This window comes from Saccharopolyspora hattusasensis (genome assembly GCF_050972075.1).
In the GTDB taxonomy this organism is placed as follows: Bacteria; Actinomycetota; Actinomycetes; order Mycobacteriales; family Pseudonocardiaceae; genus Saccharopolyspora; species Saccharopolyspora hattusasensis.
Map to the genome: position 1 here is coordinate 1,376,973 of NZ_JBPCDC010000001.1, position 910,068 is coordinate 2,287,040.

Annotated in this window: 847 protein-coding genes, 1 tRNA gene, 3 rRNA genes and 20 pseudogenes (2 of these 871 running past the window's edge); 351 read left to right on the forward strand and 520 right to left on the reverse strand. The window is 68.0% G+C overall.

What is annotated here, in order from left to right:
- The 6 genes from ACRXBZ_RS05670 to ACRXBZ_RS05695 all read left to right on the forward strand — a co-directional run.
- Positions 1-539: the end of an alcohol dehydrogenase catalytic domain-containing protein gene (locus ACRXBZ_RS05670; protein ID WP_433878122.1), read on the forward strand. It extends 595 nt beyond the left edge of the window; 539 of the gene's 1,134 nt are visible here — the last part of the coding sequence; its start codon lies off the left edge, out of view; its stop codon occupies positions 537-539.
- A gap of 8 nt (positions 540-547) precedes the next feature.
- Positions 548-1,552: a hypothetical protein gene (locus tag ACRXBZ_RS05675; protein WP_433878123.1), complete on the forward strand. Its 1,005-nt coding sequence runs from the start codon at positions 548-550 to the stop codon at positions 1,550-1,552.
- 433 nt (positions 1,553-1,985) lie between these two features.
- Positions 1,986-2,222, forward strand: a complete 237-nt coding sequence (locus ACRXBZ_RS05680) for a hypothetical protein (RefSeq protein WP_433878124.1) — start codon at positions 1,986-1,988, stop codon at positions 2,220-2,222.
- A gap of 81 nt (positions 2,223-2,303) precedes the next feature.
- A complete protein-coding gene (locus ACRXBZ_RS05685) occupies positions 2,304-2,783 on the forward strand; it encodes a glycosyltransferase (protein WP_433878125.1) in 480 nt (159 codons plus the stop codon).
- Between the two features lie 33 nt (positions 2,784-2,816).
- Positions 2,817-4,190, forward strand: coding sequence for an IS701 family transposase (locus tag ACRXBZ_RS05690; RefSeq protein WP_433878126.1), 1,374 nt, complete (start codon positions 2,817-2,819; stop codon positions 4,188-4,190).
- A complete protein-coding gene (locus ACRXBZ_RS05695) occupies positions 4,187-4,585 on the forward strand; it encodes a nucleotide disphospho-sugar-binding domain-containing protein (protein WP_433883804.1) in 399 nt (132 codons plus the stop codon). The genes ACRXBZ_RS05690 and ACRXBZ_RS05695 overlap by 4 nt, the downstream gene beginning before the upstream one ends.
- A 550-nt stretch (positions 4,586-5,135) precedes the next feature.
- Here the strand turns inward: ACRXBZ_RS05695 and ACRXBZ_RS05700 are convergent.
- A complete protein-coding gene (locus ACRXBZ_RS05700; RefSeq protein WP_433878127.1) occupies positions 5,136-5,510 on the reverse strand; it encodes an AMP-binding enzyme in 375 nt (124 codons plus the stop codon).
- A 405-nt stretch (positions 5,511-5,915) separates the two neighbouring features.
- On the opposite strand from ACRXBZ_RS05700, the gene ACRXBZ_RS05705 reads away from it, so the two are divergent.
- From ACRXBZ_RS05705 to istB, 5 genes are all read left to right on the forward strand, one after another.
- Positions 5,916-6,938 carry a transposase gene (locus ACRXBZ_RS05705; protein ID WP_433878128.1) on the forward strand — a complete coding sequence of 341 codons (1,023 nt, stop codon included), beginning with the start codon at positions 5,916-5,918 and terminating at the stop codon, positions 6,936-6,938.
- A gap of 905 nt (positions 6,939-7,843) precedes the next feature.
- Positions 7,844-7,975: a hypothetical protein gene (locus tag ACRXBZ_RS05710; RefSeq protein ID WP_433878129.1), complete on the forward strand. Its 132-nt coding sequence runs from the start codon at positions 7,844-7,846 to the stop codon at positions 7,973-7,975.
- On the forward strand, positions 7,975-9,111 hold the full coding sequence (locus ACRXBZ_RS05715) for a methyltransferase domain-containing protein (protein ID WP_433878130.1): 1,137 nt from the start codon (positions 7,975-7,977) through the stop codon (positions 9,109-9,111). Before ACRXBZ_RS05710 ends, ACRXBZ_RS05715 begins: the two co-directional genes overlap by 1 nt.
- A 1,146-nt stretch (positions 9,112-10,257) precedes the next feature.
- Positions 10,258-11,865 carry an IS21 family transposase gene (istA, locus tag ACRXBZ_RS05720; protein WP_433877559.1) on the forward strand — a complete coding sequence of 536 codons (1,608 nt, stop codon included), beginning with the start codon at positions 10,258-10,260 and terminating at the stop codon, positions 11,863-11,865.
- Positions 11,862-12,677, forward strand: a complete 816-nt coding sequence (gene istB / locus ACRXBZ_RS05725; RefSeq protein WP_433878131.1) for an IS21-like element helper ATPase IstB — start codon at positions 11,862-11,864, stop codon at positions 12,675-12,677. The genes istA and istB overlap by 4 nt, the downstream gene beginning before the upstream one ends.
- A gap of 623 nt (positions 12,678-13,300) precedes the next feature.
- Here the strand turns inward: istB and ACRXBZ_RS05730 are convergent.
- Positions 13,301-56,041: a WXG100-like domain-containing protein gene (locus ACRXBZ_RS05730; protein ID WP_433878132.1), complete on the reverse strand. Its 42,741-nt coding sequence runs from the start codon at positions 56,039-56,041 to the stop codon at positions 13,301-13,303.
- A gap of 54 nt (positions 56,042-56,095) precedes the next feature.
- On the opposite strand from ACRXBZ_RS05730, the gene ACRXBZ_RS05735 reads away from it, so the two are divergent.
- From ACRXBZ_RS05735 to ACRXBZ_RS05745, 3 genes and pseudogenes are all read left to right on the forward strand, one after another.
- Positions 56,096-56,341 carry a hypothetical protein gene (locus ACRXBZ_RS05735; protein WP_433878133.1) on the forward strand — a complete coding sequence of 82 codons (246 nt, stop codon included), beginning with the start codon at positions 56,096-56,098 and terminating at the stop codon, positions 56,339-56,341.
- A 685-nt stretch (positions 56,342-57,026) separates the two neighbouring features.
- Positions 57,027-57,368 (forward strand): annotated as a pseudogene (locus ACRXBZ_RS05740) (GAF domain-containing protein); the annotation flags it as partial.
- Between the two features lie 47 nt (positions 57,369-57,415).
- Positions 57,416-57,985: an adenylate kinase family protein gene (locus ACRXBZ_RS05745; RefSeq protein WP_433878134.1), complete on the forward strand. Its 570-nt coding sequence runs from the start codon at positions 57,416-57,418 to the stop codon at positions 57,983-57,985.
- 1,038 nt (positions 57,986-59,023) lie between these two features.
- Here ACRXBZ_RS05745 and ACRXBZ_RS05750 read toward each other — a convergent pair.
- The 3 genes from ACRXBZ_RS05750 to ACRXBZ_RS05760 all read right to left on the reverse strand — a co-directional run bounded on the left by ACRXBZ_RS05750 (position 59,024) and on the right by ACRXBZ_RS05760 (position 61,123).
- Complete coding sequence (locus tag ACRXBZ_RS05750) at positions 59,024-59,527, reverse strand: DUF6314 family protein (RefSeq protein WP_433878135.1); 504 nt, start codon at positions 59,525-59,527, stop codon at positions 59,024-59,026.
- Positions 59,528-59,938: 411 nt separating this feature from the next.
- Complete coding sequence (locus ACRXBZ_RS05755) at positions 59,939-60,394, reverse strand: SsgA family sporulation/cell division regulator (RefSeq protein ID WP_433878136.1); 456 nt, start codon at positions 60,392-60,394, stop codon at positions 59,939-59,941.
- Positions 60,395-60,970: 576 nt separating this feature from the next.
- A complete protein-coding gene (locus ACRXBZ_RS05760) occupies positions 60,971-61,123 on the reverse strand; it encodes a hypothetical protein (RefSeq protein ID WP_433878137.1) in 153 nt (50 codons plus the stop codon).
- Positions 61,124-61,292: 169 nt separating this feature from the next.
- Here ACRXBZ_RS05760 and ACRXBZ_RS05765 point away from each other — a divergent pair.
- Positions 61,293-62,021: pseudogene (locus ACRXBZ_RS05765) on the forward strand (MFS transporter); the annotation flags it as partial.
- 537 nt (positions 62,022-62,558) lie between these two features.
- On the opposite strand, the pseudogene ACRXBZ_RS05770 reads toward ACRXBZ_RS05765, so the two are convergent.
- A pseudogene (locus tag ACRXBZ_RS05770) lies at positions 62,559-62,785 on the reverse strand (alpha/beta fold hydrolase); the annotation flags it as partial.
- Between the two features lie 150 nt (positions 62,786-62,935).
- Between ACRXBZ_RS05770 and ACRXBZ_RS05775 the strand changes: the two are divergent.
- Positions 62,936-63,085: pseudogene (locus ACRXBZ_RS05775) on the forward strand (IS982 family transposase); the annotation flags it as partial.
- 25 nt (positions 63,086-63,110) lie between these two features.
- On the opposite strand, the gene ACRXBZ_RS05780 reads toward ACRXBZ_RS05775, so the two are convergent.
- Genes ACRXBZ_RS05780 through ACRXBZ_RS05790 form a run of 3 tightly spaced genes read right to left on the reverse strand, consistent with a single transcriptional unit; the run spans position 63,111 to position 66,668 of the window.
- Positions 63,111-65,270, reverse strand: coding sequence for a xanthine dehydrogenase family protein molybdopterin-binding subunit (locus ACRXBZ_RS05780; RefSeq protein WP_433878138.1), 2,160 nt, complete (start codon positions 65,268-65,270; stop codon positions 63,111-63,113).
- Complete coding sequence (locus ACRXBZ_RS05785; RefSeq protein ID WP_433878139.1) at positions 65,267-66,229, reverse strand: FAD binding domain-containing protein; 963 nt, start codon at positions 66,227-66,229, stop codon at positions 65,267-65,269. The genes ACRXBZ_RS05780 and ACRXBZ_RS05785 overlap by 4 nt, the downstream gene beginning before the upstream one ends.
- Positions 66,216-66,668 carry a (2Fe-2S)-binding protein gene (locus ACRXBZ_RS05790; RefSeq protein WP_433878140.1) on the reverse strand — a complete coding sequence of 151 codons (453 nt, stop codon included), beginning with the start codon at positions 66,666-66,668 and terminating at the stop codon, positions 66,216-66,218. Before ACRXBZ_RS05790 ends, ACRXBZ_RS05785 begins: the two co-directional genes overlap by 14 nt.
- 240 nt (positions 66,669-66,908) lie before the next feature.
- Here ACRXBZ_RS05790 and ACRXBZ_RS05795 point away from each other — a divergent pair, with 240 nt between their 5' ends.
- Positions 66,909-67,496, forward strand: coding sequence for a TetR/AcrR family transcriptional regulator (locus tag ACRXBZ_RS05795; protein ID WP_433878141.1), 588 nt, complete (start codon positions 66,909-66,911; stop codon positions 67,494-67,496).
- Positions 67,497-67,850: 354 nt separating this feature from the next.
- Positions 67,851-68,357, forward strand: coding sequence for a metallophosphoesterase family protein (locus ACRXBZ_RS05800; protein WP_433883805.1), 507 nt, complete (start codon positions 67,851-67,853; stop codon positions 68,355-68,357).
- Between the two features lie 360 nt (positions 68,358-68,717).
- On the opposite strand, the gene ACRXBZ_RS05805 is transcribed toward ACRXBZ_RS05800, so the two are convergent.
- Positions 68,718-68,846, reverse strand: coding sequence for a hypothetical protein (locus ACRXBZ_RS05805; RefSeq protein WP_433878142.1), 129 nt, complete (start codon positions 68,844-68,846; stop codon positions 68,718-68,720).
- Positions 68,847-69,219: 373 nt separating this feature from the next.
- Between ACRXBZ_RS05805 and ACRXBZ_RS42150 the strand changes: the two are divergent.
- The 4 genes and pseudogenes from ACRXBZ_RS42150 (at position 69,220) to ACRXBZ_RS05830 (ending at position 74,121) form a co-directional block, all read left to right on the forward strand.
- Positions 69,220-70,100, forward strand: a pseudogene (locus tag ACRXBZ_RS42150) (formylglycine-generating enzyme family protein).
- Between the two features lie 150 nt (positions 70,101-70,250).
- Entirely contained in the window at positions 70,251-71,390 is a 1,140-nt protein-coding gene (locus ACRXBZ_RS05820) for a carboxylate-amine ligase (RefSeq protein WP_433878143.1), read from the forward strand.
- A 96-nt stretch (positions 71,391-71,486) separates the two neighbouring features.
- Positions 71,487-72,590, forward strand: coding sequence for a transaldolase (gene tal, locus ACRXBZ_RS05825; RefSeq protein ID WP_433878144.1), 1,104 nt, complete (start codon positions 71,487-71,489; stop codon positions 72,588-72,590).
- A 122-nt stretch (positions 72,591-72,712) separates the two neighbouring features.
- Positions 72,713-74,121: pseudogene (locus tag ACRXBZ_RS05830) on the forward strand (GntT/GntP/DsdX family permease).
- Between the two features lie 186 nt (positions 74,122-74,307).
- Here ACRXBZ_RS05830 and ACRXBZ_RS05835 read toward each other — a convergent pair.
- The 10 genes and pseudogenes from ACRXBZ_RS05835 to ACRXBZ_RS05880 form a co-directional block, all read right to left on the reverse strand.
- Positions 74,308-74,493, reverse strand: a complete 186-nt coding sequence (locus ACRXBZ_RS05835; protein ID WP_433883807.1) for a CorA family divalent cation transporter — start codon at positions 74,491-74,493, stop codon at positions 74,308-74,310.
- Between the two features lie 67 nt (positions 74,494-74,560).
- A pseudogene (locus tag ACRXBZ_RS05840) lies at positions 74,561-74,758 on the reverse strand (CorA family divalent cation transporter); the annotation flags it as partial.
- A 228-nt stretch (positions 74,759-74,986) separates the two neighbouring features.
- Positions 74,987-75,259 (reverse strand): hypothetical protein, encoded by a 273-nt coding sequence (locus ACRXBZ_RS05845; RefSeq protein WP_433878145.1) that lies wholly within the window; start codon positions 75,257-75,259, stop codon positions 74,987-74,989.
- Positions 75,260-75,346: 87 nt separating this feature from the next.
- Positions 75,347-75,817 (reverse strand): NAD(P)H-binding protein, encoded by a 471-nt coding sequence (locus ACRXBZ_RS05850; protein WP_433878146.1) that lies wholly within the window; start codon positions 75,815-75,817, stop codon positions 75,347-75,349.
- Positions 75,818-76,110: 293 nt separating this feature from the next.
- On the reverse strand, positions 76,111-76,521 hold the full coding sequence (locus ACRXBZ_RS05855; RefSeq protein ID WP_168584190.1) for a VOC family protein: 411 nt from the start codon (positions 76,519-76,521) through the stop codon (positions 76,111-76,113).
- Between the two features lie 10 nt (positions 76,522-76,531).
- Complete coding sequence (locus ACRXBZ_RS05860) at positions 76,532-76,975, reverse strand: helix-turn-helix transcriptional regulator (RefSeq protein WP_433878147.1); 444 nt, start codon at positions 76,973-76,975, stop codon at positions 76,532-76,534.
- Positions 76,972-77,115, reverse strand: a complete 144-nt coding sequence (locus ACRXBZ_RS05865; RefSeq protein WP_433878148.1) for a universal stress protein — start codon at positions 77,113-77,115, stop codon at positions 76,972-76,974. Before ACRXBZ_RS05865 ends, ACRXBZ_RS05860 begins: the two co-directional genes overlap by 4 nt.
- A 52-nt stretch (positions 77,116-77,167) precedes the next feature.
- On the reverse strand, positions 77,168-77,764 hold the full coding sequence (locus ACRXBZ_RS05870) for an Rv1733c family protein (protein ID WP_433878149.1): 597 nt from the start codon (positions 77,762-77,764) through the stop codon (positions 77,168-77,170).
- A 223-nt stretch (positions 77,765-77,987) separates the two neighbouring features.
- Positions 77,988-78,245 (reverse strand): SHOCT domain-containing protein, encoded by a 258-nt coding sequence (locus ACRXBZ_RS05875; RefSeq protein WP_433878150.1) that lies wholly within the window; start codon positions 78,243-78,245, stop codon positions 77,988-77,990.
- A gap of 157 nt (positions 78,246-78,402) precedes the next feature.
- The gene (locus ACRXBZ_RS05880) at positions 78,403-79,434 is read right to left on the reverse strand and encodes a LacI family DNA-binding transcriptional regulator (protein ID WP_433878151.1); all 1,032 of its coding nucleotides are present in this window, start codon (positions 79,432-79,434) and stop codon (positions 78,403-78,405) included.
- 178 nt (positions 79,435-79,612) lie between these two features.
- Between ACRXBZ_RS05880 and ACRXBZ_RS05885 the strand changes: the two genes are divergently transcribed.
- The gene (locus tag ACRXBZ_RS05885) at positions 79,613-80,791 is read left to right on the forward strand and encodes an amino acid ABC transporter substrate-binding protein (protein ID WP_433878152.1); all 1,179 of its coding nucleotides are present in this window, start codon (positions 79,613-79,615) and stop codon (positions 80,789-80,791) included.
- A 53-nt stretch (positions 80,792-80,844) separates the two neighbouring features.
- Here the strand turns inward: ACRXBZ_RS05885 and ACRXBZ_RS05890 are convergent, their stop codons facing one another.
- Entirely contained in the window at positions 80,845-82,065 is a 1,221-nt protein-coding gene (locus ACRXBZ_RS05890) for an RNA-guided endonuclease InsQ/TnpB family protein (RefSeq protein ID WP_433878153.1), read from the reverse strand.
- Positions 82,066-82,180: 115 nt separating this feature from the next.
- Between ACRXBZ_RS05890 and ACRXBZ_RS05895 the strand changes: the two genes are divergently transcribed.
- The 10 genes and pseudogenes from ACRXBZ_RS05895 to cutA all read left to right on the forward strand — a co-directional run bounded on the left by ACRXBZ_RS05895 (position 82,181) and on the right by cutA (position 92,686).
- Entirely contained in the window at positions 82,181-83,065 is an 885-nt protein-coding gene (locus tag ACRXBZ_RS05895) for a branched-chain amino acid ABC transporter permease (protein WP_433878154.1), read from the forward strand.
- Positions 83,049-84,101: a branched-chain amino acid ABC transporter permease gene (locus ACRXBZ_RS05900; protein ID WP_433878155.1), complete on the forward strand. Its 1,053-nt coding sequence runs from the start codon at positions 83,049-83,051 to the stop codon at positions 84,099-84,101. Before ACRXBZ_RS05895 ends, ACRXBZ_RS05900 begins: the two co-directional genes overlap by 17 nt.
- On the forward strand, positions 84,098-84,832 hold the full coding sequence (locus tag ACRXBZ_RS05905) for an ABC transporter ATP-binding protein (protein ID WP_433878156.1): 735 nt from the start codon (positions 84,098-84,100) through the stop codon (positions 84,830-84,832). The genes ACRXBZ_RS05900 and ACRXBZ_RS05905 overlap by 4 nt, the downstream gene beginning before the upstream one ends.
- Positions 84,822-85,616, forward strand: a complete 795-nt coding sequence (locus ACRXBZ_RS05910; protein WP_433878157.1) for an ABC transporter ATP-binding protein — start codon at positions 84,822-84,824, stop codon at positions 85,614-85,616. Before ACRXBZ_RS05905 ends, ACRXBZ_RS05910 begins: the two co-directional genes overlap by 11 nt.
- Positions 85,613-86,773, forward strand: coding sequence for a Gfo/Idh/MocA family protein (locus tag ACRXBZ_RS05915; protein ID WP_433878158.1), 1,161 nt, complete (start codon positions 85,613-85,615; stop codon positions 86,771-86,773). The genes ACRXBZ_RS05910 and ACRXBZ_RS05915 overlap by 4 nt, the downstream gene beginning before the upstream one ends.
- Positions 86,770-87,927 carry a dihydrodipicolinate synthase family protein gene (locus tag ACRXBZ_RS05920; RefSeq protein ID WP_433878159.1) on the forward strand — a complete coding sequence of 386 codons (1,158 nt, stop codon included), beginning with the start codon at positions 86,770-86,772 and terminating at the stop codon, positions 87,925-87,927. The genes ACRXBZ_RS05915 and ACRXBZ_RS05920 overlap by 4 nt, the downstream gene beginning before the upstream one ends.
- Complete coding sequence (locus ACRXBZ_RS05925; RefSeq protein WP_433878160.1) at positions 87,924-88,799, forward strand: sugar phosphate isomerase/epimerase family protein; 876 nt, start codon at positions 87,924-87,926, stop codon at positions 88,797-88,799. Before ACRXBZ_RS05920 ends, ACRXBZ_RS05925 begins: the two co-directional genes overlap by 4 nt.
- A gap of 247 nt (positions 88,800-89,046) precedes the next feature.
- A complete protein-coding gene (locus ACRXBZ_RS05930) occupies positions 89,047-91,347 on the forward strand; it encodes a PQQ-dependent sugar dehydrogenase (protein WP_433878161.1) in 2,301 nt (766 codons plus the stop codon).
- 91 nt (positions 91,348-91,438) lie between these two features.
- Entirely contained in the window at positions 91,439-92,215 is a 777-nt protein-coding gene (locus ACRXBZ_RS05935; RefSeq protein WP_433878162.1) for an IclR family transcriptional regulator domain-containing protein, read from the forward strand.
- Positions 92,216-92,367: 152 nt separating this feature from the next.
- Positions 92,368-92,686, forward strand: a pseudogene (cutA, locus tag ACRXBZ_RS05940) (divalent-cation tolerance protein CutA).
- A gap of 29 nt (positions 92,687-92,715) precedes the next feature.
- Here the strand turns inward: cutA and ACRXBZ_RS05945 are convergent.
- On the reverse strand, positions 92,716-93,099 hold the full coding sequence (locus tag ACRXBZ_RS05945; protein ID WP_433878163.1) for a hypothetical protein: 384 nt from the start codon (positions 93,097-93,099) through the stop codon (positions 92,716-92,718).
- Positions 93,100-93,761: 662 nt separating this feature from the next.
- Between ACRXBZ_RS05945 and ACRXBZ_RS05950 the strand changes: the two genes are divergently transcribed.
- Positions 93,762-94,100: an Imm1 family immunity protein gene (locus ACRXBZ_RS05950; RefSeq protein ID WP_433878164.1), complete on the forward strand. Its 339-nt coding sequence runs from the start codon at positions 93,762-93,764 to the stop codon at positions 94,098-94,100.
- A gap of 402 nt (positions 94,101-94,502) precedes the next feature.
- Here the strand turns inward: ACRXBZ_RS05950 and ACRXBZ_RS05955 are convergent, their stop codons facing one another.
- Positions 94,503-96,068, reverse strand: coding sequence for a GMC family oxidoreductase (locus ACRXBZ_RS05955; RefSeq protein ID WP_433878165.1), 1,566 nt, complete (start codon positions 96,066-96,068; stop codon positions 94,503-94,505).
- A 248-nt stretch (positions 96,069-96,316) separates the two neighbouring features.
- On the opposite strand from ACRXBZ_RS05955, the gene ACRXBZ_RS05960 reads away from it, so the two are divergent.
- Positions 96,317-97,003: a DUF899 domain-containing protein gene (locus ACRXBZ_RS05960; protein ID WP_433878166.1), complete on the forward strand. Its 687-nt coding sequence runs from the start codon at positions 96,317-96,319 to the stop codon at positions 97,001-97,003.
- A gap of 17 nt (positions 97,004-97,020) precedes the next feature.
- Here ACRXBZ_RS05960 and ACRXBZ_RS05965 read toward each other — a convergent pair whose 3' ends face one another.
- On the reverse strand, positions 97,021-97,290 hold the full coding sequence (locus ACRXBZ_RS05965; protein ID WP_433878167.1) for a hypothetical protein: 270 nt from the start codon (positions 97,288-97,290) through the stop codon (positions 97,021-97,023).
- Between the two features lie 153 nt (positions 97,291-97,443).
- Positions 97,444-102,948 (reverse strand): ATP-binding protein, encoded by a 5,505-nt coding sequence (locus tag ACRXBZ_RS05970; protein WP_433878168.1) that lies wholly within the window; start codon positions 102,946-102,948, stop codon positions 97,444-97,446.
- A 475-nt stretch (positions 102,949-103,423) separates the two neighbouring features.
- Between ACRXBZ_RS05970 and ACRXBZ_RS05975 the strand changes: the two genes are divergently transcribed.
- From ACRXBZ_RS05975 to ACRXBZ_RS05990, 4 genes are all read left to right on the forward strand, one after another.
- A complete protein-coding gene (locus ACRXBZ_RS05975; protein ID WP_433878169.1) occupies positions 103,424-105,793 on the forward strand; it encodes a xanthine dehydrogenase family protein molybdopterin-binding subunit in 2,370 nt (789 codons plus the stop codon).
- Positions 105,790-106,641, forward strand: coding sequence for an FAD binding domain-containing protein (locus ACRXBZ_RS05980; RefSeq protein WP_433878170.1), 852 nt, complete (start codon positions 105,790-105,792; stop codon positions 106,639-106,641). The genes ACRXBZ_RS05975 and ACRXBZ_RS05980 overlap by 4 nt, the downstream gene beginning before the upstream one ends.
- On the forward strand, positions 106,634-107,119 hold the full coding sequence (locus tag ACRXBZ_RS05985) for a (2Fe-2S)-binding protein (RefSeq protein WP_433878171.1): 486 nt from the start codon (positions 106,634-106,636) through the stop codon (positions 107,117-107,119). The genes ACRXBZ_RS05980 and ACRXBZ_RS05985 overlap by 8 nt, the downstream gene beginning before the upstream one ends.
- 171 nt (positions 107,120-107,290) lie before the next feature.
- A complete protein-coding gene (locus ACRXBZ_RS05990; protein ID WP_433878172.1) occupies positions 107,291-107,722 on the forward strand; it encodes a universal stress protein in 432 nt (143 codons plus the stop codon).
- 26 nt (positions 107,723-107,748) lie between these two features.
- On the opposite strand, the gene ppk2 is transcribed toward ACRXBZ_RS05990, so the two are convergent.
- The 4 genes from ppk2 to ACRXBZ_RS06010 all read right to left on the reverse strand — a co-directional run bounded on the left by ppk2 (position 107,749) and on the right by ACRXBZ_RS06010 (position 110,880).
- Positions 107,749-108,588, reverse strand: coding sequence for a polyphosphate kinase 2 (ppk2, locus tag ACRXBZ_RS05995; RefSeq protein WP_433878173.1), 840 nt, complete (start codon positions 108,586-108,588; stop codon positions 107,749-107,751).
- 42 nt (positions 108,589-108,630) lie between these two features.
- Positions 108,631-109,515: a universal stress protein gene (locus tag ACRXBZ_RS06000; RefSeq protein ID WP_433878174.1), complete on the reverse strand. Its 885-nt coding sequence runs from the start codon at positions 109,513-109,515 to the stop codon at positions 108,631-108,633.
- Positions 109,516-109,561: 46 nt separating this feature from the next.
- Positions 109,562-110,548 (reverse strand): Acg family FMN-binding oxidoreductase, encoded by a 987-nt coding sequence (locus tag ACRXBZ_RS06005; RefSeq protein ID WP_433878175.1) that lies wholly within the window; start codon positions 110,546-110,548, stop codon positions 109,562-109,564.
- A 95-nt stretch (positions 110,549-110,643) separates the two neighbouring features.
- Positions 110,644-110,880: a hypothetical protein gene (locus ACRXBZ_RS06010; protein WP_433878176.1), complete on the reverse strand. Its 237-nt coding sequence runs from the start codon at positions 110,878-110,880 to the stop codon at positions 110,644-110,646.
- A gap of 501 nt (positions 110,881-111,381) precedes the next feature.
- Here ACRXBZ_RS06010 and lexA point away from each other — a divergent pair.
- On the forward strand, positions 111,382-112,041 hold the full coding sequence (lexA, locus tag ACRXBZ_RS06015; protein ID WP_433878177.1) for a transcriptional repressor LexA: 660 nt from the start codon (positions 111,382-111,384) through the stop codon (positions 112,039-112,041).
- Between the two features lie 43 nt (positions 112,042-112,084).
- Here lexA and ACRXBZ_RS06020 read toward each other — a convergent pair whose 3' ends face one another.
- Positions 112,085-112,348 carry a transposase gene (locus tag ACRXBZ_RS06020; protein ID WP_433883808.1) on the reverse strand — a complete coding sequence of 88 codons (264 nt, stop codon included), beginning with the start codon at positions 112,346-112,348 and terminating at the stop codon, positions 112,085-112,087.
- A gap of 613 nt (positions 112,349-112,961) precedes the next feature.
- Between ACRXBZ_RS06020 and ACRXBZ_RS06025 the strand changes: the two genes are divergently transcribed.
- From ACRXBZ_RS06025 to ACRXBZ_RS06040, 4 genes and pseudogenes are all read left to right on the forward strand, one after another.
- On the forward strand, positions 112,962-113,087 hold the full coding sequence (locus tag ACRXBZ_RS06025) for a hypothetical protein (protein WP_433878178.1): 126 nt from the start codon (positions 112,962-112,964) through the stop codon (positions 113,085-113,087).
- A 225-nt stretch (positions 113,088-113,312) separates the two neighbouring features.
- Positions 113,313-113,411 (forward strand): annotated as a pseudogene (locus ACRXBZ_RS06030) (winged helix-turn-helix domain-containing protein); the annotation flags it as partial.
- A gap of 67 nt (positions 113,412-113,478) precedes the next feature.
- Positions 113,479-113,643, forward strand: a complete 165-nt coding sequence (locus ACRXBZ_RS06035; RefSeq protein WP_433884135.1) for a hypothetical protein — start codon at positions 113,479-113,481, stop codon at positions 113,641-113,643.
- A gap of 235 nt (positions 113,644-113,878) precedes the next feature.
- Positions 113,879-114,757, forward strand: coding sequence for an alpha/beta hydrolase (locus ACRXBZ_RS06040; RefSeq protein ID WP_433878179.1), 879 nt, complete (start codon positions 113,879-113,881; stop codon positions 114,755-114,757).
- 391 nt (positions 114,758-115,148) lie between these two features.
- Here ACRXBZ_RS06040 and ACRXBZ_RS06045 read toward each other — a convergent pair whose 3' ends face one another.
- From ACRXBZ_RS06045 to ACRXBZ_RS06070, 6 genes are all read right to left on the reverse strand, one after another.
- Complete coding sequence (locus tag ACRXBZ_RS06045) at positions 115,149-115,337, reverse strand: CsbD family protein (protein ID WP_433878180.1); 189 nt, start codon at positions 115,335-115,337, stop codon at positions 115,149-115,151.
- 311 nt (positions 115,338-115,648) lie between these two features.
- Complete coding sequence (locus ACRXBZ_RS06050; protein WP_433878181.1) at positions 115,649-117,070, reverse strand: MFS transporter; 1,422 nt, start codon at positions 117,068-117,070, stop codon at positions 115,649-115,651.
- Positions 117,071-117,097: 27 nt separating this feature from the next.
- Positions 117,098-117,391 carry a hypothetical protein gene (locus ACRXBZ_RS06055; protein WP_433878182.1) on the reverse strand — a complete coding sequence of 98 codons (294 nt, stop codon included), beginning with the start codon at positions 117,389-117,391 and terminating at the stop codon, positions 117,098-117,100.
- 914 nt (positions 117,392-118,305) lie between these two features.
- Positions 118,306-120,099, reverse strand: coding sequence for a glycoside hydrolase family 183 protein (locus ACRXBZ_RS06060; RefSeq protein WP_433878183.1), 1,794 nt, complete (start codon positions 120,097-120,099; stop codon positions 118,306-118,308).
- Between the two features lie 32 nt (positions 120,100-120,131).
- Complete coding sequence (locus ACRXBZ_RS06065) at positions 120,132-121,217, reverse strand: glycoside hydrolase family 172 protein (protein WP_433878184.1); 1,086 nt, start codon at positions 121,215-121,217, stop codon at positions 120,132-120,134.
- 16 nt (positions 121,218-121,233) lie between these two features.
- The gene (locus ACRXBZ_RS06070) at positions 121,234-122,631 is read right to left on the reverse strand and encodes a sugar porter family MFS transporter (RefSeq protein ID WP_168584226.1); all 1,398 of its coding nucleotides are present in this window, start codon (positions 122,629-122,631) and stop codon (positions 121,234-121,236) included.
- Between the two features lie 550 nt (positions 122,632-123,181).
- Here ACRXBZ_RS06070 and ACRXBZ_RS06075 point away from each other — a divergent pair.
- Positions 123,182-123,640, forward strand: coding sequence for an RICIN domain-containing protein (locus ACRXBZ_RS06075; protein WP_433883809.1), 459 nt, complete (start codon positions 123,182-123,184; stop codon positions 123,638-123,640).
- Positions 123,641-123,916: 276 nt separating this feature from the next.
- Positions 123,917-124,789, forward strand: a complete 873-nt coding sequence (locus ACRXBZ_RS06080; RefSeq protein WP_433878185.1) for a hypothetical protein — start codon at positions 123,917-123,919, stop codon at positions 124,787-124,789.
- Here ACRXBZ_RS06080 and ACRXBZ_RS06085 read toward each other — a convergent pair.
- The gene (locus ACRXBZ_RS06085; protein WP_433878186.1) at positions 124,725-125,147 is read right to left on the reverse strand and encodes an SPW repeat protein; all 423 of its coding nucleotides are present in this window, start codon (positions 125,145-125,147) and stop codon (positions 124,725-124,727) included. The genes ACRXBZ_RS06080 and ACRXBZ_RS06085 overlap by 65 nt on opposite strands.
- A gap of 102 nt (positions 125,148-125,249) precedes the next feature.
- Between ACRXBZ_RS06085 and ACRXBZ_RS06090 the strand changes: the two genes are divergently transcribed.
- The 13 genes from ACRXBZ_RS06090 (at position 125,250) to ACRXBZ_RS06150 (ending at position 136,583) form a co-directional block, all read left to right on the forward strand.
- Entirely contained in the window at positions 125,250-125,717 is a 468-nt protein-coding gene (locus ACRXBZ_RS06090) for a MarR family winged helix-turn-helix transcriptional regulator (protein WP_433878187.1), read from the forward strand.
- A 30-nt stretch (positions 125,718-125,747) separates the two neighbouring features.
- Complete coding sequence (locus tag ACRXBZ_RS06095; protein WP_433878188.1) at positions 125,748-127,148, forward strand: MFS transporter; 1,401 nt, start codon at positions 125,748-125,750, stop codon at positions 127,146-127,148.
- A 501-nt stretch (positions 127,149-127,649) separates the two neighbouring features.
- Positions 127,650-128,111 (forward strand): MSMEG_3727 family PQQ-associated protein, encoded by a 462-nt coding sequence (locus ACRXBZ_RS06100; RefSeq protein ID WP_433878189.1) that lies wholly within the window; start codon positions 127,650-127,652, stop codon positions 128,109-128,111.
- Between the two features lie 13 nt (positions 128,112-128,124).
- Positions 128,125-129,810 (forward strand): PQQ-dependent dehydrogenase, methanol/ethanol family, encoded by a 1,686-nt coding sequence (locus tag ACRXBZ_RS06105; RefSeq protein WP_433878190.1) that lies wholly within the window; start codon positions 128,125-128,127, stop codon positions 129,808-129,810.
- A gap of 42 nt (positions 129,811-129,852) precedes the next feature.
- A complete protein-coding gene (gene pqqA, locus ACRXBZ_RS06110; protein WP_433878191.1) occupies positions 129,853-129,996 on the forward strand; it encodes a pyrroloquinoline quinone precursor peptide PqqA in 144 nt (47 codons plus the stop codon).
- A gap of 143 nt (positions 129,997-130,139) precedes the next feature.
- Positions 130,140-131,036, forward strand: a complete 897-nt coding sequence (gene pqqB / locus ACRXBZ_RS06115) for a pyrroloquinoline quinone biosynthesis protein PqqB (RefSeq protein WP_433878192.1) — start codon at positions 130,140-130,142, stop codon at positions 131,034-131,036.
- Positions 131,033-131,743: a pyrroloquinoline-quinone synthase PqqC gene (gene pqqC, locus ACRXBZ_RS06120; protein ID WP_433878193.1), complete on the forward strand. Its 711-nt coding sequence runs from the start codon at positions 131,033-131,035 to the stop codon at positions 131,741-131,743. The genes pqqB and pqqC overlap by 4 nt, the downstream gene beginning before the upstream one ends.
- Entirely contained in the window at positions 131,740-132,021 is a 282-nt protein-coding gene (gene pqqD, locus ACRXBZ_RS06125; RefSeq protein ID WP_433878194.1) for a pyrroloquinoline quinone biosynthesis peptide chaperone PqqD, read from the forward strand. The genes pqqC and pqqD overlap by 4 nt, the downstream gene beginning before the upstream one ends.
- A complete protein-coding gene (gene pqqE / locus ACRXBZ_RS06130) occupies positions 132,014-133,105 on the forward strand; it encodes a pyrroloquinoline quinone biosynthesis protein PqqE (RefSeq protein WP_433878195.1) in 1,092 nt (363 codons plus the stop codon). Before pqqD ends, pqqE begins: the two co-directional genes overlap by 8 nt.
- A 413-nt stretch (positions 133,106-133,518) precedes the next feature.
- A complete protein-coding gene (locus ACRXBZ_RS06135) occupies positions 133,519-134,052 on the forward strand; it encodes a MarR family winged helix-turn-helix transcriptional regulator (RefSeq protein WP_168584239.1) in 534 nt (177 codons plus the stop codon).
- On the forward strand, positions 133,976-134,785 hold the full coding sequence (locus ACRXBZ_RS06140) for an ABC transporter ATP-binding protein (protein WP_433878196.1): 810 nt from the start codon (positions 133,976-133,978) through the stop codon (positions 134,783-134,785). The genes ACRXBZ_RS06135 and ACRXBZ_RS06140 overlap by 77 nt, the downstream gene beginning before the upstream one ends.
- Positions 134,745-135,566: an ABC transporter permease gene (locus tag ACRXBZ_RS06145; RefSeq protein WP_190823515.1), complete on the forward strand. Its 822-nt coding sequence runs from the start codon at positions 134,745-134,747 to the stop codon at positions 135,564-135,566. The genes ACRXBZ_RS06140 and ACRXBZ_RS06145 overlap by 41 nt, the downstream gene beginning before the upstream one ends.
- 267 nt (positions 135,567-135,833) lie before the next feature.
- The gene (locus tag ACRXBZ_RS06150) at positions 135,834-136,583 is read left to right on the forward strand and encodes a class I SAM-dependent methyltransferase (protein WP_433878197.1); all 750 of its coding nucleotides are present in this window, start codon (positions 135,834-135,836) and stop codon (positions 136,581-136,583) included.
- Between the two features lie 97 nt (positions 136,584-136,680).
- Here ACRXBZ_RS06150 and ACRXBZ_RS06155 read toward each other — a convergent pair whose 3' ends face one another.
- A complete protein-coding gene (locus ACRXBZ_RS06155; RefSeq protein ID WP_433878198.1) occupies positions 136,681-138,249 on the reverse strand; it encodes a UDP-N-acetylmuramoyl-L-alanyl-D-glutamate--2,6-diaminopimelate ligase in 1,569 nt (522 codons plus the stop codon).
- Between the two features lie 294 nt (positions 138,250-138,543).
- Here ACRXBZ_RS06155 and ACRXBZ_RS06160 point away from each other — a divergent pair, with 294 nt between their 5' ends.
- Both ACRXBZ_RS06160 and ACRXBZ_RS06165 read left to right on the forward strand, forming a co-directional pair.
- Positions 138,544-138,753, forward strand: coding sequence for a heavy-metal-associated domain-containing protein (locus ACRXBZ_RS06160; protein WP_433878199.1), 210 nt, complete (start codon positions 138,544-138,546; stop codon positions 138,751-138,753).
- 243 nt (positions 138,754-138,996) lie between these two features.
- Positions 138,997-141,285, forward strand: coding sequence for a heavy metal translocating P-type ATPase (locus ACRXBZ_RS06165; RefSeq protein ID WP_433878200.1), 2,289 nt, complete (start codon positions 138,997-138,999; stop codon positions 141,283-141,285).
- 314 nt (positions 141,286-141,599) lie between these two features.
- Here the strand turns inward: ACRXBZ_RS06165 and ACRXBZ_RS06170 are convergent, their stop codons facing one another.
- The gene (locus tag ACRXBZ_RS06170) at positions 141,600-142,529 is read right to left on the reverse strand and encodes an STAS domain-containing protein (protein WP_433878201.1); all 930 of its coding nucleotides are present in this window, start codon (positions 142,527-142,529) and stop codon (positions 141,600-141,602) included.
- Between the two features lie 104 nt (positions 142,530-142,633).
- Here ACRXBZ_RS06170 and ACRXBZ_RS06175 point away from each other — a divergent pair, with 104 nt between their 5' ends.
- Both ACRXBZ_RS06175 and ACRXBZ_RS06180 read left to right on the forward strand, forming a co-directional pair.
- A complete protein-coding gene (locus ACRXBZ_RS06175; RefSeq protein WP_433878202.1) occupies positions 142,634-142,810 on the forward strand; it encodes a hypothetical protein in 177 nt (58 codons plus the stop codon).
- 103 nt (positions 142,811-142,913) lie between these two features.
- Positions 142,914-143,102 carry a hypothetical protein gene (locus tag ACRXBZ_RS06180; RefSeq protein WP_433878203.1) on the forward strand — a complete coding sequence of 63 codons (189 nt, stop codon included), beginning with the start codon at positions 142,914-142,916 and terminating at the stop codon, positions 143,100-143,102.
- A 269-nt stretch (positions 143,103-143,371) separates the two neighbouring features.
- Here the strand turns inward: ACRXBZ_RS06180 and ACRXBZ_RS06185 are convergent, their stop codons facing one another.
- A complete protein-coding gene (locus ACRXBZ_RS06185) occupies positions 143,372-144,529 on the reverse strand; it encodes an LLM class flavin-dependent oxidoreductase (protein WP_433878204.1) in 1,158 nt (385 codons plus the stop codon).
- Between the two features lie 469 nt (positions 144,530-144,998).
- Here ACRXBZ_RS06185 and ACRXBZ_RS06190 point away from each other — a divergent pair, with 469 nt between their 5' ends.
- Both ACRXBZ_RS06190 and ACRXBZ_RS06195 read left to right on the forward strand, forming a co-directional pair.
- A complete protein-coding gene (locus ACRXBZ_RS06190; RefSeq protein WP_168584249.1) occupies positions 144,999-146,453 on the forward strand; it encodes an MFS transporter in 1,455 nt (484 codons plus the stop codon).
- A gap of 10 nt (positions 146,454-146,463) precedes the next feature.
- The gene (locus tag ACRXBZ_RS06195; RefSeq protein ID WP_168584250.1) at positions 146,464-147,048 is read left to right on the forward strand and encodes a TetR/AcrR family transcriptional regulator; all 585 of its coding nucleotides are present in this window, start codon (positions 146,464-146,466) and stop codon (positions 147,046-147,048) included.
- Positions 147,049-147,228: 180 nt separating this feature from the next.
- On the opposite strand, the gene ssuE is transcribed toward ACRXBZ_RS06195, so the two are convergent.
- The 3 genes from ssuE to ACRXBZ_RS06210 all read right to left on the reverse strand — a co-directional run bounded on the left by ssuE (position 147,229) and on the right by ACRXBZ_RS06210 (position 149,239).
- On the reverse strand, positions 147,229-147,789 hold the full coding sequence (ssuE, locus tag ACRXBZ_RS06200) for an NADPH-dependent FMN reductase (RefSeq protein ID WP_433878205.1): 561 nt from the start codon (positions 147,787-147,789) through the stop codon (positions 147,229-147,231).
- 169 nt (positions 147,790-147,958) lie between these two features.
- Positions 147,959-148,210, reverse strand: a complete 252-nt coding sequence (locus tag ACRXBZ_RS06205) for a hypothetical protein (protein ID WP_433878206.1) — start codon at positions 148,208-148,210, stop codon at positions 147,959-147,961.
- 36 nt (positions 148,211-148,246) lie between these two features.
- Positions 148,247-149,239, reverse strand: a complete 993-nt coding sequence (locus ACRXBZ_RS06210; protein WP_433878207.1) for an Acg family FMN-binding oxidoreductase — start codon at positions 149,237-149,239, stop codon at positions 148,247-148,249.
- Between the two features lie 219 nt (positions 149,240-149,458).
- Between ACRXBZ_RS06210 and ACRXBZ_RS06215 the strand changes: the two genes are divergently transcribed.
- The 3 genes from ACRXBZ_RS06215 (at position 149,459) to ACRXBZ_RS06225 (ending at position 153,672) form a co-directional block, all read left to right on the forward strand.
- Complete coding sequence (locus ACRXBZ_RS06215) at positions 149,459-150,721, forward strand: aminotransferase family protein (RefSeq protein ID WP_168584253.1); 1,263 nt, start codon at positions 149,459-149,461, stop codon at positions 150,719-150,721.
- A gap of 475 nt (positions 150,722-151,196) precedes the next feature.
- Positions 151,197-151,709 carry an ATP-binding protein gene (locus tag ACRXBZ_RS06220; RefSeq protein ID WP_433878208.1) on the forward strand — a complete coding sequence of 171 codons (513 nt, stop codon included), beginning with the start codon at positions 151,197-151,199 and terminating at the stop codon, positions 151,707-151,709.
- 139 nt (positions 151,710-151,848) lie between these two features.
- Positions 151,849-153,672, forward strand: a complete 1,824-nt coding sequence (locus tag ACRXBZ_RS06225; protein ID WP_433878209.1) for a transketolase — start codon at positions 151,849-151,851, stop codon at positions 153,670-153,672.
- Positions 153,673-153,685: 13 nt separating this feature from the next.
- Here ACRXBZ_RS06225 and ACRXBZ_RS06230 read toward each other — a convergent pair whose 3' ends face one another.
- Positions 153,686-153,895, reverse strand: a complete 210-nt coding sequence (locus ACRXBZ_RS06230; protein ID WP_433878210.1) for a hypothetical protein — start codon at positions 153,893-153,895, stop codon at positions 153,686-153,688.
- Between the two features lie 109 nt (positions 153,896-154,004).
- Here ACRXBZ_RS06230 and ACRXBZ_RS06235 point away from each other — a divergent pair, with 109 nt between their 5' ends.
- The gene (locus ACRXBZ_RS06235) at positions 154,005-154,202 is read left to right on the forward strand and encodes a DUF2795 domain-containing protein (protein WP_168584256.1); all 198 of its coding nucleotides are present in this window, start codon (positions 154,005-154,007) and stop codon (positions 154,200-154,202) included.
- Between the two features lie 26 nt (positions 154,203-154,228).
- Here ACRXBZ_RS06235 and ACRXBZ_RS06240 read toward each other — a convergent pair whose 3' ends face one another.
- From ACRXBZ_RS06240 to ACRXBZ_RS06255, 4 genes are all read right to left on the reverse strand, one after another.
- Entirely contained in the window at positions 154,229-154,507 is a 279-nt protein-coding gene (locus ACRXBZ_RS06240) for a DUF3040 domain-containing protein (RefSeq protein ID WP_433878211.1), read from the reverse strand.
- A gap of 399 nt (positions 154,508-154,906) precedes the next feature.
- The gene (locus ACRXBZ_RS06245; RefSeq protein ID WP_433878212.1) at positions 154,907-155,935 is read right to left on the reverse strand and encodes an MBL fold metallo-hydrolase; all 1,029 of its coding nucleotides are present in this window, start codon (positions 155,933-155,935) and stop codon (positions 154,907-154,909) included.
- A gap of 453 nt (positions 155,936-156,388) precedes the next feature.
- Entirely contained in the window at positions 156,389-157,903 is a 1,515-nt protein-coding gene (locus ACRXBZ_RS06250; RefSeq protein WP_433878213.1) for an ABC transporter substrate-binding protein, read from the reverse strand.
- An 18-nt stretch (positions 157,904-157,921) separates the two neighbouring features.
- Entirely contained in the window at positions 157,922-159,817 is a 1,896-nt protein-coding gene (locus ACRXBZ_RS06255; RefSeq protein WP_433878214.1) for a hypothetical protein, read from the reverse strand.
- Positions 159,818-160,051: 234 nt separating this feature from the next.
- Here ACRXBZ_RS06255 and ACRXBZ_RS06260 point away from each other — a divergent pair, with 234 nt between their 5' ends.
- Positions 160,052-161,788, forward strand: coding sequence for a WXG100 family type VII secretion target (locus ACRXBZ_RS06260; RefSeq protein ID WP_433878215.1), 1,737 nt, complete (start codon positions 160,052-160,054; stop codon positions 161,786-161,788).
- 2 nt (positions 161,789-161,790) lie between these two features.
- Positions 161,791-162,633 (forward strand): hypothetical protein, encoded by an 843-nt coding sequence (locus ACRXBZ_RS06265; RefSeq protein ID WP_433878216.1) that lies wholly within the window; start codon positions 161,791-161,793, stop codon positions 162,631-162,633.
- 67 nt (positions 162,634-162,700) lie between these two features.
- Here ACRXBZ_RS06265 and ACRXBZ_RS06270 read toward each other — a convergent pair whose 3' ends face one another.
- From ACRXBZ_RS06270 to ACRXBZ_RS06280, 3 genes are all read right to left on the reverse strand, one after another.
- Positions 162,701-163,903, reverse strand: coding sequence for an RNA-guided endonuclease InsQ/TnpB family protein (locus tag ACRXBZ_RS06270; RefSeq protein ID WP_433883810.1), 1,203 nt, complete (start codon positions 163,901-163,903; stop codon positions 162,701-162,703).
- Positions 163,904-164,296: 393 nt separating this feature from the next.
- Positions 164,297-165,874 carry an IS1182 family transposase gene (locus tag ACRXBZ_RS06275; protein ID WP_433883811.1) on the reverse strand — a complete coding sequence of 526 codons (1,578 nt, stop codon included), beginning with the start codon at positions 165,872-165,874 and terminating at the stop codon, positions 164,297-164,299.
- A 51-nt stretch (positions 165,875-165,925) separates the two neighbouring features.
- The gene (locus tag ACRXBZ_RS06280; RefSeq protein ID WP_433878217.1) at positions 165,926-166,135 is read right to left on the reverse strand and encodes a hypothetical protein; all 210 of its coding nucleotides are present in this window, start codon (positions 166,133-166,135) and stop codon (positions 165,926-165,928) included.
- 387 nt (positions 166,136-166,522) lie between these two features.
- On the opposite strand from ACRXBZ_RS06280, the gene ACRXBZ_RS06285 reads away from it, so the two are divergent.
- The 3 genes from ACRXBZ_RS06285 to ACRXBZ_RS06295 all read left to right on the forward strand — a co-directional run bounded on the left by ACRXBZ_RS06285 (position 166,523) and on the right by ACRXBZ_RS06295 (position 168,260).
- Positions 166,523-167,368 carry a helix-turn-helix domain-containing protein gene (locus tag ACRXBZ_RS06285; protein ID WP_433878218.1) on the forward strand — a complete coding sequence of 282 codons (846 nt, stop codon included), beginning with the start codon at positions 166,523-166,525 and terminating at the stop codon, positions 167,366-167,368.
- Complete coding sequence (locus ACRXBZ_RS06290; RefSeq protein WP_433878219.1) at positions 167,358-167,534, forward strand: DUF397 domain-containing protein; 177 nt, start codon at positions 167,358-167,360, stop codon at positions 167,532-167,534. The genes ACRXBZ_RS06285 and ACRXBZ_RS06290 overlap by 11 nt, the downstream gene beginning before the upstream one ends.
- A gap of 102 nt (positions 167,535-167,636) precedes the next feature.
- Positions 167,637-168,260: a CocE/NonD family hydrolase gene (locus tag ACRXBZ_RS06295; protein ID WP_433878220.1), complete on the forward strand. Its 624-nt coding sequence runs from the start codon at positions 167,637-167,639 to the stop codon at positions 168,258-168,260.
- Positions 168,261-168,314: 54 nt separating this feature from the next.
- Here the strand turns inward: ACRXBZ_RS06295 and ACRXBZ_RS06300 are convergent, their stop codons facing one another.
- The 3 genes from ACRXBZ_RS06300 to ACRXBZ_RS06310 all read right to left on the reverse strand — a co-directional run bounded on the left by ACRXBZ_RS06300 (position 168,315) and on the right by ACRXBZ_RS06310 (position 169,978).
- On the reverse strand, positions 168,315-168,638 hold the full coding sequence (locus ACRXBZ_RS06300) for a P27 family phage terminase small subunit (RefSeq protein WP_433878221.1): 324 nt from the start codon (positions 168,636-168,638) through the stop codon (positions 168,315-168,317).
- A 154-nt stretch (positions 168,639-168,792) separates the two neighbouring features.
- Positions 168,793-169,383 carry a barstar family protein gene (locus tag ACRXBZ_RS06305; protein WP_433878222.1) on the reverse strand — a complete coding sequence of 197 codons (591 nt, stop codon included), beginning with the start codon at positions 169,381-169,383 and terminating at the stop codon, positions 168,793-168,795.
- Positions 169,384-169,426: 43 nt separating this feature from the next.
- Positions 169,427-169,978 (reverse strand): ribonuclease domain-containing protein, encoded by a 552-nt coding sequence (locus ACRXBZ_RS06310; RefSeq protein WP_433878223.1) that lies wholly within the window; start codon positions 169,976-169,978, stop codon positions 169,427-169,429.
- A gap of 350 nt (positions 169,979-170,328) precedes the next feature.
- Between ACRXBZ_RS06310 and ACRXBZ_RS06315 the strand changes: the two genes are divergently transcribed.
- Positions 170,329-171,873 carry a transposase gene (locus tag ACRXBZ_RS06315; RefSeq protein ID WP_433878224.1) on the forward strand — a complete coding sequence of 515 codons (1,545 nt, stop codon included), beginning with the start codon at positions 170,329-170,331 and terminating at the stop codon, positions 171,871-171,873.
- Between the two features lie 188 nt (positions 171,874-172,061).
- Here ACRXBZ_RS06315 and ACRXBZ_RS06320 read toward each other — a convergent pair whose 3' ends face one another.
- Positions 172,062-172,691, reverse strand: a complete 630-nt coding sequence (locus ACRXBZ_RS06320) for an FAD-dependent oxidoreductase (RefSeq protein ID WP_433878225.1) — start codon at positions 172,689-172,691, stop codon at positions 172,062-172,064.
- Between ACRXBZ_RS06320 and ACRXBZ_RS06325 the strand changes: the two genes are divergently transcribed.
- The 4 genes and pseudogenes from ACRXBZ_RS06325 to ACRXBZ_RS06340 all read left to right on the forward strand — a co-directional run bounded on the left by ACRXBZ_RS06325 (position 172,612) and on the right by ACRXBZ_RS06340 (position 174,996).
- Positions 172,612-172,881 (forward strand): Scr1 family TA system antitoxin-like transcriptional regulator, encoded by a 270-nt coding sequence (locus ACRXBZ_RS06325; protein ID WP_433878226.1) that lies wholly within the window; start codon positions 172,612-172,614, stop codon positions 172,879-172,881. The two genes, ACRXBZ_RS06320 and ACRXBZ_RS06325, sit on opposite strands and share 80 nt — an antisense overlap.
- A complete protein-coding gene (locus tag ACRXBZ_RS06330; RefSeq protein ID WP_433878227.1) occupies positions 172,871-173,047 on the forward strand; it encodes a DUF397 domain-containing protein in 177 nt (58 codons plus the stop codon). The genes ACRXBZ_RS06325 and ACRXBZ_RS06330 overlap by 11 nt, the downstream gene beginning before the upstream one ends.
- Before the next feature lie 252 nt (positions 173,048-173,299).
- A pseudogene (locus ACRXBZ_RS06335) lies at positions 173,300-174,322 on the forward strand (CocE/NonD family hydrolase); the annotation flags it as partial.
- Between the two features lie 230 nt (positions 174,323-174,552).
- The gene (locus tag ACRXBZ_RS06340; protein WP_433878228.1) at positions 174,553-174,996 is read left to right on the forward strand and encodes a CocE/NonD family hydrolase C-terminal non-catalytic domain-containing protein; all 444 of its coding nucleotides are present in this window, start codon (positions 174,553-174,555) and stop codon (positions 174,994-174,996) included.
- Between the two features lie 14 nt (positions 174,997-175,010).
- Here the strand turns inward: ACRXBZ_RS06340 and ACRXBZ_RS06345 are convergent, their stop codons facing one another.
- From ACRXBZ_RS06345 to ACRXBZ_RS06370, 6 genes are all read right to left on the reverse strand, one after another.
- Positions 175,011-176,774 carry an acetyl/propionyl/methylcrotonyl-CoA carboxylase subunit alpha gene (locus ACRXBZ_RS06345; RefSeq protein WP_433883812.1) on the reverse strand — a complete coding sequence of 588 codons (1,764 nt, stop codon included), beginning with the start codon at positions 176,772-176,774 and terminating at the stop codon, positions 175,011-175,013.
- A gap of 69 nt (positions 176,775-176,843) precedes the next feature.
- On the reverse strand, positions 176,844-177,095 hold the full coding sequence (locus ACRXBZ_RS06350) for an acyl-CoA carboxylase subunit epsilon (RefSeq protein ID WP_433878229.1): 252 nt from the start codon (positions 177,093-177,095) through the stop codon (positions 176,844-176,846).
- A gap of 28 nt (positions 177,096-177,123) precedes the next feature.
- Entirely contained in the window at positions 177,124-178,764 is a 1,641-nt protein-coding gene (locus ACRXBZ_RS06355) for an acyl-CoA carboxylase subunit beta (RefSeq protein WP_168584268.1), read from the reverse strand.
- A 285-nt stretch (positions 178,765-179,049) separates the two neighbouring features.
- The gene (locus tag ACRXBZ_RS06360) at positions 179,050-180,243 is read right to left on the reverse strand and encodes a TetR/AcrR family transcriptional regulator (RefSeq protein WP_433878230.1); all 1,194 of its coding nucleotides are present in this window, start codon (positions 180,241-180,243) and stop codon (positions 179,050-179,052) included.
- A 149-nt stretch (positions 180,244-180,392) separates the two neighbouring features.
- On the reverse strand, positions 180,393-180,536 hold the full coding sequence (locus ACRXBZ_RS06365; protein WP_433878231.1) for a hypothetical protein: 144 nt from the start codon (positions 180,534-180,536) through the stop codon (positions 180,393-180,395).
- Positions 180,533-181,912: a type I glutamate--ammonia ligase gene (locus ACRXBZ_RS06370; protein WP_433878232.1), complete on the reverse strand. Its 1,380-nt coding sequence runs from the start codon at positions 181,910-181,912 to the stop codon at positions 180,533-180,535. The genes ACRXBZ_RS06365 and ACRXBZ_RS06370 overlap by 4 nt, the downstream gene beginning before the upstream one ends.
- Before the next feature lie 27 nt (positions 181,913-181,939).
- On the opposite strand from ACRXBZ_RS06370, the gene ACRXBZ_RS06375 reads away from it, so the two are divergent.
- Complete coding sequence (locus ACRXBZ_RS06375; protein WP_433878233.1) at positions 181,940-183,316, forward strand: RNA-guided endonuclease InsQ/TnpB family protein; 1,377 nt, start codon at positions 181,940-181,942, stop codon at positions 183,314-183,316.
- 24 nt (positions 183,317-183,340) lie between these two features.
- Here ACRXBZ_RS06375 and ACRXBZ_RS06380 read toward each other — a convergent pair whose 3' ends face one another.
- Together ACRXBZ_RS06380 and ACRXBZ_RS06385 are read right to left on the reverse strand one after the other, a co-directional pair.
- A complete protein-coding gene (locus tag ACRXBZ_RS06380; RefSeq protein WP_433878234.1) occupies positions 183,341-183,967 on the reverse strand; it encodes an FMN reductase in 627 nt (208 codons plus the stop codon).
- Positions 183,964-185,115 carry an LLM class flavin-dependent oxidoreductase gene (locus ACRXBZ_RS06385; RefSeq protein ID WP_433878235.1) on the reverse strand — a complete coding sequence of 384 codons (1,152 nt, stop codon included), beginning with the start codon at positions 185,113-185,115 and terminating at the stop codon, positions 183,964-183,966. The genes ACRXBZ_RS06380 and ACRXBZ_RS06385 overlap by 4 nt, the downstream gene beginning before the upstream one ends.
- Before the next feature lie 431 nt (positions 185,116-185,546).
- Between ACRXBZ_RS06385 and recQ the strand changes: the two genes are divergently transcribed.
- The gene (gene recQ, locus ACRXBZ_RS06390) at positions 185,547-187,400 is read left to right on the forward strand and encodes a DNA helicase RecQ (protein WP_433878236.1); all 1,854 of its coding nucleotides are present in this window, start codon (positions 185,547-185,549) and stop codon (positions 187,398-187,400) included.
- 404 nt (positions 187,401-187,804) lie between these two features.
- Here recQ and ACRXBZ_RS06395 read toward each other — a convergent pair whose 3' ends face one another.
- The 6 genes from ACRXBZ_RS06395 to ACRXBZ_RS06420 all read right to left on the reverse strand — a co-directional run bounded on the left by ACRXBZ_RS06395 (position 187,805) and on the right by ACRXBZ_RS06420 (position 193,027).
- A complete protein-coding gene (locus ACRXBZ_RS06395) occupies positions 187,805-188,305 on the reverse strand; it encodes an XdhC family protein (protein WP_433878237.1) in 501 nt (166 codons plus the stop codon).
- A 61-nt stretch (positions 188,306-188,366) separates the two neighbouring features.
- Entirely contained in the window at positions 188,367-188,996 is a 630-nt protein-coding gene (locus ACRXBZ_RS06400) for a class I SAM-dependent methyltransferase (RefSeq protein ID WP_433878238.1), read from the reverse strand.
- Between the two features lie 358 nt (positions 188,997-189,354).
- Complete coding sequence (locus ACRXBZ_RS06405; RefSeq protein WP_433878239.1) at positions 189,355-189,618, reverse strand: hypothetical protein; 264 nt, start codon at positions 189,616-189,618, stop codon at positions 189,355-189,357.
- An 11-nt stretch (positions 189,619-189,629) separates the two neighbouring features.
- Complete coding sequence (locus ACRXBZ_RS06410) at positions 189,630-190,973, reverse strand: TRAP transporter large permease subunit (protein ID WP_433878240.1); 1,344 nt, start codon at positions 190,971-190,973, stop codon at positions 189,630-189,632.
- A gap of 39 nt (positions 190,974-191,012) precedes the next feature.
- On the reverse strand, positions 191,013-191,843 hold the full coding sequence (locus tag ACRXBZ_RS06415) for an HpcH/HpaI aldolase/citrate lyase family protein (protein ID WP_433878241.1): 831 nt from the start codon (positions 191,841-191,843) through the stop codon (positions 191,013-191,015).
- Positions 191,840-193,027, reverse strand: coding sequence for a CaiB/BaiF CoA transferase family protein (locus ACRXBZ_RS06420; RefSeq protein ID WP_433878242.1), 1,188 nt, complete (start codon positions 193,025-193,027; stop codon positions 191,840-191,842). The genes ACRXBZ_RS06415 and ACRXBZ_RS06420 overlap by 4 nt, the downstream gene beginning before the upstream one ends.
- A 132-nt stretch (positions 193,028-193,159) precedes the next feature.
- Here ACRXBZ_RS06420 and ACRXBZ_RS06425 point away from each other — a divergent pair, with 132 nt between their 5' ends.
- Complete coding sequence (locus tag ACRXBZ_RS06425; RefSeq protein ID WP_433878243.1) at positions 193,160-193,801, forward strand: GntR family transcriptional regulator; 642 nt, start codon at positions 193,160-193,162, stop codon at positions 193,799-193,801.
- A gap of 57 nt (positions 193,802-193,858) precedes the next feature.
- On the opposite strand, the pseudogene ACRXBZ_RS06430 reads toward ACRXBZ_RS06425, so the two are convergent.
- A pseudogene (locus ACRXBZ_RS06430) lies at positions 193,859-194,086 on the reverse strand (IS982 family transposase); the annotation flags it as partial.
- Between the two features lie 830 nt (positions 194,087-194,916).
- Between ACRXBZ_RS06430 and ACRXBZ_RS06435 the strand changes: the two are divergent.
- The gene (locus ACRXBZ_RS06435; RefSeq protein WP_433878244.1) at positions 194,917-197,406 is read left to right on the forward strand and encodes an ATP-dependent Clp protease ATP-binding subunit; all 2,490 of its coding nucleotides are present in this window, start codon (positions 194,917-194,919) and stop codon (positions 197,404-197,406) included.
- 97 nt (positions 197,407-197,503) lie between these two features.
- The gene (locus tag ACRXBZ_RS06440; protein ID WP_433878245.1) at positions 197,504-197,854 is read left to right on the forward strand and encodes a gamma-glutamylcyclotransferase family protein; all 351 of its coding nucleotides are present in this window, start codon (positions 197,504-197,506) and stop codon (positions 197,852-197,854) included.
- 95 nt (positions 197,855-197,949) lie between these two features.
- Here ACRXBZ_RS06440 and ACRXBZ_RS06445 read toward each other — a convergent pair whose 3' ends face one another.
- Positions 197,950-198,306: an arsenate reductase family protein gene (locus ACRXBZ_RS06445; RefSeq protein ID WP_433878246.1), complete on the reverse strand. Its 357-nt coding sequence runs from the start codon at positions 198,304-198,306 to the stop codon at positions 197,950-197,952.
- A 136-nt stretch (positions 198,307-198,442) separates the two neighbouring features.
- Between ACRXBZ_RS06445 and ACRXBZ_RS06450 the strand changes: the two genes are divergently transcribed.
- Positions 198,443-198,709: a DUF3040 domain-containing protein gene (locus ACRXBZ_RS06450; RefSeq protein WP_168589706.1), complete on the forward strand. Its 267-nt coding sequence runs from the start codon at positions 198,443-198,445 to the stop codon at positions 198,707-198,709.
- Here the strand turns inward: ACRXBZ_RS06450 and ACRXBZ_RS06455 are convergent.
- On the reverse strand, positions 198,623-199,318 hold the full coding sequence (locus tag ACRXBZ_RS06455; RefSeq protein ID WP_433878247.1) for an aldo/keto reductase: 696 nt from the start codon (positions 199,316-199,318) through the stop codon (positions 198,623-198,625). The genes ACRXBZ_RS06450 and ACRXBZ_RS06455 overlap by 87 nt on opposite strands.
- 186 nt (positions 199,319-199,504) lie before the next feature.
- On the opposite strand from ACRXBZ_RS06455, the gene ACRXBZ_RS06460 reads away from it, so the two are divergent.
- The 7 genes and pseudogenes from ACRXBZ_RS06460 to ACRXBZ_RS06490 form a co-directional block, all read left to right on the forward strand.
- Entirely contained in the window at positions 199,505-200,362 is an 858-nt protein-coding gene (locus tag ACRXBZ_RS06460) for an NAD(P)-dependent oxidoreductase (protein WP_433878248.1), read from the forward strand.
- 77 nt (positions 200,363-200,439) lie between these two features.
- Entirely contained in the window at positions 200,440-200,520 is an 81-nt protein-coding gene (locus ACRXBZ_RS06465) for a putative leader peptide (protein WP_371812946.1), read from the forward strand.
- 92 nt (positions 200,521-200,612) lie between these two features.
- A complete protein-coding gene (locus ACRXBZ_RS06470) occupies positions 200,613-201,623 on the forward strand; it encodes an ABC transporter substrate-binding protein (RefSeq protein WP_433878249.1) in 1,011 nt (336 codons plus the stop codon).
- 61 nt (positions 201,624-201,684) lie between these two features.
- On the forward strand, positions 201,685-202,824 hold the full coding sequence (locus tag ACRXBZ_RS06475) for an LLM class flavin-dependent oxidoreductase (RefSeq protein WP_433878250.1): 1,140 nt from the start codon (positions 201,685-201,687) through the stop codon (positions 202,822-202,824).
- A 720-nt stretch (positions 202,825-203,544) separates the two neighbouring features.
- Positions 203,545-204,723 (forward strand): thiolase family protein, encoded by a 1,179-nt coding sequence (locus ACRXBZ_RS06480; protein WP_433878251.1) that lies wholly within the window; start codon positions 203,545-203,547, stop codon positions 204,721-204,723.
- 220 nt (positions 204,724-204,943) lie between these two features.
- Positions 204,944-205,318, forward strand: coding sequence for a Zn-ribbon domain-containing OB-fold protein (locus tag ACRXBZ_RS06485; protein ID WP_433878252.1), 375 nt, complete (start codon positions 204,944-204,946; stop codon positions 205,316-205,318).
- A 182-nt stretch (positions 205,319-205,500) separates the two neighbouring features.
- Positions 205,501-205,737, forward strand: a pseudogene (locus tag ACRXBZ_RS06490) (hypothetical protein); the annotation flags it as partial.
- On the opposite strand, the gene ACRXBZ_RS06495 reads toward ACRXBZ_RS06490, so the two are convergent.
- Positions 205,620-205,904, reverse strand: coding sequence for a hypothetical protein (locus tag ACRXBZ_RS06495; protein WP_433884136.1), 285 nt, complete (start codon positions 205,902-205,904; stop codon positions 205,620-205,622). The pseudogene ACRXBZ_RS06490 and the gene ACRXBZ_RS06495 sit on opposite strands and share 118 nt — an antisense overlap.
- Positions 205,905-205,966: 62 nt before the next feature.
- Here ACRXBZ_RS06495 and ACRXBZ_RS06500 point away from each other — a divergent pair, with 62 nt between their 5' ends.
- Together ACRXBZ_RS06500 and ACRXBZ_RS06505 are read left to right on the forward strand one after the other, a co-directional pair.
- Positions 205,967-206,101 carry a hypothetical protein gene (locus ACRXBZ_RS06500; RefSeq protein WP_433884137.1) on the forward strand — a complete coding sequence of 45 codons (135 nt, stop codon included), beginning with the start codon at positions 205,967-205,969 and terminating at the stop codon, positions 206,099-206,101.
- A gap of 265 nt (positions 206,102-206,366) precedes the next feature.
- Entirely contained in the window at positions 206,367-207,593 is a 1,227-nt protein-coding gene (locus ACRXBZ_RS06505; RefSeq protein ID WP_433878253.1) for an RNA-guided endonuclease InsQ/TnpB family protein, read from the forward strand.
- Here the strand turns inward: ACRXBZ_RS06505 and ACRXBZ_RS06510 are convergent.
- The gene (locus ACRXBZ_RS06510; protein ID WP_433878254.1) at positions 207,544-207,933 is read right to left on the reverse strand and encodes a molybdopterin cofactor-binding domain-containing protein; all 390 of its coding nucleotides are present in this window, start codon (positions 207,931-207,933) and stop codon (positions 207,544-207,546) included. The two genes, ACRXBZ_RS06505 and ACRXBZ_RS06510, sit on opposite strands and share 50 nt — an antisense overlap.
- 32 nt (positions 207,934-207,965) lie before the next feature.
- On the opposite strand from ACRXBZ_RS06510, the gene ACRXBZ_RS06515 reads away from it, so the two are divergent.
- Positions 207,966-208,196 (forward strand): UbiD family decarboxylase domain-containing protein, encoded by a 231-nt coding sequence (locus ACRXBZ_RS06515; RefSeq protein WP_433878255.1) that lies wholly within the window; start codon positions 207,966-207,968, stop codon positions 208,194-208,196.
- Here ACRXBZ_RS06515 and ACRXBZ_RS06520 read toward each other — a convergent pair.
- Positions 208,176-209,165 carry an alpha/beta hydrolase gene (locus ACRXBZ_RS06520; RefSeq protein ID WP_433878256.1) on the reverse strand — a complete coding sequence of 330 codons (990 nt, stop codon included), beginning with the start codon at positions 209,163-209,165 and terminating at the stop codon, positions 208,176-208,178. The two genes, ACRXBZ_RS06515 and ACRXBZ_RS06520, sit on opposite strands and share 21 nt — an antisense overlap.
- On the reverse strand, positions 209,099-209,269 hold the full coding sequence (locus ACRXBZ_RS06525; protein ID WP_433878257.1) for a hypothetical protein: 171 nt from the start codon (positions 209,267-209,269) through the stop codon (positions 209,099-209,101). Before ACRXBZ_RS06525 ends, ACRXBZ_RS06520 begins: the two co-directional genes overlap by 67 nt.
- Positions 209,270-209,432: 163 nt before the next feature.
- Here ACRXBZ_RS06525 and ACRXBZ_RS06530 point away from each other — a divergent pair, with 163 nt between their 5' ends.
- Both ACRXBZ_RS06530 and ACRXBZ_RS06535 read left to right on the forward strand, forming a co-directional pair.
- Entirely contained in the window at positions 209,433-210,554 is a 1,122-nt protein-coding gene (locus ACRXBZ_RS06530) for an alpha/beta hydrolase (RefSeq protein ID WP_433878258.1), read from the forward strand.
- Between the two features lie 157 nt (positions 210,555-210,711).
- Positions 210,712-210,852, forward strand: a complete 141-nt coding sequence (locus tag ACRXBZ_RS06535; RefSeq protein WP_433878259.1) for a hypothetical protein — start codon at positions 210,712-210,714, stop codon at positions 210,850-210,852.
- Here ACRXBZ_RS06535 and lysX read toward each other — a convergent pair.
- The gene (lysX, locus tag ACRXBZ_RS06540) at positions 210,824-214,078 is read right to left on the reverse strand and encodes a bifunctional lysylphosphatidylglycerol synthetase/lysine--tRNA ligase LysX (RefSeq protein ID WP_433883813.1); all 3,255 of its coding nucleotides are present in this window, start codon (positions 214,076-214,078) and stop codon (positions 210,824-210,826) included. The genes ACRXBZ_RS06535 and lysX overlap by 29 nt on opposite strands.
- Positions 214,079-214,502: 424 nt before the next feature.
- Between lysX and ACRXBZ_RS06545 the strand changes: the two are divergent.
- Positions 214,503-214,601, forward strand: a pseudogene (locus ACRXBZ_RS06545) (IS982 family transposase); the annotation flags it as partial.
- Positions 214,602-214,613: 12 nt separating this feature from the next.
- On the opposite strand, the gene ACRXBZ_RS06550 reads toward ACRXBZ_RS06545, so the two are convergent.
- Together ACRXBZ_RS06550 and ACRXBZ_RS06555 are read right to left on the reverse strand one after the other, a co-directional pair.
- Positions 214,614-215,159, reverse strand: coding sequence for a TlpA family protein disulfide reductase (locus ACRXBZ_RS06550; protein ID WP_433878260.1), 546 nt, complete (start codon positions 215,157-215,159; stop codon positions 214,614-214,616).
- 204 nt (positions 215,160-215,363) lie between these two features.
- Positions 215,364-216,182, reverse strand: coding sequence for an alpha/beta fold hydrolase (locus tag ACRXBZ_RS06555; RefSeq protein WP_433878261.1), 819 nt, complete (start codon positions 216,180-216,182; stop codon positions 215,364-215,366).
- 77 nt (positions 216,183-216,259) lie between these two features.
- Between ACRXBZ_RS06555 and ACRXBZ_RS06560 the strand changes: the two genes are divergently transcribed.
- Complete coding sequence (locus ACRXBZ_RS06560) at positions 216,260-216,799, forward strand: CGNR zinc finger domain-containing protein (protein WP_433878262.1); 540 nt, start codon at positions 216,260-216,262, stop codon at positions 216,797-216,799.
- Positions 216,800-216,852: 53 nt separating this feature from the next.
- On the opposite strand, the gene ACRXBZ_RS06565 is transcribed toward ACRXBZ_RS06560, so the two are convergent.
- Both ACRXBZ_RS06565 and ACRXBZ_RS06570 read right to left on the reverse strand, forming a co-directional pair.
- Positions 216,853-219,216: a xanthine dehydrogenase family protein molybdopterin-binding subunit gene (locus tag ACRXBZ_RS06565; protein WP_433878263.1), complete on the reverse strand. Its 2,364-nt coding sequence runs from the start codon at positions 219,214-219,216 to the stop codon at positions 216,853-216,855.
- Positions 219,217-219,572: 356 nt separating this feature from the next.
- Complete coding sequence (locus tag ACRXBZ_RS06570; protein ID WP_433878264.1) at positions 219,573-220,028, reverse strand: DUF4383 domain-containing protein; 456 nt, start codon at positions 220,026-220,028, stop codon at positions 219,573-219,575.
- A gap of 190 nt (positions 220,029-220,218) precedes the next feature.
- On the opposite strand from ACRXBZ_RS06570, the gene ACRXBZ_RS06575 reads away from it, so the two are divergent.
- The 6 genes from ACRXBZ_RS06575 to ACRXBZ_RS06600 all read left to right on the forward strand — a co-directional run bounded on the left by ACRXBZ_RS06575 (position 220,219) and on the right by ACRXBZ_RS06600 (position 223,865).
- Positions 220,219-220,452 carry a hypothetical protein gene (locus tag ACRXBZ_RS06575; protein WP_433878265.1) on the forward strand — a complete coding sequence of 78 codons (234 nt, stop codon included), beginning with the start codon at positions 220,219-220,221 and terminating at the stop codon, positions 220,450-220,452.
- 96 nt (positions 220,453-220,548) lie between these two features.
- Entirely contained in the window at positions 220,549-221,340 is a 792-nt protein-coding gene (locus ACRXBZ_RS06580; RefSeq protein ID WP_433878266.1) for a GNAT family N-acetyltransferase, read from the forward strand.
- Positions 221,337-221,852, forward strand: coding sequence for a GNAT family N-acetyltransferase (locus ACRXBZ_RS06585; RefSeq protein WP_433878267.1), 516 nt, complete (start codon positions 221,337-221,339; stop codon positions 221,850-221,852). Before ACRXBZ_RS06580 ends, ACRXBZ_RS06585 begins: the two co-directional genes overlap by 4 nt.
- Positions 221,828-222,355: a GNAT family N-acetyltransferase gene (locus ACRXBZ_RS06590; RefSeq protein ID WP_433878268.1), complete on the forward strand. Its 528-nt coding sequence runs from the start codon at positions 221,828-221,830 to the stop codon at positions 222,353-222,355. The genes ACRXBZ_RS06585 and ACRXBZ_RS06590 overlap by 25 nt, the downstream gene beginning before the upstream one ends.
- A gap of 325 nt (positions 222,356-222,680) precedes the next feature.
- The gene (locus tag ACRXBZ_RS06595) at positions 222,681-223,169 is read left to right on the forward strand and encodes a SixA phosphatase family protein (RefSeq protein ID WP_433878269.1); all 489 of its coding nucleotides are present in this window, start codon (positions 222,681-222,683) and stop codon (positions 223,167-223,169) included.
- Between the two features lie 339 nt (positions 223,170-223,508).
- Positions 223,509-223,865, forward strand: a complete 357-nt coding sequence (locus ACRXBZ_RS06600; protein ID WP_433878270.1) for a transposase family protein — start codon at positions 223,509-223,511, stop codon at positions 223,863-223,865.
- A 247-nt stretch (positions 223,866-224,112) separates the two neighbouring features.
- On the opposite strand, the gene ACRXBZ_RS06605 is transcribed toward ACRXBZ_RS06600, so the two are convergent.
- The 3 genes from ACRXBZ_RS06605 to ACRXBZ_RS06615 all read right to left on the reverse strand — a co-directional run bounded on the left by ACRXBZ_RS06605 (position 224,113) and on the right by ACRXBZ_RS06615 (position 227,205).
- Positions 224,113-224,859, reverse strand: coding sequence for an ISAs1 family transposase (locus ACRXBZ_RS06605; RefSeq protein WP_433878271.1), 747 nt, complete (start codon positions 224,857-224,859; stop codon positions 224,113-224,115).
- A 75-nt stretch (positions 224,860-224,934) separates the two neighbouring features.
- The gene (gene ltrA, locus ACRXBZ_RS06610) at positions 224,935-226,209 is read right to left on the reverse strand and encodes a group II intron reverse transcriptase/maturase (RefSeq protein WP_433878272.1); all 1,275 of its coding nucleotides are present in this window, start codon (positions 226,207-226,209) and stop codon (positions 224,935-224,937) included.
- Between the two features lie 588 nt (positions 226,210-226,797).
- Complete coding sequence (locus tag ACRXBZ_RS06615; protein WP_433878273.1) at positions 226,798-227,205, reverse strand: transposase family protein; 408 nt, start codon at positions 227,203-227,205, stop codon at positions 226,798-226,800.
- 875 nt (positions 227,206-228,080) lie between these two features.
- On the opposite strand from ACRXBZ_RS06615, the pseudogene ACRXBZ_RS06620 reads away from it, so the two are divergent.
- Positions 228,081-228,272: pseudogene (locus ACRXBZ_RS06620) on the forward strand (ATP-binding cassette domain-containing protein); the annotation flags it as partial.
- Between the two features lie 66 nt (positions 228,273-228,338).
- Here ACRXBZ_RS06620 and ACRXBZ_RS06625 read toward each other — a convergent pair.
- Positions 228,339-229,661: an MFS transporter gene (locus tag ACRXBZ_RS06625; RefSeq protein WP_433878274.1), complete on the reverse strand. Its 1,323-nt coding sequence runs from the start codon at positions 229,659-229,661 to the stop codon at positions 228,339-228,341.
- 596 nt (positions 229,662-230,257) lie between these two features.
- Positions 230,258-230,611 (reverse strand): annotated as a pseudogene (tnpA, locus tag ACRXBZ_RS06630) (IS200/IS605 family transposase); the annotation flags it as partial.
- Positions 230,612-230,681: 70 nt separating this feature from the next.
- Between tnpA (ACRXBZ_RS06630) and ACRXBZ_RS06635 the strand changes: the two are divergent.
- On the forward strand, positions 230,682-231,650 hold the full coding sequence (locus tag ACRXBZ_RS06635) for an RNA-guided endonuclease InsQ/TnpB family protein (protein ID WP_433878275.1): 969 nt from the start codon (positions 230,682-230,684) through the stop codon (positions 231,648-231,650).
- Positions 231,651-231,739: 89 nt separating this feature from the next.
- Here the strand turns inward: ACRXBZ_RS06635 and ACRXBZ_RS06640 are convergent, their stop codons facing one another.
- The 4 genes from ACRXBZ_RS06640 to ACRXBZ_RS06655 form a co-directional block, all read right to left on the reverse strand.
- On the reverse strand, positions 231,740-232,426 hold the full coding sequence (locus ACRXBZ_RS06640) for a dienelactone hydrolase family protein (RefSeq protein ID WP_433878276.1): 687 nt from the start codon (positions 232,424-232,426) through the stop codon (positions 231,740-231,742).
- A gap of 455 nt (positions 232,427-232,881) precedes the next feature.
- A complete protein-coding gene (locus ACRXBZ_RS06645) occupies positions 232,882-233,283 on the reverse strand; it encodes a DoxX family protein (RefSeq protein ID WP_433878277.1) in 402 nt (133 codons plus the stop codon).
- A gap of 100 nt (positions 233,284-233,383) precedes the next feature.
- Entirely contained in the window at positions 233,384-234,460 is a 1,077-nt protein-coding gene (locus tag ACRXBZ_RS06650; protein ID WP_433878278.1) for a J domain-containing protein, read from the reverse strand.
- 74 nt (positions 234,461-234,534) lie between these two features.
- Entirely contained in the window at positions 234,535-234,771 is a 237-nt protein-coding gene (locus ACRXBZ_RS06655; protein WP_433878279.1) for a biotin/lipoyl-containing protein, read from the reverse strand.
- 807 nt (positions 234,772-235,578) lie between these two features.
- Here ACRXBZ_RS06655 and efeU point away from each other — a divergent pair.
- From efeU to ACRXBZ_RS06680, 5 genes are all read left to right on the forward strand, one after another.
- Entirely contained in the window at positions 235,579-236,424 is an 846-nt protein-coding gene (gene efeU, locus ACRXBZ_RS06660) for an iron uptake transporter permease EfeU (RefSeq protein WP_433878280.1), read from the forward strand.
- The gene (efeO, locus tag ACRXBZ_RS06665) at positions 236,421-237,536 is read left to right on the forward strand and encodes an iron uptake system protein EfeO (protein ID WP_433878281.1); all 1,116 of its coding nucleotides are present in this window, start codon (positions 236,421-236,423) and stop codon (positions 237,534-237,536) included. Before efeU ends, efeO begins: the two co-directional genes overlap by 4 nt.
- Complete coding sequence (efeB, locus tag ACRXBZ_RS06670; protein ID WP_433878282.1) at positions 237,533-238,765, forward strand: iron uptake transporter deferrochelatase/peroxidase subunit; 1,233 nt, start codon at positions 237,533-237,535, stop codon at positions 238,763-238,765. Before efeO ends, efeB begins: the two co-directional genes overlap by 4 nt.
- A 241-nt stretch (positions 238,766-239,006) precedes the next feature.
- A complete protein-coding gene (locus ACRXBZ_RS06675) occupies positions 239,007-239,486 on the forward strand; it encodes a cation:proton antiporter regulatory subunit (RefSeq protein ID WP_433878283.1) in 480 nt (159 codons plus the stop codon).
- A 6-nt stretch (positions 239,487-239,492) separates the two neighbouring features.
- A complete protein-coding gene (locus ACRXBZ_RS06680; RefSeq protein WP_433878284.1) occupies positions 239,493-240,638 on the forward strand; it encodes a cation:proton antiporter in 1,146 nt (381 codons plus the stop codon).
- Positions 240,639-240,679: 41 nt separating this feature from the next.
- Here ACRXBZ_RS06680 and ACRXBZ_RS06685 read toward each other — a convergent pair whose 3' ends face one another.
- Positions 240,680-241,033: a VOC family protein gene (locus ACRXBZ_RS06685; protein WP_433878285.1), complete on the reverse strand. Its 354-nt coding sequence runs from the start codon at positions 241,031-241,033 to the stop codon at positions 240,680-240,682.
- A 238-nt stretch (positions 241,034-241,271) separates the two neighbouring features.
- Positions 241,272-241,475, reverse strand: coding sequence for a hypothetical protein (locus tag ACRXBZ_RS06690; protein ID WP_433878286.1), 204 nt, complete (start codon positions 241,473-241,475; stop codon positions 241,272-241,274).
- Between the two features lie 407 nt (positions 241,476-241,882).
- On the opposite strand from ACRXBZ_RS06690, the gene ACRXBZ_RS06695 reads away from it, so the two are divergent.
- The 3 genes from ACRXBZ_RS06695 to ACRXBZ_RS06705 all read left to right on the forward strand — a co-directional run bounded on the left by ACRXBZ_RS06695 (position 241,883) and on the right by ACRXBZ_RS06705 (position 243,256).
- Positions 241,883-242,602, forward strand: coding sequence for a Mut7-C RNAse domain-containing protein (locus ACRXBZ_RS06695; RefSeq protein ID WP_433878287.1), 720 nt, complete (start codon positions 241,883-241,885; stop codon positions 242,600-242,602).
- Between the two features lie 128 nt (positions 242,603-242,730).
- Complete coding sequence (locus ACRXBZ_RS06700; protein ID WP_433878288.1) at positions 242,731-242,964, forward strand: hypothetical protein; 234 nt, start codon at positions 242,731-242,733, stop codon at positions 242,962-242,964.
- The gene (locus ACRXBZ_RS06705; RefSeq protein ID WP_433878289.1) at positions 242,948-243,256 is read left to right on the forward strand and encodes an aldehyde dehydrogenase family protein; all 309 of its coding nucleotides are present in this window, start codon (positions 242,948-242,950) and stop codon (positions 243,254-243,256) included. The genes ACRXBZ_RS06700 and ACRXBZ_RS06705 overlap by 17 nt, the downstream gene beginning before the upstream one ends.
- Positions 243,257-243,334: 78 nt before the next feature.
- Here the strand turns inward: ACRXBZ_RS06705 and ACRXBZ_RS06710 are convergent, their stop codons facing one another.
- A complete protein-coding gene (locus ACRXBZ_RS06710; protein WP_433878290.1) occupies positions 243,335-243,511 on the reverse strand; it encodes a DUF397 domain-containing protein in 177 nt (58 codons plus the stop codon).
- A complete protein-coding gene (locus ACRXBZ_RS06715) occupies positions 243,508-244,635 on the reverse strand; it encodes a helix-turn-helix domain-containing protein (protein ID WP_433878291.1) in 1,128 nt (375 codons plus the stop codon). Before ACRXBZ_RS06715 ends, ACRXBZ_RS06710 begins: the two co-directional genes overlap by 4 nt.
- A 213-nt stretch (positions 244,636-244,848) precedes the next feature.
- Between ACRXBZ_RS06715 and ACRXBZ_RS06720 the strand changes: the two genes are divergently transcribed.
- Positions 244,849-245,073 (forward strand): hypothetical protein, encoded by a 225-nt coding sequence (locus ACRXBZ_RS06720; protein WP_433878292.1) that lies wholly within the window; start codon positions 244,849-244,851, stop codon positions 245,071-245,073.
- A 164-nt stretch (positions 245,074-245,237) separates the two neighbouring features.
- Here the strand turns inward: ACRXBZ_RS06720 and ACRXBZ_RS06725 are convergent, their stop codons facing one another.
- A complete protein-coding gene (locus ACRXBZ_RS06725; RefSeq protein WP_433878293.1) occupies positions 245,238-245,780 on the reverse strand; it encodes a GNAT family N-acetyltransferase in 543 nt (180 codons plus the stop codon).
- Positions 245,781-245,961: 181 nt separating this feature from the next.
- On the opposite strand from ACRXBZ_RS06725, the gene ACRXBZ_RS06730 reads away from it, so the two are divergent.
- The 4 genes from ACRXBZ_RS06730 (at position 245,962) to idi (ending at position 248,732) form a co-directional block, all read left to right on the forward strand.
- Positions 245,962-246,444 (forward strand): peptidase dimerization domain-containing protein, encoded by a 483-nt coding sequence (locus tag ACRXBZ_RS06730; RefSeq protein ID WP_433878294.1) that lies wholly within the window; start codon positions 245,962-245,964, stop codon positions 246,442-246,444.
- 58 nt (positions 246,445-246,502) lie between these two features.
- A complete protein-coding gene (locus tag ACRXBZ_RS06735; protein ID WP_433878295.1) occupies positions 246,503-246,637 on the forward strand; it encodes a hypothetical protein in 135 nt (44 codons plus the stop codon).
- 396 nt (positions 246,638-247,033) lie between these two features.
- A complete protein-coding gene (locus ACRXBZ_RS06740; protein WP_433878296.1) occupies positions 247,034-248,020 on the forward strand; it encodes a zinc-binding dehydrogenase in 987 nt (328 codons plus the stop codon).
- 133 nt (positions 248,021-248,153) lie between these two features.
- On the forward strand, positions 248,154-248,732 hold the full coding sequence (idi, locus tag ACRXBZ_RS06745) for an isopentenyl-diphosphate Delta-isomerase (protein WP_433878297.1): 579 nt from the start codon (positions 248,154-248,156) through the stop codon (positions 248,730-248,732).
- Between the two features lie 87 nt (positions 248,733-248,819).
- Here the strand turns inward: idi and ACRXBZ_RS06750 are convergent, their stop codons facing one another.
- From ACRXBZ_RS06750 to ACRXBZ_RS06780, 7 genes are all read right to left on the reverse strand, one after another.
- Complete coding sequence (locus tag ACRXBZ_RS06750; protein ID WP_433878298.1) at positions 248,820-250,130, reverse strand: GNAT family N-acetyltransferase; 1,311 nt, start codon at positions 250,128-250,130, stop codon at positions 248,820-248,822.
- A 328-nt stretch (positions 250,131-250,458) separates the two neighbouring features.
- Positions 250,459-251,100, reverse strand: coding sequence for a class II aldolase/adducin family protein (locus tag ACRXBZ_RS06755; RefSeq protein ID WP_433878299.1), 642 nt, complete (start codon positions 251,098-251,100; stop codon positions 250,459-250,461).
- Between the two features lie 12 nt (positions 251,101-251,112).
- Complete coding sequence (locus ACRXBZ_RS06760) at positions 251,113-251,604, reverse strand: ribose-5-phosphate isomerase (protein ID WP_433878300.1); 492 nt, start codon at positions 251,602-251,604, stop codon at positions 251,113-251,115.
- A gap of 348 nt (positions 251,605-251,952) precedes the next feature.
- Entirely contained in the window at positions 251,953-253,680 is a 1,728-nt protein-coding gene (locus ACRXBZ_RS06765) for a dihydroxyacetone kinase family protein (protein WP_433878301.1), read from the reverse strand.
- A 31-nt stretch (positions 253,681-253,711) separates the two neighbouring features.
- Complete coding sequence (locus ACRXBZ_RS06770; RefSeq protein ID WP_433878302.1) at positions 253,712-255,175, reverse strand: FGGY family carbohydrate kinase; 1,464 nt, start codon at positions 255,173-255,175, stop codon at positions 253,712-253,714.
- Complete coding sequence (locus ACRXBZ_RS06775; protein WP_433878303.1) at positions 255,172-256,230, reverse strand: 2-hydroxyacid dehydrogenase; 1,059 nt, start codon at positions 256,228-256,230, stop codon at positions 255,172-255,174. The genes ACRXBZ_RS06770 and ACRXBZ_RS06775 overlap by 4 nt, the downstream gene beginning before the upstream one ends.
- Positions 256,231-256,706: 476 nt before the next feature.
- Positions 256,707-257,405, reverse strand: a complete 699-nt coding sequence (locus ACRXBZ_RS06780; RefSeq protein WP_433878304.1) for an HAD family hydrolase — start codon at positions 257,403-257,405, stop codon at positions 256,707-256,709.
- A gap of 133 nt (positions 257,406-257,538) precedes the next feature.
- Here ACRXBZ_RS06780 and ACRXBZ_RS06785 point away from each other — a divergent pair, with 133 nt between their 5' ends.
- Together ACRXBZ_RS06785 and ACRXBZ_RS06790 are read left to right on the forward strand one after the other, a co-directional pair.
- Entirely contained in the window at positions 257,539-258,327 is a 789-nt protein-coding gene (locus ACRXBZ_RS06785) for a DeoR/GlpR family DNA-binding transcription regulator (protein ID WP_433878305.1), read from the forward strand.
- Between the two features lie 202 nt (positions 258,328-258,529).
- Positions 258,530-259,894 carry an MFS transporter gene (locus ACRXBZ_RS06790; protein ID WP_433878306.1) on the forward strand — a complete coding sequence of 455 codons (1,365 nt, stop codon included), beginning with the start codon at positions 258,530-258,532 and terminating at the stop codon, positions 259,892-259,894.
- Positions 259,895-259,938: 44 nt separating this feature from the next.
- Here ACRXBZ_RS06790 and ACRXBZ_RS06795 read toward each other — a convergent pair whose 3' ends face one another.
- The 3 genes from ACRXBZ_RS06795 to ACRXBZ_RS06805 are packed head-to-tail and all read right to left on the reverse strand — an operon-like array spanning position 259,939 to position 265,438.
- Positions 259,939-261,963 carry a PIG-L family deacetylase gene (locus ACRXBZ_RS06795; protein WP_433878307.1) on the reverse strand — a complete coding sequence of 675 codons (2,025 nt, stop codon included), beginning with the start codon at positions 261,961-261,963 and terminating at the stop codon, positions 259,939-259,941.
- Positions 261,960-264,455, reverse strand: a complete 2,496-nt coding sequence (locus tag ACRXBZ_RS06800) for a GtrA family protein (RefSeq protein WP_433878308.1) — start codon at positions 264,453-264,455, stop codon at positions 261,960-261,962. Before ACRXBZ_RS06800 ends, ACRXBZ_RS06795 begins: the two co-directional genes overlap by 4 nt.
- Positions 264,456-264,463: 8 nt before the next feature.
- On the reverse strand, positions 264,464-265,438 hold the full coding sequence (locus tag ACRXBZ_RS06805; RefSeq protein WP_433878309.1) for a glycosyltransferase family 2 protein: 975 nt from the start codon (positions 265,436-265,438) through the stop codon (positions 264,464-264,466).
- A gap of 199 nt (positions 265,439-265,637) precedes the next feature.
- Here ACRXBZ_RS06805 and ACRXBZ_RS06810 point away from each other — a divergent pair, with 199 nt between their 5' ends.
- Complete coding sequence (locus ACRXBZ_RS06810; RefSeq protein ID WP_433878310.1) at positions 265,638-267,707, forward strand: S9 family peptidase; 2,070 nt, start codon at positions 265,638-265,640, stop codon at positions 267,705-267,707.
- A 61-nt stretch (positions 267,708-267,768) separates the two neighbouring features.
- Here ACRXBZ_RS06810 and ACRXBZ_RS06815 read toward each other — a convergent pair whose 3' ends face one another.
- From ACRXBZ_RS06815 to cmk, 5 genes are all read right to left on the reverse strand, one after another.
- A complete protein-coding gene (locus tag ACRXBZ_RS06815) occupies positions 267,769-268,845 on the reverse strand; it encodes a sensor histidine kinase (protein ID WP_433878311.1) in 1,077 nt (358 codons plus the stop codon).
- A gap of 5 nt (positions 268,846-268,850) precedes the next feature.
- Positions 268,851-269,522: a response regulator gene (locus ACRXBZ_RS06820; protein WP_433878312.1), complete on the reverse strand. Its 672-nt coding sequence runs from the start codon at positions 269,520-269,522 to the stop codon at positions 268,851-268,853.
- 119 nt (positions 269,523-269,641) lie between these two features.
- A complete protein-coding gene (gene der / locus ACRXBZ_RS06825; RefSeq protein WP_433878313.1) occupies positions 269,642-271,072 on the reverse strand; it encodes a ribosome biogenesis GTPase Der in 1,431 nt (476 codons plus the stop codon).
- Positions 271,069-271,743, reverse strand: coding sequence for a lysophospholipid acyltransferase family protein (locus tag ACRXBZ_RS06830; protein WP_433878314.1), 675 nt, complete (start codon positions 271,741-271,743; stop codon positions 271,069-271,071). The genes der and ACRXBZ_RS06830 overlap by 4 nt, the downstream gene beginning before the upstream one ends.
- Positions 271,740-272,471: a (d)CMP kinase gene (gene cmk, locus ACRXBZ_RS06835; protein WP_433878315.1), complete on the reverse strand. Its 732-nt coding sequence runs from the start codon at positions 272,469-272,471 to the stop codon at positions 271,740-271,742. Before cmk ends, ACRXBZ_RS06830 begins: the two co-directional genes overlap by 4 nt.
- Before the next feature lie 146 nt (positions 272,472-272,617).
- Here cmk and ACRXBZ_RS06840 point away from each other — a divergent pair, with 146 nt between their 5' ends.
- Together ACRXBZ_RS06840 and ACRXBZ_RS06845 are read left to right on the forward strand one after the other, a co-directional pair.
- Positions 272,618-273,100, forward strand: a complete 483-nt coding sequence (locus ACRXBZ_RS06840; protein WP_433878316.1) for a cation:proton antiporter regulatory subunit — start codon at positions 272,618-272,620, stop codon at positions 273,098-273,100.
- A gap of 120 nt (positions 273,101-273,220) precedes the next feature.
- A complete protein-coding gene (locus ACRXBZ_RS06845) occupies positions 273,221-274,396 on the forward strand; it encodes a cation:proton antiporter (RefSeq protein ID WP_190823330.1) in 1,176 nt (391 codons plus the stop codon).
- Between the two features lie 55 nt (positions 274,397-274,451).
- On the opposite strand, the gene ACRXBZ_RS06850 is transcribed toward ACRXBZ_RS06845, so the two are convergent.
- The 7 genes from ACRXBZ_RS06850 to ACRXBZ_RS06880 all read right to left on the reverse strand — a co-directional run bounded on the left by ACRXBZ_RS06850 (position 274,452) and on the right by ACRXBZ_RS06880 (position 279,969).
- The gene (locus ACRXBZ_RS06850) at positions 274,452-275,219 is read right to left on the reverse strand and encodes a pseudouridine synthase (protein WP_433878317.1); all 768 of its coding nucleotides are present in this window, start codon (positions 275,217-275,219) and stop codon (positions 274,452-274,454) included.
- Positions 275,209-275,874, reverse strand: coding sequence for an SMC-Scp complex subunit ScpB (gene scpB, locus ACRXBZ_RS06855; RefSeq protein ID WP_433878318.1), 666 nt, complete (start codon positions 275,872-275,874; stop codon positions 275,209-275,211). Before scpB ends, ACRXBZ_RS06850 begins: the two co-directional genes overlap by 11 nt.
- Before the next feature lie 196 nt (positions 275,875-276,070).
- Positions 276,071-276,922 carry a segregation and condensation protein A gene (locus ACRXBZ_RS06860; RefSeq protein ID WP_433878319.1) on the reverse strand — a complete coding sequence of 284 codons (852 nt, stop codon included), beginning with the start codon at positions 276,920-276,922 and terminating at the stop codon, positions 276,071-276,073.
- Positions 276,919-277,269 (reverse strand): hypothetical protein, encoded by a 351-nt coding sequence (locus ACRXBZ_RS06865; RefSeq protein WP_168584340.1) that lies wholly within the window; start codon positions 277,267-277,269, stop codon positions 276,919-276,921. Before ACRXBZ_RS06865 ends, ACRXBZ_RS06860 begins: the two co-directional genes overlap by 4 nt.
- Positions 277,266-278,204: a ParA family protein gene (locus tag ACRXBZ_RS06870; RefSeq protein ID WP_168584341.1), complete on the reverse strand. Its 939-nt coding sequence runs from the start codon at positions 278,202-278,204 to the stop codon at positions 277,266-277,268. Before ACRXBZ_RS06870 ends, ACRXBZ_RS06865 begins: the two co-directional genes overlap by 4 nt.
- Before the next feature lie 164 nt (positions 278,205-278,368).
- The gene (xerD, locus tag ACRXBZ_RS06875; protein WP_433878320.1) at positions 278,369-279,349 is read right to left on the reverse strand and encodes a site-specific tyrosine recombinase XerD; all 981 of its coding nucleotides are present in this window, start codon (positions 279,347-279,349) and stop codon (positions 278,369-278,371) included.
- Positions 279,313-279,969: an NUDIX domain-containing protein gene (locus ACRXBZ_RS06880; RefSeq protein WP_433883814.1), complete on the reverse strand. Its 657-nt coding sequence runs from the start codon at positions 279,967-279,969 to the stop codon at positions 279,313-279,315. The genes xerD and ACRXBZ_RS06880 overlap by 37 nt, the downstream gene beginning before the upstream one ends.
- Before the next feature lie 164 nt (positions 279,970-280,133).
- Here ACRXBZ_RS06880 and ACRXBZ_RS06885 point away from each other — a divergent pair.
- A pseudogene (locus ACRXBZ_RS06885) lies at positions 280,134-280,232 on the forward strand (IS982 family transposase); the annotation flags it as partial.
- Positions 280,233-280,420: 188 nt separating this feature from the next.
- Here ACRXBZ_RS06885 and pyrG read toward each other — a convergent pair.
- The 9 genes from pyrG to ACRXBZ_RS06930 all read right to left on the reverse strand — a co-directional run bounded on the left by pyrG (position 280,421) and on the right by ACRXBZ_RS06930 (position 290,799).
- Positions 280,421-282,124 carry a CTP synthase gene (gene pyrG, locus ACRXBZ_RS06890; RefSeq protein ID WP_433878321.1) on the reverse strand — a complete coding sequence of 568 codons (1,704 nt, stop codon included), beginning with the start codon at positions 282,122-282,124 and terminating at the stop codon, positions 280,421-280,423.
- 174 nt (positions 282,125-282,298) lie between these two features.
- A complete protein-coding gene (locus ACRXBZ_RS06895; RefSeq protein ID WP_433878322.1) occupies positions 282,299-283,237 on the reverse strand; it encodes a copper transporter in 939 nt (312 codons plus the stop codon).
- Positions 283,234-284,418: a putative cytokinetic ring protein SteA gene (gene steA, locus ACRXBZ_RS06900; protein WP_433878323.1), complete on the reverse strand. Its 1,185-nt coding sequence runs from the start codon at positions 284,416-284,418 to the stop codon at positions 283,234-283,236. The genes ACRXBZ_RS06895 and steA overlap by 4 nt, the downstream gene beginning before the upstream one ends.
- 93 nt (positions 284,419-284,511) lie before the next feature.
- Positions 284,512-286,323, reverse strand: a complete 1,812-nt coding sequence (gene recN / locus ACRXBZ_RS06905; protein ID WP_433883815.1) for a DNA repair protein RecN — start codon at positions 286,321-286,323, stop codon at positions 284,512-284,514.
- A 335-nt stretch (positions 286,324-286,658) separates the two neighbouring features.
- Entirely contained in the window at positions 286,659-287,555 is an 897-nt protein-coding gene (locus ACRXBZ_RS06910; protein WP_168584346.1) for an NAD kinase, read from the reverse strand.
- A 48-nt stretch (positions 287,556-287,603) separates the two neighbouring features.
- Positions 287,604-288,446, reverse strand: a complete 843-nt coding sequence (locus ACRXBZ_RS06915) for a TlyA family RNA methyltransferase (protein WP_433878324.1) — start codon at positions 288,444-288,446, stop codon at positions 287,604-287,606.
- Positions 288,447-288,451: 5 nt separating this feature from the next.
- Positions 288,452-288,691: a hypothetical protein gene (locus tag ACRXBZ_RS06920; RefSeq protein WP_433878325.1), complete on the reverse strand. Its 240-nt coding sequence runs from the start codon at positions 288,689-288,691 to the stop codon at positions 288,452-288,454.
- A 96-nt stretch (positions 288,692-288,787) separates the two neighbouring features.
- Positions 288,788-289,798, reverse strand: coding sequence for an HAD-IIA family hydrolase (locus ACRXBZ_RS06925; protein ID WP_433878326.1), 1,011 nt, complete (start codon positions 289,796-289,798; stop codon positions 288,788-288,790).
- Entirely contained in the window at positions 289,795-290,799 is a 1,005-nt protein-coding gene (locus tag ACRXBZ_RS06930; protein WP_433878327.1) for a tetratricopeptide repeat protein, read from the reverse strand. The genes ACRXBZ_RS06925 and ACRXBZ_RS06930 overlap by 4 nt, the downstream gene beginning before the upstream one ends.
- Positions 290,800-290,865: 66 nt before the next feature.
- Here ACRXBZ_RS06930 and ACRXBZ_RS06935 point away from each other — a divergent pair, with 66 nt between their 5' ends.
- Positions 290,866-292,119, forward strand: coding sequence for a hypothetical protein (locus tag ACRXBZ_RS06935; protein WP_433878328.1), 1,254 nt, complete (start codon positions 290,866-290,868; stop codon positions 292,117-292,119).
- 206 nt (positions 292,120-292,325) lie between these two features.
- On the opposite strand, the gene rrf is transcribed toward ACRXBZ_RS06935, so the two are convergent.
- From rrf to ACRXBZ_RS07005, 14 genes are all read right to left on the reverse strand, one after another.
- Positions 292,326-292,442: ribosomal RNA gene (rrf, locus tag ACRXBZ_RS06940) — 5S ribosomal RNA — on the reverse strand.
- 121 nt (positions 292,443-292,563) lie between these two features.
- Positions 292,564-295,635 (reverse strand): 23S ribosomal RNA (locus tag ACRXBZ_RS06945).
- Between the two features lie 235 nt (positions 295,636-295,870).
- Positions 295,871-297,398 (reverse strand): 16S ribosomal RNA (locus ACRXBZ_RS06950).
- The 16S, 23S and 5S rRNA genes sit together here, the layout of an rRNA operon.
- A gap of 597 nt (positions 297,399-297,995) precedes the next feature.
- Positions 297,996-299,270 (reverse strand): tyrosine--tRNA ligase, encoded by a 1,275-nt coding sequence (gene tyrS / locus ACRXBZ_RS06955; RefSeq protein WP_433878329.1) that lies wholly within the window; start codon positions 299,268-299,270, stop codon positions 297,996-297,998.
- A gap of 33 nt (positions 299,271-299,303) precedes the next feature.
- Entirely contained in the window at positions 299,304-299,927 is a 624-nt protein-coding gene (locus ACRXBZ_RS06960) for a DNA-3-methyladenine glycosylase (protein WP_433878330.1), read from the reverse strand.
- A gap of 342 nt (positions 299,928-300,269) precedes the next feature.
- A complete protein-coding gene (argH, locus tag ACRXBZ_RS06965; RefSeq protein WP_433878331.1) occupies positions 300,270-301,691 on the reverse strand; it encodes an argininosuccinate lyase in 1,422 nt (473 codons plus the stop codon).
- A gap of 221 nt (positions 301,692-301,912) precedes the next feature.
- A complete protein-coding gene (locus ACRXBZ_RS06970) occupies positions 301,913-302,470 on the reverse strand; it encodes an arginine repressor (RefSeq protein WP_433878332.1) in 558 nt (185 codons plus the stop codon).
- Positions 302,467-303,393, reverse strand: a complete 927-nt coding sequence (gene argF / locus ACRXBZ_RS06975) for an ornithine carbamoyltransferase (protein ID WP_433878333.1) — start codon at positions 303,391-303,393, stop codon at positions 302,467-302,469. The genes ACRXBZ_RS06970 and argF overlap by 4 nt, the downstream gene beginning before the upstream one ends.
- On the reverse strand, positions 303,393-304,583 hold the full coding sequence (locus ACRXBZ_RS06980; protein WP_433878334.1) for an acetylornithine transaminase: 1,191 nt from the start codon (positions 304,581-304,583) through the stop codon (positions 303,393-303,395). The genes argF and ACRXBZ_RS06980 overlap by 1 nt, the downstream gene beginning before the upstream one ends.
- A complete protein-coding gene (argB, locus tag ACRXBZ_RS06985; RefSeq protein ID WP_190823291.1) occupies positions 304,583-305,500 on the reverse strand; it encodes an acetylglutamate kinase in 918 nt (305 codons plus the stop codon). Before argB ends, ACRXBZ_RS06980 begins: the two co-directional genes overlap by 1 nt.
- A complete protein-coding gene (gene argJ, locus ACRXBZ_RS06990) occupies positions 305,497-306,657 on the reverse strand; it encodes a bifunctional glutamate N-acetyltransferase/amino-acid acetyltransferase ArgJ (protein WP_433878335.1) in 1,161 nt (386 codons plus the stop codon). Before argJ ends, argB begins: the two co-directional genes overlap by 4 nt.
- A gap of 67 nt (positions 306,658-306,724) precedes the next feature.
- On the reverse strand, positions 306,725-307,123 hold the full coding sequence (locus ACRXBZ_RS06995) for an ACT domain-containing protein (protein WP_433878336.1): 399 nt from the start codon (positions 307,121-307,123) through the stop codon (positions 306,725-306,727).
- Positions 307,120-308,148 (reverse strand): N-acetyl-gamma-glutamyl-phosphate reductase, encoded by a 1,029-nt coding sequence (argC, locus tag ACRXBZ_RS07000; RefSeq protein ID WP_433878337.1) that lies wholly within the window; start codon positions 308,146-308,148, stop codon positions 307,120-307,122. The genes ACRXBZ_RS06995 and argC overlap by 4 nt, the downstream gene beginning before the upstream one ends.
- Before the next feature lie 108 nt (positions 308,149-308,256).
- The gene (locus ACRXBZ_RS07005; protein WP_433878338.1) at positions 308,257-308,559 is read right to left on the reverse strand and encodes a hypothetical protein; all 303 of its coding nucleotides are present in this window, start codon (positions 308,557-308,559) and stop codon (positions 308,257-308,259) included.
- Between the two features lie 138 nt (positions 308,560-308,697).
- On the opposite strand from ACRXBZ_RS07005, the gene ACRXBZ_RS07010 reads away from it, so the two are divergent.
- Both ACRXBZ_RS07010 and ACRXBZ_RS07015 read left to right on the forward strand, forming a co-directional pair.
- On the forward strand, positions 308,698-309,531 hold the full coding sequence (locus ACRXBZ_RS07010; protein ID WP_433878339.1) for a helix-turn-helix domain-containing protein: 834 nt from the start codon (positions 308,698-308,700) through the stop codon (positions 309,529-309,531).
- Positions 309,532-309,547: 16 nt separating this feature from the next.
- Positions 309,548-309,739: a DUF397 domain-containing protein gene (locus ACRXBZ_RS07015; protein ID WP_433878340.1), complete on the forward strand. Its 192-nt coding sequence runs from the start codon at positions 309,548-309,550 to the stop codon at positions 309,737-309,739.
- A gap of 110 nt (positions 309,740-309,849) precedes the next feature.
- Here ACRXBZ_RS07015 and ACRXBZ_RS07020 read toward each other — a convergent pair whose 3' ends face one another.
- Complete coding sequence (locus ACRXBZ_RS07020) at positions 309,850-310,818, reverse strand: plasmid pRiA4b ORF-3 family protein (protein WP_433883816.1); 969 nt, start codon at positions 310,816-310,818, stop codon at positions 309,850-309,852.
- A 278-nt stretch (positions 310,819-311,096) separates the two neighbouring features.
- Between ACRXBZ_RS07020 and ACRXBZ_RS07025 the strand changes: the two genes are divergently transcribed.
- The 5 genes from ACRXBZ_RS07025 (at position 311,097) to ACRXBZ_RS07045 (ending at position 321,298) form a co-directional block, all read left to right on the forward strand.
- Positions 311,097-312,821 (forward strand): DEAD/DEAH box helicase, encoded by a 1,725-nt coding sequence (locus ACRXBZ_RS07025; protein WP_433878341.1) that lies wholly within the window; start codon positions 311,097-311,099, stop codon positions 312,819-312,821.
- The gene (locus tag ACRXBZ_RS07030) at positions 312,818-314,773 is read left to right on the forward strand and encodes a hypothetical protein (protein ID WP_433878342.1); all 1,956 of its coding nucleotides are present in this window, start codon (positions 312,818-312,820) and stop codon (positions 314,771-314,773) included. Before ACRXBZ_RS07025 ends, ACRXBZ_RS07030 begins: the two co-directional genes overlap by 4 nt.
- A gap of 299 nt (positions 314,774-315,072) precedes the next feature.
- Positions 315,073-315,657 (forward strand): GNAT family N-acetyltransferase, encoded by a 585-nt coding sequence (locus ACRXBZ_RS07035; RefSeq protein ID WP_433878343.1) that lies wholly within the window; start codon positions 315,073-315,075, stop codon positions 315,655-315,657.
- A 275-nt stretch (positions 315,658-315,932) separates the two neighbouring features.
- On the forward strand, positions 315,933-320,450 hold the full coding sequence (locus tag ACRXBZ_RS07040; RefSeq protein ID WP_433878344.1) for an AAA domain-containing protein: 4,518 nt from the start codon (positions 315,933-315,935) through the stop codon (positions 320,448-320,450).
- Positions 320,447-321,298, forward strand: coding sequence for a hypothetical protein (locus ACRXBZ_RS07045; RefSeq protein ID WP_433878345.1), 852 nt, complete (start codon positions 320,447-320,449; stop codon positions 321,296-321,298). Before ACRXBZ_RS07040 ends, ACRXBZ_RS07045 begins: the two co-directional genes overlap by 4 nt.
- Positions 321,299-321,343: 45 nt before the next feature.
- On the opposite strand, the gene ACRXBZ_RS07050 is transcribed toward ACRXBZ_RS07045, so the two are convergent.
- The 9 genes from ACRXBZ_RS07050 to infC form a co-directional block, all read right to left on the reverse strand.
- Positions 321,344-321,514, reverse strand: coding sequence for a hypothetical protein (locus ACRXBZ_RS07050; protein WP_433878346.1), 171 nt, complete (start codon positions 321,512-321,514; stop codon positions 321,344-321,346).
- Positions 321,511-322,782: an NAD(P)/FAD-dependent oxidoreductase gene (locus ACRXBZ_RS07055; RefSeq protein WP_433878347.1), complete on the reverse strand. Its 1,272-nt coding sequence runs from the start codon at positions 322,780-322,782 to the stop codon at positions 321,511-321,513. The genes ACRXBZ_RS07050 and ACRXBZ_RS07055 overlap by 4 nt, the downstream gene beginning before the upstream one ends.
- 101 nt (positions 322,783-322,883) lie before the next feature.
- Positions 322,884-324,401, reverse strand: a complete 1,518-nt coding sequence (locus ACRXBZ_RS07060) for a PucR family transcriptional regulator (RefSeq protein WP_433878348.1) — start codon at positions 324,399-324,401, stop codon at positions 322,884-322,886.
- 78 nt (positions 324,402-324,479) lie between these two features.
- The gene (gene pheT, locus ACRXBZ_RS07065) at positions 324,480-326,972 is read right to left on the reverse strand and encodes a phenylalanine--tRNA ligase subunit beta (RefSeq protein WP_433878349.1); all 2,493 of its coding nucleotides are present in this window, start codon (positions 326,970-326,972) and stop codon (positions 324,480-324,482) included.
- A 149-nt stretch (positions 326,973-327,121) separates the two neighbouring features.
- Positions 327,122-328,183: a phenylalanine--tRNA ligase subunit alpha gene (pheS, locus tag ACRXBZ_RS07070; protein ID WP_168584369.1), complete on the reverse strand. Its 1,062-nt coding sequence runs from the start codon at positions 328,181-328,183 to the stop codon at positions 327,122-327,124.
- Between the two features lie 232 nt (positions 328,184-328,415).
- Positions 328,416-329,237, reverse strand: coding sequence for a TrmH family RNA methyltransferase (locus tag ACRXBZ_RS07075; RefSeq protein ID WP_433878350.1), 822 nt, complete (start codon positions 329,235-329,237; stop codon positions 328,416-328,418).
- A 35-nt stretch (positions 329,238-329,272) separates the two neighbouring features.
- Positions 329,273-329,641 (reverse strand): 50S ribosomal protein L20, encoded by a 369-nt coding sequence (rplT, locus tag ACRXBZ_RS07080; protein WP_093266845.1) that lies wholly within the window; start codon positions 329,639-329,641, stop codon positions 329,273-329,275.
- A 99-nt stretch (positions 329,642-329,740) separates the two neighbouring features.
- Positions 329,741-329,935 carry a 50S ribosomal protein L35 gene (gene rpmI / locus ACRXBZ_RS07085; RefSeq protein WP_010313612.1) on the reverse strand — a complete coding sequence of 65 codons (195 nt, stop codon included), beginning with the start codon at positions 329,933-329,935 and terminating at the stop codon, positions 329,741-329,743.
- A gap of 83 nt (positions 329,936-330,018) precedes the next feature.
- Positions 330,019-330,558: a translation initiation factor IF-3 gene (infC, locus tag ACRXBZ_RS07090; RefSeq protein WP_029535984.1), complete on the reverse strand. Its 540-nt coding sequence runs from the start codon at positions 330,556-330,558 to the stop codon at positions 330,019-330,021.
- 352 nt (positions 330,559-330,910) lie between these two features.
- Here infC and ACRXBZ_RS07095 point away from each other — a divergent pair, with 352 nt between their 5' ends.
- A complete protein-coding gene (locus tag ACRXBZ_RS07095) occupies positions 330,911-331,240 on the forward strand; it encodes a DUF1844 domain-containing protein (protein WP_433883817.1) in 330 nt (109 codons plus the stop codon).
- A gap of 13 nt (positions 331,241-331,253) precedes the next feature.
- On the opposite strand, the gene ACRXBZ_RS07100 is transcribed toward ACRXBZ_RS07095, so the two are convergent.
- Both ACRXBZ_RS07100 and ACRXBZ_RS07105 read right to left on the reverse strand, forming a co-directional pair.
- Entirely contained in the window at positions 331,254-331,913 is a 660-nt protein-coding gene (locus tag ACRXBZ_RS07100; protein ID WP_433883818.1) for a DUF1326 domain-containing protein, read from the reverse strand.
- 347 nt (positions 331,914-332,260) lie between these two features.
- Complete coding sequence (locus tag ACRXBZ_RS07105; RefSeq protein WP_433878351.1) at positions 332,261-333,355, reverse strand: calcium:cation antiporter; 1,095 nt, start codon at positions 333,353-333,355, stop codon at positions 332,261-332,263.
- Here ACRXBZ_RS07105 and ACRXBZ_RS07110 point away from each other — a divergent pair, their 5' ends adjacent.
- Positions 333,356-334,039 carry a LysE family translocator gene (locus tag ACRXBZ_RS07110; protein WP_433878352.1) on the forward strand — a complete coding sequence of 228 codons (684 nt, stop codon included), beginning with the start codon at positions 333,356-333,358 and terminating at the stop codon, positions 334,037-334,039.
- Positions 334,040-334,156: 117 nt separating this feature from the next.
- On the opposite strand, the pseudogene ACRXBZ_RS07115 reads toward ACRXBZ_RS07110, so the two are convergent.
- Both ACRXBZ_RS07115 and ACRXBZ_RS07120 read right to left on the reverse strand, forming a co-directional pair.
- Positions 334,157-334,252, reverse strand: a pseudogene (locus ACRXBZ_RS07115) (RidA family protein); the annotation flags it as partial.
- Between the two features lie 14 nt (positions 334,253-334,266).
- A complete protein-coding gene (locus ACRXBZ_RS07120) occupies positions 334,267-335,034 on the reverse strand; it encodes an IclR family transcriptional regulator (RefSeq protein ID WP_433878353.1) in 768 nt (255 codons plus the stop codon).
- A 95-nt stretch (positions 335,035-335,129) separates the two neighbouring features.
- Here ACRXBZ_RS07120 and ACRXBZ_RS07125 point away from each other — a divergent pair, with 95 nt between their 5' ends.
- Entirely contained in the window at positions 335,130-336,443 is a 1,314-nt protein-coding gene (locus tag ACRXBZ_RS07125) for an amino acid deaminase (protein WP_433878354.1), read from the forward strand.
- A 66-nt stretch (positions 336,444-336,509) separates the two neighbouring features.
- On the opposite strand, the gene ACRXBZ_RS07130 is transcribed toward ACRXBZ_RS07125, so the two are convergent.
- Complete coding sequence (locus tag ACRXBZ_RS07130; protein WP_433878355.1) at positions 336,510-337,511, reverse strand: phosphotransferase; 1,002 nt, start codon at positions 337,509-337,511, stop codon at positions 336,510-336,512.
- Positions 337,512-337,601: 90 nt separating this feature from the next.
- Between ACRXBZ_RS07130 and ACRXBZ_RS07135 the strand changes: the two genes are divergently transcribed.
- Both ACRXBZ_RS07135 and ACRXBZ_RS07140 read left to right on the forward strand, forming a co-directional pair.
- Entirely contained in the window at positions 337,602-338,765 is a 1,164-nt protein-coding gene (locus ACRXBZ_RS07135; RefSeq protein ID WP_433878356.1) for a MalY/PatB family protein, read from the forward strand.
- 313 nt (positions 338,766-339,078) lie between these two features.
- A complete protein-coding gene (locus tag ACRXBZ_RS07140) occupies positions 339,079-342,069 on the forward strand; it encodes a GH116 family glycosyl hydrolase (protein ID WP_433878357.1) in 2,991 nt (996 codons plus the stop codon).
- A gap of 186 nt (positions 342,070-342,255) precedes the next feature.
- On the opposite strand, the gene ACRXBZ_RS07145 is transcribed toward ACRXBZ_RS07140, so the two are convergent.
- Entirely contained in the window at positions 342,256-342,585 is a 330-nt protein-coding gene (locus ACRXBZ_RS07145) for a hypothetical protein (RefSeq protein ID WP_433878358.1), read from the reverse strand.
- A gap of 121 nt (positions 342,586-342,706) precedes the next feature.
- Between ACRXBZ_RS07145 and ACRXBZ_RS07150 the strand changes: the two genes are divergently transcribed.
- The 4 genes from ACRXBZ_RS07150 to ACRXBZ_RS07165 are packed head-to-tail and all read left to right on the forward strand — an operon-like array spanning position 342,707 to position 344,380.
- On the forward strand, positions 342,707-343,591 hold the full coding sequence (locus tag ACRXBZ_RS07150) for a helix-turn-helix domain-containing protein (protein ID WP_433878359.1): 885 nt from the start codon (positions 342,707-342,709) through the stop codon (positions 343,589-343,591).
- A gap of 16 nt (positions 343,592-343,607) precedes the next feature.
- Entirely contained in the window at positions 343,608-343,835 is a 228-nt protein-coding gene (locus tag ACRXBZ_RS07155) for a DUF397 domain-containing protein (protein WP_433878360.1), read from the forward strand.
- A gap of 19 nt (positions 343,836-343,854) precedes the next feature.
- Positions 343,855-344,073, forward strand: a complete 219-nt coding sequence (locus tag ACRXBZ_RS07160) for a DUF397 domain-containing protein (protein ID WP_433878361.1) — start codon at positions 343,855-343,857, stop codon at positions 344,071-344,073.
- 19 nt (positions 344,074-344,092) lie between these two features.
- Entirely contained in the window at positions 344,093-344,380 is a 288-nt protein-coding gene (locus ACRXBZ_RS07165) for a DUF397 domain-containing protein (protein WP_433878362.1), read from the forward strand.
- 162 nt (positions 344,381-344,542) lie between these two features.
- Here ACRXBZ_RS07165 and ACRXBZ_RS07170 read toward each other — a convergent pair whose 3' ends face one another.
- From ACRXBZ_RS07170 to ACRXBZ_RS07190, 5 genes are all read right to left on the reverse strand, one after another.
- Complete coding sequence (locus tag ACRXBZ_RS07170; protein WP_433878363.1) at positions 344,543-345,004, reverse strand: hypothetical protein; 462 nt, start codon at positions 345,002-345,004, stop codon at positions 344,543-344,545.
- 461 nt (positions 345,005-345,465) lie between these two features.
- The gene (locus ACRXBZ_RS07175; RefSeq protein ID WP_433878364.1) at positions 345,466-346,065 is read right to left on the reverse strand and encodes a GTP-binding protein; all 600 of its coding nucleotides are present in this window, start codon (positions 346,063-346,065) and stop codon (positions 345,466-345,468) included.
- Between the two features lie 34 nt (positions 346,066-346,099).
- Positions 346,100-346,459: a DUF742 domain-containing protein gene (locus ACRXBZ_RS07180; RefSeq protein WP_168584382.1), complete on the reverse strand. Its 360-nt coding sequence runs from the start codon at positions 346,457-346,459 to the stop codon at positions 346,100-346,102.
- A gap of 2 nt (positions 346,460-346,461) precedes the next feature.
- A complete protein-coding gene (locus tag ACRXBZ_RS07185) occupies positions 346,462-346,878 on the reverse strand; it encodes a roadblock/LC7 domain-containing protein (RefSeq protein WP_433878365.1) in 417 nt (138 codons plus the stop codon).
- Positions 346,879-346,914: 36 nt separating this feature from the next.
- On the reverse strand, positions 346,915-349,383 hold the full coding sequence (locus ACRXBZ_RS07190) for a sensor histidine kinase (RefSeq protein ID WP_433878366.1): 2,469 nt from the start codon (positions 349,381-349,383) through the stop codon (positions 346,915-346,917).
- 211 nt (positions 349,384-349,594) lie between these two features.
- On the opposite strand from ACRXBZ_RS07190, the gene ACRXBZ_RS07195 reads away from it, so the two are divergent.
- Positions 349,595-349,939, forward strand: a complete 345-nt coding sequence (locus ACRXBZ_RS07195) for an SDR family NAD(P)-dependent oxidoreductase (protein WP_433883819.1) — start codon at positions 349,595-349,597, stop codon at positions 349,937-349,939.
- Positions 349,940-349,959: 20 nt separating this feature from the next.
- Here ACRXBZ_RS07195 and ACRXBZ_RS07200 read toward each other — a convergent pair whose 3' ends face one another.
- Together ACRXBZ_RS07200 and ACRXBZ_RS07205 are read right to left on the reverse strand one after the other, a co-directional pair.
- Entirely contained in the window at positions 349,960-351,102 is a 1,143-nt protein-coding gene (locus ACRXBZ_RS07200) for a sensor histidine kinase (protein ID WP_433878367.1), read from the reverse strand.
- On the reverse strand, positions 351,099-351,755 hold the full coding sequence (locus tag ACRXBZ_RS07205; protein ID WP_433878368.1) for a response regulator transcription factor: 657 nt from the start codon (positions 351,753-351,755) through the stop codon (positions 351,099-351,101). The genes ACRXBZ_RS07200 and ACRXBZ_RS07205 overlap by 4 nt, the downstream gene beginning before the upstream one ends.
- A 192-nt stretch (positions 351,756-351,947) precedes the next feature.
- Between ACRXBZ_RS07205 and ACRXBZ_RS07210 the strand changes: the two genes are divergently transcribed.
- From ACRXBZ_RS07210 to ACRXBZ_RS07235, 6 genes are all read left to right on the forward strand, one after another.
- The gene (locus tag ACRXBZ_RS07210) at positions 351,948-352,235 is read left to right on the forward strand and encodes a hypothetical protein (RefSeq protein ID WP_433878369.1); all 288 of its coding nucleotides are present in this window, start codon (positions 351,948-351,950) and stop codon (positions 352,233-352,235) included.
- Between the two features lie 270 nt (positions 352,236-352,505).
- Positions 352,506-353,171, forward strand: a complete 666-nt coding sequence (locus ACRXBZ_RS07215) for a M20/M25/M40 family metallo-hydrolase (RefSeq protein ID WP_433878370.1) — start codon at positions 352,506-352,508, stop codon at positions 353,169-353,171.
- 85 nt (positions 353,172-353,256) lie between these two features.
- Positions 353,257-353,487 (forward strand): hypothetical protein, encoded by a 231-nt coding sequence (locus tag ACRXBZ_RS07220; protein WP_433878371.1) that lies wholly within the window; start codon positions 353,257-353,259, stop codon positions 353,485-353,487.
- 69 nt (positions 353,488-353,556) lie between these two features.
- A complete protein-coding gene (locus ACRXBZ_RS07225; protein WP_168584389.1) occupies positions 353,557-353,838 on the forward strand; it encodes a metal-sensitive transcriptional regulator in 282 nt (93 codons plus the stop codon).
- A 25-nt stretch (positions 353,839-353,863) separates the two neighbouring features.
- Positions 353,864-354,478, forward strand: a complete 615-nt coding sequence (locus ACRXBZ_RS07230; protein WP_433878372.1) for a hypothetical protein — start codon at positions 353,864-353,866, stop codon at positions 354,476-354,478.
- A 77-nt stretch (positions 354,479-354,555) separates the two neighbouring features.
- Positions 354,556-355,206, forward strand: coding sequence for a DUF305 domain-containing protein (locus ACRXBZ_RS07235; protein WP_433878373.1), 651 nt, complete (start codon positions 354,556-354,558; stop codon positions 355,204-355,206).
- 88 nt (positions 355,207-355,294) lie between these two features.
- On the opposite strand, the gene ACRXBZ_RS07240 is transcribed toward ACRXBZ_RS07235, so the two are convergent.
- Entirely contained in the window at positions 355,295-355,576 is a 282-nt protein-coding gene (locus ACRXBZ_RS07240) for a metal-sensitive transcriptional regulator (RefSeq protein WP_433878374.1), read from the reverse strand.
- A 237-nt stretch (positions 355,577-355,813) separates the two neighbouring features.
- Between ACRXBZ_RS07240 and ACRXBZ_RS07245 the strand changes: the two genes are divergently transcribed.
- From ACRXBZ_RS07245 to ACRXBZ_RS07255, 3 genes are all read left to right on the forward strand, one after another.
- Positions 355,814-356,098: a WhiB family transcriptional regulator gene (locus ACRXBZ_RS07245; protein WP_433878375.1), complete on the forward strand. Its 285-nt coding sequence runs from the start codon at positions 355,814-355,816 to the stop codon at positions 356,096-356,098.
- A gap of 457 nt (positions 356,099-356,555) precedes the next feature.
- Entirely contained in the window at positions 356,556-357,818 is a 1,263-nt protein-coding gene (locus tag ACRXBZ_RS07250) for a multidrug effflux MFS transporter (RefSeq protein WP_433878376.1), read from the forward strand.
- Positions 357,819-357,904: 86 nt separating this feature from the next.
- Complete coding sequence (locus ACRXBZ_RS07255) at positions 357,905-358,717, forward strand: SAM-dependent methyltransferase (protein ID WP_433878377.1); 813 nt, start codon at positions 357,905-357,907, stop codon at positions 358,715-358,717.
- Between the two features lie 75 nt (positions 358,718-358,792).
- Here ACRXBZ_RS07255 and ACRXBZ_RS07260 read toward each other — a convergent pair whose 3' ends face one another.
- A complete protein-coding gene (locus ACRXBZ_RS07260; RefSeq protein WP_433878378.1) occupies positions 358,793-359,773 on the reverse strand; it encodes a DUF4432 family protein in 981 nt (326 codons plus the stop codon).
- Positions 359,774-360,003: 230 nt separating this feature from the next.
- Here ACRXBZ_RS07260 and ACRXBZ_RS07265 point away from each other — a divergent pair, with 230 nt between their 5' ends.
- Together ACRXBZ_RS07265 and ACRXBZ_RS07270 are read left to right on the forward strand one after the other, a co-directional pair.
- Entirely contained in the window at positions 360,004-360,741 is a 738-nt protein-coding gene (locus tag ACRXBZ_RS07265; protein WP_433878379.1) for a FadR/GntR family transcriptional regulator, read from the forward strand.
- A gap of 74 nt (positions 360,742-360,815) precedes the next feature.
- Positions 360,816-361,178, forward strand: a complete 363-nt coding sequence (locus tag ACRXBZ_RS07270) for a hypothetical protein (protein ID WP_433878380.1) — start codon at positions 360,816-360,818, stop codon at positions 361,176-361,178.
- Positions 361,179-361,549: 371 nt separating this feature from the next.
- Here ACRXBZ_RS07270 and ACRXBZ_RS07275 read toward each other — a convergent pair whose 3' ends face one another.
- From ACRXBZ_RS07275 to ACRXBZ_RS07305, 7 genes are all read right to left on the reverse strand, one after another.
- On the reverse strand, positions 361,550-361,759 hold the full coding sequence (locus ACRXBZ_RS07275) for a hypothetical protein (RefSeq protein ID WP_433878381.1): 210 nt from the start codon (positions 361,757-361,759) through the stop codon (positions 361,550-361,552).
- A gap of 1,068 nt (positions 361,760-362,827) precedes the next feature.
- A complete protein-coding gene (locus ACRXBZ_RS07280; protein WP_433878382.1) occupies positions 362,828-364,777 on the reverse strand; it encodes a hypothetical protein in 1,950 nt (649 codons plus the stop codon).
- Positions 364,774-366,948, reverse strand: coding sequence for a hypothetical protein (locus ACRXBZ_RS07285; RefSeq protein ID WP_433878383.1), 2,175 nt, complete (start codon positions 366,946-366,948; stop codon positions 364,774-364,776). Before ACRXBZ_RS07285 ends, ACRXBZ_RS07280 begins: the two co-directional genes overlap by 4 nt.
- Positions 366,945-370,067, reverse strand: a complete 3,123-nt coding sequence (locus tag ACRXBZ_RS07290; protein ID WP_433878384.1) for a tubulin-like doman-containing protein — start codon at positions 370,065-370,067, stop codon at positions 366,945-366,947. The genes ACRXBZ_RS07285 and ACRXBZ_RS07290 overlap by 4 nt, the downstream gene beginning before the upstream one ends.
- A gap of 233 nt (positions 370,068-370,300) precedes the next feature.
- A complete protein-coding gene (locus ACRXBZ_RS07295) occupies positions 370,301-372,553 on the reverse strand; it encodes a vWA domain-containing protein (RefSeq protein WP_433878385.1) in 2,253 nt (750 codons plus the stop codon).
- Positions 372,546-375,287: a CHAT domain-containing protein gene (locus ACRXBZ_RS07300; protein WP_433878386.1), complete on the reverse strand. Its 2,742-nt coding sequence runs from the start codon at positions 375,285-375,287 to the stop codon at positions 372,546-372,548. The genes ACRXBZ_RS07295 and ACRXBZ_RS07300 overlap by 8 nt, the downstream gene beginning before the upstream one ends.
- Positions 375,284-378,073 carry a hypothetical protein gene (locus ACRXBZ_RS07305; protein WP_433878387.1) on the reverse strand — a complete coding sequence of 930 codons (2,790 nt, stop codon included), beginning with the start codon at positions 378,071-378,073 and terminating at the stop codon, positions 375,284-375,286. The genes ACRXBZ_RS07300 and ACRXBZ_RS07305 overlap by 4 nt, the downstream gene beginning before the upstream one ends.
- A 434-nt stretch (positions 378,074-378,507) precedes the next feature.
- On the opposite strand from ACRXBZ_RS07305, the gene ACRXBZ_RS07310 reads away from it, so the two are divergent.
- Both ACRXBZ_RS07310 and ACRXBZ_RS07315 read left to right on the forward strand, forming a co-directional pair.
- The gene (locus ACRXBZ_RS07310) at positions 378,508-379,299 is read left to right on the forward strand and encodes a hypothetical protein (protein ID WP_433878388.1); all 792 of its coding nucleotides are present in this window, start codon (positions 378,508-378,510) and stop codon (positions 379,297-379,299) included.
- Positions 379,296-381,044, forward strand: coding sequence for a hypothetical protein (locus ACRXBZ_RS07315; protein ID WP_433878389.1), 1,749 nt, complete (start codon positions 379,296-379,298; stop codon positions 381,042-381,044). The genes ACRXBZ_RS07310 and ACRXBZ_RS07315 overlap by 4 nt, the downstream gene beginning before the upstream one ends.
- Positions 381,045-381,402: 358 nt before the next feature.
- Here the strand turns inward: ACRXBZ_RS07315 and ACRXBZ_RS07320 are convergent, their stop codons facing one another.
- On the reverse strand, positions 381,403-383,379 hold the full coding sequence (locus tag ACRXBZ_RS07320; protein WP_433878391.1) for a hypothetical protein: 1,977 nt from the start codon (positions 383,377-383,379) through the stop codon (positions 381,403-381,405).
- Between the two features lie 117 nt (positions 383,380-383,496).
- On the opposite strand from ACRXBZ_RS07320, the gene ACRXBZ_RS07325 reads away from it, so the two are divergent.
- Positions 383,497-384,486: a hypothetical protein gene (locus tag ACRXBZ_RS07325; RefSeq protein ID WP_433878392.1), complete on the forward strand. Its 990-nt coding sequence runs from the start codon at positions 383,497-383,499 to the stop codon at positions 384,484-384,486.
- A gap of 74 nt (positions 384,487-384,560) precedes the next feature.
- Complete coding sequence (locus tag ACRXBZ_RS07330) at positions 384,561-384,818, forward strand: hypothetical protein (protein WP_433878393.1); 258 nt, start codon at positions 384,561-384,563, stop codon at positions 384,816-384,818.
- 52 nt (positions 384,819-384,870) lie between these two features.
- On the opposite strand, the gene ACRXBZ_RS07335 is transcribed toward ACRXBZ_RS07330, so the two are convergent.
- Positions 384,871-385,968 carry a hypothetical protein gene (locus tag ACRXBZ_RS07335; protein ID WP_433878394.1) on the reverse strand — a complete coding sequence of 366 codons (1,098 nt, stop codon included), beginning with the start codon at positions 385,966-385,968 and terminating at the stop codon, positions 384,871-384,873.
- A gap of 403 nt (positions 385,969-386,371) precedes the next feature.
- Here ACRXBZ_RS07335 and ACRXBZ_RS07340 point away from each other — a divergent pair, with 403 nt between their 5' ends.
- The 3 genes from ACRXBZ_RS07340 (at position 386,372) to ACRXBZ_RS07350 (ending at position 389,437) form a co-directional block, all read left to right on the forward strand.
- Positions 386,372-387,274 carry an NAD(+)/NADH kinase gene (locus ACRXBZ_RS07340; protein ID WP_246868728.1) on the forward strand — a complete coding sequence of 301 codons (903 nt, stop codon included), beginning with the start codon at positions 386,372-386,374 and terminating at the stop codon, positions 387,272-387,274.
- Positions 387,275-387,282: 8 nt separating this feature from the next.
- Complete coding sequence (locus ACRXBZ_RS07345) at positions 387,283-387,888, forward strand: FGGY-family carbohydrate kinase (RefSeq protein WP_433878395.1); 606 nt, start codon at positions 387,283-387,285, stop codon at positions 387,886-387,888.
- A gap of 406 nt (positions 387,889-388,294) precedes the next feature.
- Positions 388,295-389,437 carry an AI-2E family transporter gene (locus ACRXBZ_RS07350; RefSeq protein ID WP_433878396.1) on the forward strand — a complete coding sequence of 381 codons (1,143 nt, stop codon included), beginning with the start codon at positions 388,295-388,297 and terminating at the stop codon, positions 389,435-389,437.
- Between the two features lie 127 nt (positions 389,438-389,564).
- On the opposite strand, the gene ACRXBZ_RS07355 is transcribed toward ACRXBZ_RS07350, so the two are convergent.
- On the reverse strand, positions 389,565-389,738 hold the full coding sequence (locus tag ACRXBZ_RS07355; protein WP_433878397.1) for a hypothetical protein: 174 nt from the start codon (positions 389,736-389,738) through the stop codon (positions 389,565-389,567).
- 124 nt (positions 389,739-389,862) lie between these two features.
- Here ACRXBZ_RS07355 and ACRXBZ_RS07360 point away from each other — a divergent pair, with 124 nt between their 5' ends.
- The gene (locus tag ACRXBZ_RS07360; RefSeq protein ID WP_433878398.1) at positions 389,863-390,117 is read left to right on the forward strand and encodes a hypothetical protein; all 255 of its coding nucleotides are present in this window, start codon (positions 389,863-389,865) and stop codon (positions 390,115-390,117) included.
- 165 nt (positions 390,118-390,282) lie between these two features.
- Positions 390,283-390,558: a hypothetical protein gene (locus tag ACRXBZ_RS07365; protein WP_433878399.1), complete on the forward strand. Its 276-nt coding sequence runs from the start codon at positions 390,283-390,285 to the stop codon at positions 390,556-390,558.
- Positions 390,559-391,063: 505 nt separating this feature from the next.
- Here the strand turns inward: ACRXBZ_RS07365 and ACRXBZ_RS07370 are convergent.
- Complete coding sequence (locus ACRXBZ_RS07370; protein WP_433878400.1) at positions 391,064-392,278, reverse strand: helix-turn-helix domain-containing protein; 1,215 nt, start codon at positions 392,276-392,278, stop codon at positions 391,064-391,066.
- 349 nt (positions 392,279-392,627) lie between these two features.
- On the opposite strand from ACRXBZ_RS07370, the gene ACRXBZ_RS07375 reads away from it, so the two are divergent.
- From ACRXBZ_RS07375 to lpdA, 4 genes are read left to right on the forward strand one after another with little or no spacing between them, the layout of a single operon-like run.
- The gene (locus tag ACRXBZ_RS07375; protein WP_433878401.1) at positions 392,628-393,593 is read left to right on the forward strand and encodes a thiamine pyrophosphate-dependent dehydrogenase E1 component subunit alpha; all 966 of its coding nucleotides are present in this window, start codon (positions 392,628-392,630) and stop codon (positions 393,591-393,593) included.
- A 13-nt stretch (positions 393,594-393,606) separates the two neighbouring features.
- Positions 393,607-394,638: an alpha-ketoacid dehydrogenase subunit beta gene (locus ACRXBZ_RS07380; protein ID WP_433878402.1), complete on the forward strand. Its 1,032-nt coding sequence runs from the start codon at positions 393,607-393,609 to the stop codon at positions 394,636-394,638.
- A 2-nt stretch (positions 394,639-394,640) separates the two neighbouring features.
- Positions 394,641-396,119 (forward strand): dihydrolipoamide acetyltransferase family protein, encoded by a 1,479-nt coding sequence (locus ACRXBZ_RS07385; RefSeq protein WP_433878403.1) that lies wholly within the window; start codon positions 394,641-394,643, stop codon positions 396,117-396,119.
- Between the two features lie 8 nt (positions 396,120-396,127).
- Positions 396,128-397,522 (forward strand): dihydrolipoyl dehydrogenase, encoded by a 1,395-nt coding sequence (gene lpdA / locus ACRXBZ_RS07390; RefSeq protein ID WP_433878404.1) that lies wholly within the window; start codon positions 396,128-396,130, stop codon positions 397,520-397,522.
- A gap of 110 nt (positions 397,523-397,632) precedes the next feature.
- Here lpdA and ACRXBZ_RS07395 read toward each other — a convergent pair whose 3' ends face one another.
- Positions 397,633-399,252: an amidohydrolase gene (locus tag ACRXBZ_RS07395; RefSeq protein ID WP_433878405.1), complete on the reverse strand. Its 1,620-nt coding sequence runs from the start codon at positions 399,250-399,252 to the stop codon at positions 397,633-397,635.
- A 168-nt stretch (positions 399,253-399,420) separates the two neighbouring features.
- Positions 399,421-399,975 (reverse strand): FxsA family protein, encoded by a 555-nt coding sequence (locus tag ACRXBZ_RS07400; RefSeq protein ID WP_433878406.1) that lies wholly within the window; start codon positions 399,973-399,975, stop codon positions 399,421-399,423.
- Between the two features lie 121 nt (positions 399,976-400,096).
- Between ACRXBZ_RS07400 and ACRXBZ_RS07405 the strand changes: the two genes are divergently transcribed.
- Entirely contained in the window at positions 400,097-401,176 is a 1,080-nt protein-coding gene (locus ACRXBZ_RS07405) for a GDSL-type esterase/lipase family protein (protein WP_433878407.1), read from the forward strand.
- A gap of 70 nt (positions 401,177-401,246) precedes the next feature.
- Here ACRXBZ_RS07405 and ACRXBZ_RS07410 read toward each other — a convergent pair whose 3' ends face one another.
- Together ACRXBZ_RS07410 and ACRXBZ_RS07415 are read right to left on the reverse strand one after the other, a co-directional pair.
- Positions 401,247-401,717 (reverse strand): Lrp/AsnC family transcriptional regulator, encoded by a 471-nt coding sequence (locus ACRXBZ_RS07410; protein WP_433878408.1) that lies wholly within the window; start codon positions 401,715-401,717, stop codon positions 401,247-401,249.
- Complete coding sequence (locus ACRXBZ_RS07415; protein WP_433878409.1) at positions 401,714-402,856, reverse strand: M24 family metallopeptidase; 1,143 nt, start codon at positions 402,854-402,856, stop codon at positions 401,714-401,716. Before ACRXBZ_RS07415 ends, ACRXBZ_RS07410 begins: the two co-directional genes overlap by 4 nt.
- On the opposite strand from ACRXBZ_RS07415, the gene ACRXBZ_RS07420 reads away from it, so the two are divergent.
- Both ACRXBZ_RS07420 and ACRXBZ_RS07425 read left to right on the forward strand, forming a co-directional pair.
- On the forward strand, positions 402,855-403,028 hold the full coding sequence (locus tag ACRXBZ_RS07420; protein WP_433878410.1) for a hypothetical protein: 174 nt from the start codon (positions 402,855-402,857) through the stop codon (positions 403,026-403,028). The two genes, ACRXBZ_RS07415 and ACRXBZ_RS07420, sit on opposite strands and share 2 nt — an antisense overlap.
- A gap of 174 nt (positions 403,029-403,202) precedes the next feature.
- Positions 403,203-404,120, forward strand: a complete 918-nt coding sequence (locus ACRXBZ_RS07425; protein ID WP_433883820.1) for a 5'-3' exonuclease — start codon at positions 403,203-403,205, stop codon at positions 404,118-404,120.
- A 217-nt stretch (positions 404,121-404,337) separates the two neighbouring features.
- Here the strand turns inward: ACRXBZ_RS07425 and ACRXBZ_RS07430 are convergent, their stop codons facing one another.
- From ACRXBZ_RS07430 to ACRXBZ_RS07470, 9 genes are all read right to left on the reverse strand, one after another.
- A complete protein-coding gene (locus tag ACRXBZ_RS07430) occupies positions 404,338-404,928 on the reverse strand; it encodes a DUF4333 domain-containing protein (RefSeq protein ID WP_433878411.1) in 591 nt (196 codons plus the stop codon).
- A 97-nt stretch (positions 404,929-405,025) separates the two neighbouring features.
- Positions 405,026-407,803, reverse strand: coding sequence for a DEAD/DEAH box helicase (locus ACRXBZ_RS07435; RefSeq protein ID WP_433878412.1), 2,778 nt, complete (start codon positions 407,801-407,803; stop codon positions 405,026-405,028).
- A 78-nt stretch (positions 407,804-407,881) separates the two neighbouring features.
- The gene (locus ACRXBZ_RS07440) at positions 407,882-408,022 is read right to left on the reverse strand and encodes a hypothetical protein (RefSeq protein WP_433878413.1); all 141 of its coding nucleotides are present in this window, start codon (positions 408,020-408,022) and stop codon (positions 407,882-407,884) included.
- Between the two features lie 181 nt (positions 408,023-408,203).
- Positions 408,204-409,514, reverse strand: coding sequence for an IS701 family transposase (locus tag ACRXBZ_RS07445; protein WP_433878414.1), 1,311 nt, complete (start codon positions 409,512-409,514; stop codon positions 408,204-408,206).
- A 250-nt stretch (positions 409,515-409,764) separates the two neighbouring features.
- On the reverse strand, positions 409,765-410,721 hold the full coding sequence (gene tatC, locus ACRXBZ_RS07450; protein ID WP_433878415.1) for a twin-arginine translocase subunit TatC: 957 nt from the start codon (positions 410,719-410,721) through the stop codon (positions 409,765-409,767).
- A 20-nt stretch (positions 410,722-410,741) separates the two neighbouring features.
- Positions 410,742-411,014: a Sec-independent protein translocase subunit TatA gene (tatA, locus tag ACRXBZ_RS07455; protein ID WP_168584431.1), complete on the reverse strand. Its 273-nt coding sequence runs from the start codon at positions 411,012-411,014 to the stop codon at positions 410,742-410,744.
- A gap of 78 nt (positions 411,015-411,092) precedes the next feature.
- Positions 411,093-411,293 (reverse strand): bacteriophage holin, encoded by a 201-nt coding sequence (locus tag ACRXBZ_RS07460; RefSeq protein ID WP_168584432.1) that lies wholly within the window; start codon positions 411,291-411,293, stop codon positions 411,093-411,095.
- 18 nt (positions 411,294-411,311) lie between these two features.
- Positions 411,312-412,283: a helix-turn-helix transcriptional regulator gene (locus ACRXBZ_RS07465; protein WP_433878416.1), complete on the reverse strand. Its 972-nt coding sequence runs from the start codon at positions 412,281-412,283 to the stop codon at positions 411,312-411,314.
- Positions 412,280-413,275, reverse strand: coding sequence for a helix-turn-helix transcriptional regulator (locus tag ACRXBZ_RS07470; RefSeq protein ID WP_433878417.1), 996 nt, complete (start codon positions 413,273-413,275; stop codon positions 412,280-412,282). The genes ACRXBZ_RS07465 and ACRXBZ_RS07470 overlap by 4 nt, the downstream gene beginning before the upstream one ends.
- Before the next feature lie 549 nt (positions 413,276-413,824).
- On the opposite strand from ACRXBZ_RS07470, the gene ACRXBZ_RS07475 reads away from it, so the two are divergent.
- Complete coding sequence (locus ACRXBZ_RS07475) at positions 413,825-415,489, forward strand: SMI1/KNR4 family protein (protein WP_433878418.1); 1,665 nt, start codon at positions 413,825-413,827, stop codon at positions 415,487-415,489.
- A 251-nt stretch (positions 415,490-415,740) separates the two neighbouring features.
- Here ACRXBZ_RS07475 and pafA read toward each other — a convergent pair whose 3' ends face one another.
- Positions 415,741-417,099 (reverse strand): Pup--protein ligase, encoded by a 1,359-nt coding sequence (gene pafA / locus ACRXBZ_RS07480; RefSeq protein ID WP_433878419.1) that lies wholly within the window; start codon positions 417,097-417,099, stop codon positions 415,741-415,743.
- A 192-nt stretch (positions 417,100-417,291) separates the two neighbouring features.
- Between pafA and ACRXBZ_RS07485 the strand changes: the two genes are divergently transcribed.
- From ACRXBZ_RS07485 to ACRXBZ_RS07510, 6 genes are all read left to right on the forward strand, one after another.
- Positions 417,292-418,770 (forward strand): bifunctional phosphatase PAP2/diacylglycerol kinase family protein, encoded by a 1,479-nt coding sequence (locus ACRXBZ_RS07485; protein ID WP_433878420.1) that lies wholly within the window; start codon positions 417,292-417,294, stop codon positions 418,768-418,770.
- 371 nt (positions 418,771-419,141) lie between these two features.
- On the forward strand, positions 419,142-419,555 hold the full coding sequence (locus tag ACRXBZ_RS07490; RefSeq protein ID WP_433878421.1) for a hypothetical protein: 414 nt from the start codon (positions 419,142-419,144) through the stop codon (positions 419,553-419,555).
- 2 nt (positions 419,556-419,557) lie between these two features.
- The gene (locus ACRXBZ_RS07495) at positions 419,558-420,088 is read left to right on the forward strand and encodes a DUF3558 domain-containing protein (RefSeq protein ID WP_433883821.1); all 531 of its coding nucleotides are present in this window, start codon (positions 419,558-419,560) and stop codon (positions 420,086-420,088) included.
- A gap of 186 nt (positions 420,089-420,274) precedes the next feature.
- Positions 420,275-420,571 (forward strand): hypothetical protein, encoded by a 297-nt coding sequence (locus ACRXBZ_RS07500; protein WP_433878422.1) that lies wholly within the window; start codon positions 420,275-420,277, stop codon positions 420,569-420,571.
- On the forward strand, positions 420,571-422,262 hold the full coding sequence (locus ACRXBZ_RS07505; protein WP_433878423.1) for an alpha/beta hydrolase: 1,692 nt from the start codon (positions 420,571-420,573) through the stop codon (positions 422,260-422,262). Before ACRXBZ_RS07500 ends, ACRXBZ_RS07505 begins: the two co-directional genes overlap by 1 nt.
- 38 nt (positions 422,263-422,300) lie before the next feature.
- The gene (locus tag ACRXBZ_RS07510) at positions 422,301-422,840 is read left to right on the forward strand and encodes an LppA family lipoprotein (protein WP_433878424.1); all 540 of its coding nucleotides are present in this window, start codon (positions 422,301-422,303) and stop codon (positions 422,838-422,840) included.
- A 53-nt stretch (positions 422,841-422,893) separates the two neighbouring features.
- Here the strand turns inward: ACRXBZ_RS07510 and ACRXBZ_RS07515 are convergent, their stop codons facing one another.
- The 3 genes from ACRXBZ_RS07515 to ACRXBZ_RS07525 all read right to left on the reverse strand — a co-directional run bounded on the left by ACRXBZ_RS07515 (position 422,894) and on the right by ACRXBZ_RS07525 (position 423,853).
- Positions 422,894-423,097, reverse strand: coding sequence for a hypothetical protein (locus ACRXBZ_RS07515; protein WP_433878425.1), 204 nt, complete (start codon positions 423,095-423,097; stop codon positions 422,894-422,896).
- A 182-nt stretch (positions 423,098-423,279) separates the two neighbouring features.
- Entirely contained in the window at positions 423,280-423,597 is a 318-nt protein-coding gene (locus ACRXBZ_RS07520) for a hypothetical protein (RefSeq protein ID WP_433878426.1), read from the reverse strand.
- Positions 423,598-423,640: 43 nt separating this feature from the next.
- On the reverse strand, positions 423,641-423,853 hold the full coding sequence (locus ACRXBZ_RS07525; protein WP_433878427.1) for an HC3 family zinc finger protein: 213 nt from the start codon (positions 423,851-423,853) through the stop codon (positions 423,641-423,643).
- A gap of 171 nt (positions 423,854-424,024) precedes the next feature.
- Between ACRXBZ_RS07525 and ACRXBZ_RS07530 the strand changes: the two genes are divergently transcribed.
- The 3 genes from ACRXBZ_RS07530 (at position 424,025) to ACRXBZ_RS07540 (ending at position 425,757) form a co-directional block, all read left to right on the forward strand.
- A complete protein-coding gene (locus ACRXBZ_RS07530; protein WP_433878428.1) occupies positions 424,025-424,882 on the forward strand; it encodes a helix-turn-helix domain-containing protein in 858 nt (285 codons plus the stop codon).
- 20 nt (positions 424,883-424,902) lie between these two features.
- The gene (locus tag ACRXBZ_RS07535; RefSeq protein ID WP_433878429.1) at positions 424,903-425,115 is read left to right on the forward strand and encodes a DUF397 domain-containing protein; all 213 of its coding nucleotides are present in this window, start codon (positions 424,903-424,905) and stop codon (positions 425,113-425,115) included.
- Positions 425,116-425,223: 108 nt separating this feature from the next.
- Positions 425,224-425,757 carry a 3'-5' exonuclease gene (locus ACRXBZ_RS07540; protein ID WP_433878430.1) on the forward strand — a complete coding sequence of 178 codons (534 nt, stop codon included), beginning with the start codon at positions 425,224-425,226 and terminating at the stop codon, positions 425,755-425,757.
- A 77-nt stretch (positions 425,758-425,834) separates the two neighbouring features.
- On the opposite strand, the gene prcA is transcribed toward ACRXBZ_RS07540, so the two are convergent.
- The 6 genes from prcA to arc form a co-directional block, all read right to left on the reverse strand.
- Complete coding sequence (gene prcA / locus ACRXBZ_RS07545) at positions 425,835-426,596, reverse strand: proteasome subunit alpha (RefSeq protein WP_433878431.1); 762 nt, start codon at positions 426,594-426,596, stop codon at positions 425,835-425,837.
- A 57-nt stretch (positions 426,597-426,653) separates the two neighbouring features.
- A complete protein-coding gene (gene prcB, locus ACRXBZ_RS07550; RefSeq protein ID WP_433883822.1) occupies positions 426,654-427,499 on the reverse strand; it encodes a proteasome subunit beta in 846 nt (281 codons plus the stop codon).
- A 139-nt stretch (positions 427,500-427,638) separates the two neighbouring features.
- Positions 427,639-427,830 carry a ubiquitin-like protein Pup gene (locus ACRXBZ_RS07555; RefSeq protein ID WP_010310552.1) on the reverse strand — a complete coding sequence of 64 codons (192 nt, stop codon included), beginning with the start codon at positions 427,828-427,830 and terminating at the stop codon, positions 427,639-427,641.
- Positions 427,831-427,991: 161 nt separating this feature from the next.
- Positions 427,992-429,491, reverse strand: a complete 1,500-nt coding sequence (gene dop / locus ACRXBZ_RS07560; RefSeq protein WP_168584448.1) for a depupylase/deamidase Dop — start codon at positions 429,489-429,491, stop codon at positions 427,992-427,994.
- A gap of 233 nt (positions 429,492-429,724) precedes the next feature.
- Positions 429,725-430,675 carry an aldo/keto reductase gene (locus ACRXBZ_RS07565; RefSeq protein ID WP_433878432.1) on the reverse strand — a complete coding sequence of 317 codons (951 nt, stop codon included), beginning with the start codon at positions 430,673-430,675 and terminating at the stop codon, positions 429,725-429,727.
- 80 nt (positions 430,676-430,755) lie between these two features.
- Positions 430,756-432,543 (reverse strand): proteasome ATPase, encoded by a 1,788-nt coding sequence (arc, locus tag ACRXBZ_RS07570; protein ID WP_168589730.1) that lies wholly within the window; start codon positions 432,541-432,543, stop codon positions 430,756-430,758.
- Between the two features lie 521 nt (positions 432,544-433,064).
- Between arc and ACRXBZ_RS07575 the strand changes: the two genes are divergently transcribed.
- Together ACRXBZ_RS07575 and ACRXBZ_RS07580 are read left to right on the forward strand one after the other, a co-directional pair.
- Positions 433,065-433,715 carry an Rv0361 family membrane protein gene (locus tag ACRXBZ_RS07575; protein ID WP_433878433.1) on the forward strand — a complete coding sequence of 217 codons (651 nt, stop codon included), beginning with the start codon at positions 433,065-433,067 and terminating at the stop codon, positions 433,713-433,715.
- A 37-nt stretch (positions 433,716-433,752) separates the two neighbouring features.
- Positions 433,753-434,505 carry a hypothetical protein gene (locus ACRXBZ_RS07580; RefSeq protein ID WP_433878434.1) on the forward strand — a complete coding sequence of 251 codons (753 nt, stop codon included), beginning with the start codon at positions 433,753-433,755 and terminating at the stop codon, positions 434,503-434,505.
- 69 nt (positions 434,506-434,574) lie between these two features.
- Here the strand turns inward: ACRXBZ_RS07580 and ACRXBZ_RS07585 are convergent, their stop codons facing one another.
- Together ACRXBZ_RS07585 and ACRXBZ_RS07590 are read right to left on the reverse strand one after the other, a co-directional pair.
- On the reverse strand, positions 434,575-435,408 hold the full coding sequence (locus ACRXBZ_RS07585; protein WP_433878435.1) for a tRNA (adenine-N1)-methyltransferase: 834 nt from the start codon (positions 435,406-435,408) through the stop codon (positions 434,575-434,577).
- Between the two features lie 133 nt (positions 435,409-435,541).
- The gene (locus ACRXBZ_RS07590; protein WP_433878436.1) at positions 435,542-436,681 is read right to left on the reverse strand and encodes a site-2 protease family protein; all 1,140 of its coding nucleotides are present in this window, start codon (positions 436,679-436,681) and stop codon (positions 435,542-435,544) included.
- An 89-nt stretch (positions 436,682-436,770) separates the two neighbouring features.
- Between ACRXBZ_RS07590 and ACRXBZ_RS07595 the strand changes: the two genes are divergently transcribed.
- Positions 436,771-437,661: a RecB family exonuclease gene (locus ACRXBZ_RS07595; RefSeq protein WP_433878437.1), complete on the forward strand. Its 891-nt coding sequence runs from the start codon at positions 436,771-436,773 to the stop codon at positions 437,659-437,661.
- A gap of 261 nt (positions 437,662-437,922) precedes the next feature.
- On the opposite strand, the gene hisG (ACRXBZ_RS07600) is transcribed toward ACRXBZ_RS07595, so the two are convergent.
- From hisG (ACRXBZ_RS07600) to ACRXBZ_RS07635, 8 genes are all read right to left on the reverse strand, one after another.
- Complete coding sequence (gene hisG, locus ACRXBZ_RS07600) at positions 437,923-438,771, reverse strand: ATP phosphoribosyltransferase (protein WP_168584455.1); 849 nt, start codon at positions 438,769-438,771, stop codon at positions 437,923-437,925.
- Between the two features lie 35 nt (positions 438,772-438,806).
- The gene (locus ACRXBZ_RS07605) at positions 438,807-439,070 is read right to left on the reverse strand and encodes a phosphoribosyl-ATP diphosphatase (protein ID WP_168584456.1); all 264 of its coding nucleotides are present in this window, start codon (positions 439,068-439,070) and stop codon (positions 438,807-438,809) included.
- A 65-nt stretch (positions 439,071-439,135) separates the two neighbouring features.
- Positions 439,136-439,345 carry a hypothetical protein gene (locus ACRXBZ_RS07610; protein WP_433878438.1) on the reverse strand — a complete coding sequence of 70 codons (210 nt, stop codon included), beginning with the start codon at positions 439,343-439,345 and terminating at the stop codon, positions 439,136-439,138.
- Entirely contained in the window at positions 439,345-440,034 is a 690-nt protein-coding gene (locus tag ACRXBZ_RS07615; protein WP_433878439.1) for an HAD family hydrolase, read from the reverse strand. The genes ACRXBZ_RS07610 and ACRXBZ_RS07615 overlap by 1 nt, the downstream gene beginning before the upstream one ends.
- 119 nt (positions 440,035-440,153) lie before the next feature.
- Positions 440,154-441,371, reverse strand: a complete 1,218-nt coding sequence (locus tag ACRXBZ_RS07620; RefSeq protein WP_433878440.1) for an RNA-guided endonuclease InsQ/TnpB family protein — start codon at positions 441,369-441,371, stop codon at positions 440,154-440,156.
- Positions 441,372-441,375: 4 nt separating this feature from the next.
- A complete protein-coding gene (tnpA, locus tag ACRXBZ_RS07625; RefSeq protein ID WP_168584178.1) occupies positions 441,376-441,774 on the reverse strand; it encodes an IS200/IS605 family transposase in 399 nt (132 codons plus the stop codon).
- Positions 441,775-441,897: 123 nt separating this feature from the next.
- The gene (gene metH / locus ACRXBZ_RS07630) at positions 441,898-445,443 is read right to left on the reverse strand and encodes a methionine synthase (protein ID WP_433878441.1); all 3,546 of its coding nucleotides are present in this window, start codon (positions 445,441-445,443) and stop codon (positions 441,898-441,900) included.
- 319 nt (positions 445,444-445,762) lie between these two features.
- The gene (locus ACRXBZ_RS07635) at positions 445,763-448,132 is read right to left on the reverse strand and encodes a lysylphosphatidylglycerol synthase domain-containing protein (RefSeq protein WP_433878442.1); all 2,370 of its coding nucleotides are present in this window, start codon (positions 448,130-448,132) and stop codon (positions 445,763-445,765) included.
- Between the two features lie 312 nt (positions 448,133-448,444).
- Between ACRXBZ_RS07635 and ACRXBZ_RS07640 the strand changes: the two genes are divergently transcribed.
- A complete protein-coding gene (locus ACRXBZ_RS07640; protein ID WP_433878443.1) occupies positions 448,445-449,332 on the forward strand; it encodes a PAC2 family protein in 888 nt (295 codons plus the stop codon).
- Positions 449,333-449,469: 137 nt separating this feature from the next.
- On the opposite strand, the gene mshC is transcribed toward ACRXBZ_RS07640, so the two are convergent.
- Positions 449,470-450,705: a cysteine--1-D-myo-inosityl 2-amino-2-deoxy-alpha-D-glucopyranoside ligase gene (gene mshC, locus ACRXBZ_RS07645; RefSeq protein WP_433878444.1), complete on the reverse strand. Its 1,236-nt coding sequence runs from the start codon at positions 450,703-450,705 to the stop codon at positions 449,470-449,472.
- Between the two features lie 551 nt (positions 450,706-451,256).
- Between mshC and ACRXBZ_RS07650 the strand changes: the two genes are divergently transcribed.
- The 3 genes from ACRXBZ_RS07650 to ACRXBZ_RS07660 are packed head-to-tail and all read left to right on the forward strand — an operon-like array spanning position 451,257 to position 454,132.
- Positions 451,257-452,306 (forward strand): quaternary amine ABC transporter ATP-binding protein, encoded by a 1,050-nt coding sequence (locus tag ACRXBZ_RS07650; RefSeq protein ID WP_433883823.1) that lies wholly within the window; start codon positions 451,257-451,259, stop codon positions 452,304-452,306.
- The gene (locus tag ACRXBZ_RS07655) at positions 452,299-453,195 is read left to right on the forward strand and encodes an ABC transporter permease (protein ID WP_433878445.1); all 897 of its coding nucleotides are present in this window, start codon (positions 452,299-452,301) and stop codon (positions 453,193-453,195) included. Before ACRXBZ_RS07650 ends, ACRXBZ_RS07655 begins: the two co-directional genes overlap by 8 nt.
- Positions 453,196-453,232: 37 nt before the next feature.
- Entirely contained in the window at positions 453,233-454,132 is a 900-nt protein-coding gene (locus tag ACRXBZ_RS07660; protein WP_433878446.1) for a glycine betaine ABC transporter substrate-binding protein, read from the forward strand.
- 52 nt (positions 454,133-454,184) lie between these two features.
- Here ACRXBZ_RS07660 and ACRXBZ_RS07665 read toward each other — a convergent pair whose 3' ends face one another.
- From ACRXBZ_RS07665 to ACRXBZ_RS07675, 3 genes are read right to left on the reverse strand one after another with little or no spacing between them, the layout of a single operon-like run.
- Positions 454,185-454,400, reverse strand: coding sequence for a hypothetical protein (locus tag ACRXBZ_RS07665; protein WP_433878447.1), 216 nt, complete (start codon positions 454,398-454,400; stop codon positions 454,185-454,187).
- A 3-nt stretch (positions 454,401-454,403) separates the two neighbouring features.
- On the reverse strand, positions 454,404-454,685 hold the full coding sequence (locus tag ACRXBZ_RS07670) for a DUF397 domain-containing protein (protein ID WP_433878448.1): 282 nt from the start codon (positions 454,683-454,685) through the stop codon (positions 454,404-454,406).
- Between the two features lie 11 nt (positions 454,686-454,696).
- Entirely contained in the window at positions 454,697-455,500 is an 804-nt protein-coding gene (locus ACRXBZ_RS07675; protein WP_433878449.1) for a helix-turn-helix domain-containing protein, read from the reverse strand.
- A 196-nt stretch (positions 455,501-455,696) separates the two neighbouring features.
- On the opposite strand from ACRXBZ_RS07675, the gene ACRXBZ_RS07680 reads away from it, so the two are divergent.
- Positions 455,697-455,978, forward strand: a complete 282-nt coding sequence (locus ACRXBZ_RS07680; protein ID WP_433878450.1) for a hypothetical protein — start codon at positions 455,697-455,699, stop codon at positions 455,976-455,978.
- Positions 455,979-456,085: 107 nt separating this feature from the next.
- Here ACRXBZ_RS07680 and ACRXBZ_RS07685 read toward each other — a convergent pair whose 3' ends face one another.
- From ACRXBZ_RS07685 to ACRXBZ_RS07715, 7 genes are all read right to left on the reverse strand, one after another.
- Positions 456,086-456,652, reverse strand: a complete 567-nt coding sequence (locus tag ACRXBZ_RS07685; RefSeq protein WP_433878451.1) for a hypothetical protein — start codon at positions 456,650-456,652, stop codon at positions 456,086-456,088.
- Between the two features lie 40 nt (positions 456,653-456,692).
- Positions 456,693-457,361 carry a hypothetical protein gene (locus tag ACRXBZ_RS07690; protein ID WP_433878452.1) on the reverse strand — a complete coding sequence of 223 codons (669 nt, stop codon included), beginning with the start codon at positions 457,359-457,361 and terminating at the stop codon, positions 456,693-456,695.
- A 32-nt stretch (positions 457,362-457,393) separates the two neighbouring features.
- On the reverse strand, positions 457,394-457,711 hold the full coding sequence (locus ACRXBZ_RS07695; RefSeq protein ID WP_433878453.1) for a hypothetical protein: 318 nt from the start codon (positions 457,709-457,711) through the stop codon (positions 457,394-457,396).
- A complete protein-coding gene (locus ACRXBZ_RS07700; protein ID WP_433878454.1) occupies positions 457,711-458,013 on the reverse strand; it encodes a hypothetical protein in 303 nt (100 codons plus the stop codon). The genes ACRXBZ_RS07695 and ACRXBZ_RS07700 overlap by 1 nt, the downstream gene beginning before the upstream one ends.
- Before the next feature lie 6 nt (positions 458,014-458,019).
- Positions 458,020-458,328, reverse strand: a complete 309-nt coding sequence (locus tag ACRXBZ_RS07705; RefSeq protein WP_433878455.1) for a YbaB/EbfC family nucleoid-associated protein — start codon at positions 458,326-458,328, stop codon at positions 458,020-458,022.
- 303 nt (positions 458,329-458,631) lie between these two features.
- Positions 458,632-460,584, reverse strand: a complete 1,953-nt coding sequence (locus ACRXBZ_RS07710) for a vWA domain-containing protein (RefSeq protein WP_433878456.1) — start codon at positions 460,582-460,584, stop codon at positions 458,632-458,634.
- On the reverse strand, positions 460,584-461,984 hold the full coding sequence (locus ACRXBZ_RS07715) for an ATP-binding protein (protein ID WP_433878457.1): 1,401 nt from the start codon (positions 461,982-461,984) through the stop codon (positions 460,584-460,586). Before ACRXBZ_RS07715 ends, ACRXBZ_RS07710 begins: the two co-directional genes overlap by 1 nt.
- A gap of 118 nt (positions 461,985-462,102) precedes the next feature.
- On the opposite strand from ACRXBZ_RS07715, the gene ACRXBZ_RS07720 reads away from it, so the two are divergent.
- Positions 462,103-463,341 (forward strand): serine hydrolase domain-containing protein, encoded by a 1,239-nt coding sequence (locus ACRXBZ_RS07720; RefSeq protein ID WP_433878458.1) that lies wholly within the window; start codon positions 462,103-462,105, stop codon positions 463,339-463,341.
- 41 nt (positions 463,342-463,382) lie between these two features.
- Here the strand turns inward: ACRXBZ_RS07720 and ACRXBZ_RS07725 are convergent, their stop codons facing one another.
- From ACRXBZ_RS07725 to ACRXBZ_RS07735, 3 genes are all read right to left on the reverse strand, one after another.
- Positions 463,383-464,303, reverse strand: a complete 921-nt coding sequence (locus ACRXBZ_RS07725) for an MBL fold metallo-hydrolase (protein ID WP_433878459.1) — start codon at positions 464,301-464,303, stop codon at positions 463,383-463,385.
- Positions 464,304-464,371: 68 nt separating this feature from the next.
- Positions 464,372-465,166 (reverse strand): SCO1664 family protein, encoded by a 795-nt coding sequence (locus tag ACRXBZ_RS07730; protein ID WP_433878460.1) that lies wholly within the window; start codon positions 465,164-465,166, stop codon positions 464,372-464,374.
- Between the two features lie 5 nt (positions 465,167-465,171).
- The gene (locus ACRXBZ_RS07735) at positions 465,172-465,738 is read right to left on the reverse strand and encodes a DUF3090 domain-containing protein (protein WP_433878461.1); all 567 of its coding nucleotides are present in this window, start codon (positions 465,736-465,738) and stop codon (positions 465,172-465,174) included.
- Positions 465,739-466,109: 371 nt separating this feature from the next.
- Here ACRXBZ_RS07735 and ACRXBZ_RS07740 point away from each other — a divergent pair, with 371 nt between their 5' ends.
- Positions 466,110-467,042, forward strand: a complete 933-nt coding sequence (locus ACRXBZ_RS07740) for a S66 peptidase family protein (RefSeq protein ID WP_433878462.1) — start codon at positions 466,110-466,112, stop codon at positions 467,040-467,042.
- Here the strand turns inward: ACRXBZ_RS07740 and ACRXBZ_RS07745 are convergent.
- Positions 467,039-467,170: a CGNR zinc finger domain-containing protein gene (locus ACRXBZ_RS07745; protein WP_433878463.1), complete on the reverse strand. Its 132-nt coding sequence runs from the start codon at positions 467,168-467,170 to the stop codon at positions 467,039-467,041. The genes ACRXBZ_RS07740 and ACRXBZ_RS07745 overlap by 4 nt on opposite strands.
- Here ACRXBZ_RS07745 and ACRXBZ_RS07750 point away from each other — a divergent pair.
- Complete coding sequence (locus tag ACRXBZ_RS07750) at positions 467,169-467,798, forward strand: nucleoside/nucleotide kinase family protein (protein WP_433878464.1); 630 nt, start codon at positions 467,169-467,171, stop codon at positions 467,796-467,798. The genes ACRXBZ_RS07745 and ACRXBZ_RS07750 overlap by 2 nt on opposite strands.
- Positions 467,799-467,817: 19 nt before the next feature.
- Here ACRXBZ_RS07750 and ACRXBZ_RS07755 read toward each other — a convergent pair whose 3' ends face one another.
- Together ACRXBZ_RS07755 and ltrA (ACRXBZ_RS07760) are read right to left on the reverse strand one after the other, a co-directional pair.
- The gene (locus tag ACRXBZ_RS07755) at positions 467,818-468,141 is read right to left on the reverse strand and encodes an antibiotic biosynthesis monooxygenase family protein (protein ID WP_433878465.1); all 324 of its coding nucleotides are present in this window, start codon (positions 468,139-468,141) and stop codon (positions 467,818-467,820) included.
- Between the two features lie 107 nt (positions 468,142-468,248).
- Entirely contained in the window at positions 468,249-469,757 is a 1,509-nt protein-coding gene (gene ltrA, locus ACRXBZ_RS07760; RefSeq protein WP_433878466.1) for a group II intron reverse transcriptase/maturase, read from the reverse strand.
- Between the two features lie 461 nt (positions 469,758-470,218).
- Here ltrA (ACRXBZ_RS07760) and ACRXBZ_RS07765 point away from each other — a divergent pair, with 461 nt between their 5' ends.
- Together ACRXBZ_RS07765 and ACRXBZ_RS07770 are read left to right on the forward strand one after the other, a co-directional pair.
- On the forward strand, positions 470,219-470,443 hold the full coding sequence (locus ACRXBZ_RS07765) for a hypothetical protein (RefSeq protein WP_246868736.1): 225 nt from the start codon (positions 470,219-470,221) through the stop codon (positions 470,441-470,443).
- On the forward strand, positions 470,440-470,760 hold the full coding sequence (locus ACRXBZ_RS07770) for a type II toxin-antitoxin system PemK/MazF family toxin (RefSeq protein ID WP_433878467.1): 321 nt from the start codon (positions 470,440-470,442) through the stop codon (positions 470,758-470,760). Before ACRXBZ_RS07765 ends, ACRXBZ_RS07770 begins: the two co-directional genes overlap by 4 nt.
- A 3-nt stretch (positions 470,761-470,763) precedes the next feature.
- Here ACRXBZ_RS07770 and ACRXBZ_RS07775 read toward each other — a convergent pair whose 3' ends face one another.
- The 4 genes from ACRXBZ_RS07775 to ACRXBZ_RS07790 form a co-directional block, all read right to left on the reverse strand.
- Positions 470,764-472,362, reverse strand: coding sequence for a dipeptide ABC transporter ATP-binding protein (locus tag ACRXBZ_RS07775; protein WP_433878468.1), 1,599 nt, complete (start codon positions 472,360-472,362; stop codon positions 470,764-470,766).
- Positions 472,359-473,255 carry an ABC transporter permease gene (locus tag ACRXBZ_RS07780; protein WP_433878469.1) on the reverse strand — a complete coding sequence of 299 codons (897 nt, stop codon included), beginning with the start codon at positions 473,253-473,255 and terminating at the stop codon, positions 472,359-472,361. Before ACRXBZ_RS07780 ends, ACRXBZ_RS07775 begins: the two co-directional genes overlap by 4 nt.
- Positions 473,252-474,229 carry an ABC transporter permease gene (locus tag ACRXBZ_RS07785; RefSeq protein WP_433883824.1) on the reverse strand — a complete coding sequence of 326 codons (978 nt, stop codon included), beginning with the start codon at positions 474,227-474,229 and terminating at the stop codon, positions 473,252-473,254. Before ACRXBZ_RS07785 ends, ACRXBZ_RS07780 begins: the two co-directional genes overlap by 4 nt.
- Positions 474,230-474,292: 63 nt before the next feature.
- On the reverse strand, positions 474,293-476,083 hold the full coding sequence (locus ACRXBZ_RS07790) for an ABC transporter substrate-binding protein (protein ID WP_433878470.1): 1,791 nt from the start codon (positions 476,081-476,083) through the stop codon (positions 474,293-474,295).
- A 169-nt stretch (positions 476,084-476,252) separates the two neighbouring features.
- Between ACRXBZ_RS07790 and ACRXBZ_RS07795 the strand changes: the two genes are divergently transcribed.
- Positions 476,253-477,080 carry a M55 family metallopeptidase gene (locus ACRXBZ_RS07795; protein ID WP_168584477.1) on the forward strand — a complete coding sequence of 276 codons (828 nt, stop codon included), beginning with the start codon at positions 476,253-476,255 and terminating at the stop codon, positions 477,078-477,080.
- 220 nt (positions 477,081-477,300) lie between these two features.
- Here ACRXBZ_RS07795 and ACRXBZ_RS07800 read toward each other — a convergent pair whose 3' ends face one another.
- Positions 477,301-478,038, reverse strand: coding sequence for an Imm1 family immunity protein (locus ACRXBZ_RS07800; protein ID WP_433878471.1), 738 nt, complete (start codon positions 478,036-478,038; stop codon positions 477,301-477,303).
- Between the two features lie 74 nt (positions 478,039-478,112).
- On the reverse strand, positions 478,113-478,739 hold the full coding sequence (locus ACRXBZ_RS07805) for a TetR/AcrR family transcriptional regulator (RefSeq protein ID WP_433878472.1): 627 nt from the start codon (positions 478,737-478,739) through the stop codon (positions 478,113-478,115).
- A 153-nt stretch (positions 478,740-478,892) separates the two neighbouring features.
- Here ACRXBZ_RS07805 and ACRXBZ_RS07810 point away from each other — a divergent pair, with 153 nt between their 5' ends.
- Positions 478,893-479,627 carry a sugar isomerase domain-containing protein gene (locus ACRXBZ_RS07810; RefSeq protein WP_433878473.1) on the forward strand — a complete coding sequence of 245 codons (735 nt, stop codon included), beginning with the start codon at positions 478,893-478,895 and terminating at the stop codon, positions 479,625-479,627.
- 1 nt (position 479,628) lies between these two features.
- Here the strand turns inward: ACRXBZ_RS07810 and ACRXBZ_RS07815 are convergent, their stop codons facing one another.
- From ACRXBZ_RS07815 to ACRXBZ_RS07830, 4 genes are all read right to left on the reverse strand, one after another.
- The gene (locus ACRXBZ_RS07815) at positions 479,629-480,450 is read right to left on the reverse strand and encodes an enoyl-CoA hydratase/isomerase family protein (protein ID WP_433878474.1); all 822 of its coding nucleotides are present in this window, start codon (positions 480,448-480,450) and stop codon (positions 479,629-479,631) included.
- 65 nt (positions 480,451-480,515) lie between these two features.
- The gene (locus ACRXBZ_RS07820; RefSeq protein ID WP_010310662.1) at positions 480,516-480,725 is read right to left on the reverse strand and encodes a helix-turn-helix domain-containing protein; all 210 of its coding nucleotides are present in this window, start codon (positions 480,723-480,725) and stop codon (positions 480,516-480,518) included.
- Between the two features lie 188 nt (positions 480,726-480,913).
- Positions 480,914-482,542 carry an ABC-F family ATP-binding cassette domain-containing protein gene (locus tag ACRXBZ_RS07825; RefSeq protein WP_433878475.1) on the reverse strand — a complete coding sequence of 543 codons (1,629 nt, stop codon included), beginning with the start codon at positions 482,540-482,542 and terminating at the stop codon, positions 480,914-480,916.
- Positions 482,543-482,783: 241 nt separating this feature from the next.
- Positions 482,784-484,355 carry a deoxyguanosinetriphosphate triphosphohydrolase family protein gene (locus ACRXBZ_RS07830; RefSeq protein ID WP_433878476.1) on the reverse strand — a complete coding sequence of 524 codons (1,572 nt, stop codon included), beginning with the start codon at positions 484,353-484,355 and terminating at the stop codon, positions 482,784-482,786.
- A 129-nt stretch (positions 484,356-484,484) separates the two neighbouring features.
- Here ACRXBZ_RS07830 and ACRXBZ_RS07835 point away from each other — a divergent pair, with 129 nt between their 5' ends.
- Positions 484,485-485,669 (forward strand): lycopene cyclase family protein, encoded by a 1,185-nt coding sequence (locus ACRXBZ_RS07835; RefSeq protein WP_433878477.1) that lies wholly within the window; start codon positions 484,485-484,487, stop codon positions 485,667-485,669.
- Between the two features lie 200 nt (positions 485,670-485,869).
- The gene (locus ACRXBZ_RS07840) at positions 485,870-487,609 is read left to right on the forward strand and encodes a GGDEF domain-containing protein (protein WP_433878478.1); all 1,740 of its coding nucleotides are present in this window, start codon (positions 485,870-485,872) and stop codon (positions 487,607-487,609) included.
- Positions 487,610-487,662: 53 nt separating this feature from the next.
- Here ACRXBZ_RS07840 and ACRXBZ_RS07845 read toward each other — a convergent pair whose 3' ends face one another.
- Positions 487,663-487,947, reverse strand: a complete 285-nt coding sequence (locus ACRXBZ_RS07845) for a hypothetical protein (protein ID WP_433878479.1) — start codon at positions 487,945-487,947, stop codon at positions 487,663-487,665.
- 189 nt (positions 487,948-488,136) lie between these two features.
- Between ACRXBZ_RS07845 and ACRXBZ_RS07850 the strand changes: the two genes are divergently transcribed.
- The gene (locus ACRXBZ_RS07850) at positions 488,137-489,612 is read left to right on the forward strand and encodes a helix-turn-helix transcriptional regulator (protein ID WP_433878480.1); all 1,476 of its coding nucleotides are present in this window, start codon (positions 488,137-488,139) and stop codon (positions 489,610-489,612) included.
- Between the two features lie 101 nt (positions 489,613-489,713).
- On the opposite strand, the gene ACRXBZ_RS07855 is transcribed toward ACRXBZ_RS07850, so the two are convergent.
- Positions 489,714-490,841, reverse strand: a complete 1,128-nt coding sequence (locus tag ACRXBZ_RS07855) for a hypothetical protein (protein ID WP_433884138.1) — start codon at positions 490,839-490,841, stop codon at positions 489,714-489,716.
- A 68-nt stretch (positions 490,842-490,909) separates the two neighbouring features.
- On the opposite strand from ACRXBZ_RS07855, the gene ACRXBZ_RS07860 reads away from it, so the two are divergent.
- The 5 genes from ACRXBZ_RS07860 to ACRXBZ_RS07880 all read left to right on the forward strand — a co-directional run bounded on the left by ACRXBZ_RS07860 (position 490,910) and on the right by ACRXBZ_RS07880 (position 493,275).
- The gene (locus ACRXBZ_RS07860; protein WP_433878481.1) at positions 490,910-491,377 is read left to right on the forward strand and encodes a prevent-host-death protein; all 468 of its coding nucleotides are present in this window, start codon (positions 490,910-490,912) and stop codon (positions 491,375-491,377) included.
- Positions 491,378-491,505: 128 nt separating this feature from the next.
- On the forward strand, positions 491,506-491,730 hold the full coding sequence (locus ACRXBZ_RS07865) for a hypothetical protein (protein ID WP_433878482.1): 225 nt from the start codon (positions 491,506-491,508) through the stop codon (positions 491,728-491,730).
- Between the two features lie 55 nt (positions 491,731-491,785).
- Positions 491,786-492,097, forward strand: coding sequence for a hypothetical protein (locus ACRXBZ_RS07870; protein ID WP_433878483.1), 312 nt, complete (start codon positions 491,786-491,788; stop codon positions 492,095-492,097).
- A gap of 260 nt (positions 492,098-492,357) precedes the next feature.
- Positions 492,358-492,969, forward strand: coding sequence for a hypothetical protein (locus ACRXBZ_RS07875; RefSeq protein ID WP_433878484.1), 612 nt, complete (start codon positions 492,358-492,360; stop codon positions 492,967-492,969).
- A 63-nt stretch (positions 492,970-493,032) separates the two neighbouring features.
- On the forward strand, positions 493,033-493,275 hold the full coding sequence (locus tag ACRXBZ_RS07880) for a hypothetical protein (protein ID WP_433878485.1): 243 nt from the start codon (positions 493,033-493,035) through the stop codon (positions 493,273-493,275).
- A 21-nt stretch (positions 493,276-493,296) separates the two neighbouring features.
- Here ACRXBZ_RS07880 and ACRXBZ_RS07885 read toward each other — a convergent pair whose 3' ends face one another.
- Positions 493,297-493,434 carry a hypothetical protein gene (locus ACRXBZ_RS07885; protein ID WP_433878486.1) on the reverse strand — a complete coding sequence of 46 codons (138 nt, stop codon included), beginning with the start codon at positions 493,432-493,434 and terminating at the stop codon, positions 493,297-493,299.
- 41 nt (positions 493,435-493,475) lie between these two features.
- Here ACRXBZ_RS07885 and ACRXBZ_RS07890 point away from each other — a divergent pair, with 41 nt between their 5' ends.
- The gene (locus ACRXBZ_RS07890) at positions 493,476-493,748 is read left to right on the forward strand and encodes a hypothetical protein (protein ID WP_433878487.1); all 273 of its coding nucleotides are present in this window, start codon (positions 493,476-493,478) and stop codon (positions 493,746-493,748) included.
- 483 nt (positions 493,749-494,231) lie between these two features.
- Here the strand turns inward: ACRXBZ_RS07890 and ACRXBZ_RS07895 are convergent, their stop codons facing one another.
- Positions 494,232-494,696 (reverse strand): helix-turn-helix domain-containing protein, encoded by a 465-nt coding sequence (locus ACRXBZ_RS07895; protein WP_433878488.1) that lies wholly within the window; start codon positions 494,694-494,696, stop codon positions 494,232-494,234.
- 454 nt (positions 494,697-495,150) lie between these two features.
- On the opposite strand from ACRXBZ_RS07895, the gene ACRXBZ_RS07900 reads away from it, so the two are divergent.
- The 18 genes from ACRXBZ_RS07900 (at position 495,151) to ACRXBZ_RS07985 (ending at position 525,576) form a co-directional block, all read left to right on the forward strand.
- Positions 495,151-495,537, forward strand: coding sequence for a hypothetical protein (locus ACRXBZ_RS07900; RefSeq protein ID WP_433878489.1), 387 nt, complete (start codon positions 495,151-495,153; stop codon positions 495,535-495,537).
- 173 nt (positions 495,538-495,710) lie between these two features.
- Positions 495,711-497,018: a hypothetical protein gene (locus ACRXBZ_RS07905; protein ID WP_433878490.1), complete on the forward strand. Its 1,308-nt coding sequence runs from the start codon at positions 495,711-495,713 to the stop codon at positions 497,016-497,018.
- A 64-nt stretch (positions 497,019-497,082) separates the two neighbouring features.
- Complete coding sequence (locus tag ACRXBZ_RS07910) at positions 497,083-499,311, forward strand: phage tail tip lysozyme (protein ID WP_433878491.1); 2,229 nt, start codon at positions 497,083-497,085, stop codon at positions 499,309-499,311.
- Positions 499,312-499,520: 209 nt separating this feature from the next.
- On the forward strand, positions 499,521-500,531 hold the full coding sequence (locus ACRXBZ_RS07915) for a hypothetical protein (protein WP_433878492.1): 1,011 nt from the start codon (positions 499,521-499,523) through the stop codon (positions 500,529-500,531).
- Positions 500,528-501,259, forward strand: a complete 732-nt coding sequence (locus ACRXBZ_RS07920) for a hypothetical protein (protein WP_433878493.1) — start codon at positions 500,528-500,530, stop codon at positions 501,257-501,259. Before ACRXBZ_RS07915 ends, ACRXBZ_RS07920 begins: the two co-directional genes overlap by 4 nt.
- Positions 501,260-501,569: 310 nt before the next feature.
- On the forward strand, positions 501,570-502,142 hold the full coding sequence (locus ACRXBZ_RS07925; RefSeq protein WP_433878494.1) for a hypothetical protein: 573 nt from the start codon (positions 501,570-501,572) through the stop codon (positions 502,140-502,142).
- Positions 502,139-502,891, forward strand: a complete 753-nt coding sequence (locus ACRXBZ_RS07930; protein ID WP_433878495.1) for a hypothetical protein — start codon at positions 502,139-502,141, stop codon at positions 502,889-502,891. The genes ACRXBZ_RS07925 and ACRXBZ_RS07930 overlap by 4 nt, the downstream gene beginning before the upstream one ends.
- A gap of 63 nt (positions 502,892-502,954) precedes the next feature.
- Positions 502,955-503,512 (forward strand): hypothetical protein, encoded by a 558-nt coding sequence (locus ACRXBZ_RS07935; RefSeq protein ID WP_433878496.1) that lies wholly within the window; start codon positions 502,955-502,957, stop codon positions 503,510-503,512.
- On the forward strand, positions 503,512-504,543 hold the full coding sequence (locus tag ACRXBZ_RS07940) for a hypothetical protein (RefSeq protein WP_433878497.1): 1,032 nt from the start codon (positions 503,512-503,514) through the stop codon (positions 504,541-504,543). Before ACRXBZ_RS07935 ends, ACRXBZ_RS07940 begins: the two co-directional genes overlap by 1 nt.
- A 99-nt stretch (positions 504,544-504,642) precedes the next feature.
- Positions 504,643-506,946 (forward strand): relaxase MobL, encoded by a 2,304-nt coding sequence (gene mobL / locus ACRXBZ_RS07945; protein WP_433878498.1) that lies wholly within the window; start codon positions 504,643-504,645, stop codon positions 506,944-506,946.
- 144 nt (positions 506,947-507,090) lie between these two features.
- Positions 507,091-507,621: a hypothetical protein gene (locus ACRXBZ_RS07950; RefSeq protein ID WP_433878499.1), complete on the forward strand. Its 531-nt coding sequence runs from the start codon at positions 507,091-507,093 to the stop codon at positions 507,619-507,621.
- 232 nt (positions 507,622-507,853) lie between these two features.
- Positions 507,854-510,754 (forward strand): AAA family ATPase, encoded by a 2,901-nt coding sequence (locus ACRXBZ_RS07955; RefSeq protein WP_433878500.1) that lies wholly within the window; start codon positions 507,854-507,856, stop codon positions 510,752-510,754.
- A gap of 157 nt (positions 510,755-510,911) precedes the next feature.
- A complete protein-coding gene (locus tag ACRXBZ_RS07960) occupies positions 510,912-512,996 on the forward strand; it encodes a coiled-coil domain-containing protein (RefSeq protein ID WP_433878501.1) in 2,085 nt (694 codons plus the stop codon).
- Positions 512,997-513,124: 128 nt separating this feature from the next.
- Positions 513,125-517,168, forward strand: coding sequence for a type IV secretory system conjugative DNA transfer family protein (locus ACRXBZ_RS07965; RefSeq protein ID WP_433878502.1), 4,044 nt, complete (start codon positions 513,125-513,127; stop codon positions 517,166-517,168).
- A 157-nt stretch (positions 517,169-517,325) separates the two neighbouring features.
- On the forward strand, positions 517,326-522,869 hold the full coding sequence (locus ACRXBZ_RS07970) for a hypothetical protein (RefSeq protein ID WP_433878503.1): 5,544 nt from the start codon (positions 517,326-517,328) through the stop codon (positions 522,867-522,869).
- Position 522,870: 1 nt separating this feature from the next.
- Complete coding sequence (locus tag ACRXBZ_RS07975) at positions 522,871-524,682, forward strand: hypothetical protein (RefSeq protein WP_433878504.1); 1,812 nt, start codon at positions 522,871-522,873, stop codon at positions 524,680-524,682.
- Positions 524,683-524,721: 39 nt separating this feature from the next.
- The gene (locus tag ACRXBZ_RS07980) at positions 524,722-525,090 is read left to right on the forward strand and encodes a hypothetical protein (protein ID WP_433878505.1); all 369 of its coding nucleotides are present in this window, start codon (positions 524,722-524,724) and stop codon (positions 525,088-525,090) included.
- A gap of 111 nt (positions 525,091-525,201) precedes the next feature.
- Positions 525,202-525,576 carry an HU family DNA-binding protein gene (locus ACRXBZ_RS07985; RefSeq protein ID WP_433878506.1) on the forward strand — a complete coding sequence of 125 codons (375 nt, stop codon included), beginning with the start codon at positions 525,202-525,204 and terminating at the stop codon, positions 525,574-525,576.
- A 74-nt stretch (positions 525,577-525,650) separates the two neighbouring features.
- On the opposite strand, the gene ACRXBZ_RS07990 is transcribed toward ACRXBZ_RS07985, so the two are convergent.
- A complete protein-coding gene (locus tag ACRXBZ_RS07990) occupies positions 525,651-525,893 on the reverse strand; it encodes a hypothetical protein (protein ID WP_433878507.1) in 243 nt (80 codons plus the stop codon).
- Between the two features lie 128 nt (positions 525,894-526,021).
- On the opposite strand from ACRXBZ_RS07990, the gene ACRXBZ_RS07995 reads away from it, so the two are divergent.
- Entirely contained in the window at positions 526,022-526,291 is a 270-nt protein-coding gene (locus tag ACRXBZ_RS07995; RefSeq protein WP_433878508.1) for a hypothetical protein, read from the forward strand.
- Between the two features lie 4 nt (positions 526,292-526,295).
- On the opposite strand, the gene ACRXBZ_RS08000 is transcribed toward ACRXBZ_RS07995, so the two are convergent.
- The 5 genes and pseudogenes from ACRXBZ_RS08000 to ACRXBZ_RS08015 form a co-directional block, all read right to left on the reverse strand.
- Entirely contained in the window at positions 526,296-526,799 is a 504-nt protein-coding gene (locus ACRXBZ_RS08000; RefSeq protein WP_433878509.1) for a hypothetical protein, read from the reverse strand.
- On the reverse strand, positions 526,789-527,217 hold the full coding sequence (locus ACRXBZ_RS08005; RefSeq protein WP_433878510.1) for a hypothetical protein: 429 nt from the start codon (positions 527,215-527,217) through the stop codon (positions 526,789-526,791). Before ACRXBZ_RS08005 ends, ACRXBZ_RS08000 begins: the two co-directional genes overlap by 11 nt.
- Before the next feature lie 241 nt (positions 527,218-527,458).
- A pseudogene (locus tag ACRXBZ_RS42155) lies at positions 527,459-527,566 on the reverse strand (phosphatase domain-containing protein); the annotation flags it as partial.
- A 214-nt stretch (positions 527,567-527,780) separates the two neighbouring features.
- The gene (locus tag ACRXBZ_RS08010; protein WP_433878511.1) at positions 527,781-528,239 is read right to left on the reverse strand and encodes a hypothetical protein; all 459 of its coding nucleotides are present in this window, start codon (positions 528,237-528,239) and stop codon (positions 527,781-527,783) included.
- Positions 528,240-528,318: 79 nt separating this feature from the next.
- The gene (locus tag ACRXBZ_RS08015) at positions 528,319-529,029 is read right to left on the reverse strand and encodes a hypothetical protein (RefSeq protein ID WP_433878512.1); all 711 of its coding nucleotides are present in this window, start codon (positions 529,027-529,029) and stop codon (positions 528,319-528,321) included.
- A gap of 279 nt (positions 529,030-529,308) precedes the next feature.
- Between ACRXBZ_RS08015 and ACRXBZ_RS08020 the strand changes: the two genes are divergently transcribed.
- Positions 529,309-529,614, forward strand: coding sequence for a hypothetical protein (locus ACRXBZ_RS08020; protein ID WP_433878513.1), 306 nt, complete (start codon positions 529,309-529,311; stop codon positions 529,612-529,614).
- Positions 529,615-529,819: 205 nt separating this feature from the next.
- Here ACRXBZ_RS08020 and ACRXBZ_RS08025 read toward each other — a convergent pair whose 3' ends face one another.
- The 12 genes from ACRXBZ_RS08025 to ACRXBZ_RS08080 all read right to left on the reverse strand — a co-directional run bounded on the left by ACRXBZ_RS08025 (position 529,820) and on the right by ACRXBZ_RS08080 (position 544,274).
- A complete protein-coding gene (locus ACRXBZ_RS08025) occupies positions 529,820-530,167 on the reverse strand; it encodes an HNH endonuclease (protein WP_433878514.1) in 348 nt (115 codons plus the stop codon).
- A gap of 234 nt (positions 530,168-530,401) precedes the next feature.
- A complete protein-coding gene (locus tag ACRXBZ_RS08030) occupies positions 530,402-530,530 on the reverse strand; it encodes a hypothetical protein (RefSeq protein ID WP_433878515.1) in 129 nt (42 codons plus the stop codon).
- Between the two features lie 14 nt (positions 530,531-530,544).
- On the reverse strand, positions 530,545-531,600 hold the full coding sequence (locus ACRXBZ_RS08035; RefSeq protein WP_433878516.1) for a hypothetical protein: 1,056 nt from the start codon (positions 531,598-531,600) through the stop codon (positions 530,545-530,547).
- Positions 531,601-531,698: 98 nt separating this feature from the next.
- Positions 531,699-532,673, reverse strand: a complete 975-nt coding sequence (locus ACRXBZ_RS08040; RefSeq protein WP_433883825.1) for an AAA family ATPase — start codon at positions 532,671-532,673, stop codon at positions 531,699-531,701.
- Positions 532,600-533,292, reverse strand: a complete 693-nt coding sequence (locus tag ACRXBZ_RS08045) for a hypothetical protein (RefSeq protein WP_433878517.1) — start codon at positions 533,290-533,292, stop codon at positions 532,600-532,602. Before ACRXBZ_RS08045 ends, ACRXBZ_RS08040 begins: the two co-directional genes overlap by 74 nt.
- Positions 533,293-533,407: 115 nt before the next feature.
- On the reverse strand, positions 533,408-536,197 hold the full coding sequence (locus tag ACRXBZ_RS08050; RefSeq protein WP_433878518.1) for an AAA family ATPase: 2,790 nt from the start codon (positions 536,195-536,197) through the stop codon (positions 533,408-533,410).
- Between the two features lie 297 nt (positions 536,198-536,494).
- Complete coding sequence (locus ACRXBZ_RS08055) at positions 536,495-536,707, reverse strand: hypothetical protein (protein WP_433878519.1); 213 nt, start codon at positions 536,705-536,707, stop codon at positions 536,495-536,497.
- A 98-nt stretch (positions 536,708-536,805) separates the two neighbouring features.
- Entirely contained in the window at positions 536,806-538,755 is a 1,950-nt protein-coding gene (locus ACRXBZ_RS08060; protein WP_433878520.1) for an AAA family ATPase, read from the reverse strand.
- A gap of 165 nt (positions 538,756-538,920) precedes the next feature.
- Positions 538,921-540,612: a hypothetical protein gene (locus ACRXBZ_RS08065; protein ID WP_433878521.1), complete on the reverse strand. Its 1,692-nt coding sequence runs from the start codon at positions 540,610-540,612 to the stop codon at positions 538,921-538,923.
- Between the two features lie 111 nt (positions 540,613-540,723).
- Positions 540,724-541,956: an AAA family ATPase gene (locus tag ACRXBZ_RS08070; protein WP_433878522.1), complete on the reverse strand. Its 1,233-nt coding sequence runs from the start codon at positions 541,954-541,956 to the stop codon at positions 540,724-540,726.
- Between the two features lie 222 nt (positions 541,957-542,178).
- Positions 542,179-543,216 carry a hypothetical protein gene (locus ACRXBZ_RS08075; RefSeq protein ID WP_433878523.1) on the reverse strand — a complete coding sequence of 346 codons (1,038 nt, stop codon included), beginning with the start codon at positions 543,214-543,216 and terminating at the stop codon, positions 542,179-542,181.
- Between the two features lie 113 nt (positions 543,217-543,329).
- Entirely contained in the window at positions 543,330-544,274 is a 945-nt protein-coding gene (locus tag ACRXBZ_RS08080; RefSeq protein WP_433878524.1) for a hypothetical protein, read from the reverse strand.
- A 208-nt stretch (positions 544,275-544,482) separates the two neighbouring features.
- Between ACRXBZ_RS08080 and ACRXBZ_RS08085 the strand changes: the two genes are divergently transcribed.
- Positions 544,483-545,082, forward strand: coding sequence for a LysM peptidoglycan-binding domain-containing protein (locus tag ACRXBZ_RS08085; RefSeq protein WP_433878525.1), 600 nt, complete (start codon positions 544,483-544,485; stop codon positions 545,080-545,082).
- Here the strand turns inward: ACRXBZ_RS08085 and ACRXBZ_RS08090 are convergent.
- Entirely contained in the window at positions 545,043-545,501 is a 459-nt protein-coding gene (locus tag ACRXBZ_RS08090) for a hypothetical protein (RefSeq protein ID WP_433878526.1), read from the reverse strand. The two genes, ACRXBZ_RS08085 and ACRXBZ_RS08090, sit on opposite strands and share 40 nt — an antisense overlap.
- A gap of 327 nt (positions 545,502-545,828) precedes the next feature.
- On the reverse strand, positions 545,829-546,362 hold the full coding sequence (locus ACRXBZ_RS08095; RefSeq protein WP_433878527.1) for a hypothetical protein: 534 nt from the start codon (positions 546,360-546,362) through the stop codon (positions 545,829-545,831).
- 621 nt (positions 546,363-546,983) lie between these two features.
- Here ACRXBZ_RS08095 and ACRXBZ_RS08100 point away from each other — a divergent pair.
- The gene (locus ACRXBZ_RS08100; RefSeq protein ID WP_433878528.1) at positions 546,984-547,289 is read left to right on the forward strand and encodes a hypothetical protein; all 306 of its coding nucleotides are present in this window, start codon (positions 546,984-546,986) and stop codon (positions 547,287-547,289) included.
- Between the two features lie 6 nt (positions 547,290-547,295).
- Complete coding sequence (locus ACRXBZ_RS08105; RefSeq protein WP_433878529.1) at positions 547,296-547,523, forward strand: hypothetical protein; 228 nt, start codon at positions 547,296-547,298, stop codon at positions 547,521-547,523.
- A 34-nt stretch (positions 547,524-547,557) separates the two neighbouring features.
- Here the strand turns inward: ACRXBZ_RS08105 and ACRXBZ_RS08110 are convergent, their stop codons facing one another.
- The 17 genes from ACRXBZ_RS08110 to ACRXBZ_RS08190 form a co-directional block, all read right to left on the reverse strand.
- Entirely contained in the window at positions 547,558-548,373 is an 816-nt protein-coding gene (locus tag ACRXBZ_RS08110; RefSeq protein WP_433878530.1) for a DUF5052 family protein, read from the reverse strand.
- Positions 548,374-548,401: 28 nt separating this feature from the next.
- Complete coding sequence (locus tag ACRXBZ_RS08115) at positions 548,402-548,944, reverse strand: hypothetical protein (RefSeq protein ID WP_433878531.1); 543 nt, start codon at positions 548,942-548,944, stop codon at positions 548,402-548,404.
- 2 nt (positions 548,945-548,946) lie between these two features.
- A complete protein-coding gene (locus ACRXBZ_RS08120) occupies positions 548,947-549,696 on the reverse strand; it encodes a hypothetical protein (RefSeq protein WP_433878532.1) in 750 nt (249 codons plus the stop codon).
- Between the two features lie 81 nt (positions 549,697-549,777).
- Positions 549,778-550,011: a hypothetical protein gene (locus ACRXBZ_RS08125; protein WP_433878533.1), complete on the reverse strand. Its 234-nt coding sequence runs from the start codon at positions 550,009-550,011 to the stop codon at positions 549,778-549,780.
- 613 nt (positions 550,012-550,624) lie between these two features.
- Positions 550,625-550,873 (reverse strand): hypothetical protein, encoded by a 249-nt coding sequence (locus ACRXBZ_RS08130; protein WP_433878534.1) that lies wholly within the window; start codon positions 550,871-550,873, stop codon positions 550,625-550,627.
- A gap of 12 nt (positions 550,874-550,885) precedes the next feature.
- A complete protein-coding gene (locus tag ACRXBZ_RS08135) occupies positions 550,886-551,260 on the reverse strand; it encodes a hypothetical protein (RefSeq protein WP_433878535.1) in 375 nt (124 codons plus the stop codon).
- Between the two features lie 12 nt (positions 551,261-551,272).
- On the reverse strand, positions 551,273-551,494 hold the full coding sequence (locus tag ACRXBZ_RS08140; RefSeq protein WP_433878536.1) for a hypothetical protein: 222 nt from the start codon (positions 551,492-551,494) through the stop codon (positions 551,273-551,275).
- A 63-nt stretch (positions 551,495-551,557) separates the two neighbouring features.
- Entirely contained in the window at positions 551,558-553,213 is a 1,656-nt protein-coding gene (locus ACRXBZ_RS08145) for a DEAD/DEAH box helicase (protein WP_433878537.1), read from the reverse strand.
- Between the two features lie 45 nt (positions 553,214-553,258).
- Entirely contained in the window at positions 553,259-554,077 is an 819-nt protein-coding gene (locus ACRXBZ_RS08150; protein WP_433878538.1) for a hypothetical protein, read from the reverse strand.
- Complete coding sequence (locus tag ACRXBZ_RS08155; RefSeq protein ID WP_433878539.1) at positions 554,077-554,268, reverse strand: hypothetical protein; 192 nt, start codon at positions 554,266-554,268, stop codon at positions 554,077-554,079. The genes ACRXBZ_RS08150 and ACRXBZ_RS08155 overlap by 1 nt, the downstream gene beginning before the upstream one ends.
- Positions 554,265-554,588 (reverse strand): VRR-NUC domain-containing protein, encoded by a 324-nt coding sequence (locus ACRXBZ_RS08160; protein WP_433878540.1) that lies wholly within the window; start codon positions 554,586-554,588, stop codon positions 554,265-554,267. Before ACRXBZ_RS08160 ends, ACRXBZ_RS08155 begins: the two co-directional genes overlap by 4 nt.
- Before the next feature lie 408 nt (positions 554,589-554,996).
- On the reverse strand, positions 554,997-558,185 hold the full coding sequence (locus ACRXBZ_RS08165; RefSeq protein ID WP_433878541.1) for a hypothetical protein: 3,189 nt from the start codon (positions 558,183-558,185) through the stop codon (positions 554,997-554,999).
- A 7-nt stretch (positions 558,186-558,192) separates the two neighbouring features.
- Positions 558,193-558,426: a hypothetical protein gene (locus ACRXBZ_RS08170; protein WP_433878542.1), complete on the reverse strand. Its 234-nt coding sequence runs from the start codon at positions 558,424-558,426 to the stop codon at positions 558,193-558,195.
- A gap of 7 nt (positions 558,427-558,433) precedes the next feature.
- Entirely contained in the window at positions 558,434-560,248 is a 1,815-nt protein-coding gene (locus ACRXBZ_RS08175) for a DNA primase family protein (RefSeq protein ID WP_433878543.1), read from the reverse strand.
- Between the two features lie 1,388 nt (positions 560,249-561,636).
- Entirely contained in the window at positions 561,637-562,050 is a 414-nt protein-coding gene (locus ACRXBZ_RS08180) for a hypothetical protein (RefSeq protein ID WP_433878544.1), read from the reverse strand.
- Between the two features lie 116 nt (positions 562,051-562,166).
- Complete coding sequence (locus ACRXBZ_RS08185) at positions 562,167-562,943, reverse strand: CPBP family intramembrane glutamic endopeptidase (protein WP_433878545.1); 777 nt, start codon at positions 562,941-562,943, stop codon at positions 562,167-562,169.
- 19 nt (positions 562,944-562,962) lie between these two features.
- The gene (locus ACRXBZ_RS08190; RefSeq protein ID WP_433878546.1) at positions 562,963-564,807 is read right to left on the reverse strand and encodes a DHH family phosphoesterase; all 1,845 of its coding nucleotides are present in this window, start codon (positions 564,805-564,807) and stop codon (positions 562,963-562,965) included.
- A gap of 208 nt (positions 564,808-565,015) precedes the next feature.
- Between ACRXBZ_RS08190 and ACRXBZ_RS08195 the strand changes: the two genes are divergently transcribed.
- Complete coding sequence (locus tag ACRXBZ_RS08195; protein WP_433878547.1) at positions 565,016-565,351, forward strand: histone-like nucleoid-structuring protein Lsr2; 336 nt, start codon at positions 565,016-565,018, stop codon at positions 565,349-565,351.
- 88 nt (positions 565,352-565,439) lie between these two features.
- On the opposite strand, the gene ACRXBZ_RS08200 is transcribed toward ACRXBZ_RS08195, so the two are convergent.
- From ACRXBZ_RS08200 to ACRXBZ_RS08215, 4 genes are all read right to left on the reverse strand, one after another.
- Complete coding sequence (locus ACRXBZ_RS08200; protein ID WP_433878548.1) at positions 565,440-566,207, reverse strand: DUF4326 domain-containing protein; 768 nt, start codon at positions 566,205-566,207, stop codon at positions 565,440-565,442.
- A gap of 334 nt (positions 566,208-566,541) precedes the next feature.
- Positions 566,542-566,907, reverse strand: coding sequence for a macro domain-containing protein (locus tag ACRXBZ_RS08205; RefSeq protein ID WP_433883826.1), 366 nt, complete (start codon positions 566,905-566,907; stop codon positions 566,542-566,544).
- On the reverse strand, positions 566,871-567,029 hold the full coding sequence (locus tag ACRXBZ_RS08210; protein ID WP_433878549.1) for a macro domain-containing protein: 159 nt from the start codon (positions 567,027-567,029) through the stop codon (positions 566,871-566,873). The genes ACRXBZ_RS08205 and ACRXBZ_RS08210 overlap by 37 nt, the downstream gene beginning before the upstream one ends.
- A 263-nt stretch (positions 567,030-567,292) precedes the next feature.
- Complete coding sequence (locus ACRXBZ_RS08215; RefSeq protein ID WP_433878550.1) at positions 567,293-567,958, reverse strand: hypothetical protein; 666 nt, start codon at positions 567,956-567,958, stop codon at positions 567,293-567,295.
- A gap of 528 nt (positions 567,959-568,486) precedes the next feature.
- Between ACRXBZ_RS08215 and ACRXBZ_RS08220 the strand changes: the two genes are divergently transcribed.
- On the forward strand, positions 568,487-569,056 hold the full coding sequence (locus tag ACRXBZ_RS08220; protein ID WP_433878551.1) for a DUF6431 domain-containing protein: 570 nt from the start codon (positions 568,487-568,489) through the stop codon (positions 569,054-569,056).
- Between the two features lie 92 nt (positions 569,057-569,148).
- Positions 569,149-569,283, forward strand: a complete 135-nt coding sequence (locus tag ACRXBZ_RS08225) for a hypothetical protein (RefSeq protein ID WP_433878552.1) — start codon at positions 569,149-569,151, stop codon at positions 569,281-569,283.
- A gap of 54 nt (positions 569,284-569,337) precedes the next feature.
- Here ACRXBZ_RS08225 and ACRXBZ_RS08230 read toward each other — a convergent pair whose 3' ends face one another.
- The 4 genes from ACRXBZ_RS08230 to ACRXBZ_RS08245 form a co-directional block, all read right to left on the reverse strand.
- The gene (locus tag ACRXBZ_RS08230; protein ID WP_433878553.1) at positions 569,338-569,898 is read right to left on the reverse strand and encodes a DUF6262 family protein; all 561 of its coding nucleotides are present in this window, start codon (positions 569,896-569,898) and stop codon (positions 569,338-569,340) included.
- Entirely contained in the window at positions 569,895-572,186 is a 2,292-nt protein-coding gene (locus tag ACRXBZ_RS08235; RefSeq protein ID WP_433878554.1) for a tyrosine-type recombinase/integrase, read from the reverse strand. Before ACRXBZ_RS08235 ends, ACRXBZ_RS08230 begins: the two co-directional genes overlap by 4 nt.
- A gap of 44 nt (positions 572,187-572,230) precedes the next feature.
- On the reverse strand, positions 572,231-573,415 hold the full coding sequence (locus tag ACRXBZ_RS08240) for a tyrosine-type recombinase/integrase (protein WP_433878555.1): 1,185 nt from the start codon (positions 573,413-573,415) through the stop codon (positions 572,231-572,233).
- Positions 573,416-574,194: 779 nt separating this feature from the next.
- Entirely contained in the window at positions 574,195-574,443 is a 249-nt protein-coding gene (locus tag ACRXBZ_RS08245) for a hypothetical protein (protein ID WP_433878556.1), read from the reverse strand.
- A 2,174-nt stretch (positions 574,444-576,617) separates the two neighbouring features.
- Here ACRXBZ_RS08245 and ACRXBZ_RS08250 point away from each other — a divergent pair.
- The 5 genes from ACRXBZ_RS08250 to ACRXBZ_RS08270 all read left to right on the forward strand — a co-directional run bounded on the left by ACRXBZ_RS08250 (position 576,618) and on the right by ACRXBZ_RS08270 (position 580,618).
- Complete coding sequence (locus tag ACRXBZ_RS08250) at positions 576,618-577,052, forward strand: hypothetical protein (RefSeq protein WP_433878557.1); 435 nt, start codon at positions 576,618-576,620, stop codon at positions 577,050-577,052.
- 54 nt (positions 577,053-577,106) lie between these two features.
- Positions 577,107-578,411 (forward strand): hypothetical protein, encoded by a 1,305-nt coding sequence (locus ACRXBZ_RS08255; protein WP_433878558.1) that lies wholly within the window; start codon positions 577,107-577,109, stop codon positions 578,409-578,411.
- Between the two features lie 190 nt (positions 578,412-578,601).
- A complete protein-coding gene (locus ACRXBZ_RS08260) occupies positions 578,602-578,859 on the forward strand; it encodes a hypothetical protein (RefSeq protein WP_433878559.1) in 258 nt (85 codons plus the stop codon).
- Positions 578,859-580,286 (forward strand): M50 family metallopeptidase, encoded by a 1,428-nt coding sequence (locus ACRXBZ_RS08265; RefSeq protein WP_433878560.1) that lies wholly within the window; start codon positions 578,859-578,861, stop codon positions 580,284-580,286. Before ACRXBZ_RS08260 ends, ACRXBZ_RS08265 begins: the two co-directional genes overlap by 1 nt.
- Positions 580,287-580,387: 101 nt before the next feature.
- Entirely contained in the window at positions 580,388-580,618 is a 231-nt protein-coding gene (locus ACRXBZ_RS08270; protein ID WP_433878561.1) for a hypothetical protein, read from the forward strand.
- Positions 580,619-581,457: 839 nt separating this feature from the next.
- On the opposite strand, the gene ACRXBZ_RS08275 is transcribed toward ACRXBZ_RS08270, so the two are convergent.
- The 10 genes from ACRXBZ_RS08275 to ACRXBZ_RS08320 all read right to left on the reverse strand — a co-directional run bounded on the left by ACRXBZ_RS08275 (position 581,458) and on the right by ACRXBZ_RS08320 (position 588,241).
- Positions 581,458-581,913, reverse strand: coding sequence for a hypothetical protein (locus ACRXBZ_RS08275; RefSeq protein WP_433878562.1), 456 nt, complete (start codon positions 581,911-581,913; stop codon positions 581,458-581,460).
- Positions 581,913-582,047, reverse strand: a complete 135-nt coding sequence (locus ACRXBZ_RS08280; protein WP_433878563.1) for a hypothetical protein — start codon at positions 582,045-582,047, stop codon at positions 581,913-581,915. Before ACRXBZ_RS08280 ends, ACRXBZ_RS08275 begins: the two co-directional genes overlap by 1 nt.
- 421 nt (positions 582,048-582,468) lie before the next feature.
- Positions 582,469-582,753 carry a hypothetical protein gene (locus ACRXBZ_RS08285; RefSeq protein WP_433878564.1) on the reverse strand — a complete coding sequence of 95 codons (285 nt, stop codon included), beginning with the start codon at positions 582,751-582,753 and terminating at the stop codon, positions 582,469-582,471.
- 927 nt (positions 582,754-583,680) lie between these two features.
- Positions 583,681-583,881 carry a hypothetical protein gene (locus ACRXBZ_RS08290; RefSeq protein WP_433878565.1) on the reverse strand — a complete coding sequence of 67 codons (201 nt, stop codon included), beginning with the start codon at positions 583,879-583,881 and terminating at the stop codon, positions 583,681-583,683.
- A 215-nt stretch (positions 583,882-584,096) separates the two neighbouring features.
- Positions 584,097-584,252: a hypothetical protein gene (locus ACRXBZ_RS08295; RefSeq protein WP_433878566.1), complete on the reverse strand. Its 156-nt coding sequence runs from the start codon at positions 584,250-584,252 to the stop codon at positions 584,097-584,099.
- A 341-nt stretch (positions 584,253-584,593) separates the two neighbouring features.
- The gene (hisG, locus tag ACRXBZ_RS08300; RefSeq protein ID WP_433878567.1) at positions 584,594-585,457 is read right to left on the reverse strand and encodes an ATP phosphoribosyltransferase; all 864 of its coding nucleotides are present in this window, start codon (positions 585,455-585,457) and stop codon (positions 584,594-584,596) included.
- A 119-nt stretch (positions 585,458-585,576) separates the two neighbouring features.
- Positions 585,577-585,720, reverse strand: a complete 144-nt coding sequence (locus ACRXBZ_RS08305) for a hypothetical protein (RefSeq protein ID WP_433878568.1) — start codon at positions 585,718-585,720, stop codon at positions 585,577-585,579.
- Between the two features lie 40 nt (positions 585,721-585,760).
- Positions 585,761-586,432 carry a hypothetical protein gene (locus tag ACRXBZ_RS08310; protein WP_433878569.1) on the reverse strand — a complete coding sequence of 224 codons (672 nt, stop codon included), beginning with the start codon at positions 586,430-586,432 and terminating at the stop codon, positions 585,761-585,763.
- Between the two features lie 122 nt (positions 586,433-586,554).
- Positions 586,555-587,883, reverse strand: a complete 1,329-nt coding sequence (locus tag ACRXBZ_RS08315; protein WP_433878570.1) for a glycosyltransferase family 4 protein — start codon at positions 587,881-587,883, stop codon at positions 586,555-586,557.
- Positions 587,884-588,019: 136 nt separating this feature from the next.
- On the reverse strand, positions 588,020-588,241 hold the full coding sequence (locus tag ACRXBZ_RS08320; RefSeq protein WP_433878571.1) for a hypothetical protein: 222 nt from the start codon (positions 588,239-588,241) through the stop codon (positions 588,020-588,022).
- 189 nt (positions 588,242-588,430) lie between these two features.
- Here ACRXBZ_RS08320 and ACRXBZ_RS08325 point away from each other — a divergent pair.
- Positions 588,431-588,553, forward strand: a pseudogene (locus ACRXBZ_RS08325) (IS110 family transposase); the annotation flags it as partial.
- Positions 588,554-588,630: 77 nt separating this feature from the next.
- Here ACRXBZ_RS08325 and ACRXBZ_RS08330 read toward each other — a convergent pair.
- From ACRXBZ_RS08330 to ACRXBZ_RS08485, 32 genes are all read right to left on the reverse strand, one after another.
- Positions 588,631-588,825, reverse strand: coding sequence for a hypothetical protein (locus ACRXBZ_RS08330; RefSeq protein WP_433884139.1), 195 nt, complete (start codon positions 588,823-588,825; stop codon positions 588,631-588,633).
- A 78-nt stretch (positions 588,826-588,903) separates the two neighbouring features.
- Positions 588,904-589,113 carry a hypothetical protein gene (locus ACRXBZ_RS08335; RefSeq protein WP_433878572.1) on the reverse strand — a complete coding sequence of 70 codons (210 nt, stop codon included), beginning with the start codon at positions 589,111-589,113 and terminating at the stop codon, positions 588,904-588,906.
- A 324-nt stretch (positions 589,114-589,437) separates the two neighbouring features.
- Positions 589,438-589,848 (reverse strand): hypothetical protein, encoded by a 411-nt coding sequence (locus ACRXBZ_RS08340; RefSeq protein ID WP_433878573.1) that lies wholly within the window; start codon positions 589,846-589,848, stop codon positions 589,438-589,440.
- Positions 589,849-589,922: 74 nt separating this feature from the next.
- Complete coding sequence (locus ACRXBZ_RS08345; protein WP_433878574.1) at positions 589,923-590,153, reverse strand: hypothetical protein; 231 nt, start codon at positions 590,151-590,153, stop codon at positions 589,923-589,925.
- Positions 590,154-590,158: 5 nt separating this feature from the next.
- Positions 590,159-590,302 (reverse strand): hypothetical protein, encoded by a 144-nt coding sequence (locus tag ACRXBZ_RS08350; RefSeq protein WP_433878575.1) that lies wholly within the window; start codon positions 590,300-590,302, stop codon positions 590,159-590,161.
- Between the two features lie 4 nt (positions 590,303-590,306).
- Complete coding sequence (locus tag ACRXBZ_RS08355; protein ID WP_433878576.1) at positions 590,307-590,879, reverse strand: hypothetical protein; 573 nt, start codon at positions 590,877-590,879, stop codon at positions 590,307-590,309.
- A gap of 1,657 nt (positions 590,880-592,536) precedes the next feature.
- The gene (locus ACRXBZ_RS08360) at positions 592,537-592,758 is read right to left on the reverse strand and encodes a helix-turn-helix domain-containing protein (protein ID WP_433878577.1); all 222 of its coding nucleotides are present in this window, start codon (positions 592,756-592,758) and stop codon (positions 592,537-592,539) included.
- Between the two features lie 375 nt (positions 592,759-593,133).
- Entirely contained in the window at positions 593,134-593,469 is a 336-nt protein-coding gene (locus ACRXBZ_RS08365) for a hypothetical protein (protein WP_433878578.1), read from the reverse strand.
- 377 nt (positions 593,470-593,846) lie between these two features.
- On the reverse strand, positions 593,847-594,500 hold the full coding sequence (locus ACRXBZ_RS08370; RefSeq protein ID WP_433878579.1) for a thermonuclease family protein: 654 nt from the start codon (positions 594,498-594,500) through the stop codon (positions 593,847-593,849).
- 223 nt (positions 594,501-594,723) lie between these two features.
- The gene (locus ACRXBZ_RS08375; RefSeq protein WP_433878580.1) at positions 594,724-595,230 is read right to left on the reverse strand and encodes a single-stranded DNA-binding protein; all 507 of its coding nucleotides are present in this window, start codon (positions 595,228-595,230) and stop codon (positions 594,724-594,726) included.
- A 1,286-nt stretch (positions 595,231-596,516) separates the two neighbouring features.
- The gene (locus ACRXBZ_RS08380) at positions 596,517-596,951 is read right to left on the reverse strand and encodes a hypothetical protein (RefSeq protein ID WP_433878581.1); all 435 of its coding nucleotides are present in this window, start codon (positions 596,949-596,951) and stop codon (positions 596,517-596,519) included.
- Positions 596,948-597,652, reverse strand: a complete 705-nt coding sequence (locus ACRXBZ_RS08385; RefSeq protein ID WP_433878582.1) for a hypothetical protein — start codon at positions 597,650-597,652, stop codon at positions 596,948-596,950. The genes ACRXBZ_RS08380 and ACRXBZ_RS08385 overlap by 4 nt, the downstream gene beginning before the upstream one ends.
- A 345-nt stretch (positions 597,653-597,997) precedes the next feature.
- Positions 597,998-598,165 (reverse strand): hypothetical protein, encoded by a 168-nt coding sequence (locus ACRXBZ_RS08390; protein ID WP_433878583.1) that lies wholly within the window; start codon positions 598,163-598,165, stop codon positions 597,998-598,000.
- A gap of 523 nt (positions 598,166-598,688) precedes the next feature.
- On the reverse strand, positions 598,689-598,892 hold the full coding sequence (locus ACRXBZ_RS08395) for a hypothetical protein (protein WP_433878584.1): 204 nt from the start codon (positions 598,890-598,892) through the stop codon (positions 598,689-598,691).
- Between the two features lie 74 nt (positions 598,893-598,966).
- On the reverse strand, positions 598,967-599,389 hold the full coding sequence (locus ACRXBZ_RS08400) for a hypothetical protein (protein ID WP_433878585.1): 423 nt from the start codon (positions 599,387-599,389) through the stop codon (positions 598,967-598,969).
- A 115-nt stretch (positions 599,390-599,504) separates the two neighbouring features.
- A complete protein-coding gene (locus tag ACRXBZ_RS08405; protein WP_433878586.1) occupies positions 599,505-599,855 on the reverse strand; it encodes a hypothetical protein in 351 nt (116 codons plus the stop codon).
- A 274-nt stretch (positions 599,856-600,129) separates the two neighbouring features.
- Positions 600,130-600,405 carry a hypothetical protein gene (locus ACRXBZ_RS08410; RefSeq protein WP_433878587.1) on the reverse strand — a complete coding sequence of 92 codons (276 nt, stop codon included), beginning with the start codon at positions 600,403-600,405 and terminating at the stop codon, positions 600,130-600,132.
- A 339-nt stretch (positions 600,406-600,744) separates the two neighbouring features.
- The gene (locus ACRXBZ_RS08415; protein WP_433878588.1) at positions 600,745-601,164 is read right to left on the reverse strand and encodes a DUF6884 domain-containing protein; all 420 of its coding nucleotides are present in this window, start codon (positions 601,162-601,164) and stop codon (positions 600,745-600,747) included.
- A complete protein-coding gene (locus tag ACRXBZ_RS08420) occupies positions 601,161-602,228 on the reverse strand; it encodes an N-6 DNA methylase (protein ID WP_433878589.1) in 1,068 nt (355 codons plus the stop codon). Before ACRXBZ_RS08420 ends, ACRXBZ_RS08415 begins: the two co-directional genes overlap by 4 nt.
- A gap of 274 nt (positions 602,229-602,502) precedes the next feature.
- Positions 602,503-602,823, reverse strand: coding sequence for a hypothetical protein (locus ACRXBZ_RS08425; RefSeq protein WP_433878590.1), 321 nt, complete (start codon positions 602,821-602,823; stop codon positions 602,503-602,505).
- A gap of 322 nt (positions 602,824-603,145) precedes the next feature.
- Positions 603,146-603,340 carry a hypothetical protein gene (locus ACRXBZ_RS08430; RefSeq protein ID WP_433878591.1) on the reverse strand — a complete coding sequence of 65 codons (195 nt, stop codon included), beginning with the start codon at positions 603,338-603,340 and terminating at the stop codon, positions 603,146-603,148.
- A gap of 30 nt (positions 603,341-603,370) precedes the next feature.
- Positions 603,371-603,787 carry a hypothetical protein gene (locus tag ACRXBZ_RS08435; protein WP_433878592.1) on the reverse strand — a complete coding sequence of 139 codons (417 nt, stop codon included), beginning with the start codon at positions 603,785-603,787 and terminating at the stop codon, positions 603,371-603,373.
- 349 nt (positions 603,788-604,136) lie between these two features.
- Entirely contained in the window at positions 604,137-604,409 is a 273-nt protein-coding gene (locus ACRXBZ_RS08440; protein WP_433878593.1) for a hypothetical protein, read from the reverse strand.
- A gap of 64 nt (positions 604,410-604,473) precedes the next feature.
- Entirely contained in the window at positions 604,474-604,656 is a 183-nt protein-coding gene (locus tag ACRXBZ_RS08445; RefSeq protein WP_433878594.1) for a hypothetical protein, read from the reverse strand.
- Between the two features lie 549 nt (positions 604,657-605,205).
- Positions 605,206-605,409 carry a hypothetical protein gene (locus ACRXBZ_RS08450; RefSeq protein WP_433878595.1) on the reverse strand — a complete coding sequence of 68 codons (204 nt, stop codon included), beginning with the start codon at positions 605,407-605,409 and terminating at the stop codon, positions 605,206-605,208.
- Positions 605,410-605,474: 65 nt separating this feature from the next.
- Positions 605,475-605,675 (reverse strand): hypothetical protein, encoded by a 201-nt coding sequence (locus ACRXBZ_RS08455; protein ID WP_433878596.1) that lies wholly within the window; start codon positions 605,673-605,675, stop codon positions 605,475-605,477.
- A 5-nt stretch (positions 605,676-605,680) separates the two neighbouring features.
- The gene (locus tag ACRXBZ_RS08460) at positions 605,681-605,836 is read right to left on the reverse strand and encodes a hypothetical protein (protein ID WP_433878597.1); all 156 of its coding nucleotides are present in this window, start codon (positions 605,834-605,836) and stop codon (positions 605,681-605,683) included.
- 124 nt (positions 605,837-605,960) lie between these two features.
- Complete coding sequence (locus ACRXBZ_RS08465; protein ID WP_433878598.1) at positions 605,961-606,374, reverse strand: hypothetical protein; 414 nt, start codon at positions 606,372-606,374, stop codon at positions 605,961-605,963.
- Positions 606,329-606,721, reverse strand: a complete 393-nt coding sequence (locus tag ACRXBZ_RS08470; protein ID WP_433878599.1) for a hypothetical protein — start codon at positions 606,719-606,721, stop codon at positions 606,329-606,331. Before ACRXBZ_RS08470 ends, ACRXBZ_RS08465 begins: the two co-directional genes overlap by 46 nt.
- A 96-nt stretch (positions 606,722-606,817) precedes the next feature.
- On the reverse strand, positions 606,818-607,066 hold the full coding sequence (locus ACRXBZ_RS08475) for a hypothetical protein (RefSeq protein ID WP_433878600.1): 249 nt from the start codon (positions 607,064-607,066) through the stop codon (positions 606,818-606,820).
- A 155-nt stretch (positions 607,067-607,221) separates the two neighbouring features.
- Entirely contained in the window at positions 607,222-608,475 is a 1,254-nt protein-coding gene (locus ACRXBZ_RS08480; protein WP_433878601.1) for an ISAs1 family transposase, read from the reverse strand.
- Between the two features lie 350 nt (positions 608,476-608,825).
- The gene (locus ACRXBZ_RS08485) at positions 608,826-609,095 is read right to left on the reverse strand and encodes a hypothetical protein (protein WP_433878602.1); all 270 of its coding nucleotides are present in this window, start codon (positions 609,093-609,095) and stop codon (positions 608,826-608,828) included.
- 704 nt (positions 609,096-609,799) lie between these two features.
- Here ACRXBZ_RS08485 and ACRXBZ_RS08490 point away from each other — a divergent pair.
- The 7 genes from ACRXBZ_RS08490 to ACRXBZ_RS08520 all read left to right on the forward strand — a co-directional run bounded on the left by ACRXBZ_RS08490 (position 609,800) and on the right by ACRXBZ_RS08520 (position 613,999).
- Positions 609,800-610,210, forward strand: a complete 411-nt coding sequence (locus ACRXBZ_RS08490) for a hypothetical protein (protein ID WP_433878603.1) — start codon at positions 609,800-609,802, stop codon at positions 610,208-610,210.
- On the forward strand, positions 610,207-611,313 hold the full coding sequence (locus ACRXBZ_RS08495; protein ID WP_433878604.1) for a hypothetical protein: 1,107 nt from the start codon (positions 610,207-610,209) through the stop codon (positions 611,311-611,313). The genes ACRXBZ_RS08490 and ACRXBZ_RS08495 overlap by 4 nt, the downstream gene beginning before the upstream one ends.
- Positions 611,314-611,423: 110 nt before the next feature.
- Positions 611,424-611,561, forward strand: coding sequence for a hypothetical protein (locus ACRXBZ_RS08500; RefSeq protein WP_433878605.1), 138 nt, complete (start codon positions 611,424-611,426; stop codon positions 611,559-611,561).
- Complete coding sequence (locus ACRXBZ_RS08505; protein ID WP_433878606.1) at positions 611,554-612,171, forward strand: hypothetical protein; 618 nt, start codon at positions 611,554-611,556, stop codon at positions 612,169-612,171. The genes ACRXBZ_RS08500 and ACRXBZ_RS08505 overlap by 8 nt, the downstream gene beginning before the upstream one ends.
- On the forward strand, positions 612,168-612,446 hold the full coding sequence (locus tag ACRXBZ_RS08510) for a hypothetical protein (protein WP_433878607.1): 279 nt from the start codon (positions 612,168-612,170) through the stop codon (positions 612,444-612,446). Before ACRXBZ_RS08505 ends, ACRXBZ_RS08510 begins: the two co-directional genes overlap by 4 nt.
- A 230-nt stretch (positions 612,447-612,676) precedes the next feature.
- Positions 612,677-613,276, forward strand: a complete 600-nt coding sequence (locus ACRXBZ_RS08515) for an Abi family protein (protein WP_433878608.1) — start codon at positions 612,677-612,679, stop codon at positions 613,274-613,276.
- Positions 613,277-613,324: 48 nt separating this feature from the next.
- Positions 613,325-613,999 (forward strand): DUF2637 domain-containing protein, encoded by a 675-nt coding sequence (locus tag ACRXBZ_RS08520; RefSeq protein WP_433878609.1) that lies wholly within the window; start codon positions 613,325-613,327, stop codon positions 613,997-613,999.
- 235 nt (positions 614,000-614,234) lie between these two features.
- On the opposite strand, the gene ACRXBZ_RS08525 is transcribed toward ACRXBZ_RS08520, so the two are convergent.
- Together ACRXBZ_RS08525 and ACRXBZ_RS08530 are read right to left on the reverse strand one after the other, a co-directional pair.
- Positions 614,235-614,447 (reverse strand): DUF397 domain-containing protein, encoded by a 213-nt coding sequence (locus tag ACRXBZ_RS08525; protein ID WP_433878610.1) that lies wholly within the window; start codon positions 614,445-614,447, stop codon positions 614,235-614,237.
- Positions 614,448-614,452: 5 nt separating this feature from the next.
- Positions 614,453-615,346 (reverse strand): helix-turn-helix domain-containing protein, encoded by an 894-nt coding sequence (locus ACRXBZ_RS08530; RefSeq protein ID WP_433878611.1) that lies wholly within the window; start codon positions 615,344-615,346, stop codon positions 614,453-614,455.
- 564 nt (positions 615,347-615,910) lie between these two features.
- Between ACRXBZ_RS08530 and ACRXBZ_RS08535 the strand changes: the two genes are divergently transcribed.
- From ACRXBZ_RS08535 to ACRXBZ_RS08565, 7 genes are all read left to right on the forward strand, one after another.
- Positions 615,911-616,048 (forward strand): hypothetical protein, encoded by a 138-nt coding sequence (locus ACRXBZ_RS08535; protein WP_433878612.1) that lies wholly within the window; start codon positions 615,911-615,913, stop codon positions 616,046-616,048.
- Between the two features lie 429 nt (positions 616,049-616,477).
- Positions 616,478-616,963 (forward strand): hypothetical protein, encoded by a 486-nt coding sequence (locus ACRXBZ_RS08540; protein WP_433878613.1) that lies wholly within the window; start codon positions 616,478-616,480, stop codon positions 616,961-616,963.
- 513 nt (positions 616,964-617,476) lie between these two features.
- Positions 617,477-618,406, forward strand: a complete 930-nt coding sequence (locus ACRXBZ_RS08545) for a Rossmann-fold NAD(P)-binding domain-containing protein (protein ID WP_433878614.1) — start codon at positions 617,477-617,479, stop codon at positions 618,404-618,406.
- Complete coding sequence (locus ACRXBZ_RS08550; protein ID WP_433878615.1) at positions 618,403-619,836, forward strand: FAD-dependent monooxygenase; 1,434 nt, start codon at positions 618,403-618,405, stop codon at positions 619,834-619,836. Before ACRXBZ_RS08545 ends, ACRXBZ_RS08550 begins: the two co-directional genes overlap by 4 nt.
- Positions 619,837-619,838: 2 nt before the next feature.
- A complete protein-coding gene (locus ACRXBZ_RS08555) occupies positions 619,839-620,612 on the forward strand; it encodes a nucleotidyltransferase domain-containing protein (RefSeq protein WP_433878616.1) in 774 nt (257 codons plus the stop codon).
- Positions 620,609-621,724, forward strand: a complete 1,116-nt coding sequence (locus tag ACRXBZ_RS08560; protein ID WP_433878617.1) for a radical SAM protein — start codon at positions 620,609-620,611, stop codon at positions 621,722-621,724. Before ACRXBZ_RS08555 ends, ACRXBZ_RS08560 begins: the two co-directional genes overlap by 4 nt.
- Positions 621,725-621,743: 19 nt before the next feature.
- On the forward strand, positions 621,744-622,838 hold the full coding sequence (locus ACRXBZ_RS08565; RefSeq protein ID WP_433878618.1) for a radical SAM protein: 1,095 nt from the start codon (positions 621,744-621,746) through the stop codon (positions 622,836-622,838).
- Positions 622,839-622,894: 56 nt separating this feature from the next.
- On the opposite strand, the gene gltX is transcribed toward ACRXBZ_RS08565, so the two are convergent.
- Positions 622,895-624,313 (reverse strand): glutamate--tRNA ligase, encoded by a 1,419-nt coding sequence (gltX, locus tag ACRXBZ_RS08570; protein WP_433878619.1) that lies wholly within the window; start codon positions 624,311-624,313, stop codon positions 622,895-622,897.
- Positions 624,314-624,668: 355 nt separating this feature from the next.
- On the opposite strand from gltX, the gene ACRXBZ_RS08575 reads away from it, so the two are divergent.
- Together ACRXBZ_RS08575 and ACRXBZ_RS08580 are read left to right on the forward strand one after the other, a co-directional pair.
- On the forward strand, positions 624,669-624,800 hold the full coding sequence (locus tag ACRXBZ_RS08575) for an Abi family protein (RefSeq protein WP_433878620.1): 132 nt from the start codon (positions 624,669-624,671) through the stop codon (positions 624,798-624,800).
- 5 nt (positions 624,801-624,805) lie between these two features.
- A complete protein-coding gene (locus ACRXBZ_RS08580; protein WP_433878621.1) occupies positions 624,806-625,099 on the forward strand; it encodes an Abi family protein in 294 nt (97 codons plus the stop codon).
- Positions 625,100-625,135: 36 nt separating this feature from the next.
- Here ACRXBZ_RS08580 and ACRXBZ_RS08585 read toward each other — a convergent pair whose 3' ends face one another.
- Both ACRXBZ_RS08585 and ACRXBZ_RS08590 read right to left on the reverse strand, forming a co-directional pair.
- Positions 625,136-625,624, reverse strand: a complete 489-nt coding sequence (locus ACRXBZ_RS08585; RefSeq protein WP_433878622.1) for a hypothetical protein — start codon at positions 625,622-625,624, stop codon at positions 625,136-625,138.
- 45 nt (positions 625,625-625,669) lie between these two features.
- Positions 625,670-625,894: a hypothetical protein gene (locus ACRXBZ_RS08590; RefSeq protein ID WP_433878623.1), complete on the reverse strand. Its 225-nt coding sequence runs from the start codon at positions 625,892-625,894 to the stop codon at positions 625,670-625,672.
- Positions 625,895-626,008: 114 nt separating this feature from the next.
- Here ACRXBZ_RS08590 and ACRXBZ_RS08595 point away from each other — a divergent pair, with 114 nt between their 5' ends.
- The 5 genes from ACRXBZ_RS08595 to ACRXBZ_RS08615 all read left to right on the forward strand — a co-directional run bounded on the left by ACRXBZ_RS08595 (position 626,009) and on the right by ACRXBZ_RS08615 (position 635,799).
- Entirely contained in the window at positions 626,009-628,423 is a 2,415-nt protein-coding gene (locus tag ACRXBZ_RS08595; RefSeq protein ID WP_433878624.1) for a DNA topoisomerase, read from the forward strand.
- 241 nt (positions 628,424-628,664) lie between these two features.
- The gene (locus ACRXBZ_RS08600; protein WP_433878625.1) at positions 628,665-629,564 is read left to right on the forward strand and encodes a hypothetical protein; all 900 of its coding nucleotides are present in this window, start codon (positions 628,665-628,667) and stop codon (positions 629,562-629,564) included.
- Between the two features lie 51 nt (positions 629,565-629,615).
- Positions 629,616-631,862 carry a hypothetical protein gene (locus ACRXBZ_RS08605; protein ID WP_433878626.1) on the forward strand — a complete coding sequence of 749 codons (2,247 nt, stop codon included), beginning with the start codon at positions 629,616-629,618 and terminating at the stop codon, positions 631,860-631,862.
- 16 nt (positions 631,863-631,878) lie between these two features.
- Positions 631,879-635,223, forward strand: a complete 3,345-nt coding sequence (locus ACRXBZ_RS08610) for a mediator complex subunit 15 domain-containing protein (protein ID WP_433878627.1) — start codon at positions 631,879-631,881, stop codon at positions 635,221-635,223.
- A 506-nt stretch (positions 635,224-635,729) separates the two neighbouring features.
- Positions 635,730-635,799, forward strand: a tRNA-Trp gene (locus ACRXBZ_RS08615).
- A gap of 423 nt (positions 635,800-636,222) precedes the next feature.
- Here the strand turns inward: ACRXBZ_RS08615 and ACRXBZ_RS08620 are convergent.
- The 11 genes from ACRXBZ_RS08620 to ACRXBZ_RS08670 form a co-directional block, all read right to left on the reverse strand.
- A complete protein-coding gene (locus ACRXBZ_RS08620; RefSeq protein ID WP_433878628.1) occupies positions 636,223-636,753 on the reverse strand; it encodes a hypothetical protein in 531 nt (176 codons plus the stop codon).
- A 239-nt stretch (positions 636,754-636,992) separates the two neighbouring features.
- A complete protein-coding gene (locus tag ACRXBZ_RS08625) occupies positions 636,993-638,348 on the reverse strand; it encodes an IS701 family transposase (RefSeq protein ID WP_433878629.1) in 1,356 nt (451 codons plus the stop codon).
- Positions 638,349-638,455: 107 nt separating this feature from the next.
- Positions 638,456-639,052 (reverse strand): helix-turn-helix domain-containing protein, encoded by a 597-nt coding sequence (locus ACRXBZ_RS08630; protein WP_433878630.1) that lies wholly within the window; start codon positions 639,050-639,052, stop codon positions 638,456-638,458.
- Between the two features lie 188 nt (positions 639,053-639,240).
- Positions 639,241-639,414, reverse strand: a complete 174-nt coding sequence (locus tag ACRXBZ_RS08635) for a hypothetical protein (protein WP_433878631.1) — start codon at positions 639,412-639,414, stop codon at positions 639,241-639,243.
- A gap of 198 nt (positions 639,415-639,612) precedes the next feature.
- Positions 639,613-640,029, reverse strand: a complete 417-nt coding sequence (locus tag ACRXBZ_RS08640) for a thioesterase family protein (RefSeq protein ID WP_433878632.1) — start codon at positions 640,027-640,029, stop codon at positions 639,613-639,615.
- Entirely contained in the window at positions 640,026-640,280 is a 255-nt protein-coding gene (locus ACRXBZ_RS08645; RefSeq protein WP_433878633.1) for a hypothetical protein, read from the reverse strand. The genes ACRXBZ_RS08640 and ACRXBZ_RS08645 overlap by 4 nt, the downstream gene beginning before the upstream one ends.
- Before the next feature lie 734 nt (positions 640,281-641,014).
- Positions 641,015-641,437 (reverse strand): hypothetical protein, encoded by a 423-nt coding sequence (locus tag ACRXBZ_RS08650; RefSeq protein WP_433878634.1) that lies wholly within the window; start codon positions 641,435-641,437, stop codon positions 641,015-641,017.
- 399 nt (positions 641,438-641,836) lie between these two features.
- Positions 641,837-642,892 (reverse strand): aminotransferase class I/II-fold pyridoxal phosphate-dependent enzyme, encoded by a 1,056-nt coding sequence (locus tag ACRXBZ_RS08655; protein ID WP_433878635.1) that lies wholly within the window; start codon positions 642,890-642,892, stop codon positions 641,837-641,839.
- Positions 642,883-643,389: a hypothetical protein gene (locus tag ACRXBZ_RS08660; protein WP_433878636.1), complete on the reverse strand. Its 507-nt coding sequence runs from the start codon at positions 643,387-643,389 to the stop codon at positions 642,883-642,885. Before ACRXBZ_RS08660 ends, ACRXBZ_RS08655 begins: the two co-directional genes overlap by 10 nt.
- A 227-nt stretch (positions 643,390-643,616) precedes the next feature.
- Entirely contained in the window at positions 643,617-644,789 is a 1,173-nt protein-coding gene (locus ACRXBZ_RS08665) for a L,D-transpeptidase (RefSeq protein WP_433878637.1), read from the reverse strand.
- A gap of 310 nt (positions 644,790-645,099) precedes the next feature.
- Positions 645,100-647,202: a helix-turn-helix domain-containing protein gene (locus ACRXBZ_RS08670; RefSeq protein ID WP_433878638.1), complete on the reverse strand. Its 2,103-nt coding sequence runs from the start codon at positions 647,200-647,202 to the stop codon at positions 645,100-645,102.
- Positions 647,203-647,529: 327 nt separating this feature from the next.
- On the opposite strand from ACRXBZ_RS08670, the gene ACRXBZ_RS08675 reads away from it, so the two are divergent.
- Positions 647,530-647,661 carry a hypothetical protein gene (locus ACRXBZ_RS08675; protein WP_433878639.1) on the forward strand — a complete coding sequence of 44 codons (132 nt, stop codon included), beginning with the start codon at positions 647,530-647,532 and terminating at the stop codon, positions 647,659-647,661.
- Positions 647,662-647,818: 157 nt separating this feature from the next.
- Here ACRXBZ_RS08675 and tnpC read toward each other — a convergent pair whose 3' ends face one another.
- From tnpC to ACRXBZ_RS08715, 8 genes are all read right to left on the reverse strand, one after another.
- Positions 647,819-649,342, reverse strand: a complete 1,524-nt coding sequence (gene tnpC / locus ACRXBZ_RS08680; RefSeq protein ID WP_433878640.1) for an IS66 family transposase — start codon at positions 649,340-649,342, stop codon at positions 647,819-647,821.
- A 412-nt stretch (positions 649,343-649,754) separates the two neighbouring features.
- On the reverse strand, positions 649,755-652,046 hold the full coding sequence (locus ACRXBZ_RS08685) for a tetratricopeptide repeat protein (RefSeq protein ID WP_433878641.1): 2,292 nt from the start codon (positions 652,044-652,046) through the stop codon (positions 649,755-649,757).
- Positions 652,043-652,411: a WhiB family transcriptional regulator gene (locus ACRXBZ_RS08690; protein ID WP_433878642.1), complete on the reverse strand. Its 369-nt coding sequence runs from the start codon at positions 652,409-652,411 to the stop codon at positions 652,043-652,045. Before ACRXBZ_RS08690 ends, ACRXBZ_RS08685 begins: the two co-directional genes overlap by 4 nt.
- A complete protein-coding gene (locus ACRXBZ_RS08695) occupies positions 652,408-652,764 on the reverse strand; it encodes a hypothetical protein (RefSeq protein ID WP_433878643.1) in 357 nt (118 codons plus the stop codon). Before ACRXBZ_RS08695 ends, ACRXBZ_RS08690 begins: the two co-directional genes overlap by 4 nt.
- Entirely contained in the window at positions 652,761-653,210 is a 450-nt protein-coding gene (locus ACRXBZ_RS08700) for a hypothetical protein (RefSeq protein WP_433878644.1), read from the reverse strand. Before ACRXBZ_RS08700 ends, ACRXBZ_RS08695 begins: the two co-directional genes overlap by 4 nt.
- 630 nt (positions 653,211-653,840) lie before the next feature.
- Entirely contained in the window at positions 653,841-655,250 is a 1,410-nt protein-coding gene (locus ACRXBZ_RS08705) for a GGDEF domain-containing protein (RefSeq protein ID WP_433878645.1), read from the reverse strand.
- Positions 655,251-656,138: 888 nt separating this feature from the next.
- Positions 656,139-658,637 (reverse strand): helix-turn-helix transcriptional regulator, encoded by a 2,499-nt coding sequence (locus ACRXBZ_RS08710; protein WP_433878646.1) that lies wholly within the window; start codon positions 658,635-658,637, stop codon positions 656,139-656,141.
- A 396-nt stretch (positions 658,638-659,033) separates the two neighbouring features.
- Positions 659,034-659,303, reverse strand: coding sequence for a hypothetical protein (locus tag ACRXBZ_RS08715; RefSeq protein WP_433878647.1), 270 nt, complete (start codon positions 659,301-659,303; stop codon positions 659,034-659,036).
- Positions 659,304-659,510: 207 nt separating this feature from the next.
- Here ACRXBZ_RS08715 and ACRXBZ_RS08720 point away from each other — a divergent pair, with 207 nt between their 5' ends.
- The 3 genes from ACRXBZ_RS08720 (at position 659,511) to ACRXBZ_RS08730 (ending at position 661,527) form a co-directional block, all read left to right on the forward strand.
- Positions 659,511-659,924, forward strand: a complete 414-nt coding sequence (locus ACRXBZ_RS08720) for an ArsR/SmtB family transcription factor (RefSeq protein ID WP_433878648.1) — start codon at positions 659,511-659,513, stop codon at positions 659,922-659,924.
- Positions 659,885-660,370 (forward strand): SRPBCC family protein, encoded by a 486-nt coding sequence (locus ACRXBZ_RS08725; protein ID WP_433878649.1) that lies wholly within the window; start codon positions 659,885-659,887, stop codon positions 660,368-660,370. The genes ACRXBZ_RS08720 and ACRXBZ_RS08725 overlap by 40 nt, the downstream gene beginning before the upstream one ends.
- Positions 660,371-660,963: 593 nt before the next feature.
- Positions 660,964-661,527 (forward strand): phosphotransferase, encoded by a 564-nt coding sequence (locus ACRXBZ_RS08730; RefSeq protein ID WP_433878650.1) that lies wholly within the window; start codon positions 660,964-660,966, stop codon positions 661,525-661,527.
- 106 nt (positions 661,528-661,633) lie between these two features.
- On the opposite strand, the gene ACRXBZ_RS08735 is transcribed toward ACRXBZ_RS08730, so the two are convergent.
- Positions 661,634-662,041, reverse strand: coding sequence for a hypothetical protein (locus ACRXBZ_RS08735; protein WP_433878651.1), 408 nt, complete (start codon positions 662,039-662,041; stop codon positions 661,634-661,636).
- A gap of 769 nt (positions 662,042-662,810) precedes the next feature.
- Between ACRXBZ_RS08735 and ACRXBZ_RS08740 the strand changes: the two genes are divergently transcribed.
- Positions 662,811-662,963: a hypothetical protein gene (locus ACRXBZ_RS08740; protein ID WP_433878652.1), complete on the forward strand. Its 153-nt coding sequence runs from the start codon at positions 662,811-662,813 to the stop codon at positions 662,961-662,963.
- Positions 662,964-663,324: 361 nt separating this feature from the next.
- On the opposite strand, the gene ACRXBZ_RS08745 is transcribed toward ACRXBZ_RS08740, so the two are convergent.
- Positions 663,325-664,902: an IS1182 family transposase gene (locus tag ACRXBZ_RS08745; RefSeq protein WP_433883827.1), complete on the reverse strand. Its 1,578-nt coding sequence runs from the start codon at positions 664,900-664,902 to the stop codon at positions 663,325-663,327.
- Between the two features lie 204 nt (positions 664,903-665,106).
- On the opposite strand from ACRXBZ_RS08745, the gene ACRXBZ_RS08750 reads away from it, so the two are divergent.
- Positions 665,107-665,931, forward strand: a complete 825-nt coding sequence (locus tag ACRXBZ_RS08750) for a transposase family protein (protein ID WP_433878653.1) — start codon at positions 665,107-665,109, stop codon at positions 665,929-665,931.
- Positions 665,932-665,946: 15 nt separating this feature from the next.
- Here the strand turns inward: ACRXBZ_RS08750 and ACRXBZ_RS08755 are convergent, their stop codons facing one another.
- Positions 665,947-666,213: a hypothetical protein gene (locus ACRXBZ_RS08755; RefSeq protein WP_433878654.1), complete on the reverse strand. Its 267-nt coding sequence runs from the start codon at positions 666,211-666,213 to the stop codon at positions 665,947-665,949.
- Between the two features lie 810 nt (positions 666,214-667,023).
- Between ACRXBZ_RS08755 and ACRXBZ_RS08760 the strand changes: the two genes are divergently transcribed.
- The 9 genes from ACRXBZ_RS08760 (at position 667,024) to ACRXBZ_RS08800 (ending at position 674,820) form a co-directional block, all read left to right on the forward strand.
- The gene (locus tag ACRXBZ_RS08760) at positions 667,024-668,274 is read left to right on the forward strand and encodes an ATP-binding protein (RefSeq protein WP_433883828.1); all 1,251 of its coding nucleotides are present in this window, start codon (positions 667,024-667,026) and stop codon (positions 668,272-668,274) included.
- Entirely contained in the window at positions 668,271-668,702 is a 432-nt protein-coding gene (locus ACRXBZ_RS08765) for a roadblock/LC7 domain-containing protein (RefSeq protein WP_433878655.1), read from the forward strand. The genes ACRXBZ_RS08760 and ACRXBZ_RS08765 overlap by 4 nt, the downstream gene beginning before the upstream one ends.
- A complete protein-coding gene (locus ACRXBZ_RS08770) occupies positions 668,699-669,058 on the forward strand; it encodes a DUF742 domain-containing protein (protein WP_433878656.1) in 360 nt (119 codons plus the stop codon). The genes ACRXBZ_RS08765 and ACRXBZ_RS08770 overlap by 4 nt, the downstream gene beginning before the upstream one ends.
- Positions 669,036-669,632 (forward strand): GTP-binding protein, encoded by a 597-nt coding sequence (locus tag ACRXBZ_RS08775; RefSeq protein ID WP_433878657.1) that lies wholly within the window; start codon positions 669,036-669,038, stop codon positions 669,630-669,632. Before ACRXBZ_RS08770 ends, ACRXBZ_RS08775 begins: the two co-directional genes overlap by 23 nt.
- Complete coding sequence (locus ACRXBZ_RS08780) at positions 669,629-671,014, forward strand: cytochrome P450 (protein ID WP_433878658.1); 1,386 nt, start codon at positions 669,629-669,631, stop codon at positions 671,012-671,014. The genes ACRXBZ_RS08775 and ACRXBZ_RS08780 overlap by 4 nt, the downstream gene beginning before the upstream one ends.
- The gene (locus ACRXBZ_RS08785) at positions 670,996-672,105 is read left to right on the forward strand and encodes a cytochrome P450 family protein (RefSeq protein ID WP_433883829.1); all 1,110 of its coding nucleotides are present in this window, start codon (positions 670,996-670,998) and stop codon (positions 672,103-672,105) included. The genes ACRXBZ_RS08780 and ACRXBZ_RS08785 overlap by 19 nt, the downstream gene beginning before the upstream one ends.
- A gap of 58 nt (positions 672,106-672,163) precedes the next feature.
- Positions 672,164-672,799 (forward strand): 2'-5' RNA ligase family protein, encoded by a 636-nt coding sequence (locus tag ACRXBZ_RS08790; RefSeq protein ID WP_433878659.1) that lies wholly within the window; start codon positions 672,164-672,166, stop codon positions 672,797-672,799.
- 219 nt (positions 672,800-673,018) lie between these two features.
- The gene (locus ACRXBZ_RS08795; protein ID WP_433878660.1) at positions 673,019-673,309 is read left to right on the forward strand and encodes a hypothetical protein; all 291 of its coding nucleotides are present in this window, start codon (positions 673,019-673,021) and stop codon (positions 673,307-673,309) included.
- Positions 673,310-674,163: 854 nt separating this feature from the next.
- Positions 674,164-674,820 carry an HAD family hydrolase gene (locus ACRXBZ_RS08800; RefSeq protein ID WP_433878661.1) on the forward strand — a complete coding sequence of 219 codons (657 nt, stop codon included), beginning with the start codon at positions 674,164-674,166 and terminating at the stop codon, positions 674,818-674,820.
- On the opposite strand, the gene ACRXBZ_RS08805 is transcribed toward ACRXBZ_RS08800, so the two are convergent.
- The 3 genes from ACRXBZ_RS08805 to ACRXBZ_RS08815 all read right to left on the reverse strand — a co-directional run bounded on the left by ACRXBZ_RS08805 (position 674,817) and on the right by ACRXBZ_RS08815 (position 677,628).
- Positions 674,817-676,169 (reverse strand): helix-turn-helix domain-containing protein, encoded by a 1,353-nt coding sequence (locus tag ACRXBZ_RS08805; RefSeq protein WP_433878662.1) that lies wholly within the window; start codon positions 676,167-676,169, stop codon positions 674,817-674,819. The two genes, ACRXBZ_RS08800 and ACRXBZ_RS08805, sit on opposite strands and share 4 nt — an antisense overlap.
- A gap of 212 nt (positions 676,170-676,381) precedes the next feature.
- Positions 676,382-677,305, reverse strand: a complete 924-nt coding sequence (locus ACRXBZ_RS08810; RefSeq protein WP_433878663.1) for an IS3 family transposase — start codon at positions 677,303-677,305, stop codon at positions 676,382-676,384.
- Complete coding sequence (locus ACRXBZ_RS08815; RefSeq protein ID WP_433878664.1) at positions 677,305-677,628, reverse strand: transposase; 324 nt, start codon at positions 677,626-677,628, stop codon at positions 677,305-677,307. Before ACRXBZ_RS08815 ends, ACRXBZ_RS08810 begins: the two co-directional genes overlap by 1 nt.
- A gap of 559 nt (positions 677,629-678,187) precedes the next feature.
- On the opposite strand from ACRXBZ_RS08815, the gene ACRXBZ_RS08820 reads away from it, so the two are divergent.
- The 17 genes from ACRXBZ_RS08820 to ACRXBZ_RS08900 all read left to right on the forward strand — a co-directional run bounded on the left by ACRXBZ_RS08820 (position 678,188) and on the right by ACRXBZ_RS08900 (position 688,420).
- A complete protein-coding gene (locus ACRXBZ_RS08820) occupies positions 678,188-678,367 on the forward strand; it encodes a hypothetical protein (RefSeq protein WP_433878665.1) in 180 nt (59 codons plus the stop codon).
- Between the two features lie 254 nt (positions 678,368-678,621).
- Complete coding sequence (locus ACRXBZ_RS08825; protein ID WP_433878666.1) at positions 678,622-679,098, forward strand: transposase family protein; 477 nt, start codon at positions 678,622-678,624, stop codon at positions 679,096-679,098.
- Positions 679,055-679,792 (forward strand): ISAs1 family transposase, encoded by a 738-nt coding sequence (locus tag ACRXBZ_RS08830; protein WP_433878667.1) that lies wholly within the window; start codon positions 679,055-679,057, stop codon positions 679,790-679,792. Before ACRXBZ_RS08825 ends, ACRXBZ_RS08830 begins: the two co-directional genes overlap by 44 nt.
- Before the next feature lie 927 nt (positions 679,793-680,719).
- Complete coding sequence (locus ACRXBZ_RS08835) at positions 680,720-681,250, forward strand: hypothetical protein (protein ID WP_433878668.1); 531 nt, start codon at positions 680,720-680,722, stop codon at positions 681,248-681,250.
- On the forward strand, positions 681,251-681,739 hold the full coding sequence (locus ACRXBZ_RS08840; protein WP_433878669.1) for a hypothetical protein: 489 nt from the start codon (positions 681,251-681,253) through the stop codon (positions 681,737-681,739).
- On the forward strand, positions 681,739-683,562 hold the full coding sequence (locus ACRXBZ_RS08845) for a putative T7SS-secreted protein (RefSeq protein ID WP_433878670.1): 1,824 nt from the start codon (positions 681,739-681,741) through the stop codon (positions 683,560-683,562). Before ACRXBZ_RS08840 ends, ACRXBZ_RS08845 begins: the two co-directional genes overlap by 1 nt.
- A gap of 9 nt (positions 683,563-683,571) precedes the next feature.
- Positions 683,572-683,820, forward strand: coding sequence for a hypothetical protein (locus ACRXBZ_RS08850; protein ID WP_433878671.1), 249 nt, complete (start codon positions 683,572-683,574; stop codon positions 683,818-683,820).
- A 141-nt stretch (positions 683,821-683,961) separates the two neighbouring features.
- Entirely contained in the window at positions 683,962-684,108 is a 147-nt protein-coding gene (locus ACRXBZ_RS08855; RefSeq protein ID WP_433878672.1) for a hypothetical protein, read from the forward strand.
- 215 nt (positions 684,109-684,323) lie between these two features.
- On the forward strand, positions 684,324-684,533 hold the full coding sequence (locus ACRXBZ_RS08860; RefSeq protein ID WP_433878673.1) for a hypothetical protein: 210 nt from the start codon (positions 684,324-684,326) through the stop codon (positions 684,531-684,533).
- The gene (locus ACRXBZ_RS08865; protein ID WP_433878674.1) at positions 684,530-684,661 is read left to right on the forward strand and encodes a hypothetical protein; all 132 of its coding nucleotides are present in this window, start codon (positions 684,530-684,532) and stop codon (positions 684,659-684,661) included. The genes ACRXBZ_RS08860 and ACRXBZ_RS08865 overlap by 4 nt, the downstream gene beginning before the upstream one ends.
- Positions 684,658-685,170 (forward strand): hypothetical protein, encoded by a 513-nt coding sequence (locus tag ACRXBZ_RS08870; RefSeq protein ID WP_433878675.1) that lies wholly within the window; start codon positions 684,658-684,660, stop codon positions 685,168-685,170. The genes ACRXBZ_RS08865 and ACRXBZ_RS08870 overlap by 4 nt, the downstream gene beginning before the upstream one ends.
- A gap of 5 nt (positions 685,171-685,175) precedes the next feature.
- Complete coding sequence (locus tag ACRXBZ_RS08875; RefSeq protein WP_433883830.1) at positions 685,176-685,493, forward strand: RNA polymerase-binding protein RbpA; 318 nt, start codon at positions 685,176-685,178, stop codon at positions 685,491-685,493.
- Between the two features lie 181 nt (positions 685,494-685,674).
- On the forward strand, positions 685,675-686,241 hold the full coding sequence (locus ACRXBZ_RS08880) for a hypothetical protein (RefSeq protein WP_433878676.1): 567 nt from the start codon (positions 685,675-685,677) through the stop codon (positions 686,239-686,241).
- The gene (locus ACRXBZ_RS08885) at positions 686,231-686,554 is read left to right on the forward strand and encodes a hypothetical protein (protein ID WP_433878677.1); all 324 of its coding nucleotides are present in this window, start codon (positions 686,231-686,233) and stop codon (positions 686,552-686,554) included. Before ACRXBZ_RS08880 ends, ACRXBZ_RS08885 begins: the two co-directional genes overlap by 11 nt.
- Before the next feature lie 156 nt (positions 686,555-686,710).
- A complete protein-coding gene (locus ACRXBZ_RS08890) occupies positions 686,711-687,385 on the forward strand; it encodes a Crp/Fnr family transcriptional regulator (RefSeq protein ID WP_433878678.1) in 675 nt (224 codons plus the stop codon).
- 7 nt (positions 687,386-687,392) lie between these two features.
- The gene (locus ACRXBZ_RS08895) at positions 687,393-688,058 is read left to right on the forward strand and encodes a helix-turn-helix transcriptional regulator (protein WP_433878679.1); all 666 of its coding nucleotides are present in this window, start codon (positions 687,393-687,395) and stop codon (positions 688,056-688,058) included.
- Between the two features lie 176 nt (positions 688,059-688,234).
- Positions 688,235-688,420: a hypothetical protein gene (locus ACRXBZ_RS08900; protein WP_433878680.1), complete on the forward strand. Its 186-nt coding sequence runs from the start codon at positions 688,235-688,237 to the stop codon at positions 688,418-688,420.
- A gap of 1,175 nt (positions 688,421-689,595) precedes the next feature.
- On the opposite strand, the gene ACRXBZ_RS08905 is transcribed toward ACRXBZ_RS08900, so the two are convergent.
- Positions 689,596-690,213, reverse strand: a complete 618-nt coding sequence (locus tag ACRXBZ_RS08905) for a hypothetical protein (RefSeq protein ID WP_433878681.1) — start codon at positions 690,211-690,213, stop codon at positions 689,596-689,598.
- A gap of 244 nt (positions 690,214-690,457) precedes the next feature.
- Between ACRXBZ_RS08905 and ACRXBZ_RS08910 the strand changes: the two genes are divergently transcribed.
- The 3 genes from ACRXBZ_RS08910 to ACRXBZ_RS08920 are packed head-to-tail and all read left to right on the forward strand — an operon-like array spanning position 690,458 to position 692,258.
- Entirely contained in the window at positions 690,458-691,345 is an 888-nt protein-coding gene (locus tag ACRXBZ_RS08910) for a helix-turn-helix domain-containing protein (protein ID WP_433878682.1), read from the forward strand.
- The gene (locus ACRXBZ_RS08915) at positions 691,342-691,725 is read left to right on the forward strand and encodes a DUF397 domain-containing protein (protein ID WP_433878683.1); all 384 of its coding nucleotides are present in this window, start codon (positions 691,342-691,344) and stop codon (positions 691,723-691,725) included. The genes ACRXBZ_RS08910 and ACRXBZ_RS08915 overlap by 4 nt, the downstream gene beginning before the upstream one ends.
- Before the next feature lie 23 nt (positions 691,726-691,748).
- On the forward strand, positions 691,749-692,258 hold the full coding sequence (locus ACRXBZ_RS08920) for a P-loop nucleotide/nucleoside kinase family protein (protein WP_433878684.1): 510 nt from the start codon (positions 691,749-691,751) through the stop codon (positions 692,256-692,258).
- Between the two features lie 12 nt (positions 692,259-692,270).
- Here ACRXBZ_RS08920 and ACRXBZ_RS08925 read toward each other — a convergent pair whose 3' ends face one another.
- A complete protein-coding gene (locus tag ACRXBZ_RS08925; RefSeq protein ID WP_433878685.1) occupies positions 692,271-692,591 on the reverse strand; it encodes an NUDIX domain-containing protein in 321 nt (106 codons plus the stop codon).
- A gap of 92 nt (positions 692,592-692,683) precedes the next feature.
- On the opposite strand from ACRXBZ_RS08925, the gene ACRXBZ_RS08930 reads away from it, so the two are divergent.
- On the forward strand, positions 692,684-692,812 hold the full coding sequence (locus tag ACRXBZ_RS08930; RefSeq protein ID WP_433878686.1) for a hypothetical protein: 129 nt from the start codon (positions 692,684-692,686) through the stop codon (positions 692,810-692,812).
- Here the strand turns inward: ACRXBZ_RS08930 and ACRXBZ_RS08935 are convergent.
- From ACRXBZ_RS08935 to ACRXBZ_RS08965, 7 genes are all read right to left on the reverse strand, one after another.
- The gene (locus ACRXBZ_RS08935) at positions 692,794-693,660 is read right to left on the reverse strand and encodes a glycosyltransferase family protein (RefSeq protein WP_433878687.1); all 867 of its coding nucleotides are present in this window, start codon (positions 693,658-693,660) and stop codon (positions 692,794-692,796) included. The genes ACRXBZ_RS08930 and ACRXBZ_RS08935 overlap by 19 nt on opposite strands.
- Positions 693,657-694,901 (reverse strand): glycosyltransferase family protein, encoded by a 1,245-nt coding sequence (locus ACRXBZ_RS08940; RefSeq protein WP_433878688.1) that lies wholly within the window; start codon positions 694,899-694,901, stop codon positions 693,657-693,659. The genes ACRXBZ_RS08935 and ACRXBZ_RS08940 overlap by 4 nt, the downstream gene beginning before the upstream one ends.
- Complete coding sequence (locus tag ACRXBZ_RS08945) at positions 694,898-695,614, reverse strand: hypothetical protein (protein ID WP_433878689.1); 717 nt, start codon at positions 695,612-695,614, stop codon at positions 694,898-694,900. Before ACRXBZ_RS08945 ends, ACRXBZ_RS08940 begins: the two co-directional genes overlap by 4 nt.
- The gene (locus tag ACRXBZ_RS08950) at positions 695,611-696,771 is read right to left on the reverse strand and encodes a glycosyltransferase family protein (protein WP_433878690.1); all 1,161 of its coding nucleotides are present in this window, start codon (positions 696,769-696,771) and stop codon (positions 695,611-695,613) included. The genes ACRXBZ_RS08945 and ACRXBZ_RS08950 overlap by 4 nt, the downstream gene beginning before the upstream one ends.
- Positions 696,772-697,067: 296 nt before the next feature.
- Positions 697,068-697,388, reverse strand: coding sequence for a mycothiol-dependent nitroreductase Rv2466c family protein (locus tag ACRXBZ_RS08955; RefSeq protein ID WP_433878691.1), 321 nt, complete (start codon positions 697,386-697,388; stop codon positions 697,068-697,070).
- 140 nt (positions 697,389-697,528) lie between these two features.
- Positions 697,529-698,146, reverse strand: coding sequence for a 3'-5' exonuclease (locus tag ACRXBZ_RS08960; RefSeq protein WP_433878692.1), 618 nt, complete (start codon positions 698,144-698,146; stop codon positions 697,529-697,531).
- A gap of 157 nt (positions 698,147-698,303) precedes the next feature.
- Entirely contained in the window at positions 698,304-699,005 is a 702-nt protein-coding gene (locus ACRXBZ_RS08965; RefSeq protein WP_433878693.1) for a DegT/DnrJ/EryC1/StrS family aminotransferase, read from the reverse strand.
- Between ACRXBZ_RS08965 and ACRXBZ_RS08970 the strand changes: the two genes are divergently transcribed.
- From ACRXBZ_RS08970 to ACRXBZ_RS08980, 3 genes are all read left to right on the forward strand, one after another.
- On the forward strand, positions 698,901-699,680 hold the full coding sequence (locus tag ACRXBZ_RS08970) for an ATP-binding cassette domain-containing protein (RefSeq protein ID WP_433878694.1): 780 nt from the start codon (positions 698,901-698,903) through the stop codon (positions 699,678-699,680). The genes ACRXBZ_RS08965 and ACRXBZ_RS08970 overlap by 105 nt on opposite strands.
- 143 nt (positions 699,681-699,823) lie before the next feature.
- Entirely contained in the window at positions 699,824-700,954 is a 1,131-nt protein-coding gene (locus ACRXBZ_RS08975) for a DUF7224 domain-containing protein (RefSeq protein WP_433878695.1), read from the forward strand.
- Entirely contained in the window at positions 700,951-701,649 is a 699-nt protein-coding gene (locus tag ACRXBZ_RS08980) for a hypothetical protein (protein WP_433878696.1), read from the forward strand. Before ACRXBZ_RS08975 ends, ACRXBZ_RS08980 begins: the two co-directional genes overlap by 4 nt.
- 151 nt (positions 701,650-701,800) lie before the next feature.
- Here ACRXBZ_RS08980 and ACRXBZ_RS08985 read toward each other — a convergent pair whose 3' ends face one another.
- Positions 701,801-702,634 (reverse strand): hypothetical protein, encoded by an 834-nt coding sequence (locus tag ACRXBZ_RS08985; RefSeq protein WP_433878697.1) that lies wholly within the window; start codon positions 702,632-702,634, stop codon positions 701,801-701,803.
- 187 nt (positions 702,635-702,821) lie between these two features.
- Here ACRXBZ_RS08985 and ACRXBZ_RS08990 point away from each other — a divergent pair, with 187 nt between their 5' ends.
- Positions 702,822-703,232, forward strand: a complete 411-nt coding sequence (locus tag ACRXBZ_RS08990; protein WP_433878698.1) for a hypothetical protein — start codon at positions 702,822-702,824, stop codon at positions 703,230-703,232.
- Here ACRXBZ_RS08990 and ACRXBZ_RS08995 read toward each other — a convergent pair whose 3' ends face one another.
- From ACRXBZ_RS08995 to ACRXBZ_RS09080, 18 genes are all read right to left on the reverse strand, one after another.
- Positions 703,233-704,243, reverse strand: coding sequence for an NUDIX domain-containing protein (locus ACRXBZ_RS08995; RefSeq protein ID WP_433878699.1), 1,011 nt, complete (start codon positions 704,241-704,243; stop codon positions 703,233-703,235).
- Between the two features lie 436 nt (positions 704,244-704,679).
- On the reverse strand, positions 704,680-705,537 hold the full coding sequence (locus ACRXBZ_RS09000) for an aminoglycoside phosphotransferase family protein (RefSeq protein WP_433878700.1): 858 nt from the start codon (positions 705,535-705,537) through the stop codon (positions 704,680-704,682).
- Positions 705,534-706,181 carry a histidine phosphatase family protein gene (locus tag ACRXBZ_RS09005; protein ID WP_433878701.1) on the reverse strand — a complete coding sequence of 216 codons (648 nt, stop codon included), beginning with the start codon at positions 706,179-706,181 and terminating at the stop codon, positions 705,534-705,536. Before ACRXBZ_RS09005 ends, ACRXBZ_RS09000 begins: the two co-directional genes overlap by 4 nt.
- Complete coding sequence (locus ACRXBZ_RS09010; protein WP_433878702.1) at positions 706,181-706,474, reverse strand: hypothetical protein; 294 nt, start codon at positions 706,472-706,474, stop codon at positions 706,181-706,183. Before ACRXBZ_RS09010 ends, ACRXBZ_RS09005 begins: the two co-directional genes overlap by 1 nt.
- A complete protein-coding gene (locus ACRXBZ_RS09015) occupies positions 706,456-706,947 on the reverse strand; it encodes a hypothetical protein (RefSeq protein ID WP_433878703.1) in 492 nt (163 codons plus the stop codon). The genes ACRXBZ_RS09010 and ACRXBZ_RS09015 overlap by 19 nt, the downstream gene beginning before the upstream one ends.
- Positions 706,944-707,741: a class I SAM-dependent methyltransferase gene (locus ACRXBZ_RS09020; RefSeq protein ID WP_433878704.1), complete on the reverse strand. Its 798-nt coding sequence runs from the start codon at positions 707,739-707,741 to the stop codon at positions 706,944-706,946. The genes ACRXBZ_RS09015 and ACRXBZ_RS09020 overlap by 4 nt, the downstream gene beginning before the upstream one ends.
- On the reverse strand, positions 707,738-708,253 hold the full coding sequence (locus ACRXBZ_RS09025) for a P-loop NTPase family protein (protein ID WP_433878705.1): 516 nt from the start codon (positions 708,251-708,253) through the stop codon (positions 707,738-707,740). The genes ACRXBZ_RS09020 and ACRXBZ_RS09025 overlap by 4 nt, the downstream gene beginning before the upstream one ends.
- 36 nt (positions 708,254-708,289) lie before the next feature.
- Complete coding sequence (locus tag ACRXBZ_RS09030; protein WP_433878706.1) at positions 708,290-709,210, reverse strand: glycosyltransferase family protein; 921 nt, start codon at positions 709,208-709,210, stop codon at positions 708,290-708,292.
- Between the two features lie 636 nt (positions 709,211-709,846).
- Positions 709,847-710,458, reverse strand: coding sequence for a hypothetical protein (locus ACRXBZ_RS09035; RefSeq protein ID WP_433878707.1), 612 nt, complete (start codon positions 710,456-710,458; stop codon positions 709,847-709,849).
- A 202-nt stretch (positions 710,459-710,660) separates the two neighbouring features.
- Positions 710,661-710,963, reverse strand: coding sequence for a hypothetical protein (locus ACRXBZ_RS09040; protein WP_433878708.1), 303 nt, complete (start codon positions 710,961-710,963; stop codon positions 710,661-710,663).
- 5 nt (positions 710,964-710,968) lie between these two features.
- Complete coding sequence (locus ACRXBZ_RS09045; RefSeq protein WP_433878709.1) at positions 710,969-711,814, reverse strand: SAM-dependent methyltransferase; 846 nt, start codon at positions 711,812-711,814, stop codon at positions 710,969-710,971.
- Positions 711,815-711,853: 39 nt separating this feature from the next.
- On the reverse strand, positions 711,854-712,234 hold the full coding sequence (locus tag ACRXBZ_RS09050; protein ID WP_433878710.1) for a hypothetical protein: 381 nt from the start codon (positions 712,232-712,234) through the stop codon (positions 711,854-711,856).
- Positions 712,231-712,632 carry a hypothetical protein gene (locus tag ACRXBZ_RS09055; protein WP_433878711.1) on the reverse strand — a complete coding sequence of 134 codons (402 nt, stop codon included), beginning with the start codon at positions 712,630-712,632 and terminating at the stop codon, positions 712,231-712,233. The genes ACRXBZ_RS09050 and ACRXBZ_RS09055 overlap by 4 nt, the downstream gene beginning before the upstream one ends.
- Positions 712,629-712,868: a hypothetical protein gene (locus ACRXBZ_RS09060; RefSeq protein ID WP_433878712.1), complete on the reverse strand. Its 240-nt coding sequence runs from the start codon at positions 712,866-712,868 to the stop codon at positions 712,629-712,631. Before ACRXBZ_RS09060 ends, ACRXBZ_RS09055 begins: the two co-directional genes overlap by 4 nt.
- Positions 712,869-712,889: 21 nt before the next feature.
- Positions 712,890-713,057, reverse strand: coding sequence for a hypothetical protein (locus ACRXBZ_RS09065; protein ID WP_433878713.1), 168 nt, complete (start codon positions 713,055-713,057; stop codon positions 712,890-712,892).
- Positions 713,058-713,084: 27 nt separating this feature from the next.
- Positions 713,085-713,435, reverse strand: a complete 351-nt coding sequence (locus ACRXBZ_RS09070) for a hypothetical protein (RefSeq protein ID WP_433878714.1) — start codon at positions 713,433-713,435, stop codon at positions 713,085-713,087.
- A gap of 17 nt (positions 713,436-713,452) precedes the next feature.
- The gene (locus ACRXBZ_RS09075) at positions 713,453-713,791 is read right to left on the reverse strand and encodes a hypothetical protein (RefSeq protein ID WP_433878715.1); all 339 of its coding nucleotides are present in this window, start codon (positions 713,789-713,791) and stop codon (positions 713,453-713,455) included.
- The gene (locus ACRXBZ_RS09080; protein WP_433878716.1) at positions 713,788-714,093 is read right to left on the reverse strand and encodes a hypothetical protein; all 306 of its coding nucleotides are present in this window, start codon (positions 714,091-714,093) and stop codon (positions 713,788-713,790) included. The genes ACRXBZ_RS09075 and ACRXBZ_RS09080 overlap by 4 nt, the downstream gene beginning before the upstream one ends.
- Before the next feature lie 234 nt (positions 714,094-714,327).
- Between ACRXBZ_RS09080 and ACRXBZ_RS09085 the strand changes: the two genes are divergently transcribed.
- Positions 714,328-715,743, forward strand: a complete 1,416-nt coding sequence (locus ACRXBZ_RS09085; RefSeq protein WP_433878717.1) for a helix-turn-helix domain-containing protein — start codon at positions 714,328-714,330, stop codon at positions 715,741-715,743.
- On the opposite strand, the gene ACRXBZ_RS09090 is transcribed toward ACRXBZ_RS09085, so the two are convergent.
- The gene (locus ACRXBZ_RS09090) at positions 715,697-716,002 is read right to left on the reverse strand and encodes a transposase (RefSeq protein WP_433883831.1); all 306 of its coding nucleotides are present in this window, start codon (positions 716,000-716,002) and stop codon (positions 715,697-715,699) included. The genes ACRXBZ_RS09085 and ACRXBZ_RS09090 overlap by 47 nt on opposite strands.
- A 901-nt stretch (positions 716,003-716,903) precedes the next feature.
- Between ACRXBZ_RS09090 and ACRXBZ_RS09095 the strand changes: the two genes are divergently transcribed.
- Positions 716,904-717,176, forward strand: a complete 273-nt coding sequence (locus ACRXBZ_RS09095) for a recombinase family protein (protein WP_433878718.1) — start codon at positions 716,904-716,906, stop codon at positions 717,174-717,176.
- Complete coding sequence (locus ACRXBZ_RS09100) at positions 717,173-717,460, forward strand: DUF6221 family protein (RefSeq protein ID WP_433878719.1); 288 nt, start codon at positions 717,173-717,175, stop codon at positions 717,458-717,460. The genes ACRXBZ_RS09095 and ACRXBZ_RS09100 overlap by 4 nt, the downstream gene beginning before the upstream one ends.
- A 69-nt stretch (positions 717,461-717,529) precedes the next feature.
- On the opposite strand, the gene ACRXBZ_RS09105 is transcribed toward ACRXBZ_RS09100, so the two are convergent.
- Entirely contained in the window at positions 717,530-717,757 is a 228-nt protein-coding gene (locus ACRXBZ_RS09105) for an NUDIX hydrolase (RefSeq protein WP_433878720.1), read from the reverse strand.
- Positions 717,758-717,789: 32 nt separating this feature from the next.
- Here ACRXBZ_RS09105 and ACRXBZ_RS09110 point away from each other — a divergent pair, with 32 nt between their 5' ends.
- Positions 717,790-718,071 carry a hypothetical protein gene (locus ACRXBZ_RS09110; RefSeq protein ID WP_433878721.1) on the forward strand — a complete coding sequence of 94 codons (282 nt, stop codon included), beginning with the start codon at positions 717,790-717,792 and terminating at the stop codon, positions 718,069-718,071.
- 177 nt (positions 718,072-718,248) lie between these two features.
- On the opposite strand, the gene ACRXBZ_RS09115 is transcribed toward ACRXBZ_RS09110, so the two are convergent.
- The gene (locus ACRXBZ_RS09115) at positions 718,249-718,632 is read right to left on the reverse strand and encodes a hypothetical protein (protein WP_433878722.1); all 384 of its coding nucleotides are present in this window, start codon (positions 718,630-718,632) and stop codon (positions 718,249-718,251) included.
- A gap of 834 nt (positions 718,633-719,466) precedes the next feature.
- Positions 719,467-719,793, reverse strand: a complete 327-nt coding sequence (locus ACRXBZ_RS09120) for a hypothetical protein (protein WP_433878723.1) — start codon at positions 719,791-719,793, stop codon at positions 719,467-719,469.
- On the opposite strand from ACRXBZ_RS09120, the gene ACRXBZ_RS09125 reads away from it, so the two are divergent.
- A complete protein-coding gene (locus ACRXBZ_RS09125) occupies positions 719,786-720,097 on the forward strand; it encodes a hypothetical protein (protein WP_433878724.1) in 312 nt (103 codons plus the stop codon). The genes ACRXBZ_RS09120 and ACRXBZ_RS09125 overlap by 8 nt on opposite strands.
- Positions 720,098-720,282: 185 nt before the next feature.
- On the opposite strand, the gene ACRXBZ_RS09130 is transcribed toward ACRXBZ_RS09125, so the two are convergent.
- Positions 720,283-720,513 (reverse strand): helix-turn-helix transcriptional regulator, encoded by a 231-nt coding sequence (locus tag ACRXBZ_RS09130; RefSeq protein WP_433878725.1) that lies wholly within the window; start codon positions 720,511-720,513, stop codon positions 720,283-720,285.
- 179 nt (positions 720,514-720,692) lie between these two features.
- Between ACRXBZ_RS09130 and ACRXBZ_RS09135 the strand changes: the two genes are divergently transcribed.
- Positions 720,693-721,958 (forward strand): hypothetical protein, encoded by a 1,266-nt coding sequence (locus ACRXBZ_RS09135; protein WP_433878726.1) that lies wholly within the window; start codon positions 720,693-720,695, stop codon positions 721,956-721,958.
- A gap of 251 nt (positions 721,959-722,209) precedes the next feature.
- Here the strand turns inward: ACRXBZ_RS09135 and ACRXBZ_RS09140 are convergent, their stop codons facing one another.
- The 7 genes from ACRXBZ_RS09140 to ACRXBZ_RS09170 form a co-directional block, all read right to left on the reverse strand.
- Positions 722,210-722,617: a metal-sulfur cluster assembly factor gene (locus ACRXBZ_RS09140; protein WP_168584485.1), complete on the reverse strand. Its 408-nt coding sequence runs from the start codon at positions 722,615-722,617 to the stop codon at positions 722,210-722,212.
- 86 nt (positions 722,618-722,703) lie between these two features.
- Positions 722,704-723,162: a Fe-S cluster assembly sulfur transfer protein SufU gene (gene sufU, locus ACRXBZ_RS09145; protein ID WP_168584486.1), complete on the reverse strand. Its 459-nt coding sequence runs from the start codon at positions 723,160-723,162 to the stop codon at positions 722,704-722,706.
- A 24-nt stretch (positions 723,163-723,186) separates the two neighbouring features.
- Positions 723,187-724,494 (reverse strand): cysteine desulfurase, encoded by a 1,308-nt coding sequence (locus ACRXBZ_RS09150; RefSeq protein ID WP_433878727.1) that lies wholly within the window; start codon positions 724,492-724,494, stop codon positions 723,187-723,189.
- Positions 724,491-725,264 (reverse strand): Fe-S cluster assembly ATPase SufC, encoded by a 774-nt coding sequence (gene sufC / locus ACRXBZ_RS09155; protein ID WP_433878728.1) that lies wholly within the window; start codon positions 725,262-725,264, stop codon positions 724,491-724,493. The genes ACRXBZ_RS09150 and sufC overlap by 4 nt, the downstream gene beginning before the upstream one ends.
- 38 nt (positions 725,265-725,302) lie before the next feature.
- Complete coding sequence (gene sufD / locus ACRXBZ_RS09160; RefSeq protein WP_433878729.1) at positions 725,303-726,502, reverse strand: Fe-S cluster assembly protein SufD; 1,200 nt, start codon at positions 726,500-726,502, stop codon at positions 725,303-725,305.
- A gap of 1 nt (position 726,503) precedes the next feature.
- Entirely contained in the window at positions 726,504-727,967 is a 1,464-nt protein-coding gene (gene sufB, locus ACRXBZ_RS09165) for a Fe-S cluster assembly protein SufB (protein WP_433878730.1), read from the reverse strand.
- Between the two features lie 68 nt (positions 727,968-728,035).
- Complete coding sequence (locus ACRXBZ_RS09170) at positions 728,036-728,761, reverse strand: helix-turn-helix transcriptional regulator (RefSeq protein ID WP_433883832.1); 726 nt, start codon at positions 728,759-728,761, stop codon at positions 728,036-728,038.
- A 121-nt stretch (positions 728,762-728,882) separates the two neighbouring features.
- Here ACRXBZ_RS09170 and mptB point away from each other — a divergent pair, with 121 nt between their 5' ends.
- The 4 genes from mptB (at position 728,883) to ACRXBZ_RS09190 (ending at position 733,267) form a co-directional block, all read left to right on the forward strand.
- Positions 728,883-730,451 (forward strand): polyprenol phosphomannose-dependent alpha 1,6 mannosyltransferase MptB, encoded by a 1,569-nt coding sequence (mptB, locus tag ACRXBZ_RS09175; RefSeq protein ID WP_433878731.1) that lies wholly within the window; start codon positions 728,883-728,885, stop codon positions 730,449-730,451.
- Positions 730,452-730,462: 11 nt separating this feature from the next.
- Entirely contained in the window at positions 730,463-731,398 is a 936-nt protein-coding gene (locus ACRXBZ_RS09180; protein WP_168584492.1) for an ABC transporter ATP-binding protein, read from the forward strand.
- Between the two features lie 89 nt (positions 731,399-731,487).
- Positions 731,488-732,204, forward strand: coding sequence for an ABC transporter permease (locus ACRXBZ_RS09185; protein WP_433883833.1), 717 nt, complete (start codon positions 731,488-731,490; stop codon positions 732,202-732,204).
- 100 nt (positions 732,205-732,304) lie between these two features.
- Positions 732,305-733,267, forward strand: coding sequence for a COX15/CtaA family protein (locus tag ACRXBZ_RS09190; RefSeq protein ID WP_433878732.1), 963 nt, complete (start codon positions 732,305-732,307; stop codon positions 733,265-733,267).
- Positions 733,268-733,368: 101 nt separating this feature from the next.
- Here the strand turns inward: ACRXBZ_RS09190 and ACRXBZ_RS09195 are convergent, their stop codons facing one another.
- Together ACRXBZ_RS09195 and ACRXBZ_RS09200 are read right to left on the reverse strand one after the other, a co-directional pair.
- Positions 733,369-733,863, reverse strand: a complete 495-nt coding sequence (locus ACRXBZ_RS09195) for a GbsR/MarR family transcriptional regulator (protein ID WP_190823019.1) — start codon at positions 733,861-733,863, stop codon at positions 733,369-733,371.
- A gap of 112 nt (positions 733,864-733,975) precedes the next feature.
- Positions 733,976-734,296, reverse strand: coding sequence for a hypothetical protein (locus ACRXBZ_RS09200; RefSeq protein WP_433878733.1), 321 nt, complete (start codon positions 734,294-734,296; stop codon positions 733,976-733,978).
- 405 nt (positions 734,297-734,701) lie between these two features.
- On the opposite strand from ACRXBZ_RS09200, the gene ACRXBZ_RS09205 reads away from it, so the two are divergent.
- The gene (locus ACRXBZ_RS09205; protein WP_433878734.1) at positions 734,702-735,670 is read left to right on the forward strand and encodes a quinone oxidoreductase family protein; all 969 of its coding nucleotides are present in this window, start codon (positions 734,702-734,704) and stop codon (positions 735,668-735,670) included.
- 203 nt (positions 735,671-735,873) lie between these two features.
- Here the strand turns inward: ACRXBZ_RS09205 and ACRXBZ_RS09210 are convergent, their stop codons facing one another.
- Positions 735,874-736,809, reverse strand: a complete 936-nt coding sequence (locus tag ACRXBZ_RS09210; protein ID WP_433878735.1) for a heme o synthase — start codon at positions 736,807-736,809, stop codon at positions 735,874-735,876.
- Between the two features lie 499 nt (positions 736,810-737,308).
- Here ACRXBZ_RS09210 and tkt point away from each other — a divergent pair, with 499 nt between their 5' ends.
- The 6 genes from tkt to pgl all read left to right on the forward strand — a co-directional run bounded on the left by tkt (position 737,309) and on the right by pgl (position 745,800).
- Positions 737,309-739,396 (forward strand): transketolase, encoded by a 2,088-nt coding sequence (gene tkt / locus ACRXBZ_RS09215; RefSeq protein ID WP_433878736.1) that lies wholly within the window; start codon positions 737,309-737,311, stop codon positions 739,394-739,396.
- A gap of 242 nt (positions 739,397-739,638) precedes the next feature.
- Positions 739,639-740,745, forward strand: a complete 1,107-nt coding sequence (tal, locus tag ACRXBZ_RS09220) for a transaldolase (protein ID WP_433878737.1) — start codon at positions 739,639-739,641, stop codon at positions 740,743-740,745.
- A gap of 165 nt (positions 740,746-740,910) precedes the next feature.
- Positions 740,911-742,545, forward strand: a complete 1,635-nt coding sequence (locus tag ACRXBZ_RS09225; protein ID WP_433878738.1) for a phosphoglucose isomerase-related protein — start codon at positions 740,911-740,913, stop codon at positions 742,543-742,545.
- Positions 742,542-744,077: a glucose-6-phosphate dehydrogenase gene (gene zwf / locus ACRXBZ_RS09230; protein ID WP_433878739.1), complete on the forward strand. Its 1,536-nt coding sequence runs from the start codon at positions 742,542-742,544 to the stop codon at positions 744,075-744,077. Before ACRXBZ_RS09225 ends, zwf begins: the two co-directional genes overlap by 4 nt.
- Positions 744,074-745,039, forward strand: a complete 966-nt coding sequence (opcA, locus tag ACRXBZ_RS09235) for a glucose-6-phosphate dehydrogenase assembly protein OpcA (protein ID WP_433878740.1) — start codon at positions 744,074-744,076, stop codon at positions 745,037-745,039. The genes zwf and opcA overlap by 4 nt, the downstream gene beginning before the upstream one ends.
- Entirely contained in the window at positions 745,036-745,800 is a 765-nt protein-coding gene (gene pgl / locus ACRXBZ_RS09240; protein WP_168584508.1) for a 6-phosphogluconolactonase, read from the forward strand. Before opcA ends, pgl begins: the two co-directional genes overlap by 4 nt.
- A 159-nt stretch (positions 745,801-745,959) precedes the next feature.
- Here pgl and ACRXBZ_RS09245 read toward each other — a convergent pair whose 3' ends face one another.
- Together ACRXBZ_RS09245 and ACRXBZ_RS09250 are read right to left on the reverse strand one after the other, a co-directional pair.
- On the reverse strand, positions 745,960-746,442 hold the full coding sequence (locus ACRXBZ_RS09245) for a hypothetical protein (protein ID WP_433878741.1): 483 nt from the start codon (positions 746,440-746,442) through the stop codon (positions 745,960-745,962).
- A 25-nt stretch (positions 746,443-746,467) separates the two neighbouring features.
- Positions 746,468-746,818, reverse strand: coding sequence for a hypothetical protein (locus ACRXBZ_RS09250; protein WP_433878742.1), 351 nt, complete (start codon positions 746,816-746,818; stop codon positions 746,468-746,470).
- Between the two features lie 861 nt (positions 746,819-747,679).
- Here ACRXBZ_RS09250 and ACRXBZ_RS09255 point away from each other — a divergent pair.
- Together ACRXBZ_RS09255 and ACRXBZ_RS09260 are read left to right on the forward strand one after the other, a co-directional pair.
- Positions 747,680-748,018 (forward strand): 6-phosphogluconolactonase, encoded by a 339-nt coding sequence (locus ACRXBZ_RS09255; RefSeq protein WP_433878743.1) that lies wholly within the window; start codon positions 747,680-747,682, stop codon positions 748,016-748,018.
- Positions 748,019-748,204: 186 nt separating this feature from the next.
- Positions 748,205-749,419 carry a glycoside hydrolase family 10-like protein gene (locus tag ACRXBZ_RS09260; RefSeq protein ID WP_433878744.1) on the forward strand — a complete coding sequence of 405 codons (1,215 nt, stop codon included), beginning with the start codon at positions 748,205-748,207 and terminating at the stop codon, positions 749,417-749,419.
- A gap of 38 nt (positions 749,420-749,457) precedes the next feature.
- Here ACRXBZ_RS09260 and ACRXBZ_RS09265 read toward each other — a convergent pair whose 3' ends face one another.
- The 13 genes from ACRXBZ_RS09265 to uvrC all read right to left on the reverse strand — a co-directional run bounded on the left by ACRXBZ_RS09265 (position 749,458) and on the right by uvrC (position 762,201).
- Complete coding sequence (locus ACRXBZ_RS09265; protein ID WP_433878745.1) at positions 749,458-749,697, reverse strand: hypothetical protein; 240 nt, start codon at positions 749,695-749,697, stop codon at positions 749,458-749,460.
- A gap of 39 nt (positions 749,698-749,736) precedes the next feature.
- Positions 749,737-750,723 carry a bile acid:sodium symporter family protein gene (locus ACRXBZ_RS09270; protein WP_433878746.1) on the reverse strand — a complete coding sequence of 329 codons (987 nt, stop codon included), beginning with the start codon at positions 750,721-750,723 and terminating at the stop codon, positions 749,737-749,739.
- A gap of 91 nt (positions 750,724-750,814) precedes the next feature.
- Positions 750,815-751,675, reverse strand: a complete 861-nt coding sequence (locus tag ACRXBZ_RS09275; protein WP_433878747.1) for an isocitrate lyase/PEP mutase family protein — start codon at positions 751,673-751,675, stop codon at positions 750,815-750,817.
- Between the two features lie 494 nt (positions 751,676-752,169).
- The gene (rraA, locus tag ACRXBZ_RS09280) at positions 752,170-752,643 is read right to left on the reverse strand and encodes a ribonuclease E activity regulator RraA (RefSeq protein WP_433878748.1); all 474 of its coding nucleotides are present in this window, start codon (positions 752,641-752,643) and stop codon (positions 752,170-752,172) included.
- Between the two features lie 173 nt (positions 752,644-752,816).
- A complete protein-coding gene (locus ACRXBZ_RS09285) occupies positions 752,817-753,161 on the reverse strand; it encodes an RNA polymerase-binding protein RbpA (protein WP_433878749.1) in 345 nt (114 codons plus the stop codon).
- A 55-nt stretch (positions 753,162-753,216) separates the two neighbouring features.
- Positions 753,217-753,450 (reverse strand): preprotein translocase subunit SecG, encoded by a 234-nt coding sequence (gene secG / locus ACRXBZ_RS09290; protein WP_010310736.1) that lies wholly within the window; start codon positions 753,448-753,450, stop codon positions 753,217-753,219.
- A 201-nt stretch (positions 753,451-753,651) separates the two neighbouring features.
- The gene (gene tpiA, locus ACRXBZ_RS09295; RefSeq protein ID WP_168584515.1) at positions 753,652-754,437 is read right to left on the reverse strand and encodes a triose-phosphate isomerase; all 786 of its coding nucleotides are present in this window, start codon (positions 754,435-754,437) and stop codon (positions 753,652-753,654) included.
- A gap of 2 nt (positions 754,438-754,439) precedes the next feature.
- A complete protein-coding gene (locus tag ACRXBZ_RS09300) occupies positions 754,440-755,642 on the reverse strand; it encodes a phosphoglycerate kinase (RefSeq protein ID WP_433878750.1) in 1,203 nt (400 codons plus the stop codon).
- Between the two features lie 337 nt (positions 755,643-755,979).
- Positions 755,980-756,990, reverse strand: a complete 1,011-nt coding sequence (gene gap, locus ACRXBZ_RS09305) for a type I glyceraldehyde-3-phosphate dehydrogenase (protein ID WP_168584517.1) — start codon at positions 756,988-756,990, stop codon at positions 755,980-755,982.
- A gap of 355 nt (positions 756,991-757,345) precedes the next feature.
- Positions 757,346-758,332, reverse strand: coding sequence for a DNA-binding protein WhiA (gene whiA, locus ACRXBZ_RS09310; RefSeq protein ID WP_433878751.1), 987 nt, complete (start codon positions 758,330-758,332; stop codon positions 757,346-757,348).
- Positions 758,323-759,291, reverse strand: a complete 969-nt coding sequence (locus ACRXBZ_RS09315) for a gluconeogenesis factor YvcK family protein (RefSeq protein WP_433878752.1) — start codon at positions 759,289-759,291, stop codon at positions 758,323-758,325. The genes whiA and ACRXBZ_RS09315 overlap by 10 nt, the downstream gene beginning before the upstream one ends.
- On the reverse strand, positions 759,288-760,166 hold the full coding sequence (gene rapZ / locus ACRXBZ_RS09320; protein WP_010310747.1) for an RNase adapter RapZ: 879 nt from the start codon (positions 760,164-760,166) through the stop codon (positions 759,288-759,290). Before rapZ ends, ACRXBZ_RS09315 begins: the two co-directional genes overlap by 4 nt.
- Entirely contained in the window at positions 760,159-762,201 is a 2,043-nt protein-coding gene (uvrC, locus tag ACRXBZ_RS09325; RefSeq protein WP_433878753.1) for an excinuclease ABC subunit UvrC, read from the reverse strand. Before uvrC ends, rapZ begins: the two co-directional genes overlap by 8 nt.
- 426 nt (positions 762,202-762,627) lie before the next feature.
- Here uvrC and ACRXBZ_RS09330 point away from each other — a divergent pair, with 426 nt between their 5' ends.
- Positions 762,628-763,536, forward strand: coding sequence for an IS5 family transposase (locus tag ACRXBZ_RS09330; RefSeq protein WP_433877464.1), 909 nt, complete (start codon positions 762,628-762,630; stop codon positions 763,534-763,536).
- Between the two features lie 58 nt (positions 763,537-763,594).
- Positions 763,595-763,939, forward strand: a complete 345-nt coding sequence (locus ACRXBZ_RS09335) for an MBL fold metallo-hydrolase (RefSeq protein WP_433878754.1) — start codon at positions 763,595-763,597, stop codon at positions 763,937-763,939.
- Here ACRXBZ_RS09335 and ACRXBZ_RS09340 read toward each other — a convergent pair.
- The 3 genes from ACRXBZ_RS09340 to ACRXBZ_RS09350 form a co-directional block, all read right to left on the reverse strand.
- On the reverse strand, positions 763,911-764,990 hold the full coding sequence (locus ACRXBZ_RS09340) for a glycoside hydrolase family 172 protein (RefSeq protein WP_168584520.1): 1,080 nt from the start codon (positions 764,988-764,990) through the stop codon (positions 763,911-763,913). The two genes, ACRXBZ_RS09335 and ACRXBZ_RS09340, sit on opposite strands and share 29 nt — an antisense overlap.
- 92 nt (positions 764,991-765,082) lie before the next feature.
- Positions 765,083-765,241, reverse strand: coding sequence for a hypothetical protein (locus ACRXBZ_RS09345; RefSeq protein ID WP_433878755.1), 159 nt, complete (start codon positions 765,239-765,241; stop codon positions 765,083-765,085).
- A gap of 362 nt (positions 765,242-765,603) precedes the next feature.
- Positions 765,604-766,626 (reverse strand): beta/alpha barrel domain-containing protein, encoded by a 1,023-nt coding sequence (locus ACRXBZ_RS09350; protein ID WP_433878756.1) that lies wholly within the window; start codon positions 766,624-766,626, stop codon positions 765,604-765,606.
- A 135-nt stretch (positions 766,627-766,761) separates the two neighbouring features.
- Here ACRXBZ_RS09350 and ACRXBZ_RS09355 point away from each other — a divergent pair, with 135 nt between their 5' ends.
- Positions 766,762-767,517, forward strand: a complete 756-nt coding sequence (locus tag ACRXBZ_RS09355; protein WP_433878757.1) for a DeoR/GlpR family DNA-binding transcription regulator — start codon at positions 766,762-766,764, stop codon at positions 767,515-767,517.
- Positions 767,510-768,667: an MFS transporter gene (locus tag ACRXBZ_RS09360; RefSeq protein WP_433878758.1), complete on the forward strand. Its 1,158-nt coding sequence runs from the start codon at positions 767,510-767,512 to the stop codon at positions 768,665-768,667. Before ACRXBZ_RS09355 ends, ACRXBZ_RS09360 begins: the two co-directional genes overlap by 8 nt.
- A gap of 265 nt (positions 768,668-768,932) precedes the next feature.
- Here the strand turns inward: ACRXBZ_RS09360 and ACRXBZ_RS09365 are convergent, their stop codons facing one another.
- Together ACRXBZ_RS09365 and ACRXBZ_RS09370 are read right to left on the reverse strand one after the other, a co-directional pair.
- Complete coding sequence (locus tag ACRXBZ_RS09365; RefSeq protein WP_433883834.1) at positions 768,933-769,343, reverse strand: hypothetical protein; 411 nt, start codon at positions 769,341-769,343, stop codon at positions 768,933-768,935.
- Between the two features lie 67 nt (positions 769,344-769,410).
- Positions 769,411-770,019: a nucleotidyltransferase domain-containing protein gene (locus tag ACRXBZ_RS09370; protein WP_433878759.1), complete on the reverse strand. Its 609-nt coding sequence runs from the start codon at positions 770,017-770,019 to the stop codon at positions 769,411-769,413.
- Positions 770,020-770,124: 105 nt separating this feature from the next.
- Between ACRXBZ_RS09370 and ACRXBZ_RS09375 the strand changes: the two genes are divergently transcribed.
- A complete protein-coding gene (locus ACRXBZ_RS09375) occupies positions 770,125-770,499 on the forward strand; it encodes an FKBP-type peptidyl-prolyl cis-trans isomerase (protein WP_168584524.1) in 375 nt (124 codons plus the stop codon).
- Between the two features lie 114 nt (positions 770,500-770,613).
- Here ACRXBZ_RS09375 and ACRXBZ_RS09380 read toward each other — a convergent pair whose 3' ends face one another.
- The 15 genes from ACRXBZ_RS09380 to ACRXBZ_RS09450 all read right to left on the reverse strand — a co-directional run bounded on the left by ACRXBZ_RS09380 (position 770,614) and on the right by ACRXBZ_RS09450 (position 786,275).
- The gene (locus ACRXBZ_RS09380) at positions 770,614-771,381 is read right to left on the reverse strand and encodes an MFS transporter (RefSeq protein WP_433878760.1); all 768 of its coding nucleotides are present in this window, start codon (positions 771,379-771,381) and stop codon (positions 770,614-770,616) included.
- Between the two features lie 179 nt (positions 771,382-771,560).
- Positions 771,561-772,007, reverse strand: coding sequence for a PH domain-containing protein (locus ACRXBZ_RS09385; RefSeq protein ID WP_433878761.1), 447 nt, complete (start codon positions 772,005-772,007; stop codon positions 771,561-771,563).
- Positions 772,004-772,501, reverse strand: a complete 498-nt coding sequence (gene ribH / locus ACRXBZ_RS09390; RefSeq protein WP_168584526.1) for a 6,7-dimethyl-8-ribityllumazine synthase — start codon at positions 772,499-772,501, stop codon at positions 772,004-772,006. Before ribH ends, ACRXBZ_RS09385 begins: the two co-directional genes overlap by 4 nt.
- Complete coding sequence (locus ACRXBZ_RS09395) at positions 772,498-773,796, reverse strand: bifunctional 3,4-dihydroxy-2-butanone-4-phosphate synthase/GTP cyclohydrolase II (protein WP_433878762.1); 1,299 nt, start codon at positions 773,794-773,796, stop codon at positions 772,498-772,500. Before ACRXBZ_RS09395 ends, ribH begins: the two co-directional genes overlap by 4 nt.
- Positions 773,796-774,443 carry a riboflavin synthase gene (locus ACRXBZ_RS09400; RefSeq protein WP_433878763.1) on the reverse strand — a complete coding sequence of 216 codons (648 nt, stop codon included), beginning with the start codon at positions 774,441-774,443 and terminating at the stop codon, positions 773,796-773,798. The genes ACRXBZ_RS09395 and ACRXBZ_RS09400 overlap by 1 nt, the downstream gene beginning before the upstream one ends.
- A gap of 24 nt (positions 774,444-774,467) precedes the next feature.
- The gene (ribD, locus tag ACRXBZ_RS09405; RefSeq protein ID WP_433878764.1) at positions 774,468-775,490 is read right to left on the reverse strand and encodes a bifunctional diaminohydroxyphosphoribosylaminopyrimidine deaminase/5-amino-6-(5-phosphoribosylamino)uracil reductase RibD; all 1,023 of its coding nucleotides are present in this window, start codon (positions 775,488-775,490) and stop codon (positions 774,468-774,470) included.
- Between the two features lie 75 nt (positions 775,491-775,565).
- The gene (gene rpe / locus ACRXBZ_RS09410; protein ID WP_168584530.1) at positions 775,566-776,246 is read right to left on the reverse strand and encodes a ribulose-phosphate 3-epimerase; all 681 of its coding nucleotides are present in this window, start codon (positions 776,244-776,246) and stop codon (positions 775,566-775,568) included.
- Between the two features lie 140 nt (positions 776,247-776,386).
- Complete coding sequence (locus tag ACRXBZ_RS09415) at positions 776,387-777,781, reverse strand: amino acid permease (RefSeq protein ID WP_433878765.1); 1,395 nt, start codon at positions 777,779-777,781, stop codon at positions 776,387-776,389.
- Between the two features lie 105 nt (positions 777,782-777,886).
- Positions 777,887-778,294: an OsmC family protein gene (locus ACRXBZ_RS09420; protein ID WP_433878766.1), complete on the reverse strand. Its 408-nt coding sequence runs from the start codon at positions 778,292-778,294 to the stop codon at positions 777,887-777,889.
- Between the two features lie 397 nt (positions 778,295-778,691).
- Entirely contained in the window at positions 778,692-779,150 is a 459-nt protein-coding gene (locus ACRXBZ_RS09425; RefSeq protein ID WP_433878767.1) for a nucleoside deaminase, read from the reverse strand.
- 54 nt (positions 779,151-779,204) lie between these two features.
- Positions 779,205-780,617 carry an RsmB/NOP family class I SAM-dependent RNA methyltransferase gene (locus tag ACRXBZ_RS09430; RefSeq protein ID WP_433878768.1) on the reverse strand — a complete coding sequence of 471 codons (1,413 nt, stop codon included), beginning with the start codon at positions 780,615-780,617 and terminating at the stop codon, positions 779,205-779,207.
- Positions 780,618-780,921: 304 nt separating this feature from the next.
- The gene (gene fmt / locus ACRXBZ_RS09435; RefSeq protein WP_433878769.1) at positions 780,922-781,854 is read right to left on the reverse strand and encodes a methionyl-tRNA formyltransferase; all 933 of its coding nucleotides are present in this window, start codon (positions 781,852-781,854) and stop codon (positions 780,922-780,924) included.
- A gap of 1 nt (position 781,855) precedes the next feature.
- Positions 781,856-782,401: a peptide deformylase gene (gene def, locus ACRXBZ_RS09440; protein WP_168584536.1), complete on the reverse strand. Its 546-nt coding sequence runs from the start codon at positions 782,399-782,401 to the stop codon at positions 781,856-781,858.
- A 211-nt stretch (positions 782,402-782,612) separates the two neighbouring features.
- Positions 782,613-784,406 carry a gamma-glutamyltransferase gene (gene ggt, locus ACRXBZ_RS09445; protein WP_433878770.1) on the reverse strand — a complete coding sequence of 598 codons (1,794 nt, stop codon included), beginning with the start codon at positions 784,404-784,406 and terminating at the stop codon, positions 782,613-782,615.
- A gap of 267 nt (positions 784,407-784,673) precedes the next feature.
- On the reverse strand, positions 784,674-786,275 hold the full coding sequence (locus ACRXBZ_RS09450; protein WP_433878771.1) for a putative glycoside hydrolase: 1,602 nt from the start codon (positions 786,273-786,275) through the stop codon (positions 784,674-784,676).
- Between the two features lie 171 nt (positions 786,276-786,446).
- Here ACRXBZ_RS09450 and ACRXBZ_RS09455 point away from each other — a divergent pair, with 171 nt between their 5' ends.
- Positions 786,447-787,490, forward strand: a complete 1,044-nt coding sequence (locus tag ACRXBZ_RS09455) for a polysaccharide deacetylase family protein (protein WP_433878772.1) — start codon at positions 786,447-786,449, stop codon at positions 787,488-787,490.
- Here the strand turns inward: ACRXBZ_RS09455 and ACRXBZ_RS09460 are convergent.
- A complete protein-coding gene (locus tag ACRXBZ_RS09460; RefSeq protein WP_433878773.1) occupies positions 787,478-787,612 on the reverse strand; it encodes a hypothetical protein in 135 nt (44 codons plus the stop codon). The two genes, ACRXBZ_RS09455 and ACRXBZ_RS09460, sit on opposite strands and share 13 nt — an antisense overlap.
- Positions 787,613-787,633: 21 nt before the next feature.
- Between ACRXBZ_RS09460 and ACRXBZ_RS09465 the strand changes: the two genes are divergently transcribed.
- The 5 genes from ACRXBZ_RS09465 (at position 787,634) to ACRXBZ_RS09485 (ending at position 790,077) form a co-directional block, all read left to right on the forward strand.
- On the forward strand, positions 787,634-787,858 hold the full coding sequence (locus ACRXBZ_RS09465; RefSeq protein WP_433878774.1) for a hypothetical protein: 225 nt from the start codon (positions 787,634-787,636) through the stop codon (positions 787,856-787,858).
- A gap of 768 nt (positions 787,859-788,626) precedes the next feature.
- The gene (locus ACRXBZ_RS09470; protein ID WP_433878775.1) at positions 788,627-789,103 is read left to right on the forward strand and encodes a transposase family protein; all 477 of its coding nucleotides are present in this window, start codon (positions 788,627-788,629) and stop codon (positions 789,101-789,103) included.
- Between the two features lie 189 nt (positions 789,104-789,292).
- The gene (locus tag ACRXBZ_RS09475) at positions 789,293-789,454 is read left to right on the forward strand and encodes a hypothetical protein (RefSeq protein ID WP_433878776.1); all 162 of its coding nucleotides are present in this window, start codon (positions 789,293-789,295) and stop codon (positions 789,452-789,454) included.
- On the forward strand, positions 789,439-789,810 hold the full coding sequence (locus tag ACRXBZ_RS09480) for a transposase (protein WP_433883835.1): 372 nt from the start codon (positions 789,439-789,441) through the stop codon (positions 789,808-789,810). The genes ACRXBZ_RS09475 and ACRXBZ_RS09480 overlap by 16 nt, the downstream gene beginning before the upstream one ends.
- Before the next feature lie 111 nt (positions 789,811-789,921).
- Complete coding sequence (locus ACRXBZ_RS09485) at positions 789,922-790,077, forward strand: hypothetical protein (RefSeq protein ID WP_433878777.1); 156 nt, start codon at positions 789,922-789,924, stop codon at positions 790,075-790,077.
- A gap of 6 nt (positions 790,078-790,083) precedes the next feature.
- On the opposite strand, the gene ACRXBZ_RS09490 is transcribed toward ACRXBZ_RS09485, so the two are convergent.
- Together ACRXBZ_RS09490 and ACRXBZ_RS09495 are read right to left on the reverse strand one after the other, a co-directional pair.
- Positions 790,084-792,111, reverse strand: a complete 2,028-nt coding sequence (locus tag ACRXBZ_RS09490) for a primosomal protein N' (protein WP_433878778.1) — start codon at positions 792,109-792,111, stop codon at positions 790,084-790,086.
- A 373-nt stretch (positions 792,112-792,484) separates the two neighbouring features.
- On the reverse strand, positions 792,485-805,138 hold the full coding sequence (locus ACRXBZ_RS09495) for a protein-glutamine glutaminase family protein (protein ID WP_433878779.1): 12,654 nt from the start codon (positions 805,136-805,138) through the stop codon (positions 792,485-792,487).
- 1,097 nt (positions 805,139-806,235) lie between these two features.
- Here ACRXBZ_RS09495 and ACRXBZ_RS09500 point away from each other — a divergent pair.
- Complete coding sequence (locus ACRXBZ_RS09500) at positions 806,236-806,961, forward strand: LacI family DNA-binding transcriptional regulator (protein ID WP_433878780.1); 726 nt, start codon at positions 806,236-806,238, stop codon at positions 806,959-806,961.
- Between the two features lie 539 nt (positions 806,962-807,500).
- The gene (locus ACRXBZ_RS09505; protein ID WP_433878781.1) at positions 807,501-807,959 is read left to right on the forward strand and encodes a tRNA (cytidine(34)-2'-O)-methyltransferase; all 459 of its coding nucleotides are present in this window, start codon (positions 807,501-807,503) and stop codon (positions 807,957-807,959) included.
- A gap of 24 nt (positions 807,960-807,983) precedes the next feature.
- Here the strand turns inward: ACRXBZ_RS09505 and ACRXBZ_RS09510 are convergent, their stop codons facing one another.
- From ACRXBZ_RS09510 to mihF, 6 genes are all read right to left on the reverse strand, one after another.
- Complete coding sequence (locus tag ACRXBZ_RS09510) at positions 807,984-808,682, reverse strand: YwaF family protein (protein WP_433878782.1); 699 nt, start codon at positions 808,680-808,682, stop codon at positions 807,984-807,986.
- 224 nt (positions 808,683-808,906) lie between these two features.
- The gene (gene metK, locus ACRXBZ_RS09515; protein ID WP_433883836.1) at positions 808,907-810,088 is read right to left on the reverse strand and encodes a methionine adenosyltransferase; all 1,182 of its coding nucleotides are present in this window, start codon (positions 810,086-810,088) and stop codon (positions 808,907-808,909) included.
- Positions 810,089-810,187: 99 nt separating this feature from the next.
- Positions 810,188-811,453 (reverse strand): bifunctional phosphopantothenoylcysteine decarboxylase/phosphopantothenate--cysteine ligase CoaBC, encoded by a 1,266-nt coding sequence (coaBC, locus tag ACRXBZ_RS09520; protein WP_433878783.1) that lies wholly within the window; start codon positions 811,451-811,453, stop codon positions 810,188-810,190.
- Positions 811,450-811,743 carry a DNA-directed RNA polymerase subunit omega gene (gene rpoZ, locus ACRXBZ_RS09525; protein WP_168584545.1) on the reverse strand — a complete coding sequence of 98 codons (294 nt, stop codon included), beginning with the start codon at positions 811,741-811,743 and terminating at the stop codon, positions 811,450-811,452. Before rpoZ ends, coaBC begins: the two co-directional genes overlap by 4 nt.
- 80 nt (positions 811,744-811,823) lie before the next feature.
- Positions 811,824-812,426, reverse strand: a complete 603-nt coding sequence (gene gmk / locus ACRXBZ_RS09530) for a guanylate kinase (protein ID WP_168584546.1) — start codon at positions 812,424-812,426, stop codon at positions 811,824-811,826.
- Positions 812,423-812,740 carry an integration host factor, actinobacterial type gene (gene mihF / locus ACRXBZ_RS09535; protein ID WP_168589747.1) on the reverse strand — a complete coding sequence of 106 codons (318 nt, stop codon included), beginning with the start codon at positions 812,738-812,740 and terminating at the stop codon, positions 812,423-812,425. Before mihF ends, gmk begins: the two co-directional genes overlap by 4 nt.
- A 482-nt stretch (positions 812,741-813,222) precedes the next feature.
- On the opposite strand from mihF, the gene ACRXBZ_RS09540 reads away from it, so the two are divergent.
- Positions 813,223-813,462: a hypothetical protein gene (locus tag ACRXBZ_RS09540; protein WP_433878784.1), complete on the forward strand. Its 240-nt coding sequence runs from the start codon at positions 813,223-813,225 to the stop codon at positions 813,460-813,462.
- A gap of 206 nt (positions 813,463-813,668) precedes the next feature.
- Here the strand turns inward: ACRXBZ_RS09540 and ACRXBZ_RS09545 are convergent, their stop codons facing one another.
- The 6 genes from ACRXBZ_RS09545 to ACRXBZ_RS09570 all read right to left on the reverse strand — a co-directional run bounded on the left by ACRXBZ_RS09545 (position 813,669) and on the right by ACRXBZ_RS09570 (position 818,016).
- A complete protein-coding gene (locus tag ACRXBZ_RS09545) occupies positions 813,669-814,445 on the reverse strand; it encodes an ESX secretion-associated protein EspG (RefSeq protein WP_433878785.1) in 777 nt (258 codons plus the stop codon).
- A gap of 80 nt (positions 814,446-814,525) precedes the next feature.
- A complete protein-coding gene (locus ACRXBZ_RS09550) occupies positions 814,526-815,728 on the reverse strand; it encodes a hypothetical protein (protein ID WP_433878786.1) in 1,203 nt (400 codons plus the stop codon).
- Positions 815,729-815,739: 11 nt separating this feature from the next.
- A complete protein-coding gene (locus tag ACRXBZ_RS09555; RefSeq protein WP_433878787.1) occupies positions 815,740-816,327 on the reverse strand; it encodes a DUF3558 domain-containing protein in 588 nt (195 codons plus the stop codon).
- Complete coding sequence (locus ACRXBZ_RS09560; protein ID WP_433878788.1) at positions 816,284-816,769, reverse strand: hypothetical protein; 486 nt, start codon at positions 816,767-816,769, stop codon at positions 816,284-816,286. Before ACRXBZ_RS09560 ends, ACRXBZ_RS09555 begins: the two co-directional genes overlap by 44 nt.
- A 177-nt stretch (positions 816,770-816,946) precedes the next feature.
- Positions 816,947-817,171 carry a DUF397 domain-containing protein gene (locus tag ACRXBZ_RS09565; protein WP_433878789.1) on the reverse strand — a complete coding sequence of 75 codons (225 nt, stop codon included), beginning with the start codon at positions 817,169-817,171 and terminating at the stop codon, positions 816,947-816,949.
- Positions 817,168-818,016 carry a helix-turn-helix domain-containing protein gene (locus tag ACRXBZ_RS09570; protein WP_433878790.1) on the reverse strand — a complete coding sequence of 283 codons (849 nt, stop codon included), beginning with the start codon at positions 818,014-818,016 and terminating at the stop codon, positions 817,168-817,170. Before ACRXBZ_RS09570 ends, ACRXBZ_RS09565 begins: the two co-directional genes overlap by 4 nt.
- Positions 818,017-818,178: 162 nt before the next feature.
- On the opposite strand from ACRXBZ_RS09570, the gene ACRXBZ_RS09575 reads away from it, so the two are divergent.
- Both ACRXBZ_RS09575 and ACRXBZ_RS09580 read left to right on the forward strand, forming a co-directional pair.
- Entirely contained in the window at positions 818,179-818,394 is a 216-nt protein-coding gene (locus tag ACRXBZ_RS09575) for a hypothetical protein (RefSeq protein ID WP_433878791.1), read from the forward strand.
- Positions 818,395-818,645: 251 nt separating this feature from the next.
- Positions 818,646-819,833 (forward strand): hypothetical protein, encoded by a 1,188-nt coding sequence (locus ACRXBZ_RS09580; protein ID WP_433878792.1) that lies wholly within the window; start codon positions 818,646-818,648, stop codon positions 819,831-819,833.
- A gap of 242 nt (positions 819,834-820,075) precedes the next feature.
- Here the strand turns inward: ACRXBZ_RS09580 and ACRXBZ_RS09585 are convergent, their stop codons facing one another.
- The 17 genes from ACRXBZ_RS09585 to pyrR all read right to left on the reverse strand — a co-directional run bounded on the left by ACRXBZ_RS09585 (position 820,076) and on the right by pyrR (position 836,877).
- The gene (locus ACRXBZ_RS09585) at positions 820,076-820,513 is read right to left on the reverse strand and encodes a hypothetical protein (protein WP_433878793.1); all 438 of its coding nucleotides are present in this window, start codon (positions 820,511-820,513) and stop codon (positions 820,076-820,078) included.
- Complete coding sequence (locus ACRXBZ_RS09590; protein ID WP_433878794.1) at positions 820,510-821,709, reverse strand: serine/threonine-protein kinase; 1,200 nt, start codon at positions 821,707-821,709, stop codon at positions 820,510-820,512. Before ACRXBZ_RS09590 ends, ACRXBZ_RS09585 begins: the two co-directional genes overlap by 4 nt.
- Before the next feature lie 197 nt (positions 821,710-821,906).
- Complete coding sequence (locus tag ACRXBZ_RS09595; RefSeq protein WP_433878795.1) at positions 821,907-822,602, reverse strand: hypothetical protein; 696 nt, start codon at positions 822,600-822,602, stop codon at positions 821,907-821,909.
- 12 nt (positions 822,603-822,614) lie between these two features.
- Positions 822,615-823,346 carry a hypothetical protein gene (locus ACRXBZ_RS09600; protein ID WP_433878796.1) on the reverse strand — a complete coding sequence of 244 codons (732 nt, stop codon included), beginning with the start codon at positions 823,344-823,346 and terminating at the stop codon, positions 822,615-822,617.
- Positions 823,347-823,431: 85 nt separating this feature from the next.
- Complete coding sequence (locus ACRXBZ_RS09605; RefSeq protein ID WP_433878797.1) at positions 823,432-824,130, reverse strand: hypothetical protein; 699 nt, start codon at positions 824,128-824,130, stop codon at positions 823,432-823,434.
- 9 nt (positions 824,131-824,139) lie between these two features.
- Positions 824,140-824,796: a hypothetical protein gene (locus ACRXBZ_RS09610; protein WP_433878798.1), complete on the reverse strand. Its 657-nt coding sequence runs from the start codon at positions 824,794-824,796 to the stop codon at positions 824,140-824,142.
- A gap of 65 nt (positions 824,797-824,861) precedes the next feature.
- Entirely contained in the window at positions 824,862-826,136 is a 1,275-nt protein-coding gene (locus ACRXBZ_RS09615; protein ID WP_433878799.1) for a WXG100 family type VII secretion target, read from the reverse strand.
- Complete coding sequence (locus ACRXBZ_RS09620) at positions 826,133-826,456, reverse strand: hypothetical protein (RefSeq protein ID WP_433878800.1); 324 nt, start codon at positions 826,454-826,456, stop codon at positions 826,133-826,135. Before ACRXBZ_RS09620 ends, ACRXBZ_RS09615 begins: the two co-directional genes overlap by 4 nt.
- A gap of 11 nt (positions 826,457-826,467) precedes the next feature.
- Positions 826,468-826,977: a YbaB/EbfC family nucleoid-associated protein gene (locus ACRXBZ_RS09625; protein ID WP_433878801.1), complete on the reverse strand. Its 510-nt coding sequence runs from the start codon at positions 826,975-826,977 to the stop codon at positions 826,468-826,470.
- 98 nt (positions 826,978-827,075) lie between these two features.
- Positions 827,076-827,555: a hypothetical protein gene (locus ACRXBZ_RS09630; protein WP_433878802.1), complete on the reverse strand. Its 480-nt coding sequence runs from the start codon at positions 827,553-827,555 to the stop codon at positions 827,076-827,078.
- A gap of 213 nt (positions 827,556-827,768) precedes the next feature.
- Positions 827,769-828,617, reverse strand: coding sequence for an orotidine-5'-phosphate decarboxylase (gene pyrF / locus ACRXBZ_RS09635; RefSeq protein ID WP_433878803.1), 849 nt, complete (start codon positions 828,615-828,617; stop codon positions 827,769-827,771).
- A complete protein-coding gene (gene carB, locus ACRXBZ_RS09640; RefSeq protein WP_433878804.1) occupies positions 828,614-831,949 on the reverse strand; it encodes a carbamoyl-phosphate synthase large subunit in 3,336 nt (1,111 codons plus the stop codon). The genes pyrF and carB overlap by 4 nt, the downstream gene beginning before the upstream one ends.
- A 163-nt stretch (positions 831,950-832,112) precedes the next feature.
- Positions 832,113-833,240 carry a glutamine-hydrolyzing carbamoyl-phosphate synthase small subunit gene (gene carA, locus ACRXBZ_RS09645; RefSeq protein ID WP_433878805.1) on the reverse strand — a complete coding sequence of 376 codons (1,128 nt, stop codon included), beginning with the start codon at positions 833,238-833,240 and terminating at the stop codon, positions 832,113-832,115.
- The gene (locus ACRXBZ_RS09650; protein ID WP_433878806.1) at positions 833,237-833,845 is read right to left on the reverse strand and encodes a PH-like domain-containing protein; all 609 of its coding nucleotides are present in this window, start codon (positions 833,843-833,845) and stop codon (positions 833,237-833,239) included. The genes carA and ACRXBZ_RS09650 overlap by 4 nt, the downstream gene beginning before the upstream one ends.
- The gene (locus ACRXBZ_RS09655) at positions 833,845-835,155 is read right to left on the reverse strand and encodes a dihydroorotase (RefSeq protein WP_433878807.1); all 1,311 of its coding nucleotides are present in this window, start codon (positions 835,153-835,155) and stop codon (positions 833,845-833,847) included. Before ACRXBZ_RS09655 ends, ACRXBZ_RS09650 begins: the two co-directional genes overlap by 1 nt.
- A gap of 172 nt (positions 835,156-835,327) precedes the next feature.
- Positions 835,328-836,260: an aspartate carbamoyltransferase catalytic subunit gene (locus tag ACRXBZ_RS09660; RefSeq protein ID WP_433878808.1), complete on the reverse strand. Its 933-nt coding sequence runs from the start codon at positions 836,258-836,260 to the stop codon at positions 835,328-835,330.
- Entirely contained in the window at positions 836,260-836,877 is a 618-nt protein-coding gene (gene pyrR, locus ACRXBZ_RS09665; protein WP_433878809.1) for a bifunctional pyr operon transcriptional regulator/uracil phosphoribosyltransferase PyrR, read from the reverse strand. The genes ACRXBZ_RS09660 and pyrR overlap by 1 nt, the downstream gene beginning before the upstream one ends.
- Before the next feature lie 288 nt (positions 836,878-837,165).
- Here pyrR and bldD point away from each other — a divergent pair, with 288 nt between their 5' ends.
- On the forward strand, positions 837,166-837,654 hold the full coding sequence (bldD, locus tag ACRXBZ_RS09670) for a transcriptional regulator BldD (protein WP_010311046.1): 489 nt from the start codon (positions 837,166-837,168) through the stop codon (positions 837,652-837,654).
- Positions 837,655-837,883: 229 nt separating this feature from the next.
- Here bldD and nusB read toward each other — a convergent pair whose 3' ends face one another.
- The 3 genes from nusB to ACRXBZ_RS09685 all read right to left on the reverse strand — a co-directional run bounded on the left by nusB (position 837,884) and on the right by ACRXBZ_RS09685 (position 840,143).
- Positions 837,884-838,327 carry a transcription antitermination factor NusB gene (gene nusB, locus ACRXBZ_RS09675; protein WP_433878810.1) on the reverse strand — a complete coding sequence of 148 codons (444 nt, stop codon included), beginning with the start codon at positions 838,325-838,327 and terminating at the stop codon, positions 837,884-837,886.
- Between the two features lie 51 nt (positions 838,328-838,378).
- Positions 838,379-838,945, reverse strand: coding sequence for an elongation factor P (gene efp / locus ACRXBZ_RS09680; RefSeq protein ID WP_168584570.1), 567 nt, complete (start codon positions 838,943-838,945; stop codon positions 838,379-838,381).
- Between the two features lie 88 nt (positions 838,946-839,033).
- A complete protein-coding gene (locus ACRXBZ_RS09685) occupies positions 839,034-840,143 on the reverse strand; it encodes a M24 family metallopeptidase (RefSeq protein ID WP_433878811.1) in 1,110 nt (369 codons plus the stop codon).
- On the opposite strand from ACRXBZ_RS09685, the gene ACRXBZ_RS09690 reads away from it, so the two are divergent.
- Both ACRXBZ_RS09690 and ACRXBZ_RS09695 read left to right on the forward strand, forming a co-directional pair.
- Positions 840,142-840,807 carry a methylated-DNA--[protein]-cysteine S-methyltransferase gene (locus tag ACRXBZ_RS09690; protein WP_433878812.1) on the forward strand — a complete coding sequence of 222 codons (666 nt, stop codon included), beginning with the start codon at positions 840,142-840,144 and terminating at the stop codon, positions 840,805-840,807. The two genes, ACRXBZ_RS09685 and ACRXBZ_RS09690, sit on opposite strands and share 2 nt — an antisense overlap.
- A 650-nt stretch (positions 840,808-841,457) precedes the next feature.
- The gene (locus ACRXBZ_RS09695) at positions 841,458-842,633 is read left to right on the forward strand and encodes a glycoside hydrolase family 64 protein (protein ID WP_433878813.1); all 1,176 of its coding nucleotides are present in this window, start codon (positions 841,458-841,460) and stop codon (positions 842,631-842,633) included.
- Here the strand turns inward: ACRXBZ_RS09695 and ACRXBZ_RS09700 are convergent.
- Entirely contained in the window at positions 842,608-843,975 is a 1,368-nt protein-coding gene (locus tag ACRXBZ_RS09700; RefSeq protein ID WP_433878814.1) for an MFS transporter, read from the reverse strand. The two genes, ACRXBZ_RS09695 and ACRXBZ_RS09700, sit on opposite strands and share 26 nt — an antisense overlap.
- Between ACRXBZ_RS09700 and ACRXBZ_RS09705 the strand changes: the two genes are divergently transcribed.
- Positions 843,974-844,945, forward strand: a complete 972-nt coding sequence (locus tag ACRXBZ_RS09705; RefSeq protein WP_433878815.1) for a GlxA family transcriptional regulator — start codon at positions 843,974-843,976, stop codon at positions 844,943-844,945. The two genes, ACRXBZ_RS09700 and ACRXBZ_RS09705, sit on opposite strands and share 2 nt — an antisense overlap.
- 201 nt (positions 844,946-845,146) lie before the next feature.
- Here the strand turns inward: ACRXBZ_RS09705 and ACRXBZ_RS09710 are convergent, their stop codons facing one another.
- The 8 genes from ACRXBZ_RS09710 to ACRXBZ_RS09745 form a co-directional block, all read right to left on the reverse strand.
- Positions 845,147-846,616 (reverse strand): glycoside hydrolase family protein, encoded by a 1,470-nt coding sequence (locus ACRXBZ_RS09710; RefSeq protein ID WP_433878816.1) that lies wholly within the window; start codon positions 846,614-846,616, stop codon positions 845,147-845,149.
- 341 nt (positions 846,617-846,957) lie between these two features.
- Positions 846,958-847,392 (reverse strand): type II 3-dehydroquinate dehydratase, encoded by a 435-nt coding sequence (gene aroQ, locus ACRXBZ_RS09715; protein ID WP_168584575.1) that lies wholly within the window; start codon positions 847,390-847,392, stop codon positions 846,958-846,960.
- The gene (aroB, locus tag ACRXBZ_RS09720) at positions 847,389-848,498 is read right to left on the reverse strand and encodes a 3-dehydroquinate synthase (protein ID WP_433878817.1); all 1,110 of its coding nucleotides are present in this window, start codon (positions 848,496-848,498) and stop codon (positions 847,389-847,391) included. The genes aroQ and aroB overlap by 4 nt, the downstream gene beginning before the upstream one ends.
- A 94-nt stretch (positions 848,499-848,592) precedes the next feature.
- Positions 848,593-849,117 (reverse strand): shikimate kinase, encoded by a 525-nt coding sequence (locus ACRXBZ_RS09725; protein WP_433878818.1) that lies wholly within the window; start codon positions 849,115-849,117, stop codon positions 848,593-848,595.
- Positions 849,117-850,322 carry a chorismate synthase gene (gene aroC, locus ACRXBZ_RS09730; RefSeq protein WP_433878819.1) on the reverse strand — a complete coding sequence of 402 codons (1,206 nt, stop codon included), beginning with the start codon at positions 850,320-850,322 and terminating at the stop codon, positions 849,117-849,119. The genes ACRXBZ_RS09725 and aroC overlap by 1 nt, the downstream gene beginning before the upstream one ends.
- A 147-nt stretch (positions 850,323-850,469) precedes the next feature.
- Positions 850,470-851,099 (reverse strand): prepilin peptidase, encoded by a 630-nt coding sequence (locus ACRXBZ_RS09735; RefSeq protein WP_433878820.1) that lies wholly within the window; start codon positions 851,097-851,099, stop codon positions 850,470-850,472.
- Positions 851,100-851,210: 111 nt separating this feature from the next.
- Positions 851,211-851,666, reverse strand: a complete 456-nt coding sequence (locus ACRXBZ_RS09740; RefSeq protein ID WP_433878821.1) for a PTS sugar transporter subunit IIA — start codon at positions 851,664-851,666, stop codon at positions 851,211-851,213.
- Complete coding sequence (locus ACRXBZ_RS09745) at positions 851,663-851,899, reverse strand: PTS sugar transporter subunit IIB (RefSeq protein ID WP_433878822.1); 237 nt, start codon at positions 851,897-851,899, stop codon at positions 851,663-851,665. Before ACRXBZ_RS09745 ends, ACRXBZ_RS09740 begins: the two co-directional genes overlap by 4 nt.
- Before the next feature lie 297 nt (positions 851,900-852,196).
- On the opposite strand from ACRXBZ_RS09745, the gene ACRXBZ_RS09750 reads away from it, so the two are divergent.
- The 3 genes from ACRXBZ_RS09750 to ACRXBZ_RS09760 are packed head-to-tail and all read left to right on the forward strand — an operon-like array spanning position 852,197 to position 854,634.
- On the forward strand, positions 852,197-853,033 hold the full coding sequence (locus ACRXBZ_RS09750; RefSeq protein ID WP_433883837.1) for a GntR family transcriptional regulator: 837 nt from the start codon (positions 852,197-852,199) through the stop codon (positions 853,031-853,033).
- Between the two features lie 29 nt (positions 853,034-853,062).
- Positions 853,063-854,325: a PTS transporter subunit EIIC gene (locus ACRXBZ_RS09755; RefSeq protein ID WP_433878823.1), complete on the forward strand. Its 1,263-nt coding sequence runs from the start codon at positions 853,063-853,065 to the stop codon at positions 854,323-854,325.
- Between the two features lie 39 nt (positions 854,326-854,364).
- The gene (locus ACRXBZ_RS09760) at positions 854,365-854,634 is read left to right on the forward strand and encodes an HPr family phosphocarrier protein (RefSeq protein WP_168584581.1); all 270 of its coding nucleotides are present in this window, start codon (positions 854,365-854,367) and stop codon (positions 854,632-854,634) included.
- A gap of 240 nt (positions 854,635-854,874) precedes the next feature.
- On the opposite strand, the gene ACRXBZ_RS09765 is transcribed toward ACRXBZ_RS09760, so the two are convergent.
- The 15 genes from ACRXBZ_RS09765 to aspS all read right to left on the reverse strand — a co-directional run bounded on the left by ACRXBZ_RS09765 (position 854,875) and on the right by aspS (position 871,465).
- On the reverse strand, positions 854,875-855,729 hold the full coding sequence (locus ACRXBZ_RS09765) for a shikimate dehydrogenase (RefSeq protein ID WP_433878824.1): 855 nt from the start codon (positions 855,727-855,729) through the stop codon (positions 854,875-854,877).
- The gene (gene mltG / locus ACRXBZ_RS09770; RefSeq protein WP_433878825.1) at positions 855,716-856,915 is read right to left on the reverse strand and encodes an endolytic transglycosylase MltG; all 1,200 of its coding nucleotides are present in this window, start codon (positions 856,913-856,915) and stop codon (positions 855,716-855,718) included. The genes ACRXBZ_RS09765 and mltG overlap by 14 nt, the downstream gene beginning before the upstream one ends.
- Positions 856,912-857,382: a Holliday junction resolvase RuvX gene (gene ruvX / locus ACRXBZ_RS09775; RefSeq protein WP_433878826.1), complete on the reverse strand. Its 471-nt coding sequence runs from the start codon at positions 857,380-857,382 to the stop codon at positions 856,912-856,914. Before ruvX ends, mltG begins: the two co-directional genes overlap by 4 nt.
- Positions 857,379-860,051, reverse strand: coding sequence for an alanine--tRNA ligase (alaS, locus tag ACRXBZ_RS09780; RefSeq protein WP_433878827.1), 2,673 nt, complete (start codon positions 860,049-860,051; stop codon positions 857,379-857,381). The genes ruvX and alaS overlap by 4 nt, the downstream gene beginning before the upstream one ends.
- Positions 860,052-860,128: 77 nt before the next feature.
- Positions 860,129-860,440, reverse strand: a complete 312-nt coding sequence (locus ACRXBZ_RS09785; protein WP_433878828.1) for a hypothetical protein — start codon at positions 860,438-860,440, stop codon at positions 860,129-860,131.
- Positions 860,437-860,844 carry a DUF948 domain-containing protein gene (locus tag ACRXBZ_RS09790; RefSeq protein ID WP_168584586.1) on the reverse strand — a complete coding sequence of 136 codons (408 nt, stop codon included), beginning with the start codon at positions 860,842-860,844 and terminating at the stop codon, positions 860,437-860,439. The genes ACRXBZ_RS09785 and ACRXBZ_RS09790 overlap by 4 nt, the downstream gene beginning before the upstream one ends.
- Positions 860,845-861,306: 462 nt before the next feature.
- Complete coding sequence (locus tag ACRXBZ_RS09795; RefSeq protein WP_433878829.1) at positions 861,307-862,272, reverse strand: 2-hydroxyacid dehydrogenase; 966 nt, start codon at positions 862,270-862,272, stop codon at positions 861,307-861,309.
- 257 nt (positions 862,273-862,529) lie between these two features.
- Complete coding sequence (locus tag ACRXBZ_RS09800) at positions 862,530-863,885, reverse strand: replication-associated recombination protein A (RefSeq protein ID WP_433878830.1); 1,356 nt, start codon at positions 863,883-863,885, stop codon at positions 862,530-862,532.
- Positions 863,886-863,915: 30 nt separating this feature from the next.
- Positions 863,916-865,430, reverse strand: coding sequence for a SulP family inorganic anion transporter (locus ACRXBZ_RS09805; RefSeq protein ID WP_433878831.1), 1,515 nt, complete (start codon positions 865,428-865,430; stop codon positions 863,916-863,918).
- Positions 865,431-865,516: 86 nt separating this feature from the next.
- Complete coding sequence (locus ACRXBZ_RS09810; protein ID WP_433878832.1) at positions 865,517-866,068, reverse strand: carbonic anhydrase; 552 nt, start codon at positions 866,066-866,068, stop codon at positions 865,517-865,519.
- A gap of 90 nt (positions 866,069-866,158) precedes the next feature.
- A complete protein-coding gene (locus ACRXBZ_RS09815) occupies positions 866,159-866,530 on the reverse strand; it encodes a hypothetical protein (protein WP_433878833.1) in 372 nt (123 codons plus the stop codon).
- Positions 866,531-866,868: 338 nt separating this feature from the next.
- Complete coding sequence (locus ACRXBZ_RS09820; protein WP_433878834.1) at positions 866,869-867,300, reverse strand: GNAT family N-acetyltransferase; 432 nt, start codon at positions 867,298-867,300, stop codon at positions 866,869-866,871.
- Positions 867,257-868,471 carry a phosphotransferase family protein gene (locus ACRXBZ_RS09825; protein ID WP_433878835.1) on the reverse strand — a complete coding sequence of 405 codons (1,215 nt, stop codon included), beginning with the start codon at positions 868,469-868,471 and terminating at the stop codon, positions 867,257-867,259. The genes ACRXBZ_RS09820 and ACRXBZ_RS09825 overlap by 44 nt, the downstream gene beginning before the upstream one ends.
- Positions 868,472-868,681: 210 nt before the next feature.
- The gene (locus tag ACRXBZ_RS09830; protein ID WP_433878836.1) at positions 868,682-869,623 is read right to left on the reverse strand and encodes a DUF389 domain-containing protein; all 942 of its coding nucleotides are present in this window, start codon (positions 869,621-869,623) and stop codon (positions 868,682-868,684) included.
- Positions 869,624-869,644: 21 nt separating this feature from the next.
- A complete protein-coding gene (gene aspS, locus ACRXBZ_RS09835) occupies positions 869,645-871,465 on the reverse strand; it encodes an aspartate--tRNA ligase (RefSeq protein ID WP_433878837.1) in 1,821 nt (606 codons plus the stop codon).
- 520 nt (positions 871,466-871,985) lie between these two features.
- On the opposite strand from aspS, the gene ACRXBZ_RS09840 reads away from it, so the two are divergent.
- On the forward strand, positions 871,986-873,029 hold the full coding sequence (locus ACRXBZ_RS09840) for a hypothetical protein (protein ID WP_433878838.1): 1,044 nt from the start codon (positions 871,986-871,988) through the stop codon (positions 873,027-873,029).
- A 385-nt stretch (positions 873,030-873,414) separates the two neighbouring features.
- Here the strand turns inward: ACRXBZ_RS09840 and ACRXBZ_RS09845 are convergent.
- Both ACRXBZ_RS09845 and ACRXBZ_RS09850 read right to left on the reverse strand, forming a co-directional pair.
- Positions 873,415-874,101: pseudogene (locus ACRXBZ_RS09845) on the reverse strand (radical SAM protein); the annotation flags it as partial.
- A 221-nt stretch (positions 874,102-874,322) separates the two neighbouring features.
- Positions 874,323-874,616 carry a hypothetical protein gene (locus ACRXBZ_RS09850; protein ID WP_433878839.1) on the reverse strand — a complete coding sequence of 98 codons (294 nt, stop codon included), beginning with the start codon at positions 874,614-874,616 and terminating at the stop codon, positions 874,323-874,325.
- A gap of 36 nt (positions 874,617-874,652) precedes the next feature.
- On the opposite strand from ACRXBZ_RS09850, the gene ACRXBZ_RS09855 reads away from it, so the two are divergent.
- Positions 874,653-875,882: a YibE/F family protein gene (locus tag ACRXBZ_RS09855; RefSeq protein ID WP_433878840.1), complete on the forward strand. Its 1,230-nt coding sequence runs from the start codon at positions 874,653-874,655 to the stop codon at positions 875,880-875,882.
- A 53-nt stretch (positions 875,883-875,935) separates the two neighbouring features.
- On the opposite strand, the gene ACRXBZ_RS09860 is transcribed toward ACRXBZ_RS09855, so the two are convergent.
- From ACRXBZ_RS09860 to ACRXBZ_RS09870, 3 genes are read right to left on the reverse strand one after another with little or no spacing between them, the layout of a single operon-like run.
- Entirely contained in the window at positions 875,936-876,571 is a 636-nt protein-coding gene (locus ACRXBZ_RS09860) for a hypothetical protein (RefSeq protein WP_168584598.1), read from the reverse strand.
- Positions 876,568-877,836, reverse strand: coding sequence for a histidine--tRNA ligase (gene hisS, locus ACRXBZ_RS09865; RefSeq protein WP_433878841.1), 1,269 nt, complete (start codon positions 877,834-877,836; stop codon positions 876,568-876,570). The genes ACRXBZ_RS09860 and hisS overlap by 4 nt, the downstream gene beginning before the upstream one ends.
- A 20-nt stretch (positions 877,837-877,856) precedes the next feature.
- Complete coding sequence (locus ACRXBZ_RS09870; RefSeq protein WP_433878842.1) at positions 877,857-878,540, reverse strand: MBL fold metallo-hydrolase; 684 nt, start codon at positions 878,538-878,540, stop codon at positions 877,857-877,859.
- Between the two features lie 184 nt (positions 878,541-878,724).
- Between ACRXBZ_RS09870 and ACRXBZ_RS09875 the strand changes: the two genes are divergently transcribed.
- Complete coding sequence (locus tag ACRXBZ_RS09875; RefSeq protein WP_433878843.1) at positions 878,725-879,561, forward strand: peptidylprolyl isomerase; 837 nt, start codon at positions 878,725-878,727, stop codon at positions 879,559-879,561.
- A 70-nt stretch (positions 879,562-879,631) separates the two neighbouring features.
- Here ACRXBZ_RS09875 and ACRXBZ_RS09880 read toward each other — a convergent pair whose 3' ends face one another.
- The 13 genes from ACRXBZ_RS09880 to ACRXBZ_RS09940 form a co-directional block, all read right to left on the reverse strand.
- The gene (locus ACRXBZ_RS09880; RefSeq protein ID WP_433878844.1) at positions 879,632-881,950 is read right to left on the reverse strand and encodes a RelA/SpoT family protein; all 2,319 of its coding nucleotides are present in this window, start codon (positions 881,948-881,950) and stop codon (positions 879,632-879,634) included.
- Between the two features lie 224 nt (positions 881,951-882,174).
- Positions 882,175-882,741, reverse strand: coding sequence for an adenine phosphoribosyltransferase (locus ACRXBZ_RS09885; protein WP_210435406.1), 567 nt, complete (start codon positions 882,739-882,741; stop codon positions 882,175-882,177).
- A complete protein-coding gene (secF, locus tag ACRXBZ_RS09890; protein ID WP_433878845.1) occupies positions 882,738-883,925 on the reverse strand; it encodes a protein translocase subunit SecF in 1,188 nt (395 codons plus the stop codon). Before secF ends, ACRXBZ_RS09885 begins: the two co-directional genes overlap by 4 nt.
- A complete protein-coding gene (gene secD / locus ACRXBZ_RS09895) occupies positions 883,922-885,484 on the reverse strand; it encodes a protein translocase subunit SecD (protein WP_433878846.1) in 1,563 nt (520 codons plus the stop codon). The genes secF and secD overlap by 4 nt, the downstream gene beginning before the upstream one ends.
- Before the next feature lie 380 nt (positions 885,485-885,864).
- On the reverse strand, positions 885,865-886,245 hold the full coding sequence (gene yajC / locus ACRXBZ_RS09900; RefSeq protein ID WP_168584605.1) for a preprotein translocase subunit YajC: 381 nt from the start codon (positions 886,243-886,245) through the stop codon (positions 885,865-885,867).
- A gap of 414 nt (positions 886,246-886,659) precedes the next feature.
- On the reverse strand, positions 886,660-887,730 hold the full coding sequence (gene ruvB, locus ACRXBZ_RS09905; RefSeq protein ID WP_168584606.1) for a Holliday junction branch migration DNA helicase RuvB: 1,071 nt from the start codon (positions 887,728-887,730) through the stop codon (positions 886,660-886,662).
- A 10-nt stretch (positions 887,731-887,740) separates the two neighbouring features.
- Positions 887,741-888,340: a Holliday junction branch migration protein RuvA gene (gene ruvA, locus ACRXBZ_RS09910; protein ID WP_433878847.1), complete on the reverse strand. Its 600-nt coding sequence runs from the start codon at positions 888,338-888,340 to the stop codon at positions 887,741-887,743.
- Positions 888,337-888,927, reverse strand: coding sequence for a crossover junction endodeoxyribonuclease RuvC (gene ruvC, locus ACRXBZ_RS09915; RefSeq protein WP_433878848.1), 591 nt, complete (start codon positions 888,925-888,927; stop codon positions 888,337-888,339). Before ruvC ends, ruvA begins: the two co-directional genes overlap by 4 nt.
- 220 nt (positions 888,928-889,147) lie before the next feature.
- A complete protein-coding gene (locus tag ACRXBZ_RS09920; protein WP_246869116.1) occupies positions 889,148-889,615 on the reverse strand; it encodes a DUF4262 domain-containing protein in 468 nt (155 codons plus the stop codon).
- 130 nt (positions 889,616-889,745) lie between these two features.
- Positions 889,746-890,495: a YebC/PmpR family DNA-binding transcriptional regulator gene (locus tag ACRXBZ_RS09925; protein ID WP_433878849.1), complete on the reverse strand. Its 750-nt coding sequence runs from the start codon at positions 890,493-890,495 to the stop codon at positions 889,746-889,748.
- Between the two features lie 15 nt (positions 890,496-890,510).
- A complete protein-coding gene (gene pdxT / locus ACRXBZ_RS09930) occupies positions 890,511-891,167 on the reverse strand; it encodes a pyridoxal 5'-phosphate synthase glutaminase subunit PdxT (protein WP_433878850.1) in 657 nt (218 codons plus the stop codon).
- A 125-nt stretch (positions 891,168-891,292) separates the two neighbouring features.
- A complete protein-coding gene (locus ACRXBZ_RS09935) occupies positions 891,293-891,604 on the reverse strand; it encodes an AzlD domain-containing protein (protein ID WP_433878851.1) in 312 nt (103 codons plus the stop codon).
- Complete coding sequence (locus ACRXBZ_RS09940) at positions 891,601-892,308, reverse strand: AzlC family ABC transporter permease (RefSeq protein ID WP_433878852.1); 708 nt, start codon at positions 892,306-892,308, stop codon at positions 891,601-891,603. Before ACRXBZ_RS09940 ends, ACRXBZ_RS09935 begins: the two co-directional genes overlap by 4 nt.
- 69 nt (positions 892,309-892,377) lie before the next feature.
- Between ACRXBZ_RS09940 and ACRXBZ_RS09945 the strand changes: the two genes are divergently transcribed.
- Positions 892,378-892,950, forward strand: a complete 573-nt coding sequence (locus ACRXBZ_RS09945; RefSeq protein WP_190822762.1) for a helix-turn-helix domain-containing protein — start codon at positions 892,378-892,380, stop codon at positions 892,948-892,950.
- Between the two features lie 80 nt (positions 892,951-893,030).
- Here the strand turns inward: ACRXBZ_RS09945 and pdxS are convergent, their stop codons facing one another.
- Positions 893,031-893,948 carry a pyridoxal 5'-phosphate synthase lyase subunit PdxS gene (pdxS, locus tag ACRXBZ_RS09950; RefSeq protein WP_168584614.1) on the reverse strand — a complete coding sequence of 306 codons (918 nt, stop codon included), beginning with the start codon at positions 893,946-893,948 and terminating at the stop codon, positions 893,031-893,033.
- 212 nt (positions 893,949-894,160) lie between these two features.
- On the opposite strand from pdxS, the gene ACRXBZ_RS09955 reads away from it, so the two are divergent.
- The gene (locus tag ACRXBZ_RS09955; RefSeq protein ID WP_433878853.1) at positions 894,161-896,275 is read left to right on the forward strand and encodes an elongation factor G-like protein EF-G2; all 2,115 of its coding nucleotides are present in this window, start codon (positions 894,161-894,163) and stop codon (positions 896,273-896,275) included.
- 149 nt (positions 896,276-896,424) lie between these two features.
- On the opposite strand, the gene pgsA is transcribed toward ACRXBZ_RS09955, so the two are convergent.
- Positions 896,425-897,030 (reverse strand): phosphatidylinositol phosphate synthase, encoded by a 606-nt coding sequence (pgsA, locus tag ACRXBZ_RS09960; protein ID WP_433878854.1) that lies wholly within the window; start codon positions 897,028-897,030, stop codon positions 896,425-896,427.
- Between the two features lie 188 nt (positions 897,031-897,218).
- On the opposite strand from pgsA, the gene ACRXBZ_RS09965 reads away from it, so the two are divergent.
- Positions 897,219-897,743 carry a YceI family protein gene (locus tag ACRXBZ_RS09965; RefSeq protein ID WP_433878855.1) on the forward strand — a complete coding sequence of 175 codons (525 nt, stop codon included), beginning with the start codon at positions 897,219-897,221 and terminating at the stop codon, positions 897,741-897,743.
- Positions 897,744-897,827: 84 nt separating this feature from the next.
- Here ACRXBZ_RS09965 and ACRXBZ_RS09970 read toward each other — a convergent pair whose 3' ends face one another.
- The 4 genes from ACRXBZ_RS09970 to ACRXBZ_RS09985 all read right to left on the reverse strand — a co-directional run bounded on the left by ACRXBZ_RS09970 (position 897,828) and on the right by ACRXBZ_RS09985 (position 903,526).
- Positions 897,828-898,403, reverse strand: coding sequence for an HIT family protein (locus tag ACRXBZ_RS09970; protein ID WP_168584619.1), 576 nt, complete (start codon positions 898,401-898,403; stop codon positions 897,828-897,830).
- Positions 898,400-900,415, reverse strand: a complete 2,016-nt coding sequence (thrS, locus tag ACRXBZ_RS09975) for a threonine--tRNA ligase (RefSeq protein WP_433883838.1) — start codon at positions 900,413-900,415, stop codon at positions 898,400-898,402. Before thrS ends, ACRXBZ_RS09970 begins: the two co-directional genes overlap by 4 nt.
- Positions 900,416-900,599: 184 nt before the next feature.
- Positions 900,600-902,711, reverse strand: a complete 2,112-nt coding sequence (locus tag ACRXBZ_RS09980; protein WP_433878856.1) for a putative bifunctional diguanylate cyclase/phosphodiesterase — start codon at positions 902,709-902,711, stop codon at positions 900,600-900,602.
- 5 nt (positions 902,712-902,716) lie between these two features.
- Positions 902,717-903,526: an SAM-dependent methyltransferase gene (locus ACRXBZ_RS09985; protein WP_433878857.1), complete on the reverse strand. Its 810-nt coding sequence runs from the start codon at positions 903,524-903,526 to the stop codon at positions 902,717-902,719.
- A 337-nt stretch (positions 903,527-903,863) separates the two neighbouring features.
- Between ACRXBZ_RS09985 and ACRXBZ_RS09990 the strand changes: the two genes are divergently transcribed.
- Both ACRXBZ_RS09990 and ACRXBZ_RS09995 read left to right on the forward strand, forming a co-directional pair.
- A complete protein-coding gene (locus ACRXBZ_RS09990) occupies positions 903,864-905,213 on the forward strand; it encodes an FAD-dependent oxidoreductase (RefSeq protein ID WP_433878858.1) in 1,350 nt (449 codons plus the stop codon).
- A gap of 171 nt (positions 905,214-905,384) precedes the next feature.
- Positions 905,385-906,854, forward strand: a complete 1,470-nt coding sequence (locus ACRXBZ_RS09995; RefSeq protein WP_433878859.1) for an aldehyde dehydrogenase (NADP(+)) — start codon at positions 905,385-905,387, stop codon at positions 906,852-906,854.
- Positions 906,855-906,987: 133 nt separating this feature from the next.
- Here ACRXBZ_RS09995 and ACRXBZ_RS10000 read toward each other — a convergent pair whose 3' ends face one another.
- On the reverse strand, positions 906,988-907,302 hold the full coding sequence (locus ACRXBZ_RS10000) for a hypothetical protein (RefSeq protein ID WP_433878860.1): 315 nt from the start codon (positions 907,300-907,302) through the stop codon (positions 906,988-906,990).
- Between the two features lie 145 nt (positions 907,303-907,447).
- On the opposite strand from ACRXBZ_RS10000, the gene ACRXBZ_RS10005 reads away from it, so the two are divergent.
- Positions 907,448-908,326, forward strand: a complete 879-nt coding sequence (locus ACRXBZ_RS10005) for a helix-turn-helix domain-containing protein (RefSeq protein ID WP_433878861.1) — start codon at positions 907,448-907,450, stop codon at positions 908,324-908,326.
- Entirely contained in the window at positions 908,323-908,607 is a 285-nt protein-coding gene (locus ACRXBZ_RS10010) for a DUF397 domain-containing protein (RefSeq protein WP_433878862.1), read from the forward strand. Before ACRXBZ_RS10005 ends, ACRXBZ_RS10010 begins: the two co-directional genes overlap by 4 nt.
- A 12-nt stretch (positions 908,608-908,619) precedes the next feature.
- Here ACRXBZ_RS10010 and ACRXBZ_RS10015 read toward each other — a convergent pair whose 3' ends face one another.
- The gene (locus ACRXBZ_RS10015) at positions 908,620-909,444 is read right to left on the reverse strand and encodes a putative RNA methyltransferase (protein WP_433878863.1); all 825 of its coding nucleotides are present in this window, start codon (positions 909,442-909,444) and stop codon (positions 908,620-908,622) included.
- Positions 909,445-909,554: 110 nt separating this feature from the next.
- Here ACRXBZ_RS10015 and ACRXBZ_RS10020 point away from each other — a divergent pair, with 110 nt between their 5' ends.
- A protein-coding gene (locus ACRXBZ_RS10020; protein ID WP_433878864.1) for an IS607 family transposase crosses the window boundary here: on the forward strand, positions 909,555-910,068 show its 5' portion. It continues 104 nt past the right edge of the window; 514 of the gene's 618 nt are visible here — the first part of the coding sequence; its start codon is at positions 909,555-909,557; the stop codon falls past the right edge of the window.

Below are 910,068 nucleotides of genomic sequence, written 5' to 3' on the forward strand. Positions count from 1 at the left end.
CTCAGGGCGCGGTCGGTCTGTCCGTCACGGCAGGAGCCCGCTTGCTCGGCGCCGGCACAGTCATAACCACCGCGACTCGCCCGCTCAACGCCCGCCTGTCCGCGCAGTTCGGCAGTGATCTGGTCATCAACCCACGCCACGAGGACGCGATCAACGCGATTCGGGACGTCGTTGGCCAGCACGGGGTCGATTGCGCCATCGAGGCACTCGGCACCCACCAGACCTTCGAGCAGGCCGTTCGCGCAACGAAAGCCGGAGGCACCGTGGTCAACGCCGGCTACCACGGCTGGCAGTCCACCGGGCACCTGCCGATTCCGCTGGTGGCCTTCGGTTTCGGCATGGGTGGCAAGACAATCCGGGCGATGCTCTGCCCCGGTGGCTCCGAGCGCCTTCAGCGGTTGTTCCGGCTCATGGTCAACAAGCGCATCGACCCCACACCGATGACTACGCACCGCTTCGGCTTCGCGGACGCGGCGAAAGCCTTCGATCTTCTCGCTTCACGCGCTGACGGAATTATCAAGCCGCTGATCACGTACTGAGGGACAACATGACACAGACTGCAGGCATTCTCGGCGCTGGCTATTCGGTCCCGAACGGGGTCCGGCGCAACGACGACCCGGCCTATGCTTCGCTGAATCAGAACCGCAACGCCCAGGGCGTGATCGAGGCGGCCGTCTTCCGCGGCCTCGATCGGCGCCGAGTGCTCGCCAAGGGCGAACGCATCGAAGACCATGTCGTCAAGGCCGCTGATGCCGCGCTGGGCAAAGCAGGGCTCGAGCCCGGAGACATCGACCGGTTGTACGGCTACATCACCGTGCCGGAATACCTCACTCCCAACAGCCTGTACCACGTGCACCACCTGCTGGGGCTTCCCCCTGAAGTCATGGTCGTACCGATCAACAGCGAGTACAGCAACTTCCTGCTCGGCGTCGTGCACGCCGCCGAGGCAGTGGAGGCCGGCCGGACCCGCAACTCGCTGGTCGCCTGCGGCGCCAACTGGACCGGGCACATGGACTACACCAAAGGCCACGCGGTCAGCATCGGAGACGCGGCCGGCGCGGCGGTGGTCGGTCCGTCCGATCGATTCGTGGTCGTTGACCACTTGACGCAGACCGCAAGCAGCCAATACCACGGCCTGACCATGACCATGAGAACGTTGCACCTCAACGGACTCACGCTGCTCCCCACCGATCCGGTCACCGGGCTGCCGACCCCGACCTACGACATGACGCAGACCGGGATCGAGGACCTCGGCGGGCTGGTCAAGGACGCCGTCGCAGTAGTGGCGCTTGACCTGCTCAAACGCAATGACGTGGACCCGAACCAGGTGACCCTCATGACCCACCAGGGTTCCCGGATCCTGATGGACCACTGGAACGAGCGCATCAAACCCCGGGATTACCTGGACACCCTCGCCGAGCACGGCAACATGACCGTGGCCACCTACCCGGTCAATCTCGCCTACTACCTCGACGAGATCACCACCGAGTACACGCTGATCGTGGCAGTCGCATGCGGACTACACGTGACCGCATTGCTGCTACGCAACTGAGCTGCTGCGCAACCGGACTGCTACCACGTCCGGCAAAGTCGACCAGATATTCTGGTTCGAATCTGCGAAGCAAATCCTTTCGGCATCCGCGCCTCGACCAGGGGCACCCTTGGGCTTCTTCATAGTCGCTCAAGGGTGCCCCTCACCTCTCACGGTTGCGCCGACGGCGCCGAGTTCCTCCGGCGGCACGGATCAGCGGGCCCGAACCACTCGCGCAGCACGCGGTATCTACAACGAAGCCCGGCGGTGACAGATAGGGAAGAAACACCTGCCCGTTGGACACAATGTCCGTGGAAACGCCGTCTCGCCTGCGGAACGGGGCTTAAGCTCGAGCCGATTTTTCATCTGGTCAGTCCGATTCCCGCATGAACGAAGGTTTGCTTCCATGTTTTCTTCGCACGCCGAATCCGCTGGGTAAGACTCGGCGCAGGCCGTGGCCGGGTCCGGTGATACGCAAAAATCCTCTATTGCGTTGCGTGAACCGATGAAAAAGCATTTCGCCTTCGTCAGCATTGCCCAGGCCGGGCACGTCAACCCAACCTTGCCGCTGGTGACAGAACTGCTGAGTCGTGGCCACCGCGTGACCTACGCAGTCGGTGACAAAATGGCGTCCGCTGTGGAAGAGACTGGGGCCGAGATGCTGCCCCTGCCAGGAAGCGTGTTTCCGTGATTATACGACGAGCACACCACGTTTCCCGTTCTGGTCAGACATTTCCGCGCCGACTTCCCGGACGTGGTCTGCTTCGACAGGATGACGGTGATCGGGCGCCGACTTGCCACGACGCTCGGTGTTCCCGAAGTCGCGCTCGTGCCCAGCATGGCTTACAACGAAACGTTTTCGCTGCCCAACGATCCCTTCGGCGCACGGGTGCTCGGCCCGCCCGCCGCGCTGAATCTTGTCTTTCTGCCACGCGAGTTCCAGCTCGCCGCCGACACCTTCGACGACCGATTCCGTTTCATCGGCCCCGTGCTGGGGCAGCGGGGCAACCAGCACTGGCAACCACATGATCCGCACGCCCCGTTGCTGTACATTGCGCTGGGCACCACCTTCAACAACCGGCCCGAGTTCTACCGGATGTGCCTGCAGGCCTTCGGCGACAGTCCCTGGCAGGTCGCCATGTCCATCGGACGCGCAATGTCCATCGGACGGCATCCCAACAGCAATGACCTAGTACGGCAGCCGCACTTTCGTGATCTTGGCTGGTCAGGGGCGTTGAGGGGGCCCGGTTAATCAGGCGGGCAGCCGCCTCGCGATGATCATGTTGTGACGCAAGAAGATCGTGAGGCGGCTGCGGCTGTCATGGTAGAGGGTGCGCGTGCGGTGGCGAACCTGGAGGTGCTGCACGGACGGTTGAGGCCGTGTTTCGCGCGGGCGAAGCCGTTTGGGCAGGCCAGGAAGTACATGTCCGGGTTGATGAGTGATCTGCCGCGCAAGAACGGGTGGACCATCGCCGAGCACGCGGGAGACCGGACTCCGGATCGGATGCAGCGGCTGCTCAATCACGCGGTGTGGGACCACGATCAGGTTCAGGGGGTGGTGCGACGGTTCGTGGTCGACCAGTTAGGAGACCAGCCGTTGCGGGTGGTGGCGCTGGACGAGTCCGGTCAGGAGAAACAGGGGGAATGCACTGCGGGCGCCAAACGGCAGTACATGGGCTGCGCGGGCCGGGTCGCGAATGGGGTGAACACAGTCTATTGCTCGTACGCCACCCCCGGCGGGCACGCGCTGGTCGGTGCCCGTATCTATGTGCCGGCCGAACAGCTCGACGATCCTGATCGCCGTGTCGCGCTCGGTGTTCCCGACAAGACCGAGTTCCGAACGAAACCGCAACTGGCGCAAGACATTCTTTTTGACATGATCTCGGATGAGACGATACCACCGTGGGTGGCGGGCGACGAGGTCTATGGCCGATCGGGCCCGCTACGGACTTTCTTGGAGGACAACGAGATCGGGTACGTGATGCGCGTCGGGTGCGCCTTCACCATCGAGTTGCCAACGGGTGAGCGGATACGCGCGGACGCTACCGTGGCCACGCACCTGGCCAGCCGCGAGCACGAGCGGGCCTGGCAGGTCTGCTCGGTGACCGGGTCGAAAGGCGAACGCATGTACGCCTGGGCCTGGATCGCGACCGCGAGCCCACGCCACTTTCTGTTGATACGCAAACACTTGCAGACCGGCGAGTTGGCCTACCACTACTGTCACGTTCCCGCTGGACGGCCGATCACGCTGATGACCCTCGTGCGGGTCGCATGCTTGCGCTGGCCAGTCGAAGAAGGGTTCGAGTTCGGAAAAGACCACTTCGGACTTGATCACTCCCAGGTCCGCCTCTACACCGCACTGCTGCGGCACATCGTACTCACTCTGGCCGCGCTCGCCGTCTGCGCCATCACCGCAGCCCAAGCCAGAACCCGAGCTCCAGCACCAATCTTGCCCACCACGCCCGATCAGCAGCCACCCGAGGATCCCGGCCTGATCGCACTCACTGTCGCCGAGATCAAACGACTATTCACACTGGTCACCCGTCGGCTCCACCCCGAAACCCACCACCTGCACTGGGTCTGGTGGCGACGCCGACACCAAGCTCGCGCCCGCTGGTTCCATCACCGCGCCCGACTACGTCGTGACCAGCGAACATAGCCCAACCGGAAAGTGCGGCTGCCGTACTAGGCCCGATCCCCGCCAACTTCGATATACAGGAGTCGTTCCCGCAACCCGCCGTCCTGCGCCACGCCGCCGCTTTTGTTTCCCACACCGGCATGAACTCCACCATGGAGTCCCTCTACTACGGCGTTCCCCTGGTGGCCTTCCCGCAAATAGCCGAACAAGCCGCGAACGCCGACCGCGTCGATGAACTCGGCCTCGGGCGTCGCCTGGATGCTTCCACGCTAACCGCGCACCAACTGCGTACCACAGTGAACTATCTTGCGGCAGACGAGCAGATGTGCGCCAAACTTGGCGCGATGCGCCAGATCGTCCGCGACTGCGGAGGCGCGATAGCCGGTGCCGACGCGCTGGAAGACCACCTCGCCTGAAGACCCGACCCAAGCCCTGCCCGCATCGCTGACCGCCACCCCGTTCACCGGTTGATGACCGGATAGTCCTCCTCCACCCAGAGCGCGCCGGACTGGATCGTCGCTCGTGAGTGTTCGTTCCGGCTCTTACCGGAAAGCAGATGGTGTGGGTGGTGGTGATCGCTGCGTTCCGAGGTGGCCCGTGCGTGGTTTTCGGTGCTATAGCGCCCGAAACCACTCACGCCACTCGCGCTGATGGTTGGGTGCCTCCGCAGCTTGGGTTTCCGGGTTTCGGGCCGGGCGGGAGAATACTGGCCCGCTGCCACCACAGCATGAGTCGCGGGATCTGCACTACACCGTTGCCCGGGACGGAATGACCGTCATCAAAGCCCGCCTCGACCGCGAGACCGGCGCCAAGTCCGCCGCGCTGATGCAACCCCTGGCCGCTCCTCGTCCGGAGATGTAGGGGAGAAGGACCCGCGCACGGGTGGGCGGCGTCGGCACGCTGCTCACGCCCGCTGCGCTTACCGTGTTCAATGACCAGCCCAGGCGTCGAGAGCACTCCCATAACTCAACGCCCTGGGCGAGTAGGCTGTGGAAGGTGGCGTGTGCCCGTGTCGGTGACGGGAAGCGTATCCCGGAGCACGAACCTCGCGGGCACCATCCAGTCAGGCAGCGATACCTCTGCGGTCGCCCGCAGGTCCGACTCCGACAATCGACTGCCGACGACGGACACCACGAACGCCAGTAGATACCGCTGCCCTTGCTCGTCATGCGGGGCGAGCGCGGTGACCTGGCGGACCGACGGATTGCGTGCCAGGTTCGCTTCGACCTCCTCCGGTTCGACCCGGTTTCCGTCCGCGGACCTTGACCTTCGGTCGACACGCCCCACGAAGTCGAGCACACCGTTGTCCAACGTACGCAGATAGTCGCCGGTGCGGTACATCCGGCTACCCGGGGAGCCGCAGGGATCGGCTAGACGAGTAAGTCCAAATTCCTGCGGGCATGAGGCGAGGGCGTCCATGATCCGTTTCGGCTGCGGTTCGCTGCTGCGTCGATTCGTGGTTCTTGGCCTGCGGGGGTGGGGTGGTCGGCGGGTGGTCGGCTATGGCCGCTTCCGCCCGCCATGGTGGTGGGTTGACTGTCTGGCTAGGTTGATCCGCTGTTGCTTGGGTGCCTGGTGGCCGTGCTGTGGTGTTCGCTCGGGTTGCTGGTGTCTTGGCTGGCCTGGTGCCTTTGGTTCGCTGCGGCGTGGTGCCGTGAGGCTGGCTGCTGCCCTGACTCTTCCGCTGCCTGGCTGCCTTGCAGCTGGGCTGCTGCGGTTCGCTGCGGCTCTGGTGCCTGGCTGCTGGTGGCGGTGCCACTGCCGGTGCTGCTGGTGGTCGCTGCTTCGGTTCTCTGGTGCTGGGTGGCCTCGCTCGTGTGCGGCTGGTGGCCGGTTGAGGCTGCTGCGGCTGCTGGTCGTGCTGCTCCCTGGGGGCTGGTCGCTGGGGCGTTGGGGCTGCCCTGGTCCCTGGCTGCTCTAGAGATCCTGCGCCCGGAGGTTGACCGGTTCGTGCTGGACCTGCTGTGCACCAACGGCCCCATGCGCTACCTGTCCCCGAAACTGTTCGTCGAGGAATCCGACGGGCATTGCAGGCTCGTCCCACCCTTGACTCACCTGGTGGCCGAACAGTGCCTCAACTGGTCACGCACGATCGTCCCCCACGCCGTCCACGTCGCGCGGATGCTGGCCACCGGTGCCAAAGGTGCGGTTCGGCCCGCCACGCCGATCAAGCGCACGCGCCCCCGGAAGTACCGCCCGACCACACCACTGCGCTTGTCTGGGACGGTCACGGTCGAGCGGATCATCCCCGATCACCTCTGGGCCGACATCGCTCCGCTACTGCCTGCGGCCCCGCAGCGGGGCAGCGTGGGACGTCCCCCAGCCGACAACCGGGCCGTGCTGGCGGGCATCGTGTGCGCCGAACAACTCGGCTGCTCCTACACCACAATCCCGCCCACACTCGGAGTCAGCGCCAAACCTGCCAAACCCGACTCGACACCTGGCAGCACACAGGCACGTGGTCGGCTATCGAAGATGTCCTTCACGCCAGCGACCACATCCGGCAACTCCGCGTCGAAGGCAACGCCACCCAAACCTGATCATCGCAATGTGCATTGGGGTGGGGGTTCTGATTCGGTCTCCCGTCGGCAACACCCTGATCAGGCATTACAGGGCACCGCAGACCCGAGCCGACGATGCCTACCCCCTCCGGGTACTACCGGAAACGGCCCCGGAATGAGCGACACAGTCGGAGAGTCCACCGTTCCCCGCTCCTCCACCTCAACGAACGACCATTCCGGCAAGGAACCGACTACAGAGACCCCGTAACCAAGCACACCTTGAGATACATCGACGGCTACTGGACATGCCGCTTGTGTTCGTTCGACGTCGCCGAAACCAATTACCGAACGTGGCATGCGATTGTCGAGGATCGCACGCATGGAGTGAACCTGAAATGTCGGTGATTCAGGGAACACTCATAGCTCGGTACGCGTGCAGGTGCCAATGCCGTTGCGATGAGAGAAAAGTTTCGGTGGTACTGAATCCCGGCGGACCTAGTTACGAGACGCTCCGTAAAGTTCTGAAAGGGCTATGGCGGCTCTAGACACGGACCGGTATCCGGCTAGCCCCCCGACCGGGTATCGGTCCGTCGCGGCCGGTTGGCGGCTCTGCTCCCCTCCAACCGCCAACCGGCCGTTTCCATATCGAGAGGAAAGAGTAAATAGATGATTGGGAATTACGATCGAAATGAGTGACACTCGTAAATTGGTCGAGTGTTCCACCCGTAACGGTGAGGGCCTGAACCCTAACGACAAGGAAGTTGTTTGTTCGGACTGTGGCGGAGTAGGAGCGATCCTTAAATAGCCTACTGCTAGCAGCACGGGTGCCCCGCACCACAGGTGCGGGGCACCCCCACACCCACCACCGCCCAGCGCCCCCGCCGACACGGCGGGGCGTGCGGAGCCGTGCGGGCAGGAGTCATCGATGAGGTGTTCGAGTCACCTAGACGCTGGTGCGGGTCCCGCATGTTCGCCCCCGACCGGCACCCACATCACTCCAAAGGAGAGGACACCGAGCCCCGTGAGCGACCCCATCGACGGGGCGCGAAGACTGCACGATGACCTTGATCGGGCGGACGGCCAGGAAATCGATTAGCGCCACCCGTCCGGCGGACTACAGCCCTCGAACCAATCGACACGATGAAACCGGAAAAGGAAGGGAGCACATCACCCATGAGACCGGCCCACATCCTGACTGCCAAACACGAGGACAAGACCGACCAGGACTCGCAGGACCCGCCGCACAAGCCACAGGGCAACGGCCCGCAGGGACCACCCGACCCGGACAAGGGCAACAAACACTGATGAGCACGGAGACCACCGCGACACCCGGAACGGCGTGGGATGCGCCGTTCCGGGCGGTGGACCGTGCCGCGTTCATCCCTGCCCAAGCCTGGGCCAACGATGATTCGGGGCGTCTGCGGCCGATCGACCGCGACACCGACCCCGAGACATGGTCGAGTGTTGTGGCCTTAGATCGTCCGATCGTGACCCAGATCGACGACGGGGCCACCCTGTGGCCCGAGGTCCGGGGCCTGGTGTCGAGTTCAGCGTCACAACCAAGCGTCGTGCGGACCATGCTGGAAGCCCTCGATGTGCAGGATGGGCAGCGGGTGCTGGAAGTGGGCACTGGCACCGGCTATAACGCCGCTCTGCTGACAGAACGTCTCGGTAGCGGAAACGTCACCACGGTTGATGTGGACGCCGCGCTCGTCGCCGACGCTCGGGCCAGCCTCACCCGCGTGGGATACCGGCCACACGTGGCGTGCGCTGACGGTCTGAACGGCTACCCCGAGCGGGCACCGTATGACCGACTGATCTGCACCGCGTCGATCAACGTCACCGGCATACCGCCCGCCTGGCTGGACCAGATCACGCCAGGCGGGATCATCCTCACCCCCTGGGGAACCGACTACCACAACGGTGTCCTCGTCCGGCTCACCGTCCACAATGAGCACTCAGCGTCCGGTTCGGTTGTGGGCGATGCCGCGTTTATGCGTCTGCGAGCCCAGCGCTACCCGTTCGGGCATGCCGCACGCATGGGCAAGATCATCGAGGCCAGCACTGAAGTGCGGGAATCCATCACCCCCATCGCCCCGACCAAAGTTGCCTTCGATGACGGCTCGTTCGCCGTTGGGCTGCGGATTCCGGAGGTGCAAAAGAGCATCGCCTATGACGAGCCGGACACCTTCGAGCTAATGGTGTACCACGTCGACAGCGGCTCGATCGCCGCTGTGAACGTCTCGCCGGACGCCACCGCCCACGGTGCCTACCCAGTACGGGAGATCGGCCCGCGTTCGTTGTGGTCCGAGGTCGCCGCCGCACACGAATGGTGGACATCCTTGAACCGTCCGGGGCGAACCCGCTTCGGTCTCACCGTCGATGGCGGGAAACATCGCGTGTGGCTGGACGCCCCGGACAACACGATCACGCACCTGTAGACGCTCGACGACTACGCCCCGGCGAAATCGCCCACTCGCCGGGGCGTAGTCGCGTCACAACAACACTCTCAGCGCTTGTGTTTGTGCGACCCGCCAGCCACCGCAGCAGCAGCCGCACCAGGATGACCGAGCCAGGCATCAACGAAACTGAGCAGACACCCACCAGATAGAGCCAGTCGAATCGACCCACCAGCCTCCCAGGGGGCAGCACGACCAGCAGCCGTCCTCAGCGCCCAACAGCAGGCAAACCACCAGCAGCCCGACCACTGAACAGCCAGCGGCCCCAGACACCAGCAAGTAGCAGCCACCAGCGGATCAACCCAGCCAGACAGTCAACCCACCACCATGGCGGGCGGAAGCGGCCATAGCCGACCACCCCACCCCCGCAGGCCAAGAACCACGAATCGACGCAGCAGCGAACCGCAGCCGAAACGGATCAGGGCAGCCCGAACCAACGCCGCCGATCACATCATCACAGTGAGTGATCGACGGCGAGATTTTTGGAGGCGTGTCCGGGCTACCGACACTTGATCAAGCTGTATACCCTAACCCCATTTCGCGCGAAATCGCCGCCTCCTCTGCACGGGAAGCGTCGATAGCTCAGCCACTCCGAGTTGAGGAATCTCACCGTCCGGTGTTCGTCACGCCTGGCAGCGCCATGGCGGGAAGCGGCGGGGGGCGTGTTCGCTGTTATGCGGATCGCGACGAGCGTTTCGAGCAGAGAACAGCCGTGAGTGTTTTTGGGTGCTATGGCACCCAAAAACACTCACGGCTGTTAGAGCAATGCGAAGGTGGCCATCGGCAGACGTGGCCATCGGCAGACGTGCCCACCAGCATCGGTTGCGGCGGCGGACAGCGGCGGCGGACAGTGGCGGCGGACAGTGGCGGCGGACAGTGGCGGCGGACAGTGGCGGCGGACACGACCAGAGGATCGTGGCGGGAAAGCTACCGGCCAGACCGCACCCGCGCTGACGGGCACCCCGCTGTCAGCTGCCACGAACTAGGGACCACTGAAGCGGGTGTTTTGCCATGGTCATGGGACCACTTGGTTGCCACTAATGGGACCACCTGGCGTGTCGTGCCGGGACGGTTCTCGATTGTCCACATGGGATCGATCCAAGTTGATCGACTTGGAGGTCCTGTGGGATGGCGTACCGGGAGGTTGCTGTGATCGAAGTTCGGGAGATGTTGCGGGCCTGGATGGCGGGTAAGGGTCTGCGGAGGGTGGCTGAGCAGGCCGGGGTGGACCGTAAGACGGTCCGCCGCTACACCGATGCGGCGGTGGCGGCGGGGCTGGATCGTGACGGCGGCGAGGATCAGCTGACCGACGAGCTGATCGGGCAGGTGGTGGCCGGGGTGCGCCCGGATCGCCCGGCTGGTCGTGGCTCGGCGTGGGAGAGCCTGGAGACCGAGCGTGAGCAGATCGTGGAGTGGGTCGGCAAGGACCTGACGGTGGTCAAGATCGGGGAGTTGCTGGCCCGCCAGGGGGTGGTGGTGCCGCATCGGACGCTGCACCGTTTCTGCGTGGAGCGCACCGGCTACCGGGACCGTGGCGCTGGAGACACGGTGCGGGTGGCCGATGGCACGCCGGGCGTGGAGTGCCAGATCGACTTCGCCAAGATGGGGCTGCTGTATGACCCGTCGGCGGGGCGGCGCCGCGTGGTGCACGCGTTGATCTTCACGGCGGTGTTCTCGCGGCACATGTTCGTGTGGCTGACCTTTGCGCAGACGCTGGAGGCCGTCGTGGCCGGGTGCGAGGCGGCGTGGCGGCACTTCGATGGAGTGTTCCGGGTGCTGATCCCGGATAACGCGTCGGCGATGGTGGCCAAGGCGGACGCGGTCAATCCGCAGTTCACCGTGGGCTGGCTGGAGTACGCGCAGGCCAGGGGCTTCGTCACGGACGCGGCCAGGGTCCGCTCACCCCAGGACAAACCTCGGGTCGAGAGGACTGTGCAGTACGTACGCGGCAACTTCTTCGCTGGCGAGACCTTTGTGGACCTGGCCGACGCCCAGGCCCGCGCCGAGACCTGGTGCCGGGACAAGGCCGGGCTGCGGATCCATGGCACGATCCACGCCCGCCCGGCGGAGGTGTTCGCCGAGCACGAGGCCACCGCGCTGCTGCCCGCCCCCGAGACGCCGTATGAGGTGCCGATCTATGTCGAGGTCAAAGTGCACCGCGACTACCACGTTCAGGTTGGCAAGGCGCTGTACTCGGCCCCGAAGGCCTACATCGGCCAGCAGGTCCAAGCCCGCGCGGACGCGGAACTGGTCAAGCTGTTCCACCGCGGCCAGCTGATCAAGACCCATCCCCGGCAGCGCCCCGGTGGCCGCTGCACCGACCCCGAAGACCTGCCCGCCGAGAAGACCGCCTACGCGCTGCGTGACCTGCAGCGGCTGACCCGCGCCGCCGCCGCGCACGGCGAGAACGTCGGCATCTACGCGGAACGACTGCTCGACGACAAGCTGCCCTGGACCCGGATGCGGCAGGTCTACCGGCTGCTCGGGCTGGCCAAACGCTATGGCTCCGGACCAGCCGACACCGCGTGCGGGAAAGCCCTGGACATCGACGTCATCTCCGTCACCAAGATCGCCTCGATGCTGGAGCACGCGACCGAGAACACCCCCACCCCGGCGCCGGCGGCCGCACGAGCGGCCACCCCAGCCCGCTTCGCCCGCGATCCGCGCGAGTTCCGGCGGGTCAAGCCGTACTGGATGAAAGTGATCGACGGCGGAGGGGAGGCGACGACCCGATGAGCGCCACAACGATGATCGACCCAGTCTCACCCGAGCTCAAGCAGGTGCTGCGGGCGCTCAAGCTCGGCAAGATGCTCCACACGCTGCCCGAACGGCTCACGTTGGCCAAACAGCAGCACCTCTCGCACGCGGCGTTCCTCGAGCTCGTGCTGGCCGACGAGGCCACCCGCCGCGACACCCAGTCCGCGCAGCTACGGGCCCGCAAAGCCGGCCTCGACCCCGGCATGCGCATCGAAACCTGGGACGAGTCCGCCGCGGTGCGCTACGACCGCACCCTCTGGAACGAACTCACCAGCCTGCGATTCCTCGACGGGCCCCACGGAGCCTGCCTGCTCGGAGCGGTCGGGGTCGGCAAGACCCACCTGGCCACCGCGCTCGGGCACATCGCCGTCCGCCGCCGCCACAGCGTGCTCATGCTCCGCGCCGACGCGCTGTTCAAACGACTCAAAGCCGCCCGCCTCGACAACAGCGTCGAGGCCGAGATGCGCCGGCTGACCCAGGTCCGGCTCCTGCTCATCGACGACTTCGCACTCCAGCCCCTGCACGCCACCGAGACCGCCGACTTCTACGAGCTCGTCGTGGCCCGTCACCACACCGCGTCCACCGTGCTGACCTCCAACCGCGAGCCTGCCGAGTGGCTGGCCATGATGAGCGACCCCCTCCTCGCCCAATCCGCCGTCGACCGGCTCACCTCCACCACTCACGAACTCGTCATCGAGGGCGAGTCCTACCGGCAACGACAGAAACCCGGACACGCGCCCTCCGACGCGTCCATTGACACCACCACGACGGGAGACCACGATGCTCACTGAGCCGACCACGTGGTCCCATCCCCGCGGCAATACCCCGGTCCCTTCCTCGTGGCAAATGACAACCCGGGCAACACCAGCACCAGGACAGCGGGCACACCACACCGTGGTCACAAGACCATGCAGCGCGCCAATCACGAGCGATGATCCAGTGGTGGTGATCGCTGCGTTCCGAGGTGGCCCGTGCGTGGTTTTCGGTGCTATAGCGCCCGAAACCACTCACGACAGCCCGACCCACCACGCCGTGCACACCACGTTGACCCGCCCCGGCTATGCCGGCGCCTACGCCTTTGGGCCGGACACGCCAGCATCGCTATATCGGCAAAGACGGCCAGATGCGCGTCCGCCAACGCAGGCTGCCGCGGGACGAGTGGGAGGTCCTCATCACCGATCACCACGGCGGGGGTTCATCGACTGGGACACCTACCAGGCCAACCAGCAGCAGATGGGCACCAATACTCGCCCCCAGCTGCACGAGCCGTGCACCGGCGCCGTCCGGGAGGGCTGCGCTCTGCTGCAGGGCCTGGCCACCTACGGATCCTGTGGCCGCAAACTGACCTCGGCAACGTGCACCAGCGGACGAAGATGCCCCCGCACCAGACGATTCCGCGCCCCCCGTCAGCTCCTCAGTCTTCCGCCACACGCGCGACTGCGTCGTCCTGCCCGCTCTCCTGCCGCGCGTCGCTCACCAACCTCTCCAACACCGCCTGCTCGGCCTCGATACGCCCCGCCAACTCCTCGATCTCCGCCCGCAGAGCCCCAATACGCTCCCGCAACTCCAACTCCACACCCTCACCGGCATTCCGCGCCGACAACGCCGCCAACTCCGCCTGCCGAGATTCGGCCTGCTGCAGGGACGCCGCCAACTCCGCCTGCCGGGACTCGGCCTGCTGCAGGGACTCCCGCACCTCCGCAACCCGCAGCTGTCGCGCCAAGTGGCGCAGTTCCTCGATCCCCAGCCGCTCGCCGTACACATGCTCTGCCAACGCTATGACCGGCAACAGCCGCCTGCCGCCCACCAAACCCTTGCCGATTTTACCGACGAGCTTGCGGTAACCACCGAGGTCGTGCACCGCGTCCATACGCCCAAGCCAGCGACGTATCTCCCAGCCCCCCACAGTCCCGGGCGACCGAGGCTCGTCCTGTCCGGTCTGACGATTGACCCCCGTCAGATCGGCCACCAGGCTCCGTAGATCATCAATCGTCCGGGCATAAGAGGCGGCACCCTCCGTGCCGTCGTCGAAGCCGGCATCGATCAACACCCGGATTCGCCGCATCCACAGCGGAGCCTCGTCAAATCGGGACAGATCCGGGTCTATCTCCCCGTACAAATCCGCCAGATTCAGCATGGACTGCCGGGCATCGGCCGGCAGCTCGGTCCCGCCCCCCAGCCCGACCTCCGCCGCAAGCTTGCTCCAGTCGCCCTCAAACCGCTCAGCAATCCTCTCCACGAACGGAGTCAGGACAACGGCGTTCAGGCGCGCCTGCGACTCCGCCGGCTTCCTGACCGCCACAGACCATTCGTCCGCGAAGTCGAACAGCCTTGCCATGGCCCACTGCTCCGTCTGTTCGTCACCCTCGTCGCGCGCATTTCGCTCGATCTCTTTCAGCCAGTTCTCCTTCCTTTCCCAAAGTCTGTCGGCCTTCCAAATCGCCTCCAACGCTCCCTTCCAATCGCCGTCGACCTGACCAAGAAACTCTTGCGCTCTCCCCGCCAACAACGCCAAGTGGTACACGTCCGAAAGGGAATGGACACCGGCTTGGCCTTCGACGCCCGCAAACACGTTGGTGAGGTACTCCAACGAAATGTTCGACGACACGGGATCAAGCTGGTTGGCCAGCCACGCCAGACCATGGAACATTTCCATATCCGCCGTCTCGTCGTGCAACTTCTCTGCCAGCCGTACAACCGGGAACAGCCGCCCACCACCCACCAAATCCTCGCCGACCTCACCGACAACCCTGTCGACACCACCAAGATCGTGCACCAGATCCATCCGCTTGAGCCAGCGACGAAACGTCTTGAACCCGATGGATGGCCGAGCGTCGTCCTGGCCGGTGGAAGGATTGAACACCGGGAGCCACAGATCGGCCAGCAGGTTTTGGAGATCGTCAAACGTCCTGGCGTAGAAGTCGGCACCCTCCTTGCCGTCCTCGAAGCCGGCATCGATCAACACCCGGATCCGCCGCATCCACAGCGGAGCCTTGTCAAATCGGGACAGATGCGGGTCGATCTCCCAGTACAACCCCGCCAGATTCAGCAGGGACTGCTCGAAATCGGCCGGCAGACCAGTCCCGTCCCCCAGCCCTACCTCCGCCGCAAGCTTGCTCCAGTCGCCCTCAAACCGTTCAGCAATCCTCTCCACGAACGGAGTCATAACAACGGCGTTCAGGCGCGCCTGCGACTCCGCCGGCTTCTTGACCGCCACAGACCGAGCTTCCTCGAGCCTAGCCATCAACCCGCGGGCCCACTCCGCCATCGGTACGTCGTCTTTGTCACGCGCGGTCCTTACGAGCGCGGCCAGCCTGTCCCTCACTTGCTGCCAAGGCTTGTCGGCGTTCCACATCGCCTCCAACGCGTTCTTCGGATCGCCGTCGACCTGACCAAGGTGCTCCCGCGCCCTCCCCACCAACGACACCAGGTCACGCACATCAAGAACGTCGACGTGTTCACGGGGTAGGGCTTCGAAGCCCGCAATCATGTCGGTAAGGGACGACCACAACGACATGGTCGACGACACGGGATCAAGCTGGTTGGCAAGCCACGCCAGACCGCGCAGCATCTCCAAACCCGGCTGCTTGCCGTACAACTCCACTGCCAGCCATATGACCGGGAACAGCCGCCTGCCGCCCACATCCGCGCCGACCTCACCGACGAACTCGTGGTAACCGCCGAGGTCATGCACTACGTCCATCAGCTCAAGCCAGGGACGAATCTCGTCGAGTCGCACATCCCCGGGCGACCGAAGCTCCTGCTGTTCGGTCTCAGGGTTCAATACCGGCCCGTATGCAACGGCCACCAGGCTCCGCAGCTCACGCATCGTCCGCTGATAGAAGGCAGCACCCACCTTGCCGTCCTCGAAGCCGGCAACGATCAACACCCGGATCCGCCGCATCCACAGCGGAGCCTCGTCAAATCGGGACAGATCCGGATCAATCTCCCAGTACAACTCCGCCAGATTCAGCAGGGACTGCTTGGCATCGGCGGACAGGTCGGTCCCGTCGCCAAGTCCGACCTCCGCCGCAAGCTCGCCCCGGCCGCCCTCAAACCGCTCAGCAATCTTTGCCATGAACGGAGTCAGGACCAACTCGTTCAGGCGCGCCTGCGACTCCGCCGGCTCCTCGACCACCACAGACCGAGCTTCCTCGAACTCAACCAGCACTCCCCGGGCCCACTCCACCATCGGCTCGTCCCGCCCGGTCCTCTCGAGCGCGTCCAACCTGCCCCTCGCCCGCTGCCAAGGCAGATCGGCGTTCCACATCGCCTCCAACGCCTGCACCGGACTGACCCGCTGACCCCCAGCAGCACCGGCACCCGCACCGGCATCGGCATCGGCATCGGCATGGGCTTGAACGGAACCGAGCCGACCAAGGACCTTTCGCGCCCTGCCCGCCAACCCCACCAACTTACGCACTTCCGAACCAGACACATTCATATCGGCTCGGCCGTCGAAACCCGCCATCATGCGGGTAAGGGACACCTTCGAAATATTCGACGACACGGGATCAAGCTGACCGGCCAACCACCACAGGTCGTCTAACGTTTCCGTGTCTGGTTTCGCGCCATACAACCGCCTCGCCAGCCGCATGACCGGCAACCCGCGCCTGCCGCCCACCAGAGTGGTGAGCGGCAGGCTGTCGCCCACCACAGCCGCGTGGACCTCACCAAGACGGAGCACCACGTCCATCCGCTTGATCCAGCCACGAACCTCGTCGTCCGGCAGATCCTCCGGCTGCGGTTTCTCGCGCTGACCCGTCACATGGTCGACCGACTCCTCCAGATCCGCCACCAGCTCCCGCAGATCGCCAACCGTCCGGTCATAGAAAGCAGCACCCTGCCAGCCGTCTTCGAAACCGACGTCGATCAACACCCGGAGCAGTTTCATCCGCGACACATCCACCGCGTCCGACTGGCGCCCATCGAAACCAACATCCCACGCCAACTCCGCCAGAGACCCCAAAGCCTCCCGGAAATCACCCCTCCCAACATCCAGCCCGACCTCCCGCGCCAGCTCCTCCCTACCATCCCCAACCTCCCCCGCGATCGCGAACGGCTGAGCAAGCTCCGCCACCAACTTCTCAGACAGCGGCACCAAGCGGAACGAATCCCGGGTTTCCTGCTCCCGGCCCGCAAACTCCTGCTCATCCGGCATGGCAGCGCCCTCGTTCACCGGCGCGCGCAGGTGCACCGGGTGCGGCAATCCCAAACCACGCGGTGTTTCTGGATCGAGCGGGAACCCATCCGGCCCAAGCTCCACCGGTTCATCGACCCCCGGCAGGTGCTCCAGCACCCGGCCGGTCGGCGGTTCCTGCAGCCGCATCACACCATCCGCCGTCACCACCATCATGGTCACCATCGCGAGGGAATCACCAGTGCCTGGCCCCATCCACGTCAACCCACCCACACCATGCCGCACCCGCGAATTCAGTAGCTCCTTCAGCTCCGTCACATACGCCGGCGACACCGCACACGCGAACAACCACACCGACGCCCCAGCCTCCGGATTCCAGTTGGGTGACCGGCGGATCACACCGGCCAACGTGCGCGCATCCACCGACCGCCCTTCCACCAACACCCCACCAAGTCCATCACCACGCGCCACCACCACAAACCGGTCCCTTCGATACGGGATCCGCTGCGCAGCGCCAAGAAGAAGATCATCATCGGAATCCCCGGACCGCACGAACATGCCAGCCGGAATCACCACCCCCTGCACCGGCTCACCCAGCCCTTCCACATCATCGCCCGAAACCCCAGCCGCCCCAGCCTCCCGCAAACCCGCACCAGCAGACGAAGACGCCCCCGCACCGGACAACGCCTTGCCTCGCAACCAGCGCTCAGCCGCCTCCATCCCCGGCTGCTTCTCCTTGGCCTCGTCCAAATCCTCCTGGGTCCAGTTCCCCTGCTCCGCAAACTGCCTCGCATAGGCGACCTTGGCACGCAAATCCGGACGGAAACTTGCGGGCAACGCCGCGAAATGCGCGTCCATACGCCGGGCCACCTCCGCGAATTTCTGAATCTCCTCCGGCACAGCCCCCCGCAAGCGAACCCGCCGGCCATCGGACGATTCCGCGCCCCCCGTCAGCTCATCAGCCGTTCTCTTCTGCCCAACTCGGACTGCGTCGCTGACCAACCCGTCCAACACCGCCTGCTCAGCCTCGATACGACCCGTCAACGCCTCGATCTCCGCCCGCCGAGCCCCAATACGCTCCCGCAACGAATCGCGCTCCGCCTGTTGAGACTCGACCTGCTCCGGCAACGAATCCAACTCCGCCTGCCCATCCTCGGTCCGCTCCGGCAACGTCGCCAACTCCGTCAGCAGCGAAGACTCGGCCACCTCCAGCGCCGCCGCCAACTCCGCCTGCCGAGACTCATCCAGCTCCAGGAGCGGCTCCAACTCCGCCTTCCGAGCCATGTGCTGCTGCAGCGACTTCCGCACCTCCGTAACCCGCAGCTCCCGCGCCACGTAGTGCAGTTTCTCGATCCCCGGACGCGCGCCGTACAACTGCTCTGCCCGCGTTATGGCCGGGAACAGCCGCCTACCGCCCACCAAATCCGCGCCGACCGCACCGACAACCGCGCCGACACCACCAAGATCGTGCACCACGTCCATCCGGTCCAGCCAGCGATGAATCTCCACGTCCCCCACAGCCCCGGTCGACCCAAGACGCCGCTGCCGTCCGGTCTGAGGGTCGATCACCGGCAGATCGGCCACCAGCGCCCGAAGATCATCGACCGTCCTGGCGTAGCGGGCGGCACCCACCCTGTCGTCATCCAAGCCGGCATCGATCAACAGCCGGAGCCGCCGCATCCCCAACAAAGCGTTGTCAACGAGGAGGATCGGTTCTGTCTCCCAGTGCAACGCCGCCAAATTCAGCAGGGACTCCCGGTAATCAGCCGGCAGATTAGTTACGTCCCCAAGCCCTACCTCCGCCGCAACCGCCCTCCAGTCACCCCCAAACCCCTCAGCAATCCTCGTCACGACCGGAGTCAGGACAACGGCGTTCAGACGCGCCTGCGACTCCGCCGGCTCCCTAACCACCACAGCCCGAGCGTCCTCGAACTCAACCAGCACTCCCCGGGCCCACTCCACCGCCTGCTCGTCCCGCCCGGTCTCCACGAGCGCGGCCAGCCTGTCCTCCATCCGCTGCCAAAGCTTGTCGGCGTTCCACATCGCCTTCAACGCCTGCACCGGATCGCCGTCGACTCGACCACCGTCCTCTCGCGCGATCCCCGCCAACTCCACCAAGCGATGCACTTCCGAAGGGGAGGCCTGTCCATCCTCTCGGCCTTCGAAATCCGCCGCCATGCGGGCGAGAGACGCCGGCGAAATGTTCGACGACACGGGATCAAGCCGGCTGGCCAACCACGCCAGGCCACGCAGCGTCGCCATCCCCGGCCGCAGCGCGCCATACAACTGCTGTGCCAGCGCTATGACCGGGAAAAACCGCCTACCCCCCACCAAATCCGCGCCGACCGCATCGACAACCGCGCCAACACCACCAACGTGGTGCACAAGATCCATCCGCCAGAGCCAGCTACGAATCTCCCAGCTCGTCACAGTCCCGGGTGACCGAAGATGCTGCTGCCGTACGGCCTGAGGCTCGAACACCCGCAGATCGGCCACCAGGCTCCGAAGCTCATCGACCGTTCTGGCGTAGCGGGCGGCACCCTCCCTGCCGTCATCCAAACCGGCATCGATCAACATCCGGAGCCGCCGCATCCCCAACAAAGCGTTGTCAAAGAGGATCGGTTCTGTCTCCCAGTACAACGCCGCCAAATTCAGCAGGGACTCCCGGTAATCAGCCGGCAGATTAGATACGTCCCCAAGCCCTACCTCCGCCGCAACCGCCCTCCAGTCACCCCCAAACCCCTCAGCAATCCTCGTCACGAACGGAGTCAGGACAACGGCGTTCAGACGCGCCTGCGACTCCGCCGGCTCCGCCGGTTCCCTGACCACCACAGACCGAGCTTCCTCGAACTCAATCAGCAACCCCCGGGCCCACTGCACCGTCTGTTCCTCACGCCTGGACTCCGGGTGTGCAAGCGCGGCCAGCTTGTACCCGATTCGCTGCCAAGGCTTGTCGGCGTTCCACATCGGCTCCAACGCCTGCACCGGATCGCCGTCGACCTGACCACCGTCCTCTCGCGCGATCCCCGCCAACTCCACCAAGCGATGCACTTCCGGAAGGGAGTCCTGCCCATCCTCTCGGCCTTCGAAACCCGCCACCATGCGGGCAAGGGACGCCGGCGAAATGTTCGACGACACGGGATCAAGCCGGCTGGCCAACCACGCCAGGCCACGCAGCGTCGCCATCCCCGGCCGCCGCGCGCCATACAACTGCTGTGCCAGCGCTATAACCGGTAAAAACCGCCTACCACCCACCAAATCCGCGCCGACCGCACCGACAACAGCGCCAACACCACCAAGATCGTGCACAAGATCCATCCGCCAGAGCCAGCTACGAATCTCCCCGCTCGTCACAGTCCCGGGTGACCGAAGATGCTGCTGCCGTCCGGCCTGAAGCTCGAACACCCGCAGATCGGCCACCAGGCTCCGAAGCTCATCGACCGTTCTGGCGTAGCGGGCGGCACCCTCCCTGCCGTCATCCAAACCGGCATCGATCAACAACCGGAGCCGCCGCAACCCCAACAAAGCGTTGTCAAAGAGGATCGGTTCTGTCTCCCAGTACAACGCCGCCAAATTCAGCAGGGACTCCCGGTAATCAGCCGGCAGATTAGTTACGTCCCCAAGCCCTACCTCCGCCGCAACCGCCCTCCAGTCACCCCCAAACCCCTCAGCAATCCTCGTCACGACCGGAGTCAGGACAACGGCGTCCAGGCGCGCCTGCGACTCCGCCGGCTCCCTGACCACCACAGCCCGAGCGTCCTCGAACCCAGCCAGCAACCCCCGGGCCCACTGCACCGTCTGTGCGTCACGCCCGGGCCCCGGGATTGCAAGCGTGGCCAGCCTGCCCTCCACTCGCCGCCAACGCTTGTCGGCCTTCCACATCACCTCCAACGCCTTCTCCGCACGGACCTGCTGATCGCCATCGCCATCGGCATCGGCATCGGCTTGAACGGAATCCAGCCGACCAAGGACCAGCCGCGCCCTCTCAGCCAACGACACCAAGTCACGCACTTCCGAATCAAAGGCGCGGCCGCCTCGGCCTTCGAAGCGCGCGACCATTTTGGCAAGGGACAACAAAGAAATGTTCGACGACACGGGATCAAGCTGGCTGGCCAACCACGCCAGGCTGCGTAGCGTCGCCATGTCCGGATTTTCGCCGTATAACTGCTGTGCCAGCGTTATGACCGGGAAAAGCCGCCTACCACCCACCAAATCCGCGCCGACCGCACCGACAACCGCGCCAACACCGCCAAGATCGTGCACCACGTCCATCCGGTCCAGCCAGAGATAAATCTCCACGTCCCCCACAGCCCTGGTCGACCCAAGACGCAGCTGCCGTCCGGTCCGAGGGTCGAACACCGGCAGATCGGCCACCAGCGCCCGAAGATCATCGACCGTTCTGGCGTAGCGGGCGGCACCCTCCCTGCCGTCATCCAAACCGGCATCGATCAACAACCTGAGCCGCCGCATCACCGGCACAGCGTTGCGAAGGAGGATCGGTTCTGTGTCCCAGTGCAACGCCGCCAAATTCAGCAACGACTCCCGGTAATCAGCCGGCAGATTAGTTACGTCCCCAAGCCCTACCTCCGCCGCAACCGCCCTCCAGTCACCCCCAAACCCCTCAGCAATCCTCGTCACGAACGGAGTCAGGACAACGGCGTCCAGGAGCGCCTGCGACTTCGCCGGCTCCCTGACCACCACAGCCCGAGCTTCCTCGAACCCAACCAACCCCTGGGCCCACTGCACCAGCTTTGCGTCACGCGCGGGCCCCGGGATTGCAAACCCTGCCAGCCTGCCCGCCACTCGCCGCCAACGCTTGTCGGCCTTCCACATCGCCTCCAACGCCTTCTCCGCACGGACCTGCTGATCGCCATCGGCATCGGCATCGACTTGAACGGAATCCAGCCGACCAAGGACGTCCCGCGCCCTCCCCGCCAACTCCACCAAGTCACGCACTTCCCAATCAAAGGCGCGGGCGTCTCGGCCTTCGAACCGCGCAACCATTTTGGCAAGGGACGACAACGAAATGTTCGACGACACGGGATCAAGCTGGCTGGCCAACCACGCCAGGCTGCGCAGCGTCGCCATGTCCGGATTCTCGTCGTACAACTCGTACGCCACATACACAACCCGTAACAGTCGCCTGCCGCTCACCAAATCCGCGCCGATCTCACCGACGAGCTTGCGGTAACCACCAACGTGGTGCACAAGTTCCATCGGCTCGATCCAGCGACGAATCTCGTCGTCCGACACATTCTCCGGCCGCGGTTTCTCGCGCTGACCCGTCACATGGTTGAACACCGGCTCCGCCAGATCTGCCACCAGCTCCCGCAGATCGCCAACCGTCCGGTCATAGAAAGCAGCACCCTGCCTGCCGTCTTCGAAACCGGCGTCGATCAGCGTCCGGAGCAGTTTCATCCGCGACACATACACCGCGGCCGACTTACGCCCATCGAAACCAACATCCCACGCCAATTCCGCCAGAGACGTCAAAGCCTCCCGGAAATCATCCCTCCCAACATCCAGCCCGACCTCCCGCGCCAGCCCCTCCCAACCATCCCCACCCTCCCCCACGAACGGCCGAGCAAGCCCCGCCAACAACTCCTCACCAGGAAAAAGCAGCACGTCCGCGCGGAGTCGATGCACATCCGCCCAGAATCCCCGCATCAGATCCTCAAACGGTTCCATCTCCTCCCTGAGTCCCTGCTCCAGGACCTCGTTCTCCCGCTCCAGGACCTCAATCGCCTGCTCCTGGACATCAATCTCCCCCTCCTGGTCCTCAAACAGCGGCACCTGCGGCCTGGCAGCGCGTTCGTTCACCGGCGCGCGCAGGTGCACCGGGTGCGGCAAAAATCCCAATTCACGCGGTGTTTCCGGATCGCGCGGGAACCCATCCGGCCCAAGGTCCACCGGTTCATCGACCCCCGGGCGGTACTCCAGCACCCGGCCGGCCGACGGTTCCTGCGGCCGCATCGCACCATCCGCCATCACCGCCATGGCCACCATCGCGAGAGAATCACCAGTGCCTGGCCCAATCCACGTCAACCCACCCACACCATGCCGCACCGGCGAATTCAGTAGCTCCTTCAGCTCTTTCACATACTCCGGCGACACCGCACACGCGAGCAACCACACCGACGCCCCAGCCTCCGGATCCCAGTTGGGTGACCGGCGGATCACATCGGCCAGCGTGCCCGCATCCACCGGCCGCCCATCCACCAACACCCGACCACGTCCATCACCACGCGCCACCACCACAAACCGGTCACGCCGAGACGAGATCCGCTGCGCAGCAAGAAGAATGAGATCATCATCGGAAAGCCCGGACCGCAGGAACAAGCCGGCCTGGATCGCACGGGGCTCCTGCCGCAGCACGCTCTGGAAAGCACCGGCAACATCATGCAGACCGGTGGCCGCATCCCGCTCAGCGGTCCCGCCTGAACCGCTGTCATCGCTGCGGCCCACCCCCACCCTGGGCGCCTCGCTGCGCGACTCCGGCAACTCGACGGCCCGAACAATCGTCCTCAATGGACCATTCGCGTCCGGATCCCCCGTCGACACATCACGGGCGACGGATTCCAGACCCGACCGCAACTCCTCCAGACGCAGCACCTGCCGCCCGTCCTCCACAGCCCAGCGCCGCACGTTCACCGGTCCCCGGAAACGCGCGGCCTCCGCCATCGCCGCCCGCAAATCCGGCCGGTAGTCATCCGGCAAGTCCGCCATATCCGCGGCAATCCGGTCATACGCACTCCACAACCCGGACAGCGCCGAATTGATCCGGTCCGACACCCACCGCGAACCCACCTCCCGCAACATCCCGGGTTCCGGCGCAACAGCAACGAGTTGGGTCGCGAGGCTTCGGATGTCCTCATGCGACACCCGTGCGCCAGCGCGCAAACCGAGGAAGTCACGAACAACACTCCGCAGGTTCTCTGGACCCACCCCCGTCGCCCGCAAGCCCGCATTAGCGTCCTCCAACGCACCGGCCACCCGCCGGGCGTGCCGCACATCCGCCACGTCCAGATCCGCGGCGCTACGCACATCGGCAAGCACCGACGCCAACGCGCCGAAACGAACGATCCGACGCCGATCAGCGTCGCCCAGCGCACCATCCCCAGCCACACCCAGCTCGTCGCGGCCGAACCGCCGGACCAACTCATCGGCCAGCATCAACGGATCCACAGGCGCAAGATAGGCCGCCTCTGCCACGGCCTGAATCTGCGCGGCCAGCTCCATAGCATGGGTCTGGAGCTGCTCCAGCCGATCCGCCACCAGCGCATCCGCCGGCCGCAACAGCACCAGGCCGCTCTCCATATCCCGGAATACCTGCGCACCGGCAACCGACGCTATCCCGTCGGCCAGTACCCGCAGATCCCCCCGGTACCAACTCGGCAACGACGCCAAATCCCACGTCATCCGCGCCACAGCACCCCGCCGCAACGCAACCACCGCGCCCTCGACACGTTCAGTCACCGCGCGGCGCTCAAACCTCCAGGCCCGCTCCAGACTCTCCCACGTCACCACCCCCTGACGTGCCTGCGACATCATCAGATCGGCCAGATGACGCACATCGTCGTCAGTCACCGGACGCGCAACAGCGCCCCCGACCTGACCCTCCGCGCCGGGACCCGCCGCCCACAACTCAACCACCGACCGCAGATACTCGGCCAGCCTCGCTTCGTCCAGATCGGCAGGCATCGGACCCAGCCGGTCGTCCACACCCTGCACCCGCAACCCCCGCAGGCGCGGCCACAGCAGATCAAAGTCCGCGGCCTGCCGCACCTGATCCAGAGTCGGCCGGTCGCCATCTCTGTCCATCGCCAACCGCGCAACGATGGCCAACTCCTGCCACACCCGATCCACAGTGGTGCGCAGGTTCTGCCGATCCCGTGCCGAATACCGTGAATCCACACCAACCGCTTGGGCCACAGCGCGTACGCCACCGTGCTCCTCCGCCAACGCCACCAGCGCGGCCACGGCAGGATCGCTCACATCGACGCTCGCCTCCTGGATCAGCCATTCACCGGTGATCTGGAGATCACCCAACGAGCTCAAACGAGAACGGTCGGTCGGCCGCCAATGCGTCCCCCTCTCCTCCCGGACGTTAGCCCGGAAAACATCGACACGAGCCAGCAAGCCCCTCCGGTTGTTCGCCTCCAGCCGCACACGATTGGCCACCAACCGGCCGGCAATGGACTCCAGAGCACCCAGCACCACAAGGCCGGGGAGCTCCACAGGCGCCGTCTGCGCGCGCCAAACACTCTGCAAGCTTTCGAAGGTGGCCCCACGCCAACGATCCCTCGCGATTTCGACGAGCTCCACCAGCATCTGCACGTCCGCATCCGACACCGGCCGTCTGTCAGCCGGGTTGAAGTCCCGCACCATCTGCCGCACATGATCGATCGTGACGCTCTCGCCAACATCCGGATAGCGGCGCCGAACCGCGTCGAACAAACGACGAACGTCACGCAAGTCCGAGAAAGCCGCTATCCGCGGCAATTCGGCAGGAGACGGATCTTCACCCGGGTCCCTGCCGAACACGTCCAACATCAGCCGGGCGATATTGACCAAACGCTGCTCATAATTGGGCACCCACCGCGGACTGAACCGCCGGAAGCCCCGCTCCTGATGATGCAACCCGATCGCTTCGGCCAACTGAGCCCGGCCACCCGCGATAGCCTCGTAATACTCCAACACACCGCGCGCCTCCTCCGCACGGTCCACTTCAACCGGACCCGTCGCACCATCCGCGCGACTTTCCCCGCCAACCCCCGGACGACCGCTAGGCCCGGCCACCGCACCTGAGCCCGCCGAATCCGTTTCATCCGAATCGAACTGCCACCCTCCCGAGGTCGCCTGTGAAACCACGTCGCTCTGTACCGAGACGGCACCACCATCCACAGCAGACTCCGCGGCGGGCATCGTCCCTTCCGCCGGCTCCGTCTCTGCGCTCAAGCGATCAAGCCGCCCCGGCGACTCTGCCGGGGCCGCCTCGCCAAAGACCCTCCCAGTACCACCGGTCGCCACATCACCCGGCACACGCGTCATGGAGTCCGACAGCGTGTCCCCAACGGTCTCCGACCCCGGATCGTCAGCGGACTCCGACCGCGTGTCCCTACCCGGGGCCGGCCCCGCGCCCGCACCTGGTCGTCCCGCTGCCCGATCCTCCGTAAGCCGAGACTCCGACGCGCCCGAATCCGACGACGACTCCGACGAGTCGTCAGCCAAGAACTCCTCATCAAACGGCGCTCCACGACCACCGGACCCCCGTGATCCACTGGAACGGTACAACGATGCAGACTGCTCCCGAGCCTCGCGAGCAGTTTCCGTCTGGGCCGTAGACACCGTCTGCCGATCGGCCGGAGTGGTCCCCGGTTCGGGACCACTCCGACGAACCGATCCCCGATCGGTTTCCCCGCCGCGCTCGGCGGTTTCCCCGCCAGTGGTCTCCGGACGATCGGCTTCCCGCACGTCTGCTCGGTCGCCCGAGGACCTGGCTACCCGGTAGTTCTCCGCGTCGACCGCCGAGGCTGCCGGAGCGTCCGAGTCCCGCGACACCAGGCGCTGCATGGCGCGTTTGTGACCGTCCTCGCCGAGCACCATGCGCAGAACCGCGTCCAGTGTGTCCCCGGTATTCGCCAGGAACGCGTCCCGCACCTCCTGGACGGCGGCCGGATCCCCGCGCAGCGCACCCAGCTCACGCAGCACGGCACTCTCCTCGACGGGCTCCCGCGACAGCAGGTGATCCAACGTCCGCGCCCGGCGCTGCGGGCCCGGCACCAGCACATCCGGACGCAGTCCCTGCGAAATCGCGATTTCCTCGATCCGCCACAGGCTCCGTGGCAGGAACGCCCCTTGCTTGCCCGTCATCAACCCGTCATCGGGTATGTAGGAGTTCTGCGAGCTGTGCGGCCGGCCGGTATCGGTGTCGATGGGCATCGGCGGATCGGCCCGGTTGAACAACAGCCGGTCATCGGCCTTCGGACGCTCCTGGAGATCCCCGACCTGGCCCGCGCGCAACCGCTGGAGGAAATCGGGCGTGAGCCCCAGGTGGAGACCGACCGTCTCGGCGAGGCCCGTGCCCGCTGGCCCGAAGGTCCCAGGACCTCGGGTCCCCGTCGGCTGTCTGCCGAGGTCGACGCGCAAGTGCGACTCGGCCCGGTTGTCGCTGAACTCCAGCTTGACGAAATACCCCGCGTCCGGGTGCATCCGCTCGGGCCGGAACAACTCCGTGACCCCGCTGATCGCACGGTCCTTCAGCTCATCGACCTCCCGCTGGGCATCCGCGAGCCGCCGCTTCGACTCGTCCGCCTTCGCCCGCAACCGCTGCGCCTCCTCCCGCAACGCAGCATCGTGCGGTTCGCGTGCCGCGTCCGCCTCCGCTTCCGCGGCCCACCGCTCGTCGGCACCCACCTTCTCCCGCAGCGGATTCAGATACTCGTCCGTGTCCAGGTACGTCCGGACCGTGTACTCCCGCAGCGACACACCGTCCGCGGTCTGTCGGCGACCGAGCGTGTAAGCCCCCGTGTCGAAGTACTCATCGGGCAGACCGAGGTAGTGCCCGAGCTCGTGGGCGAACGTCGCGGCCGACTCATACGGGTTCCAAATGAGCTGGTTGGTACCCGCGTCCGGGTCGGTGCGGAGGCCGATCGATCGATGGGCCTGCGCCGGGTCGTCAACAAACTCCAGCCGGAAGTGGAACTGGTCGCCGGAATGGGCCATCCGGTAACCCCGGTTGAACAGCTCATCCACCCAATCGCCGGCGCGCCGCTTTAGGTCGTCGATCACGTGCTGCCGCTGATCCAGCTCCACACCGGCCTTATGCGCCTTGGCCCACTGTGCGTCGGCCCGCCGCCGGGCGGCATCGGCGTCGGCCTGCGTACGGCCAAGCACCGCGGCGTTGCCCGGCGACGAATCCAGTTGCTGTTCGAGTTCCCGGACAGCCGCCTCGGCATTGTCGGCGGCGTTCTCTGCTTCCCCGGCAAGCCGCAGTTCACCCTCGGCGCTCTCCCGGAACGGCGCCAGGAACTCGCCGGAGTTCAGGTGCGCCTTGAACGTGAACTCCTGCACCCCACGCCGCGGCGCCACCTCAAAGCGCCGCCAGTCATAGCTGACAACGCCCGTTCCGGTCACCAACCTGTTGGGCCGGCTGGACATCCGGACATCCCTGACCTCGAAGGCCACTGAGCCATCGGGAATCGTATTCCGCAGGTGCTCCCACGCGTCGGGCTTCAGCGGGCTCGGCAGCGGGTCGAACCACGACGCCTGCCGCACCTGGGTGTGCTGCCAGGCGAGGTCCTCGACCCCGGGTTCCTTCCCATCGCGCCGGCGGGCGTCATCGTAGACGGCCTCCCGGGGGCCGGCCGCCGGCTCGGTTACCCCGCCCCGCTCGGCGGTTCCGCCATTGGTGGTGCCCGTGTCCGTCCGGTCGTCCGCCCGCCGCGACGCACGGAACACCCCGTCCCGGTTCTGGCGGGTCCACCCGGATCCGCCAGTAACCGGCTCGCCTGCGCCGGCCACCGATGCCGTCTCCGGCCCCGAACCCGCACTCCCGGCCGATTCCGCGCGCCTCAGACGCTGCAGTCGCCGCAGAAACTCCCGCGCATCGTCTTCCTGACCTTCATTCGTCAGCAGCCGATGCGCGACCGCATCCCGCAATTGAGTATCATCCCATATTTCCCTGAAGTGCTGACGGAACGTGCTGACCACAACATCTGAACCGTACAGACCTAGCAGTCGCTCGAACCCGCCGCTCGCTATAGCGTGAATCGCCTGCAATTCCCGTGTCGCGTATTCTGAGTACCCCCTCTGCAACACCTCAAAATCAGCGGCAGCCTCCGATATCCGACCACGGAGCGTTTTGATCTGCACCGAATCTAGATACAGCAACCACATCCTAATCTTGGCTTTATATTCGTTCCGCAGGCCACTGTTCATCTCCGGCTCCGCCAAGATCTTCTCCAGCGACTTCACCGTAGCCTTCAAATCGGAGGCCAGCTGCTCCCGGACCTTCTTTAAAACATTTTTACCCCAAGTCCTAGATCTCGCGAACCGAGCTGCCAAACGGGCGGCGGTGTATTCCGTGCGAAGCGCCTCCGCAATCGCCTCGTTTCGCAGCACCCTGGCGACAGCATCCGTGTCCCCCAAACCACTAAGCTGCGCGCCAACCCACAGGCGCCCATAACTCAGCCCTTCGTCAGCTTGATCGGCTCTAGGCTCTGAGGTCACCGGGGTGTCGGCAGTGCTCGGTTCCGGACGGCCACTCAGGTCACCAACCAGGTAACAGATCAGTTTCCACCGCAACTCCTTCACCTGCTGATCAGCCGGCGGTTTCATCAACTCGCGTGCCATCACAACCCGGAACCGGATCGACTCCGCGAGAGGCCCCAAGACCTCGTCCGCGGCAGCGTACAAACCGTTCACGCGATCTTGATCTTGTTCGCTGGCCAAAGCTTGATCGTCCAACGCTTGACCGGCCTCCGCGAATTCCCGCATTATCAGGTTTTTCTGCTCTTCCGTTCTCACCGCCTCGATCTCGTCGTGAGACAGACCACTCACCACCACGCCAAGGTCACCAAGGTCACCGGCCAGGTAATCGGCCATTTCCCCCCGCACCGCCTCAGCACCGCGCGGGTTGCCCGGATGCTCATCCAACCAGTGCGCCAGCACATACCGGAACCGCTCCGACTCACTCAACGGCCCCAAAATCCTGTCCGCATCAGACAACAACCCGACCACACGATCATGACCGGCGCTCCCGAGCCACTTACGCAAATGCGCCTTAGCCCGGTTGTATCGCTCGTCCCAGTCCCGCACCGCCAACTCACGTAGTTCTTGATACAACCGCGGGTCCCCCACCACCAACTCACGTAGTTCTTGATGCAACTCCACGATGCCCTTGCCATTCTTCGGAGGACTCAGCATGTAGTGCGCCATCACATGCCGGAGTTCTGCAGGGACCCCAAGAGCTCCCATGCTCGGTTTCACCGCATCGATCAGACCGTCTACGCCTACGTCCACCCCGTCTACGCGAACTTCTCGCCCCTTAACACGCATTCTCTGCAACCCCGCCTCCGCGTCAGCGATCCGCGCCCTCAGCTCGGCCGCCGCAGAAGGCTTCCCTGAGCCTGCCGCCTGATTCAATCCACCGGAGCCGTGCGACTGCGACGGATCCTCGCCATGAAGCCCCGCAAGCTGCTGTTCCGTCTCGTCAACGATGGTCTCGTCAACGATGGTCTCGTCAACGATCATCTCGTCGACGATGGTCCCCGCATTTCCCCACACATAGTCAGACTCCGGCTGCATGTCCCTACTCCGCCCCGGCTCCGGCCCCGCGCCCTCATTCACGGCGAGGCTCGGAAGATTCGGTCGCTGCAGGAACTGCTGCGCATCCGCTATCCGATTCTCCTGACCTCCATGCGTCACGAGCGCATCTTGCAACCGTTGAAGAGCAGCGGCAGCTTCCGATGCCCGATTACGGACCGTCTTGATATACACCGAATCTATGTTATTCAACCACTTCTTGATCTCGGGATCATATTTTCTCTGCAGGCCAGTGTTCTCCGGCTTCGCCAAAATCTGCCGCAGCGACCCCACCGTAGCCTTCAAATCGGAGGCCAGCTGCTTCCGGACCTCCCTAAAAACTCTGGTACCCCAATCCTCAGCTCTCGCGAACCGAGCCGCCAAAACGGCGGCGGTGGCGTATTCCGTGCGAAGCGCCTCCGCAATCGCCTCCTCCCGCAGCACCTTGCTGACCGCATCCTGGCCCCACAAACCACTAAGCTCCGCGCCAACCCACAGGCGCCGCTGATAATGCCGTCCGTCAGCTCGATCGGCTCTAGGCCTTGAGGTCACCGTGGTGTCGGCAGTGCTCGGTTCCGGACGGCCACTCAGGTCACCAGCCAGGTAACAGATCAGTTTCCACCGCAACTCCTGCACCTGCTGATCAGCCTGGGGGTTCGTCATCAACTGCTGCCGCTCCTGCGGTTTATCCCCCAGGTTCTCCAGCTTCTTCAGCAACGCGTGTGCCATCACATCCCGGAACGGGATCGACTCCGCGAGAGGCCCCAAGACCTCGTCCGCGACAGCGTACAAACCGTTCACGAGATCTTGATCCTGTTCGCTGACCAACGCTTGACCGGCCAACGCTTGACGGATCTCCGCGAATTCCTGCTTTATCAAGCTTACGGCCGCAACCTCCGCCTGATCCCGAGCACCATTGGCCTGCCAACGCTCCTCTTCCGCTCTCACCTTCTGGATCTCGTCGCGACTCAAACCACTCACCGCCACGCCGATTTCAGGGTCACGATCGTCATCGGCCAGATAGCCGGCCAGTTCCACACGCAACGCCTGAGCACCGTGCCCGTCATCCGGATGCTCGCCCAACCAGTGCGCCATCACATTCCGGAACCGCTCCGACACCCTCAGCGGCCCCAAAATCCCGTCCGTATCATTCAACAACTGGCCCGCGAAACGAATCTTGGACTCGCGCCACTTATTCACCTGCGCCTCGGCCCGCTCAACCCGCTCGTTCCAGTCTCGCAACGCCAACTCACGTATTGAAGACTCCCCTGATGGCCCCGCTGCCTGATCCTCCGGTCCCGCTCCGGCCTGGACGCTCAGCCCGCTGCCCTGCGTACCCAGCTCGCCCGCCAACGCCTGGGAAAACTCGGACTCCGGCACCAAGCCCCTCCTATCCGGCTCCGGACCCGCGCCCGCACTCACGGCCGATGCCGCGAGCGTCAGACCATGCAGTCGCTGCAGAAACGCCTGCGCATCCTCTAACTGACGGCCATTCGTCACCAGCCGATGCGCGACCGCATCCCACAATTGACTATCATCCTGCAGTTCCCTGAAAATCTGGTAGAACTCGCCGTCCTCAACACCTTGACCGTACCGATCTTGCAGTTGCGCGAACCCGCCTCTCGTTGTCTCGTAAATCCACCGCAATTTCTGCACCGCGTAATTTCGGTACCCTCCCCGCAACTCCTGAACAGCAGCGGCAGCTTCCGATGACCGACGGAAGACTGTCTTGGTTTGCACCTTATCTATATTATTCTCCCACTCCCCAATCTTGGCGCGATAAGTATTCCGTAGTTTAGTGATTTCCTCCGCCGCCTTCGCCTCCGCCTCCTCCTCCGCCTCCTCCGCCTCCGCCGCCGCCGCCTCCGTCTCCACCTTCGCCAAAATGTGTCGCAGAGACTTCACCGAATTTTCCAAATTGGAGGACAGTTCCTTCTTGACGTCCACAAGAACACTGGCACCCCAATTCTTGGCTCTGTTGTACAATCCTCCCAATTCTTCGGCGCTGTATTCCCGGAGAAGCGCCGCATTAAATGCCTCCTTCCGCAGCACGTCCTCGACAGCATCGGCCCCCAAACCACTAAGCTTCTCGCCGGACGCCACGCGCCGCTTATAAATCTTCATTGCAGATTGATCGCTCGGTTTCGAACCGCCAATCAGGTCACCAGCCAGGTAACGGACCAGTTTCTCCCGCAACTTCTCCACCTGCTGATCAGCCGGCGGTTTCATCAACTCGTGTGCCATCACATCCCGGAACGGCTTCGACACCCTCAGCGGCCCCAAAATACTCTTCGCATCATGCAACAACCGGTCCGCAGCGCCTTTACCCGCGATCTTGTCCCACCCAGCCAACTGGTCCGCGGCCTGCTTGGACTGCTCTTCCCAGAGCACCAGCATCCGGCTGGCCCTGCGCTCCCTTTGGCGTTGCTCCCCCAACTCGCGAAGATCAGCGACAGCTTCCTCTACTTCCGTTACCCGACTACGGATCGTACTGACATGCGCCCGATCTAGATTCAACCACTTTTCGATTTTGGCGTGATATTTGTTCGACAGGTCAGGATTTGCCTCCTCGATCAAAATCTGCCGCAGAGACTCCACCTCAGAATTCAATTCGGAGATCAGCGACCCCTTGATGTCCGCATCCGCAAGGACTTTGGAACCCCAATTCGGGGCTCTGTTGTACCGTTCTCCCAAACGTTCGGGGGTGTACCCCCTGCGACGCGCCTCCACAATTGCGTCGCGCCGCAGCATTTCGTTGACAGCAGTATCGTCCCGCAAACCACTAAGCGCCTTGCCGACCGCTATGTTCCGCTGATAAACCCTCAGTGCTTCAGATCGATTTTTTTTAGGAGCCCGGGTGGCCGCAGCGGGACGCGAGTCGTCGGCAGTGCTCGGTTCCGGACGGCCACTCAGGTCACCAGCCAGGTAACAGACCAGTCTCCACCGCAACTCCTGCACCTGCTGATCAGCCTGGGGGTTCATCATCAACTGCTGCTGCTCCTGCGGTTTATCCCCCAGGTTCTCCAGCTTCTTCAGCAACGCGTGTGCCATCACATCCTGGAACGGCTTCGACTCCGCGAGAGGCCCCAAGACCTCGCCCGCGGCAGCGTACAAACCGGCCACGCGATCTTGATCTTGTTCGCTGGCCAACGCTTGACCGGCCTCCGCGAATTCCTGCCTTATTTCGCTTTCTCGAGCGTGCCACTCTGCAACACCATCGACCCCGCCATCTTGACCCGCGATCTTGCCTCGCTCAGACAACTGCTCTGCGGCCCGCTTGGACGGCTTTCGGCCCAGCGACTCAACAGCAGCCGCAACTTCCGCTGTCCTACGACGGATCGTTCTGCGCTGCGCCACTTTTAGATCCAACCAGCTTTTGATCTTGGCTTCATATTCTTCCCGCAAGTTAGTGTCTGCCTCGCCCTCCAAAACCTTCTCCAGAGACGCCACCGAATTTTTCAAATCGGAGATCAGCCGCGCCCGGGCATCACCAAGAACTTTGTCACCCCATGGCCGGGATCTGTTGTAACGCTTCCCCAACTCGCTAGCGTCGTAATCCTTGCCAAGCGCGTCCTTAAGTGCCTCGTTTCGCAGCAACTCTCTGATTTCACTGCCCTTGAAGCCACTCAGTGCCGTGCCCACCGCCACGTGCCGGTAATCCATCTGGATCGCTGTAGACTGAGTCACGCCGATTCCAGGCGTCGGAGTCACCGTGGCGGAAAGCAATTTTTCGGCATATTTCTGGTTCTCACCGCCACTTGTGTCACCAGCCAGGTATTTGACCAGTCTCCACCGCAACTCCTGCACCTGCTGATCAGCCTGGGGGTTCGTCATCAACTGCTGCCGCTCCTGCGGTTTATCCCGCAGGTTCTCCAGCTTCTTCAGCAACGCGCGTGCCATCACATCCCGGAACGGCTTGGACTTCCTGAGAGGCCCCAAGACGTCGACCGCGGCGGCATTCGAACGGTCCACGTCATCTTTATTTTCTACGCTGGCCAACTCGTGACCGGCGTCCGAGAATTCTTGCTGTACCGAGCTAATCCGAGAAATAACTTCCAGCGCTGATTCATAAGCGTCCCCGCGCACCATCGGGGCCACAGCCTCCGCCTGGTTCCCAGCACGAGCTGCCTGCTCTTGTGCTCTCGCCGCCTCGAACGCGTCGCGAGGCAAACCACTCACCGCCATGCCAATGCCAGAGTCACCGCCCAGATAGCCGGCCATTTCCACCCGCACCGCCTGAGCACCGCGCGCGTCATTCCGATGCTCACCCAACCAGTGCGCCATCACAACCCGGAACCGCCCGGACGCCTTCAGCGGCCCCAAAATCCCGTCCGCATCAGCCAACAACCGGTCCACAACATCAAAACCCACGATCTCGGCCCACTCACCTAACCGCTCCTCGGCCCGCGTGTATCGCTCATCCCAGTCCCGCTCCGTAAGAAGCGTGTCCACCTCCGCCTGCACCGTCTCGATACGCTCCTGCAGGGCCTCCAACTCCCGGTGCCGAACCGGATCCAACGCCCGCCCCTCCAACATCGCCTCTCGGATCGGATCGAACTTCTGCCCCGGGAACTCCGCCTTCTTCCGAGCCGCCAGCTCCGCCAGCTCCGCCAGCTCCGCCAGCCCTGCCTCAATCCGCTCAGCCCGCTGCTCCCGCTCCGTCTGGTACCCGGCACCACCCGCGCCCTCACCCACCGACACCGCAGCATGTGGCTGTGAAAGCCCGCCCGCCTGGCCCGAACCCCCACCCGCCGCAGAAGACTCCCCGGACTGTCCCGCTGCCTGACCCTCCAGCCCCGGGTCCGGACCCGGCTCCGGACCCGCGCCCGCACTGATATGCGCCAGCCCGATCACCTGGCGCTCCCGCTCTACACGCAGTCGCTCCGCAACAGTTCCGTCATCCGGGGACATCAGGTACTGATGCGCCATCAGCACCCGAGCCGTCAGACTCTCCCCAGACAGCTCGCCCAAAATACTGTCCGCGTACGCATACGCCTCGGCTCGCCTGCCCGGGTCAGCCCCCTTCAACTCACGCAGCGCAACCCCGAAAGCACCACCGTCCCCACCAGTCCCCTCGACGGGCAACGTTCCCCCCGACGGTGAGGCTCCCGGCAAGCTACGAAGCCGGGCCAGCAGCGCCTCCCGTGCGTTCTTGCCGAGACCGCCCCCGGCGTCATCGGTCTCCGCATTACTCACATCCGCAGCGGACTCTGACGGCAAGCCCCCACGCGCCTCCGGACCCGCGCCCGCACTGATATGCGCCCCCGCCCTCCAAAAATCGGCCAGCGTTCCCCGCACCGCGGCAACACGCTCCGCGACTTCCTCCGGAGACAAGCCGTCCATCATGTCCAAGCTATGGGCCATCACGCTCACAAGCACCGGCACCCCATTAAGAGGCGCCCCCAACTCCTTCTCCGCCTCCGCCCACAACGACTTGCGCTTTGTCGGCGCCAGCTCCTTTAAGTCCTCGTCAGCCCGCTCGCTCAGTACCCGCAGATGCGCCGCAGCATCAGCCGACCTCACACGAGACAACGCCGCAACCCGCCTCTCCTCTTCCTCTCTCTCCCTCTTCCTAGACCGACGGTCGCGTTCGCGCTCCCTCTCCCGGTTGCGCCTCTCCTCATCGTCCTCCGCAAACTCGTTAAGCTTGTCCACCTCCGCCTGCACCGTGTCGATACGCTTTTGCAGCGACCTCAAATCCGGGTGCTGAACCGGATCCAACGCCCGCCCCGCCGACATCACACCCCGGACCGGATCGAACTCCCGCCCCGGCAACGACTTCTCCAACTCCGCCTTCTGAGCCTCCAGCCCCGCCAGCTCCGCCCGCCTTGCCGCAATCCGCACAGGCCGCTCCTCCCGCACCCTGGCCTTGTCGGCCCTCCAGTTCTTGAGCCTTTCCCGCGCCTTGTCCCGCTCACGCGCGTAATTCCTGTGTCTCTTCTTATTGGCCGCCGCAAACTTGTTCAAAGCCTCCTCCGCATCCGTTTTAGCCCGCTCCAGCTCCTTCCCCTCCTTTTCCCGAGCCTCATCCCACTCATGCCTCGGCACCTCGTTCAACTTTTCCTGCGCAGCCACAGTCTTCGCCAGTGAATCCTTCAACTGTGCAAGCTGCTCAGCCCGCGCCTTCCGCTTTTCGGCCGCCCGGTTCCTGACCCTTTCCCGCACCCTGTCCGCCTTTTCGTTCTCGGCCTCCTCAAGGTTCTGAAGCGTGTCCACCTGCTCCTGCACCGTCTCGATACGATCCTGCAGCGCCTTCAACTCCGGGTGCTGAACCGGATCCAACGCCCGCCCCGCCGACATCTCATCCCGGTCCCGATCGAACGCATTCTGCCCCTCCAACGACGCCTCCAACGCCGCCTCCAACGACGTCTTCTGAGCCTTCAGCTTCGCCAGCTTCGCCAGCCCTGCCGCAATCCGCTCACGCCGATCGGCCTGCTCTTGTTTGACACGATGCCGCCTCTCCCTGTCACGATCTACTGCCTTTTTATTCCGCTCCTTCTTGTCCAACTCCGCCTGCCCCGCCGCGATACTCTGATGCGTCCCCTCCCGCTGCGTCCGCAAATCCGCATCCGTCCCATCCACCGGATCCCGCAACGGCATCGACTCACCGAAGGGCACCCCGCCGGAATCCTCGGACAGCCGTACTGGTCCCGCCCCGGCCTGGATTTTCAGCCCGCTGCCCCGCGTACGCAGCCAGTCCGCCAGCGCCCCGGAAAACTCCACCACCCCGGCCCAGTGCTCCCGGCCAAGATCGTGGTACCTGGCCGCGACCAGCGCCACCACATCCTCCAGCGGCACAACAGCAACCCCACGAGCCAACGCCGCGACGTCATGCGCGATCCGCACAATCTGCCCGGCCTTCTCCTTTTCGTCGCTGGACAGGTCCAGCTTCTTCGCCTCGGCGATCGCGCGGTCCAGATCCTCCTGCGTCCACTGCCCCACCGGTATCTCACTGGTATCCCGCACCGTGCCCGCCCCGGCACCGGGCGTGGTCGACGCGGGCTGTCCCTCCCCAGCAGCCTCCGACCTCGCCTGGACAGACCCCGTCCCGGTAGCCGATGCCTCACCCCCGGCCACCGTCGTGCCACCAGAAGCGGCCGGAACCAACACGGGCTGCAACAGGGGCGCCGGTCCGATCGCATCCGGAACCGGACCCGGCTGCCTCGTTGGACTGGAAGAGATGCGGCCGGGTGTGGGACCGCCGGGATCCGCCCGTTCCGGGCCCGCACCACCACGTTCGCCGCCAACGGAAGCGACCTCGCCCGGCACCACACCAGGCCAGGACAGACGACGACGTTTCACACGATCAGCAGGGTCAGCCGGATCAGCCGGATCAGCGGAGGTGTGTCGCTTCCGCTTGCCGGTCGCTTCCCTTGCCCGGGACGCCAGGTCTTTCCAGGTCTTCTCGGCCTCCCGCATCCCAGGCAAACTATCCGCGACGGTCTGCAGATCCGTTGTGGTCCAGGCTCCCTTCCGTAGCATGCGTTTCGCAGCTTCGAGGTCGGATGTGTGCGCACCGTCCGGATCGAATCCCGGCCGCATCACCTTCAGGTGCTGTTCCATCCGGCCCGCCAACTTGGCCAGCTCCGAAATCCCCGCCAGCTCCGCAATCCCAGCCAGGTTACGGTCCAACCGCACGGACTCGGACTCCGGCGCATCAAGCGACCCCGCCACCCGCGGCAACCGGCCATCCAGCCACGCCACCTGCTCCGGGCCACCCAATGCGCCATGCTCAGCCCACCAAGCCACATCATCGCCCGCGCCCGCCACCACCTCCGACGACACCGACTCGGGATCGATCTTTCTGTCATCACCCTGGACCGCGTCCACGAAATAATGCGCCGACTCGTCTTCAAAGAAGGCACCAGAGGCCAGGAACGCAGGCGCGTCGTCGCCCTGCACATACACGGCCCGCGGAGCATCCTGCGGGGTCGCCGACGGAGCATCCTGCGGGGTCGCCGACGGAGCATCCTGCGAAGCCGCCGACGGCACCCTCAACACAAGGAAATGAACATCGGGCCCCGAGTTCGCCGTCCGCTCCATGAACTTCCGCATCGCATCAGGGCCACCGGTCAGCCGGGGCTGCGGGACAACACCCCCCGTGGCCCCCTGGAACCGCTCACTCGCCGCACCTCCCACCACCCGCCGCAACACACCAGCATGCAGCAAACCCTTCGCCGCGCGGACATGGTCGGCGATCTGCTCCAGCAACCGCGTGGCCGCCGCATCAGGGCTGTCCGGGTCGGGAATCTCGATGCCCGAGCCCTCCACCATGTCCCTCGCGTACTCATTGCCCAGCAGCACCTGAACAACGATGTAATTGACCGAAGCCCTCAGCGGCTTCCCGAGTCCATCGAGCTCGCGCGATGAGGACACCCGCAGATGCGAACTTTCGGCACTCACCTCGTCCCACTGTTCCAATGCGCCGGACGGGAACTCGTCCCCCTTCGTGGCATCAGCCCACACGAGACGACGCTCAGCCTCCCGAATCCCGCTCTCGCTCCACACCACCCGCCTCAACGGCTGCGGCCACTGCATGACCCCATCCCGGATAGCCCGCAGAGCACCCCGGCGCAGCTTCCCAGCTAGCCCCGCGAAGGGCTCGCCGACGTCCGTCAGCCACCCCCATACATCCCACTCGTGGCTAGCAAGCGAGCGGCCGGTGTCGGTCACCTCGAGTGCCCGGCCCGGACCGAGATAGCGCACCAGCTCCGAACCCGGAAGCCGGGCAGCCTCGCGCATCAGCCGCTGTTGGAACGGGAGGGGCTGGCTACTGCCGTCCAGCCACGCCTGCAACGTGGAATCGTCAACTCCGGTCACCTTGGCCGCTCGGGCTGCGCCGAGGTGGCGCACCACTTCCTCATCCGAGACGTCGGCAGGAACAGCAGCTTTGGCGACGTAGTCCACCACCCCGGGAAGAGTCCAATCCCACCAACCCTGCGTGGTCGGCAAACCGAAAACCTTGTCCGCGGCGGCAGCTGCCCTCTCCCGTTGCCCGTGCGCGAACAACCGCACACGCCTCAGGCGGGTCAGCTCCCGCAATCGGTCCTCCACCGCGACCGCGCCTTCCGGCCCGCCGAACACCGCGAGAATCGTATCCAGCACAATCCCGCGCATCACCGCACGATCGCTGGGACGGCCACGACGCCACTCTTGCACGTCTCCCGCAGAAACGCCGACCGCATGGGCAATGTCCCAGAAGTCGCCGAGGAAGCGCTTGAGGTAGCCAAGCTCATCACCGTCCAGGGTTTGCGCCAGCTCGTGCAGCACGTTCAGCTCCCGCGGACTGGGCCGCCTGCCTGGCTCACCGGCACTCTGCCGTGCCGGACCGCCCAGGTCGCGTTTCACCTGGCTGTCGGGCTTGCTCGCGGCGAGCACCACCTGGTCCAGGCGACCGAGCCCGGCCACCTCTTGCCGCAGTTCGGCGCGGTACTGGGCCGCGGGTGGGGCTTCCTCGCCCCACCTCTCCAGCCGACGGCGGCGATCGGCCAGGCGCACCATGAACTGCCCCAGAACCTGCAACCGCTCCTTGGTCCGCTGACCGTCCGGCAGCAGGTCTTCGACCAGATTCTTGACCTCCGCCCGCCCGCCGTAGGTGCTGACCACCGACCCGATGATCGCCCGGCGCAACGCCTCCGCATGCCACCCTTCGGGCAGGTGCGACCACATCCGCCACACCCACGCCGTGGTCTCATCCACCCCCAACGCCTGAGCCAGATACAGGTCCCGGTACACCCCCGGGTTGACCATACTCATCAACCCCGCCGGCCCCTTATCGTTCAGGGCCGCGAACAACCCCTCCCATTCGACCTCACGGCCACGACGCAACAACCCCTGATCCGCCGGCCCGTACTCCACCCGGACACCAGCCGGATCCACCACATGCACGAAGAACTCCACCGACTCCCCGATATTCTCCAACCAGGTACCCCGCGGCAATTCCCCGTTCGGATCCAGACGCCGCGGCACCCCCTCCAACACCTCCGGCTCCCCCTGGGTCAGCGGGGCCCACAAGTCCTCCGGCCGGTTGGCGCCATCCCGCCTTAGCCCTGGCGCGTTCTCGCCCAGCACATACCAGACGTCGACGCCCTCCTCCACCAACTCCCGACCGTCCCCATCCGACAACGACTTGCGGGCTCTCCATGTCGTCGTCCGCTTCTTCACCACCACCGCATGGTCCACAACACCCCAAAAGTCCAGCATCCGCAGGAACGCCAGGACATGGTGACCATCAACCTCGGCGTGACCATCCACCCCAGCCAGCCTCGGCGCCGCGACCACTCCCGTCGCTTCCACGAAAGCCTCCAGCGCCGCCTGCCCCTCCTCAGAAACCCCCGCCAAATCCTCCGCGCCCAGCACCCCACTCCGGCCATCCACCACATCCGGCAGCGACCCCCTCGACCCATCCCACCCGTACTCCGCGTCGCCGCCACGCCGCTCAGACCCCCCCTCCACCAGAGGTTTCAACTCACCGAAGGGGACGGGCTCCACATCGGACAGCTGTGCTGGTCCGGACCCGCCGTCTGTCGGTTGGTTTGGCGGTTTGCCGTCGTTGGAGGAATCGCTTGGCCGTTCGATCCGATCCGTTCCATCGGACAGTCCGGTCAGATTGGTCAGATTGGTCTGGGTTCGATCGATTCGATCCACCGGGCGGCTGCTACCAGAATCCGAGCCGGGCGAACCCCCGATCGACCGGGCACCACCATCAGTGGAATTATCCTGGTTCCTCCCCACACCAGGCCGAGCCTGACGACGAAGCGCACCGTCCTCACCAATGGAGACAGCATCGCCGTCCACAACAGACCCCGTGGAGCGCATTGAGCTCTCGGACGGCATCTCCTTTCCGCCCAAGCGCTCAAGCCGCTCCAGCAACCCTGGCTGTTCCTTCTCCATGAAGGTATCGAATTCGTCGCTCACCGCTTTATCGATCGCGGCACCCGCCACATGCGCATCGTCAGTGGGTGTGCCAGCGCTCGGCTCGGCGTCCCGCGCAGGAGCCACCGGGTCGTCGACCTGACCAGCCGGTACCTCGCCACCGTCACGGCCGAACGCCCGACGGAGACCATCACCACGGAGAAAGGCGATCTCAGTCAGCCACGATTTGAACCGCTCCTCGGAGTCCAGACTCCCGCGCCCGAACGTCCCCGCACCCCCACCACCATCGCTCCCGGTGGAACCCACCACATCCTCGGTGGACTCCGACCGCGGAGCGGTCGCCGGATCACCCGACGCATCCCCAGTGGACTCCGGCCGCACGTCCCCACCCCGCGCGGGCACCACGCCCGCATCACCGACCGATTCGGACCCCGCACCCCCGCCCGTCCCCAGCTCGGGCCCGGCCCCCGCACTCACCGCCGTCAAGGCCACCAACATACGGGCCAGTCTGTTCCGTACCCGCGCGATCTCACCGTCCCCGACACCACGCATCATGTGATAGGCCAGCACGCTTACAGCCCGCTGCGAGCCATTAAACGGCTCCCCCAATGCTATGGATGCGCGGTCCAACAAGATTTTCCGTGCCGGGCCAGACAATTCCTCCAACGCCACATCGGCCTCATCGCTCGACCAAAGCAGTTCCCGCTCCGCAGCAGCACGACTCGACAAGCTCGCCAGGCCACGCCATTTCTTCTCGACCGCCCGCATCCCAGGCAACCCGTCCTTGACCCACTGCAGATCCTCTGCGGTCCAGGCTCCCTGCCGTACCATGCGTTTCGCAACGTCGACGTTCCGTTTACGCTCACCGTCCGGATCGAATCCCGGCATCGCTTCCAGATGCAGTTCCATCCGGCCCGCCAACTCGGCCACCTCCGCGATCCCGGCGAGGTTACCGAGCCGCTCCCGCCGCACCGACTCCGGCAAATCGAGCACTCGCGGCAACCCGCCATCCAACGCCGCCTGCACCGGCCCACCCAGAATGACGTCGGCGGCCGCCGGCTGCGAACCCTCCCCCGGCGACGCGGACGCTGCGAAACCATCACCGTCGCTGCCCCCCTCGAAGGCGCGCAGTTCAGCCCACCAAGCCACAGCATCGCCCGCGGCCGCCATCACACCCAGCGTCAACGTCGACGCGGGATGGATCCTTCTGCCATCACCCTGGACCGCGTCCACGAAATAATGCGCCGGCCCGTCTTTAAAGAAATAACCAGAGGCCAGGAACGCATTCGTCTCGTCGTTGCCCGTCACATACTCTGCCCGCGGGGCACCCTGCGGGCTCTCTACCCACGGGGTCGCCGGCGGCATCCTCAGCACAAGGAAATGAACGTCGTCCCCCGCCCACTGCTTCATGAACTCCCGCACCGCAGCGGGGCCACCGGTCAGCCGGGGCTGCGGGACAACACCCCCGGTCGCGGCCTGGAACTCCTCACTCGCCGCACCTCCCACCACCCGCCGCAACACACCAGAGTGCAGCATGCCGTCCGCGGCGCGGACGCTGTCGGCGATCTGATCCAGCAACTCCGCGGCCGCCTTCGGACCCGGGGCGGGAATCACGATGCCCGATCCCCGCACCATGGCCTTCGCGATCTCATTGCCGAGCAGAACCTGAACAACGATGTAGTTGACCGAAGCCCTCAGCGACCTCCCCAGCCCATCCATGACCTCTCGCGATTCGGGCCGCAAAGACGGAACTGAGTCCTTCACCTTCTTCCACTGTTCCCAAGCCTCGGACGGGAACTCGCTTCCCTTCTTGGCATCGGCCCACGCGAGACGGCGCTCAGCCTCCCGTATCCAGCTCTCGCTCCAACCCAACCGCCTGAACGGCGCTGGCGGGACGAGCCCATGCCTGATAGCCCGCAGAACCTCCAGGCGCAGCTTCCCGGCTTCCTTCGCGGGGGGCTCGCGGACGCCCGCCAGCCACCCCCATAGCTCCGACTCGTGTCTAGGAAACGAGACGGTGCCGGTCACCTCGAGTGCTCGGCCCGGACCGAGGTAACGCACCAGCTCCGAGCCCGGGAGCCGGGCAGCCTCGCGCATCAACCGCAGATGGGTCGGGCCGGGCTGTTGGCTGCCATCCCGCCACCTCTGAGCCGTGGACTCGGAAACTTGGGCCACCAAGGCCGCGCGGGCCGTGCCGAGGCGAGCCACCAATTCCCCATCCGGGACTCCCGCCGGAACAGCACGCCCGGCGACCCACTTCACCAGATCGCCCAGAGTCCACGGCAACCAATCCTCCATGGCCGGCAAACCGAGAACCGTTTCCGCGGCGGTAGGTTCCTTCTCCGACTCCCCCTGCGAGGCCATCTGCACGTCCCCCCCGGGGTCCGGCTGCCCTTGCGAGGCCACCTGCACGCCCCTCCGGGGGTCCAACTCCCCCTGCAAGGCCATCTCCCAGCCCAGCTGCTTCAGGGGACCCAGGCCCAGCTCCCGCAACCGGTCAGCCAGCGCGACCGCCCCTTCCGGCCCGCCGAACGCCTCGACAAAAGCGTCCAGCAAGATCCCGCGCATCACCGCACGATCGCCGCCGCTACGCCACTCACGATCGCCGATCGCCGCGCCGCCCCGGGCATCCGTACCGAAGAAGCGCGTGAGGTAGTCAAACTCATGACCGTCCAGGGCGTGCACCAACTCCTGCAGCACGTTCAGCTCCCGCCCGGTGGGCTGCCTGCCTGGCTCACCGGCACGCTGCGGTGGCGGACCGTCGAACTCGCGCACCTCCACCCGGATGTCGGGCCTGCTCCCGGCAAGCACCACCTGGTCCAGACCACCGAGCTCGTCCACCTTGCGCTGCAGCTCGGCGCGGCACTGGGCCGCGATGCGGGGGGTAACCGGTTGGGCATGCCCTTCCGCGCCCCATCTCTCCAGCCGACGGCGGCGATCGGCCAGGCGCACCATGAACTGCCCCAGAACCTGCAACCGCTCCTCGTACCGCTCACCGGGCCGCACCAGGCCTTTGACCAGATTCTTGACCTCCTCCCGCCCGCCATAGTTGCTGACCACCGACCCGATGATCACCCGGCGCAACGCCTCGGCATGCCCTTCGGGCAGGTACGACCACATCCGCCACACCCGCGCCGTGGCCTCATCCACCCCCAACACCTGAGCCAGATACCGGCTCTCGCGCGGCCCCGGGTTGACCATATTCATCAACTCCGCAGGACCCTCCTCCTGCAAAGCCGCGAACAACCCACCCCATTCGACCTCACGGCCACGACGCCACAGCCCCGGATCCGCCAGCCCGTACTCCACCCTGCCACCAGCCGGATCCACCACATGCAAAAAGAACTCAAACGACTCCCCGATGTTCTCCAACCTGGCATACCGCGGCAAAACCCCGTCCGGATCCAGATGCTCCGGCACCACCCCCAACTCCTCCGGCGCTCTCTGGGTCAGCGTGTCCCACAAGTCCTCCGGCCGGTTGGCGCCATCCGGCCTCCCTGGCGCGTACTCGCCCATCACATGCCAGGCGTCGATGCCCTTCTCGACCAACACCTTTGGATCCGACGATCGCCCCCCCTGGACCCTCCACGTCATCGTCCGCTTCTTCACCACGACCGCATGGTCCGCAACGCCCAACCAGTCCAGCCACATCCGCAGGTACGCCATGACATTGTGAACATCAACATCGGCCAGCCTCGGCTCCGCAGGCACTTCCGTCGCCGCCTGGAAAGCCTCCAGCGCCGCGCGCCCCTCCTCAGAAAGCCCCGCCAAATCCTTCGCGCCCAGCACCACACGCCGGCCATCCACCACATCCGGCAGCGACCCCCGCGACCCATCCCACCCGTACTCCGCGTCGCCGCCACGCAGCTCAGACCCCCCATCCACCAGAGGCTTCAGCGGCGCCAACGGCTTCAGCTCACCGAAGGACACCGGGACGGGCTCCACACCGGACAGCCGTGCCGGCCCGGCCCCCGCCTGGATGACCGGCTCGCTGCGCCGCGTACCCAGCCAGTCCGCCAGCGCCCCGGAAAACTCCACCACCTCGGCCCAGTGCTCCCGGCCAAGGTCGCGGTACCTGGCCGCGACCAACGCCACCACATCCTCCAGCGGCACGACAGCAACCCCACGAGCCAACCCCACGACGTCATGCGTGCCCTGCACAATCTGCCCGGCTTTCTCCTTTTCGTCGCTGGACAGGTCCAGCTTCTTCGCCTCGGCGATCGCGCGGTCCAGTTCCTCCTGCGTCCACTGCCCCACCGGTATCTCACTGGTATCCCGTACCGTGCCAGCCCCGGCACCGGGCGTGGTCGACGCGGGCTGTTCCTCCCCAGCAGCCTCCGACCTCGCCTGGGCAGACCCCGTCCCGGTAGCCGATGCCTCACCCCCGGCCACCGTCGTGCCACCAGAGGCGGCCGGAACCAACACGGGCTGCAACGGGGGCGCCGGTCCGATCGCATCCGGATCCGGACCCGGCTGCCCCGCAGGACTGGAAGAGATGCGGCCGGGTGTGGGACCGCCGGGATCCGCCCGTTCCGGGCCCGCACCACCACGTTCGCCGCCAACGGAAGCGACCTCGCCCGGCACCACACCAGGCCAGGACAGACGACGACGTTTCACACGATCAGCAGGGTCAGCCGGATCAGCCGAATCAGCGGAGGTGTGTCGCTTCCGCTTGCCGGTCGCTTCTTTTGCCCGGGACGCCAGATCGCCCCAGATCTTCTCGACCTCCCGCATCGCAGGCAACCTGTCCGCGACGGTCTGCAGATCCGTTGTGGTCCAGGCTCCCTTCCGGAGCATGCGTTTCGCAGCTTCGACGCTCAAGGCGCGCTTACCGTCCGGATCGAATCCCGGCGGCATCGCCGTCAAATGCTGTTCCATCCGGCCCGCCAACTCGGCCAGCTCCGCGATCCCCGCCAGCTCCGCAATCCCAGCCAGGTGACGGTCCAACCGCACGGGCTCCGGCACATCAAGCGACCCCGTCACCCGCGGCAACTGGCCATCATCCAGCCACGCCACCTGCTCCGGGCCGCCCAATTCGCCATGCTCAGCCCACCAAGCCAAGGCACCGCCCGCGGCCGCCACCACCTTCGACGGCACCGACTCGGGATCGGTCTTTCTGTCATCACCCTGGACCGCGTCCACGAAATAATGCGCCGGCCCACCTTCAAAGAAGTCACCAGAGTCCAGGAACGCAGTCGCGTCGTCACCCTTCACATACACCGCCCGCGGAGCATCCTGCGAACCCGCCGGCGGCACCCTCAACACAAGGAAATGAACACCGGGCCCCGCCGACTGTTCCATGAACTCCCGCACCGCATCACGGCCACCGGTCAGCCGGGGCTGCGGGACAACACCCCCGGTCGCGGCCTGGAACTGCTTACTCGCCGCACCTCCCACCACCCGCCGCAACACACCAGAATGCAGCAAACCCTTCGCCGCGCGGACATTATCGGCGATCTGCTCCAGCAACTTCGTGGCCGCCTTGGGACCCGGGTCGGGAATCACGATGCCCGAGCCCTCCACCATGTCCCTCGCGTACGCATTGCCCAGCAGTACCTGAACAACGATGTAATTGACCGAAGCCCTCAGCGACTTCCCCAGCCCATCGATGACCTCTCGATATTCGGGCCGCAGAGACCGAAGTGAGTTGTTCACCTCCTCCCACTGTTCCAGGGCGCCGGACGGGAACACATCCCCCTTCGTGGCATCAGCCCACGCGAGACGGCGCTCAGCCTCCCGAATCCCGCTCTCGCTCCACACCACCCGCCTCAACAGCTGTGGCCACTGCAGGACCCCATCCGCGATAGCCCCCAAAACAGCCGGCATCATCCTCCCAGCTTCTTTGTTCGGGAAAAGGCCGTGCTTCAGCCGCCAGGACCACACCCGGCGCTCGTCAGCGCCGGTCACCTCGATTGCTCGAGCCGGACCGAGGTAACGCACCAGCTCCAAACCCGAAAGCTCGCACCCCGCAGCCCGCCGCAGCATCGCCTCGTGTTTCAGGTCGCTCACGTAGTCTTTCTGCAGCCACTGCTCAACGGTGGACTCGCTGACGCCGGTCACCTCGGCTGCACGACCCGGGCCGCCGAGGAAGCCCACCAGCTCCCTAACGTTGGTTTCGGGAGAAATCGTTCCGGCAACGTGGTCCACCACGTCGCTCAGAGTCCACGCCCCCAACTCCTGCATGATCGGCAAACCGAAAACCATCTCCGCGGCGGCAGATGCCCCCTTCGGCTGGCCTTGCGAGGCCACCCGCAGTCCCCTCTCGCGACTCAGCTCCAGCAATCGGTCGGCCACCGCGACCGCCCGCTCCGGCCCGCCGAACGCCGCGACAATCGTATCGAGCAGGCCCCCGCGCATCACCGCACGATCGCCGGGACGGATGCGGTCATAATCCCAGAAAACCTGGGCAAAATCGTAGCGGATCCAGGACCACACGATGGGCTCGGGCACACCGATCATCTGGGCGACGCCCGGAGTGGTCCTTCCGGCGAAGAGCCAGAGGTAGTCAAGCTCACGACCTTCGAGGGCGTGGGCCAGCTTGCGCAGCACGTTCAGCTTCCGCTCGCTGCCCTGGCTGTCTCGCAGGCTGGCAGGCTGTGGTGCCGGCGCATCGGTGACTGGTGTCTGCCACCGGATCCGGGACTCGCTCCCAGCGATCGCCCGGACCACAGCCACACGTCCCGCCATATCCGGATCCGGTCGGAAACCGGACGGCCAGTCAACAAAGGGCATGTCACCAGGGAAGAAGGCCAACAAGCCCTTGCCCGGGAAACGGCCGATGTGATGCCACAACTGACCAAGCCCACGCACCTCTGCCGGAAGACCGATGGACTCCCGGTAGCCATCGCCCAGATTTGCCACCTGCTCCGCCAGCTGCGCGACCCGATCCACGCCACCAAGCCAGGCCACCGTTAGCTCGAGCTCGTCGCGGTACTCACCCACGCTGCGGGTGTCACGCCCATCGTCGACCCAACTCGCCCCAGGACGACCCCCGCGGCGATCGGCCAGGGACACCATCAACTCACCCAGACCGCGCAACCGCTGCTGATACCGCGGACCGTCCGGCACCAATGTCTCGACCAGTGTCCTGACCGCTTCCCGCCCGCCGTATTTACTGACCACCGACCCGGTGCCCGCCCGGCGCAACGCCTCGGCATACCCCCCTTCGGGCAGGTGGGACCACATCCGCCACACCCGCGCCGTGAGTTCATCCACCCCCAACACCTGAGCCAGATAATGGTTCCGGCGCACCCCCGGATTGACCAGCCCCATCAACTCCGCAGGCCCATACCCATCCAGAACCCCGAACAACCCACCCCACTCCACGTCACGACCCCGAAGCCACAACCCCTGATCAGCTACCCCGTAAGCCACCCCACCACCAACCGGATCCACCACATGCACGTAGAACTCATCCGACTCCGAACGGTCATCCGACGGGAGAAACGCACGACTCAAGTCTTCCAGCCGCTGTGCGCTGCCCGACCTCTCCCCTTGCGCGTACTCCCCCATCACATACCAGGCATCCAACACCTTCCCCCGCGACCCCTCCCGCTTCCGCACCACCAGCACATGACCTAAAACGCCATGCCAGTCCAACACCCGCAAAAACGCCTCAACACCGGCGCCATCGCCATCAGCGAAAAGTGGTTGCGCGTCCAGTCCTGTCGCCGTCACGAAAGCGGTAACCGCCGCGCCCCCCTCCCCATCAGCAATCCCCGCCAGATCCGCCGCGCCCAACACCACACGCCCACCCACCACCGTCACACGCGCATCGCCCCGCATATACCAGATCTCGCCCCGAGGGGTTTCGGAACTCTCACCCACCCACCCATCGAACCAGACCGCCCTCTGGAAAGCGGCCAGCGCCGCCTTCCCCGCCCCAGATAGCCCCGCCAATGCCGGATCCGCCGGCCGCGTCAACGGCTTGAGTTCACCGAAGGGCACCGGGGCGGGCTCCACATCGGACGGCTGTGCCGGCCCGGCCCCACCACGGAGCCCGGAATCGATAGTCCATCCCTCCCGCAACGTGTCGGTGATGATACAGAGATCGCGGACATACTCCATGAATTTCGTGGCACGGCTCTCCTTCGTAGCGCCATCCGCCCGCTCGACCCATCCCGCTTCATAAGCCACCAAACGGCTCAACGCCACGAAAAGCCTGTATTCCTCATCGCCCAGCCTGTTTCCCTCACTGCTGAGCCTGTTGGCCCGGGCGAGGAGATTCCGCGCACGCTGCGCGCCCACCGCGTCCGCCGGCGGCATCCCCGACGGAAACGGAACATTGTCCGCCTCCTCCAAGACCTCCGGCAGCGACCCCAACTCCCCCATCTGGCCCCGCGCCACCAGCCCGCCCGCAGAATCGCCCCGCCCGCCCTCCGACGCATGATCCCGCAGATTGCCCGCGCCTTCAGAACCCGATCCCAACCCCGACGCCGGCAACGACGCCGGCAACGGGGGCGCCGTTTCGATCGCATCCGGATCCTGATCCGGCTCCGGCTGCCTCGTAGGACTGGAAGCGATGCGGCCGGGTGTGGGACCGCCGAAACCGCCAGGATCCGCCCGTTCCGGGCCCGCACCACCACGTTCGCCGCCAACGGAAACGGAAGCGGCCTCGCCCGCCCCCTCACCAGGCGTGGCCAGACGGAGGCGTTTCACACCACCAGCGGGATCAGCAGGGTCAGCCGAATCAGCGGAGGTGTGTCGCTTCCGCTTGCCGGTCGCTTCTTTTGCCCGGGACGCCAGGTCGTCCCAGGTCTTCTCGGCCTCCCGCATCGCAGGCAAACTGTCCGCGACGGTCTGCAGATCCGTTGTGGTCCAGGCTCCCTTCCGTAGCATGCGTTTCGCAGCTTCGAGGTTGGATGCGTGCTCACCGCCCGGATCGAATCCCGGCCGCATCACCGTCAGATGCCGCTCCATCCGGCCCGCCAACTTGGCCAGCTCCGCAATCCCCGCCAGCTCCGCAATCCCGGCCAGGTTACGGTCCAACCGCACGGACTCGGACTCCGGCGCATCAAGCGACTCCGCCACCCGCGGCAACCGGCCATCCAGCCACGCCACCAGCTCCGGCCCACCCCATCCGCCATGCTCAGCCCACCAAGCCAAGGCATCGCCCGCGCCCGCCACCACCTCCGACGACAACGACTCGGGATCGATCTTTCTGTCATCACCCTGGACCGCGTCCACGAAATAATGCGCCGGCCCACCTTCAAAGAAGTCACCAGAGGCCAGGAACGCAGTCGCGTCGTCGCCCTTCACATACACGGCCCGCGGAGCATCCTGCGGGGTCGCCGACGGTGCATCCTGCGAAGTCGCCGGCGGCACCCTCAACACAAGGAAATGAACATCGGGCCCCGAGTTCGCCCGGTGCTTCATGAACCCCCGCACCGCATCACGGCCACCGGTCAGCCGAAGCTGCGGGACAACACCCCCCGTGGCCTCCTGGAACCGCTCACTCGCCGCACCTCCCACCACCCGCCGCAACACCCCAGAATGCAGCAAACCCTTCGCCGCGCGGACATGGTCGTCGATCTGCTCCAGCAACCGCGTAGCCGCCGTCTCAGAACCCGGGGCGGGAATCACAATGCCCGAGCCCGCCACCATGGCCCTCGCGTACGCATTGCCCAGCAGCACCTGAACAACGATGTAATTGACCGAAGCCCTCACCAACGGCTCCCCGAGTCCATCGAGCTCTCGCGATGGGGGCACCAGCAGAAACCAACTTTCGGCGCTCACCTTCTCCCACTGTTTCAATGCGCCGGAAGGGAACTCATCCCCCTTCGTGGCATCGGCCCACGCGAGACGACGCTCAGCCTCCCGAATCCCGCTCTCGCTCCACACCACCCGCCTCAACGGCTGAGGCCACTGCATGAGCCCATCCCGGATAGCCCGCAGAGCACCCTGGCGCAGCTTCCCGGCTAGCCCCGCGGAGGGCTCGCCAGCGTCCGTCAGCCACCCCCATACAAGGGGCTCGGACACCTGGGCGGTCGCCTCTATTGCTCTGCCCGGACCGAGGTAGCGCACCAGCTCCGAACCCGGAAGCCGGGCAGCCTCGCGCATCAGCCGCTGTTGGAACGGGAAGGGCTGTTGCCTGCCGTCCAGCCACTGCTGAGCTGTGGACTCGTCAACTCCGGCCACCAAGGCCGCGCGGGCCGTGCCGAGGTGGCGCACCACTTCCTCATCCGGGACTCCGGCGGGAACAGCAGCTCCGGCGACGTCGTCCACCACCCCGGGAAGAGTCCAATCCCACTCCAGCGTGGTCGGCAAACCGAAAACCCTGTCCGCGGCGGTAGCTGCCCTCTCCGGCTGCCCGTGCGCGAACAACCGCACACGCCTCAGGCGGGTCAGCTCCCGCAATCGGTCCTCCACCGCGACCGCGCCTTCCGGCCCGCCGAACGCCGCGAGAATCGTATCCAGCACGATCCCGCGCATCACCGCACGATCGCTGGGACGGCCACGACGCCACTCGCGCACGTCTCCCGCAGCGCCGACCGCCAGGGCAATGTCCCAGAAGTCGCCGAGGAAGCGCTTGAGGTAGCCAAGCTCATCACCGTCCAGGGCGTGCGCCAGCTCGTGCAACACGTTCAGCTCCCGCGGACTGGGCCGCCTGCCCAGCTCACCGGCACGCTGCCGTGCCGGACCACCGCGGCTCGGCACTTCCGCCTGGATGTCGGGCTTGCTCGCGGCGAGCACCACCTGGTCCAGGCCACCGGGTCCGGCCACCTCTTGCCGCAGTTCGGCGCGGTACTCGGCCGCGGTGCGGGGGGCATCCGGTTGGGCATGCCCTTCCTCGCCCCAGCTCTCCAGCCGACGGCGGCGATCGGCCAGGCGCACCATGAACTGCCCCAGAACCTGCAACCGCTCCTCGGTCCGCTCACCGGGCGGCAGCAGGTCTTCGACCAGATTCTTGACCTCCTCCCGCCCGCCATAGGTGCTGACCACCGACCCGATGATCGCCCGGCGCAACGCCTCCGCATGCCACTCTTCGGGCAGGTGCGACCACATCCGCCACACCCACGCCGTGGTCTCATCCACCCCCAACGCCTGAGCCAGATACAGGTCCCGGTACACCCCCGGGTTGACCATACTCATCAACCCCGCCGGCCCCTTATCGTTCAGGGCCGCGAACAACCCCTCCCATTCGACCTCACGGCCACGACGCAACAACCCCTGATCCGCCGGCCCGTACTCCACCCTGACACCAGCCGGATCCACCACATGCACGAAGAACTCCACCGACTCCCCGATGTTCTCCAACGAGGTACCCAGCGGCAATTCCCTGTTCGGATCCAGATCCGCCGGCACCACCGGCAACACCTCCGGCGCCCCCTGGGTCAGCGGGTCCCACAGGTCGTCGGGCCGCTTGGCACTATTCGGCCTCGCCCCTGGCGCGTCCTCCCCCATCACATACCAGGCGTCGATGCGCTTCTCGACCAACTCCCGACCGTCCACATCCGACAACAACTTGCGGGCTCTCCACGTCGTCGTCCGCTTCTTCACCACCACCGCACGGTCCACAACACCCCACAAGTCCAGCATCTGCAGGAACGCCAGGACATGGTGACCATCAACCTCGGCGTGACCATCCACCCCAGCCAGCCTCGGCCGCGCGACCACTCCCGTCGCCGCCACGAAAGCGTCCAGCGCCGCCTGCCCATCCTCGGACACCCCCGCCAAATCCTCCGCGCCCGGCACCACACGCCGGCCATCCACCACATCCGGCAGCGACCCCCGCGACCCATCCCACCCGTACTCCGCGTCGCCGCCACGCGGCTCAGACCCCCCATCCACCGAAGGCGTCAGCGGCGTCAGCGGCTTCAGCTCACCGAAGGGCACCGGGGCGGGCTCCACACTGGACAGCCGTGCCGGCCCGGCCCCGGCCTGGATGACCGGCTCGCTGCGCCGCGTACGCAGCAAGTCCGCCAGCGCCCCGGAAAACTCCACCACCTCGGCCCGGTGCTCCGGGCCAAGGTCGTGGTACCTGGCCGCGACCAGCGCCACCACACCCTCCAGCGGCACGACAGCAACCCCACGAGCCAACACCGCGACGTCATGCGTGCCCTGCACAATCTGCCTGGCTTTCTCCTTTTCCTTGCTGGACAACTCCAGCTGCTTCGCCTCGGCGATCGCGCGGCGCAGTTCCGACGGCGTCCACTGCCCCACCGGTATCCGACTGGTATCCCGTACCGTGCCCGCCCCGGCATCGGACGTGACCGCCGCGGGCTGTCCCTCCCCAACCACCGACCTCTGCTGGGCAGCCGGTGCCTCACCCCGGGCCACCGGCTCCCCACCGGAGGCCGGGACCGTTGCCGAGGCGTCCGCCAAGCCGGCCACGCCCCCACTCCGCCCGGCGGCGAGCACCGCGGCACCAGGCCCAGCCAGCAGCTTGGGACGAGAACCATCCGCGGGGAATACCGTTAACTGCGGCTCGCGCCCGGCCTGTCCCGGCGTCATCGCGACAACGTTGCGGCCCAGATACTGCGCCAGTGCCGACCCTTGACCCGATGGCACCACCACACCCGCGTCCGGATCGCTGTCGGACACCAGCAGCACAGGCCCGCCCGTGGAACCCGCGACACCCTGCACGAACTCCGCCAACCCGTCACCAGCAACCACATTCGCGGACACCGGCACCCGCACCGTGTCCGCCGGCAAGCCCGCCGGCAACACCGCCAGTGGATCCCGATGCAGAGACGGCGCCGCCTGCGACCCCTCCCCCGGCAGCGTCACCGAATCCGGCGACACCACCGCCTCATCCTCGCGATGCGAATCCCCACGCCCCGCAACCGAGTCCGCACCGGGATCCCCATCGCGGCCGGTCACCCCACCCGACGACCCCGGATGCCCCCCGGACACACCACTGCCGGAATCCGCAGCAGACCCGGACCCGACAGTCTCCGACCCCGGATGCCCCACAGGCACACCACCGCCGGAGCCCACGACAGACCCGGACCCGACAGTCCCCGGACGCGCGGCATCCGCAGGCACACCACCGGGGCCCACGACAGACCCGGGCCTGACAGTCTGCGGGCGCGGGGGATCCGCGGGCACATCAGAAGCATGTGGGGTCACCGTCGGGGAGTCCGGTGTCTTCGAGGCAGACACCTCCAGCGGCCGCTTCCCAGGCACGGCCTGATCGCCACCGGGACCCGGACTGTACGGCGGCGGCGGTGTGCCCGGCCGGTCCGGACCAACACCCGACACCCCACCGGAATATGCCGGTGGCGGTGTGCCCGGCCGGTGCTGCCCGGCACCCGGCCCCACCGGAACATCACCGGCCGCGTCCCTGCCCGGCACACCGCCATCGGCACCCCGCTTACCGTCCGTACCGTCCTTACCGTCCTTACCGTCCTTACCGTCCGTGCCGTCCTTACCGTCTGTGCCGCCCACAACAACGGCAGACACCACAGCGGAACCGGGCACCACCAGGCCATCACCAGAAGACACCGACACCGCAGCCGAATCCACCGACCCGGTATCCGAGAACACAGAGTCCACATCAGACACACTCGAGGAATCCGAGCCGGCCCCGGAATCCGAGCCCGCCCAGCCATCCCATCGCGAACCATCCGGTCGCGAGGCATCCGAGGCATCCGATTGCGAGGTATCGTAGGCATCGGATGGGATGAACGTGCTGTTTTTGTCTGGGGAGCCAGGGATGTCCCCTGTCTGCGACCCGGACCCTGCCCCCGGCAGCGGGGTCTTCTCCCCACCGGACCCGCCACCATCGTCGCTGCCATCCCCACCCCCGCCGGTGCCCTCGAGGTACGGGCTCGGGCCTTCCGGGTGCAGCTTGCCCCGCAACGCCAAACCCGCCAGATTGCCCACACCGCTGAACACCGTCTCGAAGAAACCCGCCGTCAAACTAAACGGGTTCCAGGTCACCTTCTGGCCCGTGGCCGCCGCATACAACGCTTCCCCGAACAACTCCGACAACGAGCCCGCCACCGCCTCCCCGAGCCCGCTGCCGAACCGCGCCAACCACATCGCCTGAAACGACATCCCCGCATAATTGTCCAGGCTCTTGCCCACCGCGTCCGCGAACTTCGCCATCGCCGATACCGGATACAACTCCGCGTGCTCGGCCACCGCTTTCTTCACCGCCGCCTCCAGAATCGCCGCGTCCACGTCATCGCCCAGGCCCTTCACCAGCACCTTCGTCAACGTGTTGCTGACCAGACCGCCCACCGCCGACATCGGCAGCGCCACCAACGCCGAGAACGCCCCCATCCCCGCCGCCTGCTCGGTCAGCGTCCTATCCCACTTCTCAGCCGATTCCTCACCCCACATCTGCAGCTGGGCCTGCACGTCCGGCAGCACGTTGAACACCACACCACCAGCCGCCATCATCGCCAACCGCATGAACAACTGCCTCCACCAGCTCGTCAACAAAAACCGCATCACCGCCATCCGCGCCGCCAGCCACGCCAGCGTCGCGCCAGCGGTCGCCCCCGCAAACTGCATCGCCCACGACATCTCCACCGCCAGCAATTCCAGGCTATAAATCGTCACCAGCTTCAGATACCGCACCTGCTGCGACGTCTTCCGCACGAACACCGCTAAATCCAGTAACCCCGCCTGGCCCGAGGACAACAACCCATCAAAAATCCCCAACCCGTCCGCGAACCGGTCCGCCGCTTTCCCCGAAAACTCCGTCCGCACCTTCCCCACCAACTCCGCCACCAACGCCCGCACCTCACCCAGCTCCGCCGCACCCGACTCCAACGCATCCGCCACCGCGAACAACACACCCTCATCCGCATCCGTCATATCCTCACCCGTCAACACCTGAAAAAGCCGCCTCACCCCCTCCGGCACCATGATCGACGAAAACATCACACCCACCCAACCCTCAAACCAGCGACTAGAAATGCCCCGGAGCGGTCAGCGATGCAGACGCTGGCCGATCCACCAGGTCTCAGGACAGCCGAGACGGCGCGCAGATGGGTTCGCCACAGCGAGACCGACACCGCGGCGCGTGCGGGTGTAGCGTCCGAAAAGTCAGCGGAGTCGCAACGGCTACGCCAGGAGAATACGGAACTCAAGCGCGACAACGCGATTCTCAAGCGCGACAACGCGATTCTCACGGCGGCGTCGGTTTTCTTCGCCGTCGAGACCGACCGGCCACATCGCTGATCACGGAGTTCATTGCAGAACACCACGACCTCCGCAATACGCGCCTGCGGGGGCGCGTCGAGTCGACCCGTGCCGCGCTCCTGAACTTGGTGCGAAAGCCCGACGCCCCGCACAGCTGTCCCACAAGTAAAGGTCTCCAGCCCCACCTGGGCGATTCGCCCTGAGCGAGGTTGGCGAATCCAGTCGAGAAACCTGTCCGTGACATCAGGAAGCGGATGTGGGGCTGCCAGCAGAAACCAACGTTTCTGACCAAGCATCGCCCCTCACCACTTCTCGTCATGCGCGCATTCAACGTCGCACACGCAACATCGGAAGGATGTTGCCAGACAACACGGCACTCCACCACGAAAGACCGACAATTGTGCCCCTTTAACCCGGGCGACAGAAGAAAAGAGGCATCGGCCTCGCTCCGACACCGAGCTTGTTCGTGACCTCCATTGCGACCGGTACAGGGTGCCGTTGCCGCAGGTCGGGTGTCGTGAGTGCAAAAACGGGCTCCAGCCCGTTTTCGCACTCACGACTGGTGACCAGGCACGATGGCTCTACACGTGCAGGCCGGTGATCTACACAGTTCGGTCCGCCCCAGGTACCCACCGCAGGCCGTGACCTACGGCCCCATCGAGAATTGCCCGCCCACCACACTGGTCATCGCCTGGCCTTCTCCCGCAGCCGCGGCGTGGCCGCACTAGTGATCGTGACCGACCGGGACGGCTTGATCCTCTGGCGCGAGGGCAATGCCCGAGGTCGCCCGGCGCGCCGACCGGGTGCGGCTGGCAGAAGGAACCCGCTGGTCGGAGGGCGCCATCGGCACCAACGCGATGGGCACCACGCTCGCCGTCGGCAAACCGGTGCAGATCTACGTCGCCGAGCACCTGGTTCGCACCTATCACAACTGGACGTGCGCGGCCAGTCCTAATTCCGCGACCCGGATATGGGTGAGATCCTCGGCTCGGTGGACATCAGCGGACCGCTGCGCACCGTTCACCCGGCGATGGTCGCCCTGGTCACTGCCGCCGCGGCAACAGCAACACGATGCGGCAACTGTTGCCGGGCGCTATGGAGGGTGAGACGAAGATGACGTGGACCGAAACCAGCCGCACGACCACGGAGGCGAAGCGAGACGTCCACCGACGCGTGATCCTCATCGGACCTCCTGGGGCGGGCAAGGGAACCCAAGCGCACACCCTGGCAACCCAACTCGGCGTTGCCCACATCTCCACCGGAGACCTCTTCCGCCGCCACGTCGGTAGCCGAACCGTTCTCGGCGATCGGCTCAAACGTTCATGGTCCGGGGGCGAGCTGGTTGCCGACAAGATCACGCTGGAGACGGTGCGCGATTGTCTCACGGAAGGCAACGCCGCCGGCGACTTCCTGCTCGACGGCTTCCCCTGCACCGTCGAGCAGGCCATGTTCCTGCAACAGCTCCTCCGGCAATCGAGAACCGACATCAGGCGGTCCTGGAAATGCACGTCGGCGAGGACGAAATCGTGCGTCACCTCGGTCGGCGAACGTGCCGGGAATGCGGTCGCAGTTAGCACGTCGAGTTCAATCCGCCCCACGTGGAAGGCTCGTGCGATGCGTGCGGCAGCGCGTTGGCCCGCGATCAGCGCTGTCGGCACAGCAGACCATAGTGGACACTCCTGACCTGAAACCTGCAACGAGAGTGCAACGCAGTAGGCGGCGGGGCGACAACGAAGCCTCACCGCGAACTCCCGGCCTCGCCTGCTGCCGGGCATCAGTGGCGGGACTGACCATCGCACGATGCCCTTGTTCACCCCAGACGGAGGGCCATACGTACATGAATCGTGGCGGGGACAAACACGTATGCCTACCATGTGACCCATGCCACATTCCTTTCCGTTCGCGTCGGGGAGAGCTGCGAATGCGGCGGATGGTGTCGGAAAACCTGGCCATACGCCTTCTCGAGGTGCTACCGCGCCCATTCGCGCTTCCCGGCCGGCGAATACATCCCGGTGCTGAAAAGGAGCCACCGCAATGGATCTTTCTACCGCTACCCTTCTCACAGCAGGCCAACGGCAGCCCGTGGACAGCGACCACGAGCCGGTCGAGCTAGCCTCACCCGCCTGCCTCAAGCAAACAGAGGCTCCGGCCGTCGCCAAGTTCGATGAGAGCCACATTGTCCGTGGCTACGACTGACTGACCCGGCTACGGCATGGTCTATAACGGTCTATAACGAGTCGAGGCAAATGGTTCTTGCTACGCAGTCGTGTTCGCACGTGACAACTCGACCGTTGACTGCTCCCCCGCGCGAAGGCGGGAATTGTTCGTCCCCCGTCTCCTGGCGTAGTGGGGATTTCTGGCTCAGGCAGCCTCCCGAGGCAGCGCCTCGGGAGGTCTTCCGCCCTCGACACCAGCCGGGAACAGCCCAGCCCGGCCCAGCATCACACGCGCGGAGTTCTTGTCTCTGGGACAGACGTGTCCGCACGCGGTCGGGTCGCCCCGACAGCGGCAGCGCGTGCTTGGTTCTCGCCCCGCACTGCCCGCAGTCCATCGTCGTGTGCTTCGGATCGACAAGCACCACCAGGCGGCCGTGCTTGCGCTTCATCATGATCAGTTCGTTCTGCGTGGCCGAGATCGCGGCATCAGCCGCTTTCCTGGCCATCGTGGCCTTCGCGAGAAACCTCGGGCGGAAGTCCTCGACCGCGATCGCATCGTGATCGGTCACCACACGCAAGGCCCAGGTACGGGCTGTGTCCTGACGCTGGCGGGCGACCTTCGCGTGCGCTGCATGCGTCGGAACGCAGTGGTGGACGTATAGCTCTTGGCCGGACCGGCGACCGTCCACACCTGCCACCAGACATCCGGGCCGTGGATGACGAACTCGCCCAGGTAACGATCATCGCGGCAGGGATGGCGGACCGACCACCGGCCGTCGCGCAGATCGAGATCGTGGAAGAAGCCGCCGTGGTGGAAATGCACGTCGGCCAGCCCCGGGCCCCGCACCCGGAAACGAAGGACCCGTGTCGCCGGTCCCCGGTGCTCCCCCATGACCAGCGTTCCACGCTCCTGGTAGACGAGCGCGTCGTCGTCAGGGGTGAAATCCGCAACGCCGGTGAACACCGCCAGACCCGCACCGGCGGAATCGACGATCTTCCGGTCCAGCTCCCACCGTCCGGCGAAGTAAGCGACGAGGTCGATGACCCGGAAGTCGGTTGCGGTGCGCACGGAGTCCACCTGTGCATTCTGCCGCACCAAGCGCCGAGATCGGGCTCTATCCACCGAATCCGGTCAAGGTGACAGCGCCGTCGTCACCCGGGTGGGGCGCAATTTCGCGAGAAATTGACGTTCACCCGGGTGAACGCAGGGCTGCCGCACTCCCGGCCGAGATCGGCAGGAGCAGCGGGCGACCGTCGTCGCTCTGGCGCGCCTGGTCACCGTCGTCCGCTACCACCCCTTGACGCCGAGACCCGCACGCAGGTCCGTGGCGGTTTCATCGTGTTGTGTGGCCGGTGCGTGGCGTTGTCGTGGGTCCACGCAGGAGCCAAGAACTGACACGAACAATGGAGCTGCCAGGAATTTGACTACCGGCTTTGACCATCCAGCGGTAGACCTATGTGACAATTGGTTGAATATGGCTCAATCGTGCTCGGCGGGACTTCGGTCATTCCGCTGATCGTTCAGGAGCACTCTGCTCAACACATCATCGACGCTCAGCCACCGGTGTTCATCGCCGGATGCAATGACGGCATAGGTGTCGTTCAAGAATCGTGCCAGCACATCAGCCCTCGTTTCGAAGACGCCCTGTACCGACGGGGCGGTCAGCGCGATCACCACGAGCTCAGGGTTGTCGGGTCGAGGGCTGATGCGGACGTTGCCTTCCCCGCTGCGGCTTACCAGCCCGGCGGAGAGGAGGTCGCGGGCGATCATCCAGTGAGCTCGGCTGTTCCGGCCGGGATTGAAGATCATGCCCACCGCGTACGGATCGCGCGTGTCGTACCGCAGTTCAAGTTGGATCGGCGCGCTCGCCGATGGTGGGGTCGCCAGGTCGAAGATCGTGCCGAAGCGGATGATCAGCCTGTGGTTCCTAACCATCAGATGCACTCCTGAAGCATCGAATCCCCATCAAAAGCAGCATGGTGGTTTCCCGCAACCACGTCTGCTTCGCCGCCTCCTCAGCTTCACGCGCACTACCAGGCACCGCGCTCGGCAAGACCGGCGAACCAACAGGACAACAATATTTCCCGGCTTCCGGTCACGACGACACTCGCGCTCCACAGGGGAGTCCCGGGCAGCGAGCATGCCCGGATGAACATCCTCGATTCCCCGAAGCATCCCCGCTCTTCTGGACAGCCGAAAACGCAGAGTTCAACGAGAAGCACTCCCCGCAATCTGATATAGGCCCACAATGGCTAACTTCCGAGCCCAGTGCGGCCGAAGCCAACGGCAGGAGGAATAGCAGCGATACCCGACAGGGTCGGCAAAGAAGCCGTGAGAATCCGGGCCGCCGAAGGTAATCGGGTCCCATCGGTCCCGTCGACCGTTCGCGGTGTTTATCCGGCTACTCGATGAGCTTGCAAACGACCACCGGGCGCAGCGAGCTCAACGCAGCCTTACAGAATGAATCCCCGACGACGGGAACTGCGTATGATCACCAAGGGCGGCGGCACCTCAGTGCTTTACTGCCGTTGTGGCGCTGGCCTGGTAGCTCGGTGACGGGCCGCGGTGCCCGATGCCGCACTTCATCGAAAGTGCCTGCGCCAGGCGGTAGCCCATCCGGCCGGTGACGCCGCTCATCGGGATGCGGTAGGTGCGATCGGTCATGGTCGCGGTCTTCCTGTCTTCAAGGTCTTCGACGATGTGGTGCTGGAGCGTCGTTGCCGAGGTAGGGCTCGCCGAGCTACGGGTCGGCGAAGAGGTCGGATGCCGGGCCCGAGATGTGCCCGGCCAGGTGTGGATCACGACCGCCTACCTCCTCGCGACCACGATCGTCATGCCGGTCTACGGCAAGTTCGGCGACGTCCTCGGCCGGCGCCGGCTGTTCCTCGTCGCGATCGCGCTGTTCACGCTCGCCTCGGTGGGCTGCGCGTTCGCCACCGACTTCTGGGCGTTCGTGGTGTTCCGGGCCATGCAGGGCCTGGGCGGCGGCGGGCTCGTGATCCTTTCGCAGGCGATCATCGCCGACATCGTCCCGGCCAACGAGCGCGGCAAGTACCTCGGCCCGCTCGGCGGCATCGAGACGTGGGCCTGGGGCTTGGGCCTGCTCGCGGCGGCGGTCGCGTTCGTCATCACCGAGGCGCGCGCCGCAGACCCGGTCATCCCGCTGAGCCTGTTCCGCAACCCGATCTTCGTGAACGCCACCGCGATCGGCCTCGCGCTGGGCCTCGGCATGTTCGCCGCCATCGGGTTCGTGCCGACGTTCCTGCAGATGTCGTCGGGGACTTCGGCGGCCGCCTCCGGGCTGCTGCTCCTGCCGATGATGGTGGGCCTCATCGGCACGTCGATCGCCTCGGGCGCCGCGATCACCAGGACTGGCCGGTACCGGATCTTCCCGATCCTCGGCACGATCATCACCGCCGCCGCCATGGTCATGCTGACGACGCTCGCCGCCGGCACCCCGATCTGGCTGATCTGCGTCTACCTGTTCGTCTTCGGCGCCGGCCTCGGGCTCATCATGCAGGTGGTGGTGCTGGTCGTGCAGAACGCGGTCCCCGCCGACATGATCGGCACCGCGACCAGCACCAACAACTACTTCCGCGAGGTCGGTGCCGCGCTCGGCACCGCGGTGTTCGGCACGATCTTCACCACTCGCCTCACCGAGAATCTCACCGGCGTCTTCACCGCGTCCGGCGCCTCGGCGTCGGACGCCTCGACCGCCACCGCGACGCTCGATCCCCAGAAGCTGAGCCAGCGTCCCGCACCGGTGCGCGACGGCGTGGTCACGGCCTACGCCGATGCCCTCGCGCCCGTCTTCTGGTACCTCCTGCCGTTCATCGGCATCGCCTTCGCCCTCGCCCTGGTCCTCAAGCAGATCCCGCTCTCGGACGTCGCCGGGCTCGTCGCCTGCGGCGAAGCGATCGGCGGCGAGGAGGCAGAGCGGCTGGAGGCCGAGTTACGGAAGGCGCCGGCGGCCGACTCGGCAGGCGGCGCCGCGAAACCCGAACCACCAGGGGAGAGCGCGAGCACGAGGAAACGGTCGGCTGATCCGCCTGCCGAGCCCCCGAGGCGGCGTCGGCAGTACTCGCGGGCTGACCGGCATGCCCTCGCGTTCCGCTCGATCCGCGACCTTGAGGCGGTTGGCACGCTGTTCGTCGTTGTCGGCGACAGCCCTGGTGGCGGCGAGAAGCAGACCCGCGACCCGTTGCGGCGCGGCCCGCGGCACCGCCATCGCGACGTAGCGGCGACGGAGCCGCCCATCGAGCATCCGCCCAGGACGACCCGCGGCAGCTCCAACCGGTCCAGCAGGGCCAGGATGTCGGCGGCCGCGACTTTCCGCTACCAATCCCACGCGCCGCCGCGGCGAAGGTCGCCACCTGGCCGTGAGTGATTTTGGGTGCCATAGCACCGAAAACCACTCACGGGCCCTGGCCCTGGCCCTGCACCGCACCGCACATACCCAACGGTCCAATGTGGACACAACTCGGTCTCGAGCAGCACGGCGGATGCACCCCGGCCGGCGTGTTCACCCGCGTCGCCCAGCGTTTACTGGCCATGGCCGCCGGCATCTGGCACAACTGGACCACCGGCGTGACAAGCAAACGATCAAGGATCGCGTTCGATCACTAAACACCAACTTCACGGAATCAATTATCTAGTCCAGGAGGTCCTCGATCGTGATCGGGATGTGGCGGACCCGGATGCCCGTGGCGTGGTAAACGGCGTTGGCGACGGCCGCCGCCATGCCGACCGTGCCGATCTCGCCCAGTCCCTTCGCGCCGACGGCGTTGTGCAGCGTGTCCGGGTACTTGACGAAGTGGACGTCGACATCGGGGATGTCCGCGTTCACCGGGACCAGGTAGCCGGCGAAGTCGGCGTTGGCCAGCCGACCGCTCTCCTCGATCTCCAGGGCCTCGTGCAGCGCGGCCGATACGCCCCAGATCATCCCGCCGATGGCCTGGCTGCGAGCCGCCTTCTCGTTGATGATCCGGCCGCAGTCGAACACGCCGAGCATCCGCGACAGCCGGGTCTCGCGCGTCCACTTGTGCACGCGGACCTCGCAGAACTGGGCGCCGAACGAGCTGAACGAGTGCTTCGTCAGCTCCTCGCCAGGTGCCGAGGAACCGGTCGCGGAGATCGACGAGCGCCCCAGCGCCCGCAGCACCTCACCGAAGGTCATCGCGCGGCCGTCATCGGCCAGCACTCGCCCGTCTTCGTAGGAAAGCTCCGCGCCCTCGAACGGTGCGCCCGGTGACGACGTCAGCGCGAGCAGCGCGTCGATCACCTCGGTGGCGGCGATCATGACGGCCGAACCCGCGCTCGCCGTACCCGTCGACCCGCCGGACATGCCACCGGAGGGCAACGCCGAGTCGCCCAGCTTCGGCGTGATCCGGTCCGCCGGGATGGCCAGCGATTCCGCACCAACGAGGGCGAGCACGGTCAGCAGGCCGGTCCCCGGGTCCGCACCGCTGGTCGCCACCACGGCCGTGTCGTCTTCACGCAGGGTGATCTCGACGGTGGCGGGGAACCGCAGGGCCGGGAACATGGCGGTGGCCACCCCCATGCCCACGAGCCAGTCGCCGTCGGCGCGACCGCGCTGCGGGCGGTTCGCCCAGCCGAACCGCTGCGCGCCGACCTGGAAGCACTCGTCGAGGTGCTTGCTGGACCACTGCAGGTCGTTGCCGGGCGGCGCGAGCGAGTTGTTCCGCAGGCGCAGCTCGATCGGGTCCATGTTCAGCGCGACCGCCAGTTCGTCGATCGCGCTCTCCAACGCGAAGGACCCGGGCGCCTCGCCCGGCGCCCGCATGAACGTGGTCGGCGGGATGTTCAGCGGCACGATCTGCTGGCTGATCGACAGGTTCTGGGTGGCGTACCACTCCCGGGAGGTGCCGTGCGAGGTCGGCTCCACGAAGGACCGGTCCGCCGGCGTGCTGCACCACGAGTCGTGGCGCAGCGCGATCAGCGTGCCGCCGGCATCCGCGCCGAGGGAGATCTTCTGCACCGTCGCGGCGCGGGTAGCCGTCGCGGTGAAGACCTGCTCCCTGGTGAGCGCGGCCTTGACTGGCCGGCCGAGGGCCTTGGCCGCGGCGGCCGCCAGGAACGCCGGTGCGGAGGTGCGGGCCTTGCCGCCGAAAGCCCCGCCCACGAAGGGGTTCAGCGCGCGGACCGACGAGCCCTCCAGGCCCAGCGCGGCGGCCAGTTCGCCCGCCTGCAGGTCGGAGCCCTGGTTTCCGCTGTAGACGGTCAGGCTGCCGGAGTCCCACACCGCGACCGCGGAGTGCGGCTCCATCGCGGCGTGGTTCTGGGTCGCGGTGCGGTAGGTTGCCTCGACGACCACCGGGCTCGCACCCAGAGCGTCCTCAATGGACTCGACGTCGTCCGCGAGGACCGTGATGTCTTCGTTGGACGGTGCGGGTTCGGCCGAAGCCAGGCCGTCCTGCAGCGAGGTCAGCGCAGGCCGGGCGTGGTAGGTGACCTCGATGAGCAGCGCCGCGTCCCGGGCCTGCTCGAAGGTCCCGGCCACCACGAAGCCGATCGGCTGGCCGTAGTAGGTGACCTCCCGGTCCTGCAGCGGAACCCAGGTTTCGCCGAAGACCGGGGAGCTCGGTTTGCGCAGTTCCAGCGGGTCGAACGGCGTGTACACGCCGAGCACGCCGGGAGCGCTCTTCGCGGCCGTGACGTCCATGGCCTCGATCTCGCCGTGCGCGATCGTGCTGAGCACGACGTACCCGTACACCATGCCGGGGAAGTTGTTGTCCGCCCCGTACTTGGCTTGGCCGGTGACTTTCAGCGGGCCGTCCAGCCGACTGGTCACAGGCGGCTCCCTTCGGTCAGTTCGAGCAGTGCGCGGACGACGGTCCGCTTCAGCAAGGACACCTTGAAACCGTTCCCGGGCAACGGCCGAGCACCGTCGGCCGCCACGGACGCCGCATCCTCGAAGGACGCCAGGGTCGCGGGCGCACCGCGCAGGGCCTCCTCGACCGCGGGCAGCCGCCACGGCACGGTCGCCACGCCGCCGGCCGCCACCCGGGCGTCGACGATGCGGGAGTCCTGGACGTCCAGCGCGACCGCGACGGAGCACAGCGCGAATTCGTAGGACTGCCGGTCCCGCACCTTGACGTAGGTGGAACGCGCCGCCCAGTCCAGCCGCGGCACCAGGACCTCACCGATCAGTTCGCCGGGGCGCAGACCGGTTTCCACCTCGGGCGTTTCCCCTGGCAGGCGGTAGAAGTCGGCCAGCTTGACGGTGCGGCTCCCGGTGGCGCTGACCAGCCGGAGCCCCGCATCGAGCGCGACCAGTGCGACCGCCAGGTCGCTGGCGTGCGTCGCCACGCACGAGTCGCTGGTGCCCAGCACCGCGTGCATCCGGTTCGCCCCCGAGATCGCGGGGCAGCCGCTGCCGGGTTCCCGGCGGTTGCAGGGCGTGGCGACGTCGCGGAAGTACGTGCAACGGGTGCGCTGCAGCAGGTTCCCGCCGATGCTGGCCATGTTCCGCAACTGCTGGGAGGCGCTCTGCAGCAGGGCGCGGGAGATCGCCGGGTACACACCGGCGTGCTCGGCGACGTCGGTCATCCGCTCCAACGCGCCGATCCGCAACCCGTCGCTCGTGTCGATGCCACGCAGCGGCAACTCGTTGATGTCCAGGACTTGTTGCGGCGTGAGGACGTTGAGCTTCATCAGGTCGACGAGGGTGGTCCCGCCGGCCAGGAACGTGCCGGGCGAAGCGAGCGCGGCTTCGACGGTCGGCGGTGCCGTGAGTTCAAAGGGACGCATCAGCCTGCCTCGCCTGTTCGACTGCCGCGACGATGTTCGGGTAGGCCGCGCAGCGGCAGATGTTGCCGGACATGAACTCGCGGACGTCCTCGACGCCCTGCTCGACCGCGGCTACGGCCGACATGACCTGCCCGGACGTGCAGAACCCGCACTGCAGGGCGTCCTGGTCTACGAACGCCTGCTGGACCGGGTGCAGCCGATCCCCGTCGGACAGACCCTCCACCGTGGTCACCGGCCGCTTCACGGTGGCGGCCAGGGTGAGGCACGAAAGCACGGGCCTGCCGTCGACGTGCACGGTGCAGGCGCCGCACTGCCCCCGGTCGCAGCCCTTCTTCGGGCCGGTGACGCCGAGGTGTTCCCGCAAGGCGTCCAGCAGCGTCACGCCGGGATCGACGGCCAGCTGTTCCGTCCTGCCATTGATTTCGAGTGAGATGTCCACTGGATCTCTTTCCCGCAGATCGACCGGATGGGACGAGCATGACGGCGAGGGTTGTCGTGGTGGGAACTACGCCGAGTACCATCACTGAACCGGATAATTATCCGTTTCAGGTCCCGGAAACCACGCTAGCGGATTCTTATCCGCACTGCAACGAGAGCGCTCGCCCGAAGGTTGCCCCAGGTCGAGCGCGGTCGGTGCATTACATTCCGGGGAGGACGCGGCAGCCAACCGGGAGGGACGATGACGACGGGCGCGGTAAGTCCCCGACGCGCGGACACCCGGCGCAACCACGAGCGCATCCTCACCGCGGCGGCGAAGTCGCTGGCCGCTTCGGGCGAGATCTCGTTCAACGCCATCGCGAAGCAGGCCGGCGTGGGCGTCGGCACGGTGTACCGGCACTTCCCCGCTCCCGAGGCGCTCATCCTGGCGGTCTACCAGCGCGAATTGCGGCACCTCGTCGACGTCGTGCCGCCCCTGCTCGAGCAGCACTCCCCGCAACAGGCGTTCCAGATCTGGGTCACCGACCACCTGACGCGCTACATGATGACCAAGCGAGGCCTGGCCAGGGCCCTCGGCGCCGCCAGGTCGTCGCACGGCGAACTGCCCGCCAACGCCCACGAGGCGATGGCCGGCGCGGTCGCCATGCTGCTGGAGGCCAACGTCGAGGCCGGAACCGTCCGCGCCGACCTGGATCCGGAAACGGTCCTGCGCGGGCTGGGCGGCCTGTTCTACCTCGATCCGAACGGCGACTGGCAGGGCCCGACCGCCAGGCTCATCGACCTGCTGTGGCGAGGTATGCGCACGGGCGAAGGCCACCCGGGAAGCTGACCGCGGGCGCCCTCTCACCTCCCGGACGCGGCTTGCCGATGATCGAGCCATGGCTGGAGGAACCGGACGCGACGCCGCCCCGAGCGGCCGCACTGCGTGGGACGGCGACGACTACCAGCGGCACTTCGACGCACTGGCGGCTCCGGGCGGACGTGCACGGCCCTCGGCTGACCCGCGTCACCCGGGGGTTGCGCAATTTCTCGCGAAATTGCGCCACCCCCGGGTGACGGAGCCAGTAACGTCCCGTGACCGTCCACCCCGGAAGTGCAGGGCGAAGCCGACTTCGTCCGCGCAGGTTCCGCCGCGGTCACCGCACTGTGGCGCACCGGCACCGGGCTCGTCGACACTCGGGGCATGCACCTGCTGCTGATCGCCGACACGCACCTCCCGAAACGCGCCAAAGCCCTGCCGGAGGAGGTCTGGGACGCGGTGTCAGCCGCCGACATCGTCATCCACGCCGGCGACTGGGTCGATGTCGCGCTGCTGGACGAACTGGAGGCGCGCGGCGCGCGGACGATCGGCGTGCACGGCAACAACGACGGTCCGGAACTGCGGAAACGGCTACCCGAGATCGCCCGCGCCGAGTTGGACGGCGTCTGGCTCGCGGTGATCCACGAAACCGGCCCCGCCCAGGGCCGGGAGGCCAGGTGCGACCGGTGGTTCCCGGACACCGACGTGCTCGTGTTCGGGCACAGCCACATCCCGTGGGACACCACGACGCCCGGCGGTCTCCGACTACTCAACCCCGGTTCGCCCACCGACCGCCGCCGCCAGCCGCACTGCACGTACCTGACCGCTGAGCTCTCCGGCGAGCACATCGGAAACGTCGTGCTCCACCGCCTACCGCCGCGCCCCGGCTGAAAGGCCAGCACAGCTCGATCACGAGCTTGTCGCACATCCGCTCAAGCTTTAGGAACGGTTGGCCTAACGAGCGGAACACGGGCGATCAGCGCACGGCGGCGATCAGCGCACGGCGGCGATCAGCCGGTCGATACCGCTGCGGTGTCGTCGAATGTGCCGCAATTTCAATGGAAATCGAAGATCCGATTTCCATTGAAATTGCGGAAGTTATCCACAGGTGTCGGCGTGTCGTGGTTCGACACGCCGACGATCCGCAATTTCCATTGAAATTGCGGAAGTTATCCACAGGCGTCAGGCGCCGAACACGGGTGGCGCGGTCTTGGGCATGTCCTCGAGCCAGATGTCGTCCTGCTCTTCGAGTCACCCGGGACGCTCGTGATCCTGGTCCTCGCTGCCTTGGCCGCGCTGACCGGCCGCGCGCGGGCGGGAGATGACCACGGTGGCGACGACGTTGCCGAAGGTGTCGCGGGTGGCGACGGCCATCGACATCACGCGGTAGACGCCGAAGAGGATCGCGGTTCCTTCGAGAGATAGCGTGATGCCTTCGAGAGGTAGCGCGGTTCCTTCGAGCCTGCACCGTTGACAACACGAGCCTCCACGCCTGACATCGTCCTACGACCCGCAGCACGTGATCTGCCGCGAGCAGGCACCGGCTCGGCGGAGACACCGGGCAGGGCGAAGCGTTGTTCACCGTGCTTAAACCATCATCAGCGCGCCGCCGACAGAAGCGGTTCTGGACAGCGGCGACCACAACGCGGTCCCGTGACTTCATGGCTGAAACCCGTCATGTGCAACCCTGCCAGGACGGCGTTGGCGAGGAACATCGCGATCCGCCACGCGACCGAAGTGGAGGTGCACGGCGTTGTCCGGCTGCTGTCCGCACGCGAGAGCGGGCGATGCCCTGCCCGACCGGATCGTCCCCGGGCACGGGCTCGACGAGGGACCGCTCGTCAAGCTGCCCGGCGGCACGTTCCGCATGGGCACGGACGATCCCGGCCGCATCCCGGAGGACCGGGAAGGCCCAGTACGTCCCGTCACCGTCGCGCCGTTCGCGAGTGACGTGCACTGCGTGTCCAACGCTCGCTTCGCCGCGTTCGTCGACACCACGGGCTACCGCACGGACGCCGAATGCTTCGGCTGGAGCTACGTGTTCGCGAAGTTCCTCCCCGGGCGCATCCGCGGGCCTCGCCGCGGCCGGACCAGACACCGTGGTGGTGTGGGGTGCAAGGCGCGTTCTGGCGATGCCCGGAGGGACCGGGCAGCGACGTCGACGACCGCTGGAACCACCCCGTCGTGCACGTGTCCTGGCACGATGCCGCCGCCTACTGCGCCTGGGCCGGACGGCGGCTGCCGACGGAAGCCGAATGGGAGTACGCGGCCCGCGGTGGCTTCGACCAGGCCCGCTACCCCTGGGGCGACGAGCTGACCCCGAACGGGGAGCACCGGTGCAACATCTGGCAGGGCCGGTTCCCCGTGCACAACAGCGCGGAGGACGGGCACATCGGCACCGCTGCCGTCGACGCATACCAGCCGAACGGCTTCGGGCTGCACAATGTGTCCGGCAACGTGTGGGAATGGTGCGCCGACTGGTTCGACCCGAGCGAGCAGAGCCGGTCGCTGCGCGGCGGTTCGTACCTGTGCCACGACTCCTACTGCAACCGCTACCGGGTCGCCGCTCGCACCGCGAACACGCCGGACAGTTCCAGTGGCAACACCGGATTCCGCACAGCGGCCGACGTGTGAGCTTGATTCGACGGGGCTTCGCGACCGGTGCCCGGTGCCGGGCCGAGCGCCACGGTTGAACCGGTCCTGGAGCGGGTACGGCATCGGCAACGCTTTGTTCACCCCACGTGACCGGCCCGGCCGAGCACGTCCTGCCAGTGGGGAGCGGAAATGGTCAGGCCAGGCGATCGGCCAACCCTGCTCACCCTGGGAGTCGAGGAGGAGTTCCTCCTCGTGGATCCGGAGACATTGCAGCCTGCGGGCAGCGGGGTGGCTGTTTCGCGCGTCCGGCACGGCGGCGGTGAAGGTGAGGTGCACCCCGAGTTGGCTCCCGCCCAGATCGAGGCGGCGAGCTCGGTGTGCCGCGACCTCCACGAACTGCGCCGGACGTTGATCCAGCTGCGCATGGAGCTCGCCACCGCCGCCGCCGAGCACGGCTGGCGACTGGCCGCCATCGGGGCGGCGCCGACCGGGCAGCCGGGACCACCGCCGGTCACCGACACGCCCCGATACCGGCGGATATACGCCGAGTACGGCCCGATCGTCGAGGGGCAAGGGGTGTGCGGGTGCCACGTGCACGTGGGCACTCCCGACCTGGAGTCGACGCTGCGCGCAAGCAACTGGCTGCGCCAGTGGCTGCCGGCCCTGCTGCTGGTCACCACGAATTCGCCGTTCTACCGCGGCGTCGACACCGGCTACGCGAGCTGGCGCTTCGCCCTGTGGTCGCGGTTGCCGACCGCGCGCCCGGCGCCCCACTTAACCTCGGTGGCGCACTACCGCGGCATCCTCGACTGCCTCCTGGCATCCGGCATGGTGATCGACCCCGGCATGCTCTACTGGTATGCGCGGCCTTCCGCGCACGTGCCGACCCTGGAGGTTCGGGTCGCCGACGCCGCCGCGACCGTGGACGAGGCCGTGTTGCTCGCCGGGCTCACCCGCGCATCGGTGACCGCCGCGCTCGCACCGGACGAGCGGCTGCGCGGCCCCGAACACGTTGATGACCAGATGCTGTGGGCCGCGTGCTGGCGCGCCGCCCGGGACGGGCTCGAGGGAGATGCCCTGGACGCCGCCACCGGTCGGCTGGTCCCCGCTTGGCAGCTTCTGACCGGTCTGGTCGAACTCCTGCGCCCGGTGCTCGAAGACAACGGCGATCTCGAGTTGGTCACCCAGCTGTTGCAGACCTTGCGGGCGCGCGGCAGCGCCGCCAGCCGCCAGCGTTCGGTGTACGGCCGCCGCCTCGACATCAGGGATGTCGTCGACCACGCCGTGACCGAGACGTGCCGCACGCGAGTCTCCGAGAACCTGCCCTGACCGCCGTTTCGGCTTCACTCCCCAGCTGGGGCGGATCACGTGTTTGCGGCGGATCTTCCGGGTAGGTCCCTGTATATGACTCGGACAGGAGATGCCATGAGGACACCACTGCACGCCCTGGCAGAGCACGGACAGAGTCCTTGGGTCGATTACTTGTCCCGGCGGTTCGTCCGCGACGGCGACTTGGCCGAGCTCGTGGAGCGGGGATTGGCCGGGGTGACGTCGAATCCCACGATCTTCCAGGGCGCCATCGCGGAAGGCGACTACTACGATGACCAGCTCCGCGAGGTGCTGGCCACCGAGACCGACCCCAAGGAGGTCTTCCTGGCCATCGCGCGCGACGACATCCGGTCCGCGTGCGACGTGCTCCGCCCGGTCTTCGACCGCAGCGCGGGCACCCGGGACGGATGGGTCTCCTTGGAAGTCGATCCGCAACTGGCGAATGACACACAGGCCACCATCGACGCGGCCGCCCGCCTGCACCGGATGATCGATCGCCCGAATCTGTTCGTGAAGATCCCCGGTACGCAGGCCGGCCTGCCGGCGATCGAGGAAACGATCGCCGGCGGGATCCCGGTCAACGTGACGCTGCTGTTCTCCCTGGAACGGCACCGCGGCGCCGCCGGGGCTTACTTGCGGGGGTTGCGGCGACTCCGCGACAACGGCGGGGACCTGCGGTCGGTCACGTCCGTGGCGTCGTTCTTCGTCTCGCGGGTGGATACCGAAGCCGACTGCCGGCTGGACGCGATCGGTGGGCACGACGAGATCAAGGGCACCCTCGCGATCGCGAACGCCAAACTCGCTTACCAGACCTACAAGGAGTTGTTCACCGGTGCCGACTGGGAAGAACTCGCTGCGGCCGGCGCGAGCCCGCAGCGCTGCCTCTGGGCCTCCACTTCGACCAAGAACCCGCAGTACCGCGACGTCCTCTACGTCGAAGAGCTCATCGGTCCCCAGACGGTCAACACCATGACGAGGGAGACGCTGCAGGACTTCCAGGACCACGGGTACGTCGCGAACACGCTGGAACGCGATGTGGACGAGGCTCGCCGCACCTTCGACCGGTTCGCCGCCGCTGGTGTCGACTACGACGACGTGACCGCCGTGCTGGAACGCGAAGGAGTGGACAAGTTCGCCGCCTCATTCCGGAAGTTGTTCGACGAGATCACGCACAAACGCGACCAACTGGTGCGGACGTGAGCGCCCTCGGTCGAACTGCGCGCTAGGAACGCCGCAGTGGCAGGCCCCTGCTGGCCCCACCATTGTGGTGGCGTGAAGGAGCGCGACATGTTCGACTCGCCACTTTCGCCGCAGCTGACGCGATCCACGAGCCGTGGACTGGTCACGACACCCAGACCCTCGTGTTGGCGGCGATCGGGATCGCCATCGTGGTGCTGCTGATCGTCGCGGCGAGGATGCACGGCTTCCTCGCGCTGACCATCGGATCCCTGTTCGTCGGGATCGGGTCCGGCATCGGGCTGGGCAAGGTCGCCCTCTCGTTCGAGAAAGGCGTCGGCGACGTGCTCGGCAGCGTCGGCGTGCTGATCGTCCTCGGTGCGATGCTCGGCAAGCTGCTCGCGGACTCCGGCGGGGCCGACGAGATCGTGGACAAGATCCTGACCGGCGCACGCCACGGCCTGCCGTGGCGGATGGCCCTGATCGCCTTCATCATCGGCATCCCGATGTTCTTCGAGATCGGCCTCGTGCTGCTGATCCCCGTCATCATGCTGACGATCCGCCGGTCCAAGCTGCCCGCGATGTACCTGGCGATCCCGGCCCTCGCCGGCCTGTCCGTCCTGCACGGCTTCGTTCCTCCGCATCCCGGGCCGCTGGTGGCGATCGCGAACCTGCACGCCAACGTCGGCATCACTCTGGCCATCGGCCTGCTCATCGCGGTGCCCGCCGTGATCATCGCCGGACCGCTCTACGCCGGGGTGGCGGCGCGCCTGGTGCCCATCGGCGCCCTCGGCGCGGGCGGAGACCTCATCGCGCACGGGTCGGGCGCAGGGTCTCCGGGCGGTGGCGAGGCGTCTGGGGCGGCGCCGGCCGAGGGCGAGCGCACGCGCCGCCCGAGCTTCACCTGGACGCTCGTCACGGTCCTCACCCCCGTGGTGCTGATGCTGGTCCGTGCCGCGGCCGACGTGTGGATGAGCGAGACCGCGTGCATCTACCCGTTCCTGCAGTTCATCGGGGAACCGATGGTGGCGTTGCTGATTGCCGTGCTGCTGGCGATGGTGACGTTCGGTACCGGTGTGGGCTTCACGCCGCGCACCCTGACGACGAAGCTCGGCGAGAGCCTGAAGCCGATCGTCGGCGCCACCATGATCGTCGGGGCCGGTGGTGGCTTCAAGCAGGTGCTCGTGGACGGCGGCGCAGGCATCGCGATCGGCAAGGTCGCGGTGGCGTTGAGCCTGTCCACGCTCGTGCTGGGCTGGCTGGTGGCTGTGATGGTGCGGCTTGCGACGGGGTCGGCCACGGTCGCAACCGTTACGGCGTCGGGCATCGTGGTCCCGTTCGCCGCCGACCTGCCGCCGACGCACCTGGCTCTCGTCGTGCTGCCATCGGTGCCGGCTCGCTGTTCTTCTCCCACGTCAACGACGCCGGCTTCTGGCTGGTCAAGGAGTACTTCGGCATGACCATCGGGCAGACCATCAAGTCCTGGTCGGTGATGGAGACGATCATCTCCGTGGTCGGGCTCGCCCTGACGCTGCTGCTGTCGACCTTCCTCTAGCGCCCGGTGAGAGGCAACGAAAGTCGGTCACGAAGCAGTCCGCCGGGCTGACAGGGTCCGAACCCCCTCCCCCAGCCCCGGCCAGGTCCATAAGAGACCGCCAATGGCGAAAACCTTGCAGCCGGGGGACAAACCGCGGGCAGCATCGGGTTCGCCGGTGACGGACGGGCCGTCACCCGGCGGTGGTCAGAGCCAGCCGCGGCGTTTGAAGATGAGGTACAGGCCTAGGCACACGGCGGCCATGAGGACGAGGGCGAAGGGATAGCCGAGCCCCCAGTGCAGTTCGGGCATGGCATCGAAGTTCATCCCGTACACCGTGCCGATCAGGGTGGGGGCGAACAGGATCGCGGCCCAGGCTGAGGTCTTCTTGATCTCCTCGTTCCGCCTGGCCGTGGCGGACCGTGAGGACGAAGTTCGGGCCGATGAACAGGTGCAGTTCGCTGAAGCTGACTTCCTCGGGCTCGTCCAGGTAGCGGGCGGCCCGCAGCACCACGAACAGCGTTTCGCCGTAGCGCTCGATCTTGGGCCGCTGGTCGGCGACGATCGCGTCCTCCACCGAGAGCTTGTGCAGGCCGAATTCCTCGGCCGCGGCCAGCAGTTCTTCCTCCGCTGGCCGGTAGAGCCCGATCCAGGCCATGGTGCCGTCCGCGCCGGGCAGGTACCGGTACGTCTCGGCGAGGCTGGACGGCGTCGCCACCCGGCGCCCATCCCGGTCGCCACCGCGCTGAGCGTACCCAGTGCCATCCGGGGTTCGTCGAAGTCGGCCGGTCCACCCGGCCCGTTCGTCAGCTGTGCTCGCCGGCCTGCGCGATGATCGCGCGAATGCCCGCGACGAGATCGTCCGCGCTGGGCCCCTTGACCTTGCTCACTCGAGACGGTCGAGTTGCTCGCCGTGGTGTTCCAGCAGCGCCGCCAGTCGCCGCACCTCGGCCGCCACCGTCGGATCCTGGTCGCAAATCCGGTCCGCGAGGTGTCCAACGCAGGCCACCACCGCTGCGCAGCACCGTAGGATGTGCCCCCGCGCTTGCGGCGAAGACCAGCACTCCTCGCGCTCCAGGCAGTTGCCGACCAGCCAGCACGCCAGGCTGAGCTCGTGGACGATCTGGTTGTGCAACCCAAACACTTCTTCGTCGTACATGCGTGGAGGGTGCGGGATGGCGCGGACTTCGGCCCGCCGAATCGGCGGCCTGCCCGGCAACCGGATTATCAGCAGCGCCGATCGGGCTCACCGCGCGAGGCTGCGCCGAGGATTCTGCGCACCATGCCACCGAAGACCAAGCCGTGGAAGGGCGCGACACCCCACCAAGCTGCCCAGCCGGATCTCCCCGACCTCGGCACGCGAGCGGAGGTGCTCAGAAAGCTCCCCGGAAGCAGGATGCACACCACCCAGGTACACGATCCGCGAAATCCCGGCCCGCTCGGCCTCCCGCGCCGCGATGGACGCCGAACGCCGGTCCAGATCGTTGAATCCCTTCTGCTGCAAGGAATGCACGAGGTAGAACAGGACATCGGCACCGTCGCAGGCGGCGCGCACCGCGTCGGCGTCGAGCAGGTCCCCGCGCGCCACCTCCACCTGGTCCCGCCACGGCACGTCGCGCAGCTTCTCCGGCGAACGGACCAGGCAGCGCACTCGGTGGCCGTCGGCGAGCAGACGCGGCACGAGCCGACCGCCGACGTAACCCGTCGCTCCAGTCACCAGGCACAACTTCGATGCACCAGCCGCCATTCCACCAACCCTACCGTTCGACGTAGTCCGCAATTTCCATTGAAATCGAACCTTCGATTTCAATGGAAATTGCGGAAATTGCGTCTCCCGGGCCCATCCGCGATCCGGCCGACTGGCTGGTAGCGTCGGTCAGGTTCCGGTGTAGACGGACGAGGTCGAGGCCATTGCGCACGGCGATCTGCCTTTTCACCCGCGATCTGCGGAATGCACGACAACCCCCGTCCTGATCTATCTCGTCCCAGATGTCAGCCTTTCCTGCGGGCTCAGCTGAGCTGGTTGATGCGGATCAGGTTGCCCGCAGGGTCGCGGACGGCGCAGTCGCGAACGCCGTAGGGCTGCTCGGTCGGCTCCTGGACGACCTCGACGTCGCTGGCCTGCAGCCGCTCGAAGGTGCCGTCGAGGTCGGTGGTGGCCAGGGTGATGATGGCGAAGGTGCCCTTGGCCATCATCTCGGCGATGGTGCGGCGCTCGTCGTCGGTGATGCCGGGGTTGGCCGCCGGCGGGTACAGGACGATGGACGTGCCGGGCTGGCCGGGAGGGCCGACCGTGATCCAGTGCATCCCGTTGTATCCGACGTCGTTGCGGACTTCGAAGCCGAGGATGTCGCGGTAGAAGGCCAGCGATGCGGCCGGGTCGTCGTGCGGGAGGAACGCGTTGTGGATGGTGATGTCCATGGCAGTCACGCTAGGTGCGGCTCGGGCTCGGCGCTTCTCGATTCCTGACCGGTCTGGTCACCTGCTTCGCCACGCACGACGGCATCCCCACCGTCGCGCGCGCGTCCTGGTGCCGGTAGACGCTGGGCGGCACGCCGACCAGCTCGGTGAAGCGGGTGCTGAACGTGCCCAGCGACGAGCAGCCGACCGCGAAGCAGACCTCGGTGACGCTGAGGTCGCCGCGACGTAGCAGCGTCATCGCGCGCTCGATGCGCCGGGTCATCAGGTAGGAGTACGGCGACTCTCCGTAAGCACGCCGGAACTCGCGGCTGAGGTGTCCGGCCGACATGTGCACGCCGCGGGCGAGCGCCTCGACGTCCAGCGGCTGCGCGTACTCCCGGTCGATCCGGTCGCGGACGCGGCGCAGCAGCGCGAGGTCACGCAGGCGCTGCGCCGGAACGGGACTGCTGGTCACCTGCGAGATCGTGCCACGTCGCACCGGGTTTGCCTAGCGAGCAGCAGCCGACATCGGCTGGCGGCTTCGCGAGCCGCCCACCGGACCGCGCGCCGGGACGATTCCGAGAAGTCGAACCCGACAACGACAGGTTTGCTCATCCCCAGCACCCTCGAACACCCCGCGCATCCCACCGGCCTCGCAGCCACGCCCTCAGTGTTCCAGCCACTTCGGTTCTACGATCTCCCACTCGCGGTTCCAGGCACGCTCGGCGCATGCGTCGGCGATCCCGCGGACGCACCAGATCAACCCGGCGCACAGCAGTTCGCCCGCAACCACGATCTCGAAGGCGACCGCGCCCGCAGAGGCCCGCAGCTGGGCTTCGCTCGGCGGCGCGACCGTGATGCGATCTGCCGTGTCCACCCACAACCGGACCTTGCCGCCGAGCACCGTCTTCGCCGGGACAGCTGCGACGTTCACATGCGCCCTGCCGTCCGTGCCGGTCCACGAAACCTCTGCCGAGTAGCTGGTGGACTCGTGCTCGGCTCCGCTGATCACGTGGACGACGGGCGCACTCGTCACGACGGCCTCCACCGGTCGCCTGGTCGAGGCGGCGACCGCAGCCTCGCGCGCTGCCTCGGCGTAGTTCGCGTTCCCGGCCGCGATCGCCGCCGGGACCATCAGCACGGCGGCACCGAGCAGCACGAGGATCGCGAAAGCCGCGACTCGGTCCAGCCCCCGCCGCAACGGATTCCGCCCCAACGCGTGCGCGAGCCACCGAACGTCGGCTCGCAGTGAGTTGCCGTCCATCACGTGCTCCAGGCAGGTTCGCTCCCTTCCAGGATTGGGCCGCCCACCCAAGCGGGATTAGGGCATTTCGTCATCGAGTCCGGGGCCGGGGCACCGTGGCCGAGCCGCGGCCACCGGGTGTCCACTGTGGTCATGGATCCGGGCAGGAGACGTCCTCGCCCGTCCGGGTTCGCAGTGCTGGCCGGACTGCCCGCCAACGCCACCGTGCGGAAGCATCCGCACATCATGTTCTCCGGCGGTCGTGCTCCGACAAAGCCTGCAGCCGGCGGCGGTACTCCTCTTCGTCGATGTCGCCGCGCGCGAACCGCTCCGCGAGGATTTCCTCCGCTCGGCCGCTCCCGCGCTCAACGCGTCCGGTGCGCCCGAGGTAGCGGACCACCGCGACGATGGCGGCGATGATCAGCACCCAGAACAACACCATGCTCACCGTCGTCACCACGAAACCCCACGCACCCATGCCGTAGCCATCCCAGTAGTGCATCTCGACCTCCCCGGGCATCCCACCCGTATCGACGATTCCGCACCACCGAAGCCCCAGGTAGGGCTGATGGTCACCTGCCGCTGCTGGGAATCGCGGCCACGTTGCGTTCCGAGGGTGGGCCGTGCGTGTTTTTCGGGGCTATAGCACCCAAAACCGCTCACGACACAGGTGGCGCGGTGGACTCGCGCACCACCAGGGAGTGCGTCGTGGTGCGGCGGCGGGGTCGGGCCGACGGTTGCTTGAGCGCGAGGAGCAACGCCTGCTCCCCCATTTCCGCCATCGGTAACCGCACCGTCGTCAGGGCCGGCGACAGGTGCTCCGCGACAGCCACGTCGTCGAAGCCGGCCACCGAAATGTTCTTCGGCACAGCCATTCCGCGCGCTCGCAGGGCCGCGAGGACACCGATCGCCATGTCGTCGTTGAGCGCGATCACCGCCGTCACGTCGGGGTGATCGTCGAGGACGCGCTGCATGGCCTGCGTGCCACCGTCGCGCGTGAACGCCTCCTCGATGACGGGAATGTCCTCGATCGACAGACCGGCCGCTTCCAGCGCCTGCGCCGCTCCCGCGAGTCGATCGGCCACTGTTGTCAGGATCCGTGGCCCGGCGACGAAGGCTATCTGCCGGTGCCCAAGGGAAAGCACGTGTTCGGTGATGGACCTGCCGCCTGCGGTGTTGTCCGGCAGCACCGCGTCGGTGCCGAAGTGGTGGCGTCCGATCACCGCGACGCGGCCGCCGGTTTCCTGGAACGCCTGGAGGTCCTGCTTCACCGACGCCTGCGTCCGCGCGTCCACGAAACCCGATCCCGCGATGATGATCGCCCGGACCCGGTTGGCGATCAGCGTGCGGACCTGGACGAGCTCGTTCTCCGGGTCGCGCCCGGTGTGGCAGATCTGCACGGTCAGGCCCTGCTGCGCGCCGACGCGCAGCACCCCGCTGGCGATCTCGGTGAAGTAGGGGTCGCCGATCTCGTGCACGAGCAGCCCGACGCTGGTGCTCGCGCCGCCGGCCAGCGTGCGGGCGTGCACGTTGGCGACGTAGCCCATCTGCGCGGCGACTTCGCGCACCCGCTCGGCGATGGCGTCGCTGACGCCCGCGGACCCGGAAAGCGCCCGCGACGCCGCCGCGATCGACACCCCGGCCCGTTCGGCGACGTCGATGAGCCTGAGCCTCGCGCGTTGCTGTGGCATCCGTGCCCCCTTCCGCTCCGGTCCGCCTCACGGACCGCGCCCACCATCATGATCCGTGACCCTTGCCACATCGACCGATGGTTCCTATTCTGCCGTAAGCGCTTACGAAAACGCTTACGGAGGCCCCAACGACGGGTGGACCATGAAAATTTCACAACGTCTTCGGCTAGGTGTACTCGTGACCAGCGCGAGCCTCGCGCTGACCGGCTGCCTCAGCTCGGGCGCCGGAGGCAACGACGACAGCGTCCGGATCGGCATCTCCCTGCCCCTCACCGGCGACTTCTCCGAGCCCGGCAAGGGCGTCCGCCGCGGTTACGAAGCGTGGGCCGACTACGTCAACGCCCGCGGCGGGTTGTTGGGCCGCAAGGTCGAGCTGACCATCCTCGACGACCAGTCCAACGCCGACCGCGTCGCGGCCGACTACGAGAAGCTGATCAACCAGGACGGCGCTGACCTGGTCTTCGGGCCGTTCTCCACGCGCCTGGTGATCCCGGCCGCGCAGGTCGCCAAGGACTACGGCTTCCTGTTCGTCGAGCCGGCCGGCGCCGCCGGGGACGTGTTCAACCAGGGCTTCGACAACCTCTTCTACGCCGCGCCCGCGGTCGCGGAGGACCACTACAACCACTTGGCCGCGGCGATCCTGGCGATGCCCGCCGGCCAACGCCCGAAGACCGCCGCTTACGCCGCGATGGACGACCCGTTCGCGCAGGGCACGGCCTACGGCTTGAAGGACAAGCTCGAAGCGGCAGGAGTCCGCACGGTGGTCGATGAGGTCTACCCGCCCAACACCACGGATTTCGGTTCCATCGCGGCCAAGATCGCCGATTCCCGCGCGGACCTCGTCGTCGGCGGAACGCAGTACCAGGACGCGGTGAACCTCATCCTGGCGCTGCGCCAGCTCGGCTACCAGCCCGGTATGGCGGCCTTCTCCACCGCACCGACCAATCCGGAGTTTCCCAAGGCGATCGGCGAGCAGACCGAGGGAATCCTTTCCCCCACCGGCTACACGCCGGACGCGGACTTCCCGTCCAACAAGGAGTTCGTCGAGCACTACACCCGGATGTTCAACTCCCCGCCCAACGAGGACGAGGCCAACGCGTGGACCACCGGGCAGGTCGTGGCCGCCGCCGTGCAGGCCGTCGGTTGCGCCGATCCGGCCCCCGACTGCCAGCGCAGGCTCATCGACTGGCTGCACCACAACGAGGTGGACACCGTGGTCGGCAAGCTCAGCTGGGATGCCACCGGAAAACCGCGCGGCGCGCACCTGATCCAGCAGTACGTCGGCGGCCGGATCCGCATCGTGCTGCCCGCGGAGACCAAGGAAGCCGACCTGGTCCACCCCAAGCCGCCGTGGTGATGCATAAGAGACTGGTAACGAGTCTGGAAGGCTCTAATTGACTGCTCCCCGCCTTAAAGGACGGGGATTCCCTTCCGGCTCGCGCCAGAAAGTTCCTGCTTCACAGCCGGTCGCCCCGTCCGGGAGGTTTCCCGTTGAGGTCTTACACCTGCTCCACAGGCCGACACCGCCAGCCCGGCGGCCACAATGTTGCGCGCGGCGTTGATGTCCCGATCATGCCGGGCACCGCAGTCATTGCACGTCCACTCACGGACCTGCAACGGCATGCTCTCGGTGAGCTTGCCGCAGGCGGAGCACGTCTTGGACGAGGGGAACCAGCGGTCGATCACGATCAGGTCCCGCCCGTACCAAGCGCACTTGTACTCCAGCATCGACCGCAACTCGCTCCACGACGCATCGCTGATGGCGCGGGAGAGATTGCGGTTACGGACCATGCCTCGCACGTTGAGGTCTTCGATCACGACCGTTTGGTTGTCGCGGACGAGTCGAGTAGTGACCTTATGCAGATGGTCCCGGCGGCGGTCAGCGATCTTCGCCTGAATCCGAGCCACCTTGAGACGGGCCTTGTCGCGGTTGTTACTGCCCTTCTCCTTCCGGGCAAGCGCCCGCTGAGCCTTGGCCAAGCGAGCACGCTCACGATCGGAGTGCTTGGGGTTGGTGATCTTCTCCCCGGTCGACAACGTCACCAGCGACGTGATCCCCGCGTCCACACCTACCGCTTGATCGGTGGGTTCGTGGTGGTCGACGGTGGTTTCCACCAGCATCGACACGAACCACCGGTCGGCGCTGTCACGCGACACCGTGACCGTGGTTGGCTCCACCGCACCCTCGGGCAGGGGGCGAGACCACACGATGTTCAGCGGCTCACGCATCTTCGCCAACGTGAGTTGCCCGTCGCGGTACTTGAACGCGGACTTGGTGTACTCCGCCGACGCCCGGGAGCGCTTGCGGGACTTGAAACGCGGGTACTTCGCGCGCTTGTCGAAAAACGCGGTAAACGCACCCTGGAGGTGCCGCAACGTCTGCTGCAACGGCACGCTCGACACCTCACCCAGAAAGCCCAGGTCCTCGGATTTCTTCCATGCGGTGAGCATGGCCGAAGTTTCGTTGTAGTTCACGCGGCGTTGTTCGGTGAACCACGCGCGAGTCCTGGCGTCCAGGGCAAGGTTGTAGACCTTACGGACACACCCGAACGTACGCAGCAACTCCTGCCGCTGCGCATCGGTCGGATAGAAGCGGAACTTGTACGCCCGCTTCACCTGCGTCCTACCCATTCCCACAAACTACCGTGTTTGTTTGTAAGTCTTGATCTCGGGTGGTTATCTAAGAGCACTCGTGATCGGCTCCTCCCCGGCCTGAAGGTCGGGGTATCTGCCGATTGGAGAACCGATGACCGGATCGCTCCTGTTGCAGAGCCTGGTGCTCGGCGTGCTGCTCGGCGGGCTCTACGCCCTGCTGGCCGCGGGCCTGACGCTGTACTTCGGCGTGATGCGCGTGGTGATGCTGGCGCACTCCGCCTTCCTGATCCTGGCGGCATACCTGGCGTGGTTCTTCAACCTCCAGACCGGCTTGGACCCGCTGCTGTCGCTGCTGGTGACCGTCCCGCTGTTCTTCGCGGTCGGCGTGCTCATGCAGCGGTTGCTGATCTCGCGGCTGCGCCCGGCGACGCTGACCATGATGTCGGTGCTGCTGACGTTCGCCATCGCGCTGGTGATCGAAGGCGCGCTCGGGCTCGTCTTCAGCGGCACCCACCGGCGCATCCAGCTGCCCTATTCCGGCGCGGACACCCGGTTCTTCGGCGCCAGCGTCCCGGTGGTGAAGCTGATCGCGTTCGGTCTCGCCGCGGCGTCACTGGCCTCGCTCTACGTGCTGCTGAAGAAGACCCGGTTCGGCCAGGCGCTGCGTGCCACGATCCAGCACCGGGAGGCCGCGCAACTGGTGGGCATCAACACCGGCCGGATCGCCGGCTACGGGTTCGGGTTGGGCCTGGCCACCGCGGCGATCGGCGGAACCGCGCTGGCCCTGGACTCCACGATCTACCCGTCGCTGCACTGGCACTGGATCGGGCCGCTGATGGCGATCATCGTGGTGGGCGGACTGGGCAGCGTCCCCGGTGCGGCGATCGCCGCCATGGTGCTGGGGCTTGGCCAGAGCCTGCTCCAGCTGCCGCTCGGAACGACCTGGGCGCAAACGGTTTTCTACGTCGCCCTGTTCGCCACCTTGCTGCTGCACCCCCAGGGATTCTTCGGAGGCCGCCTTGCGCAGCGTTTCTGATCCCGCCCGCGCCGCGAAGCTCGTCGGCCTGCTCGCGCTGGCCGCGCTGGTGGTCGCTTTCCCCGCGATGGCGCCGGATCCGTTCATCCTGTCGGTCGGCGTGGTGATCATGAGCTACGCCGTGCTGGCCACGTCGTGGAACTTCGTGGGCGGATTCACCGGCTACATCTCGCTGGGCCACGCGGCGTACTCCGGGCTCGGCGGTTACGCCACCGCGCTGCTGGTCGTGCGCGCGGACCTGAACCCGTGGCTCGCGCTGGTCCTCGGTGGCGTGGTCGTCGCGGTGCTCGCGGTGCCGATCGGCGTCGCGAGCCTTCGGGTGCGCGGTGCATCGTTCGTCATCGTCTCGATCGCGCTGGTGCTGATCACGCTGCTGGTCTTCCAGAGCTGGGGGGATTTCACGGGCGGTTCCAACGGTTTGCGCGTGCCGCGCCCGTTCGGTCCGGACGTGCTCCGCCCAGAGCAGCACGAGCGGTTCTTCTACCTGCACGCCGCGCTGCTGGCCGTCGCCCTGCTGTGCTGGTGGGCGATCGACCGCTCCCGGTTCGGCTCCGGGCTGAAGGCGATCCGGGAGGACGAGGACAAGGCCGAGGCGCTCGGGGTGCCGACCTTCACCTACAAGCTCGTCGCGTTCGTCGTCTCGGCGTTCTTCACCGCGCTGGGCGGCGGGCTCTACGCGCTGTGGTTCGGGTTCCTGGACCCGATCTTCCAGTTCTCCGTGCTGACCGGCACCTACCTGGTGCTGATGAGCCTGCTCGGCGGCGTGCGGAGCCTGTTCGGGCCGGTGCTCGGCGCGGTGATCACCGGCTACGCCGTGGAGTACTTCAAGGCCCAGTACGGCGACACCCAGCTGCACCTGGTCGCGCTGGGGGTGCTGCTCGCCGCGGTGGTGCTGTTCATGCCCGACGGGATCATCCCGGCGCTGCGCGACCTGCTGCACCGGTTCCGCCCGCGGACGGCGTCGATCCGGGAAGTCAGCCAGGCCGAGCTCGCCGAGCAGCGCCGGGCCGGGACCGTCGAGGAGGCGCGCCTGTGAGCACGGGACTGGAAACCACCGGCCTGACCAAGTCCTTCGGCGGGGTGCGCGCCGTCGACGGGGCCACCGTCGCCTTCCAGCACGGCAAGGTCAACGCGCTGATCGGCCCCAACGGATCGGGCAAGACCACGTTCTTCAACTGCGTCACCGGGATGATCAGGCCCGATTCCGGCACGGCGAGCTACCGCGGCCGGGACATCACCGGCCGCCCGCCGCACCGGATCGCCCGCGCGGGCATCGGCCGCAGCTTCCAGCTGTGCCGGATCTTCCCGCGGATGACGGCGCTGGAGAACCTGCTGGTCCCGGTCCGCTCCCGGACCCTGCTCGGTCAGCTGGTCGCCGCGCGCCAGCGCGCCGACCTGGACCGGGCGCGCGAACTGCTCACCCGCGTCGGCATCGAGCACCTCACCGACGTGCAGGCCCGCGACCTGTCCTACGGCCAGCAGAAACTCCTCGAACTCGCCGGGGTGCTGATGGCCGATCCCGAGACGGTGCTGCTCGACGAGCCCGCGGGCGGGGTGAACCCGGCGCTGATCGAGCGGATCGGGGAGCTGGTGCGCGCACTAAACGCCGAGGGCCGGACCTTCCTGATCGTGGAGCACAACATGGACCTGGTGATGAGCCTGTCGGACCACGTGGTCGTCTTCGACCGCGGGCGGCCGATCGCCGCGGGCCCGCCCGACGAGGTCCGCAACGACCCGCGAGTCCTGGAGGCCTACCTTGGGATCTGAGCAGCCGGGTTCGGGCGAGCACCTGCTCGAACTCGTCGACGTCGAGGCCGGGTACGGGCGCGCGGCGCTGGTGCTGCGCGGGCTGACGGTGCGGGTGCCGCCGGCCAGCGTGGTCTGCCTCGTGGGGCCCAACGGCGCCGGGAAGTCCACGGTGCTCAAGGTCGCCAGCGGCATGCTCGCGCCGCGATCCGGCCGGATTCTGGTGTGCGGCAAGGACGTCACGAGCCGCCGGCCGCAGCAGATGCTCGAAGCCGGACTGTCCCACGTCCTCCAGGGCCACAGCGTGTTCAAGGAGATGACGGTCGCGGAGAACGTGCTGCTCGGCGCGTACACGCTGCGAGACAAATCCGAGATCGCCGGCCGTGTGGCCTTCGTCCAGGACCTGTTCCCGGTCGTGGCGCAGCGGTGGAACGCGCTGGCCGGGGCGCTGTCCGGCGGCCAGCAGAAGCAGGTGGAGTTCGCCCGGTCCCTGATGGTCAGCCCGAAAGTCGTGCTGCTCGACGAGCCGTCGATGGGCCTGGACCCCAAGGCGACCGAGGCCGTGTTCGCCCAGGTGGCGCGGATGCGCGACGCGGGGACGGCGGTGCTGCTGGTGGAGCAGAACGCCCGCCGCGCTTTGGACGTCGCCGACCTGGGCTGCGTGCTCGACCTCGGCCGGGTGCACATCTCCGGCCCGGCAGCCGACCTCCTCGCCGACCCGCAACTCGGCGAGCTCTACCTCGGCAACCGACGCTCCAGCACCGCATCGTCGAAGACGTTGAAGACAGGGGGCCCGCGAGCATGACCGATCGCACCTACCGCATCCTGATGAACGGCGTCACCGGCCGGATGGGCTACCGCCAGCACCTGCTGCGCTCGGTCCTGGCGATCCGCGACGACGGCGGCGTGCCGCTCGCCGACGGCAGCCACAGCCACATCCAGGTCGAGCCGGTGCTGGTCGGCCGCAACGCCGAGAAGCTGGCCCGCATCGCCGCCGACCACGACATCGCCGAGTGGAGCACCGATCTCGACGCGCTACTGGCCGAGGACGCCGCGGAGATCTACTTCGACACCCAGGTCACCAGCGAGCGCCGCAAGGCGGTGCTGAAGGCCGTGGCCGCGGGTAAGCACGTCTACACCGAGAAACCCGTGGCCGAGACCATGGCCGAAGGCGACGAAATGGTGACGGCGGCCGAAGACGCCGGGGTCGTCAACGGCGTCGTGCACGACAAGATCTTCCTGCCGGGCTTGCAGAAGCTAAAACGGCTGGTGGACGCGGGATTCTTCGGCCGGATCCTCTCCGTGCGCGGGGAATTCGGCTACTGGGTCTTCGAGGGCGACCTGCTGCCCGCGCAGCGGCCGAGCTGGAACTACCGGGCCGAGGACGGCGGCGGCGTGGTGCTGGACATGTTCTGCCACTGGAACTACGTGCTGGAGAACATCTTCGGCCGGGTCCGCGCGGTCACCGCGAAGGCCGTCACGCACATCCCGGAGCGCTGGGACGAGAACGGACGGCGTTACGACGCCACCGCCGACGACGCGGCTTACGCGATCTTCGAGCTCGACGGCGGGGTCATCGCGCAGATCAACTCGTCGTGGGCGGTGCGGGTGGAACGCAAGGAACTGTTGGAGTTCCAGGTCGACGGCACGCACGGTTCGGCGGTTGCGGGCCTGTTCGGCTGCCGCATCCAGCCGCGGGTGCGCACCCCGCGGCCGTCGTGGAACCCGGACCTGCCCACCACCGAGGACTTCCGCGGCCAGTGGGACGAGATCCCCGACAACGCGGAGTTCCGCAACGGTTTCCGCGCGCAGTGGGAACGCTTCCTGCTGGACGTGCACCACGGCAGGCCGCACCCCTACGACCTGGCAGCCGGGGTGCGCGGCCTCCGGCTAGCCCACGCCGGGCTTACCTCGTCAGCAGAGGGCCGCCGCATCGAGCTGCCCACCGGCGGCGCGGCATGAGCGCGATCGAACTGCCCACCGACCGGGGCACCTGGACGGAGGTCGTGCTGCGCGAACCCAGGCGGTGGAAGGAACATCCGCGGCCGTACGGCTCGCGGGTCGCGTTCGCCGCCGCGCACGTGGTCGCCGATCCGCTCGGCGACAACACCCCGGGGGCGCCCGCGGCAGTGGACTGGGAGTCCACATTGGCCTTCCGCCGGGAGCTGTTCCGCTACGGGCTCGGGGTGGCGGAGGCGATGGACACCGCGCAGCGCAACATGGGCCTGGACTGGCCCGCGGTGCGGGAACTCGTCCGCCGCAGCGCCGGGCAGGCCCGCTCCTTCGGCGCCCGGATCGCCTCCGGGGCGGGCACCGACCACCGGGCCGGGGCCACCACCCTCGACGAGGTCGTCGCGGCCTACGAGGAGCAGGTCGGATTCGTGGAGTCGACCGGCTCGCAGGTGATCGTGATGGCCTCCCGCCAGCTTGCCGCCATCGCCGGCGGCACCGACGACTACCGGCGGGTGTACGACGCGGTGCTCGGGCAGGTCGCCGAGCCGGTGATCCTGCACTGGCTCGGCGAGGTCTTCGACCCGCACCTGGCCGGCTACTGGGGCTCGACCGACCTGACCACCGCCACCGAGGTCTTCCTCGATCTGGTCCGCGACCACGCCACGAAGGTCGACGGCGTGAAGGTGTCCCTGCTGTCGGCCGAGCACGAACGTGGTCTGCGCGCCGCACTGCCAGCCGGCGTGCGGCTCTACACCGGTGACGACTTCAACTACCCGGAGCTGATCCGCGGCGACTCGCAACACCACTCGGACGCGCTGCTCGGCGCGTTCGCCGCGATCGCCCCGGCCGCGTCGGCGGCGCTGGCCGCGCTCGACGACGGCGACCTCGCGACCTACGACGCGGAGATGGCTGCGACGCTCCCGCTGTCGCGGCACGTGTTCAGCGCACCGACCTTCTACTACAAGACCGGGATCGCCTTCCTGGCCTGGCTGAACGGCCACCAGCCGGGCTTCACGATGCTCGGCGGATTGCAGTCCGCGCGCAGCATCGTGCACCTGGCGCGGATCTTCGCGCTGGCCAACGATGCGCAGCTGCTGGTCGATCCGGAGTTCGCCGCGCACCGGATGCGGTTGTGGCTCGAGGCCGCGGGGGCCGCCGCATGAGCGCGCGCGACGTGCCGATGAGCGCACCGGCCCGGGTGCCGACTCCGCAGCCCGGCGACCCGCGGTTGGTCCGGCTTTCGCTGAACCAGCGCACGGCCGCCAACTGGTCGCTGCGCGAAGCGGTGGAGGGCTGCGTGGCCGCCGGGCTCGGCTCCATCGGGGTCTGGCGCGAACCGGTTGCGGAGGTCGGGTTGGAGGTTGCCGCGCGGATGGTCCGCGATGCCGGACTGCGGGTTTCTTCGCTGTGCCGTGGTGGTTTCTTCACCTCCGGCGATCCGATCGGCGACAACGTCACCGCCCTCGACGAGGCCGCAGCTCTCGGCTGCGACGCGCTGGTGCTCGTGCCCGGCGGGCTGCCCGCGGGCGACCGCGATCTCGCCGGTGCCCGGCAGCGCGTGGCCGACGCCGTCGCCGCACTGGTCCCGCACGCACGCGAACGCGGGGTGCGGCTGGGCATCGAGCCGATGCACCCGGTCTTCGCCGCCGACCGCGGGGTCATCTCGACGCTCGCCCAGGCCCTGGACATCGCCGAGCGGCACCCGCCGGACCTGGTCGGCGTCGTGGTCGACACGTTCCACGTGTGGTGGGAGCCGGGCGTGCTGGAGCAGATCGCGCGCGCCGGGCAGCGGATCGTCAGCTACCAGATCTGCGACTGGATTACCCCGCTGCCCGCAAACACGCTGCTCGGCCGCGGGATGGTGGGCGACGGCCACATCGACTTCGCGGCGCTCACCCGCGCGGTTTCCGCTGCCGGGTACCGCGGGGACGTCGAGGTCGAGATCTTCAATACCGACGTCTGGGCCGCCCCCGGCTCCGATATTGTCGCCACCCTGACCCGCCGGTACGTCGAGTTCGTGGAGCCGCACCTTTAGCCGCACCGCTAGCCGTGCCGCTAGCCGCACCGTGGAGCCGCACCGCTAGCCGCGCCGCTAGCCGCCAGGAGGAGTCCACATGAGACGAAGAACAAACGACAACTACGGGCGCGTCCGCGACGTCACCATCATCGGCACTCCCGCTCCCCTGACAGCGGTTTCCGGATCTTCCCCCGCAGTCCACCGCTTTCCACCGGCGACCTGCGATGCATGACCAACCCATAACGGCGAGGGATGGAGTCCTACCATGCGCGTGCGCAGATCCTGGGGCGCCGCGATCACCGCAGTGGTGGCCGCAGCGACCCTGTTAGCACCACCGGCGGCCGGTCCCGCCGACGAACCGATCACCGATCCGATCCCCGAAGAGCCGCAGCAGTCCCGGCTCGGCCTGGTGCTCCAGGAAGTCGCGCAGCTGCCCGCGTCCGAGGCGACGCCCCCGGCGACCGACCCGCGGTTGATCCGGCACAACCGGATCAACTACATCGGCGAGGTGCCCGACGGCTCCGGGCGGATGTTCGTGCCCGACCTCAACGGCCCGCTGTACCTGCTGGACGGCGGTCAGCAGCACGTGTACCTGGACTTCAAGGCACGCTTCGAGCACTTCTTCTCCGGGCGCGGGATGGGCAGCGGCTTCGGTTTCGTCGCCTTCCACCCCGACTTCGCGCGCAACGGCAAGTTCTACACGGTGCACAGCGAGGACAAGGCGGCCATCGACTCCGAGGAGCCGACCTATCCGAACCAGCCGAAGGCGTCCGTGCAGAGCGTGGTGACCGAGTGGACCGCCGACGATCCCGCCGCCGACGTGTTCACCGGTTCCCAGCGGGAGATCTTCCGGTTCGGGTTCACCACCCAGCTCCACGCCATCCAGCAGATCGACTTCAACCCCACCGCCAAGCCGGGCGACCCCGACTACGGCCTGCTGTACCTGGGAGTCGGTGACGGCGGCATCGGCCTGGACTCCGACGTGCCTCAGGACATGAGCACCCCGGCGGGCAAGATCCTGCGGATCGACCCGGCGGGCACGGACGCACCCAACGGCCAGTACGGCATTCCGGCGTCGAACCCGTTCGCCGGCACGCCCGGCGCGCTGGGCGAGATCTACGCCGTCGGCATGCGCGACCCGCACCGGTTCAGCTGGGACCCCGAGGTTCAGCACGCGATGTACCTCGGCCACATCGGCCAGCACGCGATCGAAGCGGTGTACGAGGTCCGCGCCGGGGACAACTTCGGGTGGAGCGAGCGCGAGGGTGACTTCACCTTCCGCCCGGAGAACCAGTGCTACCTGTACCCGCTGCCGGCGGACGACGAGAAGTACGGTTATGTCTACCCGGTGGCCGCCTACGACCACGATCCGCCGCAGGGCTGGCCGTGCAACTCCGACAGCGGCCACGGGATCTCCGGTGGCCAGGTGTACCGGGGAGCGCAATTTCCGCTGCTGCAGGGCAAGTACGTCTTCGGCGACCTGGTGGACGGCCGCGTGTTCTACACCGACGTCAACCGGATGAAGCGCGGCGCGGAGCGCGCGCCCCTGCACGAGTTGCAGCTGTTCGACACCGCGGGCAAGCAGCTGCGGATGACGGACTTCGCCGGGGATGGTCGGGTGGACCTGCGCTTCGGCACCGACTCGCAGCGCAACCTGTACCTGCTCGCCAAGGCCAACGGCAAGATCTGGAAGGTGGCCGGAACGCGGATGGCCCCCGGCTCGGAGGTCACCGCGCAGGTGAAGCGGAACCTGGTCGCCTACTACGACTTCGAGCGGCCCTTCGCCGCCGACGATTCCCGCGAGCTCGACCGCGGCTCGTCACGTACCCTGCTGAGCCTGCTGGGCGGCGGTGCGGACATGCGGGTGGCCGACGGCGCGTTCCCCGGCAGCAACAACGCCCTCCAAGCTCAGCAGATCAACCCCGGAGTGGCCGGCAAGGACGACTGGAAGGCCGGTGTCTGGGACGGCAACGGCGTCTCGTCGCTCAGCGCGTTCAATGGCACCGGGGGCGCGACCGTGATGGGCTGGTTCAAGATGACCGGCGAGAACCCCAGCCTCAACTCGAACACACCGGACCCGGGCGACCGGTACAACGCCGTCGGCTTGGCCGGGATCCTCAGCGGCAGCTCCGATGGTCACGACGTCCGGGCGCTGCTGGAGTTAACCCAGGTCGACGGTGAACTGCGGCTGGTGGGGCTGGGCCGCCGCATCGACGGAGGCAGCGCCCAGACATTCGCCGCCGGGCAGGACTGGCGCGAGATACTGCCGCCCGACGAATGGGTGCACCTGGCGGCGACGTTCGACTACACGACCGGCGAAATCGCCCTCTACCGCAACGGCCAGCCGCTCCCGGGCGTCTACACGGTCCCGGGCGACCCGTGGCGGCTCGACGGGTCTGGTACGACGAAGACGAACCCGCGAGGAATCAAGATCGGCGGCAGCTTCCCGCAGAACACGGCGGAGCGAAGCCCGTGCAACTGCCGGATGGACTCGCTGATGTTCCTGAACACGGCGGCAGAACCAGCAACGATCAACCACCAGTACCGCCGCTTCTTCCAACGGTAAAACCCCAACGCAGGGCGGCTGTTCGATTGACGCACATGAGTTCGGAGACCTAGATTGGCTGAAATCATCGTTGCCTGACGGGAATTGCGGTATGGGCCGACTTGCGGACAAGGACAGTGCCGTCCGGAAGCAGCGGAAGCTCGCCAACGCTCCTAACGCCGCGGACTTCTCCGAAGCGCTGGCGCGGGGCATGGCGGTGCTGTCCGCCTTCGACGGTGAGAACCGGCGGCTGACGCAGGCCGATCTTGCCCGCAAGCTCGACCTCTCGCGCGCCACGGTTCGGCGCGCCGTGCTGACCCTCGAGCACCTCGGGTATCTCGTCGCCGACGGTCACGCGTACGAGCTCAGTCCGCAGATCCTGCGGCTGGCCGCGGGATACCTGACCTCCAACGTCACCGGCTCCGTCATGCAGCCCGTCTGCGACCGGATCTGCGCGCAGGTGCAGGAGGCGTGCTCCGTCGCCGTGCTCGACGGCGCGGACGCCGTCGTGATCGCCCGCGCCGTGCCGAACCGGCTGATCCAGGTGGGCAGCGGCATCGGTTACCGGACCCCGGCCGCCATCTCGTCGCTGGGCAAGGTCCTCCTCGCGCACCTGCCGCCGCAGGAGCAGGCGAGCGCGCTCGGTGCTATCGGCGCCGAGGCGGCGTCGCTCGACGGCATCGAGCGGGACGGCTACTGCTACGTCGCCAACGACGTCGAACCGGGAGCACATTCGATCGCCGTGCCCCTGCGCCGGTGGGACGGCCGGGTCGTCGCGGCCCTGCACGTGGGATGCAGCATCGAGCGGATCTCCCCCGATGCCATGCACGACGAGGTCCTAACGCTCCTGCGCGAAGCGGCCGGCGAACTGCACAACCAACTCATCTGAGCCATCCGTCCGAAGTGGACCGCTGCGCTGAACCCGCCTTCAGGAAGGTGGCGATTTCGCGCGAAATCGCCGCCCCCAACGCCTGCCAAGTGGCGATTTCGCGCGAAATCGCCGCCCCTCTGCTCGGGCGCTCTGCTCGATACCCTGATCGCATGGCTGACTACGTGCAGGTTGTGACGACGACGGACTCGGAAGAAGCGGCGGCGACCTTGGCGCGGAGCATCGTGGAAGCGAAGGGCGGCGCCTGTGTGCAGGTGGTCCCGGTCCGCAGCTTCTACCGGTGGGCGAACGCCGTTCAGGATGACCCGGAATGGCAGCTTCAGATCAAGACGTCGGCCGGGCGGGCTCGACGCGCTGATCAAGCACATCAACGAGCACCACACCTACGACGTGCCCGAGATCATCGCGACACCGATCACCGGCGGCAGTGATGCCTACCCGTCGTGGGTCGACGAGGAAACTCAAGCCTGAGAATTCGCGAGCAGCCCCGACGTAACCCGCTACCGCAGGGCTTCGGCCGTACCTCGTCCGCTGTCCTGCGGCAGCACCTCGGTTAGTTCCCACAGCCGATCTTGAGCGAGGCTTGCCTCGGTTCGGACGGCGAGCGGCAAGGCTTCGGCCGCCAGCTCGTCAGCCCGGTCGACGTCCGACCGTGTTGCGGCCGAAAGGGCGAGGTCCGCGACCACGAGCGCTCGAACCTTTGTCTCGGTCGGCGACAGCGCGGAGAGCAGCGACCCGGCAAGAGAGTCGGTCTCGCGGTGGCCCAATCGCCCGTACGACGAAACGGCGAGACTGCCGAGCCTGCTCGCGCCGAAGAAGCTCGTCCACGCGCGCTCGTGGTGCGGGCGGGCGTAGTCGAACGCGGTTGTCGGCGGTGAAAGCACGTTCAAGCGCACGTTCGGCCGTTTGTAGGTATGACCAGTAGTTCAAGGTGCAGGCGGTCAGCGGTCCGTCGCCTGCCTCGTCAGCGAGCTCAAGCGCTCGCCTGTACCGGCTCACCGCTTCGCGCGGCCGTGACAGGTCGAACGCGAGCCATCCGGCAAGCGCCTCGGTTCCCCCGGCCGCGGACAGCAACCGGCGGCGGTCTTGCTCACGGGTGGTCGCTTCGAGCAGGCGTCGCAGCGTGGCGCTGTGCTCCGTCAACGAGGCGAGGATCGTGCGTGACGGGGTGGTCTCTTCCAGGCGGAAGAATTCGGTCGTGCGGTCCTCGACAAGGCTGATGGCGGCGGAATCCGGCGCCCGTCCGTGCTCGATTGTGTCGGCGAGCCGCTGCCACGGAGCGGCGCTCATGATGGCGGCGGCGCCCGAGAAGTCGCCGACCTTTCCCCCGCGCACGAGCAGCAGCAGCGCGGCCAAGCCCGCCGTGAGTGCTTTTGGGGGCTATCGCGCCCAAAAGCACTCACGGCGTCGCGACCGCGCCCGACATCCCGAGTCCGCACGGGTGCGCGGGGACTCGCCGAGCGGCTTCCCCCGTCGTGTTAGGCGAGACATGCCAGCAGCGGGCACGTGTCCTGTTCCCGCGTCCGCTGCTGGTCACCAATCCAGCATGCGGCACCGGCTGCGGAGGCGACCGGACTCGGCGCGGCTGGTGCACAATGGCCGCCCGCTGTGGGACGCGGAAACGAACTTTCCCGACCACGACGTGTTCGCCGCCATCGTCGACGGGTTCGGTTACCTCTCCTACCAGGACGCCACCCGAGACAAGGCGTACCCCGAGGGCGACCCCGCCTCGGAAGGCTGCGAGTTCGACGACGATGACTTTCCGCCGGGTTCGGGCCTGCCGGTCGAGCGGTTTACCGAGGTCCTCGTCGAGTTCCTCAACAGCGCCGACCGACCCGCCTCGGTGACGTGGCGCGACGAGCACCCCGAGGCCGCGGGCGAGTAACCCGCTCGACGGCGGTCACGTTCCGCGCCGGTGGCGCGGCGGGTGAGCCGCTGCGTGAAATCGCAGGCGAGCGCGGCGTTCCCATCGCCGGCCTCGACGTCGAGGATCACCCCGACCTCGCGGGGAACGGTGCGCATGATGTGCTCGGCCTGCGCTGCGGCGCTGATACCGCCCTCTTGGTAGTGGTAGGCCGTGTGCAGCAGGCCAGCGGCGCGCGCCTGGTCGAGGTGGTGGCGAACTGGGGCGATTTCGCGCGAAATCGCCGCCCCCAACGCCTGCCAAGTGGCGATTTCGCGCGAAATCGCCACAACAGGAATCACCGGGTCGCCAGAGGTGCCGGTGCCAGACCAGGCGCCGGCCCAGGCGCCGGCCCAGGCGCCGGCTGGCCAGGCTTTCCCGTGCTCAGTCGAGGCGGTCCGCCATGAGTTCGCCCGCCATGATGGTCGCCAGGTTCGTGTTCGCCCTGGGGCACGTGGGGAAGATCGACGCGTCGACGACGCGCAGCGCCTCCAGGCCCAGCACCCGGCATTCGGGATCGACCACCGCGGCCGGGTCCGACGGGCTGCCCATCCGGCACGTGCTCGTCGGGTGCTGGGCGTCGAACGCCGTCGCCAGCAGATACTCATCCAGTTCGGCGTCGTCGTCGATGGCCGCGAACAGCTCCGCGTTGAGCCGGTCCGGCGAGAAGGCGGTGATCGGAGCGACCTCGTCGCTGCGCACCAGCTCGACGAGCTGTCGGATGCCGCCGCGCATCCGGGAGAGATCGCGCTCGTCGGCGAGCATCCGCTCGCGCACCTCCGGCTGGACTGCCGGGTCAGCCGAGGTCAGGCTGACCCGGCCCCGGGAGTGGACCTGGTTGACCCACAGGCCGAAGGAACCCGCGCCGAAGTTGACGTCGGCGATCTCCATCGCCAGTACGCTCTGGTTGGCCGAGATAACAAGCATGTCGTTGTCCTGCGCCGCCGGATCGTCGCTGGTGTAGCGGATGCAGACGTTCGTGTGCCGATCGTCGGGCGTGCGCATCGCCGATTCCTCGTTCAGCGGGATGCCGACGAAGACCACCGGATGGTCCTGCAGGCCCTGGCCGACCGGCAGGTCCCGCAGCACGTCGATGCCCAGCGAACGCAGCTGCCCGGCCGGGCCGATGCCGGAGCGCAGCAGGATCGACGGCGTGTGGATCGCGCCCGCGCTCAGCACGACGAGGTCCGCGTGCTCATCGGTCATCGCACCGTCCACGAGCACCCGGACACCGGTGGCCCGCCCACCGGAGACCAGGACCCGGTCGACCACCGCGTCGCCCCGGACCACCAGGTTGGGCAGGTCACGGGCGGGATCCAGGTAGGCGTCGTTGGTCGACACCCGACGGCCCAGGCACGAATTGATGGGGTACGGCGAAATTCCGGTCGCGCCAGGGGCGTTCACGTCCGCGGCCCAGCCGTACCCGGCGGCGCGGGCCGCCCGGGCCAGCGCCGCGTCCACCGCTCCCCACTCCGCCTCCGGTGTCCGGTAGATCGGGATCGGACCGCCGCGGCCGTGGTACGGGGCGTCGCCGAACTCCTCGTCGTCCTCCAGCTTCGCGAAGTAGGGCAACACGTCCTCGGGCGCCCAGCCGGTGCATCCCGCTCGGGCCCAGTCCTCGAAGTCCTCCACCGGCGGACGGATCGCGATCTGTCCGTTGATCGCCGAGCTGCCGCCGGCCCCGCGCCCGCGCCAGTACGGCGCCGGCTTTTGCTTCTCGGTCCGCGACGCGTTGAGCCCCGGCCACACCAGGGGCCGGGCCGCCTCGGGGTCCAGCAGCGCGCGCATCGGGTTCGGTGACCGCCACACCTCCGGCATCTCGTGCGAGCGGTAGTCCGGACCGGCCTCCAGGAGCAGGACCCGCCTGCCGTCCTGAGCGGCGCGAGTCGCGACGACGGCACCCGCCGATCCCGCCCCCACCACGATCAGATCCCAACCACCGACGGCCATAGCCCCACCTCGACGTTCGATTAACGCACACAAGTTCGATTATCATGCGGCGTCACCGTACGTTCGCCGCCTCGGAGGGCGCAACGGATTTCCCGGCGACACCGCACGAGCACGGTCAAGTGCCACCTCGACGCAGCGGGCGCGTTCCCTGTATCCGCAATTCAGAAGTCAGGGCCGATGAGTTCGGCGCCCGGACGGGGTCTATTCCTGCGAACCGCAAGCGGTGAGCGTGATCAAGGAGAGAATCCATGAGCCCCAACGCACTACCTCCCGTCGTCGATGCCCACACCTGGCAGCGCCAACTCGATGCGTTGCGCGCCCGGGAGAAGGCCGCGACCCGAGAACTCGATGCGATCGCCGCCCAGCGCCGCCGCATGCCGATGGTCGAGATGCCCGACTACACCCTCGAGGGCGAGCAGGGACCGGTCCGGCTGGCAGACATCTTCGGCGGCATGTCGCAGTTGATCGTCTACAACCACATGTGGTCCCCCGGGAAGCAGTGGCAGTGCCCCGGCTGCACCGGGTTCACCTCGCAGTTCACCCGGTTGGAGTTCCTGGAGAACTGGGACGCCCGGTTCGTCATCGTCACGCAAGGACCGATCGACGAGGCGCTCGCCTACAAGCGGCGGGTCGGGAACAAGATGGCTTGGTACTCCACCGCGAACAGCTCATTCGGCACCGACGTCGGCGCACCACCCGGTGGAGGATTCGCCGTCAACGTGTTCCTGCATGACGGCGATACCGTTTATCGCACCTGGCACACCAACGGCCGCGGCACCGAGCAGATCAGCCACACCTTCGCGCTGATCGACCTGCTGCCGTACGGGCGGCAGGAGGAGTGGCAGGACTCGCCCGAGGGCTGGCCGCAGGGCCCCACCTACAGCCGGTGGGCCAGCTCCGAAGACATCGCCGCGCACTACGGCTCGGATGATTGACGGGGTAGTTCAGGCGCTTATCGATCTGCCCGGGACGGCCGGGAACGAGGCCAGGCCGCGGACGACCGACGCACGCCGTGTATCACGGCCTGGTGGTGCCCAAATCGGCCGGCGTCCACTTGGGACAGTCCGAGCAGGTCGCAGATTACCCGGATCGGCAGCATCGGCAGCAGGCCGACGCAGTCGCGGAGCAGGTCGAAGCTGCCACGCTCAATCGCCTCGTCCAGCAGTTCGTCGGCGATGTCCCTCGATCCGCTGCCGGTACTTCGCCATGCGGTCTTCGACACGCGACAACTCCTCGTCGTCCACCCGGCCGATGCGCGGTTAGGAACACTTCGTGGTGCTCGGGCGCAAGGTGTCGAACGCCTCCAGCAAGAAGACCGCGGGACCGGTCGTGAGTGCGAAAGCCGGCAAGAACCGGCTCTCGCACTCACGATTCGTCACCCGCGGCGCATTCCGCGCTCGATGGCATCGATGATCCGCGGGCGCAGTTCGTCGGCGCGGACGATCGCGTCGACCGACCCGACCGCTACGGCCCGCTGGATGCTGTGCACCCGGTCGAACTCCGCCGCCACCTCGCTGAGCTTCTCCGCGCGCACCGCCGCCCGGACATCGGCCAGCTTCAGGTTCAGCGTCGCCCGCTCGGTGCCGTGGGCCTCGGCGACGAGCTCTTCGAGCTCGCGCACCGCGGGGTCGTTCGCCGTCCGCGCGTTGACCTCGCCCGCGAAGACCACCGCGGCCGCCGGCGCACCGCCGATCACCGAGGCGAAAGAACCCTCCACGGCGAGCACCGTCATGTTCGGGTTCAGGGCCTTGGAGAACACCACGAAGGCGCCGCCGTGGTACCGGGAGATCACGCAGAACACGATCGGGCCGCGGAAGTTCACGATGGCCCGGCCGATTTCGGCGCCGTACTCCAGCTGCAGCTTCCGCATCGACTCCGGCGAGCCGTCGAACCCGGACAGGTTCGCCAGCACCACGAGCGGCCGGTTCCCGCTGGCCGCGTTGATCGCCCGCGCCGCCTTCTTCGACGAGCGCGGGAACAACGTCCCTGCGGTGTAGGAGTCCGGCCCGTCGGTGGGCGGGAAACCGCGGCGTGCCACCGGCTGGGATTCGATCCCGAGCAGGCACACCGGCCAGCCGCCGAGGTGCGCGTCCTGCACGACCGCGGTGTCCGCGTCGGCCATCCCGGCCCAGCGCTCCAGAACGGGGTGGTCCTGGTCGGCGACCGCCCGCAGCACCGTGCGGATGTCGAAGGACTTCTTGCGGTCCGGGTTGCTCGCCGCGGCGAAGATCTCGCCCACCGTGGTGAAGTCGCTGCCCGCCAACGCGTGCGGGAAACCGGAGATGTCCCGGTCGTGCGGGTCGGTGGTGCCGGCCCGCCGCGGCGCGGACTCGCCCGGGACGACGTAGGTGTGGTCGTAGTGCGCCATCAGCACGTCACGCGCGGCACCGAGGTTCGGTGCCCAGTACTGGGCCTGGCCGTTCGGCCCCATCACCCGGTCGTAGCCGCCGATGCCGAAGTTGTCCTCGGCCGACACGCCGCCGGAGAAGTCCAGCGACTGCTTGCCGGTCAGCACCATCGCCGAATCCGGCGTCATCACCAGGATTCCCTTGGTGTGCATGAGCATCGTGGCCTCGGCGTTCCAGTACGGCTGGGCGCCGACGTTGATCCCCGCTACCACGATGTTGATCTCGCCGCCGTCCTGGGTGAACTGGACGATCCGCTTGAGCGCGGCGGCCACCCAGTCCATGTTCTCCGTGCCGGAATCCATCGAGATCCGGGCACCCGCCGACAGCGCGAACCACTCCAGCGGCACCTGCAGCCGTTCGGCCAGGTCCAGGGCTGCGATCACGCGCGAGCACTCCGGTTCCGACAGCGCGCCGAGCGCCTTGGTCGGATCGCCCAGCAGCACCACCCGGGTCACTCCCTCGGGATGAAGCTCGGTCGGCGTGCTGACGACGCCGGCGACGATGGCCGCCGAGTTCTTGCCCTTCGGGCGGTCCACCGGCGCCAGCACGCCGGTCTCGTCGAGGTCGTGCTCGACGAACGTGCCGCCGGGCCCGGCGAGCATGCCGGTCAGCTCGTACGGGTAGGCCGTGCCGCGCTTCGCGGCGCGCAGCACCTTCTGGCGGTAGCTGTCCAGCGGCTCGATCGGTTCGGTCGGCGGCTCGATGGCGGACAGCTGCATCCCGGTACCGGCGTCGTAGCCGATCCGCACGGCGAATTCGCGGAGCTCGCCGGTCTCCGGGTCGCGCCGGCGCCCGAGGAACAGCACTTCCTCCAGCCCGGCACCCGCGGTCGTGGGCAGCACCCGTTGCGCGATCGTGTTCAGCTCATCCGTGGACAGCTCGCTCGGCGGCCACACGTAGATGGTGATCCGGTTGGTGCCGGACTGGTTGTTTCCATTGGGCGCACCGGGTTTCGCCTGCGCCTTGCGGACCGCGTCGAGGCACGCGGTGAGCACGCCTTCCGCGGCGGGCAGCGCGACGAGCCTGCCATCGTCGTCCCGGAGCGGCGTCAGGTCCCGCACCTGGGCCAGCGCCACGAACCGCTCGTCGGAGGGGTTGTTCGGCGCCACGCAGCGGAAGAGGTAGACCTCCTCGTCGGCCGAAGGCAGGCGGGTGAGGTCGAATTCGCCCAGCCGCTCCAACTGCATCCGCTCGGCGATGCGCGGGTGCAGCCCGCGGATCAGGCGTTCCTCGGCGAAGCCGGTCGGCGACGGGCGGAACGTGAAGTGGTGGTGCATCACCGCGCCGCTGCGGCCCGCCACGGTGGTGGTAATGCGGCTGACCTGGCTCGGCAGCGGTTGGGCCGCGAGCACCTCGGCCAGCTCTGCCGCCATCGCGTCGGTGTCCTCGGGCTGATCGGCCCAGACGAGGTAGATATCGGCCACCAGCTCGCCTTCCGGCGCCAGCTCGCCCAACGCCCGCACGGCAGCGGGCAGGGCTGCGAAGTCGACCGCGGTGGCCACCACGCGCGAGTGCGCGCTCCGGTGCTCGGCGATGACGAACGTGCAGCCCGCGACCCGGGTCGTGCGGACGTCTTCGAGTTCCCGGTTGCCGTAGTAGCGGCGGGTGAGCACCTCCAGCAGCGGCGCCGGATCGGTGCCCTCGCGGCCGATGCGCTGCCCGACCAGCCGGACCAGCGGTTCGGCGCTGGTGACCATGGCGGAGATCCGCCCCGCCCGGTCCGGTGCGTCCGGGTGCTCGTCGAGGTGGCGCAGGTGCTTGCGCACGCCCGCGTAGACCTCCGCGCGGCTGCGCCGCAGCATGGGCTGGGCGAACCAGCGGAAGACCACGGTGCGGGCCAGGTCAGAGACGGCGGGAAACCGGAGCTGGGTGGCCGCGATCAGGTGTTCCAGCGCCAGTCCCGCGGCCTGGCGAGCCGCCCCGGACGGGGGTGCCTCGGCGAGCCACTGCCGCAGCAGCGCGGTCACCACCGCCGCGTCCGTCGTGGCGCGCTGCTGGGCTAGGAAGATCCGGAAGACGGCCTCTTCCAGCTCGGGCGTCCGGTCCAGCTCCTGGACCCCGTAGTTACCGAGCACCCGGACGAGGCGCTGCTGGAACGTCTCGGAGAGCCCGGCCCGCTCGACGTCCAGGCTCTGCAGGTAGGTGTGGAAGTACTCGCGGGGGCTGTGCACCCGCGAGTCCGCCTTCGTCTCCTCCCCGACCGGCCGGTTGCGGCTCAGCTCGGAGAGGTCGGCGAACACCGCCAGCAGTTCGATCTCCTCGGCGAGCGGGCGCTGCCCGGCCTCGACGAGTTCCGCCCGGGCGGTCAGGTAGTCCGTCAGCACCCGGCGCTCGTCGTGCGGGTCCACGTCGAACCCGAGCAGCAGGCTGCGCAGATCCTGCTGGCCGCGGGTCGCCCGCTGCTGCGCGCCGAGACCGTCCGGCCCCGGGGGCAGGGCGAGGTCGGCGGCGGCTTCCCCGGTGGGCTGCTCGGAGCCGGCCTCGTCCTGGTCGCCGAGCGGTTCCAGCCGCAGCAGCGGCGCGCCGGTCTCGACCTGGCTGCCCGCCCGCACCATGCATTCCCGCAGCTTCGCGCGGAACGGCGCGCGCACCACGGTCTCCATCTTCATGCTCTCCAGCACGATCACGGGAGCACCGGCTTCGACCTCGGCGCCGGCCTCCAGCGGGGTGGCGACCACCAGGGCAGGCGCCGGTGCGCGCAGCACACCGCCCTCGTCCCGGCTGACCCGGTGGGCGACGCCGTCGACCTCCACCAGGTGCACGGGGCCGTGGGTGTCGGTGACCAGCCGGAACCGCTGCCCGTTGACCGCGATCTGCCCGGCGTGCGAGTCGAACCGCTCGACCTCGACGTCCGCGGGGTGGACGTCGCCGCCGTTTGCGGTGGCGATGCCGACCCGGAACCGCTGGTCACCTACGCGCGCCACCTGCACCCGGTAATCGGCGCCCCGCAGCTTGAGCTCCAGCGGTCGACCGCTCTCGTGGCGCGCCTGGGGTCGGCCGCCGTGCGCGGCGGCCAGGAACCGCTGCCGTTCGGCGAGTTCGGCGTCTTCGTAGTCCTTGATGGCGGCCGCGGCCAGCGCGATCGCGGAGTGCCGGTGCGCCTGGAGCTCGCCCTGCGCGCGCGCCCGGTCGATCCACCCGGTGTCGGCGGTGGCCTCGATCACCTCGGGCCGGTCGAGCAGGTCGAGCACGAAGCTTTTGTTAGTCGCGCCGCCGGAGACGATGACCGTGGTCTGCGCCATCGCCCGGCGCAGCCGGGCCAGCGCCTCGTCGCGGTCCCGGCCGAACGCGATGATCTTGGCGATCATCGAGTCGAAGTCGGCGGGAATGGTGTCGCCCTCGCTGACCCCGGTGTCCACCCGGATGCCGGGACCGGCCGGGAAGTCGAGGCGGACGATCTTGCCCGGGGACGGGGCGAAGTCGCGGTCCGGGTCTTCGGCGTTCAGCCGGGCCTCGACGGCGTGCCCGCTCTCGGCGGGCGGCTCGCCCTCCAGCTTGCCGCCGCCCGCCACATGCAGCTGGGCCTTGACCAGGTCGACGCCGGTGGTGGCCTCGGTGATCGGGTGCTCCACCTGGAGGCGGGTGTTGACCTCCAGGAAGGCGAACAGCCGCTCGCCGGGGTGGTAGAGGAACTCCACGGTCCCCGCGCCCTGGTAGCCCACGGCGAGGGCGAGCCGCTCGGCGGCGGCCTTGAGCTCCCCGCTCTGCTCGGTGCTGAGCACCGGGGAGGCCGATTCTTCGATGACCTTCTGGTTGCGCCGCTGGATCGAGCAGTCCCGCACCCCCAGCGCCCACGCCGTGCCCTGCCCGTCGGCGATCACCTGGACCTCGACGTGCCGGGCACCCGTGACCAGCCTTTCGAGGAAGACCGCGCCGCTGCCGAAGGCGCGCTCGGCCTCCATCCGGGTGCGCTCGTAGGCGTCGACCAGTTCCCGCTCGTCGTTGATCATCCGGATGCCGCGGCCGCCACCACCGGCGGTCGCCTTCAGCATCAGCGGGTAGCCGATCTCGGTCGCGCTGCGGATCGCCGCGTCCAGGTCGGCGACCTCGCCGCGGCTCCACGGCGCCACCGGGACGCCGACCTCCTCGGCGATCAGCTTCGCGCCGATCTTGTCGCCGAGCTTGCGCATCGCCTCAGGGCTCGGCCCGATGAAGGTCACGCCCAGCTTCTCGCAGAGCTCGGCGAACGCCGGGTCCTCGGCGACGAACCCCCAACCGACCCACGCCGCGTCGGCACCGGTTTCGGTCAGCGCCCGCTCCAGGACGCCGAGGTCCAGGTAGGGCCGCGCGTGCGCCGGGCCGAGGTCGTAGCTCAGATCGGCCTCGCGCACGAAGGCGGCCGTGCGGTCGGCGTCGGTATAGAGGGCCACGGTCTCGATCCGGGCCCCGGTTTCCGCCGCGACCTCCCGCACGGCATGGATCAGCCGCATCGCAGCTTCCCCGCGATTGACGATCGCAACACGACTGAACACCGAGCAGACCTCCTGCAGCTTTCTCTCCTGGGGGCAACAACACCCCGCTAAGCACACCTTCCTGGCTACCGGTTGGTATGGATATGTCGCAACTACGGCGTGGTGCGCCCCGAAAATCGTCGGGCATCGCCAAATCGACCCGACCGGCGGCCCTCCCGACTGCCCCGGCGCAGCAATTTCAGTGATCTATATCTCTTCGGGCGGCCCTCGGTCGGCCGATCACCGGCCCCGGCAGCCGGGCAGCCGACGCCCGTGAGCACTTTGCGGTGCTATAGCACCCAGAAACACTCACGGGCCCTGCGCCGGCCGATTCGGTCACCCGGTCGGTGCCCGAGCCGTCCATCCGGTGGATTGCGCCCGAACCGGGGTTGCAGCACGCTACCCGGGGGATCACGACTATGACCGTCACCACTCGTTCAGCGGCAGGCTCTGAGACCGGGTGGCTCCTGCCGAGCGCGGTGACAGGGGAGGCCGGATGGTGCTGCCAGCGCCGAGCACGCGCCCGACGCTGCTGGGTGTCCGGGTGCCGCGCATCGAGGACGACCGACTGGTCACCGGGCGTGGCCGCTACGTCGCCGACGTGGTCCTGCCGGGCATGGTGGAGGCCGCGTTCGTCCGCAGCGAAGTCCCGCACGCCCAGGTGCGCGGCGTCACCACGTCGGCCGCGCTGGATTCGCCCGGGGTGTGCGCGGCGTTCGGCGGTTCGGACCTCGGCATCCCCGCGGTTCCGGACCTGATGCCCTGGGTCCGCCCCGTTCGGCACTTCCCGCTGGCGCGCGACCGGGTCCGCTACGTCGGCTGCCCGCTCGCGGTGGTGGTCGCCGACGACCGCTACCTCGCCGAGGACGCCGCCGAACTCGTCGACGTCGACCTCGAACCGCTGCCCACCGTCGACACCGTCGACGCGGCCCTCGCCGCGGACGCGCCGCTGCTCTACCCGGAGTGGAACGACAACCTCCTGCTGTCGCTGGCCCCGGAGAACCCGGCCGTGGACGAGGCGTTCGACCGGCTGCGCGTGATCAGCGGCACCTACACGACCCACCGCCACGCGGCCGTTCCCATGGAACCGCGCGGCGTCGTGGCCGAGTACCGCGACGGGCGGCTGTCGGTGTGGACCTCCACCCAGGCCGCCTTCATGGTGCGGTCGATGCTGTCCGCCGTGCTGGGCCTGCCGGAGCGCGACATCCGGGTGATCACGCCCGACGTCGGCGGCGGTTTCGGCCAGAAGAACGAAATCTACCCCGAGGACTACGTGATCCCGTGGCTGGCGATGCGGCTGCACCGCCCGGTGCGCTGGATCGAGGACCGCCACGAGCACCTGATCACCGCGTGCCACGCCCGCGACATGCGCATCGAGCTTTCCGCCGCGGTCCGCGACGACGGCACCATCGAGGCCCTGCGCGGGCGGATCCGCACCGACCTCGGTTCCGGCGAGATGTTCCCCGCCGGGTTCGGTCCCAGCCTGGTGGCCGTCGGATCGCTGTGCGGGCCCTACCGGATTGCGCACCAGCGCGTGGCGGTCCAGGGCGTGGTCACCAACAAGACCCCGCTCGGCGCCTACCGCGGTTTCGGCATGCCCGAAGGCACTTTCGCCATCGAGCGGCTGGTGGACAAGATCGGCCGCGAACTGGGCATCGATCCGCTCGAACTGCGCCGCCGGATGATCATCGAACCGCACGAGCTGCCCTACGAGACGGCCGCCGGCGCGCGGCTGGACTCCGGGAGCCACCGCGCGGCCTTCGATCGCGCCGTCGAGATCGGCGAACGGCTGCTGGCCGCCGAACGCGAAAGCGCAGCACCTGGCACGCGCCTTGGCGTCGGCTACGCCACCTACATCGAAGGTGTCGCCGCCAGCGCGTTCTCGATCACCGGCAACTGGAGCGGACAGGATTCCGCCGACGTGCGCTTCGACGCCGACGGCGGAGTCACCGTGGCGGTCGGCATCTCGGCCATGGGGCAAGGCGCGCACACCATGGTGGCCACCCTGGTCGCCGAGGAACTGGGCCTGCCGATCGAGCAGGTGCGGGTGGTGATGGGCGACACCGACACCGCCCCGTTCGGCCTGGGCAGCTGGGCGAGTCGCAGCGCCGTCGTCGCCGGCGGCGCGATCGCGCGGGCCGCCGAAGTGTTGCGGCGCAAGGGAACCGACATCGCCGCGCACCTGCTGGAAGCCGCCCCGGACGACCTGGAGCTGGCCGACGGCGGGTTCCAGGTGCGCGGCAGCCCGGGCAGCTCGGTGTCCTGGGCGCAGGTGGCGCGGGTGGCGCTGACCCGCACGTTCGAGCTGCCGCCGGGAGTCGAACCCGGGCTCGACGCGCGCGCGAGCTACGAGCCGCCCGGAATGGACCACGCGCCCCGGCCCGACGGCAAGATGAACGGTTCGGCCACCTACACCAACGCCACGCACGCCGCGATCGTCGAGGTCGACACCGCCACGGGGGTGGTGAAGGTGGTGCGGTATGCCGTGGTGCACGACTGCGGGCGCGTAATCAACCCGCTGACCGTGGCCGGCCAGATCCACGGCGGTGTCGCGCAGGGCATCGGCGGCACGCTCTACGAGCAGCTGCCCTACGACGACGGCCAACCGCTGGCCACCACGTTCATGGACTACGTGCTGCCCACCGCCTGCGAGATCCCCGAGATCGAAACCGAGGAGCTCAGCAGTCCCGCGCCCGAAACCCCCTTCGGCATCAAGGGCGTGGGCGAGGCGGGCATCATCGGCCCGCCGGCCGCGATCGTGCGCGCCGTTGAGCACGCCCTGGAACCACTGGGCGTGGCCGACATCGACACCACCCCGCTGACTCCGTCGGCGGTGCGGCGCCTGATCGAGGAGGCCGCGTCTTGAAGCCCCCACCGTTCGACTACGCCCGCCCCCAAACCCTCGGCGAAGCGGTGCGGCTGCTCGCCTCCGACGAGGACGCGAAAGTCCTTGCGGGCGGCCAAAGTCTGCTGCCGATGATGAACTTCCGGCTCGCCCGCCCCAGCATCCTGGTCGACATCGGCCGGCTGCCGGAGCTGACGGAGCTGCGCCGCGAGGACGACGTGCTGATCATCGGCGCCGGCGTTCGGCAGCGGGCGGCCGAGACCTCCCCGCTGATCCGGCAGACCTGCCCGCTGCTCGGACGCGCGCTGCGCCACGTCGGCCACCACCAGATCCGCTCCCGCGGCACCGTCGGCGGATCCCTGGCACACGCCGATCCGGCCGCCGAGCTGTGCGCGTCCGCGTGCGCGCTGGACGCCGATGTCGTGGTGACCGGTGTCGGCGGCCGGCGCACCATCGCCGCCACCGACCTGTTCCTCGCGCCCTACGAAACTTCGCTGGCCGCCGACGAAATCCTCACCGAGGTGCGAGTGCCGATTCGCGAAACCGCCCGCTGCGGCTTCGCCGAGATCACCCGGCGCTCCGGCGATTTCGCCATCGCAGGAGTCGCCGCGGCGCTGGAGTTCGACGACGGGACCGTGACCCGCGCGCGGCTGGCCGGCCTGGGCATCGGCGGCACGGTCCGACGACTCGCCGAAGCCGAAGAGGCGCTGCGCGGGCGGGCGCTCACCGCGGAGTCGATCAACGCGGCGGCCCGGGCCGCCGCGGACTCCGCCAGCCCGCCCGACGACCTCCACGCCGACCCCGCAACCCGCCGCGCCGCACTGCAGGCGGCCGCGCAGCGAGCCCTGGAGCAGGTGGCGCATGGCTGACAACCCCACCGCACACCGCGAGATCACGCTCACCGTCAACGGCCGGAAGGTCCAGCGCCTCGTCCCGGTGCGCCGGCTGCTCGTGGACTTCCTGCGCGACGACCTCGGCCACACCGGCACCCACGCCGGCTGCGAACACGGCATCTGCGGCGCCTGCACCGTGCTCATCGACGGCGAACCCGCGCGTTCCTGCATCACCCTTGCCGTGCAGGCCGACGGCACCGAGGTCACCACGGTGGAAGGCATCACCCCCGACGATGGCCTGAGCCCGGTGCAACAGGCGTTCAAGGACTGCCACGGACTCCAATGCGGTTTCTGCACACCGGGATTCGTCGTGACGCTGTCCGCCGCCGACCCCGATGATCACCCCGACGACGCCTCGATCCGCGAACTGCTGTCGGGAAATCTCTGCCGCTGCACGGGATACCAGCACATCGTCGACGCCGTGAACGAAGCCTGGGGCCGCACCCCTGGCTGAGCGGCCCGTGCAGTGACGTGGCCGCCTGATCCCACCTCCGTGCCGCGATCGGCAGATCCCCGGCGCTGGCGAGGACGGCCACGAACGCGGTGCTGACATCTCCGGCAGGTTGGGTACTCCTCATGTGCGAGGGAGCTTCGCAGGTCTGGAAGCCGGCACGGGGAGGATGCAATGAACGAGCACCGGTACACCATCGTCGTCGGCGTCGACGGCTCGCCCGCTTCCAAGGCGGCCCTGCGGTGGGCCGTCTGGCAGGCGGGACTGGTCGACGGCGGCATCACCGCCCTGATGGCCTGGGACGCTCCGCTCATCTACAACTGGGAAGCCCCCGGGCTCGAGGACTTCGCCACCACCACCGCCAAGAACCTGCACGAGGTGGTCAACGATGTTGCCGGCGACTCCGAGGTGGAGATCAGCAGGGAAGTCGCGCAGGGGCACCCGGCGCGGGCGCTGCTGGACGCCGCCGAGTCGTCCAACGCGAATCTGCTCGTTGTGGGCAGCCGCGGTCACGGCGGATTCACCGAGGCGCTCCTCGGCTCGGTCAGCCAGCACTGCGTGCACCACGCCCGTTGCCCAGTGGTCGTGGTCCGCGGCGACTCCTGACCAGTCGCGGCCCGCGGAAACCTCGATCATCCGAGCGATGCGGCGTGGTCGGGCACGTACCTGAACGCGTCGCGGGGCGGACGCCGGTAGCCGCTGGCGCCCGCCCGCGCGGGCAGGTCCACCCGGGGGCGCGGAACCTCGTGGTACGGCACGCTCGACAGCAGGTGAGCGATCATGTTGATCCGCGCCCGCCGCTTGTCCTCGCTTTCCACCAGGTACCAAGGGGATTCCGGGGTGTCCGTCGCGGCGAGCATCTCGTCCCGCGCGCGGGAGTAATCGTCCCAGCGGGTCACCGACTCCAGGTCCACGTGCGAGAGCTTCCACTGGCGCATCGGGTCCTCGACGCGTTTGCGCAGCCGACGCTCCTGCTCGGTGCGGCTGATCGAGAACCAGTACTTGCGCAGCAGCAACCCGTCGTCGATGAGCAGCCGTTCGAAGATCGGGCACTGCTCCAGGAAACGCCGGTGCTCGTCCTCCGTGCAGAAACCCATGACGTGCTCCACCCCGGCGCGGTTGTACCAACTCCGGTCGAACAGCACGATTTCCCCCGCCGCGGGCAGTTGCGCGATGTAGCGCTGGAAGTACCACTGCGTCCGCTCCCGCTCGGTCGGGGCGGGCAGCGCGGCGATCCGGGCCACCCGGGGGTTGAGGTACTCCGCGACGCGCCTGATCGTGCTGCCCTTCCCCGCCGCATCGCGCCCCTCGAACAGCACCACGAGCCGCTCGCGCTCGGCCCGGACCCATTCCTGCAGCTTCACGAGCTCCGCTTGCAGCCGCAAGAGCTCGCGTTCGTAGGTGGCACGTGGCAACCGCCGCGGCCCGGGGTGCGCCACATCGGACCGAGCCGCATCACCGGCACTGGTCATGTCGCTCACCTCCAGCACGCGGCGCGGCGCGTGCCCCGGAGCTCATCCCGCCCGCACCACGAGCACTGGACAGGGCGCCGAATGGACGAGGGCGCGACTGGTCGAGCCCAGGAGCATCCCGGTGAGGCCCCCGCGCCCACGGCTACCTACGACGATGAGCTGCGCGTCTGCGCCGTGCAAGGCCAGGAACCGCACCGGTCGGTCCCGCTCCACGACGCGCTGCACTTGCACGTCCGGGTACCGCTCCTGCCACCCCGCCAGCCGCTCGGCGAGCACCATGCCTTCTCTTGCCTCGATCGCATCCCAGTCACGTTCCGCGTCCAGGGCGAACCATTCGTCGATGGCGGTGTCGCTCCACACGTGGAGGGCCACCAGCGGAACGCGCCGCACGGACGCTTCCTCGAACGCGGCCTCCAGGGCGCGCTCGGTGACCGCCGATCCGTCCACTCCGACGACGACCGGCCGAGTTCGTGCCACGCCGGGATCGGTCCGGGCGGCCGGGACGACGACCACCGGGCACTGCGCCAGCATGGCGACGGTTTCCGCCGTGGACCCCAACGCCCGTTTCACCCCGGTGGCGTCACCCAGGCCGCGGGTGCCGACGACCACCCGCCGAGCCCCGGCCGACTCCTCGACGAGGACCGCGGCCGGCTTGCCGTGGCGTAGTTCCTGGGTGATCGCCACGTCGCCGGCGACCGTCGCGGCCAGCTCCGCCGCCTGCGACAGCCATCGGCGGCGCTGGTTCTCGATGACGTCGAGAACGTTCGGCGACGTCGGCATCCCATCACCGGCATCATCCGCCCCACCAGCAACGACGCATACCAGCCGCAACGCTGCCCGGTGGAGCGCGGCGTCCGCTGCGGCCCACCTGACCGCATCCGCCGCGACATCGGAGCCGTCGATGCCCACCACGTCGAACGCCTGCATCCGGCATCCTCCCGCCCGGCCGCTCACGGCGGAACCGTTGGAAGCGCTAGTTGTCGATCAGCAATTCCCGCAGGTCACGACGCGGAGTCGCGGGTGTCGGCGAGCCGTATCCGATCCGCACCACGGCCTGCGGGTGCAGCCCTCCGCCGAGCAGCTGCCGCAGGTCATCCCGGGTCTCCTCGACCTCCACGACCGCCGACAGCAGCGACGACGCCAGGCCCAGTGCCGTCGCGGTGAGCAGCATGCGCTGCATCGCCTGCCCCGCGCGCAGGTCGTCGAGCCTGCTGTCGTGGTTCGAGCACACCACGACCATCAGCGGATCGGACTCGAAGTCCTTGCCGGGAACCCGCGCACGCGCCTGACCACCGGAGAAGTCCCGCAGCACCCACTGGTCCTGGGGCTCCGGCAGCGGCCCCGCCGCGGCAGCCGGCACGCCTTCGGCCGCGCCTTTCGGCCGCCCCGTCCACTTCGCCAGCTCATCCCGGAAGCGCACGTTTGCCATCTGCATCCGGTGCGCACGGTGCATTAAGCCCTCCAGGCTCCCCAACTCCGGGCGTGTCATCGTGCGCAACGAGCCCTGCTCGCGACGCACCGCGGCGGCCAGCGCGTGCCGGTGCGCGGCCGGGACCGGGTTCTCCAGGAACGGACGCCGGTTGCTGCGTCGCTTGGGAATCGCTTGGTACAGCGCCAGTTCCTCCGGCGCTTGCGTCGCCGGTCCCCCGCTGCGCAGCTCGGCCAACGAGGTCGGCCCGGCAAGCCGCGGCAGCAGCGCGACGACCGGCCGCACGCCGAAGTGCTCCAATGCCAGGCGGAGGTTCAGCAACGCCGCACCGCAGGCCAACCGCAGTTCCCGGTCGGCCGGATCCGCAACGGGCAGCCGCCGCCGCGGGTCGCTGTGCAGCTCGATCACCTGTTCCGAAAGACGGAAGCGCCATGGCTGGCTGTTGTGCAACGACGGTGCCAGGCCGGCCTGCTGCACCACGTCCTCGGTCTGCTCCGCGGACAAGCCCAACGCGGTTGGGAATGAAGCCATCTCCCGCCCCCCGGGTACGTCGCCGGACCCCGAGCCGAGTTTGGCAGACCAGCGACTCCCCCGCCGCGCTCCATCCCTGGTTCGCGTGCCGCGGCTCAGCGATCCGGGTAGGCCTCGCGCCACTGCTCCCCGGCCGGGCCACGGCTCATCAGGTACTCGACGTCGCGTCGAGCATCGGCTTCGCTTTCGAAGCCGATGCAGGCATGCTGCTCACCGTGCATCAGGTAGGTCACCTGCCACTTGGGGCCATTGCGTTCGAGAACGATCTCGTACAGGGCAAGGGGATGCCAATCTGACACTCCGGCAAACCAACGCGCTACGGGTTCGAACAAGGCGCGCCTCATCTTCCGACCAGAAGCCACTAGAATTAGATGTCGGCCTACCAAGTCAGTATCCCCGCACCTCCGCGACGGCGGCGAGGACTTTCAGCCCTTATTCGTCTCCGAAATGCAGGGTCCATCGCGGGTAGTCGTGCACCGGGGTGACCGGCGCGGGAGTGAGATCGGCCAGGACGTGGGAAGCCGACAGGAGAGGCCGCCAGTCCAGTGCCACGGACCCGCTCCCCAGCGTGCACCCGCCGCAGCGGCGTCACCAGCTCCGCGATCGGCGCATCCTGCCGATCCCGCAGAGCTGGCGCTCGTCGTGCTGACCTCCTTCGCCGCGTGGATCTTCTTCGTGGGGAGGCTGCAGCGGTGGCACGGCTTCGCGCTGCTCGGTCGCTACGTCGAAATCGTGAACCGGTCGGGAGTGCGAGAACCGGTAAGAGCCGGTTTCGCAGTCGCCGGTGCGGGCCGGTGGCTTGGTCGCGGGCGTCGGCCTCTAACATTCCGCAGGTGGCCGCCTACGACGATCTCGACGCGTTCGAGCACCTGGACCCCTCGACCCTGCCGCTGCGTCAGCAGAGAATCCTGGCCACGATCCGGGATTGGGTGACCAGGTATGGGTATTCGCCGAGCACGCGCCAGATCGGCGATGCCGTCGGACTCAGGTCGTCCTCGTCGGTGTCGAAGCACCTGACGAGCCTGGAGGAGAAGGGTTTCCTGCGGCGCAGCACGACGATGTCCCGGCCGATCGACGTGCGGGCCTTCCTGCGGCCCACGGCGCGGCAGCCCGGCGATGACTCGGTGAGCGTGCCCGTGGTCGGCGATATCGCCGCCGGAATTCCCATCGCGGCCGAAGAACACGTCGACGACGTTCTGTCGTTGCCCCGCGAACTCACCGGTCGCGGCAACGTTTTCGGTTTGCGTGTGCGCGGTGACTCGATGATCGACGCCGCGATCTGCGACGGCGACATCGTCGTGGTCCGGCAGCAGCCGGAGGCGCATTCCGGACAGATCGTCGCCGCGATGATCGACGGCGAGGCGACCGTCAAGGTGTACCGCCGCCGCAACGGCCACGTCTACCTGGAGCCTCGCAACCCGGCTTACGAGGTCATTGACGGTGACACCGCCGTGGTGCTGGGCTCCGTCGTCTCGGTACTGCGCAGCGTCTGAAACAGGCTGGGCTATTGATTCGTAGTAGGGCAATTGTGTGATGTCAGGCGGCGTAGCGGACTTCGGGTTTGCCGAAGTAGGAGCGAACTCGGCCAGGCGACTTGTGGAGCCGGTTGGAGCGGACCGCTTGTTTCGACTCGTCGCGGGTTTTCGGTGCTGTGCCGGTGGACATGGTCCGCTTGAGGTCGGCACCCCGGATCTCGTCCGGGTTGAGCTCCGGGCTGTATCCGGGCAGGAAGTGCATCTCGATCGCCGCAGCGTGATCGGTCCAGACACTTGCGGACGGTCTTACGGCGGTGGACAGGATGACCGTCGACGATCACCTGGACCTGACGGTCCAAGTGATCACGCTGAACCGTTTCCCCGGTCTTGCCCACCACGGGTGTCCGGCCGGCCGGTGCCCAGGTTCGGCCCACTGCGGCATCCGAGCGGATCCCGGTCTGGTCCAGCCACAAGATCACCGCGCCCTCGCGGCAAACGCGAGCGACGATGGCCGGATAGTCCTGCACCCCGTCGATGGTTCTGCCGTCGACGATGCGGCTTCCGCCGAGGTGCGCCAGGCCGTCGGGGGTGATGCGGTAGCCGACGAACGCGTGCGGCAGGACGGTGGAGTGCTTTTCACCTGCTTGATGTGCCGGCTCAGACGGCGAGGACGCTGATCCTCGCGTCGAGGCCGGTGTTCCAACCGATGTTGCCACGCACGATGACAGTGCCGTCGTCCCGATGTTGCCGCGCACGATGACAGTGCCGTCGTCTTCGGGAACGACGTTGCCGACGCTCGGGCTTGCAGCGCCTTGGAAGAGCTGCTTGCTTCCCCCCGGCCGTGCCAGGGGTGTTCTCGGGACGGGTCGGGCCGAGCTGATTTGATGTCCCTTGTGGATATCCTGTTGCTTCATTCTGCGTTCGGCTTGCGACCTTCCGTGTACACCACCGCCGACCGGTTGCGCGCCGCCGGCCACGAGGTGCACGTTCCCGATCTGTTCGACGGGCGGACCGCCGAGACGGTCGAGGACGGCATGGGTGGGGTCAATTTCTCGCGAAATTGACGTTCACCCGGGTGACGGTCAATTTCTCGCGAAATTGCCACCACCTGCACGAACGCACTGCGGCGATCACGAAGCGCGACGATGGCCCGTCACCCGGGGTGGGCGCAATTTCTCGCGAAATTGCGCCCTCCTCGGGTGACCACAGGCGGGTGGTGAGGGTGTGTCGGCAGCGCATGCGGGTGCGGATCCAGTCCCATTTCGGCTCCGCCGCGTTCGGCTGGGGCGGTGGCCGAGTTGATCCGGGTGCGCCACGGCGTCGTGTTGAGTTTGCGCACCGTCGGCGACTATCTGCGCTGTTGGGGTTTGTCGCCGCAGAGACCGATCCGCAGGCCTACGAGCGGGACCCCGAGGCCGTGCGCCGATGGGGGGAGGACTATCCGACGGCGCCATGGTGACGACCGATCCGCTCGGCGACCAGTTCCCGCAGGGTCTTCTGGTGGTCCACGACGGCCAGAACACCCCGGAGAGCACCGGCCCGGACGGTGAGGTCCGGACCGACACCAATTTCAAGTTGATCCGCTGGGAGGCGTTCGCCCGTGCCACCGGCCTGCGCTGACGTCGCGATCAGCAGAAGTCCCCGTACACCGAACGGTGTGCGGGGACTTCTGCTCCATCCGGGAATGTGCCAAGCATGGTTCCGGCTTGTGCCCGAACCTCGTTAGGCCGCGTACCTTTGCAGGCACCCACCTCCCGGAGTCGCCGAGATCCGATCACCGGATGAGGCTTGCCCGGGAGCACGCGCGCCTTCCGCGAAGGCGACCAGCACGCATGGCAGGACAGGTAGGTACTCGATGACGCAGCCCGACGACGATGCACGGCCGACGGCATCGCACCTCGAAGGAACCCTGTCCTCGGGGCAGTACTGGCAGAGCTGGACCGTCGACCAACCCGGGAATCGCGGTGCCCAGGCTACCGGGGTGGTCGTGCTCGTCCACGGTGTGCACGAGCACAGCGGTCGCTACCGCCACGTCGCGGAGCGGCTCAACGCGGCCGGCTACGCGGTCTATGCCGTCGACCATCCCGGGCACGGCCGCTCGCCGGGAACGCGCGGCAACATCGGCAGCATGGCCGCTGCCGTCGCGGGGGTCGACCTCCTGGCGCGGCTGGCCGGTCAGCGCCACGAGGACGTGCCGCTGTTCGTCTACGGGCACAGCCTCGGCGGGCTGATCTCCCTGCAGTACCTCACCGGGACGCCTCTGGACCGAATCGTCGGTGCCGTGATCTCCGCCCCGGCGCTCAACACCGGCGCGGTGTCAGCCGTGGAGAAGGTCGTCTCACCGCTGCTGTCCAAACTGCTGCCCGACCTCGGTGTGCGCAGCCTCGACGCGAACACCATCAGCCGCAACCCCGAGGTGGTGCGGGACTACCGCACCGACCCGCTCAACCACGCCGGGAAGATGCGAGCGCGGACCGCCGTCGAGATCATGCTGGCCGTCGAGGCCATGCCGCAGCGCCTGGCGTCGCTGACCATGCCGCTGTTCGTCCTGCACGGCGGCGCGGACCGGCTGATGCCACCGGCCGCCAGCGAGCTGGTGCGCGCCCACGCCCGGTCGTCGGACCTCACCCTGCGGATCTACGAAGGGCTCTACCACGAGGCGCACAACGAGCCGGAGCAGGAACAGGTGCTCGACGAGATCGTGGACTGGCTCGACGCCCACCTGAAGGCCTGAGAGCCTGTCGGCGAATGCCGTCCGCGCCTTTGGAAGCGGCGCAGCCGCTTGCATTCACCTTGCCAAGACGACCATCGGCGGGTTCTGAGAGGTTTTCTGGCGAGGACGGCACCTCCGCCGCGTATTGGACATACATCAGGAGGGGCACCCGCAGTCCAGGAAACCTAAGGTTCCGCTAAGCGACCACCCACGCAGACCATTCACCAACAGGCTCTGAGCGGACACACGACGCCGCAGACGGCACCGGAAATGATCCCGGACACGAGCAGAGGCCGCGAACTCCGAGTTCGCGGCCTCCGCTCGATTCACCGTGCGCAGGCGGGGTCACCATTCACCGTGCGCAGGCGGGGTCACCATTCACCGTGCGCACCCATTTTCCGTGCGCACACGGTCATTTCTTGTCCTCGTCACCGGTCAAGGCGTCCTTGGCCTTCTCACCGGCCTGCTTGAGGCCCCCCTTCACCTCCTTGCCCTTGCCCTCCGCTTCCAGCTGCTCGTTATCGGTGGCCTCGCCGACCTTCTTCTCCACCTTGCCCTTCAGCTCTTCTGCCTTGTTCTTCACCTTGTCCTCGCCAGCCATCGCGGCACTCCTTCCGTTCACTGCGTTGGTGCTTCTCCCTGTCGGATACCCGACGAGCTACTCGGCTGGGGTTGCGTCTCGCCACCCACCGGCTTGCTGTCCGAACAGCGGTGTGGGGCCTGCGAAATCCACACTGGACGCTGCGCCACGCAGTTGACCCGGTTGATGCCCAGAGACGACGTTTTCCACGCCCCCTCCACGCAACCGGGAACGTACGCGCGCTCCCGCATCTTCTGCGCCCATCACAGACACCTCGACGATCACATCGACGGCAACGCCGCTACGCACGGTCTACCCGATGCGCCGAGGCGCTAATCCTGATCTTCACCGCGCTCATCTCGGACGCGCCGCCGCGCCTCCGCGCGGTTTGCCGCGGTGGGCCGTGCTCCGGGGAGGGAACGACCGGCAGGTTCACGCGTGAAGTACACCGCTACCAGCCCAACCGCTCCGGCTGCGACGAGCAGGACCGCGGGGATCGACTTCACCCCGGTCACCGCGACGAGCGCTTCGGCGATCAGCGGCGTGGTGCCACCGAACAGCGCGACCGAGATGTTGAACCCGACCGACACCGCGCCGTAGCGGATCTCGGTAGGGAACAGCGCCGGCAGCGTCGCGGGCATCGTGCTGCTGAAGCAGATCAACGTCAGACCGATGACCAGCAGGCCACCCAGCACCGCCCCCACGCTGCCCTGGGCAATCAGCAGGAACGCCGGGTACGACAGCACGATCAGCGCGACGCTGCCGAACCCCGCGATGGGCAGCCTGCCGATCCGGTCGGAGAACCGGCCCAGCACCACGATCAGGCCCATCACCAGCACCATCGTCACAAGAACGAGGATCAGCGAGCTGGTGTGCTGGAAGCCGAGCACGGCCGATAGGTACGTCGGCATGTAGGCGGTGAGCAGGTAGTTCGTCACGTTGAACACCAGCACCAGGCCGACGCACTTCAGCATCGGGCGCCAGTGGCGGCCAAAGATCGTGCGCAGGCTGCGCCAAGTCGCCGCCGCCTGCGGCTGCTCGTCTTCGGAGTTCTTGCGGTAAGCGGGGGTTTCCTCCAACCGGAACCGGAGGTAGAGCCCGATGATCCCGAGCGGACCGGCCACCAGGAACGGGATCCGCCAACCCCAGGTCGTCAGGTCCTGCGGGGCCATCGTCACGGTCAGCACTGTGACAAGCGCGGCACCGAGCGAGTATCCGGTCAGCGTGCCGAATTCCAGCCAGCTGGCCATGAATCCGCGCCGCCGGTCCGGCGAGTACTCCGAGACGAACGTGGCCGCGCCGCCGTACTCGCCGCCGGTGGAGAACCCCTGGATGAGCCGGGCCACCAGCAGCAGCACCGGCGCCCAGATGCCGATCGTGGCGTAGCTGGGGATCAGCCCGATCGCCAGCGTTCCCAACGCCATCGTGACCATGGTGGTGGCCAGCACCTTCCGGCGGCCGATGCGGTCGCCCAGAGGACCGAAGAAGAACCCGCCCAGCGGCCGGACCAGGAACGCCACCGCGAACGTGGCGAAGGTGGACAGCAATTGCGCTGTCGCGTTGGTGGGCGGGAAGAAGACCTGGCTGATGATGACAGCGATGTAGCTGTACACGCCGAAGTCGAACCATTCCATCGTGTTGCCGATGGCGGCCGCGGCGACAGCCCGCTTGGCCTGCCGTTCGTCCACAATGGTCGCTTCCGGCTCGTCACGACCGCTGCCGCGCCGATCGCGCTGTCCGTCGGCTGCCCCCATGACGGCCAACCCTCCGCCCGCTCGCGCTCACTGCTGCACCGGGAAGCGCAGGATCGCCCCCGCCCCATCGGTCAGCCCGGTCCCCGCGGGCACGAGTCCGACCTCGGAGGCGGTCTCGGCGCAAGTCTTGAGCAGGAACTCCTCGTGCCGCGCCGGAACGTCCTCCTCCAGCAGCAAGGTTTCCACCGCTCCCCGCTCGGCCGCCCGCACCACCGCGTCGTCGCCCTGGACCGCCCGGCCGTGCGTCCGGCCGGCCTCCATCCGGTCGGCTCGGTCCGCGGCTCTGCGCTTGGACTCCTCGCCGGCGATCCGTCCGCACACTTTCGATCAACGCCCGGGGACTACCCGAGCGAACGCTCGGGCAACACATCCCGCCTGCGGTCATTCAGAACCAGTGCTTCCGGCCACCGATAGCACGTCCGCTCGCACCTGCAACGGCGAACACGACGCCTACCACGGTCAACACGGCTCCCAGCGTCCACAGGACCGAAATGTTGAGGAAGACACCGAGGAGCAATAGGATTACCCCTAGCACAATCACAAAGAACACCCCCGCTCAACGGGAAGCTCCCGGCTCCACGGCATCGGGTCCGCCCGGTCCGGCAGCTGGCCCGATCCGGCCGGGAGTCGTCTCCTTCCAGCTACCCCGCTACGCTTTCCCCACACACATCGTGTTGCTATGTGCAGCGCTGGCCGCGGCAGGGCTCCAATAATCCATTGTGGACTCCGAAGTTCGATGCGCTCGAACCACCCGTCATTACAAGGCAAGATCACGGCTCTCGCCTCGAACTACGTGCTGTATCGAACTGCGTGCTGCCTCGCCCTGGATCAGCGGTCCGCGGGCGTGCGGGCGGTCCGCTGGGCGAGGGCTGTTGGGATTGCTGCGAGCAGCAGGGCCACGCCGATGAGCAGGCCGCTTCTCATGCCTCCTGGGCCGTCCGAGAGGATCCCCGAGAGCAGCGGACCTGCGCACTGGCCCAGGGCGAAGCTCCGGTAAGAACCGGCATCACCACTCACGACCGGATGGACACCCGTCGTGAGGGTTAGTTCCGGTCCAAACACCCGAGTGGTCGCAAGATCCAGCGCCCGCCACCGACGACGCCCGCCACGGCAGGCAGCCCAATTTCAATGGAAATCGGATGGGCGGGTCCGATTTCAATGGAAATTGCGGACCGTCGACCACCGGACCCTACGGCCAGGTCTCCAATCACCAGACCCAACGGCCAGGTCTCCGGTCACCGGGGCGGTCTGCCGTCGAAGTACACCTCCAGCTCGCCGATCGAGGTGAACGTGGCCGAACCACCGGGGACTCCGACGATCCGGACGCCGTCGCCGACGATCGGGTCGAACGTCAGCGCGTAGGTCTTGTTCGGTCCCGCCGTGTTGTCGTACGGGTACGTCGGGGTGGTCGTCAGGCCGGTGACGTTCACCCAGTCGGCTCCCTGACGCACCTGCACCGTCAGGTCGCGGGCGAACCAGCCGCCGTCGGAGAACATGCTGCCCGTCGTATAGACGACGCGATCGACCCAGTACTCGTCCTTCCAGGTGTAGCCCCAGAAATCGGCCTGCTTCCGGGAGCCGCCGAAGCTGTCCTCGCTCTCCTCCCGGATGCCGTTGTTGAAGTAGTCGCCGCGGCCGTAGTGGGCTGTCCTCTCGATGGGGAAAGGTCCCCTCTCCGGCCGGGCCAGGTTGGCCGTCGGGTTCGGCGGGTTGTTGGCGGGATCGCCCAGCTGGCGGGCGGACAGATGGAGCTGCCGCAATGAGAAGCGGTAGTTGGGCAGCCCGCACGCCACGTTCAGGAACCAGTTGGACTGCAACCACATCCGCGTTCCGTCGGGCGAGACGAACTTCGCCGGGATGGTCGCGGCGTAGCCGCCGTTCTTCGGGCCGGCGCACGCCGGCTCGCCCTCGCCGGCCTCCGGCGTCGGGATGTCGTGGCCGCCCGGCACGGGGATGATCCGGACGCGGCCGGGGTGGCCGAACCAGGGCTGGGCGCCGAAGTCCTTGGACATGAACAGCTGCCAAGGCCCCCAGGGTGTCGGCGCCTCGTAGAACTCGAAGGTGTACTCGCTCCACGAGGTGTAGAGGAACCGGCGCATCGGGGCGTTGTAGAGGACACCTCCCTGGGAGATCACGCTGAGGTCGCGCCGGCCTTCGCCGAGCAGGTCGGTGTAGAGCCGCCGTTCGTCGGTGAGCACCGGCGCCTTCGCCCCGATGTCGGCACTCCACTGCGGACGACCGTCCTGCCCGGTGCCGGTGTAGAACCGCCACGCGTCCCGCTGCTGGATCACGTTCCGGGGAACCCGGGCCAGGTAGAGGCTCGTGGGGGACGGCACCGTGTTGGTGTAGGAGTCGCGCCAGTTGTGGTCCAGGCCGTAGGCGTACACGTACCCGGCGGCCTCCGGGCCGAGCGTTAGAGCGTGTTCCTGGCTGCGTCCGAAGTCGAGGAACATGATCGTGGTGAAGATGTGGTCGGTGAACATCGGCCCGGACGGCTGCTGCCAGGTGCGCCCGTAGTCCTCCGACTTGACGATGCTCGCGTTCGGCGCGTCGTCGAACGCCGTCTCGGCGGGCGCGTAGCGCAGGTCCTGCACGGCCAGGTACAGCTCGTCGCGGCCGTCTCCGTTGCCGTCGACCGCGACGATCCCGGTGGGTTTCGCGTTGTAAAGCTTGGAATCGGCGTGCACCTTGGCGACGGCGTCACCGGCGGCCAGGCGCTCGCCGTGCAGGCCGGTCTCCGGCATCCCGGCGATCCGGTTCACCACGATCGCGGCCATCGGCTCGTTGCCGAAGCCCTGCCCGTCCCCGTTGGCCGTGTAGACGTAGTCGTCGTCCGCCCAGCAGGTCGGCCACAGGTCCCCGGTGCTGTTGCTGGTGACGCTGGCCGCGTACTCGGTGAACGCGGTCGCGAAGAAAGTGCTGGCCGGGTCGACGACGGTCGGTCCGGCGGTGGCGTCGACGGCGGCGTTGACGGCGCGCGGCGCGCCCCCGAGCAGCACCGCTGCCGCCCCCGCGAGTGAGAACTTCACGAACTGGCGCCGGTTCACACCATCCCGGGCTGTCATTGCGCCCGCGGGATGCGCTGCTCGACGGGTGCGAGGGAGAACGGGGCGTGCGGCTCCTCCTGGTACCAGTACGCCACCGACGAGTAGTCGTCGGAACGCTTGTTCGCGTGGCCGTGCTCGATGCTGACCCGGATCGACCGCCGGAACGGGATCGGGTCCTCGATGTGGAAGCGGTAGAGGCTGATCTGCCCCGACCAGTTGTCGCCGCCGGGAAGCGTGATGCCGTGGTGCGGTGCGTGGTAGGTCTGCGACGGGCACCATGCGGTGTTGAAGTAGTCCTCGGTCCCGGTGCCGTGCAGCGCGGGCGGCCAGCGCTCGCCGTCGATGAAGATCATGTCGTCGCCCTCGCCGTACCAGTTCCACTCGTTGGTTTCGCGCAGGTTGTGGATGTTGAGCACGCAGCCGACGTAGTGGCCGCGCCCGGCCGCTTCGAGGATCGTGTAGTTGTCCAGGCCGTCGAGGTTCGTGCCGGTGAGCAGGAACCGGTCGTTGGTCTCCGCGCCCTGGCCGACGCCCGGGCAGGGGTTGCTGCGCCGCCATTGCGCGTGGAACCGGCCGATGTCCGGGCCGAGCTCGTCGAAGAACTCGTAATCGACGTAGTAGTAGAAGAAAACCCGCTCGTGGAGGAGCTCACTGGTGACCTCCAACCGCGCATCCGAGCCGAACGGCATCGGGAAGAAGCAGTTGAACGCCTTGCCGTCCTGCGGGCTCATCTGCAGCGGCGCGGAAACGAAGTTGGTCGTTCGGCCGTGCCCGACCCCGAAGAAGTCGCCCACCGGGACGGCGACGCTTGGGCTCCCCTCGCCGTCCCAGTAGGCGCGCAGCACCAGCTTGCGCAGGTAGTCCGGCTCGCGCATCCAGGGATCGCGCAGCATGCGTTCGTTCGCGACGGTCACCCAGATGTGATTGATGCTCCCGGCCCCGCGGATTTCGGCGAGGGTGGCGGTCTGGCCCGGTTCGATCGTGAGGCGGTCGTCGTTGCCCCCGCTGCGGTCCCAGCTGGACGCGCGCCCCCGGCGACTGCTCCGCAGGCGCGGCAGGTCACGCAGGCTGGATCCGTGCGGGCCGTAGTCGACGGTCATCGTACAACTCCTGAACTCATCGGTCCGGTCCTTCCGAGAAGCGGAACCGCTTGCTCCGGCGGAAGGCCTTCTCCAGCGATTCCAGGCTTCGCTGCTTGGTTTCCGGCACCATCCACCAGACGACCGGGAAGATGATCACCCCCGCTGCCGCGTAGGCGATGAACACGATCCCCGCGCCCACCAGCGAGGTGAAGGTGGGGAAGGTGAGCGCGACGAAGAAGTCCGTCAGCCAGTTGAACAACGTGGCGACTGCCATCGCCGCACCGCGGATCGCCAGCGGGAAGATCTCCGCCAGCACCACCCACAGCACCGGCCCCCAGGTGGCGGAGAAGGTGTTCGTGTACACCACGAACGCGGCGACCGCGATCCCGAACAGCGCCGGCGACTCGGGAGACAGGAGCGACGCCGCCGCCCCGACCGCGAACAGGCTCGCCGACATGCCCACCAGGCCGACGAGCAAGACGGGCTTGCGACCCCAGCGATCCACGATCTTGAGCCGCACCACCACCGCGATCGTCGCGATGTTCACCAGCCCGTTCAGGAACGTGAACAGCAGTGCCGTGACGTCGGAAACCCCGAAGGTCGTCAGCACGGTGGGCGCGTAGTAGACGATCGTGTTGATTCCGGTGATCTGCTGGAACACGGCGAGCAGCGCGCCCAGCACGAGCAGGCGGCGCACCCACGGCGCGGACATGCGGGCGCCGAGCCTGGCGTCCCGCTGCTGGCGTTCGAGCTCGGTGATCTCGGCGAGTTCCCGGTCGGCGGCGTCCTGGTCGCCGCGCAGGCCGACGAGCAGCGTGCGTGCCCGCTCGGGGTGACCCCGGCGGACCAGCGACCGGGGCGTGTCCGGTGCGGCCAGCAACCCCAGGACCAGCACCGCTGCGGGGAACACGCCGATGAGGATCATCCAGCGCCACGAGGCGGAGAAGGCCAGCGCGTACCCGCAGGCGGCGGCCAGCGCCGTGCCCACGATGATCATGTACTGGTTCAGCGAGGTGATCCAGCCGCGGCCACCGGCGGGTGCCATCTCGGCCAGGTAGAGCGGCACCACCACCGACGCGATGCCGATCCCCAGCCCGATGATGAACCGGAACAGCACCAGCGTGGCGACTGTCGGTGCCACGCCTGCGCCGAGCGCCCCGATGGTGAACACCACCCCGGCCGCGAGCAGCAGGCGCTGCCGTCCCTGCCAGTCGGCGGCCGGCCCGCTGGCCAGCGCTCCCACCATCGCTCCGACGACCGTGGCACTGACCACGGCGCCCTTGAGCAGCGGCGTCAGCGGCAGCTCGTGCGGGATGAACAGGATGGCGGCCGAGATGATCCCGTTGTCGTAGCCGAACAGGATCGCGGCCAGCGACCCCAGGGCGTAGACACGCCGCGTGGCGAGCTCGGGCTTCGGCGACGGCGTTCCCATCGATCACCTCCGATGCGGAAACGGCTGCACCGCATTCCGGGTTCGGCTGCTCTCCATCGCGGCGACGGGCACCGGGCGGGCCGCAAACGGGTGAACGTCGATCGCGCCGCCCCCTCGGCGCGCCCATCACGTTCCTGGTACCCCGCAGCGCGGCCCGCAATACCTGCGCCGCGCTCGTGCGGTTGGCATCCACCTACGGCGCAAGGGAAACTCTGAGCGTGGGATTGCGCGCCACAACACCGGCGCTGCGTCTTCACCGGATCGCCCGATTCGATCGCCGTGACGATCTCCAGGTGGCGGTCGGCGCTCCGGTGCACGTCGTCGGCGCCGGGTCGCTTCGGCCGTGGTGAGCGCGAAGAGTGCCGTCGAAACCTGCCGAAGGCCTTCGTTGCGGGGTTGTACCCGGTTCGCGCTTCTTGGGCCAGTGCTCGCCCACAGTGGTGTGAATTGGGGATTTTCCGCTGGGATAGCAGTGAACTCGGTGACGCACGTGCTCGAACGACGCGTGCTACGTGAATCTAGATTCTACGAGGTGAGTTCATTGCGTAAAGTGAGCCACTGGACCCTGGCGGCATTGGGCGCGCTGTGCCTGAGCGGCTCGGTCGCGCTGCCACTCGCGGCGGCGGCCCCCGCCCCCCGGGAAACCCCGCTGCACAACGTGGCCGATGACGGGTGCCTGTACAGCTGGGACAGCTACGGGGTCGCACTGGCCGAGTGCAACCCGAGCAGCGCGAGCCAGAACTGGTCCCGCGAGTACCTCGGCAACGCGGAGCTGCTCCGGATCAACGGCACGAACAGCTGTCTGGGCCAGGTCGACGGCCCCAACGTGCGTCTTTCCGCGTGCGACTCCTACGACAGGACCCAGCAGTGGCGGGTCGAGCCCGCCGACTCGGGCAGCCTGATCTGGCACCCGGCCACCAACAGCTGCCTCGGCAACCTCGGCCAGGAGCAGGTGCGGCTGTTCAGCTGCGACCCCTCGAACCCGGCGCAGCAGTGGGAGATGAGGTAACGAGCCACGCGGGATCGGGTGTCCCAGCCGGCGATTTCGCGCGAAATCGCCGCTCACCCCTCTCCGGGTGAGGTACCCGATCCGAGTGGTTTCCGAGCGGGCGGGGGCAGCCGGTCCCCGCCCCCTCGGACGCCATCACCCGTGATCACCGGCTTGCGGCCGCGACGATCCGAGATCAACCGGCGGGCGGTATGGGACAACCGAAATCGCGACCACCCTGGATGTGCGGGGCACGGTACCGATGCTGCGTGTTCGCGCGACAGGAAGGACGATGCGATGGGCGCCGATGAGGCGGCGTGGGGACGTCCGGAACTCGCAACGAACGTCAACTTCCGCGAGCACCGCGAGCACCGCGAGCACCGCGAGCACCGCGAGCACCGCGAGCACCGCGAGCACCGCGAGCACCGCGAGCACCGCGAGCACCGCGAGCACCGCGAGCACCGCGAGCACCGCGAGCACCGCGAGCACCGCGAGCACCGCGAGCACCTCGAGCACCGCGAGCACCTCGTCCGGCAGGGAACGGGCGAGGTGTTCCGCTACATCTACCGGCACAACTTGTGGGGCAGCCCGGAGTCGGTGTCCGGGCAGGGATCGGAGGACGCCGCCACGGCACTTCTGCGCGCTGAGATCCCGGCCCTGTTGCGCCGACGGGGCGTGCGGTCCATCGCCGACGTGCCCTGCGAGGACTTCGGTTGGCTCAGCAGGAGCGAACTGGGCGTGGACAGCTACTTCGGCGGCGACATCGTCCCCGAACTCATCGAGCACAACCGGAAGTCCTATGCGCGGCCATCGCGGCGGTTCGGGGTCCTGAACCTGGCCCGTGACCCGTTGCCGACCGCGGATCTGGTGCTGTGCCGGGATTGCCTCGTGCACCTCGCCTTCGAGCAGATCTGGGCGCACGCACCGCCCCGTCACCCGGGGTGGGCGCAATTTCGTGAGAAATTGCGCCCACCCCGGGTGACGGAACCCAGGTCCGCGTCGTCGGGCGCGGTGTTCAGGACTGCGCGCCGGGACGTGGCGATCACGGTGGTGACCGCCGGCATTCGGATGCCGGCGGTCACCGGGCGCACCGCTTCGCCGGACTTCAGCGATGCTGCAGGACCAGGCCCGCGGCCGCGATCCCCAGCAGCACCACGATGGCGCCGCTGACCACGTTGCTGATCACGACCGGCATCGTCGCGACCGCACCGCTCATCACCCATTCCGCGATGATCGTCCACACCCCGAGGACGGGGACCAGCCACGCGACGCCGTGCAGCCGGCCGAAGGCCGAGGCGTAGCCGACCGCCAGCCCGGCGACGGTGAGACCGATGATCAGGTTGTTGACCGCGAGCGGGCTCATGCCCGCGAAGCCGACGATCCACGGCGACAGGGCGACGTACAGCCCGGCCAAAACCATCAAGCCGTACGCGGCCTGCGCGATGGGGGTCTCGGCGATGTGCTCGTAGCGGGACCGGAGTTCCGTCAGATCGGGGTGTCCCGCGATGGGAATCTGCTGGCTCGTCATGATGCACCTCCCCAATACATTTCGGCGCTAAACCCAGCTTGACATGCAGATTTGCAGCGTGCAAGTCTTGTTCTCATGAAGTCTTCGCCCTCCCGGGATGCCGTGCCCAGGAAGCGCCACGCGGACGCCATCGATGCGTTCGAAGCGGCGACGCGCATGTTGGTGGGGCTCGCGACCAGGAGCCTGGCGGGCGAAACCGTGACCCTCCCGCAGTTCCGGCTCCTCGCGGCGCTCGCGGACAGAGGACCGCTTCCGTCTTCGCGGGCCGCGGCCGCCCTGGGATTGAACGCCTCATCGGTGACGCGTCTCGGCGACCGCTTGGAGCTCGTCGGCCTGGTCTCCCGGACTCGCGAGCCGGGCAACCGCAGCGTGGTCACGCTCGGCCTCACCGCGGCGGGCGGCGAGCTGGTACACCGCGTGCTGACGTCCCGGCGCGAAACCCTCTCCCGCTTGCTGGGGCAGCTCGATCCACGAGATGTCGACGGGGCCGCCAAGGCCTTGTGGCGTCTGACGAAACTCGCGGCCGCAGACGAAGCACTGGGCGACCTGGTGCCCTATCCGCACGGCTGATCACCGCCGCCCACTTGTTGCGCGATGCTGATGGCGAATTCCAGCGCGATCCTCACCGACGTCTTCCCCGTCCAGCAACGCGGATTGGCGTTGGGCCTGAACCAGGTGGCGGGCATCGCGGGGTCGTTCATCGGCCTGATCCTCGGCGGGCTGTTGGCACCGGTTCAGTGGCACCTGGTCTTCCTGGTGTCGGTCCCGGTCGGATTGTTCGGCACCTGCTGGGCGTACTGGAAGCTGCGCGACACAGGCACCACCGAGCATTCGCGGCCGGACTGGTGGGGCAACCTGACCTTCGCGATCGGGCTGGTCGCCGTCCTGGTGGCAATCACCTACGGCATCCAGCCCTACGACGGCCACGTCATGGGCTGGACCAATCCGCGGGTGCTGGCCACGATGGCCGCCGGGCTGCTCGTGCTCGCGGTGTTCTGCGTGGTCGAAACCCGCGTGGCGGAACCGATGTTCCGCCTGTCCCTGTTCCGGATCACGGCGTTCACCGCCGGGAACATCGCCAACCTGCTCTCCGGCATCGGCCGCGGCGGGCTGATGTTCGTCCTCGTGGTCTGGTTGCAGGGCATCTGGTTGCCGCAGCACGGTTACGGTTTCGAGTCCACTCCCCTGTGGGCGGGCATCTACATGCTTCCGATGACCATCGGGTTCCTGGTGGCGGGCCCGGTGTCGGGGTGGTTGTCCGACCGGTGGGGCGCGCGGCCCTTCGCCACCGGCGGGATGCTGGTGGCTGCGGCGAGCTTCGTGCTGCTGGCGTTGCTCCCGGCGAACTTCCACTACCCGGCGTTCGCCTGCATCCTGCTGCTCAACGGGATCGGCATGGGCCTTTTCGCCGCGCCGAACCGGGCAGCCATCATGAACAGCCCGCCGCCGCGGCGGCGGGGCGTGGGCGCGGGCACGAGCACGACGTTCCAGAACTCGGCGATGGTGCTGTCCATCGGGGTGTTCTTCAGTCTGATGATCTCCGGTCTGGCCCAGACGCTGCCGCAAACGCTGTCCAGCGGGTTGATCGCGCAAGGCGTGCCCACCGCGGACGCAACGCGTGTGGCGGGCCTTCCGCCTGTTGCGGTCCTGTTCGCCGCGCTGCTCGGGTACAACCCGATCCAGTCCCTGCTCGGCCCGAGCCCGCTCCAGCAGCTGCCCGCCGACCACGCCGCGTACCTCACCGGCCGGAGCTTCTTCCCCGCGCTGATCTCCCCGCCGTTCTCCCAGGGGCTGGCCATCGCCTTCGGTTTCGCGGTGGCCTCCTGCCTGGTGGCCGCCATCGCATCCTGGCTGCGCGGTGGCAAGTACGTCCACGCCGAACCACCGGAACCCGTCCCGCCCCGGCCCGTCCCCCCAGCACGCCAGGAGAAAGCCGCGGTGCCGGGCCCCGCGCCGACCGGGCTCCAGCCGCCGGACCCGCCCCGAGCCGCGAGCGAATGATGTTGCCGGAGCGGGCAATCCGCCCGTGCGCCAGCGTGCACACCGGCTTCGGCGACTTACGCAAGCGCGGCAGCGGAGTTACCCTTCACCTGCGGTAGGACACACGCGGCGGGAGGTGTCGGGTGGTCCAGACGAGGCTGGCCATGCGGGTTGCGCCGGGCGCAACCGGTTTCGGCGGCCTCCCTGCGATACCCGGCCCGCTCGCTCCGCGGTTGCCGTTGGGGAGTTCTCGGCTGATCCGATCGCGAGCAGTCAGCCGGTGGTCGGCCGGAAACCGGTTCTGCGCTGAAGCTCTTCGGCGCGCTCAACGCCAGAAGCCGGATCGGGGAACGGCGCGGCGACCGGGAGCGGGATGATTCTCGTTCCCCACAAACCGTTTTCTGGGCGGTAGTCCCAATCGACCGCCACCCGGAACCAATCGCTTGGGAATCAAGCACGAACCCGTCGTCCACCGGCGGGCGCACCGCACGGTGGAGCATTCGGGATTAGGAGATGAGGCCGATGGCAACCGCGGAAGATCTGTCGGCGCTCGTGAGCGAGCTCGGATTGGACAAGCAGAACAAGGCGACGCTCGGCCGGTTGATAGCCCACGGCAACCTCGGTTACGCCGAGGAGGGTGCGGACGGCCGGATGCACGCCCATATCCGGATTCCGCCGGACGAGCTGGTCTGGGATCCCGAGATCCTCGTCCTGCCGCACGGGGGCGACCTGGAACTCGAGATCTTCAACGACGACCAGAACACGCACTGCGCGCTCTTTCCGAGCAACGGTGACAGCCAGTTCATCTGGCTGCCGATCCACTCCCGGGGAACCGCCGGGCTGAAGCTCGACGGCCCGGGCTACTACTGGTACAGCTCGCCCATCGGCAACGACGAGGGCCGCGGCCTGATCGGGGCGATCGTCGTGCTTGGCGACGCCCCGCAGCAGGCCCGCCTCGACCGCCCGGACCAGCCACGACCATAGGAAGGAGCGGGTGATGACGGAATACGTGGATGCAGGGCGGGCCGTCGGCCAGGCATCGCTGAGCGGCCTGGCTGGCATTGCGCCGCCGGTGGTCCAGAACGTCACGTACGAGCGCATTCTGCAGGCCCGCTCGGAACCGCAGAACTGGCTCACCTACTACGGCACATACGACGGGCAGCGGTACAGCCCGCTGGACCAGATCAACACTGAGAACGTCAAGCGCCTCGCTCCCGCATGGGTGTTCCAGTCCGGGTCGGCCGGTCTCCACGCGGGCCCATCGACCTACTCGTTCGAGGCCGCCCCGATCGTCGTGGACGGCATCATGTTCGTCTCCGGGTGGGACGGCTTCGTGTGGGCCATCGACGGCCGGACCGGGCAGGAGCTGTGGCGGTACAAGCACGCCATCCCCTACGACACGTCGCTGTGCTGCGGCAACGTGAACCGCGGGGTCGCGGTGGCGAAGGGGAAGGTCTTCGTCGTCACGCTCAACGCCCACGTGATCGCGCTCGACGCCACCAACGGCGAGCTCGTCTGGGACGTGACGTACGGCGACGTGCGGGCCGGCGAGAGTGCCACGGTCGCGCCGCTGGTCGTCAAGGACATGGTCGTCGTCGGGAGCTCCGGCGGGGAATTCGGCGTGCGCGGCCACATCGACGCCTTCGAGCTGGACACCGGGCGGCACGTCTGGCGGTGCTACACCGTGCCGAAGCCCGGCGAGCGCGGCTCCGAAACCTGGCCGGACGGTCCGGCCTGGACGCGGGGCGGCGGCAACTGCTGGGTCACGGGCACCTTCGACCCGGAGCTGAACCTCATGTACTGGGGAACCGGCAACCCGGCACCCGACTTCGACGGGGGCATCCGCGAGGGCGACAACCTGTACACCGACAGCGTCGTCGCCGTGGACCCGGACAACGGCGAGATCCGCTGGCACTACCAGTACAACCCGCACGACCTGTGGGACTACGACAGCACGATGGAGCACATCCTCTTCGAGCTGGACGGGCGCAAGCTGCTGGCGCACTTCGACAAGAACGGGTACTTCTTCGTCCTCGACCGTACGAACGGCGAACTGGTCCGGGTGTCGCCCTTCGTCGACCGCATCACGTGGGGCGAGATCGACCCGAACGGCAAGGTGACGCCCAAGATCTATCCCGAGAAGGAAGGGGAAGAGGTCCACTTCTGGCCGGGGCCCGCCGGCGGGAAGGAATGGACACACGCGGCGTACAGCCCGCGGACGCAGCTGTGCTATGTCCCGGTCCAGGACGTCGGCGCGTCGGTCACGCGTCGCCGCCGGGAGTTCAAGGAGAGCATCCCCTACTGGGGTGCGAGCGTCACCGTGGACTCCGACGACATGGCGGGGTCGGTGTCGGCCTTCGATCCGTCCAACGGCAACGAGGTGTGGCGCTGGCGCAACGACGTGCCGATGTGCGGTTCGGTGCTGGCCACCGGCGGGGACCTGGTGTTCGCAGGCGAACCTACCGGGGAGTTCAACGCGTTCGACGCGCGCACCGGCGAGCGGCTGTGGCAGTTCCAGACGGGCTGCGGCCACCACAGCAGCCCCACGACCTACAGCATCGACGGCAGGCAGTACCTGGCCGTGCCGGTCGGGTGGGGCGCATGGGTCGAAGGATTCCTCCCCGGGATGCTCGGGGCTCCCCACGGGGACGCCCTCTTCGCCTTCGCGCTTCCGCAGGAATAGTCCCGGATTCGGGTCGGGCATCCGCAGGAAGGAGGTGCAGTCATGGAATCCGTTGCAACTCGGACAACTCTTGAATGGGAGTCCCCCGAGTTCGCCGAAGTCGACTGGGAGCCACCGGAGTTCGAGGAGCTCCAGTGCACATCCGAAGTGACGATGTACATGTACGTCGCGCGATGGGAGGACTAGCGGCCGGAGTACCAGCGGCTGAGGCACGGGCGCCGGGGTCGAGTCCGGCGCCCGGGTCGTGAGTCCTTTGGGCTGTGATAGCAACCCAAAAGACTCACGACCCCGCTCGGCCCTGGTGCCGAATGCACGGGCGGAGGAGCGGAATGTGGGTGCGGGTGCTCGGATCGGCAGCGGGCGGGGGCTTTCCGCAGTGGAACTGCGCCTGCCCGAACTGCCGCGCCGTCCGCGACGGTTCCCGGCCCTGCCGGCCGCGCACCCAGTCGGCGATCGCGGTGAGCGGCGACTACCGGAAGTGGTTCCTGTTCAACGCATCTCCCGACGTCCGAACCCAGATCGAGGCTTTCGCCGCCCTGCAGCCGGGCGGCGGGCGGGCGACACCGCTGCGCGCGGTGCTGCTCACCGATGCCGAGATCGATCACACGCTCGGCATGTTGCTGTTGCGGGAGGCGAAAGCCATCGAGCTGCACGCCACGCCCGCGGTGCAGGAGACGTTGTGCGATGGGACAGCAGTGCTGCGAACGCTTGAAGCCTACTGCCAGGTCACCTGGCGACCGGTCGTTCCGGGCGCCGACGTGCGCCTGGATGGCGGGCTTTCCTACCGGGCCTTCGACGTCCCCACCAGCAAACCGCCCCGCTTCGGGGCAGGCCGCGAGCAGGGACGGGTCGTGGGCTACCGGCTGACCGACGAGTCCAGCGGCCGGGCGGTGGTGTACCTGCCGGGGGTGCAGGAGCTCACCGCCGAAGTGCTCGCGGAGCTGGATGACTGCGGCTGCCTGCTCGTCGACGGGACCTGCTGGCACGACGACGAGCTGATCCGGCTCGGCCTGGCCCGGAAGACGGCGCGCGACATGGGACACCTGCCGATCGGGGACCGTGGGGGCAGCCTCGAACAGCTGTCACCGCTGCCCATCGAGCGCAAGATCTACATCCACATCAACAACACCAACCCGATCCTGCTGGACGACGCACCCGAGCGGCGTGCCCTCGAGCAGCGCGGCATGGAAGTGGCCGCGGACGGATTGGAGGTGCGAGTGGCGTGACGACGCTTACCGACACCGGCAGCTTCACCGCGCAGCTGCGTGCCCAGTCGCGGCGCTACCACGACCAGCACCCGTTCCACGTCAAGATGAACGAGGGGCGGCTGAGCCGTCGGCAGATCCGGGGATGGGTGGCCAACCGCTTCTACTACCAGGCGAACATCCCCCGCAAGGATGCCGCCATCCTCGCCAACTGCCCGGATCGCGGAGTGCGCCGGCGGTGGGTCCTGCGAGTCCTCGACCACGACGGCACGGCTGGCGACGAAGGCGGCATCGGCGCCTGGCTGCGCCTGGCCGAGGCGGTGGGGCTGGCCCGGCAGGAGGTGCTCGACGAGCGCCATCTCGTCCCCGGGGTGCGGTTCGCCGTCGACGCGTACGTGAACTTCGCCCGCACGCGGCCGTGGGTCGAGGCGGTGGCGTCCTCGCTGACCGAGCTCTTCGCGCCGGACCTGATGGCCGACCGGCTCGCCGCGTTCGAACGCCGCTACCCCTGGATCGACCGCGACGGCCTCGGCTACTTCCGGTCTCGCCTGGCCCAAGCGCCCCGCGACGCCGAACACGCCCTGCAGGTGGTGACCGAGCACTGCCGCTCGGCCGACGAGCAGGCGCGCGCCGTGGCGGCGCTGTCATTCAAGTGCGAAGTGCTCTGGAGCATCCTCGATGCCATCGACCAAGCTTTTCCCGACTCCGGCGATGCGGGAGCGCTATGAGCACGGCACTGGAATCGGCGAGCCGCCCCAGGATGGCGTCGTACGTGCGCCTGGTCTTCGACCAGGTGCGCAAGCGGCACATGCTGTTGGCACCGGAGTCCGTGTCGGTCCTGAACCCGACCGGCGCGGCCGTACTGGGCCTGTGCGACGGGCAGCGGACGGTCGCCGAGATCGTGGCCGAGCTGCGTGGCCAGTCCGACCACCTGGCATGCGACGAGGTGCTGGGCTTCCTCAGCCGCCTCGCCGCCAAGCGGTACGTGGAGGTCGACGATGACTAGCCCCTTCGGTTTGCTGGCCGAGCTCACGTATGCATGCCCGCTGCACTGCCCGTACTGCTCCAACCCGCTCAACCTGGCCGACTACGGGGAAGAACTGACCACGGCGCAGTGGCAGCAAGTGCTGACCGAGGCCCGCGAGCTGGGTGTCGTGCAGCTCCACATGTCGGGCGGCGAGCCGCTGCAGCGCCGGGACGTGGTGGAGATCGCACGCAGCGCCAACGAGTTGGGCCTGTACACGAACCTCATCACGAGCGCGATCGGCCTCTCACCGCGCCGCGCGGAACAGCTGCGGGCGGCCGGTCTCGACCACGTGCAGATCAGCATCCAGGCCCACGAGGCGACCGTGTCCGACAGCATCGCGGGCACGCCCTCCTTCGAGCGCAAGGTCGCGGCGGCACGGCTGGTGAAGGAGCTGGGCTGGCCGCTGACGTTGAACATCGTCCTGCACCGGATGAATATCGACCGCATCTCCGACATCATCGCCCTGGCCGAGCGACTGCACGCCGACCGCATCGAGTTGGCGAACACCCAGTACTACGGCTGGGCCTTGCACAACCGCTCCGCGCTCCTGCCCAGCAGGAAACAGATCGATCGGGCGGCGGCCGTCGTGCGCGCCGCGAACAAGCGCCTGGAGGGGAAGACGACGATCATCTACATCCTGCCCGACTACTACTCCCAGTACCCCAAGCCCTGCATGGACGGTTGGGGACGGCGACAACTCACCGTGACGCCCAACGGCGACGTCCTCCCCTGCCCCGCCGCGCACACCCTGCCGCTGCCGCGCGCGAGCGTGCGCGAGAAGTCGCTTGCCTGGATCTGGGCGGAATCGCCGGTGTTCCAGCGCTTCCGCGGCACCGACTGGATGCCCGAGCCGTGCCGGAGCTGCCCGCGCCGCGAGATCGACTTCGGCGGCTGCCGCTGCCAAGCGTTCCTGCTCACCGGGGACGCGGCCCGCACTGACCCGGTCTGCATCCTCTCGCCGGACCACAAGATCGTGGCCGACGCGGTGCGCGCCGCCAACGAGGAGACGAGGCCCCTCGCGGAGGCCCTGACACCACGCCCGCACCCGCGAGACACCCGGTAGAGAGGTGAACAGGCCGTTCGCCCCACACCGGTTGGCCAGGCAGAACCAGACAACCAGGTACTCGCCGGAGGCTGACGGCCCGTGAGTGTTTTTGGGTGCCATAGCACCCAAAAACACTCACGGGCCCTGACGCGGCGAGAGCATCGAACTGACGGCCATCATCGACTTCCTGGTTATCGCGGGCCCCGCCGAGGAGTGCGCGAAGTACGCGCACGCCTCCGCCACCGTGGTCGTCGCGAACCTCGACGATCTCGAAGCGACCCTCAAGGCCAACGGCGCGTCCATCACCACGCCGAACACCGCTGGCCCCACCGGGCCTGCAACTTGAGTTGCGCCTGTTTCATCCTGGCCTATCCGCAACGCGATAACGCGCATTTGCGCGAATACCTCTCGATGCGAGGTAACGTTGTCGTGTGGGCGATGTGGACGCGCGGGTCGTCGCCGACGAGCTGATGACCGTGATCGCGGCGCTGCGGCGGACAGTGCGCCGTAGTCTTCGCGCCGAGCTGCCGACGCCGGACCTGCGGGGTGCCCAGGTCGAACTGCTGCGGGTCGTCGAACAGCAGCAGGGCATCAGCGTGACCGCCGCCGCCCTGCAACTGCGGATGGCGGCGAACTCCGTCAGCACGTTGGTCAACCAGCTTGCCCGCGTCGGCCTGCTGCGCCGCGACACCGATCCCGACGACCGCCGCGCGATCCGGCTGCACCTGACCGACACCGCCGCGCACCGGCTCGCGGCCTGGCGGCAGGCGAGAACCGGCCTCGTCGGCGATGCGCTCGCCGAACTGTCCACAGCAGACCAGAAGGCCGTTGCCGGTGCACTGCGCGGTTTGCACGCGCTGGTCGAGGCCCTGGAAGGAGGTGGCGCCGATGACCGAGCGGATGGCCGTGCGATGCAGGGATCTGCGGCACGCGTTCGGCGACCAGATCGCGGTCGACGGGGTTGATCTGGACGTGCGGCCCGGCGAGGTGTTCGGGTTGCTGGGACCCAACGGCGCGGGCAAGACCACCACGATCCGGGCGATCACCACGCTCCTGCCCACCAGGGCGGGAACGGTCGAGGTCTTCGGCGTCGACGTGGCGCGCCACAAGCTGGCGGCGCGACGGCTGATCGGCTATGTGCCGCAGCAGCTTTCGGCCGACGGGTCGCTGACCGGACGGGAGAACGTCGCGCTGTTCGCCCGGCTCTTCGACGTCCCCCGAGCGCAACGGCGATCGGTGGTGCGTGCCGCGCTGGGCGCGGTCGGGCTCGCCGATGCCGCCGAGCGACTGGCCAACACCTACTCGGGCGGCATGGTGCGCCGCCTGGAACTCGCCCAGGCGCTCGTCAGCGGGCCGAAGCTGCTGGTGCTGGACGAGCCGACGATCGGCCTCGACCCCATCGGGCGGGAGAGCGTGTGGGACCGGATCCGCGAGATCCGCGCCGAGACCGGCATGACCGTGCTGGTGACGACGCACTACATGGACGAGGCGGACCAGCACTGCGAGCGGATCGCCCTCATGCACCGCGGGCGGATTCGCGCGCGCGGCACTCCGGCGGAGCTCAAGGCCGCCGTGGGGCCGGACGCCACGCTCGACGACGTCTTCCGGACGATCAGCACCGACGCCTTCGGCGCCGGAACGGGGGAAGGGATGCGAGATGTCCGCGCGGCTCGACGTACTTCCAGCCGCCTCGGTTGAACCGGTGCGGCGCAGCCTGCCGGGCCTGCTGTTGGCGCGGGTGGCGGCGATGTGCCTGGTAGAGCTGCAGAAGTTGCGGCACGACCGGACCGAGCTGCTCACCAGGGCCATCCAGCCCGCGCTGTGGCTGCTGATCTTCGGCGAGGTGTTCACCAGGCTGCGGGCGATCCCCACCGGGAACATCCCGTACCTGGACTACCTGGCGCCGGGGATCCTCGCGCAGTCGGCGCTGTTCATCGCGATCTTCTACGGCATCCAGATCATCTGGGAACGGGATGCCGGCGTGCTGGCGAAGCTGCTGGTCACGCCCACGCCGCGGGTCGCCCTGGTCACCGGCAAGGCGTTCGCCGCCGGGGTGCGCGCGCTGGTGCAGGCGCTGGTGGTGCTGGTGCTGGCCGCGCTGCTCGGCGTCGGCCTGACCGCCAACCCGGTGAACCTGCTCGCGATGGCCGTGGTGGTGGTCCTCGGCTCGGCGTTCTTCTGCTGCCTGTCCATCACCATCGCGGGACTGGTGCTGTCCAGGGATCGGCTGATGGGGATCGGGCAGGCGATCACGATGCCGCTGTTCTTCGCCTCCAATGCGCTGTACCCGGTCGATCTGATGCCGGAATGGCTGAAGGTGGCCAACTATGCGAACCCGCTCGGCTACGAGGTGGACGCGCTGCGCGGCCTCCTGATCGGCACGCCCGCCCACCTGGCGCTGGACTTCGCCGTCCTGGTCGTCGCCGCCGGCACCATGATCAGCATCGCCTCGGCGCTCCTCGGCCGCCTGGCCCGGTGAACGCCCCCGGGGACAAGACTTCCGCCGATTTCGCGCGAAATCGGCGCAGCCGACGCCTGCGGGATGGCGATTTCGCGCGAAATCGGCACCCAACGACGTCCAGGTGCCGGCCACGACCATCCGAAATAGACCACCAACCTTGGGCTGCCCGAATTCCCGTGGGAGGTTGCGCCGCGACGACGAGCACCAACCCGGCCGACGACTGTTGCAAATTAGTTGCAACTAGACTCTCTGGCGGTAGCGACGACATGAGAAGGGAAGGTCCCGGTGAGCAACAACCGTCGAGCAGCACTCGATGCGGTCCGAGCCAACTGGAATCGACGGGCGGCGGGGTACGACCGCTTCTACCGGGACTACGCGCAGGACAAACGCGATGCGTGGCGCGCGGCCTACGAGAAGATCCTCGGCGAGCTGTTCGCGCGGCGCGACGAGCCACTGAAGGTCCTCGACGTCGGCACCGGGACCGGGTTCCTCTCGACGCTGCTGGCCGAACTCGGACACCACGTGACCGCGATCGACCCGTCCGGCGCGATGCTCGGCTACGCCCGCGCCGAAGCCGACCGCCGGGGCGTCGAGGTGCGGACCATTGCCTGCGGCGCTCACGACGTCGCGAGGCTGGGCACCGGGTTCGACCTCGTGACCGCGCGATACGTCCTGTGGACGCTGCCCGACCCGGTCGCCGCGCTGCGGGCCTGGCGCGAGGTCATCACCCCCGGCGGCGGCCTGCTGGTCGCGGACGGGCTCTGGCACACCTGGCGGCACGACGGCCGCCGGCTCGCCGCATCGCTGCGGCCGGGCGGCGACCACCAGTTCCTCTGGCAACTCCTGCACGACTACGCGCAGATCGGCAACGCGACGCCACACTGGGCGGGCCTGACCCTGGATCGCACGCGGGCGCTGCTCGCCGCAGGCGGATTCCAGAGCGGCACTCGCCACGACCAGCTCCTACCCGAATACGCCCACCCCGTGAGCGCGGACTTCTTCATCCTGGGAACGCGACCGGCACGACTTCCATGACACCAATCACTTTCCGTTCCAGCAGCGAGAAAAGCGATCGTCCATTGTGGACAACTAGATCCGCAAGACCCGGAAAGCGAGGATGCCGACCTGCCGCTCAGCGACATTCGCCCCGGGACTCCCCTGAGCGCGGCCAGCCAGGGTGCGCAGATCTCATTCGCGGCACGCCGCTTGGCGCGGCCGAGTCCGGCCGGGATGCTGCGGGGCGGCGTGACCAGCCCTTGTCGGCCAGCGCAGCTTCGGCCACGGCGACGTCACTGAAGGGGTGCTGGATCCCCTCGACGGTTTGGTACCGCTCGTGGCCTCGCCCGGCGATGAGCACCACGTCACCGGGCTCGGCGCGCTCGACCGCAGCCGTGATCGCCTTCCACCGGTCGCGCTCCACCACGATCACCGCCCCGGCACGGCCGATCGTCCCGGTGAGCATCTGGGCGATGATCTCCTCGGGCACCTCGTCGTGGGGATCATCGGCGGTGAAGATCGCGCTGTCGGCGGTCAGCGCGACGCGTCCCATGTCGGGGCGGTTGAACCGGTCCCGGTTTCCCGCGCTGCCCACCACCAGGTGCACCCGGCCCCGGCTCGCCCGGCGCGCGATGGCGATCAGCTGGGTCAGGGCGCGCGGCGTGTGCGCGAAGTCGACCACCACCTGGAACGGCTGGCCGGCGTCCACCCGCTGGTAGCGGCCGGGCGGCGGGGCCGCGCCCAGCCCGACCACTGCGTCCCGCCGGGACACCCCCATCAGCCGGGCGGCCGCGTAGGCGGCGGCCAGGTTCGCGGCCTGGCCCACGGCGGGCGTGGCCAGCTCCACCCGGTCAACGCCGTCCTGGACGACGACCCGCAGCTCATCAGAGGTCGAGGCGACACGCACGTCCGCCTGCCCGGCCCGCCCCACGGTCACGGTCGGCACCGTCGCGTGGGCAGCCAGCCGCTTCCCCCACGAATCGTCGATGTTGATCACTGCCCGGCGGCAGCAGTCCGGGGTGAACAGTGCCGCTTTGGTCGCGTAGTACTGCTCGACGGTGCCGTGGTAATCGAGGTGCTCCGGGCTGAGATTGGTGAACACGGCGACGTCGGCCGTCACGGCGTCGGTGCGGTGCTGGTCAACGGCGTGCGAGGACACCTCCATCGCCGCTGCCTGGACTCCTTCCGCACGCATGCGGCACAACGTCCGCTGGAGCTCCGCGGCGCCGGGCGTGGTCAATGCCGCCGGGCTGCGCGCCCCGGGCATCCTGGCCTCGACCGTGGAAACCAGGCCGGTGCGGTAGCCGGCGGCGGCGAGCGCGGCCTCGATCAGGTGCACCGTGGTGGTCTTGCCGTCCGTTCCGGTCACGGCGGCGACGGCCAGCGCATCTGCGGGATACCCGTGCACCGCGGCGGCCACCGGTCCCACCGCCGGCCGCACGGCGGGCACCCGCACTTGGGGCACCGGCGCGTCGACGAACCGTTTCACCAGCAGCGCGCTGGCCCCCGCCGCCACCGCATCGTCCACGAATGCGTGCCCGTCCCGCTGCGTTCCGGGCACGGCGCAGAACAGCGCGCCCTGGCGCACACACCTGCTGTCGTCGGTGACGTCCAGGACGTCGGCGTCCCCGCGCAGCTCGGCCCCGGGGAGGTCCCGCGTGGCCTTCGACAGGCTGATTCCTGCGTGCTGACAACCGCATTCCATGTCGCACCGTCAACTTCCCGGACGTCCACCGTCGCCCCGAGACGTGGCACCATCCGTCACCCGAAGCGCCGCTTCGGCCGCGCTGACTCGCGTCAGGTAAGCAGTGTCGACCCGCTGCCGCCGGTCCGCGAGTCGCCCGGATGGCAGCGCGGTTCCCGGCTGATCGGTTGTGGGCACTGGAGAAACGGGAGTGGCAGCTGAGGTTCCGCGCCACTTTGACTACATTACCCCCCTAGGGTATAAATGAGGTGTCGGCCGCCGGACCGACGACGAGTCAGCGGAAGGAATGTCGACGTGATCGAGGCCAGCTACACCGTGACCGGCATGACCTGCGACCACTGCGCGCGGTCGGTGACCGAGGAGGTCAGCAAGATCAACACGGTCTCGGACGTGTCGGTGAGCCTGCCCACCGGTGCCGTGACCGTGCGCAGCTCCGAGCCGGTGAACGACGCCGACGTGCGCGCGGCCGTCGAGGAAGCCGGCTACGAACTGGCCGCCAGATAACGAGCGCCACGCAACCCGAGGACCGCCGTGTTCGCCGCCTCCACACCCAGCGGAGACCGAACCTCGGCGTCTCCCCACCAACGATGGGCGCACACGCCGGGCCTAGCATCGCCTTCGACCTCGAGGTGCCATCCGGCGCCATGGAGACGCACCAGGTCCGCGCCGCGGAAATCGCAGTCGACGCGCAGCAGCCGGCGGACGGGCCGCGGGGCCCGCCGACAACGGCCACGCAGGAGAACCCCGATGAGCACTGGGACGAGCCCCACCGCAGAGATCGAACTGGCCATCGGCGGCATGACGTGCGCGTCGTGCGCCAGGCGCGTCGAGCGGCGGCTCGGCAAGCTCGAAGGCGTCACGGCCACGGTCAACTACGCCACCGAGAAGGCCAAGGTCGCCTTCCCGGAAACGCTCGATCTGCAGCAGCTGGTCGAACAGGTCGAGGCGGCCGGCTACACGGCCGAACTGCCCCTCGAACCGGCGGCCGAAGCCGAAGACCCGACGAAGTCCTTGCGGAACCGGCTGCTCCACTCGGCCGTGCTGTCGGCTCCAGTGATCGCGTTGGCGATGATCCCGGCGCTGCAGTTCACCAACTGGCAGTGGATCTCGCTCGTCATCGCCACGCCGGTCGTGGCGTGGGGCGCGTGGCCGTTCCACCGCGCCGCCTGGACGAACCTGCGCCACGGCGCGGCCACCATGGACACCCTGATCTCCTTGGGCACGCTGGCGGCCTACGCGTGGTCGCTCTACGCGCTGCTGTTCGGCACCGCCGGCACCCCCGGCATGACGCACGGGTTCGAGCTCACCATCCAGCGCATGGGCGGCGACGGGAACATCTACCTCGAAGTCGCGGCCGGGGTCACGACGTTCATCCTCGCCGGGCGCTATTTCGAGGTGCGCTCCAAGCGCCGGGCGGGTGCCGCGCTGCGCGCGCTGCTGGAGCTCGGCGCCAAGGACGTCGCGGTGCTCCGCGACGGCGTCGAGGTCCGCATCCCCACCGATCGGCTCGCCGTCGGTGATCGGTTCGTGGTCCGCCCCGGGGAGAAGATCGCGACCGACGGGATCATCGAGGAGGGCAGCTCCGCCGTCGACGCGAGCATGCTCACCGGCGAATCCGTGCCGGTCGAGGTCGCCGCAGGTGACGCCGTGGTCGGCGCCACCGTCAACGCGGGCGGCCGGCTGGTCGTCCGCGCCACGCGGATCGGCGCGGACACCCAGCTGGCCCAGATGGCCAAGCTCGTCGAGGACGCCCAGAACGGCAAGGCCGCCGTGCAGCGGCTGGCCGATCGGATCTCCGCGGTGTTCGTCCCCATCGTGATCCTGCTGGCGCTCGGGACGCTGATCTCCTGGCTCGCCACCGGTGCCGGTGCCGCCGCCGCGTTCACCGCCGCCGTCGCGGTGCTGATCATCGCCTGCCCGTGCGCGCTGGGCCTGGCCACGCCGACCGCCCTGCTGGTCGGCACCGGGCGCGGCGCGCAGCTGGGCATCCTGATCAAGGGTCCGGAGGTGCTGGAGTCGACCCGGCGCATCGACACCGTGGTGCTGGACAAGACCGGCACCGTCACCAGTGGACAGATGTCGCTGGTCGCCGTGCACGCCGCGGATGGGATCGACGAGGAAGCGGTGCTGCGCCTGGCAGGTGCGGCTGAACACGCGTCGGAACACCCGATCGCCAGGGCGATCGCGCGAGGGGCAGCCGAGCGAGTGGGCGAGCTTCCGGCCGTCGAGGAGTTCAGCAACGTCGAAGGACTCGGCGTGCAGGCCGTCATCGACGGCCGCGCCGTGCTCGTCGGACGCCCGGCGCTGCTCGCGCAGTGGAGCCCGCCGCTTCCCGCCGACCTGGTCGCGGCGCAGACCAAGGCCGAGAAGCAGGGCCGGACCGCCGTCGCGGTGGCATGGGACGGTGCCGCCCGCGCCGTGTTGGCGGTCGCCGACACCGTCAAGCCGACATCCGCAGCGGCCATCGCCGGACTGCGCAAGCTCGGCTTGAAGCCGGTCCTGCTCACCGGCGACAACGATACGGTGGCGCGCGCGGTGGCGGCCGAGACCGGCATCGACGAGGTCATCGCCGAGGTCCTGCCGCAGGACAAGGTCGACGCCGTCAAGCGGCTGCAGTCCGAAGGTCGCGTGGTGGCGATGGTCGGTGATGGCGTCAACGACGCCGCCGCCCTGGCCCAGGCCGACCTCGGCCTGGCCATGGGCACCGGCACCGACGTGGCCATCGAGGCTGGCGACCTGACCCTGGTCCGCGGCGACCTGCTCGCGGCGGTGGACGCGATCCGGCTGTCCCGCCGGACGCTCGGCACCATCAAGGGCAACCTGTTCTGGGCCTTCGCCTACAACGTGGCGGCCCTGCCGCTTGCGGCGGCTGGGCTGCTCAACCCGATGATCGCCGGCGCCGCGATGGCGTTCAGCTCGGTGTTCGTGGTCGGCAACAGCCTACGGCTGCGCCGCTTCCGCAGCACCAGCACGACCGAACCGATGCCCGGAACCGAAGCGAGCGAGCCGGTTCCGGCTGCGGCACGTCGAGACTGATCCCCTGTGCCCGGTCTCGCGACGTCTATCCGCAGCCGAAAGGACTACCGATGCGAACACTCGTCCGTCTACAACGGACGCACCAGCGAGGACCGGTGCACGCGAGCCTGGAAGCCGCGCTGCACCGCTGCTGCCACCAGCTCATCCCCGCGATCAGGGCTGGAATCCGGAAGCGGGGGAAGTTCGGCGAATCGGCCGTGGAACTCACGTCAACCACCCTGGCCGCTTGCCAACGCAAACCGCGGAAATGACGTGAACGCAGCGGCCCGGCCGGGTGCGCGAACAGCCACATCGCCCATGGCTGCGGCAAAACCCTAGTCGGCGGACCTTCCCGAGCTCGAAGCCGTCTCGTGTTCGCCTGCGTCCGCCGCCGGCTCGAGCCCGGCTCCGTTGGACGTCGCTTGCTGGAGTTCCTGCAGCGCGGCGGCGGGGTCGCGGAACAGTGCCGGGTTGCGCTCCCAGTGCGCCAGTTCCAACTGGGTCAGGTTGCGCACCACGACCACCTCGTCCACCTTGACCAGGAGCACCGATCCGATCTGCACGATGGCGCGCGGGGTGTTCGACAGCGACTGGATCAGCCCCGCCACCGCGGCTCCCTGCGCGGCATCGACCTCGGCCTGCTGGCGGTCCAGCAGGCGCAGGTCCAGGGCCCGGCTGAGCTTGACGAACTGCTCCTCCTTCGTCGGCAGCTGCCCCGAATTCTTCAACCGGATCAGGAACTCGCCGAACCACGACCCGACCACCGGCGGGAAGGCGTGGGCGAACTCCAGGCCGAATGCCTCGACCACTCGTTCCGCCGCGTCCGCCACGGCCTGGTGATCCCGCTCGTCGCTGAGGTAGATCCGACCGGGAACCCAGTGCCAGCCGATGGTTTCGGCATCCGGGTCCGGCTGCGCGGCCAACGCCTCGCGGTCCACGAGCAGGGCCCGGGCCGAGGCCACGTCGGGCACGATCCGGAAGACCCGGGTCAGTCCCGTGATCCGGAAAATCTTGAGCAACCGCTCGGTACTGCACACCACGATCAATTCACCGCCGCGAGCGCGCGCCCGCTTCAACCCGCCGACCAGCACGCCGAGCCCGGTGCTGTCCAGGAAGTCCAGCCCGTTCAGGTCCACGACCAGCCGGACCTCGTCGCCGCCCAGCGCATCGACGAACCGCTCCCGCAGGCTGGGCGCGGTGTAGACGTCGAGCTCACCGGCCACCTCGACCAGGGTGATCCCCTCGGACAGCCTGACGTTGGTCATCCCGAGTTCCACAGCGCCTCCCTGAGCAGTCTTCTCGAGTATGCCAACAGAACCGGCGTGACAGGAGCGCTCTGGCAACACGGTCGACGGTCTTCGCAAGCCGTTTGGCCGACAAGTCGCGCGACGGCACCCGTTGCCGCGGCCTGCTCGGGCTGCGGCGCGTGCTCGCCGAGGATGGTGGCGCGGCGCCGGTCGGCGTGACCTTACCCGAGCTCACCCCGCATCCGGAGGACGTGGTAGCGGCCTTGGCGGAGCACGACGTGACCGTCGACCTGTCGTGAATCCGGCTCCGCCGGCTACCGGGCCCGCGACTATCCTCTTTAGACCGCTGCCGGAGTTCCCCGGAGGTATTGGAGACACGCCGAGGCTTCAGGGGGCGATGGCGTGTTCGGTGAACCGCCCGCAGGAGCGGAATCCCAAGCGGCGGTAGACGGGTTCGCCGTCCGCGGATGCCTGCAGGACCGCGACGCGGTGGTCACGGCTGCGCGCCGCGTGGAGCGCGGCGAGGGTGATGGCACCGCCGTAGCCGCGTCGGCGGTGGGCGGCCAGCGTGCAGATGTTGTAGACCGGTGATCGACCGGAAGGTCGGCTTGCTTCCGGATCGCTTAGAACAGCTCGCCCACCTCCTCGCCCACCTCCTCGCCCAGCTTCACCGCCTGCTCCAGAACAGAGCTCTGGGCGAACCGCGCTCGGTCTCCAGAGCCCGAGCGTGCCCCGCTGCACGTCGACGACCTCGTGGCCGGTGGCAGATCGGGTGGCTTGGGGCGGCGATTTCGCGCGAAATCGCCGGGTCGTGTGAGGAGGAAGTGGCGATTTCGCGCGAAATCGCCACCCTGCCTTGGTCACGAGCGCTCGGATTCGTACTTCTTCGTCATGTGGGCGACCGCGTCGTGCTGGGCCTGGGCATGGCCTTCGCGGGTGGCACTGGCCCTCGCCTTGGCATCCAAAGTGGACTGTCGCTGGCCCTGGAAGGCCGGCATCACGTACTGGGCGATCAGCTCGTAGGAGCGCTTCGTCGCCGCCGGGTCGGCCCAGTCGTGCGCCATCATCAGCATCGCGCCGAAGCCGCCGGACTGGTCGACGAGCCGCTGCACCTGCTCTGCCGCATCCTCCGGGGTGCCGATCACGCCGACGCCCGAATCGGCGATGAACGCGATCATCTCCTCGAGGTTGCCACCTGCTACGTGCATCTGCGGAAACGCCGCGATCTTCTGGAAGTACTCGAACCAGTCGACGATCCCGTGCTCGACGTCCCGGTACGCCTGCTCCCGCGTCTCCGCGACGTGCATCGGGCCGACCAGCCGCCACGCGCTGCGATCCACGCTGGTATCGAAGGCCTCGGCGCGCTCGGTCATGATCCTCCAGTGGTAGCCCAGCGCGTCGAAGCCCTCGGCCGTGAGGGTCGCGCCGATCGACAGCAACCCGACGCCGTGGCGACCGGCCAGCCGCGGACCGGTCGGGGACGCCACCGCGGCGACCGCGACGTCGAACAGTGGATCCGAGTAGGGGCGCAACTGCAGGCGCGCGTCGACCAGGTTGTGCGTGCGGGTCTGCGCCGTGACCGACTCGCCCCGCAGCAGGCGCAGCACGATGTCGATGTTTGCGTCGAGCAGTTCGCGGGTCTCGGTCGGGTTCAGCCCGATCATCGCCGAATCCGTAGGTAGCGAGCCCGGCCCGACGCCGAGCATGACCCGGCCGCGGGTGAGGTGGTCGAGCAGCACCATCCGGTCGGCCACCCACAGCGGGTTGTGGTACGCCAGCGAGATCACGCCGGTGCCGAGCTTGATGTGGCGGGTGCGTTCGGCCGCCGCGGCGATGAAGATCTCCGGCGAGGCGATGAGTTCGCTGCCCGCCGAGTGGTGTTCGCCGATCCACGCCTCGTCGTAGCCGAGCGCGTCGAGGTGCCGGACGAGTTCGAGGTCTCGGTGCAGTGCCAGGGTCGGGTTCTGGCCTGCGGTGTGGAAGGGAGCCAGGAAAACGCCGAAACGCAGCTTGCTCACGACTACCTCCTGGGGCCATGGGCCTCCCAGTTCACTAAAGTCGCCGCCGGTCTGCAATCACCCGACCGGACACCTCCGGAATAGCTTGCGTCTATTGGATCATTAGGCGCGACGTCGTTCTCGTACCAACCGGTCGGTGATCCATTCGGCGGCATCCCGGTTTCCCGCTGTCCGCGGCCGCCGTCACCGAGCACCTCGGTCAACGCGGTGCGCATGCACTCTCCTTCCCATCGCCGGGGGGCGACGTTGCGCCGGACAGCCGCATGATGCACACCAGGACGGCCACATACCAGACCGCACCTCACCGCGGTTCCCGCAATCCCCACTCAGGTCTATCCACAATGGACGAGACTGTGGACGAATCTTCCCAAAACACACTGAATCGACACCAGCAGCAACTTGCGACACGAGGTGAACGCGTGTTTACTTCTTGGTGAACGCAAGTTCACACCAACTCGAGAGGAGCCCGATGAGCTGCGCCACGCCCGTTCCCGCCGCCGCGTCACGACGTTCGAGGCTGGTCATCGGGGTGCTCGCCTCGTGCGGGATCGCGGTGTCGTTGATGCAGACCCTGGTCATACCTCTGCTCCCGGAATTCCCCAGGCTCCTCGACACGTCCCGGTCCAACGCGGGCTGGCTGGTCACCGCGCCGCTGGTGGCCGGCGCGGTGTGCGCACCCGTCCTCGGGCGGCTCGGCGACATGTACGGCAAGCGCCGGATGCTGCTGATATCGCTGGCCACGATGGCGGTGGGCAGCGCGATCGGCGCCGTCAGCGACGACTTCGCCGCCGTGCTGGTCGGCCGGGTGCTGCAGGGCGCGGCGGTCGGCGTGGTGCCGCTGGGCATCAGCATCATGCGCGACGAGTTACCCGAGGACCGGGTCGGTTCAGGCGTGGCCCTGATGAGCGCGACCCTGGGCATCGGCGGCGCGGTCGGCCTGCCGGTGACCGGGGTGGTGGCGGAGAACCTGAACTGGCACTGGCTTTTCGTCGGTGCGGCGGTGTTCGCGCTCCTCGAGATCGTGCTGATCCTGCGGGTGGTGCCGGAATCGCCCCTGCGCACCGGCGGCCGGTTCGACTTCATCGGCGCGGTGGGGCTGTCGGCGGCACTGACCTGCCTGCTGCTGGCGATCTCCAAGGGCAACGAATGGGGCTGGACCAGCGGGGTCATCCTCGGCCTGCTCGTCGGGGCGACGGCGTTGTTCCTGGTGTGGGGGCTCTACGAGCTGCGCGTCAGCGCGCCGCTGGTGGACCTCAGAGTGTCGGCGCGGCCGGCGGTGCTGCTGACCAACATCGCCTCGGTGCTGGTCGGCATCGCGATGTTCGCCGGGTTCCTGGTGGGCTCGCAGATCATGCAGGCCCCGGAGGACACCGGCTACGGCTTCGGCATGTCGCTGGTGGTGACGGGCCTGGTGCTGCTGCCCATCGGCGCCGCCATGGGCGCGTTCTCTCCCGTCTCGGCGCGGATCTCGCGGCGGCGCGGGCCTCGGACCACGCTGATCCTGGGCGGCACGGTGCTGATGCTGGGTAACCTGGCGGGATCGTTCCTGCACTCCCCGCTGCCGCTGGTGGTGTTCAACCTGACCGTGGGCGCGATCGGCGGCGCGCTGTCCTACGGCGCCCTGCCGACGCTGATCATGCAGGCGGTGCCGCAGACCGAAACCGCCGCCGCGAACAGCCTGAACAGCCTGGCCCGGTCCATCGGCACGTCCAGCTGCAGCGCCATCGTGGTCGCGCTGACGACCGGATCGGTGGTGCAGATCGCCGGCGTGAACTACCCGTCGGTGTTCGCCTATTCATGGGTGTTCCTGGTGGCGGGCACGGCGGCGCTGCTGGCCGCGCTGATCGCCGCGGCGACCCCGAGGACCCGCCGGTACGCGCCTGTTACCGCCAAGGTGGCGACCACGCTCGGGACGTCGCGCTAACCTGAACGACATGCCCAGCACGGCTCCGGCCACAACGGTCGGCGAGGACCGGCGCGACGCGTGCGCCACCCGCGAAGCCATCCTCAAGGCGGCGCGCCGCCGTTTCTCGTCGTGCGGGTACGCCGACGTGACGCTGCGCGACATCGCGGCGGATGCGGAGGTCAGCGCGGCCCTGGTGATGAAGTACTTCGGCAGCAAGGAAAGCCTGTTCGCCGAGGCATCGGGCTTCGAGCAGGACGCGGAGCGCCTGCTGGACTGCGAACTGCCCAACCTCGGCGAACACCTGGTCCGAACGCTGCTGGACTACCACGACCGAACCCAGGGAGACCCGCTGATGCGTGCGGTGTTCACGTCGTCGCGACCGGCGGGAGCCCAGTTCCGAGCGAACTTCGAACGCCAACTGGTCACCCGCCTGACGAAGCGCCTTACGGGCCCGAAGGCCCGCCTCCGGGCGGAACTGGTCTGCAGCCACCTGATGGGCCTGGGAGCGACCCGCCTGGTTCTGCGCACCAAAGCGATCAGCGCGGAACCGAAGGAAAACCTGATAGCAATAACTGCCCCGTTGCTCCAAAACTGGATCGACGGCCCCCTGTAGCACCGGGCGCCTGGTCACACCGCCCCAGCCCAACGTTTCCCCAGGCCAGGTGCCGTGAGCGGTTTCAGGCGTGATAGCCCCCAAAACCACTCACGGGCGACACCCAGCCAAAACCCCGGGCGACACCCCGAGATCAACGCTTACCTACGAGCGGATCGTGCAGCCCTTCGGCTCGTTGGACTAAGCCGTGCGGCCTAGCACCGTGGAATGCGGGACGCCGTCGAGGGCCTTGCTGAACTGCTCGATCACGTCCGCCAACGGATCCGCGCTGTCCGGGTGGACGCTGAGCTGGTCGTCCACCACCGAAATGTGCTTGTCCAGCAGGAAGAAGCTCTGCACCGTGTGGCGGGCACCCAGCGAGTGCACGACCGGGCGCAGCGCGTAATCGATGGCCAGGACGTGGGCGATGGTGCCACCGGTGGCCAGCGGCAGCACCGCCTTGCCGGCGAAGCCGAACTGCGGCAGCAGGTCCAGGAAGGCCTTGAGCAGTCCGGAATACGCCGCCTTGTACGTGGGGGTGGCCAGCACGATGCCATCGGCCTCGATGACCTTGCCGATGGCGTCGGCGATCGCCGGGGCGCGGGTGTCGGCGCCGAGCAGCGCATCCGCGGGCAAGGTGCGGACGCGCAGGTGGTCGGCGGTGCGTCCGGAGGCCGCGAGTCGCTGGGCGACGTGCTCGCCGATCCGTTCGGTCTTCGAAGTGCGCGACGGGCTGCCGGAGATTACGAGAACGCTGGACACATGTGCTCCCTGGGTCCGAGACTTCCAGTCCACTGCGGACTGTTGTTGATCCGGCTCTCCGCGCTGCGGCGGAAACCGGGCTGGCGGAGCGCTAGGGACGACACGCTTGGGCCGACACGCGGCGGAAATCCACGTGCCGCCGCTTCGTGAACACCGGGAACATCACGAATCAATCGCAACAGAGCACCAGCGGCATGTCAATCGGGCGGTCCGCGCTTCCCACCAACCGGACGCACCATAAGCCGAGCACGGCGACCACCATGCTGGAGGCCGAGCCGGTCGCGATGTGGCCCTCGACACGCGGCCCCGCCGCGCGAGCAGCGCCCGGTACTCCGCGAGCGGTGCGCTCCCGGCAGTGCGTCAAGGCGGCCATCACCAGGTCCAGCCGCTTCCCGAGGCGCGGTTCGTCGTTGTCCGGCAACACCTTGCTGCGCGCGACGTGCTTGCGAGTGGACGGTCAGCCGAAGACGTCCGGAAGCGGTCGGCGGCTCGCCCGCGGCACCGGGATCGCAGCGGGGTAGCCGATCCGCATCAGCAGCTGCGGCACCCCGCCGAGGTCGAGCTCGTCGCTCAGCGCAGAGCGGACCTCGGACAGCCGCAGCGGCTGGGTCATCACCGACGCGACCAGACCCAGCCGCGTCGCCTCCAGCCAGGCCCGCTCGGCAGCCTCGCCCGCCAGCAGGTGATCCCGCGGGTCGTCGGTGATCGTGCTGAAGACCAGCACCGACTCCTTCGCCACCCACTGCGCGATCTGTGCCTGGTCCGGCAGCCGGGTAGCACCGGTCGCCAACCCGATCGCGGGCAGCCCGCGCTCGGACAGCGCGTCCTCGGGCAGCCCCTCGTCCGAGGACGGTGCGATCCAGGCACCCAGCTCGCGCTGGTAGTTCTTGTCGTCGTGGTGGGCCCGCGCGGCGTAGGCGAGCAGCCGCGCCAGCGCCTGCTCCTCCATCGGCCCGTGCACCCAGGTCGCCTGCGTGGTCGACGCGGCAACCACGGTGGTGCGCGCCAGGTGCGGGATCCGCCGGTCGGCGAAGGGGCGCCGGAAGCTGCTCCGACGGTCGATGGCCCGTCGGCGTTGCCGGTCGATCGCGCTCGGCGGCTCCCGATGGGTGCCGACGACGGTCCCCTCGCCGTCCCCGTACTCGTCGGTGTACCAGCGTATGTCGGTCGCCCAGCCGAGCGCGCGCATCGCGATCGCCAGGTTGGCGACCGCCGCGCCGCACGACATCCGCCGGTTGTGACCGTCCGGATCGTGCTGGACCAGCTCCGGCATCGAACGCATCCGCAACCTGGCCGCCCGTCCCTGCACCCGCAGCGACCAGGGCTGCGTATTGTGCACGGAAGGCGTCCGGCGCACCGCTTCGGCCAGCGCTGCCACCTCCTCCGGTGTCCATGGGCGCTCGTCGGCGGCTTCGTGCGGCTGCCGACGGAGCATCGGGTACCAGTTCATGCGTTGATCACCTCCACGACGGGCAAGCACCATGACCGTGCCGTCGGTGGCATCCCGCGAGCAGAGGCCAAAGTCCCGTCTGTGACCAGCACCGCAGCGACGGGCTCTGCCCGGCTCGTGGCGATCTGGCCAACCGGTCCGGCGAATTTCGGCGTTTTGGCACTGGCGTACCGGCGGGTGGGCCGACGAAGCTGAGGGCGCGACACGAAGGAGGAACGCATGTCGACAGCACCGCGCAACACCGCGTTGTGGCACCCGTTCGCGGACATGTCCCAGGTCAAGAACAACCAGTTCTGCGTCAGCAAGGCCGACGGGGTCTGGATCTACGACCAGGAGGGACGCCGCTACCTCGACGGCACCGCGAGCCTGTGGTACGCCAACGTCGGCCACGGCCGCACCGAGATCGTCGAGGCCGCCGCCGCCCAGATGCGCGAGCTCGAGTCCTACTTCGTATTCAACGACTTCACCAATCCACCGGCCGAGGCGCTGGCCGACCGGCTCTCCCAGCTCGCGCCGATGGAAGGCGCGAAGATCTTCCTCACCACCGGTGGCGGCGAGTCGATCGACACCGCCGCCAAGCTGGCCCGGCAGTACTGGGCGCAGCGCGGGCAGCCGCAGCGCACCCACATCCTCAGCCGCGGCAACGCCTACCACGGCACCAACGGCATGGGCACCAGCATTGGCGGGATCGAGGCCAACCAGGCCGGGTTCGGCCAGCTCGTGCCGGAGGCCAGCCGGGTCGCCCACGACGACGCCGAGAGCCTGCGGGAGGCCATCGACCGGCTCGGTGCCGACCGGGTGGCGGCGTTCTTCGCCGAACCGGTGATGGGCGCCGGCGGGCTGTACCCGCCGGCGCCGGGCTACCTGGAGGCGGTCGCCAAGATCTGCGCCGAACACGAGATCCTGTTCGTCGCCGACTCGGTGATCTGCGGGTTCGGCCGGGTCGGCAGCTGGTTCGGCGTGGAGCGGTGGGGCCTGCAGCCCGACATGATCACCTTCGCCAAGGGTGTGACCAGCGGATACCTGCCGCTGGGCGGCGTGGTGATCGCCGAGCGGGTCGCCGAGCCGTTCTGGAACCACCCGGGCCGCCCGTTCCGGCACGGCGCGACCTACTCCGGACACCCCACGGTGGCCGCCGCCGCGCTGGCCAACATCGACATCCTGGAGCGCGAGAAGCTGCTGCCGCGGGCCGACGAGCTGGAGCGCCCGCTGCACGACGCGCTGCGGCAGCTCGCCGACCACCCCGCCGTGGGCGAGGTGCGCGGCGGCGTGGGCCTGCTCGGCGCGGTTGAACTGGCCCCCGACCTGCTGGCCGCCGACCCCGGCGCGCTGACCCGCGCGCAGCTCGCGATCCGCGACTTCGGCGTGATCGTGCGCCCGCTGGGCAAGGCGCTGGCGGTCTCGCCGCCACTGATCATCAGCGAGTCTGAGATCGAGCTGATCGGCAAGGCGATGTGGGAGGGCCTGGACTCCCTCGCGTAACTCGATCGGGTGGCCGCGGACAGATCATCCGCGGACATCCGACCCTCTCCGAACCGTTCACGGCATCGGGCTGGAGCATCCCTGTTGCGCAACCGATACGTACCGGTCTGTACCAAACGCGATTCGTGCCGTACGTTTCTGGCCAGACCACTGGCAGCGGCCCGCACGGCGCTCGACACGTTCCACACCCAACACCGAAACATACTGCACCGGAACAAGATTCGCCGACGATCGTCCACAACAGACAGTCGAGGGATGGCGACATGCACCGAGTCACCTGAGGTGCACCGCACCGGGCGGGGCCGACCGGTCGCCGACTCGGTGCGCACGCCGGAGAAATCGACACGACACCCGGAAACCGAGCCACGAGCGGCGATTCGAGAAGTCACCGCCCCCTGTAGACAAGCCACCCACTTGAGTTGGCAAAATAAGGCTCGCGGGTGATGGCGCACAGCGGACGGAGGACGACAACCAGGTGAACACCCAGACCACACAAGTCGACGACCTGCGGCTCATTGCGCTGCCCAGCGCCGTGAACTGCACGGAGATGTTCGTCCAGTTCACCCTCGCCGAGTGGTCCCTGCGGGAACTGATCGACGAGACGTCCCAGCTCACCACCGCGCTCGTGACCGCGGCGGTCGACAGCGCCGCCCCCGACTCCCCCGGCTTCATCACCGTCCGGCTGCGCCTCAGCGGAGAGAGCCTCGTGGCCGAGGTCGAGGACGAGCAGGCAAAGGCCCCACCGGCCATGGCGCCCGGTTTCGCCAACGGCCACTGCGGTGCGGCCGCCTTGCGTGGTGGCGGCGTGCTCGTGTGGTGCGAGGTGCCGCTGCCGGGTGGTGTCTCGGCGAACGCGGTGCCGCTGCCCCGCCGCTCCCGCAACAGGCGGGCGGGCCAGGCCGAACACCCCGTCGACGAAACGGCCGAGATCGATCCCGAGGTGATCAAGCGCCTGCTCTCCGGTCTGAGCAACCCCGACCCCACCTGACACCCCGGGCGCCGGCATGGGATCACGGTTTCAATACAAACCGTGATCCCGCGGCGCCTCTCCCATGCACAGTTTCAATTGAAACCGTGATCCGCTGGTGTTGGTTTCACCGGTGGTATCTGCGGGCAACTCCCGTGGCATGGACCATCTGACCTTCCGCTTCGAGTTGGCGCAGCAGCTGCGGGTCGACTCCGTGCGCGCCAGCAGCGCCGCCGGTTCCGGGCACCCCACGTCGTCCATGTCCGCCGCTGACCTGATGGCCGCGCTGCTGGATGGCCACCTGCGGCTGGACTTCGCCAAGCCGCACGATCCGCGCAACGACCACCTGATCTTCTCCAAGGGCCACGCTTCGCCGCTGTATTACTCGTGCCTGAAGGCGGTCGGCGCGATCGACGACGCCGAGCTGCTCACCTTCCGGAAGTTCGACAGCCGCCTGGAGGGCCACCCGACACCGGTGCTGCCCTGGGTCGACGTCGCGACCGGTTCGCTCGGGCAGGGGTTGCCGATCGGGGTGGGCCTGGCGCTCGCGGCGCAGCGGCTGGACCGGCTGCCGTACCGGGTGTGGGTGCTCTGCGGCGACAGCGAGATGGCCGAGGGTTCGGTCTGGGAAGCGCTGGAGCACGCCGGGCACGAGCGACTGGACAACCTCATCGCGCTGATCGACGTCAACCGGCTCGGCCAGACCGGGCAGACGATGCACGGCTGGGACCTCGACGCCTACGCCGCCCGGGCGATCGCGGCCGGGTGGCGCACCATCGAGATCGACGGCCACGACCCGGAGCAGATCGAAGAGGCGCTGAAGGATGCCGAGGCCGGTGACGGGCGACCAGTCGCCGTGCTGGCGGCCACCAAGAAGGGCAAGGGCGTCGCCGAGGTCGAGGACAAGCCGGGCTTCCACGGCAAGCCGCTGGTGCACCCCGACGAGGCGATCCACGAACTCGGCGGCATCCGCGACCTGCGGGTCAACTACGCCAAGCCGACCAGCAACGAGACGCCCCACGTCTTCCCGGTGACCGGCGGCGGGCTGCCCGCGTTCGAGCTCGGCACCAAGGTCGCCACCCGCAAGGCCTACGGCGAGGCGCTGCGCGCCCTCGGCGACCGGCGCGGCGACGTCGTGGCGATGGACGGCGAGGTGTCGAACTCGACGTTCGCCGAGCTGTTCCGCGATGCCCACCCGGACCGCTACTTCGAGATGTACATCGCCGAGCAGCAGCTGATCGCCGCGGCGATCGGCATGCAGGTACGCGGCTGGGTGCCGTTCGCCTCGACGTTCGCCGCGTTCCTCACCCGCGCCTACGACTTCATCCGGATGGCCGCGGTGAGCCGGGCGAACCTGCGCCTGATGGGCTCGCACGCGGGAGTGTCCATCGGCGAGGACGGGCCGTCGCAGATGGCAATGGAGGATCTCGCGGCGTTCCGCGCGGTGCACGGCAGCGCGGTGCTCTACCCGTGCGACGCCAACCAGACCGTGCGGCTGGTTGAGGAGATGGCCGACCGGACCGGGATCAGCTACGTGCGGACCACCCGCGGCGCCACGCGAGTGATCTACGAACCGGGCGAGGACTTCCCCATCGGCGGCTCGCGGATGGTGCGCGACGGCGACGACGTCACGCTCGTCGGCGCGGGCATCACCCTGCACGAGGCGCTCAGCGCGGCGGAAACGCTTGCCAGGGAAGGAATCCAGGCCCGCGTCATCGACCTGTACTCGATCAAACCGGTGGACGCCGAGGCGCTGCGCCGGGCCGCCGCCGAGACGGGCGGGCTGATCACCGCCGAGGACCACTGGCCGGAGGGCGGCCTCGGGGAGGCCGTGCTCAGCGCCCTGGCGGGCACCGGCGCCCCGGTGCGCGTGCTGGCGGTGCGCGGAATGCCCGGTTCCGGCACCCCGGACGAGCTGTTGGGGCAGGCGGGCATCGACGCATCCGCCATCGCCATCGCGGCCCGGGAGATGGCCGGCATCTGACCACTGTGGATGATCAAGAAGCCCTTGCGGGCATCGACGCCAGGGAGATCAGCGCGGCGTCGGCCAGTGCCGCGACGATCTGGCACGCCGAGAACGCGGCCGTCAGCACGGCGACCGACCAACCGGTGTCCCCGCTGATCGTCGGCGCCGCCCCGCACCAGACCCGAGAAGGCACCAGGCCCGAGGAGTCGGTGATGCCCGAACCCGCCCGACTGCGGGTCACCGTCGACCCACCCGAAACATCCGTCCGGTCCTCGCGGCACCGCGTGTGCCCGCCACGCGGGGTGGGTAGTCGGTTATCGACACTACCGGCTCGACCGGTGGGAGCGAAGATGCCCGTACCCGACCGCGGAGAACTGCTCAGGTTCCTCTGCCACGTGCACTTCCCCGCCACCAAGCAGGAGATCTACCAGCAGTGCGTCGCCCTGGGCGCGCCGACGGCGCACCTGGAACGCATCGACAGCCTGCCCGATGGCGTCTTCGTCGAGCCTGACACGGTGCTGCAAGCACTCCCGCGCCCGACTCCGTGAATCGTCCACATAAGACGAGCAAGATCTCATCGCTGCCGTTTCCGCCTGGCGTGCCACCAAACGCCGACGGCGCCCGCAACGGCGCTCAGGGCCAACGTGATCGAGCTCAGCACCAGCCCGCTCACCAGGCACAACAACGCCAGCAACGCCACGAGGGCAAGCATCAGGAACAACAGGACCCGGCGTACTCCGCCCCGGCTCCGACCACCGTCGAACCGGTCGAACTTCTCCGCCAGCCGAGGATCACCGGACACCAGCGCGGATTCGATCTCCGCCAGCCTGTCCCGCTCGTGCCTGCTCAACATGCCGAGCTCCTAGCGACGTTCCCTTCGACCCCAACGAGGTACCCGCCCCCCAATTGCCTCAAGCCCCGGAAGGGCCCCTACAGCCTTGCATGCCAGGGATCGTCACCGTACGCGGCGACCGGGTGATTTTCCTGCACGCACAGCAACATCCGGCGATTACGGAAGGGTGTCCCCGGGGCGACGGCGGGAGGCATGAACAATGACCATGTTGCCGCGTCGCGCCCCTTCCGCAGCCGTCCGCAGCCCGCCCGCCGCTGCCTGCCGCGGGCCGGTGACCAGGAGTGGCCGTCGACGATGATCTGAGCGCGAGCGCCGCCGTCCGAACCCGACAATACGTTCAAGGCTGGATCCTGCTGGACAGCGCGTCCTGCTGCCGGTCTCGTTCCTGGGCCGCACCCGTCAGGCCAGCGAGTAGTGCACGACCCCTTCGGTCTCCTCCTTCGCGAGCTTCCCCTGCAGGCTCAGCACGTCCAGGTGAGCGGCGGTTTCCAGCACCGCCAACATCTGGTTGAAGGGATCGCCGAGTTCGTCGAAGGTCCGCTCGCGGCGGGTCCAGGTCAACGCCCGAGCCACCTCGTACGCGGTGCTCGCGCCCTTCTCGACGATTCCAGCGGTCGCGTCCAGGCGGGTGTCGTGGTGGTCGAGGAGTTCGTCGACGCGCCGGTGGACGCTGTCGGTGGCCGGGCCGTGCGCGGGAAGCAGCCGCATGTCGGGCATCGCGCGGACGAGCCGCAGCGACGCCAGGTAGTCGCGCAGCGGAACCTCGCTGGGGGCCGCCTCGAAGCCGACGGACGGCGTGATGTGCGGCAGCACGTGGTCGCCGGCGAACATCAGCTCGGCGGCATCGTCGATGAACACCAGGTGCCCACGGGTGTGGCCCGGCGTGGCCACGGCGCGCAGGGGCCGATCGGCCAGGGTGATGTCGGTGGACTTCCCGATCCATTCGTCGGGTTCTTCCCAGAAGTGCGGGCCGCGCGGGCCGTCCTCGCGGGCGGCCACGACCGCGTCGCGCACCGGCTTCGCGCCGCATTCGGCGAGCAGCTCGATCTGCTTGGCCAGCAGCGTGTGCTCCGGGTCCATCAGGATGCGGATGGTGTGCCGCTCGTCCTCACCCAGCAGCACCTTGGAGCCGTACTCGCGCCGCAGCGCCACGGCCTGGGTGTAGTGGTCGCGGTGTGCGTGGGTGACCAGGAACCGGCTGATGTCGCCCAGCCCGGCACCGATCCCGCGCAGCGCGGTGGCGAGTTGCTCGCGCGACTCCTCCAGCGCCCAGCCACCGTCAACCAGCGTCAGCGTGTCGCCGTCGGCGATCGCGTAGACGTTCACGGCGCGCAGGCCGTCGTTGGGAAGGGGCAGCGGGATCCGGTGCACGCCAGGCGCGACTTCGTACGCACCCGGCTCCATCCACTCGTGCCGCGAATCGGCCATGACCACACCTCCAAGCGCGCCCCGACCTGGGCGGTCCATCAGAAGTACCACACCCATACCAACCAGTCAGTACGCAGAGGACCACAACGCAACGCCCGCGAAGCCCCGGCGTCCTGCCTCACCTGGCCGTCGCGCCCGGCGCCACCCCGGCCGTCGCCGGGCGCGGGAGCCCGTGCGAATCGCGGCCGAGCTGCGAAATTTAGCCACGCGAACGGCCCGGTCGACCGCCCGACAAGCCCACGAACCGCCGCCAGAATCGTCCACATAGGACAAATTCCGGCAGGTCGATGCCGAAATCGTGTCGTTCGTCACGTTCAGCCGCTCAACCGCTCTGCGGGAATCCGGCAGGGCGCAACGTTTCGGCTGGTCAGGGGCTCGTGAGCGGTTTGGGGCGTCATAGCACCCCAAACCGCTCACGAGCTTTTACGGCGGGGGCTGGCGCTTTCAGCTGAGCTACGTCTTGCAACGGCCGGGCAGAACGTTGCCGGAGCCCGAGACGACGGCAGGGACGATTTCGGCTGAGCTGCTCGTGTCGTCGATCGACAGTCTGAAGACCGAAATCGCCTTGTCGACCGGATGGCCGACGCTGTCGAAGGAAATGCAACCGCTGGCGCCGCGGACACCTTCGGTCCCCCTCATCGCGAGCAACTGCCCAGCAACAGTGTCGGCGGTGATCGACTTTAGGTCTCTCCGGTTGTCGGCTGCGCGGTTGATTGCCGTCACCGCCACACCCACCGCGTCGTAGGAGGTGATGGCCATCCCGTCTCCGGTCGAGCCGAGCCCGAAGAGCTCGCGGTAGGAGTCGCGGAAGTACCCGATCGCCGCCCCGTCGAACGCCTCCGGAACCGCATTCCACGCCTGCGGCGCGGACAAGTTGGTGTACTCCAGGGTGGTGTTCAGTGACAGGTTCTTGCGGACCTCGTCGACGCCGGCGATGTCCACCACGCTGTCGAGGGTCACCACCCGCAGATTCAGGTCCCCGCACGGCCGGTTCTTCAGCGCGCCCAGCAACAACGTCAGGTCGTTGTAGCGGCCTGAGAAGAAGATCGCACCTGGCTGGGCGGCGCAGATGTTGCGCACCATTCCGGGAAAGATGTTCGCGGTGCCGCGCGAAGTGTCGTACTCCGCCAGCACGACGTCACGACCGTCTCTCTCATATTCGCGGGTGAACGCCGAACTGAGGTTGTTCGCGAGCAGGTCCGACTGGTTTATGTCCTTCACCAGCATCGCCTTTCGAGTGCCAGTGAGGCGCTGGACGATGGCCCGGACCTGTTCAGTGTTCGTCGGCGACACCCTCACCAACCCGCTGAACTCGCCGCGGGCTTCGAGATCGGTGAAAGTGTCGGCCGTGATGGTGGCCCCGACCATCGGGATGCGCTGCTCGGACAGCCACTGGATCGCCTTGGCAGTGCTTTCGTGGCTCTGTCCGAGACCCGCCACTGCCACCACCCGGTCCGGGGTGAACTGGGCTGCGTGGATCTGCTTGACCACCGGATCCCACTTCTGCAGCTGGCTACCTGGGTTGGCAGGTAAGAGCCGGATCAACGGGAAGTCACCCTCCCAGCCGCCTTTCTCGCGATTCGCGCGCAGTTGGGCGAGATGGGCGCCCCGCAGCGCGTTGCGGGTGGCTTCCAGAGTGACCGTGTCGCCCTCGGCGAGGCTCATCGGTGCGAGGTAGGCGATGCTGACGTAGTCCTTGCCCTCCGCCAGTACCCGGTCGTTCTCCTCCTTGATCCGTTGCAGCACGTCCGCCAGCGGGTTCTCGGCCGGGTCGTCGGAACCGAACTTGTAGGAGCCGTCCGTCATCCCGACGCACTCGCCGTCGACCTCGTGGACACCCGCCGCGCACTGGCCGCCCCACCACGCCAAGCCGACGACACCTCCTGCCACCAGCACCAGGACGACGGACGCGACGAGGACCTTCCGCCGGTTCCGCTGCCACCAGGACCGTTCCACGTAGCTATCCACGGACTGCCTCCCCCGCGCTCAGGCGTACTTCTCGCTCTCCGCGAACAACAACACGAACCCGACCCGGGCTTCCTTCGCCAGTTGCTCGAACTCGCTGCGCACGATGCTTCGCAAGGACCTGCCCGGATCGCCCAAGGGGTCCGACATCAACCACCGGGCCGCCACCAGGCGGGCCAGGTTCGCATCCGCTGGGGCCGTCCGGACCAGCTCCTCGACCTGGTCTCGCGGTTCCCGGTCGGTGGGCAACCTGTTGGGCGCGGAAGTGATCAGTTCCAGGAGCTGCAACCACTGCCGGACCGCGGCTTCGTCGTCGATCTGCTCGAACTGGTGCCGGAGGTGCTTAACCGCGGAGTTCAGGTCCTCCAGCGCGAGCGCGTGGTACAGGGACAGCGCGACGTTCCCGCTTTCGCGGTGGTGATCACGATGCCGGGTGTGCACCACCGCCCACCGCTGGGGATGATCAGCTGGGCGGTTCCCCAGCTCGTGCAGCAACAACCGGCGCAGCCACGGGTGTAGCACCAACTGCTCGCCGAACACTGACCACAGCCGGTTCCGGATCTCGTGCAGGGCACCGGCATCGCCTTCCGTGCCGCCCCTGACACCCGCGTGGGTGGCCAGGTCCAGGTTCGGCGCCGCCGACATCCCCACCAGCACTTCGCGCTGCGCCGGATCGAAATCCTGCAACAGGTAGTCGCGCGCTCGGTCGGCGAATGGGCGCTCGACTCCGCGTTCGAGCACGGTTCGCATCGCCAGGCCGGTCGGTCGATCCCCCAACGTCGCGCGCAGTTCGCGCGTGCTCCACGGATGACCGCGCGTCAGCTCGTGCAGGAACGGCGCCGACGTGGTGTCGGCCGCGGTGCGACCTACGTTGGCGACCTCAGACACCGTGAGATCCCTCAATTCGACCGGGTACCACCAGGAGTCCCGTCCGAGATCGACGTCTCGGCCGTTCGTCCAGTCCGCCAGTCCGGCTTGCTCCGGGGTGCGGTAGCTGCTCCCCTGCGACCCCCACCTCGGATTCCACTGCCGGCTGGTCGCGATCAGCACGAGCGGATCAGGTTCTCGGGGGCTCCGCTCCCGGATGCTCAGCAACAGGTCGGCGAACCGGCTCCCGCCCGCCGCGTCGATGTTGTCCAACAGCACCACGCAGTTCCCCCTGCGCCACCTGAAACGCCTCAGGTATGCGGCGCGCAGGTCGGCCAGGAACGCGGCGCAGAACACTTCGTCCAGCAGGTCGGCGTCGGCGACGCCGATGTCCACCAGGACGTCCAGCACCTTCGCCGACCGCTTCGGCATCGACTGTTTGATGCCCGCCCCGCGCCGCAGCTTCCGCCGCCAGCGGAACGTCTCGACGGCGTGGAACAACGCGCCGATGGGCAGCTTCGACCACCAGGGCAGCGCCCCGGCCTGCAGCAAGCCGTCGATCACGCTCTCGATGCTGCTCCGGGTCCGATCGGACAGCTCGACGTCCGCCGAAGCGGCGGCGCGGACCTGCGCCAGCGCCTTCTCCCGGTTGTTCGGGTCCGGCTCGGCGCCGACCGCCAAGAGGCAAAGGTCCAGCTGGCGAAAGGGGATCCGGTGGACACCTTCGTGCTTCTTGCTGAGATCGAAGTGGAGTTCGGTGATGATCTCCCTCGGTGCCCTCGCCCGCTTGGCCACATCGATCGAAGCGTGCGGCACCTGATGAGCGCAGTTCCGCTCGATGTTGGCGAGCGTCGCGGTCTTACCGCTACCCCGCGGACCGAACAATACGATGACCGGCAGCTCCCGGCCGGGTTCCCCACCACCTCGTGGTTTCTGCCGCCGCACGCATTCCCCGACGAGCTTCTTGACAATGCCTGCGCGCCCGGGTAATTCGACCTCGCCCACCATCCGGCGTTCCACCCCCTCACCGACCGCCAGACGAGCCACCATGTCGTCACCCGCTGTAGCACGTCAAGCGAAAGAGGAGAAATTACGCCAAGTTGCCGCAAGCGCAGGAATCGCCCAGGACGCGCGGCTTCTCGTGCAGTCGCGCAGCGCGTTCGAACCGTCACGGTGGTCAGTCCTTCAGCTCGCGGGCCTGATCACAGTTCACCGAAACCGGTTGATCATCAGCTGTGCGTGCCCTAGGACTGCGTGGGTGCCGCACTTCTAGGGGGAAACGCGATGGACCGGTTCGCCGTCCGCTACGCCGCGATTGGCGAGGCGTGGGAGAGCGTCCGCAACGCCACTGGGCAGGTCCGGACGAAGCTGGCCGATCTCGACGGATCGCTCGGGCCGCTGCGGGCGTCCTGGACCGGGCAGGCCGCGGAGAGCTTCGAGGTGGCGCGGGCGACGTGGGTTCGCGAAGCCGAGGAAATGACCGAGTTCCTCGGCGGCATGGCGGACCTGCTGTCCCTGATCGACGAGAACTACCACAGCGCGCACCAGGCGAACCTGGCCATCTGGGATGCCCCCGCCGCTTCGTCGGGCGGGTCCGAGACCGTGCCGATGTCGGCCGGTTCGGCCGCCGGACCCGACGGCGAAGTCGACGTCTCCATCGAGGAACTACGCCGCGCCGCCCGGTCGTTCCACGGCCTTCAGCAGCAACTGGCCGACAACATGGGCTGGATCAGCCGAAATCTGCACGGCAGCGCCACTGGGATGGCCGGAGCCGACCCGGTGCTGGCCCCGTGGCGCACCCTCTACGACGAAACCGCGGGGGCGGTGTGGGCGGTCCTCGACGCGGCCACCGACCTGCTGGGCGGCATCGCGCAGGGCATGACCGACACGGGCAACAACTACGTCGACTCCGAAGAAGCCTCCATCGCCGGACACGGTGCCGCGCTCCCGGAACGATTACCGCAACTCCCGGTCGATGCCGTCCGTCCCGGCCCTGAACCACCACCCAGCGGCTCGGGAGCCCCGGCGCAGTCCCTGGAGGACTGGGGCTATGAGTACTGGCCCGACGGCGAACCCGATCGGCTCATGTACGCGTTCGACGAGTGGAGACGATTCGTCGAAACTCTGACGGAGGTCTCGCGGTCCGGGGATGAACTGATCAATGGTTTGGTGGAGTCCAACCACGGCGCGGTCTTCGACAGCATCCGCCAGTACTGGGCCACCAAGTCCCAGATCTGCGGAACCTCGGAGATCCTGCCGGTACTCACCTCCGCGTGCAGTGCGCTGAGCGAATCGTGCAAGGTGTTGTCCAAAGCTGTGCGCAACGCGCAAGCGAGCATCGCGAAGCTCAACCAGATAGTGGGCGAGTTGGATATCTTCTCCGCGCTCGGCTTCCTGCGGAGGAATCCGATTCTCACGGCCGCTGAACTCGGCGCCGAGTTCGGGAAGTACATGGCCGTCAAGAAGATCACTCCGCAGATCAAATCAACGTACGAGTACGAGCGCGGCGAAGCCATGCAGCTCCTCACCACCGGCATCGCCGACCAACTGCACGCCTGGGCACGAGACGCCGAGGCAGTCACACTGGAGTCCGAGCGACGGGCCTACGATCAGGCAGACCATGGACTCGAACAACACCTCGGCACCGCGCCGTACGACGCCTGGGCAGGAGTCGACGAACCCCACCCCGACCCAGCATCCGTGCACATCACGGCCGAGCGGAGGACACACATCCTCTACAGCGACCAGACCGGTGGTGGTCACCTCGCCGGGACCGGAAGGCCGGGCAAGACAGAATTCCCACCACCTCCACCGTGGGACGAGCCGTACGTCGTGAACCAGATTCAGGACGTGGCGAAGAACCCAGACAGCCCGCCGATTAGGCAAGACAACGGCCGCTGGAAGCTCACTGGCGTTCGGAATGGTGTGCTCATCGAAGTGATACTCAACGACGACGGCAGTGTACGTACGGCCTACCCCAAAGGCGGACCCGGCGTGGACGAGAATCCCAGAAAGAAATAATCATGGACGAGATCGAATTTATGGACCGCGCCGATGCGCTCTTCCAGGGAATGCGCAACCGCCTGCGAGACCAGGATTATGACTTCATGTCCGGCGCGGCGCGGGCCGGCGAGCACGCCGAGGTACTCGATTTGCTGCTGGCGATCATCACCAAAAGAAGAATCCCGATCTCAAAACGCGAACGCGATGAACTACGCTCGATCATGAGCTTTTATGAGCTTCCGGCCAAGATGTACGACTTCATCAACGACTGGGAGAACATCGTAGCGTCGCTAAACGTCGTCGATGATGCGCCGGAGCGCGACGAGCCGGAGCCGCCAGTTGCGTCCGGGCCACCGATCATCGTCCACGAGAACCCCGACTTCGGCCGCACGTTGCGGACCCAGGTCGGGCTGCACATCGATCTGCCGCCTCGGTTGTACGAGCCGTTCGTGGACCACTTCACCGCCGCAGTCGGGGTCGGTGTCGAAGTCAACCTGGCTCGCACCAACCCCGACGAATACCTGCGGCGCGGGAAGGCCCACAAACCTACCGAGGTCGAATCCAACTTTGTTGCCGTGATGATCCAGGCCATCAGCGACGGCTCCATCTGGGGCGGCGGCATCCTGCTGCGCGGCTTCGAGCAGTGGTGGACCAAAAAGCGCTCGGACGCCGAAAACCTCGTCCGGCAGCTTCCCACGGTCCTAGCCGCGGAGCAGCTCGGCGACGACAACTTCCACATCGCACTCGCCGATCTGTCATCGTCGACTGCGGAACAGGTGATCACCGTTCTGACCGAATCGAAGATCGAGGAAATCCTCGGAGCCGTCCCGCCCGTCCCGGTGTTCAAGTATCCGCCGATTTGACTGCTCCCCCGCCCGAAGACGGGGCTTGTTCGTCCCTCGTCTTCAGGTATCAGTGGGGATTTCTGACTCAGGCTGCCTGTTCGTCCTGCGGACGATCAGGTCTTCTGCCGTCAACACCAGCCGGGTACAGCCCAGCCCGGACGAGCATCACGTGTGCGGAGTTCTTGTCCCTCGGGGAGATGTGTCCGCACACTGTGCAGGTATAGGTGCGTTCTGACAGCGGGAGAGCGTGCTTGGTTCTCGCTCCGCACTCGGCGCAGTCCTTTGTGGTGTTCTTCGGGTCTACCAGGACAACCTGTCGGCCGTGCTTGCGTCCCATCTCGATCAAAGCCGATTTCGTCGCAGCGATCGCAGCGTCAGCGGCCTTGCGGGCCATCGTGGTCTTGGCCAGGAACTTGGGACGGAAATCTTCGACCGCGATCATATCGTGGTCGGTGACGACACACTTGGCCCACTTCCGGGCGGTGTCCTGCCGCCTGCGGGAGACCTTTTTGTGCAGCTTCGCGGCCTGCCGCTTGGCCTTGCGATACCTCTTCGACGCGGGTTTGCCCTTGCCTGGCCTGCGTCGGGCCATCATCCGCTGATACCGAGCCAACTCCGCAGCGGCATGCTTGCCGTGCTCGGCGTGCGGTAGGTCGTAATCGTCACTGGTGGTGGTGGCGGTCTCGGTGACGCCCCAGTCGATCCCAATCGCCTTTCCGGTGTCGGGTAGCGGCTGGACCTCGGTGGCGACGACAAACGAGGCATACCAATGCCCGAGGCTGTCCCGGTACACCCGCACCGAGGAAGGTTGCGCGGGCAGTTCACGCGACCACACCACTGTCAGCACGATCGCGCCCGCTAGATGCAGACGACCATCCTTGATCCGAAATCCGCGCAACGAGTAGTTCAAGCTCGGGTCCGCGACACCTTTCTTCTTGAAGCGCGGCATCCCAGCACGCTGCCGCATCGGAAGACGGTCCTTTATGTCCTTTAACGCCTTCGCACGCGACTTTGCGAAGTCGCGAATGATCTGTTGCTGCGGCACCGACGCACCGTCTGCGAGCCACTGGTGCTCACTGCGCCAGCCGGTCAGCTGTTTGTCCAGGTATGCGGGACCGCACTTGTCACCGTCGCGGTGCGCTTTCCGAGAGGTGGCAACACAGGAATTCCACACCCACCGGCACCGGTCCCACTCGGCCTGAAGGCAACGATGTGCAGCGCGGGACAGGCGCAGACGGTAGGTGTACCGAACATGCCCGAAACCCCCCGTTCCGCCGCCCGCTCCCATGAAGATCAATGTACCCGCACCCCATGTTCACCAACACTCACCTGCGTCGTATGGAAGAGATCCCGCACGCCTTGGGTAAGGAGTTGACGCGCTTCCTCCCCACCCTAAGGACGGGGCCGCCGCGCAACGTCTCTCCGGTGAGCATCAGCCCCGCGCAGCCAACCAGCCGAACCGACGTAGGGCGCTGGCGAAGCGTTCAGTGTCGGCGGCCAATCTGCCTAGGAGGCCGCTGAATTAGGCGGTTCTGGGGACAGTCGCCGCAGGGACGGAGGCGAGAAAATTGACGAGCAGTCCCGCAGAAAGCCCCTATCCGCGCGTGGCAGTGCGGTCGGGGCGGGCGAGAGAGCACATAGACGGGCCGGTGAGGGCCCGGTCCGGCCGGTCGGCCGCTGGTCAGGCGGCCGAGCCCGCCAGAACCCAGACTCCTGCCGTGCGAGATAGCCCGCGGCCCACGAGATTGCGCAGGTTGAGCCCGGCGGTGCGACGAGTGAGCCAGGCATGGTTCTTGGTGGCGCCGCGATAACGGAGTTTGAGACGACGGCCGCCGATGCTGGCGATCTGGGAGATGACCCGTTCCACGTTGGGCCGGAACTTCCGGTACTTCTCTCGCAGTTCGGGCTTGTCTGCCCAGTCACGGCGGGCTTGGCGCAGCAGATCATCTCGTTGGTGCAGAACGATTTTACGGCCGGTCTTGGACTTGGTGCAGCGCGCACGCAGCGGGCAGTCGCGGCACAGCGCGCCGAAGGTCGCCACCCGGTTTTTCTGACTGATCGGGCGGGTGTTACCGGCCGGGCAGCTCACCGTGCCCGCGTGCTCGTCGACGGTGAAGTCGTCGACGGTGAACCCGCCCTCCACCGGCGCTTGCACCGGTTTCGGCTTGATCACAGCCTCGTCGGCGTCGGTGTCGTCGATCGCGCCACGCAGATCCCCTGTGCCGTAGGCGGAATCTCCGTACCACTCGCAGGGATCGTCCTCGGCGTCGAGGAACTCCTCGGCCACCGCCGGATCGGAGTTCTTCGTCCCAGCGGCCTTGGTCAGCTTCTCGTCGGTGATGATCCCGGTCTCGGGCTCGGCCGCCACGTGCGCCCGATACCCGTCGCGGCGGTTCTCCGGCGACTTGCGGGTATGCCGCGCATCCGGGTCCACCGTGGATATCACTCGATCCGGGGCGACCCGCCGCGCAATCCGCCACCGCCCATCAGTGCCATCCGATCCTTCCGCCGGTTCGACATCCTGACCGGCGACCAGCGCCAGCAACGCCACCGCGACCTCCGCATCGCCCTCCAACTCGGCCTCCGTCAACACCGCCACCAGCGCGCCTGCGTCGTTGACCAAGGCCGACACCAGTGCGTCCTTGGCCTGCGGGTCATCCCAGTCAATCCTCGGTTTGCCCGGCTGGCTGTAGTCATGGCCGGTGCACACCTGTGCGATCCGCTCGGCTGCGCCAGGAACCTGCCGGGCCACCCGCCGGATCGCCGCAATCAGCTGGGTGACGGTGTCCTGAGTGGCCACCGCATCAGCCAGGATCGTGGAATCCACCGCCCGTTTACGCCGGCCGCGCAGGATCCCGGTCTGCTCGATGACGTCCTTGACCGCGTCATTGATCCGGTGGGGCCGATCCGACGCCGCCAGCCGTTTGCGCCAGTACACCAGGGTCGAGGCATCAAATCCCTTGTGGTCCAACGACATTCCGGTCGCGACCTTCCACCGCAGATCACACCGCGCGGCGTCGGCGGTCTCCCGATCCGAGTAGTCATGCAGCGTCTGCAACACCAGGACCGAGGCCATCACCGACGCCGGGATCGACGGACGTCCCCTCCCCGAGGGGAACAGGTCCTCGAACTCCCCATCGGGGAACACATCCTGACGATGCTCGGCCAGGAACGCGAACACACTGCCCGCCGGCACCAGATGACCGACCAGCGCGTGAGCGTCCAGCAGTTCCCGGTCGGCACGTTCCACACCCTGCATAAACCGATTCTCCCAGCTCAAGCCCAGATTCCTGGGAGACACGCCGATTATTCAGCGGCCTCCTAGGCGCGCCGTATCCACCTCACCGGCCGGGATGCGGTTCGCTTCGTCCGCCAAGTCTTGTTGCAGCACCAGCATTGCGGACGCCATCTCGCGCGGTGTGTCGATCCGCGCCGGGATCATCCCGTCCATCGCCGGGCGGACAGCAAGGGACGGAAACCGTGATGCCACAAAGCAATCCGTGCATTCCTGCTTGCCCACCGGCAGCCCCGGGCACCGCTCGCCCGGCGGCGAGCAGTTCTCTACCTCCCCAGCTTGATACAGCTGGCCGCACCAAGACCGGATGAGCGAATCGCCTGCGCCGCAACGGATGTGCGCGAACCTGCACCACTCTGGAACAACCCCCTGTCGATACTGGAAATGCCGGATCCGGTCAGCCAGCCGATCCGCGTGTCGCACTTCTTCCCACCGCTCGTGCAATTAAACTTCCTCCCCTAGCAAGCGTTTTCGTTGTCACGCTCTACCCACTACCAACCATCGAGCAACGTGGCATCGTCAACAAGGTCGTGACCGTGGGCGCAACAGGTGATGTGGGCAGGCCATGACGCTGGGGGTGCCGTTGCATCGGCGACTACACGGAGACGCAACATGACGAAGACACCGAAAGGGCGGGCTCTGGGGAGCGCGTTGCGCCAGGCACGGCAGGACCGGGACTTGACCGTGAGAGCATTCGCCGCCCAGCTGGGGCGCGATCCCGGAGTGCTTTCGCGCTGGGAAACCGGCGAACGGACGCCGAAACCCGAGCAGGTGGCACAAATACTCACGTCGCTCGGCGTCCACGGCGATCAGTACGAAGAGATCATCCAGCTGACCTACGGCGCGAACGACTCCAACTGGGTTGCCACGACGCTCCCAGCGCAGCGCCAGCAGCTGGCTGCTTACATCGACTTCGAGCAGAACGCGACGAAGATCCTTGAGGCGTCGCCGCTGCTGATCCCGGGGCTGCTCCAAACTAGCGATTACATCCGCATCATCATGACGGAAGCAGAAGTTCCGGCAGGTGAGCTGGCCGCACGGGTCGCCGTTCGGATCGGGCGTCGCGATGTGATCACTCGCAGCTCGCCTGCGCAGTACGTTGCGCTGATCGGAGAAGCAGCCCTCCGACAACTGCTCGGCGACCGGAAGGTGATGACCGAGCAGATCAGGTACCTCCTGGAAATGGCTCGGCGGCCCAAGATCGACCTGCGAGTCTTCCCTTTCGACAGCGGATGGCATCCTGCGCTCGAAGGACCGTTCCACCTCATAGAGACAGGCGAGGGCACGGTCGTCCACCTGGAGAACCGCAAGTCCGCGTTGTTCTTGCACGAAAAATCGGACGTACGCACCTACCGCCGAGCAGCGGAGAAGGTGCTCGACGTGGCGATGAGTCAAGCCGAATCTGTCAAGCTGATCAGGTACATCGCCAAGAGCATGGAGAAGGACGATGAACGCTGAAACAACGTGGCGCAAGTCCAGCTACAGCGCTAACACCGCAACCTGCGTCGAGCTCGCGAGTTCCTTGGACCGGATCCGCGACTCCAAGGACCCGAACGGGCCAACGCTGCAGGTCGACGTCACCGGGTTCGTGCAGGCCGTAAAGAGCGGCCGGTTCGACCGCTGACACCGCGCGGGCCGCCCCCGGCCGGGGTGCTGGTGGGGGGCCGGCCCGCGTAACCCGGCGCGGCTCTGATCGTTGATCTCCCGGACTCCCCGGGAGGTCATCATGCGCCGCTCCTCGCTGGCCCTGCTACTCGCCCTGGCAACCGTCTTCGCCGGGCTGACCACGACCACAACCAGTTCAGCGCAGGCCGGTTGGGCGGCTCGCGGCGAGGAATATCCCGCCACAGCCACCGAAACCGACGCCGCGATCCCGATGTCCGACGGCGTGACCCTGCGCGCCGACGTCCAGCGTCCGGCCGACGCCGACGGCCAACCGGTCGACGGCCGCTTCCCGGTGCTGCTGACCATCACCGCCTACAACAAATCCGCACCGAACGGGACCGCGTCCGCCGCGCTCAGCGACTCGAGTTACTTCGTCAAGCGCGGGTACGTGCAGGTCACCGTCGATGCACGCGGCACCGGCAGCTCGGGCGGTTCCTGGGCTGCGTTCAGCGCGCGGGAGAACACCGACGCCGGTGAGATCGTCAACTGGGCCGCCTCCGCCAACCGGCCGTGGAGCAACGGTTCGGTGGGCATGCGCGGCGCTTCCTACCTGGGCATCAGCCAGCTCTTCGCGGCCGCCAACCGGCCCGCCGGGCTCAAGGCGATCTTCCCGCAGGTCCCGGCCGCCGACACCTACCGCAACGTGGTCGCCTCCGGCGGCGCGCTCGCATCTTCACAGGCGTAGTGGAATCAGGAGAGGAGCCGCTCCGCGCCGGTGCCCGGTTTGACATCGGCCACCTCAGTCTTCAACGCCTGCCGATCCGACGGAGTCAACCCGAACCCGCACCGCATAGGCCAGAAACACCCGTTCTGCCTCGCTCTGCACCTGCAACGCCGGATTCCGCACCAGTCCGGTCGAGCCCTGCACCAGCAGCGCCGAGCCGTTCACCAACGCCGTCGCGGCCTTGTACCGGGCCAGTGACTCGCACGGGACTGTGAACGCGTCCACGTCCCACGGCGTCAGCACCTTCTGCGCTATCAACCCTGGCGCGAGGCGGTCCCAGATCAGCTTCGCCTCATCCGACAACCACTCCGGACACGCCACCTCCTGATCCGGCGGCACCGGCTCCTTGTTGTTGATCCGATCCTTCCGATCCCCGTACAAGATTCGTAGATGCGTCGGCTTTGGTGCTGGGCCTCGTTTTCCCACGATGCTCCCCGCGAGCACCTTGGGACACCGTCGTGAACGTCGATCAGCAATTTGGCCGACAATCGGGTCATTTGGTCCGGAAATTTACATTTGAGCTGTTCATTTTACGCACCAGGCCCGAATAGCCGTTGGTGTCGCAGTGGAAGATAACCCGAAGGCTGGCCAACTCACGTTTTCCTGTAATTTCGGACAAGTTGGCACCTGTCGAAGCCCTCTGAAGCGACGCCAGGAATGCTTTCCATTCCGCGAGGGTGCCATTCCGAAGGATCCTGTCAGCGTTTACGATCGCCAGAAGCAGCATCCGGGCATGGATCCCTTCTCTGTCCCCAAATTCGGACCCCATTCCGCGACCATTAAGAATCACGAAATCGTTTAGGCATTCGTCGAATGCCGCCCAGTTGGCGCCAAAGTACGCCGGAAAATTCAGTTTGCGACTGAACTCATTGAATAGATCGCGCCCCGATTCGCACTGCGCACCGTTTAGTATCACGACATACGCGCCACCGGCGATGGGTTCATCTTTGAGGCTAGAGATCGCTTCGATGAATCCAGCAGCATCGGCCTCGACAAGAAAGGCCCATTCTTCAGAGACGGCGGGTTGCCCCTGGCTGGAAATGCCAGGGGCAACCACGTCGGCCCACGACAGCTCGACGCTCATTGTGGACTTCCTATTGTTGCTTGGTTCATGTCAAAGCCATCTCCTAGCGCGTTCGGATGAACGGCTCAAATGTGGCGTAGTGATCCGGTGAGTAAAATTGATTCGGAAACGGTTGCCAGTTTCCTAAGCATAGCACGATCCGCTCAGGACCGCGTCCCTGAGGACCCGGGGGATAGACGTCGAACTCATGCCAGTTGCTTCCCATGTCGCACTTAGGAAGCCTCCCGAGGTCATCTCGGAAGATTTTTCCACCGGCGACCCCGGGAGGTGGCGTGTAGTTGTGACTCTGGAGGTATTCCAACATTCTCCAGGCGTCGCCGGGAATTGCTTTAGGGGTAACCCCTGAAGCTTGGCCCATGTCCGCATTCTGTACGCTCTCGGCCACGGGGCGCTGCGGCGAAGCTTGAGCCGCGAATGGCAAAGCTAGCACAAAGAGAATCGATAGGAGCACAGCCAAGGAACTGCGAATGCCACCACGCCGCAAACTCGGTAAACTATTATCCACATTGACTCCGATACATACACAAAAAGAGCCAATCAGGACGTCACCAAAGGCTAAGATCCGCCAACGGAAATAAATCCACCCAGACATCATTAGTTACCCCCAGCGACGCCCGATGGCGTCTCGAACAACACTCATCAAACCTGAACCGTCGTGGTGTCTATACCGCCAAATGAGTGTGATCTACGACGCTCCTCCGACTTTTGTTGGGCCCGAGATTTTGATGCTACCGACGTAGGTATTACTGAAGACAAACTGGCTTTACCGGCTCTTCGCAGTGGAGCGGATCCTGTATCCGAGTGATCACTTGTGGTGATAGCTGATTGTTGCGTTCTGTAGCCGCGCCCGCGGCTTGTGTAGGGCGGGGACGAGGTGCGCCCACCGAACCTGTGATGATCTTTGTCGACCAAGAGCAAGGATCATCGGTAGAGGCGGGTGGGCGCGTGTCACAGACTACGGTGCCGGCGCAGTTGCTGGGACTGGACGGGGTCGAGATCGATGTGATCGAGCGGGAGGCGGATGGTTCCTGGACGGTGCATGTGACGACCGCGGCCCCGCGGGCGGCGTGCTGTCCGGGCTGTGGGCACGCCGCGGAGCGGGTCAGAGAGTCCACGGTGCATACCGTCAAGCACGTGACGATGGTCGCGATGCGGGTGAGCTGGCACAAGTCTCGATTCTGGTGTGGCAACGCCGAGTGCGGTAACGCGAGCTTCGTCGAGACGGGGCCGCTGGCCGATCGGCGAGCCGGGATCTCGTCGCACGCCAGGACGGTGACGGGGCATCTGGTCGGGGACTGGCTGGTGCCGGTGTCCCGGGTGGCCGCCGGGGTCGGGATGGCCTGGCACACCGTGCATGACGCGTTCGTCGGGGTGGCCGCCCAGGCGGGGATCGTGGTCACCGACACCACCACGACCACCGACCGTGGGGCCGGTGTGGCCTGCGACGCCGGGCCCGATCGTCAGGACGGGGAGACCGCCGGCGGCGGTGACCCGAGGGTGGCCGACGCGGATCCCGGTGCTGTCGGCACCGATCTGGCCGCCCGCCCCCAGAGGTCGGTGGGCGGCGGGGTGTTGCCGCCGGTGGCGGTGCTGGGCATCGACGATCATCGCCGTGGCAAGCCCCTGTATCACCGTGACCGGTCCACCGGGGAGTGGGTGGCCGATGCCGACCGCTGGCAGACGGTGTTCGTGGACTCCGCCGGGGGACACGGGCTGCTGGGGCAGGTCGAAGGTCGGGCCGGGGTGGACGCCGCGGCGTGGCTGGCCGCCCAGGATCCGGCCTGGCGGGCGGGTATCACCCACGTCACCATCGATATGTCCACTGTGTACAACTCGGTGGTCACCACCAGCGGGCTGCTACCACACGCGGCCTTGATCGTGGATGCCTTCCACGCGGTGCAGCTGGCCAACACGATGGTCGGTGACGTGCGGCGCCGGGTCACCTTCGAGCACTACGGGCGTCGTGGCCGCGCCACCGATCCCGAATACACGATCAAGAACCAGTTGGTGCGCGGCAAGGAGAAGCTCTCCGAGCGGGCACGGAACAAGCTGTTGTGTGTCCTGGCCGATCTGGGCGGGTACGGCCGGCAGATCGGTGCGGCGTGGCGGGCCAAGGAACTGCTCCGCGCGGTGATCGGCCTCTCGCCCAACCAGACCGGCGTGGCAACCACCGGCCACCGGCTACGCCGGGCATTCCACGCGTTTTTCACCTTCTGCGGCACGATCGGCGCCAGCGTCCCGGAGATCGTGACCCTAGCCCAGACCATCTCCACCTGGCGTACCGAGATCGCCCGGGGCGTGCTCACCGGCCACAGCAACGCCGCCGCCGAGGGCGTCAACCGTCTGGTCAAGCTCGTCTACCGGGGTGCGTTCGGGTTCACCAACGTCACCCATCAACAACGCCGCTCCCGCTACACCGCGTCCCGGTCCACCCGCCCCGAATGGCTACACACCGTCAACACCTCTGCTGCACCATGCGTAGTCACATGATTACAAGATCCCGCCAGATGCGAAGAGCCGCTTTACCCAAGCGTGTGAGCAAGAAATTTCTGCAGAGGATGTTGAATCTGTACCAACACCTGCTGCATTGTTCGAAGAGCTTCTACGTCCCCGAGCTGCGACCTCGGTCGGCCGGCTCGCGGGCGCTCGCGCGCGACCGCCCGCTGGGGCTGCCGGGGTCACCGCGCGGCCGTCGCCGACGAGTTCCAGTCGATGCGGTGCCCGTACATCCAGTCCATGGCGTCCGGGTTCGGCTTGTGCAGCTTGAAGAGCAGCGGCAGCACGTGCCGCATCACGGGGCCGAGCGTCTTGCCGTCGCCGTTGCGCTTCCCTTGCGCTACAACACGTTCCACCCGTGTACGGCGCAGTGACTCGTATGCGGCGAAGGCGGCGGGCACGCTGTCCGCGTCGCGCAGGCACTTCGCGAGCGTGACCGCGTCTTCGATCGCCATCGACGCGCCCTGACCCGATGCCGGCGAGGTGGCGTGCGCCGCGTCGCCGATGATGATCATCCGGTCGCGGTGCCAGGTCGGCACCTTCGGGAAGTCGTAGGTGTTCCAGCCCGCGAAGATCTCGTCGCTCGCGGTGACGAGGTCGCGGGCGGGACCGTCGTCCTCGGTGAACAGGTCGAGCAGTTTGGTGCGCCACTGGTCCTCGCTGACGGCGGCCAGCTCTTCCCTCGTCAGCTCCTTGGGTTGGCCCGGGTTGGCGAACCACCACACGTCGCCGTTGGGGGACGAGGTAGCCCTGCGGGTCTTCCGTTTCGACAGCGGATGGCACCCTGGACTCGAAGGACCATTCCACGTCATAGAGACGCGTGAGGGCACTATCATTCACCTGGAAAAACGAAAATCTGGGTTGTTCTTGCACGAAGACCCAGACGTTCGCGCCTACCGGCGAGCAGCAGATCATGTGCTTGAGGTGGCCATGAGCAAGGTCGAATCTGTCAAGCTGATCAGGCACATCGCCAACAGCATGGAGGGCAGCCGTGACCACTGAAACGACCTGGCGTAAGTCCAGCTACAGCACCGAAATCGCGACCTGCGTCGAACTCGCGAGTTCCTTGGACCGGATCCGCGACTCCAAGGACCCGAACGGGCCAACGCTGCAGGTCGACGTCACCGGGTTCGTGCAGGCCGTAAAGAGCGGCCGGTTCGACCGCTGACACCGCGCGGGCCGCCCCCGGCCGGGGTGCTGGTGGGGGGCCGGCCCGCGTAACCCGGCGCGGCTCTGATCGTTGATCTCCCGGACTCCCCGGGAGGTCATCATGCGCCGCTCCTCGCTGGCCCTGCTACTCGCCCTGGCAACCGTCTTCGCCGGGCTGACCACGACCACAACCAGTTCAGCGCAGGCCGGTTGGGCGGCTCGCGGCGAGGAATATCCCGCCACAGCCACCGAAACCGACGCCGCGATCCCGATGTCCGACGGCGTGACCCTGCGCGCCGACGTCCAGCGTCCGGCCGACGCCGACGGCCAACCGGTCGACGGCCGCTTCCCGGTGCTGCTGACCATCACCGCCTACAACAAATCCGCACCGAACGGGACCGCGTCCGCCGCGCTCAGCGACTCGAGTTACTTCGTCAAGCGCGGGTACGTGCAGGTCACCGTCGATGCACGCGGCACCGGCAGCTCGGGCGGTTCCTGGGCTGCGTTCAGCGCGCGGGAGAACACCGACGCCGGTGAGATCGTCAACTGGGCCGCCTCCGCCAACCGGCCGTGGAGCAACGGTTCGGTGGGCATGCGCGGCGCTTCCTACCTGGGCATCAGCCAGCTCTTCGCGGCCGCCAACCGGCCCGCCGGGCTCAAGGCGATCTTCCCGCAGGTCCCGGCCGCCGACACCTACCGCAACGTGGTCGCCTCCGGCGGCGCGCTCGACGTCGGGTTCATCCCGCTGTGGCTGGGCCTGGTCACCGGAACCGGGCTGGTCCCACCCGTCTACGGCGCGGGCGAGCCGGACAACGCCCTGCAGATGTACCTCTCGCGGGTGCAGGGCGCCACCGGGTTCACCGCACCGATGCTGCTGTCCGCGACGCTGGGGCTGGACTCCGCCTTCGACGGGCCGTTCTACGCGGAACGCTCGCCGATCAACGTGCTGGACCACATCGATGTGCCTACCTTCCTCGTCGGCGGCGAGTACGACCTGTTCCAGCGCGGCACGCCGATGGTGTTCGACCGGCTCCGCCAGCGCGGCGTCCCGATGAAGATGATCTTCGGGCCATGGGACCACCTGCAAGCCAGCACCGGAGCCGGGATCGACGAGGCCGGTCACGGCACGCTGCAGGAACTCCAACTGCGCTGGTTCGACCGCTACGTGCGGGGCCTGCCCGACCCGACGCTCGACGCCGACATCCCGCCGCTGACCTGGCACGAGATCAACTCCGGCGAGTGGCACCGGGCGAACGACTGGATCGACGAGCAGCGCGCCACCACGTTCCAGCTCTCCGGCACATCTTTTCCCGGCGTGCCAGGAAAACTTGTTACCGACGGCGTTGAGGCAGGGCAGAGCAGCGTCGCGCCAGTCCCGGTCTCCGGGTTGTGCACCCGCTCGACCAACCAGTGGACGGCTGGATTGCCCAATGCCGTCGGGATCGCGCGGCTGTGCGGGGACAACCGATGGAACGACTTGTCCGGCACGGTTTCGAAACCGAACCGGCGGCGGAACCGCTGCGGATGCGCGGACCGATCAACGCGCGGCTGTACACCTCGACGCCGACAGGCAACGGAATGCTGTCGGTGTCGGTCTCGTCGGTGTCGCCGACCGGCGAGGTCAACCGGCTCACCGGTGGTTGGCAGGTGCTGTCGCACCGGGCACTGGACGAATCGCGCTCGCGCTACCTCGACGGCCAGCTGATCCAGCCGTACCACCCGTTCACCAAAGAGGCGCAGAACCTCCTGCAACCGGGCGAAATCGCGCCGATCGACGTGGAGGTCTTCCCCACTGGCGCGGTGATCCCGCCCGGCCACCGGCTGCGGATCTCCGTGCAGGCCTACGACGTCCCGCACCTGCTCCCAACGCTTCGCGACCTACCAGCGGCGCTGTCACCGCTGACCATCCACACCTCACCGGAGCACCCGTCCCAGCTCACCCTGCCGACAATCCCCGCGGCAAGGTGATTCGCAAAGCTGGGTCAGTCCTTGAGTTCGCAGAGCGCGGTGCCCTGGGAGACCGAGTCGCCCGGCTGGGCCGACAGGCCCGTGACCGTGCCCGCCTTGTGGGCCGTCACCGGGTTCTCCATCTTCATCGCTTCCAGCACCGCGATCAGGTCGCCCGCCGTGACCTCCTGGCCGTCGGTGACCGCGACCTTCACGATGGTGCCCTGCATCGGCGCGGTCACCGCGTCGCCGGACACCGCGGCCCCCGCCTTGCCCGCGGAACGCTTGCGCGGCTTCGCCGTCGCCGCCGGGGCGGCCGAGGACACCACCAGCTCCGCCGGCAGCGAGACCTCCAGGCGGCGTCCGCCGACCTCGACGGTGATCGTCTGCCGCGGCTCCGGCTCCGCCGCCTCGACACCTCCGGTGAATGGCTCGATGGTGTTGTCGAACTCCGTCTCGATCCACCGGGTGTGCACGGCGAAACCGTCGGTGCCGACGAACGCCGGGTCGCGGACGATCGCGCGGTGGAACGGCAGCACCGTGGCCATGCCCTCTACGACCATCTCGTCCAGCACCCGGCGGGAGCGCTCCAGGGCTTGCTGGCGGTCCGCGCCGGTGACGATCACCTTGGCCAGCAGCGAGTCGAACTGGCCGCCGATCACGCTGCCCGACTCGACCCCGCCGTCCACCCGGACACCCGGTCCGTGCGGCGCGACGAAACGGGTCACGGTGCCCGGCGCGGGCAGGAAGTTGCGGCCCGCGTCCTCACCGTTGATCCGGAACTCGATCGAGTGGCCGCGCGGCTCGGGGTCGGCGGTGATCCGCAGCTTCTCCCCGGCGGCGATGCGGAACTGCTCGCGGACCAGGTCCAGGCCGGTGGTCTCCTCCGAGACCGGGTGCTCGACCTGCAGGCGGGTGTTGACCTCCAGGAACGAGATCGTCCCGTCCAGGCCCACCAGGAACTCCACGGTACCCGCGCCGTAGTAGCCGGCCTCGGCGCAGATAGCCCGCGCCGCCTCGTGGATGGTGCGGCGCTGCTCGTCGCTGAGGAACGGTGCCGGGGCCTCCTCGACCAGCTTCTGGTGCCGCCGCTGCAGCGAGCAGTCGCGGGTGCCCACGACCACCACGTTGCGGTGCTGATCGGCGAGGACCTGCGCCTCGACGTGCCGTGGCCGGTCCAGGTAGCGCTCCACGAAGCACTCGCCGCGGCCGAACGCCGTCTCGGCCTCGCGCACCGCCGACGCGTATAGCTCGGGGATCTCCTCCAGCGTCCGGGCGACCTTCAGGCCCCGGCCGCCGCCGCCGAACGCGGCCTTGATGGCCACCGGCAACCCGTGCTCCTCGGCGAACTTGACGACCTCGTCGGCGCCCGACACCGGGTCCTTCGTCCCCGGCACCAGGGGCGCCCCGGCGCGGGTCGCGATGTGCCGCGCGGTGACCTTGTCGCCGAGGTCCCGGATCGACTGCGGCGACGGCCCGATCCAGATCAGCCCCGCGTCGAGCACCGCCTGCGCGAACTCGGCGTTCTCCGACAGGAACCCGTAGCCGGGGTGCACCGCGTCGGCTTCCGCGCGCTTCGCGACATCGATGATCTTGTCGATGTTCAGGTACGACTCGCCGGGCGTCGAACCGCCCAGCGCGAAGGCCTCGTCGGCCAGCCGCACGAACACCGCGTCGGCGTCGGGCTCGGCGTAAACGGCGACGGAGGCGATGTCCTCGTCCTTGCAGGCGCGGATCACCCGCACCGCGATCTCACCGCGGTTGGCGATCAGGACCTTGCTGATCGGCGTCAGGTCCACAGTGGTCAACTCCTCATTTCCCGGCGCGACGCCGGACGGCTGGCGAAATCTTGTTGGCGGGCAACGACATCAGCCCGGCAGGGCCGAAGCGCGCCAGGAGTGCGGGCCGGGGCGCAGTGGGCGGCGGCCCGCCGGGTGCCGCAGCGCGGCGGCCGGGTCGCCCCACAGCGACATCGGCTTCGGCTGCTGTGGCGGCGCCACGGACTTCGCGGCGGCTAGACCGGTCAGCGCTGCGGTCAGCGCGGCGATCTCGGCGTCGTCGGGATTTCCGCGCACGATGCGCAGCACCGGTCGCTGATCCGGCGTCACGTCGTGGCTCATCGGGCACCTCCTAGCGGGTGGGACGACGTCACAGCGGGATGTTGCCGTGCTTCTTCGCGGGCAGGCTGGCGCGCTTGTCGCGGAGCATCCGCAGCGACCGCGCCACGTACCCGCGGGTGTAGGACGGCGGGATCACCGAGTCGACGTAGCCGCGTTCGGCGGCCACGTACGGGTTGCAGAGGGCGTCCTCGTACTCCTGCTGCAACTGCGCGCGCACGGCCTCGACGTCCTCGCCGTTGTCCGCCGCCTCCGCCAGCTGCCGCCGGTACAGGATGTTCGCCGCGCCCTGCGCACCCATCACCGCGATCTGCGCGGTCGGCCACGCCAGGTTGACGTCGGCCCCCAGGTGCTTGGAGCCCATCACGTCGTAGGCGCCGCCGTAGGCCTTGCGGGTGATCACGGTGACCAGCGGAACGGTCGCCTCGGCGTAGGCGTACAGCAGCTTCGCGCCGCGCCGGATGATGCCGTTCCACTCCTGGTCGGTGCCCGGCAGGAAGCCCGGCACATCCACGAAGGTCAGCACCGGGATGTTGAAAGCGTCGCAGGTTCGCACGAACCGCGCGGCCTTCTCACTGGCGTCGATGTCCAGGGTGCCGGCGAACTGGGTGGGCTGGTTGGCCACCACACCCACCGGGTGGCCCTCGATGCGCCCGTAGCCGGTGATGATGTTCGGCGCGAACAGCGCCCCGACCTCCAGGAACTCCTCGTCGTCCACGACGCGGGAGATGACCTCGTGCATGTCGTAGGGCTGGTTCGGCGAATCCGGGACCAGCGCGTCCAGCTCGCGGTCCGCGTCTGTGATCGACTCGGCGACCGAGCCGGTGCCGGTGTCGGAGCCCTCGAACACCGGCGCCTCGGCCAGGTTGTTGCTGGGCAGGTACGACAGCAGCTCCTTGACGTAGGCGATGGCGTCCGCCTCGTCGGTGGCCAGGTAGTGCGCGTTGCCGGAGCGCGAGTTGTGGGTGCGCGCGCCGCCGAGCTCCTCGAAGGTCACGTCCTCGCCGGTGACCGTCTTGATCACGTCCGGGCCGGTGATGAACATGTGCGAGGTCTGGTCGACCATCACGGTGAAGTCGGTGATCGCCGGGGAGTACACCGCGCCGCCCGCGCACGGGCCCATGATCAGCGAGATCTGCGGGATGACGCCGGAGGCGTGGGTGTTGCGCTTGAAGATCTCGGCGTACAGGCCGAGCGCGGCGACGCCCTCCTGGATACGCGCGCCGCCGGAATCGTTGATGCCGATCAGCGGGCAGCCGGTCTTCAGCGCCAGGTCCATGACCTTGACGATCTTCTCGCCGAACACCTCGCCCAGCGACCCGCCGAAGACGGTGAAGTCCTGGGAGAACACGCACACCTTGCGGCCGTCGACGGTGCCGTAACCGGTCACCACGCCGTCGCCGTAGGGGCGGTTCGCGTCCATGCCGAAGTTCGTGGAGCGGTGCCGCGCGTGCTCGTCGAGTTCCACGAACGAACCCGGGTCCAGCAGCATGTCGATGCGTTCGCGGGCGGTGTTCTTGCCCTTCGCGTGCTGCTTGGCCACCGCGCGCGCCGAGCCGGCGTGCACCGCCTCGTCATTCCGCCGGTACAGATCCGCCAGCTTGCCGGCGGTCGTGTGGATGTCCGGCACGTCAACCGGCGGCTGACCGACCGGCTCCGTCGCGCTGCTCATGCAACCAACCCGTCCTCGTTACCTGCTCAGCTCCAGTGTCGGCCGCCCGCCCGCGGCGTTCCAGGCTCGGACGCGAGTCATCACGCGGCGCACGAGGCCAACCGGTCTCTCTAGCGCTGGGCACGCACACGCGGGGGCAGACCAACTCTTCACGGAGCGTAGTTCGGCCCGCCCTTCGAGTCAATTTCGAAGTGAGCAATCCCTAGCCCATCACCGACTCATACAAACCTGCCTCCTGCAGGGATGATGCTTAAGTGAATAGCCGGTAGCAGCCCATGCGGTCCATCACATGGGCGAGGCCGGGGTGTGCAGCATCAGCGCCGCCCCGATCCGCGACAGCGCATCGACGTCGCGGACCGAGCCGGTGCGAGCCATGTCGTTGGCCGCCGTCAACGCCGCCTGCACCAGGATCCGGGAACGCACCGGGTCGAGCTCCGGCCGCGCCTCGCACAGCAGCCCGACCCACTCGGCCACGTAGGCGTGCTGGGTCTGCCGCGCCCGGTGCCGTTCCGCATCCGGCAGGTGGTTGACCTCGCTGACCAGGATGTCGATGAACCGTCCGTGGTCGAAGGCGAACGTGATGTAGGAGCGCAGCAGCTCGCGCAGCGCGTCGTCGGCGGCCGGGGTGTTGGCCAGGATCCGTTCGAGCTCGACCTCCAGCCACGCGTTGCCGCGGGTGATCACGGTGCCGAGCAGTTCCTGCTTGCTGGCGAAGTAGTTGTACAGGCTGGGCCCGGCGATGCCCGCCGCCGCGCCGACGTCCTCGGTCGTCACCTTGGTGTAGCCGGCGTCGGAGAACAGCCGCATCGCCGCGGACAGCAGCAGCCGGCGCCGGGAGGCGCGCCCGGCGAACAGGGCGGACCGCTGGTCGGAGTCGGGCGCGCGGTGGTCGGCGAACCGCTGTGGCGGCTGCGTCCCGATGACGACCACCATGGCCCGCAGCAGCTGCTCGAACTCGCGCCGGGACAGGTCCACCTGGTGGTAGGACGGGCTGGTCAGGACGCTGAACATGCACCACGCGCGGAACCGGGCGTCCTCGCCGGTCAGCTCGTGCCGGAAGGCGCGCGCCACCTCGGCGAGCCCGCTGGCGACGCCACGCAGCTCCTCGCGCAGCACGTCGCGCTGCTCGTCCGGCAGATGCCGGGCTTCGCGCTGCCACAGCACGCCCAGCTGGCGGTGGTCCAGCGCGGCGGCGGCGAGCTGCGCGACCACCTCGTCGAGGTCCCGGTCGGCCACCTGCGCGGCGATCGAGCTGAACGGGTGGAGCTCGTCGAGCACGACCCGGGTGAGCAGCTGCTGCTTGCCCGCGAAGTGCCGGTACAGCGCCGACGACCCGACCCCGACGGCCTCGGCGATGTCGCTCATCCCGACCCGCGCGTAGCCGAGCCGGTAGAACAGGTCCGCGGCCGCCGCGGTGATCAGCGCCCGGCGGTTGCGGGGGCGCGTGTTGCGAGCAGGTGGATTGGTCACCTCAGCCATCGCCGCCTCCCCTGTTCGCCCAGCACAGCGAGCATACTTGCGCACCGCGTTCGGCCGACGTCAGCGCTGCATGGCGGACACCCCCCACCGGAGATCACCGGCGCGAAACCACCGTCCGGCAACGGTTTTCCACCGCTGCGGCGAAGCGCTCACGAGGGCACGACGGAACCGGCCTGCTCCTGCGCGGTGAACGCGGTGAACGCGGTGAACGCGGTGAACGCGGTGAACGCGGTGAACGCGGTGAACGCCGGGAGATTCTGAGCCGAGGGCGCGCGGCGCGCTTTCCCGATCACCAACGCCAGCGGGTGAGCGCGGCTAGCTCCTCGGGAGAGGTATCGGCAAATCGCTCCGCCTCGGCTCGGCGAACCGTGAGCATCGCGTCGTGCAGTTCCTTGCCCAGCGCGTCGGCCAGCACCGCTGATGCTTCCAACGCATCGGCCGCTTCCGCCGCGTTCGTGGGTAGCCGGTTGATTCCCGCCGCAGCGCGTTCGTCGTCGGACAGAGCCGCCGGGTCGCCGGTGATCTCCGCGGGCAGCCACAGCTCCTCGCGAACGCCCGCGAGCCCCGCCGCCAGCACCGCGCCGACGATCAGGTACGGATTCGCGGTGGCGTCGAAGCACTTCACCTCGGCGTTCGCGGCCCACTGCTCGGTGCCGGTTGTGCCGGTGATCAGCCGCACCGCCGCCTCCCGCGTCTCCCTGCCCCACACCTGCCACACCCCGGCCCAGCGAGACGGCTCCAGCCGCAGGAAGCTCGCCGGGTTGCCGCCGCCGATCGCCTGCAGCGCGGGAAGTTCCCGCAGCACACCGGCCAGGAACGCCTCCCCGGGAGGCCGCAGGCCGTAGCGCCCCGGGCCGTCCGCGAGCAGGTTGCCGTCCGCACCGTGCACGGACAGGTGCAGATGTGCGCCGGAGCCCGCACCGCCGGGCACCAGGCAGGGCGCGAAACTCGCGCGCCAGCCGTGGCGGCGCGAGACCGCGCGCACGGTGTGCCGCACGAGCAGGGCGTCGTCGGCGGCACCGAGCGGATCCTTGGCTGCCACCGACAACTCGACCTGGCCGAGCGCGTATTCGGGGTGGAATTGCTGCACGTCGAGCCCCTGCTCGCGCAGCACGGCGACCAGTTCGAGCGCGTAGTCGGCCGTCGCCTCCAGGCGCACCTGGCCGTAGCCGGGCCCGGTGAAGGCCGGGACGAACTCGGCTGCGCCGGGTGCACCCAGCACCCATTCGTGCTCGAAGGCGGCGAGGGCGGTCAGTCCGGCATCCGCGGCGGCCCGTACCTGGCGAGTCGCGAACGCCCGCTGGCAGGCGACGAACGGCTGCCCGTCCTGGCCGAACTTGTCGGCGGGCGCCCACGCCCAGCCCGGTAGCGCCGCCAGCCGCACCAGCCGGTCGAGGTCGGGCACCAGCCGCAGGTCGCCGTCCGGTCCACCGAGGTAGCGGCCTCGCACCATCGCGTCGTCAAAGGTGAAAGTCTCGAAGCACGGCGAGGCCCCGACGCCGTACCGCGCCGCAGCGGCCAACCGGTCCAGCGGAACCCCCTTGACCCGGACGATCCCTGCATTGTCCACAAAGGACATCTCGACCATTTCGACGCCCTCGCCGCGCAACCTCGCGACGTCGCCGGCCAACCCGGTCCGCTCGTCCCCCGGAATCCGCTCCGCACCCATGCCGTGACAGTATCGGGATTCCGGGCGATGGGCAGCCATTACCGACGCGCGGAAAGCAGATTCCCCCCGCCAGCGCCAAAGCAAAGGTCGGAGGGCGTCGTTTGCCCGGTAATTTGGCGGGAGGCGCCCTCCACTCCGACCTGGTTCAGCATCTTCAAGCGAGGAACCCGGGTTCTTCAGGGCCGGGAGGAATCGCGGAACACGACCGGCACTTTTTCAAACGATCTACGTGGTAACGTGGATCGTATGAAGATTGTCGTGCAGGTGAAGCTTGAGCCGGATGCCAGGCAGGTATCCGTGCTGGAGTCGACCCTGTACGCACTCAACAAGCACGCGAATAAGGTCTCCGAGGTCGCTTTCGACCGCGATGTGAAGCGCAACTACGACCTGCGCACACTGACCTACAACGACCTCCGCGAAGCCGGGATCGGATCGCAGGCCGCGCAGCACATCATCAAAAAGGTCTGCGACGCCTACGCAACCTTGAAGGCCAACATCAAAGCCGGGAACCTCGGCAAACAAGGATCCCAGCGCCGCATCAAAGCGGAGTCGAAGCCCATCGCCTTCCGCCCGGACAGCGCGCACCCCTACGACGCACGGAATCTGTCCTTCGCACTGGAGAAAAAGACCATCTCCCTGTGGACCGTTGACGGGCGGATGAAAAACATCCCCTTCACCGGCTCCGAACCCGACCTTGCGAAACTCGCCCGGTTCAAGCGGGGCGAGTGTGACCTGATGCGCCGTGACGGCATGTGGTTGCTTGCCGTCACTGTGGACATCCCCGAAACCGAACGGTACGAGCCGACCGGGTTCATCGGTGTGGATCTCGGCATCGTCAACATCGCCACCACCAGCAGCGGCTACACAGCGGCGGGGCGTGGCCTCAACCGGCACCGCAAACGCCAGATCGCCCTGCGCGCCAAGCTTCAAGCCAAGCAAACCAAGGCCGCCAAGCGGCGGCTCAAGGCCCGTGCCCGCAAGGAAGCGCGACACGTCACAAACATCAACCACTGCATCTCGAAGACGATCGTGACCGAGGCCAAGCGCACCGGACGCGGCATTTCCCTGGAAGAGCTCCAGGGGATCCGCGACCGGGTACGGCTCCGTAAGCCTGAGCGGGTCACGCTGCACTCCTGGTCGTTCGACCAGCTTGGGCAGTTCATCGTCTACAAAGCCGCCATGGCCGGGGTGCCGGTGGTCCACGTCGATCCCGCGTACACATCACAGATGTGCGCCGAGTGCGGGTACACGGACAAGAGAAACCGTGTGTCGCAGGGGTCCTTCACTTGCCGGTCGTGCGGCCACGCTCAGCACGCCGACCGCAACGCTTCCCGCAACATCGCCCAGCGGGGCAATGCTGTGTGGAACGCGGGGCGTCAGTCACGCGTCCCGGTCGGCACATAGCCGATCAAGATGCGGCAGCCTCAGCTAGCCGCACGCTCGGCCCCTCAGGGCCGAGAAGTTGACTTCTGGTTCTGGGAACGGATCGTCGAAGGCATCTGGGCGGGACGGGGCCGGACGGCGGTCGACGAGGGCCGCGAACTCGCCCGCCGCGCGGTCGATCCGGTCGGCCAGGGCCGCGCCGTCGCCCGACGAACCCCAGTCCTCCGACGCCGCGTACACCGCCGTCGGCACCACCACCGCCCGCAGGTAGCTGAACATCGGGCGCATCGCGTGCTCCAGCGCCAGCGAGTGGCGCGGGGACCCGCCGGTAGCGCCGATCAGCACCGGCTTGCCCAACAGTGATTCGTTGTCCACCACGTCGAAGAACGACTTGAACAGCCCACTGTAGGACGCCTGGAAGATCGGCGTCACCGCGATCAGCCCATCGGCCGCGGCCACCTGGTCGAGCACCTTCCGCAGCTCACCGCCAGGGAAGCCGGTGACCAGGTTGTTCGCCACGTCCTTGGCGTGGTCGCGCAGCTCCACGACCTCGATCCGTGGCGGCTCGGCCAGCGCGCGGCCGGTCGCCGCGGCCAGCCGGTCGGCCAGCAGCCGGGTCGACGACGGCTGGCTCAGGCCCGCCGAGACCACCACCAGGTTCCGCTCGCTCATTTCGCTGCCTCCGCCTTCGTCGCTGCCTCCGCCTTCTTCGCTGCCTCCGCCTTCGTCGCTGCCTCCGCCTTCTTCGCTTCCTTCGCGGCCAGCAGCGACGCGTGCGTCGGGGCGTCCGGCACGTGCGCGGGCCGCAGCGACTCGAATTCCTTGCGCAGCACCGGAACGACCTCCTCGCCGAGCAGGTCGAGCTGTTCCAGGACGGTCTTCAGCGGCAGCCCGGCGTGGTCCATCAGGAACAACTGGCGCTGGTAGTCGCCGACGTACTCGCGGAAGCCCAGCGTCCGGTCGATGACCTCCTGCGGGCTGCCCACCGTCAGCGGCGTCTGCTCGGTGAACTCCTCCAGCGACGGCCCGCCGCCGTACACCGGCGCGTGGTCGAAGTACGGCCGGAACTCGCGGACCGCGTCCTGGGAATTCTTGCGCATGAACACCTGGCCACCGAGGCCGACGATCGCCTGGTCCGCCGAGCCGTGCCCGTAGTGCTCGAACCGCCGCCGGTACAGCCCGACCATCCGCTGGGTGTGCTCCTTGGGCCAGAAGATGTTGTTGTGGAAGAAGCCGTCGCCGTAGTAGGCGGCCTGCTCGGCGATCTCCGGGCTGCGGATGGAGCCGTGCCAGACGAACGGCGGCACGCCGTCCAGCGGCCGCGGGGTCGAGGTGAACGACTGCAGCGGGGTGCGGAACTTGCCCTCCCAGTCGACCACGTCTTCCCGCCACAGCTGGTGCAGCAGGTGGTAGTTCTCGATGGCCAGCGGGATGCCCTGGCGAATGTCTTGGCCGAACCACGGGTACACCGGCCCGGTGTTGCCGCGGCCCATCATCAGGTCGACCCGGCCGTCGGCCAGATGCTGCAGCATCGCGAAGTCCTCGGCGATCTTGACCGGGTCGTTCGTGGTGATCAGCGTGGTCGAGGTGGACAGGATCAGCCGCTCGGTGCGGGCCGCGACGTAGCCGAGCATGGTCGTCGGCGAGGACGGCACGAAGGGCGTGTTGTGGTGTTCGCCGGTGGCGAAGACGTCAAGCCCGATTTCCTCCGCCTTGAGCGCGATCCGCACCATGGCCTTGATCCGCTCGGCCTCCGAGGGCGTGCGGCCGGTGGTCGGGTCGGTGGTGACGTCACCGATCGTGAAGATCCCGAACTGCATGTGAACTCCCTCGCTGGCCAGATCCCGCCCATTTAATATGGGATTCAACTACTTCCACGAACGATTCTGCCTCGCGAGTTATTCCGCGTGCGTGCCCTATCACCCCCGACGGGACGTACGTCACACCAAATCCCGGCGCTCGCACCGACACACCGACGCATGTCGGGCCCGCAGGGGCCCGCTTCCAGTCCGGGGTGCTGCTACAACCTGCCTTGGCTTCGTCTTTGAAGCGGCGCAGCCGCTTAGCCCACCCGAGCAACTCGCACCGCCGCGGGTTCTCAGACTGTGCCCACCCCGTCGGGGCTCTTGGCGAGGCCAGCCCCCGATGCCGCGTATTGGACATGCACAAATCGGGGATCCTGGAGGCCAGACGGCGTCAGAGGTTCCGCCACGCACCGCCACGCAAAACGAGTTCGGAGACAGGATCTAAAATGCGCGCCGTGGCTTCCCCCGATCTTGAGGTGACTGACGCCCATCAGGTTCTGCAAAGGGTGTTCGGCTACGACTCCTTCCGCGGCTCCCAGCAGGAGATCGTGGATCACGTCATCGGCGGTGGCGATGCTCTCGTGCTGATGCCCACCGGCGGTGGCAAGTCGCTGTGCTACCAGATCCCGTCGCTGGTGCGCCCCGGTGTGGGCGTCGTCGTCTCGCCGCTGATCGCGCTGATGCAGGACCAGGTCGACGCGCTCAACGAGCTCGGCGTGCGGGCCGGTTTCCTCAACTCCACCCAGAACTACGAGCAGCGCCGGCAGACCGAGGACGCGTTCGTCTCCGGCGACCTCGACCTGCTCTACCTGGCGCCCGAGCGCCTGCGGCTGGACTCGACGCTGGACCTGCTCGACCGCGGCAAGGTTTCGGTGTTCGCCATCGACGAAGCCCACTGCGTCGCGCAGTGGGGCCACGACTTCCGCCCCGACTACCTGGCGCTTTCGGTGCTGCACGAGCGCTGGCCGTCGATCCCCCGCATCGCGCTGACCGCCACCGCCACCCAGGCGACCCGCAAGGAGATCGCCACCCGCCTGGAGCTGACCGGGGCCCGGCACTTCGTCGCCGACTTCGACCGGCCGAACATCCAGTACCGGATCGTGCCGAAGAACGATCCGAAGAAGCAGCTGCTGCAACTGCTGCGCACCGAGCACGCCGGCGAGGCGGGCATCGTCTACCGGCTCTCCCGCGCCGAGGTGGAGCGGACCGCGGAGTTCCTGGTGGCCAACGGGATCAACGCGCTGCCCTACCATGCGGGCCTGGACAAGGAGGTCCGCGCCGCCCACCAGGCTCGGTTCCTGCGCGAGGACGGCCTGGTCATGGTCGCCACCATCGCCTTCGGCATGGGCATCGACAAGCCCGACGTGCGCTTCGTCGCGCACCTCGACCTGCCCAAGTCGGTCGAGGGCTACTACCAGGAGACCGGCCGCGCGGGCCGCGACGGGCTGCCCTCGACCGCCTGGATGGCCTACGGCCTCCAAGACGTGGTGCAGCAGCGCAAGCTGATCGAGCTCTCCGAGGGCGAGGGCGCACATCGCCGCACGTTGTCGCGGCACCTGGACGCGATGCTGGCCCTGTGCGAGACCGTCGAATGCCGCCGCACACAGCTGCTTGCGTACTTCGGCCAGGACGCTCCAGGGGCCTGCCGCAACTGCGACACGTGCCTGGCTCCGCCGGAGTCGTGGGACGGGACGGTCGCGGCGCAGAAGCTACTGTCGACCGTGGTTCGCCTGGACCGCGAACGCAACCAGAAGTTCGGTGCCGGCCAGATCATCGACATCCTGCGTGGCAAGAAGACCGCCAAGGTCGAGCAGTTCCGGCACGATTCGCTGAGCGTGTTCGGCATCGGCGTCGACCTGAGCGACAACGAGTGGCGCGGCGTGATCCGCCAGCTACTGGCCCAGCGCCTGCTGTCGGTGGAAGGCGACTACGGCACGCTGATGCTCACCGGATCCAGCGGCGAGGTGCTGCGCCGGGACGACCCGCGCAAGGTCATGTTGCGCACCGAACCCAAGCGCGTCGCCGCCCCGGCCACCAAGTCCAAGGCGCCCAAGCAGGCCGCGCAGGACATGCCGCCGGAGGCCGAGCCGTTCTTCCAGCGGCTGCGGGCCTGGCGTGCGGCAACCGCCCGTGAGGAGAACAAGGCTCCCTTCATCATCTTCCACGACTCCACGCTCCGGCAGATCGCCGCGTCGCAACCGTCCACCCTGGACGAACTGGCCGGTATCAGCGGTGTGGGCGAGCAGAAGCTCGCCAAGTACGGGCAGGCCGTGCTCGACACCCTCGCCGCCGAGGAGTGATCATCGATTTCCCTCGGGAGTGCTTTGGGCTCCTACGACTGCCTGCTATAGCACCGAAAAGTGCTCACGAAGCTCGTGGCGCTGCCCCTGGCCTGGCCCGCGCCGGGCCCGGAGGACGTTCTTCTGGAGCTTGCCCGTGGACATCTCAGGGGACCTTGCGCAGGCAGTGGTGCACCGCCGCCGTCACCGCCCGCGGGAAGCACCAGCCGTCGGTGTGGAACATCGGCACCGTCCACAGTTGACTGACCTCCGCACCGGGGTGAGCTTATCCACGGGTACTGACAGGCTCTCATCTGTCATCAACAGAGATTCACTGTTGTGGTCCGGGGTCAGCTGCCGGACCATCCACGGCGTAGGGCGCCCGGAGCATAACCACGTCGCCCCGGGATTAGCGAGAATCGCGCTCAGAAGGCGAAGCCGCCGGGCTTGCCGTTGCGGTCGGCCAGCAGGCCCGCGAGGGTCGCGACGGCGATCTCCGGTGGAGTGCGGGAGCCGATGTTCAGACCGATCGGCCGGTGCACCCGCTCGATCTCGGCAGCCGGGACGCCGAGCTCCTGGAGCGCGGCCACGTGCGGGCCGACGTGGCGCGGGTTGCCCATGATGCCCACCCAGCGGACGTCGCGCTTCAGCACGTCCCGCAGCACCGGACCGAGTTCCGGGCGGTGGTGGTCGGTGACCACCACGTCCGCGTCGGCCCCCAGGTCCGGCACCGCCGAAACCGCGTCGAGCCCGGCCGCGCGCTCGGCGTCCGGTTCGACCAGCACCGTCCGGAAGCCGAGTTCCCGGCCGTAGCGCAGCAAGAATTCCGCCACCGGCGAGGCGAAAACCGCCACCAGCGCGCGGCCACCGGCGGCTGGGTCCGGAACTGCACCGTGCGCCACCGCGCACGCAGAATCCTCGGTCATCCACCCAGTGTGCCAGCCGCACACGGCCGGGACCACACCCCAAGATGGTCCGATGTGGACGTCAGAGCCGGGTGACGTCGGCCAGCCAGGCTGGCAGGTCGACGTGCGCGCCGTCCTCGACCTCTAACGCTTCCGCCCGCTCACCCCGCGCGACCCCCCGGTAGGTGGTCAGCCGGATCTCCTCCAGCCGCCACCCCTCGCCGCCGAAGGCGTCGCGGAGCACGGCTTCGGGGATGCGCGGCCCGAAACCGCGCTCGACGTCGGCCAGCGCCAGGACGTGCACGGTCGCGCCAGGTCGGCACACGCCGTGCAGGCTGCGCACGTACTTCTCCCGGTCTTCCGGCCCGAAAACGTGGAACAGCGCGCTGTCCACGACGGTGTCGTACGGCCCTCCGGTCAGCTGCAGCCCGTCGGCGACCTCGAAGCGGGCGTCGACGCGCTGGTCGGCGGCGTTGGCCCGGGCCCTCTCGATCGCCGGGGCCGAGAAGTCCACGCCCCGCACGTCGTAGCCCAGCTTGGCCAGCAGGATCGTGTGCTCACCGGCACCGCAGCCGGGGTCGAGCACGGCGCCACTGATGCCGCCGGCCTTCTCCAGCTCGACGATCGCCGGCTGCGGCTCGCCGATCACCCAAGGAGCGGTGTTCTCCTCATAGGCGGCGTCGAACACCGAGCGGTCCACCGAAATCTCCATACCCGTAACCCTTCAAGACTGCCTGATCTGCCGACGACAGCTTGAAACTTCGAGCTAACTGGAAGTCAAGCACCCATCGCGGCCCCCGTGGTGGGCGATAAGTGCACACACAATATGCGCGGAGCAACGATCTCGCCGCCCGGTACGGCACCTGGCGGGGCTACTGGGCGCACTCCCTGGGGGCCCCAGCGCTGATGCCGCGCAAGACGATGCGAACGGACCGTTCGTCCCGTCTAACGAAGCGAACAGGCCGTTCGCTTCAACCAACAACGCAAGACCCACATGGAACGAATGGAGCGAACGGACCATTTACCTCACCTAACGAAGCCAGCGGTCCGTTCGCTTCAAACCAGCCCGTTCAGTCCTCCCCAGCGTTCTGCCACTTGAAGAGGTACGACATGGCGAAGCCGAGCAGGCCGGTGACTCCGGCGGCGACGGTCATCGCCTTCCCGAGGCCGTCCACGACGCCCGAGACGAGCCCGGCGTTCGCCGTGACCACGCCGACGGCCTGCGCGCCGACGACGATGACGCCCAGCAGCAGGAAGACCGCTAAGCCGAGCTTGAACAACGGCATGGTGATCCGGCGGGCCAGGTTCCCGGCGGACGAGGTTTCGGAGGACATGGGGCTCCTTCCTAGACGAACAGCGGCAGCACGCCGGTGGCGATGAGAACGCCGATGACCAACGTCGGGATCACGAACCAGAGGATCAGGCGGACGAACGTGCGCGCCGGGTCGACGCCGGCGATGCCGCTGGCGATGTAGATCGGCGCCGCGCCCGGCGGCGAGGCGCCCTCGGTCGAGGCGAAGATCAGGATCACCGTCGCCGCCACGGCCGGGGCGACGCCGGCACCGGTCAGGGCGCTGAACGCGACCCCGCCGACCGCGGCGATCGTGGCCGTGCCGGTCAGCGGCGCGGCGATGATCACGATCAGCACGCCGACCAGCGAGGCGATCACCCACACTGGCGCGTCGATGCCGTTCATGATCGCGGTGAGCTGGTCCACCAGGCCGAGTTCCCCGAGGCTGCCCGCGGCAGCGAAGGCGAAGAACAGCGTCGCGCCGATGACCGCGTAGCGCGGCGCCATGTCGCCGAGCACCTCGTTCCAGCCGCGCGCCGTGCGCGGCAGGCGTTTCCAGCCGACCAGCAGCGTCGCGACGATGGTCAGCACCGGGATCCAGACCACGATGCTGATGTCGTCGGCCGCCTTGCCGAGCTGCGACTCCAGGTACTCCGCGCCGATGTCCAGCGTCATCAGCACCGGGATCGCGATGCCTAGATAGACCAGCAGCGAGCCGGCCCCCTGGCGCAGCGCGACGCGGAACGGCGTGATGTCCGCCGCGTCCATGGCCTGGACACGGAAGCGGCGCACCCAGATGAACACCACCACGAAGCGGTACAGCACCGTCCACAGGCCGCCGACGAAGGCCGCCACGATCAGCTGGTCCGCGGTGAGGACCGGCGCCACGGCGGCCGAGCCCAGCAGCAGGAACATCGACGAGCTCGGCGGGATCGAGATGCCCAGCCCCGCGTTCCCGGCGACCAGGGAGGCGGCCAGGTCCGGCCGCCAGTTGGACCTGATCATCCAGGGGATGGTGACCGAGCCGACCGAGGCGGCGATGCCGGAACCCGACCCGGCCGGGCCGCCGAGCAGCGCCGCGGTCGAGGTCGACACGTACGCCGAGCCGCCGCGCAGCCTGCCGAACACCGAGTTCAGCAGCGCGACCTGCCGGTCGATGAGGCCGAGCCGGGTCATCAGGTAGCCCATCAGGACGAACGCGAGCGCTGCGAAGACCACTTCCTCGGACATCGCCTCGTCGAGCCCGGCCCAGGCCAGGTCCAGCGCGTCGCGGCCGCCGAAGAGGCAGACCACCGCGAATCCGACGAGCATCGCTTCGCCGATGTTGCGCTTCAGCACGGCGTTCCAGATGACGATCACGCCGATGTAGCAGACGAGTGCCCAAATTGCTACGCCCACAACGAGATCTCCTTTGATCGTGGAGCGTTCCGGTTGGTGTTATGCGTTTTCCCCGGCCAGCGCGAGGACGCGGCGAGCCTTGGCGATGATGGGTGCGTCGACGAAGCGGCCGTCCGGCAGGACGAGCGCACCGACGCCGTCGAGTTCGGCCCGATCGGCGGCCTCGACCACCGCCCGGGCCCGGGACACCTCCGCCTCGGTGGGTCGGAATGCCTTGCGGATCAACGGGATCTGCGCCGGGTGGATGGCCGTTCGCCCGAACATGCCGAGGTCCCTCCCGCGTCGGCACGAGTCGAGCAGCCCCGCCTCGTCGCGGACGTTGGCGAACACCGACATCGGCACCGGCCCGATGCCCGCCGCAGCAGCGGCGACCACCGCCTGCAACCGCAGCTGGTCCAGTGCGACCTCGCCGATGGACAGCTCGGCGGCGAGGTCCTGCTCCCCCAGCGCGATCCCGGCGATGCGCGGATGCGCGGCGATGTCGTGCACGTTCGCCAGGCCCCGCGCGGATTCCAGCAGCGCGAACGCGGGCATCGGCCGATCGCCGAAGACCTCGTCGAGCGCGTCGAGATCGGCCGGCGACTCCACCTTCGGCAGCCGCACCGCGGCCAGGCCCGGTGCCTCGGCGAACGCCGCCAGGTCGTCCTGGCCGCGCCGGGTCGCGAGATCATTGGTCCGCACGTGCACCGCCGGTCCGCTGCGGGGCTCGGACAGGTAAGCCACGGCGTTGGCCCGCGCGCCGTCCTTCCGGCCGGCGTCGACGGCGTCTTCCAGATCGACGATCACCACGTCCGCGCCGCTGGCAGCCGCCTTGTCGAAACGGTCCGGGCGATCGCCGGGCACGTACAACCAGCTGATCGGGTTGGTCACGCGACGACTCCCGCCCGGCGCAGTTCGTCGATTTCCGCTGCGGTGCAACCGGATTCGGCGAGCACCTCGTCGGTGTGCCGACCCAGCGGAGGGCCGGGCCAGCGCACCTCCCCCGGCGTGTCGGAGAGCCGGAACAGCACGTTCTGTACGGTCACGCTGCCGAGTTCCTCGTCCGGCACGTCGACGAAGGTGCCCAGCGCGGCATACTGCGGGTCCTTCGCGATGTCGGCCACGTCGTAGATCGGCGCGATCGCCGCCTGCGCCTCGGTGAACGCCACGATCACCTCGTCGGCGTCGCGTTCGGCGATCCAGCTCGCGACCGCCTCGTCCAGTTCGTCGACGTGCGCCACCCGCCCGACCCCGGTGGCGAACCAGGGTTCGGCGGCCAGTTCGGGCCGCCCCACCAGCGTCATGACCCGGTCTGCGATCGACTGGGCGCTGGTGGAGATCGCCAGCCAGCGACCGTCCCGGGTGCGGTAGGTGTTGCGCGGGGCGTTGCTGTTCGAACGGTTCCCGGTGCGCGGCGGGGTCACCCCGAGCGCCCGGTAGGCGGTCATCTGCGGGCCGAGCAGGCCCAGGATGGGCTCGATGATCGCCATGTCAATGACCTGACCGCGCCCGCTGTGCTCCCGGGCCTGGACCGCGACCATGATCGCGTACGCCATGGCCAGCCCCGCGATGCCGTCGGCCAGCGCCAGCGGCGGTAGCACCGGCGGGCCGTCGGGTTCGCCGGTGCTGGCGGCGAACCCGCTCATCGCCTCGGCGAGGGTTCCGAAGCCGGGTTGCCCGGCCATCGGACCGAACTGCCCGAACCCGGTCATCCGGGCGACGATCAGCCGCGGGTTGATCTCCAGCAGGTCGGCCGGCGCTAGGTTCCAGCGCTCCAGCGTGCCGGGGCGGAAGTTCTCGATCAGGACGTCGGAGGACTCCACCAGCCGCCGCAGCACGGCCTGTCCCTCGGCCCGGGACAGGTCGACAGCGGTGGCGCGCTTGTTCCGTGAGAGGGTCTTCCACCAAAGCCCGACTCCGTCCTTGGACGCGCCGTGGCCGCGCGAGGGGTCGCCCCGCCGCGGATGCTCGATCTTGATCACGTCGGCGCCGAAGTCGCCGAGCAGCATCGCCGCGGACGGGCCGGCGAAGAGCGTGGCGGCGTCGATCACCCGAAGCCCGTTAAGACTCGTCATGGAGATAATTTATAAGATGTAACTTGTAAGTCAATAGGCCGGCCGATTCTTGGCTACGCGGGCGATGCGGGATACTCGGACGCAGATCGACTAGCCGAAGGGCTTGGGATGTCAGGGCCGAACAGGCCGCCTATGAGCAAGGCGGACTACGTCTACAGCGTACTGCTGCAGGAGATCCGCAGTGCGCAGATCCCCGGCGGCACCCAGTTGAAGGCCGCCCCGCTCGCCCAGCGGCTGGGCGTGTCGATCACCCCGGTCCGGGAGGCCCTGCGCCGCCTGGAGAACGACCGCCTGGTCAGCTACCAGAGCCACCACGGGGCAACCGTGATCGACCTCAGCGACGACGCGTTGTTCGAGTACTACAACGTCCGCGCCGTGGTCGAGGGTCTCGGCGCCCGGCTGGCCGCCGACCGGATCGGCCCGGAGCAGCTCGCCCGGCTCCGCGAACGGCACGAGTCGATGGTGCGCGATGCCGCCGACGGCAACCGGGACCGGCTCGGCGAGCAGAGCCAGGATCTGCACCTGGCGATCGCCGACATCGGCGGACCGGCCTTCCTCGGCCAGCACGCCCGCACGGTCCGCAACAGCTACCCGGTGCCGACCGACGCGTCTCTCTGGCTTGACGCGGAGCACGCCCAACGCCACCTGGACGCCCACGCCGAACTCCTCGACGCGCTTGAAGCGGGCGACGGCGAGACAGCGGAGCGGATCATGATCGACCACGTCCGCGCCGCCGGCACCTACCGCGTCGGCCAGCGGAACTCGAAGCACTAGGACGAGTAAGTCTGAATACGATCAGTGATCGTAGGCGGTGAGCGAGCGAGTGACTGGCTGGCCGGGCAGGTAGGGGAACAGGTGCCGCAGGTGTGTGCCGCTGTAGCGCAGCGCAGCCATCGGGCCTCACTATGAAAGCCCAGCATCGCCTGCATGACGGCCAGACACAGTAACTCGGAGTGACTGAGCTTGGGTGGCCGACCTGGCAGCCGCACTAAACCGGCCAGGTCATCAGTCGATTTTGACGCAGAGTGCGAGCACGAGGGTGTCCAGGTCAGTCTTCACAAACGGATCATGGACGCCCTCGCCTCATGCCCGCAGGAATTTGGACTTACTCGTCCCTAGGGTGAGTGGCCATTATCGGTCACGTCATCCGAAGCCGGACTGATCCGGTGATCTCCCGAACGGTCGTGGAGATCTGGCGCCACGATCCTCTGGTCGTGTCCGGGTCACACCTGGCCGACGCCGCTGTCCGCCGCCGCAACCGATGCTGGTGGGCACGTCTGCCGATGGCCGCCTTCGCGTGGCGGAAGAACACCCGTGAGCGTTTGTTGGTGCCATAGCACCCAAAAACACTCACGGGTGTCTCTTCGCTGATGGGCTCCCCCGACGCGGGCAAGCCGGGCCTTGAGGACCTGAATGGTTTTCTGGAGCGCCCAGGCACCCCAGGGATAACCGGTACTGGTCCTCGGATGCCCGGGTGATCGCACCAGCCCACCGTGACGAACACCGGACGGTGAGATTCCACTCGGAGTGGCTGAGCTTGGGCGGCCGACCTGGCGGATCTCCACGAACCACGCCCGCAGCTGCGCCGGATCGGCGATCGCCTACCACACCTTCTCCTGCGCGTGCGCGAGCCGGCGCTCGAACCGCAGCTCGTACCGGCCGTCGGCGAGTCGCGGCAGCTTGTCGTCCACCCACCCCCATCAGCGCATATTCCAGCAAGAGAATATTTCCAGCGAACCATATTGATCGCGGCGGGATGCGACAAGTGGTGACGCGCGCCACTTGTGGGACTGGATGGAATTACCTGGGTGCGACTGATGTTGGTTGATAGCATCGGACTCAAGTAGATGGCGGCGGAAGCCAGCAACACCGTCGCGAGGAGGTTAGGAATGGCGACGTTCTTCGGATCTGCCGGCGGCCCTTTCGACGAGTACTTCGCGCGCTTCTCCGGTGCCGACGACGCCGCGCCGGGCTCGCGCCGGATCGACATCACCCAGCTGATGACCGAGCAGGCTCAGCAGCTGCTGAGCGGCGCCGCGCGCTTCGCCCGGGACCGCGGGCAAACCGACCTGGACGCGCTGCACCTGCTGTGGTCGGCCGCGCACGAGACCCCGACCCGCGAGCAGTTGGCGCAGGTAGGCGTGGACGTAGACGCGTTCGCCGCGCAGGTCGAGGAGCACCTCCCGGCGGCCGGTGAGGCGGTCGGCGACCGACCGGTGGCGTTGACGCTGGCGGCCCGGACGGTGCTCGCCGACGCACACCGGGTGGCCCGCGCGCTCGGCTCCACCTACATCGGCCCGCACCACGTCCTGCTGGCGATGTCGGCGAGCGCCGACTCGGAAACCGGGCGGCTGCTCAGCGCCGCCGGCGCCGGGCCCGAGGCGTTGCGCGCCGCGAGTCAGCGTCCCCGCACCGAACAAGACCAGCCGCGCGAGGACAGCAACACCCCCACGCTCAACCAGTACGGCCGGGACCTCACCGCCCGCGCCCGCGACGGCGAGCTGGACCCGGTGATCGGTCGCGCCGACGAGATCGAGCAGACCGTCGAGATCCTCTCCCGGCGCACCAAGAACAACCCGGTGCTCATCGGCGAGGCAGGCGTCGGCAAGACCGCGATCGTCGAGGGCCTGGCCCAGCGCATCGCAGCCGGCGAGGTGCCTCGGGTGCTCTCCGGCAAGCGTGTGATCCAGCTGGACCTGTCCGGGATGCTGGCCGGCACCCGGTACCGCGGCGACTTCGAGGAGCGGATGACCAAGGTCATCGACGAGATCTCGGAGCACAGCGGTGAGCTGATCGTGTTCATCGACGAACTGCACACCGTCGTCGGTGCCGGCGGCGCCGAAGGTGCGATGGACGCGGGCAACATGCTCAAGCCCCGACTCGCCCGCGGCGAGTTGCACGTGGTCGGCGCGACGACGCTGGACGAGTACCGCAAGCACATCGAGAAGGACCCGGCCCTGGAGCGCCGCTTCCAGCCGGTTCAGGTGCCCGAGCCGAGCGTGCCGGACACCGTCTCGATCCTGCAGGGCCTGCGCGAGCACTACGAGGCGCACCACCAGGTCCGCTACACCGACGACGCGGTGCAGGCCGCGGCGCAGCTGTCCGACCAGTACATCAACGACCGGTTCCTGCCGGACAAGGCGATCGACCTGATCGACCAGGCCGGTGCGCGCAAGCGGCTGTCGGCGGTGGCGCCGGACGGCGCCGAGCTGCGCAGCCGAATCGAGCGGCTGGAGCAGGAGAAGGACGCGGCGGTCGCCGCGGAGGACTACGAGCGGGCTTCCGCGCTGCGCGACGAGATCAACGAGGCGCAGGGCGAGCTCGGCGGAGCCGGCGAGGCGGGGGTCCTGGAGGTGACCGCCGAGGACATCGCCGAGGTCGTCGCGCGGGCGACCGGGGTGCCGGTCAGCCGCCTGACCGCCGCCGAGAAGGTCCGGCTGCAAGGGCTGGAGCAGGAACTGCACCAGCGCGTGGTCGGCCAGGACGACGCGGTGCGGGCACTGGCCCGCGCGGTGCGGCGCTCGCGCAGCGGGCTGGGCGACCCCAACCGGCCGGTCGGCAGCTTCCTGTTCCTCGGCCCGACCGGCGTCGGCAAGACCGAGCTGGCCAAGGCGCTGGCCGAGTCGCTGTTCGGCGACGAGCAGCGGATGGTCCGGCTGGACATGAGCGAGTTCCAGGAGCGGCACACCGCCAGCCGGCTCGTCGGCGCGCCGCCCGGCTACGTCGGGCACGGCGAGGCCGGTGAGCTGACCGAGGCTGTGCGGCGGCACCCGTACTCGGTGATCCTGCTGGACGAGGTCGAGAAGGCACACCCGGACGTGTTCAACACGCTGCTGCAGGTGCTCGACGACGGCCGGTTGACCGATGGCCAGGGCCGCACCGTCGACTTCACCAACACGGTGCTGATCATGACGAGCAACCTCGGCTCGGAGGTCGTCTCCAGCGCCGGCGGCAAGATCGGCTTCGCCGCTTCGGACGCCGACCCGGCGCTCGACGAGCGGATCATGCCGCGGCTGCGCGAGGCGTTCCGGCCGGAATTCCTCAACCGCATCAACGAGATCGTGGTCTTCAAGCGGCTCGACGGCGAACAGCTGCACACGATCACCCGGATGCTGCTGGAGCAGACCGTGCGCCGGCTGCAGGCGATGGGCATCGGCGTCGAGTTCGACGAGGCGGCGGTGGCCTGGATCGCCGAGCGCGGCTACCGGCCCGAGTTCGGGGCCCGGCCGCTGCGGCGGGCGATCGAGCGGGAGGTCGGCGACCGGATCAGCGACTTGCTCCTGGACGGCGAACTGCCCGAGGGAGCCGAACTGCGGGTGTCCGTGGCGGGCGTCGAGCTGACCTTCCAGGTCGGCGAACCGGCCGCGACGGCGGCCTGATCCGGCACCGCGGCGGGGCGGACGCGACAAGCGCCCGCCCCGTTTTCCTTGCGGAAGAAGGAAAGCACCGTCGCGTCGCGGGGACGATCGGTGCATCATGGCGGGCGTGTCCGATCGCATCGCCGTCTACGGCACGCTCCAACAGGGCGCGACCGCTTGGCAGTTGTTGGCACCGCTGGTCGTCGGACCGGCGGTGCCGACGTGGTTGCCCGGCGCGCTGTACGACACCGCCAACGGCTATCCCGCGCTGAAACTCGGTGAGGATTCCCGTGTGCCCGCACAGGTTTTCCGGCTGCACGATCCGGAACGCGCCTGGCCGGTGCTCGACGAGTACGAAGGACCGGAGTACGAGCGCCGCCGGATCGAACTCGACGGCGAGCCGTGCTGGGTCTACGCCTGGCGCGGCCCGGTCACCGGCATGAACCCGCTCCCCCACGGCTGGCCGTAGTGAGAACCGACCGAATGCCCCGCGAGTTGGACAGTTTCCGGCAGCGCCAGGACCTCAGGGCAGCGCCAGGACTGCTCAGGGCAGCACCAGGACGCTCAGGGCAGCACCGACTGCACGGCTTCCGGGGTCCGGGCGACTACCGTGGTGCCGTCGTCGGCCGTGATGATCGGGCGCTGGATGAGCTTCGGGTTCGCCACCAGCGCCTCGATCCACTGGTCCCGGGTCGACGGCTCCCGCGCCCAGGTCTTCAGGCCGAGCTCCTTCGCCACCGGCTCGGCCGTCCTGGCGATGTCCCACGGCTCCAGCCCGAGCCGTTCCAGCACCTCGGCCAGCTCCGCGGCCGTCGGCGGCTCGTCCAGGTACCGGCGCACGGTGTAGTCCACTCCCGCCTCGTCCAGCAGCGACACCGCCGAACGGCACTTCGAACACGCCGGATTGACCCAGATCTCCATCGGAAACTCCCCTGCCACGACGACTGCGGACATAGGCTAACCGCGCCGCCCGTCACACGTGCCGATGGTCCCTTCACAGCGGAAGCCATCGTTGCGATACTTGCTCAACTGACGGATGAGCCGTTGGAGGTGGGCCATGCTTCCGAGGGATGAGCGGCGCCGCCTGCGGGAGATCGAGCAGCAGCTCATCGGCGATGATCCCAAACTGGCCCGCCGGTTGACCGAGACCAGCGCGTGGCGGCGGCTGTGGGCGCTGATGTCGCCGCGGATGGCGCTGGTCGTGTTCGCCGCAGTCATCGCAGTGGTGTGCCTGTTCCTAGGCGAAGGCGGTGGCGTGTTGTCCGCCGGGGCGTTGGCCGTGATCGTGTTCCTCTCCCGAAACTGGCAGATCCGCCTGGAATGAGCCCGGAAACGCAAGGTCCCGGTCAGGCCACGCCTGCTGTAGGCGAGCATCCCGATGTCGTGCTCGCGGGGATAGGGCAGGATCTCCAGCTCGATCTCGCGCCGGAACCGGTGGTAGGGCGGCTGCAGGCTTGACCGGCCGGAAGCGGTCGGACTCGGCCAGCTGCTGGGCGTCGTATTTGGACACCCCGACGTGCCGACCCTCGTCGACCAGTTCCTGCAGCGCATCGGCGGTTTCCCCGGCCGGCGTGCCGGGGTCTGGCCGGTGCATCCGGTAGAGGTCGACGTGGTCGAGCCGCAGCGCCCGCAGGCTCTCGTCGATGCCCTGGCGCAGCCACGCCCGACCGGCATCGCGCGGTCGGCCGCCGCCGGGATCGATACCGCCCTTCGTCGCTATCACCAGGCTGTCGCGGTCGCTGGTCGGCTCATCCCGAAGCGCGGTGCCGAGCACCTCCTCGGACCCGCCCGAACCCGTAGGCCTGCGCGGTGTCGAACAAGTTGGTGCCGAGCTCGCGCGCGTGCCGGATCGCTTCGTTGGCGGCACGCTCGTCGAAGAACCCCCAATCCCGCCGAGCTGCCCGGTGCCGAAGGCGATCCGGGACACGGTCATGCCGGTCCTGCGCACGATTGTTTCGCGCCTGCCCCAGGACACCGCACCCGGTGCCCGCACGCCGATCACTGTCCACAGTAGCCAGCTGAAGGGTTTTCCTTTGCCGGCTGTCAGGAGTTGTGCGGCACAAACCGGCGAGCGGTAGCACAATCGCCATGAGTTCACCTCAGGTGATAGGAGAATTCGATGACCTCTGTGGCGTTCCTGGGCACCGGCACGATGGGCGCTCCGATGGCGCGCACCCTGCTGGGAGCCGGTTTCCCGGTCCGGGTCTGGAACCGCACGCGCGCCAAGGCGGCATCGCTGTCGGCCGATGGCGCAACCGTCGCGGAGACGCCGGCGGAGGCCGCCCGGGGCGCTGACGTGCTGATCACGATGTTGCTGGACGCGCCCTCCACGGTCGCGGCGGGCGAAGCGGCAGTCGCCGAACTGGCGCCGGGCGCGGTGTGGGTGCAGATGGGCACGATCGGACTGGCAGGCCTGGCCGAAGCACATGCCGCCGCAGGCGGGGTGACGCTGGTCGACGCGCCCGTGGTGGGTACGAAACTCCCGGCGGAGCGCGGCGAACTCGTCGTGCTGGCCGCAGGACCGACCGAGGTGCGCGACCGCGTGCAACCGCTGTTCGACGCCATCGGGCAACGCACCCTCTGGCTCGGCGAGGACGCCGCGGCCGCGGCCGCAACACGGCTGAAACTCGTCGTCAACAACTGGATCCTGACACTCACGAACGCGGTGGGGGAGGCGATGGCGCTGGCCGGTGCGCTGGGCGTGGACCCCGCGGACTTCCTGTCCGCGATCGGCGGAACAGCGACGGATTCGGCATACGCGCAGGTCAAGGGATCAGCCATCATCAACGGCGACTTCACGCCGTCGTTCGCGTTGCGCGCCGCGGGCAAAGACGCGGAGCTGGTCGCCGAGGCCGCGGGAGATTCGGTGCGGCTCGACCTCGCCGACGCGGTGCGGGAGCGGTTCCGGCGGGCGAAGGCGGCCGGTCATGGCGACGAGGACATGGCCGCCGCCTACTTCGCATCGTTCCAGGATTGACTCCCGGGTTTCTCGAAGCGTGGGAGCCACCGAGCCGTCGTTGACCTTCGCCGCAGGCGGCTGACAGCATCGTGCTCGTGTCCGGACGCATCGCGTTGACCTGGCGCCTGCACGTCGATCTGCGACGGCAGGCCAGCGCCGCCTGTCGTCCCCGCTGAGTTCCTCGCGCTGAATCCTCGCAAACCCCGCAGTTCCGGGTCCGTTCCCTCCTGCCTGCGCGCCGTTTCCCGCAACGATGGAGCAATCGACCGTGCGTCGTCGTGATTTCCTTGCTGCCCTTGCCCTTTCCACCGCCTCCGCCGGACTGCTCAGCGCCTGCGCGAGCGGCCGGGACGACCCGGCCCAGGCGCCGGTGCCCGCGCCCGTCGACGCCGGGCGACTGGCGCAGGTGACCCTGCGCGTCGGCGACCAGAAGGGCAATTCCCGTTCCCTGCTGCGGTCGGCCGGTCTGGACGGCTTCCCGTACACGGTGCAGTGGGCGACCTTCCCGTCCGGTCCGCCGCTGCTGGAAGCGGTGTCGGCGGACGCGATCGACCTCGGCGGGGTCGGCAACACGCCGCCGCTGTTCGCCGCCGCGGCCGGGGCGAAGATCAAGATCATCGCCACCTCGAAGGGCAACGTCGCCAGCGATGCCCTGGTGGTGCTGCCGAACTCGCCGCTGCGGGGCCGCGACCAGCTCCGGGGCCGCAAGATCGCGGTCGCCAAGGGAAGTTCGGCACACGGCCAGATCCTGTTGACGTTGCGCGCGGCCGGGCTCACGGTCGACGACGTCGAGCTGGTGTTCCTGCAGCCCTCCGACGCGCTCGGCGCGTTCAAGCAGGGCTCCGTGGACGCGTGGGCGATCTGGGACCCGTACTTCTCGCAGATTCAGCTGGAATCGGGCGCCCGGGTGATCGCCGACGGCCAGGGCACCGCCAACGGCCTGAGCTTCCAGGTCGCGGGAACCGCCGCGCTGGCCGACGCGGGCCGCAACACCGCCATCGCCGACTACCTGGTGCGGCTGGCCAAGGCGCAGCGCTTCGCCGACGGCAACCGGGAGCAGCGCGCGCAGGCCTGGTCGGCGGACACCGGGCTGCCGATCGAGGTGACCCGGCGGGCCACCGGCCTGGGGCCGGACCTGCCGGTGCCGCTGGACGACGCAGTGATCCGCTCGGAGCAGGAACTCGCGGACGCGTTCGTGGCAGCCAAGGAGATCCCCCGCCGGTTCGAGTTCGCCGAGTTCGTCGACACCCGATTCGCGACCCAGCTCGCCGCCGTCTGACACCACTGTCGCCGCTTCCCACAACGACAAGCAGACTCCGAGGAATCCGGGAGAACACCGCATGACCGTCACCACGCACTGGTTCTTGCCCACCCACGGCGACGGCCGATCCATTGTGGACAGTCCGCACGTCACGCCGACCGGGGCCGACACCCCGCGCCAGCCCGACATCGACTACCTGGCGCAGGTCGCGCAGGCCGCCGAGCACCTCGGTTTCACCGGGATGCTCACCCCCACCGGAACCTGGTGCCAGGACGCCTGGATCACCACGGCGGCGCTGCTGGCTCGCACCCGGCGGATCAAGTTCCTGGTGGCGTTCCGGCCCGGCTCGCTGACCCCGACGCTGGCGGCCCAGCTGGCCACCACCTACCAGCGGGTCTCCGGCGGGCGGCTGCTGCTCAACATCGTCACCGGCGGCGAATCCGTCGAGCAGCAGCGCTACGGCGACTGGCTGGACCACGACCAGCGGTACGCGCGCACCGACGAGTTCCTCGCCGCGCTGCGCGGCATCTTCACCGGCGAGCCGCTCGACTTCGATGGCGAGCACTACCAGCTCCGCGGCGCCACCGCGTTCGAGGCGCCGGACCCGCAGCCCCCGCTGTACTTCGGCGGTTCCTCGGACGCCGCCCTGCCGGTGGCGGCGCGGCACGCCGACGTGCACCTAACCTGGGGCGAGCCGCCGGGCGCGGTGGCCCGGAAGGTGCAGCGGCTGCGCGAGCTCGCCGCCGACGAGGGCCGCACCCTGCGGTTCGGCATCCGCGCCCACATCATCACCCGGGACACCAGCGCCGAGGCCTGGGCCACCGCGCAGAAGTTCGTCGACCAGATGGATCCGGCCGATGTGGCCCGCTCCCAGGCGAAGTTCGCGACCACCGAATCCACCGGCCAGCGAAACATGGCCGCCCTGCACGGCGGTGTGCTGCGCGGCGACGCGCGGGAGCTGGAGATCCACCCCGGGCTGTGGGCGGGGGTCGGGCTGCTGCGCGGCGGCGCGGGCACCGCGTTCGTCGGCAGCCACGCCGAGGTCGCGGACCTGATCGAGGAGTACCACGCGGTGGGCATCGAGGAATTCGTGCTCTCCGGCTACCCGCACCTGGAAGAGGCGTACTGGTTCGGCGAAGGAGTGCACCCGGAACTGGCCCGCCGAGGCCTGCTCACTTCGGCCGAGTCCCCGGCACCCGAGCTGGCAACCGCCAGGTGACCTACCCGCAATTTCAATGGAAATTGGACTCTTGTGACGTTTCTGTCGGTGGTTTGAGCCGGGTTTTTGGTTCTGGAGACGGGGGCACACCGTTGCTTCGTCTAGGTTTCTGGATTGTCCAGAGTCAGGAACCGAGGAGCGGACAACGGCGTGCCGAAGGCCGGTTTATGGCGTGCTGTGGTGGGCGTCGACCGGAGCATGGTCATCGAGGATGTCGAGTTCGACGAGACCGCCAAAGTGGTGGTGGTGCACGTGCGTGCGCGTAGGCACGAGTCCCCACCGAGTCGTGAGTGGCAATGCCGGTCCTTACCGGAACAATCACTCACGACCAGTCCCCACCGAGTCGTGAGCGACAATGCCGGTCCTTACCGGAACAATCACTCACGACCAGTCCCCACCGAATCGTGAGTGGTGATGCCGGTTCTTAGGATCCGGTTCTTACCGGTGTCGTGTCTCGGTAGATGTGTCAATCCCCGGGCACGCATAACTCACGGAAGAAGCAGAAGGGCCGGAAATTGGCAGAAGTTATCCGCAATCTTCGGCGTGTCGTGTCCCGACACGCCGAAGCTCCGCAATTTCCATTGAAATCGGACCTTCGATTTCAATGGAAATTGCGGTCGGTGCGGTGTCTTGTGTGGTGGGGGCGGGCGCGTCACCATGGTGGGGAAATTCTGGACCGAAGCGGTCTGAAATCTCCGGTGCCACGCAGAGGAGGCAGCGTTGACGGGCTCCGCAGGACGCCAGCCGGTGATCGCCGGTCTGGGCATGACCGGACTTGGCAAGGTCTACGGTCGCACCGCGGGGCAGTTCGCCGCGGACGCCGTGCGCGCCGCCGTCGCCGACGCCGGGCTCAAGCTGTCCGATGTGGACGGAATCCTCGCCAACTCGGGGATGTCCGGCGACGTCGACATCTGGACGCTGCAGCAGGAACTCCAGGTCCGCGACCTGCGGCTGCTGACCGAGATGCAGGCGTTCGGCTCGTCGGCCGGCTCGATGCTCGCCTACGCCTCGATGGCCGTGCAGTCCGGCATGGCCGACACCGTCGTGTGCGTGTTCGCCGACGCGCCCCGCCAGCCCGACAAGGGCAGCGTGGCCGCCGCCTACACCTGGCGGCGCAAGCCGACCGGCTTCGAAGGCCTGCTCGGCGCAAGCGGCCTTACCAGTGTGAACGCCATGTACGCTCAGGCGGCCCGGCGGCACATGAACACCTACGGGACCACCTCCGAGCAGCTCGGCGCGATCGCCGTGGCACAGCGGGAGTGGGCCGCGCGCAACCCGTTGGCGCAGTTGCGGGAACCGATCACGCTCGCCGACCACCAGGCGTCGCGGATGATCGCCGACCCATTGCGGCTGCTGGACTGCTGTCTGGTCAGCAACGGCGGCATCGCCGTCCTGGTCACCTCCGCCGACCGCGCCGCCGACCTGCGGCAACCGCCGGTGAACGTGCTCGGCTTCGCGCAGTGCCACCCCAACTACCCGGCCGCGCGCGGCAGCGAATTCGGCCTGGTCAGCGGGGCGGCGCAGGCCGGTCCGGCCGCCTTGAAGATGGCCGGGCTGTCGATCTCCGACGTCGACGTCGTCGAGTTGTACGACTGCTACACCTTCACGGTGCTGATCACGCTGGAGGACTACGGCTTCTGCGCCAAGGGCGAGGGCGGCGAGTTCGTCGCCTCCGGCGCGCTGGCACCGGGCGGAACCCTTCCGGTCAACACCGGCGGCGGCCAGCTGTCCGCCTATTACATGTGGGGCATGACCCCGCTGTCCGAGGCGGTGATCCAGGCCCGCGGCCACGGCGGAGAGCGGCAGGCACCGCGCAACGACGTGGTCCTGGTCAGCGGCAACGGCGGCATCCTGGCCCACCACTCCACCGTCGTGCTCAGCCCGAACTCCCTCGATTAACGAGTGTTTCAAAAGTGGTTTGCGTAGCGGTGCGGGTAGCGGCACCTCGGGCGCCGTCTCGCTCTGGGATCCCCGGCATCATGAACGCCAATTCACCACGTCGGGGCTGTCCTCGCGAGACAACCCCGGAGAACCCGCGCCGGTGCAAGCTGAGTCCCACACCGCAAGCGGCTACCGCCGCTGATGGAAAAGATCATCATCACTGAATCCGGGAGGAACCGTGATCTCCGTTGCCCGCAACGAGGCGTCCGCCGCGTTCTTCGACGGCAGCGCCCGCGGCGAACTGCTCGTCCGGCGTTGCCCGCAGTGCTCGCCGGTCATCGCGCCCAACGTGCCGCAGTGCCCGGCCTGCGGCTCCACCGAGCTCAGCTGGGAACCCGCGAGCGGTGCCGCGACGCTGGTGACCTGGACCGTGGTGCCCGTTCCCGGCGGCGGCCACGTCGTCGCCGGCATCGTCGAGCTCGCCGAAGGGCCCTGGTTGCACGCGCGGATCCTCGACGTCGCGCCCGAGGACCTCGCCGAGGGGATCGCGCTCGGCGTGGGCTTCGAGCGGCACGAGGACGGCGAAGCCGTGCCGGTTTTCCACGCCGCCTAATGGGAGCGCGCTTCGCAGGTGGCTTGCTGTGGGACCACTGCGGCCCCATGTGCCGCTCACGAGAACAGGCGCTGGATGCTTGCCGAACTGCTGGACGACCTGCGGGCGGAAAGCGCGGACCTGGACGCGATGGTCGCCGGGCTGGCCCCGGAGAGGTGGGCGACGACCACGCTGGCGGCCGGGTGAACCATCGCCCACCAGATCGCGCACCTGGCCTGGAGCGACGACAAGTCGCACCTCGCCATCACCGATCCCGACGAGTTCGTGGGCGGCAGCGCCGGGAATCCGAGGACATCGGCGTCTACGCCGGAGCCTCCGAAGGCACCGAGCCCGGCAAGCTGCTCGCGCGCTGGCGCGCGGGACGCGACCGGCTGCCGGCCGCGCTCACCGCCGCCCCGGCCAACGGTCGCCTGGCCTGGTACGGGCCGCCGATGAAGCACGCGTCGATGGCCACCGCGCGGATCACGGAGACCTGGGCAACGGCCATGACGTCGCCGACGCCCTCGGCGTCACGCGCGAACCCACCACCGCGGCTGCGCCACGTCGCACACCTGGAAGTGCAAACCTTCGGATTCTCCTTCAGCACCAACAATATTCCCGTCCCTGGCGGGCAGCTGCGCGTCGAACTCCGCGCGCGGGCAGCGGCGAGTGGGCCTGGGGCCCGGAAGCCGCCGCCGACCGGGTCAGCGGCCGGCGCTGGACTTCTGCCTGCTGGTGGCGCAGCACCGACACCGCGACGACCTGGCGATCGGTGCCGTCGGCGACACCGCGCGCCAGTCGTGACGATCGCGCAGGCCTTCGCCGGTGCACCCGGCTCCGGCCGCGCTCCGATCGGTTCGTGAACGCTTGCGCCGGTGAGAACCGGGATCACCACTCAGGGCACGGTCGTGAGCGAATTTTCCGGTAAGAACCGGAAGGTTCACCGAAGAAACGTAGTGCGGAGGCCCCCGGATTTATCCGTGGGGAGGAAGCACGTCAAGCCGTGATGAACGCGTCCAGCGGTAGCCCTCCCACCAGATGATTACTGGTGTCGGCCCGCTGTGTAAAAATGATCAGTGTGAGGACGGCGTACAAGGTTCGGGCCTATCCCGACCCCGAACAAGCGGCCCAGCTGGGCCGCACGTTCGGGTGTGTACGCCTCGTGTGGAACAAGACCCTCGCCGAACGCCACCGCTCCTACCACGCAACCGGTAAAAAGACCTCCTACAAGGAGACCGACGCCGCGCTGACCGCGTGGAAGAAGACCGAAGAACTGGCGTTTCTGTCCGAGGTGTCGTCGGTGCCGTTGCAGCAGACGTTGCGGCACCAGCACACCGCCTACGCGAACTTCTTCGCTGGACGTGCTCGCTACCCGCGCTTCAAGTCGCGTAACGGACGTCGGTCGGCGCACTACACGCGCAGCGCGTTTAGCCTGCGCGATGGAAAGCTGAAGCTGGCCAAGCACAACGCGCCGCTTGAGTATGTGTGGTCCTGGGGTGCGGAGGTTCTTCAGTCTCTGAATCCGACTATGGTGATCGTTTCCCGCGAGCCTGACGGCCGCTGGTACGTGACCTTCGCCGTGGACACCGACGAGCCCGAACACGCCCCGGCCACCGGCCGCGCGGTCGGCGTTGACCTGGGTGTGAAGGACTTCGCTGTTCTGTCCACCGGGGAGAAGATCCCCAACGCCGGCCACGTGGACCGTAAGGCCCGCAACCTTGCCCGTTATCAACGTCAGATGGCCCGCAAGCAGCGCGGTTCAGCGAACCGCCGCAAGGCTAAAGCCAAGGTTGCCCGGGCGCACCGCAAGGTGCGGCACGCGCGGCAGGACTTCCTGCACCGCACCTCAACGGGCCTGGTTCGTAACAATGACCTGGTCGCGGTCGAAGACCTCGCGGTGAAGAACATGGTCCGCAACCGGAAACTGGCCAAGGCGATCTCTGATTGCGGGTGGAGCGAGTTCCGGCGCCAGCTCGAATACAAAGCCGAGCGAGCGGGAAAGATCGTCGTTGTCGTTGACCGCTGGTACCCGAGCTCAAAGACCTGCTCGAACTGCGGGCACCTGCTGAAGAACCTGAAACTGTCGGTGCGGCACTGGACGTGCCCCGACTGCGGCACTCGGCACGACCGGGACCACAACGCCGCGAAGAACATCCTTGCCGCTGGTCGAGCGGTAGCCGGGTGGAAATCCGGCGATGCCTGTGGAGCTGGTGTAAGCCGGGGCGAGCTTGCTCGCGCGCAGTCGGCTATGAAGCAGGAAACCCAACCTGTGAAGGTTGGACTCCCCCGCCTTTAGGCGTGGGGAGGAAGTCAATCACGAACGCTTGCGACGACACGTACAGCTCGACGCCGCCGTCCTCGGTGGGCAGCGCCAAGCCGGACTCCGGGCCGAGGCATTCCTGATCCTGCATGCCGACCTCGTACTCGCCGGTCACGACCAAGTCGGCCTGCTCGCGCGCGGCGGTGAGATCGCCGTGGTGAAACTTGACGTGCCGCACCAGGTTTCCGTCCGGGTGCACTCGGCGCGCGTCTTCGAGCGCGAGTTCCACATCGGTCAACGGGTGGAGGGATTCGTAGTCGACTTGGACGAGCCTGGCCGCCTGCCGCGCCGTCTCCGGGTCGTCGGCGGCGTTCAACGCGAACCGGTTCGCCCTGGTTATCGTCCGATGTGGATCTCTCGACGATTACGGTCCTCCAGCACTTCGCCTCCGATCGCGCGCCCTACATCACCAGTGGGATCATGATCACCGTCCCGGACACTGGGGTCGGCAACATGAGCTACCACCGGTCGATGGTTCACTCTCCCACCGAACTCGCCACCAGCCTGCACTCGCGGGGCGACCTGTGGCGGCTGTGCAAAACGACCCTGGCGAACAGATCATCCTGGATTCAGGCCTAGTCGGTGGGAGATCCACGGCAGGGCGTCGGCGAAGGCCGTGCGCCAGACGTCGAAGGTGTGCTCGCCGTCGGGGATCACCACCAGCTCGGTGTCGATCCCGGCCACCCGCGACAGCTCGGCTAGCCGGTTCACGGCCGCTCGCGGTTCCGGGTCGTTGTGGCCGACCACGAAGAACCCGTGCAGTCCGGGAAACCTGCGGTGGGTCAGCAGCCAGGACGGCTCGTGGGCGTCGAAATCCTGCTGCGAGCCGCCGAACAACGCATCGGCAGCCCCCGCCGGGTCGTTCACGTCGCCATCGCGCGGGCCGAGCAGGCCGCCGAAGTCCCCGAAAGTCGCGAACACATCGGGATGGCGCAACGCGAGCATGATCGCGCAGCTGCCGCCTTCACTGAGCCCCGCCACCGCCCAGTCCCGTCCGGGGTCGCGGGTGAGGAATCTGCTGTGCACGAACCGGGGGACGTCCTCGGTCAGGTAGGTCTCGGCGTTGCCGCGGGCGCTGTCGACGCATTCGGTGTCCGCGAAGACGCCGCCGTTGACATCGGGGATCACGACGATCGGCGCTACGCCACCGTGCTGGGCCGCCCACCGGTCGGCGGTCCGCTGCGCCGCTCCGCCGTCCAGCCAGTCCGTCGGGCTGCCCGGAGTGCCGTGCAGCAGGACGATCACTGGCAACCTCGGCCGCGGGCTGGCGAACCACGCGGGCGGCAGGTACACGTTGGCGGGGCGTGCCTGGAATCCCGAGGCCTGGACCGGAATGTCGACGGTGACCACCATGCCGGACGCCGGCGGTGCCATCTGGGCGTTGAGCATCTCCAGCGAACCCTCGCTCTCCTCGGCCACCCCGAGCGCCTGGGCGAGCGTCAGGTAGTAGCCGAAGTACGCGTTCACCCCGACCAGCGCGTTCAGCGCGAGCGCGGCCACGACGAGCGGGACGAGCAGCCAGCGCGCAGCGCGGTCGCGAATCGCCACACCAGCACCACGAGCAACAGCAGTGCTGCGGCCAGCAGCAGCGCGCGCACCGGCCAAAAGTCGACCAGTGAGAGATCCGCGCAGAAATCGGCCAACCACCGCATTCCCGGCAACCTCCCAGAATCCCGACACCGACCGATGTGGACGCCCGCCAGCGTACCGGGGGTTTTGCCGGAACAAACCGGAAAACCGGGTCATACGGACGAAATCGCCGGACGGCACAGCGATTCCACTCGATGGGTAATAATCGTCTTCGTGCGGGTGGCATTGACGAGTGGCATAGGCACGGGACCGCAGCTCCCCGCTTCGGTCACCGAACAGGCGGGCGGGCGCAGTCCACTGGAGTCCGTGGTGCTGGTGGGGGTGCTCACACTGCTGACCATAGGCGCGATCGTGGTCGTGAAGCGGTGGAAATTGCGCAGAATCGCCTATTCCGTCCCGGTTCTGCTGGCGCTGCTGACATGCGCGGCCGGGGTCAACAGCTACGTCGGCTACGTTCGGTCGCTCGACGACTTCGGTCGGTTGCTGATGCTCGCCAGCGGCGGCAACAGCGACACCGAACCAACTGCGGTGCAGCCGAACCTGGTGCCGGGCGGCGTGCGGGTGACCGACGTCTCACTGCCCGATCCGCGGCTGGGTATCCCGACCGGCCGCACCCGGGTGCTGTTGCCGCCCGGATACGATGACCCGGGGCGGGCCAACGAGCGCTATCCGGTGGTCTATCTCGTGCACGGCTACCCGAGCGGCGGCCCGGACGACTGGCTCGGCCCGGGTGGCGCGGTACAGACCCTGCAGGCACTGTCGGACGCCCGCGCCGCGCGGCCGATGATCGTCGTCGCGGTGGACGCCACCGCGGGCACCGGCACCGACTGGGAGTGCCTGAACGTGCCGGGCGGCCCGCAGCTGGAGTCGTACCTGACCACGACCGTGCCGCAAGCGATCGACGCCCGGTTCCGCACGCTGCCCGACCGGGGCGCCCGGGCGATCGGCGGGATGAGCGGCGGCGCGTTCTGCGCGCTGAACCTGGCGCTGCGCAACCAGAACACCTACTCGGTGATCCTGGCCAGCGAGCCCTACGACGACCCCGAAACCACCTTGCTGGACGGCCACCCCGACCTGCTGCGCGCCAACACCCCGCGCGAGTACCTCCCGGCGCTACCGCTGACGCGACCGCTCTCGGTGATGCTGCACGCCGGTGTCGTCGCGCACTCCGACGTCGACCTCGCATACCGGCTCGGCGACCAGCTCGCCGCCCACGGCGCGAACGTCGCGGTGCGCACCGAACCTGGCGAATGGCACACGTGGCGCAACGCCCGCATCGGCCTGCCCTACCTGCTGACCTTCGCCGCGGAGAACTTCACCGCCGGCCAACCGCCAGAAAACCACTGACGGAACCACCGTTTGCGAACGGACCATACGGCACACCTATCGACGCGAACAGTCCGTTCGCCCACACCAACAAGCCCGCAGGTACACCACTCGCCCCACAACAAGTTCCCAGACGGGCTCTACGGCACCCCAAAATGATCCCGGCATCGTCGAGGAAATGCGACGCTTCGACAAGCCGGTCAAGATCCGGGTCGACATCGCCCGGATCCCGACCGAGCGGCTGGCCGAACTGGTCGAGCTCGCGTGGCGGCACAAGGCGCCGAAGCGGCTCAGCGCCGAGCGGCGAGGTCCGCCCTGACCAGCGGGAACGCCAGGGTCTCGCGGATCGATCCGCCGGTGAGCAGCATGATCAGCCGGTCCACGCCGAGCCCCAGCCCGCCGGTGGGCGGCATCGCGTACTCCAGGGCCGCGAGGAAGTCCTCGTCGAGCTCCATCGCCTCCGGGTCGCCGCCCGCGGCGTGCATGGACTGCTCGGTGAGCCGGCGGCGCTGCTCGATCGGATCGACCAGCTCGGAGTAGCCCGTGCCCAGCTCGGTGCCGAACGCGACCAGGTCCCAGCGCTCCGCTAGGCGCGGATCGGTCCGGTGCGGCCTGGTCAGCGGCGAGACCTCGGCCGGGAAGTCGGTGTAGAACGTGGGCTCGGTGGTACGGGCTTCCACCAGCCACTCGTACATCTCCAGCAGCACCGCGCCGCGCACCCAGCTCTCCTGGTGCGGCACCGACGCCGCGTCGCACAGCTTCCGGAGGCGGGACAGCTCGGTGTCGACGGTGACTTCCTCGCCCAGGGCCGCCGACACCGCGTCGTTGACCGACACGACCGGCCAGTCACCACCGAGGTCGAACTCGCCGTCCGGGCCGACGGCCGTGGGCCTGCCGCGCGCGGCGGTCGCGGCGGCCAGCACCAGCTCCCGGCACAGCTCGCGCATCGTCGTGTAGTCGCCGAAGGCCTGGTACGCCTCCAGCATCGTGAACTCGGGATTGTGCTTGTGCGAAACGCCTTCGTTGCGGAAGTTCCGGCCGATCTCGAACAGCCGCTCCACGCCGCCCACGCACAGCCGCTTGAGGTACAGCTCCGGGGCGATTCGCAGGTACAGACGCATGTCGTAGGCGTTGCTGTGGGTGGTGAACGGCCGCGCGTTCGCCCCGCCGTGCACCGGCTGCAGCATCGGCGTCTCGACTTCGAGGAAATCCGATCGAACCAGCGTTTCCCGCAGCGCGTGCACCGCGGCGCCGCGGGCCCGCAGGGTGTCGCGGGCTTCCGGGCGCATGATCAGGTCCACGTGGCGCTGCCGCACCCGGGCTTCGGGATCGAGCAGGCCCCGGTGCTTGTCCGGCAGCGGGTGCAGGCACTTCGCCGCCAGCTGCCAGCCGCTCGCCAGCACCGACACCTCGCCGCGCCGCGACGTGACCACTTCGCCGGTCACCGACACCTGGTCGCCGATGTCGACCCGCTGCCGCCAGGCCTGCTGCAGCTCGGCCCCGGATTCCTTGGTGGTGACCATTACCTGCAGGTCGCCGGAGAAGTCCCGCAGCGTCGCGAAGCAGACCCCGCCGTGGTCGCGCAGCAGCACCACGCGCCCGGCCACCGAAGTGTGCTCGCCGGTCCTGGCGTCGGCCGGGAGGTCCCGGTAGTTCACGGCGACGGCCCGGCAGCGCTCGGTGCGCGGCACCGCGACCGGGTAGGGTTCGATGCCGTTGGCCCGCAAGGCGTCCAGCTTGTCCTGCCGCACCTGCTGCTGCTCCGATCCGACGCGCCGCGGCACTTCGGATTCCGTTTCCAGCTCCGGGAGTTCCACCGAATCATCCAATGTGGACTTTTGGCGCGGCGTGGGCAGGAAGCCCTCCGCGACCGCCGAAGCGATGCCGACCCGTGCGAGGTCGCGCCGCTCGGCGAACGCCACGTAACGCGGGAACCAGTGCGGCAGGTACTTGACGTTCGACCGGTACAGCGACTCCAGCTGCCACCACCGGGAGAAGAACAGCAGCAGGCCTCGCCAGGCCCGCAGCACCGGACCGGCGCCGATCCGCGCGCCTTCCTCGAACGCGGCGCGGAACATCGCGAAGTTCAGCGAGATCCGCTCCACCCCGAGCCGCGGCGCGGCCTGAGCCAGCGAGCTGACCATGAACTCGACGACGCCGTTGTCCGCGTTGCGGTCGCGGCGCATGACGTCCAGCGACAACCCTTTGTGGCCCCACGGCACCAGCGAAAGCAGCGCCACCAGCTCGCCGCGGTCGGTCTGTGCCTCGACCAGCACGCAGTCGCCGTCCTCCGGGTCGCCGAGCCGGCCGAGCGCCATCGAGAAGCCGCGCTCGCTTTCGGTGTCGCGCCAGGCTTCGGCCAGCCGCGCGATCTCGGTCATCTCCGTCTCCGGCACCTCCCGGTGCCGCCGGATGCGCGCGGTGTGCCCGGCGCGCTGAACCCGGTTCACCGCCTGCCGCACCGGGCGCATGTCCCGGCCGTCCAGGCTGAACTCCGCGACGTGCAGCACCGCTTCGTCGCCGAGCTGCAGGATCTTCATCCCCGCGCGCGAGTACGCCGTCGCACCGGGTTCGCTGACGCCCATCACCGCCGGCGTCCAGGTGTACTCCCGGCACATCGCCAGCCACTTGTCGATCGCCGGCCGCCAGGCCTCCGGGTCGCCGAGCGGGTCACCGCTGGCCAGGCAGACCCCGGCTACCACTCGGTAGGTAATTGCGGCCTTGCCGCTGTCGGAGAACAGCACCGCCTTGTCGCGGCGGGTGGCGAAGTAGCCCAGCGAATCGCGTTCGCCGTGCTCGGCGAGCAGGCGCCGGACTTGCTGTTCCTCGTCGGGACGCAGGGCGGCGGCAAGCCGCTGGGCGCGCAGCAACAGGAACAGCGCGGTGAACAGGGCGGCCGCGCCGAACAGGCCGAGGACGAAGTTGACCCAGCCTGGCGCATGCCCGACCCCGGTGATGTTGAAGTCGATCGCGCCGCCAAGCACCCGCTCGAGGGTCCAGGTCAACCGTTGCTGCGCGCCTCGCAGGGAACCCGGGAACAACGAGACCAGGCCGTAGCCGAGCCCCACGAACGCGGCGATGAGCAGCACGAACACCACCGCCGCCTGGTAGCCGCTGCCGCGTTTGGCGCGGCCGTAAAACTCGCCGCGCGCCAGCCACAGGGGCACGAACGCCAGCGCCGAGACGATGATGTTGGCGCCGAAGACCCATTCGTGGGCGATCGGCACGTGGTAGCGGGCGCCCAGCTCCTCCATCCACAGCGCCTCGATGCGGTCGCCCAGCACCACGAGCACCACGACGTCGCCGAGCACCTGCAGCGCCAGGATGCCAATCAGGATCCACAGCGCCAGCCACTTCCTGCGTTTCAGCGCGGCCGCCAGCACCGCCAGGAACGCCCCGTAAGCGAGGTTCGGCGGAGCCGGGAACAGGACGTTGTCGACGAACTTGCGCACCGGCTGCATGTTCCCGAACAGCGCAAGGCCCACCGCCGAGGCCACGCACAGCAGCGCCACGACGAGCACTGTGCCGGCGGTGATGCTCGGCATCCGGCTGCGCCACCGTCGCCGCGCGGTCTCCTCCTGCTGGGCCACTGCGTCCCTCCCCGGGCGTGGATCGGCGGTGCGGTCGTCGGGGTCGGCTCACCGCATTCGCGCCGTCACCAATCTACGACCGGTCGGGTACTCCGCGCCGCCGCCCCGACCGCACCTCACGCGATTTCCTTGATCTTGGTACCCAATTCGGCGATGTCCGCCCACAGAGGACCAATCGGCCGATTGGGATCCCGCAGTCAGCTCCCGGCATCCGCCCCTAGACGAGTAAGTCCAAATTCCTGCGGGCATGAGGCGAGGGCGTCCATGATCCGCAGCGAAGGCGCCGTGCGTGTTTTTGGGTGCTATGGCACCCAAAAACGCTCACGGGTGTTCTTCCGCCACGCGAAGGTGGCCATCGGCAGACGTGCCCCGAACAGGGCGCGTCGCCCAGCGTATGCTGGCCCTGGCCGCCGCGATCTGGCACAACTTCCGCACCGGCCAGCCAGTCACTCGCTCGCTCACCGCCTACGATCACTGATCGTATTCAGACTTACTCGTCTAGGCTCGCCAGCTGCTCCGGCCGGTTCGCGCCGCCGTGCGACAGCACCACACCGGAACCGGTGGTGACGACGGCATACGGCGGGCCCGGAACGCTGTTGGCGTCGCAGACGTCCGGGCCGGTCACCAACGGCAGCGAGATCTCCTGCCCGTCGAGGCACTCCCGGACCTCTTCCGGCTCATCAACGCTCAGCAGCACCACGGGCAACGTCGCGGCGGCCGCGCCGGATTCTGGCAGCATCACCCGGCAATGGCCGCAAAGCGGGGAAATATAGGCAAAACGGACGCTGCCGCCACCATCGCAGTCGCCACCATCGCAGTCGCCACCATCGTCGAAATCAGCCACATCGGCACCAATCTGAAGCACAGCTCCCAACGCCGGGCCGTACGGCTCCGAGCGGTCCTCGAGTAGTCCGGACAACCCGAGCAACACCGCCACCAGCACCGCACCCACGAGCACGTGCCGCAGCCTGATCTGAGCATCGCCCGCGAGTCCGGCGAACACGGCCAAGACCAGCAGCAGCCCCGTCCGGACCACCGAACCGGCACCGACCGGTTCCGATGCGCGGAAAACACCCGCAGCCCGCCCGCCAGCACCGTCCACTCTGCTGCAGGAGCCCCGCGATGCGGGAACCGTTGAAATCGAAGAGCCCGAAATGACAGGAAAAGTGCGTTTACCTGCTGACGGCGTCCATCGTCACACTGCCTGGATCGGGGACCCGCCCAGGCACGGGCACCTCGGTTAGCCGGCAAGGAAGTCGTTGATCAGCGTTGCGCAGGCCGCCGGGTTGTCTTCCTGGACCAGGTGCCCGGCCCCAGCGATCCAGTTCAGGTCGGCATGCGGGATCCGCTGCGCCAGGTTCTTCGCGCGGTCCGGCGGTAGCCAGGTGTCGTGGTCACCCCAGGCGATCACGACCGGGCAGCCGACTTCCGCATAGCGGTCCTCCACCTCCCGGGTGAAGCGTTCGTCGGCCTGGCCGATCTGGCGGTAGAACGCCGGTTGGCCAGCCTCGCCAAGCCAAGGTGCGACCAGCGCGTCGAGCACCTCGCCGCGCAGTTCGCGGTGCACCGCCGTCGCGATGTAGGTGCGGACCAGCGCCTCGTGCAGGTTCGGCGGCAACGCCGCGAAGACCTCGGAATTCTCCTGCACCAGGCGGAAGAAGTCCGATCCCCACGGGCGCACGCTGACCGCGTCGACCAGCGCCAGCCGTCCATATCGGACACCGTCGAGCAACGTCGATCGCAGCGCCACCGCTCCGCCGAAATCGTGGGCGACCACCGGGGGAGCGCGCAAGCCCCAGTGCCGCAGCAAGCCGGTGAACACCTCCTGTTGGGCCGCCAGCGAGACGTCCTGGCCGTCGCGCTTTTCCGACCGCCCGTAGCCCGGCATGTCCCAGACGAACACCTGGTGCCGGGCGCTGAGCACACCGGCGACGTCGCGCCAGACGTACGACGAGAACGGTGTCCCGTGCAGCAGCACCACCGGGTCCCCCCGCCCCAGGCTCGCCCACCGGACCGTCCCGTGCGGCGACTCGTACTGCTCCGGCAGATCCCAGCCCATGCCCACCTCCAGTTACCGTCTAAAAAGTTCTGCCAGTAACGTTACCAGTTGAGGCGCGATGCCGGTAATCTTTATTCGTGGCATACGACCGACCGGCCGCGCCGGGCGACCTCCAAGCAGTCGAGGCGTTCGGCAATTCCGCACGTTTCCTGCACGGCGAGGACGCCTTCGCGGACCTGGCGAGCACCCGAGACTGGTTGCGCACGCACGAATGGCACGACGCGGCCGGCGAACTGGACGAATCCGCGCACCGAGAACTGGTGCGCGCCCGCGAGGCGATCCGCGAGTATCTCGCCGGAACCGACTCAGCGGAGGTGAACGACTACGCGCGCCGCCTCCTGCGGCCGCCGCAGTGGCAGGACGGCCAGGTGGTGATCCCGACGGCGCACGCCACCGCGGCCGAGCGGCTGATCGGCCGGCTGATCGCGACCCTGGTCATCGACGGGCTGACCGGCAAGCCCGGCCGGCTCAAGGTCTGCCGCGCCGAAGTCTGCCGCTGGCTCTACTACGACCGCTCCCCCGGCAACAACAGCATCTGGTGCAGCATGGACATCTGCGGAGCACGCCACAAGATGCGCGCCTACCGAACGCGCCGAACCCGTTCGGGGAATGAGTGAGGGGCACCCTCGACCGCTCGGTCGGGGGCGCCCTCACCTCGAACAGGACGGGATCAGGCCACGGCTTCGTCCGCGTCGTCCGGCGCGTGCTCGGGGCGCACCGGCAGCGCGTCGAAGGCCGCCGGCGGCTCCTGCCAGTGCGTCGCCGATCCACCGGCCTGGATCGCCTTCCACACCCGCTCCGGGGTGGTGGGCATGTCGACGTGCCGCACCCCGAGGTGCTTGAGCGCGTCCACCACCGCGTTCTGCACCGCAGGCGTGGAACCGACGGTGGCGGACTCGCCGATTCCCTTGGCGCCCAACGGGTTGTGCGGGCTCGGCGTCTCGGTGTTCGACGCCTCGAAGGACGGCAGGTCCGCCGCGGACGGGATCGTGTAGTCGGCGAGGGTTCCGGTCTCCGGGTTGCCCTCGGCGTCGAAGGTCACCTGCTCCCACAGCGCCTGCGCGATGCCCTGGGCCGCACCGCCGTGCTGCTGGCCGCGCACGATCATCGGGTTGAGCACCCGGCCGCAGTCGTCCACCGCGATGTGCCGCAGCGGCCGAACGAACCCGGTCTCCACGTCCACCTCGACCACCGAAACGTGCGCGCCGAACGGGAACGTCGCGCCGCCGGGCACGAAGTCGATGTTCGCGGCCAGCCGCCCGCCGTCCTCGCCGGCGGCGCGGGCGAGCTCCGCCCAGGCGATCGTCGCGCTCGGCACCCCGGCCACGCCGAGCTCGCCGCCGTCGGACAGCTGGATGTCGTCGACGGACGCCTCCAGCCGGGACGCGGCCAGCTCCTTGGCCTTCTGCAACACTTCCTGGCCGGCCTCCTGCACGGCGCTGCCGGCGATCTGCAGCGACCGGGACCCGCCCGTCCCGCCGCCGCGCGGCACCTCCGCCGTGTCGGACTGCACGAACTCGATCGACTCCATCGGAATGCCCAGCGTGTCGGAGACGATCATCGCGAAGGAGGTGGCATGTCCCTGGCCGTGCGCGGACGTGCCGACCTTGATCCGGGCGCCGTTCTCGTGCACCTCGACCTCGGCGTAGTCCCCCGCACCACCGCCGGTGATCTCCACGTAGGCGCTCACACCGACCCCCAGCAGCACTTTCTCACCGGCGTCGATGCGCCGCGCCTGCTCGGCACGCAGCGCGTCGTAGTCGGCCAGCCGGAGCGCCTCGTCGAAGGGCAGCGCGTAGTCGCCGCTGTCGTAATTGGCCCCGACCACCGTCTTGTACGGGAAGGCCTCCGGAACGAGGAAGTTCTTGCGCCGCAACGCAATCGGATCCATCTCAAGCTCGGCCGCGGCTAGGTCCATCAGCCGCTCCAGCATCGCCGCTGCCTCCGGCCGCCCCGCGCCACGGAATGCGCCGGTCGGCGTGGTGTTGGTGATAGCGGCGAGCGCGTCGTAGCTGATCTTCGGGATCTGGTAGACGCCCTGCGCCATCATGCGCGTCGAGCTCAAGGCCAGCGCGCCGCCCCAGCCCGCGTAAGCGCCGGAGTCGCCGATGACACGGCAACGCAGGCCGACGATGGTGCCGTCGCGCTTGAGCCCCAGCTCCGCGTACTGCACCTGCGCGCGACCGTGTGGCATCGCCTGCATGTTCTCGGATCGCGTCTCGATCCACCGGACCGGGCGTCCCAGGCGCTTGGCCGCCGCGATGGCGACCGCGTGCTCCGAGGTCACCCCGGCCTTGCCGCCGAACCCGCCGCCGACGTGCGGGGAGCTCACCCGCACCCGCTCCGGCTCCCAACCGAAGGCCTTGGCCACCCCGTCGCGCAGGAGGTGCGGCATCTGCGTCGAGACGTGCACCGTGACCTCGTACTCCTCGTCCGGGCCGCCCGGCTGCACCGCGATCGCGTTGCCCTCCAGCGGAACTACCGCGACGCGCTGGTTCTCGATGCGGGCCCGCACCACGACGTCCGCCTCGGCCAGCACGTCCGCCCCGGCCGGGTCACGGTACCCACCGGCCACGTTCGACCTCAGCTCCGGGAACTGCTGCTCCGCCTCGGGATCCAGGGCCTGCTCCGGGTCCGCGACGACGGGCAGCGGGTCGTAGTCGACGTCGACCAGCTCGATCGCGTCGGCGACCGCAGCGGCGCTCTCGCCGACGACCACCGCGACCGCCTCGCCGACGAACCGAACCCGGTCGGTGGCCAGCGGGGGTCGCTTGACGTTCGGGTTGAGGTCGACGAACGGCGGTGGGATCGGCACGTCCAGGTCGGCCGCGGAGAACGCGGCGACGATGCCCGGCGCGGCGGCGGCCGCTGCGACGTCGATGCTGCCGATCTGCGCGTGCGCGACCGGCGAGCGGACGAACCCGAGGTGCAGCATGCCCTCCAGTTCGAGGTTGCCGACGTAGGTGCCCCGACCGCGGAGCAGTTCCGGGTCTTCGACCCGTTGGACCTCGGTCCCCAGTAATGAACCCACCATGTTCGAAACCCTATCCGTCCAGTCGCCGACAAGCATCGAAAAAACCGGTTGCGGACGGAGCGCAACAACGAACATCCGGCAAAATTCCCGCCTGCCCGGATCCGGACCCGACCACTCCGGGCAGGCGGACGTACGGCCCGAGCACTCGTGAGTTTCCTAGGACCTGCGGGGCCGCGGCGGTCCGTCCACGATGGCGGCAACCGGCCGATTCCGGACGATGCGGCGCAAAGCACCAGTTCCAACACCTTCGGCACCCGCACGATCGCCGGAATTCCCTGCCCGGCGAGGAAACGCGACAGCGCCCGCAACATCCCGGTCGCCGGGTCGAAGGCGTGGGCGCACGCCCGGCTCCTACCTCAGTGCCTGGCGACCAGGCGGCGACGTGGTCGGGCCGGGCGGGGCGTCGACTCCACTCCGCACAGGATGATGAAGCCCAGCATGGCCAGCGCCGCGTGCAGGAAGTTCTCGGCGGGGTGCAGCAGGAACGGCGTTCTCCCTTCGCCCGCAGTGCTTTCCGCGGTGCCGTAGACGAACAGCAAAACGCCGCCGACCATCTGCAGCGCGGCGAACAACGCCACCGCGCGCCGCCACGGAGCGGCGAGCAGCGCCAACACGCCGACGATCAGCAGCAGGACGCTGTGCGCCGTGTTGAGGTGGAAGACCACCAGCACCGGGACGTCCCCAGATGCCCGCCAACCGGCATTCGCCAGTCCCAGTAAGCCGAGCAGGACCAACACCAGTCCCTCCGCGCCGAGCAGCAGCTGCCAACGCGTCTCCGGGCGCCGCCAGCGCAAGGCCCAACGGGAATCCATCTACCACCTCCGGGCAGGCTCTCCGCTACCGAATGCCCGTTGTGGACCGATCGAAACCTGCCGCCGGGGCCCGTTGACCCGCTTGATCGTGGCTGTACTTTCCACGGATCAAGGGGCCGCTTCACGGATGTGAAAACCCAGGTTCTCGCGGAGCCCGGAACTGCGCGGGGTCGGCACATAAGGGTGCTCGATGGGAACAAGTGCCGCGTCTGACGAAGATCCATACCTGCTGACCGCCAAGGGCATCGAGGAACCGCCGAGGGGCTGGAAGTCCAGCCTCCGCTACCTCGGGTCGGGCCTGATCATCAGCGCCTCGATCGTCGGGTCCGGCGAGCTCATCGCCACCACCGCGCTCGGCGCCGAAGCCAGATTCGCCTTGCTGCGGCTGGTGATCATGTCCACCACCGTGAAGGTCGCGGTGTAGGCCGAGCTCGCCCGCTGGACGATCCGCACCGGCAAACCCGCGCTGTCCGGTTTCAACGACCTGCCGCCGCGGCTGGGCCGGATCGGCTGGACCAACGTGCTGTGGGTATTCCTCGCCTTGTCCAAGCTGCTGCAGGCTGGCGGCATCGTCGGCCGCACGGCCGTCGCCTTCAGCCTGCTGATCCCCATCGGCGGCGATCCGATGAGCGGCACCTCCATCACCACGTGGACGGTGATCGTCGAGCTCGGCTTCGCGGTGGCGCTGCCGATCGCGTGGGGCGCGGCTTGCGCACGTCCTCGCGCAGCCGGCCCAGCAGAGGTCGACGCAGGTCAAAGTCCGGTTCGCGAACGGAGCCGGCGGCCTGGCCAGTATTCGGTGGACAGGCCGATGAGAATGCGATGCGTGAACCAGCACTGGACTGTCGAACCGGTCGGCGTGGGCGAACCCGTCGTCGTCGGGCTGCTGCGCGAGTACACGGACGAGATGGCCAGCAGGTACTACGGCCGCCCGGCCACCAGGACCGAGGTCGATGAGGCGATCGCGGAAGACCCCAACGACGGCCTGTACCCGCCGGAGGGCGTGTTCCTGCTGGTCCGCGACGGGGCGGAGCCGTTCGGCTGCGTCGGTATCCGCCCGCTCGAACCCGGTATCGCCGAGCTCAAGCGGATGTACGTCCGGCCACAGGCCCGCGGCCTCGGCGTCGCCGCCCGGCTGCTGGCCGCCGTCGAGCAGCACGCGCAGGACCTCGGGTTCCAGGCGATCCGCCTGGACACCCGGGACGATCTCGTGGAGGCGCGCAACCTCTACGCCAAGCACGGTTTCCGAGAAATCCCGGCGTACAACAACGGCCCTTACGCCGAGCACTGGTTCGAGAAGAAGCTGCCATGAACGGGAAACTCGAGCGCCTGACGGTTGCGGACGCCGGCGAAGTGCTGACGCTGCAACGCGCGGCGTACTTGACCCAAGCACAGGTCCACGACGACGTCCAGCCGCTGCTGACGCAAACCCTCGACGAAGTGCACGCAGACCTCGCCCGGCCGTCCTGCCTCACCTGGGGCTTCCGCGAGGCGGAGCGGCTGGTCGGCTCGGTCCGCGTGGAGCTCGACGGGACAACGGCGGCGCTGGGCCGGTTGATGGTCGCTCCCGACCGGCAGCGCCACGGCCTCGGCACGGGCCTGCTGCACGTCGAGCGGAATCTTCCCCCGCAGGTAGCGGCGATCGAGCTGTTCACCGGCGAGCACAGCACCGCGAAACCTCCGGCTCTACCGGCGCATGGGCTACGAGGAGACGCACCGAACCCCGGCGGGGTCCTACGAGTTGATCCACTTCCGCAAGCGCCTGCGGTGAGCCGGGGGATTCGTCGAAAGGCGGCGGCATGGGTGGCATCAGACCGCAAGTGATCCCGACCGAACGGCTCGGGCTGGTGCCGCTGCGCATCGACCACGCGGAGGAGATGTCGAGCGCGCTGGCCGACCCGGCGCTGTACGACTTCATCGGTGGTGCGCCGCTGACGCCGCGGGAACTTCGGTCCCGCTACGAGCGGATGCTCGCCGGCTCACCGGATCCCGAGGTTTCCTGGTGCAACTGGGTGATCCAGATGCGCGACGAGCCGCGCCTCGTCGGCACGGTCCAGGCGACGATCGGCCCCGGCTACCCGGGACCGGTCGCCGAGATCGCCTGGATTGTGGGAACCGACTGGCAACGCCGAGGCATCGCCAAGGAAGCGGCGCGAGGCCTGGTGGACTGGCTCCACCGAAAGCCGGTGCGCGCGGTGCTCGCCCACATCCACCCGGACCACCGAGCATCCGCGGCGGTGGCAACGGCGACCGGTCTGGAACCAACGGGCCAATGGCACGACGGAGAACTGACCTGGCGCCTGACTCTCAACCACGACGCGAGCTGAACCTCCCTCCAATTAAGGGGAAACTACTCAATAGCACAAGTTCGTCAATTCCCGTTTCCTGACGACAGCTGCATGCCATACTGCCTGCTCCAGGTCCGGAGGTGGCGTTGGAACAGTCGCCTCGACCGCTGCTCCCGCGACGTGGTCCTAGCGGTGCGCGAAGCCATCAAGCTCTACCTCGACGTGCCAGGACCGGGTCCGTCATCGGTTGCACCGAGCACCCGGCGACTCAATGCACCGGATTCCGCGATGCGGAAGCACGTTGATCGGCTCGGACCGGTTACGGTGGGACGAGTAGTCCCGGCGAGCAGGTGGGCGGCACGACATGACCGATGCGCAGCGAAAACTGGTGCTGATCCGGCACGCGAAGTCGTCCTGGCCGGACGACGCCGACGACTTCGACCGTCCGCTGGCCGACCGGGGCCGCCGCGACGCACCCGAGGTCGGCCGGTGGCTTCGTAAGCATGCCGCGGCGATCGAGCTCGTGCTGTGCTCCCCTGCGGCGCGCGCCCGGCGGACCTGGGAGCTGGCCGCCCCGGAGATCCCGGCCGAACCGGCGCTCAAGTACGACGACCGGATCTACGCGGCCTCGGCCCGCGAACTCCTGGCGGTCATCCACGAGATCCCGCCCGCGGTCATGACGGCGGTCGTGATCGGCCACAACCCGGGCTTGGAAGACCTGACCGAACTCCTCACGGGCGAACCGGCGGAGCTGAAAACAGCAGCGATCGCGCTCCTCTCCAGCCCCGCGGAGTGGTCCGAGGTAGCGGAATCCTGGGCAACCGACGCGACCTACGCCAAACCCCGCGGCTAGAGGCTGTTCGAGAACTTGTTCTGGCTGGAGGTTCCGGTGGCAGCCCCAGCCGGAGTGCTGCGGTTCCGCCTCGCCAACCGGTGTGGAGCGAACGGACTTCTCGCCCCGATAGGAGCCTGTTGCAAAATTAGCCCCTCACAGACTGTGATCGATCGATCACGGCTGAGATGGCCACCGGCGGACGAACGGCGGCGAACGAGACTGATTTGGTACTTCGGTTCAGCCGTTTTCGCTGAAAACGGCAACAGGCTCATAGGTGGCACGAATGCTCTCGTCGTGAGTGGCAATGCCGGTTCTTACCGGAACAATCACTCACGACGGGAGCCCGTCGGGTCGTGAGTGATCCAGGTCGCTGCCGACACCGATGGCGGCCTGCTGGCCGTGTCCATACCGCTGCCCGGCTCCATGCACGACCGTAAAGCCTTCACCGAGTGCGGATGGGAAGATCTTCTCGCGGAGACACCGACCATCGCCGACCCCGCCTATCACGGAACTCACGCCACCACCCCACGCAAGAAACCAAAAAACGGTGAGCTCTCCACGCGCGACAAGGAAAGCAACAATACAATATCTTCGATCCGATCAGCCGTTGAACGATGCATCGCACATCTCAAAAATTGGAAAATACTCGCAACCGGATACCGCGGACGCCTCGCGGAACTTCCCAACATCATCCGGATCATCACATCACTCTAATTTGCCCGCCTTGGATGGTAAAAGCCAGAATAACGCTCACCGTAGAAGTCGTGGCGTCTATCTATTGGAGTTGCGCTCAAAACCATCGCCCCTGCTGCCACTGCACGCAGGTCGGCCGCCGCCCCAGGGCGTGTGCAAGGTTGACCTGTCCGGTTCAGGTAATCGGGTAGGGAGGTGGGTCAGGGATCCGGCGAGTTCGTTGAATCCTGTGTCTGATCTGTGTTTTCGTGTGGATGGGCATGGTTCATCATGCGGTTTCGATGAGGGTGAGGGTGAGGGTGAGGGTGCGTTCGGGGAATCTGGCGTGGTCGCGGTTGGCTTTTTTGATGTTGGTGGCGCCGTCGAGGCGTAGGAGGCTGATCGCGGTTGAGCGGATGGTGGCCATGACGCGTGGTGCGTTTGCGGTTCTGATCAGGGACTTGTCCTCGCCGTAGGTGACGTCACGCACCCAGTGCAGGCGGTTGTCGGGTAGGACCGGCGGGTTGCCCCTAATAGATAACCCTTGAGCGGCCTTCGGTGACGCGGAGGTGATCAGGTAGACCACTTCCCACGTTGTCTTCGTTTTCCCGGTTTTGGTGTTCTTCACCGTTCGGGTCCGGCGGATCTGCGCGATCTGCGCGGTGTCGGGGAAGTCGATCCATTCGGGTGCCTGGACGATTTTCAGGCTGCGTTTGGTCTTTCGGCCGTGCGAGGCGTCGTCGGTGACCGACGCCGGGATTTTGCTCCACGGGATGGTCTTTTTCAGTCTGCGGTGCAGGCTGGGCATGTTGCCTTTGACGCACATCACGTAGTCCGCGCCCATCGCGCGGATCAGCCCGGCGGTCTCGGTCTGGGTGTGCATCGCGTCGAGGGTGATCACCGCGCCGGCCAGCTCGATGCCCGTCGTGACCATGCGGCGTAGCAGGTCACGCACGGTCGGGATCTCATTGGATTTCTCGTCCACGGCGGTCTGCCCGATCACCGTCCCGAGACCGTGTACCAGGGCGGCGACCAAGTGCGGGGCTTTGGTGAGTAGCGGGAGGGAATCTCACCCTCCCGCTCTCGCAGGACCGGACGTGACAGTCTCCCGTCATCCGGCCCCCACAGATCGGCTGTTGATGAACGGGAGCATGTACCAGTGCGCGAAAAGCCGAGGCCGGTACTGTCGAACAGCGTCCAACCATGCCCATGCCCTGGCCGGCTGCCCCCTCAATCGCTTGAACTTCTGCATTGCCCACCGAACGATGTGCTCGTTGATGCGCATTACGAGGGAGTACAACTCGGAGCGATAGAAGGCCCCATAATAATTGATCCAGCCTCTCACCTGGGCGTTGATTTCCCGGGCAAGACTGGACAGGTCCGTGCCACTACGACGGTTAAGATGCCATGCCCTGATCTTCTGGCCAACCGCTCTCCTCGCCTTTTGACTCATGGCCGGCAGAAAGCCCACAAAGAACCCTTGCCGACCATGGGAGCAGCGCGCCCGGAAGGTATAGCCGAGGAAGTCAAAGCTGGTGTGCTCTGCCATCCCTCGACGGCGGCCGTCTTTGCAATACACGACCTTCGTCTTGTCGGGGTGCAGTTCAAGGCCAAGAGCCCCGAGCCGGGTAGCGATAGCAGCCCTCAGATTCCGGGCTTGCCTCTCGGTGTTGCAGTGGGCAACAATATCGTCAGCGTAGCGCTCGAAGGGGCAGCCAGGATACTCCTGGCCCATCCAACGATCGAACGCATAGTGCATGAACAAGTTGGCCAGCAGGGGCGAGATCGGGGAACCTTGCGGGGTTCCTTTCTCCCTTCGCACGAGAGTCCCGTCCGGCATCTGCATAGGGGCGCTCAACCACCGTCGGATGCAGAGCAGGACCCAACGCTCGTCTGTATGGTGGGCCACAGCTTTGAGCAACAGATCATGCGGAACACTGTCGAAGAAGGCCCGAATATCGAGATCGACAATCCAGTCCTGCTTCCAACAGCGCTTTCTCGCCGCGGCCAGCGCGTCGTGGGCCGAACGCCCCGGACGATAGCCGTAGCTGTCAGGATGGAAGATCGGCTCCAGCTTTTCTTCCAGCAGCATCGCCGCTGCGGTCTGAGCGATTCGGTCGCCCACGTTGGGCACGCCTAACACCCTGACACCCGCCCCATGATCCTTTGGTATCTCCACCGCCCGCACAGGCCCAGGAAAGTAACTTCCCGAACTCATCCGGTTCCACAGCTTGTAGAGGTTAGGCTTCTCGTTACTGGCGAACTCGGTGATGCTGACAGCATCCACACCCGGCGCACCCTGATTGACCCGAACCTTCTCCCACGCCTCGAATACGAGGCGCTTCGAAATGTCAAACGACTTCACCGTCAACTGTGGTCCACTCATCGGCTCATCCCCCGAAAGGTTGACCGTTGGGCGACCTGATCTGCCCGACCCCTTCGCTCTAGTCCCATTACAGGACCTTCATCACTACTACGAGTCGGCCCGCCCCTGTGCCTCGCATCGGTACTCTGCCGCTCGCGGTTGTCGCCGCTCGCGGTCCTCCCTGTCGACCGCCAGAGGCCGGATAGCGGCCCTGTCAACTGGCCGTCGGTATCGAGACGACAGGTTCTCCTGTTCCATGCCAGCGCCTGCAACGAGCTCACGCCACCTATACGCCGGACACCACCAGGGCCACACGCAGGCAGCTCCCTGGCTGAGGGAACACCCCGAAGAGCGCTCCTTGATCCCGGGATATGCGGGCTTCCCGGTTTCGATGTCATCAGAAGCCTTTCGACGCGTCAGCAGTGGTTCACACACGTTCGTCTTCTCGCCGCCTACCTGACCCGCTGATAACGGGCCGTTTCCGCAGTCGCTTCCCACCCCGGCTCTTGACCGACATGACACTGCGGCGGTTTGGGACCTCCGCCTGCACGGCGATCCCGGAGGGCCTACCTCCATCACTGGCACAGCACGGATCATGCTGGCGATCTTCTACACCGTCACCACTTCCCTTTCAGGACACACCCCGCCCGCGGCTTTCGCGCCCCGCACGGTTTTGCCGTCGATCGCGATGACCAGCCGGTCGGCCACCCGTGTGGTACGGGTCCATAACCACAGTCCCAGCAGCGTGTCCAGCCGGTCCGGGTCTACTTTGGACAGGACCCGCCGGAACGTGGATTCCTCCGCCGGCCCACGATCCGCGCCGAGAGCGGCCAGGACCTCCTCACCTGCGTTGCGGGCCCACTGCGCGATCGCCGTGAACGACGACGCGCCGGCAATGGCCGCGGCCACCGACACGGCCAGCAGGCCGACCAGCCGATACTGCCGACCCCGCCGCCGGCGCGGGTCCTTGATCAACCCCAGCAGATCCATCAGGCACTGGCGACGGACAGCAGACATAGGCGAAGATGCCATCGGCGCGTGGGACTCCGTTCCGGGCGTGACGGTGAGCATGAGAACTTCCATCACACCGCCACGGACCCCACGCGCCACCCACCGGGTCCCCCAGGCGCGAGCGACCACGAAAACCCAGGTCAAAGCCTCACATCAGAAACTTGCCGGATCCCTGGGAGGTGGGTGGCAGGTTGGCCAGGTGGTGGACCGTTTCGATACCGGCGACCTTGCCGTTCGGGCGGCGCCAGCGCCATATTCGGATGCCCTGCCGGGCCCCCCGAGCAGATCGGTTCGCAGGTTTCCGTCCAGAACAAGGACCTTTCAGGCTGCGGGCCCTGGCACGTCCGTACCCGCCCACGATTTCCATTGAAATTGCGGAGGTTGTCCACAGGCATCGGCGTGTCGGGGTGCGACACGCCGACGGTCCGCAAGTTCCATTGAAATCGAAGGTTCGATTTCAATGGAACTTGCGGGTTCTCTCCGCCGAGGCGGACTCGATGAACATCTTCGCACCGGCGTTCACCGCCAGCACCGCCAGGGCCGGCAGCAACGGCAACCCATACAGGATTCCCCGCCCACCGCCTCCAGAGCCCGCCAGAGTCCATCCACACGACCCCGCCAGGACTCGACTGTGAGGGTGGGCCGGTCAAGCACAACCCGAACCTGGGAAGCCAAGAACACAAGAGTGCAGCTCCTGGATAGACCGTCACGGCTTGAACAACCCGATGATCTCCCACCCGAAACCGCGCCCTCGTCTCGCGTCCCACCTGAACAGAAACCCGCCGCAGCCCTCAGATCAACCTTGCACACGCCCTGCATGCCTTTCCTGAACTCCCGCTCGCGGTTCTCGGGCAGGAACAGGGCGTTCACCTCGCCCGCCGGGGCTGAGCTACCTCCGCCTCGGCCAGCCCCTGACCACCCTGTCCGGCGGCGAACGGCAGCGCCCGAAGCTCGCGATCCACATGGCGGCGAAGGCGGTGATCTACGTCCTCGACGAACCGACGACGGGCCTGCACCTCGCGGACGTGGACCGGCTGCTCGCACTCCCGGACCGCCTGGTGGACGGTTCGAAGTAGGCGAAGGGCGCCTCCGGGCAAGTGAGTTGTTCGAAGGCGCCCTTCACTCGTCGCCTGATCGGATCAGGCGTTGACGGTTGCGCGGGGCAGGTCGAGGTCCCAGCGGTGGCGGGTCAGCACCACCGGCACACCTTCGCCTCGGGCCTCCGCCGCGAACACCGCCGCTCGGGCCCGGCGCCACCAGACCGCCGTTCGGAACGCGCCGAACAGCAGCATCGCCACCAGCGCCAGCATCGCCGCCCGGTACTCCGAGCCGCCCGGCATGCCCTGCGCCAGGTCGAGGACCAGGCCCACCAACAGGACGCCGAGCGCCGTCGCGGAGTGGCCGCCTGCGTTCGCCACGCCGGTCGCCGTCCCGACGTGGCGGACCGGGTTGTAGTCCCGCACCAGGGCGAACGCCACCGCCGAAACCGGGCCGCCCAGGGCGAAGACCAGGAACACGGCCGCGATCACCGCCAGCGGCGGGCGCCCTTCCGGCCAGCCCAGCAGCACCACCCAGGACAGGGCGTTGAGCAGCAGGTAGCCCATCACGATCCACATTCTGCACTCCGGGCGGCGGCCGATCAGCGCACCCACCACGGGCCCGCCGACGACCTGTCCGATGATCAGCAGACTCAGCAGCACGCTTGCCGTCGAGGCCGGCACGCCCAGCCCGTTCACGAGGTACGGGAAACCCCAAAGCAGGGTCAGCGCACCCGAGACGAACATCGTGCAGAAGTGCGCCCAGAACGCCAGCCGCGTGCCCGGCACGGACCACGCGTCACGCACCTGCTGGAAGACCGCACCGCTGCTGCGCGGTTGCGATCCGCCGAGCGAGGCGTCCCGCACGACCGTTCCGGTCACCGCCGCGTAGCCGAGCGTCAACGCGCCCACCAGCAGGAACGTCGCCGTCCAGCCCATGTTCTGCAGTGCCAGCGCGAGCGGGAACGTGGCCGCAACACCGCCCAGCGCCCCCAGCGCGCTGGACACCGTTGCCACCAGTGCGTAGCGGCGGGCGGAGAAGTGCGCCGCCACCAGCCGCAGGATGCTGACCCACATCAACGCATCGCCCAGGCCCAGCACCGCGCGTGCGAGCAGACCCATCGAATACGAATCGGCGAACGCGAAAAGCATTTGCCCGGCACCCAGCAAGACCACCGCGACGGTGATCACCCTTCGGGAACCGAAGCGGTCCACCAGCAATCCGGTGGGAATCTGCATGCCGGCGTAGATGCCGACCTGCAGTACCGTGAACGCGCTCAGCGCGGCCGGCCCGACGTCGAACCGGTCGAGCGCCTGCGTTCCGGCGACCCCCAAGCTGCCCCTGTGAAATACCGCGGCGAGGTAGGCGACCACCGCCGCGCTCCAGATCCACCATGCCCGACTCTCCGGTCGGTCGGCAGCCACGAAAGACCTCCTTGTTCAGTTCTGTACAGCAAAAGTCGAAACCAAGATCATCGATGATTTGGTCGTTCAACAGGTCTGTCGCCACAAGCCGACGCAGGGTTACGGGAACCGCACGTGCATTGCACCACACTTCGCACGAGTGTCCGTTTTCCCCGTCAAGACCGGAAATCCGTATTTTCATCCACTGTGGACACAAGGCGCTCCGCACGACGCGCGGTTTCAATTTTTCAATTGAAACCGGAGTCACCCGCACCCGGGCTGCTGCGGCCGCCGGTGCCGACGGAGGACCGGTGCGTGCGAGAGTTGAGGCTGGACGACAGCATCAGCCTGGTGCCGTCCACCGCCGCGCAACTGAAAGTTTCCCGGCGTGTTGCTGGTTCCGGTGCACGACGCCCCGCCGATCCCAATAGCGCTGGTGTGGCGGCAGGACGGCCCGAGCCCGCGCTGGCGGGGCTGACCGGCTGCTCGATGACCGTGCACGACTACTTCGTCCGCAACGGGATTCCGGCGGCGAAGTCGCGGGTGTACGTCGACCCGGTCCTGCTCGACGACGACAATGCCGCCCGGCTGCGGATCGCGCCCGGCCAGGCGCGGTTCTGCTGCTCGATGTACTGCTTCACGACGCTCAGCGGTGCCCCGCCAATGGAGCCTGCGAAGTACGAGCCCGACCAGAGTTTGCTGGCTCGGTAGTAGTGGTGTACGAGGTCGGGAAATTCCTGGCGCAGGCGCCGGGAGGACACGCCCTTGAGGGAGTTGACCAGGCGGGCCACGGCGGCCTTGGGCGGGTAGTTGACGAGCAGGTGGACGTGGTTGTTCTCGCCGTTGAACTCGACCAGCTCAGCCTCGAAGTCCCGGCACACGTCCCGCATGATCTGCTCCATCCTCGACAGGTGCCGGTCGTCGAACACCTTGTGCCGGAACTTCGTCCCGAACACCAAATGAACGTGCATCGCGAAAACACATTATCTGACGGTTTAAATGCCTTCGGATTCAACCGTAAACCAATGGTACAGTGCGCTCGTGCAGCTCCGTTTCAACTACCGCGTGTATCCGACGCCGGGCCAGCAGATCGAGTTGGCTCGGGCGTTCGGGTGCGCGCGGGTGGTGTTCAACGACGGGCTGCGCCTACGCCGGCAAGCGAGGGACGCGCACGAGAAGTACATCTCCGACAGCGAGTTGTCCCGGCGGTTGATCACCGAGGCCAAGCTGACGCCGGAACGGGCGTGGCTGGGCGAGGTGTCCGCCGTGGTGTTGCAGCAGGCCCTGGCGGACCTGAACACCGCGTACCGCAACTTCTTCAACTCGATCACGGGCAAGCGCAAGGGCCGCAAGGTGGCCCCGCCGCGGTTGCGGTCCCGCAAGGACAACCAGCAGGCCATCCGGTTCACCAAAAACTCCCGGTTCAAGGTGCTGGACAACGGGCGGCTCAGATTGCCGAAGGTCGGCGACCTGGAGGTGCGCTGGTCGTGGCAACTACCCTCGGACCCGTCTTCCGTAACGATCATCAAGGACGCGGCGGGCCGGTACTTCGCATCGTTCGTTGTACAGACAGGCGAGGACGAAACGTTGCCGCCGGTCGACTCCGAGGTGGGCATCGACCTGGGCCTGACTCACTTCGCGGTGCTGTCGGACGGCACGAAGGTCGCCGCCCCGAAGTTCCTGCGCCGCGCGGCCCGAAAGCTGTGCGCACGCCTGACGGACGTGCTCGCGGGCACCGAAGGCGCCCGACTGGAGTCGCTTCGCGTCGGCCAGCGCTCGATGCCGGCCGACGGCCTTACCGTCGCCGGATTCCTCGGCGACAGCAGCAAGATCTACGCGATCGCCACCCACAGTGGCATCACCCTCGGCCCGCTGCTGGGCAAGCTCGCGGCCCAGGAACTGCTCACCGGCAGCCCGGCGGAAGTCCTGGCCGGCTTCCGCCCGCAGCGGCTGGTCGGCAAGTCCGGCCTGCCGACGCTGAAACCCGCCCGCTTCGCCGGCCAGCAGTGACGGCGCTGCTGGTGGAGCGAACGGACTGTTCGCTCCGAGAGAAGAAGTAAACAGGCCGTTCGCCGCACCAAACCCGCGCGAATCCGCCGTCAGGTCAGGTGGCGGCGGAGGAAGTCGAGGGTTCGGGGCCAGGCGGTGCGGGCCGCATCTTCGTGGTACGTAGCCGGGTTCTGGTCATTGAAGAACGCGTGCCCTGCCGGGTAGACGTGGATCTGCGGACGGACGCCGGACTGCTGCTGGATCTTGTCGCGCAGTTCGGCGACCGCGTCCATGCTGATGCTGCGGTCGTATTCGCCGAAGTGGCACAGCATCGGCGCCGTCAGGCCGGAGAAGTCCGTGTCCGCCACCGACGGCATCCCGTAGAAGGGCACCACGGCGCCTACCCGGTCGCCCTGCTGCGCGGCGAGCACGATCGCGAACTTGCCGCCCATGCAGAACCCGACGACCCCGACGGCTGGACCCGTCACCGAATCGTGGGCCAGCAGGTAGTCGACCGCACCGGAGAGGTCCCGCGCCGCCTGGTCCACGGGCAGCTCCTTCATCAGCCGCGCGGCTTCAGCGGCGTCGTGCGTGGTGTGCCCGCCGTAGAGATCCGGGGCGAGCGCGACGAACCCCTCGGCCGCCAGCCGGTTCGCGACATCGGCGACGTGGTCCGTGAGCCCCCACCACTCCTGGATCACCACCACACCGGGGCCCGAACCGGACGGCGTCGCCAGGTAACCGTGCGCGGTGCGCCCGTTGCTGGCGAAACTGACGTTCTGGTGCGGATTCGTCACGCTGGTACTCCTTCGTCCGGCAGACCCCGACCGGCCCATCCTCGCGCCCGGCCGGGCTGATCGCACACGGTCACACCGCCGGGCGCTCGCGGGGCCGGCCACCGTGAAGATCGACAAGGTATCGAGGACGACGACCGCCTGCCAATGCCTCAACGCATTATTCCGGCCGCGCGAAACCTCTTGGGATGCATCGAACTGGCGTCACACGGCAGCGGCGACGACGCGCCGGGTGTGCTCCCGGAAGGTCGGGACCGCGGATGCGCAGGATGCGGGTTCCAGGTCGGGTGGACAGTGACGGGTGCGGCGTCGGAGGTGGGCAGGTACCGGATTCCGGGGTGCGGGTGGGCGTACCCGGTGGTCTCGGCCGTCACTCCGCCGGCTTGCCCCGCTGCGATCCCGGCCGATCTGCGGGCCGAGGTCGGGGACACCGGGTTCCACCATCAGGAGTCGGCCGGTCAGCGACCGGTCAGGAACGGGATCGACGCGCGGCGTCCCCAGGCGACCGCCAGGAACACCACCACCAGGACGAGCGGCATGAGCGCCGTGCCCGGATCGTGGAACGCGAACACCTGGGTGATCGTCGCACCGATCATGACACCGGCGAGGCCGAGCGCGGCCGGCCCGGCCAGCCGCGGCACGAGCAGGCCGATGGCACCCAGCAGTTCGAGAGTGCCGGTCAGGTACCGGAACCACTGCCCGAACCCGATTAAGTCGAACATCTGGACCGTCGTCGGGTCGCCGAGGAGCTTCGGGGCCGCGGCGAACACGAAGAACGCCGCGAGCAGTGCCTGGAGCACCCACAGCGCCACGTGCACGCCCCGCCGTTGGGAAACCGCCGCATTCGAACTGGTAGTCATGGCGTTGCGCCCTTTCCACGTCGTTGATGTTGCCGACTACCAGTATCGACAAGGGACGGAGCGAAAACTCATCGGCACCGGCGGAAGGAGTCGCGCCGGATCAGTCCCTGACGACCTGGTCCAGCAGCGCCGTGAACACCTCGCGGTCCACCGATGCCGCGTCCTGCGCGAGCCAGCGCCCGATGTCGCGGACGAATTGGGCCGGAGTCATCGGGGAAACCGGATCGCCGTCCTGCTCCACCGTCGTGACGTCACCGGCGCGGCTGGGATAGATCAGCACCACGCCACGGATCTCGACACCGGGCAGCAGTTCCTCGAAAGCGGCAATGCCGTCCGGCAAGCTCGTCGTGCCGCCGCGGAACAGATGGCCGTTGCGCCACAACGCGCTCGTCTCGTCGGAGGTGTAGTGGCCGGGAAGCCAGCTCTTGGACTCCACCAGCACCAGCCGCCGCCCGCACAGCACCGCGTGGTGCACGTCCTCGAACACCGAGTCCGGCCACGCCAGCCCGTGGAACACCCGCACGCCCGGCAGCCGGGTCAGGTACTTCGCGCAGAGCTCGGCGGTCAGCTGCTGGGCCCGCTCGTCCTGCCCGTCCGGCAGGCCGAAGATCCGGCGGCCGCCGAACTCTGCGGTGAACGACCGGTCGATCCGGTGCGCCCGGATGTGCCGCCGCAGCAGCAGCACGATCACCACGCCGGACGCCACCAGCAGGGAAAGCCACGCGGCCAGCAGCATCGCGCTGAGCTCGACGGCGAGCCCGGCCAGCAGCAGCAGCGACCAGCCGCCGACCAGCGCCAGCGTCGGCGCGCGGTCCGGGCCGGTGACGGGCAGGTAGCGGACCCGGGTGTCCGGATCGACGGCGTCCCACCACGGGAGGTCGTCCAAGCGCAGCCGCGGCATCTTCGGCACGTAGGCCGGGTCTTCGCCGAAATGCCGCCGCCTGCGCCGTTCCGCCGGCCGCGGGCGGCGAGCCGGTTCGTCCGCGCGGTCGTAGCCGGCACGGCGCACCGGGTCGTTGAGCGTCTCGTAGGCCTCCTGCAGCAACCGGAAGGTTCCCGCAGTGCCGCCGACATCGGGGTGCATGCTGCGCGCCAGCGACCGGTAGGCGGACTTGATCTCGGCTGCCGTCGCGTCGCGGTTCACGCCCAGCAGCTCGTAATAGTCGACCCCGCGCACGGTCCTCCCGCCTCCCACCACTGCGCGGCCATGATAGGGCTTGCGCCGGATTCAAGATCAACCGCGTGGGGCATTCAGTCGGTGACTTCGGCGACTTCTTGTCCTGGGGAGACCTGGGCTCCGTCGTCCAGCAGGAACCGGGTCACGGTGCCGCCGGTTTCCGACTTCACCGGGTTGTAGGTCTTCACCGCCTCGATCACCGCGATGGTCTGGCCGGGGTCGACGTGGCCGCCTTCGCGCACATACGGGTCGGCCTCCGGGGCCGGACGCCGGTAGAACACGCCTGATTGATTGGCTTTGACAGTGGACATACCCGGTACGGTGCGCCCTCGCCCGCCGGGCCGCCAGTCGCCGCCTCGATTCCGCTCAACAATCGCTTGGGTGCCGAGCGCGTTCCTTGCGGAGCCGGCATGACCAGCAGGGACGACCTCGCCGCGGCCTCGGTTGGGGACGAGCCTCCGCCGGCCGCCCCGCCCGAGGAGCGAAAAAACCCGCTGACCTCCCGGTCAGCGGGCTCTTCCACGCGGGCGGCCGAGACGGCTCTCGCCGTCTCTCCCTTTTGACCACCCGGGACAGCCGCGCGGTCTGAGGTGGCGCCTTGGACCGGCACGGCTAGCTCTGCGGTCGAACGCCGAGACGACGGGCCGGGGAGCGGGGATGCTCCGGCGACCCACCCGGCACCGCCAGGTCGTCGTCGGCGGGCGGTCAAACCCACCGATGCCCCGCCAGCCTAACCGATATTCCTCGCCCCGTGGGACGAAACTTGACCCAATGCTCCCGCGCACCACAATCCGCACACCCGACGCGACCCGGCGAACAAGATCAAGGAATTCGCGATCCAGCCTGCCGGAACCGCAGTTCGATCCACAAAGGACAGAATTGAATTCCGGCCGGCGACCAAATGATCTTCGGGAACAAGTGTGACCGCCCCGCCCGGTTCGGCCAGAAAGGCATTCGACCATTCCGGACATGCATCGAAAAACCAGGTCAACCGGGCCGAAATAGATCGTCGGGCGTGGTCGCGACCGGGGTGTCATGGAGTTCACACTCGTTTGACACCAAGGTGAGGCTTACCTAGTTTCTTGATACCCGTCGATCGTCGGCAGAGGAAGATGCGAATGCTTTTCAGTAATGCGTTGATCGGACTGCGCGAAGGCCTGGAGGCCGTACTCGTGGTGAGCATTCTGGTCGCATTCCTCGTCCGCACCGAACGCCGCCGCGCGCTGCCATTGGTCTGGGCCGGGGTCGGCGTGGCGGTGGCGCTGTCGGTTGGGCTGGGCGCGGTGCTCACCTACACCGCGGCGACGTTGAGCTTCGAGGCCCAGGAGGCCTTCGGCGGGATCGCCTCGATCATCGCGGTCGCCTTCGTCACCGGCATGATCTTCTGGATGCGCCGCGCCGGCCGCACCCTGGCGGCCCAACTGCGCGGACAGCTCGACGAGGCGCTGCAGCTGGGCCCGGTCGCCGTGGCCACCGTGGCCTTCCTGGCGGTCGCGCGCGAAGGGCTGGAGACCGCGGTGTTCTTCTTCTCCAGCGTGCAGTCCGCCGGCGGCGGCACCGCCCTGCCACTGGTCGGGTTCCTGATCGGCATCACGATCTCGATCCTGCTCGGCTGGCTGCTCTACGCCGGGGCGATCAAGGTCAACCTGTCGAAGTTTTTCAACGTAACCGGCGCGCTGCTGGTCTTCGTCGCCGCCGGGGTCTTCGCCTATGGCGTGCACGACCTGCAGGAGGCCTCGCTGCTGCCCGGCCTGCACACCCTGGCCTTCGACGTCAGCGAGTACGTCCCGCCGAATTCCTGGTACGGCGCGCTGCTGAAGGGGATCTTCAACTTCTCCCCGCAGACCACGGTGCTCGAGGCCGTCGTCTGGGGCGGCTACGTCGTGATCGTGCTGGCCCTGTTCCTCCGCCCCCACCACGGTGCCGCCCGGCCCGTCGAAACCCGCACCGGAGACGCCAAGTGACCACCAACGCCCGCACCCTGCTGCCCGCGCTCGGCGCGATCCTGCTCGCCGCCGGATGCGCCGGGCAACCCGCCGGCGACGCCCCCGGCACCATCACCGTGGACGCCTCGGACGACGCCTGCACGCTGTCGGCGACCTCCGCCCCGGCCGGCACGATCCGCTTCGACATCACCAACAAGGGCAGCCAGGTAACCGAGTTCTACCTCTACGGCGAGGGCGACCGGATCATCAGCGAGGTCGAGAACATCGGCCCCGGCCTCAACCGCCAGCTGGTCGCCGAGGTGCCGCAGGGCGGCAAGTACACGACCGCGTGCAAGCCCGGCATGCGCGGCGACGGCATCCGCGGCGACTTCACCGTGACCGGCACGGCCGCCGCGCAGGGCGGCGCCGCGGCGCAGGCCGTCACCGACTACAAGCGCTACGTGGACGAGCAGGCCGATGAGCTCAAGGCCAGGACCACCCGGTTCGTCGCGGCGGTCAAGGCCGGCGATGTGGCGCAGGCCAAGCAGCTGTACGCCCAGGCCCGGATTCCGTGGGAGCGCATCGAGCCGGTCGCGGAGAGCTTCGGCGACCTGGACCCGCGGATGGACGGCCGGGAGGCCGACCTGGAGCCGGGCCAGCAGTTCACCGGTTTCCACCGGCTGGAGAAGGACCTCTGGGTCACCGGACCGCAGCCGGACACCCCGGCGATCGCCGACCAGCTCCTCGCCGACGTCGACCAGCTCGTGGCGCAGACCCGGACCGTCGAGCTGACCCCGTCAGGAGCCGCCAACGGCGCGAAGGAGCTGCTCGACGAGGTCGCCACCGGCAAGGTCACCGGCGAGGAAGAGATCTTCTCGCACACCGACCTGTGGGACTTCAAGGCCAATGTGGACGGCGCGAAGCAGGTGGTCACCGCGCTGCGCCCGGTCCTGACCGAGAAGGACCCGAAACTGGTGGCCACCCTGGACGAGAAGTTCGCCGCGGTGGACGCGCTGCTGGCGCGTTACCAGGTCGGCGATGGGTACCGGCTCTACACCGAGCTGACCCCGGAGCAGGTCAAGGAACTGGCGGCGGCCGTGGACGCGCTGAGCGAGCCGCTGAGCAAGACCGCCGGCGTGGTGGCTCGATGACCGGGGTCTCCCGCCGCCGGCTGTTCGGGCTGGCCGGGGCCGGTGTCGCGGTGGCCGGTGTGGGCACCGGGGCGGGATACGTCGTGGGCAGTCACGGCGACGAGGCACCGACGGTGCCGTTCCACGGCCCGCACCAGGCGGGCATCACCACCCCGGCCCAGGACCGCATGCACTTCGTCGCCTTCGACGTGACCACGACCGACCGCGCGGAACTGGTCGCGCTGCTGGCGGAATGGACCCGGGCCGCGGAGCGGATGACCGCCGGTCTGGAGGCGGTCGAGCACGGCGCGGTCGCCGGGCACGCCGAGGCACCGCCCGGCGACACCGGCGAGGCCCTCGACCTGTCCGCGTCCGCGCTGACGCTGACCATCGGTTTCGGCCCGTCGCTGTTCGACGGGCGGTTCGGCCTCGCCGACCGGCGTCCCCCGGCGCTGGTCGACCTGCCGCACTTCCCCGCCGACGCCCTCGACCCGGCGCGCAGCGGCGGCGACCTGTGCGTGCAGGCCTGCGCCAACGATCCGCAGGTGGCGGTGCACGCGGTGCGCAACCTGGCGCGCATCGGATTCGGCAAGGTCGCGGTGCGCTGGTCGCAGCTCGGGTTCGGCCGGACCTCCACCACCTCACGATCGCAGAGCACACCGCGCAACCTCTTCGGCTTCAAGGACGGCACGAACAACCTCAAGGCCGAGGACACTGAGGAGCTGGACCGGCACGTGTGGGCCCAGCCCGGCGACGGCCCGCAGTGGATGTCCGGCGGCACCTACCTGGTGGCGCGGCGGATCCGGATGCACATCGAAACCTGGGACCGGACGTCGCTGGGCGAACAGGAAACCATCGTCGGCCGCACCAAGGGCAGTGGCGCCCCGCACGGCGGAACCGACGAGTTCGACCGGGTCGACCTGCAGGCCCGCGGCGCGGACGGCGAGTTGCGGATCGCGGAGGACTCGCACATCCGGCTGGCGGCGCCCGAAACGCACGGCGGGGCGCGGATGTTGCGCCGTGGCTACAACTTCACCGACGGCTCCGACGGCCTCGGACGGCTGGACGCCGGGCTGTTCTTCGTGTGCTTCAACCGGGACCCGCGCACCCAGTTCATCCCGGTACAGCGCCTGCTGTCCAAAAAGGACTCGATGATGGAGTACCTGCAGCACAACGGTTCGGCGATCTTCGCCTGCCCACCGGGAACCCAACCCGGAGGCCATTGGGGCGACTCCCTGTTCGAATCCTGACACACCGGACGCCGAGCGCCAGAATAGCGCGACTCGGCCCGCTGAGCCGTCCACATAGGCCCGATACACGTCGGCGACCGCACCCGGCGCCAGGTCGGCCACCGCGCTGCCGCTGGTGGCCAGCAGCGGCAGGCAACGCAGATCGACCCCGGCCACCTCGGCGAGCCCCCGCCAGCAGCAACCTGCGTCACCGCGTGACGCGTACCCGGCGGGTGCGACGCGGCGGCGCGATGATGAGCGCATGGACGTCACCGAAGTTCTGCTCCCCGGGGTCGGGCTGCGGTACGAGTTCACCACCACCGATGGCCAGCGCATCGGCGTGGTGGCTCGGCGGCGCGGCGACTTCGACTTCGTCGCCTACCCCGGCGATGATCCCGACGATGTCCGGATGCTGTTCCGGCTCAGCGCGGAAGAGGCCGACGCCGTCACCGAGATCCTGGGCGCCCCGCGGATCGCCGAGCGCTTCGCCGATCTGACCCGCGAGGTGCCGGGGCTCAACGCCGGTCAGGTGGAGGTGACCGCGGGCTCGGAGTTCGACGGCCGCACCCTCGGCGAAACACGCGCGCGCACCCGCACCGGCGCGTCGATCGTGGCGATCGTGCGCGGCGAGGACGTCATCGCCTCCCCCGCACCGAGCCAGGGGTTGCTGGCGGGGGACATCCTCGTGGTGATCGGCACGCAGCAGGGCATCACCGGGGTGGAACGCATCCTGGCGGGATGAACTGCCGTGCACACCTCGATCGCCCTCCTGCTGGAACTGGGGATCGTCCTGATCGTGCTCGGTGCGATCGGCGCGGTGACCCGGCGCTTCGGGGTGTCGCCGATCCCGCTGTACCTGCTGGTGGGGCTGGCGGTGGGCGAGGGCGGCATCGCGCCGCTGCCAGCGGCCCGCGACTTCGTGGAGCTCGGCGCGTCGATCGGGGTGGTGCTCCTGCTACTGACCCTCGGCCTGGAGTTCTCCATCGAGGAGTTCACCGTGACGCTGCGCCAGCACGTCCCGTCCGGGCTGCTGGACATGGTGGTCAACGCCGCGCCGGGCGCGCTGGCGGGCTGGCTGCTCGGGCTGGACGTGACCGGCATCGTGGCGCTGGCCGGGATCACCTGGGTGTCGTCATCGACGATCGTGTCCCGGCTGCTGGACGACCTGCACCGGCTGGGCAACCGGGAAACCCCGGCGGTCCTGTCGATCCTGCTGCTGGAGGACTTCGCGATGGCGGTGTACCTGCCGATCCTGGCGGTGCTGGCCACCGGGGGCACGGCGCTGCACGGCCTGGCGAGCGTCGCGGTCGCGGTGGGTGTCCTGCTGCTGGCGCTGGGCGCGTCCCGGCGCTGGGGACACCGCGTCGGGCACCTGGTCGAGGACCGCGACACCGAGCAACTGCTGCTGCGTATCGTCGGGTTGGCGCTGGTGGTGGCCGCGATCGCGGAGCTGGCCGGCACTTCGGCGGCGGTCGGGGCGTTCCTGGTGGGGCTGGCGCTGACCGGCCCGTTGGCCGACCGGGTGCGCTCGCTGGTCGCGCCGCTGCGTGACCTGTTCGCGGCGGCGTTCTTCCTGGCGATCGGCATCTCCGTGGCCCCGTCCTCGCTGCTGCCGGTGCTGCCGGCGGCGATCGCGCTGGCCGCCGTGACGGCACTCACCAAGATCGGCAGCGGCTGGTACGCGGCGGCCCGTGCCGGGGCGGGGCGGCGGGGCCGGTTGCGCGCGGGCAGCGTGCTGATCGTCCGCGGCGAGTTCTCGATCATCATCGTCAGCCTGGTGACCGTCCACGACGCCCTCCTCGGCCCCCTGACCACCAGCTACGTCCTGGTCCTGGCGGTGGCTGGCCCGCTGATCACCTGGTGGTTCAGCCCACCTGTCCGCCAACCCCCGTGAGGCTCGTGAGTGCTCGCTCCGGTAAGAACCGGAATTGCCACTCACGAGGAGGTGAGGTTCACGGCGTTGCCGTCGGGGTCGAAGATGTGGGCGACCCGCTGGCCCCACGACATGTCGTTCGGCGGGCCCTGGACCCGGCCGCCGAGCGCTTCCACCTGGTCGAGCAGCGCGTCGACGTCGCTGACGTCGAAGCTCAGCAGCACGCGCCCGGCCGTGCCCACCTCGACGTCCCGGTCGATCACCAGGCCGAGCTCGGTGTCGTCGATCTGCAAGCCGATGAAGAACGCCGGCTCGCCGTCGGGGATGCGGTACTTCTCGACCGCGCCGAACAGCTTCGTGTAGAAGTTCAGCAGCCGGTCCAGGTCGGACGTGATGATGATGGGCTGAATCGTCACGGCAGGTGCCTTCCTGATCGGGCGAGCCGCTGGGCTCGCGGGGTGTTCCGAAGGTGCAGACTGCCCGCGAGCCCAGAACTCATCGGCGCCGCGCTCAGTAGTGGTGCAGTGCCGTGGTCACCTGGGCCCGGGCGACGAGTCGGCCGCGGTGGAAGACGGCCCGATCCTCGGTCGCGCCCTTCGCCGCTTGGTCCAGGTCCGCCGCCCGGATCGCGAGCAGTCCGGCCGGGTCTCCGGGTCACAGCCTCACCGGCGGCAGGTCCAGAACCACCCTGGCCTGGTCCGAAACCAGCAGCGCATCGGCCCGTCGGCCGTCGGGCAACGTGATGCCGCGCAACAACATTCGCCCCCCAGTGGGGTCCGTCGCGGACCCGCCGTTCGGCATCACGGGCATCGGTACCGCCGCGTCCATGGTGTTCTTCTCCGACATCGGGATGGACACGGTCTCCACAGCGGGCGAGGAAGTCCACGATCCGCGCCGGCCGGCGCCTCTGTCCGCAGTGCCGGGGCGCAGGTCTCACCCTCACCCTCCCGACCTCGCCGCAGAGCGTTCCTCACTGGCAGCGAACACGTGGTCGCCCACGGAAGTAGGGTTCTGAAACGTGATCCATGCCATTTGGATCCCACGTCCTTGCCCATAGCCTGCAGCTGCTGGCGCCTGTGCGGATGGCGGTCACATCCATCTGGTTCACAGGCGCCAGCCCTGGAACCAACTGGGCTTGTCCCTTGCCGTCTGGCTCGAGGTTAAATCGTGAGGGGTGTTCGTGAATTCGGCTGCTGCGGGCGTCCGGTAGTTCGGCGGGGTGGCCAAACCGAGCGGGATCTCCTGCGGCGGCAAACCATGGACAGGTGGCAACGGAAGCGAGCGTGCGGGTGCGCATCGATCCCGAGCTGTGGTTCTTCGCCGCTCCTCGGCATCGGGTGGCGCGCCTCGACCTGCCCTACGACGGCACCGCGACGGTCGGGCACATCGCCGAGTCGCTGGGCGTTCCACTGACCGAGGTGGGCCGCTTCCTGGTCGACGGCTCGCCTGCAACACCCGCTCTGCAACCGCATCCCGGTGCGGCGATCGACATCCGGCCAGTCGACCGGCCGCAGTCGTCGCCACCGCGGTTCGTGCTGGACGTGCACCTCGGGAAGTTGGCCCGGCGGCTGCGGCTGCTGGGCATCGACACCGCCTATCGCAACGATGCCACCGACGACGAACTGATCCAGCAGGCCGAACGGGAGCGGCGGGTGCTGCTGACCCAGGACCGCGGCATCCTGCGCCGCCGGGTACTGCGGGCGGGGGCCTACGTGCGGGGTGCGGACCCGGCGCGGCAGATGGTCGACGTCATCGGCCGGTTCGCGCCTCCCCTCGATCCGTGGACTCGCTGCACGGCCTGCAACGGTGTCCTGCGCCCGGTGTCCAAAGAGGACGTCCAGGCCGAGATCGAACCGGGGACTCGCCGCCACTACGACGACTACGCGCGCTGCGAGGACTGCGCGCAGGTGTACTGGCGAGGCGCGCACTCCCGGCGGATCGACGCGATCATCCGGTCCGCCCGCGCCGCGCACCCCGGCGGTTGAGGCGATTTCGCGCGAAATCGGCGGTTCTGGTGCGAAGCGGGTGGCGATTTCGCGCGAAATCGCCACCCGCCACCAAGTGCAGGCCGTCAGCCGGTGATGTCGTTGCGTACCGGCAGGTACGCCTTGGCGTGGCCGTCGACGTCCGGTTGGAGGACTCCACCAGCGCCCTGCTCGGGCCGTTGATCCACTCGTGGGAGGAGCAGACGCCGTGTCCGGCGGGCGCGTCGCGGGCGTCGGCGACGGTGAACCAGGCCGCCTTCGCACGCCCCGAGATCACCTCGGCCAACTGCTGCCAGGGCGCAGCGCACGTGGGCGCAGACGACCTTCGAGCACCGCCAGACCGCGGTGGCCGCCGCGGTTGAGGCGATGGCCCTGCTCCGCGACGACCTGACGCTGCTGCTCGCCTGGGAGATCGGCAAGCCGTGGGAGGCCGCGTGCGCCGACGTGGACCGCTGCCTGGACGGCGTCCGCTGGTACCTCGACAACGCGGAGCAGATGCTCGCGCAGGACACCGAAGGCCCGCCCTACAAGCGGCAGGTGCTGTGCAGCTCTTCGCGGGCAACGCGGTCATCCGCAACTTCCATTGAAATCGAAGCTCTGATTTCCATTGAAGTTGCGGACCCCAGCACCCGGGGACGGGACGAGACGAGGTGAAGGGCACCTCTCGCCGAGCAAGTTGGCCGAGCAAGTTGGCAAAAAGTGCCCTTGGCTTCTCGGCCGAACGGGGTGCGGTCAGCGTTCGAAGCGACCAGCCTTGACCGCCCGCAGGAAACCGGCGACGTCGACGCTCAGCGTTGGCCCATCCGGGTCCTTCGAGTCCCGGATCAGGCCGGGCGGGCTGGATAACTCGACACAGTGGGTTTCCTGACCGCTGTAGCTGCTCTTGCGCCAACGCGATGATTCGATCATTCCCTGCCCTCCACCTGTGTGATCACGTTGAGGATGAATGCTGCTGACTCTTCCGGGCTCGGAGCGGCACGACGAATCGCCGCGGACGCACGCCGATAGGTCACGATGTCGTCGTCTTCGTACAGGAAAACCGAGGAGCGGTGGTTCTCGATCGCAACGATCGATGGCGACTCGACGAAGCCGTAGATCACGAACGGACCCATCAGCCCGGGGTGCCAGCCGCCTCCGGTTGGCACGACCTGGATCGTCGTTTCCTTCCGGTCGGCTACCGCGAGGACGTGCCGAAGCTGATCCAGCAGCACTTCCCGGCCACCAATGCACTGGCGAAGCGCGGGCTCACCGATCAACACCGTGTGATCAGCCCGTTGACCATCGCGTTCCGCAAGCTGCGTTTGGCGGTCAAGCCTCAGCTTTACCCGCGAGTCGACTTCCGCACGCGACAGGTCGTCGTTGTCGCCGATGATCGCGCTCGCGTAGTCACGGGTCTGGAGCAGACCGGACACCACGAGCGGGCACCAGTCGATGATCTCGACGGCAGTTCGCTCGCACTCGATGATGCCTGCGAGCTGCTCCGAAACGCCGCCGGCTAGCCAATTCGACTCGCGTGCGTTTCGAGCTAGGTCGAGCACCTGCCGCCGCCGCTTGCCTGTTACCCCGAGCACGGCCAAGAAGGCGGAAACATCATCGGTGGTCGGTACCCGTTTCCCGTTCTGCCACTGCGAGATGGTGCTGTGGGACTTGTCGAGGAGGCGGCCGGCTTGACGCGCGGTGAGGCCAGAGTCCGCTAGCGCTCCCCGCAGTGCCGCAGCTAGCGCGCGAGTTCGCGGTGTACCAGCGGTGTCGCCCACGTTCCACAGCTTACGGCGTTCTTGACCCATGTCGGATACCACCCAAAAGGTTGAGGGCAACGAGCTTGCGGTTTCAGCCCGTGACCAGGAATTAATTGACCTGAGTGGTTCGTGACCGGTTGCGAAGCGATCACGGCCCAAGGTAGCCGAAGAACGTGTGGAGGTGTTGGTGTTGGAGGTTTGGCCTCGGTGGTTGCCTTCGCCTGGATTGCGGGCGTTGGACACGCATTTCGTGCTCCGGCCCGGTGGGGCTGGCGAGTGCGGCGCGGAAGTCATGTGGGCCGCCGTCGGGCATCCGACCACGGCCCGGCCGCGCTGCTCGGTTTGCTTGCAAATTGCCGAACCGCACAGCAGGGCTGTGAATCCAGTCCGCTCCGACACGACCGGCCGCCGGGGCTCTGCGGCGCGGCACTTGTGGAATCAGGAGTGCGTCAAGCGAGAGCGCTGATCTGACCACATCGGACGGTGGCCCGCCGGAAGGGACTCGTCATGTTCTGGTTTCAGCTGGGCACTCTCATCGCGTTCAACGTCGTCATCTTCGCGATGCTGTTCATCCTGGCATCGAATCCGCAGCACGGCGACGCGGGCGAGGACGCCTACGACGTTTGGCAGCTCATCGACGACATCGAAGCCGAACGCGACGCCGAGTACACCGGCCGCCACCGGCTCCGCGCTCCCCTGTCCGAAGCGGACGAGCCTCCCCGAGCCGCCTGACCCCCTGACCGGATCGGCGCGTTGCCCCTCCCCGATCACCGCGCCGATCCTCCCGGTAGCCGGGCACCTGCCCCGAGCCCGCCCGGCTACCGGGCCCCGCAATGCTCGTGAGTGTTCGTTCCGGTTCTTACCGGAAGGAACACTCACGAGCACTGGAGCCGCCGCTACCAGGCGTCGCCGTCGCGCCAGTCGCAGGTCAACGAGCCGGTCAGGTCCAACGGGACTTCCCCCGGAAAGACGAAGATGAAGCCGTCTTCGTCCTCCGTGCGTTGAGTTCCCGTCGGAGCCAGGGCGAAGGTCGGCCCCTGCCAGCGCTGCCAGCCCCGCGCCTCGTACAGCGCCGCTCCCTCGTCGCTCGCGCCCAGCGCTCCGAGGTCGTACGCGCGGCGGATCACCCCTTCCAGCTCCGCCATCATCGCCGCCGCGATGCCCCGGCGCCGTCGGCCCGCTCGCACCGCGACGCCCTCGACGTAGCCCGTGCGAAGGGCTCGGTCGGCGTGCAGGAGACGCCGTTGGACCACCGCCGCGTGGCCGATCAGCTCGTCGCCTTCCCACACCAGGGTGTGGATGCCACCCAGGCAGTGCTCCCAGTCGTGTTCTGCCATGTCGTCTTCGAACACGTCCCAGAGCAGTGCCCGGGCGGCTTTGCGCGTCGCTTCGTCGAGGTCGGCGGTATGCGCCGTACGCACTTCGGTCATAGCACCCATCCTGGCAGTGATCAGCGCATTCCTGCGACCGATTTGTCCGCCAGCGCCGACACCACGCCGACCACCCAGGTGACCCGGTGCGGCTGATGGAGCCGGTGCGGGTGCTGCTGGAGCGCGCCGCCGAATTGCTCGGCACCGACTTCCGTCCGATGTGGACACCGGCCTGAAGAAGATGGGGCCGGTGGCCGACCTGGTCGACGTGATCCTGCGCAACTCGGCGAACCCCACGATGATCGAGGGCGGCTACCAGACCAACGTCATCCCGGGGCGCGCCACCGCCGCGGTGGACGGGCGCTTCCTGCCCGGCCACGAGCAGGAATTGCTGGACACCATCGACTCCCCGCTGCTGCCGTCGGTGCGCCGCGAGGTCATCCACCACGACGTGGCGATGCAGACCGAGTTCTCCGGCACCCTGGTCGACGCGATATGCGCGGCGATCCGCGCGGAGGACCCGGACGGCCACCCGGCCCCGTACTGCAACGCGGGCGGGACCGACAAAAAGGCGTTCGCGACGATCGGCATCAACGGCTTCGGCTTCAAGGCCCTCCGGGTGCCGCCGGACCTGCCGTACTCGCGGATGTTCCACGGCGTGGACGAGCGGATTCCGCTGGAATCGCTGCGGTTCTCCACGCCGGTGATGCAGCGACTGCTGCAGACCTGCTGACCCGCGCGAAGGGCGCCTCCGGCTGGGGGGTTGAAGGACGTCGCTGGCCGGGACCGTGGTGTCGCACCGGGCCGGCTCCGGCACCGCCGCGGTGTCGATCGCAGGGCCGACGACGCGGGTGGCCGACCGGCTCGACGAGATGGCCGCCGTGGCGCGCGCGGCGGTCCAGGAGATCACCTACCGCCTCCGCTGACAGCCCCGCTCCGCTGGCCGACCAGGTCGCGGCCAAGGCGCGCGCCGCGCCTCCGCGTACCGTTCGACCGAGTCGTTGAGCTCCTCGACCGGCTTCGCGGGGATGCCGGGTTCCGCGTCGGCGATTTCGCGCGAAATCGCCACTTGGCACGCGCAGGGAACGGCGATTTCGCGCGAAATCGCCGCCTGGCACGCGTGCGGAACGGCGATTTCGCGCGAAATCGCCACTTGCTCGCGGCGGCGTGGCAGAGCTCGTGCGGCGGGATCACGGTTCCCCCGCCCAGGTATTGATCGCGGGCCTTGACCTCCACTTTGGTCGAACTCCTAGCGTCGCGAGCGGGAGCGCGAACCGGCTTTCGTGCTCCCGGCAACGAGAAAACGGCTCAAGGAGCACGGAATGCACGCGATTCGGCAGTACGAGTTCGGCCCCGCGGAGGTCCTCCGCTACGAGGAGGTGCCCGACCCGCACCCCGGCCCCGGGCAGGTGCGCATCGCGGTCGGCGCCGCCGGCGTGCACGTCGTCGACACCTCGATCCGGCAAGGGGGCCAGCGGGGCCCCTTCCCGCAGCCCGACCTGCCGATGACACCCGGCCGCGAGGTGGCCGGGGTGGTCGACGAGCTCGGCGCGGGCGTCGACGTGGAATGGCTGGGGCGGCGCGTGGTCGCCCACCTCGGCATGGCCAGCGGCGGCTACGCCGAGCTGGCGGTCCGCGAAGTCGAGGCGCTGCAGGTGCTGCCCGACGGCGCCGACTTCGACGCGGCGGTCGCGATGATCGGCACCGGGCGGACCACCATGTCCATCCTGCGCACCGCGAAGCCGACCGCCGACGACGTCGTGCTGGTCACCTCGGCCGCCGGCGGCATCGGCGCGCTGGCGGTGCAGCACGCCCGCAACATCGGCGCGACCGTGGTGGGCGCGGCCGGTGGGGCGGCCAAGGTCGCCAAGGTGCGGAAGCTCGGCGCCGACGTCGCCGTCGACTACACCGCGCCGGACTGGGCCCAGTCGGTCCGCGAGGCCCTCGACGGGCGCGCGGTGAGCCTGGTGCTCGACGGCGCCGGCGGCGAGTACGGCCGCGCCGCCTTCGACCTCCTCGGGCCCGGCGGCCGGATCACCATGTACGGCAGGGAGTTCGGCGAGCACCAGTTCACCTCCGACGACCTGCTCGCCCGCGCGCTGGCCGCGAACGTCGTCCTCGGACCGAACCTGCTGAAGGTGCCCGGCGGCATGCGGACCCTGGAGAACGAGGCGCTGGCCGCCCTCGCCGACGGCAGCCTGCGGCCGCTGGTCGGACCGCCGTTCGCGCTGGCCGAAGCGGCCAAGGCGCACGCCGCCCTGGAGAACCGCGAAACCTATGGCAAGGTGGTGTTGCGGCCGACTCCGTGAGACGCGAGAAGCAGCGGTGTTCGCCCGGCCACGTCGATGATCGAGATCAGGTGGCGGGAACCGCCTGGTTTGTCGTAACGTCCCCGCCTGGTGCGCGGTCCGGCACACCGAGTCAAGCCCTGGAGGTACGGCTGTGGAACAGGTAGTTCTGCTCGACGAATCCGGTCAAGCGATCGGGGTCGAGGACAAGGCGATCGTGCACCACCAGGACACACCGCTGCACCTGGCCTTCTCCTGCTACGTGTTCAACGGCCGGGGCGAGTTCCTGCTGACCCAGCGAGCGCACCACAAGCGCACCTTCCCGAGCGTGTGGACCAACACCTGCTGCGGCCACCCGGCGCCCAAAGAGGACATGAAGGCGGCGATCACCCGGCGGCTCGGCGAGGAGCTCGGGCTCACCGTGCGCGGCCTGGAGCTGGTACTGCCCGGCTTCCAGTACCGCGCCACGATGCCCAACGGCGTGGTGGAGAACGAGAAGTGCCCGGTTTTCGTCGCCTTCACCGAGAACACCCCGCAGCCCAACCCTGACGAGGTCGCCGCAACTCGCTGGGTGGACTGGAAGGAATTCAGCGCGGACGTCCTCGCGGACGAGACCGAGGTGTCCGCATGGTGCGCGCTGCAGGTCCGCCAACTGGTCGAGCTCGGCCCGGAACCGGCCCAGTGGCCCAAGGGTGCCGCGGCCGACCTGCCCCCCGCCGCGCACGTGGGCTGACCGCCCTCAGGTTCCCGGTCCGCACCGCCGCGAGTGCCGCGGTGCCGACCGGGAAACCGGCGACACTGGCCACGACCACGCCGAAGGCTACGTCACCGCGGAGCCGGCCTCCGGTCGCAGCTCCCGCGACCAGCTCCACTCGCCCGGCTCCGGCGCGCCGACCAGTCGCAGCCCGGCGCCGCGCAGCGTCCGCGCGATCGCAGTGTTGTCGACGTCGGTGTGCGCGGTCAGCGTGCCGATCCCCAGTGCCTCGGCCTGCTCGACCAGCTTGCGCGCCAAGGCGGTCCCGACGCCCTGCCGCTGCCAGTCGTCGCGGACCAGCAGGGCCAGCTCCCCGGAATCCCCGTCGTACATCAGGTTCCCCATGCCTACCACCTCCCCGTCCGGCGCCAGCGCCAGCAGCGATCGCCCCAGGGCAGGGGTGAGCAGCCGCTGCAAGCGGCGCTCCCCCAGCGTCGGTCCGGGGCTGAAGCAGAGTCGGTAGCGGGCCGCGCTGGAGCAGCGCTCGTGGAAAGCCGAAACCAGTTCCACGTCCGCCCGGTCCGCGAGCCGGACCGTCAACTCCGCGCCGCTCGCGGTGCGCGCGACGTCCAGCACCGGCCGCACCCGCGCGCGGCAGCTCTCGGCCAGGTCCACCACGGCCCGCGCCCGCGCGAACTCCGCCGGTGTGAAGGAACCGCCGGGCCGCTCCAGAACCAGCACCCCGCCGCCGGGGTCCGCCAGGCACATCGCGCCGCCGGTGAACGAACCGACCTCCAGCGGCGGCTCGGGCGCTTCCCGCCAGTGCACCGCGACCTGCCCCAGCAGCGCGCGCAGCGCCCGGAACAGGTCGGTGCGGCCGTTGACCAGGTCGATCGCCAGGTTCGCGGTCCGGGTCGGCACGTCGTCGAGCTCGCGGACATCCGCCCGCTCCGCGGTCACCTCGCAACCACCGGCGGTCTCGACGGCGGCGATCAGCTCCCGCCTGCTCACCCGCGTCGGCACATGCAGCAGAACCTCGTCCACCACGCCATCGGCCACGGGGTGGACCTGCATGGTCCGGATGTCCGCGCCGAGCGCACTCAGGCCACCGGCCAGGCGCGCCAACCGGCCCGGCGTGTCGGTCACCGACGCGCGCAGCCGCCACAGCGTCTGCTGCACGTTCACCACTTCTGGGATCGGCACTGCGGCCGGCGCAGTGGTCTGGGCGGACGGGCGCCGGCGATGCCGCCACCACCTCGCGGCACTCGCTACCAGCAGAACGGCACCGATGGACAGCAGCGCCAGCGTTCCGCCGGCCTGGCTCTGCACCCCGGTGACGAACACGTTCGCCGTCCCCGCCGCCAGGAGCAGCGCGGCCAGCTCGATGAGTTCGCGGGTCCAATCCTCGCGCCTGTGACGATGCTGTCCGGAAGTCATGCCACCATGTTTCCCGCGCCGTATTGCGGGCGCTTGACCTGGGATGACAGCGGGGTTAACGGGCGAACATCACACCCCAAGGCGGTCCCACGTCGATTACCTGGATCGACGGTGGGGCGACCGAATTGCCGAACATGGTGATGCTTTTCGGGCATCACCACCGCGCTCTGCACAGTCAGCGCTGGAACATCGCGATGCGCGACGGGCGCCCCATGTTCATCCCACCGCGGGACTTCAAACGCACACCACGACCAGGCGGCAGAGCGCTACCCGCCCAACACCGCGAATACCTCCGGGGGCCTCCCGCACCACGGGACCCGGCGGGCGGCTATTGCTGGCCGTAGCCCGCGAACAGTTCCGCGCAGCGGGCCAGTTCCTCGTCGCTGAGCAGGCTCGGGGAACCTGCCCGGGTCGCGGTCAGCCAGAGCTCGCACAGCCACTCGAGCTGCCGCGCCCGGTTGTAGGCCTGAGACAGGTCGGCTCCGATGGTGATCGTCCCGTGGTTGCGCAGGATGCATCCGGCGCGTCCCGCCAGGGCGTCGGACATCGTCTCGGCCAGCTGGGCGCTGCCGAAGGTTGCGTACTCCGCCACGCGCACCGTGCCGCCGAAGTCCGCGAGCTGGTAATGCACCGCGGGAACATCGTTGCGCAGCAACGACAACGCGGTGGCGTGCAGCGAGTGCGTGTGCACCACTGCCCCGGCGTCGTGCTTCCGGTAGGCGGTGAGGTGCATCGGCAGTTCGGACGTGGGCTTGAGATCGCCCTCGACCACGTTGCCGGTGAGGTCCACCAGCGGGATGTCGTCCACCGCCAGCTTGTCGTAGTCGACGCCCGACGGCGTCACCGCCACCAGGTCGCCGCAGCGGACCGACACGTTGCCGGAGGTGCCGACCACCAGCCGGTCCGCCGTCATCCGCCGGGCGATCTCGATGACCTCGCGCCGCTGCTCGGCCAGTCGCGAACTGCTCACTTCATCCCTCGTTCAACACGTGGCGCCGGATGCGTCCGGCACCGACTCGTAGCCGTTGATCGCGGCAACCTTCCGGGCCGACGGCGAAGACTCGTCGAACCGGTAGCCCAGCCACTCCGACGCCAGCTTGCGCGCCAACTCCAGGCCGACCACGCGCTGGCCGATGCACAGCACCTGGGCGTTGTTGCTGAGCACCGACCGCTCCACCGAGTAGCTGTCGTGCGCGGTTACGGCCCGGATGCCCGGTACCTTGTTCGCGCTGATCGCCACGCCGAGCCCGGTGCCGCACACCAGCAGCGCGCGGTCCGCTTCGCCTCCGGCGACCAGGCGCGCGGCGTTGACGGCCACGTGCGGGTAGGCGGTGTGCTCGTCGGAGCCAACGCCGACGTCCGCCACGCTGGCCACCCGGGGGTCGTTCTCCAGGTCCTTCTTCAGCGCTTCCTTGTACTGCAGTCCCGCGTCGTCGGAGCCGACCACGATGCGCAACGGCGCCTTCTCAATCACCTGATCTCCAATCTGCGGATGCCCCGTCCTTCAGGATGGGGAGGAACAGATCTCGCGTGTCGGTCGCGTAGCGACCGCTGATAGTCTTGATTTCGGTAGGTGAGACCTACCACCCCCACGCAAGTGGGAACACCCGAGCAAGTACGTGGGTACCGCTGGTCGAGCGGGAACCCGGACCACCCCGGTCCGAACGCCTGAGTGAGATCGTGTGAGACCGAACCGCCACGGTGGGGACGCTGCGGTCGTTGAAGCAGGAAACTCAGTCCGCGAGGACTGAATCTCCTTCCTTCAGGGAGGAGAGAAGTCAATTCGCCTCATCCTTCCCCCCGCCGCGCGCCGGCGAGCCCTTCAGTTCCCGGCGAGCACGGCCCCGACCCGGTTGAGCGCGAGCGCCAGCGACGTCGCACCCGGGTCCGGGGTTCCGACGCTGCGCTCGGCCAGCGGCCGGGCGCGGCCGGTGCGGGGCCGCAGCTCCGCGGTCTGCTCGGCGGCCTTCGTCGCCGCCTTCGCGGCCTGCTGCCAGGCCTCGGTGCCCGTTGCACCCTCCTCGACGGCGCGGCGCAGTTCCTCCACGAACGGAACCAGCGCGTCGACCAGCGTCTTGTCGCCGAGCTCCGCTCGACCGAGCCGCTGCACCGCCGCGAGCGCAGCCGAAGCACCCGCCGTCAGGTCGTTGGCCATCGCCGCGCGGTGGTCGGGCAGCAGGTCGCCGAACGACCGCAGCGCCGCGCCCCACAGCACGCCCGAGGTGCCCCCGGCCTTGGCTGCCCACGCGTCACCGGCTGCGACCAGCACCGCCGCCGGGCCGACGCCCTGCGCCGCGGCCTCGTCGGCGGCCGCCACCGCGGCCGCGCTGCCGCGCGTCATGCCGCGGCCGTGGTCGCCGTCGCCCGCGATCGCGTCGAGGCGCCCGAGTTCTTCTTCCTTGTCGTGCAACAGATCCGCCACCGCGTGCAGGGCCTTCGCCACGACCGCGGCGGTCGCCTGGCCTTCCGGCGGGGCCACCACGGTCACCTTCTCGGGCGCCGCCGGCAGTTCATCGTCCTCTTCGGACTCTTCCGTCCCGGCCAGTGCGACATTTCCCTTGCGGTAGGCGGGAGTGTCGGCCGGGGCCTGCCACAGCCGCTCCAGTTCCGGGTCCAGCCAGGTCAGCGTCAGCGAGCAACCTGCCATGTCGAGGCTGGTCACCAGCTCACCCACCTCGGGCGCGACGACCTCCAGGCCGGCCTCGGCCAGCAGCCGGGACACGGTGCCCCAGACCACGAACAGTTCCTCGTACTTGGTGGCGCCCAGCCCGTTGAGGATCGCCGTCACCCGCGGCTTCTCCCCACCCGTTTCCGGGGCCTCCGCGAGCAGGCCGTCGACCAGGATCTTCGCCAGCTCCGACGCCGACGGCAGGTCGCCTTCGGAGACGCCCGGCTCGCCGTGGATGCCCAGCCCGAGGCCCATCCGGCCTTCCGGCACCTCGAACAGCGGCTGGTCCTGGCCCGGCAGCGTGCAGCCGCCGAAGGCCACGCCGAGGCTGCGGGTGCGCGCGTTGGCGTGCTCGGCGACCCGCACCACCTCGTCGAAGGAATAGCCCTCCTCGGCCGCTGCCGAGGCGACCTTGAAGACCACGAAGTCGCCGACCACGCCGCGGCGCTTGGTCTGCTCCGCCGCCGGGGCGCTGGCCACGTCGTCGGTCACCACGACGTTGTGCGCGCGGACCCCGTCGCGTTCCAGGCGTTCCACCGCCAGCCCGAAGTTCATGTTGTCGCCGGCGTAGTTGCCGAACGAGAACACCACCCCCGCACCCCGGTCGGCCGCGAGGCCCACCGAATAGGCGTCGTCGGCCGACGGCGAGGTGAAGATGTTGCCGATGACCGAGCCGTCGGCGAAGCCAGGCCCGACCACCCCGCAGAAGGCCGGGTAGTGCCCGGACCCGCCGCCGGTGACCACCGCGACCTTGTCCTTGCGCGCGCGTTTCGCCCGCACCACCCCGCCCGGCACCCGCCGGACGTGTTCGGGGTGCGCAGCCACGAAACCGGTCACCATGTCCTCGGTGAACGATGCGGGGTCGTCGTACAAGCGCGTCATCTGCTGCTCCTCAGCGCCAGGTCTTGATGGGTCAGGAGGTCGCGCCCCACAGCGGGCGGGCGCGTTCGATCGATGCAAGGTATTCGCGGTAGCCGCGCTCGTAGAACTCCACGGCGCTGGGGTGCGGCACCACGGTGCGCCGCGCCGCGGCCCACTTCTCGCGGTCCACCGGCTCGCCCAGCGAGTCCCACGCGGTCATCGCCGCGCCGCGCGCGCCCACGCCTTCCTCGTGAGGCACGTGCAGCGGTCGGCCCAGCACGTCGGCGAAGATCTGGCTCCACGCCGCCGATCGCGCACCGCCGCCGCACGCCGAGACCTCACCGGTCAGGCCCGCGGTTTCCAGGTTGTGCCGCGCCGCGTAGGCCACCGCCTCGCACATGGCGCGCACCAGGTCGGACTGCGTGGTTTCCAGCGACAGCCCGGTGAACTGGCCGCGCGCGTGCGGTTCGACGAACGGCGCGCGCTCGCCGGAGCTGGACAGGAACGACAGCGCCGACACCCCGTCGGCACCGGGTTTGCTGTTGCCCAGCAACGTTTCCAGCTGGTCCACGCGGGCGCCGACCATGCTCAGCACCCAGTCCAGGTTGGCGGTGCCGACCATCGCGGGCATCACCCGCAGGTACCGCTGCGGCAGCGGCGTCGCCAGCCACATGCCCGCGACCTCGCCGTCCGGGTCGATGGCGACCTCGTCGCGCAGCACCTGGCAGCCCAGGGTCGTGCCGATCACCAGGCTGCCGTCGCCGACGTTGCTGACGCCGGAGCCGAACGCGCAGGCGGGCAGGTCGAACGGGCCGGCCGACACCGGCAGACCGGCGGGCAGCCCCAGCTCCTTGGCGCTCTTACTGTCCAGCGCGAACAGCTTGTCCGGCGGGGCCGGTTCGGCCAGCAGCCTGCGGTACTCGGCCACGCCGCAGGCCTGCAGCGCTTCCTGCGAGTAGCTGCGGCTCGGCACGTCCAGGAACGGCAGCGACGCGTCGGAGGCGTCGACCGTGATCTCGCCGGTGAAGCGCTGCACGATCGCGTCGACGCAGTACCCGGCGACCGCGGCGCGCTCCAGCCGCTCCGGGGAGTGCCCGGCCAGGTGCGCCAGCAGCGGGCCGGCCGAGCCGGGGAACATCCCCGACCCGGTGAGCCCGAAGACCCGCCGCTGCACACCGGATTGTGCCCAGCGGTCCAGCACGTCAGCGGCGCGCGCGTCCAGCCAGGAGATGGCCGGCCCGACCTGCTGGCCCTGGTGGTCACGCAGCCACAGCCCGTCGCCCTGGCCGGTGATGGCCAGGGCCTCGATCGGCTCGCCGACCTGCTCGGCCGCGGCGGCGACCTCGCGCACCACCTGGATCACCGAGCCGATGACCTCTTCGAGGTCCTGCTCGACCCGCCCGCCCGGCAGCCGGTTCAACGTGCTGCGCTTGCTGTGCGTGACCAGCGCCGTGCCGTCGCGGTTGAGCAGCGACGCCTTGGTCACCGATGTGCCGACATCGACCCCGACGATCATGGCCGCAGGCCTTCGAACTTGGCCAGCACGTCCGGGTTGGCGACGAACCGGGGGCGCTCGCCGCCCAGGAACCGGGCGACCTCGCCGGCGACGATGCCTGCGGCGCGGTGCGCGGTCTGGCGGGTCGCCCCGGCCAGGTGCGGGGTGGTGATGACGTTGGGCGCGCCGAACAGCGGCCAGTCGCGCGGCGGCGGCTCGATGTCGTAGACATCCACCGCCAGCGCGCCGAGGTGGCCGGAGTTCAGCAGCTCCGGCAGCGGCGCGTAGTCGAGCAGCCCGCCCCGGGCGGAGTTGATCAGCACCGCGCCTTCCGGCAGCAGCTTGAGGTTGTCGGCGTTGAGCAGGTTCTTGGTCTCCGGGGTCAGCCGCGCGTGCAGGCTGACGACCGAGCTGCGGCGCAGCAGCGCCTCCAGCTCGACGAGCTCGACGCCGTCGCGGGCGGCGTCCTCGGCTTGCACGAACGGGTCGGACACCAGCACGTGCGCGCCGAAGGCCTTCAGGACCCGGGCCACGATCTTGCCGATCGCGCCGTAGCCGACCAGGCCGGCGGTCGAGCCCTCCAGCTCGATGCCGGCGTTCTCGTAGGCGTAGTAGTCGCCGCGCCAGTTGCCGGCCTTGAGCTCGGCGTCCGAGCCAGGGATGCGGCGCAGCGCGGCGAGGATCAGCCCGACGGCGAACTCGGCGGCCGCGGCGGCGTTGCGGCCGGGCGCGTAGCTGACGATCACGCCGTTGTCGGTGGCGGCCTCGAGGTCCACGTTCACCGGGCCGCCGCGGCAGACGCCGACGAACTTCAGCTGCGGGCTGTTGGCCAGCACCTCCGCGGTGAACGGCGCCATCTGGGTGGCGACGATCTCCACGCCGCCGAGCGCGTCGAGCAGCTGCTGCTCGGTGCCGCTGGCCTCGTGGACGTTGCCGACCGGCCCGAACGGCTCGACGGGCCACGGCAGCTTCAGGGTGTTGAACTGCAGGTCGTGCGAACCGGCGCTGCGGCGCAGGGCGTCGACGAACACCTCGGGCGCGACGAAGTGATCACCTGCGGCCAGAACACTGCTCATGAGAACTCCCTTTTCACGAAGGCTGTCTCGGGGCTGGCTTGCTTAGCGGTGCCGGTGGCGGAACCTCAGAAGCCTTCTCGACTGCGGGATCCCCGACATCGCGTATGCCCAATACGCCACGTCGGGGCTGTCCCTCGCAAAGAACCCCGCCGGGGTGGGACCAGTCTGAGAACCCGCGGCGGTGCAAGCTGAGTTCCACACCGCAAGCGGCTACCGCCGCTTTAAGAGCCTGTTGGTGGATGGTCTGGGTGGGTGGTCGCTTAGCGGAACCTGAGAGGTTCCCTGGACTGCGGGTGCCCCTCCTGATGTATGTCCAATACGCGGCGGAGGGGCCGTCCTCGCCAGAAAACCTCTCAGAACCCGCCGATGGTCGTCTTGGCAAGGTGAATGCAAGCGGCTACGCCGCTTCCAAAGGCGCGGACGGCATTCGCCGCCAGGCTTTAAGAGACAAGCCCTCCACTTTCTGGAAATCTTGCTCAGCTGACGACCGGCTCGGGCAGCCCGCTCACCAGTCGAGACCGGACGTCGTCCAGGTCGGTGGCGATGTAGCTGGCCTTGGCCAGGGCGTCCTCGGCCGGCGGGTAGTCGGAGTTCGGGATGGCCACCACAGTCATCCCCGCCGCGGCCGCGGCGCGCAACCCGTTGCTGGAGTCCTCGACAGCCAGGCAGTGCTGCGGGTGCTGGCCGAGCTTGTCAGCGGCCGACAGGTACACGTCGGGGCTCGGCTTCCCCTTGGGCACCTCGGCGCTGGAGACGGTAGCCGAGAAGTGCCTGGTCAGTCCGTGGCGACCCAGGACCGCGTCGATGAGGCGGCGAGGCGCGGACGAGGCGAGCGCGATCGGGGCGCGCGCGGCGACCTCGGTGACCATCTTCTCGGCGCCGGGCAGCAGCTCGATCTCACCGCCGTCGAGCGCGGCGATCATGTCGTCGACCACGAGCCGCTCGGTTTCCGCCGCGGAGTCGCTGGTGGCGCTGAAGTCGGCGAGGAAGGCCGACCACTCGGGGGCGCTCATGCCCTGCACCTGCCGGGTCTGCTCCACGGTCCAGGTCTTGCCGCGGGCGGCGGCGAACTTGGCCCACATCCGCTCCCACAGGTGTTCGCTTTCGACCAGGACGCCGTCCATGTCGAACACGACCGCGCGGTGGGTGCCGTTCGGCCCTTCGGACTGGGTCATCTTTACCTCCCGCCAAACACTGACGCCAATCAAATTAACATGCTGGACGTTAAATGTCACCATCAGAGTGATACTTCGGCGTATGGCCGGTATCCCACGGCAGGTGCCGCGCGCCACGGGGCAAGATGGCCGCATGGCGTCCGCACCGAAGAAGCAGTCCGCCCGGCTCCTGCGACAGCAGAAGATCATCGACCACGTGGTCACGCAGGGGTTCGCCAGCGCCGCGGAACTGTCCGAGCTGACCGGCGTCAGCCTGATGACGGTGCACCGCGACCTCGACGACCTGGTCACCCGGGGCCTGCTGCGCAAGTACCACGGCGGGGTCTCCGCCCAGCCCTCCACGGTGTTCGAGAGCAGCTCGGACTTCCGGCTGCACACCCACACCGCCGAGAAGGAAGCCCTGGCCAAGGACGCCCTGCAGTTCATCAACCCGGGCATGTCGGTGATGCTGGACGACTCGACCACCGCGCTCGCGCTGGCCAGGCTGCTGCCCGAGGTCGGCCCGCTGACCGTGGTCAGCAACTACCGGCAGGTGCAGGAGGCGCTGCGCGACGTGCCGGACATCCGGCTGATCGGCCTGGGCGGCGAGTACTCCCGGACCCACGACTCCTACCTGGGCCTGCCCTGCCAGGAGATGATCAGCGCCTTTTCGGTGGACATCGTTTTCCTGTCCACCTCGGCGATGAACGCGCGGCTGACCTACCACCAGGAGCAGGAGATCGTGCTGGTCAAGCGGGCGATGCTGGCCAGCGCGACGACCAAGGTGCTGATGATGGACGCCAGCAAGGTGGGCCGCTCGGCGCTGCACCAGTTCGCCCCGGTACGCGCCTTCCACCACGTGCTGCTGGCGGGAGAGCTGGAGGCGGCGCTGGTCGAGGAGATGCGCGAGCAGACCGACGTCCGCCTGTCCCCGATGAGCTAGCCGCGAGGAGCTAGCCGCGAGCTAGCCCCCGGGAGCTGCGGCATCGGACGGCCAGTTTCATTGTTGATCTTCACATCAGATTGCCGAAAAAATTAACGCCTTGCGCGTTAAACTGAACAAGGTGCATGATAGCCAGCACCCGTTGACCGGGGGCGCGTCATAGACGCGCACACCGGGAAGTTCCGATCCCTTGGAGACAGTGATGTCCCAACAGACCTCTGCGGATGCCGAGCCGTTGCGGCCGGCCAGCACACTCGACCGCATCGGTATCCCCAGGCAGCTGTTCTGGGGCTTCATCGCCGTCCTGATCTTCATGATCGGCGACGGCGTGGAGACAACCTTCCTCTCGGACTACCTGCAGCAACCCGAGGGCGGCGGACTGCCCGGCGCGACCGCGGCGTTCGCCACGGTCACCCTCTACGGCGTCGCGGCCATGATTGCCGCTTGGTTCTCCGGGACGCTCTCCGCGATCTGGGGCCCGCGCCGGGTCATGTGGCTCGGTGGCGCCTGGTGGGTGGTGTTCGAGGCGCTGTTCCTGTTCGTGGCGCTGCCGTCGCACAACGCGACGCTCATCGTGGCTACCTACGGCATCCGAGGCTTCGCCTACCCGCTGTTCGCGTTCGCGTTCCTGGTGTGGGCACAGATCGCCAGCCCCACCAAGATGCGCGGTTCGGTCGCCGGGTGGTTCTGGTTCGCCTTCACCGGCGGCCTGCCGACCCTGGGCGCGGCGCTGGCCGCGGTCTCCATCGGCGTGTTCGGCCTGAGCCAGCACGGCACGCTGGTGCTGTCGCTGGCGGTGGTCACCATCGGTGTGCTCATCGGTAGCTTCGCCGTCCGCGAGGAGCACGGCCTCAAGCCGATCGCCGACGAGACGGTTTCCAATCCGCGCAGCCTCAAGCGGCTGGGCGAGGGCGTGGACATCCTCTGGCGCGACCGCCGCACCCTGGCCGGTGGCCTGATCCGCATCGTCAACACCGCGCCGCAGTACGGCTTCTTCGCGATGTTCCCGTTCGTGCTCGGCCCGGCCACCCCGGGCGGCGGCTTCCTGACCGCCCCGCAACTGGCCACGCTCGCGTCGATCAGCTACGGCGCGAACATCGCCGCGAACCTGTTCTTCGGCGTGTTCGGCGACCGCTTCGGCTGGCGCCGCACGATCACCTGGTTCGGCTGCGTGGGTTGCGCCGTCGCGACTCCGCTGTGGTACTTCACCGCGGTGTCCACCCAGAGCTTCGCGGTGACCGCCACCTTCGGCGTCGTCTACGGCATCCTGCTGGCCGGGTTCGTCCCGCTGTCGGCGCTGATGCCGTCGATGGTCTCGCCCAAGGACAAGGGTTCGGCCCTGGCGATCCTGAACTTCGGTGCCGGTGGCGCGGCGTTCGTCGGCCCGGTCGTGGTCACGATCCTTTACCCGCTGGTCGGCGGCGGCGGGGTGGCCATCGCGTTCAGCGCGCTCTACATCCTGGTGGCGATCCTGAGCCTGAGGGTCAAGGACAGCTGCGACCCCGGTGAGCAGAAGCTGGCGCAGCGCGCCGCGCTGCACGTCACGACGGCCCGCTCCTCGGCGTAAGTTCCGCCGCCGTCGTCGTGAGCCCGCGTCCCGAGGACGCGGGCTCACCTGATCTCCAATCTGCGGATGCCCCGTCCTTCAGGATGGGGAGGAACAGATCTCGCGTGTCGGTCGCGTAGCGACCGCTGATAGTCTTGATTTCGGTAGGTGAGACCTACCACCCCCACGCAAGTGGGAACACCCGAGCAAGTACGTGGGTACCGCTGGTCGAGCGGGAACCCGGACCACCCCGGTCCGAACGCCTGAGTGAGATCGTGTGAGACCGAACCGCCACGGTGGGGACGCTGCGGTCGTTGAAGCAGGAAACTCAGTCCGCGAGGACTGAATCTCCTTCCTTCAGGGAGGAGAGAAGTCAAGTGCATTCGGCCGTCGTCGCCGAGCGCGACAAGGTGGCGGCCGTCCGAGGTGAAGGCGGGCCGTCCGACGATCCGGCCGGGCAGGACGGCCATCGTGGTGCCGAGCACCACGATCCGCCCTTCGCCGTCGCGGACCGCGACGACCGGGATGTCGCCGTCCAGCACGGCGAGCGCGGGATCGGAGGTGGCAGGGGTGGCAGTGGTGGCAGCGGTGGCGACCACGGACCATCCCGCGTGTTCGCCGAGGACGACCACGCGCCCGGTGGCCGCCTCGCGGAACGCCGCGAACGCCCGGTGGCCGCGGGCCACGGCAACGGATCCGGCCGGGTGGTGCGTTTCCGGCGGCGCGACGAGCCGGGAACCGGTGCCGTCGAGCCGCCAGTGCAGCAACCCGGCCTGCGCGGTGGCGAAGACGTGCGCCTCACCGGTGCCGGCCAGGAGCACCGAGACGGCGTCGTCGACCCCGGTGCCGCCGAGGTCCGTCCAAGCTGCCTGGTCGGCGAACCGGACGCTCACACCGCCACGGGCGTTGCGGACCGCGACCAGCACTCTCCCGCCCGGTGCCGCGACCGCCGCCGGCGGTCCGACCTGGCCGAGCGGCGCATCGGTCGGCGGGGAGCCGAGATCCTGCCAGCGGTCCGGCCCGCTTTTCAGGAAGATCGCGCCCGTGCGGTCCTGGACCACAAGGGTGTCCGGGCCGGCGAACCCCGGCGAACCGGCACGCGGCACGAAACCACCGGTGTCCACAACGGACTCACGTGATCCGTTTCCCCTCAACAACTTTCCGCCCCGAACGTAGACGTAAACGGGCTCGCCGTCGCGACCGGTCGTCGCCCAGTTCGTGTTCCACGGCCAGCGGTGCCGCATGCTTCGCAGCCACGTCGCATAGGGCTCCCCCATGCTCACCTCGGCGTCGTGTGCCGCGTAGCGCGCGAAGATCTCCCGTTTGCCGGCGACGATCTCCGCTGGCAGGTTCGGCGGCGCGTCGGCGACGTTGTAGTCGCGGTAGTGGATCAGGTGCGCCGATCCGGCGGACCGCATCGCAAGCTCCGCGAATCGCGCCGTCATCACGTGGTCGGGGTGGTTGTGGTGGGGTCCCCACTGCGGCTGATACCTGGGGTCCGGTTCGGGGTCATGGGTCCGCACGATCGTGGGCGCGAACCTCCGGTAGAGCTCTCCCAGCGCGTCGATGACGGATGCCCGGTCGTGAATGCTGCTGCCCGCCAGCACAGATCCGTCCGGCCGCAGTGCCTCGACCCGGGTGGCCGCGTCGTGCCAGAGCCGGGTCAGCGCATGCCTGCCGCCCGCAGTGTGCGGATCGTTGTCATCGGGCAGGTTCAGGAACACCAACCGCACCGTCGGCCGATCGCGCAAGGTCTGCACCTCGGCTTGACGCCCCCCGGGCAGCGGCAGCCCGGCACGGTCCCAGACGTCGGGCGCCCCGGCCATCGCCGCGAACGCCGCCCGCGCCCCGGCCTGCCGCCGCGCGGCATACCGCCCCGCGGGCCGCACATCGCTCTCCCCGGCCGTCAGGAACACGGTCGTCACGGTCGCTCCGGAACGGATCGAGATGGCCAGGTCCGGGTTCATGAACAGGATGTCGTCGTCGGGATGCGCCACGACCTGCAGGTGGGAACGCATCTGCGCCGCAGCGGCGGGATCGACGAGCGCAGCGATCAGCAGCAGCGCGATCGCGGCGGCGAATCCTCTCATCGCGTTCGCCTCCCCGGCTGCAGCGCAGCTACGGACAGCGCGAGCGCGAGCAGCGCTCCGGCGCAAGCCAGCAGGAGGTGCAGGGCGAATCCGGGCGGGCTCCAGGACAGCGCGAGCGTGCCGCCGGTCAGGCCGGGTGGGAGGCGAACGGTGAGCAGCCCCGCGTCAGTTCCGGCGACCGGCACCCGGCGACCGTCCACCGTGGCCTGATAGCCCGGCCAGGCCAGGCGCGCGAAGACCAGCTCGGCCCCATCTGCGGTGCGGCCGAACCGCACGGTTTCGTGCCGCTGCCCGTGCTGCCGGTCGTCGAGCACCTGCACCCCACGGCCGGCGCTGAGCCGCCCGCCCGGCCATGGCAGGGCCGTTTCCCGTTTGAGCACAACGACATCCGCATCGCGCCGGGTGACCTGCCAGCCCGCCGGAGCTTCGGGAACCTCGCGGAGCCGGCGCTGCACCACGACGTGGGTGACCTTGAGCCGGTCGACCAGCCCATCCGGCTGCCAGAGCCGGTCGTAGGCCTGCGGGCAGGTGGCCCCGTAATAGCTCAGGCAGAGCCGGGTGTGCAGGGCATCGTGCCCGATGCCGGTGTAGGAGACCAGGCTCGCGACCCCTGCGGCCGCGTGCATGTTGCCGAACAGCAGGTGCTTCCAAGCGCTTCGTGAGGCGACGTCGTCCGGTGGGATCAGGTTGCGGTCGGCGATCTGCAACACGGTGCCGCCGTGGAATTCCGCGTAGCGGGAACGGAGTTCGGCGATCGATGCCGGGAAGTTGTAGACGGCGACATCGCGATTCGCCGGAAACCACAACATCTGCAGGGCAAGCGCGCAGGCCGTGCCGAGGTGCAGCACCGCGGCCATCAACTGCCTGCGGTGCAGGATCAGTACGGCCGCGAGCAGCACTGCGATCATGCCCAGCGACACCAAATGCTTCGGGGCCAAGGAAGGCCACGCCGCGAACGAGAGATACCCGCCGAGCAACACGGTCCCGGCCGAGCAAGCCAACCGCACCTTGAAGTGATCAGTGCGCAGCCCATGCGAAAGCGACACGGCAAGCAGCACTGCCATCGCCAGGTGGAGCACGACCACATGCCGCAGCGGCCAGCGGAACAGCCACACGTTGGACGGCCCGAGGCACAGCAGGAAGTAGCAGCCCGCGATCAACGCGGCGCACCGGCAGCGGCGCCACAACGCCCCGGCGGACCGCCAGTCCAGCCAGGCCAGCAGCGGGACGGCGAACCAGGCGAAGTAGGTGGCGGGCACCGACATCCGGAAGGTGCCGAACGACAGGATCTGCGGCACGAACGAGGGCATGCTCGCGTTCAGCAGGTCGCCGATGCCCGGCACCAGCTGACCGATGTTGAACAACTCGCGCCCGGACCGCCACCCCACCGCCGAGGTCTCCAGCACCGGGAAGAAGATCAGCGGCAGGCTCGCCGCGACCGCCACGCCCACCAGGACCAACCGCCGGATTCCCGGCCAGTTCCGCCCGGTCTCGGCCAGCAGCCCGGCGAAGATCGCGCCCAGCGCCAGCACCCCGTATGGATCACCGGCGGAAACGCACAGATAGCACAGCATCCACGCCACGAAGGCCGGCAGCCGCCCGTCCAGCACACGGCGCAACGCCCACCAGGCCCACGGCAGCCAGGCGAAGCCCATGAGCCCGCCCGCCCAGGTGGCGGCCTGGAAGTACAGCACGAAGCCGGACACCGGCAGCGCCACCGCAAGCACCGACGAGATCCCGCGGCCCGCCCCATAACAGCGGCAGAGCAAGAAGGTTCCGACGCCGAGCGTGACGAGGAACTGCGTTTTCACCACCGCGGCACCGATGGCGAGATCGCCGAGCCACACCACCAGCAGGCAATCCAGCAGGTGCACGGGATTCCAGATCCCGAACAGCGATTCGGCGGCCAGGTTACCGCCCATCCACGAGTCGAGGTCCAGCCCGAGCGGCCAATCCCCGGTCAGCAGCCGCTCGCCCAGCCGGTGCCACATCGGCAGGAACTGCGCCGCGCTGTCGTCCCAGAAGTAGAACGACGGGTTCACCAGCACCGGAACCTGGCTCAACAGCGCGACAGCGACCCCGACCCCGACCGCGCTGCGCCATTCGAGCAGCGGCAGCCGCTCGGTCAGCACCGCCCTGCTCAGCAGGAAGGTCACGGGCACCACGACCAGACCCGCCGCGACCGGAGCCAGCCTCGAATCGACCTCGAACACCGCCACCGAAACGGCGACGACGGCGGTGCTCAACCCGATCACGGCCAGGTTGGACAGCGGGAACAGCAGCAGGGTGCGCCGATTCGGCGCCACCTCGAAGGTGAACCGGCAGTTGAGCAGGTACGAGCACAGCGTCGCCGCTACGGTCGCGACCAGGTGCGCCAGCAGGTACGGCACCAGCAGCCACAACGCCAGGTAGACGGTGCAGTGCACGGCCGTGTTCGCGCCGCCGACGAGCGCGAACCGCAGGAGCTCCGATCTGCTTGTCTTGCACCACATCGCTCCCCCTACGAAGCCAACTCGGCGGCCGGGTGCAACCGGCGCTCGCGGGCCTGCGGGTGGAATTCCGGGCTCGACTCCTTGACCAGGTAGTGCGGCCGGCGCTTGGCCTCGAAGTAGCTCTTGCCCAGGTACTCCCCGAGAACCCCGAGGAACAGCAGCTGCAGCCCGCCCAATCCGACGACCCCGGCCAGCAACGTCGCGTAACCGGGCACGTGCACACCGTCCACAATGGTGTTCACCACGACGAAGAGCACGTAGGCTCCGGCCAGCAGCGCCACCAGCACGCCCAGGTAGATCGACAGCCGAAGCGGCCTGCTGTTGAACGAAGTCAGGCCGTCGATGCCGTAGTTCACCAGCGCACCGAACGTCCACCGCGAACCCCCACCGCCCCGCGGCACGTTCCGGAACGACACGTACGCCGTGTCGAAGCCGATCCACGCGAAAAGCCCCTTGGAGAACCGGTGGTACTCCGGCAGCGACAGCACCGCGTCGACCGCGCGGCGCGACAGCACCCGGAAATCCCCGACCCCGTCCTGCAACCGCACGTCCACGAGCCGACCGCACACCCCGTAGTACACTTTGGACAGAGTCGACCGGAAGCGGCCCTCACCGTCGCGGCTGCGCCGCGCGACGACCTGGTCGTAACCGGAGTCCAGCAGGTCCAGCATCCGCCGCAACAACAGCGGCGGATGCTGCAAATCGGCGTCCAGCAGCGCAACCCGGCGGCCCCGCGCATGCCGCAACCCGCACAACATCGCCGCTTCCTTCCCGAAGTTGCGGCTCAGCGACACGTAGCGGAAACGCGGGTTCAGCGCCGACAACCGGCGCGCCTCGCGCAGCGTCCGATCGGTGCTGCCGTCGTCGACCAGGATCACTTCGTAATCCCGGACGCGCCCGGACAACGCCGCGACCAGCGCGTCGTGCAACCGTTGCAGGCCGCGCTCCTCGTTGAAGCACGGCACCACCATCGAGAGGTACATGGCAGGTCTCATCCCAGGTCGGTCGACCCCCGCAGAACCGGGAAGCCGCTGTGGGCCAAAACGAATCGGCGTCGACCGTAGGATTCGGGCCGCGCTACACCCCCTACCGACACACGGGCGAATAATCCACCCGTGGCGGCTTTTCGCCGCACCGCCACCCGATCGCGCAAATGCCCGGTGGAAATGGCAGGCTGGCCGCATGCCGTCAGCGTCGTTCCCCCGCCGCAGCGCCCGCACCCAGGGCTTCACCCTGGGCGCGCCGCGGACCTTCACCGCCGGTGCCTCCGTGCTCTTCCTGCGCTCAGCGGGCGGCACCGATCGCAGCAACGCCCTGTGGGCCCTCGACACCAAGACCGGCCAGGAGCGGATGCTCGCCGACCCGGGCGCGCTCCGCACCGACGACGAGGTCTCGCCCGAGGAGCAGGCCCGCCGGGAACGAGCCCGGGAGCGGGCCCTGGGCATCACCGGTTACGCCACCGATCGCGACGGGCACCTCGCCGCCTTCACCATCTCGGGGCGGCTGTTCGTGGTCGACGTCGCAACCGGTGACGCGCGCGAACTGCCGGCGCAGCAGCCGGTGGCCGACCCCAGACCCGACCCCGACGGGAACCGGGTGGCCTACCTCTCCGGCGGCCAGCTGCGGGTGATCGATGTGGACGGTTCCGGTGACCGGGCCCTGGCCGAACCGGACGGCGCCGACATCACCTGGGGCGCGGCGGAGTTCATCGCCGCCGAGGAAATGGACCGCCACCGCGGCTACTGGTGGTCCCCGGACGGTTCGCGGCTGCTGGCGGCCCGCGTGGACGAATCCCCGGTGCAGCACCTGTACATCGCCGACCCGTCCGCCCCGCTGAGCAAGCCGACGGCCATGCGCTACCCGGCCGCCGGCACCGCCAACGCGGACGTGTCTCTGGCCGTCTTCGACCTCGACGGCAACCGGGTGGACGTCGACTGGGACCGCCAGGCCTTCCCGTACCTCGTCACCGCGCACTGGTCCCGGCACGGCCGGCCGCTGATCGCCGTGGAAACCCGCGACCAGCGCACCCAACTCGTCCTGGCCTTCGACCCGGCCACCGGCCGGACCACCGAGGTACACCGCGACACAGAGCCGCACTGGGTGGAGATCAAACCCGGCTGGCCCGCCTGGACCCCGAACGGCGACCTGGTGCGCATCAGCGGGGACGACGGCGCGTACCGGCTGGTCGTCGGCGACCAACCCTGGACCGCCGCGCCCCTGCAGGTGCGGGCCGTCCTCGACATCGGCGACGAAGACATCCTGATCTCCGCCTCGGAGCAGGACCCGACTCAGCTGCACCTCTACCGCGTCACCGCCGACGGTGCCCGGCGGGTCACCGACCGGCCCGGTGTCCACATCGGAACCCGCTCCGGTGATGTGCTGGTCGTCGCTACGTCCACGCTGGACGAACCCCGCACCCGGGTCCGCGTGCACCGCGGTGAGCAGGAAATCGCCGAGATCGGCAACCAGGCCGACGACCCCGAGATGAAGCTCAACGTCGAACTGCTCAGTCTCGGCGACCGCGAGCTGTGCAGCGCCCTGCTGCTGCCGGGCGGCTACGACCCGGCCGACGGCCCGCTGCCGGTGCTGCTGGACCCCTACGGCGGCCCGCACGCGCAACGCGTGCTCTCCCGCCAGCAGGGCTACCTGACGTCGCAGTGGTTCGCCGACCAAGGCTTCGCGGTGCTGGTCACCGACGGCCGCGGAACGGGCGGGCGAGGCCCCGAATGGGACCGAGCCGTCGCCGGTGACCTGGCAGGCCCGCCGCTGCGGGACCAGGTCGACGCCCTGCACGCGGCCGCCGAAGCGCACCCCGAACTCGACCTCGGCCGGGTCGCCATCCGCGGCTGGTCCTTCGGCGGCTACCTCGCCGCGCTGGCCGTGCTGCGCCGCCCGGACGTTTTTCACGCCGCGGTCGTTGGTGCCGGGGTGGTCGACTGGCGGCTGTACGACACCCACTACACCGAGCGCTACCTGGGCGACCCGAACGAGGTCCCCGACGTCTACCTGAAGAACTCGCTGCTCGCGGACGCCGGAAACCTGCAACGCCCGATGCTGATCGTGCACGGCACCGTGGACGACAACGTCGTCCTGGCCCACGCGCTGCGGCTGTCCGCCGCGCTGACCGCGCGGGCCCGCCCGCACAACGTGCTCCCGCTACCGGGCGTCAGCCACCTGCCGACCGAGGAGACCACCACCGAGAACCTCCTGCTGCTGCAGGTGGACTTCCTGCGCAAGTCGCTGGCGCGCTGACGCCGGGCGTCTCCGAACTCGTTTGCGCCCGACTCGTGAATGCCGATTCGACGGCGGACGCTCAGCGCTGCTGCGGCAGGACGGCCACCAGCTCGAAGCCACCGTCCTCCGACGGCCCGGCGGCCAGCCACCCACCTGCCATCTGCACCCGCTCCGCCAGGCCGGCCAGCCCGGAACCGCCGCCGCCGACCTCGACGGCCGGTCCCTGCCGGTCGGGGGCGCCGTTGGTGACGGCGACGTGCAGCGAGCCCTCACGGAACGCCAGCCGCACCTTGATGCCGGCACCGGGCGCGTGCTTTGAAGCGTTCGTCAACGCCTCCTGGACCACCCGGTAGGCCGCGCGCTCCACCGCGGGCGGCACCGCGTGCGGGTCACCGATCTCGGACGAAAGCTCCACATCCACACCGGCGGCACGCGCCCGCGTGACCAGCTCCGGGATCGTGCGCAACCCGGCCTGCTGCCCGGGCGTGCCGAGCCCCAACGTCGCGCGCATCTCGTCCAGCGCCTGCTTCGCCAGCCCGCGCAGCCGCCCGGCGGTGTCCTGCGCACCGGGATCCTCGGTGGTGGCCGCCAACACCGCCGACTCGACCGCGATCAAGGTCACGTGATGCCCCACCGCGTCGTGGATCTCCCGTGCGATCCGGGCCCGCTCCTCCGCGCGCGCCGTCTCGGCCTTCGCCTGCAGCTCCGCCTCGGTGGCCGCCTCCAGCTTCCGCAGGCTGTCGGCCAGCTGCTCCCGCAACGCCACCAGCGCCCCCAACGCCGTCGGCGCGCCCGCCGCCAGCAGCACGAATGCCACGGTCAGGATGATCGACCCGACCCCCAGCGATTGCGTGATCATCACCGGTGCCACGGCGACCGCCGCGGTCAGCAACACCCAGCGGGCCAACATCCGGATCCGCGGCTGCGCGCGCCCCAACGCGTACAACGCCACGACCGTCGGCGCCCAACCCAAACCACCGGCCAACGCCGGCATGCACAGCAGCACCGCGATCCGCGGCCACCGCCGCAACAGCAGCAGCGCCGAAGCCACCAAACCGGACACCGTCGCATAGCTGAACGGGTCGGGCGCGGCCAGCACGGCGGCCGCCGGAATCCCGACGACCAGCGCCTCGACGCCAAGCCTGGACCAGCGCACCGACCTCACCGGAAGCCGCCCGCCACGCGCTGCGCGATCAACGCGGCCTGCACCCGGTTCTGCGCGCCGAGCTTGCTCAACACCGTCGACACGTAGCTCTTGACCGTCGCCTCGGTCAGCCCGAGCCGGACCCCGATGTCGGCGTTGGACCGACCATCCGCCAGCAACTGGAGCACCTGCCGCTCCCGCCCGGACAACCCCTGCACCAGCTGCGTCTCGTGCGTGTTGCCGGACAGGCTGCGGAAGCTCGGCAACAACCGCGCGGTGATCCGCGGATCCAGCACCGCCCCACCGGCCGCCAGATCGTGCACCGCCCGAACCAGCGCCGCGGGCTCCGCGTCCTTGAGCAGGAACCCTTGCGCCCCGAACCGCAAGGCATCGGCCACGTAGTCGTCCAGGTCGAACGTCGTCAACACCGCCGACGCCGGCGGATTCGCCAGCGTCGCCAAGTCCCGCAACGCCGTCAGCCCGTCCTTGCCGGGCATCTGCACGTCGATGAGGGCGACGTCGACGCGGTACGCGCGCACCGCGGCCAGCAACTCGTCCCCGTTGCCCGCCTCCGCGACCACCCTGATCGAACCGTCGCCCTCCAACAACACGCGCAGGCCACGCCGCAGCATCGCCTCGTCGTCGGCAAGCACAACGCGGATCGGCCCCCCGCCGTCCTCAGCCCGCACCTCGCGGCCACCTCCCCTGTTCCGAGGGTCGCCAGCAGATTAGCGGGGCCGCGAAACCGCAGCGCACAGGCACCCGTGAGTGTTTGTGGGTGCTATAGCACCCACAAACACTCACGGACTCAGCGGCGCCCGCCCTTGGCCTTTCGCTCCCGCACCCGCACCGAGATCCGCACCGGGCTACCCACGAACCCGAACGTCTCCCGGAACTTGCGCTCCAGGAACCGCCGGTACCCGGCCTCCAGGAACCCGGTGGTGAACAGCACGATCGTCGGCGGCCGCGACTGAGCCTGCGTGGCGAACAGGATCTTCGGCTGCTTGCCGCCCCGCACCGGCGGCGGGTTGGCCGCGACCAGCTCGGAAAGCCAACCGTTCAACCGGCCGGTGGAGATCCGGGTGTCCCACGAATCCAGCGCCGTGCGCAGCGTCGGGGCCAGCTTCGCCACCGCGCGACCGGTCTTCGCCGACACGTTGACCCGCTCGGCCCACCGCACCCGCACCAGCTCGCGGTCGATCTCCTTCTCCAACTGGTGGCGGCGGTCCTCGTCGACCAGGTCCCACTTGTTGTAGGCGATCACCAACGCCCGGCCGGCCTCCACGACCATGGTGATCACCCGCAGGTCCTGCTCGCTCAACGGCTCAGAACCGTCGATGAGCACGATCGCCACCTCGGCCGCCTCGATCGCGGCCTTGGTGCGCAGCGACGCGTAATACTCGGTGCCGCTGGCGGTCTTCACGCGCTTGCGCAGCCCGGCGGTGTCGACGAACCGCCACACCTCGCCGTCCAGCTCCACCAGCGAGTCCACCGGGTCCACCGTGGTGCCCGCGACGTCGTGCACCACCGACCGCTCTTCCCCGGTCAGCTTGTTGAGCAGGCTCGACTTGCCCACGTTCGGCTTGCCGACCAACGCCACCCGCCGCGGCCCACCGGTCGCGCCGAAGATCTCGCGCGGCGTCTCCGGGAACGCCTCCAGCACGGCGTCCAGCAGGTCACCGGAGCCACTCCCGTGCAGCGCGCTGACCGGCATCGGCTCGCCCAGACCCAGCGACCACAGCGAATGCACGTCCGAGACGAGGCGCTGGTCGTCGACCTTGTTCGCGGCCAGCAGCACTGGGCGCTTGGACCGGCGCAGCACCCTGGCCACGGCCTCTTCGGTCTCGGTGGCACCGACCCGCGCGTCCACCACCAGCAGCACCGCGTCGGCGGTGTGGATAGCCAGCTCCGCCTGCGCGGCCACCGACGCCTGCAGCCCCTTCGCGTCCGGCTCCCAGCCACCGGTGTCGACCACCGTGAAGCGGCGCCCGTTCCACAACGCGTCGTAGGCCACCCGGTCCCGGGTGACACCAGGGGTGTCCTGCACGACGGCTTCCCGACGGCCCAGCAGCCGGTTCACCAGCGTCGACTTGCCCACGTTGGGACGGCCGACCACGGCCAGCACCGGCTGCGGCTTCGTCGGCTGCTCGCCCTCGACCGCTTCGACCTCGTCGAACTCAGCCCACTCGGCCTCGTCGGACCACGTGCCGTCCATGCCTTCCACCGACTCGTCGGTCACGCTCGTTTCCCTCTCGAATAGTCTTGGCTCTGGTTCGCGACCAGCCGATCCAACTCGGCGATCAGCTCGACCAGTTCGGTGCGCACCGCCTCGGTCGCCACGACCAGCCCGGTGCGACCCTTGCCTGCTGGCAGCGCGATCGGTTCCCCGAACAACACGTGAATCTTGGGTAGCAGCCTACGGCCCGAGCCGTCCGGGCGACGCGTGCCCCGGCAGGCCACCGGCAGGATCCGCGCCTCCGACGCCCGCGCCAGCCACGCCGCCCCGTGCTGCGCGTTGGTCACATCACCCTCGCCCCGGGTGCCCTCCGGGAACACCCCGACGAGACCACCGGCCCGCAGCACCCGCACCGCCGCCAGCAGCGGGGTGCGGTCCGGCTCGCCGCGGCGCACCCCGATCTGCCCGATGCGGCGCAGGAACCAGCCCAGCGCACCGCGGAACATCTCCTGCTTGATCAGGAACACCGCGTTGCGCGGGATCATTCCGAACAGCAGCGGCCCGTCCATCATCGAACTGTGATTGGCCACCAGCACCACCGGGCCGGTGCGCGGGATCCGCTCCGCGCCGTGGATCCGCACCCGGTACGGCAGCCGCACGATCCGCCGCGAAATCCACTGGCCGAACCGGTGCATTCCACCGGACGCTCCCTCGGGCAGGGTCTCGTCGCTCATGGCGTCGTCCGCTCCGCCGCGACCAGCAGGCCACGGCTCTCCACATGCTTGTGCAACTGCGCGAGCACCTCCACCACGCCCAGGTCCGTGGTGTCGAGCTCCACCGCGTCGTCGGCCTTGCGCAGCGGCGCCACCTTCCGCCCGGAGTCCAGCGCATCCCGGCGCTGCACGTCGGCGTGGGTCCGGTCCAGGTCACCGGCCCGCCCCTCGGAGACGTCCTGGGCGGTGCGGCGCTGCGCGCGGGCGTGCGCGGATGCCGTCAGGTAGACCTTCAAGCCCGCATCCGGCGACACCACGGTGCCGATGTCGCGCCCCTCGACGACCATGCCGCCCGGCGACACCAGCGCCTCGCCGATCAGCTTCCGCTGGTGGGCGACCAACTGCTCCCGCACCTGGGCGACCGCCGACACCGCCGACACCGCGCCGGTCACCTCCGGCCCGCGGATCTCCCGCCCCACGTCCGAGCCGTCCAGGAAGATCTGGGGGCCCTCCGGATCGGTGCCCACCGTCAGCCGCGCCGCGCGCACCACACCTGCCACCGCGGCCGGATCCGACGGGTCGGCATCGGCGCGCAGCACCGCCAGCGTCGCGGCGCGGTACATCGCGCCGGTGTCGAGGTAGGTAGCCCCCAACGCGGACGCCAACTTGCGGGACACCGTCGACTTGCCGGTGCCCGAAGGGCCGTCGAGCGCCACCACACCGCGGAGCCTGGCGTGTGCCACGTGCATGTCCTTCCCGAGCCGGAACCGATCGGCCCGACACCCGGCCGGACCAACCGTCAATTCTGCCTGGTCCGCCCCTGCGGATCCCAATCGCATCCAGATCCATCCGGACCGGGGACAAATGCGAAGGATCTACGAATAAGGTCTTGGGCGTGGATGTAACTGTGACCCCCTTGCCGGGGCTCGGCACGCAGCAGGACTTCACCACCCGATCCGGCCACCGCATCGGCGTGATCACCTACCGGGACGGCCGGTTCGAGCTGATCGTCTCCGACCACGAGGACCCGGACAAGGTGGCCGCATCGGTCGCCCTGACCACCGCCGAGACCAGCACGCTGGCCAACCTGCTGGGCGCCCCGCAGCTGGTCGCCCAGCTCAACGAGCAGCAGAGCGAGGTCGCCGGGATCACCACCTGGCAGCTGTCCGTCGCCCAGGGCTCCCCCTACGCCGGCCGGACCCTCGGCGACACGGAGATGCGCACCCGCACCTCCGTGTCGATCGTCGCGGTCGTCCGGGACGGCACCGCACATCCCTCACCGCGGCCGGACTTCCAGTTCGCCGCCGGCGACCTGGTGGTGGTCGTGGGCACCGCGAAGGGGCTGCGCGCAGCCAGCGAAATCCTGGAAAAGGGCTGATCCAGCCCGTCCCGAACACTTTCCCGGCCACCTGACCGGGACACGCGTCACCAACGGCGGTCCAGCGCGTGCCGATCCCCTGACAACTCCATACGCAGGGCACACGCGAGAGGAAACACGGTGCACGACACGGCGATCTCCCTAATAGAACTGGGTGCGGTTTTCTTCGGTCTGGGCATCCTCGGGAGACTCGCATGGAAAATCGGGGTGTCACCGATCCCGCTATACCTGATCGGCGGGCTGGCCTTCGGCACCGGCGGCCTGATCCCCCTGCACGGCATCGAACCGTTCACCCACCTCGCCTCCGAGATCGGCGTGGTCCTGCTGCTGTTACTGCTGGGCCTGGAGTACTCCGCGGGTGAACTCGTCACCGGCTTACGCCGCTCCTGGCTGGCCGGTGTCATCGACATCGTGCTGAACGCCGTACCCGGTGCGCTGGTGGCCCTGCTGCTGGGTTGGGGTCCGCTCGGCGCGTTCACCATGGCTGGCGTCACCTACATCTCCTCCTCCGGCATCGTCGCGAAGGTGCTCGGAGACCTGGGTCGGCTCGGCAACCGGGAAACGCCGGTGATCCTGTCGATCCTGGTCTTCGAGGACCTGGCGATGGCCGTCTACCTGCCGATCCTGACCGCCGTGTTGGCCGGCGTCAGCTTCCTCGGCGGCCTGACCGCGGTCGGGGTGTCGCTGGTCGTGATCACCCTGGTGCTGGTGGTCGCGCTGCGCTTCGGCAAGTACGTGTCCGCGCTGGTCGACAGCCCCGACCCGGAGGTCTTCCTGCTGCGCCTGCTGGGCGCGGCGCTGCTCGTCGCGGGGATCGCCTCGGAGCTGCAGGTCTCGGCGGCGGTCGGCTCGTTCCTGCTGGGCATCGCGATCTCCGGGTCGACCGCGGCGAACGCGACCCGCATGCTGGAGCCGCTGCGCGACCTGTTCGCCGCGCTGTTCTTCGTCGTGTTCGGCCTCAACACCGACCCGAGCCAGATCCCGCCGGTGCTGCCGGTGGCGCTGCTGCTGGCGGTGGCGACCTGCGTGACGAAGGTGCTCACCGGCTGGTTCGCCGCCCGGATGCAGGGCGTCGGCCGGATGGGTCGGCTGCGGGCCGGTGCCGCGCTGGTGGCGCGCGGCGAGTTCTCCATCGTGATCGCCGGGCTGGCCGTCGCCTCCGGCGCGGTGCCGGGCGAGCTCGCCGCCCTCGCCACCGCCTACGTGCTGCTGATGGCGATCCTCGGCCCGGTCGCGGCCCGCGTCGTCGAGCCGGTGGCCCGGATGTTCCTCCCCAGCCAGGCGAAGAAGGCCTGACCGGAAAAAGCCTCCGGCCGATCCGAGCGGACCGGCCGGAGGCTCCGGAGCAGCTTCAGAGACCCACCGCGCGGTAGAGCGAGCCGATCTCCTGGCCGTTCAACGGCCGGATCGCGCCCGGGCGCTCGCTGGTCAGCCGCACATCGCCGATCCGCGTCCGCACCAGGCGCTGCACCGGGTAGCCGACGTGCTTGAGCAGCCGCCGCACAATGCGGTTGCGGCCCTCGTGCAGCACGATCTCCACCAGCGAACGGTTCTGGTTCATGTCGACCAGCTTGAACCGGTCCACCTTCACCAGACCGTCCTCCAGCTCCACGCCCTTGCGCAGCTGCTGCCCGAGGTCCTTCGGGACCGACCCCAGCACCTCCGCCAGGTACGTCTTGCGCACCTTGTACGACGGGTGCATCAACCGGTTCGCCAGCTCGCCGTCGTTGGTGATCAGCAGCAGGCCCTCGGTGTCCTGGTCCAGCCGCCCCACATGGAACAGCTTGCCCTGCCGTTCCCGCAGGTAGTCACCGATGCACGGACGCCCCTTGTCGTCCGACATGGTGCACAGGATGCCGCGCGGCTTGTTCAGCAGCAGGTGCGTCAGATCGTCGTTGACCATCACCCGGTTGCCGTCCACGTGGACCACCGCGGTCGCCGGGTCGACCCGGCGACCCAGCTCGGTGATGACCTCGCCGTCGACCTCGATCCGCCCCTCGACGATCATCTCCTCGGCCGCGCGCCGCGAGGCCACCCCGGCCTGGGACAACACTTTCTGCAGCCGCACGCCTTCCGGGTCGGCAGTGCTGCTGGACGGGGAACGGTGCTCAGACGTCATCAATCGAATCCACTTCGGGCAACAAGGGGGCGAGCGGCGGCAACTCCTTCAACGACGACAGCCCCAGCCGCTCCAGGAACAGCTCGGTCGTGCAGTACAGGATGCCGCCCGTCTCCGGGTCGGTTCCGGCCTCTTCGATAAGGCCGCGCCCCACCAGGGTACGGATGACGCCGTCGACGTTCACACCCCGTACTGCCGCGACCCGCGAACGCGTCACCGGCTGCCGGTAGGAGATCACCGCGAGGGTCTCCAGCGCGGCGCGCGTCAGCTTCGAACGCTGCCCGTCCAGCAGGTACCGCTCCACGTACGGCGCGTACTTCTCCCGCGTGTAGAACCGCCAGCCGTCCCCGACCCGCCGCAGGTCAATGCCCCGCTCCGCCTCGGCGTAACCAGCCGAGAGCCGCCGCAGCGCGGACCGGATCCGGGCCACCGGCTGCTCCAGCGTGTCTGCCAGCAGCTCCTCGCCCGCCGGCACGTCGACCACGAGCAGCAACGCCTCCAGCGCGGCATCCAGCGCCGCATCGGAGGTCAGGTCCGGCGCGCTCGGCGTCTCCACCGCCTCGGAGTCACCAGCGGCCTGCGACGGCTCCTGCGGCTCAGCGGGCGGCGGGGTCGGCGACTCCTCCGCCGCGGCCTGCGGCTCCAGCTCGGTCACCCGTACTGCTTCCTCTGTTCTCGATCAATTTTGATCGAATCGGATATTTCGCTCTCCGCGCAGACACACACCTGACGCTGGAGTCCTGGTCCGGCAGTCTGGACCGAGGCGATTGTGCCAAGACAACGCGCCTGCTCGACAAGCTGCGTAAATTTGCCTGGATTGAGTCCGGCAGAGTACGCGATCCGCGTCACTTTCACCCGTACTCCTCTTCTTCCTGGCTGGCGCGTTGCACCTCGGCTTCGACCTGCGCCTGCGCCACGCTGCCGCCCACCCAGCTCACGACCAGCTCGCCCAGCGGGGTCTCCTGCTCGAACAGCAAGACCTTCTCCCGGTAGAGCTCGAGCAGCGCCAGGAACCGCGCCACCACCTCGACTGTGTGCCCGCAGTCCGACACCAGCTCCGAGAACGTCGCGCTGCCCTTCTCCGCCAACCACACCCGCAGCAGCGCCGCGTGCTCGCGCACCGAAACGCCGTGCTGGTGGATGTGGTCCAGCGAAACGGTCGGCGGCGGCTTCGGCCGGAACACCGCGGCCGCGATCTCGGCGAACCGCTGCGGCGAAACCCCGATCACCACTTCCGGCAGCAGGTTCGCGAACCGCTCCTCCACCGACACCGAACGCGGATAGCGCCGCAACGCCCCGGCTTCCAGCTCGCCGAACAACGCGGCCACCTGCTTGTACGCGCGGTACTGCAGCAGCCGCGCGAAGAGCAGGTCGCGGGCCTCCAGCAACGCCAGGTCCGCCTCGTCCTCGACCTCCGCAGCCGGCAGCAGCCGGGCCGCCTTCAGGTCTAACAGCGTCGCGGCGACTACCAGGAACTCGGTGGTCTCGTTCAGGTCCCACCGCTCGCCGAGCGCCTTGGTGTAGGCGATGAACTCGTCGGTGACCTTGTGCAGCGCGACTTCGGTAACGTCCAGCTGGTGCTGCGAGATCAGCTGCAGCAGCAGGTCGAAGGGGCCCTCGAAGTTCTCCAGCCGCACCGTGAACCGACCGCCTGCGCCGGGGTCCTCGCTCGACTGCTCCGCCGGTACCGCGGGGTCTTTCACTCGGCGGGCTCCTGCAGGCGCCGCACCAGCACCGAGTCCGCGCCGTTCTTGTCGAGGTCGGCGAGCACCACGGCAACCGCTTCGCGCACCACGCGGCCCCGGTCCACGGCGATGCCGTGGTCGGCCCGCAATGCCAGCCGCGCCTGCTCCAAGCCCAGCAACTCCTCGTCGGACACGTACACGGTGATCTTCGAATCGTGCTTGCGCCGTCCCGAGCCGGACCGGCCCGCCGCGGGCTGTGCCGCGGGTGCAACCTGCTCCGTCGCCGGCGCATTCGCGTGATCCGTCCGGGGAACAGTAGTACGGAACAGTTCGGCCGCTCCTGGCAGGGCGACCCGACGCGTCATCGGGCGATCACCTCGCGCGCCAGCGCCCGGTACGCCTCGGCGCCGGCCGAGCGGGGCGCCCAGCGGGTGATCGGCTCGCCGGCCACCGTGGTCTCCGGGAACCGCACCGTCCGGTTGATCACCGCATCGAAGACGATGTCGCCGAACGCCTCGACGACGCGCGCCATCACCTCGCGCGAGTGCAGCGTGCGCGGGTCGAACATGGTCGCCAGGATGCCGCTGATCTCCAGCTTCGGGTTCAGCCGCTCCCGCACCTTCTCGATGGTGTCGATCAGCAGCGCCACCCCGCGCAGGCTGAAGAACTCACACTCCAACGGGATTATCACGCCGTCCGCGGCGGCCAACGCGTTCACCGTCAGCAGCCCCAGCGACGGCTGGCAGTCCACCAGCACGTAGTCGTACTCCGCCAGCGCCGGCTGCAGCACCCGGTGCAGCGTCTGCTCCCGGCCCACCTCCGCGACCAGCTGCACCTCGGCCGCGGACAGGTCGATGTTGCTGGGCAGCAGGTCCATGCCCTCGACGGTGGTCTGCCGCACCACGTCCTGGATGGCGACCGGCCGTTCCATGATCACGTTGTAGATGGTCTGGTCGAGCTGGTGCGGCTGGACCCCGAGGCCGACCGAGAGCGCGCCCTGCGGATCGAAATCCACCAGCAGCACCCGACGCCCGTACTCCGCCAGCGCTGCGCCGAGGTTGATCGTCGACGTGGTCTTCCCGACGCCGCCCTTCTGGTTGCACATCGCGAGCACCGCTGCGGGACCGTGCCGGTCCAGCAGCGGCGGCTCGGGGATGTGCCGACGTGGCCGGCCAGTGGGACCGAGGCCGCGCGAGTCCGGCGCGAGGCCGACCTCCTCGCGGCCCGTCGTCTCCGGGGCGATGCTCAGGTCGACCGCGCCCCGGGGCCGCCCTTCGGCGGCGGGCTGCGGCAACGACATGGCGATCTGACTCCTTCTGGTGCCCGTGGCGATCAAACGCAGCCTAAGTGGCATTCGTTACCAGCGGCAACGCGCCTCGCCGTGGTGTCGGAAGTTCCCTGTGATCTGCGTGTGATCAACGTCTACCGCGTGCACCACCCGCTCGCATTCGCAGTGTCACCAAGTCACTCCGTAGCGTGTGCGCGGGGGTGCGAAGTCGCGTAGACCTCCCGCAGCGTGCTCACCGTGATCAGGGTGTAGACCTGGGTCGTCGTGACCGAGGCGTGGCCTAGTAGTTCCTGCACCACGCGGACGTCCGCGCCGCCCTCCACGAGATGCGTGGCGAACGAATGCCTAAGCACGTGCGGCGAAACCGAGACGTTGATGCCGGCGCGCTGCGCGGCGGTCTTCAACGCATTCCACGCGCTCTGCCGGGAAAGCCGGGTGCCGCGCGAATTCAGGAACACCGCGGCACTACCGCGCCCGCGCGCGGCCAGGCCAGGCCTGGCCCGCACCAGGTACGCGTCCAGCGCCGCCAGCGCCGGTCGGCCGATGGGCACCAGCCGTTGGCGGCCGCCCTTCCCGTCCAGCAGCACGGTCCGGTTGGTGCCGTCGATGTCGTCGAGGTCCAACCCGACCGCTTCGGAGATCCGCGCTCCCGTCGAATACAGCACTTCCAGCAGTGCCCGGTCCCGCAGGCCCCGGGCGTCGTCGCCCCCGGCGTGATCGAGCAGCTTCCCGACGTCGCCGATGGAAAGCGCCTTCGGCAGTCGCTTCGGCGGGCTCGGCGGCGCGACATCGCGCGCGACGTCGACCGGCAGCAGCCCCTCGGCGTGCGCGAAGCGGTGCAGGCCGCGGGCAGCCACGAGGGCTCGGGCCGACGACGACGGCGCCAGCGCGGGCCGCTGCTCGGTGCCTTCCCGGAGCTCCGCCAGGAACCCGGACACGTGTTCCGAACGCACCTCGCCGAGCCCGGAAATCCCCGCCCCGACCAGGAATTCGGCATACCGGCGCAGGTCCCTGGCGTAGGAGTCGAGGGTGTTGCGGGCGGTGCCGCGCTCGACGGCGAGGTGGTCGAGGTACCCGGTGATCGCCCCGCACAGGTCCGGCGGCAGCTTCTCGAAACCCCTCACCGGGCGGCGAAGCTCTGGGGCCGGTCCAGCCATTCGGCATCCGCCGGGCGAGGCTCCACCCGGCCCTCGCGGACCGCGTGGGCGGCGAGCAGCCCCGCCACCCCGGGACCGTTGACGATCTCCCCGGCCAGCGCCATCCGCACCGCCTCGACGAGCGGGAAGCGCCGGATCACCAGGTCCGCCTCCTCGTCCCCGACCGCCGCCGGAAGGTCCACATCGGACAATCCGGTGCCCAGGAACACCCGCACGCATTCGTCGGTGAAACCGGGCGAAGTGGCCACGTCGACCAGCACCGACCAGTCCCGGGCGGCGAGCCCGGCCTCCTCTGCGAGCTCCCGCTGCGCGGTGCGCACCGGCTCCTCCCCCGCCACGTCCAGCAGCCCGGCCGGCAGCTCCCAGAGCCGCCGGCCGACCGGATACCGGTACTGGTGGACGAGCACCACCTGGTCGTCCTCGTCGAGGGCCACCACCGCGACCGCGCCGAGGTGCTCGACGACCTCGCGGCGCGCGTGCCCGCCGCCGGGCATCCCGACCTCGTCGGCCCGCAACGCGAGGATCTTGCCCACGTAGACGTCCTCGCTGGCCAGGGTGGTGAATTCGTGCTCGCCGTTGGTGCGAGCGACGCCGTTGTCCGTCGTGTCCACGCCGCCCACCCTAGACGAGTAAGTCCAAATTCCTGCGGGCATGAGGCGAGGGCGTCCATGATCTGCAGCGAAGGTGCCGTGCGTGTTTTTGGGTGCTATGGCACCCAAAAACGCTCACGGGTGTTCTTCCGCCACGCGAAGGTGGCAATCGGCAGACGTTGCCCCGAACAGGGCGCGTCGCCCAGCGTGTGCTGTCCCTGGCCGCCGCGATCTGGCACAACTTCCGCACCGGCCAGCCAGTCACTCGCTCGCTCACCGCCTACGCTCACTGATCGTATTCAGACTTACTCGTCTAGAAGAAGCCGCCCACCCTGGAAGAAGCCGTTGTCTTCGTAGCGGCGAAGCCGCCTGGCCCGCCCTCGCAACCGGCGCCGTTGCGGGTTCACCGGCTGTACCCGCCCGCAGAACGAGCCTGGAAACGGCCTTCGAACCCGCCGATCACCCGCCGATCACGCGCCGATCACGCGCTGGGCGCGGGTTCCTGGACGGGCTCCAGCTCCACGGGCAGCCGCTCCGCGGCACGGTAGTCCAGGGCCGCCTTCACGAACGCCGCGAACAGCGGGTGCGGACGGGTAGGGCGGCTCTTGAGCTCCGGGTGCGCCTGGGTGCCCACGAAGAACGGGTGCACCTCGCGCGGCAGCTCGACGAACTCCACCAGCCGGTCGTCCGGGGAGGTCCCGGAGAACACCAGGCCCGCCTTGCTCAGCCGGTCCCGGTAGGAGTTGTTCACCTCGTAGCGGTGCCGGTGCCGCTCGGCGATCTCGGGGGACCCGTAGGCCTCGGCGACGATCGAGCCGGCCAGCAGCTTCGCCGGATAGGAACCCAACCGCATGGTGCCGCCCATGTCCCGGTCACCGGAGATCACATCGTGCTGATCGGCCATCGTGCTGATCACCGGGTGCTTGGCGGGCTCCTCGAACTCCGTGGAGTTGGCCCGCTCCAGCCCGGCCAGCGACCGCGCCGTCTCGATCACCATGCACTGCAGGCCCAGGCACAGGCCCAGGACCGGGATGCCGTTGGTACGGGCGTAGCGGATCGCGCCGAGCTTGCCCTCGATGCCGCGCACCCCGAAGCCGCCCGGGATCAGCACACCGTCCATTCCGGACAGCGCCTGGGCCGCGCCCGCCTCGGTCTCGCAGCTGTCCGAGCCGACCCAGGAGATCTCCACCTTCGCCCGGTGCGCGAAACCACCGGCGCGCAGCGCCTCGGTGACCGACAGGTAGGCGTCGGGCAGGTCGACGTACTTGCCGACCAGCGCGATCCGCACCCGCTCGGACGGGTTGTGCACCCGGTCCAGCAGGTCGCCCCACACCGACCAGTCGACGTCGCGGAACGGCAGCCCGAGCCGCCGCACCAGGTAGGCGTCCAGGCCCTCGCCGTGCAGCACGCGCGGGATGTCGTAGATCGACGGGGCGTCCGGGCAGGCCACCACGCCGTCCGCGTCCACGTCGCACATCAGCGCGATCTTGCGCTTGAGGTCCTCCGGCAGGTCCCGGTCGGCCCGGCACACCAGCGCGTCGGGCTGGATGCCGATGTTGCGCAGCGCCGCCACCGAGTGCTGCGTCGGCTTGGTCTTCAGCTCGCCCGAGGGCGCCAGGAACGGCACCAGCGAAACGTGCAGGAAGAAGCAGTTGTCCCGGCCGACGTCGTGCCGCACCTGGCGGCAGGCCTCCAGGAACGGCAGCGACTCGATGTCGCCGACCGTGCCGCCGACCTCGGTGATCACGACGTCGGGGGTGCGGCCGTCCTCGTCCGGTTCGGCCATCGCCCGGATCCGGGCCTTGATCTGGTCGGTGATGTGCGGGATCACCTGCACGGTATCGCCCAAGTACTCGCCGCGGCGCTCCTTGGCGATGACCGTCGAGTACACCTGACCGGTCGTCACGTTGGCGTTCTTGGTGAGGTCCCGGTCCAGGAACCGCTCGTAGTGCCCGATGTCGAGGTCGGTCTCGGCGCCGTCCTCGGTCACGAACACCTCACCGTGCTGGAACGGGTTCATCGTTCCCGGATCGACGTTCAGGTAGGGGTCGAGCTTCTGCATGGTCACCCGCAGACCGCGGGAGGTCAGCAGCTCGCCCAGGCTGGACGCCGTGAGCCCCTTACCCAACGAGGAGGCCACGCCCCCCGTGACGAACACATGCTTGATCGTGCGTGCTTGCGGCACCAACAAAAGCTCCCCGTGGTCAAGCCGTCGCCTGGCTGGATTTCTGCGCTGGCAGGACGGCAGGATCCGTCGCTCCCACGGAATTCCAGCCTAACGCACGACCATCGGGGCGTGCACCGAGACCCGCCCCTACCGGTCCGGCCGGCCGGGGCGGGTCAACCGCCATCCGGCGGCCTACCCGCGAGTCGCCGGTACCGGCCCTTGGGCACTGCCGGCGACGCCGTAGTGCCCCGCCTGCCCATCTGCCTGCTCCCGCAGCGCAAGCACGACCACCACCCGCCCCGAGCTGCTGTCCAGGTCGTCGACGGTGGACAGCGCCGACGCCATCGCCGGATCCGCGCGGACCACCCCGACCGGCCCGGTCCCGTCGGCCGAACCGACGCCGCCGGCGAGCACCGCGCCCTGACCTGCCCGGTCGACCTGGGTCGCAAAGCGGGCCAGCGTCGCGGCCTTGTCCCCCGCGCCGTCGCCCTCGAACCGGCCACCGGTGAGCACCACGGCGAGCTGCGCGGGCCGCAAGCCCTCCGAGGCGGTCGCGAAGCCGCCGCCGGCCAGGCCCGCGAACGCCGCCGCCCGCTCCTGGTCGCCGGTCTGCGGCTGGCCGGTCTGCGGGTTCAGCAGCGCAAGCGGCCCGATGAGGCCCCCGGCCAGGGTTCCGGGATCGGCCGCCGTGGGCAGCTGCACACCGGCGGGCAGCAGTTCGGTGACCACGTCCCTGAGCTGGTCCGCCCGGCTCGGGTCGGCGAAGGCCTGCCCCAGGCGCACCTCTCCGGTGACGTCCGCACCCGCCGCGCGCAGCAGCTGCGCCACCGCGTCGCGCTGCTGCCCGGAGGCGTCCGCCGAGGTGATCAGCACGACGCTGCGCTGCGCCAGCTGGCCCTGCACGGTCAGCGGCCCGACCGCCGCGTTGAACCGGTCGGCGGCCGCGACCTGTGCCTTGAGCGCCGTCCGCTCGGCGTTGAGGGCGCCGACCTGCCCCTGCAACGACTGCCGCTCGTTGCCCACGCCCGCCAGCAACCGGCCGCTGAGCGACGAGGAGCCGACCAGGACGCCCACGGCCAACGCCAGGAACACCGCGGCGATCGACACGATGTGGTACCGCAACGAGATCACGTGAAAAGCCCCTCGAGATAGCCGGACACGGAGTCGCCGGTGTCCGTGACCGCGGTCATGAGAGCGGTGCCCAGCCCGGAGACCAGCAGCGCCACGACCGCCACCAGCAGCACCGAGAGCACCAGCAGCACGATGGCCCCGACCGGCGTCCGGCTGCGCTGGAGCGTGGCCACCGCCGCGCCGTCGATGACCTTGCTGCCCAGCCGGAGCCGGGTGAGGAACGTCGACGGGTTCGAACCGGAGCGCCCGCGGTCGAGGAATTCGCTCAGCGTCGCGTGGAACCCGACCGTGATCACCAGGCTCGCCTTGTGCGCGTCGGCGAGCAGCAGCGCGAGGTCTTCCGGGTTCCCCGACGCGGGGAACGTCACCGCGCCGACCCCGAGGTCCTGGATGCGTTCCAGGCCGGGCGCGTGCCCGTCGAGGTGGGCGGGGATCACCATTTCCGCGCCGCACTTGAGGGTGGCGGTGGCGATACCGTCCGGGTCGCCGACGATGACGTCCGGCTTGTGCCCGGCCTTGCGCAACGACTCGGCGCCGCCCTCCACCCCGATCAGCACCGGCCGGTACTCCCGGATGTACCTCTTCAACCGCCGCAGGTCGTCGGCGTGGCCGTACCCGGGCGCCACCACGAGCACCTGGCGGCCCTCCATCGACGAGCTCAGCCCGGGCACGCCGACGCCGTCGAGGATCAGCGTCCGCTCCTTGCGCAGGAACTCGATGGTGTTCGCCGAGAACGCCTCCAGCTGCGTGGCCATCCCGGCCTTGGCCTCGATGAGCAGGTCGGCGACGGAGTTGGCGTCCTGCGCCGTCCCGCGTCCGATCTCCCGGTCCCCGACGAATACGCCGCCGTCGTGCAGCCGGATCTTCGCGCCGTCCTTGACCCGGTGCACGAGCTCGGGGCCGACGCCGTCGACCAGCGCGATCCCGGCCGACAGCAGCACTTCGGGACCGAGGTTCGGGTAGCGCCCGGAGATCGAAGGAGCGGCGTTGACGACCCCGACCACCCCGGCCGAGACCAGCGCTTCGGCGGTGCGCCGGTCCAGGTCCGCGTGATCGATCACCGCGATGTCGCCGGACCGGACCCTGCGCGGCACATCACGCGAACGCCGCTCGACCCTGGCGATCCCGGCCACACCGGGCAGGCTTTCCTGCTGACGGGCAAGCAGACCGCTGAGTTTCATGCACCGATGGTGACAAAAACCGATCACCTGTCGTTGGTACGCCACGCCGATATGACTGACCCGGAAGCAGCAGAATCTGTTGGGCCGAATGGCCTACTTCCCGCTGCGTTCCCGCTTCTTCGGCGTCGGCTTAGCGCGCCGCCGGAACCGGGCCTGCGCCAGCTTGTAGGCCGTCGCGGTGTCCAGCAGCTCTTCCGCGTGAGCCCGGCCGGTCTCCGTCGAGTCCATCCCGGCCAGCATCCGCGCCAGCTCGACGACCCGCCGCTCGTCGGCGACCACCCGCACGTCGCTGCGGGTCAACCCGCCGTCGGCGGCGCCCTTGTCCACCACGAGGTGGCGGTCGGCGTAGGCGGCGACCTGCGGCAGGTGGGTGACGACCACGACCTGGTGGGTGCGGGCCAGGCGGGCCAGGCGCCGCCCGATCTCCACCGCGGCCCGGCCGCCGACCCCGGCGTCGACCTCGTCGAACACCAGCGTCGGCACCGTGTCGGCATCGGCGAGCACGACCTCCAGCGCCAGCATCACGCGGGACAGCTCACCGCCCGAGGCGCCCTTGTGGATCGGCAGCGCCGGGGCGCCGGAGTGCGCGATCAGCTGCAGCTCGACCTCGTCGACCCCGTCCGGGCCCGCGTGCAATGTGCGGCCCTGCACCGGCAGCGCGTTCGGGTCGCCCGGATCGCCCTCCTTCGGCCGGACCACGACCTCCAGCCGCGCCTGCGGCATCGCCAGCCCGTCCAGCTCCTCCGAAACCGCCGCGGCGAGCCCAACGGCGGCAACCTTGCGGGCCTCGGACACCGCGACGGCGTGTTCGGCGAGCTCGGCGGCCAGCTCGTCGCGCCGCGCGGCCAACGCCGCCAGCGCCTCCTCCGAAGTGTCCATTCCGGACAGTCGGCTGCGCGCTTCCGCCGCCCAGGCCAGCACGCCGTCGACGTCCGCGGCGTACTTCTTCGTCAGCTGCTTCAGCTCCGCCTGCCTGGCCAGCACCTGCTCCAGCCGGGCCGGGTCGGCGTCCAACCGGTCCAGGTAGCCGCCGAGCTCGCCGCCCACGTCGGCCAGGACCGCGACGGCCTCCGCCACCCGCGGCTCCAGCTCCCGCAGCACCGGGTCCTCGGCGCCCCCGAGGCGCCGCCGGGCCTCCCCGATCAGGCCGATCGCGCCAGGCACGTCCGGGTCGCCATCGGCAGAGCCGGTGAGCGCCAGGTGGGCGCCCGTCGCGATCTCCCGGAGCTGGTCCACGTCCGCGAGCCGCCGCGCCTCGTCGACCAGCGAGGCATCCTCGCCGGGTTCCGGGGCGACGGCCTCGATCTCGGCCAAGCCGTGCCGGAGCAGCTCCGCTTCCCGGGCCAACTCCCGCGAGCGGGCGGTCCGTTCGGTGAGTTCCCGCACCGCGCCGCCCCACTCCGCGCGGACCCGCTGGTAGTCGGCGAGCACGTGCAGCACGGGTTCCCCGGCAAACCGGTCCAGCACCGCGCGCTGCTCACCGGAACGCAGCAGCCGCAGCTGATCGTTCTGCCCGTGCACCGCGAGAACCTGCTCCGCCAGCTCGGACAACACGGCGTTGGGCACCGAACGACCACCGAGGTGCGCCCGCGAGCGGCCGTCGGCCGCCACCGTCCGCACCGCGATCAGGCTGCCGTCCTCGTCGGGCTCGGCCCCGGCATCGGCGGCAACCTTGGCCGCCGGCGAGTCGATCGTGGTCTGGAACCGGCCCTCCACGACGGCACGCTGCGCACCGGACCGGACCCGCGAGGCATCCGCCCGACCACCGCCGAGCAGGTGCAGCCCGGTGACCACCATCGTCTTACCGGCGCCGGTCTCACCGGTGACCACCGTCAGGCCGGCATGCAGTGCGAGCGTGGCGTCGTCGATGACGCCCAGTCCCTGGATGCGCATCTCCGCCAACACATCAAGCACCCTAGCGGCATCGCCCGACCCACGGATCCCCACTGGGGTGATCCGCACTCAACCGAAATTTGTGGCGGGCTTGCGTAGCGGTGCGGGTCCTCCGGGCGTTAGGACGTGTTTTATAAGCGGCGGCAGCCGCTTGCGGTGTGGGACTCGACTGGCACCGCCGCGGGTTCTCAGGGGCTGTGCCCGCCGAAGGGCTCTCGGCGAGGCCAGTCCCGACGCGGTGAATTGGCGTTCATGATGTTCGGGGAACACCCGCGCGAGAAGGCCACAGCAACTCCCGCAGGGGGCCGCTACCCGCACCGCTACGCAAACCACTTTCGAAACAGGCCTTAGCCGGCTTTGGCGGGGCCGCGCCAGCCCTGTACCGGGAGCTCGAACTTGCGGACCAGGCGGTCCGTGAAGGCCGTGTCGTGCAGCCGCACCAGGCGCAGCGGCGTCTCCCCCGCGACCACCTCGACCCGCGCACCCGGCGGCAGGTCGAACTGGCGTTGCCCGTCGCAGAACAGCACCGCGTGGTGGCCGTGCTGGTCGATCTCCAGCGCCACCAACGACTTCTGCGACACCACCAGCGGCCGGGCGAACAGCGCGTGCGCGTTGCTCGGCACGACCAGCAGCGCCTGCACCTCCGGCCACACCACCGGGCCACCGGCGGAGAACGCGTACGCCGTGGAACCGGTCGGGGTGGAGCACAGCACGCCGTCGCAGCCGAACGCCGACACCGGGTGACCATCGACCTCCACGACCAGGTCGAGGATCCGCTCCCGGCTGCTCTTCTCCACGCTCGCCTCGTTGAGCGCCCAGGTGCGGACCAGGACCTTGCCGTCGAGCTTAGCGGTGACCTCGATGGTCATCCGCTCCTCGACGTAGTAGCGGGACTCGACGACGGCGGCCACCGCCTCGTCGAGCGCGTCGGAATCGGCCCCGGCCAGGAAACCGACCCGGCCGAGGTTCACCCCGAAGACCGGCACGTTGGCCAGCCGCGCGAGCTCCGCGGCGCGCAGCAGGGTCCCGTCACCACCCAGCACCAGGACGAGCTCGGTGCCCACCGCCGCCTCCGGGCCGGGCTCGACCACCTGGAGGAAGCAGTCCGGGCTGAGCTCCGGCGCCTCCTCGGCGAGCACCCGCACCCGCAGGCCCGCGTCGATGAGCTGACCGGCCACCTTCTCCGCGGTGCGCATGTTGTGCTGCCTGCCGGTGTGCACCACCAGCAGCACCTCTCGGGTCAACTGCACTCCTTAAAGCTTTCAGCCGCTTGCGGTGTGGAGCTGGAACAATCAGTTACCGGTGCGAGCCTTGCCTGAAGTTTGCGGCCCCTGCCGCACCGCGTCCACCACGAACGCTTCCGCCGCGTCCGCCCCGGTGCTCGATCCCGGGCGCAGCCAGGCGAAGTACTCGACGTTGCCGGACGGACCGGGCAGCGGGCTGGCCACGACGCCGCGCAGGCCCAAGCCGAGTCCGGCCGCGAACCGCACGACCTCCAGGACGGCTTCGGCGCGCAGCTCGGCGTCGCGTACCACGCCACCCGAGCCTAGCCGCTGTTTGCCCACCTCGAACTGCGGTTTGATCATCGGCACCAGATCGGCGTCCGGCGAAGCGCACGCGAGCAGCGCCGGCAGCACCAGCTTCAACGAGATGAACGACAGGTCGGCGACCACCAGATCCACCGGGCCACCGATGTCCTCGGGAGCCAACGACCGCACGTTCGTCCGGTCGTGGATCCGCACCCGATCATCGGTCTGCAACTTCCAGACCAGCTGCCCATACCCGACATCCACGGCCACCACCTCGCGCGCGCCCCGGCGCAGCAGCACATCCGTGAACCCGCCGGTGGAAGCGCCCGCGTCCAGGCAGCGCCGATCGGCGACGGTCAGCCCCTCGGGCTCGAACGCCTCCAACGCCCCCAGCAGCTTATGCGCGCCGCGCGAGGCCCAACCCGGATCGTCGACGTCCTCGGCGACCACCACAGGCGCGTCGATCTCGACCGCGGTCGCGGACTTGCGGGCCACCATCCCGCGCACCGTCACCCGGCCCGCAGCGACCAGTTCGGTGGCGTGTTCGCGGGACCTGGCGAGCCCGCGACGAACCAGTTCGGCATCCAACCGCGCCTTGCGTGGCACTACCGTCACATCCTGTGTGCACTCGTTGCGGAGAGGAGGTTGTCGGCCTTCGACAGGGCGTCGGTGAGCGCGGCGTGCACCGCCTCGAACCGCCCGACGTGCTCGGCCACGGGCAACTCCCGCACCTCGTCGAGCTCGGCCACGGCCGCCGCGATGGCGTCGATCGCCGGTTGACCGTCGTCGGCCGGGCGCGCCAGCATCGCGGGATTCGGCGCCTGCGGCCCCTGCTGCCACGGAGAGGTCATCCGCTCCTGCTCCCATCGATCACGCCGCGACCGCTGTAGCGGCGACGTGTCCACGCTAGCGGAACGCCCCGACGGCGACGCCGCGACATGCACCGATCAGGCCAAGCCCAATTGCCTCAACATGTCCTGCGCGTGCTCGTCCGCGCCGTGCACGGCAACCGGGCCTGACGACGTGGCCCACCAAGCGGCGCAGAGCGCGCGGAGCGCCGACAGCGCGTCGCCCGGCTGTTCCCCAGCCCGCGCGGCCAGTTCCAGCGAGTCATTGCCGACGCGGACCTGCCACGCCTCCTGCTCACCGATGGCGACCTCACTCGGCGACTGGTGCAGCGCCCGGAGGTCCGCCCCGACGTAGTCGGGACGCAGGCCGTCGGCGGCTTCCAGCAGGTCCTGCGTCGTGCTGACGCCGGTCAGCACCATCAGCACGGGCATCCCGGCGTTGACCGCGCCCGCGATGTCCGTGTCGAGCCGATCCCCGACCATCAACGGCGCCTCGGCGCCGGCGGAGGCGACCGCGCGGTCCAGCAGCGGTCGCTCCGGCTTGCCGGCCACCAGCGGATCCTGGTCGGTCGCCGCCTGCACGAGCGCGACGAGCGCACCGTTGCCGGGAAGCAGACCTCGCTCCGTCGGCAAGGTGCGGTCGCCGTTGCACGAAACCCACAATGCGCCCGCGCGGATCGCCAAGCACGCCTCCGCGAGATCGCGGTACCCGATCTCGGTGTAGAGGCCCTGCACGACCGCGACCGGCTCGTCGGCGAACTCGGTGACCGGCACCAACCCCGCATTGTCCACTTCGGACACCAGCGCGGGGGAACCGACCACGAGCACCTTCGAGCCGGGCGCCAGCTTCTCCGCCAGCATCGCGGCGCCGGCCTGGGCGCTGGTGCTCACCTCAGCCCGCTCCGCGTCCAAGCCGAGGCCGGCGAGGTGATCGACGACCGCCTGATCCGGTTTGGACGCGTTGTTGGTCACGTAGCGGACCGGGATGCCGCGGCGGTGCACCTCCTGGATCGCCTCCAGCGCACCAGGAACGAGTTCACCGCCGCGGAACACCGTGCCGTCGAGGTCGAACAGCACGACGTCGTGGCCATCGAGAAGCGTGCCGCTCACTGCGCTCGCGCGTCCCCTTCTGCGTTGCTCGCGTCGGCGTCGGTGGCATCCGATTTGGCCGCCTTCTCAGAGGTCTCGCCGGACGCTTCGGTCTCGGCCGCCTTCTCGGAGGTTTCGCCGGACGGTCCGGTCTCGGCGGCCTTCTCAGAGGTTTCGCCGGACGCTTCGGTCTCGGCGGCCTTCTCGGAGTCAGCACGCGCGGCTTCCGGCTGCTCGTCGGCCTCGTCGTCGATCTCGTCGTCGAGGTCATTGTCGATCTCGTCGATCTCGTCGTCGAAGTCCTCGTCGTCGATCTCGGCTGCGGCCTCAGCCTCCGTGACGAGCTCCTCGACCACGTCCGGGCCACCCAGCTTCTCGGCGAGCTCCTCAAGCCGCTCCGCGGCGTCGGTCTCGTCCTCGTCATCGGCGTTGGCCGCGTGCACGAACCAGGTGAAGGCTTCCCGCTCCCGCCCGGCCGCCAGCAGGTTGTCGGCGTAGGCGTAGAACAGGCGCGCGCTCCACGGCTCCTGGCGCTTCGGGTCCAGCTCCGCCATCTGCAGGCTCACCACCGAGGCCTCGATCTCGCCGAGGTCCCTGCGAGCGCCCGCAGCGACGATGCGCAGTTCGACCGCGTCCTCCTGGTCGAGCTGGGTGGCTTCCTCGCTGCGGCTGAGCTCCACCGCGCGCTCCGGCCGCCCCATGGCGCGCTCGCAGTCGGCCATCATCGCCAGGTGCCCGGGCCCGCCGGCCATGCGCCGGACGGCGCGCAGCTCCGCCAGCGCCTCGTTCCACTCTCCGACCAGGTACGCGGTGAGGCCGTTGGCCTCGCGCACCGAAGGAATGCGCGGAGCCCGCTGGCGTGCGTAACGCGCGTGCTCCAGGGCCCGCTCCGGCTCCGAGTCGATCAGCTGACCGGCGGCCACGAGGTGCACCGCGACCTTGTCGGCCAAGCCCTTTGGCAGCGTCAGCAGCTCGCGGCGGATCTCGATGTCCAGATCCCCGGGCTCCAAGCCCTCGGGCAACTCGGGCTCGCTCGCCGCGGGCGACTCGACGGCCGCCTCGTCACGCGACTCCGCCCGCGGCGAGTCGTGCCGGAAACCACCCCGGCCCCGACGGTCGCCACCGCGCTGCTCGCCACCGCGGTGGTCTCCGCCGCGACGGTCCCGATCCGGACGACCGCCGCGGTCGCGGTCGAACCGGGCGCCCTGCGGACGCGGCCGGTCATCCCGCCGCCGGTCGTCCCGACGGGGCCGGTCGTCGCGCGGCCGGTCGTCGTCCCGGCGCGGCCGGTCGTCTCGCTGGCGGTCGTCGTCCCGCCGGGGCCGGTCATCGCGCCGGAAACCACCGCGGTCGTCCCGCCGGCGGTCGTCGAAGCGGGGCTTGCCCGGCCGGTCGTCGCGACGCCCGTAGCCGCCGCGCCGGTCATCCCGGCGGAAATCGCCGCGCCCGCGGTCGTCACGGCGGTCATCGCGCTTGAAACCGCCACGGTCATCACGTCCACGGTCATCGCGACGGTCGTCACGCTTGAAACCGCCACGGTCATCACGTCCACGGTCATCGCGACGGTCGTCACGCTTGAAACCGCCACGGTCGTCACGGCGGAAATCGTCGCGACGCGGCCGGTCGTCGCGCCGGAAGTCCCGACGACCGCGATCGTCCTGTCCGCGGTTGTCCCGACGGTCGTCACGCTTGAAACCGCCACGGTCATCACGTCCACGGTCATCACGGCGGAAATCGTCGCGACGCGGCCGGTCATCGCGCCGGAAGTCCCGACGACCGCGATCGTCCTGTCCGCGGTTGTCCCGACGGTCGTCACGCTTGAAACCGCCACGGTCATCACGTCCACGGTCATCACGACGGTTGTCGAAGCCGCGACGGCCGTCCTGCGCGTCGAACCGGCGAGGCCGGTCGTCGCGGCTGCGGTCGTCACGACGGTCATCACGCCGATCATCGCGTCGATCGTCGCGTCGATCGTCGCGGCGGAAGCGGTCCCTGTTGTCGGAGTCACGGCGGAAACCGCCGCGGTCGTCTCGGCGGAAGCCACCGCGGTCGTCGCGTTGACCGCCAGGGCGCCCGCCCTGGCCGCGGAACCGGTCGCGGCCGCCGCCGAAGTTGTCGCGGCCGCCCCGGTCGTCCCGGTTGCGGTCGTCTCGATCATTGCGGTTGCCGCGGTTGTCGCGGTCGCCGAAGCCGCGCGCACCACCGTCGCGGTCCCGGCGGGGACCGCCGAAGGAACCGCGGCGATCGAAGCTTCCGCGGCCGCCTTGGCCGCCTCGGCCGGCACCGGCCCCACGGCGGGAGTCGCCGCGCCTGTCGTCGGAACCGGACACCGAACCTCCTGAAGCAGAAAAAGAACTGAAGCCCCAACAGCGTAGTCCCACCTGGTGGCGGGTCGTGGGGGGTGGCACCCCCGATGTGAACGGGGACAACTCGTGTGGACCGTGCGGCGTTCGAACGGACACCGCGACGATGCCTGGACGAAAAACAAGAGGCCGACCGGAGATCCGTCCCTCCAAGGACGGGTCCGGTCGGCCCCTTTCAAATAGTGTGTCGGCGGTGTCTTACTCTCCCACACCCTGTCGAGTGCAGTACCATCAGCGCTGGGGAGCTTAGCTACCGGGTTCGGAATGGGACCGGGCGGACCCTCCCCGCCATCGCCACCGACAACCCTCACCCCGCCGAAAACGACGGGAAACCAGGCGTCAGAACACGAATGACACATGTTCAATTATCAAAAGGTTCTGGTTGTTGCCCCAGAACCGTATAGTGGGTGCGTAGCAATCTTTGTGAGCAAGTCCTCGGCCTATCAGCACCAGTCAACTCCACACGTTACCGTGCTTCCATATCTGGCCTGTCAACCCAATCATCTCTTGGGGGCCTTAACCCACAACGGGTGGGAGACCTCATCTAGGAACAGGCTTCCCGCTTAGATGCTTTCAGCGGTTATCCCTCCCGAACATAGCCAACCAGCCACGCCCTTGGCAGAACGACTGGCACACCAGAGGTTCGTCCGTCCCGGTCCTCTCGTACTAGGGACAGCCTTCCGCAAGTCTCCTACGCGCGCGGCGGATAGGGACCGAACTGTCTCACGACGTTCTAAACCCAGCTCGCGTGCCGCTTTAATGGGCGAACAGCCCAACCCTTGGGACCAACTCCAGCCCCAGGATGCGACGAGCCGACATCGAGGTGCCAAACCATGCCGTCGATATGGACTCTTGGGCAAGATCAGCCTGTTATCCCCGGGGTACCTTTTATCCGTTGAGCGACACCGCTTCCACCAGCCAGTGCCGGATCACTAGTCCCTGCTTTCGCACCTGCTCGACCCGTCAGTCTCACAGTCAAGCTCCCTTATACACTTACACTCAACACCTGATTGCCAACCAGGCTGAGGGAACCTTTGGGCGCCTCCGTTACCCTTTAGGAGGCAACCGCCCCAGTTAAACTACCCACCAGGCACTGTCCCCGATCCGGATCACGGACCCGAGTTAGATGCCCGGAACGACCAGAGTGGTATTTCACCAACGACTCCACACCCACTAGCGTGAATGCTTCACAGTCTCCCACCTATCCTACACAAGCCGAACCAAACACCAATACCAAGCTATAGTAAAGGTCCCGGGGTCTTTCCGTCCTGCCGCGCGAAACGAGCATCTTTACTCGTACTGCAATTTCACCGGGCCTGTGGTCGAGACAGCGGAGAAGTCGTTACGCCATTCGTGCAGGTCGGAACTTACCCGACAAGGAATTTCGCTACCTTAGGATGGTTATAGTTACCACCGCCGTTTACTGGCGCTTAAATTCTCCGCTACACCCCAAAGGGTTCACGGGTCCTCTTAACGTTCCAGCACCGGGCAGGCGTCAGTCCATATACATCGCCTTACGGCTTCGCATGGACCTGTGTTTTTAGTAAACAGTCGCTTCTCCCTGGCCTCTGCGACCACCACCAGCTCCCCAAGCACGTCGGTTCACCAGCAGTGGCCCCCCTTCTCCCAAAGTTACGGGGGCAATTTGCCGAATTCCTTAACCACAGTTCACCCGACCGCCTCGGTATTCTCTACCTGACCACCTGTGTCGGTTTCGGGTACGGGCCGTGAAGACACTCGCTAGAGGCTTTTCTCGACAGCATGGGATCACTCACATCGCCACAACGGCTACGCATCACCCCTCACCCACAAGGCATGCGGATTTACCTACACACCGGGCTACAGGCTTACACCAGTACAACCACTCACTGGCAGAGCTACCCTCCTGCGTCACCCCATCACTTAACTACCGCCCCATCAGGTCCCATGCCAGCACGCATATCACCCAAAGGATCAACACACACCAAGATGGTTAGTATCAAAGGTTTCGCTATGGACGCATCAACACGGGTACGGGAATATCAACCCGTTATCCATCGACTACGCCTGTCGGCCTCGCCTTAGGCCCCGACTCACCCTGGGCGGACGAACCTTCCCCAGGAACCCTTGGTCATCCGGCGGCAGAGATTCTCACTCTGCACTCGCTACTCATGCCTGCATTCTCACTCCCACACACTCCACACCAGGATCACTCCGGCGCTTCACCGCATGCAGGACGCTCCCCTACCCAACAACACACAGTGTCATTGGCATGGCTTCGGCGGTGCGCTTCAGCCCCGCTACATTGTCGGCGCAGGACCACTTGACCAGTGAGCTATTACGCACTCTTTCAAGGATGGCTGCTTCTAAGCCAACCTCCTGGTTGTCTCGGCGATCCCACATCCTTTCCCACTAAGCGCACACTTAGGGGCCTTAGCCGATGCTCTGGGCTGTTTCCCTCTCGACGACGAAGCTTCTCCCCCGCCGTCTCACTGCCACGCTCAACTCAGGCGTATTCGGAGTTTGGCTGATCTCAGTAACCCGCGAAGGCCCATCAACCAACCAGTGCTCTACCCCACCCAAGCAACCACGCAACGCTGCACCTAAATGCATTTCGGGGAGAACCAGCTATCACGGAGTTTGATTGGCCTTTCACCCCTACCCACAACTCATCCCCCAGGTTTTCAACCCTGGTGGGTTCGGGCCTCCACACGGTCTTACCCGCGCTTCACCCTGGCCATGGGTAGATCACTCCGCTTCGGGTCTACACCACGCGACTAAAAACGCCCTATTCAGACTCGCTTTCGCTCCGGCTCCCCCACACACGGGTTAACCTCGCCACGCAGCAGTAACTCGCAGGCTCATTCTTCAAAAGGCACGCCATCACCCAAAAGGCTCTGACGGTTTGCAGGCACACGGTTTCAGGAACTCTTTCACTCCCCTCCCGGGGTACTTTTCACCATTCCCTCACGGTACTATCCACTATCGGTCACCAGGAAGTATTTAGGCTTAGCGAGTGGTCCCGCCAGATTCACAGCACCCTCCACGAAAGCGCTGCTACTCGGGAACACCACCACACGCACCGATCGCATTTTCGCCTACCGGACTCTCACCGTCTACGGTCAGGTTTCCCAACCTATTCGACTAACACGACACAGCAACGCTGGCAGACTGGTAGATCTGCCCAGTAGCGTCCCACAACCCCGCACACGCAACCCCTACCAGGTATCCCACGCGCACGGTTTAGCCTCCTCCGCTTTCGCTCGCCACTACTCACGGAATCACCAGTGTTTTCTCTTCCTACGGGTACTAAGATGTTTCACTTCCCCGCGTTCCCCCCAACACCCTATATATTCAGGCGCTGGTAACCCGACATCACTCGGGCTGGGTTACCCCATTCGGACACCCTCGGATCACAGCTCGGTTGACAACTCCCCGAGGACTATCGCAGTCTCCCACGTCCTTCATCGGCCCCTGGTACCAAGGCATCCACCATGTGCCCTACATAACTTGGCCACAAAGATGCTCGCACCCACTATACAGTTCTCAAACAACAACCAAACCACCAAGAAAACACCCACACACCACGTGCGCAGCGTGTTCTCTCAGACACCCAACAGCGGACTGCCTTGCTGAAAGTTAGTGTGTTCCACAATCCATTGAGCGTCACGGCAGAGAAACATCCGTCCCCTACACCGCGAACACTCCCAACCGATCCCAAAAACCAGCCAGGGTGTGTATTGCTCCTTAGAAAGGAGGTGATCCAGCCGCACCTTCCGGTACGGCTACCTTGTTACGACTTCGTCCCAATCGCCAGTCCCACCTTCGACCACTCCCCCCACAAGGGTTGGGCCATGGGCTTCGGGTGTTACCGACTTTCATGACGTGACGGGCGGTGTGTACAAGGCCCGGGAACGTATTCACCGCAGCAATGCTGATCTGCGATTACTAGCGACTCCGACTTCACGGGGTCGAGTTGCAGACCCCGATCCGAACTGAGACCGGCTTTAAGGGATTCGCTCCACCTCACGATATCGCCACCCTCTGTACCGGCCATTGTAGCATGTGTGAAGCCCTGGGCATAAGGGGCATGATGACTTGACGTCATCCCCACCTTCCTCCGAGTTGACCCCGGCAGTCCCCCACGAGTCCCCGGCATAACCCGCTGGCAACATGGGGCAAGGGTTGCGCTCGTTGCGGGACTTAACCCAACATCTCACGACACGAGCTGACGACAGCCATGCACCACCTGTACACCAACCACAAGGGAAACCCCATCTCTGGAGCTGTCTAGTGCATGTCAAACCCAGGTAAGGTTCTTCGCGTTGCATCGAATTAATCCACATGCTCCGCCGCTTGTGCGGGCCCCCGTCAATTCCTTTGAGTTTTAGCCTTGCGGCCGTACTCCCCAGGCGGGGCGCTTAATGCGTTAGCTACGGCGCGGAAACAGTGGAACCCATCCCCACACCTAGCGCCCAACGTTTACGGCGTGGACTACCAGGGTATCTAATCCTGTTCGCTCCCCACGCTTTCGCTCCTCAGCGTCAGTATCGGCCCAGAGACCCGCCTTCGCCACCGGTGTTCCTCCTGATATCTGCGCATTTCACCGCTACACCAGGAATTCCAGTCTCCCCTACCGAACTCAAGTCTGCCCGTATCGACCGCAAGCCCACAGTTAAGCTGCAGGTTTTCACGGCCGACGCGACAAACCGCCTACGAGCTCTTTACGCCCAATAAATCCGGACAACGCTCGCACCCTACGTATTACCGCGGCTGCTGGCACGTAGTTAGCCGGTGCTTCTTCTACACCTACCGTCAACCCCAAAAGAGGCCTTCGTCGATGTCGAAAGAGGTTTACAACCCGAAGGCCGTCATCCCCCACGCGGCGTTGCTGCGTCAGGCTTTCGCCCATTGCGCAAGATTCCCCACTGCTGCCTCCCGTAGGAGTCTGGGCCGTGTCTCAGTCCCAGTGTGGCCGGTCACCCTCTCAGGCCGGCTACCCGTCGTCGCCTTGGTAGGCCATCACCCCACCAACAAGCTGATAGGCCGCGGGCTCATCCTGCACCGCCGGAACTTTCCACACACCACCATGCAGTGATATGTCATATCCGGTATTAGACCCCGTTTCCAAGGCTTATCCCAGAGTGCAGGGCAGATTACCCACGTGTTACTCACCCGTTCGCCACTCATCCACACCCGAAGATGCTTCAGCGTTCGACTTGCATGTGTTAAGCACGCCGCCAGCGTTCGTCCTGAGCCAGGATCAAACTCTCCAACAATGCTGTTGAACAATCCCAGCAGACACTCAAACCATCAAAGGCGAGCATCATACTCAAAGAAACCACCAACCACACAAAACCTGCATGATCGGGGGCATAAAAGAACACTAACCAAAACAGTCCGCTGTTGAGTTCTCAAAGAACACACCCACACCATCACCCCCAGCCAACGGCTAGGAAGCTCCGGGGAGCATATCTTCTTCGCGCTTTTGCTGTTGACCAGAGTAGCAGGCCCTTTTTCGGTCTCACCGGGGGGTCGCCCCACCGGATCGGCGCCGAATTTCGGCTCGCTATTCCACTCGGCCACAGCCAAGCACTGTTCTATCAAAGATCTGGCTGGAAACCGCGACCTCGTCCTGCGGACAGAAAGCCCGCCTGACCAATCTCGATTTCCCATCGGGACGCCCACTCTACCGCCAGACGGCAGGAGCTTGGTTCGCGACCCCGTGTCAGCGCCCGGCCCGTTTTTCATCGGCCCGTTCCGCGCTGACCTGAAATAATTTACGCGTTGATCCGTGCCAAGTCAAATCGGCTCCGAGCAGCACCGGAAAGAACTGAAAATGCAGTTCAACGCCCCTTTCCGGTGCTGATTCCAGGCTAGTGCACGACCTTGACGCCCGCAGTGTGACGCTTGCCACGACGAATTACCAGCCAGCGGCCGTGCAGCAGATCGTCCTTGCTCGGCGACCACTCCTCATCTGCGATTTTGTCGTTGTTGACGTACGCGCCGCCCTCTTTGATGGTGCGCCGCGCCGCGCCCTTCCCGTTCGCGAGGCCGGTTTCGACGAGCAGGTCCACGATCGTCGGGGCGTCGGCGAGGCGGACCTCCGCGGTCGACACGGCGGCCATCGCGGCGTCCAGGGTCGCCTCGTCGAGGTCGGCGATCTCGCCCTTGCCGAACAGCGCCTGGCTGGCCGCGACGACCTTGCGGGTCTGGTCCGCGCCGTGCACCAGCGTGGTCAGCTCCTCGGCGAGTTGGCGCTGGCCGGCCCGCAACTGGGGCCGCTCCGCCGTGGTCCGCTCCAGCTCGTCGATCTCCTCGCGGTCGAGGTAGGTGAACAGCCTCAGGTACTTCGCGACGTCCGCGTCGGCGGCGTTGACGAAGTACTGGTACCAGGCGTACGGCGTGGTCATCGCCGGGTCCAGCCAGACGTTGCCGCCGCCGGTGGACTTACCGAACTTGCGGCCTTCCGAGTCGGTGACCAGCGGCACGGTCAGCGCGTGCGCCGCGACCGACTCCTGCTTCCGGACCAGGTCGACCCCGGCGATGATGTTGCCCCACTGGTCGGAGCCGCCGAGCTGCAGCCGGGTGCCGTACTTCCGGTACAGCTGCACGTAGTCGTTGGCCTGCAGCAGCATGTAGCTGAACTCGGTGTAAGAGATGCCGTCGGTTTCCAGCCGCCGCTTCACGGTTTCCCGCGCCAGCATCGTGTTCACCGAGAAGTGCTTGCCGATGTCCCGCAGGAACGCCGTGACCGGCAAGTCGGCGGTCCAGTGCGCGTTGTTCTCAACGATCGCCCCCGTCGGCGAGTCGTCGAAGTCGACGAACGCGGACAGCTGGTCACGGATCTTGGCGGTCCACTCCAGCACGGTGTTCTCGTCGTGCAGGTTGCGCTCGCCGACGTCGCGCGGGTCGCCGATCAGGCCGGTGGCGCCACCGGCGAGGACCACCGGCCGGTGCCCGGCCTGCTGGAAGCGGCGCAGGGTCAGGATCGGGATCAGGTGCCCGGCGTGCAGGCTGGGGCCGGTCGGGTCGAAACCGGCATAGAGCGTGAGCGGCCCGTCGTCGAGTTCCCGCCGCAGCGAGTCAAGGTCGGTGGATTGCGCGATCAGGCCGCGCCAGGTCAGCTCGTCAAGGATGTGCTCGCTCACGCAGTTCAGTTTCGCGCATCCCCGCAACCGGGTTTACGTCCGGGCCTGGATGCGGCGACGCCCGCCACGCCGGTACGAGCTGACCGCCGAGGAGCCGTCCACCCAGGTCCGCCACGGCAGGTCCATCGCCGCGGCGACGCCCACCCGGGGCCCGCTGCGGATGTCGTCCTCGCCGACCAAGGTGCCGTTGTACAGCCGGATCGGCGACTCCGGACTGGTGAGGTCGACGCCGTTGTGCTCGCGGGTGATCCCGAGCACCCCGGCCAGCCGAGCGGGCCCGCTGGCGAGCTGGACATCCTTGCGGACCGCTGGCCGCCGGGAGCGGGCGAGCTCGGTACCCGTGGTGACCTCCCCGGCGCGCAGCAGGACCGCGCCGGGGACACCGTCGGTGAGGCACACGACGTTGATGCAGAAGTGCATCCCGTAGACGAAGTACACGTACAGGTGACCGGCCGGGCCGAACATCACCGCGTTGCGCTCGGTGCGCCCGCGGTAGCAGTGCGACGCGGGGTCGTCCATGCCGCGGTAGGCCTCGACCTCGACCAGGCGCACGCCGACCTCGCCCTGCGGGCTCGTCGATCGCAGTTCGCAGCCGAGCAACCGGCGGGCCACCCACAGCGGATCGAGGGCGAGTTCGTCGCGTGTCACCTGGCTCACATGCCTGACCCTACCGGTCGTGCCCAAACCGTGATCACCTGATCTCCAATCTGCGGATGCCCCGTCCTTCAGGGTGGGGAGGAGCAGATCTCGCGTGTCGGTCGCGTAGCGACCGCTGATAGTCTTGATTTCGGTAGGTGAGACCTACCACCCCCACGCAAGTGGGAAAACCCGAGCAAGTACGTGGGTACCGCTGGTCGAGCGGGAACCCGGACCACCCCGGTCCGAACGCCTGAGTGAGATCGTGTGAGACCGAACCGCCACGGTGGGGACGCTGCGGTCGTTGAAGCAGGAAACTCAGTCCGCGAGGACTGAATCTCCTTCCTTCAGGGAGGAGAGAAGTCAATTGGAGAGCCACTCGCGATGTTGCCGCACTCCGGCGACAACGCGTTCGCGCTGCTCGGCGACCCTGTTCGGAGCGGTGCCGCCATGCGCGTCGCGGGAGGCGATCGAGCCCTCGACGGTCAGCACCTCGCGTACCTGCGGGGTGAGCGCCGGGTTGGCCGCGGCGAGCTCCTCGTCGGTCAGTTCCTCAAGTCCGACGCCGCGGGCCTCGGCGGTGCGCACGCACTCCCCCGACGCCTCGTGCGCGACGCGGAACGGGACTCCCTGGCGCACCAGCCACTCCGCGATGTCGGTGGCGAGGGTGAAGCCGGCGGGCGCAAGCTCGGCGAGCCGTTCGGTGTGGAAGGTCAGGGTGCCGAGCATGCCCGCCATCGCGGGCAGCAGCAGTTCCAGCTGCTCTACGGAGTCGAAGACCGGCTCCTTGTCCTCCTGCAGGTCCCGGTTGTAGGCCAGCGGCTGCGCCTTCAGTGTGGCCAGCAGCCCGCTGAGGTTGCCGATGAGCCGCCCGGACTTGCCACGGGCCAGCTCGGCGACGTCCGGGTTCTTCTTCTGCGGCATGATCGAACTGCCGGTGGCCCAGGCGTCGTCGAGGGTCACATAGCCGAATTCGGCGGTGTTCCAGATGATCACCTCTTCGGCGATGCGCGAGAGGTTCACGCCCAGCATCGCGAGGCAGAACGCGGCCTCGGCGGCGAAGTCGCGCGAAGCGGTGCCGTCGATGGAGTTGTCGACGGCGCCGGCGAAGCCGAGCTCGGCGGCGACGGCCTGCGGGTCGAGCCCGAGCGAGGAGCCCGCCAGGGCACCCGAGCCGTAGGGCGAGTAGGCGGTGCGGGCGTCCCAGTCGCGGAAGCGCTGGACGTCGCGGAGCAGCGCCTGGCAGTGCGCAAGGAGGTGGTGCGCCAGCAGCACCGGTTGCGCATGCTGCAGGTGGGTGCGGCCGGGCAGCACCGCCTCGGGGTGTTCGGTGGCCTGGGCGACGAGGGCGTCGACGATGTCGAGGACGCCCGCGACGACGCGGCGGTTGGCGTCGCGCAGCCACATCCGGAACAGGGTGGCGACCTGGTCGTTCCTGGAGCGGCCGGCGCGCAGCTTGCCGCCGAGTTCCGGGCCGACGCGTTCCAGCAGACCGCGTTCGAGGGCAGTGTGCACGTCTTCGTCGTCGATCACCGGCTGGAAGGTGCCCGCCTCGACGTCGGCGGCCAGGGTGTCCAGGCCCGCGAGCATCCGCTCGAGTTCGTCGGCGGTGAGCAGCCCGGCGCCGTGCAGCACGCGGGCGTGGGCTCGGGAGCCGGCGATGTCGTAGGGCGCCAGGCGCCAGTCGAAGTGGGTCGACAGGCTCAGCGCGGCCATCGCTTCGGCCGGGCCGGAGGCGAACCGGCCGCCCCAGAGCTTGGTGGACTCGCTGCCTTGCTGCGTCACGGTGTCCCCTCAGTCGTGTCAGGTTGTTGCTGTCGGTGCGGTTTGTGCCGGGGGTGCCAATTTCGTGAGAAATTGACGTTCACCCGGGTGACGGTCAAATTCTCGCGAAATTGCGCTCCCACCGGGTGATGGGGTGGTGGGCGCGGCTCTTCTTCGGGATCGCGGTCGTTGCCCTTGCCGGTGCAGCCTTGCACGACGGTGCCGACGACGGCACGACCCGCTCACTCATCGTCTTGGTCCCTAGGACCCTGCCCCCTGCCGTCCACCGTGGGCCGGGCTTCGGCGTCCACTTCGGACTGCCGTTCCCCGGCTGCCATCTCGGTGAACCGCTCGGCCAGCTGGTGCCCGGTGAGGGGCTCGCGGGCGACGATCATCACGGTGTCGTCGCCCGCGATGGAACCGACCACCTCCGGCAGCGCGGCCCGGTCTATGGCGCTGGCCAGGAACTGCGCCGCGCCCGGCGGGGTGCGCAACACGGTCAGGTTGCCCGCCCCGTCGGCCCCGACGAGCAGTTCGCCGAGCAGTCGGCTCAGCCGCGAGGTGCCGCCCTGCACACCGCGGACCGGGCTGCCGTCCTCGGGGATGACGTAGACCGCCGCGCCGCCGTCGGCGCCCCGCAGCTTGACCGCGCCGAGCTCGTCAAGGTCCCGGGACAGCGTCGCCTGGGTGACCTCGATGCCGTCGCCGGCGAGCAGCTTGGCCAGTTCGGTCTGGCTGCGGATGCCCATCGACGCGACCAGTTCGACGATGCGGGCCTGCCGCGCGACCCGGGTCGTCATGGTCGTCGCACCAGCCACGCCAGCAGCGCCTTCTGCGCGTGCAGGCGGTTCTCTGCCTCGTCGAACACCACGCTGGCCGGGCCGTCGATCACCTCGTCGGTGATTTCCATGCCGCGGTGCGCGGGCAGGCAGTGCAGGACGCTCGTGCCGGCCTTGCCGGTGGCGGCCAGCAGCTCGGAGTTGACCTGGAACGGCCGGAACGGGCTGACCCGGTCCTTGCCGTCGTTCTCCTGCCCCATCGACGTCCAGGAGTCGGTGACCAGCACGTCCGAGCCCTCGACCGCGCCGTTCGGGGTGTTGAACAGCTCGACCGAGCCGCCGGTCTCGGCGGCGCGCTTCTTGGCCGCGTCCAGCACCCAGTCCAGCGGCCGGAAGCCCTCCGGCGCGCCGACGCGGACGTGCATGCCTGCGGTGGCACCCCCGACCATCAGCGAGTGCGCCATGTTGTTGGCGCCGTCGCCGAGGTAGGTCAGGGTCAGCCCGGCGAGCTTGCCGTGCCGTTCCCGGATGGTCTGCAGGTCGGCGAGCACCTGGCAGGGGTGGAACTCGTCGGTGAGCGCGTTGATCACGGGCACGCGGGACGCCGAGGCCATGGCGTCGATGCGGGCCTGCTCGAAGGTCCGCCACACCACGGCGTCGACGTAACGGGACAGCACCCGGGAGGTGTCCTCGATGGTCTCCTCGCGGCCGAGCTGCATCATCCGCCCGTCCACGACGACCGGCTGGCCGCCGAGCTGGGCGATGCCGACCTCGAAGGAGAGGCGGGTGCGGGTGGAGTTCTTCTCGAAGATCACCGCGATCGACTTGGGCCCGGCCAGCGCGTCGGAGCCGAGCGGGTCGGCCTTGAACTGGTCGGCGAGGTCGAGGACCTCGGCCTGTTCGTCGGGCGTGAGGTCATCGTCGCGGAGGAAGTGCCGGGGCATCAGGGGTTCTCCTTGGCAGCGTCGAGCCAGGCGGGCAGGTCGGCGAGCAGCCGCTGCACCTGCTCGGGGCGCACGATCAGTGGTGGGGCCAGCCGGATCGCGTCGGGCTGGATGGGGTTGATCAGGTAGCCGGTGTCCTGCGCGGCGGCGGCGATCTTGGCCGACACCGGCTCGGTGAGACCGATGCCGACGAGCAGGCCCGCGCCGCGCACCTCGCCAATCAGCGGGTGGTCGAGCTGCTGCAGGCCGGTGACCAGGTCCTTGCCGACCTGCTCGACGTGTTCGAGCAGCCCGTCGGCGGCGATGGTGTCCAGCACCGCCAGCGCCGCGGCGCAGACCACCGGGTTGCCGCCGAAAGTGGTGCCGTGCTGGCCGGGGTGCAGCAGGTCGCCGGCGGCGCCGAGGCCGATGCAGGCGCCGATCGGCAGGCCGCCGCCGAGGCCCTTGGCCAGGGTGATCACGTCGGGCAAGACGCCCGCGCGCTGGAAGGCGAACCACGAGCCGGTGCGGCCGATGCCGGTCTGCACCTCGTCGAACACCAGCAGCGCGCCGTTGCGGGTGGCGATCTCCCGGGCTGCCTGCAGGTAGCCCTCGGGCGGCACGACCACGCCGTTCTCGCCCTGGATGGGCTCCAGGAAGACCGCCGCGGTGTTGTCGTCCACTTCGGACTCGAGCGCGGCCACGTCGCCGTAAGGCAAGTGCACGACTCCGGGCGGCATCGGCTCGAAGGGCTGCTGCTTGGCGGGCTGGCCGGTGAGCGCCAGGGCACCCATGGTGCGGCCGTGGAAGCCGCCGTGAGCGGCGACCAGCTTGGCCCGGCCGGTCAGCCGCGCGATCTTGAACGCGACCTCGTTGGCCTCGGCACCGGAGTTGCAGAACAGCACCCGCCCCTGGCCGGTCGCGCCGGCGAGGTCCAGCAGCCGTTCGGCGAGCTTGAGGCCCAGCTCGTGCACGTAGAGGTTGGAGACGTGGCCGAGCTTGCCGATCTGCGCGGTGACGGCCTGCACCACGGCGGGGTGCGCGTGGCCGAGCGCGTTGACCGCGATGCCGCTGAGGAAGTCCAGGTAGGTCTTGCCGTCTGCGTCGGTCACCTCGGCGCCCGAGCCGCTGACGAGGGTCAGCTTGGGGGTGCCGTAGTTGTCCATCATGGACGCTTGCCAGCGCTGCGCTCCCGCGGCGTTGGTGGTCATCAGTTCTCGCCCTCCTCTGCCTGTGCCGGCAGCACCATCGTGCCGACTCCGGCGCTGGTGAATACCTCCAGCAGGACCGAGTGCGCGAGGCGGCCGTCGATGACGTGCGCCCGCGGCACCCCGCCGCGCACCGCGCGCAGGCAGGCCTCCATCTTCGGGACCATGCCGCTGGACAGGCCGGGCAGCAGTTCCGCCAGCTGGTCGGCGTCCAGGCGCGACACCAGCGACGAGCGGTCCGGCCAGTTCGTGTAGAGGCCCTCGACGTCGGTGAGCACCACGAGCTTCTCGGCACCGAGCGCGACTGCCAGCGCCCCGGCGGCGGTGTCGGCATTGACGTTGTGCACCACGCCGTTGACGTCGGGGGCGACGGTGGAGACGACCGGGATGCGACCGGCCTTGATCAAGTCGAGCACCGCGTCGGCGTTGACCGACACCACGTCGCCGACGAGCCCGACGTCCACGGCCTCGCCGTCGACCGTCGCGGTGCGGCGCTCGGCGGTGAACAGCCGGGCGTCCTCGCCGGACATGCCGACCGCGAACGGCCCGTTCTGGTTGATCAGCCCGACGAGCTCCCGCCCGACCTGGCCGACCAGCACCATGCGCACCACGTCCATGGTCTCCGGGGAGGTCACCCGCAGGCCGCCGCGGAACTCGCCTTCCAGGCCGAGCCGGTCGAGCATCGCGGTGATCTGCGGGCCGCCGCCGTGCACCACCACCGGGTGCAGCCCGGCGAGCCGCAGGAACACCATGTCGTGCGCGAAGGCACGCTTGAGCTCGTCGTCGATCATCGCGTTGCCGCCGTACTTGACCACGACGGTCGCGCCGTGGAAGCGCTGCAGCCACGGGAGTGCCTCGACGAGGACGCTGGCCTTCTCGGCCGCGGTGGCCAGCCGGTCGCTGGTTTCTTGCTGGGTCATGACGAGTAAGCGCTGTTCTCTTCGACGTAATCGTGGGACAGGTCGGTGGTCAGGATGGTCGCCGCGTGCTCGCCGAGGTGCAGGTCCACGACGATCTCGATGGCGCGGCCGGACAGGTCCGCCGCGCTGCGGTCGCGGGCCTTGGTGCCGTCGGCGTAGAGCGTGACGCCGTTGGTGGCGATCTCCAGCTTGGCCACGTCGATCTCGGCGTCGACCCGGCCGAGCGCCATCGCGATCCGACCCCAGTTCGGGTCGGAGCCGAACATCGCGGTCTTGACCAGGTTGTCCTCGGCGATGGTGCGGCCGATGGCGACCGCGTCGGCCTCGCTGGCCGCGCCGCGCACGGTGATGTCGATTGTCTTGGTGGCGCCCTCGGCGTCGTCCTGCAGCTGGCGGACCAGGTCCGTGCAGACCGCGGTGAGCAGCTCGGTGAAGTCCTCTTTGGACGGTTCGACCCCGGAGGCACCGGATGCCAGCACCAGCACGGTGTCGTTGGTGGAGGTGCCGCCGTCGACGTCCAACCGGTCGAAGGTGACCCGGGTGGACGCGCGCAGCGCCTCGTCGAGGTCGTCGCCGCCGATCATCGCGTCGGTGGTGATGACGCTGAGCATGGTGGCCAGGTTCGGCGCGAGCATCCCGGCGCCCTTGGCGAAGCCGCCGATCGACCAGCCCGCGTCGTGCTTCCCGAGAGCCTGCTTGGGTTTGCTGTCGGTGGTGAGCACGGCGGTGGCCGCGTCGAGACCGGCTTGGTCGTCGTTCGCCAGCGCCTTGGCTGCGGTGTCCACGCCTGACAGCAGCGCGTCCATCGGCAGCCGCTCGCCGATCAGGCCGGTGGAGCAGACCGCGACCTCGATGGCGCCGACGCCCAGCACGTCGGCCACCTTCTCGGCGGTGGCGTGGGTGTCCTGGAAGCCCTCCGGGCCGGTGCAGGCGTTGGCGCAGCCGGAGTTGAGCACCACCGAGCGAAGCTTGCGCTCCTTGAGCACCTGCTGCGACCACAGCACCGGTGCCGCCTTGACCTTGTTGGTGGTGAACACCCCGGCCGCGGCCTGCTGCGGGCCGTCGTTGACGACCAGCGCGACATCACGCGCGCCCGCGGCCTTGATCCCGGCGGCGACACCGGCCGCCCGGAAACCGGCAGGTCCGGTCACGCTCATTGGCTCTCCTCTGCTTTGCGGGACACCCGCACCCGGGGCATCTTGCGGAACAGGCGGCTTACCACGCTCATAACGTCGCCTCGACAACGTGCCCGGCGGCGGTCAGGACGTCGGCGGCCCTCTCCGCGGCGTCCGCGGGCACCAGGATCCAGTCGGTGTCGAAAGTGGACAGCGTGAAGACGCTGATCCCGGCTTCGGCCAGCGGCACCAGCAGCGCGGCCAGGATTCCGGTCAACGCGAACTCCAGCGGCCCGGCGACCTCCAGCGCCCGGAACGGGCCCTCGACCCGCACGTCGGGACCGGCCTCGGCGGCCAGCGAATGCGGGAAGACGATGGTGCGGCCCGCCCCGGTGGTCAGGCTGCCGTGGATCGGCGTGGTGCCACCGGTCAGGGCCAGGTTGGCGTGCGCCGGAACCATGCCGACCGCCAGCGGCTCGGCGTGCAGCCGGAGCTTGAGCTCGGTCATGGCGCCACCCCGACGGTCGGCAGCCCGGTGGTCTCCGGCAGGCCGACCGCGAGGTTCATACACTGCACGGCACCACCGGCGGTGCCCTTGGTGAGGTTGTCCTCGGCGCCGACGATGATCAGCCGCCCGGCGTCCGGGTCCACCGCCAGCTGCAGGTGGACGGTGTTCGCGCCCAGCGTGGCGGAGGTCTGCGGCCAGTGGCCCTCGGGCAGCACGTGCACGAACGGCTCGTCGCCGTAGACGTCGAGGTAGACCTTGCGCGCGGCGGCCGCGTCAGCGCCCTCGCGCAGCGGAGCGGAGCAGGTGGCGAGGATGCCGCGCGGCATCGGAGCGAGGACCGGGGTGAACGACACCTTCACCGGCTCCCCCGCCGCGGCGCTGAGGTTCTGGATCAGCTCCGGCGTGTGCCGGTGTGCGCCGCCCACGCCGTAGACGCTGGCGGAACCCATCACCTCGGCGGAGAGCAGGTGCGGCTTGAGCGCGCGGCCGGCACCGGAGGTGCCGGTGACCGCGACGACGACAGCGTCCGGCTCGACGAGCCCGGCGGCGAGCGCCGGGACGAGCGCCAGCGAGGACACCGTCGGGAAGCAGCCGGGGACGGCGACGCGGCGGGAGCCGCGGATCCGGTCGCGGGCGCCGGGGAGCTCGGGGATGCCGTAGGGCCAGGTGCCGGGGTGTTCGCCGCCGTACCAGCGGGCCCAGTCGGTGGGATCGTTGAGCCGGTGGTCGGCGCCGCAGTCGATGACGGTGGTGTCCTCGCCGAGCTCGGCGGCGATGGCTGCGGAGTGGCCGTGCGGGAGCGCGAGGAAGACGACGTCGTGCCCGGCGAGTTCGGCGGTCGTGGTCTCGGTGAGCACGCGGTCCACCAGCGGCAGCAGGTTCGGGTGGTGCTGCCCGAGCTTGCTCCCGGCGTTCCCGCCCGCGGTCAACGCGCCGATCTCCACCTGCGGGTGCGACAGCAGAAGGCGGAGCAGTTCCCCGCCCGCGTACCCGCTTGCACCGGCAACAGCCACTCGAACCGTCATGCGGATGATTATGCACTCCGATGCAACATTAATCAAACGGGCGTTCGGGCGTGCACCTAGTCGTGAGTGCGTAGCCGGGCTCCGGCCCGATTACGCACTCACGACCCGTCAGAGCCAGACCAGGCGGAGGTCGCGGATCAGCGAGAAGCACTCCAGGGCGCCTTCGGCCGAGTCGGAGTTGCCCGTCCAGCCGTGTGGACTGACGAACACCGCACCCAGGCCATCGCCGCCCGGAGCACGGCAGAAGTCCAAGCCCCACAGGTAGATCCGCGCGGCGGCGACCTTGTCGCCGTCACGGTCGACTTCGCACAGCGCGAACTTCTTCGGCTGGTACGCCCCGGCCAGGTCCTCCAGCACCGCCGGAAGCTCGTCCTCACCCCAAGGCCCCAGCGAAAAACGCCGCTCCAACATCCCGACTCCCATCTGCCGATCAATGTGGAGCCGAATTTAGTAGGAATCATTCCAGTAGTCATTTACCGAATCAGGTGATCCACTAGGGACCCTCCACCTGCCAGGATGTACCGCATGCCGCCGTCACCTGATCCACGCATGCTGCGCATCCAGCTCGGCATCGAACTGCGCCGCCTCCGCGAACAAGTAGACCGAAGCACGTTCGAAGCGGCGGACGTCCTCGGCTGCAAGCAACCGAAGATCAGCAAGATCGAGAACGGCCATCAGGGCATGAAACCGGACGAAGTTGCGAAACTGCTCGACTTCTACGGCGCAACCGCGAAACAGCGCAAGTACCTGCTCGGCCTCGCCGAACGCCTCCCCAAGCGAGCCAGGCCGAAGGTATACCACCGGGATTCCGTTCCGGACTGGGTGCAGCGATTCTTCGCTCTTGAATCCGAAGCAACGGAGATGAAGATCTACGAAGTGGAGATCATCACTGGTCTCTTCCAGACCGAGGACTACGCCCGCGCGACGTTGCGCGCATGGGAGCCGGCTGCTGACCCGCGTCTGGTGGAGAGTCACGTAAAAACCCGGATGGAGCGACAAGCAGTGCTCACACGGACCAATCGGCCGCTGGACCTCCAGGTAGTGCTGGCCGAGTCCGCTTTGCACCGCGTTCAGGGCAGCAACGACATCATGCGCGAGCAGCTCGATCACCTGCTGGAAGTCTCGGAACTTCCGAACATTAGACTGCAGGTCTTGGCGTTCGAATCGAGCCGGATTGCGGTTACTTCGTCAGTTGCGTTGATGCACCTCGCCGACCAGCAAGTTTCGACGGTGTACCTCGAAGACTTCTTCGGTGCCACTTACCTCTGGGAACCAGCGGAATACACTCGGTACAGCGTCATCTTCGAGCGACTGAGTGCTGCCGCGCTGCCTGTTCCGGAGACGCGACAACTCATCGCTCGCGTGATCAAGAAATACCGGTGACCGTCGGGAGGAAAACGTGCCCGTCTTAGACCTTGACCGCGCCGTATGGCGCAAGAGCAGCTACAGCCAGGGCAATGGCGGCGTGTGTGTCGAAGTGGCTGTCCAGCCGGCTGTTGTCGGTGTTCGGGACTCGAAGGATCCTGATGGTCCTGTGCTGGTCTTCGGCCCTGGCGCCTTTGCGCGGTTCCTCGGCACTTTGAAGCGTTAGGCGCACGGACCTGCTGGTTAGGGCCCGTGAGTGTTTTCGGGTGCTATAGCGCCCAAAAGTACTCACGGGCTCACCGGCACCGCACGGCGCAGCCAGAGTGGCGCCCGGTGTCAGCTGGTGCCGGGAATCCTGATCGCGGCCAGTACGGAGTTGATCGCCTCCAGATCGACGGCGGCCGGATCGAATGATTCGCCGAGCACATCCTCGTAGTTGTCGCGGTCGGGATGCCGGGGGCCGGTCATCGCGTCGAGAAGACGCTGGTAGCCGTAGATGCCGCCGCAGTCCTCGGGCGGTCCGGCACGATCGGCGTCCAGGCATAGCACGCGGGCTTCGCCTTCGGCCGGTTCGATGGCCTCCACCACGAGATCATGGATCCAGTCGTCGCCGAAATCGTAGGTGTAGCGCACCCGGTCGCCCTGGCGCGGGGCGACGAGGCTGAGCGTCGCCCGGCGTTCGTCATGGACACCGCGCGTGGATCCGCCGCTGACATCGGTGTAGCGCCTGCCCTTAGCCTCGAACTCATGCAGGTGCCAGCCCTCCCAGCCGAAAGAGACCTGGAGGATGTGGTGCAGCTCATCGAGCGGTGTGTCACCGGGCAGGGAAAGCCGTCGCCAGATCGACGGTTCGCTGCCGGCGATACCAACCTTGATCTGGTACGCGGTGTCGCTGCGCCGGACACGTGTGTTCACGGGCTCTTGGCCCAGGTCGTTCAATGTCCGCCGGTAGGCATCGAGATCGACCGGTCCAGAGCCGGTCAGGGCGCCGTACAGATATTCGACGCCCACGTTCATCAGCTCGTGCAACACGTCATGCCGGTCCATCCCGAGATCCAGCAGCCGGCGGGCGGCGTGCCACGCTTCGATCGGCTCACCGTCCCACAACTGGTTCGCGACCATCTCGTGCAGCGCCACGTGCAGCCGCGGGTTGACCCCGTCGATCTCCCCTTCCCACGACGGATCCTCCAGCGCCCGGCGGTATTCCGGATGCTCTCTCATGATCAGGATGTCGCGCTCGTCGGGGTCGACAGGGTTGAGCCTGCCGAAATCCGCGCCGCGGAAGGTGGCGTCGCGGTTGGGCACGGCGAACAACCGCCGGTCCAGGATGTCCTTGACTTCCGCCTTGGACAACACCGGCGAAAGGTCGCTCAGGTATGCCGCCGCATCGAATTCGGTCCCGGGCAACGGCGCCCCGAACAGCGATCCGGACGGATGGGCGCGGTGTTCACCGGTCTTCCGTCGGCCTTTCGCGGGTTTGCGCTTGCGTCCCTTACTCACCGGACTCACCTGGATAGCCTCCCACAACACCGTCGCAGCACCGCTGAGCAGGTCGACCGGTCGTCCGCGCTATGGTGGGACGGATGTTGGTGACGCAAAGCGATGATCCCGGGGACGCCGGGCCGCAAACCTTGCCCGAGACCTTGCTCAGCCTACTCGGCCAGTTGTCCCCGGCCGCGCCCGTCGACCCGGCCCGCTCGGCACTGGTGGACCAGGCGGTCTCGGTGTTGCGACGGCCCGGGTTCGACACTCTGTTGTCATTGCCGCAGTTGGCATTCGAGCCGTTCGACTACCAGCGGGAGACCGCGTCCACCGTATTGCGGCGCATGAGAGGCCGGGCGATCCTCGCCGACGAGGTCGGGCTGGGCAAGACCATCGAAGCCGGACTGATCGCCTCCGAGCTACGACTCCGGGGCTTGGCCGACCGGACATTGGTGATCACCCCAGCTGGCCTGGTCGAGCAGTGGCGGGACGAACTGGAACGCAAATTCGGCCTGCCCACCGCGATCATATCCGGCAAGGATCGGGCAATCGATGAACGCGGAAACCGGCCGGTGCTGCTGGTCTCGCTGGCCGCGGCCCGCCGGGACCCGCTGAAGGCCGAACTCACCGGCGCCGGATGGGACCTGGTGATCGCCGACGAGGCACACCGGCTGCGGTCCGCGCGCAGCGCGTCGGGAAAACTTATCCGGGCACTGAGTGCGCGGTTCCTCCTGCTGTTGACGGCCACCCCGGTGGAAAACCGCCTGCAGGATCTGTACGAGATGATTTCCCTCGTCGCGCCCGGATTGCTCGGCACGCCGGCGCAGTTCCGCTCCCGCCATGTCGCCGCCGGTGGCGACGTGAACAGCCCCCGCAACCTGGCTGAGCTGCGGAGCCGGACCCGTCAGGTGATGGTGCGCCACCGGCGCAGCGAGGTCGCGCTACGGCTACCGCAACGCCTCGCCGAAACCACGCTGGTCACCCCGGACGCCGACGAGCAGGCTCTGTATGCGGAGCTGACCGAGCGGATCCGGATCGAGGCCAAGGAAGCGCCCGCCGCACGGCGACTGGCGCTGCGCTCGGTCGCCAGGCTGGCCGGTTCCACACCGGCGGCGGCCGCGCCGACCATGACCAAACTCGGCTGGACCGATCTGGCGGCCACGGCGAAGTCGATCACCTATCCGGCCAAACTTCGCCTGCTGACGGCGAAGCTGGGCGAGTACGCGGCACGCAAGGAGAAGGTGCTGGTGTTCACCGCTTTCCGGCAGACCCTGGACACGGTCGCCGAAGCGGCACGGGCGGCGGGGATCAGCGCCGTCGTCTACCACGGCGGCCTGCCCCGGGCAGAGAAAGAGCGGGTGATCGGAGCCTTCCGCGACACCGAACAGGTGTTGCTGTCCACGGAGTCCGCCGGCGAAGGACGCAACCTCCAGTTCTGTCACGTCATGATCAACCTTGACCTGCCGTGGAACCCCATGCAGATCGAACAGCGCCTCGGCCGCCTGCACCGGGTCGGCCAGACCCACGATGTGCTGCTGACCAACCTGGCCTGCCGGGGAACCATCGAGGAACGGATCTTGCACGTTCTGGAGACCAAAATCAACATGTTCGAGCTCGTCGTCGGGGAACTCGACATGATCCTTGGCCGGATCGACGAGGATTTCGATTTCGAAAAGGCGGTGTTCGAAGCCTTCGCCTCGACCGAGAACGAATCCGCCTTCGCCCGCCGCATGGACGAAATCGGCGAAGAACTCGCGGCGGCACGCACGTCCTACGTGGCGGATCGGCGCAATGTCGATGCCCTGGTCGGGGAGGACAACGAATGACCGGCAGCCACAACCCCGCCTTCGCTTTCTGGCTGGACTACCTGGACTCCCAGGGCGGGCTGTGGGAACCCTCGGGCGAGGCGGTGCTGACGGTTCTGCCCGACCAACTGGCCGCCGCGCACGACCTGCCGGAGTCCACGCTGATCACCGATGATCCGGACATCGCCCGGGAAGATGGCGTGCAGTTCCTCGGCGCCGGACATCCCGAGATCGACAAGGCCGCCGGAGCCGTCATCGACGCCGCCGACGTCGGGACGCTCACCCTGCCCCACGGCTCGAAACCGATGTCCACCGAAGACCTGCTGGCGTTGATCCGCGACCGCATGCCTGTCGACCACGGCCGGATCGACGCGACCGGCGCACCGATCCGGACCCATCGTGCGACGCTGCGACTGGGCGCGCTGGTCAGCCACACCGTCTCGGCCGAGGAGCAGTTCACCGAAGTCTCCGAATGCCTGCTCGACGTCGCGTCGCTGATCGCCTGGCCCGAGCAAGCCGCGGCGCGGGTGCGAGACGCCATCGCCGTCACCGACACTGGGCCCGCGCGCCACGTCCCGGGAAACGCCCTGATCCCGGCGCTAGCCGCCACGCATTCGGTACTCGACGAGGCGGCCGCGTCGCGAGGCCGGGTACTGGCCCAGACGGCGGATGCCGAGCGCGCCGCCGAGACCACCCGGGCCAGCGAGTACTATGCCGCGGCGCTCGCCGCCATCGACAAACGACGCACCGATGCCGATCCAGACCGCGCGGCCCTGCTGGACGCCCGCGCCCAGGCCACGATCGCCGAGCGTGATCGACGGCTGGCCGAGATCGGCGAGAAATACCGCCACCAGCACAAGCTGCGGCCCTACCGGCTGCACATCATCGACGTGCCCGCCTGGCGTCTGACCACCGATATCCGGCGTGGCGACCGCCGCTGGCCCGTCGTCTTCGACTACCTGCCATTGGTGAGTGACCTCGCCCCCACTCGGTGCCCGAACTGCGACGCCCACGCGCCGCTGGTGGCGACCAAGACCCACCTCGGGTGCACTGTCTGTTCCCCCGCCAAAACGCCGCCGCCGCCGGCTGCGCCTGCGCCGCCATCCCGGAACCAAGCCGCCCAGCCGACGCGGGAAAAACCCGGCAAGACGCCTAAAACAGTGCCTGCGAAAGACAAGGTGGCCGCACCCCCGCGAGCCGACCGCAAGCAGCCCGTCGCCCGGCCGGCCGCCCCGGTCTCCACGGCACGCCCAAAACACCTCCCCGCCCAGCCGGTTCTGCCGGGCAAGGCCGAGGAACTAGAAGCCGCGGCATTCTGGAACTACCTCGCCGCGGGTGAAAACCGGAAACTCGCCGGGCTCATCGCTCCGGACTCTCCGCTGGCCGCTCTCACCCGCGTCTACGGCAGCGTCGGCGCCCTGCGCGGAGTCGGCGTCCCCACCGGCCACACGCTGATGAAATTCACTTGCCAGAACTACGACCATCCGGTCGCCGGACAACGCGGCGGCACCGCGGGCGCGCTTTACACCGACCACGGCGCTTTCCCGTACCTGCTGCTGTGGTCACCCGATCGGCTCCTGGAAGAAATCTTCCCCTACGCGGCCCCCTGGCATCTCGGGATGGCCGCCCGGATGAGACTCAAGCCAGTCACCCACGCTCCACCCGCGCGTCAGAAGCTTGACACCGTGGCCGGCCTCCTCCTCGACCGCACGACCGTGCGCCACGGCCTGACCTTCACCGCCCGCTGCCTGGCGGCCTGGTGGCGCCTCCCGAGCCCCGACGACCTCGTCACCCGGTTCTCACCCCGGGTCATCGCGGCGACCGTCGACCGGGCGATCCGCTACTGGTCCGGCGCCGCAAAGGCCACCTACCCCGACGCAGCCGTTGCCTTCGACGTGGACGAGTCCGCCGTCCGCAAGGCCACCGCCGTAGTCCAGAAACAACTCCGGCTCGACAGCACCCGAAACTGGTGACGCCGTACCGAGGCGCACGCGGACTCTCCTGGTCGTCGCGGTTGTCCGCCGCCGCGTGCCCGCAGTCGCGGCATGTGCAGGACGTGTTGGCCGCGGTTGTGCTGCGCCACAAAGACTCCGGAATCCGGACTTGCGCATGCTCGCCTGCGGACTTTCAGCGATCGGGCCGGCACTCTCCGCCGAACCCGGGATTTCGGGCGCATGAACGGGAACCCCGGCCTTAACGAGACGGTCCCGCGCCCGGTGTTCCGGCACCCCGCTTCAAGATCGATGGGGGCCGACCGGCATCATCGTTGCCGATGACGATGACCCCACCCCGCCCCGGCAAGGTGGCCCACCGCGATTCGACGTCGAGTCCGGTCGGTCGGCGGGTGCGGTTGCGGCGGGTCGAGCCTGCGGACCGGCGCACCCTGATGCGGTTCGACCGGGAGTCCTCGCGCGAGCACTTCCCGAAGTTCGACGGATTCCGGCATTGGGCGGCGCACCGGGCGAACCACCCGGAATCCGGCGACGACATCCAGCTCGCCATCGAGACGCTGCACGACCGGACCCTGGTCGGCTCGATGTTCACCAGCCAGGCCGAACCCGGTTCCGGCCGGTTCAGCTACGGCATCGGGATCGGCCCGCAGCACCGCCGGCGCGGCTACGCCGACGACGCGATCAGCACCCTGCTCGCGTACATGTTCGGGCGGGGCCGCTACCGCAAATGCGAGGTCGGGATCTACGACGGCAACCTCGCTTCCCTTGCGCTGCATGGCAAACTCGGCTTCCGCGAGGAAGGCCACCTGCGCGACCCGGAGTTCCTGTGCGGCGGGGCCCAGTACCTCGTGCTGATGGGCATCACCGCGACCGAGTTCGTGGCCCACAACCTCACTCGCCGATGACCGGCGGCGCCGACCCCTGCGTGCCGCAGCCGAAGAAGTCCTGCGCGGCCGCCCGTTAGCCGGACTGCTCCAAACACCGCCGGAGATACCCCTGCAGCCGGGGGAAAGATCCACTCCGGCCGCGCGCGTCAACGGGATTCGACTCGGCCCTGCCGTCCAAGGCGTTACCCCAAACAGGCTATGTCAGCCCAAAACGGTCCCAACTTTCGCATTCAGCCTTGAACATCCACTTCGAGGTCTGCATTCTGTCCTGTTGCCTACGAAGAGGAGACTTCATGGCCTCGGCTGGAGGACGCGAGTCCGAAGCCCTGCGCAAGACCGCAAGCCTGGTCAACTACCTCGCGGATTTGACCAGTGCGGCGAGCCGGAACCCGCTGCGCGACATTTCCGGAAAACATCCGAATGCCCCAACTACCACCATCTGGTTCGACGACCTCCCAGCCGGCGTCAAATCAGCCCCCGCGGCCGAACAAGTGCTGCTGCAAGTGCGTCCGGTGCCCAATGTTGCGGCACCTCCGATACCCGACCAGCTGCGGGAGTTCATCGATCTCCACCAGGCGAGCGTGGCTTCTGGCCCCGAGCCGAAGCTGCGCAACGAGGATGGCTCGGACTTCCTTGAAAGTGATGCCGAGGACGGACCGGAGATCGTTCGAAGCTTCCAGATCTGGCTTGCGCGCTGGCGAGCCTGGGCCGAAGAGGAACGTCGCCGGACGGGCCAGCGGGAACTGTACGAGACGCTCGAAAAAGCAGCCCGGACACTTGAGCAGAAGGACGACGAGTTCGAGTTCGTCCTGGCCGTCGGGCTCTTCAGCCTGCGCTCACCGAACGGCGAAACCCTGTTCCGGCATGTCCTGGTGGAACAGGCCGTTCCCACGTTGGACAAGTCCGGCAAGGTGACCGTCACCCGAATACCGGGAAAACGGCGCTTCGAAGACCGCGAACTGTTCGACGGGCTCCCGGAGTACCGGCCAGACCGAGCCAGAGAGCTCAAGAACGAGCTCAAGACCTCGATCACGCCGATTCCCGCCGAACAAACGTTGCGCTCGATTCGGGAGTGGGCCGGTTCCGCTCTCAGCAGAGGCATCGCCGAAGTCGCCGCCCGGCCCGGCCGGGGTTCGGCCCTGCCGGAAGTCCTCACCTTCAGCCCGTCGCCGGCGCTGCTGCTGCAGCGCCGGACGTCCGTGCTGGTCTCCGAGGCATACCAGCGCATTGCCGAGAAACTCCGGGATCCCGGCACGCCGGTACCGGTAGCGCTGGCGCAGCTGGTCACCAACACCGAGCGTCACGAACGCGACCAATGGCTGTCTTCCCAAGGCGCCGAGCGCGGCGACCTGCTCGGCGCGGATCCGCTCTTTCCGCTGCCGGCCAACGGAGAGCAGTCGCGCGTGCTCGAACTGCTGCGCACCGAAACGGGCGTGGTCGTCCAAGGCCCGCCTGGGACCGGGAAAACACATACCATCGCCAACCTCGTGTCGGCGTTGCTCGCCCAAGGCCAGCGTGTGCTGGTCACCAGCCAGAAAGACCAAGCACTGCGGGTGCTGCGGAAGAAGATCCCCGACGAAGTCAGCAAGCTCTGCGTACTGCTCGCCGGCGGAAGCAAGGACGCGGCAGTCGAGCTGGAACGCGGCCTGGATGCGCTTTCGCAGGCCGTCGCCGCTACCGACCGCAACAAGCTCTCTCAAGAAGCCGTCACGCTGCGGGCGGAACGGGATCGGCTCCGCCGCAACAGCGCCGAACTGAACGCCAGAATCGCGAAGCTCCGCGAGACCGAACAGGCCCAGTTCCCGCCAGTCGTGCCCGGCTACGACCCCAACCGTTACCGGGGAACACTGGCCGACATCGTGCGAGAGGTCCTCGACGACGGCGAAATCCACGCCTGGATGCCGCCCGTCCCTGGAAGCGCCCAGGACATACCTCCGCTTGCCGCAGCCGATCTGACCGAACTGCGCAATCTGCTGGCGAATCGCACAGCGGGACGAGCCAACCGGGTCAATCAGGAGATACCCGCTGCCGAAGAACTTCCGTCGCCGAGCGAGTTGAACTCGCACGTGCGGGAGGAGCGGCAAGCCATGGAGGCCGCCGAACAAGCGGCCAGCGGCCCAGGACGTGAACTCGCTCGGCTGCCTGAGAAGGAACTGAACCTGCTCCACCAGCTGGGCCCGGAGCTTCGCCAGGTTCTCCAGGAATGCTGCTACGCGACAGCGAATGCCTCATTCGAGCAGGAATGGGTCGCCAAGGCCGTCCGCGACAGACTTGGCCGTCGAAACTCCGGCCTGTGGTCGCATCTCCTGGAGGTGCGCGACGAGGCCAGGAACCTGCAGGAGCGCCTCGCCGAGCAAGGCACGGGCTTCGTGGTCAACAAACCGACGATCACGCAGGAAAATCTCGGTGTGGCACGCGGCTGGCTCCGGGCCGGATATGCGCTGCTAGAGCACTTCGAGAACGGGGGCAAACTGCGCCACCTGTTCCCGCCGAAGAAGGTGCAGAAGAACGCCCAGGAACTGCTCGACAAAGTTCGGGTGGACGGTGCGCTTCCGGCGACACAGGAACAACTCAAGGCCGCTCTCGATCACATCGAGGCCGAAGTCGCGACCGTTCAGCTCGCCGCCAAGTGGGCAGATGTCGGGGTAACGGTCACCACCGGGCAGGTCACCGTCATGCTGTCGGAGTTGGCCGACAACTCCGAACTGCTCGACGCTGCGATGCGTTTGGGAGATCTCTTCGACCTAGTAACCAAGACTCTTGCGGACCACAAGATCGAGCAAGAAATCCCAGATCTCCCAACGCTTTTGGACGTGCTGCACGCGGTGCCAGCAGCGAAGCGGCAACAGCTGCTGGAACAAGCACGCAACCGTGTGCACGACCTCTACCGCAGAGTCGATGCCTGGGCCAAACGTGCCGACGCTTGCCCGGAACTCGCCGCTCTGCTCGCCGCGATCGGCGAGCGGGATGTGCAAGGTTATGCCCAGCACCTAGCTGACCTGCAGACGGCACGGACTGAACGGGACGATGAACTCCGATGCCAAAAGCTGACCAGGACGCTCAAGACTGCACACTTCGAGCTGGCTGATCTATGGGTCCGCACCGCGGGCGATCCGGTGTGGCAGCGACGCGACGTCCGCGCGGCGTGGGCCTGGTCGCGTGCTGAGCAGTTCATGCAGCAGCGACGCGACGCTTCTGCGGAACGCCAGCTGACTGAAGAGTTCACCCGCATCGAAGACCGGATCGAACACGTCACCGAACGGCTGGTCGCGGTCGAAGCCGTTCGCGGCTGCCTTGATGGGATGTCGGACGACCATGTGCGAGCGCTCAACACCTACCGCTCGCACGTGTCGAACATCGGGGCCGGCACGGGAACGAAGACCAGGGAGTTCCGGCGCTCCGCTCGCGCCGCCATGCAGAAGGCCCAGGACGCCGTTCCAGCGTGGGTCGTTCCGCTCCCGAACCTGCTGGAGAACATCGCGGCGGAGCGCAACAGGTTCGACGTGTTGATCGTCGACGAGGCGAGCCAGGTGGGGATAGAGCACCTGTACCTGCTGTGGATGGCACCGCGCATCATCGTGGTAGGTGACGACAAGCAGTGCACCCCGGGCGCGAGTGCGCTGGGGCGGCTGGACACCGTCTTCTCCAAGCTCGACGAACACCTCGCCGACCTGGATGAGGACATCCGCCGCCTCTTCACCCCGAAGTCCCATTTGTACGAAGTGCTCTCCGCGCGTTCCGGCAAAGACGCGCTCATCCGCCTCCGGGAGCATTTCCGCTGTGTCCCCGAGATCATCAAGTGGTCCTCGGATCAGTTCTACGACGACGGATCCGGTGCGTCTGGTCTGATTCCGCTGCGCGAACGCAGCGGCGACAGTCTCCCCCCGCTCAAGGTAACCAAAGTGGACAATGCGGTCACCACGGGGAGGGAAACAAGGATCCGAAACGAAACCGAGGCGCAGAAAATCGTCGAGACGTTGCGTTCTTGCATCGACGATCCAGCGTATGCCGGCAAATCGTTCGGCGTCGTGGTGCTGCGCACCGCCAACGCGCACATCCAACTCCTGGAAAACCTGATCAACGAGAAATTCACCCCGGAAGAACGACAAGAACGCCAGATCCGCGTTGGGACGGCGCCGAACTTCCAGGGTGATGAGCGCGACGTCGTGATGCTGTCGCTCGTGGTTGCCACGCCCCCGCATCAAATCAGCGCCGAGTCGTTCCGGCAGGCGTTCAACGTGGCCGCGAGCCGAGCACGAGACCAGATGTGGTTGTTCACCTCCTTGGACCTGGATCAGTTCAAGCCGATGGACCTGCGTGCCTCGTTGCTGTCGTACATGCAGGACCCGCCGTCGGTGTTCGGTTCCTCCCCCGCGATCGACGAAGTCAGCCCGGACAAGCACCACAGGCTGTTCGACTCATTGTTCGAGCAGCGGGTGTTCCTGGAGATCAAGAAGCGGGGCTACCACGTGGTCCCGCAGTACCCCGTTGGGTCCCGGCGACTGGATCTCGTCGTCGTCGGTGACCGCGGCCGGCTCGCGGTGGAGTGCGATGGACATTTGTGGCACGCGAACCCGCAACAGCAGGACAACGACGCTCGCCGAGATCGGGAGCTCGCCCGAATGCGATGGACGACGATCCGTATCCGGGAAAGCGAGTTCACCGCGAATCCGGACCGGGAGCTGGCACCGATCTGGGCGGAGCTGAAGGCCAAGGGAATCGAACCCGGCCACCGCGAGAACGGCCCTGACACCGGGTGGCGGCCCGTCGAACTCGACACCGAAAACGACGATCATCAGGAGGAATGGTGACCGGGCAAAACCCGCCGAACCTGCATCTGGACGACAACGTGCTGGCCGGACTGGCCGCATTGATCTGCGGCGACGACAGCACGCCCTACCACCGGCGCGGCTTCGAGATCGAAAAGTTCTTCCGCGCCGCTGGCCTGTCCGATGCTGGTGAGCTCGACGGCTACCGAAAGCCCTGGGTGCTGGAGCGCCTGCAGGAACACCGCAACGACCCCGACTGGATCCGCGCGGTCGTTCTCCGGCTGGCGGACCCCAGGGAGTACCTCGGCGAGAAAGAGATCTGGGAAGTCGTCGTAGCGGAGCTCAACGAGCTGCTGGAGATCGAGGGTTACCGCGTCACCTTCGCCGGAACCAAACCGCAAATCGTCGAGCACCAGGCAACGCTCTCCCGCCCAGCCAGCGATACCCCGGTCGCCTTGACCACGAGCATCGCCAAGCTCGTGAGCGCCGGCGATTTCGGCAGCCAGTTGCAGGCCCGGCTCGACGAGGCGCACGTCTGCTGGCAATCGGGTGCCCCCACAGCCGCGATCATCATGCTCGGCAGCGTCTTGGAAGGCGTGCTCTACGATGTTGCGCTGAGCATGCACGGCGGGACCGGCAAAGCGCCCACCGACCACCTGCAATCCTTGATCAACCTCGCGCAGGAGAAGGGCTGGATCGCCAAGGACGTCACGGATTACGCCCACGTTCTCCGCGACCACCGCAACCTGGTCCACCCGAAGAAGCAGTGGACCCAGTCCTACTCACCCAAGGACGACACCGTTCGGATCGCCTGGAATGTGGTGGTGGCAGCGCTCAACGACCTCGCCGCCGTGATCGAGCCCGACGCCAATGGCGGCACAGCCGCGTAATCGTCTCGGGTGGCCCCGTCCTGGCGAGGACGGGGCCACCCGGGTTCACCCACAGCGATCCGGGCTGAGCCCAGATTTCGCATAACCCTGGGCCCGCTCCAGGGCGTATTCCGTGGCGATTCGCAGCAGCATCTCCTTCTCCACTCGCAGGAGGTGGTTCTCCCGGCGGAGCCGGTCGAGTTCCGCTCGTTCCGCCGAGGTCAGGTCGATGCTCATCGCAGCGGGTTGAACGGTCGCAGGAGCGCCGGGCGCTTGCCGGTGGCGATCTGCTCCGCCAGCAGACGGCCGGTTAGCGGCCCCAACGTCAGGCCCCACATGCCGTGGCCGCCCGCGACGTAGACGCCGGACATCTTCGTCTGCCCGATCAGCGGCAGTCCGTCGGTCGTCACCGGCCGGCCGCCGACCCACTCGTCGTGGCGCACCTCCCAGCCGACGCCCTGCAGCAGCGGTCGCGCGGAGCGCACGATCGCCTCGATGCGGCCCCGGTCCAGCGGGTCGTCCGCCGGGCGGAACTCCATGGTTCCCGCCACCCGCAGCCCGCCCTGGTACGGCGTGCAGGCGACGCGCACCGCGGGCAGGTAGATCGGGCCGGGAACGGGCTGCTCGGTCGGGACCGTGAAGGAATAGCCGCGCCCGGCGCGCACCGGGGTGCGGACACCCAGCGGTTTCGCCAGGCGGCTCAGCCAGGATCCGGTGGCCAGCACGACCGCCTCGGCCGACACCCGCTCCTCCTGCTCGGATTTGACGATCACCTGTTCGGAGCCGCGCAGCACGTCCCGCACGCGGAACCCGGCGCGCAGCTTGCCGCCGCGTTCGACCACCGCCTTCGCCAGGCTCCGGGTGAACTCGCCCGGGTCGACGTAACGCTGCCCTTCCACCCGGAGCACCGCCGCGATGCGCGACGACAGCTGCGGCACATCAACGTCCGAAGTGGACAGTTCGTGGACTTCGATTTCCTGGCCGCAGCGGCGGATCTGCTCGAACTCGTGCCGCAGCTCGGCGACCTGCTCGGGCTTCTCGAACGCCGCCGTGATCGGCGCCGGCACGGTCGGCGCGGACACCCCGCCCGCCGTGAGCGCGTCGAAGGCGTCCAGGCACTCCGCGTTCATCGGGACGAACGCGCGCATCGACCGCTGCCAGGCCCGGGGCGTGCACCGCCGGGCGAAACCGATGAGGAACGACCACAGGCCGGGATCCACCGAGGTCGGCACGTACAGCGGGGCGTCGCGGTCGAACAGCGACCGCAGCCCGTAGCGCAGCACGCCCGGCTCTGGCAGCGGGATCGAGAAACCCGGCGACAGGTAACCGGCGTTGCCCCAAGACGCGCCGGCCGCCCCCGCCTTCCGGTCCAACACTGTGTCGCGGTCCAGCACCGTGACCTCGACGCCGTGCTCCTGCAGGAACCAAGCGGTCGACAAGCCGACCACGCCGGCACCGACCACCACGGCCCGGCGCGGAACCCCGTCGATCCCGTCCTCGCGCATGCTTCCTCCTCAAACGTCCTGAGGTGGAGCCTGCCCGGTCCGCGCCGCCCGGCCAGTGTCGGAATCCCACAAATCCCGGCCACCCGATTGGCCGAATCCGACTACACTGCGAGCGCGATGATCATCGCGAGCCTGGCGTCGGGATCGTCGAGAACCAGCGGCGTCAGCTCGGCCATCTTTCGCATCCGGTACCGGACCGTGTTCGGGTGGACCCCCAGCCTCGCCGCCGCAGCGCCCAAATCGCCCTGGCACTCCAGCCAGGCGCGAAGCGTTTCGACGTAGCTGGTGCCGTGCTCGCGGTCGTGGCGGCGGAGCTCGACCACCGGGCCGCGATCCGGGGCGCGGCCGGTCGCTGCGGCGTGCCGCAGCCGCCGCAGCATGATCTCGTGCCACGCGGCGTCGTAAACCACGGCCGGGACCCGGTCCGCCCTCTTCGCGTGGATCGCCAGGCTCTCGTCGGCTTCCCGCCTGCTGTCCACCAGCTCCATCGGCTCGGCCGGTCCACCCACGCCGACGAGGACCGTAGCGTCGCCGGCGAGCTCGCGGACCAGGGCCCGCGCCCATTCGCAGGCGGGCTCGGCATCCTCGTGCGGCAGGATCGTGTAGACGGTGTTCGCGAACAGGGCGCTGCGGCCGGGTCGTGACCAGCCGAAGCCCATTGTCGCGCGCTCGAACGCGAGCAGCGGGACGGCCTCCGGCGCGCCGCCGACGTGCACCTGCACTGCCACCACGCGGTGCCTTCTGCTGCGCAGGCCCAGACGGCTCAGCACCGCGGCGGCGTCCGCATGCCCCTCCAACAGGCCGATGACCAGGTCGGATTCGACCTGCCGCTCCAGGTCAGCGCTGGCCCGGGCGCGCAGCAGGTGCAGCGCGGCGGTGCGAGCGCCGCTGACCAGCGCGGCCTGGTGGGCGCCGGTGAGCTCGTGCTCGGTCAGGACCCAGATCGAGCCCAGCAGTTCCTTGCCCGCGCGGACCGCCACCACGGCCCGGCCGTGCACGGACTCCGGTTCCAGCGGAGCCACGAAGATCGGCTCGTCGGAAGTCTCCAGGTGCCGGAAAACCCCGCGCTCGACGAGCTTCCGGCGGATCTCCGCAGGCACCTGCCGCCCCAGAATCGTGGCCATCCGGGCGCGGTCGGCGCTGTGCTGCCGGCTGGAATACGCGAGCACGCCGGAACGGTGGTCCTCGATCGTCACCGGGCCGCCGACGGAGTCGGCGAGCGCGTCGGCCAGCGCGAACAGGTCGGTCGGGCCCCGCCCGGCCTCGGTTTCCCGGCCTTCCAGCACCAGCCCGTAGACGACGCCCGCGAGCTGCCCCCACGACACGGCCGGGTCGACGAGCACGACCGTCACGTCTCGTTCCCGGGCCGCCGCGAGCGCCTGCTCGTCGAGTTCGGCGCAGCGGAACACGACGACGCTGGCGTGGGCTGCCGAGAGCAGTTCCGCCGCCCCGCTCGCCTCGACGCCGACGGCGAGCAGCACGTCCTCACCACCCGGGGCGGGATCGGCCGGGTCGTGCAGCGCCACCGAACGCAGCTCCGTCGACCTGCTCCGGGGCGGGCTGCCCAACCGGGCCCCGAAGCCGCCGAGGACGTTGATCAACCGATCGAGCTTGACCACGGCGACTCCCTGACGGCCAAGACCGCAAGTTCCATTGAAATCAGACCTTCAATTTCAATGGAAATTGCGGCAGAACAATCACGCTCGGAGGCCGGCGCCGAGACGCTCGGTGGCGGCGCGCACCGCCGCGTCGCGGGCCTCGGTGGCCTCCTCCTGCTTCAGGGTCCGGTCCGAAGCCCGGAAGCGCAGCGCCAAGGCCAGCGACTTCTTGCCCTCACCCAACTGCTCGCCCGCGTACACGTCGAACAGCCGCACATCCTCCAGCAGCTCGCCGCCGCCGGTACGGACCGCGTCGACCACGTCGGCCGCGGCCACGCCATCGTCCACCACCAAGGCGATGTCCATCAGCACCGGCGGGTACGCCGAGATCTGCGGCGCCGGGCGGCGGTCGGACAACGGCAGGGCGTCCAGGTCGAGCTCCATCGCGCAGGTCCGCCTCGGCAGGCCCAGCGCCTCGACGACCTTCGGATGCAGCTCACCGGCGTGACCGACCACGGTCTCGCCGACCTTCAGCTGCGCGCACCGGCCCGGGTGCCACGGCGCGAGCTCGCCCGCGGCCATGTTCAGCTCCACCCCCGCCGCCGCGGCGACCACACGCGCGGCCTGCACCGCGTCCGCCCAGCTCACCTCGCGGCCCTTGCCCCACCAACCGGCCTGCTCGCGCTGGCCGCCCAGCATCACGGCGACGTGTGCAGGCTGCGCCGGCAGCGATGCGTGCAGCGCGGCGATCTGCTCGTCGGTGGGACGTCCGTCGACGCCGACCTCCGGCACCACGGGCTGGTTCTCCGCGGGCTGCACGACCTGTCCGATGTGGAACAGCGCGAGATCGCGCTGGCCGCGGGAAACGTTGCGCTGCAACGTTTCCGCCAACCCGATCAGCAGCGTCGTGGTCAGCAGCGCCCGGTCGCTCTCCAACGCGTTGAGCACCGACATGGTGCGCCGCCGCGGGTCGTCCTCGGCGAGACCGAAGGCGTCGAGCATCGCCGTTCCGACGAACGGGAACGGCAGCACCTCGACGTAGCCCTCACCGGCCAGCGCGCGGGACACCGCGCGCTGGCGGCGCTGCAGGGCGGTGAGCCCGCGCCCGGGCGGCGCGGCGGGCAGCACCGAGGGGATCGTGTGGTACCCCTCCAGGCGCAGCACTTCCTCGACCAGGTCATACGGCTGCTTCAGGTCCGGCCGCCAGGTCGGCGGGGTCGCCGTCACCAGGCCGACTCCCAGGTCGGAGGTGCCGACCTCGATGCGGCAGCCGATCTGGCCCAGCCGCCGGGCGGTCACGCCGCGCTCGTAAGACACCCCGGCGATCTTGTCCGGCAGCGCCAGCGGCATGGTCACCGGCTCGGGCCGCTTCGGCTCGCCGACGTCGGTGCGGCCCGGCGCGATGGTGCCGTCGCCGTAGCGGACCAGCAGCTGCGCGGCCAGCTCGGTGGCCACCGCGGCGATCGCCGGGTCCACCGACCGCTCGAACCGCTTGCCCGCCTCGCTGGGCAGCTTGTGCCGGCGGATGGTGCGGGCGATGCTGGCCGGAGCCCAGTTCGCCGCCTCCAGCAGCACGTCGTGCGTGTTGTGGCTGATCTCGGTGGACTCGCCGCCCATCACCCCGGCCAGCGACACCGGGCCGGACTCGTCGGCGATCACGATGTCGTCCGGGTCCAGTTCGCGGCTCAGGCCGTCCAGGGTGGTCAGCTTCTCGCCCTGCTCGGCGCGACGCACCACCAGGTCGCCGGTCAGCTTCGCGGTGTCGAACGCGTGCAGCGGCTGGCCGAGTTCGAGCATCACGTAGTTGGTGACGTCCACGGCCAGCGAGATGGAGCGGATCCCGGCCAGCGCCAGGCGGCGGCGCATCCACCACGGGCTCGGCGCGGTCGGGTCGACGCCGGTGACCCGGCGCAGCACGAACCGCTGGCAGGCGCTCGGGTCGCGCAGCTCCACGCCGCGCGACGGCCGGTCGTCGGCCGGGACCGGGCGGGTGCCCGGGTCGCCGAACGGCACGTCCAGCGCGTTGGACAGTTCGCGGGCCAGGCCGCGCACCGAGAAGCAGTAGCCGCGGTCCGGGGTGATGGACAGCTCAATGATCGAGTCTTCCAGCCCCACCAGCTCGACCGCGTCATCGCCGGGGTCGGCAGAGCCGGGCGGCAGCACCAGGATGCCGTCTTGGTCCTCGCCGATGCCCAGCTCCTTGGCCGAGCAGATCATGCCCTCGCTGACCTTGCCGTAGGTCTTGCGCGAGGTGATCTCGAAGTCGCCGGGCAGCACCGCACCGGGTAGCGCGACCACGACCAGGTCGCCCTCCTGGAAGTTGCGGGCACCGCAGATGATGCCCTGCACGCGCTGCTCGCCGGTCTCGGTCTCGCCGACCTCGACCTGGCAGAACCGGATCGGCTTCTTGAACTCGTTGAGTTCCTCGATCTCGGCGACACGACCGGCCACGAGCGGCCCGCGCACCTGGGTCAGGTGGGCGACCTCCTCGACCTCCAACCCGATCCGGATGAACGCTTCGGCCAGCGTCTCCGCGGTCGTCTCCTCGGGCAGCTCAAGGTGCTCGGCCAACCAGGAAACCGGAATCCGCACTTGGTCAGGCCTCTCTCTCGTTCTGGTGGGTGGTGTCGGTGAGTGCCATAGCAGGCGTTGGACATACATAAGGAGGGGCACCCACAGTCCAGGGAGCCTCTGAGGTTCCGCCACTTGCACCGCTACGCAGATCAACCATCGACAGATCCTCAAATACCGAACGGCTGGGTGAACCGGACGTCGCCCTCGACCATGTCGCGCATGTCGGGGATGCCGTTGCGGAACATCAGCGTGCGCTCCAGGCCCATGCCGAAGGCGAAGCCCGTGTAGACCTCGGGGTCGACGCCGCAGGCACGCAGCACGTTCGGGTTGACCATGCCGCAGCCGCCCCACTCGACCCAGCCGGCGCCGCCCTTCTTCTCCGGGAACCACACGTCCATCTCGGCCGATGGCTCGGTGAACGGGAAGTACGACGGCCGCAGCCGGGTCTTGGACTCCGGGCCGAACATCGACCGGGCGAACGCGTCCAGCGTGCCCTTCAGGTGCGCCATGGTCAGGCCCTTGTCCACCGCCAGGCCCTCGACCTGCGAGAACACCGGGGTGTGGGTGGCATCCAGCTCGTCGGTGCGGAAGGTGCGGCCCGGGCAGACCACGTACACCGGCAGCTCGCGATCCAGCAGGGCGCGGACCTGCGACGGCGAGGTGTGGGTGCGCAGCACCAGCCCGGAGTTCTCCGGGGCCACGTAGAAGGTGTCCTGCATGGTGCGCGCCGGGTGGTCCTTGCCGAAGTTCAGCGCGTCGAAGTTGAACCACTCGGCTTCCAGCTCGGGGCCCTCGGCGACCTCCCAGCCCATCGCTACGAAGGTGTCCTCGATGTCCTCGGCGAGCTGGGTGATCGGGTGGCGCGCGCCGGCCGGCACCCGGTCCCAGGGCAGCGTGACGTCGACCGTCTCCTCGCGCAACACCCGCTCGTCGCGCTCGGCCTGCAGGGCCGCGCGGCGCTCGTCGAAGGCGCCCTGAATGGCCTCGCGAGCCTGGTTGACGCGCTTGCCCGCCTCCGAGCGCGCCTTCGGCGGCAGCGCGCCGATCTCCCGGCGCGCGGTCAGCAGCGGCGAGCGGTCACCGAGGTGCGCGGGCTTGACCACGGCCAGCGCGTCGAGGTCGGTGGCTGCGGCGAAGGCTTTGCCGGCCTCGACCACCGCGCGGTCCAGCGTCTCCGGCGACAGCGCGGCGACCTCTTTCGGGTCGTACGGGTCGTTGGCTCCAGACATCGTTAGTGCGTGACTCCCGTTGATCCGACAGGCATCGGTGCCCGATCCCTGAGCGGCAGTTGCCCAGGTCGGCGAACCTGCTCATTGGCATACGACTCAAGCCGCAAGCTAGCCCCTAGAGTCTATGCGACGGCCCCAACCGCTTTTCGCCGAGATCCGGTGGAGCCGATTTCGCGCGAAATCGCCGCCCGCACCGCCTGGGAGGTGCCGATTTCGCGCGAAATCGCCCGGCCTAGGCGTCCTGGCGGTGCTGGGCTCGGGCTGAGGCGTAGAGGCAGACTGCTGCGGCCGTGGCCAGGTTGAGGCTTTCCGCACGCCCGTAGAGCGGGACCCGGAGCGTGGCATCCAGTTCCGATTTCACCTCATCCGGTAGCCCGTGGGCTTCACTGCCGAACACCCACGCCGTGGGCTCGGCGAGCTCACCGTCCCGGTCGGCCGTGTCGAGGTCGCCGGTGGCGTAGCCGTCGGCGCCGACCAGACGGAGCCCGGCCGCGCGGCAGGCGGAAAGCACGGCGGAGACGTCGCGGTCACGCGCAACGGGCAGGTGGAAGAGGCTCCCGGTGGACGCCCGCACCGCCTTGCCGTTGTAGGCGTCGACGGTGTCGCCGGCGAACAGCACGGCACCGGCACCGGCCGCGTCGGCGACCCGGACCACAGTTCCCGCGTTGCCCGGATCCGCCACGCCGACCAGCACCGCGACCAGCTTCGGGCGCCCGGCGAGCGCGGCGGACGGCGTGGTGTCCGGCAGGTCGCAGACCGCGATCAGCCCTTGCGGGGTCACCGTCTCCGACAGCGACGCCGCGGCCCGCTCGGTGACCAGGTGGACCGGCACCGACTCGGCGCGGGCCCGGTCCAGGAACTCGGCGTGCCGGGATTGCTCGGTGGCGAAGACGTCGCGCACCCGCAGCACCCCGCCGGCGTGCGCGGTCAGCGCCTCGCCCACCGCCTGGGCGCCTTCGGCGAGGAACGCCCCGGCCTTCTCCCGGCCGGCGCGGCGGGTGAGCTTGCGAGCGACCGCGACCCGGGACGATCGCTCCGTGAATGGAGTCGTCATCCCGGGTCGCGGTGCAGCGTAGGGGCCTTCGGTGGTCAGGCCGCACTCTCCGGCAGGTTCTTGCGAGCCACCTCGACCAGCGCGGCGAAAGCCTGCGGGTCGTTGACCGCGAGCTCGGCCAGGATCTTCCGGTCGACCTCGACCTCGGCGGCCTTCAGGCCCTGCACGAAGCGGTTGTAGCTCAGGCCGTGCTGCCGGGTCGCGGCGTTGATGCGGGTGATCCACAGCTTCCGGAAGTCACCCTTGCGGGCCCGCCGGTCGCGGTAGGCGTAGGTCATCGAGTGGAGCATCTGCTCCTTGGCCTTGCGGTACAGCCGGGAGCGCTGACCGCGGTAGCCGCGGGCCGACTCGAGAATGGTGCGGCGCTTCTTCTGGGCGTTGACTGCCCGCTTGACGCGTGCCACGGGGTCCGTCCTGTTATCTCATCGGGGGCGGGGAACCGCCCGTGCGGGTTGCTGGAACTGCGTTGCTGACCTGCTGCTTCGGGTGCAGCGGGTCGGGGTTCAGCGACCCAGCAGTCGGTTGATGCGCTTGACGTCGGCCTTGGCCACCGCTTCGGTGCCCTCGAGCCGGCGGGTGACACGGCTGGACTTCTTCTCCAGGATGTGCCGACGACCGGCCTGCTCGCGCCGCAGCTTGCCCGTGCCGGTCACCTTGAAGCGCTTCGAGGTGCCCTTGTGGGTCTTGTTCTTCGGCATCTTCTCGTCCTCGTTTCGTACTGATGCCGGGCTGGGGCGCGGAGTGCGTCCCGGCCCGGCGTCACATCACGAGCCCTGCGGACTTAAGCGTTCGCCTTGGGCTTGGTCTTGTTCGTCTTGTGCGGCGCAAGAACCATGATCATGTTGCGACCGTCCTGCTTCGGGTTCGCCTCGATGAACCCGAGTTCGGACACGTCATCGGCCAGTCGCTGCAGCAGGCGGAAGCCCAACTCGGGACGCGACTGCTCACGACCGCGGAACATGATCGTCACCTTGACCTTGTGACCCTGGTTGAGGAAGCGGGACACGTGGCCCTTCTTCGTCTCATAGTCGTGCGGGTCGATCTTCGGCCGGAGCTTCTGCTCCTTGATGACGGTCTGTTGCTGGTTGCGACGCGATTCGCGAGCCTTCTGCGCGCTCTCGTACTTGAACTTGCCGTAGTCCATGAGCTTGCAGACCGGCGGGCGCGCCTGCGGGGCGACCTCGACAAGGTCCAGATCCGCTTCCTGGGCTAGCCGGAGTGCGTCCTCGATGCGGACGATCCCGACCTGTTCACCGTTCGGTCCGACCAACCGGACCTCCGGAACCCGGATGCGGTCGTTGATGCGCGTCTCGGAGCTGATGGGCCCTCCTCGGTTCGATGGCTGTAGTTGACTGCACCGCGGCGCGTAGAGCTCACCCCGGAATGCAGAGGTCCCGTCGTTCCGCCTGCGCGGCCCGCGGGACCCTGACTCCATACCGATCGAACCGGTACCGCAATACCGTTCGTGCTACCGACGGCTCGCACCGTCGACAGGACCGGGACCCGGAAGCCTGTGGCGGCTACTCGGGTGGGAGCGGGACTCCACTTTGCCGCCCCCGCTTGAGCAGGGGCTGGTCGTGCGTGTCAGGGTAGCAGGCGTGACCGAACCGCAGCCAACCGCGCCCCCGACCACGTCCGACCTGCCGGGTAAGCAGCAGGCGCACGACGCAGACATGGAATTCAACGTCCGCGAGCTCGCCGATGTTCCCAGCGTCGAGGTGATCAGCCGCGCGGCGGTCATGTTGATGTCCGCGGCGGCGGAGAAGCTGGGGCTGGCCGCCGAGGACCCGGACGCCGCGGCGGAGCGCGACCTGGACGAGGCGCGCCGGTTGATCACCGCACTGGCCGGGCTGGTCACCGCCTCCGTCGAGTACCTCGGGCCGCACGCGGGTCCGGTCCGCGACGGCCTGCAGTCGCTGCAGCGCGCGTTCCGCGAGGCCTCCACCCACCCGGACGCACCGGGGCAGGGCCCGGGCGAGAAGTACACCGGCCCCGTCTACTGATCCCCCGAGCGGGTCATGCCGCCTCCGGTCCCGTCCAGCCGAACGGGATGTGCGTGCTGGAGTTGCCCACCCGCTCCCAGCTGAAGCCGAACGCGTCGGCCCGGTCGAGAGTCGCCCGCCCCCAGGTCGCGGGCGGCTGACCGGGGCCGACCTCCGCGCCCGGCAGGTTGTGCACCTGGACCCGGACGCCTTCGGCGGCAGTTGGACCGGTGAGCGCTTCGACGGCCGCCTCCGCGTATCCGGAGAGCCGGACGCTCCAGTCGGCCAGGTCGTCGGCGATGCGGACCTCGATCGGGCTCGACTCCACGGCCACGATCTCCGGCCGGAGCATCTCGACGAACCGCTGCGGCCAACCGCCGGCCCGCCCGGTGAAGATCGCCCGAAGCGCCGCGAGTTGCGCCTCGCCACCGCGCTCGTCGAAGAAGAACGCGGCACGCGCGTCGTGGTGCTCCCCCGTCCAGACGTTCCCGGCGTAGGAAACCAGCATCGCGACGTTCAGGCCGCTGAGCCCCAGGTCGCCGTAGTCGCCGGTTCGGATGTGCCACAGCCGGATGCCGTCGCAGTCGCCGTAGGTCGGCGGCTGCGCGAAAGAGCACGGGCACGGGATCTCACACTTGCACGTATAGAACCAGTCGCCCGCCACATGCCATTTCGCAACGCCCGGCACACCCACATCAGCCCTCCGGAAGCGGATCGGCTCGTCCTCGGCCAGGATCCCCGTTCCGCGGAAAATCCGGCACGGCCGAAAGACCCGCGCGACTACGGACATTGCACAGCATGCAATGCACAGTGGACAGTCAATACCCGAAGTCCTTGCCCAGCCGCAAGATCTTGACCACGAGCCGAATGCCGACCGAGCTTTTGGTCGATAGCAGATAACACAACAAGGCTTCGCGTGAAGAAGTTTTCCCGCCGGCCGGCGCCGGTCCGGCTACCATCTCCACATGTCTACTGTGGACACTTATAACACGCCGACGAGAACTGGCCGCCGACCTGATGGGGTGCGCCTCACCGCCTTCGTCACGGGTTGACGGCCAGGAAGATGAAGGCCGCGAGGATGGCGAGGTGGACGCCGCCTTGCAGGCGGGTGGCGCGGCCGGGGACGACCGTGAGGACGCTGACGATGACCGTCAGGATGAACAGCACGAGCTGGGTTCCGCCGAGTCCGAGGTGCAGCGGGCCGTCCAGCCAGATCGAGGCGAGCACGATCACCGGGATCGTCAGGCCGATGCTGGCGATCGCAGAGCCGTAGGCGAGGTTGAGGCTGATCTGCACCCGCTGGCGGGCGGCGGCGCGCACCGCCGCGATCGTCTCCGGCAGCAGCACCAGCAGGGCGATCACCACGCCGACGAAGGACTGCGGGAAGCCGACCGCCTCGACCGCGGCCTCGATCGCCGGGGACTCCACCTTCGCCAGCCCGACGACGGCGACCAGCGCGACCACCAGCAGCACGAGGCTCGCCGCTGTCCGGCCTCCGCTCGGCGGCCGCGCGTGGTCTTCCTCTGGGGCGACCGTGCCCTCGTCGGTGACCGGCACGAAGAAGTCCCGATGCCGGATGGTCTGGGTGAAGACGAACATGCCGTACAGCACGAGCGAGGCCACCGCGGCGAACGCCATCTGCGGTGCCGAGTACACCGGGCCCGGCAGGCTCGTGGTGAAGGTCGGGAACACCAGGCTCAACGCGGCCAGCGTCGTCACCGTCGCCAGCTCCGCACCAGTGCCTTCGGCGTTGAACGGCGTCAGCCCGTAGCGGAGGGCCCCCACCAGTAGGGAGAGGCCGACGATGCCGTTGGTGGTGATCATGACCGCGGCGAAGATCGTGTCGCGAGCCAGCGTCGCGGCTTCCGGGCCGCCGGAGCTCATCAGCGTGACGATCAGCCCTACTTCGATGACCGTGACGGCCACCGCCAGGACCAGCGAGCCGAACGGTTCGCCCACCCGGTGGGCGACGATCTCCGCGTGGTGCACGGCGGTCAGCACCGCGCCCGCGAGCAGGATCGCCACGATGAGCACCGGGATGATGCCGAGTTCCTTGTGGGTCCAGGTGATGGCCAGCGCGATGATCGCGAGCACCGGCACCAGCACGGTCCAGGACAGCAGGGAGCGCAGCGGCATGTGTCCACAGTAGAAGCTGCCGCGTGGCGCCGCGGCGCGAAGCTGCCGGGTGAAACCGGCTGGCGTCTGGCGTGTTGGCTTGCCAGGCTGATCGAGGAGGTGCGCGTGATGGTATCGGTTGATCGGTTGCTGGTTTTCGCGGCGATGTCGTTGGTGATCATCGCGGTGCCCGGGCCGAGCGTGTTGTTCGTCGTGGGCCGGGCGCTGGCGCATGGCAGGCGCACCGCGCTGACCAGCGTCGTCGGCAATGCCATCGGGTGCTACCTGGTGGCCGTCGCGGTGGCGCTGGGCGTCGGCGCGGTGGTGGCGCAGTCGCTCGTGGTGTTCACCGCGATCAAGATGGCGGGCGCGGCCTACCTCGTCTACCTGGGCATCAAGGCGCTGCGCAGCAGTCGCCCGCTCGCCGGCGAACTGCCCGGGCAGACGCCGGGCCTCGGCATCCTGAAGACGCTGCGGGAAGGCGTCGTGGTGGGGGTGGCGAACCCGAAGACGTTCATCTTCTTCACCGCGGTGGTCCCGCAGTTCATCGACCCGGAACTGGGCCACGTCCCGGTGCAGATGCTGCTGCTCGGGCTCATCCCGATCGCCAGCGCCCCGCGGCGGCTGGCGATCGTCCAGCGGGCGGGCGGTTTCGCCATGATCGGCCTCGGCCTGACCCTCGCCGTCACCGGCCGCAAGGAGTAAAGAACTGTGCGGCTTGGCTTGCGTGGCGGTGCGGGTAGCGGCGTAAGCGACAGGCGCCTCCGACCGATCCGGCCGAAGGCGCCCTTGAACATTCGAATCAGCCCTTGAACATTCGAATCAGTCGAGGACCGCGAGGGCGTCGATTTCGACGAGGAGGCCGGCGGGTAGGCCGACGTAGAGCGTGGTGCGAGCCGGGAAGGGTTCGCCGACGACGCGGGCCATGGCCATCAGACTTCCTTTGCTCTCGGGTTTTCCGGCTGCCACCCCAGCTCGGCGGAAACCCCGCCGGCGGCGCGCCGCAGGTCGTCGACGAGGCCGAGCAGCCCGTCGAAGTCCAGCAGCACCTTCGGGACCGAAAGAGACAGGGCCGCGACGACCTCGCCCCGGTGGTTGCGGATCGGCGCGCCGACGCAGTGGATGAAGTTCTCGTGCTCGCCGCGGTCCACCGCGTAGCCCTGGGCGCGCACCCGGTCCAGTTCGGCCAGGAACCGCTCGGCCGAGTCGATGGTGTTGGTGGTCAGCTTCGGGTAGTTGAGCTGTTCGGCGAACCGGCGGCGCTGCTGCGTCGGCCAGTAAGCCACCAGCACCTTGCCCACCGCCGTGCAGTGCACCGGCGCGCGGCGGCCAATGCGGGAGTACATCCGCACCGGGTGCTGGCTGTCCACTTTGTCGATGTAGACGACCTGATTGTCTTCGAGGGTCGCCAGGTGCACGGTGTGCCCGCTGATCTCCCCCAGCGCCACCAGGTACTGCCGAGCCACGCCGCGCACGTCGAGGTCTTCCAGCGCTTGGTGGGCGAGGTCGAACAGGGCGCTGCCGAGGCGGTAGTGGTGCACGTCCTCGCGGCGCACGAAGCGGCCCGCCTCGAGGGTGCGCAGCAGGCGCATCGCGGTTGATTTGTGCACGCCCAGGCGTTTCGCAAGCTGGTCGAGCGTCTGCTGCCCGGCGGCCAGCGCGGTCAGCACCGTCAGACCGCGTTCCAAGCTCTGGCTCACCGGCCGCTCCATCCGTTGACGCGTCGCGCGGCTGATGGTACACACCTATCCGGCATTTTACGCAACCGCTGTTGCATTCTACGCAATAGGAGGCCTTGGTGTCGGCACGGGGGATCAACACCGCGGCGGTTCGCTCGCTGCACGACGAGCGCATCGACTGGCGCTTCAAAGGCATGCCGTCCGAGGCCTTCGGCAGCACCGTCGGCGAGTTCCTCAAGCAGCGCCCGAAGTTGTACGACGCGGGCTTCGTCGGCCCGCTGCTGGTACTCGATGATGCGGCCTTGCAGCACAACCTGCAGACCATGGCCGACTGGTGCGCGCTGCACGGCCTGCAGCTCGCGCCGCACGGCAAGACGACAATGGCGCCGCGGCTCTTCGAACGGCAGCTCGCGACCGGTTCTTGGGGCATCACCGCGGCGAACGTCAGCCAGCTGCGGGTTTACCGCGCCTTCGGCGTCGAGCGGATCATGCTCGCCAACCAGCTGCTGGACCCCAGCGGGCTGGCCTGGCTGGCCGGCGAACTGGAGGCCAGCCCCGAATTCGAGTTCAGCTGCTTCGTGGACTCGGTGCGTGGAGCGCAGCTGATGGCCGAGGCGCTGGCCCACCACGGCGCGTCCCGGCGGGTCGACGTGCTGGTCGAGCTCGGCAGCGACGGCGCCCGGACCGGTGCGCGCACGATCGCCGAAGCGCGCGAGATCGCCGACCTCGTACTGGAAAGCCCGATGCTGCGACTGGTCGGGGTCGGCGGCTACGAGGGCGCGCTGGGGCACGACGTCAGCGAGCAGACGTTGTCCACTGTAGACGAATATCTGGGGCGGTTGCGCGACCTCGTGGCGGAACTGGCCCAGGCGGGCCACTTCGCGGGGCTGGACGAGGTGATCGTCACCTGCGGCGGCAGCGCGTACTTCGACCAGGTCGCCGAGGCGTTCACCGAGCCGTGGCCGGCCGGGCTGCAGGTCGTGCCGGTGCTGCGCAGCGGCGGATACCTGCTGCACGACGACGGTTTCTACCGGGTCCGCTCGCCGTTCGGCCGCGAGCACCGGCTGGCGGGCGCGGAATCGCCGTTCCACCCCGCGATGCGGGTGTGGGCGCAGGTCACCTCCCGGCCCGAGCGGGGCCTGGCGCTGCTGACCATGGGCCGCCGGGACGTGTCGTTCGACCAGGACCTGCCGGAACCGCAGGTGATCCGCGGCGCGGACGGCGAGATCCGGGAGCTGGCCGCCGGTTCGTGCGAGGTGACTTCGCTGGCCGACCAGCACGCGTTCCTGACCGTGCGGGACGCCGATCCGCAGATCGGCGACTGGATGGGCTTCGGCCTGTCCCACCCCTGCACGGTGTTCGACAAGTGGCCCCTGATCCCGGTCATCGCCGGCGACACCGTGATCGACCTGGTGCGCACGTTCTTCTAGGACGACGGCGTGGTCTGAGTTTCCACTGCGCGCACCGCTACGGTTCTACAGCCCGCACCACCGCAGCTACGGCGCCGGCGAGTCGAGGGCGAGACCGGCGAGCCCGGTGGACGACACGACGCCTCGGAAGATGGACAGCGCTTCTGCTCGCTCGGCCGTCGGCTCGCGGAGTTCCAGCACCTGGGCGGCCGGGACAACGAGGTCCTCCAGGGCCCGAACGCACCGGTAGTAGGTCAGGCGGTGCGGGTCGATGTCCACCGGCCCGTAACCGGCGAAAAACCACTGCTGTTCCTGCCGGCTGACCGGCGCGAACGGGAGCAGGACCCCGCCGATCACGAACAGGAGGTCCCGTTCGCGTGGCGCGAGAACCGCATCGTCCCAGTCGATCAGGAACATGTCCGCGCCGCGCAGCAGCAGGTTCCCCAGGTGCGGATCGCCGTGGCAGACGACGTTGGGCGCGTACTGCGCGCGGAGTTTCCGCCCCAGGGCGTCGGCCTGCGCGAGCAGCGCCCCGATGCGGTCCGCCGCAGCGCGCCACTCCGAGGTCAGGGTGCGCACCAGGTCATCGGCCGGAAGCTCACCGGAAGTGCACTCGCCGTGGAGGACGCGAACGGCCGATGCCCAACGCTCATGCGTGTGTTCCTCGCGAGGCAGCGACTTCGGCGCATCCGCCGCGGGCATGGCGTGCACCTGCGCAAGCATCGCCCCATATGCCTCCCAGTGTTCTGCCGTCATCCCGCCGTTCAACGCGCCCTCGTCGGATGCCCACGGCGCCAGGGACAACCGACGCCCCGCGCGCTCGCTCCACAACCCGCTGCCATGTGTTGGCACCGGCCCGACGACCCCCGGCACCCCGCGCTCGGCGAGCCATGCCGACACCGCCAGCCCGGCCGTCGTGCCGCCACCGCTCCACTTGACCGCGTACCGCTGCCCCTCGGCTGAAGTCCCGCGCCAGACTTCCGCGGCCACGTCGGCGCCGTTGCCAACCGGATCGATCGCCACGAGATCGACGTCGAAGTCTTCCCGAACCCACGCGCGCAGGTGCCCACCAGCGACGATGTCGGACATGCCCCGGACCTAACCACGAGAACCCGGGATCGCGCCAACGATTTTCGCCGATCGTGGCTGGGCGAGCCGGGTTGCTGCACAATCGTGGAAATGACCGTTTCGGAGTTGCACGCCGAGTTCGACGCCCTGAACCCCGAGGACCTGCAGCGCCGCCGTTCGCAGAAGTGGGCCTTGGTCGCCCCCGACGTCCTGCCCGCCTGGGTCGCCGAGATGGACTACCCGCTGTGCCCGGTTGCCCGGAACATGCTGCTGGAACTGATCGAGCGATCCGATTTCGGCTACCCGGTGGCAGACGAGTACCTGGCGGCGTTCGCCGATTGGGCTGCGCGGGAACAGAATTGGCGGGTCGATCCCGCACTGCTCACGCCTGTCGCCGACGTGATGTCCGGGCTCGACACGGCGCTGCGCCACCTGACCGAACCCGGCGACGGCGTCGTGCTGCTGACCCCGACCTATCCCCCGTTCCTGGTCCTGCTCGCCCACCTCGACCGGCCGGTCCGGGAATGCCCGCTGCTGCCCACCGGAGGGGGCTGGCGGATCGACTTCGACGCGGTCGCCGACGCACTCGCCGCCGGGGCGCGGGCGGTGCTGCTCTGCCACCCGCACAACCCGACCGGCCGGATGTGGTCGCGCGAGGAGCTGCAAGCGATCGCCGAACTCGCCGACCGGCACGGGGCTTTCGTGATCAGCGACGAGGTTCACGCCCCGCTGCGCGCGAGCGACCAGGAGTTCGTCCCCTATGCCGCGGTCAGCGAGCTTGCCGCGTCGCACGCCGTCGCGGTGACCAGCGTGTCCAAGGCCTGGAACGTGCCTGGCCTCAAATCCGCCGTGCTGGTCGGCCAGGAATCCACGAGGCACGTCGTCGAAACCATTCCGCCGTACGAGGCGATGCGCGCCTCGGGTCCCGGTCTCGCCGTCGCGACCGCGCTGTGGCGCGACGACGGCGGCTGGCTCGCGGCGGTGCGCAGCTATCTGGATCGCACCCGCGACCGGCTCCAGGCGTGGGCCGACGACCGCCCCCAGATTCGGGTGCACCGGGGGCAGGCCGGTTTCCTGGCGTGGCTGGACTTCAGCGTCCTCGGCCCGGAACCGGCGGACGTGCTGCTGCGCGAGGCTCGCGTCCGGGTCAACGCCGGAACGCGATGCGCCCCGCCCGGCTCGACGGCCGGACGGGGCTTCATCCGCGTCAACCACGCGACCTCGCTGCCGCTGCTAGACGAGCTGCTCGCGCGGCTGGGCTCAGTCGTCGATTGACTCCTCGCGGGTCTCCTTCGCGGCGAACAGCGCGCGTGCGTAGCAACGCCCGGTAAGGCCGACAGATCCGTTCCAGGACAGGCAAGCCGTCAGCCCGTTCGAGGGTCAGACCCACCAGCGGCGTCACTACACACATCATCACTGTCCGTTCGCTCGCCCTATCGAGGCGGACGGTCCGTTCGCTGCAGGCCTTCGTCCGACCGGCTGATCAACGCGGCGAGTGACCCCTCCGAGACGCGGCGGATTCCTAGACTTGGCTGGATTTCTCCCCGAAGTCCGCCGATCACGCGCGGTAGCGCAGGAGGAGTGTGCGGTGTCCGCCGAAACCGAACGCGAGGACCTGTCCGACCGCGGCGAAGGGAGCCGGCTGCGCGGCGAGGAGCTGAAGTACGTCGGGCTGCCGATCGGCGGCATCGGCTGCGGGCAGCTCTACCTGGCCGGCGACGGGCGGCTCTGGCTCTGGGACATCGACAACCGGACCGCCCCCGCCAACATCAACGATTTGCACTTCACCCGGCCGATGCCGCCGAGCTCGCCGGTCGAGCACGGCTTCGCGGTACGCGTCACCGACGGCGACGACGTGCGCACCCGCTGGCTCGACGCGCGGGGCTTCCCAGACGTGACCTTCGCGGGGCGGCCACCGGCCGCGGCAGTCGACTACGCCGATGCGCAGGAACCGGTGCAGGTCAGGCTCGATGCGTGCTCGCCGTTCATCCCTACCGAGATCGACGACAGCTCGTACCCGGCGGTGTTCCTCGACTACACCGCGGCGAACGCCGGACCGGCCACAGTGGACGTCGAGATCGCCGGTTTCATGGCGAACCCCGTGTGCCTGACCAGTCGGCACACCCGCCCGCTCCGCCTGCGCTCTCAGGAGTTCGCGCTCGACGGCGCGGCCGGTGTGCAGTTCACCGCCGCCGAAGGCGCCGACGACAACCCGGCGCGCGCGGACCTCGTGCTGGAGGACTGGGAGAAGCCCGACTACTCGGGCTGGTCCGCCACCGGGGACGCGTTCGGCACCGGCCCGGTCCGCACCCTCGACCGGCCCGGCTACCAGGGTGAGGCGGGGGCGTTCGGGATGCGGATGGTCGATTCGCACGCGAGCGCGCCCGGCGACGACGCGGGCGCCAGGGACCGCGCGACCGGGACGCTGCGCAGCGAGCCGTTCCGGATCGACCGCAACTACCTGCGGTTCCGCATCAGCGGCGGGAACTACCCGGGCACGTGCTGCCTGAACGTCGTCGTGGACGGGGAGATCGTCGGCACCGCCACCGGTTCGTTCAGCGACCACCTGACCGACCGCGTGCTCTACCTGGGGCCGTGGCAGGGCAAGGACGGGGTCGTCGAGATCATCGACGCCGAGACCGGGCCGTGGGGGCATGTCGGGGTCGACCAGCTCCGGCTCACCGATCACGCCCCGGCGCAGCCCGCCCTGCCGGAGCTGCCGGATCATGGCAGCGCCGCCCTCGCGACGCTCGGCGCCGACCGGGCGCAAGTGCTCCCGGCTGCGGCGTCCTGGAATTCGCCGCAAGACATCTTCGAGCCGACCCTCGGCTCATCCACAGTGGACGGTCTGGCCGAACGCAGCGCCGCAGTGGTTCGGGCAGGCATGACGCTAGCTCCTGGCGAGCAGCAGACGATCCGATTCGTGCTGGCCTGGTTCTTCCCCGTGCCGGACCGGGAGGGACTGTCCTTCCTCGAGCACAGCCGAGAGCTGCTGCGGCACTACGCGGCCCGGTTCGGCAGCGCGCAGGACGTCGTCGCGCACCTGGCTCGCGAGCAAGAGCGCCTGATCGACGGAACGCGGGCGTGGCAGCGCGCCTGGTACGAGGACTCGACGCTGCCGCACTGGCTGCTGGAGCGGGTCGCCACCAACACCACGATCCTGGCGACGTCGACCTGCTACCGGTTCGCTGACGGCCGGTTCTATGGCTGGGAAGGCGCCTACTGCTGCGCCGGGACCTGCACGCACGTCTGGCACTACGCGCACGCGCTCGCCCGCCTGTTCCCCACCGTGGAGCGGGACACCCGGGAACGCGTGGATCTCGGGATCGGGTTCCACGCCGCGACCGGGCAGCTGAGTATGCGCGGCGAAGCCGACCGGAGCCCGGCGGTCGACGGGCAGGCCGGGACGATCCTGCGGATCTACCGCGAACACCAGATGTCACCGGATTCCCAGTGGCTGCAACGTGTCTGGCCGCGAACCCGGCAGGCGGTCGAGTACCTGATCGCCTCGGACGCGGAACCGGACGGCATCCTCGACGGCGCTCAGCCGAACACCCAGGACGCCACCTGGTTCGGCCGCAACAGCTGGCTTTCCGGACTCTACGTGGCGGCGCTGCGGGCCGGTGCTGCGATGGCCGGCGAGGCCGGCGACGACGCGTTCGCCCGGCGCTGCGCCGAGCTGGCGGCGAACGGGACCGAGGTGATCGTGCGGGACCTGTTCAACGGCGAGTACTTCGTGCACGAACGCGATCCGGCGCACCCCGGCTCGGTCAACACCAACCGCGGCTGCTTCGCCGACCAGCTGCTCGGCCAGAGCTGGGCCGCCCAGCTCGGGCTGCCCCGAGTGCTGCCGCCCGAGCCGACCCGGTCGGCGCTGCGCAGCATCTGGCGGCACAACTTCGTGCCGCGACCGATGGAATACCGGGAGAACAGCCCGATCGAAGGCGGGCGCATCTTCTACGACGCGGACGTCCCCGCGCTGGTGATGTGCGCCTGGCCGAACGGCGGCGGCGACGAGGCCGGCGACAACTGGTCGGTGAGCTACTTCAACGAGGCCTGGCACGGCATCGAGTACCAGGTGGCGGCTCACCTGATCGCCGAAGGCATGGTCGGCGAGGGCCTGGCGGTCGCCCGCTCCGTGCACGACCGCTACGGCCCGCTGCGCCGGAACCCGTACAACGAGATCGAATGCAGCGACCACTACGCGCGCTCGATGGCCAGCTTCGGCACCTACCTGAGCGCCCTCGGGTTCGAACACCACGGCTCCGGCGGCCATTTGGGCTTCGCCCCCAAGATCGGCCCCGAGAACTTCGCGGCGGCGTTCACGACGGCCGAGGGCTGGGGCACCTACCGCCAGACCCGCGCGGAGTCGGCAAGCACCAGCTCGATCGACCTCCACCACGGCCGCCTGAACCTGCGAACCCTCCGCCTCGACGCCACCAGCCACGTCCCGCGGGCCACCCTCGACGGCACCCCGGTCGAGGTCCACCCGGCCACGGACGACTCCGGCCGCCCGATCCTCCACTTTCCCAACGGCTGCACGATCAACGCGGGCCAGAACCTCCACATCGAGCTCTGACGAACCAGCGTTTCGTCTGGTCAGGGGCCGTGAGTCTGTTGGGTTGCGACAGCAGCCTCGCTACCGCAGCCTCGCTACAGCAGCCTCGCTACAGCAGCCCAAAAGACTCACGGCTGATCTCCCGGGAGATCACCGCCCAACCGCGGGCAACGATCAAACGGTGCTGCCTGCGGTTGGGCGACCGGATCAACCCCGCGGCTGCGGTGCCGCCGCGGAAGGCCAGGCGAGGCGCACGTTGCGGATCCGGGAGAACAGCGCATGCGCGCCGTCAGCCGAAGCGCACCTCGCAAAGAGCGTGCCGTCGAGGTCAAAGACCGCCGCGCGCTTCTCGAATTCCAAGCCCCAGGCGAAGATCTCGCAGTCCTCGCGCTGCCCGTACTCCTCCACCAACGCGAACACCCGAGGTGGCGAGCCGTCGGCCTCTTCCTGCACCAACGCGGCGAACTCATCGTCCGGCAACGACCCCGGAATCAGCCCGGACTCGAACGAAGACCCCTGACCAGCGCCTACTACCATCACTACCTCCCGCAATTGATCGCGCACTGACGGTAGCTAGAATCGATCTGGACTGTCCACTATGTCAAGTGGACAGTCCAAAACTCACGCCATAGGGCGAGGTGGACGGATGGAGGCATGGATGATGCAGAGCAGTGAGAGCGGATTGTCCGTGGTACGTCGCTGGCAGCTCGCCGCTGCTTTGAAATCCCTGCGCGAGCAGTCGGACATCCGTCAGGAGCAAGCGATCGACAAGCTTCAGCGGGGGCCTGGACGTTGGTCGCGATCGAAGCTCTCCCGAATCGAGAACCGCGAGCACAACGTCAAGCCACGTGAGGTTGAGCAACTCCTCGACGCATATGGCGTCAACGACCCGACCGTCCGCGACGAGCTCGTGCAACTCGCGCAGACATCACACGAGAAAGGCTGGTGGACCAGCTTCAACAACGAACTGCCGGACGACGTCCGCCAGCTTCTCAGCATTGAGGGCGGGCTGGTCGCGCTTCGCGACTTCCAGAGCCAGCTTGTTCACGGACTACTGCAAACCGCCGACTACGCCCGCGCCGTCATGCACGCCGTCTACCCCGGCGCGTTCGCCCCGGATGACGTGGAACGGCGCGTTGCTGCGCGGATGGTTCGACAGCAGATCCTCGCCATGGACAACCCACCTCAGATGCATTTCATCCTCGACCAAACGGTCCTGGAACGAGTAGTGGGTCGCCCCGCGATCATGCGAGATCAGCTGCGCAAGCTACTCGACCTGACGGAAAAGCCGAGCGTCACGATTCAGATCCTGCCCAAGGAAGTGCCGGGAAGCCCAGGCTTGGAAGGGCCGTTCACCCTGCTGACCCTTCCGGATCCAATCCCAGACGTCGGCTACACGGAAGGCCCAGCAGGTAGCCTGTACATCGAAGATCGTGAACAGGTTCGAAGCCGCACGCTACGCTTCGGAGTTCTCACCGAGCTGGCGCTCTCGCGTGCAGATTCCATCGACGCGATCAGCAGGACGATGAAGGACCACCAGTGAGCAACGGAGGCCACCGATGACAGAGGTGAACCCCTTAGACGAGGTTCAGTGGCGCAAGAGCAGCTTCTCCGGTGGCGGCAGCAACGGCGGCGGCCAATGCGTCGAAGCCGCCGTGTTGCCCGACGGCCGCATCGCGATCCGCAACAGCAACACACCCGACACCGGCACCATCCTCTTCACCCGCACCGAAATCTCCGCCTGGATCAAAGGCATCAAAGCCGGCGAGTTCGACGACCTCACCTAAAGCATCTCAGGAGGGCATCGTGAACCACTTCGAAGAAGTCGAGTGGCACAAGAGCAGCTTTTCCGGGGCAGGCGGCAGCGGTAGCGGGAACTGCGTCGAAGCCGCCGCGTTGCCCGACGGCCGCATCGCGGTCCGCAACAGCAACACACCCGACACCGGCACCATCCTCTTCACCCGCACCGAAATCTCCGCCTGGATCAAGGGCGTCAAGGCCGGCGAGTTCGACGACCTCACCTAAAGCATCTCAGGAGGGCATCGTGAACCACTTCGAAGAAGTCGAGTGGCGCAAGAGCAGCTTCTCCGGTGGAAGCAACGGCGGCGGCGGGGACTGCGTCGGTGCCGCCGCGTTGGCGATTTCGCGCGAAATCGCCACCCGGCACGCGTGGGCAATGGCGATTTCGCGCGAAATCGCCGCGTTGCCCGACGGCCGCATCGCGATCCGCAACAGCAACACACCCGGCACCGGCACCATCCTCTTCACCCGCACCGAAATCTCCGCCTGGATCAAGGGCGTCAAGGCCGGCGAGTTCGACGACCTCACCTGAGCCGATCCTGTCGGAGCGAACGGCCTGTCCGCCTCCCTAGTCCGAGGCAAACAGGTCGTTCGCCCCACACCACCACCCCACCGCCAGCGTCAAACGCCGCTGCTCGCCAAGCGTTGCCTGCGGTGTGCGGCCACCCGGGAATGCGCCGCCTGACAGCGACTGTCAGCGGCGGGCGCCGGGACGCCCGGAGGGGCGCTGTTCCGGGCGCGCTCCCTGTCCGGTGGGGTTGCGACGCGGCTGGTTCCCGGCACGGGTCGCCCCGTTTCGTGCGCCACCGTCGCGCGGGGCCGCCGCGCGTTCCGACGCAGCCGGGCGCGCCGGGCGGCGGGTGGGTTCGCGGCGGGGCTGCTCACGGCGCGGCGGCTCACGGCGCGGCGGCTCGCGGCGGGGCTGCTCACGGCGGGGCGGCAGACGGCGCTGCGACGACTTGCGGCGGTTGTTCACCCACAGGTCGAAAGCCACGATCGCCAGCGCGAGGATCAGCAGCAGCAAACCCAGCAGCGGCACACCCATCAGCACGGTCGCCAAAGCCAGGAGCAGCATCGGCACCACCGGGATCCAGCAGAAAGGATCGATCCTGCTCACGCCCCCGGAGAAACCGCTGCGGTCCCCATCACGTGCCATCGAGACTCTCGCTTCCACTCTGCGCCCCGGCCGAGGAAGTCTACCGGAGACGCTCCAGCACCGACCGTGACGCCATCGACATGCGCGCCCCCGGCAGTAATACGTGCCGGCCCCGCATCCTCTGCCCGGGTCACCCGCCGCGTGATTGCCCCGCCGCCCAGTCTTTAGCACTAAGGTCCAGGAGGGCACCTGGCGGGATTCCGATTTCGGATAGGCGTGCGTAGCACTCCAGTCAAGATGATGCTCGAATGGATATGAGTGACAAATGCCACAAGCCTACTGATCCCCCAAGACATGGCCGACGACGGAACCCGCTGGAATTCTCCGTCCAGTTCGAAGACCAACGGAGCACCGCACCCGCGGCACTTCCGCTGCCGAACCGAACCCATCGTGGGTTGAAGAAAAAAGGTGAAAGGCGTCCCGGCGAGTCGTTCGACCGGGATGCCTTCACCGGATCACGATCAGGCCACGTCCGATGTGGACGATAACTTCTCGATCGCGTGCCCGACCAAGGTCGTCAGGGTGTTCTTGGTGAGTTCCCGGTCCCGCGCGTCGCAGAGCACGATCGGCACATCCGACGGGATCGTCAGCGCCTCGCGGAGTTCTTCCGGTTCGTAGTGGTGCGCATCGTCGAAGACGTTCACGGCCACCACGAACGGGATGTCGCGCCGCTCGAAGAAGTCGATCGAAGCGAACCCGTCCTCCAACTTCCGGGTGTCGACCAGCACCACGGCACCGGCCGCACCCTGCGCGAGGTCGTTCCACAGCGGCCAGAACCGATTCTGGCCCGGCGCGCCGAACAGGTACAGCACGATCCTCTCGGAGATGGTGATGCGCCCGAAGTCCAGCGCGACCGTCGTGGTCTTCTTGCGCTCGACGCCGGTGAGGTCGTCCACGCCCTCGCTGGCGACGGTCATCTCCTCCTCGGTGGTCAGCGGCGGAATCTCGCTGACCGCACCGACGAGCGTCGTCTTCCCCACGCCGAAACCGCCCGCGATCACCAGTTTCACAGGGATCGGCGCCAAATTGGACTCGTGGGCCGGATCGATCCGCACCTGCATGGGTTTGTGCTGCGAGGAACGGCCTTCGGCCGGGCTAGAGTTGGCAAAGCCCACGGTACACCTGCTCCAGGATTTCTCGGCTGACTTCGGTACGCGGCGAGCGCACGAGGATGGCGCCGTGGTCGAGCAGGTCGCTGCACAGGACTCGGACCACGCCCAACGGCTGTTTCATCAGGACTGCCAGCTCCGCCAGCGACACCGGACGAACGCAGGCGTCCAGGATCCAGCGGTACTCCGGGGTCAGTTCCATCCGCGGCGCCTCCAGTTGGGGCTCGGCGGTCATGATCTGGCTGGCCGTGTCGATCCGGGCGTGCCTGCCGGTAGTGCGTCCACGCGTGATCGTGTACGGGCGGACTATCGGGCCCGCTTCATCGTCGTACCACGCCTCGTCCACGCTCAGGTCCTTTCCGCCGCCACGCCACGCACGTCCCTCGGAGCGGCCGACAGGAAGCTGCCGACCCGGGTGATCAGTCGGCCCATCTCGTAGGCGACCAGCTCGATGTCCGCCTCCGACGCGCTCAGCACTGCCAAGCACGCCCCGCTGCCGGCCGCGGAGACGAACAGGAATCCGCGCTCCATCTCGACGTGCGTCTGCGCCACTTGTCCTCGGTCGAAGTCCTTGCTGACGCCCTTGCCGATGCTGCGCATGCTCGACGAAGCAGCCGCCAACTTGTCGGCGGAGTCGCGGTCCATGCCGGCGGACTTGGCGATCACCAGTCCGTCGTTGGACAGCACGACGGCGTGGTCGGCACCGTGCACGCCCTGCACGAAGTCGTCCAGCAGCCAACTCAGTTTCGATGCTGTTTCGGTCATGCCCACCTCACACACTTGCGCTGTTGTCTGGTCTGCTTACGAGCGGTCGCCGGGCGCGTCGTCGGGCGCGTCGTCGAAGCCGCCGCGGAACGCCCTCCGGAACCCCGCCAACCGGGTCGGGGATGCGATGACGGCCTGCTCCTCCCGGTCCGGGTCGTCGCGCAGGCCTTCCACGAGGTGCGTCTGCGGGACGCGCTTGGGCAACGCCGGACGTCCGCCCGCGGCCCGCCGCCGCTCCGCCGGGGACTCCGGCAGCGGTGCCGGGTTCGGGTCGGGTTGCGACGCAGGCTCGAACCGGGGCGGGTCGGCCTGCGGGGCAATTTCCGACTTCGGCCACTCGTAAGTCGTTTCGACCGGCTCCGGCGCCGGCGGGGTCGGCTGGTCGGTCATGGCCCCATTCCAGCTCAATTCCCGCGACTGCGGCACCTCCGATGGTGCGTCGAGTTCGTGTTTGGCGCCACTTCCCGCCTCGCGCCCGGTCGGCAAGCCGGGCAGTCCGCCGCTGCCGTTGCTGGTGCTCAGCGCGTTTTCGGCATCCAGGATGCGGTCCGGCAGCAGCACGGTGGCGCGGGTTCCGCCGTAAGCGGAAACGCCGAATTTCACGGTGATGTCGCGGCGGTGCGCCAGCCGCGCGGCGGTGAACAGGCCCAGCTGCTCCGCCTTGTTGTTCTCCAGCACCAGCCGGTCGAACTCCGGCGGCTCGGACATCATCGAGTTCGCGTGGTCGCGGTTCGCCGCGTCCATGCCCAGACCCTGGTCGGCGATGTCGATGGCGATGCCGCGCGCCACCGCGGTGGCGTCCACGTGCACCTGGGTCGTCGGCGGGGAGAACGCGGTCGCGTTGTCGATCAGTTCGGAGATCAGATGGATCGTGTCGCCGACGGCGGCACCGCTGATCATCACCTCCGGGACGTGCCCGATGACCACCCGCGAGTACTGGTCGATCTCCGAGACCGACGAGCGCAGCACGTCCATCAGCGCGACCGGGCGGCTCCACCGCCGGCCCGGCTGCTGGTCACCGAGCACCAGCAGATTCTCCACCGTGCGCCGGGCGCGGGTGGTCGAGTTGTCCAGGTCGAACAGCTTGGCCAGCTGCGCGGAGTTCTCCTCGTTGCGCTCCAACTGGTCGATGGTGCCGTGCATGTGCCGCAGCAACCGCTGGATCCGGTACGCCATGCCGACGAACACCACGCGCGCACCCTGCCGGGCCCGGGTTTCGCCGACGGCCGCCTCCACCGCTTCCTGCTGGAACAGCCGGATCGCTTGCGCCACCTGGCCGACCTCGTCGTGGCCGTAGTGCTCCAGCGCCACCATCTCGGTCTGCATGTCGACGGGCTCGCCGTTGCGCAGCCTGCGCACGACGTCCGGCAGTTTCTGGGCCATTTCCAGCGATTCGCTGCGCAGGCCCTGGAGCCGGGTCAGCAGCGCCTCGTCGACGACCGTGCGGTAGACGCGGCGGGAGAAGACGAACGACACGACCGCGACCGCCAAGGCGCCCAGGCTGCCCCACAGCACCGTCCACAGTGGACTGATGCTGTTGTCCACACCTGCGGCGGAAACGTCGTCCACCTGGGTGTACACCAGTCCGGACATGTCGGAGCCGACCTGGTTGGTGATCCGGCGCCAGTCTTCGAGCTTCACCGGCGCCTGGCTCTTGTTGAAGCCGGGGGTGGCGATGATGCGGTTCTCGGCGGCGATCAACTCCTGCCAGGCGGGGCTGGCCAGCATCTGCTCGTACCGCACGCGGACGTTCGGCAGCAGGGTCGAGGCGCTCTGTTCCATCGTGGTGTGATGCGCGTCGATGTAGCGAGCGATCTGCCGGTGCTGCTCGGGGGTCATCTGGCCGTTGCTCAGCGCGGTACCGACCAGCGACGCTTCGCGGGAGAGCATGTCCGTGGCCCGGAAGAGGTCTGTAGCGGTGAGCACGCCTTGCAGCGTCTCCGGGTCGGGGATGATCCGCGCCTGCATGTCGGCCAGGTACGCGGCGGTGTCGAACAGGCCGTTGTAGAAGTCGTCGATCTCGTCGACCGTGGCCTGTTTGGTGGCCACCTTCGAGCGGATGTCGCTCATCCGAGCGAAGTAGCCGGTCAGGTCGGCCATCGGTCGCCGGATCTCGTCCGGCGCCGGCTCGAGCAGCTCGCTGGCGACAGCGTTCATCTCACCGATCGCACGGTCGGTCCGGCCCTGCTGGTCGACCAGTTCGGTCATGTCCAGCCCCGGCTGGCTCACGACCTCCAGGCTGCGCAGGCGTTCCTTCTTCACCTCCTCCAGCGCGGCCATCGCGGGCAGCGACAGCTGCCGGACACCGGAGGCGACCTGCTGGGCGTAGACGGCTTGGTAGGCGAACAGGGCGCACCCCACGCTCCAGAGGATGCCGACGACGATCCACGGGATGACGACTGCCCAGGTCAGCCGCGACCGGATGGAGTTGTTCGACCGCTCGGACCGGCGACGTCGCGGTTTTCCAGGGGGTGCCGAAGGCTCGTTCTGGGTTGTCACTTCCACGTACTTTCCATGGTTCTGGCCCGCTCAGGGACAGGTCGCTCGGCACGCCGCGGACGCGCTGCCCGCCCGCAGGCACACGCGCGTGTCCCCCCTGACACAAACTCACTGTATCGGATCAAGATCACTCGACGTGATCGGACTCGGACGTTTCGCGACAAGGAGCGTGGAATTCCAGGGACGTCCAAGGCCCCCGGAACCCCGCTGATCAGGGATCGGCGAGGCGTCGAGCCGGCGGCTGGCCGCCGAAGGCGCGGCGATGGTCCTGGGCGCGCGGAGCAAGGACGTCGGCGAACAGCTGGCGGCCGACATCCACGGCACCGGGGGCCGGGCGCTGTTCGTACCCACCGATGTGACGGTGGAAAGCGAGGTCGCGGCGCTGGTGCGCGCGGCGGTGGACGAGTTCCGTCGGCTGGACGGCGCATTCAACAACCCGGGTGCTGTCAGCGCGTTCGGCTCGGCGCAGGACATCGACGGCAGCGCCTGGGGCGCGAAGATCGAGCTCAACCTGAGCAGCTCTGACGCCGGCGACAGCCCCCGCCAGCGCCGCACCGGTTAAGCCTGCTCGCGGGGCATGTGTCAGGCAGCCGGCAAGCAAACCCGGACGACGAGCCCGCCCTCGTCACGTGGCCGAGCAGTGACGGAACCGCCATGTGCTTCGGTGATCGCTCGCACCACCGAGAGTCCGAGGCCGCTGCCCGGGGGCGGGCTCGCCCTGTTGAAGCACAACCGCCTGAATGGTTCGAACAATTGGTCGATCTTGGTGGCGTCGATGTGGGTACCGCCGTTCGCGATCTCTAGGACGGACTCGGTCGGCGTGCCGACGGTGCGTACGAACACCCAGCCGCAGGGTTCATTGTGGACGAAAGCGTTTTCGATGAGGTTGCGGATCAGTTGTTCGAGCAGGGCGGCGTCACCACGGACCTTGGTCACGTCAAGTTCCGATCTGGGCTCAATCTGTTCGTCGTTACGGGCGATTCGCTCGTGCAGGATGTCGTGAGTGAGGTCAGCTAGGTTGACGGTGTCTCTCCTCTCGACGGTTTCAGCGTTTTGGGCCAACGCGAACAGGCCAGTGAGTACGCGCTGTTGATGGTCCAGGCTGGCCAGGAGTTTGCGGCCCAGCTCTATGGTCCCGGTTTCGGCGTCAGGCCGCGTCATCGCCACCTCGGTGACCGCTCGCTGCGCCGCTACCGGGGTCTTCAGCTCGTGAGCGGCGTTCGCGAGGAATCTGCGCTGGCTGGCGAACGAACGCTCCAGCCGCGCCAGCATGTGGTCGAAGGCATCGGCGAGTTCCTTGATCTCGTCGTTGGGCCCGGATAGGCAAATGCGCGTGCTCAACTCCTGGTCGGCCGCCCGTCGAGCAGCACTCGTGATGGACCGGACCGGGCGCAGCGCCCGCCGGGCCGTCAACCACCCGAGGACAGAGGCCACCGCCATGACGATCGCCAGGGCGACGACACCGTTTTCGAGCACGGACGAATAGGTCAAGGTGCCGGCAACATCGACGAGTTCCGGATCTTCTGGATCAGTCATCGGCGTCACCCCAAGCTCGGGCGCGACGTCCAATGGCGACGAGCCAGGAACCACGGGGGCGCTCGTGGCACCCATTGGGGTTACCGGCTGCGCCATCAGCAGGATCAGGCCGAGCATTATCCCGCCCGTGACCGCTGTCAGCATCACGTACGCGAGTGTCAGCCTGACCCGCAGCGGCCAGCGTTTCACGGGATCCGGTACCCAACACCGGAGACGGTCTCGACAGGTGAGGGATCGCCCAGCTTGCGCCGCAGCGTTGCCATGGTTACGCGCACGACGTTGGTAAAGGGATCGATGTTCTCGTCCCATGCCGTTTCCAACAGTTCCTCAGCCGAAACGACCGCACCATCCGCACGAAGCAATTCTTCGAGGACAGTAAATTCCTTTTTGGTCAAGGAAAGCGGGCGTTCGTGACGCGTGACCCGGTGCCGCGCCGGGTCCAAGGCGATGCCTGCGCGTTGCAATATCGGCGGTACAGCCGGCCTGCTCCGTCGTCCCAGTGAGCGCACTCTAGCGACGAGTTCGGTGAAGGCGAACGGTTTGGGCAGATAATCATCCGCACCGAGTTCGAGTCCAGCGACTCGGTCGGCGACCCCGGACGCAGCGGTGAGCAGCAGGATCCGTGTCTCACGACGCTCCGCGATGAGCGAGCGGCATACTTCGTCGCCGTGCACCAATGGGAGTCCGCGGTCGAGTACGACGACGTCGTAGCTGGTGCTGACGCATCGCTCGAGCGCGGCGGCACCGTCATAAACGACGTCCACGGCAAGTCCGCTATCCCGCAAACCCTCACCCACCGCGTCCGCCATCATTCTCTCGTCCTCGACCACCAGTACGCGCATAGCACTCCTATACCACAGTGCGCGCCGCCCTCGACGAGCGAAAAGTGCGTACGGGCAACACAGTCTGCGCCTTCCACCCTAAAGAAATGATAAGGCGCTGCCTGACGCTCAACCAACACCAGATCAGGCACTCTAGCGCTAGTTCCGATGAACATTCGGAATGAAAACCGGAAACCATTCGGAGATTTTCACATGAAGACAATGCGAATCGCGCAGTCACTCACGTTGGCCGGCCTGGCCGTTGTCGGTCTCGCCACCACGTCCGCAGCCGCTCTCGCCGGAGGCACTACTGAGAGCCCCACGCATCCGACTCCGCCCATCGAATGCACGCCGGACGGCGTGCCGGCACCGACGCTGCCCATCTCCAGCGACGACCCCAGCGGCGACCCCAGCGAGGTGCCAAGCGTTCCGGCCAATCCCATCTACTGCGTGCCCGCTGGGGAGCCAGGTGTTCCCCCTGCGGACGCGCTGAAGGCATGACACGCTGATAGGCGAGTTGTTGCCGGGCGGGACGACCGCCCGGCAACAATTTAGTCGGCTCATTGAGCCAAGCTGCCTCGCATGGACACCCCGCTGCGCGCCCGGTCGGGGCCGGTAGGGGACCCGGTGCCCGGCTGGGTCCCGACGCGGCGCAATTTCGCGAGAAATCGACCGTCACCCGGGTGAAGGCACATTTCTCGCGAAATTGCGCCAACCCCGGGTGACTGGGCGCTGCTGGCGCTGCGCGCGTTCGACCTGACGTGCCCGGCCGTGCGGTTCATGTTCAACGACGACGAAGAGCTCGGCAGCCCGATGTCCCGGCCCCACATCGAACGCGCGGCACAGGACTGCCTGGCCACTCTGGTGCTGGAACCGGGTGCCGGCTGGGACGTCAAGACGGAGCGCAAGGGCGTCGGGATCTTCACCATTACCACGCACGGCGTGAAGGCCCACTCCGGGAACAACGCCACCGATTGTGCCAGCGCGATCCACCCGCTGGCCGAGATCATCAGCCAGCTCACCGGAGAAGCCGACCACGAGCGTGGAACCACGATCAACGTCGGCACCGTCAGCGGTGGCACCGCCCGCAACGTCATCGCGGGGAAGGCCAGCTGCCTCATCGACATCCGGGTCAGCGCCACATCTCTGCACACGCCGCTCGAACCGATCAGCGTCGGTGTCGGCAGTGATGCGAACTTTGTTTCCGCGCTTGGCCTTCCGGTGCTCGACGGGCTCGGTGCCAGCGGTGATGGCGATCACGCCCGGCACGAGCACGTGATCGTCGACGACATCCCGGATCGAGTCGCGCTGGTCGCCGGAGTGCTGAGTCGAATCGCCGACGCCCGGCGTGAGTTGTCGTTCATCGGGCTCAGCAGGCACTTCTTGATCTGGCGCGGGGCGCGGCTGGCGGTTCGCGCCGCCTACACTCGCGTCTAGGGCCCGTGAGTACTTTCGGGTGCTATAGCGCCCAAAAGTACTCACGGGCCCAACGGTGGCGAACGTCTGCAGAAAGGTGCCCGGAATGATCAACAAGAGTCGGCTCACCGTGCTGCTGGTGCGCACGGCACTTTTCTTCGTCGCTGCCGTGGTGCTGGGCTTCATCTACGACTGGCCGTCGTTCGCGGTCATCGCGGTGGTGCTGACCGGCGCCGCCGCGCTGGTGCAGCTCGGCGGCGTGCTGTGGCTACGGCGCACCGAGCGCAACGACCCGGAGTCCGCGAAGGAGCCGGTCAGGCCAGACGGCTTCCTCTGAGGCCACCTTGCCCGCATTACCCCCTGGGGGTATAACGGTGGTGTCGCCGGAGCACCCGAGGAGGTCGCGATGCACGGCTACACCCAGAACAAGGACGACTACGCCAAGCGACTGCGCCGCATCGAGGGCCAGGTGCGCGGCCTGGCGCGGATGATCGACAACGACGAGTACTGCATCGACGTGCTGACCCAGGTCTCGGCGACCACCAAGGCCCTGCAGGCGGTGGCCCTCGGGCTGCTTGACGAGCACCTCAAGCATTGCGTGTCCGAGGCGGTGGCCGAGGGCGGCGGGCAGGCCGCCGAGAAGATCCGCGAGGCCAGCGACGCGATCGCCCGGCTCGTCAAGTCCTGAACCCAGCCCCGGTATGGTTGCTGTCGTGCAGGCGCGTTCGAGGCTCGTGCGGTGGGGACTCCTGGTGGTGCTCGCGCTCGGCGTGGTGCTGATGCACCACGTGCCCGCGCAGCACCACGAGTCCCACCCGCCCGCAGCGGCCGCCATGCACGCCGGGATGCCGACCGAGCACAGCGAACCGCCCGCAGCGGCCGCCATGCACGCCGGGATGCCGGCCGAGCACAGCGAACCGCCCGCAGCGGCCGCCATGCACGCCGGGATGCCGACCGAGCACAGCGAACCGCCCGCAGCGGCCGCCATGCACGCCGGGATGCCGACCGAGCACAGCGAACCGCCCGCAGCGGCCGCCATGCACGCCGGGATGCCGACCGAGCACAGCGAACCGCCCGCAGCGGCCGCCATGCACGCCGGGATGCCGGCCGAGCGCGGCGAACCGCCCGCAGCGCCGGACCACGGCCTGCTGCACCTTTGCCTAGCGATCGCCGCCGGGTTCATCGCGCTCCTGCTCCCCGTCCTGCACCGCATCGCCAGCGCCTCGGCCGGGACCCCGAAGCCGCTCGCGATAACGGCGTTCACCCGCTTCCGACCGCCCACCCCGGTGCCCCGGCGGTTGGCGATGTTGTGCGTGCTTCGGCGCTGATCGGCAGCCGAGCGGCCTCGGAACCCGTGGCCTGCTTCCGCATGCCCGATTCAGCTCACGAAAGACGAGGACAACACATGAAGCGCACGCGCGTGCTCACCGCTGCCATCGGCGCGGTCGCAGCAGCGGCCGTCATGGCCGGTTGCGGCGGCGGTGACGACATGAGCAACATGCCCGGCCACGGGGCGCCGACCAGCGCGAGCCAGCCCGGCACCAACCCGCAGGCGGCGAACAACGCGGCCGACGTCACGTTCGCGCAGGGCATGGTCCCGCACCACGAGCAGGCGATCGAGATGTCCCGGCTGGCGCCGGAGCGGGCCCAGTCCGAGGAGGTCAAGAACCTGGCCCGGCAGATCGAGGCCGCGCAGGGCCCGGAGATCCAGACGCTCACCGGCTGGCTGCGCGACTGGGGCGCCCCGGCGTCCATGCCCGGCATGGACCACGGCGCCATGAGTCACGGCGACATCGGTAACGGCGATATCGGTAACAGCGACATGGGCGGCATGATGTCGGACACCGAGATGCAGCAGCTCGAACGGGCTCGCGGCGCGGAGTTCGACCGGCAGTTCCTGACGTTGATGATCAAGCACCACGAGGGCGCGGTCGCCATGGCGCAGACCGAGCTCGCCAGCGGCCAGTTCCCGGCGGCGAAGCATCTGGCGCAGCAGATCATCGACACCCAGCAAGCCGAGATCGAAACCATGCGGGGCCTGCTCTCCCAGGGCTGACCAGCTCTTGAGCGAGGGGCACCCGCGACCCAGGCCGCGGGTGCCCCTCGACCACTCGACTTCGGCGCGGCGCCGGCGCCGGCGCAGGTCAGGACTTGACCAGCCGCGCGATCGCCTCGCTGGCCTCGCGCACCTTCTCGTCGGCGTTCTTCCCGCCCTCGGACAGCGCCTCGGCGACGCAGTGCTTGAGGTGCTCGTCGAGCAGCCGCAGGGACACCGCCTGCAGGCCCCTGGTGGCCGCGGAGATCTGGGTCAGGATTTCGATGCAGTACTTGTCCTCCTCGATCATCCGGGCCAACCCGCGGACCTGCCCCTCGATGCGCGCCAAGCGCTTCAGGTAGTTGTCCTTGTCCTGGGTGTATCCGTGCATCTCCGCTCCCATCGCCACCGGTCCGGGCTAAAGGTTACCCCCGGCCGGTAGTGGGCCGGCCGGATCGGCCAGCACTGTCCGCTGTGGACATCCGACCCGTTGGCCGAGCACGCGTCCGGACAAGTGAATCTTGCTCGATCAACCCCGGGTTCACTTCGCCGCAGGAGGTGTACCGGGGCACCGCGGCGGGTAGGGCGACTGGTGCCAGCCAACGCAAGATCACCGGAGGTGGTAGCAGTGGCCGCAACAGCTCGGTTGCCCAAACCCGTCAGCGAAGCCTGGCACTGGCAGCTCCAAGCGGCCTGCCGCGACGTCAACGTGGGCCGGTTCTTCCACCCGGAGAACGAGCGCGGCAGCGCCCGCGACAACCGCGAGCGCCGGGCGAAGAGCATCTGCCGGAAGTGCCCGGTCATGCGGCAGTGCCGGGCCCATGCGCTGAAGGCCCGCGAACCATACGGCGTCTGGGGCGGCCTGGGCGAGCGCGAGCGGCGGGATCTCATCGCCAGCGGCCGGACGTCCTGAAGCGCCGCCCGGTACGTGGGCGATTTCGCGCGAAATCGACGAGCCGCTCGCGTGAGGAACACCGATTTCGCGCGAAATCGCCGCCGGAGCGACCCGGGTGGAGCGGCCCGGGTGGAGCGGCCCGGGTGGAGCGGCCCGGGTGGAGCGGCCCGGGTGGAGCGTTCCGCCGAGGGGCGGGAAGCGGTGGGCGATCGACCCGGTGTTACGACACCGTTTCGACCCGGGAAATTCATTTGACATTTCCCGGGCACGATTTCAGTCCACAATGGATGATTCGCAACGTTAACATAAATCGGTCGAAATCCGGCGCTGCTCAACGGATTCCTTGCCGATCGCGACCAGTGTAGCCCGCATCACAGCGAATTCGTCGCGGCGCCGGGAACAAAGAGATCGACCCGATTGCTGAAACCCGAGTCAGATTCCCCAAATCCTCCAGCGGTGAATTCGAAAGGTAACGATGGACAACGTTGCGGTGCACAGCCCATCGGAGGCACACCGTGCACAACCGGTGGCCGATGAGCCAACCGGATTCGAGCGGTTCCGGGTGATCCTCGTGCTGGGGGCGCTCATCGCCCTCGGCCCCCTGACCATCGACATGTACCTGCCGGCGCTGCCTGCGATCGGCAACGACCTGCAGGCTTCCGCATCCGCCGTGCAGCTGACCCTCACCGGCACGCTGCTCGGGCTCGGCCTGGGCCAGCTGCTGATCGGCCCGTTCTCCGACATCGTCGGCCGGCGGACTCCGCTGATCACGGGGACCGCCCTGCACATCGTCGCGTCGGTGGCGTGCCTCATCGCGCCGAACGTCGCGGTGCTGGGCGCGCTGCGCACGCTGCAGGGCGTCGGCACGGCCGCGACCATGGTCGTCGCGATGGCCGTGGTGCGCGACCTGTTCAGCGGCCGTGCGGCGGCCACCGCCCTGTCCCGGCTGATGCTGGTGATGGGCGTGGCGCCGATCCTCGCGCCGACGCTGGGCGGCGCCATCCTGCTGGCCGGTTCGTGGCGCGGCGTGTTCGGCGCACTGGCAATTCTGGGCGCGATCCTGCTGGTCGTCGCCATCTTCGCGCTGAAGGAGACGCTGCCGCCGGAGCGCCGCCAGGCCGCGGAGTTCCGCCCGGTGCTGCGCACCTACCGGTCCCTGCTGACCGACCGCGACTTCGTGCTGCTGGCGATCGTGGCGGCGCTGGCGATGTCGGCGCTGTTCTCCTACATCTCCGGCTCGTCGTTCGTGCTGCAGGAGCAGTTCGGCCTCAACCAGCAGGCGTTCGGACTGGTCTTCGGCGTCGGCGCGGTGGCGCTCATCGGGGCGTCGCAGTTCAACGTCGTGCTGCTCAACCGGTACACGCCCAGGCAGATCGTCACCGGCGCGCTGATCGCGGCGACCGCCGCCGGATTGGTGCTGACGGCGCTGACCACCACCGGGACGGGCGGACTGTTCGGGTTCATCGTGCCGTTGTGGCTGGTGCTGGGCGCGATGGGCTTCGTGCTCCCGAACGCCCCGGCGCTCGCGCTGTCCCGGCACGGCGAGGCCGCGGGGACCGCTGCCGCGCTGCTCGGCGCCGGGCAGTTCGGCCTCGGCGCGCTGATCGCGCCGCTGGTCGGGCTCCTCGGCAACGACGGCCCCGCGATGGCGATCACCATGACCGGCGGCGCTGCGGTCGCCCTGCTGGCCCTCGGCGTGGTGGTCAAGCTCGGCCGCGGCGCCGAGCCCGCCTTGTGACCGATGGCCGGAGACAGGGCATAACGGGCGGGGTTAACATCACGGCTGGGCGGCGGGATGCGCCGCCCAGCCGTGAGGAGGAATGGATGTCGGAGCTGCCGCCCGAGCCGGAGAGCATCGACCTCGACAAGCCGAACGCGGCCCGGGTTTACGATTACTACCTCGGCGGCAACCACAACTTCGCGATCGACCGCCAGATGGCCGAAGAGGCCATCCACATGTGGCCCGAGCTGCCGCTGATCATGCAGGCCAACCGCGCCTTCCTGCGGCGGGCCGTGCAGTACTGCGCCGAGCAGGGCATCCGCCAGTTCCTCGACCTCGGCTCAGGCATCCCGACCGTCGGCAACGTGCACGAGGTCGCCCAGGGCGCGGCGCCGGACTCCCGCGTGGTCTACGTGGACACCGATCCGGTCGCGGTCGCCTACAGCAAGAACCTGTTGCGGGACAACCCGAACGCCACGATCGTCCGCGCGGACCTCCGGGAGCCGGACCAGGTCCTCGACTCCCCCGATCTCGCGGAGCTGCTGGACCTGAGCCGGCCGGTGGCGCTGATGATGGTCGCGGTCCTGCATTTCGTCGGTGACGAGTCCCGGCCCAACGAGATCGTCGCCAGGTACCGCGAAGCGCTCGCGCCGGGCAGCTTCCTCATCCTTTCGCACGCCAGCGCCGATGGGCGACCCGACGTGGCACCGTCGCACGCCGACCTCTACCGGCAGCGCACCGCCACGCCGTTGACCATGCGCACGCGCGCCGCGGTCACCGAGTTCTTCGACGGGTTCGAACTGATCGATCCGGGTGTCGTGACCCTGCCGCTGTGGCGTCCGGTCGCCGCGGCCGACATCGCCGAGCACCCCGAGCGGTTCACCGGCCTCGCCGGCGTCGGCCGCAAGCTTTGCTGACATCCTCCCCACCCCTGGACTACTGAAGGCCGGGGGATGCCAGCCTTCCGGTACCGCTCGTTCTCCCGTCGAACGTCATCGGTCGTCTCGTTCGAACGTGATCCGGCCGGTCAGGTCCATGCCGGTGACCGGCCGGGAATCGTGGTGCACCGCAAGGCACACCGCGGTGGACACCGAACCGCGCGGGGCGATTTCGACGAGGTTCCCGCCGTTTGCCCTCGCCTGCTCGACGCCGCCCGCGGGGATCGTCGACGCTGGCTCGGCCGCGAAGACGTATTCCGTTCGGTACCAGGGCAATCCGGGTGTCGCGTTGCCTTCGAACCACAGCCAGGCGTTCGGGAGCACGTCGCCGTTCCACGCCATGGCCACGCCTAGGTCGCCGTCGGCGCTCGTGATCGACACCCAGTGTTCGGTGAAATCACCGAAGTACGCGAGCGTGGCCTGACCGGGACCGCCGGGCGGCAGCGTCGACAGCTCCGAGACCGGCCACGCGAGCGTCGCACCGGCTTCCACTACGGGACCGGACGTCGGGTCCACCGTGAGCTTCTGCGCACCCGATGCGATCCGCGCCCCCGGCGTCACCAAGGGTGCGCCGAAGGCCGGGTGGTGCACGATCGCCACCGAAACCGGGTCGGGACTCTCGTTGTGGAACGTGTCCGCCACCTTCAGCACCGATCCGTCCAGCACTACCTGCCGCCGAATCCGCAGCGGAGCCTGGCTCAACCGCACCGAAAGGGTCGCAGAGTCCGAAGTGGACTCATCGACCTTCCAGCGCAGCAGGCAGGCTTCGCCGTGAAAACCCCAGGTGCCGCCCGCGACGTTCGACGCATCGCCGGCGTTCGGGCACAGCAGCTGCCAACCACCCTGGTACAACGCCTGCCAGGACTGGCGGGACTCCGGCGCCCACGGCCCGGGCTGGGCCGAATCCGCCCACGGCGTGCGGTAGAGCAGCTGCGCGCCGGTCCGGGCATCGGTCAGCGCGGTGATGTCCGCGCCCCGGTCGGGCGTCAACTGCACCGCCAGGTGGTCGTTTCGCAATTCGAGTTCAGTCGTCACGGAACACCGCCGATCGCTTCTCCAGGAACATCGCTTCTCCAGGAACGTCGCTACGCCTACCTGTGCATCATCGTTGGTGTAGAGCCAGAACAACACCTGCTGTTCGCCGGTAAAACGTTTTACCCGGGGCCGGCCGGAAACGCCCGGCCCCGGGTCGAAGCGACTCCGCCGGGCCGCGAAAGGACGGACCGTAGACTTGCGGTCAAGGTCAAGGATGACTTCTGGAGTGGATGCGGATGTGGGAGCGGTTGTCGCCGGGATCGGTCGCCAATCAGGTCAAGCTGCAGATCATGCAGGCGATCGAATCGGGGCGGTACAGCCCGGGCGACCGGCTTCCACCGGAACGCGAGTTCGCCGAGCTGCTCGGGGTGAGCCGGCCGACGGTGCGCGAGGCGATCGGTGCGCTGAAGGGTAGGGGCGTGCTCCTGGTGGTGCACGGCCGCGGCGTGTTCATCGCCGAGCCCGAGACCGCCCGTGAGCTCCGCGAGGCGCTGGCCACCCAGCGCCATTCGATCAGCGAGTTGTTCGCGATGCGCGAGGTGCTGGAGGTGCCTGCGGCTGGTTGGGCCGCCGAGCGCCAGGACACCGCTGCGCTGCAGCGGGTTTCGGACGTACTGGAGAGCATGGTGGAGGCTGCCGAGCAGGTGCCGCGCGACTTCGACGGCCTGCAGCAGCTCGACGCCGACTTCCACCTGGCCATAGTGGCGGCGGCGGGCAACAAATTCCTGCAGCAGACCCTCGATGTCCTGCAGCAGATCCTGCACCAGGGCATGCAGACCACGTTGATGGTGCCCGGCCGGGTGGAGATGGCTCGCGATGACCACCAGCGGATCCTCGACGCGCTGCTCGCCGGCGACGCCGAGGCGGCACGGCAGGCCACCCTGCACCACGTGCACTCGGCCCGCGCCACCGCCATGCAGCGCTTGACCGAGCGCGCCGAAGCTACCGGGACCGCGCGGCCCGGGTGATCGGCCGTCGGGCCAAGCGGGATCGGCCGTCGGGGCGCGGATCTCCGACGCACTCAGTCGACCAAGGACCACCCATGTGGGTGCGGCCCGAGGACGCTGAAGATCCGTTGCAGGGCATAGACTTCCGCCCCGTGACTGCAGTACCGCACACCTCGACCGAGGCAGCCCTGCGCGACGCGGTGGACACAGCACTAATCGATTTGCTCACCGCGCAGTACAATCCCGGGGACCGAGCGCACCAGGCGTTGACCCGCGCGGTCGGCTTCCTGGACCAGCACCCGCATATCGAGATCTCCGACGACGCCGCGTCCGCGGTTCGCACCGCCGCAGACCGCCTGGCCGAGGGCGCCCGCGACGACGCGCGAACCGCCCTGGTGACCGCCCGCAGCCAACTAGCCGCGCCCGGCTCCCGGCTGAACTCCCGCAACACCGGCTGAAACGCCCGGGAAGCGGGAGCCGGGCACGCGCGTGGCGACGCCACGACGCGTGTCCGTTTTACCGCGGAACCGGCTCACCGTTCACGAAACGTGTCAAAACGTTCCGTGAGCAGATGACTTGCGCCACCTGCGTTGACCATCAGGAAGACTGGTGGCCTTCACGCTTCCTCGACCACTGCCAGCACGAACGCTGGTCTGACACGGTCTCCACGTGCGTTTGGCCTTGCGGCCGGTTCCCACGCAACTCGCGGTACCTGACGTGTTTCACCTGCCGCCGCAGGAAAACCGCTGACCGGGCTTGGCTTTCGCTCGGTCAGCAAGCAACACACTACACCACGCTCTGTCACACATTGACACAGGATCCGGAACTGTCAGTAACCCCGCGGCTGCTCGTCGCGGTGCACCCCCTGCCTCAGCCGGTCCGCCAGTTCCTCCAGGAACCAGTTCAGCACCGACTCCGCCGCTTCCACGTCGGCGGCCGCACCCCTCCCCAGAGCTTCCTTGCGCGCCCGCCCAGCAATCCTGATCTCCTCGCACAACTGCTCGTACGGGAGGTCGCTGCACCTCGTGAACAGATCCATTTGAGACCACTCCGTGGCCATCGAGGGACCGGAGACTCGCGTTGCAGCGGGTCCCCGACCTCTCGCCCCCATTTTTTTGCGTGCCCTCGAATCGGATCGAGGACGGCCGATCGGCTATTTCGTGCGCACCTGTCTGAACCATATCTCGCAACGCCAACAGTCGCCTCCCCCGTTCGGGGTTATGTTGGAAATTTACCATCATTGACTACGTGAAATACAGTCACAATTCGACCGCGAAGGTCCGCGAAGCCGGTACCCGCAGCGGAGCACCCGAATAGGTTGCGCCCGGAAATGGATCACCGCAGTCAGCTGTTCAAGATCGGCATCCCGCAGGAGCTCGGCGGCCACGAGTTCTCACCCCGCCAGCAGATCGAGACGGTTTAGCAGCTGTCCTATTTGGACGCATCGGTGGCGCCGGCGGCCTGGCCGTCCCGGAGTCCCGGCGGAACTTCCCAGCCCTGGAGTCCTGAGCCGAAGCAGCAGTGGGGTGATGCCCGGGCGGTGTGCGGTTGCGGGCCCATGTTGTCCGAGCAACCATCGCCGTGTTGCCGGGGAGGAAAGAGGTGGCCTGCTTCTTCGGAGGGATTTTGGGGGGAGGCCGAAGAAGCAGGCCACGGGCGGGTGATCGCGGTACCGCGGCTTTGTTTGGGGGAGGTCCACGATCACTCCGGGCCAAGGTATGCCCGTGCGGCCAGCGGTGCGCGCTCAGGCGTGCGGCCCGCGTGGCACCGACCGGCGAACGCCCCTTGGCCCGGGTGGGGCCTTCCTCGGTCGGATGTGGCCGCCGGCACTTCCCCGTGCAGCGCGCTGAGCTGCTCGAATTGATCGAGCGCCGCTCAGCGCGCCGCCCAGGATCCCGGTCCGGCCGCCCGGCACCGCCGATGCCCGCTTGGCGGCGGTAACCGGCGTTGGCCCTGCACAGCCGGGCCTTGTCACTCGACCGGGTAGTTCTCGTCCACAGTAGCCCGATCGGAGTAAACGGCGGCGGGTCAGAACATCCAGGCATCTCCTCGTGGCCGAAGTCCTGGGATCGCCGAAGCGACCGGAGTAGACCGGGCCCGTCTCGGCTCAGGTACCGACCCGGCCAGCGTCGATCATCCCGGCCATCGCAAGGATGGCGATCAGCGGCTCCAGCGCCCGGACCGGCTCGAACCCACGCGGGAACCGTTCCTCCCCCGGCGCGGCTTCGCTGCCGCTGGCCGACACGAAGTGCAGGGTGCACCGGTCGAAGACGCTGAACGGGGTCAGCGCGGCGTGTTCCCCCCGGTTCTGCAGGAACGCGTAGACCGAACTGCTCTCCATGTGCAGGAGCGCGGGATCGATCATCGCGAGGGGACCGTTGCGGTGCCGCAGCCAGCGGTCGATCGGCGGGAGGTATCGCAGCCGATCGGACTTGGTCGCGACGATCGCCGCGGGCAGCCGCTCGAAATCCGGCACCGCCCGGAGCCGGGCCAGGGACATCTCGAACGCCTGGTTGCCGACGCGCTCGGGCGCGGCTTCCAGCCCGTGCACGAAGATCACGGCACCGGTGCCGATCAGGAAGCGCGCAAGCCGGGCGTCGCCGACCGCCTGCAGGTCCTCGCCCGCCACGTCGAAGAACACCAGTGGCCTGCTTCCGCCCGGCCCGCTGAGCAGCAGGATCTCCGCCGGGTCGGTCAGGCCCTCGGCGGTGCCCGGCAGTCGCGCACCGCGTTCGGCCGGTTCGAGGGTCTGCTTCCGGTAGCGGTCGTGGCGGTGCAGGTCCAGCGCGGTCGCCGTCAGCCCGTAGGGCGTCAGGCCGCCGCGATCGACCACCTCGCGGACCATCGCGGCGAGCAGGTGGGTCTTCCCCGCCGACGGGCGGCCGATCATCGCCACGACCAGCGGCGGGCCGTGGTCGTGGTACGTCGCGGGCAGGAAGTGCCCGGGGACGTCGTCCGACGGGTTGGGGCACCGGCGGTAGCCGGTGAGGCTGCGGAACTGCCGCTTCTGCGGGTCCTGCGAGGACGAGTCGTCCTCGACGAACTTCCCGTCCTCGTGGCGCCACAGCGCGTCGTCTGGCAGCGGCCGCGGGTAGGAGTCCAGGCACACCGGGCAGCGGACCGGCGCCGGCTGTTCGTCCGCTTCGGACTTCGAGGCGCGCCGCCAGGGCAGCCAGGACCGCGCCGGGGCGCTCTGCGCCGCCTGCGCCGCCGCGTTTCCCCGCTTGCGCCGCAACAGGTTCAGGTAGGCCTCGACGCCCGGGGCCAGGGCGCTGCCGGGAACGAAGACCGGCACTTCCGTGGGCTCGCGGAGCCTGGTCAGCAGGTCCGCCGGAGTCGGGCGGACCTCCGGCGGGTTGGCGAAAACCCCGTCGAGCAACGTGCTCAGCGCGCCGCCGTCCACCGTGAGGTCCGGCGCGCTGCGCCCGGTGTGCGGGTGCACCGTGCGCCAGAGCGCCAGCCCGGCGTCCCAGACGTCGTCCCGGACGTCGGCTCGGACGTCGGCTCGCAGGCCGTCGGGCGTCTCCCGCGGCTCGCCGATCCCGGCGGCCTGCTCGAAGTCGACGAGCTGCACGGTCCTGCTCCCGGAATCCCACCGCAGTGCCCCGAGCTCCACCCGGCCGTGGGCCACGCCGGCGACGGCGGCGAGGTGCAGGGCGCGCAGCACGCCCACCTGGAGCCGGTAGCGGTGCTGCGCCCCGAGTTCCGGCAGCAGCCCCTCGACGGGTTCGCCCCGGTACGGCTCGACGAGGACGAACGGCTCGTCGCCGTCCACGTCGTAGTACCACAGCCTCGGCAGCTCGGGCGGGTAGCTGTCGCGCGGGAACGCCCACGCGAAGCGGTGCAGCGCCCGGATCTCCCGATCCAGCGGGCGAAGCTGCCCCGGACCACCGGAATCGGCGCGGGGGACCCATTTCTGCAGCAGCTGCCGGCCGCCGTCCACCGACACCAGGCGGGTCGGCAGGCCGCCACCGGAGACACCGGCGTCGCCGACCACCGTCAGCCGGATCGTGAGCGGCGTGCCGTCGATCGCGCGGCACCGCACCTCGGTCGTCACTGGAACACCCCCTGCCTGAGCGGGACGAGCCGCAGGGTTCCCGCGATCTCTGCTTCGCCGGTCCAGGTGACGCCTGACGGATCCCCGCACCGACCGCCGCGTACCGACGCGGGTGCGAACCGCACGAGTTGTGCGCGGTCGGCCATGGCGCTGACCGCACCGAGCTGCCGGGCGTGGCACAGCTGCGTCATCTCGGCTTCGCTGCCGCACCGGAGCGCGTCGCCGACCTGCGAGCCATCCCAGAGCCGGGCGGCGAGTTCGGCGCGATGGGCGCGTTCGCGGGCGAAGGGCGGTGGCACGAGCAACCCGTACTGCCCGAGGTGTTCGCGGTAGGCGGTGAGCAGCCGCTCCACCTCCCGCGCGTGTTCTTCGCGTGCCGCGGGCCGATCGGCGTCGATCCCGGCCCAGCACGGGCGGAGGGCGGCGATCGTCAGGTCGACCAGGTCGGTGACGACGACCTCGCACACCTCCTGGTGGACGTCCCGGTCCGGTGGGTCGTACGGGTGGTTTCCGTCGTGCTGCTCGGGAGAATCGAGCAGGTCGGCCGCGCGCTCGGCGAGCACGTCCCGGACGGCGGTCAAGCCGATCGATACCTGGCGCAGCCCTTCCGCGAACATCGCCCGCCGGGCCGAGGGCCGCCACTCGGCCCGGATCACCTCGTCCACCAGCTGCGCGGCCCCGGCCAACCGGTCCCGGAGCCCGTCGAAGTCGAGCTTGCGCCGCCACTGCCGCACCGAACGCCGCCAGCCAACCCCAATCGTCCAGGCGGACAGCAGCACCGCGAGCAGCGTCGCGACCACGCCCAGCACGTCCGGCATTCCCGCGCCGGCAACGAGAAAGACCATCAGCCAGCCGCCGAACACCGGCAACGCCCAGAACAACGCGGCGAGCACCGATGCCACGGCGAAGCCCTGCTCGCCGGTCGCGGTCGGTTGCCGCGCCTGCAGCACCAGACCGGCGGCGAACCAGGCCAAGACCAGCAGGGGCAAGAAAAACGCGGCGGCGATGCCCAGCGCGTGGGTGCCCAGCGCCGCGAGACCACCGGCAACCGCGGCTAGCGGCACCACCAGCGAATGCTGCGGCCACGTCGCGAGCAGCGGTGCCGGTCCGGCGGGCGGTGCCAGCCCGTCCAGCTCGGCGATGGCCGCCGCGCAACCTTGCGGCTCCTGGCCGACCCGCTCCGCGTCGAGGTCCGGGAGCAGGCACGCCACCGACCGGTACCGCCCGAGCCACTCCTCGACGAGCCGACGCGAGCGGTCGCGGATGTCCCGCGGCCGCGCCGGAACCGGGCCGCGCACCCCGAGCCGGGCGACGACGTCCCTGCCGACGCGCTGTCCCCGCAGGTTCTCGTCGATGCGGTGCAACTGCTGGGTGGCCTTGTCGTGGAAGTCCCGCACCGCCGCCCGTGCCTCGGCGAGGACCGGCCCCACGGCCGGTCTCGGGCGCCGCTTCGGGAGCGGGGCAAGGAAGTGGTCGACGCGGGTGAGCGCGTGGTCGGCCGCGTTGAGCGCCGTGACGGCGCGGGTGTGGGCCTCGGCTAGCTCCGCGCCGGGGAGCAGGACGTCCTCGGCGGGGTCGACCTCGATGGTTTCCCGGACAGCGGTCCGGAATTCGTCCCGGGGCAGTTCCTGCGCCCCGACCCGGCCCGCGTCCGGGTCGGTGAACCACGCGATGGCTTCCTCCTGCGCCCGGCGCAGCTCCACCTCGTGCAGGCTGGTCCGCTCGAGGACCATGCCCGCGCTGGCCGTGCTGTAGGGCAGGGTGCTGACGGCCTTCACCACGGCGGCGAAGACCGCCGGATCGGTGAGGGCGTCGACCAGCTGCCCCAGGCCGGAGATCGCGGCTCGCTCGACCGCTCGCACCAGCGGCTCGGCCGGTCGCCACCGGATCCCGTCGGAGTGGCCGATCCAGACGGTCGCCGCCCGCTCGACGGGCGCCAGCGACGGCGCGGGCCGGATCCGCACCGCGCCGTCGGCGTTGCCGCCGTCGACGGCGACGCAGAGCACCCCGGAGACCGCGGGATTCCCGAGCAGCGCTTGGTAAACCTCGTCGTGGTCGGCGGCCTGCTCCGCATCGTCGAGCACCAGGACCGCGCCTGCGGCCTGCTCCGCATCGCACTCGCCGGTGCGCAGGTCGATGACGAGGACGGGGTCGTCGCGGCGGGCGGTCACCGGTCGACCGCCGGGGACTGGAAGTCGAAGTAGTCGGTCATGTCGCGCAGGTTCGCGAACGGTGCCTGCACGCCCCGGAAGGGCAGTTCCAGCGCGGCGGGCAGGGTCCGGGTCCAGAACTCCTCGATCAGGTCGAGCTGTTCGCCCGCGCCGATGCCGGGCCGGTTGCGGATCTCGTCGAGCAGCTGCGTTTCCTTCTCCGGGAGCTGGTGGAGCGTGGTGTAGAGCGGCGACGGCGGCTCGGGATCGCGGTCCACGTTGCGCGGCTTGATCGCGATCAGCTCCGCGGCGAGGTCGCGATTGTTGCCGCTGCCGTTGCTGATCACCCACTCCTCGTAGGCCTGCAGCAGGCTGCCCCACGAGGAGAGCTCCCGGAACGGGGTGAGCTCCAGGACCAGCGGCGGGGCGTCGGCGTGGCCGGTATGCACCCGGATCCGCTGCGGGCTGCGGTCCTGTCCGGGCGGGTCCACCTCCACGAGGCCGTTCCACATCGCGTTGAGGAAGCTCTGCAGGATCAGCGCGCGGTCGGTCCGGGTGGAGATCAGGTAGCCCGGGGCCCTGCCGAGCCGCTGCCGCCACGACAGCCGGTCGTCGGCCCGCTCATACCGCCGGGCATCCGCCGCGAGCTGGACGGCCTCGCGCACCTCGGGCACCTGGGTGATGCCCATGCCGGTGCGGAAGAAGACGACGACGAGCGAATCGGACTCGTTCGGCCGGAACACGATCGACGGCGCGTACTCGGACGGCACCAGGTCTTTCCGCAGGGACGTCTCCACGGCGTTGTCGGGCGCGCTGCCGGGGTAGGAGATGAGCACCTTCAGGTCCCCCTCGCCCGCGGGCGCGTACCCACCGGGGACCAGTCCGGCCAGCTGCGTGCGGAAGTACGTGATGTCGGCATCGTCGATGGCCGTGTCCGCCCGGCCGACGGTCGCCGCGAGCAGGTCCCGGATCGACGGGACGAGGGCCCGCTCGCCGCCGCCGGGCCGGAAGCACTCCGAGACGGCGCCGCGAATCCGTTGGCGCACCAGGTGAACCGCCGCTTCGGGCTGCTCCCGGCCGACGCGGTAGGCACCGGACCAGCCGTCCTCGCCGAGGATCAGCCCGACGATGTCGGCGGCCGTGGCGTTCGCACCGAGCCGGTCGCGGAACCGTTCCTCCAGGACCTTGTACACCCGCGAGTAGAAGCCCTCCAGCCCGCCGTCCCCGGGTGGCAGCAGGTAGGACACCCCGAGCCGGGGCGCGTAGAGCTGCGCGGCGCGCTCGGAGAACTGGCGGTCGTCCGCGGCGATGTGATCCGCGAACTCGTCGGTGATGGCGGTGAGCCGGTCGCAGAATGAGCGCCAGCGCGGCTCCCATAGCCGCTCGTTCTGGCGCCACGCCTCGTGCCACTGCCGCCGGACCCGCCACTGGTACCAGGCGTCCTGGTCCTCGACCGCGTCCTGGACGACCTGGTCCGGCCAGCGCAGCCGCCGCAGCGTGCGCCGCCGCTGCACGGTCTCGGGCTGCGGCGGGTGCAGGCCGAACTCGCCCGGCGCCCGCCGGGATTCCTTGCGGTCGTAGAGGATCTTCTCGAACCCGCCGCGGTCCAGCTTCTCGGGGTAGCCCGGATCGCCGCGCACGACCCGCCGCAGCCGGAACGGGTCGACCGTGCGCGACAGCTCCTCCCCGGCCTTGACCGGGTCGAAGTCCCGCGCCAACCGGCCGAGGTGCGGGCCGAGCAGCCGCTCGTTGCGGTCCAGGCTTTCCTGCATGGTCCGCGCCCGGGCGCTCAGCGCCTGGATGATCGAGTCGTAGCCGACGGGGACGTCCTCGACGTCGGCGAAGGGCTCCAGCGGCGCACAGGTCAGGAAGCCGTCCAGCCCGGCGGCGACGTCGAAGCGCTCGATGAGGTCGCGGTTTTGCACCCCGGCCCCGGTCGGCGCCTGCCGCATGACCCGCACCGCCTCGGCCAGCAGCCGCGAGCTGACCACGTCCGCGAGCACCGCGAGCGGGATGGTCAGCGAGGCGACCGCGGACGTCGACACGCCCCGCCGCCCGATGCCGGTGTCGGCGAACGCCGAGCGGCTGGCCGTGTCGTTGATGAAGCGATCGGCGAAGGACTGATCGCCCTCGGCGCCGGCGCCGATCAGGGTGGTGACCAGCGAGACCATCGAGCGGACCAGGTCATCGCCGCTCACCCCGTCCTTCGGGCGGCCGAACAGGAAGGCGGTCTGCACGGTGGCGGGCCGCAGGCTGGTCGGGCGGGGTTCGCCCGGGAACCAGACCGAAAGCGGGCCCTGGTCCTGGGCGCCGCCGACCTCGTCGCCGGCCCCCTGGGCGTTCTGGTCGTCGATCAGGCGGAACAGGTCGACGAGCGCGGTGGCCGAGTTGAGCACGGCGGCCCGGCCGCCGCCCATGCCTTCTTTGAACGCCGAGGGCATCAGCACCAGCGGGTAGATCCGGGCCTCCGTCCCGGCCTGCCGCAGGTGTTCGCCGATCAGGTGCAGGTAGTCGTAGAAGATGCCGCTGCCGGTGCCGCCGGCCACCGAGAAGGCGACGAACACGTCGACGGCGTTGCCCAGCCTCCCGCCGAGAGCGCGCAGCACCGATCCGGAGGCCTTGATCCGCTGCATAGCCGCGGTCACGCCGTGCAGCACGGCGCCGGGTCCGTGGCCCTGGCGCATCGTCTCGAACAGCACCGCCCGGCCGACCGTCGGGAGCTGGCCGGCGCCCGCGCTCAGCGGCGCTACCCGGGGATCGGTCTCCGGTCCGGGCAGCCAGCCGATCGGCTCGTCCAGGGTGATCCGCATCGCCTGGGCCAGTTGCGCGCTGTTGTGGTGGTTCGGCGGGACGAGGTTCGCGATGAGGTGCGTGGTGTGCTGCGCGGCGGCGTGGTGGTCGGAGCTGGGCACCACGTTCGGCAGCACCTTGCTCAGCTCGTCGATGCTGAGGTCCGCGTACACGAACTGCAGGCAGGACGGCAGCTGGTAGGGCAGGTAGTCCTGCCCGGGCATGCGCGCGATGAGCTCGGTGCCGTCGGGGCCGCACAGCGACTCGCGCAGCACCCGCTCCAGCTCGCGGCCGACGCGGCATCCGGTGCCCCCGAGGCCGAGGAACAGCATCGGCTGGTGGATTTTCATGGTGGGGTCCTCACTTCAGAGCCTGTTGGTGATTGGTCTGGGTGGGTGGTCGCTTAGCGGCACCTGAGAGCCTCCCCGGACTGCGGGTGCCCCTCCTGATGTATGTCCAATACGCGGCGGAGGGGCCGTCCTCGCCGGGAAACCCCTCAGAACCCGCCGGTGGTCGTCTTGGCAAGGTGGCTGGAAGCGGCGCGCCGCTTCCAAAGGCGTGGACGGCATTCGCCGACAAGTTCTCAGAGGTCGTAGGGGTCATACGACCGCTTCGGTTTCGTCGTTCGTCCACTCTGGACCTTTTTGCCGCGGACGGGTTTCGCCGCGCGTCGCCGGGCGGGCCGGTCGTGGACGACCAGCTCCATGCCGTCGGCCAGTTCGAGCACCCCGCCCGGGGCCAGGCCGAGCGGTTCGCCGGACGGCCCGGTCAACACCGGTCCGCCCGCTGCCCGCCGCACCCGGTAGCGGTCCCCGCCGGAACCGGAGGTGATGCGGGTGTCGGCGGCGCTTTCGCCGCGGAGTACGCCGAAGCCGAACTCCTGCCCATGCTGGTGCGCAGTCACCGGTTTGCCGGTGGGCTGCCCGTAGCGGCGCAGCTCGACCCGGATCCCGCGGACGTCGCGCTCGGCGTTGCGCCGCCGCCTCCGCAGCAGGACCGCGCCGACTGCCGCGGTGGCCGCGGCGAAGATCAGGGTCCAAAGCCACCAGAGGGTTTCGATCGGCCCCGGCGGTGCCACGACTTCGCGCTCGAACACGGGATCGCGCAGCACCGCACCGGTGGTCTCGTCCACCAGCCGGATGCGGCCCTGGTTCGCCCCGAGCGCGGTCGCCGGGTCGAAGGTGAGGGTGAAGCCCAACCGCTGTGAGCCCGCCGCCGGCGGCACCACCAGCTTCTCCGGCGAGGCCGTCACCAGCGCTCCCTGGCTGAGATCGGTCAGCTCGATCCGGATGGTCCTGGGCTGACCGGTCGCATTGTTGACGTCGATGCTGCCGTTCAGCGAGGTTCCGGCGACGACTTCGGTTTCCGCGTCATCGAGGTTCAGCACGCTCTGCACTCCTCCCGCTCCGGACGAGATCCGGGTGGGCAAGATCTGGTGGTCGCCGCTCACGCCGACCCCGGTGATGCCGCCGACGAAGTCCAGCCGCCCCGTCGCGGTCTCGGGCACGACGATCCGGCCCTGGTACTCGCCGTCGCCGTCCTCGTCCGACAGCTCGACCGGCGGGAGCGGGGCGAACCCGTCCCCGCGCAGTTCCGCGGTCAACGTCAGGCCCTTCAGCTGCTCCGGGTCCTTGATCGCCGTCCTGGCGCCGCGCACCCGCATGAAGAACTGCACCGCAGATCCCGGGGCCGGGGTCTGCGGCGCGATGTACGGGAGCGCGCGAACCGCCCCCTGGAAGACCGTCATGGCGCCGACTTCTTGCGGCGGCACTCCCGGCCGGGACTCCAGCAGCACGGTCCAGCGGCCCGGTGCCGGGTTGAGGATCCGCATCGCCTCGGCCTCGGTGTCCTGGCCGCCCAACTCGAAATGGGAGCCGCCGAAGTCGCCGTTGGCGGGCACCTTCTCGCCGTTCGGGTCGAGGTAGCTGACCAGGATCCGCGGGTCACGCTTGAACACCAGGATCGTGCCCTCGCTGGCGATGGCCGGGACCTCCACGGGCAGCTCGACCGTCCCGCCGGGGGGCAGCCGGTCGGGCACGGGCTCCCCGACGCTCGTGCAGCGGGCCGAGCTGGACGCCCGGCCGATGGCCCCCCACAGGTCGGCGGACTCGTTGATCACCGTCGCGCTCGGCGGGGCGGTGTGCAGCCCGCAACGGTCTTGCGCGGCACCGGTGGCGAACTCGTCGAGCTGCTTCTGCCCGGCCTGCCCGAATCCCAGCGGCCAGACGCTGACGCCGGCGTGGTTGAGCTCGTCCAGCACGCCGGAGAGCCGGAACCGCGCGGTGGCGTTGCGCTCATCGGCGGTCCTGCCGTATTCGGGGCTGTCGCGCACGTCCAGCACGCCGTCGGTCAACAAGAAGACGATCTTGGGCTGCCCCTCGGTGCCCGGCTGGCTGAGGTAGCTCAGCGCCTGGCGCAGGGCCTGGACGTGGTCCGTGCCGTCGCCCTCGGCCGGGGTGCGCCGGTGGATGCCGCCGACGCAGTCGCCGAGGAATTGCCGGCTCTGCGGCGAATCCGGTTTCGTCGGCGGGCAGACCGGGTCGACCGCCGACCGGCCGGGCGCGTTCGCGCTGCCGAAACCCAGCACCGACACGGTGGAATCCCGGGCCGGCTCGCCCTGGACGATCACCCGCGCCGCGTCGCGTTCGGCGGCTACGTCCTGCTCGGTCAGGCTCCCGGACTGGTCGACCAGCAGCACGATCTGCACCGGCAGCAGCGCGGGCGGCGCGTCCTGCGCCGACGCCGGTGGCAGCGCGGTCAGCGGCAGCCCGCCGGCCAGCAGCAGCGCTGCGGCCCTGGCGACCCACCGCCCGGTTCCCGATCGTAATTCACGCATCCCTTCCCCCGAAGCGTCGACGCACCGCACCCCACCACCGGGAAAGCGGCTCGTACCAGATGTTCTGGTGCCCGACGTCGCCATAGAGCGTCCACAACGCCCAGCGCGCCGGGTGGCCGTCCGCGTGGTGCTTCTGGTGTTCCTCACGCAGCGCCCGGAAAAGCGCGACATCGCGCGGGTGGCGGCGCAGGTTCTTCTCGAAGTCGTCCAGCACCCGGGCGGCCACCACGTCGAGCGCGTCCCACCGGGCGGCCACCACCGACGAAGCTCCGGCCAGGAACGCGGCGCGGACGAAGCCGGTGCGCTCGTCGCGGCCGATGCGTTCGGCCATCCCGGATTCGCACGCGCCCAGCATCAGCGTGCCGGTGCCGCGCAGGTTCATCTCCCGGAACTCGCGGGCGCTCAGGTGCCCGGATTTCCCCTTCGGCGCGAGGCAGAGGATCGATTCCGGGGCGGAAGCCGGCTGGAACTCACCGTGCCCGTCGACGCGGACCAGGCGGAACTGCCCGGACGCCAACTCCTCGCGCAGGGCCGCGGGGGTAGCCGCGGCCCGGCTCAGCACCTTGCGGCCGGTCACCTCCGTGGCAGCCTCGAGCGCCTCCTCGTCGGCGGCGCCGGGGGCCTCCGGTGCCGCGGCGGCCGGCTGCACCAGCAACATCTGCCGCCCCGACGTTCCCCGCTGCCCGCGGGCGCGTCGGCGCAGCGGTCGCCTGATGGACAGGCACGGGAGATCGGACAGCGCGTACTTGCCGCCGAGCAGCTCGCCCGACGGTCCCGGGCAGGGCAGCAGCGCGAACGGGATCTCCGCGAGGTCGCCCCCGGCGACCACTGCGATCCGCTCGATGTGCCCGGGCAACTTCCAGAGCCGACCGATCCCCAACCTGCGCACGACCGCGTGCAGCTTCTGGTCGAAGTGGCACGCCGCGGAGTTCCTGGGCTTCCGCAGCCGCCCTTCGAGCCGGTCGCCGTTGTGCCAGCAGTCCTTCAGTTCGGCGATCGCCTCCGCGAGGTCGATCTTGGTGCTGCCAGGTGCGCCGCGCACCGATGCGTGCCGCACGTGCACCCCGAACGGCCCCCTGCGCCAGACGAACGCGTGGTGGACGCCGTCCGGGGTGGCGTGCAGCATCCAGATCAGCTGCTTGCGCGGAAGACCGCGGGCTGCCTGGCGAATCCACCGCCGCGCACCGGCGAGATCGCCGAGGCCGGGCAGGTCGCGCACCAGAGGCTGCTCGTCGGACAGGATCCGCGGCAGGATCGCGGACCCCCTGGCGGCTTCCATCGCGACGACGGCGGCGACCGCCGCGTGCTGGTCACCGCGCTCGATCTCCCGGGCCGCCGCCTCGATCCGCTTGTCGAACTCCGTCGGATTCGCCAGCAGCATCCGGATACGGTTCTCGTCGTCGTCCTGCCGCGACGCCAAGTGCTCCTCGAGCCGGTGCGCTTCGGCCCAGGCTTCCGCCGCCTTCGCCAGGCCGTCGGCGCTGCCACTGAGCTCGCGGAGCTGGTCGTGAGCGTCGCCGAGGCGTCGCAGCGCGGCGATCCGGTTGACTACCGGCGAGTCCTCGATCGCCGTGCTCTCCTGCAAGTGGCGGACCGCCTGCTCGGCGGTCGCCGGATCATGTTCCAGCTTGGCGATCGCCAGGGCGATTTCGCCTGCGGCGAGGTGCCATTCGGCGACGTGCCGGCCGGTGGCCTCAGGTGGGGCTTGCTCGGCGAGCAAGAGCCGTTCCGCTTCGTCGACCCGCTGCTTGGCCAGGACGCGCCGCTCGGCCTCGTCGGATCGTCCGAGCTCGTCGGGTCGTCCGGGCTCGGCGAGCCGCATTGCGGCTTCGGCGTAGGCGCGGGCGGCTTGCAGCAGATGCCCACCCATGCCCACCACGCTGAAGCTGTCGGCGCTGGGATCGAGCCGCCCTGCGACGAGGCGGTTCTCCTCCGGTTGCGGGGACTGCTCTGCCGCCGCGTAGAGCTCCGGCAACAGCTCGTCGGCCTCGGTCGAGTGCAACAGGCGCAGCAGGCGGATCTTCGCGAAGAGGAACTGGAACCGGATGGCCGGATCCAGCTTCCCGGCCAGCGCCGGTGCCAGTTCGGCGAGGGCCTTCTCGTACCACCCGTCCATCCGCAGCTCTTCCGCCCGGACCATGCTGGCCTGCGGCGAATCGTCATCGCCGCGCACCGGCTCCGACGCGTCGCCGCGTCGCCCTTCGACCGCCCTGATATCGAGATCCACTTTGGACGCCGCGGCTTCGTCTCCCAGCTCGGCGAACACCACGCGCACCTCGCGGAGGTGACGCAGAGCTCGACCGGTATCCCCGCGCCGAGCGGCAGCGATGCCCCGGAGCCGGTCGAGGTGGGCTTCGTCCTCGCGCCGCATGTGCCGCCCGGCGGCGATCCGACCGATCTCGTCGAGTTCGGCGTCGATCCGGGAGTTGTCCCCCATCGCCAGGCGTGTCTCGGCGCGCAGCAGCCGCAGCTGGAGGTTTTCCCCTTCGCTGCTGAGGTATTCCTCGCAACGGGCCAACGCGGTCGTGCTGTCGTCGAGGGCCCGGAGCCGGCTCACGTGCTCCACGGCGAGCGCGGCGGCCAGCGCCGCATTGCCGGAGGCGAGCCGGACCGACTGCCGGTACGACCGGTCCGTCGCTCGCACGTCCTCCCGTTCGAACGCTTCCCAGGCCGCGGCGAGCGCCACGGCCAGCGGCGACCCCGCGTCCACCGTGAACTCCGCTGGTCCGGTCATGAGCCGCATTCCTCGTCCAGCGTCGGCGGATTCACGCCGTGATCCACGCCGTGATCCACGCCGTCGCTCGGCTGGCACTGCTGCACGAGCACGACCTGGTTGCTGGGGCTGACGGGCAAGGGAACCCCGAACGGCCAGGATCCCCAGCCACTGCCGCCCGGCGCGCCACCGAACGGCCGACCGAACACGATGTCCTGGCCGGGGGCGGCGAGGGCGCCGACGGTGCCCGTGTCGAGCAGCGACCAGACCTGCCCTTCCGCGGAGATCGGGCTGGCACCCGGACCGAGGGCCACCACCGGCTGCGCGATCCTGACGCGCACCCGAGCGTTGCGCTCGATCGGCCGCGGCAGGTGCGTCGACCGATCGGCCAGGACGTAGACAGCGGCGGTGGCGGGCACCTGGCGGAGCAGTTCGCCGTACGTCGTGGTGAACGGCTCCGAGATCTCCTGCAGCCTGGACAGCTCGATGCCTGGCAGCTGCGCGGGCCGCTCGACGCTGAGGTAGGACTCGCCGGGCACCACCTCCGCGGCGAAGCCCGCCTGGTTCGGCGCCTGGCCGGATGTTTTCCCAACCCAGCCATCGGCGAAGCGGTAGCCGGTCCCATTCGCTTCGGGGTAGCTGTAGAGGAAGCCGGGCGCGTTCTCCAACCCGTGCGCCGGGTCCTGCCGATCCCGCTTGACCAGATCCCGGAACCGGCCGAGCAGACCGAGGTTCACGACGATGTCGGTCTGCCGCACCCCGCTGGCCTCCGGACGCAGCGCGGCCACCGTCCCGAACGGCTGCCCCTGGGCCTCGACACCGGCGGAGATGCCGTGCTCGCCGGAACGCAGCCTCGTCTCGACCAGGCGTCCGCCCTCGCCCCGGAACCGCGCATCGCCGAACGGGATCTCCCTGCGTGGCGCGCCTTCGGTCACCACCGACGCACCGTCCGGGCCGCGCCGCACACCCCGGGTCAGGCCCTCCGGCGACCCCGCGTCGCCGAGCTGCCTGATCTGGGCCGTTCCGGTGGACTGGTCGATGCTGGTGGCGGCGGGGTCGACCGGCTTGGCCCGCCGCATCCCTGGCGGGAGCGGGTTTTCAGCGGGTGCACCGCCATGCCGCGCCAGGGAATCGCCGAGCGTGACACCACCGTACACATAGGACAGTCCGCAGTCGGAGAACGCGGGCGATGGAACGGTGAGCACGGACTCGGCCCGTCCGGGCGGGGACGCGAAGACCGGGCGCGCGCGCTCACGCAGGTCGCTGTTGCGCGCGTGCCAGTCCGCGAACCGCAGGTCGGACCTGATCTCGCCGGCCGGCAGCTGCGGCAGGGAATGTCCGCTCCCGGCGAGCCATTCGAGGGCCCCGGACCAGCGCATCAGCTCCTCAAGGCGCCAGAACTCGGGTTCGTAATCGGCGACGTCCGCATAGTGGCGATCCCACCAGGCCGATGCGCGGCCCATGCTGTAGGTGGCTTCGAGCTCCTGCCCTCCGGGCCCCTGCGAGCGCACGAACAGCCTGGTCGCCTGGGCGCCGATGTCGACGCCGTCCGGTCGGTAGCCGAACGCGCCGTCGGCCTGGCCCAGCCACAGCCGCGCCGATTCCGCGGGCGGCGACCGCTCCCCCGCCGGGGGGCAAAGCCCGGGCGGGGTGGGGGCTTGCGGGTTCGGCACGAACCCGGGAACCCTTCCGCCGGAAGGAACCCCCGTGCCCACGCCGGCCACCCAGTCCTTCATCACCAGGTCGGTGTAGAAGGCGGTCATGCCGACCTCGGTCCCGGCAATTCCCCCTTCGTAGCGGGCTTCGTTGACCACCGGAAGCCCGTCCAGCAGGTTGTACAGCGCCCACAACTGGGTCCGGTCCGCGGGCAAGCCCCGGGCGCGCAGCGCATCGGCGGGCGGGTCGCCGCTGAACAGGTGCCCCTCGATGAGGGCGGTGAGCTCGGCATCCCAGTTCCCGCCTGCGACGCGGCCGACGAGCTCGGGTGCCAGGTCTGGAATGGCGGCACGGATCTCGTCCGGGCTCGAAATCGGCTTGGGGTCCAAGGAGAATCCCGGCCCCGGTTCGCCCTGCTGGCGGTAGCCGCGCTGGAGCACGGAAACGTCTGCCGGCCGGACGTCGCCATCGGGCAGATCCGGCCAGTTCCACCCGGCCGCCCAGACCTGCCCGTCGCGCAGCTCCAGCCGCGAGAGGTGATTGGTGTCCGCGAGGAACCCTTCCAGGTCCGCTCGCTGGTCGAGCCGCGCCTCGCGGTAGCCGTTGGCCGCGCGGAACTCCGCAGTGGGAGTCCCCGGCTGGGCGTACAGCTCGACCTTCTGGTTCTCCGGGCGCATGCGGTATCGGTGCACCTGCACGCCGACCGGATCGGAGCCCGCGTCGACGCGGTGCTGGTCGAGGAGCCGACCGAGGGTGCGGGACGGGTGCGGGTCGTTCTCCGGCACCAGCAGGTGCAGCGTGCGGCCGTCGAACAGCGACCGGCCGGGACCTACGGGCTGCTCGACGAGCCCGTCGAACAACGGGTCCCGCAGCGGCGTCGTGTCGTGCAGGGCATCGACGATGCGGTCCTGGTCCATGCCCAGCGACGACGCCAGCGCGAGCCTGGCCCAGTCGCGGATCTGCTCCTCGGCCTCGGCCGGGTCGAGCCCGGCCAGCCAGGACGCGGCCTTGGAGTACGAGACGAGGCGGGCGTCCTCCTCGCCCGGCTCCCCGGAACCCGGCCAGGAGCAGGCGTCGGCCACCAGCAGCGTGAGCACGATCAGCCACCCGGTGACGGCCGGGCGCCACCGTCGGCGGGTCGGGTCGGTCATGGCTGCCTTCCGATGATCTGCGATCCGTATCTGCGAGGGCTTGCGATCGTGCACTGACGGACGAGGGATTCCCCTGCACCGCAGCGGGTTCTCAGACTATGCCCACCCCGTCCGGGCTCCCGGCCAGGACAGCTCCGCCGCCTACCCTCGTGAGTGACTATTCCGGTAAGAACCGGCATCACCACTCACGACCCCACGGGCACCCCTCGTGAGTGACTGCTCCGGCGCTCGGGGGCGCGTCCGCCGCGCTCGAAGGTGCCGCCCGTTCCGGTCGTCCGTCAGGGGTTGTCGTCAGAACCACCGAGCATGGCGACGCTCCTTCCGATCGGTCCGGCACGGTCCTCGGGTGGGGCCGGGTCGGCCTTCCTGGGCCGGACGACCGGATGGCGAGCCGTCGCGGTGCGGCGGACATCCGGCGAGCGCGGAGGAGGCGCATGAGCGTCATCACCTGGGACGGTCACCTGCGGATCGACCACCTGCCGGACCGCGGCACGGTCGCCATCACGCTGCTGACCGCGGAGCCGACCCTGGAGGTGCAGTTGCGCAACGGTCTCGTCGCCGGATTCGTGGCCGCCGATCCGGAGGGGCCGCCGACGTTCGTCTCGGTAGCGCTGCGCGACAACGGGATTCCGGACGACGTGGCGGAATTGCTGGGGCCGCGCGTGACGGCGGCCGTCGCCGACACGATCGCCGCGGGCGGTCCCGGGGGTTGGCTCGAACTCGACCTCGGCGAGGTCGACGGCCTCGCCGAGGCCTGGGCACCGTACCGGGCGGCGGCGCTGGACCCGGCGATCCCGGCACCCCGGGGCACGCTGGGCGCCTGGGCGGGCGAGCTGTGGACGCGGCTGGACCTGGCGGGCTGGGCCGATGCCCTGCGGGGCCCGGAACTGCGGTTCAGATCCGGGGAATCCGGCGAGCGGGAAGCGGATCCGCCCGCAGCGCAGGAGATCTGGCGGTTGCCCGACGAGCTCGCCGCCGCGGTCGGGGTGGCACCCGAGGTGACGTGGACGATTCGACCGCTGGCTGGGGGTGCGGTCGAAATCGGCCTGGCCGTTCGGCCCGCCGGAGGTACGGCGAACGCCGTGCTCCAGGCGGGCCTGGACGACGGCTCGCAGCACTGGGAAACGTTCGAACCGGATCCATCCGGTGTCTCGCGCGCGCGGCTGGTCGCCTCCGGCGATCCGGTCGGCGTGCGGTTCCGCTCCGAGAGCCGGAGGTCGGCATGAGTTCACGCGACGAACTGGCGGCGGCCGCGGACGAGCTGTTCGGCAGCATTTACGCGGACGACCTGCACGCGCTGGTCCACAAGCTCGGATCGCTGGGGGCGCTGCGGGACGCCGTCGTCGACCGGGCCGGGAAAGTGGTTGCCAAGCTGGCGAAATCCGGTTCGCCGGTCAAGCCGGACGAGTGCGGCGTGCTCGTCGCGGCGTGCCTGACCTGGGGTCGCTGGCATTCCGGTGTGCAGCGCAACACCGGCAACGCCGCGGCGAAATTCGGTCGCTACCGCCGGTTTCCCGGTCTCCCGCTCGACGTCCTGGTCCGGGTCGGCCGGGTCGACTCCGACGATGACGACCGCACCATCGCCCTGCTGGCCCGCACCGTGCGCATCCTGCGACTGGTGACCGGGGCCCGCCCGGTCGGCGAGCCGGAGTTGCTGCTCAACGTGGTGGTACCGGCGATCGTCGAGGCGCTCGTGGAAATCCCCGGGCAGCCGGCGGTTTCCGACGCCGACGCGGCGGACGTCGTCCTCGACGTGCTGGAGCGCGGCGCCCGGCTCACGGCCGAGTACCGGGTGGCCGGGCTGCCCACCCCGAGCGCGGCCAATCCGCTCCCGGTCACCGGCAACGCCGACTTCCTGGTCCGGCTCGCGGCCTACCGCGTCGCCATCGCGGCGCGCCGTGGCCTGGTCGGGGGCGATCCGCTCGACGAGCTGGCGAAGTCCGTGCCCGAGCTCGCGGGCATCCTGAACAGGGCGATGACGCGCCCGGCGGGTTCCTGGATGCGGCGCGGGCCGGACGAATCCGATGTGGCGGTGGCGATCGACCAGTTCGCGATCCACCTCGGGAGCGCCGCGCCCGGGGGCAGCGCGGCGGGCAAGCGCGTCAACGCCGTGCACCGCGTGCTGAACCACCGTCTCCACCTCGATGAACGCCCGGACCAGCTGCCTGTCGACGACCTCGACCAGAAGCCGTCGTCCGGCGCCCCGGATCACGGCGAGCGGCTCTCCGACGTCGAGCAACTGGCCGGCTGGTTCGTCGCGAAGCTCTTCGCGGACGCGGAATCCGCCGCGCGGAAGCCGCTGCTGACATGGCTGCGCAGCAAGCCGGGCGAATACCCGAAGACCAAGGACCTGCCGGTGCTGGTGCGCAGGTTGCGGGTCGCCACCGATCGGCTCGGCCGCCTGGCGCAGGCCGACGAGCTCGGGACCGCCCGCCCACCTCGGCCGCCGGGAATCACCCAGGGCCAGTTCGAGGACCTGATCGCGGAGCTGGCCGCGGCCGCCGACCCGTCCGCCGTCGAGGGGTGCACGCTGGTCGGCGTCCACCACTTCACCCTGAACGCGCTGAGTCCACTGTGGTCAGGTCGGGCACCCGCCGTCAAAGCCCTCACTCGCTACCTGGTGGCGGAACTGACGCCCGCGGCCAGGAAGGACAGCACCGACGGCGCGGCCAAGGTCCTCGTCAAGGCCAAGCTCATCGCCCGGCACGGGACGCGGGCGCCGATGCAGTTCGTGGAGCGATCCGCGAGGCCCCTGCGCGAGCCGTGCTGCCCGGAAGTGGACCGGCCGGCCCGGGACACGCCCCGGGAACCCGTTGCGGCGGACGAAATCTGCCCGCACCGGCAGTGGGGCGAGACCGGTCTGGTGGACAATTACCGTTCGCTGGGCGACGCCGCAGGCATCGCGCCGGACGCGGCACGCCGGCAGCTGGAGCGGTACAAGGGCCCCTGGCCCGAGCTGCTGCACCAGTAATCCATTGCCAGGCAACAGCTTTTAGGGCCTGTCGGCGAATGCCGTCCGCGCCTTTGGAAGCGGCGTAGCCGCTTGCATTCACCTTGCCAAGACGACCATCGGCGGGTTCTGAGAGGTTTTCTGGCGAGGACGGCCCCTCCGCCGCGTATTGGACATACATCAGGAGGGGCACCCGCAGTCCAGGAAACCTCTCAGGTTCCGCTAAGCGACCACCCACCCAGACCATTCACCAACAGGCTTTTAGGGACTGTTTCCAGACTCATTCTACGAAGCGGTGCTGGTAGCGGCTCCGCCTGCGGGAATTACGGACGCCGTCTGGACTGCGGGATCCCCGATTTGCGTATGTCCAGCGCTGAATTCAGCGGAGCGTGTCGAGGCGGCGGCGTAGGTCGGCCAACAGCTCGTAGTGGCTGTAGCTGGCCTCGCTGCCGTCGGTGACCCGCCGCACCCAGTCCTCGGCCACCGCCAGCAACCGCCCGGACCGCTCGACCTCGTCTGCGCCCGCCACCCCGGCCTCGACGGCCGCGAGCAGCGCGGACACGGCGAGCAAGCAGAAGTGCGCCGCCGGTTCGGTCGGCCGGGCCAGCAGCTCGGCGGTCTCCCGGTCGTCGAGCGCCTGGCAGATCCAGCCGTGCCCGCACTCCGCCCAGTAGGCGGCCTGCGCGCGCCGCCCGGCTTCGGCGGCAAGCCTGCTCAACGTCGTCGTCGCCCGGGTCGCCACCTGCAACGACTGACGCAGCGGCAGGAAGCTCTGCGTCCGCTTCCAGTACAGCTCGCGGGCGGGGATGACGGTGCCGGCGAAGAGCTCGACGGCGGCGAGCAGGTCGGACTCGTCGTCCGGGTGGGAGGCCAGGTACGACGCGTAGTTGTGCAGGTGGTGCCCGACGGCCAGCCGCGAGTCCGGGTCGGCCGGCCAGTCCGGGCTGATCTGCAGGATGCGCCGGTAGGCGTCCCAGGTGCGGCGCAGCCAGTCGTCCAGTTCCGCGGGCGACGGCAGCCTGGCCGCCGGATCGGCGGCGTTGGTCCGCCGCACGATGTTGATCTCGACGTTGGCCGACGAGACCGCCTCGGCGGCGGCGCCCCGGTCCACGACGCCTTCCTCCGCAAGCTCGATGCACCGCTCGACCTGCGCCAGCAGCTCCTCGACCGCTTCGGCCAGGTCGTTGCGGCGATCGTGGCGCAGCGTGTGCACGGTCATGTCGGCCGCGCGGCACCGCGCGAGAACCGTCAACGGATCGCCGGGCCCCAGGCACTCCGTCGCGAGCGTCGCCACCTCCGCGAGCAGCGGCACGATCGCGACCCTGGTCTGCTCGCGCCCCTCGGCGTCGAACCGCACCTGCCGCAGCACGGTCAGCAGACCGATCAACACCGCCCGCCGCGCGAGCACCGGTAGCCCGGCCAGCTCGGACGCTTTCGGGATGCGCGGCAGCACTCCCGTTGGGGACGAGTCCTGGTCGAGCAGGTGCGCCACCTGCTCGACGTAGCGGTCGACCTGTTCGGTGGGCGGCACGAGCGCCTCCACGGCGAGCTGGCCGGGGCGGCGCTCGCTGAGCCAGAGGTGGCTGGAACTCCGCTGGGTTCCGATGGCCATCAGCTCGCGCAGGAACCGGTCCACCACCTCGCCCGGCACGTCCGGTCCGAGCAGCCGGACCGTGTGGTCGGCCAGTTGGAGGTCGCGGGGCCGCGACGAGGTGCCCGCGCCGCCGTCGGCGTGCGGCCCGCCCACTTCGCAACGCGTCAGCGGCAGTTCGGCGGAGGCACCGGCGAGCGGCAGGTACCAGTCGACGAGCAGCTCGCGCTGGATGGTGCGGGCCCGGATCGCCGCGGCGACCAGGGCGGGTTGCGTCCGGAAGGCTTCGAGGACCAGCGCGGCCCACGCGGCGAGGCGCGACCGGCCCGGCAGCTCCGACCCGTCGGCCGCGACGAGCAGCCCCATTGCGGACTCGACGGCGTTGACGACCGGGACCAGCAGCCGGTTCGTCGCGGTCAGCACGACCGCCGCCTTCGTGTCGGGCCCGAACCGGTTGAGCGTGGCGTTCGGGATCTCGTTCGGCAGGGATCCGCCCGGGCCGGTGACCGCGATGCGGTCGACGATTGCCCATGTGCCGGGGTCCGCGACCGGCGCTTTGGCCCCGCCGCGGGTCCGCAGCGGTGCCCCGCGCGCGATCTCCGACAAAGTGATCTTGTTGTAGTCGGAGACCCAGGTCTGCGGGCCGAACGGGCTGCGCTCCCACGGCACGCCGAACAGCGGCGCGAGCTTCCGCGCGAGTCTCGCCGGGACTATCTCGGACCTTGCCTCCGGGATATCCGGCACCTCGGCGGGCAGCAGGCCCATTTACCCTCCTCGACTCATTCGGCGTGCACATCTCATTCGGCGTGCACATCGTCTGTCCGCGATTTTATCGAAAAAAACCGTGACGAGCATTTTTGTGTTCTCGTAAAATTTCGTGTCATGACGACAGTGCTTCCAGGCCTTCGCCCAACCGGCGACCGGTCGCAGCAGTCGGTCGGCGTACCCGAGCTGCTCGACGTGATCTGGCACGAAACGCGCGCGAACCGCGCGGCGATCCACCGGGCCCTGCCCGACACCCGCTGCGACCTGCGGATCAGCGCTTCCGGCCGGAACCGGAAGCTGATCGGCACGGTCCTGATCGACGGCGACTGCGTCTGCCGCGACTTCCTCGTCGACATGCTCGTGGAGTGCCACCGGTACCTGGCCGACCGGGCGGGCGAACTCGGGAACCCGCTGGGCGCCGCGCGCGTGCACGTGCGCAAGAAGGCGGTGCACGACTGGATCCGGCGGCGGCGGACCGACGTCGGCGCGCAAGCCCGGGTCGACCGCATCCGGAAGTCCGCGATGGCCCTCGGCCTACCCGACGAGTTCCACCGCGCCCTGCTGGAGTACCTCGCGGACGAGGCGGGCGTGATGGCCCCGCTGGACAGCCAGGAAGCACTGCTGCGCCGGCTCGCCACCCGCTGCGCCGCGGAGTTCGGCGGCGCGGCGGAGCACTACCGCGCACGAGTCGCGGCCGGTGTCGCTCTCGTCGAGCGGCACTGCCGCTCCGGCACCCGCGTCAACGCGGGCACCCCGGCGGAACCGGAGAAGGTGACCTGGTGGGAGCGCTACATCGAGCGGCCGATGGGCCGCAGGCCGCGGCGCACCGACAAGCCGATCGCCACCCCGGAGTGCGGCGACGCGGCGAACCTGCCCGCGCACGACCCCGGGCAAGTCGCCGACGACTCCACGGAATTCGACGCGCGGGTCGTCGCCGTCCTCGTCGCCGCCCTCCGGCGCCAACCCGTCGCCCCCGACGCCGCCCTCCGCGCCGGGCTCGCCGACCTGGTCGCGGAGGGCCTGATCCCGCAGTGGTGCGCCGTCGAGCTGTGCGCGGACTGCAACCGCTTCGCCGTGGCAGCGAAGGAGTTGTCCGCGCTGGCCTGACGCTTCGCCGCTTCCGTGAACGCACTCGGACAGCGTCGGCCGATCCCGGCGCTGCACACGGAAAAGGGGCGAAGATGCACCGACACGACCGAAGCCACGACGAGCGGGAGCCCGGGAGGCGGAACGTGGCGGTCGCCCTGACGTTCACCGGGAACATCGGCACGATCTCCGCGTTGCTCAGCGCCGCCGCGAACACGCCGCTGCTGGTGCAGGTGTTACCGGTGCTGGTGTTCGCGGTGATCGCGGGATTCCTCGCGTGCGGGGTGGGACGCGCGCGGAACCGCTGCCACGGCTGCCACCCGCGCCGCCGCGATGAGCTACCCGACGAATGACCGACCGGGAAACGCTGCCCGGCAACATGTTTCGCAGGATCACGATCCCCGGTCAGCTGCCGGCGAGGTGGCGGGCCAGTTCGATGTTGAACGCCGCCTCGGTCGGGGTGCGGCGACCGTGCCCGCAGGCCGCTGCGACTCCGACGACCCGTTGTCCGAGCGCGGTTTCGGCGAGCGACAGCGCTTTCGCCGACAACTCGGGTTGCCGCTCGTCGACGCAGCCGGCGATCACGTCGATGCCCCGCGCGAGCCCGTGAAGCGGGGCGTAGGCGGCGGGATCCACCAGCGGTGGTTGATCACCATGGGCCATCGGGATGTGAACGGTCGGCATCCGGCGGCCGTAGGTGCGCAGGCGTGCAGCCAAGGCGTTGGCCGCCAGCACCGCCGGAGCGAGATCTTCCGGGCCGAACAGGGAAACATGCCCCAGGTCGCCGTGGCAGAGGTGCAGCGTCCACCGCGCGTTGCGCGGTGCCGAGACGATCACCCGCGCGAGCTGGTGCGCCAGCAGGTGCGCGATCGCCGACCGCGCCGGCCGGGGCGCGCGGTGCAGCAGGTAGAGAACCGCCGGGGATTCCAGCTGGAGCACCACTTCATCCGGCCCGTGGCGGTGCGCGATCTCGGCCACCTCGGTGCAGATCATCCGCTCGAACACCGGGAAGTGCCGCAACATCCGCGCCGGGTCGCCCAGCGTGAACGTCGCGAGGTCCAGCGGCGACGGCACGCTGGCCTGCACCGGCGGAAGCGTCGCGGGCCCGCCCAGCTCGCGCCAGGCGACGACCGCCCGGTAGATCTCCTCCGGCCGGCCCAGCGAGACGTCCTCGATCGTGAGCCGATGCCCCTGGCGCACCCGGTAGACCGGCATGTCGGCGTAGTCGGCGCACTCGCCGTCCCGCACCACCTCGAACGCGGGCACCTGCGCCCGGGAGCGCAGGTAGTCGACGATCCAGGACGGATCGTCGTCGCACGGCACCGCGCTCAACCGGGCGCCGCCGGAGCGATCTAGCACCCACTGCATCCTGGTTCGCTGATCGGCGGCGAGGTCTCCAGGCAGCGAGCCCACCAGGTGCACGAGGCGCGACGTGGCGGTCCCCTGGCCGACCGCGGTACGGGCCGCGGGTACCGACGATCCGAGATCGAGTTGCGAAGTCATCAGGGATCTCCGTTCGTTCTGCGCGGCGACCGGCCGGCTCGGGATGTTGATTGATCGGGCCGTTGCGGATTTGGCGTGCCATCTGCACCGGGCCCGGAGATCGACGAGGAAACGCCCGCGGAGTCGCCGGGCTGGACGATTCCGATGATCGCATCGCCGCAGACCGGATGTCCGCCGCCGCCCGGGGGAACAGAGGCAAACCATCCGGTCCGGTGACGCACGTTCAGCACCGGGGCGCGCGCCGAAGTGGATCAAGCCCTGGAACGTGAGAATCTCGATACCCGTTGGAGAATCCCGGCCCGGTCGGAAGCCGGCTCCGCCGGACCTGATTACCGGCCCGTCAACCTCTACAGTGGACGGCAGATCCGGTACGGACCCCTCCCGGACCGAAGGGCGGCTGGCCATGGGATTGATCAAGGCGGTCGGGCTGGTGCTGCACCCCGGGCGGCACCGCCCCGACGTGATCGAAACGGTCGTGGACTGGGCGCGGGCCAGGGGTATCGAGGTGCTCGGCGCGCCGCCGGAGATCGCCGCCTACACCCAGCCGATCACCGCACTCGCGCCCGCGCAGCTGGCCCGCCGGGCCAACCTCCTCGTCAGCCTCGGCGGCGACGGCACCATGCTGCGGGCGCTGCGGCTCGGCTGCGAGCACCAGACCCCGGTCCTCGGCGTGAACCTCGGGCGGCTGGGATTCCTGGCCGAGATAGACGTTCCCGAGCTGGACCGGGCGCTGTGCGCCATCGACGAGGACGGCTTCACCGTCGAGACGCGCTCTGGGCTGCACATCACCACCGCCGACCACGAGGTGGTCGCGTTCAATGACATCGTCCTGGTGCGGGTGCCCGGCCAGGGCATGGCCGAGGTCGAGGTGCAGGTCGAGGGGCACCCGTTCGTCAGCTACGCGGCGGACGCCGTCGTCGTCGCGACCCCCACCGGGTCCACCGCCTACAGCTTCTCCGCGGGCGGCCCGATCATTTCCCCCAGGGTCGAGGGGCTGCTGGTCACGCCAGTGGCACCGCACTCGGTCTTCAACCGCGCGATCTTCCTGTCCCACGGGGAGCGGCTCGCGCTGCGGATCCTGCCCACGAGCAGCGAGCTCGGCGTGGAGGTCGACGGGCAGCTCGTCGCGCACCGATCGGCTGGGACCGTCCTCGACATCACGGTCGAGCCGGCCGCCGCCCGGGTCGTGCGGCTCGGCCGGACCACCTTCTACCAACGCGTCCAGCGCAAGCTCCACCTCACCGGATCCGCCGCTGGAGTCGGCGGCGAATCCGGCGGCGCATCGACCCTTCAAGATTCTCATTGAAGCTGCATTTGAGGATTTTCCAGGACAGCACCTTCGAATCGGCTGATCACTGCTCGGCAATCTTCAAACCGCAGTTCGGGCCGCACCGAGCTGCGAATGCCGGTTTCCGGGCGCGCGGCAGCTCCTGGTACTTCTTGCTCATGCACGCAGCAGAGCTGATGCTGGGGATCGACGTCGGGACGACGGCCGTCAAGGTCGCCGCCTTCAGCCTGGACGGGGAACCGGTCGCCGAAGCCCGGCACGTGCTTGAGCCGGTAGAGCGGGCGTGCGGAACCCCGTTGCCGTCCTTGACCTTCTCCGGCGGCGGCGCGCGAAGCGACCTGTGGACGCAGATCCACGCGGACGTCCTGCAGCGCCCCATCGAGCGGCTGCGGATGCACGACAGCGCAGTGCTCGGCGCGGCCATGCTGGGCGCCGTCGCCGCAGGTGCGTACCCCGACGTCGAGACCGCTGCCGCCGCCACCGTCGCGGTGAGCCGGGTCTTCATCCCCTCCCCCGGCGCCGAGCGCCTCACGCCCCTGTACGAGGCGTACCGCAGCTCGCACGACGCCCTGCGCGGCCTCCACGACCACCTCGCGCAATGGCGGTCGGAGAACACCCCGCCGCCGGCCTGAGACCCGGCCTGTCACATCTCCGCGCGCCGCCTCGTTCACGTCGCACATCCGCGCCCGCGACTTCGGCCGGAACCCGTTCCTGAACGGCCTGGCGGTCCCGGCGCTCATGGCGATCTTCGTCGCCCTATCTGCCCCGGCAGTCCGCCCCCGCTGAGCGCAGTTTCAACTGAAACTGGGGTGTTCATGAAACCGCACCGGGGAGGTGCCGACCGCCGGTCGGTCCGCAATTTCCATTGAAATCGAAGGTCCAATTTCAATGGAAATTGCGGACCTTCGGCGTGTCGAGTCACGACACGCCGAAGGGTGTGGATAACTTCCGCAATTTCAATGGAAATTGCGGACCTCGAAGCGCTGGAGTCATTACCCCGTTTCGCGCCGTGGCAAACCCGCGAGCCCGGCACGTTTGGTGATCAGCGTTGCGGGCCAACCACGGGAAGTGGACGATTCCGGCGGCCGAGGCGGTGTCGCAGGGACGGTACCCCGCAGCCTGTGCGTCGCCGCCGCCGTGGGGTGGCGACTACTGGTGCTGGTCGCCGTTGTCTGGGTGCTGTGGCAGATTTTCAGCCTGCTCTACGGCGAAGTGATGTCGGTGGCGGTGGCGGCGCTGCTGGCGGCGCTGATGTCCCCGGCGGTGCACTGGCTGGTCCGCAAGGGGCTGAACCGCACGCTGGCGACCACGCTGGTGCTCGTCGGCGGGCTTGCCGCGCTCGGCGCCGTGCTGGCCGTGGTGATCAACACGCTCGTGGCGGGACTGTCCGGGCTGAGCGAACAGCTGGTGGCCAGCTTCCAGCAGATCCACGACTGGCTGATCCGGGGGCCGTTGAGCCTGAGCCAGCAGGAGCTCAACCAGGTCTTCCAACAGCTTTCGGAGGCCCTGCGAATCGACCGGGGCGGCCTGCCGACGACCGCGCTGGCGACCACCGGCACCCTGCTGCGGTTCCTCGCCGGCGTGCTGCTCGGCCTGTTCACGCTGTTCTTCTTCCTCCGCGACGGCGACTCGATCTGGTCGTTCCTGGTGCGGATCACGATGCCGCGCACGATCCGCTTCCGCGTGCACAACGCGGGTCGGCAGGGGTTCATCACGCTCGTCGCCTACGTTCGCGCGACCGCGGCGGTGGCGTTCATCGATGCCGCCGTGATCGGCATCGGCGCCACCGTGCTCGGCGTGCCGCTGCCCTTCGTGCTCGCCGTGCTGATCTTCCTCGGCGCCTTCGTGCCCTACATCGGCGCGGTCGTTACCGGCAGCCTGGCGGTGCTGGTCGCCTTGGCCGCCAACGGCGTGGTCAACGCGCTGATCCTGCTGGCCGTGGTCGTCTGCGTGATGCAGCTGGAAGGGCACGTGCTGCAACCGCTGCTGCTCGGGCACGCCGTGCGGCTGCACCCGCTGGCCGTCGTGCTCAGCGTGACGGCCGGTTTCACCCTCGCCAGTGTCGGCGGTGCGGTCCTGGCCGTGCCGCTGGTCGCCACGGCGAACACCGTCATCCGCGCCCTCCACACTCAGGCGGGCGCGGTCCCGGAGCACGGCGGCAACGGACACCGGCAGCCATGACGCAGGAATGGCCACGCAGCGGAACGGGTAATCCCGGTTGACCAGCGCCGGACCGAGGTCCGGCTGGCGCAGCGCGCAGGATGCTTCGACGCAGCGTCGGTCTTGCGTTGGGCCGCTGCGGACAGGGTCAGATCCGGACGACGTCGGCGGTGACGATGCCGGTGGAGCCGAGCTGCCGCCTCGGCCGCCGGGTGCCCCACGGGCCCCGCACCGCGATCAGGTCGCCCGGAACCGGGCAAGCACGCCGGCCCTCGACCGGCCGGTGGAGCGCGTCGTTGCCGGACGTGGCGTGACTGGGCACAATCCTCACCCCGAGAGTGGTGGTATCGGCTGTAGATCGCAGCGGCCGGACATGCGCTGCCGAAACCATTGTGCAACACGAGACCGATGTGGTACCGCCAGGGCGGCACACCCGACGCCATCAGGTGTCTCCGACACAGCGGGAGGCGCTCCCGCACCACCGCCAGCAGCACGTCTCCGGCAGGGGAGCCGGGCTGATGCCGCCGCTGGACGAGGTGGTCGCCGAGTTCCCGCGCGAACCGCTGCTGCTGCACATCAAGAGCGACGACCCGGCCGAAGGCGAGGCGCTGGCCCGACGACTGTGCGAATTGGACGGTCAGCTGCTCGCGCGCCCATTCTGCAAACCCGCCGGATCTGTGGTCAGCAGGGTCTTCCCCTGATCAGCGGCCGGGGGACAAAGCAGGCAGTCCGAATGGGTCACCGACGATCACGGCGCGAAACACGTCGGCCGGGGGTGACACACATTGGTGGCCTCGCGCTGCTGGAAGGCCGCAGGCAGGGCAGATTCCCAGTCGCACCAACCCCTTCACCAACGGGAGAAGCAAATGCGTACGACCGCCAAACTCGTCCTCGCCGCTGCGGCGTCGACCGGCCTCCTGCTCGGCGCCCAGGGCATCGCCAGCGCCGAAGAGGAGCCCACCTTCCAGCTGCCGAGCAACGTCAGCGCCTTCCTCGAAGAGACCCCCACCGCCGAATCGGGCTTCCAGACCCTGCCCGCCTTTGATTCGCAGCAGCCGCAGCAGGAACAGCAGCAGCAGCCGCAGGAACAGCAGCAGCCGCAGCAGGAGCAGCAGCCGCAGCAGCAGGATGACGAGCGATAGCCTTGGACCGCCGTCGCGCTGGGGTTACTGACAGTTCCGGATCCTGTGTCAATGTGTGACAGAGCGTGGTGTAGTGTGTTGCTTGCTGACCGAGCGAAAGCCAAGCCCGGTCAGCGGTTTTCCTGCGGCGGCAGGTGAAACACGTCAGGTACCGCGAGTTGCGTGGGAACCGGCCGCAAGGCCAAACGCACGTGGAGACCGTGTCAGACCAGCGTTCGTGCTGGCAGTGGTCGAGGAAGCGTGAAGGCCACCAGTCTTCCTGATGGTCAACGCAGGTGGCGCAAGTCATCTGCTCACGGAACGTTTTGACACGTTTCGTGAACGGCATCTCGGGACAGCAGTGTCGGTGTGACCCTCACAGCCTGATCGCAGCGACGAACCTTCGAGGGGCGCCCCCACGGCGCCCCTCGAAGGCTGTCACGGGCCTGGTCAGGCGGCCGATTCCACTTCGCTGACCAGGTCGGGCACGTCCCTTCTCGGTGAGCCCAGCTGCTGAGCTCACCGGTCAGCGGACCGCGGTCACGTCCAGGTCCGCCAGGAAGCGGTACGGCCGGTGGTCCAGGAGATCGCCGAACCGCTTGCGCAACCGGGACATCTCCGCCCGCACCGTGATCGTGCGGGTCCGGTCGGCGAACAGCTGCTCGGCGAGCTCGGCGGCACTCCGGCCCGCCCGGTTCTCGGCCAGGTCGAGAAGGATCTCCGCATGGCGTCGGCTGAGCGGATACGTCCAGCTCCCGGACGTGCGGTGCACGGTCAGAGCGGGGTGACCCGGCCGGCGCACGTCGACCACCACGCGGGCCGCCGACGGCGCGTCCGGCGCGCAGGGGCGCAGCAGGATGCCCTCCGGCAGCGGTTCGAGTGACCAGGCGCCGAACGCCGGTAGCCACACCTCCTGCGAATCCAGCCGGTCCGGCAGCGCGACGCGGTCCAGCGGCGGCAGGCCGGTCGAGGCGGCCACCCAGCCATTCGGGTCGACCACCAGGGCCTGCCCGTCGATCTTCGCCAACAGCGGCGCGGCCACGGCGCGCAGGCGGTCCAGGCGGGTGCGGTGCACATCGCGCAACCTCGCCTCCGCCAACCCGGCCACGGCACGGACCAGCGCGAGGGTGGTGGGGTGCATGGTGTCGGCGGGCCCGCTGACGTCCACCGCGCCGAGCAGCCTCCCGTCGCGCGGGTCGCGGATCGGCGCGGCCGAGCAGCTCCACGCGTGGTGGCTGCGCACGTAGTGCTCGGCCGAGTGGACCTGCACCGGCACGCCCTCGACCAGCGCCGTGCCGATGGCGTTGGTGCCCACCGTGTTCTCCAGCCAGCACGCGCCCTCCACGAACCCGAGGCGGTCGGCCCGGCGGAACACACCCGGGTGCCCGTCCCGCCACAGGACTCGTCCCTCGACGTCGACGATGACCACGATGTGCCCGGCGCTTTCGGCCGCCGGGACCAGGCCGCTGCGCAGCGCCAGCAGCGCGTCATCGGTGATGCCGCAGGTGACGCGACGATGCTCGACCTCGCCAGCGGACACCGGTCGGCACTCCGCGCCGTGGTCCGGGTTCACACCCTGGCTGCGCGCGCGGTTCCAGGACTCGGCGATCAGCGGCCGCGGCGGAACCGCCGGGCGGCGACCGCTCACCACGGCGTCGTGCGCACGGGCGACCGCACGGGCGTACTGCCGCGTATCCGTCCCCACGGGGAGCGCGGCCTCGTCGAGGCGATGGGTCCGCATGGCCAGCTCCTGTCGGTCCCGCAACAACGCTGTGTCTCGCCACGTCACGTCGTCATAGGAGACGGCGTCACGGGGCGGATGCGCAAGAGTTGCACAGGGTTGCGTCCCGCGTCGAGACCTTCGAACCTCTGTGCGATTCAATCCACAGAGGACACAAAACTGCCCAGAAGATCGTTGCCACTGGGCGACATCCCACATGCAACCCACTGCAACGCTGGTCCGCTCTTTCGAGATCCGCTTACGTTTGCCCACCAAGAGCCACGGCGGGTCTGCGCGATCCGATCGGGCGGACCACCCGCCCGATCCGCACATCGCCAGGTCGCCGGACCGCACGCGGAAGAGGAGCGAGATGGCCTTGAACAAGCAAGAGCTGCTGCGCGCTTATCGAAAGATGTCCGAGATCCGCGCGTTCGAGGACCGCCTGCACGAGGAGAACGCCACCGGCGACATCCCCGGGTTCATCCACCTGTACTCCGGGCAGGAGGCGATCGCCGTAGGCGTGTGCGAGAACCTGCGGGACACCGACTACATCGGCTCCACGCACCGCGGCCACGGTCACTGCATCGCCAAGGGCTGCGACATCCGCGGGATGATGGCGGAGATCTTCGGCAAGGACGACGGCCTGTGCCACGGCAAGGGCGGATCGATGCACATCGCCGACCTGTCGGTCGGCATGCTCGGCGCCAACGCGATCGTCGGCGGCGCACCGTCGCTGGCGATCGGTGCCGCTTTGAGCGCCAAGACGCTGCGCAACGGCGGCATCGCCGCGTCGTTCACCGGCGACGGGGGCTCGAACCAGGGCACCACCTTCGAAGCCATGAACATGGCGGTGGTCCTCAAGCTGCCGATCATCTTCGTCATCGAGAACAACGGGTTCGGCGAGGCCACCGGCACCGACTACGCGGTCGGCGCGCCGGACATCGCCGCCCGGGCGGCCGCGTTCGGCATGCCCGCGGTGAAGGTCGACGGCACCGACTTCTTCGAGGTGCACGAGGCCACTCGACAGGCCGCCGAGCGGGCCCGCGACGGCGGCGGGCCGACCACCATCGAGGCCCGGGCGAACCGGTTCTGGGGCCACTTCGAGGGCGACGCGCAGCTGTACCGGACCCCGGAGCAGGTCGCGGAGCTGCGCCGGACGCGGGATCCGCTGCAGAACTTCCGCGACGAGGTGGACCGCAAGAAGGCCACCGCGAAGGAACTCGACGCCATCGACGAGGAATCCCGGCGGCTCGTCGACGACGCGGTCGCCCGCGCCCGCGCCGCCGCGTACCCGCCGATCGAGAACCTGCTCACCGACGTCTACGTCTCGTACTGAAGGGCTGGCAACGATGACCACGTCGAAGAAGACGTACCGCGAGGCCGTGAAGGACGCCCTCTGCCAGGAGATGGAGCGCGACGAGACCGTCGTGCAGATCGGCGAGGACCTGCGCGGCGGCCACGCCGGCACCAACCCCGACTTGGAGACGAAGAAGGTCGAAGCGTTCGGCGGCGTCCTCGGCGTCACCAAGGGCCTGTGGACCCAGTTCGGCTCCGAGCGCGTCATCGACACGCCGATCACGGAGTCAGCGATCATCGGCATGGCGGCCGGTGCGGCGCTGACCGGCCTGCGGCCCGTGGCAGAGCTGATGTTCATGGACTTCTTCGGGGTCTGCTACGACGCGCTCTACAACCAGGCGGCTAAGTTCCGGTACATGTTCGGCGGCAAGGCGCGCACGCCGATGGTGATGCGCGGCATGATCGGCGCGGGGTTCTCCGCTGCCGCCCAGCACTCGCAGTCGCCTTACAACGTGTTCGCCGCCGTGCCCGGCCTCAAGGTCGTGGCGCCGTCGAACGCCTACGACGCCAAGGGGCTGCTGATCCAGGCCATCCGGGACGACGACCCGGTCGTGTTCTGCGAGCACAAGACCCTCTACGACACGAAGGCCGAGGTGCCGGACGAGCCCTACGCGATCCCGTTCGGAGTGGCCAACTACACCCGGCAGGGCACGGACGTGACGGTGATCGCCCTGTCCGCCATGGTCGGCGCCGCCAACGACGCGGCCGACAAGCTGGCCGCCGAGGGCGTCTCGGTCGAGGTCGTGGACCCGCGGACCGTCTCGCCGCTGGACGAGGAGGGCATCCTCGAATCGGTGGCCGCCACCGGCCGGGTGGTCGTCGTGGACGAGTCCGCGGCCCGCTGCGGTTTCGGCCACGACGTGGCCGCGCTCATCGCGACCAAGGCGTTCGACTCGCTGCGGGCGCCGGTCGAGCTCGTGACTCCGCCGCACACGCCGGTTCCCTTCTCCCCCAAACTGGAGAAGGCCTGGTTGCCGGACGCGGCCCGCATCGAAACCGCGATCCGCAGGCTGGTGGCGAACTGATCATGGGCGACATCAACCTGATCGAAGTGCCGAAGTGGGGCCTTTCCATGGAGGAGGGCACCATCACGAAGTGGCTGGTCGACGAGGGTGCCGGGTTCCGCAAGGGCGACCCGATCTGCGAGGTCGAGACCAGCAAGATCACCAACGAGATGGAAGCGCCCTTCGACGGGGTGCTGCGCCGCGTCCTCGCGAAGCCGGGCGAGACGCTACCGGTGGGAGCCGCGATGGCGGTGTCGGCAGACGCCGACGTCCCGGATGCGGCGATCGAGGAGTTCCTGGCGGCGAACGGGTCTACCGCACCGGAACCCGTTGCGGAGAGAGCAGTTTTGCCCGCTGCCCAGATGGCAGCAGCGGCGCCGGTCGCGACACCGGGAACGACCGTGGTCCCAGAATCGCTGGCAGGCTCGACGAACGGCGACGTCTTCGCAACGCCGCACGCGCTCAAGCTCGCGGCCAAGCTCCAGATCGATCTCGGCGAGGTGGCCGGTTCCGGCCGCATCGGCCGGGTTTCGGTGGCCGACGTCTACGCCGCCATCCGCGCGGCGGGAGGCACAGTCGCAGAACCGTTGGCACCGCAGCGCAACGCCACTCCCACACGGTCCGCACAGGACGACAGCAGCGTCAACGCCACCCCGGTGGCGCGGCGCCTCGCGGCGGGCCTCGGCATCAACCTGCACGACTGCCGGGCCACGGGTGCGCGCGGCCGGGTGTGCGTCGCGGACGTCCGCGAGGCAGAGCGGAAGTTCCTGCCCGCTGCCGGACCCGAGGTCCGCGAAACCGCCCCGGCCGCACCGGAATTCGAGACCGTACCGCTCGATCCGATGCGCAAGGTCATCGGCCGTCGGCTGCAGGCTTCGAAGCAGACCTCCCCGCACTTCCGGCTGACCGCGGACCTGGAGATCGACGCGCTGCTCGCCCTGCGGAAGCAGATCAACGCCACGGTGCCGGCGGTCAAGCTCTCGGTGAACGACTTCATCGTCAAGGCGTGCGCGGCCGCGCTGCGCGAGGTCCCGGACGTCAACGTGCAGTTCGACGAGGAATCTCAAGCGGTGCTCCGGTATTCCGCCGCCGACATCTCCGTCGCGGTGGCGCTTCCCTCGGGCCTGATCACGCCCATCGTGCGCGGGGCCGGCACCAAGTCCTTGGCCGAGATCTCCGGCGAGGTGCACTCCCTGGTCACCAAGGCCAAGACCGGCCGGCTCAAGCCCGAGGAGTTCCAGGGCGGCACCTTCACGGTCTCCAACCTGGGCATGTTCGGGGTGCGCGAGTTCGACGCGATCATCAACCCGCCGCAAGCGGCGATCCTCGCGGTCGGCTCCGGCGAGCAGCGCCCGTGCGTCGACAATGGACAGATCATCGCCCGGACGGTCCTGACGGTGACGCTCTCCTGCGACCACCGCGTGATCGACGGTGCGCTCGGCGCGACGTTCCTGCGGGAGCTCAAGCGTTTCGTCGAATCACCGGCCCTGATGCTGGTCTAGGAGGAGCGATGACCGAAAAGTACGATGTGCTCGTCGTCGGCGGCGGCCCCGGCGGCTACGTGGCGGCCATCCGCGCCGCCCAGCTCGGGCTGCGCACGGCCGTCGTCGAACGCGATCGGCTCGGGGGCATCTGCCTGAACTGGGGATGCATCCCGACCAAAGCGCTGCTGCACGGCGCGGACGTCGCCCACACGCTCGCCAACCTGCGGCCGCTGGGCTTCACCGCAAGCGGGGTGGAGTTCGACGTGGCGCAGCTGGTGGCGTTCAGCCGCTCGGTTTCGGACCGCCTCGCCGGCGGCGTCGAATACCTGATGCGCAAGAACGGCATCGACGTCGTCAACGGGTCCGCCCGACTAGCCTGCAAGGGCGTGGTCGAGGTCGCCGGGGAGCACCCGAGGACGCTGCGCGCCGACCACGTGATCCTGGCGACCGGCGCGCGCCCCCGCTCGCTGCCCGGCGTGGTGCCCGACAGGGACCGGGTCTGGACGTACTTCGAGGCGCTGGTACCGGCGGAGGTCCCCAAGTCCTTGCTGGTCATCGGTTCCGGCGCGATCGGGGTCGAATTCGCCAGCCTCTACAACGACCTCGGCAGCGAGGTCACGCTCGTCGAGGTGGCCCCGCAGGTCATGCCCGCCGAGGACGCCGCGGTCGCCGAGCACGTGCGCAAGAAGTTCGAGAAGCGCGACATCCGGGTGCACACCGGCGCATCGGTGTCCGAGGTCGCCGCGGCGGCCGACCACGTGACCGTGACGCTGAACCTCGCCGACGGCGAGGCGGAGCGGCTCGTCGCGGAGCGGGTCCTGGTCGCGGCGGGCGTCGAGGGCAACGTGACGGGGCTCGGGCTCGAAGGGCTCGGGGTCAAGGTGGAACGCGGATTCGTCCGCACCGACCAGTGGTGCCGGACCAACGTGTTCGGTGTCTACGCGATCGGTGATGTGGCGGGCGCCCCGTGCCTCGCCCACAAGGCGAGCCACGAAGGCGTGGTGTGCGTCGAGCGACTCGCCGGGGTGGAGCACGTGAAACCGCTGGACCCGAGCCGAATTCCGGGCTGCACCTACGCACGACCGCAGGTCGCCCGTCTCGGCCTGACCGAGGCCCAAGCCCGGGCAACGGGACGCCCGTTGCACATCGGCCGGTTCGACCTGCAGGCCTCCGGCAAGGCGATGGCCATCGGCGAAGCCGACGGCTTCGTCAAGACCATCTTCGACGCCGCCACCGGCGAACTGCTGGGCGCGCACCTGGTCGGTCCGGACGTCACGGAACTGGTCCAGGGCCTCGGGATCGCCCACTCGCTGGAGGCCACGGCCGACGACCTCGCCGAGGCGGTCTTCGCCCACCCAACCCTGTCAGAAGCCGTGCACGAATCGGTCCTGGCAGCCCTGGGCAGACCGCTGAACGCGTAACCACGTCCGCGGGGTCCGGCCGCAGAAGACCCGGACTCCGCGGATCACGAGATGCGTTGCAGGTGGATCGGTAGGCCGTCGGAGGGCATGGGGCCCGTTCCAATCAAGCGCTAGACGAGTTCGTCGTCCTCGGCGACTCGGGTATAGATGGTTTCCCCGCGCAGGACCGTGCACAGGCAGCGCGGCAGCGGGGCGTCCGGGGAGAGGTCCGGCAGGCCCGGCACGCCCGCCCGCGGGTCGGTGGACCACCGCTGCACCCGCGAATCAGGTGCCGCCACAACGAGATTCCCGGCTTCCCACACCGCGTAGGTAGCGGGCGCACCGGGAACCAACGTGCCGGTCACGCCGTCGTCGACCCCGGCGGCTCGCCAACCGCCCCGGGTGTGCGCCGTGAACGCGGCACGCGGTGAGATGCCGAAACCGGCGGTGCGGTGGTGCACCGCGGCCTGCACCGCGCGCCACGGGTCGACCGGCGTGACCGGTGCGTCCGAACCGAACGCCAGCAGCACGCCGTCGGCGGCGAGCTTCGAGAACGGGTTGAGCCGGGTGCCGCGCCCGACGCCGAGGCGCCGCGCGTACATGTCGTGGGAACCGCCCCAGGCGGCGTCGAAGGACGGCTGGACCGACGCCACCACGCCGAACCTGCCCAGTTCGGCGGCCTGGTGTTCGTCGACCATCTCCAGGTGCTCCAGCCGGTGGCGCAGGCTCGCCAGCGCCGGAGCACCCACGATCTCGGCCGCCTTGCGGAAGCCGTCGCAGACCTCGGCCACCCCGGCATCGCCGATCACGTGGAATCCCGCCTGGATCCCGGCGCGCGTGCACTCCACCAGGTGCTCGGCCACCGCGTGCGCGTCGAGGTAGAGCACGCCCGCCGTGGTCCGGTCGTCCGAGTAGGGCTCGCGCAGCGCCGCGGTGCGCGAACCGACCGCCCCGTCGACGAAGAGATCACCGGCCAGGCCGCGGACACCGAGCTCGCGGGCCCGGTCCACCGCGCCCAGTTCGCCCCAGTAGCCGACGACCTCCGGCACGCCGCCCTGTGCCGCGAGCGCCAGCAAGTCCGCCAGGTCGTCCGCCCCGGAGATGTCCGGCCCGCCGCATTCGTGCACGCACGCCACGCCCCGCGAGGCCGCGTGCCGCAGGAAGGCCAGCTGCGCTTCCTGGCGCTGCGCGGCACCGAGGGCTTCTCGTGCGGCGCGGCGGACGTGGTGGTGCGCGACGCGCGTCAGCGGGCCTTGCTCGCTCCAGCCTTCAGCCCCGCGGGCCAGCGGCGCCCGGTCCACCAGCGCCCTGGACACCAGCGCGGAATGCACATCGATCCGGGACAGGTACACCGGCGCGCCGCCCGCGGCGCCGTCGATCTCGTCGCGGGTCGGGGGTCGCCGCTCCGGCCACCACGTCTCGTCCCACCCGTGGCCCCACACCAGCGTGCCCGGGTACTCCGCCACGTGATCCCGCAGTGCGTGCAGGAATTCCGTCAGCGACGCGCAACCGGTCAGGTCGAGGCCGTTGAGCAGCAGGCCGGTCGAGGTCGCGTGCACGTGCGCGTCGACGAAGGCAGGCGCCACGAACGCGCCTTCGAGGTCGATGACCTCGGCGTCGGGATGCAGCGCACGGCCGGCCTCGTCGGTGCCGACCCACGCGATGGTGCCATCGGTGACGGCCATCGCGGTGGCACCGGCGTCGGCGGGCGAGTGGATCCGCCCACCGAGCAACAACGTGGTCTCGGACATGTCCTTCGTGCTTCCCCGTTCCGGGTTTTCCATCTGCGCAGGTCGAGATCGGTCGAAGGCGTCGACGCACGATCCCGCGATCGAACCGGCCCCCAGCGCGAACCCGGCCGCGATCGTTCTGGCGAGCTTACCCGCCCCCCGGCACCAGCTGACGCCGACGGCGACCGATCACCGGCGCGGGCGCCCGTCCGGTCGTTCTGCCTGCGCAGACCGCTGCGGGGGCAGCAGTTCCGGGCCGGCCGCGGCGGGCTCGTCGTCCTCGGTGACCGAAACCACCTCGCCGTCGATGACGTCGCCGCCGGGCGCGGTCGCGCCCGGCCGGCGGTAGGCCTGCTGGGTGTGCAGCCACATCTGGTCCTGCATCGCCTTCGACCGCCGCTCCGCCGCGCGCAGCATCCGCTTGCGCAGCATGGCGCGGACCGGTGGCAGCAGGCACAGCAGGCCGGCCACGTCGCTGAGGAACCCCGGAAGGATGATCAGAATGCCTGCGGCGGCGATGAGCACGCCGTCGGAGAGGTCCCTCTCCGGAGGCCGTCGCTGGCGCGTGGCTTCGCGGAACTCCTGCAGGGTCCGGCGGCCCTGCCAGCGCAGCAGCCAGCTACCCAGCACGGCGGCGGCGACCAGCAGGCCGATAGTGGGCAGTACCCCGATCGCCTGGCCGATGGCGACCAGCACGGCGAGCTCGACCACACCGGCGACGAGGAGAAGGGCGAGGATCTGCACGGCGCGGAGACCTCCTGTCGGTGGCAGTCACCCGGTTCAACGAACCAGACGCCGCAAATGCTCCCAAAACCCGCAGAGGTGATGAAGGCCGCCGCGCGGCGGCCCCATAGACTTCCACGCGATGCTGGCGCACAAGTCGAAACCACTGATCCTGCTGCTGGTCGGCACCGTGCTCGCGCTCGCGGTGTTGATCAGCGACCAGTACCTGCCGGGATTGCCGCTGCAGCCCAAGCAGCTCCCGGCCGCGGTGGTGACCCTCGGCGACAGCACGATGTCCGGCGAAGGCGGCGGCAACTACGAGGCCGGCACCAACGGCGAGCAGGACAACTGGTGCCACCGCTCGGCCGCCGCGCCGGTCAACCAGCTGCGGCTGCCGCCCGCCGTGACCCGCATCAACCTGGCCTGCTCGGGCGCGCGGACCGATCTGGTGGGCGCGAACCCGGGACCCGGCCACGCCGAGGGTTCCCAGTCGCAGCGGCTGGCCGAGCTGGCGCGGCGCTACCGGATCACCGACGTCGTGGTGCAGGTCGGCGCGAACGACGACCCGGGCTTCACCGAAGTCATCAACCGGTGCGTGGAAGCCTGGGTACGGCAGGCCCCGGACGGTTGCGCGGCGCCGCTGCGCACCGCGTGGCCGCAGCGCGTGGAGCGGATGAAGCCGAAGGTGCTGGGCGCGCTGCACGACATCCGGGCGGCGATGGACAGCGCGGGTTACACGCCGAGCAGCTACTCGCTGATCGTGCAGTCCTACGCCTCGCCGGTCGGCCCCGGGGTCAAGCCCGAGCTGCAGGACCTGTCCGGCTGCCCGTTCCTGACCGGCGACCTGGAGTGGATCCGGGACACGGGGGTGCCGCAGTTGTCGGCCGGGCTGCGGGATGTCGCGCGGCAGGCGGACGCCCGGTTCCTGGACCTGTCCCTGGCGGGCTCCGGGCACGAGGCGTGCACCGGGAACCCGCGCACGGCAGAGGGCGAGTGGTTCACCCGGCTGACGGTCGACTGGCCGAGCCTCCAGGACGAGCGGCGCGCGCCGCATGCGATGCAGGAATCGTTCCACGCCAACGCCGCCGGGCACACGCAGCTGGGCCACTGCCTCGGCGAGTTCATGGCCACCGATGCCCCGACGGCGACGTGCCTGCCAGACGAGCGCGGCAACCTGAGGCCGGTCCCGGAACACTTCGCGGCCGCCCAAGCCCACCCCTGATCCTGCGACCAGGGCTCGTGAGCGTTTTCAGGCGCTACAGCACCGAAAATCACTCACGCCCCCGCTCCATTTAGATCGCCGGGGGGCGGTTCTCGAACGGTGTCGACAGCACCACCGTCGTTCGGGTGGAGACCTTCGCCGCCTCGCGGATCTGCCGGAGCAGTTCCTCCAGTCCCAGCGGCGAGGTCACCCGCACCTGCAGGATGTAGGACTCGTCGCCGGCCACCGAATAGCACGACTCGATCTGCGGAAGGTGCTCCAGCCGTTGCGGGTAGTCGTCCGGCGCGGCCGGGTCGATCGGGGTCAGCGAGATGAACGCGGTCAACGGCAACCCGATCTGGTCACCGTCCACTTTGGCCGTGTAGCCCTGCAGGGCACCGCGCTGCTCCAGGCGGCGAACCCGCTGGTGCACGGCGGAAACGCTCAAACCGACGCGTTCGGCCAGATCGGTGAAGCTGCACCGGCCGTCCCGCGCGAGTTCGCGCAGGATGGTCCGGTCGGTGCCTTCCAGGGCGCCTGGCGTCGCGGACCTGTCGCTCACGCCGGCAGCACCATCAACTCGTGCGGCTGGTTGTTCACGCTCTCCACGCCGTCCTCGGTGACGATGACGATGTCCTCGATCCGCGCGCCCCAGCGCCCCGGCTGATAGATGCCCGGCTCGACGCTGAACGCCATGCCCGCCTCCAGCGGCAGGGCATTGCCGCCGACGATGTAGGGCTCCTCGTGCACGTCCAGCCCGATGCCGTGCCCGGTGCGGTGCACGAAGAACTCGCCGAACCCGGCGGCGGCGATCGGCTCGCGGGCGGCGGCGTCGATCGACTCGGCGGTCGCGCCCGGCCGCACCGCCTCGACCGCGGCGCGCTGCGCGGCCTCCAGCACTGCGTAGGTCTCGCGGACGTCCGCCTGCGCGGGCTCGCCGATCGCGTAGGTGCGGGTGCAGTCGGAGTTGTAGCCCTCGGCGTTCGGGCCGCCGATGTCGATGACGACCACGTCGCCGCGCTCGATCACCCGGTTCGACACGGCGTGGTGCGGGCTGGCGCCGTTCGGTCCCGAGCCGACGACGACGAACGCCGCCTCGGTGTGGCCCTCTTCGAGGATCGCGGCGGAGATGTCGGCGCCGACCTCGGCCTCGGTCCGGCCCGGCTTGAGGAACTCGGCCATCCGGGCGTGCACCCGGTCGATGGCGGCCCCGGCCTTGCGCAGCGCCTCGATCTCGGCGGCGTCCTTGCGCATCCGCAGTTCGCGCAGCACGGTCCCGGTCAGCACCTGTTCGGCGTCGGGCAGGGCGTCGCGCAGCGGGAGCACGTGCAACGCGGGCATCACGTCGGCGACGGCCAACCGGGCGGGCGCCCCGCCGCGGCCGGCCAGGTCGGCCACCATGGTGTGCGGGTCCTGGCCGTCGACCCAGGTCACGACGTCGATGCCGAGCTCGGCCAGCGGGATGTCGGCGAAGCCGAGCTCCTCCAGCTTCGGCAGCACCAGCGCGGGTCGGTCGTCGGCCGGCAACACCAGGCAGGTCAGTCGTTCGTGCGACTCCCCGCCCGCGCCGAGGAGGTAGCGCAGATCGGAACCGGGCGTGATCAGCAGCGCGTCGAGTTCCGCCGCGGCAGCAGTTTCGGCGGCTTTGGTGAGCCGGGCCGCGAACACTGATGGATCCTGCTTAATCGAGACGGTGGCCATGGCTCCCAAGCCTAACCCCGGGGCGGCGACCCGCCGCCCCGGCTGGTCCAATGCCCCGGCCGCGAGCATGCCGCGAGCGGCGACCGCCGACTGGCAGCAGGCCGTCCAAAACGCCCTCACCGGGCCGGATCCGGCCGAGGCTCGGCACCGCGCCGTAGGCCAACTCCAGTGATCTTCCGGCGTGTCGCACCCCGACACGCCGAAGGATGTGGACAACCTCGGGTACCTGTGGACAACTTCCGCAATTTCAATGGAAATTGGACCACCAATTTCCATTGAAATTGCGGACCCATCGCGAGCAGGGGGCGAGGACGTGACAAGCTGGCGAGCTGTGACTGGTCCCCTGATGCTCGTCGATTCGGCCGGGTTGTGGTTCCGCTCGTACTACGCACTGCCCGATTCGCTGACCGCCCCGGACGGCACGCCGGTGAACTCGGTGCGCGGTTTCTGCGACATGCTCGCCAAGCTGATCACCGACCGGCGGCCGTCGCGGCTGGTGGCGTGCCTGGACAACGACTGGCGGCCGCAGTTCCGCGTCGACGCGCTGCCGTCCTACAAGGCACACCGCGTCGCCGAGGACGACCCCGCGGCCGAAGAGGTCCCGGACACGCTGTCGCCGCAGATCCCGGTGATCCTCGAAGTCCTCGACGCGGCGGGCATCGCCACCGCCGAAGCCGAGGGCTACGAGGCCGACGACGTCATCGGCGCGCTGGCCGACCGCGAGGACCGGGACCCGGTCGAGGTCGTCACCGGCGACCGGGACCTGTTTCAGCTGGTGCGCACGCAGCCCACCGCGGTCCGGGTGATCTACGTCGGCGCAGGCCTGGCGAAGGCGCTGGACTACGGCCCCGCCGAACTCGCGGAGAAGTACGCCCTGTCGGCCGGCCGAGCCGGTGACGACTACGCGGAAATGGCGATGCTGCGCGGAGATCCGTCGGACGGGCTGCCCGGGGTGGCCGGCATCGGCGAGAAGACGGCGGCGAAGCTGATCATCCAGTTCGGCTCGCTCGAAGCGCTCCTCGCGGCGGCCGGGAGCGGCGATTCCCGCCTGACCCCGAGGATCCGGGGCAAGCTCGCGGAAGCCGCCGACTACCTGGCCGCGGCCCCGTCGGTGGTCCGGGTGGCCCGCGACGCCCCGGTGGTCCAGGACCGCCCTGATGCGCTCCCGCAGTCCCCTGTGGACACCGACCGCCTGCGCGAGCTCCAGCGCATCTGGGGCCTGGGTGCCAGCATCGACCGCCTGATCGCGGCCCTGACCCCCTGAGCCGTTAGAAAGCCCACCCTTTGTCCACTGTGGATTCTGCTCGGAGGTGACACTCGAATTCGGGCCCCTGCCCACTCCTCGTCGCTCGACGGCTGCCACAACAGGGCATGGCGGAACAGGTCGTTCGCCCGGGGGAACTCGGATTCGGACACCGCGCGCACTTCGGCCGGCTCACGCCACGATCTTGCCTGCCGCCCCGGCACGCGTCGACCGAATTTCACTTGGGGTGGCCGACCTCGTAGACGCCCTTCTCGTTCTTGACCGTCACCGTGACGGTCTTGGTCGCCGAGTCGATGCCGACCTTGCAGTCGAAGCGCTGACCGACCGCCACCGGCTGCCCGCTCGGGCAGCTGACGTTCCCGACGCCCTGCAGCCCGTAGGAGCCCTTCAGGGTCTGCGTGACGCCCTTCTCCACGCTGGCCGCGTCGAACACCGGCCGCACGAACCAGCCCGGCGTGACGAACCCGAGCACCAGCACCACGCCGACCGCGAGGACCGCGCCGATCCCGCCGAGCACCCACGGCAGCGCCGAGCGCTTCTTCTTCGGCCGTTCGAACTGGTCGAACCTCCCGTAGCCGCCCGGTGCCGGATACTGCCCGCCCTGCGGGTACTGCGGCCGGCCATAGCCGTAGGGCTGCTGCTGGGGATGGGGTGGCTGCGGCGGCTGCTGCGGCGGCTGCTGCGGAGGTCGCTGCGGCGCGAAACCACCCGGCTGCGGATAGCCCGGCGCCGCCGGCTGCATCCCAGGCCCCTGGGGTTGCTGCCCCCACTGGGGATAGCCCCCCGGCGGGCCGTAGGGGGACGACATCTGCACCTCCGACGAAGTTCACCTGGCCATCGCGACATTCCCGACGCCAGGAGATCCAACCACAACAGCCCGGCCGACCGAATCGGCCGGGCGGCGGTCACAAGGCGCCGGCGGCGACCACGCCGCGGCGGATCGCGGTGACCGCCTTCACCGCCGACGAACCCACCGGGTCCGCCGCCCCGACGACCTCGCGGATCTGATCGAGCAGGTCGATGACCTGGCGGCACCAGCGCACGAAGTCACCGGCTGACAGCTCGTGCCCGCTGGAAGCGGCCGCGGTGAGGACCTTCTCCAGCGACTCGCCGCGCGCCCAGCGGAACACCGGCCAGGCGAAACCGGCGTCCGGCTCGCGGGTGCGGTCCAGCTTGTGCCGCCGCTCGTCGTCCTCCAGCTCCGCCCACAGCCGCCAGGTGGCGGCCAGCGCGTCGCTGACCGCACCGGCCGGCACCTGCGGCGCCAGGCCCTCCCGCCGCGACTCGTAGACCAGCGACGACACCACGGCCGCCAACTCGGCGGGCCCCAGCCCGCGCCACGCCTCGACCCGCAGGCACTCGGCCGCCAGCAGGTCCGACTCGCTGTAAAGCCGCGACAGCCGCCGCCCGTGCTGGGTGACCTCGCCCTCCGACGAGCCCGCCACCGGCAGGTAGTCCCGTTCGGTCAGCAGCGCGACGATCCGGTCGAAGGAGCGGGCCAGCGAGTGCGTGGTCGCGGCGACCTTGCGCCGCAGGTTCTCGTTCTCGCCCCGCAGCCGCTCGTACCGCTCGGCCCACCGGGCGTGGCTCTCCCGCTCGTCGCAGCCGTGGCACGGGTGCGCCTTCAACGCGCGCCGCAACGTCGCCAGCTCCGCGTCGTCGGTCGCGTCGGAGCGCCGCCGGCCACGTCCGCCCGGGGCCTCGAGGCCGGTGTTGCGCAGCGTCGAGGCGAGGTCCCGGCGGGACTTCGGCGAGCGGGTGTCGACGTGCTTCGGCAGCTTGATCTTGCCCAGCGGCTCCACCGGCGAGGTGAAGTCGGCGACCGAGAGCCGCCCCGACCAGCGGTCTTCGGTGACCACCAGCGGCCGCGGCTCGCCCATCGGCTCCAGCCCCGGGTCGATGACCACCGCCAGCCCCGAACGCCGCCCGCCGGGCACCGCGATCACGTCGCCCTTGCGCAGCTTCTCCAGCGACTTCGCCGCCTCCGCGCGCCGCGACTGGCGGTTCTGCCGGGCCAGGTGCTTCTCCCGCTCGGAGATGCGGCGACGCAGCTCGAAGTACTCGTCGAAATCGCCCAGGTGGCAGTGCATCGCCTCGGAGTAGCCCGTCAGCGCCTCGTTGTTGCGATCCACGCGCCGGGACAGGCCCACCACCGAGCGGTCGGCCTGGAACTGCGCGAACGACTGCTCCAGCAGTTCCCGCGCGGCGTCCTGGCCGACGCGCTGCACGAGGTTGACCGCCATGTTGTAGCCGGGCCGGAACGACGAGCGCAGCGGGTACGTGCGGGTCGAGGCCAGCCCGGCGACCTGCTTGGGGTCGACGCCCGGCTGCCAGACGACCACCGCGTGGCCCTCGACGTCGATGCCGCGCCGCCCGGCCCGGCCGGTGAGCTGTGTGTACTCGCCGGGGCTGAGGTCCACGTGTGACTCGCCGTTGTACTTCACCAGCCGCTCCAGCACCACCGTGCGGGCGGGCATGTTGATGCCCAGCGCCAGCGTCTCGGTGGCGAACACGGCCTTGACCAGGCCGCGGACGAACAGCTCCTCGACGGTCTCCTTGAACGCCGGCAGCAGGCCCGCGTGGTGCGCGGCCAGGCCGCGCTCCAGCGCCTCCCGCCACTCCCAGAAGCCCAGCACCGCCAGGTCGGACTCCGGCAGGTTGGCGGTGTGCTCGTCGATCACCTCACGGATTTCGTCGATCTCCGCGTCGGTGGTCAGCCGCAGCCCCGCCCGCATGCACTGGGAAACGGCCTGGTCGCAGCCGTTGCGGCTGAAGATGAACACGATCGCCGGCAGCAGCCCGGCCGCGTCCAGCCCGGTCAGCGTCTCTACCCGCGACGGCGGGTAGAACCGCGGCGGGCGCGGACCCTTGCCCCTGGTGTTCGGCCCGCCGCGCCGACCGGCGAAGGGCAGGTGCACGCGGACCAGCTGCTGGGTGTGCCGCACCAGGTTCGGGTTGATCTGCAGTTCGCGATCCGCGGTCTCGCCGCCGAACAGGTCGAACATCCGGGGCCCGACCAGCATGTGCTGCCACAGCGGCACCGGCCGGTGCTCGTCGACCACGACCGTGGTGTCGCCGCGCACCTCCTGCAGCCACTCGCCGAACTCCTCGGCGTTGCTGACCGTCGCCGACAGGCTCGCCACCTGCACGTACTCCGGCAGGTGCAGGATCACTTCCTCCCACACCGCGCCGCGGAAGCGGTCCGCGAGGTAGTGCACCTCGTCCATCACGACGTAGCCGAGCTGGTCCAGGCTGCGGGAGCCCGCGTAGAGCATGTTGCGCAGCACCTCGGTGGTCATCACGACCACCTGCGCCTCGCCGTTGATCGAGGTGTCGCCGGTCAGCAGCCCGACCGCGTCGCTACCGTGCCGCTCACACAGGTCGGCGTACTTCTGGTTGGACAGCGCCTTGATCGGCGTGGTGTAGAAGCACTTCCGGCCCTCCTTGAGAGCGAGGTGCACGGCGAACTCGCCGACCACGGTCTTCCCGGCCCCGGTGGGCGCGCACACCAGCACGCCGTGCCCGGCCTCCAGGGCCTGGCAGGCGGTGCGCTGGAACGGGTCGAGCTCGAAGGACAGCTCGCCCGCGAACTCGGCCAACTTGGGGTGCGCGCTGCGACGGGCGTGCGCCGAGAAGGCGTCGGCCGGGGACGGCTTGGTGGGGTACGAACGGCTGGCAGCCACCCCCCAAGGCTTTCACATCGCACCGACCACCGTCGCAGCCCTAGCGCCAGCAGCCATGCGCATCCCATCACAGCCGGGTCAGAAACCCACCACCGTGAGTGCGCCGGGAACGCAGCGCATGCTCAGCGGCAGGCGGGCCTGCGGTTCCCCGTCGGCGTACGCCAGCCAGCCGTTCTCACCGCCCAGCCGCACCCGCTGCGCCCGCAGCGGGTGCGGCACGTCGCAAAACGCCGCGAAGGTGGCCGACGATTTCGCCGGCCACCTTCGCGGAAAGTCCACCACCGGCGGCAGGGTTGATCAACAGGACGCAGTGCACGAGGGAGAATCTTCGCCCACCGGGCCCTAGTTGGCCAGTGCCACCGCAATTTCCATTGAAATCGAAGGTTCTGAGGTTTCGCGGTTATGCGGCGGTGGGGGTGCTGGTCGGGGGACCGGTCGGGTTTTGATCAGGTGTGTTGTGACCTGCGCTGATCGTTGTTATTCGGGCTCGGCGGAAGGCGATGAGCATGTCGTCGATGCTGATGTGGGTCTTGCGGCGGTACCAGGGTCGGCCGGCGTGGGCGATGGCCAGGTCGGTCACGGCGTTGCCGTGCTGGGCGTACCAGAGGATAAGGATGGTCAGGCCCAGCATGGTGAAGGGCACGCTGCGCTGCACGGCGGCGGGTACCCGGTTGGCGGTCTCACCGGTGCCGAGGAGGGTTTTACAGTCCTTGATCGTTTGCTCGATCGACCAGCGGTCGGCGTAGCGGGCGATGAGGGCTTCGCCGGTGGCGGTGGTGTCGGTGGAGACCACAGCGATGTCGTAGGGCTTGGTGGAGTCGGGGGTTTTGACCAGCACCACGACCACCGGGGTGGTGTACAGCGATCCCCACCACAGACACGGGATCACCGCGATCAGCACGGTGTCGGTACTGCCGTAGCGGCGCACCCGGGTGCGCCGCCAGGTGGCGGTAGCGGCCAGGTCCGCGGGGGTACCCAGCCGGTCGCCTTTGAGCCGGGGGCGCCCGCGCCGGCCGGTGCGCGGCGGGCGCGGGCCGTACAGCACGGCGTTGGAGGCCAGGCGGGTGGTGAAGGTGACCTTGGCCGGGAACGGGGTGCGCCAGGCCGGGCCACGGTAGGCGGCATCGACGACGACGTCGATCTGGCGTCCGGGAAACGCTGCCGCCACAAGCCCTACCAGTTCCCGCGCGAGATCGGGTTTGGAGATCCCGGACTTGTTCTTGGGGATGTACAAGCGAAACAGCACCGGCAGGCACACCTGGCGTGCCATGAACGGCAGTGTCACGATCAGCCCGGCGACCACGAAACAGTTACCGCGGCCGATACCGTCACGGCCTTTGGCCGAGCCGTCGTGCTGCCAGAACACCCCGTGGGTCTTGGAACCGTAGCGGTGGAACAGTGTGTCGTCGATGCCGACCCGCAACGGCCGGCCGTCATCGACGAGACGGGCCACCACCAGCCGGGCCAGCGCCAGCCCCAGGGCGTCCGGACTCCAGCGGGCATCGGAGAAAAACCGGTGCGCCCGCGCGTGATGCGACACCCCCGCCAGCCCCGCCGCGCCCCACATCCCGGTCACCGTCCGCGGGCCCGTGGCCGCCAAAAGCCCCGTCACCAGCTGCGTGAACGTGATGAACGTCGGCGCGGTGAACACCAACCGCACCCCCTCCAGCACAGACAGTAAGGACGCGAGTACGGTTCCAGCAGGAAGCATCGGCGAATCTCCCCATCAGCGGGCGGTTAGTAGCACGCCGATGCTTCCGCTATCTCCGGCCCCGCCACCCCACCCGACACCAAGATCAACCGATCGTGTCACCACCAAAACTGCGAAACCTCAGAAGGTTCGATTTCAATGGAAATTGCGGGTCTCAGGTCACGGGTCTCAGGTCACGGGTCTCAGGTCACGGGTCTCAGGTCACGGGTCTCAGGTCACGGGTCTCAGTCACGGGTCTCAGTCACGGGTCTCAGGTCACGTCGTCGTGCTGTTTCGGGCTCGGCGACGGCGTGCTGTCCAGCCCGGAGGCCCGGAAGTCGATCTTCGAAGCCTCGTCCGGGCTCAGGCCCTCCAGGCCCTGGCCTTCGAGCTTCCTGGCCCGGCGCTTGTCGTTGACCCGGCAGATCAGCATCGCGATGGCGAACAGCACGCTCAGCGCGGCCGCCAGCGCCAGCATCGAGAACGGGTCCTGCCCGGGCGTCGCGATCGCGGCGAACACGAACAGCGCGAAGACCAGCCCCCGCCACCAGCTCTTCAGCTTGGCGTAGCTGACGATCCCGGCCAGGTTGAGCATCACCAGGATCAGCGGCAGCTCGAAGCTGACGCCGAAGATCACCAGCAGCAGCAGCATGAAACTGATGTACTTGCCACCGGTGAGCGCGGTGAAGAACGCGTTCCCGCCGAACCCGGACATGAACCCCAGCGCCGTCGGCAGGATGTAGTACGCCAACACCGCCCCGGCGACGAACAGCACGGTCGCGCAGCTCACGAACAGCCGGGCGAACTTGCGCTCCTTGGCGTACAGCCCGGGCGTGATGAACGCCCACAACTGATACAGCCACACCGGGCTGAACAGCACCGCGCCGATCGACACCCCGACCTTCAGCGTCAGCATGAAGATCTCGAACGGCTCGGTCTGCAGCAGCTGGCACGTCCCGTTCGGGCTCAGCCGCTGGGTGACCGGCAGCTGGCAGTACGGTTCGAGCAGCACATCGCTGAGCGTGGGCAGCCCGAAGACCGAGTTGGAGAACCACCAGATCCCGAAGATCGCGCCGACGACCACCGCCACGATGGCCACGCCCAACCGGTACCGCAGCTCGTAGAGGTGATCGACGAGCGTCATGGTGCCATCGGGGTTGTGCCTGCGCCCCCACCGACGGCGGTCCTTGCGGAACGGGTTCAGGCGCCCCAGTGCACTGGCACCCACCTTGTCGTTCCCGTCCTCAGTCAGTTCTTGGAGTCGTTGCGCTGCTTCTCGTCGAGCGCGGACGTGACCGGGGGCGCGCCGGACTCACCGGAAGTCAGCTCCGGCTTCGGCTCCCGCTCGGCCTTCTCCTTCTTGGCCGCTTCCTCGTCGGCCTTCATGCCGCGCGCCTCGGCCTTGAAGACGCGGGCCGACTGGCCGAGCGAACGGGCCATCTGCGGAAGCTTGGTGGCACCGAAGAGCAGCACCAAGACCAAGACAATGAGAATCAGTTCCCAGCCACCTGGCAAACCCATCCGAGTCCAACCTTTCGTGATGTCCCTGCAGGCGCAATGGTACGCAAGGCAGGGGGCGACAAATAGGGCCGTTGCACGTCACCGATCGCGACGTTGGGCGAACGCCACCTTCAGACCGGCCACGCGTGCCTTCACCAGACCGCTGCGATCACCGAAGTCGTGGAAGACCTGCCGCTGCACGGCTTTGAACCTACGCAGCTCCCGGAACAACCGGATCAGCAACAGCGCGAGCAGGATCAGGCCGGCGGCCAGCAGGACAAGGCTCCACGTGTACGGCACGGCGTCACCGTAGCGGGCTCAGGTGGACGGGAGGTGACGCGCCCGCGCCAACGCGTCTTTCGCGCGTTGACGCACGTCACATGCCAGTTCGTCGGGGCTGAGCACCCGCACCTGGCCGCCCAGGCCCAGCAGCAGCCGGGCCATCCACGACCGGTCCGAGTACCGCATCCGCACCCGGGCCCGCCCCCGCGGCAGCTCGACCAGCTCGTCCACCGGGTAGTACTCGGCCACCCAGCGCGCGTCTGGCTCCAGCTCCAGTTCGGCGACGAACTGGTCCGGGGCCGGCCGGAACAGCCCCGCCGACAGATCGGTCGGTTCGGCCTCCGACGGCGGCTGCGCGACCTCGTTCAGCACCTGGACGTCGTCGATGCGGTCCAGCCGGAACATCCGCACCCCGGCCGCGCTGCGGCACCATGCCTCCAGGTAACTGCGCCCGTCGATGAGCAGCAGCCGCATCGGATCCACGATCCGCTCGCTGATGTCGTCACGGGAGGCGGTGTAGTAGCGCATCCGCAGCGCGTGGCGGCGGGTCGTAGCGTCCTGCACCGCCGAGCGCACTCCCGGCCGCACCGCGCCTTCCCGGCCCTCCAGGCCGACCACCACGCCCGCCGGGCGGGCCTGCCCGACGGCGTCCTCCACCTTCGCCAGGGTGCGCTGCACGGCGTCGGTGTCGGTGATGCCCGGGGTGTCGGCCAGCGCCCGCAGCGCCACCAGCAGTGCCGTTGCCTCGGAGGCGGTGAGCCGCAGCGGGCGCCGCATGCCCGCGTCGTAGGTGACGATGATCGAGTCGCTCTCGAAGGACAGGTCGATCAGGTCGCCGGGCCCGTAACCCGGCAGCCCGCACATCCACAGCAGCTCCAGGTCCTTGCGCAGCTGCTGCTCGGTGACGCCGAAGTCGCCCGCGGCGTCGGCGATCGGGATGCCCGGGCGGCTCAGCAGGTACGGCACCAGCGCCAGCAGCCTCGGCAACCGCGCGGTCGCGCTCGTCATCGGCCCTCCTGGTCGAACCCGCGTTCCTGGTCGACGACGTCCAGGTGGATCTCGTGCACCGTCTTGCGCAGCGTGTCCGGCTCCAGCACCGCGACATCCGGCCCGTACCCGGCGAGCCAGCTCGCCGCCGACTCGGGGAATAGCAGGTCCAGCTCCAGCACGTCACCCGGATCGCCGCCGAGCTCCATCTGCTCGACGACGGTCGCCCGGCGCCGCAACCCCTGCGCACGACCGGCCGCGACCCACATCCGCGCCAGCGTGCTGGGCGGGGGCTCGCGCTGCTCGCCGGCCACCAGCCGGAGCAGGTCGGTGTCCGGCGGCCGCTGCACCTGACCGGCCGGGCCCACCGCCTTGGCCTGCCCCAGGATCCGGGACAGCCGGAAGCAGCGCGGCGCCTGCCGGTCGCGGTCGTGCCCGACCAGGTACCAGCGGCCCCGCCAGGACACCACGCCCCACGGTTCGACCGTGCGGCGGTGCACGTCCGGGCTGCTCGGGCGCCGGTAGTCGAACTCCACCACGCGCCCGGCCTGCACCGCCGCCAGCAGCGACGCGAAGGCGGGTTCGCTGGTGCGCACCTTCGGCTCGACCGCCGCCGAGGAGCGCTCGTCGACGTCGACCCCGGCGGCGCGCAGCTTCAGCAGGGCGCCGCGGGCCGCCGAGGTGAACTCCGGGGAGTCCCACAGCCGCACCGCGAGGGCGACGGCGGCCGCTTCGTCTGGCTCCAGGTCGATGTCGCCGAGTTCGTAGTCGCGGCGGGCGATGCGGTACCCGTCGGCGGAGTCGAAGGCGGAGTTCCGCCCGGTCTCCAGCGGGATCCCCAGGTCGCGCAGCTCGGCCTTGTCGCGTTCGAAGGTCCGGAAGAAGGCCTCGCCGGTGGGCGCGCCGGCATAGCCCGGCACGATCGCCCTAATCCGCTCCGCGGTGAGGTACTGGCGGGTCGACAGGAGACACAGCACCAGGTTCACCAAGCGTTCAGCGCGCACAGTGGCCACTTCGAAACTCTAGCTCCGCTGTATTCGATCATGTGTTTGGGTCGGTGCACATCATGCCTAGTGGTGCGGGATGGAGTCACGGTGGCGCGCCGACCCGCGGCGATTTTCCGCCACCCCCGGAACCTCCTCGGTTTCGGCCGGCACTGAAGGTGTCCGCGAAAGGTGTCCGCGAAGATGAAGAATGTTCATAGCTTTAGAGCCTGTCGGCGAATGCCGTCCGCGCCTTTGGAAGCGGCGTAGCCGCTTGCATTCACCTTGCCAAGACGACCATCGGCGGGTTCTGAGAGGTTTTCTGGCGAGGACGGCCCCTCCGCCGCGTGTTGGACATACATCAGGAGGGGCACCCGCAGTCCAGGGATGTCTCTCAGGTTCCGCTAAGCGACCACCCACCCAGACCATTCACTCACAGGCTCTTAGGCTGACCGCATGCCAGATCGCGTCTTGCACGAAACCCTCACCCGACCCGTCGGTCAACCCCTGCGGTGATCCCGCCCAGGTCGGGGCGTGACGGGCGGCTCCCGGCCGGTGCGGTATGAAAACGAGCCCACCATGCCGACCGGAAGGCGGATCTGGTCCGTGACGACCGAGCACGATCCCGAAACCCTCGCCGTGCTGCGCGAGATGGCCGTGAAGATCGCCGCGGCCGCGCCGAAGGATTGGCGGCGCGCCGTGCTGGAGGGATTCGCCGACGGCACGGGATCCGGTCACCGCGGGCCCGTGTACGAGCCGCGGTCGCTCGACAGCACCGGCTCCTCCACCGACCTGCACTACGAGATGTGCCTGGTGCACGAGCTGGAGCGGGCCGCGGACCGGCTCACCATCGAGCTCGTCGTCCACCCGACCGGCAGGTTCGAGGCGGTCACCAGCGAATCACTGCGCCGCTCGCCGCGCACCGACCGGGCGGGCTTCACCTACCTACTGCGGCCCGACGCCTTACCCGCCGAACCCGCGGCGTTCCAGCCCGGCCCCACCCGGGCGGTGCAGGCGGGCGACCCGCAGGAAGCGTTGCAGCTGCTGGAGCGCTACCTGCGGCGGCGCGCGGAGATCGCCGGTTTCCAGGAGAAGCTGCCGGGACCGCTGGAAGCGGCCGAGCGCGAGTTCATCGAAGGGCACCTCCCGGTGCCGTTGCCGGACGACCTCCGCGCGCTGTACGGCCGGGCCGACGGCGACCACCGGGTCGGCCTGCTCGACGGGTTCCACTGGTTGGAATTGAAGGGCCTCGCCGTCTTGAGCGACAAGGACCGTCCAGAGAACCGCTGGCGGGTCGTGCGGGACTGGGACCGGGTGCTGCTGCGGGAAGTCCGCTATGACACCCATCCCGCAGGCGCGGTGCGCCGCGCGCAGCACCTGCCCGGCTGGATTCCATTCGCGCACGACACCGGCGGCGAGTTCCTCGCGGTGGACATGGATCCCGGCCCCAACGGCCACCCCGGCCAGGTGATCCGCATCGGCCTGCACGACCACGACGGCCCGGTCTACGTCGCCGATTCGGTGACGAGCCTGCTGCGGCGCCACGTCGAGGCGCTGGAGAACTTCTCTTACCAGTACAAGAAGGGGCGCCTCCGGCTGTTCCTCAGGGATGACGCGATGGCGCCGGACCGGGAACTGCGCATCGAGGGCGACTCCGCTCCGCTGCGGGAAATCCACCCGGGCATCCAGCGGCTCGTCGTCGCCAACTCGCACCTGGTCGACCTCACCCCGGTGCGGAAAGCGCCGTCGCTGTGGGAAGTGGAGCTGGCCAACTGCCCGACCGCGGACCTCTCCCCGCTGCACTGCGCGCCGGTGGAGGTGCTGACCGCCGACCTGGACCGCATCGACCTCGCCCCGCTGGCCGAGCACCCGACGCTGCGGCTGCTGAAGCTGGCCACCGGCGAACCGATCGACCTCGCCCCGCTGCGCACCTGCCCGCGGCTGTACGGGCTGGACCTGGCCGCCGCCGAAGTGCGCGACCTCGCGGTGCTGGGTGACCTGGACGGCCTGCTCTACCTCAACCTGAGCGCGGCGCAGTGGGCGGAGCTGTGGGCGGCGACGACCCACCCGGTCGGCCTGGCCGCCGCCGAGCTCGACGCAGCCCCGACGCTGCGCAAGGCCGCCGAGTGGGCCGGAACCCTCGCCGGCGACTCCCCCGACGTGCGCTACACGCGGGGCCGCTTCACCCCGCCGAAGGGATCGCGCACCCCGTTGTGGCGCCGGATCAAGAAGCCGTGGGAGTGACGAGTTGATCTTTTCGGCACCGACCCGTTACAGCCTGTCGGCGAATGCCGTCTGCGCCTTTGGAAGCGGCGCAGCCGCTTGCATCCACCTTGCCAGGACGACCATCGGCGGGTTCTGAGAGGTTTTCTGGTGAGGACGGCCCCTCCGCCGCGTATTGGACATACATCAGGAGGGGCACCCGCAGTCCAGGGAACCTCTCTCAGGTTCCGCTAAGCGACCACCCACCCAGACCATTCACCAACAGGCTCTTATTAGAGGGAACTGATCAGGCGTTCCACCCGCTCGTCCACCGCCCGGAACGGGTCCTTGCACAGGACGGTCCGCTGGGCCTGGTCGTTGAGCTTCAGGTGGACCCAGTCCACCGTGAAGTCCCGGCCCGCGGCCTGCGCGGCGGCGATGAAGTCACCGCGCAGCTTGGCCCGGGTGCTCTGCGGCGGGGTGTCCTTGGCGGCCTCGATCTCGCCGTCCTCGGTCGCCCGGTCCACCAGGTCCTTGCGCTGCAGCATGTCGAACAGCCCGCGGCCCCGGCGGATGTCGTGGTAGGCGAGGTCGAGCTGGGCGATGCGCGGGCTGGACAGCTCCAGCCCGTGCCTGCCGCGGTACCGCTCCAGCAGCCGGTGCTTGATCGCCCAGTCGATCTCCCGGTCGATCAGCGAGAAGTCCTGCTGCTCGATCGCGTCCAGCGCGCGGCCCCACAGCTCAAGGATCCGCTCGGTCATCGGGTCCGACCCGCGCCGCGCCACGTGGTCGACCGCCCGGCCGTAGTACTCCCGCTGGATGTCCAGCGCGGACGCCTCCCGGCCGCCGGCCAGCCGGACCGTGCGCCGCCCGGTGAGGTCGTGGCTGATCTCGCGGATCGCGCGGATCGGGTTGTCCAGGCTGAAGTCCCGGAACTGCACGCCCTGCTCGATCATCTCCAGCACCAGGTTCGCCGAGCCGACCTTGAGCAGCGTGGTCACCTCGGACATGTTGGAGTCGCCGACGATGACGTGCAGCCGGCGGTACCGCTCGGCGTCGGCGTGCGGCTCGTCGCGGGTGTTGATGATCGGCCGCGAACGGGTCGTCGCGCTGGAGACGCCCTCCCAGATGTGCTCGGCGCGCTGCGACAGGCAGTACACCGCGCCGCGCGGCGTCTGCAGCACCTTCCCGGCGCCGCAGATGAGCTGGCGGGTCACCAGGAACGGCAACAGCACGTCGGCGATCCGGGAGAACTCCCCGGACCGGCCGACCAGGTAGTTCTCGTGGCAGCCGTAGGAGTTGCCCGCCGAGTCGGTGTTGTTCTTGAACAGGAAGATGTCTCCGCCGATGCCCTCGTCGGACAGTCGGCGTTCGGCGTCGATGAGCAGGTCCTCCAGGATCCGCTCGCCGGACTTGTCGTGGGTGACGAGTTGGACGAGGTCGTCGCATTCCGCCGTGGCGTACTCCGGGTGCGAGCCCACGTCGAGGTAGAGCCGGGCCCCGTTGCGCAGGAAGACGTTCGACGACCTTCCCCACGACACGACCCGCCGGAACAGGTACCTGGCCACCTCGTCCGGGGACAGTCGCCGCTGCCCGTGGAACGTGCAGGTGACCCCGAACTCGGTTTCGATGCCGAAGATCCGCCGCTGCATGGTTCCACACTAGGCGCAAACCCCGCTTTTCGGCGGTCCGCCGTTCGGGCCTCGTTGCAGGTCGAAAACGTCCGCCCAGCGAGATGTCACTCCTGGTCACCCTGGTACCAGGGATTCCGACCGCCGCACCCGGCGTCGGAAGGCTCACGCGTTGCGGCGATCTCGACCGAATTCGCAGGTAGCATCGCAGGGATGCGCGGGAGGTTGCGCCACACCATCAACGTGGTCGACGGCGAACTCGCACGCCGCAGTGCCCGGTTGCCCGCCTCAGTCGCCGACCGTCGGCTCAAGACGCTCAGCACGGCTGCGAACCACAGCGTGCTCTGGCTGACCATCGCGGCGGTGCTGGCCCGCCGCAAGGGCGCTCCCCGGAGGGCGGCGCTGCGCGGCGTGGTGGCCATCGCGGGCGCGAGCGCGACGACCAACCTGATCGGCAAGCCCCTGTTCCCGCGGCGGCGCCCCGCCGCCGAGCTGATGTCGCAGCACCGCCGGCTGAACGACCCGCCCACGTCGTCGTCGTTCCCGTCCGGACACGCGGCGTCGGCCGCCGCATTCGCCACGGCGGCCGCGATGGAGTCCCCGGTGACCGGAGCGGCCATCGCCCCGGTGGCGGCAGCGGTCGCGTACTCCCGCGTGCACACCGGCGTGCACTGGCCGACCGACGTCGTGTGCGGCGCCGCGCTCGGGGCGGGCGTGGCGTGGGCGACCAGGCGGTGGTGGCCGGTGCGACCGGACACCCCCGCCGCCGGCAGCCACCCGGCCGGGCTCCCCGCGCTCGAAGACGGGGACGGGATGCTGGCGCTGGTCAACCCCGGCTCCGGAAACGGCCAGCCCGCCCCGGAGCAGTGGGTCGGCGAGCAGTGGCCGAAGGCCGTGGTCGTGCACCCGGGGCCGGATGCCGACCTGGTCGACGGGCTGCGCGAGCAGCTCGCTCGCGGCGGCGATTCCGTCCGCGCCCTGGGTGTGGCGGGCGGCGACGGCACCGTGGCCGCAGTGGCGACGGTGGCGTCCGAGCACGGCCTGCCGCTGGCGGTGGTCTCCGCGGGCACGCTCAACCACTTCGCCCGCGACATCGGGGTGGGCGACCCGGCGGCGGTCGCCGAATCGGTCTCCACCGGCTCAGGGGCCACCGTCGACCTCGGCGCGGTCGCCATCGACGACGTCCCCGCCTGCCGCTTCGTCAACACCGCCAGCCTCGGCGGTTATCCGGACATGGTGCGCTTCCGCGAGAAGTGGGAACCGCGCTGGGGCAAGTGGCCGGCCGCTGCGATGGCCCTGATCCGGGTGCTCCACGAGTCCCGCCCGCTGGACGTGCAGATCGACGGCGAACGCCACCGGGTGTGGGTGCTGTTCGTCGGCAACGGCACGTACGCGCCACGGGGTTTCGCGCCGGCTTGGCGCCCCGGCCTGGACAACGGGACGCTGGACGTGCGCATGGTCCGCGCCGACCGGCGGTTCTCCCGGCTGCGCTTCGCGCTCGCGGCGATGACGGGGGCACTGCACCACAGCCGCACCTACGTCGAGCGCCAGGTGTCCCGGATGGACGTCGTGGTGCGGGGAACGCCGGTCGCGCTGGCGACCGACGGCGAGGTGCACCCGCCGGGCCGGCGATTCTCCTTCACCACGCACGAGAACGCCCTGAACATCTACCGTCCGAACACAGTGGACTGACCGGCGTCGGTACTGCTCGCGGCGCGCGAGCGCTTGGCCGATCTTGCGGTCGGCGGACCAGCACGGCGGCAACATCCACCGCCGCGACGTCGGCTCGCCATGGGGCGACAGCGGTTTGGGGGCCGGAATGTCAGGACACGGTTGAAGAAGACCGATCGGTACCCGCGAGAGCTGCGCGATCTGCCAACAGCGTAGGCACCTGTTTATTCACGATCTGTGACCAATCCTTGACGCAGTGGGGGTTACCCGGTGAAAGACCGGGTGAGTTTCGAGATGAGCGAGTTCGTCGAAGCCGTCTCAGTCAGGACAGTGTCAGGCTAAAGTGTCAATCGATCTCGGGGGGAAGATCGCAGAGTCCAGAGGGGGCTGGGATGACAGAAGCGGCGGACATCGCCTTCACCGGAGCGCAGGAAGGGCTGCGCGCCATCGCGGCGCAGACGCAGTGGATCAATCAGCAGGTGGGTGCTGGGAAACTCGCCCTGGACCCCGAAGCGGCCGAGAAAGCCGCCAAACGCTGCGAAGACGAGAGCGAGTCTTTGCGGACTCTGTTCACCCAAGCGCGGGCGATCGCCCGCGTTGAGGGGCTGGGCAACTATCCGGACGGCCAGCAGTTGGCTAAGCGTTTCGAGGACAAAGCGAACGACCCGCAGGCTGGGGCGTTCGCGTTGATCCGGCAGATGCAGGCCGAGTTGAAGAAGCAAGCCGATGCTTTCCGGGCTGCTGCCAGGGACTATCGTGCCACCGACGAGCAGAACGCCGACGACTTGAGGCGAGGTATGCAGTGAGTGTGTTCTCCCGGTCACTGATCGCAGGTGCTGCTGGCCTAGCCCTGGTTGGGCTTGCGGCGTGCTCTAGCGGGAACCGCGGCGACGGCGATACGCAAAAGACGTCCACCTCTCCTGCTCCAGGGCGCGCACTGGCGAGTTTCGACCCATGCACATTTTTCAAAGCAGATGAGCTGACGTCCTGGGGCCTTCCTACCAAGAGCGAGACCTTCTCGCCCCTGAGCTTCGAGCCTGGCTGCAGGTGGGTCGGCGAGAAGATGGACCTCACCTTGCAGAAGAACGTTGACGAGACCGTGGCTTCATACCGGGAGAACGGAAGTTGGGACTTCTACAACGACAAAACCTTTGGTGGTCGTACCGGTGCCCTGGCCGCTGAGGCTGGGGTGAGTGGGACCGGGGGGTGCACCGTCCTTGTCGACGCCGGCGGAGGCGTCGCGATTTACATGGTGAGCGGCGCCATGCAGGATTCCGTCGATGCGTGCGCCGAAGCGGAGAAGATCGCCAACCAGACCGCTTCCAGGTTCCCTGAATGAGCGGGCCCCAGAGGCAGGAGTCGGCCTGAGCCACCGTGCTGGCGAGGTGACGGTGGCCGGGCCCGGGTGGGAGGCCGCAGCCATGATCAACTGCCTGCCCCCTATTGCCAGAACTTTCCAATAATCCCGAAAACGGGTAGATGAAAAAGTGAATCTTGGTAGCGTCCGCCCCTGAGGAGGGGGAGGATGACCTACCAGGTTTTGATCGAGGAACTGCGGAAGGCCTCGGACGCGACACTTTCCGCGGTGGACCAAGCCCGAGCGACACGGCTCGGTGCCGCGGCGGAGAGGATCGGCCAGGCACTGCCCGGTACGACCGCCGCTCCAGCGGCGTCCGACACCGGCCAGAGCTGGACGGACACGGTGGCGAAGTGGTGCCGTTCAGGCACCGATCACGCCGAAGCCCTACGCCGCAGCGCCGACACCTACCAGACCGCCGATCACGGTGCTGCGTCGAACCTGCGGTCTGGGAGCGGTGCTTGATGGCGACCATCACGGACATCCGCAGATGGAACCCGGCGCTGCTCGACGAGTCGATCGACGATCTCAAACGTGATGAAGACCGCTTCGTGCGGCTGGACGACGAGCTCGGCGCGTCCGGTAAACCAGCGGCATGGCAGGGCGAGGCCGCAACAGCCGCCGAAGCTCGGCATCGGGGACTCGGAGACCTGCTGCGGGGACTCGTCGTCGAGGTCGCGGCGGTGCGCCGCGCGCTTATCGCTACCGTAGCCGAGGTGGAGAACGTGCAGCGGCAGCTGGCCGAGGCTGATGCGCTGGCGAGCTCCTACCGCTTCCGCATTCGCGACGACGGCCGGATCGAAGACCTGGAACACGTTGTGGTCGGCGGTCCTGGCAGCAGGCTCGATGATGAGGATTACCACCGTTTGCATCAGGTCCGGCCGGATCTGGAAGATCGCGTCAAGCGGCTGCTGGCGCAGGCCAACGACGCGGACACCGAACTGACCAAAGTCCTGCGCGACGCGGACCTGAACCTGATGGAATCCGATGCCCGCACGCTGACCGAAGCAGCGGCCTCCGGGGACGCGCGCGGTCTCGCCGAGACGATCGAACCGCCCCCACCCGGCACCCCGGCCGACAATGCACGGTGGTGGAACTCGCTACCCGCAGAAACCCGTGCGGCCATGGCGGAATCGCCCCCGGCGTGGCTGGGGAACATGGACGGCATCCCCGCAGAGGTCCGACACACCGCCAACGTCAACCGCATCGACGACGAACGGGCCACGCTCCAAGCCGAGACGGCGCGCCTACGGTCCAAAATGGATGGACCGTACCCCGGTCCCGGAGGCCGGCTCACCCGATCACAGGACGAGGAGGAACTGAAACGAGCCGAGGACAAACTCAAATCCCTCGACGAGATCGAGAACGTCGTAGGCCGGGGCGACCGCCAACTCCTGGTCATGGACAGCTCCGGCGAACGCATGAAAGCAGCGGTAGCGATCGGCAACGTCGACACGGCCAGCCACGTCGCCGTCTTCACCCCAGGCCTGGAAAGCGCAGTAGAAAAAGGCAGCCTGCGAGACTACGACTCGGCGATGGACCAGTTGAGGCAGGACGCTTTCCGACAAGCGAGTCGGTACGGAGATGGCGGCGAAGTCGCCACCGTGACATGGATCGGGTACGAAGCCCCTCAGCTATCAGAGATTCCGGAGCCGAGTGACTCGGTCTTAGCGGACAACGCGGCCAAGCGCGGTGCGGAGAATCTGGCGAATTTCTACCGTGGAATCAACGAATCTCGGCCCGATGATCCGCACCTCGTTGCGCTGGGGCACTCTTACGGTTCGACCACTACCGGATATGCTCTGCAACAGGAGGGCACAGGTGTGGACGACGCGGTTGTCATGGGGTCACCAGGCATGGGAACTCCGCATTATTCACAGGTCGACATCCCGGAAGGTCATTTGTACAACCTGGAGTCGGCCTGGGACCCTGTTGCCGACTTCGGCCGGTTTGGATCAGATCCGTCGAACATGCCCGGCGTTGACAACCTTTCCACGCACGAAGCTGTTTCGCCTGATGGTCAGCATCTTGTCCGCTCGATTGGACACGGCACTGGCGGTGGCACTGGCTATCTCGATGCGGGTACAACCAGCCAATACAACGTTGGTGTGGTAGTCGGCGGAGTTCCTGAACAAGCTGTGGATACAAGGGGGTGAGCTGTCGATTGCAGGTTGGAACGTCGTACCTGAAACGCATGGTGCTGGTCGCGCTCATGGCGTTTTCCGTTGCAGCGTGTGGGGGGACTCCAGTGACTTCCAAGTTTGAGGGTGATGAGGCTGCGCAGCGTGCGGAGTTGCTGCGTCGGCCCAGTATTGAGGAAGCCAGCGCTCGGTATCTGGACATGTTGGGCCGGATGCGCGATGCGTTGGCGGCCGAGTTCCCGTGGATCCAGTGGGTTCAAGGTCAGAAACTTGGTCGTGCGGGTTGTGCTGATTTTCCCGCGTATGGGTCGGAAGGAGAAAGCCAGACGCTCGGCGTCTGGACCGCCAGCGGCAACCTCCCCGACGCGCAATGGCCGCGTGCGCAGCAGATCGTCGAGGATGTTGCACGGGGATACGGGTTCGGTCCGGTGCGGGCCATTGTGAGTCGTCCTTCGGATCACGAAGTTGTCGCCCTTGACGAGTATCGTGCCACCTACAAGATCGGCACTGCGAAAAACACCGTTCTGAGTGGCGGCACCGGCTGCCATCTGCCGCAGGCGGTGAAGGATCGCGTCGCCGCGACTGGGCGGTAGCAGGAAGGGGCCGTTCGCCCGGTCAAAGCGGGCAAACGGTCTCCCGTACGGCTTCAACCGTCGCTGTGTTCCGCGCGGAGGGCGTTGAGGGCTGCGGTGCTCTTGGCAACCAGGGTCTCCAGGCCAGTTTCGGTCGTTGTCAGGCAGAAGCCGTCCAGATCTCCGCCCACTCGGAACTCCACCTCGTCGCCGCAGATCGTGTAGCTGATAGCGCAGTTGTCTATCCATGCGCACGCCGTCACGTCGACATCGCTCACGCCCTGACTCCTTCCAAGCTGCACGTGCTGGTTGACTATCTGCGTACCGGTGTGTGGTGGCCGGGCGCGTCGGGAGGGGGAGGTACGCGCCCGGCCACCGGGGTGGGCCAGCGCGGCGGTGCCGGGGGAAATTCCGCCACGCCGACCCGGCTTTTGGCGATTTCGCGCGAAATCGCCAGGCCTCACGAGGAAGAAGCGCCGATTTCGCGCGAAATCGCCTCGGCACGCAAGTGATGGCGACCGGTGGGTTCGTCGTCCGGGTCGTACTCAGGGAAACGCGGTGGATCCGGCCAAGGTTGTCGTTCCGCGACTCGGGCTTCCTCGTCTTCTCGCTCGGCTTCAACCTGGGCGATGAGCTGCCAGACGTTGTAAGCGCCTTCACCAGCTCGTGCATGCTGAGCTCGGGCCAACAACGGGAAACGCGCAGCGGTCGAGCTGACGATCAGGGCGACAATAAGCAGGTTGATCAGCACGAGCGTGCTCAGCTGCAGCCAGAACATGGAATCTCCTTGAATGCGAATGACGAACGGGCGACGTAGCCGGTCAGTTGCGGTCGGCGATGATCCGCCAGCACTTCATGCAGGAGTCCTCGCGGATCCAGTCCACCTCGGTGCGGTCGTGTATTTCGGCCGAGTCGGCCTCCGCACCGCAGTAGGCCGCGACCCGCTCGCCGACCGGGGTTTTCTTCGCCGCGATGGGAAATGCGTGACGGCCGCCGGCCACCGGACGCCAGATGTAGGTCAGGTACTCGTTCACGGGTTTTCCCTTCACCGCCCAAGATCAGAACGTGGACGAAGATCTCGTGAAACTTCCACATTTGCAACTACGAAAGCCTAATCGGCCGATTTTGCACACGAATGAGCGAATGCGCGGAAGTTCCAACCTCTGTCATGATCGACACAGCGATCGGGATACGAGGAGGACACGATGGAAGAGCGGGTCAGTCCGACGGTGCGGCTGCGCAAGCTCACCCGGGGAATCCGGCGTTGGCGCGCGGAAGCCGGGCTGCGCCAAGACGATGTAGTGGGGGCACTGGACTGGTCGAAGGCGAAGCTCAGCCGTTTCGAGAACGCCGAGAAGGGCGCCGGCCCGGCCGAAGTCATTGCACTGGCCACGGTTTATGGCGTCCCCGAAGCCGAACGCGACCAGTATGTCGCGCTCGCCTTGCAGGCCAGGCAGAAGGGCTGGTGGCAGCGGTATGGGCAGGACACGCTGGCGTCGAACTTCGAGGAATACGTCGGGCTGGAGTCCGAGGCGACCGAGGTGCGGGAGTTCGCCGCGGAGCTGATTCCCGGGCTGCTGCAGACCGAGTGCTACGCCACCGAGCTCATCCGGGCGTGGATACCGACGGCCGATGAGGTCGTCATGAAGGAGCGCGCCGATCTGCGCGCGCAGCGGCAGGCGCGGCTGCGCGAGGCGGATCCGCTGACGCTGCGGACGGTCATCCACGAATCGGCGCTGCGCCAGCTCGTCGGCGGCCCCGAGGTGATGCGCGAGCAGCTCAAACACCTCGTGACCAGCGCCAAGTTGCCGAACGTGGCGGTTCAGGTGCTGCCGTTCAGTGCCGGCGCGATACCCGCGCTCGGCGCGCCGTTCATCCTGCTGTCCTTCCCCGACCACGACGACCCGGACGTGGCATACGCCGATTACCTGACAGGTTGCCTCTATTTGGAGGACCCGACCGAAGTCGAGACGTATAACCTGAACTACAGCGCGCTGCGGGCCAAGGCGTTGAGCCAGAAGGAGTCGATCGCCTTCCTCAACCGGCTCGCCCGCGAGTTGTAGGCACAACAAGGGAGCACGTCATGTTCACCCCCGACTTCACCCAGGCGCAGTGGCGAAAGAGCAGCCGGAGCAACGGTGGTGGAGCTGCTTGTGTCATGGTGGCGCATGTCCCTGGGGCCGCCGGTGTCAAGGACAGCAAGCTCGGCGACGCCAGCCCAGTTCTCCCCTTCACGGCCTCGGCGTGGTCGGCCTTCCTGCGCGACGTTCAGACCGGTAAACACGACCTGCGCTGACCGAATCTGACCGAGGGCTCCGCCCGATCTCGATCGGACGGAGCCCTCGGTTCAGAACAGGGTGCCAGGGGGCGGGAAGAGGGCATCCAGGAGATTCTGAGCTGGTCGGTGAAAGCCCTCGACGGGCGGCCCAGCGACGGAATGGACGACGAGCCCGACACCCTCGCCGGCTACGCTCGCCAATGCATGGCAAACGCCCGGACGTGCGCGACTACCCCGACTGGAATGCCGAACTCGACGGGCTCGTTACGCAGGTTTCAAGAATGGCTCAAGGCAGGGTTGGAAGCGGACTCGATCGGTATCGCGGCAAGATCCGCCGCCAAAGTCAAGGACATCAAGGCCGCGCTCGATCAGGCCGGCATCCCGCATACCCAGCGCGATGGTGCCCCAGCCGTGCGAGTGGACACCATGCACTCCATGAAGGGACTCGAATTCCGCTGCGCGGCGATCGTCGGCGTAGACAACGCCAGCCTCCCGCTCCCCGTCGCGATCACACCCGCAAAGGAGGATCCGACGTCCCATGAACACGACACCCAGCGCGAAAGATGCCTTTTGTTCGTCGCCAGCACCCGTGCACGAGATGCCCTGTACGTCTCGTACTCGGGCAACCCCAGCGAATTCCTACCACCCCGAAAAGGGTGAGGGGTGCAGGGCACCTTTGCGTGGCATAGCCGTCCACATACATGGCGAAAGGTGCCCTGCACCTGGGCACGATCGGGTTACTTGTCGTTCTCGGCCCCGTCACCGGAAGTGGTGTCGCCGCCGCCGGACTCAGCGTCCGAAGCCTCTTCCTGCTTGGGCAGCAGCGCTTCCAGGGCCGCACCGGTGATCCGGCGGAACGTCCGGTTCGGCCGGGCGCGGTCGAGCACGGCGACCTCCAGCTGCTTGACGCCCAGTTCCCGCGAGCTCTCCCCGCCGGAGGACAGCGCGCGGATCGCGAGCTCGGCAGCGGCGGCCAGCTCCAGCCCGTCACTGAAGGAATCCTTGAGCGTGCTGGCTATCGCGTCGGCCTGGCCGCCCATCACCACGTACTGCGGCTCGTCCACGATGGACCCGTCGTAGGTCAACCGGTACAGCTGGTCGGTGTCGGCGGTGAAACCGACCTCGGCCACGCAGATCTCCACCTCGAACGGCTTGATCTGCTCGGTGAAGATCGCCCCCAGGTGCTGGGCGTAGGTGTTGGCCAGCGACCGGCCGGTGACGTCCCGGCGGTCGTAGGAGTACCCGCGGACGTCGGCGATGCGCACGCCGGCCACCCGCAGCGCCTCGAACTCGCTGTAGCGGCCTACCGCCGCGAATCCGATGCGGTCGTAGATCTCGGCGACCTTGTGCAGCGTCGGCGACGGGTTCTCGGCGACGAACAGCACGCCACCGGCGTACTTCAGCACCACCACGCTGCGGCCCCGCGCGATGCCCTTGCGGGCCAGCTCGGAGCGCTCCCGCATCAACTGCTCGGGGGAGGTGTAGAACGGCATCGTCACAGCTGTGCACTCCTGGTTCGAATCAGCTCGCTGCAGGCGGGTTGGATCTGGCCTGGGTCAGCCGCCGGGGTTCTCCAACCGGCCGTTGACCACCTCGGTGGCGATCTCGGAGGTCCGCTCCTCGGGCATCCGCACGGCGCCGTCCGCGCCGGTGATCGTGATGACCGACGGGTAGATGCGCCGGGACACGTCCGGACCGCCGGTGGCGGTGTCGTCGTCGGCCGCGTCGTAGAGCGCCTCCACCGCGGAGCGCACCGCGGTGTCCAGGTCGGCGTCCCGGTCGAAGCGCTTCTTCAGCGCCGATTTCGCGAACAGCGAACCCGAACCGACCGCGTGGTAGCCGCCGACCTCGTCGTACCGGCCGCCGACGACGTCGTAGGAGACGATCCGGCCGGCGCGGTCGGGGTCCTCGGCCTCGGTGTCGTAGCCGACGAACAGCGGCACCACCGCCAGGCCCTGCATCGCGGCCGCCAGGTTGCCGCGCAGCTGGGTGGCCAGCTTGTTCGCCTTGCCGTCCAGCGAAAGCGGGATGCCTTCGAGCTTCTCGTAGTGCTCCAGTTCGACCGCGTAAAGCTTGACGAGTTCCTGAGCCACACCGGCGGTACCGGCGATGCCCACCGCCGAATACGCGTCGGTGACGAACAGCTTCTCCATGTCCCGCTGGGCGATCAGGTTGCCCATCGTGGCTCGCCGGTCACCGGCGAGCAGCACGCCGCCGCGGAAGGCCACCGCGACGATCGTGGTGCCGTGCGGGGCCTGCACCGTCCCCTCCGGCACCGCCCGGCCGCCGGGCAGCAGTTCGGGCGCGGTGGCGCGGAGGAAGTCGGTGAACGAGGAAGACCCCGGCGTGAGGTAGGCGGCGGGCAGGGCCTGACCCGGGAACTGGGCCGAGCTCGGTTCCATCAGCGACATCGTCTCCCGATCGAAGGGCTTGCGACTTCGGTAGCACTCTAATCATGACCCGGCGCGCAGCGGGCGACGCCGGGCCGGAGGGGCCGGCCCGGAGCAGCCCGTGCGGACGGCGTCGGATCGGACCCGCGGACTACTGGCCGCCCTTCTGCACGTAGGCGCGGACGAAGTCCTCGGCGTTCTCCTCCAGGACGTCGTCGATCTCGTCCAGGATGGCGTCGACGTCCTCGCCGAGTTTCTCGCGACGTTCCTGACCGGCGGCCTCCGGGCCCTGCTCTTCGTCGCCTTCGCCGCCGCCGTGCCGCTGAACCTTTTCCTGGGACATCTTGCCCTCCCGGTGGTTGCATTTTCGGGTGTAGTCCCCGCAGCAGGGACACCCTGCTGTGAACACTACCCATCCGACACCCGTTAGCCCACGCCCAGCCGAGCGGTATTCCGATCAACGCACCGGCCTGACCGGTGCGAAAACGTGGTTTTCCCGGAGTCTCACCCCTTGGTCAGGGAGTCGACCAGCTCCTCGGCGCTGGCCGCGGCCTCCAGCAGCGCACCGACGTGGGCCTTGGTGCCGCGCAGCGGTTCCAACGTCGGGATGCGCACCAGGGATTCCCGGCCCAGGTCGAAGATCACCGAGTCCCAGGACGCCGCGGCCACCTCGGCCGGGTAGCGCTCCAGGCACCGGCCGCGGAAGTAGGCGCGGGTGTCCTCCGGCGGCGCGGTGACCGCGTCCCGCACCTCGTCCTCGCTGACCAGGCGCTTCATCGAGCCGCGGGCGACCAGCCGGTTGTACAGGCCCTTGTCCAGCCGCACGTCGGAGTACTGCAGGTCGATCATGTGCAGCCGCGGCGACGCCCAGCCCAGGCCGTCGCGGGTCCGGTAGCTCTCCATCAGCCGCAGCTTGGCGGGCCAGTCCAGCCGGTCGGCGCAGTCCATCGGGTCACCGCCGAGGAGGTCCAGGACCTCGCCCCAGGTCTGCAGCACGTCGCGGGCCGTCCGCTCGGCGCCGCGCTCGTCGAGGTGCCGGGCGGCGCGCTCGTGATAGGCGCGCTGCAGGTCCAGGCCGGTGAACCGGCGCCCGTCGGTGAGCTCGACGGTCTGCTTCAGGGTCGGGTCGTGGCTGATCAGGTGCACGGCCTGCACCGGGTCGGCCAGCTTCAGGTCGTCGAAGCGCTGCCCGGACTCGATCATGTCCAGCACCAGCGCGGAGGCGCCGAGCTTGAGGTAGGTCGAGGTTTCCGCGAGGTTCGCGTCGCCGATGATGACGTGCAGCCGCCGGTACTTGTCGGCGTCGGCGTGCGGCTCGTCGCGGGTGTTGATGATGCCGCGTTTGAGGGTGGTCTCCAGGCCGACCTCGACCTCGATGTAGTCGGAGCGCTGGGAGAGCTGGAACCCGGCCTTCTCGCCCGCCTGCCCGATGCCGAGCCGACCCGACCCGCAGATAACCTGGCGGGACGCAAAGAACGGGGTCAGGCCGCCGATCACGGAGGTGAACGGGGTGCTGCGCGACATCAGGTAGTTCTCGTGGGTGCCGTAGCTGGCGCCCTTGCCGTCGACGTTGTTCTTGTACAGCTGGATCGGCGCGGTGCCGGGCACGCTGGCCGCCCGCATCGCCGCCTCCTCCATGACGCGTTCGCCGGCCTTGTCCCAGATGACCGCGTCCCGCGGGTTGGTCACCTCCGGTGCCGAATACTCCGGGTGCGCGTGGTCGACGTACAGCCGCGCGCCATTGGTGAGGATGACGTTGGCCGCGCCGAGGTCATCGCCGTCCGAGCCGTTGGTCTGCTGCACCGCGGCGCTGAGGTCGAACCCGCGGGCGTCGCGCAGCGGCGACTCGACCTCGTAGTCCCAGCGCGCGCGCCGCGCCCGCGGGATGTCGGCCGCCGCCGCGTAGGCCAGCACGATGTGCGTGGAGGTCAGCACCGGGTTGGCGCTGGAATCGCCCGGCACGACGATGCCGTACTCGACCTCGGTTCCCATGATCCGCCGCATACCACGCAGCGTACGGGGTATCACCGACCAAGCGGAGGGCCGCACGCCACAGGTATCGGACGGGTCCGAACTGTGACCCGATTCGGCGCGTGCCTCGAAGGGTGGATGCGACGATCGGGAAGAGTGGTTCAACGACCCGGATCCCCGCAATTTCCATTGAAATCGAAGGTTCGATTTCCATTGAAATTGCGGACCCGCCCGGGGAAACGCTTTAGTGCCAGGGTAGGTCGACTCTAGTGCCAGGGTAGGTCGGCTCGTTCGCCCCAGTAGGTCGCGGCGTCGCGGGCCAGCGGCCGGAGCGCGTCGATGTCCCGATCGGTCAGTTCCACCCGGCACGCCGCCAGGTTCGACTCGAGCTGCTCGACGCTGGCCGGGCCCATCAGCACCACGCCGGCCCAGGGCTGGTGCAGGACGTGCGCGAGCGCGATGGCGTCGGTCCCCACGCCGTGCCGGTCCGCGATCTTGGCCAGCGCCGGTGGCGGGTCCACCGCGAGCCGCCCGTTGGCCAGGGTTTCCTTCACCAGCACCCGCCAGCCCCCCGTGTGCGCCTCGGCGAGGTACCGGCCCACGGACGGCTCCAGGGTGTTCCAGGTGGACTGCACGGCACCGAACAGCTGCCGCCCGCCGACCTCGATCTCCCAGGCGCGTTCGATGGTGTCGCCCTGCGCCGCGCCGCTGGTGGAGAAGCCCAGCAGCACCCCGGCGTCCCGGATCCGGGCCAGCTCGTGCTGCAGCACCAGGTCCTCGAACAGCGGGCTGCCGGTGGTCAGCGAATGCACCTGGTACAGGTCGATCCGGTCGCCGAGCAGCGTCCGGGTCTCCGCCCACTGGGTGCGCAGGCGTTCCACCGAGTGCTCTTTCACCTCGTGCACCTCGGTTTCGATGCGCCACTGCGCGACGTAGGCGTAGCCCCACTTGCTGGACACCGTGACGTCCTGGTGGCCGCGTTCGCGCAGCCAGTCCGCGAGGAACTGCTCGGCGCTGCCGTAGGAGCGGGCCGTGTCCACCCAGCGGATCCCGTTGGCGTACGCGGCGTCGAGCACCGTTCGGGTGCGTTCCCGCATCGCCTGCGCGGTGCGCTGCACGGGCAGCACATCGGCGCGCCCGACGTTGATGTAGGCGGGCCTGCCGAGCGCGGCGAGGCCGAGTCCTAGGCGCTGTACGGGTTGTTGGGCTGGGATCATGCCTGGAAAGTAACCGCTGTCGCCGCGCCGCACAGCTCGGGGCTGCCACCCGCGCGAGGATGGCGGCCCCGGCTGCTTCCTTACAGGTACTGGCCCGTGTTGGTGGCCGTGTCGATGGCCCGCCCGGACTCCTGGTTCTTCCCGCTGACCAGGGTGCGGATGTACACGATCCGCTCGCCCTTCTTGCCGGAGATGCGGGCCCAGTCATCCGGGTTGGTGGTGTTGGGCAGGTCCTCGTTCTCGGCGAACTCGTCGATGATGGCGTCCTGCAGGTGCTGCACGCGCAGACCCGGCTGGCGGGTCTCCAGCACCGACTTGATGGCCGCCTTCTTCGCCCGGTCCACGATGTTCTGGATCATCGCGCCCGAGTTGAAGTCCTTGAAGTACAGGACTTCCTTGTCGCCGTTGGCGTAGGTGACCTCCAGGAACCGGTTCTCCTCGGTCTCGGCGTACATCCGCTCGACCGTGGTCTGGATCATCGCCTCCACGCACGCGCCCTTGTCGCCGCCGAACTCCTTGAGGTCCTCCTCGTGGATCGGCAGTGTCTTGGTCAGGTACTTGGAGAAGATGTCCTTGGCGGACTCGGCGTCCGGCCGCTCGATCTTGATCTTCACGTCCAGCCGGCCCGGGCGCAGGATCGCCGGGTCGATCATGTCCTCACGGTTGGAGGCGCCGATGACGATGACGTTCTCCAGCCCCTCGACACCGTCGATCTCGCTGAGCAGCTGCGGCACGATGGTGGTTTCCACGTCGGAGGAAACCCCGCTGCCGCGGGTCCGGAAGATCGAGTCCATCTCGTCGAAGAACACGATCACCGGGGTGCCCTCGGAGGCCTTCTCGCGAGCCCGCTGGAAGATCAGGCGGATGTGCCGCTCGGTCTCGCCGACGAACTTGTTGAGCAGTTCGGGGCCCTTGATGTTCAGGAAGTAGGACTTGGCCTGACCGTCGTCGTCCCCGCGCGCGGCGGCGACCTGCTTCGCCAGCGAGTTGGCGACGGCCTTGGCGATCAGCGTCTTGCCGCAGCCCGGCGGGCCGTACAGCAACACGCCCTTCGGCGGCCGCAGCTGGTACTCGATGTAGAGGTCGGAGTGCAGGAACGGCAGCTCCACCGCGTCCCGGATCTGCTCGATCTGGCCGGCGAGACCGCCGATGTCCTGGTACCCGACGTCGGGCACCTCCTCCAGCACGAGGTCTTCGACCTCGGCCTTCGGCACGACGTCGTAGGCGTAGCCCGCCTTGCTGTCGACCAGCACCGAATCGCCCGCCTTCAGGCCGGACGCGGCCAGTGGTTCGGTGACCCACACCACGCGTTCCTCGTCGGTGTGGCCCAGCACCAGCGCCCGGGGGCTCTCCCCGGCACCGCTGGACATGAGCTCCCGGAAGGTGCAGACCTCACCGGTTTGCTCGAACGCACCAGCCTCCACCACCGTCAGGGCCTCGTTGAGGCGCACTGACTGGCCCAGTCTCAGTTCCTCCGTCTCGACGTTGGGCGACACCGCCACCCGCATCTTGCGACCAGACGTGAACACGTCGACCGTGCTGTCCTCGTAGCGGTGCAGATACACGCCGTAGCCGCTAGGGGGCTGGGCGAGCCGGTCGACTTCGTCGCGCAGCGCCATCAGCTGGCCCCGCGCTTCCTTCAGGGTCTCGGTGAGTTTGGCGTTCCGTTCGGTGAGCTGACTCACTCTCTCGGATGCCTCGGCCAGCCGCTTTTCCAGCAACCGGACCTGTTGGGGAGACTCGTTGAGCCTGCGGCGCAGCAGCGCAACCTCGTCCTCGAGGAGACGAATCTGGCTGCGGAGTTCGGAGCCAGCGCTGTACTGCTCGCCGCCCTCCTCAGGTCGGCTGCCGGGACGGTCGTGCTGCATATCGGCACCCTCCTCCCGTGCTCGTACCACCACGGTACCGGCGATCACCGACGACGGCGGCGTCGTTGATGCCTGCCGGATCGCCCAGCGTGCCACAAAAATCCGCGAATACCCACGAGGTGAGCCAGGTTGGTACCCGTGGGTCGCGCGATTCCCCGGCCGGGCGGACACGTTGCGTTGACGATCATGGTCCGTTCGATACGTTCCGCGCCGGGTCGCTCGGCCCCTCGAGCACCGGTTTTCCGTGGCGCCACGCGGATCGCGGCGGTCGGCGGACATCCGGGTTAACCGATCCGGCAACCGGGTGGCGTTGCGGCGGTCCGCACGTTGGCACACGCAGCACTTCTCCCATCATTTGGAACAACTGCGCTCGGACACCACTCACGCCGGAGAAGAACGCTCCGTGACGTTTGGATGCCGAAAGTCCACTCCGTGCACCTCGCGCCGCGGGCTCTGATCTACTTACGGCCGCCGCGCACACCGCGGCCGCGAGACTCAACACCACTCCGGGGGAGGAGTTCATGACCTATCCGCCACAACAGCCTCAACCGGGCGGGTGGGGCCAGCAACCCATGGGCAACGGATTCCCGCAGCAGGGCCCGCCGGGAACCCCCCAGCAGCAGCCCGCCTGGTACGGCAATCAGCACACCGGCTGGGGCCAGCAGGGGCAGGAACAGCCGCAGCAGGCTCCCATGGCCCCGCAATGGGGCAGCGAGTTCGGCCCCGGTTCCTGGCTCCAGGAACCGGGCGGCTTCGCCGACGTCGAGCCGCCGCAGCAGCAGAAGTCGAAGCTGCCGCTGATCCTCGGTCTGGTCGGGGCGCTGGTCGTCATAGCCGGGATCGGCGTCGGGGTGTTCTTCTGGCTGGGCAGCGGCCCCGGCGAGGCCCGCCCGGTGGCCCAGGAGGTCGTGAACAAGGTCAACGCCGGTGACTTCGTCGGCGTCAGCAGCTTGTTCTGCCAGTCCAACAAGGCCCAGCTGGACAACGACATGGGCCAGCTCAAGCAGTGGAAGTTCAACATCAAGCTGGGCAACGTCACCGAGCGTGGCAACCAGGCCACCGCAAAGTTGACCGGAACCTACGAGGCCGACGGATCGTCCACAACTGTGGACCAGACGATGGGCCTGATCGTGGAGGACGGCACCTGGAAGGTCTGCCAACTCGACCAGTGAGCCCGCAATCTGAGAATTTCAAAACGGGGGAGGACCCATGACGTACCCACCGCAGCAGCCACCCGGACAGGGCGGCTGGGGGCAGCAGCCCGGCGGCCAGTATCCGCCCAGCGGTGGCCAGCCGCAGCAGCCCGGCGGCGCCTACCCGCCCAGCGGCGGCCAGCCCCAGCAGGGCTACGGGCAGCCGGGCGGCGCGTACCCGCAGAGCGGGCCGCAGCCGCAGCAGGGCTACGGCCAGCAGCCCCCGTACCCGCCGCAGGGCGCAGGGTTCGGCCAGCCGGGCTTCGACGCCCCGAAGAAGAAATCCCCACTCCCCTGGATCCTCGGCGGCGTCGGCGGTCTGCTCGTCATCGGCCTGGTGATCACCCTGATCGTGGTCTTCACCGGGGGCCCCGGCGACCCCCGGAAGGTCGCCCAGCAGGGCGTCGACATGATCAACTCCAAGGACTTCGCCGGTCTGCAGCCGCTGGCCTGCAAGAAGGACCAGGAAGACTTCCAGAAGATGCTGGACACCTTCGAAGGCAAGAGTGGCGAGTTCGACGAGCTCAAGGAATTCGGCGTCACCGACTCCGACATCCAGAAGCTGATCGACGGCATGAAGATCGAGATGCAGCTGGGCGAGGTCAAGGACAACGGCGACAACACCGCCACGGCCAAGATCACCGGCAACGTGAGCATCACCGCCGACGTCGAGATCATGGGTCAGAACGTGGCCGACATGATCCCCAACCAGCCGATCGATGAGGAGTTCAAGCTGGTCGTCGAAGACGGTTCCTGGAAGCTCTGCTGATCCATACCTGATCAATCGGTAGCGGCCCGCCCCGATCCCTGGAACCGGATCGCGGCGGGCCGCTTCACGTCAGCCCTTGCTCGGGCGGCGCTGCACCCGGGGTGGGGTCACGCCATCGGCCAGGCGGCGGGCGGTCAGGAGGAACGCCGTGTGGGCGACCATCCGGTGCTCGGGGCGGACCGCCATGCCCACCACGTGCCACGGGCGCAGGAGGGTTTCCCAGGCCTGGGGCTCCGTCCAGTTCTGCTGCTCGCGGATCGCCTCCGTGATCCGGGACAGCTGGGTCGTCGTGGCGACGTAGACGATCAGCACCCCGCCTGAGCGCAGCTTGCCGTGGACGGTTTCCAGGACCTCCCACGGCGCGAGCATGTCGAGCACCACCCGGTCGACCGGTTCGCCGTCGTACTCCCGCACGTCGCCCAGCTGCAGCGTCCAGTTGTCCGGCTTCTCGCCGAAGAACCGCCGCACGTTGCGCTCCGCGTGCTCCGCGTGGTCCTCGCGCACCTCGAACGACGTGACGCTGCCCTCCGGGCCGACCGCGCGCAGCAGGGAGCAGCTCAGCGCGCCAGATCCGGCACCTGCCTCCAGCACCCGCGCGCCCGGCCGGATGTCGCCCCACATCAAGATCTGCGCCGCGTCCTTGGGGTAGATGACCTGGGCGCCGCGCGGCATGGACAGCACGTAGTCGGCCAGCAGCGGGCGCAGCGCCAGGAACGACGTGCCGCCCGCCGAGGCCACCACCGAGCCCTCCGGCTTGCCGATCAGGTCGTCGTGCGCGAGCGCACCGCGGTGCGTGTGGTACTCCCCTCCCCGCTCCAGGACGACCGTGTACTTGCGGCCCTTCGGGTCGGTCAACTGGACCCGGTCGCCGGGCTGGAACTCACCGCTGGCGGTGCTGCTCAACTGCTGCCTACTCTCCACGCTGGTACAGCACACCATCGTCGCAGAAGGGCCAAGGAGTATCCGGAGCGGCTTGCCCGGCGGTGCGGGTAGTGGTGCGGGTGGCGGGCATGGCCAAAGCGAGAAGACCCCGCCGTCACCCGCGACGGGAGCGCAAGGCGCTGCGCAGGTCCTCGCGGCGCAGCACTCCGCTCGGCCTGCCTTCGCCGTCGATCACCAGGAACTGCCAGGCCAGCACCGACTGGACGCGCTCCAGGATCGCGTCCGGGGTTTCGCTGTCGAGCAGGATGGTGTCCGGGTCCACCGGTTCGGCGGCTCGCTCGGCCGGTTCGTTGGGCGCGTGGGTCGCCAGCCGCTCAGCCGCGGTCTGGTCGAGCAGGCCGACCGCGATGCCGTCGGCGCGCACCAGCACCACTCCCCGGCCCGCCGCCGCCAGCAGCGCATCGCCCACCGGGCTCTCCGCCGGGAGCTGCAGGACGGGCCGCACCAGTTCGCGCAGCTCCAGCCCCACCGGCCAGCTCTTGCGCTGCTCGGCGGCGTGCTCGGCACTGGCCCCGGCCACCACGAACCACGCCATCAGCACGCAGACGCCCAGCCGCAGCCACTGGTCCTGGGCGTCGTCGAGCAGCCCGGCCAGCGCCCAGGCGATCAGGGCCGCGGCGACCGCTCCCGCACCGATCACGCCCGCCGTGGTGCCCGCTCCGCGCTTCCCGGTGATCTGCCAGGTCAGCGCCCGCAGCATCCGGCCGCCGTCCAGCGGCAGCCCCGGCAGCAGGTTGAACACGGCCACGGCCAGGTTCGCCACGCAGGTCTGCGCCACCAGCAACCAGATCGCGCCGCCTGGCACCAGGGCGAACCAGCCGATGCCGGTGGCCACCGCCAGCACCATCGACACCGCCGGCCCGGCCGCGGCGATCAGGCCCTCCTGGGCCGGCTTAGGCGGCGTCCGGGATATCTCCGACAGGCCGCCGAGCAGGAACAGCCGGACGCGCCGCACCGGCAGCCCCAGGCGCAGCGCGACGATGCAGTGCCCGAGTTCGTGCAGCAGCACCGAAACCGCCAGCAGCACGGTGAACACCGCCGCCAGCACCGCGCTCTCCCAGATGCCCGCGTCCGGCAGGATCCGGCCCACCAGCGGCGTGTACAGCAGCACGATCAGCGCCGCCCCGAGCCACCACGACGGCGAAAGCAGCACCGGCACTCCGGCGACGCGGCACAGCAGCAGGCCGCCGTCGTTCGGTTTGGGCCGGGCAGGCGGGGATGCGGTCGACGGCATGCAGGCAGGGTAGTGCGCCATGCGTGAGGCGGTTGTGATCCGTGCGGGGGGTGATCGCGTGTCGGTCCGCTCGTTTAGGGTTTCGGGCCATGGCGGAATCGGCGCAGGCGGCAACAGACGGAACGCTCCAGGACGGCGGGACCAGGCGTCCTGCGCTGTCCCCGTCCCGCGCGAGCGACTTCAAGCAGTGCCCCCTGCTGTACCGGTTCCGCGCCGTGGACCGGTTGCCGGAAACGCCGACCAAGGCGCAGGTGCGCGGCACGGTGGTGCACTCGGTGCTGGAGCGGCTGTTCGGGCTGCCGACGGCCGAGCGCGACCCGGCACGGGCGCGGGCGCTGCTGCAGCCGGCCTGGGAGGAGCTGCTCGCGCAGCAGTCCGAGCTGGGCGAGCTGTTCGACGGTCCCGGCGACCCGGAGCTGGCGGGCTGGTTGGAGTCGGCGAACGCGCTGCTGGACGCCTACTTCGAGCTGGAGGACCCGCAGCGGCTGGAGCCGGCGGCCTGCGAGCTGCGGGTGGAGACCGAGCTGGCTTCCGGGGTGCTGCTGCGCGGGTTCATCGACCGGGTCGACGTGGCCCCGACCGGCGAGATCCGGCTGGTCGACTACAAGACCGGTGCCGCGCCGCGGGAGATCGGCGAGGCCAAGGCGATGTTCCAGATGAAGTTCTACGCCCTGGTGCTGTGGCGCACCCGCGGCGAGATCCCGCGCCAGCTGCTGCTGATGTACCTGGCCAGCAAGCAGCGGCTGGCGTACACGCCGGACGAGACGGAGCTGCGCCGCTTCGAGCGCACCCTGGAGGCGATCTGGCAGGCGATCCTGCGGGCGGGCAAGACCGGCGACTTCCGGCCGAATCCGAGCCGCCTGTGCGACTACTGTGACCACAAGCCGCTGTGCCCGGCCTTCGGCGGCACCCCGCCGCCCTACCCGGGCTGGCCGGAGCCTGACCCGGGCCCCGAATCCGTCCTCGACCGCACCGACTGACCGGTCCGGGACCCGGGCTGCAGAACGAGCCTGGGAATTCTTAGATCCTTTTGGTGAATGCCGTCCGCGCCTTTGGAAGCGGCGTAGCCGCTTGCATTCACCTTGCCAAGACGACCATCGGCGGGTTCTGGGAGGTTTTCTGGCGAGGACGGCCCCTCCGCCGTGTATTGGACATACATCAGGAGGGGCACCCGCAGTCCAGGGAACCTCTCTCAGGTTCCGCTAAGCGACCACCCACCCAGACCATTCACCGACAGGCTCTTAAAGGCGGCAGGCGCGGATGTCGGACGACAAGATCGCCTTGGCACCGACGGCCGCGAGACGGTCCATGATCGCCGGGGCCTCCTTGCGGGAGACCATCGCGCGCACCGCCACCCAGCGGTCGTCGGCCAGCGGCGACATAGTCGGCGACTCCAGGCCCGGGGTCACCTTGGTGGCGTCGTCGAGCAGCTCGCGCGGGCAGTTGTAGTCCAGCATCACGTACTGCTGGGCGAACACCACGCCCTGCAGCCGGGCGATGAGCTGGTTCTTCGCCTGCTCCTCGTCCGAGCCGCGCCGCTGGATGACCACCGCCTCGGAGTTGCAGATCTGGTCGCCGAAGGCCACCAGGCCGTGCTGGCGCAGCGTTCGGCCGGAGCCGACGACGTCGGCGATGGCGTCCGCGACGCCGAGCTGGATGGAGATCTCCACCGCGCCGTCGAGCCGGATGACGTCGGCCGTCACGCCGTGTTGCGCGAGGTCGTCGGCGACGAGCTTCGGGTAGGAGGTGGCGATCCGCTTGCCCTGCAGGTCCGCGACGGTCCACTCGTGCGGGCCAGCCGGGGCGGCGTAGCGGAACTTGGAGCCGCCGAAGCCGAGCGCGAGCCGCTCCTCGACCGGCGCGCCGGAGTCGCGGGCCAGGTCGCGGCCGGTGAGCCCCAGGTCGAGCTCGCCGGAGCCGACGTAGATCGCGATGTCCTTGGGGCGCAGGAAGAAGAACTCGACCTCGTTGACCGTGTCCAGGACGGTCAGGTCCCGCTGCTCATGGCGCTGCCGGTACCCGGCTTCCGCGAGCATCTCGGATGCGGGACCGGCCAGCGTGCCCTTGTTGGGCACAGCCACACGCAGCATGGGACTCGATCTCCTCGGTTATTCCTGGGTCGGGTTCACAGGTAGCGGTACACGTCCTCAAGGGACAGTCCACGCCCCAGCATGATGACCTGCAGCCGGTACAGCAGCTGCGAGATCTCCTCGGCGAGCTGTTCGTCCGATTCGTGCTCGGCGGCGATCCACACCTCGCCGGCCTCTTCGATGACCTTCTTGCCCTGGGCGTGCACCCCGGCGTCGAGCGCGGCTACCGTCGCCGAGCCCGCCGGTCGGGTGCGGGCCCGTTCTTGCAGTTCGGCGAACAACTCGTCGAAGGTCTTCACAGTGCACGATCCTTGCATCCCGGGTCGCCGGCCTCGACGGCGGACCCGGTCGTTTGCTGGTTCCATCACGACACGTCATCTGGTGGCCAACTCACCGGAACCCGGTGGTCGCCTCCAGCGCCGCGCCGAGCGTGTCCTTGATCATGGCCAGCGCGGCGCCTCCGGGGCTGCACCGACCGCCCGGCCCGCCGCGCGGTCTCGTCGAAACGGATGAGTCCGGCGTACTCGCGTCCGACCGGACCGTAGCCGACCAGGACGACCGGGACTTCGATCATCACGCCGCTCGCACGAACAGCTCGCCGAGGGCGGCGAAGTCCACGTCCGCCAGCGAGTCGCGCAGCACCCGGTGCGGGCCGGGCTGCAGCGGCACCTCGCACGGGATGGCGATCACCAGGCAGCCGGCGGCTTCCGCCGAGGCCACGCCGGTCGGCGAGTCCTCGATCGCGACGCAGTCCGCGGGGTCCACGCCGAGCAGCCGCGCGGCCTTCAGGTACGGCTCGGGGTCGGGCTTGTTCTTGCCGTCCACCTCGTCGCCGCAGACCGTCAGGTCGAACGAGCCGCGGCCGAGGGTCTCCAGCGCGAGCTCGGTCAGGGACCGGATCGTGGAGGTCACGAGCGCGGTGGGGATGCCCAGCTCGCGGGCCTCGCGCAGCGCCTCCTGCGCGCCCGGCCGCCACGGCAGGCCCCGCTCGAACAGCTCTTCCATGCGGGCCGTGACCCACTGGGCCGCCGCGTCGACCTCGGCGTCCGTGTCCGGGATCCCGGCATCGGCCAGCAACATCCGCATGCTGCGCGTCATGTTGGAACCGACCATCGCCTCCCTGGTGGCGTCGGTGAGCGCGCCCCCGCGATGCCTTGCGTAGTCGTCCAGCGCGATGGTCCACAACTTCTCGGAGTCGACGAGCGTGCCGTCCATGTCGAACAGCACTGCGGCGGGCGAGGTCTGACCGGCGTCGCGGGTCACTCGGGATTCTCCGTTCCGGGAGGAGGTTTGGGACCAGGGCCGCCTCCAGTAGAGCATCCGGGCCCGGCCGTCCCCAGCGAAAGTGTCCAATCCCTCGTCGGTTGACGTCCTCCCCACGGCTAAAGCCGGGGGGTTCCAACCAGCGCTAACGCCGGTTGAGGTTCCTGCTTCACGGACCGCCTAACGGCGAGGTCTCCACAGGCTGTCCCCGCCCGTCCGGCGGCGAGAATGTTCTTCGCCGCGTTCACGTCAGCGTGCGCGGTGTGGCCGCACTGGGTACACCGAAAAACCGCTTGGCTCTCACGGCTTTCCGGGTCCACAGCACGGCACACCGCGCACGTCTGCGACGTGTACGCAGCAGGCACCTTCACGATCTCGCTGCCGCTATAGCGGGCAGCGTTACGCAGGGCCAGTTCAAGCTTGTGCCAGCCTTTGCCGAGGATGGCGCGGTTCAGGCCGGACTTGTGGGCGACGTTCCGGCCGGGTTCTTCGGCGGTTCCGCTCGCCGACCGGGTCATGTTCCGGGTACGGAGGTCTTCCAGCACGACCAGCGCGTTGCGGTCGGTGAGCCCGGCCGCGACCTGCGAGCAGAAGTCCGCTCGCCGGTCGCGTTCGCGCCGCTTCAACCGGCGCATCTTGCCGAGCGTCTTCTTACGGTTTGCGCTGCCCCGCTTCTGCCGGGAAAGCTTCTGCTGCAACCCGCGGTAACGCTCATCCTCGCCAGGCGAGACGAAATCGCGGTCAATGAGCTTGCCGTCACTGGTAGCTACCGCTGCCGCGACTCCACGGTCGACACCGACGCCGCTGTGGGGTGCGGCGTGCCGTTCTGGGGTGCTGGCGCCGTCGTCGACGAACAACGACACGAACCAGTCCCGGCCGTCGCGGGACACTGTCACGGACCGCACGGCACCGCCGAGCTGGCGGGTCATGCGGAACCGCACCCACCCCAGCTTCGGGAGCTTCGCCCGTCCCCACCGCTTGTTCAGCCGCTCGACCCCGATGAGCTTGCCCATCGGGAACCGGAACGACGGGTTCCAACGCTGCTTACCGCGCCACTTAACCCGGAACGTGCCGTGGTCGCGGCACGCCCGGTCCAGATCCTTCAACGCCTGCTGAAGGATGTGCGACGGCGCGGTCTGCAACCAGTCGTGCTCGGTTTTCGCGTCGGCGAGCTCTCCGGCTTGCTCGTTGTAGTTCAGCCACGCCCCGCGCCGCCGGTACTCGCGGCGTTGTTCCAGGGCGGTGTTCCACACTGCCCGGCAGATATTGCCGAACTCCTCACACTGGGCGGCCTGCGCGGTGGTGAGCTTCAAGCGGTAGCGACGTCCCGTCAGCATCGGCTCACCGGGCCTTCTGCTGTTCGACGTAGCGCTTGATGACCGACAGCGGTGCGCCGCCGACCGTCGCGACGAAATAGCTGTTGGTCCACAGCGTCGGAAGCTTCGACCGCAACCACGGGAACTCTTCCCGCAACACACGCGACGAACGCCCCTTAATCGCTTTGACCAGCTTGTGCACCCCGTACTGCGGGTCGACTTCGACGAGAAGGTGAACGTGGTCCGGCATCGTTTCCAGCTCCACCAGCCACGCCCCCTTCTCCTCGACGACTTCCCGGATGAGCTGCTTCAAGCGTTCTTCCATCCGGCCACCGATGACCCGGCGCCGGTATTTCGGGCACCACACGACGTGGAACGCGCACTGAAAGGTGATGTTCGCGTTCGATCGCAGCGTGACGGCCATACCCAACACTATACAGAACCGAACTATCTAACGTTGGCAGGGTTACCGCTGGCGCGTCAGGATCGGACTTGACGTGCTAACCCCACGGATAAATCCGGGGGTCTGCGCACTACATCTACCTGATCAGGTGTTGAAGTACTTGGCTTCCGGGTGGTGGGCGACGATCGCGTCGGTGGACTGCTCCGGGTGCAGCTGGAACTCCTCGGAGAGGGTCACGCCGATCCGTTCCGGTTGCAGCAAATCGACGATCTTGGCCCGGTCCTCCAGGTTCGGGCAGGCGCCGTAGCCCAGGGAGAAGCGCGCGCCGCGGTAGCCGAGCCGGAAAAATTCCTCCACTGTGGACGGATCCTCCGCCGCCACCGGGGCGCCGGAGGCGAACAGCAGTTCCTGGCGGACGCGGCGGTGCCAGTACTCCGCCAGCGCCTCGGTGAGCTGCACCCCGAGGCCGTGGATCTCCAGGTAGTCGCGGTAGGCGTTGCGGGCGAACAGCTCGTTGGCGTGGTCCGCGATCGGCTGGCCCATCGTGACCAGCTGCAACGGCAGCACGTCCACCTGCCCGGACTCCTCGGCGCGCTCCCGCGAGCGGAAGAAGTCCGCGAGGCACAGGTGCCGGTCGCGGGCCTGCCGGGGGAAGGTGAAACGGCAGCGCTCCGGCGCGTCCGCCTCGTCCTTGTCCAGCACGACCAGGTCGTCGCCCTCGGACACGCACGGGAAGTAGCCGTAGACCACCGCCGCGTGCTGCAGGATCCCCTCGGTGGCGAGCGCGTCCATCCAGTACCGCAGCCGCGGGCGCCCCTCGGACTCGACCAGTTCTTCGTAGGACGGACCGCCTTTCGCGCCGCGCAGCCCCCACTGGCCGAAGAACGTGGCCCGCTCGTCCAGGTAGGCGGCGTACTCGCCGACCGGCACGCCGCGCACCTCGCGCCGCCCCCAGAACGGCGGCGTCGGCACCGGAACGTCGGCGGCCACGTCCGAGCGGCTCACCGGCGCGGGCTCCGCCACCGCTGCCTTGCGTTTCTCGGCGATCCGCAGCGACCGTTCCCGGCGGGCCTTGCGCTCGGCCTTCTTCGCCTCCTCGGCCGGGTCCGGGGCCACCACGCCGCCGCGCTTGCGGGCCATGATGGAGTCCATCAGCCGCAGTCCCTCGAAGGCGTCGCGGGCGTAACGCACCTCGCCCTCGTACAGCTCGTCGAGGTCGCTCTCCACATAGGACCGGGTCAGCGCCGCGCCGCCGAGCAGCACCGGGAACGCCTCGGCCACTCCCCTGGCGTTGATCTCCGCCAGGTTCTCCTTCATGATCACCGTGGACTTCACCAGCAGCCCGGACATGCCGATGGCGTCCGCGTCGTGCTGCCGCGCGCTGTCCAGGATCGTGCCGATCGGCTGCTTGATGCCCAGGTTGACCACGTTGTACCCGTTGTTGGACACGATGATGTCGACCAGGTTCTTGCCGATGTCGTGCACGTCGCCCTTGACCGTGGCCAGCACCAGGGTTCCCTTGCCTGCGGCGGAGTCCTTCTCCATGTGCGGCTCCAGGTAGGCGACCGCGGCCTTCATGACCTCGGCGGACTGCAGCACGAACGGCAGCTGCATCTGCCCGGAACCGAACAGCTCGCCCACGACCTTCATGCCGGCCAGCAGGTTCTCGTTGATGATCTCCAGCGGCGGCTTCGCCGCCATCGCCGCGTCCAGGTCCGCTTCGAGCCCGTTGCGCTCGCCGTCGACGATCCGCCGCTCCAGCCGTTCGAACAGCGGCAGCGCCGCGAGTTCCTCGGCGCGCGAGGCCCGGCTGGACTTCGCGGTCTGGCCCTCGAAGAGCTCCATCAGCCGCTGCAACGGGTCGTAGCCGTCGCGGCGCCGGTCGTAGACCAGGTCGAGCGCGACCTGCCGCTGCTCGTCCGGGATCTTGTTCATCGGCAGGATCTTCGAGGCGTGCACGATCGCGGTGTCCAGCCCCGCTTCCCGGCACTCGTTGAGGAACACCGAGTTCAGCACCTGCCGGGCCGCCGCGTTCAGTCCGAAGGAGACGTTCGAAATTCCCAGCGTGGTGCGGACTTGCGGGCGCGTGCGCTTGAGCTCGCGGATCGCCTCGATGGTCTCGATGCCGTCGCGGCGCACCTCCTCCTGGCCGGTGGAGACCGGGAAGGTCAAGGTGTCGACGATGATGTCCGACTCGGCCAGACCCCAGTTGCCGGTCAGGTCGTCGATGATCCGGTTGGCGACCCGCAGCTTCCAGTCCTTCGTGCGGGCCTGCCCGTCCTCGTCGATGCACATCACCACGACCGCCGCGCCGTGCTCGCGGACCAGCTCCATGACCCGCCGGTAGCGGGAGTCCGGGCCGTCGCCGTCCTCGTAGTTGACGGAGTTGACCACGCACCGGCCGCCGAGCCGTTCCAGCCCGGCACGCAGCACCGGCGGCTCGGTGGAGTCCAGCATCACCGGCAGCGTCGAGGCGGTGGCCAGCCGCGCGGCCAGTTCGGCCATGTCGGCGGTCCCGTCGCGGCCCACGTAGTCCACGCAGAGGTCGATCAGGTGCGCGCCGTCGCGGGTCTGGGCCTTGGCGATCTCGACGCAGTCGTCGTAGTCACCGGCCAGCATCGCCTCGCGGAAAGCCTTGGAGCCGTTGGCGTTCGTGCGCTCGCCGATCACCAGCACCGACGCGTCCTGGTCGAACGTCACCGCCTGGTACAGCGAGCTGACGCCCGGCTCGGGCCGCGGCTCGCGCGGCGGCGGGTCCAGTTCCCGCACCGCCTCGACGACCTGCCGGATGTGCTCGCCGGTCGTGCCGCAACAGCCGCCGACCAGGCGGGCGCCGAAGTTCGCGACGAACTCGGCGAGCGCCTCGGCCAGCTCCTCCGGGGTCAGCGGGTACACGGCTCCGCTCGGCCCGAGCTCGGGAAGCCCGGCGTTGGGCATCACCGACAGCGGCACGCGCGAGTGCTTGGCCAGCTGCCGCAGGTGCTCGCTCATCTCCGCCGGCCCGGTGGCGCAGTTCATCCCGATCAGGTCGATGCCCAGCGGCTCCAGCGCGGTCAGCGCGGCGGTGATCTCGGTGCCCAGCAGCATCGTGCCGGTGGTCTCCACCGTCACCTGCGCGATGATCGGCACCCGCCGCCCGGCCCGCGCCATGCCGCGCTTGGCTGCCAGCACCGACGCCTTGGTCTGCAGCAGGTCCTGCGAGGTCTCCACGAGGACCGCGTCGATCCCGCCGTCGAGCATGCCGAGGGTCTGCTCCTCGTAGGCGTCGCGCAGCGCTTCGAAGCCCACGTGCCCCAGCGTCGGCAGCTTGGTGCCCGGCCCCATCGCGCCCAGCACGAACCGGGGCTGCCCGGCGGTGGCGAACTCGTCGGCGCACTCCCGCGCCAGCTGTGCGCCGCGCTCGGCCAGCTCGCGGATGCGGTCGGCGATGCCGTACTCGCCGAGGTTGGCCAGGTTCGTGCCGAAGGTGTTGGTCTCGACCGCGTCCGCCCCGGCCGCCAGGTACCCGCGGTGCACGTCGCGCACCACGTCCGGGCGGGTCGCGTTGAGAATCTCGTTGCACCCCTCCAGCCCCGCGAAGTCGTCGAGGCCTAGCGGCACCTCCTGCAGCATGGTGCCCATCGCGCCGTCGGCGACGAGGACTCGGCGCTCCAGCGCCTCCAGCAGGGGTGACCAGGGAGAATGCGGCATACCAACCAGCGTACGAGCGGCGGCCAACCGGATTCCCACACTGTGGTACCCGGCCCGGCCCCCGCACCGCGGCGCAGGATGAGCCGCGATTTCCCTACAAGCTGCCTTTGAAGCGGCGCAGCCGCTTAGCCCACCCCCGCAGCCGGCACCGCCGCGGGTTCTCAGGAGTGCCTTGCGGGGACACCCCGCCCCCCGAGCCTTTCTCGCGAGGACAGCCCCAGCGCCGCGTATTGGTCATACGCAAGTCGGGGATCCCGGAGTCGAGAAGGCTTCTGAGGTTCCGCCACCCGCACCGCTACGCAGGATGAGCCCCCATTTTCTAAATCACGCCGCGGTGTTGCAGGTAGCGGAACACGAGTATGCCGGGGAGCACGGGCAGCCAGTAGGTGAGCAGGCGGGAGATGAGCACCGCCGTGATCGCCGCGGTCGCCGGTACCCCGATGGCACCGAGGCCCGCGAGCAGCACCGCCTCGACGGCGCCGAGGCCGCCGGGCGAGGGCACCAGGTGGCCGAGGGTGTTGCCGATGATGAACACGACCGTCACCGCCACCCACGAGAAGTCCGGGTGCAGCGCGGCCAGCGACGCCGCCAGTCCCAGGCCCGAGACCACCAGGTAACCCAGCGCGCCGCCGAACAGCTGGAGCGCGCGCACCGGGTGGCGCAGCGTCTCCAGCAGTTCGCGAACGACCTCCACCGACGGTGCGGCGATCCGGCGGCGGCCGAAGGGCGAGGCCATCACGACCGCGGCGACCACCAGCACCGCGACCGCGGCGACCGCCACCGGCCAGCCGGTCGGGATCGAGAGGTTGGTGAACGTCCCGGACAAGCCGACCGCGAACACCCCGAACACGGCCACGACGAACGCCACCGCCCCGGTGCCCGCCTGGTTGAGCAGCGTCACCCCGACCGCCACCCGCCGCCGCAGCCCGAGCCGCTCCATGTACACCACGTTGATGCCGAAGAACCCGGCGCCACTGGGCGTGGTGCGCCCGGTGAACGCGGCCGCCACCTGCACGAGAAGGGTCTGCCAGAACGGCAGCGGAACCCGGCTGGAGCCCTGCACGGAGACCGACGACGCCAGGATCGACAGGAATCCGGTCGCCACCGCCACGCCCAACCAGACCCAGTTCGCGTGCTGCACCGCCGTGAGCACCGCGCCCATGCTGGAAAGCTCCGGGAGCAGCAGGTAGACGGCTGCGGCGATGAGCAGCATGCCGATCACGGTGATCGGGCGGACCGGCGAGCGGAACCCCGGGATCGGCAGGCCCAACCCGTCGGCAAGGGCTTCGCGCAGTTCGGGCACCAGGAAGCGGCCGTGCGGCGCCTGGTTCCTGATCCGCCGGGGCAGCGCCAGCGGGACCAGGTTCCGCAGTGCCGCCGCGAGCTGCTCGGCGGGGAGCGCGCGGATCGCGGTGGACACCGTGCGCTCGGTGCCGGCCACCGTCGCCAGCGAGAGCATCGCCTCGGCCAGGTCCTGGGCGCAGCGCGCCTCGTCCGCACCCGCGTGGCTGAACGTGAAGCTCAGCAGCCAGGGCCGGTTCTCGTCGTCCACCAGGATGTTCTTCGCGCGCAGGTCGTGGTGGGCGATGCGGGCCCCGGCCAGGGCCGCGAGCTGCGCCCAGATCGCCGCCAGCAGCTCGTCGTCGATGTCGTCGCCCCGCATCTCCGACAACCGGCGTCCGCGCACCTGCCCGACCACCAGCAGCGCGGGCGCGTGCTTGACGTCGCAAGCCAGCACGACCTGCGGGGTGCGCACCCCGGCCCGCTCGGCCAGCAGCGTCACGTAGGCCTCGTGCTCCACCTCGTGGTGCGGGGTCGACAGCCGCGGCTCGTCCTGGACGTCGAGCAGCGTGAGCAGCCGTTTGATCTTGTACCAGGGTCCGGCGCGGCGGCTCATCCGCCGCACCACCTTCACCCGCAGCGTCCGCCCGTCCCCGGTCCGCACCGCGAACTCGCGCGGCACCAGCAGCCGGTGCCGCAACGCGACGATCGAGACCGGTTTCAGCCCGGCCAGCTCCAGCTCGCCGAAGATCACCTTCTCGGAGACCTTCCGGCCGGGCGCGCCCCAGACGAGGTGGCAGAGCATCCCGACGCCCCAGCCCAGCAGCGCGCCACCCACCGTGTCCAGCGGCAGCTGGAGACCCAGGTGGACCACGGCCACGCCGGCCAGCACGGTGAGCCCCCAGCCGACCCGCCGCGCGGGCCCGCCCAGGTAGGGCGCGGCGACCACGGCCAGCACCGTCACGATGGCCACTTCGCTGGAGGGGAACGGGAATCCGCCCGGCGGCTCGAAGACCGGCGCCGGCACCGCCCGGGCGGGCAGCACCTGGTGCATGATCTGGGCGAGGCCCCAGGTCAGCGCGCCCGATCCCGCGCACAGCAGCGCTACCCGGATCCAGCCGAAGTACATCGCCACCGCGGTCACCCCGGCGATCCCGGCCCAGCCCCCGAGCCAGACCAGCACCACCCACACCGGATCGGAGATCGCCGGGATCCGCTCGAGCTGCTGGTAGATCGCGACCTCGACGGGGTTGGCGGGCACCAGCACCAGCAGCACGCTCAGCGTGAGCAGCCCGCCGGCGACGAGCAGCTTGGCGAGGTCCGCGGGGCGGCGGCCGATCGACAACCGCAGCCGGGACTTCGGGGATATCCCAGTCCCCTCGCTCGGTGACGATCCGGTGCTGTCCACTTGCTGGATCGGGTTCCCTCTCCGCTGACACCCACGGTGACTTGGGTAAAGGGTCTTGCCCGCGAAACCTCACGTCAAACCGGCAACCTGTGGTGCCCGGCCGGTCACGAGCGGTGCAGGGACGTCGGGCGCTCGCGTCGGCGTGGCGTCGTAGGCTGGCGCCGTGACCGATCGCGACGCACACAACACCGAACAACCGCGCGCCGAACTGCCCCAACTGACCGATCCGATCTTGGTCAGCGCTTTCGAAGGCTGGAGCGGCGGGCTTACCCAACCGCCGCGATCGCGCCGTAGCTTCGTAGGGAGGTTCGCGTGAGCGAGAAGCAAAACCTTCCCCAGCTTGCGAACCCCGTCGTCATAGCTGGTTTTGAGGGCTGGAACGATGCCGGCGACGCCGCCAGCTCCGCGATCGAGCACCTCCAGCTCATCTGGGACGCGACACCGTTGAGCGAGATCGACCCGGACCCGTACTACGACTTCCAGGTCACCCGCCCGACGGTGAAGCTGGTGGACGGCATCACCCGCCAGGTCTCCTGGCCGACCACCCGGCTGACGGTCTGCCGCCCGCCGGGCTGCGATCACGACGTGGTGCTGGTGCACGGCATTGAGCCGAACATGCGCTGGCGGGCGTTCTCCGCCGAACTCGTGGAGCAGATCGAGCGGATCGGGGCGCGCACCGTGGTCACCCTCGGAGCACTGCTCGCGGACGCTCCGCACACCCGGCCGGTGCCGGTCAGCGGTGCGGCATACGACACCGACTCGGCGGCCCGGTACGGCCTGGAGCGCTCCCGCTACGAGGGCCCGACCGGGATCGTCGGGGTCTTCCAGGACGCCTGCGTGCAGGCCGGGATCCCGGCGATCTCGTTCTGGGCGGCGGTACCGCACTACGTCTCGCAGCCGCCGTCGCCGAAGGCGACGCTGGCGCTGCTGCACCGGGTCGAGGACGCGCTCGACATCGAGGTACCGCTGGGCAACCTGCCGGAGCAGGCCGAGGAGTGGGAGCAGACCGTCAGCGAGATGGCGGAGGAGGACGAGGACGTCCGCAACTACGTCCGCGCGCTGGAGGAGCGCGGGGACGCCGAGGTCAAGCTGACCGAAGCCAGCGGCGACGCGATCGCGGCGGAGTTCGAGCGCTACCTGCGCCGCCGCGGCCCCGGGGGACCCGGCGGCAAGGGCCCGTTGGGCCCCGGCCCCGGCTGACCGAACGCAATCACGTGAAGCGCGAGGGGCACCCGCGGCCGTAATTGGACAGCCGAGCCAATCGGACAGCCGAGCCAATTGGACAGCCGAGCCAATTGGACAGCCGAGCCAATTGGACACGGGTGTCCCTCGCGGTTTCACAGCCCGACGCCGAGGAGGGCGTCGACGGCGGTACGGATGTGCTGCGGCGCGTCCCGGTCGGAGCCGCCGGAGGTCAGCGCCTCGTCGGCCCAGGCGTCGATCGCGCGCAGCGCCTGCTGGGTGTCCAGGTCGTCGGACAGCCGCTCACGCAGCCGTGCGACGGCCGGCTCCGCCGCCGGAGCCGCATCCAGCGCAACGGCCTCCCGCCACCGGGCCAGCCGCGCGGAGCCGTTGATCAGCGCGCCATCCGTCCACGACCGGTCGGTGCGGTAGTGACCGTCCAGCAGCGCCAGCCGGATGGCCATCGGGTCCACCCGGTCGCCGCGCAGCCGGGACACGAACACCAGGTTGCCCTTGGACTTCGACATCTTCTCGCCGTCCAGGCCGATCATCCCGGCGTGCACGTAGTGCTTGGCGAACGGGAACTCGCCGGTCAACGACTCGGCGTGCGCGGCGCTGAACTCGTGATGCGGGAAGATCAGGTCCGAGCCGCCACCCTGGACGTCGAAGCCGAGGCCGAGCCGGTTCAGCGCGATCACCGAACATTCCAGGTGCCAGCCCGGCCGGCCGGCGCCGAGCTCGGACTCCCAGGACGGTTCGCCGTCGCGGGCCATCCGCCACACCAGCGCGTCCAGCGGGTGCTCCTTGCCGGGCCGGTCGGGGTCTCCGCCGCGCTCGGCGAAGAAGGCGCGCATGGTCGCTTCGTCGTAGTTGGACTCGTAGCCGAAGTTGCCGGAGGACTGGTGCCGGAAGTAGATGTCGGGGTGCTCGCCGTCGACCCGGTAGGCCGCACCCGACGCCAACAGCTTGCCCACCGCCTCGACGATCTCCGGGATGGACTCGACCGCGCCGACGAAGTCGGCCGGCGGCACCACCCGCAGCGCCTCCATGTCCTCGCGGAACAGTGCGGTCTCGCGCATCGCGAGCACGACCCAGTCCTCTCGGTCGCGCTCGGCGCGCTCCAGCAGCGGGTCGTCGATGTCGGTGACGTTCTGCACATAGTGCACCTGGTGACCGTTGTCCAGCCAAACCCGGTGAACCAGGTCGAACGCCAGGTACGTCGCGGCGTGGCCCAGATGGGTTGCGTCGTACGGCGTGATGCCGCAGACGTAGATCCTCGCGACGGGCCCGGGTTCGGTAGGCCTGACCTCACCGGCGGCGGTGTCGAAGAGGTGCAGTGGGCTGGGTGTGCCCGGCACCTGAGGCACGGGAACCGATGACCAGGGTTGCATGCATCCGACCTTAAACGTCCGAGGCGAGTGGACGCCCCGGACGGGCGCCGTATCACATCGTGGGAAGATCGGCGATTTCTCGGCAGCGGCCGACGCAAAGATCTTGCGAAACTCAAACGGATTTAAGTTATGAAATCACCAAATCCCGGATACCCGAAAAAAGATCAATTGACCAGTCAGGAAAATCGGACGAACCACACAGAACCACCCATTGTGATCATTTGAATTCGCCGCTTCGCAACGTCGGCCCCGAAGTGGGATCATTCTCTTTGTCAATCGAATATTCGCACGTCAGAGGGTCGCGATCGACCCAACAAGCCGGGCCGCAAAGCCAAATCGGACAGCCGTAACGCAATCAGATCTTCACCCGAACGGCTGGACATCAAGATCCCGCTCAGTATGATCAAAGCCCGTATGAAAGGACACGAACGCGAATCCGCGACACGGCGAGTTGCTCGGCGGAGAACCGACAATTCGCGCAGCCCCGGAGCCCCGGTGGAACCCGCCAGCTCCGGCGAAGCAGGTGGAGGCGATCGGTGACATCGGTACGCGTGGAGCGGCTCTACAAGATCTTCGGGCCACAGCCGACGGAGCTGGTTCGCCGCCTGGAAGCGGGAGCCGACGAGGATGAGATCAAGGCGGCGGGCGCGACCGCCGCGGTGGTGGACGCGTCGTTCGACGTCGGAGAAGGCGAGACGTTCGTCGTGATGGGGCTGTCCGGCTCCGGCAAGTCGACGCTGATCCGCATGTTAAACGGGCTGCTCACGCCCACCACGGGCCGCGTGCTCGTCGACGGCGAGGACATCACCGGGATGTCCGCCAAGGCGCTGCGCGCCATGCGGCAGCAGCGGATGAGCATGGTGTTCCAGCACTTCGCCCTGTTCCCGCACCGCACGGTGCTGGACAACGCCGGATACGGGCTGCGGATCCGGGGATCGAGCATGTCCGAGATCACCGAGAGGGCGACCGAGGCGCTGAGCCTGGTGGGGCTGGAGGGCTGGGAGGACCGTTATCCCCAGCAGCTCTCCGGCGGCATGCGACAGCGCGTCGGGCTCGCCCGTGCGCTGGCTGCGCACACCGACGTGCTGCTGATGGACGAGGCGTTCAGCGCGCTGGATCCGCTGATCAAACGCGAAATGCAGGACCAACTGCTGAACCTGCAAGCGAAACTGGGCAAGACGATCATCTTCATCACCCACGACCTCAACGAAGCGATGAAGCTGGGCGACCGGATCGCGATGATGCGGGCAGGGCGGATCGTGCAGATCGGCACCGCCGAGCAGATCCTCAACGAACCGGCCGACGACTACGTGGCGAAGTTCGTCCAGGACGTCGACCGCAGCCGGGTGCTCACCGCGGCGGCCATCGCCGAGCCGCAGGGCACGGCCCCTCCCGGGGAGAAACCAGTGCCCGGCGATGCACCTTTGAAGGACCTGTTCGCCCGGATGAGCACCCGCGCCGTGCCGGTCCCGGTGGTCGATGAGCAGCAGCGGGTGCTCGGTGTGGTCACCCCGGCGGCGGTGTTCGAGGCGTTGAGCCGCGAGGCTCGGGTGTCCACCGCGGACGGCAAACCTGCCGAGAAGGAGGTGTCCGATGTCTGAGGCACTCTGGCTCGCGACCCAGTTCGAACTGCCGCGCATCCCGGTCGGCGACTGGTTCGCGGCCCTGGTCACCTGGCTGAACAACAACATCGGCCCGGTGTTCGACTTCATCGATGTCGTGCTGCGGTCGTCGGTGGACGGCCTGACCTACGCGCTGAACTGGTTGCCCGACCTGGTCATGGTGCTGGTGTTCAGCGCGCTGGCGCTGTGGCTGCGCAGCTGGCGGTTCGGGCTGTTCAGCCTGATCGGCTTCGGGCTGATCGCCAGCATGCTGATGTTCGAGTCGGCCATGCAGACCCTGTCGCTGGTGTTGGTGGCCAGCATCATCGCGGTGGCCATCGGGATCCCAGTGGGGATCCTGTCCGCCCGCAGCCGCAAGGTGAGCGGGGTGGTGCGGCCGGTGCTGGACCTGATGCAGACCATGCCCGCGTTCGTATACCTGATCCCGGTCATCTTCTTCTTCAACATCGGTGAGGTGCCGGGCGTGGTGGCCACCGTGATCTTCGCGTTGCCGCCCGGTGTCCGGCTCACCGAGCTGGGCATCCGACAGGTGGACACCGAGGTGGTCGAGGCGGGCGAGGCGTTCGGGGCGCCGACCCGCAAGATCCTCACCGGCATCCAGCTGCCGCTGGCCATGCCGTCGATCATGGCCGGCATCAACCAGGTGATCATGCTGGCCCTGTCGATGGTGGTCATCGCAGGCATGGTCGGCGCGGAGGGGCTGGGCACCGACATCTACGAGGCGGTCACCCGGGTTCGGCTCGGCCAGGGCTTCGAGGCCGGGCTGTCGGTGGTGATCCTCGCGGTCTACCTGGACCGGATCACTGCCGTGTTGTCGGACCGCTCGCCGGTGGCGCGGGCGGAGCGCAAAGCGGCCAAGACCGGCTGAACCCGGCTCGGCGGTCGCCTTAGAAAGGCAGGTAGGAATGTTGAGCAGAAGACCACGAAGACTTGTCGCGCTCCTCGCCGCATTGTTCGCCTTGGTGCTGGTCGCCGCGGGCTGTGGTGGCCGGGAAGCCCAGACTGGCCAGGAGGCCAAAGCGATCAACATCGGCTACATCGCTTGGGACGAGGACATCGCCGTCACCTACCTCTACAAGGATCTGCTGGAGCGACGGGGCTACCGGGTCAACGTGACCGAGTTGGAGGTTGGCCCGATCTACGCCGGTCTCGCCCAGGGCAACCCGGACCTGTTCCTGGACGGCTGGCTGCCGGAGACCCACGGCGACTACTGGAAGCAGTACGGCCCGCAGCTGGAAGACCTCGGTGTTTGGTACAACCAGGGCACGCTGAACATCGCCGTGCCCAAGTACCTGACCAACGTGAACTCGATCGCCGACCTCAAGGGCAGGGGCGGCGAGTTCAACGGTGTGATCACCGGCATCGACCCGGGCGCGGGGCTGAGCCGGACCACCAAGGACAAGGCGATCCCGGCCTACGGGCTCGGCGGTGAGTACACCCTGCAGACCTCGTCGACCACCGCGATGCTCGCGTCGCTGGAGAAGGCGATCAACGAGCAGAGGCCGATCGTGGTGACGCTGTGGCATCCGCACTGGGCGTACGCGAAGTACCCGCTCAAGGACCTGCAGGACCCGCAGGGCGCGATGGGCAAGGCCGAGGAGCTGCACGCCATCGGCCGCGCGGGCTTCAGCCAGGACTTCCCCGAGGTCACCGAGATGATCAAGAAGTTCAAGCTGACCGACGAGCAACTAGCGTCATTGGAGAATGAGATCAACAGTGCCCAGAAGGGTCAGGAGCAGCAGGCCGCCAAGAAGTGGGCCGACGCGCACCCCGAGGTGATCAACTCCTTCGCACCAGGGCAGTGACGTAGCCCTCGAACGGCCGGTGGGAGCACGCCACCGGCCGTTCGCGTTGCTGCTACCGGGGATTCCGGATTCCGTCGATCAGGCGGGTCCAGTTGTCCCCGCCCCGGCCCGCGGCGATGGCCCGGTCGTAGTGCGCCTTGATCGCGCGCGCCTCGTGGATCGGGCGATTTCGCGCGAAATCGCCACCTTCCAGGCGTGGCGAGTGACGATTTCGCGCGAAATCGCCACTACTGCCATAGGGCCGCAACTTCACCGCGGAGCGGATCATCGGTCACGCGAGGTCGAACCGCCCGGCCCTGACGGCGGCGACGAAGCTCCCCCACCGAGCCCCACCGAACCAAATCTCCGGCCCACCAGGATTCTTCGAGTCCCGAGCCCCGACAACCTCGTCAGCGACGGCGACCTCGACGCATTCGCCGTTGTTAGCGCTGTAACTGGACTTCCGCCAGTCAGCCCCGCTTCGGGGCGCGAACGCGATCTCGACACAGTCACCGTTGTTCGCGCTGTAGCTCGACTTTCGCCAGGCCAGAACGCGAGACGCCAACGCGGACATGACTCCTCCGGCTATGCCTCCGACATCAACGCCTTGATGAAACCAACCGATTCGGCTGGTTCAAGCGCGACGTGTTGCAGGTTTTCGGCGACCAGTGTATAGGTCCGCACGTCATCGGGATCCTGCACGTAGATTGCGCCATCCAGGTGTTCGAGGTAAGCGATCGGCCTCGCTTCGGAAAAGCCCAACACCACAAACTGCCCAGTGCCGCCAGCGTCGTGAGGTCCGCACTTCGGGCGCAGCACCTGCAGAGTGATGTTCGGCCGCTCAGCGAGCTCCACCAGGTACTCGTACTGAGTCTGGCGAACCTCTCTCGAACCCACCGCCAAGCGCAACGCGGCTTCACCGATAACCGCGTGCAGATTCAGCGATCCAGCTCTGGTGACATACTGCGAGCGAGCCAGCCGAAAAGAAACGAACCGCTCGCTGTGGTTACGCCTGACGAAACCTGTGGCAGCTGTAATCGCTTGTGCGTATTCCTCGGTCTGCATCAGGCCAGGCAGCGCCATGGGCTGGTAGGTGAACTCCGATTCGGCGAGTCCTTCGAGTCCGACGAAGGTTTTGAACCAGTCCGGCACCACGTGCGCCCAGGGTGCCCACCAGGACTTGGAGTCACCTCGGCCGCTCAGGGACGCCAACCGGTCGACGGTTCGTTCGTCCGCGCCGCAAGCCCGCAGCGCTTCCGCGATGTCGTCGGGATGTTGCTGGTAGCGACCGCTTTCCATGTGGCCGAGCTTCGGCTTGGTGATGCCGGTTGCCGTCGCAAGTTCCGACAACGTGAGTCCGGCCTGCTTGCGGTACGCGGAGAGTTCCACGCCGATCAACCACCGCAGCGCGGACGGGTCGTTTCGCCCTGACACCAGCACACCTCCGTAAACCACCGATCGTCACGCATCGTTCCAGGCGCGAACACAAGCTGTCACACCAGCCGATTGAGCGATACCTTCCACGATACGTATCGCAGTACCGTCGGCAACGCAAGTGATCAACCGAATCGACGAGGAGGAAACCATGCCACCCGAACCCGACATCTGGGCGCCCGAGCCCGAGGAATACGCGCTCGTGCGCGAGGAAATCCAGCGCGCTCCCAAGCTTTTCGCGCTGTGCGAGCTCGAGCGGGATGACGACGAGTGGGAACTGACCGAGGGCCGGGTGCTCGCCTGGGGACTCGCCTTCGGCGACCGCGCCGAGGTCGTCAGCATCGATGGTCGCGGCCGTGGCTCCTTCTGCTCCCCCACCCGCGCCGCCGAGACGTTCGCCCACACCGCCGAGGTCCGCCTCGTCTACCCCTGACGGCCGATCGCTGACAGGTGCTTACGAATGCCCCAACTGCAGAGCTGGGGCATTCGCCTGCACCGGCCTCGACGGCAACATCGAGGCCGGAAGCGGGGAAGGAGCGGCTACTTCCGAAGATGCTGGGCGACATCGTTCGCGGCCTTGGTCAGCGCCGATTGGATGGCGTCTCGACCGAGCCCCGCCGCCCCGCCCGCGGAAACTCCATTTCCCTCGTAACGAAGCTCAACGGTGACGTTTCCAGCCCGGAAGTCAATGTACCCGTTGCGGTCATCGAATGCGCCGTATGCCTCGTCGCCAAGACCGCTGATTGTACCCTTGTCCACCATGCTCTTGCCCTTGCGCATGGTGGAGAAGACATCCTGTGCGATCTTAACTCCGCTGACTTCGTCTTGCCCCATCGGCTTTTCGTGCAAAAAAAGCTGGACTGCCAGGCTCTGCCGGTACGGTGCCACGCCTTGCGCTGGTGGATCCGGTGTCTCGTCGGTCCGGTACTGCCATCGACACGTGTCCGCCCTACCAGGCGTCGTACCGACATTCTCGCCGTGCGCGCCGCCGACGATATCCTGTATGGACTGCGCACTGACCACATCGCAGGCATCCGGAATGACAGCAAAGGGGTCCAGTGGGGCCTGTTGGCTCGAACATGCCGCGAGAACAGGAGCAGCGACCAATGCCACACCGATCGCAAGTGGCGACTTCCTTAGCATGGCATCAAACTCGCTTCCGGACGTTCCAGCCTCCGGTGTCCACAGACGACGATGGGATCGTCTCCGGAACCTTGAGGTCTGTTACCTCCTGCTTGAGGTCCTGCCCGGTTCGCCGGTACTCAGAAATCGCTGTCTGCGCTTGCGTGACCACCTGACCTGCAATCCTGATAAATTCAGCGATAGCGTTGGCTATAGGTTCGGCAACGCCGATGAAAAATTCCTTGACATGGGCAATCACTCCACCCGTAGCCTGTACGATCGTGGCGGCACAGTTGATTAAGGCCGCAATCGCTTGGTTGTAGAGATCGGTCATCGTGGAAGCGATGTCCTGGAGGTGATCCGACATCTTCCCGAATACGGTACCGGCGCCGTTAAAAACCTTTTCAAGGTGATCAATGTAGACGCTGAAGCTATCGAAGGCCGATCCTGACCAATACGCCTTTAGATCCGCCCTTGCATTCGTAATCGAACCCACGGACTCGTCAATCGCTTTTTTCGCGTCAAAACCCCACGCGTCGACTCGCGGCGAAATATTCTCGGGATGACCCAGAAGATCGCGAATAGTGTTCACCATCCCAGCTACGGCACTCTGGCCGAGCTTTTTCGCGTACTCCAGAACCCTTTGCGCTTCTTCTTCCGGAAACGGCGTGAGCACTCCCAGAGCGGCAGTCACAGTGACCCTTTCATCTCACAATTGACGGAAAACTAAATGCTCGCTTTCGTGTACCCGAACTTCTCGTAATATTCGGCGTCGCGGCTTTCGTAATCGTCAGCCACTGCTTTCAGGGTGCTGGCAGCTTTTTCGAGAACTTCTTGGCCTTCTTTGAGACGATCCAACGCGTCAGCAAGTGCCAAGTTGTGGTTCCGCGTCGCGGATGAAGGACTGCCAAGGAGTCCGAGGTCATCCTCGTCGAGATCCTTACCGGCCAGCGCCTGGAGGGCTTTACCCCAAGCGTCGGCGGCGTCGTAGAGAAACTTGACGTTTTTGCGTAAAGCCTGGGGGACGACGGTGTAGTCGCTCATCAGATCCAGCCCTTCGGTTCTTCGGGTTCGCGAAGTTGGCGCACCTGTTCCTCGCCTTGTTCGAGAGCGCGCTTGATGGCCGCGGCCAGGCTTCGCCCGTTGGCGTAGCGAAGCTCCTCGGGGTTTAGCCGTACATCGACGAGCTGTCCGTATGTGGTCAACACGAGCTGCCCGAGTTCGCTTTCCAGGTCGACCACGACCTGTTTTTCGCGCAGCCCCTGTGCTTGCTGCACCGCCCGCTTGTAGCGGTCTTGTGCTTGGGCCAGTTCTTCTGCGATGCGTTCTGATGGCTGCTTTGGCACGGTCGTTCAGCTCCCAAACCCCGGAAGGGCCCCGATCATCTTCGCGTTGGAGTCATCGGTCGCCTGCGCCCGTGCGGAGTTGATCGCCTCCAGGATCTTTCCTCCCAGCGCCGATGGATGGCTGGAGCGCAGTTCCGCGTCAGGTATCGACAGATCCTGAAGTGCCCCAAGCCCGTTCACTCGCGCGACCACGGCCCGGTCCGTCGATAAGCCCGTGTAGCTGCGTACTGCGGCCTCCTCCCGCAGCGCGTGCATGATGTTCTGCTTCTCCTCCAGCTCCGACAACATCGCCTCGAAGTCGGGAAGTTCTGACACGACTACCTCCGGTTCTTGCCAAGCCCGGTACGGCGCCTACGAAATCCTGCAGTAGCCGGGGCGACCGAACCGACCTATCTCCCGACGTTATCCGCATGATCTTCGGCAGCCGAGCATATCCAGCAGCTTTTGCGACCGGGGCAGATCGCGCGAGTAGCGCGGATTCCCTTGGCGAGCTCACCCGTATGGCGCAACACGATGTCCAGGAAATGTTCGCCTGGTCACCAGCGACGCGAAGCCGCGCGTTTCATGTGGTTGATAACTGACACGCAGATTAAGCTTGCCCTCACCGGATCGGGTGGTTCAGCGGCGGCGCTTGGTGCGGAGGTAGTCGCCGACGACCGCCGCGCCGAGGCCGTCCGGGGTGGGCGCCAGGACCCGGCCGCCGCCGCGGCGGGCCACGATGTCCACGAATGCCTCCAGGCGGGGGTCCTCGCCGAGCATGAAGACGCTCAGCGTGGCGCCCAGGCGGCGCAGGGCGTCCACTTCGGACAGGGTGACCTGCAGGGTGTGCCGCGTCGGCGGGTACTGGAACACCGCCTCGCCGTCGGGTTCGAGGTGGGCGGTGGGCTCGCCGTCGGTCACCACCAGCACGACCGGCTGGGCGTCCGGGTGGCGGCGCAGGTGGCGGCCCGCGAGCAACAGCGCGTGGTGCAGGTTCGTGCCCTGCTCCCAAACCCCTTCCAGCGCAGCGAGTTCACCGACGTCCACAGTGGACGCATAGCGTCCGAAGGTCACCAGTTGCAGCGCGTCCGAGCGGTACCGGGTCGCGACCAGGTGGTGCAGCGCGAGGGCGGTGCGCTTCATCGGCACCCAGCGGCCGTCCTGCACCATCGACCACGACGTGTCCACGCAGAGCACCACCGCCGCGCGCGAACGCTGCTCGGTCTCGGCCACCTCCAGGTCCGAAATGTCCAGCTGCGCCGAATCCGGCCCCTCCGCCGCGCGCCGCAGCACGGCGTTGCGCACCGTACGGACGGCGTCCCACGGCTCCGCGTCGCCGTAGCTCCACGGCCGCGTGGTGCCGGTCAGCTCCCCCGCCGCGCCCGCGCGGTCGGTGTCGCGCTCGCCGCGCCGCGACCGGAGCTGCGAGATCACCGAGCGCAGCGCGGTCTCCCCGAGCCGGCGCAGGGCGCGCGGCGACAGCCGCAAGCTGCCGTCGGGTGCCCGTTGCAGCAGTCCCTGCTGCCGCAACTGCTGCTCGATCTCCGACAGCCGCTGCGCATCGACGACGGCCTGCGGGCCGAGCTGCCGCTCCAGCGCCTCCAGGTCGATGTCCTCCAGGCTCGCGCCCGGATAGGCCTGCCCGAGCTGCTCCGCCAGCCGGTCCAGCTCACCGAGCTCGGCCATCGCCGCCGTTGCTTCGGCCAGCCCCATCGGCTGGTCGCCGCGGAACCGCGCCCGGCCCGTCCAGTCCTCGCCGGGCCGCAACCCCTGCAGCTGCCTGTCGAGCCGCTGCAACGCCTGGGCGATGCGCGGGTCGCCGAAGGCCTGCTGGGACAGCGACATCAACTCGGCGCGCTGCTGCTCGCTCATGGAGTTCAGCAGCCGCTGGGCGGCCGCCGAGCGGGCCGCCAGCGCGTCGATGAGCTCGTCGACGTTACGTGGGTTCTCCGGGAAGAACTCGCCGTGGGTGGCCATGAACTGCTCGAACTTCTGCTGGATGCCGGAGTCCCCGCGGGCGTGCGCGGCCAGCAGCGCCGACAGGTCGTCGAGCATTTGCCGCACCCGCTCGACGTCCTCGGGCGTGACCTGTTGCATCGCCTGCTTCATGCCCTGGAAGCGCTGTTCGAGGAACTCGGTGCCCAGCATCTGCCGGATCTCCTCGAAGGTCTCCCGCGCGTCCGGCGACCGCCAGTCGTAGTTCGCCAGCTCCGAGACCTGGCCCGCGACGTCCGGCGGCAGCGCGTCCAGCTGCAGCTCGCGGAACCGCGCGTCCTCGCCGGTGTCGGCCGCGAGCGCCAGCCGCTCCGCCTCCAACGCGCGGTCCAGCAGCCGACGGACCTCGGAGATCGTCCCGTCCAGCCGGTGCCGCCGCTGCATCTCGCTGCGCCGCTGCCACAGCCGCCGGGTCAGCTCATCGAGACCAGCGACGTCGCGGGTGCCGGTGCGCAGCAACTCCTCCAGCGCGGAGCGCGGCGAGGCGCCTTCCATGACATCGCGGCCGATCTGGTCCAGTGCCGCGCGCAGATCCACCGGCGGCGTCAGGGGATCCGCCCCGCCGTGCCACGCGTTGTACCGGAACCGGCGGCTCATCAGCTGTACACCGACCGGTCGTCATCGGCGTCCTTGCCGAGCCGCTTCGCCAGGTACAGCGACTCCAGCGCCAACTCGACGGCGCTGGCGATGCGCCCCGGCGGGTCCCCGGCGCGCACCCCGAGCCGCTCGGCGACCTGGTGCAGCACCGGCAGCTCCGGCAGCGCGGTGAGGACCTCGCGCCCGGCGACGCGCTCACCGGTGGCCACCGGGTGCCCGTCGACGACGGCCCGGGCCAGCGGCTGCAGGTCCAGCCCGGCGAACAGGCCGCGGGCGGTGTCGGCCACCGAGCGCCGCAGCAGGTAGCCCAGCAGCTCGTCCTCGCGGCCCTCCTCGCCCGCCTCGAACTCGATCTTGCCGCGCAACACGGCGGGCACCGCCGCCAGGTCGACCGGCCGCGCCACCGCCGGGTGCTCGCCGGTCACTGCGGACCGGTGCAGCGCGGCGGCCGAGATGGTCTCGGCGGCGGCGATGGCGAACCGGGCCGACACCCCGGAGCGCTGGTCGACCGCGGCGGATTCGCGCAGGTGGCCGACGAAGCGGGCGAGCACCTCCAGCAGGTGGTCGCCGACCTCGGCCGGCAGGTCCGCCTCCTGGCGCACCAGCGACACCTCGTCATCGACGTCCAGCGGGTAGTGGGTGCGGATCTCCGCGCCGAAGCGGTCCTTCAGCGGCGTGATGATCCGGCCCCGGTTCGTGTAGTCCTCGGGGTTGGCGGTGGCGACCAGTAGCACGTCCAGCGGCAGCCGCAGGCTGTAGCCGCGGATCTGGATGTCCCGCTCCTCCATCACGTTCAGGAGCGCCACCTGGATCCGCTCGGCCAGGTCGGGCAGCTCGTTGACGGTGACGATGCCGCGGTGCGCGCGCGGCACGAGTCCGAAGTGGATCGTCTCCGGGTCGCCCAGCGAGCGGCCCTCGGCGACCTTCACCGGGTCCACGTCGCCGACCAGGTCGCCGACCGAGGTGTCCGGGGTGGCCAGCTTCTCCACGTACCGCTCGCTGCGGTGCCGCCAGGCCACCGGCAGGTCGTCGCCGAGCTCCACGGCGCGACGGCGGGAGGCCGGAGTGATCGGCTGCAGCGGGTGTTCGCCGAGTTCCGAGCCCTCGATCACCGGCGTCCACTCGTCCAGCAGTTCGACGAGGCTGCGCAGCAGCCGCGTCTTGCCCTGGCCGCGCTCGCCGAGCAGCACGACGTCGTGCCCGGCGATCAGGGCGCGTTCCAGCTGCGGCAGCACGGTCTGGTCGAATCCGACGATGCCGGGCCACAGCGCCCGGCCGGAGCGCAGCGCGGTCAGCAGGTTGGCGCGCAGCTCGGCCTTGACGCTGCGCGGGGCGTGGCCGCTGGACCGCAGCTCCCCTACCGTGCGGGGCAGCCCTTCGGGTTGAGTCGGGGTCGTCACGCCCCCGACGCTACCGGCAGGAACCGACAAGCGCTGCCATAGCAGAAAGGATTTCGTATGTGGGCGCTGTGGAGTAGAAACACCAAGTAACCCACGATGGCACGCGCAGGAGGATCAAGTGGGCCTGGAAATCGAGGTCGACCCCGGCGAAGCCGGTTTCGACGCCGCCCGGCTGAACCGGATCGACGAGCACTTCGCGAAGTATGTGGAGGCCGGCAAGCTGCCGGGCTGGCTGGCGCTGGTGTCCCGGCACGGCAAGATCGCGCACCTGTCGACGCACGGCATGCGCGACATCGCCAGCGGCGCCCCGGTGCAGACCGACACGCTGTTCCGGATCTACTCCATGACCAAGCCGGTCACCTCGGTGGCGATCATGATGCTGCACGAGGAGGGCGCCTTCCAGCTCACCGACCCGGTCGCCGACTTCATCCCGTCGTTCGCCGACCTGCGGGTTTACCGCGGCGGGACGGCCCACGCCCCGCAGACCCGCCCGGCAAGCGAGGACATGCGGATCTGGCACCTGCTGACGCACACCTCCGGCCTCACGTACGCCTTCCACTACCTGAACCCGGTCGACGAGCTCTACCGCCGCGCCGGGTTCGACTTCGACATGGCCGCCGACCTCGACCTGGCGGGCTGCTGCGACGAGTGGGCGAGCATGCCGCTGCTGTTCGACCCGGGCACGGCCTGGAACTACTCGGTGGCCACCGACGTGCTGGGCCGGATCGTGGAGGTGGCGTCCGGGCAGACGCTGGAGGAGTTCTTCCGCACCCGCATCTTCGAGCCGCTGGGCATGACCGACACCGGCTTCGCGGTGGACCGCGCCAACGCCGACCGGCTCGCCACCCTCTACGCGGCCGACCCGCAGGGCAAGGCCCGCCCGCACCCGAAGCACGCGGAGCTGCACGCGGCGGCGTTCGAGCTGCCCAAGGCCCTCTCCGGCGGCGGCGGGCTGTTCTCCTCCGCGCACGACTACCACCGGTTCACGCAGATGCTGCGCCGCGAGGGCGAGCTCGACGGCACGCGCCTGCTCGGCAGCCGCACGGTGCGGTACATGACCCGCAACCACCTGCCCGGCGGCGCGGACCTGGAAACCCTGGCGCTCGGGTCGTTCTCCGAGGTGGCCAACGCGGGCAAGGGCTTCGGGCTGGGCTTCGCGGTGATCGACGACCCGCTGGCGGCGAAGGTGATCGGCTCCCGGGGCGAGTTCTCCTGGGGAGGCCTGGCCAGCACCGCGTTCTGGGTGGACCCGGCCGAGGACCTGACGGTGCTGTTCCTGACCCAGCTGATGCCGTCGAGCACCCACCCGATCCGCCCCCAACTGCACCAACTCGTCTATCAGTCTCTAGTGGACTGATCGCCGTGAGCGTTTTTGGGTGCTATGGCACCCAAAAGCGCTCACGGGCTCAGCAGACGGGATTCGCCGATGGCGAGGTCCCAGAGCTGCTCCGGGTCGCGGCCGGTGTCGCGCCAGGCCTTGCGGACGCGGGTCAGCGGTTCGACTACCGGTTCCCGGGTCAGCACGAATGTCGCCCAGTGCATCGTCGCCGCGTACCTCGCGCCCAGATCCGCCACTGCCCGCACCGCCTCCTCCGGGTTCATGTGCACCGGCTTCATGAACCACCGCGGCGCGTACGCGCCGATCGGCACCATCGCCACGTCGATGCCCGGATACCGCTGCCCGATCTCGGCGAAGTGCGGGCCGTAGCCGGTGTCCCCGGCGTGGTAGACCCGGTGCTCCGGGCCGGAGATCACCCAGCTGCCCCATAGGCTGCGGCAGGTGTCCCGCGGGCCGCGGCGGCTCCAGTGTTGCGCGGGCGCGAAGTCGAACGTCAGCCCGGCGACCTCCGCGGACTGCCACCAATCCAGCTCGACGACCTCGGTGAAGCCGCGGCGCCGGAACCAGCGGCCCATCCCGGCGGGCACCAGCACCGGGGTGTCGCGCGGCAGCCGCAGCACGGTGGGCGCGTCCAAGTGGTCGTAGTGGTTGTGGCTGATCACGACCGCGTCGACTGGCGGCAACTCGCCGAAGGAGACACCCGGCGGCGTCAGCCGGCGCGGCACGCCGGGAATCCGGGACGACCAAACGGGATCGGTGAGCACCGTGGCCCCGGCCATCCGCACCACGTAGGTCGCGTGGCCGACCCAGGTGACCGCGGTGTCCTGCGCCGTGACCGGCGGCAGCCCGGTGCGCAACACCGGGATCCGGTTGGAGTCCTCCACCCGGCCGCGGAATCCGCCAGTCCACATCAGCCGCATCACGTCGCTGAAGCGGGGCCGCGGCGCACACAGGCGGTCGGCGTAGGAGGGCTGGATCATCGGCTGCTGGTACCGGGTTCGCACCCGACCAGATTGCCCCGCCCGGCAGCCGGTCCGCACCCGCGGCTTCAGAACGCGGGCCAGGGGATGGCCGGCCATTCCCCGGAAGGAGCGGGGAACGTCCCGTCCTCCAGCAGCCGCTCGATGCGCGCGTTGACCGCCTGGACTTCCTTCGGCGTCACGTGTTCTGCCAGCTCAGCGGCCAGCGGTCCCTCCATCAGGGCGCGCAGCTCGCTGAGCCGGTCGACGACGTCGGCCGGCAGCGGCCGGCCGATCCAGCCCCAGAGCACGGTGCGCAGCTTGTCGTCGGTGTTCAGGCTCACGCCGTGATCGACGCCCAGCACCTGGCCGTCCGGCGCGTGCAGGACGTGCCCGCCCTTGCGGTCGGCGTTGTTGATCACGATGTCGAGCACCGCTAACAGCCGCAGCTGCTCGTGGTCGGCGTGCGCCAGCACCACCGGGTCGCCGCGGTGGTCCTGGGCGCGCAGCACCGGCAGCCAACCGTCCGGCACCTCGCCCGGGGCGACGATGTCGACCAGCTGCGAATCCTCTTCGGTGTCCACCCACAGCTGCACCATGCCCGGCCCGAACGGGCCGTCGCGCAACAGCGTCGGCGGGATCAGCCCCCAGCCGGTGGCGTCGGACAGCAGGTAGGACGCGACCTCGCGACCGGCGAGCGTGCCGTCCGGGAAGTCCCACAGCGGCCGCTCCCCGCGCACCGGCTTGTAGACGCACTCGGCCGAGACGCCGTCGGCCTCGATCCCGCAGAACAGCGTCGCGTTGGACGCCTCCACCAGCCGCCCCTGCACGTCCAACCGGCCGTGCAGGAGCAGTTCGCGGACCACGGGATCACCGGCGCGCACGCCGGTCAGACCTCTTCCGAACGGCGGTAGCCATTCTGCCGCGGGCAGATGTGACCGGCCGGGTCCAGCGGTTCGGCGCACAGCGGGCACGGCTTCCGGCCGGCGTTGATGACGCGCTCGGCGCGCTCGGCGAACGCCCGGGCATGCGCGGGGCTGAGGAACACCCGCAGCGCGTCGGGGCCCTCCTCGGTGTCGTCGAGGACGACCGACTCGTCGATCTCCTCCTCGGTGACCGCGAGCAGCTCGACGACCACCGCTTCGGTCTCGGCGTCCCAGCCCAGCCCCATCGTGCCGACCCGGAACTCCTCGTCCACCGGCGCCTCCAGCGGATCGGTGTCGACCAGGTCGTCGGGGGTCTGGGTGGGCAGGTCGGTGTTGAACCGCCGCTGCACTTCCTCCAGCAGCGCGCCGATGCGTTCGGCCAGCACCGACACCTGCTGCTTCTCTAGCTGCACGCTCACCGTGCGGACGTCCTCGGACGCCTGCAGGTAGAAGGTGCGCTCACCGGGTTCACCGACCGTTCCGGCGACGAATCGGTCGGGTTGACGGAAGACGTGGATGACACGAGCCATGGCACCTCTGACACTAGGCTACCGAGCGCTGGCCGTACGCGGCTGGCCCCCGTTTTGTTCATCACCGTTTCGAACCGGCGCGGTTTCCACCGGGTCATCCGCCGGTTTACTCGCTGAGCGCCCCTTTCGACCACCGGTTTCACCAATGTTCGCCATCGGCGAACTCCAGCGCGTCATGCCGGGTGCGGATACTCTCACGCGCGGTGGTCAAGATCGCGGGATGGAGCAGGCATGAGTAGCCCTGTGTCAACCTCAGTCCTCCTCAACCGCACCCCAGGGGACCGTGACGCAAGCCAGCCACAAGAAACCATGCAACGGGAGATTGAGCTGGACGCAACCACCACTGTGGATCGCGGAGAGGCGGACCAGTCATGAGCATGCGCGAACTACGTCGCCCGCACAGGCTGCGCAGCGGGGACACCGTGGCACTCGTCGCCCCCGCCGGGCCGGTGCCCGAGCACCTGCTCGACGCCGGGCTGGCGCAGCTGCGCTCGTGGGGCCTGAACGCGCGGGTCGGCAAGCACGTCCGGGACCGCCATCCGCACCTGGACTACCTGGCGGGCACCGACGCCGACCGCGCCGCCGACCTGCAGGAGGCGTGGTGCGACCCGGACGTCACCGCGGTGTTCTGCGTGCGCGGCGGCTACGGCACCATGCGGATCCTCGACCACCTGGACTGGGCCGAGATGGCCGCGGCCGGGCCGAAGGTGTTCACCGGCTCCAGCGACATCACCGCCCTGCACGACGCGTTCGCCACCCAGCTCGGCGTGGTCACGGTGTTCGGGCCGATGCTGGCCACGAAGGCGTTCGTCGAGGATCCCGCGGCGCGGGAGCACCTGCGCCGCACGCTGTTCCAGCCCGAGTCGGTCACGATCCTGACGCGTTCCAGCGCGGGCGCGCTCGTGCATGGGCGCGCACGGGGCATCACCTACGGCGGCAACCTGAGCATCGTCGCGGGCGCCCTTGGCGCGCCGGACGCACCGACCCCACCGGAGCGCGGGATCGCCATGCTCGAGGACGTCACGGAGGACCCGTACCGGCTGGACCGGTTCGTCACGCAGTTGCTGCGCGCGGGCTGGTTCGACCACGCCGCCGGGATCGCGCTCGGTTCCTGGACCGAATGCGGGCCGCTGGAGGAGGTGCGCGCGGTGATGTCGGACCTGCTGAGCGGTCTCGGCGTGCCGATCATGTGGGAGCTCGGCTTCGGCCACTGCGACGCGCAGCGCACGATCCCGCTCGGCGTGGCCGCCGAACTCGACACCGACGCGCAGCGCCTCTCGATCCTCCAACCGGCGCTGCGCTAGTTGGCCTTCCGCCGGGCGTAGTGCTGGCGCGCCTTCGCCCGGTTGCCGTACCGGGCCACCGAGCACCACTGGCGGTTGCGCGCCTGTGAGGACACGCCGTCGGCGCCGCTTGATACGTTCGGTCCCATGCGCGTCCGCCCCATCTCCCCCGAACTACTGGTCGCGGAGGTGGTGGAGCGCATCGACGGGCTGCGAGGACCTTGGGCGCGGGTAGCTGTGGACGGCGCGCCAGCCGCCGACACCGGCGATTTCGCCGACGCCCTCGTCGAACCACTGCGATCGCTGGGGCGCGAGGTCGTCCGAGTGCGCACCGCGGACTACCTGCGCCCCGCTTCGCTGCGGCTGGAGCACGGGCACGACGACCCGGATTCGTTCTACGAGAGCTGGTTCGACTTCAAGGCCCTGACCCGGGAAGTGCTGAACCCGTTGTCCCCCAGCGGTAGCGGCCAGGTCCTACCGGCCTTCTGGGACGCCGAGGCAGACCGCTCGCCTCGCCTCCCCCGCACCACCCTCCCGGAGCGAGGAGTGGCCATTGTGGACGGACCGCTGCTGCTCGGCGCAGGCCTGGCCTTCGACTTCGCGGTGCACCTCTGGCTACCGGAAGCCGCCCTGGAACGGCGAACCCCCGCTCCCGACCACTGGACCCTGCCCGCGTTCCGGCGATACGCCGAAGAAGTCGCCCCGGAACGCCTCGCCGACTACGTGGTCCGCGTCGACCGACCGGGCCGACCCGCCGTGATCGACAGCCTGGAATGAACCGGCGGTAGCGGCCGGATCAGACGTGATGGCTGGATTCGACCCGGTAGAGCGCCGGCTCGTACGTGGCGATGGCGGCCGCGGCCTGCATGTGCTCCTGCGCGGCCGGGTTGGCGAGCATCGCCCTGAAGTCTTCCTCGCTACGCCACTGGGCGTAGTTCGCGACGTGCGCGCCATCGAGGCTGGCGTGGATGTTGGCCGACACGAACCCCGGCAAATGCCGCATCACCTTCTCCGTAGCGGTGTCCAGCAGCTCCACCAGTTCCCGCTGCCGCGCGGCCGCAACGGTGAAAACGTTGATCAAGGTCGTAACCGGAGCGTCCGGCTCGATTGTCGTAGCCATTGGTAGTCAGGGGCGCGGTGCCGTTGCCGGCCCGTTTCCCCATCCCCCTTTCAATCCGTACGTGCGGTTTTCCCGCATACGGCTTACCGATGATCTTCTTGGCATGGTTACGCCGCCTTCGGATAACGGATGGTGCCGCGAAGTCGGTGCAGGCCGTGCCCGTTGAACCAGTCCTCGTTCCACTGCGCAGCCTGACCTGCATGGAGGTTTCGGCCCCGCTTCTTGACCATGAGGCCACGAAGCCGCGTCACCACGTAGTTGTCAACCTGCCGGAACTTCTTGGCGGCGTTCCCGGTGCGAAAGTAGTTGCCCCAGCCACGCAGGACCGGATTCAGATCCGCGATCACGATGCGAATATCCGTTCCTGCGCGGTTGCGGCCGGTGCGATCCCGAACCTTGCCCCTTAGCCGCTTCATCGCCTGCTGACCCGGCCAGCGGTGCAGGTAGTAGCGCACGATGCGCTTCCGTTCCCACAACCGCCCCGACATACAGGCACGGAAGTGACAGCCGAGGAAATCCAGGCCCTCGCGGCCCTGCCTGAGGTCCACTACTCGCGTCTTGTCCGGATGCAGCTGCAACCCCAGTCCGCCGAGGATCTCTCCCACCGCGTTCAGGGCCGCCCTGGCCTGCCGCTCATCGCGGCAGAGCACCACGCCGTCGTCGGCGTAGCGCACCAGCTCACCCACCCCACGGCGGGTGAGTTCGGTGTCCAGAACGTGCAGGAAGACGTTCGCCATCAACGGTGAAATCACACCGCCCTGCGGGGTGCCCGCGACCGTCCGCTCCAGCGCCCCATCAGCCTGCATCACTCCTGCTTGCAGCCACAATCGCAGCAGTTTGAGCACCCGCCGATCCGAGACTCTCCGGCCGAGCTCCGCGAGCAGCCGCTCATGGTCGATCCCGCCGAAGAAGTTACGGATATCGAACTCCGCAACAAACACGTGGCCCTCGATGAACCCGGTCCGCAACCGTTCCATCGCCTGCGTGGCCGACCGCTTCGGCCGGAACCCATACGAGCACGGCAGAAAATCCGCCTCGAAGATTGGTTCCAGCACGATCTTGGTCGCCTGCTGGGCCACCCGGTCCCGGACCGTGGGAATACCCAACGGCCGTTTACCGCCCTGTGGTTTCGGGATATCCACACGCCGCACCGGCGCGGGACGATACCGACCTGCCCGGAGGTCATCACGCAACTCACGCAACATGCGGTCCACGCCATAGGCCTCCACCACGTCCAGGGTGATCCGATCGACCCCGGCCGCGCCCTTGTTCGCTTTCACCCGTTCCCACGCCTCCCACAGGACGTCACCCCTGTGGATACGGTCAAACAGGGCGTGGAAACACCGACCCGAAGACTGCTTGGCCGCAGCCCATAGCTTGCGTTGCAGTTCTCGCACCTTCACCGGCGACGGCCGCTCCAGCGGCCCTTCCCCAGCTACGACCGGCTGTGACCGGCCGGGGTTGTTGGACCGGACCAAGCCGGTCATGCCCTGACGCTTACCCACTTCCCAAGCATGATCAAAGCCGGGGTCCTTCCCTCCCGGCGTGTTCCTCACGCCGCTCAGCGGTACTACGACCCCGTCGGACTCCCGCTGGCCTCCCTCGGATTTCACCATCGGCTTATACCTCGGGTCTTTGCCGGACGTCGGCGGGCCAGACGGGCCTCTCCACTTCCGCATCGAACTATGCGCACGTGCCGCTCCCCGTACCCCGGAGAGACCCACCAAGCTTGACCCCGGAACGAGGCTTGGCGGGCATGGCCTTCACCGTGACATGAGCGGCTCGGCTCTCCCATTGTGAATCTGACGAGGCTGCAGGACTCGCACCTGATGGCACTACGGCCCGCGCGCTTGCTCCCTCCAAAGAGGCTTTTGACACCCCGCTCAGCCCGCCGCTTCTCAACGACGAACCGGGGCCTGCTACCCGGCGCTCCGATACCTACCGGGACGGGACTCCCACCCGCAAGCTCGACGCAGCTTGGTGGACGCAACATGGACGGCATCCTGCCCCACTGGACCGACAATTCCCGGCCGAGCACACAGGCTCCACGTATCACAAAATGTGTTACAGTCGGCAGATGGGCACGCTGAACGTTCGCACCGATGAAGCCATGGAGACCGCGCTGAAGGCGTTAACCGGCGACACGCGGAGCCGATCCGAGGCGGTCCGCTATGCGCTTCTGCGCACCTACAAGGAAATTCTGCTGGAGCAGGCCGAGAAGGACGCCGAACGACTCAAGGAAGATCCCGACGACCAGGCCGAAATGCTGGCGATACAGCGGTTCATGGGAGTCACCGAGTGATCTTCCGGAGAGCCGTGTACGAGATCAAGGCGTTCCCCGGAGCGCGCGGACACGAGCAGCAAGGCAGGCGGTACGCCGTAATCATCCAGTCCGACCGCTTCTCCACCAGCACGATCGCGGTCGCGCTCACCTCGACCCGGGCGGGCGCCGCAGTCTACCGGCCCGAGATCGAATTGAACGGTACCAAGAGCCGGATCCTCACCGACCAGATCTACTCGGTGTCACCGGATCGGCTGGGCGACTTCAAGGGCTCGCTCGACGCCGGCGAACTCGCGGAACTCGACCGGGCCTTGCTTCTGCGATTCGGCCTGATCTGACCCCTACGCCACGCGGCGCTCCACCGACGGAACGGCGGCAAGGAGCGTCTTGGTGTAGTCGTGCTGTGGGTCCAGCAGGACCCGTTCCACCGGGCCGGCTTCGACGAGGTCGCCCCGGTACATCACCGCCACCCGGTCGGCGATGTTCCAGGCCAGGCCGAGGTCGTGGGTGATCACCAGGGTTGACAGGCCGCGTTCGGCCCGCAATCGCAGCAGCAGCGCCAATATCTCGCCGCGCACCGTCGCATCCAGCGACGCCACCGGTTCGTCGGCGATCAGCACCCGCGGTTCCAGCACGAGCGCACCGGCGATCACCACGCGTTGCCGCTGACCGCCCGACAGCTCTTGCGGCAGGCGGCCGAAGAACTTCTCCGCTGGCCGCAGCTCCGCCGCCTCGAGCGCCGCCGCGACCCTTCCCCGCTCGTCGTCGGTGATGCCGTGGATGCGCAAACCCTCCGCCACCGCTTCGTAAACGGTGTGCCGGGGGTTGAGCGCCCCTGTCGGGTCCTGCAGCACCAACTGCACCTGCTTGCGGTACTCGCGCAGCCCCGCGCTGCTGGTCGGCAGCGGCACGCCGTCGAAGCGCACCGCACCGCCGGTCGGCTGCTGCAGCCCCAGCATCGTCCGGGCCAACGTCGTCTTGCCGGAGCCGGACTGCCCGACCAGCGCGACGATCTCGTTCTCGTTGACCGCGAGGTCCACCCCGCGCACTGCTTGCACGGTCTGCCCGGAGCGGCTGGTGAAGTCGACCGACACCGACTCGGCGGACAGCAGCGCCGATCCGCTCGGCACCCCTTCGGCGAACCGGAACCGCGGGTCGCCGACTGTCGGGAACGCGCTGGCCAGCGCCCTGCTGTGCGCGTGCTGCGGCGCGGTCATCACCTGCCGCGACGGACCGTGCTCGACGACCTGGCCCTGGTACATCACCGCGAGCCGGGCGCAGCTGGCCGACAGCACCGACAGGTCGTGGCTGATCATCATCAGCGCGATGCCGCGCTCCGCGACCAGCCGCCCCATCAGCTCCAGGATCTGGGCCTGCACCACCACGTCCAGCGCGGTCGTGGGTTCGTCGGCGATCACCAGCCGCGGCTCGCAGGCCAGGGCCATCGCGATCATCACCCGCTGCTTCTGCCCGCCGGAGAGCTCGTGCGGGTAAGCACCGGCCCGCTCCGCGGGGAGCTCCACCTGCGCGAGCAGCTCCGCGACCCGCTCGCGCAGGTCGCCGTTCGCCCGGCCGTGCAGCCTGATCGGCTCCGCGATCTGGTCGCCGATGGTGCGCACCGGGTTCAACGCGTGCATCGCGCCCTGGAAAACCACCGACGCGCTCGCCCAGCGCACCGCGCGCAGCTGCCCGAACGTCATCTCGCGAACGTCCTTGCCGTCCAGCAGGATCTCGCCGTCGATGCGCGCCGAGCTCGGCAGCAGCCGCAGCACGGACATCGCCAGCGTCGTCTTGCCGCAACCGGATTCCCCCGCCAGGCCCAGGGTTTCCCCCTCGGCGAGGGTCAGGCTCACGCCCCGCACCGCGACCATTCCCGGCGCGGCCTCCGAAGCGCCCCGGTAGGCCACCGCCACGTCCCGCATTTGCAGAATCGGAGTCACCGTCGCCCCCGCAGCCTCGGATTGAACACCGTCTCCAGCGCCCGCCCGCACAACGTGAAGCTGAGCACCACAACCACGATCCCCAGGCCCGGCGGCAGCAAGTACCACCACGCACCGCCGGTGACCGCGCCGGTGTCCATCGCGGACTTCAGCATCGAACCCCACGACACGCGGCTCGGGTCGCCGAGCCCCAGGAACGAAAGCGTCGACTCGGCGATGATCGCGCTGGCCACCGACAGCGTGGTGTTGGCGAACACCAGCGGCAGCACCGCGGGCAGCACGTGGCGGCCGATGATGTGGCCGTGCCCGGCGCCCAGGGCCCACGCCCGCTCGATGTAGGGGCGGGCCTCGACGGTCAGCGTCTGGGCCCGCACCATCCGCGCGGTGGCCGGCCAGGCCGTCACCCCGATCGCCAGCACGATCGTCGGAAGGCCGCGGGCAAGCACCGTGGACAACGCGATGGCCAGCACCAGGGACGGCAGGACCAGGAAGAAGTCGGTGAAGCGCAGCAGCACCCGGGAGACCCAGCCGCCGAAGTGGGCCGCGAGCACCCCCACCACGGTGCCGATCAGGACCGACAGCACCGCCGCGAAAAGCCCGACGACCAGCGACACCCGCGCGCCCCACCAGGTCAGCAGCAGCACCGAACGACCGGATTCGTCGGTGCCGAGCCAGAATTCGCTGCTCGGCGCCTGCAGCGGCTCGCCGGGCGCCCGCGTGACGTCCAGGCCGCTGGCGTCGGTGAGCAGCGGCGCGAACAACGCCAACGCGCCGACCACGACCAGCAGCACGAGACCCACCAGCCCGGCCCGGTCCGCGCGGAAGACGCGCCACGCCTCGGCCGCCCGGGCCTTGCGGCGGGCCCAGATGATCTGCCCTGCGGTGGCCGTCATGATTCCCGCACCCTCGGATCGAGCACCCGGTAGACCAAATCCGCCAACACGTTCATCACCACCACGCTCCCGGCAAGGACGATGAAAATGCCTTGCAGCAACGGCAGGTCCGGCACCCGCAGCGCCTCGTAGGTCAGCAGCCCCAGGCCCGGCCAGGAGAACACCGCCTCCACCGTGATCGCACCCGCCACCACCAGCCCCAGCCGCAGGAAGATCAGCGTGACGGTGGGCAGCAGCGCGTTGGGCACCGCGTGCCGGCGCCGCACCAGGTCCTCGCGCAGGCCCTTGGCGCGCGCCGTCGTCAGGTAGTCCTCGCCCATCTCCTCCAGCAGCGACGAGCGCATCACCATCAGGTACTCGGCGTAGATCACCGCCACCATGGTCAGCGTCGGCAGCACCAGGTGGTGGGCGACGTCGAGGAGCTGCGGCAGCAGCTCCGGCGGCGTGTCCGGCGAGGAGATCCCGCCGACCGGGAACAGGCCCGGGATCGGCCCGACCCCGACGCCGAAGGCCATCAGCACGATCAGCCCGAGCCAGAACGTCGGCACCGACCACAGCGTCAGGGCGATCGAGGTCGACGTCTTGTCGAAGGCCTCGCCGTGCCGCCACGCCGCGCGGCTGCCCATCCACAGCCCCAGCAGCACGGCGATAGCGGTCGCGGTGCCCACCAGCAGCACGGTCGGGCCGATGCGGTCGAGAATCAGCTCGCCCACCGGGCGGCTGTAGGTGTAGGACGTGCCGAGGTCACCGCGCAGCAGGTTGCCGAGGAAGTCCAGGAACTGCTTCCAGAGCGGCTGGTCCAGGCCGAGCCGCTCCCGCAGCACCGCGATCTGCTGCGCGGTCACCGGCGCGCCGTGGGTCATGGTGCGCACCGGGTCGCCGGGCATCACCCGGAACAGGAAGAACCCCAGCACCGCCACCATGAGCAGGCTCACCAGGCCGCCGCCGAGCTTGCCGCCCAGGTAGCGGGCCATCCGGCGGCCACTACCGGTCGGCGGTGGCGGTTCGGCGACGGTGACGAGTGCTTCGGACACGGCTCACTCCCTGGTGTCGGCGGTCGCGCGGCGGCGGACCACCACGAGCGCCACCACGCCGCCGGCCAGCACCACGACCCCGCCGAGCACCCAGGCGACACCGGTGTAGTCGGTGCCCGAGCCGTTCAGCGCCTTGTCGGTGGGCTGCGCGCCGTAGTAGCCCCAGTAGCCCTGCTGCGCCACGATCACGCCGTCGGTCTTCGGCTGCAGGCTGAACCCGCTGTAGCGGTCGGCGCGGTAGGCCTCCAGCGAATCCTGGTACCACAGGATCAGACCGGCGGCCTGGTCGTAGAACCGGGCCTGCGCCTGCTTGACCAGATCGACCCGCTTCGCCTGGTCGAACTCGCCGAGCTGCCGGTGGTAGAGGTCGTCGTACTGCTGGTCGCACAGGAACGTGTCCGGGTTGCCGCCGCCGTTGGGACCCGGCCGGGACGCGCAGGTCTGCAGCCGCAGCACGTAATCCGGGTCCGGGTTGGCCGCCCAGCCGCTGATGACCATGTCGTAGTCGGCGCTGGTGGTGCGGTCGTTGAGCTGGTTGTCCGAAACCGGCTGCAGTTCGACGCCGATGCCCAGACCGGCCAGCCACCGCTTGACGAACTCGCCGACCTGGGTGTCCTCCGAGCGGGAACCGTGCAGCACGAGGTTGAAGTTCAGCGGCTCACCCTGCGGGGTCCGGCGGATACCGTCCGCGCCGCGGGCGTAACCCGCCTCGTCGAGCTTCCGGTTGGCCGCCGCCGGGTCGAAGGTCCGCGGCTGCGGCGGAGTCCACTGGTAGTCGGAGAAGATCGGCGGCAGGTACCCGCCGCCCTCCTGGCCGTAGCCGCCGAGCACCCGGTCCACCAGGACCTTCCGGTCGATCGCCTGGTCGATGGCCTGCCGCACCCGCACGTCCTTCAGCGCCGGGTGGCCGGTACCGATCGGCTGGTTCTCGCGGTTGGCCGCACCCGGGTTGAGCGACAGTTCGAAGAACCGCCGCCCCTGGCCCCTGACCTGCCGGATGCCGGGCTGCCCGGCGAGCGCGTCGAACTGCGCGGGGGTGAGCTTCTGGACGACGTCGACGTCACCCTTGCGCAGCGCCTGCACCGCGGCGTCGCTGTTCTTGAACTGGATGAACCGCAACCCGGCGATCTTCGGCGCACCGCGCCAGAACTCAGGGTTGGCGGTCAGCGTGACGTCCTGCTCGGCGCGGTAGCCGGTGAGCGTGAACGGCCCGCTTCCGACGACCGGCATCTGGTCGTTGGCGAAGGTCGCGACGTCGGCGACCTTCGACCACACGTGCTCGGGCACGATCGGCGCGTCGATCGCCAGCATCGTGGCCTGCGGCGTCTTGGTGCGGATCACCAGCGTGCTGTCGTCCGGGGCGGTGACGGCCTCGAAGTTCTCCACGACGTTGCCGTTGGCGGTGCTCGCGGCCGGATCGGTCATCATCCGCTTGAACGTGTAGGCCGCGTCGTGGGCGGTCACCGGCTGCCCGTCGGACCACTTGACGCCGGGGCGGATCCGGAAGGTCCAGGTGAGCCTGTCCGGGGAGGACTGCCAGCTCTCGGCGAGCTCCGGCATCACCGAGAAGTCGTCCGGGCTGTAGGTCGTGAGCGTCGGGTAGATGGACCGGAAGATGTCGCTGGAGGGCACCGTGTAACCCAGGAACGGGTTCAGCGAGTCGATCTGCTGCTGCAGCCCGATCCGGAGCGTCGCCCCGTCCTGGCGCGCGCCGTCTCCCTGCGCCGTGGCCGGCATCGGTGCCAGCAATCCGACCAGCAGCACGGCCCAGAGCACGGCGAATCGTCTGCTCACGGTGCCCCCTCCTTTGCGGCGAATGAGAAGAAGGAACCACTTTCAGGCACTGTTCGTCAATGGTTAACCGAAGGTCGTCTCCGGGCCGCGTCACGCAGGGGAATCGAACCGTTACCCAATCGGCGCGTCGCCGCCTGGAAGCCTGGTTGCACGGCATAGATTTGCCGCCGTGCGGATCTTGCTCTCAGCGGACATGGAAGGCGTCACCGGCGTCACCTGGACCGACGACGTGGTGCCGGGGACCGAGCAGTGGCAGCGTTTCCGTCGCCTGTTCACCGGGGACGTCAACGCGTGCGTCGAAGGGCTCTGCGCGGGCAGCGCCACCGACGTGCTGGTCAACGAGGCGCACTCCGCACAGCGGAACCTGCTGCTGGAGGACCTCGACCAGCGGGCCGTGCTGCTGACCGGGCGGCACAAGCCGCTGTCCATGATGCAGGGAATCGATTCGGATGTCGACGGTGTGGTGTTCCTCGGCTACCACGCGGGCGCGGGTGAGGAAGGCGTCCTCTCCCACACCTACCTGGAGAACTCCATCACCAGGGTGTGGCTCGACGGCGCCCCAGCCGGGGAGGGCGGCCTCAACGCGGCGCTGGCCGCCGAGTACGGGGTGCCGGTCTTGCTGGTCACCGGCGACGACCGGGCCTGCTCCGAGGCCGCCGGCTACGCACCCGCCGCGAAGACCGTCGCGGTCAAGGAATGCGTGAGCCGCTACGCGGCGATCTGCCGCCCACCGGCCCGCACCGCGGCCGACATCCGCGCCGCAGCCACCGAAAGCCTCGCGCTGGCCGGGCGGACCGAGGGCGTGGTCCGGCCGCACCGCATCGAGGTGGAGTTCGATGCCGCGCACCTGGCCGCCGCGGCCGAGGTGATCCCGACCGTCGAGCAACTGGACGTGCGGCGGGTCGGGTTCGACGCGCCGAACATGACCGAGGCGATGAAGGCATTCAAGATCGTGGCGACCATCGCGGCCCGCGCAATCCAAGGCATCTACGGCTGACTACAAAAACTGGTTCCAGACTCACCCTGCGTATGCGTAGCGGCGCAAGTGGCGGAACCTCAGACGCCGCCTGGACTCCGGGATCCCCGGCTTATGTATGACCAATCACGACAGCCCTTGGTTGATCTTCTTCCTTCGTCAGAAGCATGATCACCCAAGGGCTGTTCCCATGATCAACCGAGGCCACAACAACACCCAAAGGTTAAAACCCAAGCTAAAACTAAAGGTCTCCCCAGCGCGCGGTCTGCCAGTGCACGGCCTCCGGCCGCTGACCGGTTCGGGTGAATTCGTCCAGTGCGGCGCGGAGATCTCGGAACGGCAGGACCGCGTCGCGCGGGAACTTCAGCGTGCTGCCCGCGTCGAACGGCAGCGCCGGCGCCTCCGCCGACGGCGCCGGGTTGAGCGTGTGCCAGGACTGGAGTTCGCCATCCTCGGACTCCTCGGTGAAGTTCAGGACGCCGACCTCGGCCGCCACGTCGGTGACGATCCGGATCTGCTGGTACGGCCCGGCAGCCTCGGGATCCTCATGCGGGCGGTCCCACACGTAAAGGTGGCCGGCGCCGGGCCGCTGCGGCCGCAGCACCTTGTCCACCAGATCGGCCTTGTCGTCCTCGGTCTGCGCGTAGTACCGCTCGCCGTCGGCGACCGCGGTCGCGACCGTGATCCCCAGTTCGGTGTTGCGGGCCCCGATCGCCTCGGCGCGCAGGCCTTCCAGGCAGATCCGCGCCTCCTTCAGCGCCTTGATCGCCGCGCCCTGGTGGAACACCAGGTCTCCCCAGTAGGGATGGCCGAGCACCTTGTTGAGGTCGTCGTAGACCTCGTGCGTCACCTCGATCAGCTTGTCCAGGGCGTCCACCGGGACGTCGGTGAGGCGGGCGAACACGACCGCAGGAGGTTCGAGCGGGCCGGGCTCGTCTTGCGCTGGATTCGACATGCTCCCCGCATCCACTTCGATCATGGCCGACCCTTCCAGAGGCTACCGTGCGTCATCCAGTGGTATCGCAGCGCCACCTGGCGGCCGACCGCCCTCGCTCAGCCGGCGCAGTCCCGCAGCACCCCGAGCGTCGGTTCGTCCCGACCCGAGCCCAGCGACAATAATGCCCGCGCCAGTCCGTCCGCGTCGTCGAGCCCGAACTCCTCGATCAGGTCGTCGGGCAGGCTGAGCACCGACAGCGCCACGCCGAGCATGCCCGCGTCCAGCAATCCCGCGCCGCGGCGGCTCATCTGGCGCCCCACCGCGGCGTGCAACTGCACCGCGGTGTCCACATTGGCCTCGGTGATGTCGCCGAGCGCCTCCCGCACCTCGGGGTTGCGCACCGCTTCCAGGTGCAGCTCGAACAGCGCCAGAAACTGCGACCTCGCGCTCGTGGACATCCGCCGCAGCATCGCCGCGTACAGCGCGGCGATCTCCGCACCGGTGACGTCCGCGGGAATCTGGCTGCGCAGCTCGCGCAGCGCAGCGGTGTGCTGGGCGGCGAGATAACGCGCGACGGCCAGGAACACCGCGCTGCGCGTCGGGTAGTAGTTCTTGGTGGTGCCCTCTGGAACCTCGGCCTCGCGGTCGATGGCGCGGTGCGTGAGCCCGCGGCCTCCTTCGCGCGCCAGCACCTCGATGGCGGCGTCGGCGAGCAGTTCCCGGCGGTTGCCTCGTTGCGGCATGCATCCCCCGCGGTCCGATCTTGCTTGCTGATCAACAGCGTATCCCGCGCACCACACCAGTGGTGGGCAGGGGCACGCCGCGCGCCTTGACCGATACCCCCGTTATTGGTATAGACCTCATGTCCGCGATCGCCTCGCCACGGGAGCGCAAACATGCCGGAAACCGGCCTGGTCCACGCCGAGCAGACGCTGGAACACCTGCAAAAGATCGGCGCGCACAACACCGAGACCCTGCGAACCGCCGCCGACCGGCTCTTCGCCGCCATCCAGGCGGACGGCCTGGTGTTCACCGCCGGCGCGGGCCACTCGCTGGCCGGGGTGATGGAGTCCTTCTACCGGGCCGGCGGGCTGGCCGCAGTCCGGCCGCTGTACCACCCGGACCTGCTGCCCCTGCACGGCGCGGTGGCCAGCACCAAGACCGAACGCCGCAGCGGCCTGGCCGAGGAGGTGCTCGCCGGGGCCGGCTTCCGCGGCGGCACGGACGCGCTGGTGGTGTTCTCCAACTCCGGGGTGAACCCGTACCCGGTGGAGTTGGCCAAGCTCGCCCGCGCGGCCGGCTCGGCAGTCGTCGCGATCACCTCGCCGGCGGCGAGCGCCGAAGCACCGAAGCGCGCGGGCACGACGCTGGCCCAAGAAGCCGGGATCGTGCTGGACACGCTGGTGCGCGGGGGCGATGCGAGCTACCCGGCGGCAGCACCGGTGACGGCGCCGCTGTCCTCGATGGCCAACGCGTTCCTGTGGAACATGCTGCTGGTACGGATGTACGACCTCGCCGCGGCGGCAGGCGTCGACCTGCCGGTCTGGCGCAGCTCCAACACGGTCGGCGGCGACGAGGCAAACGCGGCGAACCTCGCGCACTACGGGGGACGGGTGCCGGGCCTGCGCTGATCTACTCCGCGCCGAAATGCCCGGCCAGCTCCGCGATGCGGCGCAACTGGGCGGCGCGCTCGGCCGCGAGCTGCTGCTCCGGGTCGACGGCCTCATCGGCCTGGACCAGCAGCGCCAGCGTCTCGCGGACCGCGCCGGCCGGCGGTTGCGTGACGGCTTCGGCGAGCCGGTCCACCGCGTCGTCGAGCAGATCGGGCTCGACGACCGAATTCGCCAGACCGAGCCGCACGGCCTCTTCCGCCTGAATTTCTCGCCCGGTCAGGCAGATCTCCACTGCCTTTGCGTAACCGACGGTCCTGACCAGGGGCAACGTACCGCCAAGATCCGGCACGAGTCCCAGCCCGGTCTCCGCCATGCGCAGCCGGGCATCGGTGGCGAGCACGCGCAGGTCGCACGCCAGCGCCAGCTGGAAACCGGCGCCGATGGCGTGCCCCTGCACGGCCGCGATGGTTACCCGGTCGGGTTCGCGAAGCCAGCTGAACCCCTGTTGGAAGCCGGCAACCTCGGCATCGGCCTGTTCGGTGGGGCGCTGGGCCAGCGCGGCCAGCCCAGGCGCCCCATCGACGTCGGCGAATCCGAACAGCCGACGATCAAGGCCGACCGAAAACGACCGGCCCGCGCCGCGCACCACCACGACCCGGATCTCCGCGGCGAGGCACCGCCCGATTTCCCGCAGCGCCTGCCAGGTGTGTGGTGTCTGCGCGTTGAGCTTGTCGGGGCGGTTCAAGGTGATCGTGGCACGCCGCCCGTGGATCGTGAGCCCCACACCGCCACGATCCAACAGGCCGGCGTCCACTATCGACTCCGCCAAGCGGACCTCCATTGCAGATCTGAGCAGATCGCTGGAGTCGCGTTATGCCGAAATCCGGCGACCGCTGGTCGCCGTGCTCACTTCTTCTTCGAGCGCGTCGCGCCCCCGCGGCCCCGCAACTGCACGCCTGATTCGCTCAGGACGCGGTGCACGAACCCATACGACCGGCCGGTTGCCTCGGCCAGAGCGCGGATGCTCGCCCCCTTCTCGTACTTCTTTCTCAGGTCACTGGCAAGCTTGTCCCGCGCACTACCCGTGATGCGCGCGCCTTTCTTCAGCTCAGCCACGGTGTCCCCGCCTTCCCTCTGAGCAGGTCGGGCCTCGCGACCCCTGTCAGCGCAATGATCGAACAGGAAACGCAGGAACGCCAGGCGATCATGGAAAAAAGATCGGCCAATGGTCGAGATGTGCACCCGGCGATCACCGGAACACACTAATCCATCCGCAGTAGTGCGCGCCGCGAGCGCAACCATCGTTACGCCAACTGGACGAGGTCCAGGTAGTCGTCTGACCAGTGGTCTTCCGTTCCATCGGGCAGCAGGATGACCCGTTCCGGTTCGAGGGCCTGCACCGCGCCGGGATCGTGCGTGACCAGCACCACCGCCCCGGTGAAGCTGCGCAGCGCGTCGAGCACCTGCTCGCGGCTGGCCGGGTCGAGGTTGTTGGTCGGCTCGTCCAGCAGCAGCACGTTCGCGGCGCTGGAAACCAGGCCCGCCAGCGCGAGCCGGGTCTTCTCACCGCCGGAGAGGGTGCCGGCGGGTTGCTGCAACTGCTCACCCTGGAACAGGAACGCGCCGAGCAGGGTGCGCAGCTGCTGCTCGGGGGTGTCCGGTGCCGCGCTGCGGATGTTCTCCCACACCGTGGCGTCGTGGTCCAGCGTTTCGTGCTCCTGCGCGAAGTACCCGATGCGCAGGCCGTGACCAGGCACGACCCCGCCCACGTCGGGTTCCTCCACGCCTCCCAGCAGCCGCAGCAGGGTGGTCTTGCCCGCACCGTTGAGGCCGAGCACGACGACCTTTGCACCGCGGTCGACGGCGAGGTCCACGCCGGTGAAGATCTCCAGCGAACCGTAGGACTTCGACAGGCCTTCGGCGGTCAGCGGGGTGCGCCCGCACGCGGCCGGTTCCGGGAAGCGGATCCTGGCGACCTTCTCCTGGGCCTGCTCGGTCTCCGCCTCGGCCAGCAGCTTCTCGGCCCGGCGGGCCATGTTCTGGGCGGCGACCGCCTTGGTCGCCTTGGCCCGCATCTTGTCGGCCTGCGCCATCAGGGCCGACGCCTTCTTCTCGGCGTTGGCGCGCTCGCGGCGGCGCCGCTTCTCGTCGGCGGCACGGGCGTCCTGGTAGCGGTCCCAGTCCATGTTGTACACATCCGCCTCGCCGCGGATGGCGTCGAGGAACCACACCTTGTTGACCACGGCGGCCAGCAGATCCACGTCGTGGCTGATGACCACCAGGCCGCCGTCGTGGTTCTTGAGGAAGTCGCGCAGCCAGTTGATCGAGTCGGCGTCGAGGTGGTTCGTCGGCTCGTCGAGCAGCAGCGTGGTGGCCGACCCGCCGCCGGGCCCGGCCTCGGACGCGGCGAACAGGATCCGGGCGAGCTCGACGCGGCGGCGCTGACCACCAGAGAGCGTGCTCAGCGGCTGGTTGAGCACCCGGTCGGGCAGCCCGAGGTTGCTGCAGATCCGCCCGGCCTCGCTCTCCGCGGCGTAACCGCCGCGCGCGGCGAAGCGCTCTTCGAGCCTGCCGTAGCGGGCGATCGCCTTGTCCCGCTCCCGCTCGTCGACCAGCTCGGCCATCGCGGTCTGGGCCTTCTCCATGTCGCGGATCAGCTGGTCCAGGCCCCGCGCGGACAGCACCCGGTCCTTGGCGGTCACGGTGAGGTCGCCCTCGCGCGGGTCCTGCGGGAGGTAGCCAAGCTCGCCGCGGCGGACCACGTCGCCGGCGTAGGGCTGACCCTCGCCGGCGAGCACGCGCAGCGTGGTGGTCTTGCCCGCGCCGTTGCGGCCGACCAGGCCGATCCGGTCGCCGGGCTGGACACGCAGGGTCGCGTCGGAGAGCAGGATGCGGGAGCCGGCGCGCAGTTCCAGGCCGGTGGCAGAAATCAAAGGAAGCTCCGAAGGATAGTGGTCAAGCGGTTCCACGAACGCGCCCACCGGTCGGCGCCGGGTGGGCGTGGGCACTGCTGAGCGGCGCGGTCGCTAGACGACGACCGAGCGGACCAGCGATGGGGTGGCGCGGGGAACGCGAACCACGAAACGCTTGCTAACCACGAACACATTGTATCGGGCGGTGTCCACCGATCTGATCGCAGACCGCATCACCTCGGTCACACCCGAACAGCCCCCGTCACAGCACGAACGTGTCGCTCCACAGCTGGGTGGTCCGGCCCGACAGGGCCTCCAGCAGCGCGGCCGACTGGTCATCGGTCAGCGAGGCGACGAAATCGATCACGGCCCGGCCGCGCGCCATCCGCTCCAGGCGCTCGGCGTCGGCCTGCTCCGCGGCGCCCGGCACCACCAGCAGCTCCGGGTCGTCGCCGAGCAACTGCGCGAACTCGGCGCGGGCCCGGTCGAACAGGTCGCGCAGCCGGTGCGGCAGCCGGGCTGCCTCGCTGCGGTCGATCAGCCAGTTGTCGAGCGCCTCGACGAGCTTGCTCAGCAGCCGGTCCTGGCCGCGCTGGTGCAGCGCGAGGTCGGGGCGCTGCAGCACGAACCGGCGGTGCACGAACTTCAACACCTGCACCTCGTGCCACTGCTCGACCGCCAGCGCGACGTGCCCGGACCGCGTGTTCGGGTGCGCCTCGACCTGGATGCCCTCCACCAGGCGCTGGGTCCACTCCCCCGAGAAGGCCGCGATGGACTGCTCGGCGAGCTGGGAGCGGTCGAAGGGCACCTCCAGCAGCTTGTTGACGAGGTTCGCGACGACCTTCTTGACCGCGCTGACGAACGCCTCGTCGTCGGCGATCCAGCCGTCCTTGGCGTGCAGCCGGCGGCGCAGCCGCTCCAGCGAGCAGCCGGGGCGCATGCCGTCGCCGGCCAGGTCGGCGTCGGAGCGGCCGGCGAACTCCACGGCGTGCCCGAGCCACTCGGTCAGCTCGTGCGAGACGCTGGTGTGCTGCAGGATCCCGACACGGTGGAAATCTTCCAAGTCGTGGATCGCGTAGGCGATGTCGTCGGCGGTGTCCATGATCGACGCCTCGACGGTCTGCTGCCAGTCCTCGAGCCGCCCGCGGAACGCCGCGCGGGCGTCGATCATGTCGGCGAGTTCGGTGCTGTAGCAGGAGAACTTGGCCGACCCGGTGCCCGGCTGGTCCTCCGGTTCGGACGCGCCGCGCGGTGGCGAAGGCAGGTGCCGGGGATGCGGTTGCGGGCGGGACAGACGCGTCCACGGGTACTTCAGCAGCGCGGCCCGCACCGCCGCGGTCAGGTCCAGACCGTCGACCCCGACGCCGCGCACGTCGATGCGGGTGACGACGCGGTAGGTCTGGGCATTGCCCTCGAACCCGTCCGGCAACGAGAACCGCTGCCGGGCCAGCCGGTCCAGCACGCTCTCGCCGAGGTGCCCGAACGGCGGGTGGCCGAGGTCGTGGCCGAGCCCGGCGGCCTCGACCACGTCCAGGTCGCAGCCGCCGAGGCGGTCCAGCCGCGCCACGTTGTCCGGGTCTGCCACCAGCCGCTCGGCGATCGCCCGCGCGACCTGCGCGACCTTGAGGCTGTGGGTCAGCCGGTTGTGCAGCAGCAGCCCGGAACCGCTGGGGCTGACGACCTGCGTCACGCCGCCGAGGCGGGCGAAGAACGCGGAGCTGGACACCCGGTCGCGGTCCGCGCGGAACGGGCTCGCGGCGAGATCACCAGGGCCGTTACGAACTCCGGAGCGTCCGCTGCGCCGCCCGGTCCGGGTTGTCTGCACATCCTGCATGGCCTCACGTTAATGGGTGCACGCAGGTGGCTTGCGTAGCGGCGCGGGTAGCGAAACCTCAGACACCCGCCGCCCTGGCAGCGGACCCCGCGTCCGACGTGATCTGATGCTGCAGTGGATGTCGTTGTGGTGGGCGGCGGACCGGCGGGTCGTGCGGCGGCGGCCGCCTGCAGCGATACGGGCCTGCAGGTGACGCTGGTCGACCCGGCCCCGCGTCGCGTCTGGCCACACACCTACGGGACCTGGCGCGACGAGCTGCCCCCGTCGGTGCCGTCGGCGGCACTGGCGTCGGTGATGCCGCGCATGGCGCTGCACGGCACCGACCGGCACGAATGGCAGCGGCCGTACGCGGTGCTGGACAACAGGGCGTTGTGGAAGCATTTCTGGCGCGCCGACGTCGTCGAGGTGACGGGGCGCGCGACGGCCGCCGAACACGGGCCGACGGGTTCGACCGTGGTGCTGAAGGACGGTCGGCGAATCGCGGCGGCCGTCGTGGTCGACGCGACCGGCGCCGCACGGTCCCTCTCTGGCGGTCGCCCGCCGCACACCGCGGCCCAGCAGTCCGCGGTGGGCTGGGTGGTCGACGCCGCAACGGCGGAGCCCTTCTGCGACCCAGATGCGGGTGTGTTCATGGACTGGCGGCAGGCCCCGCAAACCCGCGGCGGCTGGCCCACGTTCCTCTACGCGATCCACCTCGGGCCGAACCGGGTGCTGCTCGAGGAGACCTCGCTGGCGCGCCGCCCGGCGCTGCCGCTGGCTTTGCTGCGCCGGAGGCTGGCCGGGCGGTTCGCCGCGGCCGAGGTGGATGCGCACGGGCGAATCGACGAGGAACGAGTGCGGTTCCCGGTGGACGACCCGTTGCCCCGGCCTGGCCGGGTGATCCCCTTCGGCGCGGCGGCGGGCTTCATGCACCCGGCGACCGGTTTCAGCGTGGCGGCGTCCCTGCAACGCGCGCCGTGGCTGGCGGCGGCGATCAGCGCCGCGCTCCCGTCCGGCCCGGCGGCCGCGGCCCGGGCGAGCTGGTCGATCCAGTGGCCACCGAGCGCGGTGGCCGCGCACGTGCTGCGGCACCGGGCGCTGCACGCCCTGCTTTCCCTGCCCCCGGACCTGGTTCCGGAGTTCTTCGAGGCGTTCTTCCGGCTGAACGAGCCGCACCGGACGGCGTTCCTGGCCCCGGAAGGCAGCCCGGCCGGGACGGCGGCCGCGATGTCAGCGCTGTTCCGCAACGCGCCGTGGCGGATCCGGCGGCGGCTGGTGCTCGGTGGTCTCTCGGTGGGGCACCCGCCGGCCCGGCACGGCCTCGGCGGCGATTGACACCAGAACCGACAAACCCTGCAGATCGTAACGGAACGCTTCCGTTTCGCTGTGTCACTGGACACAGGCCCGCCCACAAGGCGATGTCCCGCCCCGGTCGGTCGAGCTAGGTTGGGCTCCGGTGAGAGCGGCGGTCCTCCGCCGAGGATGAGGAACTGAGATGTCGGTGAACAGGTCGTGAACACCGTCGATGGAGCGGCATGAGGCCGGGCAAGATCGACTCCGTGCTCGCGTTGGTTGACGAAGTGCGCTTCGCGTTCCAGCCGTTGATCAACATAAAGACCGGTGCCATCGTCGCGGTCGAGGCGTTGGCCCGGCCGGCGCGCGCGCACGTCCAGGACCTGTTCCGGGAGGCGGCCCGGCAGCGGCGGCTGACCGAGCTGGACGTGTCACTGGCGACCGCCGCGCTGACCTCGATGGCGGAGCACGAATCGCTACTCCCCCTGCACCTGAACATCTTCGGCGGCACGATCATCCACGACCTCACCCGGCTCGACGCGGTGCGCGAGAAGCTCCGCGAGATCGGCCGCCGCGAGCAGGAGGTGACGCTGGAGATCGGCCCGCCGTTCACCAGGCTGGACCCCGACCAGCTCCTCGCCGGGGTGGACAAGTTGCGCGGCGACGGTTTCCAGGTCGCCCTCGACGGCGTGGGTGAAGGTGATGTGCCGCTGACCCTGATCGCCGACATCGGGCCCGCGATGGTGAAGCTGGACCGCGCGGTGGTCGCCGGGCTGCCGGACAGCCCGGCCCGGGTCGCGGTGGTGGAGGCGGTCCGCCACCTGTGCGAGTCGACCGAGAGCCAACTGGTCGCCGAGGGCGTGGAGAACGAGCGCCAGCTGACCGCGCTGCGCCGCAACGGAATCCGCCTGGTGCAGGGGAACCTGCTCGCCCCGGCGGCCCGCCGGCCTCCGACGGCGAGCAGCGTGCCAGGTGTGGCGGCTGAGGTGACCGACCCGCACGGCCCATCGATCAGCACGCTCGCCACGGGTCCCCGGGTGACGGAGTTCCTGTCCCCGGCGACGATGCTGCCGATCGACGCGACGGCGGACAAGGTGCGCAGCGTGCTGGCCGATCACCCGGAGATCAGCGGCGTCGTGCTGGTCGACCACGAGAACCGGCCGGCGTGGACCATCGACCGCAACCGGTTCTTGCTGGCGGTGACCGGCCCGTACGGGCACGCGCTGCACGCCAAGCGCCCCGCGTCGCGGCTGGCCGATGAGCCGCGGGTGGTCAACACGGCGACGACGGCGATGGAAGCGCTGAGCCTGGTGACCCGCTCGGACCAGTACCGGATGTACGACGACGCGGTCGTGGTGGACGAGTCCGGCCGCTGCCTGGGCGCGGTGCGGGCCGGCGACCTGATCCGCGGCATGGCGGAGCTGAAGGTGGAGGAGGCGGCGGCGCTGAACCCGCTGACCCGCCTGCCGGGCAGCGAGGCGATAGCCCGCGACGTGGCCCGCCGGATCGCCGCCGGCGAGATCTTCGCGGTGAGCTGGCTGGACATCGACAGCTTCAAGAGGGTCAACGACACGGCCGGGTTCTCCGCCGGCGACGACCTGATCCGCGCGATCGGACGCAGCCTCACCGACACGGCGACGGCGCTGAGCTCGGTGCAGGTCGGCCACGTCGGCGGCGACGACTTCCTGCTGGTGGCCGACCTCGACGACCTGGTGCCGCTGGCCGAGCTGGTGCTCGACCCCCCGCGTTCGGCGGATCACCTCGCCGTGAGCCTGTCGCTGGCAACACTGGTGTGCACGCCGACGACGGTCGACTCCTACGACGAGGTCTCCAGCAAACTCGCGCCGCTGAAGCAGCGCGCCAAGTCGCTGACCGGTTCGAGCTGGGTCATGTCGCGGCCGGGCTCGGACCGCATCGAGGTGCTCCGCGGCGAGCAACCGGAGGTGCCGCCGGTTTTCCCGACGCACGACCCGATGTCGTGAGTGCGGAGCCGACCTGGAGGTCGATTACGCACTCACGACCATGGGTGTCCAGATCAGGGGTAGACGAGACGGACTTCGGCGGTGCGGGCAAAGATCTCGGCAGCACGGTTGGCGGATTGGACGCTGCCATGACCCCGGCCATCTGCGCTGACCAGTTCGGCACGATCAGGGAAGGCCAGGCCCCAGGCGAGCACCCGGCCCTCGGTGAGTTCCCACTCGGTCTCGTCACGGTCCAGTTCGCACAGTGCGAAAAGCTTCGGCCTGCGGCGAATTTCGTCTCGTACCAAGGCGTATTCGTCGGGTTCCGGCTCCCAGATGTTGGGTCCAGCGTCGCTCATCCTGCCTCCTCGAAGCCGTGAAATTGATGTTGGTTCGGTCAGGTAACTCTGCTGGGACGAATCCGCGATTGAGTTCACCAGCCAGCTAAGACGAAAGCGACCACGCCGAGTGCCCACAGTTGGGCCAGATCGGGGACATTGGAGGGACATTCCTGTTCTGGGCATACCACAGGCCCTACCGTTAGTCCCATGTCCCGGGATGAGGCCCGCATACCGAACACCGTGCTGATCGACCTGCGCGAGCGCGCCGGGCTATCCCAACAAGATTTGGCTGACGAGCTGACCAGTCTCGCCGCCATTCGGTACCGCAAGCACCCGCAGATCACCCGTAAGACCATTGGCCGATGGGAACGCGGTGAAGTCGTGTGGCCACAACCCCTCTACCGTCGGCTTCTTGCGCAACTGTTCGACTGCGCAACGGATGAACTCGGGTTCCGCAGGCCGCGCCCAGTCAATTTCGAGCACGAGCAGACCGCGCCCATGGCCGCGACGCTCACGTTTGCCACGACACCAGCGGCTGCTGAACCGCACGTCGAACGTGACCACGACGAGTGGCGCCAAATCCGTTCAGCTCTGGGCAGGCGTCGCCGCGACCTCGCGGTGCTCGCCGAGTCTTTGTACCGCGATCATCGGATCCCGGGTCTCGAGAACACCGGGGTCATCAGCTCGCCCGTCTGGCTGCCCGCCGAACCTGTCCCCCTAGACGAGATCAAGCTGACATTGGATTCTGCGGCCGCCGAGCCCGTGATCACCGGGGACGAACCCGAAAGCGCCGCGGTCCGCCCGCTGGCCAACATCGACACCCGGTACCGCTGCTACCACGACGCCATTCGCGACCTCGCCGCACCACGCCTGTTCGAGAACAGGCTGTGCTTCCGGCTAGTCGGGCTCGATTGGACCGAGCCCCACATGCGCTTCGGGCAGATGAGCTTCTTTGACGCGATGGATACCAACGAGGCGCTTGCCCATGAATTCGCCGCTCATCACCTGGCCATCAACGGCGGCAGTGAAGCGGTCATGCCTCGCGCATCCCAGCGGCGGCTGGCGTTCCGCAAGCTGATCGCGGATCCGTTCGACCTCGGCCGTCGCCCACTCATGGGCGCGATCGGCACCCTCACCATCCGGGGCGGCGAGTGCCCCAGTGTCGTTCTTCACCAGCGCGACTCCGCTCGCGTCGCGGGCGGCGGCGCAATGGTGCACCTGATTCCTGCGGGTATCTTCCAACCCTCGTCGGTCATACCGGCAGCCACGACGGCGGATTTCTCAATCTGGCGCAACATCCAGCGCGAGTATGCCGAAGAGCTCCTGGACCATGGCGAATACGACGGCTCCGGCAGGCCGATCCGGTACCACGAACTGGAACCGTTCACCACACTGGACAACGCGGCCCGAGATGGCCGCATTCGTGTGTTCTGTCTGGGTGTCGCACTCGATGCGCTCACCTTGGCCGGAGACATCCTCACTGTCGCCGTCATTGCCCCGGACACCTACGACGAAGTGTTCACCAAGGCCGTCGAGGCCAATTCAGAAGGCTCGGTGCTAGCACGGGCATTCCCGTTCGAAGAAAACACACTGACCGGGCTCCGAGAGTCCAAGAAGCTGTCTCCCGGAGCGGCAGCAGCCCTCCACATCGCCTGGACCCACCGGAAGCTACTGCTCGACTAGGACTAGGGCGCGCTCGGCGACGCCCCCCTCTCCGGACGTCGTGAGTGCGTAGCCGACCTGGAGGTCGATTACGCACTCACGACTGTTGTGAAGAGTCGGCCTCAAACGGTGAACCCAAGCGCCCGCAGCTGCTCGCGCCCTTCCTCGGTGATCTTCTCCGGCCCCCAAGGCGGCATCCACACCCAGTTGATGTGCCTCTCGATATCTTCCGAATTTGCGTCTGACCAGGAAATACACGGAATCTGAGAAGCAGATTCGACGCGAATACCGCACACAATCCCGCACAGTGTTCGGAAGCGGAGCGCGTCGGGGTCTGTTCTGGAGACGAAGGGTGACCAGGGGTGATTGTTGATCTTGATCTCGGGGGGAACCTCTTTCGCGCAGACGTCTTCGCCTTCACGCGAACTCCCAGAGGATCTCTTCGACGCGCGCGGTGAGCTCGTCCGCCCGGGCGAAGATCCGCTCACGCTCACCTTCGGAGACCTTGCGAACAGGGGCCCGCGGCTCTGGGGCGGTGCCGGTACGGGCTCGGAGCCTTCGAGCATGAGACCCATGGCGCTGATGATCGCCGACAGCGACGAGGGGCGCGCCGAGGAGTAGGTGTCGATCCAGCCCCAGCGATCGACGGACGGAAGCATGCCGACGCAGAGGTGCCAGTCCGGGCTGGTGTCCGGGAGGACATGGCGGTGCTCCTCTCCTTCTGGGTCCCGTCGGTGCCCCAGTGATCGGACGGCTCCGTGCGACCACCCGCTGTTGGTGCCGACCACGTCGAGCCACGACCATACAGCGCAGGCCGGACAGTCGCTCGGTTCGTCCGCGACGTCGATGCGCGGCCGCAGCCGCGCCATGCGATCGGGCCGCAGGGCGATCGCCCCAGCCCTGTCCAGTCCGAGGCCTCCGTGCGAGGGCGGCGCGATGAGCGCCGCGACGAAGAGCATCCTCCGCAGCCGCAGCCGGAGGACCCAGTGGGTCGCCGGGTCCTGGACCAAGATCGTCGTCCGCCGGACGAGACGATTGAGAGAACCGGAGTCGTGGAGGTGGGCGCGCGGCCAGGCCGGGGCGACCGGGCGATCTGGCGCGAGCAGGCGTTGCAGCTTCGCGAGGACGATCCGGGACGGAAGGGCCTGTCGCGAGAAACGCGAGAGCGTCGGTTCGTCGACCCGCTCCTCGGGCGTTCCGGTCACGGCGCACCAGTCGGTCCAGAGTTCGGGCAACGTAGTGGTCGTCATCCTTCGGATTCTCCCACCAGGATCGATGCCTGCTAGACTTCCGAATATGTTCCGAATATCATGGACCCATGACCATTGCAGCTGACCTCCCCGCCCGGACGCGGCGCTCTTCGGACCTGAGCAAGCACTCCGCCGAGGTCTTCGCCGAGGCCGAGGACCACCCAGTCACGGTGACGCGCCGCGACGGCGAGGCGCTCGTGCTGATGTCGCAGCGCGAGGCCGAGGGCCGAGCACGCCTGCTGGACTTCGCCTCGCAGCTGATCACCGTGGCCCTCGACGGCGAAGGCCCCCTTCCCGAGCGCATGGCCAGGGCCTTCCCCTGGATGCTGGCGCTCTCCCCGGCGGACCGGGAGACCTGCGCGCAGAACCTCGTCGACGCCGCCCGCGCCTCGTTCTCCACCGACCAGCCGCACCTAGCGATCGCGGAGCTGACGAGCTGGAAGGAGACGGCCGCAGCCATCGCCGCGGGCCTTGGCAGCGCCGATCTCGAATGGCTCGACGAGGACGACACCGCTGAGCTCGTGGAGCGTCCCTGACCGTGGCGGCGGCCAGGAAGGGTCAGCTGGTCCCACGTCCTCCGAAGAAGGCTGAGTACGAGATCCGCTTCGCCACCTCCGAAGCGTAGAAGGGGTGGCGCGACCTCGTCGCGACGATCCGCAACCCCATGACTGAGGCGTGGGACTTCCTCACGCGCACTCCGCTGACCACGACGTCGACGAACTACAGGCTCAGGGGCGAGCTCGGAACGATCACCCGCGGCGGGACGAGCCACGAGCGCTGGCAACACAAGCCGACGGCGAAGGGCACCGCGCGGATCTGGTACTTCGTCGACGGGCGCACTGTCTTCCTGGAGCAGGTGCACACGAGCCATCCGAACGAGACGAAGTAGCCCAGAACCGGACCTGAGAGGGAGGAACCTAGGCGCAGGAGAGCACGACGACTCAGTGGCCGGGCGATCCCGCCGCGGTGTGGATAGACAGTCGTCGCCCCTGCCCCTCCTCGACCGACCTCGTGAGGTTCCGAGGCCCGAGTCGGTCGACGAGGTCGCGAAGTGGGAGGACCCGGACGGGCTCGGCCGGACGGAGCTCATCTACGCGCCGACCTTCTGGGTGCTCCTCCCCCTTGCCGCGCTCGGCTACCTGATCTGGGGGACCATCACCGACCCGGGCGACGGCTGGACGGGCAATCTGTTCGACGACTCACCCTCGGGGAACCTCTGGAACTACTGGCTGATCTGGGCGGCAGTCGCCGTCTGACTGCTCATCGCAATCAGTGTCCTTGTGTTCCGGGCCAGCCTCGCCTCCCAGGTTCGCGCGGACAACGGATGGATCCACCAGCACGGCGTCCCCTGCTCGATCCATCGATCGCCGTACAGGTCCGACGACGGCGAGGGCGGCAGCTGGCCGACGTTCATCGACCCAACGACGTGGGAGAAGCTGCAGCTCGTGATGGGCGAGCGCAGCGAGCGCTCGAGTAACGACTGGCCGACGACACACCTGCTCACCGGGATCGCGGTGTGCGGTTCTGCGGGGCCGGGACCCGCGTCGGGAAGCAGAACGCCGGGGCCAAGAAGTTAGACGAGAACGGCAAGCCGTTCTGGCCGGGGAAGTACACGGTCTACCTCTGCAAGGGGGCACCGGGGAAGACGGGCTTCCACGTCGCGATGAAGGAGGAGCACCTGGACGCGATCGTGATCGAGCTCGCCCTCGCCCGCATCGAGAGGCCTGACTTTCTCGCGCGCATCGGGCAGCACGATCAGGACGTCGACGCCGAGCGTCAGGCGCTGCTCGCGGAGATCGAGGGGCATCAGCAATGGCTCGAGCAGGTGCACGTCGAAGCCGAACGGCGGCGGGACATCAGCTACCTCACGCGTCAGGAGGACCTCGTGCGCCCGAAGATCGAGACGGCGGAGGCGAAGCTGACCCTGTTGGCCGGGGTCGATCCGATCATCCTGGATCTGGCGCGCTCGGGGCGTCCCCGCGAGATCTGGGCCGAGCACGAGGAGAACGACGACATCGGCTGGTGCCGCCATGTGATCCGCGAGGTCATCACGCCGAGGATCCTCCGCGCCTCCAAGCAGGGCCGAAGGGGCCCGGATCCTGACCGGGTGATCCCCGACTGGCGATGACGACTCGCATTCAAGTCGTCATTTGATTGTCTTTCTACTCATCTCTCAACTACTATTGGAGAGATGAGTACGAAAGCAAGCGAGAGAGCCGCGCTGCTCCGCGACGTCAGCGTCGCGAGCACCGGCGAGTCGTTTGCCGAGTGGAGGGAGCGGATGGTCGATCAGGCCCCACCGCTCTCCGACGTCCAGGTCGCGCGTCTACTCAGGCTCTTCACCGAGGGCGCACATGAGTCGTCGCCGTCCGAGGTTCCGTCTGTGATCGACCCTGTCGCAGCGCAGCGCCCGGACCGTGTTCGCGCCGTTTGATGCCGAGCAGGTCGGTACGATTTAGCTCTCGTCGAAAGGCAGCGACGGCTCAGCGTCGCCCGGGTCCTGGTCGTAGATGAGCGCGGATACCGCGTCGTCGTAGGCGTCGGCGATGGCAGCGCCGCTCGTGCCGAGGATGTCCTCCCAGTCGAAACCCATGGGTACGACCCTATCCTCCGAACTCCTCAAGGATCCGGGCGATGCGCGTATTGAGCTCGTCGGCTCTGGCGAGGATCGCAGCCTCCTCCTCAAGCGTGATGGGGGGCGATCTGCTGGACAGCGTGGCTGATCGCCACCTACGCGAGGGTTGTCTCGACCCGACTGGTCACCGCGGCGTGACCGACCTGGTCCGCGGTCTGGCGAAACTGCGGGCTACGCGGCAAAAACGGAAGCGACCTCTGTTGCTCGACGACGTGCTGTGGATCATCGACGCGATGGACCACGACGTCTACCCCCGCCGGCATCTCGGCTGAGCGCGACACGGCGGCGCTGCTCGGCCTCGCCGGGCCGCTAAGGCGCAGCGAGGCGGCGGGTCTGCGACTGAGCATCCTCGATGTTGTACAGGCAAGGCGGCATCCACGTGCGGGTGGGCAGGTCGAAGGCCTACTGACGACGCCCGAGCGCGTCGGCGGGCGATCATGCAGAGGGTGTTCGGGGATCAGCTGCGCGCACGTTCTTGAGTCCGATGAGTTGTGTCGTTGGTCATGTCTTGGGTGACGTGTCGCTTGATCACGCCTTGGCTTGGTGCCATGGCGAGGAAGCAGGCGATGATGCGTCTTATGGACGCGACTTTTGTGGCCGGCGCACGCACGTCTGTGGCGCTGACGGGCACAGTGCGCTCATCAGCAGCGCGGACCTGGCCTCCCCGGCTCCCTTGCTGCGGGCCGGCCGGTGGCGGAAGGCCGAGACGGTGAACGTCTACGACCGGGAGTTCAACCCCGCAGCTTGCAACAGCGTCATGCGCCTGGGTCTGTGACCTCGTCGTCCTCGCTATTCTCGGCGGGGACCCGGGCGTCGATGGCGTCCCGAAGACGGGGGTCGAGCAGGACCTGCGGGTCGGTATCGCCGGTGAGGGTCTGGATGACCCTGGAGAGCCGCTGAACCTCCAGGCGGTGCTTTTCCCACTCGCGCTGAGCCAGCGCGAGCTCGGCGAGGTATTGCTGCAGTCGCGCCTCGTTCTCCGCGGCGGGGTCGTCGCTGAGCAGGAGGGGCAGGGGTATATCGAGCGCCTCGGCGGCTGCGACGGCCTCGTCGAGCCGGACCGCGCGGGTCTGCTGCTCGATGCGGGTGACCGCCGAAGGGTCGACGTTCGTGCCGAGGATCACGGCGATGCGCCGGGCCAGCTCGGCCTGGCTGATGTTGAGGCGTTCCCGCTCCTGGCGCAGGCGGCGGGCGAAGAGGTCTCCGGGCAAGGGGTTCATAGCAATCTGGGGCTCCTGGTCAGGATGCGAAGCGGCAGGGAGTGGATCCGGCGTCGCCGCGGGCCGTGCGGTGGTGTCGTGGGTGCACGTTACAGACTCCGTTCTGCGGTTTCCACACATCCAGGCCTCCTCTCGGCGCGTCGTGCCCATGCCACGTTTTTCCTCGTCTACGAGGTTATTCAACTCCCTTGCGATTAGTCCTATCGACTCCCCCTGTAACCCGCGAATCAAATGAGGTAGATTAGGCAGTACAGATGCGCACACGTAAACGAGCCAGCAAGTTATCCGACAGCACGGCACGGAGCAGTAGTATCCCCTCGACTCGGACTCGAAGTCTATCTGCAGACATCGACAACAGATCATTGCCTGCTCCATTCAGGCGAGCGAGTTGTGCTTGTTGCCTTGTGACTCACCGTCATGTCACGAATGATTCGAAAGGCGAGAGGAAGGAACCATGACGAAGATCTACGAGGCAGCAGTCCTTGCACAGGCGAAGCTGCCCACCGCGGCCTGGGACCTGACGAGCTTCCTGGAGAACGCGAAGTCTCAGATCCAGCTCTGGGGTGGCCTCCTGCTCATGCTCCTGGGCGCTGCCGGCCTGGTTTGGGGCGGCGTACTCTTGATCAAGAAGCTGATGGCCAACCCGCAGTCTGCGGGCCAGCAGCAGGGTTGGGGCACGATCGCCCTCCTCATCCTCGTCGGCGGCGCGCTCGGCACCGGCGGCTGGCAGCTGGTTTCCACGATCGGCTCCGGCAGCCAGGAGACCATCGAGGACCTAGGCGGCGGGACCGTGATCATTCAGACGATCAGCGGCGTCCTGACCAGTGGTGTTTCCGGCTGAGAGGCCATTGCAGATCACGCACATGACCGGGCACAGAGGTGTAGTCGTACCGGACCGGGTCGGTTGAGGTGCAAGGCCTCTTCCGGCCCGGTTTGTCGTTTCCGGACCTGGACCGGCGATGGGGTGCGACCAGGTCAGACAGAGAACAAGGAACAAGACAAACGGGAACGAACATGGGGATCAAGGACAAGGCACTGGCCTTTGGCAAGAAGTTCAAACTCGATTCGCACCATGCGATCGAGCGCTTCGGGGTGTTCTTCGGCGTCTTCGCCCTCACGGGCGTGATCGTGATCGGCGGAGCGGGGGCCTCGGCCTTCAAGGCAAGCAACGACTCGCTGTCGCATACGGCGCTGTACACCGAGAAGTTCGAGACCTCGAAGACTTCGCTCAAGGGCGACGTCGACGGGGTCTACACCAATAAGCAGGGCGACAAGGCCCTCGTGATGATGCACTTCCCCGCCAAGGCGCAGATCTCGTACAACGCGGCGGACTACCAGGCGTATCTGCTGGGTTCGGACAAGAACCTCAATAGCGAGGACGTCACGACCGGCGGGATCAAGGGCTCCATTCACGTCTTCGGTTCGACCGGCTACGTCGGGGTCCTGCTCGACGCGGACAAGCCGTTCGAAAAGCAGGTGCTCAACCTGACAATCAGGGCGAACGCGGAGCTGTCCCACGACGAGCGCAAGCAGGACCAGAGCAGCGCCGACGAAGTGGCGAATGACGCGACCTTTACCAAGTACGACCAGTGGCGGGTCTTATTCAATCCCGGGGCGACCGGGACCACGACCATTCCGGCCTTGGAGGCGGTGAGTTTCGATCCGGCGCAGGCCTACTACGACGTCGTGCTCAAGGCTGAAGAGAAGACGATCCGTGACGAGCTCGACCAGAAGCTCGTCGCGATGCGCGTGAACCTGACGCAGATCCAGGCGTACACCTCCGACCTGGAGACGACAAAGGTAGACGGCCTTTTCCTCCGTCCGCCGTCGGTGCCGACTTCGATCGCTGATGACAAGATCACGGGCGTTTCGGCGGCCGAGGCCAAAGACGGTGTCTCGACGCTGACTCTGGAGACCAATCACGTGGTCCCGGGTGGCTTCGACCTTAACTGGCGCGCGGGCAACGTCTACGACGGCTACCTGGACGTCCTTGTTCCCTCCGGGCAGAGCTACGTCGAGTTCCTGTCGAAGAAGCGCAGCGAAGACTCCGACAGTACGAGCCAGCAGATTTCCGACATGACCTGGACTCTCTCGAACGGCTCGAACCTCAAGAGCGATTACCAGTCTTCTGACGTGACGATGCGGCCTCTCACGTACGTGATGAACAACCTGTCGCAGGCCTATCAGGACTACGCCAGGGGCAAGTCGGTATACCAGTCGGAGCTTCTGCTCGATCTTCTCCGCCTCGACGTGAAGCTGCGCGATGTGCAGTCCAACGGCTCCATGCGCGACGATGCCGACTTCCTCAAGACGCTCTACTGAACGTCGATTCGCGAGTCGTGACTAATGACTACGACCACCAGGTACTGAGCCAGAAAGGAAGACCATGGCCACCGATAAGCCGAAGAAGCTGGACGGGTCGGCTCAGTCCGGCGTATCGACTTCCAAGGGCGGCTCGCGAATCGAGGGCATGGGAGCGACGGGGCAGCAGGGCTCGAAGAGCCTCGCGCCGTCTCAGTCCACGACCCGCGGCGCGCCGCCGTTGATGCAGAAGTCCGGGCCCGGTTCCGGGTCGGCCGGAGGTCTGTCCTCCGGCGGAATGCCCACGACCGGTTCATCCGGACGCGGGACCAAGAGCCTGGGCGAGCCCGGCGGCGCGAAGGGGGGCGCCCCTGGAGCGGCGAAGGTCGCGAGTGGAGCCGCCGACGCGGCCAGCAGTGCAGGGTTGGCCCACGGCGTGAAGAACGGTGCCGGAGGCGTGGCCGGGAAGGCCGTCGAGGGCGACGGCGGCCGCAACATCCGTCGCTACACGGGCAAGGCTGTTGCTGGTGGCGTCAATGGCGGTATGCAGGGCGGCGGCCTGCACGGCGCTGCAGTCGGTGCGGCGAAAGAAGTCGGCGTCGAGGCAGCCAAGGACGCGGTCAAGGGCGCATCCAAGGTCACCGGCGGCAGCCCCGACGCTGAACCCGCGGACAAGCGCCTGGGCGCCGGCGGCACGAGCTACGAGCGCGCCGGAAAGAAGGACGCCGAGGGCATGGCCTCGAAGGTGGCCAAGGGTGTCGCCGCCGGTGGCGCTGCCGCGGCTACTCCTCCGGCAACGGCCGTCGTCATGACGATGGCGCTGTTCAACTGGCTGAAGTCGATGTTCTTCGCCTTCCTGGCGATGGCGGCCAATATGGGCAACCTGCTCTGGACGCTCTTCATCAACGTCCTCAAGGCGGTTGGCAACTTCGTGGCCGCGCCGTTCATGGCTTTCGGTGGTTTCGTCGCCAACACGGCGGGCGCTGTCTTCGGCATCGCGGTCACGACGACGGTGGCCCCGGTGACCGCGGCGGCGTCTGGCGTGGTTGCGGCCGTGACAGCGGTGGCCCTGCTTGGCTCGGTGGTCACCGGGGTGCTCAATCACACGGCTCTGACGGATGGCCAAATCGGCTCCAGCTGGGCGAACTGTGTGGTCAACGCTCGAGGCGGCGGCGCCGGGGCGCAGGTTCCCGCGAACACCGAGGCGAACGCGAAGACCGTGTACTCGGTGCTCAGCAACTGGGGTATGCCGGACGAGCACATCGCGGGCATTCTCGGTAACTGGTCGCAGGAATCGGGCATCGACCCGACCTCGGTCGAGTCGGTCTACGACGAGCCGTACAGGATCGGCCCGCGCAAGCAGGCCGCCTGGGACGGCGGTTTCACCCACATTCCCGGCCAGTCACACGGTGGCATCGGCCTGGGTCAGTGGTCCAACGGCCGCACGCCGATGCTGCTCGACTACGCCAAGTCCAAGAGCGTGGACTGGTACACGATCGAAGCCCAGCTGGCGTTCATGGTCGAGGGTGATAACCCGGGCGACGTCCAGGTCTTCAAGGACATGATCAAGACCTCGCTGGGTTCGCCGGGTGCTGCAGCGGTGCACTTCCACGAGAAGTGGGAGCGCTCCGCCGACGGCGCGCAGGGGTTGGCCGAGCGCCGGGCCGACGCCGACATGTGGTACGCGAAGATGAGCGGCTGGACGGTCGACGGCTCGGTCGCCGGCGGCGTCGAGAACATCGCCGGCGACATCATCGACAGCATCGGCACCGGGACCAGCACGATCTTCGACGACTGCAAGCAGGAGGATGGCGGCGGCTCCGTCTCGCTGAAGGACGACGGGATGACGCAGGAGGAGGCCCAGGCGCTGGTCGACCTCTTCAACAAGGAAGGTGACAAGTTCCTCGACGAGCGCTACGGCGAGAACGGGGGTCCAGGCTCCTGCGGCAGCAACCACGCGATGAACTGCGTCTCATTCAGCACGTACTTCGTGAACAAGTACACGACGTATCAGTCGTATCCGATGGGCAACGGCATCCGGACGGCGTACACGATCGCAGAGGAGATGGGTAAGCAGGTGTCCTCGATGCCGACTCCGTACTCGGTTGGGTCCGGGCCTGGCACCGGTCCCGAAGGCCACACCCTCGTGGTTCTCGGTGTCCATGGCGACAAGCTCATCGTGGGCGAGGCCGGCTACTGCGCCTTCATGGGCCGGGTCCGCGTCGCCAGCGCCTCGGAGATGGCGGCCGAGGGCTGGAAGTTCGTGGATATGTCCGACGCGATGCTGCCGACTGACCAGATCAAGATGGCGTGATGAGTCGCTGCTGACCCAGCCGGTCTGAGTGCAAGGAGCTGGTGCCCTGGCATTAGGGTACCGACTCCTTCATGTGTCTAGGCATAGGACACATTCTTTAAGTCGTCTATCGAGCGCCTTTCTACTGAATTATTAGAGTCGATGTCGACTCGCCATTACGATAGGATCGTGTCGTATACGAGGACAACATGGAATGGGGGGTATGCACTGTGACGAGAGCCGACGAGGAGATCGACGACACGATCGACCAGGACGCCGAGTCGTCGCATTCTGCGGACGGAGAGGCCAAGCCGAAGAAGGTCACGGCCCCGCAGACACGCAGGAAACTCACCGGCGTTGAGCTCGAGGCGCGCTTCGACGCATGGCGGAATGAGCAGCGCGCCAAGCGCGAAGCGCGTACACCCGAGGATGGCGCACGGATGTTGCGCCGGGGCCTCGGCGTGATCATGGGCGCGGCGATCCTCGCACTGGTCATCGCTTCGGCCGTGACAGGCAAAGTCTTCCAGGCGGACAAGGCCGAGAACGACTCGCGGATCACGATCCTGGAGAAGCAGGTGACCGACGCGCAGGCCATGCCGGTGGACACGGACCTGCCGGAGAAGATGACAAAGCTCTCCGAGGCGGCGGCGGCTGACGCGGGCAAAGTCCGCGACGCGCAGCAGACCTACGCGGAGCTCTACCACCAGTCGAGCACGCAGCCAGGCACGGACAACGGAGCGCCGAACGAAGCCATGGCCGCGACCGCTGAGCACCGCAAGGTCCTGGCCCCACTGTTCAGCAAAACCTCTTACGTGGCCGACGATGAGGACGCGTACACCTGGCAGAACGTGGTGCCGTTCGACGCGGCCAGCGAGATCGACCCACGCTTCCCCTGGTACGTCCGCTACGACGGATGGAAGGCCTCCGACTCCGGCACGTACAGCTGGAAGGTCGAGACGGTGATGCCCAATCTGGGCTCCCAGGATTTCTCGGGCGCGACGAACGAGGCGAAGGCCGTCTGGCTGTGCCGGGATGTGAAGTCCGGCTACGTGCTCGCTTGGGCGAGCGCGGTCTACACGTATGACGGCCAGAGCGGGGTTTTCGACGACCTCAACGTTGTCGTCACCGCCGCCGGCGCGGCGCACCAGCACCCCGGGCGCAAGAAACCGGATGGATCCGATGCCCCCGAGCCCAGCGGCAAGGGCACGGAAAAGAAGGACGCGAAGGACGGACAGCGATGACCGAGCAGGAGGCGACGGAGGCGGTTGGGACGAACGAGCCGCAGCGGGACAAAGAGCGGGGTTTCATCCGGCGCAACGCCTGGGTCTTGGCGATCGCAGCGCTGCTCACGCTTATCACGGTCGTCACCGGGACGACGTGGGCTGGCCAACACGCGGCGCTGGGCGACCAAAAGTCGCGGATCAGCGAGCTCGAAGACCAACTCAAGACAGCGGAGCTGAAGAAATCTGAGCTGGTGGAGAAGGACCTCCTGAAGTCCCTCGGGGTCAGCCGGAACCGCCTGGACAGGGATGCGCGGATCATTACCGACCTCGTCAAGACGGCCCTGACCTGGGACTCGGGCACCGCTTATGAGCAGGCGCGCACGCGTCTCAAAGACAAGTACGCGCTTTCTGAGGACGAGGGGTTCCTTCAGCAGTTCATGCCCCCGTCCCGGTACAACGAGGACGCTGGCGGCAAGCGGTATTACTACATCGACATCCAGGGGCTGAACTCCGCAGTCGGCGGCGACCCGGACATCGAGGTCGTCAAGGTCGCGGCGGGCGACTACACCTACGCCGTCTTGGTCGATGCCGCGGTCACCTCCGACTCGGTCGAGCAGAACAACGCCAATCCGGGGCGCGTCACAGCTGACCGCAGGATGCTGTTCTTTGTCACAGTCGATGCCGATGGGGGCGCCTCGGACCTTTCCGGGGTCCCGGCGAGCGGATCGACTCGTCATTCAGAGTAGTTCTGACTCCCTTTCGACTCATCCTCTTGATAGAGTCGTGTTGGTATTCGATTAGAATGCGAGTTGAGGGCTAATGGCATCGATAGAGAATGAGGGGTCGGGTGAGCACACCGAGAGCGCTGTGTACACGAAACGCTTCGTCACTGCTCCGTCGAGCGCCGATCCGGCGTCGGGTGATGCGGACGCCGGTCAGCCCGAGGCCACCGGCGGGTTGATGAGCCGCAGTGCGGCGATCGGCAGCGTGGGCATGGGGGCGGCAGCCCTACTGTGTTTCATGCTTGCCGCCGGGGTCTCCGGGGGCGAGGCCACAGTGAGCGACGAGACCGCGCAGGAGGAGGTCTTCTCGCTGCGCGAACAGATCCAGCTCGCTGAGGCGAAGACCGAGGCGCTACCGGGAGTTAAGGATGTCGACCGTGGTCTGATTACGGCCCAGATCTCGGCGGGAAAGATCGCGGAGCTGCAGAACGAGTACCGGCATTTGACACCCAACGTGGCGGCGGCAGACGGGAAGCTCGACGCCGACGCCACCTTGTCGACGCGCCGGAACCTCACTCCCTATTTCACGCCGTCGGTGGACCGGTCGGCGCTCGAGCCGTGGTATCTGCTGGCGAGCGACAAGGACGTCCCCAAAGGCGTTGGGATCCCGATGGGTTTCGACTCGGACTTCGAGTGGGTCGCGCAGCGTCCCTACACGATCAACGACGACAGCACTGTGCGGGTGACCTGGCTGGCGGTCGAGACGCGGCCTGCCGAGGGACAGACGGCGGCGGTGCTCGCGTGGGCGCGTGCCGACTACGACATGACCCGCAAGACGTTTTCGAACGTGGAAACGGGCACGACCGTCACGGGCGAGGCCCTGCGGCTGGGGGTGAAGACACCGTGATCGACGACGCGAAGGACTGGTTGCGTGACCATGCCGGGAAGGTCCTGGTCTGCAGCACCGGTGCTCTGCTGGCGCTGTCCCTGTTCTCGATGGGGACGAGCCTGGTCGGCGACGGCCCCGCTGAGGCGGCGGCCAAGGCGGAGAAGCTCGTTGTGCAGCTCAAAAATGATCTGGGTACCGCGCAGGACGGGCTGAAGGCCAAGCACGAGAAGCTCTTGATGGATCTGCCGGGCGTGGAGATCGAGCGTGCCGACCGGGACGCGGTCACGGGGCGGTCCATCCTGCTCAGCTTCACCGATTCCTCGGGGTCGAGCCGGGACGTGAAGCAGACGCAGGCGCTGCTCGACGCTCGTTATGAATTCGTAGGGCCGACGTCGCGGGCCCTCACCGAGTTCATCCCGGAGTGGATGGACGCGACCGGCTCGAGCCAGGGCGCCGGAACGACCTACACGCTGAGCGAGCTCACGATCGACGTGAGCGGCGTGCAGGGCCTGGACTACTCCTACGTCGGGGTGGCCCGCCTGGACCCTGTGACGGCAAGCGGGTCCAGCACCGCGAAGAGCGAGTACGTGGTGTTCGGCTTCAGCACCGAGCGGGACGGCACGGTGACGTCCTTCGAGGCCTATCGCGCATCCAGCCGGACGCGCGACGTCCTGGTCGCCGCCGACGAAGAGCAGAGGCCCGCCAAGGCGGGCAACAGGCGGACACCCACGCCGAGCCCGGCTTCTAGGCAAAGCGACGGCGGCTGACCGGATAGGGCGTTCATCCCCCAGACACACAAGCGCAACGACGACACGAAGGACGAGACGGCCATGACGACCCAGACCCTGGACCAGACGGACGAGACCAAGCGGATCGACGACGTCGACGAGGCAGCCGCACCGGCGAAGAAGCCCGCTGCGACGAAGGCCGTGAAGAAGCGGAAGGAGAAGCGGTCCTCGAAGCTGGGCAAGGCGTGGGGACGGCTGTCCCCGAGGAAGAGCGGAGACGGGCTTCCGGTCGTGATCTGGGCCGGGTTCTTCCGCTTGGCCGTCCTCATCGCCGACTACCTGCTGGTGTTCGTCACCGCCATGGTCGCCATCCCGATGCTCGGTGCCTGGCTGCATCGGCAGTCCGGAGCGTCCCAGGGCTTGCTGACCACGGCTGGGTCGGTCGCGATGTGGCTGATGCCGCTGCTCTTCCTGGTCCTGATCCTGGCCGCCGGTGAGATCGCCGTGATGCGCGCCATGTGGCGCTGGAGTACGCGGAGGATCCAGAGGGTCCGCGCCGGCCGCGCCGGGGAATCCGACACCGAGATCGCGCCGCAGCGCAGTCCCGTACTCCAGGCCGACCACCAGAGCAAGAAGAACAGCCGGAAGAGGAGCAAGTGATGCGCACTGCAGGACTGACGATGAACGACGTGTGGGCCGATCGGGTCCTGCGCGAGCGCGGTGTCGAGACGTACCGCTACGAGGGGCTGGCCGCCGAGATTGGCGTCCTCGTGGAATCGGTTGAGCTCAAGCACCGTGGCAAGGAGGAGAACTACCGGCCCTACCTGCATATGACCGGCGAACTGCGCTCGGTCACGCCGGTCGAGGCGCTGCCGTACGGGATCTCCCAGGTGACCTACTCCCCCGGTCAGGGTGAGAAGGTCGACGCCTTCTACGAATTCGACGATCAGCAGATGGTCGTGTTGGCCAGCAAGGGCTACTTCAACAGCACCTTCTCTGTGCCCGAGCAGATCATTGGCATTGAATGGGAGCTGCCGACCACGGTGGACACGCTGGTGCTGGCACCATCGGGCACGGAGACCGATACCCCGGTGGTGTTCACTCAGGTGCACAACATCGCCGGGCTCGAGATTGACCTCTCCGGTTCCGGTTACGACCTTACTGATTACTTCGTCGACCACTCCAAGAATGGCATCCAGCGCACCGAGGCGGTCGTCAACGAGCGGGGCCTGCGGGCGCGATCGGACGCGATCAACTCGCTGTTCAGCGCGGAGGAGCTGGACCTGGTCGAGCAGGCCGGGCAGATCGTGCACCCCGCCACCCAGGCGGAGCCCGCGGTGGACGGAGTGGGCGCGCGCTTGCTGCAGATCGAGGCGGAGATCGCCGCCGAGCGCAAGCAGTACCAGGCGGAGCGGGAGCGCATCCCGGGCACGCCGGAGAACCTCTATCACGAGCGGGTAGCCCGCGCGCTGCACGCCACCGAGATGAAGATCGCTGTTCCGTCCGAAGCCGAGAGCCAAAATGACGGCGACGACCTTGATCTCGGCTTTGAGAGCGACCTGGAGCGCGAGGGGCGCCAGACCCGCAGCCCCGAGGCCCCCGCGCCGACCTTCGACGAGCGCAAGCGCGAGGTCGCCCGCCGCGCCGCCGACCTCGACCTCGGCGACGACGAGCACGGCCTGGGGGCCTGACGTCCGGGCGGAGAAGTAGAAGGAGTGAAGTGCAGGCCCCGGTCGCTGGAGGACAGCGGTCGGGGCCTCGGTGCTTCACAAGACGGAGGGATGAGGGTCATGGGGCTGAAGCAGTCGGTGGTCATAGTCAACGAGTTCAGCGTGCCGTTATCCGGTAGCAAGGGGTCTCGCGGCGGTACGCCAGGTGACTACGTGACTCGTTACATGGCACGCGAGCAGGCGACCGAGTCACTCGCTCCCATTCAGCGTCTGCGCACTGATGATTTCATCATGCGCTACATGGCCAGGGAGTCGGCGGTGGAGCGAGCCGGACGTGCGCCCTCGGTAGCCGTCGGTCGTCAGGTGGCGAAACAGGAGATGCGGCAGGCCCAGGGTGATGGCGGCGTGGCCTTCGGCTACGGCTCGGTCTCACTCTCCGACGAACAGCTGCGGGCGGCGTCCAAGGACATCCAGAAGGGCTTCGAGAATGGGAAGACCGTGCTCAAGACGGTGCTCTCGTTCGACGAGGCGTACTTGAAGAAGCACGGCATCGTCGACCAGGATTTTCACTGCGATGCGCGCGGGGATTACCGCGGTCACATCGACCAGATGAAGCTGCGGATGGCGATCATGCACGGCCTGGACCGGATGGCCGCCGGTAGCAGTGGTTTTGACGACCTGCGCTATGTCGGCGTGATCCAGGTCGATACCGAGCACGTGCACTGCCACCTGGCGATGATCGATGCGGGTAGGGGTTCGCTCACGAAGGACGGCACCCAGCGCGGCAAGCTGCTCGACCGGCACAAATCGCGGCTGCGCCGCGGCGTCGACGCCTGGCTTGACGAGAAGCAGGCGGTCGCGCACCTGTCCAGCGCCGTCGGGTACGAGCGCCGCAACGTCACCACGTTCATCAAGCGCTGGGCGCACGAGCGCATCAGGGCCGAGTCGCTCCCCCAATTCCTGCTGGCGTGCTTGCCTGAGGACCGGACGCTGTGGCGTGCCGGCTCGAACGACGCGCGCATGCGCAAGGCGAATCAGCTTGTCTCCGAGCTGGTAACCGAGCAGCTGGAGCGCTCCGGCTCTCCCTTGCCGGAGGCGATGGAGCGGGTTGTTGATTACGCCAACCAGCGGCGCGAAAACGAGGGCCTGTCCACCGAAGAGTGGCAGCGCCTGGTCGACCGGGGCCGGGGTCAGATCATGGAGCGCGCCGTCAACGGCGTGTACCAGATGCTGCGAGCCATGCCCGAGGCCGAGTTGCGGGTGCGCACGCCGATGCTCGAGGTCATGGGGATGGACTACGAGCAGATGGCGATGCTGGCGGCGGACCGGCAGAGGGAAGGCAGCGACGCGCAGAACGCCGAGGACGACCTGGTTTCCTTCGGTTTGCGTCTGCGCAGCTATGCCTCACGCCTGCAGCACCACAAGGACAGGGCCAGTGCCTACCACAACTTGGCGCGCCAGTGGGAGCGAGCAGAGAAGGCCGACGTCGCGACGGAGAACTCGCGCCCGCTCTACGACTTCTACCGCTTCGAGGAGGACTACCACCGGCGCGTGATGAACAAGTATCAGCACTTTCTGCCGTTCCTCGGTGACGTTGACCAGTGGCACGAACAGCAGAGGCAAGCCGCGGACTACGGTCAGCGGCTGCTCTCGCTCATGGCGCTGCGCCAGGATGCCTCGCTGCAGAAGATGAAGGACAGCGCACAGGCCGAGCAACTGGGCCGGGACATCTACGATCAGCCGGGCGGCAGGCACCTCACCGAGGGCAGGGCCGGTAGGGCGGTGCTGGACGCCCGGATCGCGACGATGAAGCGGGTCTATGAGGAGCGTCTCGGTGCGCTGCGCGCCGGCCTGGCGTCCTCGGGTCTGATGCTGCAGGTGGGGCCCGCCGGTGGAGAGGACTCCGGGACCGACGCGGGTGCAGTCAGCGCCGATCTGGCGATCGTGGCGGGTACGGCACACGACTTCAACGAGGTCAAGGCTCTGGATTTGCATCACCTCGGCTACGACTTCGTCACCGACGTCGAGGTCGGGCCGAAGGCGCGGGCGAGGTTCGTAGCGGCGGCGACTGAGCGCCGGCGGATGCTACTGGCAGCGATGGAGTATCTCGACGAGTCCGGCCAGTCCGAGGCGATCTCCGACCTCCCGGTGGACGATGTCGCGGCCATGACCCGGGTCTCCCGTGAGCTGACAGTCGCGGCCGAGGGCAAGGCAGGACCGCTGGTGCTGCGCTCGAAGATCGCCGAGCTGCGCGCCGAGCGTGAACAGGCGGCGCAGATGAGGCGGTCAAAGGCCTCGTCGCTGGACTCGGGTCTCGTGGTGCGCGTCCAGGCGCAGATCGATGCGGCCGTGACCAGTGCCGACGCCGTCCACGAGCCCGAGCCCGAGCCGACTAGCTTGTTGAGTAGCACGCAAGGCGAGTAGACAGACGAGTCAAATGCTTGCTGAATACTCTATGGAGTATTAGCGTAGAAAGCGTTCGGCGGGCACCACAGGTCTTGTCCGGACGATGCGACTGATCATGGCCGGTCTGTCGAGTGGCAGCCGGAACGACGAAAGGACGAGATCATGGCACTTCTCAAGGGCAAGGGCGCGATGACCGGCGTGAATCTTGTAGCCAAGGTCTACGACAACGGCAAGACCAAGGACGGCAAGTCGGTGTTCTCCGATGTTCAGGTGGATGCCCGCGACACGCGCGGTCCGGAGCAGACGAACCTGCACCTGAAGTCCGAGCGCATCAAGGGCGACGACGGCAAGACCCGTTACAACAACGGCGCGCCGTACTCGGTCAGCCAGATGGACGAGATCATCAAGGCCGCCGGTCCGAACACCGAGCCCATCCTCGACAAGGACAGCCAGAAGGTCGGCACCCTCTACGGCTTCAAGGGCAACGTGATGCCGGCCTCCCGAGGCACCGGCCTGGTGGTCAACACCAAGTCGGTCGAGGCCTCCGAGTTCAAGGTCGACAGCACGACCCTGGACAACCAGTTCGCCTCGATGCGCGCGGCACGCGAGGCCCAGACCTCAGCCAAGGAGGCGCAGGCTACGGCTCTCGCTGCCGAGCAGTCGGCCGAGATGGAAGAGCCTGCCGTCGGTTGAGACTTCTCTCGAGCCCCTATAGAAAAAGCCCCCGGAGTAACCTCCGGGGGCCTTTTCGGCGCGTTCCTGGCGCGGGGGTGGCGAGTCGTAGTACGGCGACTGATCCGGCCAACCCGAGCCGAGCGAGAGTCGACATCAATTACCTTGTAATTGCCTTGTCGAGTGCCATTCATGATAGAGTTTGACTGATCTATCAAGTGAATTCGAGTCCTGCCGAGAGGTGTCGCGCAGCATGTTCAACGATCCTCGCCTCACGGAGAGCTATCCGCTCTTGTCCAAGCTGTCGGACCCGCTCAAGAAGGCCGAGCGAAAGATCGTTGGGCGCGAGCGCGAACAGATGCAGCTGCTGGCCTCGATGAGCCGCGCCGAGCTGTGTAATGCCCTGTTGCTAGCCGAGGCGGGTACCGGAAAGACGGCCCTAGCCCAGGCGACGATGCTCGCGGACAAGAAGCGCCTCTATTTGGAGGTCGATCCGGCGCGGATGATCTTCGAGGCCGGCGACGGGGATCTTATGGCCTCGATGCTCAAGGGCTTCTTCGATGAAGCCGAGCGCTTCGTTAAAGACGAGGGGCAGGAGCTGGTGCTCGTCATCGACGAGTTCCACCAGATCGTCCAGCTTTCGGACGCGGCCGTGGAGGCGATCAAGCCGGTGCTCGCGGCCTCAGGCATACGCGGCATCAGGATCATCGCGGCGACGACGTATGACGAGTTCCACAAGCACATCTCGCCGAACCAGCCGCTGGTCGAACGCCTGCAGCGCATCAATCTCAACCCGCCGGATCAGGACACGACGATCGAAATCCTGCAGGGGATGGCCGAGCGCTACGGGGTCGCCGACCAGTTCTACGACGACCACATCTTCCGGCAGATCTACGAGTACACGCAGCGCTACATGCCGGCCAGCGCGCAGCCGCGCAAGTCGATCCTCGTGCTCGACTCGATGGTCGGCTGGCACCGCCTGACGAAGCGGCCCATGGACCGTGAGCTGCTCTCGGAGGTCCTCCAGGAGTCCCTGGGCGTCAATGTGGCCTTCAAGGTCGATGGCGCGAAGATCAAGCAACAACTGGACGCGAAGGTGTTCAGTCAGGACCTGGCAACGAGCGCGGTGGCCAGGCGGCTGCAGCTGTCGGTGGCGGATCTCAATGACAAGTCACGCCCTGAGGCGTCCATGCTTTTCACGGGTAGCACTGGGGTCGGCAAGGCGACCACCTGCTCGACGGAGATCCCCGTGTGGTCCGCCGACGGATCAGTTTCGTGGAAGAAGGCCGGCGCTCTGGTGCCGGGCGACTTTTGCTTCGCGCGCGACGGACGGCCGCAGACGATCCTCGGCGTTTTCCCCCAGGGTGAATGCGAGGTGTACCGGGTCACGCTCGGCGACGGGCGCACGCTCGACGTGTCGGACAACCATCTGTGGGCGGTGTATCCGAGTCGGCAGAGCCGTGAACAGGGCCCGACGATCTACAGCACTCAGACGCTGATGAACAAAGGCCTGGTCAACAAGAAGCGTGACGGTCGTCAGGGGATGAAGTACGTCATCCCGATGAACGAGGCCGTGCAGTGGCCCGTTCGGGATCTGGCTGTCCACCCGTACGTGATGGGCGCAGCGATCGGCGACGGATGCCTTCACCCGACCCATGATCACGCGTTCCACCTCTCGTCTATGGACGAAGAGCTGGTGGCCCGAGTCGCAGAACTGCTCGACGCTGAGCACGTGAGGAACGAGCGCAACTTCGGCCGGGGCTTCCGACTTCCCGAGCCGCGGCGCACCCAGCGCGGTCGTTGGCCGGGTTCGCACGCCGTCGTCCAGTACGTTCAGGTCGAGGATCTTGTCGGCGACCTCCCGGAGGTCCGCAACAAGACGTCCGAGCACAAACGGATCCCTGAGCCGTACATGACGGCTTCGATCGAGCAACGCTGGGACCTCGTGCGAGGGCTCTTCGACACGGACGGCACCATCGGCCAGGCTGACGGCGACCGCTACAACGTGTCGTACTCGACGACCTCGGAGGGTCTGGCACTCGACGTGCAACGGCTTCTGTACTCCCTGGGGGTCTCGAGCACGATCGGCACGAGTGATCGAGAGGGCAAGACGCGGACCGAGTACATCGTCCGGGTCAAGACCCGGAACATGGACAAGGAGCGGTTCTTCGCGCTGTCTCGCAAGCGGGAGATCGCGCAGCACGCGGCGGGCATGAACAAGCACCGCGAGAAGACGCTCGACTATGTCGGCATCCGGTCGATCGAGAAGCTCGGTCACACCGAACCGATGGTGTGCATCTACGTCGACGACGACGAGCACCTCTACCAGGCCGGCGACTTCGTCGTCACGCACAACACCGAGCTCACGAAACAGTTGGCGAAGCTGCTGTTCGGCGACGACCAGCGGCACCTAATCCGCTTCGATATGTCCGAATTCGCACAGGATTCCTCGCTCAGGCTCTTCCGCTCGGAGCTGACAAAGAAGGTCTGGGACCTCTCGCACGCCGTGCTGCTCTTCGACGAGATCGAGAAGGCGTCGCCGATGGTCACCCGCGTCCTCCTCCAGGTTCTGGATGACGGCCGGCTCTCCGACGACAACAACCGCGAGGTCTCGTTTTTGAACACCTACATCGTGCTCACGACGAACGCGGGCTCGGAGATCTACAAGACGATCGCACAGTACGCCGAGGACGATACGGGCTCAGGCAAGCAGCTCGAGGAGTACAAGAAGCTCATCCGGCGTTCGATCTCCGACACCTCGGCCGGCAACCGCTTCCCGCCCGAGCTCCTGGGCCGTATCGACACCATCGTGCCGTTCCAGCCGTTGTCGCTGGCGACGCAAGAGAAGATCGTGCGCAACAAGCTGCGCCAGATGATCCAAGAGGTGCTCGTCAAGCACAACGTGCGGACCACGGTGGACAAGAAGGTGCTCCAGTACCTCGTCGAGGACAAGGGCGACACCGACTCGGACGCCGGTGGCGCGCGCGTGGCCGTGGCGAAGATGACCGAAGAGGTCACCACCGCAGTGGCGACGTTCATCAACGAGCACTCCTCGGAGCGGCGGATCCGAATCGACGTCGTCGGCGATCTGGTCAGCGACGACAAGGGGCTGCTGCGGTCGGACGCCCACGTCGAGGTCAGCGCGGTGCGCTGAAGCAGGGCTGGTTGATCAGCGACCACCAGTCGAATCGCATTCCGAGAGTCATTGATTCTTCTCTAGAATCATCAGTATTGCCGTTATCGATAAGACGACGATAGGATACTCATAAACCAGGCGAACTGATGTTTCATCAGCGAAGGGATCGACACTCATGGGCATTCTGGGTACGGCTACGGGAAGCCGTAAGAGGGGTCGGAAAAAGAAGCCGGACGAACTCCTGTCCTCCGTGGTCAGGGAGACGGCGATTCCCGCGGCTGTGGAGTTGCTGCGGTCGAACACGCAGTTCGTCTTTCCCAGTGGTACGGCGTGGGTCATGCTCGTGCTCGCAGCGGAGGCCATTGAGGGCCTGAGCAAGCGGCATGGCCGGGACGAGGCCAAGGGCTCGATCATCGAGCTCATTGGCTCCGACCAGATCAAGACCGTGGCGACGGCCGAGATGCTGGAGGAGGAGGTCTTCGGCATCATCCCCAGCGAGGAGACGCTGGTCCGGATGGAGGAGTACTCGCTTCTTACCGGTGCCGAGTACGCCTGGGCCGTCGTGTGGCAGAAATCCAGCGGAGATCTCCTGGTCGACCTGGTGGCGGAGGCGACGTTCGCCCAGGCGAAAGCCGTGGCTTCTGGCTACACGAGCCTCCAGGAGGCCGTCGGCGCTCAGGCGTGGAAGGAGCACAGCGGTGTCACCGAGGAGACGGTCGCCGCCAGCGCGGACGCGGCTACCGAGGTGATCCCGGCCATCGTGGACGGTGACGACGAGGATGACGAGATCTTCGACCCGATCCCCGGCGACGAGACTGGAGCTGCAGGTGACGCCGGCGACGAGCCGGTCTTCGACGAGGGTCGAGGTGGGCCGGTCTTCAATGACGAGCCCATCGACTTCGGCACCGAGGACGGCGCGCCTCCGGCCGCGGTCGAGGCGGAGCCGGCCTTTGACGAAACCGGTGGCTTCGATGAGTACGACGAGGTCGATGATCAGGCGACCGACGGCGAGGGGATCTGGCCCCAGAACCCCGACGACGTGGTGTTGCTGGCCGACCAGGATCAGGTGCGCGAGGTCATCGCCCGCCGGTTCCTCTCCGAAGACCTCGACCTCGAGGTGCGGCTCGACGAGTTCAACGCGACGTTCGCCATCGGCGCACCGGTCGTGCAGATCGGGGTGCCCCAGGGCGCGACCGAATGGCTCGGTGACCAGGTTGCCCAGCTCAACCGGCAGGCGAATGCCGACCTCGCCCAACTGCGCTACGCGCACGAGGACGAACTTCGCACGCTCTACGTCAACCTCATGTCGGCGCACGTAGAGCAGGTCATCCGCGACGTTGCCACCGACCGCGAGGGCTCCCGGTACAAGGTGCTCAAGGAGGGCACCGAGCAGGCGCACCTGCAGCGCCAGGCGGAGAAGGAGCAGCGGATCCGGGAGACCAAGGCCCGGGTCGTCAAGGACTACGAGGACCAGGCCAAGAAGATCGCCGAGCAGGCCGCGATCCAGGCTGAGATCCAGTACAAAGAGCGCAACCGCCCGAAGATGGAGCGGGAACAGGCCGACGCGGTTGCCGAGATCGACCGGGTCATCGAGAACGCGTACTCGCACGACCAGCAGGAGATCCTGCGCGTGCGGCGCTCCGACGCTCAGCTGAAGATGCAGGTGGGCACGACTCGGATCTTCGAGTTGCTGGCTGAGCGCCAGTCGGAGTACCTGGACGTCGAGGAAGAGCGCCTGGGTCAGTGGAAGGCCGAGATCCAGCGGATCGTCGACGACAACCGCAAGGCCGACATCGCTCAGGCCGAGGCTCTGGCCGAGCACCACCGGACCACCGACGAGGTCGGGACTCTGCGGCGCAAGCAGGAATCGCTCCTGGAGTCGCTGCGCAACGAGTACGCCGACCGCATCCGCCGGATGGACGACGAGCTCGAGCGCAACCGCAAGGACGCCGTGACGCAGATGCAGGCACGCGACGCCGAGTGGCAGCACAGTCTCGACATCGAGAGGGCACGGACCAACTCTCAAACCGCGCGCGTGGTCGATCTGCTCCTGCAGATCGAGACGGTCGAGACCTCGATGGACGGTCGCTACGCGGCGCGTCTAGCCGAGATGCAGGCGGACAAGGACTCCTATGCCAACGAGCTGGCGCGCGCCTCGGAAGTGCAGGGGCGGTCGAACAAGATCCTCATCGTTCTCATGGTCGCGCTCTCGTTGCTCTCCGGCGTGGCGGGCTTCATCGGCGGGGCCGGTTTGGGCTGAGCCGCTAGGGCTCAGCGGCATGATCCGACGCCGCACGGAGCCCGGCCCCGTGCGGCGTCGCCGTGTGCGGGGGACAGGCACAAGGTCAGAAGAGCAGCGCGAGGCGCAAAAAGAAGCAGGGGAAGACGATGGCGCAGAGCAAGTGGAAGGCGAAGCGGCCGGGGGCGAGCAACTGGGACAAGATCTCGGCCCGCACGTCCGGCGAGACGCTGGCACACCGTGATGTCTACGACGACCAGCAGCTCGACCGCGGCAAGCTCCAGGCCCGGCGGTCGAAGACCCCGGGTGTGGTCACTGCGGTGATCGCGGGCGTGATCGTGGCGATCGTGGCCTGGCTGCTGTATTCGGTTATTGCCACGGCGGTGCTCTCGGTAGGCGCGACGATGACGGGTGGTCTGGGCGGCGGAAGCAGCAGCGCGCCGAGTTCGTACTACGTCGAGGACACGACGACAGGTCCGGGTGGCGCGGCTGTGACCTGCTACCGACCGGTGAATGAGAAGGGCAACCCGGAGATCGGGTCGAAGTGCTATGCCAGCGCTGAGGAAGTGCCGGTCCCCGATTGGTGGACTGAGACTCCGGCGAGGGAGAAGTCGGGTGCCGATGAGGGCGACACCAAAGGCTCTGGAGAAGGCGCGACGAGCGTAGGTGAGCAGCTGGCCTCCGTCTCGGCTTTCAAGCTCTTCGTCACGCTCGGCTCGGGCCTGCTGGTGATGCTCGTCATCGGCACCTGGTTCTCGCGCCGGATCGCCGCGGCGAACCTGATGTCGGACACCTCGGACATCAACCAGTACCAGAACGACCAGCACATCGCGCTCCCTCAGGAGGTTCAGCAGAACTACGACTGGTTTCCGGACGTGGGTGCGCACTCCAACGTGCAGGTCAGCTCCATGCTCAGTCACATGATGCTCCGTAAGAAGGGGCTGGGGACTGTCGAGGTCTCCCAGCGCGCGGAGAAGGATGTTATCGACGAGGACGGGAACCTCATCTACTACGCCGGCGAGATGATGGACGACGACGCGGGCAACCCGATCAGCAAGACGCGGCCGATCATTGACGAGGAGTTCGGCGACGAGCTTTTCGAGGCCTCGGGCCTGCCACGGGACAAGGATCTGCGCCAGAAGTACGATACGACGTTGATCCCGTACAACCCCGACGGCAAGAACCGCGACAAGCTCGGTCAGTACAAGACGGTAGCCGAGCTCATCAACGACGACTGGGAGTTCCCGGAGTACGAGGTCCAGCGTCCGGCCGGGGCGTACATTGTGGACACAGCGCCAGTGAACACCATGGTTCTGGCGATCACCCGCGCCGGCAAGGGCCAGACCTACATCGAGCCGATGCTCGACATGTGGAGCCGCGAGAAAAAGCCCTCGAACATGGTCATCAACGATCCCAAGGGCGAGCTGCTGGTGAAGAACTACATCCCGCTGGTCACCCGCGGGTTCGAGCCGGTGCAGTTCAACCTCATCAACGCAATGAAAACGGACATTTACAATCCATTGGGGATGGCCGCTGAGGCCGCTCGCGAGGGTGACTCGACCAAATGCGCGCTCTATGTCGAGAACATCGCCGATGTGTTCTTTCCTCTCGACGGCGGCGAGGACCCGGTGTGGCCTAATGCCGCGAACAACGCCTTCAAGCGCGCGGCCTATGGCCTCATCGACTTCTACCTCGAGGAGGAGCGCGAGCTGCGCGAGGTGGCCGCGCTGACGTGCATGGACCCGGAGACGCTGGAGAAGCGGCTTGATGACATGTGGGGCAAGGTCACGCTCTACAACTGCTACCAGTTGTTCGTCCAGCTGACGAGCAAGAAGATCAAGAACCCGGCGGCGGAGCTGGAGACGCGGATCAAGGCCGGGGAGTTCGAGGACGACGAGGCGCTGCTGGAGGAGGAGCAGAAGAAGGTCGCCGAGAAGGACTTCCTGTGGGAAGGCAAGGCTGAGCAGGACATGCTCACTCTGTTCTTCAACGCAACGGAAGCACTGCCGACGAACACGATGCGCACGCTCATAGGCAACGCGAACAATGCGCTGCGCGCGATGGCCGGCGCGGAAAAGATGCTCGCCTCGGTCTACGGCATTGCGATCACGGCCATGTCGTTCTTCACCGATCCGACGATCTCGACGCTGACCTCCGGTAAGCCTTCGCAGAACACGGACCTGGGCGGCTTGAGCTTCCCACGGCGATTCGGCGTGCGTTTCGCGCCGAACTACCTCAAGCGCGACCACCTCAAGGGCTTGCAGGCGGTGTGGTCGGCGTACGGGGACCCGATGTTCACCGAGGACCTCGGCAAGGAGTTCGAGCACTCGGACATCGTCACGACCGAGGGCTGGGCGCGGTACTACTTCAAGGGAAAGTTTCCGGCCAACGAGGCGTGGATCAAGCTTGAGCTGGTCAACCCGCAGTCGAAGATGCTGGTGCGCACGTTTTACTTCCACTTCAAGAAGAACTACCAGGTCTCGCTCAACGGGCGGCACTTCGTCATCGAGCCGGTCACCGGTAAGAAAATCATTAAGAATGGCGTGCTGCGTGAGCTGCGGCCGGTGCGCAAGGGCGGCACGCGGGACGGGAAGATCCTGTCGTTCCAACCCGAGGACACGATGTACCCGCACACCCGGCTGGACTTCTCCGGCGGTGGCAACCCCGAGAAGGTCTCGGGTGAGACGCGGGCGATTACTCAGATGATGGTGCGGTACTCGGAGTCGCCGAAGGCTGTTTTCTTGGTGACTCCCCCGCATCTGATGAAGTACGCGAAGCTCATCCTGATTCTGGTCAAGCAGTTGGTCGACCTGAACTTCGACAAGTCGTACATGACGAAGTCGAACCAGAAGCCGCTGTACAAGACCCGGTTCATGCTCGACGAGCTCGGAAACCTGCAGTCGGAAGGCCATGGCATCTCTGGCTTCGAGACGATGCTCTCTATCGGCCTGGGCCAGGAGCAGCAGTTCACCCTCATCCTGCAGACGCTGCAGCAGCTGCGCGACGTCTATGGCGAGAGCGTGGACAAGATCGTGCAGGGCAACACGAGCAACATCGTATTCCTCAAGTCGACCGACGACTCGATGATCGAGACGCTGGAGAAGATGAGCGGCAAGACGCACAAGGCTTATATCGACTCCAAGCAGATCAGCCAGGACTTGGACAAGGTCGTCGGTGGTAAGACCGAGGGACGCGTCTCCTACACGATGAACACCAAGGAACAGCCCCTGATCTCCTACAACGACATGGCGTTCCTCCCCCCGCGCAACTCGATCGTCTTTCGGGCTGGTGACGCTCCGATCTGGAACCGCAACCAGACGATCTTGCCGATGTCGTGGCGGCTGTTCCAGGACACGATCGTCCACCCGGGCCACGAGTACTCGCTACAGACGATCCCGACGCTTTCTTCGGCCATCGACTTCGATGTGCGGATGAACCAGCCGGACTTCGTCAAGATGCTCAACAAGCGTATGCGCCAGGCAGTCCGCGCTATGGACGCCAAGACGCTCTACCAGGAGACCTACCAGTACAAGGACGTCGACATCGAGCGTCTGGATCCGGATGTCTACTCCGACGAGGTCATGGAGATCATCACCATGATGACTGCGGTCAACGAGGGGCATGACCCGACTGCGCCGGTGGTCGTCGACCCGGAGGAGTACGAGGCGACGATGATGTTCGACGAGGACGAGTTCGTCGATAACGTCATGGTGGCCACGGAGATCGCCGAGCGCGAGGCGGCCAACAGCGAGCGGCAGCGCAAGGTCTACGCCGAGGGGACCATCAGCAAGGAAATGCTGGTCAACCCGGACGGCTCGGCGAAGATCAAGAGCCTGGACATCGAGATCGGCGAGGCGTACAAGACGGCGCAGGTCGAGCTGGAGCAGGACCACGAACACTTCTCGCTCGGCGGGGACGGTGAGCTGCGCAGCGCGGACGGGTCGAAGACCTACATCAGCCAGGTGCGGTCCGACCGGTACATCGAGGCGGCGCGCCGGATCAACGGAAAGATCATTGACGAGGGCTCGCGGGTGTTCGCCGAGGAAGACGTCACCGAAGAGGATCTGCGGTCGCTGGCGACGGTGAAGGTCCACGCGGCCTTCTACCAGTACCTGGCTTCGTTGCCGAGCTGGGAGGTCATCGCCGACGGCAGCTTCGACCGCGCGATGGCCATCGAGATGAACTCGAAGTAGCGCGGCGGACTGACAGGCGCCGGGGTTGTCTCTCAACTAGCGTGAGACTGCCTTTGCTCTCGCTATCCTGAATCGCTTATCACTCCCTATCGACTTATCGGGGTATGATCTATAGAGAGTTATGAAACCCCGAGGCTCCACAGGAGGCTGATAAGCGATGAAGAAGGCGTATGGCCTGCGCAGGTACTTCTACGAGTACGTGTACTACAAGGCAGTCGAACAGGCGAGGGACCAGACCGGAGAGGTCATCCCAATCTCCCAGGCGAAGGCAGTCCGCACCAGGGTTGACGAGGTCCTCGGGCAGCGGGGCATGGCGATCGCAGACCCCCAGCTGGGCGTCACTGACTGCCTCACCGCGCTTGACAGTGCTCTTACCGAGAAGGTGTCCGGCTACGAACCGCAGTTCGGCGACCATTCGCCGCGGAACGAGCGCTACCAGGCGCTGCAGCGGGAGTTCACCCGTGCCACCGGCGTCGGCGCACAGATCGACCCGAGGTCCGCGCGGCTGCCGATCAGCCCCTACGACCCGGACTGGTCCGAGCGCGCGACCGTGAAGCGGGCCGGGACCGAGCTGGTCTACCTCCCCGACGAGACGATCGGGCGCGTGGCCGGCGGCGAAGTCGAGAACCTGGCCGACCCTCGGCACGGGAACATGGTCCTCTGGCGCGTCGATGACGAGGGCAAGCCCTACGAGGCGGGCCGCGCCATGACCAACGACGATGCCGCAGGGCTCACGGCGCTCATGGACAAGATGAGCCGCCAGGAGTACGACCAGGTTCGCGAGTGGGTCATCGACGGAGGGCGCGACCCGCATACCGGCCGCGTCGACCGTAACCGCTTCATGTCCCAGCGCGCCGTGGCGCGCTCGGCGGCGCTGCTCGAGGAGCTGAAGTCGCAGGGCGTGGGCTATGAGGTGCTGCGCGACCGCGATCCGGGCCAGATCAAGGCCAAGATCGCCGGGACCGGCATGGAGATCCGTCTCACCGACACGCGTCAGGAGGAGTACGCCGGGGCGCGCATCTATGACAACGGCACGGTCCTGCGCTACAGCACCAACCATCGGGTGCCCGGCGGCATGGCGGTCCCCTCCCCTAGCCCGGCGGAAGCCGTGCGGCTGCTGCGGTTCGCCCTGGGCCAGCGCGTCGAGCGCGAGGACTTCCCGGGCGCGGCGGTCGGCGAAGTCGGCACGAGCCACCCCGAGCGCGGCCGCGGCCGCTCCATCGTGGACGTGCCCGACAGCTACCACGTCGACCGCGAGTCGATGTTCGTCGTGGCCGACTACGTGGTCCCCGGCGAGAGCGCCCCGCGTCCTGGGTCGAAGATCATGCTGCGCCGCGACGCGAAGAACCGTTCGTTGCCGACCTTCTTCGTCGACGCCGAGCCGGCCGAGGCCTACGCCCGTGAGGCCGTGGAGAGCGCGCGGGAGAACCTGCGCGGGGCTCTCGGCGTGGAAGAGCTCATCGCACACGCCGAGGCTGAGCTGGAGCGCACTGGCGGCGCGCCCGACGAGCTGGAGCCGCCGGAGTACTCCTCCGACACGGAGATCTCGGCGATTCAGCGCTCGTACTGGGACGTGCTCATCGGGGCGCGCAGCGACTTGCTGCGCCCGGGCGCGACTGAGGAGATGTACCAGGAGCGCCTGGAGGAGATTGGTGAGTTGCAGGCGGGCGAGGTGGCTATGGGCAATCTGGTCTACGGCGGATTCGCGGCGGACAAGGTCCGTGCACATGCCGAGGACGTGCCCTTTGAGTTGGTCGGGACCTGGGAGGCCGAGGTCCACGAGGTCGACGGCGAGTGGATCGAGCAGCGCTTCGACCCGGCTCGGGTTGCGAAGTACATGACCAGCCCGACTGGTCAGTGGTCGAACCTGGACAATCTGGCCTCGGCGCTGCGCCGCTGCGGGGTCTCTCCCGACGAGATGATGGGCACGAGCTTCCAGACGACCCGGTTCAAGGACCGGATCGTGCGGTTCGACGCCGACCGCGCCCTACCGATCGCCGAGCACGAGTCGGAGTTCATGCGCCGTATCGGCGGCACCGTTCGCGAGAGTCTGGAGCGCAACGCGACGACGCCGAGCGAGATCCTCGTTGACGAGCAGGGCGTCATCCGCTGGAGTGGCGAGAAGCTGCGCCGCGACGGGAAGACCACGCTCGTTTCCGGCGAGATCGGCCAGGTTTTCGACATCGGCGCGCACGGCGAGATCGTCACCCGGTTCGCCAGCGGCGAGAACGCACTCATCGTCCCGGGCTACGAAGCCCGGATCGCGGCGCCGACGCCGGGTGAGGCCCCGACCTCGGTCGAGAAGCGCACGATCCTGCGCGGTTACGAGCAGCTCATGCACGAGCGGATCCAGTATCAGATCGCCGGTGACCTCGTTTCCGGGCGCAGCCAGACCGGCGAGCCGACCTCGCTCAACGCGGTGTACTCGCAGCTTTACGGCACCAAGCACCCGGTCGACTTCATCGAGCAGGCCACGTCGTACGAGCTCGACGAGTCCACCGGGGAGATTCGCGCCGAGCTGGACGAGTGGACGGCGTCGATCCTGCGGACCGAGGCCAAGCGCGTGCGCTACTCCAACGAGATCAAGCAGGGCTCGACGATCTACGCCGAGTACCGGTCCGAGCGCGACCGCACCGATCCGGCCGACGACAACCGCTTCGACGCCTGGCGGTTGACCGGTGGGCGGAACATGGCCGTGCTCACGGGGGTGGGCACGGACCGGGTGGAGGTACCCGGCGGTTACTTCGATCCCGTGATGACTGGTGGTGCGACTAACCAGGGCATCGTGCGGTACCTCGCCGAGGATGCTTCGGTGCGCCCGGACGGGACCATCGAACCGGGTGACCCGGCGACCGTGACGGGATCCCGTGCGCCGTTGATGAACCGCCCTGAGCTGCAGACGCTGCGCTACGACCCGTTCGACCGTCAGCAGATGACAGCCTCGACGATCATGCAGTCCTCCGAGGTGACCCGACCCACGGGCACGGCGTTGATGACGTTTGGAGGCTGGACGGCTGACGACCCGATCGTGGTCAGCTCGGAGTTCGCCCAGGGCCACCGGATCCGCGGGGCCGCCGGCCAGCTGCGCGACCTCCTCGTCGGCGACAAGATCTCCGATCTGCACGGCAACAAGGGCGTCATCTCCCTGGTCGTCGACCGGGACATGGGATCGGACGAGGCTCGCGCGCAGGGTATCGAGCAGGAAGTCGCCTGGTTCAAGGCCAATCCCGAGATGGACGTGGTGATGAGTCCGTTCTCGTTGATCTCGCGGCGCAACGCGGGCTCGGCGCGCGAGCTGATGTCCGGCCGGACCGGTTCGCTGCGATCCCCCGATGGGTCGGCGCAGTCAGGCGCTGTGGGGCAGATGCGCTTTGTGATCACCCACATGGCCGTTGATGAGAAGACGAAGGTCTACGACGACGAGCAGGTGCGCGCCGGCAAAGGCCGCAGGGCGTCCTCGCAGCTGGCCTGGGCGCTGCAGTCCCAGGACTGCCCGGCGATCATGCGGGAGTTTTACGGCCACAACTCTGGAGCCGAGTCGAACCTGCGCGAGTACCTGCTGGTGACGGGCATGGACATGGAGGTCGACGGCACTCTTCGGGTGGTCGGCCAGGCCGACAGCGCCGACGAACGGCCCGAGCGCCGACTCATCGCGATGCCCGAGCTGCTGCGCACGCAGCCGCGAAAGGAGGGCCAGCTCCCGGGGCTGAACACCACGGCGATGCGCAAGTCCTTCGGCGACCTCATCGGTGACCGTGGCGGTGACATGGAGATCCCGTTCCCGCTGACGTACCCGACGGGCGAGCAAACCGAGACGGTGAGCGCGGCCTCGTGGAAGCTGCCTGTGCTTTCTTCGCACCTGCGCAGCGGCCAGGAGTTCGACGGCGGGACCTCGGTCACGCACGACTACACGCGCTGCTACCAAGATGTCTTCGTCGAGGCCTGTCGCTACCGGTATATGGCCGAGCAGCTGGACGAGGGCCAGGGTCTGTCGTCGGAGAAGCGTGCCGAGGTGCGTCGGAGTATGAGCGAGTCGGTCTCGCGGGCCCAGCGGTCTTTCGAGGCGATCACGACCGACGTGCAGAATCGGGTGCTCACCGGAAAGAACAATATCTTCAAGACCGGGTTGATGTCCTCGCGGCTGTCCGACTCGGCGACGATGGTGTGGACCGCGGACCCGCGACTGGATGTCGACCAGGTCGCGCTGAGCTCGGTCAGGGCCGAGCAGCTGGGGCTGGCTGAAGGCGACCACGCGCTGGTGTGGCGCGACCCGGTCCTCCGCGACGCGGGCGTGCGCTTCATGCGGGTCGCGATCGACGACCGGCTCACCGGAGCCGCGATCAATCCGGTGATGGACCAGTGCTTCGACGGTGACTTCGACGGCGACGCGGTTGCCGTGGTGAAGCTGCACAGCGAGGCCGCGAAGACCGAGGCCATGGAGAAGCTCTCGGTGCCGGCCAACCTGCTGGACACGGGCGTCGCGAGCGAGCGGGGCACGCACCCGTTCGCGATGCAGGTCTCCCTCGACACACAGGTGGCTCTGTCGAAGAGCCCCGAGCTGCGCCAGGAGCTGGACAGCCTGAGTGGCGAGGCGAACCTCATCACCTGGGGGGCGGGCTCCGAGGACGCGGAGTCGACCCGCGCGCGTCAGGACGACGTGACGGCGCAGCTGTCCGACTTCTATCGGAGCGCCCAGCGCGGCGAGTTCGGCGCGGCGCTGACGTTCGGTGGCCGGCAGGCGCACTTGGACAGCGTGCGCGAGGTCTGCGTGGAGACCGGGGCCAAGGGCAGCGAGAAGAAGCTGGCCGACTATGCGCGGAATCTTGGTGACGAGGCGGGCACGCCGGGCATCAGCCACGAGGACCAGGAGGCCTCGATGTTCGCCACGGCGATCAAGGCCCACGGCACCGGCTTGGGTGGCTCGTTCAGCCAGCGCGCGGTGCGTGCCCTGCGCGGCGAGGACCTCAAGGCGGTGCTCGAGGTGACTTACCCGGTCACGCAGTCGATCCTGCAGGCCAAGCACGACGCGGCCGAGGCGCGGCACAAGTACGAGATGCTCCAGGGCCCCGGGCGCGACCTGTGGCGCGGGCGCAGGCTCGAGCACGTCGGTCCGAACCAGTGGCGGCCCGAGTTCGTCGACGGCGAGCCGGTCCAGGCCACGGCAGAGGAGTGGGAGGCCCAGTTCGTCGAGTTCTACGAGTCCAAGGAGGGCTTCGGCGTCACGGTCAACCCGGACTACGTCTCCCGCGTGGCGCGCGCCCTGGAGGACCCGAAGACCGGGCTCATTCGCAACCTCGAGGAGGACCCGTCGCTGGCGGGCACCGTGATGGACCGGATGGCCTACGGCGGCGACTTCGACACCCTCGTCCAGGCGGCCAAGAACCGCGAGAGCGTCTACGACGGCGAGAAGAACGAACAGTTCGCCTCGGTCGGGACTCGTAAGGCCAGGACCGATTCGGCTCGTGCGCTCGACGTTCTGGGCCAGCACGACCTGGATGCCCTGGCGACGGAGATCGCGGTGGACGCCTCGGTGGTCAAGCGCGACGTGATCGTCGAAACCTCGGACGCGGCCCGTGCACGGGGTGCGAATCGGCGCTCGGCCCACGCGGTCGGTGTGGGCGCGCGGCGGCCGGTCTACACGCCGAGCTTCGAGTCCGACGAGCAGCAGCGGATCAACGACGATTACGAGATGGGGTCCTGACATGGCACAGAACAAGGAACTGGGAACTGGATCCGAGGGTCGCGGGCGGGCGACGAGGGCACTGCCTGTCCCAATCACCAGTGGCACCACCCGCGGTCCTCGCGACGAGCAGCCGCAGGCGGAGGACCAGCGGCAGAACATCTACGCCGGATGGCGGCCTGGCAGCGAAGAGGACATCGTCGACGCCGAGATTGTCGACGAGACGGGACCGGAGGACTCCTCGGGCGCGCAGCGGGAGCGCCTGAGGGACCGCGCCCGCGAGTTCTTCGGCGCGAAGACCAAGGCGCGGATGGCCGACCGGGACCGCCGGCGCAGGACCAACGAGGAGCGCGCTGCCACCGACGGCGACGACCTGGACGAGCGCGAACAACTGCTCAAGCTGCGGGCGGAAACCAAGCTGGCGGGCGAGAAGTACATGGAGTCATTGCGCGACTCCAAGCTGCTCGTGCCCGGCTTCAACGACGGGGAGCGCGAGCAGAAGTTCAACGCCATGCACCACGTCTACATGCAGATGATGATGCAGGGCTGCCTCAAGCCGCTCACGAGGGGGGTGAACCCCAACTCGATCATTCAGGCCGTCGGCATGATGGTCGCGATGCGGATGCTCTCCCCCGACTTCAAGAAGGAGATGGACAGCTACCTGCAGCCGCTCAAAGACAAGATCCAGGAGCGCATCGACGCTCGGACCAAGTCGATGCGGTCGTTCGCCGAGCGGAAGGCTGGAGAGCACAACGATCTCGTCGCCGCGAGCACCGCGGCGAAGCTGGAGCGGAACCCGGCGCTTGCCGAGGACGAAAAGTTCATGGCGGGCCGGGAGAGTAAGAAGACCGACCGCAACGCGTTCCTGTCGAAGAAGTGGCAGCGCCGGATGGCGGCGATGGAGCGCCGGGAGCGCGGCAACCGCGAGATGTTCACCCCGGAGTCGGCGGCGATGACCGAGGTCGCGCTCATGGAGAACGCCTTCTGGAAAATGCGCGACCCGGAGAACGACAGCAACGAGATCTACGCCAGCTACCGGGCGATGCGCAAGCGGCTGCGCGGCCAGATGGCCGAGGACGGTCTGGACCGGCAGGAAGTCATCAAGCGGGCGCGGATGATCATCGGCGAGCGGATGGAATCCGAGCCTGAGATGCGCTTGATGTTCAACGGCATGGCACACGGCCGTATTGTCAAGGCCCCTCCGCACGAGGAGCGAATGGCAGGCACCGACCGGGTGCGCGAGGTATGGAGCGGGGAGTTCGACGACCAGCTCGGTCGTCGGATCCCCGACGACGGCCTGTTCACGCTGCGCCGGCCGATGGACGCCGCCGCTCACCAGGTCCAGCTGTCGGAGACGATGGCCAGGCCGATGCTCGACGGGCTGCAGCGCGACGACCAAGGCGCCTATGCGGGCAGCATCATGGGCTACCTCGTCGGCTTCGCCGCGAAGAAGCAGGGGTTGGACACCCGCGGGCTGCCGCCGGTCCTCCAGCAGCGGCTTGATCAGTCGGAGAGCATGCTCGCGAGCATGGACATCGACGGCCTTTCCTCTGAGGAGCATCAGCGGATCTACTCCAATGCCTTCACCGACGCGATGGAGGAGGTCGGCAAGCGGCACCCGGGCGTCGAGGAGTCCCTGAGGTTGAACTTCGGCGAGGACTGGCAGGCGACGCTGCAGGCTGCCGTCGACGACCCGGCCCGGTTCATCCGGGAGCAGCAGACGAGGCCCACGGTTTACCAGGCGGGCCCGGAGCAGCCGGCTCAGCAGAGGGCCAACTTCGACTGGGGCTGGTCAGCCAGGCAGACAGACGTCGGTGATTACCAGCCGGCGTAGGACAGCGGACCAGACCAGCGAGGGAGAGGAAGGACGACCATGAGCAACGATCAGCACGCCGAGGAACAGCAAACACGGTACGGATCGCGCTTCGCGCGGATGTTCGGCTACATCACGCCAGAGGACCGCAGCCGCTGGGAGCAGCAGCGGGCGCAGAACAAGCCGAACGTCAACGCGATCAAGCAGGGCGCGAAGTCGTCGGTGAGCTCGATGCTGGAGTTCGGTGACAAGAACATTCACGCGAAGCTCGATGCGGCCCACCGTGTGGCTGCGCAGCAGCGGTTTGAGGAGTCCCACGGAAAGATCGTGAACAAGCATCGGGACCCGAAGACGCGGTCGATCATCGAGACGGTTGACTACGAGCCCAAGGATGAACGGGTGGAGATTGAGCCGGACTTTGAGTTGTAATCGACTGGATGCTGATATACCAATCAAGTCTTTTCTATAGGAGCTGGATTCAGATAGACTGATTTTTCAAGCAAGAAGTGCGGCACGAGCACGTTAGGGCAAGGTGTGAGCATGGCAACGACGAGGCATCCGCGCATCAGTAAACGCGAATTCATCTCTCGAGTCGCTGTGCGCAGCGACCTCTCGATTAGGGTCGTGAGCGAGGTGTACGAGGCGTTGCTCGGCGAGCTCACGGATGCAGTGAGCGGCGGCGAGACGGTGGTGCTCACCGGATTCGGCCGTTTCTACCGCCAGGCCCACAAGGGACACAAGGTGCGCTTCGGCAAGCAGGATGTGGACGACTACTCGGTTCTGAAGTTCTCAGCGTCACGGAGCATCAACCGCCGGCTCGAAGTCGATGAGAGCACGGATTCGACCCGACCCGAGAGCTGCGGGATGATCGAGGACACCGTCGGTCTGGACTTGGAGCTGGAGGCGGTGTCGTAGACGACAAGGGTGAGTGGGGCAAAAAAGAGAACCCCGGTGATGCGGATGCATCACCGGGGTTCTCTGTATCTGGGTTAGTTGTCGGCGAGGGCGAGGATGACCACCAGCAGGATGATCGGAGCGATGAGCACGCCGGCTCCGGCAAGGAGGTGGTCCCAGCCGAACGGCGAGTTGAGCCAGGCGATGAAGCTGTTCCACAGGCCGTTGAAGAAGCTCACGACCTGCGCGAAGAAGCCGGTGGCCCAGCCGGTAACCGTCGCGACAGAGGCCTCGCCGAGGAGGCAGATTCCGATGGTGGCGCGAGTGCTCTTGAACATGACGGACCTCCTCTATTTCCGGTTTTCGAAGACGCCCGTCTCGGGTCCTCTAGGACCCAGTCGATGCCGTATTTGACGGGTTCGGCGTAGGCAAGCACCGGGGCAAGGACGTCGGTCCAGAAGATCACGTGGAAGATTCCGTAGGCGGTGCCCAGCGCGATCGCCAGTCCCAGCAGACGGCGCACGATCAGCGATACCCGAAGAGTCAGGCCATGACGGCGCTTCTCGGTCTCGATCGGCTGGTCCAGGCTCTGGTCGTCCTGCTGGCCGGACAGCGCCTGCGCCTCGGACTCCAGCATCTATGTCTTGTATTCGCGCATCGCCTCATCCCACCTTGTCGAATCATCAGTCATCCCATTCTACGAGAAGAACTCGATGATGAGCAGAATTGCGAATGACAGGTCAGTCGTACTCGAGGTCCGATTCAGGCGAAGCGCTGAAGTCGCTCGAGCGCTGTCGCGATCGCGAGGGGTCGACCATCGGCTCGGGTTGGACCCGCAGCTCGGCGAGCGTCACGCCCGTCGGACGACCTAGGCGCTGCCCGGCGATGTGGTAGACGGCACCGTTCTTTCGCTCTCCAATGGCGATGACCTCGCGCAACGGCGCATCGCCGGGCGTCTCCGGAGGTGTTTCCCGCCAGACGACTCGGTGTGATGGCTTCTTATTCGGGTCCGCGCCGACGTATGTGGTTTCGCAGTCAGACAGATCGGGATAGCTCGGCAGGTACTCGAGGGGGTGCGTGCTCCGTGTGCCGTTCTTGATCTCCAGAATGGTATTCATGGCGACCACTGCGAGATGGCGGGACTCGCTGCCCTTCGGCGTGCGCTGGGCCAGGGCGTGGAGACGCTCGATGTCCTGCTTGGCTTCCGGCGGCAGATAGAAGTGCGCGGCTCGCTCACTCTTCACGGCGATGCCCCTCGTCTCGTGCCCGGCGCTGGTCCGCCCAGGCCTTGCCGACGTCGCCGAGGGTTTCGGCCCAGCCGTAGAAATCCTCGTCGGATTCGATGGTCAGGCCCGGCTCCTCGCCGCGTTCGCGGGCCGCGTCGGATTCCCGGACCCGTCGGCTGAGCTCGCCCCGGAAGGCGGCCTCGTCACGGACGTGGGTCGCGTGGTCGTGCCTCATCAGGCGCACGAACGCGGCGAAGGGGATGATCGCGGCCTCGGGCTTGTTGTCGTCGCCGAAGACCAGCGGTTCGACCGCGCCGCGGCGGAAGAGCACCAGCAGAGTCTCAAGGTCGTCGCGCTTGATCTGGTTAGTCGGGACGACGTTGACGGAGAACTTCGGAAGGTCGACATTCAGAGGTGTTTCGTGGTTGTCAGTCATAGGTCCAGTCTATTCATGGATAAATGGCCTGTCATCGCCTCGTATACGACAGCTTTTGATGAGTCACGACAAGGTGTCGAGTAGTCATCGCATCGGTTGACCAGAGCCGGGGAGAACAGGTGCGGACAAGAAGAAGAGACCCGCGCCCGTCCCGGCGAGCGGGGCAAGGCGCGGGCCTCAGGGAGGGACCGGGTTAGAGGTCGCCGACGTCGACCTGCAGGCAGGTGATGCCGAGTGACTGCTACAAGGCGACCACGCGGTCGCGGTCGTCGAGCGTCAGGTGGACGTCGTAAGCATGCCTGATGCGGGCATCGAAAATCTTGCGCTTGACGACGTCGTCGGGGCGAAGGTCGTGTTCTGGGACATAGTCATTCGTTCTCGATTTCGTCGATCTGGTCGGTCGATTGGGATGTGGTTCGGCAGACGGTCGCCGAGCGGAGTCGTGCGTCCCATCGGCCGATCACATGGGCGGGGGTGGGCCAGACGTCGAGCTGTTCGAGGGTGAGGGTGTTGCCGTTGCACCACCAACGCGGGTACGTGCGGGAGCGACAGCTGGATGTAGGTCATGTGCACGGCTGTGATGTCGAGATCTTGCGCGGTGACGTGCATAGCCGTCTGGTAGTTGAAACCGGCCTCGCAGAAGGTCTCCGCGGTGGCGATGCCCTTTCCGCCGGATCCGCAGGTGGACTCGTTGAGGGTGATGAACTCATGTCCTCGCGGTGATTGGTCACGTCGTTCACAGTGATTTTCGCGGCGAGCAGGCTGATCTCGTACGGCGTGAAGAACTGGCCGAGGCGCTCGTTGCCGAGTCCGAGGCTCATATACAGGTGTCCCAGGGCGTCCGAACGCCGCCCATTGAGCGTCAGCACGATCTGTGCCAGGGCTTCGGCAAACCGGCGCATCTCCTCTGGCGTGTAGGTCGCGGCGATAGCCAGGTAGCGGGCCTCGCGCGCGTCAGATCCGTCATGGTCGCCGGCGTTGCGGATCGCGAGGGCGGAGAGCTCGCAGAAGTCCTGGAACACCTGCGTGACCCGCCGCCGACCCGAGTCGGTGTTGGCCTCGAGGGTTTCTTCGTAGTGGGCATTCGGGTGCTCCTCGTGGCTACTCGTCGTCTTTGGTGCCCTCCTCGTGCACTTCCTCGCTGACGTAGCCGTTAAGGAAGGTTGCGTCGGCCGGGTCGAAGCCGTGCTGCTCGGTGAACTCCTCGTGGTACTCGCGGGGATCGCGGTCGCCGGGGTGCGGGCGCACAGCGCCGATCGTGTCGGCGATCCACTCGAGCTCATCCGCGCCGGACCTTTTGGACTTGGTCCCCAGACCCAGGGCGATGGCGTTGACGACGTCGGTGTCGGTCACGTGGCCGGGGTTTCCGTTCGTCCGGGACAGCGGCCTGGTGTAGTCCGGGATGAAGCCCATAGCCCGGAGCACTGCGTCGGGCAGGTAGTACGCGTTCCAGATCGCATCGGCGGCGTCCGTCGGGGTGTCCCCCGAGGAGGGGCCACCGGAGATGTACACCTTGTAGCCGGCGACGGTGATGAAGCTGGTCTCACGGGAGTCCAGGGCTTCCTCGAGAGCGTCGACGATTTCCTGCCCGACCTGCTTGGTCAGGTCGAGGGACGGCAGGCCGTCGTCGTCCAGATGGACGTCAGGGTCGAAGTCGTCGACGAGCTGCTCGAGCTGCGACTCGGGGTCGCCGAATTCGAACAGGGCGACGTCTGCGATCTCGTCGATCATTCGGCGACCGCGGTCAAAGTCCAGGGGCTCGGCGCGGTCGGCAGGTGCGGCGATGGTGGCGGTGAGCATGCCTGCGCCCATGGCGGGTGTCTCCTTGTGTGGGTTCGGGGTGAGAGGGGAGGGATCAGGCAGTGGGGGTCGTGTCGGCGACACACTTGCCGGGCAGGTATTACTCAGCCCACCAGATGTGGTCGCGCTCGGCGTTGGCCGGCGAGGTGTATCGGTTAGAGATGTCGCGCTGCTCGCTGCAGTGCGGGCAGGTGATAAAGCGCGGAGCCGTCAACGCAGGGTCTCCAGGAGCTCGTCGGCGAAGTCCTCGTCGTAGTTGGCCTCGACCGCGTCCTGGAGTGAGGCGTTAGGGTGCTCAACGAAGTGCAGACCGGCGTTGACCACGAGGTTGATGGCATCGCGCAGCAGTTCGTCGCCGTCGTCCCGGGCGACATCGAGTACCTCGTCGGCGGCCCGGTTCAGTGCCTGGCTGATCCGGTCATGGGTGACGGCGCGGGGCGGGTCCGTGCGGTCGAGGACGGCGCGGATCGACTCATAGCCGGTACAGGACGGGCACTTCCGGTCCTGGTCAGCGAGCTGGCGGACCTCGTCGAGAGCGGCCTGCGTGTTCGCGGAGATCTGCTCTTCCTCGAGGTGATGGAGCTCGCGGGACCGTAGCTCGGTTTGTGCATTAGTGATGGAGCCGATAAGCCGCTCCCACTCCCCAGCGTCATGTGGACCTTGCCGTCGTAGAAGGAAGTCAACCCAGGTGAGCCGGTTGTGGCGATAAGTCGGTCTTTTAGTTCGTTGAAGTGCTGGACGTCGGTGATTTCGGCGATCATGGGCGTCACTTCTTTCGTCAGGCGGTGCGGAGTGTGTGCTTCTAACGGCGCTGGGCGAGCCGCCAGCGGTAAAAGGCCGTGGGGATACGGTTGGACTTGCGCCGGTTGTGCCTCCGGCAGAGGACAGAGCCGTTCCACAGCTGGGTCGGCCCTCCCCTGCTCCAGGGCACGACGTGGTCGGCCTCCAACTCGCTGGTCGCCTTGCAGCGCGACCACAGCAGGGGCTTGTGTTCGCAGCGGTGGCCCGCGCGGGCGAGGAGGGTCTTCTTCTGCTCCCAGGTGAACAGCCGCCGCGGATCGCGCCAGCGTCGGCGGACGAGACCCGCCACGAGTAGCAGCGATCCGAGGGCGGCGACTCCCAGGCAGGACAGGACGAGGATGTTGTTCATGGGTCGTGCTCCTTGAGGGCAGCACCGGACCGGGGACCGCCGATGAGGGCGATCCCCGGCCGTGATGGCTGTGTCAGACGACGAAGGTGTGCTGCGCCTGCGCGTCGCCGCGGGCCCCGCGTGCTGCGATCAGGTGCGCGGGGCTATGGGGCCGGCGATCAGTGCAGGTCGTTGCTCAAGGTGATGAGCTGACGAGCAATGGCGAGAACGCCGTCCCAGCCGACGGCCGAGCGGTCATCGGCTGGGACTGCAGATCTCGGTGCCGCTGGACAGATAGATCCCCCGTGCGTCGTCGACGATTTCGACCATCGCGTAGGGCTCGCCTGTTTCGTTGGCGAGCACGGAGATGTCCAGACCCGGCACGAGCCCGGACTCACTCAGGCCATGGACGACCTGCTCGATGGGATCACGGAGTGCTCGATCTCGCCGTCGGGGCCGAGGGTGAACGCCGTGACGCGGCGATCGCCCACCGGAAGGTCCTCGATGGTCACGACGTCGTGGTAACCCTCGCCGTTTGGCTCAGCGGTTTGTCCGTCGAGCACGTAGGACGCGTAGTTCTCGTGCCCGATCACTTCGTCGATCCGATGCTGGAGCGTGTCTGGTATGTGGCTAGCCGGAGCGGGCACGGGCTTCTGCGCCAGGTATTCGCGCCATCGCCGGGTGGTCAGCTCGAGGGCGTAACAGGCGAAGACGAAGCGGGTGTCGAACTCGTTGAGGTCCCATTCCCAGGCGGAGCCGAAGGTTTCCTCGTGCTCGCGCAGCCATTCCTGAGCGGCCTCGTAGTGCTCCTCGACCTCCTGGGCCTCGTCGAGGATCTCCTTGCGGCGCTCGGCCGGCGACAGCTCGGGGATCTCCTGGCCGAAGTACTCCCACTCGTCCAGGTCGTCGTCATCGATCTCGAGGCGGGGAAGACGGGTTTCGTCGTTCTGGATTTTGAGGTAGTAGTCGAAATCGAAGTCGTGGCGCGCACAGACGCGCTTGGTCACTGCGACGAGCTTCTCGTGCTCCTCCTGGGCTTCCAGGCCGAAGTTTTCGTCTTCTTCAAGGCTGTTCTTGACGTTCTGGAGGAACACCCGGTGGCTGTAGACGCGCACGCGCTGGTGGTTGTCGGTGCCGACCAGCTTCTCGGCCCAGTAGTGCATGTCGATGCAGGGAGCGCCGTCGGTGTAGTAGGCCTGGCTGGAAGTCGGGGCGGTGAAGAAGTCCAGCATGTCTTCGATGTGGGAGAAGATGAAGCCGGAGGTGGCCAGGTGCCCGGGCCAGGTGCTGACGTCCCAGGACCACATGCGGGTGCCGGGGGCCTGGATCCGCAGGTGGCGGTAGATGCCGGCGTCTTGCAGGACGACGAGCTGATGGTCCTCGGTGTTCTTCTGGAAGTCGGCGTAGGCCCGGGCGTAGGGGTTTTCGGGCTTGGTGCGTGCAGTCGTGGTCATGGTGAGGCTCTTTCGGGTCTACTGGTGCGCGTGGACCGGGCCGGTAGCCGCGCTAGCTGCCGGTCCGGTCGGATGAAGGACCCGCCGCGGGCAGGGCCTTAGAAGTCGATCGAGTGCTTCTGCGGACGGCGCAGCACGATCGAGACGGCCTCGAGCGAGCGCTCCTCTTCGGCCTTCTGCTCCTCGTCACGGGTGTCGACGAGCTCGAAGGAGCCGACGGGCAGGACGTAGCCGTCCTTGGACGGACGGGCGTCGCGCATGCGGAAGCGCACGTTGATGTCCCGGTCCCAGTCACTGATCAGCTGCAGCGCGTCCTGGTCGAAGAGGTCGATGTGTCCGGCGATCGCCTCGGTGTCGCCGTCGGCCCAGGTGATGTGGGCACGGACGATGTCCTCTCCGCAGCGGCTGGTGCGCTTGATGTTGAGGTCGGCGATCACCTCGGCGAAGCTCTCCCCCAGGCGCAGCTCGAAGGCGATCGCGCGCAGGTGGTCGAAGTTGATGTCGTACTTGCGAGAGAAGTCGACGACCTGGGCGATCTCCTCCTGCGCCGCGCCGGGTACCTGGTCGCGCAGGTACTGGGCGACCGTCTCGGCGTCGGGGTAGGCGAACCGCATGTGGTAATGGAAGCGGCCCGGGCGGTTGAGCATGTAGTCGTTGACCCGGTGCAGCTCGTTGACTGAGAGCACGTAGAGGCGCTTGGTGGTGCTCAGGCCGTCGAACAGGCTGAGGAACTGGTTCTGCGGTTCGTTGTCGTCGGTGGCCGAGAAGACCTTCTCGAATTCGTCGAAGACGACGACGGTCTCGCCCAGTTCGTCCAGGAAGGACGCGAGCCCCGGGGTCGAGTGCTGCACGAGGACGGTGGGCAGCCTCAGCTGGTCGCGGGCCTGCTCGGCGAGCATCCGGATCATGAGCGACTTACCCATGCCCTTGTCGCCGGAGAGGATCACGCCCAGGGATCTGTCCATGGCCTGGTAGCCGCGCACGATGCGCTTGACGCGCTCATCGTGGTCGCCGTAGACGGTCTCTTCGCCGGGGGCGAGCGGCTCGACCTGGTGGAGGCTGTAGCCGGTCATCTGGGAGAAGTCGATGGCGTAGGTCGCCACCGGGAGCCGGTCGAAGGTCTGCACGGAGTCGTCGTAGAGGCGGATCAGGCCGCCGGAGACGACGATGGTGGAGGCAGGCATGGGCGCTCGCTTTCGCAGGAAGGTATGAGTGTGGGATGCAGCCGGGCTCGGTGAAGAACTGCTCGGCGCGCTCGGTCAGGCTGGCCCGCCGGGCCTCGTTGGTCGGGAAGTGTTTGGCGACGGTCTGGCCGGGGCCGTACTCGGTGATGACCGAGAACAGTGCGGCGGGAACGGCACTCCGCTTCACGGTGGTGCTCACGTAGATCTGCACGCCCCAACGTCGGCAGAGCTTGGCGATCGCGTCGACGACGGAGTCGGGCTCGGTGCTCCACTGGGCCGCGTGGGCCTGGTGCAGGTTTCGGATTTCCATCGCGCGCGAGGAATCGACGGCTCGGCTGAAGACGTCGGAGTCGGTGAGGAGCCTGACGCACATGTGCAGCCGGCGCTCGGGGTTTTGGTAGTGGTCGTGGAAGACGACTCGATCGCCGTGACAGATGATCAGGTCGTAGGTCGCGTTGAGGTTCGGGGCGAGCTCGTCGGAGTCGGCCCGCGTGCCGATGGCGGTCATGGTGGTGCTCCTTTGGGGCTGCGCTGGCTGTTTGCGGATGGGGAAATGACGCAGGCGCGGGTGCACGGCCCTCTGGTAACGGGGAGCCCGCGCCTGCGCTGCGGGGATCAGCCGATCAGACGGCCTGGGCGACCTCGTCGAGGTCGCCGGCGGAACCGGCGTCGGCGTCGTCATCGACCAGGAAGTCCGGGTCGATGCCCTGAGCGCGCAGCGCATTCTTCTTGTCGCGCTCGGTGAGAGCGTTGACGATCTGCTCGTAGCTGCTCTGGATCGGCGGGTTCTTCGTCGTTCCGTAGGACAGGACGTACTGGCTGTTCATCGCCCTGGTGAAGGCGACGTAGAACATCCGCTTGGCGTCCTGGCTCATGCTGGTGTCCTCCTTGTAGAGGACGACGACGTTGTCGAACTCGAGGCCCTTGGCACCGTGGATTGTCGAGACGACGAGGTCGACCTTGGACTCGAGGTTCTTCCGCTTGCGCTCCTGGTTTTTCTGCTTGTTCACGTTCAGCTTTTGCTGGTTGCGCGTGATCTCGAAGGACAGGAGGTTGTCGCGGAGCCCGTCGAAGAACGCCTTGTGCGACAGGCTGCCCTGGTTGCACAGGGTGACCCAGCCGTTGATGGTGGCGCTGTTCTCGACCCACCATTCGGAGATGGTGCGCAGGATCGCCTTCTCGACGTTGGGGTTGCTGGCATTCTTCGTCAGCTTGCCCATGTTGTCCTTGATCCCCTGGGAGACTACGAACGAGGCGTTGCCCGGTTGTACCTGCAGGACGTCGTTCCAGAAGAACTTGATGTACTTCGAGAAGATGTCCGTCGCGTAGACCCGCTGGCTGACGAGCGAGGCCACGTGCCGGTTGGGGTACGTCTTCTCGAGGACCGCCTGGATCAGCGCCACCTCGCGGCGGGAGTAGGCCAGGAAGGCCACCTGTTCTCCGCGGTCGAGGCACTTCTCGACGTAGTCCGGGATCACTGTGTTGCGCACGATCGATTGCAGGTCCTGGGTGACGAATCCGGTGAGTCTCGCTACCTCGCGGTAGGCCAGCGTGACCTTCTCCTGGAAGGAGTCGGCCGTGGGGACCGCGAGCGAGTTCGCCTGCAGCTGGATGTTGGCGAACTGGTTGGTTTCCAGCTCGCCGAGCACAACGTTGGCGAAATCCAGGATCTCCTGGTTGCTCCGGTAGTTCGTCGTGAGCTTGAAGGTCGCGAAGACTCCCGAGCCCTCCAGCGTGTTGAGCGCGCGCGGGTTGGCCGAGCGGAACTCATACAGCGTCTGAGAAGCATCGCCGACGATGAACAGGCTCTGGGCGTGCTTGGTGATGTACTTCAGCACGTAGATGAACTCGAAGACCGAGTTGTCCTGCACCTCGTCGATGATGAGGTACTTCGACTGCACGTGGGCCGGCTCGGCCATGTCGTCGATCTTCTGGTAGCAAATGATGATCTGCAGCTCTAGCGACGTCTGCTCGATGCGGTCGAGCAGGGCGACCACCTCATCGAAGTGGTTCTCGACGAAGGTGTTGAGCGCGGTGAACGCACCGGTCTTGTTCTGGTCGACCTCCAGCAGCCGCGAGCGGAATTGCGCGGCGAACTGGCTGTTCGGGTAGAAGATGTCGATCGAGTTGATGATCGTGTCGATCGCCGAAACCTTGTGAGTCGGGTGGTTCAGTGAGTAGATGTCGATGATCATCTTCGCGATCGTCATCGAGCCGACTTTCGGGTTCTTCTCCGTGATGTTGTCGGCCGCGGCGTTGGTGAACGACAGCACGGTGATGTCGCTAGCCAGCACCCCGCAGGCCTCGAGGTACTTGATGCGCTCAAGGATCACGGTCGACTTGCCGGTGCCGGCTCCCGCCTGAGTCATCACCAGCGGCTCATGCGTGGTGAGCGCGTCGAGCTGCTGCTTGGACAGGTGCGGGGGCAGAACCGGCGGTGTGATCGGCTGGGTGGGCACGACCAGCTGGGGCTTCATCTGTTCCAGATGGTCGAGCGTGTGATTCATCAGCAGGTTAAGGTTCTGCTTCGACAGCTTCGCCGCGATCTGCTCGGAGAAGGTCGCATCCAGCTGCTTGTGGATTTGGCGGTAGGCCTCCAGCGGGACGTTGTAGTTCTCCAGGTAGCGCAGCTGCACAGCGAGCATGTTCAGCTGCTCCTCTGTGGGGCTGGCCGGTATGTCGGTGATGTAGCGGCAGACCTCGTCGGCGATGGCCTCGGAGTCCCAGATCTGCGCGAGTCGCGTGATGCGCTCGTAGATCGGGTACTCGTTCATCCACTCATCGAGCTCGTCGAGGTTGGAGGCCGTGAGGCCGGCGGTGGTGAGCACGTCATCGATGAAATAACGGGTGTTTTCCATCGGGCTGGTGTCCCACTGCAGGAATACGGCTGCGTCGTAGTTGCCGTAACCCACCGAGCTGGAGACCGAGGTCGCACGCTCGGGCTCGAGGAGGCCTTTCTTGAAGAAGAACAGCTCCATCCGGTACTGGACGACCAGGTCGCGGGCGGGCTTGTCCCCGGACTTGTCCTCGTAGAGTGTCAGGCCCTGCGGGGTCATGTCGAAGACGACGTCCCAGTTCTGGACCTTGCTGGCGGAGGTGTCGAGCGCGAAGCGGTCGTCCACGTGCGGGGTCGGCAGAGTGAAAAATCCACCCGAGAGCAGCGCGCGGCGGGTCATCGGGGCCAGGGGTACGGACGAGGTCGTGATGTCGTGGTGCGTCGAGCTCTGCTTGACCTCGATGTCGCGGGCGATGGCGTAGGCGGTGTTGGTGGCGGTGTTGATCGGCCGCAGGCTCTCGTTGAGCAGGCCGGTCTTCTTGCCGGACCCTGTCAGCTTCGAGGAGAAGAACTTCGGGTCAACGGTCTTCTTGGCCACAGCGGCCAGGAGTTCGATGTCATCGAGCATGATAGGCATAGCGTCGCCTTTCATCGAGTGGATCGTTAGGTGAATTGAGAGAGGTAAGGTCGTGAGCGATAGAACCATTCCGACAAAGAATGAATGGTCAGTCGAATGCTCAGAGATGAGCACTTGGGGTACGTGGGCGCAGGCTTGAGCACGGGAGGGCTCTCGTCAGGCGACGAGCCCTCCCGTGTCTCTCTCAACCCACCCGTCAGGGGCCGTGAGGCCCCTGAGTCCGGGGTCCGTGGTGTTAGCCACGCAACCCCGGACACCGCGCGCTACCCAGGCGCGCGGTCGTCCATTGGCGACGGCTCACCCTTTGGGCGAGTGCTGTGCGGGTTCGCTGACGTCGGCATCCCAGGGATTGGCCGCGATGAGGGATCCGTTGGGATCAACCTCGATCAGGCCGAGCATGAGGTTCAGTTCGCGGTATTCCGCCGGGTCGTGAGAGTAAGCGGCGAGCGTCAGGCTGGCGTTGTCGGCGACTGCGGTGTGCCGGTCCTGGGGCTGAGCAGCAGTGGTCATGGGCGCCCTTCTCTCTGTGGGACGAAGTGGTGCGGACACAGGAGCGCCCCCGTCCGGACGGGCCGGACGGGGGCGTTCGATGGTGTGCGGAGGTCGGATCAGTTGGTCGTCGACGTCTCCGGTTCCTCGGTGGATGCGATCGCGGGCGTGGCTGCGCTGCCGCTCGCCTGGGCGGCGAGTAGACGGTCCTCGATCCAGGTGCGCACGGCTTTGCCAGCCGGACGAGCACCCTGGGATTCCACGTAGGTGGTCTCCGCGATGGCGCGCAGCTCGTCGTCGGGCATTGTCGCGGGTAGGGCCTGAGCCAGCCGGGGTTTGGCATCCAGGATCCGCTCGCGCTGCCGGACGTAGTCGGCGGCCATGATCTGCCGGTAGATCTCCTCGTCGATAGGGTTGAACCCCACGACCAGCGAGAACCGGCCCAGCAACTCGGCGTCGAAGAATTCCGTCAAGGCCTTGGTGAGACTCTTGCGCGAGACCGTCTTCGGTGCCGATCCGAACCCGATGTGGCTGCCGTTGAGCGACTCCCGGGCGGCGTTGGTCGTGCAGATGACCAGTGCCTTGGAGAAGTCCAGCAGCTTGCCGTGCGCATTGCGGATGTAGCCTTCATCGAAGGCCGACAGGAACAGCCGTTGCACGGCCTTGTCCGCCTTCTCGAACTCGTCGAGCAGGATCACCCGGTGCGGGTTGGACTCGAGTGTGTCGAAGGGCAGCTCCTGATTGGAGTCGGACCCAACGTAGCCCGGGGGCGAGCCGATGATCTTCGACGTCGACCACTCGGAGTGGTACTCGGTCATGTTGAGGATGATCGGCTCGGTGCCGGTCATCTGCTCGGCGATGATCTTCGCGGTCTCGGTCTTGCCGACACCCGAGGCCCCGGCGAGCATCCACGTCGTCGGGGTCTTATTCGGAAACAGCTCCAGCTCTTCTCGAGCAAGGCGGTCCGTGAGCTGGTCGAGCACGTTGTCCTGGCCCTGCAGCTGACTGGTGAGCGTGGCGCGCAGCGTCGCGACGTCGAAGTCCGGGCGCCGGGCGTTACCGGTCATCAGCCGCTTGGCCACGTCGAGCACGCGGGTCGTCGTCAGCGGCACCTGCGGGATGGTCCGCAGGGTCTGCGCGAGCGTTGCGTCGCCGGCGTTTTCGGCCTGGACGATGAGCTTCTTCTGCTCCAGGACCCGATCGGCCATCGCTCGGTCGAGCAGGGTGATGGCGTTGTCAGGGCGGTGCTGCCCGGCACGGGAGTTGGCTTCGGCGATCTTCACCGTCTCGGTGAGTACATCGTCGGAAACGGCGATCTGATGCCGATAGTGGGCGGTCAGACCGGGACGGACTGTCTTGAGGATCTCTTCGGCCTGCTCCACAGTGAGCTCGTCGACGATGAGCTGGGTGAAGCGGCGCGAGAAGGCCGGGTCTTCGTCGAAGCCTCTGGACTCGGTGGACGTGGTCGCGCCGATAACGGACATGTCACCGCGGGCGAGTGCTGGCTTGAGGATCTGCGAGATCTTGCGACCGTGCGCGTCGCCATGACTGCCCGTCCCTCCGGTGATCTGGTGGATTTCGTCGATGAACAGGACGGCCTTGTTCTTGGGGTCCGAGGCGAACTCGACGATCGCCTTCACCTTTTCCTCGAGCGAGCCGACGATGCCGGACCCGGCGATGATGTTGGTGATCGGCAGCTCGTAGATCGTGTGGTCTTTGAGCTGGTCGGGGATGAGGGTGTCGCCAAGCGCGATACGCCGTGCGATGTCCTCGACGATCTTCGTCTTGCCGACACCAGCGGATCCGATCAGCAGGGCGCTCGGCTTGTTCTTGCTGATGAGGACCGAGAGGACCTGCTCGATAAGCACGTCGCGGAACATCATCGGATCGGCCTTCTTGAACTTCTCGTTGTAGTCGACGAGGAGGGTCTTCACTTCGTCGTCGTCGATGCTGCCGCCCGGGAATCCGGGCCCTATCGGCGGAAAGCCCGGAGGACGACCGTTCGAGGGCGGTCCGTTGCCGTTGTTCTTGTCGTCGTCGGAGCCCGACGTGAAGTTGCTGAGGCCCACTACGGGTCCCTCCTTCGGTATGGGTCGCCTGGGTCTACGACGCGCTGGGTGGGCGCATCACGAGGCCCCGGGCAGGGATACGAGTAGGTGAGAGACGGGGTCCGGGACCGGGAGACGTCGGCCGGATGAGCCGAGCGACGTCTCCCAGGGAGCGAGCAGGCAGGATCAGACGACCATGCCCAGCAGCTTCTGCCGGATGCTCGGGTCGATGTGCTGCATCGCATCGGCGTAGCACTTGGCCAAGCTGATCATGAACGACCAGGCCATCGCCGAGCAGGGCGCGTAGTACAGGTTTGGCGGGTGGTCCTCCCGCATCGCGGGCGGAGTCCATTCGAAGTCAGTGATCATCAGTGACAGCCGGCGCTTACGCTTCGGCGAGGCGTTGATGTAGTCCCAGACCTGTTTGAACTCGGTGCCGCCGGTGACCTTCGGGACCTTGCGGAACTCCTTCCAGATCTGCCGCATCGCCTTGTTCTCCACCTTGAGCAGTGTCTCTTGCGAGAGGATGTGGCTGAACGAGTTGAAGTACAGGTTGACGTTGAGCTTCTTGGCGATCCTGATGAGCATCAGGACGGCCTCCTGGTAGTTCTCCTCGGAGATCGAGCCAGAGGTGTCGATGTAGACGTGCAGGTCCGGCATGTACTGCACCGAGGTAATCCGGCCGGGCTTGTTGTAGTCGTCCGGATCACGGCGGTTGGCCTTCAGGAAGGTCGTTTTCGTCATGCGGAACACGTTCTGCGACTTGTTGACCTTGCCCATGCGGCGCAGCACCCGGGTGATGTCCTTGAACAAGTCGAGCTTGCTCGGCGGCTGCTTGCGGAATTTCACCTGAGCTGAGCGCGAGCCGGGCTGGCCGGGCTGCTGTTTCGCACCCATGGCCGCGGCCTTGGTGGCGGCCCGCGGGAGCGAGGTGAGCTTGGACAGCGCGGCGTTGGAGACCACCTTCACCGGCGAAGCCAGCGACTGGTTGATGAGGTTCCACTCCCCCATCACCTTCGGTGCGGTGGCCCGGGCGTGGGCCTCGACGTTGACCAAGACCATAGATCGAGGGCAGAACAGCTCCCCGACGGTGAACGGCAGGATGCCGACGTCGAGGGTGGTGCTGCTCGCGGCGGCCTGGTTGCGTTGTTGCTCGACGTAGGTCATGAGCATGTGGATGAGCAGGCGAGCGAACGAGAACTCGTCGTTACCGTCGGCGTCATCCTTGCGCAGCAGCAGCGACTCCGTGAGTCCCTTGAGGGAAAGCTTCGTGAAGTCGGTCAGCAGGCGGAGGGTGCCCGGTGGCATGACGTTGGCGCTGGCCATGGTCTGGGTCTGCTGGTTCAGCCAGATCTTGAAGCCGTCGAAGGCGGCGGACGACTGGAACCAGAACCCGAGGGTGTTGGGGTGGTAGGCGTAGGCGATCGAGGCAAAGAACGAGCTTTCATCTGCGGAGCCGGCGAGCAGACCCTTGGCCGCGGGGATGACATCGTTCTGTGCCGTGTAGAGCACTCGTGCCGAGGGCGCGGGCAGCTTGTTCTGCTGCCCGGCCTGGGTGGCGAAGAGCTCGCCTACCGGCAGCGGCGTCGCCTGGTCGTAGTTGACCATGGTCTGCCCGAGCAGCTCCTTGGTGATCTGCTCGGCGCTGGTGTTCATCGTGCCACCAAGGCAGCTCATGATCAGGTCTGAGACGTCGCCGGTCAGGTCAGTGCCCGAGGCGTCGGTGATGGTCGCCGGCGCATTCGGGCTGAGCGGCTGCAGCAGAGGGTCCACGAGAGTCTGCTGAATCGCCGGCATGGGGTCGTAGTCGCCGGTGCACGAGATGGTGTGCACCGCATCGAGCACGGCCGGCTTCTGGTTCGTGACGATGATCGTCATGTCGGGGTCTCCTTCTTCGGTCTGAGACGACTGGGTTCAGTCACCGGTGATGACGGGGGCCGCTCCTCGGTGGAACGGCAGGGACAGCCCCCGCCGCCGGTGCCCGGTCGATCAGAGGAAGGCGGACAGGACGGGCTTGGCCGCGTTGACGACCGGCGCGTTGATGTCCAGGAAGGCCTCCAGGTTCTGGCGGTCGACCTGCTGCGTGGTCACCATCTCGATGAGCGTGCGGGTGTGCTCCGGCTCGATCTGCTTGGCGGCCTGGGCCAGCTGCTCGATGAGGCGCGAGTTGTCGTCGTTCTCCTTGAGCGCGTACAGCAGTGAGCCGGACACCTCGTGCTCCGTCAGCAGCGAGATCTGCGACGCGAGGTCGGTGACCGTGGACGCGGCCTTCAGCGTCGTGTAGCAGTTCGGCTTCGGGACGTTCACCCGGCTCTGCTGCTGGCCGCCGGAGTTCGATGCGAGGTCCTCGGCGATGGTCGCCACCAGCTGCGTGGTGAACATGGTGTCGCCGGCGAAGGCCTCGATGGCCTCGTTGAGCAGCGAGGTATCACGTCCGGCGATCTGGATCGGGGTCGCGAGGTACTGAGCCAGCTCCTGGCGGTCAGCCTTGTTCAACCACTTGGACAGGTTGTGGATGGTGCGCGGCGTGGTGAGCTGATTCATCTCCTCGCCACCGTCGAACAGCTCAGCCATGGTGACGTTGCCGTCGTCATCGTCGTCTTGGCCGTCGCTCACGATCGCGTTGGGCGTCGACTTCTGGAACACGAGCGCGGGGTATTGCGTGAGCACCTTCTTCACCCACGGGTTCATGTCGTTACCAAGGACGGACACGAGGGTCGCGGCGTCGGGCTCGACGTGGAAGATCGCGAACCGCGACAGCGAAGCCTCGTCCAAGGTGGTGACGTTGCCCTTGTCGTTGCCCGCGACGACAATGCGGACGTTGTCCGGCAGCTCGACGTCGCCCATCTTGCGCAGGGTCACCAGAGTGAGCGCGCCGGAAGTCACGTCGGAGGTCGTGCGGTTGATCTCGTCCAGGAACAGGATCGGCCACTCGCGGGGGTTGGCCTTCGCGTAGTCGATGGCCTCCTGGATCACGTGGTGGGGGTAGAAGACCTGGTGGAAAGACTTCCCGTTCGCCGTCGGCACCAGCCGCGCGCCGGTGAGGTCGGCCTTGTCGGCGAGCTGGTTACAGGGCAGCACGAAGGCCTTGGTTCCCATCGAGTAAGCCAGGGCCTCGACGAAGGAGGACTTGCCGATGCCGGGCTCACCCATGAGAGCAGGGGTTGCGCCGACCTCGATGGACTGCTTGACGAGCGTGGTCAAAGTGTCGTTGAACTTCATGGTGATCTTCCTGATCGTGGAGAGCTGGGTGAGAAGAGAGGAGAGAGTCGAAAGGACAGAAGAGGAGGCAGACCGAGCCGTGGAAGTCCGGAGGCATTGGCTGAACGCGCCGTGCCACACCCCGTGAACACCGGCCTCGGTGGCGGTGGAGCCCCGCTGCACACCGCCACCCGATCGCGCTCCGCGCGATCCAGTGTTTTTTCTCTTCTGCCGCAGGCCGCGCTACGCGCGGGCCTCGGCGGCCTCCCGCTCCGCGACGAGCGCCGCAGCCCGGTCCAGCAGGAACGGCCGGCTGTTGCGCAGCTGACCGTGCTTCTGTCGCGAAGGGATCACGTCGAGCGCCGCCCGGTAGAGCAGCCAGGCCTGGTCCCCCGCGGAGTACTCCATGCCGAGGGTCCGGTATGTGCGCAGAGAGGTCTGCATGCCGTGGTAGAGCGTGCCGAGGATGGAGAACTCCCAGCGGGAGAGGTCGTGGCCGAAATGCTCCGGGCTGCGCATTCGGTCGCGGCTGGCTGCGAGGGTCTGTTCAACGATCCGATCGGCGTGCGCGATGTCGGGCATCTCACCGCCTGTCCCGACGGCGGTGGCTGAGATATTGGCGCTGGGACGCACTTTCGCGGCGAGCTCCGCGTATAGCTCCTCGATGGAGGCGAACTGAGCCGGTCCGGAGACGGCGGCGACGCGGTCGACGATGCGGTCCGGTACCGGCGTACGAGTGAACGTGCACCAGTGGTCGAGGAGGATCTCATACCACCCGTGTTCCTCTTGGAGGACACGCTTGCCGGCGGCCACAGGGAAGTCGTGGAAGTTCTGAGGTATGAGCAGGACGAGGTGAAAGCCGCGCCCCGACATCGACAGCTCCGAGTAGAGGATGCCCGGTAGCCGGAGTAGGTCCGTGGCGATCCACGGCGGGCAGTCGGACTCGATGTCGATGACGACCAGACCATCTATCTGTGACTGCAGGTAATAGGCGGCATTGGCCGCGTTCGGTAGCGCAGCCGTGAGCTCATCCAGGGTCAGCAGGCAGGTGTCGTCCAGCGCGAAAGCCCCGCGCAGCGGGCCGATGTGGCGGCAGCCGGGGTTGCACCCGTTGATCAGGTGGCGCACGTCGATCGGGGCCTTGCGACCGGAGTCCTCGTCGTCGGGGTCGAGCTCACCGAGCCGCCCGGAGATGGTCCAACGGCAAGCGGTCGCCAAAGCGCGGATCGCGGGATTGTCGTAGAAGGCAGGGAACCATGCTCGGGGGTCGGCTGGGGTCATTGTGGGGTGCACGCTTTCGTTCGGCGGGGACGGAGGGATGCAGGGCAAAGAAAGACGAGACCTCCGTACTGCGCAGAGGTCAGCACGGGGGTCTCGTCGATGGTCGGCACGGATCAGCCCTGATAGGTGATTCCGGCCTGCTGGCCACCCGCGCCGCCCTGGCCGTTCCAGGGGTTCTCGGGGGCAGCGCCGACGGGAGCGCCCACTGCCGAGCCGGCGTTCTTCAACGCCACATTCTCGGCCTCGAGGCGAGCGAGCTTCTGCTCAGGGGTCTCGCCCTGGATCTGCGGCTGAGCAGCCTGGGTCGCAGCCGCGGGAGCGGGAACAACCGGAGCCACCGCAGTCGGCTGGACGACCGGAGCCTGAGCGGCCTGAGCCTGTGCAGGAGCGGCTGGCTGCGGGGCCGGGAAGGACAGGCTGTCCTCGACATCAGTGCCGACTACGTCCTCGGCAGCACCGACGGCGGAGCCGCCGGTCGGGGCCTGGACCGCACGGGGTGGCGTGTTGAACACGATGCCGCGCGCGGCGAGCTCGCCGGTGGCGACGCCGCCGGCGTTGTAGTAGCGCGGAGCCTCGTGGACGATCACCTGGTCGAGCGCCAGGCCGCGGTTGTTGAAGTTCTTCGGCTTATACACCCTCAGCACGAGCGTGACGTCGAGGCCCTGGGCGAGCTCCTGACACGAGGTGTCCTGGTCGAAGGTGCCGTCGCCAGCCTCGGACGGGATCGCGATGATCGGCAGGTTCGAGCCCTTGGCGTCGATCGAGTAGTTCGCGCCGGTACCGGGGTTCTTCTTCGAGGCGTAGCAGCGCTCGGAGACAAACTGTTCCTCGATGGTGGGGTTCACCGGGTCGGCGAACTGAACCTCGGCCTCGGTGATGGTCGCCGTGGTGTGCGGCTTGCCGACCGGGCTCATCCCGTTCTGAACCTTGCGCTGGTCGCTGGCGGCGAGCTCAGCACCCTCGATCGGCCGGGTGAGCCGCGCGTAGGCGAGCTTGCCGCGGATGAAGACGCTGGTGCCCTCGGTGAGCTGGCTAGCGGAGATGGAGTAGATGGCCATGGTGGTGCTGTTCCTTTTGCCGAGAGTGATTCAATGGATGACAGTGGTTTGTCAACAGCCTTTCAATAGCTTGGCCGTGATCTATCAGACTGGTAAACAACTAGGCATCACTTCTCTTATTCTATCAAGATTTACTGGGCTATGAGTAGGATGCACATGCCGGACATGGATGATCGCGCATACCATTTGCGAAGGAGAAGCGACAGGGATGACAGATACGATTCAGAAGCCCACGGGGACGGAGCCGGAGTCCCCGACACAGGCGAGCGCAGCCGAGAAGAGCCGGGGCGGGCCCATGGGCTTCGGCAATGGACCGGTGATCGCGGCGGGGGTGATGGCCGGCGGAGCGGTGCTCTTCGCCGGCTGGGGGCTGACGCAGATCGTGACGGCGGACGACGCCGCCGCGCACAAGGATGTCGGCACGATGATCTCGGCACCTGCTGAACCGGACAAGGGGCCCGAGGACGGCACCGTGACGGTGACGCTGCCGGACAGTGACCGCAACGGCATTCCCGACGCCTTCGAGGGCAAGGACAAGGCTCCCGGCGACGATGGCAAGGACCCGATCACGGGCCGCGGCGACGAGAACGAGCCGAGCGGGTCCGATGCCCGGGGTGAGCAGGACCGTACGGAGGAGCCGGCGAAAAAGCCCGACACCCGGGCTTACGTCATTCAGCCGGGCGACACCCTCGTCGAGATCTCGGGTGAGACGGGCGTCCCGCTTGATATCCTCGTCGAGGCGAACAAGATCCAGAATCCGAATCTCATCTACGCCGGTGCGTCGCTGCTGATCCCACCGGTGGGGTGACCCATGAGCCTGCTGTCGCGGGGATGGTGGGCGAGGCCCCGATGACGCTGATGGCGCAGCGTCATTGGGGCCTTGCTGTGTCCTGCCGAGGCACTCAGCCCTTCCGCTCGACGAACTCCTCGCACAGTGACTCCAGGCGAGCGATCTCGGTCCTCATTCGGGCAGTCCTGCGGGGAATCAAGTTTGTACTCCACGAACAGCTCGATCTGCGCTTCGACGAGGTCGCGCACGTTTACGGTGTCGATCAAGGCTTGAGCGAACTTGCGCAGGGTGGCTTCGCGAGCGGTGCCCTCCCCGAGCGCCCAGCCGAGGGCCGTCACGGGCGACTCGCCCGCTTCCGGCGTGAAACCGTGAGCTTCAAGGACGCTCCTGGCGGCATCCTCGGCGACGCCGACGACGGAGGCGTTCGGCTCAGCCATGGGTTGCACCTCTGTTTTCTCGTTGTCGTCGTCGGTCTTGGTCTTCGGGATCGGCGTCTGGATGTCGAGCCAGATCTGCGGGGCTTCGACAGGTGTCGTTGCCTCATCGCGTTTGAGCGCAATGAATGCGGTCTCGCCGAGCTGTGTGAGGGTCTCGACAGTGAACCCGGGACCGGCGTGAGACGGTCCACGGCTGTCGCCTCCACCGCTGCGTCGTCAGACGCAGCCCCGTGCGGATGCGATCGCTACGGACGACGGGTGACAAGTAGAAGACCCCGCCCGGTGCGCGCCGGGCGGGGTCTTCAGCCGGGTGAAGCAACGTGTCTTTCAGGTCGCTCCTGACGCCGGGGGCTCGTCGGAGTCGGCGGCTTGTCCGAGCAGGAAGCCCCGGGCCTGACCGCTGACCATCATGTCGCCCAGGTGGGCCAGAAGCACTGCGCGCTGAGTGGCCCGGCGATCGGCGAGAAGGTCGTGGTCCCGGAGGACTTCCATGTTGATGACCCAGCCGTCCTCGCGGGCGATGGCTTGTTCAAGCTCGGACTCCCCGGGGACCCGCATCCTGGTGAAGTCGTGGTCGAACTCGGGTGTGATGTCGAGGCGCTGGTTCGGCTCGTCGATGTAAAGGGTGTCGGCGCTGACCAGCCGACCGTCCCGGTCGAAGGCCGTGAGGAAGATCCTGTCGGCCCGTGAGGTGTTCTCCACGTGGACGGCTACGACGGCCTCGTCGGCAAGGAAGGATGTGTGGCCGAGTCGCTCCTGTACGCGGGCCCGGGCCTCGTGGCACCACATGATCGTCCGGGCTTCGTCGAACCCGCGGAACTCGTTCGCCGAGTCAGAGTCCTCGGGGCGAGAGTGGGGCATCGTTGCGCTCCTTCCACGGTTGTGTACTGGGGCATCGGAGGCAAGCAGGGGGTGCTGGGTACTGGATCCGGGCGGCTGCACGCGCTGTCGCGGTCGCCACTGGCTCGGCGGTTTGTTCGTTACCTTCGCGGCCCGCGACGAGCATGCCCGCATCGACTTCGGTGGCCGCCGAAATGGGGCAAGCGTCCGGGAGAGGTGCGAACTCCCGGAGACGCTCTCGAGTCTGTGACGGGTGACGGGCCGTCGCAGGGGGTGTGGATGCTGATGCAGAAAAATCCCGAGAAACCGGCGAATTGAAGGTCGGTCGGTGCCCAATCAATGCAGTAAGTCGAGCCTGTTTCGGGACAGCCAAACCTTTTCACTCCCCTAGTGGTCAGCGGAATTCATCGGCGTGCTCGATCACGCCCTTCCTGACCTCACTATCCAGGGCCAGCGGTGCCCCAGAAAGAGTTTCACCGTGTCCATTTCGGACAAAACCGTGTCCTCTTAGTAGACACAACGGTTCAACGCCTGGGTTCGCATCGGAGCGATCCGCAACAAGATCCTGCGCCCGGAAGCCGTGGATCTCAGTGCCTGGCCGCCTTTCGCCCATGCGTTCCGAAGGGCAAGGCGCCGTCCTCTGTGTCATCCGTCGTAGGTCAGATGTGCAGTACCGGCGGCACTGTCGCCGAACGTGCGGAGGGGTGTTCCAGCGATCCGGAGGTTGCCGGTGACGACGTCGAGCGCGGAGATCACCATCGCGTGATGGATGTCGCGCAGCGCCCGCTGCAGATCGTCTTCAGTGTCCCGGGGCGTGGTCCAGTCCGCGACGAAACACCGGGAGCTGTGCGGCGGGGTTACGGAGATCCCAGTGGGCCCGATCTGCAGGTGCTGACCGGGCGGGGTGCCGATCTCGTCCCGGCGAACCGGGTGGACTCGACGATGTAGCGGGCCATGATCAGCCTTCTTTCAGCCAGCGTCGAAGAAGTGGGCGTACTCCTGGGCACTAAGGTCGATCTTGACGTCGTGGCCGGTGTTGGCATCAGTAACGGTGAAGACGCAGCACTCCTCGTTGCTAGGTCGTTCGAGCCCACGACGGAAGTTCTGCTGCCAAGCGTTGAGAGCAGCTTGAGCTGGCGAGATTCCTTCATCGCTGTCGATCATCCAGGTGACGAGATGTGAACCTTCACTGGTGACCAGTGGATCGGGCTCGGGACTACCGCCTTCGGTAGCCGCAGCGGTATCGCGGCCAGTCTTTTCGCCAACGCAGAGGTCGGGGTGCTCTGTCGTGTGGACGGGCGTGTGTATGAGGGTCATAACGATTCCTTAGATCTATGAGAGAACGGTAGAGCGCCCCCGCATGCGTGCGGGGCGCTCCTGCTGAGGCGCGAGAAGGTCGGTCAGCCCGCGGCGGCGTGATGAGCGCCGTGTCGTAGATGGTGAGGTTGGCGCGGTAGACCAGCGCGTAGAGTGTCTTGCCGTCGGTGCCCACGACTCGGATGGCCGTGGTGTTGGGGATGTCGGGCTTGAACAGTTCGACTGCGTCGCCCGAGAACACCGCCGCGGGGACGTCATCTTGGGTTCGGACGAGCACCGTCTTGGCCGAACCTCTCCAAGCGTTCTCGTGGCCCGCGATGATCTTCTGGATGAAGGGCACGGCGTCCTCGGTCGACTCGAACGCCTGGCCCTGCTGGGCAGGGATGATCACTTCGATCCCGTCCTCGATGAGGGTCGCGGTGGAGCCGACGTGCCGGATCTCCTGCTTGCCGACCTGGACGAGGACGACGGAGCCCTTGTCGGTGCTCTCGCCATTGAAGTCATCGAAGGTTTCGTCACGGGTGACTCTGATGGAGGTGTCGCTGACGTCGTCCATCACGTTGCCGGTCTTGTCGTAGGTACGGAAAGTGGCCTCCGCGCCCTCTAAAGCGCGATCGAGCTCCTCAGCTGTCATCGATAACGACGCGCAGCCGGAGAGGACAAGCAGCGCGCCGAGGACGGCGGCCACAAGGGAGAGAGCCTTGGCGCGGGTCATGAGGGGTTCTCCTGGTCAGTGGTGGTGGTCATGGGTCAGGACTTCTTGCCGTCATCGGATTCGACGCCAGGCCTTCCAGCGGCGGGCAATGATCCGCGCAGAGGAAGGAGACCTGGCCGGTGGCCTCGTCGGTCTCCCAGTGGCAGGTGGTCCCGGTCTGGCAGACCCGGCAGTGCTGGCCGAGCTGCTCGCCGGTGAAGACCTGAGGGTCGAAGGTGTTGCACCGCGAGCAGAACCCTGCGCCATTTCGATAGCCGCGGGATTCCCAGTCGTGGCGACCTGTGCCGTCGGTGCAGTCGAGCGCGTGCTGGTACTGCGCCCAGGCGCTGTCCTCGCACTCGGCGGGCGTCTGGCCCTCGCTGCGGATGAACGCAGCGCCGGGCGGGTAGATTTCCATGAAGAACGTGGTGTGTGTGCGGGGCTCGCCGGGTTTCGGGTGGCGTTGGACGACGACGCCCTTGCCGGCGCTGACGATGGTCTCGGGCGGCCAGGGATGTCGGGCCTGATGGGTGTCGATGGACAGGAACTTGATCTGGTCGCCGATGTCGCGTCCGAGCATGATGTCGTACATGGTCAGGAGCCCTCTTTGTCGGTGTTGGTCTCGATGTGATCGAGTTCTAGGAACCCGGATCGTTGGGTGCGGGCGCGAGTGCGCAGTGCTTCGGCCGGCCCCTCGCCGAGCTCCTCGATCTGTTTGTCAAGGTCGCGGTAGGCGCCGGATTCCCCCAGGCCGCCGACGGCCTCGATCTGGAAGTACAGGTGGGCGAGGTCGGTCTCGCTCAGGCGATGGCCGAGGATTTCGGGATGGACCAGGTCGGTGTATTCGGCGGTGTAGCCGAGTTCCCAATCGGACTCGGAGTCGGTGACTGCCTCGAAGTCGACGAGGACGTGGTGCTCGGGCACGAGGGTGGCCTCAAGCAGTTCTGCGAGCCTCTCGTCGTTCGCGGGGCCGGAGTGCGAGGTGAAGGTGTACTTCCCCGGCTCGGGCTCGACGCGCCGGCCGTCATGGAACCAGCCCTTCTCGTCGCGATGGACCTGGCGGCCACCCGGCGAGAGGTAGCCGATGGAGCCGACGGGCACCTCGTCGAGGTCGCGGAAGGTAATGGTCTGGTGAGCTTTGTCGCCGATGACGGCGAGCAGCCGGGCATGAAGGTCGCTGATGTAGTCGGCGACGAGGGATCCGCACCATGCCCCGCAGGTGTCGCACTTGGCCTGCACGTCGTCGGGTGTGAACCTCAGAAGGCCGGTGCAGGGGGCCGCGGTGAGGTCGTTGTGCTCAATGACGTTGGTGCAGCGCGCGACTCGTATGTGTTCGGCAATCATGATCAAGTCCCCCTTGGATTTTCGGATCACAGCCGGGTCAGAAACTGGCTGATCGAAAACTGGCAGTTCGCGGTGAAAGGCTCAGCGGATGCGTTCGAGGCGTCCGAGCGGGACGTCCTCAATCCGAGGCGGGTAGTCATCACCGTTGAGCAGCTCGTTGTAGACGTCGTCGCCCATCTGGTAGACCTCGGCGTCCGGGTGGCATCGGATCAGGGTCTCCCCATCGAAGTTCTTGGCCTTGCCGGACTCGGCGAGGACGCCGTCGGTGTACAGGCTGTTGAAGTAGTCGCTGAGGATGATGGCGTGCTGGGGCATGGATCTCTCCTTGGATTCGGGTCGCGATCGACCGCGTAGAACCGGCGCGAGAACGACGAAGCCCGCAACCGGATCGGATGTGGGCTTCTCGTGGGGATGCGTCGGGACAGGGGCTGAAGAGATCGAGGCGCGGGGCGTTCCGACCACCGCATCTGACCCGTGCCCGCCGTGAGGCGGGCCAGCAGCGCCGTCAGTCGGCGCTTTTGCGCAGATCGTCGGCGTCCACGCCTACGGGTTCGTCGACGACGATGTTCAAGATGGGCTTCGCGCCTTCGGTTCAGTCTTCGAGAGCGACGCGGAACGTGACGGTTAGGCCCGAGGGGGCGGAGAACCCCGCACCGGTGATGACGACGACGTCATGGACGGAGTCGATGAGGTTCGGCACGGCGTGCTCTTTTCGGGTGCGTCAAACCTTCGTGCGAGCAGAGTTCACGCTGATCCTGACGGCGAGTCGTTCGTACTCGGCTCGCTTGGATACCTCTTTGGCTGCGTGATCAGCCGCCTGGCGACGGTGGTCCTCGATGGACCTGCCCAGGCGGGCGAGCTCGCTCAGCTGACGGCGTTACTTCTCACGCCAGTAGATGCGCCTAACCTCAGCAGTGATCTGGGACTGCTACATGGTCAGCCAGGCGATCGGGACGCAGATCTTCTTGTCGTTGAAGGGATGCGCGAAGGTGAGGAACAGGTCATCTCCGTGCACGGTCAGAGAGCCGATCCGCTGCCAACCGACGAATGGCCGCAGCTGTGGCGGGAGCGTCTCGTAGGGGTACTTCACGAGCACACGGCGGACGAGCTCGACGATCTCCTGGAGGCCGTCCAGCACGGCGGTGATGTCGGCCGGTGTCGTTCTTCGCTTCGTCACGGGCGGCTCCTCTCAGCTGTATTTGTGCTCGCCGAACATCGCCTGCTGGACGACGCGGTAGGTGTGGTCGTCGAAGTCGACGATCGCTGATTCGGCCCAGTGAATGCTGCCGAAGCCGGCCTGCTCGATGAGGTTCTCGATCTCCTCGTCGGTGATGAGCACATCTTCGACCTCGACGGTGAACTGCTCGACGGTCCCCTTGCGCTGGCACGAGCAGGGGGTGATCAGGGAGGTCTCGGTCCACTCGATGTCGCGGGTGTGGTCGACTCCGAGGTCGGTGAGGCCAGCGATGGTTTCGACGGTGATGTCGAAGGCGTCCTCGGCCCTGCAGCTCGGGCAGGCCAGGCCTTCGAGGCAGTTGGCGTTGGTGGCGGTGAGTGCGGGCACGGTGATGCTCCTTCAGGCCCAGAGCGCGCAGAGGCACTGGTGGTGGTTGATCTGCAGCCAGTGGACGCGGCCGTCGATGTCGACCTCGTGCAGTTGGTGCGGTCCGCGGCGCAGCTCGTCGAGCGTGGCGCGGACCGGGGTGCCGGTGGTCGACACCGCGGTGAGCAGGTGCTCGACGACCGCTGTTGTCGACCCGCCCTCGCACTCGACGCGCAGCTCCTCGTCGCGGAGCACGTCGGCAACGGCCCGGCCGCCGGGGGCGGGATCGGGCCGTCATCCTGGTTGGAGGCGGAAGGCTCAGACACGATCGGAGAGCCAAAGATCATTGAGGTCGTCCTGGATCTCCTCCTCCAGAGCGGCGAGCAGCATGTCCTCACTGGACACGGCCTCCAAGAGGTTGTCCTGGGTCAGCTGCTTGTCGGCGAGAACGCCGGGCATGCGCTCATCTTGGGTGCTTTTGGCAATGAGGCGGTGGATGATCACCGGCCGCTGCTGGCCGGGGCGGTGGAGGCGGCCGTTGGTCTGCAGGTAGTGCTCAAGAGAGAACGGCAGGGTGTACCAGATCATCGTCGAGCCGCCGTGCTGCAGGTTCAGACCGTGGCCGGCACTGGCCGGGTGCAGCAGCATCACGGGGATCTGCCTCGCGTTCCACCGGTGGATCATGTCGCGCGAGCCGTCGAAGGCTTGCGCGTCGATGCCCGCCTTCTTGAAGCGTGCGAGCAGCTGCTCCAGGTCCGAGCGGAAGTGATAGGCGATGAGGACGGGCTCGCTGCCGTTGTTCCGCACGAGGTATTCGGCCATCTCGATCTTCTTGTCATGAATGACCTCGTATTGGCCCTTGGTTGACGGGTCGTCCGGGTCGGCCGTGTAGAGCGTGCCTGAGGCGAACTGCATGAGCTTGCTCGTGAGCACCGCCTGGTTGTCGGCGATGATCGACTCGACGCTTTGTGTCAGCTTTCCGTCTTCGTTGGTGTAGGTTCGCACGACGTCCAGGACCAGGTCGCGCTTGAACTCCTTGTAGGTCTGGATCAGGTCCGGAGGGAGCGTGACGTTGACGTCCTGGATGCTCAGCGATGGCAGAACCAGCGAGGTATTCTTCGCGCTCATCACCAGGTGCGAGATCGCTTCATGGATCTCCGCCTCGGCATTCGCCGTGGGGATCCACTTAGCCGGGGTCGTCGTGCCTGGCACCATCTTCGGGATGAACCAGCGGTTGCGGAACTCGGTGATGTTCTTGCCCAGCGCCTGGCCCTGGTCGAGTAGATAGATCTGACTCCACAGGTCGTGCAGACCGTTCGGGCTCGGTGTGCCGGTGAGCTCGATGAGCCGTGTGATGGCGGGCCGCACCTGCTTGAGGGCCTTGAACCGGCTACTGGTGTGCGACCTGAATCCCTGTGATTCGTCGATGATGACCGTCTGGAAGGGCCAGATGATGGTGTCCCGGCTTTTGCCATCTGGGCCAACAATCGACTGGATGGGCATCTGGTCAACCAGACCGGTCTGGCATTCATGGCAGGGCCCGCCGCTGCCGCCCTGGCCGCCGCAAGCTTTGCAGCTCTTCAGCGCGGGGCGGGTGAGCAGCTCCTGGTTGATGAAGTACATCGTCGGCGGGTCGCTGAACACTTCCTGGAAGCGTTCCAGGCGCTTTTTCTTTGACAGTTTCCGGTCGTTCTCGTTGACGATGAGTGACTTCGTGCGAATGGGGAAACCCCACTTCTCGATCTCGTCGATCCAGGTGGACCTCGCGATCGCAATGGGCGCGATGGCGAGGATGTGACCCATCGGCCGCACCGTCTGCAGGACACTGAGGGTTGACAGCGTCTTGCCCCCGCCGACGTTGACCCAGGCCCCGGCGAAGGGGCGGTCGACGACGAAGTCGTGTATCTGCTGCTGGTGGGGCTCCAGCACGACAGGGGCTAGTGACGGCGGCTGGGGTGTGATGGTCGTAGTCATGGTGCGCGTCCCCCTCTCTCGGGTCGTCGGCCGTCTGGTGAGCGGTCAGGCATGAAAGGCCTCCTGGATGAGACTGAGCCGAACCTGTGCCTCGTCGGCGCGCTGTTTCTCCCGCGCCAGTGCCGCCTCGAGCTCGGTGATTCTGTTTTCGAGTCGAGCGATTCGGGGGTCTTCGCCGAGGGCGGTGCGCACGCGCTGCAGAACCTTCTCCGGATCATCGGTCGCGACTGCCGATGCATTGATGGGTTGGGCGGCTGCTGATATGTCGGCATTCGTTTCTTGCTCGGGCGCGATGGTCAGGTGGTGGACCCACTGGTGCGAATCGGGCGTTCCGGCCATTTTTTCTCGGATCGTGGTCTCCGGCTCCAGGACCGCTTCGACCTGCGCGTCCGCAGAGGTCTGAACGGTTTCGAACACTGGCTGGCCTGCTTTGTCGAAGGTGACGTTGAGCAGTTGGTCCGCGGGTAGGCCTCCAGGGAGTCCGTCGAACCACCGGGAGAACGCAGCGCTGTACTCGACGAAGGCCTGGGACACTGTCATCCGCTGCGCCTGGCGCGGCGTCCGTCTGGACGCTGAGGGCTCCATATCATGCCGGTGCCCGGCCAGGAGCCGGCGCATGTCGGCTCGGACGTTCTGCGCGGTCCGGTTCGCCGAGGTCAGGTTGGGCGGCACCGACGCTGTGCCCCCGGCGTTGTTGCGCAGGATGCAGTGACCCTTAGCGGAGATCCGACCGAGGCAGCCGATCTCCATCGCTTCGCGGATGAGGTCCTTGGCTTCGCGGTCGAAGGTGATGAGGTCGGTTCCGGTGAGCCGGCGGAACGACGGGGATCTGAATCTGTTGGTCTTCGTGCTGCGGTTCTTCATCAGGACACCTGCTCGGTGCTCTTGGTCTTCAGTGCGATCCGGTATGCGGTGGTCTCAGCGGCCAGGAGATTGAAGACAACCGCAGCCGCGTGGTCCTCGTCGGGCTCGGGCTGCATCCCGGAGGCGTACTCGGCCCGCTCGCCTGAGTCCTTGGTTTCGTATTGGGTTTTCTCGGGGGCTGCGGGGGTCATGAAGTTGCTTTCTGCTGGTTCTGGTCGCGGCCAAGCAAGTGGTTGATGAGGGTGTCGACGCTCGTCTCGTTATGGACGACGTGAACCTCGGCTCCAAAGCGGCGAAGCTTGGCGTGCACCGCACGCTGCCGGGGCTCGAGGTCCCCACCAGGGCGCTTGACTTCGACGAAGACGGTCCCGGCGTGCGAGACGACGATTCGATCGGGCACTCCGCCGCGCGCCGGCGAGGTGAACTTCATGCAGAGCAGACCGTTACTGCGGCACTGCGTCAGCAGGTAGCACTCGACCGGGTTCTCGCGTTCAGGCGCATAGAGGCTCACGGTTTCTCCTTTTGCTCTCACTCGGCGTGGGCGGTGTGGAACTCCAGAGAGTCGTCGAGCTCTAGGCGGATGAGCTCGTCGAGCAGCTTGTCTAGCTCGTTCAGCTCGGCCTGCGAAAGGCTCTTCGGATCGACGGGAGTGGACCTGGCAATCAGTCCGCGCCCAGGGGCACCTTCACGACGGCGGCGTAGGAGGTGTTGGGGTCGTCGTAGTGGACGCCAAGTTTTGTCTGGGACATGACGACCTTTCGATTGCCTTGTTGAGATGAGCATTACTCGTCTTTCTGTTCAATTATGACTCAAAAAGATGGCCTATCAGCGACTATCCGACATGGGTTGGAAAAGCCGCAGGGTGCCGGCTGTGTCGGTGTGACACACGGCACCCTGCGGCGGGGCGGCAGATCTCCTCTTAGGTGGCGGCGTTCATCCAGTTCTTGGTGAACGTCTCCTCGAGCATCTGGAGGTAGACGTCGAGGTTGAGTGCCGAGATCAGCTGCTCGACCCGGTGGGTCGCCAGCGCGTACAAGTCGTCGTTGATGACGACCATCGACCAGGTCGGATCGATACCGTTGATCCGGCGGATCACGACGTCCTGGTCGTCCGGCAGCACCGTGAGCCCGTCGGCGGAACTGGCTTCGGCGCGGGACTTGGCCCAGCCGTGGTGACGCAGGATCTCCAGGGCGATTGGGTCGCGTCGCACGCCGGCGGCTCCGCTCGCGCGGCGCTTGGCCTGGCTGACGGCGGTCACCTTCCACGCGCCCGCGTTGTGCAGGCTCACTGCGTCGGAGGTGCCGTCGCGAACAATGAAGACCCGGTTGACCATCTGCAGCGCCCGCGGATTCGTGAGCGCGGCATCGGTCTCAGTGTCGTCGTCGATCCCAGCCACCACTGGCTCGGCGGCAAACGGGTAGGTGATCGAGCCCCGGGACGCCGCGATGACGTTCTGGAATAGCAGGAGCGTTCTGACTGGGTCATCCGGCCGGATCGCCTCTTCGATCATCTTCCGGCCCAGGGTGAGGTCGAACGGCTCGGCCAGAGCCGCCTCTCCCCTGCTTGCCACCATCTGCAGGTAGCGGGCCAGAGCAAAATCGATCACGGCCGGGTGGGCGAGAGACTTCGTCGGCATGGGACCGGCGTGGCAGGCCAGTGTCCCACCGGAAGCGGTGATGATGGCGCTGTCAGCAACCGTCCGGCCCTCGTCAGGTGCGGCCAGCTCGAGCCGGTTGTTCGAGTCCTTGCTGATGAGGAACATCAGTTCAGGCTCGATGTCGACGCCGATCGCGGCCTGCTGCTCGGCGAGCACGCGGTTGTTGGTCGCCTCGTCGAAGCCGTTTTCGCCCCCGACGGCTGAGTACAAGCCGTCAGTGTTCGTCGAGATGATCCGCGCGCCGGCCAGCGTCTGAGCCTGCCCGATCCGCCAGCTGAAGAGCTGGCCGAGGATGCGCATCGAGATGATGCGGTTGTTCATCCGGATCGGGGTCTTATGCCCGGCGTCGCCCGCGCCCGAAGCCGAGTTGAGGATCAACTTGGTGCCGTTCCTCAACGTATCCAGCCGCGCCCTCTCCTCCGCGGAGATCCCCGGCCGCTTCAACTCGCGGCCGTAGCGCTCCTTGTCGAAGAAGATCTTCGCGTAGCGGTCCTCACCCAGCTCGGGGTTGTAGAACGCCCGCATGTTGCGCAGCAGGTTCGGGTAATAGCTGGTGAAGTCTTCGTGGATGACGAGGTCCGCCGAAGTGTGGGCGAACTTCGGGTGCAGTTTGGTGGAGTCGTCCTCCTTCCGGGGGAACAGGGTCGGTGCTTTCTTGGCCGGCTCGTCGCGGTAGGCCGCCTTGGTCGCGGTGGTGTTGGCCAGGACGATCTTGCCCTCAAGGGTGGAGCCGTCAGGCAGGCACACGTTCAGCGCCTCGGTGTCGGGCCGCTGGGTCGCCAGCAGCTCGGCCGGATCGGGCGCCTGAGCCTGGGCGCGGGCGAGCTGCGCGGTCTGGTCCGGGTCGTCTTTCTTCGGCTTGCGGTACTTGACCTTCTCGGGGTCGGAGCCCAGCAAGACGAGCCGCTTGTCGACGGTCGTGCCGTCGGGCAGCGTCAGCAGCGCATGCTGACGCTTGGCCTCGGCCACGAAGTCCTTGGCGTCGGGATAGAGCAGCCGAGCTCTGTGGAGCATCATGTCTTGCTCAACGTGCTCGATCCGCTCGGCGGTAAAGACCGACATGTCGGCCTCAGCCCCGTGGATCCCTCCGGTGGAGAAGGTCACGAAGCACGAGGACGGCGTGGCGTCGGGGCGGAAGTAAGGCACGTTGTTCGGTGCCTTGGGGACGTCGCGCAGGGACTTCGCGGGACGTTCGAACTTGTCGCGGTACTCCTCGGAGTCGTTGAAGTTCTGCCCTTCGATTGAGCGGTAGTAGTCGACGACCTGCATGAACTGCCGGTGTGCCTCGACCTGGGCCGGGGTCGCCGTCGGGTCCTTCGCGGGGTCGGGCGCGACGCTCTCCTCGAAGAAGCGCACACACTCGTCAAGCACGTTGACCGACTGGACGCCGCGCTCGCGCGCGACCTCGGGGTCCGGGTACACGAATGAGACCGCTTCGATGTCATCCAGGGCGGTGTACGGCGCGAGGATGCGACCTACGAACTTCGCCGAAGACGAGTCGATGGTCAGGCGGTCCCGGCGCACGGTGCCGTTCCGGGTGAAGACGGTTTCGGAGTACTGCGCGAGCAGGCCGGCCTTGAGGTCGAAGTTGCTGGCGTAGGTCGGGTGCCGGAACAACTGGGCCAGGCCCAGGCAGTCGGAGACGTTGTAGGCCAGCAGCTCGTAAAGCTCCTCGACCGCGGAGATCGAGGTGTTGTGGCTGAGCTTCTCGGACTCCTTGATCTGGCGGCCGAGCATCCCAAGCAAGCGCTTGAGGCTGACCTTGAACTGCAGCTCGTTGAGCCTGGCAACGTCGAGGTGGCGACCCGAGTGCATCATGGCACGCCGGATTTTCGCGGCCGGGCCGTCCCAGCCGAGATAGCCGGGCATGTACTCGATGTGCTCGTTGAACAGCCGGTCGTTGTGATCGCGCAGCGTGCGGGCCGTGGTCGGCTGGAACAGCCGACCACGGCCCGGGTTCGGGAAAACCTCATTGAGGTACAACCCCATCACTGTCGTGTCGTAGTTCATCGAGTTGTAGCCGGCGAGGAACGGGTGGCGCATCGGGTCGTAACCAGGGTCCGTGTCGCAGACCGGGCGCAGCTCGGGCGGGTAGCCCGAAACCTCGCTGAGGTCGTTGACCTGGTCGGCATTGGAGAGCCCGACGATCTCGGCGAGATGGCGGTTGCTGTCCTCGCGCCGCAGGTCGAGGAACCGCACCTGGGTCCACGGGAAAGCGGGCAGGCCCGGGTTGCTGGCGAAGATGGTGTGGCCCATTAGCTGGTGGTCGATACCATCAGCGATGTTCGCGCCACTCGGGGCGTCGTCGACGAGGTAGAACACCTCGACCGTGCCGGACCCGTCCGAGTAGGGCGTGTAGGCGCAGAGGGTGAAGACGTTCGACAGCGACTCGATGTCGTAGAAGGTGAAGAGCGCATTCTCGGCGGTCACGGGCACGCGCTGTGTGGTCATGACGGCCCTACACGCGGTTGCGCGGGGAGCGTCGGCGCTGGGATTCCATGAGCCTGGACGCCTCGGTGGTGAGCCGTGCCTTTTCCTGCGGATCGGCGGAGATCTGTGAGCGGACGATGAGGTTGGTGATCCGCTGCTCGCGCGCGACGTCGAAGATCGCCGTGCTCATCCGGTTCTGCTGGTGAGCGAGCTCGATCAGCGCCCGGGTGAGCTCGGTGACAGCTCTCGTGGTCTTGGACATGCGTGCCTCAGTTCTGTTCTTCGGTGTCGGTGTCGTCGTTATGGGTGGTCGGGCCGGTGTGGCGGAGCAGTCCGCGGTAGTTGGACTGCAGGACCGGCTGTGACTTCTTCTTCGCGTCCGTGCCGCTGTAGTGCGGATTCATCCACTTCTTCAGCTCGTACTCGGCGATAAGCAGCTCGGGGTCGTTCATCATCTGGCCGGGCCGGACCTTCTTGTTCTTGTCCGGGCAGTGCCACAGCGGGTCCGCGCGGACGATAGCCACCAGGTCGTTGACAAACTGTTTGTTGCTCACAGGCGAGCCCGAGGGCGAGACATCGGCGAACCAGGACTTGTACAGGTCGTAGCCGAAGGTGAAAGGCACCAGGTCCCAGGCGAACCGCTCGCGGAACTCCTCCCAGAAGGCGCGCACGGGGTCATTGGCCTCCTTGTACTCGGCCAGGACCTCCTTGGTCGCCACCGGCTCGGAGAGCTGGTAGTAGTGGCCCGGGTCGGCCGCGCCGGCGCGGTTGAGCACGTACCACAGGGCGTATTCCAAGACCTCACGGCGCTGGAGGTAGTCGTCCTTGATGTACTTGCGCTCCATGCCTGTGAAGCTCTTGTTGAATGGCACGAACAGCTGCCTGCGGTAGAAGCTCTCCGACTTGTCCTTGACACGCGGGAACTCGTTGAGACACTGGACCATGAAGCCGAAGAACTGGTAGGCGATCGGCATCCGGTACTTGCGGTTGATCTGGATGACGTCGTTGGTGACGATCGCCTTCAGGTTGGCCGCCTTGTCGATGAACGTGCCCACGTCGTTCTCGTCGACGATGATCGCGTTAGCGCGTACCAGCGGCTCGAGGGCGAAGTCCTTGCCGAAGTCACTCAGCGGGATCGAGGTGTGCGACCGCGGACCGCACAGGTTGCGCATGAGCGAGCACAGCGTGCCCTTGCCGTTGTTGCCCTGCTCGGAGTAGAACCAGGCGGTCTTGCCCCAGGAGACGTGCGGACGGATGATCGCGCCGATGATCTCCCAGAGCAGCTCGGGGATCCCCTCGTCGTCGGAGAGCTCGCGGACCCAGGATTCGATGTCCCAGACTGTGCCGTCGACCGGGTGCGTGATGACCGGGTTGTCGGGGTCCTCGACGTAGTCGATGTGACACTTGGCCAGGAAGACCAGGGCCGGGTCGAAGGGGACGAGCGACTTGGGCTCCAGGTGGAAGGTCTTGTCGCCGACGACGATGTCGCGGGCCTCGCGGCCGTAGTGGAAGACGCCGTTGTTCACTGCGATGAGGTCTCTGTGGCTGCACTGGTTCTTGCGTGGTGAGTCCTCGCGCAGGACGGCGAGCACTTCGGCGAACTCCTTGAGGGTTAGCTGGGTGTTGTACATGCGCGCAGTGGTGCGGATGTCGTCTTCGCTGGTCGTGTAGGTGCCGCGCGCGCGACCGGTGGCCTGATACATCGCCAGCAAGTCGTACTCGCGGTCGGTGTCCTTCGCGTTGGGTGCGATGCGGATGATGTGGTGCAGACGCAGCAGGATCTGTGCGACTTGCCAGTAGGTCAGGCACCGCATCAGCGGGAGCCGTTCGGGGGCCGTGCTGGCCTTGATGTTCTCGAACTTGCAGACGCCGTTGACGATCGCCAGAAGTTCCTTCTCGAGGACTCTGGGTGCCGGCGCGTCGGTCGGGTCGATCAGGTCGAGGTAGACCGCCGTGGCATGAGTGACGATCTCGTTCTGCGGGGCGATGTCCCCGTGCCCGGAGAAGTGGTCCAGGACGCTGTTGAGGGCGTCAGCCACGGAGTTGGCCCACGAGGCGTCGGTAGGGGCGTCAGAAGTCGTCATGCTGCTGTCTTTCTCGATCGCATCGAGCACCTGCCGGCAGTAAGTGGGAAGCCGATTGGTCTCGTAATCGAACAGGAACGCAAACTCGACTCTATTCCATTCGAGTGGCATGGCGCAACGAGTCGAGACTCTATTGACTCATGGATCGACAGGTGACTCGAACAGTCCCGACGGCGACCACGAGAGACCGCTGACAGGCATCAGAGAGGTCGCACACGAGACCGGGACGGTCCTGCAACGAGCGTGTGGTCAAGCGTGAGAACCAGTGACTCCGGAGGCGGATGCCCCACGGAGCCACTGGCTTCTCGTGCTCGATCACGCACCCGCGGGCGGCGTGAGCCGCCCGGCCACTTTGGTCGGGGTCCGGGAGAATTCTTCTGACCGGCCGCCCGGGGGCCTTGACCGCATGAATCCGGCTCCTCGGGCTGCCATATCCCCCCGGGGGGTATCAGGACGTGTACCACGAGACGTGGTACACCTGTTTCCCCTGGTCAGAGCGAGGATTTTAGGATCTCGAGAATCGGGTGTACCACGAAGAGATTTGCACGTGGTACACACGTTTGCCTTGGTCAGATAGGGTTTCTATACCCCCTGTACCACGTGTACCACTAAATAAAGACTAGATACACACGCAGGGGGATAAGAGAGCAGACTGAAGGAGCAGGACGGATCGGACCCTCTCACGCGCACATGTAAACGGTCGGAAAAACGAGGTACACGTGGTACATCGCCAGGAAGTACTGGTTTACCAGGCAAAACGGTGTACCACGTCCGTGCGGCTACGTGGTACACGTCGCCCAGCCGGAGGCTCACGGTACGGGCGTTTTCTCAGGTCAGAGCAGGGACCCAGGGCTGTACCACGTCTCGTGGTACAACTCGGAGGGCCTCAGCCCAGCCCCTCCTCTGGCGACCTGGGTGTCACGGGTCCGACGCGACCTATCGCGGGCGCGGCTGCGCCCTCTCCGCTCACGTGGCCCCGTGCGCGCCGTGGACGGCTCGGCACGGCCGCGGATGGACTGAGAATGAGAAAGTCACATGGTGACTTTTCGTGGCGTCCTGGCCCTATGCAGGGGCTCTGACGAGCCCTTCGGGAGCATTCTCGACAGGCGACGCGATGGCCAGTCGGAGAGGGAGGTAGATGAGACGGCGCAGCGCCAGCACGGGTTTTTCGAATGGCGCGCGAATCGCGGCGTACTCGGCAGTTGTCATGTATTGCATGTGACGTCTTGGGCTGCTACCGTGGGACTCGGTGATAGGCGGCGGTTTTCACCAGCGTGTTGTTGCACAGGAACGTGAAAGCAGAGAGGCCGGAGAGCATCCCCGTGGGAAGGGAGCTCTCCGGCCTCTCTGTCTCTTGTGCTGAATGCGAGACTCTGGCAATGCCCAGGTCAGTCTTGTGCGACTGCGCTCCGGTCTCGCCGGTATCCCGCATAGGGGGACTCGGGACTGTGGCCACGAGCCCACTTCGGTGCTTCGACGGCGTAGAGGATCTCGCAGGTGATCGTGACGTTGCGGTTGCAGGGGATGACCCCCTGCGTTTTGCTTATCGCGATCTTGCTGTAGCCGGTGACCTCCTCGACGCGCTCGAAGAAACGCGCGAGTTGAGCATTCACCCGCTGGCGCGCCTGGTCGGCCGTGACGCCGCTGGCGGTCACGATGTGGACGTGGACGTGATCTCGATCGAAAGTGGGGAACCCACCGGTGTCGAGATCGAGATCGATCTTCGCGCGGCCGATGTCGAGCCGATCAGGCCGGACGAGCCGACCCTGCGCGTCATAAGTGCAGGTGCTGACGATGGCCATGATGGATTCCTCCCCTTTCTTCACGAGTATGATCGGATGATTTCTTTCAGTCATTCTCCCGGTGACCGGATCACCCCGGTCACCCGAGCGCAGGGCCCCCCAGGAGGACCACCGGCTCAAGAGCCGAAAGTTTCCACCCGGTTTCCGATGACCTTCTGGCAGAGGATCAGCGTGCAGCCGGCGAAGGCCGTGGTCAGCAGCAGCGCCGAGACCGGGTTGGCCAACCCGGCGAGAACCGATGCGGGGACGAAGGTCGCCGCGAGGTTGAAGCCGAGGTGCAGGAGCACGCAGGGCCAAAGCAAGCGGGTGCGCTCGTAGACCAGGGCCAACAGCGCCGCCAGGGGTAGCGCCGAGGCGAACTGGACGACGTTGCCGTGTAGGAGGCCGAACACTCCGGTGGTGACGAGCACCGCGGCGACGATGCTCACCCGCCTGCGCAGCAGGGGGTAGAGCAGCCCCCGGAAGAGCATCTCCTCGGCGATCGGCGCTGCGACCAGCGTGAGCAAAAGCGTGAGGGTCGAGCCGGCGTTCTCCCTGGTCTTGATGGACTCGTCGAAGTCGGCTGACCCGCCCATGGTGTAGAGCCACAGGGCGAGTGACTGGCCGGCCAGGAAGGCCAGGGTGGCGTAGCCGACCACGGTCCGGCCGAAGTGCGGGACCTCGCTCTTCGGCCGCGGCGCGGGCGCGTGGGCGAGCCACTGCGGCCGGGAGAGCCGTGCGGCGCCGACGAGCACGATCACGACTCCATTGAGCAGGAGGGTCCCGAGGATCGGGTCGCCGACGACGGCGACCACCCCGACGCCGAGGCCGAGGTAGGCGATGACGGCACCCAGCGGCACGAGGACGCACCATCCGACGTCGAGCAGGCGGCGGGAGATCCGGGACGCGGCCATGTCCACCTTCTTTCATGGATCAGGCAGACGCTGAGATCTGCTCGTCGATGACGGCCTGGACGCGGGTGTCACCGCGGAAGGTGTTCAGCTGGAACTTGGCCGTGAAGCGCAGCGTCCCGAGCTCGGTACGGCTGGCCCGCATCACGAGGCGTCGTAGCTCGTCGTGCTTCTCCTCAGCGGCGTTCCACCACAGGCAGGACAGGCCGGACCTGGTCACCAGGCGCAGGTGCTGCCTCTCCGAGCCGATACGGTCGACACGCAGCCCGAGGGGCTCGATCGCGATCTGGACGACCGGCTCGGCGAAGCCGTGGCCGAAGGGCTTGAGCGACTCGGTCCGGCGCACGAGCTCGAAGAGCGGCTGCAGGTCGTCCAGCCCGGCATCGCAGTCGGCGTCCGGACCGAGCACGAGGTCGCCCCGCATCACGTCCTGGTCGACGGCGAGCAGCGCCACGCGGGTGGCGTCGGAGAGCACCGCGACGAGAGAGTCGAGCACTTCGGCGCGCTCGACTTTCACGCCGCAGGCCTGCTGGTGACCGATGGCCCAGAGCCCGTCGTGCGGGTCCAGGGTGGTGATGATGTCGAACCAGCCCGGCGCGCGGCCGGAGCCGCTGACGAAGTCGTCGGGGCCGGTCGGCCGGTTGACGACGATCACCGGGTGGCCGCTGCGCTGCATCATCTGGTTGGCTAGCAGTCCGTACATGCCTCCCGGGGCGTCGGAGAAGTAGACCCAGGGGGCCAGCGGCTGGTCTCCGTACTCGAGCTCTTCCAGGTGCTCGACAGTCATCCGCTTGCGGCGCTCGTTGCCCTGGATGACCTCGTGGGCGTTCTCGAGCATCGCGTCGGTGTCGGGCGCGGTGAACACCGCGAAGCACGGCTCGAGCGGCTCCCCCGTCCGACGCGGGCTGTTCATCGCCGGGGCAAGGTAGAAACCGTAGAAGCCCTCGTCGACGTCGTCGACATCGCGGATTTTGCCGGTCTGGGTGAAGGCCTTGAGCATGAGCGCGAAGCCCTGGAACGCCCGGAGGAAGACCGGGTGGTGGGGCTCGGTGCGCAGCAGCTGCATCATCGTCGATTTCTCGACGTCGATGAGGTGCGGCTCGGAATCCCCATAGGGACCATTGGGCTTGGGCGGCGCGACCCACAGCAGCCGGGCGATCGAGAGCGAGTCGCGGACCAGCTGGCGGTTCTCGTACAGCACGGGCATGACGTCGGAGACGGTGCCGAGGCCAGCGAACAGGCGCAGCAGGTGGATCTCCCAGAGTTTCTCGGGGCGATGGACGCGGGCGTAGGCCTCGATCACCTGGTAGAGCACGTGGGCGCCGCAGATCCCGGGGTGGGCGTAGGTCTCGTCGATCCGGTAGGGGTCGACGGTGATGTCGGCGGTGGAGCCGGGCTCGAGCTCTTGATGGTGGTCAGTCACCAGCGTCGTCCATCCCAGGGCACGGGCCGCGGCGATGCCGCGGTGGGAGTTCACTCCCCCATCGCAGGTGAGAAGGACCCGGGTCTCCGGCCACTGCAGGGCGATCTCGGCGATGTCCTCTGGCGTGAGGTCGTGGCCGCGACGGTAGTCAGGCAAGTGCAGCTCGACATCGAAGCCGAGTTCGGACAGTCCGGCGTAACCGAGCACACCCGAGGAGATCCCGTCCATGTCGAAGTCAGGGGCGATGGCGATCTTCTTCCCGGCAGCACGGGCGTCCTCGAGCGCGTCGACCATCTCGGTCAGGCCCAGCAGTTCATCGTGCTCGGTCGACTCGATGGCCCGGAGGTACTCGTCGGTCCAGCCGCGGCGCTGGCACATCAGGGCGAAGAGGTCGATGTCCTTGTCGACGAGCGGATGGTCGTCGACGGTCTGGAGCGTGGTCATGGCGGGGTCTCTCGATCGGGGCGATTGGTCGTGGTTCAGCAAGTGGTGAGAAAGGCACTCGCCGACAGTGCGATTTTAGCAGTGTCCATTAAGATTCATGCTTAAATAGCAGCGTTTTCGGGCTATCGAGGCCCTATTCGACACATGTGTCGGCGAGTTGTACCGAGAGGCTTCTTCACAGGCCGCCGGATGGTCTATTCTCCGCTACATGGCCAAGCGAGAAGTTGTAGAGTCAGACATCAGCGGGAAGCCGGATGCGACTACGGTCACCTTCGGCTTGGCTGACACCTGGTATGAGATAGACCTGACTGAGGATGAGAAGAAGAAGCTTGAGGCGACGCTCAAGACGTACCTCTCTAAAGGTCGAAAAGCTCAGAAGAAGGGCGAGAAGAAGCAAGTCGTTCCCGAGACGACGCCCGAGGAGCGTGAGCAGATCCGCGCTTGGGCGAAGGAACAGGGCTTCGAGTTCGCGGAGCGCGGTCGGATCCCGAAGAGCGTCCAGGCAGCCTATGACAAGGCGCACAAAATCAAGAGAAGCATGTAGTCGCCCGGCTTCCGTGTGCCTCTGGCCGGTCTCTCCTCTGCTACCCGGAGAGCCCTGCGCCCTCGCTCCGTAGGGCGCTCCCCGTGCCTCAGCACGGTGACAGCGACGGGTGGATGACGTCGCGGACGTCAAGTCCGGCCTGGGCTGCTTGCTGGCGGCAGTGGATCGTGCCGTGCGAAAAGTGCCCGGGAAGGCTCGGCATGAGCTGCTGCTGGTCACGCCGTGGGCAGCCGGGCTTGCGACACAGGTCCAGGAACGCCGTGCTCGCCACTCGAGCGCCCGCTTCGCGGAGTCCGACAGCTACATCGACCATCTCCTGGTTGCGCGTGAACCCGGCCGCCCAGCCATGTGTCCGCCAGTCAGCGGGAAAGGGCATCGGCTCAAAGCCTGCAGCGCGCCACAGCCTCTTGGCCATGGCGTCCGCCCCGTACGGGCATTCACCGAAAATCAGCACGGGACGGGTGACCTGTTCAGGCCCCCACATGCGCCACAGATCGTTGAATGCCCGGCGCATGGCCGGCTCGTCGTCCCAGGTGCGCGCGCCTGTGACCAGCAGAACGTGGGAGTACTCGGTTGTGAGCAGCCCTGGTACCTCGGCGTACTTCTTCAACACATCGCCATGACAGGGCTTGGGGGCGCAGAAGCACCCGAGCCTCTTCCCGCGCAGCACGGGGAGGCGAGCCATCAGCTCCGGGCTCGCCAGCAGATGCAGCTCGTACTGCTCGATGACTCGTGCCCGATCCGCGTCGGTGTGATGGCGGGCCAGGGGGAACGGGTTACCCCAGATTGAGCCTCGACCGATGTACACGTCGTAGGCAGAGGTGTGCTTGTTCACCACTTGGATCTGAGTCGTCATCGGGCCCCTTCCGAAAGCCGTTGTCGTCGCACACCGACGAAATGTTCTTCAATGCCCGATCCGGATCAGCTGTGCTGATCCTGCATCGACGCTGAAAAGCTGACCAAGAAAGAAGAACCCCGGAGGACCGGAGGAGGACCGATGGCACGAAGCACGCGACATGCTCAAGGCAGCGCTGGCCACGCCCCTACGGTGTCCGCAACCGCCACACGGATCACGTCGTTGCAGAGGCTGGTGACCGACGCACAGGTCGCGCCGGTGGACGCACATCAGTGATCGCCGGTGTCATACGGTGACACGTCAGACATGAGGCTGCTCTCTTGCACGTGACTGATCATCGACGTGATGCGTGCTGTGGGGGTGGGTACACGAGCACGTCGACGCCTGCCTGTGCGACGGGCGTCAGCGCTTCGGTGATACGTGCGGGCACGAGTGCCCAGTCGAGCCCACCGAGGCCGCAGCCGAGAGGCGGGACTGCTATGGATCCGGCGTGGTGCTCAGTGATGATTCGAGGCAACGCCGTGAGACCCTGTTCGATCCATTCGATCCGCGACCCGTCGTGCCAGTGCCGCTTCGTCGGGAAGTTGGCGACGACGATACGACGGTGGGAAGCGACGTCATCAGCGACGTGCACGTCGATCTCCCCGGTCCGCACAAGGCGGCTCATTGGCTGCGGTACTCCCCGAACATCGCGGGGAATCGCTGTTTGAACTGCAGGGTTAGCCCCGCGCCCATGACTCCCCGGGTGTTAACAGGATTGACAAGGATGTCGGCACGGCTGTCGAAGAGATCGGCCCCGGCGGGTTGGACGCTGATCGGCATGACGGCTCCTTGATCGCGGTTGTCGGCGTCGCCCCAGGTAGGTCTAACCGCCGACTTGAGCGGCAGACACCTTGCCGTTGCCGGTTCTCGCGGATTGTGGCGGGGTTGACCCGGGCTGGCCTACGGTCCGCCCGTTGGGGTGGTGTCGTCATCGCCCTTCGTTCCCCATTTGAAGTGGCGAATTTCTAGAAAGGGCTCCTGACTGAGTCCGGAAGATTGAAGTGGCGAATTTCTGGGAAGAGCTCCTGGCGGAGTCCGGAAGATCACGCGCCCGGATCGGAATCCAATCCCAGCGCGACGCGCCAGTGCTGCCGGTGCTCGCGGAGCGTCGCGCAGACCAAGCCGGGCTGCACGATGTGCACAGTGAAACCGGTTGGCACCACAACGCGGGCAAAGGTGACGGGCGACCAGTAGCTCATCTGGTCAACGACGCTCGCCGCCGCCACCCGCAGCTCCTCCGCACTCACAGCGCGGAACGGGTTCGCCGGATCGAGGTATGGGCACACGCCCAACAACCCGGCCGCCGTCGACCACACCGCGTGGTAGGAGGGGCTGGAGTGATCGTCGCGCACCAGCTTGACGCGTCCGGCCATCTCGGGTGACCAGTCCGCGCGCCAGAGATGATCAGGCTGGACGAACAGGTACTCCAGGTAATCGTTGCGGTTTGGCTTGCCGTCGGGCGTGACCACATAGACCTCATTGGCGAGGATGCGCTCTCCGCTGGTGGTGGCCCTCGCGACCGGCTGGCCGATCGTCGAACCGTCGTAGCGGGACTGTCCCAATGCCGCGCGCAGTTCATCGCGCACCTCGGTATCCTCCCACCCCCATTTCTGGACCCGCGCAACCAGATGCGGGTTGTCCATCCATACGCGGCGTAGGTCATCGTCGGTGGGTTCGAAGCTGATGAGACCAGTGGTCTCGTCACGCATACGTTCCAGGTCGTTGGCACCAGGCGCGTCCATCGCGTTCTCCTCGAGGGGTTGGTCGTTGGTCAGGTTTTGGCGAGCTTCGGGCGGCGGCTGCCGCCTTTCTCATCGAAGGCGGCGGAGCCGCCGGGTTCCGCCGCCGGGTTCGCCACGATGTTGTCAAACCGCCAGGTGGTGTGCGAAGCGACAGCCGTGGTCGTGTCACACGTCGCTGGTGCCGAGGCCAAGCATAGAGGCTCTCGTGCGAGTTGTTGTCCGGCGTTCTGGATGAGGACGTGGAGCCCTGTCGGCGGCATTGACGGTGAGCACACCCAAGAGCTTCGTCCCCGGCGGCAGAATGAACACCACGCGCGCCCGCCCAGCACAGGGCTGACCGCTCCTGATCCGTCATGTTCACCGTGACGGCAGCACATCGCCTGGCCGTCCGTCGACTATGGACGATCCAGGACCACGATCAGCAACGCGAACTGGCCCCTGGACCGCCGCAAGCGTGATAGGCATGCTGGACCACTGTGCGAGGAGCCCGCCGCCGTGATCATCGTGCTGGACGTCGAGCAGGCCGAGGTCGACCTGCACGCCGGTGCGCTGAGCTGTCCACACTGCTCGGCGGTGCTACGACCGTGGTCCTCCGCGTCGGCCCGGCAGATCCGGCAGCTCGACGGTTCGCACCGCCTGGTGCGACCGCGCCGGGCACGCTGTTCGGGTTGCCGGGCCACCCAGGTGCTCATGCCGGCCTGGTGCCTGCCCCGGCGGGCGGACGCGGCCGAGGTCATCGGCGCGGCGCTGGTCGCGAAGGCGCGTGGGCAGGGTTACCGCTCGATCGCGCGTGAGCTGGGCCGCCCGGTCTCCACGGTGCGGCACTGGCTGCGTGGCGTCCGGGGCGATCAGGTGGAGTGGCTGCGGTGTCAAGGTGTGCAGCGGACGTTCGAGCTGGACCAGGACCTGCTGGTGGACCTCGTGGTGCAGGCCACGGCGTTGGGCGACGCGCTGTGCGCGTTGGCTGCGGCCGTGCTGGCCTGGCGGCGCCGTTTCGCCCGACCTGTCCAGGCGTGGACGCTGATCGGGGTTTTCACCGCTGGTCGCCTGCTCGCTCCACCATGATCAACACGGACATGTCGTGGGATCAGTGTGTCCGCAGTTGGTCACCGGCACGGAGGGCGAGGGCCGGCACGATGAGCATGACGGCGTCACCCGTGAGCACGAACGGTGCCCTGTTCGTGTTCATCTACAGCGCCGCCGTCATGTTCATTTTGAATACCGCTCATTCTCTGGGGTTTGGCGCCGTGGTGGAGGTTGAGTCCTCCGCGTTTGCGCTGCTCAGAGGCTGATGTGGTTGAAGTTATCGGTGCAACAGGTGTGGCGCAAGTGGCTGGTGGGGGTTTTCAGCTGTTGGTGTTCGGGGCGTTGATGCGGGCCATCAGCTCGCGGTTGGCGGCGCGGGCGGCGGTGAGGTCCTGGTCGCGTTCCTCGAGCTGGAGGCGCAGATCGGTGACCTGTTGTTCTAAGTGGACGATCCGCTGGTTGAGCTGGTCGATGTCGTCGGGGGCGCCGAGCCCGGACTCGCGCCAGGCTTGCTCGCCGAGGAGCGCGGACAGCCGGGTCTCCAGGTGTTGGGCGCGTGCGGCCATGCGGGCGCAGCGTTGCTGGGCGGCCAACAGGTCGGCCTGCAGGGATGCCCGGCTGACCGCGGGTGCGCCGGCCGCGGTGTTCGGTGGCTGGGCGTCGGCAGCGTGGAGTTGTTCGAGCAGGTCGCGGTGGCGGTAGAGAAAGCTGCGGTCGACCCCGCTGGCGCGCGCGATTGCGCTGACGGTGATCTGATCGCCGTTGGCGACCGCGGTGTGGAGGGCTGTGAGGACGCGCTGGCGGCGTCGGCCGGAGTCCGCTCGTCGTCCTTCGACCATCGCCCTGGCCGTGTCTCGACGATCTGTGTGGTTGGTGGTCACGCGGTGCGCTCCGGGCGGAGGTCGGGCAGGGCTTGGCGGATGCGGGGCATGCCCAGCATCACGGCGCGGTGGCGGCGCACTACCGTGACTGCCTGCTCGAGGTGTTCGCGTTCGGTGGCGGTGAGCTCGTCGAGCCCGGTGGTGATCCGTGCGATGAGCCGCCGGATCCGGCCGATCTCGTCGTCGGAGGGCATGGCCTCGGCGCGCGCCCAGTCGTCGATGTCGCTGGCAGCGAGCACGCGTTCCCGGTTGCGCAGCAGGTCGTCGAGGTATGCCTGCAGGTCCGGCAGGTAGGAGACGTCGGTGCGGAAGTGGTCGCAGCCGGCGCAGCGGAACCGGAACGGGCAGGACTGGCCGCCGGCTTTGACGTTGGAGGGCTCGGCGCAGATCCCGAACGGGACGGCGACCTCCCCGATCGCGCGGCGAGCGCGTTCGGAGTCCAGCAGTTGCTGCGCCTGCCGCCAGATCCGGTTGCCGTGCCGGTCGAACTGCATCGTGGCGACCCGGTCGACGGCCTCGCGGCGGCGCGCGCCGCCGACACGGTAGTAGCCTTTCGTCGTGTTGAGGCTGACATGGTTGAGCAAAGACCCCAGCACATCGATCGGGACACCGGCGTCGGCGTGCCGCTGAGCATACGAATGACGGTAGGCATAGGGCACGATCCGGGCTTTGTCGTACTCGGTGCCATCGGTCCGCAGCAGTGACGGCAGGCTGTCGATCCAGGCGCGGTGCCGGGCACCCAACTGGTTTTCGGTGATCGCGCGCCGGCCGTGTGGGTTGGCATAGGCAGCGGGCAACAGCTTCAGTTCCGCCAGCATGGTATCGGGGAACCGGGTGCGGACATGGTCTTTCTGCTCGCTGATCAAGTCCGCGGTCGCTTGCGCGATCGGCAGCCGCCGACCGATCCGGGCGTTCTTGTGGTTGTCGTAGACCAGCACGGGTAGCCGGTCCTCGTCGTATTCCAGACAGTCCCACGGCAACGCGCAAATCTCGTCCGGTCGCCGGCCGGTGTCCATGATCAGTTCCACTGCGACGCGGATTTCCCGGCAGGAAATGGAATGCTCCAGTGCCGGCAGGTGATCACAGAGCTGCCGCAGGATCTCCGCGGGGAGGTCCCGGTTCGGCTCGGGATCCTCGGGCTTTTGCGGAATATCGCTGGTGACGAGGGCGAAATCATCACCCAGACCAGCGGCCGGGCCGCCGGCGCGGGTCAACCCGAGCGCCCGAAATCGCACCAGCAGCTGCCTGACCTCGCGGCATCGGCGCGTGCGGGCGTCAGTGGACAGTTGCCCTTCAGCGGCGAGGAAAGCCATCCGTTGCAGGAAGGCGTCGATATCGCCGCGTCCCAGCACCGCCGGGTCGTTGCCGTGATCGGTGCGTGTGGCCCGCAGGCTCTCGGACAAGCTGGCCAGGCTGGTCAGGTAGTGATGCGCCGGCCCGGCAGCGTTCTTGCCGCGGCGTCTCGGCAAATCGTCGGCTGCCCACCGCTTGGCCGCCTCGCGCAACCATGCCTGGCTGATCTGGGTGAAGGTCAGACGCCCAGGCAACCCGAACACGGCCAGGTCCCACACATCCTTGACTCGTTCGGTCTCGGGAGTGCGGAAAGCGCGTTGAACATGGCGCACAAAGCAGCGCAGCACCTTGTGCTGATCACCGCGACCATTAAGGTCGCTGCCTGCGAGGGAGACCGGTTGTTCACGCCGCAACTCCCACGCGATCTGACGGAGTCTGGCGGTGCCGGTGAGCGCGCCGTCGCGGGTCCGCTGCTGCAGTCCATAAAGGACCTCCGCGACCACGAGGGCCGGAATGCCGTGCAGGCTGACCTGGCCGGCCCCCTCGATGGCCGGTTCGATCCGGCGCCACCGTCGCTCATCGAAGCCCGGATCGGTGCGGCGCTGATCTCGCCACCGCTCGTCGTGAGCCCGGCAGTAGCGCCGGTTCCTGCGAGCACGGCCACATGCCTCCACCTGGCACAACCGGCCCGGCTGCAGCGGGACAACACCCTCCACCGCGCCCCCGCCCTGGTGATCCTCCGGGCTGGCCATGCTGGTCCGGCACATGCCGCACGTCCGATCGTGACCATAGACCTGATTGCCGCACCCTTGCGTCTGACACATCCGCCAGCCCAGCTGAGGATGCTCCGACGGCAGCGACAACACCCGCGTCACCGCATCCCACCCGGCCTCGGCCAGGAAAGCCGGATCGATCATCCCAACCAACCGAGCCACCGTGGGCCCGACGTCGCACCCCGCACCGAGCACATGCGCCGCGTCTGCGGGAACAGCCACGGCTATGCTCGACGGCGGCACCGACCTCACCGTCGTAACCGCGTTCACCGCAGGGCTCCCGGCTGCACACGCGGGCTGGGCACACGCTCGACGGCCTCCCGCAGCCGACCCGGGTCGGGATGCAGGTACACCTGCGACGAGGACACCGCGGCATGCCCCAACAGCTCGGCGATCTCGTCCAGGCGGCCGCCGGCGTCGGCGACATTGCTCCCGAACGCGTGCCGGAGCTGGTGCGGCCGGACCGGCTGGTCCAGCCCGGCCCGCCGTGAGCAGGCGGCCATCAACTCGTTGATCGCGTCCGGGCGCATCGGCGCGCCGAGCGGCTCACGGAACAGGTTGACAAACACGAGATCATTGTCTGCGGCTTGCGGCACCTCCATCCGCTCGAACTCGTAGACGTCAAACGCCTGCACAACAAGGAAATCCAGCGGCACCACCCGCTCGCGGCGGGACTTGGCCCACGCCCCGTTCGGGTTCTCGCGGCGCACCACATGCAGATGCGCCCGGGCCACCTTGCACCCCAACAACCGCGAATCCGGCAGCAGATGCACATCGCCGCGGCGCAACCCGCACACCTCACCACGGCGCAACCCCGCCCGAGCCATCAGCAACACGATCAGCCAGTCCCGCGCCGACCGGCACGCCCGCAGCAGCGCGACGATCTCCTCGTCACTGGCCCGATCCACCACCGTTTCCGGCTCACGCAACCGATGCCGCGCCCGCATCCGCCACGTCATGCGGTCGTCCTCACCGCGGGCGGACTCGGGCAGGTCCCGGTCATCAGCCACCTCATACAACAGCGGCACCAGCCCCGCCGGGGCCAGCCCCACGGTCACGGAATGCGTCACGAAACCGCGCACCGCACACAACACCGCATTCACCCGCCGCGCGCCGCGCACCGGCTCCCGCCCCGGCCCGACGACCACCTCGCCACCCGGGACGGCATCAACCCCGCTGGCCTGCGCGCCAGCGTGCTGCAGCCAGATGATGAACAGTCCCAGATGCTCCACCCCGGCATGCCAGTGCCGCCCGGTCCGGGCACACCAGCGCAGGAACAACGCGATCCCGCCGGCATACGACTTCGTGGTCAGCTCCGAGCCATCACGGCCGAACCGAACATGCCGCAAGAACACGTCCGCCTCGCCAACCACGACCAGGTCCTCATCCAGCACCGTCCAGTACCGCGCGCCGGACGGCAGCCTCACCAGGAACGCCCGCACTCTCCCCACTCCGATCTCGTGACAGGAATCGTGAACGATTACCAGCCACGAGCACCGCACCCCAGGAGAACCACCACACAACCACCACAATCACCCGAATCGGGCGACACCACACAACAGGCCGGCCACCCCAAGAGAACGGGCAACAGCAAGTGAATGATTTCGGAAATGATTTCGACAGCGGAGTCATGGACTCGAAGGCAACGATCCCGAGTGGGTACCGTCCGGGCCAGTCGAACAGCAGCAGGCACGCGATGAACGCGAGATCCGTGGGTGCCGCCGTCCAGCCGGCGTTGTAGAACTGCCGGGCCGTCCAATCGACAGCGATGGCCGAGACAGGATCGCCCGGGTCTGTCACGACGGTGAACCAGTGCCGGTCATCGCCGCGGGATGCTGTCCGGACAAGGAAGCGCCAGCGAAGCCGTACGACTCGACTCGGCCAGGATCCGGCTGCGGTGGCACGTGGCGACCGGTGGACAGGTCGAGGCTGCGGTAGCCCTAAGCCGTGACGTACTTCCGCAACACAACCTGGGCGTGCTTCTTGGGTAACGAGAGCGCGGTGTCTAGGTCGAAAACGTGCTCAGCATCCCAAGCCGCAGTACTCGGGTCATGTTCCTCAAAGGAGGCTTCCACTTGTCGTTCCCCCAGTACCTCACCTGAAGCGAGACAAGGTGTGCCTTGGAGTGATCCCGCGGGAGGCAGGAAACCTTATAGTAGAACGGCTCAACGGCCGGTTCGGGGATGGTGTTGTTCATGGCTCCTTGTTGGGTTTGGGGGGTGTCCCGTAGTCAGGACCGGGAATCGGCGGTGATTGTCAAGGCTTCCGTCATAGCTCGTACGACAGCGTCAGCGTCTCCTCCATTGCCGATGTAGTCGTGCCGGATCGCGAGTGCTGTTTCGATGCGCGTCCGCATTTCGTCCAGTTCAGCTTCCTGCTGGCGCATCCGATCAATGACAGTCTGGTGGTACTCCTCAGGCTCCGGGCATTCCGGCTCTCCCCACCGGTTCACGGCAACATCTGCGGTGCTCTCGGGCATTTGCTAGTTCCTTTCAGCCTGTACAGGAGAGACAAGGGTCAGGCGACCTCGTGGATGAGTGTTTCGCTGTCGGCGTCAACGGCAGGGCGGGATGCGATGCGGTTGGTGGTCCCGTCTTGACGGATCGCGGTGCTTCGGTGGATTCGGGCATGCGAACAGCCTTCGGCATTGCTCGACGACATCGGGTGGCAGCTTCGGTCACGGCTATGTCATCGAGGAGCGGACAGGAGTCGTCGACATCGCTTGGCGACGCCTGTTTCCTCCCGTGCCAGCTCCGCTGGCTCTGAGCCGCTTTCTCTGTTTCGGCGGTCATTTCCACCATGGTTTCGCCGGTGCGCCCGAAGGGCGTCTGCCTGTGGATACCCGGCGACGAGCGCAGCGGCTCATTTTCTCTCAAGCGAAGCGCTGGGCATGCCGAGGGAGCGTCAGCGACCGAGATTTCCAGCGAGTGGGGAACCCGTCGGCTATGCCGACCAACAGTGCCTCGGAGCGCCAGCGGAGAGGTCGAGCGAAGCGAGAGTCCGCAGGACCACTGTTGCCAGGTTCCCTTATGCCCTTTTCCTTCTTGCCGTCTTTTTCGCCGGTCCACGGCTGGAGCGTTAGCGGAAGCCTGGAACATCAGGGGAAACGACCTGTACACCCTTGCCCCGTACACCCCCTCCTTGTCCGCGCAGCGGGTGTACGGGGCATGTCGTTTCCACTGGTCTCAGCACCTTGTGGCTGTACAGCTTTTTTGCCGACCGTGGCAACGCCGTACGGGTGCCTCTTCTGCTCTCCCGTGAGGCACGAGCGGGTCCCCGTACGGGTCCGTTGTCCGCGTCAGCGGTGACGGGCGCAGCCCGGTCTATCGCACTTCGGTGCAGTGTGCTGCCGCAGGTGCTTCAGCCGTCGCCGCGCAGCGGTCCCCTCTCTTGCGACTGCGTCGCTCAGGCTGTGGATAACTCTGCGGCTTCAGCACTGCTGCAGGCGGCCGCCGCCGTCGTCGCATCGTCGCGCCGTACTGGTCGCACCGACGTGCTCCGGCGTCGCTGCGTCGCCGTGCCAGCATCTGTCGCACCGCGTCCGAGGCGGGCGCTCTACGCTCTTTCATCGGTGCCCGATCCGGCTCTGGGCTGTGCCTGATGTCGCGCTCGCGCGACGGCTGAGCCGCTCTCTCGTGGACGCATCAAAAGAAGAAGAGCCCGGGTCAGCGCACGGCTGCCCGTGGACCCGACCAGCGCTGCTTCTCCAGCTTCGCCGAGTCGTCGTGGGATTCCTCTAGGGGGACGTTCTTGTGAACGAAAAGTCCTCGCATGCACGCTGTGTGCGAGGGTCAACACCCCCTCTGCCCTCGTCTCCATCCGCTCTTCTTGCGAACCCACGACGAGTCGGTGACGCCTGCTCTGCAACCGCGGCATCGACACTGCAGCAGCCGAGCACCGACGCTGCTCCGGTGGCATGACCTGGGTGCTCACTCCACCGCCGGCGGGCGCTCCTGAGGGGCCCGAAGGCAGTGAAATAGGCCCCGCCCGCGCTGGTATTCCAGGACTGATCGTGGTGCCAGCGCGGACAGATCCTGTCTCGTCGTGGCCAGATAGCGGACAGAGAGAGCCAGAGCTAAGACTCGAATGAGTCTCGACAGGCCGATCAGGCCCCCTTGGGAGGCTATTGGCGCTTGTCGGGGCTCGTGCTTGCCCATTGGGCGACTTGTGCTGGTCTTCTCCAAGCCCGCGACGGGACCTGTTTCGCTCGTGGACTGATCGTGGTCCTGCTTACGGCGCTGCTGTGCTTCTTCGCGGGCCGCTGCCGGTCCGGGGATGAGCCCTTGGACTGATCGTGGTCCCGGACTGGTACGTCTCGGGTCCGGTGCCGGTTCGGGCCAAGACGACGGACAGCCCAGCGTCTTCTGGTGCGCTGGCTCATTCAAGGTCTTGCCAGTGGTGCCAGTGGTGGCAGCGAGACCGAAGGCGGACCACCGCTGCGCGACAGCGATTCATGCCCTATTCAATGGTGGCCCATTGGTGGTCTTGACTAGTCCTTGCACAAGACCATTGAAAGGCCATAGGATAGAGAACAGAAGACGAGTTCGAGAGGTCCACCGAGTGCGAGAGGACCGGAGCAAACAGGAAGAGGGGTCGGTCCGCGATGACTGAGAACGCATTCATCCGCATGGCGGTTCGAGGGGAGTGTGCGCGATGACGACATCGAATGAGCCGCGCCGTCTGCGCTGGAGCGTCCCGGCCGCGGACATCTCGACGAACAGGTGGCTCGACGAGCAAGAGAACATCTCGCGCTCGCTGCAACTGCTGATCCGCGAGTCCATCCAGCGCGACGGGTACATCGACGTGGTCAACCGCCCCGTCGAGCAGCTCCCCCGGCGCGGCCGGCCGCCACAGAGCGACGGCGTGACGCAGGGCAAGGAGGCGGCGACCGGGATCGATCCTGGCCGCGTGCTGCTCGATCACGAGGAGAGCTCCCCCATCGCGGAGGAGTCCGCGCTCGAGGCCGACATGAGCCCGGCGGATGAGGAGTCCGACGCTCCGTCCGAGGCGACCCCCGAGCCCGCGCAGCACTCCCCGCGCCCTGAGAAGAAGGGCGTTCCCCCTGGGTTGAACGCCTTTCTCACCTGACGATCTGCACCCACTGATTTCACGACTTCCTGACCAGAGAGGGACACACGAACCATGAGCAACAGCAGCACTGCGGAGAAGACCATGCAGCTCACCGGTGGCATCGACGTCGGCAACGGCTATGTCAAGGGCGTCATCCGCGGTGCGGTGAACGGCGAGGAGATCTTCGACACGATCGACCTGCCGTCGGCGGTGGTGAGCACCTCGCGCTCGACGCCGAAGGTGCCCGAGGCCGACTCGGATGCGCGGAAGATCGTCGTCGAGGACGACTTCTACAACCGCCTTGCCGCCTCCTTCACCACTCCGCTGGTGGGGCACTCCGATCTGCGCACTTTCGGCCGCGCGGCGCTGAGCACCCCGGGCTCGAAGTTCACGCAGTTCGAGGTCTTGGGCGCGCGATCCAAGGCCGACCAGGAGCTCTCCTTTGTGCTCGTTCTGGGCGTTTTCGCCGCGAAGGCCCTGCGCGACCACGTGCGCGAGCACGGCGCGCTACCGGACCACGAGCTGCGTGCCACGGTGCGCACCGGTCTGGCTCTGCCCATCGATGAGTACGTACAGCGCCGCCACGCCTTCGCCGCGCAGTTCGTCGGCCGTCTCGGCGCGGTGGATCCCGTGGTGCACATAGTGACGATCAAGAATTTCTCGACGCCGGTCACCGTGCGCCTGCAGTTCGAGGACGTGCAGGTGCTGCCCGAGGGCGCGTCCGCGCAGTTCGCGATCACCGACAAGGGCGCGCCGCTGGCGCAGGCCCTGCTCGATGACCTCACCGCGAGCGATCCCGAGGAGGCCGCGAAGCTCTCGGGCGTCACCGCCGAGCTGCTGGTCGGCGTGCGCAACACGATCGGCGTCGACGTCGGCGAAGGTACCGTGAACTTTTCCGTCTTCACCGACGGAGCGTTCAACTCCGAGGCGGCCGGGACCCTTGAGCAGGGCTACGGCACCGCGCTGACGAACGCGCTGGACCGCATGAGCACCAGCGGCGACAAGGACCTGCGGTTCAAGAACCGCAAGACGCTGGCGGACTTCCTGCAGCAGGAGCCGAGCGTGTTCCTGCAGGGCCGCTACGACCGGGCCTCAGGCTTTGTTTCCGAGGAAGCCGAGTACCTCTGCGACGAGGTCGGCTCGCGCTTCGAGGATGTGCTGGCCGAGGTCGGTGGCACCACCGAGGTGGTCTACGTCTACGGCGGCGGATCGGGCCCAATCAAGGAGATCCTGCGCCCGGTCCTGCAGAAGGCCGCCGGCGGGATCCCCGTGCTCTACCTGGACGCGGCCTACTCGCGGCACTTGAACCGCGAGGGTCTGTACCTCGCGGCGGATACCGTCGCGCAGAACGCGAAGCCCACGGGTGAGCGCAGCTAGGCCGCGGTGGTGTGATGGATGTGAAGGTCGACCAGAACTGAGAGCCCGAGCCAGTCGACAGACCAGTGCTGATCTGTCGATTGGCTCTCTTGCATCTATTCGAATTCTACCCAACATGGGAGAATGCACCTATACGAATTCAATTGACGAGTGAAGTATGAGCACGACGGGACAGAGATGAGGTCAGGCCATGGCGCGACGAGTCACACGGACGACGGACCCGAGGGTGCTGGGCGCACTGGAGATGGAGTCGGAGGACTTCGCCCGTTCTCTTGGCGATGGCTTGGAGGGCGCCGGTCTGGCGTCGCAGGTGATAGATAAGTTCACCGCCCCTGCGCAGGCTGAGGACTCGACGGCCATCCGCCAGCGGCAGCTGGAGGCATTTCGGGCGGCCACGCACTACGAACCGCGGAATGACGACGAACGCGAGATGGGGGCCGGCCGATGATGGCGGTCCTGCTGTATGCGCTGGGTGTGGCGATCTTCCTCGTCGCGATCTTCCTCTCGATCGCGCTGCACGAGCTCGGGCACCTCTACTACGCGAAGAAGTTCGGGTGCCGGGTCAGCCAGTACATGGTCGGCTTCGGGCCGACGCTCTTCTCGTGGAAGCGCGGCGAAACCGAGTACGGAGTCAAGCTGATCCCTCTCGGCGGGTACGTGAAGATCATCGGGATGTTCCCGCCGGAGACGGATCGCGAGAAGCGGATCTCCCGCGGCGAAAAGCCCGCGCCGGCACAGGAGCGGGACGGCGAGCCGAGCGAGGTCATCGCGGCGGCCGCGAACGCGACCGAGGACGCGCCGCTCACGCTGCGCAAGTCCAACACCGGCCTCTTCGCCCAGATGATCTCGCAGACCCGGGCTGCCGAGTTCGAGCTCGTCGAGCCTGGGGACTCCGAACGTCTGTTCTACAAACTCCCCGCGACGAAGAAGATCCTCGTGATGCTCGCGGGCCCGGGCGTGAACATCGCCCTGGCGTTCGCGTGCCTCCTAGGCGTCTACGGCCTCTACGGTGTGCACTCCACCGAGCCGACTGGGCGGGCGGTGGTCGCCGTGGTCTCCGACTGCGTCATCCCCGAGACCGAGAACCGGGTCGTGTGCGAGGAAGGCGACCAGCTCTCCCCCGCGCGCGCCGCAGGGCTTCAGTCCGGGGACCAGATCGTCGCCTTCAACGAGCAGGCGGTGACCTCGTGGGCGCAGCTCTCGGATCTCATCCACTCCAACGGCGACGGGAGCATGAAACTCGAGATTATGCGCGACGACCAGCGGGTGATCCTGCAGCCGACGCGCACGGTCGCCATGCCGCGGGACATCGAGGGCACCGGCAAGTACGGGACCGTCGGCTTTCTCGGCGTCGAGCCGGAGTCGCACGAGGTCGTCACGCGCCACGGTCCGCTCTTCACGATGCTGCGCATGGGCGAGATGACAGCACACGCGGTGTCGTCGGTCATAGACCTTCCCGCCCGCGTGTACAACGTCGCCGAGGCCATCTTCGGCCAGGACGAGCGCGCCCAGGACGGGCCCATGTCGGTCATCGGCGGATCCCGGATCGCCGGCGAGGTCGCCTCGTCAACCGTTCAGGGCCTCGACGCCGGCGGCAAGGCGACGCTGCTCGGGCTGATCGTCGGCTCGTTCAACCTTTTCATCGGGGTCTTCAACCTCATCCCGCTGCTGCCGCTGGACGGCGGTCACATCGCCGGGGCCGCCTGGGAAGGCATCCGCCGCTGGCTGGCCCAGGTGCTCCGGCGCCCGGACCCGGGGCACGTGAACGTCGCTAGGCAGCTGCCGATTGCCTACATGCTCGGCTTCGCGCTGCTGTCGATGAGCGTTGTGCTCATGGTCGGCGACATCATCGTGCCGCTGAAGTCAGGGCTGTGACGGGATTTGGTCACACCAGAACGAGCCCTGCATCGGTCCAGCATCAGCCCCGCGAGCGACCACCACGAGATCACAGGCTGTACCTAGGAGGGAACAGAGCCATGACCGAGAGCAATGAGACCAAGGATCGGCCCGACCAAGACCCGACGGAGACCGACGAGAAGCCATTGGGCCTTGTGGCGCGGCTCAAGCAGCTGTATGAGGATCGGCAGACTGTCTTTGCCGTTGGCGTCATCGGCGTGTCGGCGCTGGTGTTCCTGCTCGGCGGGATCCTCTCCGGTGACGTCGACTTCTCGCGGGTGTACTCGATGCCCGCGGGGACGCTGCCGTAGAGCGCAGAGCCCGAGAAAAAAGAAACCTCCCCGGCGACAGCGCGATGCTGTACCGGGGAGGTCTTCGTCGTCACGGGACGAGGCGAGTCTTCAGAGCTCGACGCTGGCGATCATGCGCCGCTGGGTCCGGAGTGCCATGAGCAGCTCGCTCAGCATGTTCTGGCCGGGCACCTGGTCATAGGTGTCGCAGTAGCACGAGCCCCAGAACTGGTTGTAGTCAGGTGTTTCCCTCGATCAGCCGGGCATTTTCCGTCGCCAGCAACCGCGTGGCGAGGTCCGTATTCGTTTGCGTCGATTACGCGAAGGGCTCCGGTGCACCGTGGTGCGGCCGGAGCCCGAATCGAGTTGCCGCAATGGGGCCCCGGAGATTCAGGACGGTTCGATCTCCGGGGGACACGGCCCGTCCAGCCGTTTTGCAATGTGATCACGACCAGTCCAGCTGCATAAGCTGCCGCGACTGACGGTGATCACGCTATCACGGTTCGCGATGCGGCGTCATCGGATCCGGGTGAGTCCGCTGCAACCGACCGGCCGCCCGTCTTGACCGGTGACGGTGATCGGGACGAACAAGTCTCCGCGGTGCGGCGCCGCGGCCGCCGTGATCGGGAGACGACCAGGCCGACCCCGCTCTGCGGGGTACCGGGTTCACCACCGGTCCCAGACCCGACATAAGGTGATATTCGTAGCGGACGCTCCAGCTCGCGTTGATCTCGGCGGCGCTGGTGGCGGCGAAGATGCCCGCGTGGCCTCCTGCGGGGCTCGGACAGAGCAGAAGGCCCGGCACACGGGCCTGTGCGTCGGGCCAGGTCAGTGCTGGGATTTCAGGGTGCGCGGCGGGGTCAGTCGAGCAGCGTCTGCGCCAGCGACATGTGCAGCAGTGCTTCGAACGCGGCGCGGGTGAACACCTGCGCCCACAGGTCGTAGTCGCGGGTGTACGTGCAGCGCTCAAGGGCGTAGCGGTACGTTCTCTGGTCGGCCTGCGACCAGGTTGATACGATGACGCGCTCGGCGCCGAAGCCTCGAGTGAGGCGGCGCCAGTCGTCTCGCTGGACCGGGTAGTCCCAGAAAGGCGAGCGGTCCAGCCGAAACTCTACCGCGACCGCCCATTCCCGCGAGCCGAACTGCCCGCCCTCGGACCGCAGCGTCAGCCGTGACAAGCCCTCGTCGGTGTCGTCGTCCGCGACGCGTACCGTTAGCGCGCGGTCGAGGAAACGCGTGTCGCGGCTGGTTAGGGACTGGTAGACCGCGCGGAGTCGGCGAGCGTGGCCTACGACGTCGTCCGCGGTAGGCGCCATCAGGAGGCGGTGCAGGTCCTCTCCGTCGGCAAGTTCGCCGGGTGGGATGGGAAATGCTTGTCGACGATCTCTTCTTCGCCGGTGGTCTCGTCGAGATCGAGGATGTCGTGCAATGCGGCGGGATCGATGTGCATTTTTTCCTGTTCTCCTGGGAACGTAATTTCGGAGTACCGACAGCCCGCTCGCTTCACCACCCACAGTGCCCGATCTCAATTGACGGGTCTTGTGCCTGAGGGGCTGTCGATCTGCGACCGGCAGATCAGGGCGTGGCTGCTGAGGCAGGGGTGCGCGCAGCGCATCGCGCAGCGACGCCGAAGAGTTCGGAGCGCAGTTCCATCAGGTAGCGGCCCAGGTAGTTCCGGCCGGGTCGCTTGCATGCTGCCCGGCCGCAGCGGGAGTCACCCCCAGAACTGGTCGTGCCAGTGATTGGTCTCGACGAGCCTGAGGTTGCCGGTGCCGTCCAGTCGCGCGGCCAGCTCGGGGACGACGAACTTCGCGGCGAGTACCTTCTGCATCGCCTAGACCCGGGCCCCGAGTCCCAGTCCGGGCGCAGCGTCACCCGTCGCCCGCCCAGGAGCGGCATCGCGCTGCTCGACGACGACCCGATCGGTCTGCTCGAATGGCCAGGCGGTCGGCCGCGGCCCGGAACTCCTCGAAGGAGATCTCCGGGTGCCCCGCAGATTCGTTCTCCAGGTTCCCGAACGATCCGCACCAGGCTTTGAAGTAGCGCTGGTACAGCTCGCGGTCGGCCCGGCGGGCCGCCTCGTCGTAGACGGGCTCGGCGACGCCCCCGAAGTCGAAGGGCAGCGTGTCCTGTACGGATGCGGCTATGGTGCTCATGTCGTCCTCCTGGGGCGGCAGGATGATCTGTCACGCCGTGCTCCGGATCAGCTGCGCTGATCCCCCTCCTCGACCGGGTCGGCCATGCCGACCCGAAGGCACCGGAGGAGAGCGCACGCCTAGGTTCCGGTGCCACGGTCAGGTCGATGCGATGCGCTTGTCCCACTCAGCGAGGGTGCGGCCGTTGATCGCGATGGTGTCGACGACGGCGACGGCCCGGCGGAGGGCTTCTTCACAGCTGAACCGGCGACGTCTCGTTCTGTCGTCGTCCCGGACTGAAGTCCTCGGCTCGTATTCCCATGTCCCGTCGGCGGAGAGGCACAGGTCCTCGTGGAAAACGGCCCAGAGGTCCTCCCCTGTCTCGTGGTCCTGCTGCGCCAGGCGACCTGGAGCTCGAAGCGGTGCTTGCCCACGAGCTCGGTCTCGACGTAGCCGGCCGGAAGGACGCGGTACTCCGAGAGGACGATCTCGGGGCCGGGTGTCGCGGGGTTCTGGTCGTTGGTGCTCATCGGACGTCTTCTTCCGTCAGTACGCGGTAAGCGGTTCAGGTACTGGTTCTTGGCCTTGTGCACTTCCGTGTCGAGCCGTCGCCGGTGGACCCGGTGGACGTGATCGTCGAGGCCCTACAGGTGCTCGTTGGGGCTGGGCACGTCGGAGGCCGTCGCGGGTCCTTGTGGGGCTACGGAGTGTGCCGGTCGGCGGCGCTGACCCTGCGGCGCTCTTGCATCCAGTGCCCCAGTTCTGAGTTGGCGGTGGACAGGGAGCCCTTGAAAGACACATTTTTGCGACGTTAGTTCTTGTCCATCAAGGGCTCCCTTTCGTTACATTGAGTGATCTATCGTCGCTGACAAGCGGAGTCCAGCAACAGCTTCCGGCACGGACAGGTTCGTAGCTTGTTGTCGTGGTCATTGGTCATGGTGATGACTCCTACTCGGCTCGCTTCAAGACATACAAGTAGTGAGGGAGGTCTTCTTCCGGGAAGACCAGGATCGGCGGCCCGTCGAGGACGAAGTAGCCGTCGCTTTCCGAGTCGCCGATCAGGTCAGACTTGATGAAGGTCCCCGGTGGTGGGAGGACCGCCATGTCCACGGTGTGCGTGAACTTGGGGAACACGAACTCGATCTTCATCTCTGGACCCCTCGGATTCTTCAAAATTCCGGGATAAGCACAGCGAACTCTTCGGGGGACACGGGCATCAGGTAGTGCTGCTCCCCGCACAGATGGCATGGACGCTGAACCCTGATGCACTGGCTCCCGTTGCAGTTGCAGGCCTCGGCAATCAGACCGAAACGGGTTGCGCCGGTCCCGGGGTTGGAACTGGTGTAGAGAAGCGAAAGACTTATTCAGGCCACGTCTTTGGTAACCGTGCGGGCGCGCAGATCGCCGCGGGGACTGAGGCTCTTGAGGGTCGCGGGCTTCGGGTCGCGGCCGTCGAGGAGCATGAACAGGTACGGTCGCAGGTGAGCCGTGGTGGGAGACATGGCCGACTGGATGGCCATGGCGTAGTCCGTGCGCGTCCAATTAGGACCGAGGCTCTTCAGCGTTCCGGTGTGGAAGTGCTCGGTTTCGGCGTGATCCGGCTGGCCTCTCCCCAGAGGTCGGCCCACACGTCGCGGGTCCAGGAGTGCAGCTCTGTCTCACTGCGCTCAAAGGGAGATCGCATGAAATGAGGACCAGAATGATCGCGGCGAGCACACCGGCCGCCGACGGGCTGATCGCGCCGAGGCCCACAGCCGCATCGGCAGCGGGCGTCGACGTGAACGTCGCGGGAATCGGCGAACATGATGATGCCCCACTCCGAAGCGGCCAAAGAGGGGGCACCATCATGTTCACGTTGGGCTCAGAGGCGGCATGCCTCCAGGGGCGTTACCAGGATCGCCCGTGCTCCTGTGTCCCACAACGCATCCATTACAGCCTGGGCCTGTTTGCGTAGAACCATCGCGCGCACGGCGAACCAGCCGTCTTCATCTAGGCGAGACACTGTGGGCGCTTCCATGCCGGGCGTGATCTCCCGTGCCTTCTGCAAAGCCGGAGCGGGACAGTTGTAGTCCATCATGACGTACTCACGTGCAATCAAGACACCGTGGAGCCGGCGGACCAGGACGCTGATCGCTTGCTCTCGTTCCGGCGACAATGCACTAGAGCTGCCACGGACCAGCACAGCTTCTGATCGCAGAATCGAACCACCAATCGTCGCCAGATTTGCCGCGCGAAGTGAGGCACCGGTTTCCACGACATCGGCGATCGCGTCCGCCAGACCGAGCTCGACTGCGGTCTCCACGGCACCTTCAAGCTCGACCGGTTCAACCTTGATCCCGATCCTGGACGTTGCAGCCTCCAGCAGCGCCGGAAACGACGTCGCGACCCGCTTACCATCCAGATCCATCACAGAGCCGAAAGCCTGTACCGGGGCGGCGAAGTAGAACTGCGAGGCACCGAACCCGAGGGGAAGCAGTTCAGTCGTCGTCTCCGCCGTACCTGACGCTGCCAGAAGATCCTGGCCGGTGATACCAACGTCGAGCACTCCCGAGCCGACGTGGACGGCAATGTCCCGAGGACGGAGGAAGACGAACTGAACATTGTTCGTATTGTCGGTAACAAAGAGAGCCTTGTTCTCTCGGTGGACACGATAACCTGCTTCGGTGAGCAGTTGAGAGGCGGGAGCATTTAGGCTCCCTTTATTAGGGACAGCGATACGCAACATGTTGTGATCCTATCGTTGAGCATGCGAGCATTGCGAACGGATTCTTTGAGTGCAGGATACCCTTTTGTGCCTATGTGCTGGCCGTATTGGGGAGCTCGCCAGCGTCTCGTATCTCGTGCTCAGGCAGGACGGGCCTTGGTCTCGGCCGAGACCAAGGCCCGTCCGCCCGGGGACACTGACAAGGAGGCACCGATGTCGGCGGCCGCGGCGCCGGTTACCGCCACGGTGGCCAGTGCTGTGGTCCATGCTGCTAAACGCGTCATCGGAGCCATCTTCAGCAGACGTAGGGGACTGCCTCGACACCTACAGGGACTCGCCTGCTGCCTCGCTCGCGGCGAAGAGCGTCTCAAAACCCGCCCGGGACAGGTACCTCGCATATGCCGGATCCCGCATCAGGTCATCCCGGGACCGATCGAGGAACTTCATCTCCAGGAACAGCATCCTCCGGAACAGCAAACCGTGGATGAAGTTCCGGTCTTCGGTCACGTCTAGCACTTGCCCTTCCGCGTACAGCCGCGCGGGTTTCCTGGTGCTGATCAGTCTATTCGTGTCGATCAACTTCAGATCCCCGGTCCGGATATCTATAACGAGGTTCGCGCAGTCGGGGTCGATAAAGTCAGGGACCATCGACGGCTGGTCCGCGCTGGTGTCAGCCAGCAGGTTCCGCGTGATGCTCAAGAATTGGGCTATCTGCTGCCGTGTGGTGGCATCTAGCTCCGCGGGGTCGACCGTCGTAAGAGCGAGCTCGGTCCGGTGCGGCACGTAGTCCTTCACCAGAACCGATTCCTGGAGCGAGGCTCCAACATAGGGACGACGGAGGCACTGGCGGGGAATCAGGGTCGGCATTGCCGAGTAGGCCCGACACAGATAGACATACTCGGCGTTCAACTTCTCCACCGTCAGTTCCGGCGCGTCTTCCTTGAAAATCTGAAGCACGTACGTGCTGTTCTCCCGCCGGAAAACCTTCGAGTGCACGCCTTCGCCGATTTGCACATAACGAGGCCAGCTAGGCATTTATTTTCACTCCGAAAATAGGAAGATGGCGTTTAAAAGGGAGGGCCGGGGGCTCTCGCTCCGGCAAGAGCCCCCGGGGTTACTCAGTAGTGGCAGGACCGGCAGGGAAAGTGCGCTCGGATCGCCTGGTCGTAGCCCTCGAACATCGCGTCCAACCCGAAACGAGTGGCACTGGCGTAGCCGCCATCAGCCAGGCGCGAGTGCAGCTGCGGATCGTTGAGCAGCTGTCCGAGCGCTTCGGCGATAGCTGCCGGGTTCTCCGGGGGAACCAGCCGCCCGGATTCGCCCGGGGTGATGTATTCCAACGGTGCTCCGTGCGCCGTTGTAATCAGCGGGACGCCTGCCAGCATCGCTTCGATGTTGGTGTAGCCGAACGGCTCGGGCTGCCGGGACGGGTGCACTGCCGCGTACGCCTGCCCATAGCAGGCGGCCAGCTCGAACTGGTCGTTGTCCAGCTCGTCCAGGAGGAACGCGGTCCCTTCGAGACCGAGGTCCTTGATGCGCTGACGGAGATACCCCTCGTACCAGCCTTCGCGTGTGTCTGTGAGTCCCGCGCCGTTGAACGCGACGTAGAACTCACGCTGGCCACGCGAGACCAGCCTCGCCACTGCGTCAAGAACGTCGGCCTGGCCTTTCCAAGCCACGCGACGCGCCGACATCAGGATCATTCGGCCGGTGCTGGGCAGCGCATTACGTTCGCGCACACGAGCGAACACATCGGCCCGACGGGCGGACTCGACAGTCTGCAGGAATCCAATATCGTCGATCCCATTGCGCACGGTTCGGATCCGGTGCGGCGGGATTCCTATCTGCTCGACCAGATAGCGCCGGACTGCGTCGGAGACGGCGATCAGGTTCACCGTGATCCGTGTCTGCTCCATGCGGTCGCGGATGTACGCGAACCGCCGCTCCATATCCGCCGTATCGTGCACCACGGCTGTCATGTGCATGCAGTCCGTACTGTCCAGGAACCCGAATTCGTCGGCTTTGAGCACGCCGACAATCGGGTTGGTGTTCTGAGCGAGCAGTGTCGGGATGCCAGCCCGGAGAACGGCTTGCGCGTACTGCCGCGCGAGCGAGAGATAGACCGGATTGTCAGCCTCGTTGATACGACTTTCGTAGAACTCCCGGACGCGCTCCGGGTTCTTGCCCCCGTCAGCGGACCGCAAGTACTCGGGGAACCCGGTGCGGATTCCCTGAGCCAGTACGACCTGACCTTCAGGAGTGCGGAGCTCGTACGCGCCAGTGTTCTTGGCCCCGGTCTGAGTGACCGCCACCCGCGCGTTCGGGTAACGACGCGCCAGGCCTGCCAGGAACATGTGCGTGTGGGTCACCAAGCCGGTGACCCGGCAGGGCTTCGGCGCTCCCGTGGAGATAACAGTTCCCCGCAGGTCGTAGGTAAGAATGTGCACGCCGGGGCTATCTGGAGAGGCATATGGCATAATGCGGATACCTGCTTCCTTGAAGTAGGTGATGAAGAGGCGGGGCCGCGTCAGTTCTTGGCGGGACAGCGCGGCTTCGTCTCTGCTTATTTAGGTCCGCGTTTGATCAGACCTTGCTCGCTGAAAACTCTTTTGTACTTCCCTTGATCACTCCGTTGGCCTTGTCTTCGTTGTCCAGCAGTTTCACGCCGTAGCTCACGCCCGGCCCTCCGCCGATGTCGTCCAGGCTGAACGTTTCCGGCAGGATGTAGTCCGGCTTTATCGCCCGGCGCCCGACGCCGGCGAACGAATGGGGCGCAGCAGCGCTCGTACGTGGCGGCCCAGGCATTCGCCGTGGTTGCCCACGGCTTGCTCTCTTCCTTGGCAAGAGAAAAGATGTTCTTTCACCAGCCAGTCCGGATCAGCTGTGCTGATTCGCTACCTCAAAGGAGACGAAACCCCGGCACCCATTACCACGGTGGCGGAGGATGCCGGGATTCGATCTCGATCTGTCTGCGCTAGCACGCCAATGCGACATGGTTCCTCGACCCTGGCCGAGCTCGGCGTGCTGATCGGATTCGACGGCGACCTGGCCGTCGAGGCCACCCGAATCAGCAACCGCACCCGCGGCCTGCTCACCGGTATCCACCCTGCCCTCGAACGCGCCGGCACTTTGCAACAGCTGTGCTGCTGTCCTGCTCCCCATGCCTCATCGGTTGTTCGGACCGGGTCTGCTGGTCAGAAGTCGCCTTCGGCCACTTGCATGACGGTCAGCCCGAGGCGGTTCGGCACCTGGGTGGTCGGGTCGATGCGCAGTGCCCATTCGGCGACAGCGAGGTCGTCGCGGGTGTGGTGTAGGCGGACGGTTTGCACGACCGCGAGCACAGTCGCCGCTGAGGCGGCGGCCGCGAGGATTTCGGTCGCGGTGAGCATGAGGAATGGGCTCCAGACATGACGAAAACGGGGGCGTCTTCCCAGAGGAAGGCGCCCCCGGAGAGTGGGATCGTCCGGCTACTTGCCGGGCTGGTGTGGCAGGGGTTTCCGGCTGTTGGTCACAGCGCCGAGAGGGCGATCACACGGCGGCGTGCCGCGCTGGTGCGGACCTCGATGTTCCGGAGCGGGATCTCCGCCGCTGCTGAGCAGCCGGATCACGCCGGCGATGCCGAGCACCACCAGGGCGGCGATGCCCAGGAAGACGAACAGAAGAGACGACTGCGGCATTGCCGGCCCCTCAGACGCACCTGCTGCAGGACGGGTGGACTGGAGGTCAGCGCTCAGTCCGGAGCCTTGTCGGGGTCCTCTTTCGGCCATTGCGGCGATTCCTCGGCCTTTTCCATTTCAGCGGCCAATGCGTCGTGGATCGGCGTGCTCACGAAACAGTTCCTTTCTGTGAAGACTCGGCGCCGAGCAGGAAGTCACCTGCCCGGCGCGGGGAAGTAGTTGGTCAGTCGTTTTGTGTGCCGGGGATCAAGTCGAATTCGGTGGCCATGCGCCGCGCCTCGCTGCGTGCGAGCTCGCCGGCGGCGTCGCGGGTGGTCTGGTCGATCACAGTTTCTCTCCGTTCTCCGGGCGCGCGTCATCGCGGCGCACGCGAAAAGGTCTTGTCTCGGGGTTAATTTCGTTGATCTTCCGCAGGAAGTCAGCGAGCGCTGCATGGAGTCGCAGTTCGTAGGCCGCCTCCGGTCCGGTGCTGTCGTCGGCCCACACGAGCTGGCGGCCGTTGATCCGCACGTCTTGGGAGTACCCGGCGTCGGCGTGTTCGTCTTCGCGGACGTACTGCTCGTTGATGACCTCGTTCAGGTCGGTGACGCCCCTGAGGCGCATCGTCGAGGCGGTGATCAGGAAGTTCAGCAGCCCGGTTTCGCGGTCGGACAGGTCGAGCTGCCGTTCCATCTCGTCGCGGGTGTCGTTCATCGCCGCCGCGAGCTCGTCAGGGCTGAAGCTCGTTCCGTTCAACGGGTTTCCTTATCTTGCGCAGGTGGGGGCCGCCGCCCGGGACGTGATGTCCCGGGCGGCGGGTGTTGGGTGGTTCAGGACTTGTTGGATTGCTGCGTGAACATGTCCCGCAGTTGCCTGACGGCTTTGTCCTCGGCCTCGGTCGGGCCTGCGGCGCTGACCGTCCGGGCGAATCGGACCCACTGATGCAGGGCACCGGAATGGGTTCGCGCGCTGCGGTTTTTGTGCTTTCCGAGTACGACCCCCGCGACCTCAACCGCGAGCGTCGTGTTGTTGCACAGGCCGAACACGGTGTAGGTCTTCATCCCGGTCACCTCCGCGCCTGGTCGTCGGTAACGATCGGCTGCTTTGCGGAGGCGTCCACGTTCAGCGCGGCCTGAAGGTGGTCGAACGGAACTGTGCGCTCGGCGTCGGTTTCCGGCGGGGCCTGCTTGGGCTGCTGCTGGTCGGACATGCCGTCACCGCCCGTTGCCGGGGTGCGCATGCTGCCACTGCTGCGGCAGCTGGCCACCGGCCGAGATCCACTCGTCGAGCTCGCCGAATCGCTGCGCGATCTCCGCTTGGCTGTCGTCGATCTTCTCGAAGAGTGCTTCGGTGGCTTGGGTTTCGTAGCGTTCGCCGCATATTCCCGCCAGGTCGGCCATGCGGTCGCAGAGGAGCAGCAGCGCCCGGATTTCGGCGAGCTCGGTGGAGGGCTCGACCGCAGGGGGCCTGATTCCGCGATCGGATACGATCTGCTGTTCGTCGGGCTCTGTCCCGTCCAGCAGAAGCCGTCCGGCGACCGCAATGCAGTCGACGCACCGGAACAGCCGGGACCGGATGCCGAACTTTCCCGCTTCGCGCGGCAAAATCCACAGAGCCTTTCCAGGGCATCCGACGGTGCGGCAAGGGCCGTTGACCATCCCGCGCTCGTCCTTGTGCGGGTCGGTGCGCAGGAGCCGCCCGAACTGCCGCATGGTGAGTCCAGGTGCCGCGTGGTGCTTTGCCTCCGCGTCTCCGGGGGCTTGGTTGTTAGGCTGCTCATCAGCCATGGAGATGACTCCTCCGTGGTTAGCGGGCCGCCCTGCCTTCGCCAAAAGTTCAGGGTGGCCCGCGCTATATCTGGCGCAGGTCGGTACCGGCGCTTCTCCCGCGTGGTCCGCAGGGATACCGCACGGGGCAGGACCGGAAAGGCCCTGCCCTGCACGGTTGCCCCGGCGGGATCAGAGGATCTCGGCACGAGCGCGTTTTTTGACGCGGCGAACGGCTTTCTGTGCGTCGCTGAAGTAGTTCCCGTTGTTCGCTACCCACTCGGTGCCGTGGTGGCTGGCTTCCCAGACTGCCTACGGGTCGGCACTCTGTGCCCGGTAGCAGAGGATCAGGTACCGTTGCGAAGCGGTTCAGTCCGTAACAAGGTTGAACGGTTTCCAGCCGTCCTCCTCGTCGTCAGGGTCGGCGTCGCCTCGCCGGGTCTCCGCCGCCGCTGAAGTGCTGCCACCCCGGCGGTTCCTTTGGCGAGGTCCTATGCCGCGAACGGGCGGCGTGCAGTTCTGCTGTCGCCGCCTTCATCACCGTCTGGTGGCGACCACGGAAGCTACCTACCGGGATCCAGCGTGAACCGTCGCTTGCCATCCACGCCGCCCCTGAAAGCTGAGGCGAGGGGCCAGAGACATGGCTGCCTTCCCGCCATTCCACGTGCCACTGGGCCGACCAGCCCAAGGTGAAGAGGGAAAGTAGTGGACGCGCTCGGCGTGCCCGGATCTCGCCTAGGTTGACGAGGAAGGTGTGCTGCCAGCTCCCGATGACCATAACGTCCTTTCTTACGGGAGAACTACGATCGACGTTGCCGTGTTTCCAGGCGTGCACGTCGTAGGGGACGAGCGGGGGAATAAGCTGCCGACAGTTGGTGATTTGGCCTGTGTTCAGCCATTCGCGGAACGAGTCCGGCACGTTCGGCAACATGCCGCGCGTTCCCGTGTTGTACGACTGGAGCTTGAGCTCAGCGGGTCTCGGTGTACCCGCATTCGCCGCAGGTGTGCGTGATGTTGTGGCGCGCGAAGGGACCGCGGACGTTCGATTCCATTTCGACGTGGTCGCAGTTAGGGCACGGCATGACTGGTCTCCTGATGAAGAGAAGATATTCTTTCACCAGCCAGTCCGGATCAGCTCTGCTGATCTCCACTCCAAAGGAAACCAAACCCCGGGATTGCCCAAGAGATTAAGACAAGAAGGATGTAAGCGCATCCGCATGACGATGTGTAGAAAGCAGAGCGCCCCCGACGCTCTTGGGAGAGCATCAGGGGCGCTGGTTGTGCCGGTTCAGGTCAGGCGTTGAACTTGTCCGTCAGAAACGCAGCCCACTGGCCGGCGGTGGCGGTGAAGTAGCCGCCGGCGCCGTCCTTGGTGTTCCTCCGCCTGAACCCCGACTGCCCCTCACCGAGCCCGAGCAACATAAAAGCCCCGCCAGAAGCGATCTCCGACAGGGCTTTTATGTGTTTGTAGCGGGTCGATCAGCCGTCGCCCGGGACTCAGTCGTCACGATCAACCCAGCGACCGTCTTGATGGTCAGGTGTGCGGGGCGTTCACAGCCGTACCTCCTTGTGTGCTGCGAGAGAGAGGATTCGCCCTGGGCGGGCGAGGGAACCGGAGCGTTGGAAAGATGCCCCGGTCCCGTCGCCTGCGTGTGAGCTGAAGCCTGCTGAGGTTCGGTCAGCGGATTCCACGTCCGGAGTCCAGGTTTCGGGTGCTCCCGCCACGGCCGCGGAGCTGAACTCCCCGCTGGCTCAGGAGCCGGTGGACGAAACCGTAGGAACGACCCGTTGCCTCCGCGAGGGCGCGAATGGAGGCGCCTTTCTCGTACTTGCGCTGGAGATGGGCGCCTACCCGTTCACGCTCCTCGCCGGTGATCCGGGTGTTCTTCTTGAGCTGCATTTGTGTTTTCCCTTCTCGTGAACTAGTCGATCATTTGCGGTAACTCGTCTGCCGCTGTCGGTGATGAGCAGACAGCGCAGTGGCGGCGGGGCCTTCGGCGCCGACCCGGCGCGCGGCCGGATATCGGCCGGGATCCCGGCTCGGTCAGGACATGGGGAACTGCGCGGGAGAATGCGGAGTCCTGGATGTGCCTGGCCGGGCACCGAGAGAGAAGGCGGTGCCCGGCCAGGGTGAGCGGGCAGCGTCGCTGGGGGGTAGCAGGCGCGCCCGGCTCGGCCGGATGGTCTTCACGTCACGCCAGAGCAGCGGCCGCATCGTTGACGTGGAACTCTGAACCCATGCCACCTTCGGCGGCGGGATCGTCGTCGATGGGGGTTAGTTCTCGCCCAGTTTGGTGGCGATGTCGGCGATGCGATCAACGAATACGGCGTAGGTGATGCTGCCTTCGGCGACGGACACCAGTGCGGCATCGAGCTCGGTGGCGATGTGCTTCCGGGCTTCCTGCGCGCCGGCGCGCTGGCCATCCTCGTGGGAGAGCTGCGCGAAGTGCTCGTGGGTCTTCTTCAGCCGCGGCGGGTGCTCGAAGGCGTCGTTGTAGCGACGGTTGTCGGTCGGGTGCGGCAGGATTGTCCTGGCGGCTAGATCGCGTACGTGCTGGGACCGGATCCGTAGATCGGCGTCGCAGAGCACGCGGAGTTCGATGAATGACATGGGGTTGCGCCCTTCGGATCTCGAGAGATGTTCGCGGGCATGCGAAAGACCCGCCTCCACTGCTGCGGAGACGGGTCTCGTGGGTGCGGGTTCGCGTGAGCGGGAAGGTCGATCACCGAGGGGCATGGTCGAAGGCGAAGGTGGTGGTGGCGAAGTCCTCGGTGTGGAATTCTCTGCTAGCCATGAGGTTCTTTTCGGTGCGGGTACGGGCAGCAGACCGCCCGGAGCGCCTTGGCAGTCGTTGGTGATCAGAACGACTCCCGGACGGAGCCTTGCTCCCTCGCTTTCCCCGCTCCCCCGCGTAACCCGGGGATGAAAGGCGAGTGGGGCGCCAGTACGTCGATCACGTGCTTGGTTGTGGTGGCGGCTCAGCCGGCTTAGCGGCGGCCGATGGTCTCGCAGTGGGAGTGCGTGCCAGCGTGCTGGTTTACGGCGGTGTCGGCGGCCATGCGGTATTCGGGCATGCGTTCCGGTTCAGGCCTGTCCTTGGGGTACCAGGGCATGGCGTAGCCGTCGACGATTTGCTGGAGGCCGGCGTCAGTGCCGTTGGGCGTAGCCACATACGCAAGCGATCGGCCGTAGTGGTCGGTGCGATCGGCCTTCGCGTCGTACTGGATTGTGACCGGCAGGCCCTGCGCCAGGGTGCCGCCCAGGTGATCGGTGGCCGCCTTCGCGCCGCACTCGGGATCGACATCTTTGTGGTAGTTCATCTCGGGAGCGTTGATGCCCAGGATCCTGACGGTGTGCTCAGCGACGCCGTTGTGCTCGCTCGTGGACTCGAGGGAATCCGCGACGGGCTTGACCGCGACCGTGTCGCCGTCGATGACGCGGATGACCTTGGTCCTGACGGCGGTGGGAGCTTCAGCCGTGGGCTGTTCGGCTGCCTCGGTCGATCCGGGCGTGCTGGGTACGCCGGTCTCGATCGGTCTGGGCGGGCTCGGCTGGTTTTCGCCGCAGCCGGTCAGCGCGCCGGCGCACAACAGGGCTGCGACGAAGGCGGTGACGGCGAGGCCTGAGGTGTTGCGGTTCATGGAGGGGTGCTCCTTGGCGGTAGTCGATTAGGTGAATGCGCGCTGAGCCGAAGGTCAGTGCAGAGTCGAACCGCGGGCATTCAGAACGCCGAGTGCTCTGCCGCTGAGACAGCACCCCGGCGCAGCGCCCGCCGAAGGCAGAGCACGCACCGGGGTGCTGCAGGAAAACCGAGACCGCTCCGAGGTGCGTTCAACCCCCGCCGCTCGCTCGTGGCGGGCTGCCTCAGGAGGCATCAGCCAGCTGTGGCTTCTCGGGCCCGAACGGCAGCTGCTCGTCCTGCACGGCGCTCGTAGCGGCAGCCGGTTGAGCGACGGGTGCCGAAACCTGGGCTTGCAGTGCCTGGTTCTGCGCCTCGGCGGCCTTAACGCGGTTGTTCATGCGGGTCTGGGTCACCGTGCGGGATTCGAGGAAGGTGATGTCCTCGGCGACGACCTTGAGGTCGAAGACCTCTGCGCCGTTTTTGACGTAGTGATCCATACGCAGCACGTGACCAATGGCGACGAGGTCGCCCTTGTGGATGTTTGCGTACGGACCCAGGTCCTGGACCTGGGCACGGACGAAGGCCTCGACCGGGATGGCATCGGACTCGCGCTCGTTCTGCTTGTTGAAGTAGTTCCGGTCGGCATAGACGGTGAACAGGACCTTCTTGGAGCCGTCCGCGTTCTCGAAGACCTTGGGGTCCCGGGCGAGGCGGCCGATCAGCTGTCCGTTGTTGCGGGGGTTCGACATCGCGAAGTCTCCTCGTATGCACGAAACGCGCGGGCAGTGTCACTGCTCCGCGCGTGAACTGGGTGAGTTGAGTATTGAGTTGTCTGTCAGACCCCCATCCGGATCAGCTGTGCTGATCAGATGATGATCTTTCATCGTGAGCTCCGAATCAGCTCCGCTGATCGAGTGCTTCTTCAATCCGAGTCCCGTATCAGCTCTGCTGATCAGACTCGTTCTTCTGATTGGTTGGATCATGTGGTGGGGGCAGAAGACCTGGTGGAAGGACTTCCCGTCCGCCCACGGCGGATCCACCGACGGTGGCGGCCATGACTCGGGACCGTGACCCGCGTGCTAACAGAAACGAGCATCACGTCACGTCGTCGGGCTCGTTTCCAGGGCTGTCGGGCGCGTCGGGATGGGTGATCCCGTGCTTCTCGGCGCGCCACAGCTCGGACTTACGACGCCCGATCTTGCAGCCGCACGGGACGTCAGCACTGTTGTCGGTGACGTATCTGCCGTTGTCACGGCATCGGTCACAGTCAGGCGCTGCTCTCCAGCCTGTGACAGGTCGTCCTCCGAACGGCAGGACATTGCCGTTGGCCATGTCAACCCCCTTCTTGGCAGCGGCACTTCATCGCGCTCCGGACAGTGGTGCGTCCGTCAGGTGCTTCCCAGCATGTTGCTGCCGGTACTTTTACGGATGATGTGATACCGATAAACCGTCAAGTGAAATGCGACTGCTTTTCTGACTCGCCGCGCTTCTGGTGTATTGACCAGAAATGACACAGTTGGTGGCCAATGTGGACACACCAGCGGCCCGCAACCGCTGGTACTCGTCGGGGCCGGCGCACCAGCCGAGCAATTCGGCCAGCGGGAGGTCGTCGGACGCCATCGCGGCTAGCACCACGACCAAGGCGGGCAAGTCGGCGCCGTCGAGCAGCTCGGCGACGCGGGTCTGGTCGTGGTCGTGGACGGCGGCGGCCAGCTGCGCCGGACGGGCACGAGAGCGTCGGTCCAGGCGGCCCCGGTCAGGGTTCGGCGGGTCATGCGGGCACCGCCTCGGTGTCGAGCGCCGCACGGATCTTGCCGATGGACATGCGGAGCCGTTTCGCGATGGCGGTGGCGCTCAGGCCGTCGGCGTCGAGCTGCCGGACAGCGGCGGTCCGGTCGACAGGGCGCAGCTTCGCCTGCGCTGGCCCGCACAGGCCAGTTCCACCGCGATCGGGTCCACCGCTTCGTCGGCGCTCTCCCCCGCTTCGGGGACGATGTCCGCACGTACTTGGCGCGGGTGCCGTGTTCGCGGGACATCAGACGGACACCGCCTCGGCGTCGGCGGCCAGCAGCGGAGCGCAACGCCACTCGAACGTCTCGACTTCTTCGATGACCTCGACCATCGGCACCACGACCGACGGATCCGGCACCTTCCGCGTCACGGTCTCCGTTCCAGTGACGACCCGCTCACACACAGCGCCGCGGTTGCCGAGTGCCTTTGCTTTGAACGGTCCCCACGAGATCGTCAGGTTGTAGAGGTTCTCGCCGATTTCCTTCTCAACCTTCGCGCCGTGCTTCAACGTGGCGCGGGCGATCGCGGCCATCTCCTCGGCGCTTTGCGGATACCACACGTTGATTCCGAAGAATCCGTCGAGGTAGGTAGCCGGAATTTCGGGGTGTGCCTCGATCATGTCGGCGAGGGCACGCAGTCCGGTGGCCTGCTGCTGGGCGAGCGCGTCGGTGGTGGTCACTGGGCGTCCCCCGCTCCGGCGGCGCGTTCGGCCTGCGCTGCGAGGTGGTCGGCGACGCGCTCGGCGTGGCGCGGCATGAGCCCGAGTAGTGGGTGCGCGGGGTCGTCGAGGTGGTGCGCGAGGAACGCGAGCAGTCGGCCGAGGCTGACGCCGTACTGTCCGGGGTGGACGGTCTTGGCGTGCTCGCGGGCGGTGTGGAGCCGGGCAGCGAGGGCGTGCCGGTAGGCGATCTGCTCCGGCGTCAGCTGTTCGGCGGCACGCTCGGCGTCGACCTTGCGGGCCTGCGCGACGAGTTCAAGGTGAGTCTCGGCCACCTTGGCGAAAGCGTGGAACGTCTCGATCCCGGCGGGCTCGATCGCCTTGAAGGTGTCCCGCGCCCAGTTGTACTCAACCCGTCCCTCCGCGATGTCCCAGCCGCCGGCGGTCTTGAACTCGCTCACCGGCCCGGGTCCGGCCGCGAGCTGGTCGGCGATTCGCAGCCGCGTTGCGGCGTGCCGGGTGCAGAACGCACGCTCGGCGTAGCCGCGCAGCTGCCACGCGCCGGGCTCGGTACAGGGGTTCCAATCGCCGCCGATGCAGCTGCGCCCCGGGAGGGCGAGCCAGGCGCGGTTGTCCTGCTCGACCAGGTCGTGGTCGGCGCGGTTGCGGGGATCGGCGAGCATGGTGGCGGCTTCCATCGGAGTAAGCTGCTGATCAGTCACAAGAGGTTCCTTCTCTCTGGTCAGCGGGCGCGCTCTTGGTGGGCAGCGACGGCCCGCGTTTTTGTTGGGGCTAGCGCCTGGCAGTGCACGGAGCAGTCCGGCGATCACGACCGGGTCCGGGGCCATTCGACCGGACAAGACGCGATTGACGGTGGTGTGCTGCACGCCCATTGCTCTGGCGAGGGCGTAGTTGCTGTGAAGCCCTGCGGCAGCCCGACGCTGGTTGAGTGCACCTGCTGCGGGCAGCGCTGGAATCGCTGGTGCTTCTTGGCGTGGCGGCACTTCGAGAGTCGTGATCTGGGGGTGCGTCGCGTTAGCGGTGGATGCGCGCGTGGACGGCCGCGATCAGGTCTCGCGGTCGAAGAAGTGACCTGTGCAGATCGCGACGAGCGCGAAGGTCGTTAGGGCGAGCACGATCGGGAACGGCAGCATGAAGGCCGCGTCGTCGATGCCCATGCCGATCGCCATGACGACGTCCAGCGCGAGCGGCGAGGGAGAGCACCAGGAAGCCACGGCCGCGAAAACGTTGGATGCGCCCTCGTGAAGACGGCTGAGTGAGCAGAGAGGTTTCTCTGTCGAAGAAGACCCGGAAGCCATGCTCTGCTGGCTTCGCTCTGTGCCCGCCGCCGGAGGCGGCACACTCCCCGGAGCTAGAGCAGAGCCTCGGCCGCAGGCCAGCTGTGCGGACCTGGACCATGGATGGTCGCCGCCGCCGGCTGCGTGTTCTGGGCTCAGAGCATGGTGATCAGCCAAAGGGGAGCCTCCCTGGCGCAGCGAAATGCTGTACCAGGGAGGTTTCTTGCCGGTGCGGGCTTGGTAGTTCAGAGCAGGGTCGTGTTCACAACAGCCCGACGCGACCGTGCGAGTGCAGCTCGGTCCGCAGTTCCGTGAGCAACTCGCCCAGCAGGTTCTGACCTTGCTCTGCCCCGGGGTCCCGGCCTTAAGCACCCAACGACGTGCAGTTCAATGTAGCTCAGCAGTTCGCGGTACTGATCCCACTCGTCGTAGCTCTTCCGATCTTCTTCGATCGCCTCGGTCACATCACGGCGTCCGCCAGGTCGTCGATCGCCTTGAGGGCGGCGTTGTGAGCGCCGTCAGCTTGGCGGGTGCCGTTGTGTCCGTCCCAGTAGCAAGCGGTGTTCTCTGCGATTCGAACTTGACTGACAGCCTTCTTGGCGGCTACGCGAAGCTCGTCAGTGCTGTCGGTCTGGCTGTCGGGCTCGTGTTCGTCGTTCGTCATCGTCATTCCTTCACGGTCGTGTCACAGCGGCTGAGACTGCCTGGGTTGCCCGGCCGGGCCGCTGCGGTGGCCGGTCAGTAGGGCCAGATGCCGCGCGACATCTCGTAGTTCTCTTGTGCGCGGGCTTCCCAGTAGCCTCGGTCTTCAAAGTGGCGTTCCACGGCGCGGTCGGCGGCCAGCTCGCCTTCCATCTGCCAGCGTTCCTCTTCCCCTGCCTCGAAGCAGGCGCGAACGTGGCCCGCGCTGGCGTGGCGCACCACGAGGTCGTCAAAGACGTCGAAGCAGTGGCCGCAGACCACGCCGGACAGCGTGGCCTCCGGGCGGCCGAACTGGTGGTAGCGCATGAGGTCGGCAACTGGCGTGGCCGCGAACGTCGCCATCGGGATGCTGGGCGAGCCAACAAGCATGACGACGTTCATCCTCATCTGGATGATGAAAGCTGTTTCGCTGACGCATTCCGGGCAGCGGACGCCCTTCAGAATCCCAGTGTTGGACAAGACGCACTCCTTGCGGGCTGGTGACGGGCGACTGCGTGGCGGGACTCCCGCTGCCGCTTCTCAGAGCGGCGGCCGGGGGCTCTCGATCGAGACCTTCTTACCGCGGGCGATCTCGTCAGCGCCGATGATGATGCGGTAGCCGCCGACCGGGTAGCTCGGGTGGTTCGAGGAGACCACGGGCGCACTTCCAGGAGCCGGAGTTGCGCTGGCGAGGCAGCGACTCCTCGTCGACGCCCTCGGGGAGCGGGTCTTTGTGGTACTCGATGGGCACCACCACGACGGTGTACTGCTTGTCGGAGCGCGGGGGTTCCCACGGCAGCTGCACGAGCAGGTCCTGCGGCCACTCCTTGATCGTGATCGGCAGGGTCGACAGGTAGTGGCTGATCGACCCCGCGGGGGCCAGCGCGAGGCGGGCCCGCTCCTGCTCTTCGGTCTCGACGAATCCGACACGGCTCAGGAAAGTCATGGTGATCATTCTCCTTCGCGACTGGGGTCCAGCCGGGTTCACGACCCGGCCAGTGAAGTTGTTCTTCGACGTCCGATCCGGATCAGCTGTGCTGATCCCCCGCCGATGACGAAAACCGCACCGGAAAAGAGAAACCCCGACAGGGAGCGCATCCCTGCCGGGGTCTTGAGCGGCCCGAAGACCGGCGCTGCGACGTCAGCTCGGCTGACGCGGGTCTGGGACGGCAACACGAACGAGCAGCCCCCGAAAGCACCGGGAGCCGAGTTGAGCTTGATCAGTTCGCATGGGTGAGCTTGGCGAGCTTGCTGGGTTCGATGTCGACCAGCGGGTGCCAGGTGTCGTCGTGGTCTTGCCAGGCGAGCACGGTGCTGGATCCCATGGGATTGGTGCCCTCGGCGATCTGGAGCAGCCGTTCCCAGTGGGCGTCGTCGATGTCGCGACGCCGCCATACCTTGTGAAGGAGCGTGTCGACGCCGACGGCGTCGATCTCGATGATGAACGCCTGAACGGGATCCTTGTCCAGTTCGTCCCAGGTACCGGTGCTGTGCATGACTGCCCTGCCCTCCCCGAAGTAGAAGATTGTCTTTCATCACGCCACTCGGATCAGCTGTGCTGATCTTCTTTCCCACCCGCGCGTCCCGGCGTCATCGCATCCCGCCGCCGCACATCGAGCACGGCAAGGAGTTGCGATCATGCCGAAACCTGTTGTGGAACACGAGATCCCCGGTACATGGCGAAGTATCCGGCTTTCATTCGGGCCACCTTGTCGCGTTCGCTTTCCTTGTACCAATCAGCCTGGCAAGCCGCCCGGTCGATCTCCGCGCAGAGCTCGTTCACCCGCGCCAGGCGGTGATGTAGCTGGTGCCGATCAGCGCCACCATGTTCGCGCCTATTTCCGCGCATTGAGCCGGGTGATCACGGCACGCTGCTCGCCGATCCCGCGACATCCGTCGTAGGCGTCGCGCACCACGCACTCGCCGGTGAGCGCGGCGGCCTCGGCGAGCCGGGCAAGATAGGCGCGCGGCAGGTATGCCACCACCTCGCGCGCGTGCTCGGCGGCGAGCTGGGCGGCCAGCCGGTCGGCGACCACGCTGCCGGAGTCGCCCATGGTGACGTCGTAGGGCGCGAGCACCGTGTCCGGGCTGACGAGGCCGTGCAGGGCGGACAGGATGCGCACCGGGGCACCGACGGCGGCCCGTTCGACCCCGGCCAGGACGAACCGGAAATGTGCGCTCCTGTAGAGCAGGCGGGCCGCCGCCGGGTGGTTGAGCTTCGCCCGGCCGCAGGGGACGACCAGCAGCCGCGTCACGACCCGCCGGCCAGAGCCTCGCTGGGGTCGGCGAGCAGGTCCACCGGGACATCCGCGCGCGCGTCGTCCCCGCGCGGTTCAGTGGCCGGTTCCGACGCTGGCTCGGGTTCCGGCTCCGGCGTCGGCTCCGGTTCGGGCGTCTCGACCGTGACGTCCTCGGGCGCAGGCTGTGGCTTGTCGTCCTGGTCCTCCTCGCCGATGGTCGTCTCCAGCGCGCGGAACGCGTCGAGCCACATCCGGTCCCGGCGCAGGTTGCGGGCCAGCTCCAGCGTCTCCCGCCGCTCGCCCGCGGCCCGTTCCAGCGTGCCCACCGGGTCGGTCAACGAGTTTCCGACCGCGAGCAGCACGTTCCACCCGAGTCCCCAGAGGACGACGTTCACGGCCAGGCACGCCACTGCCACGTGGTCGATGTCGATGCCGCACCAGCGCGCGGCGGCCGGGTCGCGTCCCTCTGCGCGCATCACCGACGCCGCCGCCCGGAACTGGCCGCCCGTTCCGCATGCTGGGTCGTGCACGCTCTCCCCGTCGCCGACGCCGAGCATCCTGGCCATCAGCTCTGCGACCGGGCCGGGCGTGTAGAACTGACCGCGGCCTTGCAGCGCGCTTGTGGGCCGCATCAGCGTGAGCACGGTGCCGAGCAGGTCGATGTCGTTGCGGGTGTCGGTGTCGGTGAGGCTGAACTGGTCGTACTGCAACGCTGCTTGACCGACGTACTTGGCGGCCTTGATCTTCTGGTCGGTCATCGGCCGTTCCGTGTCCATCCACGGATGCACGAGCGGCCACACCCGGTTCGCCAGGTCGGGGCGGGCCTGGATGAACCACCGCCACATCTGCCGGATGTGGCGGGCGAACTCGTCGGCGGACAGGCCGATCAGTTCGGTGGCCAGCTCGTTACGCACCTCGTGCGGCGGGCAGATCAGCGACAGTGCGGCCACCACCGACACCGGGATCTCCAGGTCCCCCGAGCCGTGGTGGCCGTACCACGCCTCGGTGACCTTCTCGCCGATCCGTACCGCGTGCTCGTCGGGATGCCGTGGTCCGGGCCGGATGCGCACAAGCGACATCGCGTCCTCCTGGTCTCATCTGGTCGGAAACCCCTGTGGCTGCTCGTCGTGTCCAGCACGAAGCACCCACAGGACGGGCCTGGCCCCCGCCGGATGGCGGGGGCCAGGAATGGGTCAGTACGTTCGATGTTCTTCATCGGGCGGCGGCCGTTCACCGCGCACAACCGGATCAGCTCCGCTGATCAGACTCGTTCTTCGATTTCCCGATCTCAGCCAGCGTCTGCGCCCTTCGCGCGTCGTCTTCGATGCGATCGAGGCGCTCGGCGGCGCGGGTCTATCGGAGCGTCACCTCGACCTCGTAGACCGTCGAGGCGAATCGCCCGACGGCAAGTGCGTATACGGGCCGTACCAAGCCGGCTGCTGCCAGCCGCGCGGTGAGTCCGGCGTGCTCCGACCAGTCCTTGATGAACACGTTGCCGGGCTCCGGCGTCAAGCCGTATGCATCCAGGTTCACCGAGATGCGCTCGGGGCCCTCGTCGGTTTCCAGCAGCAACGACCGGTTCGCGTCGTCGTGACAGAGCGAGCCGGCAAGCTCGATCCCGCCGAAGTCGACGGTGACGTTCTCTTTCGTGGCAGGTTCAGTGGGGTGAGCCATGCGTCTCTCGCTCTCAGGCTGGGAGGTGGGATGCCGGAATTGGTGGCCCCGCTCCGTCGTGGTTTTCTGCTGAGCTGCGACCTTTGCACGTGTAGGAGCGGAGTGTGGGGCTCGTCTGGCTCATCACGCGGCGATCCGGGGGCTGTGCGTAGTACGGCGATGGGCCTTGTTGGGGCTGGTCGCGGCCTTGACGAAGACCAGGCTCGAACGAGGTCTCGTTAGAGGCCCCCGTTCGACCCAGTCGTAGACTTCGGCGGGCCGGGTCATGGGTTGTCGGCGTACATCACCTTGTCTGCCTGCCTGAGCAGTGCTGACAGGCTGGTTATACGAACACGATCTTCCGGAGCGGGATCAGCAGGACGAGATCGGTGAGGTTTTCCTCGCCGCGGATGAAGCGCATGCCGTCGTCGAACGCACCGAAGACGGTCTGACCGCCGTCACGGACGGCGGTCACGGTGCCGTAGCGGGTGTTTGCGCGACGCGAGAGCCGAATCTGGTCGCCGACCTTGAACATCATCGTTAAGTTCTCCTAATTCACAGACCGGGGTCAGAGCGCGGCGATGTCGCGCAGATCCACGAAGTCGTCCCAGTCCCACCCGTCGTCGGTGTCGTCGCTGGGAAACCAGCCGACCGAGTCGCACTCGTATCGGCGTGCGCCGAGTTCGTCGACGAGCTCGACCTCGTCGCCCACCGACAACGGCCGCAGCCCTTTGGCGCGGTAGTCGGCGGCGAGGTGGCTCTCGCCGACGTTGAACTCCTCGAAAATTGCCTCCAGCAGATCCTCATTGCTGGAGCCCTCTATCCGGGGCCACGAGCAGTCGTGGACGTGCTCATCGCTGCCGAAGCCGCGATGGTAGATCGACACCTTCACCGTATCGGTCCCGGACCTCGTGGGCGTCGCGATTCCGCCGGGCGTGACGCGGGAACGGATTCGGTTGATCAGAGCGGCAACGGCAGTGAGCACGGCTTTTCCTTTTGGCCGGAGGAAAAGTGACCGGTGTCTACTAAGGACAAACTGATTCTGTCGGCGATCGAGCGATTGTTCAGGCACTGCGAATGATCGAGGAGCCGATCTTGGCGATGAGCCAGATCACGCGAGGACCGCGAGCACGAGGAGGGCGAGGAAAGCCCAGCTCCGCAGCGGGGTCATGGGCAGCATGGCGGGGCACTCTCCTTCGGGACCGTGAACCGGTGACCCCTGCCGCCGGCTGATCTTCGTCATGGAGATCCCAGGACGCAGCTCTGCTGCGTCAGCTGTTGCCCTTTTCTTTTAGTGCCAGGTACGGCCGGATCACCTCGGATCAAACACCTGCTCAGGCCAGCCGCACGATCGTGTGCCCGCAAGAGAGGTAGGTGATCTCGTACAGCCGGTCGTGCTCCCAGGCGAGGTCCCAGTCGCTGGGCGACAGGGGTAGCGGCTCGATGGAGCAGTCGACGACGTCGCGGGGCATGCCCGGCTCGCCGTCCTCGTGGAGCGAGCAGTTGTCACACCACTCCTGCTCGGGTAGCAGGGCGGCGATGTCGTCCAGCTCGTGCCCGGCAGGCGACGCCGCGAGTTCGGCGTCGACGGGGATTACGATGGTCATGATGGGGAGTCCTTCCCAGGTCGGGTGATGAAGCCGACGTCTCAGTCGATGAGCGCGCTGTCGCTTACGAGGGGCGCACTTGCTGTGGGCAGCGCTGAAATCGTTGGTGTTTCTTGGCGTGGCAACACTTCGAGATCCCGTCGGCGTACTGCACGTTGTTCAGCGGGTGCGGGATCGTGGTCTTCGTCGCGAGCTCGCGGACCTTCGGGTCGCGCGTGCGCCGATCGGCGCCGGAGAGGCTGACCATGTGCTCAACGTCCCTTTCCTGTGCGTGGAGACGAGGTGCTCATGGTTGGAATCCCCTCATGAAGATGGCTGAGTGAGCAGAAATGTTTCTCTGTCGGAGAGAATCCCGAAGCCATGCTCCGCTGGCTTCGCTCTTCGCCTTCTCGCCGCCGTAGGCGGCGCGCTTCCCGGAACAACAAGACGACCTTCAGCCGAAGGCCGGTTGCGCGACCCTGGACCCGCTGCCCATTCGAAAGCGCGGATGGTCGTCGTCGGCGGCAGCGCTGTGTTCTCGGGCTCAGAGCGTGATGGCCTACACGAACCGCTGGTCACGGGCGATGGACGCGAACACGGCGTTGAAGGTCTTGGGGAACTGGCCGTAGCATGTCGAGCTCTCGTCCATCTGGACCTTCTTGACGACAGAATAAACTCGTGGCTGCTGGGGAAGTTAAGAAAGCGCCGAGGTTGTTAGCCAAGCTGCCGCAGCTTTCGACTGAAGGACGAAGCCCTGACGAGCTACACGGAGTTCGTCGGCGCCGCGGTGCTGCGGCACCCTGGACGAGCCCGCGGGCTAGACGCTGCGCAGCACCGTCGGGTCGTTGTGTTCGTCCAGCATGTCAGCGATCGCGCGCAGCCTGCCCGTGAGTTCCTTGACGTTGTCGGGGTCCGGCTCGTTGAGCTCTTGGACGATCCTGGCCTGGATTTGGCCGAGGGCAGTGTGTGTCGCGAGAATGACTTGGGCTCGTGGGCTGGGATCTCCGCCGCAGCGGCGCATTGGCGCAGGTTAGCGGGGTTGCCGCTGCGTGCGCAGGGTTTGGGCGTCGCCTGATCAGGCGAAGGTCACCAGCCCCGCGCATCGGCGATGGCGGTCAGCTCCGCGATCAGGCGGCGTACGTCCGGCGGATCCAGGCTGATGCTGGTCTCGATGTGGCGCCCCTCCATGTCGATGGACAGGCGGCTGTGCAGTTCGACGAATTCGACAGAGTCGATGACGGCTAGTTCGCGGAGAACTTCCAGGGTTCCGCGTTCGATGTAGGCCATGGTGATTACCTCCGTGGGCTCATGCCGCAATTGTGCAGCTCCAGGAGTCGGGCTACGGCCGGGGCCGTGAGCCGGTATTCGCCGGCCATCCTCCGCGCTTGGCATCGGCCGAGTACGCCGGCGGCGTCGATGAGGTCCTGGAGAGCGTGGGACGTGGACATGTCGTCTCCTTGTTGTTGGGCGCGCCCCGCGACGCAGGCAAAAAGGCTTGGCGTGGCAAGCCGTTGGGGTATGGCACCGCTCGCCCCGGGAATCGGGGGCGAGCGGTGCCGCTACGCCAGGGAGTCAGCCCGCGTCGAGCTCGGCAGCGAGTTCGGTGGAGACACGCCACAGATCGATGCGCTCGAAAAACCCGCGGACCTTCTCGGCTTCCGTGAAACCGATTAGTTCCGCGCGCCACCGAGTATCGGGCACGGGGTTGATCTCGTTGAGCCGTCGCAGGGAATCAGCGATTACTGCATGACGTCGCAGTTCGTAGGGCATCTCCGGCCCGGGGCGGTCGTCGGCCCACACGAGTTGGCGGCCAGTGATCCGCACGTCTTGGGAGTAGCCGTCTTCGGCGTGTTCGTCTTCGCGGACATACTGCTCGTTGATGACCTCGTTCAGGTCGGTCACACCCTTGAGGCGCATCGCCAACGCAGTGACCAAGAAGTTCAGCAGCCTGGTTTCACGGTCGGACAGGTCGAGTTGCCGTTCCATTTCGTCGCGCGTGTCGTTCTGTGTCCGTCTTCGATGACGTAGAACCATCCGTCCGATGCCAACGTGATCTGATTCAGATCGACAACGCCTGGGTGGAGATCGTTTGTCCAGACGCGCATGCCGTGTTTGATCACGTTTCGGTCTGCGGTCCGTAGCACGTAGTTCGGGATCCCTGCCTCGGCTTGGGCCACCGGACTGCTGTAGGGCTCCCCGCGGTTGTGGATCTGTGCCCCGTAGTGCTCGATCCGTACTGCGCGCACCTGGCCAGCTATTCCGAGGTGCATGCACACCTCGGAGTAAGGGAGCTCGACCAGCACGACGTCGCCGACTTGGAATTCGTTGTCCATTGTGTACTTCCGCAAAATCCGATCCTGCATCGGCGGTGGACGACAGCGCTAGTCTGCCGTTCACCGTTGAAACAGTTCGGCATTGGCCAGAAGTGACTAGGACAGGCCCGGCAACGTGCCGTGAGCCCGCCAGTGCCGGAACGCTTCGCGAATGGCCATACGATTGGTGTTGCGCCGCCCGTATTCGAGCCACGCATGCGCCCAGCCATCCGGAATAGGAATCGGATCCTGTTTGACTTCACGCATAGTGTCCAAATAGGCCCATTCGTATGCGATCGCGTTAGCGAAAGATATCGCCTCTCCCGTGTTCTGGGGGCTTACGTAGGCGAGCGGATCAATAGCCATGATGTGCTCCTCTGGCGTACGAAAGTGGTTTGGAGTGGGTCAACTCGCCGGTCGGACGTTCCCCGGATAGCCCCAGATGTATTGACCAGTTGAGACGGTGCGCGTGCTCTTTCCGGTGTGCTCCAAGGGGACGTAGGGGCAGGGCAAAGGCAAGATCACTGTGTGTTGCGCCCCGCAACTTGGAGTGACAGGACGGGGAGTGTTCGTGTGCGGTCCCTGCTGATCCATTCGGTTGTCCGGCGGATGTCGTTGTGCCCAGTTATGCGAAGCATCGATATTGCGGTATTCCGTAATGTTGCCAGTATATGGGCGCCGGTGCCGGTATAGATTTGTTGTGCGTCTTCGTGGTATGTTGTGTCACGGATATGATGGCTTTTGTTTTCTATTCCCCAGTGGTCGCGGACTTGGTCGTGCAGGTCTTCGGCGGTGACTGTGGTGGTGTTCTGGCTGGTGATGATCCAGGCGTGCTCTTTGCTGACGAGTTCTCCGGAGAGGGTTGTTTCTTCTCGTTTGACGCAGGCTACGGAGCGCGCGTGTGGGAAATCGATTCCGTCGGCGTCGGTAATCCAGGTAGTCCAGCGGCGTATCCGGCCGTGGGTGTCATCGACGACGACATGATGCGGGGTTTTCCGCAAGAACGGAAGAGTGCGGTCGTATATCTTTTTCTTAAGCGCCGCTTGATTTCCCTTTACTGTCATAACGTAGTCGAATCCGCGTTCGCCGGCGATGTATTCGGCGGTCTCTCGCTGGGTGTGCACGGCGTCCATGGTGACCACCACACGGCCGTCCACACCGCGGGAGACACCGTCGAGCAGGGTCTTGACCTGGGTGATCTCGTTGGTGCCCGAGGGAACGGCCACTTGGGCGACGGTGACACCATCGCAGTGGATCATCGCGGAGAACAGCGTGAACGACTCGTGATCCCCGATCCACGAACCGCGCAGCACTTTGCCGTCGATAGCCAGTCGCAACGTGCCGCCCGGGATAGGCCGGGCATGACGCAGCAGCCACGGCCCGATCAGTCCTTCCAGCTTCGCTACATCGACATCTTCCAGTGCGCGCCGGATCGTGGACGTATCCGGGACACGGAAAAACCCGCGGAACCAGCACCATCGTCCACCTATTTTCCGCAGTAACGACGCCGGCAGATCGGCGACCTGGTCGGCGATCTGCCGGAAATTCGACGCGCCCGCCAGCACCGCGATCAACGACGCCGCGAGAAGGAACGCCAAACTGTACACACGGCCCTTCCGCTTACGGCGATCCGGCACCTTGCCGAGCAACTTCATCAGTTCCGCCAGATCGGCATCATCACCGTCGGCGCTACCCGGAAACGACGCCCATGACGAGCCATGAGAAAATGACAACGGATGGCCTTCTTCTGGAGTTTGGTTTCTCGCAATTTCCATGATCCCAGAAGGAGGCCATCCTCCATCTCCCGGCCCAGCACGCCAACCCGGCCGGCTACCCTACGAGCCGAGTTGATCACTCCGCGCGATCTTGCCTTAGCCCTGGACGTAGGGGTGACCGAGTGTGTCTTTTCCGATTTCGCCCACGATCACGCCCGGATGCCAGTGCGAAACGTTGCGCCACTCGATGCGTGCACCCGGAACGAACTGGCTTTGCTCGTCTCTGGTGAAGCGCTTACGTGGCATTCTGATCAACTCCGTTCGATGATGGACGGGTGCATTGGTCAGCGCTCGTTGGCTATCTGCCAGCGCAGCCGCCCAGCGTTGGCCGGCACGGTCACGCAAGCGGTTCAGGCGCGGCGCATGTGTGTCGTGTTCGGCAGCAGCTGGCCGAAGTAGTGCGATGCCGCAGTGAGGTCCACCGGCCGCGTGGGTATCTGGCCGATGACCTGGTGTCGTTCTCCATGCTGGGTGTCTCCGCACGCGTGGCACGGGGACGCGCTGAAGCCGAAGTTCTTGTCTCCGGCGTTGAAGTAGCAGAGATCGGCTCCGTACTTCAGGTCCAAGGTCTCCAGCGTTCGTATGGCTGTCTTCTCGGTGTCGCCACCGTCTGCGGGCACGCCTCCGTTGAAGACCTGGCAGCAGAGATCGCACACTAGGCGAGATGAGAAATCCCACGAGCAGCCGCTTGTCAGGCAGCCACCCGCAGCCGACACGCGTGAGACGTGTCGAGGTCTCCTCCGGATCGACTCCGTCGATCCCGACCAGGTCAGTCAGGACGGACCCGCACGGTCCCTGCGCGGCCGAGCCCCAGCTCGGCGCGCCGCCCGCTCCCGCCTGCTCCTGTGCTCCGCATTTCGACTCGCAGTCGAATCTCATTTGTCCTCTGTCGGGAACGATGTACTCGAAGACCAGTCAGATCTGTGTCTGGAGTTCTTGAGTCAGGGATTTCACCACGGCGCTCGTGGACTGCACGGCCAACGCGACGCCGAAGGGTGACACAGGCGCCTGAGCCGTCGACCGGACCCCACGACAGAAAAAGTGAAGACCCGGTGTGTTCGTCACACCGGGTCTTCACTTTTTCTGTCGCACGAACGGAGATGCGAACCATGTGTTCGGCGACCCCGACCGGGAGTCTGGGAACCGGGGCTGCCGTGGGGGACACGCAGCCAGGCGCTAACCGAGTGCACTTGCAACTCTCCCGCGTGTCCGCGCGATTCGCAAAGGGTACTAAATTACAGTCTTGATGCCACTCGTGACAGGAGGTTGAATAACGATATAGTGGACTCATAGACCAGTCGGATGCGACATTGAGAGGCGGGGCATGACTGCCGTACAGGAGCCGAAGCAGGCCCTTCCACGGGGCGCGAGCACCCCGAGATTCGGGCAGGCCGGCGCGGATCAGAACGGCAACGAGCGCCGTGAGCGCGTCTTTATCCGGCTCTCGTCGGACGAGAAGCAGCGGGCTGAGTACTGGGCTCAGAAGCGCGGCTTCTCCTCGGTCAACGAGTACGTCGCCGAGGCGGTGGCCGAGCAGATCCGACGGGAGAACCTCGACTACGACCTGCCGACACTGGAGATCGCGCGGCTCAACGAGCTGATTGACCAGGTCAAGGCGCTCTCAACGAACAACGCGAATCTCGAGCGTGTAGTCACGCAGGGCTTCGACTCCCTCATCGGGCTCACCCGTGGCGACAACTACCTGCTCGACGACGAGGACGGCGAGCTCTCATGAACCAGGACCTGAACGACATGTTGGAGACGACGCCGTCGACTGATGAGCTTATGGACGTCGACACGTCCTTCCTCGACGCCTATCGGCGTGGCGGCAGCGAGGAGCTGAAACGGGCGCAGGCTCACGAGGCCCAGCAGCAGACCGAAGCGGTAGCGCCGGACATCGACCCTGAGCCTGAGGTCGAGACTCCTCCGGGTCCCGACGCCGAGAAGGACACCGACATTGAGCCGGATGACGAGCCGGAGCTCGGGGATGATCCGCGCTCTGGCGGCTCCGGTCAGCACGGCTGCGGCGCGGCAGGCGCAGCCGGATCTTCGGGCGGGACGGTCGTGAACACGCCTCCGCAAGGAGCCGCGGCCGATGCAGCTCCACGAGCGCAGGAGAACGACGCCGCTGCGACCGCGCCCAGGCTGCCGCACGCAGCACATGGCGACACGACACCGGCCTTGCTCCGGCTCACCGATCACCAGGAGGCGGTGCAGAACAGCACCACGGCGAAGGGAGGCTCCGGCGGCGCGGATGACACCACCGTGCTCCCCCAGTCCGGCTTCCGGCTGGGCGGTGTGAAGAGTCAGCCGGTGATTCGGGCTCTTCCGGACGTCGCGGTGAACACGCTGCGCGAGCAGCTGCGCTCGGCGGCCGTCCGTGAGCTCGGCGTGACCGACGCCGCGGCCCGCGAGTTCAGTGATCGACTGAGCCAGGTAAGCCTGGTGATGGCGTTCCTCCTGGCACAGCTGGACCTCGGCCTCGACGCCGACGCGTCCACGCGGCGCGCGGCCGAGCTGTTCCGCTCCCGCGACCCGCTGCTGGGCAGCATGGTGGCCCGCTTGGACGGCCTGGAGCGGCTCGAGGTCGAGAAGCGAACGGCGCTGGGCGCTTTGCGCGAGGAGCTCGTCACCGTGCGCCAGACCGTAGCAGTAATTGAGCAGGCGATCGCGTACTCGATCGCCGATCGCACGGAGAACTTCCTGCGCGGCTCGCACAACATTCACGACGCGCCGATCACGCACAAGGACGCGATCTTCATCCGCGACCGGGTGCGCGAGGCAACGAAGAAGCAGACGAGGTTCGAGCGGGAGCGGGAAGGCCGGCCGATCCGGTGACGCTGGCGAAGGCCCGGAGCACCTCCCCAGCCGCGTCGAAGACGAGAAGGAATCAGGCGCGCAGGAAGAGGCGGGCGACGTATCAGGCGTTCGGGTACGGCAGGTGGACGGTGACGCGGCGAAGCAGCGTTCTGCCCTCGGCGACGATCGTCCCGCTGGCGGGGATGGTGCTGTCGGCCGCGTTCGTGGTTGTCGGGTTCTGGGTGCTGATGCTGATGGCGGGGCAGGAAGGGCAGATTCATGGCTGAGCGGCTGTTCCCCGAGCGCCAGCGGTGCAATCGGCTGGATCCGGCTCGCCGTAGCTCCCACCCTGCGGCTTTTCCCGAGCGCCAGCGGTGCAAGGCGTGCGGTAAGGGCTTGGGTCTGCGTGCCCAGGACCCGGTGCTGCTCGGGCTGTACTGCTCGCCGAAGTGTGCGAAGGTCGCCGAGCAGGCGACGCGGCCCGAGGACGCCCCGCGCGAGTGCCGGACCCAGCGCGATGACAAGTGGGTTTGGAAGCGCCGGTACCGCAGCGAGGGCGAGATTCCGGACAGGCTCAGGAGCGATGTGTCGACGAGCGGGTACTGGTGCGGCCACTGCGGCCACCTGCACCTGGGGCACACGCGGGTGGGCGAGCGCGAGAGGTTCCGGATGTTCGAGGACCTCGTCGAGGACCTGCCGGATCTGCTGGGCAAGCTCCGCGGCCAGGCCACGCACAAGCAGGTCGCCGAGGTGGCCGGCATCAGGCCCATCAGGCTCAAGGGGCTGGAAACCGGCGTCGAGCACCTCGAGGGGCTCAAGACCCTCAGCAAGGTTCTCCGGGTCTACCGCGTCCGGCTCGGCGTGGCGATGCCGACGGCGAAGGGAGGTCGGCGATGATCTGGGTAATGAAGCGCGGCTCACGCAGGCGGCTGCCCGCGCAGAAGTGCCGCTGGTTTGGGGAGCACAGCGAGGACCCGACGCCGGTGACAGTGTTGGTGATCGAGCGGCCGTGCTGTCACGCCGAGGACGCGGGGCATCTCGTCCCGACGTGCACCGCGCACCTGGCGATGGTCGAGAGTACCGGCGGCGAGGCCTCCGTGGCGACGCCATGCTTAGTCTGCCGCGAGGTCTCGGCACTGCGCGTGGTCTCGCGGGTCGCGGCGCAGCGCTGACGGGATGTGTGTTCTTTCTGTCTACCTGCTCTTCCATAACGATTCGCACTGATGCGCACGAGGACCCTGAGGGAGTGCGCTGCTTCCGGGGCCTCCCCTTTTCTTTTCCAGCACTCGGCGTCGTCGCACATGGGCAGGTCCAGTGCTACTCCGGCCCCACTACATCCCCCACGCCTCTCTACGATGCGCACTTGGGGGATTTTCTCTGTCATGGTCCTGGAGAAGCGCGCATGACCCGACCTCCACGGCCGCGCGGTGCTCTTCACTACGACAAGTGGCCGATGGTGTTCGACGAGCTCGTGGACCGACTTGCGAGCCGCGGTCTGGAGATCCCCGACGCCGACAGCGCAGCCAGGTACCTGTGCCACATCGGCTACTACCGGCTCTCGCCGTACACCATCCTTTTCCAGCAGGGTCGACCCGACCACCTCTTCCGTAAGGGGACCGAGTTCGACTACGTGCTCAACCTCTACGTATTCGACCGCGCGCTGCGACTATTCGTCATGGATGCGCTGGAACGCGTCGAGGTCGTTGTGCACGCGGCGCTCACCGACCACATGTCGACGACGTACGATGATCCGCACTGGTACACGGACGCGTCGTTGTTTCGGGACCGCGGCAAGCATGGTCGGCTCCTGCGCATCGTGCGCGATACCTGCGAGGAGCGACTTCGAGAAACGCCCGACACCGGGGAGGACTCGCTGGTCCACCGCTACCTGCGGGTGCGTGTTCCCAGCGTCCCGGTCGGCCGGTCGCACACCGGCTCGCAGGTCTTCGCCTGCGTCTCCTGCGACCCCGATGCCGCGTCGCGCGGGGATATTCGCCGATGACCCCCGACACCCCGAAGCCGCCCCGGAATTGGACGCTGCGGCACGCTCGTGGCCGCCGGTGCCGCCTACGCCAGCTATCAGCATGGGAAAGACTTCGCCCTGCACCACGGCTCAGACCCGATGCTAGCGTCGATCTGGCCGCTCGTGGTCGACGGGTTGTTGACCTCGGCGATGGTGGCGCTGCGGAAGACCAGTCGCGGCGAACGCGACGGCGGCCGGTGGAACTCATGGGTCGCCTTCATCTTCGGGATCGCTGTGCGCCAACATCACCGCCGCCCCGCAGATGAGCTTCTTCGACATCGCCGTCGCCGCCTGCCCACCACTGGCGCTACTGCTGGCCGTCGAACTCAAGGGCTGAAACGACGGCACGCCGAGACCACCACCGAGACCGGAAGCGAGACGGGCGAGACGGCCAACGAGACCGAACCGATCCCCCGTCTCAGGGTGGTCTCGGACCAGCGCAAGCCACGGACCGAGCCGACCGCCGAAGAACGGATGTGGGCGTTTTACGTCACCGAGCGATCCAAGGGCCGGACGCCGACCGGTGCGGAGCTGGATCGCATCGCGGCCACAAAAAACTACGGCCGCCGAATCCTCCAGCGGTGGAAGCACACCGGCCGCATCGGTGCCGACGGCACTATCGAGCCGTGGCGAGCGGCGCGCGGAACGACGGGATGCGGGCGGCGAGCGTGGAATGACGGACCGTGCTTGCCGAGTAGCTGAGTGGATACGAAACCGGCGAACTTGACGCCGCGCCGGAAGTTTTCTGCCCATCGTTTTGCAGTTGCAACCCCAAAAAACGGCGTTTCAGTGCGCTTGATAAGGGTGCGGGGGAACTGTCCCGACTCCGCGATCATCACGGGTCCAGCCAGCGTGCACGAGTGGGCCACCTGATGGCAGCCCGCCTCACTTATAGTCGTCTCCAGGGGTTGATCGGCGGCGTTGGTGTTGCGCGCCTTCAGTCGAACGTGCCTGCCTTCGCGTCATCAAGGAACGCCTGGAAGGCGGTCTTGTTGAGTTCGAGGACAGGGCTGGAGGCTCCGAGCTTGGAGTCCCGCACCCCCACGATGTCGGCCACGACGCCCAGTTCGACGCAGTTGCCCTGGTCGCTGCCACTGTAGGACGACTTCGTGAACTGGACGTTGGCCCAGTCGATGCCGGAGTTGACCATGTGGCTCAGTCCTTCCTTGTGTTACTCCCAGCGAACTGGCTCGCCAGTTCGAGGATGAAGTTACGCGATTCGACCGGTCCCAAGGCGATGCGGTACAGCCGGTTGAGGAGGTCGATGTAGCGGCGGACGGCTTCGGGCGGTTTGTCGAGGTAGATGGCATCGCCGTAGATCTCGATGTAGACGATGTCGGTGCTGGTGTCCTGGTCGAACCGGAAGATCACAAAGTCGTAGCCCACGTCCCCGTAGGACTGCGTGTTGAACGGGATGACCTGGATCGTGACGTTGGGCAGCAACGCCAGTTCCGCCAGGTGCTCCATCTGGGCGGCCATGATCTCGGTCCCGCCGATCTGGCGATGCAACGCCGACTCGCTGAGGACGAACGAGAAGTGTGGAGCGTTCTCGCTGGTCAGGATCGATTGGCGTGCCTGACGGACTCGCACGGTGTCTTCGACAGCTTTGCCGTTCGGATCATCGCCCCGCCCGGCGAAGATGCCTCGTGTGTAGTCCTCGGTCTGGAGGTTTCCCGGCAGCACCTCGGAGCCGACCATCATCACTGCCGTGGCGCTTTGTTCGAAGTCCCGGAACGCCCGGAACCACCTCGGGCCGAGGTAGAGGGTGGTTTCGTCTCTGGGTCGCCCGCGACGGCGACGCGCGCCCTTGGCCAGCTCGCGGCACCACAGCTTGTCCTTCTCCGACGCCCTGTACAGGTTCAGCAGCGCTTCCAGCTCGGCTTTGGAGATGCCGACCTTCCCGTTCTCCACACGGCTGATCTTGTTGTGCGCCTTGCCCAGATGATCGGCGGCCTCGTCCTGCGTGAGACCGGCAGCGTCGCGAAGTTTCCGCAGCTCATTGCCAAGTTGGCGCTGCTGCATGGTGATCGTCGCGGAGGGAGTTGACATCCCGGACCCTTCCGTGTCGCCGTCCGGCACCCGGTACGACGTTCCTCCAAAAAGACGTATTTACAGTCTGTACGTACAGGTTTAGTGTCGATCTAGCCTGATGGTCAAGGAAAAGGAATTACAAGATGTACGTCCATGCTATCGGTGAGGGTTGCCCGCCCAAGGACACCCCCTGCCGCGGTGGTGACCTCGATCAACACCGACGAGCTGGAGGTTCGTGGGCGTACATCGGCCCCGTGATCGCCCGGTGGGCAGCGTCAGACCCCGACCTGTCGCTGTCCACCGGGTTTCCACCTCAGCCAGCACCGCGCCGCCACACCTCCACGCGGGGCTGGCCCCACGCGGCGAGAACGGGCTGCGACCGCCCGTGCCGACGGTGTTCTCACCGCCGCGTGGTCCCGAGGTGCGCGGCGAACACCAAGCGGCCGTGTTCAGCAGAGATCACGCGAGTCGCCGTGATCCACGGTCACCTGCCCGGCCCGGTACCTCCCAGCGCAGGGCCGCGCTCGACCTCCTTCGACATGACGACCATCGGCACCCCATCCGGACCGTGCGAACCCCGGCATGAGCGCCGCCGCGCAAACCATCCTCCTGGTGATCGCGGCAGTGATGTTCCTCGTCCGGCTCGCTGCGGCGATCTACCGCGCCCGCGTCGACGGGCAGATCGCCGCCCGCCATAAGCGCAAGGAGCGACGGCGATGAGCCCACTATCCCGCGAAGCAGCCGAAGACTTAGGTCAACTCCTGCGCGCCGAAGGATTCCGCCCCCTACCCGACGCCGATGACCACGGCATGTTGATCGGCACCCGGCTCTGGAGGGTGCCACGGCGGATACGTCGAATACCTCGCCCTGCGTCCCAACGGGCTCGCTCACGCCGTTCGCGCTGAGGCCCGATTCGACTACCGGCGCCCTGCTGCACACGGCGGCATCGTCGATCAACGCTCCGGCTACGCCGTCAACGCCCTGGACTGGCTGCTCGCCGCCAGCACCACGCCCGCCAGTTCGCGGCATCGGCCCTACGTTCCCCCAGCCACGGCAGATCAGTCCGATTGGCCACAGGACGCCGACAGCGCGTGAACGCCGCGCCGTCACCGAACACGACCCAAATCGTCCAACACCGAGGAGGCACGCATGGAAGCAGCACGCGATCCCGCCCGAATATCGCCGCAGTGCAGCGAGCAACAGTTCGCAGCGATGCTGCAACGCATGGTTGCCAACGAAGCACCCAGATTGTTCGCTGTCGTACAGGAATACGGCGACCGAGTCGACAGACGAGTGGCCGCGTGGGGCATGGCCTTCGCCGACCACGCCGAGGTCGTCGCCGTCGATGGCGGGCTGCGGATGAACCTGCGCAAGCCGACCAACGCGCTGCATGCCTTCCACATCGGCAGCCACGTCCGTGCCCGACTCGTGTGGTTCACCCCCGACGCCGCAACTGAGGTCTCGCTGGGCCGGGTGCGCCTGACACGCGGCTGCACCGACCGAAAGCGCCTGCCGGGTCTACCTGGCTGGGCGGTCGGCACTGTTCCACCAATGCCCGCACCCCCACCACACAGCTGGCTGGCCACACGCAGGACCGACCTCGAACGGAGGCAGCGATGGCATCCGCCTTGCTGATCATCTTGCTGATGACGGGCGTGCCGCCGTTCGCCTACTTGCTGATCTTCGATCGTCCGTCCGCGCCATGACCAGCCACCAGCGGGCCGTGTGGCTGCCAGGGCAGTTCCGGAGGCTGCTGCATCACGTCCCCGACGAAACCCACGCGCTGAGCTTCGACCATCTCGCACTGCCGTGGTCATCCTGCCTCGTCCCCACACCGCCCTGGACCGGACCGCTGCCCGACTACCCGCTATGCCCAGCGTGCCTGGCCAAAGTTAGCAACGCTGGGACGCACAACGCCCCATCAGGACCGGAAGCTCACGAGAACTCGGCATCCGGGGAGATCGCCGCTAATTCGCTTCACTCTACGGATCTGTATCAGTACGCTCTGCTATCTGGCGTGATCGACAACGTGATCAACGGCGCTCGTGCCGATCATGGGGATGGTGGTATGGCGGCACCCCGACTCGTGGTGTCGCTGTTTTCGCTCTGGGCCAATGTCTTGCCCTGCCTCGCAGGAGAGGAGTGCGCATGCCAGCCGCAGAAATCACAAGTCCGGAACGCTCCGTCGTCTGCGTCTTCGCCGATGACACCACCCACTCGCTCACGGCTCTCGGCCGGGCACATCAGGCGTTGTGCGCCGATCCGCCCGCTGTGTCCCCGTCCGGCATGCTGCTGCACACCTGCCATCGCGTCGAGTGGTACGCCGTGGGCAGCCCGGCCGCGCCCGCCGCGGCTCTGGTCAGCCAGCCTCGTACCTGGGGGCGCCGTCAGGCCCTGATCCGGCTCGCGCAGATCGCGGCTGGCACCCGGTCGCTGGTGCTGGGCGAGCGGTTCATCCACCGCCAGGTGTTAGGCGCTGCGGGGCGCCTGCCGTCCGGCCACCCGCTGTTCGGGCTCACCACGGAAGCCTTACGCCTGGCCGAGCATGCCCGCGAGCGGTTCGAGCTGTACGCCACGGTGGACTACAGCGACCTCCCGCAGCTCCTCCTCGGGCACCGCAGCGGCGGCCCTGAGCGGCGGCTGCTGCTGTTGATCGGGGGCGGAATGCTCGCCCGGGTGGTGGCCGCTGTACCGCCCGCCGGGTACGAGCGGGTGGTGATGATGACCCGTGGCCCGCGCAAGCTGCGCCGCCTAGTGGACGGGCTCGGCACTGTCACGGTGGTGCGCGCACCGAGCCTGGCCAGGGCCTTGGATGGCTGGCCGTACGACACCGTCATCGCGACGACGAACCTGCACCCGGGCTACCGCCGCCAGGTCATCGAGGCGGCCTGCTCCCCACGCTGCGGTGGCGTGGTTGACCTGTGCTGCACTCCGGTCCTCGATCAGCGGCCGGTGGGCTACCGCCATCTGTACGACCCCGACGTCCTGCACATCCTGGCCGCCGCCAACGAGGGCATGGCCCAGCGCGCCGCCCTGGCCCGGCAGTGGATCGCCCAGCACGCGGAGGTGCCCGTATGAGGCCGCAGACCACTGATGTCCTGGTGATCGGCGCTGGCCCAGCGGGGCTGCTGGCCGCTGACCGGCTTGCGCAGCAGGGAGTGGGGGCCGTCTTGGTGGATGCTGGCCGCCACTATGGCCGCCGGATTTGCCCGGTGGACCGGCTACGTTCGTGCCACGGTTGCCGCGGCGTGTGCAACGTCATCTCCGGATTTGGCGGCTCCATCCACTATGGCGACGGCGTGAAGCTCTCGAAGTTTCCCAGCGGTCGCCGCCTGGCCGAGCTGCTGGGTGCCGAGCGCGCCGAGCAGCTCACCGACCGGGTTTTAGAGCAGCTGTGCGGCACGGCGGTGCCGGTCTTCTGTGGCGCCCTGCCTGACGCGGCTCCCTTCGACGTGAAGGACTACCCTGTTACCTCCTTGTCCGCCGCCCAGGTGCGCAGCGTCATCGACGGGCTGTACGACCGGCTGAGCAACAGTGACCGCGTCAGTCTGCGCCTGGGCACGGAGGTCACCGGGTTGCGGCCCAGCGACCGCCACGGGTTCACGGTCTGCCTGCGGGCTGCTGGCGCGGAAGAGCAGCTGGCCGCCCGCCAGGTGGTGGTGGCGGTCGGCCGCCGCGGGCAGCGCTGGTGGGCGCGGCAGCTCCGAGAACTCGGGCTCGCCTTCACTCCTCCCGCTCCCTCGGCCGGCGTGCGCTTCGAGGCCCCCACTGGCTTGTTACGCCCTGGCTCGGTCATCCACGACGACTTCAAGACCACCCTGATCCGCCACGGTGTGAAGGTGAAGACCTTCTGCTTCTGCGCGGGTCCTGGCGGCGGGCGCATCAAGTTCACCGACTACGGGAATCACACCCTGCTCGACGGGCACGTCATCCCCGAAGCGGGCGCCTCGACCACCGGGAACTTCGCGCTGCTGGCGCAACTACGCGACGAAGCAGGCCGTCCCCGCGACACCGCCTGGGTGAACACCCACCTCCTAGCGCCCTACCGGGCATTGCGCTCCGACCGGCCCGGCAAGCCGGTCTTGCAGTGGTACCCGGACTTCCGCAACCGGCAGGTCACCTGCACCAGTCTGGAGGAGTTCACCCGGCGGGCCGGGCATGCCCCGTCGTTGCGCGACTACCAGCTCGCCGACCTCGCTGGCATCCTCCCTGCCGACGTGCACGCCGCGCTGTGCGCCGTCTTCGAGGACCTCATAGCCGCCTTCACCGGCCACCCGTTCGCCCGCAGCCAGGGCGACCAGGTCGGGGTCATCGGCTTGGAGCTGGAGAACCTCTGGGACGAACTCGCCCTCAGCGACGGGATGGAAACCTCCCTGCCCGGCCTGTTCGCCGCCGGGGACTGCACCGGCCTGGCCCAGGGCATTCTGCAAGCCGCCGTCGCCGGCCTCGCCGCAGCCGACCGGGTCTTGGGCTATGCCCCGGCCAGAACCAACTCGGGGAGGGCTTGACCATGACCACCGTCCCCGGGCAGGCCGTGCGCCTCGCCGTGGCCCGGTTCGGCGCGAACCTCGCGCTTGCTTTCGTCGGCGGCTCCTACGCCCGCGTCACGCACAAGGCCACCAGCGACATCGACGCCTTCGTGCTCCTGCACCACGCTGACCGCCCCGCTGAGCAGGCGTTCGCCGAGGACCTGCGCACCCTGCACCACGAGGCCGGGCTGGCCTTCGACCACTGCGGCGAGATCTTCGATGCCGCCACTTTGGAGGCGCTGCTGGCCTTCACTGAACAGGTCCTGGCCGCCGCGCCCGCGCTCCAGCACGCCGCCTGCTACCAGGCCGACTGCCCGCTGTCGGTCTTCCGCAAGGGCGACATCGTCTTCAAGTTCCTCGCCGACCCGAAGATCCACATCCACGACCCCCAGCACTTACTGCCCGCCCTCGAAGAGCGCGCCGCCGCCTACTTCGCCCGCTGGCCCATGCCCCGCATCCAGCAGCACAAGAAGCACCTCGCCCTGCCTCCCAGCAGCGACCAGGAGCGCCTCGCCGCACTGTGGCGGAACCGCGCTGCTGGCGATCAGTGGGCCGACACCCCGGTCGGCGTCGGCCTGGAACGCTGGTTCGGCCCTGGCCTCGGCGCCCGCATCCGCTGCTTCCCGTCCGCCCCCGTCACCGCAGCCCCCGACAGCCCCCGCACCTGCCCCCTTCCGCTTACAGCGGGCCCTGCCCGGCAGGTGTTCGCCGCCCAGTGCCTGGCCAGCACCCACTCGCACCTGGAGGAATCATGACCTCTGTCGATCTCGGCATGCCGCTGCTGGGCAAGCCGATCTACACCCAGCCCCGCGAGCGTTTCGTCTTTCTCTACCCCACCACCGCGTGCGGCCTGCGTTGCAAGTCCTGCTACGTCGGCAACACCCGCCTGAACGCCGCGAACACCATGACCGTCGAGCGCGCCGTTGAGATCATGGACTACTTCAAGATCACCGGTGGACACGACAAGCTGTACCTACTGGGCGGCGAGCCCACCTTGCACCCTGAGCTGCCGCAGATCGTCCGCGAGGCCCGCGACCGCGGCTACCAAGTCACGATCTCCAGCAACGGCGACTTCGACGACCACGTCTTCGACCAGATCAGCCCGGACGTGCTCAGCTCGTTCAACTTCAGCCTGGAATCCGCCGACCCCGTCATCCACCGCAAGATCCGCGGCAACCCGGACAACTTCGCCAAGGTCACCGACCGCATCGCCGAAGCACGCCACCGCGGCTACCAGGTCCGCGTCATGTGCACCGTGTCCCAGACCAACGCCGAGGGCGCGCTGGACCTGATCCCGTTCCTCGCCGAACTCGGCGCGCACACCCTGAGCTTCCATAACCTCGGCAAGACCGGCAACGGCGCCCGCTTCCTCCAGCCGCTCAGTCCCACCGAGTGGATGGACTTCTGCGCAGCCCTGGAGGCATACCCGCCCGAACCCCGGCTCGCCGTCTACTACCCGCCCACCTTCGTCCCCGCCGAAGACCAGCACCAGTGGGCCGAGCGCGGCTACCCCGGCTGCCCAGCGCGCACCCTGGACCGGCCGCACGTGTACCCCGACGGCACGGTGTACGCCTGCCCGGTCTTCATGGATGACGACCGTTACTTCGCTCGCTTCGAAGACGGCCGCCTCGTGCTCAACCCCTCGCCGGACAACGAGCTGAACGCCTACTTGACCGCGGACCCGGTGTGTACCGGCTGCCCGCACACCGGCACCTGCGGCGGCGGCTGTCCCGCCTACTCCCAGCTCCCTGCCTACGCCGACGACGGCTTCTACGCCTGCGACCGGCAGATCACGCCACTGTGCATCCTGTGGACCGTCTCCGCCTGGGGCACCCGGCCCACCGACTCTCTGCATGCCCTGCGCTGACAGGAAGGAAGGCCCCGCCGTGACTGACACCCTCGCCTCCGCCGCCCCGCACGCCACCGCCGCGAAGGAACCTTTCCTTTTCCTCTACATCACCCACAGGTGTTCGCTGCGCTGCGAGCACTGCTACATGGGCGACCGGCTCGACAACGAGATCCGCATGAGCCCCGCCAAGGTCGAGGAAATCCTCTCCAGCCTCCGCGTCCTGTATGGCCAGTACAAGGTCTACCTCCTGGGTGGCGAGCCGACCATGCACCCCGACCTCGACGCGATCCTCGACGTCTGCAAGGCCCAGGGCTACAAGACGGTCCTCACCTCCAACGGGCTCATCCCGTCCAAGGTGTGGCCTGCCCTGGACGACCGGCTGGACAGCTTCAGCTTCTCTATGGACGGCGCCCGCCGCGAAACCCACGAGGGCATGCGCGGCCCCCACACCTGGGCACCCCTGCTGCGCAGCATGGAACGCGCCATCCAGGCTGGCTTCCAGACCCGGGCGATCTTCACTATCACCACCGCCAACCGCGGCGACGTGTTCGACGCCATCGACCTGGCCGACTCGCTCGGCCTGAAGATGCTGTCCTTCCACTACTTCACCCCCACTGGGTTCGGCAAGGACAAACCGCACTTCCAGATCCCGCCCGCCGAATGGATGCGGCTGTGCCGGGACATCCGGCAGCACGCGGCCGACCGCCGGGTCCGGGTCTTCTACCCGCCTGCTTTCGCCACCCCCGACCAGCTCCCCGAGATCAGCGCCCAGGGCTACGGCGGCTGCACCGCCCGCAACCTCGAACGCCTCGCGATCTTCCCCGACGATAGGGTGTACATCTGCTCGGCGTTCTTCGACACCGACCTGCACTACGGCACCTTCCACGACGGCGCGATCAAGCCTCGCCTCCACCGGGGTATCAACGAGCTGACCCTCGTCAACAAGGTCGCCCCCGGGTGCCGCACCTGCCCCCACTCCTCGGTCTGCGGCGGAGGCTGCGCAGCCTACGACCACCTGAAACGCACGCTCGTCAGCGCAGACTGCGACCAGACGACCATCCCAATCTGCCCCCTTTGGTCCATGCCCGCCGAGCCCGCCAGCACCGAGGACCGCCTCGCGGACCTGCGCTGATGTCAACACGCGGTGCCCCCGCCGGGCCGAGCGGCGGGGGCACCGGCAAGATCAGCTCACGCGCCGGGCGCGGCCAGCTTCGCGGCTGCGGCGTCGATACGGGCCAGCGTCCGCTTCCGCCCTAGCACCTGCACTGACTCGAACAGTGGCAGCCCGACGGTGCGGCCGGTGACCGCCACCCGCACCGGGGCCTGCGCCTTGCCGAGCTTGAGCCCGTGCTCAGCCGCAGCCGCCTCCAGACCGGCTTTCAGCGCCTCCACCGTCCAGTCCCCTTCGGACCATGCCTCTCGCGCGGAGGCCAGCATCGCCTCCGCACCCGGCTTCATGGCCTTCGCCCAAGACTGCTCCTCGTACGGCGGCTCGTCGAGGAACAGCCAGTCGACGTACTTGACGATCTCGGCGAGCACCGTCAGCCGGGTCTGCGCCAGCCCGGCCACCGAGCGGAACACCGCCTCGTCGAACGCCTCCGCCGCCCACGGCGCCTTCGAGCCCTCCAGCCACGGGAGGCACGCGGTGACGAACTCCTCCTCGGAGAGCTTGCGGATGTACTCGCCGTTGAACGCCGACAGCTTCTTCACGTCGAAGAAAGCCGACGCCCGGGTGACGTCCTCCAGCCGGAACAGAGCCTCCAACTCCTCATACGGGCGGATCTCGACATCGTCGCCGGGTCCCCAGCCGAGCAGCATCAGGTAGTTGACCAGCGCCTGCGGCAGGTAGCCCTCGGCGAGGTAGTCCTCCAGCGCCACCTTGTCCCGCCGCTTGGACAGCTTCTGCCGTTTCTCGTTCACGATCACCGGCAGGTGCGCCCACACCGGCGGCGCCGCGCCCAGCGCTTCCCACAGCAGTTGCTGCTTCGGGGTGTTCGCCAGATGCTCCTCGCCGCGGATCACGTGGGTGATGCCCTCGCGGATGTCGTCCACCGCATTGGCCAAGACGAACACCGGAGCACCGTTACCGCGTGCAATGACGAAGTCCTCGATAGCGTCATTCGGAAACTCGATGCGTCCCCGAACAACATCGTCAACCACTGTCACGCCCTCGTTCGGTGTGGGAAACCGAAGCGCACGCCCCTCCTCATAGGCCAGCCCACGGTCGCGGCAGTACCTGTCGTAGCCCACCTGCTGCGAGCCCGTCCGCTGGGCCACCTTCTCTCGGGTGCAGTCGCAGTAATACGCCTTCCCGTCGGCGTAGAGCGTCAGCGCCGCCTCCCGCTGGCCTTCCGCGTTGTGCGACTGGAAGTACGGCCCCTCGAAGGCCGGGTCCTTGTCGGAGATGCCGATCGCGGCCAGAGCACTGATGATGCCGTCCACCCATTCAGGACGGTTACGATCCGTGTCCGTATCCTCAATACGAAGAACGAACCGCCCCTGATGCTGCCGGGCCAGAGCCCAGTTGAACAGGGCGGAACGTGCTCCGCCGACATGGAACATGCCCGTCGGCGACGGAGCAAAGCGGACACGGCTTGTATTGGACATAGCCACCAGCGTAATGGGCCACGAGCACCATCCCGACACGGCTCTCCGCGCTGCTAGCGCGACTTGATCTCCTGGTCGGCGGCGTCGATCTCGCGGTCGAACCCGTCGGCGATGTCGCTGCTGAAATGCTTGCGGAACCACTCCCGGACCGGCCCGCAGCGCGGCGGCCTCCGACCCGTGCAGCCGGGGTCCGCCCGGCCTGCCCGGTGCGTTCCAAAGCCACCAGTGCCTTGCCCACCGTGGAACGCCCCAGCCCCACCGCCCCGGCCAACGGAAACCCGCCAGCCAGGGCCACCAAGGAAGGTGTTCGTTCAATGACTAATTTGGAGCGCCCAAGCTGCCGCCTTCCTGGCTCATGGTGGAAACCCTGACCATCGGGCAGCTGACCAGCACGTACCGTAACCTGGGCCGACGATCCGACAGGACCGCGGTCGCGGCAAGCATCGGCCTGACCGCGCCAGTGCCGGCGTCCTGGATGCTGACCTAGTCCGGGTGCGGAACGTCTGCGCGCACCACGGCCGGCTGTGGAACGTCTACCCGGCGATCCCGAGCTCGCCCGTAATCTCATGGTTGAAGGGCTCGGACGCCCTGCCGGAGCGGTCGAGGAAGCGCCTCTACCCAGTACTGGTGTCCCTGCAGTCGGTGCTCGACTCGGTGTCGCCGCGTAGCAGCTGGGTGCGGCGGCTTCACGATCTCGTGAGTGTGCGGCCTCGAATGAATCGCGCGGGGATGGGCGTCCTGGACGGCTGGGCGGACGACGCGTTCTGGAGTCGGCATCTCGGGTGACCGTCCACGGCCCGGCTGCGGACTGATCCGTGATCGTCAGGGCCGGACGAGCCGCCCCTCCTCCAGGTCATCGCGCAGCTGGGAGATCATGTACCACTGCGGCCCTTTCGGCTTCAGCGGGACGTAGTGTTCGTGCTCCTCCTCGTCGTGCACCCAGTCGAGTACCAGCTCGGTCCGACGGAGGATGCCCCGGTACTCCTCGACTTCGGCACGGAGCTCGACGCGCACGCGCCGCTCCCCTGCGGGCACGAGGAGCACCGCGATATCGCCTTCGTAGCTGAGGGCCACCTCTCGTGCCAGGAGCCGGCGTGCCTCGGCGGTGCTGATCGCGCCGTGTTCGGCGTCGACGACGTCCTGGCCGCGGGTCTGGGTCTCCCATGTGTCCAGACCCGCGATGAGCGCGGTGCAGGTGTCGGCCAGGCTCTGCAGGTCGTCGTCGGTGGGCGGCCAGGCGGCGGGACGCAGGTTGGCGAGCACCTCGGTGAAGGCCAGCGGTGAGCGGAGGAAGCCGAGGTCGACGACCATGTGCGAACTCCTGGTGGGTGCAAGGGCGAGCGTGGTTTATCGACGTTAGCGCAGCTTTTTTGCGGTTTGGGACCGTTTGGCGGGCGTACCGGGGGCCTGCCACCGCTGCCGGTAGCCGGTTCGGCCGCGGGCGCGCAGCTCGAGCTCGGGTGCCGTCTCCTTCGCCTTGTTTCCGAGCATGACCCGGCGCGACGCCTCGCCGATCGTCCACGACGTCGCATCGACGGACGGTGACTGGTCGAGTCGTGTGCCGGCGGTGGTGCTCTCCATGACTCCACCGCCCCACTTGATTGTATTTCGAGTCATTATTCAATTAGTGACTCGATCCGACCTCTCGGATAGACTCGAACTCGTTTACGGGCCATCATCGAGAGGAGTCAAACAATGGTGGCGATCGTGGTCGCGGAGAAGCCGAGCGCGGCGAGGAACATGACCAGTGCGCTCGGAGGTCAGAAGGGCAGCTACAAGGGCACGGCCTACGAGGTGACGAATCTGCGGGGTCATCTCTACGAGTTCGCTCAGCCGCACCAGATGGTCGACCCTTCGCTCGCCGACAAGTACCAGAAGTGGGACCTGGGGAACCTACCGTGGGACCCGGACGACCTGTCATGGAAGCGCGATCCGCAGAAGAACGTCGCGGACGTGATCAAGACGCTGCGCGGCGCGCTGAGCCGTGGCGATGAGATCGTCATCGCCACGGATCTCGACCCGTCCGGCGAGGGCGACCTGCTCTTCTGGGAGGCGATCGACGAACTCGGGTTCCACGGCAAGCGGTTCAGCCGCATGGAGTTCACCGACGAGTCGGCCGCCTCGATTCAGAAGGCGTTTGAGAAGCGTCGCCCGGTGAAGTCGATGCAGGACGAGGGCGACTACCGCAAGGCGATGTACCGGACGCAGTGGGACTTCCTCTCGATGCAGTTCACGCGCATCGCCACGGCGATGGCGCGCCAGTCCGGGCAGGACATCGTGCTGCGCCAGGGCCGTCTGAAGTCGGCGATGGTGTCGCTGGTCGGCGACCAGCTGAAGGCCTACAACGACTACGTGAAGAAGCCGTTCTTCCAGAACCGCTTTCGCGACGAGAACTCGGTCGTCTACACCAACCCGGAGGAGCCGCGGTTCGATCAGAAGGACCAGGTGCCGCAGCAGTACGGCCCCTCCCCTGTGGTGTTCGACGGCAAGGTGAAGAAGCAGACGGCTCCGCCGAAGCTGCTCGACCTCGCGGCACTGTCTTCGATCCTGGTTGGCAAGGGGATCAAGGCCAAGCTCGTGCTGGAGACCTACCAGAAGATGTACGAGGTGCAGGTCGTGAGCTACCCGCGCACCGAGGACAAGACGATCACGCCGGAGCAATTCAACGAGCTTGCTCCCCTGGTCGAGAAGATCGCGGGCGTCGTGGGCGTGGACACGAAGCTCCTGACGCACCGCGAACCGCGCAAGACGCACGTCAAGCCGCAGGGTGCGCACGGTGCGAACCGTCCGGGTCCGAAGGTGCCGGCATCTCTGGACGACGTGGAACAGAGGTTCGGCAAGGCCGGGCGGCTCATCTACGAGACGCTGGGAAAGAACTACCTGGCGATGGTCGCCGAAGACTACGTCTACGAGCAGCAGAAGGGCCACGTCGAGAAGTACCCGGACTTCGTGGGCATCGCCAATGTCCCGCTCTCCATGGGCTGGAAGCAGGTCTTCGATCCTGACGCGGGCGACGATGGGGCCGAGGGCGACGAGAACGAGTCGGCGAAGGGCCTGGGTTCTAACGCCGAGCCGTTCGTCTTCGAGGGTTCGAACAAGCGGCCCGAGCACCCATCGATGAAGTGGCTGATGAAGCAGCTCGAGAAGCGCGACGTCGGCACCGGCGCGACGCGCACCTCGACGTACTCGGAGGTGACCTCGACGACGGCGAAGTACCCGCTGCTCGTGGAGAAGGGTCGCAAGCTGCTGCTCGCCCAGGCCGGCGAGATGAGTTGGCAGTTGCTGCCGGGCACCCGCATCGGCGATTTGCGTCTCACGGAGAAGGTCTACGCCGACATGCGCGAGATCGCCGACGGGAAGGCGACCGCCGAGGAGTGCCTCAAGGTCGTCGCCGACTGGGTGCGCGAGGACATCGACAAGATGCAGAAGAACGCGGCGACGATGCGTTCGGCCTTGGGCCTGAAGGAGGAGGCCGTCGCCCAGAAGGAGCGGGTCCAGGGCACCTGGTCGAAGACCGGCAAGCCGGTGACCTTCTCCCGCGAGTGGGGCGGCCACCGCTTCACCGACGAGGAGGTCGCGCAGCTGCTGGCCGGCGAGACGATCGAGTTCTCGGCCACCTCGCAGACCGGTAAGGCGTACGAGGTCTACGGAGAACTCGGCGAGAGCACGTTCAAGGGGCGGAAGTTCGTCGGGTTCCAGAAGGCCGGCTTCGGCCGCCGCGACGCGAGCGGCAACGCCCTGCCGCCGAAGGAGTGGTGCTCCCACGTCTTCACCCAGGCCGAGATCGACAAGCTCATGGCGGGCGAGGCCGTGGAGGCCAGCGACTTCATTAGCAAGAAGGGCAACGCGTTCGCCTGCAAGGTCTTCTTCAAGGAAGAAAAGAAGGGCGAGGGCAAGAAGATCGTCCCCGACTTCGACGCGGGGACCGATGCGCCGCCGAAGCGCTGGTGCGGGGTGGAGTTCACCGACGATCAGATCGCGGCGCTGGCCGCAGGCAAGACGATCGAGGGCAAGGGCTTCACTTCGAAGAAGGGCAAGAAGTTCGACGCGCAGCTGACCTGGAAGGACGAGGACGGGAAGAAAAAGCTCGTCCCCTCCTTCCCCTATTGACGAGTCGCCGATGAGTCGAAAAGAACCGCGATAGACTGATGAGGGCATAGTCAGAGCAGGTTCGAGACACCACCCGACGATCCCGGATCGCGAGTCCGAGTCGTCGGGCTACGTCATTTGCATACCAGTCGTACTCGATTCGAATGGATTCTTCGAGGTAGGCTGTCTTATGTAACCCTCGTGTACGAGGGCATTTGGATAGGCGACACGAGAAGAGCAGCGGGGTAGCAGGGAGAGAACTATGGCGAAGATGTCCTACAAGGTACCCACGAGCATCGCCAGGTCCTTCCTGGATCACGAGATCACGCTGAGCAAGGGCGGGTGGGCGGCGAAGCCCTCGCCGATCAAGCAGTTGCTGTTCTTCGGTGGCGGCTTCCTGGCGCTGCTGTGGGTGACGACTTCGACGTTCATTTCGAGCGCGGGGCCGGTTTTCATCACGCTGTTCGTGATCTGGGGCCTCGCGGTAATCGTCTACTTCGGTGGCATGACGAAGACCAAGGAGCTGCGGGCCATGAACGTGCCCGCGCTGCTGGCATATGCGCCTAAGGGCGCGCGTCACGTCTACACCCGCCGCAGCTCGAACCCAAGCGACTTCTACTCGATCGTCGGCATCGACGGTATCGACGAGGATGGGCGGATCCACTTCTCCGACGGCGGTGAGGGACAGGTCTACCTGGTCGTCGGTTCAGCGAGCTACCTGCTCTTCGACGAAGACCGGATCGGGATCCTCGACAGGGTCGACGCCTTCTGGCGCAAGGTCGACACGACCTGCGAATGGTCGACGATCACTACGAAGGAGCCGCAGCGGATCTACCACCAGGTGGCAAACCTGGAGAACCGCAACCAGGCGCTTCAGGTTCGCGATCCCGATCTGATCGAGCTGCAAAACGAGCAGTACGCCATCCTCACGCAGCACGTGGGCGGGAAGTTCACCTCCATCCACCAGTACCTGCTGCTCAAGGGCAAGAGCGCGGACGCGCTGCGCCGGGGCCACACGGCGCTCCAGGCCGAGGTCGAGGGGTCGGCTCTGATGATCAAGGACGCCACGGTCCTCGACCGGGACGAGGCCGAGCCGATGCTGCGGGTCTTCTACCAGGGCATCGATGACGAGCTGCTGTCGCTCAAGGCGTCACTGAGCTGACGACCCGGATGAGGCACGAACGAGGGAAAGGCGAAGGACACCGTGGCGCTGATGACGAAGGCCCGGGCGCAGCTGGGCATCCCGGGGAAGAAGACCAAAAGCGACGAGGCCGCCGAGCAGGCGGTCGACGAGCTGCATGCGCAGGACGCCCCCGCGCCCGACACCGAGGGCGAGGAGACGCCTGAGCCGAAGAAGAACTGGTGGCAGCGCCGCCAGGAGATGAAGCAGCTCGCGGGCAGCTTCGACTCGTACCCGCACCTGCTGGCGCTCAAGCCGAAGGAGAAGTACGTCTTCCGCTCCGACTACTTCGAGGTCGACGGCTCGGTCGCCTGCGTGCTCGCGTTCTTCCATGACGACGCTGCGCACGACAACTTCGCGGCTTTCTGGGGTATCGACCGGATTCCCGACGGCCTCGACGACCGGGTCACCGCAGTGGTCCTGGAGCAGGTGCGCCGGATGGACGATGCGTGGATCGACTCGTTCACGAAGCAGTCGGAGAAACTCGACAGGCTCGACGCGAACGAGCAGGAGGAGACCGGCACAACTTCCTCGAGGCGCAAGGCCGCGAAGATCTCGTCCGACCTGGAGATCACCATCGGCGAGATCCAGGACGGCGCAAGCTACCTCTCGGTGCACAACCGGCTCTTCCTCAAGGCCCCGGACTTGGAGACCCTGGACGACTCGATCGACCGGGTCACGCGCCTGTACATCGACCGCTTCGGCACGCTCAAGGCCGCGCCGTATACCGGCGAGCAGCGCCAGGAGCTCTCGGGTCTGTGGAAGAACAACGACAAGAAGCGCGGCAAGGGCTCCCACTTCACCTCGACCGAGCTGGCCGGTTCGTACTCGCTGGTGACCAATGGCCTCAACGACAAGGGCGGGGAATACACCGGCTACATGGTCGGCGACGTCAACAACTCCGCGGTGCTCATGGACGTCAACGGCTACGACCACCACGTGGTCGTAGCCGACGCGACGCTCAGTGAATATCTGGACCGTCAGCGGGTGGCGAACATGTGGTGCTCGAAACTCTCGCAGTCCTGCATGTTGGGCAATGGCTCGGTTGTTCATCTCATCCTCGACGGGGCGGACCTCGACAAGCTCGGCCCGAAGTTCGAGCGGCTCACCTCGCGCGTGGACCTCAACAAGGGCGACGTGAACATGTTCGAGATGTTCGGAGAGGAGGCGGACGAGCTCACGGTCTTCTCCGCTCAGATGGAGAAGCTCAAGCTCATGTTCGAGCAGCTCTACGAGACCACCGACGGAGCGATCGGGTCGATCATCCGCAGCGCCCTCGAAGACACGGCCACGGATTTCTACGTCGAGCAGGGCATGTGGCGGCACAACGCCCAGGAGCAGCGGCACCGCCTGCGCGTGGTGAACATTCCGCACACGCAGGTGCCGCGTCTGCAGATGTTCGTCTCTTACCTGGCGACTGCACATAAGGCGCTGCTCAACTCGTCGAAGACCGACCCCGACCAGCTGCGGGCGTACAACGTGCTCAAGGGCATCGCGAACATGATGCTGAGCACGAACGGCGATCTGTTCAACAACCACACCGCCAGTGTTGTGGATGGCGTCCGTGACTCGCGGCGCGTGGTCTACGACTTCTCGCGGCTGATGCGCCGCGGCAAGGGCGTGGCCATGGCCCAGCTGGTGAACATCGTCGGCTTCGCCGTCGGCAAGCTGGGCTCGGGCGACACCGTGATCATCCACGGGACCGAGCACATCGACGACCGCGTGAAGAAGTACCTGCGCGACCAGTTCGACCACATGCACGAGCGCGGCGGCCGGGTGGTCTACAGCTACAACGACGTCGACAAGATGCTCGCAGACTCGGACTTCAACAAGTTCGACGCCGCGGACTACACGCTTTTCGGCCCGATGCGCGACCGCACGGTGGCGGAGTACCAGAAGCAGCTGCATCAGCAGATCCCGCCGGACCTCGCCCAGCTCATTACCACGAAGGGCGAGAACCTCACGTACCTGCGCCGCGCCGTGTCCAACGTCGTCTTTCACCTCGACCTCGCACTGGGGATCAACCCCTACCGCGAGGCCCAGCGCAGGCAGGTGTGGCTTGAGGCGGCGAAGGCCGAGGAAGCGGCTCGGATGGACGTGATCATGCACGACAAGCCGACACCGGGTGCGAACTTGACCAGCATCCGGAAAGTCGACGCTGGCGACGACGAGGACGAGCGCAGCACGCGCCGCACGACTGCGGGCAAAAAGCTCCTAAAGCAGCCGGCGGGTGGCACGAAGAAGACTGCGGAAACGAGCCGGCAGGCACGCGGAAGCTAGCGAAGCGATGAGCCGGATGAAGGACACGAGAGACGGAGAGGACAAGATGAACCGGACCACTGCACTCGCTGCGCGGGCCCGCTCGTGGGGTGCGGCGGATGCCCGGAGCAGGCTCATGCGCATGCTCGTCCTCGCACTGCTGGGTGTGCTGGTCGCGCCACTGCTGGTGGCGGCATTCGCACCGTCGTCATTCGCAGCTGACACGGACGAGGACCGCGACAACTATTCGCTCTATCAGCTTGCGTCGAACGCCTCGACGTACTTCAGCACGGAGAACTCGCCTGATGCCGACGGGATGACCGACGAGTGGCAGGCGATCACGAGCACTCCCGCCACCGGCGGCGACATGCTCGGCTACGCCGACCCGGAGTTCAGCCTCGGCAACGTCGTCGGCTGGTTCTTCGCCGAGACTTCGGGGTCTTCGCAGACCATCGGGTACGGGACGCTCAAAGCGAACGACGGCGGGGACACCGACATCTACTCAGGCATGCTCGACTATGCCCACTTCGGCGCGACGAACGCCGACCTCGGACTCGATACGATGTCTTCGGGCATCGGCGGCCAGATTCTGGGCATGATCGGCGGTTCGGTGATCTGGTTGCTCTACGCCCAGGCGCTGGCCGTGAGCATGCTGTTCTACCTGATCATCCAGCTGATCAAGATCATCAATCCGTTCATGTGGTTCTTCCAGGCGGTCTCCGCTGTCAATGCGACCTTCGGCGAGGGCATGGTCTGCTCGACGGACAGCTCGGGGGCGGAGACGTGTCACACGGGCGGCGGTGCTCTCGCGGGCCTGCAGAACTGGATCAGCGACTGGTACGGCCTGCTCAACAACATCGCTTGGGAGGCACTGGTCCCGCTGTTCATCGCCTTGACGATCACCGGTCTTATCCTCTTCAAGAAGATGGACCGGGGCTCGGCGATCAAGAAGCTCATCGTGCGCTTGGTGTTCATCGGCGTGGGTCTGCCGCTCATCGGCTCGATGTACACCGGCGTGCTCGACAAGTTCGACGACTCGATGATGGGCCAGCAGTCCGGTCCCACGCGTGTGGTGCTCTCGACGTACGTCGATTTCGAGGCTTGGGCTATGAAGGATCGTCTGGGAATCCCTGACGCGGCATCGATCGCCTGGGATAACGGGCAGGCCAGCTCGGACGCGATGATGTCGGTGCGCACCAGCGCGCTGGCGATCAACAAGCAGTCGCATGGCAGTACCTACTCCGATATCAACGTCGGCAAGAAGGCCAACGACGTCGAGTCGGCGTGGCGCGACGGTATGACCGGGGTGGATCGCACGGCTACCGACGACGCTATCGCGGTGTTCACGACCTTTGGGATCATCGGCAACTACATCATCAGCAACGAGGTCGCGGCCTCCGACTTCGAGTCGGGGATCAAGAGCGCGATCACGAAGCTCGATGTGAGCCAGGACGACAAGAAGAAGTGGTTCGTCGATAAGAAGGGTTACGGCGACCTCGACAAGTTCGGCGAGGAAGCCGGCGACTACCCGCCGACCAACCACCCGGTGCTCGCCGTGGGCGACGGGGGTCTGACCTCGTCCAACCCCGGCGGCAACACGACGGCGTTCACGACGCCGGGCACGAAGAGCGGCTGCGGCTTCACGGTCTGGACCGACGGCGCCCCGGCTCCGTGCAACCTGTCGGCGCTGTCGATGTACAACTATCTCAACACCGGGTTCGGTCCCGACTCGCTGACCATGTACAGCTCGAACAACGCCACCAGCGGCTTCACCCGCGAGAACCACATGGCCGTGAGCCAGGTCGGGACGGGCCCGGCGAAGTTCATGTACTGGCACAACGCGAGCACCGTGCTCGGCTCGATCGCCCTGCTCGGCTTCTGGTACGCCATCGGCATGCTGGTGGGCGCGGTCAAGCGCACCTTCAGTCTGGTGGCGGCGATCCCGTTCGCCACGCTCGGCGCGATGGCGGCGATCAGTAAGGTGATCGTCTACTCGCTCGCGCTGATCCTCGAGGTGCTGGTGACGCTGTTCATCTACCAGTTCGTCTCGGAGTTCCTGATCTCGATCCCGGACATCATCGCCGGGCCGATGTCGAGCCTGATGACCCCTGACGGGCTCCTCGGCAGCGCGGTCCTCGGTGGGATCGTCGTGGTGATCCTGACGCTCATCTCGTCGCTGCTGGTCATGGGCGTCACCTTCGCGCTTCTGCGGGTGCGCAAGGTCGTGCTGCAGGCGATGGACGAGGTGTTCACCAAACTCGTGGACAAGTTCCTCGATACGAACACCGCGCCGAAGCCGGACAAGAGTGGGATGCTCCCGGCTCTTGCCGCGGGAGCGGGTGCCGGCGCTGGCATGGCCATGGGCAACAAGATGGCCTCGGGCCTCGGCGGCAAGATCGGCGGCGGCCCGAAGGCCCCGGGTGGCGACAAGCCCGGCGGTAAGACGGCGTCGACGAACGCCGGCGGCCTGAACGGCGATCCCCAGGCGCTCACCGCCGGTTCACAGGCGCTTGCGCTCGAGGCCGGAGGCGGGTCTGACGGCAATGGGCCCGGCGGTCTCCCGCCGAGCGGCGGCGGTGGCCCCGACGGCAGCGCGAAGGCGCTGCCCGGCGGCAGCGGTCCTAAGGGCATTCCGGGACCCCACGGCGGCGATGGCGACACGGGTGGTCCGCTGCAGCTCATGAGCGGCACGGGCGGCAGCTCGCGCTCGGACAAGGAGACCGCGCAGAACCTGAGCAATAGCGGCGGCCTGTCGAAGCTGGGCTACAACTCCGGCCCACAGGCGGGGTCCAGCAACACCCAGGGTGGCCAGATCTACTTCGGCTCTAGCGGCGCTTCTGGTGCTCCGGGTTCCAACGGCTCTGCTTCGCAGGGGCAGGGGAAGGGCGCGCGCTTCGCCGTCGGCGCCAACGGGTCGGCGCAGCTGAATCCGGACCAGGCTGGCACTTCGGGGGTCCCGAGCACGCGCTCGACTCGCGCGGCCCAAGGTTCGCATCCCCAGGGTCAGCTCGGTGCAGGCGCTCATCCTGCGGTGGGCAGCCAGGGCCAGCGGCAGCTGCCTCCGGCCGGCGGCCAGCAGCAGGCGGGCGCGCAGCGTCCGCAGGCTCAGGCTCAGGCTCAGGCTCAGGCTGCTGGCCCGGCGTCGCGCCCCGCGCAGCCGACGAACGGGCGCCCGCAGGGACCGCAGCAGGGTGTTCCCCAGGCGGCCCCGGCTCCGCGCCCGACCCAGAGCCGGCCTCAGCGGGCCCCGGCCCCGGCCCCGCGTCCGACCCGGAGGGTCGAAGAACACTCCGGCAGCCAAGCCGGCTCCTGGTTCGGGCTCGTCGGTGCAGCAGCAGTCGCAGACCCCGACCAAGCCGAACCTGTGATCGAAGATGCGTGACGTGGCGATCGGCACGCTGGTGACGCACGCTGCGTGAGATCGCGCTCAGCTGCCTGGCCGCTCTGGCGACCGTGCTGTTCGTCCGCGAGACGCTGCGCGCCGTACGCCGCCGCGACGCCTCACTGCATTCTCGGGCCTGATGGCCCCTCGCTCGGAAATTGCGAGCCAATCGCGTCGAACAACCAGGTGTTCGACTATTCTGCAAAATACGATTGACCCGGGCAGACTTATGGACGATGATGAATGCACATCAGCGCTCGAAGGAGCAACCATGACGACCATGCGGAAGCGAGGGACGCGACGCCAGTATCTGGCCGCCGTGATCGCTGTCGTGTGCTCGTCGAACGACGACCACCAGAAGCCCTTCTCCTGGCAGGAAGAGAGCCTTCTGAGCTGCGTAGGCTCCCCACCATGACGTAGATCTCGTCATGTCGAGGGAGCCGCCCATCGGGAAACCGATCCGGGCGGCTTTCTCTATTCGAGCACCCTGAAAACAATTAATTCCTATCGGCGAGCTAGTGGTAACGCGACGGTCTCCAAAACCGTTTGCCGGGGGTTCAACTCCCTCCGCCGGTGCTTCACGCCATCCATTTCACGATGGGCTGGTGCAGTTTATTGACATCTACACAGCGGAGCAAGACATTTCCCAGGCTCGTCCCCGTCGCCGCACCGGCGGCCAGGGCGAGCACCGGGTCCGGCCGCCCCACGGGGAGAACTACAGGCCGCCTACGGGGAAAAACGAATGGCCATTGACAGGGCTGCGAGTCGTCCATCTATGCCGTGCTGGAAGCGCTGGTTGGACGCTGGGGCGGCAGATCCCGGTGGGAACGAAGAACATCAGCCATTTCAACTGCACCTCCGGCGTGCTCCGCACAAGCGGGAGTTCGAGGAGGTCCAGGTCTTTGTGCACTGATGATGTGGATGTGGGGCGAAAAGAGAGAACCCCGTGGACGATGTCCACGGGGTTCTGTTCTTCGTCAGCGACGACGGGCGGGGGGCTCAGCTCTCGCCGCAGTATTTCGCGATCACGACTTTGCCCTGATCGCTGTCGGCGCGGACGAGCACGTCCTGGTCGAGGGCTTTGTGGAAGACGTAATCGATCGTGATCTGGTCTCCCTGGATCGAGATCGATCCGGTCTTGGGGTCGGTGCCCGTGCGGCGGGATCCGTTCCCGTCGTCCCAGATCACCGAGGTGCGACCTTCGCTGATCGTCCCGGTCGACACGACCTCGTACGTGCCTTTGGAGGCCGAGCCGCCAGGAGTGATCGCGTTGTTCTCAATGTCCTTGAGCGCCTGGTTGATCAGGTTGCACTTGGCGCTGTCAGTGTCGGCAACGGTGTCGATGTAGGTGATCTTGTCGCCGTCGATGGTGACGATGCTGCCGTGCTTGCCGTCGGTGATGCTGAGGTATGCGCCGCTGTCAGTCTTGCTACCGCCGCAGGCGGTGAGCATGAGCGCGAGACCGGTCAGGGCCGCAGCGGTCGCGGCCAATTTGGTCCGCGTCACGTGAGCGGTCCTGGTGGTGGTCATGATCTCTGTCCTTCTCCTCTGAGTGAGTCCTGCATGTTCAGGTGGTGTCTTCTTCACGGAGGGGTCCAGCGTCTCGGCTCCACAGTTCGCACCGTGTCCCCGAGCTTCCGGATCCCAAGCCACGCCCGGGAGCCGAAGCAGGCCCCCTTGAGGCCGCCCTGGACGACTTCCGACCACTTGGCATACTGCGCTCTTCTTGTCTTTTACTTATCAAGTATGGCAAATCTGAGGTTTCTCAGTTATGCGGCGGATGAGGTGCTGGTCGAGGGCCTGGCGGGATTTTGATCGACTGTGTTCTGGCCTGCGCTGATGGCAGTTATTCGGGCCCGGCGGAAGGCGATGAGCATGTCGTCGACGCTGACGTTGCACTTCTTGCGGTTCCAGGGTGCTCGGGCGCGGGCGGCGGCCAGGTCCGCCTCGGGGGTGCCGTGTCCGGCGTACCACAGGGTCAGGATGGTCAGGCCGAGCATCGCGAAGGGCACGGTGCGCTCGACGGCGCGAGGCAGCCGGTTGGCGGCGTCGCCTGCGCCGATGAGGATCTTGGAGTCCTTGATCGTCTGCTCCACGCTCCAGCGGTCGGCGTAGCGGGCGATGACTGTTTCGGCGGAAGCGCTGGTGTCGGTGGACACCAGCGCGATGTCGTAGGGCCGGGCCGAGTCGGTCTCCTTGATCAGCACCACGGTGACCGGGGTACGGTGCAGCGAGCCCCACCACAGGCAGGTGACGGTGGCGATGTGCACGGTTTCGGTCTTGCCGTAGCAGGTGACTTCCGTGGTTCGCCAGGTGGCGGTGGCCGCGAGGTCGGTGCAGGTGCCGAGTTTCTCGCCTTTCCATCTGGGATGTCCGCGCTTGCCCGTGGGCTCGGGCGGTAGGGCATACAACACGGCGTTGGCTGCCAGGCGGGTGGTGAACGTGGTGTTGCCGGGCAGCGTGCGCCACGCCGGCCCCCGGTAAGCGGCGTCGGCCACCACGTGGAGGGTGCGTTCGGGGAACGCGCGGGCGAGCAACCCGACCAGCGCCCGGGCCGCGTCGGGCTTGGAGACACCGGATTTAGGGATATGCAACCGGAACAGGACCGGCAGGCAGACCGCCCTGGTCAAAAACGGCACGGTCACGACGAGTCCGACAACCACGAAGCAGTTACCCCGCCCGATCCCATCGCGGCCCTTCGCCGAGCCGTCGTGCTGCCAGAACACCCCGTGGGTCTTAGCGCCATAGCGGTGAAACAACGTGTCGTCGACCACCACCGTCACCGCCTGCCCGGCCGGGACGAAACGGGCCACCACCTGCCGGGCCAGCAGCAACCCCAGCGAATCCAGATCCCAACGCGCGTGGGAGAAAAACCGGTGCGCCCGAGCGTGGTGGGAGCGTCCCGCCAGTCCGGCCGCGCTCCACATTCCCGTCACCGTCCGGGGGCCTGTGGCTGCCAGCAGGCCGGTCACCAACGAGACGAACGTGGCGAACGTCGGCGCGGTGAACACCGAACGCACCCCTTCCAACACCGACAGCAAACAAGACGGTATGGTTCCCACAGGAAGCATCGGCGAATCTCCCGGACAACGGGCGGTTGTAAGCAACGCCGATGCTTCCTCCATCTTCAGGCCAGGTCACGCCGCCACGCCGAGCACCTCGGCATCCACCCACCAGATCAACTCACCAAAAACTGCGAAACCTCAGGCAAATAGATGTACCGGCAAACGGCTCAGCGCGTGTTCTCTCGTAGGTCGTCGAGCTGCTGCTCAGCCAGCGCGAGTGCGAGATCGACCTGGTTGAGCGCGTACTCGCCGTCGCGAATCCGCGTGTGCAGAGCCTGCACTGGGGCCGAGTCGGCCTCGCGGTCCGCGAGCTCGCCGAGCTCGCGGATCTCTGCATACGCGCCCTGCAGCTGTTCCTCGTGGTGCGTCGACAGCACACGGATTCGGCTGACCCTGTCTTCGCACCACTGCACCCGGGACTGGTGATCGAGCTCGGTCCTTCCTTCCACCCAGGCGCAGAGCTCGTCCTGCCCGACGTCGGCAGGCAGAGCCGTGGCGAGCGGGCCCTCAGCGCATGGCATGTCGATCGGGATGTGGGTCAGTAGTGCGGTGGGGGTGGTGCCAAGGACGTACGCGAGAGCCATGAGGTCGTCGACCGTCACGTCGAGCTCGCGGCTCTCCATCTGGGTGATGGCGTCGGCTGGGAGCGGATGCCCGGCCGCCTCCAGCACATAGGCCAGCTCGTCGCGGGTGAGCTCGCGCATCTGGCGGTAGTGGGTGATCGCGTCGGAGACGGCGAGGGACGTAGGTGAGGAGGACGGCATGGAACGATCGTAAATGAGCGCGGAGGACCTCCTCGAGGAATGTGCGGTGATCGCACGGAAACCCGTGTCACCCTGTGCATTCTGCAGTGTCGCGCTTGGGCTCTCCTGGGATGATGAGGGTGGGAAGCCTCGCCAGGACGATGGCACCAGCGCACATTGTGCAGGGTTCCAGCGTTGTGGCAGCGCACTCAGTGTTGTCTGCGCTGGGCCAGTATGTCGGTGTGCTCCACATGCAGCTTGTCGACTTCGTACGGGCTGAAATGGCCGGCTGCCCAGCATCGGTCGATGGCGTGGCCCTCGTTGTCTCGGGCCCAGCGGTCGCTGCCGGCGATGAGGTAGCCGAACAGGACTCCGTGCTGCACCTTGTGATGGGTCCGGTCAGTTAGTCACCGTCGGGGATTATCGCGGTGGTCGGCTCCAGCCTCGTATGCTTTCTCCACGGACGAATCAGCTTCGTGCGGGCTGATCTCGCCATCGTGGACGTCGTTGTGGTCCAGTCGGTGGCCTGCCCACGCCACAGAGCGGGACGACGTAACAGAACCAGCTCCGGTTAGCACCGTTTACAGGCGGTGCAGGCGTCGGTGGAAACGTGCGCGGTCCATCACGCGCAAGCTGTGATGCCGCAGGGAACCGACCACTTCTCCGGTGCGGAGATTTCGTGCTTCCACCATCCAGGACACGTCGTTGCTGTTGGCGATTTCTGTGCACGACGCCACGACGTGGAGCACATCGCCCGGCAGTGCGGGGGCAGTATGCCGGAGCGTGAAATCGACGCCGACCGTTGTCTCGTGCATCTGCAGGTAGGGCGACAGGATGCGCCAGCAGGCGTTTTCCAGGATCGCGACGAGATATCCGGTGGCCAGGACCGGCTCGCCCCGCTCCAGGCAACTGCCGGGCAGGATGTGGCGCACGGTCTGGTCTTCGCGGACGAGGTGGTGGGAGACGCCGTAGGCGCCGATGTGCAGTCCGCGTCTCATCCTCTGCCTCCAGTGTCGCGGCGGTTGCTGGCCTGGTCCGGGCGGTTCCCGGTGAACCACAGCTCGGTGAAACCTCCGCCGACCGGGATCGCCCGTCTGCGGGCCGTGTCGGTGAGCACACGGTCCAGAGGCACGAATCCCAGGAACGCAGCGGGCGTGCTGCGCCCGGTGACTCTGCCCAGGTGTCCCCATTCCGGGTTATCGCTGTGCCAACGCAGGACGAACAACGCCTGGCGCGATTGAAGTGCCATGACTTCCCCTTTTTTCTCATGCGGGTTCCCTGCGGCATCACCCACAACTGATCCTCTGCGGCGGCACCGTGTGTCGGCCGTGTCGGACCGAGCCCGGTCCAGTCGACCCGGACCTCCGCCGACAGCGGTGGTGTCTGGCTGCGGATACGCGCCGCCGTGCGCGGTCTCGGCGGCGATGTGTTCGGCGTGCTCACTGCCATGTTGGGCGGCGGTAAGCACGCCGAACACATCGCCGCAGCCAGGTCGGCATCCGCCGGCTCGCCGGGACGCGGCGGGCGCGCGACGGTGGCCGTGTCCCCAGAGGCCGCGTCCCCAGAGGCCGCGTCGTTCGTGCGGTCACGGTCGCCCTCAGCGGCCGCCGGCTGCTCGTTGGCGCCTTCACCGGCCTCGGCGTCGGGGATGTACTCGGCCGTCTCGCGACGGCGTTGCGACACCAACGCGAGCACACCGGCGGATGCCGGCGGTTCACCGGTTACGGGAAACGTCGTCCGGTGCCCGATCGCGACAGGGAGGCGACGTTGTTTCAGGACAGCCAAAACCGCCTCACCCCCTTGGCCGGGATCCATGCACCATTGAGTGCGGTACGGATCGCTGTGGTCATTCGCTTCCCTGTGAGGTCACTATCCACAGCTGATCACGGCCCAGAAAGAGTTTTCGCGTGTCCACTTCGGACTATTTTGTGTCCTTGCTCTGGCACATCAATGCCCACCGGTTTCTCTGCCTTCAAGAGTGGTTCAGTGGCCGGGAGCGTGCCGTCGGTGTGCGGCGAAAAATGCCCGTGCGCGGCGTGTGGTCAGCAAGCCTCCGGTGGATCCCAGAATGACGTTGAAGATCACCGAGCCCCATGCCTGCAGGTCGGTCCAGGAATATAGGCTGCCTAAACTCAGAAACGCCAGAACCAGCAGTGCGATCTGGGCCCATCGTGCGCCGCGGACCACCATCACCGCTGCGGGTACCGCCACGATCACCTCGGCGGCGGTGATCCCGACTACCAGTGTGATGACCAGCGGTTCCGGCACGAGGATCACCGTGATCAGCGCCGAGACGGTGGCAATCACGCTTCCGGCGAACCAGATCCACCATGCGACGCGAACCTCGACAGGTACCGGCGGTGGGATTGCCGCGCTGTCGATGATCACAGTGTCATTGATGACCATCGGAGTCCTTCTGCCTGTACGGGCACCGGGCGCCCCTCATGCAGGCCCACGCCATCGGTGCGGGAGAAGGCCACCTGCCACCGCAGAACCGGCAGGCGGGGAACGCCACGGTCGGATCGGATACGAAGTGGCCTCGGAGACCGCCGTATGTGAGGGGGACGCACAGGCGGTCTCCGAGGCCGGGGCGGCATCCGGGTGGGTGGTCAGTAAACCCGGATGCCCGTGCGGCGACGCGGGTGGGACATCGCCGGGCCGTGTTCTCGCCTCCGTTGGATCTGCCCCGGCAACGCGGAGATCAGAGGCGAGAAGTGTCGTGGTCACACTGTGGTGACCGGGTGGTCGTCGTTCTCCAGGATCGGCACGGATACCTGGTGTGGTGAAGAGTTTCAGCGTGTCCACTTAGGTCAGGACTGTGTCCTGGCGGAGGGCACGCCGGTCAGGCCGGGTCACGCGCCGTGCCTGCGCTGCTAGTTCTATGAATTCGATGTTCTCTGCAGGGCTGGACACGCTGATGCGCACCCCGGCGCCGGGATAGGCGGCGATGATGATGCCGTGCTCGGCGCAGAGCTGCCGGAACTGCTCACCGCTGTAGCGCAGGGGAATCCACGTGAAGTTGCCGTGCGATGGCGGGGTGTCCAGTCCGTTGTCCCGGAGGGCACTGCGGATGCGTTCGCGTTCGCCGGCGGTGAACGCGGTGCGCGCGGCTAGTTCGGCTTTCCGTGGCAGGGAGGCCATCGCCGCGATCTGGGCCGGGGCGCTGATCTGGTGTGCAAGACCGGCGTGCCGCAGCACCGTCGCCACCGGAGGCTGTGCGATGGCGTAGCCGACCCGCAAACCCGCCAGACCGTAGGCCGTGGAGAACGTGCGGAGGGTGATGACGTTCGGCCGGGAGCGTGCCAGTGCGGCGCCGTCGGGAACATCGGGGTCGTAGACGAACTCCCGGTAGGCCTCGTCGATGACTACCAGCACCGACGGGTCTACCTGGTCCAGTAGCCCGTGGAGCTGCGGCCTCCGCAGGACGCTGCCGGTGGGGTTGTGCGGGTTGCACACGATCATCACCCGGGTGGCCGGGCCGGCCGCCTCCGCCATCGCTTCGACGTCGGTGACACCGTCGCTGGTGGTGGGCACCCGCACCGAGGTGGCTCCGGCCTGACGTGCCAGCGCTGAATAGGCTGCCGGGCTGGGGGCGGCGAAGATGACCTCGCCACCGATGCCGCCACAGGCGATCTGCAGCAGGCGTGCGAGTAACTCCATGGATCCGGCGCCCAGGACCACCGAGTCCGGGTTCCCATGGGTTTCGGCGGCCAGCATTCCGGCCAGAACCGAGCTGTCGGAGGGATACCGGTGCCACCCGTCGGCATCGGAACGCAGCACGTCGGCCACTCCCGGCAGCGGCCCTGGGCATTCGTTGCGGTCCAGCCGGATGGCCCGGGAACCGAGCGTATTCACCACCACGGCAGCTCCCCTCGCGCTTGGGCTTGTCGTACCCGGTCAACATGTTCGTCTTGCACCTGCTGGGCCAGCAGCGGGAGCTGGGCGTCAAGATCGGGGCGCGGGGACACGTCCTCGTTGAACCTCGGCGTGCTGCGCACCTCATAAGCCAGGACCGGATGGGTTCGGGACAGGTTGATAGCGGCATGAGCCAGTCCCGCCGGCACATACAGGTCCTGGCCCGGCTCGTGCCGCATGACCGCGGCAGTGCCCTCATCGCCCCAGGTCACCGTGGCCGCGTAGCCGTCGAGGATCCGCACGATGATCTCGGCCTCGGCGTAGATGTGCGCGGCGCTGTAATGGCCCGGGGCCATATAGACATCACCGGAACTCAGGCAGCGGGCACCGGCGGTCGACGCGGTCACCATCGCTCGCAGCTGCTGCCGCTGCAGCCCCATCTCTAGGGCTCCCCCGACGATCCGCACCGCCCCCGTGCCCCGATCATGGTCGTGGTTGGGCATCAGGCAGGTCTCCTTCCCCATCCGGCGCCGGCTTCGGCCGTTCCGCCGGGATGATGACCGCCGCCAGCAACCACGGTGTTTTTCCTGGCATAGCGGCTCGCTTGGCTTCTCGTTTTCATGTCTACTGTGGTCACCAATTCCTCCGTGGCGTGAATTCCGCCCGGGTCTGCGGGCGGCATGAAGTCGGCTTCGGTCATCCAAGGAAAAGCGCGGAACCGTGCGCCGGGCTAGAGGGCGGACAGGCCTTGCCAGGTCTCCCACGAGACCGCCCAGTCGTAGATATCGCCGTCGGCTGAGGACAGTTCTACGCTCGACCCGGTGATTTCGACGGGGTCGCCGTAGAGTGCCGACTCGAAATACTGGTGTGCGTCGGCGGTGGACAGGTTGATGCAGCCGTGGGTGATGTTGGCTTTGCCCTGGGCGTATGCGCTGGCGGGGTTGGCGTGAATGAATTCCCCGTTGTTGTTGATGCGCACGGCCCATTTCTCGACCAAGTCATAGCCGTATTTGCGTGACACCATGCGTTTCGTCGGGTGTTTCTCGGTGACCACGTGGATGCCTGAGCGGGTGACCCGGTCCGGGTCGCTTTCCCGGCCATAGCTGGCGTCGTAGGTGGCCACGGGCTGCCCGTCCCGGATGACGACCATCTTGTGGCTGGTCACGTCGGCCTTGACGATCTGCTCGCGCCCGATGGTGAAGTGAGTGGCGATGTTGTCCGGGCCGAAGGCGCCGCCGCCGAGCGGCACCCCGCGCAGGCCGGCGGTGACCGTGACCGAGGTGCCGGGCTTCCAGTAGTTCTTCGGCCGCCAGTGCACCCGGGAGCCCTCCGCGTTATCGGGCAGCCACGCCCAGGACCCCTCGGTGGGCACCGAGGTCTGCACCGACAGCGCGCGTTCGGCCGCGGCCCTGTCCCGGATCGGTGCATCGAATTGCAGCATGATCGGCGAGGCGACCCCGACGGTGCTGCCCTCGTCGACGTTGAGGCTGCCGGCGACCAACTCGCTGGGCGTGGCGGTCGTGAACGAGCCGCCGAGATCGCGACGCCCCGCGTCCGGGCCCAAGGCCGTGCCCGACCAGGTGTAGGTCGCGCCGAAATCCAGAGGTTCGCCGGCAGTCCACGCATCCCGGTTCGGGGTCAGCCAGCCCACCACTGGCCTGCCCCCGGCACGGGTCAGGCTGACCGAGTCGAGCGTCCCGCCTGTGACGGTCACACCCACCGGGCCAGCCGGGCTGACCTCGCGCGCATCGCGGACCGGGGTCGTGACGACGATCAACGACGACGGCGGCAACGGCGGTGGCGGCGGAACCGAGGCACCGCTGCTCGCGACGCATCCAGCCAGCACGCTCGCGGCTAAAATTCCAGAAACCAGGTACCCCAGGACCACCCGTGACCTGCGCATCCAACCCCCTTGTTCACACCCTGTCCGGGTGGGCTCGCATCGAGCCTTGTGATTGATCGCGGTGCCGATCCCCTGGTGCTGCGCGAGCGTGCGCCGGCTGGGCGCAGCACCAGGGGAGGTCGGGAACCACCCCCGATAGGGCTCCCGCACCGCAGGCCAGTCCTGCGCTCCCCGTTGCTCCGACTGGCCGCGACAGCAACTATCCAGAAACAGTGGCATAGGGAGAAGAGTTGACCTGTGTCCACTTAGGCCGATTCGTGTCGTCTTCGTGGACACGCGATGACACACCAACTGCCCACACCCGGCCCGCTCAGGCGAACCTGGCCTCCACGGTGGTCAGGCGAGCGCGCACATCGGCGGCGTGCGGATCGCCGAGCGCGTCGAAGACCTCCAGCGCCTGCCGCCAGGCGCTGCGCGCGCCAGCGGTGTCTCCGCCCTCGTGCAGGACCTGGCCCCGGACGAACAGCGCGTCTGCGATGCCCCACTGATCTGCCAAATCCCGCCGGAGCGCGACACCGCGGTCGAGGTGCTCCAGCGCTCGCTCCCGCTGTCCCATCGCCCGGTAGGCATCGCCCAGTCGCACGAGGACGAACGCTTCACCAGCGCGATCACCCAGCTCGATGAACTGCTCCCGCGCCCGCGCGAGCTCGTCGGCCGCATCCTGAAGGCGGCCAAGCCGGTAGCTGGCGCTGCCCAGCCACGCCAGGGCCACCGCACTGCCGAAGGCATGCCCGCCCAGTTGGAAGATCTCCAGGGTCCGGTCGAACTCCTCATAGGCGTCGCTGTAGCGGCCCATGTCCAGCATCGTCGCCGCCACCGCGCACCGCGACCAGGCGAACCCCGCCTGATCACCGACCTCGACGCGAAGGCGCATGGCCTCCGACAAACACTCCAACGCGTCGTCGTACCGCCGCAGCTGGGACAACGCACTGCCGAGCTCGTGCTGGCACCAGCCCTCGCCGACTTTGTCCTGCCCTGCCCGCGCCGCGGCCAGCCCTCGGGTGTTCGCCGTAATCCGGATCGACCACCGCTTGCTCAGCGACAAGTAAGGCCCCCACACCACGGCCAGCGTCCACGCGGTCGCGGTCAACCCGCGTGCCTGGGCGTAGCCGATGGCCGTGATCAGGTGCGGCACTTCGTGGTCGCACCAGCGCAGTCCGGCCCGGTAGTCCTGCGGCGCGCACACCAGCGGCGAGACTTCCGTGGCCGGCGAATCCAACCTCGGCAACGGATGCTGGGGTGCGAGCACGGAGGCGGCCGTCAGCGACGAGTGCACGTACCACTCCAGCCACCGCCGCAGCGCGGTGTCGGCCTCCTGGGCCGGAGCATCCGATCGCGCGTGCTCGGCGGCGCAGACGCGCACCAGGTCCGGAAGCAGGTAACGGTCCTTTGTGGACTCTGCAAGCAGGTGCTCGTGGACGAGCCGTTGCATCACGTGCCGCGTCATCGGCACCGACCACTGCGCGAGGGCGGCCGCAGCGTGCACGGAGACCTCGCCGGGGACCAGGCCGAGCAGCTGGAACAGCCTCGCGGCGTCGTCCGGCAGCTGTTCGTAGGACCACGACAACGCTTCGCGGATTCCGGGATTGTCGTCGTAGGAGGAGGACAGCGCCTCCAACAGGGCCTCGTCGGAGTCGAGTTCCTCGGCGAGCTCCACGAGGCTGTGGTGCGGGCGCGCCGCGATGCGCGCGGACAAGGAACGCAGGGCCAACGGCAGGTGACTGCACCGTGCGGCCAGCGCATAGGCGGTGTGCCGTTCCTCGTCGACGCGTGTCGGCCCCGGCCCGGCCTCTGCGGAGAGCATGTCGACCGCTTCGGTCACGGTCAGTGGCGCGAGCTGCACTCTCCTCGCGCCGGTGCGGCTGACGACGCCGCCGAGCCTGCGCCGGCTACTGACCACGACCATGCATCCCGGCGGGCCGGGCAGCAGCCGGAGGACCTGCTCGGCATCCGCGGCGTTGTCCAGCACGATGAGCACCTGCTGCCCGGTCAGCAACGACCGGAACAGCGAAGCCCGCCTGTCGACGCCGTCGGCGATCACCGCGGAGGGCACCCCCAGCGCGCGCAGGAACTCCTCGAGGACCTCGCTGGGGTCCCGGCGCGCTGCGGTACCCCAACCACGGAGGTTGCAGAACAACTGCCCGTCCGGGAACTGGTCGGCGGCCGTGTGTGCCCAGCGCAGCACGAGCTCGGTAAGCGGCTGGTCGCCATCGCTGCTGGGCAGTACGGACTCGAGGATGTCCGCGGACTCCAGCGTGGGCGCGTTTTTGCCGCGTTCGAGTTTGGACAGATGACTGAACGAGTAGGGCACCTGCTCGGCGAGTTCCCGCAGCGAGAGCCCTTGGCGCTCGCGCCGTCGCCGCAGCTCGGTCCCGTACGAAGGCCACCCCTCGTTGCGACTCTTCTCCACCACAACGCCCTTCTTTCCAGCCCACGCTCTCGCGGGCCCCGCAGTATGAAGTGCCACTGGGTCCTCCCTCGTCCGGAACCGCACTCGCCGGGGCGCACGAGTGGGTCGGCGTTGACGCTCGAACGCCCCGAGCGCCAGCCGCCACTGGGCGTGCAACGACCCGGTGGTGGTGAAAACAGCTTGTGAACAGCCATAATTCGCGAGATCTCGCGGCCGATCAGTTCGTCCGGCTCGGCTGGACCTCAGCGGGAGATCCGCACGCCGAGCCGCGCCCCCGCACGTACCCATGGGCGCGTTCAGCTGCGGTGTCGCCGCCCACGCCCCCGTGGGATGTCCGGCGCGGTTCACCAACGCCATGTCCGAGATCTCCAGCAGCCACACGGGCAGCCCGGTGTCGGCGTCGACTCGCTGCCGGAGGCCATCGCCGCCGTCGCCATCAACAAGTGCGGGTTCCACGCGTGATGACAGAGCGCGTACCCCCATGGGAAACGCCTGAGAATGCGAGATTGGATAACGGAAACCTGTTTGCAAAGACATTGACTCTCCCCAGAAGTCGGTGTCTTGAGAGAGTGTCCATTCAGGGTCGAAATTCGAATGCCTGGCTAGTTGATCTTTGTGGTCAGGCTGGGGTGACTGGTGGCATCCAGGGGTTGCCGGTGAGGGCGGCATGGATGGCGTCGATGGCGCGTCGCCCGTGGTTGGTGGCGCTGGTCAGGTAGGAACGGACTCGGCAGAACCGGGCCAGGGTGGCCAGGGTGTGCCAGTAGCCGGAGACTTTCTGATGCAGTTTCGGGCTTTTCAGCGCTTGCTCGGAGGCGTTGTTGGTCCAGGGCACCGCGAACACCCTGGTGAACAGCCAGACTTGGTTGGCTTTGCCGGCCAGTCGGGTGGCGAGGTTGTAGCCGGGGTGGTTGCCTTTGTCCCAGTCGCGGTGGCGGTTGGTGGCGATTCCCCAAGCGACGGCCTTGTCGTAGCGGGCGCGCAGATCGGCCAGCAGGTCGGGGTCGAGGCGATCGGCCCCGGTGGCGTGGGCGTCGGCGACGGCGGTGTGCGCTTCGCGCAGCACCTTGCGGACGGTGGCGGCCCATCCTTGCTGGGTGGGGTGCAGGTCGAGAACGCCTTGCAGGTGGCGGAACAGGTGCGCCACACACTGTTGCACCCCAGCGAGGGTGGGGTCGAACTGGTGCCAGGCGGTGTAATCATCGCGGACGAGATACCCGGTGTATTTGCTGAAAAGCCCGAGGGTGCGCAGTGCTTTTTTGGTGCGTGCCGGCAGTTCCCGGTACCACACCAGCCGTTCATCCGGGGTGCGCACACAGACCACGTGCGGGGCGCCGGGGACCGGTTGGCCGTCCTCGCCAGTGTCGGGGTGCGCGATGTTGACCGGTGTTTCGTCCGCGCACAGCACCGGTTCGGCGGCCAGCACGGCGCGCATCGCGTCATCGAAGCCTGCCTGATCCAGCCGCTCGGCGACGCGTTCGTGCGCGCGGGCGACGAACCCGGTCGACACCGGAGCGGAAAGCAACGCTTCCATCAGACTCGCGGTGCGCTCCACCGGCACATTCCCGGTCGAGGACAGCAGGACCGCCGCGGCGTTAACGTTCGGCCCGTAGCACACCGCCCCGGCCTGCCCGAAAGGCACCGCCGCGGTCGTGGTCTTCCCGCAACTGCCACACTGCCGCTTCGGCAGCCGGTACTGCACCCGCCGCAGCCGGATCGGCGGGGTGTCCCAGACCTGCGTCCAGGACATCCCCGCATCCCGGCCCTCGGCCAGAGCCGCACTACACCCCGAACATCGCGTCGGTTCGGGCGCGGTCTCGCTGCGATCCGGGTTGACCACCGGCACCAAACCCGACCCTGGATGTCCTTGCTGGCCACCGGGCTTGCGGTCCTTCGACCGCACCCGCTGCGAGCGCTGCGCGCGGCGTTTCCCCTTCGCTGCCAGCGAGTCCTGCGATGGCGGCGTTGAGGAATTCGTCGAATCCGTACCCAACCTGCGCTTCAGCTCAGCGTTCTCCGCCCGCAGCCGGGCGTTTTCTGCCTCCAAGGCCTCAACCCGAGGCACCAAGCCCTCAACCAAGGACACCAACTCGTCATACGAGGGCGCGGGCTGCTCCGGTCCGGACACAACCCCAATGATCAACGATCAACCCTGCAAGATCAAGCCAGCCAGCCCGCAACCACAACCCCAGCTCAACCAGACCCTTGAATGGACACTTGAGAGACGGCCAAACAAATGCGCATCGGCCGTGTGCAAATGCGGCTGTACCCGACCAGGCACAGTGCTGTCCCCGGGGTCAAGTAGCCCAGCTATACCTGTGACGAGCGCATTCGGTTCCTCATGTCAAGAGAATTCGCCCGAGCGATCGGCATTTGCCTGACGTCATGCCCCTGGTGCCGCTCTCGTGTGCGGTACCAGGGGTGCAGGGGCCGCCCCCGACAGCCGGCTCCTGCGTCGCCTGGGCGGCGAAGCGGCTGCAGGTTGACTGTTCCACTGCGCAACGGGAACATGGATGTGTCTTCCTCCCCGGTTCTGTGGCTCCTCAATGGACACGTCATGGCACGCCTCGCGCGGGTGCGGTGGTCGCCAGCCGGGCGCGCGCATCCGATGCCCGCGGATCACCACGGTCCTCGAAGATGTCGAGAGCGTCGGTCCACGCGCGTCGAGCAGCGTTGACGTCGCCCTGGTCGTGCAGGATCTGTCCCCGGACGAGCAGGCCATCGGCGACTCCTGAGGCATCTTCCAGTTGTCGCCGCCCCTCGATGCCGCGGTCGACGTGGTCCAGCGCTCGCTCTCGTTTTCCTTGCAGCCGGTAGGTCTCGCTCAGACGCACCAGCGCGAGAGCCACACCGTCGGGGGCGCCCAGTTCGTCGAAGCGCGAGAGGGCATCGGTCAGCCGGTGCAACGACTCGTCAAGCAGCCCCAGCCGCTGCAATGCCGTCCCCGTCCAGACCAGAGCAGTGGCTTCCCCATAGGCGTGACCGTGGAGTTGGAACCGGTCGAAGGCCAGCTCGGCGGTCTCTCGCGCCTTCTCGTAGCGGCCCATGTCCAGGACAGTGGCGGAAACAGCGATGTGCGACCAGGCCAGCCCGACCTGGTCGTCGAGGGTCTCCCGTAGCCGCGCGGCCTCGGTCAAGTGCACCAGGGCTTCGTCGTTGCGCCTGAGCATCGCCAGCACGGTGCCGAGCTGGTGAGCGCACCATGCCATCCCGGCACCATCGTGGGAGTCCTCGGCGATCGTTGCCGCCGTGGACAGCGCCGAGACCCAGTCCGGGTAGCGCGTCGTTGACTCTGACTCCAAGTAAATTCCGCCGATGATCGCAACAGTCCATGCGGTGCGGGGAAGCCCGGCTACCGACGCCTGGTCGACGACCGAGGTCAGCTGCGAGACGTGGTGCTCCCACCACCGCCGTGCGGCCAGGTAGTCCGCCGGCGCGGCGATCATCGAGGCGACCTCGGGCTCCGGTGCGTCCAGTGCAGGTAGGTCGCAATGCGCAGCCAGCAGGGCGCTGGCCGCTGTGGCCGAGTGCGCATACCACTGCACCCATCGGCGTCTCGCGGCGTCGATGGTCTCCTCGGGTTCCTCTGCTCGCATGCGTTCGAAGGCGAACTGGCGTATCAGGTCAGCCATGCGGTACCGGTCACGCGCGGTCTCGGTGACCAGGTGCTCGGCGGCCAGGTAGTGCATCCACTGCCGAACGGTCCCCGCAGGCCAGCCCAGCATCGCTGCGGCCGCCACCGCATCAAGTTCCCCCCGCACGATCCCCATGACCCGGAACACCCGTGCGGCTTCGCTGGGCAGCTCCCGGTAGGACTCGCCGATCGCCTCCCGCATGCCCAAGGCGGCATCAGACGGGGACAACCAGTCCAGCGCACCCTCGGCCATGTCCTCCGCCAGCTCGGTCAGGCTGCGCTGTGGCCGAGCTGCGCATCGATCGACGGCGATCCGCAAGGCCAGCGGCAGGTGACCGCACCCGGCTGCTATCGCCTCGGCAGCCGCGGTTTCGGAATCGACCCGAGTCTGGCCCCCTACCGACGACAGCAGGTCCAGCGATGCGGCCGGGGCCAACGGATTGAACGTCACCTGCAGTGCTCCGGTGCGGTGGGTGACCCCGTCGAGACGACGACGGCTGGTCACCACGACCATGCAACCGGAAGAGCTCGGCAGCAGTGGCAGCACCTGGTCGGAGCTGGCGGCGTTGTCCAGGACGAGCAGGACCCGACGGTCAGCCAGTAGCGACCGGAACAAGCCCGCCCGCCGGTCCACGCCGGAGGTCATCGAGACAACCACCAGCGGCACCCCCAACGCGTGGAGGAATTCCTCCAGCACTTTCTCAGGATCCCGACGCGCGTTCGGTCCCCAACCACCGAGGTCGACGAACAGCTGCCCGTCCGGGAACTGCTGCTCGGCGACCGGGTGAGCCCACCGCAGAACCGTCGCTGTCTTTCCGACTCCTGCCCCGCCGGTGACCACGACGGTGCGGACGGACCCTGGCGTACCGCCCTGAAGCGCGGCACCCAAAACAGCTAACTCCGCCTCGCGGCCGACATGATCCGCCACCGCTGGTAAGAGCTGCGCCGGCTGCGCGAGACGCAGCGCCCGGATGGCCTGGGTGTCGTCGACAGCGAGCTCCAGGAGCTTGTTCTCCGCGTGGAGGGCCTCGTCGAGTCGTTCGGCGGCGTCCAGGCTCGGCGAAGCCAGCTCGCGCTCCAATTTGGACAGATAGCCGAAGGAGTAGTACACGCGCTCGGCGAGTTCCCTCAACGACAAGCCGTGCTTTTCGCGGCGTCTGCGGAGCTCACTGCCAAACGACACGGCCGGAGTGCGGCCCCTCGTGCTGTTCACCGCGGTGTCCTTCCTTTTCCGATCCCGTACCTGGCCTGCAGGTACTGTGTGGCGCGCTGGCCAGCCCTCCGTCCTCCCCGAAACCCTGTGGGCTGGACCGGCTGGTGAGGTGTTGCGGCCTCCCAGTGCTGGGCATCGGCGTCGCAGTGGTCTCGGACCGGGCAGGACGCACAGGTCACCTGTGCTGTGTGTGCTTTGTCATCGCAGTCCCAGTGCCGCGGATCGTGATCGCGGCATGCCGCCTGGGCTTGCCACCGGGGAGGGGCGTAATCGCCCCAGACCTGCAGGGCCAGGGCGACCCATCCTCGTGCGACTTGCCGCGGCACGGTGCCGCGCTCGATCGTTCCCGCTGCCACGACGCTCACACTCCAGCCCGCAACAAGACCCGCAGCCAGCGCAGTTGAGAGCTGAGCTCGGCGACTTCCTGTTGCGACAGGTCGGTGGTCAGCACCTGCCCCTGGAGTTCTCGGGCCACGAGCAGACCCAGCAGCATGCTGAACGGCTCAGTGAAATCACCTCGGGACCTGCTGTCGGCGGGGAATGCGTGCTCGATGCGCACCATCACGTCCGGGTCGCCGGGCAGGTCGCCTCCGAGCAGCCACCATCCACCATCGTCTGCGGGGGCATGCGTCCAGAGCTTGGGAAATTGCTCCACAAAGGACACGTCGGGCCAGGTGAGCACGCGTGGCGCGCTGTGAGACTCGTCGTCGGTCTTCACCGGGATGCCTCCTTGCCGGAACCGGCTCGTTTGTCGCCGCCGAGCCACAGCTCCATCCGCAGCGGCCGGGTGTCCTCGATGGCGCGTGGTGCGCCGGTCACGCCGAGGGCCCGGTACACGAAATCCGTCCACGGCCCAGCCGGCCCGGTTCCTTGCACCGGCTCGACCGTCAGCCCGACGAACTCCACCTCGCGGCGCATCGGTAGAACGGGTTCCTCATCCGCCAGGATCTCCACGGTGATCTTGGGCTCCAGCTGGGACACCAACGCCAAGTCCACGATCGTCAGGCACCACACGGGTTTTCCCGACTCCGGGTCGATGCGCTGCTGTGGCGAAGCTTCGCCATCGACGATCACAGGTTCCGGCCGTGAAATCAGCCGCGCCCCCGAGGGAAATGCTTGTGCGTGGGCGATCGGATAGCGAGCTCCAGGACGTAAGGCGGTCATTTGACTCTCCCCAAAGACGTGTGCCTCATCAAACGCGACCCGCATCCCCGCCGCGGACCGCACAGGGCCAGCCGGACTCAAGAGAAACCCGGCGGCGATCGCATTCCGGCGATCATCGACCGCAGAACCCTGCCACGATCAACGTGACACTCCGCGCCCGAGCGAAGGTCTCTCCGCCTCGGACAAGAAACGGTCCCGATCGCCGTCTGCAACGTCGTTGAACTACATCTCGTAATTAGCGCCATGACGAAGAAGGCGTGTCTCAGGTCTACATCGTCGCGGACAATGACACCACAGAGCGTACACAAAAAACGCCGATCGTCACACTAATGGAGCAGTGAGATGCGGCGTTTCATGACTCTTCGTATTTGTGTCCCTGCGGTTCCGTCAAGTCGCGGATCGCGACCACGGTTTCCCGCAATCAGGGCAGACCGCGTGGAAACAATTCGGCATGCCAAATGGGCCCGCGCCGGGGATAGCGTGGGCCTTCGCATTTCTTTTTCACATAGTTGCGACAGGAACCGAAAAACACGCCGAAGAACCGGACTTACCTCGCCCGGGAAGATACGGAGAGCTTTATGCGGCCGCTGCGTGGTGGGGCGTGGAACTGTCACCCCCACCACGCAGCGGTCACATCCGTGCGGCCGGCGTCTCCGCCTCGCCTCCTGCTGAGCAGGTGTCAGCCATTTCCGGCGCGACTTGGTTGCGGCCGCGCCGTTTGGCCTGCCGCAGTAGGCGGTCCGCGTGGGCCTCCAGTTCTTCCAGTGTCCGACCGTCATCAGGGGACAAGGCGACGCCGACGGACACCGTCGGGCCGGGCACATTCGCCTCTCCCAGCACCACCGTGCGCCCACCGGCCGGTTGGGTCACCTCGATGTGTGCTTGCTCGACGTCGGCGCGGATCCGCTCAGCGATGTTTAAGGCGTGCTCGCGCTCGGCGCCGGGCAGCAGCGCGATCATCTCGTCACCGCCGCTGCCGCCGCGCCGGCACAGCAGGTCGCCGTGCCTGGTGACCGACCGCAGTACGTCCGCGACACCCACGAGGACCCGGTCGCCCCCGAGCAGCCCGTAGGTGCTGTTCCATTGTTTGAACTCGTCGATATCGATGATCAACAGTGCGGTGCTGCGTCCGCGCTGTTGATCATCGGCGAGTGTCAGTTGCGTGAGTGGGTCGAACTTGGCTCGAATCGGGAGCCGGGTCAGGGTGTCGTGCAAGGCGTCATGGATCAGGGACGCACGTTCGGCCTCGGCCGCTGCAACGCGCTGCTTGTCCCGGGTCGAGGCCACGACGACGGGCACCGCCAGCACGAGCATCCATGGCGTCACCGACTGCATGACCGCTGCACCGGATGCTCCCAGCAGCGTGACCAGCGCGAACTGGTTCATTCTTCGCTCGCCGAGCACGTTCACTGGCGACCAGTCATGCGTCGCCAGGCCAACGACGACGCCGACCGTCGCCAGCTGCAGGAGGAAGTACGTCACCGCTGCCGCCGCGAGGACTCCGAGGGCCACAGCCACGTCTTCGCCCGCCTGCCACAGCTGGTGTCCGGTGAGGTAATCCCGTAACGGTGTCTGCGTCGCCAGCGCGTGCGCGCCCAGCATGCTGAGTCCGATGCTCGTCGTCGAGAACACAAATTGCAGCAGCGGCCTGCGCGCGATCGCGAACACCGCCACCCGGACGACGACCAATACGACCAGCGCCGCGGGCACCGGCAGGACCAGCGCAGCGACGAAAGTCCACACGCTGGTCTGATCGATGTGCTGGCTGCCGCCCTCGACGCTGGCGCCGCGCCGTCGTTCCTCGGCCTCCAGCGTCAGCACCACATGCGCGAGCGCACACAGACTGAGCAGGCCGCACCGCACCCACTCCAGATGCGTGTAGTCCTCGGCGACAGCAGCTCTCGTCGCCCAGGCCACGACAAGCAGGTGACCAGCGACCACCCAGGCCCAGGCCAGCGGCGGCAGTGACGTCTTCGTATCCCCGCCGCGCGAAACATCCGACGATTGGCCGTAGTTCCCGCCGCGTAACCCAGCGACCATACTGAGGGTCCACCGTCCGACCCCCGACGTACGCGACCGACGGAGCAACCTCCCGGTCTCGCTGCGTGCTGGGCTGCAGTGAGGAGGTACCTGTGTCCGGCAACCGCGACTGGTGAACGTCATTCCCGACGTCCCCTTCCACTTTCGGAGCCCGTCCGGGATTGGCCAGCTGACGCCTGTCTCTCCCCCAGGAGGCTCAGGTTGTTCGATTCCCCTGTTCCGGGCGACGCTATGTCCGCTTCCAGCAGGATTCGTTCACTGACACCTCCCTTCACATGGTCCACCCAACAGGACCGTTGACTATCCACAAAGGAATCTGGCAGTACTTTCGTCGGCGCCCCCACGCCCGGGGTCGCCGACGAAAGCCAGCGGGCTTAGATCGACGACAGCGCCCCCACGCACAGACCGGTCACGAGCGCTAGGACAGCGACGTCTACGACGCTCAGCCTCCCCACCTTCCGATATCCCAGTCGATCATGCTCGGCTATGACACTGGATTGCCGCGGCAGCTTGAGGAATCCAGTCAGAACGAACACACAGCCGACCAGTGCAGGAGCAGCGGTCAGGACCACGGTGGCCTACCCGGCACCGAGGATCATTGCTAGCCCCGAATCGTGATCAGCAACCGTGAGCCCGAGTGGCGGCTTTGTGCCCTGCGTCGAGCGTCCTGAAGTCCGCGGCGAGTCGGATCCGAACCAGCCGTGGGGTGGGCCTCCCGAGCTCTTCAATGCCCGTAGCGCCGCGCCGGGTACTCGTCGGTCCAACTCACCGGGCGGATCTGGTGTTGCCACGACCCCCTCCTTCGCGGTGTTCTGCGCCGTGGCTTTACTTTCGCGAAGGAGGGGAGGTGACGGAATCCCGGAGCCACCCGGGATTTGACAGCTACCTCTACGGGTTTACGGAAGCCCCGGCCCCGTAGTGCCCGCCCGTCACAGACAGAGGACGTGCTGCCCGCGGAGGACGTGCGGGAAGCCACGGCAGCATGAGAACGCTACTGCCGGATTGCTTTCGGGACCAATCGACCAGCTGCTCTCGTGCCAGCTTGGTGTCACGGGTCATCGGGAGCTGAAGTTTCTTGCGGGCCTTGTTCAGATGGTCCTCGACCGTGCGTCTCGATTTGCCCAGATACTGGGCGATCTGGCCGTTCGTTGCACCAGTGGGAAGCAACCTGACCACTTCCCATTCCGCCGGACTCAGCGGCCCGGTGCCGACAACCCCCTCGGTCCCAGTCGCTGCCAGCACGGCCAAGTCACCGAGCGAGTGTCCCTCGGCGAAGGCGGCGGCGAACGCATCAGCGCCCAAGACTGCCTTGCAGGAAGCCAGCGTCTGTGCTGTGCGATCGGCCCATCCGGGCAAGGCAACCTCGACGTCGACTCGCTCCGTGGCCATTTGCGCGGCTCCGAGAATGACCGCCGCGGACCGGTGCTGTCGCTGGGCAGCCAGAACTAACCCCAGGCAGGTAGCGCCGTAGACAGGACTCCACCGATCGCGGATGTCCACCCAGAGTTGTGTCACCGCGGTGATGGCCTCGCTCGCTGCGGCGAGTGCTTTCCTTTCCTCAGCGACGTTGCCGCGTTCGCCAGCCTGCTCCGCGCATCTCAGCAGGTACAGTGTCTCCGTATATCGCGCCCACGAAATCCCCCACACACCAGCAACAGACTGCGCTTCCGCGAGCAGCTCGTCGATCACCGGTCGCGCGCGGTCCACGTCTGCTTCCGACGCGTAGCACATTCCCCGATAATGGGAGGCCATGTACTCGCCGCCGGCATCACCGATGTTCTTGAATTGCGTGACCGCTTCCTGCAGGATCAGCATCGCCTCGTCGGCGCGCCTATCATCCCACCATGCGGAAAGTCCCCTCAGATACGTCACATATGGCTGGACGGAGCCAGAGAGTTCTTCGTACCGAGCAGCCTCAGCGAGATCCTCTCGGGCCCCGTCGTGCTCGCCGAGATGGCTGCGCAACCATCCGGCAATAGCGAAACCCGTCGCCATGAGCTCCGCGTCATTGTCCTGGTCAGACAGGCTTTCCAAGAGCTCAACCAGCCACCGGCGTGAGTGCTTGATGAAGCCGTCGTACAACGCGCCTCTGGCCCGCAGGATGTCAAGCAGCAGCCGCAGCCCCCGCGCCGGCGCGTGTACCGTCGCGTAGCGCAGCACCGTTTCCAGGTTGAGCTGATCATCCCTCCAGAACCGCATCCAATCCAGCTCATCGGCACCGGCCCACTCACGCCTGCAGCGTTCTGCGAGTGACTCGTAGTGGCCAAGGAGCCGGTCAAAGACCTCCTCCGTCTCGCCACGCTGCGCAAACTCTTGAGCACCTTTGGCCTTCAGCGGCCCAAGCAGCGAGTACTCCGCGAAGTCCGCGGGGAGGCCCTGCACCTGCTGCAGGACACTCTTGTCCACCAGGCCGGTCATGACCCCGTGGACCTCATACTCGGCGATCACTGTGCCATCGGCGATCACGGCAGCAGCCACGTCCCGATGGAAACGGCCCGCAAAAATCGAGAGCCTGGCCCATGCGACCCGCTCCTTTTCCTCGAGCAGGTCCCACATGCACTGGAGAGCATGCGCAAGCGTCTCGTGAGAGCGCTTGGAAACCCTGTCGCCACCCCGCACCAACAGCACCCCGTCAGGATGCCGACTCAGCCAGGCGAGAAAATCTCGCGGAGAGCTCGCCGCCACCTGCTTGCCGAAGACACCGAGAACGAGCGGAATGCCGGCGCCAATTTGGGCCAGCCTCTCAACATCAGCAGTGTTCTCCGGAGTCAGCGTGAAGGTGTCGCGCCGCTGTTGAGCACGAGCAACCAGCAGCTCGACCGCCTCGGAGGTATCCGCCGAGTGGTCCTTCGACGGAACCTCCAGCGGGTGCACCGGGATCACGCGTTCGCTGGACAGCTCCAGAACATGCTGGCTTGTCGTCAGAATCTTCAGCTGCAGGCAGGACGACAGCAGCTCGGCAGCCAGGAACGCCGCACCGGCTTTGACGTGCTCGCAGTTGTCAAACACCAACAGCACACGACCAAGAGACCGCACTTTCTCGATGATCAATGCTGCAAGGTCGGTGGTGCCGTTGCCCACCACACCCACCGCGGCCGCAACCGCGTCCGTCACTCGCGCCCGAATCTGGTGTTCGTCCAGCTGGTCGATGTCCTCGATGTCGTTGAGTGCGATCCAGCGGATCGTGTCAAACTCGGACGTGAGCTCAGTCGAGTCCTGGAAAAACCAGGCCACCTGCAAGGCCACCGTGGATTTCCCGACCCCTGGAACCCCGATGAGGGTGACATGCCTCCACGAGTCCAGAGCGGTCTTGACCTGCTCGATCAGCTCGCCCCTGCCGACCGGCACGTCGTACGGAACCGGCAACTCCCCATTATTCAAGATCACGATGCACCACCCCCGATGGTCAGCAGGAAGCTTAAACGGCGCAGTGGTTTACTCCATTGAAATGAATAGTGACCGTCGTCACATTTCCGTTCTGAATTGATTTTTCACCCAAACGGAGCCTTACGGGCCACTACGGAACACCTACGGGTTCTGACCACGGCCTTCCCATGCCGTGAACCAATAAGGAACCGCGTCGCCGCCAACTCGCTGCTGTGATAGACAGGTCAAGCCCTTGCGCTTCGTTGAAGACTCGGAGCGCAAGAATGTCGTTAGCGCCCTGCACCCATTTGCTGTGGCCCGACACAAATGCCAGTGCCACTACGAGAATGGCGTCGGCGGATAGACGCGGATCTTGTTCCGCAGCAGGCGAGGCGCACGCACAGGACGACGATGCACCTAGACGAGGGTGGCCGTCCGGCGGCGGTGGCTCGCGGACAGCGGGAAGGCCGCTATGACCGGGTCGTTGACCAGTGGATGCTGCCGCGGGTCCACCCGAACGGCGTGCTTCAGGTCCGGGACGACGAGGGCCTGCGCCGGGATGTGCGCGTTGATGCGAGCCCTCGCACCGCCGACGATGACTGGCGACCGCAGCTTCGAAACGAAGCGGTCGCCACGCTCTCGGCGCCGGGCCTCGCCGTCCTGCGCTATACCAGGGTCAAGACACACCGACCTGCCAGCCCTCGATGTCCCCGTCGGCATTAACGCGCTGCCAGGTGCACGGTCAGCGGCATGTCAGGACGGTCGGCGAAACGCTCCTCGCGGCGTTATGAGTGCGCCTCCTGCAAGGAGTCAAATGCCCGAGGGGTCGACCACGCCCGGCACGTCCGACAAAGCCATCTCCAACGCGGGGCTTGACAACATACAACCACTTGGTTGTATGTTTGGGAGGTGGATGACAGCGAGGCCGAGGACAGGGCAGACGCCCTTTTCCACGCACTCGCCGACCGAACCCGGCGCGACATCCTGCGTCGCGTTCTGGCCGGTGAACACTCGGTCACGGCGCTCGCCGCGACGTACGAGATGAGCTTCGCGGCGGTGCAGAAACACGTCGCCGTCCTCGAACGCGCGGGCCTTGTCACCAAGCGCCGCAGCGGACGCGAACACCTCACCACCGGCGAGGTGGAGGCGGTGCGCTCAGTGGCCTCGATGCTGGGCGAGCTCGAAGAGGTGTGGCGCGGCCGCGTCGCCCGCATCGACGAGCTCCTCGCCACTGACGAAAAGACAGAATCGACAAAGGAGAATGAGCCATGCCCGTCACCGACGTCCAGCACGACCTGGACAACCTGACCCTGACCATCACCGCCGAGTTCGCCGCACCCGCGGAGCGCGTGTGGCAGGTCTACGCCGACCCACGCCAGCTGGAACGAGTCTGGGGACCGCCCTCGCACCCCGCGACGTTCGTCGACCACGACCTGCGGCCCGGCGGACGGGTCACCTACTACATGACCGGCCCCGAAGGCGAGAAATACTGCGGCTGGTGGGAGGTGAAAACGGTCGACGAGCCACGCGAATTCACCTTCGAGGACGGTTTCGCCGACGAGGATTTCAACCCGCTGCCGGACATGCCGGTCTCTCACAACACCTACACCTTCAGCGATATCGACGGCCGCACCCGCGCCACCTTCGTCGGCCGCTACGCCTCGGCCGAGGCTCTGCAGAAAGTGCTGGACATGGGGATCGTCGAAGGCGCCACGTCCGCCATCAACCAGATCGACGAACTGCTCGCAGCGTGAACACGCCGGGGCCAGCCCCGGGGCCGGCCCCGGCGTCAACACCGATAACACGATCTGCGCCTTCTGCTCCACCGGGACCAGCGGAGCATTCTTCCTGCGGCTCGTGACCGCATCATTCTCGAATCCGCCAGAAGTTTGACGCCGCAGCGCCCCGCCGGCGAGGGGCATTTTGTCGGGCGCCCCTGCTTAAAACGATCTATGCTCAGGATCGGCCCCGGTTCCGACACCTGTCGGATGGGCAAGAGAAACAACAACACCTACCGCGTCGACCTCGGCGAGGACCGTCCAGTCATCCTTCGTGTTGCCCCTGAACCAACACGCTAGTACGGCATCGAGCGCGGCCTCATGCGCAATGAGTATGCGAGTGCACCGTATCTCGCTCGGATTGCGCCGATGATTCCGCATACGCTCGTGGCCGACTTCACCGACGAGATCATCGGCAGAGACTACTTATTCCAGACGATGCTCGATGGGGTTCCGGGCCCGGAAGGTAACCGGGCAATACCCTCGGGCGGCGTGGATATCCCTCTTCCGGCAGATCGGGACGATCGCCCGCAGCATCCACGCCGTTCAAGGGGACCAGTTCGGGCCCGGTGACCGGCCCCGGTTTTGGCACCTGGGGCGAGGCGGTAACGGCGTTCTTCGCTGATCTCGTGGCCGACCTGGACGACGCCGGTCTCGACTCCGCGGACGTGAAGGAGATGATGGCCGCAGCGGACAAGTACCAAGCGGTGCTGAACGAGGTCACCGAACCACGGCTGCTGCATGGTGATCTGTGGGCGGTCAACATCATGATGGCGTCTGATGCCCCCGAGCCCACGATCACCGGCGTGTTCGAAAACGACCGAACGTCCTGGGGGGATCCCGAGTCCGACCGAACGATCTTCATGGCTGCCACGAAACCCGGCACGGAACGGGACACGTTCTGGGAAACCTACGGACTCGGCCGTCCACGCCCAGCGCGGCCCGCCGGTCGCTGTTCTACCTCGCGAAACACATCGGCGCGATCCGCCTGGAGCGGCACCGGCTGGGCAACGCGGACCCAGTCCCGCAGACCTACCAGCAGATGCGGAAAGTGCTCGACCACCTCCAAGCATGAGTCACGGTGCCCGGGTTGGCGGCGAAGAACTCACGGCGCGGACGGATACTGGGATTGAACCAGTTACCTCTACCGTGCCAAAAAGGGCAGCTCCCTGCACCGCACTAACCTGCGAAATCAGAGAACCCGCAGGTCAATGCTGTTCCGTTGTGGACAGTTGAGCGTCATACGACACGGTTCAGCACAGTTGAGTTCTCCAAAATTTCTCCCGATCCCGCCCCTCCCACCTTGAAAGCGCCTAAGGCCCCAGGCTCCATACCTCCGGCAGATAGGCCGCCCGTCGGCTTCGATCCCACGCAGGCCACCGACCCAACGTGGCGTTGAGCGGCGGCATGAATCTGATAGTGCTCGATGACGGCGATCAGCGTCGTGACCAGAACACTGATGGTGAAGATCAGTGCTGCCATCAGTAGATTCGGCAAGGCACGGGCCGCGGCAGCCTGGTATCCGCCCTCGACGATGGTCGGCAGCACCAATCCGAGGGCGCGGAGTCGCTGGGCGCGGTGCCGAGATGGTTGGGCGGCCATCGCGAGGTGCTCGGCTGCGAGCCACAGCACCGGGTTCCAGCTCACGCGGTGACGGCCAGGTGCTGCGCGGCGGCGTGCCAGTGCTCGGAGGCAGTGTGGTCGCCGTGCTGGAGGCAGCTCTGTAGCTCGTCGGGCGCGGCGTCCATGTGACGACGAAGCTGTTGGGCAGCACTCACTCCTGGTTGTGCGGATCTTTGCGGGTGCTTTTGCCAGCGGGTGCTTGTAAACGGGGCAGGGACAGGTCACGGCGGAGGCTAGAACCGGCGATCCAGGGGCCTGCGGGCAGAGCGTGTGCAAGGTTGACCTGAGGGTTTGCGGCGGGTTTCTGACCAGGCGGGACGCAAGACGAGGGCGCGGTTTCCGGTGAGAGATCATCGGGTTGTCTAGGCCGTGCCGGTCTATCCAGGAGCCGTGCCCTCGTGTCCTTGTCTTTCCCGGTTCCGGTTGTACTTGACCGGCCGGCCCTCGCTGCCGAGTCCCTGCGGGGTTGTGTGGACGGTCTCTGGCAGGCTCTGGAGGCGGTGAGCGATGCCCGCGATGGGCGGGCAATCCTGTATCGGTTGCCGTTGCTGCCGGCCTGGTTTCTGGCCGAGCCCGGTGTGCGCTCGTGGTCGGGTGCCCCGTCGGGCTGGACCGTCGCGCGGGTGTTGGCACTAGTCGACCATGGTGAGCTCGACCAGGCCTTATCGGGGTGGACACCCCCGGGACGGCCAACGAGCGAAGGCGGTCGCTCTCGGCGGCGAAACGATGCTGGCCGCGGTCACCGGGAAGGCCGGCATGCTCCGAACACACGTGGTGGCCGCGATGAACTCACGTGGCGAGGTTCTCGGCCTCCATCGCGGTGGAGGCTGGCGATGATAACGCCGCAGCCCGCGATCTGCTGGCTGGGCTGGGACGAAAAGCGTTGGAGAAAGTGGTGATCACCGCCGATGCCGAACACACCGGCGCCACCGTGGTCTGCTGCTGATCGCATTGCAGTCCATGCATGGCGCGCATCTGGTCACTTTGGTTCTTTTCGGTGAACTTTGGTCGGAGATGTAAGCCTCCGGATGCGGTGAGGCGTCTGAAGCCGTAGCGGCTTCAAGCTGTCGCGAGAGTGCTTCGGCCATCGGTGTGTGTGGGTTTGCTGAATAGGGAGCGTACGTGTGGCGGCCTAGGAGGCCGCTGAATTAGGCGGTTCTGGGGACAGTCGCCGCAGGGACGGAGGCGAGAAAATTGACGAGCAGTCCCGCAGCAAGCCCCTATCCGCGCGTGGCAGTGCGGTCGGGGCGGGCGAGAGAGCACCTAGACGGGCCGGTGAGGGCCCGGTCCGGCCGGTCGGCCGCTGGTTAGGCGGCCGAGCCCGCCAGAACCCAGACTCCTGCCGTGCGAGATAGCCCGCGGCCCACGAGATTGCGCAGGTTGAGCACGGCGGTGCGACGAGTGAGCCAGGCATGGTTCTTGGTGGCGCCGCGATAACGGAGTTTGAGACGACGGCCGCCGATGCTGGCGATCTGGGAGATGACCCGTTCCACGTTGGGCCGGAACTTCCGGTACTTCTCTCGCAGTTCGGGCTTGTCTGCCCAGTCACGGCGGGCTTGGCGCAGCAGATCATCTCGTTGGTGCAGAACGATTTTACGGCCGGTCTTGGACTTGGTGCAGCGCGCACGCAGCGGGCAGTCGCGGCACAGCGCGCCGAAGGTCGCCACCCGGTTTTTCTGACTGATCGGGCGGGTGTTACCGGCCGGGCAGCTCACCGTGCCCGCGTGCTCGTCGACGGTGAAGTCGTCGACGGTGAACCCGCCCTCCACCGGCGCTTGCACCGGTTTCGGCTTGATCACAGCCTCGTCGGCGTCGGTGTCGTCGATCGCGCCACGCAGATCCCCTGTGCCGTAGGCGGAATCTCCGTACCACTCGCAGGGATCGTCCTCGGCGTCGAGGAACTCCTCGGCCACCGCCGGATCGGAGTTCTTCGTCCCAGCGGCCTTGGTCAGCTTCTCGTCGGTGATGATCCCGGTCTCGGGCTCGGCCGCCACGTGCGCCCGATACCCGTCGCGGCGGTTCTCCGGCGACTTGCGGGTATGCCGCGCATCCGGGTCCACCGTGGATATCACTCGATCCGGGGCGACCCGCCGCGCGATCCGCCACCGCCCATCAGTGCCATCCGATCCTTCCGCCGGTTCGACATCCTGACCGGCGACCAGCGCCAGCAACGCCACCGCGACCTCCGCATCGCCCTCCAACTCGGCCTCCGTCAACACCGCCACCAGCGCGCCTGCGTCGTTGACCAAGGCCGACACCAGTGCGTCCTTGGCCTGCGGGTCATCCCAGTCAATCCTCGGTTTGCCCGGCTGGCTGTAGTCATGGCCGGTGCACACCTGTGCGATCCGCTCGGCTGCGCCAGGAACCTGCCGGGCCACCCGCCGGATCGCCGCAATCAGCTGGGTGACGGTGTCCTGAGTGGCCACCGCATCAGCCAGGATCGTGGAATCCACCGCCCGTTTACGCCGGCCGCGCAGGATCCCGGTCTGCTCGATGACGTCCTTGACCGCGTCATTGATCCGGTGGGGCCGATCCGACGCCGCCAGCCGTTTGCGCCAGTACACCAGGGTCGAGGCATCAAATCCCTTGTGGTCCAACGACATTCCGGTCGCGACCTTCCACCGCAGATCACACCGCGCGGCGTCGGCGGTCTCCCGATCCGAGTAGTCATGCAGCGTCTGCAACACCAGGACCGAGGCCATCACCGACGCCGGGATCGACGGACGTCCCCTCCCCGAGGGGAACAGGTCCTCGAACTCCCCATCGGGGAACACATCCTGACGATGCTCGGCCAGGAACGCGAACACACTGCCCGCCGGCACCAGATGACCGACCAGCGCGTGAGCGTCCAGCAGTTCCCGGTCGGCACGTTCCACACCCTGCATAAACCGATTCTCCCAGCTCAAGCCCAGATTCCTGGGAGACACGCCGATTATTCAGCGGCCTCCTAGTGAGCCATTCCGGGTAACGGTTGGTGACGCGCTGTGTTGATCTTGGGGTTTGGTGTGGGGCTGTCCACATGAGAGCGCGGGATCCCTGGTACGAAGTAGTCCTTCCACAGATCAACTTCGTAGGGAACCCGCGCTGCTATGAGTGTCACATACGAGGCTGTCCTGGACGTATCCGAGGACACGGTGTTGTTCTTGTCCGGGTTGTTGCATGCCGAGCGGCTGCGGCGTGGTACTCGTGCGGGACGGCGCAAGCTGAGCACCTACAAGCAGGCGGTGCTGGTGTTGCGCTGGTTCCTCGACGACACCCGGATGTCGGCGTTGGCCAGGGATAACAGGATCTCGAAGTCGACGGCGTATGAGTACCGCGACGAGGGTGTCGCGGTGCTGGCGGCCCGCCGACCGACGTTGCACGGGGCGTTGCTGGCGGCGAAGATGGCGGGGCATTCGTTCGTGATCGTGGACGGGACGTTGATCCACACCGACCGGATCTCCATCCCTGGCCCGACCAAGGGCGTCGATTTGTGGTGGAGCGGAAAGCACAAACATCACGGCGGCAACATCCAGGTCGTGTCCGCCCCGGACGGGTGGCCGCTATGGGTCTCCGACGTGCGGCCCGGACGCGAGCACGACATGACCGCCGCCCGCGCCGACCCCGAACTGCTGGAGCGGATCGCCGACTGGATCAGCGAGGGCAGCCACGCCCTGGCCGATCTCGGCTACGAAGGCGCCCCGGACACCTTCACGATCCCGTTCAAAAAACCCAAAGACGGGGAACTGACCGTCGATCAACAGGCCTACAACGCAGTCCACGGCGCGCTGCGCTGCCTAGGCGAACGCGCCAACTCACTACTTAAAACCACCTACAAAGCACTTCGCCGCCAACGCGGCTGCCCCTGGCGCATCGGCACCATCGCCGCAGCTGCCCTGGTCCTGCTCCACCACGAACACGCCCGCACCACATGACCAAATGGAAGATGATCACACAAAGCAACCAACCGTTACCCGGAATGGCTCACTGCGACCCACCCGCCTCCAGACCTGAGCGAAACGCTCGTGGTCACGCAGGACGCGAAGACACTTCCGATACCTGGTCACGGTCCACGACTGCATCTCCTCATGCCAGAAGACCGGCGATTTCTCCCGGAGCTCTGCATAAACCGGATACGGATCGGCCAGCGTGGCCGGCTCCAACGGATCGAACTGAATGCGGGAGGTCATCAGCTCCTGCTCCTCGCTGCGTTCCACGGCACTCGTTAACGCCGGATGGGCTGGTCTCAGCCATTACCGAGACCAGCCCCGCTCGTAGTCAGTGGTCGTGAAACATGGGCAACCTCCCTCCCCGCTCAAAACCACGGCCGCGCAATTCGCGCAGCTATGTGTGATCCCCAAGGCTCACGGCGGGCTTCACGCGGCGACGCCACGGACGATGGCACATGCTCAAGGGCCGGGGCCGGGGCCGTGGTAGTCGGCGACAACGGCACCGTGGTGCCGGTTACGGCTGTGTCGCCGGTGGCGGCGTGTGCGCTGGGAGAGGAGTCGGGGCACCTGTGCTGGTGGCTGGTGGTTGAGTGCTGAAACCGGAAGGGGTGACGTGGGCCCACCCCAATGCATAGACAACTACTAGCGAAGCGAACCAGTAACCCAATAACTTTCCCCAGCTAAACGGCGTGTCGGTCGCGATCTTCGACGGCATGGCCCAGGTCCCCTCGTGGATACAGTGCGAGTCTCCGGCGGGCTCGTGACATGCCGGGGCACGTTCACGCGCGACGCATCCGGGAGAGATTGATCAGTGTCGTCGTTGTCGACGACGTACTTTGGCTGATCGATTCACCGCAAACCGCCGGAAGTGTAGGACGAAGAACCGCCCAAAGTCATCGTCTGATTACCAGCGGCAGGCAATGGCCAAGCAGTGGCCAATACCGGGCACCCATGTACAGGTCTTTAATCGACATCGCTGGCGAGTGTCGCGCCCGCACGTCCCGCCGCGGGGATGGAGAGTTGTCGCGAGGCGCACGAGGTGCCGTTGGCACTTGGACGATGGAGTTTTAGTTGGACATGACGTTATGGGTGGTTCTTTCGGCGGGCGGACTGGCCGTGGCGGTGCTGTGTTTGTACCAATGGCGGATCATGGTTCGGGCGCGCAGCCGAAACGCTTTGCTGGAGCGCGATGTGCGGGTTCGGGACGAGGAGTTGCGTCGGCTGGTAACTCATCGTCTTCCGGCGTTGGTGGAGTCCCTGCGGGGTGTGGCGGTTGATGTGCCGGACGCCCTGCATCCGCAGTTGGCCGGCTCGGAGTACGGGCAGAGCCTGGAGTCAATAGTCGGCGCGGTCGCGCAGTGCGTGGAACAGACGAAAACTCAAGCCGATCAGTCAGCGAGAGCCACGTTGAAGGCGACGATGCGCAGCGTTCAGAGCCTGGCTGCTGAGCAACAGGTGGCTATCTCGGATGTGCAGGAGCGGTTCGACGATCCGGACGTCTTGGCCGGTCTGCTGGCGGTTGACCACGCCAATGCTCAGCTCGGCCGTCGAGCGCAGGCTATCGCGGTGTTGTGCGGGTCCTGGCCGGGACAGCAGCGGTCGGCTTCGTCGCTGACCGACGTCGTCCGGGGCGCTATCGGACGTATCCGGGACTACCGTCGGGTGCAGGTGCGTACACAGGTTGATATGTCTGTGGTCAGCCGTGCGGTGGAACCTGTGGTCTTGGCTGCGGCGGAGTTGTTGGACAACGCCGCGCGTTATTCGCGGCCCAGCACCTCGGTCGAGGTCCATTTCCGGCCAGCGTACAACGGTATCGCCGTCGTGATCGACGATGAAGGCATCGGGATGAATGCCGAGGCACTGCAGGGTGCCGAGAGGCTGCTGGCTGGGCATGAGGTCGTGGACATCAGTCATATCGGCGATCCTCCGCAGATCGGCTTCGCCGTCGCGGGTGTGCTCGCCGCCCGCTATGGGTTCAGGGTGTCTGTTGACCCGAGCTCGCCCTACGGGGGTGTGCGTGCCGTGGTATTCGTGCCCAACGACCTGCTCACCCGACCCGCCCCACCACCGGCCGCAGCACCCCCCGCGCCAGGTGAGACAGCCCCGGCGCCAAGGTCGACCGCCAGCGGCCTGCCCCAACGCCGTCGCCGCGAGCCGGCCACACAGACCGCGCCACCAGTCTGGCCGACATCGGAGGTCGCGTCGGCGACGAGTCCGGGGCCAGCCAGCGCCGCAAGTATGGGGGCCTGGCAGCGCGGCACGCGCTCCGGGCGCACCCATTCCACTGTCCACAGTCGACAGCCCAAGGACGAAGGAACGACGTCATGACACACAACATGCATCAGATGCTCGGCCAGGAACTGGTGAACAAGCTGGGGTGGATGCTCGACCGGGCACTGGATATGCCGGAGACGCGGCATGCGATTTTGTTGTCCGCTGACGGGCTGTTGATGGCGCACTCCCAGAACATCAGCTGGGATGACGCTGACCGGCAAGCCGCCGCGATGTCCGGGCTGCAAGCGCTGGCTCGTGCCGGCGCTGATTTCTGCGGGAGTTCGTCGTGGCAGCAGACGGTCAGTGAGTTCGACCGGGGCTATGTGTTCCTCGTTGCCGCCGGCGAGGGCGCCTATGTTGCCGCATCCACGACGGAGAAGGCGGACGTGGAAGCGGTGTCTTTCCGGTTGCAGGACCTGGTGCGGCGACTGGGTAAGGAATTGTCCAGCTCGCGACGGTCTGACATCGGCGGATCGGTATGACCTCGCCCGCACGGAGACGAGAACCAGCGTTGGTGCGGCCCCATGTCGTCACCGGCGGACGCGCCCACCCGACCCGGAACTTCTTTGACGTGGTCACTCTCGTCACTACCGCACGCAATCAGTGTAATGGCCTGACTCCGGAGCAGCGCCGCGTGATCCGGCTGTGCCGCGGCGGAGCTTTGTCGGTGGCCGAGGTTGCCGGGCATCTGGCGTTGCCGGTCAGCGTCACCAAGGTCCTGCTCGGTGATCTGTTCGACAGCGGCCACATCACCACGCGCGCACCCCAGGTTCGCCCTGATGCGCCCAGCCTAGAGCTGATGCAGGAGGTGCTCGATGGGCTCCGCGCCCGCCTCTGACGACATCTACCTGCGTCAGACCGTGCAGAAAGCGACGAAGCTCGTGATCGCGGGCCACTTCGCCGTCGGAAAAACCACCTTCGTCCGCACGCTCTCGGAAATCAAGCCGCTGCACACCGAAGAACTCATGACGCAAGCCAGTGCTCATGTCGATGATCTTGCCGGGGTACCGGATAAGGCGACCACGACCGTCGCGATGGATTTCGGTCGCCTGACCCTCAGCGACCGGCTGGTGCTGTACCTCTTCGGTGTCCCCGGACAGCACCGCTTCACACCCTTGTGGCGTGAGCTCGCCCGGGGTGCGCTCGGTGCGCTGGTGCTCGCCGACACCCGCCGTCTAGAGCAGTCGTTTCCCGTCATGGACCTCCTCGAAGAACGGGGCTTGCGGTACGCGGTGGCTATCAACCACTTCGCCGACGCACCGACTTTCGATGACGCAGAGCTGCGCGAGGCTCTCGACCTCCACCCGGACACACCGCTGGTGACCTGTGACGCCCGGGACCCGGCGTCGTCGACCCGAGCACTGATCAGCCTCGTCGAATACCTCCACCGCAGCGCCCAGGAGCACGTGTGACCTTCCACCACGCCGACCGGGATGTTCCGCCGCCGGGCTGTCCGGCACATGCCGCCCGCACTCCGTTGTATGGACCCGAATTCGCCGCGAACCCCGGCCGCGTCTACACCCAACTGCGCCGCCACGGGCCGATTGCCCCGGTGGAACTCGCCCCCGGGATCCCTGCGACCTTGGTCACCGGCTACCAGACGGCGCTGGAGGTTCTGCGGGACCCCGACCGGTTTCCCAAAGACCCCCGCCAGTGGCAGCAGAAGATCCCCGCGGATTGCCCGGTGCTGCCGATGATGATGTATCGCCCGAACTGCCTGTTCGCCGACGGTGCGCGCCACGCACGCCTGCGCAAGGCCATGACCGACAGCCTCGACCGGGTGGACTCCACAGCGGTGCGCAACTCCGTCGAGCGCGCTGCCGGCACCCTCCTCGACCGATTCGCCCCTGCCGGGCATGCTGATCTTCTCACCCAGTACGCGCGTGTACTGCCGCTGCTGACCCTCAGCAGCATCTGTGGCAGCCCAGCGGAGATCGGCCATCGGATGCTCACGGCCATGAGCGCCGTCTTCGATGGCATCAACGCCGAACAAGCCAACGCTGACCTGGGCCACTGTCTGGCGGAGCTGGTCGCCCTCAAGCGCAGCCAGCCCGCCTCGGATGTGACCTCCTGGCTGATGGCGCACCCAGCCGCGCTGACCGACGACGAGATCCTGCATCAGCTCGTCGTGCTCATGGGTGCCGGGTCTGAACCGCAGCAGAACCTGATCGCCAACACGCTGCGGTTGTTGTTGTCCGACGACCGGTTCGCCGGTGATCTCTCCGGCGGCACTCTGCCCGTGGACGAGGCACTCGACGAGGTCCTGTGGACCGACCCCCCGATGGCCAACTACGGCATCACCTATCCGATGCAGGACCTGGAGCTCGCCGGCACCCGGCTGCCCGCACATCAACCGGTCGTCATCAGCTACGCCGCCGCCAACACCGACCCGTCCCTGGCTACCGACCAGACACGGACCGGAAACCGAGCCCACCTGGCCTTCAGCGCGGGCCCGCATACCTGCCCAGCTCCCCGTCTGGCACGGGTGATCGCCTCGGCGGCCATCGAGCGGCTCCTCGACCGGCTGCCGGATATGCGCCTGGCCGTCGCGGCCGACGACTTGCGGTGGCGCCCCGGCCCGTTCCACCGCGCACTCGAAAGCCTCCCCGTGGCTTTCCCACCGCTTCCCCTCTCACAGGTGAAAGATCAAGGAGACCGCCGATGGGCCACCACTCCTGCCCCTACGCTCTCGACCCCACCGGAACCAACATTCACGCCGAAGCCACCCAACTCCGCCAGCAAGGCCCCGCGGCGCTGGTGGAACTCCCTGGCGGCGTGGTGGCGTGGGCAGTAACCAACCCTCATAGGCTCCGGGAACTCTTGACCGACCCGCGCGTATCCAAGGACCCACGCCAGCACTGGCCACAGTGGATCGACGGGAACATCCCCGACGACTGGCCCCTGCACACGTGGGTGTCGGTGCAGAACATGTTCACCGCATACGGACGCGACCACACACGACTCCGCAAGCTGATCTCCACAGCCTTCACCGCGCGCCGCACCGCCGCCCAGCGCCCCCGAATAGAAGAGATCACCACGAGCCTTCTTAACGATCTCGCCGCCACACCCCCAGGGCAGCAAGTGGATCTCCGCGCGGCCTTCGCCTACCCACTGCCCATGGAAGTCATCAGCCAGCTCTTCGGAGTCCCTGACCACACTCGCGCAGACCTGCGACGCGTCGTCGACGGCCTGTTCGTCACCGCCGCCACACCGCAGGACGCCCAGTCCAACCAGCGCGAGCTCTATCAGATCCTCCACGGTCTGGTTGCCATCAAACGAACCACACCCGGCGAGGACATGACCAGCGGCCTCATCGCCGCACGCGACGACGACGGATCCAGGCTCTCCGAAATTGAACTCGTCGATACCCTCGTCCTCATGCTGGCAGCTGGCCACGAAACCACCGTCAACCTGCTCGACCACGCCATTGCCGCGCTACTCACACATCCCGACCAGCTCGACCTCGTCCGCATTGGCACACACTCCTGGGACGACGTCATCGAGGAAACGCTGCGATGGCAAGCACCGGTGGCCAACCTGCCACTGCGCTACACCATCGACGACATCGAACTGGACGACATCACCATCCGCAAAGGCGAGGCCATCCTCGCCGCCTACGCCGCAGCTGGACGCGAACCCACCCTCCACAACAACGCAGACCACTTCGACATCAGCCGGGTGAACAAAGCCCACCTCGCCTTCGGCCACGGCGTGCACTACTGCCTCGGCGCCCCCCTGGCACGGCTGGAAGCTGCCATCGCCCTGCCCGCGTTGTTCACCCGCTTCCCCGACCTCGCCCTCGCCGTTGCACCAGACGAGCTGCGGCCCGTCGACTCGTTCATCTCCAACGGACACCGATCACTGCCGGTCATATGCGCACCGTAACCCGCCCCAAGATCGGCCGCCAATGCCAGCCAACCCACCGGAAGCCATGAGGAGCGACATGCACAACTTCTTCACCCGCCACGCCGCCGCCACCTGGTCCCACCAAGCACGAGTACACATCTACGCGGTCGGCAACGACGCGCTGCGCAAGACGTTCGCGTCCTACCACAAGGCACTCAAGGAAAGCGGGGTCGCCGCCGCGCACGGGCTCGGGCTCCAACCCCCTGAGTGGGCGCACTTCACCGTGCAGATGACCCTGCGCGCCCGCCACGAAGTGCCGCACGCCCAGCTCGACGAGCTGGTGGAGAAGTTACGCGGCGCGGTCGCGCCCCTGCCGGCACTGACGTTGCGCGTCGGGGCGCCGCAGGCTTCGCGGCACGCGGTCGAACTCGCCGTCGAACCCACAATGGACGCTCAATGGCACGACATGGCGATGGTGGTCCGCGGCGCCGTCACCGACGTGTTCGGCGCGCAGGCCCTCCCAGAGCCGGGTCCGAACATGGTGCCACACACCAGCATCGGCTACGGCATCGCGGACGGAGACTCCGGGACGATCACCAGCACGCTGCAAACGGTCCGAATCGCACCGGTCGAAGTTCCGATCACTGCGCTGCACCTAGTGGCCGTGCAGCAACACCGCGATCAGGGCCAGTTCACCTGGGATCACCTGGCAGAACTGCCCCTCACAGGCTGACAAGCCGGGCGGGATACCGCCCCGCCGCGCTGGTGGAAGCCCGTCGAACCCGCTCGTCGCTACCTCCGACCAATACGTGCTGGAGCGGACGTCCGGCATTGCCTCACGGATGGACCGGCGACTTCGTGCCCGTGAACCTGGTCGCCGAGCCAGTTGGCGTTCCCAGCATCACCGAGTATCTCGGGCGTTGTCCAAGCGCGCAGGGCCGTCGAGGGCGTCATGCCGCGGATGCTGCACCGCACGGCGAGCCGCAATCTCAGGGACGCCGGCGGTGGGCAAGCCGAGTTCGCCGCGCTGCTGGATCAGCTCGGTCACTCATCGCCTGACGCTCTCTACTCCAGCATCAGCAACCGATGCTCGATACCAGTCACCGCCGGCTCAGTACGAAGATCGTCGCCGCCGCGCACGAGCTCATCCCGCGCGCCGGACCGCAACCTGACCGGCGTGGTCGAGCAGCAGGTCGAACGTGGGCATTTGACGCGGGACATGGTCTGGTGGACTCCGGTGTGAGCGTTCTCTCACCTGACGCCGTGAGTGGCGTTTGCTACCTGCCTCGATCACCGCTTCCTGGAGCACGGGGGCTGGCACCGAGCGCCAACGCACTAATTCGGGGGTGACCCACCAAATGACGTGCACGCCCCGGACACGAGTCGGTGGCGCGGCCACCCATTCCCCGAGAGGGAGCTCGGCGACTTCGCCGGGTTCGGCCATGTCTGTGTGGAGATCGAGCTCTCCGGACATGAGGAAGTATGCCCGGCCTCGATCGCCGCGGTACAACACGGGCCCCGGTTGGCGGCGCCAGGCCGAGGACTGGATAACGTCTTGCGCCAAACCTCGTGCAACGGAAACGAGCCCAAAGGCTTCGCCCGAGCGCAGCAGCACAGACGGCGACTATCGTTCCCCAGCTGCTGTCCACGATCGGGTCACCGTCGTCATGTTGGTGGCGGCGAGCTCTTCTTTGTGTTGGGCACGATGAAGCGACCCCGGTCGTATACGGTCCCGGGCAGCACCGGCCAACCTCGGGCCGCATACCGCATTGCGGCGTTCTCAAGTCCGCTTCGTGTTCTTTTGTGCGTCACATCTTCCCAGCCGACCATGATGGTTTCTCTCTCAACGTGACCACTTAACAGGAAACATGAGCGTGTACATCGTCACAAAACACCCCAGAAACCGGTGACAATGAGCAAAAACGGAGCGTGAATGCGTTCGGAATTGGCCATTGATTGGCCATTGCCCGCCACAGGAAATGAAGAGCATGTCAGCCAGCAGCTCGCGTCGCGTTGCGTGGTACTGCTGCCGGACGCCGGAACGCGCCTGGCTAGGCTGGTCGTAGTTGCTGGCGCGGTAGGGAGGTCGAGGTTCCCGTGATTCGTTCGGTTTTTTTTGATGTCGGCGAAACATTCGTTGATGAGTCAAGGGAGTACGGGACGTGGGCTGACTGGCTCGGTATCCCACGGCACACCTTCTCCAGCGTCTTCGGCGCAGTGATCGCCCGCGGACAGGACTACCGAGACACGTTCCAGTACTTCAAGCCCGGATTCGATCTGCAAGCCGAGCGCCAGCGTCGGGCCGACGCTGGCCAGCCGGAGCACTTCTCTGAGGAGAACCTGTACCCCGACACTCGCCCCTGTCTTCAGGGGCTTCGAGACCTCGGCGTGCATATCGGTGTCGCGGGCAACCAGACCGCCCGTGCCGAAGCGATCCTGAAATCCCTCAACTTTCCGGTTGATGTGATCGGTACATCTGACAGTTGGGGTGTGGAGAAGCCCCACCCCGGGTTCTTCAGCAGAGTGATCGAGGAAGCAGGCTGCGCTCCCGAGAACGTTCTCTACGTGGGGGATCGCCTGGATAACGACATCGCGCCGGCCCAGGACTCCGGCATGCAGACGGCACTGATCCGACGAGGCCCGTGGGGCTACATCCTGGACGACGAAGCAGTCGCGGGACGGTGCCTCTTCCGGCTCACCAGCCTTGCCGAGCTACCCGAACTCGTGCGCAAACACAACGCCCAGGAACGTTAGTCTCCGCTGGGCCTGAAGGCCCGCATCCGATCATCGAGGTCGCTGGCGAAGGGTGTTCCTGCAAGGGAGGCGCAGACGCGGGGAAGACGCTCGAAAGCGGTTCCGTACCAGTCCTGTTGCAGCGCATCCAGTGCCTCACAGGCGAGGGACGCGGACCGCTCGGCGTCTTCCTTGGCAGATGCCAGCGCCAAGTCAAGCAGCAGCACCGAGCGCTGCTTGGCGGCCTGCGGCCCCAACGAGTCCAGCGCCTTCAACAGATTTGCCGCAGCTGCAGAGTGATCGCCCGCGACGAGTTGGGCGTTGCCCGTGAATCCAGCCAGTCGCGAAGCGTCGTAGAAGTCCAACCACATAGGGTCTATCCCATCGGCTGCCAACGCATCTTCTGCTTGGCGCGCGTGCTGGAGACTTGCGGCGGGGTCGCCGGTTTTTGCGGTGACCTCGGCCGAGACGCAATGCAGCCATGATCGCAACAGCGGTCCGCAACCGTGTTGGGCATGGGCATGTGCCGCCTCCAGCAACGGCTGCGCCGCGATCTTGTCGCCCTCGAAGCCAGGGACGAAACTGGCGTGCGCCAGGACCGTTGCTATCAGGGCGTGGTCATTCGCTTCACGACTGGCTTCCTGCGCCGTGTCGAAGCAGCGCTGCGCGAGGTCGACCCGACGGAGATCAAAATAAGCAAGTCGCGCGGACAACAGTGCTGATTCTGCCAGGGCAGCAGCGAGGTCCCGGCGGACCGTCGTGCCCTTCCTGGTTTCGCGAATCAGCTGGATGCCGAGCCTTGTGTGTGCCAGCGTCGAGTCGAGCAGCGCTTGCGGGGGCGCCGACCAGTACAGAGGCCGTTGCTGCGCCGTGATGAACGCAAAGGACGCCGCAGATGTGGCGTCAGCTCCAGATCCGGCCTCAGCGGCGTATGCCAAGGTATCCGCGGCGTCGGCTGACGCCTCCAGCGGAGCCACCAATGGAAGAAGACCAACACCCACCAAGCCACGCAGGAACAGCTCGCGACTGAACCCCTTCCCAGAATCAGCCGTCATAGCCAGAAGCCTCCTAGCAACCGAGCAAAGCTCATCATCGACAGGTCTTAACGACAGCTCCTCGTGCGTGAGCAGGCCAAGCTCGCTTGCCGGCTTGCCGAACACGAGCACGAGGTGCTTGCGGAACCGCGGCTCCGGCCACCGCTCTCCTGTCTCCCATCGCCGCACCGTGTGGCCGGTCAAGCCCGTTTCCGCATCACCGCGGTCCCGAATACTCTGCTTGATCTGGTCGGCCAGCTCATCGTGACTCCAACCACGTTGAAGACGCTCCCAAGCCAACCGTGCGTTCTGCGGATACCGGTGCGCCGACCCCATCAAACCCACCTCGCTGTTCGAACACTGTCGGCAGACAGCCTAGAACGAGAGACCACCCTAGGTCATCAAGGAATCGCTCGTGGTAAGCAATGGCTAAGCAGTGGCCAATACCGCACATCCACCCTGCCAGTCTTTAATCGACATCACTGGCAACCACTCCTCGGTGCTTGTTGAGGTTCCCCCCGAGCGGTGGACAGGGGGTTTACGGGGATTCAGGCAGCTGCTCGGAGTGAGCTCTCGTAGTCCTCGGGACTGAGCATCCCGATCGCGGAGTGCCTCCGGACAGCATTGTAGAAGCGAACCCAATTGTCAACTGCGACAACGAGTTCCGTCTGTGTGGCGTAGGTATGCCGGTAGTAGTGCTCGTGTTTGAACGTGGACCAGAACGATTCCGCAGGGCTGTTGTCCCAGCAGACCCCAGTCGCGCCCATCGACCGGCGCAGCCCGTGCCGGAAACACGCTCTCACCGTTAGATGACCGGTGTACTCACCGCCACGATCGGAATGCAGGATCGTGCCACGGCACCGGCCGCCCCGGGTAGCGACGGCGGCGTCGATGGCCTCGGTGACCATCTCCGAGCCGATGTGCTCGGAGATGGTGTAGCCGAGCACCTTCCGGGAATGCCCGTCCCGGACCGCGCACAGATACATCTCACTCTCACCACAGGACAGGTAGGTGATATCGGTCAGCCACACCGCGTCCACGCGGCCCTGGTCGAATTCCCGATCGACGAGGTCCGGCGGGAACGACGCCTTCGGGTCGGCCACGGTGGTTTTCACCTTGAACGTGCGCGGGCTGATGCCCTCGATCCCGATGCCGGCCATGATCTTGGCGACGGTCTTCTCGCTGACCACCTCGCCCCGCGCACGCAGTTCGGCGGTGATGCGGGGTGACCCATAGGTGCCGCCGGATTCTTTGTGTACTTCGGTGATTTTCACTTCGAGGTCAGCCCGGCGCTGCTTGCGTGGTGTCAACCTCCGCGCCGCCGCGCGTTTGACATACGCGTAGTAGCCCGACGCGGACACGTCCAGAAGTCGCGCCATACGACGCACCGAGAACGGCCCGGCGGCGTCTTCACTGCCGTCGGTGTCGGTGCCGGTCTCGGCGAGCGTGTCGGGGCCGGCGTACTTCACCATCAGATCGAACCGTTCGGTTTCTTCTGCATCGCGGCAAAGTACGCCGAGGCTTTTACCAGGAACGCGTTGTCCTTCTCCAGCTCGGCGACCTGTCTACGCAACCGTAGCAACTCGGCGCGTTCCGCAGCCTCCAAAGGCTTTTCGCCGTGAGCCTCGGCCGCGGCGATCCTGCGCCGCTCATCCTTGACCCAGTTACTCAGCAACCCGTCGTTGAGACCCAACTCACGAGCCACTTCAGCGATCGTGCGGCCGGAATCGATCACACGATGCGCAGCCTCGACCTTGTACTCGGCCGTGAACGACCGACGCTTACGAGGTGGCATGAGGACATCCTTCCAGCAGGAACCAATCCTGCCAACGTGGTGTCCACTACCCCGGGGGAACCTCATGTGCCGTATTAAGCCAGCGAGCGAATGCTCACCGGGATGGGATGGCTGCCAGACGCCGTAGCAGCGAGGTGCCCGCAGTGGTAAGACATATGCACACCGCACCACGTTCTGCGTCTCCTTCAAGGAGATGCGGCAGGCGAGTCCAACGCTGCCTCGGCAAAACCCTCAAGTCCGCCGGGCGGTCCCGTGCAGTTACGGCTGCCCTCCCCGACAAGTGACCGCCCGGCACCCAGCGGCGGTGGGAGCGAGATGACAATCAACGGCGCCCTGCCACTCGCTCCCACCGCCCTCCACAACCCAGCACACCAAGAACGTCCGTCCCGAACGGGCTATCACTTCCATCGGCTGCCAGAGCCATCCCTTCGCTCGAAGGGCAACCCGGCCAGGCCATTGCGAATCACTGGGGAAAGAATCGTCTCGGCAATGACCGCGCCGACAGACTCGAAGGATTGGTCAGCCATGCCGAAATGGTCGGTATGGGGAGCTGTCAGCGATGCTGCCGGAACTTCAGCGTGTCCTCAACACCACGGTGTTGGCCACCGAGGACCGGCAGATCACACTGCTGGACCTTCGGGCCGCCAGTGCCCAGGTAACGGGCGCGTTCGCCGAAGAACTCGAGCTGCATTGCGAGGCTTTGGAACGTGCTCGCGTGCACTACGGCAATGACGGATGATGCGTCCGAGGCGTGGCGTCTGGCTCAGAACATGATGGGATCGATGCGATTGCACGGCCACCGAGGCCGCCGCCCTCGACTCAGCCGCTGTTGACGCCTATACCCAGCGGTACGGCCCAGGGCGTGTGCAAGGTTGATCTGAGGGCTGCGGGCGGGTTTCTGAGCAGGCTGGACACGCGGCACGAGGGCGCAGCCTTGATGGGAGATCATCGGGGTGTCTAGTCCGTGATGTTCTACCCGAAAGCCGCGCCCTCGTGTCCTCATCCTCCCCGATCCTGACTGTGCTGAACCAGCCCACCCTCACCGTGGAGTCCCTGCAGAGCCGTATCGACGGCCTGTGGCAGGCCCTGGAAGCGGTGACTGATCCCCGCAAAGCCCGCGGCCTGCGGTATCGGCTGCCGTTGCTGCTGTCCCTGGCGGTGCTGGCCGTGGCCGCCGGAGCGAAGACCTTCCTCGAGATCGCCGAGAATTCCGCGGATCTGCCAACCCGGTTGCTGGCCGAACTCGGCGTGTGTTCGTGGTCGGGCACGCCGTCGAACTGGACCTTCTCCCGGGTCCTGGCCAAAGTCGATCACGACGAGCTTGACCAGGCCTTATCCGGCTGGACGATGCAGGAGTACAAGCCCGCTGAGGCGGTCGCTGTCGACGGCAAGACGATGCGGGCCGCGACCACCGGGGGAGACCGACATGCCCCAAACCCAGGTCGTGGCCGCGATGAACTCCCGCGGTGAAGTTGTTGGCCAGACCGCGGTCCAGGCCGGTGATGAGAATGCCGCCGCCCGCGACCTTCTGGCCCGGCTAGGACGAAAAACCCTGTCCGGCACGGTGATCACCGCTGATGCCAAACACACCAGCGCCGATTTCGCCGCCGAGGCCGACAAAGCCGGGGCGTTCTGGCTCCTGCCGGTGAAGGGCAACCGCCCTCGCCTGCACCGGAGGCTGACAACCCTGCCCTGGAACAACGCCCGACTTGACACCCACGATCGCAGTCGCGGGCACGGGCGCGCCGAGACCCGCAGCCTGAAAGTCCTGATCCTGGACGACGATCTGCGATCAGAGTCGCTGAACGCCCGGCAGGCCGTCCAGGTCCGGCGCTGGCGCCGGCCGAACGGCAAACCCGCCAGCATCGAAACGGTGCATTACCTGACCAACCTGCCACCGGCCACCGCCGGACCTGATGACCTGGCCAGACTCATCCGCGGGCACTGGGGCATCGAGGGAAGACTCCACCTCGTTCGTGACGTCGCCTTCAACGAGGACCACCACCGGGCCCGCACCGGCAACGCACCCCAGAACCTTGCCGTCTTACGCAACACCGCAATCACCCTGCACCGCCAAAACGGAGCCACCGGCATCCAACCCGCCCTCCGCGCCAGCAACCGCAAACCCGAACGACTCCTGGACCTACTACCCGAAACCACCTAAACCGGACAGGTTAACCTTGCACACGCCCTGCGGTACGGCCCGAGCCATCGGATGGCGCTACGGGCGGGCGCCGCCGTAGCGATGGATCTGCGAGAACTTGGGGGGGACCGCCGAAGCGATCAGCATGTCGCGACGAGTACTGGACCAGCAACGAGCGACCCTCGGCGTAGACCACCCCAAGACCCTAGGAACGCAGCCGCTGCTGGCAGAGTCACTGCGACGAACTGGAGACGCCCAGGGAGCGTATAAGGTTGCGCTCGATGCTCACCAGAGAATCGGGGCGCAGCCAGAGCATCACCAGGACACGGCAGCCACGCTGATGGCCGTAGCCGCGTGCGTAAGGGACCCGGGATTCCTGCGAGACGCTCTGAAAGACAGTCAGCGCGCGGTGGAGGCGATGTCCAAGGCAATGGGCGCCGCCGCACACCCGTTCACCATGGTGGCCATGGGAATGCTCAGTGCCTCGCTCGCCAAGGCCGGCGAGCACGAGCTCGCCCGCACGAAAACCAGCCTAGTCATCGACCGCTTTGCTTTCCGCTGTGGATCGCAGCCAGCCACTGTGCTCGCCGGCGGGCTAGCCGCTGCTGGGCCTGTTGCGGCTGCGCCGACCCCATCGCACCCATGTCGCCGTCCGGACCCTGCCGGCGAAAGCGTAGAACGAGCAACCACCCAAAGTCATTTACGGACTACGCACGGCAAGCAATGGCCAAGCAGCGGCCAATACCGCAGACCTAGCCGCCAGGCTTAAATCGACACCACTGGCGACCGTGCCAGCGCACCCGCCCAGTGAGCCGGAAAGCTCGGTGAGGACGGGAAGGACACCAGAAGTCGCAGCAACGGATTCACTCACTGCTGGCGTGGCGCTGCGCATTCGCACGGGGAACCCCGAAAACACAATGGTCACGACACCTGAGGCGCGCCACTCGAATGATCAGCAACTCCGTTTCCCAGGCCACTGCTTGCGGCTCGCAGGCTCGACCACCGTCCGCGGCCCCTGACAGCGTGTCGATCATGCGGGAGGCGTTGCGGTTCCGGCGGACCGTGCAGCGTCCGGAGGATTTGGTGGCGACGTTCCGCAGTTCCGGGGTGTACGTGGAGTGCGTGTCTGATCCGCCGGCCGTGCCGGTGGTGCATGTGGACGGGATTCCGTGGCTGCCGGTGTTCTCCGACCTGCGTTTCTTCGCCGAGTACCGGCGGCAGCGCGGCGAGGGCGACTGGGCGGCCGAGTATCTGGTGCTCACGGGCGCGCGGTTGCTGGACGGCTACCTGCCTGGCATGCCGCAGGGTACGAGCGTGTTGCTGGATCCGCTCCAGGAGCACGTCGTGGCGCTTCCGGCGCTGCGCGGGATCCTTCCGGACTCGATCGCAGTGGACCGCGACCAACCAGGTGATCGCCCGGTGGCCGCGCAATCGCCGTACGGGGCACCTGTCAAGCGTGCTTGGGGAGGGACGCTGTAAGTGGGAAACGATGGATTCCGCGTCGATCTAGGGGCGCTGCAGCAAGCGTCGCAGGGCGTCAATGACGCCATCGCCGCGTTGGAGGATGAGCTTCCGTGGCCCGTGAAGAAGTTGGGCAACGACGGCCAGGGTGTTGCGATGATGACGCTCAACGCCGAGGAGTCCGGGTCGGCACTGGTGGCCGAGGCGCTCAGGATGTTCTGCGGGAAGTGGAACTATGGCGTGAAGTTCCTGGTCGAGGAGGGTGCTGCCGCGGCAGCCGCGCTGACTGACACGCGCACCGAGTACGAGAAGATGGAACAGGGCGTGATCGACGCGTTCAAGAAGATCATGGGTGCCGGGTTCGACAATCCGACCGCGGATCTCAATGCCGCCCCGCAGAAGTCGTTGGCGCAGTTCGGCGTGGACATTGCACCGGAAGGACTGACGCAGCAAGGCGTCTCGCAGGCGTTCAACCAGCGTGGGTGGAACACCAGGGTGGAGAGCTGATGGCGCCGGACCCTAGGGAAGAGGTTCCGGGTGAGCTGGCCGCCATCGACGAAACGCTGACCACCATGACGAAGCTGGGCACCGCGTTCGAGAACGCCGCGCAGGGCTTCCAGAAGATCAATACCACCGGCTGGGAAGGCGCGACCGCCGACGCGTTCCAGGACTACTTCCGGCAGGAACCGCCCAAGTGGATCCGCGCGGCCGACGCCTTCACGGCAGCGGCGGCTGGGCTGCGGGATTATGTGGGTGTTCTGGAGTGGGCCCAGCGCCAAGCCGTGCAGGCCTGCGCGGAGATCGCGGACGCGGAGCGGCGGATTGAGGTGGCGCGGGCGCAGTTCGAGAGTTCTGGTGCCACCGTGCCGTTTCAGGACCCCGGGGCAGCGGCACGAGAGACGGCACAGGCGAAACTGGGCGCGACGAAGGAGCAGGTCGAGCAGGCAGCGCGGGAGGCCGCCCGTGTCTTGCTCGAGGCGGCCGAAGACGCGCCGCCACAACCAGGACCACTGACGCTGCTGAGCAGCGGCGTCGAGGACATCTTCCAGAATGTCGCCGAGGGCTGCGGCGAGTTCTGGAAGAGCAGCTTCGATGGCGCACTCGGCCTGATCCAGCAGGCCCGCGTGCTCAACCCCTTCGACCCGTACAACATCACCCACCCCCAGCAGTACGGGGAGAACCTCAGCAACCTGGCAGCCGGCACCATCGCCGCGGGCAAGACTTTCATCAGCGACCCGATCGGCACCGGCAAAGCCATCATCGACGCGGGAATCGATGGCTTCACCAAAGACCCTTTCGGCACAGTCGGCCGACTGGCCCCCGACGTGGCAGCAGGGCTCGCCACCGGAGGTAGCAGCACCGCAGGGTCCCTCGGCCGCCGAGTCCTCACCGAGGTGACCGACTACGTCAAAGGAAAAGGAGATCACCCCGCATCCTCGCCCCACGGCTGGAACATTCCACCGCACAACCCACCCAACCCACCTGGGCCGAGGCCAGAAAGTGCGCCGCCGCCCCACCCACTGAGCCACGTGCCGGGGCCACCGCACCCCGCTACGCCAGAGCAGCGCAGTCCGTCCCACGGTTGGGATGGCTCATCCCAACCGCACACCCCAGCCGTGCCCGGACACCCGCATCCCTCTCCCGCGCACTCTGACGCGCGGATCGACGCCGACGAGGCGTTGAAGTATGACTTCCGCCAGGTCTCCGCCGGAGCCGAACACGGCCTGCCCGGAAGTGGGGACGACTGGCGCCCCGACCCCGGCACTGACGGTCCTTCACCTGGGCACCCCGAGGACCATGACGGACTGACCGACGAACACCGCGCTGCCGCCGAGGTAGCGCGCAAGATCTGGCCAGATGTGGCAACCCTCTCGGATCATGAGATCACGGCACTGTCCGACTATCGAGATACCGGATACAAGCCAGTCAACACCGCGCTACGCACCGATGACATCGATGCTCTCGCCCCAGCTCACCAAGATATGATCAAGCACCTGGACAGCGCGCTGGAACAGATCCCGCACCACACCGGTGATCCGGTGTACCGCGGCATCACCGTCAATCCCGACGATCTTGATGAGCTCCTGGCCCGGTACACGCCGGGTGAACTCGTCACAGAAAACGCCTACACCAGCACCTCGAAAGAGGCCCCGTTCAAGGGCAATGTCGAGTTCATCATCGACTCTGTGCGGGGACGAGACATCTCGGCCATGAATCTCGACGAGGCGGAAGTCCTGTTCGAACGCGGTACCGACTTCCTCGTGACGGACCGCTATTTCGACCCGCACCAAGGCACGTGGAAAATCTTCCTCACCGACCCACCCGAATAGGAGGACCTCATGAACCATGATGATCTGGTCGCCAAGTACAGCACCCCGCGTGAATCTCTGCCAGCCGAGACTCGGCAGAAAGTCGACGACGCCTACCGGACGCTCCGGGAAAAACAAGAGCGTGGCGAAGTCATGCCGGAATCGATCGCCGACCGGCAGGACTTCCCGATCGGCGTCCCCTCACCCACCTCGACCCAACCGGAGCCCCATGACCACGCACACCAGCCACACACCCACGGGCGCCATGGTCATGGTTAGTCAGCGACCTCCAGGTCAGCACATACTCGGTCGGCCTGATGTAGCCGGAATTCATCAACTTACCGAATTGGCGTTGGTACAAGCAGGCATTGGAGCGTGTGAGCCGCGCCGCCTCCACATCCCGCTCAGCGAATGGAAGCAATGGAAATCGTGGAACCACCCGTAGAGCCGATTCGCTACCCCGAGATGCGGTCAGAGGTCGTCGACGCGGTCAAGTCCCTGTCCGACCCGGACTACCAGAGGTGCGGATTCTTCACGGTCTCGGTCATCGATGATCCTCCGCGGTGATTCTTGCACCATCCGCGCGCACCCCGCGCACACCCCTCACGCAACAACGCACACCCCGCACACACTCTTGCGACGGGCGACGGCTTCAGCACCGATCGCCTGAGTAGGCAGCCACCCGCGTCGCTCTTCCGCGACGCGGGGAGATCCCCGAACGCGGCCGGGATGCCGGTTTCCCCGTCCCTGGCATCCCGGCCGTTTCCCAAGGAAAGGAAAGCATGTTGAACGAGCTGAGAGCCGTGACGTGCCGTGATCGCACTGGCCAGGATCGTGACGTCGTGGTCGGGCATACCCCGTCGACCGTGTGGCTACGTGTGGCAGGTGAAGAGCGGCTGCTGGACACCACTCAAGCTGAGGCGTTGTACGTCGCGATTGGCATCCAGATCGCTGCCGTTCAGAGCGCACGGCGCAAGGCGGTGGGGGCGTGAACGATCTGGCGTTCGCCCTGCTGGTCGTGGTGGGCCTTGCCGGAGCTTTGGGAGCGGGTTTGTGGTGGTTGATCACCGGCCCGGCTGAAACGGAAACCCAGCATCTGTTTGCGGAGGGAAAAGAATGAACCGCCTGCTAAAGTCCCTGCCTCGGTCGTTCTCCGAGAAGGCAGCCGAGATCGAGGCAGTGGAGTGGGTGGCGAGCCCGAGCGAGTCCGTGGTGCACTGCCGCCTCCCCGGGGCTGGTGACCTGGCGTGCGGCCACAAACTGGCCGATGAACTGGAGACCTGCACCGGGTATCTCCCCGCGGCCCGCTGGCCGCGCTACCAGCCGCATCTAGCGTGTTTGGCCAGCGCTCCGACATGGGTCGATGATCTTGTCGAACCGCGCGCTCTACGTCCGTACGCGGAGGAATCGGTGTCGGGGCGGCACGCCATCGAGACGGTGTCGACGCTGCGGATACCGAACCTCGTGCGGCACATCAAGGCACTTGAACTCTCGATGACCGGGCCGCCAACCAGGACCGGCACAGAGAACGTCCCCGGCAGCAGCTATCTGCCGGGGACGTGCCGAGAGTCTAGCGGTACGTCGGTCGTGGAGTGCACCACGCTGCACGAACTGGGGGAGGTCGCGTGACGGCTGTGACTGGGAATCGTGGCTACCACGCCAGTCTTTCCAGACCTGGCGATCAGGGTGCGGCCCCATGCCGGACGGTCCAGTACTCCTGTCCCCAGAGCCACGAGTTCGCGGTGCCGTTCTCCGGCGACGCTGACGTGCCGCCGACCTGGGAGTGTCGCATGCACGGCACCGCGTCGAAGCGCATCGACGGCAGCGAACCGGAGCAGAAGAAGGCCAAGCCACCGCGCACTCACTGGGACATGCTCTTGGAGCGGCGCACCATCCCGGAACTTGATGAGCTGCTCAACCAGCGGTTGGCCGCGCTGCGGGAGAAGAAATGAAGAAGACAAGTGACACGCCGGCCGGTGTCTTGTGGATACCGATCGTCGGCCTCGGAATTGTTCCCATGGCATATCCCCTGGGTATGCCATCGGGTGAGCTGGATGCTGCCGAAAGACTTCGGCGAGAATGTGAATATAGCATTGTGACCCCGTAGGGTCGTCCAAATCTCGGTCCGCTCTGGTGTCGTCATACGGCGGGATCGCGGATCGTGACTGGCTGCTGGCACAACGGTGTGCCAGCAGCCAGGTTCAAAACCCGAGAATGTCTGGAGAAAGATCCATCAAATCAACGCCTGAGGCGACCAGCCCTCCGCTGAGTGTGCGGGCTGTCAAATGGATTTGGGTGGCATGCGCGCTGGTCTCGATATCTTCTGGGATCGTCTGCCTTGTACTGGACCCAAGTTTTCACGTCGTGAAAATACTTGCGATCGATTGTGTAGCAAATTCTATCGTCTTGCCGTCGGCATTCGCATTGATGCGCCGGGAACACTCGGCGATCGTCATCGTTGCGGCCTTTTCTGGGTATAACGTCTGCCGTAGTCTCCTTATTTCCGATACCGTATTTAGGGAACCCAGCTACAGTACGGTCGTCGCGCTCGCGCTTAACGTTTTGGGGATGTTCGCGCTGGTTCTTTTACTTATGCCGCAGGCGCAAGAATTTTTCTTGGCTTCTCGCGATGATGGCGAACTTGTGCCGGGCAGCAGCAAACAAGAAGAAGAATTGAAGAGTGAAGTAGTTGGCGCCTGAAGCTGCGGCATTTACTGACATCATGACCGGCGCGGGGATAGATACGACACAGCGTCCCCGCACCGACAAAATCAATTCCAATTTCAGGAAAATGGCAATGCAAATCGGACTCTTCACTGCTCCCCAGCACACATGGCTCGGAGGGCTTTTCCTCGCGGCCGACGTCATCGTGCGCATCGGCACCGTGGTCACGCACCGCATTAGCGGTCTCGGCGCGCGACAGCCCCGCGACGCCACCAACGCCCGCAACCAGATCACCCAGCCCCAGTGGCTTTTCAGCGAGCGTGCGCCTGGGTCTACGGCATCACGATGATCTCGGTGGTCTTGGACTGGTCGCACACAGCCATAGGCGTCGTGGTCGGGGTGAGCTACATTCTCGCCGATCTTGGCGCGTTGCCCTTGCTGATGTACATGGTTCCCAGCACCCCACCACAGATCGCGACACCACTGGCTCACCGCAGGAACGGTGATGGACGAGACACTGGCCCGGGCCGGCATCTTCCAGGGCGTTGAGCCGGCCGCGGCAGAGGCACTGGCCCAGTCGCTGGAACCCGTGGAGTTCCCGCGGGGACACGTGATCTTCGCCGAGGGCGAGGCGGGCGACCGGCTCTACATCATTGCCTCCGGCAAGGTGAAGATCGGACGCAAGTCACCCGACGGCCGCGAGAACCTGCTGGCGATCATGGGCCCGTCGGACATGTTCGGCGAGCTGTCCATCTTCGACCCGGGGCCGCGCACCTCGACGGCGACCACGGTCACCGAGGTCCGCGCGCAGAGCATGGACCGCTCAGCCCTCCAGGTATGGATCGGTAAGCGTCAGGAGATCGCCGAGCAGCTGCTGCGAGTCGTCGCGTGCAGGCTGCGCCGGACCAACGGCATGCTGTCCGACCAGATTCTCACCGACGTGCCGGGCCGCGTTGCCAAGGCGTTGCTGCAGCTCTCGCAGCGCTTCGGCAGCCAGGAGGCAGGACTGCTGCGAGTCACCCACGACCTGACGCAGAAAGAGATCGCGCAGTACGTCGGCGCCTCGCGGGAGTCCGTGAACAAGTCGCTGGCGGACTTCGCGCGCCGCGGTTGGCTGCGGCTCGAGGGCAAGAGCGTGCTCATCCTCGACCCCGAGCGGTTGGCCCGCCGCGCCCGCTGATCAGCAGATGCAGCGATCCACTACAGGAACGACAACATCAGAACAAATGACCGGAATGCATATCCACAAACGCCCCTCATGGAAACCGGATGAATGGGGTCCGAACCAGCTTTCTCGTCTGACTCCAGCAGGACGCCGTGTTGCCCTGAGTCTTCTTCGTGACTACAGCATCGACGAGGTCGCAAGAGAAACAAATTTAAGCGCGTGCGCAGTCAAGGCCCATCTTTACCGCCTCCGTCGCAATCTTAGGACAAAAGACCGCGCCCACCTCGTCGCGGCACTGTACGAGACTGGCTTCGTGTTCCCCGGTTGGATGCATCAACATGTCGATGTAAGGCACATGTGCGCAGTTTTCGACGCCCCCTTCAACTTAATTGACACTCCTTTCAATCCGGGTCAGGTAAAACTTTTGCATGATTGGCAAGTAAGAACGATCAAACTTGTCGCCACGGGGCTGACAAACCGGGCAATCGCAAAACTCGAATACATTGAAGAGGATAGTGTCAAATCGCGCCTGAAAAGCATCAAGGGCAAGCTGAATTTCAAGAATCGACATTATTTTGCCGTGTTCGCCTACGAATCCGGGTTGGAGCAGGTCGAGCTGACGCTGACTCGGTCATCAAATCGACCTGAACCAGCAGGCAGGGGGAAAACATTGCCTATTCCAAAATGAGCCAATCGATGAGGAGCTACTTTTATTCTTAATCGCTACCGAGGCGCCTGCCTGCTTCGCGTGGATCGTAGAAACGACCGCTAGGGCGGGCGCTGCCCCTTCGATTTCAGTAGTTGATGAAGCGCCAGCGCGGAGCGCAGTGCTCCGCGCTGGCTCTCTAACCGAAAACAGGTCGCATGCTTGAGAAAGCCATCGGAGCCGTGATCTTCGTAGTGGTTCTGTGCGTGGGCATACTCGCCCTGGTCGCGCAGGTGCGGATGAACATGGGGGAGTTCTACTCCTTCGCGCGAGCATTCTCCGCCACCACCTACGACGCGGCACAGCTCATCGCTCCTATCGGGGCGCTTTTACAAAAGCGCTGAGGTGCGGATCCCGCATCACTGGCGCACGCCTGTGAGGGTCGAGTCGTCTCGTCGCGCCGGGTCCTGTCGGCGAGACGGTTCCCCGCCTGATGGCCGCTTGATGTCGGTACCCCCCGGGGTCCGACATCACGCGGCACCCGGCCGGCGCGGGCGAGCCGGTGCGATCACCAAGGCCGAGATCCCGTATCTCCCTGCCGCGTTCACAGCCCAAGGCCATCCGGTCGGTGCCCCGTCGTGGTCGGTTACGTCATTGGCGGCCGCAACGACCAGGCCAGCGTGCCGCCTTCTTCTTACTTGGGTACCCGGCCAACACTGCGAAGAGAAAGCGAACGGACGAACTGATGGGAATGAGACTGAGAGGGACGTTACCCGCGTTGAAAATCGTTCCGCTGGTCGCCGGGCTGTACGGGGCCTCGGCCTGCATGCCCGCGCAACCGTCCCTACCGGCCGTGCCGCCACTGCCACCACCGTCAAGGAGTGCGCCGGCTCCGCCGGTCACGCCACCACAGCCGCGCGAGTATGACTTCCGATCGATCTGCGTCGACCCTCGGAGCGAGAAACGCTTGGACGACTCCGACTGTGACACTGCACCCGCGCAATACACCGGCAGCACACCGGTGTCGGGTATGCACCCGTCACCGCAGGGATTCTGGTATTACTACCGCGCCAACGGCCAGACCGCACCGAAGGTCGGAGACCGGATCACTGGCGGAGGCACCTTCACGACACCGGTCGCGGCTCCTGGCGAACCGGCCCCGGTGATCGGTCGAAAGGGCAGCATCCCGGTCTCCGGTGGCCCCGTGCAACGCGGAGGGTTCGGCATCAATACCAATCCCGGCACGACCTCCGGAACATAGCCACCAGAAAGCGGTCCGCCCGGCGACCGCTGCGGCAGCACCCGGAGACCCGACCTCGCCGTCGACGTGAGCCGCTCAGCGTGGCATTTGTGCACCGATAAGGCCCGATGGAGAAACGCCTCGCCCGCGGACATCAGCTGCTGGAAGCCGGACGGGATCCGCGCCGACATGGCTGGCTGGAGCTGCCGAACCTGATCTGGGCCACGCGCCACGGGCTGGTGGACAGCCGGACACTGAACGAGAACCTTCCCCTGCACCCCAACTCCCTCGGAACTTCGCGAGTTCGCCCAGAGCACCGGCGTCTGGCCTGGCATTGGGTTAATGGGCTGCCTGCACCAGATGCTGTTCCCCCGGGAGATCGATCTCCAGCCGTTCCGGGTCCTGCTTCTGCTCGGGATGACCGACTGCACTTCCGAGGAGCTGCACGCTCTGCAGGTGCCCGACCTGGGGTTCAGCGCCGAAGGCGTACGCATCGTCCAGGCCAAGCAACGCACTGAACGCATCCGCGCCGACTTTTCGCCTGGCCGACACCACCGACAGGATGCCCGAGGCGCACGGCGACAAGTCGTATCCGGGACGCGGAGTGTGGGATGTCCCCGGACTGCTGCGGCGCCTGGTAGAAGTCAACGCACTCACTCGCGAGGTGTTCGACTGCGAACCATGGCTGTTCACCGCAGTAGAGTCCCGGAAAAGGGTGCGCATGGACGCCGCGCTCGCCACGTTCCAGGACCCCGGGCGGCGCTTCACCCACTGGCTCGACAGATCGCGCTCGGGCTGCAGCTCAAGCACGCCGCTCGGCGGGCTTTGGCGAATCGCACCACACTCGCCTTGCCGGGAGAGGCCCAGCGTGACGAAATGATCGCCGACTTGCGCAGAAATACGGGAGGCCAGCACCAGGGCGACCGAACTGCAGGGCAAGCTTGATGCGCTGGCCACGGTGACCGCGAACCTCTACTACGAGAATGTCGAGCTGAAGAAGAAATCGTCTGCCAAGGCAGAGCGCCGGATCGCCGCCCTGCCTGCGTCGGGCCCCTGGCTGGAGTAACTACTCGGACGCCGAGCTACGCCGGCGATCCTCTCGCAACACGGCGGGGCGTGAACAATGACGCGTGTCGTGCGGTAACGTCCCGTGCGCAGGGTAATGAACTGTTCAGATGCGCCCGGTGTTCGGAGAGTGCTGGTGATCAGTCCGTATGTGCGGCGGCAGCGGTTGGCCGCGGAGTTGTACGAGTTGCGGGATGCCGCCGGGCTGACGCACGCGCAGTTGGCGAAACGGATCGATCAGTCGCGGACGAAGATCACGCGGCTGGAGAACGGGCACACGATCCGTGACGGTCAAGCGGTGGTCATGAAGATCCTCGACGAGCTGGGCGTCAGCGAGGACCGGTGGACCGAGATCATGGCGGTGGCTCGCGACGCCGCCGAGCGCGGCTGGTGGTCCGGGTACGGCAAAGCGATGGGCACCCGGCAGGCGCTGTACGCGGACCTGGAAGCGGGCGCGGCCACGATCCGCGAGTTCCAGCCCTTCATCCCCGGCCTGCTACAGACCGCAGAGTTCGCGTACCAACGGCAGGTCGCGGGTTCTGCGCTGGGATCGGTGACGTTCTCGTCGGAGCGCGCGGTCGAGGCCCGGCAGACCCGCCAACGGATGCTGCGCCGTCCGGATGGGCCCTCGTACGAGGTGGTCCTCGACGAGGTTGCGCTGCGCCGCTTGCCCGCGCCCCCGGACGTGATGGTTCCGCAGGTCGAACATCTCATCGCGGCGGCGTCCGAGGAGAAGGTGACGGTGCGGGTGCTGCCGGTGGACGCGACCATCGACGACTACGCGATCCCGCGTGCCGCGTTCTCCCTCTACACCTACCCCGATCCGGGCGATCCGCGGGTCGCGGCGGTCGACACGGTGACCATCGATCTCGTGCTGACCTCCCTGGGCGACCAGGAACAACTCGACCGCTACAGCAACCTCTACGACCGGCTTCACCACGCAGCCCTCGACCCCGAGGCAAGCAAGGACTTCCTGACCCGGATCGCCGCCGATTTGGGCAGCAAGCAAGGAGCAACAGCATGATCCAGCCTCACACACGGACCCTGATCTGGCTGACGTCCCGTTATTCCAACGACGCGGACAACTGCGTGCAGTGGGCACGAGTCGCCGACGGTGTCCTCGTCGGCGACTCGAAACGCCCAGATGGTCCCACTGTGCTTCTCACGCTGGATGAATGGCGGTCCTTCCTCGGCCGTGTCCGCAGCGACGATGCCGTGGACACGGGCCCGTTGCGGACCATCACCGGCGAGGTCCTCGTCGATGGCCGGACCGGGCCGGTCTGGGCTGTCTGGCACCTATGGCACCCGAGAAGCGGAGTGACTTTACGGTTCACCGCAGGCGAACGCGACGCGTTCCTGCGCGAAGTCCGTGACCACGGCTACGAACGCACGCTCGCGGCGTAAGACGATGATGTGAGGACCCCGTGATGACCGATCCTTCCTCCTCTGCCCCGACGGCGTATTTGCTGGTCGGGCTTCCCGGTTCGGGGAAGTCGACCTACGCGCGGCGGCTCGAAGACCAGGGCGTGATCCGGCTGAGCGTGGATGAGGTGCTCGCGCAGCGGCATGGCCGCTACGGCATCGACTACCCGCACCCGCGCCACGGAGAGCTGCAGGCCCCGATCCTGGCCGAGCTGACCGACCGCATGGTGACGTTGCTGCGTGAAGGCAGGTCTGTCGCGTTCGATCACGGATTGTGGACGCGAGCGAACCGGGATGCCTACAAGAAGCTCGTCCACGACGCGGGAGCGTCGTGGACGCTGCTGTACTTCGCGGCGCCGAAGGACGTTCTGCTCGCCCGGCTCTCCCAGCGCAACACCGAGGCCGACGACAACGCCGAGGTGTTGAACATCAGTCCGGGCGCGCTCGATGACTTCTATTCCAGGTTCGAGGAGCCCACCGCGGACGAGGCTGCGGAGATCGTGCCGCAGATCTGACGTGGCACCGCTCTACGCGAGCGTCGGGCCCGATGTGGATGTAGGCCAGCCGAACCGGGTGCCGTGCGGTAGGCCTCGATCCCGGCAGCCGGGTACGGGACCATGTCGCGGGGCAGGGCACGCGAACCAACCGAGTGACCAGCCCTTGTCCGGTTCGCGGTTGGTCGGCTCTCCGATCCACTGCCGTGCGGTGAACAACAGGCCGATGCGTGAATCCGGGCCGGAACCGGCGACGTGCACGGTGTGCACGTGGTCGAGATCGGCCGGGTCGATGAGCACGCCGACTTCTTCGGCGGCCTCGCGTGCCGCCGCGTGCAGGACGTCCTCGCCCACGTCGAGTTTCCCGACGGCGCGTGCCAGAACCTGTCGAAATCGCCACCTCGGCGCTGACTCAGCAGCAGCTCGCCGTCGCGGACGAGTAGCACGTGGACATCGACGAACGGGTAAGCCGGGACAGCACCGGAACCTCTTTCATGTGGGTGGGCAGCGGATCTGATGTGCTCGCCGACGCCAAGGCGGCGAAGGCCTCGGCGAGTCACCCTGTTTCGGAGTGACTGTGCGGTGGGCTCCACCCTTGGACGACGTCCAGCACCCGAGCACGCCACCAGCTCGGCAGCCGGTCGAGGGTCACGGGTGTGAAACCGACAGTGTCTCCGGTGACATCCACGCGGCCGAGATGGGCGTCAAGGTGATCGAGCAGGCGCTGCGCCTCGGTCCGGACCGCTGGGGTCGTCTCTCGCCAGGTGCCGGTGGTGAAGTGGCGGACCCGCGTGCGGAGTTCGGCCTCGACGCCATGGCGCCATTTGAAGTGGTGGACCGGGATCGTGGAGCCGGCGGGCGGGCGATACCCGGGCGCGCGGTGGTTACCGGAGGCGACAGGGACGCTGGGGTGGGTGAGCACGATCTTGCGTGGGTCGCCGCGCAGTAGGTGGTGGGTGAGCAGCCCGCCGAGCGGATAGGTCTGATCGAGCCCGACCTCCGGCGACCATCGTGGAAAGCCGCCGTCGGCGGCGAGACGGTCCAGCAGAATCCCGCCGAGAACGCCGTTTCCGGCTTCGACGGTAGCGATCGACATCGACAGCCCGCCGGGGTGGTGCTGGAATTCGTCGGCGTCGGCCAGCAAGTGCCAGCCGTAGGGCGCATGCGCACGGAGCCGGTCGCGTAGGTCGCTGTTGAGCTGCTCGTGCCACGGGCCGTCGGCCAGCACCAGCGGTCCTTTCCCGCAGTGTTCGCGTAGCACCGTCACCAGTTCCGCGCGCCGATCCTTGCTGGTCTCGTCGGGGGCGTGCAGGGCGATCGCGAAGTCGTCGGCCCCGAGCCCCCGGTAGTGTTCGCACCACGCGGTCAGCAGCGCGGGTTCGACGGGGCCGATGACGGCGATCATCGTGACCGGGCCTTTCATCGCGCACCGTCCTGTGTGGTCAGACTGCCGAGCAGAAGGGTGTAGTAGTCCAGTGTCTCGTCCGGGGTGGCCAGTCCCAGCAGCGCTGGAGTGGCCGGGCCTGGGCGAGGCGGTCGTGCCGTGACCGCGGCCGTGATCGCGCGGGCAAGATCGGTCGGATCGTCGGCGGGAAACACGTGCAGCCACGGCGGGATACCGAGCCGTGTCAGGCGGCCGGTGAGGTCGGGGTCGTGGTCGGAGACCGCGAGTGGGACGCCGTAGCGCAGGGCATCGCAGACCAGCCCGGATTCGGTGACCACACCCGGACGGCGGGCGACGAGCAGGAGATCGGTCACCGCGTAGATCTTCCGCAGCGCGATCTCGTCGAAGGCTTGGTGCCGGACGTGCAGCCTCGGCCCCAGCATCGTTTTCCAGCGTGCCAATCGGTTCTCCTCGAGCGGGCTTCCGGCGACCAGAACCACCGGAGCACTGGAAAGCTCACGCAAGGCGTGCTCGATGATGTCGAGGTCCTTGTGCGGCCACCAGCCGCCGACCAACGTCACCACAGTCTGTTGATCGTCGAGCCCCAGCGCGTGGCGGGCTTCGGTGCGTTCGTCGTCGGTGAGGCGGTCCCGATGCTCGTGGAGAGCGAAGGGCCGCACGACCACCGGTAGGCCGGGGTGTTCGGCGGCGAGTTTCGCGCGGATGCCGTGCGTGGGGCACAGCGTGACGACACGGTCGGCGTGCCGGCGTGTGGCGCGGGCGAGCAGGCGGAGCGGGCGGTCGGCGGTCGTGATGACGTCGTGCACGATCCGCACATGCGGCCCGCCCAGCAGCGCTGCCAGACCAGGGAGTCCTTCGCTGGCGGTCAACACCACCGGCACCGCCCCGGGCTCGCGGTGCGCTACGCGGACGGCGGCGGCTTCGGCCAGTGCGCGGGCGAGCAGGGTCAGTTGGTGCGGGAACCGCCGGTGTCCCGGAAATCGTCGCGCGGCCGCGCCGGCGGGCGTGATCAGCCGGGCGAGACGCCAGAGCGCCCGAGCGCCCCGTGCCCGAACCGGTGGAGCGGTCAGCACCGTCGCGCCCGTCTGGACCAAGGCGTCGCGGGCGGTGGCGTCGACCCCGTCGAGCGTGAGCACCGTGACCGCACGGTCCTGGACTCCAGCGGCACGGGTCAAGGCGCATGCGGCGCGATACCAATGCCCGCCCATGCTGGTTGCGTCACGCTCGATCAGCACCAGCGGCGCGTTCTCGCCGGTCATGAGGCGGCTTCTGTAGTGGCGTGCAGGCGGGTGAAGCGGGCGTCGAGCCAATGCGGATCGTTGATCTGTGCCCATTCCGCCGCATCGTCACCGGTCTCACGGGCGAACGCGATCCCGTCGGCGGCGCCCTGCCGAGCCCATCGACCGTAGGGGCCGCGGCCGATCTCGGTCCATGCCTGTAGCCACTCGGCCGCCTGGTCGGTGGTGATGCGGCCGTAGTCGCAGCCGTGGGTGAGCATCGCACATTCGCGGAATCCCGCCCGCCAAGCATGCCGGGGGCTGGCGTCAAACGCGGTGTCGCCCGCGATCTCCCTACTGAACTCCGGGGCGCCGGGCAGATCGGCCAGCACGTCGGCCGCGCCCCCAGCCAGCGGCAAGGCCCGAAACGCGCTGCGGCGGCAGAGTTTCAAACCTCCGTAGCCATACACCAGGTTGTTGACGGGGTTACGGGTCCGCCACACTCGCATCGGCGCCCGCACGCCCAGCGGCGACACCGAATCGGGGACGAAAGCCGGGTCGATGGCAAGGTCGGCGTCGGCCAGGAAGAACTCTTCCGTGGTAGCCCTCTCCCCGCACGTGCGGTAGGCCCGCCGCATTCCCCGGACCCCGTGCACGCGGATCACGTGACCGAAGACCGTGGCCAGGCGCTGGTGATGTTCGTCGGCGCGGGGTTCGTCGTAGGACAGCAGCACGCACACACGCTCGGTGTTCATACGAGCACCTCCAGCATCCGCGACGCCGTCGCCTTCGGGGTGAGGACATCGGTGAACTCCCGCGCCGCCGTGCTGTGGCGGATCCAGAACTCGGTGTCGTTACTCAACCGGCGCGCGATGTCGACGGCCTCGCCGACGTCGTCGAACAGCAGCTCAGGGTCGACGGCCTCGGCCAGCCAGCCCAGACGCGGCGCGATGACCGGCACACCCATCGCTTGGCAATCGATGACCGACATCGACCAGATCACCCCGGGCCGGAACGGAGCGAGCGCGAAACGCGCGTCGGCCAGCATCGAGCGGTAGCGGTCGCGGTCGCCGCCGTCGCTGACCACCTCGACACCGTCCACACCAGACAGTTCCCGTCGGTAGCGCTCCGGGCTGGAATCCAGGGTCGTGCGTCCGCGCCGGCGGGCGCCGAACAAGTCCAGGACCCGGATCCGCGCGGCGTTCTCGATGGTCAGACGGCGGGCGAGGTCGACAAACCGGCCCGTTCCGTAGTGCGCGTAGAGCCGGTGGTTGTACACGGCAACCGGCTCACCGGCGGGCGGTGTAAGGACACCGTCGCGGACCACGCGCGGGTCGCGGGCCGGCATCACGACCCGCAGCCGGTCACCGAGATCGACGCCGAGCTGCGCCGCCGCGCCGAGAATCCACTCAAACGAGGTCCGCGAGTGCACCAGCACCCGGTCACAGGCACGGAGTCCGGACAGGAAATACAGGGCCACCGACATACCCAGACCAGCGTCACCGAGCGACGGATCGAGCACGATCTCCCCCGCCGCGTCCAAGTGAAACGGCACATAGTGGCAGTACCCGGCCAGCACATGATCGGCGCAGCCGGTCTCCAACATCGCCGCCCGCACCCCGGGTGCCGTCTCGACCTGGTTGGCGAACACCACCTCCGGCCGTGTCTGCCGCAGCAGCCTGACGACCTCGTCGATATCCAGCGCGAACCGCGCCCGGTACTTCGTCGACGGCACCCCGGTCCGAAACGACCGCACCCGCGCATCCGGCAGCTCGGCTGGGCAGCCGATCGACACCTCCACACCGGCATCCACCAGTGCGGGCAACAGCACCGACGCGAAGATCCACCCCGAATCCGACGACAGCCGATCCGGATTCGACACGTTGAGCAAATACAGCAACGACCCTGGCATTGACCCCACACCTCTCCAAGAAATGAACAGTTCAGTGATCAGAACAGTCGGAAGTGTTGCGCTGTTCGGGAGACGAGGCAAGGGTCGACGACCTCAGCGCGCCCGACGACACCCGAATGGACGTGTCGGAGCCCCCGTACTGTTGGCCGGCTCACGTCGGGCGAGAGGTAACGACACAGCGGTCAGCCGGTCGCCATCTCCCCGCCTCGGCCAACAGAGGGCTGCGATAGCCAACGACTCCGCGGCCTCTGACCAGCTCGGCCACTGAAACAGGCATCTGCACCCGGCCGCGATGGTCACGAAATTGAGTCCTTGTTGAGCTGATCGAACTTCGTGCTCGTCGCCGCAGCCAGCGAATCAGGCAGGTCCGCCTCCGCGAGAGCTTCGGTCATCACGGTGAGATCGTCGCGACGTCGTCGGTTGTGAAGCCGGGTGCCAATGGCGGTGTACAGCGGCCCGAGGACGCCGCGGCCACCGTACTCAGCGGCTGCCGCGCAGACCCGCACCGGACCCCAAGACTTGACCATCAACTCCTGGTAGTCCTCGCTGAGACCCTTGCCTTCGCGCTGAACGAGGTTCAGGTAGGCCAGCGACATGATCCACCAATCGGCGCGCACCGGTCGAACCTGTCATGTCCAGGGGCACAGCGGATCGAACCAGAACGGGACCTCGTCGCGGTCGGGTTGTTGCTTGATCATCGACATGAGCACCGTCCTATCTCAGACCGCTTTTGCCTGTGCCCTCCCCTACTGAGAGGCTAGATCTCGAACAGTCCACTTTGGACGGGGATGTTGCATTTGGCCGTGCGTCCGGCGATTGTGACCAGGGCCGCGAGATCGCTGGGCTGCGCGTTCTCGTCCGCGGTGTTGACGAGCCGGAGGAATACCTGCGCGGTGACGTCGACGTCAGCGTAGGCCCTGTGGCGATCCGCCGGATGCTGGATGGAGAAATGCGCCAGCAACGTGTCGAGTTTGTAGTTCGGCAGACCGGGGACGAGGTGCTTGGCAAACGGGATCGTGTCAAGGAAGTCCACGCGGGCTAGCGCGGGGCAGTGCTCGCGCTGGTTGTGAATGATGTTTGCCTCGGTGGCGGCGTGTTGAGCCACCAGCAGGTACCGGTTGTCAGCCGTGAATCGCCGGTCCAGTGCGCCCAGCGCCTCGGCCGGGGTGGGGGCTTGCCTCAACTGCTCAGGTGTCAGGCCGGTTTGGGCCGTGCTGGCCGGCGTCACCGGGGCGAACGCGGGCGGCCGGATGAGGGACGAACTTCTGCCGACCGCCGTCCACACGCCTTCCTGGTAGCGAAGTGCGAGAGCGGCGACCTCGATAGGCTGGGCCGCGTGGCCCGCAGGGGTCGTCGTCTCGAAGTCGATGACCACGAAAGTCGTCGCCAGGAAAGCGGGGTCTTCTGTCAAACCGCCCATCTATCCACCGTTCTTTGTTGATGCCATGGCGTTACCGGCCCGCGCCCGCCACATCGACGAGAGCATTCCGGTTTCCAGCCGACGTGGTGTGCCGTCACGACGTGGTGTGCCGTTACTGACTGATGAGTCGGGTAACGGCCTGCGTGGCGGCTGGCAGGTCCGGTGCGTTCCAGAGGCGCTCGCCCGTCCAGGTTTCACTCAGGGACCGGTACAGGTCCGACATCACCGGCAGGAACTCGGGAGGCAGTGGAGCCGGCTGCGGCCACCTGCTCCAGGGCAGGCCCTCGGCGATCAGCTTGCTGACCGGCACCTCGAGCCCATTGTCCACGTACCAGTTCCGGAGAACCTGCTTGCCGCAGTGCACTCCGTTGAACAACAGGCGGCTTTCGTCAGGTGTACCGGGACTGTCGGCAAGCACGATGCCCGCATCCCTGGACACCAGGAACTCGACCTTGCCGTCTTTCATGCTAAAGCAGCCGACTGCGCCGACGGTGCCTGCCGGTTGCCCGTCGCGGGCGGTACCGACGGCCTGTGCGGCATCCTCGACGATGGCCAGCCCATGCTCGGATGCGAACGCCGCCAGCCCACAGCGACACCAGCCCCAGCTCCTCGCAGAATTAGGCAGCAAGGTCCACGGCGCGATAGGGTACCCGGGCTGAGAGTAACGCCGGTCCACGCTTGCAGTGGCGTGGGACGGCACGCTCCGGTTATGAAGCTCATCGGTTTCCTCCTGACTGATTGTGAAAAATACGTCGTGAGTGTTGTTCGCGTCGACAAGGTGAGTCATTCGTACGGGTCTCACGCGGCTTTGCATCAGGTATGCCTGCGTCTTCCTGTTGGCGCGACGGCATTACTCGGGCCCAACGGCGCCGGCAAAAGCACATTGCTGGGGCTGCTGTCTTCAGCGCTGCGCCTTCAACGAGGCTCGATCGATGTTGATGGGCTGACCCCAGGACGAGATTCGAGGCGCTACCGAGAAGCGATGGGTTTTCTTCCGCAGCAGTTTTCAGTACCTCATCATTTGACGTGCGCGGAGTTTCTCGAACTGTCCGCGTGGTGGCGAAAAGTCGCCGAGCGGAACCGCAAGGACGTGGTTCGGCACGCGTTGCGCGCGGTAGAGCTGGAAAAGCGCGCCGCTACCAAGATCGGTAAGTTGTCCGGTGGGATGGTGCGCCGTTTGGGGATCGCCCAGGCGCTGGTGAACGCACCTAAGGTTCTGTTGCTCGATGAACCGACAGTTGGGTTGGACCCACGCCAACGTGCTGGTCTGCGGGACGTGATCGTTGACCTGGCGCGGAGTCAGACGATTCTGGTCAGCACGCACCTCACCGAAGACGTGGCCGCGGTGGCCGATCGCGTCGCTGTGCTGGACCAAGGCCGCGTGGTGTTCGACGGGGATCTTGCAGAGATGGCGGGAAAGCCCGCACCCACCGCGTCAGACCTGGATCGAGCCTATGACGATTTGGTCGGGGACGGTGAAGCGGTGTGAGTCTCGCGGGGATCGTCGTGCGACGCAGCACTGCCCTACCGGCCGCTCCGCTGATCGTCGCTTTCGGCTGGTTCGCTGGAAAACAGCTCGAAGAGCTGTGGGCGGTCGACTGGGCATTGGGCTCGGGACAGGTCAACAGATCGTTGTTGTGGCCGGTCGCGCTGGTAGCAGCCGTCGCGGCCTGGGACACCTCTCGAATGCGTCGTCTGGACGCCGACATGCTGGAGCGCACGTATCCGCGGTCCGGGATCGCGTACTTCGTGTTGAGCGGTGTGCCGGCGTTGGTCGTCGGGATGTTGTCTTCGGTGGCGGTGTTGCTCGCCGTGGCGACGTCGATGCGCGGCGGTGGGCAACCATTGTGGCTGTACCTGCTGGTCGCCGAGCTGATGTTCGTCGCGGCCGTGGCGATCGGTGTTGCCGGCGGCTACGTTCTGCCCCGGTATCTTGCCGCACCGGCGGTGGGTATCGGGCTCTGGCTTCTCCTGGCCTATGGCTCGATCAGCGACAACACCGTCATTCGCCGGCTGGTAGTGAGCGACATCGAGTGCTGTGATGTCTCGCAGGACACGGTGGTGACCACGCTTGCTGGACAAGGCTTATGGCTAGTGGGCGTTACGGTCATCTGTGCCGCGATCGTGAGCTGGCGTCGTCCGAGGGAAGCGTGGCGGTTCATCGGACTGGCCGCTGTGGTGATCTTTTCTGGGCTCGGACTGCTGGACCGTAGCAACTTCCAGTTGCTGACCATGCGGCAACCAAGCGACGCGGTGTGCCAGGACGACGCTGGCGTGCGGGTGTGTATGTGGCCTGAGCACCGTGACCAGCTTCCTCGGTGGTCGGCCCTCGCACAGCAGTACCGTGCGATGTTCGCTGATCTCGGTCCACAACCGGTGTCGTTCGCTGAAATTGGCACGGACTGGTCCGCGGCCGCAATGCCGATTGGTGTGATCCGCCCTGGCCAGTCTGACCAGGATCTGCTTCAGTCTCTTGGCCTTTCAACGCTGCAGTACCCGCCGGAGTGCGCACGTGTGGAATCCGGCCAATCAGCTGTGATGAGCTACGGCCCCTATCCCGGCATGGAAGGCCGTGACCTGGTGGCGGCATGGATGAATCACCGGATCCGTCCGGAACTGCCTCCCAGCTTGCTCGGAGCGCCGGAGCGCGCAAGCGAAATCGAACGACTGTTGGCAGCACCCGAACCGGTCCAACTCGACTGGGCGCGGCAGGCAATTCGCGCCAACAGCGACTGTGTTACTCCCGCACCGGAGCTGCCGTGAGCATCCTTGGCCTGATGCTGCGAGCCACGCACTGGCCCCTGTTCGCCGTGGGATGCCTGTGTTTGGCGTTGGTGAACGCGGTTCTTGGCGCGGAACAGTTGCCGGTGCCGGTACCCAACGTCGGACCCATCGAGATCGTGAACCAAGTGTGCCACTCCCCCATCCCGAGGGTTACGGTGACAGTTACGGTCGTGATCGTGGGCAACAATTGGACAGCAGAACGCGTACAGGCCGCGAAGGCGGCATACCAGCAGGCATGTCAACGGCGTCAGGAGCACATCAGACAGGTCGCCGACGAGTTCTCTGCGCCAACCGAATGGTCCGACAGAGCCGAGCTGCGGAAGCTCGAACAGGACCTGCTGCGAACTCGTCAGGAGTGGTTGGCGCTGGCTCCCGCTGAACCTACCGAGTGGTGGCCCGGGGGATATCGGCTGCGCCGTAGCACCGGCACGATCCACCGCAGAGACGGCGCTGGCGGCCTAGGTGTGTGGCCGACCCGCGATGCTGCCGAGGACTACGTTCGCGCCCAGATCGCCGCCCACGCCGCGGAGGTGGGCTTCTCTGATCGGCTACCGGCGATGTGGGATGTCGAGATCGAGTGGTGCGCAGTCCGTGATGATCCCGAATGGTTCCAGGGTCGCCTGGAAGCTCCCGTGGTTGCCCTGGACGCCGCTTTCTGGGGCGCCCAGGATTGAGCAGAGCTGTCCGGTCAAGCAGAAAACAGCTAGGGTTTGCCTCTGTAAGGAGTGCCTGGTCGGCACGGTGTCATTCGGAATCGGCCGGCCCGGCAGTCCGCCGACATCGGCGATGCTCACGCAGACGAGCCCCCAGCTCGGGAACGCGCGTTTACACGCAGCTGTCCCTGGGCCAGGGACAGACGAGGTCGGTGGACAGCTCGAATCGGACCTTGTTGTACGGGTCGCCGAACTTCCGGACACACACCGTCTTGGGAAGCTTCCCGTCAGAGCTCTGGAACACAGCCTCAGTGATCGCGGCCGGCACTGCTGACCACGGCGCCCTACCCGACTCGCCGGCAGCGCGGGCGACGTGGACACGCATCCCGGAATCGGCGAAACGCATCACGCACTGATCCGGGAGAAGGACTGCGCTCGTCGCAGGACCGGACTTCGGCTGTGTGCGTGTATCAGTGGACAGCCATTCGTCGGCTTCATCGAAGCTCCAGTCTGGCCTGTTCCGGACGCGGATATCAGCGCACGCGAGGTGGCGTTTCCACGTCTTCCGTGTGGCGTTGGAAGCATGCTGCGGTAGCTCGTAGTCGAGGTTGACAACCAGGAATCCTCGCTCCAGATACCGGCTGTCATGCACGGCGGCAGTGGACACGCTCACCACGGTGGCTGCGCTGGGTTCGGTGGCAGTCGGAGCCCGCCACAGGACGGAGTCGAAGGTCGCGCCGTGCTTGAACAGGCTCCAGTCCCAGGACCAGCCCTCCTGAGGTTCAGCCACCTGCGGGACAGTCTGTTCGGGCGCGGGGTCGAACGCGGCCAGCGAGATCCGCACGTCTCCCGCATCCAGGACAGCGATGCTGGGGCTCTTACGGCACAGCTCTGTCCGATTCACTACCGGAATATTCGGGTCCGCTGCCGAGATCAGCGCCGCGGCAACAGTGGATGCCGTGGGGCCGCCTCGCCACCGCACCTCCACAACACCGTTGTCCGGCACTTGGTACTCGACCGGTAACGAAGACAGAGGGCCACCGCGCTGCAGGGTCGATGACAGCCACCCAATGACATCACGACGATCAGCCCGCACCACCATGCAGTCACCGTACGGCACCGCCGCCCGGGAGGAGCAGTCCTTGGGCTCGGATCGCGATCCCGAAACCGGGAAACCGGTACCGTCTAGTGGCATGACCGAACCGCGCAGCGCCGCCGGGCAAGCCTGGTACGAGCTGACGAAGGTGGAAGGTGAGCTGGACTGGCGGGAGCTGTGGGAGCTCCGCGGCCCGGATCCGGTGCCGCTGAGCGAGGCCGCAAACGACCTCATCCGGCTATCTGAATCCGGGCAATGGTGGCCAAGCGATGTCGACCGCGCGGCCGGCTTCCGCGTGATCCAATCCCTGCGCTGGACCGAAGACCGTCCGCTTGGTCCTGCGGTCGGCGAAGTGTGCCAAACCTTCGCCGAAGTTCTACGCGAGCCGCTCTCCGAGCCAGTCCGTCGAGTTCTCACCGAGGCCGCCCGCTGGGAACCGAAAGCCCCAAAGCCCGGCACATGGAAGACCATGCTCTACGCCGTACTCACCGGCGACATCGAACCCTGATCACTTGGCTGCGTTCGGCGCGACCGGCTCACGCTCGCCCAGAGCGATCGTCGCCACGGAATCCCAGGTGAAACGTCCCTTATCGGGATGTTGGGTCACCGCCAGCAGGTGTACCTCGGTGACCGGCACCTCGATCTCGGGAAACCGGACCTGCTTCAGGGCGCTGGCCAGCACACCACTGTCGCCTCGACTAATGCCGTAGCCGATGCTGGCATGCGGAATAGCGTTCGGGCCCAGCGCCGGCAACGCGTCGTCGCCGAGTGCCGCTCCCGCCGCTCGCCGGGTCGCGGACACCAGGCCGCGCCATTCGTTGTCAGCGTGCGGGCTGACGTGCAACTCCACGGCATGCGTCGAAGGTACGGGCGGACCGACCTGCAACGTGATCGGCTCGACCGATCTCAACTCAGCCCTCAGCCGCTCGACCAAGCTGTCGAGCTGTGGCTGCGACATCTCGTCGAGATAGCAGTGCAACATCTGCACTGTGAAATGCACGTTCTCCCGCGGCTGAAGCCCCAGACCATGCTCAGCGGCCAAACCCACAAGAGCCCGGTGATACTGATCCACCGCCCGTCGAAGAGGCTCAGTCGGCAACGCATACACGTGCAGACGATCCTGTCGTCCCCAGGTCGCAGACCCGTGGCGGCGAAAGAAATCACGCATGCCAAAACCCTTACCACAACCCCAGCCGTGCTGGGCACGAATCCGGTGGTCCTCCTTGCTGACCGGCTCGGCGACGTCGATGTAGATCTCGAAGACGAGATAGATTTCGTGATGGGTTACGTCGTCCTCGACGTAACCGTGTTCGACAGCGCCGAGGAAGCCCACGACTTTGGCAGCGGTGCCGAGTTCTTCGGCGAGTTCGCGAACGAGGGCCGCTTCCACCCGTTCGCCGGGCTCGACGTGCCCGCCAGGTAGGAACGACCAGGATTTGGTGCGCTGACGCGCGAGAAGAAGTTGACCGTCGCGACGGATGACGGCCCTAGCGATGATCTCGGTAGTCGCGGCGCGCATAAGTACTTTTCGTGTCGGTCGTACCCTATAGGTTGTCCGTTGTGGCGATCTCGGAACTTACCGTTGAGGATGTGGCGGCGGGGGTGGCATGGTTGTTGCCTGAGGCAGCCCCTGTTCGCTCAGTTCGTGCTCTACGTCGGGGCCGAAGTCATGTGTGATGGGTGCTGGAGTCGCCGCACGGTCGGCTGATTGGCAAGATGGCGCTCGGTCGCCATCAGGGCAGCTTCATGGAGCGGCTGGTCGCGGTGGACGCGGATACGACGCTTGCGGTGATGCGCGATACCGGTGCGTATCAGGGTCTCGCGCAGCCCATCGGCCCATGCCGCAGCGGCACGGAACTCCGAGTCATCCTCGGAATCATTCGGGGCCCCAGGCGTTGGCGTCCCGGCTCCCCCTCGGAACCGACGGCCCGGCATCGAGCGCCCCTGGCGGATGATCATCGAGATTCTGGCGCGCCGAGTGTGTCCAGCAGGGTACGGGCGTGCCGGGTGAGTAGTGCGTCGTCGTGGCGGAGGCCGTAAGCGAGGGTGGTGGCGGCTTCGAGCGCGGTGCAGTGAGTGAGCACTGCTCTGTCGCTTGTGGAGAGAGGGCCGTAGCCGGTGAAGAACGCGGTGTGCAGGTCGGGCCTGTCGGGCAGGTGGCGGGTGGCCAGCCGGATCAGGTCACGTGCGGCGAGGTCGATGCGGGCGTGTTCGAAGTCGATCAGGCGCAGGCCATGTTCGGGGTGCCAGAGCAGGTTGCGGGGCTGGAAGTCGAGGTGACAGGCTGCGACGCGCGCCGTGGTGAGACGCGTGAGCTGCCGCATGTGGTCGCGGATGAGCTGGACTTCGTCAGCGGTGAGGTGCCCGGTGACGCAGCGGATCCAGTGCTCGGCGCGTGCCGCCAAGTAGCTCGTGACCGCAGTGGCGGTGCCGGCCACGGGTATCTGGTGCAGGGCTCGGAGGATCCGTCCAGCGTGGTGATAGGCGGTGTGCTCGGCTGCCGGCGATAGATCGAGTTCGTCGAGCGGTTGGCCGGGGACTGCGGTGATCACGATGCCGGGCAGATCTGGGTTGCCGGCCAGGAGTTCGGGCGTGGCGCCGGCGAGGTGCGATGTCCAGTCCCGGTAGGCGCGCACTTCGTGTTCGTGGTGTGTGCGGGAGCGGTGGATCTTGCCGATGAGGCTGGTTCCGTTGCCGGCCATGCGCACGACCGTGCCGGTGGCATGTGCGAGCGGTGGCGAGGTGATCTCGACCCGGCCATGTCCAGCGCCCTCGGCGAGGTCGAGTAGGCGTTCCAGCCGGTGATCGTTCATGCGGTTGTGGCGGTGGCCAGGTGCTGGATGTCGTTGTGGGCGGCCAGCATCCACACGCTGTGGCCGAATCGGTTTCGGTGCTGCTGCCAGCGGGTCAGGCTCGCGTGGCCGGTGATGACGCCGGCTGGTTCGTTCTCGGAGCTGTGCTGGTTGAGCAGGAGGGCGAAGCTGGCTTCGATGGTTTCGCCGTGGGCGGCGATGAGGATGCGCTGTCCCTCGTGCCGCGTGATCAGGCGGGCGAGTGCCTGGCGGGTGCGGGTGAGGTAGGTGTTCCAGGGTTCGGCGTCGTCGGCGATCGGCCGGTGCGGGTAGCGCTGCGGGCGGCCGCCGAAGCGGGTTTTGATGCTGGTCCAGTCGTGGCCGTCGGCGGTGCCGTGGTCGAGGCCCCGGAGTTCGTTGTCGGTGCGGGCGCGGAGGTTCAGTGCGGGGCCGAGTGTGGCGGCGGTGTCCTGGGTGCGTCGGCGTGGGCTGGTGTAGAGCACGTCGAAGGCCGGTTCGGTGGTCAGTCGCGCGGCCAGGCGCGCGGCTTGGTCCCGGCCGCGTTTGGTGAGTCCGGTGCAGGTGCGTGGCCCGCCGACGAGGCCGGCGGTGTTGCAGGCTGCTTCGCCGTGGCGGGCGAGGACGAGTTCGGTCGTCACAGGCATTAGCGGCTCCCTGCGGTGGGGATGGCGAGGTCGGGGACGGGCCAGGGCCGCACGGCCGGCCAGGGGTGGCCGTAGCCGTGGCGGCCGAGATAGCTGCGGGTCAGCAGGTCGTGCATTTCCGCCCAGACGGCGAGCTCGGAGAACGGGAGCTCCAGGGCGAGTTCACGGGTGTAGGCGGCGATCGTGTCGTCAGCGACGTTGCGGGGAAGCCGGCCGTGGGTCATGCCGGTAGTGACCAGAAGTTTGGCAAGGTCGTAGCCGACCGGGGCCAGAGTCAGGGAGTCGAAGTCCACCAGGACCACATCGGCTCCGGGGGTGATGACGAAGTTGCGGGGTTCGCGTCCTTGTACAGGGCCGCGGGGAGCAGCGCCGCGCGGTCGAGCCAGGCGTCGATGTCTTGGTGCCCCAGCGGGCAATCCGCGGTGCGGGCGCGTAGCTGGTGCAGTCGCTGGCGGCGGGGCCCGGCGAACGAGGCCAGGCGCAGTCCGCCGCTGGTGGTAAAACGGGAGTTGACCTGGGCGCGATCGAGGCCGGCGCGGCGGGCGGCCTGGTGCAGGCGGCCGAGCGCAGCGGAGACCGTGACGAGATCGCCGATCCCGGCGGTGCGGCCCGGTATATGGGCGAATTCCACGGTGTCGCCAGTTCCGCCGAGGAGATCGGGAAACACGACATCGGCTTGGAGAGAGGCCAGCCAACGGTAGTGCGCCCGTGCTGTCCGTGCGGCGGCCGAGCTGGGGTAGGTCTTGACGAAGCGGCGGGTGTTCATCGTCGCCGGGCCACAAGGTAGGAGACCGTCGAGGTCGCGGTCACTCCAGTCTGACCGATCAGGGGCCGCAGCCGATCGGCGACGGCCGCTTGATCGCTGGTCAATGCGTATTTCGGGGTGGTCGTGAGATACCGCGCCGTGTGCTCGGCGTCGCGGAAGCCGAAGACGTGCTGGTGATCGACCACGGCACACACGTCCAGGTGCGCGGCAACGGTGGCGGCGGCGTTGCCGCTGTGGAACGTCTCATACAGGCTGCGCCGCTGGGGGGCGTGGGGATCGAGTCCGGCGGCGGCCACGAGTTCGTCGAGTTCGCGGTAGCTGTCGGCGGACTTGGTCACCAGCACCGCCTGGCCCCCGCGGCGAAGGCATCGGGCGAACTCGGCGACGACCTGGCGGGGATGCGGCGAGTGGTAGAGGCAGAACGCCGCCACCACGACATCCACGCTGGACTCGGCCAGGGGCAGGGCGTGGAAGTCCGCGCACACCAATGACGCTTGGGCTTCTGGCGGCAGACGCCGCCGCGCGGCAGCCAGCAGCGCCGGGGACCGGTCGAGGGCGGTCAGCGACCGCGGGTTCCACGACCGGGCCAGGTGCGCCGTGGTCGATCCACGGCCGCAGCCGACGTCGACCACGATCCCGCGTGTCCCTCCGGGATCGACGAGTTCGCTGATGACCTCCGCGACGGGCCGGCCGCGGACTTTCGCGGCATGCAGCGCCGTGGTGCGCTGGGCCAGTCGGTCGCTGCCGCCATACAGCGCCTCCTGTGCGCCGAGGAACGGGTTGGCGCCCGTCATGCCCGTGCCGATCCGACGTGGAGGTCGTTGAGGAAGCGCCGCACCTGACGGCGGCTGCGCAACGTGATCACGTGGCTGCTGGCGTGCTCGGCGATCAGGGCGTCGACCTTGGGGCGCATGGTGCGCCGGTAACCGAGGATGTAGCGGATGAATCCCCAGGTGATCCGGCCGCGCAGGTGGCGGGACAGTGCGTCGCTGCCGTGGTGCTGGTGGCGGCGTTGCAGGATGCCCCACAAGCAGGTGAGTGCGGGCAGGTCGAGGAAGATCACGGTGTCGGCGGCGGTGAGCCGGATGGGCATGGTGGAGGCGTAGTTGCCGTCGAGGATCCACTCACCTTCGGCGACCAGCGCGCGCTGCCGCTGGGTGAACGCCTCGCTGTCCAGGGGCTGCCAGCGCTCGTCGTAGTACTCCATATCCAGATGGGTGACCGGTAGGTTCAGCCGTTCACCGAGTTGGCGGGCCAGTGCGGACTTCCCGCTGCCCCCGCACCCGCAGATCATGATCTTGCGCATGGTCCTCCGTTCCCGTCGTTCAGCGTGCCCTGGTGCTTACCGTGGCAGGTCCACCGGTGTGGGATCGGGCCGCCGCAGCAGCGTGTGGAGGCGATCCAGTTGGTGGTGTAACCGGAAGATCTCCAGTTTCTCCAGGCACGCGGCCAGTAGATCCGCGCGCCGCGCGGTTCCGGCTGAGCGCAGCTGCTTGATCCGGTCGGCGGCGTGGCGGCCACTGGTGACGTGCATCGCGGAGGGTACGTAGCGGTCGATGCCGCGGATGGTGTCCGGGGCCAGGGGCAGACATCCTGCCAGGACGGCTTCGAAGATCCGCTGCGTCATCTGCCCACTGGCCGCGTAGCGCGGTGGTAGCAGCAGCACCGTGGACAGCGCGCTTCGATACAGCCGCGTCACCTCGTGAAACGGGATCCGGCCGGTGAAGCGTACGTGCGGCCACCGCCGGGTGTCGGTCCACTTGCCCGCCACGCGGTGCGGGTGTTCGGCGGCGGCCGGGGCGAAGTAGGTGTCGAACGCGTCGTCGCGGCCGTACTGGTTGCCGACATACACCAGCGGCCAGGGCCGATGCCCCGCCGCCAGTTCGGCGGGGTCTGCGGTGTCGAGCACGGTGTCGGCGACCGGGAACAGCAGACTGTGCGCGCCCGCCGAGGGATACAGCGCCGGTTCACACACCCGCACCACGGGACAGGCGCGCAGTGGATCATCGGCGGGGAGTTGCTGGTCTTTGTCCCAGAGGATGGTCCGGATTCCGCGGTGGCTGTAGTGCTCGACGAGTTGCTGCTGGCGATGCAGGTCGCAGGTATGCCCTGGCCACCCGCACGGGGTGGTGTTGCGACCGGGGATCGGCCAGCGCCATTCCAGGACCAGCACATCGATCTCGGGCAACCCCGTGTCCCAACGGTAGCGGGATCGCAGGTCGGTCCCGGCCTCGAGGAGGTCACGGTTGGTTTGGAGGAACACGAGGTCGTCTCCGACAGCAACGCCACGGCCGCTTCCAACTCGTCATCCACGGACGCGACCACGGCAGTGGGCATAGAGTAGGTGGCCGCCCGTAACTGCGCGGCCACATCTCGCACGCTGGTCATCGCCGCTCGATCACCACCATGGGCATGCCGATCATGTCGACCGTCGCCTTCACACCGCCCACCCGCGTCCCTAAAGAGCAGTCTGCTGGCCAGAAGAACAGCCATGCTTTCCCCGCCAAATCCTTTCCCCTCCATCAATGAACTCGGCGATTGTGATCTGCTGAGCACGCCACAACACCATGAGGTCGTCGTGCTCCGGTTTGGTGTGCAGCGGGAGCACGCGGTCCAGGAAGTCTCCAAGGAACACCGGCGAGGACCACGCGGATGGCATCCGCCGTGGTCGCCCTGGCCGTATCCGCAGTATTGCGAGCGCCCGCTGCTCGTGGTCATCCCTTACCACGATCCTCCCCCAGCGACCACTGCCGCCGAGCGTGGGAGTTTCGCCCACCAGCGCCGGATAAGGACGCGGAGACATCGGATCATCGCGGCCCCCTCACGAACGACAGCCACGACGGTCCCGGCACCGATGAGTCCAGCCCACACCGCCGACTGTTGCGGCTGATGCGCGTTCTCAGCCATCGGCTTCCTCGGGACGGAATTTCGTGGTGGTCGCGGCTATTTCGCGGGCGAGGATCTGGGCCTTCTCGGCGGCTTGCTCCCGTGGGATCGGGGTCGTGTTGCCCGCCGCGTCCACGTCGCAGCCCGTGAAACCCATTTTCAGGTTCAGGTTGCCGACGACGATGATGTAGTCGACTCCGTCGCCGGTGGTGCTCCGCACCGCGTACTCCCCGAAGCCCAGCACGCGCTCGAAACCGTTCGGCGAGTCTTCACTCAACCGGTCCAGTTCTGCCAACGCCCCGTCGGCACCGGACATCGCGTCGTTGCTGCGATGCAGGCCGGCATGCAGGGACAGCTTTCGTTCGAGCGGACGAGTTCCTTCGGATTCCAGATCCCGATAGGTCCACGAGCAGTAGCCGCCAGTTTCGACCGTGATCGTGTCGGTCTTGAACGACGCCCCGACCAGCTGACCCGCCGTCGTCGGCGAAACCAGGTCACAGAGCGGCGGGAGCGCCTTGAACCGGTCATTTTCCGGATCCAAGCCAGGGTTTCCGGCGCAGCCAGCTGCGAGCAGACTCAGCGACGCGGTCACCGCAACCCGCCGCAGTACGGTCGAGATCTTCATTCGTCGATCCAGAAATGAACTCACGGGATATCGCACAGTCAGTTGGGTGGACCGGGACGAAGCACGACGGATTCTCGCAGTGGCGGACAGCCTTCGCATCGTGATCGACCAGGACCTCGACAGTGGTACGGAGTCGGTGTCGGCCCGCGCGCCGCAGAGCGCGGGAATGTCGGCTTCGACTCTGGTCATGGCGTCTCCGAGGTCAGTTCGTCGGCCAATGCGCCGGTGATCGCTGACCGCAACGGCGCAATCCAGGCCCATTGACCGTGGGGTTGAGGTCGCCGACGAACCGCCACTTGCGGTCGTGGTCAACGACGAAATCCGGGGCAGCGAAAACAAGCCCGAGCTCGTCCATCAGGAACAGAAGTCCCGTCCCGACGTTCTCGGGCACGTCGATGGGGGTGTGGCTGAGGTCGTCGCGGTCGCGCCAGTCGAGCACGTCCACACCGGCGGGCGCGTCCAGCCGGGCAGCGAAGATCCTGCGGCCGACGACTGTGCAGCGCACCGGGATCAACGCGGTTTGCGGGCGAGCGCGCCGACGAGCAACTCGTCCGTCGGGCGTGGCTGCCGCAGGCAGGGACCGGGGGGCCACCACTCGCGGACCGGCACGATTCCGGGGGCGCCTGGGAGTGGGCTGGAGGGCACGAGGACCAGGCCCGCGAGGAACGTGCGGATGTCGTCGAGGCTGCGGAACCGGCTGGTTTGCATGGACGATGACCGGAGTCGGTGTTCGATTTCGCGTGCGAGTTCGGCGTGGTCGCTGCCGTCGCCGGGATTGTGGAAGTGACTGAGCACGACGTAGGAGCCGGCGGTCAGCGCGTCGATGTAGGTGCGCATGATCTCGGCGGGCTGCTCGTCGTCGTCGAGGTGATGCAGCGTTCCGGCCTGCAGCAGCGCGATCGGGCGTGTGAAGTCCAGTGCGGCTTGGACGGTGGGGTGGTTCAGCACCGCGGCGGGATCACGGAGATCGGCGACGGCGAAATCGACGTCAGGATCATCGGTGAGCATCACCCGCGCGTGCGCGGCGACGGAGGGATCGTTGTCGACGTAGACCACCCGCGCCTGGCGATTGCATCGCTGGGCGATCTGGTGGGTGTTGTCGGCGGTGGGCAGTCCGCACCCCAGGTCGAGGAACTGGTCGATCCCGGCTTCGTCGGCCAGGTAGGTGACCGCTCGGCTCAAAAACCGCCGCCCGGCCACGGCAAGAGCCGGGGCCTCGGGCGCGATATCCCGGACATTCCGGTAGACCACCCGGTCTGCTTCGAAATTGTCCTTACCGCCCAGAAAGCAGTCATAGACCCGCGCAATGCTCGCAACGCTGGTGTCGATCGTGGGCGGAATGGACGAGTCCGGCATCGGAGCCTTCTTTCGGGGGTGCACGGTGTATGGACGGTGTCAGGTGTGGGCGAAACGCTGCGAACAGGAGGATTTCCCGGTTCCGGTCGCGGTCTGCCACAGCCGGTACCGCTGGACATCCGCGGTTCCGGCGGGCGCCCACAGGCACTGAATGTCGCGGGAGAGGCGGTCGATCGCCGCAGTGGCGCGCAGGGCGCGGGCGCAGTTCTGGCACTGAGCCAGCGGTCGCTCCGAGAACGTCTCGCCGGTGGACGGAAACGCCAGCAAGTTGCAGGCCGCCCAGTACGCGACCCTGCCACTGACAAGCATCGGCCGGGCACCGGCGAAGATCCGGTGCTCAAGGTTCCCGAACACTCCCACGCACCCGACCATGTCGTGCTCGGCAGGGCGCAGCTCCTTCTCGGCGACAGCCTTGGTCATCGGACTGCCTCTCCATCCTCGGCCGTAGCCGCAGCCAGCCAGCGCTCCGGGATCGTCCGGCTGTTCGCCTCCCACTCCCCCAACAACGCCGCAAGCTCATCCCACAGCAGCCGCGGCCCGGCCTCGGCGATCTCGGTGTGCGAACGGCAGGAGCACCGGTCCCACCGGATCACGACTCGCACCGCAGAAACGGGCTCCAGGCGTATGGCTAGGATTCGCGGGTCACGAACCTCGATGACCGGCTCGGCTTCGTGGGCAATCTCCTGCTCGGTGCGTACCTGCCAGCGATGGCAGAACGCGCCCGGTGGATCGCCGGGCCGACGGGCCAGTTCGGCGTGCCACCGCCAGATGCGTCCGGCGCCGTCAGCCACCATCCTGGGCGGCGCGGGCCGGATCACGGCTGGCTCTCCAGAACGGTCGGCGCGGCGATGGGCTGGATCAGCACGAGGTACCGGACGCGGGGCAAGGTGTGGTGGTCCTTCGGAGTGGACGCCGCCGCGGACAGGCGAGGTGTTGACAGCGCGTCCATCAGCGCGCTGGCGATCGCCAGCGCCAGCACGAAGGCCAACAGCACGGTGACCGCCCGCAACGCTGGTCGCGGTGGCGTGGATCGCAGGCCGATGGTCTCGGGCATCAGAACAAGCTCCGTCCTCGCTTACAGCCGCCGTAGGCCGTCCAGCACGCGCTGAAGAAACGCCTGGTCGAGCCGGTGGGAATGGCGCAAGGCATTCACTGCGGCAGATCGTTCGGCGGTGTCCGCGTCGGGCACCGCAAGCGGGTCGTCGGCCGAGTTGTCGAAGGCGAGGACCGCGGGCATCACCACCGTGGACGCCTCGCTCGCCGATGCGCTTCATGAGTCCGTGTCCATGTCCAAGGCAGGCATCACGGCCGTCTGCTCGTCTGCTGACGTGGCCCGTTCGGTCCTCGCCGGTCTGGCGGGCCATCGGGGCGCTGGTGCGGGCGGGAACGGCGGATAGGAGGCGGCCATCGCCAGCACGCAGCACTCCGGGCACAGCTGCTCGGGCATCGCCGGGCGCACCTCCCACACGTCGTCCACCGGCAGACCGCACAGGCCGGTCGAGGAGTGCTCGGGATGCACCACGTGGGTGCGGCCGGCGTAGTAGGCGCCGCCGGGCCGGTTGGTGCCCCACCACCATCCAGCCAGCTGTGCTGCTGACCGCGTCGTGGTCTCCTCGTCCACCAGAGATCGCACCCCGATCACGCCAGCGGGCCACGGGTGACCACCCCGGCAACCGTGTCCGCCGTCCCGTCGGCCTGCTTGCCGGTCGGCGCCGACGCTGGGTGCGCGGTGGGCTGCTGGTTCCACCAGTCCAAGAGCTGCATCCCGCTCACGCTCAACATCGCGACGGGCGGACCCCCGGAGCAGGCGGCGAGGGTGATGTACCCGTGGCGGTGCAGCGCCTGGAGCAGAGCCAGCACGTCCGGCGGGAGCACATCGCTCCGGTGGCGCAGCAACCCGTCCTTGGACACGATCTGCTCTCGCGCGACCCGGCGAAGGACGATGCGGGCCAGCGTCGGGTTCAGGTCCAGACTCATCGCTGACCTCCGCGGGCATGGGCATTGATCCGCAGGACGTGGCCGTGCGCGCACTCGTAGAACCCACACACCATCCGGTACTGGTCGCATTGGTGGCCGCCACCGGTAGGGAAGGTCAGCGCGGGGCGCGCGGCTCCTGTGCGGGCGGCTGGAAGCCGGTGGTCCGACTCAGGTCGGGGGTCCGGGTCGGACCACCGGGGGCTTGCGTCGGCCGCCGTCGACAAGTCCGGCCAGTGTGCGGAGCCGGGCGAACCGGCGAGGATCGGCCGGAGTGCGTTCTCATCGGTCATCGACAGCGCCATGTCGTTCACCGTCCCGGCCGACGCCGCTGTTGCCGATCCCCAGCGGCGCTAGCCCCAATGGGGCTTGACCGGGTAGTGGTCGACGCGAGCGACTCGTACGTCTCCACAATGGCGATGCACGGCATTACCCGCCTGAGCGGTGATTACGCTGTGGTACCGTCCGGCGACGGAAGGCGAACCATGAATGGTCCGGGACGACGCTGCCGGTTCTGTCTCGCCGTGCTGCGTGTCGGCGTGACCGACACGATATGCGGCTCGTGCGCCCGCGCCCGCGGGTTCCAGAAGCCGATCCCGGAAGGGTTCTACGAGGACCCGGCCCTGCGCGCGGCGCTCGCGCGCTACGACTTCGGCACGGTGTTCGCGGCCGTCCGACAGCAGACCGGGCTGTCACAACTCCAACTCGCCGACCTGCTGGGCCTGTCCCAGTCTCGGGTCTCTGCCGTCGAGCGCGGTGAGCGTCGGCTCACCCACGTCAAGCTGGCCGCCAGGCTAGCCACCATGCTGCGTATCCCGGCCACCTTGCTCGGCTTTCCCGCCGACACCCCGACCGGCGTGGTCGGTACCGTGACCGCCGAGGAGGTGAGTTGGTTGGAGCGTAGGGACTTTCTTGCCCTGGTCACGGCCGCCACGTTGGGATCGAGTCTGCATCCCGAACTCGCCCGGCTGGGCTCGCTGCTGCCCGGTCAGGTTGAACCGGTGACCAGGCCCCGCATCGGCGCGGCGGATGTCGACGCGATCGAGGCAATCACCGATGGGTTCCGCCGCTCGGACTTCGCTTACGGCGGTGGATTGTGTCGCGCGGCAGCTGTCACGCAACTGCACCAGGTACGGCGGCTGGAAGACGCCGTCTGCTCGCCGGAGACACGCACCCGGCTGCTGGTTGCCGTCGCGGAACTGGCCAGCATGGCTGGGTGGATGGCCTACGACGTCGACGATCACGACGCCGCCCGCCGCCTATGGACCTACGCCCTGGACACCGCCCGCCGAGCCGAAGACCATCCTCGCGCCACCGACCTCGCCGTCGACGTACTGCTGGACATGGCGCACCAGGCCCTGCATCTCGACCGTGCCAGCGAGGCGCTGCACCTCACGCAACTCGCTGCCGCGACCGCCGCCAACCGCAAGCATCCGGTCAGCACGATCACCCGGGGATACATCTCCGCGGTCCTCGGGTGGTGCCGCGCCACGCTCGGCGAGGCCGAGCCCACTCGCCGGGCAATCGGCCAAGCTCAGGACACCTACGCCACCGCCGACCCCGCCACGACCCCGCCGTGGGCGTGGTTCGTCACCGACGCCGAGATCACCGCCCAACAGGGCCACTCCCTGTACCTGCTGTCGCTGACACGCCCCGAGTTCGCCGCCCAGGCCATCGAGAAGCTGACCACGGCCGCAGCCGGATACGGCGCCGCCTACGAACGCAGCCGTGCCGTGATCCTGCCCCCACTGGCCTCCGTGCAGTTCCAGGCCGGCGACCTCGACACGGCGGTCGCCACCGGCTACGAGGCGGTGGACGCGATCACCGGCCTGTCCTCCACCCGCGGCTACGCCCGGCTGCGGGTCCTGGACACGATGGCCACGCCGCACAGCCGCAAGCCCGAGGTCGCTAACCTGCGCGAACACATCCGCGACGCGCTGACCACCGCGGCATGAGTAGCCCTGTGTCAAGCCGCTGCTGCCAGATGACGTAGAGCCAGGCTCGGGCGAGGATGCGGGTGGCGTGGGGATGGTCTTTGCTGCGGGCGATGGCGTCGTTGTAAAGCTTGGCGGCCCAGAGGTTGGCGCGTCGGCTGTCGGCGGCGAAGTCGCAGACGGCGTCGCGGAGCTGCTTGTCGACGGCCCAGCGGAAGGTGACGGCCTTGTGCTTGCCGGACTGGCGGGTCGAGGGGGCAACTCCGGCCAGGCAGACCAGCGATTCCGGGTCGGGGAAGCGGGCTCGGCAGTCGCCTCTCGGCGAGCAGCCGGGCGGCGCGGACGGTGCCCGAGCGGGGCAGGCTGGTGAAGATCTGGGAGTCGGCGTGCAGGGAGAGTTGCTCGGCGATCTGCTCGGACAGCGCCTTGATCTGCTCGACCAGGCTGGTCAGCACGGTCAGGAAGGCGCGGGTGGTGTGGGCGAAAGCGGCACCGTCCTCGTCGGTGGCACCGCGCACAGCGCCGGTTATTCGTCCGAACAGGACAGTGGGGTCTTTGCGTCCGCAGTAGCCCACGCTGGTCAGCCAGGCTGCCAGCCGTTTGGGCGAGAGCCAGTCGGCGCGGTCCTGGCAGTCGAAGCGGGCCAGGAATGCCAGGCTGATCGGGCTGTCCGTTCGACTTCCGCTAAACAGATGTCCCCCAGAGACCGGCAGAACTCGCCAAGCATCAAGTCCGCCGTGCTGGGCGGCGTAGTGCTCGGCCGTTGCCCGATTACCGAACCGCACCTCTTGCAACCGCGTCGTGTGAACAATCTTGATCGCCACGAAGTCCTCCCGTCTGGTTGAAGTTCATCCGGCTGAGATGCTCGCACATCCGTTCGATCGATACTCAGCGGCGCCACCTGGCTACGAGCTCCTGGAGTGCGTCGCCTTCGGCCTGCCGTGCTGCATCACCTGCTTGCCCCCCGAGGCACTGGGAGGATTCACGCCGCTGACCATGGAAGAGGGATAGCCGAGCCGCCGCTGCCGATCGGCCCTGGGCTGTGCGGGGCTCGCACAATCCGGGGCACCGCCACGAGACTTGCAGGTCAGCCGCCCTTCACCAAGGCCTCACAGCGCCACAGTCTGGCCTACCAGGGCGATAACAAGTGGAACAAGGCGACCAAGATGGGAAACTGAGCCATGACCGTTTACGGGTACGCCCGCACCTCGTCGATACTTCCGTGGGACCAGGTCAAGGATCTGGAATCGTCCGGATGCGCACGGGTCTTCGCCGACACCGCCGGCGGCACCGAGACCGGTCCAGGCTGGGCAGCGTTGATCGAGACCGTGGAGCGCGGCGACACGGTCCGTGTGGTCGCTTGGGACCGTCTCACGCGCCGCGCGGACTTCGCCCGGTTCGTAGCCGAGAACCTGGAGAAGCTGGGGGTCGGATTGGAGGCGTTGAAGCCATGAGCGAGTCTGAGCTAAAGGTGATCGACACGGCGGAGTTGGTCCCGTTTCTCCGAGCCCGTTATGCCGAGCTCGAACACGGAGCGGACGAGCGGACCTTGCGGCGCGCGACCTGGCTCCGCGACATAGTCGACGCGATCGAGCGTCTGAAGGCTCGGCGCCCCGAGCTCGACGACATCGAAATGGGCCTGGAAAGCGAAGGCTTCCACACGCTGATATGGGTCTCGCGGCGGCTCGCTGTCGAGTTCGCCGACCACCCGGACTACCGGGAGGCGTGGAGGCCGTGAGGCCCACGCCCGCCGACTGACCAGCACGACAAGGCCCCACCGTTCGGAGAGCGGGGCCATTTGTGTTGATCACTTGCCGTGGGTGTGGTTCGTCGGCCGCGAAGGCGTCGATTCGTCGGCGTACGTTAGGAACACCGCGTCGCGCCTGTGGTGCCACTGGCCCCGGAGGTAGTAGCGGACCTCCCGATCCCACACATGGCGGTCAAGCGTCTCTACGACGATTCCCGCCTCCTCGTGGAGCTCCCGCCTCGTGGTGTCGGCCAGCGATTCGCCCGGGTTCGATTTGCCGCCTGGCACCAACGGCGCGCCGGGTCGTCCAGGGCGACCGGATGCAACAGCAACACCTGCGCTTGATCCCATTCTGCGGTGTGACACCCGGCCACGACCGGGACACGCTCCTGGAGTGCGTCGCCTTCGGCCTGCCGTGCTGCATCACCTGTGTGTCTCCCGAGGCGCTGGAAGGATTCACGCCGCTGATCATGGAAGAGGCTTTCGCTGCGGAGGGCCAGCCGGCGTGGGAGGACGACGTCCCGACAGCCGGGAGTAAGGCGCCGGTTCTCTGGGACTGGTCTTGTCAGGTGACGTACTCGCGGGGCAAGCCCAAGGGCTGACAGCGGTCTCGACCAGGGCTTGTACGGGTCGTTCTCCGGTCTGATTGTGAACAGGATAAGACCCGTACGAACCTTGGTCTTTTATAGGCGCGCATCGGGTCTCGGTAGCGACGGAAAAGAGAGGTTGCGGATACGCAGCTCAGCCCTTTGCTTGGGCGTGTCTGCAATTCGTGGGGCTTATCGAGGTTTTTCTTGGATCTCGTGCGGGGCTCTGTCCGACCGCTCGATTTCGACGAGAAAGCGGAGGATCAGTTGCCCAGTCCCTGAGGCTTCGGCGTGACGGACACCGTTGCAGGATCGAACGTCGTCCTTCCCCGCGGGTGCGGGTGGAGCCTCACTTCTACGAAGAAGTCGACAACCAGGCGACGGATCAATGAGGTTGGCGGCGTTGAACTCGGCCACCGGGCCCTTGGCCTCGAGCACTGGTCCCAGGCCGTTGCTCATCGTGAGCTTGCGGCGTTCTCTCTCGAGCGCATCGATGTGGGCGTTCTCCCGGTCACGGGTGCGCTTCAGGTCGAAGCCTTCGATGATCTCCGCGTCGTAGTCGCTCTCGGCGCGCACGATCTTCGCCTTGTGGGTCGCGATCTGATGGTCGATCTGGACCAGGTGCGGTCGTTGCGCTCGGGCAGCAGGTCGTGCATGTCGGGGCGCGACAGCCGCTTGCGGACGAGGCAGCACCCAGTCGTCGATCTGCTCGCGGGAGCGCATGATATGAGCAGCGCACCTTGTGGCGCTGGGAGTGCGTGCGGACCGGCTTCTCACAGATACCGCAGAGGAACAGCCCTGAGCCGAGGTGCTTGCGCGTGGTGGATCCCGTGCGGTTGGTGATGCGCTTCGGCTCGTCGAGCCAGCGCTGGACCGCCCACCAGGTGCTCTCGTCGACCAGGGGTATCCACTCACCGCGCACGGGCTGACCTTGCGCGTAGCGGGCGATCTGAGCGCGCCAGGAGCGACGCCAGCCGCCGTTGGCGTCGAGCTCTGTCTTCGGCGTGTAGGTGCTGTAGGCGGCGTACCTGGGGTTGCGCAGAGTGCCGAGGACGGTCGAGGAGACCAGGGCCCGTCCCTGGGCTGTGCAGCTTGCACAACTTAGGACATCATCACGAAACCTGCAGTTCAAGCACCTGGAGTCCGGGGCCGCGACCCCCGACATCGCCGACGTGGCCCGCAGTTTTTACGACGGGCACCCATCTCTCTATTTTCACGACGAGCGACCCATCTTCTAACTCAACTTTGGCCCCGGTCATGACCGGGACGAGCTGCTGGGATTGACGTTTCACCTCTACGACTGGATCCATCCCTCTCCCGTTTCAACTTTGGCTTCCATGCTCGCATGGAACGGCACGAGCGTGGCCGTGCATCGCTCGGGGTCGTCGTTCGGATCGTGCTCGCCATGGGTCAGGCGCGGGAGCGGACCTGCCCGAGTCGGTGCTCGGCCATCGCCAGTGCCATCTCGGCCTGCGTCAGGTCGTGGCCTGAGCGGATGCGGTCGAGCAGCGCCACCACCTGCGGCGCGTCGGCCTCCTGCGCAGCCAATTCTCCCAGAGCGTCGAGCTCGTCGCGCGCGCCCCGCAGCTGGTCCTCGAAGTGGCACGCACGGATGCTCTGCCGGCTGACCTGATCGATCGCCCAGCGCAGGCGCGGCCGGTGGTCGAGCCCTGTGCGCCCCTCGAGCCAGGCGCGCAGCTCGGGCTGCTCGACGTCGGTGGGAAGGCCCGTGGCCATCGGAGTCTCCGGGATGGGGCATGTCGATGGGGATGTGGCTCAGCAGCACCGCGGGCGTCGTGTCCAGAGCGACGGCCAGCGCGACGAGGTCGTCGACGGTGGCGGGCCGCTCGGCGCGCTCGATGCGGCGCAGATCCTCGGTCGTGAGCCCATGGCCGAGCTCGGCGAGGACGTAGGCCAGCTCGTCGAGGGTGAGGTCGCAGCGCAGGCGGTAATGGTGGACGGCGTCGGCGACGGCGAGGGTCGTGGGAGGCAGATCGTGCGGCACGTCCTTGATCGTATTTCAACCGAAATGGAGGGTTGAGCGATCTGCGGGATCGCCGTATCGCCGTGTCGACCTGCGGTTCTGGCAGTGCGCATCCGCGTGCTCATCGCCGTCGGGAAGGGCGGGCGGCGGGGGCGGCACTCAGTGAGACGCGATCTGATTCAGGAACCCCCGGAGACGAGCGGGTCTCCGGGGGTGCGGACGGGGTCGTGAGTCGACGAGCGCTACGCGACTCGATGGGCGAGCAGCCAGGTGTCGAGATCCTCGATGAGGTAGACGATCCGCGAGCCGATGCGGACGTACGCCGGACCGTCTCCGGTCACGCGCCACTTCTTGAGCGTGCTGTACGAGAGCCCCATGTAGTGCGCGGCCTCCTCGGTGGGAAGCGCGGCACGGTCGGTTCCGGCGGAGATCGTAGGGCGGTTCTTCGTGGACCGACTCGCTGTGGCACTCATCTCGGGGATCTCTCTCTTCACGTCACCGGCCTGTTCCGGCGCTCCTCTCGGACAGCCTATTCGATTCGTGCCTAATAGACCAGTCGACAGCGAGTCGAGAAGGGTTAGATACGGTGCTGACAGACCATTAGATATCATTCGGGTTCCTGACGAGAGCCCTGCATGCCTACACTGGTGTGGTGACACGCGCGACGACAAGCAAGCTCTCCCCCGGCGAGCACACGGCCGAACGATCGACTCCGAGGCTGCTGGCCGACGGCACGTACCGGATGACATGGACGCTGGTCTATCGCGACGGGCGCAAGGCGCGGAAGGATTCCTACGGCGCGACCAAGGGTGAGGTCCGGCGCAAGGCCAAGCGGACGGCCGAGGAGCTGCTGCGCACGGGCGGAGGCGTCTGGCGTCTGTCGGACCCGCTGCCGGACTACATCGAGAAGGTCACTCGGCCGACGATCGAGAAGTCCAAGCTCGAGGACCTGACCAGGGAGAGGTACGAGGCGGGACTGCGATTCCTCCTTGGGGACTGCGCGAAGTGCAAGCGTGCGGGTCGGCGTCACAAGCACGGCTTCAACCGGCACACGATCGGGTCGGGCACGACCCCTCGCGCCCTCGAGGAGACCTTCACGGAGATCGCGCAGCGGCATGGCCTCTCCACAGCGAAGTCATGTCGAACAGTGTGGAACAAGTACATCGCCAAGCGCCTGATCTTCGACGGCGTGATGGACTTCAACCCCGTGATGGGCGAGCGCCTCACCGATCTGACCGGAGTGGCGAAGCCCGAGCGCAAGCGCGGCGGCCGAGCCTTGACGCGCGAGGAATACGATCTGACTCTGCAGTGGCTCTTGGACGCTGACCCCACCGACTGGCCCGTCTCGCACAAGAAGCACGGCTGGATCTGGCGTCCTGAGGTCCAGATCGACACGTTCCGCACCGGCATCGACATGACCCTGCTCCAGATGACGACGGGGCTGCGGCAGAGCGAGGCCCGCTTCGTTGACTGGACCATGGCGCATGTCTCTGACGACGGCGTCATGAGCATCGACGTGCCGAAGCACGTCGCCAAGGCTGGCCACCCTCGTGTCGTACTGGTCCTCGATCAGAGGGTTGCGGAGCGCCTCCTCAAGCGCCGGGACGAGCAGAACGGCCAGGGCTTCATCGTGGGCGCGCCGATGGACACCATGAAGCCCTGGCACCGCATGCGGTGCGGGGAGGTGTGCCGGAAGCTGTACGAGCGCATTGCGGAGAAGACGAAGATCGAGCTGTTCGAGGAGCAGCGTTCCCACATATGGCGCACCACGCTGCGGTCGTTCTACGTAGGGCAGGTGCCCGAGGCCGTGCTCAACTCCCAGTTCGGCCATTCCACTGAGATCGCCAACCTCTACTACACTGATGCTTCCGATCTCAACGGCCTCGCCCACGCGGCCAGGCTGGTCGACGACGAGTAGCTTCGACGCGTCGAAGAGTCCCGCACAGTACCGCGCAAAATCCCGCACAGTGCGAGTAACTCGGGTCCACTGAGAGAACCCTCTGTCACCATAAAATCGCAGACTCTCTCGTGGTGCAGTGCGATAATCGCAGAACGATGCTCCGCGACGAGCTTTGCGAGAGACGGTGCGAGTCCGCGTCAATGCAGCCGGACGGACATCAAAAGGCCCTCTGACCTGCGAAAATGCAAGCCAGAGGGCCTGATTCAGCGTCACACTGTGAACCCAAGCGCCCGCAGCTGCTCGCGCCCTTCCTCGGTGATCTTCTCCGGCCCCCAAGGCGGCATCCACACCCAGTTGATCCGGAAGTCGTTGACCAACCCACCACCGGGCCCGGTCGTCAACGCGGCCCGTGCCTGGTCCTCGATGACGTCGGTCAACGGGCAAGCCGCCGAGGTCAACGTCATGTCCACGGTGGCGCTGTTGTCCTGCTCGACCCGGATGTCATAGACCAGCCCGAGGTCGACGACGTTGATCCCCAGCTCGGGGTCGACGACGTCGCGGAGGGCTTCCTCGACGTCCTCCAGCGCCGCCACCTCGGCGGCCGGCGCGGCTTGCTCGGGCAGCGCCTCGGCGCTGCGGGCCACGTCAGTCTCCTGAACCGGGGCTTCGTCGATCATGACGCCTCCTCGACAGTGTCATGTGTCTTGCGGCACGCCCGCACCCGCTCGGCTTACACGAGCGCGGAAGAGATTTTCGAGGAAACTTATGACGCTTCCTCGACAACTACGCGCGATACCGCGTCCTTGAAAGCCATCCAACCGAGCAGCGCACACTTCACGCGCATCGGGTACTTCGCCACTCCCGCGAACGCGACGCCGTCCTCCAGCACGTCCTCGTCCGGTTCGACCTTGCCGCGGCCGTGCATCAGCTCGCTGAACGCGGCCTCGGTGGTCAGCGCCTCCCGCAGCGGCTTGCCGACGACCAGGTCGGTGAGAACCGACACGGAGGCCTGGCTGATCGAACAGCCCTGCCCCGCGTAGGAGACGTCGTCGACGATCGCGTCAGTGTCCGTGCCCGCCAACCGCACCCGCAGGATGACCTCGTCGCCGCAGGTGGGGTTCACCTGGAACGACTCGGCGTCGAAGGGTTCCCGCAGGCCGTGGCGGTGCGGTTTGCGGTAGTGGTCCAGGATGATCTCCTGGTACATCTGCTCAAGCTGCATGAAGAGTTCTCCTGCAGTCCCCGATCAAGCCACCCCGAAGAAGCGCTGCGCCTCGCGCACCGCGTCCACCAACGCCTTGACCTCGTCCAGTTCGTTGTACAAGTAGAAGGACGCCCGCACGGTCGCCGGGATTCCCATCCGGCGGTGCAGCGGCCATGCGCAGTGGTGTCCGACGCGGACCTCGACGCCCTGGTCGTCCAGCACCTGACCGGCGTCGTGCGGGTGCACGCCGTCGATCACGAACGACACAGCGCCGCCGCGGTGCTCGGTGCTGGTGGGCCCGATGATGCGCACCCCGTCGATCGTCGACAGCTCCCGCAGCGCGAGCTCGGTGAGCTGCCGCTCGTGCTCGGCGACGCGGTCCATGCCGATCGCCGTCAGATAGTCGACGGCCGCGCCCAGGCCCACGGCCTGCGACGTCATCGGCACGCCCGCCTCGAACCGCTGCGGCGGCGCGGCGAACGTGGAGCGTTCCATGTGCACGAGTTCGATCATCGAGCCGCCGCTGATGAACGGCGGCATCGCGGCCAGCAGTTCGCGGCGCCCGTAGAGCACGCCGACCCCGGAGGGGCCGAGCATCTTGTGCCCGGAGAACACCGCGAAGTCCACGCCCAGCGCCTTGAAGTCCACCGGAGCGTGCGGCACCGACTGGCAGGCGTCCAGCACCACCAGCGCACCGACCTGGTGGGCCCGCGAGACCAGCTGCTCCGTCGGGTTCACCGTGCCCAGCACGTTGGACTGGTGGGTGAAGGCCACCACCTTGGCCCGCTCGGTGATCAAACCGTCCACATCGGACAGATCGAGGCGGCCCTCGTCGGTGACCCCGAACCAGCGCAGCGTGGCGCCGGTGCGTTCGCACAACTGCTGCCACGGGACCAGGTTCGCGTGGTGCTCCATTTCGGTCACCACGACCTCGTCGCCCGGCCCGAGGCGGAAGCGCCCGGCCTCCGCCCCGGACGTGGCGGCGTTGCTCATGGCGTAGGCAACCAGGTTGATGCCCTCGGTGGCGTTCTTGGTGAACACCACCTCGTCGGCGTCGACCCCGGTGAAGCGGGCGATTCGGTCCCGCGCGCCCTCGTACGCGTCCGTGGCCTCCTCGGCGAGCTGGTGCGCGCCGCGGTGCACGGCCGCGTTTGAGTTCTCCAGGAAGGAGCGCTCCGCGTCGAGCACCTGGCGCGGGCGTTGCGAGGTAGCCCCGGAGTCCAGGTAGACCAAGCGGCGGCCGTCGCGGATGGTGCGACCCAGGATCGGGAAGTCCGCCCGGATCGCCGCCACGTCCAGGGGCGTGCTCGGGGTGCTCGCACCCTCGGTGCGAGGAGGCTGAACGGTCATGACTGGACGGCTGCCTCCTTCTTGCCGGTGAAGCGCACGTAGCCCTTCTCCTCCAGCTCGTCGGCGAGCTCGGCACCGCCGGACTCTACGACCTTGCCTTCGGCGAAGACGTGCACACAGTCGGGGGTGATGTGCTTGAGGATCCGGGTGTAGTGGGTGATCAGCAGGACACCCTTGCCGCCCTTGGCGTGGTAGGCGTTGACGCCTTCGGAAACCACCCGCAGCGCGTCGACGTCGAGGCCGGAGTCGGTCTCGTCGAGGATCGCGAACTTCGGGTCCAGCAGGTCCAGCTGCAGGATCTCGTGCCGCTTCTTCTCACCACCGGAGAAGCCCTCGTTGACGCTGCGCTCGGCGAACGACGGGTCGATGTCGAGGTCCGACATGGCCTGCTTGACTTCCTTGACCCACTTGCGGATCTGCGGGGCCTCGCCGCGGACCGAGGTCGCCGCGGTGCGCAGGAAGTTCGACATCGACACGCCCGGCACCTCGACGGGGTACTGCATGGCGAGGAACAGGCCGGCGCGGGCCCGCTCGTCCACGGTCATCGCCAGCACGTCCTCGCCGTCCAGCAGCACCGAACCGGAGTCGATCTGGTACTTGGGGTGCCCGGCGATGGCGTAGGCCAGCGTCGACTTGCCGGAGCCGTTGGGGCCCATGATGGCGTGGATCTCGCCCGAGCCGACGGTCAGGTTGACGCCGTTGAGGATCGGCTTGGCGCCTTCCTCGGTGAGGACCGAGCCGTGCAGGTCCTTGATCTCCAGGGTGGCCATTTCTTCTTCGTTCTCCTGGTGTGTGCGAAAGCTGGTATTCAGGCGCCGACGACGGCGAGTTCTTCCTCGATCGCGGCTTCCAGCCGCTCCCGGACCTCGGGCACGGTGATCTTCTGCAGCAGCTCACCGAAGAATCCGCGCACCACCAGGCGCCGGGCCTGGTCCTGCGGGATGCCCCGGGCCTGCAGGTAGAACAGCTGCTCGTCGTCGAACCGGCCGGTGGCGCTGGCGTGCCCGGCGCCTTCGATCTCGCCGGTCTCGATCTCCAGGTTCGGCACCGAGTCGGCCCGCGCGCCCTCGGTCAGCACCAGGTTGCGGTTGAGCTCGTAGGTGTCGGTGCCCTCGGCCGCGGCCCGGATCAGCACGTCGCCGATCCACACCGAGTGCGCAGAGTTGCCCTGCAGCGCGCCCTTGTAGAGCACGTTGCTGCGGCAGTTCGGCACCGCGTGGTCCACCAGCATCCGGTGCTCCAGGTGCTGGCCGGCGTCGGCGAAGTACAGACCGAGCAGCTCGGCGTCGCCGCCCTTGTCGCCGTAGGTGATGGTGGTGTTGACCCGCACCAGGTCGCCGCCGAGGGTGACGGCGAGGTGCCGGAACACCGCGTCGCGGCCCAGGTGGGCGTGCTCGGAGCTGACCTGGGTGGCGTCGTCGGCCCAGTCGTGCACGGACACGACGCGCAGCTGCGCGCCGTCGCCGGCGACGAACTCGACGTTGTCGCCCAGCGTGCCGGAACCGCGGTAGTCGATCACCACGACGGCCTCGGCGAACTGCTCGGCGCGGACCTGCAGGTGCCCGAAGGCCACCTGGCCCTCACCCGGGCCGTGCACCGTGATGGTGATCGGGGCCTCGGGCTTGGTGTCCTTCGGGACCGTGACGACGGTGGCCTCGGTGAAGGAGCTCCAGGCCTGCGCGGCGACGCGGTCGGACGGGATGCCCCCGTTGCCGATCCGCGCGTCGTCGCGGCCCACGGTCTCCACGGTCGCGCCGTCGCCGGTGACCTCGACCTTGATGTTGCCGGTGGCGGTGGCGGTGCCGTCGTGCAGGCCCTTGAGCCGCTTCATCGGCGTGAAGCGCCAGTCCTCCTCGCGGCCGCCGGGCACCTCGAAGGCCTCGACGTCGTAGGACGTGAAGCGCGCCCCACGGGAGGACTGCGGGATGCCCGTGCCGCCCCCGTGCGAGTGCTCGGCGAGGCCGTTTTGGGCAGCCAAGGGCTGCGAGTCCGTCTTGGTGGTGCTCATCTCAGCCGACGGCCCCTTCCATCTGCAGCTCGATCAGGCGGTTCAGTTCCAGCGCGTATTCCATCGGCAGCTCGCGGGCGATCGGCTCGACGAAGCCGCGCACGATCATCGCCATCGCCTCGTCCTCGGTCAGGCCCCGCTGCATCAGGTAGAACAGCTGGTCGTCGCTGACCTTGGACACGGTCGCCTCGTGGCCCATCGACACGTCGTCGACGCGGACGTCCACGTACGGGTAGGTGTCGGAGCGGCTGATGGTGTCCACCAACAGCGCGTCGCACTTGACGTTGGACGACGAGTGGTGCGCCCGCTTCGCGACCTTGACCAGGCCGCGGTAGGAGGTGCGGCCGCCGCCCCGGGCGATCGACTTGGACACGATCGTCGAGGAGGTGTGCGGCGCCAGGTGCTCCATCTTCGCGCCCGCGTCCTGGTGCTGTCCCTCGCCGGCGAACGCCACCGAGAGCACCTCGCCCTTGGCGTGCTCACCCATCAGGAACACCGACGGGTACTTCATGGTCACCTTGGAGCCGAGGTTGCCGTCGACCCACTCCATGGTGGCGCCCTCTTCAGCCTTGGCACGCTTGGTGACCAGGTTGTAGACGTTGGTCGACCAGTTCTGGATCGTCGTGTAGCGGCAGCGGCCGCCCTTCTTGACGATGATCTCCACGACCGCGGAGTGCAGCGAGTCGCTGGAGTAGATCGGCGCCGTGCACCCCTCGACGTAGTGCACATAGGCACCCTCGTCGACGATGATCAGGGTCCGCTCGAACTGGCCCATGTTCTCGGTGTTGATCCGGAAATAGGCCTGCAGCGGGATGTCCACGTGCACGCCCGGCGGCACGTAGATGAACGAGCCGCCCGACCACACCGAGGTGTTCAGCGCGGAGAACTTGTTGTCGCCGGCCGGGATGACCGAACCGAAGTACTCCTTGAACAGCTCCGGGTGTTCCTTGAGGCCGGTGTCGGTGTCCAGGAAGATGACGCCCTGCTCCTCAAGGTCCTCGCGGATCTTGTGGTAGACGACCTCGGACTCGTACTGGGCGGCCACACCCGCGACGAGGCGCTGCTTCTCGGCCTCCGGGATGCCCAGCTTGTCGTAGGTGTTCTTGATGTCCTCGGGCAGGTCTTCCCAGGTCTGGGCCTGCTGCTCGGTGGAGCGGACGAAGTACTTGATGTTGTCGAAGTCGATCCCCGACAGGTCGGCGCCCCAGTTCGGCATCGGCTTCCGGTCGAACAGCCGCAGCGCCTTCAGCCGGGTCTCCAGCATCCACTCGGGCTCGTCCTTCTTGCCCGAGATGTCGCGGACGACGTCCTCGTTGAGGCCACGACGTGCACTGGCGCCCGCGGCGTCGGAGTCGGCCCAGCCGTACTCGTAGCCGCCCACGCTGGCCAGGATTTCGTCCTGGCTGAGCTGGCCGTTGCCGGTGGACGCCGTGGTGGGTGTGCGCTGCTCCGCAGCGGCAGTCATACGGACTCCCCTCCATCAGGAATCGGGGCGGTGTTCTGCCGGCCCTTCGGGACCGGGTCGGCAGAGGTCTAGACGGTGTCCGAGGTGTCGCCACCCGGATCCGCGAACCGCGCGGTTGGTACGTGCGTGGTGCAGGCCGCGTCACCATTCGCGATGGTGGCCAGCCGCTGCACATGGGTGCCGAGGACTTCGGCGAACGCCGCCGTCTCGGCCTCGCACAACTGCGGGAAGTCCGCAGCGACGTGCGCCACCGGGCAGTGGTGTTGGCAGAGCTGCTCGCCGCTGCCGACGCTTCGCGTCGAGGCAGCGTAGCCCTCCCTGGTGAGCGCGTCGGCGAGAACCTCCGCGCGCTTCGCCGGGTCGGTCGCGGCCGCCAGCACCTCCCGGTGGTTGGCCACCAGTGCGGCGATCCGCCGATCGGCGAACTCGCGGACCGCTTGCTCCCCTTCGTGCTCGGCGATGAACCGCAGCGCCGCCACCGCCAGGTCGTCGTAGGCGTGTCCGAACCGCGCCCGGCCCACCTCGGTGAGCAGGAACAGCTTCGCGGGTCGGCCACGACCGCGACGGCCCCGCGGGGAGGCTTCCCGGGTGTAGGCCTCGCCCTCGGCGACCAGCACGTCGAGGTGCCGGCGCACCGCGGTGGGGCTCAGCCCGAGTTCGTCGGCCACCGCCGCAGCGGTGATCGGCCCCCGTTCCAGCAGCAACCGCGCAACCGTGTGCCGGGTGCGTCCGTCGCCGTGCGAGGCAGCACCGTGCTGGGCCGCGTGGCCCTCGGTGCCGGCCACGGTGCCCATCTCTGGGGCAGGCGGATGCGTCCCGACGTTTTTCACAACACTAATGTTACCTATTTCGTCTCGGGGCACCAGAGCGCGGGGCGGCCGCGTGAGCTGACTCACGCGATTACCCTTCGTCGTCGTGGCGGCAGTCGAATCGAAAGACCCAGCGCCCGCAGGTCCGGCCCCGGGCCCTGCGGAACCGAAGCCCCTGGACCGCACCGAGCGGCGGCAGCTCGACGTCGTCCGCCGGTTCGGCACCACCGGCTCGCTGATGCTCGCGGTGGGCGCGATCGGCGCCGGGGCCGCCCCGGTGGACAACCCGCTGTCCGGCGCCCGCCTGATCGGTCTGCCCGTCCGGATCCCGACCGTCGCGATGGCCAGCTGCTGGCTGGGCATGCTGATGATCGTGATCGCCTGGCTGTGGCTGGGAAAGCTCTGCTGGCCGGGCCGCGGCCGGATGCTGTCGGTCACCCAGCTGGCCCGCACGCTGGCGATGTGGGCGCTGCCGCTGGCCCTGGCCCCGCCGCTGTTCAGCACCGACATGTACAGCTACCTCGCGCAGAGCGAGGTGGCCGCCCGCGGCTTCAACCCGTATGTGCTGGGCTCGGCCGCCGCGCTGGGCGTCGACCACCCGTTCACCGCCAACGTGCCCAACATCTGGCGCGACACCCCGTCGCCGTACGGGCCGCTGTTCCTGATGTTCGGCCAGGTGATCTCCCGGATCGTCGGCGACAACGTGGTGTTCGGGGTGCTGGTGTGGCGCGCGGTGATGCTGTGCGGGCTGGCCCTGGCGATCTGGGCGATCCCCCGGCTGGCGCGCCGCTGCGGGGTGCACCCGGCAGCAGCGCTGTGGCTCGGTGCGGCCAACCCGATCGTGCTGTTCCACGTGGTCAGCGGCATGCACAACGAGGCGCTGATGGTCGGCATCATGCTGGCCGCCATCGAACTGGGGCTGCGCTACCAGACCGTGCCGGGCACCATCGCCGCCGGCGTGCTGCTGACCATCGCCGGGGCGATCAAGCCGCCCGGCTGGATCGCGCTCGGCTTCTTCGGGATCTACCTGGTGCTGCGGCGCGGCGGCCGGTTCCGCGACCTGGTGCGGTTCGCGGCGCTGCTGGCGGCGGTGTTCCTGGCCACCATGACGGTCATCACGGTGGCCAGCGGCTGGGGGCTCGGCTGGATCGACACCTTCGACGTGCCCAACCGGGTCAAGACGTTCATGGCGCCGCTGACCGCGTTCGGCATGACCGGCGGCGGCCTGAGCACCCTGCTGGGGCTGGGCAACCAGACCGACGCGATGCTGGTCATCACCAAGATCATCGGATACCTGATCGTCGCCGCGATGTGCCTGCGGATGCTGTGGCTGTCCTTCCGCGGCCGCATCGAACCGCTGGCCGCGATGGGCATCACGTTCCTCACGCTCGCGCTGGCCGTGCCGGTGCTGTGGCCCTGGTACCTGCTGTGGTCGGTGGTGCCGCTGGCGCTGTCCACCAACAGCAACCGGTTCCGCATCACCGCGACCGCGATCTGCGCCGCGGTGTCGCTGCTGGTGCCGCCGACCGGGGCGGGTTTCGTGCTGCGCGCCTACCAGATCCCGTTCGCGGTGATCGCTGCCGCGATCGCCTTCGCGATCACGCTCTGGCTGGTGCGCGGCAAGGTCCCGGGCCTGCTGCCGACCCGCGGCGGTGTCCGGCCGGTCAAGCAATAGGCTTGGATGTCGTGAGCAACGCCGACAGCCCGGCCGTCCTGTTGCGGGGGCTGAAAAAGCGCTTCGGCGACACCGTCGCCGTTGCCGGACTCGACCTGTGCCTGCCGCGCGGCAGCGTCCTGGCGCTGCTCGGGCCCAACGGCGCGGGCAAGACCACCACCGTCGAGATCTGCGAGGGCTTCCAACGCCCGGACGACGGCGAAGTGCGCGTGCTCGGGCTGGACCCGCGCACGCAGTCCGAGGCGTTGCGGCCGCGGATCGGCGTCATGCCGCAGGGCGGCGGCGCCTACCCGGGCGTGCGCGCCGACGAGATGCTGAACCTGATCGCCTCCTGCGCCGCCGACCCACTGGACCCGGCGTGGCTGCTGGACGTGCTCGGCCTGGACGGCGCCCGCCGCACCCCCTACAAGCGGCTCTCCGGCGGCCAGCAGCAGCGCCTGTCGCTGGCCTGCGCCCTGGTCGGCCGCCCCGAGCTGGTGTTCCTCGACGAGCCCACCGCGGGGCTGGACCCGCAGGCACGGCGACTGGTCTGGGACCTGGTCGGCGCACTCCGCCGCGACGGGGTGAGCGTGCTGCTGACGACCCACCTGATGGACGAGGCCGAGGCGCTGGCCGACCGGGTGGTGATCGTCGACCACGGCCGCGCGGTCGCCGACGGCACCACCGCGGAGCTCACCGAACCCGAGGACGGCAGGCAGGAACTCCGGTTCCGCTCCCAGCCCGGGCTGGACCTGAAGCTGCTGCTGGCCGCGCTGCCGGAGGGCTGCGAGGCCACCGAGCTGCGCCCCGGCGACTACGTGGTGCGCGGCGTGGTCGACCCGCAGGTGGTGTCGACCGTGACCGCCTGGTGCGCGCAGCACGGCGTGCTCGCGCAGGAACTCCGCGTCAGCCGCCGCAGCCTGGAGGACGTGTTCCTCGAATTGACCGGACGGGAGCTGCGATCGTGAACGCCGAGACCAACGCTCCCGCCCAGCTCGGCGCCCAGTTCCCGCCCGGCACGTTCGCGCCGAAGCCCGGCCGCGGCAGCGCGGGCCGGATGCTGGCCGCGCAGACCAGGGTCGAGGCGCTGCTGATCATCCGGCACGGCGAGCAGGCGCTGCTGACGCTGATCATCCCGCTGGCGCTGCTGATCGGGCTGAGCACGCTGCACATCGGCACCCTGCCGGAGCCGCGGGTGAACTCGGTGATGCCGCGGATCCTGGCGTTGGCGGTGATGTCCACGGCGTTCACCGGGCAGGCCATCGCGCTCGGCTTCGACCGCCGCTACGGCGTGCTCAAGCGGCTGTCCGCGACGGCGCTGCCGCGCTGGACGCTGGTATCCGGCCGCGTACTGGCGACGCTGCTGGTCGTCGCGCTGCAGGCGGTCGTGCTGGGCGTCGCCGCGGCGCTGCTGGGCTGGTCACCCGCGCTCGCCGGGCTGCTGCCCGCCATCCCGCTGCTGGTGCTGGGCACGCTCGCCTTCGGCGCGGCCGGGGTGCTGGCCGGCGGCTCGTTGCGGGCCGAGATCGTGCTCGCGCTGGCCAACGCGATCTGGTTCGTGCTGCTGCTCGCCGGTGGGTTGGCGCTGCCCGCGAGCGAGCTGCCCGGCCCGGTCGGTGCGGTCGCCGGCTTCCTGCCATCCGGTGCCCTCGCGGAGGCCTTGGACGCGGTGCTGGTCAACGGCGCCCTGCCCGGCGTGCAGCCGGTCGCGGTGCTGGTGGCGTGGGGCTCGGTGTGCGGCGCGGTGGCGATCCGGACCACCCGCCTGACCTGATCCGGACCACCTGTCTGACCTGATCCGGACCACCCGCCTGACCTGATCCGGGACTGCCCTGCGGGTGGGCGGTTTTCGGCGGCGTCCTACCATCGAGTGCGTGCCCACGGCCTCGATGACTTCCCGGATCTCCCGCCCGTCGCCGCGCGTTGTGCGCGGTCTGGCCATCGCGGTGCTGGTGACGCAGGCGCTGATCTCGGTGACCGGCGTGATCGTCCGGGTGACCGGTTCCGGGCTCGGCTGCCCCACCTGGCCGCAGTGCTTCCCGGGCAGCATGGTGCCCGTCGAGCACCCCGAGGTCGCGACCCTCCACCAGGTAATCGAGTTCGGCAACCGGCTGCTGACCGGCGTGATCGGGTTCATCGCGCTGGCCTGCCTCCTGGCCGCGTGGCGGTGCCTGCCCTACCGGAAGCGGCTGGTCCGGCTGGCGCTGATCATGCCGCTGGGCGTGCTCGCGCAGGCGATCATCGGCGGCATGACGGTGCGCGTCAACCTGGCCTGGTGGAGCGTGTCGATGCACTTCATGGCCTCGGCGGTGCTCATCTGGCTGGCCACGATCCTGGTCAAGGCGACCACCGAGGGCGACCGCGAGCCGGTCGGCGTGGTGCCGCCGCCGATGCGCAAGCTGCTGGCCGCCCTGGTCGTGGTCACTGCGGCCGTGCTGGTCCTCGGCACCCTGGTCACCGGTTCCGGGCCGCACGCCGGCGACCCGGACACCCCGCGGCTGAACCTCCCGGTGCCGACGATGGTGCAGACCCACGGCCTGCTGGTGATGGCGTACGTGCTGCTGCTCGCGGTGTTCGGCGTGTGGCTGCGCAGCGCCCGCCCGACCAGAGCGCTGCTGAAGAACTACGGCGCGGCGTGCGTGCTCGTGCTGGTGCAGGGCGGGATCGGCTCCGTGCAGTACTACCTCGGCGTTCCCGAGGCGATGGTGGTTCTGCATGTGCTGGCGGCAACGCTGGTGATCATCGCCACCGCGATGCTCTGGTGCGAATCCCGCTACCGCGGCCCGCTGCCGGAGCCGACGCCCGAGGCCACCGCCAAGGAATCCGTCGCCGCCTAACCGGCCGGACTCAGCCGAGGATGCCCGCCACCCGCTCCGGCTCGCTCGAACCGGCATCAAACCGATCGACCGATGCCGGGCATCCCCCGGCGCAGTGCCGGTCAGAAGCGCAGCTTGGGTTTGCCTTCGCGTTCCCAGCGGCGCCACAGCTCCGGCATCTCGCCGGACAGCCACTGGTAGAACTCGTTGACCGTACGCAGGCGGCGGGCCCGTTCGCCCTGGCCGCTGAACATCCGCAGGCCCTGCGCGGTGAGCTCTTCCAGCGCGGTGACCCGCTCCATGCGCTGGCGCACGAGCGCCGGCCAGCGGTCCTCCTCCACCTGGTACAGCGCCGCCTCGCGGCCCTGCCGGGTCGTCTTGGAGATCACCCCGAGCCGCATCAGCAGCCGCACGTTGGTGCTGATCGATCCGGTGCTCGCGGCCAGCGCGTGGGACAGCTCCGCGGCGGTGCGCTCCGGCGGGTCGCAGACCAGCAGGAACGCCAGGATCCGGCCGGCGATCAGCGGCATGCCCTCGCTGGCCTCGAAGTGCGCCGCCATCTGCTCGATCCACTCCGACATGGCGGGCCGGTCGGTGCGCTGCAAGTAGTCGGACACGACGACTCCAAGTGATCGAGTTTAGTCTCCGCTGAAAACATAAACCACAGCGAAGGATTCGACCAAGCAGCGATCAACGGCGTGTCGGACATCCAGCGCGAGACGCGCGGCGTCACCGCGCCCGGGGACCGGCCATCTTCCGCCGGTGCGCGGGCCCGATCTTCAGCGCCGCGACCGTCTCGCCGTCCCATTCGTGCGACGACAGCCCGTCGACGGCCTCGACGAGGGCCTCCCCCGCGGCCACGTCGGGCACCATCACGTCGCCCATCAGGCCGTCCTCACCGATCAGCACGATCCGGGCACCCGTCCGCCCCAGGTTCTCCACCACCGCCCGCGCGGACCCGCCGTGCGCGGCGACGAACGCCGTCGCCACGGCGATCGCCTTCGGCGAAGGTGCGGTGGCCTGTTCGGTGTCCTTCTCGGCAGCCGTCATGCCTGGAATCCTAAACACGATTCACCACCGGGCGACAGGTTCGTTGCGCACGGCACCCGCGCGACCAGCGGGCGGTGCGTCGTGCGACGGGCATCATTTCGGCTGTCGGGTGCTATAAAGCCTGTTGTGGAGGCGGGTTCGGTCCTTGCCGTTGAAGCGGCGAAGCCGCTTAGCCCGCCTACGCAACTCGCACCGCCGCGGGTTCTCAGACGTCGTCTGGCGAGGACAGCCCCGAAGCCGCGTATTGGACATACACAAATCGGGGATCCCGCAGACCAGACGGCGTCTGAGGTTCCGCCACCCGCACCGCCACGCAAAATGAGCCTGGAAACAGCTTCTAAGCGGGAAGATCGGAGCGAGGTGCGGAGTTGCACCCGTCGAACGACGACAGGCGGAGGAGAGAGCATGCGCGCGATTCGCGTGGCGGCGAACGGCGGACCCGAGGTCCTGGAGTACAGCGAAGCCGAACTGCCCGACCCGGGGCCCGGCCAGTTGCTGATCGAGGTCGCCGCGGCCGGGGTCAACTTCATCGACACCTACCAGCGCAGCGGGATCTACTCGATGAAGCTGCCGTTCACGCCCGGCTCGGAGGGTGCGGGCAAGGTCGTCGCGGTCGGCCCCGACGTGACCGGCTTCGACGTCGGCGACCGCATCGCCTGGGCGATGGTCCCGGGCAGCTACGCCGAGCGGGCGCTGGTGCCCGCCGACAAGGCGGTGCGGGTTCCGGACGGGGTGGACGACCAGACGGCGGCGGCCGCGCTCCTGCAGGGACTGACCGCGCACTACCTGATCACCTCCACCTACCCGGTGCGCACCGGCGAGACCGCCCTGGTGCACGCCGCAGCCGGCGGCATGGGCCTGCTGCTGACCCAGCTGGTCAAGTCGCGCGGCGCGAACGTGATCGGCACCGTGTCCACGCCGGAGAAGGCGGAGCTGGCACGGGAGGCGGGCGCCGACGAGATCATCCGCTACACCGAGGCGGACGTGGCCGAGGAGGTCAAGGACCTCACCGACGGGCGCGGCGTGGACGTGGTCTACGACGGCGTCGGCAAGACCACCTTCGACGCGAGCCTGGCAAGCCTGCGGCCACGCGGCATGCTCGCGCTGTTCGGCGCGTCCAGCGGCCCGGTGCCGCCAGTCGACCCGCAGCGGCTGAACGCGGCGGGATCGGTGTTCCTGACCCGCCCGAGCCTCGCGCACCACATCCTGACCCGCGACGAGCTTGACTCGCGGGCCAACGAGCTGTTCGGCTGGATCGCCAGCGGCACCCTCAAGATCCGCATCGGCGGCACCTACCCGCTGCCGGACGCCCGCCGCGCGCACGAGGACCTGGAAGGCCGCCGCACCACCGGAAAGCTCCTGCTCCTGCCGTGATTTTTCGTTTTCCGGGCTGTTTTGCGTAGCGGTGCAAGTAGCGGAACCTCAGACGCCGCCTGGACTCCGGGATCCCCGACTTACGTATGACCAATACGCGGCATCGGGCTGTCCTCGCCAGGCGACGTCTGAGAACCCGCGGCGGTGCGAGTTTCGAGGGTGGGCTAAACGGCTTCGCCGCTTCAAAAGACAAAGATCAAAACTCAGGAGGGCCAGCCCAGGACGGGCAGGCTCAGCGCGGAGTCCACGGCGAGGGCCACGCACACGATCATCAAGTACGTGTTGGACATGTGGAACAGCTTCATCGGCTGGGTCTTCTCGCCGCGCTTGGTAGCGGCGTGCAGCCGGTGCGCGAGGAACAGGAACCACGCCCCGGCGAGGACCGCGAACGCCGCATAGAGCCAGCCGGTCGCCGGGACCAGTAGCAGCGTCCACGCCACCATCAGCCAGGTAAACACCACGATCTGTCGCGACACGTACGTCGGCTGCGCCACCACCGGCAGCATCGGGACGCCGGCGCGCTCGTAGTCGTCCTTGTACTTCATCGCCAGCGACCAGGTGTGCGGCGGCGTCCAGAAGAAGATCACGCCGAACATCACCAGCGCCGGCCAGTCCACCCGGCCAGTCACCCCGGCCCAGCCGATCACCACCGGCATGCAGCCCGCGGCGCCGCCCCAGACGATGTTCTGCGCGGTGCGCCGCTTGAGCACCAGCGTGTAGACGAAGACGTAGAACAGGATCGTGCCGACGGCCAGCGACGCGGCCAGCAGGTTCGCCGTCGCCCACAGCCAGCCGAAGGACCCGGCGCCGAGCACGATGCCGAAGACCAGGGCGTGCCGGGTGGTCACCGTGTGCCGCACCAGCGGGCGGGCCCGGGTGCGTTTCATCACCTGGTCGATATCGGCGTCGGCGACGCAGTTCAGCGCGTTCGCGCTGCCCGCCGCCATGGTGCCGCCGATCAGCGTGGCGAGCACCAGCCACGGCGACGGGATGCCCCGCGCGGCCAGCAGCATCGCCGGGATGGTGGTCACCAGCAGCAGCTCGATGACTCGCGGTTTGATCAGCCCCGCATAGGCTTTCAGCAGCTCAGCGGGCCGCCGAGCGTGCCGTGTCCGGGGGGCGTCGACGACGGTGGTCACGACGCTGCGCTCACCGGCGGCATGGCACTCCTAAGGCGTTTCGGACGACCTGGCACAACCCGGACCGCGCCGAATTGGACCGAACATGAATAGTAGGCGCGCTACTGAACGCGGCCTCGCGCGGGTCGTCGCCGGGGCCCCGCGCCGGGGCTGGTGACCCTGGTCACGCCCCTTCGCCGCTATCCTGGCCGGGTTCCCGCCACGATCGCCGAACGGGCCACCCTGCAACGCGAAATCGCAGGGCACCGGCAGGCAGTAGCCGAGCCTCCGGTGTCACCCGGATGGGGCAACCGTGGTTTTCCAGGCGCAGTGTCGGGCGCCGCCGCTCCCGGCTTCCGATCGGCGGGGAACACCAATGCAGACGGGTCGGCACGTGGCTGATCGGACACGACTAGGCTGCCCGTCGGACGAGGGATAACCGCGGTTCGAATCGGTCCAGCAGCGACCGCATTCACCGCGTTGTAGGGAAAACCGCCGAAGGAAACTTGGAGCTGCGTCCGTGTCCGTCACCGACGACCTTGCCCGTTTGACCACCAAGCACCTGCCCGAAGGCTGGACCGAACTGGACCAGCGCGCGGTGGACACCGCCCGCGTGCTGGCCGCCGATGCGGTGGAGAACTGCGGTAGCGGCCACCCGGGCACCGCGATGAGCCTGGCCCCGGCCGCGTATGCGTTGTTCCAGCGCGTGATGCGGCACGACCCCAGCGACCCGGAGTGGATCGGCCGCGACCGGTTCGTGCTGTCGGCCGGGCATTCGAGCCTGACGTTGTATGTGCAGTTGTTCCTGGCCGGCTACGGCCTGGAGATCGACGATCTGAAGTCGCTGCGCAAGTGGGGCTCGAAGACGCCGGGTCACCCCGAGTACGGGCACACCGACGGCGTGGAGACCACCACCGGCCCGCTGGGCCAGGGCCTGGCCACCGCGGTCGGGATGGCGATGGCCGCCCGCCGCGAGCGCGGCCTGTACGACCCGGCGGCCGCCGCGGGTGAGAGCCCGTTCGACCACCACATCTACGTGATCGCCTCCGACGGCGACATCGAGGAGGGCATCACCTCCGAGGCGTCGTCGCTGGCCGGGACCCAGCAGCTGGGCAACCTGACGGTGATCTATGACGCGAACGAGATCTCCATCGAGGACGACACCCGCATCGCGCTGTCCGAGGACACCGCCAAGCGGTACGAGTCCTACGGCTGGCAGGTCCTCGTGGTGCACGGCGGCGAGGACGTCAAGGGCCTGCTGGAGGCCATCGAGTCGGCCAAGGCCGAGACCACCCGCCCGACGCTGATCGTGCTGCGCACGGTGATCGGCTACCCGGCCCCGACCAAGATGAACACCGGCAAGGCGCACGGCGCCGCGCTGGGTGCCGACGAGGTCGCCGGGGTCAAGCAGGCGCTGGGCTTCGACCCGGAGCAGTCCTTCCAGGTGGACGCCGACGTGCTGGCCCACGCCCGCGAGGCCGGCGCCCGGGGCAAGGCCGCGCGCGCCCAGTGGCAGGTCGCCTTCGACGAGTGGGCGGCGGCCAACCCGGAGCGCAAAGCGCTGCTGGACCGGCTGACCACCCGCGAGCTGCCCACCGGCTGGCAGGAGAAGCTGCCGACCTGGGAGGCCGACGGCAAGGGCGTCGCCACCCGCAAGGCCTCCGGTGAGGTCCTGGGCGCGCTGGCCGACGTGCTGCCCGAGCTGTGGGGCGGTTCGGCCGACCTGGCGGAGAGCAACAACACCACGATGAAGGGCGCCGACTCGTTCGGCCCGGAGTCGATCTCCACCAGCACCTGGAACGCCAACCCGTACGGCCGGACGCTGCACTTCGGCATCCGCGAGCACGCGATGGGCGCGATCCTCAACGGCATCGCGCTGCACGGCGGAACCCGCCCCTACGGCGGCACCTTCCTGGTGTTCAGCGACTACATGCGCCCGGCCGTCCGGCTGGCCGCGCTGATGAAGACCCCGGTCATCTTCGTGTGGACGCACGACTCGATCGGCCTGGGCGAGGACGGCCCGACGCACCAGCCGGTCGAGCACGTCGCCTCGCTGCGCGCGATCCCCGGCTTCTCGCTGGTCCGCCCGGCCGACGCCAACGAGACCGCGGCCTCGTGGAAGGCGATCCTGGAGGACCCGAGCGGCCCCGCCGGCCTGGCGCTGACCCGCCAGGGCGTGCCGACGCTGGAGGGCGTGGACGCCGACGGCGTCGCCAAGGGCGGCTACGTGCTGGCCGAGGCCGGCAACGGCAAGCCCGAGCTCGTGCTGATCGGCACCGGTTCCGAGGTCCAGCTGGCCGTCGAGGCCAGGAAGATCCTGGAGGCCGACGGCGTTGCCACCCGCGTGGTGTCGATGCCGTGCGTCGAGTGGTTCGACGCCCAGGACGAGGCCTACCGCGAGTCGGTGCTGCCGGGCGCGGTCAAGGCCCGCGTCTCGGTGGAGGCCGGCATCGCCATGCCGTGGTACCGGTTCGTCAAGGACGCCGGCGAGTCGGTGTCCATCGAGCACTTCGGCGCCTCGGCCGACTACAAGACCCTTTACAACGAGTTCGGCATCACCGTCGACGCGGTTGTCGCGGCGGCCCGACGCAGCCTGGAAAAGGCTTGACAAACTAGTTTTGCGTAGGTGGTCACCCAGCGGAACCTCAGACGCTCCCTGGACTGTGGGAGCCCCTCCTTATGTATGGTCCGATACGCGGCGGAGGGGCTGTCCTCGCCAGGAAGCGTCTGAGAACCCGCGGGTGGTCGTCCTGCGAGCGTGGGCTAAGCGGCTGACGCCGCTTCAAAACAAGATCACGATTACCTGAAGGCTCTGAGCAACGCCCAGCAGGCGTGAGCGGAGGAATTCCTTTGACCACCAACCCGAACCTCAAGGCGCTCAGCGAGGCCGGGGTTTCGATCTGGCTGGACGATCTGTCCCGGCAGCGGATCTCCTCGGGCAACCTCGCCGAGCTGATCACCGACCAGGCGGTCGTCGGCGTCACGAGCAACCCGACGATCTTCGCCAACGCGCTGTCCAACGCCGCCGACTACACCGAGAAGGTGCGCGAGCTGGCGGCCCGCGGCGCGAGCGTCGACGACACGGTGCGCGAGCTGACCACCGCCGACGTCCGGGACGCGGCGGACATCTTCCGCAACGTCTACGAGTCGACCGGCGGCGTCGACGGCCGGGTCTCGCTGGAGGTCGACCCGCGGCTGGCGCACGACACCGACCGCACCGTGGCCGAGGCCGTGGACCTGTGGAAGGCCGTGGACCGGCCGAACCTGATGGTCAAGATCCCGGCCACCGTGGAGGGCCTGCCCGCGATCACCCGCGTGCTCGCCGAGGGCATCAGCGTCAACGTCACGCTGATCTTCTCGGTGCAGCGCTACCGCGACGTGATGGACGCCTTCCTGGCCGGCCTGGAGCAGGCCAAGGCAGGCGGTCACGACGTCGCCCAGATCTCCTCGGTCGCGTCGTTCTTCGTGTCCCGGGTGGACACCGAGATCGACAAGCGGCTGGAGAAGTTCGCCGGTGGTGAGGAGCTGCGCGGCAAGGCGGCGATCGCCAACGCGCGGCTGGCCTACGCGGCCTACGAGGAGGTCTTCGGCACCGAGCGCTGGAAGGCGCTGGCGGCCGCGGGCGCGAAGGCGCAGCGTCCGCTGTGGGCGTCCACCGGTGTGAAGGACCCGGCCTACTCCGACACGCGCTACGTGGACGAGCTGGTCGCGCCGAACACGGTGAACACCATGCCGGAGGCGACCCTGAGGGCCACCGCGGACCACGCCGACGTGCGCGGCGACACGGTCACCGGCACGGCCGCCGCCTCGCAGCAGGTCTTCGACGACCTCGCCAAGATCGGCATCGACCTCGACGACGTGTTCGCGGTGCTGGAGAACGAGGGCGTCGAGAAGTTCGAGAAGTCCTGGACCGAACTGCTGGAGACCGTGGGCCGGCAACTGGACCAGTCGAAGTAAACAACTGCCGAAGTCTCCGGGAAATCCGGGCCGGTGCGCACCTGCCGCACCGGCCTGGATCGGCGACACTGTGGTCGCACGAAGTTGGCTTCCAAGATCGAACCCAGGATTCCCCGGATCGAACTAGGGTTCGAGCCCAACTGGATCGAGCGCTGAAGGAACTACATGGGAACCGAAACCTCCGTCGACATTCCCGATGTTGCGCTAGCGGCCGAGGCCCGACCGCTGGTCGAGCGCCTGGCCGCCGATGAGGTTGCCGGCAAGCTCGCCGCCCAGGACGCCACGCTGTGGGGTCCGGACGCCGAGAGCGAGGCATCCATCCGGCTGTCCTGGACGACGCTGCACGAGAGCTCGCGTCCCCTGCTCGCCGAGATCGACGCGCTGCGCGCCGAACTGCACGCCGAGGGCCTGGACCGCATCGTGCTGGCCGGGATGGGTGGCTCGTCGCTGGCTCCGGAGGTGATCACCGCGACCGCCGGCGTGCCGCTGGTCGTGCTGGACACCACCGACCCCGGGCAGGTCGCGGACGCGCTGGCCGGTGACCTCGACCGCACCGTGCTGGTCATCTCCTCGAAGTCCGGGACCACCGTCGAGACCGACAGCCATCGCGGGATCTTCGAGCGGGCTTTCACGCAAGACGGAATCGATCCTGTGACCCGCATCATCGTGGTCACCGACCCCGGTTCGCCGACGGAGTCGGCGGCTCGCGAGGCGGGCTACCGCAAGGTCTTCACCGCCGACCCGCACGTGGGCGGCCGCTACTCGGCGCTGACCGCCTTCGGGCTGGTGCCCGCCGGGCTGGCCGGTGCCGACGTCGCTGCGCTGCTGGACGACGCCGCTGCCGCGTTCCGGCGGCTGAGCGCCGATGACACCGGCAACCCGGCGTTGCGGCTGGGCGCGGCGCTGGGCGCGGCGCATGCCAAGGGGTCCGAGAAGGTCGTCTTCGCCGACACCGGCTCGGGCATCGCGGGCTTCGGCGACTGGGTCGAGCAGCTGATCGCCGAGTCCACCGGTAAGAACGGCACCGGCCTGCTGCCCGTCGTCGTCGAGAACATTGACGCCCCCGGCTTCGCCGACGCCGGTGCCGACGCGACGACCGTGGCCGTCGGGCCGGCCGTCGACGGCGCGCAGATCAGCACCGCCGGCCCGCTGGGCGGCATGTTCCTGCTGTGGGAATTCGCCACCGCGGTGGCCGGTCGGCTGCTGGGCATCAACCCCTTCGACCAGCCGGACGTGGAGGCCGCGAAGAAGGCCGCGCGGGCGCTGCTGGACGGCCCGGCCGGCGGCCCGGCCGCGACCCCGGCGCTGGTCGACGGCGCGATCGAGGTGCACCCTTCCGGCGACTGGCTGACCGCAGGCGTCGGCAACGTGACCGAGGCGCTGCGGGCCTTCCTGGCCACCGCGCCGAAGGGCGGTTACCTCGCCGTCCAGGCGTACCTGGACCGCCTCGACGACGCCTCGACCGCGGTGCTGCGGCCCGAGCTGGCGCGCCGCACCGGGCTGCAGACGACCTTCGGCTGGGGACCGAGGTTCCTGCACTCCACCGGCCAGTACCACAAGGGCGGCCACCAGAACGGCGTGTTCCTGCAGATCACCGGCGCGGCCGAAGAGGATCTGGAGGTCCCGGACCGGCCGTACACGCTGGCCGGGCTGCAGCGCGCCCAGGCGCTCGGCGACGGCCAGGTGCTCGCCGACCGCAACCGGCCGGTGCTACGACTGCACCTCACCGACCGGGCGGCCGGGCTCGTCGAGCTGGTCAAGGCCGTGCAGGACCTGCGCTCCTTGGAGGACCAGGCGTGACTCGAAGCGAACAATGGCACAACCCGCTGCGCGATCCGCGGGACAAGCGGCTGCCGCGAATCGCCGGCCCCTGCGGCTTGACGATCTTCGGCGTGACCGGTGACCTGTCCCGCAAGAAGCTGATGCCGGCGATCTACGACCTGGCCAACCGGAGCCTGCTGCCGCCGGGCTTCGCGCTGACCGGCTTCGCCCGCCGCGACTGGGCCGACCAGGACTTCGGCCAGGTCGTCTACGACGCGGTACGGGAGCACGCGCGGACCCCGTTCCACCAGAACGTCTGGGACCGGCTGGCTGAGGGCATCCGGTTCGTGCCGGGCTCGTTCGACGACGACGGCGCCTTCGACCAGCTCGCCGAGACGGTCAAGCAGCTCGACGCCGAACGCGGCACCGGCGGCAACCACGCCTTCTACCTGTCGGTGCCGCCCTCGGCGTTCCCGACGGTGCTCAAGCAGCTGTCCCGCTCGGGGTTGACCGACCAGTCCGGCGACAGCTGGCGGCGGGTGGTCATCGAGAAGCCGTTCGGCCACGACCTGGAGAGTGCGCGGCAGCTCAACGGCATCGTCAACGAGGTGTTCCCCGAGGAGTCGGTGTTCCGCATCGACCATTACCTCGGCAAGGAGACGGTGCAGAACATCCTGGCGCTGCGCTTCGCGAACCAGCTGTTCGAGCCAATCTGGAACGCGCACTACGTGGACCACGTGCAGATCACCATGGCCGAGGACATCGGCCTGGGCGGGCGGGCCGGCTACTACGACGGCATCGGCGCGGCCCGCGACGTGATCCAGAACCACCTGCTGCAGCTGCTGGCGTTCACCGCGATGGAGGAGCCGGTCTCGTTCTCCCCGCAGGACCTGCGCGCGGAGAAGATCAAGGTGCTGTCGGCGACCAAGCCGGTCGGCCCGTTAGACCAGACCACGGCCCGCGGCCAGTACACCGGCGGGTGGCAGGGCGGTTCGCTGGTGCCGGGCCTGCACGAGGAGGGCGGTTTCGCGTCCGACTCGATCACCGAGACCTACGCGGCGATCACCCTGGAGGTGGCAAGCCGGCGGTGGGCCGGGGTGCCGTTCTACCTGCGCAGCGGCAAGCGGCTGGGCCGCCGGGTCACCGAGATCGCGGTGGTGTTCAAGCGCGCCCCGCACCTGCCGTTCGACAGCACGATGACCGAGGAACTCGGGCAGAACGCCCTGGTGATCCGGGTGCAGCCGGACGAGGGCATCACGATGCGCTTCGGCGCTAAGGTGCCGGGCACCTCGATGGAGGTGCGCGACGTGACCATGGACTTCGGTTACGGGCACGCGTTCACCGAGTCCTCGCCGGAGGCCTACGAGCGGCTCATCCTGGACGTGCTGCTGGGCGAGCCGTCGCTGTTCCCGGTCAACGAGGAGGTCGAGCTGTCCTGGCGGATCCTCGACCCCGTGCTGGACCACTGGGCAGCCAACGGCAAGCCCGAGCCGTACAAGGCCGGGACGTGGGGCCCGCCGTCGGCGGATGCGATGCTGGCCCGAACCGGACGCGTCTGGAGGCGACCGTGATCATCGATCTCCCGTCCACCACCACTTCGCAGGTCAACAAGAAGCTGGTGGAACTGCGCGAGACCGGCGGTGCCGTCGCGCTGGGCCGGGTGCTGACGCTGGTGATCGTCACCGGCGACGGCACCGAGGTGGAGAAGGCCATCCAGGCCGCCAACGACGCCAGCCGGGAGCACCCGTGCCGGGTGATCGTGGTGGCCAGCGGGGCGCGGCAGGCCGCGCCGCGGCTGGACGCCCAGATCCGCATCGGCGGCGACGCGGGGGCCTCGGAGGTCATCGTGCTGCGGCTGTACGGGCCGCTGGCCGACGAGGGCGCCGGCTCGGTGGTGCCGCTGCTGCTGCCGGACGCGCCGGTCGTGGCGTGGTGGCCCACGGAATCCCCGGAGTTCCCCGCGAAGGACCCGATCGGCGCGCTGTCGCACCGCCGGATCACCGACGCGGCGGCCGAAGCGGACCCGATCGCCTCGCTGCACAAGCGTGTGAAGTCCTATTCGGACGGTGACACGGATCTGGCCTGGACCAGGCTGACCTCGTGGCGCGCGATGCTGGCGGCGGCGATGGACCTGCCGCCGCACGATGCCGTCACGGCCGCCACGGTCACCGGCGCGGCGGACTCGCCGTCGACCGACCTGCTGGCCGCGTGGCTGGCCAGCTACCTGGGAATCCCGGTGCGCCGGCTGGAGCACCCGCGCGGGCCGGGCATCGTCGCAGCGGTGCTGGAGCGCCCATCGGGCAACGTGGAGATCGTCCGCCCGGACGGCAAGGTCGGGACGCTGACCCAGCCGGGCCAGCCGGACCGGCGGGTGTCGTTGCAGCGCCGTGAGGTGCGCGACTGCCTCACCGAGGAGCTGCGCCGCCTCGACGCGGACGAGATCTACGAGGCCACCCTGCAGGGCCTGGACGCGATCGTCCGCGGCGCGGAAGAACCGGCGGCGGAGGCCGAGTCGGCAGAGGCCGGTTCATGACCCGGCCGGAAGTGGTCGTGCACGCCACCGGTGAGCTGCTCGCGGCCGCTGCGGCGGCCCGGCTGATCACCAGGATCGTCGACGCGCAGGCCGCGCACGGCGTGGCGTCGGTGGTGCTCACCGGCGGCCGCACGGGCATCGGCGTGCTCGAACAGGTCAACGGTTCCCCCGCCCGCGACGCGGTGGACTGGGCGAACGTGGACGTGTACTGGGGCGACGAGCGGTTCCTGCCGGACGGCGACCCGGACCGCAACGAGACCCAGGCCCGCCACGCCCTGCTGGACCACGTGCCGGTGACCCCGGAACGGGTGCACCCGATGGCCCCGTCGGACGGCAAGTTCGGGCCGGACGCCGACGCGGCGGCGGCGCACTACGCGGAGGTGCTGGCGACCACGGCCTCGCGGGCGACCGACATCGCGGTGCCCCACTTCGACGTGCTGCTGCTCGGCGTCGGCGAAGAGGGGCACACGGCGTCGCTGTTCCCGGAAACGCCGTACGTGCAGGAATCCGAGCGGACGGTGGTGGGCGTGCACGACTGCCCGAAGCCGCCGCCGACGCGGATCTCCCTGACGCTCCCGGCGATCAAGGCGGCGTCCGAGGTGTGGCTGATGACCACAGGCTCGGCGAAGGCGGAGCCGGTGGCGGCGGCGCTGGGCGGCGCGAAGCCGGTGGACATCCCGGCGGCGGGAGCCCACGGCCGGGACCGGACCCTCTGGCTCCTCGACCCGACCGCAGCATCGGCCATCCCCACCAGAGGCTGATCCCGCGAAGGGCGAGCGGCTTTCAGGTTGTCGGGGTGGGCTGCGGACGCCGGCGGGGCCAACTCCGGCGGGAAGGAACAAGGAACTCGCGTCCCCAGCGGAGGCGCATTAGCGAGGTGCCCCGTCTCTCTCCCCCGAGAAAAGGCGGGGCGCCTCGTTCTACTCGCGTTCGGCGCCATCCGGCCATACAACAGTGATGGGCATCCCGCGCTCACGCGCTGTCTGTACGACGTCGCCGGTTCCGCCGCGCCCGTCCGCTGGTTGGCCGTCCCATAGCGCGAACATCGCGTCGACAGAGCCGAGGATGTGTTCACTGGCGCCCATGTAGGCGTCGCGATTCGATTCGGCGAACGGCATCGTGTGAACCTTTGCCGCCTTGCTGATCAGCTCGTCGAACTCGGCGGCATTGTCCGGCTTCACCTTCCGCTCGCGGTAGTCGGCGGCTGGCAGTACGGCCTCCAGCGACCCTCCGAGGCTCAACACCGCGTGAGCGAAGAGCTGATCGGCGCCCTGAGCAAGGCAACTCACGCCGACGAGTTCCTGCTCCCGGTAGGCGGAGAGCTCGGATTCCAGTGCCTTGAGTACGAGCGGGACGCTCGCGGCGCTGAGGTTTGAGTGTCCGGTGATTCCGATGCGCGGCAATTTCAGCCCTTCCGTCCCGTGTTGCTCAGACTGAGAACAGATCACGAATGGCGTCGCGTGTGCTGCGCACTGTGGGGGACGTGGCGAACGACTTCGATTCGCGGTGGAAGTTGCGCAGCTTCTCGCCGACCCGTCCCGACGCCCAGTGGCCAGCGATCGGCAAAGCAGAGTCGATCAGTTCGCATGCCCTGTCCGGCTCGGAAGTGATGAGGTGAGTGCGGGCGAGACCGATAAGGTCGAACGCGCGGTTTCGGACCCGTGACGGGTCGCGGAGGACCAGGGCGCGGCCGATGGCGGGATCAAGCGGTCGTAGCGACAACAGGATAAGATCTTGGCAGCGTCGATCGATGGGAATGGTGGATGAGCCGGCACTCAAACGGTCTAATCTTGCTATTCATCGCGTAACCTTAAAAAACAGAGGCGGGGTCAAATGGTCGTAGCGACACCAGGATAAGATCTTGGTAGCGTCGCTGACATTCCAACCGCGTACGCGACTGGTCTGCTCTACTCGGCTTTCGCCCTCCGAGTCACCGGGCGCGAAGAACAGGCCGTGGACCAACTTCGCCACGCTGCCGAGTCACTCGAACCGCATCTGGAGACCGGGCCGGACGACGTGCGCGGACTCTGGGGCGTGATTCAACTTGCCCGCGCTTCCACAAAGGCCCGGCACCTCGGCGACCCCGGCATGGATTCACTGGGAAGACGCAAATCGCATAGTGTCACGCCTGCCAGACGACTACGCACACCATCACGGGTTCAGTGCTGGCCATGTCGCGCTGCATCGAACATGGCTTGCTCAAGCCTTGGGCGATGCAACGGAAGCCGTACGGTCGGCCGAGAAAGTCGACGTTGGAGCTATCCCGTCCCGGAGTTGGCGAGCTTCGCACTTGGTCCATGTCGCCCGAGCACTCCACCAGCAGCGTGACACCGGCGCGCTGATTCCATTGATGCAGGCCGTTAGGCACTCGTTCGAGGCAGTCCAGTTCAACTTGGCAGCCCGTGAGGGGCCTCGAAGATCCCGGACAGGGACCCAATAGGGTTACCCTGTAAGGGAATCGAGGGAAGATCTAGTGGCACCACCGAGCAAGTACTCGCCAGAGTTCCGCGAAGAAGCGGTCCAGCTGGCCCTGGAATCCAGCAAATCGGAGAGCCATACACCACTTCGCGGCTCTGGGGTACGTGTGACATCCAAGCACAGCTAGCGGAACAGATTAGCGGTTAGTGCGGCTAGTGCGATGTGTTGCCGAATTTCTCTCTATTAGAGGCTCTTCGCAGTGGACGGGAATCTATAATCACAAGACTACATACAGTCCGCGACGCGGTGGACTGGGCGAACGTGGACGTGTACTGGGGCGACGAGCGGTTCCTGCCGGACGGCGACCCGGACCGCAACGAGACCCAGGCCCGCCACGCCCTGCTGGACCACGTGCCGGTGACCCCGGAACCCCACTTCGACGTGCTGCTGCTCGGCGTCGGCGAAGAGGGGCACACGGCGTCGCTGTTCCCGGAAACGCCGTACGTGCAGGAATCCGAGCGGACGGTGGCCGCGGCATCGGGCATCCCCACCAGAGGCTGATCCCCGTGAGCGTTTTTGGGTGCCATAGCACCCAAAAACGCTCACGGCGTCCCGCATACCGAAACGCTAGTCGCGATCCGCAGCCCAGATCAGTTGACGGGTAATTCCTCGCCACTGCAGCGCGGGAAGGGCTTTGGCCGTACCCTTTGGCGCGCAGTTGTCGATCAGTGGCGAAGGCGAGTTGGGATGACCCGCACTCAGGGATTGCGTCGGCTCCGGGCGGACGTGTTGGGCTTGGCGCTGGGATTGGTGGCGATCCTCCTCGGGGTCCTCGGCACCACCGGGGCCGCGGCGAAGGCGCCGAGCACCGCGATGCGCGGGATGTGGATCGCCGGTGTCAAGAACATCGACTGGCCGAGCAAGCCGGGGCTATCCGCCGCTGCGCAGCAGGACGAGTACCGCAAGCTGCTCGACCAGGCCGTCGCGAACAGGCTCAACGCCGTGTTCGTCCAGGTGCGACCGACGGCCGACGCGTTCTGGCCGTCGCCGCTCGAGCCGTGGTCGCACTGGTTGACCGGCAGGCAGGGCCAGGACCCGGGTTACGACCCGCTGCGGTTCATGATCGACGAGACGCACAAGCGGGGCGTGCAGTTCCACGCCTGGTTCAACCCGTACCGGATCAGCATGACGGACGATCCGCAGGCCCTCGTCCCGGAACACCCGGCGCGCAGGCACCCGGAGTGGACGTTCGCCTACGGCGGCAAGCTGTACTACGACCCCGGTGTGCCACAGGCCCGGGAGTTCGTGACCGACGCGATCATGCACGCGGTCGAGAACTACGACGTCGACGGCGTGCACCTCGACGACTACTTCTACCCGTACCCGGTCAAGGGCCAGCAGATACCGGACGAGAGGACCTTCGCCGAGCACGGCAAGGGCTTCGCCGACATCGCGGACTGGCGGCGGCACAACGTCGACCAGCTGGTGTCCGGCCTGGACGCCCGGGTGCACCAGGCCAAGCCGGTCGCGGCGTTCGGCGTCAGCCCGTTCGGGATCTGGCGCAACGCCGCCAGCAACCCGGCCGGCTCGGACACCAAGGGCCTGGAGTCGTACTCGGCGATCTACGCCGACACCCGCAAGTGGGTGCGCGAGGGCTGGGTCGACTACATCGCCCCGCAGGTCTACTGGCAGATCGGCCACCCGGCCGCCGACTACGCCGCCCTGATCCCGTGGTGGTCCAAGACCGTCTCGGGCACCGGCGTGGACCTCTACATCGGGCAGGCGGCGTACCGGGTCGGCAACGAGGGATGGACCGATCCCGGGGAGCTCTCCGCGCACCTGAGCCTCAACAGCAGGCACCGCGGCGTCAGAGGCGACATCTACTTCAGCGCCAAGTCCCTGACCACCAACGCCGCCGAGGCCATGGCCCGGGTGGTTCGCGAGCACTACGCGGACCACTAACGGTCCACACCGGACTAGAGTCCGGTGTGGACGGTCGGTCAGTTGTCGTTGTCGGATCCGGCGCTGCCATCGCCGGAGTTGAAGTTGAGCGTCCGGTCGACCTCGATCAGGCTGTCGCCGTTGTTGCTGAACTGGACGAGCGCGACGCCCCTCGTGTCGCTGTGCCCGTCGCCGCTGGGCCCGTCGCTGCTGGGCCCGGCGTGCACCGTCCCGGCAGCGGCGGCCACCAGGACCCCGGACATCGTCGCGAGACTCGCCGAGCGGCCGAAAACCCGCATTGCAGAACTCCTTTCCGATAGACGATCTCGGTCGAGGCGTCAGCCGACGCCGACAGGTTCGGCCGCCTGCCTGGCGAAGCGGCGGGCCAGCCAGGCGCACCCGATCAGCTGCATCTGGTGGTAGACCATCAGCGGCAGCACCATCAACCCCAGCTCCGCGCTCCCGAACAGCACCGAGGCCATCGGCAGCCCGCTGGCCAGGCTCTTGTTGGAACCGCAGAAGACCAGCACGATCCGGTCGCCGCGGGAGAACCCGAACCACCGCGCGAGCAGCGCGGTCCCGACGAGCGCCGCGGCGAGCAGCGCGCCGCCGACGACGATGAGCACGCCGAATCCCGCCGGGCTGAGCTGCTGCCAGACACCGGAAACCGTTCCCTCGCTGAACGCCAGGTACACCACGGCAAGGATGACGCCACGGTCCAGGAACCCGAGCACCTTGGCGCGGCGGCGGATCCACTGGCCGGCCAAGGGCCGCAGCACCTGTCCGATGCAGAAGGGCACGAGCAGCAGCAGGACGATGTCGCGCACCCCCTGCACGGTGAAACCGCCGGTGCCGCTGGTCATCAGCAGCCCTACCAGCAACGGGGTGAACAGCACGCCGAGCAGGTTGGAGAACGACGATCCGCAGATCGCCGCGGCCACGTTCCCGCCTGCCAACGAGGTAAAGGTGATCGCCGACTGCACCGTCGACGGCAGCAGGCACAAGAACAGCACCCCGAGGTACAGCGACTGCGGCAGCACCGCAGGCACCAGCACCGAAGCGGCCATGCCGAGCAGCGGGAAGAGGACGAACGTGGTCGTCAGGGCGGCCCCGTGCAGCTTCCAGTTCCGCAGCCCGTCCCAGGCCGCGGCGGTCGACAACCGGGCCCCGTAAAGGAAGAACAGGAACCCGATCGCCAGCTTGACCGCCTGGTCCAGGACGAGGGCCGGCTCGCCGCGAACGGGCACCAGCACCGCTGTCACCGCCACCAGCAGCAGTGCGACCACGTACGGATCCGGGCGCACTCGGGCGAGAATCCTGGTCATTGAGAGTTCACCTCCCCAGTCGTGAGCCGACCACCGGCCGGCCGCGCCGGATGCCGCGGCCGGCCGGTGGACGCGGATGTCCACCTCCCGATCACACGCCCAGCGGGACGGGCTTCGAGTGATGCCGGCTGATGTTCTGCTCCAACAGGCCCTGCGCGGCCGCGATGCCGCCCCGGCCGTCCCGCACCTCCGGCAACCGCCCGTCCTGCCGGCGCAGTTCGCTGAGCGCCTCGTCGATCGCCTGCTGCGCGGCGAACAGGCACGGGGTGCTGTAGATCGCGACGTCGACCCCGAGGTCCTGCAGTTCCGGCAGCGACACGCGCGGCGACTTCCCGCCCGCGATCTGGTTGAACAGCAACGGCTTGTCGCCGATGACCTTGCGGACCTTCTCGATCCACTCGATGCTGCGCACCCCGTCCACCAGCAGCACGTCCGCGTCGGTCTCGGAGAGGGCCTCGGCGCGCCGCAGGATCTCCTTCTCCTCGGTAGCGTCCGTGCGGGCGACCACCACGAGGTCACGCCTGGTGGCGAGGACGAGTTCGAGCTTGTCGAGGTACTCCTCCAGCGGGAGCACCTGCTTGCCGTCGACGTGGCCGCACCGGCGGGGCCGCTTCTGGTCCTCCAGGATCACGCCGGAGGCGCCGATCAGTTCCAGTTGCTCGATCACGTGGCAGGCCACCTCGGAGTCGACGTAACCGTCGTCGATGTCGACCAGGAGGTGCTGCCGCGGGAAGGCGAGCCGCAGGCGCTGCACGAAACCAACGATGTCCGGCCACGCGATGAATCCGATGTCGGGCAATCCGTAATGCGAGGCGGCGAAGCCGAAACCGGAAATGAACATCCCGGAATAGTGCTTGGCGGAAATCGAGGCCGAGAACATATCGTAGACACCGATTAGCGGAGTGATCTGGTCGGACAGGATTTCCCCGCGAAGCGCGGTTCCGTAGTTCAACTCTTCTCCCGTTCATATCCCTGAAACATTCTGCGGCGGACGACGGGAGCAGCCGGAAGAACGGGTCGAAAGACCCGCCGGTGCAGTATTGCTTCCTCCTTCCCAGCTCAGACGCCCCCGCCATCTCGCTACGGAGATTATTAGAACGGAACGCTGGAAAACAAATCACAAATGGGTGCAACCGGACATTAGCCCGATGGGAGCAGGTAACCGATGCCGAATCATTTTCCGGAACAAATTTCGGGAATGATCGTAACGCGCGAACCTCGCCGAAATAACGATGCGATAAATCGACGGGTGAACCCGACGAGGGCACCGCGCGCCTGGGCCACCGGGCCACGAAGACCTGGTAGCCCACGACGCCACCCGCGACGCGGCGCCGATTTGCGCCAACTAACCCAATCGGGCATCACGTGACACACCGTCATCAACCGGTCGGAGCGGACTTCGCGCCCAGCCGCCGCGACCGGCCATGACTCGCACGCCGGCAGGCGCTACGGCTCGGTGATCACCACGACACCGTCCTGATCGGCCACCACGTACTCGCCGGCGACGAACCGTACCCCGCCGAGCTCGACCACCTCGTCGACGGTGCCCTCACCGGTCTTGGTGCTCTTGCGTGGGTTGGTGCCCAACGCCTTGACGCCGAAGTCCATCCCGGCCAGCACCGCCGAGTCTCGCACCGCGCCGTTGATGATGACCCCGCTCCAACCGCTGGATCGGCCGATCCCGGCGATCACGTCGCCGATCAGCGCGGTGTGCAACGAGCCGCGGCCGTCGATCACCAGCACCTGGCCGTCGCCCGGCTCGGACAGGACCCTCTTGAGCAGGGCGTTGTCCTGGAAGCAGGTGACCGTGCGGATCCGGCCTTCGAACGCCGCACGCCCGCCGAAGTTGCGGAACTGCACGTCGCAGCTGCGCACCTCCGGGCCTTCCCGGTCCGCCAGATCAGCCGTCGCCTGAGCCATGAGTCCTCCCGGTCACCGCTACGTGGACGGCGAGCGTACCCACCAGTAGCCGGACCTCGCCCGCGCCGCGATGAACGCCACACCCCGTCGGCGGTGAGATCAACGTCGACTGACCCCGAACAGCAACCGGGCCGGGCGGGCGATTTCTCGCCCACCCGGCCCGGTCAGTTGATTCAGCGGCCCTTGCGTTCGCGGAGCTTGGTCAGCGCTTCCTCCAGGATGGCCATCCCGTCGGCATCGCTGCGCCGCTCCTTCACGTACGCCAGGTGGCTCTTGTACGGCTCGTTTCGCCGCGCCTCGGGCGGATTCTCCTGGTCCAAGCCCGCCGGCAGTCCGCAGCGCGGGCAGTCCCATTGCTCCGGCACCTCGGCGTCCATCGCGAACGACGGCCGGCTGTGGTGCCCGTTGGCGCACCAGTAGTCGACCCGTTTGCGCGGCGCGGCTTCTCCCCGCTCCGACTCGCCTACCGCGGGGCCCGAGCCCACACGAGTGCCGCGAATGGCGTTACCACCAGTCATCCATCCTCACCCACCAAGCGGCCCGAGGTCGTCGACCGGCTGGGAGCCGGGTCGATCAACCGATCTTGATCAACAGGCCGACCCCGATGATGGAGATGACCCACAGCGCCATGACGAACAACGTCATCCGGTCGAGGTTCTTCTCCGCCACACTGGAACCGGCCAGGTTGGACTGCATACCGCCGCCGAACAGCGAGGAGAGACCGCCGCCCTTGGCCCGGTGCAGCAGCACCAGCAGCACCAGCAGCACACTCGTCACGATCAACATGATCTGCAGGAAAAGAGTCATCACGTCCTCGTTCGCACAGCGGTCCGCAACCAAGCGTACCGGGCCACCAACAGCGAGTTGACCACTGTCCACCCATTTCGCTGCCAGGACCGTCTCACACTGCTCCGTCTGGCGGATCCCAGGGGGGTGGGAAGTGGCCGTGGGACCGCAATTTCAATGGAAATCAGAGCTTCGATTTCCATTGAAATTGCGGCAAACCCGTCACGGCAGCGGGCCGCCGGCCGCCATCGCGGAGAGCTTGGCGAACTCGTCGCCGTTGAGGCTCGCGCCACCGACCAGTGCGCCGTCCACGTCCGCCTGGCCGATCAGGTCGCCGATGTTGCTCGACTTCACCGAGCCGCCGTAGAGCACCCGGACCTCGTCGGCGATCTCTTTGCCGTACTTCTCCGCCAACGCCGCCCGTAGCGATCCGCAGACCTCCTGCGCGTCCGCGGCGGTGGCGACCTTGCCGGTGCCGATCGCCCACACCGGCTCGTAGGCCACCACGACCTGGCGCACCTGCTCGGCCTTGAGGCCCTTGAGCGCGTTGATCAGCTGCGTGGCGCAATGCTCGACGTGGCCGCCGGACTCGCGCACCTCCAGCTGCTCGCCGACGCACAGGATCGGCGACATGCCGTGCTTGAGGGTGGCGCGCACCTTCTTACCGACCAGTTCGTCGGTCTCGCCGTGGTACTCGCGGCGCTCCGAGTGGCCGACCACCACGTAGCTGCAACCCAGCTTGGCCAGCATCGGCCCGGACACGTCACCGGTGTAGGCCCCGGACTCGTGCTCGGAGATGTCCTGTGCGCCGTGCTTGAGCAGCAGCCTGTCGCCGTCGATGAGGGTCTGCACGCTGCGGATGTCGGTGAACGGCGGGAGCACCGCCACCTCGACCTTGGCGAAGTACTTCTCCGGCAACGCGAAGGCGACCTTCTGCACCAGGGCGATCGCCTCCAGGTGGTTCAGGTTCATCTTCCAGTTGCCGGCGATCAGTGGCTGCCTGGCCATGTTCAGCGCTCACCTTCCAGAACGGCCACTCCGGGCAGTTCCTTGCCTTCCAGGTATTCCAGCGACGCGCCGCCGCCGGTGGAGATGTGCGAGAAGCCGTCCTCGGGCAGTCCGAGGGTTCGCACCGCGGCGGCCGAGTCGCCGCCGCCGACGACGCTGAACGCGTCGGAGTCCACGATGGCCTGCGCGACACCACGGGTGCCGTCGGCGAACGCCGGGAACTCGAACACCCCGGCCGGGCCGTTCCAGAACACCGTGGCGGTGTCGCGGAGGATCCCGGCGAACAGCTCGACGCTGCGCGGCCCGATGTCCAGGCCCATCCAGTCGGCCGGGATCGCGTCGGCGGCCACGACCTGCTTCTCGGCATCCGCAGCGAAGCGGTCGGCGGCCACCACGTCCACCGGCAGCACCAGCTTGTCGCCGTGGTCGGCGAGCAGCTGCTTGGTGGACTCGATCTGGTCCTCCTGCAGCAGCGAGTTGCCGACGTTGTGGCCCTGCGCGGCCAGGAACGTGTATGCCATGCCGCCGCCGATGAGCAGCTTGTCGACCTTCGGCAGCAGCGCCTTGATGACGGCGAGCTTGTCGGAGACCTTCGAGCCGCCGAGCACCACGACGTACGGGCGCTTCGGGTCGCCGGTCAGGGTGCGCAGCACCTCGACCTCGGCGAGCACCAGGCCACCGGCGTAGGCGGGCAGCCGCTTGGCGACGTCGTAGACCGACGCCTGCTTGCGGTGCACCACGCCGAAGCCGTCGGAGACGAAGGCGGCGTCCGGGCCGACCAGTGCGGCCAGCTCATCGGCCAACGCGCCGCGCTCGGCGTCGTCCTTGCTGGTCTCGCGGGCGTCGAAGCGGACGTTCTCCAGCAGCGCGACCGACCCGTCGGTCAGGCCCGCGACCACGGACTTCGCCGAGTCGCCCACCAGGTCGGTGGCCAGCGCGACGTCGGCCCCGAGCAGCTCGCCGAGCCGCCGCGCGACCGGGGCCAGGGAGAACTTGGGGTCCGGCTCGCCCTTCGGGCGCCCGAGGTGCGCGGTGAGCACCACCTGGGCACCGGCCTCAGTCAACTTCCGGACGGTCGGCAAGGAGGCGCGCACCCGGCCGTCGTCGGTGATCTTCTCGCCGTCCAGCGGCACGTTCAGGTCGGCGCGCACCAGAACACGCCGACCCCGAACGCCCTCGGACAGCAGATCGTCGAGGTTCTTCACGTCTGCTCCTCGCATAGCTACGGGAAGACCCGCACGAGCCGGGGCGGATTCGACGGCTCGTGCGGGTCCGAAAAGACTGGTTTCCAAGCGGCGAAGCCGCTTCCGGCGGTAAACCGCCGCCGCGACGCTCGAAGCAGCATCGTCGAAAGCCGCCGCAAGCGGCGCAGCCGCTTGGCCCACCCTCGCAACTTGCACCGCCGCGGGTTCTCAGAAGCTTTCTCGCGAGGACAGCCCAGACGCCGCGTATTGGTCATACTCAAGTCTGGGATCCCGCAGTCGAGAAAGCTTCTGAGGTTCCGCTACCCGCACCGTCACGCAAGTTGCGTCTGGAACACGATCAAGCCAGCTTCTTGGCGACCAGGTCGACTAGGTCGGCGAGGCGGTTGGAGTAGCCCCACTCGTTGTCGTACCAGCCGACGATCTTGACCTGGTTGCCGATGACCTTGGTCAGCGGTGCGTCGAAGATCGTCGAGTGCGGGTCGGTGACGATGTCGCTGGAGACGATCGGGTCCTCGTTGTACTTGAGGATGCCCTTGAGCTTGCCGTCGGCGGCAGCCGTCTTGAACGCCTCGTTGACCGAGTCGGCCGAGACATCCTGTCGCACGGTCGCGGTCAGGTCGGTGACCGAACCGGTCGGCACCGGCACGCGCATCGCGTAGCCGTCCAGCTTGCCGTTGAGCTCCGGCAGCACCAGGCCGATGGCCTTGGCCGCACCGGTGCTGGTCGGCACCACGTTGACCGCGGCGGCGCGGGCGCGACGCAGGTCCTTGTGCGGGCCGTCCTGCAGGTTCTGGTCCGCGGTGTAGGCGTGGACCGTGGTCATCAGGCCCTGCTCGATTCCGAAGGTGTCGTTGAGCACCTTCACCATCGGGGCGAGGCAGTTGGTGGTGCAGGATGCGTTGGAGATGATGGTCTGCGAGCCGTCGTACTTGTCGTCGTTGACGCCCAGCACCACGGTCAGGTCCTCGCCCTTGGCCGGGGCGGAGATGATGACCTTCTTCGCGCCACCCTCGTCCACGTGCTTGCGGGCGTCCGCGGCGTTGGTGAAGAAGCCGGTGGACTCCACGACGACGTCGACGCCCAGGTCGCCCCACGGCAGCTTGCCCGGGTCACGCTCGGCGAGGATCTTGATGAGCTTGCCGCCCACCTCGATGCCCTCACCGGTGACCTTCACCTCCTGGCCGAGACGGCCGAGGATGCTGTCGTACTTGAGCAGGTGGGCCATGGTCGCGACATCGCCCAGGTCGTTGGCGGCCACGATCTCGATGTCGTGCTCACTGGCGGTCGCGGCCCGCCAGAAGTTCCGCCCGATCCGACCGAAGCCGTTGATACCTACGCGAACGGTCACGCCGATCTCTCCTCGTGACTGACCCGGCCGGCGACGCGGCGGGTGAGGTTGATGGTCTCGACATCACCCTATCTGCCAGCGAGGCCGTCGCACGCGGGCGGGCGTGAGAGCTCACCCGCCGAAAACGTCGCCGCTGCCGCCATCCCCGCACACCCCGCCCGAAATGGCTCGGATTCCCGGGTCCACCCTGCTCACCAGGGGCGTCGTGACCGATCGGAGAACGCAACGATCCGTGATCGGCATCTCTGCAACGGTTCGGCGCCGGTGCCCGTTTTTCACAGTTTCAAGTGAAACTGTGATTTCCCGGCGGGGACCACAGTTTCAATTGAAACTGTGGTCTGACCACGAAACCAGGTCAGGCCTCGGCCTCCAGCATCTCGGCCGTCACCGCGGACTCGGTGTCCGGAACACCCAGCTCCCGGGCGCGCTTGTCGGCCATCGCCAGCAGCCGGCGGATCCGGCCGGCCACCGCGTCCTTGGTCATCGGCGGGTCCGCCAGCTGGCCGAGCTCCTCCAGCGATGCCTGCCGGTGCGCCAGTCGCAGCCGCCCCGCCACAGTCAGGTGGTCCGGAGCCGTCGGGCCCAGCAGTTCCAGCGCCCGCCCGACCCGCGCGGCCGCGGCGACCGCGGCGCGCGCCGAGCGGCGCAGGTTGGCGTCGTCGAAGTTCGCCAGCCGGTTGGCCGTCGCCCGCACCTCGCGGCGCATCCGGCGCTCCTCCCACGCCAGCACGCTGGCATGCGCACCGAGCCGGGTCAGCATCGCGCCGATCGCGTCACCGTCGCGGACCACCACCCGGTCCGCGCCGCGCACCTCGCGCGACTTCGCCGCCACGCCGATCCGCCGCGCGGCACCGACCAGCGCCAGCGCCGCCTCCGGCCCGGGGCAGGTGACCTCCATCGACGAGGACCGGCCCGGCTCGGTCAGCGAGCCGTGCGCGAGGAAGGCGCCACGCCACGCCGCTTCGGAGTCGCAGGCGCCGCCGGAGACGACGTGCGTGGGCAGGCCGCGCACCGGGCGGCCGCGCGGATCGAGCAGACCGGTCTGCCGGGCCAGGCCCTCCCCGTCCTTGACCACCCGCACCACGTACCGGGTGCCCTTGCGCAGCCCGCCGGAGGTGATCATGTGTATGTCGGAGGTGTGCCCGAACAGCTCGTGGATCTCCTTGCGGAGCCGGCGCGCCGTGGAGCCGCTGTCCAGCTCGGCCTCGATCACCACCCGGCCGGCGACGATGTGCAGCCCGCCGGCGAAGCGCAGCAACGAGGAAATCTCAGCCCGTCGGCAGCACGTCCTCGTCACCGACAACCGGCTCAACTCGTCCTTGACCGCCGCGGTCATCGCCACCGGTCCGTCCTCCTCTTCAGTGCGGCGCGCAGACTGGCCGCGAGCGCCCCCGGGTCGTGCCGTCCCGGCACGGCCGGCGCGGCGATCTTGTCCAGCAGAGTCTGCGCACCCATTCCGGCCCCCGCAGCGCGGAGCCGATCCGGGGTTGGAACCGAGTCCGCGTCGGCCAACACCGCGTCGACCCGCAGCCGGGGTGCGTGCTGCGAGAGTACGTCGAGGTGCTGTTCGGGTGAGAAGCCCGCCGTCTCCCCCGGTTGTGGGACGAGGTTGAGCACCACCACGCGGCGCGCGGGAGTGGTCACCAACGCCTCGTGCAACTCCGGGACCAGCAGGTGCGGCAGCACGCTGGTGAACCAGGAGCCGGGGCCCAGCAGCACCAGATCGGCGTCCAGCACCGCCCGAACGGCCTGCGGACAGGCGGCCGGCTCCTCGTTGCCGTTCGCGTGCAATCGGACCTGTTTCACCCGTCCGGGCGTACTGGCGATCGCCACCTGCCCCCGGATCGTGCGTACCGCTTCCGGGTCAGAGTCCAGCCCGACAACGTCGGCGGCCATGTCCAGCGGCACCGTCGACATCGGCAGCACCCGGCCCCGCACGCCGAGCAGCCGGCAGGCGTGGTCGAGCACCTCGACCGGATCGCCGAGCACTTCCAGCAGCCCGGCCAGCACCAGGTTGCCGACCGCGTGCCCGGCGAGGGCCCCGCTGCCGCCGAAGCGGTGCTCGAACACCGTCGACCACAGCTGCCCGTCGGAGTCGGTGTCGGCGAGCGCGGCGAGCGCCTTGCGCAGGTCGCCGGGCGGCAGCATGCCCAGCTCGCGGCGCAGCCGGCCGGAGGACCCGCCGTCGTCGGCGACCGTCACCACGGCTGTCACATCGGGGGTGATGAGGCTCAGCGCCGACAGCGTCGCGTGCAGGCCGTGCCCGCCGCCCAGCGCGACCGCGCGCAGCGGGGCGCTCACTCGCGCCCCAGGTCCCGGTGCACCGTCTTGACCATCATCCCGTCGTCCTCGGCCAAGCGGCGGGCCAGTTCCTCGGCCAGTGCCACGCTGCGGTGCTTGCCCCCGGTGCAACCCAGCGCCAGCGTCAGGTACCGCTTGCCCTCCCGGTGGTAACCGGCCCCGACGAGCCGCAGCAGCTGCTGGTAGCTCTGCAGGAACTCCTCCGCGCCCTCCTGGCCGAGCACGTAGTTGCGGACCTCGTCGTCGAGGCCGTTGAACTCGCGTAGCTCCGGGATCCAGAACGGGTTCGGCAGGAACCGGCAGTCCATCACCAGGTCGGCGTCCATCGGGAGCCCGTACTTGTAGCCGAAGGACAGCACGGTCAGCCGGGTGCGGGTGCTGGCCTCGGTGCCGAAGGCGTCCTCGATCTTGGACCGCAGCTGGTGCACAGACAGGCTCGTGGTGTCCAGCACCAGGTCCGCCTCGGAGCGCAGCTTGGACAGCAGCGACCGCTCCGCGGCGATCCCATCAGCCAGCCTGCCCTCGCCCTGCAGCGGGTGGCCGCGCCGCACCTGCTCGAACCGGCGGATCAGCACCTCGTCGGTGGCCTCCAGGAACAACACCTTCGGCTTGTAGCCGCGGGCGTCCAAGTCCTTGATCACCGCCCCCAGGTCCTCGGTGAACGCGCGGCTGCGCACGTCCATCACGACCGCGACGCGGGTGACCGCGCCGCTGGAGCGCGCCCCCAGCTCCACCATCGTCGCGATCAGTTCCGGCGGCAGGTTGTCCACCACGAACCAGCCCAGGTCCTCCAGGCATTTGGCCGCGGTGCTGCGCCCCGCCCCGGACAGGCCGCTGACGACGGCGACCTCGATGCCCGACTGCTCCTCAGTCACTGCTCTCCCCTTCAGCGTTGTCGGCGCCGGGCGCTGCCCGGTCGTCCGGCACCGGGCGTCGCCCGGTTTCCGCGCCGGCCGCCAGCGCCGAGTGCACGGTCTCGGCGGTGCGGCGGCCGATCCCGGGGACCGCAGCGATCTCATCCACCCCGGCCTGGCGCAGTTTGCGCACCGAACCGAAGTGCTTGAGCAGCGCCGCGCGGCGAGTTTCGCCCAGTCCCGGAATCGCGTCCAATGTGGAGCTTGTCATGCGCTTGGCGCGCTTCTGGCGGTGGTAGCTGATGGCGAAGCGGTGCGCCTCGTCGCGGACCCGTTGCAGCAGGTAGAGCGCCTCGCTGGTGCGGGCCAAGATCACCGGGTCGGGGTCGGCGGGCAGCCAGACCTCCTCCAGCCGCTTGGCCAGCCCGATGACCGCGACATCGGTGATGCCCAGCTCCGTCAGCGCGTCGGCGGCGGCGTTGGCCTGCGGCGCGCCGCCGTCGATCACCAGGAGGTTCGGCGGGTAGGCGAACTTGCGCGGGCGGCCGGTCTCCGGGTCGATCGCCGCGCCGACGGGACCCGATCCGGTCTGCTCGGCCGGGGTCCCGGCCTTGGCCGTTTCGCTGAGGTAGCGGTGGAAGCGGCGGCGCACCACCTCGTCGATGGAGCCGACGTCGCCGCCCTCGGCACCCTTCCGGACCTCGAAGCGGCGGTACTCGGACTTGCGCGGCACGCCGTCCTCGAACACCACCAGCGACGCCACCACATCGCTGCCCTGCACGTGGCTGACGTCGATGCACTCGATCCGCAGCGGCGCGGTGTCCAGCGCCAGCGCCTCCTGAAGCTCCTGCAGCGCCGCCGAGCGGGCGGTCAGGTCGCCGGCGCGGCGCAGCTTGTACTGCTGGAACGACTCCTTGGCGTTGCGCTCGACGGTCTCCATCAACGCCCGCTTGTCGCCGCGCTGCGGCACCCGGAGGCTGACCCGGCTGCCGCGCAGCTCGCTGAGCCAGCCGGCGATCGCGTCCGCATCGTCGGGCAACTGCGGCACCAGCACCTCGCGCGGCACCGGGCTGCCCCCGGCGTCGGCCTGGTCAGCCAGCGACGCCTGCTCGCCGTAGAACTGGGTGAGGAACTGCGAGGTGAGTTCCGAGGTGCCGGTCTCAGTGCCGTCAGCATTGGCGACCTTGTCGATGACCCAGCCGCGCTGGCCGCGCACCCGGCCGCCGCGGATGTGGAAGATCTGCACGGCGGCGGCGAGCTCGTCCTCGGCGAAGGCCACCACGTCGGCGTCGGTGCCGTCGCCGAGGACCACCGCCTGCTTCTCCATCGCACGCCGCAGGGCCTCCAGATCGTCGCGCAGCCGGGCGGCGCGCTCGAACTCCAGCTCCGCGGACGCCGCCTGCATCTCCTTGTCCAGCTTGCGCATCAGCTGATCGGTGTGCCCGGCGAGAAAGTCGCAAAAGTCCCCGACGATGGACCGGTGCTCGTCGGCGGAGACCCGGCCGACGCACGGCGCCGAGCACTTGTCGATGTAGCCGAGCAAGCAGGGACGGCCGATCTGCGAGTGCCGCTTGAACACCCCGCCGGAGCAGGTGCGCGCGGGAAACACCCGCAGCAGCAGGTCGAGCGTCTCGCGGATCGCCCACGCGTGCGCGTACGGGCCGAAGTAGCGGACGCCCTTGCGGCGCGGGCCGCGGTAGACGTGCAGCCGCGGGAACTCCTCGTGCAGGGTCACCGCCAGCACCGGGTACGACTTGTCGTCGCGGTAGCGGACGTTGAACTTCGGGTCGTACTCCTTGATCCAGGAGTACTCCAGCTGCAGCGCCTCGACCTCGGTGCCGACGACGGTCCACCGCACGCCGGTGGCGGTGGTGACCATCTGCCGGGTCCGCGGGTGCAGCCCAGCGAGGTCGGCGAAGTACGACGAGAGCCTGCTGCGCAGGCTTTTCGCCTTGCCGACGTAGATCACTCGGCCATCGGCATCGTGGAACCGGTACACGCCGGGGGCGTCCGGGATCGTGCCTGGTGCTGGTCGGTAGGTGGACGGGTCGGCCACGCCTCCACCCTACGTGCGCGGACCGACTGCCCGGATCTCGGTGCGCCGCTGAGAGCCTGTCGGCGAATGCCGTCCGCGCCTTTGGAAGCGGCGTAGCCGCTTGCATTCACCTTGCCAAGAAGACCATCGGCGGGTTCTGAGAGGTTTTCTGGCGAGGACGGCCCCTCCGCCGCGTATTGGACATACATCAGGAGGGGCACCCGCAGTCCAGGGAACCTCTCAGGTTCCGCTAAGCGACCACCCACCCAGACCATTCACCAACAGGCTCTTACCGCGGGCGGCCCGGCAGGGCCCACTGGGTGGAGCTTTCGGTGATCGCTCTTAGAGACTGTTGGGTAACTGGGGCGACACTGAGCGTGGCGTGATGTTGATCACGGTCGGTGTGTCGAGATGACAAAGAGATCATCCCCGCCGTGATCTTGTTGTGTGTGCAACTGCGATACCGGCGGGGATGATCGCCGCCCATGTTATCCGTCCAGTCTGACCGATGAGGTGTGGGCGGTCCTGGAGCCGTTGATGCCGGTACGAGACCGCCGAAAGGGCGGTATGGCAAGGAAATACGACGATCGCCTGGTGCTGGACGGGATCTTCTACGTGCTGCGTTCGGGTTGTCAGTGGCGGATGATTCCCCGTGATCTGCTGCCCTGGGACGCGGCCTATCGCTGGTTTCGGGACTGGAGTGCCGACGGCACGATCGACCGTGTCCACGACGCGCTGCGCGATCAGGTTCGGCGCCAGGCCGGACGCACGGCGGACCCGTCGGCGGCCGTGCTCGACGCCCAGTCCATCAAAAGCAGCGAGGGAGGGCAGGAACGCGGGTTCGATATGGGCAAGAAAACGACAGGCCGCAAACGGCACCTGGTCGTGGACACCCTCGGCCTGCTGCTGGTCGTCATGGTCACCTCCGCATCGGTGCAGGACCGCGCGGAGCGCGGCGGGCGCGAGATCCTGCGACGCCTGGCGGCCCGGTTCCCCTCGATCGCTCTGGTGTGGGCCGATGGCGGATACGCCAACTCCGTCGTCAACGGCCTGCTGGCCTGGGCGAAGGAAAAACTCGGACTGGTACTGGAAATCGTCAAACGCAGCGACGATGTCAAGGGGTTCCAGGTGCTACCACGTAGGTGGGTGGTCGAACGAACTTTTGGGTGGCTGATCCGCAACCGTCGCCTCGCCCGCGACTACGAACGCCTGACCGCGAACTCCGAAAACATGATCAAACTCGCGATGATCCGCCTCATGGCCACCCGGCTCGCCGGCCAGAGCATCCGGTGGTCCAACGCCACCGAACGCGAAGCCGCCCGCCGACTCACCGCCGAAACCAACATCGCTGCGTAACCACCCAGTTACCCAACAGTCTCTTAGAGGGAATCCGCACCTTGCCGGGAGGTCGGCCGTGAACGACGAGAACGCAGTCGACACCTGCGCGACCGCGCAGCGCACCCGCCGGTTCCTGGACGCGGTGCGCGCCGCGGGCGGGGACGCGCCGATCCGGTTCGCGGTGAACACTCACCTGCACGGCGACCACACGCACGGCAACGCCCTGCTGCCCGACTCGACTGTCCTCATCGGACACTCCGCGACCCGCGCGGGCATCCTGTCGGACACGCTGCTCACGGATCTGCCGCCGGTGTGGGAACCGGTGCCGGAGTGGGGCATCACCGAGCACCGCGCGCCGACGGTCGCTTGGCCCACCAGTTTGGAAACAGCCGCTACAAGGGGCGGACGAGGCGGTCGGTGACCGGCGCGAGGGTCACCGGTAATGCCGGGAGCGTCTGGTACCAGTAGGCGACCGACGAGACGTCGTCGGAGCGCTTGTTGGCGTGCCCGTGCTCGATGGTCGCCTTGATGGACTTCTCGAACACCACCGGGTCTTCGACGTGGAAGCGGTAGTAGGACACCTGCCCGCTCCAGTTCGGCCCGCCCGGCATGGTCAGCCCGTGGTAGGGCGCCTGGTACTGCTGGGTCGGGCACCATGCGGTGTTGAAGTAGTCCTCGGTGCCGGTGCCGTGCAGCCGCGGCGGCCAGGGCTCGCCGTCGATGAAGAACATGTCGTCGCCCTCGCCGTACCAGTTCCAGTCGGTGGTCTGGCGGAGGTTGTGCACGTTGAGCACCGTTCCGACGTAGTGCCCGCGGCCCTCGGCCTCCAGCAGCACGTAGTTGCCCGCGCCGTCGGTGTTGGTGCCGCCGAAGAGGAACTCCTCGTTGCTCTGGTCGCCCTGCTCGACGCCGTCGGTGGGGTTCTGCCGCCGCCACTGCGCGTGGAAGTAGCCCAGCTCCGGGTCCGCCTCGCCGTAGGTCTCGTAGTCGACGTAGTAGTAGAACGTCACCGGTTTGACGCTCATCTCGCTGATCAGCTCGAACCTGGCGCGCCCGGCGAAGGGCATCGCGAACCAGCAGTTGAAGCCCTTGCCGTCCTGCGGGCTCATCTGCAGCGGCGCGGACGCGAAGTTGCCGCTGCGACCGTGCCCCATGCCGAAGAAGTCCCCCAGCGGCACCAGCACGGCCGGGTGCGGCGAATCGTCCCAGGTGATCTTCAGGACGAGCCGGCGCAGGTAGTCGCCCTCCAGCTCGGCCGGTTTGCCCACGTGGTCGACGGCGACGGTGCACCAGATGTGGGTGATCACGCCGGGTCCGGCGATGTCGGCCAGCTCCCTGGTCTCGCCCGGCTCGACGCGCATGTTGTCGGTGTTGCCGCCGGTGCGGTCCCAGCTGGAGACCCGGCCGCGCCGAGTTTGCCGTAGCCTGGGCAGATCCCGCAGGCTGCTGCCGAATTCCCCGTATCCGGACACGATTCCTCCCCAGTGGTAGCGACTATGCTCCTGATCAAGTTCTACCACGCAGTGGCGGCAGGACGGGCGTGTTCACCGATCGCCGCACAGATTCAGGGCGCTTCTTGGACTTCCCGCGATACCGGCGCGAAAGTGCCTTCCTGCCAGTGGAATCTGTCGATGACGAAGAGGCTCGGACGGTAGTAGTCGTCGGATTCCCGCCAGCTCCACGATTCGGCGGTGAGTTCGTCGCCGTCCAGCATCACGGCCACCGGGAGCAGTCCCGCTTGGGCATTCCGGGGTCCGGGTCGCAGCCCCGTTCGGCCAGCACCTGCCGCCAGTCGGCCCCGCCGAGCGGACCGTAGGGATCCGGGCCGTCCTGCTCTCCCGTGGTGACGTCGGTGTTGTGAACAGCGCCGGCACATCGCCGAACCAGGGCGCGCGATCTTCATCCAGACCTGTTCGCCGCCGTCGGCCTGCTGGGCAACAACTCGGCCGCCTGCCGCGGCGAAAGCTCCGGCGCCGGATTCCGTTGCGGTGCGGCGCCTTTCGGTCGGCCCCAGCAGATCCCCGCCGCCACGCCGAGCACGACGATGCCGAGGAGGGCCAGCACTCGATGCGAGCAACGCGGCGGTCAGCGCTCCGGGGGCGTGTAGTTCTCGATGCGGCGCAGCAGGTTCCGGATCCGGGCCGCGTACAGCGGGGACAGGGCGTAGCCCGGGTAGCTGGCGAACCAGCTGGCGCTGCCCAGGCTGACCGCGTCGGCGCCGGCCCAGAAGTACTCGCGGCAGTCGTCGAAGCTGCGGATGCCGCCGGTGGCGATGATCGGCAGCGTCACCCCGGCGTCGCGCAGTTCCTTGACCACGCGCAGGCCGATCGGCTTGATCGCGCGGCCGGAGAGCCCGCCGAAGCCGTTCTTCAGCAGCGGCTGCCCGGTGTTCGGGTCGAGCCGCAGGCCCTTGACGGTGTTGATCGCGGTCAGCGCCGACACCCCATGTCGGGCGGCCAGCCGGGCGTGGCCCAGGTAGTCGTAGTCCGGCGACAGCTTAAGGATCACCGGGTGGTTGCTGCGCGGCACCGCCTCGGCCAGCACCGATTCGATAATCTGGTCGAAGTCGAAGTTGACGTTGTGGCAGGAGACGTTGAACTCGACCGCGGCGATCTCGCCCACCGGCACCGCGGCGTTGACCTTGTCGACCAGCGTGACGAACTCCTCGGCGGAGAAGCCGCCGACGGAGATGATGGTGTTCTGCTCGCGGGTGCGCGGGTAGTAGTCGCGCAGGTAGGCGTCGATGCCGACGTTGCACCAGCCGAAGGCGTTGAGCCAGCCGCCGTCGACCTGCCGCAGCGCCTGCCCGTAGCGCTTGATCAGCGAGGGCAGCTCGTGCAGCGGCCACACGTCGCGGGTGGTGAAGTGCCCCTCGCGGGGTTCGACGGTGACCGTGCGGGTGGTGACCGCGCCGAACCGGGCCAGCGGCACGAACTGCGAGATCGGGCTCATGCCGTAGGGCACCAGCTTGGTGTTGGCCACGCCATAGCCGAGCAGGCTGGACGAGGTCACCAGGCGGTTGCGCAGTCTGATGTCGCCGAGCCGCACGCCGAGCTCGGACGGGACGTCTCGCACCAACCGAAGGTTGCGCTCCTGGGCCACGCTCACGATCTCCTCCTACCCGACGTCTCCACGCCATCGAGTCCATTGTCCCTCACCGGGAGCGGTGCACGGCCCCGGGTTCGCACGTTCAGATCGCGCGAAGTGTTGCCAGTTGAACATGAATCTTGTTCGATGGAACACATGGAAAGTTCGGAACGCACGTTGCTGATCATCGAGCGGCTGCGGCAGGCGGAGCGGGTGACCGTCGCGGAGCTGGCCGAGGCGACCCGGTCGTCGGAGATGACCATCCGCCGCGACCTCGACCAACTCGCCGAGCAGGGGGTTCTGCGCCGGGTCCGCGGCGGCGCGGTGAGCTTCCTGCGCGGGCACTCCGCGCCGTTTCCGGTCCGCGAGCGCGACGAGGCGGAGCTCAAGGGGCGGCTGGCCGTCGCCGTCGAGGAGCTGATCGCGGACTGCGAGTCGGTGATCATCGACTCCGGCACGACGACGCTGGAGGTCGCCAAGCGGCTCGCCCACCGCCGGATCACCGCGATCCCGCTCGACCTGCACTCGGTGAACGCGCTGAGCAACGCGTCGCAGGTCGACCTGCTGATGCCGGGCGGGCGGGCGAAGCCGGGCGAGCTGTCGTTCACCGGCCATCTCACCGAGGCCTCGCTGCGCGCGCTGCGGGTGGACACCGCGATCCTCGGCGTCTGCGGCCTGTCCGCGAAGCACGGCCTGACCGCGCACGACCTCGAAGAGGTGCCGGTGAAGCAAGCCGCGGTATCCGGCGCCCAGCGCGTCGTCGCGGTCTGCCACGGCGCGAAGTTCGCCCGCACCGGCCTGGGATTCGTCTGCCCGATCACCGATCTCGACGTGGTCGTCACCGACCGGTCCGCCCCGGCGGACGCGCGCGCGGAACTGGCGGCGGCGGGCGTGGAGGTGCGCGTTGTCTGAGACCACCGAGAAGACCGTCGCGGTCCCCCGGCAGGCCCGCTGGGCCGTCACGGTCTACTTCGTGATCACCGGAGCGGCGCTGGGCACCTGGACCGCGCGGATCCCGGCGATCAAGCAGGACCTGGGGCTGGACGACGCGCAGGTGACCCTGGCATTGTTCGCGGTCGCGGCGGGTTCGGTGCTGGCGATGCAGGTCGTCGGGCACCTGTCCGACCGCCTCGGCAGCGCGCGGGTGCTGGGCCCGGCCGGGATCGCGATGGCGGCGAGCCTGCTGCTGCCCGGCTTCGCGGGAAGCCTGCCGATGCTGGTGATCGGGCTGCTGGTGTTCGGCGTCGGGCACGGGACCGTCGACGTGGCCATGAACACCCACTCGCTGCAGGTACAGCGGCGATACGGGCGGCCGATCGTGAGCACCTTCCACGCGATGTTCAGCGTCGGCGGCCTGCTCGGCGCCGGAGTCGGCGCGCTCGCAGCGCACGCGGAAATCGGTGTGGGCGCGCATTTCGCGCTCGTCGCGGCCGCGCTGGGCGTGGTGTCGGTGATCGCGCGGCGCGGCCTGCTGCCGCCGGAGGAGCGCGTTCCCGGCAGTTCGGTGCGGCAACGCGGGATTTCGCCGGGGATCGTGTTCCTGGGCGTGCTGGCGTTCTTCTGCTCGCTGGGCGAGGGCTCGATGGCGGACTGGTCGCCGCTGTACCTGCACGACGTGCTGCTGACCAGCCCGGCGGTCGCGGCGACCGGCTACGCGGTTTTCTCCGCGATGATGGCCACCTTCCGCTTCCTCGGCGACTTCCTGGTCGCCCGGCTCGGGCCGGTCATGCTGGTGCGGGGCTGCGGCGCGGTCGCGGGCGTCGGCTTGGGCGGTGCGCTGCTGCTGCAGCACCCGGTGGCGGCGATCATCGGGTTCGCCCTGTTCGGCATCGGCCTGTCGTGCATCATCCCGCAGGTATTCAACGCGGCGGGCAACCGCGATCCCAGCCGCAGCGGCCGGGATCTTGCGCAGGTCAGCACGCTCGGCTACGGCGGCCTGCTCGCGGGTCCGGTGGCGATCGGCCTGATCTCCAGCTGGACGGACCTGACCATTGGCCTGGCGGTCCCGGCGCTCCTGGCGATCTTCGTCGCCCTCTCCGCCCGGGCACTCCGCCCCCGCTGAGCCCCAGTTTCAACTGAAACTGGGGTGTTCATGAAAACGCACCGGAGAGGTGCAGAATTGCGGACCTTCGGCGTGTCGAGCCACGACACGCCGAAGAGTGTGGACAACTTCCGCAATTTCAATGGAAATTGCGGACCTCGAAGCGTCGGGGGCCGAGCCGGGCTCCGCGGTTCATCAGCTCCAGGGGCGCTCGACGAGGCTTTCCTCTGGTCGGTCCAATACGGGTTTGCGGGCCCGCGGATGAGACCGCCCTACGACGGCAGGTTCAGGCCACCAGCAGGCCGATCCCGAGCGTCACGACGCCGACGGCCAGCGACAGCGCGCCGAGCCACAGCAGCGCGATCAGCCCGTTCGGCCGGTGCACGTCGCGGACCGCCGAGGACACGAAGAAACCCGCCGACATCAGCACCGCCGCAACCGGCACGCCGAGCCGGGCGACCCAGCCGAGCGCGCCCGTCAGCTGCGTGGCGTCCGCCAGCACCAGGCACACCAGGGCGAGCGTGACGAGCACGCCCGCGTGCGCGTGCCCGGCGCGGGCGAAGTTGCGCTGAAACTCGGTCATCGGCACCTGGCCGCGCACGATCTTGGTCAGGAACCAGCCGCCGAACTCGATGGTCACGATGGTCAGCAGCACGACGCCCGCTATGCACTGGCTGGGCGCGCTCAACGACAACACCTGCATGAAGCCCCTGAAGTCTCACAACGCCGTTATAAAACACAGTTACAAAACCAGCGTCAAGACTTCAGAAGGCCCGCGCGGCGGCTCCCCTGGCCGCGGACACCGCCGCGTCGCACAGGGCGCGCGCCTCGTCGACCGCCTCGATGAGCGATTCCGCGCTCAGCCCGGCGATGACCCGGTCGATGTCGCGCAGCCCCGCCCGGGTCAGCAGGCGCTTCTCGTTCGTCACCCACTCGCCGCGAGCCGCGAGGACCGCGTGCGCCGCCTGGCAGGCGGCTTGCTCGATCATCCCGGCCGTCTCCGCGAGCCGACCGTGCGCCGCGTGGTTCGCGCGGGCGTAGGCCAACCCCATGGCCGCCTGCCCTCTCCAGACCGGCGGCGCGGCCCCGCGGAGCGCGTCCGGATACGCCGGGCGCGGCAGCTCCCCGCGCAGCACCCGGTTGATGGCCAGCTCGGCGACCACCAGGTAGCTGGGGATCCCGGCGAGGTGGAACATCAGCGACTGCCACTCGAACCGGCCGGCCCGCGCCTCGGCGAGCTCGTGCTCCACCACGTCCAGGTCGCGGTAGTGGACGTCGACGCGGCGCCCCTCGATCTGCAGCCACGCGCCTCCGTTGAACACGCCGCCGCCCCAGTCGCCCAGCGAGGATCCGGACTCGGCGCATTCGCTCATCGGTGCGGCTTCGGGTCGGGCGCGTGCGGTCCGCTCCGGATTGTTCGAGAGAATTCACCGGCAGCCTTGCACGACGCTGCGCACCACCGATCGAGGAGAACGCACGTGAGCATCGAGAAGCCGAAGGTCGAGCGGCCGACCGGGAACCCCCCGGCCGACCTGCAGATCGAGGACATCACGGTCGGCGACGGCCAGCAGGCCGTGGAAGGCACCGTGGTGGACGTCCACTACGTGGGTGTCTCGCACAGCACCGGCGCGGAGTTCGACGCGAGCTGGAACCGCGGCCAGCCGCTGCGCGTGCAGCTCGGCAAGGGCCAGGTCATCGCGGGCTGGGACACGGGCCTGCAGGGCATGAAGGTCGGCGGCCGCCGCAAGCTCACCATCCCGCCGCACCTCGCCTACGGCGACCGCGGTGCCGGCAACGTCATCAAGCCCGGCGAGACACTGGTCTTCGTCTGCGACCTGGTCGCGGCCAGCTGACGACCGCGGCCCGCGAGCGGGGCTGGCGATTTCGCGCGAAATCGGCACTTGCCAGGCGTGGCCAACGCCGATTTCGCGCGAAATCGCCACCTCGTGCGTCGCGGGCCGCGCCGGTCAGCCCATGCGGAGGCGGCGGACCGGCGGTAGCAGGAACGCGTAAACCGCCGCACCGGTCAGCGCCACTCCTCCGACGATCAGCAGCGGTAGCACGAACGAGCTGGTCAGACCGGTGAGCACGCCGATCAGGATCGGGGAGACGATCCCGGCGATGTTCGCGGCGGTGTTCTGGATGCCGCCGAGCGAGCCGATGTGCCCCGGGGTGAGCGGGGCCAAGGCCATCCCCATCGACGGCGAGGACACCGCCAGCGCGATCACCGAGGTGCCCAGCAGCCCGCCGACCAGCGGGATCTTGCGGGCGACCGTCAGCGACGTGCCGCTCAGCGGCTCCGCATCCCGGCAGGTGCGCGAACACGTCGCGGCGGCACCGGAGGGCTTCGAGGCTACAGCGGCAGCGACCGGGAGCTGGCCGACGTGCTGGCGGCAGGCGGTACCGGTGCCGTGTCGGGTTGCGCCGCCGCGCTCCGGGACGTGTTCCTGGCGCTGGGCGAAGCCGTCCGGGCCGGGCGCGGCGGCTCCGCGGAAACCCGAGCGGTTCAGGAGAAGGCCGATCGCGTGGTGGCCGCGCTGGGGCCGAGCATCGGGCGGATCAAGTGCGCCCAGCGCCTTCGCGGGCTGCCCGCCGGGGAATCCCGGATGGCGGTCGTCCACCCGGACGCCGAAACCGAGGCGATCGTCGCGGATCTGGTCGCGGAGAACGCGCGATAACCTGGTACCCGCCGTGCCCCAGGGATCTTCCGGCGGGGCGAGACCCAGAACGACCACAGCCGTTCCCTTAGGAGTCGACTTGAGCTTCCCCTCCCTGGTGCAGCGGTCGCTTGGCGACCGGGTCGCTCACGAGCTGCGGGTCCGCATCATTGGCGGAGAGCTGACTCGCGGCACCCGGCTGGTCGAGCCTGAAGCTCCCGATTCCACCCGGAACCGGGAGCTTTCGAAGTCGATCGTCAGTTGGCGGCGGAACCGGCCTGGCGGCGGAGTTCGCGGAGCCGGCGCATCGCGGTGATCGCCTGCTCGCCGTCGGCGGCCTGGATCGCCATGATCGGCACATACTCGTCCTCCGGCAGCTCCAGCCGGGCCCACGAGGCGCCGTCCGGGAAGCTGAAGGCCTGCACCAGCGGCCACGAGTAGCGCTGGGTGCCGATGATGTTGCGGACCTCCACGCCGTCGGCGTCCGCGCGCAACCGGGGCCGGGTCAGCAGCAGCACGCCGGCACCCAGCAGCACGCCCAGCAGCACCATCGACACCTGGTCGGACACCGAGAAGAACGCGCCGGTCGGGGTGTTCCGCAGCAGCAGGCCGGCGACCGCGAACACCAGCACCAGCGCAACCGCGATCGGGATAGCCACCCGCCGCACCTTCCGCGGCCGGACCTCCACCCGCTCCGCACTCACAGGAATCCTCGCTCTCCGTCCCAGCCGCGCAGCTCCCGCAGCACCAGTGCCGTCTCCAGCGCCGCCGCGGTCGCCTCGAAGCCCTTGTCCTCCACCGAGTCGTCGAACCCGGCCCGCTCCTCGGCCTGCCGCATGGTGTCGCAGGTCAGCACGCCGTTGCCGATGGCCGTCGACTCGTCCAGCGCCACCCGGGTCAGGCCCTGGGTGACCGAGTCGCAGACGTACTCGAAGTGCGGGGTGCCGCCGCGGATCACCGCGCCGAGCGCGACCACCGCGTCGTGCTGGTGCGCCAGCTGCTGGCAGACCACCGGGAGCTCGATCGAGCCCGGCACCCGCACCACGGTCGGCTCGGCGATGCCCGCCTCCTTCGCCGCCGCCAGCGCGCGGGAGAGCATCTGCTCGACTAGCCGCTCGTGCCAGCGGATCGCGGCGATGCCCAACCTCAGGTCGCCCGCTTTCGGCACGCTAATCCGCGGCCGTCCCTCGCCACTCATGCCGTAACTCCAGTCTCGCCATTGATCGAGGAGTCCTCGCCATCGTCGAGATTGTCCAGCACGTGGCCCATCCGGTCGCGCTTGGTGCGCAAGTAGCGGATGTTCTCCGGGTTCGGGCGGATCGGCAGCGGCACGCGGTCCACGATCCGCAGCCCGTAGCCCTCCAGCCCGACGCGCTTGGCCGGGTTGTTGGTGAGCAGCCGCATCGACTTCACGCCCAGGTCGCACAGGATCTGCGCGCCCTGCCCGTAGTCGCGGCTGTCGACCGGCATGCCCAGCGCGACGTTGGCGTCCACGGTGTCCGCGCCGTCGTCCTGCAACTGGTAGGCCTGCAACTTGTGGATCAGCCCGATGCCGCGGCCCTCGTGGCCGCGCATGTAGAGGACCACGCCCCGACCGGCCTCGGCGACCTTGGCCATCGCCGCGTCCAGCTGCGGGCCGCAGTCGCAGCGCAGCGAGCCGAGCACGTCGCCGGTCAGGCATTCGGAGTGCACCCGCACCAGGATGTCCTCGCCGTCGCCGATCTCGCCGTAGACCAGGGCCAGGTGCTCGATGCCGTCGATGGTGCTGTCGTAGCCGAAGGTGCGGAACGTGCCGTGCCCGGTGGGGATGCGGGCCTCGGCGACGCGCACCACCTGCTTCTCGAAGCGGCGGCGGTAGGAGATCAGATCGGCGATGGTGATCAGCGCCAGGTCGTGCTCCTCGGCGAAGACCTCCAGCTCGTCGCGGCGGGCCATGTCGCCCTCGGACTTCTGGCTGACGATCTCGCACAGCGCACCGGCGGGGCGCAGCCCGGCGAGGCGGGAGAGGTCAACCGCCGCTTCGGTGTGCCCGGGGCGGCGCAGCACGCCGCCATCGCGGGCGCGCAGCGGCACGACGTGGCCGGGCCGGGTGAGGTCCTTGGCGGTCGACGCCTCCTCGGCCAGCACGCGCAGCGTCTTCGCGCGGTCGGCGGCGGAGATGCCGGTGCTCACGCCCTCGGCGGCGTCGACCGTGACCGTGTAGGCCGTGCCCTTGCGGTCCTGGTTCCAGTAGTACATCGGGGGGAGGTCGAGGCGGTCGCAGTCCTCGCCGGGGAGACCGACGCAGATGTAGCCGGAGGTGTAGCGGACCATGAACGCCACCAGCTCGGGCGTCGCCTTCTCCGCGGCGAAGATCAGATCGCCTTCGTTCTCACGGTCTTCGTCATCGACCACCACCACCGGGCGCCCGGCCGCGATGTCGGCCAACGCGCGCTCGATGCTGTCGAACTTGTTCGTGCTCACCGTGTTCGCAACCTCGTCCTCGGGGTTCATCACCGCGTCTCCCTGACGCCGCCATTGTCCCCCGAACGGCCCTGCGCACCATGGTCTTGGTGGACCAATTGCGCTGCGGCGAGCCGTTCCAGGTGCTTGGCCAGCACATCCACCTCGATGTTCACTTCGTCACCCGGCTCGCGCCGCCCCAGCGTGGTCAGCTCCTTGGTGGTGGGGATCAGCGCGATGCTGAACCCGGTTTCGCCGGCGTCCACCACCGTCAGCGATACCCCGTCGACGGTGATCGAGCCCTTTTCCACCAGGTAGCGGGACAGGCGTTGCGGCAGGTCGAAGCGGGTGAGCCCGTCGGCGTCGGTGCCGCGCAGCACCGCGGTGCCGTCGACGTGGCCCTGCACGATGTGCCCGCCGAGCCGGTCGCCGAGCGCCATCGCGCGCTCCAGGTTGACCCGGTCGCCCGGCGCGATGCCCTGCATCGAGGAGCGGCGCAGCGTTTCGGCCACCACGTCCACGGTGAACCGACCGTCTCCCACCGTCACCACGGTGAGGCAGACGCCGTTGACCGCGATCGAATCGCCGTGCTTGGCATCTTCGGTCACCACCGGCCCCGCGATGGTCAACCGGCTGCCGTCGGCCAACGGTTCGACCGCTTCGATGGTGCCGAGCTCCTCGACGATCCCGGTGAACACCTGCTGCCTCCTAGCAATACCTGGTCAGCGGTCCAGCGGGACCGCGCTGACCCGCACGTCCGGGCCACTCATAGTCGTCTCTTCGACATGCAACCGCCATGCCTCCGAGATGCTTCCCACTCCCGCTTCGCCGAGGGCGGCCGGTCCGGCTCCGAGCAGCAGCGGGGCGATGTAGGCGAGCACCCGGTCCAGGCACCCCGCCGCCACGAACGCCCCGGCCAGCCGCGGGCCGCCTTCCAGCAGGACATCGACGATGCCGCGGTCGGCGAGGGCGGCGAGCACCGCGGCCGGGTCGCCGCCGGGCAGCTGGATCGTTTCCGCCGCGTCGTCGAAGACCTTTGCGCCGCGCGGGATCTCGCGGTCGCCGACGACGACGCGCAGCGGCTGCCGGGCCGGCAGCGTGCCGTCCGGCGCGCGGGCGGTCAGGTGCGGGTCGTCGGCGAGGACCGTGCCGGTGCCCGCGACGATCGCGTCCATCTGCGCGCGCATCCGGTGTACCTCGGCCCGGGACTCGGCGGAGCTGATCCACTTGCTGGTGCCGTCGGCCGCGGCCGAGCGGCCGTCCAATGTGGCCGCGTACTTCCAGGTCACGTGCGGCCGCCCGGTGCGGGCGAAGTGCAGCCAGGCCCGCAACGGCCCCCGCTCCACCTCACCGGCCAGAAGTCCACTGTGGACGTCGATGCCCGCGGCGCGCAGCACGTCGGCGCCACCGGCGGCCTGCGGATTGGGATCGGAAACCGCGTGCACCACTCGCGCGATCCCGGCCGCCCGCAGGGCATCCGTGCACGGTGGTGTCCGGCCGGTGTGCGAGCAGGGTTCCAGCGTGACCACGGCGGTGCCACCGGCGGCGCGCTCCCCCGCCGCACGCAGCGCGACGACTTCCGCGTGCGGCCCGCCCGGCGGCCGCGTCGCACCGACGCCGGCGACCTCGCCGCCGGCATCCAGCACCACGCAACCCACCGGCGGGTTGGGGCTGGTCGTGCCGCGCACCTGCTCGCTCGCCGCGATCGCGGTGCGCATCGCCCGCTCCTCGGCACGAGCGACCATCGTTCCCCCTCCCATCCCCGCAATTTCAATGGAAATCGAACCTTCGATTTCAATGGAAACTGCGGGGGAACGTGGTCATTGACGCGCGTGGGCGAAGTTGGGGGCCGCCTTGGCACGCAGCGCCTCGACCGCCTTGGCCGGGTCGTCGGCGTTGTACACCGCCGAGCCCGCCACGAAGCAGTCCACCCCGGCCTCCGCCGCCTGCTCGATGGTGTCGGCGTTGATGCCGCCGTCGATCTCCACCAGCAGGTTGAGGTGGCCGGTGTCGACCAGCTCGCGCGCCTTGCGGGCCTTGTCCAGCACCTCGGCCATGAAACTCTGGCCGCCGAAGCCCGGCTCCACCGACATCACCAGCAGCGTGTCGTAGTGCTTGAGCACCTCGACGTACGGGTCCAGCGGGGTGTTCGGCTTGACCGACAGGCCCGCCTTCGCGCCGGCGGCGCGCAGGTCCTTGGCGATGGCGATCGGGTCCTTGGCGGCTTCCACGTGCACCGTGACGTTGTGGGCGCCAGCCTCCGCGTAGCCGATGGCCCAGCGGTCCGGGTCCTCGATCATCAGGTGGCAGTCGATCGGGATGTCGGTCGCCTTCAACAGCGACTCGACCACCGGCAGACCCAGGGTCAGGTTGGGCACGAAGTGCGCGTCCATCACGTCCACGTGCAGCCAGTCGGCGCGCTGGCCGGGGGCGCCGTTCACGGCGGCCATCTCATCGGCGAGGCGGGCGAAATCGGCGGAAAGGATGGAGGGCGCGATCATCGGCTGGTTCGACACATGCGCGAGTGTAAATCCCAGGTCTCGCGCCTCCCGGAGCGCCCTAGCGCTCCGCTCCTCACCCGATCGGCCCAAGGAGGAGGGGCACCCGCGACCGAGCAAACCGGGGCGCGGGCGCCCGTCGCTCACTCGGTTCCCGCGGGGGTCCGGCGGCGGATGATGTAGTACGCCGCGCAGAGGATCAACAGGAACGGCACGCCCGCCTTCCATGCGGTGTCGAACTGCTCGGTGAACGGCGTAGTCAGCAGCACGGCCGCGACGAACAGCATCGCCAGCACCGTGGTCACCGGCGCCCCCGGCAGCTGCACCGGCGAGGGCGGCAGGCCCTCCAGGGCCCGCCGACGCCGGAACACCAACTGAGTGGCGAAGATCATCAACCACACCACGAGAGCGCCGAACAGCGCCAGACCCAGCAGCATCGGGAACGCGGTGTCCTCGGCGACCACCGACAGCGACGCGGCCAGCGCCAACCCGACCGCGGAAAGCACCAGAGCCCGGCGCGGCACCCCGTTCGCGCTGACCTCCGCGAACCACTTCGGCGCGTAACCGTCCAGGGCGAGCGAGTGGGTCATCCGCGCGGTGAGGTACAGGTTGGTGTTCATCGCCGACAGCGCCGCGGTGAGCACCACGAAGTTCATGATCCCGGCCGCGGCAGGGATGCCCACCAGGCTGAATAGCCGCACGAACGGACTCTCCGTGACTTCGCCGGAGGAGGACGCCTCGTTCCACGGCAGGATCGAGACGACCACCAGCATGCCGAGCACATAGAACAGCCCCAGCCGGAGCACCATCCGGCGCGCCGCCCGCGGCACGTCCCGGCCGGGGTTCCGGGATTCGGCCGCGGTCATCGAGACCGCCTCGGTGCCCAGGTACGAGAACGTGACGACGGTCAGCGCCAGCCACACCGCGCCGATGCCATTGGGCAGGAATCCGCCGTGCTCGGTCAGCGCGCCGACGCCGACGGGCTGCTGGCCGGGCAGGCCGAAGACGATGTAGACGACGCCGAGCACCACGAACACCACGATCGTGACGACCTTGATCATGGCGAACCAGTACTCGAACTCGCCGAAGAAGCGCACCGCTGCGATGTTGATCGCCAGCATCAGTACCGAGAAGCCCACCACCGGCATCCAGAGCGGCAGCTGCGGGTACCAGAACTGCACGTAGAGCCCCGCCGCGATGACCTCGCTGCCGATGTTGACCACCTGCGCGGCCCAGTAGATCCAGCGGGACACGAAACCCGCGAGCCCGCCGAGGTAGCGCTGGATGACCGCCCCGAACCCACCGGCCTCGGGGTGCACCACGATCATCTCGGCCAGCGCGTAGGCCAGCGTCAGCGCGGCGAACGCGGCCACCGCGTAGGCGATGATCACTGCCGGTCCGGCGATCGAGATCGCCAGGCCGGAGCCGAGGAACAGCCCGGTGCCGATGGCGCCGCCAATGGCGATCATGCCGACCTGGCGTCCGGAGAGGTCCCTGCGCAACCCGGTCTGCCGTGCCGGTGCGGTCTCCTGTGCCACTGTCCTGTGCCTCCCATTCGTCGCGCACCAGGTGTCGGTGCGCGACGAGCACCTTACGACGCGATCCCGGTCCTGGGATCGCCCATTTGCACACTCGTAGTGCAGTCAGCGCGGGAGCGACAGCTCGATCGGGGTGCCCTCCGCGACCGAGCGGCTGACGGTGCAGTACTTCTCGACGGCGCGCTGCACGGCGTCGACGAGCTTGCCGTGGCCTTCGACCCCGCTGAGATCGACGTCGAAGCTGACCTGGACGGACGCGAATTTGTGCTTGTCCTCCGGGACCTTGGTCCGGTCGGCGTGCACCGTCACCTTCGCGTCCTCGCCGAGCCGCCGGACCAGCAGGTTCTCGCTGGTGACCGCGGAGCAGGCGGCGATGGCGGCGAGCAGCAGCTCGCCGGGGGTGAAGGCGTCGGGAGCGTCCTCGCGGCCGATCGTCACCTCGCCGCCGCGCGGGTTGGTCGCGGTGAAGGTGTGCTGACCGGTCCGGGTCACTTCGACCGGAGTGGAAGACATTCGTACCACCTGACGTCGGTTGCAGTTGCCGGTCCAGCCTCGGTGCGGAACCGTGAACCGTTAACCATTTCGGCGGCCCCGTTGTTCCAACCAGGACTGAGAGCCTGTCGGCGAATGCCGTCCGCGCCTTTGGAAGCGGCGTAGCCGCTTGCATTCACCTTGCCAAGAAGACCATCGGCGGGTTCTGAGAGGTTTTCTGGCGAGGACGGCCCCTCCGCCGCGTATTGGACATACATCAGGAGGGGCACCCGCAGTCCAGGGAACCTCTCAGGTTCCGCTAAGCGACCACCCACCCAGACCATTCACCAACAGGATCTGAGGTCATGACCACTACGCCCGAGGAAGGGCTGCACCGCTGTTATCGCCGCGCGACCTGATCGTTTCCGGGCTGCCGTGGTCACGGTGCGTCCTCGCCGATGTCCTCGTACCAGAGGCGGGGGTTGGCGCTGATGAAGTCGGCCATCAGCCGGGTGCACTCGGGGTCGTCGAGGAGCACGACCTCGACGCCGTTCCCGGCCAGCCAGTCGTGGCCGCCGTGGAAGTTTCGGGCCTCGCCGATGACGACCCGCCCGATCCCGAACTGGCGCACCAATCCGCTGCAGTACCAGCAGGGCGACAGCGTGGTCACCATCGTGGTCCCTGCGTAGGTGCGCTGCCGCCCGGCGTTGCGGAAGGCCGCCGTCTCGCCGTGCACCGACGGGTCGTCGTCCTGTACCCGGCGGTTGTGGCCGCTCCCGAGCACTTGCCCGTCAGCGCCGATCAGCGCGGCACCGATGGGAATTCCGCCCTCGGCGAGCCCCGCCTTCGCCTCGTCGGCCGCAACGGCCAACCAACGCCAGTAGTCCACTTCGGACACTGCTCGCTCCTCCATCACCAAGGCCCCGGGGCACCAGGCAGCCCCACATCATCGTCACACCCGCAGCAGGGCGCAGAACATCGCGTCGGTCCCATGCCGGTGCGGCCAGAGCTGCACGCCCGGCCCGTCACCCAGGTCCGGCACGTCCGGGAAGTACTGGCGCGCATCCAGCTGCTCGACCCCGGTGCGGCGCACGACGTCGGACACCACGCCCGCGGTCTCCGGCAGGTGCGGCGAGCACACGACGTACGCCACCACGCCGCCCGGGCGGGTCAGCTTGATCGCCGAGATCAGCAGCTCGCGCTGCAACTTCGTCAGCTCCCCGACGTCCGACGGCTGCCGCCGCCACCGCGCCTCCGGGCGACGCCGCAGCGCTCCCAGCCCGGTGCACGGAGCGTCCACCAGCACGCGGTCGAAGCCGGGCTCCAGGCCGGGGTCGCGGCCGTCGGCCACGTGCACCGACACCGACAGCCCATCGGTGGCCTTGCGCACCAGGTCAGCGCGGTGCGGCGCCTGCTCGACGGCGTCGAGCGAGCCGCCGTCAAGGGTGACCAGCGAGCCGAGCAGGTTGGCCTTGCCGCCGGGCCCGGCGCACAGGTCCAGCCAGCGCAGGTCCGAGCCCTCGACCTCCGGCCGGGTCAGCGCAAGCGCCACCAGCTGGCTGCCTTCGTCCTGAACCGAGGCGAAGCCCTCCTGCACCGGCTCCAGGTCGCCGGGGTCGCCCGCGCCCGCCTCCAGCCGCACCCCGTACGGCGAGTACGGCGCGGGGTCGCCGCCGGTGATCGCGGCGAGCTCGTCGGCGCTGATCTCGCCGGGGCGCGCGGTCAGGTGCACTGCTGGCCGGGCGTCGTCGGCGGCCAGCGCCGCCTCCAGCTCGTCGACGCCGAGCGCATCCGCGAAGGCCTGCGCGATCCACCGCGGGTGCGCGTACCGCATCGCGAGGTGGCCGACCGGGTCCTCGGCGCGCGCCGGGGCAAGCTTGTCGACCCAGTCCTGCTCATCGGACTCGGCGGCGCGGCGCATCACGGCATTGGCGAAACCGGCCAGCTTGGAACCGTTCTCGAACCGCACGATGTCCACAGTGGATGCGACGGCGGCGTGCGCCGGGATCCGGGTGCGCAGTAGCTGGTAGACCCCGAGCCGCAGGGCGTCGAGGAGCTTCGGGTCCAGCTCGGCCAGCGGCCGGTTGCTGCACTCATCGATGACGGCGTCCAGCAGGCCCTGCGCCCGGCAGGTGCCGTAGGTGAGCTCGGTGGCCAGCGCGGCGTCCCGGCCGGTGATGCGGCGCTGCTTGAGCAGCGGCGGCAGCGCCAGGTTGGCGTAGGCGTCGCGCTCCCGCACCGCCCGCAGCGTCTCCACCGCGGCGAGGCGCGCCGGGTCGATATCCGCCGGCCGGGCCGGGGTGGACTTGCGCTGCGGCGGGCGGGCCTTTGCCGGCCGGGACGGCCGGCGGCGGCGATCGTTCACCTGATCTCCAATCTGCGGATGCCCCGTCCTTCAGGGTGGGGAGGAGCAGATCTCGCGTGTCGGTCGCGTAGCGACCGCTGATAGTCTTGATTTCGGTAGGTGAGACCTACCACCCCCACGCAAGTGGGAACACCCGAGCAAGTACGTGGGTACCGCTGGTCGAGCGGGAACCCGGACCACCCCGGTCCGAACGCCTGAGTGAGATCGTGTGAGACCGAACCGCCACGGTGGGGACGCTGCGGTCGTTGAAGCAGGAAACTCAGTCCGCGAGGACTGAATCTCCTTCCTTCAGGGAGGAGAGAAGTCAATTGAGCCGTTCTCCTTGCTCGATACGGGTTCCGCGGGCCCAGTCGGTGGCGGCCATCCGCTTCTTCCCGGCCGCCTGCACCTCGCCCAGCGCGACCGCCGACGTCCCGGTGCCGACCAGCACGCGCCGCCGCTCCACCCGGATCTCGCCGGGGGCCGGCCCGTCTTCCACGTCGTCCACGATGGACACCGGGCCTAGCTTGAACCGCTCGTCGCGCAGCAGCGCCCAGGCGCCGGGGTGCGGGGTGACCGACCGGATCAGCCGGTCCACCGCGGCGGCCGGGGCGGCGAAGTCGACCTTGGCGTCCTCGACGGTCACCTTCGGCGCGTAGCTGACGCCGTCGTTCGGCTGCTCCTCGGCGCGCAGCGTGCCGTCCTCGATGCCGTCCAGGGTGGCGGCCAGCAGGCCGGCACCGGAGACCGCGAGCCGGTCCAGCAGCTCACCGGCGGTGTCGGTGGCGCGCAGTTGCTCGGTCACCACGCCGTAAACGGGCCCGGCGTCCAGCTCGGGCACCAGCCGGAAGGTGCTGGCCCCGGTGAATTCGTCGCCATGCTTGATGGCCGCCTGCACCGGGGCGGCGCCGCGCCATGCGGGCAGCAGCGAGAAGTGCAGGTTCACCCAGCCGAACTTCGGGATGGCCAGCGCCTTCTCCCGCAGCAGCGCGCCGTAGGCCACCACCGGGCAGCAGTCCGGGGCCAGCTCCTCCAGCCGCTGCAGGAAGTCCGGGGCGGCGGCGCGGGCTGGGGTGAGCACCTCGATGCCGTGCTCGTCGGCGAGGGCCCCGACGGGGGAACGCACCAGCTTGCGGCCGCGCCCGGCCGGGGCGTCCGGCCGGGTGATCACCGCGGCGACCTCGTGCCGGTCGGAATCCAGCAGCGCCTGCAGCGCGGGGACCGCGGGGGCGGGCGTGCCGGCGAAGACCACGCGCATGTCAGCGACCCCCGAACAGCGGGTGCGGGCTTTCCTTGATCACCGGCGCGTTGCCGTCGAACCACGCGGCCTGGCGGATCTCGCGCAGCGCGGCCTTGCGGGTCTGCTCGTCGAGCCGGTCGACGAACAGCACGCCGTCCAGGTGGTCGGTTTCGTGCTGGACGCACCGGGCGAGCAGGTCGGTGCCCTCGACCTCGACCGGTTCGCCGTGCATGTTCCAGCCGCGGGCCACCACGTGCTTGGCACGCAGGCAGTCCCAGTACATGCCGGGGATGGACAGGCAGCCCTCCTGGCCGAACTGTTCCTCGTCGTCGACCGCCGTCCACGTGGGGTTGACCAGGTGCCCGGCGAACCCGTCGCAGTGGTAGGTGAAGACCCGCAGGCCGACGCCCAGCTGCGGCGCGGCCAGCCCGGCGCCGCCCCGATCCTGCATCGTGTCCCACAGGTCCTGAACGAGGGTGCGCAGCTCCTTGTCGAAGTCGACCACCTCATCGGCCTTGGTGCGCAACACGGGGTCGCCGAAGAGTCTGATCGGCTGGACGGTCACTTGAACTCCCTGGGATGTCGACGTCGACGATTGGCGACCCGACGAGTCTAGTCGTCGCCCGGTCCAGGTCGCCTGCGTGGGAGTTCCGCTGTAGCGGCGCCGCGCCACCGGCCGTCGCACCCCGGTTTCCGCTGGTCAAATGCCGTGAGCACTTTTGGGTGCCATGGCGCCCAAAAGTGCTCACGGGTAGCTGCCGGGCGAATCGCCGGCCTCAGCGGGTCGGGACCACCACCGCCGCCGCGCCGCCGCCGCGTCGTTCGCGCTCGGCCGCCGCGACCCAGCGGCCGTCGGGCAGCCGTTCGACGCCCGTCGCCGAGCCGATCTCGCCGGTCGTCTTGAACTGGTGGCCGATGGCCTTCAGCTTCTCCGCCTCCGGCTGGGCCAGGAATCCCGGCTCCGCCTCGGTCTGCGCGGCGTTGCGCTGCGAGGCGCGGGGCTCCGCGATGGCGTCCACCAGCGATAGCCCGCGGTCCAGGCGGCCGGTGAGCACCTGCAGGACCGTGGTGATGATCGTCGCGCCACCCGGGCTGCCCGCCGCCAGCAGCGGCTTGCCGTCCTGCAGCACGATCGTCGGGCTCATCGAGCTGCGCGGGCGCTTGCCCGGACCAGGCAGGTTCGGGTCCGGCTGGCCGGGGGTGACCGGGGTGAAGTTGAAGTCGGTCAGCTCGTTGTTCAGCAGAAAGCCACGACCGGGCACCACGATCCCGCTACCGCCGGTCTGCTCGATGGTCAGCGTGTAGGCCACCATGTTGCCCTGGGCATCGGCCACGGTCAGGTGCGTCGTGTTCGGCCCCTCGTACGGCTCGACGGCGCCGGAGGTGCCCGCCTGGCAGCCCTGCGGGTTGCGCGGATCGCCGGCCGCGACCGGGGTCTGCAGCACGGCGTCGTCGCTGATCAGGCAGGCTCGGGAGGCCGCGAACTCCTCGCTGAGCAGTTCGTCGGTGGGCACGTCGTTGAACTCCGGGTCGCCCACCCAGCGGTTGCGGTCGGCGAAGCCGATCTTGCTCGACTCCAGGAACCGGTGCAGGTACGCGGTCTTGTCGGCGCCGGCGAGGTCGGTACGCTCCAGGATCTTCAGCGCTTCGCCGATGGTCGTGCCGCCCGAGCTGACCGGGGCCATGCCGTAGACGTCGAGCCCGCGGTAGGTCACGTGGGTCGGCGCCTGCTCGTTGGTCCGGTAGTCGCTCAGGTCGTCGACCGTCATGCCACCGGGACGCACCTGGCGGTTCGCGGCCGCGTCGGCCGGCGGCTGGTTCACCGCCTTGACCACGTCTGCGCCGATCTCGCCGTTGTACAGCGCGCGGATGCCTTCGGTGGCCAGCGCCTGGTAGGTGCGGGCGAGGTCGGGGTTGCGCAGCACGCTGCCGACCTCGGGGAGCTTCCCGCCCGGCAGGAACAGGTCGCGGGTCGCCGGGAAGGCGCTGAAGCGCTCCTGGTTCTCCTCGGTCTGCTGGCGGAACGTCTCGTCGACGACGAAGCCTTTGCGGGCCAGCTGCTCGGCCGGGCGCAGCACCTCGGCGAGGTCCTTGGTGCCCCAGCGGTCCAGCGCCGCCTGCCAGGTCATCGGGGTGCCGGGCACACCAATGCCGAGCCCGCTGGTGACCGCCTGGTCGAACGGGATCGGCTTGCCGTTCTCCACGAACATGTCCTCGCGGGCGGCGGCGGGCGCGGTCTCCCGCCCGTCGATCGTCTCGACCGCGCCGGTCTTGGCGTCGTAGTGCACGAAGAAGCCCCCGCCGCCGACGCCGGCCGAGTAGGGCTCGGTGACGCCCAAGGCGGCAGCGACCGCGACCGCCGCGTCGGTGGCGGTGCCGCCGCGCCGGAGCACCTCGATCCCGGCCTGCGTCGCGTACGGGTCGACGCTGGACACGGCACCGCCGAAGCCGGTCGCCTCGGCCTGCTTGGGCGGCTCAGGTGGCCCGCCCGGGACCGCCTGCGCCATCGGCGCGACAAGGGCGCACGCGGTGATCACACCCAGGGTGAGTCGAACGGGCCTCGCGGGCATCGCCACCTCCAACATCGACAAGGCCATACTCTGCCCAGTCTGCGCCCCCAATACAACAGCGGCGCCATGACAAGCGTTCGCCGCGCCGCAGGCCGATTTCGCGATAAGTTTGCGGCCTGCCGGTGGCGCGAGCACCGGCGATTTCGCGCGAAATCGCCGGCCCGCGTGCGGGAGAGGTGACGATTTCGCGCGAAATCGCCGCCGGCCCCGGGGCGAACCGCCAGCCCCGGCGAACCGCCAGCCCCGGCGAACCGCCGTCCTCCGCGGTCAACCCGCCGGGTTGAGGGCCGCGTCGTGGTAGCGGCAGTTGGGGGCCCACAGCAGGAACGAGTTCATGCCGTTGGCCCGCGCCGCGTTGATCTGCGCCGCCACCTCGCCCGGGCCGTAGCTGACGCCGAGGCTGAAGTCCTGCAGCCACGGGATGATCTGCACCTCCGTGCCCTCGACCGCCTTGGCGAACGCCGCCAGCGAACGGGCCACGATGTCGTAGGGCTGCGAGTTGGGGTTGCCGACGCCGAACTCCCCCAGAGCCCAGTGCGACGGGTACACCATCGGCGAGACGTAGTCCACGTACCGCGAGACCTGCCGGATGTCCTGGGCGATCTCGGTCGGCCGGTCCACCGAGATGCCGAATACCGACGCGCCCAGCAGCGCGCCCCGCGACCGCACCTCGGTCTGGGTCTGCCGCAGGAAGTCCGCGATCGCGGCCTCCGGCGTGGTGGTCAGGCCCGGGATGCGCATCTGCTCGATGTGCCCGTCGGGCCGCCGCACGTAGTCGTATAGGACGTCGTCGAAGCCGAGCTCGGCGGCCTCGGCGGCGAGGTCGATGTTGTACCGGACGACCACGGGATCGGAGAAGTTGGTGAACGCATAACTGCCGTAGGCGCCGCTGGTCCAGGGCTGCCCGGCGGCGGTCTGTACGACCCGCTCCGGGTGCCCGCCGTTCCAGGACGCCGCGCCCAGCACCGGGTCCTTGAAGGCGACCAGCCGACCGACCACCCGCACGCCCAGGCCGTGCAAATGGTCGAGGACCTGCCTCGCGTTGTAGTAGCCCTTGACCGCGCCGATCTGGTGGGCCATCGGCACCGCGGAGTCGTAGACAACCCCGCCGCTCTCGTCCTTGAGGTCCAGCTCGATGGTGTCGATCTTGCCTTGCCGGGCCATCTCCAGGACGGGTTCGCGCAGCGAGCCGCTGGTCCAGGCCAGCCCGGTCAGGTGCACCGCGCGCATCCCGGCACGTCTGATGTGGACGGTCATGGTCCGCTCGGCCCGGTTGCCCGCCGCGTCGGTCGCGACCACCTGGACCTCCCGGTCCGGCCGGTCGACGACCGCGCTGAACCCGCCCTGCGGATCGGGCATCACGGGCTTGCCGGCCACCTCCACCCGGGTGGCGTCCTGCACGGTCCCGGTGACCGTCACCGGCTTGTCCGGCCCGTCCGGCCGCAGCGAGTCCTCGACCTGCAGCGCAGGCGGCACACTGTCCACTGTGAACATCCGGGTGGTGGTGACCGAACCGAGCCAGGACGGGCTGCGTGGCACCACGACGCGCAACTCGTGCGGCCCGTCCGGCACGCCCGCCACCTGCACCGCTCGTGCGCCTTGCTGGTCGACCGTCGGGACTTCACTGCCGTCGATCAGTACGCGCACCCCATCGGCGCCTCCGGTCCAGATCTGGATCGAACCCACCTCGGCGGGCATGATCGGATGGTCCGGTAGCCCTGCGATTTCAACGTCCTCCGTGGACATGAATCTCGGCAGCAGGAAGCCGAGGCGCAGCACCACCAGGCTGCCCACCACGACCACGACAGATTTGGGCATGTCCGCCGGCACCGACTTGGCGCGGGCCGTGCTGGAACCAGCATCCGCCATCGCTTTCGCCTCCCGATTTCAGGCGAACTCGCGCGGGTGCACGAAATTCGTGCTCGATCAAGTTCTCGCCGGCCGCGATGACCGACAATTCCATCCTCGCAGCGAGCGCGGGAGATCAATGACCTCTTGGCGTATCCACAGCAGGGGAGCCGGTCTTCTACGTTGGTGGGGATGCGGTCAGCACTGCGGAACGTTCGCGTCGGCGTCGTGGCGACGGCGGCGGTCCTGCTCGCGGTCTGCGCAGGGTGCAGCGGCGAAACCGGCCCGGCGCAACCCAACGCGGTCGGCCAACCGCCCGCGCCACCCCCGCTGCCGGCACCCCCGCTGCCGGCACCGGAATCGATGGGCGCCAACGAGCTCGGCGACGTCCCGGTGCTCATGTACCACCGGATCGTCCCCACGCCAAGCAGCGTTTACGACCGCACGCCGGAGGATTTCCGCGCGGAACTGGAACGGCTGGCCGCCGAGGACTATGTGCCGGTGACCGCAACCGAATACGCCACCGGCCGGATCGACGTCCCGGTCGGCAAGCACCCGGTGGTGCTCACCTTCGACGACGGATCGATCGGCCAGTTCACATTAGACGGTGCGGGCGAGCCGGCGGCGGACACCGGCATCCGCATCCTGCTCGACGTCTCCGCCGCGCATCCCGGTTTCCGCCCGGTGGCGACCTGCTACGTCAACGATCCGCCGTTCGGGGAACCCACCGGTCGGCGCACCCTGGCCTGGCTGCACGAGCACGGCTTCGAGATCGGCAACCACACGCTCGACCACGCCAACCTCGGCCGCACCCCGGATGCCAAGGTGGGGCACCAGATCGCCGGGATGCAGCGGTTCATCACCGGTGCCGTGCCGGGCGTGCAGGTCCGGTCGATCGCCCTGCCGCTGGGCGTGCACCCGAAGAACGAGCGGCTGGCGGCGGATGGCTCGGCCGACGGGGTCGACTACCACCACGACAGCGTCATGCTGGTCGGTTCCAATCCCGCGCCGTCGCCGTGGTCGGCGGACTTCGACCCGGCCAACGTGCCCCGGATCCGCTCACAGGGCACGACCGGCCAGGACGCGCAGTACGGCTCCACGGCGTGGCTGGACAAGCTCGCCGCCGCCCCGGATCGCCGCTACACCTCGGACGGCGATCCGAACCGGATCTCCGCCCCGGCCGACCGGAAGACCGCGCCGTCGGCCGCGGTCGGCGCCCGGCTCTACGAGTACTGAGCCAGCCATTCCTCGCGGGTCGCCGCGTATTCGACGTCGCCCCGCGCAGCACCTTCGATCGGACCGCCCGGCCAGTCGTGGCAGAACGTCCGAATGTGGCGCAGCCCGACCTTCTCCATCACCCGCCAGGACCTCCGGAGCGCATGGACCGGCTTCCGGCCCCGATGACCGCCGACTACTCGGCTGCCTTGCGCACGCACCAGGTCTGGGTCGCAGAGGACGGCGATCGCGTCCTGGGGATGCTGGTGCTCGTGCCGGAAGGCGACGTGATGCCGTTGGAGAACGTCGCGGTGCGCGGTCCATCCCGACGCCCAAGACCGGGGTCTCGGGTGCGACCTGCTGGCGCTGGCCGACCGGGAGTCGGCTAGACAGCGGATGACCGAAATCCGGCTCTACACCAACGACGTCGTGAGCACCTCGGCTACTACCGGTGCCACGGCTACACCGAAACGGGCCGCGCCGAACAGGACGGCTACCACCGCGTCTTCTTCCGCATCTTCTTCCGCAAGCCGGTAGTCGCACCGTGAGGCAGCGCGGGGTCATCGTCTTGATGGTCCGCCAGAATCCGCGCTCGACGACACGAACCCACCCCGAAGGTGTCACCGTTCGAATACACGCGCTTGGAGCGTGCTTCATTCGGATCTTGATTGGTCGCGCCGTTAGTCCCGGCGCATCAGTTTCGCCCCACAGGAATGCAGGCAGTCCCATGTGGACGAGCGTGCTGTAAACACAACGAGATCAACTCCATCCGTGACTTACACGGAATTCGTGACAGGTCTTGCCTACATCCGGCCACCAGACCTAAGTCTGTCACCCGGTCACGGGAGGCCGCCAACGCGTTCCCATCGCAGCAAGGAAAGTTTCGCGCGACGAGCGGGTGAAGGCGTTCTGCGGAGCGGAGGCGAACGCAGCGGAGCTGCACGACCGGTCCGAAGTGCACTGGATCCGCGAGGATACCTGCATGCGCTGCTGGCACACCCCCACCCGCCCAGGGCTAAGGCAAGATCGCGCGGAGTGATCAACTCGGCTCGTAGGGTAGCCGGCCGGGTTGGCGTGCTGGGCCGGGAGATGGAGGATGGCCTCCTTCTGGGATCATGGAAATTGCGAAAAACCAAACTCCAGAAGAAGGCCATCCGTTGTCATTTTCTCATGGCTCGTCATGGGCGTCGTTTCCGGGTAGCGCCGACGGTGATGATGCCGATCTGGCGGAACTGATGAAGTTGCTCGGCAAGGTGCCGGATCGCCGTAAGCGGAAGGGCCGTGTGTACAGTTTGGCGTTCCTTCTCGCGGCGTCGTTGATCGCGGTGCTGGCGGGCGCGTCGAATTTCCGGCAGATCGCCGACCAGGTCGCCGATCTGCCGGCGTCGTTACTGCGGAAAATAGGTGGACGATGGTGCTGGTTCCGCGGGTTTTTCCGTGTCCCGGATACGTCCACGATCCGGCGCGCACTGGAAAATGTCGATGTAGCGAAGCTGGAAGGACTGATCGGGCCGTGGCTGCTGCGTCATGCCCGACACAACGACATCCGCCGGACAACCGAATGGATCAGCAGGGACCGCACACGAACACTCCCCGTCCTGTCACTCCAAGTTGCGGGGCGCAACACACAGTGATCTTGCCTTTGCCCTGCCCACCCGCCTGTGATCACCCGGGGCCGGCGCAATTTCGCGAGAAATTGACCGTCACCCGGGTGAACGTCAATTTCTCGCGAAATTGACACCCCCGGCCCAACCGAAGGAGAACCACCGATATTCTGGATCCGGCTCGGCACGTTCGTCCTGTTCAACCTGCTGATCCTCGCCATGCTCACCACCCAACTGCCGACCAGAGCCATCGCGTTCTCCACAGGCCAGCACGCCGGAGGCGGCGACGGCGCCTACGCGGTCTGGCGCCTCATAGCCGACATCGAAGCCGAAACCCGTGCCGCCGAACGTGGCGGGCCAACGAACTGCTGCGCGCGGTGATCGGTCTGTCGCCCAACCAGACCGGTGTGGCCACGACCGGCCACCAGGTTCGGAGGGTGTTCGAGGCGTTCTTCGTGTTCTGCGGAACGATCGGCGACAATGTCCCGGAGATTCAGACCCTGGTGCAGACCATCTCCACCTCGCGTGCCGCGATCGCCCGTGGCGTGCTCACCGGGCTCAGCAACGCGGCCGCCGAAAATGTCAACCGGCTGGTCAAACTCGGCTACCGGCGTGCGTTCGGGTTCAACATCGTCACCCACCAGCAACGCCGCTCGCGCTGCGTCGCTTCCCTATCCACTCGCCCCGAATGGCGACACACCGTCATCGCGACGTGTACACCATGCGTAGCAACGTGATTACAAGATCCCATCAGATGCGAAGAGCCGCCCAATGCAGCAAATGCTGCCGAATTCAAGAATCTCGTGGACGTGCACGGCACCGGAAACGTCCTTGAGCTACCGAAGGAGATGAGGCGTTACCGGACCGTGGAGTTCACTGGCTACCGCTACGGTTCGCGGCAAGACGACACGCTGGTGACGAACGTGCAAGTCGAGCCGTTCGGCCGAAACCGCAGCGCTGCCGTCGCCGCCGAGGTGCTGAGTCTGGCTCTGGAAGCCGAATGATCAGCCCTAGAGCATTTCCAGGGGATCCAGGCGGACTTGGAGTTCTGCGGCTTTCCGGGCCGCCCGGACGGCTTGGGCCGCGTGGAGGGAGCCCGCCAGGGCTCGGCCTTCGGACCGGTCGACGCGGACGATCAGGCGTTCCCGCTCCGAACTGCCGTCCTCGTCGACCTCGCCCAGCGGCACCGGGCCGAGGACTTCGGCGGTCGCAGGCAGCTCCGCCGAGTCCAGCAGGGCCTCGATCGCCTCCGGCGTGCCGTCCACCGCGGCGACGCGGCGGGCTGGCGGGAAGCCGAGCTCCGCTCGCTCGGCGAGTTCCAGGGATGCGAACCACGCCGGGTCCCAGCGCACCAGTGCTTGCACCGGTTGCAGCGACGAGTCGGCCATGACCACCACTCGCCCGCCATCGCGGGCGGGCCGGACCAGCGCAGCCGCCGCGAACCACAGCCGCAGCGCCGTCTCGGCCGCGCGGAGCTCGGGGCGGCCCAGCAGGGTTCGGCCGTCCAGCAGCAGCGCCGCGCCGTAGCCGCCTTCGGCGACCGGCTCGGCACCTGGGGTGCACACGATCAGCGCCGGCTTCGCCGGTACCTTCGCCAAGATCTCGCCCGCACCGGAGGTCCGCACCGACACGTTGCTGAACGCTCGCCCGAGCTCCTCCGCGGTGCGGCTGGCGCCGACCGCTACGGCGCGCAGCCGCCGCGAGCCGCAGGAGCTGCACTTGAACGCCGCTTCCGCGGCTCCGCACCAGCTGCACGCCGCCGGCTTCGGCACTCCGCCTTCGCTGCCCCCCGGCAGCGCCAGCGGCCCCGCGCACCGGCGGCATCTCGCTCGCTCGCGGCAGTCGCCGCACGCGAGCGCCGGCACGTAGCCGCGCCGCGGCACCTGCACCAGCACCGGTGCTCCCGCGCCTAGCGCGGCCCGCGCCGCTTCGAAAGCCACCGACGGCAGCCGCGCTGCGCGCGCCGCCGGGTCGCGGGCCAGTTGGGTGTCGTCTTCGCCGATCGCGGTCACCCGCGGCGCCGCTGCCCGCACTTCCGTGCGGTGCGCGACCAGTTCGTGCGCCCAACCGGATTCGGTCAGCAGCGCCGCTTCGGCGGTTCGGGCGAATGCTCCGACGATCAGCGCCGCTCCCGCCGCGTGTGCGCGTTGGGTCAGCACGTCGCGGGTGTGCGGGTAGGGCACCTGCGGGTAGCTGTGCAGGTCGTCGCCGTCGTCCCAGACCGCAGCGAAGCCCAGGTCGTGGACCGGGGCGAACATCGCCGCGCGGGTTCCGATCACGACGCGCACCGCGCCGCGCAGCACGGCAAGCCAGCGGCGGTAGCGCATCGACGGGGCGAGATCGGCGGCGAGAGCGACGACGCCTTCCTCCCCGAGGAGCGCCGTGCAGGCGTCTTGCAGTCGTTGCAGGTCTCGGTGGTCGGGTACGACGATCAGCGCGCCGCGTCCGGCCGCCGCCGCGGTGGCGGCGGCTTCGGCGAGGCGGGTGGGCCAGTCCTCGCCGGGTAGTGCCTGCCAGACCGCCCGAGCCGATCGCCCCGCGTCCACGGCGTCCAAAAAGGACGTTCCGTGCTGGTAACGGGCCCAGGCTCCGGCCGTGGGCCTGGGCGGCGGTGGTCCGGGTTCGCGGGGGGCGGATTTCTCCGCCGCGGCGTGCCGGGGCGGGATCGCCAGGCGCACCACGTCGGCGAGCATCCCGCCGTAGCGGGTGGCCACCGCGCGGGCCAACTCCAGCAGCTGCGGGCTCAGCACCGGTTCCGGGGAGGGGATCCGCTCGACCCAGGACAGGGTGCCCTGGAAGTCGGTGGTCTCGTTGCGCTCCAACAGGTAGCCGTCGACCAGCTTGCCCCGGAAGCGCACCCGCACCCGGCAGCCCGGCACCGCCTCGGCGTCCAGCCGGTCGGGTACCAGGTAGTCGAACGGGCGGTCCAGGTGCACCGGCAGCGGGACGTCGACCAGCACGCGGGCCACCGGTCGGGTCGCCGCCGCGGTCCGCTCTGCCGTCTCCCCCTTCCGCTTCCGGGGTTGTGCACCTGCCATGTCCCTTCTCTACCAGAGCACCCGGACCCGGCCGTCAACAGCACGTCAGAACGGACTCCCGGGCGTCAGGAGCCTCGTCCGGACATAGGTGGCGGGGACCACCCGGGCACACGCCCTGCTTCAGGGCCCGTGAGTGTTTTTGGGTGCTATGGCACCCAAAAACACTCACGGGCCGTCAGCCCTGCACCGCAAGGGCCCAGGTGGTTCCCGACGCCGCGCGCCGACCGGCTCAGCCGATCCCGATCGTCCGATCCGAGCGTGAAGTAGCGGATCAGCTCTCCTCACCGGAGGCGATCACGGCCGGTCATCTGGTCCACACCGACGACAGCGGAATCAACATCAAGACCCGAGCACGTGACCAGGGCGTACAGAGCTAAGCGTTGTTTGTTCGGGCAGTCCGGGACGCCAAGTCGCGCCATTTCTTCTCGACCTCCCGCATCGCGGGCAACCTCTTTTTGACTCTCTGCAAATCCTCTGAGGTCCAGGCTCCCTGCCGTACCATGCGTTTCGCAATTTCGACGGTTCGTGCATACTTACGGTCCGGATCGAATCCCCGCGGCATCGCTTTCAAATGCTGTTCCATTCGGCCCGCCAACTCGGCGGCCTCCGCAATCCCCGCCAGGTTACGATCCAGCCACACGGACTCCGGCAAATCAAGCAACCCCACCTCTCGCGGCAACTGGCCATCCAGCCACGCCACCTGCGGCCCCCCCAGAATGATGTCCGCGGCCGTCGGCTGCGAACCCTCCCCCAGCGACGCGGGCGCTGCGAAACCGTCGCCGTCGCTGGGGGCCGCGGAGGCGCGGCCAGGCTGAGCCCACCAAGCCAAGGCATCGCCCGCGGCCGCCATCACGCCCAACGACAACGTCGACGCGGGATGGATCCTTCTGCCATCACCCTGGACCGCGTCCACGAAATAGTTCGCCGGCCCACCTTCAAAGAAGGCGCCAGAGGTCAGGAAACTATTCGCGCCGTTGCCCGTCACATACGCTGCCCGCGGGACATCCTGCGAGGTCGCCGGCGGCACCCTCAGCACAAGGAAATGAACGTCGTCCCCCGCCCGCGGCCCCATGAACTTCCGCACGGCATTAGGGCCATCGGTCAGCCGAAGCTGCGGGACAACACCCCCGGTCTCGTCCTGGAACAGCTCACTCGCCGCACCTCCCACAACCCGCCGCAACACACCAGAGTGCAGCATGCCTTCCGCGGCGCGGAGGCTGTCGGCGACCTGCTCCAGCAATCGCGTGGCCGCCTCAGGACCCGGGGCAGGAATCTCGATGCCCGAGCCCCGCACCATGGCCTTCGCAACCTCATTGCCGAGCAGTACCTGAACAACGATGTAGTTGACCGAAGCCTTCAGCGATTTCCCCAGCCCATCGATGACCTCTCGTGATTCGGGCCGCAGAGGCGGAACTGGGCCAGCCCGACGAGCGCGAACGCTCCGGAAGACGTCGTTCACCGCAGTCCACTGTGACCGTGCGTCGGACGGGAACTCGCCTCCCTTCGTGGCATCGGCCCACGCGAGACGGCGCTCAACCTCCCGTATCCAGTTCTCGCTCCACACCAACTGCCTGAACGGCGCCGGCGGGACGACCCCATCCGCGATAGCCCGCAGAACATCCAGGCGCAGCTTCCCGGCTCGCTCCGCGTGGGGCTCGCGGACGCCCGCCAGCCACTCCCATACATATTGCTCTTCTACAGGCACCTCGACGGCGTCGGTCACCTCGATTGCTCGGCCCGGACCGAGGTAACGCACCAGCTCCGAGCTCGGGAGCCGGGCAGCCTCGCGCATCCGCTGCAGAGCGAGTTCGTTGGGCTGGCTACTGCCGTCCAGCCACTCCTGAACCGTGGGTTCGGTATTTGTGGTCGCCAGGGCCGCCCGGGCCGGACCGAGGTGGCGCACCAATTCCTGATCCGAGGCTCCGGCGGGAACAGCACCCCCGGCGACGTACTCCACCACATGGCGAAGATGAGCCAGCTCCCCCTGCGAGGCCGTCCGCAGGCCCGTCAGGGGGCCCAGGCCCAGCTTCCGCAATCGGTTATCCAGCGCGACCGTCCTCTCCGGCCCGCCGAACGCCGCGACAAACGCGTCCAGCAAGATTCCACGCACCACCGCACGATCACCGCCACGGCCAAGCCGCAACGCGCGCACGTCTTCCGGAAGAACGCCGATCGCCGCGGCGACGTCCCAGTCCTCACCGAAGAAGCGCTTGAGGTAGTCAAACTCACGACCGTCCAGGGCGTGCACCAACTCACGCAGCACGTTCAGCTCCCGCCGGCTGGGCTGCCGGCCTGACACACCGGCACGCTGAGGTGGCGGACCGCCGAGCTCGCGCACCTCCACCCGGATGTCGGGCCTGCTCCCGGCACGCACCACCTGGTCCAGGTCACCGAAGTAGGCCACCGCTTGCCGCAGTTCCTTGCGGTAATCAGCCGCGCTGCGGGTGTCACGCCCTTCCTCGCCCCACCCCCCCAACCGACGGCGGCGATCCGCCAGGCGCACCATGAACTGCCCCAGAGCACCCAACCGCTCCTCGTACCGCTCACCGGGCGGCACCAGGTCTTTGACCAGACGCTTGACCTCCTCCCGCCCGCCGTAGGTGCTAACCACCGACCCGATGATCACCCGGCGCAACGCCTCGGCATGCCCTTCGGGCAGGTACGACCACATCCGCCACACCCGCGCCGTGGCCTCATCCACCCCCAACACCTGAGCCAGATACCGGCTCTCACGCACCGACGGGTTGACCAAATCCATCAACACCGCAGGCCGCCCCTCATCCTCCAAAGCCGCGAACAACCCACCCCACTCGACCTCACGGCCACGACGCCACAGCCCCGGACCCGCCAGCCCGTACTCCACCCTGACACCAGCCGGATCCACCACATGCACGAAGAACTCCACCGACTCCCCGATCTTCTCCAACCAGGTACCCCACGGCAAAACCCGGTCCGGATCCAGATGCTCCGGCACCTCCCCCAAATGACCCGGCGACCCCTGGGTCAGGAGATCCCACAAATCCTCCGGCCGCTTGGCACTATCCGGCCTCGCCCCTGGCGTGTACTCGCCCTTCACGTACCAGGCATCGATGCCCTTCTCGACCAACACCGGTGCTTCCGGATCCGACGATCGCCCCCTGCGCGCTCTCCACGTCGTCTTCCGCTCCATCACCACCAGCACATGGCCCGCAACGCCCAACCAGTCCTCCATCCGCGCGAACGCCAAGACATTGTGACGATCAACGTCGGCTAACCTTGGCTCCGCAGGCATTCTTGTCGCCGCCCTGAAAGCCTCCAGCGCCGCGCGCCCCTCCTCAGAAACCCCCGCCAAATCCTCCGCGTACAACACCACACGCCGACCATCCACCACATCCGGCAGCGACCCCCGTGACCCGCCCCGCGCGTACTCCGCGTCGCCGCCACCCAGCTCAGACCGCCCATCCACCGGAGGCCTCAACGGCTTCAGCTCACCGAACGGCACCGGGGCGGAATCCACATCGGACAGCCGTGCTGATTCGCCATCGCGTGTGGTGGCCGCAGACTGCGGGCCCCCGGCCGCCGAGGCCGCCCGAGGCCATGTCGCCTTCGGGGCCACCGCCTGCGGACCGGAGGCCGGAACAGCAGCCGAGGAGTCCGCCACACCGGCCGGCACCGGAGCACCGGGCCCGCCCACCGGCCTGGGACGAGAACCATCCGCTGCGGACACACCCGGCGTCTCCTCCAGGCGCCGCCTGGCACGCCGCTCGGCCGTGCGGTTCATCTCGACGAGGCGGCTTTCGTCATCCCGAAACCGGAGATCGGCCTCAAAAAGATCCCCCGGGAATGCCGGCGATCTCTCTGGATGCGGAAACCAAACGTGCGCGGGCGCGAGCAAGACGATAGCCCGCCCTTGGGGAAACATCCCCCCGTCGTCATATGTGCGCGACGGCCCGGTTCTGCAGTCGTCGATGTACTGCTGCTTTATCTCTTCCGCCGTACCGTGATAGCGTGTAACGGTCTCGCCATGGGCGTAAACACCCATCTGACGGAGCCACTCGTCAATCGTCAGCGGACGCGCATCGTGATCGCCGCTGTTGGCACTGATGGCCCAGTCCAGCACCCACCACCTCGGCCCGGAATCGGTATGCTCCGCGACCATCGGAGCGACGTGATAGCGATGTTCCACTTTCGCGGGCTTGCCCGGCAACGCCTTTTCTGCATATGGGGAATAAAAGCCCAGTTTGGGGTCGGTGCGGGCAACGAAGATCTTCATCGGAGAGGCGCCCATTCGCACCAGGTCCATCACCCAGGCGTGCACCCGGAGGTAGCAGCCGTCTTCGGGGTGATCATAACGAACTGGCGTCCTGCCAAGGGAATAGTTTTCGAATGTGGTGTCCTTCAGCTTCCGGTGCCACCCGATTATCTGCTCCATCGAAGCGGGCCGCGAAATGACGTCACCCATAACGTTCCCGATCGCTTCGTGATCATCACTCCGCAGCTGGATCAAGTCCGTTCGCAAGTCCGAGCCGAACTGGGTCTTGTAAGCCGATTGCACCGCCCAAATCTTGCGTAGGTCACGGTCCAGCGCACCCATCAGGCGCATCGCGGCTTCGAAAGACTGCTCCCGCACCACAGGATCGGACGCCCCCAAACCTGTGGACACGTACCCACGAACCGCAGCCGCGTACTCGAACACATCCCGACGGTGGTGCGGCTTGTAACCGAGTCCCGGCGGCACCGAGGTAAACGGCGGCTCGGGGTCACCGGTGTCAGAGGAATCAGCCTGCATTCCCAACAACTGTGCCGCATACGCGGCATCATCCCCGCCGAGGACATCGGCCAACACCAAATCCAGCTCCCGACCGGTATGCGCCTGGAACGCCCGGTACAGTCCCTCGACTGCGACCCGCTTTCCCCGCACCGAGCGCAACGCATCCATTACCGAGTCGACATCAATGTCGTTCTGCGACAACAGCGTGTCCAACGTTCGAGCCCGCCACTGCGCCACCGACCCGAAATCCTCCGGCCGGATGGCGGCAAGCGTCGGCGAACCCGCATCCGCCGACCCCGGGCGGAACCCGTACGCCCGCGTGCTCTCTTCCAGCTGCGCCAGATGCCGCGGTAACAGCCGACCACCACTACTACCCCACCACATCACGCTTTCGTCGCCATACACCCGGTTCCGGCGCGGTATCGCGATCCGCTGGTTCTTGGACACCGGCATGTCGTCCCGATGGAACACACCCCGAACATCCTGCCCAGGCCAACGCTGTTGCGGGGTTTCATCCAGAATTCCCAGATAGAGCCCCAAGATCCGGGCGAGCTGCGCATCGGCACCCACGAGATCCATGTTCAGGAGGCTTGCCTGCAAGCTGCTGTCCTGGGAGATCGCCTGGTGCGCATTTTCCGGATCGTCAGGGAACTCGACCCGCACTTGGAACTGCTCGCCCGACGGAAACCGGTAACCCTGGTTGAAATACCGATCAGCCACGGCGCGTACCTTCTCAACGAACGTCGCGCGATCGATGGACCCCATAAGCGAGTCGGTTTCCAGGAAAAATTTGAGGGTGTACTCCTGAACCCAACGACCCTCCACCTTGATCCGCCGCACATCGTATCGCACCAACTGCTCGATGCCCACGATAGCCCTTGGGGTGCTGTGACCCATCACTTCCACTAATTCGGACCGAACCGAGAAGTCCGGCTCAGCCTGCCGCAGATTCTCCCACTGGTCACGTCGCAAGGGAACCGGCTCGGGATCGAACCACGAAGCGGTCTTCGCCCGACTACGCCGCCACGAAGGATCTGTTGATGGAATATCAAGCAGTGCCGCAAAGTCGTCATAAAGCGCTTTCATCAACTCCGCGATGTCGCGTCCATCCGCTATCTCCCGTGTCTCCCCCACACCCGTCAGCAGTTCGGTCAGCACTAGGCGTATTGCGTTGTGCACTAAGAAAATTGCTTCGTACACGTCGTTATCCACCGTGCCCGGCTCCGCCTCTGGCATCGGCCCCAGCATCACCGCCGCCACTCCGTGGACGGTACTTACCGACGCCGGGTCAGCGGACGCCTCCCACTGCTCCACCCGATCCGCAGCCTTTCCGATCCGCTCCGCCCACCGCTCCACCGCGGTATCCGTCGGCTGAACAAAGTCACTACGAAGTGCATTGATCAAGCCGTTGAATTCGACACGGCGCACGATCTCCAGTCCCACCGCACGGGTGATCGAATCCCACAGACGCTCTTGCTCGTCGACCGACGGCCCCCGACCGGCAACCCCCTCCGGACGCTCACCCATCCACAGCTGCACGGCCACCGCCGCCCACAATCCAACTTGATCACCGAACTCCCCATTGGCAGCCAAATAGCCTGCCCACCGAGCCTTAAACTCATCCACCGTGCGAGATGGCACGGTCCGCTCGACGGCTGCACCTTCGTCCTGCGGTCTGTCCGGCACGGAGGCAGCGACACCATCCTGCGAAACAGCGCCGCCCTCCGCCGAGACAACACCACCGTCGGACCTTGGGCTCGCAGACGGCACCCCGTCGTCGCCCCTCAACCTGGAAAGCCGATCCCGCAGCTGCTGCAGTTCCGCCGCATCGGGTTCGCTCTCGGTGTCACCGGTCGCCGCATCAGCCGACGCACCCTCAGTGGACTCCGGCCGCACATCCCCACGCCGCGCGGGCACCACGCCCGCATCACCGACCGATTCGGGCCCCCCACCCCGGTCACTCGCCGGCTCTGGCCCCGCGCCCGCACTCACAGCTATCAAGTCCACCCAAATACGGCCCAGCGTCGCCTGTACCTGCGCGATCTCACCGTCCCCGACGCCACGCATCATGTTATAGGCCATCACGCTTACAGCCCGCGACGAGCCGTTAAGTGGCGCCCCCAATTTTTCGTATGCGTCGTCCCGCAATTTGTCCCTTGCCTCGTCGGACAATTCCTCCAACCCCGCATCGGCCTCATCGCTCAACCCTCGCAGCTCCCGATCCGCAGCAGTACGACGCAACGAGCGCGCCAGCTCGCGCTCGGCCTTCCGCATCCCAGGCAACCTCTTTTTGACCCACCGCAAATCCGTTGAGGTCCAGGCTCCCTGTCGTACGATGCGTTTCGCACTTTCGACCAGTGCACGCGTACCGTCCTGACCGGATCCCGGCGGCATCGTCTCCAGATGCTGTTCCATGCGGCCCGCCAGCTCGGCCAGCTCCACAACCCCGGTCAGGTTACGGTCCAGCCGCTCGGACTTCGGCAAATCAAGCAACTCCGCCGCTGGCGGCAACCGGCCATCCAGCCACGCCGTCTGAGCCGACCCACCCAGAATCTTCACGGTGTCGGCGGCCCCCGCGGGGCCCAGTCGGTCAGGCTGAGCCCACCAAGCCAAAGCATCGCCCGCGGCCGCCATCACGTCCCACTCCAACGTCGACGCGGGATCGATCCTTCTACCATCACCCCGGACCGCGTCCACGAAATAATGCGCTGGCCCGCCTTCAAAGAAGGCACCAGAGGCCAGGAACCTATCCGCATCCTCGCCCGTCACATACTCTGCCCGCGGGACACCCTGCGGGGTCGCCGACGGGGCATCCTGCGAGGTCGCCTGCGGCACCCTCAGCACAAGGAAATGAACGTCGTCCCCCGCCCTCTGCTCCATGAACTCCTGCACCGCAGCGGGGCCATCGGTCAGCCGGGGCTGCGGGACAACACGCCCGGTCGCGTCCTGGAACCGCTCACTCGCCGCACCTCCCACCACCCGCCGCAACACACCAGAATGCAGCAAGCCCTTCGCCGCGCGGACATTGTCGGCGATCTGCTCCAGCAACTCCGTGGCCGCCTCAGAACCCGGGTCGGGAATCACGATGCCCGAGCCCTCCACCATGGCCCTCGCGTACGCATTGCCCAGCAGGACCTGAACAACGATGTAATTGACCGAAGCCCTCAGCGACTTCCCCAGCCCATCGATGACCTCTCGCGATTCGGGCCGCAAAGGCGGAACTGGGGCATTCACCTTCTTCCACTGTTCCCATGCGTCGGACGGGAACTTTTCTCCCTGCGTGGCATCGGCCCACGCGAGACGGCGCTCAGCCTCCCGTATCCAGTTCTCGCTCCAACCCAACCGCCTGAACCACGCTGGCGGGACGAGCCCATCCCGGATAGCCCGCAGAACATCCCGGCGCAGCTTCCCGGCTTGCTCCGCGGGGGGCTTCGAGACGCCCGCCAGCCACTCCCATACATATTGCTCTTCTACAGACCACCCGTCGTCGGTCACCTCGAGAGCCCGGCCCGGGCCGAGGTAGCGCACCAGCTCCGAGTTCCAGGGCCGGGCAGCCTCGCGCATCCGCCGCAGATGCTCCGGGGAGGGCTGGCGGCTGCCGTCCAGCCAGGCCTGAGCCATGGACTGGGAAACTGCGGTCACCGCAGCCGCTCGCCGCCAACCGAGGTGGCGCACCAATTCCTTATCCGGGACTTCGGGATCTCCGGCGACGTAGTCCACCGCGTCGCCCGGAGTCCAATCCCACCGATCCTCCGTGGTCGGCAAACCGAAAAACCTGTCCGCGGCGGTAGCTGCCTCCTTCGGCTGCCTGTGCGCGAACATCCGCACGCGCCTCAGGCGGGTCAGCTCCCGCAATCGGTCCTCCACCGCGACCGCCCCTTCCGGGCCGCCGAACGCCGCGACAATCGTGTCCAGCAAGATCCCACGCGCCACCGCACGATCGCCGGGACGGCCATGTTCCCACGCGTTCACGTCTTCCTCCTCGACGCCGATCGTCTGGGCGATCGTCCAGTCGTCACCGAAGAAGCGCCTGAGGTAGTCAAACTCACGACCGTCCAGGGCATGCACCAACTCACGCAGCACGTTCAGCTCCCGCGGACTGGGCTGCCTGCCCAGCTCACCGGCACGCTGCGGTGGCGGACCGCCGAGCTCGCGCACCTCCACCCGGATGTCGGGCCTGCTCCCGGCACGCACCACCTCGTCCAGGCCACCGAGCCTGTCCACCTCTTTCAGGAGCTCGGCGCGGTACTCAGCCGCGCTGCGGGGGGCACCCGGTTGGGCACGCCCTTCCTCGCCCGACCTCTCCAGCCGACGGCGGCGATCGGCCAGGCGCACCATGAACTGCCCCAGGACCTGCAACCGCTCGTCGTACGGTGGACCGTCCGGCAGCAGGTCTTTGACCAGTGTCTTGACCGCTTCTCGCCCGCCGTAGGTGCTGACCACCGACCCGATGATCGCCCGGCGCAACGCCTCGGCATGCCACTCTTCGGGCAGGTGCGACCACATCCGCCACACCCGCGCCGTGGCCTCATCCACCCCCAACGCCTGAGCCAGATACTGGTCCCGGCGCACCCCCGGGTTGACCATACTCATCAACTCCGCCGGACCCTCATCGTTCAGGGCCGCGAACAACCCCTCCCATTCGACCTCGCGGCCACGAAGCGACAACCCCTGATCCGCCAGCCCGTACTCCACCCTGACACCAGCCGGATCCACCACATGCACGAAGAACTCCACCGACTCCCCGATGTTCTCCAACGCGGTACCCGGCGGCAAAACCCGGTCCGGATTCAGATGCTCCGGCACCACCGGCAACACCTCCGGCGACACCTGGGTCAGCGGGTCCCACAAGTCCTCCGGCCGCGTGGCGGCCTCCGACCTTTCCCCTTCCGCGTTCTCACCCATCAGATACCAGGCGTCGATGCGCTTCTCGACCAACTCCCGACCGTCCAGATCCGACGGCAACAGCCTGGGGGTTCTCCACGTCGTCTTCCGCTCCATCACCACGAGCACATGGCCCGCAACGCCCCACCAGTCCAGCATCCGCAGGAACGCCATGACATTGTGACCATCAACGTCGGCCAGCCTCGGCTCCGCTGCCACTTCCGTCGCCGCCTGGAAAGCCTCCAGCGCCGCCCGCCCCTCCTCAGAAACCCCCGCCAAATCCCCCGCGCCCAGCACCACACGCCGGCCATCCACCACATCCGGCAACGACCCCTCCCCGCCACGCAGCTCAGACCCCCACGCATCCACCGCCCCCCTCAACGGCTTCAGCTCACCGAAGGGCACCGGGGCGGAATCCACATCGGACAGCCGTGCCGGCCCGGCTCCGGCGTGGATGATCGGCCTGCTGCGCCGAGTACCCAGCCTGTCCGCCAGTGCCCGGGAAAACTCCACCACCTCGGCCCAGTGCTCCCGGCCAAGCTCGTGGTACTTGGCCGCGACCAGCGCCACCACATTCTCCAACGGCACCGCGGCATCCCGGCGAGCCAACTCCGCGACGTCATGCCTGTCCTGCACGATCTGCCCGGCCGTCTCCTTTTCGTCTCTGGACGGGTCCAGCTTCTTCGCCTCGCCGATCGCGCTGGCGAGTTCCTCCTGCGTCCACTGCCCCACCGGTATCCGACTGGTATCCCGTACCGTGCCCGCCCCGGCATCGGGCGTGGTCGACGCGGGCTGTACCTCCCCAGCCACCGACCTCGCCTGGGCGGACCCCGTCCCGGTAGCCGGTGCCTTACCCCGGGCCACCGTCTTGTCACCGGAGGCGGCCGGGACCGTTGCCGAGGCCTCTGCCAGGCCGGCCACGCCCCTACCCCCGCCGGTCAGGACCGCAGCACCGGGCCCGGCCAGCGGCTTGGGACGAGAACCATCCGCGGGGAACACCATGAACCGCGGCTCGCGCCCGCCTTGTCCCGGCATCATCGCGACAACGTTGCGGCCCATCTCCTTCGCCAGTGCCAACCCCTCACCCCGCGTCACCACCACACCCGCGTTCGGATCGCTGGGGGACACCAGCAGCACAGCCCCACCCGTGGAATCCGCGCCCCGCACGAACTCCGCCAACCCGCCACCAGCAACCACCTCTGCGGACACCGGCACCCGCACCACGTTCGCCGGCAAGCCCGCCGGCAACACCGCCACCGGATCCCGATCCAGAGACGGCGCCGCCGGCGACCCCTCCCCGGACAGTGTCACCGAATCCGCCGACACCACCACCCCATCCTGGCGATGCGCACCCCCACGCCTCGCAACCGAGTCCACACCGGGATCCCCATCACGGCCGGTCACCCCACCCGGCGACCCCGGATACGCCCCAGGCACACGACCATCGGAGTCCACAACAGACTCGGAGCCGACAGTCTCCGGGCGTGCGGCATCCGCGGGCACACCACTGCCGGAGTCCACAACAGACCCGGACCCGACAGTCCCCGGGCGCGCGGCATCCGCAGGCACCCGATCGTCAGATTCGTCGACAGACCCGGGCCTGACTGTCTCCGGGCGCGGGGGATCCGCGGGTACATCAGAAGCATGCGGGGTCACTGTCGGGGAGTCCGGTGTCCTCGAGGCAGGCACCTCCAGCGGCCGCTTCCCGGGCACGGCCTGATCGTCACCGGGATCCGGACTGTACGGCGGTGGTGGTGTGCCCGGCCGGTCCGGATCAACACCCGGTACCCCACTGGAATATGCGGGTGGTGGTGTGCCCGGCCGGTGCTGCCCGGAACCGGGCACCACCGGAACACCACCGGTCGCGTCCCTGCCCGGCACACTGCCATCGGCGCCCCGCTTACCGTCCGTGCCGTCCTTACCGTCCTTACCGTCCGTGCCGCCCACAACAACGGCAGACACCACAGCGGAACCGGGCACCACCAGGCCGTCACCAGAAGACACCGACACCGCAGCCGAATCCACCGACCCGGTATCCGAGAAAACAGAGTCCACATCAGACACACTCGAGGAATCCGAGCCGGCCCCGGAATCCGAGCCAGTCCAGCCATCCGATCGCGAGGCATCCGAGGCATCCGATCGCGAGGCATCGGAGGAAGCCGATTGTGAGGTATCGGATGGGATGAACGTGCTGTCTTTGTCTGGGGAGCCAGGGATGTTCCCTGTCTGCGACCCGGACCCTGCCCCCAGCAGCGGGGCCTTTTCCCCACCGGACCCGCCACCATCGTCGCTGCCGTCCCCGCCCCCGCCGGTGCTCTCGAGGTACGGGCTCGGGCCTTCCGGGTGCAGCTTGCCCCGCAACGCCAAACCCGCCAGGTTGCCCACACCGCTGAACACCGTCTCGAACAAACCCGCCGTCAAACTAAACGGGTTCCAGGTCACCTTCTGGCCCGTGGCCGCCGCATACAACGCTTCCCCGAACAACTCCGACAACGAGCCCGCCAACGCCTCCCCCACGCTATGCCCGAACCGCGCCAGCCACATCGCCCCCACCGACATCCCCGCATAGTCATCCAGGCTCTTGCCCACCGCGTCCGCGAACTTCGCCATCGCCGACACCGGATACAACTCCGCGTGCTCGGCCACCGCTTTCTTCGCCGCCGCCTCCAGGATCGCCGCGTCCACGTCATCGCCCAGGCCCTTCACCAGGACCTTCGTCAACGTGTTGCTGACCAGACCGCCCACCGCCGACATCGGCAGCGCCACCAACGCTGAGAACGCCCCCATCCCCGCCGCCTGCTCGGTCAGCGTCCTATCCCACTTCTCAGCCGATTCCTCACCCCGCATCGTTAGCTGGGCCTGCACGTCCGGCAGCACGTTGAACACCACACCACCAGCCGCCATCATCGCCAACCGCATGAACAACTGCCTCCACCAGCTCGTCAACAAAAACCGCATCACCGCCATCCGCGCCGCCAGCCACGCCAGCGACGCGCCAGCGGTCGCCCCCGCAAACTGCATCGCCCACGACATCTCCACCGCCAGCAATTCCAGGCTATAAATCGTCACCAGCTTCAGATACCGCACCTGCTGCGACGTCTTCCGCACGAACACCGCTAAATCCAGTAACCCCGCCTGGCCCGAGGACAACAACCCATCAAAAATCCCCAACCCGTCCGCGAACCGGTCCGCCGCTTTCCCCGAAAACTCCGTCCGCACCTTCCCCACCAACTCCGCCACCAACGCCCGCACCTCGCCCAGCTCCGCCGCACCCGACTCCAACATCTCCGCCACCGCGAACAACGCACCCTCATCCGCATCCGTCATATCCTCACCGGTCAACACCTGAAAAAGCCGCCGCACCCCCTCCGGCACCATGATCGACGAAAACATCACACCCACCCCACCCTCAAACCAGAGACTAGGAAACGGCTACGCCGGGGGAATACGGAACTCAAGCGTGACAACGCGATTCTCAAGGCGGCGTCGGCTTTCTTCGCGGCCGAGATCGCTGACCGCGGAGTTCATTGCAGAGCACCAGGACCTCCGCAAGGCGGGCCTGCGGTGGGGTGTCGAGGGGATCCGCCCCGCACAGCTGTCACACGAGTAGAGGTCTCCGGCCCCACCTGGGCGATTCGTCTTGAGCACGCTTGGCAACTCCAGCCGAGACACCTCGTCCGGGGCCTCCGGAACTGTGGGGCGGCCAGCAGAAACCAACGTTCCTGACCAAGCATCGCCCCCCACTTCTCGTCATGCGTGCATTCGGCGTAGCGCACGCGAAATCGGAACGACACTGCCAGACAACACGACATTCCGCCACGGAAGCCCGAAAGTGTGTCCCTTTAGCCCGGACAATAGAAGAAAATGGGCATCGGTCTCGCTCCGGCTCCGAGGCTCGGAGCCGACCACTGGGCCTGCGAGTCGTTTCTCGTAAGCCGTGATCACGCCAGGGGCACCGCAGTGGCCGCCGTTGGCCATCACCCTACGACGGGCTAGTTTCCCGGTGATGCCGGAGACCGGTAAAGCCGCCGCAGGATCGTCTCGGTGGAGGCGGTGCCCACACGGATCGCGATAGCGTATTTGATCATCTGGTCGTACTACCCGGCGACGCGGTCCCATCGGATCGGGCGGGTCATCGGCGGCGGCACCGTGCCCCACCGTGCGGTCACGGTGTTCTTCAGCTTCCGCAGGCTCCGCGGCTTCCACAGGTTCCGCAGCTTCCGCGGCTCCGGAGGCGGTGCGGCGGCCAGTGACCTTCCTGGCCGAGATCGCCACCGCCTCGGGTTCTCAGGCTGTGCCCACCCCGTCCGGGCTCTTGGCGAGGCAAGTCCCCGGCGTGGCGAATTTGCATTCATGAGTCGGGGATCCCGCAGTCCAGGCGGCGACCGTAATTCCCGCAGGGGGGCGGCCACCCGCACCGCCCACGCAGGACGAGCATGGAAACAGCCTGGTCTGGCCAAACATCGGCCCGGTCGGGCAAGATCCGCCGGGTGTCCGAGCTTGAGGAGATGGTGATGCCGGGAGCGGTGCGACCGACGATCGCCGACGTGGCACGGGCGGCCGGGGTGTCCCGGACGACGGAATCCCACGCACTCAACGGGATCGGCAAGGTCGATCCGCGGACGCGGGAGCGGGTGGCGAAGGTCGCCGCCGAGCTCGGCTACCACCCGAGCCTCCGCGCGCAACGGTTGCGCCACGGCCAGTCCCGGACCATCGGCCTGGTGTCGTCGATGCCGGTCGCGGTGGCTGGCGGCCCGTCCCGGCTGGGTTTCTTCATGGAGGTCGCCGCGGCCGCCGCCGAGACCTCGCTGCTGCACGGGTTCGCGCTGGTCCTGGTCCCGCCGGTGGAGTCCGACCCGCCGCTGGACTCCCTGGACATCGACGGCACGATCGTCGTCGAACCCGACGAGAACGACCCGACGACCGAGCGCCTGCAGGCCCGCGGCGTACCGATTGGCGTCGTGCTGCTGTTTCCGGAGGCGATCGCGAACAGCCGCACCAGTAGCCGCATCAGCGGGCCGTCGAGGCGGTGGTGCACGAACCGGCTCAGCACCGCGCCGAGCGCCAGCGCAGGCAGCGAGAGCACCGCAGGCCACAGCTGGTCCAGCCCGACCAACGCGACACCTTCGGGCACTGTCAAGACCACCCGGCGCGACTCACCACGGCGAGACGGATTCGGGCTGCTCAGGACCCGTGAGCACTTTTCGGCGCTATAGAACCCAATTTGGGGTTCGTTCTACCTGAAGGTTCCACAGACAGCCCCAACGGGAGCGACCTCTGGTTCCGCCTCGCCAATCTGGTTGAAGCGAACGGACTGTTCACCTCGATAGACGAGGCAAACGGTCCGTTCGCCTCAACCAGAACCCGCCAAATCAGCCTCTATTGAGGCTATTTGATGGGAGTTGCGCTAGCGATCGGATCGGTCGCGACCGGCGAGGGCGAAGCGGTCGGCGCGGCGGCGGGCCGCGGCGGCGGCACCGCTGAACGACGACCTCCGCGGGCGGCATGCACCCGCACCCGCGCGCGATATGCCCACAACACCGCCGTGACGACCCGCGCAAAGTTACGCGGCGAAGCCGCCTTCCGGAGGCTCGCGGGGCGCGAAGCGCGGCCCCCGTCGGAATGCACGGCGACAGGCGATCGACGCGGAAGCTGAACGTCCGCGCCGGCGGGCTGGTGTGACCGACCGTCCCCCGCCACGGGCGGGGAGCCTCCCCGGGCTGTCATTGCCGGACGCGGTGTGAAACGATTTCGGGTGTTTCACGTGGTCTTCTACCATCCCGAGATCCCGGGCAACGTCGGCAACGCGATCCGGATGGCGGCCGGTTCCGGCTGTGCGCTGCACCTGATCGAACCCCTCGGCTTCTCCGTCGAGGACTCGAAGCTGCGCCGGGCCGGTCTCGACTACCACGACCGTGCGGCCTTGCACGTGCACGCCGACCTCGAATCGGCTTGGCGAGCGCTGAACCCGCAGCGGGTCATCGCGTTCACCTCGAAGACCGAGCGCTCCTACGAGACGGTGTCCTACCGGCCAGGCGACGTGCTGCTGTTCGGGCCCGAATCCACCGGGCTGCCCGAGGACGTGCTCGAAGAGGCGACGTTGCAGGTGCGGATCCCGATGCTCCCCGGCATCCGCTCGATGAACCTCGCCAACTCGACGGCCGTCGCGGTCTACGAGGCGTGGCGCCAGCAGGGCTTCGCGATGCCCTCGTGAGTGCGTGAACGGGCTAGAACCGGTTCACGCACTCACGACCTTGCGCGGGGTCCTGGTCCACGGCCAGGTCAGCAGGGCCCACGCGACCAGCGCGATGACCACCTCGACCGCCAGGTACCAGGGCCAGCCGCCCATCACGTCCAGCAGGGACGGGTTGTCCGGCTTCCGGCTTACGAAGCCGTAGTTGGTGCCCGCCCAGGAGTTGAAGACCAGCATCGCCGCGCCCCAGCCGAGGGTCACCGCGGCGGCGAACCAGTAGCCGCGCCAGTTCGGCCGCAACCCGACGCCCCAGGTCAGGTAGGCCGCAGCCCAGATGACCAGCAGGTGCTGGCCCCAGAACTCGATGAAGTCGGGCGACGGGAAGTCCGGGGCGTCCAGCGCGGGCGTGATCATCGCCTGCGGAGTCAGCGTCAGCCCCCAGTAGTAGAGGAGCGCGTGGGCCAGCGGCCGACGGGTCCACAACGCGACTGCACCGACGATCCAGGCTAGGTCGCAGAGCTGCAGCGGCAGCGATTCACCGATGTTCCAATTCGACGGTAGCAACCGGTAGACCAGCATCGCCACATCGAACGCCACGACCACCACTGCGAAGGTGCGCGTGAACACCACCTCGGTCCGCGGATCGCGGTTCCGGCGCCCGAACACGACCAGCACGACGGCCCCGACGACGATCAGCGCCATGAGCACCCAGTGCGACGGGCCGTAGGGAACGAAGCGATCCACCGGAGGCGGCCCCACTCCCCAAGCGTAGGCACCGGGGACCCCGCAATTTCAATGGAAATCGAAGGTCCGATTTCCATTGAAATTGCGGTCCACAACCACCACCAGCGGATCTCCCACGGTTTCAATTGAAACGTTTCAATTGAAACCGCAGATACCCCTGGACGGCGAAGAGGCACCTCCGACGGGGTGTCGGGGGCGCCTCCTCCGGACGATGCGGCGCAGGATCAGACGTTCGCGGCGGCCTTGAGGGCCTCGGCGCGGTCCGTGCGCTCCCACGGCAGGTCAAGATCGTTGCGGCCGAAGTGGCCGTAAGCCGCGGTCTGGGCGTAGATCGGCCGCAGCAGGTCGAGGTCGCGGATGATCGCGGCCGGGCGCAGGTCGAAGACCTCGTTGATCGCCGCCTGGATGCGCGCCGGATCGACGTTCTCGGTGCCGAAGGTCTCCACGAACAGGCCCACCGGGGCGGCCTTGCCGATCGCGTAGGCGACCTGCACCTCGATGCGGCTCGCCAGGCCCGCCGCGACCGCGTTCTTGGCCACCCACCGCGTCGCGTATGCGGCGGAACGGTCGACCTTCGACGGGTCCTTGCCGGAGAACGCGCCACCGCCGTGGCGAGCCATGCCGCCGTAGGTATCGACGATGATCTTCCGGCCGGTCAGGCCCGCGTCGCCCATCGGGCCACCGACGACGAACCGGCCGGTCGGGTTCACCAGCAGGCGGGTCTCGGAGGTGTCGAGGTCGAGCTTCGCCACCTCGGGACCGACCACCTTCTCGCGGATGTCGACGGCCAGCATCGACTCCAGGTCGATGTCGGCGGCGTGCTGCGTCGACAGCACCACGGTGTCCAACCGCACCGGCTGGTCACCCGCGTACTCGATGGTCACCTGGGTCTTGCCATCCGGCCGCAGGTACGGCAGCACGCCGTCCTTGCGGACCTTGGTCAGCCGCCGCGACAGGCGGTGCGCGAGTGCGATCGGCAGCGGCATGAACTCCGGAGTGTCGTCGCAGGCGTAACCGAACATCAGGCCCTGGTCGCCGGCGCCCTGCTTGGCGATCTCGTCGATCACGCCCTCGACGCGGGACTCGTGCGCGACATCCACGCCCTGCGCGATGTCCGGCGACTGCGAGCCGATGGCGACGTTCACGCCGCAGGAGTTGCCGTCGAAGCCCTTCGCGGAGGAGTCGTAGCCGATCTCCAGGATCTTCTCCCGCACGATCGTCGGGATGTCCGCGTAGGCGTCGGTGGTGACTTCGCCCGCGACGTGCACCTGACCGGTGGTCACGAGCGTCTCGACCGCGACCCGCGAGCGCGGATCCTGAGCCAGCAACGCGTCCAGGATCGAGTCGCTGATCGCGTCGCAGATCTTGTCCGGGTGGCCTTCGGTCACGGACTCACTGGTGAACAATCTGCGACCGGTGCGCAGGTCCGACTGCTGACTCACAACTCTCCCTGGATTTCTTCGCGTAAAAAGACCCACAGCGGTGGCCCGGCGTGCAAGGTCAGCCTACTGCCGGGGCAGCTGCCGGTTCACGGCATCCCACAATGTGGCCGCCAACCGTGACTTCGCGCCGAACGGGATCGGCTCCTCGGTACCGTCGCCGCCCAGCAGCCAGCCCGCGTTGTCCTCAACCTCGAATGCCTGCCCGTCGCCGACGGTGTTGACCACCAGCAGGTCGCAGCCCTTGCGGGCGAGCTTGGCCCGGCCGTGCTCCAGGGCGCTGATGGCCGGATCCCCGGTCTCGGCGGCGAACCCGACGATCACCGACGCGGCCGGCTTGCCCGCGTTCCGCGCCTCGACGAGCTCGACGAGGATGTCCGGGTTCCTGGTCAACGCCAGCGGTTCCGGGTCCTGACCGGTCTTCTTGATCTTGTGCCCGACCTGCGACACCGGCCGGAAGTCGGCGACCGCCGCGGCCATCACGACGACGTCTGCGCCGTCGGACTCCGCCAGCATCACCGACCGCAGCTCCTCGGCGGTGCCCACCCGGATCACCCGGGTCCCGGCCGGATCGACCAGGTCGGCGGTGTGCGCGGCGACCAGCGTGACGTCCGCGCCGCGCTGCGCGGCGACCCGGGCGAGCGCGTAGCCCTGGCGGCCGGACGAGCGGTTGCCGAGGTAGCGCACCGGGTCCAGCGGCTCGCGCGTGCCACCGGCGGAGATCACCACGCGGCGGCCTTCGAGGTCGCGCGGCAGCGCGCGCGGTTCGGCCAGCAGCAGCCGGGCCAGGTCGACGATCTCGGCGGGGTCGGGCAACCGGCCCTTGCCGGTGTCCGCGCCGGTCAGCCGCCCGCTGTCGGGCTCGGCGACCACCACGCCGCGGCTGCGCAGCAGCGCCACGTTGTCCCGCGTCGCCGGGTGCTCCCACATCTCGGTGTGCATCGCCGGCACCATCAGCACCGGGCAGCGCGCGGTCAGCAGTGTCGAGGTGAGCAGGTCGTTCGCCTGCCCGTGCGCGGCACGGGCTAGCAGGTCAGCGGTGGCGGGCGCGACGACGACCAGGTCGGCCTGTTGCCCGAGCCGCACGTGCGGGACCTCTTCAACGTCGGCGAACACGCCGGTCTCCACCGGCTGCCCGGACAGCGCCTCGAACGTCGCCGCGCCGACGAACCGCAGCGCGGCCTCGGTCGGGATCACCCGGACGCTGTGCCCGGACTCGGTCAGCCGCCGCAGAACCTCGCACGCCTTGTAGGCGGCGATGCCACCGCTGACGCCGAGGACCACCCGCGGGCGGTCCTGCGGCGCGGCCGCACCGCTGTTAACCGTCGTCACTCGCCTTCGGTGTGCTCGAGCACGCCCGCGTGGATCTCGCGGAGCGCGATCGACAGCGGCTTCTCCCGCGGGCCCGGCTCCACCAGCGGCCCGACGTACTCCAGCAGGCCCTCGCCGAGCTGCGCGTAGTAGTCGTTGATCTGCCGCGCCCGCTTCGCGGCGTAGATCGCCAGGGCGTACTTGGAGCTGACCTGCTCCAGCAGGTCGTCGATCGGCGGGTAGGTGATGCCCTCGACGGTGTTGGTCGACGGGCTGCTGTTGAGCGCAGCCAGCGCGCTAGGGGTGCTCACGTGAGTGGCTCCTGCTCCTCGTGGATGTCTGCTGGGGCGGCAGTGGCGCGGTCGGCGCTAGCTCAGCGCGAAAGGCGCGGTCACTGCTCGCGGCCAAGAATCAATCGTAGCAATTCGCTGGTCGCTGCCTGCACATCGGCGTTGACGACCGTCGCGTCGAACTCCGATTCGGCCGCCAGCTCCTCGCGCGCGGTCACCAACCGCCGCTCGACCACCTCGGCGGGCTCGGTGCCGCGACCGGTGAGCCGGTCCACCAGCACCTCCCAGGACGGCGGCAGCAGCATCACCAGCTGCGCCTCCGGCATCGCCTGCCGCACCTGGCGGGCGCCCTGGAGCTCGATCTCCAGCACGGCCGGCCGGCCGGCCGCCAGGGCCTCCTCGACCGGTTTGCGCGGGGTGCCATAGAGGTTGCCCGCGTAGCGGGCGTGTTCGAGCATCTCGCCGGCGGCGATCATCCGCTCGAACTCCGCGGTGGAGACGAAGTGGTAGTGCTCGCCGTCGACCTCGCCGGCGCGGGGCACTCGGGTGGTCGCGGAAACGCTGAAGTAGATCTCCGGGGCCTGCCTGCGCACCTCGCTGAGCACGCTGGACTTGCCGACGCCGGAGGGCCCGGAAACGACGGTGAGCCGAGGCTCGCCCTGACGGACGGTCCTCGGCTCAGCGCCGGTTTGTGCGTCGATCACTCGCCACTGAACTCGGAGAGCAGCGCCTTGCGCTGCCGCTCGCCCAGCCCGCGCAGCCGACGGCTGTTGGCGATCTCCAGCCGCTCCATGATCTGCGCGGCGCGGACCTTGCCGACGCCGGGAAGGGCTTCGAGAAGGGCGGAGACCTTCATCTTGCCCAAGACCTCGTCGTTGTCGGCGGTCTCCAGGACCTCCGCCAGCGTGGTTCCGCCTCGCTTGAGGCGCTCCTTGAGCTCAGCTCGGGCGCGACGGGCGGCAGCCGCCTTTTCCAGAGCTGCTGCCCGCTGCTCCTCGGTCAGCTGGGGAAGGGCCACCATGTCCTCCGTGATGTGGGGTTTCTCTTGATCGGTGCGGGCGACGGTACCGAGTCCGCTCCGCCGGGTTCCACTTGGGTCCCCGTTTTCGTGAGCAGGATTCATCCGGCTCGCCGCCCAGGCCCGACTGGTACCGCTCGTACGAGGCGCGCACGAGCAAGGGGCCGCTGCAAGTACTACCAACAAAGCCGCTGAAGTGCACTAATCTCGGCCAAAACTCTTCGAATGTGTCCGATTTCCGCACAGTTGAGCCACGCCGGGGGCGTCCTCGCAGGTCAAACCGGGGTGAAATGCCCCTCATCCGGGAAGTGATCAAGAACTCGACAATTCCGCTACGCGGAAGTTCCGTAACGCTCAGGCCTCGTGCCGACCGCCCGGGTTGCGGTCGGCCCAGACCCAGAAGACGACGCAGGACGCCAGCGCCCACGCGCCCAGCACCAGGAACGCCGAAGACGTGCTGGTAGCCGCCGAAGTAGACGGCGGTGTGCATCGCGTTCACCGATGCCCCAGGCGGCAACCAGGCGCCGACCAGGCCCAGCGGGGACGGCAGCAGCGGCCAGGACACCGCGCCGCCGGACGAGGGGTTGCCGAGCAGCACCAGCAGGCCCCAGGTCGGCACCATCGCCCACCGGCCCAGCAGCGTGAACGCTGTGCGGCGTCGGATTGGCCATCGCGAAGGTGTAGGAGCCGGCGAACAGCGCGGCGGCTGCGGCGACGATTAGCACGAGCACGGTCGCCGGGAGGAACCGCGACTCCCGGGAGGCCCGCCACCCGCGTTGCACCTCAGCGGACGCCATACGATGACTGTAAGTCGCCAATCGCACACCGACCGGATTCCCGTGGTCGGCGGGATTCGTGCAAGCGACGGGCTTCCTGAGGCCGCCGGTGGGATCACAGTTTCAATTGAAACTGTGATCCCACCGGCGGGTCAGAGGGTCTTCATGAGGCCCTGGACCCGGGTGGCCATGCGCTGCTTGTCGACCGGGGCGACCGTGGTCCAGGCTTCCGCGCTGCGGCGGCTGTTCTCGATGAGGTACCAGCCCTTGGCGGTGGCGAAGAAGTTGGTGACCATCGGCGCCCGGTGCCGCTTGCCCTGGCCGTCCATGACGGACGCACCGAACTGGGCCCACGCGATGCGTTCGCCGCTGGCCATCTCCACCAGCGTCCGCGCGTCGTCGCGCCGAATCCCTTGCCGCGCAAGGCCTTCCGCCATCGCGCGGTCGGACTTCCCGGCAGCCTTGGCGGCTTGCTCCATCGCCTCGCTGCGCAGCGACACGGCCCGCCCGGGCCCGGCCTTGACGTCGTCGGGCAGCACGCTGAGCGCGGCCCGGACCATGGCGTCGGCCGGCAAGGCCTGCAGCCGGACGCCCTGCTCGGACTGCACCGCCAGTGTTGCGTTGTTCCGGACGTTGGCGACCAGCCCGGAAAGCTCCCGCTTCGAACCGTCGGGCTTGCGCTCGTTGAAGGTGACGTCGAAGGCCCGCTCGTAGCGCTGCAGCGGCAGGAACACGCCGTAGATGTCGTCTTCCCGCATCTCGTTGCCGAACCCGAGCGCGCGCAGTTCCTCCCGTGCCCGCCGTTGCGCCTCGCGGCGCTCGGACTGCAAGATGCCTTCCGGAAGCACGTTCAGCGCCAACGGCTTGGTCCCCAGTTTGAAGTGCTTCCAAGCCTCGTAGAACGCCTGCTTCGACAGCTCGAATTTCACCGGATTCTCCCCAGGCCAGTACGTGGGCGGCACCGGACCGAACCGGTGCCGCCCACGGCTTTTCTGTTATCGCTTGCTGATTACTTCTGTTCCCACTCGCCGAAGACGGGCGGCGCGACCTTCGGCATGTCGTCGTCGAAGAAGCCGTGGTCGCCGACGAGGTAGTCGGGGGTCTCGTGCTCCTGGTCCTCCTCGCCCTGCTTGCCCTGCGGGCGACCACCGGCCGCACCGGCCCCCGCGGCACCGCCGCGACCACCGGCACCACCAGCGCCACCCGGACCGGACCCGGGAGCGCCGCTACCGGGACCACCGATCCCGGCCCGGCCACCGGCACCGAGACCGCCGGCCCCACGACCGCCGGCACCGAGACCACCCCGGCCCCCAGCACCACCGGCGCCGGCACCGCCGCCGAGTCCGGGCCGACCAGCGGGACCACCAGGCACGCCCGGGCCACCAGGCACGCCGGGGTAGCCCCGCCCACCATCGGCGACCGGAACACGCGGCTGCGGACCGGGAGTCCGGGACGTGTCAGGCCGCTGCCACACGGGATTCGTGTTGCTGACATAGCCGCTGCTGCTGGTGTTCGCGGGGCCGGTGGACGTACCGGTGCCCGGCCCCGGCGGCCCCATCCTGTCCGCCACCACCGGAGTCGCCGACTGACTGGAGGTGCTGCGCGGCAAAACCTGCGAAACGCTCCCGACGTGCGGGTGCTGCGACCCGGTGACGGCAACGTTCATGCCCCCGTCCGGCGGCGGCGTGAACACAGCGCTCGCGGCGACGGTGCTCTGGGATGCGCTGTCGTAGTTCTGGAACGCCTGCACAGCCTCCTGGCGCAGCTTCTCGTTGTGCGCCTTGGCGTCCTCGGCGTCGGTCGAGCCGGTCCAGAACGTATCCCAGCCCTCTTCGATCCAGGAGTCGTCAGGAACTTCCTGCTCCTCGCCCTTACCAGGGACTGACGACTGCACCTTCATGAACGCATCGCCCTGATCCGTCATCAGCTGGGACTGCGCAAGCGCGTTGTCGGCGGTGACCTCGGTCCAGAGCACAATCGGCATGGCCTGGTTCTGCATGGCCTCACCGGACTCGGACTGCATGACAGCGCCGACGATCTTCAGCTTGTCCTCGACGCGGGTCTTGAGGTCTCGAAGGTACTCGTCCTCCGTCTTCCAGCCCCCAGACTTGTTGTAGAGGCCTTGGGGAGTGCCGTTGGCCACCCACTCACGCATCTGGTCCAGCGAAACACCCTCGAAATCTGAAGGCTCTATCTGCCGGGTATCAGTCATCCCTCGCCCCCTCACGCATTGGGAAGATTCTTAAGAGCAGTCTCAGCGAACTGCTTGGAAAGATCACACGGAGTTGGAGTTCCGGACGGCACTACGGTGTTCACGTACAGAGAGCCCTGATCTGAAACGTCCAGCGCCAAAAGACAGTTCGTCTTGTTGCCGACCTGCGCAGTCGAGTAACCCGCAATGTCGATCATTTGGACACTGGACTTGCGCGAATCAGCGAACTTCTGCATCGTCTGGCTCTTGTCAGCCGACACGAAAACTATGAAACCCCCACCGGACTTACCCTGTAGGTAGTCACAGCCCGCTTTTCCGTTCGAATCGCCAGTCTCCGGCGGCTGATCAGCCCCCAGCGACTTCGCCTGTGATTCTGTGACGATCGAACACTGATCGGCGATATCCAGTGACTTCGCTTGCGCTGTGCGATTGGACTGGGTCGCTGCTGGCTCAGACGGTGCCGAGCCTGTGCTCGTGGTACGCGGAGGCTCCGTCGGTCCACCACTGCAACCGGCCAACAACATGCTGACCAGGACCGCACCAACGGCGAGCCTTTTACGCACGATTCCCTCCGAAGCTGTCCGCAGAATTTTGATCATCAGTGCGCGTCTGCTTTGCACTCGCCCGCAGGTTAGCCGCTGTGCCGTCAAAGGCCTCGGCGAGTTTCAGGTAGTTGTCCAGATAAGCCCGGTCATCACCAGCCGCGACTTCTCCATAGCGGACACTCGCCTGCGTGCTGACCGGATCGCCTCCGGGAGACTCGACGGTCGAAAGGTCGAAGATGTTCCGCTGCCGCTTCCTAAGCTCCACTGCTTCAGCTTCGAAGAAACCAGCAATCTCATCGACCTTGTCGGGGTCGATGCGCATCGCCCCGCCCGCAGACTGAGACTGGGCCAAGGCCGCCTTGTCCGCCGCGCGCGCGAGAGTGGACGCGAGGGCGCCAACCGGAGCGATCCAGCCGCCTTGGTTCATCTGGTGTTGCATGTAAGCCTGGTCCGTTGCGTCGAACTGGACCTGGTTATCTTCCCCCTCGGCAGTCACCGCTGAACTCCCCTCGTCCGCGTGCCGTCGCGACGAGGGCGACGGTCATCCACTTGCCAGCGTGGCAAACGTTAGCGCACGCGAGCGGCTAGGCAGGCGAGAGTTGACGAAGACAGACTGCGGCATCCGGGTGAATTCACACCCGGATGCCGCCGAGGGGTTTCGGATCAAGGCCGTCTATGCATCGAACCGCCCTACGCGGAGGCCATCGACAAAGGAAGCCCAGGTCGCAGCACCGAAAAGCAGCGCACCTCCGGCGGGGTCCTTCGAGTCCCTGGCCGCCACAACGGGTCCAGCGAAGGCGACCTCGACGCAGTTGACGTAGCTCGAACTTCGCGTGCTCTTCCGCCATCGAAGCCCGGAAAGATCAAGAGAGTCCACTGTCCGCTCCTTGCCAGTCATGTCAATCGATCAGCGAGAGAGGCGATGAGCTGTGCCGAATCCTCGGGGGTCAACGCCATCTCGCGCAACCGCTCAATGGCTGCTCTCGCCGCGACGACGTGCTGAACTTCCTCAAGATACGAAGTACAGCCACGGTTTTCGAGGAGAACAAGGTCCTCGTGGTTCTTGAACTCCAGAAGAAGAATCGGTCCATCCACACCCGGGTGCGCTCCCAGCGACGACGGCAAGACCTGCAGAGTCACGTTGTCCCGACTGGACGTGATGTTCAACTGCTTGAGCTGCCGATACATGACCCCCGCACCACCAACGAGGCGCTCAAGCGAACCCTGCTCGACCAAGAACTCGAACTGCCTGGCTCTGGCAGCATGCAGACGGGTCTGGCGAGCCATCCGCTCGCCTACGAAACTGTCAACCTCTGCCGGGGTGAGATCACGGCCCGAGCCCTCGCACATGGCCACCGTGTATTCGGAGGTCTGGAGCAGACCTGGAATCACCATCGTCTCGTAGTTGCGGAAGGCCACCGCTTCGTTCTCAAAGCGAACCAAGTCGTCCAGAACTGGCAAGCGACCACCGTGTACTTGCCACCAGTTCGGGTTCGCACCGCTGCGAACGATCTTCAGCAGCTCATCGCGTCGCTCTGCCGGGACCCGGTACAGGCCCAGAAGCGCCGACACGTCATCGGCGTAGAGCCCCCGCTGGGCGTTCTCGATCCGGCTCAGCTTGCTCATCGAAAACCCCAGTGCCCCAGCGACTTCTTCCGCTCCCAGGCCGCTTCGCAGCCTCAGCTCGCGGAGCTCGCTGGAAACCCTCCGGACCCGGACCGGGACCCCGACTCGTCCGTTCATCTATCCTCCCGCTTTCGGAATCGATCTGACCTCCCCTGATCACCATCACCGGTTGCCAGCGGGGCGCGTAACCCAAGTCACTCGAAAGTATGTTTGCGTGCCCTAACGGGGACCCCGGAAAGTGTTGTTGCAAACGAAATTCCGCTCCGGGAGGGCAGAAACATGTGCGCAAGCTGGAACATTCCGGCCGACGACCGACGCGCCGAGGTCATCGTCAGGATGCTCGTCCGCGACGAGGTCTCGATCACCCAGGACGGCGTCGAAGTCGTGGTCGCGAGGCGACAGCTCACCGACCTCGCCGACAAGCTCTACTTCCTCGACCAGGCCTTCACCGCCGACGCCCGAGACGTCGTCGAAGCCCTTTGCAGCCAGGAATGAACTCCGACGTGAGCACATGCCGCTAGCACTTTGTACAAACACATCCAGTGCCCGATTCGCGGTCCTTATACTGCCGCCGATCATGGGCACACAAGACAGGGGAAGATGCTGTGCCGACCCAACCCGGAGTAAATCCGCAATGGGGACCTCATCAACCTTCGGGCTGGTACGGCCCGCCACAGCAGGGCCAGGTGCCACCGGCGTCCCGGAAGCGGCGGAAATGGCCGTACATCGTCCTTGCCGTCGTTGCGGTGCTGGTGGTCGGCGTTGGGCTCCGTATCGGCGACCTGGCCGCCAACGGTGTCTACCCCACGACCGCTGAGCCCAGCCGCGAGGCGAACAGCCAGCAAGACTCGCAGCAACAACCGAAGCGGCCAGACAGGATCGCCGTCTTCGCCCAGTCACCGGGACAAGGTACGCCGCATACCTACGGCGGCACTGTGCTGTACGACGCCTGCGAAATTCTTCCGCTGGAGGCACTGCCGAAGCTCGGGCTCGCCATCACACCGGAGCTGGTGGTCATACACCAATACTTCGACGGAGACGTGCCCGCACCGGCGATTGTCAAGCAGGACACGCTGGCACGCTCCAGCAGCTGCACCTATGGGGTCCCGAACGGAGCGCGCGTCTCGGTGGACATGTATCAGCCTCCTTTCTCCGACGACAGGCAGATGGAGGCCAACCGCCCAGATCCCGAGGACGGCCCGATCAGCACTGACCGCAAGTTCGACGTCATCACCTACCGCGATGACAGGGTCGAGCAGTGGGTCACGACAATATCCCGCCCGGATCTGATTGTGGAGGCGCAAGTCCACGACCCGACTGGCGACATCTCCGGCTGGGACGGACGTGCCATCGCCGAGGCGCTACGCGGCCCCCTGGTGAGCCGTACGCTCGCGGGACCGGCGCCGCATCGGCTGCCCAGCTACAACAGCGGCTACGAGGGAGCCAAGAACCCATGCGACGCGCTCCCGCCGAGCGCGTTGGAAGCGGCGTTCCACAAGCCCGCCGCACCGCATGCGGTGGCGGTGTTTCAGGTAGGCGATTCGATCATGCGCGAGTTCGATGGATCGGTCGCGTTCCGGATCGACGCTTCCTGCACTCGGCACTCGCTCGTGGATGAGGGGCTGCTCGCGCCTGACTACGTCGAATCGAAGCTCGGAACCAGCTACTGGCAGGACGAACGCGGCGCCGAAACGCGACAGCAGGCCGAATGCCGTGACACAGTCCTGGGAATCAAGCCGATCCCGGTGAGCTTGCGAATCGGCGACGGCCCGGTATGCATCAAGGAAGTCGGTAAGAAAGCCTACACCCTGCACTTCAAGGTCGGCCGAACCACCGCCACGCTCAGCGCGCGCGGTGGGGTCGACGATCCCCAGCAGGAGACCCAGCGCCTCGCACCGATGGCGGTGCAGATCGCCGAAAGCCTGCGTTCCTGACGGTCGTGAGTGCTCGTTCCGGTAAGACCGGTAAGAACCGGAACGAGCACTCACGAGCCGGGCTGTCCGCGACGTCGACTGCGCCTGCGCGGTGGCGATTTCCGGTTCAGCTCGGCGAGACTTGATCCGGCACCTGCGGTCTGGCGATTTCGCGCGAAATCGGCGCTCCCCCTTCAGGCGAGGTGTCGATTTCGCGCGAAATCGCCGGGGCTCCCCGCACCAGCGCTACGCGGCGGGAAGCATCAGCCCTCGTTACCGCCGCCTTTATGGCGCTGCTTTTCCCACTGCCTCTGCTGCTTTTCCCAATCCTTCTGGTCCTTGCCCGGGTCGCCCTCGTCCTGCACGTCGGGCGGAGGATCCGGGGTGACCGTCACGATCACCGGCGGCGGGGGCTCGGGCAGCGGGATGGTGCGCACGTCCTCCGCGACGCGGTCCGCCGCGGTGAGGATCACCCGGGCGTTGTCCGGCGCGAGCCTGCCCTGCGCCTGCGCGGTGGCGATCTGCCGGTTCAGCTCGGCGAGAGCGGCCTCGGCGGCGGCGCGATCGTTGCCCAGCGCGGCGGCTTTCACCGCCTCCACCCGCGCGCTGAGCTGCTGGCGCACCTGCGGATCGGCCGATTCGGGCGCGCTGCCGCAACCGGCGAGCAACAACGCGAAGGCGGGTACCAGAACGCGTTTCATCCCCGGACCAGCCTTTCTAAGTTGGCGAGATCCGCCGGCAAGCGCGCCACGCCTGCCGGGCCTGACGCCGGCGGCAGCGTCGGCGCGACAGGTGCTTCGGGCAACGAGAAATACGTGATCAGCGCGATCAGCAGCACCAGCAGCCCACCGCCGGCGAGCAGCAGCGGCCGCCGGTTCGGCCGCTCGGTGCGCAGTTCGCTCCGCCGCTCGGTGCGCAGTTCGGTGTGCAGTTCTTCCACCGGGAGGTGCTGCGTCATCGGCCGGTTCTGCGGCTGGGGCGGACGCTGCGGTCCGGTGCGCTGCCGTTCGGCGCGCGGCGGCTCGGTTGGCGGCTGGGGCGGACGCTGCGGTTCGGTGCGCGGCGGCTCGGTTGGCGGCGTAGCCGGAATCCGCGGGATCATCTCGGTGGCCTTGCCGCTGAGCAGGTCCGCGCTCTGCGCAGCGGTGGGCCTCCGCGCAGGGTCGGCGGCGGTCATCGCCAGCAGCGCCCGGTGCAGGTGCGCAGGGATGCCGATCGGCACTTCCGGCGCTCGCACCAGCCTCGCCACGGCGCTTTCCGCGCCTGCACCGGGATACTCGATCTTGCCCGTGACGCATTCGAGCAGCACCAGGCCGAGCGCGTAAACGTCCACCGGGTGGCTGACGTCACCGCCGCTGACCTGCTCCGGTGCCATGTAGGTGGCGGTGCCGACGATGATCCCGGAACTGGTCATCCGCGCTACCGCGTCGGCCAGCCGGGAGATGCCGAAATCGGTTAGGAAGGCCTTCCCATCGCCTGCGATCAGCACGTTCGACGGCTTCACGTCCCGGTGCACGATCCCGTTGTCGTGCACGTGTGCCAGCACGGAGGCCAGCTGGCCGCCGAGGTCGGCGACCTGTTCTGGCGGCAGCGGCCCCTCGGCGATTACCTCGGACAACGTCGGGCCCTCGACGAGCTCCATGATCAGGTAGAGCTCGTCCTCGCTGGCGCTGAAGTCGTGCACCGTGACCAGGCCGGGGTGGCTCAGCCCGGCCAGGGTCCGGGCCTCCTCTGCGAATCGTTCCCGCCCGGCGGCGTCGGTCCCGGAGCGGAAGCACTTGGCGGCGACCACGCGCTGCAACCGGGTGTCCATCGCCCGGTACACGTCTGCCATGCCGCCGCTACCCAAGCGAGCGCCCAACCGGTAGCGCCTGCCCAGCAGAGGCACGTCGTCCATCAGTCCTCCGAACCATCAACTGCGAGAACGACCCTAGACGACCGCCGGCCACCCGAGTCATTCCGGGCGAGCGAGCAGGCCGGTGAACAGCGACGACCAACTGTTCCCGATCGCAAATAAGACGTCCTCGTGCTCGACATGAGCGTCCGGGAGCTCAACAGCCACTTCTACCCCGCGCTATTACTACTCCCCCATGCTCAACGGAGGTTCGAGTAGACGGTTTCGACCAGATCTGGGGCGTTGATCAGGCGGAACTCCAGGCTCGAGTTGTCCCCGAACTGGATCGCGAAGAACTCCACGGGATCCAGGCCCCTGCCACGCTCGGCCGAGGTGAACCGGCCGACTTGCCCGATCGGGATTTCCCACCACGTTTCGATCGGACCGGCAGGTGCGGGCGGCTGCGGCTGGCCGCCGTCCTTCGACGCCTTGGCCTTGCCGAACAAACCGCCGAGCATCCCGGCGGATTCCGCCGCCGTTTCCTGCCGCTCCGCGACCTTCTGGAGGGCCTCGGCGCGCGCGTCAGCCTCCACGACCACCGCCAGCCGGCGGTTGGTGCAAGCCAGCCAGGAGAAGTGCTTCCCGCGGCTGAGCGCGTGGCCGCATTGCGCGGCTGCCCGCGCCGGGCTGTCGGTGTGGAACCAGCCCCACACCGCCGGGTCGTGCACCCATTCGTCCGCCAGGAACTCACCCGCCGAAAGGCGGGGGTTCACCAGCGGCCACGGCGGCTGCACGCCGTCGTCCTGGTGCGGGAGGTAAGGAACCTGCCGGGTGTTGCCGAGCGTCGCGCCGAACCAACCGGGCTTGTGCTCGCCACCCACGAGGAAGATGAGCTGCTCGCCGGGCGCGCACCAGCCGTCGTTGAGCAGGCGCAGAACTTTGGACCGATCCCTCATCGCTCGCCTTCGTCAGATCTGTCCGTGAGACATTGCCACCAGCCGCTGCACGGGCTTTTCCGTCGGCGAAGGGCTGAGCTCGATCCCCGAGCCGTCGGTGAACTGCACGCGCAGGTACCAGGGCTTTCCCGTTTGGTAACCGCGGCCGAGTTTGCGCTGGTGCGCACCGATATCGGCGATCGCGGGCCGTTGGATCTCCAGGTGGGCGCGCGCCTCCGGCACCGGGACGGCAACCCCCGGCTCGTATTCGGGTTTCGATGCGACGATGTCCCGGACATCCCGGGCGAACTTCATCGCGCCCTTCCCGAACTTCAGCGCACCGCCCAGGAGTCCGGCCGACTCCTCGGCTTCCCCCGCTGCCGGTTCGGCGACGTCCTGGAAGGTCAGCAAGCCCAACCGGTGCGAGGTCAACACCCAGTAGGCGCGGTCCTCCCCGGTGGGGATGCGCGAGAACTCCGTGACCGCCATGCAGTTCGGCCCCGGACCGAACAGCACGCTCGGCGGCGAATCCTTCAGGTCGGAATCGGTGTCCCCACCGGTGACCGCATCGAAAACACCGCCGATGACACCTCCGACGGCATCGCCAGCGCCGAAGGCGGCGCGTGCGCCCCACCGCTTCTTCGGCTTCCCCTTCTCGTCGAGCCCCTCGACATCGAACAGGTAGTTGCGGTGCGACCGGATGCACCAGAGGATGGGTTCCCCCGGCCGGCACCACTGCTGGCGAGCCGCCAGAACTTCGATCACGAGAAGCCCTTCTCCCGAGCCGACTTCCGCTCTTCTTCGCTCATCTTCCCGGTCGGCCGCTGCGCAGCTCGTCCATCGCAGGCAGTTACATAAAGCCCTTGACGTGGACCTTCGTGCTCACCTCGATGATGGAGCCGTCCGAGAATCGGTTGACGGAAAACCCGGACCCGTCCGTAGACCGTCCCTTGAGACTTCCCGTCATCTCGGCGAGTTGTTCGCGCTGGCACTCCCAGAGCGTCACCAACTCCGCTCCGCCGATCAATGACTCAGAAAGCTCTGCGACTGCGTTCACCGCGGAGCGAGCCTTGCCGAGCAATCGGCCGAAACCCTTTCCGCTCCCCTGTGAATCCTTGCCCTCCTCCGGGTTGGATTCATGCCCCGACTTGCCCACCACAGCAGCGTCGACAACGACAGCGATGCGGCGATCGGTCCCGATGAACCAAGCTTCCGGCCCGGCTGTGACCAACAGATCCGCACATTCCACCGCCGCGCGCCCTGGCGAGTCCGCATGGACCCAGCCGCGGATCGTCGGGTCGTGAACCCACTCGTCACCGTGAAAACGACCTTGCTGAACCACTGCCGTCGGATAGAGCACGTCCCCGAAGTCGACGTCGAAGTTGTGCGAGACAGGACGCGACGGCCGGTAGGGCGCTTGGTGGCGGCCGCCGATGTTGGCACCGAAGTGCAGCTGCTCTCGGTTGCCGCCGCCGTACCGCTGCAGCTTCTCGCCTTGCTGCAGCCACCCATCTTCCACGAGCTTGACGAGCTGCTTGTCCGATCTCATACCCAACACCTACTCTCGGCCGAAGGTCATGGCCAGCAAGCGGTCGACCTTGCCCGCGCTATACGTGCTGCTCCCGGGCGACGAAAGGTCGATGGTGGACCCATCCGCGAGTGCCACGCGCAAGAACTTGCGCTCCTGGCCCCTCGCCTTGTACTCGGTCGCGTCGATGTTCGAGATGATGTTCCTGGGGAACTCGGCGTGCACCGTCAGCCCCGGCAGCTCGGCTGAGCGGTGCTGCTGATCCACAGCTGCGTCGCCATCGCCCGAATCACCGCTGATCTTCTTCTTCAGACCACCCAGCAAACCGCCGTCGACACCTGCACCCGGCTTCTTCTCGGAGAATTCGAGCAGCCCAAGCCGATGGGACGTCAGAATCCACACGAACTCGCGCCCGCCCTTGCCGTTCACGCCACTGTCCTGCCACTGACCCAAGTGCGAGGCAGCCAGGCAGTCTCGGTTCTGGCCCGAAATGATCGCAGTCGGAACATTCGGTGTGTTGCTGCCGCTATCTCCATCCGAAGGGGAGATCGCTTCGAGCGCAAGCCCTGCGACACCGCTGGCGACGCCACCGAGCACCTTCCCCGCGGTCCACCGCTTGTCGCCCCGTTCATCGAGTCCGGACACCTGGTAGAAGACGTACTTCGCCTTGGCGCCAACCGACGTCATGGGGTGGCACCACAGGATCCGTTCGTCGGGAGAACACCAGAACGCTCGAGCGGACAACACCTCGATCACGAGAAACCACGCTCCTGAGCCTGGTCGCGTTGCTCGTCCGAAAGATCCCCCTGGAACCAGCCCTTGCCGGTGTCGTACGCCGCGTTCGCTCCCTGCTCGATCGCCGCGCCGGTCACGACATCAGTGCCGGCGGCCATCGCGGCCTGGCCCCAGGTGCCCTTACCACCCAAGACACCAGTGAGCACGTGCGAGGTCGCCGTGCTGGCCAACCCCTGAACGCCCTTGATGTCCTTCACGAACTGATCGCGTTCCGCCTGGAGCGCGGCCTTGGCGTCACCGGTCGCGTTCGCGATGCGGTCGTCGAAGTTCCGGAGCGAGTCAGCGTGCTGCTTCTCCACGTCCTGGAGGAACTTGCCGCCCTTGGAGGTGAAGTCGCTGCCGTCCGCTTTGGTGAGGAACTTGGCCACCGGGTTCGAATCGATCTTCCGCGCGATCGCCTTCTCGATCATGTTGCCGTCGCGCATGTCGTTCATCTTGTCGATGACCTTGCGGAGCTTGCCCGCCTCGCGCAGCTTCTGCAGCAGGCGCTCGATCTTCTGGAAGATCTGGAAGAGCTTGCGCTGAACCTGCATGACCCGCGTCGTGATGCGGACACCGGTGGCCCCGACCTGGACCGCAGTCCCCGCACTTGCGGCACCGACCGAAGCTCCAGCCGTGATCCACGACGCCGCCAGGGCCGCCAACCACTGGACGATCAGGCCGATGATCAGCTCTGTAACAGTCTGGATGAAGAATTCGACGACCATGTCGAAGATGTCCGCGATCATGTCCAAGGTGCCCTTGAGATCGCGGATGTCTGCGGCCAGGGCCTTCGTGCCTTCGCCGAATTCCGTCATCTGCTTGCGGAAGGCGTCGCCGTCCTTGCCCACCCAGGTTTCGGCCGTCGCCTGCGCCCGCTGCGGCTCCTGCTCGGCGACCTGGTCCAGCCACTTCGCGACGTTCTCCCAGCCCTCGCCGGTGGCGCGCATCTGCTCGGGGTCGCCGATCGCCCATTCGACCAGTTCGATCAGCGGGCTGAGCACGATCGACACGAGGAAGCCGAGCCCGTTGCTCATCAGAGCCTGGCCGGGGCTGGCCAACGATGTCAGCACTTCGGCCCGAGCTGAGATGGACGCCGCACCCCATTCCGGCGGCGAAGACGCGTCGGAGAGGTCCTGTCCGGCGGCCACCCACGACGAACCTCGACCTGCGGCCTGCTCGAACCAGTTCTTCGATTCGCCATCGCCCTGGTTCAGGGCCTGCAGATCACCTGGCCCCTGTGGCGCGCTCATCCGGCCAACCCCTCCCCAGCCTTCTTCAACATTTCGGAGATTTGCTGCTCCGTCTCGGCGTAGTCTTTGACGGTGTCGTCCAGCGACTGCTTCGTCTTGGCTAGGAATTGCTGCGCCTTGGACGCAAGGTCCCGGCATTCGTGCAGGCTCTCGAAGTACTTGCTGCTCAATCCCACGGCGTCGCCGATGGGGCCGAAGCACTGGTCGTCGACCTTGGCCTGGTGGAGCAGGTCGGCGAGTTGGCCGAACTTGTCGGCCAGGCTTTCGCAGCCCTGGCCGTGGCCGGTCAGGGTTCCCGGCGTCATCTTCAAATCAGTCAAAGCAGCACCCCTCAGCGCAAGAACGAGCCCGCAGAGAAGTCGTCGTCATCCTCGTAGTCGGCGCTTCGCTGCGGCGGCCGCTTGGACGGCGCCTGCCCCGCGTTCGGTTCCCCCTGCGGAGGAGGTGTCGTCGCAGGTCCGCCCTGCTTGGGCGATTCATCCCCGGTTGTCGGTTTGATCGCCACGCCCTCGACGTTGAACGCTTCCTGGAACTTGTCGAACTGGTCGCCCAGGATCGGCGCGACCGTGTTGTTGAGCTGCTCGGCCGCGGACGCCGTCGCCTGCCGGATGGTCGCCATGATCTGCTGCTGCAGGTCGTTCGCCGACTGGCGCACCGCGTTCGGCGCCAGGCGCAGGTCCAGCACCGCCCCGGACGGCGCGACGGTCACCGTCACCGAGCGGTCCGGACTGCTCGCCGTGCCCTGCATGCCCTGCATCGCGGACTGCAGTTCCGACGCCTTCTGCGCCTGCTCCTCGAACTTCCGCATCATCTCCTGGATGCGCTCAGACGCGCTGCTCACCGGCTGTCCCCTTAGCTTCCGATCCGTTGCAATCGACCCTATCCGACCACCGATCGCGCATTGGGCCGTTCCGGAATCCGTTCCCTTGAGCAAACCCGCTAAACACGGGCGTGCAGGCTATTGCTGAAACGGACACGGCGCGCAATTTGCACCAAGACGACGACGATCACGAGGCTGGATGCAGACATGAGGACGTACATGGCGTTCAGCCCGGTCTTCTCGTAGCGCTCCGGCAGGAGCACCGTCGTGGGCCCGGTGCAGCTGACCTCGGCAGGGCCGGAGAACCAAGCGGGTTCCGGCCCGGGCAGCCGCGAGCTGCGAAGGCTGTTGGCCGGGCGGTCGGGGATGAACTCGCGCACCTCACCGGCCCGCGGGATCACCTGGCAGTTCACGTGCTCGTCCCGTTGCGCGGCCAGGCCGAACGGTTGCCCCTGCTCAAGCTCCACTCGCGCAACCGGATCGGCCGTGGCCTCACCCCCGCCGAAGACCCGGGACCAAATCGCGAACTCGGAGGAAACCAGGAAGTAGCCAGCGGTGACCAGCCAGACCAGCAGCAGGACGATGATCCAACGCAGCACGCGAGGTGGTTTCTGCTGCGCGACAGCGCCATTCGTTGCGGGATGCACGCGAAATTCGTATCAGATGATCCGCGTTTGCCCCGCCGGTTCCCACCTGAACGACAGGCGAGGACCTTGATCAGGTCGTCCGGCTCAGGATGCCCCCACCCGATCGGATCAAGAGTGAAGGGCACCTTCGACCGGCATAGCCGAAGGTGCCCTTCACTCGGAAAATCAGTCGCGGAGGAGCTCGCTCACCTCGTCGCGGACCTTATGGGCCGCCGCGCGGAGGCCGTCGACCGTCGGGCCGTGCCGGAGGACGTCGCGGGCCGTCGCCGGTAGGACGTTCGGCAGCGCCGCGCCGAACAGCGCGCGCAGGCTCTGCACCGTCGCACCCTGCGCACCCAGGCCGGGTGCCAGGATCGGGCCGTTGAGGCGGGAGAAGTCCAGCTCGTCGGCGCCGATGGTGGCTCCCGCCACCACTCCGACGTGCCCCATCGGCCCCGCGTCCGCATTGGTCTCCGCGGCCGAGTCCACGATGTACTGGGCGACCGAGTCGCCGCTGCCGTGGATCGACCGCTGGAGGCCCGCGCCCTCCGGGTTGGAGGTGCGCGCCAGCACGAACACCCCGCGGCCCGTCTGCTCGGCGATGCCGATCGCCGGGGCGAGCGAGCCGTAGCCGAGGTACGGCGACACCGTGATCGCATCCGCCGCCAGCGGCGCGTGCTCGTCCAGGTAGGCCATCGCGTACGCCGCCATCGTGGAGCCGATGTCGCCGCGCTTGATGTCCAGCAGCACCAGCGCGCCGGCCTGCCGCGCCTCCCGGATCGTCTTTTCCAGCACGGCGATTCCGGCCGAGCCGTACACCTCGAAAAACGCCGACTGCGGCTTGAGCACCGCGACCTCGCCGGCCAGCGCCTCCACCGCGGTCATCGCGAACCGCTCCAGCGACCGCGGGGTTTCGTCGAGATCCCACGCGTGCAGCAGCGACGGGTGCGGGTCGACGCCGACGCACAGCGCACCGCGCGCCCGCACCGACTCCGCCAGCCGCTGGCCGAAGCCCGCCCGCAGCGGATCAGTCATCGCTGCTCACCGCCCTGCCGAAGGGCCGCCTGCAACGCCTGCAGGGGCCGGACCCCGATGTTGCCGTGGATGGTGGCCTCGATGCCCTGCACGGCCGCCGCCGCGCCCTGGACCGTGGTGATGCACGGGATGTCGCGGGACACCGCGGCGGTGCGGATCTCGTAGCCGTCCACGCGCGGGCCCGGATTGCCGTACGGAGTGTTGATCACCATGTCGACCTCGCCGGCCTTGATCAGCTCGACGATGTCGCGCTCCGCGCCGTTGCGCTCGATGTGCTTGCGCACCACCGTGGACGGGATTCCGTTGCGGCGCAGCACCTCCGCGGTGCCGCTGGTGGCCAGGATCTCGAAGCCGAGGTCCGCCAGCCGCTTGACCGGGAACACCAGGGACCGCTTGTCCTTGTTGGCCACCGACACGAACACCCGGCCGCCCGTCGGCAGCGAACCGTAGGCGCCGGCCTGCGACTTGGCGAAGGCCTGCCCGAAGGAGGTGTCGATGCCCATCACCTCGCCGGTGGACTTCATCTCCGGCCCGAGCAGCGAGTCCACGCCGACGCCCTCGCGGGTGCGGAACCGGTGGAACGGCAGCACGGCTTCCTTCACCGCGACCGGCGCGTCGATCGGCAGTTCCGCGCCATCGCCCTCCGGCGGCAGCAGGCCCTCCGCGCGCAGGTCCGCGATCTTGGCGCCGAGCATGATCCGGGCCGCCGCCTTGGCCAGCGGCGCGGCGGTCGCCTTGGACACGAACGGCACGGTCCGCGAGGCGCGCGGGTTGGCCTCCAGCACGTACAGCACGTCGTCCTTGAGCGCGTACTGCACGTTCAGCAGGCCGTGCACGCCGATGCCGCGCGCGATGGCCTCGGTGGACTTTCGCACCTGCTCGATGTCCTGCCGCCCCAACGTGATCGGCGGAAGCGCGCACGCCGAGTCGCCGGAGTGGATACCGGCCTCCTCGATGTGCTCCATCACGCCACCGAGGTAGATGTCGGTGCCGTCGCAGAGCGCGTCCACGTCGATCTCGATCGCGTCGTCGAGGAAGTTGTCCACCAGCACCGGGTGGTCCGGAGTGACCTCGGTGGCGCGGGCGATGTAGTTCTCCAGCGACGCCTCGTCGTAGACGATCTCCATGCCCCGGCCGCCGAGCACGTAGGACGGCCGGACCAGCACCGGGTAGCCGATCTCGTCGGCGATCCGCTTGGCACCCTCGAACGACGTCGCGGTGCCGTAGCGCGGCGCGGGCAGGCCCGCCACGGCCAGCACGTCGCCGAACGCGCCACGGTCCTCGGCGAGGTGGATCGCCTCCGGCGGCGTGCCCACGATCGGCACCCCGGCCTCGGCCAGCCGCTTCGCCAGACCCAGCGGGGTCTGCCCGCCGAGCTGCACGATCACGCCCGCCACGGTGCCGGACTGCTGCTCGGAGTGCACGACCTCCAGGACGTCCTCGAAGGTCAGCGGCTCGAAGTAAAGCCGGTCCGAGGTGTCGTAGTCGGTGGAGACCGTCTCCGGGTTGCAGTTGACCATCACGGTCTCGTACCCGGCCTCCCGCAGCGCCATCGCGGCGTGCACGCAGGAGTAGTCGAACTCGATGCCCTGGCCGATGCGGTTCGGGCCCGAACCGAGGATGATCACCTTCGGCCGCTCGCGCTGCTCGGTGACCTCCGACTCGGCCGCCGGGTCGGACTCGTAGGCCGAGTAGTGGTACGGCGTCCGGGCCGCGAACTCCGCCGCGCAGGTGTCCACCGTCTTGTACACCGGCCGCACGCCCAGCCGGTGCCGCAGCGCGCGAACCCCGTCCTCACCGGCCAGTTCCGGCCGCAGCGCCGCGATCTGCCGGTCCGAGAGCCCGGCCCGCTTCGCGCGCCGCAGCAGCGCCGCGTCCAGCACCGGCGCCTCGACCACCTCGCCGCGCAGCTCCACCCACGCCGCGATCTGGTCGATGAACCACGGGTCGATGCCCGACGCCTCGTGCACCTGCTCAATCGTGGCGCCCAGCCGGAGCGCGCGCTCCACGGTGTAGAGCCGCCCGTCGTGCGGCGTCCGCAGTTCGTCCAGAGTGGACTCGACGGTGACGCCGTCAGGGTCCTGCCCCGGAGAGTCGGGCACAGTCCAGAAACCGGCCGCCTTCGTTTCCATCGAGCGCAGCGCCTTGCCCAGCGCCTCGGAGAAGCTGCGGCCCACCGCCATCGCCTCGCCGACGCTCTTCATCGTCGTCGTCAGCTCCTGGTCCGCGCCCGGGAACTTCTCGAAGGCGAACCGCGGCACCTTCACCACGACGTAGTCCAGCGTCGGCTCGAAACTCGCCGGGGTCTCGCCGGTGATGTCGTTACGGATCTCGTCGAGGGTGTAGCCCACGGCCAGCTTCGCGGCGATCTTGGCGATCGGGAAGCCGGTGGCCTTCGACGCCAGCGCCGAGGACCGCGACACCCGCGGGTTCATCTCGATGACCACCATCCGGCCGGTGTCCGGGTGGATGGCGAACTGGATGTTGCAGCCACCGGTGTCCACCCCGACCTCGCGCAGCACCGCGATGCCCACGTTGCGCATGTGCTGGTACTCGCGGTCGGTCAGCGTCATCGACGGCGCCACCGTCACCGAGTCACCGGTGTGCACGCCCATCGCGTCGATGTTCTCGATCGAGCAGATGACCACCACGTTGTCGGCGTGGTCGCGCATCAGCTCGAGCTCGTACTCCTTCCAACCGAGAACGCTCTCCTCGATCAGGACCTCGTGCACCGGCGACTCGGCCAACCCGAAGGAGGCCATCCGCTCCAGGTCTTCCTCGGTGTGCGCCATGCCCGAACCCAGGCCGCCCATGGTGAAGCTGGGCCGGATCACCACCGGCAGGCCCCGCTCCGCGACGAACGCGCGTACGTCCTCCATCGACTTGCACACCGCCGACTCCGGCACCTCGCCGCCGACGGCGCGCACGATGTCCTTGAACCGCTGCCGGTCCTCACCGCGCTGGATCGCCTCGAAGTCGGCGCCGATCAGCTCCACGCCGTAGCGCTCCAGCACCCCGCGCTCGTGCAGCGCGACCGCCGTGTTCAGCGCGGTCTGCCCGCCCAGCGTGGCCAGGATCGCGTCCGGCCGCTCGGCGTCGATCACCTTCTCCACGAACTCCGGGGTGATCGGCTCGATGTAGGTGGCATCGGCGAACTCCGGGTCCGTCATGATCGTCGCCGGGTTGGAGTTCACCAGCGAGACGCGGATGCCCTCTTCCCGCAGCACCCGGCACGCCTGCGTGCCGGAGTAGTCGAACTCGCAGGCCTGGCCGATCACGATCGGCCCGGAACCGATGACGAGTACGTGCTTGATATCGGTCCTCTTCGGCATCAGCGCAGTACCGCCTCTCCGCGATTCACAGTGCCGCCTCTCCGCGATTCACAGTGGTGGTTACGTCCGAGCTCAATCTCGCGTTTCGCGGTTTCTTGTGCCTGGTTCGCGTCACGTTCCCCTGAGGTGCGGTTGAGCAGAACTAGAGTTGACGTAGCGCTATTCATGACCGAACCGTCTCCGTCATCAGGTCGACGAATTTGTCGAACAGCGGCGCGGCGTCGTGCGGACCCGCCGCCGCTTCGGGGTGGTACTGGACGCTGAACGCCGGGCCGTCGAGCAGCCGCAGCCCCTCGACCGCACCGTCGTTCGCGCAGTGGTGGCTGACCATCGCGCGGCCGAAGTCGGTGTCGAACCGCTCGCCCGGCTCGCCCTCGACGGCGAAGCCGTGGTTCTGCGCGGTGATCGCGACCTGGCCGGTCTCGGCGTCGATCACCGGGATGTTGATGCCCCGGTGCCCGTAGCGCAGCTTGTAGGTGCCGCGGCCGAGCGCGCGACCCAGGATCTGGTTGCCGAAGCAGATGCCGAACAGCGGCAGCTTGCGGTCCAGGGCCTGGCGGGTCAGCTCGACCTGCTGGTCGGTGGTGGCCGGGTCGCCCGGCCCGTTGGACAGGAACAGCCCGTCCGGCCGCACCGACAGTACTTCGTCCAATGTGGACGCCAGCGGCAGCACATGGACCTCGATGCCGCGCTCGGCCATCATCCGCGGCGTGTTGGACTTGATGCCCAGGTCCAGCGCGGCCACGGTGAACCGCTTCTCGCCGACGGCCGGGACGAGGTAGGGCTCGTTGGTCGTGACGTCACCGGCCAGCGAGGCGCCGGCCATCTCGGCGCCGGCCTTGACCGCGGCCACCATCTCGTCGTCGGAACCCAGTTCCGGGCCGGAGAAGATGCCGCCGCGCATCGCGCCCAGCTCGCGGACGTGCCGGGTCAGGGTGCGGGTGTCGATCCCGGCGATGCCGACGATCCCCTGCCGCTCCAGCTCCTCGACCAGCGACCGGCGGGAGCGCCAGTTCGACGGGATGCGGGCGGGGTCGCGCACGGCGTAGCCGGCGACCCAGATGCGCGCGGACTCGTCGTCCTCGTCGTTCCAGCCGGTGTTGCCGATCTGCGGCGCGGTCTGCACCACGATCTGGCGGTGGTACGAGGGGTCGGTCAGGGTCTCCTGGTAGCCGGTCATGCCCGTGGTGAACACGACCTCACCGAGGGTACGACCCACCTTGCCGTAAGCCTCCCCGCGGAAGATCCGGCCATCCTCCAGCACAAGTGCGGCCGGGGTGTACGCGGTCATTTGTCCTCCTGCCGCGACTCAGCGGAGTCGCGGGTCGATTCGGGTAGGTGGTCGCGTTCGGGTCGTGAGTGCGAAACCGGGCTGGAGCCCTGTTTCGCACTCACGACCTCGTCGGCGGGCGAGATCGCCCGGACCGCTTCGACCCACTCGGTCTGCGTTGGCTTGTCGTCGCCGCGGAACCCGGTGTCCAGCAGCTGCTCGCCCAGCCGCCAGGTCACCACGACCAGGCCGGCTCCGGGCACCACCTTGTTGGCCAGCTTGTGGTCCAGGCGGCTGTCCACGATGGACTCCGCCGGGATCCAGAGGTCGCTGGCCCCGGTTCGTCGCAGCAGCAGGCCCGAGGCGTGCAGGTGCGCGGTTCCGTTGGCGCGGTGGCCGATGTCGCCGACGGCGATGCGGTCCTGCCAGTCGGTCGCCCGGGTGGTCCCGACGTACATGCCGGTCGCGGCGGGCAGCAGCTCCTCGCCCGGTTCGGCCGGCGGCACCGGGAAGTCCGGCAGTTCGGCGGCCTGGCGGCGGGACCGGTTGGCCCAGCCGCGCCGCATGCCGAAGAACACCAGCGCGACCATCGCGGCCATGCCGAGCACCCACAGGAACCGTTCCATCAGCGCCTCACCTTGCCCTCGTGCGCGGTGACCTTGCCGCGCAGCAGCGTCGCCACCACGCGGCCGGGCAGCCGCATGCCTTCGAACGGCGAGTTCTCCCCGAGGCTGGCCAGCTCCGCGCCGCGCACCGTCCACTCGGCGTCCGGGTCGACCAGCACCAGGTTCGCGGGTTCGCCCGCGGCGACCGGTCGGCCCTGGCCGGTCAGCCCGGCGATCTCGGCCGGCCGCTCGCTCATCACCCGGGCCACCCCGCGCCAGTCCAGCAGGCCGGTGCGCACCATCGTCTGCACGACGATGCCGAGCGCGGTCTGCAGGCCGAGCATGCCGGGCTTCGCCGCGGACCACTCGCAGTCCTTGTCCTGCGCGGCGTGCGGGGCGTGGTCGGTGGCCACGCAGTCCACGGTGCCGTCGGCCAACGCCCGGCGCAGCGCCAGCACGTCGGCGTCGGTGCGCAGCGGCGGGTTGACCTTGTTCACCGGGTCGTAGGTCTCCAGCCGGTCGTCGGTCAGCAGCAGATGGTGCGGCGTGACCTCGGCCGAAACCCGGCCGTCTGCCTTCCGCGACTTCCACCAGCGCAGGATCTCCGCGGTGCCCTCGGTGGAGACGTGGCAGATGTGCAGCGTGCCGCCGGTGTGCCCGGCGAGCAGGCAGTCGCGCGCGACGATCGCTTCCTCGGCCGGAGCGGGCCAGCCCGCCAAGCCCAGCCGGGCGGCGTTCGCGCCCTCGTGCGCCTGCGCGCCCACCGTCAGCCGCGGCTCCTCGGCGTGCTGCGCGACCACGCCGCCGAAGGACTTCGTGTACTCCAGCGCGCGGCGCATGATCAGCGGGTCGTGCACGCAGTGGCCGTCGTCGGAGAACACCCGGACCTCGGCGGCGCTGCGGCGCATGGTGCCCAGCTCGGCGAGCTTCTCCCCCTTCAGCCCCACCGTCACCGCGCCCACCGGGTGCACGTCGACCAGGCCGACCTCGCGGCCGCGCCGCCACACGTGCTCGACGATCACGGCGTTGTCCGCGACCGGATCGGTGTTGGCCATCGCGAAGACCGCGGTGTAGCCGCCGAGCGCGGCGGCCGCCGAACCGGTCTCGACGGTCTCGGCGTCCTCCCGGCCCGGCTCCCGCAGGTGCGTGTGCAGGTCCACGAAGCCCGGCAGCGCCACGGCGCCCCCGGCGTGCACGATCTCGTCGACATCCGCAGCGGGACCCGACTCCAGACCAGGACCGATCTCGGCGATCACCTCGCCGTCGACCAGCACGTCCACCGGATCGCCCACGCCGTACGGGCGGACGTCCTTCAACAGCACCCGGCTCATGGCTGTCCCGCCTCCAGTTCCGCCTCTCCGCGATTCACAGTTCCGCCTCTCCGCGATTCACAGTTGTGGTTGCGCCCGGGACCAATCTCGCGTTTCGCGGTTTCTTGTGGCTGGTTTGCGTCGCGGTCCCCTTGGGTGCGGTTGAGGAGGACTCGGGTTGACACAGGGCTACTCATGCCGTGATCTCCTCTCCGGCCAGCAGGTGGTAGAGCACCGCCATCCGCACGTGCACGCCATTGCTGACCTGCTGGGTGATGGCGGCGCGCGGCGAATCGGCCACGGCCGGCGCGATCTCCATGCCGCGCAGCATCGGGCCGGGGTGCAGGACCACGGCGTGCTCGGGCAGCTTGTCCAGCCGAGCCTCGTTGAGGCCGTAGGCGATCGAGTACTCGCGCGCCGACGGGAAGAACCCGCCGTGCATCCGCTCCGCCTGGACCCGCAGCATCATCACCGCGTCCAGCTTCGGCAGCTCCGGGTCCAGCTCGTGGCGCACCTCCGCGCCCCACTGCTGCGCCCCGGCGGGCACCAGCGTCGGCGGCGCGACCAGCACCACCTCGGCGCCGAGGGTGCGCAGCAGGTGCACGTTCGAGCGCGCCACCCGGCTGTGCAGCAGGTCGCCGACGATGGCGATGCGGCGACCGGACAGCTCGCCCAGCCGCTCCCGCAGCGTCGCGGCGTCCAGCAGCGCCTGGGTGGGGTGCTCGTGCATGCCGTCGCCGGCGTTGACGACCTGGGTGCCGACCTCGTCCAGCCATCCGGCCAGCCGGTGCGCGGCGCCCGAAGCGGGGTGCCGGATGATCACGCAGTCGGCCCCGGCGGCGGCCAGCGTCAGCGCGGTGTCGCGCAGCGACTCGCCCTTGTTCACCGAAGAACTGCTGGCCGAGACGTTGATCACGTCGGCGCTCATCCACTTCCCGGCGATCTCGAAGGACACCCGGGTGCGCGTGGAGTTCTCGTAGAACAAGGTCACCACGGTCCGGCCGCGCAGCGTCGGCAGCTTCTTGACCTCGCGCCCCAGCAGCGTCTGCTTCAGGGTGTCGGCGGTGTCGAGCACGCTCGTCGCGGTGGCGGCGTCCAGCCCCTCGGTGGAAAGCAGGTGGCGCATCAGTGGGTCACCTCCCCCGTGCCTTGCGGGACTCCCGCACCCGGGCGGCGCAGCACCACGCAGTCCTCGCCGTCGGTCTCGGCGAGCTGCACGGCGACGTCCTCGGAACGCGACGTCGGGATGTTCTTGCCGACGTAGTCGGCGCGGATCGGCAACTCGCGGTGGCCGCGGTCGACCAGCACCGCCAGCTGCACGGCCCGCGGTCGGCCCTGGTCACGCAGGGCGTCGAGGGCGGCGCGCACGGTGCGGCCGGAGAACAGCACGTCGTCGACGAGCACGACCAGCGCGTTGTCGATGCCCTGCTTGGGCAGGTTGGTGGGCTCCAGCGGACGGTTCGGGCGGTGCCGCAGGTCGTCGCGGAAGAGCGTGATGTCGAGGGTGCCTGTGGGCACCGTCACGCCGCTGAATTCGCCGATCTTCGCGGCGAGCCGCCGGGCGAGCGAGGTCCCCCTGGTGGGGATGCCCAGCAGCACCACGTCGCTGTTTCCGGCGTCCAGCGCGGTCTTCTCGATGATCTGGTGGGCGATCCGGGCTATCGTGCGCGCAACGTCACCGGCCGAAAGCAGCTCCCGCTGCCCGACCGGGTCCGCCGCGTCCGCCGGTTGGCGTGACGCCACGGTGCGACCTCCTTCCCCGCCTCTCTGGACGGGTCCTTAAAGGATGGTGTATGAGCTGCCCGCAGTGGCGGGCTCGAAAACCGCTGCCGCATGCCGGGCTGCCTTGTACGCTATCAGCGCCGCGAGGTCAATCGACCGGGTGGTGTGGTGGCGTTCGCCGCATTGCCGAGAAAGACCAACTTGACCTGGTGACGCTGGCGAGCGAACATTACTCTCCGTATCGATCTGAGCTTTGCTCCCCGGCCGCCGTTATCGGCTGACGGGGCGAACGAAACGGAGAAACGCCACATGGGCGACTACGCCAAGGCGCTGGGCAGCAAGCTCCGCGCTATCCGCCAGCAGCAGGGTCTGTCGCTGCACGGCGTCGAGCAGAAGTCTGGCGGGCGGTGGAAGGCCGTGGTCGTCGGGTCCTATGAGCGAGGCGACCGTGCGGTGACCGTGCAGAAGCTGGCCGAACTGGCCGACTTCTACGGGGTTCCGGTCGCGGAACTGCTTCCCGAAGGCCGGGTGCCGTCCGGCGCCGAGCCTGCCACCAAAGTTGTGATCAACCTGGAGCGGCTGCAGCAGCTACCTGCGGAGAAGGTGGGCCCGCTGGCCCGCTACGCGGCCACCATCCAGAGCCAGCGCGGTGACTACAACGGCAAGGTGCTGTCCATCCGCACCGAGGACCTGCGATCCCTGGCCATCATCTACGACATGACGCCAGGTGAGCTCACCGAGCAGCTCATCGACTGGGGCGTGCTTCCCCCGGAGGCCCGCCCAGCCCGGGAGGAGTGACACCACACCCGGTCCACCCGTTCGGGCGAGGCCGGGCACGGGAAGGGGCACCCACCGCGACTCAGGAGTCGCAGACGGGTGCCCCTCCGCTATGTCCGAGTGAAGGGAGCGTTCGCCCGGCTATGCCGGATAAAGGTGACTTTCACCCATCACCCGTACGGTGGCACAGCTACGTGTGAGGGGCGCCCTTGTTTGACCAAGGGTGTCCCTCACACGTAACTCGTTCGAGCTAATCTGCGGCGGTCCGCTCCGGGCGGACCGACTTGCGGAGGCTGTCGGCGATGCCGGCGATGCGGCCCAGCACGCCGTTGACGAACCGCGGCGAGTCGTCCGTGGACAACGCCTTGACCAGCTCCACCGCCTCGTCGATGGCCACCGCCGGCGGCACGTCGTCGCTCCACAGCAGCTCGTACAGGCCCAGCCGCAGCACCGAGCGGTCCACCGCGGGCATCCGCCCGAGCGACCAGCCCTCGGCGTGCTGCGTGAGCAGCTCGTCGATCCGCTCGCGGTTCGCATTGACACCCTCGACCAGGGTGACCGTGTAGTCGCCGACCGGCGGCACCTCCGGCGAGCCGACCCGGTCGGCCAGCAGCGTCACCGCGTCGATGCCGCGCTGGTCTGCCTCGTAGAGGAAGTCCACGGCACGCTTGCGTGCCTTGCTCCGAGAACCCACCTCACACCCTCTTTCCGGCCGGGCCGAGTCCTGCGGCGGATGAGCAGGCGATCATTTGCTGCTGACGCGGCTGAGGTACCGGCCGTCGCGCGGGTCGACCTTCACCTTGTCACCGGTGTTGAGGAACAGCGGCACCTGGATCTCCGCACCGGTCTCCAGGGTGGCGGGCTTGGTGCCACCGGTGGAGCGGTCGCCCTGCAGGCCCGGGTCGGTGTGCTGGACGACCAGCTCGACCGAGGCCGGCAGCTCGACGTACAGCGGGTCGTCGTCGTGGCGGGCGACCACCACGGCGCTGTTCTCCAGCATGTAGTTCGCCGCGTCACCGACCACGTCAGGCGAGATGTTGACCTGGTCGTAGGTGTCGGGGTCCATGAACACGTAGTCGGTGCCGTCGTTGTAGAGGTAGGTCATCTCGCGGCGGTCGACGTTCGCGGTGTCCACCTTCACGCCGGCGTTGAAGGTCTTGTCCACGACCTTGCCGGAGAGCACGTTCTTCAGGGTGGTGCGGACGAATGCGCCGCCCTTGCCGGGCTTGACGTGCTGGAAGTTCACGACGGTCCACAACTGGCCGTCGATGTTGAGCACCAGTCCGTTCTTCAAGTCGTTCGTGGATGCCACGGTGGGGGTCTCTCCTGTGGTGATGGCTTGGGCGTGTTTCGTCTGCAACGCGAACCGGATTCCGGCGGGGCCGGCGCACCTCGGTGCGTCAGACTTCGACGAGCTCCTTCGTCGTCAAGGTGAGGAGCTCCGGTGTGCTGGGACGCACGACCAGCGTGTCCTCGATGCGGACCCCGCCCCGGCCTGCCAGGTAGACGCCAGGCTCGACGGTGACCGCCATCCCGGCGGCAATTCTACCGTCCCCCCGCTGCGACAACGCCGGTGCCTCGTGGATCTCCAGGCCGACGCCGTGTCCCAGGCCGTGCGGGAACTGCTCGCCGAAGCCCGCGTCCTCGATCAGCTTGCGAGCCGCCGCATCCACGTCCTTCACCTCGGTGCCGATGCTGAGCGCGCCCCGCCCGGCGGCCTGCGAGGCGCGCACCAGCTCGTAGATCTCGCGCTGCCAATCCGCGGGCTTGCCGAGCACCACGGTCCGGGTCATGTCCGAGTGGTAGCCGTCGACGAGTGCGCCGAAGTCCATCTTCACGAAGTCGCCGGCGGCCAGGACCGCGCCGGTCGGCCGGTGGTGCGGCACCGCGGAATTCGGCCCGGCGGCGATGATCGTGGCGAACGACGGCCCAGCGGCGCCGTTGTCGAGCATCCGGGTCTCCAGTTCGCGGGCGACCTCCAGCTCGGTGCGGCCGGGGCGCAGACCGCCGTACTCGATGAGGTCGGCCAGCGCCCGGTCGGCGGCGGCGCAGGCGAACCGCAGCGCCTCGATCTCCGTTTCGTCCTTGATCAGCCGCAGCCGCTCGACGAGGCCCGGCGCGCGCACCAGCTCTGCCTTGCCCGCCGCGTCGGCGAGCGCGTCGAGGCCGTCAACAGTGACGTGCTGGCTCTCGAAGCCGACCCGGCGGTGCTCGGCGGCGGTGCCCCCGATCCGCTCGGCCAACGCCAGATCGCTCGCCCGCTCGATGACCCGCTCGAGGTCCGGCACCTGCGACTCGGCCTGGGTCAGGTACCGGCCATCGGTGCAGAACACGGTGCGCGGCTCGGTTCCCGGCTCGTCGGCGGCGTGCACCACCAGCGCCGCGTTCGATCCGGTGAAGCCGGTCAGGTAGCGGATGTTGAGCAGCTCGGTCACCAACATCGCGTCCAACTCCTGCTCGCGCAGGTGGTTGCGGAGGGCGTGGCGTCGGTGGGCGTGCGGTTCGGACATGTTTCGGAGCCTAACCCGCGAATCCGCGAACGGGCCTGGTCACGCCAGCATCGGCGGGAAGCCGCCACGACCTTGCGCGGGGCGGGTCGTCGGCGCCCGGCGCTACCCTGCCGGCATGTTTGCGGCCCTGCCCGAAGCCCACCGGCAGCTGTCGTGGAGCGCGTTCGCCAGTCCCGTCGGGGAACTGACGGTGGTCGCGACCGCATCCGGGGTTTGCCGGGTGGACTTCGCAGGGCCGGATCGGGCGCTCGGCGAGTTCGACGAGGCCGCGTTGAGCCGGGACACCGGCGTCGCGGCCGAGGCCGCGCGGCAGCTCGGCGAGTACTTCGCGCGGCAGCGCCGGGAGTTCGACCTGCCGATCGAGTGGGAGCCGCTGGAGGGGCTGCGGTTGCACGTGCTGCGCACGTTGCACGAAATGGTGCCGTTCGGCGAGACGGTGAGCTACAAGCAGCTGGCGGAGCTGTCCGGGCGGCCGGAGGCTTCGCGGGCCGTCGGCACGATTATGGGCAGCAACCCGGTCCCGTTGCTCGTGCCGTGCCACCGGGTGCTGGCCAGCGGCGGCGGGCTCGGCGGTTTCGGCCCCGGGTTGGAGGCCAAGCGGCGGCTGCTGGTGCTGGAGGGCGTCCTGGAACCCAGCCTGCTGGAGCTGGACCTGCTGTCGTGAGTGATCGTGCCGGTAAGAACCGGTCTTGAGTCGGAACATTCACCCACGAGGGACAGGTGGTAGGTCGTCGCCTTCTGGCCCAGGGTCACCGGAATCGGGATTTCCTCGCAGTTCCCGAAACCACGTGCAGCGCCGCGCTGAGGTCCGGTGAGGTGTCGGCCGACTAGATCGCCAAAGTGCATTCCGGGGGCGAGCTTTTCCCCGCAACGGCTCAGGAATTCGGCCCGGTAGAACGCGGAGTTACCGTCGTAGACGACGAAGCCTGCTCCGTTGTCCACATCGAGGAGGACGTCGAAGCTGCCCGCCGGTTGTGCATCGTGCAGCTCGGCCACGTGCGCAATTTCTCGCGAAATTGCGCCCACCCCGGGTGACGAGGCCTGCTTCGGGCATGCTGGCGTTCCCGGGCTCGCGGTTGGTGCTGTCGGGGTTCGTGAGGGATGCCCGCCGATTTCCGGAAACCGGGAACCGTTCCCGGACTTTCGCGCTGTTGCCGAATTTCGCCATTCGCGGAATCCGGTTGTCCGGAAATGGCTTGTTCGCTGGGCCGGATCGAGCAGTCGTCGGCGGCGCTTCGGAGTATTGGCGGTTGGTGAGGCCGCTCACACAATTGTTGTGACCCTAAACTAATTCCCGCCCCGAAGGGATTTGCCGTGCTCAGCAGACGATCCTTCCTCGGCGGCGTCTCCGCCGCCGCCCTCGCCGTCCCCGCCATCGGCAGCCTCGGCTCCGTTCCGGCGGCCCTCGCCGGGCCGCGCCGCCCCGACGTCCCGCTGCCGCTGACAATCGTCAACCAGAGCGGTCAGTTCGACAACGCCTCGATCTGGGTCTACGTCGTCGGCGTGAACCTCGACTCCGGCGAGCAGTCCCGGGTCACCCCGGACGGCCGACTGGTGGCGGTTTCGCCGTCCGACAACGGCTCCGACGGCTTCGCCGACTACGCCATCCCGCTGCAGGACAGCGGCGACACCACGTTGAACCTGCCGAGCATGTCCGGCCGGATCTACTTCGCGCTGGACGAGAAGCTGAAGTTCAAGGTCGTCGCGGGCGGCGACGGCAAGCCCGCGCTGCAGTACCCGGCCGGCTGGGTCGACACCGACCCGAACCACTCGATCCCGCACGACACCGTCGAGTTCACCCTCAAACGCGACGGCATGTACTGCAACACCACGATGGTCGACATGTTCAGCGTGCCGCTGTCGATCCGGCTGCAGGGCGCGCAGGACCAGACCACCGGTACGATCGCCGCCAGCGGTCGCGAGCGAATCCTGAGCGGTGTCACGGAGAACGCGGACTTCGCCGGGCTGCGCCAGGACGACCTGCGGGTGATCGCGCCGGGCCACGGGCTCGACCTCGGCGCGTTCTCTGACACCTACTACGACTCCTACATCGAGGCGGTCTGGGCCAAGTACCAGGGCTCCCAGCTGAAGGTGAACACCGGCGACGGCCGGATCTTCACCGGCCAGATCTCGGGCGACACCTTCAACTTCGACGGCGGCGTGCAACCGATCGGCCGACCGTCCACAAGGGATGTTCTGTTCTGCGACGGCGCGCTGGCCGCCCCCAACGACGGCATCACCGGGCCGGTGGCGGCGATCCTGGGCGCCGGGTTCAACCGGTCGATCCTGCTGGACCTCGCCGACCAGCCCGGCACCGACCCGGGCGCGTTCTACCAGCACCAGGTCACCAACCACTTCGCCAAGGTGATGCACGCCAACACCGAGGACGGCAGGGCGTACGGGTTCGCCTTCGACGACGTCGCCGGTTTCGCCTCCTACATCCAGGACGGCGCGCCGAAGTCGATCACCGTGACGCTGACGCCGTGGTGACCGGTTCCGGCTCCCGCCGCGGCGCGGCGACCCGGATCGACACCGAGAAGGCCGTCGCCAGCAGGCACAGCAGGCCCGCGCCGTACCAGGCGGCGGCGTAGTCGCCGAACTGGTCGCGCACCACGCCCGCGATGCTGGCGATGGCCGCCGCGCCGATCTGGTGCGAGGCGAACACCCAGCCGAACACCACTGAGGCGCGGGGCCCGAAGTGCTCCCGGCACAGCGCCATGGTCGGCGGCACGGTGGCCACCCAGTCCAGCCCGTAAAACACCACGAACAGCACCATGCTCGCCTCCACCGAGGGGCCGAGCAGCTGCGGCAGGACGAACAGCGACAGGCCGCGCAGCGTGTAGTAGGCGGCGAGCAGCACACGCGGGTTGACCTTGTCGGTCAGCCAGCCGGAGAGCACCGTGCCGAGCACGTCGAAGACGCCGATCACCGCGAGCAGCCCGGCGGCGGTCGTGGTCGGCATGCCGTGGTCGTGCGCCGCCGGCACGAAGTGCGTGTTCACCAGGCCGTTGGTGCTCGCCCCGCAGATCGCGAAACCACCGGCCAACAGCCAGAAAGCGGGCTTGCGGGTCGCGTCGCGCAGGGTGCGCAGCGCGATCGCGGCCGGGTTGCCGCGGTCGCGGACCTGCTCCGGATCCTCGCCCGTCGCGCCGTAGGCGGTTACGCCGGCGTCGCGGGGGTGATCGCGCATCACCAGCAGCACCAGCAGGCCGACCAGCAGTGCGGTCCCGGCGATGACCAGCGACGTGAACCGCCAGCCTTGGCTCTCGACGAGCACGGCCGCCAGCGGCAGGAAGATCAGCTGCCCGGTCGCGCTACCGGCGGTCAGCACGCCGCTGACCAGCCCGCGCCGCTGCACGAACCACCGATCGACCACAGTGGACACAAACGCCAGCGCCATAGACCCGGTGCCCACTCCCACCAGGAGGCCCCAGCACACGATCAGCTGCCAGCTGGCCGTCATGAACACCGTCAGTCCGCTGCCGGCCGCGATGAGCAGCAGCGCCGCGACGGTGACCCGGCGGATGCCGAAGCGCGCCATCAGCGCCGCCGCGAACGGCGCCGTGAGGCCGTAGAGCAGGAGGTTCAGCGACACGGCGGCCGAGATGACGCTGTGCGGCCAGCCGAACTCGTCGTGCAGCGGATTCATGAAGACGCCGGGCATCGACCGGAAGGCGGCGGACCCGAGCAGGGCGATGAAGGCGACACCGGCCACCCACCAGGCGGGGTGGACGCGTCGCGCGGTCCCAGTGGCGATCACCCTGCCAGCCTCGCCGAGTCCGCCGCCCGGAACCAGTGGCCGGAGAGACAAGATGTGAGAAGATCCGGCCATGGCCACCAGCCCGCACCGGATCGCCGTGCTCGGCATCCCCGACGTCGTCGGCTTCGACCTGGCGATCCCCTCGCAGATCTTCGCCGGCGCCCGCCACGAGGACGGCGAGCCGTTTTACGACGTCCAGGTCTGCAGCCTCGACGGCGGCCCGATCCGCACCACCAAGGGGTTCTCCATCCTACCCGGGGCCAGCCCGGACTTCCTGACCGCGCCGGACACGCTGATCATCCCGGGCACCTACGTCGCGGGGCCGCGCACCGACGGCGGCATCGACGCGGAGCTGGCGGACTACCTGGCCGGGCTGCCGCGCGGCACGCGGATCATGTCGATCTGCACCGGTGCCTTCGTGCTCGCCGCAGCCGGGCTGCTCGACGAGCGCCCGGCGACCACACACTGGGCGCACGTCCAGCGGTTCCAACGGCTCTACCCGCAGGTGCGGCTGCACCCGGACGTGCTGTTCGTGGACGACGGCGACGTGCTGACCTCGGCCGGGGTGGCCGCCGGGATCGACCTGTGCCTGCACGTGATCCGCCGCGACCACGGCAGCGAGGTCGCCAACCACGCGGCCCGGTCCAGCGTCGTGCCGCCGTGGCGGGACGGCGGCCAGTCCCAGTTCATCGAGCGGCCGCTGCCGGAAACCGGCGGCAACGGCACCGCACCGACGCGCGCGTGGATGCTCGAACGCCTCGCCGAGCCCCTCACCCTGGACGACGTGGCAGTCCAGGCCGGGATGACCGTGCGCACCTTCACCCGCAGGTTCCGGGAGGAGACCGGCACCAGCCCGCTGGACTGGCTGCTGCAGCAACGCATCGAACGCGCCCGCCACCTCCTGGAGGCGACCGACCTGCCGATCGACGCGGTCGCGAAGCAGTCGGGCCTGCACACCGCGACGTCGCTGCGGAAGCACCTGCGCCTGCGCCTCGGCACCAGTCCCGCCGCCTACCGCCGAACCTTCCGCCGCACGACGTGACCTGACGACGTGACCTGACGACGTGACCTGACGACGTGACCTGACGACGTGACCTGACGGCGTGACCTGACGACGTGACCTGACGGCGTGACCTGAGGGCGTGGGTGCCGTGAGCGTTTCTGGGCGCTATGGCACCCAAAAACGCTCACGGGTCCTCTCGCCCCTGGCTGAACTGTCACGGAAAAGGTAATTCGCCGCTGATCAGCGGCGAAGGTCACCGGCCGGGGCGTGCGCGTCCCACTCCTGCTGGGAGACGTCGGCGATCGCCGAACCGTTGGCGGCGGCGACCTCCGCACTAACCGTCCACAGTAGACCCCTGTCGTCGAGCAGACCGACCACCCCCCGCGGGGATCGCATCGCGGGCGCCGCGGCGCGGATGGTGCCGGCGACCGGTAGCCCGTCCAGCGCGGGCACCCTCACGTCGAGAACCCTGGTGACCAATTGCTCCGCGACGGAGCGACGCTCGACGCGGACCCGCTGCCCATTGCGCACTACATCGACCGTGCGAGCCGGAGATGGCGCCGCGAAGCCGTCGAGGACCGCCGCCGCCTGCCTGGGCGTCCGGCACCCGCCGGCCCCGGTGACGTCGATGCCGAAGTGGCGGATGTCGGTCGGAGCCGGGAACAACGCGGTCGCGCGGAGAAGGTCCACCGGAACCGTCCCGCAAGGATCCACTGTGGACACGGTCGCGTGCCCGCCGGGACCGCGGACGAGACCTGGGCCTTCCTGCCAGGGGCCGGGCACGACCACCGGTACGTAGGGATGGCGGGTGAAATCCCGGTCCCAGAAGGTGATCGTGGTGCCCGTGTCGGTCTGGTGGGCGATCGCGAACGCGTCCAGCGCCGGAACCCACATCCAGTCCGCGCTGAACGCATCCACCACCGAACGCGACCGCTTGGCGCCCGCGGCGTCGAAACCCTTCTCGGTCAAGGCCTGCGGCTGGTCGGTGAACTCGGGATTGCGCGCGCGGAGCACGAACTGGCCAGCGCCGTTCCAGCCCGCCCCGGCAGCGGTGGTGTCGGTGAACATCAGATAGAACCAGCCGTCCAGGTACAGCGCGGAGGGCTGACCCGCGCCGTAGACGTTCTCCCGGTTCACCTCGCCGGAAGCCGTGACGATCGGGCGGCCGCCGGCCTCCCGCCGCCAGGAGAGGCCGTCGGGGCTGCCGGCGACGCCGATGGCGTTGCCATGTGCGTGATCCCCGGCCGCGCCCGTGTAGTAGAGGTAGTAGCGACCGTCCACTTTCAACACCGACGGGTCGCAGGTGTGCTTGCCGTCGAACCCCCCGGGTCGGCCGCTGAAGATGGGCACTGCGGGAGCGCCACCGGCAGCGGTGAAGGGCCCGTCGGGGCTGCCCGACGCGGCCGTCAAGATGTCGTCGCCCGGCGGGCCGATCCCGGGCAGCTGGCTGCACCACCAGGTGCGGTACTGCCTGCCGTCCTGCAGCACCGTCGGCCCGTAGTTGTAGGGCGCGGGCAACCCTCCGGCGACCACCACCCCGGCGCCGCCCCGCGCGCCACCGACGCCCAGCGCGATCGGTGCCTCGGGAGGCTCAACCCGCTGCTCGGCCTGCGGCTGGGGCCGGGGCGTGCCCTCGACCGGCGCGCACCCGGCCAGCAGCACCACCGCGGCCAAACCGGCCAATCGCCGCAACGGAATCCGATCCCTCACCGATGCTCCCCCAGACCCGCGCCAACACCGAGGTGACGGACACCTCCGCCCAATTTACTTGCAACGTGCGGGCCGCCGCTGGGCACGTGGCCGTGAGTCTTCTGGGTTGCGGTAGGGGCCGCCTTGGCATTGATCGTCCGTAGTGCGCGGTAGGGCGGCGGGCTCATGCCTCTCAAGCAAGCGGCGCAACCGCTTAGCCCACCCTCGCGGCTCGTACCGCCGCGGGTTCTCAGGCTGTGCCCACCCCGTACCGCAGGGGGCCGCCACCCGCACTGCCATGCAGGACGAGAATGGAAACAGCCTCTACAGCGCCCCAAAAGACACACGGCCCGGATAGGGAACTAGCTGCGTGACTTGTCGGCCAGCCACCGGATCGCTAGCGGATAGCCCTCGACGCCGAGGCCCGCGATGACCGCGGTCGAGACGTCGGACAGGTAACTGGTGTGCCGGAACTCCTCGCGCTTGTGCACGTTGGAGATGTGCAGCTCGATCAGGTCCGCTTCGAGCTGCGCCGCCGCGTCGCGCACCGCGATGGAGTAGTGCGTCCACGCGCCCGCGTTGAGCACCACCGGCCACCGCTGGTCGGCGGCCTCGTGCAGCCACTGGACCATCTCGCCCTCGTGGTCGGTCTGCCGGACCGCCACCTCCACGCCCAGCTCCTTGCCGGCGCGCTCGCACATCCCGACCAGGTCGGCGTAGGTGGTGCTGCCGTAGACCGAGGGCTCGCGCTTGCCCAGGCGACCGAGGTTCGGCCCGTTGAGGACGAGGACCTTCACAGCAGCACCTCCGAACCCGGCTTGGCCTCGCCGCCGGTGACCGCCGAGTACGCGGCGGCGATCAGCGACGGGTCCGGTCCCTCGAGGCGACCGGGCTTGGCCAGGCCGTCCAGGACCACGAACCGCAGCACCCCGGAGCGGGTCTTCTTGTCCATCCGCATCGCTTCCAGCAGCTGGCCGAGCGCGTCCGGGGCGTAGCTGGTCGGCAGGCCCAGCAGATCGAGGACCCGCTTGTGCCGGTCGGCGGTCTCGTCGTCCAGCCGCCCGGCCAGCCGCGCCAGCTCCGCGGCGAACACCAGTCCGACGCTGACCGCCGCGCCATGCCGCCAGCGGTAGCGCTCCCGGCGCTCGATGGCGTGGGCCAGCGTGTGGCCGTAGTTGAGCACCTCGCGCAGGTGCGATTCCTTCAGGTCCGCGGCGACCACGTCGGCCTTGACCTGGATCGACCGGCGCACCAGCTCGCCCAGCACGTCACCGGCCGGATCGGTCGCCACCGCCGGGTCGGCCTCGATGAGCCGCAGGATCTCCGGGTCGGCGATGAAGCCCGCCTTGACGATCTCGGCCATGCCGGCCACGAGCTCGTTGCGCGGCAGCCCCTCCAACGTCGCCAGGTCGGCCAGCACCAGGCTCGGCTCGTGGAACAGCCCGACCAGGTTCTTGCCCGCGTCGGTGTTGATGCCGGTCTTGCCGCCGACCGCGGCGTCCACCATGCCCAGCAGCGTGGTCGGCACGTGCACCACGCGGACCCCGCGCATCCATGTCCCGGCGACGAAACCGGCGACGTCGGTGACCGCGCCGCCGCCGAAGGACACCACCACGCCGTTGCGGTCCATGCCGACCTTGCCCAGGACCTCCCAGCAGAACCCGGCGACCTGCAGGCTCTTGCCGTCCTCGGCGTCCGGGATCTCCACCCGGTGCGCGTCCACCCCGGCCGAGGTCAGCTCCTCGCGGACCGCCTCCACGGTGCTGGTGATGGTGGGCTGGTGCACCAGCGCCACCACCGATGCGTCGCGCAGGAAGTCGACGAGCTCGCCGAGCAGTCCCCGGCCGACCACCACATCGTAGGGCTGCTGGCTGGCCACCCTGATCCGCACCGGTTCGGTCATCATCGTCCCTTCGGCTGAGCGAGTTCTCGGCTTGGCCCCACCCCTTGCCCGGTGGTGGGTGCGGTTGGAAGCATCCCACTCCCGACCGTCATGATCAGCTGGACGGCGTGTTGCGCACGGACAGCGCGGCGACGACCTGCTCCACGACTTCGGTGGCGGCCACGTGGTCGGTGACGATCTCGACGGCGGCCACCGAGCGATAGATGGGCAGCCGCGCGTCCAGCAGCGCCTTGAAGGTGGCGCGGGGGTTCACCCCGGCCAGCAGCGGTCGAGCCGTGGACAGCCCGACACGCCGAGCGCCTTCGGCCAGCCCCACCGACAGGAACACCACCGGGTGCCCGGCCAGTCGTTCGCGGGTGCGTTCCGACAGCACCGAGCCGCCGCCGAGCGCCAGAACGCCGTCGTGTTCGCGTAGCCCCGCGGCGACCGCGTCCTCTTCCATGGCCCGAAACGCCGGCTCGCCGTCGTTGGCGAAGATGTCGGCGATGGGCCGGCCCGCGGTCCGCACGATGTCGTCGTCGGTGTCCCGGAACGGCACATCGAGGCGCTGCGCCAGCAACTGGCCGATCGTCGTTTTGCCCGCTCCCGGCGGGCCGATCACCACCGCTCGCGGGCCCATCACCGCACCTGCCGCTTCTCGGCGCGCTCGCGCAGCGAGGCGAGGTAGCCCTCGACGTTGCGCCGGGTCTCCGGCAGCGAGTCGCCGCCGAACTTCTCCAGCGCGGCCTCCGCGAGGACCAGCGCGACCATCGTCTCGGCGACCACGGCGGCGCGCGGCACGGCCGTGATGTCGGAGCGCTGGTGCATCGCCTGCGCCGGCTCGCCGGTCACCATGTCCACAGTGGCCAGTGCGCGTGGCAGGCTGGAGATCGGCTTCTTCGCGGCGCGGACGATCAGCGGCTCGCCGTTGGTGATGCCGCCTTCCAGGCCGCCCGCCCGGTTGGTGCCCCGCCGCACCCACTTGGCGCCCTGGTCCGGGTAGATCTCGTCGTGCGCCGCGCTGCCGCGCCGGTGCGCGTTGGCGAAGCCCTCGCCGATCTCGACGCCCTTGATCGCCTGGATGCTCATCAGGGCACCGGCCAGCCGCGCGTCGAGCTTGCGGTCCCAGTGCACGTGGGAGCCGATGCCCGGGGGCAGCCCGTAGGCGATGACCTCGACGACCCCGCCGAGGGTGTCGCCGTCCTTCTTGGCCGCGTCGACCTCAGCCATCATCTTCTCGGTCGCCTCGTCGCCGAAGGCGCGCACCGGGTTGTCGTCGATGGCGCCCAGGTCGTCCGGGCCGGGCAGCACGTCGCGCGTGGCGTCGACGCCGCCCAGGCTGATGACGTGGCTGACGATCTCGACCCCGAGCAGCTGCCGCAGGAACTGCCGGGCGACCGTGCCGACGGCGACGCGGGCGGCGGTCTCGCGGGCGCTCGCGCGCTCCAGCACCGGGCGGGCCTCTTCGAAGCCGTACTTCTGCATCCCGGCGAGGTCGGCGTGCCCGGGCCGGGGACGGGTCAGCGGCGCGTTGCGGGCCAGCGATGACAGCACGTCCTCGTCGATCGGATCGGCGGCCATCACCTGCTCCCACTTGGGCCACTCGGTGTTGCCGATGCGAATCGCGATCGGGCCGCCCTGGGTCCGGCCGTGCCGGATGCCGCCGATCAGCTCCAGCTCATCGGCCTCAAAGTTCATCCGCGGGCTGCGCCCGAAACCGAGCTTGCGCCGCTCCAGCTGGGTCGCGATGTCGGCGGAGGTCACCTCGACCCCGGCCACCATGCCTTCCAGCACCGCCACCAGGGCGGGACCATGAGATTCTCCAGCGGTCATCCAACGCAGCACAGCTATAGATCCTGCCACGTTCGGTCCCGGGTGAACCCGGCCGGGGGTCCTACACTGCGCTTTCGTCCGCCCCCGCGACCTCGACACCTCCAGGGGGGCCACGAGGCCGGACCAGCAGCAACGAAACGCCGTTCGGGATCGCCGCGCCTACGGCCACGGCGCGAAGGCCGTGACGAGCCAGGCCGGGGCGAGCATGGCGGGGCCGTGCGGGACGCCGCCCAGCCGCGTCCACAACGCCGCCACCAGCGTCAACGCCGCCGCGGCGGCCATCACGAACAGCACCGCCGACAGCGACACCGCGCCCACCACGGCACCGAGGCTGCCCGCCAACTTCACGTCGCCCGGCCCCATCGCACCCGACGACACCACGCGCACCAACAGATACGTCCCGGCGAAGACCACCGCACCGGCAACGGCACCGAGCAGCACATCTGACCTGTGCAGCGCCGCGACGGTCAGCAACACCGCCGCGACCGGATATGCGGGCAGCGTCAGCACATCCGGGAGCCGCCCGGCCAGCACGTCGCACACCGCCAGCAACACCGCGAACCAGCCGAGCGCCAGCGGGATCGCCGCCCACCACAACGGCATCCCGGTCACCACGCGGACGAACACCACGGCCCACAGCAGGCCCACCGCCAACTCGCACCACATCCGAGGCGGCCGAACTCCCCTGCGCATCGAGCAGAGCGCGAGCCGACCCAGCCGACCCGCCGCGAAACCAGTTGCACCACCAGCGATCCCGATCAACACGACCATCGCAACAGCGTCGGGCACACCACGGGGAACATCCGGCTTCCCAGCCGCAAAGGTGCGCGTGTCGGGCAGCCGGCCAAGGCCCGTGAGCGCTTTCAGGCGCTATCGCACCAAAAAGCACTCACGGGGCATTCAGGCCCCCACCGCGAACAGCGGGTCGCCCGCGACGACCTGACCGTCCTCGCGCACATCGGTCAGGGCGTCCGGCACGACGTCCAGGGCGACGACTGGGCAGATCGACGAGTAGCCGTGCGACTCCACCTCGGACGGATCCCAGGTGACGATGCGCTGGCCCGCCTCGACGACGTCACCCTTCGCCACGTGCAGCTCGAAGCCCTCGCCCTTCAGCTTCACCGTGTCGATGCCCAGGTGCACCAGGATCGCGGCGCCGCCGGGCGACGCGATGACGAAAGCGTGCGGGTGCAGGGTTGCGACCGTGCCGGCCACCGGCGCGACCGCGTCGGCCCGACCGCCGGACGGCTGCACCGCCACGCCCGGGCCCACCATGGCCTGCGAGAACACCGGGTCGGGCACCTCGCTGATCGCGGTGGCCAGGCCCGCCACCGGACTGCCGACCTCGATGCTCACCGCAGGTCCTCGATGTCCTCGGCCAGGGTGTCCGCTTCCGGGCCCACCACGACCTGCACGACCGGGCCCTGCACCATCACGCCGTGCGCCCCGGCGGCCTTCAGCGCCGCCTCGTCGATCTTGGAACCGTCCTCGACTTCGCAGCGCAGCCGCGTGATGCACGGCTCGATCTCCACCACGTTGTCCCGGCCGCCAAGTGCAGCCAGGATTGCCGCGGCCTTGTCCTGAGCCACCCTGTGCTCCCTTCGTCCTCCGACGACGCAGGCGTTGCGCACCGCGTCGAGACGATCTTGCGCCACTGGGTGTCGATGCGGCAACGAATCGCGAGCCGTCTTGACACCCGATCGCATGAAAGCGCATTGTTCGCAACCGACTGGTTTAGACCGGACAGTACCAACCCCGTAGGACCGGTGAACAGCACCGGATTCGATCCGCCCGCGTTCGACCGGTGCCGGGTGCCCAAGGTGCACCGGGCGTCGATGTCCGGCAAGACCGCCGGCAAGACCGCCGGCAAGACCGATGGAGGCAGCGTGGCCGCACGGCGAACCGCAGACGGCTGTTCCCGCCCGGGGACGGCTGACGTGCTGCGCGACGGCCCGACGCCGAAGCACGCCCAGCTGCGCGAGATCCTGCGCGAGCTGGCGAGCGAGGAACTGCTGCCAGGTTCGCCGGTGCCGTCCGAACGCGACCTCGCGGTGCGCTACGGCGTGTCCCGGCTCACCGTCCGCGAGGCGGTCGGACAGCTCGTCGCCGAGGGCCTGCTGGTGCGGGTCCGAGGCAAGGGCACCTTCACCACCCGGCCCCGGGTGGACTCCCAACTGCACCTCGCCTCGTTCACCGAGGACATGCGCCGCCGCGGCATGCGGCCGGAGACGGTGCTGCTCGACGCGGCCGAGGCGGTCCCGCCGACCGCCACCGCCGAAGCGCTCGACCTCCGGCCCGACCAGCACGCGTACTGGCTCTGCCGGCTGCGCAAGGCCGATGGTGCGCCGATGGCGGTGGAACGCGGCTGGTACCACGCCGGGCTGCTGCCCGGCCTGCTCGACCACGAGCTGACCGATTCGATGTACACCCTGCTGGCCCGCAACTACCAGGTGCAGCTGGAAAACGGCACGCAGACCGTGCTCGCCGAGGGCGCCGACGCCGAAACCGCGCGGCTGCTCGGGGTCCGCACCGGCAGTCCGGTCCTGGTGTTCCGCCGGATCTCCACGGCGCAGGGCCGGCCGATCGAGGACATGACTTCCTGGTATCGCGGCGATCTGTACCAGGTGACCATGCAGCTGGACCGCAACCCGAGCGGCTCCGGCCACCACCGCCCGTCCAGGCGGCCCACCAGGCCGACCGGACGCCAACATCCCGCCAGATGACCCGGTCTCCACGACACAGGAGGTAACCGATGAGTGCCAGCGCCACCACGGCGAGCGGCAACGGGAAGGGTTTCGCCCTGCTGCAACGGCTCGGCAGGAGCCTGATGCTGCCGATCGCCGTCCTGCCCGCCGCCGCGCTGCTGATGCGCCTCGGCCAGGATGACCTGCTCGGCAAGGAGGGGCTCGGTGCGGTGCTGCCCTGGATGCAGCCCGTGGCCGGGGTGATCGGCTCGGCCGGTAACGCGCTGTTCAACTACCTGCCGCTGCTGTTCGCCATCGGTGTGGCGATCGGTTTCGCGAAGAAGGCCGACGGCTCCACGGCGCTGGCCGGCGCGGTGGGCTACCTGGTGCTCTCCGGCGTGCTCTGGGAGATCACCGGCACCGAGTCGGACAAGGCGTTCAACAAGGGCCCGTACGGCGTGCTCGGCGGCATCATTGCCGGGTTGACCGCGGCCTGGCTGTGGCAGCGGTACCACCGCATCAAGCTGCCCGCCTACCTGGGCTTCTTCGGTGGACGGCGCTTCGTGCCGATCATCACCGCGTTCGCCATGGTGATCGCCGGCGTGGTCCTGGGCCTGGTGTTCCCGATCTTCGACGCCGGTCTGACGGCCTTCAGCGACGCGGTCACCCAGAACGCGGTGCTCGGCGGCGGCATCTACGGCGTGATCAACCGGCTGCTGCTGCCGTTCGGCCTGCACCACATCCCGAACAACGTGGTCTGGTTCCTATTCGGCGACTACCACGGTGAGAAGGGCGACATCGCCCGTTTCTTCGCCGGCGACCCGAACGCCGGCAGCTTCATGACCGGCTTCTTCCCGATCTTCATGTTCGCCCTGCCCGCCGCGGCGCTGGCCATCTGGCAGTGCGCGAAGCCGTCGCAGCGCAAGATCGTCGGCGGCGTGATGATCTCGGTGGCGCTCACCGCGTTCATCACCGGCATCACCGAGCCGCTGGAGTTCTCGTTCATCTTCGTGGCCTGGCCGCTGCTGCTGGTCCACGCGGTGCTCACCGGCACCTCGATGGCGCTGGTCAACGCGCTGGACATCCACAGCGGGTTCGGGTTCTCCGCGGGCGCCATCGACTACGTGCTCAACTTCGGCATCTCGCAGAACTCGCTGTGGCTGATCCCGATCGGCCTGGGCTACGCGGTCATCTACTACTTCGTGTTCCGGTTCGTGATCACGAAGTGGAACCTGCGCACCCCGGGCCGTGACGAGGACGACACGGAAAACGCCGAGGTGGGCGCGGATAATGCTGGTGGGGACGCCAAGCCGGGCCCCGACAGGAACTGACCCCGGCGATCGTTTTCCCTCCCCGACGAACGGAGAATCATGTTCGAACGACGGGTCACCGTGGCAAGCAAGGTTGGGCTGCACGCGCGGCCGGCGGCACTAGTGGCCAAGGCCGCCGCGGCGCAGCCCGTGAAGATCACGATCCGCAAGGACGATACTGATCCGGTGGAGGCGGGCAGCATCCTCGGGCTGATGACCCTGGGCGCGGGCCACGGCGACGAGGTGGTGCTCGCGGCCGAGGGCGAAGGCGCGGAGGCGGCGCTGGACCACCTCGCCCGGCTGGTCGCCTCGGACCTCGACAACAACTGACCGGTCCCGGATCTCGAAGTCCATCGCATCCCCATAGATCGGGTGTTGCGACGACTCCTAGAACCCACCCGCGGGGGGAGGGGCCGTCCGACGTAACCCGCAAGTTCCATTGAAATCGAACCTTCGATTTCAATGGAACTTGCGTCCCATCGGCGTGTCGAGGTACGACACACCGACGCCTGTGGAGAACTTCCGCAATTTCAATGGAAATCGATGCACCGATTTCCATTGAAATTGCGGTCAGAGCGGGAGCGGGAGCTCGTTGCCGGTCGCGGCGGCGAGGGCGTCGCGCATGGCTTCGCGCGGAGCCGGTAGCCCGGTGAACTGCTCGACCTGGCCGAACGCCTGGTGCAGCAGCATGTCCAGTCCGGTGGCGATCCGCCCGCCCGCCGCGGTCACCGCAGCGGCCAGCGGCGTCGGCCACGGATGGTAGACGACGTCCAACACGCAACCCGCCGTCGCAAGCTCCGCCGCCTGCGCGTCCAACGCCCCTGCCGGGAGCGTCGACACCACGACGTCCGCCGCTGCCGCGGCGTCCGCGAGCACGACGCTGGCCAGCCGCTCGACGCGCGCCCGCAGGCCGACCCGCTCCGCGGTCTCGGCCGCGTCGCGCGCTCGCGCGGGCTCGCGCACCGCGAGCGTCGCTTCGCTCAGCCCGAGCTCCGCGAACGCGGCCAGGGTCGCGGCGGCAGTGCCGCCGGCTCCCAGGATCAGCCCGCTGTGGCCGGTGGTGAATCCGCCCGCGCTGCGCAGCGCCCCGACGACTCCGTCGACGTCGGTGCAGTCCGCGGCCCAGCTGCCGTCGGCCCGGTGCACCAGGGTGTTCGCCGCTCCGACCGCCGCGGCCCGCTCGCTGACCTCGCTCGCGACGCCCAGCGCCGCCCGCTTGCCTGGCATGGTGACCGACAGCCCGGCCCATTCCGGGCCGAGCCCGGCGACAAACCCGGCGAGCCGCTCCGCGTCGACCTCGACCCGCTCGTAGGTCCAGCCGTGCAGGCCGAGCGCGGCGTAGGCGGCGCCGTGCAGCAGCGGGGACAGCGAGTGCTCGACCGGCGAACCGAGCACCGCTGCCCGCCGGGGCTCAGAACGCCCCACGTGCCTGTGCCTCGTCGATGTAGGCGTCGTGCTGTGCCTGGGTGTCGGCGAAGCAGGAGGTGCCGTCCGGGTAGCACTTCACGAAGAACTTCCAAGTGCCGTCAGCGGGTTTCTCCGCTGCCTGCAGGGCTTCCTTGCTGACAGCCGAGATCGGCGTGGGTGGCAGGCCGTAGTTCCGGTACGTGTTGTACTGCCCATCGATCCCGCGGTCCTCGGGCCTGGTCAGCAGGGACGGTTTGTCCAGCGGGTAGTTGATCGTGGAGTCGAGCTGAAGGTGCATAACCGGGTGGGTCAACCGGTTGTGGATCACCCGGGAGATCTGCCCGAAGTCCTTGGCGATGCCCTCGCTCTGCACCAGCGAAGCGATCTTGAGCAGATCGTACGGGCTGTACCCGGTGCCCTCGGCGGCCTGCGGCAACCCCGCGACCTCGAGCTGCGCAGCGGACCGGGTCACCACATCGCGCAGCACGTTCTCCGCGGTCTCGCCCGGCTTCACGTCGTAGAGACCGGGCTGGATCAGGCCCTCCAGCCGCCGCTTCGGCTCGGCCTTGGAGGCGTCCGCGAACGCCCACTGCGGCACGCCGAGCGAGGCCAGGTCGGCGGTCGTGGCGACCCGGTGCATCTCCTCGGAGGTGATGCAGGTGGGGTTGGCCCCGGCGCAGGTGGCCTCGGCGAGCTTGGTCAGGATGCCCGGGGTGTGCCCGTTGTCGGGCGCCAGCTGGTCCTCCAGCCGCATGCCGGCGCGGATGTCGACCCGGCCCACCTTCGCGGCCGCCGACAGGATGTGCGCGACGGCTGCCTCGCCGGACATCTTGTTGCGCATCAGGTAGTAGCCCGGCTGGATGCTGTTGATCTGCCGGTTCTCCTCGGCGGCCTTGGTGAACGCCTTGGTGCTGGCCACTACGTCCCGCTCGGCGAGGGTGCGACCGATGGCGCTGACGGTGTCACCGGGCTTGATCTCGATGACGACGTCGCCGGTGCCCTCGCCCTCGTAGTTCTCGTAGGAGCCGATCTGCATGATCTGGCTGGCCCCATAGAGCACGCCGACGCCGACCAGCAGCAGCACGAACAAGCTAGCCACCGCGGTCACGATCCGGCGGCGCTTGCGGCGGCGGAACCGCTCCGGGTCCGGTGCACGCCGCCGCTCGCCGGGCTCGTCGGCGAACAGTCCGAGATCGTCGGTCACGAAAGGTCCTCTCGTGTCTTCCCCCGACCGTCAAGGAATGCCTGCAGGATTTCCACCGCCGCCGCCTGATCGACCACGGCGCGCTGCTTCTTCCCCCGCACGCCGCGTTGCGACAGCATCCGGCTGGCCGTCACGGTGGTCAGCCGCTCGTCGGCGAACCGCACCGGTACCGGTGCGATCCGTTCCGCGAGCGCCGCCCCGTAGGCCTGCGCCGTTTCCGCTGCAGTTCCGTGCCGGCCCGCCAACGTCTTCGGCAGGCCGACCACGACTTCCACCACCTGGTGCTCGGCGACGAGCCCGGCCAGCTGCGCGAGATCGCTGCCGCCAGTGACGTCCCGCTGCAAGGTGACCAGCGGGGTCGCCAGCATCGGCGCGGGGTCGCTGAGTGCGACCCCGACCCGGACCGCGCCCACGTCGACGCCTAGCCGACGCCCCGCTCCGGGATCCGCCTGCCGATGCTCGGTCACCCGCCAGCCACCACCTGGTCCAGCGCCTTGCGCAGCGCCTCGATCGCCGCCGTGATCCCGGCCGGGTTCGAGCCGCCGCCCTGCGCCATGTCCGGCTTGCCGCCACCGCGCCCGCCGACCTCGGCCGCGAAGCCGGGCACCAGCTTGCCCGCGGCGATGCCCTTCTCGCGGGCCGTGTCGTTGACGCCGACCACGAAGCTGACCTTGCCCTCGTCGGCGGCGAACAGCGCCACCACGGAGGGGCGGGAGCCCAGCCGGCCGCGGATCTCGCCGGCCAACGCGCGCAGCGCGTTGCCGTCCACGCCGTCCGGTACCTGCTCGGCGACCAGCGTCACGCCATGAACGTCGGTGCCCTTGTCGGCGAGCTCGCCCGCGGACTGCAGGATCTGCGCGATGCGCAGCTGCTGCAGCTCCTTCTCCGCACTGCGCAGCCGGGAAACGACGCCCTGGATGCGTTCCGGCAGCTCGTCGGCGGGCACCTTGAACTGCTCCGCGAGCTGGCTGACCAGCAGGTGTTCCTTGCTGATGTGGCGCATCGCGTCCATGCCGACCAGCGCTTCGACACGGTGCACGCCGGAGCCCACCGAGGAGTCGGCCACCAGCTTGACCACGCCGAGGCGGCCGATGCGCGGCACGTGGGTGCCACCGCACAGCTCGCGGGAGTAGTCGCCCATGTCGACGACCCGGACCTGGTCGCCGTACTTCTCGCCGAACAGCGCGATGGCGCCGAGCTCCATGGCCCGGTCCATCGTCGTGGTGTAGGACTGCACCTCGACGTCGCTCTGCAGGTAGTCGTTGACCTCTTCCTCGACCCCGGTGAGCACGCTCGAGGACACCGCCGTCGGGGCGGTGAAGTCGAAGCGCATCCGGCCCGGCGAGTTCAGCGAACCGGCCTGCGCGGCGCGCCTGCCGTAGGCGCTGCGCACCGCCGCGTGCACGAGGTGGGTGGCGGAGTGCGAGCGCTCGATGGCGTGGCGGCGCGCGACGTCGACGGCGGCTTCGAGCGTGGTGTCCACGCCGAGCTCGCCTTCGACGACCTTGGCGCGGTGCACGAACAGGCCCGGCACCGCGCGCTGCACGTCGTGCACCTCGACGGCCACACCGGGACCGACCAGCCGACCGGTGTCGGCGATCTGGCCACCGCCCTCGGCGTAGAACGGGGTGCGGTCCAGGACCAGCTCGATCTCGGTGCCCGCGGCGGCGGATTTCACCGGCTGCCCGTCGACCAGCAGGCCCAGCACGCGGCTGTGCGACTGCAGGTCGGTGTAGCCGATGAACTCGGTGGTGCCGTGCTGGTCGAGCAGGGTCCGGTACGTCGACAGGTCGCCGTGGCCGGTCTTGCGGGCCTTGGCGTCCTCCTTGGCCCGGCGGCGCTGCTCGGACATCAGGTTCCGGAAGCCCTGCTCGTCGACGGTCAGGCCCTGCTCGGAAGCCATCTCCAGGGTCAGGTCGATCGGGAACCCGTAGGTGTCGTGCAGCTGGAAGGCCTTCTCTCCGGCCAACTGCTTGCCACCGGCCTTCTGGGTGTCGGCCACCGCAAGATCGAAGATCTTCGAGCCGGCGGTCAGGGTGGTCAGGAAGGCCTCTTCCTCGTTGCGCAGCACCGAGTCGATGCGGTCGAACTCGGTGACCAGCTCGGGGTAGCTCGGCGCCATCGCGTCGCGCACGACCTTGCTGAACTCGCCGAGCACCGGCTCCTGCACGCCCAGCAGACGGGTGGAGCGGATGATCCGGCGCAGCAAGCGCCGCAGCACGTAGCCGCGGGCTTCGTTGCCGGGGGTGACGCCGTCGCCGACGAGCATCACGCCGGAGCGGGCGTGGTCGGCGATGACGCGGAAGCGTACGTCGTCCTCGTGGTTCGCGCCGTAGCGGCGGCCGGAGAGCTCCTCTGCCCTGGCGATCACCGGGCGGACCAGGTCGGTCTCGTAGACGTTCTCCACGCCCTGCAGCAGGCACGCGACGCGCTCGACGCCCATGCCGGTGTCGATGTTCCTGGTCGGCAGTGAACCGATCGGCGGGTGGCCCAGCTTCGGCGACTGGTCACCCCTGATGTCCTGCATGAACACCAGGTTCCAGATCTCGATGTAGCGGTCCTCGTCGGCGACCGGGCCGCCCTCGCGGCCGTACTTCGGACCGCGGTCGTAGTAGATCTCCGAGCACGGGCCGCCGGGACCGGGCACGCCCATGTCCCAGTAGTTGTCCTTGCCGTCGCGGGCCTGGATCCGCTCGGCGGGGACGCCGGCGACCTGCTGCCACAGCTGGGCGGCCTCGTCGTCCTTCTCGTAGACGGTCACCCACAGCCGCTCCGGGTCGAAGCCGTAACCGCCGTCGGCCTGGGAGCCGGTGAGCAGCTCCCAGGCATGCTGCATGGCGCCTTCCTTGAAGTAGTCGCCGAAGGAGAAGTTGCCGGCCATCTGGAAGAACGTGTTGTGCCGGGTGGTCTTGCCGACCTCGTCGATGTCGCCGGTGCGTACGCACTTCTGGATGCTGGTGGCCCGCGGGTACGGCGCCGGGGCCTCGCCCAGGAAGTAGGGCTTGAACTGCACCATGCCGGCGTTGACGAACAGCAGCGTCGGGTCGTCGAGGATCAACGACGCGCTGGGCACAACGGTGTGGCCGCGGCTGCGGAAGTGCTCGGTGAACCGGTTGTTGATCTCGTGGGTCTGCACGCTGGTTCCTCAGGAAATTCGGGTGACGGACACGGCTGGTGGTGTCGGCGAGCGGCTGGCGGCGCGGGGCGCCGGCGTCAGCGGCCCGCCCGGCGAGCTCGCCGACCGTTGACCGCGCCCGCGCCGGAGTCCGCGTCGATCCGGCGGAACTGCACCGTGTCCGCGGCGCTGCCGCGCTCCACCACGTCGTGCAGTTCCTGCTCCCGCTCCTGCATGCCCGCGCGCACCTCGGCGCCGAACGAGCCGACGGCTCCGGCGAGTTCCCGGACCGCGCCGCCCAGCTGCTCGGCCATGCCGCTCGGGGTCGCCTTCCGGGCGGTCTCGTTGAGCTTGCGCGTCAACGCGACCCCGGCCGCGACCCCGGCGCCGAACCAGAACAGGCGCCTCACTTGCGCCCCCCTTTGCCCTTGCGGCGGAAGTGCCGGCCGGCGGGCTCCTGCCGCCGCTTCCGGCGGGCCCGCAGCGCCTTGCCGACCCCGTAGGAGAACGCCGCCGTCTTCACCAACGGACCACCCAGTGTAGCCGTGAACAGCGAGGACAACGCCGATACGTTGCCGCTGATCGTCTTGGCGTTGGCGGTGATCCCGTCGACCCGCTCCAGCTGGGTGTTGACGTGAGTGATGGTCGAGTTCGCCCCGGTGAACAGCGGATCGGAGTTCTCGTGCGCCTTGCGGATCGCGATGGTCGCCTCGTCCAGCGTGCGGCCGAGCTTGATCAGCGGGATCGCCAGCAGCACGACCAGCAGCACGAACGCTCCGGCGGCGATCAGCGCGGCGATCTGCGTGGGCGTCACGTGCCCTCCCGTATGTCCACGTCATGTCGGTGGGACCGGGGCCAAGTCCCGGTCCGTTGATCGTGCGTCAGGTTACCGGCCCCGCTCCCCCACCCCAGCACCCGGTCGGCCCCGCCAGGCGAAGGGCACCATCGGGCGACACACCCGCCCGGCGGTGCCCCAGTCAGGCCCCGAACGCGTGAAACGCAAGGGCACCCTCAGCCGGGCAACCCGGCCGGGGGCCCGAATCTCGGACTGATCGTGTTACAGCCTGTCGGCGAATGCCGTCCGCGCCTTGGAAGCGGCGTAGCCGCTTGCATTCACCTTGCCAAGACGACCATCGGCGGGTTCTGAGAGGTTTTCTGGCGAGGACGGCCCCTCCGCCGCGTATTGGACATACATCAGGAGGGGCACCCGCAGTCCAGGGAACCTCTCAGGTTCCGCTAAGCGACCACCCACCCAGACCATTCACCAAACAGGCGCTTACGGCCGGACCTGGGTCGGAGGCTCAGCGCCGGTGAGGACCGCGGCGACGTTGCGGGCGGCGAGTTCGGCCATCGCGGTTCGGGTTTCGGTGGTCGCCGAGCCCAGGTGCGGGACCACCACGACGTTGTCGAGGTCCAGCAGCGCCGGCTCCACCTCCGGCTCGCGCTCGAAGACGTCCAGGGCCGCACCACCGATCTGGCCCTCCTGGAGCGCCTTCGCCAGCGCTCGTTCGTCGACCACCGGACCGCGACTGGTGTTGATCAGGAACGCGGTCGGCTTCATGACCGCGAGCGCCGCTTCGTCGATGAGGTGCCGGGTCTGCTCGGTTAGCGGGCAGTGCAGGGACACCACGTCGGCGGTGCGCAGCAGCTCGTCCTGGGGCAGGAAGCGGGCGTCGAGCTCGGCCTCCACCTCGGCGGCGGCGCGGCGGCGGCCGGTGTAGGCGATGCTCATCCCGAACGCGCGGGCCCGCCGGGCCACGGCCTGCCCGATGTCGCCGAGCCCGACGATGCCGAGCGTCTTGCCCTGCAACCCGGCGCCCAGCATGAAACCGAGGTGAAAGGTCCACGGCTGGCGGGCCCGCAGCAGCCGGTCGCCCTCGCCGAGCCGCCGGGTCACCATCAGCAGCAGTCCGAGGGCCAGGTCGGCGGTCGCGTCGACCAGCACGCCCGGCGTGTTGGTGACGATGACGCCGCGCTCGGTCACCGCCGGGACGTCGATGTTGTCGTAGCCGACCGCGACGTTCGCGACCACCTGCAGCTGCGGACCGGCCGCGGCCACCAGGCCGGCGTCGATCCGGTCGTGCAGCATCGCCACGATCGCGTGCGCACCGCGCACGGCCTCGCGCAACTCGGGAGCGGTCAGCGGCCGGTCCTGCGGGCAGACGTGCACGTCCCCGACCTGGCGCAACACGTCCAGTGCCGACCCCGGCACCGTCCGGGTGACCACGATCCGCTTGTCCACTGCGACCTCCTCGCGACGAGTTCCCGTGGAAAACTACCCGCCGCCACTCCGGAAGATCACCGATCGACGGCACTGCCCGCCACAACCCACCGGACCAAGGTTTCAATTGAAACTGTGATCAGGCACCAGACGGGCACTGTTCACCCGGCCCAAAGTTGGTGCAGTTTCAATTGAAACCGTGGACTCTACGGGGTGATGCGTTGGGCAAGGTGCCCTGCGGGCCAAGGTTTCAATTGAAACTGTGAATCGCCGGGCGCTCAGTCGTCGCCGCGGATAATGCCGCGGAGCTTCGGCACGCGGTCGTTGAGCGTGCGCTCCGCGCCGCGGCCGGTCGGCTGGTAGTAGTCGCGACCCACCAGCTGGTCGGGCGGGTACTGCTGGGCGAGCACGCCTTCCGGCTTGCTGTGCGGGTAAAGGTAGCCCTTGGCGTTGCCGAGCTTGCTCGCCCCGGCGTAATGCCCGTCGCGCAGGTGCGGCGGCACCGGGCCGCCCTTGCCCGCCCGCACGTCGCCCAGCGCCTCGTCGATAGCCATGATCACGGCGTTCGACTTGGGCGCGGTGGCGAGGTGGATCGTGGCCTGCGCCAACGCGAGCCGGCCCTCGGGCATCCCGATGAACTGCACCGCGTGCGCCGCCGCGACAGCGGACTGCAGCGCGGTCGGATCGGCCATGCCGATGTCCTCGCTGGCGTGCACGACGAGCCGGCGCGCGATGAACCTCGGGTCCTCCCCCGCCTCCACCATCCGGGCCAGGTAGTGCAGCGCGGCGTCCACATCGGACCCGCGGATGGACTTGATGAACGCGCTGGTGATGTCGTAGTGCTGGTCGCCGCCGCGGTCGTAGAGCACGGCGGCGCGGTTCACGGTGGCCTCTACCGTCGCCAGGTCGATCGCCTCCGCGCCGGTCGAGCTCGCCGACTCCGCCGCCGCCTCCAGCGCGGTCAGCGCCCGCCGCGCGTCGCCGCCGGCGAGCGACACCAGATGCTCCTCCGCCGCCTCTTCCAGGCCCAACGCCCCGCCCAGGCCACGTTCCTCGCCGACCGCCCGGCGCAGCAGCGTGCGGATGTCGTCGTCCTCCAGGCTGCGCAGTTGCAGCACCAGCGATCGCGAGAGCAGCGGGGCCACCACGGAGAAGTACGGGTTCTCCGTGGTGGCCGCCACGAGCAGCACGGTGCGGTCCTCGACCGCACCCAGCAGGGCGTCCTGCTGGGTCTTGGAGAAGCGGTGCACCTCGTCGATGAACAGCACGGTCGACTCGCCGGACCGGCCGAGCCGGCGGCGCGCCTCCTCGATGACGGCACGCACCTCCTTCACGCCGGACGACAGCGCGGACAGCGCCGCGAACCGGCGGCCGGTGGCCAGCGAGACGAGGTTCGCCAGGGTGGTCTTGCCGGTGCCGGGCGGGCCGTAGAGCAGCACCGACGCCGGTGCGGCCCCCTCGACCAGGCGGCGCAGCGGAGCCCCCGCCCCCAGCAGGTGCTGCTGCCCGACGACCTCGTCCAGCGAGCGGGGCCGCATCCGCACCGCCAACGGCGCGTTCTCGGCCAGCTTCTCGCCCGCTCGCATCTCGGTGTCGGCGCCGAACAGCCCTTCGTCGAACAAGCCCTCGCTCACACCCCGACGCTACCGGTCACCCCTGACCGCTCAGCCCACCCGGGCGGGCATGGCGACCTCGACTGTGCAGTCCCCCCGGCGGCGCTGGGCCGCCCAGTGCTCGACCGCTTGGTGGCAGGCGCGGTCGAGGTGCCGGACCATCGTCAGGTCGAGGTGAACATGCTTGCTCGTCGGCAGCTGCTCGAGGTGGTCCAGCAGCCGCGGCAGCCGCAGGAACGTCGCGTTGCCGCCCATCTCGACGCGCACGTGCTCATCGCCGTGCTGGGCCGTCACCGACAGCCGCGAGACCTCGATCGCGGTCTTGACGATGGCGACCGCCAGACCGGCCAGGGTGCCGATCAGCAGGTCGGTGGCCACGATCATGCTCGCGGTCAGCACCAGCACGAAGGCCTCGGAGCGGTGTTCCCGCACCAGCGCGACGACCTGCCGCAGCTCCAGCAGCTTCCAGCCGGCCTGGATCAGCAGGGCCGCGAGCACGGCCGTCGGGATGAAGGCGAGCACCCCCGGCAGCAGCACCACGAACAGCAGCAGCCAGAACCCGTGCAGCACGCGGGAGAGCTTGGTCTTCGCACCGGCCTGCACGTTCGCGGCGCTGCGCACGATGACCGCGGTCATCGGCAACGCCCCGAGCACGCCGCAGAGCGCGTTGCCCGCGCCCTGCGCGACGAGTTCCTTGTTGTACTGCGTCTTCGGGCTGTCGTGCATGCGGTCCACGGCAGCGGCGCTGAACAGGCTTTCCGCCGAGGCGATCAGGGCGAAGGTCAGGATCGAACCCAGCACGGCGGGCGTGACGAGTTCGCCCCAAGCAGCGGCGGTGGGGATGTTCAGCGCCGCGAGCAGCGAGCCGACCTCCACCTTGTGCACCGGCATCGCGGCGATCGCCGCCAAGGCGCTGGTCGCCACGACGGCCACCAGTGCGCCGGGCACGAGCCGGAGCCTCGCAGGCACCTTCTTCCAGACGCTCATGATCACCAGGGCCAGTACCGCCAGCACCAGCCCGCTGATGCCCTCCGGGCTGGTCATCGCGGCGACCAGCAGATCCGGGATACCGGCGAACTTCGCCAAGGTGGAGTCGGGCTGCGCGAGCCCGCCCACCGGGTAGATCTGGCCGAGGATCAGCACCAGCCCGATGCCGGCGAGCATGCCCTGCACCACCGACGGCGAGATCGCCCGGAACCAGGTGCCGAGCCTGCTCAGCCCGAGCACGATCTGGACCACGCCGGCGCCGAGCACGATCACGCCGAGCGCGCCAAGCCCATGCTGGTCCACGGCCGAGGCCACCAGCACGGTCAGCCCCGCCGCGGGGCCGCTCACCTGCATCGTGCTGCCGGGCAGCAGGCCGACCACGAGCCCACCGACGATGCCGGTAACGATGCCCAGTTCGGCGGGGACGCCGGAGGCGACGGCCACGCCGACGCACAGCGGCACCGCCACCAGGAACACCACCAGCGAGGCCCCCAGATCGGCGCCGAAGGTGGCCTTCGGCCAGCGCGGCACGCCGAGGCTGCGGCGCGCCGGGCGAGGCGTTTCGAGTCGAGTCGTCACAATGCCCTCCAGGGCAGGTTGGAATGCGGGAAACGGGTATCGCGCCGCGCACCTGGCGGTGCGGGCGTTGACCCGGTGGACGGGAGTTAGAGCGGGAGGAAGTCCGACACGTCCGGGGTTTGCGGGCAGGCAAAGACGAGACCGGTGTCGATCTCGTAGAACCAGCCGTGCAACCGCAGCTCACCGGCGTCGAGCCGGTCCTGGATGAACGGGTATTCGCGCAGCGTCTGTAGTTGCGCGTGGATGTGCCGCTTGCTCTCGGCGCGCACGCTCGGATCGTCCGGTTCGACACCGGCCAGCCCGTCGGTGCCGAGCCAGGTGCGCAGCGCCGGCAGTTCCTCCAAGCCGCGCCCGGCCAGGGTCAACGCCGTCACGGCACCGCAATGCGAGTGCCCGCAGACGATGATCTCCGGCACGCGCAGCTGCAACACGGCGTACTCGATGGTGGCCATTTCGCTGGACGCCGAGTTCGGCGCGTATTTCGGCACCACATTGCCGGCCGTCCGCAGTTCGAACAGATTCCCCGGTTCGGCGCCGGTGATCTGGGACGGGACCACTCGCGAATCGGAGCAACCGATGAACAACGCGGCCGGTTTCTGACCTGCGGCGAGCTGCCTGCGGCGGTCAGCGGAAAGCATGCCCGGGTGTTGCCGAGCGTGTCGCACAAAATGTTCGAAGCTCATTGTCGCCTCTCTAATCGTCTGCTCGGAATATGCCGCGAGCATCGATCAGTGGCGGACCACCTGAAGGACTGCGGGGGAATGTCTGACCTTGGCGAAGGCGTCGTGCGGTTTGCTCCCAGCGTTCGAGAATTTCTCCGTGAGCGCCCGCATCCCGATATGGACGACGTGCTGCAATCCCCGCGGCAGGAGCGGGCGGCGACCTTCCCGGCGGTCGCAGCAACGCCGGTGCAACGCGATGCCCGGCACCCGTTCGCGCAGCTTCTCGCCGTCCCGGTGTTCATTGGTCTCGGACTTCGTCTCCGCAGGACCGGTACGCAACGAGCCGGCTTCGGCGTTGAGCGGCCCCAGCAAGGCGAGCACGACCGCGAGGAGCAGGAACAACCCCGCCCTCGTGATCTGCCATGCCTTGCCGCGCACGAATGCCTCCCGTAATAGAGCAGCCGATCCCCTTCCGGCGACATCGACGGTAGCGGGGAGAAGTAGCGAGACGCTGAACTAAAGATATCCGACAACTGCGGTACGAGCGCAAGCCGCAGATCTGGTCACGCCGCCCGGAAACAAATGAAGATGTACTAACGCAACCCGGCTCGACCTGCGAATTCACCCGTATGCCGGGTGGACAAGAGACCCACCACTGCGCTGCGTAAACGATGTTCACTACGGACCGTATTCGAGATGTGACCAGCATTACCGCATCGAGGTGGTCTAGAGGCTGAAGCTTATTCAGCCATGCAACACGACCGAAACACGAAATCTTAGCGAACCCGATAGTGGTACACGTGCGAGGGCGCGAAGCCCAGTGCCTCGTAGCACCGCCGCGCACCGGGATTGCCCGCCTCGACCTGGAGGAATAACCGCGCCGCCCCGGCACCCGATGCCCACCGAGCTCCCGCGCGCAGGACCGCGCTGCCCACTCTGCGCCGCCGCCAGCCGGGATGCGTGGCCATGCCGTAGATCCCGCACCAACCGTCCGAGACGGCGACCATCCCGACCCCGACCGGAACACCGCCGTGCAGGGGCGAACCGCACCGGCTGCGGAACGCGGTCCAGGCTCGCCTCCGGCCTGCTGCCCACCGCCTCGCCGGCGACGAGCCAAGGCGGCGGCTGACGCTGCCTGCCTGGCGGGCGAGCGCTCGTAGGCGCCTACTCGGTCCGGAACGCCGGGTACGGCAGCAGGTGCAGCGCACCGGCGCCGAAGCGGTCCACCAGCGCGTCGACCACGCGGTCCGCGAACTCCGCCACGTCGGCCATGTCCGCCCCGTCCGCGTCCGAACGCAGGTGCCGCCAGCGGTCGACCAGCGCCGTGCTGCGGCGCGGCGAAGGCATGTGCAGGTCGATCGGCCGGTCGGTCTCCCCGGTCCGCGGCAGGAACCACCAGGTCGATACCCACACCCACAGCAGCTGGGCGTTGAACAACCGGGGCATCAGCACCTCGTCGTCGTCCAGCTCCGGCCAGACCTCGACGATCTCCGAACGCCACGTCGACAACATGCTCTCGGCCAGGTTGCGCGGCAGCGCGTACGAGCACCACGACGACGGGAACGGGTACTGCAGGTACGCGGCGTCCATCGCGACATCGCGCACGCAACCCCACTCGAAGTCCAGGAACCGCACGCCGCTGCTACCGGTCACGAGGCTGTTGTCCGGGCAGATGTCCGACGGGCTGAACGCCCGGTACCGGCTCGACTCCAGCAGCTCGGCGGCGGCGGTCAACCGCTCCACCATCAGCGGCGGGGTGTCCACGCCGAGGGTCTGCGACAGCAGCTCGGGCAGCTCGCCCACCGAACGCACGATGTCGTCGGCGACCGGGTCGGTCCACGACTTCGCGCCCAGCCGACGCATCAGCGCGTCGAAGTCCGCCTCGCAGCCGGCAGTGGTGCTGTGCAGCCGCCCCAGCGCCCGAGCCCACGCCAGCAGCGCCCGCTCCGCCACCCGCGAGTCGTCGGCGAACAGCACGTCGGCCAAGGTGGAGCCTCGCCCGAGGTCCTCCAGCACCAGCAGGCGCTCGGTGGCATCGTGCGCGATGAGCTCCGGGCCGACCCGGGCCTCCGGCGGCAGGGCCGTGGTGAGCTGGCAGCTCGCCGCCTCGTGCGCAAACGGGTCGGAACGAGCCTCCACCGGGCACTCCCCGTAGTGCTTGACCACGACGGTGCGAGGCAGCTCGAACGGCGATTCGGCGATCCGCACCCGCATCACGACCGAGCGGTCACTGCCGCCGAGGTCCTCCGCATCGGCAAGCCGGACCGATGCTCCCGTCCGCTTGCTCAGCACAGCTTCCGCGGTCCCGACGGTGTCGGTCGCCTCGGCGCTGGCCGGGACGCGAACCTCCGGGGGGCCGGTGGTGATCTCCACGCTCATCGTCTCCAGACACTACCCCCACAACCTGAACCCAAAAGGGCATGACCGGTCAAGTGACACACGATCGGTCAGCACCCTAACCACAGCGTGTTCGTCCGACAGCCCTGCCTCCCACCCCTCGACCGGCCATCGGACGTAGTCTCCCTGTAGACGCTGACGGAACCAAGCGACGGCGGCGTTGCACGGCCGCAAAAATTGTGAGACCGCGCCTCACCGCATCTCCCGCGTCGGCACCCGGTCGGCCAGGCTCGCCCGCCTGCGCCGCAGCGCCAGGACCGCGGACGCCGACACGACGATGCCGACCAGGTTGACCACCAGCTGCCCGACCGAGCCAGCACATTGTGCCCAGTCGCCGAGCGTCGCCGCCACCACCGCGTAACCGGCGGCGGGCACCGTCGTGACCGAGATGAACACACCGACCAGGACGGCCGACTTCGCCGAAGTCAGCGACAGCATCCCGGCGGCCCCGGCCAACAGCGACACGATCAGCGACGACCAGCCGACCTGGTAGACGAACGCCACCTGGCTGTTCTCCGGCAGGCCGAGCCGGTCGATCAGGCCGGCCCACTCGCCGAGCAGAGCAGCCGCCGCGGTCACCACCATCGCCACCGGGAAACCCACGGCGAGCGCCGTGGAAGCCCGCCGCACCAGCGACCAGCGGCGGGACACCAGCCCGACGGCGATCGCGGCCAGCGGCCCGAACTCGGGGCCGACCACCATCGCGCCGACGATCGTCACCGGCGAGTCGGTCACCACCCCGACCGCCGCCAGCACGCAGGCGATGGACAGGAACGCCAGGAACGTGCCGTTGCACCGGCATTCCTCGCCGGTGCGGGCGATCAGCTCGTCCCAGACCACCGCGTCGCCGCCGTCGCCGGGAGCCTCCTCCGCGGCGCGCTCGGCGCGGCGCGACAGGGTGGTGCCGGCCTCGGTGATGGTCACCGCGCCGACCGCGGCCAGCTCCGAAGCGCCGATCGCATCCAGCACTTCGTCGGCGGCCTCCCGGGCCACGTCGACCTCGACGAGATCACCCGCCGGGTCGACCGCGCCGCCGGGCACGACCACCAGGTGCGCCGTGCCCGGGTGCGCCCGGGCCCCGGCCAACACCCGATCGGTGTACTCGGCCGGACAGATGATCCGCAGGTGCAGCACGCGGTGCCCGCCGCTCCTCGGTCAGCCCTGCTTCTCCACCACACCGGGCGGGAACACCGAAATGCTCTGGTCGCCGACCTGCGCCGCGGGCTTGGCGTCGATCCCGGCTTCCTTGCGCTGCTCGATGGTGATCGGCGAGGGCGCGCTGGTCAGCGGGTCGAAACCGCCGCCGCTCTTCGGGAAGGCGATGACGTCGCGCAGCGAGTCGGCGCCGGCCAGCAGCATGCAGACCCGGTCCCAGCCGAAGGCGATGCCGCCGTGCGGCGGCGGGCCGAACTTGAACGCGTCCAGCAGGAAGCCGAACTTGTCCTGCGCCTGCTCCTGCGAGATGCCGAGCAACTCGAACACCCGCTCCTGGATGTCGGAGCGGTAGATACGGATCGAGCCGCCGCCGAGCTCGTTTCCGTTGCAGACGATGTCGTAGGCCCAGGCCAGCGCGTGCTCGGGATCCTGGTCGAAGTTGTCGATCCAGTCGGCGTTCGGCGAGGTGAACGGGTGGTGCACGGCGGTCCAGCGGCCGGTGCCGACGGCGACGTCGTCGGTCTCGTCGACCGGCTCGAACATCGGGGCGTCCACGACCCACACGAACGACCAGGCATCGTGGTCGATCAGGCCGCAGCGCTCACCGATCTCCAGTCGCGCCGCGCCGAGCAGGCCCCGGGCCGCCGAGCGCGGGCCGGCGGCGAAGAACACGCAGTCGCCCGGGGACGCGCCCACGGTCTTGGCGAGGCCTTCGCGCTCGGCGTCGGACAGGTTCTTCGCGACCGGGCCGGACAGCGTGCCGTCGGCCCCGACGAGCACGTAGGCCAGGCCCTTGTGCCCGCGCTGCTTCGCCCACTCCTGCCAGGCATCGAGCTGCCGGCGCGGCTGGTCTGCACCGCCGGGCATCACAACGGCCCCGACGTAGGACGCCTGGAATACCCGGAACGTGGTGTCCTTGAAGTACTCGGTCATCTCGGTGAGCTCGAGCCCGAACCGGAGGTCCGGCTTGTCCGTGCCGTACTTGGCCATCGCCTCGGCGTAGGTCATCCGGGGGATCGGGCGCGGGATCTCGTGGTCGGCCAGCTTGCCCCACAGCGCCGCCAGGACCGCCTCGCCGAGCTCGATCACGTCGTCCTGCTCGACGAAGCTCATCTCGATGTCGAGCTGGGTGAACTCCGGCTGCCGGTCGGCGCGGAAGTCCTCGTCGCGGTAGCAGCGCGCGATCTGGAAGTAGCGCTCCAGGCCGCCGACCATCAGCAACTGCTTGAACAGCTGCGGCGACTGCGGCAGCGCGTACCAGTTGCCGGGCTGCAGCCGGGCCGGGATCAGGAAGTCCCGGGCGCCTTCCGGCGTCGAGCGGGTCATGGTGGGCGTCTCGACCTCGACGAAGTCGCGGTCGTGCAGCACCTCCCGGGCGAGCCGGTTGACCTCGCTGCGCATCCGCATGATCCGGGCCGGCTCGGCGCGCCGCAGGTCCAGGTAGCGGTGCTTGAGCCGGACCTCCTCGCCGACCTCCAGGTGCTCGTCCAGCGGGAACGGCAGCGGCGCGGCCTCTGAGAGCACCTCCAGCCCGGTGACGGTCACCTCGATTTCGCCGGTTGCGATCTCCGGGTTCTCGTTGCCCTCCGGGCGGCGGATCACCTCGCCGGTGACCCGGACGCAGAACTCGGCGCGCAGCCGGTGGGCGCGCTCGGCCATCTCGCCTTCGCGGAAGACGACCTGGGCGACGCCCGAGGCGTCGCGCAGATCGATGAAGATGACCCCGCCGTGATCGCGACGGCGCGCCACCCACCCGGCGAGGGTGACGGTCTGCCCGGCATGACCGGCGCGAAGCGATCCGGCCTCGTGCGTGCGCATCACGGGTACTGAGCTCCTTCTTCCGCTGTCCAGCACTTGACGGTATTGACGTATAGCTGGTCCCGGGCCTCGCCACACCCGATCGTCGGGAAGCCTCCGATCACGGTGTTCAGCCACCAGGACGCAAGACATTAAGGCTAGCCAACGGGCACCGGGGCGCAGCGCTCAGGTGCCGCGTGTCGGGCCGCCGGCGCGGAGCGTGACCGCGCCCCGCGACGTTGCCGCCACCAGCCTGCCGGTTCGCGGCGGCGGTGTCCGGTTCGCCCTTTCGCCGCCTTGACACCAAATGGTCGATACCAATTTCACCGCCGATGGTCCACAATTAACTGATTCGAGGCACTGCCGACGATCGCGCAACGGCATTGTTAGGCGTGCCCGCGAAGCGATGAAGGAGGCGATTCCCACCTTAAGTACCTCCGGGCTCCTCCTTTAGTCGGAGGCGCCTATCGAAACTCGGTCGTTGCACAACACTGACCCCGCTGTTTAGCGTAAGTTCGGAATTCGGCGGACACGAGGAGTAACGATGACCGGCCCGAAAACCGAGGCTCGCCCGGCGACCCGCCCGGCCCTCCGCGGCACGCAGCAAGAAGTGAACGCATTGTCCGCCGAACTCTCCGAACTGCTCCGAACCGGTCCGTTCGAAGCCGCCCTGCGCACCGCGATCCGGGCGAGCCGGTTGAGCCTGGAACGCATCCAGCACCGGCTGCGCACCCGCGGCACGCCGGTCAGCATCACCGCGCTGAGCTACTGGCAGTCGGGCCGACGACGCCCGGAGCGCCCCGACTCGCTGCTCGCGCTGCAACAGTTGGAGCAGGTGCTGGGCGTGCCGGAGAGCTCGTTGTCGGCGCTGCTGGGTCCGCCCCGACCGCGCGGCCGCACCCGGCAGGCCCCCGCCGAAGCGCCGCCGCTGAGCGCGCTCTGGTCTGAGAACGAGTCGGCCGCCGAGCTGCTCACCAAGATCGACACCAGCCACGACAGCAAGCTCGCGCGGCTGAGCCACCACGACGTGGTGCACGTGGACCAGCGCGGTGAGCTGCGCAAGATCCGGACCCGCAAGCTGGTCCGGGCCGAGACCAACGACGTCGACCGCTGGGTGATCATGTTCGACGGCGCCTCGTCCGGCGAGACGCCGCCGATCATCCGCCCGATCCGGTCCTGCCGGCTCGGTCAGGTGCTCACCGACCACGCCCGCGACCTGGTGGTGGCGGAGCTGCTGTTCGACCGGGCGCTGGCGCGCGGCGAGACGCTGCTGCTGGAGTACGAGATCATCGACCCGCCGACCGGCCCGAACGAGGTCGAGCACAGCTTCTGCCGGCTCTTCCGGCTGCCCGTGCGGCAGTACGTGGTCGAGTTGCAGTTCGACCCGGCGCACCCGCCCATCCGGTGCGAGAGCTACGTCGGCGACTCCACCACGCAGGAGGTGGAAACCCCCAAGCCGCTGACGGTCGACCGGTTCGGCCGGACGCACGCGGTGGCGCTGGACTACGGCATGGGCGTCTTCGGCGTCCGGTGGCAACCCGAGGAGCACCTGGGCTCCAGCACGTCTTCGCGCACGACGACGCGCTGACCCGATTCGGGGACGGGCGACCCGACGACCAGCACGGAAGGTAACCGGAAATCGGCGCGCCTCCGAACGCCGGTCGAATAGCGAACAGCGCCGCCGCCTTCGCATTCCGGAAACGAACGATTGACTTACCGAACTGCGCAGAAATCGTTTTCCTCAACATATCACCCCACGGACCTCGACTGCGGATTGCGACGTCGAACGGCTCGCACCTCGCGAGCAGCCACTCGTGGTACCACTCGCGCGCCCCCGGACGCAGATGCAGCACTATGGGCGTCAGGCTTGTCGCCCCAGCCTCGGCGATCGCGGCCACCGTACGATCAATCTCGGCTGACGAGTCGCTGAGTCCGGGCAGGATCGGCGCCATCAAGACCGAGCACCCGATGCCCGCCTCGGTAAACCGTCGCACAACGTCGAGACGACGCAGCGGCGATGGCGCCCCCGGCTCCACTGCCCGCCACAAAGCCTCATTGACCGAACCCACCGACACCGCTACCGAGACACTGGTCCGCTGCGCAGCTTCCGTGATCAAGTCGACGTCCCGCAGGATCAGCGTCCCCTTGGTGAGGACCGAGAACGGGTTGGCCCGGTCGCGCAGCGCGGCGAGGATCTCCCGCATCAGCCGGTAGCGCCCTTCGGCGCGCTGGTACGGGTCGGTGTTGGTGCCCATCGCGATCGCCTCGCCGGCCCAACGCGAGGAGGCCAACTCCTTGCGCAACAAGGTCCCGGCGTTGACCTTGACCACGATCTTGCTGTCGAAGTCATGCCCGGCGTCCAAGTCCAAATACGTGTGAGTGCGGCGGGCAAAACAATAAATGCAAGAATGGGTGCATCCTCTGTATGGATTCACCGTCCAGCGAAATGGAACCTGGGACTCCCCCGGCACGCGGTTGATGATCGTTTTGGCGTGGATCTCGATCGCGTAGGCTTCGGCTGTGCCCGCCTCGATGGGCACCGGATCCGGCAGCCGCAGGCCTGCGCGCCCTCCGGACCGTGCCTGCGGCTCCGGCAGCGCGAGCGGCAGTTCCGGCGCATCCCCGGCCGGCGGCGTGACCCGTTGCTGTTCCCATCGCATGACCTGATTCGAACACAGTTTCGAGATCGTGTCGAGCGCTTTGAACGGACACCCACCTATCGTGTAAACCCCGTGCGCATGGCCACGCACCAACCGCAAAACGCTGCGGAAAGGCGAGCCCCATCACAAAAACCGCAACAACTGCCGCATCCGGTCCAGTAAATGTCCATTGTGGATTCACTCGCCGCGCTGCTGCTAGGAGTCCAGGCCAGGATGGCTCTTCAGTTGGGAGGCAGCGGCGACGGAGGGTCGTCGGGTACCTCTCCGGTGGTCGCTCGGTGGGCGGTCCGCATAATTGCCCGGTGACCGACCGCCACCCCGCCGGAGAGCCTCTCGAGCCCGGAGGCGACCACCGGGCACGCCACCGCCGAGCCGCCGATCGCGACCAGACGCCCCGGGCGCAGGCCGCCCAGACAGGCCCGGACCAGGCACAACGCGATCGCCGCCCCAGCTCCGAAAGCAGCACCGCGCAGGGCCACGGGCATGGTCACGGGCACGGTCACGGGCACGGTCACGGCCCCGCCGAGCCGGCGTCGAAGCAGGTCAAGAGGGTGCTCGCGATCGCGCTGGTGCCCTTCGCGCTGGCTACCATCGTCGGCGTACTGCTGCTCTACCCGTTCGGCCACCAGCAGCGCACCGGCGCCGGTCTCGGGTTCGGCCAGGACCCGGTCAACGCCGAGGTCGTCTCCGCCGTCGTCGGCTCCTGCACCCAGGACTCGCCCGACCAGGGCGGCTGCGTCGTCCTCGGGGTGCGGATGCAGGACGGCCCGCGGCCCGGTCAGACCATCCAGCAGGTGGTGCCGACCGACCCCGGCTCGCCGCGCTTCGCCGTCGGTGACCGGGTGGTGCTCAGCTACGCCGGGGCCAACCCCGACGACCCGGCGTCCTACCAGGTCGTCGACTTCCAGCGCGGCGCGCCGCTGCTGGTCCTGGCGCTGGCGTTCGCCGCGGCGGTGATCGTGCTCGGCCGCTGGCAGGGCCTGGCCGCGCTGGTCGCGCTCGGGCTGAGCCTCGTCGTGCTGGTCGGCTTCGTGCTGCCCGCCATCCTCGCCGGCCAGGATCCCTTGCTGGTGGCGGTGGCCGGGGCCGGGCTGATCATGTTCGTGGTGCTCTACCTGACGCACGGCTTCTCCGCGCGGACCTCGACCGCGGTGCTGGGCACCCTGCTGAGCCTCGCCCTGATCAGCGTGCTCAGCGCGGTCTTCTCGGCGGCCACCAGCCTGACCGGGCTGGACGAGGACACGTCCAGCCTGATGGGCGTGCTCGGCGCGCCGATCGACGCGCGCGGGCTGCTGCTGGCCGGGATCGTGATCGGTGCGCTGGGCGTGCTCGACGACGTGACGGTGACCCAGACCAGTGCCGTGTGGGAGCTGCGCAAGGCCAACCCGGCGCTGTCCTGGCGGCAGCTTTACAAGGCGGGGCAGCGGATCGGCCGCGACCACGTGTCATCGGCGGTGAACACCCTGGTCCTGGCCTACGCGGGCGCGGCCCTGCCGATGCTGCTGGCCTACACGCTCTCCGGCCGGACCTTCGGCGAGGTGGTGAGCTCGCAGGCGGTGACGCAGGAAGTGGTGCGCACCCTCGTCGGCAGCATCGGCCTGGTGGCGGCGGTGCCGATCACGACGGCGATCGCCGCCGCGGTAGCGGTTCGGGAGCCCGCGAAGGCCGCAGCGGGCCGCATCGGGAGCTCGGTCGCGGACCGCGTGGGGCGTGCGGCCGCCACCGGCTCGGAGACGGCGACGGTGTGGTGGCGTCCGCCGAACCGCAGGCCCGGCCGCTGAGTCGTGAGTGTTCGTTCCGGAAAGAACCGGCACGAACACTCACGAGGACGGCGCTAGCCCAGGGCCGCTACGAACTTGGCGACCGCGTCGGGATGCAGGCGCTGCGCCATCCGGCCCGGCGGTGCGACCGATGCGAGCCGGTACAGCGGGCGGTCCGGGGCCGCGTCGCCGCGAGCCTCCGCCCTCAGCTGGGCCACGACCAGCTGGGAGAGCACCAGCGCCCGGGTATCGGCCGAACCGGCCAGCGTGTCCGCCAGCCGGCGCAGCGCGAGAATCCCGAGCTCCCGGCCGCCGGTGCCCGCGTACAGCGCCAGCGAAACGCTGATCGCCTTGCCCTTGGGCGGCCCTCCGATCAGCAGGTTGATCGTCCGCGCGCCGCGCAGGTCGGTGACGAACAGGTCGAAGCGTTCCGCGGCCTTCACATCGACCACTCGGGTTCCCACCGCGCGCGCCACCAGTTCGCTGCCGCGCAACGCGATGGTCTTGCGGGATTCCGCAAAAGCCAGCAGCAGCAACGGGATTCCCGCGATCGCCGCGGTGATCGCGAAACCCGTGGGACCCGCGAACAGGCTCACGATGCCGCCCAGCGCGGCCGCGACGATCAGCGCGGCGATCGCGACGTTCCGGGCCCGGGTCCGGATCGTCTTGCGATCCAGCAGATCCAGCGGAATCGTCTCGACTCCGGTCATCTCCCCTCCGCCACGGCGGCCCGGACCTCGTCCACCAGCGAATCCAGTGCAACCGCGCGCTGCTCGCCGCTGGCCAGCTCCTTGAGCTGCGCGGTGCCGGCCTCGATGTCGCGTTCGCCGAGCACCAGCGCGAAGCGGGCACCCGAGCGATCCGCCGCCTTCATCGCGCCCTTGAGGCCCTTGCCGCCGTAGGCGACGTCGACGCGGACCCCGACGGCCCGCAGTCCGCCCGCAGCCGCCACCAGGCGGCGCTTGGCGGTCTCGCCCATCGGCACGCAGTACACGTCGCAGCGCGCCTGGTCGCCGACGGTCAGCCCCTCGGCCTGGCAGGCCAGCAGGGTCCGGTCGACACCGAGCCCGAAGCCGACGCCGGAGTACTCCTGCCCGCCGAGCTCGGCCATCAGGCCGTCGTAGCGCCCGCCGCCGCCGATGCCGGACTGCGCGCCGAGGCCGTCGTGGACGAACTCGAAGGTGGTCTTGGTGTAGTAGTCCAGGCCGCGCACCATGCGCGGGTTCTCCACGAACTGCACGCCGAGGTCCACCAGGTGCGCCTTGACCTGCTCGTAGTGCTCCTTGGCTTCCGCCGAGAGGTGGTCGACCATCAGCGGGGCGTCGGCGACCATTTCCCGCACCTCCGGCCGCTTGTCGTCGAGCACCCGCAGCGGGTTGAGCTCGGCGCGGCGCCGGGTCTCCTCGTCCAGCGGCAGCCCGCGCAGGAACTCCTGCAGCTTCGCCCGGTAGGCGGGGCGGCAGGTGTTGTCGCCGAGCGAGGTGACCTCGATGCGGTGCCCGGTGAGCCCCAGCCGCCGGTAGCCCTCGTCGGCGATCGCGATGACCTCGGCGTCCAGCGCCGGGTCGTCGACGCCGATCGCCTCCACCCCGACCTGCTGCAGCTGCCGGTAGCGCCCGGCCTGCGGCCGCTCGTAGCGGAAGAAAGCGCCGCTGTAGTACAGCTTCACCGGCAGCTGGCCGCGGTCGAGGCCGTGCTCGATGACCGAGCGCATCACGCCCGCCGTGCCCTCCGGGCGCAGCGTTATGGACCGGCCGCCGCGGTCGGCGAAGGTGTACATCTCCTTGGTGACGACGTCGGTGGACTCCCCGACGCCGCGCGCGAACAGGGTGGTGTCCTCGAACAGCGGCAGCTCGATGTAGCCGTAGCCGGCGCGGCGCGCGGCGTCGGTCAGGGTGTCGCGGACCGCCAGGAAGCCCGCCGACTCCGGCGGGTAGTACTCCGGGATGCCCTTGGGTGCGGTGAACGTGCTCATGAGTGGTGGTTCAGTCCTCGTCAGGAAGTGGCTTCGGACGCCGGCAGACCCTGCAGGAACGGGTTGCCCGCGCGTTCGCGCCCGATGGTGGTGGTCGGTCCGTGGCCCGGCAGCACGACGGTCTCGTCGTCCAGCGGCAGCACCTTGGTGCTCAGCGACTCGAGCATCCGGCCGTGGTCGCCGCCAGGCAGATCGGTGCGCCCGATGGCGCCGGCGAAGAGGGTGTCGCCGGACAGCAGCAGCCGCCCACCCTCGTCGGTCCCGACGCCGAACAGCACCGATCCGCCGGTATGGCCCGGGGTGTGCGTGACGTCGAAGCGCAGTCCGGCGAGTTCCAGCACGTCGCCGCCGGCGAGGTCGCGGACGTCGGCGGGCGCGTCCATCACCGGGCCGTCGCCGAACAGCTGCCGGCCGGCCGGGCCGAGCGCGGCGCCCGGGTCGTCGAGCATGAACCGGTCGGCCGGGTGGACGTGGGCTGGCACGTCGTGCGCGGCGCACACCTGACCTGCGGAGAAGACGTGGTCGAAGTGCCCGTGGGTGAGCAGCACCGCGGTGGGCGCGAGCCGGTGCTTGCGCAGCTGTTCGTCCAGCTGCGGCACGGCGTCCTGACCGGGATCCACGACGACGCAGGGTTCGCCTTCCCCGCGCGCGAGCACGTAGCAGTTCGCCTGCAGCGGTCCGACCGGGAACCCGAGGACAAGCACGAAGTGCGACCTTTCGTTGCGGCGACACCCGATGGAGCGGGTCGGTTGTCCCAAGGTTATCGTCCCGCCCACGTGCGCCTTCGCGCGCGGCACGCACGATGCGCGGGCTCTCAGGAACGGCCCGCGACCGACCCCATAAACTCCCCGGACAACATCAGGTTCACCGAATCCGGGGAGGGAGCAGGTGCCCAGCAACGAGCAACGTCGCCAGGCAGCCAAACGGAAGCTCGAACGCCAGTTGCAGCGCCGTGCGGAGCAGGACAAGCGACGCCGGGTGATCACCATCGGCGCGACGATCGTCGTGGTCATCGCGGTCGTGGTGGGCGTCTTCTACTTCACCCGCACGGGTACCGACACGGCGCAGGAACAGCCGCCGGAGGCGAAGCCGGAGGTCCAGATCCCCACCCAGCTCGCACCGCCGCCGGCGCGGCCGACGCCGCTGGCCGACCCGGTCTCCTGCGAGTACAAGCCGGACAGCAAGGGCGCGAGCAAGCCGGTCCAGCCGCCGGCCAACGGCAAGGTGTCGTCCAAGGGCACCGTGCAGGCCACCATCAACACCAACCACGGCGCGATCCCGCTGACGCTCGACCGCGCGTTGGCCCCGTGCACCGTCAACAGCTTCATCAACCTGGCCAAACAGAGCTACTACGACGGGACGTCGTGCCACCGGATCGGCACCGAGGGCCTGCAGATGCTGCAGTGCGGCGACCCGACGGGCAAGGGTTCCGGCGGCCCCGGCTACACCTTCGACGACGAGACGTTCCCGGAGCTGCAGTACGGGCGCGGATACCTCGCGATGGCCAACGCCGGCCCGAACACCAACGGCAGCCAGTTCTTCATGGTCTTCGGAGATGCTCCGCTGTCGCCGGACTACACCGTGTTCGGCACGATCTCCGAGGAAGGCCTTCAGGTCATCGACGGCATCGCGCGCGCGGGCCACGACGGCGCGTTCGAGCCGTCGCCGGGCGGCGGCCACCCGAAGGAGAATGTCACCTTTGAGAAGGTTGACGTCCAGGGCTGACCGAACCTTCCGTGAGTGTTTTCGGGTGCTATAGCACCCGAAAACACTCACGGCTCCTGAGCTGCGGAAACTAAGCCGCCGAGGTCACGCGGTAGACGTCGTAGACGCCCTCGATGTTGCGGACCGCCTTGAGGACGTGGCCCAGGTGCTTCGGGTCGCCCATCTCGAAGGAGAAGCGGCTGACCGCCACCCGGTCCTTCGAAGTCGTGACCGATGCCGACAGGATGTTCACCCGCTCGTCCGCCAGCACCTTGGTGACGTCGGAGAGCAGCCGGTGCCGGTCCAGGGCTTCCACCTGGATCGCGACCAGGAACACCGACGACGCCGACGGCGCCCAGTACACCTCGACCAGCCGCTCGGGCGTGCGGCGCAGGTCGTCGGCGTTGGTGCAGTCCGTCCGGTGCACGCTCACCCAGCCGCCGCGGGTCACGAAGCCCAGGATCTCGTCGCCCGGAACCGGCGTGCAGCAGCGCGCCAGCTTCGCCCACACGTCCCCGGCGTCCTTGACCACGACACCAGAGTCGCCGCTGCTGCGGCGCTTGCCGAGCAGGGTCGACGGCGTCGACCGCTCCGCGATCTCGTCGGCCGCCTGCTCGGGTCCGCCGATGAACGTCATCAGGCGCTGCACCAGGTGCTGCGCCGACAGCTGCTTCTCCCCCACCGCCGCGTACAGCCCGGTGACGTCGACGTAGTGCAGCTCGCGGGCCACCGCACCGAGCGTCTCGGCCGACACCAGGCGCTGCACCGGCAGGCCGAGCCGCCGGACCTCCTTGGCGATCAGCTCCTTGCCGGACTCGATCGCCTCCTCGCGGCGTTCCTTGGCGAACCACTGCTTGATCTTCGCCTTGGCGCGCGGCGAGGCCACGAACGACAGCCAGTCCCGGCTCGGGCCGGAGCCCTCCGCCTTGGACGTGAAGATTTCGACGACCTCGCCGTTCTCCAGCTTGCGCTCCAACGCCACCAGCCGGCCGTTGACGCGGGCGCCGATGCAGCGGTGACCGACCTCGGTGTGCACCGCGTACGCGAAGTCCACCGGGGTGGAGCCGGACGGCAGCGTGATCACGTCGCCCTTCGGCGTGAAGACGAAGATCTCCCTGGTCGCGAGGTCGTAGCGCAGCGACTCGAGGAACTCGCCGGGGTCTGCGGCCTCCCGCTGCCAGTCGAGCAGCTGCCGCATCCACGCCATCTCGTCGACCTCGACGGCCGACTGCCCGCTGCTGCCGTTGCGGCCCTTGGTCTCCTTGTACCGCCAGTGCGCCGCGATGCCGTACTCGGCGGTGCGGTGCATCTCGTGGGTGCGGATCTGCACCTCCAGCGGCTTGCCCTCCGGGCCGATCACCGTGGTGTGCAGCGACTGGTAGACGCCGAAGCGGGGCTGGGCGATGTAGTCCTTAAACCGGCCGGGCATCGGCTGCCACAGCGCGTGCACCACGCCCATCGCGGCGTAGCAGTCGCGCACCTCGTCGACCAGGATCCGCACGCCCACCAGGTCGTGGATGTCGTCGAAGTCGCGGCCCCGCACGATCATCTTCTGGTGGATGGAGTAGTAGTGCTTGGGGCGGCCCTCCACCTTCGCGGCCAGCCGGGCCGTGTCGAGCTGGTGCGAGAGCTCCTGGATGACGGTGCGCAGGTAGGTGTCGCGGGACGGCGCACGGTTGGCCACCAGGCGCACGATCTCGTCGTACTTCTTGGGCTGCAGGATGGCGAACGCCAGATCCTCCAGCTCCCACTTGATGGTCGCCATGCCCAGCCGGTGCGCCAGCGGCGCCAGCACTTCGAGGGTCTCCCGCGCCTTGCGGGCCTGCTTCTCCGGCGGCAGGAAGCGCATGGTGCGCATGTTGTGCAGCCGGTCGGCGAGCTTGATCACCAGCACCCGCGGGTCACGCGCCATCGCGATGATCATCTTGCGGATTGTCTCGGCCTCGGCGGCGGCACCCAGCTTGACCTTGTCCAGCTTGGTGACCCCGTCGACCAGGTGCGCCACCTCCTCGCCGAACTCGGCGCCGAGCTTCTCCAGCGAGTAGTCCGTGTCCTCAACGGTGTCGTGCAGCAGCCCGGCCACCAGCGTGGTGGTGTCCATGCCGAGCTCGGCCAAGATCGTCGCGACCGCCAGCGGATGCGTGATGTAGGGGTCGCCGGACTTGCGCCGCTGGCTGCTGTGCTTCTCCTCCGCGACGTCGTAGGCGCGCTGCAACAGCGCGAGATCCGCCTGCGGGTGGAGTTCGCGGTGCACCGTGGCCAGCGGCTCCAGCACCTGCTTCACCGGGGTGGCCCGCTGCGCCGTAATCCTCCTGGCCAGCCGGGCGCGGACCCGACGCGTCGCGGAGGCCGCCCTCGGCTCGGCAACCGGATCGGTCGCCGCAGCAGGAGATTCGACGTGTTGGCTCACCGCACGCTCCCGGGCTCAGGTATTGCTCTCGTCCCAGGTCCGGGGGACCCGGACACTGAGAATAACGCCATCCGGGATACGAACCTTCCCTGGTCCCGATGTGATACGCCGAGCGGTCACCTGGCGCAGTCGACGGACCCGGAAACTTCAGCCCGACCGATCAGCACGGCGAAGGGCACCCGCGACCCGGCCAGCAGGTCACGAGTGCCCCTCACCTCGACGAATCAGGCCTGCAGCAGGGCCCGGACGGTCTCGCCCATGATCTTGTCGCGGCCTTCCAGCGCGGTCAGCTCGAGGACCACGGCCGCCGCCGCGACGTCGGCACCGGCCTGGCGGACGAGGCGGCACGCCGCGCCCAGGGTGCCGCCGGTGGCCAGCACGTCGTCCACGATCAGGACCCGCTGACCGGCGCGCAGCGTGTCCGCCGGTAGCTCCAGCGTGGCGCGGCCGTACTCCAGGGTGTAGTCCACCCGGTCCGCGACCACCGGCAGCTTGCCGGGCTTGCGCAGCCCGATCACGCCGGTCCCGAACTCCTGCGCCACCGCCGCGCCGACCAGGAAACCGCGCGCCTCCACACCGGCCACGACGTCGAACTCGATGTCCCTGCCCAGCGCCGACACCACGGCGTTCAGCCCGGCACCGTCGGCCAGCAGCGGGCTGATGTCGCGGAACAGCACCCCCGGTTCGGGGAAGTCCGGCACCTCCCGGATCAGCTCCGTTGCCTGCCGGAGCGCGTGATCGGTCGAATCTGTCACCTGAACGGAAATGGCCGTCTCCTCCGCAGCGGTCAACGCCGCCGCTTCCCCGACGGGCGTCCCGCCTTGCCACCGGGACCGGGACGCCCACCGCGCGAACCCGAGCCCGCCGCGACGGCGCGATTTGGCTCGGCCGCGCGCTTTGGCTCGACCGGGACGTCTTCCCCGGCGGCCTTGAGTGCGGCGCGCTCGCGGCGTTGCTGCACCTTCGCCGCGTGCTCCCGGAACTTCGGCTCACGCATCTTGAAGTCCACCAGCAGCGGCGTGGCCAGGAAGATCGACGACACCACACCGGCGATCATGCCGACCATCTGCACCAGCGCCAGGTCCTGCAGCACGCCGACGCCGAGCAGCCCGGCGCCCACCACGAGCAGCCCGATCACCGGCAGCAGTGCGATCACCGAGGTGTTGATCGAGCGCATCAGGGTCTGATTGACCGCGAGGTTCGCGGCCTCGCCGTAGGTGCGGCGGGTCAGTCCGAGCAGGCCGCGGGTGTTCTCCTTGACCTTGTCGAAGACCACCACCGTGTCGTACAGCGAGAACCCGAGGATGGTCAGCAGGCCGATGACCGTGCTCGGCGTGACCTCGAAGCCGACCAGCGAGTAGATCCCGGCGGTCACCACGACGTCGTGCAGCAGCGCGATCAGCGCCGCCACCGCCATCCACTTCTCGAAGTAGAACGCTAGGAAGATCGTGACCAGCACCAGGAACACGCCCAGCGCGATCAGCGCCTGCTGGGTGATCTCGCCACCCCAGGTGCCGCTGACCGCGCTGTCGCTGATCACCTGCTCGCTCGGGGCACCCTGCGCGTTCAGCGGCTGCAGCTCGTTGAACAGCGACTGCTTGACGGCGGCCACCTGCTCGGTGGTCAGCGACGACGAGCGGATCTGGATGCTCTGGTTGCTCCCGGCACCGGCGATCTGCACCGTCTCAGCCGGGTGGCCCAGCGCGTCCTGGAACGCGGCCTGCACCTGGTCGGCCTGGATCGGTCCCTGGACGCCGACCGCGGGCATCTGGATCTTGGTGCCGCCCTCGAAGTCGATGCCGAGGTTGAAGCCCTTGAACCCCATGGCGCCGATGCACACCAGCACCAGCAGGCCCAGCGAGATGTACCACCGGGAACGCTTGCCGACGATGTCGAAGGCACCGGTTCCGGTGTAGAGGCGGTGGAAGACGCTTCCGCGCTGGGCGCCTTCCGTTCCTGGAGTCGTCACCTTCACGCCTCCTTGGCGGTGGTCGCGGCGGCCTTGCGGGCGGCCCGGTACTGGTCACCGAGCCGTTGCACCGCCCCCAAGCCGGAGACCGAGGGCTTGGACAAGAACTTGTTCTTCGAAGCCATCGCCACCAGCGGATGCGTGACGAGGAAGACCACGACCAGGTCCAGCACCGTCGACATGCCCAGGGTGAAGGCGAAGCCCTTCACCTGGCCGACGGCGAGCACGTACAGCACCGCGGCGGCCAGGAAGCTGACCGCGTCGGCGGACAGGATCGTGCGCCGGGCCCGGGTCCAGGCCCGCGGCACCGCCGAGCGGAAGGTGCGGCCCTCACGGATCTCGTCCTTGAGCCGCTCGAAGAACACGATGAACGAGTCCGCGGTGATGCCGATCGCGACGATGAAACCGGCGATGCCGGCCAGGTCGAGGGTGAAGCCGACCCAGCGGCCGAGCAACACCAGCACCGCGTAGACCACGCCACCGGAGAGCGCCAGCGACAGGACGGTCAGGATGCCCAGCAGCCGGTAGTAGAGCAGGCAGTACACCGCGACCAGCAGCAGGCCGATGCCGCCGGCGATCAGGCCCGCCTCCAGCGAGGCCACCCCGAGGGTCGCCGACACCGTCTCGGCCTCGGACTGGTCGAAGGCCAGCGGGAGCGAACCGTACTTGAGGATGTTGGCCAGGTCGGTGGCGCTCTCCTGGTTGAACTGCCCGTTGATGCTGGCGTTGCCGCCCAGCAGGGCCTGCTGGATCTCTGGCGCCGAAACCACCTCGGTGTCCAGCACGAACGCGGCCTGCTGACCGACGTTGGCGGAAGTGAAGTCGGCCCAGACCTTGGCGCCCTCGCTCTTGAAGTCCAGCGACACCGTCCAGCCCGGCTGCCCGGCCTGTGGCTGCGGCGGCACGGCCTGTGCGTTCGCGACCTCCTTGCCCGGCAGGAACACCGGCTCCAGCAGGTACTTCTGCTGGCCCTCGCGGTCGCAGGTGACCAGCGGCAGCTTCGGGTCGTCGTTGCCGCGCAGCGGGTCCTCGGCGGCGCAGTTCAGCGACTGCAGCGCCTGCATCTGGACGTTCGGCTCGGTGCTCTGCCGCAGCGCCTTCGCCTCGTCGATCGCCTTCCGCTGGTCGCCCGGCCCGGGCGGCGGCACGGCCTGCTGCGGGGTGGTCCCCGCCGGCGGCGGCGTCGCGGGCACCGCGTTGACGACCTTGCGGAAGTTCAGTTCGGCGGTCTGTCCCAGCTGCTTGGCTTCCTCACCGCCCGCGCCCGGCACGGTGATCACCAGGTTGTTGCCGTCCCGAGTCACCTCGGAACCACTGATGCCCATGCCGTTGACGCGGGTCTCGATGATCTGCCGGGCCTGGTTCAGTGACTCGCTCGTGGGCGGCTGGCCGTCCGGTGTGCGAGCCGTCAGCGTCACGCGGGTGCCGCCCTGCAGGTCGATCCCGAGTTTCGGCGTCGGCTTGCCGTCACCGGTGAAGAACACCAGTGCGTACAGCCCCACGACGATCAGCGCGAAGATCGCCATATAACGCCCTGGGCGAAGCTGCCCGGCCGGAGGTGCCACGGCGTCAGTTCTCCTGTCCACGGTCCGTATCGGGTGCGCGGTCGGTTCGCATAGGCGTCACCCACCGAACTGTGCGAGCCGCGGCGGGCGGTTCCGCCGCTACGCCGCCAAACTACAGCCGGGTTCGCCAGGTTCCCCGATCGGCGCGCTCGCTTGGCAATCTTCGCCACGACAGAGTGGCGGATCACCGCGTTCCGCTTTCCAGTCTGACAGGCCCGGGGCGAGCGCCACCGGCCCGGGTGGCAGCTGTGCATTGATCGTCCACTACGCACGGACGCGGGCCCGGAGAACCGGTGCCCGCGTCGCGCCCCGGGCGGCGACGGCCCCGCCTGCCGGGCGCCGGTGCGGCACCCGATGGAACGGGAACGTCCCGCCGGACGTCAGTTGATCTTCTGCTGCTCGATGGGCTCGGCGACCTCGGCCTTCGATTCCGTGATCACGGCGGCCTCGGCGCTGTCGGTCTCGGCCGCCTCGTCCTTCTTGGCCTCCGCGGCGGTGTCGGTGTTGACCTTCTCGCGGACCGCGGCGCGCACCCAGGTGGTGGTCATGCCCGGCGCGATTTCCAGGTCGATGCTGTCGTCGCTGGTGCTGACGACGGTGCCGAACACGCCGGAGGTGGTCATCACCTTGTCGCCGGGGGCGATCGAGTTCTGCAGCTTCTGCTGCTCGGCCATCGCGCGCTTCTGCTTGCGGGCCTGCAGGAACAGCGGCACCGCCAGCAGGACGATCAGCAGCGGAAGAATAAGGGATTGGAGGTCCATCGTGCTCCGTTCAGCGGACGCTTCGGGGCCCAGCCCTCGCAGTACTGCGCCCGAATTGTTCGGATGTTCTGCCCCAGTGTGCCAGGTCAACTCGGGTCGACGTCATCTCCCGCTGGGAACCAGGAGAGTCTCCGCGGCCCGCGCGGGCCGCGAGCTGTTCGCGGACGCGCCTCCCCGCTCTCGCGCGGGGCGCGGTTCGTGCCTGCCGCGCTGCACACTTCCCGTCCGGCGGCGCCGCTTGACACGGCTCGTCTCCACCGAGCGGGACGTGAGGAGGATAACGTCACGCCGCAAGCACGGACCAGCACCCCGACGGCGAGCCGAAAGCTGGGCGTGGGCACAGTATCGGCGATTTGTCGCTTCGACACCGCCGAGCTGCGCAACAGGCGGGTGTCCCTGGCCGACGCCCTTCGATCACTCGCCGAAGAGGTCGGACTGCGACTCGCCGGGCGCGTGCTGCGGCGGCGTCATGCCCAGGTGTTGCCACGCCGCCACCGTCGCGACCCGGCCGCGCGGGGTGCGGGCGAGCATGCCGGCCCGCACGAGGTACGGCTCGCAGACCTCCTCGACGGTGCTGGGCTCCTCGCCGACCGCGACCGCCAGCGTCGAAATCCCCACCGGGCCGCCGCGGAAGGACCTGATCAGCGCCCGGAGCACGGCCCGGTCCAGCCGGTCCAGGCCGATCTCGTCGACGTCGTAGACCTCCAGCGCGGCCTGCGCGATCTCACGGGTCACCGTTCCGTCGGCCCGCACCTCCGCGAAATCGCGGACCCGCCGCAGCAACCGGTTGGCGATTCGCGGAGTACCCCGGGACCGGCCGGCGATCTCGACGGCCCCGTCGTCGCGCAGGTCCACGCCCAGGATTCCGGCCGAACGGCGCACCACCTGCTCCAGCTCCGCCGCGGTGTAGAACTCCATGTGCCCCGTGAAGCCGAACCGGTCGCGCAGCGGCCCGGTCAGCGCGCCGGACCGGGTGGTGGCCCCGACCAGCGTGAACGGGGCCAGCTCCAGCGGGATGCTGGTGGCCCCTGGGCCCTTGCCGACCACGATGTCCACCCGGTAGTCCTCCATCGCCAGGTAGAGCATCTCCTCGGCGGGCCGGGCGATCCGGTGGATCTCGTCGATGAACAGCACGTCGCCCTCGGCGAGGTTGGACAGCATCGCCGCGAGGTCACCGGGGCGCTCCAGGGCCGGGCCGGAGGTGACCCGGATCGAGGCGCCGAGCTCGGTCGCGATGATCATCGACAGGCTGGTCTTGCCCAGCCCCGGCGGGCCGGAGAACAGTACGTGGTCGGGCTGTTCGCCGCGCTTGAGCGCGCCGTGCAGGACCAGTTCGAGCTGCTCGCGCACCCGGGCCTGGCCCACGAACTCGCTCAGCTTGCGCGGGCGCAGCGTCATCTCGACGTCCTGGTCGCCCGGGTCCTGGTGCGGGGTCAGGGCGACGCCGTCATCGGACGGCGGCCAGCCGTCGTTGTCCTCGTGCATCAGGCCGACCTCACTTCGGGCCGAGGGTGGCCAGCGCCTTGCGCAGCACCGCCGAGGTATCCAGGTCTCCGTTGCCAGCGGCTAGCACGGCCTCGACGCTCTGCTCGGCCTGCTTGGCCGAGAAGCCCAGAGCCACCAGCGCCTCGGACACCTCCGAGCGGACCCGGCCGCGGTCCACCGCCGCCGGCGGACCGGCCGCGGACCCGGCCACCACACCGACCTTGTCGCGCAGCTCCAGGACCAGCCGCTCGGCGCTCTTCTTGCCGATGCCTGGCACCTGGGTGAGCACCGTCAGGTTGCCGTCGGCCAGCGCGTGGCAGAGCTGGTCGGGCGCGAGCACCGCGAGCGTGGCCAGCGCGAGCCGGGGGCCGACCCCGGAGGCGGTCTGGAGCAGCACGAAGAGGTCGCGGGCCTCGGCGTCGGCGAAGCCGTAAAGCGTCAGCGAGTCCTCGCGCACGATCAGCGACGTCCACAGTCGCGCCTCCTCGCCGCGGCGCAGCCCGGCCAGCGTGACCGGGGTGGCGTGCACCGCCATACCCACGCCGCCGACTTCGATCACGGCGTGGTCCAGCCCGACGGACAGCACGGGACCTCGCACCGTGGAGATCATCGGGAAAACCCTCCTGTTCGAGCCCGGGTGGCCTGTTGCGCGGCCTTCAGCCGGGCGCGGTGGTTGCGGGCGAGCTCGGCGGCGCGGGCCTCCGCCGCGGCGAGCCGGGCCGCCATCGGGGCCCGCCACAGGTGGCAGACCGCCAGCGCCAGCGCGTCGGCGGCGTCGGCCGGTTTGGGCGCCGTGGCCAGCCCGAGGATCTTGGTGATCATCGTGGTGAGCTGGCGCTTGTCGGCGCGGCCGGAACCGCTGACGGCGGCCTTGACCTCGCTCGGCGTGTGGAAGGCCACCGGCAGGTTGCGCCGGGCGGCGGCCAGCGCGACGACGCCAGAGACCTGCGCGGTGCCCATCACGGTGCGCACGTTGTGCTGGCTGAAGACACGCTCGATCGCCACCACCTCGGGGCGGTGCTCGTCCATCCACTGCTCCACCACATCGGCGACCGCCAGCAGCCGGCTGGCCAGCGCGTCCTCGGGCGGGGTGCGCGCCACGCCGACCGCGACGCAGGCGACCTCCCGGCCGCGACCGCCGTCGACCACGCCGAGCCCGCAGCGGGTCAGCCCGGGGTCGACTCCCAGCACGCGCACGACGCCACCCGCCCTCGCCCGATGAACATTCGTTCGAACCCTATCGAATCGCGGGACACCGACACCGCACCGACACGCGCGCACCTCACCCGGGCAAGTCCAGCAACGGCTCCATCACCCGGGTTGGGTGCAATTTCGTGAGAAATTGACCGTCACCCGGGTGAACGTCAATTTCTCACGAAATTGCTCCCCTGCGGAGTGGCGGTGGGTGGGCAGCCGGTCAGGGGCCGTTGGCGCCGGGGGTCCAGCTCTCGGGCAGGCCGCTGTCGGTCAGGATCGGCTGGTACTCGCGGAAGCCGCCCGGGGCGTCGGGCTGCCAGGGGAACTTGCCGCCCTCCGGGCTTGACGCGATCAGCTGCACCGCCGGGAAGTCCGGCCCGTTGTAGACCAGGAACGCGCTGCCCAGGTACTCCGGGTAGTGCTGCAGCGCGACCTTCTCGAAGGTGATCGGGCAGCCCTGCAGGAAGCCGTCGTATAGCTGTCCTGGCTGGAACCGCTCGCCCCTGCCCGCCCGCTCCACGTAGGTGTTGACCACCGTGTGCGCGACCTCCTGGGGCAGCCCGATCACGACGACCTCGGGCTTTCCGAAGCGCCGCCACGCGCCCACCGAGAACGCGTACGCCGCGCCGCGGTCGTCGCCCGCCACGTGCATTACCGCGGCGCCGTGCTCGTCCGCGGTGTTCACCATCCACTTGCGCAGAGCCTCATCAGTGTCGACCACGGCGCCATTCTGCCCGCGAAACAAAACCGCCCCCGCCGGCACCCGGGGCACTGGGCCACTGTGGACACCGACGGGAGCGGTCCGTGCACGGCTCGTGTCAGCCGACCTCGGCCATGATGTCGTCGGAGATGTCGAAGTTGGCGAAGACGTTCTGCACGTCGTCGCAGTCCTCGAGCGCGTCGATCAGCTTGAAGATCTTGCGGGCGCCCTCGGCGTCCAGCTCGACGTTGACCGAGGCCAGGAAGTTGGTCTCCGCCGAGTCGTACTCGATGCCCGCCGCCTGCAGCGCCTTGCGCACCTCGACCAGGTCGGTCGGGTCGGCCAGGACCTCGTAGCTCTCCCCGAGGTCGTTGATCTCCTCGGCGCCGGCCTCCAGCACCGCCGAGAGCACGTCGTCCTCGCTGAGGCCGTTCTTCGGCAGCAGCACGACGCCCTTGCGGTTGAACAGGTACGCCACCGAGCCCGCGTCGGCCATCGAGCCACCGTTGCGGGTCATCGCGGTGCGGACCTCGCCGGCCGCCCGGTTGCGGTTGTCGGTCAGGCACTCAACCAGCATCGCGACGCCGTTGGGGCCGTAGCCCTCGTACATGATCGTCTGCCAGTCGGCGCCGCCGGCTTCTTCACCGGCACCGCGCTTGCGCGCCCGCTCGATGTTGTCCAACGGCACCGAGTTCTTGCGTGCCTTCTGGATGGCGTCGTACAGGGTCGGGTTGCCCTCGGGGTCGCCCCCACCGGTCCGCGCGGCAACCTCGACGTTCTTGATCAGCTTCGCGAAGAGCTTGCCGCGCTTGGCGTCGAGGGCGGCCTTCTTGTGCTTGGTGGTGGCCCACTTGGAATGGCCGCTCATCTCTCCTCCGTCTTTCTACGCCTGCGCTGCGGTATTCAGCCGCGCTTGGACGATCTTTACGAAATAGCGGTGCACGCGCTCGTCCCCGCCTACCAGCTCCGGGTGGAAGGAGGTGGCGAGCACCGGTCCCTGCTGAACCGCGACGATCCTACCGGCGGCCTCGTTCCGCCCGGTGTTGTCCGGGTCGTCGGGCACGGTCGCCAGCACCGCTACGTCGGCGCCGACCTTCTCGACCCAAGGTGCGCGGATGAACACCGCGTGCACCGGGCCGTCCGGAATGCCCGCGAAGTCCAGGTCGGTCTCGAAAGAATCGACCTGTCGCCCGAAGGCGTTGCGCCGCACGACGATGTCGAGAGCGCCCAGCGGGCGGACCGGCGGCGGCTCCCGGTCCTCGTCGAGCACCTCGCCGGAGAGCATGATCATCCCGGCGCACGAGCCGTAGGCGGGCAGCCCCGCCGCGAGCCGCTCGCGCAGCGGCTCGTAGAGCTCGAAGGTGTCCAGCAGGCGGGACATCGTGGTCGACTCGCCGCCCGGCACCACGATGCCGTGCACCGCGGCCAGTTCCTCGGGGCGGCGGACCGGCCGGGCGTCGGCCCCGCTGCGCTCCAGCGCGGCCAGGTGCTCCGCCACGCCGCCCTGCAGCGCGAGGACTCCGATCACGGGTTTCGTCACGATCCCGATTCTCCTGCACTTCCGCCCGCAGCCGAAACCCGGGATGCGTCGCGAAGGTCCAGGGTCCGCAAGTTCCATTGAAATCGAAGGTCCGATTTCAATGGAAATTGCGGCGAACCGAGGACCTACAGCGCGATGCCGGTGAGCCGGAGCAGGGCCGTGGTGGCTGCCGCGGCGACCACCACGAGCACGAACGGGGCCCGGCGCCAGGCCAGCACACCGCCGACCGCGACGCCCGCGAAGCGGGCCCAGCCGGCGAAGCCACCGGACTCGAACGCGGTGCTGGTGGCGACGAACGCCGCGAGCAGCACGATCGCGGCGATCGACATCAGCTGCTCCCACCGGTCGGAGATCCGGATCCGGTCGCGCAGCAGCGGGCCGGCCAGGCGCATGGCGTAGGTGCCTGCGGCGAGCGCGAAGACCACTCCGAGCGTCATCGGACCGCCTCCCCCGCCAGTCGCTTCGGCAGCGGCAGCGCGGCGGCCAGGCCGACCAGCCCGGCCATCACGGGCAAGCCTTCGGGCAGTAGCGGGGTGGTGAGCACGGCGACCAGCGCACCCACCGCGACCGCCCGCAGGGTCCGGAATTCGCGCAGCGACGGCATGATCAGCGCGACCAGCGCCGCGGGCATCGCGGCGTCAAGGCCGAAGGCGCCCGGGTCGCCGACGCCCTGGCCGAGCAGCCCGCCGAGGAACACCGACGGGGCCCAGGCGCAGTACAGCGCGATGCCAGTGAGCCAGTACGCGCGCTTCTTCTCGGCAACGGTGTCCTGCGCGAGTGCGAACGCGACGGATTCGTCGACCATCAGGTGGCTGCCGATCAACCGGCTCGGCCAGCCGCGGTCCAGCAGTCCGCCGACCGCCACGCCGAACGGGAGATGGCGGGCATTGAGCATCAGCCCGCCGAGGACGGCGGTGACCGGGGCGGCGCCGGCCGCGACCAGGCCGACCACCATGAACTCCGAGCCGCCGGCGAACACGACCGCGCCCATCAGCGTGATCATCCACAGCGGCACGCCCTTGCTCACCGCGATGGCGCCGAGCGAGGCACCAACGACGGCCATCGCCACCGCCATCGAAAGCACGTCGCGCAGCAGCTCATCCCGCCAGAATCCCACTCGTGTTCGCTCTAACGTACTCACGTTCGCTATCCTGAACACCAAGGGCCGTGTTCGTCAAACCGAATTCAAGGACTGATAGAGCGAACAGCCATGAGTGAGACCGAGAACACCGCGGCCGCGCCGCCGCTGGAGACCATCGCCGCTTCCCTGCGCCGGGAACGCGACCGCGCCGGGCTGACCCTCACCGAACTCGCCCGGCGCGCCGGGATCGCGAAGTCCACCCTGTCGCAGCTCGAATCCGGCACCGGAAACCCCAGCGTGGAAACGCTGTGGGCGCTCGGTGTGGCCTTGGGCGTGCCGTTCAGCCGTCTCGTCGACCCGCCGACTCCGCAGGTGCGGGTCGTCCGGGCCGGCCAGGTTCCGCTCGTGCGCTCGGAGCAGTCGGCCTACGCCGCGGCGCTGCTGTCCTCGGGCCGCTCCGGCGCCCGCCGCGACCTCTATGTCCTGGAACTGGAACCGGGCAGGGTCCGCCGCGCCGACGCCCACATCCCGGGTTCGGTGGAGCACGTCGTCCTCACCGCGGGGCGCCTGCGAGCGGGCCCGGAGGAGAACCCGGTGGAACTGGAGGTGGGCGACTACATCTCGTTCTCCGGCGACGTCCCCCACGTCTACGAAGCCCTCGAACCGAGCACCAAAGCGGTCCTCGTCATGGAACACGCCTGACGGCGATCACGAATGCCGCGGAGGGCGCCTCCGACCGACGTAGCCGGCCAGCGGCGCCCTTCACCTGCACACGATCGGGGTTACCAGCCGCGTTGGGCGTAGCGCTGCTGCTCGGTGAGGTCGTCGAGGTTGATGCCGACCATCGCCTCGCCTAGGCCCCGGGAGACCTTCGCGATCACGTCCGGGTCGTCGTAGAACGTCGTCGCCTTGACGATCGCCTCGGCGCGCTTCGCGGGGTCGCCGGACTTGAAGATGCCCGAGCCGACGAAGACCCCTTCCGCGCCCAGCTGGCGCATCATCGCCGCGTCGGCCGGGGTCGCGATACCGCCCGCGGTGAACAGCACGACCGGCAGCTTCCCGGTCTTGGCGATCTCCCGGACCAGCTGCACCGGGGCGCGCAGCTCCTTCGCCGCGACGTAGAGCTCGTCGTCGCTGAGCACCGAGAGCCGCCGCATCTCGGCGCGGATCTGCCGCATGTGCCGGGTCGCCTCGACGACGTTCCCGGTACCGGCTTCGCCCTTGGAGCGGATCATCGCCGCGCCTTCGGAGATGCGCCGCAGGGCCTCCCCGAGGTTGGTCGCGCCGCACACGAACGGCACGGTGAACGCCCACTTGTCGATGTGGTTGACCTCGTCGGCCGGGGTGAGCACCTCGGACTCGTCGATGTAGTCCGCGCCCAGCGACTGCAGCACCTGCGCCTCGACGAAGTGGCCGATGCGCGCCTTGGCCATCACGGGGATGGACACGGCGTCGATGATGCCCTCGATCATGTCCGGGTCGGACATCCGGGCTACACCGCCCTGAACGCGGATGTCGGCGGGCACCCGCTCCAGCGCCATCACCGCGACCGCACCGGCGGCCTCGGCGATCTTGGCCTGCTCGGGCGTCACCACGTCCATGATCACGCCGCCCTTGAGCATTTCGGCCATGCCCCGCTTGACCCCGTCCGTACCGGTCTGGGCGTTGCCGGTGGTGTCCTTGGCGTCGACGGTCGTCACCTTCGGCCTTCCTGTTGTCGGTGCTCTGCCGCGACCAGGCTATTCCGGAACTGGACCATTTCCACGGTCCACTAACCCCGAATTCCGGTAGGCCACTTGCGGCCACCGGAAACCACCCGCACGACGGGTGACCACCGGCCTTGCACGACCCGGATACGAGGTGTGTGATCGGAGACACAGTCGGTCGCCGGGAGCGCGCAGGGAGTTGACTCATGGGCAGCAAACAAAGCGGCACGGTAGGAGGGCCGGCGATCCCGGCCCCCTCAGAACCCGCGAAGATCCGCAACGTCGTGCTGGTCGGCCCGTCGGCGGCCGGCAAAACAACGCTCGCCGAGGCGATGCTGGCCGCCACCTCGACGATCCCCAGAACCGGGCTGGTCACCGAGGGCACCACGGTGTGCGACCACGAGCCCGCCTCGATCGAGCAGCAACGATCCATCGGCCTCGCCGTCGCGCCGATGCACCACGGCGACATCAAGGTCAACCTGATCGACACGCCCGGCTACGCGGACTTCGTCGGCGAGCTGCGCGCCGGGCTGCGCGCCGCGGACGCCGCGTTGTTCGTGGTAGCGGCCGCGGAAGGCGTCGACCCCGCGACCCGTGCGATCTGGCAGGAGTGCGCGACGGTCGGCATGCCGCGCGCGGTGATCATCGCCCGGCTGGACCAGCCGCGCGCGGACTACGAAACCGCGTTGCTGAGCTGCCAGGACGCCTTCGGCTCCGGGGTACTGCCGCTGTACCTGCCGCACTTCGACGCGGAAGGCGAGTTCTTCGGGCTGGTCGGCCTGCTCACCGAGCAGGTCTACGAGCTCGGCGGCACCATCGCGGCCGACGAGCGGCTGCGCGAGCAGATCGACCAGCCGCGCGGCGAGCTCATCGAGGCGATCATCGCCGAGAGCGAGGACGAGTCGCTGATGGACCGCTACCTCAACGGCGAGCAGATCGACGAGGACACGTTGATCACCGACCTGGAGAAGGCGGTGGCCCAGGGCGGCCTGCACCCGGTGCTGCCGGTGTGCTCGATGACTGGGGTCGGCATCCGCGAGGTGCTCGAGGGCATCCGGCGCGGCTTCCCGTCGCCGCTGGAGCACCCGCTGCCGGAGTTCACCGACCCGCAAGGCCGCAACCCGCGCACGCTCACTCCGGACCCGGACGGGCCGCTGGCGGCCGAGGTGGTGCACACCTCGGTCGACTCGTACGTGGGCCGCGTCTCGTTGGCGCGCGTGTTCTCCGGCACGATGCGCCCGGAGCGCCCGGTGCACGTCTCCGGTCACGGCATGGCCGAGCGCGGGCACCCCGACCACGACGAGGACGAGCGGGTGGCCCACCTGTACTCGCCGCTGGGCGTGAACCTGCGCGAGGTGCCGCACTGCATCGCCGGCGACCTGTGCGCGCTGACCAAGATCGGCTCGGCCGAGACCGGTGACACGTTGTCCGATCCGTCGGAGCCGCTGCTGCTCAAGCCGTGGCCGATGCCGGAGCCGCTGCTGCCGATCGCCGTCACCGCGCACACCCGCAGCGACGAGGACGCGTTGGCGCGCAACCTCAACCGGCTGATCGCCGCCGATCCGAGCCTGCGGTTGGACCGCGACAGCGAGACCCACCAGCTGGTGCTGTGGTGCATGGGCGAAGCGCACGCGGAAGTGGTGTTGCAACGGCTGCGCGAAGGCGGCGCGGAGGTCGACACGGTGCCGGTGCGGGTGCCCCTGCGGCAGACCTTCGCCCAGCCCGCCAAGGGCCACGGGCGGCACGTCAAGCAGTCCGGCGGGCACGGTCAGTACGCGGTTTGCGACATCGAGGTCGAGCCGCTGCCGCGCGGTTCGGGCGTCGAGTTCGCCGACCGGGTGGTCGGCGGCGCGGTGCCGCGACAGTTCATCCCGAGCGTCGAGAAGGGCGTGCGGGCGCAGATCGAGAAGGGCATCAACGAGGGCGCCCCCCTGGTGGACGTGCGGGTCACGCTGGTGGACGGCAAGGCGCACAGCGTCGACTCCTCCGACGCGGCGTTCCAGGCCGCCGGCGCGCTGGCGCTCAAGGCCGCCGCCGAGCAGGCGGGGCTGATCACGCTGGAGCCGGTCGACGAGGTCGCGGTGCGCATCCCCGACGAGCACCTCGGGGCGGTGCTCGGCGACCTGTCCAGCCGGCGCGGCAAGGTGATCGGAACCGAGCCGGAGGACAGCGGGTGGACCGTGGTGCGCGCGCACGTGCCGGCGAGCGAACTCGTGCGCTATACGGTGAACGTGCGGTCGCTGAGCTCCGGCAGCGCGACCTACACGCGGCAGTTCGAGAGTTACGAACCAATGCCGGAGTCCCTCGTCCCGCAGAAGTGACCACCGCCCCGGCCCCGGGCTCCGGATTCCCGGGTTAGGGGTTCGGGTTCGGGTTCGGGGTTCCGGTTCGGGTTCGGGGTTCCGCAATTTCAATGGAAATCGAAGGTTCGATTTCCATTGAAATTGCGGGGAACGCGGGGTGGGGCGCATCAGGGGTCGCGATAGGAGGTGTGGACGGCGATCAGGCGTTGGGCGATCGTGATCAGCGACAGCACCACCAGCAGCCAGACCGCGACGTCCAGCACGTACGGCACGCCCAGGCCGTGGAGGCCGGTGCCGACCAGGACCACGAGGAACCGTTCGGCGCGCTCCGCGAGGCCGCCGTCGGCGCTGAGGCCGTTGGCCTCCGCACGCGCCTTCACGTACGAGATCACCTGGGCGCTCACCAGGCAGATCAGCAACGCCAGGCCGCGCAGCTGGTTCACCTCGACGACCAGCGACCACCACACCAGTGCGCCGAACAGCGCGCCGTCGACCAGCCGGTCGCAACTCGCGTCCAGCACGCCGCCGAACCGCGTCGCCTTGCCACCGGCTCGCGCCATCGCGCCGTCGAGGATGTCGAACAGCAGGAAGACCGCGACCACCACGGTGCCCACGAACAGCTGGTCGTGCGGGAAGAACCAGAGCGCAGCGGCGATGCTGGCGGCCGTGCCGGTCACCGTCACCGCGTTCGGCGACAGCCCGAGGCGGACCAAGCCCGCGCCGATCGGGTCGGTCAGTCGCGATAGAGATGCCCGCGCGAAGATGTTGAGCATTGCTTGTAGTGTCAGCCGCCCTGTGCACCGAGTTGTCCTTGCCTGCAGATTAGCCGTCGGTGATCAGCGGCACCGGCGGACGCCCGAGAACGCGGGCGCAGTGAGTTCGGACACAGATCGGAATGCTTGAAGCTTCAACCGCGTTTGGATGGGCGAAACTTCCGTCCCGTTCTTTCCTTGGAGGCAGCATGACGGCAACGGCGCAGATCCCCGGCTACGTCGCGGGTACCTGGGACATCGACACCGTCCACTCGGACATCGCGTTCTCCGTTCGCCATCTGGGCATCGGCAAGTCCCGCGGCCGGTTCGGCAGCTTCCAGGGCGAGATCGTCACCGCCGCCGACCCGCTGGAGTCGACGGTCACCGCCACGATCGACGCCTCGTCGATCGACACCGGCAACACCGACCGCGACGCGCACGTGCGCAACGCCGACTTCCTCGACGTCGAGAAGTTCCCCACCGCGACCTTCCGCTCCACCGGCGTCCGCCAGGACAGCGACGACTTCGTGATCGACGGCGAGTTCACCCTGCACGGCGTCACCAAGCCGGTGTCGCTGGAGACCGAGCTGGGCGGTTTCGCCGACGGCCTGCTGGGATTGTCCGCCAAGGTCGTCCTCAACCGCACCGACTTCGGCGTGGGCCCGGCCGGTGGCGCCATGGTCGGCGAGAAGATCACCATCACCCTCGACATCGAGGCCAAGCTCCGCAGCTGAGCTGCCGTCCGAACCACAGTTTCAATTGAAACTGTGGAACTCGTGGGGACCACAGTTTCAATTGAAACTGTGGTCCACCGGGGCTCAGTCCACTTCGGACCAGGCGTCGGCCAGCAGCTGCCGGGTCTCGCCAAGCAGCTGCGGCAGCACCTTGGTGTGGCCGATGACCGGCATGAAGTTCGAGTCGCCGCCCCAGCGGGGCACCACGTGCTGGTGCAGGTGCGCGGCGATGCCCGCCCCCGCCACCGGCCCCTGGTTGAGCCCGATGTTGAAGCCGTGCGGCGCGGAAACCCGCCTGATCACCCGCATCGCCCGCTGCGTGTACTCCGCGACGGCCACCGTCTCCGCCGCGCTGAGCTCGGTGTAGTCGGCCACGTGCCGGTACGGCAGCACCATCAGGTGCCCCGGGTTGTACGGGTACAGGTTGAGGATCGCGAAAACCAACTCGTCGCGCGCGACGATCAGCGTCTCGTCGTCCGGCCGCCCCGACTCGAGCAGCCGGCAGAACGGGCAGCCGTCGCTGTCGTCGCCCTCCGGCTTGTTCTCGCCCTGGATGTAGGCCATCCGGTGCGGGGTCCACAGCCGCTGCAACGCGTCCTGGACGCCGACGCCGTGCTGCTCGCTCAGCTCCACGCCCTCCGGGCCGCGAACTCCGCTCACGCCCGCTCCGCCTGGAAGTTCGCCGCGGTCGGCGACGCGTTCTCGCGGCGCGCGATCCACTCCTCCAGCGCGGCGACCGCGGTGTCCACCGGGACCCCGTTGATCTGGCTGCCGTCGCGGAACCGGAACGACACCGCGTCGGCCTCCACGTCCTTGCCGCCGGCCAGCAGCAGGAACGGCACCTTCTGCGTGGTGTGGGTGCGGATCTTCTTCTGCATCCGGTCGTCGCTGGTGTCGACGTCGACGCGGATCCCCTTGGCGCGCAACGCCTTCGCCACCCGCTGCAGGTGCTCGACGTGCTCGTCGGCGATCGGGATGCCGACCGCCTGCACCGGCGCCAGCCAGGCCGGGAAGGCGCCCGCGTAGTGCTCGGTGAGCACCCCGAAGAACCGCTCGATCGAGCCGAACAGCGCGCGGTGGATCTTGATCGGCCGCTGCTTGCTGCCGTCCGGCGCGGTGTATTCCAGATTGAACAGCTCCGGCAGGTGGTAGTCGACCTGGATGGTCGACATCTGCCAGCTGCGGCCCAGCGCGTCCTTGGCCTGCACGGAGATCTTCGGGCCGTAGAACGCCGCCCCGCCCGGGTCCGGCACCAGCTCCAGGCCGGAGTCCACGGCGGCGGTGCGCAGCGCCTCGGTGGCCACCGCCCAGCTCTCGTCGCTGCCGACGTACTTCTCGTCGTTGCGGGTGGACAGCTCCAGGTAGAAGTCGTCCAGGCCGTAGTCGCGCAGCAGGTCCAGCACGAAGCCCAGCAGCGACTTCAGCTCGTCCTGCAGCTGCTCGGGGGTGCAGTAGATGTGCGCGTCGTCCTGCGTCATTCCGCGCACCCGGGTCAGCCCGTGCACCACGCCGGACTTCTCGTACCGGTACACCGACCCGAACTCGAACAGCCGCAGCGGCAGCTCCCGGTAGGAGCGCCCGCGCGAGCGGAAGATCAGGTTGTGGAACGGGCAGTTCATCGGCTTGAGGTAGTAGTCCACGCCCGGCTTGCGCAGCTCACCGTTGGCGTCGCGCTCCTCGTCGAGGTGCATCGCCGGGAACATGCCGTCCTTGTACCAGTCCAGGTGCCCGGAGGTCTTGAACAGCGTGTCCTTGGTGATGTGCGGGGTGTTGACGAACTCGTAGCCCGCCTGCTCGTGCCGCTTGCGGGAGTAGTCCTCCAGCTCGCGGCGGATGATGCCGCCCTTGGGGTGGAACACCGGCAGCCCGGAGCCGATCTCGTCCGGGAAGGAGAACAGGTCCAGCTCGGCGCCGAGCCGCCGGTGGTCGCGGCGTTCGGCCTCGGCCAGCCACTCCAGGTGCTGGTCGAGCTTCTCCTTAGACTCCCAGGCCGTGCCGTAGACCCGCTGCAGCTGCGGGTTGTTCTGGTTGCCCCGCCAGTACGCGGCGGCCACCCGCATCAGCTTGACCGCCGGGATGAACCGGGTGTGCGGCACGTGCGGGCCGCGGCACAGGTCGCCCCAGACGACCTCGCCGTGCCGGTCGATGTTGTCGTAGACGGTCAGCTCGCCGCCGCCGACCTCCATCACCTCGCTGGTGTCCACATCGGACTTGATGTCCACCAGCTCCAGCTTGTACGGCTCGCCCGCCAGCTCCGCCTTGGCGGCGTCGACCGACTCCAGCCTGCGGCGGGAGAACTTCTGCCCGGACTTGATGATCTGCTTCATGCGCTTCTCCAGCGCCTGCAGGTCCTCCGGGGTGAACGGGCGGTCGACGTCGAAGTCGTAGTAGAAGCCGTCCCGTACGGGCGGGCCGATCCCCAGCTTCGCGTCAGGGAAGAGGTTCTGCACCGCCTGCGCCAGCAGGTGCGCCGCGGAGTGCCGGATGACGCTGCGGCCGTCCTCGGTATCGGCGGCGACCGTCTCCACCTCGACGTCGGCCTCCGGCGCCCACGCGAGGTCGCGCAGGTTGCCCCCGGCGTCGCGGACCACCACGACCGCCTCCGGCCCCTTCGACGGGAGCCCCGCCTCGGCGACCGCCTCGCCCGCAGTAGTGCCCGCCGGAACCTTCACCCGGAGAGCTTGTTGAGCTTGGGAAGGCTGTACGGACACGATCACTCCTAGGCTGGGCCGGCCCACCGACCGGCGCGGACGCACTTCGCTTACCGATGCTATCGGCCTGTCGCGGACCGCTTTCCCCCAGCTCCCGCGCCCGGGGGTCGTGAGTGCGCAGCCGGGCCCCGGCCCGGCTGCGCACTCACGACGCGAGTTGCTCCAGCTCCGTCGCCGAGACCAGACCGCCGGTGAACGGCCCCAGCGCCAGCGACACGCCCAGCTCGCGCAGGCGGTGCGCCTGCAACCGATCGCGCACGCCGGCAGCGGTGACCGGCAGGCCCAGCAGCTGTGCCGCGCCACAGGCGGCCGCCACGAGATGCCGGTCCAGCGGGTCAGGACCGTCCGGGTCGACGAAGCTGTCCAGGTGCGGGCCCTCGATCCGCGCCATCCCCAGCGGAAGCCCCTTCAGCCGCGGCAGCCGGGCGTAGTCGCCACCGAACTGGTAGACGCCCAACCACAGCCCCATCTCGGCGAAGATCTCCAGCGTGTCCACCGGGTCACCCTGGTGATCGAACAGCGCGGACTCGGGCAGCCCGAGCGCTAGGTATTGCGGCGGTAGCCCGGTCTCGCGGAGGATGCGCTGCACGTCGGCGACCAGCTCGGGGTCGCGGCAGTGCCGCGGCGAGAGGTGCACCGCAGCGACCGGCGCCTCCGGGCCCAGCCGCTTCACCCAGCGCGCGGCGTGCTCGCACACCTGCTGAAGTGCCCAGGTGCCAAGCCGGGTGATCAGCCCGGTCTCCTCCGCCAACCCCAGGAACCGCTCTTCGCCCAGCTCGCCGAACTCCTCGTGGTCCCAGCGGATGTTGGCGGCGGCTCCGACCAGCCGTCCGCTCGCCAGCGCGATGACCGGCTCGTACTCGACGAACAGCTCGTGCTGGTCCAGGGCAGCGGGCAGCGCCGCCGAGAGCTTGAACCGGTCGCGCGCCGCCGCGTTGCGTTCGGGGTCGAACAGCACCCACTGCGCGCGGCCGTCGCTCTTGGCCCGGTAGAGGGTGATGTCGGCGTCCCGCAGCAGCGCCCCGGCGTCGGTGCCGGCCACCTCGCGCTCCACGACGCCGACGCTGGCCGAAGCGCTGAGCTCGTGCGCGCCGATCAGCACTGGCCGCGTGATCTCCCGCAACAGGCGTTCCACCAGGTCGATCACCGGGCCTGCTCCGCTCGAGTCGGGAACCAGCACCACGAACTCGTCGCCACCCATCCGCGCCGCGACCGCGCCCACCGCCGCGGCCATCGCCTCCAGGCGTTGCGCGACCTGCCGCAACAACCGGTCGCCGATCGGATGGCCGAGGCTGTCGTTGACCGCCTTGAACCCGTCGAGGTCGAAGAAGCACAGCCCCACCCGGCGGCCCGGGCGCGTCGGCTCCAGCGCGGCGTCCAGGCTGGATCCCAGCTTGGTGCGGTTGGCCAGGCCGGTCAGCGGGTCCCGGACGGCCTGCTGGCGGAAGTGCTCCTGGAGCATGTGCCGGTCGGTGATGTCCTCGTAGAGCAGCACCAGATAGTCCGGTTCGCCGTGGGCGTCGCGGACCAGCGACGCGGACAGCTGGGTCCACACGTGCGCGCCGTCGGGAGCGGTGTACCGGATGTCCAGGAAGCTCCGGTTCGCGACGCCGGCCGCCAGCTCGGCGATGGTGCCGGTCAGCTGCGCCAGCCACTTCTCGTCGGCGAGCTCGAACACGGTGCCGCCGACGAGCTGGGACTCCGGGCGCCGGAAGATCCGCGCCAGCGCCCCGTTTGACTCCTCCACCACCCCGTCCAGCGTGACGACCGCGATGCCCAGCGCCGAGGAGGTGAAGACCGCGCGCAAGCGCGCCTCGCTGGAACGCAGCGCCTCCTCCGCCGCATCCCGGGCGTCCGACACGGCACGCTGGATCACTTCCTGCTCGCGCAGCGTCTGCTCCCGCAGCACCCCGGCGAACCCGGCGGCCAGCTCGCTGAGCGCCTCGATCAGCCTGACCGGGTCAGTCTCCCGGATCTTCGGCAGTTCCGTGGCGAGGTGCCGCAGCGTGCGGGCCAGCGCCGCCGAGTTGGTGAGGTGCGCCCCGACGAGCCGCTCACCGATGCCGCGCGCGGCATCGACCGGTCCGCCGTCGAGGACGGACAGCAGATCGTCGACGCATTCGGCCAGGAAGGCCTCGACGTCGGGGCGGCCCATCGGGACGTAGCTCGTGTGGATGACCTCCCGGGTCCACTGCCTGACCAGGTCCTCCTGGCCTAGCTCCCCGCCGTCGGCAACCGATCCCCCCGTTCCTCGCATGCGGGTCACACCTTGCAGGCCACGGCCCCGTAAACGATCGACCGCTCCGGCTTCTCCCAGACGTCTTCGTGGGTGTCGGGGCGCCAATCGGGCACGTAGACCACGCCCGGATCGACGATCTCGAAGTCGGACACCAGCTCGGCGACCTCGTCGCGGGTGCGCAGCGTGACCGGGTTGGTGCTGCTCTTGTACAGCTCGACCAGGCCCTGGACGCCTTCCGGGTAGTGGTCGCCGGTGACGTGGGAGAAGCCGAGGTAGCTGCCGGCCGGGAGGCGGTCGTGGTAGCGCCGGATCACCTCGCGGGGCTTGCGGCTGTCCGGGACGAAGTGCACCAGCGCGACCATCATGACCGCGATGGGCTGGGAGAAGTCGAGCAACCGCCGGGTCTCCGGGGCGTCCAGGACGTCATCGACGTCGACCAGGTCGGCTTGCACGATCGTGGCGTTCTCGTTGCCGTTGAGGATCGAGCGGCTGTGCGCCACGGCGACCGGCTCGTTGTCGACGTAGACCACGCGGGTCGTGGGGTCTATGGCCTGCGCGATCTCGTGCACGTTGCCCGCGGTGGGGATCCCGGAGCCGATGTCCAGGAACTGCCGCACGCCCCGATCGAGGCAGTACCGAACCGCGCGGCGCAGGAAGCCCCGGTTGTTCCGGGCGACCTCCCGCACGTTCGGCACGACCTCCATGACCTTGCGGCCGAGTTCGCGGTCGACGGCGAAGTTGTGCGCCCCGCCGAGGTAGAAGTCGTAGCATCGGGCGGCGCTGGGTTTCTCCAGGTCGACGCCCTCGGGTATCCAGTCCGGCCGTAACTCCATGCGCGTGACCTCCAGCGCTGGTCTTCCGGCGCCCCGAACCGCGGCACCGACCAGAACCATTTCGAGCTGTGGTCACCGCGCTCGGGAGCGTTGATCAAGCGGCGATCCTACTGTCACCCACCGCTTCGAGTCACGCACTCGACGTCGCCCACCGGAGGCCCCGGAACCGGATATGAGCATTGTCACCGTCCGCATCGCGGGATCCGGGGTAAGGGGTACCTAAGCTGGTGGGGTCTTGGTGGACGCCCACCGTGCCCAGTCGTGATGGGCCAGTCAGCGAGCGCCGCAATCCGGCCGATATCCGTTCGGGCCGGTGCGGGGCGTAGGAGGAGATGGAATGACTCGCCCTCTGCGGGTTGCGATCGTCGGGGCCGGTCCGGCCGGCGTGTACGCCGCCGACATCCTGACCAAGTCCGAGACCCCGGTCGAGATCGACCTGCTGGACCGGATGCCGGCGCCCTACGGCCTGATCCGCTACGGCGTGGCTCCGGACCACCCGCGCATCAAGGGCATCGTCAGCGCGCTGCACCGGGTGCTGGAGAAGCCGGAGATCAGGTTCCTCGGGCACGTGGACTACGGCGTGGACGTCAAGCTGGACGACCTGCGCCACCACTACGACGCGGTCATCTTCGCCACCGGCGCAGACCAGGACCGGGCGTTGGACATCCCCGGCATCGACCTGCCGCACAGCTTCGGCGCGGCCGACTTCGTCTACTGGTACGACGGCTACCCGGGGGCCCCGCGCGACTGGACGCTGGACGGCGAGAAGGTCGCGGTGATCGGTGCCGGCAACGTCGCGCTGGACGTGGCCCGGGTGCTGGCCAAGCAGGCCGACGACCTGCTGAGCACCGAGATCCCGGACAACGTGCACGCGGGCCTGAAGGCCTCCCGCGTCACCGACGTGCACCTGTTCGCGCGGCGCGGCCCGGCGCAGGCCAAGTTCACCCCGCTGGAACTGCGCGAGCTCGACCACCAGGCCGGCGTGGAGATCATCGTGCACCCCGAGGGCTTCGAGCTCGACGAGGCCAGCGAGGAGGCGATCCGCACCCACAACCAGGTCAAGACGATCGTCAAGACGCTGCAGGACTGGGCGCTGCGGGACCCGAAGCACGACACCGCGCGGCGGCTGCACCTGCACTTCCTGCGTTCACCGGTCGAGGTGCTGGGCACCGGCCGGGTCGAGGGCTTCAAGGTCGAGGTCATGGAGCTCACCGGCGACGGCAACGTGCGCGGCACCGGCGAGTACGAGACCTACCCGGTGCAGCAGGTCTACCGGGCGGTCGGGTACCTGAGCTCGCCGCTGGCGGACATCCCGTTCGACCACCAGATGGGCACCGTGCTCAACGAGGGCGGCCGGGTGCTGGACCTGGACGGCGAGCACATCCCGGGCGTCTACACCACCGGCTGGATCAAGCGCGGCCCGGTGGGCCTGATCGGCCACACCAAGGGCGACGCGCTGGAGACGATCAGCAACCTGCTCGCGGACCTGGCGACGATGCCGAAGGCGGAGGAGCCGTCGGGCGAGAGCATCCTGCGGCTGCTGGAAGATCGCGGCGTCGAGTACACGACGTGGGAGGGCTGGGGCCGCCTGGACGCGCACGAGAAGGCGCTGGGCGAAGCCCAGGGCCGCGAGCGCATCAAGGTCGTCCCACGCGAGGAGATGGTCCGAATCTCGCGGGGCGAGTGACCTTTCTCGCGGCGGGTGGGACGCAATTTCGCGAGAAATTGACCGTCACCCGGGTGAACGTCAATTTCTCGCGAAATTGACACCACACGGTGCGTGATTTCGAACGTCGTCCGGCCTGCCGGTTGTGTGGCGTACTACGGTGTGGGGGAAAGCTCTCGTACCGCGCAAAGGATGGGCACGTTGACCGCGACCCGGATTCCGGACACCACCCAAGCCGAACTCGACACCGTACTGCGGCGGGCCGCCGACGCCGCCGAGCCCTTCGGCGCGCAGTCGCCCGCCGCCCGCGCCCGCCAGCTCGTCGCCGTCGCCGACGCGCTTGACGCCGCCGCCAGTGAGCTGGTGCCGCTGGCGATGGCCGAGTCCAACCTGTCCGAAGGGCGGTTGACCGGCGAGCTCAAGCGCACCACCTTCCAGCTGCGGCTGTTCGCCGAGGTCCTCGACGAGGGCAGCTACCTGCAGGCCACCCTGGACCGCGCGGACGCCGCATTCCCGTTGGGCGCCAAGCCGGACCTGCGCCGGATCCTGCAGCCGATCGGCCCGGTGCTGGTGTTCGCGGCGAGCAACTTCCCGTTCGCGTTCTCCGTCGCCGGCGGCGACACTGCCTCGGCGCTCGCGGCGGGCTGCCCGGTGGTGCTCAAGGGCCACCCCGGGCACCCGCGGCTTTCGGTGCGCACGGGCGAGATCATCGTGCAGGCGCTGGCCGAATCCGGTGCCCCGGACGGGGCTTTCCACGTCGTGCTGGGCTTCGAGGTCGGCACCGCTGCGCTGCAGGATCCCCGGATCAAGGCGGCGGCGTTCACCGGCTCGGTCCCGGCGGGTCGCGCCCTGTTCGACATCGCCAACTCGCGGCCCACGCCGATCCCGTTCTTCGGCGAGCTCGGCAGCCTGAACCCGGTCTTCGTAACGCCCAGCGCGGCGCGCGCCCGCGGCGAGGAGATCGCCAAGGGCTACGTGGCGTCGTACTCGGGCAACGCCGGGCAGCTGTGCACCAAGCCGGGGCTGCTGTTCCTGCCTGCTGACCACGGCCTGGACGAGGTGCTCGCGGCGGAGTCGAAGGCCGTCGCGGCGCACAAGCTGCTCAACGAGCGCCTGCACGACGGCTACTGCGGGCGGCGTGCCGCCGTCACCGAGGTGGCGGGCGTGCGGGCGCTGGCGGAGGGCAGCGTCGACGACGGCGCGGTGCCGACGCTGCTGGCCACCGACGTCGACACGCTGCTGGCGAACCGCCAGGAACTGCTGGAGGAAGTCTTCGGACCACTGTCCATTGTGGTCACTTACTCCTCCGAGGACGAGGCCCGGCGCGCGGCCGAGGCGTTCGAGGGCAACCTCACCGCAACGCTGCACGCGGAGGACGACGACACGGAGTTCGCGGGAACCCTGGTGAGCCGCTTGCGCAAGCGCGCGGGCCGAGTGCTGTTCAACGGCTGGCCGACCGGTGTCGCGGTGTCCCCGGCGATGCAGCACGGCGGACCGTACCCGGCGACGACGGACGCCCGCTTCACGTCGGTGGGCACGGCGTCGATCGACCGCTTCCTGCGTCCGGTGACGTACCAGAACGTCCCGCAGAACCTCCTCCCCGAGGCGCTGCGCGACGAAAACCCCTGGGGCATCCCGCAAACCATCCACGGACCCAAGTAACTGGTCGCGCAGAACGGGCACGTCACCTGGAGCAGCCCGCGCGCCTTAACCCGCGCTTTCAGGCGACGAGTAAGGGCACCTTCGACCGAAGGACTATGCCGGTCGAAGGTGCCCTTCGCTCACTTCGCGTCACTCACGACGCCTCGACGAGCTCGCCGACGCCGGACCAGCAGACGTGGGTTTCTATCGGCGCCAAGTCCTGCTCGATGAGGTCGTCGAGCCTGTTCTCGTCTGGTTGTCCGTGGTCGTCGACCGGGACGACGGCGGCGAGGTACATCCCGAAGCGGTGATCGCCTCGACGGAGCTTCGCCAGCGCCCAGTCGTGCAGGCATCCCTGCCACACATCCGGCGATTCGTCCCCGGGCAATGGCTCGACGAGCAGCAGCCTGTCGTACGAGCCGATCGATTCTGGGTGAACGACCTGGTAAAGGGCAATCGCACAGCGCATGGAGCCTCCCCGTGACAGTGGTGACAGTTGCGAAAAGTAGTGTTGCCCGTGCCGAGAGTGACAGTAGTCAATTTGACGCAGTAAACTTGACACGACAAGGCCTCGTTTGGGTGGTAGCGACCGCTCAGAACCTGAAGGGGTGACCGTGAACGACGCCGAGGCGCCGAGCCCGCAGACGATCAGCCCGACCGTGGGTCGTCGATGGCTGGCGCAGGAAATCAAGCGACTGCGCGAGGCCGCCGGGCTCAAGCAGTCCGACGTTGCCAAGCGCCTTCGGTGCAACCACGCGAAGATCGCGCATATCGAGAGCATGCGGAACGCCGTCAGCGGCCCGGATCTGGAGGTCATGCTCCCGTTCCTCGGCGTGCCGTCGGAACGCGTCGACTGGTACCTGCAACTGGCCGACATCGCCAAGGAAAAGGGCTGGTGGGACGGCAACCGTGCGATCCCGGAGTGGTTCTCCCTCTACATCGGACTCGAATGGGGAGCCAGCGAGATCCACGAGTGGGATCTGGGATACGTGCCAGGTCTGCTTCAGACCCGCGCATACAGCGAAGCGCTGATCACTGCGGGAAGCCGCGTCTCCAACGCCCAGCAGCGACAGCAAATCGAAGCGCGACTACAACGGCAGGACGCCCTACATCGGGACACGGGTACGTTGAAGTTGCATGCCATCGTCGATGAGTCGGTCTTTCACCGGAGGATGGGCAGCGACTTCATCCTCAAGGATCAGATCGCGCATCTGATCGCGATGTCCGAACATCCGCAGGTCACGCTTCAGATCATGCCGTTTCACGCCGGTCCGCATCGAGGACAGCTCGGATCGTACAGCTGGCTGGGCTTCCCAAGAGCCGATGATCCTGGTGTCTTGTACTTGGAGAACCAGAAGGGCGGGTTGTACCTGGAGGAGTCCGAAGAGATCACGGACTTCAGGGCAGACTTTGATCGCTTGGCTCAGACTGCGTTGCCCGCCGAAGACTCCTGCAACTTGTTGGAGAAGCTAGTGAAGGGCAAGGCACAGTGAACAAATCTCATGTCGATGACGCGACCGAGTTACTCGACGTGACCTGGCGTCGGAGCACAAGAAGTGGGCCGAACGGCGGAGCATGCGTCGAGGTCGGCGTGGTCTGGCGCAAGAGCAGCTACAGCGGCCCCAACGGTGGGCAGTGCATTGAGGTCGGGTTTGGGACCTCGGTGACCGGGGTTCGGGACTCGAAGGATCCGAGTGGTCCGGCGCTGTTGTTCGGGGCCGATGCTTGGGACGGGTTTCTCAGCGGCCTCAAGGCGGATCGATTCGACCGCTGAACAGCGCCGGGCTTAGGCTCGGCGGGCGTAGCGGGCGATGGTGACCGAGGCGGCCGAGGTGAGGGGCTTCGGGAGGTCGGCGATGCGGGCCCGGAGGTCTTCCGGGTTCGCGTGCCAGGCGCTGGGGCCCATCGCCACCACCGACTCCGCCTCCTCCGGGCTCAGCGACAGGCGGAACTCGCAGGTCTCCTGCGAGACCAGGTCGAAGTGGTCGGCTAGTTGTTCGGTGAGCCGTTCTTGCTTGCGCTCGTCCACGTTCAGCAGGCCGAGGGCGGACACCAGCTCCACGAGGTGGCCCGGGTTCGGGACGACCACCGCCAGTTGGCCACCGGGGCGCAGCACCCGGTGCATCTCCGCCGCGTTGCGCGGCGCGAAGACGTTCAGCACCGCCGCTGCCGCGCCGCTGCGCACCGGCAGCATCTGCCACGCATCGGCCACCACGGCACCCAGGCGGGGATGCGCCTTCGCGGCGCGGCGGCAGGCGTACTTGGAGACGTCCAGCGCGACCCCGACCCGGTCAGATTCGCCCAGGGCCCGGGCCAGGTAGTAACCGGTGCCGGCACCGACATCCACGATGCAGCCATCGAGCGAGGACACCGCCGAGGCCACCGCTTCTGCGATCGGGGCGTAGTGGCCGGTTTCGAGGAACTCCGCCCGCGCCGCGACCATCGCCGCCGTGTCACCGACGACCTTCGTGCCACCGGACAGCAGGCTCACGTAGCCCTGACGGGCTATGTCGAACACGTGGTTGGCCGGACAGCGCAGGCTGTTCCCGGCCCGGCCGAGGTCCGCACCGCAGTGCGGACAGGCCAGCACCGCCACCACGTCGTCCAGCAAGCTCGCCTCCACACCGTCGGTACGAGATTCTAGGAGCCGTCCACCGGCAGGAGTGGGGAGAAGTGACTAGTAGTTTGTCTCTTGTGCACTGTTGTGTACTGTTGTTCAACATGAGCGCGTACAGGATCGGCGAGTTCGCTGCCCGCGTCGGACGGTCGGCACAGACCGTCCGACGGTGGGAGCGCGAGGGTCGCATCACGGCCAAGCGCACCACCACCGGACAGCGGTACTTCGACGAGTCCGATGTGCGCGCAGTGCTACAACTCGGAACACCGGATGCCGACCGGGCGACCGTCGTGTACTGCCGAGTTTCCAGCGCTGGTCAGAAAGACGACTTGGCGTCGCAGGTCTCCGCGATGGAAACGTTCTGCCTGAACGCGGGTATCTCGGTCACCGAGTGGATCACTGAGATCGGCGGTGGCATGAACTTCAAACGCAAGAAGTTCGTGCAGCTCGCCGACCGCATCGCCGACGGCGAGGTCGAACACCTGGTAGTCGCTCACAAGGACCGGTTGACCCGGTTCGGGTTCGATCTGATCGAGCACGTTGCCGAGCGCAACGGATGCCGGATCACGGTCGCCAACACGGAGTCGCTGTCGCCGCAACAGGAACTTGTGGAAGACC

Excerpts from the sequence above, each read along its gene's own strand:
- ACRXBZ_RS07800 (WP_433878471.1), bottom strand. The coding sequence starts at position 478,038 with ATGATCGAAGTGGATGCGGGGAGCATGTCGAATCCAGCGCAAGACGAG.
- ACRXBZ_RS08575 (WP_433878620.1), top strand. The coding sequence starts at position 624,669 with ATGGTGGAAACCCTGACCATCGGGCAGCTGACCAGCACGTACCGTAAC.
- ACRXBZ_RS06865 (WP_168584340.1), bottom strand. The coding sequence starts at position 277,269 with ATGACGCGTCGGGTCGCCCTGCCAGGAGCGGCCGAACTGTTCCGTACT.
- tpiA (WP_168584515.1), bottom strand. The coding sequence starts at position 754,437 with ATGGCCAGGCAGCCACTGATCGCCGGCAACTGGAAGATGAACCTGAAC.
- ACRXBZ_RS08595 (WP_433878624.1), top strand. The coding sequence starts at position 626,009 with ATGGTGGCGATCGTGGTCGCGGAGAAGCCGAGCGCGGCGAGGAACATG.
- ACRXBZ_RS08215 (WP_433878550.1), bottom strand. The coding sequence starts at position 567,958 with ATGCGTGACGAGACCACTGGTCTCATCAGCTTCGAACCCACCGACGAT.
- ACRXBZ_RS06715 (WP_433878291.1), bottom strand. The coding sequence starts at position 244,635 with ATGACTTCCGCGCCGCACTCGCCAGCCCCACCGGGCCGGAGCACGAAA.
- ACRXBZ_RS09005 (WP_433878701.1), bottom strand. The coding sequence starts at position 706,181 with ATGCCTGTGACGACCGAACTCGTCCTCGCCCGCCACGGCGAAGCAGCC.
- ACRXBZ_RS06920 (WP_433878325.1), bottom strand. The coding sequence starts at position 288,691 with ATGACCTCTCCGTGGCAGCAGGGGCCGCAGGCGCCGAATCCCGCGATG.
- tatA (WP_168584431.1), bottom strand. The coding sequence starts at position 411,014 with ATGGGTTTGCCAGGTGGCTGGGAACTGATTCTCATTGTCTTGGTCTTG.
- ACRXBZ_RS09605 (WP_433878797.1), bottom strand. The coding sequence starts at position 824,130 with ATGAGATCGGACAAGCAGCTCGTCAAGCTCGTGGAAGATGGGTGGCTG.
- ACRXBZ_RS07910 (WP_433878491.1), top strand. The coding sequence starts at position 497,083 with ATGGCCACCGATAAGCCGAAGAAGCTGGACGGGTCGGCTCAGTCCGGC.
- ACRXBZ_RS06385 (WP_433878235.1), bottom strand. The coding sequence starts at position 185,115 with ATGCAGTTCGGGATCTTCACGATCGGTGACGTCACCACCGACCCGACC.
- ACRXBZ_RS08375 (WP_433878580.1), bottom strand. The coding sequence starts at position 595,230 with ATGTCGAACCCCCGCAACAACGGACAGCTGATCGGCCGCCTCGCCCGG.
- ACRXBZ_RS08470 (WP_433878599.1), bottom strand. The coding sequence starts at position 606,721 with ATGGACAACGAATTCCAAGTCGGCGACGTCGTGCTGGTCGAGCTCCCT.
- ACRXBZ_RS08585 (WP_433878622.1), bottom strand. The coding sequence starts at position 625,624 with ATGGTCGTCGACCTCGGCTTCCTCCGCTCACCGCTGGCCTTCACCGAG.
- pqqA (WP_433878191.1), top strand. The coding sequence starts at position 129,853 with ATGGAATCCGTTGCAACTCGGACAACTCTTGAATGGGAGTCCCCCGAG.
- ACRXBZ_RS08645 (WP_433878633.1), bottom strand. The coding sequence starts at position 640,280 with ATGGCACTTCAATCGCGCCAGGCGTTGTTCGTCCTGCGTTGGCACAGC.
- ACRXBZ_RS07785 (WP_433883824.1), bottom strand. The coding sequence starts at position 474,229 with ATGGCCCGCTACCTGGGCGGCAAGCTCGGCGGCGGCCTGGTGAGCCTG.
- ACRXBZ_RS09925 (WP_433878849.1), bottom strand. The coding sequence starts at position 890,495 with ATGAGCGGCCATTCCAAGTGGGCCACCACCAAGCACAAGAAGGCCGCC.
- ACRXBZ_RS05960 (WP_433878166.1), top strand. The coding sequence starts at position 96,317 with ATGAGCCCCAACGCACTACCTCCCGTCGTCGATGCCCACACCTGGCAG.
- ACRXBZ_RS06370 (WP_433878232.1), bottom strand. The coding sequence starts at position 181,912 with ATGGGTGCGGAGCGGATTCCGGGGGACGAGCGGACCGGGTTGGCCGGC.
- ACRXBZ_RS09205 (WP_433878734.1), top strand. The coding sequence starts at position 734,702 with ATGCGCGCGATTCGCGTGGCGGCGAACGGCGGACCCGAGGTCCTGGAG.
- ACRXBZ_RS08145 (WP_433878537.1), bottom strand. The coding sequence starts at position 553,213 with ATGACTACGACCATCACACCCCAGCCGCCGTCACTAGCCCCTGTCGTG.
- ACRXBZ_RS07660 (WP_433878446.1), top strand. The coding sequence starts at position 453,233 with ATGTTGAGCAGAAGACCACGAAGACTTGTCGCGCTCCTCGCCGCATTG.
- ACRXBZ_RS09495 (WP_433878779.1), bottom strand. The coding sequence starts at position 805,138 with ATGTTTTCGTCGATCATGGTGCCGGAGGGGGTGCGGCGGCTTTTTCAG.
- ACRXBZ_RS06475 (WP_433878250.1), top strand. The coding sequence starts at position 201,685 with ATGACCGTCACCACGCACTGGTTCTTGCCCACCCACGGCGACGGCCGA.
- ACRXBZ_RS08465 (WP_433878598.1), bottom strand. The coding sequence starts at position 606,374 with ATGGAACGGCAACTCGACCTGTCCGACCGTGAAACCAGGCTGCTGAAC.
- ACRXBZ_RS07335 (WP_433878394.1), bottom strand. The coding sequence starts at position 385,968 with ATGACTTCGCAACTCGATCTCGGATCGTCGGTACCCGCGGCCCGTACC.
- ACRXBZ_RS06240 (WP_433878211.1), bottom strand. The coding sequence starts at position 154,507 with ATGTTGAGCAGGCACGAGCGGGACAGGCTGGCGGAGATCGAATCCGCG.
- ACRXBZ_RS07420 (WP_433878410.1), top strand. The coding sequence starts at position 402,855 with ATGGCTCCCAAGCCTAACCCCGGGGCGGCGACCCGCCGCCCCGGCTGG.
- ACRXBZ_RS08555 (WP_433878616.1), top strand. The coding sequence starts at position 619,839 with ATGACCACCGTCCCCGGGCAGGCCGTGCGCCTCGCCGTGGCCCGGTTC.
- ACRXBZ_RS08590 (WP_433878623.1), bottom strand. The coding sequence starts at position 625,894 with ATGGAGAGCACCACCGCCGGCACACGACTCGACCAGTCACCGTCCGTC.
- ACRXBZ_RS08965 (WP_433878693.1), bottom strand. The coding sequence starts at position 699,005 with ATGCAAAGCCGCGTGAGACCCGTACGAATGACTCACCTTGTCGACGCG.
- ACRXBZ_RS08275 (WP_433878562.1), bottom strand. The coding sequence starts at position 581,913 with ATGGCGCCTACCGCGGACGACGTCGTAGGCCACGCTCGCCGACTCCGC.
- ACRXBZ_RS08830 (WP_433878667.1), top strand. The coding sequence starts at position 679,055 with ATGCCCCAAACCCAGGTCGTGGCCGCGATGAACTCCCGCGGTGAAGTT.
- ACRXBZ_RS07380 (WP_433878402.1), top strand. The coding sequence starts at position 393,607 with ATGACCACGTCGAAGAAGACGTACCGCGAGGCCGTGAAGGACGCCCTC.
- pgsA (WP_433878854.1), bottom strand. The coding sequence starts at position 897,030 with ATGCTCAACATCTTCGCGCGGGCATCTCTATCGCGACTGACCGACCCG.
- ACRXBZ_RS05795 (WP_433878141.1), top strand. The coding sequence starts at position 66,909 with ATGACGACGGGCGCGGTAAGTCCCCGACGCGCGGACACCCGGCGCAAC.
- ACRXBZ_RS08085 (WP_433878525.1), top strand. The coding sequence starts at position 544,483 with ATGACAGATACGATTCAGAAGCCCACGGGGACGGAGCCGGAGTCCCCG.
- rpmI (WP_010313612.1), bottom strand. The coding sequence starts at position 329,935 with ATGCCGAAGAACAAGACCCACAAGGGCACCTCGAAGCGCTTCAAGGTG.
- ACRXBZ_RS05710 (WP_433878129.1), top strand. The coding sequence starts at position 7,844 with ATGAGACCGGCCCACATCCTGACTGCCAAACACGAGGACAAGACCGAC.
- ACRXBZ_RS06155 (WP_433878198.1), bottom strand. The coding sequence starts at position 138,249 with ATGGAATGCGGTTGTCAGCACGCAGGAATCAGCCTGTCGAAGGCCACG.
- bldD (WP_010311046.1), top strand. The coding sequence starts at position 837,166 with ATGGGCGACTACGCCAAGGCGCTGGGCAGCAAGCTCCGCGCTATCCGC.
- ACRXBZ_RS05700 (WP_433878127.1), bottom strand. The coding sequence starts at position 5,510 with ATGTACCGCACCGGCGACTATCTGCGTACGTTGGACAACGGTGTGCTC.
- ACRXBZ_RS07620 (WP_433878440.1), bottom strand. The coding sequence starts at position 441,371 with ATGCTGACGGGACGTCGCTACCGCTTGAAGCTCACCACCGCGCAGGCC.
- ACRXBZ_RS06165 (WP_433878200.1), top strand. The coding sequence starts at position 138,997 with ATGAGCACTGGGACGAGCCCCACCGCAGAGATCGAACTGGCCATCGGC.
- ACRXBZ_RS06420 (WP_433878242.1), bottom strand. The coding sequence starts at position 193,027 with ATGACGAGTCTTAACGGGCTTCGGGTGATCGACGCCGCCACGCTCTTC.
- ACRXBZ_RS06225 (WP_433878209.1), top strand. The coding sequence starts at position 151,849 with ATGGACCATCTGACCTTCCGCTTCGAGTTGGCGCAGCAGCTGCGGGTC.
- ACRXBZ_RS07300 (WP_433878386.1), bottom strand. The coding sequence starts at position 375,287 with ATGACCGGACCAGCGGAGTTCACGGTGGACGCGGGGTCGCCGCTGGCC.
- ACRXBZ_RS08505 (WP_433878606.1), top strand. The coding sequence starts at position 611,554 with ATGGCTGAGCGGCTGTTCCCCGAGCGCCAGCGGTGCAATCGGCTGGAT.
- ACRXBZ_RS09185 (WP_433883833.1), top strand. The coding sequence starts at position 731,488 with ATGCTGGCCGCGCAGACCAGGGTCGAGGCGCTGCTGATCATCCGGCAC.
- ACRXBZ_RS06305 (WP_433878222.1), bottom strand. The coding sequence starts at position 169,383 with ATGAGCGTCGAGCTGTCGTGGGCCGACGTGGTTGCCCCTGGCATTTCC.
- ACRXBZ_RS07095 (WP_433883817.1), top strand. The coding sequence starts at position 330,911 with ATGGAATTCAACGTCCGCGAGCTCGCCGATGTTCCCAGCGTCGAGGTG.
- ACRXBZ_RS08940 (WP_433878688.1), bottom strand. The coding sequence starts at position 694,901 with ATGACCGGCGAGAACGCGCCGCTGGTGCTGATCGAGCGTGACGCAACC.
- ACRXBZ_RS08480 (WP_433878601.1), bottom strand. The coding sequence starts at position 608,475 with ATGGAAATTGCGAGAAACCAAACTCCAGAAGAAGGCCATCCGTTGTCA.
- ACRXBZ_RS08330 (WP_433884139.1), bottom strand. The coding sequence starts at position 588,825 with ATGCTCACCGCGACCGAAATCCTCGCGGCCGCCGCCTCAGCGGCGACT.
- ACRXBZ_RS07050 (WP_433878346.1), bottom strand. The coding sequence starts at position 321,514 with ATGAGCATCGACCTGACCTCGGCGGAACGAGCGGAACTCGACCGGCTC.
- ACRXBZ_RS08105 (WP_433878529.1), top strand. The coding sequence starts at position 547,296 with ATGATCAGCCTTCTTTCAGCCAGCGTCGAAGAAGTGGGCGTACTCCTG.
- ACRXBZ_RS06105 (WP_433878190.1), top strand. The coding sequence starts at position 128,125 with ATGACGGAATACGTGGATGCAGGGCGGGCCGTCGGCCAGGCATCGCTG.
- ACRXBZ_RS08700 (WP_433878644.1), bottom strand. The coding sequence starts at position 653,210 with ATGACCGCCTTACGTCCTGGAGCTCGCTATCCGATCGCCCACGCACAA.
- ACRXBZ_RS08255 (WP_433878558.1), top strand. The coding sequence starts at position 577,107 with ATGAGCAACAGCAGCACTGCGGAGAAGACCATGCAGCTCACCGGTGGC.
- ACRXBZ_RS08075 (WP_433878523.1), bottom strand. The coding sequence starts at position 543,216 with ATGACCCCAGCCGACCCCCGAGCATGGTTCCCTGCCTTCTACGACAAT.
- ACRXBZ_RS07735 (WP_433878461.1), bottom strand. The coding sequence starts at position 465,738 with ATGGCTCGTGTCATCCACGTCTTCCGTCAACCCGACCGATTCGTCGCC.
- ACRXBZ_RS09985 (WP_433878857.1), bottom strand. The coding sequence starts at position 903,526 with ATGGAGTTACGGCCGGACTGGATACCCGAGGGCGTCGACCTGGAGAAA.
- ACRXBZ_RS08320 (WP_433878571.1), bottom strand. The coding sequence starts at position 588,241 with ATGCCTGGGCCGCCACGTACGAGCGCTGCTGCGCCCCATTCGTTCGCC.
- ACRXBZ_RS09755 (WP_433878823.1), top strand. The coding sequence starts at position 853,063 with ATGAGTGCCAGCGCCACCACGGCGAGCGGCAACGGGAAGGGTTTCGCC.
- ACRXBZ_RS09590 (WP_433878794.1), bottom strand. The coding sequence starts at position 821,709 with ATGGACGACGTGCCTCTGCTGGGCAGGCGCTACCGGTTGGGCGCTCGC.
- ACRXBZ_RS08525 (WP_433878610.1), bottom strand. The coding sequence starts at position 614,447 with ATGGTCAACTCCGGCATCGACTGGGCCAACGTCCAGTTCACGAAGTCG.
- ACRXBZ_RS08795 (WP_433878660.1), top strand. The coding sequence starts at position 673,019 with ATGCCGCGGATGCTGCACCGCACGGCGAGCCGCAATCTCAGGGACGCC.
- ACRXBZ_RS07010 (WP_433878339.1), top strand. The coding sequence starts at position 308,698 with ATGCTGCGCATCCAGCTCGGCATCGAACTGCGCCGCCTCCGCGAACAA.
- ACRXBZ_RS06830 (WP_433878314.1), bottom strand. The coding sequence starts at position 271,743 with ATGAGCGACGAGACCCTGCCCGAGGGAGCGTCCGGTGGAATGCACCGG.
- ACRXBZ_RS08185 (WP_433878545.1), bottom strand. The coding sequence starts at position 562,943 with ATGGCCGCGTCCCGGATCTCCCGCCGCCTGCTCGACGTCGGATGGTGC.
- ACRXBZ_RS07680 (WP_433878450.1), top strand. The coding sequence starts at position 455,697 with ATGCCACCCGAACCCGACATCTGGGCGCCCGAGCCCGAGGAATACGCG.
- argB (WP_190823291.1), bottom strand. The coding sequence starts at position 305,500 with ATGACCCAGCAAGAAACCAGCGACCGGCTGGCCACCGCGGCCGAGAAG.
- ACRXBZ_RS07595 (WP_433878437.1), top strand. The coding sequence starts at position 436,771 with ATGGCGGAATCGGCGCAGGCGGCAACAGACGGAACGCTCCAGGACGGC.
- ACRXBZ_RS07105 (WP_433878351.1), bottom strand. The coding sequence starts at position 333,355 with ATGCCGCTGCGCTCCCTGCTGTCCTGGACCGTGCTGGTGCCGGTGCTC.
- ACRXBZ_RS06190 (WP_168584249.1), top strand. The coding sequence starts at position 144,999 with ATGAGCTGCGCCACGCCCGTTCCCGCCGCCGCGTCACGACGTTCGAGG.
- ACRXBZ_RS08665 (WP_433878637.1), bottom strand. The coding sequence starts at position 644,789 with ATGCGCAGGTCACGGGTGGTCCTGGGGTACCTGGTTTCTGGAATTTTA.
- ACRXBZ_RS06005 (WP_433878175.1), bottom strand. The coding sequence starts at position 110,548 with ATGGCTTCATTCCCAACCGCGTTGGGCTTGTCCGCGGAGCAGACCGAG.
- ACRXBZ_RS07580 (WP_433878434.1), top strand. The coding sequence starts at position 433,753 with ATGACGTACCCACCGCAGCAGCCACCCGGACAGGGCGGCTGGGGGCAG.
- ACRXBZ_RS07145 (WP_433878358.1), bottom strand. The coding sequence starts at position 342,585 with ATGGTAGTAGGCGCTGGTCAGGGGTCTTCGTTCGAGTCCGGGCTGATT.
- ACRXBZ_RS08155 (WP_433878539.1), bottom strand. The coding sequence starts at position 554,268 with ATGACCCCCGCAGCCCCCGAGAAAACCCAATACGAAACCAAGGACTCA.
- ACRXBZ_RS06235 (WP_168584256.1), top strand. The coding sequence starts at position 154,005 with ATGCCCGTACCCGACCGCGGAGAACTGCTCAGGTTCCTCTGCCACGTG.
- ACRXBZ_RS06040 (WP_433878179.1), top strand. The coding sequence starts at position 113,879 with ATGACGCAGCCCGACGACGATGCACGGCCGACGGCATCGCACCTCGAA.
- recQ (WP_433878236.1), top strand. The coding sequence starts at position 185,547 with ATGCGCGCCGTGGCTTCCCCCGATCTTGAGGTGACTGACGCCCATCAG.
- ACRXBZ_RS05745 (WP_433878134.1), top strand. The coding sequence starts at position 57,416 with ATGACGTGGACCGAAACCAGCCGCACGACCACGGAGGCGAAGCGAGAC.
- ACRXBZ_RS07375 (WP_433878401.1), top strand. The coding sequence starts at position 392,628 with ATGGCCTTGAACAAGCAAGAGCTGCTGCGCGCTTATCGAAAGATGTCC.
- ACRXBZ_RS07340 (WP_246868728.1), top strand. The coding sequence starts at position 386,372 with ATGGGATTGATCAAGGCGGTCGGGCTGGTGCTGCACCCCGGGCGGCAC.
- ACRXBZ_RS06070 (WP_168584226.1), bottom strand. The coding sequence starts at position 122,631 with ATGGGAACGCCGTCGCCGAAGCCCGAGCTCGCCACGCGGCGTGTCTAC.
- ACRXBZ_RS06980 (WP_433878334.1), bottom strand. The coding sequence starts at position 304,583 with ATGACCACCAACGCCGCGGGAGCGCAGCGCTGGCAAGCGTCCATGATG.
- ACRXBZ_RS08765 (WP_433878655.1), top strand. The coding sequence starts at position 668,271 with ATGACACACAACATGCATCAGATGCTCGGCCAGGAACTGGTGAACAAG.
- ACRXBZ_RS06395 (WP_433878237.1), bottom strand. The coding sequence starts at position 188,305 with ATGACCGAGGATTCTGCGTGCGCGGTGGCGCACGGTGCAGTTCCGGAC.
- ACRXBZ_RS08760 (WP_433883828.1), top strand. The coding sequence starts at position 667,024 with ATGACGTTATGGGTGGTTCTTTCGGCGGGCGGACTGGCCGTGGCGGTG.
- ACRXBZ_RS08210 (WP_433878549.1), bottom strand. The coding sequence starts at position 567,029 with ATGCCGATCAGCGTCCAACCCGCCGGGGCCGATCTCTTCGACAGCCGT.
- ggt (WP_433878770.1), bottom strand. The coding sequence starts at position 784,406 with ATGCCCGCGAGGCCCGTTCGACTCACCCTGGGTGTGATCACCGCGTGC.
- ACRXBZ_RS05855 (WP_168584190.1), bottom strand. The coding sequence starts at position 76,521 with ATGGACATCACCATCCACAACGCGTTCCTCCCGCACGACGACCCGGCC.
- ACRXBZ_RS06675 (WP_433878283.1), top strand. The coding sequence starts at position 239,007 with ATGGACGTCACCGAAGTTCTGCTCCCCGGGGTCGGGCTGCGGTACGAG.
- ACRXBZ_RS07725 (WP_433878459.1), bottom strand. The coding sequence starts at position 464,303 with ATGATCCAGCCCTCCTACGCCGACCGCCTGTGTGCGCCGCGGCCCCGC.
- ACRXBZ_RS06505 (WP_433878253.1), top strand. The coding sequence starts at position 206,367 with ATGATCAGTGTGAGGACGGCGTACAAGGTTCGGGCCTATCCCGACCCC.
- ACRXBZ_RS07275 (WP_433878381.1), bottom strand. The coding sequence starts at position 361,759 with ATGGATCTGTTCACGAGGTGCAGCGACCTCCCGTACGAGCAGTTGTGC.
- ACRXBZ_RS08775 (WP_433878657.1), top strand. The coding sequence starts at position 669,036 with ATGGGCTCCGCGCCCGCCTCTGACGACATCTACCTGCGTCAGACCGTG.
- ACRXBZ_RS06260 (WP_433878215.1), top strand. The coding sequence starts at position 160,052 with ATGGACCGGTTCGCCGTCCGCTACGCCGCGATTGGCGAGGCGTGGGAG.
- hisS (WP_433878841.1), bottom strand. The coding sequence starts at position 877,836 with ATGAGCACGTTCACCGCACCCAAGGGCATCCCGGAGTACTACCCGCCG.
- pqqD (WP_433878194.1), top strand. The coding sequence starts at position 131,740 with ATGAGCACGGCACTGGAATCGGCGAGCCGCCCCAGGATGGCGTCGTAC.
- ACRXBZ_RS05975 (WP_433878169.1), top strand. The coding sequence starts at position 103,424 with ATGGTGCTGCCAGCGCCGAGCACGCGCCCGACGCTGCTGGGTGTCCGG.
- ACRXBZ_RS07055 (WP_433878347.1), bottom strand. The coding sequence starts at position 322,782 with ATGCGCGAGGACGGGATCGACGGGGTTCCGCGCCGGGCCGTGGTGGTC.
- ACRXBZ_RS08860 (WP_433878673.1), top strand. The coding sequence starts at position 684,324 with ATGTTGAACGAGCTGAGAGCCGTGACGTGCCGTGATCGCACTGGCCAG.
- ACRXBZ_RS07425 (WP_433883820.1), top strand. The coding sequence starts at position 403,203 with ATGCTCGTCGATTCGGCCGGGTTGTGGTTCCGCTCGTACTACGCACTG.
- ACRXBZ_RS08455 (WP_433878596.1), bottom strand. The coding sequence starts at position 605,675 with ATGGCCTACATCGAACGCGGAACCCTGGAAGTTCTCCGCGAACTAGCC.
- ACRXBZ_RS09170 (WP_433883832.1), bottom strand. The coding sequence starts at position 728,761 with ATGGGCACCGTGGCCGGCACCGAGGGCCACGCGGCCCAGCACGGTGCT.
- ACRXBZ_RS05935 (WP_433878162.1), top strand. The coding sequence starts at position 91,439 with ATGGGCCGACTTGCGGACAAGGACAGTGCCGTCCGGAAGCAGCGGAAG.
- ACRXBZ_RS08065 (WP_433878521.1), bottom strand. The coding sequence starts at position 540,612 with ATGACGATCATCGTCACGAACCAGAAGCCGGCCGTGCTCGATGCGGTG.
- ACRXBZ_RS09920 (WP_246869116.1), bottom strand. The coding sequence starts at position 889,615 with ATGGTGAACACCGCGGACGAGCACGGCGCCGCGGTAATGCACGTGGCG.
- ACRXBZ_RS05730 (WP_433878132.1), bottom strand. The coding sequence starts at position 56,041 with ATGTTTTCGTCGATCATGGTGCCGGAGGGGGTGAGGCGGCTTTTTCAG.
- ACRXBZ_RS08025 (WP_433878514.1), bottom strand. The coding sequence starts at position 530,167 with ATGAACAACATCCTCGTCCTGTCCTGCCTGGGAGTCGCCGCCCTCGGA.
- ACRXBZ_RS06795 (WP_433878307.1), bottom strand. The coding sequence starts at position 261,963 with ATGAGAGGATTCGCCGCCGCGATCGCGCTGCTGCTGATCGCTGCGCTC.
- ACRXBZ_RS09455 (WP_433878772.1), top strand. The coding sequence starts at position 786,447 with ATGCGGTCAGCACTGCGGAACGTTCGCGTCGGCGTCGTGGCGACGGCG.
- ACRXBZ_RS07505 (WP_433878423.1), top strand. The coding sequence starts at position 420,571 with ATGGCGACCATCACGGACATCCGCAGATGGAACCCGGCGCTGCTCGAC.
- efeB (WP_433878282.1), top strand. The coding sequence starts at position 237,533 with ATGACCGGGGTCTCCCGCCGCCGGCTGTTCGGGCTGGCCGGGGCCGGT.
- ACRXBZ_RS09965 (WP_433878855.1), top strand. The coding sequence starts at position 897,219 with ATGACGGCAACGGCGCAGATCCCCGGCTACGTCGCGGGTACCTGGGAC.
- ACRXBZ_RS06050 (WP_433878181.1), bottom strand. The coding sequence starts at position 117,070 with ATGGGGGCAGCCGACGGACAGCGCGATCGGCGCGGCAGCGGTCGTGAC.
- ACRXBZ_RS05930 (WP_433878161.1), top strand. The coding sequence starts at position 89,047 with ATGCGCGTGCGCAGATCCTGGGGCGCCGCGATCACCGCAGTGGTGGCC.
- lpdA (WP_433878404.1), top strand. The coding sequence starts at position 396,128 with ATGACCGAAAAGTACGATGTGCTCGTCGTCGGCGGCGGCCCCGGCGGC.
- ACRXBZ_RS08285 (WP_433878564.1), bottom strand. The coding sequence starts at position 582,753 with ATGAGCACCATAGCCGCATCCGTACAGGACACGCTGCCCTTCGACTTC.
- ACRXBZ_RS09935 (WP_433878851.1), bottom strand. The coding sequence starts at position 891,604 with ATGACGCTCGGAGTGGTCTTCGCGCTCGCCGCAGGCACCTACGCCATG.
- ACRXBZ_RS06350 (WP_433878229.1), bottom strand. The coding sequence starts at position 177,095 with ATGAGCCACGACGTGACGCCGGATCAGCGACCGGTGCTGCGCATCGTG.
- xerD (WP_433878320.1), bottom strand. The coding sequence starts at position 279,349 with ATGGCTGGACCGGCCCCAGAGCTTCGCCGCCCGGTGAGGGGTTTCGAG.
- ACRXBZ_RS07530 (WP_433878428.1), top strand. The coding sequence starts at position 424,025 with ATGGAAGAGCGGGTCAGTCCGACGGTGCGGCTGCGCAAGCTCACCCGG.
- ACRXBZ_RS09610 (WP_433878798.1), bottom strand. The coding sequence starts at position 824,796 with ATGACGTCGGTTGGCGCCAAGGCGAAGTACGTCTTCTACCAGGTGTCC.
- ACRXBZ_RS05685 (WP_433878125.1), top strand. The coding sequence starts at position 2,304 with ATGACGGTGATCGGGCGCCGACTTGCCACGACGCTCGGTGTTCCCGAA.
- aroB (WP_433878817.1), bottom strand. The coding sequence starts at position 848,498 with ATGACCGAACCGGTGCGGATCAGGGTGGCCAGCCAGCAGCCCTACGAT.
- ACRXBZ_RS09555 (WP_433878787.1), bottom strand. The coding sequence starts at position 816,327 with ATGATCAAAATTCTGCGGACAGCTTCGGAGGGAATCGTGCGTAAAAGG.
- ACRXBZ_RS08175 (WP_433878543.1), bottom strand. The coding sequence starts at position 560,248 with ATGACGACTTCTGACGCCCCTACCGACGCCTCGTGGGCCAACTCCGTG.
- sufD (WP_433878729.1), bottom strand. The coding sequence starts at position 726,502 with ATGAGCACCACCAAGACGGACTCGCAGCCCTTGGCTGCCCAAAACGGC.
- ACRXBZ_RS08445 (WP_433878594.1), bottom strand. The coding sequence starts at position 604,656 with ATGGTCAGCCTCTCCGGCGCCGATCGGCGCACGCGCGACCCGAAGGTC.
- hisG (WP_168584455.1), bottom strand. The coding sequence starts at position 438,771 with ATGCTGCGTGTGGCTGTGCCCAACAAGGGCACGCTGGCCGGTCCCGCA.
- ACRXBZ_RS08515 (WP_433878608.1), top strand. The coding sequence starts at position 612,677 with ATGACCCGACCTCCACGGCCGCGCGGTGCTCTTCACTACGACAAGTGG.
- dop (WP_168584448.1), bottom strand. The coding sequence starts at position 429,491 with ATGCGGCGGATCATGGGAACCGAGGTCGAGTACGGCATCGTCGTGCCG.
- ACRXBZ_RS07465 (WP_433878416.1), bottom strand. The coding sequence starts at position 412,283 with ATGACGAGCGCGACCGCGCGGTTGCCGAGGCTGCTGGCGCTGGTGCCG.
- ACRXBZ_RS07370 (WP_433878400.1), bottom strand. The coding sequence starts at position 392,278 with ATGCGGACCCATCGCCTCGACGAGGCCGCGCTCCCCGTGGGGACGGAT.
- ACRXBZ_RS08120 (WP_433878532.1), bottom strand. The coding sequence starts at position 549,696 with ATGATTGCCGAACACATACGAGTCGCGCGCTGCACCAACGTCATTGAG.
- ACRXBZ_RS09150 (WP_433878727.1), bottom strand. The coding sequence starts at position 724,494 with ATGACCGTTCAGCCTCCTCGCACCGAGGGTGCGAGCACCCCGAGCACG.
- ACRXBZ_RS08365 (WP_433878578.1), bottom strand. The coding sequence starts at position 593,469 with ATGTCATTCATCGAACTCCGCGTGCTCTGCGACGCCGATCTACGGATC.
- ACRXBZ_RS08915 (WP_433878683.1), top strand. The coding sequence starts at position 691,342 with ATGATCCAGCCTCACACACGGACCCTGATCTGGCTGACGTCCCGTTAT.
- ACRXBZ_RS08560 (WP_433878617.1), top strand. The coding sequence starts at position 620,609 with ATGACCTCTGTCGATCTCGGCATGCCGCTGCTGGGCAAGCCGATCTAC.
- ACRXBZ_RS07865 (WP_433878482.1), top strand. The coding sequence starts at position 491,506 with ATGACTGAGGCGTGGGACTTCCTCACGCGCACTCCGCTGACCACGACG.
- ACRXBZ_RS05990 (WP_433878172.1), top strand. The coding sequence starts at position 107,291 with ATGAACGAGCACCGGTACACCATCGTCGTCGGCGTCGACGGCTCGCCC.
- ACRXBZ_RS05955 (WP_433878165.1), bottom strand. The coding sequence starts at position 96,068 with ATGGCCGTCGGTGGTTGGGATCTGATCGTGGTGGGGGCGGGATCGGCG.
- ACRXBZ_RS08705 (WP_433878645.1), bottom strand. The coding sequence starts at position 655,250 with ATGGTCGCTGGGTTACGCGGCGGGAACTACGGCCAATCGTCGGATGTT.
- ACRXBZ_RS07520 (WP_433878426.1), bottom strand. The coding sequence starts at position 423,597 with ATGTTCTGGCTGCAGCTGAGCACGCTCGTGCTGATCAACCTGCTTATT.
- ruvB (WP_168584606.1), bottom strand. The coding sequence starts at position 887,730 with ATGCACGAGGACAACGACGGCTGGCCGCCGTCCGATGACGGCGTCGCC.
- pyrF (WP_433878803.1), bottom strand. The coding sequence starts at position 828,617 with ATGACTGATCCGCTGCGGGCGGGCTTCGGCCAGCGGCTGGCGGAGTCG.
- ACRXBZ_RS06290 (WP_433878219.1), top strand. The coding sequence starts at position 167,358 with ATGAACGCTGAAACAACGTGGCGCAAGTCCAGCTACAGCGCTAACACC.
- ACRXBZ_RS06095 (WP_433878188.1), top strand. The coding sequence starts at position 125,748 with ATGGCGAATTCCAGCGCGATCCTCACCGACGTCTTCCCCGTCCAGCAA.
- ppk2 (WP_433878173.1), bottom strand. The coding sequence starts at position 108,588 with ATGACCAGTGCCGGTGATGCGGCTCGGTCCGATGTGGCGCACCCCGGG.
- ACRXBZ_RS08845 (WP_433878670.1), top strand. The coding sequence starts at position 681,739 with ATGGCGCCGGACCCTAGGGAAGAGGTTCCGGGTGAGCTGGCCGCCATC.
- ACRXBZ_RS06535 (WP_433878259.1), top strand. The coding sequence starts at position 210,712 with ATGCGACGCTTCGACAAGCCGGTCAAGATCCGGGTCGACATCGCCCGG.
- ACRXBZ_RS06245 (WP_433878212.1), bottom strand. The coding sequence starts at position 155,935 with ATGGCCGATTCGCGGCACGAGTGGATGGAGCCGGGTGCGTACGAAGTC.
- ACRXBZ_RS09000 (WP_433878700.1), bottom strand. The coding sequence starts at position 705,537 with ATGAACGATCACCGGCTGGAACGCCTACTCGACCTCGCCGAGGGCGCT.
- ACRXBZ_RS09080 (WP_433878716.1), bottom strand. The coding sequence starts at position 714,093 with ATGGCGCTGTCGATGACCGATGAGAACGCACTCCGGCCGATCCTCGCC.
- ACRXBZ_RS08750 (WP_433878653.1), top strand. The coding sequence starts at position 665,107 with ATGAGTGTCACATACGAGGCTGTCCTGGACGTATCCGAGGACACGGTG.
- ACRXBZ_RS08850 (WP_433878671.1), top strand. The coding sequence starts at position 683,572 with ATGAACCATGATGATCTGGTCGCCAAGTACAGCACCCCGCGTGAATCT.
- ACRXBZ_RS06065 (WP_433878184.1), bottom strand. The coding sequence starts at position 121,217 with ATGACCGTCGACTACGGCCCGCACGGATCCAGCCTGCGTGACCTGCCG.
- ACRXBZ_RS08650 (WP_433878634.1), bottom strand. The coding sequence starts at position 641,437 with ATGGTCATCAATGACACTGTGATCATCGACAGCGCGGCAATCCCACCG.
- ACRXBZ_RS06565 (WP_433878263.1), bottom strand. The coding sequence starts at position 219,216 with ATGGTGGGTTCATTACTGGGGACCGAGGTCCAACGGGTCGAAGACCCG.
- ACRXBZ_RS06720 (WP_433878292.1), top strand. The coding sequence starts at position 244,849 with ATGTTCTGGTTTCAGCTGGGCACTCTCATCGCGTTCAACGTCGTCATC.
- ACRXBZ_RS08245 (WP_433878556.1), bottom strand. The coding sequence starts at position 574,443 with ATGCCCGAGAGCACCGCAGATGTTGCCGTGAACCGGTGGGGAGAGCCG.
- ACRXBZ_RS07935 (WP_433878496.1), top strand. The coding sequence starts at position 502,955 with ATGACGACCCAGACCCTGGACCAGACGGACGAGACCAAGCGGATCGAC.
- ltrA (WP_433878272.1), bottom strand. The coding sequence starts at position 226,209 with ATGAGTGGACCACAGTTGACGGTGAAGTCGTTTGACATTTCGAAGCGC.
- ACRXBZ_RS09060 (WP_433878712.1), bottom strand. The coding sequence starts at position 712,868 with ATGCCCGAGACCATCGGCCTGCGATCCACGCCACCGCGACCAGCGTTG.
- rraA (WP_433878748.1), bottom strand. The coding sequence starts at position 752,643 with ATGGCTCAGGCGACGGCTGATCTGGCGGACCGGGAAGGCCCGGAGGTG.
- ACRXBZ_RS06340 (WP_433878228.1), top strand. The coding sequence starts at position 174,553 with ATGCGCGGACCGATCAACGCGCGGCTGTACACCTCGACGCCGACAGGC.
- ACRXBZ_RS08115 (WP_433878531.1), bottom strand. The coding sequence starts at position 548,944 with ATGTACGACATCATGCTCGGACGCGACATCGGCGACCAGATCAAGTTC.
- mobL (WP_433878498.1), top strand. The coding sequence starts at position 504,643 with ATGGGGCTGAAGCAGTCGGTGGTCATAGTCAACGAGTTCAGCGTGCCG.
- ACRXBZ_RS09130 (WP_433878725.1), bottom strand. The coding sequence starts at position 720,513 with ATGAGTGCCACAGCGAGTCGGTCCACGAAGAACCGCCCTACGATCTCC.
- ACRXBZ_RS09840 (WP_433878838.1), top strand. The coding sequence starts at position 871,986 with ATGACCGGCCCGAAAACCGAGGCTCGCCCGGCGACCCGCCCGGCCCTC.
- ACRXBZ_RS07745 (WP_433878463.1), bottom strand. The coding sequence starts at position 467,170 with ATGGGACCGAACGTATCAAGCGGCGCCGACGGCGTGTCCTCACAGGCG.
- carB (WP_433878804.1), bottom strand. The coding sequence starts at position 831,949 with ATGCCGAAGAGGACCGATATCAAGCACGTACTCGTCATCGGTTCCGGG.
- ACRXBZ_RS06555 (WP_433878261.1), bottom strand. The coding sequence starts at position 216,182 with ATGGGCTGGGATCTGCCGGAGCAGTACGAGTCGCCGCACGGGACGGTC.
- ACRXBZ_RS09475 (WP_433878776.1), top strand. The coding sequence starts at position 789,293 with ATGCTCACCACCCAACTGCCGACCAGAGCCATCGCGTTCTCCACAGGC.
- pafA (WP_433878419.1), bottom strand. The coding sequence starts at position 417,099 with ATGCAGCGGCGGATCTTCGGCATCGAAACCGAGTTCGGGGTCACCTGC.
- ACRXBZ_RS09615 (WP_433878799.1), bottom strand. The coding sequence starts at position 826,136 with ATGAGCGCGCCACAGGGGCCAGGTGATCTGCAGGCCCTGAACCAGGGC.
- ACRXBZ_RS06100 (WP_433878189.1), top strand. The coding sequence starts at position 127,650 with ATGGCAACCGCGGAAGATCTGTCGGCGCTCGTGAGCGAGCTCGGATTG.
- argF (WP_433878333.1), bottom strand. The coding sequence starts at position 303,393 with ATGCCCCGGCACTTCCTCCGCGACGATGACCTCACGCCCGACGAACAG.
- ACRXBZ_RS08790 (WP_433878659.1), top strand. The coding sequence starts at position 672,164 with ATGCACAACTTCTTCACCCGCCACGCCGCCGCCACCTGGTCCCACCAA.
- ACRXBZ_RS09760 (WP_168584581.1), top strand. The coding sequence starts at position 854,365 with ATGTTCGAACGACGGGTCACCGTGGCAAGCAAGGTTGGGCTGCACGCG.
- ACRXBZ_RS08420 (WP_433878589.1), bottom strand. The coding sequence starts at position 602,228 with ATGTCGCTTGTGCGCATCCGGCCCGGACCACGGCATCCCGACGAGCAC.
- ACRXBZ_RS09465 (WP_433878774.1), top strand. The coding sequence starts at position 787,634 with ATGGACCGGCTTCCGGCCCCGATGACCGCCGACTACTCGGCTGCCTTG.
- ACRXBZ_RS06450 (WP_168589706.1), top strand. The coding sequence starts at position 198,443 with ATGCTTCCGAGGGATGAGCGGCGCCGCCTGCGGGAGATCGAGCAGCAG.
- ACRXBZ_RS07695 (WP_433878453.1), bottom strand. The coding sequence starts at position 457,711 with ATGAGCGACTACACCGTCGTCCCCCAGGCTTTACGCAAAAACGTCAAG.
- ACRXBZ_RS09020 (WP_433878704.1), bottom strand. The coding sequence starts at position 707,741 with ATGACGGGCGCCAACCCGTTCCTCGGCGCACAGGAGGCGCTGTATGGC.
- ACRXBZ_RS08810 (WP_433878663.1), bottom strand. The coding sequence starts at position 677,305 with ATGGTGAAGTACGCCGGCCCCGACACGCTCGCCGAGACCGGCACCGAC.
- ACRXBZ_RS07755 (WP_433878465.1), bottom strand. The coding sequence starts at position 468,141 with ATGGCTACGACAATCGAGCCGGACGCTCCGGTTACGACCTTGATCAAC.
- ACRXBZ_RS07430 (WP_433878411.1), bottom strand. The coding sequence starts at position 404,928 with ATGTCGTCCCCCTACGGCCCGCCGGGGGGCTATCCCCAGTGGGGGCAG.
- ACRXBZ_RS09420 (WP_433878766.1), bottom strand. The coding sequence starts at position 778,294 with ATGTCTTCCACTCCGGTCGAAGTGACCCGGACCGGTCAGCACACCTTC.
- ribD (WP_433878764.1), bottom strand. The coding sequence starts at position 775,490 with ATGGTCGCTCGTGCCGAGGAGCGGGCGATGCGCACCGCGATCGCGGCG.
- ACRXBZ_RS08995 (WP_433878699.1), bottom strand. The coding sequence starts at position 704,243 with ATGCGCGCCGCGACTACCGAGATCATCGCTAGGGCCGTCATCCGTCGC.
- metH (WP_433878441.1), bottom strand. The coding sequence starts at position 445,443 with ATGCCGCATTCTCCCTGGTCACCCCTGCTGGAGGCGCTGGAGCGCCGA.
- ACRXBZ_RS08125 (WP_433878533.1), bottom strand. The coding sequence starts at position 550,011 with ATGCCCCAGCACGCCATCATCCTCAGCGACTACTTCAACAGCCTGTAC.
- ACRXBZ_RS06425 (WP_433878243.1), top strand. The coding sequence starts at position 193,160 with ATGAGCAAGGCGGACTACGTCTACAGCGTACTGCTGCAGGAGATCCGC.
- ACRXBZ_RS08600 (WP_433878625.1), top strand. The coding sequence starts at position 628,665 with ATGGCGAAGATGTCCTACAAGGTACCCACGAGCATCGCCAGGTCCTTC.
- ACRXBZ_RS08815 (WP_433878664.1), bottom strand. The coding sequence starts at position 677,628 with ATGCCACCTCGTAAGCGTCGGTCGTTCACGGCCGAGTACAAGGTCGAG.
- ACRXBZ_RS09585 (WP_433878793.1), bottom strand. The coding sequence starts at position 820,513 with ATGAAACGCGTTCTGGTACCCGCCTTCGCGTTGTTGCTCGCCGGTTGC.
- ACRXBZ_RS08345 (WP_433878574.1), bottom strand. The coding sequence starts at position 590,153 with ATGAAGACCTACACCGTGTTCGGCCTGTGCAACAACACGACGCTCGCG.
- carA (WP_433878805.1), bottom strand. The coding sequence starts at position 833,240 with ATGACCGCGTACACCCCGGCCGCACTTGTGCTGGAGGATGGCCGGATC.
- ACRXBZ_RS08855 (WP_433878672.1), top strand. The coding sequence starts at position 683,962 with ATGGAAATCGTGGAACCACCCGTAGAGCCGATTCGCTACCCCGAGATG.
- ACRXBZ_RS07320 (WP_433878391.1), bottom strand. The coding sequence starts at position 383,379 with ATGGGCCTGCTGCCCGCCGAGGTGCCGGATATCCCGGAGGCAAGGTCC.
- ACRXBZ_RS07655 (WP_433878445.1), top strand. The coding sequence starts at position 452,299 with ATGTCTGAGGCACTCTGGCTCGCGACCCAGTTCGAACTGCCGCGCATC.
- pgl (WP_168584508.1), top strand. The coding sequence starts at position 745,036 with ATGACCCGGCCGGAAGTGGTCGTGCACGCCACCGGTGAGCTGCTCGCG.
- ACRXBZ_RS07780 (WP_433878469.1), bottom strand. The coding sequence starts at position 473,255 with ATGACGGCCACCGCAGGGCAGATCATCTGGGCCCGCCGCAAGGCCCGG.
- ACRXBZ_RS06195 (WP_168584250.1), top strand. The coding sequence starts at position 146,464 with ATGCCCAGCACGGCTCCGGCCACAACGGTCGGCGAGGACCGGCGCGAC.
- ACRXBZ_RS08835 (WP_433878668.1), top strand. The coding sequence starts at position 680,720 with ATGATCAGCAACTCCGTTTCCCAGGCCACTGCTTGCGGCTCGCAGGCT.
- ACRXBZ_RS07880 (WP_433878485.1), top strand. The coding sequence starts at position 493,033 with ATGAGTACGAAAGCAAGCGAGAGAGCCGCGCTGCTCCGCGACGTCAGC.
- ACRXBZ_RS07980 (WP_433878505.1), top strand. The coding sequence starts at position 524,722 with ATGAGCAACGATCAGCACGCCGAGGAACAGCAAACACGGTACGGATCG.
- ACRXBZ_RS07895 (WP_433878488.1), bottom strand. The coding sequence starts at position 494,696 with ATGAACCCCTTGCCCGGAGACCTCTTCGCCCGCCGCCTGCGCCAGGAG.
- ACRXBZ_RS08945 (WP_433878689.1), bottom strand. The coding sequence starts at position 695,614 with ATGAACACCGAGCGTGTGTGCGTGCTGCTGTCCTACGACGAACCCCGC.
- ACRXBZ_RS05755 (WP_433878136.1), bottom strand. The coding sequence starts at position 60,394 with ATGGTTAGGAACCACAGGCTGATCATCCGCTTCGGCACGATCTTCGAC.
- efeU (WP_433878280.1), top strand. The coding sequence starts at position 235,579 with ATGCTTTTCAGTAATGCGTTGATCGGACTGCGCGAAGGCCTGGAGGCC.
- ACRXBZ_RS08260 (WP_433878559.1), top strand. The coding sequence starts at position 578,602 with ATGGCGCGACGAGTCACACGGACGACGGACCCGAGGGTGCTGGGCGCA.
- ACRXBZ_RS06780 (WP_433878304.1), bottom strand. The coding sequence starts at position 257,405 with ATGACCCAGTCCGAAGGGCCGAACGGCACCCACCGCGCGGTCGTGTTC.
- ACRXBZ_RS05985 (WP_433878171.1), top strand. The coding sequence starts at position 106,634 with ATGGCTGACAACCCCACCGCACACCGCGAGATCACGCTCACCGTCAAC.
- ACRXBZ_RS07750 (WP_433878464.1), top strand. The coding sequence starts at position 467,169 with ATGCGCGTCCGCCCCATCTCCCCCGAACTACTGGTCGCGGAGGTGGTG.
- ACRXBZ_RS07955 (WP_433878500.1), top strand. The coding sequence starts at position 507,854 with ATGTTCAACGATCCTCGCCTCACGGAGAGCTATCCGCTCTTGTCCAAG.
- ACRXBZ_RS09995 (WP_433878859.1), top strand. The coding sequence starts at position 905,385 with ATGGGCACGTTGACCGCGACCCGGATTCCGGACACCACCCAAGCCGAA.
- ACRXBZ_RS08305 (WP_433878568.1), bottom strand. The coding sequence starts at position 585,720 with ATGACGCGTTTAGCAGCATGGACCACAGCACTGGCCACCGTGGCGGTA.
- ACRXBZ_RS07265 (WP_433878379.1), top strand. The coding sequence starts at position 360,004 with ATGCGGATGTGGGAGCGGTTGTCGCCGGGATCGGTCGCCAATCAGGTC.
- hisG (WP_433878567.1), bottom strand. The coding sequence starts at position 585,457 with ATGTTGCGTATCGCTGTCCCTAATAAAGGGAGCCTAAATGCTCCCGCC.
- secG (WP_010310736.1), bottom strand. The coding sequence starts at position 753,450 with ATGACTCTTTTCCTGCAGATCATGTTGATCGTGACGAGTGTGCTGCTG.
- ACRXBZ_RS08725 (WP_433878649.1), top strand. The coding sequence starts at position 659,885 with ATGCCCGTCACCGACGTCCAGCACGACCTGGACAACCTGACCCTGACC.
- ACRXBZ_RS06320 (WP_433878225.1), bottom strand. The coding sequence starts at position 172,691 with ATGACGTGGAATGGTCCTTCGAGTCCAGGGTGCCATCCGCTGTCGAAA.
- ACRXBZ_RS07960 (WP_433878501.1), top strand. The coding sequence starts at position 510,912 with ATGGGCATTCTGGGTACGGCTACGGGAAGCCGTAAGAGGGGTCGGAAA.
- ACRXBZ_RS05925 (WP_433878160.1), top strand. The coding sequence starts at position 87,924 with ATGAGCGCGCGCGACGTGCCGATGAGCGCACCGGCCCGGGTGCCGACT.
- ACRXBZ_RS07415 (WP_433878409.1), bottom strand. The coding sequence starts at position 402,856 with ATGGCCACCGTCTCGATTAAGCAGGATCCATCAGTGTTCGCGGCCCGG.
- ACRXBZ_RS08290 (WP_433878565.1), bottom strand. The coding sequence starts at position 583,881 with ATGAAGATCGAGTTCGTGTTCCCCAAGTTCACGCACACCGTGGACATG.
- ACRXBZ_RS05805 (WP_433878142.1), bottom strand. The coding sequence starts at position 68,846 with ATGTCGATGGCCGTCGCCACCCGCGACACCTTCGGCAACGTCGTCGCC.
- ACRXBZ_RS09685 (WP_433878811.1), bottom strand. The coding sequence starts at position 840,143 with ATGTCCGAACCGCACGCCCACCGACGCCACGCCCTCCGCAACCACCTG.
- ACRXBZ_RS07155 (WP_433878360.1), top strand. The coding sequence starts at position 343,608 with ATGACAGAGGTGAACCCCTTAGACGAGGTTCAGTGGCGCAAGAGCAGC.
- ACRXBZ_RS06275 (WP_433883811.1), bottom strand. The coding sequence starts at position 165,874 with ATGCAGGGTGTGGAACGTGCCGACCGGGAACTGCTGGACGCTCACGCG.
- ACRXBZ_RS05800 (WP_433883805.1), top strand. The coding sequence starts at position 67,851 with ATGCACCTGCTGCTGATCGCCGACACGCACCTCCCGAAACGCGCCAAA.
- ACRXBZ_RS06455 (WP_433878247.1), bottom strand. The coding sequence starts at position 199,318 with ATGACCGTGTCCCGGATCGCCTTCGGCACCGGGCAGCTCGGCGGGATT.
- ACRXBZ_RS07255 (WP_433878377.1), top strand. The coding sequence starts at position 357,905 with ATGTCGGAGCTGCCGCCCGAGCCGGAGAGCATCGACCTCGACAAGCCG.
- ACRXBZ_RS06045 (WP_433878180.1), bottom strand. The coding sequence starts at position 115,337 with ATGGCTGGCGAGGACAAGGTGAAGAACAAGGCAGAAGAGCTGAAGGGC.
- ACRXBZ_RS09700 (WP_433878814.1), bottom strand. The coding sequence starts at position 843,975 with ATGGCCGGATCTTCTCACATCTTGTCTCTCCGGCCACTGGTTCCGGGC.
- ACRXBZ_RS06145 (WP_190823515.1), top strand. The coding sequence starts at position 134,745 with ATGTCCGCGCGGCTCGACGTACTTCCAGCCGCCTCGGTTGAACCGGTG.
- ACRXBZ_RS08295 (WP_433878566.1), bottom strand. The coding sequence starts at position 584,252 with ATGGCCATCCAGTCGGCCATGTCTCCCACCACGGCTCACCTGCGACCG.
- sufU (WP_168584486.1), bottom strand. The coding sequence starts at position 723,162 with ATGCAGCTTGAGCAGATGTACCAGGAGATCATCCTGGACCACTACCGC.
- ACRXBZ_RS09100 (WP_433878719.1), top strand. The coding sequence starts at position 717,173 with ATGAGCGAGTCTGAGCTAAAGGTGATCGACACGGCGGAGTTGGTCCCG.
- ACRXBZ_RS07270 (WP_433878380.1), top strand. The coding sequence starts at position 360,816 with ATGTGGGTGCGGCCCGAGGACGCTGAAGATCCGTTGCAGGGCATAGAC.
- ACRXBZ_RS08605 (WP_433878626.1), top strand. The coding sequence starts at position 629,616 with ATGACGAAGGCCCGGGCGCAGCTGGGCATCCCGGGGAAGAAGACCAAA.
- ACRXBZ_RS09485 (WP_433878777.1), top strand. The coding sequence starts at position 789,922 with ATGAGGCGTTACCGGACCGTGGAGTTCACTGGCTACCGCTACGGTTCG.
- ACRXBZ_RS09270 (WP_433878746.1), bottom strand. The coding sequence starts at position 750,723 with ATGACCAGGATTCTCGCCCGAGTGCGCCCGGATCCGTACGTGGTCGCA.
- ACRXBZ_RS09575 (WP_433878791.1), top strand. The coding sequence starts at position 818,179 with ATGTGCGCAAGCTGGAACATTCCGGCCGACGACCGACGCGCCGAGGTC.
- fmt (WP_433878769.1), bottom strand. The coding sequence starts at position 781,854 with ATGCGCGTGGTCTTCGCCGGCACGCCCGCCCCCGCGGTCCCCGCGCTG.
- ACRXBZ_RS06785 (WP_433878305.1), top strand. The coding sequence starts at position 257,539 with ATGGCGTCCGCACCGAAGAAGCAGTCCGCCCGGCTCCTGCGACAGCAG.
- ACRXBZ_RS05870 (WP_433878149.1), bottom strand. The coding sequence starts at position 77,764 with ATGGACGGCAACTCACTGCGAGCCGACGTTCGGTGGCTCGCGCACGCG.
- ACRXBZ_RS09225 (WP_433878738.1), top strand. The coding sequence starts at position 740,911 with ATGGGAACCGAAACCTCCGTCGACATTCCCGATGTTGCGCTAGCGGCC.
- ACRXBZ_RS06570 (WP_433878264.1), bottom strand. The coding sequence starts at position 220,028 with ATGGATTCCCGTTGGGCCTTGCGCTGGCGGCGCCCGGAGACGCGTTGG.
- ACRXBZ_RS07490 (WP_433878421.1), top strand. The coding sequence starts at position 419,142 with ATGACAGAAGCGGCGGACATCGCCTTCACCGGAGCGCAGGAAGGGCTG.
- gltX (WP_433878619.1), bottom strand. The coding sequence starts at position 624,313 with ATGTCCAATACAAGCCGTGTCCGCTTTGCTCCGTCGCCGACGGGCATG.
- ACRXBZ_RS08090 (WP_433878526.1), bottom strand. The coding sequence starts at position 545,501 with ATGGCTGAGCCGAACGCCTCCGTCGTCGGCGTCGCCGAGGATGCCGCC.
- pqqB (WP_433878192.1), top strand. The coding sequence starts at position 130,140 with ATGTGGGTGCGGGTGCTCGGATCGGCAGCGGGCGGGGGCTTTCCGCAG.
- ACRXBZ_RS06595 (WP_433878269.1), top strand. The coding sequence starts at position 222,681 with ATGACCGATGCGCAGCGAAAACTGGTGCTGATCCGGCACGCGAAGTCG.
- sufB (WP_433878730.1), bottom strand. The coding sequence starts at position 727,967 with ATGACTGCCGCTGCGGAGCAGCGCACACCCACCACGGCGTCCACCGGC.
- argJ (WP_433878335.1), bottom strand. The coding sequence starts at position 306,657 with ATGAGCGTGACCGGACCTGCCGGTTTCCGGGCGGCCGGTGTCGCCGCC.
- ACRXBZ_RS08370 (WP_433878579.1), bottom strand. The coding sequence starts at position 594,500 with ATGAACCGCAACACCTCAGGCCTCGCCGTCACCGCCTTCGTCGCAGCC.
- ruvA (WP_433878847.1), bottom strand. The coding sequence starts at position 888,340 with ATGATCTCCACGGTGCGAGGTCCCGTGCTGTCCGTCGGGCTGGACCAC.
- ACRXBZ_RS06265 (WP_433878216.1), top strand. The coding sequence starts at position 161,791 with ATGGACGAGATCGAATTTATGGACCGCGCCGATGCGCTCTTCCAGGGA.
- ACRXBZ_RS05845 (WP_433878145.1), bottom strand. The coding sequence starts at position 75,259 with ATGTACGACGAAGAAGTGTTTGGGTTGCACAACCAGATCGTCCACGAG.
- ACRXBZ_RS08190 (WP_433878546.1), bottom strand. The coding sequence starts at position 564,807 with ATGACCACGCTCCAGACCGTCGACGACCATCCGCTCGTCGACAAGGAC.
- ACRXBZ_RS06285 (WP_433878218.1), top strand. The coding sequence starts at position 166,523 with ATGACGAAGACACCGAAAGGGCGGGCTCTGGGGAGCGCGTTGCGCCAG.
- ACRXBZ_RS07315 (WP_433878389.1), top strand. The coding sequence starts at position 379,296 with ATGAGTTCACGCGACGAACTGGCGGCGGCCGCGGACGAGCTGTTCGGC.
- ACRXBZ_RS08405 (WP_433878586.1), bottom strand. The coding sequence starts at position 599,855 with ATGACTTTCCTGAGCCGTGTCGGATTCGTCGAGACCGAAGAGCAGGAG.
- ACRXBZ_RS07765 (WP_246868736.1), top strand. The coding sequence starts at position 470,219 with ATGGGCACGCTGAACGTTCGCACCGATGAAGCCATGGAGACCGCGCTG.
- ACRXBZ_RS09860 (WP_168584598.1), bottom strand. The coding sequence starts at position 876,571 with ATGACCGGAGTCGAGACGATTCCGCTGGATCTGCTGGATCGCAAGACG.
- ACRXBZ_RS06710 (WP_433878290.1), bottom strand. The coding sequence starts at position 243,511 with ATGATCGAATCATCGCGTTGGCGCAAGAGCAGCTACAGCGGTCAGGAA.
- ACRXBZ_RS07240 (WP_433878374.1), bottom strand. The coding sequence starts at position 355,576 with ATGCACGGATACACCCAGGACAAGGACAACTACCTGAAGCGCTTGGCG.
- ACRXBZ_RS05865 (WP_433878148.1), bottom strand. The coding sequence starts at position 77,115 with ATGAGCAAACCTGTCGTTGTCGGGTTCGACTTCTCGGAATCGTCCCGG.
- ACRXBZ_RS06725 (WP_433878293.1), bottom strand. The coding sequence starts at position 245,780 with ATGGGTGCTATGACCGAAGTGCGTACGGCGCATACCGCCGACCTCGAC.
- ACRXBZ_RS08540 (WP_433878613.1), top strand. The coding sequence starts at position 616,478 with ATGGAAGCAGCACGCGATCCCGCCCGAATATCGCCGCAGTGCAGCGAG.
- ACRXBZ_RS06445 (WP_433878246.1), bottom strand. The coding sequence starts at position 198,306 with ATGGAGATCTGGGTCAATCCGGCGTGTTCGAAGTGCCGTTCGGCGGTG.
- ACRXBZ_RS06435 (WP_433878244.1), top strand. The coding sequence starts at position 194,917 with ATGGCGACGTTCTTCGGATCTGCCGGCGGCCCTTTCGACGAGTACTTC.
- ACRXBZ_RS06850 (WP_433878317.1), bottom strand. The coding sequence starts at position 275,219 with ATGACGTCTGAGCACCGTTCCCCGTCCAGCAGCACTGCCGACCCGGAA.
- ACRXBZ_RS08265 (WP_433878560.1), top strand. The coding sequence starts at position 578,859 with ATGGCGGTCCTGCTGTATGCGCTGGGTGTGGCGATCTTCCTCGTCGCG.
- ACRXBZ_RS09490 (WP_433878778.1), bottom strand. The coding sequence starts at position 792,111 with ATGGCAGGTGCACAACCCCGGAAGCGGAAGGGGGAGACGGCAGAGCGG.
- ACRXBZ_RS07965 (WP_433878502.1), top strand. The coding sequence starts at position 513,125 with ATGGCGCAGAGCAAGTGGAAGGCGAAGCGGCCGGGGGCGAGCAACTGG.
- ACRXBZ_RS08550 (WP_433878615.1), top strand. The coding sequence starts at position 618,403 with ATGAGGCCGCAGACCACTGATGTCCTGGTGATCGGCGCTGGCCCAGCG.
- ACRXBZ_RS08080 (WP_433878524.1), bottom strand. The coding sequence starts at position 544,274 with ATGGCCATCTACTCCATCTCCGCTAGCCAGCTCACCGAGGGCACCAGC.
- ACRXBZ_RS09120 (WP_433878723.1), bottom strand. The coding sequence starts at position 719,793 with ATGGCCACGGGCCTTCCCACCGACGTCGAGCAGCCCGAGCTGCGCGCC.
- ACRXBZ_RS08450 (WP_433878595.1), bottom strand. The coding sequence starts at position 605,409 with ATGCGCCGCTGCGGCGGAGATCCCAGCCCACGAGCCCAAGTCATTCTC.
- ACRXBZ_RS06750 (WP_433878298.1), bottom strand. The coding sequence starts at position 250,130 with ATGACTTCCGGACAGCATCGTCACAGGCGCGAGGATTGGACCCGCGAA.
- ACRXBZ_RS06400 (WP_433878238.1), bottom strand. The coding sequence starts at position 188,996 with ATGGAGATTTCGGTGGACCGCTCGGTGTTCGACGCCGCCTATGAGGAG.
- pqqE (WP_433878195.1), top strand. The coding sequence starts at position 132,014 with ATGACTAGCCCCTTCGGTTTGCTGGCCGAGCTCACGTATGCATGCCCG.
- ACRXBZ_RS09370 (WP_433878759.1), bottom strand. The coding sequence starts at position 770,019 with ATGAGCGAATGCGCCGAGTCCGGATCCTCGCTGGGCGACTGGGGCGGC.
- ACRXBZ_RS09035 (WP_433878707.1), bottom strand. The coding sequence starts at position 710,458 with ATGAAGATCTCGACCGTACTGCGGCGGGTTGCGGTGACCGCGTCGCTG.
- ACRXBZ_RS06460 (WP_433878248.1), top strand. The coding sequence starts at position 199,505 with ATGACCTCTGTGGCGTTCCTGGGCACCGGCACGATGGGCGCTCCGATG.
- ACRXBZ_RS07920 (WP_433878493.1), top strand. The coding sequence starts at position 500,528 with ATGACCGAGCAGGAGGCGACGGAGGCGGTTGGGACGAACGAGCCGCAG.
- ACRXBZ_RS08165 (WP_433878541.1), bottom strand. The coding sequence starts at position 558,185 with ATGACCACACAGCGCGTGCCCGTGACCGCCGAGAATGCGCTCTTCACC.
- tal (WP_433878144.1), top strand. The coding sequence starts at position 71,487 with ATGAGGACACCACTGCACGCCCTGGCAGAGCACGGACAGAGTCCTTGG.
- ACRXBZ_RS07130 (WP_433878355.1), bottom strand. The coding sequence starts at position 337,511 with ATGTCCGACATCGTCGCTGGTGGGCACCTGCGCGCGTGGGTTCGGGAA.
- ACRXBZ_RS08460 (WP_433878597.1), bottom strand. The coding sequence starts at position 605,836 with ATGTCCACGTCCCACGCTCTCCAGGACCTCATCGACGCCGCCGGCGTA.
- ACRXBZ_RS07815 (WP_433878474.1), bottom strand. The coding sequence starts at position 480,450 with ATGGAGGTCCGCTTGGCGGAGTCGATAGTGGACGCCGGCCTGTTGGAT.
- ACRXBZ_RS07405 (WP_433878407.1), top strand. The coding sequence starts at position 400,097 with ATGCTGGCGCACAAGTCGAAACCACTGATCCTGCTGCTGGTCGGCACC.
- ACRXBZ_RS08610 (WP_433878627.1), top strand. The coding sequence starts at position 631,879 with ATGAAGGACACGAGAGACGGAGAGGACAAGATGAACCGGACCACTGCA.
- ACRXBZ_RS08920 (WP_433878684.1), top strand. The coding sequence starts at position 691,749 with ATGACCGATCCTTCCTCCTCTGCCCCGACGGCGTATTTGCTGGTCGGG.
- ACRXBZ_RS07845 (WP_433878479.1), bottom strand. The coding sequence starts at position 487,947 with ATGAGCGACGCTGGACCCAACATCTGGGAGCCGGAACCCGACGAATAC.
- rpe (WP_168584530.1), bottom strand. The coding sequence starts at position 776,246 with ATGATCGCGCCCTCCATCCTTTCCGCCGATTTCGCCCGCCTCGCCGAT.
- ACRXBZ_RS08545 (WP_433878614.1), top strand. The coding sequence starts at position 617,477 with ATGCCAGCCGCAGAAATCACAAGTCCGGAACGCTCCGTCGTCTGCGTC.
- ACRXBZ_RS09980 (WP_433878856.1), bottom strand. The coding sequence starts at position 902,711 with ATGCGAGGAACGGGGGGATCGGTTGCCGACGGCGGGGAGCTAGGCCAG.
- ACRXBZ_RS08355 (WP_433878576.1), bottom strand. The coding sequence starts at position 590,879 with ATGGCTGATGAGCAGCCTAACAACCAAGCCCCCGGAGACGCGGAGGCA.
- ACRXBZ_RS09015 (WP_433878703.1), bottom strand. The coding sequence starts at position 706,947 with ATGAACACCCGCCGCTTCGTCAAGACCTACCCCAGCTCGGCCGCCGCA.
- ACRXBZ_RS07575 (WP_433878433.1), top strand. The coding sequence starts at position 433,065 with ATGACCTATCCGCCACAACAGCCTCAACCGGGCGGGTGGGGCCAGCAA.
- ACRXBZ_RS06800 (WP_433878308.1), bottom strand. The coding sequence starts at position 264,455 with ATGTGGTGCAAGACAAGCAGATCGGAGCTCCTGCGGTTCGCGCTCGTC.
- argC (WP_433878337.1), bottom strand. The coding sequence starts at position 308,148 with ATGACGGTTCGAGTGGCTGTTGCCGGTGCAAGCGGGTACGCGGGCGGG.
- ACRXBZ_RS06870 (WP_168584341.1), bottom strand. The coding sequence starts at position 278,204 with ATGTCGTTGCCGCAGCCCGCCGCCGAAGGGCGGCCCCGGGGCGCGGTC.
- ACRXBZ_RS08495 (WP_433878604.1), top strand. The coding sequence starts at position 610,207 with ATGAACCAGGACCTGAACGACATGTTGGAGACGACGCCGTCGACTGAT.
- ACRXBZ_RS08055 (WP_433878519.1), bottom strand. The coding sequence starts at position 536,707 with ATGACCACTGCTGCTCAGCCCCAGGACCGGCACACCGCAGTCGCCGAC.
- ACRXBZ_RS08510 (WP_433878607.1), top strand. The coding sequence starts at position 612,168 with ATGATCTGGGTAATGAAGCGCGGCTCACGCAGGCGGCTGCCCGCGCAG.
- ACRXBZ_RS06970 (WP_433878332.1), bottom strand. The coding sequence starts at position 302,470 with ATGACGACCCGGGTCGCGCGGCAGGCCCGCATCGTCGAACTGGTCGCG.
- ACRXBZ_RS08430 (WP_433878591.1), bottom strand. The coding sequence starts at position 603,340 with ATGATGTTCAAGGTCGGCGACCAGATTCGGCTCTCGCGTCGCGCAAAC.
- ACRXBZ_RS07885 (WP_433878486.1), bottom strand. The coding sequence starts at position 493,434 with ATGGGTTTCGACTGGGAGGACATCCTCGGCACGAGCGGCGCTGCCATC.
- ACRXBZ_RS07225 (WP_168584389.1), top strand. The coding sequence starts at position 353,557 with ATGCACGGCTACACCCAGAACAAGGACGACTACGCCAAGCGACTGCGC.
- ACRXBZ_RS08745 (WP_433883827.1), bottom strand. The coding sequence starts at position 664,902 with ATGCAGGGTGTGGAACGTGCCGACCGGGAACTGCTGGACGCTCACGCG.
- ACRXBZ_RS06790 (WP_433878306.1), top strand. The coding sequence starts at position 258,530 with ATGTCCCAACAGACCTCTGCGGATGCCGAGCCGTTGCGGCCGGCCAGC.
- ACRXBZ_RS08335 (WP_433878572.1), bottom strand. The coding sequence starts at position 589,113 with ATGCCGCAGTCGTCTCTTCTGTTCGTCTTCCTGGGCATCGCCGCCCTG.
- ACRXBZ_RS05920 (WP_433878159.1), top strand. The coding sequence starts at position 86,770 with ATGAGCGCGATCGAACTGCCCACCGACCGGGGCACCTGGACGGAGGTC.
- ACRXBZ_RS06810 (WP_433878310.1), top strand. The coding sequence starts at position 265,638 with ATGCCGTCAGCGTCGTTCCCCCGCCGCAGCGCCCGCACCCAGGGCTTC.
- ACRXBZ_RS06000 (WP_433878174.1), bottom strand. The coding sequence starts at position 109,515 with ATGCAGGCGTTCGACGTGGTGGGCATCGACGGCTCCGATGTCGCGGCG.
- ACRXBZ_RS07805 (WP_433878472.1), bottom strand. The coding sequence starts at position 478,739 with ATGCCGCAACGAGGCAACCGCCGGGAACTGCTCGCCGACGCCGCCATC.
- sufC (WP_433878728.1), bottom strand. The coding sequence starts at position 725,264 with ATGGCCACCCTGGAGATCAAGGACCTGCACGGCTCGGTCCTCACCGAG.
- ACRXBZ_RS08870 (WP_433878675.1), top strand. The coding sequence starts at position 684,658 with ATGAACCGCCTGCTAAAGTCCCTGCCTCGGTCGTTCTCCGAGAAGGCA.
- ACRXBZ_RS06440 (WP_433878245.1), top strand. The coding sequence starts at position 197,504 with ATGGCGGGCGTGTCCGATCGCATCGCCGTCTACGGCACGCTCCAACAG.
- ACRXBZ_RS06770 (WP_433878302.1), bottom strand. The coding sequence starts at position 255,175 with ATGATCGTCGGGGTCGATGTCGGCACATCGGTGACCAAGGCGTCGCTG.
- ACRXBZ_RS06085 (WP_433878186.1), bottom strand. The coding sequence starts at position 125,147 with ATGACGAGCCAGCAGATTCCCATCGCGGGACACCCCGATCTGACGGAA.
- ltrA (WP_433878466.1), bottom strand. The coding sequence starts at position 469,757 with ATGGTGAAATCCGAGGGAGGCCAGCGGGAGTCCGACGGGGTCGTAGTA.
- ACRXBZ_RS08440 (WP_433878593.1), bottom strand. The coding sequence starts at position 604,409 with ATGACCATCGTAATCCCCGTCGACGCCGAACTCGCGGCGTCGCCTGCC.
- ACRXBZ_RS08770 (WP_433878656.1), top strand. The coding sequence starts at position 668,699 with ATGACCTCGCCCGCACGGAGACGAGAACCAGCGTTGGTGCGGCCCCAT.
- ACRXBZ_RS07035 (WP_433878343.1), top strand. The coding sequence starts at position 315,073 with ATGACGATGACCCCACCCCGCCCCGGCAAGGTGGCCCACCGCGATTCG.
- ACRXBZ_RS06525 (WP_433878257.1), bottom strand. The coding sequence starts at position 209,269 with ATGCGGTGGTTGGCCGATTTCTGCGCGGATCTCTCACTGGTCGACTTT.
- ACRXBZ_RS07610 (WP_433878438.1), bottom strand. The coding sequence starts at position 439,345 with ATGATCGAAGTCCCGGTCGTCCTGGTCGGCTACGGTCCGGTCGGACGC.
- ACRXBZ_RS07030 (WP_433878342.1), top strand. The coding sequence starts at position 312,818 with ATGACCGGCAGCCACAACCCCGCCTTCGCTTTCTGGCTGGACTACCTG.
- ACRXBZ_RS09045 (WP_433878709.1), bottom strand. The coding sequence starts at position 711,814 with ATGCCGGACTCGTCCATTCCGCCCACGATCGACACCAGCGTTGCGAGC.
- ACRXBZ_RS06615 (WP_433878273.1), bottom strand. The coding sequence starts at position 227,205 with ATGTCTGCTGTCCGTCGCCAGTGCCTGATGGATCTGCTGGGGTTGATC.
- istB (WP_433878131.1), top strand. The coding sequence starts at position 11,862 with ATGAGCGCCACAACGATGATCGACCCAGTCTCACCCGAGCTCAAGCAG.
- ACRXBZ_RS08970 (WP_433878694.1), top strand. The coding sequence starts at position 698,901 with ATGAAGCTCATCGGTTTCCTCCTGACTGATTGTGAAAAATACGTCGTG.
- ACRXBZ_RS08045 (WP_433878517.1), bottom strand. The coding sequence starts at position 533,292 with ATGACCGCCATCGGCACGCGGGCCGACTCCGACGAGCTCGCCCCGAAC.
- ACRXBZ_RS08820 (WP_433878665.1), top strand. The coding sequence starts at position 678,188 with ATGCTGCCGGAACTTCAGCGTGTCCTCAACACCACGGTGTTGGCCACC.
- ACRXBZ_RS09705 (WP_433878815.1), top strand. The coding sequence starts at position 843,974 with ATGGCCACCAGCCCGCACCGGATCGCCGTGCTCGGCATCCCCGACGTC.
- steA (WP_433878323.1), bottom strand. The coding sequence starts at position 284,418 with ATGAAACTCAGCGGTCTGCTTGCCCGTCAGCAGGAAAGCCTGCCCGGT.
- ACRXBZ_RS06740 (WP_433878296.1), top strand. The coding sequence starts at position 247,034 with ATGCACGCGATTCGGCAGTACGAGTTCGGCCCCGCGGAGGTCCTCCGC.
- ACRXBZ_RS09450 (WP_433878771.1), bottom strand. The coding sequence starts at position 786,275 with ATGGCGGATGCTGGTTCCAGCACGGCCCGCGCCAAGTCGGTGCCGGCG.
- ACRXBZ_RS05895 (WP_433878154.1), top strand. The coding sequence starts at position 82,181 with ATGACCGGATCGCTCCTGTTGCAGAGCCTGGTGCTCGGCGTGCTGCTC.
- ACRXBZ_RS08640 (WP_433878632.1), bottom strand. The coding sequence starts at position 640,029 with ATGAGACGCGGACTGCACATCGGCGCCTACGGCGTCTCCCACCACCTC.
- ACRXBZ_RS06995 (WP_433878336.1), bottom strand. The coding sequence starts at position 307,123 with ATGACCGAGCTCAAGCTCCGGCTGCACGCCGAGCCGCTGGCGGTCGGC.
- mshC (WP_433878444.1), bottom strand. The coding sequence starts at position 450,705 with ATGCAACCCTGGTCATCGGTTCCCGTGCCTCAGGTGCCGGGCACACCC.
- ACRXBZ_RS06355 (WP_168584268.1), bottom strand. The coding sequence starts at position 178,764 with ATGAGCAGCGCGACGGAGCCGGTCGGTCAGCCGCCGGTTGACGTGCCG.
- ACRXBZ_RS07295 (WP_433878385.1), bottom strand. The coding sequence starts at position 372,553 with ATGCGTGAATTACGATCGGGAACCGGGCGGTGGGTCGCCAGGGCCGCA.
- ACRXBZ_RS09265 (WP_433878745.1), bottom strand. The coding sequence starts at position 749,697 with ATGCGGGTTTTCGGCCGCTCGGCGAGTCTCGCGACGATGTCCGGGGTC.
- ACRXBZ_RS09945 (WP_190822762.1), top strand. The coding sequence starts at position 892,378 with ATGAGTGAGACCGAGAACACCGCGGCCGCGCCGCCGCTGGAGACCATC.
- istA (WP_433877559.1), top strand. The coding sequence starts at position 10,258 with ATGGCGTACCGGGAGGTTGCTGTGATCGAAGTTCGGGAGATGTTGCGG.
- ACRXBZ_RS09660 (WP_433878808.1), bottom strand. The coding sequence starts at position 836,260 with ATGCGCCACCTGCTTTCCACCGAGGGGCTGGACGCCGCCACCGCGACG.
- ACRXBZ_RS09260 (WP_433878744.1), top strand. The coding sequence starts at position 748,205 with ATGACCCGCACTCAGGGATTGCGTCGGCTCCGGGCGGACGTGTTGGGC.
- ACRXBZ_RS07890 (WP_433878487.1), top strand. The coding sequence starts at position 493,476 with ATGCGCGTATTGAGCTCGTCGGCTCTGGCGAGGATCGCAGCCTCCTCC.
- ACRXBZ_RS09025 (WP_433878705.1), bottom strand. The coding sequence starts at position 708,253 with ATGCGCAAGATCATGATCTGCGGGTGCGGGGGCAGCGGGAAGTCCGCA.
- ACRXBZ_RS05820 (WP_433878143.1), top strand. The coding sequence starts at position 70,251 with ATGGTCAGGCCAGGCGATCGGCCAACCCTGCTCACCCTGGGAGTCGAG.
- ACRXBZ_RS07250 (WP_433878376.1), top strand. The coding sequence starts at position 356,556 with ATGGACAACGTTGCGGTGCACAGCCCATCGGAGGCACACCGTGCACAA.
- ACRXBZ_RS05875 (WP_433878150.1), bottom strand. The coding sequence starts at position 78,245 with ATGCACTACTGGGATGGCTACGGCATGGGTGCGTGGGGTTTCGTGGTG.
- ACRXBZ_RS08250 (WP_433878557.1), top strand. The coding sequence starts at position 576,618 with ATGACGACATCGAATGAGCCGCGCCGTCTGCGCTGGAGCGTCCCGGCC.
- ACRXBZ_RS09725 (WP_433878818.1), bottom strand. The coding sequence starts at position 849,117 with ATGGGCCCGCGAGCGGTGGTGATCGGCCCGCCGGGAGCGGGCAAAACG.
- ACRXBZ_RS06655 (WP_433878279.1), bottom strand. The coding sequence starts at position 234,771 with ATGTCCACTGTCAAAGCCAATCAATCAGGCGTGTTCTACCGGCGTCCG.
- ACRXBZ_RS06805 (WP_433878309.1), bottom strand. The coding sequence starts at position 265,438 with ATGTACCTCTCGATGGTGGTGCCGTGCTTCAACGAGGAGCGCGGCCTG.
- ACRXBZ_RS08630 (WP_433878630.1), bottom strand. The coding sequence starts at position 639,052 with ATGCCGTCCTCCTCACCTACGTCCCTCGCCGTCTCCGACGCGATCACC.
- ACRXBZ_RS09395 (WP_433878762.1), bottom strand. The coding sequence starts at position 773,796 with ATGAACCCCGAGGACGAGGTTGCGAACACGGTGAGCACGAACAAGTTC.
- ACRXBZ_RS07395 (WP_433878405.1), bottom strand. The coding sequence starts at position 399,252 with ATGTCCGAGACCACGTTGTTGCTCGGTGGGCGGATCCACTCGCCCGCC.
- ACRXBZ_RS09825 (WP_433878835.1), bottom strand. The coding sequence starts at position 868,471 with ATGAGCGTGGAGATCACCACCGGCCCCCCGGAGGTTCGCGTCCCGGCC.
- ACRXBZ_RS08280 (WP_433878563.1), bottom strand. The coding sequence starts at position 582,047 with ATGCACATCGATCCCGCCGCATTGCACGACATCCTCGATCTCGACGAG.
- ACRXBZ_RS07970 (WP_433878503.1), top strand. The coding sequence starts at position 517,326 with ATGAAGAAGGCGTATGGCCTGCGCAGGTACTTCTACGAGTACGTGTAC.
- ACRXBZ_RS06575 (WP_433878265.1), top strand. The coding sequence starts at position 220,219 with ATGGGAACAAGTGCCGCGTCTGACGAAGATCCATACCTGCTGACCGCC.
- ACRXBZ_RS07175 (WP_433878364.1), bottom strand. The coding sequence starts at position 346,065 with ATGCAGGTGCGGATCGATCCGGCCCACGAGTCCAATTTGGCGCCGATC.
- ACRXBZ_RS07510 (WP_433878424.1), top strand. The coding sequence starts at position 422,301 with ATGGTGCTGGTCGCGCTCATGGCGTTTTCCGTTGCAGCGTGTGGGGGG.
- ACRXBZ_RS07040 (WP_433878344.1), top strand. The coding sequence starts at position 315,933 with ATGGCCTCGGCTGGAGGACGCGAGTCCGAAGCCCTGCGCAAGACCGCA.
- ribH (WP_168584526.1), bottom strand. The coding sequence starts at position 772,501 with ATGAGTGGCGAGGGACGGCCGCGGATTAGCGTGCCGAAAGCGGGCGAC.
- ACRXBZ_RS07310 (WP_433878388.1), top strand. The coding sequence starts at position 378,508 with ATGAGCGTCATCACCTGGGACGGTCACCTGCGGATCGACCACCTGCCG.
- ACRXBZ_RS07445 (WP_433878414.1), bottom strand. The coding sequence starts at position 409,514 with ATGCTTCCTGCTGGAACCGTACTCGCGTCCTTACTGTCTGTGCTGGAG.
- ACRXBZ_RS08490 (WP_433878603.1), top strand. The coding sequence starts at position 609,800 with ATGACTGCCGTACAGGAGCCGAAGCAGGCCCTTCCACGGGGCGCGAGC.
- ACRXBZ_RS08625 (WP_433878629.1), bottom strand. The coding sequence starts at position 638,348 with ATGGAGGAAGCATCGGCGTTGCTTACAACCGCCCGTTGTCCGGGAGAT.
- ACRXBZ_RS09570 (WP_433878790.1), bottom strand. The coding sequence starts at position 818,016 with ATGAACGGACGAGTCGGGGTCCCGGTCCGGGTCCGGAGGGTTTCCAGC.
- ACRXBZ_RS07205 (WP_433878368.1), bottom strand. The coding sequence starts at position 351,755 with ATGCGCGTACTGGTGGTCGAGGACGAGAGAATGATGGCGGACGCGGTG.
- ACRXBZ_RS08935 (WP_433878687.1), bottom strand. The coding sequence starts at position 693,660 with ATGAAAGGCCCGGTCACGATGATCGCCGTCATCGGCCCCGTCGAACCC.
- ACRXBZ_RS08270 (WP_433878561.1), top strand. The coding sequence starts at position 580,388 with ATGACCGAGAGCAATGAGACCAAGGATCGGCCCGACCAAGACCCGACG.
- ACRXBZ_RS08675 (WP_433878639.1), top strand. The coding sequence starts at position 647,530 with ATGTCCGGCGCGGTTCACCAACGCCATGTCCGAGATCTCCAGCAGCCA.
- ACRXBZ_RS08195 (WP_433878547.1), top strand. The coding sequence starts at position 565,016 with ATGGCCAAGCGAGAAGTTGTAGAGTCAGACATCAGCGGGAAGCCGGAT.
- ACRXBZ_RS08095 (WP_433878527.1), bottom strand. The coding sequence starts at position 546,362 with ATGCCCCACTCTCGCCCCGAGGACTCTGACTCGGCGAACGAGTTCCGC.
- ACRXBZ_RS09655 (WP_433878807.1), bottom strand. The coding sequence starts at position 835,155 with ATGAGCCGGGTGCTGTTGAAGGACGTCCGCCCGTACGGCGTGGGCGAT.
- ACRXBZ_RS08410 (WP_433878587.1), bottom strand. The coding sequence starts at position 600,405 with ATGCACAGCACCGGTACCTGGGACGAACTGGACAAGGATCCCGTTCAG.
- ACRXBZ_RS06405 (WP_433878239.1), bottom strand. The coding sequence starts at position 189,618 with ATGTCCTCCGAAACCTCGTCCGCCGGGAACCTGGCCCGCCGGATCACC.
- ACRXBZ_RS06170 (WP_433878201.1), bottom strand. The coding sequence starts at position 142,529 with ATGACCAACGTCAGGCTGTCCGAGGGGATCACCCTGGTCGAGGTGGCC.
- ACRXBZ_RS09955 (WP_433878853.1), top strand. The coding sequence starts at position 894,161 with ATGGGCAGCAAACAAAGCGGCACGGTAGGAGGGCCGGCGATCCCGGCC.
- ACRXBZ_RS07900 (WP_433878489.1), top strand. The coding sequence starts at position 495,151 with ATGACGAAGATCTACGAGGCAGCAGTCCTTGCACAGGCGAAGCTGCCC.
- ACRXBZ_RS08990 (WP_433878698.1), top strand. The coding sequence starts at position 702,822 with ATGACCGAACCGCGCAGCGCCGCCGGGCAAGCCTGGTACGAGCTGACG.
- ACRXBZ_RS07210 (WP_433878369.1), top strand. The coding sequence starts at position 351,948 with ATGAAGACAATGCGAATCGCGCAGTCACTCACGTTGGCCGGCCTGGCC.
- arc (WP_168589730.1), bottom strand. The coding sequence starts at position 432,543 with ATGCAGCACGACCGTCCCGGCAGCCGACCTGAGGAGGGCGGCGAGCAG.
- ACRXBZ_RS07075 (WP_433878350.1), bottom strand. The coding sequence starts at position 329,237 with ATGACGACTCCATTCACGGAGCGATCGTCCCGGGTCGCGGTCGCTCGC.
- ACRXBZ_RS06645 (WP_433878277.1), bottom strand. The coding sequence starts at position 233,283 with ATGACTACCAGTTCGAATGCGGCGGTTTCCCAACGGCGGGGCGTGCAC.
- ACRXBZ_RS09355 (WP_433878757.1), top strand. The coding sequence starts at position 766,762 with ATGGAAAGTTCGGAACGCACGTTGCTGATCATCGAGCGGCTGCGGCAG.
- ACRXBZ_RS07670 (WP_433878448.1), bottom strand. The coding sequence starts at position 454,685 with ATGTCCGCGTTGGCGTCTCGCGTTCTGGCCTGGCGAAAGTCGAGCTAC.
- ACRXBZ_RS07135 (WP_433878356.1), top strand. The coding sequence starts at position 337,602 with ATGACCGTTTCGGAGTTGCACGCCGAGTTCGACGCCCTGAACCCCGAG.
- ACRXBZ_RS08620 (WP_433878628.1), bottom strand. The coding sequence starts at position 636,753 with ATGACCACCACCAGGACCGCTCACGTGACGCGGACCAAATTGGCCGCG.
- ACRXBZ_RS08070 (WP_433878522.1), bottom strand. The coding sequence starts at position 541,956 with ATGAAGTTCAACGACACTTTGACCACGCTCGTCAAGCAGTCCATCGAG.
- pheS (WP_168584369.1), bottom strand. The coding sequence starts at position 328,183 with ATGTCTGGAGCCAACGACCCGTACGACCCGAAAGAGGTCGCCGCGCTG.
- ACRXBZ_RS05760 (WP_433878137.1), bottom strand. The coding sequence starts at position 61,123 with ATGACCGATCGCACCTACCGCATCCCGATGAGCGGCGTCACCGGCCGG.
- ACRXBZ_RS08040 (WP_433883825.1), bottom strand. The coding sequence starts at position 532,673 with ATGACCGGCTACAGCCTCCACCAGGTCGAGCCGCTCGCCCCCGGCGAA.
- ACRXBZ_RS07500 (WP_433878422.1), top strand. The coding sequence starts at position 420,275 with ATGACCTACCAGGTTTTGATCGAGGAACTGCGGAAGGCCTCGGACGCG.
- ACRXBZ_RS05715 (WP_433878130.1), top strand. The coding sequence starts at position 7,975 with ATGAGCACGGAGACCACCGCGACACCCGGAACGGCGTGGGATGCGCCG.
- ACRXBZ_RS07330 (WP_433878393.1), top strand. The coding sequence starts at position 384,561 with ATGCACCGACACGACCGAAGCCACGACGAGCGGGAGCCCGGGAGGCGG.
- ACRXBZ_RS08805 (WP_433878662.1), bottom strand. The coding sequence starts at position 676,169 with ATGGGGTCGGCGCACCGGTATCCGCAGAACGCACGGTTGGCTTGGGAG.
- ACRXBZ_RS08895 (WP_433878679.1), top strand. The coding sequence starts at position 687,393 with ATGCAGCGATCCACTACAGGAACGACAACATCAGAACAAATGACCGGA.
- ACRXBZ_RS07940 (WP_433878497.1), top strand. The coding sequence starts at position 503,512 with ATGCGCACTGCAGGACTGACGATGAACGACGTGTGGGCCGATCGGGTC.
- ACRXBZ_RS07950 (WP_433878499.1), top strand. The coding sequence starts at position 507,091 with ATGGCACTTCTCAAGGGCAAGGGCGCGATGACCGGCGTGAATCTTGTA.
- ACRXBZ_RS06210 (WP_433878207.1), bottom strand. The coding sequence starts at position 149,239 with ATGAACTGGTACCCGATGCTCCGTCGGCAGCCGCACGAAGCCGCCGAC.
- ACRXBZ_RS07840 (WP_433878478.1), top strand. The coding sequence starts at position 485,870 with ATGAGGCCGGGCAAGATCGACTCCGTGCTCGCGTTGGTTGACGAAGTG.
- ACRXBZ_RS09810 (WP_433878832.1), bottom strand. The coding sequence starts at position 866,068 with ATGCTTTCCGCTGACCGCCGCAGGCAGCTCGCCGCAGGTCAGAAACCG.
- ACRXBZ_RS07975 (WP_433878504.1), top strand. The coding sequence starts at position 522,871 with ATGGCACAGAACAAGGAACTGGGAACTGGATCCGAGGGTCGCGGGCGG.
- ACRXBZ_RS07235 (WP_433878373.1), top strand. The coding sequence starts at position 354,556 with ATGAAGCGCACGCGCGTGCTCACCGCTGCCATCGGCGCGGTCGCAGCA.
- ACRXBZ_RS09140 (WP_168584485.1), bottom strand. The coding sequence starts at position 722,617 with ATGATCGACGAAGCCCCGGTTCAGGAGACTGACGTGGCCCGCAGCGCC.
- ACRXBZ_RS07990 (WP_433878507.1), bottom strand. The coding sequence starts at position 525,893 with ATGTTCAAGAGCACTCGCGCCACCATCGGAATCTGCCTCCTCGGCGAG.
- ACRXBZ_RS06375 (WP_433878233.1), top strand. The coding sequence starts at position 181,940 with ATGGGCAGCCATTACCGACGCGCGGAAAGCAGATTCCCCCCGCCAGCG.
- ACRXBZ_RS06215 (WP_168584253.1), top strand. The coding sequence starts at position 149,459 with ATGTCGACAGCACCGCGCAACACCGCGTTGTGGCACCCGTTCGCGGAC.
- ACRXBZ_RS06310 (WP_433878223.1), bottom strand. The coding sequence starts at position 169,978 with ATGATGTCTGGGTGGATTTATTTCCGTTGGCGGATCTTAGCCTTTGGT.
- ACRXBZ_RS06295 (WP_433878220.1), top strand. The coding sequence starts at position 167,637 with ATGCGCCGCTCCTCGCTGGCCCTGCTACTCGCCCTGGCAACCGTCTTC.
- ACRXBZ_RS07535 (WP_433878429.1), top strand. The coding sequence starts at position 424,903 with ATGTTCACCCCCGACTTCACCCAGGCGCAGTGGCGAAAGAGCAGCCGG.
- ACRXBZ_RS08425 (WP_433878590.1), bottom strand. The coding sequence starts at position 602,823 with ATGGCTCACCCCACTGAACCTGCCACGAAAGAGAACGTCACCGTCGAC.
- ACRXBZ_RS07740 (WP_433878462.1), top strand. The coding sequence starts at position 466,110 with ATGAGCATGCGCGAACTACGTCGCCCGCACAGGCTGCGCAGCGGGGAC.
- ACRXBZ_RS05915 (WP_433878158.1), top strand. The coding sequence starts at position 85,613 with ATGACCGATCGCACCTACCGCATCCTGATGAACGGCGTCACCGGCCGG.
- ACRXBZ_RS05890 (WP_433878153.1), bottom strand. The coding sequence starts at position 82,065 with ATGGGTAGGACGCAGGTGAAGCGGGCGTACAAGTTCCGCTTCTATCCG.
- ACRXBZ_RS07665 (WP_433878447.1), bottom strand. The coding sequence starts at position 454,400 with ATGATCCGCTCCGCGGTGAAGTTGCGGCCCTATGGCAGTAGTGGCGAT.
- ACRXBZ_RS08660 (WP_433878636.1), bottom strand. The coding sequence starts at position 643,389 with ATGCCCAACCACGACCATGATCGGGGCACGGGGGCGGTGCGGATCGTC.
- ACRXBZ_RS09285 (WP_433878749.1), bottom strand. The coding sequence starts at position 753,161 with ATGACTGGTGGTAACGCCATTCGCGGCACTCGTGTGGGCTCGGGCCCC.
- ACRXBZ_RS07290 (WP_433878384.1), bottom strand. The coding sequence starts at position 370,067 with ATGAAAATCCACCAGCCGATGCTGTTCCTCGGCCTCGGGGGCACCGGA.
- ACRXBZ_RS07485 (WP_433878420.1), top strand. The coding sequence starts at position 417,292 with ATGCGCGGGAGGTTGCGCCACACCATCAACGTGGTCGACGGCGAACTC.
- ACRXBZ_RS06380 (WP_433878234.1), bottom strand. The coding sequence starts at position 183,967 with ATGAGCGAGCGGAACCTGGTGGTGGTCTCGGCGGGCCTGAGCCAGCCG.
- ACRXBZ_RS08170 (WP_433878542.1), bottom strand. The coding sequence starts at position 558,426 with ATGTCCAAGACCACGAGAGCTGTCACCGAGCTCACCCGGGCGCTGATC.
- ACRXBZ_RS07005 (WP_433878338.1), bottom strand. The coding sequence starts at position 308,559 with ATGTTGGAGCGGCGTTTTTCGCTGGGGCCTTGGGGTGAGGACGAGCTT.
- ACRXBZ_RS10000 (WP_433878860.1), bottom strand. The coding sequence starts at position 907,302 with ATGCGCTGTGCGATTGCCCTTTACCAGGTCGTTCACCCAGAATCGATC.
- ACRXBZ_RS06255 (WP_433878214.1), bottom strand. The coding sequence starts at position 159,817 with ATGGTGGCTCGTCTGGCGGTCGGTGAGGGGGTGGAACGCCGGATGGTG.
- ACRXBZ_RS08110 (WP_433878530.1), bottom strand. The coding sequence starts at position 548,373 with ATGACCCGCGCCAAGGCTCTCTCCCTTGTGGCCGCCGTCCTCGGCGCG.
- ACRXBZ_RS09110 (WP_433878721.1), top strand. The coding sequence starts at position 717,790 with ATGCAACAGCAACACCTGCGCTTGATCCCATTCTGCGGTGTGACACCC.
- tnpA (WP_168584178.1), bottom strand. The coding sequence starts at position 441,774 with ATGGCCGTCACGCTGCGATCGAACGCGAACATCACCTTTCAGTGCGCG.
- ACRXBZ_RS05950 (WP_433878164.1), top strand. The coding sequence starts at position 93,762 with ATGCGGCACCGGCTGCGGAGGCGACCGGACTCGGCGCGGCTGGTGCAC.
- cmk (WP_433878315.1), bottom strand. The coding sequence starts at position 272,471 with ATGCACGTGGCACACGCCAGGCTCCGCGGTGTGGTGGCGCTCGACGGC.
- ACRXBZ_RS09075 (WP_433878715.1), bottom strand. The coding sequence starts at position 713,791 with ATGAGTCTGGACCTGAACCCGACGCTGGCCCGCATCGTCCTTCGCCGG.
- ACRXBZ_RS08535 (WP_433878612.1), top strand. The coding sequence starts at position 615,911 with ATGAGCGCCGCCGCGCAAACCATCCTCCTGGTGATCGCGGCAGTGATG.
- ACRXBZ_RS07565 (WP_433878432.1), bottom strand. The coding sequence starts at position 430,675 with ATGATCCCAGCCCAACAACCCGTACAGCGCCTAGGACTCGGCCTCGCC.
- ACRXBZ_RS07325 (WP_433878392.1), top strand. The coding sequence starts at position 383,497 with ATGACGACAGTGCTTCCAGGCCTTCGCCCAACCGGCGACCGGTCGCAG.
- ACRXBZ_RS06140 (WP_433878196.1), top strand. The coding sequence starts at position 133,976 with ATGACCGAGCGGATGGCCGTGCGATGCAGGGATCTGCGGCACGCGTTC.
- prcB (WP_433883822.1), bottom strand. The coding sequence starts at position 427,499 with ATGGAACCGAGCTCGGCCCAGTTCCCGGGTCAGGCCCTGCCCGCCGCC.
- ACRXBZ_RS07220 (WP_433878371.1), top strand. The coding sequence starts at position 353,257 with ATGATCAACAAGAGTCGGCTCACCGTGCTGCTGGTGCGCACGGCACTT.
- ACRXBZ_RS05880 (WP_433878151.1), bottom strand. The coding sequence starts at position 79,434 with ATGCCACAGCAACGCGCGAGGCTCAGGCTCATCGACGTCGCCGAACGG.
- ACRXBZ_RS07710 (WP_433878456.1), bottom strand. The coding sequence starts at position 460,584 with ATGAGCCGCCGGTTCCGGTACAACGCGTGGCACGGCGGGGCGGATCCC.
- ACRXBZ_RS07985 (WP_433878506.1), top strand. The coding sequence starts at position 525,202 with ATGGCAACGACGAGGCATCCGCGCATCAGTAAACGCGAATTCATCTCT.
- ACRXBZ_RS07555 (WP_010310552.1), bottom strand. The coding sequence starts at position 427,830 with ATGTCCCAGGAAAAGGTTCAGCGGCACGGCGGCGGCGAAGGCGACGAA.
- ACRXBZ_RS08050 (WP_433878518.1), bottom strand. The coding sequence starts at position 536,197 with ATGCCTATCATGCTCGATGACATCGAACTCCTGGCCGCTGTGGCCAAG.
- ACRXBZ_RS07185 (WP_433878365.1), bottom strand. The coding sequence starts at position 346,878 with ATGACCGAAACAGCATCGAAACTGAGTTGGCTGCTGGACGACTTCGTG.
- ACRXBZ_RS08015 (WP_433878512.1), bottom strand. The coding sequence starts at position 529,029 with ATGGGCGCAGGCATGCTCACCGCCACCATCGCCGCACCTGCCGACCGC.
- ACRXBZ_RS07830 (WP_433878476.1), bottom strand. The coding sequence starts at position 484,355 with ATGCAGGATGTGCAGACAACCCGGACCGGGCGGCGCAGCGGACGCTCC.
- ACRXBZ_RS07905 (WP_433878490.1), top strand. The coding sequence starts at position 495,711 with ATGGGGATCAAGGACAAGGCACTGGCCTTTGGCAAGAAGTTCAAACTC.
- ACRXBZ_RS09200 (WP_433878733.1), bottom strand. The coding sequence starts at position 734,296 with ATGACGGCTGCCGAGAAGGACACCGAACAGGCCACCGCACCTTCGCCG.
- ACRXBZ_RS07025 (WP_433878341.1), top strand. The coding sequence starts at position 311,097 with ATGTTGGTGACGCAAAGCGATGATCCCGGGGACGCCGGGCCGCAAACC.
- ACRXBZ_RS06360 (WP_433878230.1), bottom strand. The coding sequence starts at position 180,243 with ATGGCTGAGGTGACCAATCCACCTGCTCGCAACACGCGCCCCCGCAAC.
- ACRXBZ_RS07590 (WP_433878436.1), bottom strand. The coding sequence starts at position 436,681 with ATGCCGTCGACCGCATCCCCGCCTGCCCGGCCCAAACCGAACGACGGC.
- ACRXBZ_RS07855 (WP_433884138.1), bottom strand. The coding sequence starts at position 490,841 with ATGACGACCACTACGTTGCCCGAACTCTGGACCGACTGGTGCGCCGTG.
- ACRXBZ_RS07810 (WP_433878473.1), top strand. The coding sequence starts at position 478,893 with ATGCCGGAAACCGGCCTGGTCCACGCCGAGCAGACGCTGGAACACCTG.
- ACRXBZ_RS09565 (WP_433878789.1), bottom strand. The coding sequence starts at position 817,171 with ATGACTGGCAAGGAGCGGACAGTGGACTCTCTTGATCTTTCCGGGCTT.
- ACRXBZ_RS08475 (WP_433878600.1), bottom strand. The coding sequence starts at position 607,066 with ATGGCTATTGATCCGCTCGCCTACGTAAGCCCCCAGAACACGGGAGAG.
- ACRXBZ_RS06775 (WP_433878303.1), bottom strand. The coding sequence starts at position 256,230 with ATGAGCAGTGTTCTGGCCGCAGGTGATCACTTCGTCGCGCCCGAGGTG.
- ACRXBZ_RS07860 (WP_433878481.1), top strand. The coding sequence starts at position 490,910 with ATGACCATTGCAGCTGACCTCCCCGCCCGGACGCGGCGCTCTTCGGAC.
- ACRXBZ_RS08900 (WP_433878680.1), top strand. The coding sequence starts at position 688,235 with ATGCTTGAGAAAGCCATCGGAGCCGTGATCTTCGTAGTGGTTCTGTGC.
- ACRXBZ_RS09595 (WP_433878795.1), bottom strand. The coding sequence starts at position 822,602 with ATGAGGGATCGGTCCAAAGTTCTGCGCCTGCTCAACGACGGCTGGTGC.
- ACRXBZ_RS09650 (WP_433878806.1), bottom strand. The coding sequence starts at position 833,845 with ATGGAACGGTTCCTGTGGGTGCTCGGCATGGCCGCGATGGTCGCGCTG.
- ACRXBZ_RS05735 (WP_433878133.1), top strand. The coding sequence starts at position 56,096 with ATGCAGACGCTGGCCGATCCACCAGGTCTCAGGACAGCCGAGACGGCG.
- ACRXBZ_RS07170 (WP_433878363.1), bottom strand. The coding sequence starts at position 345,004 with ATGGCACGTGATGGGGACCGCAGCGGTTTCTCCGGGGGCGTGAGCAGG.
- ACRXBZ_RS08035 (WP_433878516.1), bottom strand. The coding sequence starts at position 531,600 with ATGACCACGACTGCACGCACCAAGCCCGAAAACCCCTACGCCCGGGCC.
- ACRXBZ_RS06765 (WP_433878301.1), bottom strand. The coding sequence starts at position 253,680 with ATGACGCGCTTGTACGACGACCCCGCATCGTTCACCGAGGACATGGTG.
- ACRXBZ_RS06270 (WP_433883810.1), bottom strand. The coding sequence starts at position 163,903 with ATGGGAGCGGGCGGCGGAACGGGGGGTTTCGGGCATGTTCGGTACACC.
- ACRXBZ_RS08890 (WP_433878678.1), top strand. The coding sequence starts at position 686,711 with ATGGACGAGACACTGGCCCGGGCCGGCATCTTCCAGGGCGTTGAGCCG.
- ACRXBZ_RS09550 (WP_433878786.1), bottom strand. The coding sequence starts at position 815,728 with ATGACTGATACCCGGCAGATAGAGCCTTCAGATTTCGAGGGTGTTTCG.
- ACRXBZ_RS07305 (WP_433878387.1), bottom strand. The coding sequence starts at position 378,073 with ATGACCGACCCGACCCGCCGACGGTGGCGCCCGGCCGTCACCGGGTGG.
- ACRXBZ_RS08200 (WP_433878548.1), bottom strand. The coding sequence starts at position 566,207 with ATGACGACTCAGATCCAAGTGGTGAACAAGCACACCTCTGCCTACGAC.
- ACRXBZ_RS07365 (WP_433878399.1), top strand. The coding sequence starts at position 390,283 with ATGCGTACGACCGCCAAACTCGTCCTCGCCGCTGCGGCGTCGACCGGC.
- ACRXBZ_RS07475 (WP_433878418.1), top strand. The coding sequence starts at position 413,825 with ATGCCGACCGGAAGGCGGATCTGGTCCGTGACGACCGAGCACGATCCC.
- ACRXBZ_RS07150 (WP_433878359.1), top strand. The coding sequence starts at position 342,707 with ATGATGCAGAGCAGTGAGAGCGGATTGTCCGTGGTACGTCGCTGGCAG.
- ACRXBZ_RS06080 (WP_433878185.1), top strand. The coding sequence starts at position 123,917 with ATGGGCGCCGATGAGGCGGCGTGGGGACGTCCGGAACTCGCAACGAAC.
- ACRXBZ_RS09690 (WP_433878812.1), top strand. The coding sequence starts at position 840,142 with ATGTTTCGGAGCCTAACCCGCGAATCCGCGAACGGGCCTGGTCACGCC.
- ACRXBZ_RS06585 (WP_433878267.1), top strand. The coding sequence starts at position 221,337 with ATGAACGGGAAACTCGAGCGCCTGACGGTTGCGGACGCCGGCGAAGTG.
- ACRXBZ_RS08005 (WP_433878510.1), bottom strand. The coding sequence starts at position 527,217 with ATGACTGACAACCACGAAACACCTCTGAATGTCGACCTTCCGAAGTTC.
- lysX (WP_433883813.1), bottom strand. The coding sequence starts at position 214,078 with ATGCCGAGCATCACCGCCGGCACAGTGCTCGTCGTGGCGCTGCTGTGC.
- ACRXBZ_RS08395 (WP_433878584.1), bottom strand. The coding sequence starts at position 598,892 with ATGACGAACGACGAACACGAGCCCGACAGCCAGACCGACAGCACTGAC.
- yajC (WP_168584605.1), bottom strand. The coding sequence starts at position 886,245 with ATGGACCTCCAATCCCTTATTCTTCCGCTGCTGATCGTCCTGCTGGCG.
- ACRXBZ_RS08530 (WP_433878611.1), bottom strand. The coding sequence starts at position 615,346 with ATGTCAACTCCCTCCGCGACGATCACCATGCAGCAGCGCCAACTTGGC.
- ACRXBZ_RS07850 (WP_433878480.1), top strand. The coding sequence starts at position 488,137 with ATGTCCCGGGATGAGGCCCGCATACCGAACACCGTGCTGATCGACCTG.
- ACRXBZ_RS09990 (WP_433878858.1), top strand. The coding sequence starts at position 903,864 with ATGACTCGCCCTCTGCGGGTTGCGATCGTCGGGGCCGGTCCGGCCGGC.
- ACRXBZ_RS08350 (WP_433878575.1), bottom strand. The coding sequence starts at position 590,302 with ATGTCCGACCAGCAGCAGCCCAAGCAGGCCCCGCCGGAAACCGACGCC.
- ACRXBZ_RS08180 (WP_433878544.1), bottom strand. The coding sequence starts at position 562,050 with ATGGCCATCGTCAGCACCTGCACTTATGACGCGCAGGGTCGGCTCGTC.
- ACRXBZ_RS07385 (WP_433878403.1), top strand. The coding sequence starts at position 394,641 with ATGGGCGACATCAACCTGATCGAAGTGCCGAAGTGGGGCCTTTCCATG.
- ACRXBZ_RS09095 (WP_433878718.1), top strand. The coding sequence starts at position 716,904 with ATGACCGTTTACGGGTACGCCCGCACCTCGTCGATACTTCCGTGGGAC.
- ACRXBZ_RS08360 (WP_433878577.1), bottom strand. The coding sequence starts at position 592,758 with ATGCAGCTCAAGAAGAACACCCGGATCACCGGCGAGGAGCGTGAACGG.
- ACRXBZ_RS05675 (WP_433878123.1), top strand. The coding sequence starts at position 548 with ATGACACAGACTGCAGGCATTCTCGGCGCTGGCTATTCGGTCCCGAAC.
- ACRXBZ_RS08150 (WP_433878538.1), bottom strand. The coding sequence starts at position 554,077 with ATGAAGAACCGCAGCACGAAGACCAACAGATTCAGATCCCCGTCGTTC.
- ACRXBZ_RS08950 (WP_433878690.1), bottom strand. The coding sequence starts at position 696,771 with ATGCCAGGGTCGTTGCTGTATTTGCTCAACGTGTCGAATCCGGATCGG.
- ACRXBZ_RS06590 (WP_433878268.1), top strand. The coding sequence starts at position 221,828 with ATGGGTGGCATCAGACCGCAAGTGATCCCGACCGAACGGCTCGGGCTG.
- ACRXBZ_RS05785 (WP_433878139.1), bottom strand. The coding sequence starts at position 66,229 with ATGCGTCCCTTTGAACTCACGGCACCGCCGACCGTCGAAGCCGCGCTC.
- ACRXBZ_RS09050 (WP_433878710.1), bottom strand. The coding sequence starts at position 712,234 with ATGACCAAGGCTGTCGCCGAGAAGGAGCTGCGCCCTGCCGAGCACGAC.